722 protein-coding genes, 7 tRNA genes, 4 rRNA genes and 5 pseudogenes (2 of these 738 cut by a window edge) are annotated in these 922746 nt (G+C 63.3%); 418 read left to right on the top strand and 320 right to left on the bottom strand.

Going from position 1 to position 922746, the window contains the following annotated elements; translation table 11 throughout:
* Window positions 1-84, bottom strand: partial view of an FHA domain-containing protein gene (locus SH412_RS18210; RefSeq protein ID WP_336519434.1) — the 5' end (the start) only. It extends 354 nt beyond the left edge of the window; the window shows 84 of its 438 coding nt (coding positions 1-84); its start codon is at window positions 82-84; the stop codon falls past the left edge of the window.
* Window positions 85-336: 252 nt separating this feature from the next.
* On the opposite strand from SH412_RS18210, the gene SH412_RS18205 reads away from it, so the two are divergent.
* The 5 genes from SH412_RS18205 (at window position 337) to SH412_RS18185 (ending at window position 5353) form a co-directional block, all read left to right on the top strand.
* On the top strand, window positions 337-849 hold the full coding sequence (locus tag SH412_RS18205; protein ID WP_336519433.1) for a chemotaxis protein CheX: 513 nt from the start codon (window positions 337-339) through the stop codon (window positions 847-849).
* Between the two features lie 100 nt (window positions 850-949).
* Window positions 950-2488: an outer membrane protein assembly factor BamB family protein gene (locus SH412_RS18200; protein WP_336519432.1), complete on the top strand. Its 1539-nt coding sequence runs from the start codon at window positions 950-952 to the stop codon at window positions 2486-2488.
* Between the two features lie 72 nt (window positions 2489-2560).
* A complete protein-coding gene (locus tag SH412_RS18195) occupies window positions 2561-2788 on the top strand; it encodes a hypothetical protein (protein WP_336519431.1) in 228 nt (75 codons plus the stop codon).
* Window positions 2789-2790: 2 nt separating this feature from the next.
* Window positions 2791-4365 (top strand): hypothetical protein, encoded by a 1575-nt coding sequence (locus SH412_RS18190; protein WP_336519430.1) that lies wholly within the window; start codon window positions 2791-2793, stop codon window positions 4363-4365.
* 163 nt (window positions 4366-4528) lie between these two features.
* The gene (locus tag SH412_RS18185; RefSeq protein ID WP_336519429.1) at window positions 4529-5353 is read left to right on the top strand and encodes a hypothetical protein; all 825 of its coding nucleotides are present in this window, start codon (window positions 4529-4531) and stop codon (window positions 5351-5353) included.
* Between the two features lie 19 nt (window positions 5354-5372).
* Here the strand turns inward: SH412_RS18185 and aroH are convergent, their stop codons facing one another.
* Window positions 5373-5744 (bottom strand): chorismate mutase, encoded by a 372-nt coding sequence (aroH, locus tag SH412_RS18180; RefSeq protein ID WP_336519428.1) that lies wholly within the window; start codon window positions 5742-5744, stop codon window positions 5373-5375.
* A 247-nt stretch (window positions 5745-5991) separates the two neighbouring features.
* On the opposite strand from aroH, the gene SH412_RS18175 reads away from it, so the two are divergent.
* Window positions 5992-6459 carry a PEGA domain-containing protein gene (locus SH412_RS18175; RefSeq protein WP_336519427.1) on the top strand — a complete coding sequence of 156 codons (468 nt, stop codon included), beginning with the start codon at window positions 5992-5994 and terminating at the stop codon, window positions 6457-6459.
* Between the two features lie 111 nt (window positions 6460-6570).
* Here SH412_RS18175 and SH412_RS18170 read toward each other — a convergent pair whose 3' ends face one another.
* Window positions 6571-7911 carry a DUF1552 domain-containing protein gene (locus SH412_RS18170; RefSeq protein WP_336519426.1) on the bottom strand — a complete coding sequence of 447 codons (1341 nt, stop codon included), beginning with the start codon at window positions 7909-7911 and terminating at the stop codon, window positions 6571-6573.
* Window positions 7908-10250, bottom strand: coding sequence for a DUF1592 domain-containing protein (locus SH412_RS18165; RefSeq protein WP_336519425.1), 2343 nt, complete (start codon window positions 10248-10250; stop codon window positions 7908-7910). Before SH412_RS18165 ends, SH412_RS18170 begins: the two co-directional genes overlap by 4 nt.
* Before the next feature lie 659 nt (window positions 10251-10909).
* Here SH412_RS18165 and SH412_RS18160 point away from each other — a divergent pair.
* Window positions 10910-11941 carry a ligand-gated ion channel gene (locus SH412_RS18160; RefSeq protein WP_336519424.1) on the top strand — a complete coding sequence of 344 codons (1032 nt, stop codon included), beginning with the start codon at window positions 10910-10912 and terminating at the stop codon, window positions 11939-11941.
* Window positions 11942-12351: 410 nt separating this feature from the next.
* On the opposite strand, the gene SH412_RS18155 is transcribed toward SH412_RS18160, so the two are convergent.
* Both SH412_RS18155 and SH412_RS18150 read right to left on the bottom strand, forming a co-directional pair.
* On the bottom strand, window positions 12352-12714 hold the full coding sequence (locus SH412_RS18155) for a hypothetical protein (RefSeq protein WP_336519423.1): 363 nt from the start codon (window positions 12712-12714) through the stop codon (window positions 12352-12354).
* A gap of 418 nt (window positions 12715-13132) precedes the next feature.
* The gene (locus SH412_RS18150) at window positions 13133-14224 is read right to left on the bottom strand and encodes an ATP-grasp domain-containing protein (RefSeq protein WP_336519422.1); all 1092 of its coding nucleotides are present in this window, start codon (window positions 14222-14224) and stop codon (window positions 13133-13135) included.
* Between the two features lie 223 nt (window positions 14225-14447).
* On the opposite strand from SH412_RS18150, the gene SH412_RS18145 reads away from it, so the two are divergent.
* Window positions 14448-15836 (top strand): efflux RND transporter periplasmic adaptor subunit, encoded by a 1389-nt coding sequence (locus tag SH412_RS18145; RefSeq protein WP_336519421.1) that lies wholly within the window; start codon window positions 14448-14450, stop codon window positions 15834-15836.
* 210 nt (window positions 15837-16046) lie between these two features.
* Here SH412_RS18145 and ilvE read toward each other — a convergent pair whose 3' ends face one another.
* The 3 genes from ilvE to SH412_RS18130 form a co-directional block, all read right to left on the bottom strand.
* A complete protein-coding gene (ilvE, locus tag SH412_RS18140; RefSeq protein WP_336519420.1) occupies window positions 16047-16916 on the bottom strand; it encodes a branched-chain-amino-acid transaminase in 870 nt (289 codons plus the stop codon).
* 166 nt (window positions 16917-17082) lie between these two features.
* Window positions 17083-17820, bottom strand: coding sequence for an ABC transporter ATP-binding protein (locus SH412_RS18135; protein WP_336519419.1), 738 nt, complete (start codon window positions 17818-17820; stop codon window positions 17083-17085).
* A gap of 139 nt (window positions 17821-17959) precedes the next feature.
* Complete coding sequence (locus SH412_RS18130) at window positions 17960-19519, bottom strand: ABC transporter permease (RefSeq protein WP_336519418.1); 1560 nt, start codon at window positions 19517-19519, stop codon at window positions 17960-17962.
* A 1184-nt stretch (window positions 19520-20703) separates the two neighbouring features.
* Here SH412_RS18130 and pruA point away from each other — a divergent pair.
* Both pruA and SH412_RS18120 read left to right on the top strand, forming a co-directional pair.
* Window positions 20704-23712, top strand: a complete 3009-nt coding sequence (gene pruA, locus SH412_RS18125; RefSeq protein WP_336519417.1) for an L-glutamate gamma-semialdehyde dehydrogenase — start codon at window positions 20704-20706, stop codon at window positions 23710-23712.
* Between the two features lie 254 nt (window positions 23713-23966).
* Window positions 23967-24037, top strand: a tRNA-Gln gene (locus SH412_RS18120).
* 455 nt (window positions 24038-24492) lie between these two features.
* Here the strand turns inward: SH412_RS18120 and SH412_RS18115 are convergent.
* From SH412_RS18115 to SH412_RS18105, 3 genes are all read right to left on the bottom strand, one after another.
* On the bottom strand, window positions 24493-26019 hold the full coding sequence (locus SH412_RS18115) for a DUF1501 domain-containing protein (RefSeq protein ID WP_336519416.1): 1527 nt from the start codon (window positions 26017-26019) through the stop codon (window positions 24493-24495).
* Window positions 26020-26023: 4 nt separating this feature from the next.
* On the bottom strand, window positions 26024-29005 hold the full coding sequence (locus SH412_RS18110; RefSeq protein ID WP_336519415.1) for a PSD1 and planctomycete cytochrome C domain-containing protein: 2982 nt from the start codon (window positions 29003-29005) through the stop codon (window positions 26024-26026).
* A 74-nt stretch (window positions 29006-29079) separates the two neighbouring features.
* A complete protein-coding gene (locus tag SH412_RS18105) occupies window positions 29080-30588 on the bottom strand; it encodes a type II secretion system F family protein (protein WP_336519414.1) in 1509 nt (502 codons plus the stop codon).
* Between the two features lie 147 nt (window positions 30589-30735).
* Between SH412_RS18105 and SH412_RS18100 the strand changes: the two genes are divergently transcribed.
* The 5 genes from SH412_RS18100 (at window position 30736) to SH412_RS18080 (ending at window position 41757) form a co-directional block, all read left to right on the top strand.
* The gene (locus SH412_RS18100; protein ID WP_336519413.1) at window positions 30736-31707 is read left to right on the top strand and encodes an amidohydrolase family protein; all 972 of its coding nucleotides are present in this window, start codon (window positions 30736-30738) and stop codon (window positions 31705-31707) included.
* Between the two features lie 89 nt (window positions 31708-31796).
* Window positions 31797-32648, top strand: a complete 852-nt coding sequence (locus SH412_RS18095; RefSeq protein WP_336519412.1) for a phosphoenolpyruvate hydrolase family protein — start codon at window positions 31797-31799, stop codon at window positions 32646-32648.
* A gap of 679 nt (window positions 32649-33327) precedes the next feature.
* Window positions 33328-35463: a serine/threonine protein kinase gene (locus tag SH412_RS18090; RefSeq protein ID WP_336519411.1), complete on the top strand. Its 2136-nt coding sequence runs from the start codon at window positions 33328-33330 to the stop codon at window positions 35461-35463.
* Window positions 35464-35759: 296 nt separating this feature from the next.
* Window positions 35760-38792 (top strand): cell envelope integrity TolA family protein, encoded by a 3033-nt coding sequence (locus tag SH412_RS18085; RefSeq protein ID WP_336519410.1) that lies wholly within the window; start codon window positions 35760-35762, stop codon window positions 38790-38792.
* Window positions 38793-38859: 67 nt separating this feature from the next.
* Window positions 38860-41757 carry a c-type cytochrome domain-containing protein gene (locus SH412_RS18080; protein WP_336519409.1) on the top strand — a complete coding sequence of 966 codons (2898 nt, stop codon included), beginning with the start codon at window positions 38860-38862 and terminating at the stop codon, window positions 41755-41757.
* A gap of 204 nt (window positions 41758-41961) precedes the next feature.
* Here SH412_RS18080 and SH412_RS18075 read toward each other — a convergent pair whose 3' ends face one another.
* Window positions 41962-42774 (bottom strand): hypothetical protein, encoded by an 813-nt coding sequence (locus SH412_RS18075; protein WP_336519408.1) that lies wholly within the window; start codon window positions 42772-42774, stop codon window positions 41962-41964.
* A 338-nt stretch (window positions 42775-43112) separates the two neighbouring features.
* Between SH412_RS18075 and SH412_RS18070 the strand changes: the two genes are divergently transcribed.
* From SH412_RS18070 to SH412_RS18060, 3 genes are all read left to right on the top strand, one after another.
* Window positions 43113-43559: a thiol-disulfide oxidoreductase DCC family protein gene (locus SH412_RS18070; RefSeq protein ID WP_336519407.1), complete on the top strand. Its 447-nt coding sequence runs from the start codon at window positions 43113-43115 to the stop codon at window positions 43557-43559.
* Between the two features lie 40 nt (window positions 43560-43599).
* On the top strand, window positions 43600-44976 hold the full coding sequence (locus tag SH412_RS18065) for a sulfatase family protein (RefSeq protein ID WP_336519406.1): 1377 nt from the start codon (window positions 43600-43602) through the stop codon (window positions 44974-44976).
* A 349-nt stretch (window positions 44977-45325) separates the two neighbouring features.
* Window positions 45326-47005, top strand: a complete 1680-nt coding sequence (locus tag SH412_RS18060) for a PQQ-binding-like beta-propeller repeat protein (protein ID WP_336519405.1) — start codon at window positions 45326-45328, stop codon at window positions 47003-47005.
* A gap of 200 nt (window positions 47006-47205) precedes the next feature.
* On the opposite strand, the gene SH412_RS18055 is transcribed toward SH412_RS18060, so the two are convergent.
* The gene (locus tag SH412_RS18055; RefSeq protein WP_336519404.1) at window positions 47206-48237 is read right to left on the bottom strand and encodes a DUF3500 domain-containing protein; all 1032 of its coding nucleotides are present in this window, start codon (window positions 48235-48237) and stop codon (window positions 47206-47208) included.
* 268 nt (window positions 48238-48505) lie between these two features.
* Between SH412_RS18055 and SH412_RS18050 the strand changes: the two genes are divergently transcribed.
* The gene (locus SH412_RS18050; RefSeq protein WP_336519403.1) at window positions 48506-49384 is read left to right on the top strand and encodes an SMP-30/gluconolactonase/LRE family protein; all 879 of its coding nucleotides are present in this window, start codon (window positions 48506-48508) and stop codon (window positions 49382-49384) included.
* 437 nt (window positions 49385-49821) lie between these two features.
* Entirely contained in the window at window positions 49822-51471 is a 1650-nt protein-coding gene (locus SH412_RS18045; protein ID WP_336519402.1) for a SulP family inorganic anion transporter, read from the top strand.
* A 381-nt stretch (window positions 51472-51852) separates the two neighbouring features.
* On the opposite strand, the gene SH412_RS18040 is transcribed toward SH412_RS18045, so the two are convergent.
* The 8 genes from SH412_RS18040 to SH412_RS18005 all read right to left on the bottom strand — a co-directional run bounded on the left by SH412_RS18040 (window position 51853) and on the right by SH412_RS18005 (window position 59012).
* A complete protein-coding gene (locus SH412_RS18040) occupies window positions 51853-52581 on the bottom strand; it encodes an iron-sulfur cluster assembly protein (RefSeq protein WP_336519401.1) in 729 nt (242 codons plus the stop codon).
* 86 nt (window positions 52582-52667) lie between these two features.
* Window positions 52668-53978 (bottom strand): Fe-S cluster assembly protein SufD, encoded by a 1311-nt coding sequence (sufD, locus tag SH412_RS18035; protein WP_336519400.1) that lies wholly within the window; start codon window positions 53976-53978, stop codon window positions 52668-52670.
* Window positions 53979-54011: 33 nt separating this feature from the next.
* Entirely contained in the window at window positions 54012-54614 is a 603-nt protein-coding gene (locus tag SH412_RS18030; protein ID WP_336519399.1) for a Uma2 family endonuclease, read from the bottom strand.
* Between the two features lie 35 nt (window positions 54615-54649).
* Window positions 54650-56071, bottom strand: a complete 1422-nt coding sequence (gene sufB, locus SH412_RS18025; RefSeq protein WP_336519398.1) for a Fe-S cluster assembly protein SufB — start codon at window positions 56069-56071, stop codon at window positions 54650-54652.
* A gap of 82 nt (window positions 56072-56153) precedes the next feature.
* On the bottom strand, window positions 56154-56837 hold the full coding sequence (locus SH412_RS18020; protein ID WP_336524173.1) for a Uma2 family endonuclease: 684 nt from the start codon (window positions 56835-56837) through the stop codon (window positions 56154-56156).
* Window positions 56838-56864: 27 nt separating this feature from the next.
* Window positions 56865-57701: a Fe-S cluster assembly ATPase SufC gene (sufC, locus tag SH412_RS18015; protein ID WP_336519397.1), complete on the bottom strand. Its 837-nt coding sequence runs from the start codon at window positions 57699-57701 to the stop codon at window positions 56865-56867.
* Between the two features lie 82 nt (window positions 57702-57783).
* A complete protein-coding gene (locus SH412_RS18010) occupies window positions 57784-58341 on the bottom strand; it encodes an NADH-quinone oxidoreductase subunit B (RefSeq protein ID WP_336519396.1) in 558 nt (185 codons plus the stop codon).
* A gap of 38 nt (window positions 58342-58379) precedes the next feature.
* The gene (locus tag SH412_RS18005; RefSeq protein ID WP_336519395.1) at window positions 58380-59012 is read right to left on the bottom strand and encodes a helix-turn-helix transcriptional regulator; all 633 of its coding nucleotides are present in this window, start codon (window positions 59010-59012) and stop codon (window positions 58380-58382) included.
* 264 nt (window positions 59013-59276) lie between these two features.
* Here SH412_RS18005 and SH412_RS18000 point away from each other — a divergent pair, with 264 nt between their 5' ends.
* Window positions 59277-59627, top strand: coding sequence for a DUF971 domain-containing protein (locus SH412_RS18000; protein ID WP_336519394.1), 351 nt, complete (start codon window positions 59277-59279; stop codon window positions 59625-59627).
* On the opposite strand, the gene gatB is transcribed toward SH412_RS18000, so the two are convergent.
* The 4 genes from gatB to SH412_RS17980 all read right to left on the bottom strand — a co-directional run bounded on the left by gatB (window position 59611) and on the right by SH412_RS17980 (window position 63516).
* The gene (gene gatB, locus SH412_RS17995; RefSeq protein ID WP_336519393.1) at window positions 59611-61095 is read right to left on the bottom strand and encodes an Asp-tRNA(Asn)/Glu-tRNA(Gln) amidotransferase subunit GatB; all 1485 of its coding nucleotides are present in this window, start codon (window positions 61093-61095) and stop codon (window positions 59611-59613) included. The two genes, SH412_RS18000 and gatB, sit on opposite strands and share 17 nt — an antisense overlap.
* A 54-nt stretch (window positions 61096-61149) precedes the next feature.
* A complete protein-coding gene (gene gatA / locus SH412_RS17990) occupies window positions 61150-62613 on the bottom strand; it encodes an Asp-tRNA(Asn)/Glu-tRNA(Gln) amidotransferase subunit GatA (protein WP_336519392.1) in 1464 nt (487 codons plus the stop codon).
* Between the two features lie 204 nt (window positions 62614-62817).
* Window positions 62818-63111: an Asp-tRNA(Asn)/Glu-tRNA(Gln) amidotransferase subunit GatC gene (gatC, locus tag SH412_RS17985; protein WP_336519391.1), complete on the bottom strand. Its 294-nt coding sequence runs from the start codon at window positions 63109-63111 to the stop codon at window positions 62818-62820.
* Window positions 63112-63243: 132 nt separating this feature from the next.
* Entirely contained in the window at window positions 63244-63516 is a 273-nt protein-coding gene (locus SH412_RS17980; RefSeq protein ID WP_336519390.1) for a large ribosomal subunit protein bL28, read from the bottom strand.
* 683 nt (window positions 63517-64199) lie between these two features.
* Between SH412_RS17980 and SH412_RS17975 the strand changes: the two genes are divergently transcribed.
* The gene (locus SH412_RS17975; RefSeq protein ID WP_336519389.1) at window positions 64200-64532 is read left to right on the top strand and encodes a carbon storage regulator; all 333 of its coding nucleotides are present in this window, start codon (window positions 64200-64202) and stop codon (window positions 64530-64532) included.
* Between the two features lie 286 nt (window positions 64533-64818).
* On the opposite strand, the gene ribA is transcribed toward SH412_RS17975, so the two are convergent.
* The 3 genes from ribA to nadA form a co-directional block, all read right to left on the bottom strand.
* Complete coding sequence (gene ribA / locus SH412_RS17970; RefSeq protein WP_336519388.1) at window positions 64819-66066, bottom strand: GTP cyclohydrolase II; 1248 nt, start codon at window positions 66064-66066, stop codon at window positions 64819-64821.
* Between the two features lie 106 nt (window positions 66067-66172).
* Entirely contained in the window at window positions 66173-67045 is an 873-nt protein-coding gene (locus SH412_RS17965; RefSeq protein ID WP_336519387.1) for a peptidyl-alpha-hydroxyglycine alpha-amidating lyase family protein, read from the bottom strand.
* 215 nt (window positions 67046-67260) lie between these two features.
* Window positions 67261-68256, bottom strand: a complete 996-nt coding sequence (nadA, locus tag SH412_RS17960; RefSeq protein WP_336519386.1) for a quinolinate synthase NadA — start codon at window positions 68254-68256, stop codon at window positions 67261-67263.
* 197 nt (window positions 68257-68453) lie between these two features.
* Between nadA and SH412_RS17955 the strand changes: the two genes are divergently transcribed.
* From SH412_RS17955 to SH412_RS17940, 4 genes are all read left to right on the top strand, one after another.
* Window positions 68454-69278: a PIG-L deacetylase family protein gene (locus SH412_RS17955; RefSeq protein WP_336519385.1), complete on the top strand. Its 825-nt coding sequence runs from the start codon at window positions 68454-68456 to the stop codon at window positions 69276-69278.
* Window positions 69279-69307: 29 nt separating this feature from the next.
* Window positions 69308-69877 (top strand): Uma2 family endonuclease, encoded by a 570-nt coding sequence (locus tag SH412_RS17950; RefSeq protein ID WP_336519384.1) that lies wholly within the window; start codon window positions 69308-69310, stop codon window positions 69875-69877.
* Window positions 69878-69981: 104 nt separating this feature from the next.
* The gene (locus SH412_RS17945; RefSeq protein ID WP_336519383.1) at window positions 69982-71976 is read left to right on the top strand and encodes a YjhG/YagF family D-xylonate dehydratase; all 1995 of its coding nucleotides are present in this window, start codon (window positions 69982-69984) and stop codon (window positions 71974-71976) included.
* A 19-nt stretch (window positions 71977-71995) separates the two neighbouring features.
* Complete coding sequence (locus SH412_RS17940; RefSeq protein WP_336519382.1) at window positions 71996-73372, top strand: c-type cytochrome; 1377 nt, start codon at window positions 71996-71998, stop codon at window positions 73370-73372.
* Window positions 73373-73432: 60 nt separating this feature from the next.
* Here SH412_RS17940 and SH412_RS17935 read toward each other — a convergent pair whose 3' ends face one another.
* The gene (locus SH412_RS17935; protein WP_336519381.1) at window positions 73433-74440 is read right to left on the bottom strand and encodes a methyltransferase; all 1008 of its coding nucleotides are present in this window, start codon (window positions 74438-74440) and stop codon (window positions 73433-73435) included.
* A 36-nt stretch (window positions 74441-74476) separates the two neighbouring features.
* On the bottom strand, window positions 74477-75370 hold the full coding sequence (locus tag SH412_RS17930; RefSeq protein ID WP_336519380.1) for an SGNH/GDSL hydrolase family protein: 894 nt from the start codon (window positions 75368-75370) through the stop codon (window positions 74477-74479).
* Between the two features lie 274 nt (window positions 75371-75644).
* Here SH412_RS17930 and SH412_RS17925 point away from each other — a divergent pair, with 274 nt between their 5' ends.
* The 3 genes from SH412_RS17925 to SH412_RS17915 all read left to right on the top strand — a co-directional run bounded on the left by SH412_RS17925 (window position 75645) and on the right by SH412_RS17915 (window position 78209).
* Window positions 75645-77219 (top strand): N-acyl-D-amino-acid deacylase family protein, encoded by a 1575-nt coding sequence (locus SH412_RS17925; protein WP_336519379.1) that lies wholly within the window; start codon window positions 75645-75647, stop codon window positions 77217-77219.
* Entirely contained in the window at window positions 77216-78001 is a 786-nt protein-coding gene (locus SH412_RS17920) for a (5-formylfuran-3-yl)methyl phosphate synthase (protein ID WP_336519378.1), read from the top strand. The genes SH412_RS17925 and SH412_RS17920 overlap by 4 nt, the downstream gene beginning before the upstream one ends.
* Before the next feature lie 134 nt (window positions 78002-78135).
* Window positions 78136-78209, top strand: a tRNA-Val gene (locus SH412_RS17915).
* Between the two features lie 293 nt (window positions 78210-78502).
* On the opposite strand, the pseudogene SH412_RS17910 reads toward SH412_RS17915, so the two are convergent.
* Window positions 78503-79324: pseudogene (locus tag SH412_RS17910) on the bottom strand (esterase-like activity of phytase family protein); the annotation flags it as partial.
* Between the two features lie 18 nt (window positions 79325-79342).
* Complete coding sequence (locus SH412_RS17905) at window positions 79343-79609, bottom strand: hypothetical protein (RefSeq protein ID WP_336519377.1); 267 nt, start codon at window positions 79607-79609, stop codon at window positions 79343-79345.
* Window positions 79610-79877: 268 nt separating this feature from the next.
* On the opposite strand from SH412_RS17905, the gene SH412_RS17900 reads away from it, so the two are divergent.
* Both SH412_RS17900 and SH412_RS17895 read left to right on the top strand, forming a co-directional pair.
* Window positions 79878-80708 (top strand): transglutaminase-like domain-containing protein, encoded by an 831-nt coding sequence (locus SH412_RS17900; protein WP_336519376.1) that lies wholly within the window; start codon window positions 79878-79880, stop codon window positions 80706-80708.
* A gap of 56 nt (window positions 80709-80764) precedes the next feature.
* A complete protein-coding gene (locus tag SH412_RS17895) occupies window positions 80765-81229 on the top strand; it encodes a gamma-glutamylcyclotransferase family protein (RefSeq protein ID WP_336519375.1) in 465 nt (154 codons plus the stop codon).
* A 47-nt stretch (window positions 81230-81276) separates the two neighbouring features.
* Here the strand turns inward: SH412_RS17895 and SH412_RS17890 are convergent, their stop codons facing one another.
* On the bottom strand, window positions 81277-81657 hold the full coding sequence (locus SH412_RS17890; RefSeq protein ID WP_336519374.1) for a Na-translocating system protein MpsC family protein: 381 nt from the start codon (window positions 81655-81657) through the stop codon (window positions 81277-81279).
* Between the two features lie 694 nt (window positions 81658-82351).
* Here SH412_RS17890 and SH412_RS17885 point away from each other — a divergent pair.
* The 19 genes from SH412_RS17885 to SH412_RS17795 all read left to right on the top strand — a co-directional run bounded on the left by SH412_RS17885 (window position 82352) and on the right by SH412_RS17795 (window position 100904).
* Window positions 82352-82774: a Na-translocating system protein MpsC family protein gene (locus SH412_RS17885; protein WP_336519373.1), complete on the top strand. Its 423-nt coding sequence runs from the start codon at window positions 82352-82354 to the stop codon at window positions 82772-82774.
* A 189-nt stretch (window positions 82775-82963) separates the two neighbouring features.
* Window positions 82964-83146, top strand: a complete 183-nt coding sequence (locus tag SH412_RS17880) for a hypothetical protein (RefSeq protein WP_336519372.1) — start codon at window positions 82964-82966, stop codon at window positions 83144-83146.
* A 48-nt stretch (window positions 83147-83194) separates the two neighbouring features.
* The gene (locus tag SH412_RS17875; RefSeq protein WP_336519371.1) at window positions 83195-83350 is read left to right on the top strand and encodes a DUF3309 family protein; all 156 of its coding nucleotides are present in this window, start codon (window positions 83195-83197) and stop codon (window positions 83348-83350) included.
* An 87-nt stretch (window positions 83351-83437) separates the two neighbouring features.
* Complete coding sequence (locus tag SH412_RS17870) at window positions 83438-83767, top strand: carbon storage regulator (protein WP_336519370.1); 330 nt, start codon at window positions 83438-83440, stop codon at window positions 83765-83767.
* A gap of 126 nt (window positions 83768-83893) precedes the next feature.
* Window positions 83894-84343, top strand: coding sequence for a hypothetical protein (locus tag SH412_RS17865; RefSeq protein ID WP_336519369.1), 450 nt, complete (start codon window positions 83894-83896; stop codon window positions 84341-84343).
* Between the two features lie 67 nt (window positions 84344-84410).
* A complete protein-coding gene (locus tag SH412_RS17860; protein ID WP_336519368.1) occupies window positions 84411-85484 on the top strand; it encodes an SgcJ/EcaC family oxidoreductase in 1074 nt (357 codons plus the stop codon).
* A 206-nt stretch (window positions 85485-85690) separates the two neighbouring features.
* Window positions 85691-86182, top strand: a complete 492-nt coding sequence (locus SH412_RS17855; protein WP_336519367.1) for a hypothetical protein — start codon at window positions 85691-85693, stop codon at window positions 86180-86182.
* Entirely contained in the window at window positions 86179-87534 is a 1356-nt protein-coding gene (locus SH412_RS17850; RefSeq protein ID WP_336519366.1) for a tetratricopeptide repeat protein, read from the top strand. Before SH412_RS17855 ends, SH412_RS17850 begins: the two co-directional genes overlap by 4 nt.
* 38 nt (window positions 87535-87572) lie before the next feature.
* Window positions 87573-87848, top strand: a complete 276-nt coding sequence (locus SH412_RS17845) for a DUF1328 domain-containing protein (RefSeq protein ID WP_336519365.1) — start codon at window positions 87573-87575, stop codon at window positions 87846-87848.
* Window positions 87820-88308, top strand: coding sequence for a ferritin-like domain-containing protein (locus tag SH412_RS17840; protein WP_336519364.1), 489 nt, complete (start codon window positions 87820-87822; stop codon window positions 88306-88308). The genes SH412_RS17845 and SH412_RS17840 overlap by 29 nt, the downstream gene beginning before the upstream one ends.
* Window positions 88309-88412: 104 nt before the next feature.
* Complete coding sequence (locus SH412_RS17835; RefSeq protein ID WP_336519363.1) at window positions 88413-88805, top strand: response regulator transcription factor; 393 nt, start codon at window positions 88413-88415, stop codon at window positions 88803-88805.
* Window positions 88806-88887: 82 nt separating this feature from the next.
* A complete protein-coding gene (locus SH412_RS17830; protein WP_336519362.1) occupies window positions 88888-89313 on the top strand; it encodes a hypothetical protein in 426 nt (141 codons plus the stop codon).
* Between the two features lie 2 nt (window positions 89314-89315).
* Window positions 89316-89780, top strand: a complete 465-nt coding sequence (locus tag SH412_RS17825; RefSeq protein WP_336519361.1) for a phage holin family protein — start codon at window positions 89316-89318, stop codon at window positions 89778-89780.
* The gene (locus SH412_RS17820) at window positions 89744-90295 is read left to right on the top strand and encodes a hypothetical protein (RefSeq protein WP_336519360.1); all 552 of its coding nucleotides are present in this window, start codon (window positions 89744-89746) and stop codon (window positions 90293-90295) included. Before SH412_RS17825 ends, SH412_RS17820 begins: the two co-directional genes overlap by 37 nt.
* A 12-nt stretch (window positions 90296-90307) precedes the next feature.
* Entirely contained in the window at window positions 90308-90511 is a 204-nt protein-coding gene (locus SH412_RS17815; RefSeq protein ID WP_336519359.1) for a CsbD family protein, read from the top strand.
* Window positions 90512-90611: 100 nt separating this feature from the next.
* A complete protein-coding gene (locus SH412_RS17810) occupies window positions 90612-91358 on the top strand; it encodes a COG1470 family protein (RefSeq protein ID WP_336519358.1) in 747 nt (248 codons plus the stop codon).
* Window positions 91359-91474: 116 nt separating this feature from the next.
* Complete coding sequence (locus SH412_RS17805) at window positions 91475-91624, top strand: lmo0937 family membrane protein (protein WP_336519357.1); 150 nt, start codon at window positions 91475-91477, stop codon at window positions 91622-91624.
* A gap of 88 nt (window positions 91625-91712) precedes the next feature.
* Window positions 91713-92000 carry a GlsB/YeaQ/YmgE family stress response membrane protein gene (locus SH412_RS17800; protein ID WP_336519356.1) on the top strand — a complete coding sequence of 96 codons (288 nt, stop codon included), beginning with the start codon at window positions 91713-91715 and terminating at the stop codon, window positions 91998-92000.
* 117 nt (window positions 92001-92117) lie between these two features.
* Entirely contained in the window at window positions 92118-100904 is an 8787-nt protein-coding gene (locus SH412_RS17795; protein WP_419555818.1) for a GH36-type glycosyl hydrolase domain-containing protein, read from the top strand.
* A 269-nt stretch (window positions 100905-101173) separates the two neighbouring features.
* Here the strand turns inward: SH412_RS17795 and SH412_RS17790 are convergent, their stop codons facing one another.
* Window positions 101174-101359, bottom strand: a complete 186-nt coding sequence (locus tag SH412_RS17790; protein ID WP_336519354.1) for a hypothetical protein — start codon at window positions 101357-101359, stop codon at window positions 101174-101176.
* A gap of 421 nt (window positions 101360-101780) precedes the next feature.
* On the opposite strand from SH412_RS17790, the gene SH412_RS17785 reads away from it, so the two are divergent.
* From SH412_RS17785 to SH412_RS17775, 3 genes are all read left to right on the top strand, one after another.
* Entirely contained in the window at window positions 101781-102197 is a 417-nt protein-coding gene (locus SH412_RS17785) for a hypothetical protein (RefSeq protein ID WP_336519353.1), read from the top strand.
* 94 nt (window positions 102198-102291) lie between these two features.
* The gene (locus tag SH412_RS17780; RefSeq protein WP_336519352.1) at window positions 102292-102624 is read left to right on the top strand and encodes a hypothetical protein; all 333 of its coding nucleotides are present in this window, start codon (window positions 102292-102294) and stop codon (window positions 102622-102624) included.
* 998 nt (window positions 102625-103622) lie between these two features.
* The gene (locus SH412_RS17775; protein WP_336519351.1) at window positions 103623-104102 is read left to right on the top strand and encodes a DUF1579 domain-containing protein; all 480 of its coding nucleotides are present in this window, start codon (window positions 103623-103625) and stop codon (window positions 104100-104102) included.
* Between the two features lie 1556 nt (window positions 104103-105658).
* Here the strand turns inward: SH412_RS17775 and SH412_RS17770 are convergent.
* A complete protein-coding gene (locus SH412_RS17770) occupies window positions 105659-106402 on the bottom strand; it encodes a 3-keto-disaccharide hydrolase (protein WP_336519350.1) in 744 nt (247 codons plus the stop codon).
* Between the two features lie 295 nt (window positions 106403-106697).
* Here SH412_RS17770 and SH412_RS17765 point away from each other — a divergent pair, with 295 nt between their 5' ends.
* The 4 genes from SH412_RS17765 to SH412_RS17750 all read left to right on the top strand — a co-directional run bounded on the left by SH412_RS17765 (window position 106698) and on the right by SH412_RS17750 (window position 111044).
* Window positions 106698-107459, top strand: a complete 762-nt coding sequence (locus SH412_RS17765; protein ID WP_336519349.1) for an HpcH/HpaI aldolase family protein — start codon at window positions 106698-106700, stop codon at window positions 107457-107459.
* 54 nt (window positions 107460-107513) lie between these two features.
* Window positions 107514-109745, top strand: coding sequence for a penicillin acylase family protein (locus SH412_RS17760; RefSeq protein WP_336519348.1), 2232 nt, complete (start codon window positions 107514-107516; stop codon window positions 109743-109745).
* A gap of 175 nt (window positions 109746-109920) precedes the next feature.
* The gene (locus SH412_RS17755) at window positions 109921-110862 is read left to right on the top strand and encodes a polysaccharide deacetylase family protein (RefSeq protein WP_336519347.1); all 942 of its coding nucleotides are present in this window, start codon (window positions 109921-109923) and stop codon (window positions 110860-110862) included.
* A gap of 5 nt (window positions 110863-110867) precedes the next feature.
* Window positions 110868-111044: a hypothetical protein gene (locus SH412_RS17750; RefSeq protein ID WP_336519346.1), complete on the top strand. Its 177-nt coding sequence runs from the start codon at window positions 110868-110870 to the stop codon at window positions 111042-111044.
* A gap of 88 nt (window positions 111045-111132) precedes the next feature.
* Here the strand turns inward: SH412_RS17750 and SH412_RS17745 are convergent, their stop codons facing one another.
* From SH412_RS17745 to SH412_RS17710, 7 genes are all read right to left on the bottom strand, one after another.
* Window positions 111133-111837: an AAA family ATPase gene (locus SH412_RS17745; protein WP_336519345.1), complete on the bottom strand. Its 705-nt coding sequence runs from the start codon at window positions 111835-111837 to the stop codon at window positions 111133-111135.
* 51 nt (window positions 111838-111888) lie between these two features.
* On the bottom strand, window positions 111889-112161 hold the full coding sequence (locus SH412_RS17740; RefSeq protein WP_336519344.1) for a hypothetical protein: 273 nt from the start codon (window positions 112159-112161) through the stop codon (window positions 111889-111891).
* A 674-nt stretch (window positions 112162-112835) separates the two neighbouring features.
* Window positions 112836-114572: an RHS repeat-associated core domain-containing protein gene (locus tag SH412_RS17735; RefSeq protein WP_419555742.1), complete on the bottom strand. Its 1737-nt coding sequence runs from the start codon at window positions 114570-114572 to the stop codon at window positions 112836-112838.
* 78 nt (window positions 114573-114650) lie between these two features.
* On the bottom strand, window positions 114651-115277 hold the full coding sequence (locus tag SH412_RS17725; protein ID WP_336519343.1) for a thermonuclease family protein: 627 nt from the start codon (window positions 115275-115277) through the stop codon (window positions 114651-114653).
* Between the two features lie 32 nt (window positions 115278-115309).
* Window positions 115310-116206, bottom strand: coding sequence for a metallophosphoesterase (locus SH412_RS17720; RefSeq protein ID WP_336519342.1), 897 nt, complete (start codon window positions 116204-116206; stop codon window positions 115310-115312).
* A gap of 88 nt (window positions 116207-116294) precedes the next feature.
* The gene (locus tag SH412_RS17715; RefSeq protein ID WP_336519341.1) at window positions 116295-117836 is read right to left on the bottom strand and encodes a glycerophosphodiester phosphodiesterase family protein; all 1542 of its coding nucleotides are present in this window, start codon (window positions 117834-117836) and stop codon (window positions 116295-116297) included.
* Between the two features lie 234 nt (window positions 117837-118070).
* Window positions 118071-118715: a TetR/AcrR family transcriptional regulator gene (locus tag SH412_RS17710; RefSeq protein WP_336519340.1), complete on the bottom strand. Its 645-nt coding sequence runs from the start codon at window positions 118713-118715 to the stop codon at window positions 118071-118073.
* Window positions 118716-119019: 304 nt separating this feature from the next.
* On the opposite strand from SH412_RS17710, the gene SH412_RS17705 reads away from it, so the two are divergent.
* Window positions 119020-120330 carry an efflux RND transporter periplasmic adaptor subunit gene (locus SH412_RS17705; RefSeq protein WP_336519339.1) on the top strand — a complete coding sequence of 437 codons (1311 nt, stop codon included), beginning with the start codon at window positions 119020-119022 and terminating at the stop codon, window positions 120328-120330.
* 87 nt (window positions 120331-120417) lie between these two features.
* Window positions 120418-123624 (top strand): efflux RND transporter permease subunit, encoded by a 3207-nt coding sequence (locus SH412_RS17700; RefSeq protein ID WP_336519338.1) that lies wholly within the window; start codon window positions 120418-120420, stop codon window positions 123622-123624.
* 22 nt (window positions 123625-123646) lie between these two features.
* Here SH412_RS17700 and SH412_RS17695 read toward each other — a convergent pair whose 3' ends face one another.
* The 3 genes from SH412_RS17695 to SH412_RS17685 form a co-directional block, all read right to left on the bottom strand.
* Window positions 123647-123889: an aminotransferase class V-fold PLP-dependent enzyme gene (locus SH412_RS17695; RefSeq protein WP_336524171.1), complete on the bottom strand. Its 243-nt coding sequence runs from the start codon at window positions 123887-123889 to the stop codon at window positions 123647-123649.
* 208 nt (window positions 123890-124097) lie between these two features.
* A complete protein-coding gene (locus SH412_RS17690) occupies window positions 124098-126590 on the bottom strand; it encodes a DUF1549 and DUF1553 domain-containing protein (RefSeq protein WP_336519337.1) in 2493 nt (830 codons plus the stop codon).
* Window positions 126591-126844: 254 nt separating this feature from the next.
* Entirely contained in the window at window positions 126845-127264 is a 420-nt protein-coding gene (locus SH412_RS17685) for a response regulator (protein WP_336524170.1), read from the bottom strand.
* A gap of 392 nt (window positions 127265-127656) precedes the next feature.
* Here SH412_RS17685 and SH412_RS17680 point away from each other — a divergent pair, with 392 nt between their 5' ends.
* On the top strand, window positions 127657-129015 hold the full coding sequence (locus tag SH412_RS17680; RefSeq protein WP_336519336.1) for a sensor histidine kinase: 1359 nt from the start codon (window positions 127657-127659) through the stop codon (window positions 129013-129015).
* 223 nt (window positions 129016-129238) lie between these two features.
* Window positions 129239-130981: a PAS domain-containing hybrid sensor histidine kinase/response regulator gene (locus SH412_RS17675; protein ID WP_336519335.1), complete on the top strand. Its 1743-nt coding sequence runs from the start codon at window positions 129239-129241 to the stop codon at window positions 130979-130981.
* Between the two features lie 18 nt (window positions 130982-130999).
* On the opposite strand, the gene SH412_RS17670 is transcribed toward SH412_RS17675, so the two are convergent.
* Both SH412_RS17670 and SH412_RS17665 read right to left on the bottom strand, forming a co-directional pair.
* Window positions 131000-131551 carry a DinB family protein gene (locus tag SH412_RS17670; RefSeq protein ID WP_336519334.1) on the bottom strand — a complete coding sequence of 184 codons (552 nt, stop codon included), beginning with the start codon at window positions 131549-131551 and terminating at the stop codon, window positions 131000-131002.
* 33 nt (window positions 131552-131584) lie between these two features.
* A complete protein-coding gene (locus SH412_RS17665) occupies window positions 131585-132445 on the bottom strand; it encodes an SCP2 sterol-binding domain-containing protein (RefSeq protein ID WP_336519333.1) in 861 nt (286 codons plus the stop codon).
* Window positions 132446-132599: 154 nt separating this feature from the next.
* Here SH412_RS17665 and SH412_RS17660 point away from each other — a divergent pair, with 154 nt between their 5' ends.
* A complete protein-coding gene (locus SH412_RS17660; protein ID WP_336519332.1) occupies window positions 132600-133394 on the top strand; it encodes a PhzF family phenazine biosynthesis protein in 795 nt (264 codons plus the stop codon).
* A gap of 506 nt (window positions 133395-133900) precedes the next feature.
* Here SH412_RS17660 and SH412_RS17655 read toward each other — a convergent pair.
* The 4 genes from SH412_RS17655 to SH412_RS17640 all read right to left on the bottom strand — a co-directional run bounded on the left by SH412_RS17655 (window position 133901) and on the right by SH412_RS17640 (window position 137607).
* Window positions 133901-134494: a fasciclin domain-containing protein gene (locus SH412_RS17655; RefSeq protein WP_336519331.1), complete on the bottom strand. Its 594-nt coding sequence runs from the start codon at window positions 134492-134494 to the stop codon at window positions 133901-133903.
* Between the two features lie 177 nt (window positions 134495-134671).
* Window positions 134672-135073, bottom strand: coding sequence for a hypothetical protein (locus SH412_RS17650; protein WP_336519330.1), 402 nt, complete (start codon window positions 135071-135073; stop codon window positions 134672-134674).
* On the bottom strand, window positions 135070-135915 hold the full coding sequence (locus SH412_RS17645) for an MBOAT family protein (RefSeq protein ID WP_336519329.1): 846 nt from the start codon (window positions 135913-135915) through the stop codon (window positions 135070-135072). The genes SH412_RS17650 and SH412_RS17645 overlap by 4 nt, the downstream gene beginning before the upstream one ends.
* An 87-nt stretch (window positions 135916-136002) precedes the next feature.
* Window positions 136003-137607, bottom strand: a complete 1605-nt coding sequence (locus SH412_RS17640; RefSeq protein WP_336519328.1) for a calcineurin-like phosphoesterase family protein — start codon at window positions 137605-137607, stop codon at window positions 136003-136005.
* Between the two features lie 433 nt (window positions 137608-138040).
* On the opposite strand from SH412_RS17640, the gene SH412_RS17635 reads away from it, so the two are divergent.
* From SH412_RS17635 to SH412_RS17610, 6 genes are all read left to right on the top strand, one after another.
* The gene (locus tag SH412_RS17635) at window positions 138041-139435 is read left to right on the top strand and encodes a DUF1501 domain-containing protein (protein ID WP_336519327.1); all 1395 of its coding nucleotides are present in this window, start codon (window positions 138041-138043) and stop codon (window positions 139433-139435) included.
* 578 nt (window positions 139436-140013) lie between these two features.
* Entirely contained in the window at window positions 140014-141273 is a 1260-nt protein-coding gene (locus tag SH412_RS17630; RefSeq protein ID WP_336519326.1) for a glycosyltransferase, read from the top strand.
* A 364-nt stretch (window positions 141274-141637) separates the two neighbouring features.
* Window positions 141638-142624 (top strand): DUF1559 domain-containing protein, encoded by a 987-nt coding sequence (locus SH412_RS17625; protein ID WP_336519325.1) that lies wholly within the window; start codon window positions 141638-141640, stop codon window positions 142622-142624.
* Between the two features lie 80 nt (window positions 142625-142704).
* Window positions 142705-142881: a hypothetical protein gene (locus tag SH412_RS17620; RefSeq protein ID WP_336519324.1), complete on the top strand. Its 177-nt coding sequence runs from the start codon at window positions 142705-142707 to the stop codon at window positions 142879-142881.
* A 184-nt stretch (window positions 142882-143065) separates the two neighbouring features.
* Window positions 143066-145327, top strand: coding sequence for a hypothetical protein (locus SH412_RS17615; protein ID WP_336519323.1), 2262 nt, complete (start codon window positions 143066-143068; stop codon window positions 145325-145327).
* A 43-nt stretch (window positions 145328-145370) separates the two neighbouring features.
* On the top strand, window positions 145371-146495 hold the full coding sequence (locus SH412_RS17610; protein ID WP_336519322.1) for a multiheme c-type cytochrome: 1125 nt from the start codon (window positions 145371-145373) through the stop codon (window positions 146493-146495).
* A gap of 29 nt (window positions 146496-146524) precedes the next feature.
* Here SH412_RS17610 and SH412_RS17605 read toward each other — a convergent pair whose 3' ends face one another.
* A complete protein-coding gene (locus SH412_RS17605) occupies window positions 146525-147760 on the bottom strand; it encodes an aminotransferase class I/II-fold pyridoxal phosphate-dependent enzyme (protein ID WP_336519321.1) in 1236 nt (411 codons plus the stop codon).
* Between the two features lie 559 nt (window positions 147761-148319).
* Between SH412_RS17605 and SH412_RS17600 the strand changes: the two genes are divergently transcribed.
* Window positions 148320-149027, top strand: coding sequence for a hypothetical protein (locus tag SH412_RS17600; RefSeq protein ID WP_336519320.1), 708 nt, complete (start codon window positions 148320-148322; stop codon window positions 149025-149027).
* A 103-nt stretch (window positions 149028-149130) separates the two neighbouring features.
* On the opposite strand, the gene eno is transcribed toward SH412_RS17600, so the two are convergent.
* The 6 genes from eno to ada all read right to left on the bottom strand — a co-directional run bounded on the left by eno (window position 149131) and on the right by ada (window position 158114).
* Window positions 149131-150408 (bottom strand): phosphopyruvate hydratase, encoded by a 1278-nt coding sequence (eno, locus tag SH412_RS17595; RefSeq protein ID WP_336519319.1) that lies wholly within the window; start codon window positions 150406-150408, stop codon window positions 149131-149133.
* Between the two features lie 306 nt (window positions 150409-150714).
* A complete protein-coding gene (locus SH412_RS17590) occupies window positions 150715-151206 on the bottom strand; it encodes a macro domain-containing protein (RefSeq protein WP_336519318.1) in 492 nt (163 codons plus the stop codon).
* 178 nt (window positions 151207-151384) lie between these two features.
* Window positions 151385-153109, bottom strand: a complete 1725-nt coding sequence (locus tag SH412_RS17585) for a TolC family protein (protein WP_336519317.1) — start codon at window positions 153107-153109, stop codon at window positions 151385-151387.
* Window positions 153106-154476, bottom strand: a complete 1371-nt coding sequence (locus SH412_RS17580; protein ID WP_336519316.1) for an HlyD family secretion protein — start codon at window positions 154474-154476, stop codon at window positions 153106-153108. Before SH412_RS17580 ends, SH412_RS17585 begins: the two co-directional genes overlap by 4 nt.
* 46 nt (window positions 154477-154522) lie before the next feature.
* Window positions 154523-156643 (bottom strand): ATP-binding cassette domain-containing protein, encoded by a 2121-nt coding sequence (locus tag SH412_RS17575; protein WP_336519315.1) that lies wholly within the window; start codon window positions 156641-156643, stop codon window positions 154523-154525.
* A 403-nt stretch (window positions 156644-157046) separates the two neighbouring features.
* Window positions 157047-158114: a bifunctional DNA-binding transcriptional regulator/O6-methylguanine-DNA methyltransferase Ada gene (gene ada, locus SH412_RS17570; RefSeq protein WP_336519314.1), complete on the bottom strand. Its 1068-nt coding sequence runs from the start codon at window positions 158112-158114 to the stop codon at window positions 157047-157049.
* Between the two features lie 245 nt (window positions 158115-158359).
* Between ada and SH412_RS17565 the strand changes: the two genes are divergently transcribed.
* The 15 genes from SH412_RS17565 (at window position 158360) to SH412_RS17495 (ending at window position 174159) form a co-directional block, all read left to right on the top strand.
* Window positions 158360-159640, top strand: coding sequence for a glucuronate isomerase (locus SH412_RS17565; RefSeq protein WP_336519313.1), 1281 nt, complete (start codon window positions 158360-158362; stop codon window positions 159638-159640).
* 76 nt (window positions 159641-159716) lie between these two features.
* The gene (locus SH412_RS17560; RefSeq protein WP_336519312.1) at window positions 159717-161402 is read left to right on the top strand and encodes a SpoIIE family protein phosphatase; all 1686 of its coding nucleotides are present in this window, start codon (window positions 159717-159719) and stop codon (window positions 161400-161402) included.
* Window positions 161403-161684: 282 nt separating this feature from the next.
* A complete protein-coding gene (locus tag SH412_RS17555) occupies window positions 161685-162821 on the top strand; it encodes an arsenate reductase/protein-tyrosine-phosphatase family protein (protein ID WP_336519311.1) in 1137 nt (378 codons plus the stop codon).
* Between the two features lie 118 nt (window positions 162822-162939).
* Window positions 162940-163413, top strand: a complete 474-nt coding sequence (rpiB, locus tag SH412_RS17550) for a ribose 5-phosphate isomerase B (RefSeq protein WP_336519310.1) — start codon at window positions 162940-162942, stop codon at window positions 163411-163413.
* 127 nt (window positions 163414-163540) lie between these two features.
* Window positions 163541-163927, top strand: coding sequence for a glycine cleavage system protein GcvH (gene gcvH, locus SH412_RS17545; RefSeq protein ID WP_336519309.1), 387 nt, complete (start codon window positions 163541-163543; stop codon window positions 163925-163927).
* Between the two features lie 101 nt (window positions 163928-164028).
* Window positions 164029-165387 carry an aminomethyl-transferring glycine dehydrogenase subunit GcvPA gene (gene gcvPA / locus SH412_RS17540; RefSeq protein ID WP_336519308.1) on the top strand — a complete coding sequence of 453 codons (1359 nt, stop codon included), beginning with the start codon at window positions 164029-164031 and terminating at the stop codon, window positions 165385-165387.
* Between the two features lie 227 nt (window positions 165388-165614).
* Window positions 165615-167078: an aminomethyl-transferring glycine dehydrogenase subunit GcvPB gene (gcvPB, locus tag SH412_RS17535; RefSeq protein ID WP_336519307.1), complete on the top strand. Its 1464-nt coding sequence runs from the start codon at window positions 165615-165617 to the stop codon at window positions 167076-167078.
* 21 nt (window positions 167079-167099) lie between these two features.
* On the top strand, window positions 167100-167846 hold the full coding sequence (locus tag SH412_RS17530; RefSeq protein WP_336519306.1) for a lipoate--protein ligase family protein: 747 nt from the start codon (window positions 167100-167102) through the stop codon (window positions 167844-167846).
* A 307-nt stretch (window positions 167847-168153) separates the two neighbouring features.
* Entirely contained in the window at window positions 168154-169083 is a 930-nt protein-coding gene (locus SH412_RS17525) for an FHA domain-containing protein (protein ID WP_336519305.1), read from the top strand.
* Between the two features lie 252 nt (window positions 169084-169335).
* Window positions 169336-169545, top strand: a complete 210-nt coding sequence (locus SH412_RS17520; RefSeq protein ID WP_336519304.1) for a hypothetical protein — start codon at window positions 169336-169338, stop codon at window positions 169543-169545.
* A 141-nt stretch (window positions 169546-169686) separates the two neighbouring features.
* Entirely contained in the window at window positions 169687-170220 is a 534-nt protein-coding gene (locus SH412_RS17515) for a GNAT family N-acetyltransferase (protein WP_336519303.1), read from the top strand.
* A 111-nt stretch (window positions 170221-170331) separates the two neighbouring features.
* Entirely contained in the window at window positions 170332-170895 is a 564-nt protein-coding gene (locus SH412_RS17510) for an RNA polymerase sigma factor (protein ID WP_336519302.1), read from the top strand.
* The gene (locus SH412_RS17505) at window positions 170885-171538 is read left to right on the top strand and encodes a hypothetical protein (protein ID WP_336519301.1); all 654 of its coding nucleotides are present in this window, start codon (window positions 170885-170887) and stop codon (window positions 171536-171538) included. Before SH412_RS17510 ends, SH412_RS17505 begins: the two co-directional genes overlap by 11 nt.
* Before the next feature lie 181 nt (window positions 171539-171719).
* The gene (locus tag SH412_RS17500; protein ID WP_336519300.1) at window positions 171720-173408 is read left to right on the top strand and encodes a hypothetical protein; all 1689 of its coding nucleotides are present in this window, start codon (window positions 171720-171722) and stop codon (window positions 173406-173408) included.
* 415 nt (window positions 173409-173823) lie between these two features.
* On the top strand, window positions 173824-174159 hold the full coding sequence (locus SH412_RS17495; protein WP_419555817.1) for a hypothetical protein: 336 nt from the start codon (window positions 173824-173826) through the stop codon (window positions 174157-174159).
* A gap of 201 nt (window positions 174160-174360) precedes the next feature.
* On the opposite strand, the gene SH412_RS17490 is transcribed toward SH412_RS17495, so the two are convergent.
* The 4 genes from SH412_RS17490 to SH412_RS17475 form a co-directional block, all read right to left on the bottom strand.
* A complete protein-coding gene (locus tag SH412_RS17490) occupies window positions 174361-175293 on the bottom strand; it encodes an inositol monophosphatase family protein (protein ID WP_336519298.1) in 933 nt (310 codons plus the stop codon).
* A 19-nt stretch (window positions 175294-175312) separates the two neighbouring features.
* On the bottom strand, window positions 175313-176218 hold the full coding sequence (locus SH412_RS17485) for an ATP-grasp domain-containing protein (RefSeq protein WP_336519297.1): 906 nt from the start codon (window positions 176216-176218) through the stop codon (window positions 175313-175315).
* A gap of 19 nt (window positions 176219-176237) precedes the next feature.
* Window positions 176238-177188 (bottom strand): methenyltetrahydromethanopterin cyclohydrolase, encoded by a 951-nt coding sequence (gene mch / locus SH412_RS17480; RefSeq protein ID WP_336519296.1) that lies wholly within the window; start codon window positions 177186-177188, stop codon window positions 176238-176240.
* A gap of 308 nt (window positions 177189-177496) precedes the next feature.
* Window positions 177497-178243 (bottom strand): Bax inhibitor-1/YccA family protein, encoded by a 747-nt coding sequence (locus SH412_RS17475; protein ID WP_336519295.1) that lies wholly within the window; start codon window positions 178241-178243, stop codon window positions 177497-177499.
* Window positions 178244-178493: 250 nt separating this feature from the next.
* Between SH412_RS17475 and SH412_RS17470 the strand changes: the two genes are divergently transcribed.
* Window positions 178494-179822, top strand: a complete 1329-nt coding sequence (locus SH412_RS17470; protein ID WP_336519294.1) for a CehA/McbA family metallohydrolase domain-containing protein — start codon at window positions 178494-178496, stop codon at window positions 179820-179822.
* Window positions 179823-179939: 117 nt separating this feature from the next.
* On the opposite strand, the gene SH412_RS17465 is transcribed toward SH412_RS17470, so the two are convergent.
* From SH412_RS17465 to SH412_RS17450, 4 genes are all read right to left on the bottom strand, one after another.
* Window positions 179940-180107 carry a hypothetical protein gene (locus SH412_RS17465; RefSeq protein WP_336519293.1) on the bottom strand — a complete coding sequence of 56 codons (168 nt, stop codon included), beginning with the start codon at window positions 180105-180107 and terminating at the stop codon, window positions 179940-179942.
* Window positions 180108-180114: 7 nt separating this feature from the next.
* Window positions 180115-181611, bottom strand: a complete 1497-nt coding sequence (locus tag SH412_RS17460) for an AAA family ATPase (protein ID WP_336519292.1) — start codon at window positions 181609-181611, stop codon at window positions 180115-180117.
* A gap of 160 nt (window positions 181612-181771) precedes the next feature.
* Window positions 181772-182614: a S1 family peptidase gene (locus SH412_RS17455; protein ID WP_336519291.1), complete on the bottom strand. Its 843-nt coding sequence runs from the start codon at window positions 182612-182614 to the stop codon at window positions 181772-181774.
* Window positions 182615-182924: 310 nt separating this feature from the next.
* Window positions 182925-184112 (bottom strand): serine hydrolase domain-containing protein, encoded by a 1188-nt coding sequence (locus tag SH412_RS17450; protein WP_336519290.1) that lies wholly within the window; start codon window positions 184110-184112, stop codon window positions 182925-182927.
* Window positions 184113-184146: 34 nt separating this feature from the next.
* Here SH412_RS17450 and SH412_RS17445 point away from each other — a divergent pair, with 34 nt between their 5' ends.
* From SH412_RS17445 to SH412_RS17435, 3 genes are all read left to right on the top strand, one after another.
* Window positions 184147-187950 (top strand): hydantoinase B/oxoprolinase family protein, encoded by a 3804-nt coding sequence (locus SH412_RS17445; protein WP_336519289.1) that lies wholly within the window; start codon window positions 184147-184149, stop codon window positions 187948-187950.
* Window positions 187951-188160: 210 nt separating this feature from the next.
* Window positions 188161-188850, top strand: coding sequence for a Uma2 family endonuclease (locus SH412_RS17440; protein WP_336519288.1), 690 nt, complete (start codon window positions 188161-188163; stop codon window positions 188848-188850).
* Window positions 188851-188871: 21 nt separating this feature from the next.
* On the top strand, window positions 188872-189537 hold the full coding sequence (locus SH412_RS17435; protein ID WP_336519287.1) for a Uma2 family endonuclease: 666 nt from the start codon (window positions 188872-188874) through the stop codon (window positions 189535-189537).
* Here the strand turns inward: SH412_RS17435 and SH412_RS17430 are convergent.
* The 3 genes from SH412_RS17430 to SH412_RS17420 are packed head-to-tail and all read right to left on the bottom strand — an operon-like array spanning window position 189500 to window position 191444.
* Window positions 189500-190165, bottom strand: coding sequence for a hypothetical protein (locus tag SH412_RS17430; protein WP_336519286.1), 666 nt, complete (start codon window positions 190163-190165; stop codon window positions 189500-189502). The two genes, SH412_RS17435 and SH412_RS17430, sit on opposite strands and share 38 nt — an antisense overlap.
* A complete protein-coding gene (locus tag SH412_RS17425) occupies window positions 190162-190806 on the bottom strand; it encodes a hypothetical protein (protein ID WP_336519285.1) in 645 nt (214 codons plus the stop codon). Before SH412_RS17425 ends, SH412_RS17430 begins: the two co-directional genes overlap by 4 nt.
* Window positions 190803-191444 (bottom strand): hypothetical protein, encoded by a 642-nt coding sequence (locus SH412_RS17420; RefSeq protein WP_336519284.1) that lies wholly within the window; start codon window positions 191442-191444, stop codon window positions 190803-190805. Before SH412_RS17420 ends, SH412_RS17425 begins: the two co-directional genes overlap by 4 nt.
* 138 nt (window positions 191445-191582) lie before the next feature.
* Here SH412_RS17420 and SH412_RS17415 point away from each other — a divergent pair, with 138 nt between their 5' ends.
* On the top strand, window positions 191583-192119 hold the full coding sequence (locus tag SH412_RS17415; RefSeq protein WP_336519283.1) for a peptidylprolyl isomerase: 537 nt from the start codon (window positions 191583-191585) through the stop codon (window positions 192117-192119).
* Between the two features lie 174 nt (window positions 192120-192293).
* Here SH412_RS17415 and SH412_RS17410 read toward each other — a convergent pair whose 3' ends face one another.
* Complete coding sequence (locus tag SH412_RS17410; RefSeq protein ID WP_336519282.1) at window positions 192294-192827, bottom strand: MOSC domain-containing protein; 534 nt, start codon at window positions 192825-192827, stop codon at window positions 192294-192296.
* A 169-nt stretch (window positions 192828-192996) separates the two neighbouring features.
* Between SH412_RS17410 and SH412_RS17405 the strand changes: the two genes are divergently transcribed.
* Window positions 192997-193788 (top strand): putative hydro-lyase, encoded by a 792-nt coding sequence (locus SH412_RS17405; RefSeq protein WP_336519281.1) that lies wholly within the window; start codon window positions 192997-192999, stop codon window positions 193786-193788.
* 9 nt (window positions 193789-193797) lie between these two features.
* On the opposite strand, the gene SH412_RS17400 is transcribed toward SH412_RS17405, so the two are convergent.
* Window positions 193798-194160 carry a hypothetical protein gene (locus SH412_RS17400; protein WP_336519280.1) on the bottom strand — a complete coding sequence of 121 codons (363 nt, stop codon included), beginning with the start codon at window positions 194158-194160 and terminating at the stop codon, window positions 193798-193800.
* A gap of 331 nt (window positions 194161-194491) precedes the next feature.
* Between SH412_RS17400 and SH412_RS17395 the strand changes: the two genes are divergently transcribed.
* The 13 genes from SH412_RS17395 (at window position 194492) to SH412_RS17335 (ending at window position 213296) form a co-directional block, all read left to right on the top strand.
* Entirely contained in the window at window positions 194492-195496 is a 1005-nt protein-coding gene (locus SH412_RS17395) for a Gfo/Idh/MocA family oxidoreductase (RefSeq protein ID WP_336519279.1), read from the top strand.
* A 224-nt stretch (window positions 195497-195720) separates the two neighbouring features.
* Window positions 195721-195794 (top strand) — tRNA-Ile (locus tag SH412_RS17390).
* Window positions 195795-195854: 60 nt separating this feature from the next.
* Window positions 195855-195927, top strand: a tRNA-Ala gene (locus tag SH412_RS17385).
* Between the two features lie 538 nt (window positions 195928-196465).
* Window positions 196466-199257, top strand: a 23S ribosomal RNA gene (locus tag SH412_RS17380).
* Window positions 199258-199396: 139 nt separating this feature from the next.
* Window positions 199397-199506, top strand: a 5S ribosomal RNA gene (rrf, locus tag SH412_RS17375).
* Window positions 199507-200467: 961 nt separating this feature from the next.
* Window positions 200468-203259, top strand: a 23S ribosomal RNA gene (locus tag SH412_RS17370).
* A gap of 139 nt (window positions 203260-203398) precedes the next feature.
* Window positions 203399-203508 (top strand): 5S ribosomal RNA (gene rrf, locus SH412_RS17365).
* Between the two features lie 137 nt (window positions 203509-203645).
* Complete coding sequence (locus tag SH412_RS17360) at window positions 203646-208082, top strand: outer membrane protein assembly factor BamB family protein (RefSeq protein WP_336519278.1); 4437 nt, start codon at window positions 203646-203648, stop codon at window positions 208080-208082.
* Between the two features lie 25 nt (window positions 208083-208107).
* Window positions 208108-208178: transfer RNA gene (locus tag SH412_RS17355), tRNA-Gly, on the top strand.
* 269 nt (window positions 208179-208447) lie between these two features.
* Window positions 208448-209134 (top strand): hypothetical protein, encoded by a 687-nt coding sequence (locus SH412_RS17350; RefSeq protein WP_336519277.1) that lies wholly within the window; start codon window positions 208448-208450, stop codon window positions 209132-209134.
* A gap of 896 nt (window positions 209135-210030) precedes the next feature.
* Window positions 210031-210612: an REP-associated tyrosine transposase gene (locus SH412_RS17345; RefSeq protein WP_419555741.1), complete on the top strand. Its 582-nt coding sequence runs from the start codon at window positions 210031-210033 to the stop codon at window positions 210610-210612.
* Window positions 210613-211489: 877 nt separating this feature from the next.
* Window positions 211490-212272: a hypothetical protein gene (locus SH412_RS17340; protein ID WP_336519275.1), complete on the top strand. Its 783-nt coding sequence runs from the start codon at window positions 211490-211492 to the stop codon at window positions 212270-212272.
* Between the two features lie 268 nt (window positions 212273-212540).
* Window positions 212541-213296, top strand: coding sequence for a thermonuclease family protein (locus SH412_RS17335; RefSeq protein WP_336519274.1), 756 nt, complete (start codon window positions 212541-212543; stop codon window positions 213294-213296).
* An 86-nt stretch (window positions 213297-213382) separates the two neighbouring features.
* Here SH412_RS17335 and SH412_RS17330 read toward each other — a convergent pair whose 3' ends face one another.
* Complete coding sequence (locus SH412_RS17330; RefSeq protein WP_336519273.1) at window positions 213383-214717, bottom strand: outer membrane protein assembly factor BamB family protein; 1335 nt, start codon at window positions 214715-214717, stop codon at window positions 213383-213385.
* A 361-nt stretch (window positions 214718-215078) separates the two neighbouring features.
* Here SH412_RS17330 and SH412_RS17325 point away from each other — a divergent pair, with 361 nt between their 5' ends.
* The 4 genes from SH412_RS17325 to SH412_RS17310 all read left to right on the top strand — a co-directional run bounded on the left by SH412_RS17325 (window position 215079) and on the right by SH412_RS17310 (window position 218441).
* Window positions 215079-215903, top strand: a complete 825-nt coding sequence (locus SH412_RS17325; RefSeq protein ID WP_336519272.1) for an NHL repeat-containing protein — start codon at window positions 215079-215081, stop codon at window positions 215901-215903.
* 193 nt (window positions 215904-216096) lie between these two features.
* The gene (locus tag SH412_RS17320) at window positions 216097-216906 is read left to right on the top strand and encodes a Swt1 family HEPN domain-containing protein (protein ID WP_336519271.1); all 810 of its coding nucleotides are present in this window, start codon (window positions 216097-216099) and stop codon (window positions 216904-216906) included.
* Window position 216907: 1 nt separating this feature from the next.
* Window positions 216908-217825 (top strand): carbohydrate kinase family protein, encoded by a 918-nt coding sequence (locus SH412_RS17315; RefSeq protein ID WP_336519270.1) that lies wholly within the window; start codon window positions 216908-216910, stop codon window positions 217823-217825.
* A gap of 7 nt (window positions 217826-217832) precedes the next feature.
* Window positions 217833-218441 (top strand): metallophosphoesterase family protein, encoded by a 609-nt coding sequence (locus tag SH412_RS17310; protein WP_336519269.1) that lies wholly within the window; start codon window positions 217833-217835, stop codon window positions 218439-218441.
* A gap of 23 nt (window positions 218442-218464) precedes the next feature.
* On the opposite strand, the gene SH412_RS17305 is transcribed toward SH412_RS17310, so the two are convergent.
* Entirely contained in the window at window positions 218465-219685 is a 1221-nt protein-coding gene (locus SH412_RS17305; RefSeq protein WP_336519268.1) for a VHL beta domain-containing protein, read from the bottom strand.
* Between the two features lie 101 nt (window positions 219686-219786).
* Between SH412_RS17305 and SH412_RS17300 the strand changes: the two genes are divergently transcribed.
* Window positions 219787-220971, top strand: coding sequence for an IS110 family RNA-guided transposase (locus tag SH412_RS17300; protein ID WP_336519166.1), 1185 nt, complete (start codon window positions 219787-219789; stop codon window positions 220969-220971).
* A 78-nt stretch (window positions 220972-221049) separates the two neighbouring features.
* Here SH412_RS17300 and SH412_RS17295 read toward each other — a convergent pair whose 3' ends face one another.
* The 3 genes from SH412_RS17295 to SH412_RS17285 form a co-directional block, all read right to left on the bottom strand.
* Complete coding sequence (locus tag SH412_RS17295; protein ID WP_336519267.1) at window positions 221050-222303, bottom strand: NAD(P)/FAD-dependent oxidoreductase; 1254 nt, start codon at window positions 222301-222303, stop codon at window positions 221050-221052.
* On the bottom strand, window positions 222300-223238 hold the full coding sequence (locus SH412_RS17290; RefSeq protein WP_336519266.1) for a proline racemase family protein: 939 nt from the start codon (window positions 223236-223238) through the stop codon (window positions 222300-222302). The genes SH412_RS17295 and SH412_RS17290 overlap by 4 nt, the downstream gene beginning before the upstream one ends.
* 75 nt (window positions 223239-223313) lie before the next feature.
* Window positions 223314-224210, bottom strand: coding sequence for a dihydrodipicolinate synthase family protein (locus SH412_RS17285; RefSeq protein ID WP_336519265.1), 897 nt, complete (start codon window positions 224208-224210; stop codon window positions 223314-223316).
* 233 nt (window positions 224211-224443) lie between these two features.
* On the opposite strand from SH412_RS17285, the gene SH412_RS17280 reads away from it, so the two are divergent.
* Window positions 224444-225364, top strand: a complete 921-nt coding sequence (locus SH412_RS17280; RefSeq protein WP_336519264.1) for a GntR family transcriptional regulator — start codon at window positions 224444-224446, stop codon at window positions 225362-225364.
* 208 nt (window positions 225365-225572) lie between these two features.
* On the top strand, window positions 225573-225782 hold the full coding sequence (locus SH412_RS17275) for a hypothetical protein (protein ID WP_336519263.1): 210 nt from the start codon (window positions 225573-225575) through the stop codon (window positions 225780-225782).
* A gap of 34 nt (window positions 225783-225816) precedes the next feature.
* On the opposite strand, the gene SH412_RS17270 is transcribed toward SH412_RS17275, so the two are convergent.
* The 3 genes from SH412_RS17270 to SH412_RS17260 are packed head-to-tail and all read right to left on the bottom strand — an operon-like array spanning window position 225817 to window position 231104.
* Window positions 225817-226743 carry an endonuclease/exonuclease/phosphatase family protein gene (locus SH412_RS17270; protein ID WP_336519262.1) on the bottom strand — a complete coding sequence of 309 codons (927 nt, stop codon included), beginning with the start codon at window positions 226741-226743 and terminating at the stop codon, window positions 225817-225819.
* Window positions 226744-226790: 47 nt separating this feature from the next.
* Window positions 226791-228239: a DUF1501 domain-containing protein gene (locus SH412_RS17265; protein WP_336519261.1), complete on the bottom strand. Its 1449-nt coding sequence runs from the start codon at window positions 228237-228239 to the stop codon at window positions 226791-226793.
* Window positions 228240-228293: 54 nt separating this feature from the next.
* Window positions 228294-231104: a PSD1 and planctomycete cytochrome C domain-containing protein gene (locus tag SH412_RS17260; protein ID WP_336519260.1), complete on the bottom strand. Its 2811-nt coding sequence runs from the start codon at window positions 231102-231104 to the stop codon at window positions 228294-228296.
* Window positions 231105-231314: 210 nt separating this feature from the next.
* Between SH412_RS17260 and SH412_RS17255 the strand changes: the two genes are divergently transcribed.
* Both SH412_RS17255 and SH412_RS17250 read left to right on the top strand, forming a co-directional pair.
* The gene (locus tag SH412_RS17255) at window positions 231315-231962 is read left to right on the top strand and encodes a 3-keto-disaccharide hydrolase (RefSeq protein ID WP_336519259.1); all 648 of its coding nucleotides are present in this window, start codon (window positions 231315-231317) and stop codon (window positions 231960-231962) included.
* A 148-nt stretch (window positions 231963-232110) separates the two neighbouring features.
* Window positions 232111-233337 carry a molybdopterin-dependent oxidoreductase gene (locus SH412_RS17250; RefSeq protein WP_336519258.1) on the top strand — a complete coding sequence of 409 codons (1227 nt, stop codon included), beginning with the start codon at window positions 232111-232113 and terminating at the stop codon, window positions 233335-233337.
* 664 nt (window positions 233338-234001) lie between these two features.
* Here SH412_RS17250 and glnD read toward each other — a convergent pair.
* The 4 genes from glnD to SH412_RS17230 form a co-directional block, all read right to left on the bottom strand.
* A complete protein-coding gene (glnD, locus tag SH412_RS17245) occupies window positions 234002-236689 on the bottom strand; it encodes a [protein-PII] uridylyltransferase (protein ID WP_336519257.1) in 2688 nt (895 codons plus the stop codon).
* Between the two features lie 190 nt (window positions 236690-236879).
* Entirely contained in the window at window positions 236880-237218 is a 339-nt protein-coding gene (locus SH412_RS17240) for a P-II family nitrogen regulator (protein WP_336519256.1), read from the bottom strand.
* A 171-nt stretch (window positions 237219-237389) separates the two neighbouring features.
* Complete coding sequence (locus SH412_RS17235) at window positions 237390-237728, bottom strand: P-II family nitrogen regulator (RefSeq protein WP_336519255.1); 339 nt, start codon at window positions 237726-237728, stop codon at window positions 237390-237392.
* A 97-nt stretch (window positions 237729-237825) separates the two neighbouring features.
* Entirely contained in the window at window positions 237826-239208 is a 1383-nt protein-coding gene (locus SH412_RS17230; RefSeq protein ID WP_419555740.1) for an ammonium transporter, read from the bottom strand.
* A gap of 372 nt (window positions 239209-239580) precedes the next feature.
* On the opposite strand from SH412_RS17230, the gene SH412_RS17225 reads away from it, so the two are divergent.
* Window positions 239581-240603 (top strand): prepilin peptidase, encoded by a 1023-nt coding sequence (locus SH412_RS17225; RefSeq protein ID WP_336524168.1) that lies wholly within the window; start codon window positions 239581-239583, stop codon window positions 240601-240603.
* 141 nt (window positions 240604-240744) lie between these two features.
* On the opposite strand, the gene SH412_RS17220 is transcribed toward SH412_RS17225, so the two are convergent.
* The 3 genes from SH412_RS17220 to SH412_RS17210 form a co-directional block, all read right to left on the bottom strand.
* Window positions 240745-241242: a Fur family transcriptional regulator gene (locus SH412_RS17220; RefSeq protein ID WP_336519254.1), complete on the bottom strand. Its 498-nt coding sequence runs from the start codon at window positions 241240-241242 to the stop codon at window positions 240745-240747.
* Between the two features lie 21 nt (window positions 241243-241263).
* Window positions 241264-241563, bottom strand: coding sequence for a flagellar biosynthesis anti-sigma factor FlgM (locus tag SH412_RS17215; RefSeq protein ID WP_336519253.1), 300 nt, complete (start codon window positions 241561-241563; stop codon window positions 241264-241266).
* 702 nt (window positions 241564-242265) lie between these two features.
* Entirely contained in the window at window positions 242266-243351 is a 1086-nt protein-coding gene (locus tag SH412_RS17210; RefSeq protein WP_336519252.1) for a threonine aldolase family protein, read from the bottom strand.
* Window positions 243352-243512: 161 nt separating this feature from the next.
* On the opposite strand from SH412_RS17210, the gene hisD reads away from it, so the two are divergent.
* From hisD to SH412_RS17195, 3 genes are all read left to right on the top strand, one after another.
* Window positions 243513-244829: a histidinol dehydrogenase gene (gene hisD, locus SH412_RS17205; protein ID WP_336519251.1), complete on the top strand. Its 1317-nt coding sequence runs from the start codon at window positions 243513-243515 to the stop codon at window positions 244827-244829.
* A gap of 270 nt (window positions 244830-245099) precedes the next feature.
* On the top strand, window positions 245100-245996 hold the full coding sequence (locus tag SH412_RS17200) for a S1 family peptidase (RefSeq protein WP_336519250.1): 897 nt from the start codon (window positions 245100-245102) through the stop codon (window positions 245994-245996).
* A 20-nt stretch (window positions 245997-246016) separates the two neighbouring features.
* Complete coding sequence (locus SH412_RS17195; RefSeq protein WP_336519249.1) at window positions 246017-247165, top strand: serine hydrolase domain-containing protein; 1149 nt, start codon at window positions 246017-246019, stop codon at window positions 247163-247165.
* Between the two features lie 183 nt (window positions 247166-247348).
* Here the strand turns inward: SH412_RS17195 and SH412_RS17190 are convergent, their stop codons facing one another.
* From SH412_RS17190 to SH412_RS17180, 3 genes are all read right to left on the bottom strand, one after another.
* Window positions 247349-248002 (bottom strand): hypothetical protein, encoded by a 654-nt coding sequence (locus SH412_RS17190; RefSeq protein ID WP_336519248.1) that lies wholly within the window; start codon window positions 248000-248002, stop codon window positions 247349-247351.
* A 425-nt stretch (window positions 248003-248427) separates the two neighbouring features.
* Window positions 248428-251658 (bottom strand): serine/threonine protein kinase, encoded by a 3231-nt coding sequence (locus tag SH412_RS17185; protein WP_336519247.1) that lies wholly within the window; start codon window positions 251656-251658, stop codon window positions 248428-248430.
* 134 nt (window positions 251659-251792) lie between these two features.
* Window positions 251793-251915: a hypothetical protein gene (locus tag SH412_RS17180; RefSeq protein ID WP_336519246.1), complete on the bottom strand. Its 123-nt coding sequence runs from the start codon at window positions 251913-251915 to the stop codon at window positions 251793-251795.
* A gap of 87 nt (window positions 251916-252002) precedes the next feature.
* Here SH412_RS17180 and SH412_RS17175 point away from each other — a divergent pair, with 87 nt between their 5' ends.
* The 3 genes from SH412_RS17175 to SH412_RS17165 all read left to right on the top strand — a co-directional run bounded on the left by SH412_RS17175 (window position 252003) and on the right by SH412_RS17165 (window position 256537).
* Window positions 252003-254126 (top strand): molybdopterin-containing oxidoreductase family protein, encoded by a 2124-nt coding sequence (locus SH412_RS17175; RefSeq protein WP_336519245.1) that lies wholly within the window; start codon window positions 252003-252005, stop codon window positions 254124-254126.
* A 117-nt stretch (window positions 254127-254243) separates the two neighbouring features.
* Entirely contained in the window at window positions 254244-254762 is a 519-nt protein-coding gene (locus tag SH412_RS17170; protein WP_336519244.1) for a glutaredoxin family protein, read from the top strand.
* A gap of 629 nt (window positions 254763-255391) precedes the next feature.
* Window positions 255392-256537 carry a CocE/NonD family hydrolase gene (locus SH412_RS17165; protein ID WP_336519243.1) on the top strand — a complete coding sequence of 382 codons (1146 nt, stop codon included), beginning with the start codon at window positions 255392-255394 and terminating at the stop codon, window positions 256535-256537.
* 576 nt (window positions 256538-257113) lie between these two features.
* On the opposite strand, the gene SH412_RS17160 is transcribed toward SH412_RS17165, so the two are convergent.
* From SH412_RS17160 to SH412_RS17145, 4 genes are read right to left on the bottom strand one after another with little or no spacing between them, the layout of a single operon-like run.
* Window positions 257114-257611, bottom strand: coding sequence for an IS5 family transposase (locus SH412_RS17160; protein ID WP_336524152.1), 498 nt, complete (start codon window positions 257609-257611; stop codon window positions 257114-257116).
* Entirely contained in the window at window positions 257506-257913 is a 408-nt protein-coding gene (locus SH412_RS17155) for an IS5 family transposase (RefSeq protein WP_336518887.1), read from the bottom strand. Before SH412_RS17155 ends, SH412_RS17160 begins: the two co-directional genes overlap by 106 nt.
* Window positions 257914-257921: 8 nt before the next feature.
* Window positions 257922-258230: a type II toxin-antitoxin system PemK/MazF family toxin gene (locus SH412_RS17150; RefSeq protein ID WP_336519242.1), complete on the bottom strand. Its 309-nt coding sequence runs from the start codon at window positions 258228-258230 to the stop codon at window positions 257922-257924.
* Window positions 258227-258415, bottom strand: a complete 189-nt coding sequence (locus tag SH412_RS17145) for a hypothetical protein (RefSeq protein WP_336519241.1) — start codon at window positions 258413-258415, stop codon at window positions 258227-258229. The genes SH412_RS17150 and SH412_RS17145 overlap by 4 nt, the downstream gene beginning before the upstream one ends.
* A gap of 356 nt (window positions 258416-258771) precedes the next feature.
* Between SH412_RS17145 and SH412_RS17140 the strand changes: the two genes are divergently transcribed.
* The 4 genes from SH412_RS17140 (at window position 258772) to SH412_RS17125 (ending at window position 264758) form a co-directional block, all read left to right on the top strand.
* Entirely contained in the window at window positions 258772-259230 is a 459-nt protein-coding gene (locus tag SH412_RS17140) for a response regulator (RefSeq protein WP_336519240.1), read from the top strand.
* 271 nt (window positions 259231-259501) lie between these two features.
* Window positions 259502-260746: a class I SAM-dependent rRNA methyltransferase gene (locus SH412_RS17135; RefSeq protein ID WP_336519239.1), complete on the top strand. Its 1245-nt coding sequence runs from the start codon at window positions 259502-259504 to the stop codon at window positions 260744-260746.
* A 259-nt stretch (window positions 260747-261005) separates the two neighbouring features.
* On the top strand, window positions 261006-262295 hold the full coding sequence (locus SH412_RS17130; RefSeq protein ID WP_336519238.1) for a methyltransferase: 1290 nt from the start codon (window positions 261006-261008) through the stop codon (window positions 262293-262295).
* Window positions 262296-262829: 534 nt separating this feature from the next.
* The gene (locus SH412_RS17125; protein ID WP_336519237.1) at window positions 262830-264758 is read left to right on the top strand and encodes a WD40 domain-containing protein; all 1929 of its coding nucleotides are present in this window, start codon (window positions 262830-262832) and stop codon (window positions 264756-264758) included.
* A 67-nt stretch (window positions 264759-264825) separates the two neighbouring features.
* Here SH412_RS17125 and SH412_RS17120 read toward each other — a convergent pair whose 3' ends face one another.
* A complete protein-coding gene (locus tag SH412_RS17120) occupies window positions 264826-265641 on the bottom strand; it encodes a type II CAAX endopeptidase family protein (RefSeq protein ID WP_336519236.1) in 816 nt (271 codons plus the stop codon).
* A 238-nt stretch (window positions 265642-265879) separates the two neighbouring features.
* Here SH412_RS17120 and trpC point away from each other — a divergent pair, with 238 nt between their 5' ends.
* The 3 genes from trpC to SH412_RS17105 all read left to right on the top strand — a co-directional run bounded on the left by trpC (window position 265880) and on the right by SH412_RS17105 (window position 268194).
* Window positions 265880-266671, top strand: coding sequence for an indole-3-glycerol phosphate synthase TrpC (gene trpC, locus SH412_RS17115; protein WP_336519235.1), 792 nt, complete (start codon window positions 265880-265882; stop codon window positions 266669-266671).
* Window positions 266672-266770: 99 nt separating this feature from the next.
* On the top strand, window positions 266771-267382 hold the full coding sequence (locus SH412_RS17110; protein WP_336519234.1) for a phosphoesterase: 612 nt from the start codon (window positions 266771-266773) through the stop codon (window positions 267380-267382).
* 158 nt (window positions 267383-267540) lie between these two features.
* The gene (locus tag SH412_RS17105) at window positions 267541-268194 is read left to right on the top strand and encodes a hypothetical protein (protein WP_336519233.1); all 654 of its coding nucleotides are present in this window, start codon (window positions 267541-267543) and stop codon (window positions 268192-268194) included.
* Window positions 268195-268291: 97 nt separating this feature from the next.
* Here SH412_RS17105 and SH412_RS17100 read toward each other — a convergent pair whose 3' ends face one another.
* Window positions 268292-268474 carry a hypothetical protein gene (locus SH412_RS17100; protein ID WP_336524191.1) on the bottom strand — a complete coding sequence of 61 codons (183 nt, stop codon included), beginning with the start codon at window positions 268472-268474 and terminating at the stop codon, window positions 268292-268294.
* Window positions 268475-268863: 389 nt separating this feature from the next.
* On the opposite strand from SH412_RS17100, the gene SH412_RS17095 reads away from it, so the two are divergent.
* Both SH412_RS17095 and SH412_RS17090 read left to right on the top strand, forming a co-directional pair.
* Window positions 268864-270492, top strand: a complete 1629-nt coding sequence (locus SH412_RS17095) for a DUF1549 domain-containing protein (RefSeq protein ID WP_336519232.1) — start codon at window positions 268864-268866, stop codon at window positions 270490-270492.
* A 31-nt stretch (window positions 270493-270523) separates the two neighbouring features.
* Window positions 270524-271822 (top strand): DUF1501 domain-containing protein, encoded by a 1299-nt coding sequence (locus SH412_RS17090; protein ID WP_336519231.1) that lies wholly within the window; start codon window positions 270524-270526, stop codon window positions 271820-271822.
* Between the two features lie 65 nt (window positions 271823-271887).
* Here SH412_RS17090 and SH412_RS17085 read toward each other — a convergent pair whose 3' ends face one another.
* Window positions 271888-273042, bottom strand: coding sequence for an IS110 family RNA-guided transposase (locus SH412_RS17085; protein WP_336519230.1), 1155 nt, complete (start codon window positions 273040-273042; stop codon window positions 271888-271890).
* A gap of 281 nt (window positions 273043-273323) precedes the next feature.
* On the opposite strand from SH412_RS17085, the gene SH412_RS17080 reads away from it, so the two are divergent.
* The 3 genes from SH412_RS17080 to SH412_RS17070 all read left to right on the top strand — a co-directional run bounded on the left by SH412_RS17080 (window position 273324) and on the right by SH412_RS17070 (window position 276757).
* Entirely contained in the window at window positions 273324-274325 is a 1002-nt protein-coding gene (locus SH412_RS17080) for a WD40 repeat domain-containing protein (protein WP_336519229.1), read from the top strand.
* 188 nt (window positions 274326-274513) lie between these two features.
* Complete coding sequence (locus tag SH412_RS17075) at window positions 274514-275896, top strand: alkaline phosphatase family protein (RefSeq protein ID WP_336519228.1); 1383 nt, start codon at window positions 274514-274516, stop codon at window positions 275894-275896.
* A 150-nt stretch (window positions 275897-276046) separates the two neighbouring features.
* Window positions 276047-276757 (top strand): ribonuclease H-like domain-containing protein, encoded by a 711-nt coding sequence (locus SH412_RS17070; RefSeq protein WP_336519227.1) that lies wholly within the window; start codon window positions 276047-276049, stop codon window positions 276755-276757.
* A gap of 32 nt (window positions 276758-276789) precedes the next feature.
* Here SH412_RS17070 and SH412_RS17065 read toward each other — a convergent pair whose 3' ends face one another.
* From SH412_RS17065 to SH412_RS17050, 4 genes are all read right to left on the bottom strand, one after another.
* Window positions 276790-277923 carry a hypothetical protein gene (locus SH412_RS17065; protein ID WP_336519226.1) on the bottom strand — a complete coding sequence of 378 codons (1134 nt, stop codon included), beginning with the start codon at window positions 277921-277923 and terminating at the stop codon, window positions 276790-276792.
* 128 nt (window positions 277924-278051) lie between these two features.
* Window positions 278052-278300, bottom strand: coding sequence for a hypothetical protein (locus tag SH412_RS17060; protein WP_336519225.1), 249 nt, complete (start codon window positions 278298-278300; stop codon window positions 278052-278054).
* Window positions 278301-278394: 94 nt separating this feature from the next.
* Window positions 278395-279120: an SMC-Scp complex subunit ScpB gene (scpB, locus tag SH412_RS17055; RefSeq protein ID WP_336519224.1), complete on the bottom strand. Its 726-nt coding sequence runs from the start codon at window positions 279118-279120 to the stop codon at window positions 278395-278397.
* Window positions 279121-279213: 93 nt separating this feature from the next.
* Complete coding sequence (locus SH412_RS17050) at window positions 279214-280047, bottom strand: hypothetical protein (protein ID WP_336519223.1); 834 nt, start codon at window positions 280045-280047, stop codon at window positions 279214-279216.
* Window positions 280048-280478: 431 nt separating this feature from the next.
* Here SH412_RS17050 and SH412_RS17045 point away from each other — a divergent pair, with 431 nt between their 5' ends.
* The 6 genes from SH412_RS17045 (at window position 280479) to SH412_RS17020 (ending at window position 286886) form a co-directional block, all read left to right on the top strand.
* The gene (locus SH412_RS17045) at window positions 280479-281177 is read left to right on the top strand and encodes a hypothetical protein (RefSeq protein ID WP_336519222.1); all 699 of its coding nucleotides are present in this window, start codon (window positions 280479-280481) and stop codon (window positions 281175-281177) included.
* A 183-nt stretch (window positions 281178-281360) separates the two neighbouring features.
* Entirely contained in the window at window positions 281361-282878 is a 1518-nt protein-coding gene (locus SH412_RS17040; protein WP_336519221.1) for a P-loop NTPase and SpoVK domain-containing protein, read from the top strand.
* 78 nt (window positions 282879-282956) lie between these two features.
* Window positions 282957-283856, top strand: coding sequence for a tetratricopeptide repeat protein (locus tag SH412_RS17035; protein WP_336519220.1), 900 nt, complete (start codon window positions 282957-282959; stop codon window positions 283854-283856).
* A 70-nt stretch (window positions 283857-283926) separates the two neighbouring features.
* Window positions 283927-284880 (top strand): L-threonylcarbamoyladenylate synthase, encoded by a 954-nt coding sequence (locus SH412_RS17030; RefSeq protein WP_336519219.1) that lies wholly within the window; start codon window positions 283927-283929, stop codon window positions 284878-284880.
* Between the two features lie 114 nt (window positions 284881-284994).
* On the top strand, window positions 284995-286413 hold the full coding sequence (locus tag SH412_RS17025) for a DUF1501 domain-containing protein (RefSeq protein WP_336519218.1): 1419 nt from the start codon (window positions 284995-284997) through the stop codon (window positions 286411-286413).
* 140 nt (window positions 286414-286553) lie between these two features.
* The gene (locus SH412_RS17020) at window positions 286554-286886 is read left to right on the top strand and encodes a hypothetical protein (protein WP_336519217.1); all 333 of its coding nucleotides are present in this window, start codon (window positions 286554-286556) and stop codon (window positions 286884-286886) included.
* Window positions 286887-286937: 51 nt separating this feature from the next.
* On the opposite strand, the gene SH412_RS17015 is transcribed toward SH412_RS17020, so the two are convergent.
* Window positions 286938-287210, bottom strand: a complete 273-nt coding sequence (locus SH412_RS17015) for a hypothetical protein (protein ID WP_336519216.1) — start codon at window positions 287208-287210, stop codon at window positions 286938-286940.
* Between the two features lie 497 nt (window positions 287211-287707).
* Between SH412_RS17015 and gluQRS the strand changes: the two genes are divergently transcribed.
* The 5 genes from gluQRS (at window position 287708) to SH412_RS16990 (ending at window position 292043) form a co-directional block, all read left to right on the top strand.
* Complete coding sequence (gene gluQRS / locus SH412_RS17010) at window positions 287708-288673, top strand: tRNA glutamyl-Q(34) synthetase GluQRS (RefSeq protein ID WP_336519215.1); 966 nt, start codon at window positions 287708-287710, stop codon at window positions 288671-288673.
* A gap of 100 nt (window positions 288674-288773) precedes the next feature.
* The gene (locus tag SH412_RS17005) at window positions 288774-289799 is read left to right on the top strand and encodes a phosphatase domain-containing protein (protein WP_336519214.1); all 1026 of its coding nucleotides are present in this window, start codon (window positions 288774-288776) and stop codon (window positions 289797-289799) included.
* A gap of 38 nt (window positions 289800-289837) precedes the next feature.
* Complete coding sequence (locus tag SH412_RS17000) at window positions 289838-290221, top strand: VOC family protein (RefSeq protein WP_336519213.1); 384 nt, start codon at window positions 289838-289840, stop codon at window positions 290219-290221.
* A 132-nt stretch (window positions 290222-290353) separates the two neighbouring features.
* On the top strand, window positions 290354-291133 hold the full coding sequence (locus SH412_RS16995; RefSeq protein WP_336519212.1) for a hypothetical protein: 780 nt from the start codon (window positions 290354-290356) through the stop codon (window positions 291131-291133).
* Window positions 291134-291542: 409 nt separating this feature from the next.
* Complete coding sequence (locus SH412_RS16990) at window positions 291543-292043, top strand: hypothetical protein (protein WP_336519211.1); 501 nt, start codon at window positions 291543-291545, stop codon at window positions 292041-292043.
* A 38-nt stretch (window positions 292044-292081) separates the two neighbouring features.
* Here the strand turns inward: SH412_RS16990 and SH412_RS16985 are convergent, their stop codons facing one another.
* From SH412_RS16985 to treZ, 4 genes are all read right to left on the bottom strand, one after another.
* The gene (locus SH412_RS16985; protein WP_336519210.1) at window positions 292082-293092 is read right to left on the bottom strand and encodes an isoaspartyl peptidase/L-asparaginase family protein; all 1011 of its coding nucleotides are present in this window, start codon (window positions 293090-293092) and stop codon (window positions 292082-292084) included.
* Window positions 293034-294218: an acyltransferase family protein gene (locus SH412_RS16980; RefSeq protein ID WP_336519209.1), complete on the bottom strand. Its 1185-nt coding sequence runs from the start codon at window positions 294216-294218 to the stop codon at window positions 293034-293036. Before SH412_RS16980 ends, SH412_RS16985 begins: the two co-directional genes overlap by 59 nt.
* Window positions 294219-294649: 431 nt before the next feature.
* A complete protein-coding gene (gene treY / locus SH412_RS16975) occupies window positions 294650-297826 on the bottom strand; it encodes a malto-oligosyltrehalose synthase (RefSeq protein ID WP_336519208.1) in 3177 nt (1058 codons plus the stop codon).
* Window positions 297823-299685 carry a malto-oligosyltrehalose trehalohydrolase gene (treZ, locus tag SH412_RS16970; protein ID WP_336519207.1) on the bottom strand — a complete coding sequence of 621 codons (1863 nt, stop codon included), beginning with the start codon at window positions 299683-299685 and terminating at the stop codon, window positions 297823-297825. Before treZ ends, treY begins: the two co-directional genes overlap by 4 nt.
* 1050 nt (window positions 299686-300735) lie before the next feature.
* Here treZ and SH412_RS16965 point away from each other — a divergent pair.
* The 4 genes from SH412_RS16965 to SH412_RS16950 are packed head-to-tail and all read left to right on the top strand — an operon-like array spanning window position 300736 to window position 304008.
* Window positions 300736-301104, top strand: coding sequence for an acyl carrier protein (locus SH412_RS16965; RefSeq protein ID WP_336519206.1), 369 nt, complete (start codon window positions 300736-300738; stop codon window positions 301102-301104).
* A gap of 37 nt (window positions 301105-301141) precedes the next feature.
* Window positions 301142-301753: an HXXEE domain-containing protein gene (locus SH412_RS16960; RefSeq protein ID WP_336519205.1), complete on the top strand. Its 612-nt coding sequence runs from the start codon at window positions 301142-301144 to the stop codon at window positions 301751-301753.
* A 55-nt stretch (window positions 301754-301808) separates the two neighbouring features.
* Complete coding sequence (locus tag SH412_RS16955) at window positions 301809-302945, top strand: hypothetical protein (protein ID WP_336519204.1); 1137 nt, start codon at window positions 301809-301811, stop codon at window positions 302943-302945.
* Window positions 302946-302985: 40 nt separating this feature from the next.
* Entirely contained in the window at window positions 302986-304008 is a 1023-nt protein-coding gene (locus tag SH412_RS16950; protein ID WP_336519203.1) for a hypothetical protein, read from the top strand.
* 177 nt (window positions 304009-304185) lie between these two features.
* Here SH412_RS16950 and SH412_RS16945 read toward each other — a convergent pair whose 3' ends face one another.
* Complete coding sequence (locus SH412_RS16945; RefSeq protein WP_336519202.1) at window positions 304186-306609, bottom strand: hypothetical protein; 2424 nt, start codon at window positions 306607-306609, stop codon at window positions 304186-304188.
* Window positions 306610-307127: 518 nt separating this feature from the next.
* Here SH412_RS16945 and sppA point away from each other — a divergent pair.
* Together sppA and SH412_RS16935 are read left to right on the top strand one after the other, a co-directional pair.
* On the top strand, window positions 307128-308174 hold the full coding sequence (sppA, locus tag SH412_RS16940) for a signal peptide peptidase SppA (RefSeq protein ID WP_336519201.1): 1047 nt from the start codon (window positions 307128-307130) through the stop codon (window positions 308172-308174).
* A gap of 86 nt (window positions 308175-308260) precedes the next feature.
* Window positions 308261-309562, top strand: a complete 1302-nt coding sequence (locus SH412_RS16935) for an IS4 family transposase (protein ID WP_419555790.1) — start codon at window positions 308261-308263, stop codon at window positions 309560-309562.
* A gap of 137 nt (window positions 309563-309699) precedes the next feature.
* Here SH412_RS16935 and SH412_RS16930 read toward each other — a convergent pair whose 3' ends face one another.
* The 8 genes from SH412_RS16930 to SH412_RS16895 all read right to left on the bottom strand — a co-directional run bounded on the left by SH412_RS16930 (window position 309700) and on the right by SH412_RS16895 (window position 320828).
* Window positions 309700-310845 (bottom strand): HlyD family secretion protein, encoded by a 1146-nt coding sequence (locus tag SH412_RS16930; RefSeq protein ID WP_336519200.1) that lies wholly within the window; start codon window positions 310843-310845, stop codon window positions 309700-309702.
* A gap of 256 nt (window positions 310846-311101) precedes the next feature.
* Window positions 311102-313372 (bottom strand): hypothetical protein, encoded by a 2271-nt coding sequence (locus tag SH412_RS16925; protein WP_336519199.1) that lies wholly within the window; start codon window positions 313370-313372, stop codon window positions 311102-311104.
* A 111-nt stretch (window positions 313373-313483) separates the two neighbouring features.
* Complete coding sequence (locus SH412_RS16920; protein ID WP_336519198.1) at window positions 313484-315946, bottom strand: vWA domain-containing protein; 2463 nt, start codon at window positions 315944-315946, stop codon at window positions 313484-313486.
* A 258-nt stretch (window positions 315947-316204) separates the two neighbouring features.
* Complete coding sequence (locus SH412_RS16915; protein WP_336519197.1) at window positions 316205-316723, bottom strand: hypothetical protein; 519 nt, start codon at window positions 316721-316723, stop codon at window positions 316205-316207.
* Between the two features lie 217 nt (window positions 316724-316940).
* Window positions 316941-317789: a carbon-nitrogen hydrolase family protein gene (locus SH412_RS16910; protein WP_336519196.1), complete on the bottom strand. Its 849-nt coding sequence runs from the start codon at window positions 317787-317789 to the stop codon at window positions 316941-316943.
* Between the two features lie 312 nt (window positions 317790-318101).
* Entirely contained in the window at window positions 318102-318575 is a 474-nt protein-coding gene (locus SH412_RS16905; protein ID WP_336519195.1) for a macro domain-containing protein, read from the bottom strand.
* Between the two features lie 21 nt (window positions 318576-318596).
* Window positions 318597-319406, bottom strand: a complete 810-nt coding sequence (hisN, locus tag SH412_RS16900) for a histidinol-phosphatase (RefSeq protein ID WP_336519194.1) — start codon at window positions 319404-319406, stop codon at window positions 318597-318599.
* Between the two features lie 180 nt (window positions 319407-319586).
* A complete protein-coding gene (locus SH412_RS16895) occupies window positions 319587-320828 on the bottom strand; it encodes a lactate racemase domain-containing protein (protein ID WP_336519193.1) in 1242 nt (413 codons plus the stop codon).
* Between the two features lie 415 nt (window positions 320829-321243).
* On the opposite strand from SH412_RS16895, the gene SH412_RS16890 reads away from it, so the two are divergent.
* The 3 genes from SH412_RS16890 (at window position 321244) to SH412_RS16880 (ending at window position 326509) form a co-directional block, all read left to right on the top strand.
* Entirely contained in the window at window positions 321244-324567 is a 3324-nt protein-coding gene (locus SH412_RS16890; protein ID WP_336519192.1) for a DEAD/DEAH box helicase, read from the top strand.
* A gap of 260 nt (window positions 324568-324827) precedes the next feature.
* On the top strand, window positions 324828-325292 hold the full coding sequence (locus SH412_RS16885) for a hypothetical protein (RefSeq protein WP_336519191.1): 465 nt from the start codon (window positions 324828-324830) through the stop codon (window positions 325290-325292).
* Window positions 325293-325501: 209 nt separating this feature from the next.
* A complete protein-coding gene (locus tag SH412_RS16880) occupies window positions 325502-326509 on the top strand; it encodes a DUF2971 domain-containing protein (protein WP_336519190.1) in 1008 nt (335 codons plus the stop codon).
* Between the two features lie 69 nt (window positions 326510-326578).
* On the opposite strand, the gene SH412_RS16875 is transcribed toward SH412_RS16880, so the two are convergent.
* The 7 genes from SH412_RS16875 to SH412_RS16845 form a co-directional block, all read right to left on the bottom strand.
* Window positions 326579-327136: a GNAT family N-acetyltransferase gene (locus SH412_RS16875; RefSeq protein WP_336519189.1), complete on the bottom strand. Its 558-nt coding sequence runs from the start codon at window positions 327134-327136 to the stop codon at window positions 326579-326581.
* 13 nt (window positions 327137-327149) lie between these two features.
* Entirely contained in the window at window positions 327150-327851 is a 702-nt protein-coding gene (locus SH412_RS16870) for a hypothetical protein (protein WP_336519188.1), read from the bottom strand.
* A 35-nt stretch (window positions 327852-327886) separates the two neighbouring features.
* Entirely contained in the window at window positions 327887-328651 is a 765-nt protein-coding gene (locus tag SH412_RS16865; RefSeq protein ID WP_336519187.1) for an MBL fold metallo-hydrolase, read from the bottom strand.
* A gap of 104 nt (window positions 328652-328755) precedes the next feature.
* Complete coding sequence (locus SH412_RS16860) at window positions 328756-329190, bottom strand: hypothetical protein (protein WP_336519186.1); 435 nt, start codon at window positions 329188-329190, stop codon at window positions 328756-328758.
* 63 nt (window positions 329191-329253) lie between these two features.
* A complete protein-coding gene (locus SH412_RS16855) occupies window positions 329254-330000 on the bottom strand; it encodes an SDR family oxidoreductase (RefSeq protein WP_336519185.1) in 747 nt (248 codons plus the stop codon).
* A gap of 259 nt (window positions 330001-330259) precedes the next feature.
* A complete protein-coding gene (locus tag SH412_RS16850; protein ID WP_336519184.1) occupies window positions 330260-330862 on the bottom strand; it encodes a hypothetical protein in 603 nt (200 codons plus the stop codon).
* A gap of 160 nt (window positions 330863-331022) precedes the next feature.
* Window positions 331023-331556: a dihydrofolate reductase family protein gene (locus SH412_RS16845; protein WP_336519183.1), complete on the bottom strand. Its 534-nt coding sequence runs from the start codon at window positions 331554-331556 to the stop codon at window positions 331023-331025.
* A gap of 286 nt (window positions 331557-331842) precedes the next feature.
* Between SH412_RS16845 and SH412_RS16840 the strand changes: the two genes are divergently transcribed.
* The gene (locus tag SH412_RS16840; RefSeq protein ID WP_336519182.1) at window positions 331843-333180 is read left to right on the top strand and encodes a formylmethanofuran dehydrogenase subunit B; all 1338 of its coding nucleotides are present in this window, start codon (window positions 331843-331845) and stop codon (window positions 333178-333180) included.
* Window positions 333181-333228: 48 nt separating this feature from the next.
* Here the strand turns inward: SH412_RS16840 and SH412_RS16835 are convergent, their stop codons facing one another.
* The 4 genes from SH412_RS16835 to SH412_RS16820 form a co-directional block, all read right to left on the bottom strand.
* Entirely contained in the window at window positions 333229-334554 is a 1326-nt protein-coding gene (locus SH412_RS16835; RefSeq protein WP_336519181.1) for a hemolysin family protein, read from the bottom strand.
* A gap of 94 nt (window positions 334555-334648) precedes the next feature.
* Window positions 334649-335164, bottom strand: a complete 516-nt coding sequence (ybeY, locus tag SH412_RS16830; RefSeq protein ID WP_336519180.1) for an rRNA maturation RNase YbeY — start codon at window positions 335162-335164, stop codon at window positions 334649-334651.
* A complete protein-coding gene (locus SH412_RS16825) occupies window positions 335161-337509 on the bottom strand; it encodes an HD family phosphohydrolase (RefSeq protein ID WP_336519179.1) in 2349 nt (782 codons plus the stop codon). Before SH412_RS16825 ends, ybeY begins: the two co-directional genes overlap by 4 nt.
* 67 nt (window positions 337510-337576) lie before the next feature.
* Window positions 337577-338614 carry a PhoH family protein gene (locus tag SH412_RS16820; RefSeq protein WP_336519178.1) on the bottom strand — a complete coding sequence of 346 codons (1038 nt, stop codon included), beginning with the start codon at window positions 338612-338614 and terminating at the stop codon, window positions 337577-337579.
* A 417-nt stretch (window positions 338615-339031) separates the two neighbouring features.
* On the opposite strand from SH412_RS16820, the gene SH412_RS16815 reads away from it, so the two are divergent.
* Window positions 339032-340603 carry an ExeA family protein gene (locus tag SH412_RS16815; protein WP_336519177.1) on the top strand — a complete coding sequence of 524 codons (1572 nt, stop codon included), beginning with the start codon at window positions 339032-339034 and terminating at the stop codon, window positions 340601-340603.
* Window positions 340604-340936: 333 nt separating this feature from the next.
* On the opposite strand, the gene SH412_RS16810 is transcribed toward SH412_RS16815, so the two are convergent.
* On the bottom strand, window positions 340937-341761 hold the full coding sequence (locus SH412_RS16810) for a uroporphyrinogen-III synthase (protein WP_336519176.1): 825 nt from the start codon (window positions 341759-341761) through the stop codon (window positions 340937-340939).
* Window positions 341762-342595: 834 nt separating this feature from the next.
* Here SH412_RS16810 and SH412_RS16805 point away from each other — a divergent pair.
* Both SH412_RS16805 and SH412_RS16800 read left to right on the top strand, forming a co-directional pair.
* On the top strand, window positions 342596-343360 hold the full coding sequence (locus SH412_RS16805) for an MBL fold metallo-hydrolase (RefSeq protein WP_419555816.1): 765 nt from the start codon (window positions 342596-342598) through the stop codon (window positions 343358-343360).
* A 34-nt stretch (window positions 343361-343394) separates the two neighbouring features.
* Window positions 343395-343784 (top strand): hypothetical protein, encoded by a 390-nt coding sequence (locus SH412_RS16800; RefSeq protein WP_336519174.1) that lies wholly within the window; start codon window positions 343395-343397, stop codon window positions 343782-343784.
* Window positions 343785-343917: 133 nt separating this feature from the next.
* On the opposite strand, the gene SH412_RS16795 is transcribed toward SH412_RS16800, so the two are convergent.
* Window positions 343918-344784 carry a LysM peptidoglycan-binding domain-containing protein gene (locus SH412_RS16795; protein ID WP_336519173.1) on the bottom strand — a complete coding sequence of 289 codons (867 nt, stop codon included), beginning with the start codon at window positions 344782-344784 and terminating at the stop codon, window positions 343918-343920.
* Window positions 344785-345215: 431 nt separating this feature from the next.
* Between SH412_RS16795 and SH412_RS16790 the strand changes: the two genes are divergently transcribed.
* Window positions 345216-345665 carry a host attachment protein gene (locus tag SH412_RS16790; protein WP_336519172.1) on the top strand — a complete coding sequence of 150 codons (450 nt, stop codon included), beginning with the start codon at window positions 345216-345218 and terminating at the stop codon, window positions 345663-345665.
* 42 nt (window positions 345666-345707) lie between these two features.
* Window positions 345708-346724 (top strand): zinc-dependent alcohol dehydrogenase family protein, encoded by a 1017-nt coding sequence (locus SH412_RS16785; RefSeq protein ID WP_419555815.1) that lies wholly within the window; start codon window positions 345708-345710, stop codon window positions 346722-346724.
* A gap of 116 nt (window positions 346725-346840) precedes the next feature.
* On the opposite strand, the gene glgB is transcribed toward SH412_RS16785, so the two are convergent.
* Entirely contained in the window at window positions 346841-348694 is a 1854-nt protein-coding gene (gene glgB / locus SH412_RS16780) for a 1,4-alpha-glucan branching protein GlgB (protein ID WP_336519170.1), read from the bottom strand.
* A gap of 320 nt (window positions 348695-349014) precedes the next feature.
* Between glgB and SH412_RS16775 the strand changes: the two genes are divergently transcribed.
* The 7 genes from SH412_RS16775 (at window position 349015) to SH412_RS16745 (ending at window position 357533) form a co-directional block, all read left to right on the top strand.
* Window positions 349015-349938: a hypothetical protein gene (locus SH412_RS16775; RefSeq protein WP_336519169.1), complete on the top strand. Its 924-nt coding sequence runs from the start codon at window positions 349015-349017 to the stop codon at window positions 349936-349938.
* A gap of 53 nt (window positions 349939-349991) precedes the next feature.
* The gene (gene hemE / locus SH412_RS16770; protein ID WP_336519168.1) at window positions 349992-351050 is read left to right on the top strand and encodes a uroporphyrinogen decarboxylase; all 1059 of its coding nucleotides are present in this window, start codon (window positions 349992-349994) and stop codon (window positions 351048-351050) included.
* 263 nt (window positions 351051-351313) lie between these two features.
* Window positions 351314-352828 (top strand): protoporphyrinogen oxidase, encoded by a 1515-nt coding sequence (hemG, locus tag SH412_RS16765; protein ID WP_336519167.1) that lies wholly within the window; start codon window positions 351314-351316, stop codon window positions 352826-352828.
* Between the two features lie 225 nt (window positions 352829-353053).
* Window positions 353054-353308 (top strand): hypothetical protein, encoded by a 255-nt coding sequence (locus tag SH412_RS16760; protein WP_336518717.1) that lies wholly within the window; start codon window positions 353054-353056, stop codon window positions 353306-353308.
* A gap of 88 nt (window positions 353309-353396) precedes the next feature.
* On the top strand, window positions 353397-354647 hold the full coding sequence (locus tag SH412_RS16755) for a hypothetical protein (protein WP_336518718.1): 1251 nt from the start codon (window positions 353397-353399) through the stop codon (window positions 354645-354647).
* 82 nt (window positions 354648-354729) lie between these two features.
* A complete protein-coding gene (locus tag SH412_RS16750) occupies window positions 354730-355914 on the top strand; it encodes an IS110 family RNA-guided transposase (protein ID WP_336519166.1) in 1185 nt (394 codons plus the stop codon).
* 167 nt (window positions 355915-356081) lie between these two features.
* A complete protein-coding gene (locus SH412_RS16745; RefSeq protein ID WP_336519165.1) occupies window positions 356082-357533 on the top strand; it encodes a DUF1501 domain-containing protein in 1452 nt (483 codons plus the stop codon).
* A gap of 45 nt (window positions 357534-357578) precedes the next feature.
* Here SH412_RS16745 and SH412_RS16740 read toward each other — a convergent pair whose 3' ends face one another.
* The 3 genes from SH412_RS16740 to SH412_RS16730 form a co-directional block, all read right to left on the bottom strand.
* On the bottom strand, window positions 357579-358646 hold the full coding sequence (locus SH412_RS16740; protein WP_336519164.1) for a hypothetical protein: 1068 nt from the start codon (window positions 358644-358646) through the stop codon (window positions 357579-357581).
* Window positions 358647-358978: 332 nt separating this feature from the next.
* On the bottom strand, window positions 358979-360520 hold the full coding sequence (rny, locus tag SH412_RS16735; protein WP_336519163.1) for a ribonuclease Y: 1542 nt from the start codon (window positions 360518-360520) through the stop codon (window positions 358979-358981).
* Window positions 360521-360684: 164 nt separating this feature from the next.
* On the bottom strand, window positions 360685-360954 hold the full coding sequence (locus SH412_RS16730) for a hypothetical protein (RefSeq protein ID WP_336519162.1): 270 nt from the start codon (window positions 360952-360954) through the stop codon (window positions 360685-360687).
* A gap of 246 nt (window positions 360955-361200) precedes the next feature.
* Here SH412_RS16730 and tilS point away from each other — a divergent pair, with 246 nt between their 5' ends.
* The 6 genes from tilS (at window position 361201) to SH412_RS16700 (ending at window position 369020) form a co-directional block, all read left to right on the top strand.
* Window positions 361201-362238: a tRNA lysidine(34) synthetase TilS gene (gene tilS / locus SH412_RS16725; protein ID WP_336519161.1), complete on the top strand. Its 1038-nt coding sequence runs from the start codon at window positions 361201-361203 to the stop codon at window positions 362236-362238.
* Window positions 362239-362326: 88 nt separating this feature from the next.
* Window positions 362327-363910 (top strand): MFS transporter, encoded by a 1584-nt coding sequence (locus tag SH412_RS16720; protein WP_336519160.1) that lies wholly within the window; start codon window positions 362327-362329, stop codon window positions 363908-363910.
* 319 nt (window positions 363911-364229) lie between these two features.
* A complete protein-coding gene (gene acpP, locus SH412_RS16715) occupies window positions 364230-364463 on the top strand; it encodes an acyl carrier protein (protein WP_336519159.1) in 234 nt (77 codons plus the stop codon).
* Window positions 364464-364466: 3 nt separating this feature from the next.
* Entirely contained in the window at window positions 364467-365705 is a 1239-nt protein-coding gene (gene fabF / locus SH412_RS16710) for a beta-ketoacyl-ACP synthase II (protein ID WP_336519158.1), read from the top strand.
* Between the two features lie 204 nt (window positions 365706-365909).
* Entirely contained in the window at window positions 365910-367502 is a 1593-nt protein-coding gene (locus tag SH412_RS16705) for a sensor histidine kinase (RefSeq protein WP_336519157.1), read from the top strand.
* A gap of 126 nt (window positions 367503-367628) precedes the next feature.
* Window positions 367629-369020, top strand: coding sequence for a sigma-54-dependent transcriptional regulator (locus tag SH412_RS16700; protein WP_336519156.1), 1392 nt, complete (start codon window positions 367629-367631; stop codon window positions 369018-369020).
* A 542-nt stretch (window positions 369021-369562) separates the two neighbouring features.
* Here the strand turns inward: SH412_RS16700 and lexA are convergent.
* The 19 genes from lexA to SH412_RS16605 form a co-directional block, all read right to left on the bottom strand.
* Window positions 369563-370165, bottom strand: a complete 603-nt coding sequence (lexA, locus tag SH412_RS16695; RefSeq protein ID WP_336519155.1) for a transcriptional repressor LexA — start codon at window positions 370163-370165, stop codon at window positions 369563-369565.
* A 418-nt stretch (window positions 370166-370583) separates the two neighbouring features.
* Window positions 370584-371999 carry a TlpA family protein disulfide reductase gene (locus tag SH412_RS16690; protein ID WP_336519154.1) on the bottom strand — a complete coding sequence of 472 codons (1416 nt, stop codon included), beginning with the start codon at window positions 371997-371999 and terminating at the stop codon, window positions 370584-370586.
* 259 nt (window positions 372000-372258) lie between these two features.
* A complete protein-coding gene (locus SH412_RS16685) occupies window positions 372259-374313 on the bottom strand; it encodes a carboxy terminal-processing peptidase (RefSeq protein WP_336519153.1) in 2055 nt (684 codons plus the stop codon).
* Window positions 374314-374642: 329 nt separating this feature from the next.
* Window positions 374643-375554, bottom strand: a complete 912-nt coding sequence (locus tag SH412_RS16680) for a GGDEF domain-containing protein (protein ID WP_336519152.1) — start codon at window positions 375552-375554, stop codon at window positions 374643-374645.
* 146 nt (window positions 375555-375700) lie between these two features.
* Window positions 375701-377059: a hypothetical protein gene (locus SH412_RS16675; RefSeq protein WP_336519151.1), complete on the bottom strand. Its 1359-nt coding sequence runs from the start codon at window positions 377057-377059 to the stop codon at window positions 375701-375703.
* A gap of 60 nt (window positions 377060-377119) precedes the next feature.
* Window positions 377120-379060, bottom strand: a complete 1941-nt coding sequence (dxs, locus tag SH412_RS16670; protein WP_336519150.1) for a 1-deoxy-D-xylulose-5-phosphate synthase — start codon at window positions 379058-379060, stop codon at window positions 377120-377122.
* Entirely contained in the window at window positions 379060-379956 is an 897-nt protein-coding gene (locus SH412_RS16665) for a polyprenyl synthetase family protein (RefSeq protein WP_336519149.1), read from the bottom strand. The genes dxs and SH412_RS16665 overlap by 1 nt, the downstream gene beginning before the upstream one ends.
* A gap of 274 nt (window positions 379957-380230) precedes the next feature.
* Window positions 380231-381409, bottom strand: a complete 1179-nt coding sequence (locus SH412_RS16660; RefSeq protein ID WP_336519148.1) for a M20/M25/M40 family metallo-hydrolase — start codon at window positions 381407-381409, stop codon at window positions 380231-380233.
* 418 nt (window positions 381410-381827) lie between these two features.
* On the bottom strand, window positions 381828-382343 hold the full coding sequence (locus tag SH412_RS16655) for a hypothetical protein (RefSeq protein ID WP_336519147.1): 516 nt from the start codon (window positions 382341-382343) through the stop codon (window positions 381828-381830).
* Between the two features lie 387 nt (window positions 382344-382730).
* Window positions 382731-385355 (bottom strand): alanine--tRNA ligase, encoded by a 2625-nt coding sequence (alaS, locus tag SH412_RS16650; RefSeq protein WP_336519146.1) that lies wholly within the window; start codon window positions 385353-385355, stop codon window positions 382731-382733.
* Window positions 385356-385422: 67 nt separating this feature from the next.
* Window positions 385423-386973: a trypsin-like peptidase domain-containing protein gene (locus SH412_RS16645; RefSeq protein WP_336519145.1), complete on the bottom strand. Its 1551-nt coding sequence runs from the start codon at window positions 386971-386973 to the stop codon at window positions 385423-385425.
* A gap of 9 nt (window positions 386974-386982) precedes the next feature.
* Window positions 386983-388050 (bottom strand): recombinase RecA, encoded by a 1068-nt coding sequence (recA, locus tag SH412_RS16640; protein ID WP_336519144.1) that lies wholly within the window; start codon window positions 388048-388050, stop codon window positions 386983-386985.
* Window positions 388051-388132: 82 nt separating this feature from the next.
* Entirely contained in the window at window positions 388133-388699 is a 567-nt protein-coding gene (gene cyaB, locus SH412_RS16635) for a class IV adenylate cyclase (RefSeq protein ID WP_336519143.1), read from the bottom strand.
* A gap of 26 nt (window positions 388700-388725) precedes the next feature.
* Window positions 388726-389061: a DUF971 domain-containing protein gene (locus SH412_RS16630; RefSeq protein WP_336519142.1), complete on the bottom strand. Its 336-nt coding sequence runs from the start codon at window positions 389059-389061 to the stop codon at window positions 388726-388728.
* Window positions 389058-390662, bottom strand: coding sequence for a multiheme c-type cytochrome (locus SH412_RS16625; RefSeq protein ID WP_336519141.1), 1605 nt, complete (start codon window positions 390660-390662; stop codon window positions 389058-389060). The genes SH412_RS16630 and SH412_RS16625 overlap by 4 nt, the downstream gene beginning before the upstream one ends.
* Before the next feature lie 115 nt (window positions 390663-390777).
* On the bottom strand, window positions 390778-391923 hold the full coding sequence (locus SH412_RS16620) for a DUF1573 domain-containing protein (RefSeq protein ID WP_336519140.1): 1146 nt from the start codon (window positions 391921-391923) through the stop codon (window positions 390778-390780).
* A 188-nt stretch (window positions 391924-392111) separates the two neighbouring features.
* Window positions 392112-394376, bottom strand: coding sequence for an O-antigen ligase family protein (locus SH412_RS16615; protein ID WP_336519139.1), 2265 nt, complete (start codon window positions 394374-394376; stop codon window positions 392112-392114).
* Window positions 394377-394427: 51 nt separating this feature from the next.
* The gene (locus SH412_RS16610; protein ID WP_336519138.1) at window positions 394428-395564 is read right to left on the bottom strand and encodes an MraY family glycosyltransferase; all 1137 of its coding nucleotides are present in this window, start codon (window positions 395562-395564) and stop codon (window positions 394428-394430) included.
* A 112-nt stretch (window positions 395565-395676) separates the two neighbouring features.
* Window positions 395677-397209, bottom strand: coding sequence for a sulfatase family protein (locus SH412_RS16605; protein ID WP_336519137.1), 1533 nt, complete (start codon window positions 397207-397209; stop codon window positions 395677-395679).
* Between the two features lie 707 nt (window positions 397210-397916).
* Here SH412_RS16605 and SH412_RS16600 point away from each other — a divergent pair.
* The gene (locus SH412_RS16600; RefSeq protein WP_336519136.1) at window positions 397917-398342 is read left to right on the top strand and encodes a hypothetical protein; all 426 of its coding nucleotides are present in this window, start codon (window positions 397917-397919) and stop codon (window positions 398340-398342) included.
* 88 nt (window positions 398343-398430) lie between these two features.
* Here the strand turns inward: SH412_RS16600 and SH412_RS16595 are convergent, their stop codons facing one another.
* Both SH412_RS16595 and SH412_RS16590 read right to left on the bottom strand, forming a co-directional pair.
* A complete protein-coding gene (locus SH412_RS16595) occupies window positions 398431-399684 on the bottom strand; it encodes a DUF1501 domain-containing protein (RefSeq protein ID WP_336519135.1) in 1254 nt (417 codons plus the stop codon).
* A gap of 103 nt (window positions 399685-399787) precedes the next feature.
* On the bottom strand, window positions 399788-401416 hold the full coding sequence (locus SH412_RS16590) for a DUF1549 domain-containing protein (RefSeq protein WP_336519134.1): 1629 nt from the start codon (window positions 401414-401416) through the stop codon (window positions 399788-399790).
* A gap of 185 nt (window positions 401417-401601) precedes the next feature.
* Here SH412_RS16590 and SH412_RS16585 point away from each other — a divergent pair, with 185 nt between their 5' ends.
* From SH412_RS16585 to SH412_RS16560, 6 genes are all read left to right on the top strand, one after another.
* Entirely contained in the window at window positions 401602-402852 is a 1251-nt protein-coding gene (locus tag SH412_RS16585; RefSeq protein WP_336519133.1) for a hypothetical protein, read from the top strand.
* Window positions 402853-402896: 44 nt separating this feature from the next.
* Entirely contained in the window at window positions 402897-404171 is a 1275-nt protein-coding gene (locus SH412_RS16580; protein WP_336519132.1) for a hypothetical protein, read from the top strand.
* A gap of 253 nt (window positions 404172-404424) precedes the next feature.
* On the top strand, window positions 404425-405876 hold the full coding sequence (locus tag SH412_RS16575; RefSeq protein WP_336519131.1) for a hypothetical protein: 1452 nt from the start codon (window positions 404425-404427) through the stop codon (window positions 405874-405876).
* The gene (locus tag SH412_RS16570; RefSeq protein WP_336519130.1) at window positions 405863-406621 is read left to right on the top strand and encodes a glycosyltransferase family 2 protein; all 759 of its coding nucleotides are present in this window, start codon (window positions 405863-405865) and stop codon (window positions 406619-406621) included. Before SH412_RS16575 ends, SH412_RS16570 begins: the two co-directional genes overlap by 14 nt.
* Before the next feature lie 329 nt (window positions 406622-406950).
* Window positions 406951-410682, top strand: coding sequence for an isoleucine--tRNA ligase (locus tag SH412_RS16565; RefSeq protein WP_336519129.1), 3732 nt, complete (start codon window positions 406951-406953; stop codon window positions 410680-410682).
* 72 nt (window positions 410683-410754) lie between these two features.
* Complete coding sequence (locus tag SH412_RS16560) at window positions 410755-411093, top strand: hypothetical protein (protein WP_336519128.1); 339 nt, start codon at window positions 410755-410757, stop codon at window positions 411091-411093.
* Between the two features lie 116 nt (window positions 411094-411209).
* Here the strand turns inward: SH412_RS16560 and SH412_RS16555 are convergent, their stop codons facing one another.
* On the bottom strand, window positions 411210-412364 hold the full coding sequence (locus tag SH412_RS16555; RefSeq protein ID WP_336519127.1) for an IS110 family RNA-guided transposase: 1155 nt from the start codon (window positions 412362-412364) through the stop codon (window positions 411210-411212).
* Between the two features lie 417 nt (window positions 412365-412781).
* Here SH412_RS16555 and purH point away from each other — a divergent pair, with 417 nt between their 5' ends.
* The 9 genes from purH (at window position 412782) to SH412_RS16510 (ending at window position 423771) form a co-directional block, all read left to right on the top strand.
* Entirely contained in the window at window positions 412782-414371 is a 1590-nt protein-coding gene (gene purH / locus SH412_RS16550; protein WP_336519126.1) for a bifunctional phosphoribosylaminoimidazolecarboxamide formyltransferase/IMP cyclohydrolase, read from the top strand.
* A 233-nt stretch (window positions 414372-414604) separates the two neighbouring features.
* Entirely contained in the window at window positions 414605-414874 is a 270-nt protein-coding gene (rpsO, locus tag SH412_RS16545) for a 30S ribosomal protein S15 (protein ID WP_336519125.1), read from the top strand.
* A gap of 200 nt (window positions 414875-415074) precedes the next feature.
* Window positions 415075-417213: a polyribonucleotide nucleotidyltransferase gene (gene pnp / locus SH412_RS16540; RefSeq protein ID WP_336519124.1), complete on the top strand. Its 2139-nt coding sequence runs from the start codon at window positions 415075-415077 to the stop codon at window positions 417211-417213.
* A gap of 123 nt (window positions 417214-417336) precedes the next feature.
* Window positions 417337-418062, top strand: a complete 726-nt coding sequence (locus tag SH412_RS16535) for a sensor histidine kinase (RefSeq protein WP_336519123.1) — start codon at window positions 417337-417339, stop codon at window positions 418060-418062.
* A 79-nt stretch (window positions 418063-418141) separates the two neighbouring features.
* Window positions 418142-419560 carry a sigma-54-dependent transcriptional regulator gene (locus SH412_RS16530; protein ID WP_336519122.1) on the top strand — a complete coding sequence of 473 codons (1419 nt, stop codon included), beginning with the start codon at window positions 418142-418144 and terminating at the stop codon, window positions 419558-419560.
* Between the two features lie 63 nt (window positions 419561-419623).
* Window positions 419624-420406 carry a phytanoyl-CoA dioxygenase family protein gene (locus tag SH412_RS16525; RefSeq protein ID WP_336519121.1) on the top strand — a complete coding sequence of 261 codons (783 nt, stop codon included), beginning with the start codon at window positions 419624-419626 and terminating at the stop codon, window positions 420404-420406.
* Between the two features lie 13 nt (window positions 420407-420419).
* Window positions 420420-421196, top strand: coding sequence for a nickel pincer cofactor biosynthesis protein LarB (gene larB, locus SH412_RS16520; protein ID WP_336519120.1), 777 nt, complete (start codon window positions 420420-420422; stop codon window positions 421194-421196).
* Between the two features lie 26 nt (window positions 421197-421222).
* Entirely contained in the window at window positions 421223-422095 is an 873-nt protein-coding gene (locus SH412_RS16515) for an NAD(P)H-hydrate dehydratase (RefSeq protein WP_336519119.1), read from the top strand.
* 335 nt (window positions 422096-422430) lie between these two features.
* Window positions 422431-423771: a Gfo/Idh/MocA family protein gene (locus SH412_RS16510; RefSeq protein WP_336519118.1), complete on the top strand. Its 1341-nt coding sequence runs from the start codon at window positions 422431-422433 to the stop codon at window positions 423769-423771.
* Between the two features lie 151 nt (window positions 423772-423922).
* On the opposite strand, the gene SH412_RS16505 is transcribed toward SH412_RS16510, so the two are convergent.
* The 4 genes from SH412_RS16505 to SH412_RS16490 form a co-directional block, all read right to left on the bottom strand.
* Window positions 423923-424519: a riboflavin synthase gene (locus tag SH412_RS16505; RefSeq protein WP_336519117.1), complete on the bottom strand. Its 597-nt coding sequence runs from the start codon at window positions 424517-424519 to the stop codon at window positions 423923-423925.
* Between the two features lie 234 nt (window positions 424520-424753).
* The gene (locus SH412_RS16500; protein WP_336519116.1) at window positions 424754-426259 is read right to left on the bottom strand and encodes a hypothetical protein; all 1506 of its coding nucleotides are present in this window, start codon (window positions 426257-426259) and stop codon (window positions 424754-424756) included.
* Between the two features lie 38 nt (window positions 426260-426297).
* Window positions 426298-426981 carry a hypothetical protein gene (locus SH412_RS16495; protein ID WP_336519115.1) on the bottom strand — a complete coding sequence of 228 codons (684 nt, stop codon included), beginning with the start codon at window positions 426979-426981 and terminating at the stop codon, window positions 426298-426300.
* A gap of 89 nt (window positions 426982-427070) precedes the next feature.
* On the bottom strand, window positions 427071-429086 hold the full coding sequence (locus tag SH412_RS16490) for a sigma-54-dependent Fis family transcriptional regulator (protein ID WP_336519114.1): 2016 nt from the start codon (window positions 429084-429086) through the stop codon (window positions 427071-427073).
* A 349-nt stretch (window positions 429087-429435) separates the two neighbouring features.
* Here SH412_RS16490 and SH412_RS16485 point away from each other — a divergent pair, with 349 nt between their 5' ends.
* The 5 genes from SH412_RS16485 (at window position 429436) to SH412_RS16465 (ending at window position 434847) form a co-directional block, all read left to right on the top strand.
* Window positions 429436-429726 carry a putative quinol monooxygenase gene (locus tag SH412_RS16485; protein WP_336519113.1) on the top strand — a complete coding sequence of 97 codons (291 nt, stop codon included), beginning with the start codon at window positions 429436-429438 and terminating at the stop codon, window positions 429724-429726.
* Window positions 429727-429782: 56 nt separating this feature from the next.
* Window positions 429783-431456: a dihydroxy-acid dehydratase gene (gene ilvD / locus SH412_RS16480; protein WP_336519112.1), complete on the top strand. Its 1674-nt coding sequence runs from the start codon at window positions 429783-429785 to the stop codon at window positions 431454-431456.
* Entirely contained in the window at window positions 431449-432663 is a 1215-nt protein-coding gene (locus SH412_RS16475) for an AAA family ATPase (protein ID WP_336519111.1), read from the top strand. Before ilvD ends, SH412_RS16475 begins: the two co-directional genes overlap by 8 nt.
* Before the next feature lie 327 nt (window positions 432664-432990).
* Window positions 432991-433482: a hypothetical protein gene (locus SH412_RS16470; RefSeq protein WP_336519110.1), complete on the top strand. Its 492-nt coding sequence runs from the start codon at window positions 432991-432993 to the stop codon at window positions 433480-433482.
* Between the two features lie 102 nt (window positions 433483-433584).
* On the top strand, window positions 433585-434847 hold the full coding sequence (locus SH412_RS16465) for a lactonase family protein (RefSeq protein WP_336519109.1): 1263 nt from the start codon (window positions 433585-433587) through the stop codon (window positions 434845-434847).
* Window positions 434848-434872: 25 nt separating this feature from the next.
* Here the strand turns inward: SH412_RS16465 and SH412_RS16460 are convergent, their stop codons facing one another.
* Both SH412_RS16460 and SH412_RS16455 read right to left on the bottom strand, forming a co-directional pair.
* Window positions 434873-435511, bottom strand: a complete 639-nt coding sequence (locus SH412_RS16460) for a hypothetical protein (RefSeq protein WP_336519108.1) — start codon at window positions 435509-435511, stop codon at window positions 434873-434875.
* 128 nt (window positions 435512-435639) lie between these two features.
* A complete protein-coding gene (locus tag SH412_RS16455; RefSeq protein ID WP_336519107.1) occupies window positions 435640-435864 on the bottom strand; it encodes an RNA-binding S4 domain-containing protein in 225 nt (74 codons plus the stop codon).
* 328 nt (window positions 435865-436192) lie between these two features.
* On the opposite strand from SH412_RS16455, the gene SH412_RS16450 reads away from it, so the two are divergent.
* The 10 genes from SH412_RS16450 to SH412_RS16405 all read left to right on the top strand — a co-directional run bounded on the left by SH412_RS16450 (window position 436193) and on the right by SH412_RS16405 (window position 445942).
* Window positions 436193-436267 (top strand) — tRNA-Pro (locus SH412_RS16450).
* Between the two features lie 113 nt (window positions 436268-436380).
* Window positions 436381-437661 carry a site-specific integrase gene (locus SH412_RS16445; protein WP_336519106.1) on the top strand — a complete coding sequence of 427 codons (1281 nt, stop codon included), beginning with the start codon at window positions 436381-436383 and terminating at the stop codon, window positions 437659-437661.
* A gap of 699 nt (window positions 437662-438360) precedes the next feature.
* Entirely contained in the window at window positions 438361-438696 is a 336-nt protein-coding gene (locus tag SH412_RS16440) for a hypothetical protein (RefSeq protein ID WP_336519105.1), read from the top strand.
* Window positions 438697-439678: 982 nt separating this feature from the next.
* Window positions 439679-440362, top strand: coding sequence for a DUF6475 domain-containing protein (locus SH412_RS16435; RefSeq protein WP_336519104.1), 684 nt, complete (start codon window positions 439679-439681; stop codon window positions 440360-440362).
* A gap of 486 nt (window positions 440363-440848) precedes the next feature.
* The gene (locus SH412_RS16430; protein ID WP_336519103.1) at window positions 440849-441547 is read left to right on the top strand and encodes a hypothetical protein; all 699 of its coding nucleotides are present in this window, start codon (window positions 440849-440851) and stop codon (window positions 441545-441547) included.
* Between the two features lie 60 nt (window positions 441548-441607).
* Window positions 441608-442345: a hypothetical protein gene (locus SH412_RS16425; protein ID WP_336519102.1), complete on the top strand. Its 738-nt coding sequence runs from the start codon at window positions 441608-441610 to the stop codon at window positions 442343-442345.
* Between the two features lie 102 nt (window positions 442346-442447).
* Complete coding sequence (locus SH412_RS16420; protein WP_336519101.1) at window positions 442448-443047, top strand: hypothetical protein; 600 nt, start codon at window positions 442448-442450, stop codon at window positions 443045-443047.
* Window positions 443044-443814, top strand: a complete 771-nt coding sequence (locus SH412_RS16415) for an ATP-dependent Clp protease proteolytic subunit (RefSeq protein WP_336519100.1) — start codon at window positions 443044-443046, stop codon at window positions 443812-443814. The genes SH412_RS16420 and SH412_RS16415 overlap by 4 nt, the downstream gene beginning before the upstream one ends.
* A gap of 40 nt (window positions 443815-443854) precedes the next feature.
* Window positions 443855-444241, top strand: a complete 387-nt coding sequence (locus tag SH412_RS16410; RefSeq protein WP_336519099.1) for a hypothetical protein — start codon at window positions 443855-443857, stop codon at window positions 444239-444241.
* The gene (locus tag SH412_RS16405; RefSeq protein ID WP_336519098.1) at window positions 444242-445942 is read left to right on the top strand and encodes a hypothetical protein; all 1701 of its coding nucleotides are present in this window, start codon (window positions 444242-444244) and stop codon (window positions 445940-445942) included. It begins immediately after the preceding gene.
* Here the strand turns inward: SH412_RS16405 and SH412_RS16400 are convergent.
* On the bottom strand, window positions 445939-446166 hold the full coding sequence (locus tag SH412_RS16400; RefSeq protein WP_336519097.1) for a hypothetical protein: 228 nt from the start codon (window positions 446164-446166) through the stop codon (window positions 445939-445941). The two genes, SH412_RS16405 and SH412_RS16400, sit on opposite strands and share 4 nt — an antisense overlap.
* A 126-nt stretch (window positions 446167-446292) precedes the next feature.
* Between SH412_RS16400 and SH412_RS16395 the strand changes: the two genes are divergently transcribed.
* The 7 genes from SH412_RS16395 to SH412_RS16370 all read left to right on the top strand — a co-directional run bounded on the left by SH412_RS16395 (window position 446293) and on the right by SH412_RS16370 (window position 449292).
* A complete protein-coding gene (locus SH412_RS16395) occupies window positions 446293-446682 on the top strand; it encodes a DUF6941 family protein (RefSeq protein WP_336519096.1) in 390 nt (129 codons plus the stop codon).
* Between the two features lie 262 nt (window positions 446683-446944).
* On the top strand, window positions 446945-447844 hold the full coding sequence (locus tag SH412_RS16390) for a tyrosine-type recombinase/integrase (RefSeq protein WP_336519095.1): 900 nt from the start codon (window positions 446945-446947) through the stop codon (window positions 447842-447844).
* A gap of 46 nt (window positions 447845-447890) precedes the next feature.
* Window positions 447891-448064, top strand: coding sequence for a hypothetical protein (locus SH412_RS16385; protein WP_336519094.1), 174 nt, complete (start codon window positions 447891-447893; stop codon window positions 448062-448064).
* Between the two features lie 66 nt (window positions 448065-448130).
* Window positions 448131-448298, top strand: a complete 168-nt coding sequence (locus SH412_RS16380) for a hypothetical protein (RefSeq protein WP_336519093.1) — start codon at window positions 448131-448133, stop codon at window positions 448296-448298.
* 64 nt (window positions 448299-448362) lie between these two features.
* Window positions 448363-448797 carry an HNH endonuclease gene (locus SH412_RS28645; RefSeq protein ID WP_419555739.1) on the top strand — a complete coding sequence of 145 codons (435 nt, stop codon included), beginning with the start codon at window positions 448363-448365 and terminating at the stop codon, window positions 448795-448797.
* Complete coding sequence (locus SH412_RS16375) at window positions 448703-448945, top strand: hypothetical protein (protein ID WP_336519092.1); 243 nt, start codon at window positions 448703-448705, stop codon at window positions 448943-448945. The genes SH412_RS28645 and SH412_RS16375 overlap by 95 nt, the downstream gene beginning before the upstream one ends.
* 80 nt (window positions 448946-449025) lie before the next feature.
* Window positions 449026-449292 (top strand): hypothetical protein, encoded by a 267-nt coding sequence (locus SH412_RS16370; RefSeq protein WP_336519091.1) that lies wholly within the window; start codon window positions 449026-449028, stop codon window positions 449290-449292.
* Between the two features lie 105 nt (window positions 449293-449397).
* Here the strand turns inward: SH412_RS16370 and SH412_RS16365 are convergent, their stop codons facing one another.
* The 6 genes from SH412_RS16365 to SH412_RS16340 all read right to left on the bottom strand — a co-directional run bounded on the left by SH412_RS16365 (window position 449398) and on the right by SH412_RS16340 (window position 455518).
* On the bottom strand, window positions 449398-451281 hold the full coding sequence (locus SH412_RS16365) for a tyrosine-type recombinase/integrase (RefSeq protein WP_336519090.1): 1884 nt from the start codon (window positions 451279-451281) through the stop codon (window positions 449398-449400).
* Window position 451282: 1 nt separating this feature from the next.
* Window positions 451283-451501, bottom strand: a complete 219-nt coding sequence (locus SH412_RS16360) for a hypothetical protein (RefSeq protein WP_336519089.1) — start codon at window positions 451499-451501, stop codon at window positions 451283-451285.
* Between the two features lie 188 nt (window positions 451502-451689).
* On the bottom strand, window positions 451690-453681 hold the full coding sequence (locus SH412_RS16355; RefSeq protein WP_336519088.1) for a DUF3987 domain-containing protein: 1992 nt from the start codon (window positions 453679-453681) through the stop codon (window positions 451690-451692).
* A 380-nt stretch (window positions 453682-454061) separates the two neighbouring features.
* Window positions 454062-454286, bottom strand: coding sequence for a helix-turn-helix transcriptional regulator (locus SH412_RS16350; protein ID WP_336519087.1), 225 nt, complete (start codon window positions 454284-454286; stop codon window positions 454062-454064).
* A 194-nt stretch (window positions 454287-454480) separates the two neighbouring features.
* Window positions 454481-454948 (bottom strand): hypothetical protein, encoded by a 468-nt coding sequence (locus tag SH412_RS16345; RefSeq protein ID WP_336519086.1) that lies wholly within the window; start codon window positions 454946-454948, stop codon window positions 454481-454483.
* Window positions 454949-454984: 36 nt separating this feature from the next.
* Window positions 454985-455518 (bottom strand): hypothetical protein, encoded by a 534-nt coding sequence (locus tag SH412_RS16340; RefSeq protein WP_336519085.1) that lies wholly within the window; start codon window positions 455516-455518, stop codon window positions 454985-454987.
* A 798-nt stretch (window positions 455519-456316) separates the two neighbouring features.
* On the opposite strand from SH412_RS16340, the gene SH412_RS16335 reads away from it, so the two are divergent.
* From SH412_RS16335 to SH412_RS16325, 3 genes are all read left to right on the top strand, one after another.
* Window positions 456317-458596, top strand: a complete 2280-nt coding sequence (locus SH412_RS16335; protein ID WP_336519084.1) for an AAA family ATPase — start codon at window positions 456317-456319, stop codon at window positions 458594-458596.
* 3 nt (window positions 458597-458599) lie between these two features.
* The gene (locus tag SH412_RS16330) at window positions 458600-459922 is read left to right on the top strand and encodes an McrC family protein (RefSeq protein ID WP_336519083.1); all 1323 of its coding nucleotides are present in this window, start codon (window positions 458600-458602) and stop codon (window positions 459920-459922) included.
* 70 nt (window positions 459923-459992) lie between these two features.
* A complete protein-coding gene (locus SH412_RS16325) occupies window positions 459993-461138 on the top strand; it encodes a hypothetical protein (RefSeq protein ID WP_336519082.1) in 1146 nt (381 codons plus the stop codon).
* Between the two features lie 173 nt (window positions 461139-461311).
* On the opposite strand, the gene SH412_RS28640 is transcribed toward SH412_RS16325, so the two are convergent.
* The 14 genes from SH412_RS28640 to SH412_RS16260 form a co-directional block, all read right to left on the bottom strand.
* A complete protein-coding gene (locus SH412_RS28640; RefSeq protein WP_419555814.1) occupies window positions 461312-461503 on the bottom strand; it encodes a helix-turn-helix domain-containing protein in 192 nt (63 codons plus the stop codon).
* Between the two features lie 192 nt (window positions 461504-461695).
* On the bottom strand, window positions 461696-466810 hold the full coding sequence (locus SH412_RS16320; RefSeq protein ID WP_419555813.1) for a DEAD/DEAH box helicase: 5115 nt from the start codon (window positions 466808-466810) through the stop codon (window positions 461696-461698).
* Window positions 466811-467079: 269 nt separating this feature from the next.
* Window positions 467080-469728: a P-loop NTPase fold protein gene (locus SH412_RS16315; RefSeq protein ID WP_336519080.1), complete on the bottom strand. Its 2649-nt coding sequence runs from the start codon at window positions 469726-469728 to the stop codon at window positions 467080-467082.
* Window positions 469728-470015, bottom strand: coding sequence for a hypothetical protein (locus tag SH412_RS16310; RefSeq protein ID WP_336519079.1), 288 nt, complete (start codon window positions 470013-470015; stop codon window positions 469728-469730). The genes SH412_RS16315 and SH412_RS16310 overlap by 1 nt, the downstream gene beginning before the upstream one ends.
* Window positions 470016-470023: 8 nt before the next feature.
* Complete coding sequence (locus SH412_RS16305) at window positions 470024-470608, bottom strand: hypothetical protein (protein WP_336519078.1); 585 nt, start codon at window positions 470606-470608, stop codon at window positions 470024-470026.
* 443 nt (window positions 470609-471051) lie between these two features.
* Window positions 471052-476079, bottom strand: a complete 5028-nt coding sequence (locus SH412_RS16300) for an Eco57I restriction-modification methylase domain-containing protein (protein ID WP_336519077.1) — start codon at window positions 476077-476079, stop codon at window positions 471052-471054.
* Window positions 476079-479381, bottom strand: a complete 3303-nt coding sequence (gene drmD, locus SH412_RS16295) for a DISARM system SNF2-like helicase DrmD (RefSeq protein ID WP_336519076.1) — start codon at window positions 479379-479381, stop codon at window positions 476079-476081. Before drmD ends, SH412_RS16300 begins: the two co-directional genes overlap by 1 nt.
* Window positions 479382-480453: 1072 nt before the next feature.
* Window positions 480454-480930, bottom strand: a complete 477-nt coding sequence (locus SH412_RS16290) for a sulfatase-like hydrolase/transferase (RefSeq protein WP_336524167.1) — start codon at window positions 480928-480930, stop codon at window positions 480454-480456.
* Complete coding sequence (locus tag SH412_RS16285; protein ID WP_336519075.1) at window positions 480824-481552, bottom strand: sulfatase-like hydrolase/transferase; 729 nt, start codon at window positions 481550-481552, stop codon at window positions 480824-480826. The genes SH412_RS16290 and SH412_RS16285 overlap by 107 nt, the downstream gene beginning before the upstream one ends.
* Before the next feature lie 617 nt (window positions 481553-482169).
* The gene (locus SH412_RS16280; protein WP_336519074.1) at window positions 482170-482616 is read right to left on the bottom strand and encodes a VOC family protein; all 447 of its coding nucleotides are present in this window, start codon (window positions 482614-482616) and stop codon (window positions 482170-482172) included.
* A 71-nt stretch (window positions 482617-482687) separates the two neighbouring features.
* Window positions 482688-484235: a GMC family oxidoreductase gene (locus SH412_RS16275; RefSeq protein ID WP_336519073.1), complete on the bottom strand. Its 1548-nt coding sequence runs from the start codon at window positions 484233-484235 to the stop codon at window positions 482688-482690.
* A gap of 154 nt (window positions 484236-484389) precedes the next feature.
* Window positions 484390-485607 carry an aldo/keto reductase gene (locus SH412_RS16270; RefSeq protein WP_336519072.1) on the bottom strand — a complete coding sequence of 406 codons (1218 nt, stop codon included), beginning with the start codon at window positions 485605-485607 and terminating at the stop codon, window positions 484390-484392.
* A gap of 160 nt (window positions 485608-485767) precedes the next feature.
* The gene (locus tag SH412_RS16265) at window positions 485768-486181 is read right to left on the bottom strand and encodes a nuclear transport factor 2 family protein (RefSeq protein WP_336519071.1); all 414 of its coding nucleotides are present in this window, start codon (window positions 486179-486181) and stop codon (window positions 485768-485770) included.
* A gap of 168 nt (window positions 486182-486349) precedes the next feature.
* On the bottom strand, window positions 486350-486796 hold the full coding sequence (locus tag SH412_RS16260; protein ID WP_336519070.1) for a hypothetical protein: 447 nt from the start codon (window positions 486794-486796) through the stop codon (window positions 486350-486352).
* A gap of 536 nt (window positions 486797-487332) precedes the next feature.
* Between SH412_RS16260 and SH412_RS16255 the strand changes: the two genes are divergently transcribed.
* The 8 genes from SH412_RS16255 to SH412_RS16220 all read left to right on the top strand — a co-directional run bounded on the left by SH412_RS16255 (window position 487333) and on the right by SH412_RS16220 (window position 502827).
* On the top strand, window positions 487333-488196 hold the full coding sequence (locus SH412_RS16255; RefSeq protein WP_336519069.1) for a type 1 glutamine amidotransferase domain-containing protein: 864 nt from the start codon (window positions 487333-487335) through the stop codon (window positions 488194-488196).
* 308 nt (window positions 488197-488504) lie between these two features.
* Window positions 488505-490235 carry a thiamine pyrophosphate-binding protein gene (locus SH412_RS16250; protein WP_419555812.1) on the top strand — a complete coding sequence of 577 codons (1731 nt, stop codon included), beginning with the start codon at window positions 488505-488507 and terminating at the stop codon, window positions 490233-490235.
* Window positions 490236-490354: 119 nt separating this feature from the next.
* A complete protein-coding gene (locus tag SH412_RS16245; RefSeq protein WP_336519067.1) occupies window positions 490355-490966 on the top strand; it encodes a DJ-1/PfpI family protein in 612 nt (203 codons plus the stop codon).
* Between the two features lie 156 nt (window positions 490967-491122).
* On the top strand, window positions 491123-493249 hold the full coding sequence (gene glgX, locus SH412_RS16240) for a glycogen debranching protein GlgX (protein ID WP_336519066.1): 2127 nt from the start codon (window positions 491123-491125) through the stop codon (window positions 493247-493249).
* A 170-nt stretch (window positions 493250-493419) separates the two neighbouring features.
* On the top strand, window positions 493420-495561 hold the full coding sequence (locus SH412_RS16235) for an AGE family epimerase/isomerase (protein ID WP_336519065.1): 2142 nt from the start codon (window positions 493420-493422) through the stop codon (window positions 495559-495561).
* A 92-nt stretch (window positions 495562-495653) separates the two neighbouring features.
* Window positions 495654-495974 (top strand): hypothetical protein, encoded by a 321-nt coding sequence (locus SH412_RS16230; protein WP_336519064.1) that lies wholly within the window; start codon window positions 495654-495656, stop codon window positions 495972-495974.
* A gap of 459 nt (window positions 495975-496433) precedes the next feature.
* Window positions 496434-497306: an outer membrane protein gene (locus tag SH412_RS16225; protein ID WP_336519063.1), complete on the top strand. Its 873-nt coding sequence runs from the start codon at window positions 496434-496436 to the stop codon at window positions 497304-497306.
* 421 nt (window positions 497307-497727) lie between these two features.
* Complete coding sequence (locus SH412_RS16220) at window positions 497728-502827, top strand: hypothetical protein (protein ID WP_336519062.1); 5100 nt, start codon at window positions 497728-497730, stop codon at window positions 502825-502827.
* A gap of 14 nt (window positions 502828-502841) precedes the next feature.
* Here the strand turns inward: SH412_RS16220 and SH412_RS16215 are convergent, their stop codons facing one another.
* Entirely contained in the window at window positions 502842-503351 is a 510-nt protein-coding gene (locus SH412_RS16215; protein ID WP_336519061.1) for a hypothetical protein, read from the bottom strand.
* Window positions 503352-504086: 735 nt separating this feature from the next.
* Window positions 504087-504365, bottom strand: coding sequence for a hypothetical protein (locus tag SH412_RS16210; protein WP_336519060.1), 279 nt, complete (start codon window positions 504363-504365; stop codon window positions 504087-504089).
* A gap of 279 nt (window positions 504366-504644) precedes the next feature.
* On the opposite strand from SH412_RS16210, the gene SH412_RS16205 reads away from it, so the two are divergent.
* The 5 genes from SH412_RS16205 (at window position 504645) to SH412_RS16185 (ending at window position 512375) form a co-directional block, all read left to right on the top strand.
* On the top strand, window positions 504645-505889 hold the full coding sequence (locus SH412_RS16205; protein ID WP_336519059.1) for a hypothetical protein: 1245 nt from the start codon (window positions 504645-504647) through the stop codon (window positions 505887-505889).
* A 141-nt stretch (window positions 505890-506030) separates the two neighbouring features.
* Window positions 506031-506723: a protocatechuate 3,4-dioxygenase gene (locus tag SH412_RS16200; protein WP_336519058.1), complete on the top strand. Its 693-nt coding sequence runs from the start codon at window positions 506031-506033 to the stop codon at window positions 506721-506723.
* A 194-nt stretch (window positions 506724-506917) separates the two neighbouring features.
* On the top strand, window positions 506918-507577 hold the full coding sequence (locus SH412_RS16195; RefSeq protein ID WP_336519057.1) for an EF-hand domain-containing protein: 660 nt from the start codon (window positions 506918-506920) through the stop codon (window positions 507575-507577).
* A gap of 230 nt (window positions 507578-507807) precedes the next feature.
* The gene (locus SH412_RS16190) at window positions 507808-509103 is read left to right on the top strand and encodes an ArnT family glycosyltransferase (protein WP_336519056.1); all 1296 of its coding nucleotides are present in this window, start codon (window positions 507808-507810) and stop codon (window positions 509101-509103) included.
* A complete protein-coding gene (locus SH412_RS16185; protein WP_336519055.1) occupies window positions 509079-512375 on the top strand; it encodes a hypothetical protein in 3297 nt (1098 codons plus the stop codon). Before SH412_RS16190 ends, SH412_RS16185 begins: the two co-directional genes overlap by 25 nt.
* A gap of 26 nt (window positions 512376-512401) precedes the next feature.
* Here SH412_RS16185 and SH412_RS16180 read toward each other — a convergent pair whose 3' ends face one another.
* The 12 genes from SH412_RS16180 to fae all read right to left on the bottom strand — a co-directional run bounded on the left by SH412_RS16180 (window position 512402) and on the right by fae (window position 525431).
* Entirely contained in the window at window positions 512402-513742 is a 1341-nt protein-coding gene (locus SH412_RS16180; protein WP_336519054.1) for a DUF1501 domain-containing protein, read from the bottom strand.
* Between the two features lie 206 nt (window positions 513743-513948).
* Window positions 513949-515292, bottom strand: coding sequence for a hypothetical protein (locus SH412_RS16175; RefSeq protein WP_336519053.1), 1344 nt, complete (start codon window positions 515290-515292; stop codon window positions 513949-513951).
* Window positions 515289-516902 (bottom strand): hypothetical protein, encoded by a 1614-nt coding sequence (locus SH412_RS16170; protein ID WP_336519052.1) that lies wholly within the window; start codon window positions 516900-516902, stop codon window positions 515289-515291. Before SH412_RS16170 ends, SH412_RS16175 begins: the two co-directional genes overlap by 4 nt.
* A 98-nt stretch (window positions 516903-517000) precedes the next feature.
* Window positions 517001-517924 (bottom strand): ABC transporter ATP-binding protein, encoded by a 924-nt coding sequence (locus SH412_RS16165; RefSeq protein WP_336519051.1) that lies wholly within the window; start codon window positions 517922-517924, stop codon window positions 517001-517003.
* A 431-nt stretch (window positions 517925-518355) separates the two neighbouring features.
* A complete protein-coding gene (locus tag SH412_RS16160) occupies window positions 518356-519252 on the bottom strand; it encodes a DUF58 domain-containing protein (protein ID WP_336519050.1) in 897 nt (298 codons plus the stop codon).
* Between the two features lie 119 nt (window positions 519253-519371).
* Window positions 519372-520103, bottom strand: coding sequence for a putative toxin-antitoxin system toxin component, PIN family (locus tag SH412_RS16155; RefSeq protein ID WP_336519049.1), 732 nt, complete (start codon window positions 520101-520103; stop codon window positions 519372-519374).
* Window positions 520093-520320, bottom strand: coding sequence for a hypothetical protein (locus SH412_RS16150; RefSeq protein WP_336519048.1), 228 nt, complete (start codon window positions 520318-520320; stop codon window positions 520093-520095). The genes SH412_RS16155 and SH412_RS16150 overlap by 11 nt, the downstream gene beginning before the upstream one ends.
* A gap of 145 nt (window positions 520321-520465) precedes the next feature.
* Window positions 520466-521482, bottom strand: a complete 1017-nt coding sequence (locus SH412_RS16145; protein ID WP_336519047.1) for an AAA family ATPase — start codon at window positions 521480-521482, stop codon at window positions 520466-520468.
* Between the two features lie 179 nt (window positions 521483-521661).
* Entirely contained in the window at window positions 521662-522513 is an 852-nt protein-coding gene (locus tag SH412_RS16140; RefSeq protein WP_336519046.1) for a sugar phosphate isomerase/epimerase family protein, read from the bottom strand.
* A complete protein-coding gene (locus SH412_RS16135; RefSeq protein WP_336519045.1) occupies window positions 522510-523694 on the bottom strand; it encodes a PQQ-binding-like beta-propeller repeat protein in 1185 nt (394 codons plus the stop codon). Before SH412_RS16135 ends, SH412_RS16140 begins: the two co-directional genes overlap by 4 nt.
* A gap of 189 nt (window positions 523695-523883) precedes the next feature.
* On the bottom strand, window positions 523884-524744 hold the full coding sequence (locus SH412_RS16130) for an NADP-dependent methylenetetrahydromethanopterin/methylenetetrahydrofolate dehydrogenase (protein ID WP_336519044.1): 861 nt from the start codon (window positions 524742-524744) through the stop codon (window positions 523884-523886).
* A 186-nt stretch (window positions 524745-524930) separates the two neighbouring features.
* The gene (fae, locus tag SH412_RS16125; RefSeq protein WP_336519043.1) at window positions 524931-525431 is read right to left on the bottom strand and encodes a formaldehyde-activating enzyme; all 501 of its coding nucleotides are present in this window, start codon (window positions 525429-525431) and stop codon (window positions 524931-524933) included.
* Window positions 525432-525513: 82 nt separating this feature from the next.
* Here fae and SH412_RS16120 point away from each other — a divergent pair, with 82 nt between their 5' ends.
* The 3 genes from SH412_RS16120 to SH412_RS16110 all read left to right on the top strand — a co-directional run bounded on the left by SH412_RS16120 (window position 525514) and on the right by SH412_RS16110 (window position 529624).
* Window positions 525514-526776 carry an ATP-grasp domain-containing protein gene (locus SH412_RS16120; RefSeq protein WP_336519042.1) on the top strand — a complete coding sequence of 421 codons (1263 nt, stop codon included), beginning with the start codon at window positions 525514-525516 and terminating at the stop codon, window positions 526774-526776.
* A gap of 73 nt (window positions 526777-526849) precedes the next feature.
* Window positions 526850-528205 carry a mandelate racemase/muconate lactonizing enzyme family protein gene (locus SH412_RS16115; RefSeq protein ID WP_336519041.1) on the top strand — a complete coding sequence of 452 codons (1356 nt, stop codon included), beginning with the start codon at window positions 526850-526852 and terminating at the stop codon, window positions 528203-528205.
* A 576-nt stretch (window positions 528206-528781) separates the two neighbouring features.
* Window positions 528782-529624, top strand: coding sequence for a polysaccharide deacetylase family protein (locus tag SH412_RS16110; RefSeq protein ID WP_336519040.1), 843 nt, complete (start codon window positions 528782-528784; stop codon window positions 529622-529624).
* A gap of 8 nt (window positions 529625-529632) precedes the next feature.
* Here the strand turns inward: SH412_RS16110 and SH412_RS16105 are convergent, their stop codons facing one another.
* From SH412_RS16105 to SH412_RS16085, 5 genes are all read right to left on the bottom strand, one after another.
* Window positions 529633-530499, bottom strand: a complete 867-nt coding sequence (locus SH412_RS16105) for a hypothetical protein (RefSeq protein ID WP_336519039.1) — start codon at window positions 530497-530499, stop codon at window positions 529633-529635.
* Window positions 530487-530873, bottom strand: a complete 387-nt coding sequence (locus SH412_RS16100; protein ID WP_336519038.1) for a type II toxin-antitoxin system PemK/MazF family toxin — start codon at window positions 530871-530873, stop codon at window positions 530487-530489. Before SH412_RS16100 ends, SH412_RS16105 begins: the two co-directional genes overlap by 13 nt.
* Window positions 530848-531090 (bottom strand): hypothetical protein, encoded by a 243-nt coding sequence (locus tag SH412_RS16095; protein WP_336519037.1) that lies wholly within the window; start codon window positions 531088-531090, stop codon window positions 530848-530850. The genes SH412_RS16100 and SH412_RS16095 overlap by 26 nt, the downstream gene beginning before the upstream one ends.
* Window positions 531091-531272: 182 nt before the next feature.
* Window positions 531273-531794: a DUF4411 family protein gene (locus tag SH412_RS16090; protein WP_336519036.1), complete on the bottom strand. Its 522-nt coding sequence runs from the start codon at window positions 531792-531794 to the stop codon at window positions 531273-531275.
* On the bottom strand, window positions 531781-532962 hold the full coding sequence (locus SH412_RS16085) for an ImmA/IrrE family metallo-endopeptidase (protein ID WP_336519035.1): 1182 nt from the start codon (window positions 532960-532962) through the stop codon (window positions 531781-531783). The genes SH412_RS16090 and SH412_RS16085 overlap by 14 nt, the downstream gene beginning before the upstream one ends.
* Before the next feature lie 338 nt (window positions 532963-533300).
* Between SH412_RS16085 and SH412_RS16080 the strand changes: the two genes are divergently transcribed.
* Window positions 533301-533753 (top strand): nucleoside deaminase, encoded by a 453-nt coding sequence (locus SH412_RS16080; protein ID WP_336519034.1) that lies wholly within the window; start codon window positions 533301-533303, stop codon window positions 533751-533753.
* A gap of 697 nt (window positions 533754-534450) precedes the next feature.
* On the opposite strand, the gene SH412_RS16075 is transcribed toward SH412_RS16080, so the two are convergent.
* Window positions 534451-535422, bottom strand: coding sequence for a PAC2 family protein (locus SH412_RS16075; RefSeq protein WP_336519033.1), 972 nt, complete (start codon window positions 535420-535422; stop codon window positions 534451-534453).
* 293 nt (window positions 535423-535715) lie between these two features.
* Between SH412_RS16075 and SH412_RS16070 the strand changes: the two genes are divergently transcribed.
* Window positions 535716-536267, top strand: a complete 552-nt coding sequence (locus tag SH412_RS16070) for an HPF/RaiA family ribosome-associated protein (protein WP_336519032.1) — start codon at window positions 535716-535718, stop codon at window positions 536265-536267.
* A gap of 140 nt (window positions 536268-536407) precedes the next feature.
* Here the strand turns inward: SH412_RS16070 and SH412_RS16065 are convergent, their stop codons facing one another.
* Window positions 536408-537082: a site-2 protease family protein gene (locus SH412_RS16065; protein ID WP_336519031.1), complete on the bottom strand. Its 675-nt coding sequence runs from the start codon at window positions 537080-537082 to the stop codon at window positions 536408-536410.
* A gap of 592 nt (window positions 537083-537674) precedes the next feature.
* Here SH412_RS16065 and SH412_RS16060 point away from each other — a divergent pair.
* From SH412_RS16060 to SH412_RS16040, 5 genes are all read left to right on the top strand, one after another.
* The gene (locus SH412_RS16060) at window positions 537675-538976 is read left to right on the top strand and encodes a reverse transcriptase family protein (RefSeq protein ID WP_336519030.1); all 1302 of its coding nucleotides are present in this window, start codon (window positions 537675-537677) and stop codon (window positions 538974-538976) included.
* A gap of 345 nt (window positions 538977-539321) precedes the next feature.
* Complete coding sequence (locus tag SH412_RS16055; RefSeq protein ID WP_336519029.1) at window positions 539322-540335, top strand: dihydrodipicolinate synthase family protein; 1014 nt, start codon at window positions 539322-539324, stop codon at window positions 540333-540335.
* A gap of 250 nt (window positions 540336-540585) precedes the next feature.
* Entirely contained in the window at window positions 540586-541710 is a 1125-nt protein-coding gene (locus tag SH412_RS16050; RefSeq protein WP_336519028.1) for a hypothetical protein, read from the top strand.
* 131 nt (window positions 541711-541841) lie between these two features.
* Window positions 541842-543074, top strand: a complete 1233-nt coding sequence (locus SH412_RS16045) for a Glu/Leu/Phe/Val family dehydrogenase (RefSeq protein WP_336519027.1) — start codon at window positions 541842-541844, stop codon at window positions 543072-543074.
* Window positions 543074-543610, top strand: coding sequence for a Crp/Fnr family transcriptional regulator (locus tag SH412_RS16040; protein ID WP_336519026.1), 537 nt, complete (start codon window positions 543074-543076; stop codon window positions 543608-543610). Before SH412_RS16045 ends, SH412_RS16040 begins: the two co-directional genes overlap by 1 nt.
* A gap of 196 nt (window positions 543611-543806) precedes the next feature.
* Here the strand turns inward: SH412_RS16040 and SH412_RS16035 are convergent, their stop codons facing one another.
* Together SH412_RS16035 and SH412_RS16030 are read right to left on the bottom strand one after the other, a co-directional pair.
* Window positions 543807-544691, bottom strand: a complete 885-nt coding sequence (locus SH412_RS16035; protein WP_336519025.1) for a hypothetical protein — start codon at window positions 544689-544691, stop codon at window positions 543807-543809.
* An 80-nt stretch (window positions 544692-544771) separates the two neighbouring features.
* A complete protein-coding gene (locus SH412_RS16030) occupies window positions 544772-545230 on the bottom strand; it encodes a hypothetical protein (RefSeq protein ID WP_336519024.1) in 459 nt (152 codons plus the stop codon).
* A 242-nt stretch (window positions 545231-545472) separates the two neighbouring features.
* Between SH412_RS16030 and rpmF the strand changes: the two genes are divergently transcribed.
* The 3 genes from rpmF to fabD all read left to right on the top strand — a co-directional run bounded on the left by rpmF (window position 545473) and on the right by fabD (window position 547712).
* Window positions 545473-545652 carry a 50S ribosomal protein L32 gene (rpmF, locus tag SH412_RS16025; protein WP_336519023.1) on the top strand — a complete coding sequence of 60 codons (180 nt, stop codon included), beginning with the start codon at window positions 545473-545475 and terminating at the stop codon, window positions 545650-545652.
* 7 nt (window positions 545653-545659) lie between these two features.
* Window positions 545660-546673, top strand: a complete 1014-nt coding sequence (gene plsX / locus SH412_RS16020; RefSeq protein WP_336519022.1) for a phosphate acyltransferase PlsX — start codon at window positions 545660-545662, stop codon at window positions 546671-546673.
* Window positions 546674-546800: 127 nt separating this feature from the next.
* On the top strand, window positions 546801-547712 hold the full coding sequence (fabD, locus tag SH412_RS16015) for an ACP S-malonyltransferase (RefSeq protein ID WP_336519021.1): 912 nt from the start codon (window positions 546801-546803) through the stop codon (window positions 547710-547712).
* Between the two features lie 98 nt (window positions 547713-547810).
* On the opposite strand, the gene SH412_RS16010 is transcribed toward fabD, so the two are convergent.
* Together SH412_RS16010 and SH412_RS16005 are read right to left on the bottom strand one after the other, a co-directional pair.
* Complete coding sequence (locus tag SH412_RS16010) at window positions 547811-548347, bottom strand: hypothetical protein (protein ID WP_336519020.1); 537 nt, start codon at window positions 548345-548347, stop codon at window positions 547811-547813.
* Complete coding sequence (locus SH412_RS16005) at window positions 548344-548910, bottom strand: RNA polymerase sigma factor (RefSeq protein WP_336519019.1); 567 nt, start codon at window positions 548908-548910, stop codon at window positions 548344-548346. The genes SH412_RS16010 and SH412_RS16005 overlap by 4 nt, the downstream gene beginning before the upstream one ends.
* Window positions 548911-549070: 160 nt before the next feature.
* Here SH412_RS16005 and SH412_RS16000 point away from each other — a divergent pair, with 160 nt between their 5' ends.
* The 5 genes from SH412_RS16000 to SH412_RS15980 all read left to right on the top strand — a co-directional run bounded on the left by SH412_RS16000 (window position 549071) and on the right by SH412_RS15980 (window position 553902).
* Entirely contained in the window at window positions 549071-549565 is a 495-nt protein-coding gene (locus SH412_RS16000) for a MarR family winged helix-turn-helix transcriptional regulator (RefSeq protein ID WP_336519018.1), read from the top strand.
* A 140-nt stretch (window positions 549566-549705) separates the two neighbouring features.
* A complete protein-coding gene (locus SH412_RS15995) occupies window positions 549706-550794 on the top strand; it encodes an alkene reductase (protein ID WP_336519017.1) in 1089 nt (362 codons plus the stop codon).
* Window positions 550795-551012: 218 nt separating this feature from the next.
* Entirely contained in the window at window positions 551013-551570 is a 558-nt protein-coding gene (locus SH412_RS15990) for an antibiotic biosynthesis monooxygenase (protein WP_336519016.1), read from the top strand.
* A gap of 151 nt (window positions 551571-551721) precedes the next feature.
* Window positions 551722-552192, top strand: a complete 471-nt coding sequence (locus SH412_RS15985; RefSeq protein ID WP_336519015.1) for a hypothetical protein — start codon at window positions 551722-551724, stop codon at window positions 552190-552192.
* A 237-nt stretch (window positions 552193-552429) separates the two neighbouring features.
* A complete protein-coding gene (locus SH412_RS15980) occupies window positions 552430-553902 on the top strand; it encodes an OprO/OprP family phosphate-selective porin (protein ID WP_336519014.1) in 1473 nt (490 codons plus the stop codon).
* Window positions 553903-554146: 244 nt separating this feature from the next.
* On the opposite strand, the gene SH412_RS15975 is transcribed toward SH412_RS15980, so the two are convergent.
* Both SH412_RS15975 and SH412_RS15970 read right to left on the bottom strand, forming a co-directional pair.
* Window positions 554147-554593 carry a hypothetical protein gene (locus tag SH412_RS15975; RefSeq protein WP_336519013.1) on the bottom strand — a complete coding sequence of 149 codons (447 nt, stop codon included), beginning with the start codon at window positions 554591-554593 and terminating at the stop codon, window positions 554147-554149.
* Window positions 554586-555149, bottom strand: a complete 564-nt coding sequence (locus SH412_RS15970) for an RNA polymerase sigma factor (protein ID WP_336519012.1) — start codon at window positions 555147-555149, stop codon at window positions 554586-554588. Before SH412_RS15970 ends, SH412_RS15975 begins: the two co-directional genes overlap by 8 nt.
* Window positions 555150-555521: 372 nt before the next feature.
* On the opposite strand from SH412_RS15970, the gene SH412_RS15965 reads away from it, so the two are divergent.
* Window positions 555522-556187, top strand: a complete 666-nt coding sequence (locus SH412_RS15965; RefSeq protein ID WP_336519011.1) for a hypothetical protein — start codon at window positions 555522-555524, stop codon at window positions 556185-556187.
* A 300-nt stretch (window positions 556188-556487) separates the two neighbouring features.
* Here the strand turns inward: SH412_RS15965 and SH412_RS15960 are convergent, their stop codons facing one another.
* Complete coding sequence (locus SH412_RS15960; RefSeq protein WP_336519010.1) at window positions 556488-557354, bottom strand: toll/interleukin-1 receptor domain-containing protein; 867 nt, start codon at window positions 557352-557354, stop codon at window positions 556488-556490.
* 143 nt (window positions 557355-557497) lie between these two features.
* Window positions 557498-558178, bottom strand: a complete 681-nt coding sequence (locus SH412_RS15955) for a metal-dependent transcriptional regulator (RefSeq protein WP_336519009.1) — start codon at window positions 558176-558178, stop codon at window positions 557498-557500.
* Between the two features lie 310 nt (window positions 558179-558488).
* On the opposite strand from SH412_RS15955, the gene SH412_RS15950 reads away from it, so the two are divergent.
* Both SH412_RS15950 and SH412_RS15945 read left to right on the top strand, forming a co-directional pair.
* The gene (locus SH412_RS15950) at window positions 558489-560105 is read left to right on the top strand and encodes a hypothetical protein (protein WP_336519008.1); all 1617 of its coding nucleotides are present in this window, start codon (window positions 558489-558491) and stop codon (window positions 560103-560105) included.
* Window positions 560102-561010, top strand: a complete 909-nt coding sequence (locus SH412_RS15945) for a disk-shape morphogenesis protein volactin (RefSeq protein WP_336519007.1) — start codon at window positions 560102-560104, stop codon at window positions 561008-561010. Before SH412_RS15950 ends, SH412_RS15945 begins: the two co-directional genes overlap by 4 nt.
* A 90-nt stretch (window positions 561011-561100) precedes the next feature.
* Here the strand turns inward: SH412_RS15945 and SH412_RS15940 are convergent, their stop codons facing one another.
* The 7 genes from SH412_RS15940 to SH412_RS15910 form a co-directional block, all read right to left on the bottom strand.
* Window positions 561101-561892: an alpha/beta hydrolase gene (locus SH412_RS15940; RefSeq protein ID WP_336519006.1), complete on the bottom strand. Its 792-nt coding sequence runs from the start codon at window positions 561890-561892 to the stop codon at window positions 561101-561103.
* On the bottom strand, window positions 561889-562665 hold the full coding sequence (locus SH412_RS15935) for a peptidoglycan recognition protein family protein (protein WP_336519005.1): 777 nt from the start codon (window positions 562663-562665) through the stop codon (window positions 561889-561891). Before SH412_RS15935 ends, SH412_RS15940 begins: the two co-directional genes overlap by 4 nt.
* Before the next feature lie 501 nt (window positions 562666-563166).
* Window positions 563167-564237: an Mrp/NBP35 family ATP-binding protein gene (locus SH412_RS15930; RefSeq protein WP_336519004.1), complete on the bottom strand. Its 1071-nt coding sequence runs from the start codon at window positions 564235-564237 to the stop codon at window positions 563167-563169.
* A gap of 241 nt (window positions 564238-564478) precedes the next feature.
* On the bottom strand, window positions 564479-564982 hold the full coding sequence (locus tag SH412_RS15925; RefSeq protein ID WP_336519003.1) for a hypothetical protein: 504 nt from the start codon (window positions 564980-564982) through the stop codon (window positions 564479-564481).
* A gap of 160 nt (window positions 564983-565142) precedes the next feature.
* Window positions 565143-565520, bottom strand: a complete 378-nt coding sequence (locus SH412_RS15920) for a hypothetical protein (RefSeq protein ID WP_336519002.1) — start codon at window positions 565518-565520, stop codon at window positions 565143-565145.
* Between the two features lie 271 nt (window positions 565521-565791).
* Window positions 565792-566319 carry a peptide chain release factor family protein gene (locus SH412_RS15915; protein ID WP_336519001.1) on the bottom strand — a complete coding sequence of 176 codons (528 nt, stop codon included), beginning with the start codon at window positions 566317-566319 and terminating at the stop codon, window positions 565792-565794.
* On the bottom strand, window positions 566316-567803 hold the full coding sequence (locus SH412_RS15910) for a DUF1501 domain-containing protein (protein WP_336519000.1): 1488 nt from the start codon (window positions 567801-567803) through the stop codon (window positions 566316-566318). The genes SH412_RS15915 and SH412_RS15910 overlap by 4 nt, the downstream gene beginning before the upstream one ends.
* Before the next feature lie 317 nt (window positions 567804-568120).
* Here SH412_RS15910 and SH412_RS15905 point away from each other — a divergent pair, with 317 nt between their 5' ends.
* Complete coding sequence (locus SH412_RS15905; protein ID WP_336518999.1) at window positions 568121-569449, top strand: PP2C family protein-serine/threonine phosphatase; 1329 nt, start codon at window positions 568121-568123, stop codon at window positions 569447-569449.
* 329 nt (window positions 569450-569778) lie between these two features.
* Window positions 569779-571098, top strand: a complete 1320-nt coding sequence (locus tag SH412_RS15900) for a beta-ketoacyl-[acyl-carrier-protein] synthase family protein (protein ID WP_336518998.1) — start codon at window positions 569779-569781, stop codon at window positions 571096-571098.
* 91 nt (window positions 571099-571189) lie between these two features.
* On the opposite strand, the gene SH412_RS15895 is transcribed toward SH412_RS15900, so the two are convergent.
* Window positions 571190-572704, bottom strand: a complete 1515-nt coding sequence (locus SH412_RS15895) for a tetratricopeptide repeat protein (protein ID WP_336518997.1) — start codon at window positions 572702-572704, stop codon at window positions 571190-571192.
* 788 nt (window positions 572705-573492) lie between these two features.
* On the opposite strand from SH412_RS15895, the gene nusA reads away from it, so the two are divergent.
* The 8 genes from nusA to ruvB all read left to right on the top strand — a co-directional run bounded on the left by nusA (window position 573493) and on the right by ruvB (window position 585344).
* Complete coding sequence (nusA, locus tag SH412_RS15890; RefSeq protein ID WP_336518996.1) at window positions 573493-574851, top strand: transcription termination factor NusA; 1359 nt, start codon at window positions 573493-573495, stop codon at window positions 574849-574851.
* A gap of 247 nt (window positions 574852-575098) precedes the next feature.
* The gene (gene infB / locus SH412_RS15885) at window positions 575099-578005 is read left to right on the top strand and encodes a translation initiation factor IF-2 (RefSeq protein WP_336518995.1); all 2907 of its coding nucleotides are present in this window, start codon (window positions 575099-575101) and stop codon (window positions 578003-578005) included.
* A 92-nt stretch (window positions 578006-578097) separates the two neighbouring features.
* Window positions 578098-578574 carry a 30S ribosome-binding factor RbfA gene (gene rbfA / locus SH412_RS15880; RefSeq protein WP_336518994.1) on the top strand — a complete coding sequence of 159 codons (477 nt, stop codon included), beginning with the start codon at window positions 578098-578100 and terminating at the stop codon, window positions 578572-578574.
* Between the two features lie 74 nt (window positions 578575-578648).
* Window positions 578649-579611, top strand: coding sequence for a hypothetical protein (locus SH412_RS15875; protein WP_336518993.1), 963 nt, complete (start codon window positions 578649-578651; stop codon window positions 579609-579611).
* A 147-nt stretch (window positions 579612-579758) separates the two neighbouring features.
* Window positions 579759-582002, top strand: a complete 2244-nt coding sequence (locus SH412_RS15870; protein ID WP_336518992.1) for a tetratricopeptide repeat protein — start codon at window positions 579759-579761, stop codon at window positions 582000-582002.
* A 103-nt stretch (window positions 582003-582105) separates the two neighbouring features.
* On the top strand, window positions 582106-582861 hold the full coding sequence (locus SH412_RS15865) for a YebC/PmpR family DNA-binding transcriptional regulator (RefSeq protein WP_336518991.1): 756 nt from the start codon (window positions 582106-582108) through the stop codon (window positions 582859-582861).
* Between the two features lie 317 nt (window positions 582862-583178).
* Complete coding sequence (locus SH412_RS15860) at window positions 583179-584135, top strand: zinc ribbon domain-containing protein (protein ID WP_336518990.1); 957 nt, start codon at window positions 583179-583181, stop codon at window positions 584133-584135.
* A 135-nt stretch (window positions 584136-584270) separates the two neighbouring features.
* Window positions 584271-585344, top strand: coding sequence for a Holliday junction branch migration DNA helicase RuvB (gene ruvB, locus SH412_RS15855; RefSeq protein WP_336518989.1), 1074 nt, complete (start codon window positions 584271-584273; stop codon window positions 585342-585344).
* A 160-nt stretch (window positions 585345-585504) separates the two neighbouring features.
* Here ruvB and tpx read toward each other — a convergent pair whose 3' ends face one another.
* Window positions 585505-586014, bottom strand: a complete 510-nt coding sequence (gene tpx / locus SH412_RS15850; RefSeq protein ID WP_336518988.1) for a thiol peroxidase — start codon at window positions 586012-586014, stop codon at window positions 585505-585507.
* A 384-nt stretch (window positions 586015-586398) separates the two neighbouring features.
* Between tpx and SH412_RS15845 the strand changes: the two genes are divergently transcribed.
* Complete coding sequence (locus SH412_RS15845; RefSeq protein ID WP_336518987.1) at window positions 586399-586899, top strand: hypothetical protein; 501 nt, start codon at window positions 586399-586401, stop codon at window positions 586897-586899.
* A 65-nt stretch (window positions 586900-586964) separates the two neighbouring features.
* Here the strand turns inward: SH412_RS15845 and SH412_RS15840 are convergent, their stop codons facing one another.
* On the bottom strand, window positions 586965-587447 hold the full coding sequence (locus SH412_RS15840) for a T6SS immunity protein Tdi1 domain-containing protein (protein ID WP_336518986.1): 483 nt from the start codon (window positions 587445-587447) through the stop codon (window positions 586965-586967).
* 238 nt (window positions 587448-587685) lie between these two features.
* On the opposite strand from SH412_RS15840, the gene mnmG reads away from it, so the two are divergent.
* The 3 genes from mnmG to SH412_RS15825 all read left to right on the top strand — a co-directional run bounded on the left by mnmG (window position 587686) and on the right by SH412_RS15825 (window position 591582).
* Complete coding sequence (gene mnmG, locus SH412_RS15835; RefSeq protein WP_336518985.1) at window positions 587686-589599, top strand: tRNA uridine-5-carboxymethylaminomethyl(34) synthesis enzyme MnmG; 1914 nt, start codon at window positions 587686-587688, stop codon at window positions 589597-589599.
* A gap of 540 nt (window positions 589600-590139) precedes the next feature.
* The gene (locus SH412_RS15830) at window positions 590140-590718 is read left to right on the top strand and encodes a response regulator (protein WP_336518984.1); all 579 of its coding nucleotides are present in this window, start codon (window positions 590140-590142) and stop codon (window positions 590716-590718) included.
* Between the two features lie 129 nt (window positions 590719-590847).
* Window positions 590848-591582 carry a sensor histidine kinase gene (locus SH412_RS15825; protein WP_336518983.1) on the top strand — a complete coding sequence of 245 codons (735 nt, stop codon included), beginning with the start codon at window positions 590848-590850 and terminating at the stop codon, window positions 591580-591582.
* A 4-nt stretch (window positions 591583-591586) separates the two neighbouring features.
* Here the strand turns inward: SH412_RS15825 and SH412_RS15820 are convergent, their stop codons facing one another.
* On the bottom strand, window positions 591587-592804 hold the full coding sequence (locus SH412_RS15820) for a peptidylprolyl isomerase (RefSeq protein WP_336518982.1): 1218 nt from the start codon (window positions 592802-592804) through the stop codon (window positions 591587-591589).
* Window positions 592805-592942: 138 nt separating this feature from the next.
* Entirely contained in the window at window positions 592943-596194 is a 3252-nt protein-coding gene (gene mfd / locus SH412_RS15815; RefSeq protein ID WP_336518981.1) for a transcription-repair coupling factor, read from the bottom strand.
* A gap of 661 nt (window positions 596195-596855) precedes the next feature.
* Between mfd and SH412_RS15810 the strand changes: the two genes are divergently transcribed.
* From SH412_RS15810 to SH412_RS15785, 6 genes are all read left to right on the top strand, one after another.
* Complete coding sequence (locus tag SH412_RS15810; RefSeq protein WP_336518980.1) at window positions 596856-599975, top strand: PSD1 and planctomycete cytochrome C domain-containing protein; 3120 nt, start codon at window positions 596856-596858, stop codon at window positions 599973-599975.
* A 197-nt stretch (window positions 599976-600172) separates the two neighbouring features.
* Window positions 600173-601651, top strand: coding sequence for a DUF1501 domain-containing protein (locus SH412_RS15805; RefSeq protein WP_336518979.1), 1479 nt, complete (start codon window positions 600173-600175; stop codon window positions 601649-601651).
* A 175-nt stretch (window positions 601652-601826) separates the two neighbouring features.
* On the top strand, window positions 601827-602762 hold the full coding sequence (locus tag SH412_RS15800; protein WP_336518978.1) for an amidohydrolase family protein: 936 nt from the start codon (window positions 601827-601829) through the stop codon (window positions 602760-602762).
* A gap of 204 nt (window positions 602763-602966) precedes the next feature.
* Window positions 602967-604083, top strand: a protein-coding gene (prfB, locus tag SH412_RS15795) for a peptide chain release factor 2 (protein ID WP_336524166.1) whose coding sequence is annotated in 2 segments (ribosomal slippage) — window positions 602967-603035 and window positions 603037-604083 — 1116 coding nt in all. Because the reading frame shifts where the segments join, the coding sequence is not laid out codon by codon here.
* Between the two features lie 148 nt (window positions 604084-604231).
* Entirely contained in the window at window positions 604232-604486 is a 255-nt protein-coding gene (locus SH412_RS15790) for a hypothetical protein (RefSeq protein ID WP_336518717.1), read from the top strand.
* Between the two features lie 88 nt (window positions 604487-604574).
* On the top strand, window positions 604575-605825 hold the full coding sequence (locus SH412_RS15785; protein ID WP_336518718.1) for a hypothetical protein: 1251 nt from the start codon (window positions 604575-604577) through the stop codon (window positions 605823-605825).
* Between the two features lie 308 nt (window positions 605826-606133).
* Here the strand turns inward: SH412_RS15785 and SH412_RS15780 are convergent, their stop codons facing one another.
* Window positions 606134-606796 carry an energy-coupling factor transporter transmembrane component T family protein gene (locus SH412_RS15780; RefSeq protein ID WP_336518977.1) on the bottom strand — a complete coding sequence of 221 codons (663 nt, stop codon included), beginning with the start codon at window positions 606794-606796 and terminating at the stop codon, window positions 606134-606136.
* Entirely contained in the window at window positions 606786-607769 is a 984-nt protein-coding gene (locus tag SH412_RS15775; RefSeq protein ID WP_336518976.1) for an energy-coupling factor ABC transporter permease, read from the bottom strand. The genes SH412_RS15780 and SH412_RS15775 overlap by 11 nt, the downstream gene beginning before the upstream one ends.
* A gap of 89 nt (window positions 607770-607858) precedes the next feature.
* Between SH412_RS15775 and SH412_RS15770 the strand changes: the two genes are divergently transcribed.
* Entirely contained in the window at window positions 607859-609145 is a 1287-nt protein-coding gene (locus SH412_RS15770; RefSeq protein ID WP_336518975.1) for a THUMP-like domain-containing protein, read from the top strand.
* A 76-nt stretch (window positions 609146-609221) separates the two neighbouring features.
* Here the strand turns inward: SH412_RS15770 and SH412_RS15765 are convergent, their stop codons facing one another.
* Window positions 609222-609731, bottom strand: a complete 510-nt coding sequence (locus SH412_RS15765; protein WP_336518974.1) for a hypothetical protein — start codon at window positions 609729-609731, stop codon at window positions 609222-609224.
* A 253-nt stretch (window positions 609732-609984) separates the two neighbouring features.
* Here SH412_RS15765 and SH412_RS15760 point away from each other — a divergent pair, with 253 nt between their 5' ends.
* Both SH412_RS15760 and SH412_RS15755 read left to right on the top strand, forming a co-directional pair.
* Window positions 609985-611178: a Gfo/Idh/MocA family protein gene (locus SH412_RS15760; protein WP_336518973.1), complete on the top strand. Its 1194-nt coding sequence runs from the start codon at window positions 609985-609987 to the stop codon at window positions 611176-611178.
* 616 nt (window positions 611179-611794) lie between these two features.
* Entirely contained in the window at window positions 611795-613282 is a 1488-nt protein-coding gene (locus SH412_RS15755) for a PP2C family protein-serine/threonine phosphatase (protein WP_336518972.1), read from the top strand.
* On the opposite strand, the gene SH412_RS15750 is transcribed toward SH412_RS15755, so the two are convergent.
* From SH412_RS15750 to SH412_RS15730, 5 genes are all read right to left on the bottom strand, one after another.
* Window positions 613252-613551 (bottom strand): hypothetical protein, encoded by a 300-nt coding sequence (locus SH412_RS15750; RefSeq protein WP_336518971.1) that lies wholly within the window; start codon window positions 613549-613551, stop codon window positions 613252-613254. The two genes, SH412_RS15755 and SH412_RS15750, sit on opposite strands and share 31 nt — an antisense overlap.
* A 179-nt stretch (window positions 613552-613730) precedes the next feature.
* Window positions 613731-614279 carry a response regulator gene (locus tag SH412_RS15745; protein WP_336518970.1) on the bottom strand — a complete coding sequence of 183 codons (549 nt, stop codon included), beginning with the start codon at window positions 614277-614279 and terminating at the stop codon, window positions 613731-613733.
* Window positions 614280-614420: 141 nt separating this feature from the next.
* A complete protein-coding gene (locus SH412_RS15740) occupies window positions 614421-614696 on the bottom strand; it encodes a hypothetical protein (RefSeq protein WP_336518969.1) in 276 nt (91 codons plus the stop codon).
* A 203-nt stretch (window positions 614697-614899) separates the two neighbouring features.
* Window positions 614900-616678 (bottom strand): adenylate/guanylate cyclase domain-containing protein, encoded by a 1779-nt coding sequence (locus SH412_RS15735; RefSeq protein WP_336518968.1) that lies wholly within the window; start codon window positions 616676-616678, stop codon window positions 614900-614902.
* Entirely contained in the window at window positions 616671-618878 is a 2208-nt protein-coding gene (locus tag SH412_RS15730; protein ID WP_336518967.1) for a serine/threonine protein kinase, read from the bottom strand. Before SH412_RS15730 ends, SH412_RS15735 begins: the two co-directional genes overlap by 8 nt.
* A gap of 433 nt (window positions 618879-619311) precedes the next feature.
* Between SH412_RS15730 and gyrA the strand changes: the two genes are divergently transcribed.
* The 3 genes from gyrA (at window position 619312) to SH412_RS15715 (ending at window position 622843) form a co-directional block, all read left to right on the top strand.
* Entirely contained in the window at window positions 619312-622107 is a 2796-nt protein-coding gene (gene gyrA, locus SH412_RS15725) for a DNA gyrase subunit A (protein ID WP_336518966.1), read from the top strand.
* Window positions 622108-622358: 251 nt separating this feature from the next.
* Window positions 622359-622577, top strand: coding sequence for a hypothetical protein (locus SH412_RS15720; protein ID WP_336518965.1), 219 nt, complete (start codon window positions 622359-622361; stop codon window positions 622575-622577).
* A gap of 8 nt (window positions 622578-622585) precedes the next feature.
* Window positions 622586-622843, top strand: a complete 258-nt coding sequence (locus SH412_RS15715; RefSeq protein ID WP_336518964.1) for a ParE family toxin-like protein — start codon at window positions 622586-622588, stop codon at window positions 622841-622843.
* A gap of 128 nt (window positions 622844-622971) precedes the next feature.
* Here the strand turns inward: SH412_RS15715 and SH412_RS15710 are convergent, their stop codons facing one another.
* Window positions 622972-623331 carry a hypothetical protein gene (locus SH412_RS15710; RefSeq protein ID WP_336518963.1) on the bottom strand — a complete coding sequence of 120 codons (360 nt, stop codon included), beginning with the start codon at window positions 623329-623331 and terminating at the stop codon, window positions 622972-622974.
* A gap of 462 nt (window positions 623332-623793) precedes the next feature.
* Between SH412_RS15710 and SH412_RS15705 the strand changes: the two genes are divergently transcribed.
* Entirely contained in the window at window positions 623794-625215 is a 1422-nt protein-coding gene (locus SH412_RS15705; RefSeq protein WP_336518962.1) for a hypothetical protein, read from the top strand.
* A 437-nt stretch (window positions 625216-625652) separates the two neighbouring features.
* On the top strand, window positions 625653-626039 hold the full coding sequence (locus SH412_RS15700; protein WP_336518961.1) for a VOC family protein: 387 nt from the start codon (window positions 625653-625655) through the stop codon (window positions 626037-626039).
* Between the two features lie 124 nt (window positions 626040-626163).
* On the opposite strand, the gene fbaA is transcribed toward SH412_RS15700, so the two are convergent.
* Both fbaA and SH412_RS15690 read right to left on the bottom strand, forming a co-directional pair.
* Window positions 626164-627195, bottom strand: a complete 1032-nt coding sequence (gene fbaA, locus SH412_RS15695) for a class II fructose-bisphosphate aldolase (RefSeq protein WP_336518960.1) — start codon at window positions 627193-627195, stop codon at window positions 626164-626166.
* A 364-nt stretch (window positions 627196-627559) separates the two neighbouring features.
* A complete protein-coding gene (locus SH412_RS15690; RefSeq protein ID WP_336518959.1) occupies window positions 627560-630559 on the bottom strand; it encodes a hypothetical protein in 3000 nt (999 codons plus the stop codon).
* 313 nt (window positions 630560-630872) lie between these two features.
* Here SH412_RS15690 and SH412_RS15685 point away from each other — a divergent pair, with 313 nt between their 5' ends.
* Window positions 630873-631154: a transcriptional regulator gene (locus SH412_RS15685; RefSeq protein WP_336518958.1), complete on the top strand. Its 282-nt coding sequence runs from the start codon at window positions 630873-630875 to the stop codon at window positions 631152-631154.
* Here SH412_RS15685 and SH412_RS15680 read toward each other — a convergent pair.
* The 3 genes from SH412_RS15680 to SH412_RS15670 form a co-directional block, all read right to left on the bottom strand.
* Window positions 631151-631840 carry a UbiX family flavin prenyltransferase gene (locus SH412_RS15680; RefSeq protein ID WP_336518957.1) on the bottom strand — a complete coding sequence of 230 codons (690 nt, stop codon included), beginning with the start codon at window positions 631838-631840 and terminating at the stop codon, window positions 631151-631153. The two genes, SH412_RS15685 and SH412_RS15680, sit on opposite strands and share 4 nt — an antisense overlap.
* A 110-nt stretch (window positions 631841-631950) precedes the next feature.
* A complete protein-coding gene (ubiE, locus tag SH412_RS15675) occupies window positions 631951-632691 on the bottom strand; it encodes a bifunctional demethylmenaquinone methyltransferase/2-methoxy-6-polyprenyl-1,4-benzoquinol methylase UbiE (protein ID WP_336518956.1) in 741 nt (246 codons plus the stop codon).
* Window positions 632688-634166, bottom strand: a complete 1479-nt coding sequence (locus SH412_RS15670) for a UbiD family decarboxylase (RefSeq protein ID WP_336518955.1) — start codon at window positions 634164-634166, stop codon at window positions 632688-632690. Before SH412_RS15670 ends, ubiE begins: the two co-directional genes overlap by 4 nt.
* Before the next feature lie 454 nt (window positions 634167-634620).
* Between SH412_RS15670 and SH412_RS15665 the strand changes: the two genes are divergently transcribed.
* Entirely contained in the window at window positions 634621-635565 is a 945-nt protein-coding gene (locus tag SH412_RS15665) for a bile acid:sodium symporter family protein (RefSeq protein WP_336518954.1), read from the top strand.
* Between the two features lie 44 nt (window positions 635566-635609).
* Here the strand turns inward: SH412_RS15665 and SH412_RS15660 are convergent, their stop codons facing one another.
* Together SH412_RS15660 and SH412_RS15655 are read right to left on the bottom strand one after the other, a co-directional pair.
* Window positions 635610-636911 (bottom strand): IS4 family transposase, encoded by a 1302-nt coding sequence (locus SH412_RS15660; RefSeq protein WP_419555811.1) that lies wholly within the window; start codon window positions 636909-636911, stop codon window positions 635610-635612.
* 879 nt (window positions 636912-637790) lie between these two features.
* Complete coding sequence (locus SH412_RS15655) at window positions 637791-638861, bottom strand: hypothetical protein (protein WP_336518952.1); 1071 nt, start codon at window positions 638859-638861, stop codon at window positions 637791-637793.
* Window positions 638862-639097: 236 nt separating this feature from the next.
* Between SH412_RS15655 and SH412_RS15650 the strand changes: the two genes are divergently transcribed.
* The 3 genes from SH412_RS15650 (at window position 639098) to SH412_RS15640 (ending at window position 640831) form a co-directional block, all read left to right on the top strand.
* Window positions 639098-639649: a hypothetical protein gene (locus SH412_RS15650; RefSeq protein WP_336518951.1), complete on the top strand. Its 552-nt coding sequence runs from the start codon at window positions 639098-639100 to the stop codon at window positions 639647-639649.
* Between the two features lie 33 nt (window positions 639650-639682).
* Window positions 639683-640051 (top strand): hypothetical protein, encoded by a 369-nt coding sequence (locus SH412_RS15645; protein ID WP_336518950.1) that lies wholly within the window; start codon window positions 639683-639685, stop codon window positions 640049-640051.
* A gap of 312 nt (window positions 640052-640363) precedes the next feature.
* Window positions 640364-640831, top strand: a complete 468-nt coding sequence (locus SH412_RS15640; protein ID WP_336518949.1) for a hypothetical protein — start codon at window positions 640364-640366, stop codon at window positions 640829-640831.
* A 222-nt stretch (window positions 640832-641053) separates the two neighbouring features.
* Here the strand turns inward: SH412_RS15640 and SH412_RS15635 are convergent, their stop codons facing one another.
* The 6 genes from SH412_RS15635 to SH412_RS15610 form a co-directional block, all read right to left on the bottom strand.
* Window positions 641054-641842, bottom strand: coding sequence for a hypothetical protein (locus tag SH412_RS15635; RefSeq protein ID WP_336518948.1), 789 nt, complete (start codon window positions 641840-641842; stop codon window positions 641054-641056).
* A gap of 132 nt (window positions 641843-641974) precedes the next feature.
* Entirely contained in the window at window positions 641975-643462 is a 1488-nt protein-coding gene (locus SH412_RS15630; protein ID WP_336518947.1) for a DUF1501 domain-containing protein, read from the bottom strand.
* 10 nt (window positions 643463-643472) lie between these two features.
* Window positions 643473-646970, bottom strand: a complete 3498-nt coding sequence (locus SH412_RS15625; RefSeq protein ID WP_336518946.1) for a PSD1 and planctomycete cytochrome C domain-containing protein — start codon at window positions 646968-646970, stop codon at window positions 643473-643475.
* 121 nt (window positions 646971-647091) lie between these two features.
* Window positions 647092-647940 carry a hypothetical protein gene (locus SH412_RS15620; protein WP_336518945.1) on the bottom strand — a complete coding sequence of 283 codons (849 nt, stop codon included), beginning with the start codon at window positions 647938-647940 and terminating at the stop codon, window positions 647092-647094.
* 149 nt (window positions 647941-648089) lie between these two features.
* Window positions 648090-649778, bottom strand: coding sequence for a hypothetical protein (locus SH412_RS15615; RefSeq protein WP_336518944.1), 1689 nt, complete (start codon window positions 649776-649778; stop codon window positions 648090-648092).
* 34 nt (window positions 649779-649812) lie between these two features.
* Window positions 649813-652245, bottom strand: a complete 2433-nt coding sequence (locus SH412_RS15610; RefSeq protein ID WP_336518943.1) for a PQQ-dependent sugar dehydrogenase — start codon at window positions 652243-652245, stop codon at window positions 649813-649815.
* 399 nt (window positions 652246-652644) lie between these two features.
* On the opposite strand from SH412_RS15610, the gene SH412_RS15605 reads away from it, so the two are divergent.
* The 7 genes from SH412_RS15605 (at window position 652645) to SH412_RS15575 (ending at window position 661221) form a co-directional block, all read left to right on the top strand.
* The gene (locus SH412_RS15605) at window positions 652645-653820 is read left to right on the top strand and encodes a beta/alpha barrel domain-containing protein (RefSeq protein WP_336518942.1); all 1176 of its coding nucleotides are present in this window, start codon (window positions 652645-652647) and stop codon (window positions 653818-653820) included.
* Between the two features lie 31 nt (window positions 653821-653851).
* Window positions 653852-654592 carry an L-ribulose-5-phosphate 4-epimerase gene (locus SH412_RS15600; protein ID WP_336518941.1) on the top strand — a complete coding sequence of 247 codons (741 nt, stop codon included), beginning with the start codon at window positions 653852-653854 and terminating at the stop codon, window positions 654590-654592.
* 43 nt (window positions 654593-654635) lie between these two features.
* Window positions 654636-655415 (top strand): glycosyltransferase family 2 protein, encoded by a 780-nt coding sequence (locus tag SH412_RS15595; RefSeq protein WP_336518940.1) that lies wholly within the window; start codon window positions 654636-654638, stop codon window positions 655413-655415.
* A gap of 54 nt (window positions 655416-655469) precedes the next feature.
* A complete protein-coding gene (locus SH412_RS15590; RefSeq protein WP_336518939.1) occupies window positions 655470-657614 on the top strand; it encodes a histidine phosphatase family protein in 2145 nt (714 codons plus the stop codon).
* A 51-nt stretch (window positions 657615-657665) separates the two neighbouring features.
* Entirely contained in the window at window positions 657666-658448 is a 783-nt protein-coding gene (locus tag SH412_RS15585) for an NTP transferase domain-containing protein (RefSeq protein WP_336518938.1), read from the top strand.
* 40 nt (window positions 658449-658488) lie between these two features.
* On the top strand, window positions 658489-659070 hold the full coding sequence (locus SH412_RS15580) for a phosphatidylinositol-specific phospholipase C/glycerophosphodiester phosphodiesterase family protein (protein ID WP_336518937.1): 582 nt from the start codon (window positions 658489-658491) through the stop codon (window positions 659068-659070).
* Between the two features lie 63 nt (window positions 659071-659133).
* The gene (locus SH412_RS15575; RefSeq protein ID WP_336518936.1) at window positions 659134-661221 is read left to right on the top strand and encodes a hypothetical protein; all 2088 of its coding nucleotides are present in this window, start codon (window positions 659134-659136) and stop codon (window positions 661219-661221) included.
* Between the two features lie 39 nt (window positions 661222-661260).
* Here SH412_RS15575 and SH412_RS15570 read toward each other — a convergent pair whose 3' ends face one another.
* Genes SH412_RS15570 through SH412_RS15560 form a run of 3 tightly spaced genes read right to left on the bottom strand, consistent with a single transcriptional unit; the run spans window position 661261 to window position 665393 of the window.
* Window positions 661261-662799, bottom strand: coding sequence for a hypothetical protein (locus SH412_RS15570; protein WP_336518935.1), 1539 nt, complete (start codon window positions 662797-662799; stop codon window positions 661261-661263).
* Between the two features lie 60 nt (window positions 662800-662859).
* On the bottom strand, window positions 662860-664005 hold the full coding sequence (locus SH412_RS15565; protein ID WP_336518934.1) for a lactonase family protein: 1146 nt from the start codon (window positions 664003-664005) through the stop codon (window positions 662860-662862).
* Between the two features lie 47 nt (window positions 664006-664052).
* Window positions 664053-665393: a DUF1501 domain-containing protein gene (locus SH412_RS15560; protein ID WP_336518933.1), complete on the bottom strand. Its 1341-nt coding sequence runs from the start codon at window positions 665391-665393 to the stop codon at window positions 664053-664055.
* Window positions 665394-665630: 237 nt separating this feature from the next.
* Between SH412_RS15560 and SH412_RS15555 the strand changes: the two genes are divergently transcribed.
* From SH412_RS15555 to SH412_RS15540, 4 genes are all read left to right on the top strand, one after another.
* The gene (locus SH412_RS15555; protein WP_336518932.1) at window positions 665631-666899 is read left to right on the top strand and encodes a hypothetical protein; all 1269 of its coding nucleotides are present in this window, start codon (window positions 665631-665633) and stop codon (window positions 666897-666899) included.
* A 165-nt stretch (window positions 666900-667064) separates the two neighbouring features.
* Window positions 667065-668171 (top strand): C45 family autoproteolytic acyltransferase/hydolase, encoded by a 1107-nt coding sequence (locus tag SH412_RS15550; RefSeq protein ID WP_336518931.1) that lies wholly within the window; start codon window positions 667065-667067, stop codon window positions 668169-668171.
* Window positions 668172-668257: 86 nt separating this feature from the next.
* Complete coding sequence (locus SH412_RS15545) at window positions 668258-669322, top strand: BPSS1187 family protein (RefSeq protein WP_336518930.1); 1065 nt, start codon at window positions 668258-668260, stop codon at window positions 669320-669322.
* 203 nt (window positions 669323-669525) lie between these two features.
* On the top strand, window positions 669526-670416 hold the full coding sequence (locus SH412_RS15540; RefSeq protein ID WP_336518929.1) for an alpha/beta hydrolase: 891 nt from the start codon (window positions 669526-669528) through the stop codon (window positions 670414-670416).
* 210 nt (window positions 670417-670626) lie between these two features.
* On the opposite strand, the gene SH412_RS15535 is transcribed toward SH412_RS15540, so the two are convergent.
* From SH412_RS15535 to SH412_RS15515, 5 genes are all read right to left on the bottom strand, one after another.
* Entirely contained in the window at window positions 670627-672612 is a 1986-nt protein-coding gene (locus tag SH412_RS15535; protein ID WP_336518928.1) for a hypothetical protein, read from the bottom strand.
* Between the two features lie 40 nt (window positions 672613-672652).
* Window positions 672653-673489, bottom strand: a complete 837-nt coding sequence (locus tag SH412_RS15530) for a class I SAM-dependent methyltransferase (RefSeq protein ID WP_336518927.1) — start codon at window positions 673487-673489, stop codon at window positions 672653-672655.
* Window positions 673490-673891: 402 nt separating this feature from the next.
* Window positions 673892-674350, bottom strand: coding sequence for a hypothetical protein (locus SH412_RS15525; protein ID WP_336518926.1), 459 nt, complete (start codon window positions 674348-674350; stop codon window positions 673892-673894).
* Between the two features lie 136 nt (window positions 674351-674486).
* On the bottom strand, window positions 674487-675155 hold the full coding sequence (locus tag SH412_RS15520; RefSeq protein WP_336518925.1) for a DNA alkylation repair protein: 669 nt from the start codon (window positions 675153-675155) through the stop codon (window positions 674487-674489).
* 218 nt (window positions 675156-675373) lie between these two features.
* Entirely contained in the window at window positions 675374-675814 is a 441-nt protein-coding gene (locus SH412_RS15515) for a RidA family protein (RefSeq protein ID WP_336518924.1), read from the bottom strand.
* Between the two features lie 140 nt (window positions 675815-675954).
* Here SH412_RS15515 and SH412_RS15510 point away from each other — a divergent pair, with 140 nt between their 5' ends.
* From SH412_RS15510 to SH412_RS15495, 4 genes are all read left to right on the top strand, one after another.
* Window positions 675955-676962 carry an aldo/keto reductase gene (locus SH412_RS15510; protein WP_336518923.1) on the top strand — a complete coding sequence of 336 codons (1008 nt, stop codon included), beginning with the start codon at window positions 675955-675957 and terminating at the stop codon, window positions 676960-676962.
* 226 nt (window positions 676963-677188) lie between these two features.
* Complete coding sequence (locus SH412_RS15505) at window positions 677189-678604, top strand: DUF1501 domain-containing protein (protein WP_336518922.1); 1416 nt, start codon at window positions 677189-677191, stop codon at window positions 678602-678604.
* Between the two features lie 338 nt (window positions 678605-678942).
* Window positions 678943-680205 carry a right-handed parallel beta-helix repeat-containing protein gene (locus SH412_RS15500; RefSeq protein WP_336518921.1) on the top strand — a complete coding sequence of 421 codons (1263 nt, stop codon included), beginning with the start codon at window positions 678943-678945 and terminating at the stop codon, window positions 680203-680205.
* A 415-nt stretch (window positions 680206-680620) separates the two neighbouring features.
* Complete coding sequence (locus SH412_RS15495; RefSeq protein ID WP_336518920.1) at window positions 680621-680995, top strand: hypothetical protein; 375 nt, start codon at window positions 680621-680623, stop codon at window positions 680993-680995.
* A 619-nt stretch (window positions 680996-681614) separates the two neighbouring features.
* On the opposite strand, the gene SH412_RS15490 is transcribed toward SH412_RS15495, so the two are convergent.
* The 7 genes from SH412_RS15490 to arsS form a co-directional block, all read right to left on the bottom strand.
* A complete protein-coding gene (locus tag SH412_RS15490) occupies window positions 681615-681872 on the bottom strand; it encodes a hypothetical protein (RefSeq protein ID WP_336518919.1) in 258 nt (85 codons plus the stop codon).
* A 294-nt stretch (window positions 681873-682166) separates the two neighbouring features.
* Complete coding sequence (locus SH412_RS15485) at window positions 682167-682715, bottom strand: hypothetical protein (protein ID WP_336518918.1); 549 nt, start codon at window positions 682713-682715, stop codon at window positions 682167-682169.
* A 263-nt stretch (window positions 682716-682978) separates the two neighbouring features.
* Entirely contained in the window at window positions 682979-684064 is a 1086-nt protein-coding gene (tmk, locus tag SH412_RS15480) for a dTMP kinase (protein ID WP_336518917.1), read from the bottom strand.
* A gap of 45 nt (window positions 684065-684109) precedes the next feature.
* Window positions 684110-684484 carry an STAS domain-containing protein gene (locus SH412_RS15475; protein ID WP_336518916.1) on the bottom strand — a complete coding sequence of 125 codons (375 nt, stop codon included), beginning with the start codon at window positions 684482-684484 and terminating at the stop codon, window positions 684110-684112.
* 35 nt (window positions 684485-684519) lie between these two features.
* On the bottom strand, window positions 684520-685845 hold the full coding sequence (gene mtaB, locus SH412_RS15470; protein ID WP_336518915.1) for a tRNA (N(6)-L-threonylcarbamoyladenosine(37)-C(2))-methylthiotransferase MtaB: 1326 nt from the start codon (window positions 685843-685845) through the stop codon (window positions 684520-684522).
* Between the two features lie 31 nt (window positions 685846-685876).
* On the bottom strand, window positions 685877-687394 hold the full coding sequence (locus tag SH412_RS15465; RefSeq protein ID WP_336518914.1) for a hypothetical protein: 1518 nt from the start codon (window positions 687392-687394) through the stop codon (window positions 685877-685879).
* 395 nt (window positions 687395-687789) lie between these two features.
* Window positions 687790-688839, bottom strand: coding sequence for an arsenosugar biosynthesis radical SAM (seleno)protein ArsS (arsS, locus tag SH412_RS15460; protein ID WP_336518913.1), 1050 nt, complete (start codon window positions 688837-688839; stop codon window positions 687790-687792).
* A gap of 175 nt (window positions 688840-689014) precedes the next feature.
* On the opposite strand from arsS, the gene SH412_RS15455 reads away from it, so the two are divergent.
* Together SH412_RS15455 and SH412_RS15450 are read left to right on the top strand one after the other, a co-directional pair.
* Window positions 689015-689803, top strand: a complete 789-nt coding sequence (locus tag SH412_RS15455; protein WP_336518912.1) for a TVP38/TMEM64 family protein — start codon at window positions 689015-689017, stop codon at window positions 689801-689803.
* A gap of 142 nt (window positions 689804-689945) precedes the next feature.
* Window positions 689946-691490, top strand: a complete 1545-nt coding sequence (locus SH412_RS15450) for a mercuric reductase (RefSeq protein WP_336518911.1) — start codon at window positions 689946-689948, stop codon at window positions 691488-691490.
* A gap of 607 nt (window positions 691491-692097) precedes the next feature.
* On the opposite strand, the gene SH412_RS15445 is transcribed toward SH412_RS15450, so the two are convergent.
* Window positions 692098-692997 carry a hypothetical protein gene (locus SH412_RS15445; RefSeq protein ID WP_336518910.1) on the bottom strand — a complete coding sequence of 300 codons (900 nt, stop codon included), beginning with the start codon at window positions 692995-692997 and terminating at the stop codon, window positions 692098-692100.
* A 230-nt stretch (window positions 692998-693227) separates the two neighbouring features.
* Here SH412_RS15445 and SH412_RS15440 point away from each other — a divergent pair, with 230 nt between their 5' ends.
* Together SH412_RS15440 and SH412_RS15435 are read left to right on the top strand one after the other, a co-directional pair.
* Entirely contained in the window at window positions 693228-693479 is a 252-nt protein-coding gene (locus SH412_RS15440; RefSeq protein WP_336518909.1) for a hypothetical protein, read from the top strand.
* 104 nt (window positions 693480-693583) lie between these two features.
* Entirely contained in the window at window positions 693584-695263 is a 1680-nt protein-coding gene (locus tag SH412_RS15435) for an ATP-dependent nuclease (RefSeq protein ID WP_336518908.1), read from the top strand.
* Window positions 695264-695519: 256 nt separating this feature from the next.
* Here the strand turns inward: SH412_RS15435 and SH412_RS15430 are convergent, their stop codons facing one another.
* Entirely contained in the window at window positions 695520-696845 is a 1326-nt protein-coding gene (locus tag SH412_RS15430) for a neutral/alkaline non-lysosomal ceramidase N-terminal domain-containing protein (RefSeq protein WP_336518907.1), read from the bottom strand.
* 487 nt (window positions 696846-697332) lie between these two features.
* Here SH412_RS15430 and SH412_RS15425 point away from each other — a divergent pair, with 487 nt between their 5' ends.
* The 5 genes from SH412_RS15425 (at window position 697333) to SH412_RS15405 (ending at window position 705006) form a co-directional block, all read left to right on the top strand.
* A complete protein-coding gene (locus SH412_RS15425; protein ID WP_336518906.1) occupies window positions 697333-699780 on the top strand; it encodes a serine/threonine-protein kinase in 2448 nt (815 codons plus the stop codon).
* Window positions 699781-700108: 328 nt separating this feature from the next.
* The gene (locus SH412_RS15420; RefSeq protein ID WP_336518905.1) at window positions 700109-701842 is read left to right on the top strand and encodes an HDOD domain-containing protein; all 1734 of its coding nucleotides are present in this window, start codon (window positions 700109-700111) and stop codon (window positions 701840-701842) included.
* Window positions 701843-702045: 203 nt separating this feature from the next.
* A complete protein-coding gene (locus SH412_RS15415; protein WP_336518904.1) occupies window positions 702046-702654 on the top strand; it encodes a hypothetical protein in 609 nt (202 codons plus the stop codon).
* Window positions 702655-702930: 276 nt separating this feature from the next.
* Window positions 702931-704346 (top strand): type VI secretion system baseplate subunit TssK, encoded by a 1416-nt coding sequence (gene tssK / locus SH412_RS15410; protein WP_336518903.1) that lies wholly within the window; start codon window positions 702931-702933, stop codon window positions 704344-704346.
* A complete protein-coding gene (locus SH412_RS15405) occupies window positions 704347-705006 on the top strand; it encodes a DotU family type IV/VI secretion system protein (RefSeq protein WP_336518902.1) in 660 nt (219 codons plus the stop codon).
* A gap of 288 nt (window positions 705007-705294) precedes the next feature.
* Here SH412_RS15405 and SH412_RS15400 read toward each other — a convergent pair whose 3' ends face one another.
* The 3 genes from SH412_RS15400 to SH412_RS15390 all read right to left on the bottom strand — a co-directional run bounded on the left by SH412_RS15400 (window position 705295) and on the right by SH412_RS15390 (window position 709406).
* Window positions 705295-706710 carry a hypothetical protein gene (locus SH412_RS15400; protein ID WP_336518901.1) on the bottom strand — a complete coding sequence of 472 codons (1416 nt, stop codon included), beginning with the start codon at window positions 706708-706710 and terminating at the stop codon, window positions 705295-705297.
* Between the two features lie 32 nt (window positions 706711-706742).
* The gene (locus tag SH412_RS15395) at window positions 706743-707942 is read right to left on the bottom strand and encodes a hypothetical protein (protein WP_336518900.1); all 1200 of its coding nucleotides are present in this window, start codon (window positions 707940-707942) and stop codon (window positions 706743-706745) included.
* Between the two features lie 84 nt (window positions 707943-708026).
* A complete protein-coding gene (locus SH412_RS15390; protein ID WP_336518899.1) occupies window positions 708027-709406 on the bottom strand; it encodes a hypothetical protein in 1380 nt (459 codons plus the stop codon).
* Window positions 709407-710116: 710 nt separating this feature from the next.
* Between SH412_RS15390 and tssH the strand changes: the two genes are divergently transcribed.
* From tssH to tssG, 24 genes are all read left to right on the top strand, one after another.
* On the top strand, window positions 710117-712795 hold the full coding sequence (gene tssH, locus SH412_RS15385) for a type VI secretion system ATPase TssH (protein WP_336518898.1): 2679 nt from the start codon (window positions 710117-710119) through the stop codon (window positions 712793-712795).
* Between the two features lie 152 nt (window positions 712796-712947).
* Window positions 712948-715194, top strand: coding sequence for a type VI secretion system Vgr family protein (locus SH412_RS15380; RefSeq protein WP_336518897.1), 2247 nt, complete (start codon window positions 712948-712950; stop codon window positions 715192-715194).
* Between the two features lie 49 nt (window positions 715195-715243).
* Complete coding sequence (locus tag SH412_RS15375; protein ID WP_336518896.1) at window positions 715244-716197, top strand: FHA domain-containing protein; 954 nt, start codon at window positions 715244-715246, stop codon at window positions 716195-716197.
* 28 nt (window positions 716198-716225) lie between these two features.
* On the top strand, window positions 716226-716519 hold the full coding sequence (locus SH412_RS15370; protein WP_336518895.1) for a PAAR domain-containing protein: 294 nt from the start codon (window positions 716226-716228) through the stop codon (window positions 716517-716519).
* Window positions 716520-716702: 183 nt separating this feature from the next.
* On the top strand, window positions 716703-721868 hold the full coding sequence (locus SH412_RS15365) for a hypothetical protein (RefSeq protein WP_336518894.1): 5166 nt from the start codon (window positions 716703-716705) through the stop codon (window positions 721866-721868).
* A gap of 52 nt (window positions 721869-721920) precedes the next feature.
* Window positions 721921-723609, top strand: coding sequence for a hypothetical protein (locus SH412_RS15360; protein ID WP_336518893.1), 1689 nt, complete (start codon window positions 721921-721923; stop codon window positions 723607-723609).
* A gap of 62 nt (window positions 723610-723671) precedes the next feature.
* Window positions 723672-728510 (top strand): vWA domain-containing protein, encoded by a 4839-nt coding sequence (locus tag SH412_RS15355; protein WP_336518892.1) that lies wholly within the window; start codon window positions 723672-723674, stop codon window positions 728508-728510.
* 167 nt (window positions 728511-728677) lie between these two features.
* A complete protein-coding gene (locus tag SH412_RS15350) occupies window positions 728678-731089 on the top strand; it encodes a bifunctional serine/threonine-protein kinase/formylglycine-generating enzyme family protein (RefSeq protein ID WP_336518891.1) in 2412 nt (803 codons plus the stop codon).
* A gap of 204 nt (window positions 731090-731293) precedes the next feature.
* Window positions 731294-736663: a WD40 repeat domain-containing protein gene (locus SH412_RS15345; RefSeq protein ID WP_336518890.1), complete on the top strand. Its 5370-nt coding sequence runs from the start codon at window positions 731294-731296 to the stop codon at window positions 736661-736663.
* Between the two features lie 45 nt (window positions 736664-736708).
* Window positions 736709-737095, top strand: coding sequence for a hypothetical protein (locus tag SH412_RS15340; protein ID WP_336518889.1), 387 nt, complete (start codon window positions 736709-736711; stop codon window positions 737093-737095).
* Window positions 737095-737805, top strand: a complete 711-nt coding sequence (locus SH412_RS15335; protein ID WP_336518888.1) for a sigma-70 family RNA polymerase sigma factor — start codon at window positions 737095-737097, stop codon at window positions 737803-737805. The genes SH412_RS15340 and SH412_RS15335 overlap by 1 nt, the downstream gene beginning before the upstream one ends.
* Before the next feature lie 67 nt (window positions 737806-737872).
* Window positions 737873-738280 carry an IS5 family transposase gene (locus SH412_RS15330; RefSeq protein ID WP_336518887.1) on the top strand — a complete coding sequence of 136 codons (408 nt, stop codon included), beginning with the start codon at window positions 737873-737875 and terminating at the stop codon, window positions 738278-738280.
* Window positions 738175-738672: an IS5 family transposase gene (locus SH412_RS15325; RefSeq protein ID WP_336524152.1), complete on the top strand. Its 498-nt coding sequence runs from the start codon at window positions 738175-738177 to the stop codon at window positions 738670-738672. Before SH412_RS15330 ends, SH412_RS15325 begins: the two co-directional genes overlap by 106 nt.
* A gap of 289 nt (window positions 738673-738961) precedes the next feature.
* Complete coding sequence (gene tssA / locus SH412_RS15320) at window positions 738962-740062, top strand: type VI secretion system protein TssA (RefSeq protein WP_336518886.1); 1101 nt, start codon at window positions 738962-738964, stop codon at window positions 740060-740062.
* 147 nt (window positions 740063-740209) lie between these two features.
* A complete protein-coding gene (gene tssB / locus SH412_RS15315) occupies window positions 740210-740734 on the top strand; it encodes a type VI secretion system contractile sheath small subunit (RefSeq protein WP_336518885.1) in 525 nt (174 codons plus the stop codon).
* Window positions 740735-740807: 73 nt separating this feature from the next.
* On the top strand, window positions 740808-742298 hold the full coding sequence (gene tssC / locus SH412_RS15310) for a type VI secretion system contractile sheath large subunit (RefSeq protein ID WP_336518884.1): 1491 nt from the start codon (window positions 740808-740810) through the stop codon (window positions 742296-742298).
* 219 nt (window positions 742299-742517) lie between these two features.
* Window positions 742518-743000 carry an Hcp family type VI secretion system effector gene (locus tag SH412_RS15305; RefSeq protein WP_336518883.1) on the top strand — a complete coding sequence of 161 codons (483 nt, stop codon included), beginning with the start codon at window positions 742518-742520 and terminating at the stop codon, window positions 742998-743000.
* Window positions 743001-743128: 128 nt separating this feature from the next.
* Entirely contained in the window at window positions 743129-743914 is a 786-nt protein-coding gene (locus tag SH412_RS15300) for a type VI secretion system accessory protein TagJ (RefSeq protein ID WP_336518882.1), read from the top strand.
* Between the two features lie 228 nt (window positions 743915-744142).
* Complete coding sequence (locus tag SH412_RS15295) at window positions 744143-745018, top strand: hypothetical protein (RefSeq protein ID WP_336518881.1); 876 nt, start codon at window positions 744143-744145, stop codon at window positions 745016-745018.
* Window positions 745019-745119: 101 nt separating this feature from the next.
* Window positions 745120-745791, top strand: coding sequence for a hypothetical protein (locus SH412_RS15290; RefSeq protein WP_336518880.1), 672 nt, complete (start codon window positions 745120-745122; stop codon window positions 745789-745791).
* A gap of 107 nt (window positions 745792-745898) precedes the next feature.
* Window positions 745899-746474, top strand: coding sequence for a papain-like cysteine protease family protein (locus SH412_RS15285; protein ID WP_336518879.1), 576 nt, complete (start codon window positions 745899-745901; stop codon window positions 746472-746474).
* Window positions 746475-746660: 186 nt separating this feature from the next.
* Window positions 746661-747149, top strand: a complete 489-nt coding sequence (gene tssE / locus SH412_RS15280; protein WP_336518878.1) for a type VI secretion system baseplate subunit TssE — start codon at window positions 746661-746663, stop codon at window positions 747147-747149.
* A 2-nt stretch (window positions 747150-747151) separates the two neighbouring features.
* Entirely contained in the window at window positions 747152-748987 is a 1836-nt protein-coding gene (gene tssF / locus SH412_RS15275; RefSeq protein ID WP_336518877.1) for a type VI secretion system baseplate subunit TssF, read from the top strand.
* Window positions 748988-749002: 15 nt separating this feature from the next.
* On the top strand, window positions 749003-750142 hold the full coding sequence (tssG, locus tag SH412_RS15270; protein ID WP_336518876.1) for a type VI secretion system baseplate subunit TssG: 1140 nt from the start codon (window positions 749003-749005) through the stop codon (window positions 750140-750142).
* Window positions 750143-750770: 628 nt separating this feature from the next.
* On the opposite strand, the gene pheT is transcribed toward tssG, so the two are convergent.
* From pheT to SH412_RS15245, 5 genes are all read right to left on the bottom strand, one after another.
* Window positions 750771-752798, bottom strand: a complete 2028-nt coding sequence (pheT, locus tag SH412_RS15265; RefSeq protein ID WP_336518875.1) for a phenylalanine--tRNA ligase subunit beta — start codon at window positions 752796-752798, stop codon at window positions 750771-750773.
* A gap of 352 nt (window positions 752799-753150) precedes the next feature.
* Entirely contained in the window at window positions 753151-754512 is a 1362-nt protein-coding gene (locus SH412_RS15260) for a dicarboxylate/amino acid:cation symporter (protein WP_336518874.1), read from the bottom strand.
* 177 nt (window positions 754513-754689) lie between these two features.
* Window positions 754690-755625 carry a tyrosine recombinase XerC gene (gene xerC, locus SH412_RS15255; RefSeq protein WP_336518873.1) on the bottom strand — a complete coding sequence of 312 codons (936 nt, stop codon included), beginning with the start codon at window positions 755623-755625 and terminating at the stop codon, window positions 754690-754692.
* Window positions 755626-755922: 297 nt separating this feature from the next.
* A complete protein-coding gene (locus tag SH412_RS15250; protein ID WP_336518872.1) occupies window positions 755923-756201 on the bottom strand; it encodes a hypothetical protein in 279 nt (92 codons plus the stop codon).
* A gap of 269 nt (window positions 756202-756470) precedes the next feature.
* Window positions 756471-757439 carry a hypothetical protein gene (locus SH412_RS15245; protein ID WP_336518871.1) on the bottom strand — a complete coding sequence of 323 codons (969 nt, stop codon included), beginning with the start codon at window positions 757437-757439 and terminating at the stop codon, window positions 756471-756473.
* A 364-nt stretch (window positions 757440-757803) separates the two neighbouring features.
* Here SH412_RS15245 and SH412_RS15240 point away from each other — a divergent pair, with 364 nt between their 5' ends.
* The 9 genes from SH412_RS15240 to SH412_RS15200 all read left to right on the top strand — a co-directional run bounded on the left by SH412_RS15240 (window position 757804) and on the right by SH412_RS15200 (window position 768571).
* Window positions 757804-758589: a DNA topoisomerase I gene (locus tag SH412_RS15240; protein ID WP_336518870.1), complete on the top strand. Its 786-nt coding sequence runs from the start codon at window positions 757804-757806 to the stop codon at window positions 758587-758589.
* 105 nt (window positions 758590-758694) lie between these two features.
* On the top strand, window positions 758695-760671 hold the full coding sequence (gene mutL, locus SH412_RS15235; protein WP_336518869.1) for a DNA mismatch repair endonuclease MutL: 1977 nt from the start codon (window positions 758695-758697) through the stop codon (window positions 760669-760671).
* A gap of 349 nt (window positions 760672-761020) precedes the next feature.
* Window positions 761021-762502 (top strand): shikimate dehydrogenase, encoded by a 1482-nt coding sequence (gene aroE, locus SH412_RS15230; RefSeq protein ID WP_336518868.1) that lies wholly within the window; start codon window positions 761021-761023, stop codon window positions 762500-762502.
* A gap of 63 nt (window positions 762503-762565) precedes the next feature.
* The gene (locus SH412_RS15225) at window positions 762566-763102 is read left to right on the top strand and encodes a shikimate kinase (RefSeq protein ID WP_336518867.1); all 537 of its coding nucleotides are present in this window, start codon (window positions 762566-762568) and stop codon (window positions 763100-763102) included.
* Window positions 763102-764427, top strand: coding sequence for a prepilin peptidase (locus SH412_RS15220; protein ID WP_336524165.1), 1326 nt, complete (start codon window positions 763102-763104; stop codon window positions 764425-764427). The genes SH412_RS15225 and SH412_RS15220 overlap by 1 nt, the downstream gene beginning before the upstream one ends.
* A 137-nt stretch (window positions 764428-764564) precedes the next feature.
* Window positions 764565-765170, top strand: a complete 606-nt coding sequence (gene hisH / locus SH412_RS15215) for an imidazole glycerol phosphate synthase subunit HisH (RefSeq protein ID WP_419555810.1) — start codon at window positions 764565-764567, stop codon at window positions 765168-765170.
* A gap of 253 nt (window positions 765171-765423) precedes the next feature.
* Entirely contained in the window at window positions 765424-766167 is a 744-nt protein-coding gene (hisA, locus tag SH412_RS15210; protein WP_336518865.1) for a 1-(5-phosphoribosyl)-5-[(5-phosphoribosylamino)methylideneamino]imidazole-4-carboxamide isomerase, read from the top strand.
* 33 nt (window positions 766168-766200) lie between these two features.
* Window positions 766201-767091: a DMT family transporter gene (locus tag SH412_RS15205; RefSeq protein ID WP_336518864.1), complete on the top strand. Its 891-nt coding sequence runs from the start codon at window positions 766201-766203 to the stop codon at window positions 767089-767091.
* 214 nt (window positions 767092-767305) lie between these two features.
* Window positions 767306-768571 (top strand): HD-GYP domain-containing protein, encoded by a 1266-nt coding sequence (locus tag SH412_RS15200; RefSeq protein ID WP_336518863.1) that lies wholly within the window; start codon window positions 767306-767308, stop codon window positions 768569-768571.
* Here SH412_RS15200 and SH412_RS15195 read toward each other — a convergent pair.
* Window positions 768558-769937, bottom strand: a complete 1380-nt coding sequence (locus tag SH412_RS15195; protein WP_336518862.1) for a glycerate kinase type-2 family protein — start codon at window positions 769935-769937, stop codon at window positions 768558-768560. The two genes, SH412_RS15200 and SH412_RS15195, sit on opposite strands and share 14 nt — an antisense overlap.
* 807 nt (window positions 769938-770744) lie before the next feature.
* Here SH412_RS15195 and SH412_RS15190 point away from each other — a divergent pair.
* Window positions 770745-771824 carry a DUF1501 domain-containing protein gene (locus SH412_RS15190; protein ID WP_336518861.1) on the top strand — a complete coding sequence of 360 codons (1080 nt, stop codon included), beginning with the start codon at window positions 770745-770747 and terminating at the stop codon, window positions 771822-771824.
* Between the two features lie 349 nt (window positions 771825-772173).
* Here SH412_RS15190 and SH412_RS15185 read toward each other — a convergent pair whose 3' ends face one another.
* From SH412_RS15185 to SH412_RS15165, 5 genes are all read right to left on the bottom strand, one after another.
* Entirely contained in the window at window positions 772174-772650 is a 477-nt protein-coding gene (locus SH412_RS15185; RefSeq protein WP_336518860.1) for a hypothetical protein, read from the bottom strand.
* A gap of 222 nt (window positions 772651-772872) precedes the next feature.
* A complete protein-coding gene (larC, locus tag SH412_RS15180; protein WP_336518859.1) occupies window positions 772873-774183 on the bottom strand; it encodes a nickel pincer cofactor biosynthesis protein LarC in 1311 nt (436 codons plus the stop codon).
* Between the two features lie 159 nt (window positions 774184-774342).
* Window positions 774343-775116: a hypothetical protein gene (locus SH412_RS15175; RefSeq protein ID WP_336518858.1), complete on the bottom strand. Its 774-nt coding sequence runs from the start codon at window positions 775114-775116 to the stop codon at window positions 774343-774345.
* A 135-nt stretch (window positions 775117-775251) separates the two neighbouring features.
* Complete coding sequence (locus tag SH412_RS15170; protein WP_336518857.1) at window positions 775252-776772, bottom strand: J domain-containing protein; 1521 nt, start codon at window positions 776770-776772, stop codon at window positions 775252-775254.
* A complete protein-coding gene (locus tag SH412_RS15165; RefSeq protein ID WP_336518856.1) occupies window positions 776765-777976 on the bottom strand; it encodes a hypothetical protein in 1212 nt (403 codons plus the stop codon). Before SH412_RS15165 ends, SH412_RS15170 begins: the two co-directional genes overlap by 8 nt.
* Before the next feature lie 475 nt (window positions 777977-778451).
* On the opposite strand from SH412_RS15165, the gene SH412_RS15160 reads away from it, so the two are divergent.
* Window positions 778452-778589: a hypothetical protein gene (locus SH412_RS15160; protein WP_336518855.1), complete on the top strand. Its 138-nt coding sequence runs from the start codon at window positions 778452-778454 to the stop codon at window positions 778587-778589.
* Between the two features lie 299 nt (window positions 778590-778888).
* Window positions 778889-779164: a hypothetical protein gene (locus tag SH412_RS15155; protein WP_336518854.1), complete on the top strand. Its 276-nt coding sequence runs from the start codon at window positions 778889-778891 to the stop codon at window positions 779162-779164.
* A gap of 79 nt (window positions 779165-779243) precedes the next feature.
* Here the strand turns inward: SH412_RS15155 and SH412_RS15150 are convergent, their stop codons facing one another.
* The 5 genes from SH412_RS15150 to SH412_RS15130 form a co-directional block, all read right to left on the bottom strand.
* Window positions 779244-780086, bottom strand: coding sequence for a DUF1583 domain-containing protein (locus tag SH412_RS15150; protein WP_336518853.1), 843 nt, complete (start codon window positions 780084-780086; stop codon window positions 779244-779246).
* A 47-nt stretch (window positions 780087-780133) separates the two neighbouring features.
* A complete protein-coding gene (locus SH412_RS15145; protein WP_336518852.1) occupies window positions 780134-781150 on the bottom strand; it encodes a DUF1559 domain-containing protein in 1017 nt (338 codons plus the stop codon).
* The gene (locus tag SH412_RS15140) at window positions 781143-784049 is read right to left on the bottom strand and encodes a WD40 repeat domain-containing protein (RefSeq protein ID WP_336518851.1); all 2907 of its coding nucleotides are present in this window, start codon (window positions 784047-784049) and stop codon (window positions 781143-781145) included. The genes SH412_RS15145 and SH412_RS15140 overlap by 8 nt, the downstream gene beginning before the upstream one ends.
* 332 nt (window positions 784050-784381) lie before the next feature.
* Window positions 784382-785491 (bottom strand): FecR family protein, encoded by a 1110-nt coding sequence (locus SH412_RS15135; RefSeq protein WP_336518850.1) that lies wholly within the window; start codon window positions 785489-785491, stop codon window positions 784382-784384.
* Between the two features lie 278 nt (window positions 785492-785769).
* Entirely contained in the window at window positions 785770-786315 is a 546-nt protein-coding gene (locus SH412_RS15130) for a sigma-70 family RNA polymerase sigma factor (protein ID WP_336518849.1), read from the bottom strand.
* Between the two features lie 173 nt (window positions 786316-786488).
* Between SH412_RS15130 and SH412_RS15125 the strand changes: the two genes are divergently transcribed.
* Window positions 786489-786905 carry a hypothetical protein gene (locus tag SH412_RS15125; protein WP_336518848.1) on the top strand — a complete coding sequence of 139 codons (417 nt, stop codon included), beginning with the start codon at window positions 786489-786491 and terminating at the stop codon, window positions 786903-786905.
* A gap of 192 nt (window positions 786906-787097) precedes the next feature.
* On the opposite strand, the gene SH412_RS15120 is transcribed toward SH412_RS15125, so the two are convergent.
* Window positions 787098-787283 carry a hypothetical protein gene (locus SH412_RS15120; RefSeq protein WP_336518847.1) on the bottom strand — a complete coding sequence of 62 codons (186 nt, stop codon included), beginning with the start codon at window positions 787281-787283 and terminating at the stop codon, window positions 787098-787100.
* 258 nt (window positions 787284-787541) lie between these two features.
* On the opposite strand from SH412_RS15120, the gene SH412_RS15115 reads away from it, so the two are divergent.
* The 8 genes from SH412_RS15115 (at window position 787542) to SH412_RS15080 (ending at window position 793889) form a co-directional block, all read left to right on the top strand.
* Window positions 787542-788363, top strand: coding sequence for a radical SAM protein (locus SH412_RS15115; RefSeq protein ID WP_336518846.1), 822 nt, complete (start codon window positions 787542-787544; stop codon window positions 788361-788363).
* Between the two features lie 28 nt (window positions 788364-788391).
* On the top strand, window positions 788392-788604 hold the full coding sequence (locus tag SH412_RS15110) for a hypothetical protein (protein ID WP_336518845.1): 213 nt from the start codon (window positions 788392-788394) through the stop codon (window positions 788602-788604).
* 4 nt (window positions 788605-788608) lie between these two features.
* Entirely contained in the window at window positions 788609-790237 is a 1629-nt protein-coding gene (locus SH412_RS15105) for an AAA family ATPase (RefSeq protein ID WP_336518844.1), read from the top strand.
* Window positions 790238-790273: 36 nt separating this feature from the next.
* A complete protein-coding gene (locus SH412_RS15100; protein ID WP_336518843.1) occupies window positions 790274-790735 on the top strand; it encodes a hypothetical protein in 462 nt (153 codons plus the stop codon).
* A gap of 38 nt (window positions 790736-790773) precedes the next feature.
* On the top strand, window positions 790774-790983 hold the full coding sequence (locus SH412_RS15095; protein WP_336518842.1) for a DUF2997 domain-containing protein: 210 nt from the start codon (window positions 790774-790776) through the stop codon (window positions 790981-790983).
* Window positions 790984-791169: 186 nt separating this feature from the next.
* A complete protein-coding gene (locus tag SH412_RS15090) occupies window positions 791170-792021 on the top strand; it encodes a S26 family signal peptidase (RefSeq protein WP_336518841.1) in 852 nt (283 codons plus the stop codon).
* Window positions 792018-792800 (top strand): tetratricopeptide repeat protein, encoded by a 783-nt coding sequence (locus tag SH412_RS15085; protein ID WP_336518840.1) that lies wholly within the window; start codon window positions 792018-792020, stop codon window positions 792798-792800. Before SH412_RS15090 ends, SH412_RS15085 begins: the two co-directional genes overlap by 4 nt.
* Before the next feature lie 24 nt (window positions 792801-792824).
* A complete protein-coding gene (locus SH412_RS15080; protein WP_336518839.1) occupies window positions 792825-793889 on the top strand; it encodes a type IV pilus twitching motility protein PilT in 1065 nt (354 codons plus the stop codon).
* On the opposite strand, the gene SH412_RS15075 is transcribed toward SH412_RS15080, so the two are convergent.
* The 7 genes from SH412_RS15075 to SH412_RS15045 form a co-directional block, all read right to left on the bottom strand.
* Entirely contained in the window at window positions 793823-794215 is a 393-nt protein-coding gene (locus SH412_RS15075; RefSeq protein WP_336518838.1) for an HTH domain-containing protein, read from the bottom strand. The two genes, SH412_RS15080 and SH412_RS15075, sit on opposite strands and share 67 nt — an antisense overlap.
* A gap of 538 nt (window positions 794216-794753) precedes the next feature.
* Window positions 794754-795254, bottom strand: coding sequence for a universal stress protein (locus SH412_RS15070; protein ID WP_336518837.1), 501 nt, complete (start codon window positions 795252-795254; stop codon window positions 794754-794756).
* Between the two features lie 102 nt (window positions 795255-795356).
* Window positions 795357-795800, bottom strand: a complete 444-nt coding sequence (locus SH412_RS15065; protein WP_336518836.1) for a GreA/GreB family elongation factor — start codon at window positions 795798-795800, stop codon at window positions 795357-795359.
* Between the two features lie 896 nt (window positions 795801-796696).
* The gene (locus SH412_RS15060; protein WP_336518835.1) at window positions 796697-797038 is read right to left on the bottom strand and encodes a hypothetical protein; all 342 of its coding nucleotides are present in this window, start codon (window positions 797036-797038) and stop codon (window positions 796697-796699) included.
* 350 nt (window positions 797039-797388) lie between these two features.
* Complete coding sequence (locus tag SH412_RS15055) at window positions 797389-797616, bottom strand: YegP family protein (protein WP_336518834.1); 228 nt, start codon at window positions 797614-797616, stop codon at window positions 797389-797391.
* Between the two features lie 282 nt (window positions 797617-797898).
* Window positions 797899-799341 (bottom strand): sigma-54-dependent transcriptional regulator, encoded by a 1443-nt coding sequence (locus SH412_RS15050; protein ID WP_336518833.1) that lies wholly within the window; start codon window positions 799339-799341, stop codon window positions 797899-797901.
* A gap of 30 nt (window positions 799342-799371) precedes the next feature.
* A complete protein-coding gene (locus SH412_RS15045; RefSeq protein ID WP_336518832.1) occupies window positions 799372-800457 on the bottom strand; it encodes a two-component system sensor histidine kinase NtrB in 1086 nt (361 codons plus the stop codon).
* A gap of 175 nt (window positions 800458-800632) precedes the next feature.
* Between SH412_RS15045 and SH412_RS28635 the strand changes: the two are divergent.
* The 25 genes and pseudogenes from SH412_RS28635 to SH412_RS14920 all read left to right on the top strand — a co-directional run.
* A pseudogene (locus SH412_RS28635) lies at window positions 800633-800932 on the top strand (transposase); the annotation flags it as partial.
* A 40-nt stretch (window positions 800933-800972) separates the two neighbouring features.
* Window positions 800973-801874: pseudogene (locus SH412_RS15035) on the top strand (IS3 family transposase).
* Between the two features lie 369 nt (window positions 801875-802243).
* On the top strand, window positions 802244-802465 hold the full coding sequence (locus SH412_RS15030) for a DUF542 domain-containing protein (protein WP_336518829.1): 222 nt from the start codon (window positions 802244-802246) through the stop codon (window positions 802463-802465).
* The gene (locus SH412_RS15025; RefSeq protein ID WP_336518828.1) at window positions 802452-803390 is read left to right on the top strand and encodes an AraC family transcriptional regulator; all 939 of its coding nucleotides are present in this window, start codon (window positions 802452-802454) and stop codon (window positions 803388-803390) included. The genes SH412_RS15030 and SH412_RS15025 overlap by 14 nt, the downstream gene beginning before the upstream one ends.
* Window positions 803391-803447: 57 nt before the next feature.
* Window positions 803448-804074 carry a DUF417 family protein gene (locus tag SH412_RS15020; RefSeq protein WP_336518827.1) on the top strand — a complete coding sequence of 209 codons (627 nt, stop codon included), beginning with the start codon at window positions 803448-803450 and terminating at the stop codon, window positions 804072-804074.
* A gap of 293 nt (window positions 804075-804367) precedes the next feature.
* A complete protein-coding gene (locus SH412_RS15015; RefSeq protein ID WP_336518826.1) occupies window positions 804368-804592 on the top strand; it encodes a hypothetical protein in 225 nt (74 codons plus the stop codon).
* 215 nt (window positions 804593-804807) lie between these two features.
* Window positions 804808-805116 (top strand): ArsR/SmtB family transcription factor, encoded by a 309-nt coding sequence (locus SH412_RS15010; RefSeq protein WP_336518825.1) that lies wholly within the window; start codon window positions 804808-804810, stop codon window positions 805114-805116.
* 55 nt (window positions 805117-805171) lie between these two features.
* Window positions 805172-806434 carry an arsenite efflux transporter metallochaperone ArsD gene (arsD, locus tag SH412_RS15005; RefSeq protein WP_336518824.1) on the top strand — a complete coding sequence of 421 codons (1263 nt, stop codon included), beginning with the start codon at window positions 805172-805174 and terminating at the stop codon, window positions 806432-806434.
* Window positions 806435-806474: 40 nt separating this feature from the next.
* Entirely contained in the window at window positions 806475-808235 is a 1761-nt protein-coding gene (arsA, locus tag SH412_RS15000) for an arsenical pump-driving ATPase (protein WP_336518823.1), read from the top strand.
* A gap of 35 nt (window positions 808236-808270) precedes the next feature.
* On the top strand, window positions 808271-808531 hold the full coding sequence (locus tag SH412_RS14995) for a thioredoxin family protein (RefSeq protein ID WP_336518822.1): 261 nt from the start codon (window positions 808271-808273) through the stop codon (window positions 808529-808531).
* Window positions 808528-809001 carry a nitrophenyl compound nitroreductase subunit ArsF family protein gene (locus SH412_RS14990; protein WP_336518821.1) on the top strand — a complete coding sequence of 158 codons (474 nt, stop codon included), beginning with the start codon at window positions 808528-808530 and terminating at the stop codon, window positions 808999-809001. Before SH412_RS14995 ends, SH412_RS14990 begins: the two co-directional genes overlap by 4 nt.
* On the top strand, window positions 809001-809693 hold the full coding sequence (locus tag SH412_RS14985) for an aromatic aminobenezylarsenical efflux permease ArsG family transporter (protein ID WP_336518820.1): 693 nt from the start codon (window positions 809001-809003) through the stop codon (window positions 809691-809693). The genes SH412_RS14990 and SH412_RS14985 overlap by 1 nt, the downstream gene beginning before the upstream one ends.
* A 19-nt stretch (window positions 809694-809712) precedes the next feature.
* On the top strand, window positions 809713-810171 hold the full coding sequence (locus SH412_RS14980) for an OsmC family protein (protein ID WP_336518819.1): 459 nt from the start codon (window positions 809713-809715) through the stop codon (window positions 810169-810171).
* Between the two features lie 143 nt (window positions 810172-810314).
* A complete protein-coding gene (locus SH412_RS14975) occupies window positions 810315-810569 on the top strand; it encodes a hypothetical protein (RefSeq protein ID WP_336518818.1) in 255 nt (84 codons plus the stop codon).
* Window positions 810570-810661: 92 nt separating this feature from the next.
* Complete coding sequence (arsB, locus tag SH412_RS14970) at window positions 810662-811891, top strand: ACR3 family arsenite efflux transporter (protein ID WP_336518817.1); 1230 nt, start codon at window positions 810662-810664, stop codon at window positions 811889-811891.
* Window positions 811892-811942: 51 nt separating this feature from the next.
* Window positions 811943-812794 carry a universal stress protein gene (locus tag SH412_RS14965; protein ID WP_336518816.1) on the top strand — a complete coding sequence of 284 codons (852 nt, stop codon included), beginning with the start codon at window positions 811943-811945 and terminating at the stop codon, window positions 812792-812794.
* 113 nt (window positions 812795-812907) lie between these two features.
* On the top strand, window positions 812908-813348 hold the full coding sequence (locus tag SH412_RS14960) for an arsenate reductase ArsC (RefSeq protein ID WP_336518815.1): 441 nt from the start codon (window positions 812908-812910) through the stop codon (window positions 813346-813348).
* Window positions 813349-813402: 54 nt separating this feature from the next.
* The gene (locus tag SH412_RS14955; RefSeq protein WP_336518814.1) at window positions 813403-814194 is read left to right on the top strand and encodes a pyrroline-5-carboxylate reductase family protein; all 792 of its coding nucleotides are present in this window, start codon (window positions 813403-813405) and stop codon (window positions 814192-814194) included.
* 121 nt (window positions 814195-814315) lie between these two features.
* Window positions 814316-814654, top strand: a complete 339-nt coding sequence (locus SH412_RS14950; protein ID WP_336518813.1) for a carboxymuconolactone decarboxylase family protein — start codon at window positions 814316-814318, stop codon at window positions 814652-814654.
* A 51-nt stretch (window positions 814655-814705) separates the two neighbouring features.
* Window positions 814706-818296: a pyruvate:ferredoxin (flavodoxin) oxidoreductase gene (gene nifJ, locus SH412_RS14945; protein WP_336518812.1), complete on the top strand. Its 3591-nt coding sequence runs from the start codon at window positions 814706-814708 to the stop codon at window positions 818294-818296.
* Complete coding sequence (locus tag SH412_RS14940; protein ID WP_336518811.1) at window positions 818289-819290, top strand: dihydroorotate dehydrogenase-like protein; 1002 nt, start codon at window positions 818289-818291, stop codon at window positions 819288-819290. The genes nifJ and SH412_RS14940 overlap by 8 nt, the downstream gene beginning before the upstream one ends.
* Before the next feature lie 14 nt (window positions 819291-819304).
* Entirely contained in the window at window positions 819305-819943 is a 639-nt protein-coding gene (locus tag SH412_RS14935) for a ferredoxin family protein (protein ID WP_336518810.1), read from the top strand.
* 36 nt (window positions 819944-819979) lie between these two features.
* Window positions 819980-821146, top strand: coding sequence for an efflux RND transporter periplasmic adaptor subunit (locus SH412_RS14930; protein ID WP_336518809.1), 1167 nt, complete (start codon window positions 819980-819982; stop codon window positions 821144-821146).
* Window positions 821143-822357: an ABC transporter permease gene (locus SH412_RS14925; protein ID WP_336518808.1), complete on the top strand. Its 1215-nt coding sequence runs from the start codon at window positions 821143-821145 to the stop codon at window positions 822355-822357. Before SH412_RS14930 ends, SH412_RS14925 begins: the two co-directional genes overlap by 4 nt.
* An 8-nt stretch (window positions 822358-822365) precedes the next feature.
* A complete protein-coding gene (locus tag SH412_RS14920; protein WP_336518807.1) occupies window positions 822366-823082 on the top strand; it encodes an ABC transporter ATP-binding protein in 717 nt (238 codons plus the stop codon).
* A 111-nt stretch (window positions 823083-823193) separates the two neighbouring features.
* Here the strand turns inward: SH412_RS14920 and SH412_RS14915 are convergent, their stop codons facing one another.
* Complete coding sequence (locus SH412_RS14915) at window positions 823194-823934, bottom strand: DUF4405 domain-containing protein (RefSeq protein ID WP_336518806.1); 741 nt, start codon at window positions 823932-823934, stop codon at window positions 823194-823196.
* A gap of 305 nt (window positions 823935-824239) precedes the next feature.
* Between SH412_RS14915 and SH412_RS14910 the strand changes: the two genes are divergently transcribed.
* The 3 genes from SH412_RS14910 (at window position 824240) to SH412_RS14900 (ending at window position 829296) form a co-directional block, all read left to right on the top strand.
* Window positions 824240-827728, top strand: coding sequence for a class I SAM-dependent DNA methyltransferase (locus SH412_RS14910; RefSeq protein ID WP_336518805.1), 3489 nt, complete (start codon window positions 824240-824242; stop codon window positions 827726-827728).
* Window positions 827729-827814: 86 nt separating this feature from the next.
* Window positions 827815-828351, top strand: coding sequence for a hypothetical protein (locus SH412_RS14905; RefSeq protein WP_336518804.1), 537 nt, complete (start codon window positions 827815-827817; stop codon window positions 828349-828351).
* A gap of 3 nt (window positions 828352-828354) precedes the next feature.
* Window positions 828355-829296: a hypothetical protein gene (locus tag SH412_RS14900; protein WP_336518803.1), complete on the top strand. Its 942-nt coding sequence runs from the start codon at window positions 828355-828357 to the stop codon at window positions 829294-829296.
* Between the two features lie 18 nt (window positions 829297-829314).
* On the opposite strand, the gene SH412_RS14895 is transcribed toward SH412_RS14900, so the two are convergent.
* Together SH412_RS14895 and SH412_RS14890 are read right to left on the bottom strand one after the other, a co-directional pair.
* Window positions 829315-829626, bottom strand: a complete 312-nt coding sequence (locus SH412_RS14895; RefSeq protein WP_336518802.1) for a hypothetical protein — start codon at window positions 829624-829626, stop codon at window positions 829315-829317.
* A gap of 105 nt (window positions 829627-829731) precedes the next feature.
* A complete protein-coding gene (locus tag SH412_RS14890) occupies window positions 829732-830079 on the bottom strand; it encodes a hypothetical protein (protein ID WP_336518801.1) in 348 nt (115 codons plus the stop codon).
* A 1459-nt stretch (window positions 830080-831538) separates the two neighbouring features.
* Here SH412_RS14890 and SH412_RS14885 point away from each other — a divergent pair.
* Both SH412_RS14885 and SH412_RS28630 read left to right on the top strand, forming a co-directional pair.
* The gene (locus tag SH412_RS14885) at window positions 831539-832213 is read left to right on the top strand and encodes a zinc-ribbon domain-containing protein (protein ID WP_336518800.1); all 675 of its coding nucleotides are present in this window, start codon (window positions 831539-831541) and stop codon (window positions 832211-832213) included.
* 3 nt (window positions 832214-832216) lie between these two features.
* Window positions 832217-832402 (top strand): annotated as a pseudogene (locus tag SH412_RS28630) (DUF2752 domain-containing protein); the annotation flags it as partial.
* A gap of 9 nt (window positions 832403-832411) precedes the next feature.
* On the opposite strand, the gene SH412_RS14880 reads toward SH412_RS28630, so the two are convergent.
* Window positions 832412-832573: a hypothetical protein gene (locus tag SH412_RS14880; protein ID WP_336518799.1), complete on the bottom strand. Its 162-nt coding sequence runs from the start codon at window positions 832571-832573 to the stop codon at window positions 832412-832414.
* Window positions 832574-832730: 157 nt separating this feature from the next.
* On the opposite strand from SH412_RS14880, the gene SH412_RS14875 reads away from it, so the two are divergent.
* The 5 genes from SH412_RS14875 to SH412_RS14855 all read left to right on the top strand — a co-directional run bounded on the left by SH412_RS14875 (window position 832731) and on the right by SH412_RS14855 (window position 838406).
* A complete protein-coding gene (locus SH412_RS14875; protein ID WP_336518798.1) occupies window positions 832731-833687 on the top strand; it encodes a zinc ribbon domain-containing protein in 957 nt (318 codons plus the stop codon).
* A 269-nt stretch (window positions 833688-833956) separates the two neighbouring features.
* Window positions 833957-835153 carry a hypothetical protein gene (locus tag SH412_RS14870; RefSeq protein WP_336518797.1) on the top strand — a complete coding sequence of 399 codons (1197 nt, stop codon included), beginning with the start codon at window positions 833957-833959 and terminating at the stop codon, window positions 835151-835153.
* A 278-nt stretch (window positions 835154-835431) separates the two neighbouring features.
* Window positions 835432-835674: a helix-turn-helix transcriptional regulator gene (locus tag SH412_RS14865; protein ID WP_336518796.1), complete on the top strand. Its 243-nt coding sequence runs from the start codon at window positions 835432-835434 to the stop codon at window positions 835672-835674.
* A 303-nt stretch (window positions 835675-835977) separates the two neighbouring features.
* Window positions 835978-836298, top strand: coding sequence for a hypothetical protein (locus SH412_RS14860; RefSeq protein WP_336518795.1), 321 nt, complete (start codon window positions 835978-835980; stop codon window positions 836296-836298).
* Window positions 836295-838406, top strand: coding sequence for a YfjI family protein (locus tag SH412_RS14855; RefSeq protein ID WP_336518794.1), 2112 nt, complete (start codon window positions 836295-836297; stop codon window positions 838404-838406). Before SH412_RS14860 ends, SH412_RS14855 begins: the two co-directional genes overlap by 4 nt.
* A gap of 460 nt (window positions 838407-838866) precedes the next feature.
* Here SH412_RS14855 and SH412_RS14850 read toward each other — a convergent pair whose 3' ends face one another.
* Window positions 838867-839046, bottom strand: a complete 180-nt coding sequence (locus tag SH412_RS14850; RefSeq protein ID WP_336518793.1) for a hypothetical protein — start codon at window positions 839044-839046, stop codon at window positions 838867-838869.
* Between SH412_RS14850 and SH412_RS28625 the strand changes: the two are divergent.
* Window positions 838984-839895: pseudogene (locus tag SH412_RS28625) on the top strand (tyrosine-type recombinase/integrase); the annotation flags it as partial. The gene SH412_RS14850 and the pseudogene SH412_RS28625 overlap by 63 nt on opposite strands.
* 362 nt (window positions 839896-840257) lie before the next feature.
* On the opposite strand, the gene SH412_RS14840 reads toward SH412_RS28625, so the two are convergent.
* Window positions 840258-840344: transfer RNA gene (locus SH412_RS14840), tRNA-Ser, on the bottom strand.
* A 576-nt stretch (window positions 840345-840920) separates the two neighbouring features.
* Between SH412_RS14840 and SH412_RS14835 the strand changes: the two genes are divergently transcribed.
* Both SH412_RS14835 and SH412_RS14830 read left to right on the top strand, forming a co-directional pair.
* Window positions 840921-841517, top strand: a complete 597-nt coding sequence (locus tag SH412_RS14835; protein ID WP_336518791.1) for a PEP-CTERM sorting domain-containing protein — start codon at window positions 840921-840923, stop codon at window positions 841515-841517.
* 186 nt (window positions 841518-841703) lie between these two features.
* Window positions 841704-844055: a Tex family protein gene (locus SH412_RS14830; protein WP_336518790.1), complete on the top strand. Its 2352-nt coding sequence runs from the start codon at window positions 841704-841706 to the stop codon at window positions 844053-844055.
* Between the two features lie 31 nt (window positions 844056-844086).
* Here the strand turns inward: SH412_RS14830 and SH412_RS14825 are convergent, their stop codons facing one another.
* The 5 genes from SH412_RS14825 to SH412_RS14805 all read right to left on the bottom strand — a co-directional run bounded on the left by SH412_RS14825 (window position 844087) and on the right by SH412_RS14805 (window position 852995).
* On the bottom strand, window positions 844087-844554 hold the full coding sequence (locus SH412_RS14825) for a thioredoxin family protein (RefSeq protein ID WP_336518789.1): 468 nt from the start codon (window positions 844552-844554) through the stop codon (window positions 844087-844089).
* A gap of 228 nt (window positions 844555-844782) precedes the next feature.
* Window positions 844783-846378, bottom strand: coding sequence for a DUF4340 domain-containing protein (locus SH412_RS14820; RefSeq protein ID WP_336518788.1), 1596 nt, complete (start codon window positions 846376-846378; stop codon window positions 844783-844785).
* Between the two features lie 88 nt (window positions 846379-846466).
* Entirely contained in the window at window positions 846467-849181 is a 2715-nt protein-coding gene (locus SH412_RS14815) for a Gldg family protein (RefSeq protein WP_336518787.1), read from the bottom strand.
* Window positions 849182-849322: 141 nt separating this feature from the next.
* Window positions 849323-850084: an ABC transporter ATP-binding protein gene (locus SH412_RS14810; protein WP_336518786.1), complete on the bottom strand. Its 762-nt coding sequence runs from the start codon at window positions 850082-850084 to the stop codon at window positions 849323-849325.
* A 352-nt stretch (window positions 850085-850436) separates the two neighbouring features.
* Complete coding sequence (locus SH412_RS14805; protein ID WP_336518785.1) at window positions 850437-852995, bottom strand: hypothetical protein; 2559 nt, start codon at window positions 852993-852995, stop codon at window positions 850437-850439.
* Window positions 852996-853521: 526 nt separating this feature from the next.
* On the opposite strand from SH412_RS14805, the gene topA reads away from it, so the two are divergent.
* Both topA and SH412_RS14795 read left to right on the top strand, forming a co-directional pair.
* Window positions 853522-856164, top strand: coding sequence for a type I DNA topoisomerase (gene topA, locus SH412_RS14800; RefSeq protein ID WP_419555809.1), 2643 nt, complete (start codon window positions 853522-853524; stop codon window positions 856162-856164).
* 250 nt (window positions 856165-856414) lie between these two features.
* Window positions 856415-857671, top strand: coding sequence for a mandelate racemase/muconate lactonizing enzyme family protein (locus tag SH412_RS14795; RefSeq protein WP_336518783.1), 1257 nt, complete (start codon window positions 856415-856417; stop codon window positions 857669-857671).
* A 42-nt stretch (window positions 857672-857713) separates the two neighbouring features.
* On the opposite strand, the gene SH412_RS14790 is transcribed toward SH412_RS14795, so the two are convergent.
* The 4 genes from SH412_RS14790 to SH412_RS14775 all read right to left on the bottom strand — a co-directional run bounded on the left by SH412_RS14790 (window position 857714) and on the right by SH412_RS14775 (window position 861787).
* The gene (locus SH412_RS14790) at window positions 857714-858535 is read right to left on the bottom strand and encodes a hypothetical protein (RefSeq protein ID WP_336518782.1); all 822 of its coding nucleotides are present in this window, start codon (window positions 858533-858535) and stop codon (window positions 857714-857716) included.
* 211 nt (window positions 858536-858746) lie between these two features.
* Window positions 858747-859400, bottom strand: coding sequence for an NYN domain-containing protein (locus SH412_RS14785; RefSeq protein WP_336524164.1), 654 nt, complete (start codon window positions 859398-859400; stop codon window positions 858747-858749).
* A 144-nt stretch (window positions 859401-859544) separates the two neighbouring features.
* On the bottom strand, window positions 859545-860822 hold the full coding sequence (locus SH412_RS14780) for a dihydroorotase (RefSeq protein ID WP_336518781.1): 1278 nt from the start codon (window positions 860820-860822) through the stop codon (window positions 859545-859547).
* Window positions 860819-861787, bottom strand: coding sequence for an aspartate carbamoyltransferase catalytic subunit (locus SH412_RS14775; RefSeq protein ID WP_336518780.1), 969 nt, complete (start codon window positions 861785-861787; stop codon window positions 860819-860821). The genes SH412_RS14780 and SH412_RS14775 overlap by 4 nt, the downstream gene beginning before the upstream one ends.
* Window positions 861788-861997: 210 nt before the next feature.
* Between SH412_RS14775 and acnA the strand changes: the two genes are divergently transcribed.
* Together acnA and thpR are read left to right on the top strand one after the other, a co-directional pair.
* The gene (acnA, locus tag SH412_RS14770; RefSeq protein WP_336518779.1) at window positions 861998-864745 is read left to right on the top strand and encodes an aconitate hydratase AcnA; all 2748 of its coding nucleotides are present in this window, start codon (window positions 861998-862000) and stop codon (window positions 864743-864745) included.
* Window positions 864746-864826: 81 nt separating this feature from the next.
* Window positions 864827-865390 (top strand): RNA 2',3'-cyclic phosphodiesterase, encoded by a 564-nt coding sequence (gene thpR, locus SH412_RS14765; protein ID WP_336518778.1) that lies wholly within the window; start codon window positions 864827-864829, stop codon window positions 865388-865390.
* 113 nt (window positions 865391-865503) lie between these two features.
* On the opposite strand, the gene ruvA is transcribed toward thpR, so the two are convergent.
* Together ruvA and SH412_RS14755 are read right to left on the bottom strand one after the other, a co-directional pair.
* A complete protein-coding gene (gene ruvA / locus SH412_RS14760) occupies window positions 865504-866127 on the bottom strand; it encodes a Holliday junction branch migration protein RuvA (protein WP_336518777.1) in 624 nt (207 codons plus the stop codon).
* 26 nt (window positions 866128-866153) lie between these two features.
* A complete protein-coding gene (locus tag SH412_RS14755) occupies window positions 866154-868976 on the bottom strand; it encodes a BamA/OMP85 family outer membrane protein (protein WP_336518776.1) in 2823 nt (940 codons plus the stop codon).
* A 310-nt stretch (window positions 868977-869286) separates the two neighbouring features.
* On the opposite strand from SH412_RS14755, the gene ispF reads away from it, so the two are divergent.
* Window positions 869287-869766 (top strand): 2-C-methyl-D-erythritol 2,4-cyclodiphosphate synthase, encoded by a 480-nt coding sequence (gene ispF / locus SH412_RS14750; RefSeq protein ID WP_336518775.1) that lies wholly within the window; start codon window positions 869287-869289, stop codon window positions 869764-869766.
* Window positions 869767-870059: 293 nt separating this feature from the next.
* Here the strand turns inward: ispF and SH412_RS14745 are convergent, their stop codons facing one another.
* Window positions 870060-871274, bottom strand: coding sequence for a hypothetical protein (locus tag SH412_RS14745; RefSeq protein WP_336518774.1), 1215 nt, complete (start codon window positions 871272-871274; stop codon window positions 870060-870062).
* A gap of 505 nt (window positions 871275-871779) precedes the next feature.
* Here SH412_RS14745 and SH412_RS14740 point away from each other — a divergent pair.
* The 3 genes from SH412_RS14740 (at window position 871780) to SH412_RS14730 (ending at window position 873126) form a co-directional block, all read left to right on the top strand.
* Window positions 871780-871977 (top strand): hypothetical protein, encoded by a 198-nt coding sequence (locus tag SH412_RS14740; protein ID WP_336518773.1) that lies wholly within the window; start codon window positions 871780-871782, stop codon window positions 871975-871977.
* 130 nt (window positions 871978-872107) lie between these two features.
* Window positions 872108-872431, top strand: coding sequence for an Hpt domain-containing protein (locus SH412_RS14735; RefSeq protein ID WP_336518772.1), 324 nt, complete (start codon window positions 872108-872110; stop codon window positions 872429-872431).
* 197 nt (window positions 872432-872628) lie between these two features.
* The gene (locus tag SH412_RS14730) at window positions 872629-873126 is read left to right on the top strand and encodes a hypothetical protein (RefSeq protein WP_336518771.1); all 498 of its coding nucleotides are present in this window, start codon (window positions 872629-872631) and stop codon (window positions 873124-873126) included.
* Between the two features lie 51 nt (window positions 873127-873177).
* Here the strand turns inward: SH412_RS14730 and SH412_RS14725 are convergent, their stop codons facing one another.
* Entirely contained in the window at window positions 873178-874719 is a 1542-nt protein-coding gene (locus tag SH412_RS14725) for a hypothetical protein (RefSeq protein ID WP_336518770.1), read from the bottom strand.
* A 640-nt stretch (window positions 874720-875359) separates the two neighbouring features.
* Here SH412_RS14725 and SH412_RS14720 point away from each other — a divergent pair.
* Together SH412_RS14720 and SH412_RS14715 are read left to right on the top strand one after the other, a co-directional pair.
* A complete protein-coding gene (locus SH412_RS14720) occupies window positions 875360-877846 on the top strand; it encodes a vWA domain-containing protein (RefSeq protein ID WP_336518769.1) in 2487 nt (828 codons plus the stop codon).
* A gap of 185 nt (window positions 877847-878031) precedes the next feature.
* A complete protein-coding gene (locus SH412_RS14715; RefSeq protein ID WP_336518768.1) occupies window positions 878032-879279 on the top strand; it encodes a hypothetical protein in 1248 nt (415 codons plus the stop codon).
* Between the two features lie 32 nt (window positions 879280-879311).
* On the opposite strand, the gene tsaD is transcribed toward SH412_RS14715, so the two are convergent.
* On the bottom strand, window positions 879312-880376 hold the full coding sequence (tsaD, locus tag SH412_RS14710) for a tRNA (adenosine(37)-N6)-threonylcarbamoyltransferase complex transferase subunit TsaD (protein WP_336518767.1): 1065 nt from the start codon (window positions 880374-880376) through the stop codon (window positions 879312-879314).
* A gap of 82 nt (window positions 880377-880458) precedes the next feature.
* Window positions 880459-881916: a S41 family peptidase gene (locus SH412_RS14705; protein ID WP_336518766.1), complete on the bottom strand. Its 1458-nt coding sequence runs from the start codon at window positions 881914-881916 to the stop codon at window positions 880459-880461.
* Between the two features lie 335 nt (window positions 881917-882251).
* Here SH412_RS14705 and SH412_RS14700 point away from each other — a divergent pair, with 335 nt between their 5' ends.
* From SH412_RS14700 to SH412_RS14665, 8 genes are all read left to right on the top strand, one after another.
* Entirely contained in the window at window positions 882252-885551 is a 3300-nt protein-coding gene (locus SH412_RS14700) for a PD-(D/E)XK nuclease family protein (RefSeq protein WP_336518765.1), read from the top strand.
* Window positions 885548-886330, top strand: a complete 783-nt coding sequence (locus SH412_RS14695; RefSeq protein ID WP_336518764.1) for a hypothetical protein — start codon at window positions 885548-885550, stop codon at window positions 886328-886330. Before SH412_RS14700 ends, SH412_RS14695 begins: the two co-directional genes overlap by 4 nt.
* Before the next feature lie 107 nt (window positions 886331-886437).
* Window positions 886438-886698, top strand: a complete 261-nt coding sequence (locus SH412_RS14690; RefSeq protein WP_336518763.1) for a hypothetical protein — start codon at window positions 886438-886440, stop codon at window positions 886696-886698.
* 163 nt (window positions 886699-886861) lie between these two features.
* A complete protein-coding gene (cysS, locus tag SH412_RS14685; protein WP_336518762.1) occupies window positions 886862-888421 on the top strand; it encodes a cysteine--tRNA ligase in 1560 nt (519 codons plus the stop codon).
* Between the two features lie 34 nt (window positions 888422-888455).
* The gene (gene ruvC, locus SH412_RS14680) at window positions 888456-888968 is read left to right on the top strand and encodes a crossover junction endodeoxyribonuclease RuvC (RefSeq protein WP_336518761.1); all 513 of its coding nucleotides are present in this window, start codon (window positions 888456-888458) and stop codon (window positions 888966-888968) included.
* Between the two features lie 40 nt (window positions 888969-889008).
* Window positions 889009-889629, top strand: coding sequence for a DUF447 domain-containing protein (locus tag SH412_RS14675; protein ID WP_336518760.1), 621 nt, complete (start codon window positions 889009-889011; stop codon window positions 889627-889629).
* A gap of 226 nt (window positions 889630-889855) precedes the next feature.
* Entirely contained in the window at window positions 889856-890014 is a 159-nt protein-coding gene (locus SH412_RS14670; protein ID WP_336518759.1) for a hypothetical protein, read from the top strand.
* Window positions 890015-890131: 117 nt separating this feature from the next.
* Window positions 890132-892237 (top strand): serine hydrolase, encoded by a 2106-nt coding sequence (locus tag SH412_RS14665; RefSeq protein WP_336518758.1) that lies wholly within the window; start codon window positions 890132-890134, stop codon window positions 892235-892237.
* A 350-nt stretch (window positions 892238-892587) separates the two neighbouring features.
* Here SH412_RS14665 and SH412_RS14660 read toward each other — a convergent pair whose 3' ends face one another.
* Window positions 892588-893184, bottom strand: coding sequence for a hypothetical protein (locus SH412_RS14660; RefSeq protein WP_336518757.1), 597 nt, complete (start codon window positions 893182-893184; stop codon window positions 892588-892590).
* A gap of 231 nt (window positions 893185-893415) precedes the next feature.
* Complete coding sequence (locus tag SH412_RS14655; RefSeq protein ID WP_336518756.1) at window positions 893416-894003, bottom strand: hypothetical protein; 588 nt, start codon at window positions 894001-894003, stop codon at window positions 893416-893418.
* Window positions 894004-894714: 711 nt separating this feature from the next.
* Between SH412_RS14655 and ltrA the strand changes: the two genes are divergently transcribed.
* Both ltrA and SH412_RS14645 read left to right on the top strand, forming a co-directional pair.
* Entirely contained in the window at window positions 894715-895941 is a 1227-nt protein-coding gene (gene ltrA, locus SH412_RS14650) for a group II intron reverse transcriptase/maturase (protein ID WP_336518755.1), read from the top strand.
* 769 nt (window positions 895942-896710) lie between these two features.
* Window positions 896711-897037 carry a hypothetical protein gene (locus tag SH412_RS14645; protein WP_336518754.1) on the top strand — a complete coding sequence of 109 codons (327 nt, stop codon included), beginning with the start codon at window positions 896711-896713 and terminating at the stop codon, window positions 897035-897037.
* 80 nt (window positions 897038-897117) lie between these two features.
* On the opposite strand, the gene SH412_RS14640 is transcribed toward SH412_RS14645, so the two are convergent.
* The 3 genes from SH412_RS14640 to SH412_RS14630 all read right to left on the bottom strand — a co-directional run bounded on the left by SH412_RS14640 (window position 897118) and on the right by SH412_RS14630 (window position 898792).
* Window positions 897118-897306: a CPXCG motif-containing cysteine-rich protein gene (locus tag SH412_RS14640; RefSeq protein WP_336518753.1), complete on the bottom strand. Its 189-nt coding sequence runs from the start codon at window positions 897304-897306 to the stop codon at window positions 897118-897120.
* A gap of 352 nt (window positions 897307-897658) precedes the next feature.
* On the bottom strand, window positions 897659-897835 hold the full coding sequence (locus SH412_RS14635; protein WP_336518752.1) for a hypothetical protein: 177 nt from the start codon (window positions 897833-897835) through the stop codon (window positions 897659-897661).
* A 108-nt stretch (window positions 897836-897943) separates the two neighbouring features.
* A complete protein-coding gene (locus SH412_RS14630) occupies window positions 897944-898792 on the bottom strand; it encodes an undecaprenyl-diphosphate phosphatase (protein WP_336518751.1) in 849 nt (282 codons plus the stop codon).
* Between the two features lie 224 nt (window positions 898793-899016).
* Here SH412_RS14630 and SH412_RS14625 point away from each other — a divergent pair, with 224 nt between their 5' ends.
* Complete coding sequence (locus tag SH412_RS14625; protein WP_336518750.1) at window positions 899017-899253, top strand: hypothetical protein; 237 nt, start codon at window positions 899017-899019, stop codon at window positions 899251-899253.
* A gap of 176 nt (window positions 899254-899429) precedes the next feature.
* Window positions 899430-900803 (top strand): leucine-rich repeat domain-containing protein, encoded by a 1374-nt coding sequence (locus tag SH412_RS14620; protein WP_336518749.1) that lies wholly within the window; start codon window positions 899430-899432, stop codon window positions 900801-900803.
* A gap of 75 nt (window positions 900804-900878) precedes the next feature.
* Here SH412_RS14620 and SH412_RS14615 read toward each other — a convergent pair whose 3' ends face one another.
* Both SH412_RS14615 and SH412_RS14610 read right to left on the bottom strand, forming a co-directional pair.
* Entirely contained in the window at window positions 900879-901718 is an 840-nt protein-coding gene (locus SH412_RS14615; protein WP_336518748.1) for a purine-nucleoside phosphorylase, read from the bottom strand.
* 168 nt (window positions 901719-901886) lie between these two features.
* Window positions 901887-902285, bottom strand: coding sequence for a hypothetical protein (locus SH412_RS14610; RefSeq protein ID WP_336518747.1), 399 nt, complete (start codon window positions 902283-902285; stop codon window positions 901887-901889).
* 304 nt (window positions 902286-902589) lie between these two features.
* On the opposite strand from SH412_RS14610, the gene SH412_RS14605 reads away from it, so the two are divergent.
* Together SH412_RS14605 and SH412_RS14600 are read left to right on the top strand one after the other, a co-directional pair.
* Complete coding sequence (locus tag SH412_RS14605) at window positions 902590-903150, top strand: DUF454 family protein (protein WP_336518746.1); 561 nt, start codon at window positions 902590-902592, stop codon at window positions 903148-903150.
* 187 nt (window positions 903151-903337) lie between these two features.
* Complete coding sequence (locus SH412_RS14600) at window positions 903338-904750, top strand: MFS transporter (RefSeq protein ID WP_336518745.1); 1413 nt, start codon at window positions 903338-903340, stop codon at window positions 904748-904750.
* Between the two features lie 379 nt (window positions 904751-905129).
* Here SH412_RS14600 and SH412_RS14595 read toward each other — a convergent pair whose 3' ends face one another.
* Both SH412_RS14595 and SH412_RS14590 read right to left on the bottom strand, forming a co-directional pair.
* Window positions 905130-906368, bottom strand: coding sequence for an acyltransferase family protein (locus tag SH412_RS14595; protein ID WP_336518744.1), 1239 nt, complete (start codon window positions 906366-906368; stop codon window positions 905130-905132).
* A 215-nt stretch (window positions 906369-906583) separates the two neighbouring features.
* The gene (locus tag SH412_RS14590; protein ID WP_336518743.1) at window positions 906584-910504 is read right to left on the bottom strand and encodes a hypothetical protein; all 3921 of its coding nucleotides are present in this window, start codon (window positions 910502-910504) and stop codon (window positions 906584-906586) included.
* A 453-nt stretch (window positions 910505-910957) separates the two neighbouring features.
* On the opposite strand from SH412_RS14590, the gene SH412_RS14585 reads away from it, so the two are divergent.
* The 5 genes from SH412_RS14585 (at window position 910958) to SH412_RS14565 (ending at window position 916719) form a co-directional block, all read left to right on the top strand.
* Window positions 910958-912418, top strand: a complete 1461-nt coding sequence (locus tag SH412_RS14585) for a MotA/TolQ/ExbB proton channel family protein (protein ID WP_336518742.1) — start codon at window positions 910958-910960, stop codon at window positions 912416-912418.
* 54 nt (window positions 912419-912472) lie between these two features.
* Window positions 912473-914239 (top strand): OmpH/Skp family outer membrane protein, encoded by a 1767-nt coding sequence (locus SH412_RS14580; RefSeq protein WP_336518741.1) that lies wholly within the window; start codon window positions 912473-912475, stop codon window positions 914237-914239.
* Window positions 914236-915345, top strand: coding sequence for a hypothetical protein (locus SH412_RS14575; protein WP_336518740.1), 1110 nt, complete (start codon window positions 914236-914238; stop codon window positions 915343-915345). Before SH412_RS14580 ends, SH412_RS14575 begins: the two co-directional genes overlap by 4 nt.
* 85 nt (window positions 915346-915430) lie before the next feature.
* On the top strand, window positions 915431-916150 hold the full coding sequence (locus tag SH412_RS14570) for a class I SAM-dependent methyltransferase (protein ID WP_336518739.1): 720 nt from the start codon (window positions 915431-915433) through the stop codon (window positions 916148-916150).
* A 170-nt stretch (window positions 916151-916320) separates the two neighbouring features.
* On the top strand, window positions 916321-916719 hold the full coding sequence (locus tag SH412_RS14565; RefSeq protein WP_336518738.1) for a bifunctional nuclease family protein: 399 nt from the start codon (window positions 916321-916323) through the stop codon (window positions 916717-916719).
* 75 nt (window positions 916720-916794) lie between these two features.
* On the opposite strand, the gene SH412_RS14560 is transcribed toward SH412_RS14565, so the two are convergent.
* Window positions 916795-917574, bottom strand: coding sequence for a dienelactone hydrolase family protein (locus SH412_RS14560; RefSeq protein WP_336518737.1), 780 nt, complete (start codon window positions 917572-917574; stop codon window positions 916795-916797).
* A gap of 176 nt (window positions 917575-917750) precedes the next feature.
* Between SH412_RS14560 and SH412_RS14555 the strand changes: the two genes are divergently transcribed.
* Together SH412_RS14555 and SH412_RS14550 are read left to right on the top strand one after the other, a co-directional pair.
* Window positions 917751-919394, top strand: a complete 1644-nt coding sequence (locus tag SH412_RS14555; RefSeq protein WP_336518736.1) for a pyridoxal phosphate-dependent decarboxylase family protein — start codon at window positions 917751-917753, stop codon at window positions 919392-919394.
* A 122-nt stretch (window positions 919395-919516) separates the two neighbouring features.
* Entirely contained in the window at window positions 919517-920155 is a 639-nt protein-coding gene (locus tag SH412_RS14550) for a macro domain-containing protein (RefSeq protein ID WP_336518735.1), read from the top strand.
* 92 nt (window positions 920156-920247) lie between these two features.
* Here SH412_RS14550 and SH412_RS14545 read toward each other — a convergent pair whose 3' ends face one another.
* Entirely contained in the window at window positions 920248-920772 is a 525-nt protein-coding gene (locus SH412_RS14545) for an HD domain-containing protein (protein WP_336518734.1), read from the bottom strand.
* Window positions 920773-921095: 323 nt separating this feature from the next.
* On the opposite strand from SH412_RS14545, the gene SH412_RS14540 reads away from it, so the two are divergent.
* Together SH412_RS14540 and tkt are read left to right on the top strand one after the other, a co-directional pair.
* Window positions 921096-921443, top strand: a complete 348-nt coding sequence (locus tag SH412_RS14540; protein ID WP_336518733.1) for an alpha/beta fold hydrolase — start codon at window positions 921096-921098, stop codon at window positions 921441-921443.
* Between the two features lie 323 nt (window positions 921444-921766).
* Window positions 921767-922746, top strand: partial view of a transketolase gene (tkt, locus tag SH412_RS14535; protein ID WP_336518732.1) — the 5' end (the start) only. The gene runs 1060 nt beyond the window's last position; 980 of the gene's 2040 nt are visible here — the first part of the coding sequence; its start codon is at window positions 921767-921769; its stop codon lies off the right edge, out of view.

The raw sequence follows: 922746 nt of genomic DNA, 5'->3' as shown, positions 1-922746 counted from the left end.
TTCGGGCTGACGCCCGACGACCGTCACATCCCGGACAATTGCAATCGGCTTGCCGCCGGCGACCGGGATCAGTTCCGCACGCATCTGCACCGCTCCAGCAAGATCGGTTTCGCCTCAGCACCATTCTCCGTCGGGATTGCCTGTCGGGCAAACGGTCGACAGAGTTCAATCTGCTCACGTGGACAAAATGTCTGGCCGTATCGTATGCACAACCCGCGCCAGCAGCACCATACACCGATCGGCGGCGTGTTTCCCCGGTGCGTCTCCGATCAGAGTCTCGGTCGCACGCCCCGAAATATGCTAGCTACCTTTGAGGAATTGTCCTCGTTTGGGCCAATGATGAACGTCGAAATCATCAATCCGTTCGTGATCGCCACCGTCGCACTCTTCGACAAAATGCTGCAATGCCGCCTGACCCGCGGCGACCTGGCCCTGATTCCCGCCGTGCAGCACTACCACGGAGTCACAGCGATCATCGATCTGACCGGCGACTGCAATTGCCGCGTCGCCCTCAATCTCTGTCGCCCGGTCGCCCTGTCCGCCACGTCCCAGTGGACCGGAGAATCGGTCTCGGCCATCAACGCAGACGTCGTCGATACCGTCGGCGAGCTCGTCAACATTATCGCCGGACAGGCACGCGCGCAACTGGAGCACCTTCCCTTGCAGATGGGACTGCCGCAGGTGCTCAAAACCCCCACGCATCGCGTCGAGTTTCCAAACGTCATGCGAGCCATCCATATTCCGTTCCATTCGGAATGGGGGCTCCTCTCGGTCGACGTCGGGATGGACAGCCGCTCGCTCGCCGTCGAGGCCGCCAGCGCCGACGTCGCCCCCGTCGCGACCGCCTGATCGTCGGAGACATTCCCCCTTTCCCGCCTCGGCCCGATCCGTCATAGTCGGGATGTGCTCCTCGCGCGTCTTTCCATCCCGTCTCACGGAGTTCGATTCCATGATCACAACCGTTGCGCGCCGGCTGGCCTTCGGCGCCATTCTGGCGGCGTTGTTCGCGAGCGGCTTGACGGCGACCCACGCGGCGACGGTGACCGGGACGATCGAATCCGTCGATGCCGACGCCGGCACGATCACCCTCTCCGTCCCCAGGAAAGACGAACCCCAGACGCTGACCCTCAAGGCCGGCGCGTCGATCACGATCAGCGGCAAGAAGTCGATGCTGGCCGATCTCCAGCCCGGGCAGGCCGTGACGCTGACGACCGACCGCGACAACGTCGTCCTGAAAGTCGCCGCCCGCAACGCTCCCGCTCCCCGCGGAAAGGCAGCCCGCAGTCCCCTGAAGACGGGACTGGCGAAAGTGGAAGCCGGCGACTGGCCGCAGTACCACGGCCCGAACCGCGACAACATTTCGGCCGAGACCGACCTGCTCGATCGCTGGCCCGCCGGCGGTCCCCCTCTCGCCTGGAAGTCCGACCGGTTGGGAGAAGGCTACTCCAGCGTCGCGATTGTCGGCGGCCGGATCTATACGATGGGCAATCGCGGCGACGACGAGATGGTCCACTGTCTCGACGCCGCCGATGGCAAGCCGATCTGGTCCGCGCGCAACGGGGACGCCTACCGGGAAGGTCAGGGGAACGGACCGCGCGGCACGCCGACCGTCGATGGCGATCTCCTGTATGCCCTGGGGGCCAACGGCGACCTGTCCTGCCTGAAGACCGCCGACGGCGATGTCGTCTGGCAGCTCAATATCCTCAAGGAATTCGGCGCCGGCAATATCACCTGGGGAATCAGTGAGTCGGTTCTGATCGACGGCGACAATCTGATCTGCACGCCGGGAGGCAAGTCCGCCACGATGGCGGCGCTCAACAAACTGACCGGGAAACCGGTCTGGTCGGCAGTGGTCCCCGGAAATCCGCAGGCCTCCTATTCGTCGATCATCCCGGTCGACGTCGGCGGAATCCGTCAGTACGTCAACTTCACGCACACGGGAGTGATCGGTGTTCGCGCGGCGGACGGCCGCCCGTTGTGGGGAGACACGACCGCCGCCAACGGCACCGCCAACTGCTCGTCGCCCGTCGCGAGCGACAACTTCATCTTCGCCTCGTCCGGATACGGTCAGGGAGGGGCGCTGATTCAGCTCATCCCGTCGCAGAACGGCAGCGTGAACTCGAAACTGGCCTATCCCTCCAAGGAGATGAAGAACCACCACGGCGGAATGATCCTGATCAAGAACCACCTCTACGGCTCGGACGACCCCGGCGTCCTGAAGTGCCTGGATCTCAAGACCGGCAACGTGATCTGGCAGAATCGCTCCGTCGGAAAGGGCGCGCTGACCTGCGCCGACGGCAAGCTGATTCTGCGCAGCGAGGCCGGCCCCGTCGCCCTCGTCGAAGCCAGTCCGAAGGCGTACGTCGAGCTCGGGCGTTTCGACCAGCCCGACCGCAGCGAGAAGGCAAGCTGGTCGCATCCCGTCGTCAGTCACGGCAAACTCTACCTGCGCGACATGGATCGACTGCTGGTTTACAATCTGAAGTGATCCAGGAATGGCTCCAGGCCGTTATCCAGCTTCAGTAGCTGACCGGTTGGTGTCGGGACGGAGGGACGCACAATGAATTCCGGTGTCGGAGTGTTCGAACTGCTGATTCTGTTCGGGATGTTCGGCGGGATTCTGATCATCCCGATGGTCTGCTTCTGGAAGATCTTTGAAAAAGCCGGCTATTCGCCCTGGCTTGCACTGGGATTCCTGCTGCCGGTCGTGAACCTGGCGCTGCTGCTGTTTCTGGCCTTCAGCGACTGGCCGGCCCTCAAGGGGAACGACCGATCGGCCGAGTTCTGACCGTGCCCAAAGCGACTCATCCCGTTCCGCAGTCGTCCGGCGATCAGTCCGCGACCGAAGTCAGCCGGCCGCGCATGGCCGGCCTCTGCCTGCTGCTGTCCGCCATCGGCGTCGCCGTGACCTGGTGGCTCCTCTGGGGAACTTCGCTCCCCCTCGGCATCCCCGACCAGTGGACCTGGGTCCGATTGAGCCTGGAGCCCGACGTCCCCTGGAACCTGCTGCTGGCGATTCCGTTCGCCGTCGGCTACGGGGCGCTGGTCTGGCGGGGCTGGCGCCGGCTGGATCGCGCCGGAACGTCGGAAACGGCGCTGTTCCTTGTCGCCCTCGGACTGGCCAGTTTCGCCTGGTTGTGGGTGATTCAGGAATCCGGCCCGATGGCGCAGCGATTGTCCAAGGGGCCGTTCGTTTTGTTCTATCCGCAGTCGTCGGGCTACTTCTATCAAGTCCGCTACGAGGCTGCGGATGCCGCGACGTTTCTCGCCCGCTATGAAGACCTCATGGCCGAAGGGGATGTCCTGCACGTCGGAACGCATCCCCCGGGACTCTTCCTGTTGTTCTTCGGGCTGCGCGACGTCTGCGAGGCTTCGACATCGCTCACCGATCTCCTGCTGGCGACGCAGCCGGAGTCGGTCCGACTGGCTGATGAGTCCGTGGTCGAAAACTCCGCCGCGTCGCAACCTCCGCGCGAAGTCCGCCGCACCGACCTGGCGGCGCTGTGGCTGGCGGTGCTGCTGGCTCAGGGGCTGGCCGTGCTGACGGTCTGGCCGCTCTACGGTCTGCTCCGCCGCACGGAATCCCGATCGACCGCATATGTCCTCTCCGCCTGCTGGCCGCTGGGGCCTGCCGTGGCGATCTTCCTGCCGAAGTCCGACGTCGCCTACGCCGGGCTGGCGGTTCTCTGGATGTGGACCTGGCTGAGAGCGACTGACCGCGGCTCCTGGACCCTGGCGGTCCTGGCCGGCGTCGTCGCCTGGCTGGGGATGCTCTGCAGCCTGGCGTTCCTGCCGGTGTTCCTGGCAGGAGTGGTTGCCGCCGTCGTCGAACTCGCCGACGTCTCCGATCCCGGCGAACGCCGGTCGCGACTCTATCGACTGGCGGGATTCAGCCTGGCGGCGGGGGCCGTCTTTCTGGCGCTGACCGCCCTGCTGTGGTTCCTGGCGGACGTGAATCTGCTGCGCGTCTGGCTGATGAACTATCGGAATCACGCAGGTTTCTACGGGAAGTTTCCGCGGTCGTATCCGGGCTGGCTGCTGTTGAACCCGCTGGAACTGTCGATCGCCGTCGGCGTTCCCATCGCAATTCTCGGTGCGGCGGGAAGTCTGTACGGCTGGAACGACGGCGGCAGGACCCGCGCCGTGACGGCCGCCGTCGTCGGAGTCTGGGGACTGCTCTGGCTGACCGGCAAAAACTCGGGGGAAGCGGCCCGCCTCTGGACGTTACTGATGCCCTGGTGTCTCTGGCTCGCCGGACCGGCGCTCCGCCGGGCCAACGTCGCCTGGTTCGTCGCCGGCTGGATCGGGCTGCAGCTCGCCGCGCAAGTCGTAACCGTCCTCCGCGTGGGCGGATTCCACTTCTGACCGGCAGCCTCTCAATCCGCACAACCCGCAAAGTCGACGGGAATTGCTCCCGATCGAGCCCGACGTACGTCGATTTCATCGTGTCGGTCGGCGCCAGTCTGCGGAGGATGCCGACGACGATCCGATAGCAGAAGAGTGTGGTCGACATTGTTGGAGCGTAAGCGTGGCGGTTTCGGGGAGCACGTTGAGGCCGGGAATCGTGGCGCTGCTGTGCGGTGCGCTGCTCGTTTCGGCGTGCGGCTGCGAGGATCCCGGGTCGCCGCTGGTCAGTCACAAGCATCCCGACGAACTGATCACCAAAGCCGAGCTGGAGGTCCTGAAACGCATTCTCGGCAAGCTGCCCGAGCCGCTCTGGGCCGACTGGCGGAACTGCTATATCCCGACGCCCGACTGGCCGGATACCCGCACGCTACCAGTCTCCGAACTGGTCGATGAAGAACAGCGCAAGCTCAATGACCGGTGGGACGCGGAACTGCTGAAAGCCCGCTTCGACCAGTCGCGGGCGATCAAGCTCATCCTGCGCCGGGAACGGGTGACGACAGAGCAGTTTGCCAGCCTGCTGCTCAGCGTGGGGCTGGCGACTTCGCGGTCATACGTGCCGAAAGAATTTGACCTGGCCGCCTACGAGCGCCGCGGGTTGATCATCGTCAAGCAGCTCAAAGCCGACGGGCGGCCCTATGAGGGGCTCACCGAAGACGAGCGGGAACAGGTGCTCTTCCGCGCCGTCTGGATCACGCGGCTGGACCGGGCGACCCGGCTGCTGCAGCCCCCGGCCGAGAACGTGGCCCTGGTGAAGCGCGAGTCCGAGCTGCTGGCAAAGCTCCTGCCCGACGAATTTCTCAAAAATCCGCTCGACGAACTCGCCGATCCCCTCGAAGAACGCGGAGTCCCCTTCATCGAACTGCCCGATTCCGGCAGCGATGCCGACATCCCCTGGACCCGCTCAGAGGCCCTCCCGCACTCGGAACGCGGCGCCGCAGCGCTGTAACCGCGAGCCGTCGCGAAGTCTACTGGGCGCTGCGGACGTCCGGTCGCAGCCGCTTCGCTTCGCGCAGATAGACGTGGACCATCTCGCACTGAGGCTTGTCCGTGTTGACGTGCAGCAGCACCCGGACGCAGCGGGGCAGGCTCCCGGGAACCGCGATCTCCGAAGCGCACAGCAGCGGCACGAGCCGCATGCCGATCGCGCGGGCCGCTTCGGCCGGAAACGTCGCCGTCAGATCCGGAGTTGTGGTGAAAATCGCCGAAACGATCTCATCGAACTCCGTAATACTGTTGGACTTAAGCACTTCCTCCAGCAGTTCTCGCGTCGCCGCGAGAATCTGCTCGGGAACGTCTTCGGCAACGCTGGTGGCTCCGCGGATTCCTCGTACGGGCATGATGTCCGGCAGGCTGCAAGGGGGAAATGAAGCGGGCCGCCGACAGGCACACGTGCGACCCGCGAATCACTCACAGAAATACCCGATTTTACAACACGCGGAAAGCCGGCAACTCCGTTTCACAGCCCCGTTTCCCGAAAACTGCCGTTGGCGGTGCGGCGGCGCGCCGCTACATTCCGTTCCCCCGCTCCAGCCCGGCGTTTGCAGCCGGCGGTCGCTGCAGGGATTCGTTCCCGGAAGCCGGTGAATGTCCAGGGTCAGCCAGAGTCGATCGGAACAGCAAACGCCTGCCGGCCGCCCGCGGCTGCTGCGCAGCGGCCTGGTCGCGCTGCTCCTTGTAACCGCCGGGACCGGCTGCGTCAGCCGCCGGCTCATGGTGCAGTCCAATCCGCCCGGAGCGCTGGTGCTGCTCGAAGGCAAAGAAGTCGGCTACACCCCCACCGCGGTCGACTTCACCTACTACGGCACGCGCGAGATCACGCTGATCAAGGACGGCTACGAAACGTTGACGGTGTTGCAGAAAGTCCCCACCCCCTGGTACCAGATTCCAGGAGTCGACTTCTTCTCGGACAACCTGCTCCCATACCGCATCGCCGACCGGCACTCGTTTTCGTACTCGATGAACCCGCTCCGCCCGGAAGACATCACCCCCAACAGCGGCGTCGTCGACCGCGCCCAGATGCTCCGCTCCGAATCCCAGATGGGCGGCCCATAGACGACGAGCCAAGTTCTCTCGCTGGATCGCAGAGAATCCGATTCCTCTGGCGACCTCTTCTCTTCACTCGCCACTAACCACTATTCACTAGCCACTCTTCCGCCACTCTCCTCACCCCTCCAGCCCCGTCAATCGCCCGCTGCTGTCCCCCAGACTCTCCACCCCCGCTTCCATCCGGTCCAGCATCGACAGGAACAGGTTGTTGAGCGGCGTATCCTTGGGGTAGACGACGTGCCGGCCCGTCGCGATTGAGCCGTTGCCCCTGCCCGCGAGCAGGATCGGCAGATCGTTGTGGTTGTGCCGATTGCCGTCGCCGATCGCGCTGCCGTACACGATCATGCTGTGGTCGAGCAGTGTCCCATCCCCTTCCTGCATGCCGTCGAGCTTCTGCAGGAAGCGGGCGAAGTGGGACATCAGAAACTTGTCGATCTTCTTGATCTGGTCGACCAGCTCCTGCTTGTTCTGGTGGTGCGACAGGTGATGATGCCCGTCGTTCACCCCCACCATCGGGTAGCTGCGATTGCTTCCTTCGTTGGCCACCATGTACGTCGCAATGCGGGTCGTATCCGTCTGGAAGGCCAGCGCCAGCAGGTCGTACATCAGCCGCAAGTGCTCGTCGAGATCCTTCGGCACCCCGCGCGGCAGCTCCATTTCCGGAATCGGAATCCGGGCGGTCTCGGCCTGCGAACGCTCGATCCGCTGCTCGATCTCGCGGACGCTGGTGAAGTATTCTTCCAGCTTGCGGCGGTCGGTCGCCCCGAGCTTCGGCTGCAGCTTCTGCGCGTCCCCCGCCACCGCGTCCAGAATGCTCTGCCGATAGAACTCGCGACGACGACGTTCCTTCTCCTCCCCCGGCTTGCCGAACATCCGCTCGAAAACCAGCCGCGGGTTGATTTCTTTGGCCATCGGCTGGCTGGGAGTCTTCCAGGAAATGTTCGAAGAGTACGCACAACTGTACCCGGAATCGCACTGGCCGGCGTTGCGACCCCCTTCCGTGCCGATCTCCAGCGAAGGCAGACGCGTGTGCTGGCCGATCCGCTGGGCGGCCACCTGATCCACGGACACCCCCGCCTTGATGTCCGCGCCGGCGGTCTTGGTCGGATGCTCCCCGGTCAGGAACGTGGCGGCGGAGCGGGCGTGGTCGCCCGGGCCGTCCCCCTTGGCTTTCGCATTGTCCTGCGACAGGCCGGTCAGCACGTTGAATTTGTCGCGGATCGGAGCGAGATCCTGCAGCGTCGCCGGCAGAACGTAATCCCGGCCTTCGGCCTCCGGATTCCAGTCCGGCATGATCGCCCCGTTCGGGAAGAAGACGAACGCCGTGCGCAGCGGCGCGGAGGCCGGTCCGGCCCCAAACGCCATCCGCGGCCCGAAGGCTTCGAGCAGCGGCAGCCCCACGAGCGCGCCGGCCCCCTGCAGAAACGTGCGTCGGTTCAGGGATGAGCGATCGGTCATGGCTTCTGTTCCTCTCCGCGTCGCATGCAGAACGGTTCGCTGCGCACAATTTCCTGAATCAATACCGAGAATCGGTAGTCGTTTCGTTCGAGAGCCTGCACGATGCGGTCGGTCGTGCAGCGATCGTAAAACTCCAGACCGCGCCCCAGTGCAAAAGTCAGCATCCGTTCGGCGAGCGTTTCGCAGAACTGGCGACGTCGGCCCTTCAGAATCTGGGCCAGCTCCAGCGGTCCCTGGAACCGGCTGCCGTCGGGCAGTTCGCCCGCCGTGTCAATCGGCAGTTTACCATCTTGATCGCGCCATCGTCCGATCGCATCAAAATTCTCCAGTCCAAATCCCAGTGCGTCCATCTGCCGATGACAGGAGGCGCAGGCCGGATTCTGACGGTGCAGCTCCATCTGCTGCCGTAAGCTCATGTCAGGATTGGCTTTCGAGGATTCCGCGAGCTCCGGAACATTGGGCGGCGGTGGAGGAGGAGGAGTGTCGAGCACGACCTCCATAATCCACTTGCCCCGCTTGACCGGCGATGTGCGGTCGGGATTCGAAGTCAGCGTCAGGATGCTGGCCTGCGTCAGCAGCCCCCCGCGCTGGGTCCCTTCCAGGCTCACGCGCTGAAACTCATTGCCGACGACATCCGGCAGTCCGTAATGCTTCGCCAGCCGCTCGTTGACGAAGGTGAAGGAGCCTTCCAGGAAATCGAGCACGCTCCGGTCTTCCCGCACCACGCCCCCGAAAAACTGCCGGGTTTCCTCCTGCATGTCCGCCCGCAATTCGGGCGTGAACTCGGGAAACGTCTTCGGGTCGGGGGTGATCTCGTCGAGAATCCGGAGCTGCAGCCACTGCTCGGCAAAGTTATCGATCAATGCCTGCGATTTCGGATCCTGCAACATCCGCTCGACCTGCTGCTGCAGCACCGCGGCCGTATCCAGATCGCCCCGATCGGCGGCGGCGAACAGTTCTTCGTCCGGCAGGCTGCTCCACAGGAAATACGACAGCCGGGAGGCCAGCTCGTAGTCATTGAGCGCATGACGATCGGCGGGGTCGTTCGGATTCTTGTCCGTCTCGATGCGGAACAGGAACTGAGGCGAAACCAGCACCCCCTGCAGGGCGATCTGCATCGCTTGCTCGAAGCTGTCGCCGCGCGAGACCGCCAGCTCGGCCAGCTTCGTGAACGGGGTCAGCTCGTCATCCCGGATCGGCCGGCGGAACGCCCGCGTCACAAATTCCCGCAGATTGTTCCGGGCCGCTTCGCCGACGGTCACGAATTCCGCCGGCTTGACGGCGACCAGTTCTCGATGGCTCCCCGGCAGCGTCGACGGATCGATCTCCAGCGGTCCGATCAGTTCGACGTTCTTGACCATCAGATTGCGGTCCTGCTTCTTCTCCTGATCGTAGAAGTCGTTCGTGAAGGTGACCTCCCACTCATGCCGACCAGGCGTCAGCGGCACCTCGTGGGAGAACTCGTTGAATCGGGAATTGCGGCCTTTCACATCGAAGGTCAGGAGCTTCTGGCCATCCAGCTTGAACTCCATCCGGGCCGGCTCCTCGCCCGCCTGCTGGCCCGCGGCCGAAACCGAGAGCTTGTATTTGCCCTCCACGACGATTTCCAGCGGTGCCACGAAGCCGCCGTTCGAAACGAGGATCAGGCCTTCGTCGCGCGGCAGGGCCACTTTGGACAACTGCAACCGGTCGACAGGAATCGGCGTCTGAGACGGCAGTTTGGGATCAATCACCAGGATCGACTTTGCCGCAATCGCCTCCGCCGCAGCCAGGTACTTCTCCATCAACAGCGGAGGCAGCGAAAGGACGTCGCCGATGTTGTCGAAGCCGTACCCCACATCGTCGGAGGGAAAATCGGCCGCCGGCTCGAAGTCGACCCCCAGCAGGTCGCGAATGGTATTGTTGTACTCGGCCCGGTTCAGCCGGCGGATCGTCACTCGTCCGGGATCAATGCCGCCGGTGCAGTCGACGGCATAGAGCGCCTCGTTGAGCACGGCGAGTAACTGGTCTCGCTCCTCCTTTGTCGGCTGCAGCGTATCGGCGGGGGGCATGATGCCCGCTTCGAACATCTCGTACGCCCGTTCCCACACCTTGCGGTCCTTGCGGACTTCCTCGGTCGACTTCGCCAGGCTGAAATCGAAGCCGGCCTCCGCCTCGTCCCCCTGGTGGCAGTCGAGGCAGAGCTTCTGCAGCAGCGGCTGGGCCTTCGGGAAAAACTCATCCGGCTTCGGCGGCGGCTCGGAAGCCCGGGCGACCGTCGACTCCCGCGCCGCCCGGCCGAAAAACTGCCAGGCCCCAAACCCCCCGATCACGACCAGCACGGCGGCTGCAGCGATCACGACTGCGTATCGCGATTTCTGCTTGCGCGGCTTGCCGCCCCCGCGGGGCCGTCGAGTCGATCGCCGTTGTTCGGGAACCGGCTCCTCTTCTTCAAACTCCCCAGGAATCCGGAAAACCGCCCCACAGCCCGGTTGCGGACACCGTCCCCGTCGGCCGGCAAGTTTGTCGGCGACCTTCAGGTGATGACCACAGGCAGGGCACGTAACGGTGAGAGTCACGGGGACCTCGGACACAGGCGGGAGAGACGTTGGCGGAACCCCTCAATTCTAGGTCCGAATTGGTAGGTTCACCAGCGCGACGGAGGATTCGTGCGATGGGCGGCACATGAACGGGTGGTCCCGTAATCTGCCGCTGGAACTGCGAAATCCTTGGAGTTCAGACGAATGCCGCAGTCTGCTGCAGCCCGGCGAATCGACTACCATACGGCCTGACTCGAATCGGTCAGGTGCCGTGTCCTGTGCAATTGGGAGCTGAATATCGGGTCGCTGAGGCCAACCGTTTTGGGCCGCCCCCAGCGAAGTTGCGAGTCGCTGAGGCCTCGAAGACGCAGACCCCAACCCCCAGTTGCCGCCGGATCATTTCCCCGGAGTCAGTGGCATTACACTCGTTCCCGCTTTTCGACCTCAGGACCGACACGCAGATCAAGGGCCAGACCCGCATGCGACACGATCTTTCGCGCGTTCTGCAGATTGCGGTTCTGACGCTGCCGTGCCTCTTCGTCACGCCCCTTCCGGGCTGGGCTGGACAGGCCAGAAAGGGAATTCGGCAGGAACCCGTTCCGACCGAACCCGTGCGGGTCACCGTCGGAGCGTACGTGAACGACATCCAGGACATCAACCTGGAGACCCACAGTTACGCCGTGGATATCTACATCTGGTTCCGCTGGCGGGATCGAACCGTCTCTCCGACGGAATCGGTCGAGATGGTCAATCCGTTTGAGCTGTGGGGACACACGACCGAGCTGATCTACGACGAACCGGAGGAGATCTCTCCGGGCGAGTTCTATCAGGTTCTCCGAATTCAGGGCCGCTTCAGCAAGAAGTTCTTGCTCACCAACTTTCCCTACGACCGGCAGGAACTGATCGTCGAATTCGAGGACTCGCAGCATCCGTCGAACCGCCTGATCTACGAGCCCGACAGCAATCCCCTGACCGTCAATCCGCGGCTGGTCCTCCCGGGATTTCACGTCTCCACGCCGCGCCTGGAAATCGAGACCTTTCAGTACCCGACGGCGTTCGGCGATCCCCGGCTGGATCGGCCCCGCACCTACTCGCGGACGCGGATCAAAATCCCCATCGCCCGGCCGATCGTTACCTACAGCGTGAAACTCCTCCTGCCCATCACCTGCGTCGTCCTCTGCGCCTCGCTGATGCTGCTGATTCGCGCCACCTACGTCGACGCCCGCGTCGGCATCGGCATCACTTCGCTGCTGACGGTCGTCGCGCTGCAACTGTCGTCCAATCAGCAGATGCCGAGCGTCGATTACCTGGTCCTGATGGACAAGATCTACATCTCGGCCTACGTCTACATCCTGGCCGCTCTGGCGGTCGTCCTCTACACCGCCCGGCTCGTGGACGCCCAGCATCTGGATCGCGCCGAAAAACTGCAGCGCCGGTTGTTCGCCCTCCTGACCGGCCTGTTCGTTCTGTCCTCAATCGTTATCGTCGGCGCAGGAATTCACGGCGGTTGAACGCGACCGCTTTGCCCGCTCACCAAGGCGGCAACAGCCGGCGAAACCCGTGCAGCAGCAGCAGCAGCAGCAGCGCCACCGCCGCATGCTAGTACTGCGGACAGATGCGGATCGACCGGACTTTCGAGAACCAGGCGGTTGCGTGTGAAGTCCAGAGCCTCCAATAACCTCATGCTTCTGGGAGCATCAATTCGACCCGTCGGTTGTCCTTCTCAAAGAAGAGAGAGTAACCCTCGGCTCGCTTATCGACCACAAGTTCGAGCACTGCCAGCGCTAACCGAACAACCTCAACATATGAGGCGGCTTCCGTCTTTTCTCGGAGGTTCTCCAGTCGTAGCCGAGCCTTTGTTGGTAGATCGAGATTCAGCCGAGTCGTTCTAGGCTCGATGGTGCTTTTCATTTTCTTCACCTCAGTTATTACGGCCTCCCACGAGGAGATGTGCGACGCAGATTCCCGCAATTGTCAGCATCGCCGTGCCAACCACGACCGCTGACAGCCAGGCTGGCTCGACCTTTGCGTTGATGAACGCATAGGAAAGGCCACCAAGAACTGAAATCCCAACGACAGAGAGAGCCCGCTGCGGGTCCTTAACAAAGGACTTCGAAATCTGAATATCCACGATACCTCCGCCGATATCCCAATCATTCTTGGGCGCGAAGTACGCGGTATTGCCGTCTGGGCTTGCGATTGCGATCCGCCGTGTCGCCTTCCAGTCTGCCGACTGATCGTCAGACGCATCCGTGACCCGTTGAGGGATGGGTGGGTGAACCATGTAATATTAATCCTTCAATACGATTGGCTGACCACATTCTCGCGTCTCCGTGGGGTTGGGGGTGAAGTGCCTTGCGAAACTCACTGTTCACAGGGGAAAGGCAACCTTCACCTTGACCTCTGCTCTGCAAAGCTGAGGTCTACACAAAATATACACACCGGTTGTGTGCTCGTCAACACTGGCGAAAGAACTACCGAGCCTTCGTTTGATTCCGCGCGGAATCACGCCGACGGTCCTCGCGCCACCAAGGTTCCTACGATCACCTGCCCTTCACTCCAACTGTACGCACCGCCTGGAGGAGAGGTGCCGCCTGATTTTCCTACATTCACCAAACAGCCGCATGCGAAGATCGAGGCACAGCTCCTTGCCATTCCCAGCAAGCAGCCGGTGAGTTGCGATCGCCTTGGTTCCCGCGCGGTCATTGGCGGTCATCCTGCAGTATCTCACCCGCCGCATTGAACCTGATCGACCGCGCCGGCCACGTCGGGACGCGGCCGTCCCCGTTGTCCCACAAGCTCGCCAGCGGAACCGGACAGAGTCCGGAGTAGCCGACAAACGATGTCGTCAATCGCGGATTGATTTCGACCAGCAGCGGGGTCGACGGGTCGGCGTCCGGAAGCAGCAGGTCAAAGCCGACGTAGCCCCGCAGGCCGGGGACAACTTTTGCCGCCTGATCGACGATCGCGTGGACGCGAGCAACGACGTCTTCGGAAACGTCCGCCGGAAGCTCGCCTCCCAGATACGAGAACCGGCCATCCTCCGAAAGACGTTGTTCGGCGATCGGCAGCAGAATCGGTGCTCGGCGGGCGTCGAGCGGGAAGATCGCGCCGACCGATAGCGCGCGACCGGGGACGTAGGGCTGAACAATCGGCTCCAGCTCCGGCGCGGTCGCGTATTCTTCGGCGAGAGCACGCCACTCCGCGAGCGTCTCGATCCGCCGCGTCAGTTGCGATCCTGCCCCGTCGCGGGGTTTGACGACAACACGGAACTGCGCAGTAGTGGGAGGGTGATCCCAGCGCACGGACGCTGCAGGGATTGTCGGAACTCCATTTTTCTGAAGGAGTTGTGACAAGTTCAGCTTGTCCGCGCACAGGTCGATCGCCGCGGGACGGCAGTTCCAGGCGGCGCGCCCGAGTCCTTTGACGCGCCGAACCAGAGAGGCTAGCAGTCCGCCGGTTTCCGGGGCGATCACCAGGGTCGCGTCGCAGGACAGACAGCCTGCATCGAAGGCAGCGAGCCAGTCCGCCGGGTTGCCGACTCGATTCACGGTCCAAAGGAGTTCTTCCGGAAACGTGACCTCCGGGGCGAGGGTAGTGACCAGAGAGCTCCCCGGAAGTTGACCAAGATCGCGGGCGGCGGCGATCAGCATCGCCTGCCCCTCGCCGAGCAGGCCGGGGAGGCGTTCGCGGGGGGAAAGTCCCCCGCCGGTCAGGAATTCGGTGAGAAAAATACGCATGGCGAGCAGAATCGCAGGCGAGCCGGCGGGCCGCAATACTCCCGCAGACGACATGGGTTGGCGTCGATTGATGCGTTCGCCGTTGGTGATCCGAGGACGGGCGGTTCCGTTTTATGAGAACCCGATGGATGCGCCGGTGTCTGCATTCCCTGAACAGTCCGAAAGCCTCTATAGTCAGTGGAGCTTCGCGGAATAGTTCCAGCCTTTGCCGGATGCAGTGCGGTGAATGGGATGATGCGGTCCCGGCACTCGCCGCCGCGAAACGGGAGACCTCTTTGTGACTGCGGACCGAGCAACTTCGCGCGGGGGAACCACCTGGCGCACGCTGATCTCGATCATCCTGATTCTGTTGCTGTTCGGCGGGGGGACCATCACCGCCGAAGCGCTTTCCCGGCTGCGGAAACCCCCCGAGCTGAAAGAGCCCGAGTCCCGACGGTACAACGTCGATATTTTCGTCGTCGAGCCGGTCCGGCTGCAGCGCGTGGTGACCGGCTTCGGCACGGCTCAGGCCGACCGCGAAGTCGTCCTGTCCGCCCAGGTCGCAGGCGAAGTCCTGTCGACCCATCCCAGGCTGGAAGTCGGCGAGCAGGTCACGCCGCCGGTCGGTACACCGCTCCCGGCCGGCGGGAAGTCGCCCGGCCCCGACGAAATTCTGCTGCAGATCGATCCGCGAAACTATGAAGAACGGGTGGTTCAGATCGAGAACCGGCTGCGCGAGTCCGAAGTCGAACTCGAACGCCTCAAGCAGGAAGAAAAAAACCTGAAAACGCTCCGCGAGCGCCTGCAGTCGGACTTCGACGATTTCACGAAAGAGTTTCGCAAAACGGAGGATCTGCACAAACAGGGGGTCGTCACCGAATCCGAGTTCCGGCAGGCCACGATCCAGCTTCGAACCTACGAAAAGGTCCTGCTGCAGAACGACAACGAGCTGAATCTGTTTCCAGTTCGGGGCGATCAGATCGTGCAGCGCCGCGAAGCCCTGCAGAACGACCTGAAACTCGCGAAGCTCGATCTCGAACGAACCGCCGTGACCGCTCCGTTCACCGGGCGACTGCGAAAGGTCAACGTCGAACAGGGCCAGTACGTCAAACCCGGCGACGCCCTGGTGACGGTGACCGATGCCTCGATCGTCGAAGTGCCCGTCGCCCTCACCCTGACGGACCACGCCCGGATCATGGTCGCCCTGAAATCGGGGCAGTCGCCCACAGTCGCTCTTGCCCCCAACGAAACGGCAAAACCGCTCTGGTTCGGCGAACTGGTCCGCTCAGCCCCGAACGCCGACGAACAGACCCGCACGGTCATGGTCTATGTGCGCGTGGATAACTCGCGGCAGACGACACCACTCCTGCCCGGCACCTTCGTCCAGGTCCGGATCGACGGGCCGATCTACGACGACGCCCTGGTCGTCCCGCGCGATGCGCTGGTGCGCGGCAAGCTGTTCGTCCTGAAGGACGGGCAATCCTTCGGCCGGATCGTAACGCCGGTCGAAACGCTGCAGTCGCTGGCGATTCTCGACAATGGAGTCGCCGCCGGCGATCGGATCATCCTGACCAATCTGGACGTCTTGCACGACGGCGCCCGAGTCCAGCCCCAGACCGAATACCGCCTGCCCGCCGAAATGGAACGCCAGCGCGTCCGAACCGCCCGCCTGCTCGACCCCCAATAACCCGAAGCCCGTCACGGGTGGCCCGGCCGCAGGCCGGGCGGCTTCGCCGCAAGAGGCCGCAGTTTGACGTCATCAGTCAACGACGGCGCCCGCCACCACTTTGACGCCGCAGCCGCCGCCTATCGCAGGCCGGCCCACCCCACGAAGGACATCCTCTCCGGCGATCAGCGATCAGCCCTCTTCCTCCGGCTACTCGCTATTCCCTACTCCCTACTTCCACGCCCCCGTCCGCGTCAGTGTGCGGAATCGGCTCAGCAGGTCCCGCGTCATCGGGCCAGGTTCCCCGGCGCCGATTTTTCGCCCGTCGAGAGTCACAACCGCGACCACTTCCGCCGCAGTCCCCGTCAGGAAACACTCATCCGCCGTATAAATGTCGTGGCGGGTCATCGTGCTTTCCAGAACCGGGTAACCGGCCTCGCGCGCCAGACGCATCACCGCATGACGCGTCAATCCTTCCAGAATGCCCGCGTCGGGCGGCGGTGTCTTCAGGACGCCGTTCTTGACGATGAAGATGTTGTCCCCCGTGCATTCCGCCACCTCCCCCTTGTGGTTGAGCATCAGGGCCTCCACCATCCCGGCGTCGGTTCCCTCAATCCGGGCGAGAATGTTGTTGAGGTAGTTCAGCGACTTGATCCGCGGGCTGAGCGCCGCCGGATGATTGCGGATCGTACTGGCGGTGACCAGGTTCATGCCGCGCGTGTAGGTCTCTTCCGGGTAGAGGCTGATCTTGTCCGCGATGATGATGATCTGTGGATGCGACGTCTTGCGGATATCCAGCCCCAGCCCGCCCGCCCCGCGGGTCACCACCAGGCGGATGTAGCCGTCGCCGATATTGTTCGCCGCCACCGTCTCCTCGACCGCCCGCATCAACCGGTCCGGCGCCAGCGGAATCTCGAGTCGGATCGCCCGGGCGCTTTCGAACAGACGCTCGATGTGCTCCTCGTGGAGGAAAACCTTGCCCCCGTAGACCCGGATCCCTTCAAACACGCCGTCTCCGTAGAGCAGCCCGTGGTCGAAGACGCTGATCTTGGCGTCGGCTTCGTCCACGAGACGGTCGCCGAGGAAAATCTTAAGAGGCATGGCACGGACCTGCGCGAGCGGTGTAGTTCGTCAGAAGACGCAAGGAAGCGGGAAGGCAGACCCCGGAAACAGACAGAGGCAGACGACACGGTCTGCCCCGGTACAGTTCACGGATTCTGACCCTTTCCCGGAGACAATACTCCGGAACAGGCGGCGGTGAAACGGCTTACGCCGCATCCGCCAGAATTTCGCAACGCCCCTCCTTGAGACGGACGGTGCGATGAGCCTGAGCCGCCACCGCGGCATCATGCGTCACCATGATAATAGTCAGCGCCTCCTGCTCGTTCAACCGGACCAGCAAGTCCATGATCTCCCGGCCCGAACCCGCGTCGAGGTTCCCCGTCGGCTCGTCGGCCAGCAGGATCTCCGGACGGGCGACCAGCGCCCGCGCAATCGCGGCCCGCTGCATCTCACCCCCCGACAGCTCCGACGGACGATGGCTCAGCCGATGCCCCAGACCCACGCGGTCGATCATCTCGCGCGCGGCGTCGTTGAACGCCCGACGCTGCTTCCAGTAACTGAACACCGAATGCCGGATCATCAGCGGCGACAGGACATTCTCGATCAGGCTGAGCTCGGGGAGCAGGTGATAGAACTGGAAGACGAACCCGAACACCCGGTTCCGCAGCTCGTCGCGGGTGCGGGCCGGCAGATCGTCGATCCGCTGGCCGTCCAGATGAATTTCGCCTTCGTCGGGTCCGTCGAGCAGCCCGATCAGGTGCAGCAGCGTGCTCTTCCCCGAACCCGACTGGCCGACGATCGACAGAAACTCCCCCTTCCGGGCGGAAATGTCGACCCCGTGCAGCACCGGCACGAGGTGCGCCCCCTTGCGGTAGGCCTTCTCGACGGCAACGGCGGAAATATGCAGCTCGGGCATGGCAAGGATTCCGGGGCGTTCGGTCATCGGAGCAGACTCCGGGGTTTCGTCGAAAGCGTTTGTGGCCGCTGGCCGTCGTAGGTCGTAGGGTGAGTCGAGTCCGCGAGGCTCACCGTATTTTTTTCGCTCAGCGGTGAGCCTCGAAGACTCGACGCACCCTGCTTCGTTACTCATACCGCAACGCCTGCACCGGATGCAGCCGGGCGGCCCGTCGTGCCGGCAGGATACTCGCCATCACCGCAATCGCCACCGCCCCCGAAGCCACCCAGCAGACCGTCATGGCGTCGACGTTGGTGGGAATCGTGGGAAAGTAATAAATCCGCTCGTCAAAGACTTTACGGCCGGTAATCCAGCTCAGAATCGTCTCGATCTCGTTGATGTAATGCACAAACAGCAGGCCGCAGGCCACCCCCACGCCGCTCCCGACCATCCCGAGCGAAAGCCCGTAGGAAAGGAAGATCGACATCACCCCGCTCGAACTGGCTCCCAGCGCCTTGAGAATGCCGATATCGCGGGTCTTCTCGACCACAATCATAAAGAAGATCGCCAGAATCCCGAAGCCGGCCACGGTGATGATCAGAAACAGCAGCACGTTGAGGATCGCGGATTCGATTTCGACGGCCGCCAGCAGCGGCGCCTGTTTCGATTCCCACGTATTGATCGTGAATTCGCTGGCGGGGAACACGGTCTTCAGCCGCGCCATCACGTCCGCCGTCTTGCTGATGTCCTTCAGCTTGATCTGAATCGACGTAATGGCGCCCGATCCGGTCGTCCGATCGAACATTCCGCGCGCCTGCTGCAGCGACTTGATATCGCAGAACACAAGCTGCGAGTCGTACTCGCTCATCCCGCTTCGGAAAAAGTCGACCACCGTCGCATTGAAGTGGGCCGCCTCGGGCGGACGACCCGCCGTGACGGTGCTGATCTTCACGTCGTCCCCGGCCCGCACCATCTGCATCGTCCGCGACTTCCCCGTTTCCTGATCGTCGTACAGGAAACTGACGAGCTGAGCCCCGATGTAAATCCGCGCCGGCATCGGCGCGGCCGGATCTTCGGTGACCGCGGCCTTGGGCGTCGGATGCGATTTTGTCGCAAACGGATCCTCGTCGGAGTCCGCGACGGCAGTGGCTTCCGCGTCGGCATTCGCAGGTTCGCTCAGTCCCTGGTGGGAAACCCGCTCGCGCTCGAGCTGCTCGTGGAGCCAGCGCCGGCGCTCGACCAGATCGCGGCGATAAGCCGCGGCCGCGGGGCTGAGATTCCAGCCCGGCGGCGTGGAGCGGTCCCGTTCGGGAGGAGCGATGACTTTGCCGTCTTCGCGTTCGGGCTGGTAGCTGACCAGGTGATCGACGAGCGGGCCAACCTCGGATTTGGACTGCGGATCGATGCCGATCAGCGTCACCGGGCGAGTGATATAGTTGCCGCCATACTGGAAACTCAGCATGCCGTAAATCTCGACGGTCGCAGTCACCCCTTCGATCGAGTCGCCGGCGACCTTGCGGACCTCCGCCAGCAGGGCGTCGGGGTTGGGCTCGCCGTCCATGCTGCGAGTCTCGATGATGAGATCGGAGAGCAGCCCCTGCAGCCGGTCCCGCATTTCGGTCGAGAAACCGGACATCACGCTGTTGACCACGATCATCGTGGCCACGCCGAGCATCACGCTGACGATGCTCGCCAAGGCGATATAGCGGGTGCGAAGGTAGCGGAGACAAAGAACGAGCTTGTACATCGAGCCAATCCTTGGCGCGGACCATCCTTGGGGCGGGGAAGCGGCGATACGCTATCCAGAAGCGAAGCACGTGCCAAGACCGATTTCACGGAATCGAACCGGCCAAACCGACAATCGGGGACGGCGGGGCAGCCTGGAGGATGACTGTAAGTTCTTGCAAGAACAAGGGATCGGCGGACGGCGGGGCGATGGCAGGTCCGGGACTCAGGCCGGTGATCCAACGCGTTTCACACTCGGATCGCTGGCAATTCTGCAATCCCCAAATCCCCTCGTTCCCAGGCTCCGCCTGGGAATGCCTCTTCAGACGCTCCCGCGTCGTCTTCGGCTTCCGTCTTCTCACCACGCACCACTCCTCACTCACCACATCTTCGCCCCCTCCTCCCCATCCACTAACCACAATCCACTCCAGCCTTTACAACAATCCGCGCAACAAACCCCCCTATTTATGAAGGGGTCAAGGAAGTGCACTCGTGTCTGCGGACCTCCGCAGGCGTCCGGAATGACCCCTTCACCTGGGCCTGATCAGGGCCCAGCGACGGACCGTTCGCAAGAACGGTCCGAGGGGCGCACCCCGTGTGCGCACAGCCTCGACGTCGATGCCTTCCCCGTTCATCCGGCCGCAAGACCGGCGAACCTGATCAAAGCGACTGAACCGCCGGGACTTCCACCGGCCCTTCGAAACCGCCAGACGGACTCCGGCGGGACGGCCGTAAAACCGCCGACCCGCCGGAGCCGATCGCGGTACGTACGGTGGACGTCCTCGTCCGCCGCGTAGGGCCGGGCGCGCCCGGCCGTCTTCAGCCCCGCCAGGGGCGCTCCAATGTCGCCCAGTACGTAAACTCTGGGCGTCCTCCCCCCGAAACCCGATCGACCCCAAGCTCCACCAGCTTTCCCTCGTTCCCAGGCTCCGCCTGGGAATGCCTCTTCAGACGCTCCGCGTCCTCTTTTTTTCTCATTCTTCTCACTCACCACGCACCAGTCCACACTCACCACCTCTTCGCCTTCTCCTCCCCCTCCACCATTCACTCCACCGCCACGCCTTGGCCCACGCAGTCGACGCACGAGCACGCCCATCGGACAGCAATACGCCAAACGGCCATTTGTTCGCCGTCCCTTTCCCGTGGCGACCGGGTTCGCCTAGAATTCCTCGTTCCACCCCTCCCTGGAATGGAGTCCCCCTGCCCGTGACCGCCGCTGCCGCCTCCGATCTGCTTGAGCGGGTCGAACATGAAACCCGGACCATCGGCCAATACGTCTGGGGTCATCTGCACCGTCGTCGACCGTCCATGTTCGAACGCCGGTGGTGGGATGACCGGATTCTGGGCGTCGCCATGGCCGACGAGTCGGTCAAGGTGCAGATGTTCCGCTTCGTGGACGTGCTCCCCCGGCTCCGTTCGCATCAGGACGTCACCCGGCACCTGCAGGAATACTTCGAAGAGATCCGCGAGCACCTCCCCTGGGCCGTCGAACTGGTCAAATTCGGCATCGAGCACATGCGGCCCGATTCCGTCCTCTCGCGCGCCCTCGCCTACAACGCCCGGACCAACGCCGCCCGCATGGCGCGACGGTTCATCGCCGGCGAAAGCGTCGACGAGGTCACGACCACCGTGCAGGCGCTCCGACGGAAGGGATTCGCCTTCACGCTGGATCTGCTCGGGGAAGCCGTCATCAGCGAACAGGAGGCGGACGCCTATCAGCAGCAGTACCTCACGCTCCTGACGGAACTCGCCCCCGTGGTCAACGCCTGGCCGGAATCGACGCAGGCCGACAGCAGCCTCGCCGGCACCCTCCCTCGCGTGAATCTGTCGCTCAAGCTCTCGGCCCTGGTCAGCCGGTTCCGGGTTGCCGATCCCGCCGGAACGTCGCGGGCCGTGAAGGAACGGTTGCGGCCGCTGCTCCGGGAAGCGCGGGCCAACCACGCCTACCTGCACGTCGACATGGAGCAGTACTCGTACAAAGACCTGACGCTGCAGATCTTCCGCGAAATCCTGATGGAACCCGAGTTCCGGGATTTCGCGGACGTCGGAATCGTCGTTCAGGCCTACCTGCACGACGCCGAGCAGGATCTCCGCGAGCTCCGGACGTGGGCCGAAAAACGGGGGACGCCGGTCTGGGTCCGGCTCGTCAAAGGAGCCTACTGGGACTTCGAGACGATCGTCAGCGGGCTGAATCACTGGCCGGTCCCGGTCTTCCAGCAGAAGTGGGAGTCGGACGCCAGTTACGAGCGGCTGACCCGATATCTCCTGGAAGAGCACCGCTGGCTGCGACCGGCCTTCGGCAGCCACAACCTGCGGAGTCTGTCGCACGCCCTGGCTTGGGCCAAAGAGCTCCATGTCCCGGATGACCTGTTCGAAATCCAGATGCTCTACGGCATGGCCGAAGAACAGGCCCAGGTCTTCCACGACCTGGGACATCGCGTGCGGATCTATACGCCGTTCGGGCAGCTCATTCCCGGCATGGCCTACCTGGTCCGACGGCTGCTGGAAAACACGTCGAACGACTCCTTTCTGCGTCACAGCTACGACGAACGCGTTCGTCTTGAGGATTTGCTGATGTCTCCCTCCGAAGCCGCCCTGCACGCTCCTCCCCCGGTCACTCCGCCCGAACCTCCGTTCGTCAACGAACCCCACAGCGACTTCAGCCAGCCCGAAGTCCGGAAGGCGATGGAGGCGGCCCTTGACCAGGTCGCCGACCAGCTCGGCGAAGAGTATTCGCTGGTGATCGGCGGCAAAGCGATTCAGAACCGGCAGTGGATCACCTCGCGAAATCCGTCCCGCAAAGCGCAGATTGTCGGCAAGGTGGCGCTGGGGACGGTGGACGACGCGATCGCGGCGATCGATTCCGCCCGCCGGGCGTTTCCCGAATGGTCGCGCGTGGAAGTCCACTACCGAGCCGAGTACCTGGAGCTGATGGCCCGCGAAATGCGCTCGCGCCGCTACGAGCTGGCCGCCTGGCAGGTCTACGAGTGCGGCAAGCCCTGGGCCGAGGCCGATGCCGAGGTCGCCGAGGCGATCGACTTCTGCCTCTACTACTCCCAGCAGGTGCAGCGGCTGGAGAATCCCTCCGCGTTCGACCTTCCCGGGGAAGAAAACAGCTACTTCTACCGCCCGCGCGGCGTGGCGGTCGTGATCGCTCCCTGGAACTTCCCCCTGGCGATTCTGACCGGCATGACTGCAGCGGCGATGGTCACCGGCAATACCGTGGTCATGAAGCCCGCCGAGCAATCCTCGGTAATCGCCGCCAAACTGATGGAGATCATCCAGACCGCGGGAGTGCCGGACGGCGTCGTCAACCTGGTGCCGGGCGTCGGAGAAGACGTCGGACCGCAGCTCGTCGGCAGTCCGGATGTCGATCTGATCGCCTTCACCGGCAGCCGGGCGGTCGGCCTGGCAATCAACTCGGCGGCCGCGGACGCTCACGCGGCTCAGCGGGGCGTCAAGCACGTCATCGCCGAAATGGGGGGCAAGAACGCCATCATCGTCGACAGCGACGCCGACCTCGACGAAGCGGTCGTGGGAGTGGTGCAGAGTGCCTTCGGCTACAGCGGCCAGAAATGTTCGGCCTGCTCGCGGGCGATCGTCCTCGAATCAGCCTACGACGAATTCCTGAAGCGGCTGATCGACGCGACCGCCGCCCTGAAAGTCGGTCCGGCGGAAGACCCCGGCAACGACCTGGGGCCGGTGATCGACGAAGAAGCCTGCCAGCGGATTCGGGACGTGATCGAGGCGGCCAAGGTCGATGAAGCCTCCGGCCGGCTCGTCTTCGAGGGACCGATCAGCGACAGCGAATCCGACGGGTACTTTGTGGCCCCGCACATCTTCGCGGATGTCCCCCCCGACGCGAAGATCGCTCAGGAAGAGATCTTCGGACCGGTCCTGGTGGTGATTCGGGCCAAGGACATGAGCGAAGCCCTGGCGATCGCGAATGGAACCGACTACGCCCTGACCGGCGGCGTCTACAGCCGGAGCCCGGCAAATCTGAAACGGGTCCGCCGGGAATTCCAGGTGGGCAACCTCTACCTCAACCGCCCGATCACCGGCGCGCTGGTCGGCCGCCAGCCGTTCGGCGGCTTCAAGCTGTCCGGCATCGGCACAAAAGCCGGCGGCCCCGACTACCTGCAGCAGTTCGTCTTCCCGGTAAACATCACCGAGAACACCCTGCGCCGAGGGTTCGCCCCTTCGAAGCAAAAGTAGAACGAAGACATCCCGCACAGACGCAGAGAGAAGAAGAGCCCGCAGAGAAGACGGAAGAGGATTGACCACGGAGAAAGGCGGGAGGACTCCTTTTCCGGCGATAAGCGATCTGCGATAAGCGATCTGCCCGCATTTCTCTGGCTATTCCCTACTCCCTATTCCCTGCTGGCCGCGAACTTTCCGCCTCCGCCGCGTGTCGCCCTTCCAGCAGTCTTGCCAGACAGATTGGTGGTTTGCTAGAGTTTCCGCCGGAATACCCGATAGTGTAACGGTAGCACAACAGATTTTGGTTCTGTTTGTCCAGGTTCGAATCCTGGTCGGGTAACTGCAGCAGCCCGCGAACTCGAAGGAGCTCGCGGGCTGGTTTTTTTAGCGGAAAGCGGAAAGCCAGACGAAGCAAGGTGACGACCGATCGCCAAGGTGAAATTGCGATCGGGTGGTCCGGCCCGCAGGGCCGGATCGCGCGGCGACAAGAGGCCGGAGTTTGAGCGGCATGGTGGTGTGGAGCCTCAGTGCCGGATGAACGTCCAACTGCGGCCTCTTGCGGCTCTGCCGCCCGGCCTCCAGCCGGGCCACCCGTGGCGGTTGGTCATTAGCAGTTGGTTCTTGGTGATTTGTCAAAGACTCTCTGCTTGAAACCTACCCTCGACCGTCTTCAACTTTTCCTCTTCGTGTCTTCTCCCGCCTTTCTCCGCGTCCTCCGCGCTTCCGCGGTGAAATCTTCTTCCGTCTTCTCTGCGCCCTTTTCTTCCCTCTGCGCCTCTGCGAGAACACTTCGTCCTACGCCAGAATCGGCCCAATCACATGCCCGTGGACGTCGGTCAGGCGGCGGTCGATGCCGTTGTGGCGGAACGTCAAACGCTCGTGGTCGATCCCCAGCAGATGCAGGATCGTCGCGTGCAGGTCGTAGCACATCGTGCGACCCTCCGCCGTCTGGTAGCTGAAGTCGTCGCTCGTTCCGTGCGTTGAGCCCGGCTTAACCCCCGCCCCGGCGAGCCAGGTGACGAACGTGCCGCCGTTGTGATCGCGGCCCGTCGCCCCCTGGGTAAACGGCATTCGCCCGAATTCCGTCGTCCAGATCACGAGAGTGTCTTCCAGCAGCCCGCGGGCGGCGAGATCGTCGAGCAGCGCCGCGATCGGGCGGTCGACCTGGCGAGCGATAAACGGCAGCTCGTTGTGGATGTCCGAGTGGTTGTCCCAGTTCTTGGACGCGCCGCTCATGCCGCTCCAGACCTGCACGAACCGGGTTCCCCGTTCGATCAGCCGGCGGGCGATCAGGCAGTTCCGGGCGAACGGGCCGGTGGTCTCATCCGCCGTCCCGTAAGCGGCGTGAGTCGTTTCAGACTCCCGGGCCAGGTCGAGGACTTCCGGAGCGCTGAGCTGCATCTTCGCGGCAAGTTCGTACGAGGCGATCCGGGCAGCCAGACGGGAATCGCCAGGATGCTCGGACTCGTGCCGGCGATTGAGCGAGGCCAGCAGTTCCAGGCCGTCCCGTTCGCTCTCCGCAGTGATCTGCTTCGCAGAGGCGGGGGGCTGCAGGAAGGCGATCGGGATCGGCGCATTCGGGCGAATCATCATCCCGGCATTGGCCGCGGGCAGAAAACCGGCGGAGAAGTTGCCCGCGTTATTGTAGGGCAGGCCGCGGTGATCGGGCAGAACGACGAAGGCCGGCAGATTGTCGCTCAGATTGCCGAGCCCGTACGTCATCCACGCCCCCATGCAGGGGAACCCCGGCAGGATAAATCCCGTATTCTGCATGTAGCTGGCGGGGCCGTGGACGTTAGTTTTCGAGGCCATCGCCATCAGGAACGCCAGGCGGTCGACGTGACGGGCAGTTTCGGGAAAGACGCTGGAGACCCAGCGGCCCGTCTCGCCGTGCTGCTTCCACTCGAACGGGGACTTCATGATCGCGCCGGGGACGCTCGTCGCGGCGGCCTTGAGACCGAAATCGACTTTCTCCCCATCCCGCTTCTGCAGTTCGGGCTTGTAGTCGAAGGTATCCATCTGGCTGACCCCGCCATTCATGAAGAGCTGAATCACGCGGCGGGCCTGGGCGGGGTGATGCAGCCCGCCGTTGAGTTCGGGGCGAAGGGTCGGCGCCTCCGCGCGGGCAAGGAGCTGCCCCAGCGCAAGAGCGCCGAATCCGCCGCCGGTCTGCGCGAGGAAACGCCGGCGGGAACTGAGGTACGACGGACGTCCCTCGTCCGTCGTTTCGTGACGTGAGAAGTGAGTCGACGGACGAGGCGGAGCCTCGCGAAGTGTGCGTTCCTCTGCGGAGCCTGGGAACCAGGAAGGTGCGGGCGGCATGGCGCTAATCCACGAACAGGAATTCGTTGCTGTTGAGCAGGACGCGGACCAGGTTGGCCAGGCCGTGCTTCCGGGCATAGTCCGCCGCCGCAGTCCGTTCTTCCACGGCGGGCGCCCGGAGCAGAATACGTGCAAACACGGCGTCCGTCTGAGCGTCTATGGAGTCGTTCTCACGCTGCAGCAATTCGGCAATCCGCTCGCCGTGCCGGACCAGGACCTTGTCGTTGAGTGTCGCCAGGGCCTGCAGAGCGGTCAGCGATTCTCCGCGCTTTGGCGTGAGCTGCGAGGCGTCCGGGCAGTCCAGAGCGTCCATGAAGGGATCGGGAATCGTGCGGAACAGGAACCGATAAACGCTGCGGCGGAGCAGGGCGGAGCTGTCGACATCGAAGCCGGCATAGTCGACATTCGGAGTTACGGCCACTCCCGGCGTCTGCACGAACTGACGCACGGACGGGCCGCCCAGCGTGTCGTCGAGAACGTCCGCCAGCACCAGCGCCGCGTCGCGGATCGTCTCGGCATCCATCCGGCTGCGGTGCATTCGCCAGATCCACCGATTGTCGGCGTCGGCCAAAGCGGCGTCGGGTCGGATCTGCGAAGACTGCCTCCAGGCGGCACTGCAGACCAGTTGCCGGTGCAGCCGCTTCAGGGAGCCGTCGTGCGCCAGCAGGTCCAGCGCCAGGGCGTCGAGCAGTTCCGGATGCGAAGGCGACGCCCCCATCTTGCCGAAGTCGCTCGCCGTGTCGACCAGCCCGCGTCCGAAACGCTGCTGCCAGCTCCGATTCACAATCGAACGCCAGGTGAGAACATTGTCCGGCGATGTCAGCCAGCCGGCCAGCGCAGCCCGTCGCTCGCCATCTGTCGTGGTCTCCGTCGCTGGAAAACGGGCGGCACTGAAATTGAGCAGCGAAAGCGACCCCGGCGTGGCGTCGGCGCGCGGCTGCATGATGTCGCCGCGATGCAGCACCTGCACCTTCCGTGTCTGCGCCGTCGGTCGAAACGAGCCATCCGGCTCGAACTGATTGCTGCCGCAGAAGACTCGCTGCTGTGCCGGCAATGCAGCCAGTGCAGCCGTCTCCCGCTGCTCCAGCCAGGCCGCCGCCAGCCGCCGCTGATCGGCCGCCGTACGATCGGCGGACATCTTCAACAGCGCCTGCCGGACATCCGCCGGAAGGCGCTCTTCGTCGGACAACCGGGCGTCGGGCTCGGCCGTGGCGGAAATCCGCGCGCGTCCAATCAGGTGCTGCCGCCCGTGCGTCTGCTGCAGTTCAAGCTGCAGCAGCGCATCCGGGGGCAGATCGAGGGGCTCCTTCAGCCGAAAGGCCGCCCGATGGTTCTGGCCGACCTGCGGATGAATGCCCCACGCCGTCGCCGGATTGCCGTCGATGGCGTGGGCGATGGTCCACCCCGCCTGGTCGAAATCGGCCTCCGCGGACGCGAATTCGAGCTTCTTCCGGCCGGCCGGTTCGCCCGGAACGATCTGCCACAGCACAACTTCGTTGAGATGCAGATTCCCGTTGTCCTGCCGCCCCGGACCCTGCATCGGCAGGCTGGGGTCGGTCAGGACCTCCAGCATCACCCCCGTCAGCCGGGATGTCGGCGCCGCGAACGTCACCTTGTACGTCTCAACCTCAGGCCGGGGACCGCTCGCCAGCAGCGAACCATCCGCCTGCAGCATCAGTTCCGAACCGTTCTCGGCCTTCCAGGATTTCAGTTCCGCCGGCTGCCAGCGCCGGACCGCGGTGGAGAGCGAGTTGCTCCAAGTCGTGACCGCCGCCTGCAGTTCGGGCTCCAGCAACGCCGGGTCTTCAGCCTGCAGCCGGCCCGGCAGAGCCGCCAGACCCTGCTGCAATTCGCGCCGACGCCGGGCGATCGCCGGATCGGCGTCGAACACGCGATTCCCCTTGCCCGTATCGGCAAAGACCGCCTGCAACGCGTAATAATCCGCCTGTGGAATCGGATCGAACTTATGATCGTGACAGCGAGCGCACTGGACCGTGGTGCTGGTGAAAGTCGTCATCACCGTTGTGACGATGTCGTCCCGGTCGAGATACCGCGCAATCTCACGATCGAGCGTGTCCTCGCGAATATCCCGCAGCGAACTTTCGTCCCACGGTCCCGCCGACAGAAATCCGGTCGCCGTCAGCGCCCGCGAATCCTCCGGAGCCACAATGTCGCCGGCAACCTGCTCGGCGACGAACCGGGCATACGGCAGATCAGCGTTGAACGCATCAATCAGATAGTCCCGATACGGCCACGCCGATTCGCGCGGCCGATCCTGGTCGTTGCCGTGCGTTTCCGCGTAATGCACCAGATCCATCCAGTGCCGGGCCTGCCGCTCCCCATACCGCGGACTCGCCAGCAGCCGATCCACCAGTCGCTCGACCGCATCCGGTCGGCCGTCGGCAAGGAACTCGGCAACGTCCCCCGGCGTCGGCGGCAGCCCCCACAAATCGATGGTGAGCCGGCGGATCAACGTCCGCCGATCGGCCTCGGGTGAAGGCGCAAGTGCGACTTCCCGCAGCCGCGCGCTGATAAACGCATCGACCGGTGACCGCACCCAGTCGGAATCGGCTGCGTCGGTGGGAGGCGCCGCCGCTCGCAGCGGGCGATAAGCCCAGTGGTCGGGCCAGTCCGCCCCCGCAGCGATCCACTGCCGCAGCAACTCGATCTGAGCCTGTGAAAGCGGTTCCCCCTGGGGCGGCATCCGCTCATCAGGGGCGGCGGACATCACCCGTTGCAGCAGGCCGCTCTCTTCCGGCCGCTGCGCCGCGATCGCCGGCCTGCCGGACTCCAGCCTCTTGAACGCCCCGTCGCGACTGGCAAGCGACAGCCCCGCCTCGGGACCGGCGACGCCGTGGCAGCGCAGACATCTGGCCGACAGCAGCGGCGCCACGTCCCGTTCAAAATCCGGCGGACCGGCCTCGCTGCACGTCGCCGCCAGCAGCAGTTCGCAAACGAGCCAGACGGTGGTGCACAGACGCGGCATGGTCGACTTGCGGCGGGGAGGGTGGCGGGTAGTGTCGCCGCGTCATTGTACCGAAGCCGGCGACGCGACACGGATCACGAAAGATCATTCAGCAGCTTGACCAGCGGCGCAAACAACGCAATGCAGATCCACGCGACGAAAATCCCGAGGACCAGCGGGACCATCACCCGCAGCACCGTCATCAACCAGGCGAACGGCTGCGACCAGGCGAGTTCGCGACGCCGGGCCAGCTCCACCAGCCCCCAGTCGGGATGGCCGGTCTGACGGGCGCTCTGCAGCACCGCCAGCTCCCGCCGCGTAATCAGCCGGGCCTCGGCCAGCTCCACCCACAGGTCGCGCCCCCCCAGAATCATCTCGCGAACGTGATTCAACCGGATGCGGACGGTCCAGTTGATGCAGTAGTGGCCCACGTCGTGCAACGCCTCCGGAACCGGACGCCGGCAGCGGAGCTGATGGGCCAGATTCCGCATCACATCGGTCATCGCCAGACGCACAATCCACGGATCGACGAACCGCCGGCGGAAATCCATCCACGGAAAATACAGCGTCAACGTTCCGACGGCCGCGGCCGCCGCGGAAATCAGCACCAGCGGCGGCGAGAACAAATACCAGTAGTTGACGAAGCTGTCCGACACGGTGATGAGGCCGATCGTGACCGACGGCAGCTCGGTATTGAAGTCCTCGAAGATCTTCTTGAACTTCGGGATGATGTAGTACATCACGAAGCCGACGATCAGAAACGACACCGTCGGCAGAAACGACAGATAGGCCGCCAGCACAAAGGGCGAAGCCGTCTCGCCGACCGGATTCAGACGTTCGGTTTCCTCACGCGCCAGATCCGCCAGCGTCTCCGGCACGGTGCCGATCTTCTCGGCGAGATGCAGACGCGGAAAGCAATAAGCCGGCAGCAGCCGCGCCAGGTCCAGCGCGTCGGACAGCGGCCGGCCCTGCTCCAGGATCTCCGCCGCCAGCTCCAGCCGCCCTCGCTGCTTGCCCCGGCTCGCTTCCGCCCAGGCCTGCAGTTCGGCGGGCAGCGGCCGCCGCGTCTGAGTCGCGGCGGAGAGCATCCAGAGCAATGTCACCCGCTGCGACCGGGCTCGCGCTCCCAGGCTCATCAGGACCGCGCTGCCGAAGATGATCGCAGCCGGGACCGTGATGACGGCCAGGGCCACAAACGCCAGTGTGAGCGTAATGGAGGCCGCCAGGCGCGCAATCGTCAGACGCGTGTGCAGCGACCTCCGGCGCACCACGGCAAGACCGGCCTGAATCAGCCCCATCGCCCCCAGTCCGGCCAGTGCGGCGACGACCAGCGCCAGTGCCAATGGGACCGCGAACACCAGCCACAGCGTCCACTCGGGGCGGTCGTCCGCTCCCAGCAGGCGAAGCCCCCCTTCGCCCGCCCCCACAACGGTCGCGGTGGCCGCTCCAATCGCCAGCAGTCCGAAATAAACCCGGCATGCCCACCAGATCCACTCGGGCTCCAGCGGTCGCGCAACCCGTTCGAGCACGCGCGCGATCCAGAGGATCGCTCCCGCAACGCCGGCCAGGATGGTCCACACGACAAACCAGGCGAGGAGCGTCATCGGGGGCATCTCGAGCGGACAATCGGACTCAACGACGGGGCGGGAAGAATTCCCGGAGAAAGACTCCCCCGCCAGACCTGACTCGATTACCGTAACACGCTCTGTTCAGTCCCGCCATTCACCGGCGATCAAACGTGGAGGTCTCCCGTGCCCGTTTCCCGAAGAGAGTTCTTGAAGGCCACTGCGGCCGGTCTGACGGCGGGAGTTCTCGCGGCGCCGGTCGTCGGGAATGAGCCGACCCCGCAGAAGGTCGACACCCATACGCACTTCTATGATCCGACGCGACCGCAGGGCGTTCCCTGGCCGTCGAAGGACGACCCGGTCCTCTACCGCCGCTTCCTCCCGGAAGACTATCGCCAGATCGCCGTGCCGCACGGCATCACGGGAACGGTCGTCGTCGAAGCCAGCCCGTGGGTGGAGGACAACCAGTGGATTCTCGACCTGGCGGCCCGCGACCCGTTCGTGCTCGGACTGGTGGGGAACCTCCGGCCGGGGACGGAAGACTTCGCGAAACATTTTCCGCGGTTCGCTCAGAACCCGCGCTTCGTGGGAATTCGGGTCGGCTCCGATGCGCTCGTCAGGGGACTGGAGCAGCCGGAGTACGTGACCGATCTGCAGCGGCTGGCGGGCGCCGGCCGCGAACTGGATGTGAATGGTCCCCCCGGACTGCTGGAACTGATCCCGAAGTTGTCGGCGTCCGCCCCCGAGTTGCGAGTGGTCATCAATCATCTGGCGAACGTCCGGATCGACGGCGACAGACTGCCGGAGGACTGGACCCGGCAGTTGCGCACGGCGGCGAAGTCGCCGAACGTGTTTTTGAAAGTTTCGGCGCTGGTGGAGGGGGCGGCGCAGGGCGGCCGGAAAGCACCAGGTGATCCGGCGTATTACGAGCCGGTGCTGAAGTTCGTCTGGGACGTCTTCGGCGAGGACCGCGTGATCTACGGAAGCAACTGGCCGGTCAGCGTACGGTTTGCGCCCTACGACGTCGTCCAGCGGATTGTCGAAACCTACGCGGCAACGCGCGGTCCGGCAGCATCCGAAAAATTCTTCTGGCGAAACGCCTTGGCGGCCTACCGCTGGCCAGCGAAGCCATCGAGCCCACGCCAGACCCAGAACTAACAACGCCCGCCTGATTCCCTCGGTCCCAGGCTTGCCCATCACCCTCGTTCCCAGGCTCTGCCTGGGAACGAGTCCAGAGAAAGCACCCCATGCCCACCCGCCAATCCATCCTCGACCGCCTTCGCGCCAAAGTCGCCGCCGGCCAGCCCATCATCGGCGGCGGGGCAGGGACCGGCATCAGCGCCAAGCTCGAAGAGGCCGGCGGCATCGACCTGATCGTCATCTACAACTCCGGCCGCTTCCGCATGGCAGGCCGCGGCTCGCTCGCCGGCATGATGCCCTACGGCGACGCCAACGCCATCGTCATGGACATGGCCCGCGAAGTCCTCCCCGTCGTCGAACGGACCCCCGTCCTCGCCGGCGTCTGCGGCACCGATCCCTTTCGCATCATCCCCCGGTTCCTCCGCGACGTGCAGGCCGCCGGTTTCGCCGGCGTCCAGAACTTCCCCACCGTCGGCCTGATCGACGGCACGTTCCGCCAGGGCCTCGAAGAAACCGGTATGGGCTACGGCCTCGAAGTCGACATGATCCGCGCCGCCCGCGAACTCGACCTGCTCACCACCCCCTACTGCTTCAATCCCGACGAAGCCGCCGCGATGGCCCAGGCCGGAGCCGACATCCTCATCCCCCACATGGGTCTGACGACCAAAGGCACGATCGGCGCCTCAACAGCTCTCACGCTGGAGGAATCCGCGAAACGCTGCCAGGCGATGCACGACGCCGCAAAAAAAGTGAACCCCGAAATCCTCGTCCTCTGTCACGGCGGCCCGATCGCCGACCCCGCCGACGCCCAGTACATCCTCGATCACACGGAAGGGATCGTCGGTTTCTACGGCGCCAGCAGCATGGAACGCCTCCCCGTTGAACCCGCCATTCGCACCCAGACCGAAGCCTTCACCCGCCTGCGGTTCGGAAACAAGGGAATAGCGAGTAGGGAATAGCGAGTAGCCAGAAAAGAGGGCTTATCGCTGATCGCTTATCGCCGGACGAGTACGTCGGACGCCCCCCAGCCCATCTTCGTTCCCAGGCTCCGCCTGGGAACGCCCTCTTCCGAGGCTCCGCCTCGCCCGTACGATGGACGTCCACGTCCGTCGACGATCTGCTCAGGGACAGAACGACGGACGAGGACGTCCATCGTACAAACATCGGCTGCCTTTCGTTCCGAGGCTTCGCCTCGTTCCCGACCACTCGTCTTTCACGCGTCCTCCGCGATCTCTCGACTCCGTGCTTTCCGTCCCCTCCGTGGTTCAATCTCTTCTTTTCATTCGCGTCCATTCGTGCCATTCGTGGTCAACTCTTCTCTGCATTTCTCCGCGTCCTCCGCGTCACTGCGGTAAAACTCGTCTTCCTCTTCCTTTTACGATTTGCCCCCAGCGTTGCTGAAACGCAACGCCCCTCCCTCCCCGGCATCATCCGTACGCCCCGCGTTGCCTTCCGGCAACTTCAGTCCGCCGTCGCGAATCCGGGTTGCGTCCAGTCCGTTCGTGTTCCAAGGATACGTACCGGGACCGCTTGCGCCGTTTGCAACGGCCGATCCATTTGTGCAGTCCCGCCGTCGGGCCGGAGCGGACAGTGAAGACAGTGACATCGTTCGAGCGCTTGAGTCGAGCGGGGCATTCCATGTCCCGCTCCATGTCGCGCACGGGGATGTTTCTCAAGAAGCAGCTCTGGATCTGGCCGGTCATTGCCGTCGTCGTCCTGGCGATCATCGGCTACGCGGTCCGGTCCGCCGTCGAATCGACGATGAAAGCCAATCTTGCCACGGAACTGCAGACGCTGCTCGCCGTCGATGTCGCCGCCCTCGAAACCTGGCTGGATCAGCAGTTGTCCATTGTCGGCGCCGAAGCCCAGGACGCCGACGTGCGGAAGACCGTCCTCGAACTGACCGATGAAGAGAAACAGCCGACCGGCCCGGCGCTGGTTCAATCGCCGCTGCACAAGCAGTTACGCCGCGAGCTGTCCCCCACGCTCCTCACCCACGACTTCGCCGGCTACCTCCTCTTCGATCAATCTCAACGGGTCGTCTCCGCCTCCAACGACGAACTCATCGGCCGGAACGGATTGTCTCAGTTCGAAAGCAATGTCAGCCGCGGACTTCGCGGCGAAACGACCCTCTGCCCGCCGTTCGCCAGTCCGGTCGTCACCAAGGATCGGGATGGCAAGCTGCGGACCGGTGTGCCGGTCATGTATCTCTGCGCCCCGGTCCGCGACGATTCTTTTCAGGTCGTCGCCGTGCTGGCCCTGGAAGTCCGCCCCGATCGCGATTTCACCCGCATCCTGCAGCTCGCCCGCCTGGGCGAGACGGGCGAGACCTATGCGTTCAATCGTGATGCGGTGATGGTTTCCAATAGCCGGTTTGAAGACAAGCTCAAACAGATCGGACTGTTGACGGACGACGACGAAACACACTCGATGCTCAACGTCCAGCTTCGCAATCCGCAGGTCGACATGACTGCGGGCGAACGCCCGGAATTGCGACGTTCCAAACAGCCATTGACCAACATGGCCGCCTCCGCGATCGCCGGGCACTCGGGAGTCAACGTCGAGGGCTATTCCGACTACCGCGGAGCGAGGACCGTTTCCGCCTGGACCTGGATGCCGAAATTCGAACTCGGCGTCGCGACCAAGATGGACTACGCCGAGGCCTACCGCCCCCTGAACATCCTCCGCTGGACCTTCTGGGGACTGTATTCGCTGCTGGGCGCCAGCGCCATCGCGATATTTGTCTTCACGGTGATCGTCGCCCGACTGCAGCGCACCGCGCAGAAAGCCGCGATGGAAGCCAAACAGCTCGGCCAGTATTCGCTGGAGCAGAAACTGGGGTCGGGGGGCATGGGAGTCGTCTACAAGGGGCATCACGCCATGCTCCGCCGTCCGACCGCGATCAAAATGCTCGACGTCGATAAGACCAACGAAGACTCGATCAGGCGCTTCGAACGCGAAGTCCAGATCACCTGCCAGCTCAATCACCCCAATACCGTCGCGATCTACGATTTCGGCCGCACCCCCGAGGGCCTCTTCTATTACGCCATGGAATACCTCGACGGCATCGACCTGCAGAACCTGGTCGACCGCCACGGCCCCCAGTCGGAAGGTCGGGTCATCTCCATCCTGACTCAGGTCTGCGGTTCCCTCTTCGAAGCCCATTCCCTCGGACTCGTTCATCGCGACATCAAGCCCGCGAACATCATGCTCAATCGCCGGGGCGGCGTTCCGGACCTCGTGAAAGTCCTCGACTTCGGACTGGTGAAGGCCATCGACGAGGCCCGCAAAGGCCAGACCTCCTCCTCGGGCGGTCTGACCGGCACGCCACTGTATATGTCCCCTGAAGCGATCCAGCGTCCCGACTCGGTCGACGCCCGCGGCGACCTCTATGCGGTGGGGGCCGTCGGCTACTTTTTGCTGACCGGGACTCCCGTCTTCCGGAGCGAGAGCGTCGTTGAACTCTGCCGCCAGCACGTTCTGCAGGCCCCCGAGCCCCCCTCGGAGCGGCTCGGACGGTCCGTCACGCCGGAACTCGAAGCCGCGCTCCTCGCCTGCCTGGAAAAAGATCCCTCCCGTCGCCCGCAGACCGCACGCGAACTGGCCGTCCGCCTGGAAAAATGCGCCACCGCCCACGAATGGTCCATGGAAAAGGCCGACGGCTGGTGGAGCCGTTATTCCAGCGGCACCCTCACCGCAACCCTCAACAGCTCAGCCAGCCGCAGCGGCTTCGACCAGACCATCATTGGCGGCAAAGTCGTGAACGGCGACTGAGCCGCGCCAGCCAATCGAGATCAGGATTCAGCTCCCCGACCCGAAAATTCCTGACGACGGACAACTGACAACTGACGACGGACAACTGACGACTGGCCACTGGCGACAGGTGTTCTCACCTGCCAGAATTCCGGACCCTCAGGCGGCTTTAGACTTTTCAGCCCGTTCCGCCGCAGGCTATGCTGCATCAGACCTCGTTGATAGGTTCGTCGGCCGGCTGCGGTCGCGCGAAGCCTCCTGCCCGATTTTCCCGCCGCATCTGCCTCCCGTGAGACCGGCTTCAGGAAGGACCCACCATGCGGGCCAAGCTTGCTCCTGCGTGCTTTGAGCGAACTCGTTTCCGCCTCCTCGTCGTCGCGACGGCTCTCCTCGCAGGGCTGCAGATCGCCCAGGCGCAACTGCCGCAAACCCGGATCTACGCCCTCTTCCCGCCCGGCGGACAGGTCGGAACCGCGTTTGATGTGACGATCACCAACGGCGCCGATCTCGAAGAAGTCTCCCGACTGCTCTTCACTCATCCCGGCATTACCGCCACGCAGAAGACCCAGGACGTCGGCGGTCAGCCGCAACCGATCCCGAACGTCTTCACGGTGACTGTCTCGGGGGAAACTCCCCCCGGCCAGTACGAAGTCCGCGCCGTCGGGTTGTACGGCATCAGCAACCCGCGATTCTTCTCCATCGGCAATCGCCCGGAAGTCCTCGAAGTCGAACCGAATAACCTCCCCGAACAGGCCCAGGCCATCGAGATCGGCAAGACCCTCAACGCCCGTGTCACCGCGGGGGCGGAACTCGATCACTTCAAGTTCGCCGGCAAGCAGGGACAGCGGATCATCGGCGAACTGTTTGCCAGACGGATCGACTCGAAGCTGGACGCCGCCGTCGAAATCTACGATCCCGCCGGGCGCCGCCTGACCCTGGCCCGCAACAACGTCGCGGGCGATCCGCTCGTCGATGTCGTGCTGCCCGTCGACGGCGACTATCTCGTCAGAGTCTACGATTTCGTCTACGCCGGGGGCGAAGACTACTTCTACCGCCTGACGTTCCACACCGGACCCTATATCGACTACGTCTTCCCGCCGGCCGGCGTCCCCGGTTCCACCGGCGCCTTCACTCTCTACGGCCGCAATCTGCCAGGAGGCCAGCCGTCCGGCGTCACCACTTACGGCCATCCGCTCGACAAGCTCGACGTCCAGATCGCCGTCCCGGCCGATGCCCTGAAGGTCGATCCGCAGGTCGCCCTCTCGTCGCAAGCCTCTGCGGCCGACAGCTTTGTCTATCGCTGGGCTTCCCCGGCCGGGCTCTCCAACCCGGTCGTCATCGGCTTTGCACCTTCCGTGCCCGCGGCGGAAGTCGAACCCAACAACCTCCCGCCCCAGTCGCAGAAAGTGACTGCGCCTGTCGAAGTCGCCGGCCAGTTCCAGGCCCGCGGCGACGTCGACAATTTCACCTTCGACGCCAAGGCCGGCCAGGTCTTCTTCCTCGAAGCCCAGGCCCAGCGGCTCGGATCACCCGCCGACCCCTACCTCACCATCGACCAGGTCACCCTCAACGACAAAGGGGAAGAGACGGTCAAACGCCTCGGGGCCGCGGACGACGATGGCGTCAATCCGCTGCCGGTGATCTTCGAGACGCTCTCCGACGACCCTGTCTATAAACTCGCCATCCCCGCGGACGGACTCTACCGAGTCACGGTTCGCGATCGGTACGGCGCCAGCCGCGGCGACTCGTCGCTGGTCTACCGGCTCAGCATCCGCCCGGAAACGCCCGACTTCCGCCTCGTCGCGGTCCCCAACGGCCCGATCCCCGCCAACACGAAGCAGCCGATGACCTGGGCCGCCGGCCTCCGCCGCGGCGACAACCTGCCGGTCGACATCCTGTCAGTCCGCCGGGATGGCTTTGCCGGCGTGATCGAAATCTCCGCCGAGGGCCTGCCCCCCGGCGTAACCTGCGCTCCCATCAGTCTCGGTCCGACGCAACTCAGCGGCGTGCTGGTGTTTACGGCGGCCGAAGACGCCCCGCCGTTCGCCGGCTCGGTGAAAATCGTCGGCAAGTCCGCGTTGACCACGCCGGCCGGAACTCAGGAACTGGTGCGTCACGCTCGCGTCGGAACGGTTCTCTGGCCCGCCGCCGTCAATCAGCCGTCGGAAACCCGCGTGGCCCAGACGCTGGAACTGTCGGTGATTGAAGAGACGGCTCCGTTCCAGGTTAAACACGATGTGCCGCGGATCGAGGCCAATCACGGTCGTCAGATTCTGATTCCCGTCGCGCTCGTCCGCCGAAACGGCTTCGACAATTCCGTGACGATGACCTGGGTCGGCACGCCCCCCAACGTCCAGATTGAGAACAAGGCGATCGACAAGGGCCAGGACTCGGGCCTCTTCCGCGTCTTCGTGCCGCCGAACGCCCCGGTCGGAACCTACGAGCTCCACATGATCGGCGCCCAGCAGGTTTCCTACCGCCGCAATCCGGCGAAGGCCGACAAGGCCAAGGCGGAGTTCGACGAAGCTGCGAAAGTTGCCGCCGCCGCCGCGGAAGCCAACAAAGCCGCCATCGCCGCCCGCGATGAAGCCGCCAAAAAAGTCCCCGACGCCCAGGCCGCTCTCAAAGTCGCCACGGATGCGAAAGCGGCCGCCGACAAGGCTCTCACAGACGCCCAGGCGGCCGAAAAGGCCGCTGCAGAAGCGGTGCAGGCCGCCGGCGACAACGCCGATGCCAAAGCCGCCGCCGAAAAACTGCTGCAGGAAGCTCAGGCGAAGGTGAAGGCCGCCGCAGACGCCATTCCAGTTGCGGAAAAAGCCCGGGCCGACGCCGACGCCGCCGTCAAGCAAGCTGAAGCCACCAAGGCAACCACCGAGCAGGCCGCGAAAGATGCCGATGCAAAGGCCAAGGCGACTGAAGCCGCCCGCGTCGCCGCCGAGAAAAAATCCAAGGACGCCGAAGCGGCCTCCAAAGCCGCCAATATCAATTTCCTGCCGTCATCGCCCGCGCTGGTGCTGACGATCAAGAATGCTCCCTACACGCTGACGGCGGCGCCGGCCGACGGCGGGAACGTCAAAATCGGCGGCAAGATCGAGGTGAAAGTCGATCTGAAGCGGATCAACAACTTCGCCGGCCCGGCGACCCTGACGCTGTCGCTGCCGCCGGGAACGGTCGGCGTGAAGGCCGAACCGGTCGCAGTCCCGGCCGACAAGAACGATGGGGTGCTGGTGATTGAAGCCGCAGCCGATGCGCCGGAGGCCACAATCGCGAATGCCGTTATTCGCGTTGAAGCCGACTTCGAAGGCAAAGCGGCCGTCGATGTGGCCATTCCTCTGAAAGTCGTGAAGTAACCGCCTCCCTGGATTGCATGGAATTCATTCCGGTTCTGAACCGGACCTTAGTTGCAGGATGAACGAAATGGCCCGCATGCCTGGTTTCCGCGGAATGGTGGCTGCAAGTCTGCTGGCGGCGACGACCGCACTTCCCGCGCAGGAGGCCAAACCGGCCGCCGCGAAGATCGAACCGGCCGCGGTGAATCTCGGTCGGCCGGTCGATTTCGACAAGGATCTGGTGCCGATCCTCGACGAGAAATGCGTGGCTTGCCACAACGTGGCCATTGCCGAAAGCCGCTACAACCTGGAAACCGTGGCCGGGGTGCTGAAGGGGGGCAAGCGCGGCCCGTCGGTTGTCGCGAAGGATCCCGATAAGAGCGTCATGTACCAGATGGCGTCGCGTTCGCTGGAACCGGCGATGCCGCCGCTGCCGAATAACGTATCCGCCGGGGCATTGACGCCCCAGGAACTGGGCCTGTTGCGGCAGTGGATTCTGGAGGGGGCGAACGCCGGTTCGGGCGGTCAGTCAACCGATATCGCCTGGCAGTCGGTCCCGGCCGGCCTCAACGCGATCTACAGCCTGGCCCTGACGCCGCAGGCCCGCTTCGCAGCGGCGGGTCGAGCGAATCAGATCGATCTCTACGACCTTTCCGCCGGCGAATATGTCGGTCGCCTGCAGGACCCGGCTCTGGCCGAAGCGAAGTCGGGCGACCGCGTGCTGTATCCTCGCGGCGCATCACACCGCGACTTCGTGCACGCGCTCGCCTTCAGCCCGGATGGCAAGACTCTGGCCTCGTCTGGCTACCGCGAAGTCAAACTCTGGCAGCGTCCCGAGAACGTTCGGCGGGCTGCTGCCGCGCATGAGATTGCCGCGACGGCTGCGGCCGTTTCGCCGGACGGACAGTGGCTCGCCGTCGGCGGGGCTGACAACAGCCTGAAACTCTGGAATCTGACGAACGGCGCTGCCGGCCGGATCTTCGCCGGTCATACCGGCCCGGTGACCGGCGTCGCCTTCTCCGCCGACGGCACCCAGCTCTTTTCGGCCAGCAAGGATAAAACCGTTCGCCAGTGGAACGTCGCCGATGGAGCCGCGATCGGCGCACTGACCTCGCAGCAGGAGTTGACGGCCATCGTCCTCGCAGCCGACGGCAAGCGGGTTTATACCGGCGAGGCCGACAACGTCATTCGGGGCTGGAACGTGCCGTTCAATCAGCCGAAGCCGGCTGAAGGGGACAAACCCGCCGAACCGGTCAAGCCGGTCGTCGAGATGAAGGGGCACGGCGGACCGATTGTCAGCCTGGCCAATGTGCCGGGACAGCCCCAGCTTTGCTCGGGGAGTCACGACCAGACGGCGCGGGTGTGGGATACGAACAATGGCAACCAGGTCCGGTCGATGGCCCACGGCGCGCCGGTGGCCTCGGTGGCTGTGAAGCCCGATGCTCAGTTCGTCGTCTCGGCCGGCGGCCCGTCCGCCAAGCTGTGGGACGCCGCGGGCAAGCAGATTGCCGAACTGAAGGGGGATCCGGCGTATCAGTTTGTCGTCACGCAACTGACGGATGAAGACGCCATCGCCAAGTCGCGCGTCGCCGTGGCCGATGCCGCTTTCAAAGCGGCCGAGAAGAATTTCAAAGAACGCGAAGAACAGACGAAGAAGGCGGTCGAGGCGGTTGCTGCGGCCGAGAAGGCCGTGACCGATGCTCAGGCGAAGGAAAAGCCGCTCCTGGACGCTGTAGAAGCGGCGAAGAAGGAACTGGCGGCGAAGCCTGACGACGAGGCGTTGAAGAAGAAAGTGGCCGATGCCGAGGCGGCCGCCGCCAAGGAGACTGCGGCGGTCAAGACGGCGATGGATGGTGTTGAGGCGGCGAAGAAGGCTCAGGCTCAGTCCGAGAAGGGGCAGGCCGGGGCGCTGGAAGTGCAGACGGCTGAGAAGGCCCGGTTCGACGCCGAGACCGCGGCCCAGAAGCAGGCTGAAGTGAGGTTGAACGCCGGCAAAGCCGAACTGCCGCAGCATGAGAAGCCGATCCGGGCGGTTGCGTTCTCGGCCGATGGCAAGTTGATCGCCACGTCCGGCGACGACGGCGTCGTCCGAACGTGGGATGGCAAGAGCGGCAAGGCGCTCGATGCTTTGAGCGGGGGGCATGCGGCGCCCGTGAATTTTGTCGCCTTCGGGCCGAATCGGGCGCTGATCAGCTCGGGAGAAGACAAGCAGGCGATCGTGTGGGATTCCAACCCCGCGTGGGTGCTCGTCGCGCGGCTGGGGCCGCCCGCCGACAAGCCGCTGGATGTCAGTGGCTCGCCGTTCGTCAGTCGGGTGCTGGCTCTGGCGTTCAGTCCGGATGGCAAGTTCCTGGCGACCGGGGGGGGCGATCCATCGCGCAGCGGCGAACTGATGCTCTGGGATGTGGCTCAGCGATCGTTCGTCAAGATGTTCGTCGACGCGCACAGCGATACGGTGTTCAGCGTCGAGTTCTCGCATGACGGCAAGTGGCTCCTGTCGGGCGCCGCCGACAAGTTCGTCAAGCTGTTTGATGTTGAGTCCGCGAAGCTGATCCGGGCGTTTGAAGGGCATACGAGTCACGTTCTGGGAGTGGCCTGGAAGGCCGATGCGAGCCGGATTGCGAGCGCCGGGGCCGATAACGTCGTGAAGATCTGGACGGTCGAGACTGGCGAGCAGCACCGCACAATCGCCGGTTTCGGGAAGCAGGTGACTTCGGTGCAGTTTATTGGCGTGGGGGACAACATTGTCAGCAGTTGCGGAGACAAGGTCGTCCGCATGCACCGCGCCAACGACGGCGGCAACTATCGCAACTTCCCCGGCGCCCCCGACTTCGTCTACGCCGCGGCGGCGACGCGCGACGAGGGGATTGTGCTTGGCGGCGGCGAAGATGGCGTGCTCCGCGTCTGGAACGGGACGAACGCGCAGGAGCTGTTCAAGTTCGAGGCTCCCAAGCCGGCGGGCGATCAGCAGCAGGCGGCGAAGTAGGGGCGGGCTTCGGGTATCGGGCTTCGGGCTTCGCAGAGGGCTGGATGCCGTTCGGTGACTGATTCAGAGATGGGTTGGTTGCGGATTCTGTGCTCGGCTGTGTTGCGAGGGGTACGTGGAACGGACTCCGGGCGCTGACGCTTCCGGCTCGTGAATTCCCGGGAGCTGGTACGGGGTGGAGCCTGGGAGCCCGCAGGGGGGCTTTTACGCTGGCATTCCGAGCAGGGACTGCCGCAGGTTGGCGAAGTAGCGTTCGGAGCCTGCGAAGAACTCTGCCGGGAGGATGTTGTATTCCCGCAGCGACGCTTCCGCGTGTTCCCAGCCGCTGGCCGCGGCCCAGTCGAACGCTTTAAGGCCGTTGGCCACCCGTTCTGCACGCCGGGAGAAGTCGCGAAACCACAGGCGTCGGCCGCGGGGAAAGCAGGCGAAGCGAACGACGGGCTTCAGGGCCAGGAACTGCAGCGCCGGCCAGTTGAGGTTTGCGACCGCGGCTTCGATTCTGGGGCCGACGATGTGCGTCTGCTCGTGCAGGAAATGGGCTGCGAAGACGTCCCGTCGACTGGCGTCCGGGAGTGGGATGCCTGCGTCGTTGGCCGCGTGAACCCGATTTAACGCATCGAGCAGTTCCGGTGCGATCAGGTCTGCGGCGTGCGGGGCTGTTCCGTAGCGTCGAGTCCAATGGAAATTCACGTAGGTATCGATGCAGACCAGCCGGTTGATGTCGCGAATCGTGTCTGCAAAGTCTTGCAGCCGCGAAAGATGCTCCCTCTGCATTTGACGGCGTCCGGCGAATTGCCAGCTCAGAATCTGGCCGAGTCGGTGGCCGAACTGAAACCAGCCGCGCGCCCAGAGTGCTCCGTGAGCGGCGATCAGCGGGAAGACGTGATTGCCGCCCGATTCCCGGAAGATGTGGTGGTAGACCGTCGCCCGCTGGGAAAGGTCGGTCAGTCCGCCGGCCAGTCGTTCCGCTTCGCGGCGCAACCGGTCGTATTCTTGTTTTTGTTCAGACTGCGGCATGGTTGCGGTCCCGGTGATGAGGAAGGTTTTGAGCGAACTCCGAGGGGAAGACCGTCGAGATTGATGGGGATTAACGGGGAATCTTCGCAAATCTGATTGTTCGCAGGGGCTGACTGGGAATGCTCTTTCCGGCAATGGAATGCTGGGGGGGGGCGAGGCGGAGCCTTGCAACGACGGGGTTCCCAGGCGGAGCCTGGGAACCAGTTCTCCCGGGCGGAGGCGGGGGGCGGGTTTACGGGTTAGGAGCTGGGGTGTTTTGCGGTTCGATCTTCAGAGCCTGGTTGCGTTTCGGGTATGCTGGACGCTGGCAGCCCTTGTCGGGGGCAGGAGGGAAGGTCATGTCGGTCGCCGTCGCGTTTGGACCGCTGGATGACGCTGAGATCACGCAGTTGCACCGTCGGATCATCTTCTTCGACGGGGTGTGCGGTTTCTGCAACGCCTCGGTCGACTTCGTTTTGTCGCGGGACCGCGCGGAGAGGTTCCGGTTTGCGCCGCTGCAGGGGGAGACCGCCCGGCAGATTCTGGCCCCGAAGGATACGCAGAACCTGCATACGCTGGTGCTGTGGGTAGATGACAAGACGTATCGGCGGACGGCGGCCGTGGTGCGAATTCTGTGGCACCTTGGCTGGTTGTGGCGGATTCTGGCGGTGCTGTTGTGGCTGATTCCGTGGCCGTTGCGGGATCTCGGCTATTTGCTGGTGGCGCGGAACCGGTATCGTTTGTTCGGCCGGAAGGATACGTGCCGGATGCCGACGCCTGCCGAACGCGCGCGGTTCCTGCCCTGATCGATGCCCCCTCTGATTCCCCTGCTACGGAGATGCGGTTGTGAGTTTGCGTTTCTGGCTCTGCAGCCTGGTTGCGCTGTGCGTGTTTTCGGTTGCGGAAGTTCGGGCGGCCGATGGCCTTGCCGGACGACGGCCGAACATCATTCTGTTCATTGCCGACGACATGGCCTGGGACGACAGCGCACCGTACGGGCATCCGCACATCAAGACGCCGTCGCTGGCGCGGATGGCGCGGGAGGGGCTGCGGTTCGACAATGCGTTCCTGACCTGCAGTTCGTGCAGCCCGAGCCGGTGCAGCATCATCACTGGACGGTATCCGCACAGCACGGGGGCGTCGGAACTGCACCTGCCGTTGCCGGGGGACCAGGTGACGTTCGTCGAAAAGCTGCGGGAGTCCGGGTACTACACGGCCGCCGCCGGCAAGTGGCATCTGGGGAACCCGACGCGGAAGAAGTTCGATACGGTCGTCGATGGCGTCGACAAGTGGGTCAGTACGTTGCAGGGTTGTCCGACGGACAAGCCATTTTTCGGCTGGTTTGCGTTCGTCGATCCGCACCGGCCCTATGCGGCGAATGCCATTCCCGAACCGCATCGGCCGGCGGATGTCGTGGTGCCGCCGTACCTGCCGGACGTTCCGGAAACCCGGCACGATCTGGCGCTGTACTACGACGAGATCGCCCGGCTGGACGGCATGGTGGGACAGGTGCTGGACGAGTTGCAGAAGCGGGGGCAGGCGGAGAATACGCTGGTGCTGTTTATTTCCGACAACGGCCGGCCGTTTCCGCGGTGCAAGACGACGGTCTACGACAGCGGGATCCGGACGCCGTGCCTGGCGTGGTGGCCTGGCACGCTGAAACCGGGCAGCGTGACGGAGTCGCTGGTGAGCACGGTGGACCTGGCGCCGACGTTTCTGGAACTGGCCGGCGTCGAGCTGCCCGCGACGTTCCAGGGGGAGAGCTTTCTCCCCATGCTGCAGGATCCTGCGGCGAAGACGCGGGACAACATCTATGCGGAGCATAACTGGCACGACTATTCGGCTCGCGAGCGGGCCGTGCGGTCGTCGCAGTTCAAGTATATCCGGAATGCGTGGCCGGACCTGCCGGGGACGCCGCCGGCGGATGCGGTGCGGAGCGAGACGTATGTGGCGATGCGACGTTTGCGCGATGCGGGGACGCTGCCGGCGGAACAGTCGGGGTGCTTCCTGAAGCCACGGCCCACGGAGGAGCTGTATGACGTCGTGAACGATCCCCACGAACTGCATAATCTGGCGGCCGATCCAAAGTTCGCGCAGCCGCTGGCGCTGATGCGGCAGCAGCTCGACGGGTGGGAAGTCGCGACAGGAGACATGGAGGTCAAGGAACGCCGGCCGGATGGTTTTGACCGCGATACGGGTGAGCCGCTGGCGGGGCGGAAATGATCCCGGTGTAGATTTACCGCGGAGAAGGCTGGAGAAGGGTGAACCACGAATTCCACGAATGGACGCGAATGAGAAGAAGAGATTGAACCGTGGAGACGGGGGGAGCGGTTGGTGAAGCGGAAATGATTTGTTGGGCCGGCTGTGCCAGCCGGCATTGAGTCAGTGACTCCGCATCGGTTGGGTAACATGCTTGCCGAGTTTCGCAAGCATGTCATCCGGCGCGATTGAGATGCCGTGAGGACGACGCGGAGCGTCGGAAGAGAGTGCTCCCAGGCGGAGCCTGGGAGCAAGTTGACCACTCGATATCACAATTCGGCAGGCGGGAGCCTGCCCTACGAAGGCGATCCGAATGTCCGTTGACGATGCGGTCCCAGTTATTGGGCCAAAGGTTCCTGCGTGGCGGTTTCATCGCTGGTGGCTGCCGCTGGGCGAGCTGACGATCGCCGTCGTTGCTCAGGGGATTTTGTGGCAGGTGTTCGCCGAGGATCGGACGTATTCGGCGATGTCGGTGCTGTTTGTGTGGCCGGCGGCGATTTTCGGCGTCTTTCTGTGGTGGCTGCTGCTCTCGCGGTATCGCTGGCGGGTGCGGTTCGGCGTGCTGGGGCTGGTGGCGGCGGTCTTTGGCGTGCTTGCCGGGTTGTTCCGTATTGATGACGCCGATGGGGACATGAAGCCGATTGTCGTCTGGCGCTGGGCGCCGCGGGCGGATGTTATCGCGCGCGAGTATTTTGCCAGGCAGCAGGAGCCGGGGACACAGTCCGCGGACCTGAGCCCGGCGTCCGAATCGGCGTGGGAGGTGACCGGGAGCGACTGGCCGGGGTATCGGGGGCCGCAGCGGGATGGGATTGTCCGGCACGGATCGCTGCGGCGGAACTGGGGGGAGGAGCCGCCGAAGGAGTTGTGGCGACATCCGGTGGGGGCGGGCTGGTCGTCGTTTGCGGTGGTGGCGGACCGGGCCTTTACGCAGGAGCAGCGGGACGGCGAGGAAGTCGTGGTCTGCTACGCGATTGAGACGGGGGAGCAGGTCTGGGTGCACCGGGACGAGGTTCGCTTCGATCATGCGATTCCGATGGGAGGTCCCGGGCCGCGGGCGACGCCGCAGGTCGATGGAACTCGGTTGTATACGGTCGGTGCGACGGGGGTTCTGAACTGTCTGGAGGCTCAGACGGGGAAGCCGATCTGGCAGCGCAAGATTCTGCAGGATGCGGGTGGCGATCAGCCGGCGAAGAATCTGGAGTGGGGGATGTCGGGGTCGCCGTTGATTGCCGGCGAGCTGGTGATTGTGAATCCGGGCGGGACTGCGGGGAAGTCCGTTGCGGCGTACAGCAAGCTGACTGGAGAGCCGGTCTGGCAGCAGGGGACGCATCCGGCCGGTTACGGGTCGCCGCGGCTGGAGACTTTACACGGCGTCGAGCAGGTGCTGGTCTTCAGCGGCGACGGGCTGGGGGGGCATCGGCTGACCGACGGCCAGGAGCTGTGGTTTGTTCCGTGGGTCAACGACCCGAAGGTGAACGCCGCTCAGCCGATCGTGCTGGGAGACGACTCGGTGGTCTTTGGTTGCGGCTACGGCGTCGGTTCGGCCAGAGTCCGGCTGACTCCTCAAGATGATGGCCCGTGGAAGACGGAGCAGGTCTGGAAGACGAACCGGCTGAAGCCGAAGTTCAACGATTTCGTGTTGAAGGACGGGTTTCTGTACGGTCTCGACGACGGAATTCTGACGTGCGTGGATGTCGAGACTGGCAAGCCGAAGTGGAAGAAGGGGCGATACAACTACGGTCAGTTGCTGCTGGTCGACGATGTGATCCTGGTGCTGTCGGAGCAGGGGGATCTTGCGCTGGCGCCGGCGACGCCGGCGGTTTCTGAGGAACTGGCATTCTTCAAAGGGGCGCTGCCGGAGGGGACGACGTGGAATCATCCGGTGTTGCATCGGGGGAAGCTGCTGGTGCGGAACGGGCGCGAGGCGGCGTGCTTTGACGTGGGTGAGGAGAAAACGACTCAGCCCGGCGCCGAGGGGGGCGGCGGGGGCTGATGAGCATCGGCAGACTGGCTGGTGGAATTGACGCGCCCTGTCCGGGCTCGTGATGGAGTCTGCGAGGTCAGTGGGAGTCCACCTGCGGCCTCTTGCGGCGACGCCGCCCGGCCTTCAGCCGAGCCATCCGGACGACGCAGAGCGTCGGAAGAGGGCGCTCCCAGGCGGAGCCTGGGAGCGAGTCAATGACTTCCCTGCAATCAGCCCTTTGTGGTGATCTTGACGTTCTGGTCATCGGCGATGTTGACCCAGACGTGGACGTGGGGGGCGCCGCGGTAGTGCCAGACGAAGGCGGGGCCTTCGAGGCGCCAGTTGTCCCAGAGTTTGTCGTTGCCGATGTCGGGTTCCTGGAAGAAGGCGAGCTTGCAGGCGTCGAGGCCCCCTTTGGATTCGAGGCACTTGCGGGCTTCGGCCTGATCCGACAGGCGGTAGGGTTCGAGCAGCAGGCTGAGGATCTGCTGGGCGTGGGCCTTCTGGTCGGCGCTGAGGTCTGCAATCGCGACGCCGGGGCGGTCTTCGGGCTTCGGCTGGAAGTGGACCTGGCGTTCGGCGGGCGACTTGGCGACGAGGGCCTGTTCCCGCTGCTTGCCGTCGAGCATTTTGAAGAGTTCGTTGGCTTTGAGCGCCTGGTGCCAGTAGACATTGCCCGGGTGGTCGGGCTGTTCGTTGAAGTCCTGGGCGGCGTGACCGTAAAAGATGGGGCCGCCGAAGGCTGTATGCTCGGTGCTGTCGCCATCGCAGCGGATGGTGAGGTGTCGGCCGGTCATGACGAATTCGAACTTGCCGGTGCCGGGTTCGCCGAAGATGGCGATCGACTGTTCTTTGCCGTAGCCGCCGGCGTCGTCTTTAAGCTGCTTGCGGATGCGGTCGTGCCACTCCGGGGAATAGAGATCCCAGAAGATGGCTTCGATGATGTCCTGCTGGTCTTTCGTGAAGAATCCGCTGGCGACGCGGGGATCGGTGATATTCCAGTTGTTGGAGACGTGCAGGCGGAGGAGGCCGCGGTCGTCGGTGTGGTCCCAGGCGAAGGCGACTTCTTCGCGCTGCTGAGGCTGGAGCGAGTCGTAGAGTTTCTTGACGAGGGATTCCGGTTTGCTGGCGGAATCCTCGGCCGCACGGGCCAGCGCGGGAACTGCAGTGGCGGCGAGGGCGGTCGCGCCGACGGTTTTTACGAAGGAGCGGCGAGTGACGGGTGTCGCGTCCTGGGGATTGCAATCCGGGCAATTGAGCATGGTCGGCCTCCTCAAAGTCGAAACGGGGAACGGACGGAGTGGCTTCAGTATGCCGCCGCTCGAAGCGATTTGGCAATTGCCGATTTGCAGCGCGAGGATGAATCGACAGAGTGCGACGTCGGTCCATGAAAATGGGACGGGGGACGGCGTGAGCTGAGGTCGGCTGTGGCGCGAGGATTTCGGCGCTGGCAGACTGTTGCGGCGCCCGGTATAGAAGGGGGCGTCTGCCGGCGACGGGTCCGGTTGCGTCTTACTGTGGAGGAATTCAATGCGTCTGTTGATTTGCGCTGCCGCGCTGGCGGCTTCGCTGAACGTGGTGGTGGCGGAAGACAGGCCGGCGGGGCCGTCATTGAAGGTTGTCTGGTCGGTCGACAAGGGACTGGCGGTGCCGGAGAGTGCGCATCTCGACCCGGAAACGGGGTTTCTGTTTGTGTCGAACATCGACGGCGAAGGGGCGAAGAAGGACGGGAACGGCTACATCTCGAAGCTGACTCCTCAGGGAGAGGTGATTGCTGCGAAATGGGCGACGGGGCTGGACGCGCCGAAGGGACTGCGGTCCGCGAAGGGGAAGCTGTGGATCAGCGACATCGACCAGGTCGTGTCGATCTCGCTGGCGGACGGGAAGATCGTGGACCGGATTGCGATTGAGGGGGCGAAGTTCCTGAACGATGTCGCGGCGGGGCCGGATGGGACCGTGTACGTGTCGGACATGCCGGAGAGCAAGATTTATGCGATCTCGGGCGGGAAGGCGACGCTGTTTGCTGAAGGGGAGCAGCTCGAAAGTCCCAACGGCCTGCTGGTGGATGGCGACCGGCTGCTGCTGGCTGCCTGGGGCTATGCCGCGGACTTCATGCCGAAGACGCCCGGTCGGCTGTTGTCGCTGGATCTGAAAACGAAGCAGGTGACGCCGATCACGAAGACGCCGACGGGGAACCTGGACGGGATCGAACTGGACGGCCGGGGGGGCTACGTTGTGACTGACTGGGCGGCGGGGAAAGTGTTCCACATTTCGGCGTCGGGAGAGGCGCGGGTCGTGGGCCAGTTCGCCAAGGGGACGGCGGACCATGCCTATCTGCCGAAAGAGAAGCTGCTGATTCTTCCGCAGATGATGGAGAATCGGGTTGTGGCGTACGAACTGGCGCCGTAGGAGCTGACGAATCTGTAATGTTTCGGGATGACGGGGCGGAGACCCGATTGAAAATCAGCGGCGGAGCACAGCGTGACTGTGCTCCGCCGCTCTGTTTTTGCGGCTGAAAACCCGCGCGATGTCCTCTTCGAAAGCGAGATTCATGCAGCCTGGCGGAGGGATGGCCGGGCCGCAAGTCGCATAAAGATGGAACTGTCGAGATCTCGCCTTACTGGAATGTCAGCGTACGCTGTGTTGGCCGCGGGGTGGTTCAGGTTAAAAATGCTACTGTGATGATAACGCAATCGGTTGCGGCGAAGCTCGCGGCCCGTTGACGATCTCTCCGAGAGTTTTCCCGCCTCAAAACCGGCCCGGATGGGCTCGACGCCACTTCCCGTTGTCGATGGTGACTTACGGTTCTGTCATGGGGTCCGCGCTGCGGATCCAGGAGCAGGTTCATGATCGAGTCTTCTCTGCCAGCCCCGGCTTTTTCGGGATTCTCCCGGAACCTGCGGGCGGACATGACGTCCGGGTTTCTGGTGTTTTTGATCGCCTTGCCGTTGTGTCTGGCGATTTCGCTGGCCAGCGGTTTCCCGGCGACCGCGGGAGTGTTTTCCGCCATCGTTGGCGGCCTGGTGACGCCTTGGATCAGCAATTCGGAGTTGACGATCAAGGGGCCTGCGGCCGGGATGATCGCGATTGTGCTGGGCTGCGTGCTCGAACTGGGGGGCGGCATGTCCGCGGAACCGGAGGCGGCTCTGCGGGCTCAGCAGTTGACGTTGGGAATTTGCGTTGTGGCAGGACTGATTCAAGTCGGGGCTGCGCTGCTGCGGTCCGGCTTCATCAGCGATCTGTTTCCAACGGCGGCTGTCCACGGGATGCTGGCGGCGATCGGCGTGATCATTCTGGCCAAGCAGTCGCATATGGTGCTGGGGGTGACGCCGCACGGGAAAGAGCCTCTGCACCTGCTGGCGGAGATTCCCAGTTCGATCATGAAGGCCAATCCGGAAATCGCCGTGATCGGCGTGCTGTCGCTGATCCTGCTGTTCACGTGGCCGCTGGTGAAGATCGCTGCGCTGAAGCGGATTCCCGGTCAGATTCTGGTTCTGGCGCTGGCGATTCCACTGGGGTTGCTGTTCGACCTGGATCACACTCATACCTACAGCTTTGCCGGCGCGCAACACGAGATCTCCAGCAAGTTCCTCGTGAATGTGCCAGGCAGCATTCTCAACGCAATTATGCGGCCCGATTTTTCGGCGGTGCTGACTCCGGTCGGCATGAAGTGGATCGTGATGTTCACGCTGATCGGCTCGCTGGAGTCGCTGCTGTCCGCGAAGGCTGTGGACGTGCTCGACCCGATGCGCCGGAAGACGGATATCAATCGCGATCTGCTGGCGGTGGGGACGGCGAACACGCTGGTGGCCTTCATCGGCGGAATCCCGATGATCTCGGAGATCGTCCGCAGCAAGGCGAATATCGATAACGGCGCCCGCTCGCGATTTGCGAACATGTTCCACGGCCTGTTCCTGCTGATTCTGGTCGCGACGCTGCCGATGCTGATTCACAAGATCCCGCTGGCCGCGCTGGCGGCGATGCTGGTTTACACCGGATTCCGCCTGGCTCATCCGCGGGAATTCATTCACATGTACAGGATCGGGCCGGAGCAGTTGCTGGTTTTCGCCGGGACGATGATCGGCGTGCTGATGACGGACCTGCTGGTCGGCGTATTCATCGGTCTGGGGTTGCAGATCCTCGTGCACTGCTTCAGCGGCGTCTCGATGGCGTCGTTCTTCAAGTCCGGCGTGGAAGTTGAAGAACTCGACGACACGACAACGTGCATCCGCGTCAACAACTCGGCGGTCTTCTCGACCTGGATCGGATTGAACAAGGCCGTGATGGCGGTCAGTCCCGACCGAATCGTGGTGCTCGATCTCTCGGCGGCGCGCGTCGTGGATCACAGCACGATGGAGAAGCTGCATGCTCTGCAGGAAGACTTCCAGCACGTCGGCCGCACGTTGCGGCTGGTCGGGCTGGACGAGCACCGGGGGCTTTCCAAGCATCCGCTGGCGACTCGATTGAAGGACGCCACGCTGTCTGCGAAGGCCTGATTATCTCTTCGAAATTGGGACCGATGACTGGCGGAAGAGCGCGAGCAGGATGAGTCTTGAAGAAGCGTCATTGCGAGAACGCTACAGGTGACTGCGACCGAATTGTGGATGTGCGCGGATTTGCGTCCGTCCTGGGCAGGTCGGGTGATTGGCCGTCCCGAAACCCCTGATCCCCGGCCTGCCCAATTTTCGTCTGGCGGACCCGCAACACAGACATCGCAATCTTAAATCCCGGGCCACGAATGTGAGGCACGCCGTCGTTTCTCCGTGGACGACGCCTCGGCGCTTTCGAAGATCCTCACCCTGGCCCTCTGCCACTGAAGACAGCGGGAGAGGGAACAAGACTCAAATGTGCCTTGTTTCAGAGTCGATGCCGGTGATTTAAAAAATTCCCAACTGATCGCGGGCGGCGTCTGTCATGCGGTCGGGCGACCACGGGGGCGACATGGTGAGCTTGATCTCGACTTCGCTGACGCCGGGAATTCGCTCGACGGCGGTTCGCGACTGATGAATGATCTGCGGTCCGGCGGGACAGGCCGGGCTGGTGAGGGTCATCTCGACGCCGACTTTGCCTTCGGTCTGCTGGACGGAGTAGACGAGTCCCAGGTCGACGATGTTGATCATCAGCTCGGGGTCGATGACTTCCCGGAGCGCTTCGATGACGGCGTCATCGGTGATGTCCCCGACGACGACTCCCGCCCCGACAGGGCTATCCCCTGCAACCGGAGCAGTCGCAGCAATCGGGGTGGCCGCGGGAATGGAGGCTGCGACGGCGGCTGCTTCGGGTTCGGCGGGCGGTGCATCCGGGCTGACGTAGACGCCGTCGGTGCGGACTTCGACGGCGAAGGTGCGGATTGCCGAGGTGGCGGGCATCCTCGTCGGCTTGCCCGTCGCCAGATCGAAGCGGGCGCCGTGTCGGGGGCAGACGATCTGGCAATCGATGATCTGGCCGTCGGTGAGGGGCTGACCGTCGTGCGTGCAGACGTCTTCGACGGCGAAGTAGCGGTTTTCGATCCGGATCAGCAGCGCCGGCAGATCATCGACAAAAATGCTTTTCCGGCCGCCCGGCGGGATTTCTCCGGAGACGGCGGCGAGTTCAAAGTCTGACATGATGTCCCGATCGAGAATGCCGGCCGGCGGGCGAACACCCGGCCGGCGTTGAGTTGAAATGTGCGGAAAGGGCAGGACTCGTCGGGTTACTCGCCGAGCCCCAGTTTGCGTTCCACGGCCTGGCTGAGAGTTTCCCGGACCAGTTCGACCGGAATGCGATCGTAGACCCGCTGAAAGAAGCCTTCCACGATCATATGCATCGCTTCCTGCCGGGCGAGTCCGCGGCACATGCAGTAGAAGAGCTGTTCTTCGTCGACCCGGCCGACGGTGGCGCCGTGGGTGCAGCGGACGTCGTCGGCTTCAATTTCCAGGCCCGGGATGGCGTCGACACGGCAGTGGTCGCTCATCATGAGGCCGTCGTTGCGCTGATAGCCGTCGGTCTGCTGGGCGTCCTTGTCGACTTTGATCATGCCGCGCCAGACGACGCGGGCGCGATCGCGGAGGACGTCTTTGTAGAGCAGGTCGCTGCGGGTGTCGGGAGCGTGGTGGGTCTGCTGGGTGTAGTACGAGATGAGCTGGCGGTCGGTGGCGAAGGTGACGCCGTTGACTTCGGCCTGAGCGCCGCGGCCGTCCAGATGGACCTGCTGGTTGATGTGGGCCAGCCTGGCTCCGAGCCCGCCGACCGTCCACTGCAGGAATGCGTCCCGGCCGATATGCCCCGACTGGCGCGCGAAGTGCCAGGTTTTCTGGTTCCAGTTCTGGAGCTGCACGTAGCGCAGGCGGGATCCGGGGGCCAGCAGCAACTGGACCGAGCCGACGTGCAGACCGGCGGCGGTGGGATTTGCCGAGACGGTTTCTTCGAGCAGCGTGGCGGAAGCTCCTTCCTCCAGAATCACCAGCGTATGACTGAGATCTGCCGCTCCGTCCGCGGTGAGGCCGATCAGGCTCGACAGCGGCTGGGCGACTTCAACGCCGCGCGGGACGTAGAGGACGGCTCCGCCGGTCCAGAAGGCGGCGTGGAGGGCCGCGAAGCGGTCGGCCGGCTCCTCGGCCAGCAGCCGGGCCTTCAGCAGTTCTCCGTGTTCCAGGATGACCTGCGTCAGGCTGCCGAAGATCACCCCTCTGGCGGCGAGGCCCGGGTCGAGGGTTGCGGACCGGCAGACGCCGTCGACATGCGAGACGACTCCGCCGAACTCGCCGCGGTCGGCCATCAGCGTGGCGAAAGTCGCTTCTGCAGCGGCGTCCGCGCGGAGCGAGAACTTCTCGGGACGGAAGGCGCGCAGGTCGATCCGCTTCCACTCTTCGGGATCGAGCTCGCGGGTGCAGAGATCGATGTAGGTTTCGTAGGCGGCCCGCCGGCGTTCGGCGACCCAGACGGGTTCGTTGCGGGCGGCCACGAGGGCTTCGAGCGCATCGGCGGACCAGGGAGCTACGGCGGTCGCAGTCACGGCGGGCATGGCGGGAATCTCAGGCTTTCGTCGGCAGACGGTTCAGTTTGCAGGTTGGGAGTCCGCATTTGCGGGGGCGAACTCGACGTTTTCGTAGATCTCAGACAGTTTCAGGCGGCCTTGGCCATTCGAAATCGAAAGTTCTTCTTCGGCGCGTCGCAGAATGTGCATATCCCAATGGTTGGCATCGCGCTGACGCACGAAGTGCTCGACGTGCATCTGGTCCTGAGCAACGAGCACGTACTCACGGAGCGACTCGATTCCCCGGTAGGACTCAAACTTCTTGCTTCGGTCGTAGGCTTCGGTACTCGGAGACAGGACTTCGAAAATCACCAACGGGTTGACGAGCGTGTCCCTGTAGCTGTCTTCCAATTGCGGGTCGCCGCAGATCACGACAACATCCGGGTAGGTATACAGCCCGGACGGACACTTCACTCGCATATCGCTCGGCAGCGCCTGACAACCAGAGTCGCGCAGAGCACTTCTGGCTCTGAACACCAGATTCGAAATGATCGTGGCGTGCTGGAACGAACCTCCCGTCATCGCGAAGATCTCACCCCGGTAATACTGATGCCTCGTCTCCGACTGGCGTTCGAGCGCGAGGTATTCCTCGACGGAATACGTGCAGGCGGGTGCAGTCGACATGGCGAAGTCCTCCGGGGTGCAGCCGGTCCTGGCGATTATCCCACGCTGCCTTCCATCTGGAGCTCGATCAGCCGGTTCATTTCCACCGCGTACTCCATCGGCAGCTCCTTCACGAGCGGCTCGATGAATCCCGTCACGATCATCGCGGAAGCTTCGGGCTCGCTCATTCCCCGGCTCATCAGGTACAGGAGCTGTTCCTCGGCGATCTTCGAGACCGATGCCTCGTGTTCGATCGCGACGTTTTCCTGATCGATTTCGATATACGGATAGGTGTCGCTCCGGCTCTCGGGATCGAGGATCAGCGCGTCGCAGACGACGTTGCTCTTGCAGTGGTGGGCGCCGTTCTCGACTTTCACCAGCCCGCGGTAGCTTGCCCGGCCGCCATTTTTGCTGATGCTCTTCGAGATGATCCGGCTGGACGTGTGCGGAGCACAGTGGACCATCTTCGCCCCGGCGTCCTGATGCTGGCCTTTGCCGGCGAAGGCGATCGACAGCGTCTCGCCGCGGGCGCCCGGTTCCATCAGGTAGATGGCGGGATACTTCATCGTCAGCCGGGAACCCAGGTTGCCGTCGACCCATTCCATCAGGCTGTCGCCGTAGGCCATGGCCCGCTTGGTTACCAGGTTGTAGACGTTGCTGGACCAGTTCTGGATCGTGGTGTAGCGGCAGCGGGCGCCGCGCTTCACCAGGATTTCCACGACGGCGGAATGGAGGCTTTCGGAGCTGTAGGTCGGAGCCGTGCAGCCTTCGACGTAATGGACCGAAGCCCCTTCGTCGACGATGATGAGCGTGCGTTCGAACTGGCCCATGTTTTCCGAGTTGATCCGGAAATAGGCCTGCAGCGGGAATTCGATGTGCACGCCCTTTGGGACGTAAATGAACGACCCGCCCGACCACACCGCGCTGTTGAGCGCCGCGAACTTGTTGTCGGTCGACGGGATGACCGTCCCCAGATACTGCTGGACGAGATCGGGGTAGTCGCGGACGGCGGAATCGGTGTCGGTGAAGACCACGCCCTTGCGGACGAGATCTTCCTGCAGGCTGCCGTAGACGACTTCGGATTCGTACTGAGCCTTCACGCCGGCCAGGTACTTCTTCTCGGCTTCGGGGATCCCGAGCCGGTCGTAGGTGCGGCGAATATCGTCCGGGACGTCGTCCCAGCTTTTTTCCTGCCGGTCCGACGCCCGCACGTAGTAGTAGATGTCCTGGAAATCGAGCTTGGTCAGGTCGCCGCCCCAGGTCGGCATCGGCTTCTGTTCGAAGATGTCGAGCGCCTGCAGACGGAAGTCCCGCATCCAGGCGGGTTCTTTTTTCATTTCCGAAATCTGGTACACGACTTCACGGTCCAGGCCTTTCCGGCCGCGGAAGACGTAGTTGTCGGTCGACTCGTGAAAGCCGTACTGGTAATCGCCAGCGCCGATTTCTTCGGCAGGGGCGGCGGTCAGGTCGGTGGGCATGGTTCGGGTCTCTTTCCTCTCGGCGGCTTGCCGTTGGCAAGTTCGAGTTGTCGGTCAACCGGCCATCGGCCGGCGAGGGACTTCAAGGGGTCTTGGAGGAGTCTTCCTGCGCACGGGGCGCCAATTCGGCCTGGCCGAACCAGTCTGCAATCTTCAGGCGAAAACCGGGCAGGACGGGTTCGCCCGACAAGGTCTCATCGATTGTCAGAGTCGCTTCACTGCCGTCGGCCGAGGCGACTTCCACAGTCTGCTTTCGCGGGTCAACGATCCAGAACAGTTCGGTTCCACGTTCGAGGAATTCGCGGCGTTTCCTCACCATCTCCTGGCGTGTGTTGGTGGAGCTGATGACCTCGACTGCCAGAAGGGGGATCGTGTCCGCGACTGAAACCTGGGGAACCTTTCGTTCCGGGAACTGAGTCCAGAGATAGACCGAGACGTCCGGGATGCGGATTCCAACCCTTTCCAGCCTCATATAGGCGTCAGCGCCAACAGTGAAGCCAATCGGATTCGCTTTCAAATACTGCTCGATCACGCAAATCAGTACGACGGCCAGGCGCGACTCGAAAAAGCCCATGGCGCACTCCACCAATGTGCCGTCGATCAACTCGCAGCGTCGGGTCTGAAGAAGGTCCAATTCGGTGGCCGTGCCGGGCGCAGGTTGCAGACGGATCCGCTCGGCCGGGATCTGCCCCAGTTCCTTCAGCAGATCGGCGACCGTACGCGGTCGACATGCGATTGCTTCCGCTTCGGATTCCGCCACCAGCATCGACACGTTACCAGTCTCCTTAGGGCTTCAGTTCACGCCGACGGCGTCGTTGATGGCGGCCGCGGCGTCCCGGCGTTCCTGTTCTTCGGCGGCTTCCTGCGGGTGTCGCTCGCGAACCGTCGCGTAGCCGTTGCTGTGCAGTTCGTGGGCCAGGGCGGCGTCGCCGGTTTCGACGATCCGGCCGGCCAGCATCACGTGGGTGAACTGGGGGACGTTGTATTCGAGCAGGCGTTCGTGGTGGGTGATGATCAGCACGCCCATCTGCGGGCCGGCGAGCTTCTGCAGCCCTTCGCTGACGACTCGGACGGCGTCGCTGTCGAGGCCGCTGTCGGTTTCATCCAGGATGGCGAATTTCGGCTGCAGCATGGCGAGCTGCAGAATCTCCATTCGCTTCTTTTCGCCGCCGGAGAAGCCTTCGTTGAGGTATCGCCGGGCAAACTCGGTGTCCATCCCCAGCTCTTCCATCCGCTGCTTCAGTTCCTTGCGGAACTCGCGCATCGGGATAAGTCCTTCGCCTTCCTTGCGGTCGGGCGTCCGGACGTTGGTGACGGCGTGCCGCAGGAAGTCGGCGACCTTCACGCCGGGAATCGTCACCGGGTACTGGAACGCGAGGAACAGCCCGAGTCGGGCTCGTTCGCAGGGGTCTAGTTCGTTGATGTTCCGGCCGTCGATCTCGATCGTGCCGCTGGTGATCTCGTACTTGGGGTGTCCGACCAGCGCGTAGGCCAGCGTGCTCTTGCCGGAGCCGTTGGGCCCCATCAGGGCGTGGATCTCGCCTTGGCGGATTTCCAGGCTGACGCCCCGCAGGATGGGAACGCCTTCCACGGCGACATGCAGGTCAGAGATCTTCAGCAGACTGCTCATCGAAAACTCTTGCTCCACAAAACGACCAACCGAAAACACTCGCCGGCCCGCCCTCGCTCCGCATTTCGCGGGAGCCGCGGCGTCAGCAGGCTTTGATCAAACTTGGGGGCAGCGCCACTCGGCCCGAGTGATGCGGCACCGGGGGAATTTCGACCCCGTTCTTCGCCAGCTTGCGCGACCGGATCTTGTCCTGAATCCGCATGATGCCTTCCAGCAGCGCTTCGGGGCGCGGCGGGCAGCCGGGGACGTAGACGTCGACCGGCACCACCAGATCGACCCCCTTCACGACATGGTAACCGTACTTGAAATACGGGCCGCCGCCGATCGTGCAGGCTCCCATTGCAATCACATACTTCGGATCGGGCATCTGCTCGTACAGGCGACGGACGCGACTGGCCATTTTGAAGGTGACCGTTCCGGCGACGATCATCAGGTCCGCCTGCCTGGGCGAGGCGCGAAAAGCTCCCGCTCCGAAGCGGTCCAGATCGAACCGGCTGGCGCCGACGGCCATCATTTCAATGGCACAGCAGGCGAGACCGAACGTCATCGGCCAGACGCTGGACTGATTGGCCCAGTTCAGCGCGCCTTCCATCGATGTCGTGAGGACCGTTTCCTCGAATCGCCCGTCAATCCATGCCATGCTGATCTCAAACTCCTCGCCGTCGGCAACGCGACCGATTATCTGACCGACGATTCCATGGGTTGAAACTCGCAACTGTTGTCGCCGTTGCGACAACAGCAGGCCAGTTTCAATTCGACTCCCAGGACTTCTTCGAAGACCTGTTTCTCCAGTTCGCAGATTCCCGGATCTTCGCCGGCCAGTTCCTGGTAGGGGCAGTTGTTCTCTCGCAGGATCGGCAGGTCGTCGCGCGATCCGACTTCCATCTGAAATCCCCGACGTTCGAGCACGGCCTGAAGTCCCTGCATCCGCGCCAGCAAAGTCTCGCCCTGAATCTCTCCACCGTATCGCTGGACCAGCGCCGCCTTCAGGCGGTTCGCAACGCGCTGCCGAACTTCGACCTCCGGGATGGAACGGAGTTCGCGCCACAGCAGAATCGCCAGTTCGGAGTAATTGTCTCCCAGTTCTCGGAGGCCCAGCGCGGTCACCCGGTAATCGTGATGCGGCCGACCGCGGCCGGTGCGAATGACTTCGCGCTCGACGAACCCTTGCGCCTCCAGACGGACGAGTCTTTGGCGGATCGCCGTCGCAGTCACGCCGAGTGACTGGCAGAGATCCTGGATGGACCCCGTTCCGAGCTTGTGCAACTGCTGCAGGAACTGCTCGTCGCCCGGTTCGATAGACGTCTTCATTGATCCGGCCCCATTCGCCACCCGCTACGGCCGAGGTGATTGCTGCGGGATTATACCCGCGGAACTTGCTTTTAACACTTTGCTCTGCGAAAAATCCTGCCGATGTGGTCTGACGATGCAAACCATTTTCAGGCAACGGACTAACGGCTGCAAGTGGCGACTGCGTAAAGTCGCTACTTCTGGATATAATCTTAGCAGGTCATGCATCGCGGCCAGTGTGGTTTGCCGCTGATCATACCCGGTTCGACGCTCCCGGAGACGCCCATGTCTGCCGATTCTCCCTGGCCAGACAAGATTTCTGCAACGCCTGCGGGCCTGACGCTGGTCTGGAGCGACGGGCTGGAGGCGAGTCTTGCGTGGGGCCGGTTGCGCGACCGCTGTCCGTGCGCGACCTGTAAAGTGAAACGCGAGCAGCCTCCGGCCGCAGCGAGCCTCTTTCCCGTGCTCACGCTCGAAGAGGCGCAACCCGTTAAGGCGTTGAGGCTTGTGCCTGTGGGGAACTATGCCTACGGCATCCATTTCAACGACGGGCACGCGACCGGCATCTTTTCGCTCAAGCTCCTTCGCGAACTCAGCGAAGAAGTCGGCGTAACTGGCGTCAAGGAAGCGACTTGAGCTGCTCCAGCAGCCGTTCGCGAACTCCTTGCGGGTCGGCTCCTTTGACCAGTTTCATCACCTGGCCGATGAGCGCCCCGGCGGCCTGGGCTTTCCCGGATTTGAAATCCGCGACCGGTTTGGGATTGGCCGCGATGACCTGGGCGATGGCGGCGTCGATGGCCCCGGCGTCCTGGACGATGGCGAGGCCTTTTTCGGCGATGACCTGGCCAATCTGCTCGATGTTGGCGGGCTCGCCCGATTCGAGGAGCGCGGCGAAGACCTCGCGAGCGGACTTCAGCGTCAGTTCCTTGCGATGGACCCGACCCAGCAGATCGGCGAGCACCGGCGCGGGAATTGGAAACGTCGCGATGGTGAGCTGGCGGTCGTTGAGCTCCCGCAGCACGTCCTGGGTGATCCAGTTCGCCGCCTGTTTCCCGTCACCCGCAGCCCGGGCGACGGTTTCAAAGTACTCCGCGACTTCACGGCCCTGGTCGACCAGGACTGCGGCGTCGTAGGCGGAAAGCTGGTAATCGGTCTGGAAACGCTGCCGCCGGCTGATGGGCGTTTCGCACATTTCGGCCCGCACGCGGGCGACGTCTGCGGGCGTCACGGTCACGGGGACCAGGTCGGGGTCGGGGAAGTAGCGGTAGTCGGCGGCTTCTTCCTTTTCGCGCATGGGATAGGTGACGCCCCGGCCGGGATCGAAGCCGCGGGTGGACTTGGGGGCGTCTTTGATCGTCTTGCCGGTTCGCTGGAACTCCTCCCATTGCCGCTCGACTTCGTGCAGGATGGCCTGCTCGGTGAAGCGGAAGCTGTTGAGGTTTTTCACTTCGACGATGGGAGTGGCGACTTTGCCGCCGTCCGGCTGGTGGACGTGCAAGTTGACGTTGGCGTCGCAGCGGAGGCTCCCCTCCTGCATGTTGCAGTCGGAGACTTCCAGGTAAGTCAGCAGCAGCCGGAGTTCTTCGAGAAAGCGGCGGGCCTCCTCGGCGGTCCGCATGTCGGGTTCGGTGACGATCTCGACCAGCGGCGTGCCGGCCCGGTTGAGGTCGACCTGGCTGTCGCGGCCGCGACCGGATTCGTCGTGCAGGTTCTTGCCGGCGTCTTCTTCCAGGTGAGCCCGCAGGATGCGGACGTGGCGTTCGCCGCCGGATTCGGTGACGACGTCGACGTGGCCGTCGTGGCTGAAGGGGAGGTCGTACTGGCTGATCTGGTACCCCTTGGGGAGGTCGGGGTAGAAGTATTGTTTGCGGTCCCACTTTGTGAAGGGGGCGATTTCGCAGTTGAGCGCGAGGGCCGTCTTGACCGCGAGCCAGAAGGCTTTGCCGTTGAGGACGGGGAGTGCACCGGGGAGGCCGAGGCAGACGGGGCAGGTCTGTACGTTCGGCTGGTCCGGATTGAAGGCTGTCGAGCAGCCGCAGAAGATCTTGGTCTGCGTCTGGAGCTGGACGTGGACTTCCAGACCGATGATGACGTCGTAGCTCATGGCAGGCTTCTGGGAGTTAGAACGTGGTCGGTGGAAGTCTTGCGGCGAAGGCGATCAGCTCAGCGGGGGCGTCTGCAGATGCCAGTCGGTGGCCCGTTCGAACATCCGCGCCGCTCGCAGCAGCCGCTCTTCCTCGAACGGAGGCGCCTGAAGTTGCAGCCCGATCGGCAGGCCGGTCTTGCTGAAGCCGCAGGGAATGGAAGCTCCCGGGATGCCGGCGAGGTTCGCGCTGATGGTGTAGATGTCGGACAGATACATCGCCAGCGGGTCGTCGACCAACTCGCCGAGTTTGAAGGCCGGGGTCGGTGTGACGGGGCCGGCGATGATGTCGACGTCGGCGAAAGCGTTGTCGAAGTCCTGGCGAATCAAGCGGCGGACCTTGAGGGCCTTGACGTAGTACTGGTCGTAGTAGCCGGCGGAGAGGGCGTAGGTGCCGAGCATGATCCGGCGCTTGACTTCGGGGCCGAAACCTTCGCCCCGGCTGCCAGCATACAGTTCGGCCATGCTCTTAAAGGCCTCGGTCCGATGTCCGTAATGGATGCCGTCGTAGCGGGACAGGTTGCTCGATGCTTCCGAGGGGGCGATGAGGTAGTAGGCGGCGATCGAGTATTTCGAGTGGGGCAGGTCGACGTCCCGCAGCTCGGCGCCGAGTGACTTGTAAACGTCGAGCGCGCCACGGACCACCGATGCGACTTCGGGTTCGAGACCCTCGGCGAAATGCTCGCGAGGCACGCCGATTTTCAGGCCGGCCAGCGGCTGGTCGACCGACTGGCTGTAAGCGGGAACCGGCCGGTTCACCGATGTCGAGTCTCGCGGATCGTGGCCGGAGATCGCTTCGAGCAGCAGGGCCGCGCCGGCGACATCGGTGGCGAACGGGCCGATCTGATCGAGCGAGCTGGCGTAGGCGACGAGTCCGTAGCGCGAGACCCGGCCGTAGGTGGGCTTGAGCCCCATGATTCCGCAGAGCCCGGCCGGCTGGCGGATCGAGCCGCCGGTGTCGCTACCGAGCGAAACGGGAGTCATCCGGGCGGCGACGCAGGCGGCCGAGCCGCTGCTGGAACCGCCGGGCGTGCGAGTGGCGTCCCACGGATTCTTCGTCTGCTGGAACGCGGAGTTTTCGCTGGACGAACCCATCGCGAACTCGTCGAGATTCGTCCGGCCAATCAGGAGGGCGTCCGCGGCTCGAAGTCGTTCGATCACGTGGGCGTCGTAGGGAGGCTTGAAGTCCTTGAGCATCCGGCTGCCGCAGGTCGTCGGCTGGCCGCGGGTGCAGAGGACGTCTTTGATGGCGACGGGGAGTCCCGCCAGCAGTCCGAGGGACTGGCCGCTGCGGCGTCTCTCGTCGAGGCGTTCCGCCTGCTGCGAAGCGTCTTCGCGGTCCACGTGCAGAAACGCACCGATGGCGCCGTCGCGTGCGGTAATGGCGGCAAGGGTCTGCTCGGCCAGGTCGCGAGCGTTCGTTTCGCCGGTGCGAAAGGCGGCGATGGTCTGCGACGCGGTGCGTCCCGCCGATGACATCACAAGCTCCGTCGTTCAGACTGGGAATCGGGTTTCAAAGCGGAGATTGTGCCCGATCGAGCATGCGATTGCACCCGACCGCCGTATTCCGGGTGGCACGTCCCTGAGTCTTCGAAGGGCGTGTCTTAATGGGACTTGAAGTTCACTCCCATTGCAAAGCCTCAGGGGCGCGCCACCCGAGCGTGCCGGCGACTCGGATGGGAACTACTCGCGTTCGATGATCTGCGGCACTAGGAAGAACTTGCCGTCGGTGCGGGGGGCGTTCGCCAGAGCTTCGGTCCGGGGGAGTGAGCCGGCCAGTTCGTCCGACCGGAAGACATTCCGCAGCTCGATGGCGTGGACCATCGGCTCGACGCCGGTGGTGTCGACCTGGTCGAGCATTGCGACGTAGTCCAGAATCTGACTCATCTGCCCGGTCAGGGCGGCCAGCTCCTCTTCGCTCAGCTTCAGCCGGGCGAGAGAGGCCACCTTGCGAACTTGATCCGCGGAGAGGCCCATGCTCGCGTCTCCCACTGCTTCAAAGAGAGAGGCCACGAGGCGCCGTCAATCACGGCATCCCGCGGCCTTGCGCTTACAACTACCAACCCATGCCATGACGCGGCGGCCCGTGCGGCCAGCACTGCGGAAGCACTAGTTGAGGGAGTCGGCGGCGGGGAGGGTGAAGGGGGCGCGGACGACCTTCTTCTGGATCTTGCCGGCGCGGATGCACTTCACGCAGACGCGAACTTTGTGGGCGATCTCGCCTTCCTGGATGCAGACGGCCTGCAGATTCGGATGGAATTGGCGGCGGGTAATGCCGGTCGTCTTGCGGCCGTTACCGCCCAGGTACTTGGCCTTGCCGCGCTCGACCTTGGAGTTGCCAAACGACGGCTTCTTCTCGCACAGATAACAATGGGCGCCCATGGCTCTACCATCCTCGACGCCGGCGGTGGGCCGGCATGGTTTCCGTCAAATGTTCCGCCCGACCTGATGCAGGCGGGAACGGGTAAGAATAGCTGCCGGTCCGCGATGACGCAAGTTTCGCGGTTTCTTGCGGGGCTGCGCTGGATCAAGAAGTAAGAAGCTTCACCGCGGAGACGCGGAGGACGCGGAGAAGTCTACGGACGAGACTTGATCGGGCGGGGAGCGTCGCCGTTCGATTGCGTTCAATCGGACTCTGACGAAACGGCTGGAAGTGATGATTGGAGAAGGTGTTGCGTCCAGTTTCGGTGGCGGAGGAGTGCTAGATGGAATTGACGCTGTCGTCAAACATGGCGGATGACGCGATCAAATTTCGAGGGAAATGCTGCGAATTGCAGCAGTCACAAGTCCCCGAAGATTTGATTGTAAGATCGTCTGAAAAATCCGCAGATTGGGATTGACAGGAACTTTCTGCAACGCTGGCCGGCGGGCTGTGTGCGGTGGCAAAGTATTGTGGAAAAAAGGTTTATGGCAACAGCGGCCCGGGAGGATCTCGCGTGCCAATCGGATTGGCACGCCCCGTGCTTTATGCTCCTGACGTGCTCAGTTCGACGCCATGTCGAATGGTGAGCCGGACCCAGGACCGGGATGAGAATGGAATCCCACCAGACAAAGGAATGCGAATCATGCTCGTTCTGACCCGTAAACGTGCTGAGATGATCAAGATCGGCGATGACATTGTGATCAAGGTGATTCAGACCGGCCGCGGCTCGGTCAAGATCGGGATTGAAGCCCCGGCCCACGTCCGCGTCCTGCGGGCTGAGCTGGCCGAGTATCCTGGCGCCGGGGCCGAGTTGCCGGCTGCGGATGTTGACGCCGACGCCGCGACCGCCGAAGAGCAGGGGGTCGAACGATTTCTGGCGAAATTCGATTCGAGCGGCGTGCTCGACAGTTCCAGCGGCTTTGCGGGGTCGCTGACCAACGGCCCCCTCCGTCGGCTGATGACGGCAGTCGGCTAATCGGCCTGCACTCACCAGGGAAAGGGTGAAACGATGCAGCGTGAATTGATCGAGCCTCGTGGACTCGCGGGGAAGGGCTTCGAGCGGTGCCGACCCAGCATCGCCGGAGCTCTTCACCGCGGGCGAGGAGAGCGAGTCGCGAATAGGGAATAGCGAGATTGGTCAGTTGCCATTGGTCAGTTGTCAGTTGCAAAGCGGCACTTCGGCTTCGTTCTTTCTGGCTCTCGACTGCATTCCTTTCGAAATTCCGCCTTCGTCATTCGATGTTTCTTCGTTGCGTGAGATCCTATTCTTCCGGCTGAACCGCGGTCGCCGCGGGCAGAATGTGGCCCATCTTGTCGCGTTTGGTGGCCAGGTAGACTTCGCGCTGGTGGGCGTGCGGGGCAATGATCGGGACTTGACCGACGAGTTTGAGGTCGAATCCCGGGAACGCGTTGACCTTCTGCGGGTTGTTTGTCAGCAGCCGGACCGCGGAGAGGCCCAGATCCTTCAGGATCTGCAGGCCGATGCCGTAATCCCGCGAATCGGCCTTGAACCCGAGCTTGTGATTGGCTTCGACGGTATCCAGGCCCTGGTCCTGCAGCGTGTAGGCCTTGAGTTTTGCGACCAGGCCGATTCCCCGGCCTTCCTGCGGCAGGTAGACGACCGCCCCGGCCCCTTCCTGGTGGATCATCTGCATGGCCATGTGGAGCTGATCTCCGCAGTCGCAGCGCAGGGAGTCGAGGACGTCACCGGTAAAACACGACGAATGGACCCGCACCAGCGGCGCCGGGATCGATTTGAGATCGCCCCAGACGATCGCCATGGGCTGTTGATCTTCGAAGGAGACGTCGTACGCGATGACTTTGAATTTGCCGTACTGCCGCGTTTCGAACTCCACTTCGACGGCACGCTGGACGAGCTGTTCCCGGCGGCGGCGGTAGCGGATGAGCTGATCGATCGAGATCAGCGGCAGACTGTACTTCGTCGAGAGTTCCTTCAGCTCGTCGAGATTCGCCATCCCGTTACCGTGCTCGCTGAGGATCTCGATCAACACGCCGACCGGCTTCATCCCCGCCATGCGGACCAGATCGACTGTGGCCTCAGTGTGGCCGGCGCGGCGGAGGACGCCCCCTTCTTTGGCGAGCAGCGGATAGATGTGACCGGGACGGACGAAATCTTCGGCCCGGCTTTGCGGATCGCTGAGCGCCTGAATCGTTCTGGCCCGATTGTCGGCACTCACGCCGCTGCCGGCGGTCTGATGGTCGACTGGCGTCAGAAACGACGTACTGTTCGGGGCGGTATTCCGCTGAGCGTCGACGATCGGGGTCAGGCCCAGGCGGTCCGCCTGCTCCTGCAGCATGGGGGTGCACAGCACTCCCGCGCCGTGGCGAATCATGAAGTTCACCATTTCGGGCGTGATGGACTCGGCCGCGCAGAGAAAGTCCCCTTCGTTTTCCCGCTCCTCGGCATCGACGACGATCACCATGCGTCCTGCGCGGAGGGCCTCGATGGCGTCGTCGATCGTGTGGAAATCTTCAGGAGGAACGGGCATGGTGGGTCCAGCAGCGGAGAAGACAGTGTGACAACCGGGAGGCCAATGCCTAATCTTAGGCGGACCGGTCATCCCCGCCAATTGACGCCGTGGATCGCTCCGGCATTCATTTCCGCCGGAACTTCTGAATCCGCTTGCCGTTCACCTCCGCGACGAACAGCACCCCCTGAGAGTTCACCGCCATCAGGTGGGGCAGCTTCAGCAATTCCGGCGTCCCCCACTTCGACGTGATTTTGCCGTCGCGATCGAAATGGACGATCAGGTGCTTGTCTCCTTCTGAGGCCAGCAGCTCCTCGCCGATGACGATCAGGCCGAACGGATTGCCGAAGCCGCTCCAGTCGGCCAAGTGGGCGCCCGAGGCTTCGAAAACCTGGACCCGCTGGTTGCCGCGGTCGGCGACGTAAATCCGGTCCGCCTTGTCGATCGCCAGCCCGTGCGCGGTGGCGAATTCGCCGGGGGCCTTACCCTTCTTGCCCCATTGGCTGAGGAATTTGCCGGAAGGATCGAGCTTCGCGATCCGACCGTTGCCGCTGTCGGCGACGTAGATCTGGCCCTTCGAGTCAAAGACCAGGTCGTCCGGTGCGCGGAAGCCGTCGGCCCCGCCGGCGGCTTTGCCTTCGCGGCCGATGGTCGCCAGCAGTTCTCCTTCCGGCGAGAACTTCCGCAGGACGTGGTTGCCGTTGTCGGTCGTCCAGATGGCCCCGTCCGGCCCGACGCGCAGCCCGTGGGGGACCTTGAAGAGTCCTTGGCCCCAGCCCTTCACGTATTTTCCGTTGGAGTCAAACTTCAGAATCGGCAGATCGCCGCGGTGCAGAATGTAGATCTGGTCGTGCGCATCGACTGCCACAGCGGACATGGCTCCCAGCTCGACTTCCGCCGGGATTTCGACGAATCCGATCGATTCATACGGCCCGGCGGCGTCCGCCTGCCCGAGAAGAAGTCCCGCGAGGGCGGCCAGGCCGAGTGTTGAGAGTCCCATGGTGTCTTTCTGATGGAGGGCCGGCGGCACCGGCCGGAATTCCGGAGAGCGCCGAACTTGCGGCTGAGGGCTCGGCAGACTTCCTGATTCTGGATCGTCGCAGACTCCGACGCCAGCCACCTGCGGGTGAGCAGGCGCTCGGGTCCAGGGCCGGGGCTTCGCGAAGACGCTCCAGCCGCCGGCCACCCCGCGAGTTGCCTGCTCTCCACTTCTGTTTACTGCAGCAGGCTGCGTTGCAGGACTTCGCGGGCCTGGGCGTAGTACGGCTGCCAGACGATCTCGGGTTTGCCGTCCCGGAGGCAGTTGCGGACTTTCTGGAGGGTATTTCGCGCCATGTGGGGGCAGCGGTTGCAGGCGCAGGTTTCGCCGGTCGAGGCCATGATCCCCGGCACGGGGATGTATTCGTGCTGCGGGGCCAGTTTCTGCAGCGGGTGGATCATGTTGGCTTCCGTGGCCACCAGGAAGACGCGCTTTTCGGGGATGGAGGCGACGTATTTCCGCATCTTTTCGGTGCCGCCGATCATATCGGCGAGCTCCAGAATGTTTGCCGGGCATTCCGGGTGGGCGAGGACTTCGGAGCCGGGGTGATTGCGCTTCGCCCGGAGGAGATCCTGAATGCTGAAGACTTCGTGGACCATGCACGAGCCCGGCCAGAGGATCATCTTTCGGCCGGTGACGCTACTGAGATACCGGCCCAGGTGCTGGTCGGGGACGAAGAGAATTTCTTTGTCGGCGGGGACGCGGTCGATGATTTCGCGGGCGTTGCCGCTGGTGACGATCCAGTCGCAGAGGGCTTTGACCGCTGCGGTGGTGTTGATGTAGGCCACCGTCTGGAAATCCCGACCTTGTGCTCGCAGTTCCTGCTGGAATGCCGCCAGTTTGTCCGCCGGGCAACTGTCCGCGAGGGAACAGCCGGCCAGCAGGTCGGGCATCAGGATTGTTTTCTCGGGGCTGAGAATCTTGGCGGATTCTCCCATGAAGTGGACGCCGCAGAAGACGATCGTCGAATTTGGGACGGACGTCGCGTCGCGGGCGAGTTTCAGGCTGTCGCCCGTATAGTCGGCGATGTCCTGCAGGTCGCCATCGACGTAGAAGTGGGCCAAGATGACGGCGTCCTTCTCGGCCTTCAGACGTTCGATTTCGTCCATCAAATCGAGCGGATCTTCGAACGGTTCTGCAACAGGCGGGGTGGTGACGACGGGCAGCGACATGGCAAGGTTTCCCAAGGGCAGAGCAGGGCGGCCGGCAGCAGCAGACGGTCGGGATCGACCGGTGCGTCTTCGACACGGAGTCTGAACAGCGCGTTCGCCCCTCCCAGACACCGCCAGTGCCTTCCATTTTCGGCACAGACCGGCAGAATTCAATGCGTCGCCCCGTTTTGTCGTCAACTCTCCCGGAATCGAGGTCAATGGTGGATCAGAAACTCCGAATTCTCGTGATTGGCGCCCATCCGGATGATTGCGAGCTGAAAGCCGGCGGGGTGACGGCGATGTACCGGGCCGCCGGGCATCACGTGAAATTCGTCAGCGTGACGAACGGGAACGCCGGGCACCAGTCGATGCTTCCGGGTCCGCTCGCGGAGCGGCGGAAGACGGAGACCGAGGCGGTCGCCGAGTTGATGGGAATCGAGTACGAGATCCTCGACAATCCGGACGGCAAGCTGCTGCCGACGCTGGAAGTCCGTTTTCGGCTGATTGCGATGATCCGGCGGTACAAACCGGATCTGATCCTGACTCACCGACCGAACGATTACCATCCGGATCACCGGGCGACGTCGACGCTGGTCTGCGACGCGGCGTATATGGTGATCGTGCCCCACATCGTGGCGGAGGTCCCCGCCCTGCGGGTCAATCCGGTGATTGCATACCTTTCCGACAACTTCCAGCGACCGGCGCCGTTTGCTCCGACGGTGGTGATCGACGTCGAGCCGGTGCTGGAGCAGATTCTCGATCAGCTCGCATGCCACGAGTCGCAGTTTTTCGAGTGGCTGCCGTACACGCTTTGCCAGGAGAATGGCTTTCCGACGGATTCCAGTCTCCGCCGGGAGTATCTCAAGGAGTTCTTTGGCCGGTTCAACGGTCCGCTGGCGGATCGTTATCGGCAGCAGGTGATCGAGACTTATGGCCCGGAGCGGGGTGCGAAGATCCGGCTTATTGAGGCATTCGAGGGCTGCGAATATGGCTCGCCTCTGACGCGGGAGAATGCGAAGATGTTGTTTCCGATGCTGCCGTAGTGGCGCAAGGGACGGAAGGGAGGACTCTCATGGCGACTGCCGAACTGATCAAACCGCTGACGACTGCGGACCTGCTGGCGTTTCCGGACGACGGTATCGACCGCTGGCTGATCCGAGGGGAATTGCGGGAGGAGCCCATGACGAAGCGCAATCGTTGGCACAGCATTGTACTGGTAGTTCTGTCCAGCCTGCTTCATGAGTGGCGAACGCGGAGCGGCGCCGGCGGATACATCATGGGCGGCGAGGCAGGCTGCATCCTGACTCACGACCCGGATACGGCTGTCGGAATTGACGTCGCGTATTTCAGCCAGGAGGTCATTGATCGGCAGGGGGACGATACGACCCTCGTCGACGGCGCTCCGATACTGGCGGTCGAGATCCACTCGCCATCGGATACTCAGCAGAACATCCGCGAGAAGACTGAAGTCTATCTCGATAGCGGCGTCAAACTCGTGTGGAACGTTGATCCGCACAGCAAAACGATCACGGTCGTCGGTCAGGATCGACTGCCGGTGCTCTACAACATCACGCAGACGATTACCGGCGAGCCCTGGCTGCCGGGACTGACGATTGCGGTGAAGGACGTGTTTCCCTACTGAATTCGTTGAGAGTTGATCGTTGAGCGTCGACAAAGACGCAAAGCCTCTCATCCACTTTTGTCTGTTCTGCGAAGCCCGAGACACGAGACCCGAAACCCGACTTCATGCCTGACTATTCGCTCCTCGATACGCAAAACGCCAACCTCTGGGAAGTCACCACCAAGGCCGCCGGGCCGGAAGGACAGCTTCCTCTGACACCGGAGCTGCTCCGGGACGCTCCCAGCGGGGACCTGTTCGGCCTGACGCAGAACGCGGGGATGGGCTGGCGGCCCGATCAGCTCCTGCGGAAGCAGTTTCTGATCCTCAGCACGCAGGGGGGGATTCGGGGTGAAGACGGCCGGCCGATAGCGCTGGGCTATCACACCGGGCACTTCGAAGTCGGCCTGCTCATGCAGGCGGCGGCCCGGGAATTCGACCGGCTGGAATGCCTGCCGTTCGCCGGCTTCGTCAGCGATCCCTGCGACGGACGTTCGCAGGGGACGGTCGGCATGATGGACAGCCTGCCGTTCCGCAACGATGCCGCGATCGTGCTGAAACGATTGATCCGCTCGCTGCCGACGCGGCGGGGTGTCGTCGGCGTCGCGACGTGCGACAAAGGACTGCCGGCGATGATGATGGCGCTGGCGGCTCAGCGCGATCTGCCGTGCATCATTGTGCCCGGCGGCGTCACGCTCCCGCCGGCACAGGGGGAAGACGCCGGTAAAGTGCAGACGATCGGCGCCCGGTACGCCCACGGAGAGATCACCCTCGAAGAAGCGGCCGAAGCCGGCTGCCGGGCCTGTGCCTCGCCGGGGGGGGGCTGCCAGTTTCTGGGGACCGCGGCGACGTCGCAGGTGATCGCCGAGGCGCTGGGCATGTGCCTGCCGCACTCGGCGCTGGCCCCGTCCGGCCAGCCGATCTGGCTGGATGCGGCCGTCCGCTCGGCTCGCGCGGTGACCGAACTGGAACAGCGCGGACTGGCCATGCGGGATATTCTGACGCCGGATGCGTTTCATAATGCGATGATCGTGCATGCGGCCTGCGGCGGTTCGACGAACCTGCTGCTGCATATGCCCGCGTTTGCGTATGAAGCGGGGTTGCCGCTGCCGACGGTCGATGACTGGAACCGCCTCAACCGCCAGACGCCCCGGCTGGTGGACTGTCTTCCCAACGGTCCGATCGGCCACCCGACCATCCGTTTCTTCCTGGCGGGGGGCGTGCCGGAACTGATGCTGCATCTGCGCGGGCTGGGGCTGCTCAAGCTCGACGCCCTCACGGCGTCCGGCAAGCGGCTGGGGGACATTCTCGAATGGTGGGAACGCTCCGAAAGGCGGACCCGGTTGAGAAATCTCCTGGTCGAACGGGACGGCGTCGATCCCGACACCGTGATCATGGCTCCGTCGGTTGCGAAGGAGCGGGGGCTGACCAGCACGGTGACTTTTCCGGTCGGGAACATTGCTCCGGAAGGATCGGTTATCAAGAGCACGTCGATCGACAAGTCGGTCATCGATGCCGACGGCGTCTACCGCAAGACCGGTCCTGCGCGTGTCTTCACGACCGAACGGGATGCCATCGCCGCGGTGAAGGGGCGGACGCACAATCCCATCCGCGAGGGGGATATCATCGTCCTGATGTGCCGCGGGCCGATGGGCTGCGGGATGGAAGAGACTTACCAGATCACGTCGGCGCTGCGGTATCTGCCGTTCGGAAAGCATGTGGCGCTGATCACCGACGCTCGGTTTTCGGGCGTGTCGACCGGGGCCTGCATCGGGCACGTCGGCCCGGAAGCTCTCGACGGCGGTCCGATCGGCAAACTGCGGGATGGCGATCGGATCCGGATCGAGGTCGACACCCGGAATTTGACCGGTCGGCTAGACTTCATCGGGGAACCGGGGCACGAGGTCACTCCTGAGGCGGGGGCGATGATTCTCGCGGCTCGCGAACCGGGATCGGCTCTCTGCGCCGATCCGCGCATTCCCCCGGAAACCCGCCTGTGGGCGATGTTGCAGCGGGCGGGCGGCGGGACCTGGGCCGGCTGCATCTATGATGTGGATAAGATTATTGCGACCCTCGAAGCGGGAACGGCGGCGTTGCGTCAGGCGGAACAGCGCCGGGCGTGATCCGGCAGGAGTCTGAAGGATGCTCGATTTCCGATGTGCAGTGATCGTCGCGGCGACGCTCTTCCCGGCTGGCGTCGTTCGGGCCGTTGAACCGGCTGCGGCCGACGCTGCATCTCCCGCGGCCGGCTGGAACGTCCTCCGGACGCACGCCTTTCTGCCCGCTGATTTCGATGACGAAGTGTTCGACCGGCTCTGGACTGTCTGGCCGGAGCCGGATCGATCGACGGCTGAAGCTGCGACACCCCTGGACCGTCGCAAACTGATGTTCGAGTATTACGGCCTCGTCCCGACTCCCGACGATCCGGAATGCCGCGGACGCCCGCTGGGATACATCAGCAATGGCGGCGACGGCTGGGTCATGACCTGTCTGGCTTGTCATGGCGGTTCCGTCGCCGGTCAGGTCATTCCGGGCCTGGGCAACTCACACTATGCCCTGCAGACGCTGACCGAAGATGTCCGGCTCGTCAAACTTCAAGTGAAGAAGCGCCTGACACACATGGATCTGGGGTCGCTCAAGATCCCGCTGAATATCACCAACGGCACGACGAATTCGGTGATCTTTGGCGTCCTGCTCGGCGCCCTTCGCCGGCCCGACATGTCCGTCGATCTCAGTCATCCTGTGCTGCAGGTCCTGGATCACGATGTCGACGCTCCGCCGTACTGGAACGTGAAGAAGAAATCGGGCCTCTACGCGGACGGATTTGCTCCGAACACGCATCGTCCGTTGATGCAGTTTATTCTCATTCCTTCGAATACGCGCGAGAAGGTCTACGGCTGGGAGAACGATTTCCGGCAGATCCATGCCTGGATTCAATCGGTCGAATCGCCGCGATACCCGTGGGAGATCAGCGAGGCTCGCGCCGCCCGCGGTCGGACGGTCTTCGAGGCCAACTGCTCCCGCTGCCACGGCACGTATGGCCCCGACGCACGGTACGAACAGAAGACGATCGCGATCAATGACATCGGAACCGATCGGCTCCGTTTTGATGCACTGACCGTCGAGCATCGCAAGTGGATGCAGGTCGGGTGGATGAGTCGCTACGGCGAAGACCGGGTGATTATCGACCCGAAAGGTTACGTGGCCCCGCCGCTCGACGGGATCTGGGCCAGCGCTCCGTATTTTCATAACGGATCGGTCCCGACCCTCTGGCATGTGCTGCATCCGCAGGAGCGACCGCCGGTCTGGAAACGAACCCGCGACGGCTACGATCAGTCGCGCGTCGGCCTCGAAGTCACGGAGTACGACGACATCCCGGACGATGTCGTCTCTCCCGCCCACCGCCGGCGTTACTTCAAGACCACTCTCCCCGGCAAGAACGCCGCCGGCCACAACTACCCGGACGACCTGACCGAAGATGAGAAAAACGATCTGCTGGAGTATCTGAAGTCGCTGTGACGAATCGTCGAGCGTTGAGGAAGACGCTGGACTTTCCGTCTTCCTTCTTCTCCCCAACCACTATCCACCAACCACTTTTCCTTCCAGCACACTCACATCCGCGGCCGTCGGCGTGATGCTCGTCAGTTCCCAGCCCGCTTCGGCAAACAGCCCCCGGTATTCTTCGGCCGTCCGTTCCTTGCCGCCGGGGATGACGAGCATGGTCAGGTCGAGCAGCTTGGCGAAGCCGGGGCCGTTCCCTTCCGGGATCACGTTCTCAATCACAATCAGCCGCGACGATTCCGTGGCCGCGTTGCGGATCGTCCGCAGAATCTGCAGCGACTGCTCGTCGTTCCAGTCGTGAATGATGTGCCGCAGGACATAGCCATCCGCCCCCGCGGGCGCCTCTTCAAAGAAGCTGCCGCCAACGGCGTCGCACCGGTCCGCGAACCCCGCCTCGGTGATCAAGTTCCGGGTGCGATCCACCACGCCCGGCAGATCAAACACCGTGCCGCGAATCTCCGGCAGCGCGCGGAGAACATCCAGCAACTGGCTGCCGTTCCCGCCCCCGACATCGATGAGGTGGGGATACCGGCTGAAGTCGTACGCCTCGATCGCGGCAGCAGTCTCCCGACCGTGGATCGCGGTCATCGCCGCATCAAACTCGGCCGCTTCTTCGGGACGCTCGGCGAGCCACGAAAACAGCGGCTGTCCGAACCGCTCGTCGAAGGCCGGCCGGCCGGTCTCCACGCTGTCATACAGATCTGCCCACGCTTCGTACTGCACGCCCCCCAGCATCAGCGCCATCGGCCGGACCGACTCCGGATGGTCTGATCGCAAATGCTCCGCCAGGGGCGTCAGCACGAACGTCCGGGGAGTTGTTTCCGCAAAGACGCCGATGCTGGCCAGCCCCCGCAGCAGTCGAAACAATGACGGCTCGTGCATCCCCGTGGCGACTGCCAGGGCGGCAGACGTCTGAGTCCCGGCAGCGATCAGGTCCGCCAGTTTCAGCCGCGCCGCGACGTGCAGCATCTGGGAGAGCCAGTACCCGGAAATCCATTGTGCGAGCATTTCGCGCGGCTTGGGCATTGCCTTTCATCCTTCAAAAACTCAAATTCAGGAGCGTCACGGCGATGTGATAACACGATCGACGTACGATTTCATCGCTGCCGCCATCCGCGCATGCCCGGCCGTCGTCAGGTGGATGGAATCCAGCGTCGAGTCTGGTCCCGTCAGCACGCCGGCCATCACCCGTTTGGGGATCAGGGGCACCCCATACTTTTGCGACAGCCGGCGCTGGATGGCTCCGTATGCATTTCGCAACGGAGGCAGCGGCAGCTCCAGCATCAGCACCACGCGGTCGGGCCGGCAGATCTCCGACAGCAGAGCATTCAGTTGCTCGGCGAACTTCGCATCGGTCGTCGGGCCGAGCAGATCATTCCCCCCGATGGCGACCAGCACCAGACTGGGAGTCTCTGGCAATCCCAGCGCCTGTTTCCGGGCCGACTGGACGGTCGCCCCCATCTGAGCGTGGCTGATGATCGGAATCGACCGACCTTCCTGCTTCAGCAGTTCCGCGAGTTGCACCGGCCAGACGACGGCTTCCCGCTCGCCCATCCCCGCGCTGACGGAGTCCCCCAGAACGTGAATCTCATGCAGTGGAGCGGCAGGAGTCGGCAGTCGTCCGGCCGACCAGGCCCAAGGCAGTTCGACGGCCAGCAGCAGAAGGCCGAGACTGATCGCCAGCCGCCGCAGCCAGGGAGCGGCTTTGGCCTGCGGTTTCCACCGCGTGACACTGGAAATGATCAGCAACCCGAACAGCACTCCGCCAATCATCCACCACGGCTGCGGCGTCCCGGACAAGATCAGCAGCACGCCGCCAACGACCGCTCCTACCGTCAGCGCTCGTCCGGCCAGCCAGGATCGTCGTCCCGGGGGGATCATTGCCGCCAGCAGCAACAGGCACACCCCGACGTACCACGCCAGCCCGCTGCCGAAGAAAAAGATCACGTGCCGCATGCCTTCGAATGTATCGCGGCTGAGTCGTTTCCTCGATCCCAGGTTCTTCCAGGGATCGTCGGCCAGCGATGCTCAGCATCGCTGCCACGGTCATTCGGCCGACCGGCTGTGCGAGGCAGAGCCTCGCGAAGAGGGGGTTCCCAGGCGGAGCCTGGGAACCAGAGAACCCGACGTCGCCCTTCCACTGACCACTCTTCTCTACCCTTGCATCCCCCCTCAAATCTGCGATGCTCTTCTCGGACTGGATTCCGCGACTCCTCTCCGGAGATTCCCGATGCGCTGGCGCCTCCTGGCCGCACTCCTGGCTTGTGCCATCCAACCCGCCGTTGCCCAGGATCCCGTCGACGCCGACATCCTGTTGACCGATGGAATCCTTCACGACGGCTCCGGGGCCGCGCCTCGAATCGGGAATGTGGCCCTGCTCAAGGGCAAAATTGTCGCCGTCGGCGAGTTTCCCGTCGGCAAAGTCGGCTGGAAGCTCGATTGCAAGGGCTTGGTGATCGCTCCCGGCTTTATCGACCTCCACTCCCACAGCGACGGTCAGGTCATCGACAGCCTGCTCCGTTCGGGAACGAATTACCTCATGCAGGGCTGCACCACACAGGTGACCGGCAACTGCGGTTTCGGTCCCGTGGATGTCGGCGACTACTACCGGACGATTGACGCTTCCGGAGCCGGGACGAATATCGCCCACCTTCTGCCGCAGGGAAACCTGCGAGAAAAGGTCGTCGGCAACGTCGACCGGAAGGCCAGCGAGGAAGAGATCCAGCAGATGCGAGATCTTGCGGCTAAGGCGATGCAGGACGGCGCCTGGGGCATGACGACCGGCCTCATCTATGTCCCCAGCGTCTACGCCAACACCGCGGAAATCACGGAAATCGCCAAGGTCGTTGCGGCGGCCGGGGGCATCTATGCCAGCCACATCCGGGGCGAGGGCAAAGAGCTGCTGAATTCGGTCGACGAAGCTCTGCGCATCGGTGAAACCGCCGGCTGTCCGGTCCATATCTCCCACTTCAAAGCCTCCGGCCAGGAGAACTGGGGGACGTTACGGCTCGCTGCCGAACGCATCGCACAGGCTCGAAAAGCCGGCCGGGCGGCCACCGCCGACCAGTACCCGTACACGGCTTCGAGCACCTCGCTTGAAGCGACCGTCGTTCCTACCTGGGCCCGGTCGGGAGGTTCGAAGGCCCTCATCGCCCGGCTGGACGACCCGGAGACCGGTCCGAAGCTCCGTCAGGAAATCCAGCAGGACCTGGAGCGTTCCCGCGACGGCGCCGCGATCTTCATCGCCCGCTATACGGCGAAGCCGGAATGGATTGGCCTCGACGTCAAGCAGATCGCGGAGAAGGAATCCCGGACGCCCCTCGAAATCACCGAGGAAATCTGCCGCAATGGCGGAGCTGCCGTCGTGAACTTCTCCATGAGCGAAGACGACGTCCGTTTCGCCATGCAACTTCCCTGGGTCGCCACCGCTTCCGATGGCCGCAATTACCTCCCCGGCCCCGACAAGCCCCACCCGCGCAGCTACGGCACCTTCTCCCGCAAAATCGGACGCTACGCCATCGCCGACGGCGTTCTGCCTCTCGAACAGGCGATCCGCAGTTGCTCCGGACTCCCCGCCGACATCCTCGGCTTCAAGGACCGCGGTTATCTGAAGGCCGACTACGCCGCCGATGTTGTCGTCTTCGACCCGCAGCAGTTCCGCGACCTGGCGACGTTTGCCGAACCGCATCAGTACAGCCAGGGGATGCGTTATGTTTTCGTGAATGGCCGGCCGGCCGTCTACGCGGGGCAGCCGACCGGCGCACTGTCGGGGAAGCCTCTCAAGCACCCGGCACCGCAGCCATGACTCCGTCACCGTCGTCAATGGTCGCTCCGTCACGGCCGCCGCGATTTCTGACGCAGCCGCCCAGGCTCCTGGTCAGCGTTTGTGACGCAGATGAAGCCCGCGCCGCGCTTGCCGGCGGGGCCGATATTATTGACGTGAAGGACCCCGCCCAGGGGTCGCTCGGCCGTGCAACTCCGGAGGCTTGGGCCGCCATCGCCGCCGCGATACCGGCAGGGATCCCTCTCAGCCTCGCACTGGGTGAATTGCGGGAATGGAGCCCGACCACTCCCATTCCCAACATTCCCGCGCAAGTCCGCTGGCTGAAGCTGGGCCTTGCGGGCATGCGGGATCTCACGGACTGGCGGACCACCTGGAGCAGTCTGCGAACCCGCTTCGAAGCGGCGTGTCCAACCCCCATTGGCTGGGTCGCCGTGGCCTATGCAGACGCCGATATCGCCGAAGCTCCGCCGGTGGAGGACATTGCGCGGGCCGCCATGGAAACCGGCTGCGCCGGTTTTCTGATCGATACCTGGTCGAAAGGAGGTTCCGGTCTGGTGGAACTTGGAGTTGATCGTCGTCTGAGGTCGATCCTGCCAGAGTTAGGCCAGCAGGGACTGTTCACCGCATTGGCGGGGAGTCTGCGTCCAGTGGATGTCGCGGCGGTCGCGGGGTGGGGGGCGGACATTATCGCGGTCCGGACAGCCGCATGCGAAGGGGGCGTGCGAACCGGCCGGGTCTCCCAGGAGGCAGTGCGAAGTTTGCAGCAACGTCTGAGTCTGTCAGTGGTTGCGAGGCCCCGATAATCCATCGGCGACAATCTACGTCGCAGATTTCCGAATTCGCCGTCCCAGGCGATCCCTTGACCGGAGCCGCATGAAAGCCTAAAGTTTGGACCGTAACGACAGCCCCGCCAGCGGGGTGGATCGTTGCCGTGATCGGACGATTAGCTCAGTTGGTTAGAGCGCCACGTTGACATCGTGGAGGTCACAAGTTCGAGTCTTGTATCGTCCACTGGGAACCCTCAGACCCCCCTGATTTCAGGGGGGTTTTTGTTTTCGGGGGGGGGGCTGCGGATGCGGCGGCCCCGTCGGACTTCGATCTGATCGCATGGTCGAGATCTCCAAGTTCTCCGCTGCAGCCAGTTTCGAGTGTGCCGATTCGATCGCAAAGACGTCGATCCGAGACTCCGTTTCCGGATGAAAATCGTTGTCGGTGCTGACGAACAGCAGGCGACGACCGTCCGGAAGCGTACGGCTGAGCGCAAGCCCTTTGGTTTTCTAGGGGAGATCCGTACTCGCAAGTCCTCACCGCGGGTGCAGGAGATCAATCAGCCAGGTCTTTGCGGCCGGAAGGACTTCGGGCGGCAAATCTCCTTCGGTGATGTTGCGCTGTGGATCGAGCGGAGTTGCGTCCGCCAGCTCGATCTTTGCAATCCGCTTGAACCTGGCCGCCGTCCCCCCCCTGCCGTCGCGCTCGATGACGAGGACCTCGTGGTCGTTGACTGCCTCAATTTCATTGAGGCCATACGATGGCGATTCGAGGAGACAGGCGTATTGTGCGGTCCGACCATTCACGCGGTCGATGGTCGGGAGCCGGACGAGCGATCCAGCCCGCTTCAGACCCGAATCCAGAGCACCATCCTGCAAGAGCGGCCCCTGCATCAAGGCGACCAGCGTCCGTCCATCCGGCGTCAGCGATAATCCTTCCAGCCCGCGGTTCGACTGGCGCCCCCGTCGATTGTGAGGAGGCGGTTCCTCGGCCGGAGTCGCTCCCGGTCGGTCGATGGTATAACCGGCGGGGAGCGGCCGATCGCGTGTCCAGTGCCCTTTGCGATCGAATTCCACAATCGACGGGCTATATTCGTCGGCAATGATCGCAGTCCCTTCCGGCGTCGCACGAATGGCTTCCGGATCGAATCGAAGGGGATGACGTGCTTCGCGAGGAGCAAAGGCCGCGGCCAGACCGATCAGCGGTGCGCTCTTCCTTCCAAAGTGCAACGTCGTCTCGGTCAGCTCGCAATGAACCGGCGTTGCTGCGGCCTGGTTCACTCGAATCGTGACCGCGTGAAACCGGCAGCGGTCGCTGACCGCACCGTCGCCGGCGCCGCGGTCAGGGACCATCACAAACTGGTCTCCGTCGCCGGTTCAGGCGATTCCAGCCCCCAGGCCGACAAGTTGATCGTGGGCGGAGCCGTCCTCCAGCGTGCCTGACAGTCCGGAACGCAAGTCGGTGGAGGTCTTGAGGCCGGAAGTCCGCGTCGGAAAGGAAACGGTCACCTCAATGACCGCCTCGATGAGCCCGGCCTCCAGCAGACATTGCAGCCCCGCCTCTTTGATGGCTCGCAGCGTCAGGGGCTGATCCGTCCACTCGTCCGGAATCTGGAGCAGCAGCTTGAAGGACGCTCGCTCCAACGGTTCCAACGGTCGATTGCGAGCCGTCGTAAGAGGACTTCGGCGTTTCCTCGATCGGGCAGTGTGCGAGATCAGCCGAAGACTGAAGGCCCGGTACGACGAATCGACGCAGTATCCGGTCCGTTTCTTGCATCTACCGCCCTGCTGATTGACGGAGCGTCGCTTTGACCTCCAGATTGCACATCAGCAAACAACTGCGAATTCGGCGGTCCAAGGTGTGGTATGATGAAACCGCCTCAACGATCATTCCACCACTCAGCGAGAGTCTATGCTCATCCGCGTCGGCTGCGAACTCGAATTCGCGTTTCCAGAGCCCACGGCCCTGATCCTGATGCTCAGCCTGCATCCATTGCGTGCGCCGACGATTCGGCAATACGAGCAATTGCAGGTCGATCCGCTGGTTCCGCTGACTCAGTACTTCGACCAGAATGGCAATCGCTGTCATCGAGCCGTCGTCCCCTCGGGACGGGTCACGTTCCGCAATTCTGCGGTCGTCGAGGACTGCGGGTTGCCGGATCTGCAGGTCCCGAATGCCCCCCAGATCAACGTTCAGGATCTGCCGCAGGAAGTCCTGATGTTTCTTTTGGGAAGCCGCTACTGCGAGGTGGACAGCGAGTTGAATCAGTTCGCGTGGTCTCAGTTTTCGCAGGTCCCGGCGGGATGGCCGCGAGTCCAGGCGGTATGCGACTTCGTCCATCGGCACATTCGCTTCGACTACCAGCAGGCGCGGTCGTATCGGACGGCGCTGGGGGCCTTTCACGAACGGACGGGCGTCTGCCGGGACTTTATGCACCTGGCGATCACGCTGTGCCGCTGCCTGAACATGCCGGCCAGGTACTGCACCGGCTATCTGGGAGACATCGGCGTTCCTCCGGCGGGGAGTCCGATGGATTTCAGCGCCTGGTTTGAAGTGTTTCTCGGGGGCCAATGGTACACGTTTGACGCCCGTAACAATGTTCCCCGCATCGGTCGCGTCCTGATGGCCCGCGGCCGCGATGCCGCCGATGTGGCGATGACCACGACGTTCGGCGTCAATCAACTGCAGTCGTTCAAGGTCTGGGCCGACGAAGTTCCGGCTGGATCGACTGCCGCGAGGTAGCTGGTCTGCGACGTCTGTGACATCCGCCGGGCGTGATGCTGCGAGAGAATTCCGTGATGGATGTCTGGTACTTTGCCTACGGGAGCAATCTGTTCCGCGAACAGATGATCGAGCGGACCGGCGCCATCGGCCACGTCGACCATCCGCCCCGGGTCGCACGACTTTCCGGCTATCGCCTGGTCTTTCAGACGCTCGAGGAAAGCGGCCCCGCGTTCGCCAATATCCGCCGTTCGGACGACGAAGTGCATGGCGCAGTGTATCGCTGCAGTCCGGCGCATTTCAGCAGGCTGGATGAGTATGAGAGCGGATATGAGCGACTCGCGATTTCGGTCTGCGACGAGTACGGCGAATTACTGGATGCGGTTGCGTACGTGATCACCCCCGCGCAGCCGGCCCGCTTCGGCCGGCCCGGCGACGAATATCTGGAGCGGATCGTCACCGGTGCGAGACAACACGGTCTGCCGGAATCCTGCATCGAGAAGATCATCGCCGCTGCGCGGGGTGAGAGCCTTGAGACGTGATCACATACGGCCTGCGCCGACTGGTGCATTTCCGGCGTTGCGACAGGCTACTTTCGCTTGGTCTCTCGCACTCCGGGCGATTCGGAAAAGACGAAGAGGAGAATCTCTTCGCCGGTAATCGTGCTGATGTCGTGGTGCAGGCTGATCGGTTCGAGCCCGGTGATTTCCTTGATCATGGCTTCCATGCCGGGACGGGCCGTTTCGATGAGTTGCGTGCGGACCTCCTTCAGCAGGTCGCGCCCCTTTTCGGGTTTGAGCGTACGGACCAGTTGCTGTTCGGCGGCGGTCAGCACTCCCTGCAGTCGGACCAGCAGCATGTCGCCGATCAAGTGGGTGCGAATGTCTTTCGGTCCGCGCCCCATATATTCTTGCTCGAAGCGGGCGATCGCACTGCAGACCGCGGCCTCAATCTCGCCAGTCGTCTTCAAAACGTGTGCTCTCCACGGACAATCGGTTGTTGCAGGATCTGAGACCGAGCCGACCAGTGCGACGCAGCTCGGCCAGTTCAGAATTGAGGTCGAGCAGGCAACCCCGCCGGCCACCAAGTCCTGGGCGTCACAATAGCATGCCGTTGGAAGCAAACTTGAGAAGATTTGCGGAATCACTCGATTTCTCCCTGTGATTTCGCAGTGGCCAGGCTATCATGTAGTTGTTGGCGAAGGGCCTGCTTGATCAGGCTGCTTCGGCGACACATCGGATGACCAGAGAAAGCGCAGTCCGGCCAGGTTCGGAAGGCGCGTTCAGCAGTAAGCCGACGCGGTGAAGTCCTTTTTCGAAGGGCTTCGCCACGTCGGCTTTTTTCGTTCGCTCCCGGAAGATATTCGACCAGCGAACTTTTCTACATCGTCGGAGACGTCTCTTGATCGCGTCCGCCAAAGACAATGGTTCCTTCTCTTGTGGCGCGTTTCTGCCACGAATTGCCGCCACGTTGCATCAGCGTCTGGGGCGGCGTCGGCGAGTCCGATTGCTGGCGCGGCTGATTCCGAGCACTGCACCAGATCACTGCGCCAGTCGGTCGACGATGGGATTGATCGCAGGTCCGCCTTCGGGTCGGTATCTGCTGGCGACTGAGAGTAAAGGTCTCTGAAGCCCGCCTCGGCGAGTCTCGGAAGGTTGACTGCGATGGACGAAGAGACGACCCGAACGATGGCTCAGCAGGTGGCTGCCGCCGTCGCAATGTTTCAGACAGAACGGACCGGCCATGCTCCGAAAGCCGTGACGGTCGTGCTGAGCAACGACACGCTGGTCGTGACGCTCCATGCGGCGCTGTCTCCGGCGGAGATCGTCCTGTCGCAGACTGCCGACGGAGCCGGCAAGATTCAGGATTATCATCGCAAGCTGTTCAACACCTCCGTGTCGACGTTGCGGGACGAGATTAAACGCATCACCGGAGTCGCAGTCCGCGAAGCGGCTGCGGAAGTTGAGACGACCACCGGCGCTGTCGTGCATGCCTTTACCAGCGGCGAGATGGTGCAGGTCTTTCAAATGGCCGGGACGATCTCGGTTAAGGACTGGGACGGCGTCGGATTGTCGTCTGAAGCGTGAAGTCCCGAGGCGACTTGAGCGACCCGCTCGGGGAGGGGGCCGCCCAGGGACGCAGGAAATCCTGTTCGTGACGGCGCGAATGCCGATCACCCGACGATTCACACCGAAACATCGGTCGAAATCGCCGTCAGGCCACGGTCCCGATTGTCGGCGTCCGGGCCTGCGGTCTACACCTCTGGAAGTGAATCCATGAACAAGTTTACGACGCTGCTGATTGTGGTTGCGGTCGTTCTGGTGGGAGTCGGCTTTTATCGAGGCTGGTTCGTTCTGTCGAGCGGACAGCAGGCCGGGAGCAACAAGGTCGACGTCAACCTGACTGTCGATACGGACAAGGTCAAAGAGGACGCCGCCAAAGTGACTCCTTCAAACTAGCTGAGCCGGCGAATCGTCCCTTCGTCAACTTCTGAAAGGAGCATTCAAATGCTGTCCACCATTCTGATCGTGATCCTGATTCTGATGCTGCTGGGTGCAATGCCCACCTGGAATTACAGCCGCAACTGGGGGGCCGCCCCGAGCGGCGGCATCGGCCTCATTCTGCTGATTCTGATCATCCTGGTGCTGGTCGGTCGCATCTGAGCAGCCGGGCGGTTGGCGAACCATTCGAACCCGGACTGATTCTCCGATTCAGATTCAACTCGGGCACTCAAATCAGCGAGGTCGCAGATGCTGGTTCTGACGAGAAAGCTGCGGGAATCGGTGATCGTCGGCGGGGACGCCTCGGCTCATCGCGAGCTGACCGTGACCGTCCTGGAGATTCTTGGCGATCGCGTGCGTCTCGGCATTGAAGCGCATCGCGACGTCCAAGTGCATCGCTGGGAGGTCTGGGAACGGATCCGCCAGGCTGCGGTTCAGGTCCCGGTTCCCGTTCCGAACGGTGTGATTCTCAGGTCCGTGACGAAAGCCTCCTTCATCCCGGACCTGAACGGGCTTGATCGGAAGGTCGATCGCGCTGCGGCTCAGGACCTGCGAGGGGTTGTGGCGATCGACGACTGAGTTAACCCCGTGCGATCTTTCGCGCGACACGTTTCGATGCCCCGCTTCTCGGCTGGCGGATTCGTTCCCCACCGGGAAGCGCACTTACCCAGTTCCGTTTCGCGTTTCGCTCAAGGAGGTTTCTCCATGTCTCGCTCATTGATCTCTGTGTTTGCCGGACTCGTCGCCGCCGTCTGCCTTTCGTTCGCCACCAGCGACGTCGAGGCCCGCGGCGGTCAGCACTATGGCCGTGCCAACTGCGGCCAGCCGACGAACGTCTGCGGCAGCCAATCTGGTTCCTGCGGTTACCGGCAGAACAAGTCCTGCGGGGAGCGATATCGCACCTGCGGGCGGCGACACAACGGCTGTTACGCCCGGCAGAATTCCGGGTGTGCCGGATATCAGCAGGCCGCGGGCTGCGCTCCGGTCGCGAACTATGCCATGCCGGCAACCTGCAGTGCTCCGGTCGCGGCGGCTTACTGTGCGCCGCAGGCCGCGAGCTGCGCCGCCCCCGCCTATTACGCTCCGTCGCCCGACGGCTATGTCGCGCCTCAGCCCCCGATGGCGAACGCCCCGGCGCCTGCGCCGGCGATCTGAGGACGTTCGAGGCCCTATCGTTCCAGCGGCCGCCGCGAATCGGCGGCGCTCAGCACAGGAGATCAACATGCTCAAGTCTTCAATTCTATCTAGTGCCACTTGCCTCGCGCTCTTTGGTCTGATGCTCGTTCCCTCTGTGCCAGTACGCGGACAGGATCGACCGAAGCCCGCTGCCAAACGGCCTGCACCAGCCGCGGCCCCGCAGGCGGACAAGGCAACCGCTCCGAAGGCCGGCACGCTGCCGGAGGAACAGCCGGCGGCCGCGACGCCGCCCGTCTCGAAAGAGCAGGCAGCCGACGAAGAGGCGATCCGCCAGGCGAACGAGTCGTTCGCGAAGGCGTACGCCGCCGGAGATGCAAAGTCCGCCGCGGCTCACTTCACCCCCGACGCCGAATACGTGGACGAGCTGGGGAATGTCTTTCAGGGACGCGCCGCCATTGAGGAGACGCTGACGGCGTTCCTCGCCGAGAACCCCGCCTGCAAGCTGGAGTTCAATGTCGACACGATCCGGTTCATCAGCCCCGGCGTCGCGGTCGAAGATGGCAGTACGGCGATTACTCTCCCGGACACTCAGGTGTCGGCGGAAAGCCGATACACCGCCGTCCACGTGAAGACGGACGGCAAGTGGCTGTCGGCCAGTGTCCGCGATCACGCGCCGAAAGATCGCCGCCAGCATCGCGCCCAGCTCGAACAGCTCGACTGGCTGCTGGGCGATTGGGTGGATGAAGGAGACGACTCGATCGTCGTATTCAACTGTGAGTACGCGGACAACGGCAACTTCCTGGTTCGTAATTTCACCATTCTGGTCGCCGGACAGGAAGCGATGGCCGGGACTCAGCGAATTGGCTGGGATCCGCTGACGGGCAAGCTGCGCACCTGGATCTTTGACACGGAAGGTGGCTATGGAGAGGGACTCTGGCATCGGAACGGCGACGACTGGGTGCTCAGGTTGACTGGAGTCACTGCTGATGGCGAGCCGGCGTCCAGCACGAGCGTTTACACGTTCGTCAACGAACACACGATGACCTGGCAATCGCTCGATCACGAGATCGCCGGTGTGCAACTGCCGGACAGCGAAGTCGTCACGATCGTGCGACAGGCTCCGGCCCCCGCGCCGGTCGTTGCGAACGGCAAGAAATAGCCGAGAGAAACACTTCGCGAATATTCGGTCGGGTTGAACTCCCGACTCGAAGCGCATCACTCAATCGGAGAGTCCTGTTATGAAACGAACTTTGTGGAGATCCGCAGTTTTCTGCGGTCTGGCGCTTTCGATCAGTTCCTATGGTCAGTACGTCACGGGAATCAGCGGCGCTGGCGGGGCCGCCGCTGCGGCTGAGGGTGACCAGCGTGGCGGTGGAGATCGCGGCGGTGGCGGACAGCGAGGTGGCGGTGGCCAACCAGGCGGCGGCGGGCAGCGAGGTGGTGGTGGTCAACCTGGCGGCGGCGGGCAGCGCGGCGGCGGCGGTCAACCTGGCGGCGGCGGACAGCGCGGCGGCGGCGGCCAACCGGGTGGAGGTGGTCAGCGTGGAGGAGGCGGTGCGCCGCACATCAGTGGCGGTCGCGTTCAGGCTCCCTCAGGCGGCGGACGCGTCCAGACGCCAGGCGGCGGTCGTGCTCAGTCCCCTGCCGGCGGTGGTCCGAGTCGGGGTTCCGTGGGTGGAGGGACGCGCCAGCCGTCGATCGGCGGACAGCCGCAGGCCATTCATCGCGCCCCGACGTTCACGCGCCCCAGCCAGGGCAGACAACCCGGAGTCGCCGGTTCGCGACCGACGGGACCGCAACGCGGTGACGCAAATTCGTTCCACCCCGGCAACGCGGGCGGCGGACGTCCCGGCGTGACGGCCGGCCGGCCCGGCCCTCAGAACAACAACATCGGCGGCCGGCCCGCGATGCAACGCAATGACATCCAGCCCATGCGAATCGGCAATCGGCCGTTCGATGGAAACACCGTCAATTACAACAACCGTCAGTTCCATGTCGGCTCGAACTCCTATCGGCCGTCGTACTACCGGCATTCGGGATACCACGGCTACTGGAATGGCAACCGCGGCTTTGCAGGGAACTCAGGATATCGCTTCGGCGGTCCGCGTCTGGGCGTCGGAATCGGACTGAACTCCGGCTACGGAGGCTACAGTCCCGGCTGGGGCTGGGGACTGGGCAATGCCTACGGCTGGGGCGGGTACGGCGGTGGGTATGGTGGCTACGGCGGTTATGGCTATCGCCCGCTCGGGTGGGGGCTGGGCGGCTGGGGACTCGGATCGCTGTACTACAACAGCGGCTATCTGGGGTATTCGAATCCGTACTACGTCGTCGGAGGAACCACGGTTTACAACTATGCCCAACCGATTCCGGTCTCCTACACTGTCACGTCGGACGCGGGACTGAATGATCCGAACTCCGCCGACGAGGTTTTGAACAACGCGGTCGCGGCATTCCGCCAGAACGACTACGACGCGGCGCTCGACATCGTCAACAAGGGAATTGCTCAATACCCCGACGATGCCGTGTTGCATGAGTTCCGCTCGCTCGTGCTGTTTGCCAGGCAGGACTACCAGCAGTCGGCCGCGACGATCCACTCGGTTCTGGCAGTTGGTCCCGGCTGGGACTGGACGACGCTCAGCAGCATGTACTCCAGCGTCCCTGTCTACACCGAACAACTGCGGATGCTGGAGGCATTTACGACGTCCAATCCGCAGGACGCCGCCTCGCGGTTCCTGCTGGGTTATCACTACATGAGCTGCGGGCATCCCGATGCGGCCGCTCGACAGTTTCAGGTGGTCGTCGATTTGATGCCGAACGACCGCGTGGCGGCCGATCTGCTGAGGCTTGTCGCTGCACCGCAGCCGGGAGAGGCCGCTGCGGCGCAACCGCCTCAGGCTTCGACTCGGCCGGCTCCGCAGCCGGTCGATCCGGCGACTCTGGTGGGAACCTGGAAGGCCGCCCGAAGCGATGGCTCGAAATTCGGTCTAGTGCTCACGGACGATCAGAAGTTCACGTGGAGCTTCGCCCAGAAGGATCAGGCGGCACAAGAGTTTGGTGGAACGTACTCCGTTGAAGGCAACGTGCTGGCCCTCGAACGCAAGGACGGCGGCTCGCTGATCGGCGAGGCGACACCCGGCGGCGATGGAAAATTCAACTTCAAACTGCTGGGGGCGCCCGACGACGACAGGGGGCTGGACTTCAGCAAGTAACGATCGGGACGCGAAGCGTCCGGAAGGAGCCATTCGAGATGTCGAGGACCGGCCTGGTGTTTCTGATCGCGGCTCTGGTTGCGGCCGTCTTCGGCTTCGGCGCGGATGCGCCGCCCGCCTGGACCTGGGAGAAAGGCTCGTCCCTGCTCTTCCTGGTCCTGGCGGCGGCCTCCTTCGTCGGCAGCACCCTGAGGGAACCTTCTCTGTTCTGGGAAGTGCTCAAAGAGTTCCGCGGCAGTCATTCCCGAACATTGATCCTGAATCCGATCCACGAAAGAAAATGCGATGATCGAAACAACGCACGTCGCTCATGACCACGAGGACGTCACGCGGGAAGACCTGGTGGCGTTGCTCAACGAGGACCTCGCCGGCGAGTACCAGGCGATCATCTCTTATGTGATTTACTCGCAGGTGATCCGCGGCCCGCAGTACATGGCGATTGCCGCCGAACTGGAGAAGCACGCGGCCGAAGAGCTCGCGCATGCTCTGATCATCGCCGGTCAGATCGACTATCTGGGAGGGGAGCCGCTGGCGGTTCCCAGGACCGTCAGGACCTCGATGATCGCCGAAGAAATGCTGCGGTTCGATCTGGAGGCCGAAACCGAGACGATTGTCCGCTATCGCCGGCGCGTCCGGCAATGCGAAGCGCTGGAAGAATACGCACTCGCCGAACAGATCCGGGAGATCCTCGTGCAGGAACAGGACCATCTGGTGTCTCTCGCGACGGCGCTGGGAATCGAGACCCCCGATCCGTCCCGGTCCGATGCGGCTTAAGGCCCCGCTCGGGGGTTTACTCAGACGTCGCCAGTCAGCAGGAAACACAAGAGGTACGAAATCGGGCCGGTCAACATCACCATCGCTTCGACAAGGAACACAACATGCTGGTTTTGATCGCGGACTCCGACCAGGCCTTTCGCGAAGCTCTGCGGTACCACCTGTGGGACTGCGGTCATGAAGTGGATCTCGCGGCGGACGGACTGGAGTGCGTCCGGGTTCTGCGCGAGTTCGAACCCGCGGTGCTGGTCGTCGATCGCAAGCTGCCGTGGGGCGGGTGTGAAGGCGTCCTGGCCGCAATTCAGTCCGACCGCCTGATGACTGATATCGCGGTCATCATTATCGGAAACGAGCTCCGCGAGCAGCCTCCCGAACTGAAGACCTCGAACACCGTGGCGTGGATCTCGAAGTCTTCGCAACGCGGTGCAGCGCTGGAGCAGATCTCGGCGGCGATCGCCGCCGAGCGGTTCGTCGACGTTGCTTACGACGACCACTGACGGTCGCCACGGACGGCCCCCGTCAAACGAATTCAAACGCATCCAGTCCGGACAGAACCTCCTCTTTCAGAAAGACCGAATCATGGCGAATGCAACGATCGCTCCCGGCGCCAGTCGTGAAGAATGGACTCAGGCGGGCGGCAAGGCAGGGGACGCCGCCGCTGCGGCCGGCGAAATGGCCAGTCACGCCGCCAGTGCGGTTGGAGCGATGGCCAGGCAGGCCGTCACCGGCATCGGCCAGCAGGCCGACGACCTGACCGCCCGGGCCGGCAGCGAGATCGAACGGCTGGGCGACCTGCTCAGCGAAAACACGCCGCACGACGGCATGCTCGGAACGGCCTCGCAGGCCGTGGCGCACTCCGTTCAGCGTGGGGGCCGGTACCTGGAAGAGGCCAAGCTCTCAGGAACCTCGGCCATGATCACCGAACTGGTTCGGCAGCATCCCGTCGCAGCGATCTTTGCCGGATTCGCAGCGGGATTTCTCGTAAGCCGCGCGCTGAGGGACTGAGCATGGCCGACGACGTTCCTGCAACAACGGTCGAAGGTCCGGTGACCGGCGAAGCCGACATGGCGTCGCTGGTGGCCGGCATCATCGACGATTTCCGGGCGCTGGTCGTCCAGCAGGTCCGGCTCATTCGGCAGGAAATCGCCGCCAACCTGCGGCTGCGGCAGGCGGCGACTGCCGTCGTCGCCATCGGCGTCGCGCTGGGGCTGCTTGCCGCCGGACTGCTCTGCCTGAGCCTCGTGCATGGACTGCACTGGCTGACGTGTCCCGCCGGGACTGATCCTGCGTGGCTCCCGCTCGGAGCCTGTTACGCCATCGTCGGCGCGGTGCTGTCGGTACTGAGCGCAGCACTAATTTGTCTGGGACGGCTGCGGCTGCGGTCCTTTCCGAGCTGGAACCATGTGGCCGACGAACTCATTCAGGAGACCGCGTTGTGGACGACGACCTCGCAACCATCCGCAGCCAGATGAATCAGACCCGCACCGATCTCTCGGAGAAACTCGAGTCGCTCGAGAGCCGCGTGTCGGACGGAATGCAGTCGACCGGAGCGGTCGTTGCCGACACGATGACCAGCGTCCGCGACGCAGTGCAGTCGGTCAGCCAGACGCTGGATCTGCGGAGGCAGGTGCAGCAGCACCCGTGGCTCGCCGTCGGGGCGTCTTTTGCCCTGGGCTGTCTGGTGGCGCGGCTGTCGTCGTCAAAGGCAAGACAGACCGTCGACGTCGATCGACCGACCGGCGCATCGCCCCAAGACCGGCTCCCGACGAGCGCCGGCTTGTTCGGTTCGCTTGCCGGCGTGCTCCGGGACGCGGTCGCCGTGGCACTGCCGTTGGCGCTGAATCGCGTCTTTCCGCAGTCGCCGGCGCAGACTGCGTCAACCGAAGCAACCGCACCGGAAGCGGCGAACATCCCACTGGCCGCGCAATCACTACCCGGCCCAGGCCGGCCGTTGAATCGTCAATTCGGCACAGCACGTTCTCTTTGAGGAGCACTGACCATGAACTGGGAACAGATTTCGGGCCGCTGGAAACAATGGACCGGCAAGGCGAAGCAGAAGTGGGGCAAGCTCGCCGACGATGACCTGACCGTGATCGCCGGCAAGCGCGATGAGCTGGCCGGGCTGCTGCAGGAACGCTACGGCTACGCCAAAGAGCAGGCGGAGAAAGAGATTGACGAGTTCGTCCGCGAACTGAAGCTCTAAACCGGGTCCAGATCACCAGCAACGACACACGGAGCCCAGCCGCGCCCGCAATGTGCGAACGTGGCCGTTCTCCGCAAAATCACAAAGAAGGCGATTCACAATGATGAAGTCAACATTTGCAACTCTGGCGGCGATCGCACTGACGGCCCTCGCGGGCTGCACGCAAGGGACGCCGGGCGGGCCGGGCTCGACCGGCAAGGCGCCGGCCTATGGACAGACCGAAGACACCTTCAATCTGACGGTCCCGATGCTCTCGTCCTCGCTCCAGCAGGGCGCGCAGGCCGACGCCACGGTCGGCATCAAGCGGGCCAAGAACTTCGACGAAGACGTGACGCTGAAGTTCTCGGACGTTCCCAAAGGGGTGACGATCGAGCCCGGCAATCCCGCCATCAAGCACGGCGAAACCGACGCGAAGATCGTCTTCAAAGCCGGCGACGAAGCGCCGCTGGGCGATTTCCAGATCAAGGTGACGGGGCATCCGACCAAGGGGGGCGACGCCACGGTCGAGTTCAAGCTCACCATCGCCGCCAAGGACACATTCACGCTGAGTACGCCCCGCCTGTCGACCTCCGTCAAACAGGGAACTGCGCAAACGGTCTCGATCGGCATCTCGCGCGACAAGACGTTCGACCAGGACGTCGCCCTGAAGTTCGGCGACCTGCCGACGGGCGTGACGCTGGAGCCGGCCGCTCCAGTGATCAAAGCCGGCGCCGCCGAAACGCAGATCACGCTGACAGCCGCGGACGATGCGGCCCTGGGCGACTTCACCATCAAAGTGACCGGCCACCCCGCGGAGGGCGCCGACGCGGCCAATGAGCTGAAGCTGACCGTTGCTGCGAAAGAATAGTCGGCGCCTTTGGCAAGGAGCTCGGTCGACGAGCCCTGGCTCGATCGCGCGAACTCTGTTTGAACCGCGCCCCTGCCGATCGCGGCGGGTTTCCCAACTCTGGAAGGACCGTTCCCATGCTCTGGACGATTTTCGTCGTACTGATGATTCTCTGGCTGCTCGGCGTCGTCACAGCCAACACGCTCGGCGGCTTCATCCATCTCCTGCTGATCATCGCGATTGCGGTCGTGCTGATCCGCGTGATTCAGGGGAGGTCTCCGGTCTGACCGGTTCGTTCGGACGGTCCCGGGGCGTCGCAGTAGTTTGCGATCCGGGGCCCCCGAGTCGTCATCTCTTGATCGTGAGGAGCGAGCAATGAGCATCGGAAGCATTCTGAGCTGGATCGTCTGCGGCCTCGTCGTCGGAATCATCGCGCGATTCCTGGTTCCGGGACGACAATCCATGAGCCTGGCGCTGACGGCGATGCTGGGAATTGTGGGCTCCCTTTTAGGCGGTTTTCTATACTCGCTGATCCGCGGATCAGCGGCGGTCCCGTTCTCGCTGACCGGTCATAACTGGTACGGATGGATCGTCGGAATTCTCGGTGCAGCATTGCTCGTGTGGATCTATCCCCAGGTCTATCCGAGAAAGTGGTGGCAGTAGCCGGGAACGAAGCGGCCAGCGCCGGCGGAAGTCGCCGGAGCGGCATCGCTGCGGCGTCCTGACTCCTGTGCTCCTGAAAGCCTGCCCTTGCTGCCCGTCTGGAGAGCCACGTTGAAATTGAAGCTGAACCGCAAAGTCCTGCGTGACGGTCTGAAGCGATTGCAGTCCAGGATCGGAGTCGACGGACTCTTTCGCGATTTCGGCGACGATCTTCCGCTCCGCTCGGAGCTGTTCAATGCGTCGCAACTCGAAGCCCATGCCGAAAGTCTCGCGAACTGGCATCAGATTGACGCCCATCCGGGGCCCGACCGGCTGCTGGCCCGTCTCGCATCGAACGAGCGCGTTCTCCTCGAGTCCTATCAGCTCGTCAACACTGCGGTCGAACGGAAACATCGCATCTCGCCCGCTGGCGAGTGGCTGCTCGACAATTTCTACTTGATCGAAGAGCAGATCCGGACCGCCAGGAGGCATCTGCCAAAACAGTACAGCCACGGACTACCGCGTCTGTTCAACGGTCCGTCGGCCGGCTATCCGCTGGTGTACGATCTGGCGCTGGAACTGATTTCCCACGTCGACGGACGGATCGATGCCGAGCGACTGCGCACATTCATCGCAGCTTATCAGCTTCGGCGACCGTTGACGCTCGGCGAGCTGTGGGCTGTCCCGATCATGATCCGGCAGGCGCTGATTGAAAACCTGCGGCGCGTCGCCGCGCGGGTCGCCAAGGAGACCCTCGCGCGCACGGCCGCGCGCGAATGGTCGGAGCAGTTGATCGCGTGCGCCGAGAAAGCCCCACATCGGCTGATTCTCCTGGTAGCCGACATGGCCCGTCCCAACCCGCAGCTTTCGTCGGCCTTCGTCGCGGAGACGACCCGCCGTCTGCAGGGACACAGCTCCACGTTCTCCGTGCCGCTGACGTGGATCGAGCAGCGACTGGCCGAGCAGGGACAGACGATCGAGCACATGGTTCAGGCGGAGGGCCAGCAGCAGGCGATCGATCAGGTCTCCATCAGCAACAGCATCGGCAGCCTCCGCGAACTGGAAGCGATTGACTGGAAGGACTTCGTCGAAGCGCTCAGTCTGGTCGAACAGACGCTACGGACCGATCCGGCGAACGTTTACCGGCAGATGGACTTTCAAACGCGCGACCAGTATCGGCGCGTCGTCGAAGTCGTTGCAAAGCACAGTCCGCTCAGCGAGCAGGACGTGGCAAGTCGGGCCGTCGAACTGGCCCGGAATGCCGCGAACAAGGACGGAGTCGCCCACCGCACGGCCCACGTCGGCTACTACCTCATTGATGGAGGTCTGAGCGACTTCCGGCGAGCTTCCCAGCGACGGCCGTCTTTGCGGATTTCATTATCGCGGATAATGGCAACTGTGGCACTGCCGGGCTATCTGGGAACAATGTTTCTGCTGGCGGCGGCGGTGACCGCCGGGGTCCTGTGGCTGACCGGCCTGCACGGCGCCAGCGCATGGGTCGCAGGGCTGCTGTTATTCTTCGGCTCCATGCAACTGGGGTCGAGCATCGTCAACTGGCTGACGACTTTGATCGTCCCGCCGCAACGGCTTCCGCGTCTCGACTTCTCACGCGGCATTCCGGCAGAATATGCCACTCTGGTTGTCGTCCCGACCATGTTGACCAGTCCTCGGGGAATCGGCCGCCTGCTGGAAGGACTGGAAGTCCGCTTTCTGGCCAATCGCGACGAGACTCTTCGCTTCTGTCTGCTCACGGACTTCGGCGATGCCCCGCTGGCAGAGCTTCCTGAAGATGCTGCATTGCTGGAACTGGCCAGCGCGGGGATCGACGAGCTCAATGCCAAGTACCCCGCCGGCGCTGATGACAGTCTTTTTTTTCTCCTGCATCGTCCGCGATTGTGGAATCCGCAGGAGCAGGCCTGGATGGGGCGCGAGCGCAAGCGAGGAAAACTCAGCGACCTCAATGCGCTGCTGCGTGGCGGATCGCTCGCGGCGTTCTCGCGGATCGTCGGTCGCAATCCGTCGTCGCTGACCCGGATGAAATTTGTCATCACGCTGGATACCGACACGCTGCTGCCGCGCGATGCGGCTCAGCAACTGGCCGGCACGCTGGCCCACACGCTGAATCGAGCACGCGTCGACGAAATGCGCAAAGTCGTCGTGGAAGGCTATGGCATCCTCCAGCCGGGCGTGGCGACGAGCCTCGATCAGGACGGCCAGTCGTGGTTCGGACGGCTGAACTGCGGAGAGGTCGGAGTCGATCCCTATACCCGGTCGACGTCGGATGTCTATCAGGACCTGTTCCGCGAGGGTTCATTCATCGGCAAGGGGATCTACGACATCGACGCCTTTGTCGCCACGATGGAGCGGCGGTTCCCCGACAACCAGATCCTCAGTCACGATCTGCTCGAAGGCTGCTACGCTCGATCCGGACTCTTGAGCGACGTCCACGTCTACGAGTCGTATCCGGCTCGATACAACACGGATATCAGCCGCCGGCATCGCTGGATTCGCGGCGACTGGCAGATCGCTTCGTGGTTGCTGCCGGTCGTTCCCGGTCCTGATGACTGCACACAGCGGAACCCGCTGAGCCTGCTGTCGCGGTGGAAGATTCTCGACAATCTGCGCCGCAGCCTGGTTCCCGCCGCGGTCATGCTGCTGCTGGTGCTGGGCTGGATGCTGTGGCCTCCCGCCTGGGTCTGGACCGCAGTCGTTGCAGGAATCGTATTGATTCCGCCCATTCTCCAGTCAATTGTCGCGGCGGTCCGCGCCAAAGGGGATTTCACCCGGCTGCAGCACCTGTCGCAGGTCATTCGAGGCGCCGGGGTGAGCTTTGCGCAGGCAATGCTGAGCCTGGCGTTCCTCCCCTACGAAGCGAGCGTCAACCTGGACGCGGTGGTCCGGACCGTCTGCCGCATGCTGGTCACGCGCCGGCGGATGCTCGAATGGAAAACCGCCAACGATGCTGAGCGCGATGGGGACTCCAGTCTGAAGGGAAGCTACCGGGCGATGGCGATCGCGCCCGGCATCGCAATCGTCATGGCGGTCGTTCTGGCGATCTGTCAACCGGCCGCGCTGGCCGCCGCCGCTCCGCTGTTCGTCTTGTGGCTGGCGGCGCCGTGGCTCGCCTGGTGGCTGAGCCGGCCTGGCCGTGAAGAGGATCCTCGCTTAACGACATCCGAAGTTGTGTACCTGCATGGAGTCGCGCGCAAGACCTGGCACTTCTTTGAAACATTCGTTGGCCCCGAGGATCACTGGCTTCCTCCCGACAACTATCAGGAGCAACCGGTCGGCACGGTGGCGCACCGCACATCTCCGACGAACATTGGCGTCTCTCTGCTTTCGAATCTGGCGGCGTCGGACTTCGGATACATTCCCGTCTCTCAATTGCTGATCCGCACGGCCCACACGCTGCAGACGATGGATCGACTCGAGCGATATCACGGGCACTTTCTCAACTGGTATGACACGCAGACGCTGCAGCCGCTGTTTCCGAAGTACGTCTCAACCGTGGACAGCGGCAATCTGGCCGGGCACCTGCTCACTCTGCGGAGCGGTCTGCTGGAACTGCCCGACCTGCCGATCCTCTCCCCAGGGCTGTGGAGCTCGCTGGAGATCGCCCGGCAGGCCCTGCGCGAGATCTCCGGATTGAAGTCGAGCGCCGGGATCCGCGTCTCTCTGAATCCTCTGCTGGAGCTGTTGGAGCGGACCGGCCGCGACCGGCCGAATTCGCAGAGTCTCATCGCGGCTGGCGACCTGCTGCGGGAACTGGCGACCGCCGCGGCCGAGCTGACTGATAACCGCTCGTTCCCCTTGCCAGCCGCGGCGACCCCGTGGCTGCGCGATCTGGAGCAGAGTTGTCGGACCCACCACGCAGATCTGCTCGTCATCGCGCCCTGGCTGGCCCACTCGGCGTCCGGGCTCGATCTCGCCCGCTGCGGAGCTCCTGAGCTGTCCGACCGGTGGCTCTCCCTGCAGGCGCTGCTGCAGCAACTCGATGACGGGCCGACGTTGATCTCGACGATTCGGACGACGCAGCAGCTCGAACCGGTCCTGGACGCACTCCTTGATGCGCTCGCGGACTCGCCATCGGACAATGATCGTACGGGGCGGGAGTGCCTCCAGGAGTTGCGCCAGTGCCTTGATGACGGTCGGGAGCACGCCGTGAAGCGGTTGCAGACCATTCAGGAACTGGCCGGCGCCTGCAACGAGTTTGCGGACGTCGAGTACGATTTCCTGTACGACTCGTCTCGACGGCTGCTGGCAATCGGATTCAACGTCAGCGAACGCCGTCGGGACGACAGCTTCTACGATCTGCTGGCGTCGGAATCGCGACTGGGGAGCTTTGTGGCGATCGCCCAGGGGCGACTCAAGCAGGATCACTGGTTCGCTCTGGGCCGGCTGCTCACCACATCGCACCGACAACAGATGCTCCTTTCCTGGAGCGGCTCGATGTTCGAGTACCTGATGCCGCTGCTGGTGATGCCCACTCATCGGCACACACTGCTCGACCAGACGTACCACGCCGTCGTCGAACGACAGCGTCAGTACGGCCGGCAGCGAGGCGTTCCCTGGGGGATCTCCGAGTCGGGATACAATTCCACCGATGCCCATCTGAACTATCAATATCGCGCCTTCGGCGTTCCGGGACTGGGATTCAAGCGGGGCCTCGCTGACGACCTGGTGATCGCCCCTTACGCCACGATCATGGCACTCATGGTGGCGCCGCGTCCGGCGTGCGCGAACCTGCAAGCAATGGATGCTGAAGGCTTCACGGGAGAGTACGGATTCTACGAAGCCGTGGACTATACCCGCTCGCGACTGGCGCGCGATCACACGCATACCGTCATTCGGTCCTATATGGCTCACCATCAGGGGATGAGCCTGCTGGCCCTCGTCTACCGCCTGCTCAACCGGCCCATGCAGCGACGATTCGCCGCGGACCCGCAGTTTCAGGCGACAATGCTCCTGCTGCAGGAACGGATTCCGCACGTGGCGTCGTTCTATCCTCATGCCACCGAAGCGACCGGCGCCCGCGACCCGGCCGGCGAACTCCAGACGCAGATGCGCGTCTTCTCGACGCCGAACACGTCCGCCCCCGAAGTGCATCTCCTTTCCAACGGCCGCTACCACGTGATGGTCACCAACAGCGGCGGCGGCTACAGTCAGTGGAAGGGCCTGGCCGTCACCCGCTGGCGTGAAGACGCCACGCGCGACAATGCCGGATCGTTCTGTTACCTCCGCGACGTCACCTCCGGCGCGGTCTGGTCGACGACGCATCAGCCGACGCTGGTCCCCAGCAAGGGATACCACGCCATCTTCTCGCAGGCGCGGGCCGAGTTTCGACGCCGGGATCACGACATCAAGCTCCACAGCGAAATTGCCGTTTCGCCCGAAGACGACATCGAAATCCGTCGCGTGACGCTCACCAACCGCTCCAAGATCTCGCGGACTATTGAATTAACCAGCTATGCCGAAGTCGTTCTCGCCCCCCCTGCGGCTGACGCGACGCATCCGGCGTTCTCGAACCTGTTCGTGCAAACCGAAATCATTCCGGAGAGGCAAGCCATCCTCTGCACCCGGAGACCGCGCTCGCACCAGGAACAGCCTCCCTGGATGCTGCACCTGGTGGCCGTCCGCGGTAATGCGGCGGAGGAACCGTCCTACGAAACCGATCGCCTGAAATTTATCGGTCGACGCCACAGCACCCTCGATCCCGAGGCCCTGCAGCAGGCCGGGAGGCTCTCGAACACGGCCGGACCGGTGCTCGATCCCATTGTCGCCATCCGGCAACGCCTGACGCTGGCACCCGATGAGACGGTCTCGGTCGATTTCGTCACAGGCATGGCCGAAACGCGCGAAGCCGCACTGCCGCTGATCGACCGGTACCGGGATCGCCATCTTGCCGACCGCGTCCTGGAAATGGCCTGGACTCACGGGCAGGTCGTACTCCGGCAGTTGAACGCCACGGAGGCGGACGCGCAACTCTACGGTCGGCTGGCCAGTTCCGTCGTCTACATGAACGCGGCCCATCGCGCCGTTCCCACGGTCCTTGCGAAGAATCAGCGAGGGCAGTCCGGCCTGTGGGGGCACGGCATCTCGGGCGACCTGCCGATCGTGCTGCTCCGCATCGGACGGACCGACCGAATCGCACTGGTGCGGCAGCTCGTCCAGGCGCACGCCTACTGGCGGCTCAAGGGGCTGGCGGTCGATCTGGTGATCTGGAACGATGGAGATGCCGGGTATCGCCAGGAGCTGCAGGACCTGATCATCGGTCTTAGCTCTGCCGGGACCGACACACCCGCGCTCGATCGACCGGGCGGAATCTTCGTTCGCCGGGCCGAGCAGTTGAGTGATGAAGACCGTATTCTGCTGCAGACGGTGGCGCGAGTTGTGATCGTCGATTCGGCAGGAACGCTCACTGAACAGCTCGAACGCCACGTCCGGTCCGATCTCAGAATTCCCGAACTCATTCCAGTCCGCCGGCCGGAAGTTGCCGCCATTCCGGAACCCGCACCTCCCGTCAACGATCTGCTGTTCTTCAACGGCTTCGGCGGTTTCACTCCCGACGGCCGCGAGTACGTCATCCGGATGGCTCCCGGACAGATCTCCCCGGCCCCCTGGGTCAACGTCCTTGCGAATCCGCACTTCGGCACCGTCATCTCCGAAAGCGGCGGCGCCTACACCTGGGCCGAAAACGCCCACGAGTTTCGCTTGACCCCCTGGCACAACGACCCCGTCACCGATGCCTGCGGCGAAGCGTTCTACCTGCGCGACGAAGAGAGCGGCCAGGTCTGGTCCCCGATGCCCCAGCCGATCGCCTCAAAGACGTCGTACGTTTGTCGGCACGGCTTCGGTTACAGCGTCTTTGAGCACACCGAACACGGCATCAGGAGCGAACTATGGGTCTACGTGGCGACCGACCTTCCGGTCAAGTATGTGAGGCTGAAGGTCTTTAACATTTCCGGCCGAACGCGCCGCCTGTCGACGACGGGCTACGTCGAATGGGTGCTCGGCGAAATGCGCAATCGGGGACTGCTGCACGTCGTTACCGAGATCGATCCCCACTGCGGCGCCCTGCTGGCACGTAACCCCTACAGCTTCGAATTCGCCTCAAAACTCACCTTCTTCACCGTGTCCGAAGCCACGCGCACCGTCACGGGCGACCGGGCTGAATTCCTCGGTCGCAACGGCAGCACGGCCCGACCAGCCGCCATGAAGCGTCAGCGACTGTCGAACAAAGTCGGTCCGGGCCTCGATTCCTGCGGAGCCATTCAGACCTCGTTCGAACTCGCCGATGGTCGCGAGCGCGAGGTCGTCTTTACGCTCGGCGTCGGGCACGACATCGGCCACGTCCGGCACCTCGTCGACAACTTCCGCAGCCCCGAAGCTGCACGCCGGAAACTCGACGAAGTCTGGCAGTTCTGGAATCACACCCTGGGAGCCGTGCACGTCGAGACTCCGGATCCCGCGGTGAACTTCCTGACCAACGGCTGGCTCCTCTACCAGACCCTGGCGTGCCGCTTCTGGGCGCGGAGCGGCTATTACCAGTCGGGCGGGGCCATCGGCTTCCGCGACCAGTTGCAGGATGTCGCGGCTCTGCTGCACGCCAAGCCGCAGCTCATCCGCGAACATCTGCTGCTGTGCGCCGCACACCAGTTTTCCGCCGGTGACGTCCAGCACTGGTGGCATCCTCCGGCCGGTCGCGGCGTCCGAACGCACTTCTCCGACGACTTCCTCTGGCTGGCTCTGGTGACCTGCCGCTACGTCACCGGGACAGGCGACACTGGCGTCCTGGATGAGATCGTTCCGTTCCTGGAAGGACGCTCTGTCAATCCGGAAGAGGACGCCTACTACGACCTGCCGACAAGGTCGGAGGAATCCGCGACTCTCTACGAACACTGCGTTCGCGCCATCACTCGCGGGCTGTCGTTCGGCGAACACGGACTGCCGCTGATCGGCGGCGGCGACTGGAACGACGGCATGAACCTCGTCGGCGAACAGGGCCGGGGCGAAAGCGTCTGGCTCGCCTTCTTTCTGTACGAAATCCTGGGACGCTTCGCCGACGTCGCCCGCTCACGGGGCGATGAGCTGTTCGCCGAGCGGTGCCAGGTCGAGGCCGCCCGGCTGCAGGAGAACATCGAGCAGCACGCCTGGGACGGCGAATGGTACAGGCGGGCGTATTTCGACAACGGCGAGCCGCTCGGATCCGCCAGCAATGCCGAATGCCAGATCGATTCGCTGCCTCAGAGCTGGTCGGTCCTGTCCGGCGCCGGCGATCCCGAACGCTCGCTGCAGGCCATGCACGCCGTCAACCAGCGCCTCGTCCGCCGCGATGACGATCTCATCCAGCTCTTCGACCCGCCGTTCGACAAATCGCACCTCGACCCCGGCTACATCAAAGGCTACGTCCCCGGCGTCCGCGAGAACGGCGGACAATACACCCACGCCGCCATCTGGACCGTCATGGCGTTCGCCAAAATGGGAGACCACCAGCGCGCCTGGGAACTGTTCTCAATGATCAATCCGGTCAATCACGCCTCAACGCGCGACAAAATCGCCACTTACAAGGTCGAACCTTACGTTGTCGCCGCCGACGTCTACGCCGTCGCACCGCACATCGGCCGCGGCGGCTGGACCTGGTACACCGGCTCGGCAAGCTGGATGTACCGACTGATCCTCGAATCGCTGCTGGGCGTGAACCTGGAAGTCGACCGCCTCCGCCTCACTCCCTGCCTGCCTCCCGACTGGAAGCAGTTCACGCTGCACTACCGCTTCCGCGAAACGCTCTACCACATCACGGTCCTGCAGCCGGAACCGTCATCGGCCGTAATACGCGTAACGCTGGACGACGTCGGCCTGGAGAGCGTAACGATTCCGCTGGTGGATGATCACCGCGAGCACCAGGTAACAGTATTGCTGGGGTGAGCCGAAATTACGCAGGGCGTCCTGCTCCCACCCGAGTTGACTCAGACGACGAAGCGGCTACGTGCTGCCGCTCCCGATCGTTGACGGGGGTGAAACTGCGATTCTGGCGCTTGAAGATAGCGACGAAAGTAGATCTCGATCCGCATCTGTTCGTGACCCGGGGTTGCAGGACTCCGTTTCACGATGTCCTTCTCAGGCTGAGCTGCAGTCGTTTCACTTCGGTGGAGCCACTCGAACGGCTGATCATCGGCTTGCAGGGGGACTCGGATTCAATTGCGTGAGACCGGGCCGTGCGCAAAAAGTGTCACTCTGATCCACTTGTAAACCGCTGGTCCGAACGTTCGCCACGCCTGGTCGACGCGATCGCGGATCTCGTCGAAACTTGTCACCGTCACCCGCACGGTGAACTTCTTGTTTCGCGGCGATCCCTCGCTGGTCTTCTGCGGCGTCGTCATGGCGTCCATTCCGGTTTCGTGCTGACAGCCCGTGCGTGAGCTGTGCGGAATGTCTCCGTCGTCGACTTTCCAGTGACCGTGGGCGGCATGGACGCTGTCCCGCGGTCATCGCGTTCCCGCCGCCCGCGGTCAATGCGGAGTTCGCGTTCAGTCCGCCCTGTTGGGCTGGGCGTAGACTGCCCCGCAATGGTGATGGCCAGTTGCCGCTCAATGGGGCGTGGAAGTGCGACCTGCAGCAAGCGTCGAACGCTGCGTCAACTGGCGATATTCCCAATCGTTCCGGCAGCCTTGGACCAAGATCTGGCTCCCATCGATCCGACGGCGTAGCATTGAGCCAGAGCGATTTCTGGTGAATCGTGTCCCTGAGCTCTGTTGGCCCCGGGGCGGCTGCATCGGGCGCAAGGATGTGGATGATTTCTTCATGAAGCGAATTGATTCGTTATCGGGACTTGGGCCTCGGGTCGCGCTGCTGACCAAGGATTGCCGTGCGACACCCCGTTATGACTTTACGATCGATGCACTCGTCTGGCCGGATGAATTCCCTGATCGCCTTGACGGGTTGGAACTGGATGCTCTCCGATTTGTCGTCTATTTTCGAACTCACCTGATCATCGGCCGCACGCCTCCGGACGACCTGAGGCCAGTTTGGGATGAGGCGAGACGACAGATCCCGGCGTGGATTGGGTTTAGCGGCGAGCGTTGCCAGCCATCCGATTCTCTTCGCAACTTCTTCGATACGGCACAGCGTAAAGCCAATCGAACTTTCGAATTGAACCTTCCAGCGTGGGAAAAAGCGATCGGTGAAGGGGTCGAACGCGAAGATCCGCTCGCAACGTAGAACTCGCCGTGGATTTAGCGCCGTCGACCGAACGGTGATCGGTTGCTACCGTCACATGGCAGCGAGAGTTGTTCGTATTACGGGGCCGCCTTAAATGAGTCTGGTCGAGCTGATGACGATTTCGGAGACCTTCAAACTTGAAGGACGCGGAATCGTTCTCGCTCCTTCCTTCTTCCCGCATCCGCACGGGCGTTGGAAGAACCGCATCGAAACGGTTGTTATTCAGTTCCCGGACGGTTCGGCAACCGAAACACAGGCTCGATTTGAGCTCAACCACCTCAATATCCCGGATCCGAACGTTCCAATCGAACTCCGGTGGCAAGTCGTTGTCACGCTTCCTGATCACACGGAGAAACCGCCTGTTGGCAGCAACATCTTGGTGTCGCCTGAGACTCGCGACGCTTTGATCGGGCCAAACGGTGATTGATAATCAGCGCGCGAGATTGCTCGGTGTGCCATGTTCTGCAGCAAATCGACGTCGTAGGAAGTCGCCGTGAAGAACAACCGAGGAACAGACCATGCCAGCACTCCTTGCCTTCATTCTGTCCCTCCTTCTGCCAATTGCGTGGTTCCTTTCGGAATTGCGGGGAAAACCACCCGTTCGAATCCTTCTCGGGTTTCTTTCGATTGCGAGCGTTGTATTCTGCACGTGGGCGGTGACCGGACTTCTCGCCACGATCAACTACAATGCTGAATACGGGGCCGCGACGAGTGACCTGATCAAAGCGTCTCTCGCAGCAATCGATCGAGGTCAAGTCGATCGGGTCGCTGCCGCCTGGCGGGAATTGGGCAGTCGATACCAGCCGACTTACGAGAATCGGGCGGGGTATCCGGACCTGGCCGCAGAGGCGACGTGCCAGATCCGCGGAGAAGCGAGACCATGATCTTGAATCTGCCGTGCAGTCTGCGGGACCCGTACGTGTTCGCCGGTGGAGCCGAAATGGCCTGCTTCTGAGAGACTGGTCCCGCCGCGCGCTAGCCAGTCGCTACCGTTGTGGCGAGCATCGTGCACTACCGGCGAAGCATCTCGCTCCCGGCTGATTGGCGCTGCGGCAAGACGGTCTCAACTCGACTCGCACCAAGAAATTGAGACTCGGCGCCTTCCGAGGATTCGCACCGCAATCCGCTCAGGGAAATCGAGGTTCGGCCGAACGCCCGTAGCCGGAGCCATTTCGGGCAGATAGAATCACGATCGCGAAGACTGCAGCATAGGCGTGGGAGCCTTGTGGAGTGCAGCGAGGAAACTCAACGGGGGCTTCGTCGCAACTCGTTTCGCAGTACGACAACTCAAAGCTGACAAGTCTCGCCTGCGCCGCCGAAGTACGGTAAAACTCGATCGCACTTCGGCGGTCGAATCCTTGTTCGTCCACAATCCCTGGCCGCTGGTCTATTTCGCGTTTGTCCTTCCAGAAAGAGAAAAAGTCCATGCAGACGCCAGAGCCGCAATCTGAACACCTTTGGCTGCATCAACTCGTCGGCGAGTGGAGTATCGAATCCGAGTGTGTCATGGGGCCAGATCAACCGCCCATGACAACCACTGGGCGTGAAGTCGTTCGTTTGTTGGGCAAGGTATGGACCATCGGCGAGAGTTCCGGTAACGCCCCAGGGGACGGATTTGAATCGATCATGACCCTTGGATACGATCCTCAAACAAAGCGCTTTGTCGGATCATTTATCGCATCGACAATGACGCATTTCTGGCCCTATAGCGGTTGGCTCGATGCGTCCGGCAGAATTTTGACGCTGGACTCTGAAGGTCCGAGTTTCTCGGGCGACGGCACGATGGCAAAGTATCAGGATATCATTGAATTCATCACGAACGATCACCGGACTCTCACTGCGCGTGTCCAAAGTCCGGATGGCTCCTGGCAACAGTTCATGACTGCGCACTACCGCCGCGAATAATGGATGGACACAAGCGGCCGAGCAATTGGTTCAACCGGAGCCGCGGGCCGCGCGGTTTCCGGAATCCATATTGGTTGGCCGCGGCCCGGTGAACCTTGCCGTTCAGACGCGGAAAGACCTCGCGACGGGCGTTGCGATTTAGACTGTCAGCCATTCACTTGCAACGGTAACGAATAGTTGCCGACAGGCGATGGAGGCGTGGAAAAACGACTTGCAGCCGTTCGTGGAACACCACCTATATGGCGATCGTTTCACCTGTCTCGGCGAATCACGTGAACGGTTACAGTAAACACGGTACTCTGCTCGCTGATCCCTCACAAACGTTCGCGCGACGTGGTGTTTTCAATTGAACTCGCTGGGTAACCGTTCACGAGTCGAAATCCCTTGAAAACAAGGCGTGTCGTGAGCGTCCCCAAACATCGTCGTTATAGATTTCAGTATAAAGCAACGCTAAACGATAAGTTTTTCGGGTGCATGAATTGGCGGAATGTGAAAAACAAGCTTGAAAGTGGTCTTCCGCCAAACGCCGTTTTCAACTATGCGCGCCCCGTGAACGGTTACACTCGCTGGCAATCGCCCCAGATGAGAATCTGGTAACGTCGTGCCTGTGCAGATGGGCGGTTCGTCGATATGGACTTCGTGATTGTCTGCTTCATTGTGATCTGCGTCTGCCTCGGCAGTCTGATTTTGACCGCAAAATTTGTCTGGGACGTCATGTTGGCTCCCGAGGACGACGGCGGTGAGGATGAGCGAGAACCGCCAAGTCGTGAGTCCCGACGACAATACCGCACGAAGGTGCCCCCTCCAACCTCGTTGGAATTCGATCCCCCACGGCGACTTTCAGATGATGCCGGAAACCGCAACGTTGCCGATGGTTCATAGATTTCGCTTCAGTCCTCGCATCTCGCCGCGCGCTGACAGCCGAGCCGCGCGGTACGACGGCCGGTCGTTCCCGGAAACAAACAGAATGCCGCGGGCGATTGCTCGGCTTGAAGTTTGCCGGAATCGGCACGTTTCCGGCTGACAAACGGCGTTTCCCGCCCTTGAGGCGGTCCGGGACGGGGATAGAGTTGTCCGCGTTGACGACAACAACTCACCCCCGCCAGGAGCCTTGAAATGATCGTCGAACAGATTCAGATCCGCCAGCAGCAGGCCGCCGTGAAGTTCGAACTCGCCGCCCAGATCCGAAAGTGGCTCGACCACGCGAAGTGCGATGGAAGGGGGACGAAGACTGGGACGACGTCGAAGGGGACATCATCGAACTGGTCACCGAAGACGCCGAATAGCCGGCAGTAACCGACGGGGGCCGCGGAAGGCCCCTGGCAACGGTAACTCCCTGTTACCGGAACGTCCGCCGGGTTCCACAGACCGGCGGGCGTATTCGACTTATGCGTCCGTAGCCCGCAGTTTCCTCATCAGCGGCTTCAGGGCCCGCCTCTTCCGGTCGCCTCAGCGACTCATCCCCCCACGAAAGAAAGACAGCCAGACCACACCGGCTGTCCGTGGTCTGGCTGCAACAATTCTGAATCAACCGGTCTTCGAAAACCGTCGAAAACCTACTCCTTCAGTTCCTGCACCCGGATGTTCCTGAACTCCGTCCACATCGGCTTACCGGCGTGGAGCTGCAGGGCCAGGATCCCCTCCTTCAACGCGAGCTGCGGATCGTTGTCGGTGAAGTCGAGAACCAGGCGGCCGTTCAGATAGTGCTGGATCCGGTTGCCGCGAGCGATGATCGCCACCTCGTTCCATTCGTCGAGCCTGAACAGCTTCTCAAACCCCGCCTGATCGATCAGATCGGATTTCTGAACCTTCTTGCCGTCCGGTTCCCACGTGGCGACTTCGCCCACCTGGCAGATCCGGCCCCGCTTGCCCCCCTCGTCGTAGATGAAGCTCGACGTATTGGGGAATTTGACCTCGTTGCGGATCTCGTGCTGATAGCCCCGCACGACCCACTTGTTGCGGACTTTGTCGTCGGTGATGTGTTTCGAACGGTACTGGATTCCCGAGTTGTTGGTCGCGTTGCAGCGGAACTCCAGCCGGAGGTCGAAGTCCTTGAGGACGCCGTCTTTCCAGAGGATGAACGTGTTGCCCTGCGCGACGTTCTCGGGAGTCGTCTCGCCGTGAATGACGCCGTCCTTCACGCTCCACAGGCGGGGATCGCCGTCCCAGCCGTCGAGAGTCTTGCCGTTGAAGATCGTCCGCATGCCGGCCGGTTCCGGGGGCACGGCGGGCGACGCCTCTTCGGCGGAGAGTGTCGCGGCGAACGAGAGGGCCAGCAGAGCCAATGCAAGGCGAGGCATGAGTGATCTCCAGGGATGCGAGTCTGGAGAGTCCGTGAGTCGGATCTCCGAGCACCAAGATACGCCGTCGCCAACCCGACGTCACCTGTGCGGGGCCGGCGGACGGGCTCGGTCGCGATCAATGCGAGGCCGCGAGCGCCCGACGAATCGATTGTTGAAAGTACTCCGCCTGGACTCCCGCCACGCGATTTTCCTCTCGCTCCGCCGCTTGCGATTCCGCGGCGGAAATCGGACCATCGCGTGGGACCTGATTGCGTTGCTGCGCGTGTGACACCACTTTGTCGGGATCTTTGACATGACGACCATGCCATCTTTTCGTTCGCGGCTCGCCGAGGGGCAGCCGCTCCTGGGCACGATGATCACGCTCCCCAGCGCCGCCGTGGCGGAAATTCTGTCGGACGCCGGCTTCGACTGGCTGTTCATCGACGGCGAACACGGACCGCTGCAGACTCAGGATATTCTGGCAATGCTGCAGGCGGTGGGAGACCGGACGCCCTGCCTCGTCCGCGTTCCGGCGGCTGGCGAGGTGGCCATCAAGACCGTGCTCGATCTCGGGGCCGAGGGGATCATCGTCCCTCAGGTTAATACGGCCGAGCAGGCGGCGAACGTGGTTCAGTGGGCGCGATACGCCCCGCAGGGATCGCGCGGCGTCGGTCTGGCCCGGGCGCACGGCTACGGCCGGCGTTTTAAGGAGTACGTCGAAACGGCCAACGAACGGACGGTGGTCGTCGTTCAGGCCGAGCACATTCAGGCCGTCGAGAACATCGAAGCCATCGTGAAGGTGCCGGGCGTCGATGCGGTGCTGCTGGGGCCGTACGACCTTTCCGCCAGCCTGGGGAAGATGGGGCAGATCGACGATCCGACGGTGATCGCCGCCATTGACCGCGTGACGGAAGTCTGCCAGCGGGCGAAGATGCCGCTGGGTTACTTCGGCGTCACCGCCGCGGCCGTGCAGCCGTTCATCGATCGCGGTTACACGCTGATCACCGCGGGCGTCGATACCGTCCTGCTGGCGCACGCCGCTGGGCAGATGCTGAAGCAACTGCGGAAGTCGTGAGAAGCTCCGTGCTCTAAACACCCTCGCTTCGGTCCGGCGGAACTGGCTATGAACATGTCGTCGATTCTCCGGTTTCTGGTTCTCGGGCTGATCGTGGCTCCGACGGAGAGCAGGGCCGTTGATTCGCCCGCAGCCGGATCGAGCGCCGTGACCGTTCGCCGCGATGAATGGGGCGTCGCGCACGTCCACGGAAAAACGCACGCGGACGCAGCATTCGGGATGGGCTATGTTCAGGCGGACGACTACTTCTGGCAGCTCGAAGACTCCTGCATCCGGTCGCTGGGGCGTTATGCCGAAGTCGTCGGCGACGCCGGAATCTCCAGCGACATTCTGAACCGCAGCTTTGAAGTTGTCCGCCGTTCTCGCGAGGACTTCGCCCGGCTGAAGCCGGAGCATCAGGTCATCGCGGCAGCCTACATCGACGGCATCAACCGTTTCTTGGCGACGCATCTGGAGACGAAGCCGCGGCTGCTGGTCCATTTTGAGCCGTGGTACGTCCTGGCGATGGATCGCCACCTGCTGCTGGAATTCGTCTACCGCAGGGCGCACGTCGGCAAGCCGAGAGACCGCGGTCCGGACGACATTGCCGCCTTGGGGACGGCGTGCAACAGTTGGGAGCTGCCGGACCGGCCGGTGCAGGACTTCGCGGCGGAGGTGCAGGCGGCGATCGGATCGAATGCCTGGGCCATCTCCGGGAAGCGGACCGCTTCCGGATCGGCGATGCTGTTCGTGAATCCGCATCAGCCGTGGTATGGCATGGGGCAGTTCTACGAATCCCACGTCCGCAGCGACGAAGGACTGAATTTCAGCGGAGCGAGTTTCTTCGGCAATCCGTTTCCGACGATCGGCCACAACGAATATCTCGGCTGGACCTACACCGTTAACGATCCCGATATCGCCGATGCCTGGCGCGTGACGTTCGACGATGAGACTCACCCGCTGGAGTACCGCTACGACGGGGGCCATCGCACCGCGACGCAGTGGACGGAATCGCTGCAGGTCAGAGCGGGCGACAAGCTCGTCGAGCGTCAGATCACTTTTCGCAAGACCCATCACGGCCCGATCGTTCGGCAGGAGGACGACACCACGTTTCTGGCGGTGCAGGTCGCCGGACTATTCGATCTGAACCGGGCCAGTCAGGCATGGGAAATGGTGACCGCCAGGAACTTCGCCGAGTGGCGGGCCGCCATCGGCCGGTGCGCGATCCCGATGTTCAACGTGGTCTATGCCGACCGGGACGGAAACATCTTCTACGCCTACAACGGCACGATTCCCGTCCGCGATCCGTCGTTCGACTGGACTCAGCCGGTCGACGGCAGCGACCCCCGGACCGACTGGAAAGGATTTCACACGTTCGACCAGTTGCCGCAGGTGCTCAATCCGAAATCGGGTTACGTGCAGAGCTGCAATTCATCCCCGTGGACGGTCACGGACGACAGCGCCGAGAATCCGCAGCGGGCCGACTTCCCCGCGGACATGCTGGAGGACCACGACGTCGACACGCGACGCTCGAAAATGTCGCGCCGCTTGCTGGGAAAGGCGACCGGGCTGACGCTCGATCAGTTGCAGACCCTGGCCTACGACACCACGCTCTACTGGCCGCTCACCGAGCTCCCCCGGCTGCAGGACGATTTCGCCAAACTTCAGGCGACCAACCCGAGTCTGGCGGCCGAGGTCGCGCCGTTTCTCACTCACCTGCAGGACTGGGACTGTAAGTCGTCGCTGGATTCGACGCAGACGACGCTCTGCGTGGCCTGGTACGAGGAACTGTACGGTTTCGGCTATCCGGCCGAGACCTTGAAGGCCGAGTACGCCGCCGATCGCCTGACCTGGTTCACCGCCTTGAAGACAGCGGCGGGAAAGGTGCAACGGTTGTACGGCGACTGGAAATATCCCTGGGGAAAGGCTCATCGCCTGCAGCGAATCCCGGACCAGTCGGAGATTCAGAACGCCGGTCTGCGGCTCAACGGCATCGCTCGCAGCCTGCCGATCGAAGGGGCCCCCGGACCGCTGGGGATCATTCACACAATCTACTCCACCCCGGAGATTCCGATCGTCCGGCCGCAGCGTTACGCGGTAGTCGGCGCGTCGTATATGTCGGTGGTCGAATTCACGGCCCCGGTTCGCAGCCGGAGCGTCATGCCGTTCGGCGCCAGCGGACGCAGCGAATCCCCCCACTTCTTCGACCAGGCCAATCTGTATGCCGCCAAGCGTTTCAAGCCGGCCTGGTTCACTCCGGAGGAAGTCGCCGGCCATGCAAAATCGACCATCGTGCTGGACCGGTAGTCAATTCGCGGTGGCGCTTGCGGCGGTCGACCGCAGCCATCGCCGGAATCGCAGACTTCTGCGGCGTGATCCCGGCCGGTACGATAGCTGCGACAATTCTGACTGCAGGTTCCCGGAAAATGCGGCCCCGCACTCGCCGGTCGGCGCCCGATTCCAAACAGGACTCACCATGACGATGGCTCGCATTTCTCGGAGCATGACGTGTCTGCTGATCGTGGCCCTGGCCGGCGCCCTCCCGGCTGGCGGAGCGGACGCGCCCGCCGGTGACGGTCAAAAATATCTGATCATTCATGCCGACGACGCCGGGATGTGCCACTCGGTCAATCGGGGGACGATCGAGGCCCTGGAGCAGGGGATCGTCACGTCGTGCAGCATCATGATCCCCTGCCCGTGGGTCCGGGAGTTCGCCGAGTATGCCAAGGCCCATCCGCAGTACGACTACGGCCTGCATCTGACGCTGAATTCCGAATGGGACAACTATCGTTGGGGGCCCGTCGCCGGGAAGAACAAGGTGCCGAGCATGGTCGATGAAAACGGCTATCTCTGGGACAACGTCGAGCAAGTGGCCCAGCACGTGAAGCGGGAAGAAGTTGTCATCGAACTCCGGGCGCAGGTTGAGCGCGCCAAGCAGCTCGGCATCCCCGTCAGCCATCTCGATACGCACATGGGGGCCCTCGTCAGCCGGCCGGATCTGGTCGAAGCCTACGTCGCCGTGGGGCTGGAATACGACCTGCCGGTGATGTTCGTCCGCAGTTTTGATGAAGCGACGAAGCGAGAATACCCGGCCCTGCGCGAAGCCGGCCCCCGGCTGGCCGCCGAGTTGCACGCCCGACAGATGCCGCTGCTCACCGGCCTGGCTCAGTTCTATGGCGGCGAAACGCACGAGGCACGCCGTGAGAGCTACGTGAAGACCCTCAAGAGCCTGCCCCCCGGCGTCAGCCAGCTCATCATCCACTGCGGAGTGGACGACGACGAACTGCGGGCCGTGACCAACAGCGCCGCCCGCCGCGACGGCGACCGTCGGATCTTCACGGAACCCTCGATCGCGAAGCTGCTGGAGGAAGAGAACGTGAAGCTCATCACTTGGAAGCAATTCCGCGCGATGGCCGCGAAGTAGCTCCGATGCGTGAAAGTCTCTGCGAACGCTGCCGGCATCTGCGGGAAGTCCTCTCCGGCAAGGGCTCGCGGTTTCTGCTGTGCGGTCTGTCGCTGACCGATCGCCGCCTGGTGAAATATCCGCCGCAGCCGGTGGTGGTGTGTGCGGGGTATGAGGCGGCCGAGGATCGGCCCGCGCCCTGAAGGGCAGGGCGGCATGCCCAAGCTGAACTTGCAAACTCGTTCCCAGGCTCCGCCTGGGAACGCCCTCTTCGGACGCTCTGCGTCCTCTTCAGCTCGGCAAGCGACCATCGCATTTCGACATTCTGTCGTCGCCGGGCCACTTCGTCAGGACGCAGACGCTCAACTGTGCGGCACAGCGGGTGATCGCCAGGGCCTCTTCGTCGCGCGGTTCTTCGAGACGGACGCGCGTGACCAGCGGGAGCATCTGGGCGTCGCTGCCGATCTGCTCGGCGTATTCCCAGTCGGTCATGACGCCGATGATTCGCAGGTCCGTACGCTGGAACTGCGTGCGGAGGAGCGGTTTGTTGGAGCCGCCGTTGGGACGCGGGAAGAGGGCCGACAGGCCGTCGAGGCAGACGACGAGATCCCCGGCCTCGGCGAGGCTGGCGACAATCACTTCCAGGCAGGCCCGGCTGTCTTCCGGGCCGACGTTGGAGACGTCGATGCGGACGAACCGGCGACCGGCCAGCCGCGGGAACTCGCCACGCGCTACTTCCGCTGCCAGTCGACGCACCAGCGTGGATTTGCCGACCCCCCGGTCGCCGGTGAGGATCACCTGCCCCTTCCGCTGCCGGCACAGCGCGCGGGCGATCTCGTGCAGGCTGGCCTGGCCGAAGGCGGGATCGAACGTTGGTTCGCCGTCCGCCGGCCGGCTGAGGTCTTCGACCGGGAGGACGGCCTGCAGTTGCCGGAACGCGGCCTGTGATCGGAGTTCGGCGTTGAGAGCGACGCCGGCTGTTGACTGGTGCTGCATTCGAAAACTCCTCGTGGCTGCACTTTTCCCGCTTTTCGCCGACCGGCCGATTCAGTACCAATCGCTGTAGATGTCGTTGTCCTGGCCATACGTCTGCCGCGTGGCTCCCTCACGGCCCCCACTCAAAGGAAGCTCCGACTGTCCTCCCCCACTCGTACCGCCGGGCCAAACTCCACTTCCAGTCCGTTCGACCACAAGATTGAGCACATCCAGGACGATCCGCCCGGCACGGTCGTGCTCCAGCGGCCGGCGGCGGCGATAGACCGAGAACGTGACGAAATGAGCGTATAGGGCGTCGTCGATGATCCTGCGTTTCGGGCACATCGCACTGTTCCAGGACGAAAGCCGTTCATATCCACCGCTGTAACTCTAACGAAGCCGCCGAGTCCCGGATAACCCAAATGACCGTCGACACGTCTTCAGCCTCCCGTCGCTCTGCGACACAGGTAGGGCGAAGACGCCCGACCTGTGCCACCCCGCGGACGCCAGCCCCATCCAGTTCGATGGCCTCAACAAATGATCCATCGCCCTGCCGTTCGCCAACAGGATGGGGATGACGTGATGGCTGATTTGTTGAAGCCCAGCCGATCACCAGCCGGGCCACCACATGGATTTTTCATCGCCAGAAGCGTCGTTGTTGCAAAACCGAAAATCGAACAATTCTTGGCGAACGGGTCATGGGCTGGACGGTGGCCGGGCCGGTGCAGTGGCTATGGCTGGTTGCCGTTTATTGAGTTGACATCGAGACCTTTGCCCCGAGCGGAATCTCACGAAGTCCATTCCCTCTGAAGAAAAGGCTTGTAGCGGCCAAATGATCCTTGGCCTCGTCAACCATGAGGCACAGTTCCGCAGCATTCGGAATCACGATAACAGCGGTCTTTCCGATTAGGGATGATGGGTCTAAGTCAATCCTTCGGTCCAATACGACTACAATTCCGGGGTGATGGCCGGTGCCGTGCCGATCTTTGATCTCGAATGAATCTTTGACTGTGAATACTTCACTTTGGCCTAATGATTGTCCCACCGGGTTCGCCTCCGATTTCAATAATGTATGACCGAGACTGCCCTAAAATCTTCATCGCATCCAAGTCGCCTTGAGACGGCCCCGTTGCCCGTGGGTGAGTGTGACCCAACACTCGCCTGACTTGGACCAGTTTCCCGTCCATCTCGAAGAAGAGTTTGCCATCTTTCTGAATGAAGTCGATTCCGTCTCGCCCGCCACTTACGACAACTCGTTGAATCTTTCCTTCTCCAGCAAGACTGACAATGGCGTGTTCGGCTTCGTTGACCCACGTTGCGGATTTTCCCTCAGCAATCAAATCAGGAATCTTCTCCCCCGGCTTTAATGTACGAACAAATTTGGCAGGAGCAGTCTGTGTTCCCTCAACGACATTGAGCGTGACTTTGCTGCTTGGAGCATTACGTGTTGCTAAATCGTCGGTCGCACTTTCGAATTTCCAAGCCTGTTGTTTTGCTGACCACGGGAGATCATCTGCATGTTTTAGTGCTTCTCTGGCGAATGGGCCGGATTTGCCGAGGCCGCCGGTGAGAACCTCAAGGGTTCCGCCGACGGCCATGTCGAACTCAGCTTGTTCGTTTGGCGTGATGTATTCAGGATCCCACGGACGATGGCTGAGTTCGCGTGCAACATCAGATCCGTGCGTGATCGCATTGTACTCCAGGTATTGCTGGTAGCGTCGGTACGCCTCCGGCGAACGAGTTTCGTATCCGGTGCTGATCGAGAGATTGCGGGCATCAGCATAGCGATCAACGGCCCATTCTGCCGCGTCAACCAACTTTCCGTCGATCCAGACGAGCTGATCTCCGACCGATTCTGATGTTTTGCCGACTTGTTTTGCTGTTGCCGACGCGGCGTAGCCGAGCGGTCTTGCGATGATGTCGATCGGTTCGAAGGTTTGGGAGAGTCGGTTCAGCCGCTTTTGTTGTGCGGAGTACAACTGGTGCTCGGTATGCAAGCCTTGCCGTTCGTTCCACGCGACGAGCAAAGTTCGGCGGACGGTTGTTGCAAAGCTCGTATTGCCAGTTAATTCAGCGTCGCGCAGCAGGGTCACCAAACGACCGATGTACCCCGTCTGTGCACTCTCAGGGATCAACACATCGCCGTCTGCGGTTTGTAGGACGACCTCCTCCAACCCGCTGGGATCGACGGCGTTCACCGGATTATTCCGCACGTACCGATACGTGTTCGCGTCGTCGTCGAGCGGGTCTTCGCTGAGGAACCGGCCCTGCGACGGCAGCACCCGGTGGTGCAGGTAGTACGTCGATTCCTCCGCCGAGAGCTGCGGCGCCGACTGGTAGCCGGCCTCCCCCTTGTACGTGTGCGGGTTCTCCGTCGAGCCGGTCGTGGCGAGCGGCTTGCCCCAGGCGTCGAAGCGGTAGTCGTCCGTGACCGTTTCGCCGGCGTCGGTGAGCTGCGTCACGTCCTGGATGCCGCTGACGTGGTAGAACCGGCTCTCCGCATCCCGCTGCTGGCTGACGTAGCGGGCGTACTCCTGCGGCACGTACGTGTAGTCGGCCTCGACCGTCCCCACGTCGTCCCGCTCCTGCAACAGGTTGTTGCCGTCGTAGACGAACTGCTGCGCGGCGACGCCGTCGTCCTGCGCGACCCGATGGCCGTCGGGATCGTAGACCGACGTGACGATCTCGCCGGTGGGATGCTCGACCTGCACCAGGCGGTTTTCGTAGTCCCAGGAATAGGTGGTGATGTCCCCCACGGGAGTTTCCAGCGTCCGGCGGTTGCCGTTGGCATCGTAGGTGTCCCGAGCAAGCCGACCCTGCCGGCGACGAACCCCTCACCGCCCCGAGTTCTTCTGCCGCCGAAATTCCCACGGCGGCTGCGGTCGTCCCCTCTCCCACAGGCCCCGCCGTGCCGTCCGCGCGGCGTCTTCCGCCGCGGCAAAGCGGCGCTCGCAACTGTCCTTGCTGTAATGCCAAGCCCAGCCGTCGTGGACGAGCTGCTCGTTGATCTCGACGCCATCCAGCAGGACATACCCGAGCGTCCGGTCATATTGATCGTCGCCGACGGACTGGATCGTCACTTGCCGGCCCTCGATGAGACGCTTGAGATGCTGCCGGGCGGCGTCTCCGGAGGGCTGATCCTTCTCGGGTGCGTCGATGCTCTTCATCCGGACCGTGACCGTCCGCCGGTCCGCCCTCTGCAGCTTGAAGGAGTCACCGTCCTGGACGTGCTGCACGCGGCCGGTGAATTCGTCCACAATCTTCGGATCGCAAGGGTCCGGCCTGGAGGCCGTCGTCGCTGCGGGCGGAGTCGAGGGGGAATCCGATTTCTTCGACGGAACGGGGCGTTCGGCCGGCGGGAGATTTTCGTTCGGCTGGTTGGCGAGCCACCAGGAGACGGCGACGAACAGCACGACGAGAATCAGGCCCGGATGGAACGGGTTGCGAACGTTGCGCGCCATGCCTCGCCTCTTCGAAATCGGACGGCTGCGGTTCAGGACCCGCGGTGCCAGCGGCGGTGCTGCTGCTTGCGGAAGCCGGTCAGAGTGATCGTACCGTCGTCGCCGAGTTCCAGTAGCGAGTAGCCGTTGTCCTCGACGCCCGCCCCTTCGATCATCGCGACCAGCGTCGTGTAATGGATGCCGGCGATCTCGTTGTAGTCGTTCTGGTGGCTGTGCCCCTGGAAGACGGCGCGGACCTTGCCGGAGGCCTCGAGAACCTCGCGGACTTGCGGGGCGTTCCTGACGCCGTGATTGTTGCTGACGTCGAGCCGCTGATGGGCGAAGACGATCGTCGGGAGCGAAGTCCCCTGCAGGTCGGCCCGCAGCCATTCCAGCTCGGCGGCGGGAATGTTGGCGTCCGTCCAGACAAAGTTCTTGCGGCCGTACGGCTCGCCGTCGCTGCGGAAACAGGCGTCGAGAATCACAAAGTGCCAGCCGCCGCGGTCGAACGAGTCGTAGGACGCCTTCTGCTCCACTCCGCCGAGAAACTCTTCCTTCTTCAGCGTGTCGACGCAGTGATTGCCGAGGACGTAGTGGCGATCTTTGGAGAGCTTGGAGAATTCGCGGTTGATCGTCGCCAGATAGCGCTGCTCGGTCTCAACAGTATCGGCGGCATCGATCAGGTCTCCCAGCTCGACGACGAAGGCCGGCGGACTGGCCTGAAACGTCTCGGCGGCCTCGGCGAGCTTGCGCAGCGTTTCGCGATAGTGCCGCGTCCCGGCGGGAGGCTTGTCGGCGTGGTGCAGATCAGTGACGAGGCCGATGCGGAGTGGAGACTTCCCGTCATCGGCATGCAGCGGGCAGGTGAGGAGCCTGTCGAACTGCGCGGCCGCCAGGACCAGCGTGCTCCCCGCAAGAAAGGCCCGGCGGCCGAGTGGCGTGTGCGACATGGCGGATGGTCTCGGAAACCAGTTTTGGAATGTGTTGAAGACCGCGCGGCCACGCTGCGGTCATCATGGCCAATCGGCTTGCTGACTGCTACTTCGTGGCGGACTCCGCCGCGATGATCCGCAGCCCGGTCTTGTCGTCGGGAACCGCGACTTCGAGACGGCCCGTACAACCCTGATCCTTGCTGCTTGTACCGCGCGCGACGAGCAGGCGGCCGTCGGGAAGATCGACAATGCCCAGTGAGGCGTCGAAGTCCCACTGTCCGACAAGCTGGAAGCTGGCGTCGGCCTTCAGCAGCCGGCGGGGCGACCCGTAGCAGCCGAACCACCAGTGTTCGCCATCGAAGGCCGCGGCTTGAATGCCCATCAACGTGTAACCGCTGGCAAGGACGTGACGCCGCTGAAACTGGAATTGATCGTCGTATTCATAGACGTAGTTTTCGTTTGTACCGGGAGGCAGCCCACCCACGACGAAGAATCGGCCGTCGCGATGCGCCATGCCCCCGGCCCCGTGCACGACCTCAGGAACTTTATGACGGGCGAGTTCCTGCAGCGAGTCGGCGTCGTAAACGAAGACCCAGGAATCGGCTTTGCCGGCGGGCTGGTTGAACTGACCCAGGTTCACGGCGACGTAAAGCCGGCCATCATGCTGGCACAGGTCGCCATGATGATCGGCGACCGGGATCTTTCGCAGCACTTTGCCGGCGAGATCGGTCTGCACAAGGACGTCGGTGAAGGACCAGTAGATGGCGTCCCGGTCGTTCGTGCAGACCCCCTGCAGGTGTTTGGGGTAATGGCCATCGCAGGCGACCGCCTGAAAGCGCCGGCCCGCCTTGAGCGCCAGGGCCAGGCGGGGAAAGTCGGTGTAGAGGCGTTCGACCCCCAGGTCAAGCAGCCGCTCCATCGTGGCCCGGTCGTTCACCGTCCAGGCGCCCGCTTCCAGGCCCGCCGCGCGGATCTTGCGGATCTTCTCGGCGGTGACGCCCGAGTGCTGCAGGATCAGCGAGGAGAAGTTGCGTTCGCGGGCGATGCGAATGTCGTCGTCGATGCTGGTGGCCGGTCCGCGGTCCCAGATGGCGGGGATCTCCGGAGCAAGCTGTTTCACCTGCGTCATGTAATCCAGGTTGCCATCGTTGAAACTGACCCAGCGCTCGGCCTTGAGCTGCTTCACCAGCTCGACGGCCTGAGGGACGCAGTCCATCTTCGGCTGCAGCGAGATCCGCGTCTGCGACTGCGTCATGATCAGCCGCAGAACCTGTTCGAGCGTCGGAATGCGCTGCGGCGGACATTCCTCGATCGACTGGCCCGATCGCTTGCGGAAATCGGTGGCAACGTCGACGGTCTGCAGTTCATCGAATGTCGACTCGGCGACCACGAGATTCTTGTCGCCCACGCGACCAGTGGTCCGATCGTGCAGAACGACGAGCTGGCCGTCACGGGTGCGGAACAGGTCGACTTCGACCCAGTCCGCGCCGAGTTCGAGAGCGCTGCGGATGGCGGGGAGCGTGCTCTCGGGAAACTCTCCCGAATTGCCGCGATGGGCGGTGACGCCATTGTGGAGAAAGCCGTCGGCGGCGGAGCAACAGGCCGGGGCCGCGAGGCAGAGCAGCAGCGCAATTTTGAGCGTCGTCATCAGAAGACTCAATCAAAAGCAACCTGGCTGGATCGGAGCGGGGAGAATTGTACCCCGGTTGTTGCCAACCTGCCCCGCTCGCACGCGTCATAGCGAGGTGCCGCGCGGGGATTCATCGATTCTTCGCGCATCCGTGTGATGCGTCGAATCCGCGAAATACGAACTGCCGGCCGCGCCCTTCAAACCGCCTCTGGAGACGCGTATCACTCTGGAGTTGAGGCCGCTCGATCGATCTCAAGCGATCGCAGCTTGCTCGTTATCCGGCCCGGCGTCAGTCGTCGCCCGCGGCCGAAGGCCGTCCTCAATCATTTTGACGGCGGTATCCAGAAAGGCGTCGTCGTCGATCGGCTTGCCAAACCTCTGCGCGAAGTGCTGGCGATTATCGAGCCAGAAAAAGACAATGCCGAGAATCATCACGCTGAGTTGCTGTGCGTCGAGATCCTGGCGAACCAGACCTTTCTGCTGGGCGACGGTGATTCGCTGCTGGATCAGATTGAAGAGATCCGGCTCGCCCGGCCACACCTGGTAGTCGTCATCCACGCGCGTTCTGGCGCAAAGTTTCAGCGCCAGTTCGTTCTCGCCGACATAGGTCAGCACGCGTTTCATTTCGGCGCGGAGATTGATCGGCCGGTTGATGGCCCTGGCCGCCGCGGGGAAACGCTGAGCGTAGCCTTCGACCACCCGGCGTTTGACGGCCGAGTAAAGAGCCTCCTTGCTGCCGAAGTGGTGCAGAATCAACGGGTGAGAGACGCCCGACTTGCGTGAAATCTCCCGGAGCGACGTGTCGGCAAATCCGTGACGGGCGAACAGCTCCAGAGCGGCATCCAGCACCGCGGTGCGAACGGCTTCGGGATCTCGAATACGAGGGGACGGCGTCATCAAGATGTTCCTCCCGGTTTTGACCGGCTGGTCAGGATGCTAGGACCGGCACGGCAAGCCGTCAACAAAATTGAGCAGGAAACGGCCTGCCATCGTAAAACCCCGGTCATCAGCATGGATTTGTCACAAGACTTTCTCGCAAAACGGTTTGAGGAAAATACTTCGCGGCAGCGAACCTGAACTTCACAGACGTTCTCAATCCGGCCGGGCGGTCAGTCGGGATTGACCACCCGTCCAAGACCGCTAAGATATTGACCGAACGGTTAATTGTATTGACCGATTGGTTAACAGGAAAGGGAAGATCGTGGGGATCAGATTGAGCGGACTGCCGCTAGTGCTGGCGGTGGCGGTCGTCGGCTGCGGAAAACCCAACGCCTATGTTCCGCCCCCCCCGCCGGAAGTGACCGTCGCCACCCCGGTCCAACGCACGGTGACGGAGTATCTGGAGTTCACAGGCCTGACGCAGCCGATGGAGACCGTCGAGATTCGCGCCCGTGTCAAAGGCTTTCTCAAAGAACGGCACTTCGTCGATGGAGCCGAAGTCAAGCAGGGGCAACTGCTGCTGGTGATCGACGAAGAGACCTTTCAGATTCAGCTCGACGCGTCCAGAACTCGGCTCCAGGAGGCCCAGGCGGCGCTGAAACAGGCGACCGTTTCCAAGGCCCGGGAGGTCGCCCGAGCCCAGGTCAATCTGAGCGAATCGCAGATCCAGCTTGCCCGACAGGAGGAGCAGCGGGTTCGCAGCCTGTTCCAGCGGCAGATTGCGACCGAGGCCGAAATGGATCAGGCCGTGTCCAGCCTGAAATCCCGCGAAGCGGAGCTTGAGTCGGCGAAAGCCAATCTGGATCAGGCCGTCGCAACCTACGAAACGTCCATCCTCGCCTGCCGCGCACAGGTGGAGACCGCCGCCATCGCCGTTCGAAACGCCGAACTCGATCTCAGCTACTGCCGCATGACCGCGCCCATCGACGGTCGGATCAGCCGGATCAACGTCGACATCGGCAACCTCGTCGGCGACGGCGAATCCTCCGTGCTGGCTACGATTGTCAAAATGGATCCCATCTACGCCTATGCGACGATCAGTGAAGCCGATGTCCTGCGAACCCCGGCCCTGACGCAGTTTGAGTCAAACACCGGCGGGCCGGCCACGACGCCTGTTCCCGTGGAACTGGGCCTGGCCACCGACGATGATTTTCCCGTCGCGGGGCAGATCGACTACTCCGACCCGGGACTCGACGCCGGGACGGGGACGCTCCGGACCCGCGGCGTCTTTCCCAACGCTGACCGGTCGCTGCTGCCGGGAATGTTTGTCCGGATGCGGGTTCCTGTCGCCGAGCGGAGGAACGCAATTCTCGTCCCCGAAAGGGCGCTCGGCACCGATCAGTCCGGTCAGTATTTGCTGGTGGTCGCCTCGGACGGCAAAGTTCAGTATCGACCTGTGCGGATCGGCGTTTCCGTCGATGAAATGCGGGTTGTCGAAGGCCAGATCGCGCTTGAGGATCAGGTGATCGTCGAAGGCCTGCTGCGCGCCAGACCGGGAGCGACGGTGACACCCAAACTGGAAACGCCGACCATCCCGGTCGCGGCGACGACTGCTGTTTCCGGTCGGCGCTGAGCGCCGGCAGGACTTGCACCCGCAAATCTCGCGGCGGCTGATCCGGTCGCCGCCATCTCACTGATCGCTCCCGGCGGACAGGCGACCATGATCTCGAATTTCTTCATCGAACGTCCGATCTTCGCGAATGTCATCGCGATCGTCACAATGCTCGTCGGCATCGTATCCCTGCAGGCGCTGCCCATCGAACAGTACCCGGAGATTACGCCCCCCACCGTGCAGGTGGCGGCGGTCTATCCCGGGGCGAACGCCGAAGTGCTGTCGGACACGGTCGCCGGTCCGATCGAGCAGGAGATCAACGGCGTCGAGGACATGCTCTACATGTCTTCGACCTGCTCGAGCAACGGCTCGTACACTCTGACGGTGACGTTCGAGGTCGGAACCGACCTCGACGAGGCGCAGGTGCTGGTGCAGAACCGCGTAGCCGTGGCGATGCCGCGCCTGCCGCAGGAAGTCCAGCGGCAGGGGGTGACCACCAAGAAACAGTCGACCAACATCACGCTGGTTGCCTCGCTGATTTCGCCCGACGGACGCTACGACGATCTCTACCTCAGCAACTTTGCGACGCTGCGGGTCAAAGACGCCCTGACGCGCGTCGAAGGCGTCGGCGACGTCCAGGTGATCGGCGGCGGAACGTACGGGATGCGGATCTGGGTCAACCCGGACGCCATGAAAGCGCGGAACCTCACGATGGAGGACGTGCTGGCCGCGATCCGCGAGCAGAACGTGCAGGTCGCCGCGGGACAGGTCGGCCAGGCCCCCACCCCCCGCGAACAGGGGTTTCAGTTCAACGTGTCGGTGCAGGGGAGGCTCAGCGATCCCGCGCAGTTCGGCGACATCATCATCAAGACGGTCAGCGATGACCGGTCCGGCATGCGAGTGACGCGCGTCAAGGACGTCGCCCGCGTGGAACTGGGGGCGCAGACCTACGACCAGTGGTGCGAAATCGCCGGCCAGCCGGCGGCCAGCCTCCTGGTTTATCAGTTGCCCGGCGCCAACGCTCTCCAGGTGGCGGAGAACGTCAAACACGCCATGCACGAACTCGAACGGAACTTCCCCGAGGGGATCGAGGCGATCATTCCCTTCGATACGACGATCTTCGTGGAAGAGTCGATCTACGAGGTCTATAAGACGCTGCTGGAAGCCGGTGTCCTCGTGCTGATCGTCATTCTGGTCTTTCTGCAGGACTGGCGGGCGACGCTGATTCCGGCGACGACCGTTCCCGTCACAATCATCGGGGCGTTCGCCGCGATGGCCGCCCTGGGCTTCTCGATCAATATGCTGACCCTGTTCGGTCTGGTGCTGGCGATCGGCATTGTTGTCGACGATGCCATCGTCATCGTCGAAAACGCAGTGCACCACATTGACCACGGGGGGCTCGATCCGAAGCGGGCCACGATCAAGGCGATGGGCGAAGTCATCGGCCCGGTGATGGGCATCACGCTGGTGCTGATGGCGGTGTTCCTGCCCACCGCGTTCCTGGGCGGCATCACCGGCCAGCTCTATCGGCAGTTCGCGCTGACGATCGCTGCCACTGCTGTCATCAGCGCCCTGAACGCCGTGACGCTCAAGCCCGCCCAGTGCGCAGTCTACTTGCGCCCGACTCCGACCAGGAAGAATTTCTTCTATCGTGGCTTCAACCGGGTCTACGGCTGGTTTGAAGGGATCTATACGGCGATTGTCACGGTCGCCGTTCGACAGACCGCCCTGGTGATGGTGTTGTTCCTCGGGCTGGTGGGGCTGACCGGCTGGTGGTTCGTCAAGTTGCCGACGGGCTTCGTGCCGACCGAGGATCAGGGCTACGCAATCGTCGCGATTCAGTTGCCCGATGCGGCGTCTCAGGAGCGGACGCGGGAAGTCACCCGCAGGGTCAACGCCATTCTCAAGGAAACCCCGGGCGTTCGTTCGTGGTTTCTTCTCGGCGGAATGTCGTTGCTCGATTCTTCCGTCACCTCCAACGCCGCCACAATGTTCCTCACCTTTACTCCCTTTGATGAGCGGGCGCACCATCCCGAGCTGAGCCAGGAGGCCATCCTTGGGGGACTGATGGGCAAGTTTCAATCGGTCCGCGAAGCAATGATTCTGGCGTTCCCCCCGCCCGGAATTCGAGGGCTGGGAGTTGCGGGCGGCTTCGAAATGAAGATCGAAGACCGTGGCGGCGTCGGCCTGAACGAACTGCAGAAGGTCGTCACAACGATGGTCGAATCCGCCGCCGGACAGACCAGTCTCGCGCGAGTCCAGTCGACGTTTCGCGCCGGGGTGCCGCAGATCTACGTCGACATCGATCGCGTGAAGGCCAAAAGTCTGGGGGTGCCGCTCGATTCGATCTTCGGCACCATGCAGGCGGCTCTCGGCTCGGCCTATGTGAACGACTTCAACAAGTTCGGCAAAACCTACCAGGTGCGCGTTCAGGCCGATCAGCCGTTCCGGCTGCAGCCCGAGGACATCCGGAGGCTGGAGGTGCGCAATCGCGACGGCCAGATGATCCCGCTCGGAACACTCGCGACCATTCGCAAGACGCTCGGGCCGCAGATCGTCCCGCGGTATAACCTCTATCCGTCGGCGACCATCAACGGTTCCGCCGCCCCGGGCGTCAGTTCCGGCCAGGCGCTGCTGCTGATGGAGCAGATGGCCGCGACCGAATTGCCGCAGTCGATGGGCTACGAGTGGACCGGCATGTCGTTCCAGGAGAAGCGGGTCGGCTCGCAGGCCGTCTATGTCTTCGCGCTCGGCGTACTGATGGTTTACCTGGTTCTGGCCGCCCAGTACGAGAGCTGGCTGATGCCGGCCGCCGTGATCATGGTGGTGCCATTGGCCCTGCTGGGGACGGTCATTGCCGTCTCGGTGCGAGGCATGGACAACAACATCTACACGCAGATCGGCATCGTGCTGATCATCGCCCTCGCCAGCAAGAACGCTATTCTGATCGTCGAGTTCGCCCGAGAACTGCGGGCTCACGGACGTTCGATCAACGAGGCGGCGATCGAGGCCTCCCGGCTGCGATTCCGTCCGATTCTGATGACGTCGTTCGCATTCATCCTCGGAATCGTGCCGTTGATCAACGCGACGGGCGCCGGAGCGGCCAGCCGTCGGGCTCTAGGGACGGCGGTATTCGGCGGCATGATCGCAGCGACGGTCCTGGCCGTATTTTTCGTGCCTGTGTTCTACGTCCTGATGCAGCGACTTGCGGAGTTCGGGCGGAAGAAGCCGGAAGGTCATCTCTCAAGCCAGCCCAACGCTGAGCCTGCCATGACCGCCATCCACGCCGCAGAAGACCCCGCTGTCGTCGCATGATCACCGGCGGTCCAACGGACATTCAGCGCGGGCTGGCGGCGAGCAGGCGTTCGAAGGCGCTGCAGAAGACGTCGATCTCTTCGGGCTGGTTATAGGCGTAGAACGACAGCCTCAGCGTCGCCGGAAAGCCCGTGCACTCGTGCAGCGGCTGGGCGCAATGAAATCCCGATCGAACGCAGATGCCATCTGCATCGCTCAGGGCCCGGGCGAGCATATGCGGCGACTGATTGGGAATCGCGAGGTAGGCACAGGCCGCTTGCTGTATGCGAGGCTGACGCAGTCCGATTCTCCCACACGCAGGGTACCCTGCAGGGCCGACTGAGCGGCGCCGACCATAAGAATGGCCCCGAACGCAAGTGCTGCAGCCGCCTGCCGCGGGTGACGTGACTCAGGCCCTTGGGGCGTTTCGAATCATGGCAAAAAAAGAGCCCCGGCGTCCGCCGGGGCTCTTCGTGATCAGGTCCGTTCAATTCTCAATGATTGAACAGAAACTCCTTCGTATTAATCAGCGCCCACGTGATGTCCTCGTAGGCGACCTTCGGGTTCTCTTTGTGCTTTTCCACGTGCGCGAGGCCCACTCGCAGCTCTTCGGCGTCCGGTTCGCGGGCGTAGACCCAGCGATAGAGCTCGCGGAGCTTGTCTTCGTCTTTTCGGTCCTTGTCCTTCGCGAGGAGATCAGCCCGTCCGTTCGCGGCTGAGATCTTCGTCTGGACCTCGGCGCTGTTGAGCAGGTGCAGGCTTTGCGCCAGGTTGGCTTCCTGCGATCGCTCGCACTCGCACGCGGTGTCCGCCTGCGGCTGTCCGAAGACTTTCAGGAAGTACGGACCAACGGTCGGATCGGGAAGCTGTGACGCTCGAGTCCCGGCCGGCAGGCCGCCGTAGGCCTGGGTCGTAGCCGTCACGCGGTGGAAGCCGTCGTAGAGCGTCTCGGCCGTCAGCCGCTTCGGGTAGTACCGCGAGAAATTCTGCTTGTCCTTCAGGTTATACTCGTTTGGCAGAGCACTGAGTTGATAGGTGCTGGAGTTGCAGATTTCCCGGACGAGCTGCTTGAGATCGAATTTCGAATCGACAAAGTGCTTCGCCAGACCGTCGAGCAGGGCCGGGTTGGCCGGCGGGTTCGTCTCGCGCATGTCGTCTTCGGGCTCCACGATGCCCCGGCTGAAGAAGTGCTTCCAATACCGATTGACCAGCGCCTTCGCAAAGAACGGATTTTCCGGAGCGGACATCCAGTCCGCCAGATGGACGCGGGGATCCTGATCGGCACTCAGCGCCAGAGTCGGGGCGCCGAGGCCCGTTGGCGAGAGCATTTTTCCGGATCGTTCATTACGCGCCAACGCAGGTCCTGCGGCATCGTTGTGGAATACTCGCTTGTCACGGAACTGCGGGTTGCCCCCGACCATATTCTTCTTGCCGACTCGGCTGAAGAAGGCCGACAGTCCGTAGTAGTCGTCCTGACTCCACTTCTCGAAGGGGTGGTGGTGGCAACGGGCGCACTGAATCCGCAGTCCCAGGAAGAGCTGCGCCACGTCCTCGACCTGCTCGTTGGTCTGGTCGACTTCCCGATACCAGGTCACAGGGGGATTGTCCTCCGGACTGCCCGAGGCCGTCAGGATCTCCCGGACGAACTCGTCGTACGGCTTGTTTTCGTACAGGCTGGACCGGATCCACTGGTGGAATGCATATGTCGGCGACAGCGCGTCATTACCCCGGCGCTTGTTCCGCAGCACCATGCTCCATTTGTTGGCAAAGTAGTCTGCGTATTCCGGACTGTCGAGCAGCCTGTCGATCAGCTTTGCCCGTTTGTCCGGAGCGCTGTCCGCCAGGAATTTCGCGACGTCGCTTTCGGTCGGCAGTGTTCCAGTCAGGTCGACCGACACGCGACGAAGGAACGTCGCGTCGTCGCTGACCGGGGACGGCGGAATGCCGAGAACATCGAGCTTGCCGAACACCGCCTCGTCGATGAAGTTCTTCACAGGCGGCCGGTTCAGGATCTCAGCCCCCAGCGGGACGGTGGATCGGAACGTCGAAACTTGACCCTGATAGCGGGCCATGATCGCCACTTCGCCCGCAAGATCGTGCGTCTTCACCAGACCGGTCAGGCTGACTTCCCCCATTTCGGGATCGTTGGGCTCGTAGAGCGCCATGCGCGTCACGTCTTCCGTCGAACCGTCGCTGTACATGGCGACGACTGTCACCTGCTGCTCGGCTCCCCGGTCCATGACGCGACTCTCCGGAAGGCAGCGGATGCCGACAACGACTGGATCTTTCTCCAGTCCGTAGGGCATGCCCTGCTCAATCCAGCGGTGAATCAGCCGGTATTCATAGCTGTCCGGATCCATTCGCTTGCCGCCGCCGTGCGGGGCCTGTCCGACGGCCTTCATCAGCAACAGGCTTTCGCCGGGGGACGGGGGAAACAGTCGACGACCGCGCCCCTCTTTTACCAGAAACTCGTAATCGTCTTCCGGATAGAACCCGAGCAGAGAGAGCTTGAAGCCGTTCTGGCCGCTGGCTTTACCGTGGCATCCGCCGCTGTTGCAGGCGAGCTTGGTGAAAATTGGGACGACCTGATTCTTGAAATTGATCGGGACGTCCTGGGCGATTCCGGTCACTTCCAGCGGCAGCTCGGCGGCCACTCCGCTGCCAATCGCGCGAATCACTCCCTTTCCGTCTTTCCGGGGAAAGAGGTGTCCCGTTGAGTCGATCTCAACCAGATCGGCAGGCTCAACGGCGTACTGCACGCTGCGGGTGTGGTCTCGGAACTGGCCCGACGAGTAAATTCCCGTAACGAAGAGCTGCTGCCGGGCGTCCCGTCCGCGGACGAGGACACCTTTTCCTTCCAGATTCGGCTCAATCCGCAGTCCCGTGAGCGTCCCGGGATCACCGAGACCTTTTGGCGGGGCGGCGAGCAGTTCCGGGCCGAATGCGGCAACGATCAGCAACGGCAGTACCTGGCGACTCCAACGCATCGATCAACACTCCGGCAATTGCTGATAGACCCCCACGGGGCGGATCGGACGGCCGGGAGTGACCAGCCAACTCCCCGCCGCGGGAACTGAAATCGGCGAAATCAGTTCATGACACCACCATGCAACATATCAATAGGCGTTGTTTTGTCAAGAACTGCGGGCAGATTCGATCCCATAAACTGGGACTTCGACGGGGCCTGATCCCGTTTTACCGACCGTGGCTGGTTCGGCCCCTCAGGCCCCCACACGCGAGTTCATCGCAACCATTCGGCGCACGTTTCCAGGAAGTCCATTCGTCGGATCGGCTTGGGAACAAAGGCGTTACAGCCAGCCGACAGGCACGCGGCCTGCTCTTCCGGCATGACCGCAGCGCTGCAGGCGATCAGGGGGATCGTCCAGCCGCGGTCGCGAACGGCCTCGGCAAGGTCCGTTCCGTTCATGCCAGGCATCATCAGGTCGGTCACGACGAGATCGATCTTGGCGTCCGAACGGAGAGTCCGCTCGACGATTTCCAGCGCCTGCTGACCATTCTCGGCGCAGACGACGTCAGCTCCCGCTCGCACGAGAAAAAGCATCAACATGTTCCGATGGTCCACGTTGTCGTCAACAACTAAGACGCGGCCATGGAGTAACTGAGCGTGAATCGGCGATGGTGAGTCTGCAAGACGGCTCACTGCGGGGGGCGACTTCCAGAAAGGGCCATGATTGCAACGAGGAATTCTAGAATCTCGGGCGAAGAACTCGCAGAGTTCGTGATCTTGCAAAGTCGGGCTACGTCCATCAAGGGCAGTTGGCGGCTCGTGTCAACTTTCCCGTCGGCGACTCCGAATGACGTGTTCGGACGCCGCTCGTTCGTGGTTCGCAGGCCACCTTGAACTTCGACACCAGCCTCAGAAGCGTCAGAAGCCCGCCCCATCTCGAGATTCCCTGCCAACAGGGGGCTCGACGAGGAGTTTTTCTCGCCAATCTGAGACAAACTTGACGATAGCCGTCTGAGCGACCGCTCCGCTTCAGCGCGAATTGATTGCGTAACGATTTCAGCCGCCGAAGGGCGCGGAGCCGGTCGATGTCCGTTGACCTCTGGTCACTCTTTGTTCCTCCCGCGCTGCGCGAGATTCCGGATCGCTTCCGCGAGGCGCGGCGCATCATTCTGTTCGACGTGGCCCTCCTGTTCTGGGTCCCGATCTACGCGGTCATCTTCTGGGGCTTCGGAGCCCGCTATTCCGCGCTGAACACCCTGTTGACGGGGCTGTTGCTGCTGTCGAACCTGGTGGTCTTCCGGCTGATCGGCAATATCAGCCTGGGACGGCATGCGTTCATCGGTATTGCTTTCTACGTCTATTTTACGCTCTCTTACCTGGGGGGCGGCACCAACTCGCCGGCGATGTCCTGGTTCGCGACAATCCCCTTGATCGCGATCAACCTGTCGGGACTGCGCGCCAGCCTCTGCTGGTCTGCCGCCAGCATTGCCGCGTGCGCAATTCTCTACCTCGGGGGAATCCCCGGAGTTCCCCTCGTCGACGAAACGACCCCCGAGAGTCTGAAATTTCTCCAGGCGTCAGGATTAGCCGGTCTCGTCCTGTGCGTTCTGAGCTTCTCGCTGCTGTTCCATCGGTTCGAGCAGAACGCGAGAAAAGTGCTCGACGAAGCGCTGATTCAGGCGCGGGCTGCAGATGTCGTGAAGAATCAATTTCTGGCCAATATGAGCCACGAACTGCGGACGCCGATGACTGCGATCCTCGGTTATGCCGAGATGCTGCAGGACGAAGACCGCGACGATGACCTCGTCGAGCACGCGGCGGGCACGATCCTGCGCAACGGCCGGCATCTGCTGGAGATCGTGAACGAGATTCTCGATCTGTCCAAGATTGAAGCGGGAAAGCTCTCCGTCGAATTGATCCCGGTTTCGCCGACTTTGGCCGCGGAGGAGGTGGTTTCCCTGTTGCGCGGACGGGCCTGCGAGCGGAATCTGGAACTGACGCTGACGACCGCGGATGATCTCCCCGACGCGATTCTGTCCGATCCGACACGACTGCGGCAGATTCTGATCAACCTGGTCGGGAACGCGATCAAGTTCACCGAGTCGGGGGGCGTCAGAGTCACGATTCGCTCGGAACGGGCTGAGCCGGAACGACTTCGACTGATCTATGAGGTTGACGACTCCGGCATCGGACTGACGTCCGAGCAGATCGCTCGACTCTTCGAACCTTTTGGTCAGGCCGACTCCTCAATGACGCGACGTTTCGGAGGCACCGGCCTCGGATTGGCCATCAGTCAGCGTCTCGCCGAACTTCTCGGCGGAAGAATTACGGTCGCCAGCCTCCCCGGAAAAGGCTCAACATTTTCGCTGAACATCAACGTGGCCCGGCTACGGCCTGCAGAAGCAGGTCCGGCATCCGCAAGACAGCCGGCGTCGGGGGCCTGAGAGCGAACTGCGACGGCAACGCCGCAAGTTTCTAGGCGGATCGATCAAACCGGATCAGAGTCCCGAGACGAATTTTGCCTCATAATTGCCTGTTAAAATTGGACGTATTAAGATCGTGCTCTTCAATTCCGTCCGCATTCGCGATGAATGAACCCCTCAGATTCCTCGCAGACCCTGCGCCGGGCCGGGCCCATCCGATTGCAATCGTAGGAAGCGAGATGAAATGCCGCCGAGTTCTCAGTCACCCAGCCAGTCTCCATCTGGCGATTCTGAACTCCGCCTGGCTGTCGAGCAGGCTCGGTACAACGCACTGATCCAGGCGGCCGCCGATGCCATTATCAGTATCACGCCCGAGGGATGCGTCCTGGATTTCAACTCGGCCGCAGAACGCATGTTTCGAATCTCGGCTTCCGAGATCATTGGCCGGAACATTGCCAGCTTGATGCCCGAGCCGTTTCGCACGGCTCACGATTCCTATCTGCAACGCTACTTGCAGACAGGCGAACGCCGGATCATCGGGATCGGACGCGAGGTCGAAGCGCGGCGCAGCGACGGATCGATCTTTCCCGTCGAACTTTCGATTACCGAGGTGCAGCGCGGCGACGTCCACTTCTTCACCGGGATTCTTCGTGACATTTCCGAACGGAAGCGTGCTGAGACAAGTCTGCTGGAAGCCAACGAAGCGCTGATTCGCTCGCGATTCGAAATCTCCGCCCAGGCCTCGGAACTGCGGAAGATGGTCGAGAGTTCGCGACAACTCCAGGAAGCCGCCGAAGCCGCCAGCCGAGCCAAGTCCGAGTTCCTCGCGAACATGAGCCACGAACTGCGGACTCCGCTGACGGCAATCCTGGGCTTCGCGGAATTACTGGTCGACGACCCCGATCCCGCGGTCGTGCCGGAATTTGCTGGCACGATTGTCGCAAATGGCCGCCACCTGCTGCATTTGCTGACGGATATTCTGGACCTGGCTCGAATCGAATCGGGACTGGCCGATTCCGTGGAAGAAGCGGCTTCGCCCAAGCTGCTCGTTCTGGACGTGCTGCGCAGCTTCGAACCCGCAGTGGCGCTGCGGAAACTGACGTTGCAGCACTTCATCGCCCCCGAAGTTCCGGAAACCGTTCTGCTCGACGTGCAGAAGTTCCGTCAGATTCTGAGCAGCTTGGTCGACAACGCCGTGAAATTCACGCACTCGGGCGGTGTGCTCGTGCGGCTGCTTGTTGACCCGCTTCCCGATCCGCCGCAACTCCGCGTCGACGTCGTCGATACCGGCATCGGCATGTCGGCCGGACAGGTCTCAGAGCTGTTCTCTCCGTTTTCTCAGGTCGATGGTTCGCTGACGAGATCGTACGGGGGCGTCGGACTCGGATTGGCGCTCAGCCGTCGGCTCAGCGAAATTCTCGGGGGCGCCCTGGAAGTCAGCAGCGTTCCCGGGCGAGGTTCGACGTTTTCGTTCTGGGTCGCCCTCAAAACGACGGAAACGCCGACGATCGCCGCTCCGCGATTACTCACTTCCAGCGCGATGGGGCGGATCGGATTCCGACTCGAAGGACGACGAATTCTTGTCGCCGAAGACAACCCCGGCAATCTCCGGCTGCTCACGCGGATTTTGAAGCGGGTCGGAGCCAGTCTGGCCTCGGCGGAGAATGGGCGCATTGCCGTCGATGCCGTCCGAGGGGCGATCAAGGAGAATCGGCCGTTCGATGCCATCCTCATGGACATGCAGATGCCGGTCATGGACGGTTATGCCGCCACGGCCGCGATTCGCAGCCTGGGATATCGCGGACCGGTCGTCGCCGTGACCGCCGACACGACGGAACAGGCCCGCAAAAACAGCCTGGCGGCCGGCTGCGACGAATACCTGACCAAGCCGGTCGATCGCAATCAACTGATCGCGGTGCTCGAACGGCATATGCTCGTCGATCAGCTCCGTGCGGCCACCTTTGACGACTCCGCGATGAACGGCTGATCGCATCGAGGACGCTCGTTATGTTGCCGGTTCCTGCCGCGCCAGCGTGATCAGCATCACGTCCGGGATCGCCGCCGCGCCGAGCTGGCGAAACATGTTGTTGACCTGGGCCGTCGTGTACTGCGCGTGCGTGCAGACGTGCAGCAGAACGTCCGCCCGGCGGCTGCCGAACCGCCGGCCAGCCCCGGAACTGGTGCTGAATTTGTAAACAACATCCTCCAGGTCCTTCTCGGAGAGCCGCTGCAGATAAGCTTCCCAGCGTTCCTGCAGACGATTCCACCACGTGCGGAGCTCCGTCAGCGACTGGCAGGCGCCGGGGCCTGCCTGATTGCCCGGAAGCTGCCCCGGCAGATCCCCGTCCGCCACGGGACTCTCATTGCCGAGCAGCGTTTCCAGCCAGACAAATTCCGCCGCATACAGATGCAGCAGCGATTTCCAGATCGAACCCTGCCCGATCGGCAGGGACCGGCGCAGCGCCTCGTCCGGCAGCGTGTCCGCAACCGACAACAATCGGTCATTGACCCAGTGGCGGTGCTGGTGCAGCCTGCGGACCAGATCGACGGCATTCATGATTGAATCAGTCCTCGGTCGACGTGAAGGGCGTTAAACCATCATCGAAGTCATAGTCAGGAACCGGTCCGCGAGGTCATGATCTCCGTCAATTCGAATCACTGGCAGTAGCTGTCGCACCTTCGCTGTTGACCGACGTTTGGTCACCAGTCTCCAAAGATCAAGTGCCGACAGAGTGACTGTCGCGTGAGGCGTTCTGCGCGCTGACGGAACCTGCTGCCAGCCATCCGAAGTCCGTTCGAGATGCCACGTCCCGCCGGCTTCTCCAGTGACATCAATGGCCAGCGTGCTGCCGTCGGCCGCGTCGAAATCCTGATACGTCCATGGCAGCGCCCTGAGAAAAGTCTCCAGGCACGGATTCATCAGTCGGCGTTCAACAATCGTGCTCTCGCGTCCCGTCGCCTCAAAAATCTGCTGGGTGTGGTGCCACTTCTCGGTGAATTCGCGAGCGACGTCCATCCAGTTCGGCGAGTGGAGCTCACCAGCCCAGGCGACCGGAAAGATCGCCGTGCCCCACGGGTCGAGCGATTGAAACAGGGCTGCCACGCCGGCATCAGCCCATTCGATCAATTCAATGAGAACTTGCGGACTAAGCCGACGAGTCGCCCGGTCCCAGTCGGCGTTCAGACGATTCAGGAATTCGACCAGCGATTCCTCATCCCGCAAGCCGTCATTGCGGTCTGGCGACCTGTATCGATCCCGTTGCATGGACAGCCGGCGGAGACTTCCATCAAGGAGATGGCTCGCGACATCCTTGACCATCCGCCGGGAACTGCTGGTGGGCAGATGCCATTCTGCCGGTTCGAGGGAACGCAGGAGCTCCAGCAACCGATCGCTGATCGTTGGAAACAGGTCGGCCACAAGGATCGGCGGCAGAGGAGGATTGGTGGGCATCGAAACAGCCTCGAACGGAAACGTCAGGTCGGTGGAATGGCGGTTCGCGCTTCACCAATCGCCCGCTGTGTGCGAACCTGCTCGTAGGAATGAGTGTCGTCGATCACAGACGAAATCCCATTGCAGGACAACTTCAAAACCGCAGAGGTTCGCCATGCCCCGAGTCCGCTGCTGGCAGGTCGATGCCTTTACCGACCGCCCCTTTGCCGGAAATCCCGCCGCCGTCTGCTGGCTGGACGACGCCGCTCCTGCCGACTGGATGCAGTCGGTTGCCGCCGAAATGAATCTTTCCGAAACCGCGTTTGTCCGGCCCCTCGGCGAAGACCTCGAACTCCGCTGGTTCACGCCGACCGTCGAAGTCGACCTCTGTGGCCACGCCACGCTGGCGACCGCCCACGCCCTCTGGTCCTCCGGGACGGCCCCCGCAGATCGCCAGCTCCGATTTCATACGAAGAGCGGACTCCTGACCTGCGACCGGGCCGGAGAATTCCTCGAACTCAACTTCCCGGCTCTGCCGGCCGCCGAAGCTCCCCCCAGCCCCGGCGTGCTGGAGGCGCTGGGAGTTCGCGATCCGCTGTTCGTCGGAAAGACACGCTTCGACCACCTCGTGGTGCTCGACTCGCCCGCCGCGGTCAAGTCCGTCCGACCCGATTTCCGCCGACTGGGCGAAGTTCCCACGCGAGGCGTGATCGTCACGGCCAGATCCGATGGCGCTCCGTATGACTTCGTCTCCCGTTTCTTCGCGCCGGCGGTCGGCGTCGACGAGGACCCGGTCTGCGGCTCCGCCCACTGCTGCCTCGCCCCCTACTGGGCCGAGCAACTCGGGAAAACCGAACTGCTGGCCCACCAGATCTCGACCCGCGGCGGCGTCCTCCGCCTGAAGCCCCAGGGAGACCGCGTCATCCTCGGCGGCCAGGCCGTCACCGTCTGGCAGGGTGAACTCCTCTGAGGGTAGGGCCGGCTCTGCCGGCCATTCTTGATCCTTTTCCTCGTTCCCAGGCTCCGCCTGGGAACGCCCGTCTTTCGAGGCTCCGCCTCGCTCTGGCCCGACTTCCTCAGTCCCAGTCCGCTGGGCAGGCTCCCACCTGCCGAACTGCAGCTCCGCTCTCAACAAGCCAGTCCTGACCAGTCCCTTCCGTGCCTCTGCCATACGACCGCATCGGCTTCATTCGCGTCCATTCGTGCAATTCGTGGTTGATTCGCTTTCGTGTCCGCTCCGCGGTCAATCCTCTTTCGCCGAAACGCGAACAGGCGAAGCCGCACTGCGACTCCGCCCGTTCTCTCTCAGAAGTTCCGCGTTCAGCCACTGGCCCAACCGGGCTGAATCGACTCCCTCGCCACTTGACGCATGTGGGCTGATTTGTCTTTTGTCGTCATCTTCGTCGACGCTCAACCCTCAACGCTCAACGAATCTGCAACGGACAACCTGCCATCAGTCAAATCTCGTTCAGACGCTTACGGCAGGATGACCGCGTCGATCACGTGAATCACGCCGTTCGACGTCTCGATGTCGGTCTTCACGACGTTCGCCCCGTCGACCATGACCTTCCCGCCCTTGACGGTGATCTTGGCGGCCTTCCCCTGAACGGTCTTCGCTTCCTTCAGCTTGACGACGTCGGCGGCCATCACTTTGCCCGCGACGACATGGTATGTGAGGATCGAAACCAGCTTCGCCTTGTTCTCCGGCTTCAGCAGGTCTTCGACCGTGCCGGCCGGCAGCTTAGCGAAAGCCTCATCCGTCGGCGCGAAAACGGTGAACGGGCCCTTGCCCTTGAGCGTGTCGATCAGATCGGCGGCCTTCAGGGCCGCAGCGAGCGTCTTGAAGCTGCCCGCGGCGACCGCGGTATCGATGATATCCTTCTTCTCAGGCGCTGCCGCCACCGCGACCGCCGCGACAAGGGCCACGGCCGGCTGGTGGTAGGCGACAGTCTGCGTCTGACGCATCGCCTTCCGCGAGTTCTGGCGGCACTTGCCGGCTTCGGCGGAGCTGGCGGACAGACTGACGACGGCGGCGACAGCCGCAACTGCAATCCAACGTTGATGGAGCATGATAAACCCTTTCGCGGCGCTCGGCCGCCTGATGTCTACGTTTGTCGGGGAGGAGAAACCGCACGTTCTCACCGGTGAGTTTCAGCAGATTTCTAGGCGCAAGATGTGACTCGACCACTCCCCGTCGAGGATCTTTTTTCGCCGGCGACATTTCGTGCACTGACGTTCTGTCCCGTCTTAATGAAATACACCCCACGCATAGGTTGCGGTAAAGCCACCAAACAACACCGTCAGCAGGTGATACCCGGCTCGCAGCCACCAGGTCGTCAGATGCGGACCCGTAGCGAGAAACGGCTGAAGTCCCAGCCGGACTCCCCAGAACAGCAGGCCGTACGCGCAGAACGACCGAGACAGCGGACTCCCTTCGGCGAGCTCTTCCGCACAGCTCAGGCAGATAACGCCAAGGCTCATAATCGACAGCACGATATAGCCGCCATAGATCCAGAAGAGTTGCCGCAGCAACGGCGGCAGCCCGGCAAGCTGAATTCGCCAGTCGAGCTGAATTGGCACCAGGGCCGAGGCGACCAGTACGCAAAGCTGCCCGGCCCCGGTCCAGAAGATTGCATCGGCAAGTGTCATGTTGCGGCTCCCAGGGCCTGCAGGAAAGAAACGATCACGTTGACGGCAAACGGGCGGTGAAACAGCAGCGGGACCGGGAGCAGCAGGACGGTTGCCGTGAACAACCATCCGCGTATGCCGCGACCGAGGCCGAGTCGCTGCCCCCGTCGGCTGCGCTCGCAGGTGATGCCTGCGCTCTGCAGCAAGAAATAGAGGGTTGGGAGTCCCCAACCGCCGCCGGCCGGCAGCGAGATCACCAGATCATGGACAAGGCCGCTCAGGGCAAATCCCGCCCAGAGTGCGCCGGTTGCTCCCAGCCGCGGCAGCAGCGGACGAAACACGAAGCGGTGAGTTAGGTCGCGAAAGGCCCGGTTCCACCGCCGGCCCCAGAACTCGCTGAGGCTGGTGGAGGCGACCGGCCAGTCCATCAGCGGAGCTGCGTTGATGCCTGCGCATCGCCAGACGCACGACAGCAGGTGAAACAGTCCGAAGTGCAGCGTCAGCACAAGACCGACCATGCCGATCCAGCCGAGGAGGTACGGATCGCAGTCGGACAGGAACTCGGAATTGAAAAATAAAGTCAGCAGTCCAAGAGAGAGCTTGGTAGCCGCGAAGCCCCATTCTGCCAGTGACGGGCGGACGACGACCGCTGGGGATAGGCGCAGGAATGCGCCAGCGTCCATTCCGGGCCAGGCCAGCAGATACGCAGCGTGTTTCCAGGCCGGCACGTGCGTCGTCGGGGACGTCTGCCAGCTCAACCACTTCAACAGTGCGTAGACGGCGACTGCGATCATCCACATGACCAGCCACCGCGGCCAGACGACGCTGATTATTGGCTCCGAAAACGAAGTCGCACCGGTCACGGATTCTCTCCAGTCCGATTGCTCGGTTCTGAAGAGCTAACCGCAGCCGGTGCGTTCGATTAACTCACTCGGTATGTGGAATGCCTCTCAGCCCCCCTCAATCACCCGCAGCACCCTCCGGTCGGTATGTGTCCGGCCGAAATCATCCGTCGCCCGGACCTCAATCGAATGCGTCCCCGCATCCACGCCGGCCGGCAGCAGCCCCTTCCACAGATGCGACGACGCCTTCGGCTTCGACATCGGTCGCCAGGGCGGGGGGGCCTTCGCTTCTTTCGCCCGATTCAGAATCGCCTCTTCGCGCTCATACGTCCGCTGCAGCTTCGGATCGATTTCCCGCGTGTGCGCCATCGCCTGCCACGGTCCTGACCCGACGCGGAACTCCACCTTTGACTTCTCGGAACCGTTGAAAAAGTTCACGAACACCGGCGTCTCGGCGACTTGCGCCACCGCGATCTCTTCCGGGGCGTCGATCTCCATCTGGTGATCCGCCGGGCGACCGGCGGCGAAGAAGTCGAGTTTGTAGTCCGTGCCGTCGAAGGAGATGATCGAATACCCGTTCGGCGCGCCGTCGGCCATCGTGGTGTGCGGAATGCCGCGTTCGTCGGGGGCCCCCGTCCACCAGCTTCCGCAGACGGTCACGTTGATGATGTGGTGATGCGGCTTCGGCCCCTTCCAGCCGTCCTTGTCGGTGATCCACAGGTGCTCGTGATGGTGCGTGTGCCCCGAGATTGAAATGCAGAACGGCCGCTCTTCGATCAGCCGGTACAGCCCGTGCCGGTCGTCGACTTCGTTGAGCGGGATATGCATCATCAGTACGACGAGCTGATTAGCGGGAATCTGCTCCAGGTCGGTCTTGATGAACGCAATCTGCTCTTCGCCCAGCCCGCCGTGATAGCTTCCTTTGCCGGTCTTGCCATCGATCTCCCAGGCGATGTCGTCCAGCACCAGGAAATGCACCGGACCGTAGTCGAACGAGTAGTACGACGGTCCGTAAACCCGCTCGAACGTCTCGTTGGCGTGCTTGCGGGTCTTGGCGTCGTAGTTGATGTCGTGATTCCCGGCGACGTTGTACCAGGGAATCCCCAGCAGCGCGATCGTCTTGTTGAGCGGTTCCATCATCGCCAGATCATCGAAGACGATGTCCCCCAGCGTCACGCCGAACGACGCCTTCGTCCCCACCAGGTCTTCGACCACATCATGCGCAATATAGTCGACTTCCTTCTGATCCCGCGGCTGCGTGTCGCCGAACAGAATCGCCTCGAATTTCTCCGGCTCCGCCTGTGGATAGAGCGGGAAGTCGACCGATTCCGGCAACGGCCCGGTCGGCGCCACGCCCGGATGCTTCAGCGTTGGCGAACCGTGCGGCTTGTGGACGTAATAGAACCGCGGCAGGTTGTGCTCGCTCAACGGCGTCCGCCAGCCGCGCGGCTTGATCACGAACAGCGTCGTGTCGTCATCGATCGGCAGCTCGTACCGGCCGTTGGAGTCCGTGGTGACGATCTGGTGCCCGTTCGACACCCGGACGCCCGGCAGCGGTTTCTCTTCAGCGTCGAACTTCTGATTGTTGTTCGCGTCGTGAAACACGATCCCCCTGGCCCTCTGAGTGGCATTGGCGGCGATGCCCGCCGCCCCCCAGACCATCAGCCCCGCGCTGACACCGGCCAGCACCCACATTCCCATCCGACGATTCATAAAACCCTCTTCCACATTCACATTTGTAGGGTGAGTCGAGTCTTCGAGGCTCACCGCTTTTCTGATTTGTCCGGACCCGCCTGGGTGGCCGGGGTCGAGTCTTCGAGCCCCCGGACTTTCGCAACCTCGCTGGGGGACGGCCCGAGTTTCCGCGTCCTGACACCACAATTGCCGGCAGCTCGACAGCCGCTCGTCGGCGAGTCTAACCCCGCCCCATCGTCTCCGTCAGGGAGCCGCGGCCGATCTCATCGAAAGTTCATCGGCGGGATCGTAATCGCTGCGAACGGCCTGCGGGAACCGTCTGATCAGAAAATGTTGATGTGTGGTCTGGTCGACTGCCGCTTCGGACGTGTAAGATTGCATCGTCCCGCCGTCGATGTTGCGACGCCTCACCGACCGGACAACCCCGCCGCACAGAATGAGCACCCCGCCGATGAAGATGCACTCCACGAGCGAACCGTCATTCCCGCAATTACCCCCCCTCTCCCGCCGCCGGCTGCTGCAGCTTGGCATGCTCGGAACGGCCGGCTGCGGGCTGTCGTTGTCGCAGCTCCTGGCCGCGGAGCACGAAGCCGGCCAGTACGGCATCCGTGCGACCGCCGATAACTGCATCATGCTGTTCCTCGACGGCGGCCCCAGCCATCTCGACATGTGGGACATGAAGCCGCAGGCCCCGGACGGCATCCGCGGCGAGTTCAAGCCGATCAGCACCTCGCTCCCCGGCTACCAGATGAGCGAGCATCTCCCCCGAATGGCGCAGCTCGCCCACCGCTCGACCGTCGTCCGGTCGATGCATCACAGCGTGAACAACTCGCACGGGGCCGCGGTCTATACCGCGCTGACCGGCGTCGACCGGGGCGAAGTCGGCGGCCTCGCCTCTGCCACCGATCATCCCCACATGGGACCGGTCCTGGCAAAGCTCCGCCCCACGCCGCCGAATGTGCTGTCGCACGTCCATCTCCCCTACATCACGCAGGAAGGGGCCGGCAATCCGCCGCAGCCGGGGTTCTTCGCCGGCTTCATGGGCCGGTCGTACGATCCCCTGTTCGTTCTGAAGGACCCGAATGCGCCCGACTTCAAAGTCCCGGAACTGACGCTGGAGACCGACGTCTCCGCGGCCCGGCTGGCCCAGCGCCGATCACTGTTTTCGACGCTCGGTTCCCAGTTGCCGCTTCGCAAAGGTGAGTCCGGACCGGTCGAAATGACCGCCATGCAGGACCGCGCCATGGACCTCCTCTCCTCGGAAGCCTCGCAACGGGCCTTCCGGCTCAATGAAGAATCCGACGCCGACCGCGAACGCTACGGCCGCAATATCTACGGTCAGAGCACGCTGCTGGCCCGCCGGCTGATCGAAGCCGGCACCCGCGTCGTCACGGTCTCCTGGGCGCCCGACGCCAACGCCACCTGGGACACCCACGGCAGCAATTTTCAGAACCTCAAGACCACGCTCCTGCCGCAGCTCGACGCCGCCTGCAGCAGCCTGGTCACCGACCTCGACTCGCGCGGCCTCCTCGACCGGACCATCGTCGCGGTCTTCGGGGACTTCGGCCGCACGCCGCGGATCAACGCCAACAACGGCGGCCGCGACCACTGGAACTTCTGCTACAGCCTGCAGCTCTTCGGCGGCGGCTTCCGCCAGGGGCAGATCTACGGAACCAGCGACGAAACCGGCGCCTTCCCTGCCAGCAGCCCGCTCATCCCCGGCGACATCCTCTCGACAATGTACTACGCGCTCGGCATCCCCCCGCTGCACGAAGTCTACGACCAGCTCCACCGCCCGAACCGCGTCGTCCCCTCGGGCGAAGTCCAGCACGAACTCCTCGCGTAGGGCCGGGCGCGCCCGGCCGATCCGCGCTCAACGAGTGGCCGGCGCAGAAACGGCGAGTGGCCGGGGCTGGAGCGGCGGGTGGCCGGGGCTGGAGCGTCTTCGCGAAGCCCCGGTCTTCAACATCCACATCCAGGCAAGGCAGCGTGCACCAGCGGGCTCACGTGTGCCCTCGGCTGCTCGCCCGCCAGTAGCACACGTCTCTCGCCCCCATTCCGATGAGTCAGGCCGGCACTCGTTCCCAGGCACTGCTTGGGAACTCCCTCCTCCGAGGCTCTACCTCGCCCGTCTCAACGAATTGAACTCACGCCCTCAATCCCTCTCCCATCGCCATCAAACTCATCTCCGTGCCCTCTGTGGTTCCCTTTCCTCTTCCTCATTCGCGTCCATTCGTGAAATTCGTGGTCGTTCCTCGTCTCCGCCTTTCTCTTCTCCGCGTCCTCCGCGCCTCTGCGGTCAATCTTCCTTTCCGGCTCTCGACTCCTTTCGACATTCCGCCTTCCTCATTCGACATTTCCTCGAACTCTTTGTATCCCTCCGTGTCATCCCCTGTGCCCGCCCCCCGCAGGATGCGCCCCGCCATGCACGCCTTACTCATCCCCTTCGGCAGCGCCGGCGACGTCAACCCGTTTCTTGGCCTCGCCGCCGAACTCCAGCGCCGCGGCCACACGGTCACCGTCGCCACCAACGGCTACTTCGTCCCCAAGGCTCAGGCGCTCGGGCTCGAAACCGTGGAACTGGGAACCCGTGACGAATACCTGAATCTGCTCGACCATCCCGATATCTGGCATCCGACCCGCGCGACCGGGGCCGTCCTCGGCAATCATCTCATGCCCCGCGCCGTCCGCGAACAGTTTGAGCTCGTCCGGCAGCAGCAACTGGCTCATCCCGATCTCGTCGTCGTCGCCGGCTCGCTCGCTTTCGGCGCTATCACCGCCGGCGAAGCGCTCGGCGTACCGCTGGCCGTCCTGCATCTGCAACCCTCGTTGCTTCGCAGCGATGTCGATCCCCCGCTGCTGCCCGGCATGCCCTTCGGCTCCCGCACCCCCCGCTGGATGGTCCGCGTCATCTTCTGGATCGCTGACCACTTCATCATTGATCCGGCGCTCAACAAATCGGTCGGCCCGCTCCGCAAAGAACTCGGCCTCCCCCGTCAGCGACGCTACCTCAAGGGCTGGATTCACGGCACGGGCAAGACCATCGGCCTGTTCCCCGCCTGGTACGCCACCGCCCCCGACTGGCCCGCCAACTTCCTCCAGACCGGCTTCCCCCGCTTCGACGGAACGGTGGAACCCCTCTCGCCCGATCTGCAGAACTTCCTGGCAGCCGGCACGCCTCCGATTGCCGTCACCTTCGGCAGCGGCATGACGCAGGCCGGACCCTACTTCGCCGCGGCAGCGCAGGCCCTGGCCGCTCTCGGCCGTCGTGGAATTATCCTGACCCCATTCCGCCAGCAGGTTCCCGATCCGCTTCCCGCCGGCGTCATCCAGCAGGACTATGTCTCCCTGAAGGCCCTGCTGCCCCGCTGCGCCGCCCTGATCCATCACGGCGGCATCGGCACAACCTCGCAGGCCCTTGCCGCCGGCATCCCGCAACTCATCATGCCCCTGGCTCACGATCAGCCCGACAACGCCCACCGGATCGAACGCCTCGGCGTCGGCCTCGCGCTCCCGCCGAAGCAGTTCACCGCGACTCGGCTTGCGGCGCAGCTCCGCCGACTGCTGGACGTCCCCAAGGTGACTGAGGCCTGCCGCACCGTCGCCCGACACTTCGAGCACGACACCGCGATCGACGACACCATCCGTCAGATCGAAGCGACGGCCGGTCGCCAGACGCCTTGAGCTCTCGACCGCTCAGCGTCTCCCGGGCGGATCCAACCCGCGGTTCCCATAGTTGTCCGCGGAGCAATCGTCGCGTGGAGACTGCTTGTTCAAGTCGGTAGCGACTCCGTGCTCCGTCGCCGCCGCGCACTTGCCGCGTCCGGGTTTCCACCGATTCAGGCCGTCGAGCGGCAAGGGTTGTCCCGGAGATCGTGTCCAGATTAGCACGGTCATGCCAAAGTCAGTTCTGACCTTTGTGTGGAAAAGAATGACTTAGGGGGTTGTCTTGTCGCGAAACTCGTGGCATAGTCGCAACGTCATTTTCAGCGTTCTGCTGATGGCCGCTCGGCACTTCGTCTCATTCTCAGCTTCAGGAGTCCTCATCATGAAGAGATCGCGTCGTGGTTTTACGCTGATCGAGCTGCTGGTGGTCATCGCGATCATCGCCATTCTGATCGCCCTCCTGCTGCCGGCCGTTCAGCAGGCGCGCGAAGCCGCTCGCCGGACTCAGTGCCGCAACAACCTGAAACAGATCGGCCTTGCCCTGCACAACTACCATGACATCTACAACCACTTCCCGCCCGGCAGAGTTCGGAACTCCTTTGCCGCACCGGACGCGTGGTACAGCGGCAACATTGCGTGGCTGCCACGGCTGCTGCCGCAGGTTGACCAAGCCCCCCTTTACAATAAGATCAACTGGAACATGGGGCAGGGGACTTCTGGCACTGATGGCAATGGTGGCGTCAACGGAGCTTCGCCGAACGGTGCCCGCCGCCAGATTATCCCGGCATTTCGCTGCCCGTCCGATCCAGGCAACGGCCAGGTTCCCTGGCGGGATCCGTCCGGGAACTCCGTCGGAGGACATGCACCCGATGGCTCCTACGCCACGACGAATTACGCCGGCAGCGTCGGGCTGACAACTCGCTTGACTACGAATCCGCCAGGGCTGTTCGGCCAGAACACCAGGATTGGAATTCGGGACATCCTCGACGGCACATCCAATACGTTGGCCGTATCGGAGGTCGTCATCGGCTTCTACAAATTGAACACCAACGATTCAGGGAACAATACCGTCTGCACGGCCGGCAGCCAGGATACTAGCGGGAGCCGGCAGACGGGCGCCTCATGGTTCTACGCCTATTTTCCCCAGTCATCATTCTTCAACACCTACGTCGGTCCTAATAACAAGTTATCCTATGACTGCGGCGTCAACTCAGATCGCGCCAATGCTGCAGCCCGTAGCCTGCACACCGGCGGCGTCCACGCGCTCCTCTGTGACGGTGCCGTCAAGTTCATTAGCGAAAACATCAACCTGCAGACCTGGGGGAACCTCGGCAATCGCTCCGATGGAAATACGATTGGCGACTTCTGATTTCAAAACGTCTTCGATCCAACGATCCGAACGCCGGTCTCTTCCTGATCCAACGTGCAACCGAGCCAAGGACTGATGTCGTGCTGATCAAACGATTTCTGCTGCTGCTGGCCATTTCCGCCGTGCCGATCGTCCACGTCGGCTGCGGCGCCAGCGTTTCCGAAGGCGTCGCCGACGCGCCGGAACAACCCGAACCCGAAATGTCCGCGGATGAACGCAAGGCAGAAATGCAAGCTGCCCGCACTGCTGCGCAGTAGCGACCGGATTCGGCTGACGTGCACTTGAAGTCCGTATGCGAGGGCGCAGTCGAATTGTGCCTGCGTCCTCGCGATTCTGTCCGGCAATCGACCCGACCGCAGGCGCGAGATGGCCCGATCTCCGCCCCGACCACGATGGTGCAGCCAGCGGTCCCTCGCCAGTTCATCTTCATGTCGGGAATCGATGGCCTCTCCGCTTCGATCAACCAGGCTCGCCACGCCGTCGAAGCACCTTCTGTGGTCAACGGTCTGCTGCGCAGCGCTGATCGTTCTACTCGTCCAGCATCCCCTCTCCTCGCCCGACCTCTGGTGGCATCTGGCTCGCGGGAGAGAGGTGATTTCCGGAACGCTCTTCCCCGCGCACGCTCTGCTGACTCTCGATCTCGCCAACGAAGCCGACTGGTGCAGCGGCGTCCCGTTCTACGTCGTCTGGACCCTCGGCGGGATCGACGCGCTGTCCGCATTGCCGTTGCTGGCCGCTGCGCTGCTCGTCGGATTTGCCGCTCGCCCGATCCTCTCCGCTCACCGGCTCTGGCTGGCGATCATCGGCCTGCCGCTTCTGCTGTGGACCATCCGCGACGGCCTGGAGCCCGGGCCGCAATTGTTCGACCTGATCGGGATGCTGGCGTTATGGCGCGTGGTCAACTCGGATCTGTCCACACGCCATCGCCTGGCGGCAGTCTTCCTGACGTTCACCCTCTGGGCGAATCTCGGCCCCCGACCGATCTGGGGCCTGCTCTTCCTGCTGCTCGCCGACTGGACCCCGACGCCGCAAAGCCCTCCCGCCACACGCGCCGCGTCAAAGCGAGGTCGCAACGATCCACCTTGCGCCACTGCGCCGCGCCGTCTTATTCTCCCGCTGCTCCTTGCGGCGTTGCTGGGCGGCATGGTCACCCCGCGCGGATTGCTGACGTGGCGCGACTCCATCATTCTGTTCGCCCCGTCTTCCTTCGCGAACCTGACAACTTACGGCGAACCGGCTTGGTTCGGCAGTTTCCGGCGAGCCCCCTGGACATCCGCGGAACTGGCCTTCCTGCTGCTCTGGTTGACCTGGACCGGCCACCATCTCGTGCGATGGTCTACGGAGCTCCCGCCCGGCGGCGACATCCCGCCGCTCGATGCCTCACGCCCGCCGCTGCTTCAGACCGCCCTCTGCGCCGTGCCGCTCCTGGCCGCCCTCTTGTCTAAGGCCAATCTCCCGGCCTGCGGCCTGTGGATTCTGCTGGACGTGCTGCAGCAGGACGCCGAGCCATTGCCGAGTTCCGCCGAGATTCCCCATCACCGCTGGCGACGACTGGTCGCCCCCCTTACCGCCAGCGCCGTTGCGATGCTGGTGATCGTCGATGCCGCAGGTTATGGACTGCCGCCATATCGCCGGCTCGGCTGGGGGATCTCTCAGGAACTGAATCCACAACTGCTCGACCCCCAATTGTTGTCGGTTCGAGAAGCCCCGATGGTCGGCTGGTCGCCGGATGCTCGTTCCGTTGGCATCGTCACCTGGCTGGATGGGGACGTGAAGCTCGCCGACCATCCGCAACGGGCGCTGCTTGGCGGTCGTACTCAACTCCACGCCGCGTTCATCGAAGACCTCCTCGGATCCCATCGCGCCGGCTATCGACGCGATGATGGAACGTGGGGAGGCTGGGTGCGGCAGCTCGCCGACTGGAACGTCGAGCAACTCTTCGTCCCCGCCGAACAGCTCCCCCTGAATCTCGCCCTGCAGAGGACTCCGTGGAAACCCGCCGATCTCGACTCACCGACGATTCCCTACGTCTCGGGGCACAATCTTGACTTCTCGCAGTTCATTCTCGAAGCCATGCAGCAGCAGGCCTTCGTCGAAGTCGGACCCTGGCAGCCAACCGCGGAGATCTACGCCGCAGCCGGCTGGCGATCCGACCTCGTCGCACAGCTCGGCGGCGGCCCTGATCCCGCGCCGGCAATCCTGCAGTCGCAGCTCTTTCGATCCCTCGAACTCCCATTGGCAGCGCTCCGCGCTTTGCTGCCAGTCCGACAGCAGACGCAGCACTCGCAGCTCGACGACGAATTCTGGGCTTGTCAGAACGATCTGGTCTACCAGGAATGGAGCCTCTTCGGCGAAGCCAGCCACTTTCGCCGGCGCATCGCCTCCACGCTGAACCGCGATCCACCTCCTGCCGACAGTCCCCCCTGGCGGATGCCGAACGCCACTGACGAAGTAGACGCCGCCGAGGCCTGGACCCGTTGCATCGATCTCTACCTGCAGGGCCGCCTCTCCGAAGCGATCCACGAGCTGCCGCAGGAAACGTCCCAGCAGCAGTATGCGGCCGCCATGCTCTGGCTCGAACTCGGCGATTCCAACCGGGCCATCGAACTCTTAGATCGTTTACTCTCAACCAGTCAGGACCTGTCGCTGCTGATCGCCGCAAAATATTGGCGACAGGAACTGGAGCCGTTCGCCGGTCGATAAACCGGCATTTCGTGTCACCCCTTCAAGGTTCGATGATTTCCGCATGTCAATGTTCTGTCAGAGATGGATTCCAGTGCTGATCGTCGGGCTGCTCGCGACGGCGGTCGGGGCGGCGCTGGGGCCGTTCCATCCGGCGCCACCCCAGCCGGCGTTCGAGAGCTCGCAGACTCCCCGAGCCGCCGAACGTCGCTGTGCAGAGTGCCATGCCGACATCACCGACGCGTATCGATCCGCTCCGCATGCGCGCACGCTCGTCCGGGCCGCCGACAAAGCCGCCGTCAGCCAGTTTGCCGGCCGCTCGTTCCATCGCGACGACAGCGGAGTCGACTTTCACTACAAACTCCGCGACGGCCGCCTCTTCGTCAGCTCCCCCGCTTACGCCCGAGACCTTCCCATCGACTGGATGTTCGGCTCCGGCACGCACGCCCGGACCCCGCTGATCACCTGGACCGACGACACTGGCGGCACCTCGGCCGTCGAACACGGCGTAAGCTGGTATCCCGGCGGAAAGCTCGGTGTCACTCCCGGCATGGAGGAAATCAAAGATTCGGTCGGAATCCAGGCCGTCGGTCACCTCCGGCCCTCTGCGGAAGCGATCAACTGCTTCGGCTGCCATTGCACCTTCGTCCCCACCGACGGCGGGCGGATCTTGTTCGACCAGATCGAACCCGGCGTCGGCTGCGCGCGGTGCCACTGGAACACGCAGCAGCACGTCCGCGAAATGGATCGCGGGCTCCCTTCAACCATCGAGCGATTCTCGCAACTGCCCCCGCAGGAGGCCGTCGACCGCTGCGGCGAGTGTCATCGTCGCGCTGATGAAATGGGCGGGCCGATTGAGCCGGAGGACCAGACCATCGTCCGCTTCGCGTCAGTGGGGCTGGTGCAGAGCGCCTGTTTCCTCCGGCAGAGTGAAGTCACTCGGGATGACGGTCAGCCGGCCCGGTTCGACTGCGCAAGCTGCCACGACCCGCACCGCCCGACCTCCCGCGACTGGCGCACGCATGCCGCCGTCTGCCTGAAGTGCCATGATGCCGCCCACAACCGCGCCGCCGATTGCCCGGCCGCCAGCCGCGCAGACAACTGCCTGAACTGCCACATGCCGAAGATCCCGACGAACGAGCATCTGCACTTTACGGACCACTGGATTCGTGTTCGCAAAGAGCCGTAGGACCTCATGTCCTCGTTCGCCGGCATAATTCACGCCGCAGGCGCCTGCTCCACCTTCAGGCACTTCCCGATCGCCCGCACCGCCTGACGCAGACGCTGGCTGTTCTCGACAATCGCCAGGCGCAGATAGCCCTCTCCCTCTTCGCCGAAACCCCGACCGGGGCTCACCGCCACGCCGGCCTCTTCCATCAGCTTCATCGCGAAATCGATCGAGCCCATCTCGGCCCACGGCTCCGGAATCTTCGCCCAGACGAACATCCCCGCCTGCGGTCGCTCCACGTCCCAGCCCAGCCGGTTGAGTCCTTCCACCAGCACGTCCCGACGTTCCCCGTACTCCTTGGCGATCGCCTGCACCGCCGATTCGCAGTGCCGCATCGCGACAATCGCGGCGATCTGCGTCGCCTGGAAAATTCCGTAATCGTAGTAGCCTTTGATCGTCGCCAGCGCCCGGACCATCTCGCGGTTGCCGGAACAGAATCCGATCCGCCAGCCCGCCATGCTGAAGCCCTTGCTCATGGTCGTCAGCTCGACCCCCACGTCGAGCGACCCGGGCGTCGCCAGGAAGCTCGGCGCCTTGTAGCCGTCAAAGCAGATGTCCGCGTAAGCAAAGTCGCTGATCACCAGGAACTTGTACTTCTTCGCCAGCCGCACCAGCTCGACGTAGAAGTCCTGGTCGATGCAAGTCCCCGACGGATTGTGCGGAAAATTGACCACCACCAGCTTCGGTTTCGGATACAGGTGCTCGCAGGTGTAAACCACGTTTTCCAGGAACTTGTACGGCTCGCGCACGTCGAGCGCGATCACGTTCCCCGACGCCAGCATCACCGAGTACGCGTGAATCGGGAACGTCGGCGCAGGGACGATCGCCGTGTCGCCAGGCCCCATCAGCGCCAGGCACATGTGGCTGAAGCCTTCCTTGGACCCCAGACACGCAATCACTTCGTCGTCCGGATTCAGACGCGCCCCGTACAGCCGGAAGTACCGCCCCGCCACCTCTTTTCTCAAATTGGAAATCCCGTTCGCCACCGAATAGCGGTGGTTCTTGGGATCGAGCAGCGCTTCCTTCATCTTCTCGGTGATCAGCGGATCCGGAGCGTCGGTCGGGTTCCCCATCCCCAGATCGATTACGTCAATCCCGGCCGACCGTTTCTGGTACTTTAATTTGTTGATACGGCCGAACAGGTACGGCGGCAGCCGCTTGAGTCGATCCGCGACCGGAATGTTGAAGGGCGTATCGGTCAGCGGAACTTCGGATTCATTACGCATGGGTCGGGGCTTTCCAGGACCGCAGGGACGCCAGAACGACCACGTCGGCGCACATTTTCCCCGCAATCAGCAATCTGAACTCAGTCTATCAGACCCCGCGCAGAGCGAAAAGTTCGGTTTGGGAGTCGTTGAGGGTTGATCGTCGATCGTCTACAGAAAGACAGGACGGGATTGGTTCACTGGTTCCCAGGCACTGGCTGGGTGCCCCTGTTCGCGAGGGTTTGCCTCGTTCCTGTTTCACTGGCATTTCAAGATGGACGCAGAGCGTCGTGAAAGACCGTTCCCAGGCAGAGTCCGGGAGCGAGAAAATCAAGAATTCGTTCTTAAGTAAAGTCGGGGCGCCAGTTAATTCAACGCAGCCATTTGCGGTAACGTTGTGGAGTGACAAATGACCGTCGCTGGCTTCTGCCGACAGGAGTTGAACCCACTGGGCAGCTTCGATTTGAACGCAGAATGCCTTGCGGACGGCTGAAGAGCCACTGAAGTCGGGTCCGAGTCGTACATAAGTCAAGCCGAATGATTTGCGTGCGAGACAGCTTGGCCGCAGGAAAAGAGCGTCATGGTTCTGATCAAGCGAGGCAATCAGCAACGAACTCCATTGCCATCCACCGCGCCAATGACGACAGTTCGTACTTTCCTGATCGGAATCGCTGTCATCTGCGTCAGCGCCTGCGGCAGGACAAGCAAACCGGATCTCAATGCCGAACGCGTCGTTATCGGTGTGGGGATGCCGGAATCCGAAAGTCATGGTTTGAAATGGACTCGGCTCCGTCGCTCCACGGAAGCTGCCAGCCAGATCGGGCAATGCTCAAATGTCGCTCTACGGTTCCCAGACGGATTTGAAGCAGCCGTCGAATCGAAAATGACCATCGTCGAACAGCACGACGGACGGGTCGACTACGTTTCGCTATTGCCGCTTGACAAGGCCGGAAGCTATCAGCAAGTCGTGCAGCAATGCTTTGAGTGGCTGGAAAAGCACGGAGTTGTCGACTCACGGGAAGCTCTGATCGGGCCGAAGAAACGCCTTGCTGATTATCGGCAACCGTGGTCAGTATTTGCACAATGTGAGGCCAGGCCGCCGATTCAATGTGGAATTGAAATCCGTCCGACTACGATGCAAGACAGATGGTACGCCGTTGTGAAACTCTATCACGAGGATCGATTTCGCAGAGCGAGCCTGCCCACCAATTCGACAGATCGGACTTCGCCAAGTCCCGCGAACTCGCTGCCAACAACAGGCAAGGTAAGCGTACTTCCGGCGCGCTGACACGCTTGATGAATCACCCTCAACGAAAACAGCCCGCCCCAGAATCCCGGAGCAGGCTGCTTTTGAATCTTTTCCGACCATCAACGATCAACCATCAACGATCTCAGCCCCGCAGCGTCCCGCCATACCGAGCGTCGCTGCCGAGCAGCTCCTCGATCCGCAGGAGCTGGTTGTACTTGCAGATCCGGTCCGTCCGGCTCGCCGAACCCGTCTTAATCTGCCCGGTGTTCAGCGCCACCGCCAGATCGGCGATCGTCGTGTCTTCCGTCTCGCCCGATCGGTGACTCATGATCGCGGTGTAGCCGTTCTTGTAGGCCATCTGCACCGCGTCGATCGTTTCGGTCAGCGAACCAATCTGGTTCACTTTCACCAGAATGCTGTTCGCCACACCCTTGTCGATCCCGTCCTTCAGCCGCTTCGTGTTGGTCACGAACAGGTCGTCGCCCACGAGCTGGACCTTGTCGCCGATGGCGTCGGTCAGCTTCTTCCACGTGTCCCAGTCGTCTTCCGAGCAGCCGTCCTCGATCGAGACGATCGGGTACTTCTCGCTCCACGACTTCAGAATCTCGACCACCCCGTCCCCCGGAACCTTCTTGCCGTCGAGGTCGTAGAGCCCCGTCTTGGCGTCGAAGTACTCCGTGGCCGCGCAATCGAGCGCGATCTTGATCTGCTCGCCGGGAACATAGCCGGCCTTCTCGATGGCGGTCATAATGACCGTCAGGGCGGCTTCGTTGGTTTCCAGGTCCGGAGCAAAGCCCCCTTCGTCACCCACCGACGTGCTCAGACCCTTGTCGCTGAGCACTTTCTTCAGGTGATGGAAGGTCTCGACCCCGGCGCGGAGGCCTGCGCTGAAGGAATCGAACCCGACCGGAACGATCATGAATTCCTGCATGTCCAGGCCGTTGCTGGCATGCGCGCCGCCGTTGATGATATTCATCAGCGGCACGGGCAGCGTGTTCGCTCCGACGCCCCCCAGGTAGCGGAACAGCGGCAGGAAGCTGATTCGCGACGCCGCATGAGCGCACGCCAGCGAGCAGGCCAGAATCGCATTGGCCCCCAGCCGCGACTTGTTCGGCGTCCCGTCGAGGTCGATCATCGTCTTGTCGATGAGCGCCTGGTTCGTCACGTCGAGGTCGATGATCGCGTCGGCGATATGCTCGTTGACGTTCTCGACCGCCTTCAACACGCCCTTGCCCAGGAACCGCTTCTTGTCCCCGACGTCGCGCAGCTCGCAGGCTTCGTGAGCCCCCGTGCTGGCGCCGCTCGGAACCGCGGCCCGGCCGATCGTGCCGTCTTCCAGCTCGACGTCCACTTCCACCGTCGGGTTCCCCCGACTGTCCAGAATCTCGCGGGCGTGCACCGCGGCGATCGCCACACTCATGATCTTCCTTCCTCAGACAACTGTCTCTGGCAACCGCCCCACGGGGTTACGTCCAGGCGCGAGTTGTACCACATCCGCCCCCGACCATCCATCGGCCAAAGTGAATATTGAGCAAGCGCCGACTGCGCCCGCAACCAGCCGTGAAAAGCCGCTCCCAGGCCGCCTGCGAGCGACTTCTTTGAGAGGGCTCCGACTCAACCGTACGACGGACGTCCTCGTCCGTCGATCCGTCTGGAGTACAGAGAGTCGACGGACGTGGACATCGTCGTACTGTCACCGAGCCCCGGAACAACGCCGACAGATGATTTACGCCCCCGGCTCACTCGCCGCCTGACCGGCGTGATAGGTCGTATACACGTACACCGGAATTCCCAGGTCCCCGAGAGTCTTCTCGATCAGCGGCTTGACCTCGCTCCACTCCAGCTTGCCGACCCCCGTCGCCAGTCTCGGCAGCGCCAGGCTCGCGATTTTCTCCTGCTCCACGAAGTGCCGCAGCCGACGGAGCGCGTGATTCACGTTGTGCAGAGTCGCCACACCAGGCTTGCCGTGGCTGTCGAAATCCCCCTCCTGCGTCAGCAGATTGATGATCCGCACTCCGCCGGCCCCCGACCAGACCCACATTTCACCCGACTTCGGATGCGTCTGATGCGCGTAATGCCGGTAGTCCTTGGCCATCGACGGATGCTGCTCGCGCAACGCCAGCGCCAACCCGGAGTCGAACGCCTCGTTCGGTGCAATCCCGTGGGCGATCGCCTGAGCCTTCGTCAGCAGAATGTCGCCGGAGACCTCGTGAAGCATGATTGGACTTTCTTGACGTGCAGTTTCACTCTTTGAATCGGACTTCCAAGTCCATTTTCCGGCCGAACCATCAGACCCGCAAGTCTGTCGCCATAGAATGTCCCGACGACCCGCGCCCGGCCGGACCCGGGACCGGAATCGGCAGGGCGAACGCCCGGACGACCCGATTCCTCGAATATCAGGGATCGGTCATCTCGACGACGTCCGGCAAGTCGGCCGCAACCGCAGCCCGATACTCGGCCTGAGCCGTGAAATATCGCTGCACCGCTTCGACTTCCGCCACCCGAGCGTCGAAAGTAGCCTGCTCGCGCAGGTTAATCCGCAGCAGATCGCTGGCCCCTTCTTCGAAACGAATCGCCTCGAAGTCCTGCATCTGCTGGTTCAGCCGGACGGCCTCGCGGGCCTGCCCGATCGCCCGATACGCCGTATCGATCGCCACAATCGCCGAGCGGACCTCCACTCCGATCTTATCCTGCGTGAACTGACGTTTGGCCGTGTTCTGCGCCAGCTTCCCTTCGAGAGACTGCAGTTTTCCCCGCGCCTTGCGGAACTGCACCGGCATCGTGAACGTGACCCCTCCGTCCAGTTGGAAGGGCGTTTTGTTTCCGCTGGGAGACGACCAGGCGCCGACATCTTTTCCCGTCATCAGTTGCGCGTCGAGCTGAGGCAGCATCAGATTCTGTGCCTGACTCAGTTCGAACTCCAGTTGCTGCCGCTGCAGATCGAGATCGCCGAACTCCGGCCGACGCGTCACGGCATATGCAATATCCTGCTCGATCAGCCCCGCCTCAATCGGCAGCGGAAGCGGAAAATCGGGCGGCAGCAGATCGTCGGGCGGCACGAGCGGAGTGCCGTCCGGACCGCGAAAAAAGAGCGAAAGCTTGGCCGCCGAAACGTGCAGCTTTCGCTCCGCATCCAGCAGCTTGACCTGGCGTGCGACAATCAGACGCCCGTTGTCCGTCAAATCCGACTCGGGCTCCTTGCCCGATTGGACTTGTGCTTCGATCTTCTGCTGTCGATCGTTCGCCAGCTCGAACAACTGCGTGGCGATGCGATACTGCAAGCCGGCGGCCACCCAGTCCCAATAGGCGACCGATCCGTCGCGGACAAAATTCAGCAACTGAATCTTGATCTGCGGCTCCACGACATTCTGGCCCACCGCAGTGACCCAGAGCTGCATCCGACGATCGTCAATCGTACGATTCTGCCAGAGGGGGACCGCCAGCCCCGCCTTGAACTCGCCGCCATCGTTCGTCTGGTATCCCCCGTCCCAGGTTGAGTAATAGCCCCGCCCGATCCGGTATCCTCCGAAAACGCTGCCGCCGCCGAACAGGGGCTGCTCCACGCCAAGACTCTGCCGGTACGTCTGGTAGAAGCCCATCGGTGTGTTGGCCGAGTCGGCTTTTAACTTGGTGTCGAATTCACCCTGGGCCGTGACGTATTGTCCCTGGGCGATGTTCCGTTCGTAAAGCGCCACGCGGAGCAGAGGAAACGAGCTGTAAATCGCGTCGATCACGTGGTCCAGCGCCAGCGCCGGTTGATCGTCTTCGAGAGTCTCCGCAGGACCTCCATCCGGAGCAGGGGGCAGATCCGCCGGCGCCGGCTCGTCGGCCGAGGCCAGATCGATCCCGTCGGCGGACTCCTCGGCAGGAATCTCGATCGACGTCTCGCGAGTCTTGTTCGCCGGTCGACGGACCTCGGCAGGTTTGCGGATGACCGAAGACGCGATTTCAGGGGACGATCGCGACGCCGCCGGGCTTCGCCGCTCGGTCAGCGGCTCGTCGACGTCAGCCGCCGGCTTGTGGGCGGCATGCGAAGTCGCGTCCCGGAGCGGTACGCGTGAAACGGCGCAGCCGCAACTCAACAGCGCCAGCACCAGGATCCATCCCGCGTGATGGCTCATTTCTTGCCCCGCAGTAACTTGTCTTCTTTGAATTTCGCCTGTTCGGTCGACGACACAACCGGCGGAAAACCGTTGAGCTGCCGCCACAGCTCCTGCCCAAGCAGCACCTTGTCGAGCAGCACCCAGCCGTTCACCCGCACTCCCTGCCGCAGCACTTCCGAAGTCGGCCATTCATGCGGATCATCCGGGTCCGGTAGCACCAGCACGCGGAATTTCCCCATCCCGTCGTCGGTGGAATCGACCACCGCAATCCGTCCGCCGAATGTTCCGACGGCCACAGAGGGCCAACCCGAAAACTGGACGGCAGGCCACCCTTCGAACTGCAGCCGCACCTTCCTGGCGGTGCCGTCCGCGTTCCGGCTGGCTGCCAGCGGAACGTCGTTTCCGTGAATCTTGATCTCGACGGCCCGATCAATGGTCGCCGGCACAAGTTCCAGCAGCGGTCGCCCCGCCGAGACGATCGTTCCCCCCTGAAATCCCATCAAACGCAAGACAAAGCCATCGATCGGCGCCGTGACAGCTTGAACCTGCAGCGTCTGCTTTCCCTTGATATCGGCGATCTCCTTTTCGCTACTGGCGACATCTCCCTTGGATTTCTCATAAATGGCCCGAACGGAGTCGATTTTCGCGTCGGCCTCGCGAATTTTGTAATCCCGCTCGGCCATCTTGGCCGACAGCTCGGTCCGGGCCGATTCCAGCAGAAACCGCGACTGCTTCAGTTTCGCCTGCTCCTCCGCCGCCTTCCTCTCCGAAAGTTCCCATTCGTACCGCGATTCGACCTTCTTCTCGAACAGCTCCTTGCGCCTCAGGCGGTCCTTCTCCGCCTGGTCGTACGCCGCCTCGGCCTGAATCACTTTCTGCTCTTCGGCCTGCAATTTCTCGCGCGTACTCTTCACATATCCGTCCTGAGACGCGATCGTCAGGTCGCGAATGGTCATCGCCGCCTCGACCTGCTGAGCGTAGGCCTCCACGATCGTTTTCTCGGTCTCAAGTTTCCGCCGAGTCGCCGCCATCTGCTCGTCGAGCTGAAACCTCAACATGGGATCGATCACTTCGATCTCCATGAGCAGGTCTCCTTTGTGGACTCGCGTCCCTTCGACCAGACCTTCGCGAATATTGACGATCCGTCCGCTGATCGGGGCGTCGACCTCCTGCGTCCGATGGATCGGGTCGTACGTGATCACTCGACCGGTTCCCAGCACCGACTGCTGCCAGGGAACCAGAACGAGCGAAGCCAGCGACACCGGCAACAGCAGGCACAAAATCTTTGCCAGCCGGTGCAGCCAGCGCGATGTGCGGGCAAGCTGCAGCGACGCCAGCTCGGGCGACTGAATCGCCCGCGTCGACAAAGGAGGGATGGTCGTCATGAAAACATTCCTGCAAACAAGCAGCGGAGCGGCGCCCTCAACCTGCTCAGTCCTTTCTCGACGACGCGACGGCCGACGACTGCAGCACCCCTCCGGACAGACGATGCGTGCATTGATCGGCGACGTCGCCGACCGTCAACACCACCGACGTCCAGGTCCGGGACGGCGCTTGCAAGGCGGCCAGGATCTCTTTCTGCTCGGCAGGCGGCAACAAGTCGATCCAGGAATCAATGACAATCAGTCTGGGCCGCCCCGCCAGGGCTCGCGCCAGCATCAGCTTGCGAATTTCGAGAGGTCTCAATGGCCACCCTTCCGGTACCACGACCGTTTCCAGCCGATCCTCGAGCGAATCGATGCGGTCCCGCAATCCCACGCGGATCAGCGATTCGACAACGTCCTGGTCGGAAACGCCGGCCCGGTGCAGGTGGACGTTGATCGCGATCGTGTCGGCGACCAGCGAGGAATCTCCGACAATCGCAATGCGCGATCGCAATGTCTCGCGTCGCAGGTCGCCGATCGGAATGCCATCCAGTTCGATGTCGTCGCCATGCGATTCGATGTTCCCCTCAAACCGCTGTCGCCAGCGCAACCGAACCGCTTCGTTCGGCTCGACAATCGCAATGCAGGCTCCCGCCGGCAGGCTGACGGCGGCGGTCCCGGGCGGATTGCGAATCCGCAGAGAGAGCGGACCACCCTCGGCAGGGACCGCCAGGCCCATCGAAGGCTCCATGGGCAGGTCGAACAGGTGCCCCAGCTTGTCGAGCGCCGCCATCAGGTCGTACCAGCCCTCCAGGTGTTTTCCCAGTTTTGCAAACGAACCGATAATCGCCGCGACAATCAGCTCGGCGGCGACCAGTTGACCGAGCGTCAATTGCTCGTTGAGGACGAGATAGCCCCCCAGCGAGAGAAGTCCCGTCGCCGCCAGCGCCTGCAGCACCAGAATGGAAACGATCTGCCGGAGCAGAATTCGGAAGTGCTGAGCCCGCGCCGCCAGATACTCCCCGCACAGCGCGTCGGCCCGTTGCCACGCCCAGTCCCGACCTTCGATGGACTGAAAGACCGGCCGACTTCGCAGCAGTTGTTCGAGCCATCCGAGGACCTTGTACTTGCCGAGCGACTCGGCAATCGACGTTCGGATGGCCCCGCGGCCCATCAGAAACAGCACCACGACCAGCAGCACGATCAACAGAATGTCATAGCCGAGCAGATACGGATGGTAGAACGCCATCAACGCCATGCCGACGAACGTCGTCAAGACGACCATCAGCCCGTCCACCGCCAGGTTGGAGATGACTTTCTGGATCGTCGCGATCTCCAGAAAACGGTTGACCAGCTCCGGGCCGTCGTGGTGATGCCACACGTCCGCCCGGACTCTCGGCAATCGCCAGGCCAGATCGGCGACCGTGCGGGCGAACAGTCGCCGCTGCAGCAGCTCCGCCACGTAAAAGTGCAGGGCCTGCAGGCATCCCAGCAGCCCCAGCAGAGCCAGCATCATCAGGCTGAGCACGATGACCGGCTGATACAGCGAACCGAACGTCACCGCCCGCACCAGTTGCTGCGCCGCAATCGGCACGGATAAGGACAGGATGCCGGCGCACGCCGCAATCGCCAGCGCCACCCCCAGATCCCGGCGCTCCGGCTTGAGCAGCACCAGCAGTCGCTGGAACGGACGAAGGTGGTGGTGGCTTTCGCCGACGGTCAACGCCGGCTCGTAAATCACGCAGCGCACAAACGCGTCCGCGTCGCGCGCGACGTCCCGTGACCGGGCTCGGCGTTTCTGATGCACCCCCTTCTGCAATCGACTGATCCGGAGCCGACCTCGCTCGCTGTGCAGGACCAGGATCGTCGGCGTCCCCGGGGCCGACTCTTCCCGGCTGGTGACGATCGTCGCTCCGTACCGCGCCAGCGAAATGACCTCGTGCCACCGCAGGTCGGCAATTCGAAGCCGCAGATCCAGCTCCCGACCGGCTTCCAGCAGCCAGTACGACCAATGGGCGCGCATGGAAGCCCCGACCGCGATGACCGCTTCGGCAACCACTCGACCAGCAGCCAGCGGCTCGCAGGGCCGCCCGGCCGCCCAGCTCAGCGAAACCAGCGCCGTCCGCAAGTCTTCCAGCACTTCCGCCGATTGCGGCGCGGGTGATTGGGAAACAGTCTCTGTCAGCATGGCCCTGATTCGCGAGCTGGAGGCAATCCCGGATGATCTAGCGGAAGAATCGACGCGATCCTTACGTTTTCTTCAGGAGTCGCGACGGGGGAATTCTTGCAGGAACGCAAATTTCCACCACCCCAGTTCCGGTGCTTGTTTGTAAAGGTTTTTCTCGTAAATGGTTGCGGCCATTTCGGCCGTCGATCGCGTCGATCCGGTTGTCCCGCAATTTGCGCCCCGCTTTCGGGGGCACCAGCATCGTCGGCACAAAATTCACTCCTCCTCCGCTCAATCCTTTGCCTGTTGTCCCTTTCCCGACACCCCGACCCGATTCGCAAATGCGAAGGATCTGGACGACGGCCCGTTCGCGAACGGGAGGGGCCATGCTCTGCGACGGGCCTCCGGGCATATCACTCCGTGGTCAGTCAGCGGCAGTCTCGCGGCGCAGCAGTTCCGCCTTCCGTTCCAGTCCCCAGAAATATCCGGCCAGACTCCCATCGGCCCGGATCACTCGGTGGCAGGGGATGGCGACGGCGACCGGGTTGGCGGCGCAGGCCGTGGCGACTGCGCGGACTGCGGACGGAACGCCGATGCGGCGCGCCAGTTCGGCGTAGGTGACGGTTTCCCCCGGCGGGATCTCCGTCAGAGCCTGCCAGACCCGCTGCTGAAAAGCCGTTCCCCGGACTGCGAGCGGCAGGGAGAGACCCTGTTGCGGCGTTTCGATCAATTGGACGACTTCGGCGACCGTGGCGGCAAATTCGGAACTCGCCGCCAGCAGAGTGGCGTGAGGGAAACGCCGCTGAAGGTCGGCCAGGAGCGGGGCAGGCATGTCGCCCAGCAGCACTGCGCACAGGCCGGAGGCGGTGGCGGCGACGAGAACTTCACCGAGCGAGCATGGGCTGAGAGCGTAGTGGATGGTCAGGCCGCGACCGCCATCGCGATAGCAGGTAGCCGGCATGCCCAGCGTCCGGGGAGCAGTTTCATAAAACCGCGAGGGGGCTTGAAAGCCCGCCTCGTAGACCGCTGCGGTCACCGTCGGGGATTGTGGCAGCGCGGCTCGAACGCGTTCGGCCCGGCGGGCGGAGGCGTAGACTTTGGGCGTGAGGCCGGTGATGCATTTGAACGTGCGATGCAGGTGGTGAGGGCTGACGCCGAGGGATCGGGCGAGCGCGATCAGCGTCGGAGGAGAGGACGCAGTCTCGATCAGGCGGCAGGCGGCGGCAATCAGGGTGGCGCGACGGTCGCTGAGGGCCGGCTCGTCGGGCCGGCAGCGTTTGCAGGGGCGGAAACCGGCTCGCTGCGCGTCCAGGATCGAATCATGGAAATGGACATTCTCCCGTCGGGCCGTTCGCGATGCGCAGGAGGGACGGCAGAAGACCCCTGTCGAGCGGACTGAGTACCAGAAGCGACCGTCGGCGCGCGGATCGCGGGCGACGACAGCCTCCCAGCGATCTTCGATGGTGGAGTAGGGGAGGTTGATCGCTGGCATGACATCGTTCCGGGGATGCGGGTTCAGCCTTCATTGAACCCAGTTTGCGGGCCGGCCGCCTGCGGAGCGCCCCGAATCTTGCTTTTGAATCGGATGTCTTCGGCAGAATTGCCATCAGATCGAGACAGGTAGGGCTTCCGGGGCGACGCCGTCCTTGCATCGGTGAGCGTTGCGGGTGACACTTGACGGGCCTTCTCGCAGCCGGAAGGGACTGTCCGAAAAATTCCCGTCGAAAGTGATTGTACATGTCTGCCGAGCTGGAACATCGACTCCTGGCCGAACTCGACAAGATCGTCCTGATCGATCCCCATTCGCACATCAATCCCTGCTCGGCGGCATCTGAAACGCTCGCCGACCTGCTGGGCTATCACTACTACACCGAGCTGGCGCATTCGGCAGGGCTGGCGAAGGGGCAGATTGAAGAGCCCGGGCTGGATCCGAAAACGAAAGTCGGCCGGCTGGTGGAGTGCCTCGATCGGCTGGATAACACCGTGCAAGTGAGCTGGCTGGTCGCGCTGTGCCAGCGATTCTTCGGGTTGACCGACGACCGGATCACGCCCGCCAACTGGGAGTCCCTGTACGACCGGGCGCAGGCGAAGATGGCCGAGCCGGACTGGGAGACACAATGTCTGCGGCAGAGCGGTCTGGAGCGGGTGTTTCTCACGAACGATTTTGACGACTCGCTCCAGGGGTTCGATACCCATCGATACATTCCCTGCCTGCGTACCGACGATCTGGTGTTTCATCTGGCAAAGACCGAGACACGACAGCGGCTGACGAAAGCGACCGGAATCGAGATCAGCGGGGTGGCATCGTTGCGGCAAGCAATCGATGGGCTGTTCCGCCATTTTACGAGCCGCCAGGCGCGGGCCTGTGCGATTTCGCTCCCGCCGTGGTTTGCGCCGGCTGCGGTAAGCACCGCCGACGCGGACGCGGTGCTGTCGAAGCTGTTGACTGGCAAGGACTTATCGGCGGACGAATCGGTCCAGCTGAGTCAGTTCGTGTTCTGGACGTTGACGGAGTCATGTGCGGAATATCGCTTGCCGTTCGACCTGATGATCGGCGTCAACCGGCGGGTCTATCCGACAGGCGTCTTCCAGGGGCAGGATCTGTTCGATCAAAGGGTTTCGCTGATCCAGTATCAGGCGCTGTTCAACGCCTTTCCGACCGTGACATTTCCAATCTCCGTTCTGGCTCAGATCAGCAACCACGAACTGGTCAGCTATAGCTGGATTTTCCCCAATGTCGTCACCAACGGACACTGGTGGTACTCCAACATTCCCGCCTATATCGAGCCGGATTGCCGCGCCCGACTGCAGGCGGTGCCGCGGACGAAGCAGATCGGCTACTACAGCGACATGTACAAACTGGAGTTCGGCTGGCCGAAGTTCCAGATGTACCGGCAGATTCTGGCCCGGATCCTGACGCAGGACTTCGTCATTGACCGTCGGTGGTCGGAATCCGAGGCGCTGGCTCTGGGGCGGCAGGTCCTGCGGGGAAACGTCGAGTCGATTTTCGGAGTGTAGATCGTCCCGAATGTGACGTAGAATCGAGACGCAGCGCTGCCGTCGAATCTGGGGATGTTTGCGGGGATCAACTTTCATGGCCAGGCTGGTATTGCTGCAGGAGGGGCAGGCGTTGCCCTATGAAATTTCGGGAGAAGAGGCGGTGCTCGGCCGTCATCCCGAGTGCACCGTCCAGCTCAACTCCAATATGGTCTCGCGAAAGCACGCGCGTGTGTTCCGCCGGGGCGACGGCTTTTCCATCGAAGATCTCGGCAGCGGCAACGGAACCTTCGTCAACGGCAAGAAGATCGAAGGATCGACGGTTCTCAAGCATCAGGACCGGATCAAGCTGGGGCCGCTGCTGCTGAGGTATGAAACCGAGGCTGTCAGCGCAGCTCCGGTCCCTCAGAGCGAATCGTTCACAAGCGGCGGCGGGACGATCGAAGTCGACCCCTACAGTCTGGCGGATGACGACGTCTCCTCGATCATGGGGCAGACCGGTTCGGTGGGGGGGTTTGGCAACCTCGATGTGCAGCCGGAAGCCAAGCTCAAAGCCGTCCTGGAAATCAGTCGCAGCCTCGCCGGCACGGTCGATCTGGAAGCCCTGCTGCCGCGCATCCTGGAAACGCTGTTCAAGATCTTCCCGCACGCGGACCGCGGCAGCATCCTGTTCAAGCATCCGGAAACCGGCAAGCTGATTCCCAAGGCCTATCGACACCGACGGGCCGGTGACGACGAGTCGGTCAAGCTGAGCCGGACGATCTTGAAAACTGTGCTCGAAAAGAAGACCGGCGTCCTGTCGGCCGACGCGACCAACGATTCCCGGTTCGAGGCCAGCGAGTCGATTTCCAACCTGACGATCCGGTCGATGATGTGCGTCCCGATGCTGGGGCTCGACGCGGAAGTGATGGGCGTCATCCACATCGACACGCAGAATGCATTCAATCAATTCAAGGAAGACGATCTGGATCTGCTCGTCGCCGTCGCCGGACAGGCGGCGCTCTCCTACGAGTCGGCCCGGCTGCTGACCACCGCTCTGGAAAAGGAAAAGCAGGATCGCGAGATGGATATCGCGATGAACGTGCAGCGGGCGCTGCTGCCGGAATCGCTCCCCACCGTCGACGGCTGGGACTTCTTTGCGTCCTACGATTCGGCCCAGGCGGTCGGCGGCGACTATTACGACTGCCTGCGCCTCGGTGAGGATCGAATCTGCATCGCCTTCGGCGACGTTGCCGGAAAGGGCGTGCCCGCGTCGCTGGTCATGTCCCGGCTGTCGAGCGTGGTTGCCAATACCGTGCAGTTCGTGGCCGATATGGGCGAAGCCGCGTATCGGATCAACAACCAGATGTGCGCGAAGGCGGTCGAGGGGCGATTTGTCACGTTTGTGCTGGGACTGATCCATCTGCAGACCGGAGAACTGTCGCTCGTGAACGCCGGACACATGCCGATCATGGTGCGACGTGCCGACGGGACGATTGAAGAGTTTGGCGACAATCTGATCGGAATCCCGCTCGGCGTCATGGAGGATTTTCCCTACGACGTCGCGACGCGAATCGTTCAGCCTGGGGAAACCGTCGTGATCTACACCGACGGCGTCAGCGAAGCCATGAATCCGGCTTCCGACTTGTACGGTGTGCCGCGCATCATGGAAGTCATCACCGAGCAGGGGCCATGCACCGCCGCGAAACTGGGGGTCGCCCTGCGCGAGGACGTCCGCCGGCACGCAAACGGCCGGCCGCAGAATGACGACATTACTTTGATGGTCTTCGGACGACGGGGCTGACGCGCGCAAACCGTCTCCACGCGACCGGCCATTCGACGCATAACCCGTTTGACTGACGTCAGTTGCGGGTGATTTGAATCGCAGTGACCGACGCTTGCCGACGACTGCTGGCTTGCGACCGGGCGTGCGCAAGTCTATGCTGGGAGAGAAGTTCTGTACGGAGATCTCCAGTCGGACTCCGTAGTTTCCCCCGATTGCCGGTGGCGAATTTGTCTCACGCCGACTCCCCCGCCCGGAGACGGTCTGTCGTCAGCCTCAATTCGCCTGGAAGCGTGCCAGACCGTGAAGCCTCCGATTCTTGAGTTCCGTAAGTCGGATGATCCGCGGGATGTCATGCACCAGGCATGCGAACATCTGGCCGACGGACGGCTCGTCGCGTTTCCGACCGAAGCCCTCTATGTTGTCGCCGGCGCCCCGCTTGTCGATGGTGTCGCCGCAAACTTTGCTGCCGCCGGCCTCTCCCCAGGAGCCATCCTGGGACTGCGAGTCCCGGAAGAACTGCCCGACTATGTCGATCCGACACCGTCTCTGGCCGGAAAATTGGCCCGGCGGTGCTGGCCCGGCCCGGTGACTATGCAATTTCCCGGCGAATCCGCCCACGGGTTGTTTGAAGCACTTCCGCGAGAAACTCAAGCGTTGTTGCTGGCGGCGGACAACCGGCTGTCGCTGCGCGTTCCCGCTCATGAAGTTCTGCAAGGCGTTTTGCGACTGTCCCCCGGCCCGCTGCTGCTGTCGCGAGAGACGGTGCTGCCGGGCGATCCGGGACTCACATCAGCGGCGGAAGTCGTGCGGCGGCATGGTCATGCGATTGATCTAGTGATCGACGACGGGCCGTGTCGCTACGGGGAAGCGACGACCTCGATTCTGTTTCGGGACGCCGGCTGGGAAGTCACGCAGCAGGGGGTTGTGACGGCCCGGACGCTGGGACGGCTGGCGAGCGAGGTCTATCTTTTCGTCTGTACGGGAAACACCTGTCGGAGCCCGATGGCGGAGGCGATTTTTCGCCGGATGCTGGCGGAACGGCTGAACTGTTCGGACGACGATCTGGTTGACCACGGATACATCGTGGCATCGGCCGGAATCGCCGCTCCAGTGGGGGCTCCTGCGGCCCGCGAGGCGGTCGACCTCCTGGCGGAAATGAGAGTCGAACTGAGAAATCATGAAAGTCAGCCACTGACCGAACGGTTGCTGAATCAGGCCGACCGCGTGTTTACGATGACACGCGGGCACCGCCAGGCGATTCTGGCGGAACGACCCGATCTGGCCGGGAGGATCGAGCTGCTGGCGGGAGCGGAAGGGGACATTTCGGATCCGATCGGTGCGGGTCGCGAAGTCTATGAGGCTTGCAAGGACGAAATACAGCGGCATTTACGGCGAGTTGTCGACGAAGTCGCGCCGCCGCGATCCGGAAATGCTTGAGGAATTGACAGCCTTCAGACGCGGGATTGTTTCCCGCGGGACGATGGGTCAGACTGCAGGCCTTCCGGGCAATGCGGGAGGCCGCCGGGGCAGGGGATGGGAAGGGCAGATCGGGACTATGAAGATTGCAGTTGCCAGTGATCACCGCGGCTATGGCGTAAAGGAGAAAATCCTTTCGCAGGTGACCGAACTGGGGCATGAGGCGCTGGATTACGGTCCGCAGACGCCCGAAACCGTGGACTACCCGGACCTGGCGGCGGAGACCGCGCGCGCCGTCTCGAATGGAGTCGTCGATCGCGCCATTCTGATCTGCGGAACCGGCATTGGAATGTGCATTGTCGCGAACAAATTTCGGGGAGTCCGTGCTGCACCCTGTCACGACGACCTGACGGCCGAGATGAGCCGGCGGCACAATGATGCCAACATCCTGTGTCTGTCCGCGGACCTGATCGGCGATCGCCTCGCGACGCGGATGGTCGAGATCTGGCTGACGACTGAGTTCGAAGGAGGTCGGCACGCCCGGCGCCTTGAGAAAATCAATCAGTTGGAGCGCTCGAACTGCTGTCCCCCCGTCCCCGCGCCGGGCGGCTGATTCCCGCGCAGCTCGATTTCCTTTAATTTGTCAGCATCGTCCAGTATCTTGGACGCGGCCGGCGCCTGATACCGTGGGAGCAGCGGTGCTTCGCGGGGCGGCCCTTTCCCGGTAGGAGTCTTGAGCCGTGGATCAGTCTCAGTTGAAGTACGCCCGGACGCACGAGTGGGTGGCTCTGGAAGGCGATGTGGCGACGATCGGCATCACCGATTTTGCCGTGCATCTGCTGAGCGATCTCGTCTATGTCGACCTGCCGAAGGCCGGGCGGGTCATTCAGGTCGGACAGACGTTCGGCGAAGTCGAAAGCGTCAAGGCGGTCAGCGACCTGTACGCCCCCGTCAGTGGCGAAGTGATCGAAGTCAACGCGGGCCTCCCCGACAAGCTGGAAGCCCTCACGGCCGACCCGTTCGGGGCGGGCTGGATGGTGAAGGTCCGGCTGTCGAATTCGGCCGAGCTTGGTCAATTGATGGACCACGCCACCTACCAGGCCCATTGCGAAGCCGAAGGGCATTAGAGTCGGGTATCGGGTATCGCAGAGCGCGTCGGCTCGTGAGATGCTCGGCACTCGGCACTTGGCGCTTGGCACACTGAGCCCCTGGCTCGAAGGACGTAGCGGTGTCTTATCTGTTTAATACGCCGGATCAGCAGGCGGAGATGCTGGCGCGGATCGGCGTCGGCTCGATGGCGGAGCTGCTCGCTCAAGTTCCGGAGCAGCTCCAGCTCGGGCGGTTGCTGAATCTGCCACCGGCTCTCACCGAGATCGAACTTCAGCAGCATCTGCAGCGGCAGGCGGCGAAGACCGTCGGCGCCTCGTCCCGCGCCTGTTTCCTCGGCGGCGGCGCCTATGAGCATTTCATTCCCTCTGTCGTCGATGAAATCACTTCGCGTGGAGAATTCTACACGGCCTACACTCCGTACCAGGCGGAAGCGAGCCAGGGGACGCTGCAGGCGTTCTTCGAATATCAGTCGCTGATCTGCGACCTGACCGGAATGCCGGTTTCGAATGCGAGCCTCTACGAAGGCGGCACGTCGGTCAGCGAAGCGGTCTTCATGGCGCAGCGCGTGACCGGCCGCCATGACCGTGTCGTCGTCCTGGGAAGCGTCCATCCCGAATTTCGACAGGTCGTGGAAACGTATCTGGCGCCGCTGAAATGCGAAGTCGTCACCATCCCGCTGGCCGATGGCTGTTGCGACCTGGCAGCCGTGGCCGACGCAATCGACGACCGGACGGCCTGCGTCGTCATTCAGCAGCCCAATTTCCTCGGCGCCCTCGAACAGGTGACGGAGATCTGCGCCGCCGCCCGAGCGAAGGGCGCCCTCTCGGTGGTGTCGTTCGACCCGCTGAGCCTCGGCGTACTGAAGTCTCCCGGCGCGTGCGGGGCCGATATTGCGGTCGCGGAGGGGCAGTCGCTGGGGATTCCGCTGCAGTTCGGCGGGCCGTATCTGGGCGTCATGACCTGCCGCGAAGATTATGTCCGCAAAATGCCCGGCCGTCTGATCGGCGTCACATCCGACCGACGAGGCAACACCTGCTACGTTCTCAATCTGCAGGCCCGTGAACAGCACATCCGCCGGGAAAAGGCGACAAGCAATATCTGCACAAATCAGGGGCTGATGGCCCTGCGCGCGACCGTCTATCTCTCACTCCTCGGTCCGCACGGACTCCGCGAAGTCTCGGAACTCTGCTGCCGGAAGGCGCACTATGCCGCCGAGCGACTGGCCGCCCTCCCCGGAATTCGCCTGGCGTTCAATTCACCGTTCTTCAAAGAGTTCGTGCTGGCCTGCGACGCCGGAGCCGAATCGATCGCGGCCAAGGCGCGGGCCGCCGGATTCGACGTCGGCCCGGTTCTATCGCACGTGGGAACGGTCCCCGGCCTGCCGCCAGAACTGACAGAGCAGGGCCTCCTGGTCGCAGTCACCGAGCTCCGCACTCGCGACGAGATCGACCGGCTGGCCGAGGCTCTGACTTCCTGAGGGAACGATTTCACACGGTAACGCTGGGGAAAACAGGTCGAATGTCGAAGGCGAGATGTCGAAAGAGACGGTGAAATTCTGCTGGGCAGCACGCGTCACTCGACTGACCAGGCCGGAGCGAGGCAGAGCCTCGGAAGAGAGTGTTACCAGGCAGAGCCTGGGAACAAGGCAAGAGCCCATTCGCAACTGACAACTGACAAATAACCAAGTACCAATAACAAACCATAATGCGAAACCAGGCGGCAACCCGGCTGTTGTGCGAGCTGACTCATGCGGGACGGCGCGGAACGGAGTTTCCGGTCTGCGACGTCCCCGACCGACCGCTCTCGGAGCTGATCCCCGCCAGCCAGCAAGCTGTCGCCGTGCCGGCCCTGCCGGAAGTCAGCGAACCCGACGTCGTCCGGCACTTCGTGAATCTGTCGACGCTCAACATGTCGGTCGATACGCACTTCTATCCGCTCGGCAGTTGTACGATGAAGTACAACCCCAAGCGGCACGAACGCCTCTGCAAGCTGCCGGGAATCATCGACGTCCACCCCTGCCAGCACGAGTCCGGCCTGCAGGGGATGCTGGAAACTCTGTACGAACTGCAGGAAATGCTCGGCGAAATCGCCGGCCTGCCAGGCGTTTCGCTCCAGCCAGCCGCAGGCGCTCAGGGCGAGTATACGGCCCTGCTGGTCGCAGCGGCCTACTTCCGCGACCGCGGAGAATCGCGGACAAAAGTCCTGTTCCCCGCCAGCGCCCACGGCACAAATCCCGCCAGCGCCGCTCTGGCAGGCTTCGAGTGCGTGCAGCTCAACCGCTCCGTCAACGGCCTGGTCGACCTGGAGGAACTCAAGGAAAAAGTCGACGGACAGACCGCCGTCTTCATGATCACCAACCCCAACACCCTGGGGCTCTTCGAACCTCAGATTGCCGAAATCGCCCGCATTCTCCACGACGCCGGCGGCTTGGTCTACATCGACGGCGCCAACATGAACGCCATCATGGGCATCACTCGCCCGGGCGACTTCGGCGGCGACATGATGCACTACAACGTCCACAAGACCTTCACCGGCCCGCACGGCGCCGGCGGCCCCGGCGCCGGCCCCATCGCCGTCCGCGACTTCCTCGCGGACTACCTCCCCGGCCCCGTCATCGAACGCGACCCTTCACCGGACGGCGGTTTCACCTACCGCCTGACGACTCCAGCCCGGTCGATCGGCCGCGTCCGGTCGTTCTTCGGCAACGTAGGTATCCTGCTGCGGGGCTATTGCTACCTGCGGACGCTCGGCGCCGAGGGCGTCCGTGCCGCCGCCGAAAACGCCATCCTCAACGCCAACTACCTCAAGGCTCTGCTCGCCGATGTCTTGCCGGCGGCCAGCGGCACGTACTGTCTCCATGAGTTTGTAGCGACAGCTCAGTCATTGCAAAAGGGGCGCGGAATCTCCGCGATGGACATCGCCAAGCGGCTGCTCGACTACGGGTTCCATGCTCCGACAGTCTATTTTCCGCTCGTCGTCCCGGAAGCCCTGATGATGGAGCCGACCGAGACCGAGTCCAAAGAAACCCTGGAGCAATTCGCCGACACGATCCACAAGATTGTGGCGGAAGAACCCGAACTGCTGCACGGTGCTCCGCATTCCACTCTGATCAGCCGGCCGAATGACGTGCAGGCCGCCCGGAACCCGATTCTGCGGTGGCAGGCCTGAAACTCGCAGGAGGCGTTCTCAATGCCCGAACTGCTGCCGGAGTGCCGACTGATCATCGAAGATCAGCCTCGCTCCGGCGCCTGGAACATGGCGCTCGACGAGACGCTGCTGGAATCGGCGATCGAACGCGACTGCTGCACGCTCCGGTGGTACCGCTGGGACCGCGCAACCGCGTCCCTCGGCTATTTTCAGGGACATGCCGAACTGGCCCGTGATCCCCAGGTCGCCGGCCTGCCGGTCGTGCGCCGGCTCTCGGGGGGCGGGACGATTGTTCATGATCACGAATGGACCTACTGCCTGACGCTCCCCGCCGGACAACGGGTGGTCCATCAGCCGCACGAGCTTTACGACATCGTCCATGGTGAGATCGTCGCTGGGTTGCGCGAAGCAGGCTTTGAGGTCAGGTTGCGTGGACAGACGGTGAAGGCCGCTCCGGAACCGGTCCTCTGTTTCTCTCGTCAGGATTCCCATGACGTCGTCAGCGGTGTTCACAAAGTCCTGGGAAGCGCGCAGCGCCGCCGGAAGGGGGCGCTGCTCCAGCACGGCAGTCTGATTTTGCGCGCTTCATCTGCTGCGGCGCAGCATCCAGGAATTCAGGATCTCAACCCTCAGGCCAGCGAAGTCTCGCTGTCCCTGATTGAACGTCTCGGAACATCCATTGCCAGAGGCGTGGCGGACCGTACGGTCCGGAGCTCCTGGACTTCGGAGGAACTCAGCCTCGCAGGAAAACTGGAGCTCGACCAGCCCCGGCGCGTCTCCGAACGCTAAGGACTGTTCGAGTGCGGATGTTACAAAATCAGAAACTTCGATGGGTTTTCGAGCTGATTCCATTCGTGTGTTGACACCTTGGCGAAGCAGTGGTAGCGTCAGTATTCCCACTTATGACTCATTTTCGTGGGTTGTCAATTTTCGGGGTTTTCACAGCGCTCCCCACGCTGAACGTGTATTGCGCCTCGGTTGATGTCTGCTGGTCGTCTTCATCCCAGTTCCTCGTCCCCACTTACAACCTACTCGACTCGATCCGGCGAATCGGAATTCGCTGCGGGATGTCTCACGTTCGGGGAGTTCGCATTCCATGCTGCAGGCTGAGCTGAAGATCCTGGGGGGCAAGCACCAGGGAAAGACCATACCGCTGACAACGAAGAAGTTTCTGGTCGGACGCGAGGCAGACTGCCAGCTCCGCCCCAACAGCGATCTGGTCAGCCGACACCACTGTGTTTTTCTGCAGGATGACTACTCGGTCCGGCTGCGCGATCTGGGAAGCACCAACGGCACCCAGGTCAATGGCGAGCCGGTCCGCGGCGAAATCATGCTCAAGACCGGCGACCAGATTACGATCGGCAAGCTCGAGCTGGAAATGGTCATCCGGCAGGTCGCCGCGGTCGCGGCCCCGCCGATGCCTGCCGCCATTGCCGCTGGCGATTCTACGCTCCTGCCAACCTCCGATGTGCCCGGCGTGCCGGTCGCGGACGACACCGGCGCCGAATCCCAGAGCGCCCTCGATACCAGCTACGAAATGCAGGCTTACGTTCCGCAGCAGGACCCCGGGCAGACCGTCAATATGGGGGGGGGCGATACGACAATCCATCCGGGCATGGTCCCGGGGGGAGTCCCGGTCCAGATGGGGGGCTACCCGGGTTATCCCAATTACCCGATGATGCCGGGCTATCCCCCCGGCTACGGGATGCCGCCTGGCTACCCCATGCCGGGTTATCCGCCCGGCTACGGAATGCCGATGGGGTATCCGCCGGGGATGCCGTATCCTCAGCAGCAATATCCTCAGCCAATGTATCCCGGTGCGGCTCCTCAGCAGCCCGCCGCCCCAGCACAGACTTCTGGCGAGATGGAAATCAAACTTCCCCCTCCGGAAGAGACGGGAATCAAGGCGCCCCCGCCAGCCGCTCCCGTCGCTCCTCCCGTCGAAGGGCAGGCCGCCCCTCCCGAGAAGCCTTCGACTGCGGCCGCCGATATCATCCGGCAGCACCTGCAGCGACGGGGACGCTGAGAAGTTCGCCGGAAAGCGACCGAAATAGAACTCCTGGAGGACGCACCGCTGATCGCAGCCGTGCGTCCTCTCGCTGTTTTTGCCGCGAGCTCGACCGCGGCAAATCGTCCTGGACTGGCAACCGGGATTTGCAGATTGCAGGGGAGACACCCGGACCGAATGACGGCATGATACAGGGCATGCCTGGCATGCGTGTCTGCCGGAGTGGCGCAGTCCGTCTGCCGGCGGATTCCTCTGACGAAGGATATTTCCGTGAGCACACCGGAATCGAATCAGGCCGATATTCAGCGCCGCTATCGCGAGTTCCTGGACCTGCTCCCCCTGACGCTGTCGCTCGCCGGCCTGCCGCCCAGCGATGTCGGGAAGTACTTCTCCGAAGAGCAGATCGAAGGCCGGTCGTTTACGATCAAGCACGCCTACAAGCTGGCCCGGGTTCTCGCGCGGGAACTGGTCAGCCGTTAGAGCAGCGCTCCGGCGTTTTCACTGTGCGCGAACGGGGGTGACACTGGTGGCCTGCAGCCGCCAGTGTGCTCTCCGGTTTCTATTTCAGGCAATCGCGTCCCGTCCCCTTTCACGCCGGCTGGAATGGCGATCGGAGACTGTATGGGCTTCGAGCTGCTGACCGAACGGCTGCGGCTGCGGGAGATGACGGCGGGTGACCTGGATTTCGTCGCCAGCATGCTCGCAGATCCTCAGGTCATGAAGTTTTACCCGCAGGTCTATTCACGGGACGAAGCGCGCGCCTGGCTTGAGCGGCAGCTTGTCCGGTACGCGGAGCATGGACATGGCCTGTGGCTGGTCGAAGACCGACAAACGTTCCAGCCTGTGGGCCAGGTCGGGCTTGTCCTCCAGGAACTCCCCTGGGGATGTGAGCCGGAGATCGGGTATCTGATTCATAGTCCGTTCTGGAGAAGAGGTTGCGCGACCGAGGCTGCCCGGGCTGTCCGTGATCACGCATTCAGATCTTGCGATATGAATCGGGTGATTTCGCTGATCCGCCCGATCAATGAGCCCTCCCAGGGGGTGGCTCGAAAGCTGGGAATGCAGGTGGAACGGGAGACCGAGTTCAAGAACCTGCAGCACCTGGTTTTCACGGTTGGACGGCCATCCGAACTCGAATTCACGTCGTCGGAATGATCTCCTGGTTCTCTAAAGTCTTTCTAAAGAACGTGTTGTAGCTGCGAATGCCGCGACGCGGATGCTCGCTTGAAACTGCCGCCGCACGCCGCGGGTATGTTCGGAGGAGAGGTGGACGATTCGGTGAGCGACGACCTGCAGCTTGTGCGGCGTTGCCTTGCTGGAGAGGCCTTGGCCCTTCGCGACTTTGTCCAGCGGTTTCAGGGAGTCGTGTTCGGAGTCTGTCTGCGGATGCTCGGTCATCAGCAGGACGCCGAAGACGTGGCCCAGGAGACGCTGTTGCGCGCGGTCCGGCATCTTCGGCATTGGGACGGCGCGCGCCCCTTGATTCCGTGGGTGCTGACCATCGCCGTCAACCGGTGTCGGACGCATCTTTCGCGGTCGAAGAAGATTGCGCGGCCCAGCGAAGTGCCGGACGAGGCGGTGGCGAAACCGCAACGGGTCGATGCAGGCGATCTGGGAGAAGAACTGCAGCGGGCGCTGGGAACGCTGCGCGAAGAATATCGGACGTGTTTTATCCTGTTTCATCAGCAGGAACTGAGTCTGCAGGAAGTGGCCGAGATTCTGGACTGCCCGGTGGGGACGGTGAAGACCTGGCTGCACCGGGCGCGAAAAGAACTGGCGGAGTGGCTGCGGCAACGCGGCGTTGTGAACGAGGTGGGTTATGAACTGTAGCGAGTTCGAGCGGAGTCTCGAAGACCTGGCGGAATCGCATCGGGGGACATTGTCGCCCGAGGCCGAGCGCCACCGGACGGGTTGCGCCCCGTGCGCCGCCCTCTGGCAGGACCACCAGCGGCTCGACGTCGCCGTGCAGGCCTGGCGCAGAGACGTTCCGACCATTGATCTGACGTCCCGCGTGCTGGCCGAGCTTCAACCGACGACGATTCCGCGGCACGTCCAGTCGGGCCGCCGCCTGGCTCTTGCGGGAGCGTTCATTTCTGTGGCGGCCGCGACGTTGCTGGTGGTTCTCTGGCCGACCTGGCAGCAGGCGCCGCCGGTCGTCTCTGTGGCCGTCGTGCCGGACCAGAAGCCGGAGTCTGCTGACGGGGGCGTCGATCTGACCGAGTCGATGGTCGGACTCTGGGAGGACGTCAAAGATTCCACGCCGACTCTTCCGGAACGCATGCTGCCGACGCTGCCGCACGTCGAACGTGTCTGGCCGGTCCTGGCCAGCCGGGACGCGACCGAAGCGGAGGTCAAACCGGTTCAGCCGGCGACGACCTCGAGCCGGACTCCCTTGAGCTCCGTCGTTCGCGATCGAGTGACATCGGCATTCGGGTTCCTGGGCCACACGCTTCCGGCCCAGCCACAGGGATAGCGGGCACTGCGGTCCGTTGAGGAGTAAGATCACGCTGGTGGAAGTCGAGAGCCAAGAGTCGAGAGTCGAGAGCCAGACGAAGTCGGGCGATTCGCCCCCTGACTCCGGCGATCAGCCCTCTTCCTCCGGCTACTCGCTATTCCCTACTCCCTATTCCCTACAACAACACAGGATCAACAGCATGTGGCAGCGGTCGTTCGCCAGCGTGTGCATGGGCTTGAGCTGGCTGTTCCTGGCGACGACAGCTTCCGCCGCTGAAGGGGAACTGACCCGGCTGCTATCGGCGGATGTCGCTGCGTGTCTGGAGATCCAGCGGCTCGATGAGCACTGGCTGGCCTGGCAGAATCATCCGCTCAAGCAGCGCTGGACCGGTTCGGCGTTGTGGCCGTTGTTTCAGCAGAGCCGTCCGTGGCAGCGCTGGCAGGCCATCGAAGCGGTGGTGACGGCGCACACGGGACGCAAACTGTCCGAGCACATCCGGGATGCCGCCAGCAGCTCGCTGGTGTTGTCGTTGCGAATCAGCCCTGAGGGGCAGCCGCAGGCCCTGGTGCTGGCGAAATCGCTTCGCAAAGGGGCCGCCGAAGAACTGGTCGCGGCCTGGAAACGGATGGAGCCCGCCCGCACGTTTGAAGACGTCGAGACCGACGGCCTCAAGTACCTGCGATCCAGTCGCGGCGACGACGCGATCTATCTGCTGGTTGCCGACGACGTGATCGGGCTGTCGGACCAGGAGCCGCTGATTCAGGACGCACTTCGCAGGCTCCAGGGGCAGCACGAGTCCGAGTCCCTCAGTCAGGCGACGTGGTGGCGGCGCGTGAACGAATTGCGGCTCGACGACCTGGCCTTGCTGGGCATCAACGCGCGGGCCTGGGATCCCCTGCTGGAAGAGGCCGTTCGCTCCGATCCCGAGGCGGAGAGTCTGGCGGCGATCTGGCGCGTCGTGGACCGGCTGCGAGTGGAGGTCGGGATGCCGGACAACTCCCTGATCTGGAACGTCGGCGCGGAATTGGATGAAAGTCGTCTGCCGGATCGCTGGGAGACGCTCTTGCAGGGAGGCCATCGTCGCACGAACCCGAATTTCAAAACCGACGCCTGGCTGGTGATTCAGGGAGGTTTTGACGCGAAGCCGGTGCTGGATCTGCTCCGGGAGACGCTTTCGCCGAAGGAACGGGACGATTGGCGGCGCATGGAGCGGGTTGCAGGCGGGCTGGGGAGCGGCCTGGAACTGACGCGGGATCTGCTGGCGCCGCTGGCGGAAGACTATTTTCTGCTGGTCGACGGCACGGAGCAGTCGGCTGCACCGTTTCAGGCCCTGCTGCAGATGCGCTGGGACGGCGCCAGGCCCAATGAACTGCCGCAGGTCTATGAGCGGCTCCTGTCGCTGGGGCTTGGACTGGTGGTGGTCGACGCGAATGCGAAGTCCTTCGAGGGGCCCGTGCTGACGATTCAGCAGGACCGACCGTCTGAGAACGGTCTCTCACGCTGGTGGCTGGAACCGGGATTGCTCGGCTGGCGGCCCGGGTTCCAGGTCTGGCCGCAGGCTCTCGTACTGGTCACCGACCCGTCGGCGGAGATTCTTGAGCAGATGCCGCAGCCGATGGCCGTGGTTGATTCGCAGCCGCCGCTCGGAGGCGTCGCGGTGGCCGTGCAACTTAATGTGCGGAGCTTCCGGGAGCACGTACAGCAGCATTCTGCGACGTGGCTGACGTTCCTGTCGCAGGGGGACGTTGAACGGGAACCGGAAATTGCCGCCGGGTGGCAACGAATCCTCCCCGTTCTGGCCCTCGTCGATCGCGCCTCAATCGCGTTGCGTGCGGGAACCAGTGAGGTCTCGCTGAACGGCACGCTGTCTGTAGACCGGCGGAACTGAAGGTCTCCGTGCGCCTGGGACCCGTAGCTTTGCACTCCACCCAATCCAGGTGGCGTCGTCGGCCTGCTGCCAACTGCGCAATTTGCATGCCGCGCCGACCGCAGTCTGGCCCCTCTGACAGCCCGATGTGTCGTTACAGTCCGACAGACCGGATCGAGCGGCGCAATCCCGACAATCGGCCTCCGCGCCTCCGTAGATCTCCTGTCACCAATGGGCCTGCGCCTGCAGAATCGATACGACCGGCGTAATTCCCCAGTCGGCAATGTTTCTGTTTCTTAACGAGTCAATCTAACCCGCACACTCCGACTTCATGACGTATTGGCGGTCATAATCCGGGTGACGGATCTGCGTGGAACGCACTCCGGTCAAGGATGGGATCCCCTCACATTCCTGGTAATTGCAAAGGTGCGACATGATGGTGGACGAGGCTTTGCCGAGCGCTCTGGCGACGACGGATCGACGATTGAAAGATCGTCGGACTGCCGATCGCCGAAAGAACGCCGAGGAGACTTACACGGGTGAAGAACGCCGCACCGGACCGCGGCGGAAAGTGGAGCGTCGACGGATGATCGACCCCACGACCTGCGAAAGGGATTACTCCGACGACGAAATCGAATTCATGAAGGCCATGGACGACTATAAGCGCAAAAGCGGCCGCGCATTCCCGACCTGGAGCGAAGTGCTCGAAGTCGTTCGCGCGCTGGGCTACAACCGCCCGCAGGCCGTCCCCGCCCTCCAGCCGCAGGACTGAGTCGTCACCGCGGTGGAACCGCAAACATTCCTTGCTGACCGGTCAGGACGACCACACGAAATCCAGCAGCCCGCCGGGAACCGCGACCCGGCGGGCTGCTTTTTCGTTGATGGTTGATCGTCGATCGTCTATGGCCGGAAAGCCCCACGGTGGAGTTCTTCTCCGACTATCAACGATCGACGATCAACCATCAACGATTTCCTACAATTCCACCTGCGTATGATATCTCTCCCTATGCCAGTCCTTCGCCACCCGGCAGAGGGTCGCCAGCGTTTCCCGATTCGCGCTGCAGGCGACGATTCCCGGCAGGCGGAGCATGTCGGCCCGGTCATCCAGCCACGTCTCGCGGAAATGGACCGGCTCGCCATTGTGGACCCAGACCGCGTCCCCGCCGAGGATCCGGGCGAGGTGCAGTGAGACCGGGAAGTCATAGACATTCGGGCTGTGGATCAGCGAGCCCCCGAATTCGCCGCGGGCCAGCAGTTCGTAAATGCTGCCCGGCATGTCATCGGGAGCGACGCCCGCCAGCCCGGCCGCGCTGACGGCCTGAGCCGCGGCGACATCGCGCTGCTGAAAACCGATCAGGTAAATCTGCCGGCTGTCAGGACGAGTGGCGGTTGTGATCGGCGTCAGGGACTGCAGGACGTCCCGGGCCGGTCGCGCGGGATCATCTGGACCGCAGACGATGCGGTCTCCATGCGCTTCGACCCACCACCCGTGCTCCCCTTTCTCGGGGACGAAGGCCAGCGAGTAGTGCACCGTGTCCCGGGAACGCAGATGGAGCATCACCGCGTACCCGTTGCCCGTCTTGTCGCGATACTGCTTGGTGCCGTCGATGGGATCGAGTGAGATCACCAGATCGGCTTGCTCGGGAAAACGGGCCAGATCGCCGGTGGTCTCCTCAGCTTCAATCTGGCAGGTGCGGAAAATCGGATCGCAGTCGCGCAGCGCGGCAACGAGCAGTTCCTGCAGCGTCAGGTCCGCCAGCGTCAGCGCATCTGTCAGCGCGCTCCCGGAAGTCTTGCCGGTCAGACCGATATTAAAGCCCCGCAGCCGACGGGCGACGGCCCCGGCCCAGCGCATGACGGCAGGCATGTGAGTGGCAAGAGCGGCAGCAATCGGAGCAGGGGGCATGGGTGTTTGTCCTTGGTTATTAGTTCTTGGTTATTTGGTGTTTGGTGTTTGGTGTTTCCGTCTCTAACCATTCGACGAACACTGCCGCCACATCCATCGAATTCACGCGTCCGAAGGCCTGCCAGCCGGGGACGCCGTTGACTTCGATGACGTAACAGCGCCCCGTTGCATCGTACAACAGATCGATCCCGGCGAAGAGATTCCCGGTCGCCCGTGTGGCGGCCAGTGCCAGTTCGGCTTCATGGTCGGTCGGACCGTGTGGCTCCGCAATTCCCGAGCGGGCGACGTTCACGCGGAAGTCGTCCGGAGACGAACGTCGCATGCCCCCCAGGATCCGTTCCCCCAGGACCAGCACGCGGAGATCGTAGCCGGGATGTTCGATGAACCGCTGCAGATACAGGACCGACTCCAGCCGGAACAGAGTCCGGAACGCGCGCCAGGCCAGATCGGGGTCGGTCAATCGCACGATGCCCCGGCCTTCGGCCCCGAAGACCGGTTTGACGACGACATCGCGGCCCAGCCGTTCCCAGGCGAGCATCGCCGTGCCGGGATCTTCGCAGACGATCGTATCAGGAACCGGTAGCCCGGCGGCGGCGAGCCGGGCCGTGGTCAGATACTTGTCGATTGCGCATTCGAGGGCCTTGGGCGGGTTGACGACCGGGACGCCGGCGGCCTCCAGGCGCGCCAGGATGTCCATCCGGAAGACGACCTGTTCCAGCGAGCCGGCGGGCATGCTCCGAACGACGATGGCCCGGCAGTCGCGGAGGTCCGTTTCCCCCTGGTTCAGCACCGGTTGGCCGTCGACGATTCCGCCAATCAGACCGGAAAAATCGAGACGCGTACATTGGCCGCCGCGTTCGGTCGCGGCTCGCGCAAGGTCGCGGAAGTACCAGCTCTCCGGCTGAGCGAGGACGGCGATCTGCACAGCGGAACCTAAGTAGCGATCAGAGTCCGAAGGACCGCTTCAGGATTTGCGGATCGACCCGGCCGGCCCGATGGATGCGACCGGTGTCCATATTCTGCAGCACCACTTCCGCGGGGCTGAAGAGGAGGGGGTCGATGTCGTAGAAATTGCGTCCGGCCGCTTCGAAAATCTCCTGAAACGGCCGACCGTAGGCCGCCGAGCTGCAGGAGGGAATCTGCGGGGCGATGGCCGCGAGGGTTTCGTCGTCGCCGTTCACCCACAGCGTGACCCGGCCGCCGTAGAGGATGGCGTCGTTGGTGAAGCCGATCCCCTGCAGGTCGTTGTTGGCGACGGGGGGGAGGGGGGCGACGCCCATGGCGCTGCGGACGCGGTTGACGTCGAAGCCGAGTTCGTAGAGTTTGTGCATCGCGGTCTCGACCGAGCGGGCGACCACCTGGTAGTTACCCGCGATGCTGGAAGTCGGAGCGACGGCGAGGGTTACGTCGTCGGGTGCAACTCCCGTCTTCTCGGCGATGTATTCGAAGACTTCCCGTCCGGGGAGCGTGGCGGCTTCGAGGACGCCGACGACCTGCTCGGCCTCTTCGCGGTACCAGAGCTTGTCGAACAGTTCTTCGCTGGCCGCGACGGAACGCATCGGTCCGGAACCCATCGCGAAGTACTTGCCGACGTTGATCTTCCACCCGGCGTACTGGCTGAACAGGCAGGCGGCGACAGGGTAGTCGGTGGCTACGGCGACATAGGGCCAGACCATGCCGTCGAGCTCGCCGGGCTGGGTGGAAATGTCAGCGAGGCCCGCGACGCACAGACCGGCGAGCATGGCGCCGGCTTCGAGGCCCCCTTCGGTCTCGACGCCGAAGTCGAGGAGAAGTCCTCCGCCGGGGATTTCGTGTTCGGCGACCCGGAAGTCGGCGGGGTGGTCCGTGATGTCGGCGACGATATCCGCCGCAACATCATTCAATTCATAGTTCATTCAGGGCCTGGCCTTGTCGTCCGCAGGCGTCCCGGGGAGCCGCGATGGGTGATCCCGGAACGAAAAACGTCGCCTGACGGGGCTGTGCAGACGAGTTTGCAGGTGCAATCGTATCGGGCGGGAGCGGCCGTCACAATTGCAGGCCAAACCGCCCGACGGCCGCGGAGGGCGATCGTGAGAAACGGGTCGCAATGCTGCATCACGCAACTGCTTTGATAATCGGTGGTTGCGTTGCATGGGCGGAGGAAAGGAAGCAGCCCGACGGATACGCGTCGGGCCGCCTGGAATCTTGAGTCGCCGACCGAGTTTCAGTCGCGGCTGTTGAGCTTGGCGAGGAGGCGGAGGATTTCGATGTAGAGCCAGACGAGGGTGACCATGAGGCCGAAGGCCCCGTACCACTCGGCGGACTTGGGGGCGCCGTTTTTGGCGGCCTGCTCGATGAAGTCGAAGTCGAGGACGAGGTTCATGGCGGCGATCACGACGACGAAGGCGCTGAAGGCAATGCCCCACGGACCCGCGCTGTGAATCAGCGGCACGCTCATGCCGAAGAACCCGAGAACGATCGACGTCAAGTAGACGAGGGCGATGCCGCCGGTGGCGGCGAAGACGCCGAGTTTGAAGTTTTCGGTGGCGCGAATTAGGCCGGACTGATAGGCGATCAGCAGGGTAAACATCGTACCGAAGGTGAGTCCGATGGCCTGCAGAGCAACGCCGGGGTACTGGGCGTCAATAACCGCGGAAATGCCTCCGAGAAACAAGCCTTCCGCGAGCGCATACAGCGGGGCGAGGACCGGCGCCCAGTCGGCTTTGAAACTTATAATCAGCGCGAGCACAAAGCCGCTGATGGCGCCGCCGATCATCCAAGGCATCGCCGAGGCCATATTGCCCTGGGCGACCTGCGACCAGGTGAGGCAGGCGGTGCCGATGGCCAGACCGAGGAGGATCATGGTCTTGTTGGCGGTGCCGCGAATCGTCATCTGAGTCGAGTCGGCGGACGACATTTCGTGGAACTGGTCGAACGTATTCGCGTTCAACGCCGGATTGCCGCTACGCATGTCCAAAACCTTTGGGAACGTGTTGTTTGTTCAGGCCACGAACAATGTTACGGTTCGGAGACCGACTGTCAACGGGCAAACGGCAGAGGTCTTCGAATGGTTCACGGCCGACCGAAAATTGATCAGATTGAAGCGGACGGCGGTTCGCGAATTCACCAAATTTTGGTGGCCTTGAAGGTCGTCGGACAGATCAGAGGTCGTTAATCTGAGACGAGGTGACGTCGAGATGAGACTTCTGCGGGATTTTCACATGCAGCGGCGAATGCGACGGGTTGTGCTGGGGGGGCTGGTTTCCGGCCTGCTGGCTTGCGTGGTGTGGTGCGGGCGCGCGCCCTCGGCGGGGACTGCGGTCGGCGCGCTGGAAGCGAGCGACGGCTTACGCTGGCACAAAGGGAACCTGCATACGCATTCCTACTGGAGCGACGGCGACAATTATCTGGAAATGATTGCCGCCTGGTACCGGGACAAGAATTACGACTTCCTGGTCTTTACCGACCACAACACGCTCGCGAACAAAGAACGCTGGGTGGATGTGGCGAAGATCAAGGAAGGCGCGATCGCCTACGAGAAGCTGAAGGAGCGGTTCCCGGACGGCTGGATCGACGAGCGGACGGTCGAAGGGAAACACGAAGTACGGCTGAAGACATTCGACGAGGTGGCGGCGAAGCTGGCAGAACCGGGGAAGTTCCTGCTGATCCAGGGAGAGGAAGTCTCGGACTCGTTTAAGGGGCTGCCGCTCCATCTGTGCGTCGCAAACCTCAAGGAAATGCTGCCGCCGTTTCGGGGGGATTCGGTTTACGACACGCTGCAGAACAACGTGAACGCACTGGTTGCACAGCGTGAGCGGACCGGGCAGTCGATGATGATTCACCTGAATCATCCCAATTTCGGCTGGGCGGTTGCCGCAGAGGATTTGATGCGGGTCCGTGGCGAGAACTTCTTCGAGGTTTACAACGGGCACCCGGGCGTAAATAACTCGGGCGACGCCCGACGCGCCTCGACCGAGCGGATCTGGGACGTCATCCTGACCCGCCGGATCGATGAACTCGACCTGCCGCTGATGTACGGGCTGGGGGTCGACGACGGTCACAATTACCATCACATTCCCAGCCGTCGCAGCGAACCGGGGCGGGGCTGGGTGATGGTGCTGGCGGACGCACTGAAACCCGAGTCGTTGATTCAGGCCCTGGAAGCGGGTCGGTTCTATGCGTCGTCGGGCGTTACGCTGGAAAAGGTGGAGTGGTTCGACGACGGCCTCGCGTTGCAGATGCGGGAAGAGCCGGGCGTGACCTATACGACGGAGTTCGTAGGAACCTGTTCCGGCTACGATCCGACCAGCCAGGTTGCGATTTCAGCGGATGGCAAGGAACTTCCGGGATCAACGCGGATCTACTCGGAGGATATCGGCCGCGTCTTGAAAACCGTTGAAGGGACGCGCGCTCGCTACGTGTTCCGGGGGGACGAGCTCTACGTGCGTGCGAGAGTCACAAGTTCTCGCCCGCACCCGAATCCGAGCGAAGTCGGCGAGTTCGAGCGGGCGTGGGTGCAGCCGATCTATGGGCCGGCGGCGAAGCGCTAAATCACCGGCCACGATTGTGAGGAGCGCCGTCTTTTCTCCGTGGACACGACTTCGGCATCTTCGAAGACCCTCACCCTGGCCCACTCCCACTGAAGACAGTGGGAGTGGGGACAAGACTCAGAGGTACACTGTTCCAGAATCGATGCCGGTGATTTCGTCGGAGTCGCTGCCGTCGTTCCCGGCGGGTGGCCGGGGCAGGAGCGTCTTCGCGATGCCCCGGTCGGTTGTGTGAGTCGACTCGAAGACCAGGGCTTCCCTGCGGTCCAGTTCCAGCCACCGGTCCACGATGTTTTTACTCGTCGGCGGGGACGCAGCGATCGGCCGCCCAGGCGCGGAGTTGGGCCAGGCGTTCTGGCATCATTTCCGCGAGCGAGCGCGTCCCTTCCCGTTGCTGATTGAGGTGGGCCGTCGTGAGTTCGACGCCGGCGTGGAAGGCGTTGTAGAGCCCCGCCAGGATGAGTTGTTCAAGTTCCGCGCCGCTGTAGCCTTCGGTCTGTTCCGCCAGACGGGCCAGGTCGAACTGATCCGGCTGGCGTTTGCGGCGTTCGAGGTGGATGGCGAGAATCCGTTCGCGGGCTGCGCGATTGGGCAGATCGACGAAGAAGACCTCGTCAAAGCGTCCTTTGCGGAGGAGTTCGGGGGGGAGGCGGGAAATATCGTTGGCGGTCGCGACGATGAAAATCGGGTGGCGGTGGTCCTGCATCCAGGTCAGCAACGAGCCGAACATCCGCTGGGAAAGTCCGCCGTCGGCAGAGTCGCCCGTCGCTGAGGCGAAGGCTTTCTCGATTTCGTCGATCCAGAGAACGACGGGGGCCATCGCTTCGGCCTGGCGGAGGGCGTCGCGGAGATGACGCTCGCTTTCGCCAATGAACTTCTGGTAAAGCTGCCCGGGATCGAGGCGGAGCAGGGGCATCTTCCAGTCGGCGGCGACCACCTTGGCGCAGAGGCTCTTTCCGCAGCCCTGGACGCCGAGGATGAGGACGCCGCGGGGCGGTTCGAGACCGAAGTCGCGCGCCCTCTGCGAGTAGCCGTCGCGGCGCTGCGTGAGCCAGCGTTTGAGGTTTTCGAGTCCGCCGATGTCATTGGAATCAAAGTCCGCTGCGACCGATTCCAGGACGCCGGTCGAGCCGAGCAGCTTTCTTTTGGTCTCGATAATGCGCGGAAGATCGTCGCCCCGCAGCGCGTGGTCCTGGTGGATGGCGGAGGCGACGACCCGTTCGGCTTCGCTCAGCGTCAGGCCGCGGAGGGCCTGAATGAGCTGTTCCATTTCGCGCCGGGTGACGCGGGAGGTGACTTCGTAGAGACTGGCGGCCTTGATGCGCTGATAGGTTTCCCGGACGACCTGTTCGAGCTCGGCGGCGGAGGGCCAGCCGATTTCGTGCAGCAGGGCGAGCCGGCGAAGATCGGCGGGGAGAGGCTGGCTTTCCAGGAGAATCAGGGTCGCCTGCCGTTCGCGACCCACGTTCGGAAAGTCCCGCAGCAGGCGGTGGACTTTGGCGTCACGACTGTGCGGCCCGAGGTCGCGGAAGACGTGAATGCTGTGGTCCGCGGAACGGAGCACATGTTCGAGCGCGGCGGCCGGCGGGCCTGGCTGGCTGAGGACGTTGCCGAAAACGAGCGTGGAGCAGTTCACTTCGCGGAGCCCCTTCGTGAGGCTCCAGTCGGTCAAGGGCCGGGGAAGTTCGGCGGCCATGGCAGCGACCATCGCGAGAGCCCGGTCTTCGTCAGTCGATTCGATGGCGATGACAGGATGCCCCGCGCGAACGAGCAGCGACAGATCGGGAGACATGACCGATGGACTCCAGCGAAGCGGGAGCGCGACAGGGGCAAGAAGACAGAACGCGCTTCGTCAACTTGACATAGATCCGGCGCAAAGACAAGAAGCCCCGCTTCGGGAGGTTTCCGAAGCGGGGCTTCCTGGAAGCATTTCTCAACCCGTCGTTCGTCCGCTATCGGGACGAGGCCATCGTCGTCGTGATCCAGGCCGTGAAGAGGTCGACACGCGTGTCGAATGCGTAGGTCCCCCAGATGGCTGTTGACGAAGTTCCTCCGCTTGTGACGCCGACGATTTCGCCAGCGGCATTGAAAGCGGGGCCGCCGGAATCGCCGGGAGCCGTACACGAAATCTGGGGTCTTACGAAGTTCCAGCCGATATGGATCCCGGTGACCGTGTCGGCGGTTACCGTGCCGATTCGCTTCACGCCCGTCGTCTGCTGCCTGAGGATTTGCGACCCGGGAATGAACATGCCGGACCGACCCGTCGTCCCTTCCCAACCAGTACCGGTCAGTCCCAGACCGACGACGGTGAGTTTCGAGCCGACTACCGGAACGCCCGTCGGCAGCTTGCCGAAGGGGACGCCCGCGACTGACGTGGTCAATTGAATCAGTGCGATGTCGTTGCCCGCCGAGAAGTTTGTCGGGATGTATGACGGATGGACGAACCAGCGACGCGAAGTGTAAGTCTTCCCATCGAGCTTGAACGACAGTCCGTTGAGCTTGGCGCCGGGAATCGCCAGACAGTGTGCGGCGGTGAGCACCCAGCGGGCGGCGATCAACGTGCCGGTGCAACTCGAGTTGCCGTAGTTCTTCAGGTTCATGATCACCTGGCCGACATTGGGGTACTGACCAGGCTTGGCGACGACCCCTCCAATGATCGCTGGCGTCGATTGCGCCAGCGGGCCGACCAGCAGGTGCGCCGGAGGCGCCGCGGAAGTGCTGGCGGGGGAGAACCAGACCGACAGAGCGACAACTACGCACGCCGCGGCGGGCAGCGACCAGTTCGAATGACTCATTAAGACGATCCTCAAGAAAGGCAATTCAACAAGGGCCGCAAGAATCTGGACCGACGCGGAAAGTGACGGGAGCGTCGATACAAAACTCAGCCGCGGCGACTGACGCCCATCCCTGAACGGTCGCAATAGAACGGGTGTTCCGGAGGCGATGTGGTTCCTGCCACAAAAACAGGCTACATGGGCAAACGGGGGTCTGCAAGTTGTTGTTGCGGGAACCGGAAATTGTTCAGGAAATCCAGGGGCGATTCCGCAGAACGCTCAGACGGTGCGGCCATGACCGGAAAGGGGAATTCGCGGGCATGCAGCGCTTTCAGTGGGCGAGAGAACCGGCCGCAGCGTCGCCGACCTGGGAGGCCGTTGGATTGGAGAGGCCTTTTCCGACGGGGTGGACGCGGTTACTCAGGAAAACCACAAACTGGTCCTGTTCCGGATCGATCCAGAGGCTGGTTCCCGTGAAGCCGCTGTGTCCGAAAGCTTTTTCGGAAAAGGTGATCGGGCGATTCTTCGAGTAGGCGCTGCGCATGTCCCAGCCGAGGCCGCGACGGGCGATCGGCGCGTCCGGTCGCTGCGTCGGAACTTCGTTCGGGGTGGTCATGAGTTTCCACGCGGTTCCGGAGAGGACCGGTTTTGCGGACTGTGCGGAGAGCATGGCCTGGGCGTAGCGGGCGACGTCGGCTCCGGTGCTGAAGAGACCGGCGTGCCCGGCGACGCCATCCATGCGGATCGCGCGGGGGTCGTGGACTTCTCCCCGCATCCAGCGGCCGGCCCTCTGTTCCGTCGGAGCGCAACGAGCGTGGAGAGATTCCTCCGGGCGGAAACCGGTCTCGGTCATGCCGAGCGGCTGGAAGACATGCTCGCGTGCGTAGACATCGAGCGGCTGGCCCGAGACCCGGGCGACCAGTTCTCCGAGGACGATGAAGCCGACGTCGGAGTAGATGAATTTCGCGCCGGGGGGGACGACGGTGGAGAGGGCGAAGACGTGGGCGATCGACTCATCGCGGGAGCCGGCGTAGTCCTTGATCGAATTGTCGGCAATCAGGCCCCCCTGATGGGTCAGAAGCTGGCGGACCGTGATGGCGGCCTTACCATTGGCGCCGAATTCGGGGATGGACTTGGCGACGGGGGCGTCCAGCTCGACTTTCCCTTGGTCGATGAGCCGCATGACGCTGGTGGCGGTGGCGATGGGCTTGGTCAGTGAGGCCATGTCGAAGAGCGTGTCGAGGGTCATGGGCTCAGGTTCCGGCAACAGCCGACGGTTGCCGAAGGCCTGCTGATACTGAATGCCGGCGGAGGTGCCGACAACGACGACGCAGCCGGGGAATTTTTTCTCGGCGATGGCGGCGTTGCAGATCGATTCGATCTGGGCGAAAGACGGGGCGGCGGGAGTGTCCTGGGCCGGCGTGGGGCTGTTGGTCCCGAAGAAGAATATGGCGAGCATTACGGATGCGAGCGGTCGGATTGCCGCGGATGGGCGGGGAGTCCATGATGCTGCAGGCATGCACGCGTTCCTGTTCGATAAGGGTTGAGGCATTATGCCGTGGGAATTCTGGATCGATGTCGGCGGAACTTTTACGGATTGTGTCGCGAAGTCGCCTGCGGGTGAACTGACGACGGGAAAAGTTCTCAGCTCAGGAATCACGAAAGGGGTGATCCGGAGCGTCATCGATGGAGGATCGTTTGTTGATCCGCTGCGGGTGACGTCGACGGCAGGGTTCTGGACGGGCTATCGCTGCTCGCTGCTCGATGCGGCGGGAGAAGTGGTCCAGACATGTCTTGTCGCCGACAGCGATCTGGAGACGGGGCGGCTGACGGTGGCGGACCCGCTGGCGGCTGAAGTCGGGGCGGGCTGCCGGTATGAATTGTCGGGGGGCGAAGAGGCCCCGATTCTGGCGATCCGGACGCTGCTGGGATTGCGGCTGCAGGACGAGATTCCGCCGGTGGTGGTCCGGCTCGGAACGACGCGGGGGACGAATGCGCTGCTGACCCGGCGCGGCGCGCGGACGGGGTTTGTCACGACGCGCGGCTTTCGGGATGTGTTGCGGATCGCGAACCAGGACCGACCGCGGCTGTTTGACCTGGCGATCCGGAAGCCGGAGCCGCTGTTCACAGAGGTCGCCGAGATTGACGAACGGCTGGCGGCCTCAGGCGAGGTGTTGCGATCTCCAGAGCCCGAGCAGATCCGGCGGGAGCTGGACCGGCTGAAGGATGCGGGCTGCGCGTCGCTGGCGATCTGTCTGCTGCATGCGTTCGCCAATCCGGTTCACGAACAGCTTGTGGAGCAGATCGCGCGGGACGTGGGATTCGCGGAAGTCAGCGTGAGCAGCCGGCTGGCGCCGCTGATCAAGATCGTGTCGCGGGGCGATACGACGGTGATGGATGCGTATCTGAACCCGATCCTGCGGGATTACGTCGGAAAGCTGCGGGTGTCGCTGCCGGGGAGCGAATTGAAGCTGATGACCTCGGCGGGGGGGCTGGTCAATGCCGAGACGTTTGTGGGGAAAGACAGCGTTCTGTCGGGGCCGGCGGGGGGGGTGATCGGGTACGCGCGGACGTCGCGCGAGGCCGGTTTCCCGAAGTCGATCGGTTTCGACATGGGAGGGACCAGTACGGACGTTTCGCGGTTCGACGGCAAGTACGAATACGAGTTTGAGACGACCAAGGCTGGCGTGCGGGTCGTGGCTCCGATGCTGGCGATTGAGACGGTGGCGGCGGGGGGCGGAAGCGTCTGCGGGTTCGACGGGGTGAAGCTGTTCGTCGGGCCGCAGAGCGCGGGGGCGGATCCGGGGCCGGCCTGCTACGGGCGGGGCGGGCCGCTGACGATTACGGATGTGAATTTTTTCCTGGGAAAGATTCCGGCGGACCGGTTTCCGTTTCCACTGGATCAGGCGGCGGTGGCCCGGCGGCTGGACGAGATCTGCGCGGCGGTGGCTGCGTCGCCGCTGGGGCGGGCGTATCGGCCGGAGGAACTGGCGGAAGGTTTTGTCGAGATTGCGAACGCGACGATGGCGCGGGCGATCCGGAAGATTTCTGTCGCGCGGGGGTACGACCCGGCGGAGCACGTACTGGCGTCGTTCGGCGGGGCGGGAGCGCAGCATGCGTGTGCGCTGGCGCGGATGCTGGGGATGCGTGACGTGCTGGCCCATCCGTACGCGGGAATTTTGAGCGCGTACGGAATGGGCCTGGCGGACGTCCGGCGGTTCCGGGAGCAGTCGGTGCTGCAGCGGTACGAACCGGCGACGCTCGAACGGGTGGAAACCGTCTTCGCGGAGCTTGGTCGCAGCGCGCGAGAGGATGTCCTGGGGCAGGGGGTCCCGGCGGAGCGGATCGACGCCGCGGTCTGTTCGCTCGATCTGCGGTATCAGGGGGTGGAATCGTCGATCAACGTACCGCGGCCAGCGGATGGCGACTTTGCGGCGGCGTACGTGAGGCGGCATCAGGAGTTGTACGGGTACGTCCGGGAAGGGCGTCCGCTGGAGGTTGTGGCGGCGCGGGTGGAAGTCGTGGGGCGGATGCCCGATCCGCCGGCGCCGGAGCGGCCGCTGGTGGATCGCGAGCCGGAACCAGAGGCGTGGACGGAGACGTGGTTTGCCGGGGGCTGGCAGAGGACGGGGATCTTCAGCCGGTCGGCATTGCAGCCGGGGGATCGGATTGGCGGGCCGGCGATTCTGTGCGAGCCGACGTCGACGGTCGTGATCGATCCGGGGTTTCAGGCGCGGATTCTCTCGCGGGGGGAGATCGTGATGACGGACCACGCCGGTCTGGCGGCACGGACTGAAAGCGGGAGCCAGACCGCCGTCGATCCGATCCGGCTGGAGATTTTCAACAACCTGTTTGCGTCGATCGCCGAGCAGATGGGGGTGACGCTGCAACAGACGTCGATTTCAACGAACGTGAAGGAGCGGCTGGATTTCAGTTGCGCAATTTTCGATCCGCAGGGTGGGCTGGTCGTCAACGCTCCGCATATTCCGGTGCATCTGGGGGCGATGGGAGAGACGGTCAAGCGGATTCTGGCGGACAACCCGGACCTGGGGCCGGGGGATGTGTTCGTGACGAACGATCCGTACCGCGGGGGATCGCATCTGCCGGACGTGACGCTGATTACGCCGGTGCATGAGCCGGAGTCGGGGGAGCTGCTGTTCCTGACGGCGAGCCGGGCGCACCATGCGGAGATTGGCGGGATCGTGCCGGGGAGCATGCCGCCGTTCTCGAAGAACCTGGGTGAGGAAGGGGTGCTGATCCGGAACTTCAAGCTGGTCGATCGTGGAGTCTCGCGGGAGGACGAGTTGAAGGGGCTGCTGCAGTCGGGGCCGTATCCGACGCGGAACGTGGCGGACAACCTGGCGGATGTGGCGGCGCAGGCGGCGGCGAATCAGACGGGGGTGCGGCTGCTGCTGGATCTCGTCGCGCGGGAGTCGCGGGTGGTCGTGCAGGCCTACATGGGGCACATTCAGCGGGCGGCCGCGGAGAAGATGCGGCTGGCCCTGGCGGCGCTGCCGGATGCGGTCTACCGGCGGGTCGATCACCTGGACGACGGGTCGCCGATCGCGGTGGCGATCACGATTGCCGGGGACCGGGCGACGGTCGATTTCACCGGGACGGGGCCGGTGCTGAAGAGCAATCTGAATGCGAACCGGGCGATTGTGACGGCGGCGGTGCTGTATGTGTTCCGGTGTCTGATTCAGGATGACATCCCGCTCAACGGGGGCGTGCTGGAACCGGTGGAGATCATCCTGCCGGAGTGTCTGCTCAATCCGCCGGAACACGAAGACCCGGCGCAGTGCCCGGCAATTGTCGGGGGGAACGTGGAGACCTCGCAGCGGGTGGTGGATGTGCTGCTGGGGGCGCTGGGCGTGGCGGCGGCGAGTCAGGGGACGATGAATAACCTGACGTTCGGGGACGGGACGTTCGGGTATTACGAGACGATCTGCGGCGGGAGCGGGGCGACGCCTGAGGCGGACGGGGCGAGTGCCGTGCATACGCATATGACGAACACGCGGCTGACCGATCCGGAGGTAATCGAGCGGCGGTATCCGGTGCGGATCCGGGAGTTTTCGATCCGGACGGGATCGGGAGGGGCAGGGCGGCACCCGGGCGGGGACGGGATCGTGCGGCGAATCGAGTTTCTGCGGCCGCTCAGAGTGTCGCTGCTGACGGAGCGGCGGGGGCCTTATGCGCCCTTCGGGCTGGCGGGGGGCGAACCGGGACAACTTGGTCGGAACACGCTAGAGACGGCGGGGGGCGATCGGCAGGATCTGGGGGGGAAGGCTTCGTTTGAAGTGCAGGCCGGGGATGAGTTGACGATTGAGACGCCGGGAGGTGGCGCGTTTGGGGCGTGAAGTCGAAGAGTTTTACCACGAATGGCACGAATGGATGCGAATGAAGAGGCGGAGAGGGAACCACGGAGCACGGAGGGGAAGGAGACTTGAAGAGACGCCCATCGCGGACGCCGGGCGTACTGCTCGGGACCCCTGAGGTTGACATTTGCGGCCGGGACAGCCGGCCTGACTTTCTCTTGAGACTGGATCTGAACGAGTTACACTCAAGCCATGAGTACCGCGACGCCATCGCCGAAGACTGTTGAGGAGCGTGCGGCCGATTTGTATCGGCCGTATGACGGAACGCCGTTGTCGAAGCGCGGGGAGCCGGTGTGGGAATTGGCGCTGCGGTATCCGGTGCAGGGGGACTGGACCGAGCGGGATTACTTTGCGGCGGATCTTGAGGGGCTGGTGGAGCTGGTGGATGGCTGCGTCGAGGTGCTGCCGATGCCGACGATCCTGCATCAACTGCTGGTGATGTTTCTGGCGGAACGCTTGCGGCAGCACTTGCAGGGGAAAGGGCTGGTCGTGGTCGCGCCCTGTCCGATCCGGCTCGGGAAGGATCATCTGCGCGAACCGGATGTGTTTTACTTAGCTCCCGGCCGGTCGAAAGATGTGCGGGAGGTTCCGGACGGGGCGGATCTGGTGATGGAGGTCGTCAGTCCCGGTGTGCGCAATCAGCAGCGGGATCGGTTCGACAAGCGGGCTGACTATGCGGCGGCGGGGATTGCGGAGTACTGGATTGTCGATCCCGAGGGGGCGACGGTGACGGTGCTGACTCTCGATGGTGAAACGTACCGGGAACATGGCGTGTTCAAGGCCGGGGAGACGGCGACGTCGGTGCTGCTGCCGGGGCTGGCGGTGGATGTTACGGAGTTGTGGGCTGCGGGGCAGGCTGGTGCGGTTTCTGCTCCTCGGTGAGTGCAGGCAGAGGATGCTTCAATGAGTCCGACAGCGCTGACACAGATTGTCGTCGATCCTCCTGAGAACGGATCGGGACGGCGATCATCCCGACGGGGGGAGCCGGTGTGGGAATTGGCGCTGCAGTACCCGGTGCAGGGGGACTGGACCGAGCGGGATTATTTCGCGGCGGGATTCGAGCAACTGGTCGAACTGGTCGACGGGGAACTGGAGTTTCCGGCGATGCCCAATCTGCAGCACCAGGCGCTGTCGCGGTTTCTGTTTCGGTTGCTGGATGGATTGGTGAGCCGGCAGAAGCTGGGTGAAGCGTATTTTGCTCCGCTGCCGGTGCAGTTGTGGCCGGGGCGGGTTCGCGAGCCAGATATTCTGTTCGTGCAGCAGGGGCGACTCCGTCGAGTGGGGCCGGGGCTGGCCGGCGCGGATCTCGTCATGGAGATTGTGAGCGCGGGGAAAGAGCAGCGCGAACGAGATCTTGTGGCCAAGCGGGCGGATTATGCGGCGGCGGGAATTGCGGAGTACTGGATCATTGACCCCGAGGCGGCGACCGTGACGGTGCTGGCGCTCGATGGCGAAACGTACCGTGAGCACGGCGTGTTCCAGGCGGGGGAGACGGCGACTTCGGTGCTGCTGCCGGGGCTGGCGGTGGATGTTACGGCGCTGTGGGCGGCGGGGCAGGCTGCGGAGTAGCGGGTTCGTCGCGGTCCGCGGGGGGCCACCAGAAGGGGAGGCCCCAGGGGATGCTGAGGGCGGCGAGCAGGCCGCCGAAAATAGCCGCCAGCACGATGGCGACTTTTGCCATTTCTGGAATGCCCGGGAGCGGAATCTGTCCTGGGTCGTCGACGGAAACAACGATGAGAGCGGGGACGATTCCTCCCAGAGCGGAAACGGCGTAGGCGACGAGGTGAAGTCGCTGGCGTCGAACGAGCGGTGCACCGTTGATGATCAGGAGGGCTGTAAATCCAAGGACGAGATTGAATGTTCGCCAGAGATTGCTGTGAGGTCGATCTTTGGTGATATACAGAGCAATATAGAGGGCTGCTGCACTGATGGGGACCGCGACGATCAAAAGCCGCCACCACGATCTTCCATTCCAGTGCTGAATGGGGGCATGAATGAAGATCGCGGCAGTCAGCCCCCAGGTAATACTGATTGCCAGCGAGGACTCGCTGGGGCCCAACACTGCCACGGTCGTGCCGGCCACGATCCAGCTGGCGATGGCCGCCAGTCCGCCCAGGACCAGCGACATGAGGACCGCCCGCTGCAGGACGCTGGTGCGACCACGGAGGAAGAAGGGTTCGCGTAGAAGAGCGGTCATGGGGCGGTTTCCGAAGGGGTGGCTCGCTCGGGCGGCCACCAGAAGGGGAGGCCCCAGGGGATGCTGAGGGCGGCCATCCAACTGCCGAAGAGGGCCACGTAGAGGACGGCGCGCTGCATGGATTGCGTCAGGCCGGGAATGGGCAGGTTGCCCTGGAATCTGGCGAGGAGCAGGACGGTCAGGAGAGCGGCCCCGACTGCCAATGCGACTGAAGTCCCGTACGCGGCGAAGTGTACTCGAGTGCGATGGAGCTGCAGCAGTCCGCCGGCGGCGATTGCGAGAGTCAGTTCCAGCGAGATCACTTGCGGCCGGGAATTGGCGGCATCGGAGTGCAGCCATTCGCAGAGTGACATGACGGCGGCGATGACCGGGATGGCCGCGACGATTCGCATCCAGGACCCTCGATTCCAGAAGTTCAGCGGGGCATGGATCACCAGAGCCACAGTTGTTCCGAAGAGGACCGGGACGAGGTAGCGGATCTGGGGAGACCCGACGGCTCCTTCGAGGAAGAAGATCGAAACGCCCAGCAGCCAGGCGGTGAGCGCGGCGAGGGCTCCGAGGACACAGGAGATGACGACGGCGCGATTCAGCAGCCGGGTGCGACCGTTGAGGAAGAAGGGTTCGCGGAGCGGGGCGGTCATGGGGTGGGCTCCGCCGTGGATGCTTCCGCGGGTGGCCACCAGAAGGGGAGGCCCCAAGGGATGGCGAGGGCGCCGAAGAGACTTCCCAGGAAGGCGGCCAAGACGATGGCGACTATAAATTCCTCGGGCACTCCTGGAATGGCAAGCTGGCCGACGTCGCTGATGGAAAACACGATCGCGGCTGGAACTGCTCCACCGGCCAGTGAGGCCACGTATGCGATGATGTGCCAGCGACTGAGACGGATCAGGAGGATTCCGTTGACGAGCAGGAAGCCCGTCAGGCCGATGATCATGGCCGTCGTTCTGTCGACATGCCGTTGAGCGTAGTGATCCACGAACATGATGAAGCCGTTGAGCGACGCGGTGCTGACGGGGATGGCCAGGAGCGTGAAGCGCCAGGATCGACCGTTCCAAAAGTGGAGCGGGCCGTAGAGCAAGAGAGCAGCCGTGATTCCCCAGATGAGACTGGGCAGGAATGGAGACTCGCCGGGGCCCATTGCCACAACCGCGGCGGCAACAATCCAGCCGACGATTGCGGTCAGGCCGCCCAGGACCAGCGACATGATGACCGCCCGCTGAAGGATGCTTTTGCGTCCGCGGAGGAAGAAGGGTTCGCGGAGGGGGAGCGAGGCGGTCATGGGTCGTCTCATCTGTGGCGGAGAGTTCATTGGCTGCCGAGGTACAATGGCGAATGGCTCGCGTTCGACGATCACTGGGGAGAGTGTTACACTTCACGTCGAGAAAACTGCTTCATGTTCTCCCAGAAAGGCCAGCCCGTGTCTGCTAACCGCCGCGCCGAAGTTGATCAGGCGCTCAAAGACGTCGATTTCTCCAAAAATACGTACCAGATCGAGTTCGAGACGTCGATGGGGACGATTCTGCTCGACCTGTGGCCGGACGTCGCTCCGGGGCACTGCAAGAACATCATCGGGCTGACGAAAATCGGCTATTACGACGGGATTCTGTTTCACCGTGTGATTGACGGCTTCGTGATTCAGGCGGGATGTCCGCAGGGGACGGGAACGGGCGGTCCGGGCTACAAGATCAACCAGGAATTCAACGCCCGGCCGCACGTGGCGGGCGTGCTGTCGATGGCTCGGACGAATGATCCGAACTCGGCGGGTTCACAGTTCTTCCTCTGCCTGGGACCGGTGTCGTCGCTCGACAACCAGTATACCGGGTTCGGCAAGACGGCCGATCAGGCGAGCCTGGATGTGGTTCTGAAGATCGGCAAGGTCGAGACCGGAGCTCAGGACCGTCCGCGGAAGGACGTGAAGATTACCAAGGGGACGGTGAAGGTGACGGCGAAGTAGGGCGGAAGAAGTGGATTCACCGCGGAGGCGCAGAAGACCCGGAGTTCGGAAGAGAGGAATCCGGAAAGTGAAAAGTGAGTATTGAGTAGTGAAAAGTTCAAAGTGATTTCTGCGGCAGTCGGCGGCCTGCGTCCCGCGCTGAGCACGCATCTTTCATTTTGCACTACTCAATACTCACTTTTCACTATCTGGGAGTTTCTCACTCCCCAGTTTCTCCGCGTCTTCGCGGTGAATCTTGACTTCGTCGCCGACCTGGATCAGGCCTCCTTCGAGGATTTTTGCGGTGATGCCGCCGTGGCCGCGCATGGCGTTGTAGCCGCCGGGGCCGAGCACTTCCTCCATCCGCGAGCACGGTTCGCACGGGCCGGAGTATTCCAGCAGGCAGTTTCCCACGCGGAACTGGCGGCCTTTAAGGGCCAGCAGATTCAGACCGGCGACGACCAGATTGCGGCGGAGGAGCCCTGGGTCGACTTCCGGACGTCCGGTCAGGCTGGCGACTGCCGCCAGGTGCTCGTGCTGGATCAGCGTAATCTGGCGCTTGCCGCCGGCGGTGCGGCTCAGGCGGTGGTCGCCGACCAGGCCACGACCGGCGAGGATTTCGGCACGCGCGACCGATTGCACCGGGGTTCGCGAGGCGGGGCGGAGTCCGATCCAGACGAGCTTTCCGACTTGCGGCAGGGTGGCGAGGAGCTCGGGGACGGTTTGCATGGCGGGCTTCGCAGAGAAAGACGTTGGCGCCGAGCTCGTGCGCTGTTTCGGAATTGATGTTGCTAATTTAGTCTAACGTGCCGAGGAGAGATCTGCAGACCGGGGCTTTGCGAAGACGCTGCAGCCCCGGCCACCCGATGGACGAGCGAAGATTTCGCGTGGAGGCGTAATGACCAGTTTGCCGCAGTTACGGACAGGGTTGGAAGTTCGTCGGGCCTGTCGGGAAGGGAGCTGGTCGGGGCCGACGCCGGGCCTGGCGCCCGGTTATGCGCAGGCGAATCTGGTCGTGCTGCCGCGCGACTGGGCGTGGGATTTCCTGCTGTTCTGCCAGCGGAACCCGCAGCCCTGTCCGCTGATCGATGTGACCGAAGCCGGTGCTGTCGCACCATCACTCGCGGCACCCGAGGCCGATCTGCGGTGCGACCTGCCGCGCTACCGGGTCTGGAAAAACGGCGAACTGGTCGATGAGCCGGCGGATGTCTCGCACCTCTGGCGGGATGATCTGGTCAGCTTCTTGATCGGCTGTTCGTTCACATTCGAGTCCGAATTGCAGCGGCACGGCCTGCGTGTCCGGCATCTGGAGGCCGGCTGCAATGTGCCGATGTACAAGACGAACATCGCTTGCCGGTCGGCCGGGCGATTTCATGGTCCGATGGTCGTCTCCATGCGACCCTACGTGCCGGCGGATGCCATTCGGGCCGTGCAGGTGACGGCCGCGTTTCCTGGTTCGCATGGGGCTCCCGTACACCTCGGGATGCCGGAAGCCATTGGAATTCAGGATCTTGCGCAACCGGACTACGGCGACGCGGTGCCGGTTCATCCGGGTGAATTACCGGTCTTCTGGGCGTGCGGCGTGACTCCGCAGGCCGTGCTGCAGGCCGCGAAGCCGCCGTTTGCCATCACACACAGTCCGGGGTGTATGTTTGTTACGGACCTGCAGGACGGCGGCGGGCCGCGTTGAGAGGCGCTGTCAGTCGTCGCCGTCCGCCGTTGCGAGCCCTTCCTCGCGGAAAGTCTGATTGCGATTGAGCCAGTGCGGAGCCGGAACGGGGAATTCCCGCGGAGCATTTTGCGACCGCAGGTCGAATTCCGCGTCGGCCTCGTGCAGCGACCGAATCCGGAAATCGTCCCAGATCAGCGTATACACGAACAGCGGCTCGCCGGTCAGGGAGTAGGCCGGCGGCTGGCTTTCCCAGCAACTGAAGCAGCGACCTGCCGGCGGATCGACGTAGAGTCGCTGTTTGCATTCGGGGCAGACAAGCCCCAGCGGCGTGGCCTGATCTTCAGGCTGCTGATGCGTCAGACACCACGTGTAGCGGTTTTCCGTGCTCATGACGTTCATAGTAGTTGCAGACCGCCGGCAGTCGCCAGACGAGTCTTGAGCCTGATGTGGCAAATCCGCGTTGATTTCCCACAACGAACCAGAACAGGCCGGAATAATCCGCAAAATCGTCAATTTCGTGGTACTGGCGCTGACAATTCAGCGCGGGCGATGTCTGCGGGGCGCCATCCACGTTGGAGAACATCCGCCGTGTTTCGTTCTAAACTGCTCTTTGCCAATTGCTTACGTACTCGGATTGGCGAAAAAAGACGTTGCCTGATTGGCGATGTGAGGGATATGATCTGGTGACTCTGAAGATTGGGGCAGGGAGGAGCTCGACGGGATGCGCTCAAAGTCTGAGCGAGGAAAAATTGCGATCGGTCTCGTCGGCGCGGGGCCGGTCTGGGACCAACGCTACCGCGAAGTCGTCAGCCGACTGAGCGACCGGATCGCGGTTCGCGCCGTCGTCGACAGCGTCCTCTCGCGTGCCCAGCACGTCGCGGCCGAGCTGAATGCTGAGGCGGTCGGCGGGTTGACGGCCCTCTTCGAGCGACCCGAAATCCAGGGGATTCTCGTGCTGGACCCGGCCTGGTTCGGAGTTTTTCCCCTTCGACTGGGGTGCAGGTTCCATAAGCCCGTCTTCCTGGCGGAGTCGCCTCGTTTTGGATTGACTCTGCTGCAGGAACTGGAGCAGCAATCTCGAGACTCCGGGGCAACGATCATGGTCGAATTCGCCCGGCGGCACGAACCGGCGACGAATCGGCTTCGCGAGCTGATGGCGACACGGCTGGGATCCGCCCGCCGGATCGATGTGGAATTGCCCGTTTCAACCGAGGAAAATGACCCCGCAGGCTTCGGATTTCCCGGGAACGCCGTGGCGGCCTGGCTGGACTGGTGCGGCTACGTGGCGGGGTGGTCGCCGCTGCAGATCCGTGTGGAATCTGCTTGTCCAAGCAGCCTGGACGACTCCGGATTTCTCCGCTCAACGCCCAAAGTGACGGTGACATTCGGTCGCCGCGGGCGTGACTCCGACCAAGTGACGGCCGAATTGCGTTTTTGCCCGGATCTTCCAGCCCATAGCGTCCGGCGAATGGTCGGTTGCGATCATGGTGAAGCCGAGTTGACTGGAGCCGAGCGGATCTGTTGGAAAAACGGCGCGTCCGGCGGGAGCGAGTCGCTGGAAAACGAAAAATCCGCAGCGGAAGTGACGCTGCATCAGTTCTGTCGGAGAGTGGCGGGCGGTTTGTTGCCGGTTGCCGGGCTGCCCGACGTTGCTCGAGGACTGCGTCTGGCAGATGCAATCCGACGGAGTGCATCCGAAAATCAGGCGATTTCGCTGGAACCGTAGCCCGTTGTCGCGTGTCCGGAAGCCAGTTCCGACGAAAAACGGCCGTTGTGCCGGCTTCCTGGCGGGGAATCTGGGGCGGAGGCTGGACATCAGGAAGGGGACGCGTAAAATACCGCCCGTCCCTTCCGGACACGTCAGCCACTCGACTTTCAAAGCGATGAATGCCATCGACGGAGAAAGCCGATACTCCGGAAGTGACTCGCAACACGGCGCAGGCCGTGGATGCGCGTGTAGCTCAGTTGGCTAGAGCGCAGCTCTGATAAAGCTGAGGTCCGAGGTTCGAATCCTCGCACGCGCACTGCCGGTTTCGTTGCAATCTGCGTCCTCGGGCGTCGGTCGCGGCAAATCCGGCTGTGCAGGGGATGTAGCTCAATTGGGAGAGCGCCGGCTTTGCAAGCCGGAGGTTGCCGGTTCGATCCCGGTCATCTCCATCGCAGGGGCCTTAACCGCCGGTAAAACGGCGAATTGAGGGCTCTGCCGGCCCCGTCAGGCCGCTGCGACTGGATGCGACAGAAAAACGTCGTGCCAGTCGCTTGACGGTGAGGTTCGGCGGTCGTAAGATTCCCGCTCACCGCAGCGACGGGGTTTGAGCCGGGTTGGTGCGGTGAATCGCGGTCGAGTCCGAGGGGTGAGTTCCAGCCGAGTCAGGTTTACCTGGTTCCGCTGAAGCCCACACCGGGCGCGGCCGGGAGAGCGATCCAGCGGATCGCGGTCCCGGCTTTGTTCTTTGGCAATCTGGCAGTAATGTCTATATCTAGTGGCATCTCACTATTGACTGCGTCTGGTGGAATATCCACCAGCCGTGTTCAGTAAGTACGGCCTTAAGTGATTCGGCGGCCCCTCAGCGGTGATTCATTACACCGGATCGAGGGGTATCAAGCGACCCGTCCTCCGAGTACCTGGAGGGTGGTTCCTGGCGACGGGGGTTCGTTCCGCGAGGGGCGTGGTCCTGGAGACAAGAATCATTGTGGTCAAGCAATTAAGAGCGTGTGGGGGATGTCTCGGCGCCAAGAGGCGGAAGGGCGTGGAAGACTGCGAAAAGCCTGGGGAAGCTGTCAAACAAGCATTGAACCCGGGATACCCGAGCAAACCCAGGGAACTGAAACATCTAAGTACCTGGTGGAACAGAAAGAAAAATCGATTCCCTCAGTAGCGGCGAGCGAAAGGGGAACAGCCCAAACCATCGGCTTCGGCCGGCGGGGTTGTGGGGCGGCGACGTGGTAGTCAGAGCGTTAGGGGAAGCTGTTGGAACGCAGCGCGACACAGGGTGACAGCCCCGTACCCGAAAATGATTCTGACGCCTAGCCTGTCCCCGAGTAGGTCCAGTCACGTGAAACCTGGACTGAATCCGGGAGGCCCATCTCCCAAGGCTAAATACTCCTTGGCGACCGATAGTTAACAAGTAGCGCGAGCGAAAGATGAGAAGAACCCCTGCTAGGGGAGGTACGTGAACCTGAAACCACACGCTTACAAGCTGTCGGAGCCCCTTATGTGGGTGACGGCGTGCCTATTGAATAATGAGCCAGCGAGTTGCCGTCATCGGCTCGGTTAAGGTCCTCAGGACCGCAGCCTCAGGGAAACCGAGTCTGAACAGGGCGTAAATGGTCGATGGCGGCAGACGCGAATCCAAGTGAACTACCCATGAGCAGGTTGAAGCGCGGGTAAGACTGCGTGGAGGACCGAACCCACTAATGTTGAAAAATTAGGGGATGACTTGTGGGGTGGAGTAAAAGTCTCATCAAACTTGGGGATATCTCGTTCTCTCCGAAATAACTTTAGGGTTAGCGTCGGGCAACTACAAGACGGGGGTAGAGATACTGATTTGGCATGGGGGGCTTCCCGCCTACCCAGCCTGACCAAACTCCGAATACCGTTTTGACTATCCCGGCAGTTAGTCCGCGAGGGAGAAGCTTCGCGGTCGAGAGGGAAACAACCCAGATCGCCTGCTAAGGTCCCAGAACTCTGCTAAGTCACAAAGGACATTAGAATACTGAGACAGCCGGGATGTTGGCTTAGAAGCAGCCACCATTTAAAAAGTGCGTAATAGCTTACCGGTCGAGTTTTCTAGTGCCGACAATGATCGGGAGTGAAGCAGAGTGCCGAAGCAGCGAATTCCGTAAGGAGTGGTAGGAGAGCGTTCCAGGACAGATACGAGCCGTACCGTAAGGAGCGGTGTTGGGTCCCGGAAGTGTTTATGCTGGCATGAGTAACGATAAAACAGGTGAGAATCCTGTTCGCCGTAAGCCTAAGGTTTCCTGGGGAAGGTAATTCCGCCCAGGGTTAGGCGGCCCCTTAGGTCAGGCCGAAAGGCGTAGCCGATGGAAAGCCGGTTAATATTCCGGCCCCGTGGTGGGGGCCGATGAGTGACGGCGTCTGAATGGAAGTCGGGCGAATAGAAGTGCCCGTGCCGCAAGGCCGAGTCCTTGTTGACGAAGCTTTCTGCAGGACGTCCAAGAAATAGCTCTAAGGATCGAACCACCACGACCGTACTAAAACTGACACAGGTAGGCGAGGCGAGTAGCCTCAGGCGCTCGGGAGAATTCTGGTTAAGGAACTCTGCAAATTGGCCCCGTAACTTCGGGAGAAGGGGTGCCTTCGCAAGAAGGTCACAGCAAAGCGGCTCTAGCGACTGTTTACTAAAAACACAGGTCTCTGCCAACTCGTAAGAGGATGTATAGAGATTGACGCCTGCTCGGTGCCGGTAGGTTAAGGAAGAGGGTCAGGGCCGCAAGGTTCGAAGCTCGCAACCGAAGCCCCGGTAAACGGCGGCCGTAACTATGACGGTCCTAAGGTAGCGAAATTCCTTGTCGGGTAAGTTCCGACCTGCATGAATGGCGTAACGACTGGAGCACTGTCTCAACCAGAAACCCGGTGAAATTGCAGTAGTGGTGAGGATACCACTTACCCGCAGCTAGACGGAAAGACCCCATGAACCTTTACTGTAGGCTGATATTGTGTCTAGGTAGTTCTTGTGTAGGATAGGTGGGAGGCTGTGAGGCGGGTGCGCTAGCACTCGCGGAGCCAACGTTGAAATACCACCCTGGGCCTACTTGGATTCTAACACCTTGCGGTGAATCCCGCGGGTGGACAGTGTCAGTTGGGCAGTTTGACTGGGGCGGTCTCCTCCTAAAGAGTAACGGAGGAGCTCAAAGGTACCCTCAGCCTGGTTGGCAATCAGGCGTAGAGCGTAAAGGTAGAAGGGTGCTTGACTGCGAGACACATATGTCGAGCAGAGACGAAAGTCGGACTTAGTGATCCGGCGGTTCCGAATGGAAGGGCCGTCGCTCAACAGATAAAAGGTACTCTGGGGATAACAGGCTGATCATGCCCGAGCGTCCATAGCGGCGGCATGGTTTGGCACCTCGATGTCGGCTCATCGCATCCTGGGGGTGAAGAAGCTCCCAAGGGTTCGGCTGTTCGCCGATTAAAGCGGTACGTGAGCTGGGTTTAAACCGTCGTGAGACAGGTTGGTCCCTATCTGCTGTGGGCGTACGAAACTTGAGGGATTTTCTCTTTAGTACGAGAGGATTTGGAGGGACGTACCTCTGGTGTTCCTGTTGTCACGCTCGTGGCACCGCAGGGTAGCTATGTACGGTCGGGATAAGCGCTGAAAGCATATAAGCGCGAAGCCTCTCCCAAGATCAGGTTTCGTTGGACTTCGGTCCTGAAGCCCCCTGGTAGACCACCAGGTTGATAGGCCGGATGTGTAAGGCTGGTAACAGTCTCAGCTGACCGGTACTAACGGGCGAATGCTTGACCACTTTGATTTTTGCCTCCTGGAACGCATTCCTCGGAATGCGAATGTCGCTCGTCGAATGACGAGAGGCCGGAGATGCCGCAACAGACATAGACATTGCTGCCTTTTCGGCCGTCGGTCCTTCGCTGGACCGGCGGCTGTTTTCCGGTGACTTTACGCGTGAGGAAACACACGTTCCCATTCCGAACACGACCGTTAAGCTCACGCGGCCGATGATAGTGCCCACCAGCGCGAAAGTAGGTCATCGCCGGAATCTTTCAAGAACCGCCTCAGGCTTGCCTGGGGCGGTTTTTTCGTTTTCGGGGCTTCGATTTCCGGGGACGGGGCGGGCGCTGGCGGAGAGCGTTCGACTATACTGGGCATGTTCGGATCTCGGGAACGGGAGGCCAGATGCGCAGAGTCACGCGACGAGCTGGAGCGGTGGGCGTGTGGAGCGTCGTGCTGGCGAGCGGGCTGTGCCTGGTCTCGCCCGCCTGGAGCCAGGCCCCGCCGGGCGTCGCCGGCCCCCCGGCGGCCCGCGACCCCGCCCTCGCCACCCACCTCCCCTGGATCTTCAGAGAGCGGACCCAGATCGTCATTGATGGCGAGGGCAGGGAGGCTCTGCCATCGGTTGATGACGCGGCTCGTTGGATCGTTCGTCCGGGTGTGTGCCGATCGGGGGGTGGGAAGTTTTGCAGGCGAGTGCCTTAAGTGGTTGTGTTATCGAACGATGTGGCGTCTCGAAGGGCTGGGGCAATGGGGTTGTTAAAAAATTGCTTCCGGACTGTGTGCCAGTCGCTTGACGGTGAGGTTCGGCGGTCGTAAGATTCCCGCTCACCGCAGCGACGGGGTTTGAGCCGGGTTGGTGCGGTGAATCGCGGTCGAGTCCGAGGGGTGAGTTCCAGCCGAGTCAGGTTTACCTGGTTCCGCTGAAGCCCACACCGGGCGCGGCCGGGAGAGCGATCCAGCGGATCGCGGTCCCGGCTTTGTTCTTTGGCAATCTGGCAGTAATGTCTATATCTAGTGGCATCTCACTATTGACTGCGTCTGGTGGAATATCCACCAGCCGTGTTCAGTAAGTACGGCCTTAAGTGATTCGGCGGCCCCTCAGCGGTGATTCATTACACCGGATCGAGGGGTATCAAGCGACCCGTCCTCCGAGTACCTGGAGGGTGGTTCCTGGCGACGGGGGTTCGTTCCGCGAGGGGCGTGGTCCTGGAGACAAGAATCATTGTGGTCAAGCAATTAAGAGCGTGTGGGGGATGTCTCGGCGCCAAGAGGCGGAAGGGCGTGGAAGACTGCGAAAAGCCTGGGGAAGCTGTCAAACAAGCATTGAACCCGGGATACCCGAGCAAACCCAGGGAACTGAAACATCTAAGTACCTGGTGGAACAGAAAGAAAAATCGATTCCCTCAGTAGCGGCGAGCGAAAGGGGAACAGCCCAAACCATCGGCTTCGGCCGGCGGGGTTGTGGGGCGGCGACGTGGTAGTCAGAGCGTTAGGGGAAGCTGTTGGAACGCAGCGCGACACAGGGTGACAGCCCCGTACCCGAAAATGATTCTGACGCCTAGCCTGTCCCCGAGTAGGTCCAGTCACGTGAAACCTGGACTGAATCCGGGAGGCCCATCTCCCAAGGCTAAATACTCCTTGGCGACCGATAGTTAACAAGTAGCGCGAGCGAAAGATGAGAAGAACCCCTGCTAGGGGAGGTACGTGAACCTGAAACCACACGCTTACAAGCTGTCGGAGCCCCTTATGTGGGTGACGGCGTGCCTATTGAATAATGAGCCAGCGAGTTGCCGTCATCGGCTCGGTTAAGGTCCTCAGGACCGCAGCCTCAGGGAAACCGAGTCTGAACAGGGCGTAAATGGTCGATGGCGGCAGACGCGAATCCAAGTGAACTACCCATGAGCAGGTTGAAGCGCGGGTAAGACTGCGTGGAGGACCGAACCCACTAATGTTGAAAAATTAGGGGATGACTTGTGGGGTGGAGTAAAAGTCTCATCAAACTTGGGGATATCTCGTTCTCTCCGAAATAACTTTAGGGTTAGCGTCGGGCAACTACAAGACGGGGGTAGAGATACTGATTTGGCATGGGGGGCTTCCCGCCTACCCAGCCTGACCAAACTCCGAATACCGTTTTGACTATCCCGGCAGTTAGTCCGCGAGGGAGAAGCTTCGCGGTCGAGAGGGAAACAACCCAGATCGCCTGCTAAGGTCCCAGAACTCTGCTAAGTCACAAAGGACATTAGAATACTGAGACAGCCGGGATGTTGGCTTAGAAGCAGCCACCATTTAAAAAGTGCGTAATAGCTTACCGGTCGAGTTTTCTAGTGCCGACAATGATCGGGAGTGAAGCAGAGTGCCGAAGCAGCGAATTCCGTAAGGAGTGGTAGGAGAGCGTTCCAGGACAGATACGAGCCGTACCGTAAGGAGCGGTGTTGGGTCCCGGAAGTGTTTATGCTGGCATGAGTAACGATAAAACAGGTGAGAATCCTGTTCGCCGTAAGCCTAAGGTTTCCTGGGGAAGGTAATTCCGCCCAGGGTTAGGCGGCCCCTTAGGTCAGGCCGAAAGGCGTAGCCGATGGAAAGCCGGTTAATATTCCGGCCCCGTGGTGGGGGCCGATGAGTGACGGCGTCTGAATGGAAGTCGGGCGAATAGAAGTGCCCGTGCCGCAAGGCCGAGTCCTTGTTGACGAAGCTTTCTGCAGGACGTCCAAGAAATAGCTCTAAGGATCGAACCACCACGACCGTACTAAAACTGACACAGGTAGGCGAGGCGAGTAGCCTCAGGCGCTCGGGAGAATTCTGGTTAAGGAACTCTGCAAATTGGCCCCGTAACTTCGGGAGAAGGGGTGCCTTCGCAAGAAGGTCACAGCAAAGCGGCTCTAGCGACTGTTTACTAAAAACACAGGTCTCTGCCAACTCGTAAGAGGATGTATAGAGATTGACGCCTGCTCGGTGCCGGTAGGTTAAGGAAGAGGGTCAGGGCCGCAAGGTTCGAAGCTCGCAACCGAAGCCCCGGTAAACGGCGGCCGTAACTATGACGGTCCTAAGGTAGCGAAATTCCTTGTCGGGTAAGTTCCGACCTGCATGAATGGCGTAACGACTGGAGCACTGTCTCAACCAGAAACCCGGTGAAATTGCAGTAGTGGTGAGGATACCACTTACCCGCAGCTAGACGGAAAGACCCCATGAACCTTTACTGTAGGCTGATATTGTGTCTAGGTAGTTCTTGTGTAGGATAGGTGGGAGGCTGTGAGGCGGGTGCGCTAGCACTCGCGGAGCCAACGTTGAAATACCACCCTGGGCCTACTTGGATTCTAACACCTTGCGGTGAATCCCGCGGGTGGACAGTGTCAGTTGGGCAGTTTGACTGGGGCGGTCTCCTCCTAAAGAGTAACGGAGGAGCTCAAAGGTACCCTCAGCCTGGTTGGCAATCAGGCGTAGAGCGTAAAGGTAGAAGGGTGCTTGACTGCGAGACACATATGTCGAGCAGAGACGAAAGTCGGACTTAGTGATCCGGCGGTTCCGAATGGAAGGGCCGTCGCTCAACAGATAAAAGGTACTCTGGGGATAACAGGCTGATCATGCCCGAGCGTCCATAGCGGCGGCATGGTTTGGCACCTCGATGTCGGCTCATCGCATCCTGGGGGTGAAGAAGCTCCCAAGGGTTCGGCTGTTCGCCGATTAAAGCGGTACGTGAGCTGGGTTTAAACCGTCGTGAGACAGGTTGGTCCCTATCTGCTGTGGGCGTACGAAACTTGAGGGATTTTCTCTTTAGTACGAGAGGATTTGGAGGGACGTACCTCTGGTGTTCCTGTTGTCACGCTCGTGGCACCGCAGGGTAGCTATGTACGGTCGGGATAAGCGCTGAAAGCATATAAGCGCGAAGCCTCTCCCAAGATCAGGTTTCGTTGGACTTCGGTCCTGAAGCCCCCTGGTAGACCACCAGGTTGATAGGCCGGATGTGTAAGGCTGGTAACAGTCTCAGCTGACCGGTACTAACGGGCGAATGCTTGACCACTTTGATTTTTGCCTCCTGGAACGCATTCCTCGGAATGCGAATGTCGCTCGTCGAATGACGAGAGGCCGGAGATGCCGCAACAGACATAGACATTGCTGCCTTTTCGGCCGTCGGTCCTTCGCTGGACCGGCGGCTGTTTTCCGGTGACTTTACGCGTGAGGAAACACACGTTCCCATTCCGAACACGACCGTTAAGCTCACGCGGCCGATGATAGTGCCCACCAGCGCGAAAGTAGGTCATCGCCGGAATCTTTCAAGAACCGCCTCAGGCTTGCCTGGGGCGGTTTTTTCGTTTTCGGGGCTTCGATTTCCGGGGACGGGGCGGGCGCTGGCGGAGAGCGTTCGACTATACTGGGCATGTTCGGATCTCGGGAACGGGAGGCCAGATGCGCAGAGTCACGCGACGAGCTGGAGCGGTGGGCGTGTGGAGCGTCGTGCTGGCGAGCGGGCTGTGCCTGGTCTCGCCCGCCTGGAGCCAGGCCCCGCCGGGCGTCGCCGGCCCCCCGGCGGCCCGCGACCCCGCCCTCGCCACCCACCTCCCCTGGATCTTCAGAGAGCGGACCCAGATCGTCATTGATGAACGCATCGCCGAAAGTGTCGCAATGCAGCGATACGAGGACGCCGTCGCGCTGCTCAGGCAGCTCCTGGCTCAAGACCACGATAGCTGGATGATTTCCGCGAACCGTCAGGAGATCCTGTCAGTCCGTTCGCATGCGACCAGCCTTGTATGGAATTCTCCGGCGGCTCGGGCCGACTCCGTCGGGATCTGGAGTCGCGAGCTGGCGGCATCGGTACGCGACGATGAACCGAGTTCCGAGTTGTGGCGGGTCTTCAGCTCGGGGGGGCGGACCGACGCAGCCGGAGATGCGGCCCGGATTCTGGCAGGGCGGCTTGCGGATCGAGGGGAACTCGGGCTCGCCGCTGGTTTGCTGGAGTTTGCAGGTGATGGCAACGCCGGGGCAGGTGCAATCCGGGAACTTCTCGGAAGGCGGGGAGACAGCCTGAACGCGGTGCAACACGGGGAACTCTCTACAACATTGCCACCCGACCCTGAAGCGGACGAATGGAGCTTGCCGCTGGGGGATCGCCGCGGGATGCCTTCAATCGGGCAGGGATTGCCGGTACGGCGGCCGGAATGGTCCTGGACGACTGTCGCCGCGGATTCACCGGAATCGGCGGTCATCGATCAGTGGCGGCAGATCTGTGATGAACGCGGTTTTCCGCCTGTGATGCCGATCTCTCCGGTCATCGTTCGCGACACGGTCGTCTTCCGGACGGCCACGCAGATTTTCGCGATTGGACTGTTTGACGGTCAGTTGCGGTGGAGCGTCGCCAGTGATCGTTCCATCCGAGATCGGATTGCAGAAATCCGTGAAGGAGTCGCCGCGCCGGATGTGACCGCCTCGATCCGGGAGTGGTTTGGCGCGAATGAAAAGCTGAGGACGCTTTCGAGCGACGGGCAACGCGTGTATGCGATCGACGGCCCCCCCAGCATCGTGAGGGCATTTGCGAACCGGGGCATCCGATTCACGGACATGGTCGACGTCCCCATCTCCAATCGGCTGGTGGCGTTGAATCTCGCTCCCGCTGAACCGGGCAAGTCTCAGGTTGCCTGGGAGCTCGTGGCATCCGACCGCGGTCGCCAGGAGGGCTGCCACTTTCTCGGTCATCCGGTGGCGGCGGGGGAATGGCTGCTCTGCCTGGCGGAGCTGCAGCGGGAAATTGTCCTGCTGATGATTGAGGCCGAATCTGGAGAAGTTGTCTGGCGTCAACCGCTGGCGGCGGTCCCCCATCGGCTGACCGAAGAATCCGAGCGGGCTCGGCTCTTCCGGAATTACAGCCCCGTCGTCATGGACGGAATCGCCATCTGTCCGACCAGTACGGGGCTCGCTGTGGCCGTCGATTTCACCCGCCGACAGCTCAAATGGCTGCAGGTCGTCGGGCCCGCTCCACAGGCTCTGCAGCAGGTGCGTCGCGGCGTTGCCGCCGAGGCCCAGACAACTCCCGATCCCTGGGGATTTCTGTCGCGCTGGCAGGTCGTTGGCGATAGCGTTTATCTTTCCGCCCCGGAGTCCCGCTGGCTCCATGCGTTTGACGTAGACACCGGGGACATCCGCTGGCGGGCGCCGCTGGGAGAACGGGAATTCTTTGCCGGAATTCTGGCCGATTGCGCCGTCGTGCTGGGGACTTCTGAAGTTCGCCGCCACGCGCTGACTGATGGAGGACTTCTCGGGAGGACGCCTCTCCCGGCCCCTCCCGCCGGTCAACCGCTGCTGCTGGGCGATCGCCTGCTGGTTCCGCTGCTGAACGGGACCCATTGGTCGTTCGATCCGGCGACGGGCAATGGACTCGAAGACGCCTGGCTGCAGTCGAAGGAAGGTTGCGAGCACCTCTATCCCGCCGGCGAATTCGTGGTTGAGATGCGCCCCGAGTCAGTGACGGTCTTCCCCACAGAGTCCAGAGCCCGGCACGACCTGGAGCTGGCTCGGACGTCCGGGCGGCTGTCCGATGCTGCTTCGCTTGAGGCCGAGCTGGCGATTCTGAATCGCGATCTCCCAAAGGCTGAAGGACTTCTGGAGCGGGCCATTTCCGGCGCGTCGTCGGAGGGGCTGCGGCTGCCGATGCAACGCCGGCTGCGCGAGGTCCTGCTCACTGGACTGCAACGCGGCGAAGTGGCAGACGGTCATCGGTTCCGTCGGTTGCAGGAACTTTCCGTCACGCCCGCCGAGGTCGCTGAAGTTCGTGTTCGCGAATCGGTCTGGCTGCGCGAGCAGGGCCACTGGGCGGAACTGCTGGGTTTGCTCGAACAGACGGAATCGCTCCCGGGTGACGCGCTGACGACAACGGCCGGAGATCCGGAACGGCAAGTGTCGATGGATGGTTTCCGGGAAGGACTGGCGCATGAGATCGCCGAATCGCCGATTCGGCCGGCCTTCGTCACCCGGCTGAAACAACAGCTCGATCGGGCGCAGCGCGACAGCGATGTCACGTTACTGCTGCGGCTCGTCGAACTGGCCCGGCCGGTCGGTGAACTGGATGCGCAACGCCTGGAGGTCGCACGCCAGCTCGATGCGCTCGGGCTGCGAGGTGCGGCCGAGCAGCTCCGTCTATCGCTGAAGGAGTCGGACGATCCGCAGGTGGCCATCGCCGCCAGCCAGGATCTGTGCCAGCTCTGGGCCGCTGGCGGCTGGCTGACCTGGGCGGCGCGGGAGTGTCGCGATCTGCAGCGGTCCGGCGGGCTGGATCCGGCCTGGAGCAAAACATTTGACGAAACGCCCGCAGGAGCCGTCGTGCGCGAGCTGGCGCAGGCGGAGTGGCCGGAGGAGCTGCATGCGCGGATCGAAGTCCAATCGCGGGACCGGACAGTCGTCATTCCACCGCTCATGGAACAGACGGGGCGCCGGTCCCGCGGGCTGCTCGGAGATCTCGACAGTTGGACGCCGCGAACCGGTGACATGCCGGACTTCGGATTTCAGGGGAGCATGAATGCATCCCGACTGGCGCTGCCCCCGGATTGGCCCGTTGGATTTGTGGGAAACGCCCGCTGGGGACTGAATCTCGTCGATCGCTTCGGCGCGGTCGCGGGACGGGAATCGGAGCTGCGCTACTCCCGCGCCAGCCCGGCGTACGCGACCGGCGGCAACGACTCGGAAATCGGAACCAGCGGCACTTTGATTCCTCTTGCCGTTCCCGGCGGCGTGCTGGCGATCTCGCCGCTCGATACCGACAAGGAGCACGTCTGGACCCAGCGGCCGGCGATCCTCCGCACCCGAACGGCCTATCCGAAGTGCGGTTCGCTCCACCCGGATGTCGCAGTCCTGCAATCCCATAATGTGCTGTTCGCGGTCAACACGGTCGACGGTCGCCTGCGGTGGATCCGGCGCGACCTGCCGTCTCGATCCGGCTACGACCGGAATACGTCCGCCGGGGTGTTCGGCACGCGCGATCGGGTCGCTGTCGTTAACGCCAATCACAAGGACTTTCTCGTCTACCGCCAGCGCGACGGCTCGTCGCTCGGAACCGTAACGCTGCCGCGATCGGGATCGAATCGGGATGTCGTCGTGGGCGACTCGCTGTTCTTCGTCGGCGACCCTCCCGAACTCGGCAGTACAATTCGACCCTTGATGCGGTGGAGCGCCGACGACAATCTGGCCGAGGTTGTAGACGTGCTGCACGAGCGGCTCCAGATTCGCGCCGTCGATGACAACCACGTCTGCTACCTGGCGCCGGGGCCGGTTCTGAAACTGTATGCGGTTGCGGAACGCCGGGAACTGCTGGCCGTGCCGTTGTCGGCCGAGCAGACGCAACAGGTCCGCGAATTCCGGGCGTGGCTGGATGAGGACAGGCTGTACGTGAACGTTCAACGTGAATCGCAGCGCGTCGCAACCCGCGATTTTAACGAGTACCCTCGGCTGGTTCCGATGGGCGGACCGGAACTGCAGCCGATCCGCGACGATCTGTTCGCCGTCGATCTCAAAACGCAACAGATCGTCTGGAGCCGTCGCCTCCCGTTGCGGGGCCTGCTCCCCCTGACGAGCTGGCGAGCCCCGTTCTGGCTGTTGTTTTCGAACATCCGGCATCGCGAAGATCAGACGCTGCTGACCATGCGGGTGGAGTTGCTGGATCTCCGCACTGGCGAAATCGTGGCGGCCCGCGACTCGCTCCCGACACAGGAGTCGCTGCTGGGCCTGTTCGTCGATCCCGCCCGGCGGGAATTCTCGGTCCTCGGCAACTCGCGAATCTTCCGCATCTCGGTCAACCCGGGCCGCCTGACCCCAGGTCCGACCCGCCAGGCGCAGTCGCCACGGCTTGACCCGCGGTGAGAGATTGATCAAGATGTCGAAGTCCGCGGGTGTAGTTCAATGGTAGAATGAAAGCTTCCCAAGCTTTAGGCGAGGGTTCGATTCCCTTCACCCGCTCTCTTTTTCCGTCGCACTGATTGCCAGGTTGTGGAATGCTCTCCGCGAGGAAGGCGTGGCCCGCCTGGCGGGTCGAGCTGTGCGCGATCCCGATGGTCGCTTGGACCCCGGCTTTCCCTTCCGAATGAACCCGCCTCCCCCGCGTGAAACGCTCGTCCTTCCCGTTTCACCCCCCGATTTTGCCGGTCCCGGAAAAACGGGCCTGCCGATAACAGGGGAGGGGACCGCCGGCGGCGTGCGGCCGGGACGCCATTGGCCAGGAGGGCGGCATGTATTGTTCGCAGTGCGGCGTGAAAGCCACCGGCAGATTCTGCCACCAGTGCGGCAGCCCTCTCCAGACTCCCGACGCGTCGCTGACGCCGGGGGATGACGACTCCCCCTCGGACCAGACGGACTGGGAGCAGGACGCCCGTTACGAACACATCGTCCGCGTGGCTGCGGTCCGGACTGTCATCGCCCGCCATGCGGCGTCCGCGCCAAAGGGGTTGTCCGGCGAGGCGATTCTGGCCCTCTACGACAAGATCGTCGCCTCCCCCATTCCCCTGGAAAAACTGGCCGCCGTCGTGCAGCCGCTGTATGCCTCGTGGGGCATCCGGACCGGCAAGGAGCGGACCGAGGTGGTCGGGGTTCCCATCGGCCGGGCGATCGCCCGGACCCTCTGCTCGTTCGCCCGGCACGGCCAGACGTTTCACGGCGCGGAGCAATCGGCGGCCGGCTGCGCCCTGACGGCCGATCTGCCGTCGTCGGTCTGCGCGCCGAAAGGGACGCTGACGATCTCGCTGGTGCGCCACGGGCAGCAGACGCGCGTGGCGGCGACGACCGACATCCCCGGCCAGATGTACGACTGGGGCAAAAGCCACCGCTCCCTCGACCAGCTCTTCAGCGACCTGCAGACCAGCCTCGGACTGCCGGCGAGTCCGCGACAGGCCGAGCCGACGGTGCTGCAGTTTGGTTGAGGGCGGGGGGCTGTTGACTGAATGGTGTGCCACGGCTGTGTCAGCCGTGCGAGCGCTTCAGCTCCCTTGGACTGACACAGCTCTTCCTAGTTTCAAAGTAGGGTGAGTCGAGTCCGCGAGGCTTACCTCTTCGATGACGAGTTATGGTGAGCCTCGAAGACTCGACTCACCCTACAGCTTGTTCAGACGGAACTTGGAAAGAGCCATGCTTGGACTGACGCCACGGTCGCCACGGCCGGCCCCGTCAATTGCCGAATGAAGGATGCCAATTGCAGAGTGGCAGAGGGCGCGCGGCGGCACGTGGAGCGCACCGCGAGCGTGGCCTGCGGCGAGGCTGCTGCGAAATGTGGCCGGCCCGGACCTGGCGGAGCGGGTTGTCGAAGTCCGCTCCGCCAGGTCTTTTGAGCTGGCTGTGATCAGGTTTGCGGGTTTGTGGCCCGCGTAAGAACGGGAAGAATCTCGACGCCGAGTGAGTGCGCACGATGTGCGCTCCCTCGACCGGACGTTTCGGCCCGGCCGTGATGGGCCCTGATCAGGCCCGCTTGTCGATCGGGATCGGCTCGAGCGCTTTGGGTCGTCCCGCGGCGTGCATGCATCTCGTCACCCGACTGACGATTCGCACGTTCACTCTGGTATGGCGGGATTGCAAGAGCAGATCGGGGGAATTTTCGAGAATTCCAGGAAAGATCTCTGGCAGAGGGGCGCGGAGACGTCCGGAGATGAGCGGGTGCGGAGGTTTGAGGCTCCGCCGGGTGCCACTGCTGGACCGTCTGCGGGCCAGCAGTGCTCTTCCCGAATCACCGGACCGCCAACACTTCCGGCCACGCGGTCGGCTGATTCCAATCGGTCGGATTCCGTCATTCCGTCGTCCCTGCCCGCATGTTACTGTACGGACCATGCGACCGCCACATCGAAAGCTGGTGCAACATCTTGAAGAGCGGGGACACGTGCACGAATTGACGTTCTCGTGCTACCGCCGGATGCCATTGCTGACGAACGATCTCTGGCGGACATGGTTCTGCGAGGCCGTCGACCGGGCCGTCGCCCGACACGACTATCGGCTATTTGCGTTTGTGATCATGCCCGAGCACGTTCACCTGCTGGTTCAGCCGCGGCAGGATGCCAGCCCGATATCGTCGTTGCTGACGGCTATCAAACGGCCCTTTTCCGGTCGGATCAAACGGGATCTGATGCAACGTTCGAGTCCGCTGGTCGAGACGCTGACGGTTCGCCAGCGGCCGGGAGTGGAAACGTTCCGGTTCTGGCAGGAAGGACCGGGGTATGACCGCAATCTCTTCGAACCGAACGCAATCGTTCTGGCCGTCGACTACATCCACTGCAATCCCGTTCGTCGGGGTTTGTGTGAGCGGGCTATCGACTGGAAGTGGTCGAGTGCCCGGTACCACCTGCTGCCCGCTGAACCGCTCGATCCACTGTTGCCCCGGCTGACACCGCTGCCGCCGGAATTGCTGGAGTGATTCCGTGACGATCCGGACCTCTTGAAACCGCGGAATCGGCCACGAAGATTTGAAGAGCACTGCTGGCCCGCGGACGGTCCAGCAGTGGCACCCGGCGTTCGATCGATGCCAGCCGCAGCCGCCGCGAGTTCAGCCGGCCAAGTCCGGGCGAACCGTATCGTAGGACCGCGTCGGGCGTCACTGCTGGCCCGTCTGCGGGCCAGCAGTGCTCTTCCCGAATCACGGGGCCGCCAACATTTCCGGACACGCGGCCCACTGATTCGAATGGGTCGGATTCCGTCATTCCGTCGCCCTTGGCCGGATGCTACTGTACGGACTGTGCGGCCGCCACATCGAAAGCTGGTACGACATCTTGAAGAGCCGGGACACGTGCACGAATTGACGTTCTCGTGCTACCGCCGGATGCCGCTGTCCGCGGGTGGCCCCGGTTGTGGACGTCTGCGTCCTACCGGGGTGCCAAAGGCACAGGAAGCTTGTTTTCACGACAGAGCTGCCAGTTGCCCAATTCCCGACCCTGTGCCGCGCGCGGCAGAAGTCGCCTACCGTCGTGAGCTCGAACGGTGAGTTTCGGATCTGACAGAGATCGAGTCCAACGTGTTCCAAACTTCCCACGGCTGCGCCGCCCCGGTAGCCGCCGGAACGGCAACCGGGGCCACTCGCGAGATCGGAGCGGCGTTGCGGCGGCAGGGGAGGAGACGGGAATCGGGAACCGAAGCGGGAACCAGCCTGCTCGCCCGCCGCCGCCGCGCTGAAGCTAAGATGTGGCTAATGACAAGGACGGCCAACCTGTGCCACCCCGCGATGATTCATGGGTGAATTCGAACCTTTTTGTGGTTCTCGGGTCTTGACCTTCTTCGTGATTTCCAAAGGAGCAGCCATGTACTCGTCCATGAAACAGCTCACTCAGTTCATGAGTCGGTTGCAGTTCGACAATTTCCGGGGATATTTATCACACATGGACGAACGGTTCGCTCGCGACCAGATGGAGTACGCCGCGAAGTTCGAAGAAGCAGCCAAACATCTTTCCGAAGCGGAACGCAGCCAACTCGGCGAATGGTACGATGAGGGGTTCTTGTACGTCTCCGAGGTATTCCCCAGCCTGTTCGGCCAAAATGCGCTGACGATGGTCTGGTCGCATTTTGAGCATGAGATGGTCGAGGCATGCCGGACGGATATCATTCATGAAACCGAATCGCTGGAAGTTGGCGAGAAGAATGCCGACAAATGCAATACGCTGGAACTTGTGCATAAGCATCTAAAGGATCGTGGAGTTCAGCTTCTCCCAATCTGGTCTGAGCTCCACGAAAACATCCGAGAAGTGCGAAACCAGATCGTTCATGACAACGGCCGCCGGTACGTTGCTGGGCTAGATGGCGGACCTGACGACATGACCGGAATTAAGACGGCCAAACGTTCTAAACAAGTCGACGAATACGTCGCCTCCCGCATCGCGGCCGGGAAATCGGGACTCTCGTTCGACGGCGATCAGCTTGTGGTGACGACTACGTTCTGCCGGGAGATCGCGGAAATGTGCGAGGTACTCGTGGCTCACGTCATCGAGAAGATGCCAGATACGGAAGAGTCATACAGCAGAATCGAAGCGATCATGTCGCGTGCGAAAAAGCGTCGGGCCAAGAATGATGCTGCGGGCCAGGCTTGACACCGACTGACGCAGTCCTTCGTATGTCCGCTCTGGCTTGATTCCAAGGCCCGTCCCACCCCCGGATCAGATTTCTGCTGTCGTGCTTTCCTCCCAGCACGCCGCAAATCCTGTCGCACGACGCCAATTTCGTTTGCGTGTACTGAACTCGCGACCTACGTTTGATGGGGTTGAACTGCTGGCCAGCGGCAGCCGAGCGATCGGCGCCTCACCATTCCGGCAGAACTCCGTCGAAACCTTCACGGGGTTCTTTTCGTCTGGAGATCGAATGGTGGACGCCGGCTTCCTACGCGTCACGCGTACCGCTATCTCTGCGTGGCTGGTCATTTCCCTGTTCGCCGGCTGCGACCAGTTCGACTTGGCGTCCGCGCTCTCCTCCCGGCCGCCGACAGAACCGAGGATCGTCGAGACGCTCACTGGGAAGGTGATCCGGATCGCCGACGGGGACACGCTGACCATCCTGACCGATGACAACCTGCAGGTGAAGATCCGGCTGGAGGGGATTGATGCCCCGGAACGCGGCCAGGCCTACGGGATGAGAGCCACGACTGCACTGGCCGAGATGGTCTCCGGGAGGGTGGTCAACGTCCATACGACAGGCACTGACAAGTACGACCGCACGCTCGGCTTCGTCGAGGTCGACGGCACCGATGTCAACTTGAAGCTCGTGGAGGACGGCTGGGGCTGGCATTTCACGAAGTACAACAGCCAGGAAAAGTTCGCGACCGCCGAGAGGGCTGCTCGTGCCGCAAAGCGCGGACTCTGGGCGCAGGACAGGCCGATGGCCCCCTGGGATTACCGGGGATTGGAAAAACCGGTCATCGTTCCGGCGGGTTTCGTCGGTCCCCGTATTACCGCCGCGGAAAAGCCCGAGATCGTGCCTGCGAGTTCGACCAGGAAGTTTTGGCTGAATACCGGTACCGGCGTCCGTCACAATTCCCGCTGCAGGAACTTCGCCAACACGAATCACGGCTACTTTTGCCGTTCGACCGAGGGGCGAGCGTGCGGGATTTGCGGAGGTTAGGCCAGGCCCTCACGTTTCCGGCTGTCAGATCTGCAGGACCTCCGGCATCTCCTTCAGATCGGTGGCACCCGGCGGCAACCAGAAAATCACTCCCGAATGCAATACACATGCCCCTGCCCGCGCAGCAGGAGCTGGTCGCCGGTGATCGCGGCTGACGACCAGAAGATCTCGTCGCTCAGCTTGTTCGACGCAATCAGCTTGTAGGCCGGGCCGGGCTCCAGCACGAATGTTGTTCCGGCGTCGTCCAGCAGGAAGACTTTTCCCTGGCTGGACCAGGGGGACGCGGCGAACCCCGGCGAATCCGGGAGACGCTGCTGAAAGCGGACTTTGCCCGTCTTCGCGTCGAAGCAGCGGACGATGCCCCCGGACTGCTCCAGCATGTAGAGACCGCCCTCGTACAGCAGCGGGGAAGAGTTGCGGTAGGACGTCAGATTGATGCTCCACGCGACGGATGGGCTGGAAGTCGTTTTATCGTTCGGCAGCGAAATGTCGCCGGACGCTCCCGCGCGGATGGCGGCGAGGCGGCCCGGGCTGCCCTGGAACCAGTTGACGGAATCGACGTAGAGCAGCTCGTCATCGCCGACCGGAGAGACCGAAGTCCTGCCGCTGCCGGCCATCTCCCACAGGATCTCTCGCGACTCGGGATCGTAGGAGCGCATCTTCTTGCCGCCGGCGACGACCAGCTCCGTGCGCAACTTGTTTTTCCAGAGGTAGGGTGTCGACCAGTTGGTTTTCTCATCCCGGTCGATGCGCCACAGTTCGTCCCCCGTCCGCTTGTCGAGCCCGACCAGGAACGACGACTTGTCGTTATCGCACTGGATCACCACTGCGTTCCCCAGGATTAGCGGCGAGCTGCCCGTTCCCCAGCCCGCCTGCGTGGGGTAGGACCCCAGGCTCTTGCTCCACTGTTGCTGCCCGGCGAGGTCGAAGCAGACGACGCCGCGCATCCCGAAATAGGCGATCACCCGTTCGCCGTCGGTGACCGGCGTCTCCGAGGCATAGGTGTTGCCGCGATGCTTAGGCGTCTCCGGCTTCCCCTCGAACGGCGTCCGTTCCCAGAGGATTTCTCCCGTTTTCAGCGACAGACAATAGACCTTCCACTGATAGTCGCTCTGCCGCGCATCCTTCGCGCCCGGCGTGATCCCTCCGTCGAAGCGCTTCGGCTGCTCTTCGTTCTCGGTCACGGCGGTCGTCACAAACACCCTGTCGCCCGTGACCACCGGCTGAGACCAGCCGCGTCCCGGAATCGGAACCTTCCAGGCCACGTTGACGTTTTCGCCCCACTCCGTCGGATGCCGGGATTCGCCGGCGATGCTGTTTCCGTCGGAACCGCGAAAGCGAGTCCATTCGCCGGCATTGACCGAACAGAGTGCGAGCCCCGCTCCAGCGAGCACAGCCATTGAACAACGGAAGACGTACATGCCTGACCTCATTTCCGTTCCAGGGGAGAAGGATGTGCAGTGATCAAATTGTTGTAACGCATTTTCGCCCTGAGAGATCCAAAAAACTGGACTGGCTTGGGCTGGCGTCGGAACTGCCGCTGAATGACGGAGCCGTAGGGTGAGTCGAGTCTTCGAGGCTCACCATAAGTTGTTGTTGCAGAGGTGAGCCTCGCGGACTCGACTCACCCTACTTTGAAACTGGGAAGAGCCGTGAGGCAAGCTGTCTCGCATTTGCAACCCCTTCTGCCTCCCGGTACGCTCAATGCCGTCAACAGGTTGTGTCATTTCTCGCCGCGTCTCGTTCGCCGCACCTCCTCCGACGCAGCATCCGGAGTCGTTCATGCTTCGCACTTTCGCCGTTCTCGGCCTCCTCCTCGGTTCCGCCGCCGTTCATGCCGAAGACATGCAGTACCCGCTTGCCGCGGCGGTGGCGAAGGACGGGACGATTTACATTGCCGACCGCGATCTCCCCGGCGTCTGGAAGTGGGCCGACGGCAAGCTCGAAGTCTATTTCCGCGGTTCGAAGAAATTCCGCACGCCCCTCAACGCCGTCCGCTGTCTGGCGATCGACAAGGACGGCAAGCTGCTGGCGGGCGATTCGTCGACGCGCGAAATCTACCGCTTCGACGACCAGGGCCAGCCTCAGCCGCTGACCAAGGGGAACGTCGGCATCCCGATGGCGCTAGCCATCGCCCATGACGGGGCGATCATCGCCGGCGATCAGGAAATCCAGCGGATTGTCCGCGTCCCCGCCCCCGGCGGCGAACCCGAGATTCTGGCGGAGATCACTGCTCCCCGCGGCGTCACGGTCGACGGCGACGGAGCGATCTGGGTCGCCAGCCACGGTAAAGACGCGGTCGTCAAGTTCTCACCCGACGGCAAGACCCGCGAAGTGATCGCCGCGGGCCGGCCGTTCCAGTTCTCGCACCACATCGTGGTCGCGCCGGACAACAAGACGGCCTATGTCGTCGACGGCTACGCCAAGACGATCTGGAAGGTTGAGCCGGGCGCCGAGCCCAAGCCTCTCTTGGCCGGAGAGCCGCTCAAGAACCCGGTGGGCCTGGCCTGGACCGACGCGGGGCTGATCGTAGTCGATCCTCACACCAAAACCGTCTACCGGCTCTCCTTCGACGGCAAGCTGGAAACGCTCTTCCCGGCGAAGTAGCGCGTCGCTCCGAACGATCGGCAGGATCGGTGGAATCGCTAGGGATTGCACGTCCGCTGGAAACGGACGCGCGGGCTGAACGGTCGCTGTTTCTCCCGATGGTTTCCGGTCATCTCGCCGTATATAACGGGACAGTCGGAAGCATGTGTCTTCCCGCAGTCTTAAGGTGGGGCGGGCCGCCGGAGTCCTGGGATTGCCGACTGAACACGAACGTATTGGCATGGGCCTCGACCTGCTGACGCAGGGGCTGCTGCCGTTCTTCCAGCAGGAACTGCACGCCGTCTACGGCGAAGGCTGGGAAAAAGCCGCACGCGCCAGTTTCCGCAACGACAAGCTCCCCGCGGGCGCCAAACCGGACGACCCCGCCTGGGACGCCCACGCCGTCCTGACAATCATGTGGGACCAGTGGAACGCCGTCTTTCGGCGACGGCTGGGGCTGCTGGAACGGAGCCTCGTCGGCGAATTGCGGGAATACCGCAACCGCTGGGTCCATCAGGCGAACTTCAGCGAAGACGACTGTTACCGCGTCCTCGACAGCGCCCAGCGACTGCTGCACGCCGTCCATGCGAAGTCGGGCGAAGGCGACCTGGAACGCCTGAAGCTCGACGTTCTGCGAGAAAAGTTCGGCCGGAAGGTCAACGAGGATCTGCAGCGGGCGCGGTTCAACCGCGAACGGATGACCGACATCCTCCTCTACAGCGTCTGTGCGCTGGCGATAAGCATCAGTCTGTTTCTCTTCTTCGGTTCCCGGCAGCTCCTGCCGTCGATCGTGATGGCCTCGTTCGTCGTCTTCACCTTCGGCTTCCTGATCTTCAAACGCATCAACTCGGCGATTCCCGTCTACGGCGTCCACGAATGCCAGAAGTGCCGCCGGATCATCTACAGCGAGTTCTGCCCGTATTGCGAACCGGCTCAACTGCGGCAGGTCATGCTCAGCCCAACGGCGCCGCAGCCGAGCTCGATCACCGAACCGCTGCCGTTGCAGCCGGTCGAAGAGGCCTGACATGGCGGCTGCCGCGGCGGTCCTGGGGCTGGGGCATGTGGTCGTCGACCACGTGGTCTGGCTCCCCGCATATCCCACGGTCGACTCGAAAAACAACATCCTGCGCTCCCGCATCCAGGTCGGCGGCCCGGTTCCCACGGCTCTGGTCCTGCTGGCCCGCTGGGGCCTGCCGGCCCGATTTCTGGGAGTCATCGGCGACGACCCGGACGGCCTGCGGATTCTCGCCGACCTGCAGCGGGAAGGAGTCGATCCCTCCCTCGTCGTCCGCCGCCGGGGTCTGCAGACCGGCTTTGCACACGTCTGGGTGGAGCAGGGGACTGGCCGCCGGACCGTCGCCAGCTATCGCCCGGACCGTCCGGTTCAGCCGGAAGAACTGCCGAAGACTTTGTGGGACGACACCCGGCTGCTGCATCTCGACGGTTGGCCTGGCGAGACGGCCGTCCATGCCGCGGCGAGCGCCCGGGCCCAGGGCATCCCGGTCTCGCTCGATGCCGGCAGCGTCCGCCCGGACATGGACCGGCTGCTGCCGCTGGTCGACGTATTGACGGCCCCGGAACGCTTCGCCCGCGATTTCTGCCGGACCGCCGACGTGCCGGCCGCGGCCCGCGCCCTCCTGGCGATCGGACCGCAAACCGTTTATCTGACCCGCGACGCCGCAGGCGCCCGCGCCTGGACGCGTGCCGTACCGCCATCGACCGAACCCGGCACGTGGACCCAGCCGGCCCTCGACATCGCACCCGTCGACACCAACGGGGCCGGCGACACGTTCGCCGGCGCCGTCCTCTATGGGACGCTCAGCGGCTGGCCTGTTCCAAAAACTCTGCAGGCGGCCTGCGTCGCCGCCGGGTTGAAGTGCACCCGTCCCGGCAACCGCGACGCATTGCCGGCCCTGTCCGACGTCCTCGCCCGTCTCGGATGATGCTGTCATGCCCACAAAGCTGCTGCTCTTCAGCGATCTTCATCGCGATACCGCCGCCGCCCGCAGTCTGGTGGCGCGTGCGGCCGGCGTCGACCTCGCGATCGGCGCCGGCGACTTCGGAAATCTGCGTCGCCATGTCAACGACTGCATCGAGATCCTCCGCAGCCTGCCATGCCCCGCAGTACTGGTGGCCGGCAACAACGAATCGACCGAGCAGCTCGCCAAGGCCTGCGCCAACTGGCCCGCAGTCCATGTTCTGCACGGAACCTCGGCCAACGTTCTTGGTCTCAGCGTGTTCGGAATCGGGGGCGGTATCCCGACGACACCCTTCGGAATCTGGAGCTACGACTTCACCGAGGACGACGCGGAGCGCTTGCTCGCGACTTGCACAGCCTGCGACATCTTCGTGACCCATTCGCCGCCGTGGGGCCTGGTCGATGTCAATTCCCGCGGCGATCACCTCGGCAGCCGCGCGATCCGCCGGGCGGTCGAACGGCTGCAGCCCAAGCTCGTTGTCTGCGGCCACATCCACGGCAGCTCCGGCCAGCAGTGCCAGCTCGGCCCGTCGACCATCATCAACGCCGGCCCGGCGGGGGTTTCATGGACCCTCACGTAGGGCCGGGCGCGCCCGGCCGTTTCTCACTTCGACTCCGCCGTGTCATCTGAAATCACCGCCCGACCGAGCTGCTCTCCCGCGACAAACAGGGCGAACGGCTTGCCGTCGAGCGTCGAAGCCAACCAGACATGCCCGGCGAACGTCGACTGCTGTGAGGGAAACCCCGGCCGCACGCGATCATAGGCTTTCGCCTTGCCCTCGAAGTCGATCCACGACATCTGCAATTCCTGCCTGGTCCGGTTGATCAGGAACACCGTCACCTGCTTGCCGCGGGTTTTTGACTTGAGCGACTCCAGCGAGTCCAGGGGCAACGGCGCCAGTTCCTCCCAGTCGACCGGCTTGGGAGCGGCGGGCGTCTGAGCGTCGGGAATCTCGTCAAAGAACTCGCGATTCGCGGCCAGCAGACGTTCCGGCCACGCAAACCGCGGCGACTGCTCCGGGTTCCAGCCTGCCAGGTGCGGCAGCCCCCGCCGGGTCGCCGGCTTCGAGTAAACCCAGGGGGTATCGCCAAACATCCCCTGCACCAGTTCCGCCAGGCCGGGGTCGTACCCCTTCAGCTCCCCCCGCGTGTTGACATGGTTGTGTTCATTGTCGTTCTCGCGGTTGTTGTCGAACCAGCACTGCACCCCCTCGGCCCAGTATTCGGAGGGGTTGGTCCCCGCATAAGCGCTCTTCCACAGCCCCGCGGCCCGGGCTTCGCGAAACGCAGTGTCGAGCCGCTCGCCAAAGGCGGGGTCCAACCGCCGCAGGGCGGCGTCGATCGTGTGCGCGAATTCGTGAATGAGAATATTTTCCGCGGCATACGGATCGCCGGGATAGAGCAGCAGGTTTTCTTCGCCGCAGCTCAATGAGACATCGCCCCCCAGCCCGCGCGCCCTGCGGTCCCAGTAGAACTTCGGTTCCAGCTTCGCGAAATCCGGCAGATCGGTGGTGAACTCGTCAGGGGCCATGACGCACAGTCGCGTCTTGTGCCGAATCAATTCCTGCCGGACGTCCGGGCGGTGCTCCAGCATGCGGTCGATAATCCAAGCGGCTTCGAACAGCGCCGCATCGGCGACCTTGCTCGAAGAGACAATCGGAAATCCCTCCGCGCTGACCAGCTTAGTGTAGAACGGATCGAGCGCCAGCCGCTCCCGCTCCGCGTCGGATGGGGCAGGGACCTGCGCCGCGAGGTCATCACCGCAAAACCCCGTGGAGGCAGCAACGATTCCCAGCCAGAGGACGGCGATAACTCGTAGACTCATCGTGCAACTCTCACTGAAATGAACTCTCACTCAAAATTGCCACACTCACCTCCGCCGGCAAATTCCATCAATTCTCAGTCTGCTCTTCTCCGCGTCCTCGTATGTTGAATCCATCTACCCCGTGTGGTGTCATGGGACACGCGGCGGGGGCCGCTTCGGAGCGTAGCGACGAAGCGGCCCCCGCCGCGGCCGGCGACAGATCGATCGCGTCTGGGGCCTCAGAGCCCGCCGCGGAGCTGGATCGTCGTCGGCATGGTCGTACCAGCCCGAACAGCCGTTTGAGCCGGAAGCGTTCTCGAAACTCTCCGAGCTCGCATTTACGAGATTGGGAACACGCCATCGACCCCCGCATCCACATCGGCATCGACGTCTCCAAGGCACGACTCGATGTCGCCATGTCCGACTCCTCTTCCCTCCTGGCCGTCGACAACGACCTCAAGGGCTTCCTGAAACTCCTCAAGCAGCTCCCCCCACCCGACCGCTGCCAGGTCGTCATGGAGGCCACCGGCACCTATCACTTCGACGCCTTCCTCTGTCTCAACGATCACGGGTATCACGTCGCCGTCGTGCCCCCCATCCGCGTCCGCGCCTTTGCCACAGGGGCCGGATGGATCGCCAAAACCGACGCCATCGACGCACGCGTCCTCGTTCGTTACTCCAAGGTCGCCGAACTCCAGATCACCGAAAAACCCTCCGATTTCCAGCTCAAACTCCACGCACTCGTCACTCGCCGACGGCAGCTCGTCGACCTCCACGTCCAGGAGTCCAATCACTTCGAAGCCGCTCGCGACAAGGCCGTCAAAGACGACATCGAGCAAACCCGAAACATGCTCAAAATACGCATCACTGCCATCGAAAAACAGATCGACGATCTCTGCGACTCCGACCCCGATGCCAAACGCCGCGTCGAACTCATGACCTCCGTCCCAGGCATCGCCAAACGGACAGCCGCCGTGCTCCTCGGAGAACTCCCCGAACTCGGCGACGCCAACCGCCAGCAGGTCGGAGCACTCGTCGGCGTCGCCCCCTACAACCGCGACAGCGGCAAGTCCTCCAAACTCAGATCCATCCGCGGCGGCAGAGCCTCCGTCCGTTCCGCTCTCTACATGGCGGCACTCACCGCCTCACGCTGCAACCCCGTCATCAGACCGTTCTATCGCAGACTCAAAGACGCCGGTAAGCCAAGCAAGGTCTGCCTCACCGCCTGCATCCGCAAACTCCTGACCATCCTCAACGCGATGATCAAATCCGACACCGCCTGGAACCACGGACTCCAAAATGCGTAAATCTCACAAATCCACCTTGACCAACAACACAGCCGCTCCGCGGTGAAATCTTCTTCTTCTTCTTCTTCTTCTTCTTCTTCAAAACCGTGATACCCGATACGGACGGTGATCGACATGCGGCTCGACCCCCGACATCAGCTCCGCCACCAGCCGCCCGGTCCCCGGCGCCATGCTCAACCCGAGCATATTGTGTCCCGCGGCGATCCAGACATTGTTGTGAGCCGGGCTCCGGTCGATGATCGGCAGGCTGTCCCAGGTCATCGGCCGCCAGCCGTACCATTGTTCGAGGACCGGCTCGCTCCACGGCTCCTCCAGGTAATGCGCCGCCCCCCTTCGGAGCATCTCCAGCCGCGCCGGCGAAATGCTCCGGTCGTAGCCGGCGAACTCCATGATCGAACCGATCCGATAGCCGGTCTCCATCGGCGTCACCGCGACGCGATGCTCGGGAAAGATCATCGGAATTCCCGGACAACGCCCCGGTCTTGGCATCGTCAGCGAGTACCCTTTTCCCGGCTGAATCGGAATTCTGCACCCCAGCTCCGTCTCCAGGAACGGAGTCAGCGCGCCGGTCGCGACCAGGAACCGGTCTCCGGCGATGACTCCGTGCGAGGTCCGCAAACCGGTCGACTGACCGTTGCTCCGCTCGAAGCCCGTGACCTGCACATTTTCTCGAAACTCCACCCCCGCCGTCGCCAGCCGCTCGCGCCAGCTCGTCAGCAGTTTGTCCGGCCGCAGGTGGGCGTCGTGGTCGTAGTACCACGCGCCGGCCACATCGGGTTTGAGAGCCGGTTCCAGCTCCAGCAATTCCGCGGCGTCCATGCGCCGTGCCGGGGCGTGGAAGGTCTCGCTCAGGAGCTGATTGGTTTCGGTATAGGCAGCCAGGGCCTCCGGCGAGCGATAGACAAACAGCAGTCCGCGCCGCTGCCATTCGCATTCGAGCCGCTCCTCGTCGACGAGAATCTGGTACTCCGCCAGCGACGATTCCAGCAGCGATTGAATTCCGTGGGCCGCGCTCAGCATATCTCCCCGGTTGCATTGCCACGCGAAATGCCACAACCAGCTCCACAGCCGCAGATCGGCCCGTGGCTTGATGCTGAACGGGGCGTTGGGCGACAGCATGGCTTTGAGCGCCGAACGGATCGCCCCCGGCTCCGCCAGCGGCAGCACGTGGCTGGGGCAGACCAGCCCGCAATTGCCATGCGAACATGCCCGTCCCATCCCCGCCCGATCGAGCACGGTGACCCGAAATCCCGCACGCGACAGATAATGGGCGCTCGCGGTCCCGATGACGCCCCCTCCGACAATCACCACATGCCGGCCGGTGTCGCTCATCGACGGATTCCCATCTCGAACGGATCTTCCGGATCGAGCAGCAGGGTGGCTTCTGCATTGACGTACGCCTTCCCGGTGATCAGCGGAATGCACCGGCCAGCCTCAAGGCGATACTGGCCTTCGAACGCGCTCCCGACCAGACTTTCCTGCCGCCAGACGTCTCCTTCGGCCAGCTCGCCGGCAGCCGCCAGGCAGGCCAGCTTGGCGCTCGTCCCCGTGCCGCACGGGGATCGATCGTAGGCTTTGCCGGGGCACAGCACAAAATTCCGGCTGTCATTCGCCGGGTCGACGGGCGGCCCGAACAGCTCGACGTGATCGATTTCCGCACCATCCTCTCCGGTCACACCCTCGCGGACCAGCGCCTCGCGAATGCGCCAGGTGAAATCCGTCAGCGCCTCGGCCCGGTCGACGGTAAGCGACTGCCCGTGCTCGCCCACGAGGAAGAACCAGTTCCCACCCCAGGCGACGTCCCCGGTGATCGGGCCATGTCCCTCCACCGGAACCGTTACGCCAGTCCGGAATCGGTAACTCGGAACATTCTCCAGCGTCACCCGCGACCGGCCGTCGTAGTCGAATGCGATCACGCCGACCGGCGTTTCGAGTTTGTGCCGACCGGCGACAATTCGGCCGAGGTGTCCCAGGGCGACGGCGACGCCGATCGTGCCATGTCCGCACATCCCCAGATAGCCGACGTTGTTAAAGAAGATCACGCCGGCGACGCACGTCGGATCGACTGGCGGGCAGAGCAGCGCCCCGACCATCACATCCGAGCCCCGCGGCTCATTCACAATCGCCGACCGGTACTCATCGTACTGCTGGCGGAATGCCTGGCGACGTTCGGTCAGCGACCCGTCTGGCAGCGGCGGTCCGCCGGCATGGACGACGCGCGTCGGTTCTCCGCCAGTATGGGTGTCGATGACTTCGATGCGACGCACGGAATTCGCCTCGTCTCGTGATTCGGCCCGGGCTCTGGTTTCGGAGACACTTCAGTCTGTGCAAAAATCTGGCAATTACAGCTTGGGCCGTGTCGCAATTCCGTGCCTGATGATCCCCAGAATTCGGTCCCGCTCGGCCCCTTCCAATGGCAGCCGCGGGGCGCGCGTGCGTTCGCTCCCCAGGCCGCATTCCTGGACCGCCAGCTTGATGTACTGCACCAGCTTAATGTCCGTGTCCAGATGCAGCAGCGGCGTATACCAGCGATAGACCTGCAGGGCCTCGTCCCACCGACCGGCCATCGCCAGATCCCACAGCAGCCGGTTCTCGTGCGGGAACGCGTTGACCAGCCCCGACACCCAGCCGACCGCCCCCAGCAGGGCGCTCTCCAGCACCAGGTCATCCACGCCGCTGAACAGCAGGTAGCGGTCGCCGAGCAGGTTCTTCAGATCCGTGATCCGACGGACGTTGTCGGAAGACTCTTTGACGGCGACGAACCGCGGCTCATCGGCCATCTCGGCCAGCAGGTCCGGCGTCAGATCGACGTGGTACGCGATCGGATTGTTGTAGATCATGATTGGCAGTTCGCTGGCCCGCGCCACCGCGCGAAAGTGCGCCATGGCTTCCCGCCCTCCCGCCTTGTAGATCATCGCGGGGAGCACCATCAGGCCGTCGACCCCCAGTTTTGCGGCGTCATCCGCAAACCTGCAGGCCATCCGCGTCGAATTTTCAGCAACGCCCGACAGAACCGGCACCCGCCCATCGACGTGGCGGACAACCTGACGCAGCACTTCCCGCTTTTCGGAAGGTTCCTGAACGGCGTTTTCGCCGACCGATCCCAGCATGATCAGCCCGTGGACGCCCGCCTCGATCATCACATCCAGGTGTTTCAGCGTCGACGGAATGTCCAGCGAGTCATCGTCATGAAAATGGGTGATTGCCGCCGGATAGACGCCATGCCAGTTGACAGTCATCGCAAAAAGCCTCATTTTGTAAAGAAACTCAATCGCGGCGGGAAAAATCTCAGGATTCGGGTTGCACACACCGGTCGAATCGGGGAGTCTGGATATTATTTTGTGTGCAGAGTGTTTTCAAGGCTGTGCGAAACGATTGATGGATCGCAACTGATCGATACCAGCTTCTGTCGAGCGGCCCACTCGCGAACGCCGCCAATGCGGACTCGATCACCACTCGGACAACCCTGCTGATGCAACAGACCACCCAGGACCGAAAATCCATTCGGTCGACGAGCCTGGCCGATTTCATCCTTCATGACCTGCAAACCCGGCTCTGCAGCAACGAGCCTCTGCCGGTCCGGCTGACTCTGTCGGCCCTGGCCACCCACTACGGCGTCAGTTTTACGCCGGTCCGCGAAGCCGTCGACGAACTGGTCGACCGGGGTTACCTCGTCCGCTCGGCGTCCGGGCGGCTGAGTCTTTGCGCCGACCTGCCCAAGCCCGATGACGATGAAGCCGCCTCGCCGCCTCCGCAAATGGTCAACTGGGATGCCGTACTCACCCGCTATGCCCTGATTGAGAGCCTTCGCGGCGTGCCGGTTCCCCTTCGAGAAGAGGCGATTTCTCAACAGTTCGGCATCGGCCGGACTGTTCTGCGGCAGGTGTTTCATCGGCTGGCGGGCGCCGGCCTGATCGACTACCTGCCGCGCCGCGGCTGGCGCGCTCGCCCGTTCCGCGCTCAGGATCTTCGTGCCTATCTCGACGTCCGGGTGACGCTCGAGCTGAAGTCCCTGGAACTCGCCTGGCCACGACTCGACGATGCGAAACTAACCGCCATGCTCGCAGGGAATCTGCCCGCAGACGGCATCAAGGGACCCCGGCTCGACAATCGACTGCATCAGTACTTCATTCAGCTCGCCGACAATCGCTACATCAGCGATTTCTTCGCGCAGTACGGCGGCTATTACCGGGCTCTGTTCGATTACGTCACTCTCGGGGAGCATGTGGTCCGCGAAAAAGCGGATCAGCACTGCGAAATCCTCCGCTGCGTCCTCGCTCGCGATTTGCCGGGCGCTCAGGCGGCGCTGGAATACCACATCCGGGAGCAGGAACCGGTCGTCCTGCGCATGATGGCCAAGCTCGAAGCGGACGGCGCTCCCGCGCTGGACTGAGTCGCCCGATTGGCTCCATTCGCCTCAGAATCGTCAGCCGGCATTCGCTGACATCCTGCGATTTGTGAATTGTGAATTCCGCAAGGCTTGTCTTGACCGGATTCCGCGGATTGTGAATATACCGTGAACGAGTCCCGCTTCTGATCGCCTTTCCTGATTCGCAGGAATCTCGCCGTTCTGCTTCAACTGCCACTGAACGGAGGCCCGAATGAGCAAGCACATCTGGTCGGTCTGGCTGGCTGCTGGCGGCGTCTGGGTGCTCTATCTCGGCTGGTTGTCCGGATATCAGAGCGGCTACGAAGAAGGCCACGCACGCGGCTGGGAATTCGGCCGCAAAGGAATCCAGCAGCTCCAGCGTGCTGAACTCTACGCACAGCGCGCTGCGACTCTGTCCGAGACCCCGCCCCATCTCGACTGACTCCAGTCGCCCGGAGCCGTTTGACGGGGGAATGCTAATCGGGCTGCTGAGGGGCCGTCCTGGGGCGGATCTTGAGCTGGATCCAGCGATGATCGCTCAGCGGAGACCAGCCTAGTGCGCAGCTCTGGACTTCGACGCGATCCGTAACCCAGGCCTGGTCCAGCGCCAGAACGGGGCAGGGGAGGGGCCAGGTCGGCGCGTAGCCCCGTCCGTGGCTCCGGAATGCCGGACGCCCCCACTTGCGGCACAGCCCGGTCCAGACCGAATCGTCGGGCGTATTGAGATCCCCGACCAGAACGGTGGGCTCGTCGCGACGCTCCTCCAGGAGCTTCCCAAGCTGCGTCCAGCCGGGTTTGCGCGAAAGGTACGGCGCCCCGGCGAGATCGATCAGCAGCAGTCGGACCGGCTGACCCTCCTGCGACAGGATCAGCTCCGTTCCCCCGATCATCCCCGGAGCCCACGGCAGCGGTTTCACCTCGGCAGGGCGTCGCGAGATCCACATCAGTCCCCCGGGCTGCCGATAGAGATACCGGTCGGGAAACGTCGCCCGCCAGTCCTCGCCGGAGAGCAGCCGCGAGTCGGACTCGCACAATGCGATCACATCCGCCTTCGACTCCCGCAGTTCGTCGAAGAGGTTGTTCCACCCATGCTGGCCCCGCGCCACATTCCAGAACAGGATCTCAAGTCCCGGTTCATCTCTTGCCGCCGCAGGCCCGTTCCAGACCCATTGACTCCCCAGCGTCGCCGCCAGACACGCCAGTGACAGCAGAGCCGACCACCGGCGGGCCTGACTCCGGCGGGGGGATAACCCGACGACCACAAACCAGCCAAACGTGATCATCGGCCACGGAGTGGCATAGAACAGCATCGAAGCCACCGGCCAGCGGTCTGCAATCGTCAGCCGCAGCAGCAGCGTCACCAGCAGTCCGACAGCCAGCCAGCGCGCAGCCTTGGACCTCACGGATTTGCGTGGAGGTGATGTGGACTCGTCGTTCGATGACGATTCCGTCATCCCACAAGCTCGGGCACGACCCGTCCATGCACATCGGTCAGCCGGAAGTCCCGGCCCGCAAACCGGTACGTCAGCTTTTCGTGATCGAAGCCCAGCAGGTGCAGCATGGTCGCCTGCAGATCATGTACGTGGACTTTGTTTTCCACCGCCTGAAATCCGAACTCGTCCGTCGCGCCGTAGACGAGCCCCTTCTTCACGCCCCCCCCCGCCATCACCACCGTGAAACCGTGATGGTTGTGGTCCCGTCCGTTGATCTTGCCGGCGTTCGCCCCAGGTTGCGGCAGTTCCACAGTCGGCGTTCGACCGAACTCGCCCCCCACCAGAATCAGCGTTTCGTCCAACAAACCGCGCTGCTTGAGATCCTTGATCAGTGCCGCAATCGCCTGGCTGCACTGTCCCGCCAGACGGCGGTGATTGACTTCGATATCGTCATGATTGTCCCACGGCTGCCCGTCGCCGTGCCAGAGTTGCACGAATCGGACGCCCCGTTCCACCAGCCGCCGCGCCACCAGGATCTGCCGGGCCTGCACTCCCGGACCATACGCATCCAGAATGTGCTTCGGTTCCTGAGTCACGTCGAAGGCGTCCGTCGCCTCCATCTGCATCCGGTAAGCCAGCTCGAACGAGTGAATCCGGGATTCGAGCTGCCCTTCGTTCGCCCGCGCCTCGGCGTGCCGACGATTCAGCTCCTGCAGCAGATCGATCTGCCGCCGCTGCTCGGTACGGGGCATGCCGTCGTTACGGATGTTCTCGATCAGCTTCTCGATCTCGGTGTGCCGCGAGTCGATGTACGTCCCCTGGAACACGCCGGGCAGGAACGCCGACCGCCAGTTCTGCGCCCCGGTGATCGGCAGCCCGTTCGGGCACATGGCGATGAAGCCCGGCAGATTCTGGTTCTCGGTCCCCAGTCCGTACGTCACCCAGCTCCCGAAACTCGGCCGCGTCAGCCGCGCATCGCCGCAGTTCATCAGCATCAGCGACGGTTCGTGATTGGGCACGTCGGCGTGCATCGAGCGAATCACGCACAGCTCGTCCGCGACATCCCCCAGATCCGCAAAAATCTCGCTGATCTCGATGCCGCTCTCGCCGTACTTCTGGAACTTGTAGGGCGACGCAAACGCGGCTCCCGTCTTACGCTCGGTCCGCAGATTCTCGGTCGGCAGGCTCTGCCCGGCGTACTTCGTCAGCGACGACTTCGGGTCGAACGTATCGACGTGCGACGCGCCGCCGTTGAGAAAAATGTGGATCACATGCTTCGCCCGGCCGTCGAAGTGGGGCTGATGAGGCATCATCGGCGAAACCGGCGCCGCGTTCGCTGGCTTCACGCCCGCATCGCTCAGCAACCCCGCCAGGCCCAGCGCACCCATGCCGGCGCCGCATCGCTGCAGAAACTCGCGTCGCGTCGCCGGCAACCCGGCAATGTGCGGCAGGGAGAACGTGTTCATCGCAGCCTCCACCAGTCCCTGCTTGGCGGGACCGGACTGATCGACAGGAATCGGTTAATCGACGAAGACAAATTCGTTCGTCAGCAGCAGGATCTGCGCCAGCCGATCCCACGGCGTCAACGCAATCTTCTCGGTCGGCGCATTCTGCACAAACTGCAACGCCAGCTCGGCCTCGGCCGGACTGGGATCCCGGGCATAGGCCCGCCGGTAGAGCGCCTGCACCCGCCCCGCGTCATGGTCGGCCGCCGCACAACTCTGGCCGGCCAGCCGCCGGGCCTGCTCAATCACAAACGGGGAATTCAACCCGAACAGCGCCTGCTGCGGCACGGTCGTCTGTGGCCGCTCGGGAGCGCTGGTGTCCGGATCGGCAAAGTCGAACGAACGGAACACTCCCGGCAGATCATTTCGATTCACCATGCTGTAAATCGTCCGCCTTCGGTTGTCGACCGCCGTTACATTGTCCAGCGGCCGTCCCTCAAGCATTGGATCAAGCGCCCCGCCCGCCGCCAGCAACGAATCCCGCAAAGCCTCGAAATCCAGCCGCTGACGCGGCATGTGCGACAGCAGCCGATTCTCCGGATCGACGGCGTCCGCGCCCGCGTCGCCCCGTGAAGACTGCTGGTAAACGCTCGACAGGACGATCAGCCGCTGCAGCGCCTTCAAACTCCAGCCGTGAGCCTGCAGTTCCGCGGCCAGCCAGTCGAGCAACTCCGGATGCGTCGGCGGCTCCCCGCGAACTCCGAAATCCCCCGGCGTCGCCACGATGCCCCGCCCGAAGTGGTGCTGCCACAGCCGGTTCGCCATCACCCGCGACGTCAGCGGATTCTTCGGATCGGTGATCGACTTCGCCAGCTCCAGCCGTCCGCTCCCCTGCTGAAATTTCGACTCCGACGATTCCGACAGAACCTGCAAGAACCGCCGCGGAACCTGCTTCCCGCGCCGACCGGGATTCCCCCGGATGAGCACCACCGGTTCCACCGGATTCTCGTTGTCACGCATCACCATCGCCCGCGGCGGAGCGCCCGGCGACGTCGCCTTCAACTCCTCGACTTTCCGCGTCAGTTGTCGCTGTTTGTCGCGCTCGGCCCGGTTAAACAGCTTCTCCGCCTGCTCCGCCGCAATCGCCGTCGGCGTGTCGTTCCCATACAGCACCTGCCGCAACGTCTCGTCCGCGGCATCCGGCAACGCCGTCGCCTGGGGGGTGGCCTTCTCGTGAGCTTTCCACTTCGCCTCAATGTCGGCCAGTACCTTTCCGTAAAGCTTGGTCACCGCCAGCAGACTCTCCGGCGGCTCCGCCAGCCAGGCCCCCCGCAGCACCGGATTGACCGCCTGAGCCGCGGCGTCATTGGGGTCCGCAAATCTCGCTTTCCAGCTTGCCAGCGCCGCTCCAACCTCTGCCGCCGGCAATGCACTGAGCTGCTGCCACGGCGCAAACACCGGGTGCGGCTCCTGGCCGAGCTTCGCCAGCCAGCCCTGCCAGCGGTCCACGGCCCCGCGCCGCGGATCGGGAACCTGCGGTTTGTCCGCGACCTCGGCCTGAATCCCCGGCGACGTCTTCCGTCCCACCGCTTCCAGGTAGTCGGCGACCTTTGTCCGCAGCTCGTGGTACACGGCCGACGAAGTCGCCTGGTTGAACGCCGCGATCTCCTGCTCTCGCTTCGCGAGCTCCGCTTGAAACGCGTCAAACGCCGCCGCCTCCCGCGGTTCGCCGATGATCGGCAGATCGCCCGGCTCGTGCGAAGAGGCAAAGACGCCGTACAGCGAGTAATAGTCGTCCGTCGGCACCGGATCGAACTTATGATCGTGGCACCGCGCGCAACTGACCGTCAGCCCCAGCAGCCCCCGCGAGACGACGTCGATCCGGTCATCAATGATGTCGTTCTGGTTGTTGAGGAACCGCCGGCCCACCGTGAGAAATCCCAGGGCCGCCTGCGTCCGGGGATCGCTCCCCGGATCGAGCTGGTCGGCGGCGAGCTGTTCCTGCACGAAGCGGTCGTAGGGCTTGTCGCTGTTGAAGGCGTCGACCACGTAGTCGCGATACGTATAGGCGTACGGATACCGCGGCTCTTCCGTAAACACGTAGCCCTTGGTGTCCGCGTAGCGGGCGATGTCCAGCCAGTATCGGCCCCAACGCTGACCGTAGAGAGGCGAATCCAGCAGCCGGTCGACCGCCCGCTCCACGGCGTCGGGACGCTCATCCGCCACAAACGCCGCCATGTCCTCCCACGTCGGAGGCACGCCCCACAGGTCGAGCGTCAATCGCCGCAGCAGCGTGTATCGATCCGCGGGAGCCGAGAACGTCAGCCCTGCCGCTTCCAGCTTCTCAAGCATGAAGGCGTCGACCGGCGACAGCACCCGGTCAGCCTGCCGCACCGCCGGGGGGACGGGCCGCCGGATCGGTTGATATGCCCAGAACTCGCTCCTGGCGACGGTCAGGTTGGTGAAATCGGGGCCGCTGGTTCCGCCGCCCATCGGCTTGTCGTCCGCCGGCCACGGCGCCCCTTGCTGGACCCACTCCCGCAAAATCGCAATCTCGGCCTCGGGCAGCTTGCCCTCAGGCGGCATCTGAACGTCGTCGTTGCTGTACTTCAGCACCTGCAGCAACCGGGAGCTGTCCGCCGGCTGCCCCGGCGCCAGCGCCGGTCCGGAATCGTTCCCCTTCAGGATCGCCCCCCGACTATCCAGCCGCAGCCCCCCTTGTTGCTTGGATCCGCCGTGGCACTCAATGCAACGCGCTACCAGCAGCGGACGCACCTGCTTCTCGAAAAACTCAAGTTGCGCCGGCGTTGGAGCTTCCTCGGCGACCGCGGTGCACGTTCCGCCGATCAGAATCAACCAGCACAGAAATCGCAGAGAACCGGGCATAGGAGTGACATCCGCAGGCGGGCGCAGGCAGGAGGGCAGGCAGGATTCATCGGCAGGCTTCCGTCAATCACTATTGTGGCATTGGAGTCATCCCCTGACAATTCCAGAACCCGCTGGTGAGCGTGTTGTTCGTGCGGTAACCTGTTCTGCTGACAACGGATGTGTCGATTCCCCTCCCCCCGCGGTTCCCTCCGACTGGAGACGACGAACGTGCCCTTCTTCCGCCGGGTCTCGCTTTCCGCCGTCACCCTCGCCATCTTCGCCTGCGGACTGACGACGCCGCTGCGCCTGGCCGCCGAGGAACCCGGCTTCGCCCCCCTCTTCAATGGCAAAGATCTCACCGGCTGGGAGGGGGACACGAAACTCTGGAAAGTCCAGGACGGCGCCATCGTCGGCGACTCCCCCGGCATTCCGCACAACCAGTTTCTGGCGACGCGCGAAACCTATGGAGATTTCGAACTCCGCCTGCAATTCCGTCTCCGCGACGGCCAGGGGAATACCGGAGTCCAGTTCCGTTCCCGACGAGTCCCCGAAAGCACCGAAGTCTCCGGCTATCAGGCCGATATCGGTGAGAAGTACTGGGGCTGCCTCTACGACGAATCCCGCCGGAACAAGATCCTGGTCCAGGCCTCCGAGTCGCTCGCGGCAAAACTCCGCAAGGATGACTGGAACGACTACTCCATCCGGGCCGTCGGAGATCACATCACTCTGACCCTCAACGGCGTCACCACCGTCGACTACCGCGAGCCCGACGCCGACATCGCACGCTCGGGAATCATCGCCCTGCAGGTCCACAGCGGTCCGCCTTTGAAGGTCGAGTTCCGCAACATCCGAATTCGGAAGCTCGCCGTCGAGTAGGCGGCCTGCATAACGCCACGCTTTCAAACTCGTCATCTGCGCCTCCGCTTGCGGTCGACGCGTTCTGCGCATTCTGCCATTATTCGGGAAAGTGGAAACAGGACGACCGTCCCTGCAATCATCCGCTCGCGCATCCTGGAGACTGACCATGTTGAGCCGCCGTCACTTCCTGCAGTCCATCCCGACGCTCTCCGCCGCCGGTGTCTCAATGCTCTCGTTGAGACGGCTGCTGGCAGGCCAGGCGGCGCCGGCCGCGGCCCGCGCCTCGCAATTGATCGCCGGCAAGAGCGACGAACTGCTGGTCCACACCGCCGATCCCCTGGTGTTCGAGTCGCCTCTCAAGCTGCTCGACCAGCATCTGGTGACGCCGAATTCGCTTCTCTTCGTCCGCAGCAACGTGAATCCCGAGGGCATGTCGACGACCGCCCCGGCGCCGGTCCGGGACTGGCCCGTCGAACTGACGGGCCTCGTCGAAGGCACGAAGTCGATCGACCTCAAGACGCTCCAGTCCCTCCCGCGCACCAGCTACGAAATGGTCCTGCAATGTTCCGGCAATGGGCGCTCCATGTTCTCCAGAGTCGCCAAAACCTTGGGGACGCAGTGGGGCCGCGGCGGGATTGGAAACGTCCGTTTTGAAGGAGTCAAACTCAGCGAAGTCCTCAAGCATCTCGATGTGCATCCGCACGAGTCGGCTCGCTACATCGCCGCGGAAGGCAAGGACTCGCCCGCCCCCGGTAAGGACGACTTTGAACACAGCATCCCCCTCGGCGATGCTCTGGAGACCGCGATTCTGGCCCTGTCGATGAACGGCGATCCCTTGCCGGCAATCCACGGCGGCCCGGTCCGGCTCGTTCTGCCCGGTTACTACGGCACCGTGCAAATGAAATGGCTCGGCAAACTCCGGTTTGAAGCCGAGGAAAGCGCCAATCCCTTCCACGCCGTCAGCTATCGCACTCCCGACAGGATCATTCAGCCCGGCGAGAAATACGTCTTCAATCGCAGCAACAGCACCCCCACCTGGAAGACGAAGCTCGCCTCGCTGGTCACGTCCCACGTCGACGGCCAGACGGTTGCACCAAGCATCGTCACGCTGGCCGGCTATGCCTGGAACGACGGCGCCGCGCCGCTGAAAGCGGTGCTGCTGTCGACCGACCAGGGGGAAACCTGGAAGAGCGTCGCGTTGACGCGGTCCCGTTCCCCCTACGCCTGGTCTCGCTGGTCCGTCGAAGTCCCCGTGAAACCCGGAGCCCGCACGTTCTGGATCACCGCCGTCGATGCCCTCGGACGAACTCAACCGGATGACGGTGCGATCACCTGGAACCCGGCGGGGTATGAATGGAACGGCATCGAAAAGCTGACCCTGCTCATCGGCTGACAGGCCGTCGAAGTCTCGATTCCGTGCGCCACGGCCGTGGCACACCTGATGTCAACAAGCTGGCGGCCCGCAGCGCCGCCGGTCTTCTCCGTCGACCGCTCCACGTCTGCGTCGGCTGGCGGCTTCTGCATCGGAAAGCCCGGAGAATCTTTGGAAAAATCAGGGAGCAGCCGCAAAATCGCTTGACGGATCTGACGGCCAATGTTTGCATCTCCCCGAAGCCCGAAGCCCGAAGCCCGAAGCCCGAAGCCCGAAGCCCGAAGCCCGAAGCCCGAAGCCCGAAGCCCGAAGCCCGAAGCCCGAAGCCCGAAGCCCGAAGCCCGAAGCCCGAAGCCCGAAGCCCGAAGCCCGAAGCCCGAAGCCCGAAGCCCGAAGCCCGAAGCCCGAAGCCCGAAGCCCGAAGCCCGAAGCCCGAAGCCCGAAGCCCGAAGCCCGAAGCCCGAAGCCCGAAGCCCGAAGCCCGAAGCCCGAAGCCCGAAGCCCGAAGCCCGAAGCCCGAAGCCCGAAGCCCGAAGCCCGAAGCCCGAAGCCCGAAGCCCGAAGCCCGAAGCCCGAAGCCCGAAGCCCGAAGCCCGAAGCCCGAAGCCCGAAGCCCGAAGCCCGAAGCCCGAAGCCCGAAGCCCGAAGCCCGAAGCCCGAAGCCCGAAGCCCGAAGCCCGAAGCCTCACCGCCCCGCAAATCGCTCCTCGAACGCCGCGATTTCCCCGATCAGCGTGTCGCGGATCAGCTTGAGCCGCAGACTCTGGCGAACTTTTCCGCCGTTCGCTTCCGCGATGTAGAACACGTCGACGACCTGATCGAAGTGCGTCGAGATCTTCGCCAGCACGACCGAAGCGTCCAGCGAAAACAGCGCCCGGGCGATCGTGTAAAGCAGGCCAGGGCGGTCGTGGGCGAAGACGTCGATCACGGTGTAACGGTCCGACGACTCGTTGTCGATCACAACTCGCAGCGGCAGATTCGAGACCGGTCCCTGCAGCCCGAGCGGCTGAAACCGCGTCCGCGCCTGAAACAGCGCGTAGACGTCCAGATCCCCCCTGAGCGCCGAGCGGATCAGGTCTGACACCTCGTCGATCCGAAACTGCGGCACCTCGCCCGAGTGGTCGAAGTCCTTCACGCGATACGCGTCGATGATCACTCCGTCCTGGCTCGTGCAGATCTGCGCCGACAGAATCTCCATCCGCTTCGCGGTCAACGTTCCGGTCAACTTGTGGAAGCAGCCCGAGCCCACCCGCTCGTCCGTAATGATCCGGTACTCGATCGTGGACGTCTCGGGCTCATACCGCGACTCAATGTGGATCTCTTCCGGCGCGCGGCTGCAGACGATCCGCAGGTCCGCCGCAATCCGCTCCGGCGGCGTTGCCAGCAGATAGTGCGGCGGAAACAGCTTCAGCCGATCCTGCCAGACCCGAACCAGCGCCTGCCGTAGCTTCTCATCAGTCTCGGCGACGCACTCCAGCACTTCGTTCCGCGCCCGCTCCAGTCGCGTCGGCTCGTCGAACAGATAGCTCTTCCCGCTCAGCCACAGCAGGCTCCGCTCGTAGAGCGAAGTCACCAGCTCCGACTTCCACTCGTTCCACACCCCCGGCCCGACCGCGGACATATCCGCCGCCGTGTGCACATATAGCATTCGCAGAGCCTCGGCGCTGCCGATGTCGTGGCTGAACCGCAGCAGCACCTCCGGATCGCTGGTGTCCCGCCGCAGCCCCAGGTTGGTCATCTGCAGGTGTTGCAGAATCAACCCCGAAACCAGCTCCCGTTGATGTTCCGGCAGCCCCAGCCGGACGGTCAGGTCTTGGGCCAGACGCCAGCCCACGACGCAATGGTCTTCTTCAAAGCCCTTGCCGGCGTCATGCAGCAGCAGTGACAGGTGCAGCAGGTCCTTGTGGCGGATCGCCCGATACGCCTGACCCACCGGCCCGGCGTCCGCCTCGAACGACTCCGCCGCTTCTACGGCTCGCAGCGTATGCTCGTCGACCGTGTACTGGTGGTATTGATTAAACTGCAGCAGGCAGCGGATGTGCCGCAGGGGCGGCAGCACATATTCCAGCACGCCAGTCGCGTACATGCTTCTCAGGATCGCTCCCAGGATTCCCGTTGTCCCGAGAATCCCCAGAAAGGCGCGAGACGCCTCCGCCGACAGGTCCGCCGGGAACGTAATCACCTTCTGTGCGATCAGCTCCTCCAGTTGCGGCGCCAGCTTCACCCGATACCGGGCGGCGGCAAGATACAGTTTCAGCACCCCCTCCGGCGAACCGCAGACGCGCGCGCGGAACCGGTGTGGGACGTGGAGGTATTCCGGGCCAACCCGGTAAATGTCGTCGATCCGGTAGGTCATCACGAAGTCGAGAAGCTGTCGGGCCAGCGGCGGTCGCTGGTGACGTTCCAGAAACCGCCGGCAGATTCCCGACACCGCCGTCGTGTGGCGGAAAAACTCCTGCATGAATCGCTCGACCGGCCGCTGCCCCGCCGTTCCGGTGACCCCCCGTTCGCGCGCGAACCGCAATTGCTCGTCGCGGGTCAGCACATCCTGCTGTTTCCCCGCCGTCAGGTGCAGGCCGATTCGGATCTGCGTCAGGTAATCGCTGGCGCTGATCAGCGCCAGCGCCTCGTCGGGCGACAGGCCTCCCCGCAGCTTCAGCGAGTTCAGATCCGAGGCGCCGTAGAACGCAAATCCGACCCAGCGGATCAGGTGGATGTCCCGCAATCCCCCCGGCGAACATTTGACGTCCGGCTCAAGCTGCTGCGTCGACCCGCCAAACTGCTGCCGCTCAGCCTCGCGGGCGGCGATCGCTTCCGTGGCGAACGTCCGTCTGCGAGATCCGATCACCGATCGCCCGAACTTTCGCAGAAAGTCGACGGCCAACGGCTCGGCGCCCCACAACCGCCGCGCGTCGGTCAGCGACGTGGCGAAATGGGCGTCCTGCCGAGCCATTCGCAACGCGTCCGCCGGCGTCCGAACGCTGTGCCCCAGCTTCAGGCCGCAGTCCCAGAACTCGCGAACGACCGCCGAAACCCACTCGGCCGCTGCGGTTTCCGCAGACGACGCATACAGGAACAGCAGATCGCAGTCCGAATAGGGCGCCAGCTCCCCGCGGCCCGTCCCCCCCACGGCGACCACCGTCAAGTGGCGCCTCAGGATCGCCTGCTGCTCCGCTCCGCAGTCGTCGAGCGATTCCTCAAGAATCCCCGCGATCCATTCGTCGAGGAGCGAAGACTGCAGCGCCGCCACCTGCAGTCCGGTCGCTCCCAGTTCGTAGCGCTCGCGGACCCGCGCCCGCAGCTCCTCCAGCCGCCCCTTGCGCGCGGCGACGCGACCCGCGGAATACTCGAGCGAGGGCAGAATGCCGGACATAGTGTCAATCAGTCAGAGAATCTTCGTCGTCGATGTCCTGACGGACGAAAAGGCCATGACCCCGAATTCGCGACGTCATGGCCTGTCATCAAGGCACGTGCAGCGTTTCCCGAGCGCCTGCCAGGGACCGTCAAACTCCCGCTCCCAGCCTTACTCTGCGAAGCCCGAAGCCCGATTCCCGAAGCCCGCCCTAAATCGCCCCCGGCCCCGTCTCACCCGTTCGAATCCGAATCACATCCGCCAGGTTGGTCACAAAGATCTTTCCGTCGCCAATCTGGCCGGTCCGCGCCACATTGGTGATGGTCTGGATCGCTTTGGCCACCTCGGCGTCGTCAATCACGATCTCCAGCTTGACCTTCGGCAGAAAGTCCACGGTGTACTCGGCGCCCCGGTAGGTTTCCTTGTGGCCCCGCTGCCGGCCGAATCCGCGGACTTCAGTCACGGTCATCCCCTGGATGCCCGCCTGCGTCAGCGCGTTCTTCACGTCCTCCAGCTTGTAGTGCCGGATCACCGCTTCAATCTTCTTCATCGCTCAGTTCTCCCCGGCGCTCGTACGTCGCCCCAGTGCCAGATGCGGTCTACGCCAGCGCCCTCCCTGGCGATTCCCAATCGTTCGAACGCGGCGCAGCCGGTTCCCGGATTTTCCCTCTGCAGCGTCATGCACTTGCCCCAGCCGAACGGGAGGGACCCCCGCACGCCGTCACAGCGCCTCCGCGCCCGATTCCCCCGTCCGGATCCGGACCATCTCTTCCATCGCGGTCACAAAGATTTTCCCGTCGCCCACCTGTCCGGTCCGGGCCGATTTGACGATCGCTTCAATGATCGACTGGAGCTGATCGTCGCCGACGACCACTTCCACTTTCACCTTCGGCAGAAAGTCCACGGTGTACTCGGCCCCGCGATAAGTCTCTTTGTGTCCCTTCTGCCGACCGAATCCTCGGACTTCCGTGACTGTCATTCCCTGAGCGCCCGCCTGCGTCAGTGCGTCTTTCACTTCTTCGAGCTTAAAGTGGCGAATCACCGCTTCCACTTTTTTCATGGTCGCTGACCTTCCTCGCTGGAGTTTGCTGCCTCACACGTCGTCCCGCAAACGCCCCGGGCAAGTTTCCCGCGGCGTTTGCGAACCCATTCCTGACCTACAGGAAAATGTAACCTTCTTCACCGTGCTCGTTGATATCCAGTCCCTGCAGCTCGCCGGCCTGACTGACTCGCAGACCGATCGTTGCGTCCAGAATCTTCAGCAGAATCACCGTGCCGACAACTGCCAGCGCAATTGCCGCTCCGATCCCGACGACTTGCGCCACCATCTGCTGGGCATTGCCGTACAGCAGTCCCGCCTTGGCGGCGTCGCCAGTCACCGCCGGCGTCGCAAACACCCCGGTCAGCAGCGCACCCACTGTACCGCCCACCCCGTGAACCCCGAACGCATCCAGCGAATCATCGTATTTGAACCGGTTCTTCAGGGACGTGCACGCCCAGAAGCAGATCAGACCGGCGGCGAATCCGAGCACGATCGCGCTGATCGGCGTCACGCTGCCGCTCGCCGGCGTAATGCACACCAGCCCCGCGACCGCTCCCGAACACGCCCCCAGAATGCTCGCCTTCCCGCGCATGATCCATTCGATCCCGGCCCACGCCACAACACCCGCCGAGGCTGCCATGTGCGTCGCCACAAACGCATTCACGGCCTTGCCGTCCGCCATCAGCGCGCTCCCGGCGTTGAAGCCGAACCAGCCAACCCACAGCAGCGCCGCCCCGATACACGTGTAAGTCAGATTGTGCGGCGGCATCGGCTCCTGCCCGAATCCCAGCCGGCGCCCCAGCAGCAGGGCGCACACCAGTGCTGAAAAGCCCGACGTAATATGCACCACGGTCCCGCCGGCAAAGTCGAACGCCTTGTACTTGGCGTCGGGATTAAATTCCGAGCACCAGCCGTCGACCGACCAGACCCAGTGCGCCACCGGGCAATACACGAACGTCCCCCACAGCACGCAGAACAGCACCATCGCCGAAAACTTCATCCGCTCCGCAAACGCCCCGCAGATCAGCGCCGGAGTAATGATGAAGAACATCATCTGAAACACCATGTGCAGCGACTTGGGAATCGTCCCTTCCGCCGGGATAAATACCGCCCCATCCTTCCATTCCGACATCACGCCGTTCAGGAATGCATAGTCCAGGTTGCCGATCAGCCCGCCGCCGACATCGCCGCTGAAAGCGAGGCTGTAGCCCCACCCCGCCCAGACCAGCGACATGATCCCCATCAGAAAGATGCACTGCATCATGACACTCAGGATGTTCTTCTTCCGGACCAGTCCGCCGTAGAACATCGCAAGTCCGGGTGCCGTCATCATTAGCACGAGTGCTGAGGAAACGAGCATCCACGCGATGTCAGCCCCAACGAACGCCGGAGCAGCTACAGAAGTCGTTACCTCCAATGGAGTTTCATCGGCAAAAGCACCGCCGGTGGCGCACAGTAGCAGAAAGGCTGTGGTGATCCCCGTCCTCGCCCGAGGCATGCTGCATCTCCTTGTTGCATCATCAGTTGTGGTGTTCTGTGGCTTCCCGAAGCCACTCCTGCCCGTTGCCGCCCATCCCCAGTCCTCGGACTCATAGGCAGGCTCTGCCTCACAGATTGGCAACTGACATGCCAAGTCCCGCAACTCTGCAAAAGGATTCGGCAATTGTCCGATCGGCACGGCCCCGGACGTCAGACGCAAGCCCCGTGGACCGGCCGAACTTGCCGGTCTATCCCCCCGAGATTCTCATCGTCGCGCGGACCGCAGGCAGCCTGCTGCCTCGATTGGCAGCCCCGGCCTCGATTGCCACAACGCCCCTCTGCCGACACAATCACGCGTCTCCTGACGGATTCTCAAAAGGTCTGGTGCGTGATGTGGCTTTACGGCGCAGGCGGCGGGCTGATCGCAGGCGCACTCCTCGCGCTCTGGCTCAACCGCCTCATCCATCACGAACGGGAAGCGCTGCAGCTCCCCGCCACGACAGGGGCGCAGCGAGCGATCCGCGGCGGGCTGGTCGTCGTCGTCAGCACCATCCTCTTCGCCGCACTCACTTGGGCGGAACTGACCGCTCGCTGGCTCGATACATCGGAAGTTCAGCCTTCGGACTTCGCCCGCTGGCTCCGCCTGGGCTATCACCTGGTGCTCGTGGCCCTGCTGATCGCCGCAACGGTCATCGACCTCGACTGTTACATGATACCGGACGCGATCACGCGCCCCGGATCCGTGTTTGGCCTCCTGGCGGCGATGGCCGCGGGCGAGCTGCAGATCGCCCACCTCTGGGTCGACTGGGGACTCGACCCCCTCGCCCTCAGCCTGCACGGACCCTACATTCCGGCATGGTTCGATCAGTTCCGCTGGCTGCATGCGTTGACCTGGAGCGTCGCTGGACTCCTCGCCGGAGCCGGACTGACCCAACTGGTGCGCGTGGTCAGCTCGCGCCTGCTCGGTCAGGAGGCGATGGGCTTCGGCGACGTGACGCTGATGGCCATGGTCGGCAGCTTTCTCGGCTGGCAGGCGACGGTGCTGACATTTCTGCTGGCGCCGCTGTTCGGATTGCTGCTGGCGATGCCCGCACAGTTCCTCCTGCGAAAACCCTATCTGCCGTACGGGCCGTATCTCAGTCTGGCGGCCGTGGCTGTCCTGTTCGGTTGGGGAGCCCTCTGGCGTCAGACCCGCGTCATCTTCAGTGACTTTCTGGGCTTGTTCATTCTCGGCAGCATCGCTGCTGTGGCACTGATCGGACTGCTGACGCTCGTCCGGCTTTACCGCTCCATCCCCGTCCGGCGGTCAGCACCGGTCAATCGGGAAGCCGAAGAGAACGTCAGCGTGAACGCCAAAGAGGCGATCGAATCGATGAGAATCGATTCGGGCAAGGACGCCATCTCTGAAGAATGAGGCCGAACGAGACTGAAGTCTTCAAGCCTCGTCGCGGCGGCTTTCAGTTGATGGATGATATCAACTGGGTCATCGAAGACTCCGGCACAAGCCACCCGGCATCGCGGTCAATTCTGCGATCCCCGAGACCCGATACCCGTCTCAAATCATGTCCAGCTTGCGATGCTCGCGGCGCGGCGGACGACTGCAGACCGCACACAGACCGTCGACTTCCAGACGGTGGCCTGACATGCGGAACCCGAACCGCGCAGCAACCTGCTCCAGGACCTGCGTAATTTCCTCATTGGGAAACTCGATCATGTCGCCACATCGTCGACAGATCAGGTGGTCGTGCTGGGGATACCCATAATCGTGCTCGTAGACCTCCCGGTCATTTGCACGCGCCACGCGCCTCAACAGGCCGGCTTCCACCAGCAGGTTGAGCGTCCGGTAGATCGTCGACCGACTGGCGCCTTCGGCTCCTCCCCGCTGGGAGAGCGTGCCGATCCATTGCTCGGCGTCGAAGTGGTCGTGGGTCGAATAGACAGCCGATACGATGGCCTCCCGCTCCGGGGTCAGACGCATCTTTTTCGTCAGCAGAAACTCGCGGAACTTCTCCACGGGCGCCACTGCGACGTCCATTGCCGCCAGATCCGACACAATGATTCCTTCCGCCCGATGCTATTCGTCGCCCAGGTCGATGCCCAGCGAACCCAGCATCCGCTCCAGAGCCGCTTCGAGTTTCGCATCCGTATCGTAAGTGCCATTCTCAATGGCCTCCTTGATCCGGGCGATTCGCTCCTGTCGCATGTCTGTCGTCTGGCTGAGCTGTTCGAGCATTTTTCCCGCCGAGGAGATTTCCAGTGCGTCTTTGGGAGACGTCGGCCGACTGACCGGCGTCGATTCGAGACCGCTGCTGGACGGTGACACTGAGCGGACGGGGTAAGCCTGTTGAACTGATCCCAAACCGCGAACATCCATGTCGCTGCTCCCTTCCTGGGTGTGATTCGCAGAATTCGCTGACGAATCAGCAAACTCCGCGCCCCCTGAATGATAGCCGAGACCAGACGATTCGTTCAATCGGGATCCGATGTGATCGATCATTTTCGCTCCCCTGTGTCAATCTGTAGACAGTTCGCAGAACTATCGAGACTGAGGGAACGTCGTCTTTCCCAAGCCCGACAGCGCCCGATCCGCGGATCCTGACGCTGTAACATCTTTCAGCCGCAGGGGGTTTCCATCAGTGGAACCAGTGCAGGCCAACAACATCCGACGGACCAGATATCGGACCGCCGGCCCCCGTTCATTGAACTCCCTGTCCTCGAAAACGGTGTGGTCAACCCGATATGGCGTCCGACCTGCCAGCCCTGCGGATTGTGAATGCCAGCGACCCGCGTCCTTGCAAAAAGTGCAGTTTCCGGCACAAGTTTCGGCGACATCCGCCGGATCGTGTGCCTCGGCCCCACGATGGCCAGCGATGGTCTCCGGATGAGGGAATTCTCCCGCCCGCAGCCAATTTCTTCCGCCACGACCGTCTGGGCGCTCGCTTACGCGGCAGCACCTGACGAATTGATCCTGCCGAAATTCGACTCAAGTACGGTCACCGGTAATCGGCCGGGGACTCTTGAGAAGTCGAGCCGCGAGCTTTCCGCCAGCACGCTGCAGGGGCGACGCCCACTCGTCCTACCGCCCGTAAGTCCCCACCGGCGTCGCTGACGCATCGGCAAACCCCGCGACGACCACCTGCCGGACCGTGGCCGCGGCCTTCAGAACGTCTTCCCGGCTGACGTCCAGGTGCGTGCACGCTCGCAGCCGCTGCGGTCCCGCCGGGTTGATCCGGACTCCGTGCTCGGCCAACTTCCTCGCACACTGCGCGGCGGTTCCCAGGTGGTCGGCCACTTCGAAGAATACGAGATTCGTCTCGACATCCTCCGGCTCGATCCGCAGACCCACCGTGCCCGCAATCGCCTCTGCGAACAGCTTGGCGTGGGCGTGGTCTTCGACCAGCCGTCCCACATGGTGCTGCAGGGCATACTCCGCCGCCGCCGCCATCATCCCCGCCTGACGCAGCGCCCCGCCAAAAAGCTTCCTCGCACGGCGGGCTCGATGAATAAAGTCCTTCCCGCCGACGAGGATCGAGCCCATCGGGCAACCCAGCCCCTTCGAGAAGCAGATTGACACGCTGTCCACATGCTTCGCGAAGTCGCGAATCTGATAGCCCTGCGCCACGCAGGCGTTGAACAGTCGGGCGCCGTCCACATGCACCAGCAGCCCTTGCGCGTGAGCCCATTTGCCGAGTCGTTCGACGTGGTCCAGCGAGTAGGTCCGCCCGCCCCCCTGGTTAGTCGTGTTTTCCAGGCAGAGCAGGCGCGTGGTGCAGAAGTGCTGGTTGTCCGGCCGCACTTTGCTTGCCACGTCCGTGACATCAAGCATGCCGTGCCGACCGCGGACCGTCCGGCAGGTCACGCCGCTTAGCGCCGCCGGGCCTCCCGCCTCGTAGTTGGCGATATGCCCCAGCTCCTCGATCAGCAGTTCGTCTCCCTGCTGGCAATGGGCCCGGACCGCCATCTGGTTCGATTGCGTTCCCGAGCAGTTGTAGACCGCCGCCTCCATCCCCAGCAGCTCGGCGACATGGGCTTCCAGCCGGTTGACCGTCGGGTCTTCCCCGGACATGTCGTCGCCGACGTCTGCCTCGGCGATCGCCTTACGCATGCCGGGAGTCGGTCTGGTGACGGTGTCGCTGCGCAGATCGATCGCGGGGGGATTCACGGGCTCGGCTCCCTGAGGGCAGCGCGGTGGAGAAAGCGTGTTTGCTCGTCTACACTCTACCGCGGTCGCGAATCTCGCCGCAAACCTGTTCGATTCTTCGAAAGTCGCAGTCCATCGTGCTGAACATTCCGGTTCTCGACTGTTCTACGCAGGATCCACTGGTGCTGCTGGCCGAGCTGCGCCGCAAGCTCAGCCCGCAGGGGGACATTGTTTCTGAGGCCGGTCGTCAGCGGACGATCGAACTCTTTGGAGAACCGCTCGCACCCCGCCAGGTCGTCCAGCGGATCTGCGCCGACGTCCGACAGCGCGGGCTGGAGGCGCTGCTTGACTACACCCACCGGCTCGATAAGAAAGAGCTGACTGCCGAGACGATTCGCGTGACTCCCGCAGAGCTGGAGGAAGCTCACGCGAAGGCCGACCCGAAGCTGCTCCGCTCGATTCGTCGAATTCGCGAAAACATCGCCGAGTTCCAGTCGCGGATTCTTCACGAAGACGTTCAGTTGATCCGGCAGGACGGCACCGCCCGAGTCGAACTGCGGCAGCGGTATCTGCCGCTGCGACGGGTCGGCATCTGCGTCCCCGGGGGGGCTGCCGCATATCCCTCCACCGTCCTCATGACGGCGGTTCCCGCCCGGACGGCGGGTGTGAAGGAAATCGCCGTCGTGGTTCCGCCGACGGAATTCGGCGGCTACAACACGGACCTGCTGGCGACCTGCGCCGAAGTCGGCATTACCGAAGTCTACCGCGTCGGGGGAGCCCAGGCGGTCGCTGCCCTGGCCTATGGCGTCGCAGGGATTCCCCGCGTTGACAAGATCGTGGGACCGGGCAATCTGTTCGTCGCCCTCGCCAAGCAGCACGTGTATGGCGAAGTCGATATCGACAGCATCGCCGGCCCCAGCGAAATCGTCGTGCTCGCCGACGACACCGCCCGCGCGGAGTTCATCGCCGCCGACCTGATTTCTCAAGCCGAGCACAGCCCGGGCTCTGGGGTTCTGATTACCTGGCACCGGCCCCTCGTCGACGAGGTTCAGCGCGCCCTGGCCGATCAACTGGCGAAGCTCCCCCGCGGCGACCTCGCCCTGACCAGCCTCAACGAATACGGGGCGCTGATCGTCGCCCGCGACGCCGTCCAGGCGGCCGAACTGACCGACCTGCTGGCGCCCGAGCACCTGCACATCTCCACGAGCGACCCGGAAGACATGCTGGCCCGGATTCAAAACGCCGGCGCGATTTTCATGGGACACTACACTCCCGTGGCTGTGGGAGACTATTTCGCCGGTCCCTCGCACGTCCTTCCGACGGGCGGCACCGCCCGGTTTGCCAACGGCCTGTGCGCGAACGACTTCCTCAAGCGGTCCAGCGTCCTCTGGTACAACCACGACGCCCTCGAAGAATCGGCAGAGGACATCGTCCGCTTAGCCAATTGCGAAGGGCTGACCGCCCACGCGGCCAGCGTGACGGTCCGTCTGGAAGACTGACTGTGTGTCATCGCGGATTTGCGGATTGACCGGGTCACAGTCCCGAGTTGCTCCCTGTATCCCCCGCATCACCGGAAGAATCGTTGCGCTCGCCACGCAGACCGGGAAATTGCTATCCGCGACGCGGCTTTTCTCTCAAGCCCGAGTAAAATCGCCGATCCACGGTTTGCCGTGCTCCGATTCGTAGCCTAGGCTCGCTCGGATGGGTCGAGATCTGGGGACTGTTACCTCCCGCGACCCTGCGAGCTCGTTTCCGTCTGGAGGCCCCCGATGAGATTCTCCGTCGTTTCGCTCTCCGTCATTGCGGCGGCTGGGCTTGCGGTCGGATCTCTGTGGCTCATGCCGGTAGCGACGGCCGCTGGAACTCAGCCGAGCATCATTGGCGGCACGACTGCCGGCGCCAAGGACTTTCCGCAGGTCGGAATGCTCACCATCAAGCAGAGCGGCGGATCTTACCTTTGCTCCGGCACTCTGATCGCACCGCAGTGGGTTCTGACAGCGGCCCATTGCGTGTCCGATAAGACGGTCAGCAAGGTTCAGGTCAAGTTCGGCACAAAAACCTACGACGCCGACCTGTGGAAGTACCAGCCCAGTTACAAACCGACCGCGTTCTCCCTGGGCAACGATATCGCCCTGGTCCGACTGAAAACCAAGGTGACCGGCATTACGCCGGCGACGCTGGCGACGGCTGCGCCGAAGGTGAAGGCGGCTCTGACCATCGTCGGCTTCGGCAACGGTGGAACACCGCAAAGCGGACAGCAGAACGGCACCGCCGGGACGAAACGTTATGGCTATGTGACGGTCGACTCGATCACCGCGCAGCATGTTCGCTGGAACTTCGACAAGGGAGAAGCCAGCTCGATCGCCCAGGGCGATTCCGGCGGACCCTCCTTTCTGAAGGGGACCACGACCATCGTCGGCGTGGCCAGCGGCGTTTCCGTCTCCAGCACTGGCAAGATCGGCGTCTGGGGCACCTACGCCTTCGAACAACGGGTCGACATTCAGCGGACGTGGCTCACTAGCACGATGAACACCTACAAGCCGCCAGCAGTCACCGTTGCCGGCACGACTGCAAGAGTGGTGAACTCCGCCGCCGACGCACTGCAGACGACATCCGTCTTCGGCGTGAATCTCGGTTCCCTCGTCTCCGACGTCGCCGGTCAGTAGGCTGTCCGGTCAAGGAGAACTTGACCATCGACAGTCCGCACCCCGATTCTGGTCTCGAGGCATTGCGCTCGCGTTTTCCGCAAGCCGCCTCGGTGCTGCAGCACGGCGCCGAGCGCGGTTTGCACACCTCCGGGCAGCTTTATCTGTCGCTGCACGGTGAAACCGTCGTTGACGCCGCCTGGGGCGAAGCCCAGCCGGGCGTCCCGATGACGCCCGACACGATTAATCTCTGGCTCTCCGCAGGGAAACCTCTCACCGCGGCGGCCTTCGCCCGACTCTGGGAGGCCGGCCTGGTCCGACTCGACGACCCGGTGGCCAGCGTCATTCCCGAGTTCGCCCGGTCCGGCAAAGAGTCCGTGACCTTCCGGCACCTGCTGACGCACACCGCCGGGATGCGGCATGTCGAGACCGGCTGGCCCGATCTGCCCTGGGACGAAACGATCGCCCGGATCTGCGCTTCGCCGCTGGATCCGGACGCCATCCCCGGACGTACCGCCGGCTATCACACGCAATCAAGCTGGTTTCTGCTGGGCGAAACGCTGCAGCGACTCACCGGCGAGACCTTCACCGAACTGTTGCGGAATCTCATCCTCAGGCCGACGGGCCTGGCTGAGACGCAGGCGAGTATCGAAACCGCGGAGTATGCGGAACTTGCCCCCCGGCTCGGCTGGCTCTACGAACGCGACCGGGGGACGCTGCGGGTGCTCGACTGGCACTCGCCGGAGCGGTGCGCGGCTCCTTCTCCCGGCAGCAATCTCCGCGGCCCGATCCGCGACCTGGGGCGTTTCTACGAAATGCTTCTCCGCGAAGGGGAGGGGGCGGAGGAGCGCGTCCTGTCGCCGCAGACGGTCGCCGCTCTGACGGCCCGGCATCGCGTCGGCGAACTCGATCTGACGCTGGGACACGTCGTCGACTTTGGACTGGGCGTGATTCTCGACTCCAACCGCTATGGCGTCGACACCGTCCCCTACGGCTACGGCCGCTATTGCTCGCCGCGAACATTCGGCCACGGCGGCGCGCAGTCTTCACAGGGCTTCTGCGACCCGGAACGGGGCCTGGTCGTCGCCTGGCTCTTCAACGGCCGGGCCGGCGAAGGGCTCCACAACCGCCGCACGCGGGCTGTCAACGAGGCGATTTATCAGGATCTGGGCCTGGCGGCTGCGGGATAGCACCGGCTGCGATTTGTCGCATCCGTCAGTGCAAAATGAAAAGTGAAAAATGCAAAGTGCAAAATGAAAGAGAAGTCAGAATCCGGCAGCTCCTTGTGATTCGCCGTTGATTCTTCTCAGCTCCGTTCGTTTTGCGATTTGCATTTTTCACTTTTCATTTTGCACTGCTTATCCCGCCGCAGCCTACGCTCCGCTCCGTCCGCGCGACGCCCGGTAGCCGTATTCCGTCGCGAACCAGATCGCGTACTGCTCGCGCTTGTCGAAGTTCGTATTCCGCGTATCCAGCACGTGGCCCAGTTCGTGGATCAGCACGTTGTTCAAGTAGAAGTCGCGAATCGTTTCGGGAGTCCAGCGCAGCTTCCAGTACGGTCCCTCTTCGTACCACTCTCCCCCGAACATCCGGGCTTCGATGATCTGCGACGGCTTCGGCGGACGGACATACGTTTCGATCAGCGAGGCTTCGATCGGATACAGGTAGATCGTCGATCCCCACTGCATCCCGTAACAGGGGAAGAGGCCGCGCTTGCGGGTCATTCGGCTGAACTGCAGCACTTCCAGCGGCTCGGTGAACTTCTCGGGAAGCTCGCCCAGACGCGCACGGACTTCGGCTTCGGTCACCGGGTGGACGTAGTTCTCACCTGCGGATTCATGGACAACACGGATGCCCGCCGCGCCGGTTGGTTCGTACCAGCGTTCGGGGGCGGAGAACGCGCCCGTCTGCTGACCTTTGCCGCCGGCCCGCTGACGATAGGCGGCCATCGGCCGGACCACGCGCGAACCGCAGCGCGTGTGCGTACCGATCTTCAGACGATGATGCTTGGATCCCTGGAATCGCATGATGACTCTATGGGCACTGCCGGCAGCAGCCGAGACCGATGCAGCAGGCTTTCGCAAGGCGTGATGCGGGACTCGACGGGGAGTCGAAAGGGGCGTCGAGTCGTCTCTACCCATTGTTTCACGCGGGGAGAGTGCTCGGCAACTGTACACCTCAAGTGCCAGTCCGGCCGAAGGTTGCGTCGCGTCCGCCGGTCCCGGCCAGCGACGGGCGAGTGCCTGCCAAAATGGCACTTCTCGGCCGCCGCGCAGTAACCGCTGGACCGCTCACGAGTTACAAGAGTGATCGGCCGCGCCGTCAATCGAGCCGACGCGCTGCATCCGCCAGGACATGTTCAGCAGGAAAATAAGTGCTGACTGGGAATGGACTTGCGAGCTGGGTTCTGTTTATCGCGGCGTCCGCCTCAACCGGTAGCCTATGGCACCAGCTACTGCCCGAGGGCCCCGATCCAAGGTCGTTCACCCGATTTGAGCGTCCCCTCCGGAACGAGCTGCGGGCTCCCCGCGGGAGCGACGAGGAAGTTGTCCTGCTGCGGGTCTTCCGAATCAACCGCCAGCGTTGTATCGCCGCGCCGGCCAAACGAGGCGAAGATGTCGACTTCGCCGGGAACGGCCGCGCCCGGCGCCCGATTCGACCAGTTCAGCGAGAGTCCCTCGCCCCCTTCCCGCAGCATGGCGCGGAAGCTGTCCGCGTTGAAATCCCGTTCGACGATGGCTTCGACTTTCTCCACACCCAGGAAGAGCGTCCGTCGGATGCTCAGATCACGGGAGCCCTCTTTCGGCATATGGGTGAAGGCGATGCCCTGCTCCCCCTTGTGGATGGTCGTGTTGGCGATCGTCAGCTCTTTGTAGACGGCCGGCCCGCCGAACTGAATCGCGGTCCTGGCCTGCGTGATCAAGTTCTCCCGGAAGGCGATTCCGGTGAGGTTGCTCCCCGAAACCGCAATGCCCACGGACATCGGCCCGAACAGTCGACAGCCGGTAATCCGCACGTGCGAGGGATCCCGGACATCTTTTCCGCCGGCCGGCCCCAGCCGGAGCCCGACGGCGGCAGGGGCCGCCGAGTAGAGCTTCAACTTTTCCAGCGCGAGCTCGCCCTTCTGGAAGCCTTCTCCCATTCCTCCCCGGAGATTGACGCCAGTCTCCGTGAAGCCGCGAATGGTCAGATTGGCCAGTTGCGTCCCCGTGAGATCGCCCGTCAGTTCGACGGCCACCTTCTTTCCGCTGGCGTTGAGTTCGAAACCTTCCAGGTCGAATTTCTGCACTCCGTGCAGCTCGATCAGCGGCCCGTCCCCCGGAGCGGTCAGCGTCGTGCCGAGCGAGCCGCGTACGGTGACATGCTCAGGGAAGGGCTCCTTCGTTGCGTTGATGACGATTCGTTCGTTGAAGTCGCCCGCGAGGACGGTGATCGTCATGCGGTCGCGCGGGCCGCTCGGCTGAAAGCCCTGTCGAACGGCGGTCAGCGCCGTCGCGATAGTCTTGTAGTCTGCGCCCAGGGCGCCGACGCTGATCGCCCGCTTGTTCCCGAGCGAGATCACCGCCGGGCCGCCAAGCTGCTGCGGTTCGCTCTTGCCGTCGGCCTTGGCCCCCTTGGCAACAACATCCGGTTCCTTGCCGCCGGAATTGTCTCCACCCAGCAAGCCGAACAGCCAGACGACCGTTAAGACAACCGCGAGCCCGGCGACGCCGGCCGCCGCCAGCAGCGCAATCGGCAGGCCACTGGCGGGCTTTTTGCCGGAAATCTTCCCGACCGCAGGCTGCCCGGCGGGCGCCGCGAAGGCCGGCAGGCCGACGGACACTGGCTCCGGAAAGCCGGGAAACTGCATTGGGGGCGGCATTTCGGGGATGGGAACGTCCGTGGACGGCGCCGGCTCGACCGCCACGGGGGTGGGCGGCTCTTCGGCCGGTGCGACCGGCGGCGCGTTCAAGAAATCGAACGGTGAGCCCATCGCGGGAGCCGGGGCGGAGTTCTCATCGATCGGGGCCGCGGCCTGCGGCGTATTCAGGCCCGCAAAGAAGTTTCCGAGTCCCTGGTCGGGCGGAGTGGCGGGCGGGACGACGGCCGCGGGCGGAGCCGGTTGAGGGCGCGGAGTTTTCGGCGCGGCTGGCTTCGCAACGGGAATGTTGCCGACGGGTTGAGCCGGCTTTGCCGGCACGGGCTTGGCGACGGCCGGCTTTGCCGGGGCTGGCTTGCTCGGAGGGGGCGTTGAGGGGGCCGGGGTCGGCCGTGGAGCCGATTGCTTGGTGCTCGAAGGCGGTTTGGGGGCGCCGCCCGACTTCGGCTTGATGGCCGACTTGGAGGAGGCCGGCGGTTTCGCCGGAGTGGGAGTCGTCGGTCCGGGTTTGCCCCCCAAATGAGCGAACAGCGAGGCCAGCGAGTCATCTTCCGCGACTGGCTCGACGGGCGGCGCTGCGGGCCTCATTTTCGTCGAGGGGGGCGGTTCCGAGCCCCTGGTCAGAAACGATGACGTGGGAGGGGGCTCTGACGACGCCTCAGGAGCGGTCGCGGGCGCGACCGGCCTGGCGACGACCACCTTGGCCATCGTCGGCGACTTCTTGATGGCGCTTCCGAGCAGCACTGAATGCGAAGCCCGCCAGTCATCCCGAGCGTTCTCGACCAGCCACTGCAGCAGAGCCTGGGCCGTCTGTCCGGCGTCGGCAAAGCGGTCGTCCGCCTTCTTCGCCATCAGCTTTCGGACGAGTTGGGCCAGCGATGGCGGGATGCCGTGACGTTCCTTTTCCAGCGGCGAGGGCTCTTTGTTCTGGTGGGCCATCAGCCGCTGAGTGAGCGAGCCTTCGGTGAAGGGGGGGTGCCCCGTCAGCATGAAGTACATCGTGCAGCCGAGGCTGTAGATGTCGGCCCGCGCGTCGACGAGGTGGCTGTCGATCGCCTGCTCCGGGGACAGGTAGTCCGCCGTGCCGAGGACCTTTTCGTCGTGGGCGATCGTCAGGGCTTCGCCGGTTTCGCCGCTGTCGAAATAGCGGGCCAGCCCGAGATCGAGCACTTTCACCGTGCCGGTCAGGTCTACCAGCAGATTTCCCGGTTTGATGTCCCGGTGAACCATTCCCGCGGCGTGCGCGTGGGCCAGTCCCTGGGCGGCCTGTCGGGCATAGTCCACGGCGTCTTCGAACCGGAGCGGACCTTTCCGCTGCACCAGTTCGTGCAGGCTGCAGCCTTCGACGTACTCCATCACCAGGAAGTGAATCTCGCTCTCGCCGTCGGTCTGGCAGTCGACGTCGTAGGCCCGGACGATGTGCGGGTCGTCCAGCGCGGCGACCGCCTGGGCCTCGCGATGAAACCGGGCCAAGTACGAAGAATCCGTGACCCGCTTGGAGGGGAGCACCTTGATGGCGCAGCGGCGACGCATCACCGTGTGCTCGGCGAGATACACCGAGCTCATCCCCCCTTTGCCGAGGAGTGAGAGCAGCCGGTATTTGCCGAGAAAGTAGCCTTTGTGCTTTCCCTGCAGCAGCTTGTCGGCCTGCCACCGCGTCACCAGGTTTTTGTCGACGAAATGATCGGCCAGAGCCAGCGTGTCTTTGCGGTCGCCGCCGCTGTTTGCGAATTCGGCGACCGATTGCTGCAGACGATCAGCGGGAACCAGTCCGCTCTTTTGAACGGTGGCGATAAAGGAGTCCGCGTTGAGCCGGGTCGACATGCCGGTCCCGTCCTCGTGCCCGTCCGGCCTGCAGGAAGTCTGCACTGAATTGGTGTCGGTACGGTAGCACTCAAAATGCAGGGATTCCAGTCCCGAAAGTCTGATCGGCGCGATCGGTTTCGCCGAACCAGCCGTCAGCGCTGACTCTCCTGCCGGTGCATCTGCAGGAATTCGGCGACTTGTGCGGCGTCGCCGGGCTTCAGGCGACGATCGGCAAGCCGGAAATCAAAGCGGATTACGCAGGTTGTGCTGATCACGCCGCGAACCCTTGTCGTGGCATAGGGTTCTTCCCTATCGTTGCCACAGCGAAGGCGTCTCCCAACGCCGCAACAGGAGTCCGTGACATGTCGGCAACACGTCAGATCGTCCGAGGCGCCTGCCCGCTCGACTGCCCCGACACTTGCTCCATGCTGGTGACGGTCGAAGGCGATCGGGCCGTCGCGGTGCGGGCGAATCCGGAGCACGCCATGACCCACGGCGTCCTCTGCCACAAAGTTTCGCGCTACCTCGAACGGGTCTACCACCCCGGCCGCGTGGCCACGCCCCTCAAGCGCGTCGGCCCCAAGGGCCGGGGCGATTTCGTCCGGATCTCCTGGGACGAGGCCCTGACCGAAATTGCCCGGCGATATGCCGAAATCGCCGGCAGCTCCGCTGGTCCCCAGGCGATCCTCCCCTACAGCTACTGCGGCACGATGGGGAAAATTCAGGGAGAAAGCCTCGATCGCCGGTTTTTCCACCGCCTGGGCGCGTCGCTCCTCGACCGCACCATCTGCGCGACCGCCGGCGCCGCCGGGTATGCGTATACGATCGGCCAACGGGTCGGGACCGATCCGGAAGAGGTTGCCAACAGCCGCTATATCGTGAACTGGGGCTCCAACACCGCCGTCACGAATTCCCACCTCTGGATTCGTATGGTGGAGGCCCGCAAACGCGGTGCGAAAATCGTCACCATCGACCCCTACCGCTGCCGGACCGCCGAACGGAGCGACTGGCACCTGCGGCCCCGCGTCGGCACCGACGCCGCCCTGGCCCTGGGCGTCATGCACGTCCTCTTCCGGCATGGCCTCGTCGATCGGGACTATCTCGAACGGTACTGCCTCGGCGTCGAACCCCTCCGCGATCGCGTCCTGACCGACTGGTCCCCCGCGCAGACTTCCGCTGTCTGCGGCCTCCCGGCGGACGACATTATCCGCTTCGCCAACGAGTACGCCGCGAACATTCCCGCGATGATCCGCGTCAACTACGGCCTCCAGCGCCACGCCGGCGGCGGCATGGCCGTTCGGACCATCGCCTGCCTCCCCGCTCTGATCGGCGCCTGGCGGCATCCCGCCGGCGGCTGTCTCCTCTCGACCAGCAGCGCGTTCGCCCTGAACACTCGCGGCCTGCAGCGTCCCGACCTGAGTCCCCCCGGCACGCGCACCGTCAACATGAACCAACTCGCCGAAGCCCTGCATGGCGAACTCGCTGGCCCCCCGGTCCATGCACTCTACGTCTACAACAGCAATCCCGCCGCGGTCGCTCCCGACCAGAAACGTGTCCTCGAGGGCCTGCGGCGCGAAGATCTCTTCACCGTCGTCCACGAGCAGTTTCTGACCGACACCGCCGACTACGCCGACATCGTCCTCCCCGCCACAACGCAGCTCGAACACTTCGATCTCCACACGACCTACGGGCACTACGACATCCAGGTCAATTCGCCGTCGATCCCCCCGTTCGCCGAGGCCCGCTGCAACACCGACGTCTTCCGCGGTCTGGCCGACCGACTGGGCTTCGAGCGGGACGTGTTTCAGGTCGCCGATCACGAACTGGCCCGCACCGCCCTCTGGGAAGATTTTTCGATGCCGGGGAAGCAGGTCGCTCAGGTCCCGCCGACACTTCGGGGGATCACGCTCGACCGCCTCCTGGAAGCCGGCCCGCTGCGGCTGAACCTCCCGAAGCCCTATGTTCCCTTTGCCGACGGGGAATTTCGCACCCCGAGCGGCAAGTGCGAGTTCTGGAGCCAGCAACTCGCCGACCTGGGCCACGATCCCCTGCCGACATACATTCCCCCGGCGGAATCGCCCGAATCTCAGCCCGAACTGGCGGCCAAGTATCCGCTGCAGCTCCTGACGCCCCCCACGCCGCACTTCATGAATTCCAGCTTCGTCGAGCTCGAATCGCTGCGCAAAGCCGCCCGCGAGCCCGAACTGGAAATCCACCCGGACGACGCCACCCCGCGCGGCATCCAGACCGGCCAGCCCGTCCGCGTGCGAAACGATCGGGGCACGTTTCAGGCTGCAGCGATCGTCGGCGAAACCGTCCGCCCCGGCGTCGTCGTCGCGACCGGCATCTGGTGGCACAAGCTGACGGCCGGCGTCGGAAACGCCAACCTCACCACCTCGACCCGTCTCTCCGACCTCGCCGGCGGCGCCACCTTCTTCGACAACCTCGTCGAAGTCGAGCCAATTTCCGCCAGCACACGTCTATAACTGTGCCGCCCGATGTCGTGCCATCGAATCGCAATGGATGAAGTCTCTTTCAACTGACAACTGACAAATATCAGCCCCACTCCCCTCGGGGCCCGCAATTCCCGGAATCCGCGCCTCATGACCGATCCTGATATTTCCCATCTCTCCCGCCTGCAGATCGCCGGGACCGGCTCGTTGCTGCTCGGCATGGCGCTGCTCGCGCTCAACGCCATCGAAGAAGCCTCCGGCCTCTCGGGGATGCCCCGTTTCTGGTACCACAACCGGGTCTTCTGGTGGGGCCTGGGCGCCACCTTCGTCGGCGTCGGAACATGGCTCCTCGGCCGGCTGAAGCAGGCCGAAGAGTACGGTCCGCCCGACCGCTGGCGCCCCTCGCTGCCCGGCATCCGCTTCAAATCGGTGCTGCTCTACACCCGCGTCGGCTGCCACCTCTGCGACGATGCCCGCGAAATTCTCGAACGCCACCAGCGCTGGCTCCCCCGGATTGTGGAAGCCGACATCGACACCGACCCCCGCCTGGTCGAACGCTACGGCACCTGCGTTCCCGTCGTCGTCCTCGACGGCAAAGTGAGATTCCGCGGCCGAGTCCCGGTCGAACTCCTTCGCCGCCTGATTGAAGGAACGTCGGCGTTGGAGTGAGCCGTAGGGCCGGCTCCCGCCGGCCGAATTGTGCCAACGATTTCGCGAATCCCGGGTGGCCGGCGGCTGGAGCGTCTTCGCGAAGCCCCGGTCTTTCCCCCTTCTTCCCCATCCACTACCCACTGCCCACCAACCACTCTCCCCCACAATTCCGCGCAACAAACCTCCTCTTTATGAAGGGGGCATAGCAGCATGCCCGTCGTCGGTCCGCTGCCGGCGTCCGGACGCCTCCCTTCGACCGGGCCTGATCAGGGCCCATTAGCGGATTCTCCTTCAACGGGGAATCCGGGGACCGCACCCCGTGTGCGCACATCCTCGGCGCCGAGTTTTTCAGAAGCCCGGACGCAAGTCCGGTCTCCTGATCGTGCCAGTGCAGGCGGGGCTTCGGCCCGGCGACATCCGACCGTGATCAAACCCCGGCGGGGCGGCCTTCGACAAGTCGCCCCGCCGGGGCCCGCGTTCCCTGGAATTGATCAACAGCAGCACGCCGCCCGGCGACGCCGTCGCTCCCGGTGCGCGCCGACTGGACGTTTCGGACCGCCGTCTCCCAATCGCTCCCCTCGGCCCCCCCTCATGTGCTAAAACACCCCCTTCGAACATCACATTCGCCGACTCAGAGGGCTTCCGTTATGTCGCTGGAGGTCGAATGCCCGGAATGCGGGCTGCGGTACAAAGTGAAGGACGCGCTCGCCGGGCGGAAAATCCGCTGCCGGGAGTGCTCCGCCGCGATCGTCGTACCGACCGCCGATGACGCCGACGACTGGGGCGAAGTCGCGGAGCTCCCCGCCCGGCGGAAGACCGGCAAAAAAGCCGCTTCCAGGTCTTCCAGCGACGGCGGCCTGAGCCCCGCCATGAAGTGGCTGCTCGGCATCGCCGGCGCCGGTTTCCTCTGCATGGTCACCTGCTGCGGCATCGGCGCCTGGCAGGTTTCGCGTCTCGGCCATCAGTTCATCGGCGAGGTCAAAGTTCCTCCGGGGCAGACGTTCGCCCAGTGGCGGGCCGGCTTTCGCACAAAACTCATCCAACAGGGACCGGCCCCGCAGGACTACGACGATGGGGAGACTCCCCCCGAAAACGTCGAGGAAATCCTGTACCCTTCGGGCGATCTGAACCTGAAGGCCTGGGTCTACCGTCCGCCGGAAGTCGCAGAACCCCGCCCGGCCCTGGTCTTCCTGCACGGCGGCTTCGCGTTCGGCGAAGCCGACCTGACGGAAGCCTGTGCACCGTTCATCGAGGCGGGCTACGTGGTCATGACCCCCATGCTCCGCGGCGAAAACGGCAATCCCGGCAGCTACGAGCTGTTCCTGGGGGAAGTCGACGACGCCCGGGCGGCCGTCAAATGGCTCGCCGCCCAGCCTTACGTGAATCCGCAGCGGATCTACGTATTCGGCCACAGCGTCGGCGGCGGCGTGGCGTCGGTCCTGCCGCTGCTGGACGACGTCCCGATGCGGCACAGCGGCAGCTCGGGCGGACTGTACGACCACGCCACGTTCCTGGCCTGGCAGTTCGACGACACGGTTCCGTTCGAAAACAACCCGATGGAATGCTCCGTCCGCCTGCTGGTCGGCAACTCCCAGTTCCTGCAGCGCCCGCACTACGCCTACCTGGGGACCGATGACGAAAGCTTTCACGAGACCGGCGAGCGATTGCAGAAAGAGGCCGGACCCGCCGGAAAGTTCACGCTCGAAATGATCCCCGGCGATCACTTTGACAGCTTTGAAGAAGCGATCCGACGCTATCTGGCGGTAGCCGAACAGGACGCCCCGGCCAAATAATCCGCGACCGTCATTTTCGAACCAGCATCAAAGAGAAAAGCCGCGTCCAACCTGTCTCAGGCCGGCCACGGCTCCGTTCTTACTCTGGCGATTCGCTATTCCCTACTCGCTATTCGCTTTCTTCCAACGCCGCCACCCCCGTCGCCTGCGAGTCCCGTTTCCCCGTCAGCAGGATGAAGATGTTGCTGAAAGCATCCATTCACCTGGGAAGCTCGCACCCGGCGGCGAGGGTGCCTTGTGATACCGCTGTGGCAGGAATGTCGAAACCTCCTTTGCAAAACCGATGTGGTTCGCCAGTCGGAGCCGCTGACCCCGGCTGACCGTCCCGTGCCTCCGTGCTGCCCTCACTGGCTCCTTCCATAAGGGTAAACGAGGGCCGGGCGGGCATGGGTCAGTTGAATCGGCGGGTGAAACGCGGATTTGTGCGAGGTAATCGGCGGCAAGAAATGTGAAATTCAGGCAAGTTCCAAGGCGATCCGCAGGCAGTGATCGATCTGCTGCATCGCGACCGGGCTGAGCCGGCCGAGTGAGCGCAAGATCGTCCGCTGATTCACAGTCGCTAGGGCGTGTGGACATTCATAGGACATCGACCATGAGCGCCGCCAGCCAGACGAAGCCGGCGAAGTTTTCGAGGGTCTTTTCGTAACGTGTGGCCACGCGGCGAAACTGTTTGATGCGGTTGAAGAAGCGTTCCACCTGGTTGCGGTGTTTGTAGCGCTGCTTGTCGTAGCGCTTCCTGGTCTTGCGGTTCTTGTGGGGCTTGATGCAGGCTTTCGCCTGCAGTTTCCGGATCTGGTCTCGCGTTTCATCTCCGTCGTAGGCCGTATCTGCGATCACGTGTTCGATTTGTCCGGGTTCGAACGATTCGAGCAGCGCGCGGCCATGAGGGCCGTCTCCGTCCTGCCCGGGACTCAGGTGCATGGCCGCCAGATGTCCGTTCTTTTCCACCGCCGCGTGGATTTTGGTGTTCAGACCTCCGCGAGAGCGGCCAACGCCGCGACGGCGGTCCGCGTCTTCTTTTTTTCCTCCGCTTCGCGTCGGCCGCCAACGGCGGCCAGATGGACCTTGATCGATGTCGAATCGAGTTGCAGTTCCTCAAGATCGAGTTCGCCGAGCTCCCGGACGACGGCCTCCCAGACCCCGTTCTCGCACCAGCGATCAAACCGCCGCCAGACGGAGTTCCAGTTGCCAAAACGCTCCGGCAGATCGCGCCAGGGCACTCCCGTTTTGGCCACGTACAAAACGGCGTCCACGAACAGCCGATTGTCCTCCCCGGACCGGCCGGGATCGCCCGGCTTTCCAGGAAGCAAATTCCGGATACGATCCCATTGTTCATCCGTGAGAGCATGTCGCGGCGGCACTGCGAGGTCCTCCATGACCAGTTTCAAGCCGCAAGATCATTGCAATTCCAGGAAATCTCCGAAAGAGGAATGTCCACACGCCCTAGCACGCTGCATTTGACGGCCGACGGGCCGTGAAGGCCGGACTGTAGGCCATCCGAAGTTGCCGGATCAACCAACAATTGCGTCGCCTCATGTGCATGAGCCGTATTGCCGGTAATCATCGCGACGACCGTATTGTCGAGTCGCTGATTGTCGGCATCGTTCTGCACGACCAGCGCGGGACGAATCTTCGCGCCGCTGCCGTCAGAATACGGGAAACTGACCAGGACAATGTTGCCCCGCTGGCTCATGGCGTCTGATAGCTCTCCAGCCAGGGGTCGAGAGCGTCGTCGTCCTGCATGATCTCGTTGATCTGGGAAGCCGTCGCCTGGATCTCCTCGTCCGAACGATCTTCGACGAGCCGTCGAATCCGGGCGTAGAGGTCAGCGCGGACGACAACGAATTCCACGCCAGTCTCGGCGTCGGCGACTGTCACGGAGACGCCGTCATTGACGGCGGCAATTTACTCTGCAGTCAGAACCATGAATTCCTCCAGACGCGATTCTCCCTCCGGTGAATCCGCTTCACAAGGTCAATTGTCCCCTGTTCAGATCATTGCGTTGCCGCCGCCGGGCGGCCTCCGAAATACGCCCGACGTGCGTGAAAATCGTCGGAAGGCATTGTGCCGTTGGGTGTTGCGTTAGTCCGTGGCAATGTGGGGCTTCCCCTCTCAGCCGCGGGTTTTCGCCGATCCGTGCTTGTGGTATCATGCCGGGTTGTTTGACCGGACGGTCTGTGGCGGCCCGCGGGCGTAGAGACGGGTCGATCTTCCGGTGGCCGGGTGGCAAACCAATGACGCAGATTTCCCGAGTGCTGATTGCGGACGACAACTTGCAGAACTGCGAGTTGCTCGACGCGTATCTGGCGGATGAACCGTACGAAATCGCCATGGCCTACGATGGTCAGGAGACATTGGCCAAAGTCGCCGAGTTCCAGCCGGACCTGATCCTGCTGGACATCATGATGCCCAAGCTGAGCGGGTACGAAGTCTGCCAGCGGCTGCGGAAGGATCCCGCCACGCGGGCTATTCCCGTGCTGATGGTCACCGCGCTCAACGAAATGGGTGACATCGAGAAGGCGGTGCAGGCCGGCGCCGACGACTTTCTCACGAAGCCGGTCAATCGGCTGGAACTGCTGACCCGCGTGAAGTCGCTGCTGCGGGTCCGGCACCTGACCAACGAACGGGACCGGCTGCTGGCCTACCTCGAAGAGATCGAAGGAGCCGGGGTGAAGACGCTCGGGCTCAAATAAACACAGCCAGAAGATTGACCACGAAGCACACGAATCCACACGAATCGGAAGACTGGCCTGGAACGGCCGTGTGCGACTGGATATCGCATCGAATCGGCGATTCCGTGAGGTTTCCTGATTCCTTGGTACGGATTCGTGCCATTCGTGGTTTCCTCGGATTCATCTTCGAATTCGCAAGTTGGATTCAGGCGATGTCCTCTGCGGGCGTCGCCATTTTGCTTTTCTTGCGGGGCGGGTTTCCGCTCCGTCTGCTGGTTCTGGAAAGTGCCTCATGACTGCCGCTATGGACGTGGAAACCGGGCTGCCTGAAGAAGCGGTTCTGAAGCTGCCCGAGGTGATTCTGAAGCCGCGGAACGCCCTGCCGTTCTTCAACCACCATCCCTGGGTTTACCAGGGAGCGGTGCAGCAGGTCATCGGCGAGGCCGCTCCCGGCGCCGAGGTCCTGCTCCGGTCTGACAAGGGGCAGTTCATCGCCCGCGGCCTGTTCAATCCCTTCAGCAACATTCGCGTCCGGCTCTATTCCTGGAATGAAACGCTGCCGCTCGACGAAGCGCTCTGGTCCAGCCGGTTGGACGACGCGATCGCCCTCAGGCGGGCGCTGCATGGAGAGTTCACGCCGGATCTGGCCTGCCGGCTGGTCAACAGCGAAGGGGATCTGCTGTCGGGGCTGACGATCGACCGCTACGGCGACTGGCTGCTCGTGCAGCTCACCAGCCTGGCCCTCTACGAACGGAAGGATCTGTTCCTGAAACTGCTGCAGGAAAAACTGCAGCCGAAAGGAATCTGGCTGCGGACCGAGAAGGGGATTCGGGCCGCCGAAGGGCTGGAAGTCGCCGACGGGCTGCTGGCGGGCGAACCGCCTCCCCGGCCGCTGTTCATCTCCGAAAACGGCATCCGTTTCGGACTGGACGTCGCCGAGGGGCAGAAGACCGGCTTCTTTCTCGATCAGCGGGAAAACCGGCTGTTCTTCAGCCAGTTCGTGCGGGGCGCAAAAGTCCTCGACATGTTTTCCTACACGGGCGGCTTCGCACTCAATGCACTCGTCCACGGCGGCGCGCGCGAAGTCGTCGCGGTCGACGTCTCCGAGTCGGCCCTGCAACTGGCTCGGTCCAATGCGGACCTGAATGGCGTGGGGGACCGGCTGAAGACGCTCAAGAGCGACGGCTTTAAGGCCCTGGAAGGGATTGCGGCGACGGACGAACGCTTCGACGCAGTGATCCTCGATCCGCCGAAAATGGCCCGGCATCGGGCCGGGGTCGACGCTGCGCTGCGGGGCTACCTGAGCCTCAATCAGCTTGCGATGAACGTGATCAAGCCGGGCGGGTGGCTGCTGACCTGCAGTTGCTCGGGGCACGTCGATCAGGGCATGTTTCTGGAAGTGCTGGGGCGGGCGGCCATTCAGGCGGGCCGGCATCTGCAGTTCCTGGCCGTGCGGGGTCCGTCGTCGGACCATCCCCGTTCGGCCCATTGCCTGGAGAGCGATTATCTGAAGTGCGTCATGTGCCGGGTGGTGTAGGCTCGCAGTCAAATTAAGATTTCTCGCAGAGTGGGCAGAGGCGCAGAGAAGACACTGGAGAGAGATTCTCGCGCAACGGGGCCGCGAAGACGCAACGAAGAAATGTCGAATGACGAAGGCGGAATGTCGAAATGAGTCTAGAGTCGAGAGCCCAGGAATGTGCCCTCTTCATCCGGCGATTCGCGATCAGCGATAAGCTTCGACTTCTCTGGCTACTCGCTCTTCGCTCTTCGAAACTTGCACAACGAGAGGTGACAGAGTGGCTGGTCAATCGGAACGTCGGAAGGGGAAGGCCGGGCAGGAGGACGACGAGCTCGATCCGAATTTCGTGCTGCGCGCTCGCAGGCAGGAGCAGCTCCTGATCGATCTGCTCCCCGAACTGGCCGGCGAGCGCGTGATCTGCAATACCGTCGGCCGCGCCCAGTTCGCCGAGACGTACGCCCGGTTGCGCCCGGCGGCCACCGTGCGCTGCCTGTTTCTGGATCTCTACCAGCGCAATCTGGCGGCCGATGCGATCTTCCGGGATCTGCACGTCCCCTATGAAGACGACGATGGGGACGATGACACGCTCTACGGGGCGGCCGATCCGATTGAGCCGGTCGTCGAGTCTTCCGCGGAGGAACCCGATGAAGTCTGGACGCCGCCGCTGGCGAACCTGTTCCTCGATTGCGAGCCGGATTTTCCGGACGAGGAAGTCGATCTGGCGGCGCTGGCGTTCGGGCGGTTCGGCGAGGCCGAACTGACGCGCGATCTGCTGCAGCAGGCTCACCGGCGGTTGGCGGTGGGGGGGCGGCTGGTGGCGTCGACCGACCACGACGACGATCAATGGCTGCACGCCGAACTGAAACGGCTGTTTCCCAAAGTGACCCGTCGGCCAATCCGGAAGAAGGGCACGCTTTATCTGGCGACGCGCGTCGACGAGCCGGTGAAGTACAAGTCGTTCGACTGCGAATTCGCTTTCCGCGACCAGGGCCGGCTCATCAAGGCGTTCAGCCGGCCGTCGGTCTTCAGTCACCGCCGGATCGACACCGGCGCCCGGGCGCTGATCAACGCCATGGAAATCCGGCCCCGCATGAAGGTGCTGGATATCGGCTGTGGAGCGGGAGTCGTCGGCATCGCGGCGGCTCTGCGGGCTGAAAACGTGGACGTGACCGCCGTGGACTGCAATCCGCGGGCGGTGCAGAGCGCCGAACGGGGCGCGGCGGCTAACGGGGTCAGCGATCGTTTCGAAGGTCTGCTGGACGCCGACGGCAGTCACCTGGAAGCCAACTGGTTCGACCTGTCGCTGGCGAATCCGCCGTACTTTTCGAACTGGCGGATCGCGGAGCACTTCCTGCAGGCGTCGCTCTGGGGGCTGAAGCCGCTCGGAGAAATCCTGGTTGTGACCAAGACGCCGCACTGGTTCGCCGAGCGGATGCCGCAGCTCTTCACGCACGTCGAGGGAGAGCAGGTCAAGGACTACTGGTTGATTCGAGGGCAAAAGCCGGCGGACACGCGCGTCCGCCAGCCGGACGGAACGGTGGATCCACGCGTTTCCCCCGACCCTTGAACCTCTCGGGCGGGAGTGCTACAACTTGGGATTCTGGCAACGACCGCCAGGATGTGGACATAACTGCACGCCAGACAATAGAGTCGTGGGAGCGAGACTGGAATGGGCGTTAAGAAGACCGGACGGGGCCGACGGAAAATCGGGCGGAAGAAGCGAAAGATGCGATCCAAGATCCGCCATCGCAAGTAACCGCCGTCCGGCTCTGGTCGTTCTGGTTCTTCGACATTTCGATGTTCGAATCCGGTTCGGTGACCACGACTCGCTGGACTGGTGAGAGCAGATCACGGGGAATCGCAGCTCAGGCGGCGGTTCCCCGCGTCGTTTGCTGCGCGCACTTCGGGTGGGCGTTCCGCGGGATCGCACTTCGCGGGTTCTTCATGAAGTCGTGCGTCGGCGCCCCTCCGGCTTGACAGCGCCGATCCATCAAGTGATGCTAATGTGTGATGCCGGAACTCCGTTCCGCCACACGTTTTTCCCGCCCGCGCCTGGTCTCCCTCCTCCCGCCGGTCCGCCTCCTCGTTGCTGGAACCCGCCATGCGTCGACTCCTTGCCGTCTTTGCGTCGTGTCTGCTCGCCGTCCTGGCCGCGCAGCCGGTTCAGGCCCAGGACGATCTGGAAGCGAAAATCTCCGCCCAGCGGGCTGCCGCCGACGAAGCCGGCGCTCGGAAGGCGGCCGGTCAGCCGGCCTTGGACGCAGCTCGCGAAAAGGCAAGACAGCTCGCGCAGACCGTCACCGATCTCAAGCTGGCCTTCTCGAAAGCCGAGGTCGTCGCCAAGGATCTCGAAGGAAAGCTGCCCGGCCTGAAAGACGCGGCGACCAAGGCCGCCGAAGCGAAAACCGCCGCCGAAACCGAATCGGCCGCCGCTGCGAAAGCGGCCGAAGAAGCCAAGGGCAAAGACAACGAAAAGGAACTGGCGGACAAGGCCAAAGCCGCCGCCGACAAGTTAGCTGCTGCGGCCAAGGCCGCGGAAGATGCTCAGAAAGCCGCGACGGACGCCGAAGCTCAGCTCGCCAGCAGCAAAGCGATCGTGGCGGCTCATCCCGAGAAACTGAAAGCCGCCGAGGCCGAAGTGGCCGCTCATGTTGCTCCGCTGCAGCAGGCCGAGGAGGCTTTTGCGGCCTTGACGGCCGAGCACATTGCCCGCCAGCGCGATCTGGAACTGACGTTGATCGGTGCGGGGCGGCTGGTCTCGTTCGCCAATCAGGTGGCTCCGATCTTTTCCCAGCGCTGCGTCGCCTGCCACAACGCCCGGACGGCGAAAGGGCGGTTTAATATGGAGAACTACGCGAACGTCATGAAGGGGGGCGAATCGGGGGATGCCGTGGTTGTCGGCAAGCCCGACGATTCACTGGTCTTCTCGATGTGTGCCGATGGGTCGATGCCCAAGGACGCCGATCCGCTGACTCCCGAGCAAACCGCGTTGATTAAGAAGTGGATTGAGACCGGCGCGACGCTGGACGCGGGGCTGAGCCCCTCGGCGATGCTGATCACGATCATTCCGAAGCCCGTGCAGCCGAACCCGCCTGAAAGTTACCGCGTGCCGGTCCCGATCATGGCAGTGGCCTTCAGCCCGGACGGAAATCTGGTCGCCAGTTCGGGTTACCGCGAAGTCATTCTGTGGAACGCGGCCGACGGGGCGCTCGTCCGGCGGATCACGAATCTGGCCGAACGTCCGCACGACATTCGATTTACGGCCGACGGCGCGCAGATCGCAGTTGCCGCTGGCACGCCCGGTCAGCTCGGTGAAGTGAAGTTGTTCAATGTCGCTGACGGAGCCTTGCTGGCTGACTTCTTCACGACCGACGACGAAGTCTTTGCCTGTGCGTTCAGCCCGGATGGAACACGACTGGCCGCGGCCTGCGCCGACCGATCTGTCCGAGTGTTCGACGTGGCGACGCGAAAGCAACAGCTCCAGGTCGAAGACCACGCCGACTGGGTGATGGACGTTGCCTGGTCGCCGGACGGCAAGCTGCTGGCGACAGCCAGCCGGGACAAGACCTCCAAAGTCTTCAACAGCACGACAGGGGAAAGCCAGACGACGTTCAACACGCATCAGCAGCCGGTTTTCGGCGTGGCTTTCTCACCCGACGGAGCACAAGTCGCAACCAGCGGCCGGGACAACCGGATCCGGACCTGGAACCCGGCCGATGGCAAGCAGGTTCGCGAAATCGGCGGCTTCGGCGGTGAAGTCTTCCGGATCGTGGTCCAGCCCGACGGGACGATCTTCAGCGGCTGCTCTGACAAGCAGGTCAGACTGCACAAGCTGGCCGACGGAGCCGTGGTGCGGGCCTTTCCGGGGCATACCGACTGGGTCTATTCGGTCTCCGCCCACCCGGCGAGCAAGCGAGTCGTCAGCGGCAGCCACGACGGAGAGATCCGGATCTGGAACATTGAGGACGGCAAGGGAATCGTGACGTTCCTGGCCGCTCCGGGCTACAAGACGCCGGTGGCGGCCAAGTAGGCGGAAGAAGTGGCGAGTGGGTAGTGGCTGGTGAGGAGTCGGGCCAGCCGTGTCCGACCGTGCCGGCTTATGATCTGGTCAGCAGGGCCAGGGTCAGCATGACTCCGTTGAACAGGCTGTGGGTGGCGACGACGGCCAGGTAGCTGTGGTGGCGGTCGAAGAGCCAGCCGAGAATCAGGGCCAGCGGGAGCAGGGGCAGGCTGTCGCGCCAGCCGTGGATCAGGGCGAACAGGGCGGCGGTCAGCAGGATCGCCGGCCAGCGGGCCAGCCGGCTGCGGAGCCAGCCCTGCAGGATCACTCGGAACAGCAGTTCCTCGGAGAGCGGGGCGATCACGCAGACCGTAAAGAGCATCAGTAGCAGCACTTCCAGCGGCGGCTGACTGGCCAGCAGTTGCAGAAACGAGTGCTGCGTCTCCTGGGAACGCCAGGCGGCTGTCGCTGCGAGCGAGACCGTCACCGGGCCGATCGCCAGCAGCAGTCCGAAGACGCCCAGCGCCAGTTGCCGCGGCCACTGGCGGAGAGAAATGCCGAACGGAACAAGGCCGCGAGCTTCTGTGGCATGCAGCAGCATCAGCAGGAAAGCGATCAGCCCCGCGCCGATGGCGGCATTGGCGGCAACGTCCCCGGCGGTGGCCGGAGGCCGATCGGGTTGAGAATTCGCAAAAATGGCTCCCGCGGCGGTCATCGCCAGCCAGGCCGCTGTGATCGCCAGCGGCCAGAGAGACCAGACAGGTGGGGATTCAGGGGTTGCGTTGTCAGCGGGCTCCGTCTGCGTGCCGCCGGCAATCAGCCAGCTCCAGGCCATGACGCTCCCTCCCAGCAGGGTGGTGACGAGGAGAACGGCGGGCATCATGGACGGCGCATCGGCGAATAATACGGGCACGCAAGTTCCTTCCGGGGGCGGGACCGATTCTATCCGGCCCGGCGTCATTCCGGCTGCGCCGCCGGGAGGTTAAGATGCTGGACAGCGGAAAGCCGGGAAGCTCGGAGCTTAAAGCCAGAGTGGTCCGAACGGTTATCGCTTATCGCTTATCGCTTATCGCTTATCGCTTATCGCTTATCGCTTATCGCTTATCGCTTATCGCTTATCGCTTATCGCTTATCGCCGGACAGAAGAGCCGATGACCGTTGCCGCTGATAACGTCCTTGCCCGGATCGTGGCTCATAAACTGACCGAAGTCGCGGCTGCGAAGTCGGCCCGGCCGGTTGATGAACTGAAGCGGCAGATTGCTGCTGCGCCCCGCGTGCGGGACTTTGTCGCCGCGCTGCGGGCGGCGCCGACAATCGGGCTGATTGCGGAAGTCAAAAAGGCGTCTCCCTCGGCGGGGATCATCCGGGCCGATTTTGATCCGGTGCAGATCGCCCGTGCCTATGAGGCGGCCGGGGCGTCCTGCCTGAGCGTGCTGACCGACGAGAAATTCTTTCAGGGGCATCTGGATTTTCTGCGGGCTGTCCGACAGGCGGTGGGGATTCCGGTGCTGCGGAAGGATTTTCTGATCGATCCGTACCAGGTGCTGGAGGCTCGGGCGGCGGGGGCCGATGCGGTTCTGCTGATCGCCGAGTGCCTCGACGACCGGCAGTTGCGCGAGCTGTATGAGGCGACGACCGCACTGGGGATGACGGCCCTGATCGAGATCTACGATCCTCAAAATCTGGACCGCGTGCTGCCGCTCAATCCGCCGCTGGTGGGAGTCAACAACCGGGATCTCCGGTCGTTTGTGACCGATCTGGATCAGACGCTGCGGATTCAGCCTCGCGTGCCGGTTGGAACGCTGCTGGTCAGCGAGAGCGGCATCAAGACCCGGGGCGATGTCGAGCGACTGCGGTCGCACGGCGTCGGGGCGATCCTGGTGGGTGAGACGCTGATGCGGTCGGCGGATATCGGGGCGGCGGTTCGGGAGCTCATTGGGTAAGCACAAAATCCGAAATCCGAAATCCAAAAAAGCACGAAATTCACAACTCAAGATTCGAAACGGGGATCGGATTGCCGATTGCCTGAGGGAAACTGGTTCATGACGACTCCTCCACCTGTCGAGCACGTGCTGTGCGTGCCGACGCCTCTGTTTCACGGCATCGGGCACTTTCAGGGTTTCACGCCGGATGTGGACCGGTATCTGAAGGTGCTGCTGGATCCGGCGCATACGCTGTTTCTGCCGCGTTCGTCGGCGGAAGACGATCCGACGCACAAGCAGCTCATTCCGTACTGCCTGTTTCGTTGCAACGGGGAGATTCTGAGCTACCGTCGCGGCAAGGCGGGCGGGGAAGGGCGGCTGCATAGCAAGCGGTCGGTGGGGATTGGCGGGCATATTTCGTCGACCGACCGGCTGACCGGCGATCGGCGATATCTGGAGGCGATGCATCGTGAAATTGACGAGGAGATCTTTCTGGACTCGGCGTTTCACGACGAGTGCGTGGGCCTGATTAACGACGATGAGTCGCCGGTCGGTCGGGTGCATCTGGGGATTGTTCACATTTTTGATCTGGAGTCGGCCAAAGTTCGCCCGCGGGAAGAGTCGATTCTAGAGACTGAGTTTGCCCCGCCCGAAAAGTTGCTGGCCGAGCTGGACCAGTTCGAAACCTGGTCGCAAATCTGCCTGCAGCACCTGTTCGGCGGGAAATCGTGAGGATATGGGGCTGTCGTCGCAAGGATGTCGCGGCGAGAGCCTGCGGGAAGTGATGCGCGTCGCGTTCGAAGCATGGACGCCGCGGTCCGACCCTGTTGTCAGAATTCGGTTCCGCGGAATTTCGGCTCCGGCTGGGTCCGACAAAGGAGTGTCGAGCGATGGCGAATCAAGTGAGTCGGCGGGCGGTCATGGGTGCAGCGCTGGCGGCAGTGAGCGCCCCGGCCGTGCTGGGCGTCGCCCAGGCTCAGGACAAGAAGGGGCAGCTCAGCGACGAGTCGCTGGGGACGCTGCTCAAATCGATGGGGATCGACGCCAAGCTGAACGAGAAGCGTTACGACTTCGTCTTCAAGTCCACCGTCGAGAACGACGAGTGGAACCTGTCGATGTCTGCCGTGTTGAGTGCGGACGGAACGTCGGTCTGGATCATGGCCTGGCTGGATGAGCTGCCCAAGTCGGCGGCCGACGTGCCGCGGACGGCGTTGCTGCGGATCCTGTCGGACAACGATAAGCTGGGCAAAGGAAAGTTCTTCGCCTGGATTCCGGCCAATCGCCGGTTCGTGCTGCAGCGAGTCATCCTGAATGAGGGGCTCACGGCCAAGACGATGCGCGAGGCGCTCGATGATCTGGGAGGGAGCGTCGTGCTGACCTATCCGCACTGGTCAGTGGCCAACTGGAATGCTCCGAGCACGGACCCCGCGCCTGCAGCGAGTACGGCTGGCGCTCCGGTGCGGGGCAGTTCCCCGCAGTCGGGGGCCGCTCCCCGGCAGGCGGTCAGCGACGACAAGCTGCAGAACGGCTCGTCGCGTCGCTGAGTCCGGCAGGACTCGGTGCTAAGGCAAAAAACAAAGGCCGCGGAGACAAGTTCTCCGCGGCCTTTTGTGATTGATGCCATACCCGTTGGGCGACTGGTTATCGTGGTTTTCGCTCGACTTCCCGATCCCTGCGGGTCATTTCGTCGAGCACAATGGGGTGGAGGCCGTCGTTGCGTTGTTCGGCCGGCAGGTAATGCTGCCGAGCCCAGGTCCGGAGTCGCATTTCCTCGACAGGGTCGACGGCTTGAGAGTAAGGCTGCTCCAGCATCATGGCGTTCACGATCTCTCCTCCACCGCAACGGGCACCGAATTGACAAAGAGCCAGACCGGGTATTCCGACCCGCTCTGATCGTCATCCTACCCGCGGGGAGTGGATTCTCAAGAAAATTCCCCATTTCCTAAGGCATTTTCAGCGGCCGCCGAACAGCGGGCCGGGCCAGAAATCGGTCTACGCAAAGGAGTGGGTTCAGGCAGAATTCCGGCATCGTCGTGTTTGTACAGGTTCTGCGAAACATGTGGCGGACTGGCTGCAAGTCCAGATCGGTCGGAGGCGGATTTCACAACAGATCAACAAATGTTTGAGTGATGCTGGTCGATGTGGTATCTTGCGGGCCTTCCGCGCGCGTCGTTCCCTGCCAGCTTCCTGCCCGAGAGGAGATCCGGATCTCCATGCGCTGCCTGCCGATCCTGATCGTTGTCGCCGGTCTGGCCTCTCCGTGGAACGCGGCTGCCGGCGATCTCCTGCCGGCCGATTCGACTGTCGAGGGAGCGATTGATCATTACATCCGGGCGACGCTGGTTGAGCGGCAACTCGCCGCGGCTCCGCGGGCCGATGGTCAGACGTTGTTGCGCCGCTGGTCGCTCGATCTGGCGGGGCGGGTGCCGACGCTGGCCGAGTCTGAAGCGTTTCAGGCTCTGTCTCCCTCGGAACGACCGGTCGCCACGGTCGACCGGCTGCTGGCCAGCCCCGATGCGGCATTTCACCTGCGGAACGAACTGGATGTGCTGCTGCTGCCGGATGGGAAAAGTTCCGACGAATGGCGGCAGTATCTGTTGCGGGCGTGTCAGGAGAACCGGCCGTGGGACCGGATGTTTTCCGAAATGCTCATCGGCAAGGAAGACGACCCGGCCGTCCGCGGAGCGACGCAGTACCTGCGGTCGCGGGCGACGGAGCTGGATGACGTCACCAACGAAACCAGCCGGCTGTTTTTCGGAGTGGCGATCAGTTGCGCCAAGTGTCACGACCATCCTCTCGTGGACGACTGGAAGCAGGATCATTATTTCGGCCTGGCGTCGTTCTTCAACCGTCTGTACGTAACTCGTTCCCGGCATGTGGGCGAGCGGGCGAGCGGCGACGTGAAGTTCAAAACGACGGCCGGGCTGGAGAAGCCGGCGAAGGTGATGTTCCTGACCGGGACGGTCGTCGATGAGCCGGCGCTGGACCGGACGGCCGAGCAGAACAAGGCGGAGGACGAGCTCGTCCGCAACCTGCAGCAGAAAGACGACCAGGGGTTGCCGCCGGAACCGGAGTTCAGCCGGCTGCGTCAGCTCGTGGACGTGGCCTTGCGCGATGAGAATCAGCGGTTCTTCGCCCGGTCGATCGTGAACCGGATCTGGGATCGCCTGATGGGGCGGGGGCTGGTGCATCCGGTGGACCAGATGCATTCCGAGAACCCGGCGTCGCATCCTGAACTGCTGGACTGGCTCGAACGAGATCTGGTGACGCATGGGTATGACCTCCGCCGGCTGATTCGCGGGATTGTCCTCAGCGAGGCATATGCCCGTGAGAGTGTCTGGCAGGGCGAAGGAGATGCTCCCGATCCGGAGTGGTTCGCAGTCGCCGCAACCCGGCCGCTGACGCCTCGGCAGTTATCGCTGTCGCTGCAGATCGCCGCGATGAATCCGCGCGACGTCGCGGGAGCGCAGGCTGACCCCACTTGGGGGCCGCGCCGGCAACAGCTTGAAAACCAATCCTTCGGGCTGGCCCGGGAACTGGAGCTGCCAGGGGAGAATTTTCAGGTGGGGGTCTCCGAGGCGCTCCTGTTTACGAACAGCCAACGGATTCAAAACGAGTACTTGCGCGACAGCGGCGACCGGCTGGTTTCTCAACTGAAGGGACTGCCGCCGGGTGAGTCTGTTCCTCTGGCGTTTCGCGTGGTGCTGGCCCGGCAGCCCGACGCCGCCGAGCAGGCGGCCTTTGCGCAGTATCTGCATGACCGTGCGGACCGACCGGTCCCTGCGACGCAGCAACTGGTCTGGGCGCTGCTGACGAGTCCCGAGTTCCGTTTCAATCACTGATTTCTGATTCCACGCAGGCACGAGGTCTGGCATGGCACGAAACTGGTTCTGCGGTTCGAACGACCATCGCGTCAGCCGTCGAGGATTCCTGGGAACCGCCGCGACGGCGTCGGCCCTCGGTGCGGCGGACATGACAACGCTCGACCTGCTGCAGTCGCCCGCCCTCGCGGCGGAGGTAAAGCAGCAGCAGAAGCACGTGATTCTGCTCTGGCTGGCCGGCGGGCCCAGTCAGCTCGAAACGTGGGATCCGAAGCCGGGCCGGCCGACGGGGGGACCGTTTCGAGCGATTCCGACCAATGTGCCGGGCGTGCAGATTTCCGAGCTGATGCCGAAGCTGGCGCAGCGGATGCAGCACACGGCGGTGATCCGTTCGCTCAACACCCGGAACGCCGATCACGGCGGCGGGGCGGCGATGATGGAGACTGGTCGCGCGGTTGAGCAGGGGCTGCCGTATCCGGATCTGGGAGCGATGATCGCCAACGAACTGGGGCGGGCGGACAGCCAGGTGCCGGACTACGTGTCGATGTATACGTCGACCGAAGGCCGGCGGAAGGGGACGTCCGGCTTCCTGGGCTCGCGTTACGCTCCGATGTTCCTGACCGAGCAGATGGTGCCGGAGAACATCCGCAAGCTGGAACAGCTCAGCGAACTGGATCACGTCCAGCGGTCGGACCTGCGGGCGTTTCTGGCGAACCGGTTCGTCGAGGGACGGAACAGTTCATCTGTCAGCAGCCACAACCAGGCGTATCAGCGCGTGCGGGGCATCATGGCCAGCGAGAAGCTGTTCGATATCGAGCAGGAACCGCTGGAGATGCGGGCCAAATACGGACCCACCCAGTTCGGCGAGCAGTGCCTGATCGCCCGCCGGCTGGTCCAAGCGGGTGTGCCGTTCGTAAAAGTGGCCCGCGCGTGGTGGGACAGCCACGGTCAGAACTTCGAGACGCATCTGGAACTGGTGACCGAGCTGGATCACGTGATGTCGACGCTGATCGACGACCTGCAGGATCGCGGGCTGCTGGAACATACTCTGATCATCACACTGGGAGAATTCGGCCGGACGCCGGGGATCAATTCGAGCCTCGGCCGGGACCACTTCGCCAGCGCGTGGAGCAGTTCGCTGACCGGCTGCGGGGTGAAGGGGGGAGCGGTCTACGGCAAGACCGATGCGGACGGTCAGACGGTGATCGACGGGGAGATCAAGGCGGGCGAGCTGTTTGCGACGATCTTCGAGGCGGTGGGGATCGACTCGAAGAAGGAATACCAGATCGGCGCCCGGCCAGTGCCGATTGTGGATTTCGGGGCGAAGCCGATCCGGGAAGTTCTGGCGTGAAGTGAAGACAAAAGAAGTTTTACCGCGGAGCGGCTGTGTTGTTGGTCAAGGCGGATTTGTGAGATTTACGCATTTTGGAGTCCGTGGTTCCAGGGGGTGTTGGCCTTGATCATCGCGTTGAGGATGGTCAGGAGTTTGCGGATGCAGGCGGTGAGGCAGACCTTGCTTGGCTTACCGGCGTCTTTGAGTCTGCGATAGAACGGTCTGATGACGGGGTTGCAGCGTGAGGCGGTGAGTGCCGCCATGTAGAGAGCGGAACGGACGGAGGCTCTGCCGCCGCGGATGGATCTGAGTTTGGAGGACTTGCCGCTGTCGCGGTTGTAGGGGGCGACGCCGACGAGTGCTCCGACCTGCTGGCGGTTGGCGTCGCCGAGTTCGGGGAGTTCTCCGAGGAGCACGGCGGCTGTCCGTTTGGCGATGCCTGGGACGGAGGTCATGAGTTCGACGCGGCGTTTGGCATCGGGGTCGGAGTCGCAGAGATCGTCGATCTGTTTTTCGATGGCGGTGATGCGTATTTTGAGCATGTTTCGGGTTTGCTCGATGTCGTCTTTGACGGCCTTGTCGCGAGCGGCTTCGAAGTGATTGGACTCCTGGACGTGGAGGTCGACGAGCTGCCGTCGGCGAGTGACGAGTGCGTGGAGTTTGAGCTGGAAATCGGAGGGTTTTTCGGTGATCTGGAGTTCGGCGACCTTGGAGTAACGAACGAGGACGCGTGCGTCGATGGCGTCGGTTTTGGCGATCCATCCGGCCCCTGTGGCAAAGGCGCGGACGCGGATGGGGGGCACGACGGCGACGTGATACCCGTGATCGTTGAGACAGAGGAAGGCGTCGAAGTGATAGGTGCCGGTGGCCTCCATGACGACCTGGCAGCGGTCGGGTGGGGGGAGCTGCTTGAGGAGTTTCAGGAAGCCCTTGAGGTCGTTGTCGACGGCCAGGAGGGAAGAGGAGTCGGACATGGCGACATCGAGTCGTGCCTTGGAGACGTCGATGCCGATGTGGATGCGGGGGTCGATGGCGTGTTCCCAATCTCGTAAATGCGAGCTCGGAGAGTTTCGAGAACGCTTCCGGCTCAAACGGCTGTTCGGGCTGGTACGACCATGCCGACGACGATCCAGCTCCGCGGCGGGCTCTGAGGCCCCAGACGCGATCGATCTGTCGCCGGCCGCGGCGGGGGCCGCTTCGTCGCTACGCTCCGAAGCGGCCCCCGCCGCGTGTCCCATGACACCACATGGGGTAGATGGATTCAACATACGAGACGCGGAGGACGCGGAGAAAAAATCAGGAGAGTGAAAAGTGAGTATTGAGTAGTGATGAGTGCAAAGTGACGGAGAACGTGCTTCACAACCGGGCAGCGACTCCTTCATTTTGCACTACTCACTCACCACTACTCACTTCTCACTTTCCGGATCTTCTCGGTCTTCGCCTTCTCCGCGTCCTCCGCGTCTCCGCGGTAAAGTTCCTCCGGATTCCTTGAATACTAATCCGCGAACGGAGGCTGGTGATGGTTGGTGAGCCTGCGAAGCTGAAGTCTGTTCGGGATCTGAGCGCCAAGGGGATCTTTCTGTCGCTGGCGCGCGTGCCGCAGACGGAGACGGTGATTGTCGGTTGCTCTGATGCGCTGCTCTACGAGTACGACCTGGCGGCGGAGAAGCCGGAGCCGGTGGCGTATCCCGAGGGGAGTCACGAGAGCTATGTGACTGGCGTGGCGGTGGCGGGGCCGGTAGTGGTTTCCGGCGCCTATGACGGAAAGCTGGTCTGGTGGGACCGGGCCGAGCGAAGGGCGATTCGCAGCGTGGCGGCGCACGAGAAATGGATTCGCAAGGTCATCGCCAGCCCGGACGGCCGGTGGATTGCGAGCGTCGCCGATGACATGCAGTGCAAGCTGTGGGATGCTGCGACCGGAGAACTGCTGCTGACGGTCAGCGACCATGCGAAAGAGACGCCGAACCATTATCCGTCGATGCTGTATGCCGTGGCGTTTTCGCCGGACGGGACGCGGCTGGCGACGGGGGACAAAGTCGGGCACGTGGCGGTCTGGAGTCTGCCGGAGGGCCGGAAGCTGACCACGCTCGAGTGTCCCGGGATGTATACGTGGGATCCGAAGCAGCGGCGGCACTCGATTGGCGGAATTCGGAGCCTGGCGTTTTCGACGTCAGGCCAGTTGATGGCGGTGGGCGGGGTCGGTCACATCGGGAACATCGATCACCTCGACGGGGCGGCCCGGGTCGAGGTCTTCGAGTGGGCCACCGGCGAACGGCGTCACGAACTGGCCGACAGCAAGCACAAGGGGCTGGTCGAACAGATTCTGTTTTCGCCGGACGACGCCTGGTTCCTGACCGCGGGGGGCGACAATGCAGGCTTCCTGACGTTTTACAGCACGCAGGAGGGGAAGATCCTGCACCAGGACAAGGCGCATCAGCACATCCACGCGGCGGCGCTCAACGAGGCCGGCGACCGCGTGTCTACGGCGCATCATGGGCGGGTGGTGAGCTGGTCTTTGTAGAAGATTTCACGCAAAGACGCGGAGAAGAAATGTCGGATGTCGAAGGCGGAATGTCGAAACGGCATTGAGGACAGTACTTTTCTGGCGATCGGCGATTCGCGATCAGCTCTCTTTGCGTGCGGCTGGTCGCTGGGACTTGGCGAAAGCGTCCGGTAAACTTTGGGGACTTCACTCTTTGAGGGGTTCCCATGCTGTGCTCGTTCGTGTTGAAAACTCTTGGCGGTCTGGTGCTGGCCGCCTTGCTGCTGCCTGCTGACATCCAGGCTGCTGATGCTCGCGATCGGCATGTGGTGCTGATCAGCGTGGATGGTCTGCCGGCGTATCTGCTGGACGATCCGAGTGCGCCCCTGCCGAACATCCGGCGGCTGGCGGAGCTCGGGGTGGCGGCGGAGGGGATGACGGTCTCGAACCCGTCGGTCACCTGGCCGAATCACACGTCGCTCGTAACGGGAGTCCGACCCGAGAAGCACGGCGTGCTGTTCAACGGCGTGCTGGAAAAGGCGGGGCCGGGGCTGCCGATCAAGGTGAATCCGCGGAAGGACAAGGCGGATCTGGTTCACGTTTCCACGCTCTACGATGTGCTCGCGGAGCGAGGTCTGACGACGGGGGAGATCAACTGGCCCTGCACGCGCGGTTCGAAGACGCTCGTCGCCAGTTTTCCGGACGTTCCCGAGACGTTCGAACATACGACGCCGGCGTTTGTCGAGAGTTTGAAGCGGGCGGGAATTGTGTCGGATGCGTCGATCAAGGAGTTCGGCAAGCTGAGTCCGTCGGCGCGGGATCTGCTCTGGACGAGGGCGGCCTGTCATCTGATCGCCGACCAGAAGCCGAACTTCGTCCTCGTGCACCTGCTCAACGTCGATGCCGTGCACCACAAGTACGGCCCGAAGACGTTCGCCGGCTATTCAGCGGTCGCCTATGCCGATGCCTGCGTGGGGGAGATTCTGGAAGCGATTGAGGCCGCGGGCCTTCGCGAGACGACGACGGTGATGATCGTGGCGGATCACGGTTTTCAGGCAATTCCGAAGACAATCCAGCCGAACGTGCTGCTGCGACAGGCGGGGCTGCTGACCGTGGAGAATAACCAGGTGGCGACGGCGCGGGCGCACGTGTTTCCCGAGGGAGGCATCGGCATGCTTTACCTGACGACGCCCGACAAGGGGACCGATCGCGAAAAGGTGCTGGAACTGTTCCGCGACAAGGAAGGGGTCGCCGACGTGCTGACGCCGGTCGACTTCGGCAAGTACGGACTGCCGCAGCCGGATCAGTATGAGCAGATGGCGGACCTGATCATCGTCGCCAAGGACGGTTACGGCGTGGGGGGCGGGGCAACGGGAGACGATTTTGTCGTGAAGAGCGAGGCCACGCTGGGAACGCACGGCTTTCTGTCGACGAATCCGCTGATGAACGCGGTGTTCATTGCCGCCGGGGCGGGGGTGAAGCCGGGGACGAAGTTGCCGGTGATTGAGAACATCGACGTGGCTCCGACAGTGGCGAAGCTGCTGGGCGTCGATCTGCCAAACGCGGATGGCCAGGTGCTGCTGAAGGCGAATGGAAGTCCGGCGAAGTAGACGGTTTTCGGGTGAAGTCGGGTGGCCGGGGCAGGACCGAAGGGATGCCCCGGTTCATTGCGCACCGGGGCATCGCGAGGACGCTCCTGCCCCGGCCACCCGGACCATGCCGGCGTTGAAGTGAGACTCGGTCACAGGGAAGAGGGGGCCATGGCCGGTAAGTTTGTGGCGTTCGACATCGAGACGGCGAAGATCGTTCCTGGAGATGACTTCAACTGGCAGCCGCATCGGCCGCTGGGGATTGCGTGCATTGCTTCGTTCTCGGACGAAGAGGCGGAGCCGCGGATCTGGCTGACGCGGGATGCGGATGGGAAGCCAGCGGGACAGATGTCGGCGGCAGACGTCGCGGCGTTCGTCGACTTTCTGGTGGATGCGGCGGGGCAGGGGGCTGCGCCCCTTTCCTGGAACGGGCTGGCGTTTGATTTCGACATCCTGGCGGAAGAGTCGCGGCGGCTGGACGACTGCCGGAAGCTGGCGCTCGGTCATGTCGACATGATGTTTCAGGTCGTGTGCGAGAAGGGTTTTCCGGTGTCGCTGCAGAGTGCGGCATCGGGTCTGGGCGTTTCCGGGAAGCTCAAAGGAATCGCGGGCGTAGACGCTCCGGTGCTGTGGGCGCAGGGGAAGCACGACAAGGTGATCGAATACGTGGCTCAGGACGTGCGGACGACGCTGGCGGTGGCCTTGGAGGCGGAACGTCGGAAGGCGTTCGCGTGGACGACGCGGAAGGGGACGGTCGGCACGATGCCGCTAAAGCGGGGCTGGCTTTCTGTTGAGGATGCTCTCAAGCTGCCGCTGCCGGACACGTCGTGGATGAGCAGTCCGCCGGTGCGGGAGGAGTTTCTGGCGTGGCTGGGGGAGTGAGCGTTTCAGTCGCTTATGCCGAGTCGTGGATCTCAAGACTCCAATCCAAGGTCTCTGGCGAGGTTCGCCCGGAACTCCTTCTGCCGATAGTTATCGATTAGCAGGGGCCACAGTGCCTGCGGCTGATCATCATCGGATTTCGGTGTTGATCCAAAACTTGCGGCAGAAGCGAACTCTTCGAACGACTCAATCTGCGCCCTGTCGTCGAGAGTCAGCTCGTAATAGCCCTTGCTGAGAAGCAGCGATTTCACGAGGAGCGGAAACGCGATTGTTGCGAGGAACAAGTGCTCGCGTGGCGTCCATCGCATAGTTTGTGTTGGGGATAAATTGCCGTGAGCAAAATCGCCTCGGATGCGATAGAACTCATGAGACCATTCATATCTTACTGAATGGTCTGTGTTCGAGTCAGATTTGAAGCGAGCCGTTCCCTTCGCCATTCGAGGGCGTGGCGGGGTGAAATGTCGTTCGAACTTGGGAGCAACATCATCAGCTTTGGACTTTGCACCAAGAATGCGTTGCAATGCTGCGCAAAGCAGAACCCATGCAACGTGATCGCGAAACTTGGGGTCATCGGTGCATGATTGGTTGAAGCAGTCGATGGCTTCCTGCCAGCGCCGGAAGTCTTGCTCAGGCGGGGCTCCGCGGGCGCGTTTAATCCCCGACACGACGTCGCCATCCAGCGAGATCCTTTGCACGGTGTGACAGTTAATCGGAATCGACAAAACCGTGTCGAGCATGCTTCTGCCGCTCCATGTGTCGTCGTCCCTTCGATGGACCTGCAAACAAGTGACGTCAGAGGTCAAGTCGAATTTCTGCAGCACCAAGCTGAAATTGTCGCTATTGCAGTAGTCGAGCTGGAGTCCGAAGTAGTCTCGCCTCGCGAGAGCCGAGAAACAGGCCCAAGACACGAAGTCGGCAGCGGAGTCGAGCTCCTCTGGGGTCAAATCGGCGACAGCGCTTTTGCCGACGAATTGGAGCAGGGCGGCTTTGCGAATCGGCTCTCCCTTGATGTTCCTGTAGCTTCCCAGGATTTCGTTGATTTTCGCGTTGATAGTGCCGTCAAGTTCGGCAATCGGTTGTTGCCGGTCGAACGGGAGAATTCGGATGTCCCCGACCGTGTATTCCTGGTCAATGGGGCACCACGGCATGAAGAGGAGCATCGGCACTGGGGCGTCTCGTCATCGGGATTGCAGTTGGCAATTTTCGAGAACGTTCCGGACGACGATTGCGGGCCGGAGTTTCCCGGCCCCTCCCGAGGCGAATGGAAACTGCACGACGACAACGTCTCCTCGTTTCATGATGGCTGCCGATAGCTCTGATAGCTTTCCAGAGCCGGATCGTCCGCGTCATCTTCCGCCATCAGGCGATCGACCAACGGGTAAGCTTCTCGCGGCGAGAACTCCGAATCGTCGTAGAGCAGGCCTTTCATTCCCGTAAAGACGTCGGCCCTTACGAGCACGCACTCCGGGCCGATTTCCGGGTCGTTGACGGTAATGGGCTCGCCGCTGCGGACCGCTTGCAGTTGTTCTCGCGTCAGTTGCATCGTGGCCTCCTGTGGAAATTGTCGCACGGGACGGCTGTGCAGGCAAGTGCGGTCTCGGTACCGACGAATCTGCGGCAGGACCAGGTCGAGACAACTATGCCGCGGCGGCGTCGGCCGTCCCCTCGGTGTCCTCGCTCGCCGGCTCCGCGCTCGGGCGGGGTTTGCGGAGTGAATTGGCCATGGGGAGGGCGTCGAGGCTGCGGAGGCCGAAGAGTTCGAGGAACTGGCGGGTGGTTTCGTAGAGGAAGGGGCGGCCGAGGGAGTTGTCTTCGCCGCCGATGCGGACGAGCCCGCGGTCCATGAGCTGCTTGATCATGTCGACGCACTGCACGCCGCGAATGCCTTCGATCTCGGCCCGCGTGAGGGGCTGGCGGTAGGCGATGATGGCCAGGGTTTCCAGAGCCGGGGGCGTCAGCTTCAATTCCGCCTGGCGCTGGTGGAGCTTTCCCAGCCAGAAGGCGTACTGGGGGCGGGTCAGGAGCTGGTAGCCGGCGGCGACGCTTTCGATCCGGAAGGCGCTGCCCACGCGGTCGTAGGCGCGGTTGAGCTGGTCGAGGATCTGCCGGGCTTCCTGCGGATCGGCCAGCGTGGCGAGCTGCATGATCCGGCGGAGAGACAGGGCGGTTTGCGAGACGAACAGAATCGCTTCGACGCGGGCCATGCGCGGGGCGCGGATGCATTCAGGATGGGCGCCGCCCAGCGTGAAGGCGACCGGGCGTTCCTCGCGGCGGAGCCGGAACAGCCAGTGCCGGCCGTCGGGATTCGCGTTCGCCGGTCGGTGCGATGAGTCGTTCCGTGCCAGCCGATGCTGAGCGAACATGGCGGCGGGGCCCTGTGATCGATGCTCTCTCCTTTATCGGAGAGAACGGGAGCACTGGCGGGCGAGCCGCCAGTGGCACATCCGGGGAATGAATTACGGAGTTGGCGTTTCGGTCGGGCGGAGGCGGCGGGCCTCGACCTGAGCGAGCACTTTTTCGACGGCCTTCAGCGGCTCGGAGGCTTCCGCTTCGAAGCGGTAGGAGACCTGCGGGTTCTCAGGAGGCGAATACGAACACATGAAAAAGAACTGGTTCCGATCGATCCCGCGCTCCAGGCGGAAGTTGTCGATTTCGAGTTCGTCGAGCCGCTTCACGGCGTCCTGCCAGGTGAGCGAGGGAGTTGCGACCGTCAGGGTGCGCGGCGGGCGAGCGCCGCGTTGACCGGTCGATTCGAAGCCGATCTGCTCGACGTCGGTCTGGGTCGGGCGTTCGTACTTGGGGGGGCCCGCGAACTCTCCCGGCACGGAGTAGCCGATCTGCTGCACGGCGCCGTCCTGGGTGGCGGGCCAGGCGGGGGGCTGTCCGGGATCCTGGCCGAGCGGGAGCCGGCGGGGCGGAGCCGAGGGAGGGATGACCGCGGCTGTGCGGTCAAAGCCTTCGTAGTTGCCGGCGCTGGCTTCGGGGTTCGGGTGGGTTCGTTCGGCGGCTTCCGAGCGGGTGCGTCCCGGCCAGGGGATGTTGCGTTCGAGATTCGATTGGCGCGGATTGTTGGAGAAGTCGAGACCCGTCTGGGTGACCAGTTCCTGAGCGCCTGCGGCGTTACCAAAGGCCGGGGCGGCGCCGCGGCGATCGGCGGGGGCTTCGCGCCAGGCTTCGTCGCCCAGAGGCGAGGCCACCGCCGGTGCGAAACTGGGGATCCCGAAGATGGCGAGCATCGGGACGGCGAGAATGGGAATCAGCAGGAGCAGCGTCGTCAAACCGGAACGCATGGGCTGCCGAACCTCCGTGTTGGCAGTCTTGCTCCCCGATGGCCCGCTCAGACCTCCATGTCTGTTGCCGCCTGGCCGCCGGGGCTGTTCCCGGCTGTCCGGAGCGGCAGGAACTGCCGACGGCGGAAGGCCGGGACGCGGAATTTAGGAGACGTCCCGGATTTCGACAACCCGAGTTTTGTAAGTTTCTCTGCGATGCGTGTCGGCTGATGCGATTTGTCAGAAGTGGCACGCAAGTGGCGAAGCGTCCTGCCGGGCGCGGGAGGCACAGTCCGCACATCCGCTTTTCCCGTCATGGTCTCCCAACGGACGGGCCGATAAAGACGAGAGAAATACGGGCCCGGCATGACGCCGTAGGATATTCAGAAAACGGATGGCTGGCCGACAGCTCCATCCGGCGTCGCGATGGTTGCTCAAGGAGGGGTGGCGGAATGCGGACCGGAAACTGGCAGAATCGATTGCTCAGTGCAGGGCTGATCGCTCTGGGGATGGCGTCTCAGTCGGCGCTGGTCGTGGCGGGCGGGATGACGAAGGAAGAGAAGTGGGCGGATCGCGCCACCGATCCCCCGGGGACGCGACAGGTCTACAAGTACGGTAAGCTGTGGCCCCCTCAGCCTCGTCCGACCGGGCGCGAGCAGAGCTGGAAGCACAAGTACCATCACGCTCACTACTGGCCGTACCCCTACAACGACATGGACCGGCAGATCGTCCGGGACACGCTGGCCCAGCAGACGGCGGGGGGCTGGGTGCTGGCGACTACGCTGCACGACTACCACTTCAATGCCGAGACCAACGAGCTGAATTCGGCGGGGCGGTCGCATCTGTATTGGATCATGACCAGCGTCCCTGCGCAGTTTCGCACGGTGTTCGTTGCGCACGGGTTGTCGCCGGAGGTGGATGATGTCCGTGTGGCGACCGTGGACAAATCCGCCCGCGAGTTCGGCGACCAGGTTCCGCCGGTCGTGATGCGGCACTCGTTCCCGTCCGGACGTCCGGCCGACGAAGCGGACACGATCCGGCGTCTGGAGCTGCAGTCGTGGCCGGCGCAGCGGATCTTCACGATCAGTCCCGATACTGCGGGGACCGGCAGCAGCTCCGGCAGCAGCGGCGGCGTTGGAATGTCCAACTAACCGGAGTCAGCGGGCGATCCCGATGGATGTCCGGCGGCGCTGGTCCGTACGACGAGCGACGACTGGCCCGATTGGACGGGATATTGCGTTCATGATCGTCGGGGCGTTCCCAGCCATGTCCGGGGGCGTCCCGACGTTCGCATTGATGGTCGTTTGTCGGCGAACGATGGGAGAAGCGGCGACGTGAAACCGGACGATGGCAACTCTGTGGCTGACGCACCGCAGCGCCCCGGCGAGAGTGACGCAGTGCGATCGGGAACGCGGATTCCTGACACCGCGTGCGGCAGTCTGTTTGACGACGTCTTCGCCGGGCCAGGCGCGGTTGCGACCGCGAGCGTCGGATCGGCGCCGCCGACTGCCGCTGAAACGGCGTCCCGGCGTCCTCGCGTCGTTCCTCCACCGGAATCGCCGGGGTCCCTGGAAGCCAGCGGACTGACGTTGGGACAGATCGGCGAGCTGATTCTCAAGCAGTTGTATCTGGAGAACGGCCTGCAGGGAGCGGACTTCGCCCGTGCGACGCGACTTCCGTTCTCGATCATCGACGAGGGGCTGCGGGCGCTGAAAGAGCAGCGGTGCATCGAAGTCGCCGCGGGGGGCGCCGTCGGCCGGGCTTCGCACCGGTTCTCGCTGACCGAACTGGGGAGATTGCGGGCGCGCGAAGTCTTCGACGCGTGCCGCTACGTCGGTCCTGCGCCGGTCCCGCTGGAGCAGTACATCGCCCAATGCCGGCTGCAGTCGGTGCATGGCACGAATTGCACGGCCGCCTCGCTGTCCAATGCGTTTCGCGGGGTGGTGATTGGATCGGAGCTGCTGGAGGAACTCGGGACGGCGCTCTGCAGCGGCTGTTCGATTTTCGTTTACGGTCCGCCCGGCAATGGCAAGACGCTGATCGCCAAACGGCTGGGACGGTACTTGAACACTTACGGCGGCGAGATTTACGTGCCGTATGCGATTCAGATCGACAACAGCATTATCACGGTGTTCGACCCGGTGCTGCATCAGACCTGTGATGACGCCGAACTGGCCCGCCGGGGACTGCTGCCGTCGCATCCCCTGAGCCCGGCGACGCCGCCGGTTGGCGAAGGGACCATCGATCTGCGCTGGCGGCGGATTCAGCGGCCGGTCGTGATCACGGGCGGCGAGCTGACGCTCGACATGCTTGAGCTGCAGTACAATCGGACGGGCAACTTCTATGCGGCGCCGTTGCATCTGAAGGCGAACGGGGGCGTGTTCCTGATCGACGACTTTGGCCGTCAGCTCGTCACGCCGCGCGAGCTGCTGAATCGCTGGATCGTCCCGCTGGAGGAGCGAATTGACTTTCTGACGTTGTCGACCGGGCGGAAGCTGGCCGTCCCGTTCGAGCAGCTCATCATTTTCTCGACGAACCTGAATCCGCGCGATCTGGTCGACGATGCGTTTCTGCGGCGGATTCGCAACCGCATCCGGATCGACGCCCCTGATGAGGCAGCATTTCTGGAGATCTTCCGCCTGGCGTGCGAGGAACGGCGGCTCACATTCCCCCAGGATCTCGTGAAACGGCTGTTCCACGCTCACTTCGGGCCCGCAAGGTCGCCGCGATCGAGCGATCCCCGAGATTTGTTACAGCTTGCCCAGTCTCTCTGCCGATTCAGACAACAGCCGTTTCTGCTCACGGAAGATCTGCTGGCGGAAACGGCGCGTCGGTTTTTCGCGGAACTCTGATCGCCGACTGGATGATCGCGACCAACTTCGATCCGCTGCGGCCGACGGATCTGCGATCGCGATTCTGGAGGAATTATTGTGCTTCCATCACGCCTGAGTGCGTTCTGGGTGTGTGGGGTGCTCTGCCTCGCCGCTGTCACCGGCTGCAAGTCGGGCGGGGGGATGTTCGCCGGCGGCAGCAGTAACAGCTCAACGTCCGCATCGACGACAACGCCTGGTTCAGGCGAATTCACCACGGTTCGGAAGCTGAAGGATCCCGCGTCGACGCACCTGGTCTATGCCCAATGGATGGAAGAACGGAATCCGTCGGACGCTCGCGCGTCCTACCAGCAGGTTCTCGACAAGAATCCGAAGTCCGTCGAAGCGCTCCTGGGATTGTCCCGGATTGAACAGCTCAACGGCCGGCAGGACGAAGCGGAAAAGCTCCTTGCGCGGGCTCAGAAACTCCATCCGGATGACCCGCTGGTGGCTGCGGGGTACGGCCTGTACTACGCCAATCAGAAGGATTGGGGCCGGGCGGTCGAACATCTTCGTCGAGCCCGTGAAATGGCGCCGGGTGACAAGGTCTACGACTATCAACTGGGGTCTGTGCTGGTGAAGTCGGGGGATATCGCTGGTGGCCTGAAAGAACTCGAACGATGCGGGTCACGGGCCGAAGCGCACTACAACGCCGGCTTCATTCTGAAAGAACAGAAGCAGCTTGCTGAAGCGGAAGAGCAGTTTGCTCTGGCGGTCGATCTCGATCCCGAGCTGACTCAGGCGCAGAAGATGCTGGCCATTGTGCAGGATCTGCGCGGCGTGAAGCCGGGCCAGAATGTTGCCGGCCGAGGACGCCCGATGGTGCAGCCAGCCGGCGGCGCCCTGGACAACGCCTGGTCTTCGCCCGCTCCTGTGGGAGTTCAGCCGGCGGGGCACCGCGCCGACGGTCGGAAGACCTTCATGAGCATCGAGCCGATGATCTCAGCGCCGAACCGGTGACGGCTGACGGGCTCCGTCGTAGAATCGGGGCTGACCAGTTTGCCGACTTTCGCCGATTCCGTGTGGCCGCATGTCCGCTCCGATGACCCGCGATCCCGCCGTTGCCGCCGCCTGCCTCGTGGCGGGAGGACTGGTAGCGCTGCCGACAGAGACCGTCTACGGTCTGGGCGGGAATGCGCTCGATCCACGGGCAGTCGCGAGGATTTTTGAGGCGAAGCAGCGGCCGTTTTTTGACCCGCTGATCGTTCACCTCGCCGATCGGTCCTGGCTGCAGCGCGTCGCTCAGAACGTGTCTCCGCTGGCGCTGCGGCTGGCGGAAAAATTCTGGCCGGGGCCGCTGACGCTGGTCCTGCCGCGGACGTCCGCAGTTCCCGACCTGGTGACGTCGGGGCTCGATACTGTGGGCGTTCGCGTCCCCGATCATCCCCTGACGCGGGAAGTCCTCCGCCTGGCCGACTGTCCCATCGCCGCTCCGAGCGCGAATCCGTTTGGACGGCTCAGTCCGACGACTGCGCAGCACGTCGCCGAGCAACTCGGCGACCGGATCGACCTGATCCTGGACGGTGGTGCCTGCCGCGTGGGTGTGGAATCGACGATCGTCCGCGTTGAGGGAGATTCACTCATCCTGTTGCGGCCGGGCGGTCTGCCGATCGAGGATCTGGCGCCGTTCGCCGTCCGGATCGAGCGCCCAACGACGGTCGAGGAACAGCTTCCGACGGCACCCGGCATGCTGCCGCAGCATTATGCCCCGCGCACTCCTGTCCGGTTGTGGAAGGCCGGCGAAACCTGGCCCGAAGGTCGGCGCGTTGGCCAGTTGCTGTTGTCCGGGACGGCCGATCCACGTGCTGCGGCCTGCGAGGTACTCTCGGCGAGCGGCGAACTCGTTGAAGCGGCGGCGGGGTTCTTCGAGGCGCTGCACCGGCTCGATGCGTGCGGACTGGACATGATTCTTGCGACCCCCTTTCCCGAGCGGGGGCTGGGTGTCGCTCTCAACGACCGGCTCACGCGGGCCGCCGCCAGTTGACGCCGGGAATCGCTGTCTGAAGGGGAAATTCCTCTGGCTTTGATCGCGGGAGATATCAACAATGGTTGATTCATTGTCGATCCGGCTGAGACGAAGCGATCCGGGAGGAACGCCATGGCGACGGACGGTCAGGCTGCGCACCTGCTGAGACATTCCACCCGCACGCTGTCGCGGCGCGGGTTGCTCATCGGTGCGGCCGGGTTTGCCGGGCTGACGCTGCCATGGTTGCTCCGGGCGGAGGCCGCCGCAGGTCGCGGACAGTCCCGCAAATCGGTCATTCAGATTCACCTGGACGGCGGCCCACCCCAACTCGATACCATCGATCTCAAGCCGATGGCGCCGATCGAGATTCGCGGCGAGTTCCAGCCGATCGACACCGTCGTCCCCGGCCTGCAGATCTGCGAGCTGCTGCCGCGGCTGGCGATGATGGCCGACCGCTGCGCGTGGATTCGATCGCTCGTGGGTTCTGCGGGCGCGCACGATGCGTTTCAGTGCCAGTCGGGCTTTGACAGTAAGAATCTGCAGTCGCTCGGGGGCCGTCCGGCGCTGGGAGCGGTCGTCAGCAAATTGCAGGGGAGCACCGGCGATTCCGCGCCGCCGTTCGTGGATCTGATGCAGGGCCGGCCGCTGGTGCGGAACAGCGCTCGACCCGGTTTTCTGGGCCCCGCACATCAGCCGTTTCGACCCGATCTGTCCGAGCTGTTCCCGCGCGAACTCGAATCGGGCATGAAGGGGGAGCTGGCCCGCCTCGGCGGAGATCACCGGACCAGCCTGACGCTCCACCCGGAACTGTCGGTTGACCGTCTCGGCGACCGGCGCAGTTTGCTGACGGCGCTCGACGGTTATCGCCGGGAGGTGGATGCGACCGGGATGATGTCCGCGATGGACCGCTTCACGGAGCAGGCGGCGAGCATTCTGACCTCGGGCGAACTCGCCAGTGCTCTCGACTTCACGCAGGAAGATCCGCGGACGCTGGAGCGGTATTTCCTGGCCGATACGACCGCCGAGTTGCGGAATACGACCAGCGAGTCCCCCGGGGCGACGAAGAAGTTCCTGCTGGCTCGCCGGCTGATTGAAGCGGGAGTCCGCTGCGTGAGCCTGTCGCTGAGCGACTTCGATACGCATTCGAACAATTTCCCGCGGCTGAAGAACCTGCTGCCGATTCTCGACGTTGGTCTGTCGGGACTGATTGCGGATCTGGAAGAGCGGGGCCGGCTGGAAGACACATTGATCGTCGTCTGGGGGGAGTTCGGGCGGACGCCGCGGATCGATCCGAAGACCGGCGGCCGGCACCACTGGCCGCAGGTGGGCCCGGCAATCCTCGTCGGCGGACGCTTCCGGATGGGGCAGGTGATCGGTGCGACCGACCGGACGGCGAGCGTCGTCCACGAGCGCCCGGTGAGATATCAGGATATCTTCGCGACGGCGTACTCGCACCTGGGGATCGATCCGCAGCAGACGACGCTGGTCGACCCGCAGGGCCGGCCGCAGCATGTGGTGGAGCAGGGGGCGGTGCTGCGGGAGGTGTTTTAATTACCGTTGACGACCACCTTGCGACCGGACCGGCATCAGCAGTTGCCTTATTTCACTCCTTGGATCGACCTCTGTGACATCGTCCCGGCCGCCGGCTGGGGCTGGATTTCCGGGGCCGTTGTCCTTGGGGGGATGCCTCCATGTCGCCAGAGGCGGCGGGCGGTGAAGCCCGCGACATGGGAACGGCGGGGCTCGACGGGATCGAGCACCGCCGGGCTCCGGGGCCGCCGCTGGAGTTCAATGCGCATCAGGACCATTCTGCAGCGGAGTCGCTGCGGCGGCTGCCGGACAATCTGCTGGATGCCCTGCGGGCGCTCGAACGAAACGAGGTCTTGAGAGCCGGTCTGGGTGTGGAATTCACTTGGGCGTATCTGAAGCTGAAGCAGGCCGAGTGGCGGGACTATGCGAGTGTTGTATCCGAGTGGGAGGTGGAGCGGACGCTGGATTGCGAAAATCGCAGCTCCGCGCGTTGAGCCGTCGCCAGCGTCCGTCGCTTGACCTGCCTCATTTCTCGGAACAGGCCCTCACACCGTCTGCCAGCCGCTCGTCGCCATCTTCTTCAGCATTCGCAGCAGGTCGCTGGTGTCGTTGGCCTGGATCGGTTTCAGCATGATGTTGTACTGCGGGGCCTGTTCCAGGCACAGAAAGACCGCGTCGATCTCGTAGTCCCCGGTCTGTTGGTGAATGATCACCGTATCCCGCTGCGGCACGGCGTCAATGTCTGACTGCATCCGCAGCCGGACGGGCTCCATTCGCGACTCCGCGACCCTCACTTCAACTTCAAACTGAGCTTTCATGGCTCCCCGCATCTCCTGTTCAATCAACACATCCTCACGGGCAGAAGTCTGCCCACGTTTCCCGAAAATCTCACCAACCTTTCACCAAAAATCGATGAACCGGCGGGGCCGGCTGCTGCCGACTCAGATTCGGGTTAGGCATGGATACTCGTCACGGCGGCGATCGGCGTCTTCATTCCGGCGATCAGCGATCCGCGATCCGCTCTCTTTTTCCGGTTCCCGTCTCCCGCCTCTTTGAAAACGAATGTGAAGGTTCCCTTCACCGCTAACCGATAAAACTTGTCCAGACGGCAAAGTCGTCTCACTGCAAACGGTTACACGCCAATTCCGCAGTCAAGCGATAGGGGGGTGCCTGCCGGCCTGGTCCTTGTACCAGGCCGGCAGGCCGTTTTTGTTTCGGGTAGGCTGAAGTCCGTTTCACGACGTGCGGCCCGTACCGGTGCTATCTGATTTGGGCCATTTCGAATTTCGTGCTTCGGATTTTGAATTTTCCCCCCATGTCTCTCTCTGTCGGTCGACTGGCCCCGTCTCCCACCGGCGCCCAGCACGTGGGCAATGCCCGGACGTATCTGCTGGCCTGGCTGGCGATCCGCTCTCGCGGCGGTCGGATGATTCTGCGGATGGAGGACATCGATTCCCCCCGCGTGAAACCGTGGGCGGCCGCGCAGGCCATCGACGATCTCCGCTGGCTGGGGCTCGACTGGGATGAGGGGCCAGACATCGGCGGACCGCACGGTCCCTACGTCCAGACGCAGCGTCTCGACCACTACGCAACGGCGCTGGAGCAATTGAAGGCCGGCGAGCAGATCTATCCCTGTACCTGCACGCGGTCGGACGTCGCCGCCGCGGCGAGCGCTCCGCATGCGGGTCAGGAAGGTCCGATCTATCCCGGAACCTGCGCGGGACGCAGCGCCGCAGACGCCGTCGGCCTGACGGTTCCGTACTGCTGGCGGTGGCGTACGTCGGGGGGACGCGGCCCGCTGGAGTTTCACGACGCCGTCGCCGGTGAGCAGCGGTGCAACCTTTCGCGGGAGCTGGGGGACTTCGTCGTCTGCAAGCACGATGGGACGCCGTCGTATCAACTGGCGGTCGTCCTGGACGATCACGCAATGGGGGTGAACGAGGTGCTCCGGGGGGACGATCTGATCCCCAGCACGTTCCGGCAGTTGGCAATCTACGACTTCTTCGGCTGGCCGGCTCCCGGCTACGCTCACGCGCCGCTGGTGGTTGGTCCGGATGGTCGCCGGCTCGCGAAACGCCACGGCGACACGCGGATCTCGATACTTCGCGAGGCGGGGCAGGGACCGGAACGGCTGGTCGGCCTGCTGGCGTGGTCATGTGGTTTGCGACCGACGGCCGAACCGGTCACCGCGCGAGACCTGCAGTCCGATTTCGAGCTGGCACGTTTGCCAAAGGAACGGTTCGTGCTGACGGAGGAACACTGGAAGTCCATTTGCGAGTGATTGCGACACTCTCTCAAAAGGTTCTCTGCGTTGCCGAATGGGGCGGCAATCCGGTGAAATTGGCGATCGAGGCGAATGTCGCTTTCGCAAAGGGAGGCTGATGAAACCCGATTGGCTGTTCGGCGCGGCGTTCCTGCTGGTCGGCCTGGGATTTTTCGGCAGCGTTGGCCGGGAGCCCCCCTGGACCTGGTGGCTGGTCTGGCCCGGCATCTCGTTTCTGATTGTCGCCGTCGCGTATCTGAGGGTTTCTTCGCGGCCGTTCGGCAAGCGCTCCGACGGGGCGCGGTCTGCGATCGCCACTGGACTGCTGCTTCCTTACCTGGCGCTGGCGCGGACTGTCTGGGAGCTGCAGACCCGGTTGTGGCGGGAGTCCCCCTGGAATGCCATCGGGGAGTCGCTCATTGTGGCGCGCCGACTGCGCGCGTCCGAGTTTCCCGACCGCGCTGCAGCGATCCTCGACCTCACCGCCGAACTCTGCGACCCGGACCGAATCCGTCGGCATCCCGGCTATCGCTGCCTGCCGATTCTGGATGCGAACGGAATCGATCCGGTCGTGCTGGTCCAGTCCGTGCTTCGCATTCCGCCGTCGAGCGAGGGGCGCATCCTGATCCACTGCGCCAACGGTCACGGGAGAGCCGCGCTCGTCTCCGCCGCCTGGCTGCTCGCGCATGGCTTCGCCGGGAGTTCCGCCGATGCACTCGGCCAGTTGCGTGCGGCCCGGCCGGCCATTTTCCTGCGTCGACGACAGCGGTGGATTCTGGACCAGGCGGCGACGATCCTCCGCCGGCTTGAGGTCTACGGAGACGCCGTCCTCCGCCGGCTGGCCTTGTGTCTTGGAGCGGCCGTCGCAGGGCGGGAGTTCGAAACGGGAATTCTTCTGCTGGATGCGGGCTCGATGATCGGCCCGATTCTCAAGGCCGGTGAACATGCGGGAATTTCTGGCAGATTTTCAGCGAAGGTGGAAGACGAGTTCGGAACGGCGATTCCGGTTGAGTGGCTGGCGTCGTGCGAGAAGGATGCCGGACTGAGCGTACGAGAATTTCTCGATGCCTGCGTACCGTTGCTCGATGCGGATTCCGCCAACCGATTGGCCCGGAGAGATTGTGCCGGCGACCACCGGCGCTGAGGTCGCTGCACTTCGGAGGATGCTTCAAGGAAACTGGTATGTCCAATCTGCTCAAGGAGCTGACACCGCTGCTGATCGTCGCGGCGATGTCGCGGTCATTGGCCTTCTACCGGGATCAACTCGGCTTTCGGATCACGCAGGACTGGTCTCCCGACGGCCGGCTGGCCTGGTGCCGGCTCGAACGGGATGGCGTTGCGCTGATGCTGCAGCAGGCGTGTGACGAAGACGGACCGGCGGCGGGGCGCGGATGGGGAGTGATGTTCTACTTTTCGTGTGCCGACGCCAGCGCCGAGTACGAACGCCTGCAGGCATCGGGAGTGAACGTCGCCCCGCCGGAGGTCGCCTTCTACGGGATGAATCAGCTCGTCGTCACCGATCCGGACGGGTACGAGCTCTGCTTTCAGAATCCTGTGGCGGTTTGAGAGCTCGCCGCGGAAGTCACCCGGGGCGTCAAAAAAACTTCCTCGCTCCTCCGCACATGTTCAGTATGATGGCCGGACAGAGATTCCTGCCCGGTTCCGGGCGATTTCCTGATGCACGAGCTGGAGTCCGGCATGGTTACGTTGCAAATCCCGGATCGCGTCTGCCGACTGGTCCCGCCGCTGGCAATCGCTCTCTTTGCCTTTTCGCCCGTGGTTGCGTGGATGCCGCCTCTGGCTTTCAATCGGCCGGCCGCATCCGACCGCATTGCGCCGATCTTTCCAGGGTTGTCCGAGCAGGATCTCTTCATCCTGGACCGCGTCGATCAGCAGCGCGTGACGCTGAATCTCGAAAACGTGCCGTTACAGAAGGCTCTGCACTCGTTGCAGAAGGAGTCTGGCATTCAGATTGCCGTGGACGAGGCCCAGTTGACCGAAAATGGGATCGACGTCAATGCGCTGGTGACTTTGAAGGTGCAGGATGAACTCGTCCGGGATGTTCTCTCGAAGCTGGTGGAACCGCAATGGCTGGACTGGATCGTGGACGACGGCAAACTGAGCCTCTATTCCCTCGAAAACTATTGCGGAGGAAAGACGCCGGCCGGCATCTATCCCGTGGCCGACCTGGTTGATGACGGGGAAGAGAACTGGAAGGAACTGGAATCGGCAATTCGTGACAACTCCAGTGGGATGTGGGATGAGGTTGACGGCGAAGGTGGACGTATGGGACGCGTGACTGCGGCCCGATCGCTCATCATTTCGCAGACTTACAAAGCGCACGCCGAGATCGACCGCTTTCTGACGGCGCTCCGTGCGGCGAAACGGATCGGGCGCGAGGCGATGGCTCCGAAAGCGGCGCTGGCCGACGAGCCTCTGTTTGTGCCGGCGAGTTCTCACGGGAGACCGACTCCATGAGCTCGACGCTCACGAATTCCTCCGCAACAGTCCGGCTCGGTGCACTTGGTCGAAGGTGGCAACTGCAGATTTCAGTGATCGTTTTCGCGATTCTCTGCACTATCTGTGCTGTCGGCACTCTCAAACTCTGGAAGGTTCAGTCTGACCTTCATGTTTTTCGCCATGTCGTCGCTGGCGCGAATCGGACAGCGATCGAGGCGGTTTTCGGCCCGCCGCGGTTTGTGTCCGCAGCCGACGAGACGCTCCGCGCCGCTGCTGGGTGGAACGGGGCCGATGCAGACCGCGTCTCCCGACGGGGACTCCGCGTTTATGATGCTTCGCTCTGGATGTTTGTCGTGTGTGAGTTTGACGAGAACGATCGATTGCAGGACGTGACAATCTCTCAAAAGTAGGCCCCCCGGAGCCCGCAATGACGCGTCTGACCCGCCTCGAACTCAGCGCGACCGTCTTCCTGCTGACTGGCCTGCTGATTGCCGGGGTGTACTCGGTGTATTACGAACGAGCGTCCCTGCCGCCGACTGGTCCGGGGCAGATCGTTGATCAGCCGGGTCGATATGTCGCGGCTTCGGGCGCATCGAGTGTCGAAATCCGGCCGCAGCCCGATGGCGGACTGCAGTTTCAATGGACGTCCCTGGGGCACGGCCAGCGGGCCGAAGCGGGAATGTCGATCGCGGCGAATCAGGCCTGGTTTGCCGCCTGGGATGATCGCGGAACACTCTGGCTCTACAGCCCGCCCGATGGAGTCCATCGTTTTCAACTCACTCCCGGCGGCGGTTCGAGTTCAACGCGTGTCGGTGAATTTGGCGGCTGGGAGGGCGTTCCAGAGGCGTTTCTCCGGCGGCTGCCCGAAGCGGAACTTGCGACCTATCGGCTCGCCACTGCCGCAGTGATGCCAGCAACGTCGCCGTGACCGCAGCATCGCTGCGTCCCGAAAGCGGCCCTGAAATCCTATCGCGCCAGAAGCACCTCGATTTTCCCGCGCGAATCGGCCTTCGCGCGCGCCATTCCGACCGTATTGCAGCGCATCACAATCGCTCCCCGGCCATCGACCGTGATGATCCCTCCGGAGTCCGGTTCCAGGATCTTGTCGGTCATTTCGGTGACGGCCGCTTCCAGCGGCAGACCCTTGTAGATCATCAGCGCGTGCAGGTGGAAGCCGACGCTGTTGCGGATGAAGAGTTCCCCAGTCCCTGTGCCGCTGATCGCCAGGCTCCGGTTGTCGGCGTAGGTTCCCGCCCCCGCGATCGGCACCGAGCCCACCCGGCCCCACTTCTTGTTCGTGAGCCCGCCCGTCGAGGTTCCGGCCGCCAGATTGCCGTGTCGGTCCCGCACCACGCAGCCGACGGTGCTCATGGAGCTTTCCCGTTGTCCGACTTTTTTCTGCTTCTGCCGTTCCTGCTCGACGGCTTTACGCCATTCCTGCCGACGGAACTCGGTGCTGAAATACTCATTCGGCACCCGTTCAATCTGTGCCCGACCCTGCATTTCGTCGGCGAATTTCTCGGCCCCGTCGCCGATCAGCAGCACGTGGGGCGTGTCTGTCATGACCAGCCGGGCCAGCGAAATCGGGTTGCGGATCGTGGACACGCCGGCCACCGCCCCCGTCGAGCGGTCCCGACCGTCCATGATGGCTGCGTCGAGCTCGTGCTTGCCGACGTTGTTGAACACCGCGCCGCGACCGGCGTTGTAGAGCGGTTCGTCTTCCAGCACGCGGATCGTCTGTTCGACGGCGTCGAGGGCTGTGCCTCCTTTGGCGAGGATGTCCCGGCCGACGGTGATCGCACGAGTCAGGGCGGCTTCGTGCTCCCGCTTCTGAGCATCGCTCAGCGTCTCGGGCTCGATGCCGGCTCCGCCGTGAATGGCGATGGCAAAGTCGACTGTCGGTTCTGCGCCGCATATTTCATCCTGCACCATCAGCCCCAGCAACAGGCACAGGCAGCCGAGTTTCGGCATTCTCATCAGCGCTCTCCCGGAAAGTGCGTCGGCCACTCCCGCTATGAATCCGTTTCGCCCAGCGCATGGCTGGCTCTTCCACCCACCGGTGCAGGCCGTGAGCGGCCGGAATGCTGGCTGCGAGGCTGAGGACCAGCCAGAACGCGGCCCACTGCGGTTGTTCGCCGGTGAACCAGTACCCCAGTCTGCCAATCAGCCAGCTCACGGGATAGTGAATCAGAAACAGGCTGTAAGAAATCCGTCCGAGATATTGCAGGAGGCTGTGGTTCAACCAGGTCTGCAGAACGCCCAGGTGGCTGCAGAGGCCGATGGTCCCCCCCGCCACGACTGACGTCGCGAGAATGTTATTGTAATCCAGGGCGACCCGCAGTCCGGCGATTGCCACATACAACCAGAACCAGACCGGATGGACCGCTTTCTTCAGCACGAGGCCGATCAGAATTCCGAAGAAGATGTGGCAGTAAAAGTGCCAGATCCACATGTCGCTGTGCGACTGGTAAACCGCAACGAACAGGGACCAGACCGCCAGCGGGGCGAAGACGAGCAGCAGGATGGCTGAACTTGGCCGTCCGTGCGGTCTGCCTGTCGCCCGCGCCAGCCTCTGCGCCAGGCCGGTGAGCAGCAGAAACAGGATGCCGAACTGCACTTCGATGCAGACGAACCAGAGGCCCGTCGACAGATGGGGCAGGCCGAGAATGTCCTGGAGAAAGAAGGCATGCGCTCCGAGCTGGGCCAGTGTTGGTGGCTGCTCGTTGAGCGAACGGTCATTCCAGCCATCGATCGCCGCCGCCGTCAGCACCGCAGCCAGGGCGACCACCAGCCAGTAGGCCACCCCGAGTCGCAGGATCCTGTTGACAAGCTGATTGGCGGCCGTCCGCAGCGTCAATGGTTCGTCGCGCGCCGTGTAGATCGCCACAAGTCCCGAGATGACGAAGAACCACTGGACAGGAGTCCAACCCCACGTGAGGATGAACAGTCGGACGTCCGGCAGCCACTGTTCCGCCGCGACGGGCAGCGGACCGTAATCGGCGATGTGAAAGCTGGCGATGGAGAGGGCGCCCAGACCCCTGAGGCCGTCCAGAAAGACCAGTCGACCGTGGTGGCCGGCTGAGTGTTCCGGGCACGTTTTCACGCGATCTCCGGGGGCATCGACGTCAGGCGGCATGGAGTGGCTGAAATAAGGGGGCAAAGTCGACCAGAGCGTTCGACGTTGTGTCGTCCCACGAAAGGAGCTGCTCCCGCCAGCGGATATTTTTTGGGGAGGGGACGATTTCTCAACTTACGATGTCGACAGGGAAAACGCCAGCATCTCACTTGACGAACCTCGACAGCGGTGTACCTGCAGTTCAATTCCGGGAGTGATTCTGATGACTTTCCCGACTCGCCTGCCCGAAGGCGACTCCGCGAGCCGTGAAGTCCGCGGCGCCTCGACCGCTGTTGAATCCTCCTCGACGACTGGTCACGCGACCTGTCCTCAGTGCGGAGTGATGCCGGTTGCAGCGGAAGTCGAGATTTCCGAGTCCCGGCTCGCGAAACTCCGCTCCGTCGATGAGGTCCAACCCGTCAATCCCCCGCCAACCAAACCGCGACCGGGAATGTTCGCAGCGCGTCGGCGAGACGGAACTCGTGAGTGCCGGTCTGGCTGTCAGTCGGGAACTGGTGTGTCCTCCGCGTGAACAGATCTCGCAACGCAGAAATTGCTGTCGCATGGTCCCCTTCGCCGATCGTGGCTGGCAGAGTGACGGCGGTCTCCTGCCAGAGGTCGCCGATGGGAGGGGGGCCGCCGAATCCCGTCACTTTCACCGTGAGCCGGGGGACGATCACGATCGCCATTCGGCCCTGGTCCTGCCGGGCGAAAGCGACGACGCAGTCGGCGAAGGTCCCGGTCGTCTCCAGGGGGAGATAGTCCCCCGTCGTCAACAAGTCGCCGAACTGCCGCCGTGCCTGAATGCCGAGCAGCCCGACGAATCGCTTGATCCGCCCGTCGAGACGCGTCTCCAGCAGTCGTTGCGGCAATTCTGGCGACTGGCCGTCGTCCGCAGGCCGCGTCAGCCATTCGGCCGCGGCTGTGTCGCCCGTGGAGCGGTCCAGGTCGGCAGCCATCTCTGAGGTGAGCGCTGCAAGTTCCCGGCTGTGATTGGCGAAATCGACTGGCCGGCGATTGTCGGGGTCGACGAGCGTCAGATTCCAGGTTTCGGTCCCCTGGTAGAAGTCGGGTACGCCGGGGGCGGTGATCTTCAGCAGGAGCTGCGACAGCGAGTTCCAGCGGCCGTGCTCGGCCACTTTGCCGGCGAACTCGTGCAGGTCGCCGAGGAACGAACGACGGCGATCCGGGACGAACAGCTCCGCGACGAAGCGCTGGAAAGCGGCTTCATAGGCGTCGTCGGGGCTGATCCAGCTCGTGTGGACTTTGGCCTCCCGTTCGACCTTCAAGACGTATCGCTGAAGGCGATCGACAAGAGTGTCCCGTTCGTCGGCGGTCGGGAGGGAGTCGGGCCAGAGTCCGATCAGCGTCTGATACAGCAGGTACTCCGCATTGCGGCTGGGGGCTTCGTTCCCGTCGACTTCGGCTTTGAGCCGACGATGCGTCCGGCTCCAGCTCTGGACCTTCTCGCGCCACGTGCGGGGGATTTCGCTGAGGACGCTGATCCGCGCGCGAACGTCTTCGCTCCGCTTGGTGTCGTGGGTGGAGCTGGCGTTGAGGGAGTGCGACCAGCGGGGGAGGCGGGCCTGGTTGAATCGATGGAACGCGGTGATCGACGCTCCGAATGCGGCCGGTTCGCCGCCGACTTCGTTGAGCGAGACGAGCCGGTTGAAGCGGTAGAATGCGGTGTCCTCGACGGCCTTGGCCATGATCGGGCCGGAAAGCTGCTGGAATTTTCCTGCAAGCTGCTGCAGATCCTGGCGCTCTTCATCGTCGGAGTTGTCGCGATGGCGGAGCAGCAGGACGTCGCGGATGAAGTCGAAGATCACGCCGCTCATGGCGGGGTTGCGCCGCTTCGCCTTCGCCACGGCTCGTTCGATGTAGTGGACGTCCCGTTCGAGCAGCCGGTCCGGCTGCACGTAGGTCCGGTAGACGCTGAAGCAGGCGATGACTTCCTGCAGAGCACGAGTCAGGCTGCTGAGGGTGAAATCGCGAGTCCGGCGATTGCGCTCGGAGATCCGGTCGAGCCGATCGCCCAGGACGTTGAGCTCCCCCGCCATGCTCATTCGGACGATCAGCCGCTTGCACTGGTAGGCCAGCTCTTCAAAGTCGAGCGACTGTCCGGAAAATCGTTCGAAGAACGAAGACAGCGGCCGCAGTCCTGCGGGATCGACCAGCAGCCCGTTGCTGAGCGTCAGAAATTCGTAGCCGACCGTCCCGTGGACCGGCCAGTCTTCCGGGAGAGGTTCTTCCGGCGCGAGAATCTTTTCCACGACGACGAACAGCGGGCGAGCCAGGGGCGAGCCCGGAATCAGGACCGCGACGCGCCAGAGCTCCGCGAGCCGCTGCTCGAGCAACAGGCGGTCGTCTTCGGACAGAGGCGGCAGTCCCGACGCGAATTCCGAGAGTGCTGCGCGGCAGAGCCGCAGGTAGTGAGCTTCCTGGAGCTGGCAAAAATAGCGCCACGGATCATAGAGTCCGTCGGGATGGTCGATCCGCAGGCCGGTCACGGTTCCCTCGTCGAGCAGGTCGAAGAGGAGTCGGTGCGTATCGGCGAAGACGGGCGGAGACTCCGTGCAGAGCGCGGCGAGGTCGTTGATGTCGAAGAATCGTCGATAGTTGATTTCGTCCGATGCGACGCGCCAGTACGACAGCCGATAGGCCTGGTCCCGCAGCAGTTCGTCGAGCGTATCGAAGCTCCGCGGATCGTCCGCCCGGCCGTTGATCTGCTGCAGACTGTCGGCGACGAATGCGGTGATGTCGGGCGACCGGCTGACCAGTTCATGCAGTCGGCGCTTGATAATTTCTTTTTCTCGCCGGCGTTCCGCCAGCAGACCGACGTCGGTTTCGGTGCGTGGCGGCAGGTTGCGAATGGCCGTCAGGATGCTGAACAGCTCCAGAATCTCCTCGTGTTCAATTCCGAGTCTGACCTGCAGTTCGTCGATTCGCGGCGACAGAATCAGGCTGTAAGAACGCGGCGAGATCGGATAACGCTGATCGTAGTAGTCGAGCCAGAACGCGCCGTCTTCATAGGCCGCGACGAGCTGGCCGCTTTCCAGGACGGCGCCGTACTGGTCTCCCAGCACTGGCAGCAGCACCTTATTGGCCAGGTCGGGTTTCAGCGGCATCCAGTCGATGTCGAAGTACCCGGCAAAGGCCGAACTGGGGCCATTCTCCAGAACATCCTGCCACCAGGCATTTTGTTTTGGAGCGGTGGCCATGTGATTGGGCACGACGTCGGCAATCAGGCCCATGTTTCGCGACCGTAGCTCGGCGCGGAGCGTCCGCAGTTCGTCGAGCGTGCCAATCTCCGGATTGATCGTCGCGTGATTGACGATGTCATAGCCGTGCATGCTGCCGGGCCGGGCCTCCAGGAACGGCGACGCGTAGAGGTCGCTGATCCCCAGCGCGTGGAGATAGGGCACGATCGTCGTGATGTCGCGGAACGTACAGCCCTTGTGAAACTGCACGCGATACGTAGCCGTCGGCAGTCGGGCATGTTCCGTTCGCTCGGTGACCGCCGCGACGATCCGGTCGATCAGCGGGCGGAGATGAGTGTCCGGTTTCTGGCTCTTGTCTGCATCGTCGGTCGTCAAGCGTTGGTCTCCCGGGACACGGGGTAGTCGGCTGAGCCGAAGACGACGAACTCCCAGGGGGTGAGAGGCGCCTCTTCCGGAGCTGTCGAGTCTCCGCCTCCGCCGTATCGCGTTTCTTCGGAACGCAGCAGAACTCGGCACTCGGACCAGTCGGGTGGCGACCAGGCGGCGGGATCGCCGCCCAGGTGCAACGCCGCCCAGAGCCGGTGGCCCGAGTGTTGGATATCTCCCCGCTCGATCGCCAGCACGTTGCTGCGTTTCGTCTCAATGAGTGCGGCGCGCCGATGACGATAGTCTGCGAGCGCCGGTAGTGACTTGCGCAACCGCAACAAATCGCGGTACAGATTTCGCAAACCAGCCTGCACGGAACCGGCCGGCCAGCTCCAGGAAAGGATCGCGGATTCAAACGTGGCTGGTGCGCCGGGGTCGGGAAGTTCGCCGGTCCAGGCGAAGTCCGCAAACTCCTCGCGGCGTCCGCGCCGGACCGCCTCCAGGAGCCATTCGTCGCCGAAGTCGCAGAAGAACGGAAACGGATGCGTCTCTCCGTACTCTTCGCCCATGAACAGCATCGGCACGTACGGCGACAGGAGCAGCAGTCCTGCCGCCAGACGTTGCTGTGGCGGAGTGAGCAACGTCCCGAAACGATCGCCCAGGGCGCGATTGCCGACCTGGTCGTGGGTCTGAATGCTGATGACGAACCGGTCGCCCGGGTGGTCGCCCGCCGGCCTGCCGTGCGGGCGCTGCCGAAACGGGCTGAACCCGCCGTCATAGACGAAAACGTCGTTGATCGCCTTGACGACCTGCCGGGCCGGCGCGTCGAAGTCCAGGTAATAGCCGTCCCGTTCGCCGGTCAGCAGCGCGTGGACGCAGTGATGGAAATCGTCGCTCCACTGGCCGGCGAGGCCGTATCCGCCCTGGTCGGCGGGATCGAGCAACACGACATCGTTGAGATTGCTCTCGGCAAGAATCAGCACTTCGCGGTTCTGCTCGGCGGCAACTTCTGCTGCCGTCTTCTGGATGTCCGCCAGAATATGAACCGGGCTGGCGTCGCAAATGGCGTGGACTGCGTCGAGACGGAGTCCGTCGAGGTGGAATTCCCGCAGCCAGTAGCGCACGTTGTTGAGAACGAACCGCCGGACATGCTCCGAATCGGGACCATCATAGTTGAGAGCCTCTCCCCAGGGCGTGTCATACCGGTCGGTGAAGTAGGGGCCGAAGTCGCGGAGGTAATTGCCCTCCGGACCAAGATGGTTGTAGATCACGTCCAGGATGACTGCGAGCCCCTGCGCATGGCAGGCGTCGACCAGCCGCTGCAAGCCGTCCGGTCCTCCGTAGCTGTTCTGCGCCGCGTACCAGTAGACGCCGTCGTAGCCCCAGTCGCGCGTGCCGGGAAACTGACCCACGGGCATCAGTTCGATGGCGGTGACGCCGAGACCCACCAGGTCGGCCAGCCGCGGAATGACGTCGTCGAACGTGCCGCCTGGCGTGAAGGTGCCGACGTGCAGCTCGTAGATCGCCAGCGCAGAACGGGGCGGACATTTCCAGGCGGCGTCGGTCCAGCGGAACGCGTCCGGTCGCCAGACGGCGGACGGCGCATGCACGCCGTCGGGTTGCCACAGCGACGCCGGGTCGGGCCGTACGGGGCCGCCGTCGAGCCGAAATGCGTAGCGCTGCCCTGCGACGACGCCCGTCCGTTCGCAGGAATGGTAGCCGTCGACCGAACGAGTCATCGGCAGACGCAACGGTTCGGCGGCGTTGCCGTAGAGCAGAAGATCGACCTGCGCCGCTTTCGGCGCCCATAACGTCCACCGACAGTGGCCGCTCGCAGAGAGAGAGACGCCGCATGACGGAGTCAACATGGTTCTCCCTCATGTCCGGTACTGGAATGCGGCCCCGTTGACAGCCGGCACGATGCAGTTCCGATGCTCCCTTCGGCGTCACGTCCGACTGCGGAGTCTCGCCGGGCACTCGTCGCGTCGTGCCGTGCGCCGGTCAAGGCCGCGTGGTCGTCCCAAAGAGGTTCGCGAGCCGAGAGCATCTGGGAACGCCCTTCGTGCCGAGGACCGCAGGTCTCCCAGGACGCCCAGAAACCGGCGCGCTCATCGGGAAATGATCGAGAATGCCAGGACTTTACTCTGACCGCATCTGCTGGCGAGTTCAACCTCGGCGGTGGAATCCGATGCGAGCGGGCGCGAGAATCGCTCGAAGGCTTAGTCTCTGTGGCACATCGCTCGCGAGGCCGCGACATGACGATTCAGCCTCTCTTCCCTCGTTCCCAAGCTCCGCCAGGAAACGCCTCCCAGACGCCCCGCGCCCTCTTCGCCTTCCGTCCCCTCCTCCCCATCCACCATCCACGACCCACCAACCACTTCTTATGTGAATTCCGCGCAACAAACTCGCTATTTATGACGGGGACATAGGAGCATGCGCGTCGGCGGGCCACCGCCGGCGTTCCGGACGATTCCCGTCAAACCGGGCCTGATCAGGGCCCAGCGACGGGCTTTCCACCAGGAAAGTCCGAGGGGCGCACCCCGTGTGCGCACAGCCTCGACGTCGAGCTTTTCCCGTTCACCCGGCCAAACGACCGGCGAACCTGATCAAGTGCTTGAACCGCCGGGACTTCCACCGGCGCAACATCACCGCCAGACGGACTCCGGCGGGACGGCCGTAAGAAAGCCGACCCGCCGGAGCCGATCGCGGTACGTACGGCGGACGTCCTCGTCCGCCGCGGTAGGGCAGGCTCCCGCCTGCCGAATTACGCCATCTACTGCAAATCAACTCTCCCCCACCCCCGCCTTCTCCCCACTAACCACCAGCCACTAATCACTAGCCACGCCTCCCCTTTTGAGTGGCGTCAGCGGAGCTTTCCAGAGAGCCTCTCAGTCGCACGTTGCTCGCGAGGCCGCGTCATGACGATTTCCTCCCGCACTCCGGAAGGCCAGCCGCTGCGCTGCGACGTCTGCAGAGCAATGGCCGTCGTCGAAACCTCGCTGGATTCGGGAGACGCCACCTGCCCTGCGTGCGGGCAGCTCCTGTGGCGGGTGCGGAACCGTCTGGCCGCGGAACTCAATCTGCCGGAGGACGACATCACCCTCTCCGTGCAACTGCAGAATGAGCTGGGCGCCGACTCGCTGGATATCGTCGAACTGGTGATGGCCCTCGAAGACGAATTCGACCTCACAATTCCCGACGCAGAGTACGGGCAGTTGAGGACCGTGGGCGATGTGCTGCGGCTCTTGAGACGCTATCGTCATGACCGCGATGCCGGCTCGGCGTGAGCGGGCAGTTTTTCGATTCCTGAACGAGCCCGCCATCGTGCAACCACTCCGTCGCTGCTGGAACTGGCTGGTCGTGGACTGGCAATGGCCGTATGCCTCGTTGTTCGCCGCAATTGCGCTGCTGACCGTGGCGCCCCTGTGGTTCGCCGCCTCCGGGCTGGTCCTGGGGTGCGTGTTCCTGCAGCTTCCAATTTACCTGCTGCATCAATGGGAAGAGCACCGCGGCGACCGCTTCCGGCTCTATATCAACCGGGTGATCGGCGGGGGGCGTGAAGCCCTCACTCCGGCCGCCACGTTCTGGATCAACGCCCTCGGCGTCTGGGGCGTTGACCTGGTGGCGTTGTATCTGGCGGTCTTCGTCAATCCCGCGCTGGGGCTGATGGCCCTCTATCTGCCGTTGCTGAACTCTCTGGGCCACGTCGTCCCGGCGGTCATTCGCCGGGAATATAACCCCGGACTCTGGACGACGCTGGGCCTGTTCCTGCCGGTCAGCGGGGCCTGCGCCGTCGTGGTGGCGACAAACAGTCATGCCTGCTGGAGAGCGCAGATTCTCGGCCTCGGCGTGGCGTTCGCCGTGCATGCGGCGATCATCGTGCATGTTCGGCGAAGGCTCTCGCGGCCCGCGGACTCCCCTGCGAACGCGGCTTGAGAGTCGTCGCCGGGGCGAACGCCTCGCCCGCCAATGTCGGCCGGGACCCGTTTACGTGTCGCAGTCGATCCTGTATACGGGATTCCGGCTGGCGTTCGTCGACCTCCATCATTGCCAGGATGGTCCCATGATCTCGAGCATGGACTCCACTCGCCCCTCCGTTCGCCGATCCCGCTGGCGGCTGTGGGTCTCGCTCGGCGTATTTGTGCTGCTGGCGATCGCGGCGATCCCCGCGTGGCGTTACTACTGGCACACAGAATACCAGCGGCATCTGCGCACGATCAGCCGAAATCCGCGCGACAGCTACCATGAGCCGCCCCCGTGGTCGGTGCTGGCGTCGGTTCCCAAGTCGTTGCAGCCGATCGTTTCGCGATTGCGGACGGTGGATCTAACGTCGGACGACGCGCGGCCGATCACCGCGGAGGATCTGCGGCGGTTGAATCAGATCGTCCGCTATCGTCAATTCGGGTTGGGAATCGAGCGGCTGTGTCTGACGGATGCCCCGTGGCAGATCTGGGACGGTCTGTCTGAGTATGACGACCTCCTTTACTTGAAGCTTGACCGCTGCGAACTTCCGGTCGACGCAGGGAGCCGCCTGGCGCGGCTCGACGCCGTCAATGTCGTGGCGATCATCGGAGAACCTGACCATTACCCCGGCTGGGCAATGCGTGATCGCGAACGGCTGAATGCGCCGGGTGCCGACCAAGAGCTGTCTAATGAAATCAGAGAGTCGGAACGACGCCAGCGGGCCGGCATCGACAGCCTCTGGGACGTCCCCCAGCTCGAAGAACTGTTTCTGCGAATTCCCCGTCCGGTGACTCTCGCCGGGCATGATTTTCGCCGCCTGCGCGATCTGTACCAACTGACGCTGCACGCGAACGTCTCGCGCGAGGAATTGCTGACGCTGGCCGAGTTGCCAGCGCTGCGGTTGCTGGACCTGGGGGGCGCGCGCGTCGACTGGCAGGATCTCACGGTGGAGACGCTCGCCGACTGGCGCGAACGAATTGCAGAACTGTGTCAACGGCGTCCGGACATTGATGTAGTAACGCCGGGACTTCCGACGGAGGCGGCGCTCTTGCGCTGGCAGCAACAAGTCGGGCGAACTCGCAGGTTGAAGTCCAGCCGACAGATGCTCTGGCCCGTTGTGCCGGCCGAGAACCTGCCGCCGACGTTTATACCCGACGCCGAGTAGGGCCGGGCGCGCCCGGCCGAGACTCCGCGAGGAGCGTCACATGGACGAATCACGCAGGCTGGAAGCCGAGAAATCCCGCCGCAGCCGGCGGTGGCTCTGGAGGTCGCTGGGCGGACTCGTGCTGCTGGCCGTCGCGGCGATCCCCGCGTGGCGCTATTACTGGCACACCGAGTACCGCCGGCACCTGCAGGTGATCGGCCGCGATTCCCGCGACAGCTACCACGAGCCGCCGCCGTGGTCCGTTCTGACAGCGCTGCCAGACTCGCTCGTTCCGGTCGTTTCTCGTCTGCGGACGGTCGAACTCACTTCTGACTTCGGACGGCCGCTGACAGGCACCGACATCAGGCGGCTCAATCAGATTGTCCGCTATCGTCAATTCGGACTGGGAATCGAACGACTGCGTCTACGATACACATCTCCCTGCATCTGGGACGGACTCGATGATTGCCAGGATCTGCTCTATCTTCGGCTCAGCAATTGCCATCTGCCGGATGATGTCGGAAAACGGCTGCGGCGATTATTGGATCTAAATGCTCTCGAAATCGTAGGCAAGCCCAGGAAGCCGTTGGAATTCGACATCTGGACCGCAACCCAGGAGCAGTTCCGACGCAGTCGGGACGAGCAGAAACGTTTCGACGAAGAGGTCGGTCCGCGACAATTACAGGCGATCTCGAGTCTATGGTGTGCGACTCAATTGGAGGAACTCGTCATCGACTTGCCCATCGACCTGAAGCTGGCACGCGCGAGATTCCGCGATATGACGGAGCTGCATCATCTGGAACTGCGAGATCAAGTGCTACCGGAAGATCTGACTGCGTTCGCCGACATGCCGGCCTTGCGGACGCTCGATCTCCGGAGGATGGAGTGTAACCAATTGATACTGAATGCAGATTTCGTCGGGAACTGGCGTCGAAAACTAACAGAGTTAAATCATGCTCGCCCGGATCTGGAGGTGGTTCCGCCCAGATGGCCCGGGATGCTTATGCTGAAGTACCTCGAACGATACCAGGGTGAAGTGCGCAGTCGAGCGATCGTTCTGGAATCTGCCGCTTCTGACGATTGAGCGAAACGTGATTCGTCGATCCTGGAACCGTAGGAGGAGGACTGGGCGTACTCGGCGGGTCAGATTGCCCAACAAAAAAAACGCTCCCTCCGGTCCTGGGTCGGGAACCGGAGGGAGCGTTCGAGCGAGAGCCTGAGGTGTGGGGTCAGGCTCGATCGCCAGCGTCACTGCATTCGACTACTCGATCGATTCGCCGTCGGCGAAGTCTTCCGGCTTCTCCACGAACGTGTCGTGGCTGGCCTCCGAACCGAACAGGTAGAGCCGGCCCTTGTACCAGGCGGCATAGTCCAGCGTCCCTTCGACCACGTTCTTGTCGCGGAGCAGGGCCACGACGTCGGCGCCGTAGGCGGCCGGGGCGTAGCGGGTCGGGTTCTGTTCGAACTTGGCCCGGGACTCGATGTCCGAGAACAGGAACTTCTGACCGCGGTACATCGCTTCGTACCCCGGCTGAGCATCGACCAGCTCACGCTGATCGCGAAGCTTGACCGGGCAGAAGCCCTTCAGTCCGACCGTCCCGCTCCGTTCGCGGATCCGCTCCATCTTGCTCTTCGTGCTGTCGCCGTCGAGCTGGAGCTGCGGAACGGGCGTCAGGGCCGGAGCGTCCAGGGGCAGCGGCTGAGCGGCTTTCTCGGCGACTTTGACCTCGGTTTCCGATTTCGGGACGGGCTTGGCTTCCGCCTTTTCCTCCCGCGGGGCCAGCAGCGGATTCAGGTCGGAGAGTTTCGGGGCCGACAGCGGTACAGGGGCGACCGGTCCCAGTTCGACCGGCGCTTCGAATCCAGGAGCATCCTTCGTGGGAGCCGGAGTCGCGGGCTTCGCAGCGAGCTGTGGGACAGCCAGCGCGGGCTGGCTGTCGGACGACCTGCGGATCGGCAGTTTCAATTCGGGTTCGTCGTCGTTCAGCTCGGCCTCAAACGGATCCTCTTCTTCTTCGTTCTCCTCCATCGCCTCGTCCGACTGCGGAGCCGCAGCTTCCATTGGTGCGGGAAGCAGAATCGGCGCGCCATCCTCCCGCGGCGTCTCGGCCTTCAAAACCGGGGCCGGCTTTGCAGCCGTGAACTGCGTTGTGGGAGCTGTCTCCGGATCGGGCAGGGCCGGAGTCGTAGCGGCCAGGGCGGGCGCGGGCAGGGTCGGGGCTGGAGCAGCGAGCTCAGGAGCCGCGGTTGACTGCGGCGCAGCCGGGGCCGCAGCGACGGGCTTCGGAGCCGTCTTTCCGCGACCGTCGGCTTCGCTTTCGGACATTTCCGTGAAGGGATCTTCGAAGTCCCCGAGCGGATCGGCATTCGACGGGGTCGGAGCGGCCGCGGTTTCCGTGGCAGCGGCTTCGGGGAGTTTGACGGGTTCGTCCAGCGACGGCGGCAGTGACAAGGCCGGTCCCTGCTCGCGAGGCGCTGCAGCCGCGGGAATGCGCGGTCCGGCCATCGCGATCCGTGTTCGCGGTGCGACCGACGGGGTCGGCTCCGCGATAATCCGGAGCGGCTCTGCAAACTGCTCGGCGGTCGCGGCTGGTTCCGCTTTCACGACGGGCTGTGCTTTGGTCGTCGCGGCTGGCAGGAACGCCGGCGTTCCCAGGGTGGTCGGTTCCGTGGTCGTCGCCACCGTGAACGGCGCAGGGGCGGGCGGCAGGCCCGACTCCGGCGTCATCGGAAGCAGCGGAGCCGAACGGCGGGCTGCATTCAACGGCGCCGCGGCAGCGGTTGTCGCAGGGAGTCGTGCGGGCTGACCCGGCTGTTGCGGCAGCGGCCGCGGCACGTAGGTTGGCTGGCCCGCATACTGCGGCCGTTGCTGCGGCTGTGTCGCATAGGGTTGCCGGTACTGCGGCTGCGCGGGGACGTTCGGCCGGGCCTGATACTGCGGCTGGGGCCGGTACTGCTGAGCCGATGGCTGATACGGCTGCTGCGGCCGATACTGAGGCTGAACCGGCGGTTGGTACTGAGGCTGAACAGGCGGTTGATATTGCGGCTGAGGTTGAGCCTGCACCGGGACCTGAACCGTCGGTTGCGGCGGGGTGTCGTCGAACAGCCCCTCGACGACCGGCGGCGCAACCGGCGGCGCGGACTGCGGACTCGGCGCGGAAGCGTTGCTCAGCCCCGGCGCCTGCCTCCCGGCCGGAGTCGGCTTGGGACCTTTATCTCCGCTGCCGACGAGTTTCTTGAAGAATCCCGTGAAGCGATTGCCGCTCTGCTCTTCCGTCCGCTGCGCGACCGGACCCTGCTGCGCGGCGGGAGCCTGATGCGGACCCGAAGCGGCCGCTCCTGCGCCGCCGGGCTGGATCGGCGTCATCTGCAGGTTCATATTCGGCGCTTCCATGCCGTTCTGCTCGTAGATGATTTCGAGCTGGCGCTGGATATCGCTCTTCGGGGCGTTGGGATCGGCGCTGATCTGCACCGGCGCGGCCGGACGCATCGGATTGTTGCGCTGCGGATTGGTCGTGCCGGCGACCTGCTGGATCGGTCGGGCGGACTGTTGCGGTCCCAGGCGGGCGGGCGCCTGCAGCGCCGGCTTCGACGGCGCCTGCGCCTGGACGACGGGACTGATGGCGCCGGCAACGGCGGCGGCCCACAGCCACTGACGAAGGTCAAAACCTTGAAACAATTTCATGTCCGCTCTCTCCCTGGACCCAGAGTCCGCAGCGTCAGGCCGCGGCGCCAGTTCATCTGTCCCGCACGACTGCCCCACACACTTGCAGCCGTCGTGCAGCGACCCTGGCCCGGCAGCCGCACCGCACGATGGCGACCGGCCGCATTCCCACTGGCTGCGCGGCAGAATCCTCACGATCCGCGCCGCCGTGTGAACAGGAGAGAGAATCGTCCAGTTCGGCGGCGCGAATCTGTCGGTTCTAACGGCGATGCCGCAGAATCCGGCGTGCAGACCGTTGCGGGGCGCATCTTCCGAAAAGTCGTCAGGGTCGCGTCTGGCGGAAAAGTCTGCCACGGACCGCAGCACGTACCGCCTTCATTGACGCCTGCAGCAAGTCGGCCGAAGCATCTCGCCGACCGATCGCCGTCATGGTCGGTCGGGCGGCCTGATGCTGGACGGTCGCCGGACGGACGACTACGCTGCCCCGAACGGCCGGCGGTTGCCGGCCGGCTTCTTCATACCGCAAGGATGGTTCAGAAATGGCTGATTCACCGAACCCGGCCGGCCAGGCGACCGGGGCTGCTTCGACGATTGTGGTGCAACTGCCCGCTCCGCGGCCCTGGTCGACCTGGACCACCCGCATCCTGCTGGCGCTGCTGGGCCTGTCGGTGCTGGCCAACATTTCGATGTACAGCAGCTTTCAGGAGTATTTTCAGGCGCAGACGCCGCCCGCCGAGAGCTATCACTCGGGGAGCAAGACCAGCCGGGACAAACTCGTCATTCTGTCGATGACCGGCACCATCATGCCGCCGTTTACCGAACGCCTGATCAAGCAGATCGACAAGGCGCTCGAAGACGACGCCGTCAAAGGCATCCTGCTGTCGATCGACAGCGGCGGCGGATTCGTCGCGGACAGCCACCAGATCTACGCCCGCCTGAAGAAGCTCAGCGAGAAGAAGCCGGTCTTCGTTCAAATGAAGCGCATGGCGGCCTCGGGGGGATACTACATTGCGATGGGCGCCGGGACCCAGGGAAAGATCTTCGCCGAGCCGACCACCTGGACCGGATCGATCGGCGTCATTATTCCGCGGTACGACGTCAGCGAGCTGGCATCGAAGCTGGGAGTGGCGTCCGATCCATTAAAGACCGGGGAGTTCAAGGACGCTTTGAGCCCGTTTCATCCGCTCACGGAGAACGAGAAGAAGCTCTGGGAAAACATCCTCAATCAGTCGTTCGATCAGTTTCTGACCGTCATCGACGACAATCGGGACACGCTCACAACGGAGCAGGTCCGCAAGCTGGCCACGGGCGAGGTCTTCACGGCGAAGGACGCGAAGCAGAACGGACTGATCGACGAGATCGGCTTCGAAGAAGAGGCCCTGGCTGCCCTGCAGAAACAGCTCGGCCTGGCCGAGGCCCGTGTCGTGACTTACCACTCGCAGACCGGTCTGATCGATCTGATCGTCGGATCGGTGCAGACCCGGTCGGCGCCCGCCGGGCTCGAGCCCTGGCAGATGCTGCTCGAATCGAGCGTTCCCCGCGCCTACTATCTCTGCTCGTGGTGGCCCGCGATCCCGCAGTCGTAGGGCAGGCTCCCGCCCAATCTCGTTCGGCACGCTTTTTGCGCAGGCCGATTGAGATTGTAGTCTTTCTCCCTGCGGAGGGAGTGGCGATGGCGGAGAAGGGGCTGACGGAGGAGGAGCGGCGGGAGCTGATTGGTCCTTTGGCCGGGACCGTCCTGCTGCGGCGCATCTTTCCGCTGCTGCAACGATTGGCTCCCTGCGGGACAGAACGCGACACCGCTCGCAACCGGCAGCTGTTCTACAGCCAGTATGCCGCGCTCCTCCTGATCGGCTTCTTCAACCCCGTTCTCAAGTCCGCCCGGGCGCTCGTCGCAGCCTCGGGACTGAAAAAGGTCCAACAGCTCGCCGGCGGGCAAAAGGTCTCGGCCGGGGCCTTCTCCGAGGCCTCGTCCGTCTTCGATCCCTCGCTCCTGGAAGGACTCGTTCACGAACTCCGCCGCCAGTTCGCCCGGCATCAGTTCCGCGTGAGCCGCAGCGGTCGGCTGGGACGCCTTCCCAACCCGATCGTCGAACGTCTCGTCGCCGTCGACGGGACCGTGCTGTCGGCCTTGCCGCAGATCGCCGCCCGGCTGGGACGCGGTTCTCAAGGCCAGTGGCGGCTGCACACCCAGCTTCGCATTCACGACCAGAGGGTCGTGGCCTCGACCCTCACCGAGGAGCCGGCCAAAGGGCCGCACTCCGAGCGCGCCGTCACGCTCCAGCAGATCCAGGCCCGCGAACCGCAACCCGCCGGTGCGCCGGGAGACCTTTATATTCTGGACCGGGGCTATCGCTCGGCCGTGGTGTTCAACGAACTGGTCGAAGCCCGCTGCGACTACGTCTGCCGGCTCAATCGCGGGGACGGTCGCGTGGTCGAGGGACCGGTCAACGACGCGAACGGTCATGCGGTTCAACTCCCCGCGCTCACCGAAGCCGATCGCGCCGCGGGGGTCGTGGCGGATGAACTGATCGCGCTGGGCGGCGGCAGCGGAGCCAGTCCCGCAAGAACCAATCACGTCGTGCGGCGGATCACCGTCGAGCCAGTGCCCGGTCGACCAAGTTCGGCAAGGCAGGGGCGGCTTCGCAGCGACCAGACCGGGCGGGAAGGCCTGATCCTGGCCACGACGCTGCTGGATCTCCCGGCCGAACAGGTGGTGCTAATCTATGAATGCCGGTGGCAGATCGAGCTGTTCTTCCGGTTTCTGAAGCAGGTGCTGGGCTGCCAGCAACTGCTCTCGGCGAAGACGCGGGGCGTGGAGATCCAGCTCTACTGTTCGCTGCTCGCCGGGCTGCTCCTGGCCCTGGCGACGGGAGGCAACCTGTCGCGTCGAGCGTATGAAATGGTCTGTCTCTACATGACCGGCTGGGCCGACGACGAAGAACTCCTCGCCGCCTTCCCCCAGCCGCCATAGATTATGCAAGCACCGTGCCGAACGAGATTGGGCTCCCGCCTGCCGGCGCGTGTTCCCCATTCAAACCGAAAGCCCTGCGTCGTCACGTGCCGCTGGCGGCTCGCCCGCCAGCGCTGCTTCGACCGCCCTCGGCACATTCAGCGAATGTGCTCGTCGGCCGGCAGCACGCTCACGTCGACCCGCGTTCCGATCGGGGCCGTCGGCCACAGCCGGCCCGCCGGTTCGATCCGGACTTCCAGAAAGCTCTCCTGAGTCCGCGCTGCGGGCTGATCGGTCTGCGGCGGCAGTTCGCGGATCACGCCGACCCGTCGCTCACCCCCCGGAAACAGCAGGGCCACCTTCGAGCCGGCATGGAATTCGACGGCGGCTGTTGAAGGCACCTCGGCCACCAGAAAACGCCGTTCCGGATCGAGCAGATCCACGATTGTTTCGCCCGGCTGAATGATGTCGCCCGGCTGCCGTTGCGGCACCCCTACGATGCCATACGCCGGGCTGGCGATCTTGAGTCCCTCGCGCTGCTGCTGGATCGACTCCAGTTCCTCCCGGGCTCGCGTCAGCCGCTGTTGCGCCAGGTCGACGCCCGCTGACACCTTGATCTTGCTTTCGAGCTCCTTGCTGAGCGCCTGAATCTCGGCGATCCGCTGTTCGCACAGTCCGAGCTGGACCGAGAGAGCCTCCGCGGCCGTGGCGGCGGCATCTTCCCGGAGCATCGCCTGAACGCGCCCGTCGTCGGGAAAGCTGGCCTGCAGCAGCTTTCCGAACCCGCCGGGTTCTTCGGCCGTGGTCCACGACGACAATGCGTTCAACCGTTCCTGCCAGGCAATCTGCTCGACCTGTCGGCTGATCTTGTCCTGCAGAAATCCCGCCGCCTTGAGCTGCAGCTCAAACTGTTCAGCCTGCAGATCGCGTTGCCGCCACTGCAATTCGATGTCGGCGGCCGCCGTCACGCGTGCGACATCGGCCTCCAGCTCTTTGACGTCCTGTTCCTGCTGTCGGATCCGTGCATCCAGCCGGTCGTCCGAGACGACCACGAGCGTGTCGCCGGGGGAGACGTTCGTTCCGCTGGCCGCCGGCAATTCGACGATTCTCGCCGAGCGGCCCGCCGTGACGGAGATCGTGTGGGCGTGCAGCCGCCCCGTGAAGGCGGGGCGAGTTCGTCCGTCGAGCCAGGCGCTGATCCCCATCCCGCAGCAGCCCGCCACAAGCGCCAGCAGAATAAACCGGGAGGGAGAAACGAGACGCGGTGCGACGACCGGCGAAGTTGCTGGGGCGGCATTCGACATGGAGAGCTTCCAGTGCGACAGAAATGACGGGCGGTCCCGAAATGAGCGGACCGCGGAGTCTGAGAGTCGAATCGGCACGTCACGCCGCGAGACTTGCCGCAAGGTGCAACCGTTGCGACAAGAATCTCCCGATCATCGGACAGAGTCAGCCCAGCCCGCAGGGTTTAACGCGGAGCGGTTTCACGCGGGCGTTTCACGGCGTGCGGCAGGGCCAGACGCACCTGTCTTCGCGACATTCCTCTCGACCCGCCTCGACTTACACCAGTCCCCACTTTTTCCGCAGGAACCATTCCAGGCTCACGACTCCGACGAACGCCGCCAGGATCCACCAGCGGTCGTAGAGGGTGATGCTCGTCATTCGCGTCAGGTCTTCGAACCGCGTTTCCCGCAACGATTTCAGCCAGTCCGGCAGTTCCTCGCGCGTCAGAAGCTTGCCGCCGCTCAGGGAGCCCAGTTGCCGCAGCAGCTCGTAGTCGGCGGCCGGTTGATCGAGCTCCAGGTCCCGATCGTCGACGATGAATCGAGTCCACGCATCGAGTCCCACCGCCGTCTCGCCCTGCCGGGCGGAAACCTTCACCCAGTAATCTCCCGCCGCCCCGGCGGCGGCCCACGTCGCCGATGAACTTGATTCGCCTCGGCGCGGGGGGAGAGATTCCGGCTTTCCGTCCGGACCGGTCAGCTCGACGCGAAACGTGGCGTCCGGCAGCGGAACGCCATCGGCCGCCCGGGCGCCGAACGTCAGGTTCACCGGCGAGCCCGGCAAGACGTTCCGCGGATCGACCTTCACCCACACCGGCTGGCTGGTGTCTTCCTCCTTGTGCGCCAGCCAGACGATGACTTGCCGCCAGAATCGCTGATGTTCGGCCGGATGGCCTTGGGCAAACCACAGCCGCGTCGTGTCTCCCGCAAACGCAATCACGCGCGCTCGACCGACTTCGGTCGCCACCAGCAGCGGCTGCTGCTGAGCGGTCTCGGCCCAGACCTCGATCAGCGGATTGTCGCGCTTGGGCGACAGTCGAGTCGCGCCGTCGAGGGGCGGCAGCGACTGCCAGACCGCCGCATTCCGGTCGGGCGGCGCAAGCTGCATCACGTATCGCTTCGCTCCCAGTTCCGTTGGCAGCATCTGCACGCGGTCGGTGATCTGATCATTGGGGTCGGCCGCTCCTCGTCGACCTCCCCCCCGGTTCAGCTCTACCGGCAGGAAATCCGCCAGTGGCGTCGTGGCGTAGCCCCCCGCGGAGAAGTTCGAAAGCCCGCCGGTCATCATCAGGCCGGCGCCATCGTCCAGCCGGGCGGCGAGGGATCGCAGATTGTCGACTCCGAAGACGTCCGCCGGAACATCGCCGATAATGTAGATGTCGTAGGCATTCCGTTCGAACGCAGCAGGCGGTATCTGCGTGCGGTTGCGGAAGAGCTGCCCCCACACCTGGAAGTAGTCGAGCTGGATCTGCTCGGCTCCGTTGACCGTGCGGATCAGCTTCTGCTCGGCCCGCGGAGCGTCGAAATACGCGACCCGCAGCCCTCCTTGCCGCACCGTGATGACCGTCTGCCGCGTGTTGTTCCGCACCAGCAGTTCTCCATCGGCCGGGACCACTTCCACGGCGAGTTTCAACTCGCCCGACTGGTCGGGAATGAACGACAGCTCAACGGGAATGATCTGAACGGGCTGCGTGATCTCGACTTCGACCGTCGGACGCGCATTTCCGGAAGCGTGGGCAGGGACCAGCGTCCCCGATTCGCCCAGCCGCTTGCCGCTGCGATCTTCGATCAGCAACCGGACTTGGGCCTTCCGCCCCGCGGCTCCGAGTGCCCGCAGCCGGACCGTCACCGGGACCTGCTTCTTTTCGAAGACCACTGGGTCAACCAGCAGATCCTCCACCGCGAGGTCGAGCGTCGAATCGGACAACGCGGCGGTGCCGTAGCCCACCGGGTAGATCGGCGCCTGCAGCTCGCCCAGCTTGCGGGCCGCCAGCAGCGGATCATTGTCGAACGGCGGAATGGCCCGCTGCGCCCCGTCTGTCAGCAGCAGAACTCCCAGCGTTCGCCGATCCCGCGTCTCCCGCTGCAGAGCCTCCAGCGCAGCGCCAATGGCGGTGAAGTCCGCCGTTCCTTCCCGCAGGGCGGGATCGCGCGGAACGAGGTCCTTTCCAAACTCGAACTGACGGACTTCCAGCTTCTGTCCCCAGTCCTGGAAAGCCTTCTCCAGTTCCGCCAGATCCTCCCGGGAAGCCGTCCAGCGCGATTTGCCGCCGGGACCGTCGGCGGTGTTCATGCTCCGGCTGGCGTCCGCCAGGATCAGCAGTTGCGCCTTCCCTTCGGTGACTTCGGAAATCTGCAGCACCGGGCGGAACATCGCCCAGATCAGCAGGATCGCCGCCGTCAGCCGTAACCCCAGCAGAACCCGCTGTCGCCCCGGCGTCAGTCGCGACGCAACCGCCCGCTGCGTCACCAGCACGACGGCGACAAGCGCCGCTGCCGCCGCCAGGACGACCGGCCAGGACCACACAGGTTCGAGGGAAAAACTCATAAAACAGTGGCTAGTGGCTAGCGATAAGTGGCGAGTGAAAAGGAGACCGTGATCGGAGTCTGGCGATAAGCAATCAGCGATCCGCGATAAGCCTTCTTTGCAGCTCGCTCATCACTGAGCACTCATCACTTTCCCGCCCCCTTCCTGCTCGTAGAACCAGGCTGACGTGAGCTGTTCCAGAATGAAGAATCCGACCAGGCACATCAGCAGCAGACCGTAGACCTCCTGGCCGAGCCGCCCGACCGCCAGGCTCCGTTCCAGAGTCTGGGGGTCGCGGCTGACACTGTAGCGTTTTTCGCCCAGCACCCGGTCGAGTTCCGCCGGTTCGATCTGTCGAAAGTCGCTTTCCGTACCGGAGAGATTCAGGCTGAAAGCCTGCACTTCGTTCGTCGCCGGTTCGACCGCCTCGATCTGGTACTGGCCCGGATCGCTCATTCCGCTCAGCAGCAGGAAGTCCCGCGGTTCGGCGATCGCCTCCTGCCGCTGCTTGAACTCCGGCATTCGCAACACGACTTTCTGAACGGCTTGAGCCGGATTGAGGGGCAGCCCGACATCGTCGCCGACTACGAAGTTCGCCTTCTCCTCCCCCAGACCCGCCAGTCGCTGGGCGAACTGGTCGGCCAGAACCACATACACCCAGTGTCCGGGGAGGTCGTTCCAGGCCACCGAGTCGACGGAGGTCGTCAGCATCAGAACTCTGCCGCGACCGACGCGACGCTCGATCAGGGCCGGCACACTGGGCGGACGGGCATACCGGGCGATCACCGTGGCGTCCTCGGCCGGTTCGACGCTCCAGTATCGGCGAATATCGAGCGCCGCGAATTCCGGCAACGCTCCCAGTTCCTCCAGCTTCCTCACCAGCGGATTCTGAGTGTTCGACCAGTCGATCGTGGCCGCGGGGGAGAACGACAGCTCTGCTTTCAGACTCGCGGGCGAAAGTCGCTGCGCCGCGGCAGTGTTCCAGGCGATCGGATCGAGACCCTCGTCGGGCCGCGACCGTCCGGCAATCGCCGAACGTGCTCCCAGCGTCAGCAACAGCCCCCCGCCCGACTTCACATAGTCGGTCAACTCTTCCCACAGCTCCGTCGTCGGCTGCGCTGCGTGGATCAGACACACGACCTGGAACCGGGACAGATCCGTCCCGGCCAGTTTGCCGGTCGGCAGAAACGTCGTGCGGTAGCGTGCCCGCCCCAGTCGGACCAGCTCCTCGGGCGCCAGGGCCTCCATCCAGACCCGGGCTTCCTCCCGCCGCTCCGCGACGACGAGCACTTCCAGCGGTGGATGGACCCGCACCGTAAAGTAGGCGATGTTGTCGACCACGAACGGATCGCTCCCCGTGATTCGCAACTCCCCCTGGCGGAACCGGCCGGTGACGTTTTCGAGGGTGAATCGCACCCCCGTCTCCGCATCCGGTTCCAGCGACACGACTTGCTGCCCCGTTTTGATCGGCTGCCCGTTATCCCCGGTCAGCCACAGTTCGACGGGCGTCTCCGGCTTGACGACTCCTGCCGCCGTGACGGAGGCTTCCACGGTGACGAAACCGCCGCTGGCGACAGACTGACGCGAAAGCTTCACCGACCGCAGTCCTGCATTGACCGGCTGTTCGACGCCGACGTCCAGCAGGTACAGCCCCGTCCAGTTCAGCTCCGCCAGCCGGTCTTTGAGCTGCGATGTCGCATCCAGCCGCCACGCCGAACGGGCGAAGTCGGTCACAATATAGATCTCGCGAATCAGCCGGTCCTGCCGACGATCTTCGGGGGCCCCCGATTGTTCTCCCAGGATCCGCCGCCGGTCGTCTTCCTGGAGCAGCAGGGCCGCTTCCAGCGCGTCATTGAGCGAGCGGCTGAGGGGCTTCGGCGTCAGCAGCGCCAGCCGGTCCTGGACGGCGGTCAGATCGGCCGTAAAGACTCCCGGTACGTCGCCCGAGTTCTCGACAATCGCCGCCCGGCTGCCAGCCGGGAGCTGCCCCATATGCTCGCGAATCATCGCCCGTGCGGCATCCAGCCGGCTCTGCCCCTGATGCTGATAGCTCATGCTCAGGCTGGTATCGACGAGGAACACTGCCGCCACGGGGAGATTCTCCGCAACCGGCGGCGCCGGCGCTGTGATCTCCGCCGCAACCCGCCGCTGATACGGCCAGCCGACCAGCAGCACCAGCAGGACCGCCGCCGCCAGACCCAGCCCCCCCCGCAGCGAAGTCCGCCGGGCCAGTAGATCGTGCCGCGGCAGATGCCGGCGTTTCCACAGCGCCAGCAGGCCGAAGTAAATTCCGAGCGAGACCGCAAGCACGGCCAGCGCGGTCAGCCATTCCCGCCGCGAGAGCCCATAGTTCGCAGCCGGCAAAGTCGGCCGGGTCAGCGCCAGCACCAGTCCGCCGATGACCAGCATCCGGAGCAGCAGCAGCCAGAGGTGTCGGAGACGGAACCGGCGGGAATTCTGCTGCTTGCGAGACTGAATCAGCCGGAGGGCCGGGAAAATGAGCTTCTTCGGCTTGGCCTTGAGCAGCAGATGCAGCACCACGGGGACGAGGACGAGTCCCAGGGCGAGCAGGTACACAGGATTCAGAAACGACATGCCGACAGACCCGGTGCGTCGAGGGAGGCGCGCGGAACGGTGTCAGGACATTGTAGCGGACAAGTGCGAAGCGGGGCAGGGGAGGGAAGATCTCGCGCAGAGACGCAGAGCGAAGTGCAAAGGCCGCAGAGTAGTCCAGAGGCGAATTAAACCACGAAGGACACTGAGGGCACGGAGGTGACACGGGCAGAGTCCCGCAGGACAGGCTTCCAGCCGGTCCTGCGCAGTCCCCGCTGCACAGCATCAAGGAGGCGACCGCTACTCTTCCGATTCCGTCGCTAACACGACCAGCCCCGCTCGCTCCGTTCCCTGCTCCCGTAAATACGCCAACATCCGGTCGCGGTAGTCACGACTCCAGAACTTCACATGGAGATCAACCGATTGCCCAGGGCGAAGAGAATAGTTTTCCATGCCGGTGCCGCACCACTGGTAACCCATTTGCTTCCAGACGCCGTCCTCGAACAGTTCGTCATAGAGCTGGATCTCAGTCGGACTACTGCCCGCGTACGTCAGAGTCGTTTTCCCCGTGTTTCGGATCGTCACGGTCAGTTTCTCGCCGGTCTGTTCCGTCGCAACGATCTGCGGAACGTTTTCCAGCGGCGCGGAGTCCGGCAAGTCTTTCCAGCCGGCCATGATGTTCCCCTTGAGGAACGACACGATTTCCTGATCCGGCGGAGACGCAGGTTGCAGTTGAGCGGAAACCGCAGAAGGAGGAACAGACGGCTTGCCACATCCGCCGACCATCGACAGTACGACGAGCAATTTCAGCCATCGCATCGCCCATTCCTTCCCGATTGCTCCTGCACCTGCCAGGAGCAATAGTACAGGAACCGGGGTCTGGTCGGTCAAGCTTTGTCTTGGCAGGCGGCGTCGCTGCCGGAACTCAGAAACCGTCAGCCGTTGCGGAATGGCGGTCGGCTCCAGCCTCAGCCTTTCGACATTCCGCCTTCGTCATTCGTCATTCGTCATTCGACATTCGAATTCTCTTCCCCTCTCAGCCCCGCCCCGGCCGCTTCAGCGAATGCGGACGCACAATCTCCCCGTACATCTCCGGCCGTCGATCGGCGATCCGGTTCACCTCGTTCGTCCCCGGAATCCGGATGCTGTGCTTCTGGCGGGCCTTCGCCGGGTCGATGTCGGCGTAGAGGATGCACTCGTCGGTGTGGGCCGCGGCGGCCAGCGTCCGACCGAGCGGGTCGCAGATCCGGCTCTGGCCGATGAACTTGAAGCCGCGCTCTTCGCCCACGCGATTGACCGCGATGTAATAGACCGTGTTTTCGAGCGATCGCGTATTGATCGCGTAGTCGGCCGCGCACTCGGCGCCGGGGGGCCAGTTCGTCGGCAGCACGATCAGATCCGCTCCCAGCAGCGCCAGGCAGCGGGCCGGTTCCGGAAAGCCGGCGTCGTAGCAGATATTGAGACCGATCCGCACGCCGTCCGCTTCGGTGACGGAGAACGGCTCATCGCCGTAATCGGTGAAGCGGTCGACGCCCAGGAAAGGAAGATGCACCTTGCGGTAGCGGCTGACGAGACCGTCCGGTCCGACCAGGACCGCGGTATTGAACAGCCGTGATCCGTCGGCTTCGAGCATTCCGAACGCCGCCAGGCCGCCATGTTCCCGGCAGACGCCGGTCATGAACTGCACCGCGGGCCCCGGGACCGGCTGGGCGAATTCGAGGGCTTCCTCGCGGCTGTCGAAGCAATAGCCGGGGACCGCGCATTCCGGGAAGACGACGAGCGTCGCCCCGTTCCGACGGGCCTCGACGAAGTGCTCCCGCATCCGTTGCAGATTGCCGGCGACATCGCCGATCCGCACATCCATCTGGACGCCGGCGATTTTCATGGAATGGTTCCCATCATGTGAAACGTGTGAATTCGAGAACCATCCCTGGTCAGACCCGCGCGGAGATTGTCGGGCGCGCGCGGCCGGATGTCGAGAGCGGAGACGTGGACGTCTGGTCGCGTTTCGCGAATCACCCCGAACGACCGAAATAACCCTTGCAGTTTCGCGGGCCGATGATCCGTTGACAGCGTGTCGAAGAATGGCGGGGAATCGCCCAGACAGGAATGTCTGGACCACCTTTTCAGAGGTAATCTCTTCGGGTGGGACAGACATTCCTGTCTGTCTCCAATTCTTCAACTGTAAGACGCACCCTCAGCGTCGATTTGGGCGAAAGCGGACGATTAGAATTTCTCCGGAAAACGCAATCTGTCCGAGTTCTTCCTGCATCCAGGCTTCAATTTGTTCGGGACGTCCGCCGCCCGAACCAGCCCCGATCAGCGGGAACGCAATGGACGCAAAACCGTGCTCAATCGCCAACTGCATCGCACTTTGGGTCGACAGCCGAACGGAACGCTGTGATGACCTCCACAGCAGATTGATCCCCGCCACATGAATGATGCCGCGAAAGGGCAGTTTCCCGGCGGACGTCAGCACCGCCCCACCGAGTGGAATCGGTCCCCTCCGGCCAAGCTCGCGAAACGGGCCGAGGCCCGCCCGGCGTTTGATTGCCCCCGAGACACCCTGAGGCAGCAGCAGCCACCACGGAATGACGTTGCGATTCCAGGCGTTGACGATGACCTCGACCGGTTGATCGAGCACATCGCCTTCCACGGTCAAAATCGTCATCGGGCTCGACCTGCTGATCCGCTACAGATTCACAATCTTGAGGATCTCATCTTTGAGCGCCCCGTTCACGGAAATCCCGTTGCCGCCGTAAATCGTCGGCTGGCCCTTCCAGTCGATAAAATGCCCGCCGGCTTCTTCCAGAATCGGCACCAGCGCTGCCGCGTCCCACGGGTTCAACGCCGGGTCGACCATGACTTCCGCCCGGCCGGTCGCGACCAGGATGTGACCGAAGCAGTCTCCCCACCCTCGGGCGAGGCCGACCGTCCGCAGCAGCGTATCAAAGGCCGGCCGCCGGCCGATCTTCTCCCAGCGGGCCATGTTCGTCGTGCAGAACGTCGCGGCTTCCATCGTGGAAACCGTCGAAACTCGCGCCCGGCGCGGAGCGGCGTCGCCAATCTGCCACCACGCTCCCTCGCCCTTCGCCGCATAAACGACTTCGTTGAGCGCCGGGAAACGACAGATGCCTGCCACGCAAGACTTCCTGTCGCCGTCAATGTGTTCGATGCCGATCAGCGTGCCGAACAGCGGAACGCCGTGGACGAACGACTTGGTTCCGTCGACCGGGTCCAGAATCCAGCGGAAGCTGGTCGTGCCGGATTTCTCGGGGAATTCTTCCCCCAGCACGGCGTCGTTCGGAAACGCATGCGACAGCCGATCCCGGATCAGCAGTTCGGCGCCGCGGTCGGCTTCAGTGACCGGGGAGGTATCGCGCTTGCTGTCGACCTGCAGGTCAGGGCTCTGGTAATGACCGAGAATCAGCTCCTGCGCCTCGCGGGCGACCTGGAGACCGAACTGCAGGCGGGAAGTAACGTCGGTGGACGAGAAGGCCATGCTGGAAAACGCTCCGCGAAATCACGGGAACTCAAAGCCGAAAACTGCCAATCCGCCGGTCGGCGAGACGACATTGTGCGACGTTCGCCGCAGCTTGTCACGCGTGCGTGAGATCCGCCTGTCCGGGTAGGGTGAGTCGAGTCTTCGAGGCTCACCGTTCTTCTCTTTGTCCAAATCGGGTTACCCCAGCCGATAAAGATACTCACCCGCCTTCCGGACGAGCAGAATTCCCTCATTTTCTCGATCGGCGAAGGATTCCACGTTAATCGTGGCGGGGTCGCGATAGCCGAGGTTGATCTTCGCGCACTCCTCGGGGGAAATCGCGGACGCCAGCGTGACCTGGACCCGCGGACGCTCGACGCCGTTTTCAAACGTGCCGCCCCCCCGCACGTGGGTCGAATGGGCCAGAACGCCCCACGGGTAATCCTTGAACTTGTCCCACTGTTTCGTGAAGTAGTCCCGGACGTGGTAGCCGATTTCCTTGATCAGCCTGCCGTGGACGATTGAAACCTCGTGCATGTGCGGGGCGTAAATAATCAGCTCGCCGCTGTCCGCGACAACCGGTTCGAGCTTGTACATGCACTTGCCGGCAACCCACAGCTCATCGTACATCGGCGGGGCGCATGACAGGACCTGCTTGAACGGCTTCGGATACCGCTTGATGTGAATCTGGCTCGACAGATCCGCCGCCCCGTTCCACGCCACTTCGGGCGTGCCATAGCACAGTCCATGCAGGCTGGCGTCGGCCGCGACGGCAAACGTGATCGCCCGGCGTTCGACGGGAATCAGCGAGGCCGCCCGGTCGACCACCCGGCGGACGGGCGTGTCCTTGACGCCGATGATCTCGTGGTTGGTGATCAGCGCCCCGAGCCAATGGAAGAAGTTCAGAATCTCCGCGCCGGCGATCCCCGGGAAGAAGTACTTGTTGCCCCCCGAGAATCCCACCACTTCGTGCGGGAATACCGGCCCGAGAACCAGCAGCGTGTCGTAGTCCTTGATCCGGGAATTGATTTTGACCGGTACTTCCAGCGACAGCAGGCCGCCCGACAGCTCAGACGTTTCGTCCTTCGTCAGCGTGCCGAGATTCAGCAGCCGATCCTCGCGGTCCCATTCGTGATTGAACAGTCCGGTCTGAAAGAACAGCTTCTGCCGCTCGTCCTCAGTGATGCCGAGCAGCTTGCAGATCTGCGTCTCCGACAGCGGCGGATGCGTACCCAGCGCCACGAGGACGTCGAACTGCGCCACCACCGGTCGAAGACGGTGAAACAGCGCGTCGAACAGCAGCGGCAGCGGCGCCGTGCGGGTGGCGTCCGGAATGATCAGCAGTACCCGCTTGCCGCGAAAATCGTCCAGCGGAACTTGTGTGGCGAACCATTGACGGACTTCGGCTTCGGACAGGACGGGGGGCGGGGACTGGGCCATCGATCAGCAAGCTCCGGAAAGACAATTCCCCCCGATTCTACTGCAGCTCGCAACGAGCCGTCGAGAGAACCGGCGTTCGTGCATCGCCGTGAAGCGGGGGCGTCGAGTATAATACCGCGTCGGGACGCCTCGAAGCACCGGACGTGCAGGCGGCGAGCACGTTTCACGGACCGATGATCGCTGTCTTGCGTCGCAGAAATCCCGCTTTGGCAGGAATTCTGGCCTTGACCGAGCAGCCTGAGTGGCCCGGCTTGTCAGCGTCGTGTACGCTGGTCCGATGCGCGAGAGCGGCGGTCTGTACGCCGTTCTCGCTTTGTTCTATGTTGCCCGATCCCGTGCGGCGCGGCGGTGGCCTTCATCGCAGGCGACGGACGGGAGCCAGGCGGGCGCTCGAAAGTGGTTCAGGGACGGTTTCATGACGTTGTCGGAGTTGATGGAGAGTAAGTTTCGCGGCGACATCAAGTTTCGCGGCGCTGCATACCTTCAGGCGGAGCGGGTCTCGGTCGTTCGCGTCACCCCGGAAAGTCTCTTCGCCGTGGTTCGCGACGGCGTGGAATATCAGACACAGCTTTCCCGCGACGAAACGAGCCTGAAGCTGTCGTGCAGTTGCATGGGGACATCGGCGAACCCTTCGAGCAATCCCCACTGCAAGCACCTCTGGGCCACCGTTCTGGCGACCGACGCCGGCAACTACCTCACCGGCGCCGCCAAGCCCGGTTACGTGCCGCCCTTCGCCGTCGAGGACGATCCGTTCAATCTCGAACTGCCCCTCGATGACTGGGACGAAGAAGACGACGTCCCGGTCGGCGAGACGCGACTTGCCGTCAAGACCGCCGAACGCGTCAAGAAAGTCGCCGTCGCCCCGCCGCCGCTGCGCGAGTGGGAAACGAAACTCAGCGAGCTCCGCCGGGCGATGCACGACGACGATCCGTCGGCAGCCGCCGGGCAGGGGGCCGAACGGCAGATCTTTTACGAAATCGACGTCGCCGGCAGCGACGACGCCGAAACGATCATCATTCAGACCTCGCAGCGGCAGCGCCGGGCCAACGGCGAGTGGGGAAAGCTGAAGCCCCTCAAGCTGAAGCCGGGCCGCTTCGAGGAAATCGACGACGACGAAGACCGCCGGATTCTCGCCCACCTCGTCGGCGGAACCCCCGACCGGACCTCCGGCAATGCGACCGAAACCTTCGCCGCCGCGCACCGCTATCGCGTCCCCTACGACCTCTGCCAGCTTCTACTGCCCGCCATGTGCAGCACCGGGCGCGTACGCCTCGCCGGCGACGAACGCGTCACCGACATTCTGCAGTGGGACGACGGCGGACTTTGGGAACTCTGCCTGCAGGTCGAACAGTCCCCCGAAAAAGACACCTGGCGGCTCCACGGGTTGTTGCGTCGCGGCGAAGAACGCCTCTCGATTCGCGAGCCGGAGTTGCTCGTGCCGGGCGGATTGTTCGTCACTCCGAAATTCATCGCCCCGTTCGAGGATTTTGACGCCTTCTCCTGGGCCCCGCTCCTGCGACGCACGGATGACATTCAGGTCCCCAGCGGCGAAGAACACGAGCTGGTCGACCGGCTGCTCGATATGCCCGCCCTGCCGCGGCTCGAACTCCCTCCCGAGCTGACGCTCGAAGAAGTCACGTTCACGCCGGCGCCGCAATTGTCGGTGCATGCCCCCGGCAAGTCGCGCTGGCAGCACGACCGCCTCAAGGCCGAAGTCCTCTTCAGCTACGACGGCGCCACCGTGCGGGGCTCCAGCCCCCGCTGGGCCATCGTCCAGCGGCATGCTTCGCGCTGCCTGCTGCGCGACCGCCAGCGCGAAGCCGAACTCTGGTCGCAATTGCAGGACAACGGCTTCCGCCGGCTGCTCGATCAGCGCCGCGGCCAGCACGACGTGGAAGTCAACGCCCGCGATCTGGGCCACGCAGTCCGTAGACTGGTCGGCCTCGGCTGGCAGATCCGCGCCGACGGCAAACAGGTCCGTCAGCCGCAGGAAATGAAGTTCCAGGTCCGCTCCGGGCTCGACTGGTTCGAACTCCACGGCGACGTCGATTTCGACGGGCAACGCGTCAGCTTCCCCGAACTGCTGGCCGCATTGGCCCGCGGCGACGGCACCATTCTCCTCGACGACGGTTCGCTGGGGATTCTCCCCGAAGAGTGGATCAATCGCTGGGGCGGGCTGGCGGGACTCGGCCAGGCCGACGGCGAGCACCTGCGCTTCAGCATGGTCCAGGCCGGCCTGCTGGACGCCCTGCTTTCGACTCAACCCTCGGTCGACTACGACGCGCAATTCACCGACACCTGCCAGCGTCTGCGGGATTTCGAAGGGATTCAGCAGGTCAAGGAACCGGCGTCGTTCAGGGGCGAACTCCGACCCTACCAGCGCGAAGGGGTCGGCTGGCTGAAGTTCCTCGAAGACTTCCGGTTCGGCGGCTGTCTGGCAGACGACATGGGTCTCGGCAAAACCATTCAGATGCTGGCTTTCCTGGAAGCCCGGCGGAAACGGGCCGAGAAAAAACGACCGACGCTCGTCGTCGTCCCCAAGTCGCTGCTGTTCAACTGGCAGCAGGAAGCCGAAAAGTTCACGCCGGATATGAAAGTCCTGGAGTACACCGGGCTCGAACGCGCCAAGCTGCGGACCGACTTCGAGAAGTATCACCTGATCCTCACAACGTACGGCACGCTCCGCCGGGACGTGCTGATCCTCAAGGACGTCGAGTTCGACTACGTCGTCCTCGACGAGGCCCAGGCGATCAAGAACGCCGGTTCGCAGGTCGCGAAAGCCACTCGCGTGCTGCAGGCGCAGCACCGCATCGCCCTCAGCGGTACGCCCATCGAAAACCACCTGGGCGATCTCTGCTCGATCTTCGATTTCCTCAATCCCGGCATGCTGGGACGCAGCTCGGTCTTCCGGCTGCACGCCGCCGACCCCACCGACACCGAAACCCGCCGCGTCCTGGCAAGCGGCCTGAAACCGCTGATTCTCCGCCGGACCAAGCAGAGCGTCGCCAGCGAACTGCCCGAAAAGCTGGAGCAGACGATCTACTGCGAAATGGGCGAGGAGCAGCAGCGGCTCTACAACGAACTGCGGGACCACTACCGCGATTCGCTGCTGGGCATGGTCGCCGAACAGGGGATGGCCCGCGTGAAAATGCACGTCCTCGAAGCCCTGCTGCGACTCCGGCAGGCCGCCTGTCACCCGGCCCTGCTGGACCGGGCCACCGCGGACGATTCGAGCGCCAAGCTCGACGCCCTCTGCCCGCAGCTCGAAGAAATCCTCGAGGAAGGCCACAAGGCGCTGGTCTTCTCCCAGTTCACCAGCATGCTGTCGATCGTCAAGAAGCACCTCGACCACCGCAACATCACCTACGAGTACCTCGACGGCCAGACTCGCGACCGCAAGGAACGGGTCGAGCGGTTCCAGACCGACGACAAGTGCGGCGTGTTCCTGATCAGCCTGAAGGCGGGCGGCCTGGGTCTCAACCTCACGGCCGCCGACTACGTCTTCATCCTCGATCCCTGGTGGAACCCGGCCGTGGAAACCCAGGCGATCGACCGCGCCCACCGCGTCGGCCAGACCCGCCCGGTCTTCGCCTACCGGCTCATCTGCAAGGGAACCGTCGAAGAGAAGATCGCCGACCTGCAGCAGCAGAAACGCGAACTCGCCGACGCCATCCTGGAACAGAACAACAGCCTGATGCAGGGCCTCACCACGGACGATCTGAAACTGCTGCTGTCTTGAAGAAGTGGCGAGTGATGAGTGGCTGGTGGCGAGTGAAGAGTAGGGCCGGCTGTGCCGGCCGGTGCACAACGTCTGCGTAGGGCCTGGCGCGCCCGGTCGTCTTCTGATCCGGGTGGCACGTCCCTGCGTCTGCGAAGGGCGTGGTCTTCGCCGGCGCTCTGCCCGTCCCGTGCTGCCGCAGATGTTGGCATCTTCCCCTGATCCGGGTACGCTCGGGCCGGTGACTTGGCGACGTTCGACATCGCTGCAGGATCATTGGTATGAGCACGGAACTTGATGCGCTAAAAAGCACGCTCCGCCGCTGGACGCTGATCCTCGGCGTGCTGCAGATCGCGGTGGGCTGCAGCGTGGGGTTCATTCCGCCCTCGGCCGTGTCCTGGTTCCGCGGGATCGTAATGGCGCACCTGGAGTTCACGGCGAACGGAGTGCTGATGGTCGCGTTTGCGTTTCTCGTGCGCGAAATGCGATTGGGGCCGCTCGCCTTGAAGGCCTGGTTCGCCCTGCTGCAGGTCGGAACCTGGTCGAATGGAGCGGCGGGCGTCGCCGCGGCCTTTCTGGGTACGTCATCCAGGCTGATGCCGACGCTCAACGAGAAGTTCCCCCCGCCCCATGGCACCAACCATCCGCTCGTGACCGGCTCGCTGATGGTCTGCGGCGTGACAATCATGGCCGCGCTGCTGCTGACGCTATACGGTCTGGTACGGAAGCCTGCGTTGGAGGAGTAGGGCCGGGCGCGCCTGGCCTCTTCACTCTGGGTGGCACGACCCTGAGGCTTTGCGAAGGGCGTGAGAGCAACATTTATCTGTGCCGGCTCAGTATCTCTGAGTCCCGGCCCGCAGCCTTATGTTTGCACTATAGCAGCGAGTTATGCAAAAATGTGGACGTGCGTTCGTGCTTGATCTCTCGCCTGCCCCGGCTCATTGGGACTATCCACATGCCGTACCGCTCCCACGATGACTTGGAGATTCCTCCCGATGAAACCGTCATTTGGAGATATCTGAGTTTCGACAAGTTCATGTCGATGATGACGACGCGAACCTTGTGGTTTTCGCATCCAGCGAAGTTCGACGACAAGTGGGAAGGCTGGTATCCGTTCATGAAACTTCCCGCTGAGTCGGAGTGGTCCAGTGAGGATGAGCATCGCAGGGTGCGTCAGCGGATCGCGGAGGGGCATGACCGGAATCGCGATCAGGTCTTGATTAACTGTTGGCAAAAGGCAGAACACGAATCATCGATAATGTGGAGGGCCTATACGCCGCAAGGACAGGGAGTCGCGATTCGTTCAACCGTCGGGGCGTTTAAGAAAGCCCTTGATGATGCAGTTGAGAATGTTCATTTTGGCAATGTCCGTTACGTCGATTATTCGACGGACCTCGCCGAACGTTGGAAAAGAATGCCTATTTTCTACGTAAAGCAGCCGCAGTTTGAAGGAGAATCGGAGTTTCGAGCGACGATTTCGCGATTCTCTGCTTCGAATCCCGGACAGATTCCGAGTTGGGATGTGACCAAGGTTCACGACGGAATTGGCGTCAAAGTCGATCTGCAAAAGCTGCTTGAGGGGGTGGTGATTTCGCCGGGATGCTGGAATCGCTGGCATACCATTATTGAACTTGCAGTTCAGCATGCGGGCGTCGACTCAGGAACCGTCGAGGCTTCCTCCTTAGATCGCGAACACCAGTACGCAGAATTTGTCGAGCCGAACAGGCAGGCTGCTGCGGTTAAAGACGCGTTTGACGTTGTCGCTCAGTGGCTCCAGGAGGAGTCCTTTTTTCCAGAGATCGATCGCTATCGCCTGGCGTTTATCGTGAGGGCCTGCAGGGATTTCATTGGGGCCGAACGAATTGCAGGAGTAGACTATCGCAATCGCGAAGAAAGTGAGTGGCAGAAGGCAGCGGAGAAGGCTCTGAGCGAACTTAAAGCGAGCGACTCCTCTGGCCGGTAGTTCCGTAGAGCCGGTTCCACCGGCCATCCTGACGATGTGACAAATCAAAGCTGGCCGGTGAAACCGGCCCTACGACGGCACGTCTCCGTGCGCCCCCACCCACGGCCCAATCGCCCTTTCCGGCACCCCGCCCTCCACCACTTCCGTCTCAAACTCCCGGAACCCGCGGGCCCGATATGCCGCCAGCGCATGCGGCGCATCCAGCGAGCAGGTATGCAGCCAGACCCGCCGGCCGCCAAACTGCCACGCCCGCCGCACGCAGTCCGTCAGCAGCGCCCCGCCCAGTCCCTGGCCGATGAACTGCGGCAGGAGGCCGAACGATACGATCTCGACCGTCTCTTTCGGCTGCAGCTCCATCTCGCAATACCCGGCCGGCGTCCCATCCACGTACGCGACCCACGTCTCCAGCTCCGGCCGATCGAGCCAGGCCATCCACTTCTCCCACGTCCACTCCAGCCGCATCGTCCACCGCCAGTCGCCCCCGACCGCCGTGTAGAGAAATCGGTTGAACGCCGGGCTGGGGCGTTGCGCCTGCATCAGCAGGTACGCCAGCTTCGCCGGCCGGGCCGGAACAAGCTGGTCCGGGGAGGTCATTTCGACGTGGTGGATCGTGATGCGGGTCAGCATGGGGCATCGCAAATCAAGGTGTGGCGGGGGCTTCGTTCTTCAGCCGACGCCCTTCGCGCAACAGCCACCAGACGCTGTACCCGCCGGGAATCATCGGAAGAATCGCCGTATAGAGCCCCGGGAAATAGTACCGGCCCGTCAGAAAGTAGTAGTGATTCGGCATGTCGGCGATCGTTTTGCCGTTGATGACCGCGGTGATCGCCTCGGGATTGGTCGGCTCCAGCGCGGGCCGGATCAGCGGAAAGAGGAAGTGCGTGAACTCCGCAATCCCCGGCCCGATGAAAATGAACCACGCCATGAACGCCGCCAGCGGCAATCGCAGCAGCAGTCCGATCGCGGTCAGGTAATACAGCGTCGGCAGCGCGAACACGAAGATCGCGGTGAACCGGCTGGTCGGAAAGGCGATCTCGAACAGCCGGCTCATCGACGGCCCGAACAGGCAGTCGTGCTCCTCCAGCATGTGGACGTGCAGCGCCGCTGTCGTCAGCAGAAACAGAATCGCCACCCGCTGCGGCTGAATCGGCCGCCGCAGATTCGTCATCCGCCAGCAGAGGAACCCCGCCATCGCGGAGCCGCCGACAATCATCGTCGGCGGGAGCCCGACATTGACCTTCAGCGCCGCCACGAAGGCGACGATCAACCCCAGCGCCACGGTCTGATGAAAGACCTGGGACGAACGCGAGTAGAGGAATTCGTCGGAAAAGAGGACAGACATGTGCGGCGGCTCGATGGGGCGGCGGGATGTCTGATTCAGAGAACGCCGACGGGGAACTCCGAGAAGTCGTGATAGCCGAACATCTCAATCTCCGCGCCGTGGTCCCGGGCAAGTCGGCGCAGTTGCGCCAGACTGGATCGCCTGAGCCGGTCGTCGTCGGCCCGTTCCGCAGCCAGGGCCGAGACTGGATGGTCGTCCGTGGCAAGTTCGGCCCGCAGGTAGTATGCATCTCCGACGTGCAGGACCCATCGCGACCCCTGCTGGATGGCGACGCCGCAGTGTCCGAGCGTGTGCCCGAAGAGCGGAATCATCAGAACCTCGGCGTCGAAACCCAGCGACAACCTGCGGGACTCAAGGCCGAACCAGCGATCGGCCGATGCCCCGTACCCCTTCCAGTTCGGACCATGCGTGAAGTGCTGCGGCAGATAGCGCCAGTGTCCGGTCCCGAGATGGGCCAATTCCTCGTCGGAGACATGAATCGTGGCCTGCGGAAAGTCGGCCAGCCCTCCGGCATGGTCCGGATCGATGTGAGTCAGCACGATCTGAGTCACGTCCTCGCCCCGGAAACCGAGCTTTTCGATCTGCCGGACTGCGGTCTCGCTCTCCTGGAATTGAAAGCCGGCCATATCGATCAGCGGCTGCCCGATCCGTTCCAGCGGCGCCGCGACGTCCAGCAGCCCGATCCCGGTTTCGACGAGCGCCAGGCCGCAGGGATCTTCAATCAGAACGCAGTGGCACGCAGCTCTGGGTTGCGGCGGAGCGTGCAGGGTGCCGCCGTTGAAATGGTGCAGGATCGCCATCTGCTCTTTCCCGATGTCAGGACTTCTTCCGCTCGGTGTCGCCGCGGAGTCTGATGCGGCGCCAATTCTGGTCCAGTTTCAGGGAGAGAGCAATCCGACGCCGGTCAGGGCAGGGGGCGCGCTTCCGCGAGTTTGCCGCTCAGATCGAAGTACAGCAGGTATTTGCCCCCCGGACCTGTGCCGGGAATCGGACTGTTCGCGCGCCGACCCGCCTCAGCCTCCTCCCGCTCTACGGTCCACTTTGCGAGAATGCCGACCGCATACGCTTCACGACCCCGCAAGGCGTCGGGCGACTTCACTTCGACGCCGATGAGATCAGGGAACTTCGTCCCGGGAGTCACAACCCCACGCAGCGCCACCAGCCGACCGACGTGCCGTTCAACTTCATTGAAGTCCGTGAGGACCGGCACGTCCATGCCGAGAACGCGCCTCGTCTCCGTCGTCGGGGAACTCTGCCGGGGATTCTCGGCAGCCGACCGTTCGAAGGAGAACCACAGGACCGCAAAGAACACCAGCGGTACGCCAACTCGGGATTTCATGGTGCGGCGCCTCGAAAATGCCGGAACCTTGGTAACGGCGCTCTTACTCGCTGGCATCCGGCGCTATCGCCCGCCGGCCAGTTCGATGAACGTGCCTGTCGTATAGGAGGCCTCATCTGACAGCAACCACAATATTGCGCTGGCGACTTCTTCTGGCTGCCCGCCCCGTTTCATGGGAATCGAATCCTTGATCCGGTCGACTCGTCCCGGTTCGCCGCCACTGGCGTGAATCTCGGTGTCAATGAACGCCGGGCGGACGGCGTTCACGCGAATTCTCTCGCCCGCCACTTCGCGCGACAGACCGATCGTCAGCGTGTCGACCGCTCCCTTCGACGCGGCGTAGTCGACGTATTCGCCAGCGGCTCCCAGCCGGGAGGCCGCCGAGGAAACATTGACGATCGCGCCGCCGCGACCGCCGTGTCGCGTCGACATCCGGCGGATCGCCTCGCGGGCGCACAGAAACGAACCGGTGACGTTTGTCGCCAGAATGCGGTTGAGTCGAGAGGCGTTCATCTCTTCAACGCGCATCTGCGTCTCGAGAATCCCAGCATTGTTGACCAGAGCCGTGACCGGACCCAAAAGGTCATCAACCTTCTGAAACAGGGAAACGACGTCGACTTCCGAAGCGACATCCGCCGCAACGGCAATCGCCCTTCCGCCGGCCGCCGTGATCTCCGCGACGACTGCATCGGCGGCAGGCCGGCTGCGATGGTAGTTTACGCAGACCGCGTATCCGCGGGCCGCCGCCAGTTTTGCCGTCGCAGCACCGATGCCGCGGCTGCCGCCAGTGATGATGAGGACGTTCTGCATTTCGGAAGACATTCAGGGGGGAAACGGAGCCTGAGGTTCAGTGAGACTTGCAGCGTGCCGGTCTCTTTCTTCGGCACATGGGCGATTCGCCAGGCACATACGGCGAATCTGGGTGCAATGCGCCGCGGCATTTTCGCGAACCGGGCGACTGGTTCGGAATTGTCTTCGAGCATCAGCGGCAAGGATATGTTAGAGATTGCGCGCGATCACGGAATGTCGTGTGTTTTTCGCGGTCGCCATCGCGCTTTAGCACGCGACCTTAATCGTTAACCGGCTGAATTAACAACTCCGCTCGGGGATACGCATTCATTGAGGCGGGTTTCCCGGGCTCGCTGGCGACAAGTGTTAGCAGACCAATCTCTCCTGGTTCCAGATGGCTTTGATCGCGTGTCGAACCATGAACGAACAAGGTTTTCTGAGTTGGGGCCAGCCCGGCCAGCGGGACAGCAACGATTGTCGCGATTCCGCTCGGCGAGCAGTCCGGCAGATCGAGACGGTACTCGGCTTCCTGTCCTCCATTCAGAAGAACGCCCTCAAGCTTGCGATCCCGTCGCAAAAACGACGCTCGGAGAATCACGGGGCCTTCAGCGCCGTGGCGAAACGGAAAGCGGTGGAGCACTCGCGGCGTATGGTCTTTGGCCTCAATCTCCCGCAGCACCACCTCGAACTTCTGGTCTTCGGGGAGTTGCGTTTGAAACTTGTAGATATTGAGCCCCGTTGCGCTGACAAGATCGTCCGCATCAATCGGAAGTCGTTCGAGCGATGCGACTGCCTCCTTTTCGGCCGCAAGGGTGACGTCCCCGACCGTCAGTCCGGCAATCGCAGTCACGAATAGCACTGTGAACGTCGCAGAATGCTTCATCGGGAATCTCCTCGGACTCAGGGCGCGAGAAATCAAGACGGTCACTCAACGCCCAGATTATCTGGCCGAATGTGAGTGTCAATCGGAATTGGCGCCGCTTCGAACCGATTGATTGCAGAGTCTTTGGCTCAGGTCGTGGCAAGACCGAATGCCCCCGACGCTACGCCACGTCGTAAGTGCTCTGCACGAATCCGCTCGCGTAACTCTGCGTCTTCACATGCCGGAGCGAAATGTCGTCGGACAGCGGGCCGAACAGCGGGATTCCCTGGCCCAGCAGAATCGGCAGATGCGTCAGCGTGATCCGATTCACCAGCCCCGCGGCGAGGAACTTCTGCACCGTCTGCCCGCCGTCGAGATAAACGTGCTCGATCCCTTCGGTCACAAGCTGCGCCAACACCTCCGCCGGCGCGCCATTCGCCAGCGTCACGGTTGCGGGCAGATCATCCGGCAGGGCGGCGAGCGTCGAAGACAGAACGACCACGCGCTTGGCGTCATCGAACGGCCACGCGCCGAACGTCAGCACCTTCTCGAACGTATGCCGGCCCATCACGATGGCATCGACCGAGTCCAGAAAGTCGTAATAGCCGTAATCCTCCCCATCGGAATCGGGAAAGGCCGTCAGCCAGGCGATATCTCCATCCGGACGGGCAATGAACCCGTCGAGACTGGCCGCAATATAAACCGACACACGCATGGAAGACTCTTCGTCGCCGAACTGGCCTCAATGTAGGGCAGGCTCCCGCCTGCCGATGGGGACTTGGTACTGTCAAGAAGTGTATCAGATCAGCGGACCGGTGGGGGAATCGGGAGCCGCATTCCCCCCGAACTCGCCCATCACCCCGGCGAGCCCCCCTCGGTCTGGCCTCAATCCATGTCCACGCCGTACAATCTGGCCGCCGCACAAACGACACCACTGGACTACTAGACGCGGAAAGCCGGCAGCGATCGGCTCCCGCTTCGCCTGCTGACGATCTCCACCCATGTTGATTCGCACCGAGGAATCCGTGACCGAGCACGTGGCCTGCACGGCGTGTGCCTGCGTGTGCGACGATCTGCGCATCACGGTCGCCGACGGACGGATTGCCGGGCTCTCGACCGACTGTCCGCACGCCGTCGCGTGGTTCGCATCGCACGAGCCTTCCGCCGAGCCGGCCGCGGTCGTGCGCGATCGCCCGGTCTCCGTGACCGAGGCCGTCCAGGCGGCTGCTGAGATTCTGCGCAAGGCGCGGGCGCCGCTGATCTATGGCCTGTCGCGGAGCAGCACGGACGGACAGCGGGCGGCAGTGGCGCTCGCGGATTTTCTGGGAGCGACGATCGACACGACGGCCTCCGAAGGGCACGCTCCATCGATCCTGGCGCTGCAGCAGTCGGGGGAATCGACCTGCTCGCTGGGGGAAGTCAAGAACCGGGCGGACCTGGTGATCTACTGGGGATCGGACCCGGTCGTGTCCCATCCGCGGCATCTGGAACGGTATTCCCTCGAACCGAAGGGGGAGTTGATCCCCAACGGACGGGCCGACCGGACCCTGGTCGTCGTCGACGTCGCACGGACTGCCACGGCGGAACTGGCCGACGTCTTCATACAGGTCAAACCCGGCCGGGACTTTGCGGCCCTCTGGACGCTCCGTGGTCTGCTGCAGGGAATCGAGCCTGCCCCCGGAACAGAGACCGGCGTGCCGCTGGAAACGCTCCGCGATCTGGCAGAGCGGATGAAAACGTGCCGGTCAGGCGTGATCTTCTTCGGATACGGCGTCGCCCGGCAGCCCCTGGGACATCGCAACGTCGAGGCGCTGCTCCGGCTGGTGATCGATCTCAACGCCTTCACCCGATTTTACGCCCGCCGGATGCGCGTCCTGGGAGACGTCTCGGGGGCCGATAATGTTCTCTGCTGGCAGACAGGATACCCCTTCAGCGTGAATCTGGCGCGGGGCTATCCGAGGTACAACCCGGGCGAGTTTTCCGCCGGGGATCTGCTGGCGCACGGCGAAACCGACGCAGTTCTGTTTGTCGGCACGGACCGCATCGACACGTTTCCGCTAGCGGCGCGGGAGCGCCTGACGCAGATCCCGACCATCGTCCTCGAACGGGCGAACTGCGAGCTGCCGGTGACGCCGACCGTCCGCGTCACGACCGCAGTCTACGGCATCCATCTGCCGGGAACGGCGTACCGGATGGACGAAGTCCCGATCCCGCTTAGAACGACGTTGCCGCAGCAGGCGCCGTCGGATGGCGACATCCTGCGTGCGATTCTGGCGGAGCTGCAGGGGGAGAAGTCTGAAACACCAAGTTCCAAACACCAGATCTCAAGTTCGCGATAACTCTGGCTCATTGGGTGTTTGAGATTTGGCGTTTGGAGTTTGAGCTGGCTAAGTCGTCGTCTCGCTCTCCGCAGCTTTCCCGGCGGACTCGGCGGTCGGTAGTTCGAGTCGCAGTCGGAGCGCTTTCCGCTTGTCCGCGGCGAGGATGGTGATGTTGAGAAGTTCCCACGGGACGACTTCTCCAACACGCGGGACGCGACCGAGCTGCGAGAAGACGAAACCGCCGATCGTGTCAAACTCGCCGTCTTCGGGCAGGCCGAAATCAAACCGACGGTTGAGGTCGTCGAGGTGCACGCGGGCGTCGACTTCGACTTTGTGCGGCGAAATCTCGTGGACCTCCTCGACGGTTTCGTCGTCGTCGTCGTCGTATTCGTCGTCGATTTCGCCGACGATTTCTTCGAGGATGTCTTCCATCGTCGCCAGTCCCGCCACGCCGCCGTACTCGTCGAGCACGATGGCAATCTGCACCTTCTGGCGTTTCATCAGTTCCAGCAACGCCGAGATCTGCGTCGTCACCGGGATGTAGAACGGCTCCCGCAGAATCTCCTTCAAGGTCGAAGGCGAAGTCCCGACAAGCTCGGGACCCAGCGCCTTGAGAAGGTCCTTGGCGTAGAGGATTCCCTGGATGTCGTCCGTCGATTCCCCGATGACCGGGATTCGGGAATGCCCGGCCTCAATCAGTTTCAGCCGGGCTTCTTCGAGGCTGCTTTCGACGTTGATGCAGTACATTTCGGTGCGGGGCGTCATGATCGCGCCGACATCTTCGTCCTGGAGCTCCATGACGCGATAGATCATGGCGCTGGCGTCCGAACCGACGAGGCCTTCCTTCTCCCCCTCATCAACGACCGTGCGGATTTCTTCGTTGATGACCGAGGCGTCGTCTTCCTCGGGATTCCCCCGGCCGGCCAGGCGGTGGGCGGCGTGATCGAGAATCCGGGCCAGCCACAGGGCCGGCGCGAAGAGCAGTTGCACGAACCGGATGACGGGCCAGAACTGAAACAGGAACGGCTCGCTGGCGACGCGGGCGACGGTCCAGGGGAGGACATCGGCAGCCAGCACGATCAGCAGGCCGCCGACCGCATACTCCAGCAGGCAGAGTGCGATTTGAACCGCCCGGTCCGGAAGATCGCGGGCGGGCCAGCCGATCCAGAGCCACAGCCCGATTCCGAGTCCCAGCGTGGAGGCGGTCAGGAGGAGCTCGAGACCCAGCAGGGCGGTCTCCTGCTGAGTGAGAATCTGCCGGAAGCGATCGGGAATCTGCCGGCGTTCGCAGATCTCTTCAAGGCGGCTGTAAGCGTAGTCCTGCAGGGCATAGCAGCCAACGGCGCTCCAGCAAGCGAGGAGCAGCAAGACCACCAGAAGCACCGGTAACATCAGCCCCGTCCGCCAGGAAGGAATTGCGCCGGCCGCCATCCGTCCGACATGTCAGGTTGTTCGTCGACGATCATTGATGCGTTTCCGCGAAAGGTCACGACTGCAAGCCCGCCAGAGGATCGACCGTCGCTGTGGAAGGATCGAAAAGTCCAAGTTCCGTCACGAGTTCGCGTTCCCGGATCCGCATCAGCGGCCGGGCGTCGTCAGTCAGATCGTCATAACCGCACAAGTGCAGCATTCCGTGGACGGCATATAGTATCAGTTCCGCGCCAGGACTCCAGCCGTGTTGCGAGGCGTCCCGAGCTGCCGTGCTGACGCTGATAACCAGTTCCCCTTCCAGCGGAAAACCGGCAGGCCAGGGGGATTGGGGGCGATTCGGGGGAGGCTCGGAGAGCAGGAAGCTGATGACGTCCGTCGGAGAGTCATGATCCAGAAACTCGCGGTTGACGCGATGAATTTCCAGATCGTCGACAAGGGCGACGCTGATCTCCGCTTCCTGAACACCTTCCTGGATCAGCACATGCGTCAATGCGCGGCGCAGTCCGGGTTCGTCGCAGGGAAGAAGATCCTGACGGTTGACGATGTCGATCTGAAACTGAGGCGGAGTCACGCGGTCTTCTGTTCCGGGTACTTGATCCGGCCGTGGTAGATGCCGATCAGCGACTTGGTCAGGGAGTCTTCGACAATCGCCAGCTCGCTGAGCGTCAGCGAACTCTCATCGAACTGGCCGTCCAGGAGCCGCTTGATCGCGATTTCATGAACGAGGGTCTCGATCCGGCGAGGCGTCGGATCGCTCAGAGTCCGGCTGGCCCCTTCGACGGCGTCGGCGATCATCATCACCGCCGCCTCTTTGGACTGCGGTTTGGGGCCGGGGTAGCGGAAGGCGGCTTCTTCGACGGCGGCACGGAGGTCTGGGTCGGCGCCGGCAGCTTTTGTCGCGGCATGGTAGAAATACTCAACCAGCGTCGTGCCGTGGTGCTGTTCGATGAAATCGATCAACGGCCCGGGGAGGCCGTGCTGTTGCGCGAGGTCGACGCCGTCTTTGACGTGGCCGATGATGATGAGGGTGCTCATGGCCGGCGCCAGGTGCTCGTGCCGGCTCCCCTGCCCGGGGAGCATGTTCTCGACGAAGTACTGGGGCTTGAGCATCTTGCCGATGTCGTGGAAGTAGGCGCCGACGCGGCAGAGGAGGCCGTTGGCGCCGATGGCGTCGGCGGCGGTTTCAGAAATGGTGGCGACGCCGATCGAGTGGTTGTAGGTGCCGGGCGCCCGACGGACCAGCTCCTGCAGCAGCGGGTGACTGATGTCGCTCAATTCCAGCAGGCTGATGTCGGTGACCACCCCGAACGTCTGTTCCACGAACGGCAGGCTGCCGGCGACCAGATACCCGGCGGCGAGACACCAGCCGGCGCCGCGAAGCGCACTGTAAAGAAGTTGCTGATCCGCCCAGAGCGTTGAGAACTGTTGAGTCCCAATCGCGCTGACTCCCCAGGTGACGACGAAGAATGTGACGGCGGTCCCAAAGCCGACGAGCACCAGCTTGGAACGGGAAGCGACCTGTTGTAACGGAACGACGGCGGCGGAGACGGAGGCCATCAGAATCACAAACTGATCGACGGACCCGCCCGTTGAGAGCGTTACGACCAGGCACATCGTAAACCCGGCGAGGGCGCCGAGGACCTGGTTGTAGGCGATGGACAGAACCATGGCGGTGCAGAGGATCGGGATCACCTCGGCCCGCCAGGGATCGACGCTGAGCCATTGGGCCAGGGCGATGGTCGCGGTGACGACGGAAAGCAATACCGTCAGACGTCCGATGCTGGTGACGAGCCGGGGTTCGTTTCGAACCAGGTGATAGCCGATCATGCTGCCAAGGACGAGCAGCAGAGCCACGACCGTGACGATCCGGACAATCCGCTCGCCGAACGGGATGCTGCGTTCGATGGCGTCGTACTGGGCGCGGAGGACGTTCAGGTTTTCTTCCGTCAGCCGAGAGCCGGGGGCCACCAGGACGGAACCCCGTTTGTAGGAATCGCTGATCGGTTCCGTGGTCAGTCGGGCGTCGTCGACGGCCTGGCGGGTCAGCAGTTCGTCGTATTGCAGCGTGACCGGAGTCGAGTTGAGGAGCCAGCGTTCGAGCACGGGCTGCAACTTGACGATGGCGGGGTAGGACTTCCACATGCGGCCCAGCCGCCCCGAGGGTTTGAGCGTTTCGGCCAGCAGGGCATCGCCGATGAGAATCTGCCGCAATTCCTGCGTCGGGCCGTCACGATCGACAATCGTAATGTGCTGATCCGGCTGCAGATCGCGACGGGTGGTTTCCGCGGGATCGAGAACCCCGAACTCGCGCAGGCTGGAGGTGAACTGGTCGAACTCCAGCACGACCTCGTCGATTCGCTGCTCATCGGTTTTGTCGGGGCCGATCGCGTCCTTCAGGAGTTTCCAGTCCCGTTCCTGCTCGGGAGAAATCGACGCAGGCGTTTCGGCTCCGACCGGCGTCGACAGGCCGAACTTGGCGCGAGTTTCTGCTCCAAGTTCTTTAAGGCTCTGTACTTCCGCAACTTCAAAGAGCTGGCTGCGGAGAATATAGCGCAGATTCCAGAGCGGTTCGGCGTCCAGCACGAATACGGGAGGAACGCGGTCTTCGACCGCCAGAAGAGCCAGATTGGTTTTGTCTTCGTTGACCCGTTCAAAGTCGATCTTTGCGAGAATTCCGTTTTTGACCAGATCGCCCTGGTGAAACGGGAACGGCATCCGCCAGGAGCCGATCGACAGCGCCAGCAGTCCCAGGAACAGGGTGCAGACGCAGATTCGCAACAGCACGTCGGTATTGCTGAGCTGGCAACTGACGCGCGTCACCAACGACGAATTCGCCTTCAGGCTGGCGGCCTTGGCGGAACGCGTACGTCGGGGCTGGAAGATCGGCATACCGTCGAACTCGAAGGACTGCGACAATCGGCTGCCATGTCATGCAGCGTCCGGCTGCATGGCACTCAGCTTGAGGAAGTCGCCGAAATCAATATCACAACGCTTCTGGAGTGGTCTCCGGCTCCGAATCGGAACTGACGGGTTCGGAGCGGATTGCCGCGGGGGGACTGGAACTGCGGACTGCCGGCGGCCGTTCGGTGCGGTCCGCATCGTACGCCGCGACGATCCGGCGCACGAGGGGGTGCCGGACAATATCGCCTCCGGACAGGGTCACCGTGGCGACGCCTGGCACTCCCTGCAACCGGCGCATCGCGTCCAGCAGACCGCTGTCGATGTGTTCGGGGAGGTCGGTCTGAGTTACGTCGCCGGTGACGACGATCTTGGAATGGTGCCCCATGCGGGTCAGGAACATCTTCATCTGTGTGAGCGTCGAATTCTGGGCCTCATCGAGGATCATGAACGTGTTGTTCAGCGTCCGTCCCCGCATGAATGCGAGGGGGATGATCTCGATGACGTCCTTGTCGATGTACCGCTGGACCTGATCGAAATCGAGGATGTCCCCCAGGGCGTCGAGGAGCGGCCGCAGAAAGGGGTTCACTTTGGCCAGCATGTCGCCGGGCAGGAAGCCCAGCTTTTCGCCGGCTTCGACGGCGGGACGGACCAGGACGATTTTGCGGACCTGTTCCCGGCGGAGGGCGTTGACCGCCATGGCCGTGGCGAGGTAAGTCTTGCCGGAACCGGCCGGCCCGGCGCAGATCACCAGATCGTGTTTGCGGATGGCCTCGACGTACTCCTGCTGTCCGGCGCCGAGCGGACGAATCTTGCGGGCTTTGTGGAAGACGTCAATCTCGGAGCCTTCCGTCGCCGCGGTCCGGGGCTGATTGCGTTCCAGGATGTGGTCAAAGTCTTCGTCGGGGAGATAGCCTTTGCGCGCGATGACTGTTCTGAGTTCTCCCAGAATGGCTTCCCCGCGCTCGACCTCGGATGCTTCTCCGCTCAGGTGCAGTTCGTCCCCCCGCAAAACGACCTCGATATGCAGCATGTCGCGCAGACGACGCAGGTTGCGGTCCCGGGCGCCAAAGAGGTTGCGAACTTCTTCGTGATTTCGAACGTGAACGCGACTTTCCGTCATCTCGTCTTCCAGGGGTCGGCGGCAAGTTCCGCCGGACAGAAACCGTAGTGATTGTACCTTCGCCGCCCTCCCGCCGCAAAACTTCTGGCGTCCGGCTGGATGGAACGGCGGGTTTTGCTGCGGGAGGGGGGGAACTGCGGGTTGACCGATCCGTCTGTTCGTCAAAGTTTCTCCAGCCTGCCGGAACGGTCAATTTGTCGAATGCGAAGTGGATCTCTCCGGGGTTTGCGGGGTGTAACGGTCGTGCTCAAGTCGCGGACGACTGCAGCACGATGTGATGTTTCAGAGACTGGGTGTGGCGCCGACCAGGGACTGGCGGCGCGGCGCCCGCGGATCACAGGCTGCAGACGCAGACGATCGGTTTCGCAATGGCGGGATCGGTTTGTCTCGTTGCAGCGGCGGACAGGGATGTTGGTCATGTATGAAGCGTTCTTCGGTCTGCACCGCCGTCCCTTCGGGGCGACTCCGGATGCCTCATGCTTTCTCTCGCTGCCGGCGATTCAGGGGATCCTGGATGAGCTGGTCGTCTGCGTGGAGCAGGGGCTGGGGATTGCGGTTGTGACGGCACCGGCCGGGGCCGGAAAGACGTTGCTGTGCCAGAAGCTGTTGAGCGAGCTGGGACCGGAGCTGGTCCCGGTCTTCGTGCATCACGGGAACTTCGACAGCCGGAAAGCGCTGCTGCAGACCATCCTCTGCACTTTGGACAAACCCTATCAGCGGCCTTCGAATCAGGAGTTGCGGCTGGAGCTCGCACCGGTTCTGAAGGGCTTGTCCCGGCAGGGGCGATCGCTGGTGATCATCTGCGACGAGGCGCACGTCCTGAGTGAATCGCTCCTTGAGGAGCTGCGGATCCTGACGGATCAGTCGGAAAACGGGTCGCCGCTGGTTCGGCTGGTGTTGTGCGGACAACCGGAGCTGGACGAGACGCTGGCCGCTCCATCGATGCGGGCGCTGAATCAGCGCGTCCGGGCGCATGTCCACCTGGAGCTGCTGACGCGGGCCGAGTCGCGCGAGTATATCGATCACCGAATCACCTGGGGCGGGGGACGGACCGACGAGATTCTGTCCGTCGAAGCGCTCGAACTGATGGTCGAAGCGGCCGATGGTTCGCCGCGGTGTCTGAATCAGCTTTGCGATCACACGTTGCTGCTGTCGTATGTGCTCGAACAGAAGCCGGTGCCGGTCGAGACGGTCCGCGAGGCGCTGGAGGATCTGCAGCAATTGCCGTTGCAGTGGAATGTCTCGATGCGCCACCGCGAAGCGCCGGGCGCCGCCGTCAACGAAGATTGGGAGTCTTCGGGAGAGTTCGCGTCGGCCGAGTCCGGTTCCAACGGCATGTCGGCGGTTGAATTCGGAGTCGGGATCGCCGACGAATCCGCGGCCGCCTTGTCGGAGAGCCAGAATCGCGACGTGTCGGAAGCTGAAATCAGCGAAACCGGAGCCGTGCCTGCAGCATGGGAGACCTCTGCGACGGGGCAGGAACCGCCATTCGCGGCTGCCGAGGAATTGTACGGGGAGGAACGGGTTGTCGACCGTTACGCGGCGCTCGATGCCGGGCTGAACCCGGAGGAACTGTTTCCGGCTCCGGTGGAGCTGGAGGACACCGCGGAATTGGAGGAAGTTCGGTCGGAATTCCACGAACCCGGGGACTCGGTTGCGGAGCTTGACAGCCTGCTGCAGGACGAGACAGAGCGCGCGTCCCTGGGCTCGCCCGGCGTCGGCAGTCTGGAGCACCAGTTGGGCTCCGAGGTTCTGGGTCTCTATCAGGATATGCAACGGACGCTCGATCAGCGTGCGGTGCGTCTGGACCGGGGGCTCGATGACGACGACGACGAGGATTCCGAGCACTTGACGCCGCAGTTCTTTTCGATTGAGACCGACGAACCCCTGCCGATGTCGGACGGTGCGCTGCCGGGGAGCGGGGAAGTCGAGCGGCCCTATCGGAATCTGTTCAGCCGGCTCCGGCGGAAGCAATTCGAGGAGCAGTAGCCCGCATGATTCACCACCCGGCTCTCGTCGCTTCGGCGTCGCAGCCGGTCAGTGAGCAGGCGGCGGTCGAGCGACGATCTCCGCCGCGTGCAGGGACAGCCGGACAAAAGTCACGGACGGACGAGGACGTCCATCCTACGGAAGTCGCCCTACGTACGGTGGACGTCCTCGTCCGCCGACGGAATCGTTTCCCGCCCGGCGACGATCTCGCGCGGTCGCCGGACAACTGGGCCGGGGGGGCCTCGACTTCGATCCGCCTTTGGGGGGAGGAAGTCGAGGACAAACGAGACTTCCAGTTTTCACGTGTGACAGTTTTCGCGTGTGAGCAGAGCGCTAAGCCCGTTTTGCCGCAAGGATCGCGGGGGCGGCTTCGAGCGCCTCTTTGACGAGGCTGCCCATTTTGGGGTGGGTCGGCTCAAAGTCGGCCGGAAGCCCTTCCTCGGCGAGTGTTTCGGTGCAGGTCGGGCCAATTGAGGCCAGGACCATCCGGGAGGCCGCCGTCCGCCACTCCGTCAGAACCCCCAGGTCCGCGGCGACTTGAAGCACATGCCGGACCTGTTGAGCGCTGGTGAACATCAGGACGTCGAATTCTCCCCCGATCGACGCGCGAATGGCCGACTGCAAGGGGGCGATGTCGGCCGGAAGCTCCCAGCGATAGACTGGCACGGGAGTCACGATCGCCCGCCGCTCCTCGAGGGCGGAATAGAGCTGAGCGTTGGGCTGGCCGTATTCCTGAACGGCGACGCGGCGGTTGTCCAGGGGGACGTGGGCGTCCAGCGTCTGCAGCAGTTCTCGCCACGTGTTGGGCTCCGGGACGCGGTGATCGATGCGAACTCCCCATTCCCGCAAAATGGTCGCGGGCTTTGGTCCGCGGACGACGGTGATGCAGTTCTGCAGGGCGGCGAGAAACTGCTCGCGCGGAAACTTGAGTTCGACGACGTCCAGCAAGGCTCGTGCACCCACGCCTGTCAGGAACACGACGACGTCGATCCCGCCCGAGAACAAGAGTTCGGCGAAGTCGAGAGCTGCGGGATTCTGGTCAAGCGGGATCTCGCGCAGCGACGGGGCGATTGTGGCGTGGCCACCGAGCCGCACGATCAGCGACTGCATCTCGGGGCCGCGGCGGCTTTCGAAACTGCAGACGCGAAGCATGAGCATCAGCCTGTGATCGACGTGGAATTTTCAAAGCCCGACGGGCACGAATTCCAGTCTAACGCTGCTGGCCTGAGAACAGGAGCACGCTGATGTCTGACAGCCGTCCGCCAATGAAATAAAACAGGCCGGCTGGAAGCATAGGCGCTCGCCCGATCGCAGTCCGAAGACTGTTCTCGGCTACACCTCCAGCCGGCTCTGTGCTCAGGGATGCGGAAACGTCAGCAACTGCGGGAATACGGGAGAACTGCGTTGATCCGTTCAGAACGAACGGGGATCGACGTGCCGTTCTTCAATGTCGTCAGTCATGCGTAGCGAGCATTATCGCTGCGACTACGGTTTCTGCAAGAATTAATTGGGACGGTTGCGACGGGATTGCGCCAAGACCCCGTTGAACGGCGGCTTGCCGCAGCGCAACCTCGTAGAAGTACTGGTTCTCGCAGCAGAACATCGCTCATTCTCCGACCGGTCGGGAATCTTGCGTTCAGGCGTTGTGGGGTCCAAAGAGTTGGCGCGACCTTCGAGCCGGACTCTTGCGGCTCCTGAGGAACACGCCCGTTTTGTGTTCGGAGAAATGAGTTGCCGACGGGTGACGGGGGTCGAGTCTTCAAGCCCCCAGGATTGAAGCCAGTCTACATTCACTGGGGGCGGTCGCAGACGCCCGACCCCAGCCACCCGTCCTCCGCTGAGCCTGCGTTCCTCCCCGACGAGTGCTCCCGCGGAGCGGCCACCCTTTAGTCGGCCGGCCTGTTCTGGCCATACTGGAGCTGGCGAAAAGGGCGTACTGGATCGCGTTCGCCATCTGGTGTGGAATGAGGAACTGGCGTGAACGCTCGGGAAATGATTCTGCTCGGCACGGGCACCAGCCACGGCGTGCCGATTATCGGGTGCCATTGTCCGATCTGCCTCTCCGGGCATCCGCGGAATCAGCGAACGCGGAGCGGCGTGGCCGTGCGGGCGCCGGAAGGAACATTCCTGATCGACACCTCTCCCGAGTTGCGAATTCAGTTGCTGCGGGAAAAGGTGGAAATGGTGCACGCCGCCATTTTCACCCATAGCCACGCCGACCATATTTTCGGACTCGATGATCTGCGGCTGTTCGGATATCGGATGACGCACGCCGTGCCGTTGTACTGCGAGGAAATCGTCGAACGGCAGATCCGGGCGGCGTTCTCATACGCATTCTTGCCCCCCAACCCGGAGCTGCACATGGGGGCGCTGCCGAAGCTGGAGTTGCGGCGGATCGGCCTGGAGCCGTTCGAGCTGCTGGGACTGACGATTCAACCGCTTCGGCTGCTGCACGGGACGCTGCCGGTGCTGGGATTCCGGTTCGGGAACGTCGCGTTCTGCACCGACGTCAGCGAAATCCCGGAAGAAACCTATCCGTTGCTGGAAGGGCTGGATGTGCTGATTGTCGATGCGCTGCGGGAAAAGCCGCACGCCACCCACTTTGGCATTCCGCAGGCGCTGGCCGTTGTCGAACGGGTGCGACCGCGGCGGACGTATCTGACGCACGTGTCGCATCATCTGGACTACGAAATCACCAACGCCCGGCTGCCGGAGGGAGTGGAACTGGCGTACGACGGGCTTCGAATTGAGTATTGACGGATTTTGCCGTGGCGGGGACGATCAGGATTCCATGATCGATCAGGAACAGGCTCTCTCTGCGTACGTCCAGCTCGCGCTCGTTTCTCACGAGAAGGGGCAGCGCCCGGCGAGGGATCGCTTTCTGCTGCTGGCCGGCGCCGCCGCATGCCGGGCCGGCGTCCTCGCCGCTGCGGAACGCTGCCGGCAGCTCATCGTGGCCAGCAGCCCCGGACACCAGCTCGTCGAGTACGACTCGTTTCCCGACGCGATGCGATCTGCCGACTTCCGACTGCTGATGGACCGCTGGGAGAAGAAGTGCCCGTACGAGCTGGCCGAGCATCTGCTGCTGCAGCTCGGACGGACGCCGCGCGGCGTCGACGAGAGCGAACGTGTCGACGAGTTCGTTCTGAACTGCCTGGATGAAATCGAACCGGGCGGATAGGCCCGGAATGCCCGCAGACGCCTCAGGGCGCAGCACAGGCAAGAATGTCCGGGCCAGAGCGTTCGAGCGGACTCGACTTACTTGGTTGGGTGGGACAGACATTTCTGTCTGTCCAAATTCGTTCCGCTTGGCATTAATAACGCGGGACTACCAGATCGCCATCCGAAGGCGGCAACTGGGACAGCCGGCGGCCGGACTGTTCGGCAGGGGCTGCGGGATCGACCATCGACGTGGACCGGTTCAGCGGCGATCGCCTGTAGGGGACGAATTTCTTGCGTTCCTCGGCGGATTCGGCTTTTTCCGGCGCTGCGGGGCGGGCGGGTCTGGGTTCCGATTCCATGGCGGAACTCCGGTCGGGCGTCGGGACGAGCGGCGTAGCGGCGGCGGGAATCGATTTTGAGGAGCCGTCGGGAATGACGAGTTGCATGCCGACGCGCAGATCGTTGGCGTCCTTCAATTGGTCCCGATTGGCTTCGAAGATTTCGTGAAAGCGGCTCTGGCTGCCGAGGTACTTCCCGGCGATGCTCGACAGGGAGTCCCCTTTCTGCACAACGTGTGTCCTGGCGACGGCATCGGCCTTGCGGGGCGTACTATTCGCCGGCCGACCGGCGCCATCGATCAGCGGGGAGAATTCGAGCTGAATCGGCTCCGGCGCGGGCCCCGAGGGGCCGATCGCCGGCGGCGCCGCATTGGCGAACGGATCTTCGTCCGAGAACTCCAGCCGGGCTCCGCCGGTCGTCGGCGAATCGGTTTCGGGACCGAGCAGAGTCGGGCCGTCGGAGACCGGCTTGGCGGCGGTCCGGGTGACTTTGCCGGCGCCTTCCGCGCCCGGGAGGTAGGGGCTGGAATCCTTTTCGGCGATTTCGGCGTCGAGTGAGGCGCCGTTGCGGAGCTGCGGGGCTCCCGAGCGGGCCGGGGGTTCGTTTCGGAAGAACAGGGCGGCGACGGCGCCGACCAGCAGGACTCCGAGAGCGAGACCGACTTTCTGATCGCGAGGCATGGGTGTGCTTTCCTCAACGTGGAACTTGTCCAACTTGAGGGATCGGCCAGGAAAAGTCGGGAATCCGAGTGGAAATGGCCTCTTCCAAGCATCTGGAGCGATCGCAAGGAGTTTGCGACGGTCTGCTCGGTTCTGTGGCGGGACCCCTCAAAAGATGCCCAAAAGAGTGAGCGCGCGCCTTGCCAATCGCGCCGGTGGGAGTATGCGGGTTGTACCGGGGAAGAGAATGACTCTCGCAAAGGCGTGGAGGGGGAGGCGTTCGCAGAGAACTGTGGTGTCGCGGGCCTGGGTTACGGATTGAACTCGCCGGACCTGAAGAGTTGGCGCGACATATCGGAATGTCTTTGAGTGATCGCTACGGAACGGGTATGGTGGAAGGAGCAGTAGCGCAAAGCGAGCTCTCCGGGCAACGTACAGGAATGAGGTGGAATATGGCGGTCGATTGGATTCTGGTGGCGGATCGCGGACGGGCGCGAGTGTTGCATGCGATTCCTGACGCGACGGTCTTTCCGACGCTGGTCACGTTTGTGCATCCGGAAGCGGACATGAAGCGGAGTGATCTGGAAAGCGATGCTTCCGGACGCACGCGACAGCCCGGCGAAGCACGGACGGCGCTGGAGCCGCACACCGATCACAAGCATCTGACGGCCGAGCGATTCGCGCACGAGCTGACGGAGCACCTGGAAAGGGCTCGCCAGGAGGGGCGATTCGAACGGCTGTTTGTGGTCGCTCCGCCCCTCTTCCTCGGCGAATTGCGGAAATCGTGGAAGCATCCGCTGGCGGCGATGGTGGCGGGGGAAGTCGACAAGGACTTATCCGGGCTGAGCGATCACGAACTGATGGAGCATCTGCGAAGCGTGGTCTCCGGCGCCGGAAAATAATCCGGCGGAGGAGGGATTCGGATGGATGCTGCCGCGCCGCGAATGCGGGCGATGGTTCTGGTGCAGGTCGGCGAGCCACTCGTTGAACGGGAGGTTCTCCGACCTGTCGCTTTGCCGGGAGAATTGCTGCTGCGGGTGCGAGCGTGCGGCGTGTGCCGGACGGATCTGCATATTGTCGACGGCGAGCTGACTCAGCCAAAGCTCCCGTTGATTCCGGGCCATGAGATCGTCGGCGAAGTCGCCGGGATTGGAGCGGGAGTCACCGAGTTCCAGTGGGGCGACCGCGTCGGCGTCCCGTGGCTGGCGGAGACGTGCGGAGTCTGCGAGGCGTGCCGCCGGGGGGATGAGAATCTGTGCGATGGAGCGCGCTTCACCGGATACGACCGGGATGGCGGTTACGCCGAGTATACGACGGCGCGGGCCAGTTCGTGTTTTCCGATTCCTGAGGCCTACAGCGATGTCGAAGCGGCGCCGCTGCTGTGTGCGGGGCTGATCGGATATCGTTCGCTGCGGATGGCCGGCGAGGGCCGGCGGCTGGGGATCTACGGCTTCGGCGCCGCGGCGCATCTTGTCGCGCAGGTGGCGCGCCACCAGGGACGGGAGGTCTTCGCCTTCACGCGGGCGGGGGATGCGGCCGCCCAGGATTTTGCGCGCGAGTGCGGGGCGGTCTGGGCTGGCGGTTCCGACGAGCGCCCGCCGGTCGAGCTGGATGCCGCCATTCTGTTTGCTCCCGTGGGAGCGCTGGTGCCGCAGGCCCTGCAGGCGGTTCGCAAGGGGGGCGTCGTCGTCTGCGGCGGGATTCACATGAGCGACATTCCGAGCTTCCCGTACGCCTGGTTGTGGGGCGAGCGGGTGATTCGGTCGGTGGCCAACCTGACGCATCGTGACGGCAGCGAGTTTCTGAAGTTAGCTCCGGACGTCCCGGTCCGCTGCTCGGTGGAGTTGTTTTCGTTGGCGGCTGCGAATGAAGCGCTGACGCGGCTGCGCGAGGGCCGGTTGACCGGCGCGGCGGTGCTGGTGCCAGGGAAGGGGAGAAAGCGAATAGCGAGCAGGGAATAGCGAATAGCCAGAAGGAAAAGGCCCGGTCGCGAAGTCTTCCGGCGATAAGCGATGCACGATCCGCGATAAGCCGTCTTCGTCTGGCTACTCGCTTCTCGCTAATCCCTATTCGCTTCTCAGCGTTTCGCGGCGGTGATCGGCTTCAGCACCAGGACTCCGAGCGGGGGGAGGCTGAGCGAGACGAACTGGCCGTGGCCGTGATACTGTCCGACTTCGGTGTACGTTCCGCCGGAATTGCCGACGTTCGATCCGCCGTAGATGGCGGAATCGCTGTTGAGGATTTCCTTGTAGAAACCCGGGCGGGGGACGCCGACGCGGTAGTCGTGCCGCGGGACAGGCGTCGCATTGAGGACGATGACCAGAAAGTCTTCGCGATCCTCGGCGAATCTCACGTAGGTGTAGACGCTGTTCTCGCGATCGTCGCAGTTGATCCAGGAGAATCCCTGCGGGACGGCGTCCTGCTGATAGAGCGCGGGCTCGGCGATGTAAAGATGGTTGAGATCCCGGACATATTTGCGGAGGCCGTCGTGGTAGTGCTGGCCGAGGAGGGCCCAGTCGAGTTCGTGGCGGTGGTCCCATTCCTTCCACTGGCCGAATTCGCCTCCCATGAAGAGGAATTTCTTGCCGGGCGTGGTGTACTGGTAGCCGAACAGGAGGCGCAGATTGCCGAACTGCTGCCAGTGGTCGCCGGGCATCTTGCCGATGAGCGAGCCTTTGCCGTGGACAACTTCATCGTGCGACAGGGGCAGGATGAAGTTTTCCGTGTAGGCGTACATGTTCCGGAAGCTGAGCTCGTTCTGGTAGTACTGGCGGTAGATCGGGTCGCGGGAGAGGTAGTGGAGGGTGTCGTTCATCCACCCCATGTCCCACTTGAAGCCGAAGCCCAGCCCGCCGAGATAGACCGGCCGCGACACGCCGCCCCAGGCGGTCGACTCCTCGGCGAAGCTCATGATCCCCGGGAAATCCTGGTAGAGCATGGTGTTGAGGTCGCGGAGAAACTGGATGGCTTCCAGGTTCTCGCGTCCGCCGAAGGCGTTCGGAACCCATTCGCCGAACTTGCGGGAGTAGTCGAGGTACAGCATCGAGGAGACGGCGTCGCAGCGGAGGCCGTCGATGTGGAACTCGTCGACCCAGAACCGGGCGCTCGACAGCAGGAAGTCGCGGACTTCCGCCCGGCCGTAGTTGAAGATCAGCGTCCCCCAGTCGGGGTGATAGCCCTTGCGGGGATCGGAGTGCTCGTAGAGGCAGGTTCCGTCGAACCAGCCGAGCGAATGGCCGTCCGTTGAAAAGTGGGCGGGCACCCAGTCGAGGATGACTCCGATGCCGTTCTGGTGGAAGTGATCGACGAAGTACTTGAAGTCGTGAGGCGTCCCCCAGCGGCTGGTCGTCGCAAAGTACCCGGTGGCCTGATAGCCCCAGGAACCGCCGAACGGATGCTCCATGACGGGCATCAGCTCGATGTGGGTGTAGCCCATCTCCTTCACGTACTCGACCAGCAGCGGAGCGAGCTCGCGGTAGTTGTAATATTCCCGACCGTCCTGCGGCCGCTTCCAAGAGCCAAGGTGGACTTCGTAAATTGAAAGCGGCTGCTCGTGCCAGTTGTCTTCTTCCCGCCGGCTGAGCCAGTCGTCATCGGCCCATTCATAGCCGGAGAGATCGTAGACGATCGAGGCGCTCTTGGGGGGGAGTTCCGCGTAGAAGGCGTAGGGGTCGGCCTTCTGAAGAAGCTGACCGTCGGCGGCGTGGATGCTGAATTTGTAGCAGTCCCCCACTTTGACGCCCGGCAGGAATCCCCACCAGACGCCCGAGTCGCTGGAGGCCAGCGGATGTGCGCCGTGGGTCCAGCCGTTTGCATCCAGCAGAACGGAGACCTCTCTGGCGTTGGGCGCCCACACGTGGAATTTACAGCCGGCGACTCCATTGACCTCGGCCGGGTGTGCACCCATATGCCGGTACAGATCGCAATTCATAGGTTTTGGACCGTCTGCGGGGATTGAGGATCGGCCTGGAGGCATCGTCCTGATGCCGTGCGTCGCGGCGGGTCAATCGGGCGGCGAAGACGTCCGGAAACGAACTGCGTCGCGGAAACTGTAACGAAAGGATGGTATCAATCGACAGCGCGAGACTCAATCGCCACCAATCCGTGACCGGCGGACCGGTTTGCTCAAGCCGCGAAATTTCCGTGGGGTAAGTTTGCGAACGATGCCGTCTGCCGGTCAGTGTCCGCGGGAATCGATCTAACCGTTAAAAATCACCCAATCCCCCGTCCCTGCGGAGCATCCGCAAAGCCATGTGGCGCTCGCTCGCACTTGTCGCCGGACCGATCCTGCTGATCGGATTGTGCTACGCCGTGGCCGGCCCGTCCGGTCCCGCGGGCGGAGCCTTGCGCGAAAGTCAGGTCAGGCTGGCGCGGGAACGCTCGGCGACGCGCGCGTTCGATCTGAACGCCGACTGCCATTCGGCAGCCCATGAACTTCAACAACGTCTGCCGGAAAGTTGGACGTTCGTCATTCGCCCTCCGTATGTCCTGGGGGGCGATCTGCCGTCCGAGACGCTGGAACGCCTTCATCGAGAGACCGTCCTCCCGACGGCCCGGGCGATCGGCGTGTGTTATTTTGATGAAGCCCCGTCAGAGCCGATTACGATTCTGGCGGCGTCCAGCGATCAGTCGTATCGCGACTGCAACCGTCGACTGGAGAACCGCAGCCGCGAAGAGTACGCCGGGGTCTACTCCCGGGATGCCCGACGGATCGTGCTGAACCTCAGCACCGGGGAAGGGACGCTGGCCCACGAATTGACGCATGCCCTGGCGCATGCCGATTTCGCCGACCTGCCCGAATGGTTCGACGAAGGGCTGGCTTCGCTGCACGAAGAAAGCGAGTTTTCCTCAGACGGCCTGGAGCTGATCGGCCGGGACAACTGGCGGCGAAAGTTCCTGACCGAGGCCCTGGAGTTCGACCGTCTCCCGCCGGTCGAGCGACTGCTGCTCGAAGACTTCGGCCGCTCGGCGCAGCCGCAGGTCGAGTATGCTCAGGCCCGGTTTTTCTGTCTGTTTCTGCAGGAACGCCGGCTACTGTCGCATTTTTACCGCAAGTGCCGGGCGACGCACGACCTCGACCCGACCGGGAGCCTGGCCCTGTGCGACCTGTTCGGTTGCGAGAACCCGGCGGTGATCGACCGGGCGTTTCGCGAGTGGCTGCAGGTCGTTCGCTGAATTCCGGACGGGCTGGTACACTTTTCCCCAGAATGAACTCTGTGGAGAAGCTGATGCCCGCGACGGAACTCAACGATTGCCGCTTCCTGAAGGCCTGCCGGCGCGAGCCCGTGGACGCGACCCCGGTCTGGATCATGCGGCAGGCGGGACGCTATCTGCCCGAATACATGGCTGTCCGCAGCAAAGTGACGTTCATGGACCTCTGCACCCAGCCGGAACTGGCCGCAGAGGTCACCCTGACGGCTCAGCGGGTCCTGGGCGTTGACGCCGCGATCCTGTTCGCCGACCTGCTCCCCATGCTGCAGCCGATGGGCTTCGACCTCGAATACGCCAAGGGAGAAGGCCCCGTCATTCATAATCCGCTCAAGCAGGCCGCGGACATCGACCGCGTCCGCGAGCTGGAAGATGTCAGTTCGCTGCATTTCACGTTCGACGCGGTGAAGCTGATCCGCCGGGAACTGCCGGGCGATATTCCGCTGCTGGGCTTCGCGGGCGCGCCGTTTACGCTGGCGTCGTACTGCATCGAAGGGGGCGGCTCGAAGCATTACATCCGCACGAAAACGCTGATGTATGCCGACGAAGGCGCCTGGCAGACGCTGATGGAGCGGCTGGCTCGCAGCCTGATCCGGTACATCCGGGCCCAGGTCGACGCGGGTTGTCAGGCGGTGCAGCTCTTCGACAGTTGGGCGGGATGTCTGTCGCCGACGGACTACGCCCGCTACGTGCTCCCCTATACGAAAATGGTGATCGACGGGATCCCGGCGGGCGTGCCGGTGATCAACTTCCTGACGGGCAATCCTGCGTTGCTGCCGCTGATCAAACAGGCCGGTGGTTCGGTGTTCGGCCTCGACTGGCGCGTCGACCTGATGACCGCCTGGAACGATCTGGGTGAAACCTACGCGGTCCAGGGGAACCTCGACCCGCTGGTCCTGCAGGACTGGAGCACGGCGAAGCGTCAGGCGGAAGATCTCCTGACAGCGGTCGGCCGCCGCCCCGGGCACATCTTCAATCTCGGCCACGGCGTGCTGCCGGAGACGCCGCCCGACAACGTCAAGGCCCTGGTGCAACTGGTTCACGAACGCAGCGCGGCACTGCGGAACACTGCGAACTGATGAAGAGGATTTCACCGCGGAGACGCGGAGGACGCGGAGAACGTCCCGGAGAAGACTGAGGAAAGTGAAAAGTGAGTAGTGTTGACTGAGTAGTGCAAAATGAAGGAGTCGCCAGCAGGCGACCGATCACGTTCTCTGTCACTTTACACTCATCACTACTCAATACTCACTTTTCACTTTCCGGAACCTCTTCTCTTCTCAGGCATTTCTCCGCGTCTCCGCGGTGAATCCTGCCTTCTCTTCCAAGGCTGGAGTATCTGCGAATGGCGGAATCGGTGGCTCGGCCATTGCGGTTGGCGGTCGTGGGGGGCGGGCTGTCGGGGCTGACTGCCGCTTATCGGCTGCAGGAACTGGCCCGTCAGGCGGACCGGCCGGTCGAGCTGACCCTCTTCGAAGCCTCGCCGCAGACTGGCGGGATCGTCGGGACGATCCGGCGGGACGGTTACCTGGTCGACGTGGGGGCGGACTCGTTTATCACGAACAAGCCGGCCGCACTCCGGCTCTGTCAGCGACTCGGGATTGAGGACCGGCTGGCGACGCTCGATCCTCGCTATCGCGGCGCCCTGGTGCTGCATGAAGGCCGGCCGGTCCCTGTGCCGGATGGCTTTCAACTGCTGAGCCCCTCCGCCTTCTGGCCGATGGTCAGGACGCCGTTGCTGAGCCTGTGGGGCAAGTTGCGGATGGGGATGGAGCTGTTCGTTCCGCCGCGCCGTTCGTCCGAGGACGAGAGCCTCGCCGATTTCGTTCGTCGTCGGTTCGGGCGCGAAGCGCTGGAACGGCTGATTCAGCCATTGGTCGGGGGAATCTACACCGCCGACCCCGAGAAGCTGAGCATGCAGGCGACGCTGGGTCGATTCGTGGAGATGGAGCAGAAGTACGGCAGCGTGATCCGCGGCTCGCGGAGGCAGCTCAAGGAGCAGCACGCCGACAGCGATTCCAGCTCGACCGGGGCGCGGTACGGTTTGTTTCTGGGGCTAAAAGGTGGCCTGCAGGATCTAGTCGACGCTCTCACACAGGCGATTCAGCCGTCCGTCCAGGTCCGGACCGGAATCCGGCTGACGACTGCCGTCGAAGAGCCGACCGGAGTCCGGCTGGAGAACGGCGCGACCGACGGTCCGTGGGATGGCGTTGTCCTGGCGATGATGGCCCACCAGGCGGCGGCGCTCGTCGAACGGATGGATGGAGACCTCGCCGGGGCGTTGCGGTCGATTGAGTACGCGTCGAGCGCCATCGTCGTCAGCGGACATAAGCTGGCCGAGTTCCGCGAGCCGCCCCAGGCGTTCGGCCTGGTGATTCCGCATCGCGAGCACCGGCGGATTCTGGCGGTTTCGTTCTCCAGTCGGAAGTTTGCCGACCGCGCGCCGGAGGGAGGGATTCTGTTGCGAACGTTCATCGGCGGCGCGCTGCAGCAGCACCTGTTCGAGCGGAGCGACGAGGAACTACTGCAGATCGTGCGGGAAGAGCTGCAGGAAATCTTCGGCGTCAGCACGCAATGGGCGCAGGTCATCCGTTATGCCAACGCGATGCCGCAGTATCACGTGGGACATCTGCAGCGCGTCGCGCGGATCGAAGAACTCGCCGCCCAACACCCGCGCCTGGCGTTGACAGGCAACGCCTACCACGGCGTCGGGGTCCCCGACGTGATCCAGCAGGCCGAAGACGCCGCGGACCGTTTGTGGCGGACTGTGACTGCGATCAAAGAAGATGAAGAAGTTTTACCGCGGAGGCGCGGAGGACGCGGAGAAGAACAGGCCGGAGATGATTTAAGGGGTAAGTAAGATTCTCCTCGTTCCCAGGCTCTGCCTGGGAACGCCCTCTTTGGACACTCGGCGTCCTCTTCTCTTCTCGCCCGCAAGGCGCCAAAGAGCGAGGCAGAGCCTCGCAAAGACGGGGTTCCCAGGCGGAGCCTGGGCTGCGCGAAATCCGTCGTTTTCAGGGGCAATTGGCCTCGGCGAATCGTCGCGTTTTTGTTCCACTGGGCTTTTTGTTCAAGGAGGAACGTCATGACCTGCGAAACCAGCGAAACAGCCGTCGCCCGGTATTCGTCGCCGGCGGGCAAGTTGGTGCGGTTCTTCGAGCGGAGTCGCAATCGGTGGAAGGCGAAGTCCGGCCAGTGGAAGCGAACCTGCAAGCTCCTGCAGAACCAGACCCGCGCCGTCGAGAAGAGCCGCGCGATGTGGCGCACGCGGGCCGCCGCGGCCGAACGCCGCGCGGCGGACCTGGAACGTGAGATCGCCGCCTTAAAATCCGGGCGCTGACCGGGTCGCCGACGCAGCCCCTGGCCCCCTCCCGGACGCCGTCCGACCGGCCCATCATGCGTATTCGGCAGCGGCCATCGGCCTGACGTTGCAGTTCTGTCTGGCCGGAGCGGTCAGCTTTCGCGGCTGCCGGGCGGTGGTCGAACTGCTGCGGGACAGCCTGCCCCAGTTCCGGGGGGCTCCTGCGGCCAATACTGCGGAAGCGTGGCTGCTGCGGCTGGGACTGCACGAGTTGCGGCGGCCCAAGGAATTCGCCGCCGACTGGGTGTTCCTCGTCGACCACACGCTGCAACTGGGGTCGCGGAAGTGTCTGGTCATCGCGGGGCTGCGATTGTCGGCGTGGAAAGCGCTGACGGCGCCGCTGACGCACCAGGATCTGACGCTGCTGGCGCTGCAGCCGGTCGAAAAATCCAGCGGCGAGATCGTCCAGCGGCAGCTCGCGGCTGCGGCCGGGCTGGTCGGCGTGCCGGCCGCCATCCTCAGCGACGAGGGTTCGGATCTTCTCGGCGGCGCTCAGCGTTTCCGCGAACAGCACCCGACGACGCAGGTGCTGCACGACATCGCCCACAAGACGGCGATCGTGCTCAAGCACGAACTGCTCGCCGATCCGCGGTGGATCGCGTTCGTCAAACACTGCGGGCAGACGCAGCCACGGGTGAAGCAGACGGAACTCGGACACCTTGCTCCCCCCACGCAGAAAGTCAAAGGGCGTTACTTGAACTTGGGGCCGCTGATCGGCTGGGGCGCCCGCATGCTGCGGCTGATCGACACGCCCGCGGCCGAACGTCCCGCGGGTCTCGACCTGACGCGGCTCGAGGAGAAGTTCGGCTGGATCCGCGACTTCCGGGAGGCGCTCGTGGACTGGAACGACTTGCAGGCGGTCAAGGACCACATGCTGGAGTTCCTGCGCGTGGCGGGCTACCACGCCGCCGCCGGCGAGACGCTGCGCCGGCAACTGGAGACGGTGGCCCGAACGCCTGCCGGTGAGCGTGCGGCGGCGCGGCTGGTGGAGTTCGTGAGCGAGCAGTCGAGCGGCGTGCTCCCCGGACAGAGTCTGCCGGCCAGCAGCGAAGTGCTGGAATCGCTGATCGGCAAGGGCAAGCGTTTGCAGGGCCAGCACAGCCGCGGCGGCTTTACGAAACTGATTCTGGGGATGGCCGCGTCGGTCGTGCGGATCAGCGAGGAAAAGATCTGCGAAGCCCTGAACGCCGTGCGGCATCGCGACCTGCTCGCGTGGATCGACGACCACTTAGGCAAGTCGCTGACAGCCCAGCGCCGCCAGGCCCTCCCCGTCCTTCCAGGAACAAAAGCCGGATCAACCGGGACCGCCAACAATTGACGATTTCGCGCAGCCCAGGCGGAGCCTGGGAACCAGTGCGGTTGACTTTTTCTCGGTTTTCTCCGCGTCCTCCGCGTCTCGTATGTTGAATCCATCTACCCCGTGTGGTGTCATGGGACACGCGGCGGGGGCCGCTTCGGAGCGTAGCGACGAAGCGGCCCCCGCCGCGGCCGGCGACAGATCGATCGCGTCTGGGGCCTCAGAGCCCGCCGCGGAGCTGGATCGTCGTCGGCATGGTCGTACCAGCCCGAACAGCCGTTTGAGCCGGAAGCGTTCTCGAAACTCTCCGAGCTCGCATTTACGAGATTGGGAACACGCCATCGACCCCCGCATCCACATCGGCATCGACGTCTCCAAGGCACGACTCGATGTCGCCATGTCCGACTCCTCTTCCCTCCTGGCCGTCGACAACGACCTCAAGGGCTTCCTGAAACTCCTCAAGCAGCTCCCCCCACCCGACCGCTGCCAGGTCGTCATGGAGGCCACCGGCACCTATCACTTCGACGCCTTCCTCTGTCTCAACGATCACGGGTATCACGTCGCCGTCGTGCCCCCCATCCGCGTCCGCGCCTTTGCCACAGGGGCCGGATGGATCGCCAAAACCGACGCCATCGACGCACGCGTCCTCGTTCGTTACTCCAAGGTCGCCGAACTCCAGATCACCGAAAAACCCTCCGATTTCCAGCTCAAACTCCACGCACTCGTCACTCGCCGACGGCAGCTCGTCGACCTCCACGTCCAGGAGTCCAATCACTTCGAAGCCGCTCGCGACAAGGCCGTCAAAGACGACATCGAGCAAACCCGAAACATGCTCAAAATACGCATCACTGCCATCGAAAAACAGATCGACGATCTCTGCGACTCCGACCCCGATGCCAAACGCCGCGTCGAACTCATGACCTCCGTCCCAGGCATCGCCAAACGGACAGCCGCCGTGCTCCTCGGAGAACTCCCCGAACTCGGCGACGCCAACCGCCAGCAGGTCGGAGCACTCGTCGGCGTCGCCCCCTACAACCGCGACAGCGGCAAGTCCTCCAAACTCAGATCCATCCGCGGCGGCAGAGCCTCCGTCCGTTCCGCTCTCTACATGGCGGCACTCACCGCCTCACGCTGCAACCCCGTCATCAGACCGTTCTATCGCAGACTCAAAGACGCCGGTAAGCCAAGCAAGGTCTGCCTCACCGCCTGCATCCGCAAACTCCTGACCATCCTCAACGCGATGATCAAATCCGACACCGCCTGGAACCACGGACTCCAAAATGCGTAAATCTCACAAATCCACCTTGACCAACAACACAGCCGCTCCGCGGTGAACATTCTTCCTCCGGAATCTGCGTAATTCAGCCATCAAAGAGCGTTGATGTCTTGCTCCGTGGCCGATCTTTACTGATAATCAGAGTCTCCAGAAACCCTCGGATACTCGGGAGCGGCGGGATGCGTACGGGCCGGCGAGCATTGCAGCAGATTGAGCATACGTCGGTCGTCTGTCGCCGGGATCTGCTGAAAGTCGGGCCGCTGGCGGTCTCCGCCAGTCTCTGGCCCAGTCTGCTGGCGCCGGGAATTGCCCAGGGCTCCGAGTCGCCGCTGGCCAAGGCCAAGTCGGTGATCTTCCTCTGGATGGGGGGCGGCGTCACCCAGCTCGAAACATTCGATCCCAAACCGGAAGCCCCGGTGGAAGTGCGGGGCAAACTGGGGACAGCGGCGACTTCGCTGCCGGGCGTCTACTTCAGTGAAGCCTGCCCGCAACTGGCTCAGATTGCGCACGAGCTGTCCGTCGTCCGGACGTTTGCCCACGACAGCAACGATCACCTGCTGAGCCAGGTTTATACGCTCTCGGGGCGCAAGGTCACCCCCGCCCAACTCTTCAGCGAGCCGAACATCGGGGCGATCGTGCAGTATCTGCTCGGCTCGCGAAACGGCCTGCCGGGGTATATCGCCGTGCCGGGAATCACCCGGCCGGGGCCGCCGCCGCACAATCTGTTCGTGGGTGGCTGGCTGGGAGCCCAGTACGCCCCGTTCTGCCTGGGAGGCCAGCCCGCGCAGCCCGACTTCACCGCCGGGCTGAGCGCCAAGCCGGCCAATCCGTCGCCGCTGGCGGAAGAGTCCCTCGCGCCGCCCGAACTGCAGTTCCCGCAGGATGTGACGATCGGCCGGTTGGAACGTCGGTCGCAACTCCGGACGGTTCTCGAACAGTCGGCACAGGCCGGCGAGGCGTCGCTCGTGCAGGCGGGGCTGGAAGGCCAGTTCGATGGCGCGCTGCGGCTGCTGACGTCGACGAAGGTGCGAAATGCGTTCGACATCGCCCAGGAACCTGCAGCGTTGCGCGAGGATTACGGCCGGACGAAGCTTGGCGGCCGGTGTCTGGTCGCCCGCAAGCTGGTCGAAGCCGGGGCGCGGTTTGTGATGGTCGACTACGGCTACGACCCGGACTACGGCAATCTGTGGGACATTCACAACGTCCCCGAGCAGCGGTTCCCGCACACGTCCGACATGGCGCTCCGCGGCTACAACGTCGCCGGCATGGACCGGGCCTTCGCGGCGCTGATTCGCGATCTGAAGGAACGGGGCCTGCTCGACACGACGCTGGTGGTCTACCTGACCGAGTTCGGTCGGACGCCGAAGATCAACGCGGGCGGCGGCCGGGATCACTGGGGAATGTGCGGTTCAATGTTCTTCGCCGGGGCGGGCGTAAAAGCCGGCCAGGTGGTGGGGCAGAGCGACGCCCAGGCGGCGTTCCCGGTCACTCGCGGCTACGGCCCGGCGGACATCGCGGCGACGATGTACCACCTGCTGGGGATCGATCCAGAAACCCGCGTGCGCGACACACAGGGCCGCCCGGCGCCGGCGCTGGATCACGGGAACGTGATTGAGGAAGTGCTGGCGTAGGGGCCGCACAGAAGTCGAGAAAAATTCACGGGCTCACAGCGGACCCTACCGCCCCATCCGCAGACGAAACGCCTCCAGGAACTCATTCCATCGGCTCGTATGCCGGCGACTGAAAGTCATCGGCGGCAGGTCGCTTCCTTCGAAGGTCAGCGAGTGGCCCAGCAGTCCGATCGAAACGACGGCCGTTACATGGTCCGGAATGTGGACTTCGGGTGACTGACCCAGCAACCTGGGCTGACGGAGTTTCCAGCCCGACTCGGTCCGCTGCAGCGTCAGGCGGATGCAGGCGGGGAAGGGGCCGAAAGCCCGTTGCGGGAAGACCACCAGCTCCGCGCCGGGCCGGCTGTAGCCGGGGAAGGCCGTGGCCCAGATCGGATCGAGCAGCAGCGTGCGGAAGTAGAGGACCCGCCGGTGGGACCAGCGGAAGATCAGCAGGCAGCCGCCGAACAGCAGCAGGTTTATGACCGTCGCGGCGAACGGGCTGTAGCCGTACAGAATGGCCAGACTCAGGCAGAGGGCCTTGTTCGCCAGCTCGAAACAGGCGTCGAGAAACGGCAGCGGCGTGATCCAGACCAGGCACTCGAAGAAGAACTTGACGGCATTGATCACCAGGAAGTTGAAGATGCCGGCCAGGATCAGCAGGACGTCCGCCGAGACCGACAGAAAACCGGCATGGACGACATCCGGCGGGGCGGCGTCGCCGGCGGGGACCGTCCAGAGGAGCAGGCGGACCGTCAGCAGCGTGATCAGTCCGGACCAGGCTTCAATCTGATCGAGAGCCTGCGCGATCGGTTTGCTGACCTTGGTGAAGCGTGGCAGGGAGGTCACCAGCGTCAGGACCAGAAAGACCCAGAAGACGGCCGGGTGGTTGAGGACCGTCGACTTCTGCAGCAACAGGCTGTGAGCGGGGAACCAGTCGCCGCCGAACTGCGCCAGGCCTGCCAGGCAGGTGATGCCGAAGAACGGCGAGAGGGCCACCGGCGCCAGCGCTCCGAGCCACTCGCTGCTGGAAATGGTTTGGGTGACGTGATCGGCGAGCATCGACTCGGCAGGCGTCAGCGCCTCGCCCGTCGGGACGGCCGCCAGCAGGATCAGGGCCGGGAACCAGGACATCGACAGGCTCCTTGGGATTGAATTCGGAGGTTCACCACGAATCACACGAATGAGCACGAATGAGAAAAAGTAGAAGAGGAATTGAACCACGGAGAACACGGAGGAAGACAGGGAAAGTCAGAGGGATTGAAGGATGGGAGTGAAGTCCTTGTTTCTCTGCGGTTTCTGACGAATTCCATCTTCTCTTCTTCCGTGTACTCCGTGGTGAACTCATCTTCCTTCTGATTCGTGCTCATTCGTGTGATTCGTGGTTGCACGTCTTCCAACGAAAACGCCGCTTCAGGCAAACGTCTGAAGCGGCGCGGTGGATCTCCAGCGAACAAGGCCGTTCGTTATTTCGCGAACTCGATCACGCGGGTTTCGCGGAGGACCGAGACCTTCACTTCGCCGGGATACGTCAGGTTCTGCTCGATCGCCGTCGCCAGGTCGCGGGCGAGCTTGGCGGCTTCGCGGTCGTTGATCTGGTCCGGATTGACGATCACGCGGATCTCGCGGCCGGCCTGTACGGCGAAGGCCTGGTCGACGCCCGGGAAGCCGACGGCGAGGGCTTCGAGCTCTTCCAGACGTCGGACGTATTTTTCCAGGGACTCCCGGCGGGCGCCGGGACGGGAGGCGCTGCAGGCGTCGGCGGCGGCAACGAGGACCGTGTAGATATAGTCCACGCGAATGTCGTCGTGGTGGCCCAGAGCGGCGTGGACGACTTCGGCTTTCTCGCCGTAACGCTTCAGCAGTTCGGCGCCGACGGCAGGGTGGCCCCCTTCCATTTCGTGGTCGGCTGCCTTGCCGATGTCATGCAGAAAGCCGCAGCGGCGGGCCAGCGTACCGTTGAGGCCGAGCTGCTCGGCCATCAATCCCGTCAGGTGGGCGACTTCGATCGAGTGGCGGAGGACGTTCTGGCTGTAGCTGGTCCGGAACTGCAGCCGGCCGATCAGCTCGATGATCTTCTCGTGCAGGTTCGGGACGCCCGCTTCCTGGGCGGCTTCCGCGCCGACCTTGGCGATGTTGGAATCCATTTCCTTCTGCGTTTCCGCGACGACTTCATCGATCCGCGTCGGATGGATGCGACCGTCCTGAATCAGCTTCGTCAGGGCCAGTCGGGCGGTTTCCCGGCGGACGCTGTCGAAGGCGGAGACGACTACGACACCGGGAGTGTCATCGACGATGACGTCGACGCCGGTGGCCTTTTCGAAGGCCCGGATATTCCGGCCTTCGCGGCCGATGATCCGGCCTTTCATTTCGTCGCTGGGGATGTCGATCGTCGAGACGGTGGTCTCGGAGGTGTGGGCCGAGGCGTAGCGCTGGATCGCCATGCCGACGATTTCGCGGGCGAGCTTTTCGCTCTGCTGCTTGAGCTCGCTCTCCCGTTTCATGATCAGCGCGCCGGTTTCGCTCTTCAGCTCGCGTTCGAGCTGGGAGAGGAGCATGTCGGTCGCGGTTTTCTGGTCGAGGCCGGCGATCTTATAGAGCTGCTCCTGTTCCTGCTTGAGGACGCGGTCGAGCTCTTTTTCCTTCGCTTCGATCGAGCGGGTGCGGTCCGTCAGCTTCTGCTGAGTCGTTTCGAGCATCCGCTCTTTTTTCGCGATGTCTTCCTGCACTTCTTCCAGGGTGGACTCGCGCTTGTCGAGGTGCCGTTCGTGATTCCGCAGCTCTTCGCGGGTCGCGTTCAGTTCCTTCTCGGCGGCTTCGCGCCGGCGCAGGACTTCTTCCTTCGCTTGGAGCTCGCCTGTCTTGCGGACGCTCTCGGCGTCGCGTTCCGCCTGTTGCAGGATTTCGTCGCGGCTCTTATAGGCCGCGCCGCGAATCACTCGTTCGGCGAAAAAGCCCGCGAGTGCACCGATGACGAGGCCGACCAGCGGCCCCAGAAGATCGCCCATGATTTCCCCCTGTCACATCCGATTGGCTGTCGTCCCCGCTGCTTGCGCAACGATTCCATGACGGCCGCAACGCAACCGCCATGCTGGACCCGCACCAATCCTGCCGACCGTCGATCGAAAAGGGATCGCAGTCGTCTGGCGGAGGAGGGAATTCGGCGAAACAATCAGACGGGAAACCAGCAGGGCTGACCGGGGAACCCCGGCTGCCCGGAGACATCGCGAAAAGCGAGACCGATCCGCAGGCCGCCCGGCGGAGCCGGTTGACCGCGGGCGGAAGGCCGCCGCGAGGAAACAGGCCGTGTCATGCCGACGGACCGGCTGCTGACGTCGTCGCTGAAGACAGCGGAACGTGCCTCGGAGGTGACTGCGGCGCGCAGCACTCCGATCAGCAGTCGGAACCAGACGAACATCACATTGCCGAGGAAGGGAAACATCCTGGCTGATCCGTAGGACAGTTACGTCGAACTGTGGCCGACCAGCGATTCCCCGTCGGGCGGGAAGGGCCGGTCAGCCACCTCTGCCACAGGTTGGAGCGCGTCCGAAGGACTCGACCCAGTTTGTCCTGTACCGCAGTCAGCGATGCCAAGTTCAAACCGGGCATAGCTTTTCTGCACGAACTACTCATAGTATCAAGCAGTGGTGAAGCTGCAAGGTCCACGCCGCCAAGGACTGGCGTCTGCATGTCGGGAGGTCTCGTGCTGACGGCAGTGTTGGAGCATTCGCTGCGATTGCACGGAGGGCTCGGCCAGCGGGTTCTGGTCGCGGTGTCGGGGGGAGCCGACAGCGTCTCCCTGTTGCGGGCGAGCGTCGAAATTTCAGCCCGCTGCGGACTGACGACGGTCGCCGCACACTTCGATCACGGCCTGCGCGGTCCGGAATCGACAGCCGACGCCATCTGGGTGCAGGAACTGGCTCAAAGCCTCGGAATTGACTGCCAGGTTGGCCGGGCCGATGCCGCTCCATTGGACGTCGTCACGGGGGTGGAGGAACGAGCCCGGAACCTGCGGTATGCCTTCCTGCGGCAGGTCGCCGAACAGGAACAGTGTCCGCTGGTCCTGACGGCGCACACCGCCGACGACCAGGCGGAAACCGTCCTCCACCACCTTCTCCGCGGGACCGGCTGGGCCGGGCTCCGCGGGATCCCCCCGGAGCGACGGCTGACGGAGACCATCCGGCTGATCCGCCCCCTTCTCGCCGTCAGCCGGGAAGATGTCTTCGCCTATCTGGCGGAGTTGGGACAGGAATTTCGCGTCGATTCTTCAAACGCCGACGTCTCCCTGACTCGCAATTCGCTCCGGCGTGAGATCCTCCCCCTCCTGCGGGAGCGATTTAACCCGCGCGTCTCCGAAGCCCTCTGCAGCCTGTCGGAACTGGCCGCGGAAACCGACGCTTGCCTGGGGGAACTTGCTGAGCAGTTTCTCGCGGAATCCCTGCTGGAATCCTCCGCGGATCGCGTGACCCTCGACCTGGAGCGGCTGCGCGCCAGTCCGGAACTGCTGCTGCGAGAGCTGTTACGCCGTTTGTGGGTCCGGCAGGGCTGGTCGCGACAGGATCTGGGGCGAAAGCAATTGCAGCGGACGGCCGCAGCGATCCGGGCCGGCGGCGCCGTCGATGCGTTCGATCTACCCGGCGGGGTGCGGGCCACGGGTCGGGGCGGCGTCCTGCAATTGCAGCGCAATGCGGGCAAACCCTCCGGTTCGGGCGTGGAAAACCCCTGAGTTCGTCGATACGATACGCTCCTCTCGCGTCGTTCGACTCTCCATTCTCCACACCGAAACCACGACTTTTGACTGAGGGAGCCTCCGCATGAGTGCAGAGACAGTGCGTTCCGACGGGCCGATTGCGCCCAACGCCTACCGGCTGCTCTGGGCCGGTTTTATGGCCATTCTGGCCGCAGGCGTCGGGTACTCCGTCCGCGGAGGCATCCTGGGTCAGTGGGCGACGCAATTCGGTTTCACCATGACCGAGCTCGGCACGATCACCGGCGGCGGCCTGACCGGCTTCGGCATCGTGATCATCCTCAGCTCGCTCGTGGCGGATAAAATCGGCTACGGCAAGTTGATGATCTCCGCCTTTCTGCTGCACATGCTCTCCGCCGGTCTGACGCTCGCCGCTCCGATGGCATACGCCTCCGGCGGAAAGTCGGCGGCGTTCGACTGCCTGTTCTGGGGCATGTTCCTGTTCGCCGTCGGCAACGGGTTGTGCGAAGCGGTCGTCAATCCGCTGACCGCCACGCTGTTCCCCAAGAACAAAGCCCACTACCTCAACATCCTGCACGCCGGCTGGCCTGCGGGGCTGGTGATCGGCGGCCTCGCGTCGTTCTTCATGGCGGGAACGAAAAACGATGCAGGCGAGTTCACCGTGCAGCCGGTCGACTGGAAGATCCAGATGTCACTGTTCCTCGTGCCGGTCATTTTCTATGGCGGCATGTTGCTGGGGCAGAAGTTCCCCAAGTCGGAAGCCGAATCGGCCGGCGTGACGCTGGGCCAGATGATCGGCCAGCTCTTCGCCCCGCTGATGCTCGTCCTGCTGTTGATTCATGCCATGGTCGGCTATGTCGAACTTGGCACCGATTCCTGGATCGCCAAGATTACCGGCGCGATCATGGGGAGCCCGGCCTCCGGGTTGGCGCTCTTCGTCTATACGTCGCTGCTGATGTTCCTGCTGCGATTCGTCGCCGGCCCGATCGTGCACCGGATCTCGCCGCTGGGGCTGCTGTTCGTCAGCGGCGTTCTGGGAGCGACGGGACTGACGCTGCTCGGAAACGCCGAGGGGGTCGCGATGTGTGTCATCGCCGCCACTGTGTACGCACTGGGTAAGACGTTCCTCTGGCCGACAATGCTGGCGGTCGTTTCGGAGCAGTTCCCGCGCGGCGGGGCGGTCTCGATCGGGATGCTCGGCGGCGTCGGAATGCTGTCCGCCGGTCTGCTGGGTGGCCCGGCGATTGGGTTCCAGCAGGATCACTATGCATCGCAGCAGTTGAAGGGAGTGTCTCCGGAGGCATTCGATCGCTATAAGGCGGCCACGGAAAGCCAGTTCATCGTCTTCAAGACCGTCGGTCTGGACGGTGCTAAGGTCGGGGTGGTGGAGGATGGTGGCAAGGAGCTGGCGCGAGCCGGAGAGCTGCTGGCCAGCGAAAAGAAAGAAGACAAGAATCACGCGGAACTGGCGGCGTGGTGGGGCGAGGCCAAGGCCACGGCCGGAGAGGACAAGAAACTGGTGCAGACGGCAGGCATTGACGGCGGCAAGGCGGCTCTCCGTCAGACGGCCTACGTCCCGGCCACGATGGCGGTGCTGTACCTGCTGCTGATTCTCTACTTCAAATCGATCGGCGGCTACAAGGCGGTGCATATCGACACACCGGAGTCGCTCGGCACCGGCGAGAGCTGAGCGGTCGCGACCGCCTTTCAACGGCGAACGATGAACGTCAGGCCCGGCGCCATTCCGGAGGCGCCGGGCCTCGTCGTTTGCAGGGAGTCCTTGCGTCGATTGCCGCCGGGACCGGGCCGTTTGGCGGCCCGCGGCAACCGGGGAAAGAATCGCAACCCCGTTGCGGTTTACACGATTCGGGAATCGCGGTATATCTTCACGCCGTCCCGCCGCAGGCTCGTTTTGCGCCTGCCGAACAGGCATCCCCGCCGGGTGGGATCGAGGAATCAGAGACTGCAAACAGGGCGGAATCGGCCCCGGGCTTCCGAAGGAGTGCAGCGTGTCGCCGGTTGAAGAGAAAGTGATTGAAATCGTCAGCGAGCAGCTCAATATTCCCAAAGAGGATATTAAGCTGGAAAGCTCGTTTCAGGACGATCTGAAGGCCGATTCTCTCGACGTGGTCGAGCTGGTCATGGAATTCGAAGACGAATTCGAAGTCACCATTCCGGACGAAGATTACGAAAAAATCCGGACTGTGGGCGACGCCATCAAGTACATTCAGGAAAAGCAGTGACGGATGTCCAGACGAGTCGTCGTGACAGGGATGTCGGTCATCACCGCGCTCGGCTGTGAGCTGTCGGAGTTTTGGGAAAAACTCTGCGTCGGCAAGAGCGGTGTCAGTCGGCTGGAACGCTTTGACTGCTCTGACTTCAAAGTGAACTTCGGCGGGGAAATCAAGGATTTCAACCCCGACGAACACTTTGACGGTAAAGAAGCCAAGCGTCTCGACCGTTTCTGCCAGTTCGCGCTCGCGGCCGCTCAGAAAGCCGTGCAGCAGTCTGGGATCGATTTCTCCGCTTATCCCGATCCCTACCGGGCTGGTGTCATCATCGGCAGCGGCATCGGCGGGCTCAACGAAATCGAAGAGCAGCATACCAAGCTCTTCGATCGCGGGCCCAGCCGCGTCTCGCCGTTCATGATTCCCAAGCTGATGGTCAATGCGGCCAGCGGAAACGTCTCCGTCCACTGGGGGCTCAAGGGTCCCAGCACGGCCGTGGCGACGGCCTGCGCATCCGCCAGCAATGCGATCGGCGATGCGTTTCGCATGATCCAGTACGACGACGCGGACGTGATGATCTGCGGCGGCAGCGAAGCGGCGATTACTCCCATGGGGCTGTCCGGATTCGCCCGGATGAGCGCCCTGTCGACCCGAGTCGCGAGTCCCGAGACGGCGAGTCGTCCGTTTGATCGCGAGCGGGACGGTTTCGTGCTGTCGGAAGGGGCGGGAGTCGTGGTGCTCGAAGAGTACGAGCACGCGAAAAGCCGCAATGCGACAATCCTGGCGGAAGTCCTCGGATACGGCATGTCCTCGGACGGCAGTCATATGACGGCGCCCGATCCGCATGGCTCCGGGGCGGCGCGATCCATGCAGAATGCGCTGCGGGACGCAAAACTCTCCGTCGATCAAATTCAATACATCAACGCGCACGGCACGAGCACCCCCCTGGGGGACAAGGCCGAGACCGCAGCCATCAAACGCGTTTTTGAATCCGAAGCGAAGCGGCTGGCGGTGTCGAGCACGAAGAGTCAGCTCGGGCATCTGCTGGGAGCCTCGGGCGGCGTCGAGTTCGTGATCTCCGTGCAGGCGCTGCTGCACCAGGTGGCGCCGCCGACGATCAATCTGCGGAACCCCGATCCCGATTGCGATCTCGACTATGTTCCGGACGAAGCACGACGCATGAAAGTCGATCGCGTGATGTCGAACAATTTCGGCTTCGGCGGCCACAACGCCTGCCTGATTATCGGCAAGGTCTAGGCGTCTCCAGGCGCGGGATGCAAGGTGAGGGACCCGGCGTTTGCGGCCGGGTTTTTTTCTGCGCCAACAGCGGCGACCGCAGAAAGGCGATCGCGAATTCGGGGTTGTCCGAATCCGGTTCGCCCTGTAATCTTTGCAAATCTCTCCCGTCGATGCGGCCGATGGAACGGCTTTCTCTGTTACGCGAGACAAGGACGTCCTGCGGTGTTCTTAACCCGCTCGATTCGACGTAAGCTGGTCGTCGTGCTGGCGCTCGTGATGCTCATGCTGAGCGTCCTGGTGATCGCGGGCGTGTTCGGCCTGCGCTCCTATCGCGAGCTGGTCCACGACATCGACAACGATCTGAGCGTCGCCACGCAGCGGGGCAATCTGATTGAAGCCGTGGGCGGGCTCGCCGGTCCGCTGCGACAGGGGCCGGATGAGACGCCGACCGCCGTCAACGCCATCTGGCGGGCGGAGGCCTGCTTCGGGCAGGCCGCGACCGTGCGGGAGGAGTTGCAGAAGTTTGTCGACCGGCTGGAACAGCTTCCCGCGGGTTCGATGGACCCTGGGCAGCAGGCGCTGCGAGCTCAATTGATCGCTCTGATCGGCGACGGTCTGCGGGGCTACGAACAGCTCTGCGGACCTCTTGCGGATCCGGCTCAGCACGACGCCGCACGGTTGGGGCTGCTGAATAAGGTCGCCGAACTGCATAAGTTCGCCGCATCGCTGCCGACGCCTCCCGGACTCTACTCCCGTCTGCGGGAGGCGCCTCGAATCTATAAATTTCTCCTCTGGCTGACGGTGGCCTGCAGCGCGGCTGCTTTGGTCGCATTCGCGCTCATGATCCGCTGGGGCTACCTCTGGGTCTTTCAACCGATCCGTCGGCTGCATCAGGGTGTCATGCGCGTCGCCCAGGGAGACTTCACTTACCGACTGAAACTCGTCGGCAAAGATGAGATGGCGGAGCTGGCCGAATCGTTCAACAAGATGGCGGCTCGCTTTCAGGAGATCAAAACCGGCCTGGACCGCGAGGTGCAGCAGCGCAGCCGCGAACTGGTGCGGTCGGAACGGCTCGCCGGAGTCGGGTTCTTGTCGGCGGGAGTGGCTCACGAAATCAACAATCCCCTTTCGGCGATCGCCATGGCGGCGGAATCGCTCGAGAGCCGGCTGCTGGAAATGCCCGCAGATGCGTCCATCGCGGGGGACGATCGCGACCTGATGAGGAACTATCTGCAGATGATCCAGCGGGAGGCGTTCCGGTGTCAGCAGATCACGCGCAGGCTGCTCGACTTCTCGCGCGGCCAGGATGCGCCGCGGAGCGAGCAGGACCTGGCGCGGATTATCGCCGACGTGGTCGACATGGTCGGGCACATGAGCAAGTTCCGCGGTCACGATGTCGTGTTCGATCGCGGCCGGTCCTGTCGGGCCGTCGTCAACGGCGCGGAGCTGAAACAGGTGATTCTGAATCTGACGGCCAACGCGCTGGAGTCGATGGAGGGACACGGACGGCTGGAGATTACGGCCGAGGAGCACGCCGACGAAGTCGTGCTGACATTCGTCGACAGCGGATGCGGCATGACGGCTCACGTCCAGGAGAATCTGTTCGAGCCGTTCTTCACGGAACGAGCTTCGGGCCGGGGAACGGGATTGGGGCTGTCGATCAGTCATCGGATCGTCGCCGAACACGGCGGACGGATTCAGGCCGCCAGCGAAGGGCCGGGCAAGGGAAGTACATTCCGGGTGCATCTGCCTCGTCGGGCGGCGGCATCCCGGGAGTCGACGAATCAGGAGCGAGCGCGGATTCATGCCGCGTGAAGACGTTGCCGGTCTGTGGAGTTTGTGTTATCAACCGCGGGCCTTCTGCAAGTGAATTGACCTTCTTTTAGAGATGCGTCGGCCTGGCGGCAGGGAAGCTGCCGGGTTGGGCAAGGAGACGCCCCTTTGACCGCTGCCTCATCTCAGAAATTGCGCGTGCTGTTCGTCGACGATGAGTCGGCGATCCGCGACGTGATGAAGATTGAACTCCCCCGGATGGGGCACGACGTCGTGCTTTGCGAGGACGGTCAGGCCGCGCTCAAAGCGCTCGAACGGCAGACGTTCGATGCTGCGATCGTGGACTTGAGAATGCCCGGCCTGAGCGGCTGGGACGTGATCGACCACATCAAGAAGGTTTCGCCCGAAACCGAAGTCATCATCAGCACCGGTCACGGCGATCTGGAGGCCGCGATCCAGGCGATCCGGCGCGGAGCCTACGACTTCCTGCCGAAGCCCTGCAAGCTGTTCGAGATTTCGGCGGTCCTGAAGCGGATTGCCGAGAAGCGCAACCTGACAAACAAGACAATTGCCCTCGAAGCCCGTCTGAAGGCGGTGGAAGGCTCTCCCGATCTGATCGGGAACACGCCTTCGATGCTGCGGGTGAAGTCTCTGATTGAGAAGATCGCGCCGACCGATTCCAGCGTGCTGATCCAGGGAGAGACGGGGACGGGCAAGGAACTGGTGGCCCGCCGGATTCACGATTTGAGCAGTCGCGCCGCCATGCCGTTTGTGGCGATCAATTGCGGCGCCCTGCCGGATAATCTCGTCGAGAGCGAATTGTTCGGGCATCGCAAAGGGGCCTTTACCGGTGCGGATACGCCGCGCAAAGGTCTCATCGAAGTGGCCAACGGCGGGACGTTGTTCCTCGACGAGTTCGGCGAGCTCGACAAGAACATGCAGGTGAAGCTGCTGCGGTTTCTGGAATCGGGCGAGATCCGCCGCGTCGGCGAGAACGAAGCCTTCCATGCGGACGTGCGGGTGGTCTGCGCCACCAACCGCGACTTGCAGGACATGGTCCGCGAAGGAAGCTTTCGCGAAGATCTGTACTTTCGGACGAACACTTTCGAAATCCGGCTGCCCCCGCTTCGCGAACGGCGGGAAGACATTCCGGATCTGGCGCGGACTCTGATCGCGCGCTATCTGAAGCGCCGCGACGTCCCCGAATCGGTGCTCGCTCCCGAAACCGTTGCCGTTCTGCAACAACACTCGTGGGCCGGGAATGTCCGTGAACTGGCGAACGCTCTGGAACATGCGGCGATCATGTCGGACGACAAGGTGATCCGCCCGGAAGATCTGCCGGCCAGCATCCTGCGCGGGGGCCAGGGAGGCGCCGTGGTGACCGAGTCGATTCTGTTGCCGAAGCAGGCATTGACTCTTCGCGAGATCGAGATGGATGTGATCTACAAAGTGCTCGACAAGCACCAGGGGGATAAGCCAAAGGCGGCTGCGGAACTCGGGATCGCGCTCAAAACGCTCTACAACAAGCTCAACTCCGACCAGGGGCGCGTGGCCGGTTAGGCCTTGCGCCTCAGGCGGTTACGGTCTGCGGCGGCCGTGGTTCTCGGTCTGCGGCCGCCGGTTTTGCAAGTGTGCAGTGGAAGCTGGGAGCTGCGAACATCTTCCGCCGGAAATCGCACAATTCAGACTGAATGTCTGTAAGCATGGCCGCACCGAATGGGAGAATTTTCCAAAAAATCTGGAATTCTCCCCGAATGCATGACCGCTTTTGACGCCGATCGACGTATTCACCGGTGGCGAAATCCGACTTACCCTTTTGTCTGCGTGGGGCCGCATGGGCTCAGTGGGATGGGTGCGGGAGACAACTCTCGTTCATGAGCCACACGCAGGATTTCGCCTTTTCATTCAAACTTGGTCGGTTGCCACGATTCGGTCCGAGACGCGGTGATCGGGGGAACCGAAGCCTCTCGCAAAGCCGTCGAAGCGTTCTCTGCGAAACGAAAACGGGCAACGAAAAAGCCGACGAAAGGCTGCAGAGCCTTTCGTCGGCCGTTGACTGACGCACGTCGAAAGAGCGTGCGGCAAATTCGATGGTCCGGAAACTAGTACTGGCGAATAACGCCGAGAACGATACCCAGAACTTGGACGTTGTTGCTGAAGATGGGGCGCATGCCCTTGTTCCGCGGCTCCAGGCGGACGCGATGCGTCTCGCGATAGAACCGCTTCAGCGTGGCTTCTTCGCCTTCGACGAGGGCGACGACAATGTCGCCGTCGCGGGCGTCGGTCTGCTTGCGGACGACCACGTAATCGCCTTCGGCGATCTGGTCGTCGATCATCGACTCGCCCTTCACCCGCAGGCAGAAGTGATCGTCCGAGTTGAACAGGCCGCTGAAATCGACCCGTTCTTCCTGCTGGAGCGCCAGCACGGGCTGCCCGGCGGCGATCTGTCCGGCCAGTGGCAGGGCTGTCCGCGGCTGCGGCGGATCGCAAAGCTGAATCGCTCGTGACATGTGGGATTCACGAGTGATAAGGCCCTTCTTCTCAAGGGCCTTCAGGTGGCACATCACGCCATTCGGGCTCCGGATGCCGAAGTGCAAGCCGATTTCCCGCACGGTGGGTCCGTAGCCACGATTGACGATCTTGTCTCGAAGGAAGTCGTAGATCTCCCTTTGGCGCAAGGTCAGCGCCGGCTTGTTGCTGTACATCAACGTCCCTTTCTGCGAAGCCTGTGAATTCGCCCGCTCGTCATGGTGAGCGCTATGTTCCCCAGCGGTGGGCATTTGGGATGGAGGCCGCCGGGGAACTGTGCGGAAACACTCCGCACTGGAAAACACTGATATACGAGAGTCTATACTGACGCGCATGTTGGGCAAGTGCTGCAAGGCAAAATTCTGAAAAATCTTTCGAAAATATCGCCAGAACGCGAGATGTGGAGCGCCGGCAGCGTTTTTCAGGACTTTATTGCGTATTTCCGGGAAAAAAAGAGGGTCGCAACTCCGAAGAATTGCGACCCTGGTGGATCTGAGGAGATCGGCTGCGGGGCAGACAACGCAGTTGCAGTCGAAGTGTCTGTAAATGCACCTGCTGATCAAGTCTGAGCCGCGGCGCACATGGCAGTGGCCGTCAGTTCCGTTGTGGACCTTCAGTGCTCTTCGCGCTGGCGGGCTGGATGGAGCCGTCCTTGATCCCCTTCAGGTAAGGGAGCATGACGTCCCGCAGGCGCTGCTCGGCGTTGTCGGCCGTCAGAGCCGTCTCGACCACTTTGCCATACGGATCGACGAGCCACATCGCCGGCAAACGGTTAATGCCGTAGAACACCGCGACCGGTGAGTTCCAGCCGCGCTTATCCCGCTCGGTATGGAAGATCTGCGGCCACGTCAGGCCATGTTCTTCGACAAACTTATCGAGGGCTCCTTCAGTCTCATCCAGGCTGACGCCGACGACAACGAGGTATTTTTTATACGTCTCGGCGATCGCCTGAATCTTCGGGAGATCTTCGGCGAACTGCGGCACGTGGCTGGCCCAGAAGACCACCAGCACCGCCTTGTCCTTATGGTCCTCGACGGTGAAGAAGCTTCCTTCGGGCGTCGGCCCCGCGATCTGGGCCGGCTGGCCGATCGCGTCCAGACGGCGGAAGACGCCGGCAAGCTGTTCGACTTCGGGGGCTTGCGGGAAACGACTCTTGATCAGACCGTAGCACGAACGAGCTTCTTCCGTCAGGCCGTTCATGTCGCAGCTCTTCGCGGCGGAGATCAGATAGGGAACCGCTCGGGCCTGATCATTGGGGAACCGCGTCGCGTAGACCTGCGCATGGCGCGAGAATGCGACGAGCCAGGCGGGCTCGTCCAGTCCGTTCTGCAGCGCGAAGTGATGCGCGAGCGTCACGAGTGCGAACGCCGCCTGCGAAGCGGCTTCGGACTCCGGCGCGTTCTTGTAGAAATCGTCGGCAAGCGTTTCGAGGGCTTTCACATCGGCGGCGTTGCCGAGCTTGGCGAGCTGCAGGCGGGTGTCGACGAGGTGGTGGACGGCGGCCTTGTAGATCTGCTGTCGTTTTTCGTCGCCGTGCGTGCGGGCGATCGCTTCCTCGGCCAGCTTGATGATCTCTTCGTTTCGTTCGCGGCGGATCTGCTTCTGCTGATCAATCTCCGCTTTCAGCTTCGCCTGAGCTTCTTCGCCCTCACCCGACTCGGCAATCGGCGGGAGCGGCTGGATTTTTACTGCCAGGATCTGCCGGATCAGCCATTCCGGACTCCCCTTCTCGGGTTCGCTGACGACCAGTTCCGCGGCGGCGCGGGCATCGTCGGCGTCGTTGGAGTTCTCTTCGTCCTCCGCCATCGCCGGCTCGGCCGAATCGCCGAACAGTTGTTCGGCGAGGGGGTTCTGTGCGATCGGGGCCGGTTCGGCGAGAGTTGCGCCGGCGCCGGCATCAGCTTCGGCAGCCGCCGGCGGTTGCGACTGGCCGCAGCCTGCCAGGAAGGAGACGGCGAATGCGAGCACCAGCCCGGCGGTAAGTCGATGAAAACCAGAAACAGGGAGCATGACCTCTCCATCCTTTGAGAGACCGCGGGCGAACAGCCGAATGGACCCCCGGGAGTCGCATGCACCCCGGCTGACGCAAATCGGGTTGTATAAGAAAGATCGAAGGTGCAGCAAGACGAGATCGGCAGTTTCTGCCGCGCGAAAGTCACGACGACGAAATGAAATGCGCAGTCCCGGCGTCCGCAACCCGCCCTGAAATGCAGCAAGGCCGCGGCAGTGGGCCGCGGCCTTGGGAAATGGGCGGTCGGCAGATCAGCAACTACTTGGCCGCCGTCTGTCCCTGGCGGAGCAGGCCGACGTAGTCGAGGCTGATCCGCAGGATTTCGTCGTTGTAGGCGGTTTTGGGATAAATCGGACCCTGGCCCCGCTTCGTCTCGCGTTCCTCTTCTTCTTTCTCCGCCTCGTTGGCCGCCTTGTCGGCGTCCCGCTCGGCGCGGAGCTTGTCTTCGTTGAGCCAGACGAACTTGCGGGTCTTGCGGTCGAGATATCGCTGAATGTCCTTCTGGATCTTGCCGAACTCGGCGTCCGCGGCGACGCGCTTCTGGCTGGCGTCGCGAAGGCCGGCGACGATCCCCTGGCTCACCACATCGTACATCACGTGCGGAGCTGGGGTGATGCGGTCGAACGCCAGGGCGTTGTCGAGGAACGATTCGCCGAGGTCCATGTGGTCGAGGATCGAGGGGAGGGCGATGTCGGATTCGACGCCCCGATTCTGAGTGCTGTCGCCGTTGATGCGGTAGAACTGGTTGATGGTCAGCTTGAGTGCGCCGCGGTTCTGGTTGTTGAGCAGACGGAACATCTGGCTGCTGACCGGCATGACGTTCTGGACGGTCCCTTTGCCGTGGGTGGTGTGGTCGCCGATGACGATGCCGCGCTGGTAGTCCTTGATCGCCCCCGCAAAGATCTCGGAGGCGGAGGCGGAGAGCCGGTTGCAGAGGACGATCAGCGGGCCGCCGTAGGCGACCCCGGACTGGGTGTCGTCATTGCTGCGGATCTTGCCGTTCTGCTCCTTGACGAGGACGACGGGGCCCTGATCGACAAAGAGCCCGGTGACTTCGATGGCTTCCTGCAGGGCGCCCCCCCCGTTGCCGCGGAGGTCGATGACGACGGCGTCGACGCCCCCCTGTTTTTCAAAGTCTTTCAGGACGGCGAGGACGTCGCGGGCAGTGCTCTTGAAGTCGTCTTCACCCTGCTGGGCGCCGGCGAAATCGCGGTAGAAGGAGGGGATGTTGATCACGCCGAGCTTGCCCGTGGCGCCGGGAATGCGGTCGGAGGCCGGGATGATCTCCCCCTTGACCTCGGACGACTTGAGCTCGATTTTCTGTCGCGTCAGTTCGTAGACGACCGTCTCGCCGCTTTCCGTCAGGACGCGGAGGCGGACTTTGGTGCCGCCAGGCCCGCGGATCAGGCGGACGACGCGGCTGAGCTTCATTTCGATGATGTCGACAAAATCCCCGTCCTCCTGGCCGACGGCGACGATCTTGTCTTTGACCTTCAGGCGACCGTCCTTCTCGGCGCCGCCGCCGGCGACGATCTCGGCGACGACGGTGTAGCCGTCCTCGCTGCGAAGCGCCGCGCCGATCCCGTCGAGACTGAGCCGCATCTGGATCTGGAAATCCTCCAGAGTCTGAGGCGACATGTAGCTGGAGTGGGGATCGAAGCAGTGGGCCATTGCCGAAAGATAGATTTCGACGACTTCGTTCGGTTCGGTTGAATGAGCCGATTTTTTCAACGTGTCGTAGCGTTTGTGCAACCGCTTGCGCGCTTCTTCGATCGGCGTGTCGTCGAGTTTCAGCAGCAGCAGGTCGTACTTGATTCGCTTACGCCAGCGTTCGTTCAACTCGCTGGCCGAGGCCGCCCAGGTGGCCGCTTCGCCGTCGACGGACATCGTTTCGTCGAGCGTAAAATCGTGCGGAGCGTCGATCAGCATGTGGGCGACGACAACCCGTTCGTCCATCCGCTTCAGATAGACATTGAAGAACAGGTCCTGGGCGAAGTCGAGGTTGCCGATGCGAATGAGGTCGTCGAGCTGGTCGCGGAACTTGGAGACGGCCTCAATGTCCGACTCCAGAAAGTAGAGCTTCTGGGGATCGAGGTCTTTCAGCATCCGCTTCAGAAGCATCGCCGAAATGCGGTCATCCAGCGGTTTCTGGCTGATGTGGGACCGCGTGATCATCTCGGTGACGAGCTTGGCGGTCATCTGCTCCGCGGGGGCTGTCGTCCCGGCCTGCTGGGCGAAGATGGTGGTTCCGACCAGCAGAGCCACGCAGGCGGTGAGGATGGTCATGGTCCGGAAGGATGGACGCAGCAGCATGGGTGGGTCCCGTCACTGGAAGAAAGACGGAGTGCGGCAGAGGGTTACGCCGATTGCACCGGCGGCGCGATATTAGCTGAACGCTCCGCATGTGACAAGACGGGGCGGAGCCCGCAGCCTCACCGGCTCAACCGCTACTTCTGCTACGACGGTTCATGGAAGACTGCTGGTGGATTTCCCGATGATTCGTGATTTCACCGGGCGGAATGCAGCCGCGACCGACTTCACCCGGGCCTGCGACGGCATCCCTGCGACGAATCCGCAACGGTCGCTGAAGGCTGGCAGGACGAGGACGAAGGCCAAAGGCCTTGCGGGAAATCCAGATTCTTTCAGGAGAGTCGGACGGACTGTCGGTGGGTTCCGTCGTGAACGTGCAACTGGTTGCGTCCCGCCGTCCGAGACCGTGTCAGGCCATCGCGGGCTCGATCCAGCACGAGGGCCGCCGGTTCGCCCGGGAGGGCTGCGCTGAAGCCAAAGCTGGCGGTGACCAGAATCTCCGGCGCCTCATCGTCGATGCGAAACCGATGTTCCCGGATTGCGGCTCGAATCTGCTGGGCCTGGCGGATTGCGTCCAGCGGCCACCGGGCCGGCATCAGAATCGCAATCTGGTCTCGATCAAGTCTGCAGACGAGGTCGTTCTCGACGACGGAGCGGACCACCAGACCGGCGAGACGGTTCCGGAGTTTGTCGACGCCGTCGGCCCCCACGCGAAATCGGAGCTGATCGGCTTTGTCGATTTGCAGCAACAACAGGCCGGACGGCTGAGACGAGCGGGCCCCTGCTTCCAGCAACTGGTTCAGATTCGCCTGGAACGTCGTTTCGTCCGGCAGGCTGGTGACCGGGTCGACCGGCGTCCGGATCCATTCGAGTCGAATCGCCTTCGAGGACTTGCGGTTCTTCTCTTCGGCGGAGCGCATGCTTCCGGAAAGGTCGTTCAGCACGCCGGTCAGCTCTTCCCGGACCGTATCGAAGTGCATGATTTGGGCGGCGGGAAGCCGGTTCAGCGCGGCGGTCGTGAGGAGCTGGCAGGCCTGTTGCGATCGTTCCAGGTCTTTCAGAACGCGGTCGCAGAGCTGCTCGACCCGGCTGTGCGCCCGGCGGAGCGCCCACTGCTGGAGCCAAGGGGAAGCCATCAGACCCGAGACGAATCCCGTTGCGACGGCGACCCCCAGGGCGACGACGATCGCTCCCCAGAGGAAGGCTGAATCGGCGACGGGCTCCGCGGCAAGGACAACGAACATCGACGGATCTCGCGAACGCTGAGAGGCGGGCGTCCGGCCCGGATGCGAGCCTCAAGATGCGCCACCTGCAACTCTAGTTCATGGTCGACACCGCGGCGGCGGCCCGATGCGGAATTCTCGAGGGCAGCCGATGGGGGATTCGAGAACTACGGACGGACGGCTGAGGGAGTGAACTTGAGGGAATCGACGAGCTCGCGGTCATGTGTGCCGAGGCGTTCCACCAGGGCCGTATCGCAGGAGAACAACAGCGAGACCTGTCTCCCCGAGGGATCGGCGCAGAAGTAATAGATCCAGGTGATCGGGCGGCCCTCGACGGCGCCCGTCGCGACCGCCCGGCAGACGTACCGGCCATCCCGAGTTTCCACGCGTGCGGGAGTTTCGAGCGTTTTCAGTTTGTCGCCCAATGACCGGCGAATGTCGGCCTCAAACTCTTTTTCCGAGGTGTGCCCGCCGGGCGGTGCGGATGGAATCGGGGCCAGATTGCACTGCGCGACGAATGTCCCCTGATCGAGCAGGCGGAAGATGGCGACTTTGTCGTTCTGGTGGAAGAGATGCCAATCGCGGGCATGCAGAATGGTCAGATTCCAGGGAGAGTCGAAGCGGACCAGCGACGAGGCCTGGGGGAGTTCCGCGGTGGCCTGATCGACCACCTTACTGTCGCCGAGCCTTCCCGGAGCTTTCGCAACGCCGCGGAGCGCGCGAATTCGTGCTGAGACTTCGAGTCCGGGACTGACAACGCCGATCGACCGGTTCTCGGATTGCGTGAAGTCCCAGGCGACGATCGAACGCTGATCGAGGCGATAGTCGAGAGTCCCTTTGAGCGTGACTTTGGATGTCGCTCCTTCGACGGCCCCCTCGATTTCCCCCTCCACCGAAATCTTTGCGACGCCGTCGGTAACTTTGTCGAGTTTGCAGGTGCACTGGGATGTCGTTGCGGCGTCGAGACTGGTGAGCGCCTGGAAAACCCAGCTTTCCGGGTGCCACGTTTCCCCCTCGGCCACTTCCCGCCCCGGCAGCAGCCGTGGAAGGAGCAGGCTATCGCAGGGGACGCGGACGAGGTCCATTTCGGAGGCGGTCATGGGGCCGCCGAGACTGTAGATTTCCACGCCGAAGGACCGGCCCTGGGCGACCGTGAGCTTCAGGGCGTCGGGAAGTTTCAGGCCAGGCGTTTTCGTCCCGCCGACGGAAATTTCGGAATTGGAGACTTCGTAGTCGCGGACTGTCCGCAGAGCTTCCGCGTCCCGTCCCGGTCCGACCACGCGTCGCTCGCGGTACGAGATCGATGCCGCAACCGCGAGATCGAGGGACTGCGGCTGGTTCTCGGCATCGAGTGTGGAGAGTTTTCCATTGACGTCAACGCGGAAACCAACGCCGAAGACCCGGAGGTCGTCCAGCGGCTCATCCAGCAGGTACTTCGGAGCATCCTCGGCCCGGACGGGATTCGACGGATCGGCGGGCAGCGCGACGAGCAGGAGTCCGAAGAGCGCCAGCGACGAGATACGCATTGGGGGGCATCCTTGCATTCGCGAAAACCGACCACCTCCGGCGGCGGGCAGCAGTTTGCGTCAGGCGATCGCCGCGGTCTGCGACGACGAGCGAAGAGCAACGGCCGGGGCTGCTCCCTGCAGGCGGGCCAGTTCTCGGGCGGATCTCGTCAGCCCTGCGACATCCAGGCCGAGGTCTTCCAGCAGTTCTTCACGCTCGCCGTGTTCGATGAAGCGATCGGGAATTCCCAGGCAGCGAACGTGGTCCGCCGTCTGGCCGGCCGCTGCAGCCGCTTCCAGAACCGCGGAGCCGAAACCGCCGGCAATCGCCCCTTCTTCAACGGTCAGAATACAGGCGGAAGACTCCAGCGCGTGCAATATGGCGGCCGTATCGAGCGGTTTGGCAAAACGGGCGTTGATCACGCCGAAGTCCCAGCCCTCGCGCCGCAGAGCTTCGGCCGCCTGGACGCAACTGGCGAACAGGGAGCCGAAGGCAATGAGCGTGCCGTCGCGACCGGTCCGCCAGACCTCGGCCCGACCGAGTTCGATGGGCTGCTCGGAGCGGGTCACGGTTTCGACGTTGGCTTTCGGGTAGCGGATTGAGCAGGGACCGGTGAAAGTGAGCGCGAAATCGAGCATCGGTGCGACATCGCGTTCGTCGCCCGGGGCCATGACCACCATATTGGGGAAGACCCGCATGTAGGTCGTATCGAACACGCCGTGGTGCGTCTGGCCGTCGGGACCGGCGAGTCCGCCTCGATCCATGCAGAACGTGACGGGCAGGTTCTGCAGGGCGACTTCCTGGAAGATGTGGTCGAAGCTGCGCTGCAGGAACGTGCTGTAGATGTCGACGATCGGTCGCATGCCGGACTTGGCCATGCCGCCGGCGAAGGCGACTGTGTGGCCTTCGCAGATGCCGGTGTCGAAGAAACGCTCCGGAAAGTCGTTACGGACGCGGCTGAGCTTGTTGCCTTCGCACATGGCGGCGGTGAGGACGCAGACTTTCGCGTCGCGCTCCATGCTGTCGTAGATCGCGTCGCTCATTGCGTTCGTATAGGCCCGTCCCGACGTCTTACGAACGGAAACGACTTCGGCCCGGCCGTTGCGGGAGATCGGCGGCGGGGCGTGGAAGAGAACCGGATCTTCGCACGCGGGAGGGAAACCGTGTCCCTTCTGCGTCAGCACGTGAAGCAGGATCGGGCCTTCGACATCCTTCACCAACTCCAGAGATTTGCGCAAGCCCACCAGGTCGTGGCCATCGACCGGTCCGATGTAGCGGAAGCCGAGCTCCTCGAAGAGCATGCCGCCGTGCAAAAAGCCCTTCACAGCGTCCTTCAACTGGGAGAGCGTCTGCTGGGCGCTTTCTCCGACGACCGGCAGCCTGTTCAGAAACCAGGAAACGTCTCGTTTCAGGCCGTTGTAGAACGGCGCCACGCGGGCTTTATCGAGGTAACGGGCCAGCCCGCCAACTCGCGGGCAGATGCCCATCTTGTTGTCATTGAGAATGACCAGCAGGTCTTTCTTCAGTTCGGCGGCGTTGTTCATCGCCTCGAAAACGACTCCCGAGGGGAGGGCGCCGTCGCCGATGACCGCGACCGCCCGGCGTTTTTCACCGCCCAGCAGATCGTCGGCGGTCTTGAGACCGAGGACCGTCGAAATGCTGGATCCGGCATGGCCCGTCATGAACAGGTCGTACGGGCTTTCGTGAGGGTTGGGGTAACCCATCAGGCCGCCGCGCGTCCGAATCGAGCGGAACTGCGCATAGCGACCGGTGACGAGCTTGTGCGGATAAATCTGGTGGCCGGTATCCCAGATCAGGCGGTCTTTGGAGAAATCGAAGACCTGGTGCAGCGCGATGCAGAGTTCGACGACCCCCAGATTGCTGGCGAAGTGGGCGGACCGCTCCTGCACGAGACTGCAGAGGGCCTCGCGAATTTCGTCCGCGAGCTTCAGGAGCTGCTGATCGGACATTCCGCGCAAATCGGCCGGCGACTGGATTTGCGGCAGGAGCTCGAAGTCCATCAGTGATCCCTTTCCCGAATGAATTCCGCCAGACTCTGCAGGCGGCGTCCACGTTCACCAAACTGCCGCGCGCGACGACACGCCTCTTCGACCAGCGCGTCCGCCCGGCGCTCGCTTTCTTCGACGCCCAGCAGAGCCGGGTAGGTCAACTTGCCGAGCGTGGCGTCCTTGCGGACTTGCTTACCCATTTTTTCCGGCGTACTGGAGACGTCCAGCAGGTCATCCGTAATCTGGAAGGCCAGACCAACACATTTTCCGTAGATTTCCAGATCCGCCATCTGATCCGTCGACGCTCCGGCGATCCTTCCTCCCAGTGTGAGGGCACTGCACAGGAGTCTGCCAGTCTTTCTACCGTGAATTCCCTCGAGTTCCGCGAGATCGCGGACCGGCTGATGTTCGGCTTCGATATCGACCACCTGTCCGCCGACCATGCCGCAACGACCGGAGGCGGAAGCCAGATCGAGACAGCAGGCGGCCGCAAGGGCGGGAGGCTGGATATCGCGGGCCATGACTTCGAAGGCGAGCGTCAGAAGGGCGTCGCCGGCGAGAATGGCGAGGGCCTCCCCGTAGACCACATGATTTGTCGGCCGTCCGCGGCGCAGATCATCGTCGTCCATCGCCGGAAGGTCGTCGTGGATCAGGGAGTAGGTATGCACCATTTCGAGGGCGCAGGCCGCGGGGAGCGCGGAGACAGGGTTGCCTCCGCAAGCTTCACAAGCGAGGAGAACAAGAACTGGCCGCAGCCGTTTTCCGCCAGCGAGCAGGCTGTAGGCCATCGCATCCTGGAGGCGCGACGGGCAGTCGTCAATCGGGGCGACGTAATCTACCAGCCGATCATTGATCAGCCGACGAAACGGGGCCAGATCTTCGTCGTGACTGCCTGAGGGGGCCGACATGGGCGTCGCTTCCATGCGAAGCTGGGGGATGCAAAATCACACCGCAGGCGCGGATCGAATCACGTAACGCTATTGCTCGCTGCAGGATACTATCGCGCGAAAGGGGCCGTCGGAAAGACCGATCGGCAAAATTTGCCGGTAGACTGGAGGGAATAGCGAATAGGGAATAGCTAGTCGCCAGACTAAAGAAGCTGATCGCGAATCGCCAGACAGACTCGAAGTCGCAGTAGAATTGGCGGCCCCGTCTTCCCTCCTCCACTTTTCTGGCTATTCCCTATTCGCCACTCGCTATTTTGACCCCGACTTGGCAGGCGGCGAGAAAAGCGTCGACGTCGAGCCATTCGTCGGCGGTATGAATGGCGTGCTGCCCGCAGCCGAGTGTGACCGTGGGGAATCCGTGGGCGTTCATCCAGTTGGCGTCGAGTCCGCCGTTGCTGATGCAGGTTTCGGGGGTCAAACCGGCTGCGCTGATCGCGGCTTCGGCCGCCTGCGCAACAGGTTCATTCGGGCTGATGCGGAATGATTCGTACTTCAGGTCCGCCTGAAACTCCACGCGCCCCGTTCGTCCGTTGTCCGTCTTGATCGCGCGTGCAGCGTTTTCGAAGGCCTTCTGGTAGGCGGCGACAATTTTCTTCCGGAAGAGCGGGTCGTGGCTGCGGATCTCGGCTTTGAGTTCGACGAGCGGCGTGACGACGTTGGTGGCGTCGCCTCCGGCGATGATTCCGACGTTACTTGCACCGCGATTCTTGCCTTTGACGATCAGCCCGTGCCAGCCGTTTTCGACGAGTTCGTTGATCGCGCGCGAGGCGATGGCGATCGCCGAGACGCCCTGTTCGGGATGGACCCCCGCGTGGGCGGGAATCCCTGCGATCCGGATGTCGACGCCATAGTCGCCGGTCGCCCCGAGGCAGATCATATAGGGTTCGCCGCCATCCCAGTTGAAGCAGAGCGCGGGCTTGCCGAGTTTGTTGGCGGAGACGAAGCGGGCGCCGTAGAGGCCGATTTCCTCCTGAACCGGAAAGAACAGCGTGAGCGGAGGATGCGGCAGCCCCCGCTGCAGGACTTCGAGTGCGGCCGTGAGCACGACCGCCACACCCGCCCGGTTGTCGCCCCCCAGACCGGTTCGGGGATCGGCCGAGCGAATTTTGCGGCCCTGCTGGCGGGGCCGGGAACCGACGCAAATTGGAACGGTGTCGACGTGCGCCATCAGGAGACGGCGCGGCCCGCGGACCGTGCCGGGGAGCTTAACAATCAGGTTGCCCGTCGCACCGCCGGCGGGCGAGCGGCGATGTGCGGTATCAAAGCTCATCGCCGCCGCAGGAACTCCGGCGTGCTGCAGATCCTGCGAGATCGCGGCGAGAATCTGCGTTTCTTCGCAGCTTTTGCCCGGGATCGCCATCAACCGGACGACGCGGTCAATGGCCTGCCGCGAATCCATCGAAATTGAGCCCACGCGGCTTCCTTACATTCGACAAGGAGTGCATTCACAAACTGCGGCGCGAACGGTGAGTCGAAGAATTCCAGCGAAACGCCCCGACAGGAATGTCCGGGCCACCTTTTCAGAGGAATTCTCTTCGGGTGGGACAGACATTCCTGTCTGTCTCCAATTCTTCAACAGACGGCTAGCGGTGCGCCGCTTCCCGGATTCGCCTGCAGTGATCCGAGACCGACGCAACAGGAGCGGCAGGCAAACACCTGCCGCTCCGTGCAAACGTGCGAGTCCTTGATGTTCAACGCTTTGCGGATGCCTGTTTTCCGCATCGACGATGGAGCCGCAGACTCGGATTCAGATACCGGCGGAAACCGGCAAGGGAAACCGCTCAGGCATCCTGCCGGGGGGATTCTGGCGAGTATCTTCGAGGGGCCTGAGATCAGGCCTTTGCCTTCCGGCCGCGCTTGGCTGCCGCCTTCGCCGGGGCTTTGGCAGCGGGCTTGGCGGCGGGGGCTTCCACGACGACTGGAGCAACTTCGACCGGCTTCTCCAGCGACTTCAGACGGTAGGTGCCGGTTTCCGCGTCGTGGAAGGCGTCTTTGAGGTTGTACAGGCACTGGTAGAGCACGTTGCGGAAGTTGGTGCTGTCCGACTTGTAGCCGCTGGCGAAAACGTGCTCGGTCAGTTCGGCGAGCGTATAGCCCTTCTTGCTTTTGGCCAGCAGCTCCTGCACGAGCTGGCGCAGCGAGACGGAATTCTGTCGGCGCGGCCCCTTGCCACGGCCGCTGACGGAAATCCGCTCGTTCCCCTGCAGTTGGCGGATTGCGGAGTCGATGCGATCAAGTTCCCGCTGAATCTTGCCGCGCTGTTCGAGCATGTTCTGCAGGATGGAACGGCGCGTTTCCAGGATCTTTTCCAGATCGGCGACGGTGAGTTGTTCCGCGGCTTTGGCCATGTTTGTGGGGGCTCCTCTTCAATCGATTGGACGGGGGATGGTGACGTTAAGTTCCGTCGAGTGTAAGAGATTAGACAGCAATGCTGCAGAGTTCAATCTTCAACCGTTGCCGGAACCGCCTGTTTCAACAGAGATTGCGGTCCTGTCTCTGACAGAAGGTCGGTCGCAGATCTGTGTGACACCTTATTCCGGACACCAATGTTGTAGATGGCATGTGATCGTTTGTGATCGCAGTCGGCGCCGCCTGACAGGTCCGGCCCCATTCCAATGTGGTTCCTGTCCCGCATCGAGCTGGACGTTCGCGTTCACGGTCATCCAACGGAGAAGGCCTGCAACCGCCGTGGCTGCAGGCCCTCCGTGTGAGTCCGTACGCGGCATCCGCCTTCGTCAGATGGTCAACTTTGAACGGTAGTATTCCAGACCGGCAGCCAGGGCTTCGTCGAGTTTCTCGGGGAGTTTGCCGCCGGCCTCCGCCAGATCGGGGCGTCCGCCACCCCCTCCGCCGGCCACTTTGGCCGCAGTCTTCACGCAATCCGATGCGTTGAGGCCGCGGGCGATCAGCGGCTTGCTGACCGCCGCCGAAAGTGCGACTTTTCCGTCACTGACCACTCCCAGGAGGACCGCCACATTGGGATCGCAGGCGCGCAGGTGGTCGATGAACTCCTTGAGGGCTTCGCGCGGAACGCCGTCGGCCCGATGGACGAGGACTTTGACGCCGTCGATGACCGGGGCGGCGGCGACCAGTTCGCGGGCGTTGTCGGCCAGAGACTGAGCCGTAAACCTGGCCAGCTCGCGTCGGGCCTCGCGCAATTCCTCCTGCAGGGAGAGGATTTTGCGGGGCAGATCCTCGGGGTGGGGCGCCTTCAGCAGCGCCGCGGCTTCGCGGACGAGGGCGTCGGTTTCGCGCATGCGGGTCAGCGCTTTAGGACCGGTGAGGCAGGTGATCCGGCGAACGCCGGCAGCCACCAGCTCTTCCTTCAGCACGCGGCAGACGCCGACCTGTCCGGTATTGGCCAGGTGCGTGCCGCCGCAGAGTTCGAGGCTGAAGTCCCCCATGGTGACGACGCGGACCTTGTCGGGGTACTTTTCGCCGAACAGGGCCATTGCGCCGAGCTTCTTTGCTTCCGAAAGGGGTAGCGTCTGAATGTTGACGTCGGCGCCGTCGGAGATGCGGGCGTTGACGAGATCTTCGATCTGCAGCAGTTCTTCCGCGGTTAACTGTTTCGCGTGAGCGAAGTCGAACCGGAGTTGATCCTGTTCAACTTTAGAACCTCGTTGCGTCGCGTTTTCGCCCAGCGTCGTGCGGAGGGCGTAGTGGAGCAGGTGCGTCGCGGAGTGCGCCCGACGGATCCCTTCGCGACGCGGGGCGTCGACTTCCGCCAGCACCGTCAGCCCGGTGGTCAGCTTTCCGGACTTCAAATGACCGATGTGAACGATCAGGTCGCCGTTGCGCTGGGTGTCTTCGACCACAAATTCCGTGTCGAGCGTGAAAATCTGGCCGGTGTCGCCGACCTGCCCGCCCGCTTCGCCGTAGAACGGCGTCCTGTTCAGCACGACGCCGATCGGATCGGACGGGCCGGTCCGATCGAACGTGTCGACGAGCCGCTGATGGGCGATGATGCCGACGATTTTCGCTTCGGCCGACGTGGAATCGTAGCCGAGAAACTCCGTTCCGCCGCTCTTGCGGAGGGCGTCGAGCGGGCCTTCCGACATGACCGAATCGGCGAATGCGCCGCGGCCGCTGGCCTCTTTAGCGCGTTCGCGACAAACTTGGAAGCCTTCCATGTCGACGGTGAGCCCCTCCGCAGCGGCGAGGTTTTCGGTCAGCTCGATCAGGAATCCGTCGGTCTGGTGCAGATCGAAGGCCTCCTCGCCGCTGATCTGCGTTCGGTTCTGGCCCCGCGTCTGCTCCACGAGTTTGTGGAACTTGCTGACTCCCCGTTCGACCACGCCCAGGAACTGCCGTTCTTCGGCCGCAATCGCCGTACTGACGGTTTCGATGGTCTTCGTCAGCTCGGGGTAGGGGCCGCGCATCATTTCAGTGATGGCCGGCACGAGCTGATGCAGGCAGGGCTCCTGGCGGCCAAGTCGATAGGCCTCCATCGACGCCCGGCGGAGCAGCAGCCGGACGATGTAGTTCTCCTTCTCGTTGCCTGGCAGGCAGCCTTCGTGGATGGCGAATGTGCAGGCGCGGATGTGGTCCACGATGCGGCGGACCGGCCGGCCTTCGGGGGCGTGAAAGTCGTATTTGACTCCGACGATCTCGGCGGCGGCGTGGCAGAGGGGCTTGAGAATGTCGATCTCGAAGTTGCTGAGCACGCCCTGCAGAGTCGAGGCGCAGCGTTCGAGCCCCATGCCGGTGTCGATGTTCTGCTTGGGGAGCGGTCGGAGATTGTCGGGGGGCGCGCCGACGCGGTTGAACTGCGTGAAGACCAGATTCCAGATTTCGACCGTCTTCTGGCTGCCGGGCGGAAGGTAGTAGATTTCGCTGCAGGGACCGCAGACGCCGTCCGGGCCGTTGGTGGGGGAGCCCGCCGGCCAGAAGTTTTCGTATTCGTCATCGCGGCGGATGCGATCGGGGGGAAGGCCGACTTCCTTGTTCCAGATGTTGAAGGCTTCGTCGTCGTCCTTGTAGACGGTGACCGTCAGCCGGTCGGCTTCGAGTCCCAGCCACTTCTTGCTGGTCAGGAAGTCCCAGGCCCAGTGAATGGCTTCCTTCTTGAAGTAGTCGCCGAAGGAGAAATTCCCCAGCATTTCAAAGAATGTGTGGTGGTAGGCGGTTACGCCGACGTTCGAAATGTCGCCGGTCCGCAGGCACTTCTGGCAGGTCGTGGCTTTGGTGAATTCGAGCGGACCGATGCCGAGGAACTGATTCTTGAACTGGTTCATCCCGGCGGGGGTGAACAGGACCGTCGGGTCATCTTTGGGAACCAGCACGTCGCTGGGACGGCGGATGCAGCCCTTGGATTCGAAGAAACTGAGATACTTTTCGCGAAGCTCGTCGGTCTTCATGAGAGTTGGCTGCCATGCCGGAGGAGAAAAGGGGCGGGGGATGTCCGCGGACGGACGGAGAAATTCGTTACTCGGCGAGCGTCACTGTCCGTCCGCCGAAGAGGGTCAATGCCACGCTGCCGGACGATGAGCGGACCGCGGCCTGAAACTCCGCGGGGGAAGAGATCGGGGTGCGATTGACATGGGTGATGTGCTGATCGGGTTCCAACTGGGCCTCCTGCGCGGGACTGCCCGGCTGGACTGCGGTAATCAGCACCCCCCGGAGAATAATGCCCTGAGGGGGCAGCTTCCCCCTGCGGGCCATGGCGTAGTCAACCTGCAGACCTCTCCAGGGCGTATATCGAGGCACCGTTTCCACGATTCCCGATTCGTCGACGACCGGCCATTTTGCGAGTTTCACCCGGAGAGTCAACTCTTTCGCCACGGCGGACCGCCAGATGAGGACGTCGACCTCGACTCCCGGCCCAGCCAGCCCGACCTCGCGCATCAGATCGGCTTTGTTCAGAATGTCCGCGTTATTAATCTTGAGCACGTAGTCACCTCCGCGCAAACCGGCCACGGCGGACGGGCTGTTCGACGGGACGTTCATGACAATGACCGCGCCGGCGGGCTGGCCGGGAACCGCAGACAGGTCCGACGGCGGAACATCCTCGAAACCCGCGATTCCCAGCAGTCCGTACTCCGCTTCGTGACCGTCCAGAAGCTCGCCGATGATCCGCTGAATTCCGGGCGTAAACGGCAGCGCCAGTCCGCCGGCCTTCTCGTAGCCCTCGATTGCCGCGAGCGACGTGGCCAGACCGACCACTTCCCCCTTGAGGTTGAGGACCGGCCCGCCGCTGCCACCCAGATTGAGCCGGGTGTCAAGTTGAATCAGAGTCCGCAAGTCCGCGAGCCAGGTCCCTTCCTGGTCTTCGGAGAGCGAGGGGGCGATTGGACGGCGGAGCGTATTGCTGACGATGCCCCAGGCGGCACTGGCCGATCCGTCTCGCGCAATGTTGTAGGGATTGCCCAGCGTGATGACGAACTGGCCTTTGCGAACCGGCGGGACGTCGCGCCAGACCAGCGCCGGCACCGACGACGGCTGAACGCCCAGTTCGCGCCAGTTGGGTTCCAGGACCGCTAGATCGCTGCGTGGATCAGCCGCGCGAATGGTGGCGGAACAGGCTCGCCGGGATGCGAACCGCAACTCGATCCGGGTGCCGTCGATCGGCGCCGGTCGGCCGGTGATCGGGCCGCCCCGCACCACATGCAGATTCGTCAGCACAAACCGCGACCGGCTGCCGACCGGGGCGATCACGATACCTGCCCCGAAGTTGCCCGGCAGAAAGTCCCGCTTCGAAGGGTCCGACATCCGGGCCTGGAGATCGAGCGGCAGGCTGCCGGGATCGAGATCGACGCCGACTTGCCCGGCGGGATCCGGGCGGATCGTCGCGATGCTCACCATCGACGGCTCAGCGTCGGCGATGGTTCGTTCGACGGCGTGCTGCAATTGTTCCAGCGGGTCGACGACGGCCGGGGCCGATTCATTTTCCGGGGTCTCTGGAGGTGCGGCGAGCGCTGCCTGCAGAAATCCCAGGCTGAACACCAGCACGGCGAGCATTTTCCGGATTCGGACCATTCCGGGATTCTACTCTTCTCCAATAGCGGCAAGCGACAGGTTCCCGGCCAAATACGCGGCCAGAATCTTCTCCCGGATTTCGGCGGCGACCTCCGGAGCCTGCTTCAAGTAGGCCCGAGCTTTGTCCCGACCCTGGCCGAGGCGGTGTTCGCCATAGTTGAGCCAGGCGCCGCTCCGTTCGATCAGGTGATAAGTTGTCGCCAGGTCGATCAGATCTCCTTCGATGCTGATCCCGCATTCGCCGAGCAGATCAAATTCCGCCATGCGGAACGGAGGGGCGACCTTGTTCTTGACGATCTTCACGCGGACCCGCGTACCGATCGTGGTCTCCCCCTCCTTCAGCGTACTGATCCGGCGGACATCGACGCGGCAGGAGCTGTAGAACTTGAGCGCGCGGCCCCCCGGCGTGGTTTCCGGGCTGCCAAACATCACGCCGATCTTCTCGCGGAGCTGATTGATGAAAATCACGGTCGTTTTCGACTTGGAAATGATGCCCGTCAGCTTCCGCAGGGCCTGGCTCATCATGCGGGCCTGCAGTCCGACGTGCGACGCGCCGATTTCGCCGTCAAGTTCCGCTTTGGGGACCAGGGCGGCGACCGAGTCGACGACGATGATGTCGACCGCGTTCGACTGAATCAGCATTTCGGCAATGCGGAGGCCTTCCTCCCCGTAACTGGGCTGGCTGACCAGCAGGTCTTCCAGGTTGACACCCAGTCGCTTGGCCCAGGCGGGGTCGAGAGCATGTTCGGCGTCGATAAAGGCCGCGATGCCGCCGGCTTTCTGGGCGCAGCCCACAGCGTGCAGCGCCAGAGTGGTCTTGCCGCTCGATTCGGGGCCGAACAGTTCGATGATTCGTCCGCGGGGGAAACCGTGACCGCCGAGGGCGATGTCGAGCGAGAGTGCGCCGGTGGAAATGCCGGCGATGTTCTGCATTGAGGAGTCGGACAGCTTCATGATCGAGCCTTTACCGAAGGCTTTCTCGATCTGTCCGAGGGCGTTATCGAGCATCTTTTCGTCGCCGCCGCCGCCGGTGGCGGCGTTTGGCTTCTTGGCAGCGGGCTTGGCTTTGGGCGCCATTGAAACTCTCCGTATCGCGAGGGGTAACGATGAAGGGTTTGTGCGTGTGAACGTCAGGATAGTACAATTTGCCGGCGGGATTTCAACTGTTCGAGTCGCGATCGTACGCGAGGAGCAGTTCGAGGTAAGACCGCGGCTCCGCCGTCGACAGCCCCAGCTCGCGCGCCAGCGACCAGACCAGCTCGCGGGCCACGTCCCGGTCGCCGGTTTCGACCAGGGTTTCAATCTCGGCGAATTCCCCGAGCGGCGGGACGTGATCGAGGCAGAATTCGAAGTGGCGTCCGTCGCGGACCAGCGTAAACCGGCGACGGCATTTACGAACCTGGCGGACGGTCTGGAAGCCGAGAGCCGCGATCAGCGATCGCCATTGCGATTCGCTGGCCTCGCCGTTGCCGCAGGGGATTTCGATTTCCTGGCGCGTCTTGATCGTCCGGTCGACGACGGGACCCTTGTACGTCAGACAGTGCTGTCCGTCGACGGTCCGCAGTCGAAACGCTTCGTTGGTCTGCACGAAATCGCGGCAGGGATGCGCGTAGTAGGTGTCAACCTGCTCGGATTCACCGGCGGCCACCGCACCCAACCGCTGCAGCTCCGGGACGAGGTCGCCACGGTCACCAACGGCGAACTTCAGCTCAACCTCCCAGGTCACGTCCGGTTTCCGATCAGCAGGGGGCGTTAAGGGGCAGAGCCGGAAGCGATCGCGATGGCCGCTTTCTGCCGACACAACTCCGCGAGTTTGCTCCAGGTGTAAAGCCCGGTGTTGTGGCCGTCGCTCCAGGTCACTTTCAGTGCGTAGTTCCCTGAAAAGGCGAGCTGGACCGGTTGAATTTCGGCGGGGACGGCGGCGGGGTCGAGCAGCCGCACGCCGGTAATCTCGTCAACGCAGACCGCACAGGGGCATTCGCAGCGCACGAAGTGAAATGGCAATCGGAACGCCGAGCCGTCGGGCCAGGCGATTTCGAAGACCCGGTCGTCGCGATGAGCGCGGAGCTGACTGGGGGCGGGGATCAATCCTTCCCCTCATGTTTGATCTGGTCCCAATACTCTTCGAACTTGAAGTTCGGGCTGTTGTCGGTGTCGTGGCAGTAGTAACAGCCGGTCGACTTTTTCGCCTGTTCGAGCGTCTGCCGCATCGAAGCGCGGAGCGTCTTCAGTTTTTCGCCATCCACCGCCGCTGCATCTTCCTGGAACTGAGTTTCCAGCGCGACGTGGGCGCTGCCTGCACCGTGGCAGTGCTCGCACTGCTGGCCTTTCAAGTGGGGCGTCGTCGCTTCATCGAAGAATCCGGACTCGTAGCGAAGCATTTCCTGCGGCTCCCAGCCCACCACGTGGCAGGAAAGGCATTCGGGGTCGTAAATCCGCGAAATATAGTCCTTGTCTTCCGGGCGGGCGTGCCCCTTGATCAGCGAGTCCCACGCGTGAGCGTGTTTCGTCTCCTTCCAGACGGCGAACGCCTTCGTATGGCATTCGCCGCAACGGTCGGCGCCGACGAACTTGAGCCCCTCCGGATGCCGGATCAGCAGTTCATCCTTTTTCCAGATTTCTTCGTCTTTGAGACGCTGCTGGTACTCACGCATCCGCTCGTGCATTTTCGCGTCGTCAGGGAATCGCTTGGCGTCCAGGCTGACCAGCTCGAACTTCAACTGGGGAGTGGCGTCCGGGTAGATTCCCAGCACGCCCACGTACCGCCCCTTATGCCCGGCCTGAATCACCCAAGTCTCGCCGACTTTTGTCGGTCGGCCGGCCGGGTCTCCCGGACCTCCGGCCGCCAGAACCACTTGGAATTCAGGATAGGCTTTGGCCAGGGCCTCGGCTTCGGCCAGCGAGCCGTGCGAGAGGAGCACCATCAGTTGAGGCTTTTCCGCCTGAAGCTGCTGGATCACCCCCGGCAGGACCTCGGACGGAGCCTTGATCGTGATGTTGGTGTTGACTCCTGCAGGGGCGACTTCGGCCTTCAGGCTGTCGCCAAGCACCGCTGTCACCCCGACTTTGAGGTTGCCAACCGTGAAGGTCTTGAAGGCCCTGGGGGTTCCGAGGTCCGGCAGGTCAAACAGGACTACGTTGGCGGAGAGGAGCGCCAGTGAGTTCTGTGGTTTTGACGCGAGGAAATCGGCCCCGAGACGGAGCTCTTCGACGCCGACCGCCAGTCCCTCATAGTGGAGATCGTTCAAGGCGGTCAGAATGGTGTCGAACTTGATCTGATCCTGCTGGCGAGCCCGACGCAGCGTTCCGCCGACATCCAGGCCTGCGACTTTCCACCCGCGGTCTTCGAGCTGCCGGACGAGGCTGGCCCGACGGGTCATGCCGCCCGATTGCCCGAGCGTACAGCCGCACGGTTCGAAGTAGCCGTGTTGTTCGCCCGTCAGCAGCAGTGCGGCGGCGGGAACTTCCCAGCCGTCGAGCAGCGGTTTGGGTTCCGCCGGGGGATGTGACTCAGTCGAGGCCTTGGCCTCTCCGTCGGTCGACGCGGGAATCGTCGACGTTTTCCCCGCGGAGGTCGTTGGAGTCGTTCCCGGCGTCGTTTTACTGGCCTCGCAACCGCAGACGAACAGGCCCGCCAGGACCAGCCAGCGGGTCGGAGTCGAACTTGAGCGAAACGAGAGCGCCTGCATGCCTTCCTCCGTGAAGCAACTCCAGGAATGCTCCGCGACGTGGAGTCGGGACCTTCCAGAATGCTTAGACTACCAGATCCACCTCTTCCGTTCGACAGCAGTCCCGGAGCGGATGCTAAAGGGCCAGGTAGTCGAGGAACAGCAGGAATTCCGCCGCGTCGGGGTGATTGAGTTCGAAGCTGATCTTGTCCGCCTTTGAACGCTGGCGGGCGGCCGGCGGTCCCGGAGGAATCTCGATCTTCAGCTCGTAGCGCTTGGTGGCCCCCTCGAACTTTTCGTCGCGTGCGAGCGTGAATTTCGCCGGGCTCATGTCCGCTTTGACAGACTTGATCTCGAGGTCGCCCTCGAATCCCCGGACGTAGAGAAAGAGTCTAGCGTTTTTGCCTTTGTCGGCGGCGAATTCGCCCAGGACCAGCCTGCTGCCGTCGGGATGCCAGCCGAGCCCCACTACGTCGATCGGACCGGGCCGGACTCCCTTCACGCGGAAGTTCAGCTTGTGATCCCCCGCGATCGACACGTTGACCTGTTCGTTAAACGGTCCGATGGGGACATCCGGTTTCACATGCACTTTGAGCTCGAACGCCGACTTGGAATTTTTCTCGGCCAGCTTTTCGGCCGAGACAGGTTCCCAGGTGACCGAGACGGCCGGGTTGGTGCACGTCGCACTTTCGATTTCGAATTTGTCCAACAACCCCGAATAAATGGCGCCGGTCGCCGTCGCGCCCTCGCCGGCACGAATTTCGCCAATTTCCCAGACTTCCGCGGGAACCACCGCCAGCAGTTTCTCGACGCGCCCGTGGATGGTGAGCTCGATCTCCTTCCGTTCCGGATCGTTGGTGCGGATTTTCGCCCACTGTCGGAACATTTGGACGTCTGCCTTGATCGTCCATTTCAAGGTCACCGTCTGCTCCCCGCCGGGCGGGATCGGCTCGTTGCCATCGACTTTTCCGAGCGTGCACTGGCATGAGCTGTCCCCTTCGCGGGCTACGACGACGAGGGGAGCTTCGCCCTCGTTGCGAATCACAAACGTGTGCGTCCCCTCGGACATGTGCTGCGCAGCGCCGAAATCGTAGTCCAGCTCGGGCGTGACCGCCTTCGGGTAGGGTCCGGTCGGCGAAATCGCGGGACCGGGATCTGCAGGAGGTTCGGGAGGAATCACCACCGGAATCGACGCCTGCCCTGGGCTTCTCGTCAGCCAGACGGTGATGGTCAACGCACATGCGGTGAAGAACAGAGCCAGCGCAATCGTGGTGGGCTTCATGTCACTACCGAAACGTGAGGAAAGAAAACGAAGAAACGAGGTCAGGGCTCAGGCCGTTGCAGTTTGCCTGCAGAACCTGACGCGGAATTTCGCATTTGCTGATGAGACTTCATTTTAGGGCGAATCGGGACGGCTGCAACAACCGGCCGTCACCTCTTTACGTGAATTTCGGCCGAGGTGCTGGAAGTTTACGGCTGAGGCGAAGTTCCGCCCTGTTCGGGAGGCGATTCCACCCCTTCCCGACGGGCACTCAGCTTTGACAGCCGATCCAGCAGTTCTGGCGACAGATATCGATCCACGTGTCCCTGGCTTTCGTTGATTTGCTGCTGGACGAGCGCCCTCCGGGCGGTGTCGCCGGCAGCGGACTCGCGATCCGCCGCCGATAGCGAAATGGCCAGTTCCGCCTGCAGCAGGGCGCTCGTCGGGCTGGCCGAGACGGCTTTTTGAGCCCATGCGACGGCCTGTTCGCGATCTCCTGCTGCGCCAGTGACTTCGGCGCGCTCGGTCCACAACCGGGATGCCTGCTGAGCGATCAGGTGGCTGCCGGGATTTCTGCGCCACGCGGCCTCAATGGCGTCCACCGCTGCGTCGAAGCGGGCCTCGTCACGACGGTCTGCAGCTTTCCAGGCCCGTTCTTCGAGGGTGGCGATCCTCAGCCACGGTTCGACCCACAGGGGCGCCGTCGCCGCCGCTTCACGGTAGGCCCGCCCTGCAAAGTCGCGTCGGTCCTTACTGACACTTCTGTCGCCGGCATCCAGATGAATCCGGGCGAGCTGGACCGGAATCGCGACGAACCCGATCGCGAACAATGTGCCGAGGACGAAACCGCTGCCGATGGCCCGCTGTCGCCAGATCGCAATTTCACTGGATGCAGTGCTTTGCGTCAGGGGGAGCGTGGCGACGGCGAGCAGGAACAGGGATTGGACGACCGTCGGCAGCCCGATTCCGCCAGCGCCGACGAGGTGGAATCCCAGTGTGACCGTCGCCAGCGCCGCCAGAAATCGCAAAGCGCCCAGTGGCACGGCAATCGGAACAAGTCCCGCTACAGAACTCGCACCCATCAGGGACGCCCAGACGAACAGGAGCACCAGCGGCGCGTCGTTCCATTCCGACAGCAGCAGAAACGGACCAAGGAATGCCAGCGTCATGCCCGCGGCGGCGCCGCCGACGAGGAGGGGATTCCAGGTGGGACTGATTGATGGCGGCTGGGATTCGTCCTCGACGGCCGCACGGTTCCAGATCGGGCGGACCGCTGCCAGGAAGAACACGGCGAGCCCGATCAGAGCCAGCAGTCCGCCGTTGGACCAGGCGTCGAGCCACAGATTGTGGGGGTCAGCGATGTCTTCGCTCGCTTCCGGGAGCTTGTGTGCGACGTAGTGGCTGCGAAACTGGCCCAGCCCGGACCCCGGCAGCCAGTCGTCCTGCAGGAAGTTCCAGGTTCCCCGCCAATACTGAAAGCGGTAGACCAGCGACTTCAGCGGGCCGGGAAGGGACGTGTTCTGCCAGTCGCCGAGGATTCCATACAAGACGACGCCGACGGCCGCCGCGCCGACGCCGATGGCCCAGGCCCGCGTCAACCAACCAAACGCCGGTCGACGTTGCAGGCTACCGGCCAGCATGCCGGTCAGACCGACCGCGAGTCCCGCCCATGCGGTCCGGCTGTTGGTCAGCCACAAGCAATCGGCGATCAGCGTGATGAGCAGCAGGAGAGTAAGCTGCTTCCACCATATGGCCGACCCGATCTGACGCCAGAGCCCGAGACCGACGAGCGTCCAGACGGCGAGAAATCCGCCAAACGTGTTGGCGAGAGCAAATAGACCGAACGGCTCCCGGCTGTCGCGCAGCCGTTTTTCGAACAGGATCAGCGCGGAGCCTTCGACATGGACGCCCGCCGCATGGAGCTCCTGGACGGCCCGTGCGGCCTCGGGTGAGTCCGCTCCGAGTGTCCGGACCAGTTCCATTTTGGGGCCGTATTCGGCCGCCAGGGACGGATACAGCACTGCATACTGCCAGACTCCGTAGAGGCTGAGCGTGACGGCGATCAGGAGGCCGATCGAGAGGATCTGATCGGGAAGGCCAGCGCCGCAGAAGGCTGTTCGCAAGGCGAACCAGGCGGCGGCCAGACCGATCCATTCGACGAGCAGGATCGACGCCGTGTAGCGGTCGGGTCCGCTGGCGAGCGCCAGGCAACCCGACAGGATATGGCCGCCGACGAACAGCGCGACGCCGGTGTCGACGAGTCGCCACGTCGGGAGGGGCGACGAATTTCGTGCGAGGAATCCGGCAATGGAAGCCGCAGACATCCAGAGGCACGCCAGCCAGAGCGTATCCCCTTGAGCTGCTCCCTCCGTGGGCAGGAAGCAACCCGCCGTCAGCAGCGCAACGACCATGCCTTGCAGCCAGGCCTGAGGCCGATCCGTGGCGGGGCCGAGAGTGGCGGCTGGTGAGGGCATGCAGTTCCGGAATCGCGAGTGTGTCGTTGCAGGATGCGGCGAAGTGCTCGTTCAGTCGGCGGCGCCGGGATTGGTCGGGGAGGGCGGCGGAGCGATGGCGGGACGCGGAGCCGATTCCAGAATCGCGATGATCGCCAGAATGCAGGCGACGCTGGCCAGCACGAGCCCCCCTGACGTCCAGTCCGGAACGGCATACAGCAGCAGACCGCCGATGCCGGTCGTCAGCGTCGTCAGGTGCACGGTCAGGACGGCCTGAACGGGTTTGAGTCCCAGCGCGACGAGGCGGTGGGAAAAGTGCTTCTTGTCGGGCTGAAATGGACTGCGGCCTTCGCGCAGGCGGATCCAGATCACCGACAGCGTGTCGTAGAGGGGGACCGCCAGGACGCAGAGGGGGGCGAGCATGACGTGGTCGTGGCTCGATTCCGGGGTATAGAACGTCCCCTGCAGGGTCATGCTGCCGATGGTAAATCCCAGGAAATAGCTTCCCGAGTCCCCCATGAAAATCCGCGCCGGCGACCAGTTGTGGCAGAGAAAACCGAGCAGCGCGCCCGCCAGAACCAGGAAGAAGCCGGCCACGAGCCAGCGGGGATCGCCCGGCTTGAGGAGCATCATGGCGGCGAACATCACGCTGACGATGAGAGCGATTCCGCTCGACAACCCGTCCATGTTGTCGAGGAAGTTGAACGAATTGACCAGCACGACCAGCCACAGAACGCTGAGAATGCCGCCGATCCAGGGGTTAGTCATGAAGAGCGTCGCACGGACGCCGGACATGACGACCAGCGACGCCATCAGGAATTGAACTGCGATCCGCGGCTGCCAGGGGAGGGGGCGGAAATCGTCCCAGAGCCCCATGACCGCCAGGACTCCCGCCGCGGCCAGGACGCCCCACAATTCCGGGGTCCGCGAAATCGCGCCGGGGAGATGCTGTCGCAGCTCCAGGGGGATCCATGTCGGCGGGTTGCCGCTCCAGAGCCAGAGGCAGACCTGGACGGCCGCCAGCGGCAGCAGCACGCCGCAGATGATGCCGACGCCGCCCCCCAGCGGCGTCGGAACCCGATGAACCTTCCGCGCGGCGGGCTTATCGATCAGTCCCAGTCGCGGCGAGAGCCAGCGCATGCCCCAGGTGGCCAGGAAAGAGACCCAGAAGGCCGGCAGGAGGCACGCGAGAACGAAGAACCACTTCACTGTCAGCCCGATCGCTGGTTCGGAACATTACGCCGACAAATCGCGGCACCGGAAGAGTCTACGATACGACCGACCGAATTGCCGGAAATCTCGCCGGTGCAGGCAAGCTTGGTCAGGCAGCCTTTTTCTTCTTCCTGGCTGCGCCGGGAGGGGGATCGACCGGTTTCGGGTCTTCGGGGACCTGGTACTCCTCGCGGAGCCGCTGCAGTTCCCCGATCAACTCCTGCTGCACCTGAGCGTAGCCGGGGTCGTTGTAGACGCTGTGGAGTTCGTGCGGGTCGCGTTCCAGGTCGAACAGCTCCCACTCTCCGAGATGGTAGAAATACAGCAGCTTGTAGCGAGTTGTCTTGACGCCGTAATGCCGTTGTACGCTGTGGACTGCGGGGAATTCGTAGTAGTGGTAGTAGAGGCTCTTCCGCCAGTCTTTCGGCGTTGCCCCCTTCAGCAGCGGGACAAGACTCAGTCCCTGCATTTCCGGATCGGCCTTCGCCCCTGCGATGTCCAGGATCGTCTGGGCAAAGTCGAGATTGGAGACGAGGTCCCGGTTGACCGTTCCGGGATGCGTGACGCCCGGCCAGCGGACAAGGAACGGGGTCTTGTAGCATTCTTCATACATGAATCGCTTGTCGAACCAGCCGTGATCTCCCAGGAAGAATCCCTGGTCGGAGGCATAGATCACGACGGTGTTCTTCGTGAGGTCGTTGCGGTCCAGATAGTCGAGAACCCGGCCGACTTGATCGTCGACCGCGGCGACGCAGCGCAGGTAGTCCTTCATGTAACGCTGGTATTTCCAGCGGACCAGCTCGCTTCCCTGCAGATTCGCTTTGTGAAAAGCCTCGTTCTCGGCGTCGTACGCGGCGTGCCAGAGTTTCAGTTGCTCCGGCGTCAGGTTCTTAGGCGGCACCAGCTTCAGGTCGAGGTCGTTCATTTCGCGGGCAATACTCAGCGTCTGCGTCCGGGCGGGGGAGGCCCGTCCGCCGTAGTCGTCGAACAGCGTGGCCGGCTCGGGGATTTCTTCGTCTTTGTACATGTCGAAGTATCTGGGTCCCGGCTGCCACTCGCGGTGAGGCGCCTTGTGCTGGGTCATCAGCAGGAAGGGCTTGTTGGGATCCCGCCGGTCGAGCCATTGCTGCGTCAGGTCGCCGATAATTTCGGTCGTGTACCCCTCGTGTTTGACCCGCTCGCCGTTGCGGATCATCGGCGGGTTGTAGTAAGGCCCCTGTCCGACCAGGACTTCCCAGTGGTCGAACCCGGTGGGATCGCTCTCCAGGTGCCACTTGCCAATCATCGCCGTCTGGTAGCCGGCCTGCTGCAGGAGCTTGGGGAATGTCATCTGGCTGCCGTCGAACCGGTCGCCGTTCTTTTTGAAGCCGTTTTTATGACTGTGCTTGCCGGTGAGGATCGTCGCCCGGCTGGGGCCGCACAGCGAGTTTCCCACATAGCAGTGCTCGAACCGCATTCCCTCCTGAGCAATCCGATCCAGATGTGGCGTCTTGTTGACCTTCGACCCATAACAGCTCATGGCGTGGGCCGCGTGGTCGTCGGTAAACAGCAGCAGGACGTTGGGCGGCGCCGCGGCGGCCGTGCCGACGAAGGAGACGACGAGCAGAATCGACGCGGAGAGGACAGCGCGACGGAGAGTCATGGCGAGCTCCTGAAGAAGTTTCAGAGGCTCATTCTGCCGTCGCCGGGACGTGGGCGAAACCCTGCTGCAGCTTTGCCAAAGCCTGGACTTCGGGTTGAGCGAAGAGCGGATGAGGAATCGCGAGTCGCCAGAAAAAAGCAAAACCAGCGAGACTTCCTCTGACGATTCCCCGCTTGCTATGCCCTGTTCACTCTCCGGGATCGCCCGGAATCGTGGCCGTGGTAAAAGACTACGGCTTCGACCGGGTGGGGCGATCAGGGCCGTCCGGCGACTGAAGTCGTCGCGATGCGCCGTCACATTGGTGGCGATTGCGCGGTGTAATTCCCGACCTGATTGTGCTGGAATTGTCCGGGGAACTGGCAAGAATTTCAGAGGACGTGGAATTTCCTGCGGCGATGGGAATTCTACCAGGGACTGCCAAGTTGGCCAGCGAACGACATCGGAGTTTCATAAGTGTTTTTCGGGAAATGGTTTGCGGATTCTATCGGGCGTCGCCGTTCCATCGGTCGCTGCCATTGTGGCGGATGTGTCACCCGTGCAGGTGAACCTTTTGCGGTGGGAAATGTCACTTTTCACGTTGGGAATTGCGGATGCAGTGACCCTGGCGTCTGGCTGGTACGTTCTTTGCATTAGAGGTGATTGTGGGAAGCGTGGCCCTGCGATGGACCCCCAGTGACGGACTTGTGCCACCAGAGATGGAGGCCGCGATGGACACTCAAGAAGCCAATAAAGTCGTTCGGCGGCTCGCCGCCGCCGAAGGTTACCTCCAACTGGATCTGCCCCGGTACGCTCTGGCGGAACTGGATGCAGTAACAGACGCGGGACCGCTGGAGGCGATTGCCCAGTTGTTCCGCGGCGAAGCCTTGCAGGCGCAGGCGAACTTTGCCGACGCGATCGATCCGTTGCGGAAAGCGGCGGAGCTGTTCCCCGCCCCCTTCAACCAGAGGGCGCTGATGGACCTGAGCCTCTGCTACCGCGAACAAGGGGAAGTCGCACTCGCCGACCAGGCGGAGGCGGATGCCGCTCCGCCGCTGGGTCCAGACGGGAAGCCGCTGGAAATCCGGCTAATGGTGCTGCCGATTTTTGAAGTGCAGTCCGGCAAAGATCCGTTCGGTCGTCGGTCGAGTCAGTGACGCATCAGCCGAGTTCCCGAGTGGAATCACCCGACCCCGGAGTGCCTGCGGCTCCGGGGTTAAGTTTTACGATGATTCGGGAAATGCTTCAGCCTGAGGCCGCCAGCCGCGGAATGACATTACCGGCGCACAGTTTCATGGGCCGGCCGACGGGGGTCAGCAACTCCTTGGCGTAGTCGACGCCCAGCGCCTGCAGAATTGTGGCGTACAGGGCCGGAACTTCGATCGGGTCGCTGGGATCCTTTCTCTGACCGGTCGGATCGGTTTCGCCGATCAGGACGCCGGATTTCAATCCGCCCCCCCCCACCAGGCAGGAAAACCCCGTGGGCCAGTGATCGCGTCCGTCGAGGGGATTGATCTTCGGCGTCCGACCGAATTCCCCGATCACCAGCACAATCGTCGATTGCCAGAGATCCCGCTGAACCAGTTCCTGCACGAGGCTGGCGAGGGCCGGGTCCAGATCCTTCGCCCGGTTGCGATGGGCCAGGAAATTCTCGGCGTGGCTGTCGAATCCGTTCAGATTGACCTCGACCGAGCGGACCCCGGTTTCCACCAACCGGCGGGCGACCAGGCAGCCGCGGCCGAAGTCGCTGTCGCCATAGGCCAGTTTGACCGCTTCCGGTTCGGCGCTCAGATCAAAGGCATCGAGCTGTTCCGAGGTCATCATCCGCAAGGCGGCTTCGATCGTATGCTGATGCAGAGTCGCATCGACTTTCCGCCTGCGACCCTGGGCAAACGACTTTCCGACAACGTCCAGGTTCGCGAGTCGGCGTTGCTGCCGTTCTTCATCGACGCTTTTTTTCAGGTTCTGGGCGTCCTGCCCCGCCGCGGCGATGCGATAGGGGTCGAAGCGATCTCCGAGGAATCCGCCCCGCGACGGGAACTCGGAGTTCCCCAGCGAGACGTATTGCGGAATCTCGATTCGGTCGTCGGGTCGTTCGTGGACGGCGATCGCTCCCAGGCTGGGGTGAATCAGCGTCGGATCGGGACGATACCCGGTCTTAACCATATAGGTGCCCCGTTCGTGGTCGCCTTCTTTGGAAACCAGCGAGCGGATCAGGGACAGGTGGGCCATCTGTTCCGCGACCCGCGGATACAGGTCGGCAATCTGCACGCCCGGCAACGTTGTCGAGATCGCCCCCGTCGGTCCGCCGATTTCGGTTCCGGGATGCGGATCCCACGTTTCGAGCTGGCTCGGCCCGCCGGCCATCCAGAGCGTGATCAGGGACTTCTGCCGTTCGGCGCCGCGGCGTTCCGCCGCCCGCAGGCCGAGTCCCGGCACGGCGAATGACAGCCCCAGCCCGGCGGCCAATTGTAAAAAATGTCGTCGATGGAGGTTCATGATGGTCTCGATCCCGGTATTGCGTAGGGTCCGCTGTGAGGACCATTCCGATGGGATGAATCGAACTCGGGGAATTTCGGTCCGCACACAGCGGACCCTACGGTCAGTGCAACCAGCAGAACTCGGCCGCGTTGAACAGGGTCCAGTAGAGATCCTGGATCACCGGTCCGCGGGCATCGCCCTGAAGGGGCGCCAGTTGCGATAAGAAGTGATCGCGTTCTTCGGCTGTTGGTCGCCGGGTCAGGCAGGTCAGGAAACTGATTTCGATGGCCGCTTCGTCGGTCGGCGCCATCACGGCAATTCGTCCGGAGGCGCTTACCGGGCTGAGTTCGCTCATTTCCTTCGAGAATTCCCCGTTCATCCGCAGCAGCGCCTGCGGGACGGTCCCGGACCGTTCCTTGAGCTCTTCGTCTCCCAGGTCGCCGTAGTCGCGGACGAAATCCCGTTCGCGGGCATATCGAATGATTCTCAGGAACAGGTGCGAGTTCTGGTCGGTCGTCTTAATCGCGGAGGCCTGGAGCATCGAGCCGATCATCTGTTCCGGACGGAGCCGGGAGAGCGGAAAGACCGCCCAGTTGGATTCGAGGGTCTCGCCTGCTTCGCCTTCATCCCAGGCCGGATGCGACGAGGAAAGTCGGAATGTCCGGGACGCCGTCACCAGGCGGATCAGCCGATGCAGATCGTAACCGTGCTCCCGGAAGTCCCGGCCCAGGATGTCGAGGACGTCCTGCTCCTCGGCCGTTTCCGGCGGATCCGGCAGGTCGTCCACCGGGCTGATCCACGGGCGGCCCAGCGCGAGACCCCAGATGCGATTGGCGATGGCCCGCTCAAAACGTTTGTTGTCGGGGTGCGTGACCCATGCGGCGAGCCGTTCCCGAGACGTTCCTTCTGCCGGCCACCACTCCTGCGCAAACGGGACCGCGGGGGAAACTTCTCGTTTTGCGAGCGTCATCCGGTCTTCGACTTCGAACTTCTTGTTCGGATTGTCCTGAATCCCTCGCACGGTGACTTGCGCGGAGGAAAAACAGGCGGCGAGTCCCTCGAACTGCTGCTGCTTCCACTCGGCGAAGGGGTGGTTGTGGCACTGAGCGCAGTCAATCCGCTGTCCCAGAAACGCACGAACCGTCCGTCCGGCGAGCTTGTTCGAGTCGAGATTTCCTTCGTCCGCTGCGGATGTGGTGAAGTTTGTGGCGGGGGTGTCGGTCCAGAGACCTCGGCCGGCGATCAGCTCGCGGGTCATCTCATCCCAGGGGCGATTCTCCAGAAACTGCTTCGAGAGCCACGCGTTGAAACGGTCCCGGCGGAACAGGACGAACTGCCCGTTCTCGGCGCCGGCCAGCACCCGCGAGAACCGCTCGGCAAAGTAGTCGCCAAACCGCGGATCCTGCAGCATCCGCCCGGTCCAGCGATCAATCCGGTGCGGCTGGTCGTCGGCCTCGAACTGCCGGATCGTTTCCAGCGACGGGACGGTGCCGTGCAGGGTCAGGCTTAACCGACGGAGTACGGTCAGATCGTCTGCGGGTTGGGCGGGAATGAGTCCCTCCCGTTCCCAGCGGTCGGTCAGGGCGCGGTCGACCGCCGCCAGCGACGTGGCAAACGAATCGTCTGCAATCGGCTGTTCGGGCAACGGCAGCGTTTTCGGGGGGCGTCCGGACCAGCCCACCAGTCCCAGCACGCCGAGCACCACCAGGAGCGGCAGTCCAAACTGTTTCGGGCGTGGTAAAGTCGGCATTTGCCGATTCTCCGAGAAGTGCGTGCTGGAGGAGCGTGTCACGGCCTCCGTCTTTCCAGTCTACCTTTCCGGGACAGGCCGGGTTTCATTTTCGGGCGTCTCCGAGATCCTGCAACCTGCCGCGGCCCGATGGGGTAAGTTGGAATGATCGGCCGGAAACCGCTGGCCCCGTCGGAGAAGACCCTATGACGTCTGCGACCCTGGAATCCGCCGTGCCCGCCCCCCCGATCTTCGACGAGCCGCCGGAGGAGCGGGTCATCAATGAGGCCCCGGTGGCATTGTCCGACGATGCATTTGTGTCGGAATCGCGCTTCGCGGCGGTTCCTCCGTGCCCCATTCCGTGGCGAAACCCGTTGCGGTTTGTGGCCTGGGTGACCGAAATCGGTTTCGGCCTCATCAGTCTGTTCCTGTTTCTGTCAGTGCTGGCCGCACTGCCGCTGTTCAATTTCCTGGCGCTGGGATATCTGCTCGAAGCCGAAGGACGCGTTGCCCGGACCGGCAAGCTGAGGTACTGCCTGCCGTTGCTGCCGCTGGCTTCACGACTTGGTTCGATTGCAGTGGGCGTCGCCCTCTGGCTGATTCCGGTCCGCTGGATCTCGGATGCCGCAGTCGATGCGGCGATCATCGCACCTGGTTCGGGCATTGCCGGGGCCTGGCGGATCGGGGCATTTCTGGTTTCCGCCGCCGTCTCCCTGCATCTGATCCTGGCCTCGTCGCGCGGCGGTAGCTTCGGCTGCTTCTTTCGACCGCTCAAGAACGTCCTCTGGCTCCGGCGGCAGTTCCGCGAGGGGGACTACTGGCTCACGGCGAACGCTGCGGTCCGGGACTTCTTCAAGTCGCTCCAGATTCCCGCTCACTTTCTCCTGGGGCTGAAAGGCTTTGCCGCCGCTTTCATCTGGCTGGCGATTCCTACCGCACTGTTTGCGGTGATGCAGGATCCGAGCCAGCCGGGGCAGGTGATTCTGACGCTGGTGGGCGGGGCGCTGCTGATTCCAGTCCTCGCCTGGGCGCCATTCCTGCAGGCCCGACTGGCGTCCGAACGGCGGTTTGCCGCCGGTTTTGAACTCCGGGCGATCCGCGAGGCCTTCCGGCGGACGCCGATCAGCTTCCAGCTCTCGATCGTGCTGCTCTATGCTCTGTCGCTGCCGCTGTATTTGTTCAAAGTGGCCGCCTTGCCGCGGGATGCGATCTGGCTCGAAACGCCGATCTTTATTGCATCGATCTATCCGGCCCGTATTCTGATCGGCTGGGCGTACGGCCGGGCCGTGCGAAAGACGACCCGAAGCTGGATATTACTGCAATGGACAATGCGACTGCTGCTGGCGCCGCTGCTGGCGTTCTACGTCTTCCTGCTCTTTTTCACTCCCTCCATCGGCGCCTACGGTCGGCGGGTGCTGTTCGAGCACCACGCCTTGCTGCTGCCTGCACCATTCTGATTGCCGCCGTCTGCTGCGGAATCGCCACGGCCGACGACGAGCGCGTGCTGCTGGTGCAGCCACTGCGGATTGCGGGCGAGAAAGTTCAGTTCGAGCACGAGTTTGACCGGATCAACGGTCCGGTTCAGCGGATCAATATCTCGGACGACAAGTCCCGACGGATTGTCATTCTGGATCGACGCAACGTGGCTGTGGATACGAGCGCAGAGATTCGACGCGGAGTCGGCCACATCGTTCCGATCCTGGTGGAGGGGACTGCTGATCGGGCTGGCTCCGTGAAGGATGGCGTCGGAAAGATCGCAGACGCCGAGGATTTGTCGCTCGCTCCGCTGGCGGAGCGAATTGCAGGCCGGGACAGTCCGCTCTGGCTGCCGGCGTGCGACCTGATCTCTGCCGAAGACGGCAGGACGTTGATTCTCGACGAATCCTTCGAACCGTATTTCTCGGAGCTGCAATCCCTGGAAATCGCCGCGATGACCGGCGAGGCCGTCGCCGGCGACCTTGCCGCGTGCCGCGCGGAAGCTCGGCGGCGGTTTGTGGCGGCGGTGCTCGAATTCACGCCTGAAGAGGCTGAAGCCGTTCGCTGGTTTGTCGGCCAGATTCGCGAGGTCTGCCGCGAGCAATACGGACTGCTCGCCGACACTCCCTGGCGGTTTCTCAAAGTCCGCGGCGACCTGTGTGCCGGTTTCCCGCACACGCGCGCGACGTACATCGTGACGAGCGAGCGCTTTCTGTCCCGGATTGTCGCGGCGCGGCAGGAGACTCGGGAAAAGGCGCTCAGCACGGTCGGGCGGACGTTCATCCACGAGCAGATCCATGTCCTCGAACGGCAGTTGCCCGCTCGTTTTGCCAACCTGGCGGAAACCGTAATGGGCTTCCGCCGGGGGCAGGTCACGGCAAATGCGTGGCTGACGGAACGGCAGATGGGAAACCCGGACGCCCTCGATCTCGGCTGGTTGCTGCCGGTGAAATCGGCGGACGGAACCGAGCGGGTGGTCTGGCCGCGGACGTTGCTCAAGTCAGATCGCCCCGTCCCGCGGATGGGGGCGGATTTCTGGCCGGTGGCGGTCGATGTGGAGCGTCAAGGCGACGGATGGCAGGTCGTCGAAGCGGACGGCGAGCCCCGGCTGCACCCGCTGGCGGAGTTCCGGGAGCCCCTCGAAGCGATGCTGGCGCCGCCGGGCATCGACCATCCGAATGAAGTGGCCGCCTATGTTTTCGAACGAGTCTTCGTCGAAGACTGCGTCCCGGCCGCGAATCGCACCGCCGACCCGCGGCTCGCGCGGTACCGGGCCTGGTTTCGTGAGTACCTGAGGTAGGTGCCCCCACGGCCGTAAAGCACGAAATTCGAAACTCGAAATCGGGGCCGCATTTCAGGCTCAATTCGGTGGGGTGGCTGGAGTCGGAGTCCTCGACGACCCAGCCTGCGATGTCTCGCGCTGAATGTTGCTGGCTTGTGTCGCGTCTGCGGGGGTTGGATACTGCAAGTCTGAATGCCCCTGGTTCTGCGGGGCTCCCCCTCGACTTCGTCGCAGATTCTCCCCCGGATGTCAGCTTCTTGAGGACGGCAGGTTGTCTCCGCTCGCCGCTCCGCGATCTCGAGCCCGCCCGTCCCTTCTGGCAGGGACCGTCGCAGCCCTGCTGCTCATGCTGGAGGCGATCAAGCTCGCCATGCTGGAAGGGGGCGGACCGGCCCCTGTGGACGGGGATGCGATCCTGTACTGGCGGCTCGGGGCGCAGGTGGCCCGGGGCGACCTGTGGATGATCGAGAATCCGGTCGGTTTTCGAACCCCCGGCTATCCGTGGTGTCTGGGGGCGATTCAGGCGGTTTGCGGGGCCGCGAGCTGGCGCGTCGTCGGCGTGCTGCAGTATGGCGCAGTCTGGATCGCCACGCTGCTGACCGGCTGGTGGGTGTGGCAGTTGAGCCGGCAGATCTGGCTGGTGAATGCGGCGCTCGCGCTGCGCTGCGTCAGTCTGGCGGCTCCCAGCTTCGCCGGGACGATCCTCACCGAATCCTTCTACGAGCCGGTGTTTCTCGGCACGCTGATCCTGCTCACGGGACGATCGCCCAAACGGGTCTGGCTGCGGTGGGGGCTGATTGGAGGCCTGCTGGCGCTGGGGACCATCATCCGGCCGGCCAACGCCGGGATTGCCCCGGTCGTGGCCGCCGTCGCACTGCTGGAGTCTCTCCCGCTGGCAACCCGGGGCGCGCAGCTTCGCGGTCTGGCGTTCCGACTGGCAATCGTCGGCGTCATGGGCGGATTGATTGTAGGGCCGTGGTGCGTCAGGAATCAGCAGGTGTTCGGGAAATTCTCTCCGTCGATCTTCCTTGGTCGCGAGCTGTGGATGTCGGTGTTCGGCCCCGGGCGTCCCACGGGGCCTGCGCTGCCGGAGACCGAGGAGGGAAACCGGGTGCGGAACCTGCTGGGAGACCGGGTTCATGGGGACGATTGGCGCGTGAACTGGACGACCTCGCACGCACTCACCGGATCGGGGCTGTCGGATGCGGAAGCGGATGAACTGATGCAGCGGGTGGCGGTGCAGGGGTTCTGGACCGCTCCGCTCCGAACGACCTTCCGAGCGATCTGGCGGCAGATTGACTTCTGGCGAACGACGTACGATCGAAAGTTGTATCTGTACGGCGATGAATTGACGGCGGAGTCGACCCCGGTCGGACAGACCGTCTGGGGGACGGCTGAGGCGAGGTCTCGCCGGGCGGAATGGCTTGATCGGGGGCTGGAAAACCGGTTGCTGGCGATCGAACTGGGGAGTCTGGCGGGACTTGTCGGAGCGGTGGGATTGCTGCTGCTGCCCGGCGTCTGGAGGGCCGGCGTGGTGGTGGTCCTGACGCTGCTGGTGATGGATCTGCTGTCGGGGGCGCTGGATATTCCGAACTATCGGCTGCGAATGGTTCTGGAGCCGGTCCTGATCGTCGGCGGACTGGTGGGCTGGAAGTGCTGGGCGAAGGTGATCGGCCGCGGACTGCGGGTCTCCTGGCAGGAGACCTCCCATGTCGGCGCCTAGTGCGGCGAGTGCGCCCGCGACGCCGCCTCAGGGGCCGCACCGCGGAGTTCTCTCCGTGATCGTCCCGGCGTACAACGAGGACCGGACGATCGATCTGATTCTCGAACGGATCCTGGCGGTGCCGCTCGTCGGGCAGGTGGTCGTGGTCGACGACGGTTCGAGCGACGAGACGGCGGTCTGCCTGGCAAAGTGGAAAGACCGCCCCGAAGTCGTCGTCTGCCAGCACCCGCAGAACCGCGGCAAAGGGGCCGCCATCCGGACAGGGCTGTCGCGGGCGGACCGGGACTACGTGATCATTCAGGACGCCGACCTGGAGTACGACCCGCAGGATTATCCGGCCCTGCTGGCGCCGCTGCTGGCGGGGACCGTGGATGTGGTTTACGGCTCACGCTATCACGCGGTCCAGACGCAAGGCTTTCGGGGGCGATTGATCGCGACCGGCGGGATTGCGGTGATCAATTCCCTGGTTCGCTGGCTGTACGGCGTCCGGCTGACCGACGAGGCCACGTGTTACAAGGTCTTTCGCCGGCGGGATCTGGACCGAATGGAGCTCGTCTGCGACGGATTCGAGTTCTGCCCCGAAGTGACCGCCAAGGCGGCCCGGATGGGGCTTTCGATCGTCGAAGTCCCGATCCACTACTCGCCGCGGACGGTGGCGGAAGGGAAGAAGATCCGCCTCCGCGACGGCTGGACCGCCATCAAGGCTCTGTGGCGCTGGCGCCGGTGGCGGCCGGAGCGCCAGTAGTCGGGCGGCGGGGGCCTCGGCAGACATTTTCGGACCGAGGGACTAAGATACCTGGTTCGGAAGACTCAGGCCGGCGGGCGGAAGATCAGTTCCGGGCAGGACTTGCGTTTTTCAGCTTCGTTCGCGGAAGAAGAAGATTTCACCGCGGAGACACGGAGGACGCGGAGAAGAGGTCAGAACCACGAATTGCACGAATGAACGCGAATGAAATCTCTCAGAGATTCCACCCTTCGCGGCTCGTTTTTTCGAGGGATTGTCTCTTCTTGGCGTCTTTGCGTGAAATCTTCCGTCTTGGAATTTGAACAGACCAGCAGGAAAGACGGGCGGACATGTTTCAGAAGGTTGGCGACGCTGATTTGATCCGTGGCGAGCACGAGATGCTCAAGTTTTGGACGGACCGGGCCATTTTCGCCAAACGCCGGGCGCTGAATGCCGGTCGTCAGCCGTGGAGCTTTCTCGACGGGCCGATGACCGCCAACAATCCGATGGGGGTCCACCACGCCTGGGGTCGGACCTACAAGGACGCCTTTCAGCGTTACTGGGCCATGAACGGCCGCGACCTCCGCTACCAGAACGGCTTCGACTGCCAGGGACTGTGGGTCGAGGTGGAAGTCGAAAAGCAGCTCGGCCTGGGCGCCAAGAGCGCCATCGAAGAGTTCGGCGTCGACAAGTTCGTCTGGGAATGTAAGAAGCGCGTCCTCAAGTACGCCGCGGTACAGACGGAACAGTCCGTCCGTCTGGGTTACTGGATGGAATGGGACGACCCGGAGCAGCTCCGCAAATTGGCCGAAGCGATCGGCACCGACCGGCAGGTGGAGTTCGTTCCTCCGAAGCAGCCGGACACGACGGTTCGCGACACCGCCGAGCGCATCGTCGAGCGGCTGGGGAGCCTGGAATGGGGTGGCAGCTACTTCACGTTTTCGACCGACAACAACGAGACGATCTGGACGTTCCTCAAGAAGTGCTTCGAGCGCGGCAAGGTCTATCGCGGTCACGACGTGATGCCCTGGTCCGGCCGGGGGGGCAGCGCCTACAGCCAGATGGAAGTTGCGGATGGGCGGAAGCTGACGGTGCATCGGGCGCTGTTTGTGAAGTTTCCGTTGCTGGCGGAGGGCGTCGATCGTCGATCGTCGATCGTTGATAGTCAGACGAATTCGAAATCTCCGTCCATCAACGATCAACCATCAACGATCAACGAGTCCCTCCTCATCTGGACCACCACCCCCTGGACGCTCACCAGCAACGTGGCGGCGATGGTCAATCCGGACCTCGAATACGTGAAGTTGCGGGCCAAGCGGGACGGGGCGGTCTATTTCTTCGCCAAGGACAACCTGGAGTACCAGCGGCTGGCGAAGGAATTCAAAGAAGGCTTCGGCCGCCCGGAATGGGGCTGGCCGAAGGATTGTCCGAAGCTCAAAACCCTTTCGCAGATGTTCAAAGAGCAGGGGGGGTATGAGGTCGAGGGGACCGTGCTCGGCAAGGAGCTGATTGGCCGGCAGTATGTCGGGCCTTTCGATGACCTGGCCGCCCAGCAGCAGCCGGGAGGTTCTCCAGCACCTGCTCCGGCGGACCTGAAGCCTGATGCTCCGAGCGCCGTCGCTTGCCATCGCGTCATCGACGGCGGTCGCGATTTCAAAGGGAATCCCAACGTCGTCGCTGGCGAAGGGACGGGCATCGTCCACTCGGCCCCCGGCTGTGGGGATATCGACCATCAGATCGGCATGGCGAACGGCCTTGTCAGCATCGCTCCGCTGGGCGAAGACGGCAGGTTTCTTTACGGCTTCGGCGAATTCACCGGGCGGTCGGCGACCGATCCGGAAACCGTCGATCTCGTCATCCGCCGGCTCAAGGAAAAGGGGCTGCTGGTTGCCGAGGAAAAATATCCGCACATCTATCCGTTCTGCTGGCGCACGGGCGACGAACTGGTGTTCCGGCTCGTCGACGAGTGGTTCATCAACATGGACTGGCGCGAGGAGATCATGGACGTCACCCGGCAGATCCGCTGGCTGCCGGACAGCATCCAAGGGCAGGATCGCGAGGTGGAATGGCTCTCCATCATGCGCGACTGGATGATTTCTAAAAAACGCTTCTGGGGCCTGGCGCTGCCGATCTGGGTCGACCCCGCCAATCCAAGCGACTTTTTCGTCGTCGGTGATCTGAAAGAGCTGGAGGATTTGGCGGTTGAAGGCTGGGACGAATTTCAGGGGCATACCCCGCATAAGCCGTGGATCGACAAGGTCAAGATTCGTCGCAAGGAGAATGGGGAATCCGTTGGCCCCGTTCTGCATCGCGTGCCGGACGTCGGCAATCCGTGGCTCGACGCGGGGATCGTCCCCTTCAGCACGCTGGGCTACAACTCCGACCGGGACTACTGGCAGAAGTGGTTCCCGGCGGATCTGGTGACGGAGTGTTTCCCGGGGCAGTTTCGCAACTGGTTCTATTCGATGCTGGCCCTGGCGACGATGATGCGCCACGAAGAGGCGACCGCCGCCGACAAGCAGCCGTTCAAGACCCTCCTCGGACACCGCCTCGTGATGAACGAGGAGGGGAAGCCGATGCACAAGTCGGATGGCACCGCCATCTGGTTCGAAGAAGCGGCCGAGCAGCTCGGCGTCGACACCATGCGCTGGATGTACCTGGCGCAGAACCCGGCCAGCGACCTGAAATTCGGCACCCGGCATCCCGACCAGAAGGTGACGCTGCCGACGCTGAACGGCCCGACCGACCGGACGATTGATGGCGTGGAAACCTGCCTGGTCACGAGCAGCCCGAGCGACGAAGTCCGTCGGCAGGTGCTGTTGCCTCTCTGGAACAGCTACGCATTCTTCGTGAACTATGCCCGGCTGGACGGGTTCGACCCGACTGTGGCGCAGATTCCCGTCGCCGAGCGGCCGGAGATCGACCGCTGGATTCTGTCGAACCTGCAGGCGCTGATCGGCGGCATGCGGGCCGCTTGGGAAAACTACGATTCCCCCGAAGCCTGCCGGCTGGCCGCGGGTTTCATCGACGACCTGTCGAACTGGTACATCCGCCGGAATCGCCGCCGGTTCTGGCGCAGCAGGGATGCCGGCGATACGGACAAGCTGGCAGCCTACCAGACTCTCTACGACGTCTTGCTGACGCTGGCGAAGCTGCTCGCACCGATGATTCCGTTCCTGTCAGAGCGGATGTACCAGAATCTCGTTGATGGTCGATCGTCGAACGTTGATGGAAACTCAAATTCCGTCTCTAACCATCAACGATCAACCATCAACGATCAACCCGAATCCGTGCATTTGTGCGATTACCCGACCGTCGACGAAACACTGCTCGACGCGGGGTTGAACGAGCGGATGGCGCTGGCTCAGGTAGTGGTGAAGCTCGGGCATAAGCTGCGGGAAACTGCCGATCAGCGGGTCCGGCAGCCACTGCCGGAATTGCGGTTTGCGTCGACCAATCCCGGCCAGCGCGAATCGATCGAACGGCTCGCCGACGTGATCGGCGACGAGCTCAACATCAAGCAGGTCACCGGCTGCGACAGCCTGGCGGATATTGTCCGCTATACCTATCGTGCCAACCTCAAGACATTGGGGCCGAAGTACGGCAAGCTGCTCAACCTGCTGCGGGAAAAGATTCCGACGCTGCCCGACGCCACTTTGACGGCACTCCGCGAGGGACAGTCGGTCACCGTGAATCTCGATGGCAACGAGGTCACGCTGGCTCCGGAAGACGTCCAGGTTGGGACGGAACAGGCCGCCGAGTGGGTTGTGGCTGATGAACGGGGCGTGCAGGTCGCCCTGTCGTTGCACCTGACACCCGAGCTTCTCCGCGAGGGGATGGCCCGCGACTTCATCCGCCAGATTCAGCAGTTGCGGAAGGACGCCAACCTGGAGATTGAACAGCGGATCCGCATCGGCTACGCCTCCGACAGCCTGGAACTGGCCACGGCGATCGCCGAATGGGGCGACACGATCCGCGGCGAAACCCTCGCCGACAGCCTGACCGCCAGCGAAGTCCCCGCCGAGTCCAAGTCGGTCTCCGTCGGCGACGCGAAAATCCAGATCTGGATGGAAGCGGTCTAAATGGTATCCTGAGCCACCTTTTCGGCGGGTGCGTTTCGACGCACCCGCCGGAGAAACCCTCAGGAACCTGCCATGCCGAAGGTGACGTGCGACGAATGCGGCACGCGGTTCGTGATCCACGATCACGAAATCAGCGCTCCCTGTCCCGGCTGCGACGCCCCGAAACGGAACCCCAAGCGGGCCGGGGAGGGGGGCGGCAAGGCGAAAGCCGCGGGGGTCAAATGCCCGCTCTGCAAGAAGACCCTCGCGCCGGGGGTGAAGTTCTGCGTCGCCTGCGGCGTCGACGTCGGCACGGCGGACGCGGGGGACAAGTTCCTCGCGGGGCAGGCGCTGGATGCCGCCTCAGAACGCAGCCGCAACCGCTTCTGGTGGCAACTCTGGTTTGCCCGCTGGTTCCGCTTCTGGCGGTGATTTTCTGAAGAGAAGATTTCACGCAGAGACGCAGAACAGAACGCAAAGACGCAGAGTTGACGAAGAGGATTTACCGCGGAGCGGCTGTGTTGTTGGTCAAGGTGGATTTGTGAGATTTACGCATTTTGGAGTCCGTGGTTCCAGGCGGTGTCGGATTTGATCATCGCGTTGAGGATGGTCAGGAGTTTGCGGATGCAGGCGGTGAGGCAGACCTTGCTTGGCTTACCGGCGTCTTTGAGTCTGCGATAGAACGGTCTGATGACGGGGTTGCAGCGTGAGGCGGTGAGTGCCGCCATGTAGAGAGCGGAACGGACGGAGGCTCTGCCGCCGCGGATGGATCTGAGTTTGGAGGACTTGCCGCTGTCGCGGTTGTAGGGGGCGACGCCGACGAGTGCTCCGACCTGCTGGCGGTTGGCGTCGCCGAGTTCGGGGAGTTCTCCGAGGAGCACGGCGGCTGTCCGTTTGGCGATGCCTGGGACGGAGGTCATGAGTTCGACGCGGCGTTTGGCATCGGGGTCGGAGTCGCAGAGATCGTCGATCTGTTTTTCGATGGCAGTGATGCGTATTTTGAGCATGTTTCGGGTTTGCTCGATGTCGTCTTTGACGGCCTTGTCGCGAGCGGCTTCGAAGTGATTGGACTCCTGGACGTGGAGGTCGACGAGCTGCCGTCGGCGAGTGACGAGTGCGTGGAGTTTGAGCTGGAAATCGGAGGGTTTTTCGGTGATCTGGAGTTCGGCGACCTTGGAGTAACGAACGAGGACGCGTGCGTCGATGGCGTCGGTTTTGGCGATCCATCCGGCCCCTGTGGCAAAGGCGCGGACGCGGATGGGGGGCACGACGGCGACGTGATACCCGTGATCGTTGAGACAGAGGAAGGCGTCGAAGTGATAGGTGCCGGTGGCCTCCATGACGACCTGGCAGCGGTCGGGTGGGGGGAGCTGCTTGAGGAGTTTCAGGAAGCCCTTGAGGTCGTTGTCGACGGCCAGGAGGGAAGAGGAGTCGGACATGGCGACATCGAGTCGTGCCTTGGAGACGTCGATGCCGATGTGGATGCGGGGGTCGATGGCGTGTTCCCAATCTCGTAAATGCGAGCTCGGAGAGTTTCGAGAACGCTTCCGGCTCAAACGGCTGTTCGGGCTGGTACGACCATGCCGACGACGATCCAGCTCCGCGGCGGGCTCTGAGGCCCCAGACGCGATCGATCTGTCGCCGGCCGCGGGGGGGGCCGCTTCGTCGCTACGCTCCGAAGCGGCCCCCGCCGCGTGTCCCATGACACCACACGGGGTAGATGGATTCAACATACGAGACGCGGAGGACGCGGAGAGGAGATCCGGAGAATGAAAAGTGAATATTGAGTCGTGATGAGTGCAAAATGTCTTTAGGCCGGAGCCGGCTGCTTCAGTGATATTGGGGATCTTCTTGATCACTTTATTTAGTAATGCTCAATGCTTACTTCTACTTTCTTTCTTCGGTTTTCTCCGCGTCCTCCGCGCCTCCGCGGTGAAGTTCTCTTCGCCTTCTTTGTATTTCAATGTGCACCGCCTTGAAATCCGGTTCTCCGGCTGAATCCTTGACGGATTCCCATTCCGCGGCCGCTCTTGGTATCCTCTGCGAACTCTGAATTTCCTCTGCGTCTCTGCGAGAAACGACTTCTCGGGCGACGCCAATCGTGCGAAAGACCGACCAGCATGACCGTCAGCGCGGCCCCCCGACGGGCACTCATCAGTTGCAGCGACAAGTCCGGCCTCGTCCCCTTCGTCCAGGGGCTCGTCGAACTCGGCTTCGAGATTATCTCGACCGGCGGCACCCGCAGCCTGCTGGCTCAGATGGGGCTCTCTGTCACCGATATCTCCGAATACACCGGCTTCCCAGAGATGATGGACGGCCGGGTGAAAACCCTGCATCCCCGCGTCCACGGCGGCCTGCTCGGCCGGCCCGATCTGGCGAGCGATGCCGAATCGATGCAGGCTCATGGCATTCAGCCGTTTGAGCTGGTGGTGGTGAATCTCTATCCGTTCGTCGAGACGATTTCCAAGCCTGGCTGTACGCCCGCGGAAGCGATTGAGCAGATCGACATCGGCGGGCCGAGCATGCTCCGTTCGGCGGCGAAAAACCATGTTTACGTGGGGGTTGTGACTCGCGCGGACCAGTACGACCAGGTTCTGGCAGCTCTGAAGCAGGGGCCGCTGCCGGTCGAACTTCGCCGGGAACTGGCTGCGGCCGCGTTCGAAATGACGGCGCGCTACGACCGGGCGATCGCCGATTACATGTCGACACTGGTCCGCGGCGACGGCACTGGGCAGGACCCCGACTTTCCGTCGCAGCTCAGCCTGCATTTCGAACGCCGGAGCTCGCTCCGCTATGGCGAAAACCCACATCAGCGGGCGGCCTTCTATGTCGAGCAGCATCCGGCCCCGGCGAGCCTCGCCGCGGCGCAAGTGCTGCATGGAAAAGAGCTTTCGTACAATAATCTCCTGGATCTCGACGCGGCGATGCAGATCGTTCGCGAGTTCCAGCAGCCGGCGGCAGTCGTCATCAAGCACAACAACCCCTGCGGTTGCGCGGTGGCGGCGCATCTGTCGGAAGCCTACGAGAATGCCGACGCGGGCGATCCGATCAGCGCCTTCGGATCGATCCTCGGCTTCAACCGGCCGGTGGATCTGGCCACGGCCGAGCAACTCTGTGCGGCGGGGCGATTTATTGAAGCCGTGATTGCGCCGTCTTATGAGCCGGCGGCGTTTGAAATGCTGACCACGCGTCCCAAGTGGCGGGCGAACGTGCGGCTGCTGCAGTGTGCGGGGATGCTCGATCCGCGACCGATTACCCAGGACATGCGACGGGTGACGGGGGGATTGCTGATTCAGGACCGGGACGAAGCGACGGATCCGCAGGACGAATGGCGGGTCGTCACGGCTCGGCATCCCACGCCGGAAGAGTTTGCCGACCTGCACTTCGCGTGGCTGGTGTGCAAACACGTCAAGTCGAATGCGATCCTGCTGGCGAAACAGGGGCAGGTCGTCGGAGTCGGAGCGGGTCAGATGAGTCGTCTGGACTCGTCGTACATCGCCTGTCATAAGGCGGGGGACCGGGGCAAGGGGGCGGTTTGCGCCTCGGACGCTTTCTTCCCGTTCCGCGACGGGATTGACGAGCTTCATGAAGCGGGGGTGACCGCGGTGATCGAACCTGGCGGCTCGAAGAAGGACGATGAGGTGATCGAGGCCTGCAACGAATACGGCATGGCGATGATCTTCACGGGCCGCCGCCACTTCCGGCACTGAAATTGTCTTGAATGTTCACGGAATGGTTTCGGGCGTTCACGTCTTTCCGTTCCGCCGTTCCATTGAATCCTCGTGCGCTCCTGATACACTGCGTCCTCAGGAAAAAGAGTTGAAACGTGAGTTTGTGAACAGCGGGGCTGCCATTGCACCCTCAGCCGGGATGGGATTGACCCGGCACAGTCGTGGCGATCTCTTTTCCTTGCAGCAGTTCCCGCGAAAACAGGGTTTGTGAAATGTCGATCACGAAAGAACGTAAGACGGAAGTCATTCAGGAGTACCGTCGCAGCGAAGCCGACACCGGTTCGCCTGACGTGCAGATTGCGGTCACCACCGCGCGGATTAACGCGCTGACCGAACACCTGAAGGGCCACATGAAGGATCACGCCAGCCGTCGCGGTCTGCTGATGCTGGTCGCCAGGCGCCGCCGCCTGCTCGACTACATGAAAGAGCATCATACGGCCAAGTACTACGAGCTGATCGAAAAGCTCAAGCTGCGTAAGTAGTTCCGCAGCGCGCCACGCGGCGCTTCTCCCCGGCTCGTCCGCGCGAAGTCTTGCGTGGCGTCCTGCTGTACGCCGTGCGGGGTTGCGCGCTGTTTTGCCGGCTCACTCTGGAGCCGGCCGGCGTTTGACGGTTGCCCCCTGCGGCTGCCTCCGCCCAAAACTCTTCGAATGCACATCTCTCTAATCTGCAAGGTCTTCCCGTGAAAGTGACTGTAGAAACCCAATTGGCCGGCCGGACGCTCAGTCTGGAATGCGGCGAAATCGCCAAGCAAGCCGCCGGCGCCGTGATGATCCGCTACGGCGATACCGTCGTCCTCGTCGCCGCCCAGGACGGGCCGTCCCGACCTGGAACCGATTTCTTCCCGCTCACCGTCGATTACCGCGAACGGACGGCTGCGGCCGGCAAGTTCCCCGGCGGCTATCTGAAGCGCGAAGGTCGTCCGACCACCCGCGAGATTCTGACCTGCCGCCTGACCGACCGTCCGATTCGTCCGCTGTTCCCGGAAGGGTATACCGACGAAGTCCAGATCATGTCGAACGTGATGTCTGTGGATCAGGAAAACGATCCGGACGTCCTGTCGATCAACGGCGCCAGCGCAGCGCTCACCGTGTCCTCAATGCCGTTCCAGGGGCCGATCGGCGCCGTGCGGGTCGGTTGCATCAACGAAGAATTCGTTCTGATGCCGACCCGCACCGAACTGGAGACGAGCACGCTGGATCTGATCGTGGCGGGTTCGAAGGATTCGGTCCTGATGATCGAGGGCTTCGCCCACCAGTTGCCGGAAGCCGTGATGGCCGACGCCATCATGTTCGGGCACCGGGCGATTGTCGAGATCTGCAAGCTGCAGGAAGAACTGGCGAAAAAGCTCGGCAAGGCCCCCGTGGCCGCCCCCGAGATCGCCGTCAACCCGTTCGCCGCCGCCCTCAAGGAAAAGGCTTACGCCAAGCTGCGTGAGGCGAAGACGGGCGGCGACAAGGCCGATCGTCGTGGCGCCGTCGGCGAACTGAAGAAGGCGCTGATTGCCGAGCTGTTCCCCGAAGACGCCGCCGAAAGTCCCCAGGGAGGGACGCGAGCGCAGTTTTCAGAGGCGTTCCACGCGCTGGAAGCCCGCGTCGTCCGCGACCTGATTCTGGAAGGCCGCCGGCTGGACGGGCGGACTCCCGCCGATCTGCGCGGCGTGACCTGCAGCGCCAGCGTGCTGCCGCGCGTCCACGGCTCGTCTCTGTTCACCCGCGGCGAGACCCAGTCGCTCTGCACGGTCACGCTGGGCACCGTCCGGAACGCTCAGAAGATCGACGGCATCTTCCCCGAGTATTCCAAGCGGTTCATGCTGGACTACTACTTCCCGTCGTACTCGGTCGGCGAATGCCGTCCGATTCGCGGACCGGGCCGGCGTGAAATCGGCCACGGCTGCCTGGCGGAGCGATCCGTTCAGTCGGTGCTCCCGAGCGAAGAAAAGTTCCCGTACACGATTCGGGTCATCTCCGACATCACCGAGTCGAACGGCAGCAGCTCGATGGCCTCGGTCTGCAGCGCGACGCTGGGGCTGATGGACGCTGGCGTGCCGATTACCCAGCCGGTGGCGGGGATCTCGATCGGCCTCGTGAAAGAGGCGGATCGCTTCGTGCTGCTGACCGACATCATGGGTGACGAAGATCACTTCGGCGACATGGATTTCAAGGTCGCGGGAACTCAGAAGGGCGTGACCGGTATTCAGCTCGATCTGAAAATCGCCGGCATCAACGAGGAGATTATCCGCAAGACCCTCGAACAGGCTCGCGGCGCCCGCATCGACCTGCTCAAGACTATGCTGACGGCGATCCGCCGGCCGCGTCCGGAACTGTCCCCGCTGGCACCGCGTCTGCTCCGCACGAAGATCGATCCGTCCAAGATCGGTCTGCTGATCGGTCCGGGGGGCAAGAATATCCGGGCGATCCAGGAGGAAACCGGCACCCAGATCGACATTCAGGACGACGGCACCGTCATCATCGCCGGCGAGCGCGGTCCCGGCGCCGAGGAGGCTCTGGCCCGCGTCGAAGCGATGACCGAGGAGATCAAGGTCGGCCGGATCTACAACGGCACGGTCGCGTCGATCAAGGATTTCGGCGTGTTTGTCGAGATCGCTCCGGGCAAGGACGGCCTCTGCCACATCAGCGAGCTGTCCGACGGGTACGTGAAGTCGATCGACGAAGTCTGCAAACTGGGCGATAAGATCCAGGTGAAGGTCATCGCCGTCGACGAGCAGAACCGCGTCAAACTGTCCCGCAAGGCGGTGCTGGCGGAAACGGGTCAATCCGACGGCGGAGCCGAACGCAATTCGGGCGACGCCGACGCCTGAGCGGCGCCAGTATCGACCGGGAATGAATGAGCGACGGGCGGGGTCGAACCGAAGGGTTCGGCCCCGCCGTTCGTAGCGGGGCCGAGTCTGGAAGCCGTCACATTCTCCGCGGATGATTCGACCATGACCGTCGATCACGCCGAACTCGAAGTCGAGCACCGCAAGTTGCAGGAGCGGTACGCCGAGATCGCGTCCCTGGCGGGGGGCCTGGCGCATGAGATCCGCAATCCACTTTCGACGATCGTCCTCAGCCTGGACCTGATGGCGGAGGACCTGCAAGGAGCGGAAACCCAGCGGGATCGACGCCTGCTGCAGAAGGTGAGTACCGTCCGGAAGGAATGCGACCATCTGGAACGGATCCTGGAGGACTTTTTGCAGTTCGCCCGCGTCGGCCGGCTGAATCTTGAACCGGCGGACCTGAATGAAGTCGTCCGTGACTTCATCGAGTTCTATCAGCCGCTGGCTGCCGAACAGCGGATTGAAATCAGCCCGCATCTGGGGATCGATCTCCCTGCCGTGCTGCTGGATCGTCAGCTATGGCGGCAGGTGTTGCAGAATCTCTCGCGCAATTCGGCCCAAGCGATGCCTGACGGGGGCGTGCTGGAACTGCAGACGTTTGCGCGAGATGGTCGGGTCGTGCTGGAGATCATCGACAACGGTCACGGGATGGACGCCGCCACGCAGGCGCGGATGTTCGAGACGTTTTATTCCACCCGGTCTCAGGGCAGCGGACTCGGGCTGCCAACGGTCCGAAAGATCGTGGAAGGTCATCGGGGCGAAATCGATTGTGAGAGCGCCGTCGGCCGCGGAACGCGTTTTGTGATCACCCTTCCTGCGCTCCTCCCGTGAAAACCGGCCTCCCGCCGGGTAGACTTGGACGGATTCGCACCCGCCGCCCGAACGGTAACTCCAGCAGTCTTCCATCGCCATGTCCGCCGCCGAGGCTGAAACTCCCGAATTGCCCGGTCAGTCCATCCGCGTTCTTGTGGCGGATGACGACGAGGCCCACGCGCAGGCTGTCGCCGAAAGCCTGCGCCGCGTCGGGTACGATTGCACCGTCGCCGGTTCGGGGCAGCGTGCGGCTCACCTCGTCGAGAGCCAGAACTACGACGTCGTCGTCACCGATCTGATGATGGACGACATCGACGGGCTTGAGATTCTGCGGAAGACCAAGCAGGAGCTGCCCGACGCGGAAGTAATCCTGTTGACCGGTCACGCGTCGATCAAGACGGCGGTCGCCGCCGGGCAGCATGGCGTCTTCAAGTACCTGACGAAGCCGCTCGATATCAAGGAGCTGCGCGAGACGGTTGAAAAAGCCAGCGCGCGTGTCCGGCTGCTGCGCAAGAACGCCGAGCTCAACCGCCGCCTCGACGAGAAGTTCGGCTTTGAAGGGGTCGTCGGCGACAGCACCGCCATGCATCGCGTGGTGGAGAAGCTCCGTAGCGTCGCGCCCACCGACGCCACGGTCCTGATTCAGGGGGAAAGCGGTACCGGCAAGGAGCTGGTCGCCCGCGCCATTCATCAGAACAGCGACCGGAAGAACAAACCCTTCGTGCCGCTGAATATCTCCGCGCTGCCGGAAAGCATTCTGGAGAGCGAGCTGTTCGGCCACGAAGCCGGCTCTTTCACGGGGGCGACGGCCCGGCGGATCGGGAAGTTCGAGTACGCCAACGGCGGCACGCTATTCCTGGACGAGGTGGGGGAGACTCCCATGTCGACGCAGGTCAAACTGCTGCGCGTCCTCGAAGATCGGAAAATTACCCGGCTGGGCGCGAACGACGAGCACGATATCAATGTCCGTCTGGTGGCGGCGACGAACGCCGACTTGCTGGAAATGGTCAAGAAAGGGACCTTCCGCAAGGATCTCTATTACCGGCTGTCGGTCGTGACCGTGTTCCTGCCGCCTTTGCGCGAAAGGCGGGTCGACGTCCCGTTCCTGGCCGAGCATTTTCTCAAGCAGTTTTCCGCCCAGATGCACCGTCCCGCCCCGACGATTACCCGCCAGGTTCAGCAGGCGCTCATGGCGCATCCTTGGCCGGGAAACATCCGCGAGCTGAAAAACGTCGTGCAGGGGATGCTGGTGATGGATGCAGACGGTCGTCTGGACGTCGACGACCTTCCCGACGAAATTGCTCCGGTCGGACTGACCGCGGACGACGGCATGGCGCCGGGCGGCCGCAGCGGAGCCGACCAGCTCGTTGGCAAGCCGCTCGATCAAGTCGAGAAGTATTACATCGAACGGGCTCTCGAAATTACCCAGGGCAAACGAGACGAGGCCGCCCAGATGCTGGGGATTGGCGAGCGGACGCTGTATCGCAAACTCAAAGAGTACGAGATCAAGGGCTGAGGCCCGCCTGGCGCTCGTCGTCGACCGGCCTCATGTCTTTTCCTGCTGTGGATGAAGTTCATTGTGACCACTGCCCCGGATGGCCTGTTTTCTGCGACGGATCTCGAGAACTTTTCCCGCGACGGCTACGTTGTCGCCCGCGGTCTGACCACCCCGGAGTTTGTCGGCAGGATGCGGGCGGTCACCGACGACGGTCTGAGCCGGCAGATCGGTCCGATCGAATACGAGGCCGACGTCAAGTATCCCGGCTCCCCGGAATCGCTCGACGCCCGCGGCGGCCGGACGGTCCGTCGGCTCAAGCAGGCCTTCACGCGAGACTACGTCTTTCTCGAATGGGTCATGCAGCCTGTGATTCTCGGGCGGCTGCAGCAGTTGCTCGGTCCGAAAGTCGTCAGTCCGCTGGCTCATCACAACTGCATCATGACCAAGCATCCGGACTTCAGCAGCGAAACCGGCTGGCATCAGGACATCCGCTACTGGGCCTTTCAGCGGCCGGAGCTGGTCAACGCCTGGGTCGCGCTCGGTCCGGAAACGCAGGACAACGGCTGCCTGCAGGTCATCCCCGGAACGCACCGCCTCACCTACCAGCCCGATCAGTTTGACGAGCGGACATTCCTCCGGCCGGACCTGCCTGTCAATCAGCCGCTGATCGCGACGAAGCAGTTCGTCACGCTCCAGCCCGGCGACGTGCTGTTCTTTCACTGTCTGACGTTCCACGCCGCGACCCGCAACTTCTCCCGTGAGACGAAGTACTCGGCGGTCTTCACGTTTCGCCCGCTGGACAATCCGCCGAAACCCGGCACGCGGTCGGCGGACTATCCCGAACTGCTCCTGACGCCGGGCTGAAAGGAGCTGCACCGTGGAAATTCGCGAACTGACGGCGCTGCTGGAAAGCTGGCATGCCGGCCAGGTGCCGGACGCCGGACTGCTGGAGCAACTGCGTCTCCTGGCGACCGTCGCTCCCCGGTTCGACGACGTCTCCATCGACCTCGATCGCGCCGGCCGCTGCGGTGCACCGGAGGTCGTCTATGCCCCGGGAAAGTCCATCGAAGCGATCGCCGCCGTCTTCGAGGCTCAGCAGCAGGCGGGGCAGCCGTCGCTGGCGACGCGAGTCTCCGCGGAACAGGCTGAAGCCCTCGCCGGGCTGTTTCCCTCCGCGTCCCACAATTCCACCGCCCGCACAATTTCCCTCGGGCGCCTTGGAGAGGCAACGACCCGTGGGCGCGTGCTGGTCGTCACCGCCGGAACCACCGACCGCCCCGTTGCCGAAGAAGCCTGCGAAACCGCTCGCTGGCTGGGCTGCGAAGTCGAGCTGCTGACGGACGTCGGCGTCGCCGGTCCGCATCGATTGTTTCAACAGCGGCAGCGATTGCAGACCGCCGACGCTATCGTCGTCGTGGCCGGTATGGAAGGGGCATTGCCGTCGGTCGTCGCCGGCTGGGTCGCAGTCCCCGTGATCGGGGTGCCGACCAGCGTCGGCTACGGGGCCAGTTTCGGCGGCTTCTCGGCCCTGCTCAGCATGCTCAACAGTTGTGCTGCGAACGTCAGTGTGGTCAATATTGATGCCGGGTTCAAAGGGGGCTATCTGGCGGGACTCATTGCCCGCCAGGCTGCCGCCGCCCGCGCCGCAACCTGAATCAGGACCTCGACAGGAGCCTCGCCATGTCCGCAGCTCCGGAACTTGTCACTCGTCTCCCCGCCGTCCCGCCTCGGCCGGTCGACTCCCACAAAGGAACCTTCGGCCGCACGCTGATCATCGCCGGCAGCCGCGGGATGAGCGGCGCCGCCTGCCTCGCCGGCCTCGGCGCACTCCGCGGCGGGGCAGGGCTGGTCTACGTGGCCGTGCCTGTCGGCATCCAGTCCATTGTTGCCGGCTATGAACCCAGCTACCTGACCTGCGACCTGCCTGAGGATGGAGACGGCCAGCTCGCTGCCTCCGCATTCCAGTCGTTGCAGCCCAGACTGAGCGGCATGTCCGCCGTCGCCATCGGTCCCGGTCTTGGCCAGTCTCCCGGAGTCCAGCATGTCGTCAGGCATCTGTATACAACGGCCGCCTGTTCGCTGGTCGTCGATGCCGACGGGTTGAATGCGCTTGCCGGGACTTCAGCACTCGATTCATTTCCTACGGCGGCGCGGATCCTGACGCCGCATCCGGGCGAGTTCGCCCGTCTGTCGGGACTCTCCTTGGAGGAGATCCAGTCCAGTCGCGAAACCGTGGCGCTGGAGTTTGCGCGGCGTTCCGGAACAATCCTGTTGCTCAAAGGCGCCAGCACTGTCGTGACCGACGGCCGCCGGCTGGCCATCAACGACACGGGCAATCCCGGCATGGCGACTGGAGGCTGCGGCGACGTGCTGACAGGTGTCATCGCGGCTCTCCTGGCTCAGGGAATCTCGCCGTTCGAGGCGGCCCAGCTCGGCGCGTGGCTCCACGGCCGTGCAGGAGACATGGCGGCCGAACACCTCTCCTGCTGCGGCCTGATCGCCTCCGACCTCCCCCGGTATGTGGCCCGCGCCTGGAACGAACTGCCGCGTTAACCGGGACGAAGATTTCACGCAATGACGCAATCGGTATTTCCAGCGAATAGGGAATAGCGAGTAGCGAGTAGCGAGTAGCCAGACAGGAAGGCCGATCGCTGATTGCCAGAGAAGAGGGCTGGCTCGCAGTCTTCTCTGGCTCCAGACTCTCGGCTTCTTTCGACATTCCGCCTTCGACATTCGACATTTTTTGCGTCGTCGCGTTCTGTTCCGCGCCGTTGCGTGAAATCTTCTCTCCGTCCTCAAAGTCCTCCGTCCCTTTGAGCTTTCCCCAGTCACTCGGCTATCATATTCGGGATGACTGATTCGTCCCTTCGAACCCGGAGCGCGTACTGATGACCCGTCCCTGGCTGTCTTCCCGCCGGTCCTTTCTGCAGCAGTCTCTCGCCGCCGGCATCGGACTGCCGCTGCTGGCCCGCTCCGCTCAGGCCGCTGCGCCGAGCGACATCATCCGTCACGCGAGCTTCGGGGCGTCGGGCATGGCCGGGGCCGACCTGGGGGAGATCGCGAAGCATTCCAAGGTCAAGCTGATCTGCGTCGCGGAAGTCGATACCTCGCGTGCCACCAAGCTCAAGGAGCAGTTCCCCGATCTGCGCGTCTACCAGGACTGGCGGCAGATGCTCGACAAGGAGCATAAGAACCTCGACACCGTCAACGTCTCGACCCCGGACCACATGCACGCCCCGATGGCCATGTCATCAATGCAGCTCGGCCTGAACGTCTACTGCCAGAAGCCGCTGACGCACAACATCGCCGAGTCGCGGGCGCTGACCGAGTACGCCCGCGAGAAGAAGCTCGTGACGCAGATGGGCATTCAGATCCATTCGTCGCGCGAGTACAAGACCGCGATCGCCCTGATTCAGCAGGGAGCCATCGGCAAGGTTCATACGGTCCACACCTGGAGCAGCAAGAAGTGGGGTGACCCGACGGGCAAGCCCACCCGGAGCGATCCGGTTCCCGCCACGCTCGACTGGGACATGTGGCTGGGCGTTTGTGAGACCAGGCCGTTTGTCGGCGGCGGCTACTACCACCCCGGCAACTGGCGGAAGCGGGTCGACTTCGGAACCGGAACCTTCGGCGACATGGGCTGCCACATTTTCGATCCGGTCTTCGGCGCCCTGGCCCTGACCGGGCCGACGACTGTCCGGTCCGAAGGGGCGCCCCCGAACGATTACAACTGGGCGACCGACGCGATCGTCCGCTTTACCTTTCCGAAGACTCCGTACACCGCCGAAAAGGGAGTCGACATCACCTGGTACGACGGCGACCAGCGCCCGCCGCAAGATGTTGTTAAGTCGGCCGTCGGCGATCGCGCGCTGCCCGATCAGGGCTCGCTGTTTCTGGGGGAGAAGGGGGCCATGATCCTGCCCCACATCGCCATGCCGATTCTGCTCCCCGAAAGGGACTTCGCCGGCTACGACGTGCCGAAAATCGACGGGGAAAACCACTGGCATCAGTTCATTGACGCCGTTCGCGGCGAAACCAAAACGTCAACGACGTTCGACTACGCCGGTCCGCTGACGGAATCGGTTCTGCTCGGTTGCGTCGCCACCCGCTTCCCGAAGACGACGCTCGAATGGGATGCGCCCGGCCTGAAGTTCACGAATCTGCCAGCCGCCAACGCCTTCCTGAAACGCCCGTACCGCAAAGGCTGGGAAGTGCCGGGATTGGGATGAGAATGCGAATAGAGAATGGCGAGTAGGGAATAGCTGGAGAAGAAGGCTGTTCGCGGGTCGCAGATTGCCAGAGAAGACGGCTGTTTCGTCGTCTTCTCTGGCTCTCGACTCTCGTCTCTAAACTCTCGACTTCTATCGACATTTCTTCTCTTCACCGCCCCAGCAGCTTCTGGACGTACTTGCCCAGGATATCGGTCTCGATGTTGACCGGATCGCCGACCTTCCGTCGGCCGAGCGTCGTGACCTCCAGCGTGTGGGGGATGAGCGCGATGCTGAACCGGTCTGCCTCGACGTGAACCAGTGTCAGGCTGACGCCGTCGACGGCGATCGAGCCCTTCGGCACCATCAGCGCCGTGAGCGTCTGCGGCACGCGGAACCACATCGAGATCCAGTCTCCTTCTCGCTCGACGGCATCGACCGTGCCGATGCCGTCGACGTGCCCCTGCACGAAGTGCCCGCCGAGTCGTCCATTGACCGGCAGCGAGCGTTCCAGGTTGACCCGATCGCCAGCCTGCAGTCGCCGGAGGCTAGTCTTCGAGAGAGTCTCGGTCCCCGCCTGAAACGCCCAGCGTCCGTCTTCCAGGCCGACGACGGTCAGACAGCAGCCGTTGATCGCCACGCTGTCACCCAGCGCACACGATTCGCCGGCAGTCATCTCCAACGGCGGTTCAACGATCAGTCGGATTCCGGCAGGCTCAGTGACAACCGCGGTAATCGTTCCGAGACCTTCGACAAGACCGGTAAACATGGGAGTTGGTTCCTGGTGGCAGGTGATTTGTGATTTGTCGGTTGTCGTCTGATTGTCGTACGACGGACGTTCACGTCCGTCGGGCTCTTTCACGGAGTGACCGACCGGTCAACGCGACGGATAAGGATGTCCGTCGTACGTGATTCGGACTCAACTCGCACACGTGTTCGTCGTCATCAGACTTTTCCGGACTCTCCAGGAATTCCCGCATCTCTGTGAGAAATCTCCGCAATTCTACGGCCACGTCTCATACAGAATCAGATTCCACAGTTCCCAGTCATCATACCCACCGGCCGCGTTTCGGGGGTGTTCCCGCAGTTCCCAGGAGTTGTCTCGCCGTTGCAGCAGCGAGCGGGGCAGGGGGATGGTGAGGCGTTCTGGACGGGCAACGTCCGCTTTCCAGCGGATGCGGGAGTTGAGCGGCGCGAGCGGCTGCTGATTGATGCTCAAGTCCGTGAGCAGGCCGCCGGCGCGGAGCTCGGCCAGAAACGGTGAGCCGGGAGGTGTTTCGGCGCCGGCAGGCTCCAGTTCAGAATGGTCGAGTTCGATCCAGAGCCGTCCGTTCCAGAACTTCGGGGCCGGAAAATGGCCGGCCAGTCGATGGCCGATTGGCGTCGGCGACCGAAGGTCGAGCCGGATTTCGTCCCCGAGATGCACCGGTCCCAGCCGGAGCGGCGTCGCCGTGCCCCAGCCGCGCAGCGTGATCCGCCGAACTGCGGACCAGGCAATCGGCAGGCGCCCGAGCAACGGGTGAGCCAGCCACAGTCCTGTTCCGTCAGCGCGTGTGATCGCCCCCGTCAGCCGATCAAGCGTTTCCCCCGGAGACTCGGCCAGCGGCTGCAGTTCCAGCTCCACGAGCCAGCCCGAAACGGGGTGTGCGGGAATGTTGTCCCTGGGCGCGGGCCAGGCGATCGACTTCCACTCCGACCACGGCCAGCGCGTTGCCGCACCGTCAGATTCAAGTTCCAGCTCTCCGTCGACAATTTGTACGTGTTCTGCGGCCAGTTCTTCCCCATCTGCCAGACCAACCAGTGGCAAAGCCAGGGGGTGTGATTTCGTGACAGGATGATTGCGGGGTCGGGCCAATATGGCGTCCTGAAAGTCCACTCCGTCTCCGGGTGTGACGACAACCGGATCGGCGTCGAAGGGCGCACGGTCCTCGCAAATCAATTGTCCCGCCAGGAACAGCCGGACCCGACCGCCACGCCAGTCGAGCGTGAGTCGTTGAGGTAGCCGACGATCCACGCTTGTGATCCGTCGGACATTGCTGCGCACCCGGAACGACCATTGTCCCAGCGAAATGGAACAGAGCTCGTCGACGGATTCGGCACCGAGCTGCAGCCAGCCGCTCAATCGGCCCTCGCGCGGCGTGGCGGCGAATTCGCAGGGGGACGTGCTTGTTCCGCACGAGCCCCGGCGGAATTCGAGGACATCCCACTCCGCGGACTGCTGCAGTCCGAGCAGGGCGGCGCGGGGAAACTGGACGGTGCTGCCGCTGATGGTCCGGAACTCGATCGACTCGTCGGTCAGCCGGCGGAGCTCGCCTGAGAGACAGTCACGGTTCAGCAACTCCAACTGCACCAGCGGTCCGCGGATCGGCAGCTCACGCCACAAAGTTGTCTGCCGCAAGGTGGCCGCGCCCGGCCCCCAGCTCCAACGGCCGCCGTCGGAAGGATCATCAGCCCGCACTTCCGCTAGTCCGCCCAACGCCAGCCAGCAGGTGATGACTGCAGCCGCCATTCGCCTCGCAGAGTTATCACGGCTGCCGGGAAATCGCATCACTCAGGCGTCGCTTCTTCAGGCGGGGCCTGCCACCACGGCAAGCCCCACGGCACCAGAATGGCCATGTTGGGCAGTCCCCACAAGGCGATGAGGAAACGTGTCCGTTCCAGTTCGGGGCTGGTGACCCAAAGGGCCGGACGCGACAGATAATGTTCGAGCGGAAGGATGATCCACGGGAGCAACGGGGGGAGCAACTGAGAGACGAACGCTGAAGTCCAGGCGAAGCGGACGCGACGCGGCAACCAGAGGTTGACGGCATAGGCATACGCCACACCGCAGACGGAGATCCAGCTACGGATCGTCCACCAACTCCAGTTCCGCCAGGACATTGCATGGAACATCTGATCGTCCAGCTTCAGACAGATCCAGACAACGAACGCGGTCGTCAACCATGCAACCAACGAATTCCGTACGATAGACGGCAACTCTTGGCAGAAACCAACTCGTAGCGGCAGCAACATGCAGAGTGTCGTCGAAAGGGCTGCGAAGGCGGCGAAACTGAATTCGCTGTGTCCCAACGAGGGATTGGGACCGTAATAGAACGCCATATATCCGAATGTGACGATCCATGCCGACGTCATGGCACACATCGCCAGCGCCGCACTAATCAGCACCGCCCGCTGGAGCACGCTCCGTCGACCATGCAGAAACCACGGCTCCCGAACCGGCCAGTCGCCCATCTTGGCTCCTGATTGCCTCAACCACTCCGTCTACTCTGCAACCTCCGCAATCCCCTCTTCACCCCGCGAGAAATCTTCCTCTTCGCCAATCAGACCTCATCGTCCCCCAGGTCCCCTTCGCCTGCTTCGCTCATCGCGAGCTGCCGCATCTTGCGGTACAGGTTCGACCGGTGCAGACCCATCAGCCGGGCCGCTTCGCTCATGTTCCCCCGCACCCGCTTGATCGCTCGGCGGATGAATTCCTGCTGGAAACGGTTGGTCGCTTCGCTCAAGCCCAGATCGGGCGACGGCTCAGGCATCGTGTCCCGCTCGGGACTCAGGATGAACGCCAGATCCTCGGACTCGACCCGGTCGCCTGGCGCCAGGAACGCCACCCGCTCCATCAGGTTCCGCAACTCGCGGACATTACCTGGCCACGGATGGGCCTGCAGCCGCTTGCGCGCCTCGGCGGAAAGCTGCAGCCGCGGCCGACGCGCCTGCGTGGCAAAGATGTTGAGAAAATACTCGGCCAGCGGCGCGATATCTTCCGGCCGGTTCCGCAGGGCAGGGAGGTCCAGCGTCACCACGTTCAGTCGGAAATAGAGATCCTCGCGGAACTTCTTGGCCTTCACCATTTCGGCGAGATTCGCATTCGTGGCGGCGATGACCCTCGCGTTGATGGGGATTGGCTGAGAACCGCCGACTCGCGTGATCACCTTCTGCTCCAGCACCCGCAGCAGCTTGGCCTGCCCCCCCTGGCTCATGTCGCCGATCTCGTCCAGGAAGATCGTCCCCCCCTCGGCGAGCTCAAATTTGCCGCGACGCAGCTCGCGGGCGTCGGTGAAAGCCCCCTTCTCGTGGCCGAACAGTTCGCTTTCCAGCAGCGATTCTGCGAGAGCCGCACAGTTCACGGCAATGAACGGCCGCTCGGCGCGCGTGCCCAGATAGTGCAGTGACTGCGCAACGACTTCTTTGCCGGTCCCGCTTTCGCCGAGAATCAACACGGGCAGATCGGTCGTGGCCAGCCGGCGGATCGTTCCCCGCATGGCGTTGATCGCCGGGCTCTCCCCGATGATCGTCACGCCCCGTGTCACCTGCTCGGTGAGCTGGCGATGCGACCGCAGCAGCGTCTCCCGTTCGCGGGTGTTCTGCAGTGCAACCGCGACTTGGGCCGCCAGTTCGGTGACGGTCGCTTCGTCTTCGTCGCTGAAGGTTCCCTCGGACTTGTTGATGACCTCAAAGGCCCCCAGTCGCTTCCCGTCGTGATCATTCAACGGACAGCAGATCAGGTTCTTCGTCCGATACCCGCTGGTGGCATCCACCGCCTGGCTGAACCGCGCGTCGTGGTAAGCGTCGTCGACCCGGATCAGCCGACCGCTGTGGATCACTTCGCCGACGACGCCGGTCTTATCCGGCAAGCGCAGAGAGCCTCCTTCGACCCCCAGCGCAGGCCGGGCGACGACTTCGCCATGCTCCTTGTCCCAGATAAAAATGCTTGCCCGATCGCATTCGAGGAGACGCGTCGCCTCCTGAGCAATCTGATTCAGCAGCGGCTCCGTCTCCTGAATCTGGCTCAGCGATGACGCGATTCGCAGCGTGCTCCGGAGCTGATCGATCCGCCGGACCGACTGACTCTTTGCCTGAACGAACTCTAACCCGGTTCCCAAGGCACGGGCGGCGAGCCAGAGAGGCCCGAGAATGTCGTCCGCCAGATTGCGCCCCGTCAGCACGAGCAGCGGATTCTGGAACGACCGCGACCGGACCGGTGCGACAAGGACCGGGCTGGCCAATGGCCCCGCGGTTGCCGCATAGACCGCAGACTCTCGATCCAGCGCCTCGGTCATGACTTCAAACGGCCCCTCGCCGGGCGTCCAGCGTCCATGGACGCCCAATGCTTTCCATTCCGGGGTTCGCTGATAGACGCAAACCCCGTTCGCACCAAACTCTCCGGCGATATCGCCCAGTGCCTGCCGGAGGAAATCGGCGACGTTTGCAACTCCGAACGCCGCCTGTTCGAGCTGGTCGGCGAGCCCCAGCAGCGCCGAGGCATCGTCGTTCCGGACGTCCTGCAGCACCTGCGACCATCCCAGCCAACGCACGCCGGCTCCGCCTGATTTCGTCAACATTACAACGATCCTGCCAATCATGCTGACGACAGATGCCGCTCAGCGTGAGTCTGTGAAGGTGTTCTCAGAGTCGCGATGATACCAGTTCTCACGGAGCTGCAACACCAGACGGGTGCCCGTTCTCGTCACGTTCCTGTACATCGTCGCAATCTCGCGCCGAACTGGTCCTGCTGGTTCGCTTCGATTTTCCCCGTCATCCCTTTCCTTTTCGACGTGTCTTCTCAGCGACCTCCTCTTTGCCTTTGCGTCACCGCGAGAGTTCTTCGTCCCAGTCGGTTTCCGCCCCTCCCCCGGTCTGTGGTATGCTCCAAATTCGTCGACTCGATCCACCTCGAAAGGTCTGCCGGTCATGATTTACGTCAATGTGGTGCTCACTGTGAAGGACGCGGCCGACGTCCCCCAGATCCGCTCGCTCCTCTCCGAACAATGCCGCCTGTCCCGCCTGGAGCCCGGTTGCGTCCGCTTCGAGGTTTATCACTCGACAAGCGACCAGAGAATTTTCATCTTGAACGAGCACTGGGAAACGCAGGGCGCGCTGGACGTCCACCGCACCGCGACCGCCTACACCACGATTTACCAGCCCCAGGTTCTCCCCAAAGTCGACCGCGTGCCGCATCCGTCGGAACTCGTCCTCCCATAAGCCGTCGCTCCGTCTCTGACCATCAACGATCAACTTTCAACCATCGACGAAGAAAAATGCTCAACAAGATCTCCTCCCGCATCACGCAACCGAAATCCCAGGGCGCCTCGCAGGCCATGCTCTATGGCACCGGCATGACCGCCGAGGACATGAACAAGGCCCAGGTCGGCATCGCCAGCGTCTGGTACGACGGCAACACCTGCAACATGCACCTCAACAAGCTCGCCGAAAAGGTGAAGGAAGGGGTCGTCGCCGCCGACATGGTCGGCATGCGATTCAACACCATCGGCGTCAGCGACGGTATCTCGATGGGGACTGACGGCATGTCCTTCTCGCTGCAGTCGCGCGACCTGATCGCCGACAGCATCGAAACGGTGATGTGCGCCCAGTGGTACGACGCCAACATTTCGATCCCGGGTTGCGACAAGAACATGCCCGGCTGCCTGATCGCGATGGGACGGCTCAATCGTCCCGCGATCATGGTCTACGGCGGCACGATCCGCGCCGGCTGCACCCCCCGCCACCCGAAGCTGGATATCGTCTCCGCCTTCCAGGCGTACGGCGAATACATCACCGGCAAAATGCCCGAGGAGGAGCGGGCCGAAGTGATTCGTTGCAGCATCCCCGGCGCCGGGGCGTGCGGCGGCATGTATACGGCGAACACGATGGCTTCCGCGATCGAGGCGATGGGGATGTCGCTCCCCTACAGCTCGTCGATCCCTGCCGAAGATCCGCTCAAGTACGCCGAGTGTCTGGCCGCCGGCAAGGCGATCCGCAATCTGCTGGAAAAGGACATCAAGCCCCGAGACATCATGACCCGCGCCGCGTTCGAAAACGCGATGGTGTTCGTCATGGCGACCGGCGGCTCGACCAACGCCGTGCTCCACCTGATCGCCATGGCCCGCTCAGTGGACGTCCCTCTGACGATCGACGATTTCCAGAAGGTCAGCGACCGCGTGCCGTTCATCGCCGACCTCAAGCCGAGCGGCAAGTACGTGATGGAAGACCTGCACCACGTCGGCGGCACGCCGGCCGTGATGAAGTATCTCCTTGAGAAGGGCTTCCTCGACGGCTCCTGCCTGACCGTGACCGGCAAGACGATTGCAGAAAACGTCAAGGACGTTCCGGGTCTCGCCGAAGGCCAGCGGGTGATCGTTCCGATCGAAACGCCGATCAAGGAATCGGGCCACATCCGGATCATGCGCGGCAACTTCTGTCCTGACGGGGCGGTGGCCAAGATCACCGGCAAGGAAGGGCTGATCTTCAAGGGGACGGCCCGCTGTTACGACAGCGAAGAAGCCATGCTCGCCGGGATGGAGCACAAGGAAATCCAGAAGGGAGACGTGATCATCATCCGGTACGAAGGCCCCAAGGGCGGCCCCGGCATGCCGGAAATGCTCACGCCGACTTCGGTCATCATGGGGGCCGGCCTCGGCGCCGACGTGGCCCTGATCACCGACGGCCGGTTCAGCGGCGGATCGCACGGCTTCATCGTGGGTCACGTGACCCCCGAAGCCCAGGAGGGGGGGCCGATCGCCCTGGTCCAGACGGGCGACGAGATCACGATCAACGCTGAAACGAACCGGATTGACGTCGCCCTGTCGGACGAAGAGCTCGCGAAGCGGAAAGCCGCCTTTGTGACTCCGCCGCTGAAGGCGACGCGCGGCACGCTGCACAAGTACATCAAGCTGGTGAAGACGGCGAGCGAAGGCTGTGTGACGGATGAGTGAGACGAAACCAACACCTCTGATTCGCAGATTGCATGTCCGCAACTTTCGATCGCATGTTGCGACCGACTTGACGCTTGACTCTGTCGACGTGCTCTTTGGTCCGAACACGGCTGGGAAATCGACGTTGCTGGATGCTCTCTGGCTGCTTCGAGACTGTGGAGCACGCGGCGTGTCGAACGCTACGGCCAAGCGAGGCCACGGGATTGGCATGCTCTGGCGCGAGGCTGCCGAGGGGGAGCAAATTCAAATTGGAGTCGAGTGCGACGACTTCCGCTACGAGATCCGGCTCGGATTTGTCGACGGTCGCGTGGATGACACGCCGGGAGAGACATTGACACAAGTCTCGACCGGTGAGGTACTGATGCAACGCAAAACCGGTATGCAGAAGGTTGACATCAAGAAGACTGGGGTTCCGGGCCTTGAGTCAACGCCTCTGCGCGAACCGGAGCGGCTGTCGCTCGATGTGTTTCAGTTCTACCATCCTGAAATGGCTGGCATTTCTCGACTTGATCAGGCGGTTCGAAATATCCGCTACTTTCACTGTCGATCGTTCAACCTCTACTCGTTGAGATCTCGCGGTTCGGAAGCGGGTACGGACTGGCGACTCAGCGATAGCGGGCACAATCTCTGGTCCATCCTGAGGAACCTCCAGGGCCGCCGCGCCGCTGATGACCGTTACCAGACAATCCTGGGCTATCTTCGCCGGGCTTTTCCGTCGGTAGACGAGCTCGTACTGGATCCATCGGGGCCGGAGTACGTCACAGGGAGTTTTCTCGAATATGGTTCAGATTTTGAGGTCCGACCTTCCGCAGCGGCCGACGGCCTTCTGCAGCTTCTGTTGATCCTTGTCGCGATCTTCGGAGAGAATCGACAGCAATCGCAGTCGATCCTGCTGGATGAGCCGGAGACGTCACTCCATCCCTGGGCGATCTTCGTCCTTTGCGAAGCAGTCCGGGATGCGGTGGACCATTGGGGCCGGCAGGTCCTGATCGCCTCACACTCCCCGGTACTGCTGAGTTACTTCGAACCGTCGCAGCTCATTGAGATCACCCCCACTCGCAATGGGGCGTCGCTGCGGCGATTGAGTGAACGCGAGGATGTGAAGGACCTCTTGGATCAATACGCCGCCGGGGCGCTTTACATGTCACAATTGATCGGAGAGCAGTCATCCGAACCGATGGTTACAGTGACTTCGACTTCGGAGTAACGCCACATGTCCGCGGAACCCGAAACTTGGAGATTCATTCGGTTTGGTTTAGTTGTGACGGGAACCTGCGAGCGGGAGTTTCTTCCCCAACTCTTTCGAGAGATCTCGGCGACCGGCCACGCAAGATTCTTTGTGCTGCGCCAAGCGGGACAAAGGGCGCAACTCACACAGGCTCGCATCGACGATTATTTGAATCACGGAAAGCTGATTCCAGATCGTGACGCCGAAATTGCTTACGACATTCGACGCCACGTTAAGAACGTGGACTGTTTCGCAATCTGGATCGACGATATCGAGTCAGACTGCCGCGCCAGTGCGGAAGCGAAGTTGCATCGGCTGACTCACGCGATGGACGTCGTCATCGGAACGGAAACGGCTCCCCGACGTCGCTGCAGCGCTCACTTTCTCGTCAACATGCTTGAAGCGCACTACTTTGCGCACATCGACGCAGTCAACGAAGTGCTCGCCATGAATCTCGCAGAGCATGCCGGCGACTGCGAAAACATCGTCCACCCGAAGAATGAGCTCAAACGCCTGGCAAATCAGGCGGGGGTTGCTTTTGACGAGCGATCGAACGGCGCCGAAATCGTTCGCAAGCTCAACCTCGACCACATCCTGAGCAATCCGCAGACCTGCCGCGCCCTCCGCACCCTCGTCGCCTGGTGCTGGGAAGCGATCGGCGAGCCACGCTCCGACAAGTTCCGCCTCACCGACGGCGTCTACTGGGACATCACTGCCGGGCAATTGTCCGATCTCCCGTCCGTCGAAAGAATCGGCCCATTGGCTGCCGAAGAGAGCTACCAGCCGCTCCAGAACTGACTGTCTGGCCGGTGCTCGTCGCCGATTGGCTTTTCGGCACGGATGCGGCAATGATAGACGCCAACTGATGCGTCCGTCGCGCTCTCACAGGCAACCCAATTCATGCCCCACTTCCACGGCTCCCGCCGCTCCTTTCTCACGACTTCCGCCGCCATCGCCGGATCTCTGCCATTTCTGAGCAGCAGCGTCCTCGCCCAGTCCGATGCGCCGTTGATGGCCTACGTCGGCACTTTCAGCTCCCCCTTGAAGGACGTCCTCCCGACCCAGGTCGACCTTCCCCCGGGCAACGGCCGCGGCATCCACTACTTCCAGGTCAACCGCCAGACCGGCGCACTCACTCCCGCCGGCTCCTTTGACCTCGGCGCCAGCCCCAGTTGCCTGGCCGTCAATGCCGCGGGAACTCGGCTCTACTCCGCCAACGAAACCGACCATGTCGGCGAATCGAAGGAAGGCACGGCCAGCGCCTTCTCCGTCGATCGGACGAACGGCAAGCTGACGTTCCTCAACACCGTCCGCTCTGGCGGCGCCGGTCCCACCTACGTCAGCATCCATCCCTCCGGACGTTTTCTGCTGGTAGCGAACTACTTTGGCGGCTCCGTTTCGGTCCTGCCGATCCTCCCTGACGGCCGGCTCGGCGAAGCCACTGACGTCAAGCAGGACGACGGTCCCATCGGTCCCACCCGCGCGGAACATGCTCCTCCCGGCAGCTTCGCCATCAGCGGCCACGACCGCACTCACGCCCACATGATCGAAGCCGATCCCTCGGGCAAGTTCGTGCTCCACGTCGATCTCGGACTGGACAAGATCTTCGTCTGGAAGTTCGACGACCAGAAGGGAACATTGTCGCCCGCCGCAACGCCCTTCGTCGCACTCCCGCCCGGCGATGGCCCGCGTCATTTTTACTTCCACCCGAACGGCCGCTGGTTCTATTCGATCCAGGAGGAAGGTTCGACCATCGTTCTCTTCGACTGGGATGGCGCGACTGGCAAGTTGTCGGCCCGCCAGACGATCTCGACTCTGCCGCCGGGTTATGCCGGCAGCAATTTCTGCTCGGAGATCCTGGTCTCCGCCGACGGGAAGTTCGTCTACGCAGGCAACCGCCTGCACGACAGCATCGGCATCTTCGCCGTCGGCCCGACCGGCGAGCTGAAATATCTCGGCGAAGAATGGACCCGCGGCGACTACCCCCGCAGCTTCAGCTTCGACCCCACCGGCCAGTTTCTCTACTGCTGCAACCAGCGGGCCGACAACGTCGCCGTCTTCCGGATCCATCGCCAGACCGGCGGCCTGGAATTCACCGGTCACTACGCCCCGGTCGGGAACCCGTCGATCATTGTTTTTCTGGATCTTGCGAAGCGGAACTGAGGCCGCCGATTTCGAGACGCCGACCTCAAACGCACAGCTCCACTTCGATGAACTTCCACGGCCGCTGGCTCCATTCGCTGGCGAGCTGTTTCAGCGTCGTCCAGCGGATGTGGTGGTGGGGCGCTTCGAGGGCCGGCTGCTCCTCGGGGAGGTTTTCCAGCAGCGACCGCTGGATCACCATCGCGCGGAGTTTTCGCATTCGCAGATCCCCGGCCGTCTCGCTGGTCAGGGCCACCACGTAACGGGCCGATGTTCCCGTCGCTCCCTGATCCTGTTTCAGCAACCCGGCGGCAAACCGCTCCGACAGTTCGTTGAGAATCGGATTGAGGTAGTACCAGTAGTCATTCTGCGCCAGCGGAAGCGTCGAATCCAGGGGCGTCGTCTTCTGGGCGGCTCGGATGACCTCCGCCGTGGCGGCCGAGTTAAGGTAAATATCGTCGACGCGCTTCTCGACGAGCGTTCTCAGCATCAGCTTTCCGTCCCGAATCGTGTTCAGCGAAATGTTGAGCCGATCGAAGAACTCGCGCCTTCGCCAGTTATGGCGCGCCTTCCGGTTGCCGAAGTACCAGCCGACCCCCATCAGGACCAGGCCGGTCAGGACCTTCGCTCCGTGGTCGTGGATCTGCTCGGAAACCGTCGCCCAGAGATGGTGCCACCAGTCCATCGTGCCCGCTCGCCGCAGTAGGTCAGGAGATTGCTCGAATCGCCGAAGCGATCATAAACGGCCAGCGTGATCGACGCGACTGGCGTCCGGCGATCGTTTCGGGCGGGCCATCACAGCGCCTGACGGTCTCAGTCCACATCGTCTTGATCTTCCTGGACCACGGCCCGTTGGCCTTCGAATTCGACGACGTCGCCCACGACCATCTGCCGTCCCCGGCGGGTTTCGACGGCGCCGTTCACGCGGACCATCTCGGATTGAATCACATACTTGGCCTGGCCGCCGGTCCCCACCCAGCCTTCGCGCTTCATGAACTGATCGAGGGTCAGCTTGCGGGGCAACAGGTATTCGGTCATGGTCCCGGTCCGGACAGGGATGGTCGGAGCAGTGCAGGTTGCAATCCACGCAGCTTAGCAAGGCCGGGCAAAGCTGTCTTGCACCGCGAACCTGAATCGCCCGGAAAGCGTCCAACCGTGGAACGCCTCCGCACGGGTTCCACGAGGGGCTTCGGAGAAAATGAGGCGGGCGGTTGAAGTCCGGCGGGCGAATCGCCGAAACTACTTCGGTCCGCGTCGCCTGCGTCAGGTTTGACGGTCGGGAAAACTCCTCCGGGAGAGTTGAACCCGTCGGTCGTCCTGCTAAGATGCACGCTCCGCGGCGGCGAGCGGTCGACGCGGAAGACATCGGGATGTAGCTCAGCTTGGCTAGAGCGCTACGTTCGGGACGTAGAGGTCGCAGGTTCAAATCCTGTCATCCCGACCTTTTGTAACTTGAAGCTGAATCGTTACTTACGATTACCTGCCGACCGGCAGTGCAGCGTGAAAAAGTGGCTCACTACCACATTTTTACCACCTGCTGAAACGGTCGCAGAGATGACGAAGTCACGACGGAAACCGGCCTACACGCTTCACCGCCCTACGGGGCAGGCCCGCGTGAGGATCGGCGGCAAGGATCACTATCTCGGCGAGTACGGCTCGCCTGAGTCCCGCGATCGATACGACGATCTGATTGCGGAGTGGTTCGCCAGCGACGGCGACGTGTCGCGGTACTCGCTCACGATCGATGACCTGGCCCTGCTGTTCATGGCGCACGCGGAAGGGTACTACCGGCACAAAGACGGCACTCCGACCGGCGAGACGACGAATCTGCGGCACGCGCTCGGATTCGTCATTCGGTCGCACGGTCGCACCCGCGCCAGAGACTTCGGGCCGCTGAAGCTGAAGGATGTCCGCGACGCGATGATTTCGGCGGGAATGTGCCGGTCGAACGTGAACCGGCAGATTCACAGGGTCAAGCGGCTGTTCGCCTGGGGAGTCGAGAACGAGCGCGTTCCCGCTGCGGTCTATCAGTCGCTGCAGGCCGTCGCCGGGCTGCGACGTGGCAGAAGCAAGGCCCGGGAGTCGGCTCCGGTTGCTCCGGTCCCGCAAGGAACTGTCGACGCGACGCTGCCGCATCTTCCGGGAGTGGTCGCCGACATGGTCCGGCTGCAGTTGCTCTGCGGGGCCCGACCGGGCGAAATCTGCTCGATCCGTCCGTGCGACATTACCCGCGGTCTGAACGGAGTCTGGACCTATCGGCCGGCGACGCATAAGACCGAGCACCACGGCCGCGAACGGAGAATCTTCATCGGCCCGGAAGGGCAGGCCGTGCTGTCCCGGTACCTGGACCGTGATCCCGAAGCATACTGCTTCTGGCCGGCTGAAGCGGATGCCGAGCGAAACGCCGTCCGTCGGGCGAATCGCAGATCCCCGCTGACTCCGTCACAGGCCGCCCGGAAGCGGAAGGGGCGGACACATCGGGCGCGCTACACCAAAGACACGTACAACCGGGCTGTCGGCCGCGGCTGCGAAATGGCGTTCGGGATGCCAGCGGAGCTGCGGAACGTCGGTCGCACAGTCGCGCGGCTGCAGGATGTGACCGAGAAGCAACGGGACGCCGAAAAGCTGCGGCTGAGCACGGCGGCTGCGGCCTGGCGTGCGGAATACTGCTGGTCGCCGAACCAACTGCGGCACAGTCGGGCAACTGCGATTCGCGAGCGGTACGGGCTGGAAGCGGCAGCAACGGTTCTGGGACACGCCGATCCCCGGGTGACGGAGATTTATGCAGAACGTGACTTCGCGATGGCGGCGAAAGTGATGCGCGAGATCGGATAGAATTTGCGACACGTCGCGGGATAGGACGGCCATCTGAAAAGCGGTTTCCCGACCGCCTGCCCGCGATTGTGTTTTCTTCGGGAGTCCACCGTCGGGAAGGTGGGATCATGGCAAAAAAGACGGCTACGGTCGCCGAACTGGCAGCGGCAATCAGTGGGGAATTGGCGACCGCTGAAGCGAATCGCCAGCATCAGGCGGCGCGTGAGTGCATCGCGCTCATGCGGGAACTGCGTCCAGATGGCATGCCCGGCGATAACTTTCAGGAGAGGCGAGAGTTTCAATCCGCCTGGCTCTCCAGCGAGATTCCTGGTCTAACGATCGACCGGGCGAAGACACTTGCGCCGCTGGAATTGCTCGCGATGCTCCGACTGCTGAAGGAGCGATTGAGAACCACGAAAGGCAATGGCGCCCGCGCATCGGCGGCCGACGCGGACCGATGGGAATTTGCGCGGCCGTTGCGGGAAAAGAGGCCATCTGTCGGTTGGAAGGAAATCGCTCACCTTTGGACTGAGAAGACGGGAGATCCGACCGACGAATCGACAATGAGGCAAGCCTGCCATCGTGCCCGGAAAACTGAGCGGCATCCGTAACAAGTCGTAACACGTTACGTTTCGTTACAGACGACCACCGCAACCGAATGTAGCCTCCCTCGTGTTCGAAGCTGATTCCATCAGTTGGCACACGCTGGAGGCTATTTTCATGACTACCGCAACGCTATCCCCGCCGTCTGCGGGACTGATCGACCCGGAGCACGATGACCTGCGCCCGGTCCGGGAAATCGCTACCGCCCGACTGGGCAAGAAACCGTCGCCGTCCGTCATCTGGCGATGGCGAGTCAAGGGCTGCCACGGCGCAAAGCTCGAATGCGTGCAGGTCTACGGCACCTGGTGTACCACCGCCGCCGCGTTCGCGCAATTCGTGCGTGAGCAGACCGCCAACGCAGTCGCGAAATGCCGGGCCGAATCCGCTGACAGCAAGCCGACCGAGCGCGACTCGCGCACGACGAAGAAGCTGCAGGCCGCCGGGCTGCTCTGACCGGGAGAGATGACCGCAGGCCGGCTGACGTGGCTGGCCGCGACCAACCGACAAAAAACCCGGCCGCAGGCAAGTTGTGCCTCCTGCGACCGGGCAACCGAAGGATCGACGACAAATGATAGGCACATTCCGCGCGCTCGCCAAGACGCCGGTATCCACCCCCAGCAGCACAAGAGGGGGTGTCTGATGCCAGCGAAAATCCGCTCCGTGAAACCGGAGTTCTTTCAGCACGACGAGCTATTCGATTTGGAGCGCGAATCCGGTCTGCCGATCCGCCTGGCGTATGTCGGGCTGTGGACGCAATGCGACCGGGAGGGGCGGTTCGAATGGAAGCCGCGATTCCTGAAGCTCCAGATTCTCCCATACGACGACGTCGACTTTGCGGCCGTTCTCGACGCGTTGCAGTCGCGAGAATTCATCACAAGGTACGACGTCGACGGGCGTTGCTTCGGAGTGGTCCCGTCGTTCACGCGTCATCAGCTCATTAACAACCGGGAGTCAGTCAGCAAGATTCCCGCCCCACCCGACGCTGACGCGTACCACACGCGTGCCCCGCGCGTCAGCGACGCGTCATCCACGCGTGAGGGACGTGACGGGCACGCCACACAATCTTGCACAAGTGGAACTGGAACTGGAGCTGGATCTGGAACTGGAGCTGGATCTGGAACTGGAGCTGGAGCTGGAGGAAAGCACGTCGCAGACGACGCGCCGCCCCCGCAGCAGAAGCCGGGGAGGTTCACGCCGCCGACCACAGAAGAGGTGTCGGCTTACTGCCAAGAGCGCCGCAATCAGGTCAACCCGGAGAAGTTCCATGCTCATTACGAATCGAACGGCTGGATGGTCGGCCGTTCGAAAATGAAGGATTGGCGGGCCGCCGTCCGGAAGTGGGAACAGGACGATCTGCACCAGCCGAGGCAGAACGGACACGGCAGTCTGTCGTTCGCAGGAATTGACGCATTCGTGGCGGCTGGAGGTGACGACCATGAATCGAACTGAATTCGGTCGCGCCATGGCGATGCTCTCCGCGTCAGTCGGAAAGCCGATGCCCACTGAGCAAGTCGAAGCCTGGCACCTGCTTCTCGGCGACCTGACGCGCGACGAGCTGCAGGCCGGGATTGTCGGCGCCCTGTCCGCTCACACGTACGGCGGACTCCCGCCAGTCGGTCTGATCCGCCAGCACGCCAAGCCGGAACTGCGGGTCCTGGCTTGCGACGTCGACACGGCCGCGGTGAGCGCGTGGACTGGCGTGGTCAATGCAATGCGGACTCACGGAGGGTATGCGACCGTTGATTTCTCCCCGCTTGTGAACGCCGTGGTCCGGGCTCTCGGGGGATGGGTCAGACTCACCGAACAGCCGAGCGAGGATCTGTTGCGGTACGTCAGGCCGCAGTTCCTGCAGACGTTCAAGGCGCTGGCCGCCGCTGGTGTCAGGCAAAATGAGTCCGCCCCTCTGCCGGGAATCGAGGATCTGGACCGCGCGAGGAAGGGGCTGCCAGTCGATCCGCCGAAAGTGATCGATCTACGGCTGCCCGGACCGACTGCCCGCGTGCTACCCGCCCTGGCTGGCCCGCAGCGAGAGCGACGACTGGCACATCAGGCCGGCGACGATCAGGCGATGCCGGATACCATGGCGCGGGAGCTGGCCGCGATCGGAGGTGGCACGTGAGCGGATCGACCGACGTCTGCCCGCAGTGCAAGCGGTCCGAGTTTGAGTCAGTCGACTCCGGCCGATACCTGCGCTGCATCTCCTGCAGGTGGCTTTGCCGACGGCTGCCCGATGGGGAGCTCGTAACCGCGATCGGAGCGGCGGCAGTGTACAGGCCCCAGCGCGGCCGACGACCAGAGCGGCCGCCATTCGACGAATCGGCTCTCGACCGTCTGCTGCGGGAGGCCACGCCAGTAATTGTCCGACGTGCCGGCCAGACGTGGCTGGAAGATTCGGCAACGCCGGAAAGGTAGGGGGGTGGGTCAGCTTCTAACTCGAGCTGTGTGTAGACCGATCGTTGAAGGCGAATTTTTGTCTGAGCATTGAAACAGAAAAACTTGTGGGGCGGCAGGCAGGGGGGCGGATCGCACCTTTCCGCCCCGCATCCGTGGACCGATTGATCCAGCCGTTTACGCAAAAGGCCAGAATCGTTCAGAGGGTTAAAACGTGGCAGATTGGAACACCGCATCACCGTCGTTCGATCCGCAGCGAGTCGTCGAGTCCGTGGCCCGCGAATCGACGCGGCTGATCGACTTGGCGGAGGTACTCAGCAATGAGTGCAGCACCCAGCGGCGCAGCCTGCTCCCGGCGATAATGCCGCGGCTGCAAACATGGATGGCCGCAGCGGTCCGTCTCGTCGCAGCTCATCGCACCGGTGTTGATGCGGCAGGGGCGGCCGGCCAGTTGGCGGCGGCGGAGAGGCCACTGCGGGAGAGTATAACGCAGCAGTGCCGACTTCTCGGCCTGGACCCCGCTGTCGTCTGCCCCGCCGTCGCGACTCGTTCCGCGGATCCAAGCTCGTCGCATGCCGCGGTTGCGTCCCCGGAGCAGCGGGCGGTATCGGCGAAGCTCGCGCGGGAATACTCCGCCCTGGCATTCGAGCAGCGGAGCGAGGTCGACCGCTTGCTCGCGATGGTCGGGCGGAGCGCAACCACTTCTCCCCGCTGCGCTGAGTTGCGGGACGATGCGCGACGGCTCTTCGACGGCTGGACCGAAGCGTCCCGCCAACACGCTGACGTCGCTGCCGGCCGACGCGACGGAGTCAGCATCGATCACGCGGTCACGGAATCGCTCTGGTCGCACCGATGCGGCCTGTTCGACGCCGTGATGCGACAGCTCCCGAAACCTGCGGAGACGAGCCGATGACCTCCGGGCCCGACCGGCACTCGCACACCGACCACATCCACTGTCTCGACGCAGAACCGCATGCCTAAACGCCGCCCCAGAACCGCCGACCCGACGGCCGCAGAGATTGCGGCGCAGGCGTACGCAATCCGCCGGGCGGAACCATTCCTCAGCGACGGTCGGCGGCGCGACGGGTACGACCTCGCAGCCCTTGTGGCCGAAACATCCATTCGCCAGTCCGCGCAGGCGCTTCAGACCTGGGGGAGATTGTGGCAAGTATCTCGCGACCGACTGGCCGAGGACGATTGCGGCAATAACTATCGGCGCACGCTTGAGCCCGCGCTACTCGCGCTGGAATGGGTCGAAGAAATGCCGACCACTGATAGCACACTCTTGTCCTTTCCCTCTGCATGCAGCGTCCTCGGATGCACTGCGGAGGCTGTGCGAGAAGTCGTCATTTACCCCGGACTTGCGTCGGCGGCGCGGCTGTGGCTCGCAGCGATTGCCGGCATTGAGCATGCCATCCGCGAACGGCCGGCGCAACCGACGATGCCGGTTCTGACGCCGACGCGCCGGAATCCGCTGCGCAGGAAAAGGTCGACCGCTGTCAGCGACGTCCCGACTCTGGGCGAGTTGTCCGGGCTCCGCAGAGCAATCCGCGCGGGACACCCGCTCGACGAGCACAGACTCACCCAGCAGTTGAGCGCCGCGGTTCGCTCCCCTGCAGACCACGTTTCCTCATACGCCGCGGAGACGTGGCGGGAACTGCGATACCGCAAACTAAAGGCGATTTCGCGCGAACCGCTACCATCGAGCTGATGGCCGGCACAAATCCTTGATCGCAACAGTCGATCGACCGTTTCACACGCTGGCGGGACGTCTCCCGACAGCATCACTTTCCGCCCGAATGGAGTCCCGCAAATGGCCGTCCCCAGAGTTCCGACGCAATCTTCCGTCCCGCTCCCCTGGTCCCGCGACTCACGGCCGGAATGGCAGGCCGCGGACCGGCTGGTCGAATCGCTCCGCGCCGAACATGAGGCCGCATCCGAAGCGCTCAAGGCCGCCACCGAAGCCGTCGACGACGGCGTGACCAGTCAGGCCGCCGTCGACGAACTGACCGCTCGGCTGTTGGCCGGACAGGACGTCACGATCGACACGCCCGAGACCGAATCGTCCGTGAATCTCAGCTCGCTCAAGGCCAAGGTGGTTCGCCTGGCAAAGCGGCTGCGGGAAGCCGAGGCGGCCCGGACCGCGATCAACCGGAAGCTCTGTACCGAGCTGTCGGATTCACTGCGATCCGATGACGACCGCGACGCACGGGAGCTGCTGGCGGCGCTGCAGTCCGTTCTCGCCATCCGGTCCCGCAGACTCGCCCGTCGGGCAGCGATCAACTCCGCATTCGACGGCAGTTGTGGATTGCCGACGCTGGACGTTCCGCAGACCCTGCTGGGACCGCTGCAGCACGGGCTGGACGCGTTTCGTTCCAGTATGGTCTCCCTTGGAATCGAGGTGCAGAATTGAAGCTGCCACCACTTCAGCGAACGGTTCGCGTTTCCGGCGAGATCGTCCGCGGGACAACTGACGCCGACTTCGACCGGCAACTCGCCGCGGCCGGACCGGCCTATGAGCTGCAGGTGGAGATCGACACCATCGGCGGCGATGTCGGCGCGACGTGCAATATGATCGAGGCGGCGCGCCGGCACAAACACCAGTTTTTGACCACGGTCTGCACCGGCAAGGCATCGAGCGCAGGCTTGCTGTTGTTCATGATCGGCAGCAGACGGCTCATGCATCCGGACGCCGTTTGCATGATGCACCTGGCGACAACCAACGGGAATGCGGACGACCCGGTCGCCCGCGAAATCTCGGAACACATCGTCGACATCGTCGCCATGAAATCCCGCACGGATCGGCGGCAGGTGTCTCAGTGGGTTCGGGCCGAAACATGGTTCACTTTGAACGAGGCGCGCGCGTACGGTCTGGCGACCGGACTCGTCTTGTGCAAGCTCACTTCGCGCCCGTCATTGGCCGGGAAGAACATCGCCCGCAAGCTGCCTGAAGCCGGGCTGCGTATCGCCGATTCGATTGACTCGACCGAGTTCCTGATGCGGCGAATGGAGCGGCAGCGTCGGTTCGGTGAAGCGAAGTCGCTGGGTCAGGCGGCAGTCAGCGTCCCGCCAATGCCGCCGGGGTGTTTTCGCACCGTGGCCGACGCTCCGGCACACATTCGGCGGCAGCACGCTTCCCCGACGTCGGTCGGTCCGGGCACGTGCTGGGGCGCGTATTGATTCCGCGGCATTGGCATTGTTCGCACGGGTAGGGGTGAAAATGGCCGAAAAGGTCTTCGGATTTAACGAAGCCGGATACCGTCGCGTCGTCGAAGCCACGCAAAAGGTGCTGAAGACGCCGACCGTCGGCTCGCAACGTCGCCGGCAGCCGCCGGTTGTTGACCCGGTGCCGCACGTCGTCGGAGTGCTTGACGAAGAGCTGCTCGCCCCATCGAACGGCTGGACAGACCCGGAAACGGCAACCATGTCGATCTGGAAGCCGATCATCGGAACGTCCGCGCCGATCGAATACGAGGACTCTGGCGAGAACAGAGAAATCGTGAACCGCGACCCATCCATCAGCGGTCAGGCCGGAGACTTTGTGAAGGCCGAATGGATCTACGGAGAATTGCAGCCGTACTACATCGGCTGCGGAGGAGGGGCGTAAGTGGGACGCTGCCACGACGCCGACTGCCGCTGTTGCACCTGGAGCTGGCGACGCATCGCGTTTCCCTCCGGCAATCACATCGAGCGTTACCGCATCTATCGCGGCGACACGCCGAAGATGGTCGGCTGCCGACACGTCTGCAGCAGCGTGAACCGCTGGCTCGGGGGTCGCTGGGGGGCGGCTGGAACCTACGACGGGGAAGGCGTCGATATCGAGGCCATGCTGCCGAACACGTCGTACGGGCTCGCGTCGCGGATCTACAACGGGTCGACCAACCTCTACCGCAAATTCGAGGACGACATTCCTGCTTATTTTGGAATTTCCGGGTTCGTTCATGACCTGACATCCGGCGACGTCGCATTCGGACCGTCTGGGGAGTTTGCTGTCAGCCAAAGCGCGACTCAATCGTCAAATTTCACGGCAGCGCCGGCCTGGAGGATTCGATTCTACAATTCAAGCGGAACGGTCCTGTCCACATACTTAGACACCTCAGTGTTTCACCGGAGCAATAACGGCCCTGGTGAATACGGGCTCTGCTACGATTCCGGCGGGTACGTCTGGTTCGCGACCTGTACCGGGGGCGGTACGCGGTACTGGCAGATCGACCCGTCAGATGCATCTGTCCTGAAAGTGTTTCACGTTCCGGACTCGGTCGGAGCGCTCGACGGCTTCTCACGGCTGTTCCGCCCGCGGTTCGACCCGGATACCGGCTACATCTGCTCCGCGGCCCGAGTCTTTGATTCCACCTGGAGCGCGTGGACCGGATCATTCCCGACGACCAACGCCCCCTACAACAACACGATCAGCAACCGCGTCGGCTGGATCGGCTTCGGGGGCGGGGTTGCGTGGCGGGTCCGCTGGGATTCGGTCACCTGGGGCGGATCGCCGCCCGCGTCGACGAAAGTCTCGGTCTACGATCAGTCCGACCTGACGACCCCGCTGGCGACGTTCCACCCGTTTCCGAACAACGGGTTCGGCCAGCCGGCGGAGCTGCTCGACTGCGACGTCAACGCGGATGGCCAGATCGTCTTCATCGGGGCGGCGGGCTGCCATCTGAATATCGCGGTCTTCGACGACGACGGGACCGAGCTGATGCGGACCGGGTACGCGGCGCACGGCTCCGACCCGGACAACTGGCAGGCGACGGTCCCGACCTGCTGCTGCTGGGGGCCGAATGCAGATGAAGTGATCGTCGGCGGCGGACAGCCGATCAAGATTCGCTGGCCGTACCCCGGCACGGAAGAGTGCACCGACGGGACCACGACGACGACAGCCAGCACGACGACGACAGTTTCCACGACGACGACCGGCAGCACGACGGCCAGCACAACAACTCCATCGTCGACGACCGCCAGCACGACCACGACGACCACGACGACGTTACCACCGACCACGACGACCACGACGACCGGGATCGGCCCGTGCTCTTATGAGCTGTGGTGCAACGACGGGACGAATCTCATCGACTGCCGGGAGACGGTGTTCGGCTGCGACTTCGACGCGGATGCGATGGCGGGGTGCACGGCGGATCCAACTTACGGCGACCCGTGCGAACCGGGATGCTGTGAAGGTTTCGCGGGATGTTACCCCGGAGTCTTCAGCGAGGCGGAATGCGATGAGCAGATCGGCGGCGTGTGGAACCCCGGAGACACCTACTGCACTCACGGCGGGATCGGCGGCGAGTGTGCTCCGCTGCCCTAGGGCTTGTCTTTGAAGAGCAGCGGGGAGCCGCATGACCCGCAGACGTAGGGGACGTCATGGGGTTCGGAAATCATCGTGGCATCGCAGGCGGCGCAGCGAACCCAGTGCACGGCGTTCGTGCTGCGGGGACGGACGGCGGTGAACCAGAGCAGGCCGGCGGCGGCGAGCACCGCGGACACCAGCGCCATGGCGAACACGGTTGACGGTTTGGTTTGAAGACCCATGTCGGCACCAAAGCAAGGTTAGATCTGTCTTCGAGCCGCACGGATCCTATGACCTGGCAGCGTGTCGTTCAACGAAAAAAGGAGGCCGGCGGATCACTGCCGGTCAAGAAACGAAGGGAACCCCCGGTGAAAACCCCAGTCTGCTCAACGATTATCGTGTGCGACGAAATCCGGCAGTGTGCCGAAACGGGCAAGGTGTCGGCCATCGGGATCGTCGCGCAGTTCGCGGCCCCGTCGTTTCCCGCTGCGGCAGAGTTCGGCATTTTCGTTGCCATGACCAGCGGGCAAGGCTACGTCCCGTTCATCGTCGAAATCGTCGACGTCGCGGAAGAACACGTCCTGACGCGATTCGAGCGGTTCGCGAATCTGTCGAACCCGATGCACACGCACCAGTTCTGCGGCAAGGTGAAAATCGTCTGGCCGGTTGCTGGTGTCTACCTGCTGCGGCTCGTCTGCGGTGGAGTGGAAATCGGCTGCCGGCGGATCAACGTCATTCAGCCCGATGCGTCGGCATGAACGGTCTGAGATAGACCGGAAATCGATCGACCGGCGGCAGTGACGTTGACAGCCCCCCCGCGAATCTGGTCTGATGCCCGTCCCTAAAGCGTCTCTTGTGCAATCTAGCCCAAACCCCTGAAGAGCATCTAGAAAACCGAGTCCACGCCCCTGTGAGCCTGCAGGTTCCCGCCAAGGACTGCGCGCGGCCTAGATCCGCGTAGGGTGGCTGATTGGGGCGTGGTCTCAGTTCTTCCCCGTTCTGGGGAGAAAGGCCATTCCTATGGCACGTGCACGTACCACGGTTGAGGACGTCATCCGCGCGTTCGAGAAAGAGCAGTTGCCGAAGTATCAGACCGCCGAGGGCAGGCCGAATGCCGAGCAGGCATGTTACCTGGGGGTGTTTCGCATCCTGCGCGACCTCTGCCCGGATCTGCCGGCGGCGAAATTCGGCCCGCTGATGCTCCGCAAGGTCCGGGACGCGATGGTCGCAAAGGGCTGGTGTCGGCGGTACATCAATCAGCAGGTCTGCCGCTGCCGATTCCTGTTCAAATGGGCGATATCGTTCGAGCTGGCCCCGCCGTCAGTCATCGAGGCTTTGCGGTGCCTTCCTCCGCTGAAGCCGGGCGAGTCTGCGGCACGCGAGTCGAAGCTGAAGGTGGCCGTTCCGGAAGATCACATCGCCAAGGTCCGCGAGCGGATGCGCCCGCAGCACAGGGACATTCTCGATTTATTGCTGCTGACCGGCTGCCGACCCGGCGAGCTGCTGGGGCTGAAGGCGGGGGACATCGATTGCAGCGTTGCGCCATGGCGGTTCGACATGCAGGCGCACAAAACCAAGCATAAGGGGAAGCGCCGAGTTCTGTTCTTCAACGCGACGGCGCAGGCCATCCTGGCAAGGTATCTCGTCGACGAGCACGGCCAGCCGCTGCCCGTCGGGACGAAGCTGTTCCCGGTCAACCGGCAGGGTTACGCCGAGGTGATTTTCCGCGCCTGCGTCCGCGCCGAAGTCCCGCTCTTCACGCCGCACCAGTTGCGTCACACCACGGCCACCCGCGTGGTCGACCAGCTTGGCGTCGAAGCTGCCCGGAACCTGCTCGGGCACTCTGGCGTGGCGATGACCCGGCACTACTCCTTGACCGCCGACGCGCAGGCCATCGCGGCCGTTGCGGCGCTGGGCTGATCGTCTGACCGTCTTCAATCCCCCACCTGAACCCCGAGACGCGACCATGACCGTTGAAGAGATCGAACAGGAGCGCGAGCAACTGACGCTGAAGTACAACCTGGCACTCGAAATCCGCGGCCTGTTGGACGAAGCATCCGACAAAACCGCATCAGAAGATTGGGCCCGCATCGAGGCCGAAATCCTGCAGATGGTCCGACGCGACGATTCGCCCGTCTGAGACCAACGCCCCGCGGTCACATTGGCTGCGGGGCTTCGCGTTCACACATCGATCGAAGGGAACCCGATGACCGTCGAACAGATCCAGACCCGCCAGCAGCAGCAGGCCAGCCGATTCGAGACCGCGGCAACGATTCGCAGGCTGCTGGACGTGGCCCGCGAGAACGTCAGCGAAGGTGAAGACGCCGACGAAGTGGAAGAGGAAATCCTGGCACTCGTCACCGAAGACGAGTAGCCGGCCGATCGACACGCCCCGCGGTGGATATCCTGCCGCGGGGCACTTCAGTTGAGGCCCCACCATGAAACGACGCGCAATCTGCCGAACAGTCAGAAAGCAAGTTCGCGAGCGATGGCCGCAGTGTGCCTACTGCCGGCGCGAGTACGGCAACCGGTACGACGAGCACTTCACGATCGACCACGCCGTCCCGCTGTCCAAGGGCGGCAGAGATCATCCGGACAACTTCATCGGCTGCTGCCGGGCGTGCAACTGGTCGAAGCGGGACAGGTCACCCGGGGAATGGGCCGCCGACGTCCTGGCAGCCGCTGCCCGGTTCGATGAGGCCAAGGCGGAATGTGTCGCCGCGCTCAACGCCACGCTGGGACCGCTGACCGACGGGTCGGTTTCGTTGATGCCTGGCAATGATCGCCGCCCGCATTCGCGAGATCTACGACCGGCAGGCGAAAGAGCGGCAGGGCAGCAGAACGGACATTGTGGCAAATTTGCCACAATGTGATACCGGCAAGGCCCGCGACAAAGCCGGCGAAGCGGTCGGTGTCGGCGGAAGCCGGATCCGCGCCATGGCGACGACGCTTTCGTCCAGCCGGCGAGAACAGACCCCGCCATTTCACGCCAGCCGCGTCCCGACGCCTTTCCGCGACTGACGGGACGTCCGGACGGATCGGGGCGGCAGACGCGATTCTGTGCGGTGGAAGCTGTCGGCCCCGCCCGGTAGCCTGCCGGAATGACCACGCCCCGTGCCGTCTTCGCTCTGCAGTTCGAACTGGTGGCCGGCACCTACCTCGCTCTCATCGTCTGGCCGGACGAATTGCCGCATACGGCCCGCGTTCTGAACCGAAACAAGTCCTGTCTGACTGTGCAGGCTGGGGACGTGCTTTGGATCCGCGGCGAGCTGGAGAAGATCAAGGTGGTTCAGCTCTATCGCGTGCACCCGCCGGAAGTGAACGGCCGGGTAGTCTCAAGCGCAGCGGCCTGGCTGGACGGAGAGTGAGTCCCCGGACTGCTGCCCGTGAAGAGTGGTAGTGAAGTGGTAGTAGCCTCAAGAACCCGGCGACGTCCGACGCCTCGCAAAGTCGACCGCACGCACAAAAGCGAGCTACCACACTTCTACCCTCTGACAGCCAAAACATACCGAAACCCGCGAGAAGCGATGCAAACTCTTGCAATCGAGACGCTGCGATGTAAAGTCTACAAATACAGAGTTTTTCACGCGGTTCTGCCGGTTCTTCAGGTTGCTTCGGGACGTAGAGGTCGCAGGTTCAAATCCTGTCATCCCGACCTCCAAAGCCTCGCTCGCAAACACTGCGAGCGAGGCTTTTTCGCTGAGATTCTTGGGGTTTTCAGCATTTCCCGTTCGCTGTTCCGTCACGGCGTCGAAGCATGCCAAAGTGACAGGAAATGACTCCAGATGACTCGGATTGTACGGAGTTGGTGCAACGGCTGGTGCAACGAGATTCTGCCGGTTCCCATCGGTCCCCGTAGCACTGACGGCGACGGGCTCGGTTTGCAGCGGCTGATTCAGCGGCAGCGCGGGGAGCGCATTCAACGCCCCGTGGACGTCGAGCAACTTCGGATCGGTGTAAACCGACATCGTCAGATCGATGGCAGAGTGCCGCATGGCAGCCTGCGCCGTCCGCGGAGCGACTCCCCCTTTGGACAAGAGCGTACCGAAGGAATGCCGCAGGGCGTGCACGTCGACTGTCCGCCCTCGTTCATCCCGCTTCGGGATTCCGGCCGCCTTCAGGTCCCGGTCGAGGATCCGCACCAGGCCGGCGGGTACGTCGAACAGCGGTGTCGCCGCGGGCAGGGCGGTTGGCACGGGCTTGCCGGTCCGTAGAGACTCGGTCCGCGTCCAGGAGAGCTTTTCGGCGAGCCAGACCATCAATTCCCCGGCGAGGTCCGCCCGCAACGGAATCGAGTTCCCTTCTCCGTTCTTTTCGTCGGCTGCGTCCAGGACTGCGAACGGCATCGCTCCATCAAGCTCCAACTGCCCGACGGTCAGCGAGGCCAGTTCACCCTTCCGCAGGCCGGTGAGTACCAGCGTCTTCAGAACCAAGGCCCGCTCCTGGCCCAATCGTTCGAGCTTCTCGACGAGATTGGGATTGTCCTGCAGCCGCTGTCGGGCACGTTCGAGGGCAGACGGGAGCCCTTCGAGGGTCAGTTCCGCGTAGGTCCAATTGGATCGTTTCTTCCGTCCGCCCGCTGCCTCGGCATCACGACCGACCGTCTCCCGACCGTATTCCGCCAGGGGGCGGGCCGCGGCGACGGCGATCAGCCGCTGCAGTTCGTCTTCGGTCAATGCCCGCCGCTGCCGTCTCCGATCAGTTTTGACGTTGGCTTTGGGGACCGAAGTGAACGGATTCCCGATCATTCGCGGCTTGGTGCCCGAGCAGCACCAGTTCGCAAACATCACGAAAGTTTCCCGGTAGCCGTTGCGCGTCGCGGCCGACATCCCTTGCTTTTCGCGGTCCAGCAGCCATGCCGTCAGCTCGGCTCCATCGAGATCGGACAACCGTTTGAAGCCGCAGTCCGAGCAGACCCGCGAGAACTGTCGGCTCATGTTGGCCAACCGCATCTTGCTGGTCTGGCGAGCCCGCAGATAGTCGCGGTAAGCGTCGAAGTGGTCAGAGAGTGGCGTGGCCTGAAAGTTGGCAATCGCATCTTCGGCCGACGTCATGACCCCGGCTTTGACCAGTTCTGCCCGTCGCTCCAGGTCTGCCAGGACAGCGCGGGCTGCCTGTTCGTCCCGGCAACCGGTCGAAACCTCCTGGACCACTCCGGAACCATCGCGGTACTTCGCGATGAACGTCCCGGACGGTGTGGCGATGCGGTCTGAGCCGTCCTTTCCGGTCGTTACCGGTACGGTCTTCGACCGGCCCTTGCCGTCCTTGTAGCGCGCGTACCGTTGCCCCTTGCGGACGATGATTTCCGCGTCGGCCGGCATCCGGCGGGTGACGGTCTTGCGGTAGACAGAGCCCATTTCACTTTCCTTTGCGCTTCGCGGCGGGCCTCAACTCCAGCCCGAAGTACAGCGCCAATTTGTCGGCCGCGGTGATGTTAAGTCCAGCCTCACCACGGGCAAATGGCATCAGGGTTTGCCGCAGGACACCGGTCTCCCGTTCCAGTGCGGCGAACGATAAACCGGAATCGACGACGGCTTTCCGCAAGACATCCGTGATTGGTAATTCGCTGTGCGACATGTAAGATAGTCTACAGGCTCGGTTCTATCGATGTCAATCGATATGACGTCTTGCCAATGTCCCGTTAACCGGCATTTTGTGTGTCGGAATTCCGCGGGGCATTATCCCAGAGCCCCAAGACTCTTGATGGTCTGCCATTGGAGCGATGAGACCGACACCCATTTGACGCGTTCTCTCAAGGAGAAGCCCTACGGCGATTCGATGCTACGTTCGTCGAAAGCTGCGTTAATCCCGTCGACCTCGGTGTCTTCCAAGATCCGCCCCACCGGCTTCTGCGGGACGTAACCCGCGGCATGTGCCTCGCCACCTTCCACGTACGAATTAAACGAAACAAACGAAGGAATCCCCTCGCATTCAGGACTTCTTTCGTTTTCTTCGTTTCTTTCGTCCGGTCGTCCCGCATACCAGATCTCGGCGGGACGTCCTCGGCCGGTCGCTGATGGCGACTTCCGGCAGTACGCCAGACCGGACTGTTGCAGCACGTCCAGCGCTCGGCAGATCTCACGGCCGGACTTGTTGTGAGCATAGGCGGCAGACAGTTCAGACCGGGACTTGCCCGCTTTGCCAGCCACTCGCAGCAGCGCCAGAATCTCGTCGGCGAGCTTATCCCCCAGACCGCGACCGAACGCATACTGGGCGGACTGCTCGCAGTATCGCCAGCACGCCAGGGCGGCGCGCAGGTGAGGCACGTCGATCTCGCCGCTGCAGTCAAGAATCGAGAACAGCAGGCTCAGCCGCAGGACCTGAGCTTCGGCTCGGTTGGTGACACTTCCCAGCATCCCCGGACGATCCGCGGCCAAGATCGGATAGGCCTGCTCCCAGAGCGCCGCCGCCGCCTCGGTCCGGTGGACTTGTCCGGGATAGAAGTGTGCAAACTCCACCGCGGCCCGGACCGTCTCCACCAGCTCGGTCAGTCGCTCCTCGGGAACGTGCCCGCCGTTCGGCAACAACTTCGAGCGGCCGGAGCAAATCCACAGGAATCGGTTCGTGAATCCGTTCGCTTGATCGGTCTCGGTCAGGAGTCGCCGCAGCTCATCCCGTGTGATGTGCCCGACGATCACGATGTGCGATCCGGTCGCCCGCGTCGGATTCTGCTTGGTCAGCGTCCGCAGGTTCCCCTTGTCCCAGGCATCCCGCACGATGGCGGACAAGGTGTTCGTCTCCCGTCGGACGACCTTCAACGTGTTCGCGAACTCGGATTCCACGACGATCAGCCGCTTGTCGGCGACGCCCTCTTCCTTGATCTCTCCCTTCGACACCACGTCGTCGCGAACTTGATAGATCAGTCCCTCGCCGCTCGACAGCCCGCTAGTGACGTTGCTGATGATGAATGTCCCCATTGCGCCATCGACCAGCCCGAAGAACCGTTCCACGTTGCGATGTGCGCTACCCTTCCTGCCCTTTGACGACTGCCCCACGAAGCACATAAACAGATTCGAGTAGTGCTGTGCGGCTTCGACGAGGAAATACCGGTTCCGCCCGAACAACGCCCCGGCATATGCCAGGAAGTGAAACAGGAGCGCCGCCGCATCCGATTCGGTCTCCGGACCGACGATCCGCACGAACTCTCCCGCCGGACCGTACAGCGCCTCGGGACTGAGCGGTTTCGGCCAGGGATCGTCCCCATCGATCGGCAGCTCCCAGGGATCGGTAGGACTCACCTGCAACTCGGTTCCCGCCATCTGCGATAAGTCGTCAACGACGCGTCGAAGATTGGCGACCAGCGTCTGTCGATCGCTCACCCCCTGCGCGGCCGCGGCCAACCCCGCGGTCGCCGTTCGCTCGAACAGGGCGTCCTGCAAGACCTGCGCATGCGACTTGGCTAAGTCGTTGACGTAGTAGGCGTTGTCGAAAGCACGCCGCAGGTCCGACGGCGTGACCGTGTTGACGTCCCCGGTCTTGGCATCGTCGTGAATCAGGTGCGACAGACCTTCGCTCGTCGCCATGAACCGGGCGATCTCGCTATCAGATACCATCCTCCGGTCAGGATTCCGGCGATGATACGCGGCCAGGGCGAGGAAGATCGTGACCTGTACCGGATCGACGAACAGCTCCGCCGTCAGCCGCAGCCGGTCGATGTGCTGGGGATCGTAGGAAACTGCCGACAGCAGTTTCCAGCCCGCTTCCCGGACCGCCTGTTCGGCAACGTCCCGCCGGTCGTGTTTCAATGCCCCACTCATTACCGTCCCCTTTCCACACGCACGGTGCCGCGGGAGACGTTGGCTTGAGACGATTCCGCACGAACCGAACCCGCTGAAGCCGAAGAGGGACTACTCAACTTCCACAGCTGAGCGACGGTATTGAATTCCTCGTTTCGCCGTTTTCGGCGCAGGAAGTGGAACTTGCCATATACGTACAGTGCGACCACAATCATGGTGTTGAGAATCCGATGGTGAACGGCGGCAGCTTCGCAGGCGGGCCGCCGTTCGCTTTGAATGCGGGAAGTGACTCACGAGAACCGCGGGATTTCGGCGAGATCGGGCAGGGCCAGCAATTGATGACCGTCGGTCATCGCTTCACCACGCGAAAGTGCATCAAATCGGTGTTTTGAAGGCAGCTGCTAGCCGACTTTCGGCATGGAGCGAGCCGGCGGGCAGCCAGCGGCCAGCCAAGCGTCGATTTCGGACTTCTGCCAGCGGATGAGTCCGCCAAGGCGGACCGGACGGGGCATCCGCCCGGCATCACTCAGCCGGTACACATGCCGGGGGCTGCAAACCAGCAATTCAGCGACCTGCCGCACCGTGAGCAGTGCGGCGGTCTGCCCGTCCGCCAAGGCAGTGGGCACGTGGGACTCGACCATTGGACTTCCTTTCGATTCGGACTGACGAGCTAAGTGCTCGTTTGAACGAAGGGAGTCTCAACGACGGCCGTGACAAACAAATTGACAGCGATATTTGTTCGCGAGTTTTTGTGCTGTTTTGGTGTCTAGAGCGTTGCGGGCCAATGAGTTGCGATACCGCAGAATTCTTGCGAACAAATTCAGGAGCCGTTGACGTCGGTACCGAGGGCATCTCCACCCCGTCTCTTCAGCGTTCTAAAATAAGCCTGCGCCCGCTGAACCTCTCGCCGCTCGATCTTACGATCGTCACAGAACTGCTTGAGCGACACGCCAGAGTCTTTGGCGCGTCTCCATGCGTCCAGCAGCTCCTGATACGCCCGCACTGCTTCTGGAGGGAGACTTTTGCGCCCGGTTGACTTCTTCCGTGATGTAGACCGACCGCCCGCTGGAACAGCGAGAGATGGCGGTGGAGCGGGTATCGCTTCAAAGCGACCGGTATGTGAAAGGAACGCACCGGGAACCGGGACAAGGATGACCTTCTCGACGTCGGTATCCTCCCGTCCAAGCCGGGCTTGATCCTCAGCCCAGATTTCAACATGCGTTTCGGTTGATTCTTCGCCGCCCCCGCCGTCAACACAGGAAGGGTTCTGGTCTTCAGCAGCTGCCATTACAAAAGGTGTCCTTTGCGACGTACAAGGAAGTGACTATGCGATGAGAGCATCCTGCTGCAGTTCCTCTTCCGCCTCGGCTGCCTTGTACGCTGCCCGCATTTTCGCCTGTAGATCTGCAAACCTCTGCAGTTCTTCACGGCTCAGTTTTTCGAGTACGGCGCGGAACAGGTGCCTCTTTTTCGTCTTGCCCGCGTTTTGCTCCTGCTGCTGCTTCTCCACGAAGAGTTTTGCGTTTTGGGCGGGGATCTGGAGCCCCAGCAGCTTGTCCAACTGGGCTCGCGCTTTGATCTTTTGGCCAATCGAGGCCTCAGAGGAGGTGAGGATCGACCGGTAGAACGCAGCGGATTCGTCGCGGAGTTCGTCGACCGTTCCACTGTTCCAGAGCCGCAGCAGTTTCCTCGCCTCTGCCAAGTCCCGCCACGCCGATCGCTGCGAAACGTTGCAACAACGTTGAAGTTGCGTCACGACTGAGTACGGCGGTACACCTGACGCGAGACATGTCGCAGCGAACGTGGCGCGTTCGGATTTCGGCGGGCGTCCGTCGGACGGAACGTCCCATTCGATCATCGATTCCGGACCAGGTGCGGGGCTCTTGAGGGCTGCGATCGAATTGGACACGGGGATAGCCTCCCTGCCAACTCAGCCTTTCGGTCGCCCCTGAGTTCGCCAAGTTTCAACGGAAATCGACGGTAAACCATCACCAGCGTGCCATGTTACGCCCCATTTCATCGCGTCGTCTAGCGCGATCCTGTCTGGAAATCGTGTCGATTTCCGAGTGAAGTGTCCGGACGGTGAATCTGCTCCGGCTGGCGACGGCCACGACGGTCATCGCCAGAAGGCTTTGTCGCGGACGGTGGCGCAATTCGTCCCTCGGTTTATGACGCCGTGAGACGTCCTGGTGCGATGACCGTACGACCGATCTCCGGCCAATTCGATGACCGTTGGCTCGCCAAACCGGGATTTCGATGACCGTTGAGCTAGCGAACGTCATCGGAGAGACTGGTCTTGCTCGCCGTCGCCCGGACGAAGACGATGCGTCTATGGTTCTGAACACCCCTGAACGGGGGGCTGGCATTTCCCCTGTTCAGCGGCTACCTTCACATGTCTCTCCACTTACGCGTCACCGCCGAGTCCTCTACCGATGTCGACCCCGCCTTCCAGTCTGCCCCAGATTCGCCCCGGAAGTATCATCCGGGGGCCGATGCTGGCGGAGGCCGTAGAGGAGCTGCAGCTTGTCCCGATGGGCTCCGGGTTCAAGATTGTTGGCCGTTGGTTGAACATCGGGCTCGCAAGGGATCTTGTCAGTCTCTGAGATTGGGATCAGGAGGCGGCGTCGGGTTGTCGTAAGCTGTGATGCAAAAAGAAATGCAAATCAATCTGTCCGTCCTCGACCAAGCGGTTCAGCAGACGATTCGGCCAGTTCTGATCGAGCAGGGCAATTTGGAGGAGGGACCCGAGTCGTTTCTCCAAAAGAAGGTGCTCCCAAAGGTCCGTCCGCTGCTTCAGCGTGAATCTCTGGAGGCGGACCCGGTTCGGAGCGTTCACGACGCATTCAAGAGCCAAAAGTATCTGCTTTCGGCTTATGAGCAAATGCAGTCCGTGGACTTCGTCAGCAATGCGAAGCCGGCTGCGCTTCGGCGTCACGTCGTAGATCTGCTGTTTGGGACAGAACCGCTCCAGACGCGAATCGAGACCTTTCTGAAGTGGTCCAAGGTTCGCGCGGGAGCGGACGGGAATAAATCGGGTATTGGTCTGACCGCCATTACTTATCTATTGGCGCTGTCGGACCCAGATCGATATGCGTTCTGTAAGCCGCTCGTCTTCGAGGCAGCGGCGACGGCGCTCCTCTCAAGAAAAGCTGATGTTCCTGTCGGACGATTGGAACGTGCCGTCACCGCGACGGCTTTTTACGAAAAGCTGCTACGGTTGTTCCGGGAACGCTACGCTCTGCCGTTTCGTAATCTGCTCGATGTGCATACCGCACTCTATGTCCTGCAAAACACGTATCATGGCCTACCGAGCTGGAGTCAGCTCAGCGACAGCTCATCGCCAGGACGCTCAATAATGCACGATTTGAATCTGGTTCTTTACGGCCCCCCAGGAACCGGGAAGACCTACGAGACCATCCGGCACGCCGTGGAGATCTGCGATGGCACTGCTTCGCTGGATAGAGAAGAACTGGTGACTCGCTATCGGGAATTGCAGGCCGAAGAACGGATCGCGTTTGTGACGTTCCACCAGTCGTATGGTTATGAAGACTTTGTCGAGGGGATTCGCCCAGTTCTGGCGGAGGAAGAGGTCGCTTCACCAGAAGAACGATCGCCCGAAGTTCAGTACGAATGCCGGCCGGGGATCTTCAAACGCCTTTGTCTGCTGGCCGGAAGCAAGGCTACTCGCCAGGAAGCGAGTCAGAACGTCGAGTTAGAGAAAGCAACAATCTGGAAGATGTCTCTTGGAAACACGCTGCGGCCGGAGGATGCCGCCGTGTATGACGAGTGCATCGAGAAGGGCTGCTTGCTGCTGGGGTATGGGCAGGGCCTGAACTATCAGGGCTGCAAGTCTCGCAAAGACGTGCTCACTCTGTTGCAGAAGCATGATCCCGAGCTGAAACCAACCGACTTTCATGTTCAGGCAATGGACACATTCGTCTGTCGGATGCAAGTTGGAGATCTGGTCGTGGTCTCCGATGGGAACCACAAATTCCGTGCGATTGGCCGAATCAGCGGGCCGTACCAGTACGTAGATCGCGACGGAGAATACGATCAATTGAGAGCGGTGGAGTGGCTAGCCGTCTTCGACGAGAGCCTGCCACGCGAGGCGATCTGCACCAAAGCGTTTTCTCAGATGACCATTTACCAGCTTCACAAGCGGGATCTGAAGCTGGATGCGATGAAGGAGTTGATCGGTAGGAACACGAGCGGGGTCCGGAATCACGTTCTTATCATTGATGAAATCAACCGCGGGAACATCTCGAAGATCCTCGGGGAGCTGATTACGCTCCTGGAGCCGGACAAGCGGATCGGGGCAGAGAACGAACTGCAGGTTACGTTGCCGTATTCTGGCGAGAAGTTCGGAGTGCCATCAAACGTCTACGTGATCGGCACCATGAATACCGCCGACAGATCGATCGCCTTTTTGGATGTTGCGCTTCGCCGGCGTTTCCACTTCGTTGAACTGATGCCCGACGTGGAGATCGTGCGCTCGCTCACCGGGGATGGTGGCGTTGTCGACGGCGTTGCTGTTGCCGACCTGCTGGAGATGCTCAACGCACGGATCGAACTGCTTTATGACCGCGATCATCAAATTGGGCATTCCGTGTTTCTTGGCCTCCACTCCCTGGCCGAATTGCGCGACGTCATGTGCCGGAAAGTGATACCGCTGCTACAGGAGTATTTCTACGGTGACTGGTCGAAGATCTGCCTTGTTCTAGGATGCCCGATATCTGAAGGTGGCGGGCCTGTGACCAAGAACAGCCACCCCATGATCCGCTCAAGTCCTCTAAAAGCCTCCTCCCTGCTTCGTGGCGGCGACGATTGGATCGAAGACAAGGTCCGGTGCGAAGTGCATCCGGAATTCGGGTCATCATCTACGGCAGCGACACTCAGGTCGTATTTCCTCTCGGCTTTCCAGGGAGAGGAGCAATAGGACTTGCTGGAAATTCGACTTACCGAATTTGATCGTTTGCCGCGTAAGCGACTGACTTTGCGTCAGCTGCGGGAACTGCAACGGTTCGACGAACTGCAGGGGCGGTCAACCGGGGACACCGTTTTCGACTGGACGTTTCGAGACCATATCCGGGTGAAGAGTTACGTCGGCGTCATTCAGGTGCCAGGGTTGATCATCGAGATCTTGCCCAAAACGGACGGCGGCGAGGATTCCACTGGTTTTGGGGATGGCGGACAGGCTCGGCAGAACCTCCTCTTCATGCTGAGTCAGGCAGGATATCTACCTGGGCACGACCGAGATCTCGCGTCGCTCGCCGGTCGTCGGCTTCCTCTCCTCGAAGTGCTGATTACTGCTTTTGTCCGGCGACTGCTAATTGAAGTACGCAGGGGACAGCAGCACCAGTACGTCTATCGAGAGGAGTCGCTGAGCTGCGTGAAGGGGCGCATCCTTCTGCAGCGGCAAGTGCTCCAAAATGTTGCTCAGCGTCACCGCCTCTGGGTAGGTTATGACGAGTTTGTCAACGACACCTTGCTCAATCAGATATTGAAGGCGACCTGCCGCTGCTTGCTCGCGTTAGCTCGGCTGCCAAAAACACAGCAGCTGCTGCGGGAAGCTCTACTGGAGTTCGCCGACGTCGAGGATCTAGTGATCCAAGGGGATGATTTCTCGCGGGTACTTCTCGATCGAGCGTCTGAAAGGTACCGCGACTTGCTTCAATTCTGCCGGCTAGTCTATGAGGGCACGACGGTTGCTCCCCAGGCCGGAGCCCATTCTTCATTCAGCCTTTTTTTTCCGATGGAAACGCTGTTTGAGGAATTCGTTGGCAGATTTGTGAAGCGAAACGCCCGTTATTTTGGCTTGTTGCCGGAGCAGGTCCACCTTCAGGCGCGAGGGCGTGGGCTATGGCTGCTACGTGACGAGAACCTTCAGGGACGGTTCCGGCTCCGGCCTGATATCGTCATCGATGATGTTGCGGGCGTACCGCAGATCATTCTGGACACAAAATGGAAGAGACTGGTTGACCTGAAAAGTGACGCCAAGAACGGCGTTTCACAGGCTGATCTCTATCAGCTATTTGCGTATGCCAGCCGATACAACTGCGAAAACAATGTGCTGCTGTATCCACATTCACCCGGCGTCGTATCCCGCAGCTACAGCATCGATGGCGATCCTTCGAAAAAACGCCTCAGAATTGAATGCCTAGACTTGGGATTTGATCTGTACCTGGAACGCGACAGGCTCCTCAACAACCTCGCTGCGATTCTCAATCCGACATCGAGCAGTGAGCCGGTAGTCGAAGGATGATTCCGTGCATTCGGTCTGGTCTGACCGTTGCATCAGTTTTGTTGGTGTCAGCTCGCGATGAGGTGAATTGATGAGCGGTGGTGTCTTTGTACTCCACGATGACGGACGGCTGGATTCGCTGGCGGAACGGCCGTACGACTCGGAAGACCTGTTGCAGCAGCTCCTGGCGGGCTACCCCGACCTCCTGGCCGGAGACCAGATGGACGCCGACCGTCCACGGCGCTGGTTGCTGGTATCGCGTGAAATGGGCATCCCCGGCGAGGAAGACGGGGCCGGCCGCTGGTCCCTGGACCATCTGTTCCTGGACCAGGACGCCATCCCCACGCTGGTGGAGGTCAAACGCAGCAGCGACAGCCGCATCCGCCGGGAAGTTGTCGGGCAGATGCTCGATTACGCGGCCAACGCGGTCGCCTACTGGCCTGTAGAAACAATTCGCAGCAGGTTTGAGAAAACGGCCGAGGAGCAGGGGCAGGCCGCGGATGACGTGCTGGCGGCGTTTCTGGAGCCCGAGGCCGATCCCGACGGCTTTTGGCAAACCGTAAAGACCAACCTGCAGGCGGGCAAGGTTCGGTTGGTCTTCGTAGCCGATGTGATACCTGACGAGCTGCGGCGAGTGGTGGAGTTTCTGAACGGGCAGATGGACCCGGCCGAAGTCCTGGCCGTGGAGGTCAAGCAGTTTGTGGGGGACGGGCGACTGAAAACACTGGTGCCGAGGTTGGTGGGGCAGACGTCAGCCGCCCGCCAGCGAAAAAGCAGCGGCGGTAGCACTCCCAAACAACAGAAGGTCGACGAAGTAACGTTCCTGGCGGTCGCCCGCGAAAAACTAGCTGCCGATGATCTGGCGGTGACCCGCCGGCTGATCGCCTGGGCCGGCGAACAGGGGCTGACGCCGAACTTCAACCGCTATCCCACCAGCGCCTCGTTCATCCCCATTGTCGAAACCTCAGCCGGCCCCCGGTATCCCCTTTCCGTGCAATCCGGAGGTGATGCGTGGGTGCAGATGAAGTGGTTGCGGGATAGTCCCCCTTTCAACGACGAAAGAATTCGCCACGAGCTGTGCGACCGCCTGAACGCGGTGCCGGGGCTCCAGGTTGCCCCGGAACGCATGACGGGCTACCCGCGCGTCACACTCTCCATCCTCCGCGATGAGGCGGCCCTGATGAAGTTCCTAGACGCCATGACGTGGTTGGTGGAGAAGTTGCGTATGGGGCCGTAAGCACGGCAGACCGGGGCTACGCCTCTCTTCAACAAGTCACCAGAGCCTCTTCCAGGCGGATTCCAAGTCGGGCGAGGCCAACTCTACCAGCTGCGGCTTCCTGTCCGGCTCGCGGTCGTCCAGCTTGCAGAGTCCTGCTTCAATCGGCATTCGTAGCAACATCGTCGGGGCAATCACTCATCTGCTTCGAACTCAGCATCGTTGTCAACAAACGCCTCTGAGCCGGGCGGAAGCCTTACGACCTGCTTGGAGAACCAGTCGCGAACCGCTTCCGGAAGAAAAAGCACACGGTGGCCAACGCGGATGTGTGGAAAGCCGTGATTCAGAACAAGGCTTCGCAGCGTTGGCCGACTCAGCCCGGTCATCTGTTCGAGGTCCAGATAACTCCAAACGAGCCGACTCTCGACGGGGATTTCCGGACGCCGTTGCAAGGCCGCCGGCGTTACGACTACGGGGTTACGATTTCGACTCGGAAGTGCAACTGGACGAGCCATTGTCAGAGCCTCCTTTCGGAACAGTTCTCCACCAGTCAATTCAACTGATCCTTCATCACCGACTCAGCCCGAAGCCAACAGATCTCCCCGCCCCATCGCCTGTGCAATGTTCCGCAAGTGTTGTCGGACGGCCTGCGGGTCGTCGAGGTCTCTCGTCTGGATAACGATCACCGTGTAGCCGTCGAGTTCGACTGCCTGGCGAATGATCTGGTCCTTTCGCGCCGTGTTCGGGTCACCGTGGAGGCCGCGGCTCATTCCATCGAGGTAAATTGCCACCTTGGTCGCTTCATGGAGCCAGTCGGGCTCCGTCGGGATGCCGAGCGACGTCGTGATCCGCATTCTGCATTCGCCGGCCGGGAAATGGTGTTCGTGCAACAGTCGCAGGAGTCGGGCTTCCGGATTGTTTGAAGGAGAACCGCCTTCGGCCCGCTCTTCCTCGAAGACTGCCGGAATGTCTCGATAGCCCTGGGGCGGGTGGTTCAGTGTCTCGACGAGTTCCAGGCCGCGGTGCCGGTTCAGCAGTTCGTGATGGAACTGGTTGCGGAACGTCTTGAGACAGGAGTAGCAGGCCGTATCGCAAGACTGCGAGCATCCCGCCAAAAGGTCTTTCGTCGTCGCGATCAGCTCCTGCCACCGTGCCAGCATTTGTTCCAGCAGTCCCGAACCGCCCGGCATGGGGTCGTAAATCAGCAGGTCGAGCTTGTCGTCGGGTTTCTGAACAATCAGCAACTGCAAGTCGTCCGGCCCCATATCGAGGAGGCGAGCAGCTCCAGTCCGAAGAGCCTCCCCGATATTGATTCCATCGCTTTCATCGGCAACCGAATGAAATTGCAGCATATCCACATTGGCTTGCGACGACAGGGCCATGCGGGCAACATCGCGACCGCATCGCTCCTTGTGAATCTTCAAGAAGTGAGTGATCTCGGCTTGAACGGCATACGGCGTCTTGGCTGCGCCGCAAACTGGGCAGATCCAGTGTCCGACCTCATTCTGCTTCACCCGCCCGGCCTCGCCGAGATTGACCAGTTCGATACCCTGGCCGCGTAGATAGCTGACTTCCTGGTCGCCGATCTTGAACCCTTTACCGCCTCGGTTTCGCTTGCGGAGGCGTCCGAGTACTGAAACCGGCATTGAAAATCGAAGGTTTTCGTCCTCAGTAATCCGGCTCTCATGTGCCAGGTCAAGGTCCGTCAGCGGGAGTGCCTCGATTGCCATCCCCCCGGATTGCCCGTAGGACGCGTCGGCAGCGTGTTCCGTCACGTACCGTTTCTCGATATTGACGTGCAGAGTTCGAACTTGAGCCTGGTCGTCGGCTCCGAGGTGATACCGGCTGACGTAAAACGTGCCCCGATTCGCGTACAACCGATTGCCGGGAACGAACTCACGCAAGGCGACCACATTACTCCGGGAAAGGTCGAAGGCGCGGGGGCCAGACGTTCGCCCGAACCCGCGGCGCGCGGATGCCGTGATTCCCCCTTCGTAAACGCCGTAGCCCGGCAGGAAACCCTCAACGGACAGCACCGTCAACGTGTAAGTCGCCCGATCAGATCGGACAATTGAGTTGATGAACTCGTCGCAGCGCCTCAGCAACTGCTCTTCATCCTTTTCAATCAGCCCGGCATCCTTCTTCTGATGAATCTCCGAGCGAGTCGTCCGAGCCCATGTCAGCCGCTTGTGCAAGCGGGCGAGCACGGCATCGAGTTCAGACGATGTCTCAGCGATTGCAGCATCAATCGCCTCCCGCGTTGCCAGCTCTCGGGCTTCCTCTGGCCAATGCTGGGCGAACAGGTTCTGCAGTCGATCCGCAATCGCCACTTTCAACTCGTCGAGCAACAGGGCGAGCGGAGCCGTACTGCTCGGCAGATCTCGAAACTGGTCGTCGGCATTGAGCAGATAGGTGCGAATAAACGTCGGGAATAGCGCCTTCAGGATGTCTCGAATGCGTTCGCCGTCCGCGTCTGGCTGCCGAGACCGCAGCAGAAGGTCCGACAGAATCGCAGAGCGAATGTGTTTGGCGACCATCAGCGGGTTCCGCAGGTTAAACGTCGGTGCTTCGATGACACCGCCAAGAATCCGCAGCGGGTCATCGAAGAAGTACCGGTCGTGGGGTGACCGTCGACAGTACGTCACGACGACTGCCATCCGCTCTTCGCGACCGGCCCGCCCGGCCCGTTGCCAGTAGTTGGCGGACCGGGGAGGGACATTCCGCATGAGCGCCATGTCCAGCGCCCCAATATTGACCCCCATTTCCAGCGTCGGAGTCGCTACGAGGCAGTTCGTGCGCCCGTGCTTCGACTTGAAGTCGTTCTCGATCCGATTCCGAATCTCTCCAGGGACTTGGGCGGTGTGCTCCTCGGCACTCACCATCGTGAATGGTCGCCCCATCAGCCACACGTCATAGTTTTCCTCGTCGGGCCGCTCGGTCGCGGTCGTGCCGTGGCAGTTGTGGCGAGTACAGAGCCCGTTCGGCGGTCGTCGAGTCACGATTCGCTGGCAGGTCGTGCAGCGCTCGCGATGCTGGCAAGGTTCGACGGCCAGCTTCTCCAGGTTCACCTGCCAGACGTCCGCCGCCAGTGACCTCTCGGTCTGCGACCGCAGCGTGACTCGGGTGAGGATTTTCAACTCATCCACCAGCAGAGACCATAGCACTCCCGCCGTGAGGTCCACATCGAGCTGGCGAGGATCGGAAGCCCATTTCTTCAGCAGTGCCTGAATCGCAGACGCTCCACGCTGGGCAATCACGCCGCGGGCATACGGATTCGACTGGTCGGAAGTCTGCAACAGCCCCTCGGGACGGAACTCCCTCAGCGGCAGCAGACCCGCCTGAATATAAGGGTCGTCCTTGGCGTGATAGCGGGAAAAGATGGGGTCGCCGGCAACGTACAGAATTCGGTTGCGCCGCCAGTTGTCGAGGATCAGCGAAAGTCCTTCAACCGTTTCTTCCGCTGATAACCCCAGTGTCAGCGCCAGGTCTTTCACACCGTCACATGCCGGCGTCAGCCCGGCGTAGTTCACTCGGGCCAGTCCCATCGATTCCAAGCAGTCCGTCCGGCGGACACCGGTCGTGAACTCCCGCAGAACCATGTACCGCAGAGCCTTGTGCACCGGCACCCATTTGTTGTGGCCGAATGTCGCCGGGGCCTCTTCCGTCGTCAGCTCCGGCAGCAGGGCGTCGATAAGCGCCTGGTCCTTTCGAAAGAACTCCGTTAGCCGGTCGGTGATCTCGTCGATGGGGAGCGGCGTCTGACTGCCGGCGATGATCGAGTACATCATGTGTCGCAGGCGGATGCGGCGGGCGTGGTCCTGCATCCAGCCGGCTTGGAACGCCGCATCCTGCCGACTGTCGGCGAAGATGATCAGCTTCTGATGCCCCTCGGGGGCCGCATTGATCATCGCCTGCGCCAGAATGTGAACGTCGGCGACCGTCGACGCCTGGATCTTCCGTGCCGGCTCGATGGTTCGTCCGCCGATCTGGAACGACGTCGAAGCGCACGAGGGACAGGCCGAGAGCGCCGGGCCGAAGACAAACAGCGGGATGAGCGGCTCCTGATGGCCGCAACCATCGGCCAGGCAGTGCGACCAATGGCTGCGGTGCATTGCTCCACACTGGCGACAGAACCAAGCCTTGGGCCACTTCTGAGTTCTGCTGGAAGCGTTGCCATCCACTTCTTCGAGCAATCGATTCGTGCTGACGACGCGGGTTCCCGCCTCCGCGGGAGATGTCCCCCACCACGCATTGTCGCTGCCGTCGCTGTTCGGAGCGGCAATCCCGTGGTCGAATCCCTTCAACTGGTTGTTCGAGCCGCGGGAGAATTCCAGGTCCGTGTACCACTTCTCCAAGAAGTGCTGCCCGCAACTCTTGCACGTCAGGACTGACAGAAACGCGTCATCGTGCCGACCGCTGAATTGCTCCTTCGCATCAGCCAGCGACAGGAAGAGCCGTTGCTTCGGCTCGTCGCTCGTCCCGTCGAGGGCCACCACGGCCTCGTCCAGGCCCCGAATGAAAAAGTGGACCTTGGGACGCAGCAGTGAGTCGCCATCCTTGCGGGCCGCCGCTCCCAGCACCAGATAGCAAAGCAGCTCAGCGTTGGCCCGGTCCCCTTCGGGCAGTCGGCCCGCAGCCAGCCGCTGCGACGTCTGCCAGGCCGCATCCCGCAGCCACTTCGGCTGCTTCAGGATCTGCGTCGTCTGGTAAACGTATTCGTTCGTCACGAGGTGCTCGTAGAGCGAGTCGTGCCAGTTCTCGTCCGGCTCGAAGATCTGCCCCGTCAGCTCTTCCACCACGTTCTTGATCGTCTCGACGTTGACCGGTTCCGCCACGGCGGCGAGCACCCGGCTGAGACGTTCCATTCCGTCGCCTAGCGGGGCCACCGGCTTATAGCGTTTCTTGGGCCACTCCCGCGACACGTACGACTCACCGACGAGTCGGACTTTGCCGGCATCGACGCCGAAGAACCGCGATGCGAACCGCAGGGCGGTCTCTTCGTTGTCCTTGTCCTTCTTCGTCGGATCGGCCAGCGTGGCCGACGTGCCGATGCAGACGATCTCATCCGGTCCTTTCGCGGCCAGCATCCGCAGTCGGCGGATCAGGCAGGCGACTTCGGCACCGCTGGCTCCGGAGTACGTGTGGGCCTCGTCGAAAACCAGATACTTCAGTGGCGCGTCAGCGAATAGCGTCACGTCGGGCAACCGGGTAATCAGTACTTCCAGTTGCCGGTAATTCGTCAGCAGGATGCGCGGCCGCCGCTTCTCGATATCGTCCTCGGAGCAGCATTCCTCCGGCGGAGAGAGCGGCTGCACCGCCCGGTCATCGCGGGCCGCCTCTTCGCGGCGGCGTTTGCGTTCCTCCAGGTACGCCCGGCGAGAGGAGCCGGTGAATCGCTCGATGCCGACGTCCGACTCCTTCTCCGGCGTCGTGCCGACCCATTGCCCGAATGTAATTCCCGTGCCCCCCAGCACGTCCCGCAGGCGGTCCAACTGGTCGTTGGCCAGCGCGTTCATCGGGTACACGAGAATCGCCGACAGTCCTGTTGTAATTCCCTGATCCCGCTGACGAAGCAGGTCGTTGACGATGGGATAGAGGAACGACTCCGTCTTCCCGGACCCGGTCCCCGTCGCCACCAGGACGTGCTGCCCGGACGCGACGGCCTCGAACACCTCCTGCTGATGCCGGTACATCGTGGAATAGCCGATCAGCCCCGGCATAACGGGATGCAGCAACCCGCGGCCAGCCAGCGTCTCGACTAGCTCCCCCTTGGCAAACGATTCCGACAGCGAGACGAACGGCCCCTTCACCAGCGGGATGTCGAGCGACGACGGTCGCTCCAGGAGCGTACGGGCCTGCCCGGAGAGTTCCGGGTCGGATAGCGGAAATGCCGAGAACAGGTAACGCAGGAACTCGTCGCAGACACCGTGGGCGAATTGGACCGGATTGATGGGCATGCTGTTCACTCGGTTTCGATAGTGACACTGTCTTCTGACAGACCTTCCTTTGCCGTCCGCACGATGTCTGCCACAAAGGCACGGTCATTCTCGTCAACTTGCGATACAAGTTTCTCGATCAGAGAGATTACTTCGGCCGCTGTGTCGCCAAAAAACGCTGCTACCAATTCCAAATCAGCCTCTGGAGGCTCCTTCCGATCAATTCCGTTCCGAACCGCAATCAGGCTGCACACTCCGATTGCAATGGTCGCTTGTGCGCCGCGAAGGCCTTCCAGTAGCACCGGTCCCAGCCAATTCCAGTGCGGAGGACCGACCAAGACCGGATCAGCCTCGAACGGATCAAACACAAGTTCAAACCATATGTAGCGATAACGGCTATCGACGATCTGGCTCAACGCTGATGCATCGCTCATCCTGCGCCGCACTGCTTGAATAAGTCGGCTCCGTACTACGTAGCGACATTCCAAAGTGATAAACGGACGCGACGTGCCACCCCAGTACTGCCAGAGACACCTTGCAAGCTCTAAACTAACTTCGATCGCCTCGTCAATCCGCTCGGAAAGCCAATTCGCGTTTTCTGTGGTTGGGCCAACTTGACTGAATGCGAGTCTCCACACTGCAACGAACCCTTGGCTATCCGCAGATGAAAATGCGCCATGCTCATTCTGGATATGCTGAAGAACTTGTTCAGAAAAGAGAAGAAGTCTATCTCGATCTTTCGCAAATAGGAGCGGCGCCACATCTTCCAAGACATCGCTGTAATCTGAAGAACTGCAGACTTGCTCTACTGCTGCCGACCCAGCGCCATGCCCTTCTAGCCATTTCCGAGTATCTCGAATTACGGTCTGATCCCGGACTTCGCCAACATCGACATCACCGACAAGCGCTCTTCTCCAGTACCGTTCACGATGAAGACCTTGCGCGCGTGGATGAGCTACACCGGTGTCGTCCGACAGCCATTTGGCTGCCTCTGGAAGCATCAGGCAAATGAGTGTCTCCGCGGATCGACAGTCCCACTCCTTATCTGCGATTGCTTCATTCCATTCACGACGCAGCGTTTCGCGTACCGCGGCAACTTGCGAACTATCATTCGGATCGTTTGACGGGCGGTTCTTGAGACGGTGCCAGTGTCGAAGGAGGAATTGAAACCCTTCGGGAGCAGAGTGCTTCAGTACGCTGACTGCAAGTAGGTGATCAAAGTCAATTTCGCCGTAGAGCCGTGTCCAGTTGCGGAGCGTTAAGTTCAGGGCATGTCGAAGCGAACGTGGAGTGTTTAAGAGACGCGAGATTGCTTCTGGCGGCCAAACTGTGTCTCGGTCGAGTAAAAACATCCACGTATTCGGGTTCCAGATGTTGTCGGTGATGTCGTGCAGAGGTGTGTGCGCGAAGTGTCCGCTGCTAAGACACAACGTTCTGAACGCTTCCACCGTCTTGCCAGCACGCTCAACGGAAATAGTGCGAAGGTACTCGATGTGATCGCACAGCTTGAAGAAGTCGGCTTGGGCTGACGACGCAGAGCTGCCGGTCAAGATGAACGCAAAAGCGCGAAACGCCTTGAGTTGGTACAGAAAGGCGAGTACCTCTTGAATATCGAAACTACGGCTGTCGTTCCGATCCAGGTCTTCGACAATGAACACCAGCCGGAAATCTGTCTCTTCTAAAAGGTCCGAGAGCCGTCGAAACTGTTCGAGTGGATCGCGTTGGCCAAAAACGAGCTTCGAAATGCTGTCGATCCATTCGCCACCGGCTGAGAATGTCTGCCGATAGGACTCTGGAAGCGAACGCACCTGAAATGTGTCGACATGCTCCTCGACCTTGGCGACCGCGTCTACGAGCATCGAGTGAATCGCAGTCGATGACTTCTCGAATCCCCAGCAGTTGTGTGAACTGAAGAGAACCCGTGGACCGGAAGTCGGCTGATTGCTTTCTGAGAGACTCTTGAGCCACTCGACGATGCTCGACTTTCCTGCGCCAAATGGGCCAATTATGCCTACGGCTCTCACTCCCTCTCTGAGCAATCGGTCCAGTCGCTTTGACACAGCACAGTGTCCCAAGAAGTCGTACTTTGAACGAGACTCCGCCGACAACCAAGCCTCCAAAGTCGGCCAGTCGCTGGGCTGGCTGGCAGTCGGATCGACAAATGTTGTTCCCGAATCCGTGGCCGTGCGAAGCATTGTTTGATTGATATGACGCAGCAGGGCGACCGCAATCAGCGGCACTGCCGCATACCAGCCCCAGTCCCAATATGAAGCCGTATAGACGCCCTTGGAAAGGCCGAAGTTCAGATCGATCGCACAGAGGGCTGCCACCCCGTACAGCCACGCTGACCATGTCGGTGGATGCGTTCGCCAGAACCGGAGATGTGGCAGCCGCGGGGAGAAGAGCTTGAACAGAGACTGGACGAGCATTGTGCACGCCACGAAGTAGAATCCTGCTTGCTGCCAGTTAGCGAGTCGCTTGAGAAACGAGTGCAGGCTCTCTGGCTGAGACCGGAAGTACGGAATCAGCAGGCAGCCCGCGGCGACGGCGCAGACGAGGTGGATTCCCCAGTGCAACCAGTGATGCAGGGTGTTTGCAGAGCGTTTCGCCACCGACTCTGTCGAGGGGTTCCCCTTGCCCGCGGAGCATTCGGTCTCAAGCGGAGGTGCTTCCATCAGATCGTCCTCCTCTGCTTCGGCTTCACAGGAATCAGATTCCCGAGCGACTCCTTCGCCCACTTCCGTTTCGATTCGGTCTCGGCACGGAGTGGCAACAGGCCGCGGCCGGCCAGCGTCTCGACCAACAGCCCCCTGACCAGCGGAATGTCGAGCGACGACCGTCGCTCCAGCCGCGCACGGGCCTGGCCGGTCAGTTCCGGGTCCGACAACGGAAACGCCGAGAACAGGGAACGCAGGAACTCGTCGCCGATGCCGTGAGCAAGTTCGATGGGGTTGATCGGCATTGAGTTCCCTACTTCATTACCGGGCACAGAAGCCGCTGCAGCCCGAGCTCAATTACCCAGCGTTCCTTCTGTTCGCTAGCCGGCATGGGAAGCATGATCAGAGTGACCTCCTGCTCCAGCAGGCAATCGGGCCAACTTCCGCCTGTACTCGTGAGATAGCCGATCAAATTGCTTTGCGGCTGTTGGCTTCCATAACGCAAATGTGCATTGGCAATGCGGTCTCGAAAACAAGCCGTCTCGCCAATCTTTAGGATCTCCTGGGAGACCAGCGAAACAAACACGTAGACACCGGGAGATCGATCAATATTGGTCTCCCAGCTCACACGCCCGGAGACCATCTCTTCCGCAGCAATCTCGTAGAGCCGCTCGTCGCTGAGAAACTTTGCGAGTCCTTCATCTCGGCACGAGGCAATGAACCACGCGGCGAGATTGGTCGACAGTGGTGCTTGGAATAGCTGGATTGCCGATGGCTGAGATCGCTGGCTCCCTCTCTGCAATGGTAGAAGGGATTCTGCCAACAGTCTCCACGTGGCGTCTTCCTTTGTACGGTCTTCTGCGTCAAACAAGTCGTTGATTGAGTGATGATCAACCACGTTTCATCCAGTTGAACGACAGGTAATGACAATAGGCCTAGAGATCCGTGAAGCGTCTGATCCCACGGTTGACCTTGCCTTCGCAATCCGACTGGGACAGAACCACTGCGACTGACCGCTACACTGATCGCACTTCAAAGAAAGTGCGTCCGTTATTCCCGAGTTCTGACCTTGGCGGCGCGACCACCTCGACTTGTTGGATTCCGCCCTCGTCGTCACGTAGAACCAAGACATCACCGCTTCGAATACCCATCTGGTTATTAAAATAATGGCGAGTAGTGCCTGGATTATTTGCAGGCTCGAATGGCGACCAAAACGTCATTCTGTCTGCATTGCCAGGTTCAAGTTCTACGGCATCTGCCCAGATCTTTTGCCGTCCGGTTGAATCGAAGACTACAACGCGGCTCATCGCGATCTCCATTGCATTGAGAAACAAAAGGACTTCAAAACATCTTCTTCTGCTTCGGTTTCACTGGAATCGGATTCCCGAACAAATCCTTCGACCCCTTCCGCTTCGGTTCCGCCGCGGCCGGGGCCTCGGGGGGCTCCGGTTCCCCCGCGATGTACTTTCTCACCGCCTCTTCGCTGCCGAGCAGGGCGACGGCGTCTTTCCAGCAGTCGTCCCAGGTCCAGCCGTGGCGGGGGTCGTCTTCCGGGAAGGTCTCGGGCCGCCAGACGTGGCAACCGTCCCGCTTCAGGATCAGCGGCCCCTGCAAGCCCTTTGCCTGTGCCGCCTCGGCGTTCGTCAGCTCGGGAATGCCCAGCATCTCGAAAAACTCATCGTTCGACAGATCGGCGGCCGTTTCGGCCGACCACTTGCCGTCCTTCAGCGCCCAGAAGGCGGAAGCGGCCAGGCCCGTCAGGCGTTCCCGGAAGGGGAGTTGTCGGTCAACCCGGTAAAAGCCCTTGGAATCCTTCGGGTCGTCCCGCACGATCCAGGCGAAGTCGTCGCGTTCGAGGCCGTAGAGATCGGCTACAAGTGCTTCAACCTCGACTCGGAGGCGCACGCGATCTGTTTCGGTAACTGCCCACCATTCCTTCCATTGTCGTACGTCAAAGTCCGAAGTAGCAGACTTCAGTCGTAGCCATTCAGGTGCAAAGCGGCAATGAAGGAGACTGAGTCGGGATGCATTGTGAAGAAGCCGTGTCATTACATGCGTGGTAGACTCGGTCGCAACGCGGCTCGGGACTGGACACTCTTGAAGAACAAACCAACTGATGTTCGTGCCGCTCAATCGCTGCCGCAGAACCCAGTCGAACGACATCGCCCCTAAAATCGAAGAGAGCTGCAAAAGGAGATGTGGATCGTTGTTATCATGGAGGAGTAAGAAGACTGAATCGGTAGAAGGGAGCGGTGGAAGGTACGAACAAATAAATGAGCGAGTGTCCGTCGTGCGCGCAATTCTACGATAGGCAAGTCGCGGTCGGGACGCTACCGCTGAATGTCGTACAAAGTCGTCGATGCCCATGAGTCCCCGCGGGGAGAATGACTTGCAGTCCGTCGGAAGTCGTCGCCACTGGCGGTTAGCCCAACCGTTATACTGCGGATCAAGGATGTGCAGCATACCGCCCTGGCATACAGGGAGTGCTGTTTCGCCGCTTTCTGTACGCCAACACCCAAATCTGTCAGGGACGTACCCGCGTTTCTCCCATGCGTCTAACGGTGGAAATAACTTTGAATCGCTGGTCGAGTGAAACTCCGCGGCATAGGACGTATTCCAGGTGGCAGGAGCTGTCCCGATTCGAAACGAGTTCGAGTATATCTTTCGAAACACATCGAGATCGCGTCGGTCATTAAGTTCGACTAGACTCAGCGCAGTCGGGCTATTGTACCGAATCTCGCTCGGAGTGAACTGCAGGGTCATGCGGCTATTGAGAAGAATATCGTCGGGAATCTCGTGAGACTCAGGGGAGTTTCCAACCCCCATTCGGAAGCGAGTCGAGAACGATTGCGTGTGTCCACCGCGCGTTCCAAAAATTGCGACTTGCTTAAATGAGTGATGTGCGGCTGCGAATACCTTCTTCTCATTCTGAAACGCGTACAAGAGATCTAAGCGACCGTGGTTCAGAAGTTCCTCTCGCAAGTCTTTCGTGCCAAGGTCCGAATAGACTCCGGTCGGCAAGATGACACCAAGTCGCCCGTCGTTCTGCAGCAGCTGCCAGAACAGTTCGGCGAAGAGCTTGTACAGATTCAGGTCGGCACTTCCCTGCAGACGAAAGGGATGCCGGGCGTCAGCATACCCATGATGTGCTTGCCGGTGGCTCGCCCAGAGCTTGGCCAGTGCTTCACCGTCGCGTCCGCGGGAGAGGGCCATATTGAAGGGTTCGGCCACGTGTTTGGCCCAGTTGCCCAGCGACTTGAAGCGGGCGTTGTAGTCGTCCCACAGCTCGCGGGCGTGTGGCAGTGCCTCCAGCAGGGCCTTCTGCTTTTTCAGAGCCGCCTGCTTGTCGTACGTGCGATACAGCGGGTCGAACTCCGTGAAGAACTCCTGTGAATTCGGCTTCATCACGTCCCACGGCGGGTTTCCGATCATCCCGTCGAAACCGCTCCGGTCGGGCGTGAAAACGTCCGGGAACTCCAGCTCCCAGTGCAGAAACCGCAGTTCGTCTCGCAGCCGGGCGACGATTGCGTCCTTCCGCTCGGAAGACCGGTGAAAGGTCAGCGGCGTCGGAGTGTCCTGGAGCGACTCGTCATCGCTCGGCCAGAACCAGACCGCGCACCACTCGTCCATCGCCCTTTTCAGCGTGAGCAGTGTCTCACTGTTCTCGATGTGTTGCCGGTAGTACCGCTCCCGCTCGTCGGGATCGGACGATTCCAGGTCGTGAACGTGCTCGTATTCCGCCCGCGTTTCGGTAATGACGCTTTCGGAGGTGTCTGTCGCTGTCGCGAACAGCCGGGGCGCGTTGCCGAACTTGGCTTCGATGACCTGCCGCATCTCCTGCTTGATGCGACCGTCCCCCGAACGCCGGTTGCCGATCTTGTCCCCCTTGAGGAACGTCTCGATTCGCTGCGTGCGGGGACCATCCTTGCCGTCGCCCCCCTCCCGCTCCCACGCCTTGAGGGGATAGTCCTCCACCCGGTCCAGCCAGCAACCGACCAGGGCGTTCCCCACCTTCACCTTGTGATCGAGGAACGAGAACGGAAGTTCGGGATCGAGCGTTTCCACCCACAACGACACTCGCGCCAGCTCCACCGCCAGCGGGTTGATGTCGACGCCGTAAATGCATCGCTCGACAACGTGCCGTCGCAGCAATGCCTTGATCCGATCCTCGAACAGGTGCCCTCGATGCTTGTCGTCGGGAGCGAACGGCACAAGCTGATCGGCCTCGGTATTGGTCCGCGACCGGCCGAACGGCAGGGTGATCTTCTTCGCCTTGGCCGGCGTGTCGAGCTGGCGGTGATGACAGAGCGACCGGTACAGCGCCTCGGTCAGGTAGTGCAGCGCCGCGACGAGAAACGACGCCGAGCCGCACGCCGGGTCGCAGACCTTCAGGCCAAGGATGTCCTCAGGCTTCCGGGGAATCAGCGAGCCGTCCTCGGCTTTGTCGTAGCAGAGGGGCTGCAGCGTGCGATGGGTTGTCGGCACGGCCAGTTGCGGCCGGGTGTAGAACGTCCCCGTCCCCTTGCGGGTGTTGCCGGCCCGGACGAGATAGAACTCGCCGTGCGAGACGACCCGCCGGATCAGCTTCTTCGATTCGGCGTCGATGCGGTTCCGGTACTCGCTGTCGGTCTCTCTGCGTCCCTGCCTGCTGACCAGCCCGGCCAGGGTCACCGCATCCCTGGCCCAGCCGAGCGCAGCTTCCACGGCATCGAGGAAATCGCCGGAGCGCAATAGTTCGTCGGTGCCCGCCTCAATTTCGACGGCGTCATCCGTGGCGGTTTCGTCCGTGGCGTCAGCCGGCTCCTCGGCCTCTTCGTCGCTCTCTTCCGTATCATCGGCCGCCGTCGCCGTGACCTTCTCCTTGCGGAGCGTCGTCAGCAGGTCCTTGAGCCCCTTCTTGTCGTTCTGCAGCATGTCCGTCAGCCGGGAGAGGGGCAGGACCGGCTCCCGACCGATATTCAGAAACACCTGCGGCCCGGTCTGCTCGTCGGTCCGCTTCAGGCGGTAGTCGAGCAATCCCTCATAGATGAGTCCGATAAACTCCGTCCGCAGATCGGTGTAATCGACCGGCCCCTCCACGAACGTCTTGGCACGCCCGCGCAGGACGGGGAGCGGTCCGCGCAGCAGCTTCCGCAGCACGTAGTAAATCGTCACATCGCTGACCGCGACGTCGTGTTCCAGAATATGCAGCGCCCGGGCAACGGCATCGTCGCTCGTCGCATCCCCCGGACGGAAGAGCACGCCGCCGTACGGTCGCAACGGAAACGCCCCGTGGGCCGAGCCGCAGTGGACGAGCCGGAACAGCGCCATCAGCCGCGGCCAGGCCGTATTCCGACTGAGCAGGACATGGGTACCCCCTTCGTGCCGCGTCGCCTCGTCGAGCAGTTCGTAAAGCGACCGGACGCCGTAGGAGTGGTCGTAAACCGGATCGTTGACCGGCAGGAGCTGGCGGGACTCGGCGAACAGACAAACGACGAGCCGCATCACGACGCGCACGCTGGCCTGCAGCAGTGCTTCATGGGCCTCGGCATCGGAAAGGCTCCGGTCTCCATGAGTCACCAGCGCGGCGAGCAGGTCGGACTTTGTCCGGTTGGCGTTGGAGACTTCTTCGAGAAGCAATTCGATGGCCTGGCGAACGTTTTCCCGCAGTACGCTCGACAGATCGGCCTGGCGCTTGCGGGACTCCTCGACGGCATCGAGCAAGCTGGAAACGCCGTCTTTGACCGGCTGCAGCGACGCGGGCGACAGAAGCTGCCGCAATCCGTGCAGCTCTTCAGTCCCCTCGCCGTCATCGAACCAGCGTTCGCTCTCCCATTCGCACCACGACTCGAAGTCCAGGCCGGCGTAGATCAGCCGGAACTGCTCGCCATTGGTAAGCAGCCCCAACCGGTGCCCGGTCCCGCGGAGCAGTTCGAGGAATCGGGCGTACGCGGTTCGCCCACGCCCGCGGCCGACCTGCGCCGAAGTATCTGCCATCACCAGCAGCGCCGGCGAGTTGCAGCCGTCGTCCGCGAAAAGAACGCGATGCGGTTTGATTGTCTCGGACCGTGAGCCAATGCGAACGGCAACGGTCAGGTTCTCGGGAATCGAATGCTGCCGGGCCAGTCGGCCCGCCGGATGTCCGATGAAGTGTTCCAGAAGCGAGTCGACGAAACCGAGAACGGCCGCCGGGTCTCGCTCGGCCTCGCCGCGGGAAGCGACTGGACGCGAAGTGAGGCGCGTGTGCGCGTCCCGAAGTCGGTTCCTGGCATGAAACGGGGCGGCCGGAGGGACTTCGGGAAATCGCTCGATCATCACGACCGGCGACAGCAGAAGCCCCTGGTGCCGCAGCCGAGACCACCAGGCATGTGCGGTGTCAGATTGGCTCATTAGCGAAGATCCTCCGCCGTGGCCGGGATGAGGTACGTCAGAGCGAGCGGCAGAACTCGGACGCCAGTCGAGCCGTCCAGAAGTGTGAATCGCTTCGGCAGAACGGTATTCAAGCGGTGATCCCGCTCCTTCGTGAGCAGGTGCCTCGTCCGATCCACGTCCTGGCGCAGCACGTTCATCTGCTCTTCGATGTCCTGCACCCGCAATTTGGCATCTTCCTGAATTTCTTCGAACAGTTGCGGCTGCTGGGCTTCCGCCTGCTCTCGCAGCAGTTCCTTGGCCAGTTTGCTCAATTCCTGTTCGCGGCTGCGGTCCTGAAGTTCCTTGAGTCGATAACGGTAGCTTTCTGCCTCGGCGTCCAGTTCCCGTTGCAGCGTCACCTGTGCCCGGCGTTCCAGCACCAGGCGAATTTCTCCCTCCTGCCGCTTCAGCAGAGCTTCGAGTTCGCCCCTGTGCTGGAACCAGTGACTCCGAATCGTCCGCACCCAGCCATCCCGGCGTTCCGCAGATTTGACCGGCAGAAACTCGCTCCCAAGCACGAGCCGCTCGAAGTCATCGTCGACGGGAGACAACCGGTCGCCTTCAATCCGCAGGACCGTCGAGAAGACCTCATCGTGCAATGGCTCTCGCAGTTCATTGATGGCGGTGACGGTGTAATGAAACACCAGCAGGGCATCGAAACCGGAGCGGTGGAGAGCCGCTATCGACCAGCGGAAAACGGCGTCATTCCCCAGTGGTTCATGCAACTGACGGGACAGTGTCGCCATCGCCTGACGCATCAGCGGGTGACCGAGCCGCATCAGGACCTGATGCTTCTTGAGTCGCATGATGCGCCGACCGGAGATTTCTTCCTCCACGGCGGCGGCATCGAAACACAGCTCCATACGATCCGTACGGGACCCGACGGTGAGGGTCTGGCGCGTCAGTCCCTCCCAGCGCGGCGGGGGCCTCAGTCGATAGAAGCCAGGCCGGTCCGGAATGTCGTCCAGTGCCCCTTGACCTTCCACGGCAATCGCAGTTCGCAGAATCTGCACCAGCGCCTCGGGAGAAATTCCCAGCCGGGCATCAGTCCCTTCGAGCAGTTGTCGGGCACGCCTCTCCAGGTCGCGGATGTCGCTCTCTGAGGAATGGCCCAGGTCAACCCCTTCAGGGCTCTTCTTAATCTCGTCCTGGACGGCAAAATCGATCTGTCGCTGTTCGATTTTTCGCCCCTCGAAGTGCCGGTGAATGGCCGCGTCAAAGACCCGTTCGACACTTCCCAGATCGTCCTTAATCGTGCTGACTTTCTTGGCAACGTATGCGAGGAAGTCGAGATCCTCATCTTCGCTGGAGCAGAAATAATGGACTGACACGTCGCGGGTCTGCCCATGACGGGAGACGCGCCCGTTCCGTTGCACGATCTTCGAAGGGGACCACGGGATGTCGTAGTGGATGATCCAGCGGCATTCCTCCTGCATGTTGATGCCTTCGGAGGCGGCATCGGTCGCCAGCAGGAGTCGTGCGGCCGAAGTCTTGTCCTCGAATTCGCCTTTGACAGCCTCAAAGTCATCCGGGCTCATGCCGCCGTAGAGCAAACGCAGCGTGTTCTTGTCAAATCCCGGCACCTGCAGCAACCGCTGCTCCAGAAAGAACAGCGTTTCCTTGTATTCCGTAAAGACGATCAGCCGCTCGTCGTCGCGAAGCACGCCTTCGGCGAAGAGGTTCTTTTCGATCCAATCGACGAGAGCTTCCGTCTTCGAATCTGATTTCTTGGCGAGCGCTGGCAACTTGCCAGGGTCTTCGGCCGTCCTACGATCGTAGCCGAGGGCTTCAAGAGCCCGCTTCACCCGGCCCTGCAGATCGCTGATGGAATTCCCGTGGGATCGGAAGTAAGCGCCGCTGTACCGGGCAGCGTCGTCTTCCAGGAGAGACCGCTCGTCGTCGCTCTTGGTCTGCTCTTCGGCCCGTTCTGCCGACACACGGGCCATGTCGAACAGCGTCCTGGAGTCGTCCGGAGCTTCCTCCTCGACGTGCCGCCACCAGGTTCGCGCGAATGCATAGGGGCACGATAGCAGCCGCTTCGTGAGCAGCGAGTAGATGAATTGCCCAAGCCAGCGTTCTCCCGCGGAAGCCTTGGCAAGGGCTGCCTGTCCGTGGTTGCGGTATTCCCGCAGCGCATCGTAGAGCGCCGACTCTTTGGGTGAGAGTTTGATCGGCAATTGAATCGGCGGCAACTGCTCGGCAAACGGAGGGCGAAACGAACTCTTGTTGATGTCGTCCTTCAGCCGCCGGATACGGACTTCTTTCAAATTGTTCCGGTCGGTCTCGTCCATCTCGACCGCCATCTGAAATCGAATGGGGTCGAGCAGTTCGAGCAGACCGGTGAACGAAACGGTCTTGCCGTTGTGCGGTGTCGCCGAGGCAAATATCCGGTGTTCGAATAGGAAGCGGATTTCCCGCAACATCCGGGTTCGTTGACTCGTCCGACTTCCGCTCTGAGGGGCGAAATGATGGCACTCGTCGACGATCATCAGATCCCACGGGGCGTGGGGCAGGGCGCGTCCATTGGATTCGGCTTCGGGACCGGCATCCGACGCCTGCAGGAACTGTTGGAGCACGTCCGGCATCCGCAGGTAATCCATCGACGTGATGATCCGCGGGAATGCTTTCCAGGGATTCGTGTCGATGCCCATGCGGCGGCGAAGCTGAAAGGTCGAATCTGAATCGATCAGCTCGAAGTCGAGATTGAACTTCCGCCGCAGTTCGTACTTCCACTGGCGCTGAAGCATCGCCGGGCAGACGACGAGAATGCGGCGGATTCGCCGCCGGAGCAGCAGTTCTTCCAGCACCAACCCGGATTGGATCGTCTTTCCAAGCCCCACTCCGTCCGCCAGAAGCAGACTGACGCGGGGCATCGAGAGCGCACGAATCACCGGCTCCAACTGGTACGGATGAACCTGAATTGCCGAATTCCAGACTCCCAACAGCGGCTCGTCCTCGATACCGTCCTTCTCTCGCAGTCGGTTGAGGCGGGTCCAGCGGTGAGCGTTGACGAACGCCTGGAGTGCTCCTGGACTATCTGGACGATTCGCGTCCACGCTGGGCAGGGTCGTTTTCCCGAGCGGCTCAGCAGTCGCTTCTACTTCCCAGAGGAGTTGTTCTGACTCCGGGTACCGAAAATCGTCCAGGTATTCGAGTTCGACGATATGAAGGCGACCGTCCGGCAGTCTGCTATCGTAAGGTTCGACGGCCCTGACCGTGGCAAGGCGATTCCTAACTCTAACGGCCTGGCCGACTTCGGGAATCGAAACGGATCGAGACACCGAGATTCTCCCACCGGTTAAAGCGGGAGGTCCCCTCCCAGTTCAGCGCCGCTTAACTCTGTGCAGTGCAACAACCGTACAACCCATCAGGGGGGAGTAGCAAGTGCCGCGGGCTTGTGATCTCGAAACGTCCGCGGAACTGGGGCGAAGCGACCGAATCGAACGGGGACGATTCGACTGAAAGGATTGTCGACTTGGCGGGCCAAGATTGAGAGAGGCCGGTTCCCCTCGAACGGTCCGTCAGCTCGTACCTTCTCAATGCCGCGCGGACTGAGATGCCCGCCGCCGAACCTCACTTCCAGCCGGAAAGCAACCGCCGGACCGCGTTTGCCCGTTCCACATCCGAGAGGGGCAGGGCGGCAATCATCGCCAGGGCGGCAGCGAAGTCTCCAGCGGGCCGCTCGTTCGCAGAAACGGCTTCGCGAGTGCAACCAGTGGTGCAACGGCCTACATTCGTCGCCGTAAGTGCTGACGGGGTCTCATTTGGAACCCTGTGCCGACTCGTTCGGGACGTAGAGGTCGCAGGTTCAAATCCTGTCATCCCGACTCGCACCCCTCCGAGGATGTCCAATTGGACATCCTCGGAGGGGTTTTCGCTTTTACGGATCGAAGTCGCGCTCGCGCGACAGCGTCCGACAGCCAATGGCGTCGAAAGGAGTTCACAGAAACTCGTGCGATCCTCTGTCAATCGGATCGTGCACTCTTTCGGAAGCGGCGGCTTGTCGTGAGGCAGGCCTCCGTCGTCAATATCGAAGTCGGGGTCGAAGGCGGTCTTGCCTTGATATCCGACGAATTGTGGCTGAGCCTGATCCGCTCGGCCGGTTTCTGCTCACGGGCGTACGGTATCAGCCGTGCCTGAAGATCGCGGACGATTTCCGGATTCTGCTCCGCGACATTGGTTGTTTCACACGGATCCTTCGCGAGGTTATAGAGCTCCGTTTTGCCCGGGAGAGTCGCAAGTCTGATGAGCTTCCAATCGCCTTTGCGGACGGCGCCACGGATCGCCTCCACCTGGATTAGAATGTCCTCGTTCGGGGACGGCTTCCGTTCGGCGATTGTCGGCCACAAGTCTTTACCGTCGAACGGATGATCGTCGCTCCGTTTCCCCCCCTGCGCGATTCAGGAGCGTGGGCATGACATCGACCATATGCACGGGCTCATTCACCGTCCGCGGATGGAGCTCGCCCGGCCAGTTGACGAACGCCGGAACTCGCACGCCCCCCTCGTGCAGCGACGCTTTGCCGCCACGGAGCTGGCCATTGGAAGCGGGAGGTTTGGCGCCCAGACCGACGCCGCCGCTCTCGTTTCGCTCTTCGGGCGAGCGCGCTCCAGTGGCAAACATGGCATTGATTGCTCCTCCGTTATTGCTGGAAAAGTGAATGATCGTGTTGTTGCGGACGCCCTTCTTTTCCAGCGCGGAAACGACTCGCCCGATCTGGTCATCAGGGCATGTGATCATCCCGGCGTACGTGCGCCAGATTTCGTCCTTCGCGGAAGCATGCTGTCTGATGTAATCGTCCGGCGCCTGGTAGGGAGCATGAGGCGCCAGCGACGCAAAGTAGAGGAAGAACGGCTGCTCCCGTCCTGCTCATCAATGAGTTTGACCGCGTCGTCGCCAATGAGCTTCGTGTAATATCCGCCTTCTTTGAGAAACGTACCGTTGCGCTGCCAGTCGATGATGCCGCCTCGCTCGCGCGTGAAGTAGTCGACTTCGCCGATGACGTTCCCGTAGAAATAATCGAAGCCGCGATTCTGCGGCCAGAACTTCTTATCGGCGTTCCGAGGTGCCGTTTGCCGACCATCAGAGTCTTGTAACCGACGTCCTTGAGCGCCTGCGGCAAAGTGCGCTCGTCGGTCGGCAAACCGTAGGAGTGACTCGGAAAGATGACGACCGTCTGCAAGCCGTACCGCATCGGATATCGCCCGGTCATGAGCGCGGTTCGCGCGGGAGTGCAGACCGGCTGGCCGTAGAATGACTCCAGCCGCACGCCTTCGGTGGCGAGCTTGTCGATATTCGGAGTCTTGATGTTTCCGCCACGATCTCCAAGGCCGGCGTTCCCCAGGTCGTCCGCCATGATATAGACAATGTTGGGCCTGGTCTGCTGTGACCAGGCCGACTCGCCAGTCAGCAGGGTGACGGTGAGAACGACGGATTGGACGATTCGGTCCATGGGGGAATCTCTCCGTTCATGTGCCTGACGACGGGGAGGAGATCGCAACGCCAGTGAAATCGGCGCAGCCGTGAGATGTGGGAGGTATTGGACTAGAACGTGCCCCCTGAATCACGGCTTCCGTGTGACGCCTGCGCAGCGCCGATTTCGAGCCGCAATAGGATCTGGATGTCCCGGAAAGCCGCCGCGAGTTGCTGGCGGAATCGCGTCGCCCCAGATGAAGAGAGTCGAGCGGCGTCCTGTCACCGAAGCCGCACTCTCCTGACCGGCTCGGCTTCGGAGGCAGAGTCAGTCAACGAAACCGGCCCCGCAGCCATGGCTGCGGGGCCGGAGGTCAGTCCCTCTAGAAATCTGAGGTCCGCCTTGAATTGGATTCGTACTTTACACGGGACGTCGGAATTGCCCCGCTAATTTGACCGACGCGGCGTGGAAAACGAACGACCGCAGCCTGTGCTCGTTGACCAGCTCCCTATCAGTCGGGCCGGTGGAGCCTGCTGGTTCGTGAAACATATGGCCGCGAGCGAGCCGCAGGTGTGAACGGGCTGTGCGCGGCATTTCTCGAACGTCCGGCAGGCCGTTTGAACGCAACGAAAGCAGAGCTTTGAACATCAGCCGGCTTACTTCTGAAGTGCCAGCTCCAATGTCGTCGCGACGGCGTCCAGCTCGAACTCGTCGACAAATCCCTGGCTGACTTCGACAATGTTGCCGTCGGGGTCCTTCACCCAGGCAGTCCGCCAGCCAGGAATGAAAGAGTCGAAGCTCAGCGGACCCAGCGTGACAACCGCGTCGTCGCCGATCTCCGCCAGCGCGGCGTCGACATCATCCACCTGAAACGCAAGATGACGGACGCCCGGCCAGGCGGGGCCGTCCTTCTCGGGAGGAGCGGCGGGCGGTTCCCCGGTCGACCGGAACAGTTCCAGATACATGCTCCCCGACTTGAGGAATACGATCTGGTCGCTGCCAAGGTCAATGACCCGCGCGCGTCGGAAGCCGAAGTGCTGCGAGTAGAACTGCTCGGTGGCGGCCATGTCGCGGCAGTTGAGGGCCACGTGGGAAAACTGCATTGTATTCCTCGGTAATCCAGGGGATCGCGGCACTCTCAGCCGCCGGGTGACGGGCCATGGAACTGTCGAGCCTACGACTTCTTTCGAATCAGATCTGAAGCCTTTTCGCCGATCATGATGATCGCCGCGTTCGGATTTGCACTGACGATGCTCGGCATGATCGAGGCGTCGGCGACGCGCAGGCCTTCCACGCCATGCACGCGAAGCTGCGGGTCGACCACCGCCAGACGGTCGTGCCCCATCTTGCACGTGCCGACCGGATGCCAGATGGTGGATGCGTGCGTCCGGACATAGTGCCGCAGCTCGGACTCGCTGGAGTTCTCGCCCGGCAGGAGCTGGCCGTCCTGAATGCCGGCGAACGCCCGCGTGTGCACCAGCTCGCGACAGAGGGCAATCGCCTTGAGCTGCACCTGCATGTCGGCTTCGCATTGCAGATAGTTGTTCTGAATCACCGGAGCCGAAGCGGCATTGCCGTCGCGAAGCGCCACGAACCCCGTGCTCTGCGGCTTCACGAGAATCGTGATGATCGTGAAGCTGCCATCGTGCGGCGGGCAATCCGCGGGAACGATCTGCGGAATCGTCGCGTTGAAGTTGATCTGCAGGTCGGGCGCTGCGGCGCTCAATCCGGAACGCGTCCGTTCGAGCATCCCCGCCTCCGCAAGCAGCGGCGGGACCGGCTGCGGCTGCTTCGCCCGGAACATGTTCGGCATCAGCAGGTGATCCTGCAGGTTCTGTCCGACCCCCGGCAGATCGACTCGCGGCTCAATGCCATGCTTTCGCAGTTCGGCCGCAGCGCCGATGCCCGAAAGCATCAGCAGCTTCGGCGAATCGAACGCTCCCGCGCTCACGACGATCTCTTCCGCGGCGCGAGCCTGCGTCAGCTTCCCGTCCAGCAGATACTCGACCCCCGTCGCACGAGCCCCGTCCAGGACCACTCGCGTCACCTGAGCCCGAGTGACAATCGTCAGGTTCGGTCGGCTGAGGATTGGGTTGAGGTACGCAACAGCCATGCTCGCCCGCTGGCGGTCGCGGGTGATGTTGAATTGATAGTGCCCGACCGAGTGCTCGGCGGCGTCGATGTTGAAGTCCCAGGTCTTGCCGCCCCGGAATCCCGCCTCGACTCCCGCGTTCACGAACGCGGTCGCAGCCGGAGAGGGGTCGGCGTATCGCGGCGAGTGCCAGAGCGTGACCGGACCGCCAGCGCCGCGGAACTCGTTCTGTCCGAAGTCGGAGTCTTCGGACCGCCGGAAGTACGGCAGGACGTCCTCGTAGCTCCAGCCTTCGTTCCCGAGGTAGTTCCAGTGGTCGAAGTCGAGGCGATGTCCGCGGATGAAGATCATCGCGTTCGTGGCGCTCGTGCCGCCCAGCGTTTTGCCCCGGTTGCACCGGATGCGTCGGCCTTCCAGTCCGGGCTCGGGCTCGGACATATAGGCGTAGTCGACGTCCGACCCCATCAGGCCCACGAACCCCTTCGGATCGTGAATCTCGGGCTTCACGTCGGGCCCGCCGGCCTCCAGCAGCAGCACCCGGGTCGCCGGGTCTTCGCTCAGTCGATTGGCGACGACGCAACCGGCCGAACCGGCCCCGATGACGATGTAGTCAAAGTCAGCTTGAGACATGCAACGACCGATCAGGAGTGAGCCTTGAAGCCGACGTCGTTCAATGCGTTGAACGAGACCTCGGAAACACCGAGGCGCCCTCACGCGATTCAGCTCCCGACAAAGACGTCGGGAGCCGGGATCGCAGGCGCGCCTCTCATTCGTCGTCGACGATTCAGGTCGCGCCGACCAGGACAGGCTCCGCGGACGGCGACGGAGCGGCCGCCGGCGCTGAGGCGGCATCCGGTTGCGCGCGGTGATACTGGTACGGCAGCAGCCGGCGGTGATTGATGATCTTGTCTTCGACACCGCCGAACAGCAGGCCCCGCGAGTAGAACTCGGGCAGGGCAGGGCTGCCATATTCGAGCATCGGGTACGGATAGGCTCCGACATCCGGCATGATTGACGCGACGGCCGGCCGGCTGGCGATTGTCAGGGCCTGCATCTGCTCGGGAGTCAGTTCGAAGTCGCACGCGCCCATGTCTTCGCGGCACTGGTCGGCGGTTCGGGCCGAGAAGATCGGCACCGTCACGACCGGTTGCTGCATCAGCCAGCGGAGCGAGACCTGCCCCGCCGGTCGCCCGATCTCGTCGGCGACCTTGACCACGCTGTCCATGATTCGCAGATTGCGTTCGGTCATCGCGTGCCAGTAGTGGCGTTTCTCGGCGGGAATTTCGTCCGCCAGCCGCAGCAGTTCGCCGGCCGTCGGAGCGCCCCGGTTGTATTTGCCGGTCGCCATGCCGCCGGCGAGGGCCGACCAGCAGACGAGCCCGATATCGAATTCGTGCGCCATCGGCAGGAACTCGGGCTCGCACGACCGCTCGACAATGCTGTACTCGACTTGTGTCGCAATGAACGGCGTCTTCCCCTGGAAGTCGGCCATCGTGTTGGCCTTCGCCAGCCACCAGGCGGGGAAATTCGACGCGCCGACGTAGTTCACCTTGCCCTGGCAGACGAGGTCGTCGAGTCCGCGCAGAATCTCGTCGATCGGCGTCGTGAAGTCGTAGATGTGGATCCAGAGCAGGTCGACGTAGTCGGTGCCGAGCCGCTTCAGGCTCCCCTCGATCGACCGCATCAGATTCTTGCGGTGATTGCCGGACGCGTTGGGGTCGGTCCCCTTCGTGTGCCCGTCGAACAGCGAGTATTTCGTCGCCACGACGTGGCTGTCGCGGTCGGCCTGGATGAATGTCCCGAGAAACTCCTCGGACTGGCTTTCCTGGTAGCGGTTCGACGTATCGATGAAGTTGCCGCCCGCTTCGACGAAGGCGTCGAAGATCCGGCCGCTCTCCCGCTTATCGGAGCCGATCGTTCCCCAGTTGGTGCCGAATGTGGCGCAGCCGAGACAGAGTTCGGAGACGCGCAGGCCGCTGCGGCCGAGGAGTTTGTACTTCATGGGATTTCCTGGAAAGGCAGTGCTGAAGCACAGCGTGATCAGCAATCAACTGAAGACGCACGCGGACCGTGAATGCCGTGCGGAGAGAACGACTCCCGCAAGTAACGACTCAGATTCTCGTATTCCAAAGAGCGCTGCAGCCGGCAGCCTCGCTCGCGAATCAGGCCACCGAGCCGTCGGGGTACTGTGTCATGCCGGCGAAGTGAATGGCGATCCGGCCGTCGCGGAGCACCCAACTGTCGGCGAACCGCATCTTCGCTTCCCCGTCGGGAGTCTGCATCGTGATCGCTTCGACGACCATCAGCGTCTCAGGATTCTGCGTCTCGCCCCAGAAGGCGACATTCGACTGCAGCCCCTCAATGCCCAGAATCCCCTGGAAGTGCTCGCGCAACTCTTCCCGGCCGCGGAAATAGAGAGGCTTCTTCTCGAAGCTGCTGATCAGCACGGCGTCATCGGTGTACTGATCGAGAATGCTCTCAATGTCCTTGGCAAGGATCAGCCGGATGTGCTCTTCGTAGAGCCGGCCGAGTTTCGTGTCGGGAACATTCGCGGTCGGAGCGAGAGTCGCGGGCATCGCAGGAAACCTTGGTTTTGAGTCACGTCCGGAGCAACTTCCGACACACCGTGGACGGAAGCAAGCAAGGGTGAACAGGGCGGATTTACGGGGCATCAACCGGGGATCTGCCGTCAGCGGCACAGGACGCCGGCAGTGCGTCAGATCGCCGCTGAGCCGATTCGCGGTCTACAATGTTGCGCTGTCCGCAGCATATTCGAGGCGATCGACGGTGTAACGAACGATGACGGGCTTGCCGCTGATCGGCGAACGCTTCACTTGCCAGGTCTGATAGGCGTCGAGCTTGATCCGCTGGCTGTTCCGGGCCGGAGCTTTCCAGACGCTGGCTTCCCAGTGGACGACAACCCCGACATCGGCGCCGTCGTCGGTCAGCGTGACGTCGACGGTCTTCAGGCTGTGAACTTCGTCGAAGAAGATGCGGATCACGCCTTCATACCAGCCCTCGAACTCGGCCTGGCCGTGGAGCGTGGCTTCGGGAAAGACCATTTCCAGATCGTCTTCGGCCAGCAGCGGCAGCAGTTCGATCAGCGGTGCGTGAACGTCGAGCTTCTGATACCAGTCCGCCGCAAGCTGCTTAACTTCGGCAACGGTCAAGGTATTGGTTGTCGTCAGCATGTCATGACCTCGTGGAAGTGAACGGTGAGTCGTGTAAACATAGATCATGTTTTCGACGCAGCGAGGGATCGGAAGAAAACTCTCGCAATTCCGCACGAGTCCGGCGTGCCGGAAGCCCCCGCCGGCCTGCAACGGCGAAGCACTGTGAGAACGCCCGCGTTCAGTTGCCGTCCGATCGGAGCCTCGGATTCGGGATCTCTTCATCTCGCGATCTGCGGGAAAGTCGCAACGCGTTAATGCTCTCGATGTCTCGCCGTTGCGCGGCAGCATTGACGCGATCCTCAGCATCAGTCTCACCGGCAAGGTCGCACGCTGTAGCACCCGTCGATGCGAAAATTCCACATGGACTGTGTTTCATCGCTGGAATGTAACCTAGGGTTCGTTCGCGTCCTGCTCGTCTCCAAAACGAGACGGGACGGCATCCCCGCTGCAGCGTCCGCAATCGTCACGTTCGCTGCAATCGGAAGCCTGTGTACGACCGGGCGCGTTCCGCATCGGACGACCGCCATTCCCTGGAGTCTGTAAGAGGCCTTTTCATGAAGACTGTGCTGTTCGTCGTTTCGGAGTGGGGTTACTGGGGCGAGGAGCTGATCGGCCCTCTGGAAGCCTGTGATAAGGCCGGCTACAAGGTCGAATTCTGCACGCCGACCGGTAAGAAGCCGACCGCCCTGCAGGTCAGCATGGACCCGACCTACGTCGATCCTCCCCTCGGCCGTCCCGTGACGTCGAAGGAAATGGCCGACAAGGTCCGCGCCATTGTCGCCTCCGGCCGGATGGACTCTCCCAAGAGCCTGGCCGCCTGGTTCCCGCAGCGGGCGTACCCTAGCTCGGCCACCTATCTCCGCGACATGGAAGCCTTCCACGAGAAAGTCGACAGCCTCGTCGCCAGCGAACTGACCAAGTACGACGCCCTCGTGATCGTCGGCGGCAGCGGAGCCCTGGTCGATCTGGCCAACAACTCCCGCCTCCACGAACTGATCCTGGGCTTCGTGAAGCTCGACAGGCCGATCGCCGCCGAGTGCTACGGCGTCTCCTGCCTGGCCTTTGCCCGCGACGTTCGCGAAAAACGCAGCCTCCTGACCGGCCGCCGCGTCACCGGCCATCCGCTCGATTACGACTATCTCGACGGGACCGGCTTCGAAGGTCCGCACGCCGTCGACGGGACGAACACCGGCTTCGGCAACGGCTGGGTCAACTTCGGCGCCCCGTTCTATCCCCTGGAACACATCCTCCGCGACGCCGTGGGACCCGAAGGCCAGTTCATCGGCAACGTCGGCCACAAGACGTCGGTCATCGTCGACTACCCGTTTATCACCAGCCGCTCGACCGCCTCGTCGTGCGAGTGCGGCAAGGTGCTTGTCGACGTGCTGGAGACCGGCCTCAAGCGATACGGCTGGTAAGACCTCGGAATCGCGGGAGGGCGATTCCCACCGAATCGCCCTCCCGCCGATTCGCTCGCCCGGCTTCGATTCTCTCGCCCGTTCGCGACGTCTCTCGCGAATCGGCCGACCGGGCAACTGACCGAGAACTGGTTCTTTCGACGGGAAATGATGCGCGCCGCGGCAGTCGTCGAGCAGGACGAACCGCCTTCCCGTCACCCGGTTGTCTTCCCGGTTCTCAGCGCCTTCCGCTCGATTCTGTGTTCAACGTACGCGCCCAAGGATCTCTCATGCTGACCGCGACGCTCGCCGAACCGTCGACCGACTCAATGACCGCTCCGGCGTGCAGCGCCGCGGCGCCCCGCACCGGCCGGTTCGGAATTCTCGAACAGCTCGAAGCCGACGGCCTGTGCCATCTCTTCGGCAACCCGGGAACGGTCGAGCAGGGCTTCCTCGACGCTCTCCACGACTATCCGAGCCTCAAGTACATTCTCACACTTCAGGAATCGGTCGCGGTTCTGATGGCCGACGGTTATGCCCGCGCCACGCAGAAACCGACCGTCGTCCAGATTCACAGCTCTCCCGGACTCGGCAACTCGATCGGCGCCCTCTACCAGGCCAATCGCGGCCACTCGCCTCTCGTGGTGATCGGCGGAGACGCCGGCGTCAAGTACCAGTCCATGGACGCCCAGATGGCGGCCGATCTCGTCGCGATGGCCAGGCCCGTCACCAAGTGGTCGACGATGGTCACCGATCCCGCCTCCACGCTCCGCGTCCTCCGCCGGGCCATCAAGATCGCAGCAACCCCCCCGATGGGTCCGGTCTATGTCTGTCTGCCGCAGGACGTACTGGATGCGCTCGTCGTCGAGCCGGTTCGACCGACGTCCCTCCCCTCCACCCGGGTCGTCCCCGATGACGGGCTGCTGAGCGCAGCGGCCGACATGCTCGTCGCCTCCCGGAAGCCGATGATCTTCATCGGCGACGGCGTCGCCTTCTCCCAGGCCCAGACCGAACTGACCTGCGTCGCCGAACTGCTCGGGGCGGAAGTCTGGAGCGTAGACGGCGGCGAACTGAACATGGACAACTCCCATCCCCTCTTCCAGGGGGCGACCGGGCACATGTTCAAAGAACACAGCTACCCGATCACAACAAAGGGGGACGTCAACCTCGTCGTCGGAACCTATATGGTTCCCGAGGTCTTCCCGTCGGTGGAAGACATCTTCGCCGCGGGGGCGAAGGTGATCCACGTCGACCTGAACGCCTACGAGATCGCCAAGAATCACCCGGTCGACCTTGGGGTCGTGGCCGATCCAAAGCTGACGCTGAGCCGGCTCGCCACGCTGCTGGTCGAGCGAATGAGCGCGGACGACGTGCGCGCCGCCCGCAGCAGAACCGCCGAACTGGCTGCCGCAAAGATCGCTGTCCGCGAGAAGGAGCTGGCTCTGGACGCCGCCGTCCGGAACTCGTCTCCACTCCACTTCTCGCAGTTTGCCGAAGAGCTCGGCCGTCAGCTTCCCCCGGACGCGGTCATCTTCGACGAAGCCCTGACGAACTCCCCCGCACTCACCCGTTACTGCGTCCCGACGACCCCGGGGCACTTCTTCCAGACCCGCGGCGGTTCGCTCGGCGTCGGCATCCCCGGCGCCATCGGCGCCAAGCTCGCCATGCCCGGCAAGACCGTGATCGGAGTCACCGGCGATGGCGGCGCCATGTACACGATCCAGGCTCTCTGGTCGGCGGCCCGCCACAACGTCGATGCCAAGTTCATCATCTGCAACAACCGCTCCTATCGGCTGCTGCAGCTCAATATCTCCGCCTACTGGCAGGAACAGAGCGTCGCGGCTCACCCGTTCCCGCTGAGCTTCGACCTGTCGAAGCCGCAGATCGATTTTGTCCAGATGGCGAATTCGATGGGAGTCGCGGGCGCCCGCATCGAGCGGCCCGAAGAGATCGCGCCCGCCATCCGCCAGATGCTCGACCACCAGGGGCCTTTTCTGCTCGACGTCATCATCGAAGGGGACATCCACCCCGAACTGGTGAATCTCCGCTGCGGACAGTGACGCTCGCCCTGGCCCTGTCTCACGGCCGGGCTGCTGCCAGTGATCGGGAACTCAACGCAAATCACCCACTGACCTCGAATTCAGTCACGTAACTCACCTCCGACCTCAAAGGACACCGTATGCGTCTCTCGGGCAAGACCATCGGAATTCTGATCGAAAGCGATTTCTACGAGAACGAGATCTTCTACTACGACTTCCGGTTCGCGGAAGAAGGGGCCACCGTCCGATTCCTGAGCCGGATGTGGGGAAACTCGGAAATCACCTTCGAGGGGCACGAGCTCAAGGCGCCGTTCCGCTGCCACGAATCGTTCGAGAACATGAGCGACGAAGACCTGGCCCAGTTCGATGCGATCATCGTCCCGTCGGGCATGGTGTCGGACCGGCTCCGCTACACCGAAAGCGTCGAGGAGCTTCCGCCCGCCTGCACCTTCCTGAAGCGCGCCTTCGAGAATGAACACATTCTGAAGGGAATCATCTGCCACGGTCTGTGGCTCTGCGCCCCCATCACCGAAGTCATTCGCGGTCGCAACCTCGTCTGCCACAACAATCTTCACGGCGACGCCATCGCCTACGGCGCCCGGTACGTTAACGAAGACGTTGTCGTCGACGGCGATCTGGTGACCGGACGGACTGGCAAGCACTGCCATCTGTTCGCCAGGCAGATCATCGAGATCCTCGGCAACGCGTCCCCCAGCGCGAAAGCCGAACGGCTCCTGGCCGCCGCCCGCTGAACCCTCGGCGCGAGGGAATTCCCCGCGTCGACTGCGACAGTCGATGTGACTCCGTCGTGTTCCGGCTCACCGATTCGTGCATCAGCCTTCCCGGCCCCGCGATCAATCGCAATCAGCGAATGAAGCGATCCGGCCACTGCAGTCCAAAGGATCGACATGACCACTCTCACCGCGCCGATGCCAGTCCTCCAACCGAAGACTCCTGCGACTTCGTCGCCCTTTCGGGTCGAGCCCGGTCGGACCCATCCGCTCGGTGCGACGGTCGAGCGGGGGGGCGTGAACTTTTCGCTCTTCAGCGAGTACGCCACCAGCGTGGAACTGCTGCTGTTCGAACGGCACGACGACATTGAGCCGGTCGAAGTCGTCAAACTCCATCCGGTTCACCACAAGAGCTTTCATCTCTGGCACATCTTCGTGCATGGCGTGAAGCCCGGGATGCACTACGCCTACCGCGTCGACGGCCCGCACGATCCCCACAACGGGCATCGCTTCGATCCCGAGAAAGTGCTCATCGACCCCTATGCCAAGGGCAACAACCGGACGCTGTGGAACCGGGGCGACGCCTGCCGTCCGGGCAGCAACCTGGCGACGTCGATCCGCAGCGTCATCATCGACACCGCCGGCTACGACTGGGAGGGAGACCAGCCGCTCAATGCGCCGATGAGCGAACTCATCATCTATGAAACGCATCTGGGCGGTTTCACGAAGTCGCCGACCTCGGGCGTGGAAAACCCCGGTACGTTCAAGGGACTCATTGAGAAGATTCCATATCTTCAACAGCTCGGCATTACGGCGATCGAACTGTTGCCGGTCTTCGAGTTCGACGACGGCGAAGTGCTCCGCTGGGTCGACGGCCAGCCCCTGAAGAACTACTGGGGCTACAGCACGATGGCCTTCTTCGCCCCGCATTCGAGCTACTGCACGAATCCCGATCTGGGGAGCCACGTCGCCGAATTCCGCGACATGGTCAAGGCCCTGCACAAGGCCGGCATCAGCGTCATCCTCGACGTCGTCTTCAACCACACCGACGAAGGCAACCACCAGGGGCCGACCTTCTCCTTCAAGGGCCTCGACAACAAGAACTACTACTACCTCGCCCCCGGGCAGGAAGAATTCTTCTACGACTACACCGGCTGCGGCAACACGTTCAACTGCAATCATCCCGTCACCGAGAAACTCATCGTCGAGTGCCTGGAATACTGGGTCAAGGAGATGCACGTCGACGGCTTCCGCTTCGACGAAGCCAGCGTGCTGACGCGCGGCAAAAACGGCGCGCCCATGGAGTATCCCCCCGTCATCTGGCACATCGAGCTCTCCGAGACGCTGGCCGACACCAAGGTCTTCGCCGAAGCCTGGGACGCCGCCGGGCTCTACCAGATCGGCTACTTCCCCGGCTATCGCTGGGCGGAGTGGAACGGCCGCTACCGCGACAGCCTGCGTCGCTTCGTCAAGGGAGACGCCGGGATGATCGGGGACGTCGCCTGCCGCATCACCGGCAGCGCCGACTTGTACGAGGCGCGGCGGCATCTGCCGATCAACAGCGTCAACTTCATCAACTGCCACGACGGCTTCACCCTCAACGACCTCGTCTCCTACAACGGCAAGCACAACTACGCCAACGGCGAAGGAAACCGCGACGGCAACGACGACAACATGAGCTGGAACTGCGGCGCCGAAGGCGACACGCAGGATCCCGCGATCGAAGGACTGCGGGTCCAGCAGATCAAGAACTTCGCCGCGCTGCTGATGCTGTCGCAGGGCGTGCCGATGTTCGTCGCGGGGGACGAAGTCCGGCGCACGCAAAACGGAAACAACAACGCCTACTGCCAGGACAACGAACTCAACTGGTTCGACTGGACGCTGCCCGAAAAGAACGCCCCGCTGCTGCGGTTCTGGCAGAAGATCATCGCCTTCCGGAAGCGGCATCCGGCGATCCACCGGACGCGATTCTTCACCGGGGAAGTCAACGAACGCGGCCTGCCCGACGTCGGCTGGCACGGATGCAAGTTGAATTCCCCCGGCTGGGATGACCCGCAGACCCGCACCCTGGCGTTCACGCTGGGCGGCTTCGAGGGAGAGGCCGACGTGCACGTGATGTTGAACATGCACTGGGGGCCGCTGCCGTTCGAACTTCCCCCGGTCGGAGACCGCCAGTGGTTCCGCTCCGCGGACACATCCCTCGCTTCGCCGCTGGACATCGCCGACGAGGGGAGCGAAGTCCTGATCGCCGGCAACGAATACCTCGTCAATGGCCGCAGCGCCGTTGTGCTGATCTCCCGCTGAATGAAAGGCGCGGCGCAAAATCGAATCTCTGTGTAGCCGGAACGAAACCCCACGCCGTTGATGCCAGAAGTATCCAGCACTGCTGGACCTGTAGAAATCCCCGGGGCGCCCGAAGGCGCCTCCCGGTCGCGTCCCTGACTCTCCCTTATCCATGCCCGAGGAATCGCTCAATGAACAGTCTCTCGTTTACGGTCTCCGATCTCATTGCCGGGTACGTGCAGCTCTATGACGCTGCGACGAAGACCTTCGTGGTCAAGACGACCGACGGGCGGGACTTCGCGATCACTCTCACGCCGACGGTGTTCGCCGAAGTCGTGCGAAACCTCGGCGAAGATTTCCACGACGCCACGGGCCGCATCTCGGAACTGCTGGTCGAAGGCCGCTACGTCTTCGTCTACGGCGTCTTCTATCCTGAAGAGGAAAACCGGTTCGAAGCGAAACACCTCGTCTTCACCGGAGACAAGCCCGACGAGTTCCGCTTCGAAGAGCAGGACTGGTGGATCAACCAGGTCAAGCAGCTCGGCGACTTCTACCTCAAGGCCCAGTTCGGCGGCGGGCCGATCGATTACTCCAACTACCGCACCAACCTCGAACTCGAAGGCGAAAAGCTCGGCTCGACCCGTCAGGAAACCGACACGATCTCGCGCCTGGTCTACGGGTTCGCCTCCGCCTACCTGATGACCGGCGACGATCGGTACCTCGAAGCCGCCGAGAAGGGGACCGAGTACCTCCGCACCCACTTCCGCTTCGAACACAAGCAGACCGGCACCGCCTGCTGGTACCACGCCGTCGACATCAAGCCGGACGGCACCATGCAGAAGGTCTTCGCCTCGGAGTTCGGCGACGACTATGACGCTCTTCCCTGCTACGAGCAGATTTACGCCCTCGCCGGTCCCACGCAGACTTACCGCATCACCGGCGATCCGCGGATCCTCGCCGACGCCAAGGAGACGATCAAGTCGTTCCGGGACTACTACCGCGACCATACCGAGAAGGGGGGCTTCTACTCCCACATCGATCCGATCACCCTCAGCCCGCACTCCGAAACGCTCGGCGCCAACAAGTCGAAGAAGAACTGGAACTCGGTCGGCGATCACGCCCCCGCGTATCTGATCAACCTCTACCTGGCGACCGGCGAAAAGGAGTACGCCGACTTCCTCGAAGAAACCTTTGACACCATCGCCGCGCACTTCCCGGACTACGACGAAAGCCCGTTCGTCCAGGAACGATTCCACGATGACTGGTCCAAGGACCAGGCGTGGGGCTGGCAGCAGAATCGGGCCGTCGTCGGGCACAACCTGAAGATCGCCTGGAACCTGATGCGGATGAATTCGCTCACCGCGAAGAAGTCCTACACCGACCTGGCGACGAAAATCGCCGACGTCATGCCGACCGCCGGATATGACCTGCAGCGCGGCGGCTGGTACGACGTGGTCGAACGCGTCCGCGAGCCGGGGCAGAACTTCCATCGCTTTGTCTGGCACGACCGCAAGGCCTGGTGGCAGCAGGAGCAGGCGATCCTCGCCTACTTCATCCTCGCCGGCGTCCTGAAGCGGCCCGACTACGACCGGCTCGCCCGCGAATCCGCCTCGTTCTACAACGCCTGGTTCCTCGATACGCAGTCGGGCGGCGTGTACTTCAACGTCCTCGCGAACGGCCTGCCGTACGCCCAGGGCACGGAGCGCGGCAAGGGCTCGCACTCGATGTCGGGCTACCACTCGTTCGAGCTGGCCTACCTGGCCGCCGTGTATACGAACCTGCTCGTCAACAAAAAGCCGATGGACTTCCACTTCTGCCCGACCGCCGGGGCGCTGCCGAACGACACTCTGCGAGTTTCGCCCGACCTGCTGCCCGAAGGATCGGTCCGTATCGGACAGGTGTGGATCAACGGTCAGGAACACCGCGACTTCGACGCCGCCAAGCTGACGGTGAAGCTGCCGCAGACCGGCGGAAAGCTCAAAGTCCGCGTCCGGCTGGTCCCGCAGGCCGTCACGTTCACGGCCGACCTCCTCGGCGTCGACAAGGGCGTGGCTACCATCTCGCTGGCCGGCAAGCTGACGGCCGAATCGCTGCCGATGCTCCGCGAAACGGTCTCCAGCGCCGTCAAGCAGGGGGCCCGGTCGATCGTGTTCGAAGCGGCCGACCTGGAATCGATTTCGGAAGAAGGCATGCGCGTGCTGGCCTTCACGAAGCAGAAACTCGGAGCGACGTTCGACATCACAGTCGCCGGCGCCTGCGACGCCGTGAAAGAAGAAATGACCGAAAGCGGCTTCGTGGACGAGATCATCCTGGCCGATCTGGCCACGGCATGATCTGACACGGCAGTGATTTTGATCAGCAGCTCTCCCTCCGGATTTCCGGGGGGAGAGCCTGCTTTCGGGGTCTCGTCAGGGCAGGATTCTTTATGAGACGCTCTCTGATCCGCGCGTTCTTCTTCGCGCACCATTTCGCCACCAAACCGATCCTCAACCTGATCGCCGGAGTGATCCTGTTCTGCAGCGGCCTGTCGGAAATGCTGGAAGGACTGACCGACTGGACCTGCACGCAGTATCTGGGCGCGCACCACGGAGTCTTCGTCTTCGGCATTCTGCAGGTGATGAAGGCCCTCCCCGAAACGATGCGCGGGCTGAGATTCATCGACGACGGCGAAGGCGTCCTGCGGCGCCCTGCGGACTTTGAGCCGCTCAACGGCTCGCTGACCGGCGGGTCGCTCGGCCGGTCGTGAAATGCTGTTTATTCTCTAAGGTGTGTCTGGTAAATGAGTTGCGGTGAGGCTTTGTTCCCCGCTGCGGTTGCCAGATCGCCACCAGCAGGCCCCCCGCGGCGAGTGACGCGGCCCTCTTGAGAAAGCTTGCCGACCCCGTCGAGTGTGACGATTATTCGAGTCTCGCGGGTTGTCGCGATCGCGCCGGTCATCCCGCGAATTCCCGTCGAATCAGATATGCCTACCGTGCGTTTTCGCCCGTGTGGATGTCGATAGTCAGCCCAGTCGAATGTCCATGTCCGTCCGCGACGGGGCAAGCGATGATCGGGATTTTATCGAACTCAGGTCGCTGGCTGGGAGCCGGCGACAGGGGACTCCCCGGAGCGGCGCCGTCGTGAGCGCAGGCCGGAAGTTCCAACTCCCTCCGCTCGCACCTGGCGACCGCCTCGCCACTGCGAGCCAACGACGAAGGATCGTCTCATGATTCGACGGGCTGCGTTTTGCGCGACGGCGTTTCTTTGTGCTCTGGGAGCTGCTCTTCCCGAGGTTTCCGCACAGACCTTTGACGGCCTCTTTTCTGCATCCGCAGACGACGCCTCGGAAGGTCTTCCCAGAATTCTGAAGACCGCCGCTTCGGAGGAATCCGAGACGCAGTCCCTGGTCCGCACCGCGACGCTCAGCGACGCCAATACGGCCAAGTTTCGGGCCGTCAGCACTCCCGATGAATGTTTCTGCGATTCGTGCCGCAAGCCGGAAACCTGGTACATCTCGATCAGCGGCGGACTGGCTCATCGCGGACGCGTCCAGGAGCAGAGCGACATCCGGACGTTCATCGTCCTCAACGAGGGCTTCGCGGCCAACGCCGCGCTGGGCTTCCGGCTCGGGATGTTCCGGCTCGAAGCGGAAACCTCCTTCATGAATAACACCTGCAAAGAGGCCGGGGCGGTCGGACTCGCTTCCGGAACTACGGGCAACGTCAATCTGCGGGCGCTCATGTTCAACGCTTACCGCGACTTTCAGATCAGCGACTGGAAGCTGAAGCCCTACGTCGGGGCCGGCATCGGGATTTATCAGTCGCAGATCAACAGCCTCTACCCCCAGTTCTTCAACGACGTCGGCTTCACCGGCCAACCGGTCAATTCGACCAGCAATATGCCCTTTGCATACCAGTTCCGGGCCGGTGTATCGCGGCCGATCACGGAACGGACGGAGTTCTATGCCGGCTACCGCTACTTCCACGGTTCGACGCTGACGTTCGCTTCGATCCCGTTCGCTTCGGCCGACGCTCCGACGTTCAAGCCGAACGGCGCCAACATGCACAACATCGAGTTCGGTCTGCGGGTGAATTTCTAAGGCTCACGGCCGAAGTTTCAATCAGGCAGCCGCGTCGAGTCCTGTCAGGGTCTCACGCGGTTGCTTCATTTTGCCCTGGTCCTTCGACGTCCTTGGCCTGGAACGACTCCCGCGGCCCGCGGACTGATCCAACAGCCATCGGCGGAAATACCAGTCGCAGGGAAAGTTCGTCGGTTCCCGCGGAAAAACGCAGAAACCTGTTTGTCTGCCAGTCCAGAACTGGTCCACAATGAGTGTCTCGCCGGGCCGGTATATCGCCTTTCCGACGGGCCAATTTGGCGAACTCCTTCGCCAGTCCTGCCAACAATTCTGTGACCGACAGCGGGGCTGATTGATGTCTGAGGAATGCGACGTTTCCGCGATCGTAGGCCGCGCGCTCCTGGCCACGGGCGAGGTCGTCGTCGGGGCAGTCGCTTCAAGAATGACGCGTGCCGATGCCGCGGAAGCCCTCGCCGAGCTGCTGGAGGGAGAATCGTCACGAGACCTGGCTGCCTGCTGGAGACAATCCCTGCACTCCGGGGAACTCGGTGAGGCTTCCACGATCGACAGCGACTTGATCCACCTCCTCGCACGCACCCTCGAACGAGTCGCCGCCGCCACCGCCGAGCAGTCGCAACAGACGCCGGTGGTGGCCGAACGAAAACGGTTGAAGAAGCTGGCGGCTTGCTTCGCGGAGCGGGCCGAGCGATTCCTGCGGGAAGTCGCCGACGGCGCGGGGCCGTCGCAATCGGGCGGTCTGCAGAGCGCGGAAACGCCCCCGGCTGGCCTGCGGCCTCTCGATCACCACGAATGGCAGGTTCTCCTGCACCAGTTGCGTGACCACTGCAACGTACCCGTCAGCAACGACTGCCTGGCCGTCGTCTCTGAGAAATTGAAGCGGCAGTTTCCCCAGGCAGCCCTCGCGGCCCTGAAATCCCGACGGTCCGACTTCACCCATCTGCGGTTGCTGGGATTTCTGCAACTCCTGAGCGTGTTTCCGTCGGCGGCCAGGTCGACTCGCCGCCGTTCGCCCGATTCCGATCAGGTCGAATGTCGACGAGTCCTGCAATGGGCCAATTCTCTGTGGCAGAGCGGCAGTCCTGACTTGTTCGGCGAGAACGCCCGCCAGCGCTGGCCGCAGGCTGCCGCACGCGTCGACGCCGCACTGGCGACCGCACGCGAATTCGTCACAGGTGCGTCGCAAGAGAGTGCCGGCGAGTCGGGCCGTCCGCGAGAGCTCGACCAATCCTCGTCCGAACTCGGACAACGCGAACAGGAGATCCGGGCGGTTGTCGTGCAAGGGGCGTCGGCCAACATTTCCTCCTCGGATCCGATCCCGCAGACCATCGAACAACCCCTCGAACAGAGTGCAGCGCGCCTCGAACAGGTCCGTGCGCAAATCGCCCGGCTGCTCCGCGAGGAACGCGAGCTGCAGAACCTCGCCCGTGAACAGCGGAAGCAGACGGCGACCCTCGCGCTGGCTCGTGGGGACTTGTCCGTCGCCGAACGCGAACTGCAGGTTGTCCTCGCGGAAACTCCGGACGACCTCGGCGCACTCGACCAGTGGGGGCAGCTCTGCGGCCGTCGCGGCGAACTGGACGAAGCTCGTCAGACTTACGAACGCCTTCGCATCCTGGCCGCCGACGACAACCGGTGGCAGATGCGAGCCGCCCGTAACCTGGGCCAGATTCTGCTCCGCAGCGACGATCGCGCCGGCGCCAAAGCCTCCCTGCTGCAGGCGCTTGCGGACTACGAAACGCTCGCGCCCGACTCTGAGGACTCCGGGCAACTCGCGATCGACGCGAGCGACTGGCTGGTGACCATCGGAGAACTCGAACTGGCCGCCGGATCGCCGTCTGCGGCATTGCAGCACTTCCGCCGCAGCCTGGAAGTCGAACAGCGCTCGCAGACGCCGGAGACCACCGACCGTCCACGGCTCGAAGCGAAGGCCCGCTTGCTGACCCGGATCGCCGGCCTGGAACACGCGGAAGGGAATGCCGCCGCGGCGATTGAGCACTACCGTCAGAGTCTCTTGATCGGCGACTCGCTCGTAAAAGTGGATCTCGCCGATGTGGAGACCCTGCGCTCGCGTTTGGAACTGCTGCTGAAACTCGCCCGTCTGCTGCTCGCCGCCGACGACAGTGCCGGAGCCCTGGAACAATTCCTCGGCGCACTCGCCGCGGACGATCGTCTGCTGCAACATTCCCCGACGACCATCGAATCGCTGGAGGCCCGCCGCGACCTCCAGACGCAGATCGCCGAACTGCAACTGGCCGTCCAGGACCGGGCCTCGGCCCTCGAACACTTTCGGGCCGCGGCCGAAACCCAGGAGCGTCTGCTGCGGGAACTGCGCGAAGACGCCGCCGGGATCTGGACGCTTGCAGGGCAACTCTGGCGGCTGGCGGACCTTGAGTCCGCCGAAGGCTCGACTGATGCCGCGCGGGTGTCGTACCGCCGCTGCCTCGTTCTCTATGATCAACTGCTGGAAGACTTCGGCTGGAGCCCGGAAGAGCTTCCCGACCATGCCGAGCTGCTCCTCAAGACCGGACGCCTCGAACTTAATGCCGATAATCGCGACGCCGCACTGAGCTGCAATCGTCGCCTGCTGGAACTTCTGGAGCACCGACTTCAACAGGGGGGAGAGTCCCCGGAAGCGCTTCGCGAGTTCTGTCAGCACCTGGACCGCACGGGTGACCTCGAACTGTCTCTCGGAGACCGGACCGGCGCTCTGCAGCGACAGCGCCGGAAACTGCGGGCACTGGAGCGTCTGCTGGAACTGGAACCGCCGGCCGCCGCCGAACTGCGAGAGGCCGCGGAAGCCGCCGCGCGGATCGGCGATCTGGAAACCGAGCTGGACCAGATCCCCGCCGGGGTCGCCAGTTACTGTCGCAGCATCGAGCTCCGCGAGCGCCTGCTGCAGTTCGTTGGCGATTCGCAGGAAGATCTCCAGCCATTGGTGCACCGACGACTGCAGGTTGCCGACGTTGAACTGGCGGCAGGCAATTCGGACGGGGCGCTGCAGCATCTTCGGCGCGGACTGGACGGCCTTGAACGGTTGGCGATTCTCGACGGCCGTCAGACCGGGACCATCGACTTCCTTGCGACAAGACGCCTGCAGGTCGCAGAACTGGAGCTGGCACGCGGCGACCTCCCGTCCGCGCTGACGCACTTCCGGCGTTGCCGGGAAATCCACGAACAGCGACTGTCCGTTGCGGATGAGCCTCGCGCCATACTTCCAACGATCGAAGCGTTGCTCGTCGCGATCGTCAAACTCGAAGAAGACGTCGGCGACCGGCTCGCAGCCATTGCCAGCACTCGCCGTCTCGTCGAGATCCGCGAGCTGTTGCTGCAGGATGGGAACGCTGTCGGAGACTTCCGCACGGATGGAGCTGCGATAGCGACAGAGTCGGCATCAGAATCGTCGCTGCCACTCGCTCAACGCCTGCAGAGTCAGGAACGTGAACTGGAGCAGCTCGACGAGCGCGCCCATGCGATTCAGCAGCTCGGTGAATCGCTCGTCAGTCTCGGCGCCTGCGAACTTGCCGAAGGAGATCGGGAGTCGGCATGGAACCGTTACCGGCGGAGCCTCGAACTCTGCGAGCGGCTGCTGACCGAGACGACCGCCGCCGCCGACGGCCTGGCCGGCTTCCCCGAACTGCTGGCGAAGGTCGGCCGGGTGGAGCTGGCCGCAGGGAATCACGCGGCGGCACTGACGCACTTCCGTCGCAGCGTCGAATTGCAGGACCGGTTGACGGCCGGACTCTCCGAGACCGGCCAGTCGTCAATCGAATGGGCCGAACGTCTCCAGACCCTCGGCGAACTGGAACTGTCTGCCGGCGAAACCCAGGCTGCGCTCGCCGCATTTCAGCGCAGCCTGCCGGTCTGGATCCGGCAAATCGACGAAACTGGCACGGCGCCCGAGCATTTGCGGGGGTTAATCGCCACGCTGACGGGCGTCGGCGACGCAGAGCGCCAGAGCGGAAATCTCTCGTCGGCCCGCGAACGCTATCAGCAGGCCTGGAGCGTCCACGAACATCGGCTCGAAACGTCGCAAGTCTCCGCGGAAGATCTGTGCCAGGCTCGATCGCTGCTCCTCCGCCTTGGCGATCTCGACATCCGGCAGTTCCGTCCGGAAGCAGCCCGCGGCTGGCTCGACAAGCATTTGCAGCTCTGCCGGGAGTTCGTGGAATCCGAGCCGCACAGTCCGACGGCTCTGCGGGAACTGGCGACGTCGCTGCGGCGATCTGGCGATTTCGATCGGACTGCAGGCGACCCTCGGCTCGCCCTGGAACATTTTCAGGCCTCGCTCGATCTGTGCGAACGGATCGTGGCGGACGGCGGCGAGTCGGCCGAGTCGCTCCGCGAGCTCAGCATCGCGCTGGGACGGATCGCGGACGCCGAGTTGCAAACCGGAAAGACCGAGTCGGCTCTGGCCGGGCATCGCCGGAGCCTGGAGGTCATCGCACGCGCCGTCCAGGAGTTCGGCAAATCCCTCGACAACCTGTCCCAGCTCAGCCAGATCCAGGAGCGTCTGGGACAGCTTGAACTGGCCGGGGACGACCCGGCTGCGGCGCTGATTCATTTCCGGCAGTCTCTGCGGATCCGCGAACGAATCGTTCGCAAGATCGGAGCGACGGCAGAACACCTGCACGATCTGGGAGCGGTGCTCGATCTCGCCGGCAACGCCGAACTGCTTCAGGAAGACTGGGCTGCCGCGGCGATCTCGTTCAGCCAGAGTCTGGAGGTGTTCCGACAACTGCTGGAGTCCCACGGTCCCACTGCGGAACGTCTCCGGTCGCTCGGTCGCGCACTGCAGCAGGCGGGGGATCTGGACCTGCAGGAAGAGAATCTCCTGGCGGCGCAGGATCTCTATCGCCAGGCACTGGAGGTCTTCGAGCGGATTCTCCAGGAATTCGGCGAAACTTCGGCCGGACTCCGCGATCAGGCCGCGGCTCTCATCCGCGTGGGCGACCTGTCCCGGCTGCAAGGGGACCAGCACGCGGCGCTGCCGAAGTATCGTCAGAGCCTGGAGATCTCGGAACGATTGCTCAAAGACGAAGGGGAGTCCGCCGAGAATCTGCGCGAGCTGAGATTTGCCCTGCTCAAGGTGGCGGACGTCGAACGGCTGGCTGGCGATCGCTTGCAGGCGATGGCCAGGTATCGCCGCGGTCTCGAACTCAGTCAGTTAATCGTCGACGCCTGGGGAGCGACTCCCGAAAGTCTGCACGACGTCTGCGTCTCGCTGATCAAACTGGGCGACATGGAACGGCTCGGCGGCGAAAAGGCCTGGGCTCTGACGCGCTACCGGCAGAGCCTGAAGGTCGCCGACGAACTGGTCCTGCGGTTCGGCGAGACCCCGCAAAGCCTGAGGAATCTGGGCGTGCTTTATTCCCGAATGGCGCAGTCCGAACCTGCCGCCGCGCGGACGTGGCTCGAACGCGGACAGAAGTGCCTGTCGACCATTCTCGAACGGGGCTGGGAAACGCCCGACACTCGCAATGAGCTGGCGATGTTCGAACGCGGACTCGAAACCGTTCAATAGCCCGACCGCCTCGCTCAGCGGGCTTTCCGCACCCGTGCGCGGGAGCTGGCCGATTCCGGCAGCGGCAGCCCCCGATCCAGCTCCCAGTACACGAAACCCGCCAGCCGGCGGCAATCGTCCCAGGCCTCCTGCACAGACTCCGCCGGAAACTCCGCGGAGGTCTCCAGCAGTTCGGCGAGCTGATGGATCCGCGCACGCAGGACGGCGGCATCCTTGACCAGCATATCGATCTTCGCGGGGACCCGCAGAACGCCGGCCTCCGCAGCCTCCGGCAGAGCAGGGCGCAAGGCCAGCAGCACTGCATCAAGCCGCGAGAGTGCCGGCAGCGAACTGACGGCCATCTCCTCCGTATCCGCTTCGTCCTCGCCTGGGCCAGGCGTCTCCTCGGCCTCGCTGTGAACCGCCAGCGAATAGGGATCGTCCGGGACCTCCAGATCGAATGGCGACGGGTCGTCCAGCGGAGACGACTTCAGCGAACGAACCAGCAGTCGACGACGTCGACCGTCAGTCGGAGAGGATTTCATAGTCAGGCGCCTCAAGCTCAGGGACGAGCCGAGGACCCCGCGCCCGCCGATGCCGTGGAAACATCCCGATTCCCACGGCTCCGCGCGCCAGACCTCTGGTCGCAACGGTCATCGGACAGACTTCAATTATCAGGGCCCGCACACCGAAAGTATGCCCAGATCCCAGTGCAGTTCGAAAGCGTCCATCTGCCGTCGCCGGCAATTTCTTCAGATTCTTCCAAGTGCTGCCCCGGAATTCTCAGTGCAGCCTCCGTGTTCCCACTGATGAAAGTCCACACTCAGCTTGCCCGGATCTCTGCAGCAGCCCCAGACTCACCAGTTTTGTCCCGCCTGACGGCCGTGCCCGTTCACCTCGTCAGCCCCGGCACCAGCAGCCGCGCCAGACTGCTCGCCAGTTGCGTCAAGGAAGCCTCATCGGGCAGCGTCAGCCGCAACTGAGGCCGGGCCGTCCCCGTCCCGCTCGACGCAGTCCGCCAGGCTGGAGTGGATCTGGCTCACCGCCTGCCCGTCCGGCTCGGGTTGCCGTTTGTCGGCGAGCAATTCGCCCACCATCGCCAGCGCCGCCCCCAGCAGTTGGCCCCCCGCCGCTCATCCAGCGCCCGACGCGTCAGTTCGTCCCGCGTCAGCAGCTCGAACGGCACCGTCTCATCGGTGCGGCTCGGCCAGGCCCAGAAACGTCTTCTCCCGCAGCAGCAGATTGAGCGCCGCCCCCATGTGCTCGCAGGTGAGAGCGCACTAATCGCACTGCAGATAGAGTTGCTTCTGCCGCCCGCTCATCAGCGTGACGACGACGAGCGCCTTCCCGCCGGGAACTCCGGTATCCGGCACCCGCACGCGGAGCAGGTCGCCCCCCAGGTAGACGTCGGCTTCGGGATCGACGTCGAACTTGCGCCCGCCGGTCGAAATCAGCTTTGCCCGGTGTTCCCCCAGCAACTGGCCAGCCTGATGCGTCGTGAGCCTCCCGAGTCGCTGATGAAACGTCAGTTGCGGCTTCTTTCCCGTCTTCGTTGCCATGAGCACCCTCCCTGCCGCTTGAGATTGTCCTGGCCGATTCTCAGGCTTCCCAGCCATTGGGAATGCCATCCGACTGCGAAAAAGATACCCGGCGGTCCAGCGCTTAGCCACCGCGAAACTCGTTCCCAGGCTTCGCCTGGGAACGTCCGGCGCCGAGTCTCTGCCTCTCTTTTGGCACTCGGAAACGACTCCGTGCCGCGCGGCGGGACAACGGAAGCCGGAACTTGCAGGCAACGACAAAATCTCGCAAGGGTCGGGACAAAAGTATTGTAACCATTTGTGCGATTGTTATTCTCTGTGTGTAGTGAGTTCAGAGGAGTGTTGAAGGAGGCTGCCATCGTGTCCGATCTGACGCTCAATCTGCACGATTCCACCCGCTCGTTCCACGCCCGACTTCCCGACAATGCCGTCGGCCGGATCGTTGCATCACTTGGCGCCGATCCCGAAACCGTTGAAGAACTGGAGCATGCACTCGGGCGGTTTGAGCGGCGAACTGCCGACCGTCCGCTGCTTTCGAACCTGTCTCCGGGGTTTGACGCTCAAGCCGCGGATGGAGGGATTGTCTATCTTGACTTGCCGGCTCGGCTGATTGTCTTTCAATCGCCCGATTTCGAGTTCCTGACGCAAGGCGGCGAACTGTGGTACGACGGCCAGCAGGAGACCGACGTGTCCCTCCCGTTCTGTCTGCATCCTGACTGGGTGCTCTCGAACGATCTGCAACAGTTCGACGCTCTATCGTGGCAGCGACGGGAAGCTCGCGGCGGAAGGGCGGCCCGTGATGATCGAGCGGTGCTGTATGGCAGACTTCCGGAGTTCATCGCCACAGAGTTGCAGCAGCGCAGGCGGGAATTGGCCGCGCTGAACGCCGATCAACGGGAGGCGTTCGTCCGGCAGCGACACATTGACTGGTTGATGACCGCGCGGAATGACCTCGGCGGGCGATCACCGCGGGATGTGCTGATTGATGACCGGCACGAGCACATTGAGATCGATATTCAGAACCAGCAACACCACTGGTCGTTCCTCCGACAGCCGCCGCCGGCGGTCTTACGCGACTCGCACGCCTATCGCTTCGGCGGATTCGGGACTCACGAAATTGTCTTGTACTACGACCTCGTTCGGGAGCTCCTCTGGGAAGCCGTCGATCGAGCATGTCAGGGAGTCGCCGTTGCCCGCAGCGGCGTTTCGACGGAAATCGACGAGTTGCATCGATCATCGCAAGACTGGTTGCACCGCCCGCTGGAAGAATTCCACGGTCGAACCCCGGCGTCGATGATTGACAAGGAGCGTCGTCGACTGCCCGAAAAGGCGTGCGGCGATGAGGCGGTTGTCGATCCCGAGTGCCCGTGCTGCCAAATGCTAGCCGACGAAGAGACCTGGGGACCAGTCTTCTGGCATCTCGACGGCTGTAACATGGATGATGACTTTGCATTTTCGTTTGAGCGGAGCTATGAGGAGTGGAAACGGAGGTGGGATTACTGGAATTCAGGAGACTCTGTAGCAGCCTGGCCTGAGCCAATCTGATTTTTCCTCGCTCCATCCCGTCACCCCACGCGTCTTCAACAATTAGGCCCACATTTCCTGCCCCCAGCGACCCAATCCCCCCGCTTCCGGGGTTCAACCAGAAACGCCCTTGCTCTTCTCAACTTGCATCAAGGACTGCCCATGTCTTTACCGCACTTTCCCCCCAACCGCCGCCTCTTCCTCGGCGCCCTCACCGCCAGCCTCTTCACCACCCGCGGCCTCTTTGCCGAACAGCTCCTGCTGCCGTCGCCAGCCCTCACCGAAGGCCCGTTCTATCCCGACAAGCTCCCTCTCGATCAGGATAACGATCTGATCAAGATCGGCGACTCGACGACTCCCGCCGTCGGCGAGATCACCCATCTCACCGGCCGGATCCTGAACGCCAGCGGCTCGCCGGTGAAGAACGCCACGGTCGAGATCTGGCAGTGCGACGCCAACGCCGTTTACCTGCACACGGCTGACAGCAAGCCCAAGGCGGATCAGCAGGACAAGCACTTCCAGGGGTTCGGCCGCTTCACGACGAATGCGAATGGGGAATACCGCTTCCGGACTATCAAGCCGGTCCCGTATCCCGGTCGTCCCTCCCCGCACATTCACTACAAGGTCAAGCAGGGGGACCGCGATCTGCTCACGTCGCAGATCTTCATCCGCGGCCACGAAGGAAACGCCCGCGACGGCGTCTATCTGAACTCGGGCGATCTTCTCGATCGCGAGCTCGTCCTGGCCGATTTCAAACCGCTCCCCGATTCGAAACTCGGCGAACTCGCCTGCAACTTCGACATTGTTCTCGGCCGGACTCCCGACGACCGGGACCGCGCTCCCCGTCGTCAATAGCCTCTTCTCCCTTGGAGAAAAGCACGAAATCCGAAACTCGAAATTCGAAACAAGCACCAAATTCGAAAACAGGCGAAACAAGTTGCGCCGTTTGATCTTCGGTGGATTTCGTTTCGGATTTTGAAATTGTTTCGGATTTCGAGTTTCGGATTTCTCATTCAACATCCTGCCCTCGCCTACGAATCGAGACCAACATGCCCCTGCGAAAACTCTGGCTCGCCTCCTGTCTCACGGTCCTTGCCGTCTCCCCGGTCTTCGCCCAACCGGGGCCGCCGCCCGGCGGTCGCGGCGGTCCCCCCGGTGATCGTGGTCCCGGCCAGCGTAGCGGTGGCAACGTCGCCCAGGCCTCGCTCGAAAAACTCTTTCAGCTCGACGCCGACAAGGATGGCAAGCTGACGAAAGACGAAGTCGCCGACTCGCGGCTGCAGAACCTCTTCGCACGGGCCGACGCCGACCAGGACGGCAACGTCACCCGCGAAGAAGCCACCGCTCTGTTCGAAAAGGAAGCTCAGACATTCGGTCGCGGCGGCCCCGGCGGACCAGGCGGATTTGGTCCTCCGGGAGGTGAACCGCAGGGCTTCGGCGGTCCCGGCTTGGCCGGTCCGCCTCGTCCCGGCCAGATCCTGCCCCCGTTCCTTCATGACGCCCTGGAATTGAGCGATAAGCAGCGCGAGGAGCTGCAGGAGCTCCAGAAAGAAGTCGATGCCCGCCTGGAGAAAATTCTCTCCGCCGACCAGCGACGCATGCTCAGCGAAATGACGCCGCGCGGTCCCGGCGGGCCAGGCTTTGGCGGGCCGCGTGGGCCGGGACAACGGGGGCCGGGGCCACGGGGCGGCCGACCACCGGGCGAATAGTCCACTCCAATTTCAATCCTCCTGATCGCCGGCGATTCTCCCACCTGTTTCACAGGCCGTCAGAATCGCCGGCGATTGCGTTCTGGCGTTTGGTATTTCGCTTCGTAACCGATTGTCTGAAAAGGGTTTATGGCCTTCGGGATCCTGCCTGCAGCCTCCAGTCTCACCTTGACCCCAACGGCCATTCAGGCGTATTCTCCCCCGTTGCTCTTGGGAGGGGGAGACTGCGCGTGGGTTTCACGCTGCGACGCCAGGGATGGCTGTTGGGACTGCTGCTGGCGGTCGCGCTCGGAGCGCGTCTGGTCGCTGCCGTCGCCGTTCAGCAGAAAGTCGCCAGCGAACCCGGCCGCCTCTGCCTGATCGCCGGCGACGCCGAAGGCTACTGGAGCCTCAGCGAAAAGCTCCTCAAGGGGCAGGAGTATTCGCTCTACGATCCCCCCCGCCGGGTCATGCGCATGCCCGGCTTTCCCGCCGTCCTCGCCGGACTTCGCGCCCTGTGCGGCGAAGACAATCTGCTCGGCGTCCGCTGCGGTCTGGCGGTTCTCGGAACCCTCGGCTGTGGATTGACCTGCTGGCTGGGTGTCGTGCTAGGCAACGCCCGCATCGGTCTCATCGGGGCCGGGCTCCTGGCGGTCTCGCCGACGCAGATCGTTTTCAGCGTGATGATCCTCAGTGAATCCGTCTTCGGGACGGTTCTCGTCGCCAGCCTGATTCCGATCGCCTGGCTTCTGCGGCACGCACGCTCCACGATCGATGCCCGGCACTGGCTGGCCGCGGCGCTGGCCGGCTCGCTGATCGCCGTCGCAACGTACATGCGGCCTACCTGGCTCGTCGCCGGTCCAATCGCCGCCGGCTTGCTCCTCGTCGCGGGCTCGCGTTCCGGGACCCTGCAACGACTGCTCCTCGGCGGCGTGCTGGTCGCCTCGCTCGCACTCTGCCTGACGCCGTGGACGATCCGGAACTGGCGGATCACCGGACACGTCATCCCCACGACCCTCTGGATGGGGCCCAGCCTCTACGACGGCTGGAATCCCGCAGCCACCGGCGACAGCGAGATGACGTTTTTCGAGAAGGATCAGTTACTGGCGACCATGTCCGAGTACGACATGGACCAGGAGTACCGCCGCCGCGCCTGGGACTGGGCGAAAGCTCATCCGGTGCGCGTCCTCGAACTCGCGGGAAGCAAGGCTCTGCGGTACTGGAACGTCGCTCCGAATGCCCCTCAGTTCAAGCAGTGGGCCGTCTGGCTCGCCGTCGCCGGCTGGTCCCTGCCGGTCCTGATGCTGAGCGTTGTCGGCGCCTGGCGTCTGCGCGCCGACGGTACGGCCCTGGCCATCACCTGGGGCCCCGTGCTGCTCTTCTGCGCGATTCACATGCTCTTCGTCGGATCCATTCGCTATCGCCTGCCGGCCGAGCTGCCGCTCTGTCTTGCCGCGGCGGCCGGTCTGCTGTTTGTCTGCCGCGCCCCTCAGTCTCGCTTCTCTGCGACGGAAGGAACGCCATGCGCTGCACCTTCCGCGGGCTAGTCAAACTCTTCACGCTGCTGGCCGTCGTCGGGGGCGGAGCCGGTTACTGGCTCTTCCTGCGCGGCGACGAAATGTTGCGAGTCGAGCTCCTCAAACATCTGACGACCACTTGCCCCGACGGCCGGCTCGCGATCGGCAGCGCCCACTTCGACTGGGAAGGCCAGGTCAGGATCTCGAACCTGACCGTCCAGCTTCCCGGCGCAGCCGAGCCCGCCCTGCGGATTCCTGAGGTCGTCGTCACCCTCGATCGCGAGCTCCTTTCCGAGCATCAAGCGGTGGTCGTGAAGGGGGTCCGGCTCATCGGTCCCGAACTCACCGTCGAACGCAGAGCCGACGGCAGCTTCGACTGGCAGAGTTTTACGATTGTCAGCGAAGGCGAGAAACCCCTTCCCGACGTGCAGATCGAGCACGGCGTCGTCACGTTGCGGCTCGTCTCTCCCCAGACCGGGACGCCGGTGACGATGGTCGCCCGCGATCTGGAAGTCCGGCTGACTCCGCTCGATCTGCGGTCCATCAAACTCGAACGCTGCGACGCGCGCATTGAACCGGCCGGTCCGGTCTCGGTGACCGGGACGTGGCGGATGGACGGCCCGACCTTCGATTTTCGCCTGCAGCTCAAGAAGCTGCCGGTCGACGACTCACTGATTCCCTGGCTCGCCGAGTTCTCGCCCCACATCTCCGGAAAGCTGCAGGAAGCCACGGCCCTGATGCGGCAGGAGCTCGCCCGCCAGGCCGCGAGCGATCAGTCGGGGCCGTCCAGCCAGGTCCCGTGGCAATTGCGCACCCCGTTGTCCCAACAGGATTCCGGTGCAATCGGCCCGTTCGGCGTCCAGCTCGTCTGCGATGTCGAAGCCGACGTCAGTCGCAAAGATCCCGCCCTTCCGCCGACTTTTGCCGCGCTCACCACGTTGCATAGCGGCCAGATCAACAATCCCTTGCTGCCGTTTCCGCTGTTCGATCTCGGCGGCCAGGTCTATGTCGACCCCGGCCGGCTGATCGTCAAAAACCTGAGAGCCCAGAACGGCACGACTCAATTGGATCTCTCCGCGGAGATTCAGCCGGGCGAAAAGACTCGCGTCTCCGCAGATGCGTCGGGGTTGCCGCTCGATGCCGCCATGAAGCGCCGGCTTCCCGACAGCCTCCATAAGCTGATCGATACCATCGGCCTGACCGGGCTGCTCCGCGGACATGCCGAAGCGACCCGGATGGGCGACGAGGAGTGGAAATTCGCGGCCAATGCGGAGATGCAGGAGGGGGCGGTTACCGCCGAAAAGTTTCCCTACACCGTCCGGGAGATCGTCGGGAAGCTGGACCTCAAGGACGACATCCTCAACCTGACAGCCGAAGGCAAGGCCGCCGGCGTTCCTGTGAAGGCTGTCGGGCTGGTCAAACGCCCGGGCCCCGAAGCCGACGTGGTCGTGAAGATCACCGCCGCCGATCTCCCTATCGATCGGGCGTTGCTCGACGCCTGCCCCCCCGAAGTCCGCCGGGCGATCGAAGTCCTGCAGCTTCAGGGGCTTGCCAACGCGAACGTCCGTCTGGTTCGCGCACCGGGCCTGGGGCAGAAGTTCGAACCGCAGGTGGTGGCCTTTCTGCACGATTGCACGCTCCGCTATCAGCACGCCCCTTACCGCATCAATCAGGTCAAGGGGGAGATGACCTGGATGGGGGGAGACCGGATCGAGTTCGCCAGACTCTCCGGAGTGCACGACGGGGCCGCGCTGACCGGCGAAGCCCTCTACCTGCGGGAACCGGCCCCCGGACGGCTGCGACTGAAGGTTCACGGCGAGAACGCCGCCTTCGACCGCGACGTCGAGTTCGCGCTGCCGCAGGTGCTCAAAGACGTCTGGGCCGAACTGTCTCCCCGCGGCCTGTTCGATATCGATTTCAACGTCGACTGGACTCCGGGCCATCCGCCGGAAATCCGCGTCCCGCTGCTCAAGGTCAGTCAGGGCGAAATGCTGCTGCGTCAGTTTCCCTTTCCGCTCCGCAACATTCAGGCCAAGTTCAAGTACGACGCCCCCATCCTGGAGATTCAGTCCTTCACTGCCGAGAACGACGAAACCCGCCTCTCCCTCAACGGACGCGGCAATATCCCTGGCAGCGGACCCTGGGAGCTGAATTTCGAATCGCTGGACGCGGACGACATCACCTTCAGCCCGGCGTTCCGCCGCGCACTCCCCCTGTCTCTCAAAGCCGCCGTTGACGGTCTCAATCCGACCGGCACCTACTCATTCCACGGACCTGTCACGCTCGTCGGACCGGACCGGACCGGCGAATCGGTCTCGGCGTCGTGGAAAGACGCGAAAGTCGTCTTCACCGGCTGCGGCCTCAATGCCGGTCTTCGAGTGGAAGGCATTCACGGTCAGACTGTCATCTCCGGCCGGACGACGCCTCTCTCGACCGAAGTCAGCGGCCGGCTCGAACTCGACTCCGTCTCAGTCATGAAGCATCAGGTCACCGAAATCCGCGGTCCCTGGGAATACAACAATGGAGTCTTCACGGCGGGGGCGCGCGAGGAAGCCGAGCGCAGGGCGGAAACCGCCGCGACACCCGTTCCCGCGGGCGAGCGGCTGACGGGAAAGGCGGTTGGCGGATCGCTGACCCTCAACGCCATCGCCGACCTCCGCGGCAAGCCCGTCTATTCCGTCGAGTCGACGCTGCAGCGCGGCCGGCTCGAAGAGTACGCCCGGCGCTACCTCGCCGGCCGCAACAATCTGGCGGGGGAAATGAACGGCTGGATGCGCATTGACGGGGAAGGCGTCGAGGCCGATGGCGTCCGCGGCGCCGGTCGATTGCAGATCACACACGCCTCGCTCTACGAGCTGCCGATCTTCGTGCAGATCATGCGGATCCCCACGTTCCAGCCGATCGACAAGACGGCGTTCCGCCACGCCGATATCTACTTCAACATCGCCAATTCCCGCTTCAACTTCGCACCGATTTCGCTCGAAGGCCCCATCAGCATGTACGGCCAGGGGACCGTCGGATTCGATGGCGTGATGGCCCTCAAGTTCTACTCCCGCATGCCCCGCAATCGGCTGGGGATTCCGGTTGTGCGGGAAATCGTCGAAGCCGTCAGCACGGGCTGGGTCGGCGTCGACGTCCGCGGCTCGATCGGTTCGCCAATCGCAGAAACGATTCCCGCGCCGCTGCTCAACGAAGCCGTCAAAGACTTCTTCGGCCGCTTCCAGCCCGGCAATCCCGGACCGCCGGCAACGTTCCGGCCGCGCACCAGCGAAGCCACCGATTCACCGAAACCGCGCTCGTAAAATCGTCGGACTTGGTGCGAGGACCGTCAGACCAACTCGGGCAGCGGCTTCCAGTGATCCACCAGCGGCTGCGGACGCCCTGCCAGATCCCGCAGCGCAAACGCCTGCGGATCGAGTCCCAGGTTCTTGTAAAGCGTCGCGAAGACTTCGCCGAAATGCACAGGGCGCTCGGCGATCGATCCCCCGAGCCGGTCGGTCGCACCGATCACCTGGCCGGTCCGCATACCGCCTCCTGCCAGCAGCGCGCCCCCCACCTGCGGCCAGTGGTCGCGACCTCCGTCCGCATTGATCCGCGGCGTCCGGCCGAACTCGCCCCACGCCACGACCGTCACATCCTTGTCGAGCCCGCGCTCGCACAGATCGGCGATCAGCGTCGACAGTCCCTGATCGAACTGCGGCAGGTGCGTGTTCTTCAGCCCGCCAAAGTTGTCGCTGTGAAAGTCCCAGCGGCCGAAGTTCAGCGTCACCACCCGCGCCCCGGCTTCGACGAGGCGACGGGCCAGCAGGAAATGCTCCAGGTTGCGCGGCGCCCCGTCGCCGAAGTTCTTCGGATCTCCCTTGCCGTACCGTTCCCGGACGGCAGGATCCTCGCGCGTCAGATCCAAGGCTTCCACCAACCGGCTGGAGGTGAGAATCTCCATCGCCTGACGATTGAGCGCGTCCAGACCCTCCATCGTGCCCGTCGAATCCGCGTCGCGCCGAAAGCGATCGAATCCCGCCAGCAGGCTGCGACGGTCGCCGAGCCGATCCAGCGTCATCCCCTGCAGCACCATATCATCGCGTGCCGGACCGGAAGGCCGGAACGCCGCGTGCGGAACTCCCAGAAACCCCGGATGCCCCGGCGAACCGTACGGCGGATGCCCCGTATTCGGCGCCAGGCCGAAGAACGGCGGCACCGAGGCATTCACCGGCCCCTGCAGCCGCGAAACGACCGCCCCCAGCGAAGGCCAGCCCCCCGCCGGCTGGTTCTGCACCGTCCGACCGGTGTAGCAGATGAACGAATCGTGATCGCCGCTCGGCGACCCGTAGACCGACCGCAGCGGGACGCACGTGTCCATGACCTTGGCGAGGCCCGGCAGATGCTCGCAGATCTGCAGGCCGGGGACGCTGGTCTCAATCGGACGGAACTCTCCCCGGATTTCCGCGGGCGCGTCCATCTTCAGGTCGTACATGTCCTGGTGGGAGGGTGCCCCCGCCATGTAGATCATGATGACCGCTTTGTGACTGTTCTTGACGCCCGCAAGCTGCTCGGCCTGCAGCAGTTGCGGCAGAGACAATCCGCCGAACCCCAGCGCCCCGATCCGCAGCATGTCGCGGCGGGTCAGTCCGTCGCACAGTCGTCCAGCGGTTCCGGGGATCGCAAGCATCGGCAAGTCTCCGACAGGCGGGAGGTGCGGGGCAGGGGAGGCAGGGCGGGCTTGGCAGTAGAGATATCACTCTTTGTTGATGTGATCCTAATCGGTGATCGACCGCCTGTCCATGCAGAGTTGAACGTGAACTCGGCAAAACACGAGCCCCGCGGGAGACGTTCTGTCTCTCGCGGGGCTCGTCCGACTCCGGAAACTCTGAGTCTCTACTGGGTCAGGAATCGCCGTTCGAACCGCTTCTCCACTTCCGGTCGCAGTCCCGCCTTCGAATCGGCCAGCCACTTCAGCGGATAATCGTCGGGCATCGGTTCGCCGTTCAGCCGATGGATCGACTCGTACAGCATGACCGCCATCAGGCACTCTTCGACCAGCAGATCCTCTTCCCGCAATTCCACATACTCGGGCCGGTTCAAGATGTCGTTGAATCCCTTGAGGCACGACTCCACGAGCGCCTGCGCCTGCCGCAGGTTCTGCTTCTTATATTCCTCACCCGCCTCGTAGAAGTCCTTGTGGGCCTGAGCCGTTTCCGGTTCCGCCTCGCAGAGTCCGCGGGTTCGCCAGTAGCGGTAGTTGGTCATATTCTGGTAGGCGGTGACCATCCGCTTGAGAAGCTCGAAATCCTCTTCCTTCGGCGCGATCTGCTTCATCTCATCTTCGGTGATCTCCAGCCGCAACGACACCGTCTGACTGGCGTCCATGCCAACCGGCACAACGAATTCTTCCTGGCCATAGACCCGGGTCCATTCCTGCAGGGCCCGATCCCACGTCTGGCGGGTCTTCTCGCCGAACTGGCCTTCCTTCTGCAACGCCTGGGCATAATCGAACAGGCATCGCGCCGGGTGCGAGCGGAACAGCGACTTGTCGAGAATATGCTGAGGTTTCAGTCGCTCCTTCTCGTTCGCCTTCAGGAACCATTCCCGTGCCACCAGATAGCTGTCTTCGCCGTTCGGATTGATCTCCGGATCCGCACCCTCGAACTTGGGATCGGGGTCCTTGAGGAAATACTGGCGGTAGTATTTCTGTTCGTCGGCGATCCCGATCTTCTTCTGCAGCACCGTTCCCACCCGGTAGTGCAGCTCGGTGGAGTTCTGGTTGCGGGCCACACCCTTCTGCAGGAATTTCGCACCTTCCTTCACCCAGTACCAGCGGTCCGGCACCGCGTCCCATTCGGCGGACGTGTTGTACGCCAGATTGTGGCCGTTGTAGTCCCACACTTTCTCAAAGTGCGGCTGCAGGCGGATGATCGACTGCGTCGTCGCCAGCATCTGCGCCCAGTCCTTGCGGTCCTTGTAATACTCCAGATCCATCCACAGCGAGTTCACCGCCACGCCCCGCAGACCCAGCAGGACCAGGTTCATCGCCGCGCTCGACGGATCCACGTCCCCCAGGTCGCTTTCGCCCAGGTCGTACTTCTGCCGCTGCTGAGCGACGATCCCTCCCGACCCTTCCTGTCCCGTGCCCGGCATGCCCAGCATCACGATCGGGATCAGCAGGACGAGAATGCCGCCCAGATAGGCCAGCTTCCGCTGGCGGGAATTCCACTGGTTCATTTCGCCTCCAGTTCACGCAGCCGCAGGCTGTAATACCCCAGAACGACGCAGGGGATGAAGAATGCAAGTGTCGTCGCCATGCTCGGCAGCACGGCCGCCATGAACGGGACGTCGAAGCCCTCGATCACGTAGCCGGTCATATCGAACGTCTTGAAATCCGGAATCACGCTGCTGATCAGCACCACGAACTGGGCGACCGCCCAGTCGATCAGCTTCATCGCACCGAACGCCGGTCCGGTCGGCAGCTCCGTCGTCGGGTTCATGTGCATCACGATCCGGTAGATCGATTCCAGCACGCCGCCCCCTTCCAGCTTGTTCGCCAGAAAGCTCGACACGAACTTGTCGAGGAATTCCCGCGACCAGTCGCCGACGATGAACAGCACGAACGTCAGCAGCGTCGCCACCGGTCCCTTGAGGAACGTGCTGGCGGTCACCCCCAGCAGGACAATCAGCAGCATCATCAGCTCGATGCCGAAAACGGCTTTGAAATAGCCCGAAGCAAACGAGTTGTCGGGCGTCCGGATAAACAGGTCGACTCGCGCCATGCCGATGTACTGGCCGGGATCGACGCAGGCCGCCTCCACCAGCAACTGCCCCTTCGAGCTGACCAGATCCTTCTGCACGCTCAGCTTCTTCTCGACCCCGTCGACCGTCCCGGGCAGCTCCGCCGGGACCTCGTCGGTCCGGTTGCGGAACTCGTTGATCTGATTGATCGGGATCTCCGCCCGCGCCCCCGTCTCCGGGTTGACGAGCGTCAGGCGATACAGCAGCGAGCGATTCATATCGCCCTTGTGAGCGCGAAAACCGAGGAAGCGGTTTTCGATCACCAGCGTGCCGTCGGGGCGGAAAGCGCTCGGCCCCAGATTCGAAAACGCCCAGATCGCGCGGGACTTCGTGGCCCCTTCGATATAGCTCCGGAATTCCCACAGATCCCCGGTATTCACCCCTTTGCCGGGGTTCCCTTCACGGTCGAGGAATGTCAGTTCGCCCGCGATCGGCTGGCGGCACGTGAGCTGCGCCTGACCGGCCGGGGAGACCTGCCGCAGAATCCAGATGTAGCCCGTCCCCCCCATGATCACCAGCACGAGCGTGCCGATGATGCCGACCCCGAACATCCGCCCCAGCACGACTTCCAGCCGACGAACGGGTTTGGTCACGACCGTATGCAGCGAGCGGATCCGGATGTCCTCGGGAATTCCCCAGCAAGACAGCAGCAGCACGACCGGCAGCACCAGCCAACTGATCGTCCGCAGCGCGAAGTACGTATACATCTTCGCTTCGAAGTCGGACTCCTGAGTCGCCCCTGTCAGGAACCAGCCGGCGAACATGAACAGCACGCCGAAGACCACGAACACCAGCAGAGCCCGCCGGCGGATCGCCTCGCGAATCGTCAACTGGGTCAGCGCCCAGACGCGTTTCGGCGACAGGGACGCCAGGTCATTCAGGCCGGCGAAGATTTCCCGGGCCAGCAGCGCCGGCCCCCGGACTCCATGGGTGGCCAGCAGCGTCAGCAGCGACACGCCCAGCACCAGCAGGGCGGATAAGCCCATGACTTTCAGCCAGGTCAACAGACCGGCGACGACATCGAACGGAATCGGATCGAATTGCATAACTCACGCAGTCCCACGAAACTCGCGTGCCGGACGAACCCCGCCGCAGCGGGACAATGAGCGGGAATGCTCCACCGGAGCCTTCCCGTGGCAGAACTTCAGGAGGCGGTCGGCCCCGGGGCCGAGCCTTCCGCGATGTGCCGCCGTCCGGGACGGTCTTTGCTCTCCTGCACCGTCCGCAGGAACAGTTCCTCCAGGTTGGCCGTCGGGTGATCGACCTTCCGCACGTCGCCGCCGTGCTTGCGGATGACGTCGTTGATTTCCTTGACCGCAGCGTCGCTCAGGCGGGAGCTGAGAATCTGCGTCACGTCCTGCTCGGTCAGCAGTTCGTCCACCCGGCCGAGCACCTTCAGCTCGCCGCCGTACAGAATGGCGATCCGGTCGCAGACGTCCTGCACGTCGCCCAGCAGGTGGCTGCACATCAGGACCGTCTTCCCCTGCTTCTTCAGATCGAGAATCAGGTCTTTCATGTCCCGGTTGCCCAGCGGATCCAGTCCGCTGGTCGGCTCGTCGAGCAGCACCAGATCCGGATCGTTGATCAGCGCCTGCGCCAGGCCGATTCGCCGCGTCATCCCCTTGGAGTATTCCTTCAGCGGTCGCTTGCGGGCGTGCGAAATCTTCACGAGATCCAGCAGCATCTCCGTCCGCTCCTTGCGGACCGACGCGGGCATGTCGAACAGCCGGCCGTAGAAGTCCAGCGTCTCTTCCGCATTCAGAAAGCGGTAGAGGTACGACTCTTCCGGCAGATAGCCGATGCGTTCGTTCTTGGTCACGTCCGACGCCGGCTGGCCCAGAATGCTGATTTCCCCCTCCGTCGGGAACAGCAAGCCCAGCAGCAGCTTGAGGGTCGTCGTCTTGCCCGAGCCGTTCGGCCCCAGCAGCCCGAAAACTTCGCCCTTCTTGACGTCGAGCGAGAGGGAGTTGAGGGCCCTGACTTTCCGGCGACCCCAGAAGTCGCGATAGATTTTGCTCAGATTGCGGATCTCGATGACGGCTTCCGCCGGAGGCGCTGCAGTGCTCATGCGAAGTGTCCGAAGCCTCTGGAGTACAGAAATGGAAAAACGGGCGGCAAAACCGCAATAAGAACGGGGAAAGAAGAGATCCCCCGTTTCACGGTACGTGAAAACCAGACGTTGCGTTGGCTGTTGATTGCTCGGAATTCCGGAAATCGTTGTCAGAACCCCGTCGGGGCGCTCCGGAAGTCCGTCAGATTCGACGACCAATGCGAGAGAACTGCAAATCGTACGGGGGCTGTCGGGAGCGTGCAAGCACCCATGCCGCAATCACTTCTGGCTCATGGCCGGCAATCGGGCGGACCGCAGCGATTATTCGCACTCTGCCGTCGTCGAACTCGCTGAATGTACAGTGGTTAGCCGGGAAAACCGCACGTCGGATCAGTGCGTTTCGCCTCCGGGGCTGATGGCCTTCATCGGGATTTCACGCCGGCCCCGGTTCAGAAACGGGCCTGTCGCTGGCTCAGGTATTCCACCAGCGCCCGGTCGAACGGCAGACTGGTGTCGAGCGCCACGTAGTCGACGCCGATCCGCCGGCATTCCGTCCGGTAGGCTTCCCGCATCTCACCGAGTGCTTCCAGATAATCCGTCCGGATCCCTGCGGCATCCACCATCAGAGTTTCCCGCGATTCCGGATCTTCCAGGTCGACGAGCCCGTCGAACGGAAAATTCACCTCCGCCTCATCGAGCACGTGGAACAGGATCACGTCGTGCCCCGCGTGTCGCAGCAGGTTCAGGCTCTTGAGCACGGGATCGGCGTCGCAGAGGAGATCGGAAAAGACCATCAGCAGGCTCCGCTGCCGGGTCATCGCCGCGACCCGTCGCAGGTTCCCCGCAATGTCGGTCTGCCCGGTCGGCTTCGCTTTCGAGAGCAGCGCCAGGATATTTCCGAGCTGGCTCCGTTTGCTGTGCGGTTTGAGGCAGGTCCGGAGCTCCGTATCGAACGTCATCAGTCCGACTGGATCCTGCTGGTGGATCATCAGGTACGCCAGCGCCGCCGCCAGGCACGTCGAATAGTCGAACTTCGAGAGCCGTTGCCGGTAGGTGTAACCCATGCTCTCGGAGAGGTCCATCAGCAGATAGCCTGAGATGTTCGTCTCGGCCTGGTACTTCTTGACGTAATACCGGTCGGTCTTGGCGTAGACCAGCCAGTCGATGTCCTTGGGATCGTCCCCCTGCGAATACCGACGGTGCTCGCTGAACTCGACGCTGAACCCGTGAAAGGGACTGGCATGCAGCCCGGTCAGAAACCCCTCGACAATAAACCGCGCCCGCAGATCCAGCCGGGCCACCGTCTGGATCACTTCGGGCTTCAAGTAGTTTTCGGGGGAAGACATGGAAGAAGTGGCCAATGGCTATTGAAGAGGGCATGCGAGATGTTGCGAGTGGCTAATGAGTCGATCACCCGAAGGTCAATCGCGAATCTGCGAGAATGAGCTGACAAGCTCGTTGGGCGTCAGGTCAGCAGGTCCGGAAGCCTGCTGAATTTGAACCATCCAGGCTTCAGTGTGGAATCCCAGACGATTGATATGATTCCTTGTCGAATCGTCGCTTCTGCGAGTTGTTTCGCCTCTTCCTGATTTGAGATCGTCAAGAGATGAAATGTCGGATCGGCCGACTGTTCAATGAACAGTTCCGCCATTTCTTTCGAGCGATAAGCTGCTAGGCACTCTCGGTCGCCAATGGGAAAAGTGACCGCTTCCCCGGATTTCGTCCCGATCACAAAGAACGGAAAGCTGAGCTTGAACGATTCTTCCTTGTCGGACGAATCAATCCAGCAGCCCTCGACGAATTGTTCCGGGGTTAGCACGTGAATCCCTCGGAACGGATTCAATACCAGAAGATCGTTGTCACCCGTCACAATCGCGGTCGCCTGTCCGCAAACGGCGACTTCGAGAAATTTGTTATCTTTGGCGTCACGGCAGGCATCGATCGACTCAATAACTGTGATCACCCGCGCATCTCGAATATAGGCCGCGAGGAACTCAAGCCGACTAGCTTCGCTGATATAGCGTGCGAACTTGGGTCTGCTCAGGACGTCGTTCAATTCGCTCAGAGTCGCTTCTGAGATCAGGACCAAGCCTTTGGCGAGAGCGAGATCAAACGCGCACCGGGGCGTCGATGCCGGACGAAGAGCCGCGCTAATGAGAACGTTCGTGTCAATCACGAACCGTAGCTCAGTTTTCATGGAGCAACGACTCAAGGACTTCGTCGGTCAACCCCGCGGCCTCGGCTTCCTTCCCGATTTCGTCCATGATTTCCTGGAGAGATCTTGTAGGGCCGCGCACCAATTCTCCGAGTCGAAGACTTGCCAGTAGTTCGATTTTCTGACGATCCTCGATGCTCGCATTGGCATACGCGTTCGCGGTCTCGTCCGAAACCGGAATTGAGATTGTCTTCGTCATTCCTCCCGCTCCCCAGTCACTGGTGAGATTTGCCAGTGTGCACGCTCCGACAGTTTCGCTCCGGACAATTCTATACACGCAGACCTGTCAAAGGTAACGCCAAATTGGAGTCGATTACGGCTCACCGCCCATGAGGAGCGTCTCGTCAGACATATTTTTTTATCGTCGGTTCCGGCACCTCGGCGACGAGCCGCTGCACGATCGCGTCCGTGTCCATCCCCTCCGCCTGCGCCTGGAAATTTGCCGAGATTCTGTGCCGCAACACCGGCACCGCCACTCGCCGGATGTCGTCGAACGACACGCTTGGCCGGCCGTCCATCGCCGCCAGCGCCTTGCCCCCCGCAATGAGATACTGCCCGGCGCGCGGGCCCGCGCCCCAGTCGACCCAGTCCTTGATGAACCGCGGCGCCGACGTGTCCACCGGCCGCGTCGCCCGCACCAGGCGCGCGACGTAACTGATCATCAGCGGCCCCGCCTCGATCATGTTGATCTGCTTCTGCAGATACAGAATCGACTTTGCCGAGAGGACCTTCCGGACTTCTGGACGCTCTCCCAGCGTCGTCGCGGCGAGGACCCGCTCCTCTTCCTCCAGGTTCGGATAGTCGACCTTCACGTTGAACATGAACCGGTCGAGCTGGGCTTCCGGCAACGGATACGTCCCTTCCTGCTCGATCGGATTCTGCGTCGCAATCACGAAGAACGGCTCCGGCAACGCATAAGTCGTCTGCCCCACCGTGACTTCGTGCTCCTGCATCGACTGCAGCAGCGCAGCCTGAGTCTTGGGGGGCGTACGGTTGATTTCGTCCGCCAGCAGAATGTTCGTGAAGACCGGCCCTTCGACGAAGCGGAACTCCCGCCGGCCCGCCTCATTCTCGTCGAGCACGTTGGTGCCGGTGATATCCGACGGCATCAGGTCGGGCGTGAACTGGATCCGCTTGAAATGGACGTCCAGAATCTGCGCGATCGTCGAGACGATCAACGTCTTGGCGAGACCGGGGACGCCCACCAGCAGGCAGTGCCCCCCCGTAAAGATCGCCGCCAGGATCTGCTCGATTACGGCGTCCTGGCCGATAATCACCTTGTGCAGCTCCTCGGTCATCAGCTCCCGATGGCGCCGGAACTTCTCCAGAAAGTCGTCGAAGTCCTTCTTCTCTACGGCCAAGATCGCGTCTCCTATTTCCTCGGCGCCGTCGACCCCGAGGGGTGACACGCCCAGAGTCTGCGATGGGCGTGGTCCTCAACTGGAAATCGTAAGAACTGTGCAGACACCGTAACGGATCGCTCTCAGGCCGTCACCCATGCTGCGCGACCGGCAGACGAAAACTGAACCATCCGTCCGGACTATTCGCCAAAATACCCGCAGTTCCGCAGGGTCTGCACGCTGGCGGTCACCCGCCGCTGCAGCTCCTCCAGCGACGGGTCGGGCTCTCCCGCCGTCCCCTGAATCTCGATGCACCAGGGACCCGCGAAACCGCCGACTATCGCGATCTCCCGCACCCGCGCGAAGTCCACCGCGCCGCCCGCCCCCAGCTCCGGAAAGGCGTACTCCTGATACCCGCCCGGCGTATCCTTCAGATGGATACTCCGGACAAAGGGCAGCACCTTCTGAAGTGCGGCGTACAGATCCAGATCCCGGTTATGGTACAGCACGTTGGCCGTATCGAAATTCAGCCGGACATGCGGGTGGTCGACGGCCTGCATCGTCTCCAGCATCCCCGCGGGATGCTGGCACAGTCCCGGGTGAGTTTCGCAGCAGTAGGTGATCCCCAGCTTTTCCGCAGCGTCTCCGATCCGTCGCAGGTGGACGTGGAGGATCGCCAGATCTTCCGGAGCATCGGACTTGCCGCCGTCTCCGACGCAGAGTCTGACTCCGAGCTGACTGGCCAGTTCGAGTTTCTGCCGAGTGATCTCGACGACCCTCGGATCGCGCGGATTCCCGCTCAAAATATTGCAACTGCTGATCTGCACGCCGTACCGCTCCAGCAATCGCCGGACGTGATCGATCTCGGCGCCGGTCGCTCCGGTCGACAGCAGCGGCGGATCCCCCGCGCGGGTGATGAACCCTTCGGTCCGCAGCGGCAATTCCACCCACTTCAGCCCGGCGCTGGCCAGACGCTCGATGGCGACCTCTGCGCCGAACCGGCCGTAGCAATTGGTGCAGAGCGATATGATGGGCGTCGCGGAAGAAATCACTCCGTCGTCCAGTTCCAGGCGTGCAGCGCCTCTTCATCCCGAACGTAGATCCGCGCGTTCGAGAGCGCCGGCAGGCCGCGCGTCGTCGAAGTGCCAACCCGCGCCCGCCCCAGTTCCTCGTATTTCGAGGTCTGCAGCTTCGCCACCCGCAGGCTGCCGTCGGTCACGAAAATCAGCAGCTTTCCGTCGGCGGCGATCAGGGTGGCGTAGGGCAGGTCCGGCGTTTCCCAGTGCACCTTCTGCGTCAGCGGATCGAAGCACTTGAGCGAAATCGGCCCGCCATCCTGCCGACCGTCGATGCCATACACGGCGCCATCCTGCCAGATCGGCGTCGTGTACTGACTCGACAGGATCTCGCTCTCCCACAGCGTCTTCGTCGAAGTCGGCGTCACCTGCAGCAGCTTCGCACCGATGCCGTAGCTGGCCGTCAGCAGCACGCGATCGCCATTGACGACCGGCGTGGCTCCATTCACCGTCGGCCCCCGCGCTCCGAACGGCGTCCGAAAGCGTTCCTCGCCCGTCGCCGGATCGAGACCCAGAAAGTTCAGCCGCGTGATCACCAGCGCCGTTGACTTGCCGGCGATCGTGGCCATTGCCGGCGCCGAGTAACTTCCCAGCTCCCGCCCCATCTTCCACTGCTCTTTGCCGGTCTTCAGGTCAAACGCGACCACCCCGGCCCCGCTGCGCTCTCCCCCGACATTGACGATGACGTGGTCTCCATCAACGAGCGGCGTCGTGCCGAAGCCGAAGTACCCCGTCGGAGACTGGTACTCCTTCTGCAGGTCGTGCTCCCAGAGCTTTTCTCCGCTCTCGAAGCTCATCGCTGCCAGCGTACCGGCGGCCCCCAGCACAATGACCGTTTGCCCGCTGATGACCGGTACGCAGCGCGGCCCGTCATCGGGAATAATCGACGGCTGAAAGCTCGCGGGAAACCGCTGTTCCCACTGCGGCTTGCCGGTCGCTGCATTCAGCGAAGAGACGATTTCGTCGTCTCCCCGACGATGAAACAGCACGACGGTCTGTCCCTGGACCGCGACGCCGGCCAGTCCCATTCCCGCCTTGAACGACCAGGCGGGTTTGAGCGACTTCGACGAAATCGAGCCCGGCAGCTTCTCACCGACCGCAATCCCGTTCCGGTTCGGCCCCAGAATCTGCGGCCAGTCTCCGGCTCCAGCGTTCATGGTCGACGCGAAACAGAGTGCGAAGCATGCCGAACAAAGCTGCCAATTCCGCATCGCAGCAATCCTTCAGGTAGGGCCGGTTCGGTTCGCGTAGGGTCCGCTGCGCGGACCGGTTCGTCCTACTTGCGATTCATCTGGTCCGCGCCGCGGACCCTACGATCTTTGAATTCGTCCCGACATTTTCCCGCTTCAGCCCAGCGAGCGTCCGATCTCGTAGATCGCCGCCGTATCGAGTTTCTGGTCGTTCGACTCGAACAGCTTCCGGATGGCCGCCGAGTGAATCTTCATCTTCGTCCCGCCGACGCCGATCGCACCATAGCAGATCACGTCGTGGCGTTCGGTCCCCTTGTCCATGATCTCGACCCCTTCGATCCCGACCGGCGGGACGGCATTCAGGTCGATCAGGACTTCCAGGCCCGCCAGCAGCCGCCAGGTCCCGGTCGGCAGCAATTCGACACCGGCGGCCCCCGCGGCAATCACCAGGTGGGCTCCCAGGCTGGCGGCCTGCGCCTCCGACGGCGATTCCACTTTCACCGGCTGCAGCAGCGTTGTGTCTACCGCGGCGGACAGCAGTTCCGCCGTCGATTTCGCCTTGTCGAGCGTCCGCGAAGCGAGGCGGACCGTCGCTCCTTCGGACAGCAGGAGTTGCGCCGCACGACAGCCGACCGGGCCGGTGCCGCCGAGGACGACGGCCGTCGTCTGCTTGAGATCCAGGTGCCTGGCCGCAGCCAGCACGGCCGCCGAAGCAGTGGTGTTGGACCCGTTCGAGTCCATCATCACCGAGACCTTCATCGGTCCGTAGAACGACTTGCGGACTTTTTTGAAGACCGCTTCCCCCGCCGCAACATTGCTGCCGCCGACGAAGATCGCGGTGTACTTCAGATCCGCCGGTTTCCGGGTGAAAATCGCCCCGTGGACGAGGCCTTCGACGTTCTCCGGCGTAACGCCCGAGTAACTGAAGATTTCGTCGACATCCGCGTCGACAGCCACCACGCGATCAAACACGCTGGGCTGCGGATCGGTGTCGAGCTGAATCAGAATCCGCTTCATCGGGACCACTCCCAACAGCACGAAGCCCACGGATCTGCATCCGTGGGCTTCCGAACTGACTTGCAGGGCCGGGCGTGCCGGCTGATTCAAACCGACAAGTTCACTTTCCTGCGAGACACGGCGTCCCGCGGCGATCGGCTCACGCGGTCTAACCCGTGCCGCTACGCGCCCGCCCGTCCGGCAGGACTAGTCGAGGCCGGAGAACGGGTGCTTGGCGGTGTCCTTCTTGGCGAGCATTTCGTCGACGCTCGGCTCGTTCTTCATGGCGCGGGCGATCGAGAGCTTCGTGGCTTCGTAGTTGTATTCGAAGATCTTCTTGTCGTCCTTGGCTTCCCAGTGAATGAAGACGCCGCAGACGATGACCAGCTTCTCCGCCTGGTCCTTGGGGATCACGCCGGCTTCGACCGAGTCGGCGACCGCCTTGGCGACGGCGAACTGAGCCGGGCCGAACATCTGGACGGCCTGCTTGGCCCCCTTGATGGTGACCTTGGTGATCATCACCGTAGCCGGCTTGACGGCCAGGTTCGGGGTCAGCACGGCGAGCAGATTGCTGTGGCCGGCCTTCTGGTCCGACAGGGCGTTGGCGAACGCGACGCCGACGGGACCGGTCTTGTCGCCGATCAGCAGGTCGATGTGAGCAATTTCATTTCCTTCGCCCACCAGGGCTTCACCGACGTAAAACGACATGCTGAAATCTCCCTCAAGGTGTTCTGCGACACGTTCCGGTCGGTGGCACCGCCGGCAGACAGTTCCTTCGCAAGCTGCAAAAATGAGCCCGCGCGCGGAAGCTTTGATAACACAGCCCCGATCCGTTTTCCAGCAACGCCTTGCAGGAAACGGGGATCCACCGCGAATCCTCATCGTCGGCGCCAGCACGCGCGCCGCCGCCGAATCGGTCCTCCGGGCCGGCGGGACGCCGGTCTGCGCCGATCTCTTTGCCGACGCCGATCTGCAGCAGATCGCCCGGATCGTCCCGATTCATCGCTTTCCGGACTCGTTGCCGGAAGACGTCGCGACGCTGCAGGTCGATGGCTGGTTCTACGCCGGAGGACTGGAAAACGCTCCCGCGACATTGGAACGTCTCGAACAGCTTCCGGGACTGGGAATTCCGCTGGGGTGCTCCAACGCATCGGTCCGCAGCGTTCGCGACCCCTGGTGCTTGAGCGACGCCCTGCAGTCGGCGGGATTTCCGGTTCTCGAATTGCATCGCGAAAGTGACGCCCCGCCCGCCGATGGCGCCTGGATTCGCAAGCCGCTCGCCGGGGCAGGGGGCCGCGGCGTGACCGTCTGGAACGCGGAGTCCACCGGGTTTCCGCTCGACGAGCCCCACTTCTTTCAACAGCGAGCCGCAGGGGACATCGCCTCGGCCGTATTCACTATTTCTTCATCGGGGGCGGCCGGCTGTCACGGCGTGTGTCAGCAGCTCATCGGAATCCACGCAGCTAGCGCTCCCCACCCGTTCGCCTGGTGCGGCGGAATTGCCCCGCGGCCGATTTCCTCCGAATTGTCCGCCCGGCTTGCCGATTTGGGAGGTCTCCTCGCCGGGAAATTCGGCCTGCGGGGGCTATTTGGCGTGGACCTGGCACTTGATCGAGACACGTTCCGCGTCCTGGAAGTGAATCCCCGCTATCCCGCGTCGGCGGAGCTGTTTGAACTCGCCCATCGGACGTCTTTGCTTCCACCGATTACGGACGGAGACGAATTGTCTGCAATCAATTCGCCGGTTTCCCGGCGCTGCGTCGGTAAGCTGGTTCTCTATACGCCGTATGACGTTGTCGCACCCGACTGGTCGGCCTGGGCGCGCCGACGTTCTCCGTGGAGCGCGGTCCCGATTCGCGACATTCCCGTTCCGGGCTCCGCGATTCCCGCCCGCCAGCCGGTCTGTTCCCTGCTGGCCACGGGGAGGGATGGGGAGTCGTGTCAGCGTCGACTGCTGGCGCGTGCCCGCCGCTGGATGCATCGGCTGACAGCCGCGAACTTTGCGGAAACGGGAACGGTTCCGCAGACCGCACCTTTTCTTGATCCATTCTGAGGATCGGGCTACACTCAGCCCGCCCGCGTGGGGGCAGGAACCGGAAGGACTGACAGGAGCGAGAGTTCAGGCAATGTCGAAGGCCAACGATATTCGCATCAAGGACGCGGTTTGCACCTTTGAACCGGTCCCCTTCCGCACCCCCCTCAAATTCGGCGGTCGCATCATGGACCGCAGCATCCTCATCAACGTCGATGTCGTCGTCGAAAGCCGTGACGGCAAGCGGACGGCGACCGGCGCGGGGAGCATGCCGCTCGGCAACATCTGGGCCTGGCCTTCCGCCGCAGTCTCCGCGGAGGACTCCGAAGCCGCGATGAAAGAGTTCGCCGAGGAAGTCGTTTCGCTGGCCAGCGTCTGCAAAGAGCTGGGCCACCCGATCGACGTCGCTTATCACCTCTCCGCGGAATACGAACATCTCGGCAAGACGATCTCGCAGCGGATGAAGCTCGCCGAGCCGATGACCGCGCTCGCCGAACTGGTCGCCGCCAGCCCGTTCGACGCCGCCCTGCACGACGCCTACGGCCGGCTGCACAATATCAGCAGCTACGACACGCTGACCTCGAAATACATGAACTACGATCTTTCCGAGTATCTCGACGAGCAGTTCGCCGGCGAGTACCTCGATCAATACACCCTCCGCGAACCCAAAGCCCGGATGCCCCTGTATCACCTGGTCGGGGCGATCGATCCCCTGAGCCCCGGCGACGTGAGCAAGCCGGTCGGCGACGGACTCCCCGAACATCTCGCCGAGTGGATCGCCTACAACGGCCTGACCCACCTGAAGATCAAGCTGGCCGGCGACGACTTCGACTGGGACGTCAACCGCGTCCTGGCGGTCGACGCGATTGCCTCGGAGGCTCAGAAAGCCCGCGGCTGCAGCCAGTGGTTTTATTCGCTCGACTTCAACGAAAAGTGCTCCGGAGCCCAGTACGTCGTCGATTTCCTGAAGACGATCCGCGACCGCAACCCGGCCGCCTACGATCGCATCCAGTACATCGAACAGCCGACGCACCGCAATCTGAAGGACCACCCCGAGCACAAGATGCACGAGGCGGCGGCCCTCAAGCCGGTCGTCATCGACGAGTCGCTGGTCGACTACGATTCGCTGCTCCTCTGCCGCGAAATGGGCTACACGGGCGTGGCCTTGAAGGCCTGCAAGGGGCACACCGAAGCCCTGCTGATGGGGGCCGCGGCCCAGAAATTCGGCATGTTCCTCTGCGTGCAGGACCTGACCTGCTCGGGCCTGAGCTTCCTGCACTCGGCGTCGCTCGCGGCCCGCATCCCCGGCATTGCAGCCATCGAAGGAAACGGCCGGCAATACTGCCCCGCCGCCAACAAGCCCTGGGCCAAGCTCTTCCCCCCGATGTTCGACATCAAGGACGGGACAGTCGGGACGGGGGTGTTGAATGGGCCGGGATTGGGATTCTGATTGCTTGTCAGTCGTCCTTGGTCCGTTGTCAGTGGTAGGGCCGGCTGTGCCGGCCGCCGCGTAGGGCCGGGCGCGCCCGGCCGATTCGGGCGCCGTCACTTGGTCGCTGATGGCCTGAGGCCTTGGGAAGCGTTCGACGTGTTTTCGCCCCGGATGGGGCGAAGGGCTGTCGCCACGGGTGAAACGGAGTCCGCCGACAGGCGGGCGGAGTGAAACCCGTGGAACACGACGCGTCTGGGGCAACCGCCCTGAAGGGGCGGCGGAAGTGAGGATTCTCAGGGACGACGGTTGCAGGGCCTCCGTCGCCCCGTCCGGGGCTGCCGGCGTTGCGCGATGCAACGATCCACGGGTTGCGCGACGGTCGGCTTCGCCGCCGCGTCGCTTCACCCGTGGCGACAATCCTGCGCCCCTGCCGGGGCGAAGAGCCGTCCTTGCACAGCAGCGGACCCCTCGTCAGCGATCCCGCCAAGCCGATTGCCACGCCTCAATCAATCCTTGACCCGCAGCGCAGCGCGCGATAGCAGAGACGATTCCGTTTCACCCTGAATTGCTTCCGCTATCGACGAAAGTGCTGCCATGCGCTGCCTGCTGGCTCTCGGTCTGCTTGCCGTTCTCTGCCCGACGCTTGCGGCTCAGGCCCCGCCCCGGTTGATTGTCCGCGGCGACGACATGGGGGCGGCCCATTCGGTCAACGAGGCGATCCTCAAGTGCCACAAGGAAGGGATTCAGACTGCGATCGAGGTGATCGTGCCGTCGCCGTGGTTTCCGGAGGCGGTGCAGATGCTGCAGACGCTGCCCGAGGCGGACGTCGGCGTGCACCTGACGCTCAGCAGCGAGTGGGACAACGTCAAATGGCGACCGCTGAGACCCTGCCCGAGCCTGCGGGATGCGGACGGCTACTTCTATCCGATGATCCGCCCGAACAGAAATTATCCCGGCCGGTCGCTCGCCGAGCAGAAATGGCGGATGGAAGAGGTCGAGCAGGAATTCCGGGCGCAGATCGAGCTGGCGAAGAGGCACATTCCGCAGCTCAGCCACCTGTCGGGGCATATGGGCTGCTCGGGGATCGACGAGTCGGTGCGCAAGCTGGTGAAGGGTCTGGCGGTCGAATACCGGCTGGACATCGACCCGGCCGAGCGGGGGGTGAAAAACGTCAGCTACCGCGGCCCGCACGTCACGCCAGAGGAAAAGCGGACGGCGATCCTGAAGCTGCTCGACAGCCTGGAGCCGGGCCAGACCTACCTGTTCGTGGAGCACCCGGGCCTGGACACGCCGGAGCTGCGGGCGATCCATCACATCGGCTACGAAAACGTGGCGGCCGACCGCCAGGGAGTGACGGACGCTTGGACGAGTCCGGAGATCAAAGCGGCGATCAAGGCGAAGGGGATTGAGCTGGTGGGGTATCGGGAGGTGCGGTAGGGGAGGCGTCATTCGATCGTTGCACGAACGACGGCATTAGACTGTGAAACAACGATCACGAAAATGAGCAACATCGAAACTAAATAGCAGGCAGCCGACGCGATTGCGGCCCGTGGCTGCTGCTTGGAACGCAAATGGTACTCAACGTGTGCAGCTCGCTCGATCACTCCGAGGTCACGCCACTGGTCTCTCTTCTCCTCGACGATTTGTTCTTTTTCGCCGCTAAGTTTCAGCCACGGCTCATTCTTAAGATTGAGGCCCGAGATGTAGCTCTCTGCTTGTTTTAAAGCGAGTTCTGTCGGATGGCTTGCGTAGTCTCTCTTGCGTTGCAGAGCAAAGGCTTCAAAGCTCGCCTGCCGAATCTCTTCAGGGCAAAATACTTGGTACAAAAGGTGGCCAATCACTGCGAATAACGCTGCGAAGAATGCCAGAGCCCATGTAAGCGGAAGTGATTTGCGGTTAATCGTCTGGTGCACCAGGCTTGACCGGAGCATGTCAACGTGGCGCTGCAGATCTAACATCAGCTCATCGCTTGCCTGCCTCAAATGTGAGCGGGAGCGTGTGTTCGTCAGGCTGTTCTGTTCTGAAGCGTCCGAGGCGATTTGCGAGTCCCTCAACTGCCCCGCCAGTTTCTCCGACGCGAGATCCAGCGCATGCGTTGCATCTACGACGGCCTCATTGTACCGGTTGATGCCAGCGCGAACGGCAGGCCAAACTCCAGCAAGAATCGGGACGAAGAGCAACGTGAAGTACGATGCACGCGTCAAGATCTGAAGCTCGCCGAGCACGCGAACTGTCTTCCAGCCGGCCCAGAATTGTGCATACTTTGCACGAATCCACGTGCTTCCAGGAACCCAGAAGTTCAGGTTTGGCACGGTATGTTTCCATCGCTGCTTAGTCCCAGCACGATTCGCAACCGCTCATTGACCTGTTGCATCGTTGTGTCGGAGAGAGACCCGATGACACGGGCGACATCGTCCTGGCTGATTGTGTAGATGTTCGAGCAGATGACTGCCGAGGGATGACGCAGGCCCGATGCCGTCCAGTCGGAATGTCGTTGATCGATCAGAAGCTGCGTGTCCTCGCCGGCACGCCGGACATTGCTGGAAATCTGCGCGACGACCGTGTTCGTCAGCCGACGATTGTCACGGTCGTTTTGCACGACCAGAGCGGGCCGGACTCCAGCGCGCGGATTGACCGGCCGAAAGTCGACGACGACCAGATCACCGCGGTTCAGCGAGGTACTCAAGGTACTGCTCCGGTGACTCGTCGGTCTCGTCGAGAACCTTCAGCACCGCCGGGTATGTCTCCCGGGCGTCGAATTCCGCTCCGGGCTCAAGAGCGGCTCTGACGCGATCGTAGACGTCTTCCCGGAGCACGACGCAGCGCTCGCCGAGTTCCGGCAGCGTCACGGTGACGGGGCGGCCATCTTTGAGGGCGGTGATCTGGGCGGCGGTGAGTTCCATGCTTCCTCCGGTCACATTATGCCGGGATGTGGGGCAGTGGACAAGAGGGAGGTGGCGTCGCCGCTTGGGCTGCAATGTGGTGGGGAAGGCCAATGGCTGTTGAAGGTCCAACGGCGGCCTCTTGCGGCTACGCCGCCCGGCCTGTGGCCGGGCCACCCGATGATGATCAGGGGGCCGGTCTCTCACTTTCCCAGCACGAGCTTCGCTTCGAGTTCGCGCAGCATCTTGAACGTATCGAGATACTCGACGCCGAATTGTACGCAGAGGTTTGGGATGCGGACCTGTTTCTTGATCTGAGGGGCAAGTTCTTCATGAGTGACTACCGCCAGCCCGTTGGCGGCGGCATAGGCGACAAGCCAGCCGTCGGCAGCGCCGGCGAACTCGGATTTGGCGTCCTGAGTGAAGCTCGGGTGAGCCTGCACCCAGTTCATCATTTTTCGAAATGCCGCGAGAACCGCGGCGTCCGCCGTTCCTTTGAAGAATCCGTCGAGAGGCTGCTTGTCCTTGACCCATTTCTTCAACTCGTCGCCATCCTGGCCGGCGGCGATCTCGTCGCGGACTTTGTCGATGCTGCAAACGGTCCGCGCGGAGTGCTGCCTGACCAGCAGGTCCCAGAAGCCGGGGCAGATGTCGAAGGCATAGTGCCGGCGATGGGCCTGGATGAAGACGTTCGCGTCGAGGACGTACTGCTTACGGTCGGGCATGCTGCAGCACCCTCTGAGTGAGCTGGTCCGCGTATTTCTCGAACGTCTCGCCCTTCAGGTCCGTGAGCTGGTAGGCATCCCGATAGAGCAGCCGCCCTTCGCGGGCCGCTCGCACGACCGCGTACGCGAAGCGCGGCCCCAGCCGGCTGTCCTGCGTCTGGTAGAAATTACCGCCCGATTTCCCCTTGGCTTTGTCCTGCTCCTGGCGGCGGCGCCACTCCGCCTGATCGCGTTCATAGAAGGTGAAGAACTGCTTCCGCGAAATCAGCTCCAGATCCAGCGCCCGCCGGGCGACGACAACCGGACTCACTTTGAACACGCGGGCCAGGGACGCGAACGGGTTTTCCTGCGACTTCACCGTGGGCCAGCGCTCCGTCAGTTTGCGGCCGATGACCAGAAACTCCGAGGCCACCTGATTGCAGAACCGTTCGGTCGGGCTGTCGTGCGGCAGCAGGTTGACGAGATTGAAGAGTCCCCCTGAGCCCAGCCAAAGGTGGATCAACTCGTGCGTCAGTGTGAACATCTGGGCCGATCGGGAGTCCTTGCCGTTGACGAAGATCAGCGGCGCATAGTCGTCGCAGAGCACGAAGCCGCGAAACTCCTGAGGATCGAGCGGTCGGTGATTGTTGAGGCCCACCACTCCGGATATCGAGATCAGGATTCCGAGGTTCTCCGCGGCCTGTCGCAACCTGCGGAGAGCTTCCTCCCATGTCGACAATTGCTCGGCCCAGTCTTCCGACAGTCCGAGTTGCTCCCGAATGGTCTTTGCGAGCGCGACCACGTTGCGCGAACGTTTCGCGCTGCCGACGAATGGCAGAGCGGGCTGACCATCCTCGATGACGGATTCCCGCATCCAAGCCTGGCGACGCTGCATGACCTGGATCGTTTCGATCAGATTGGGACTCGGTCGCGCAATTGGCGAATCGCCCACGGTCCGGAAGTCGGGGATCGGCAACGTTTCGACTGGCGGCTGTTCCAGGAAGAGATAGCCGAGCGGAGTCAGCGTCTTACGGGCGAAGTCTTCCAGTTGGCGAAACGTCGGCTGCCGCTCACCCGATTCCCATTGCTGCAACTTGGGAAACGCTTGCGCAAGGTCTTCGGGAGCGAGTCGACTGCGGTCGACGGCCCAGCGGAGCAGGTCAGGTTTGACGGCGACGGTTTCAGTCATAAAGCGAACGGTTTCGCGGTTGAATACGATTCAAGGGGGCTTACCGGTTTCTGCCCGTGAGGCCCGACTCGCGAATGTGATGGCGAGTGGTGTCTCAGACGTCTGGCTGTTTGTCCATACTGGCTTCTTTCGATCGCGTCTGCCAGTGATTTCGCGAAATCAGAGCTACCCGGCAGGCCTTCGACTCTGCGCCGCCCGGCCTGCGGCCGGGCCACCCGATTCTGAAAAGCTGCCGGGCGCGCCCGGCCCTACGCTCGTGGCTCGATTCCTGTTCCGGGGAGGCTGAATCTGGCGTATTGTTGGGCGGTCTTGTGCTTCCATTATCCAGGGTGTGATCCATGTTGAATTCTTCTGATGCACCGTTTCTGCAGGCGGCGATTGCGGAGGCCCGGATCGGGCTGGCCGAGGGGGGCATCCCGATTGGGTCGGTGCTGGTCATTGACGGGCAGATTGTCGGGCGGGGGCATAATCGACGGGTGCAGCGGGGGAGTGCGATTCTGCATGCCGAGATGGATGCCGTGGAGAACGCCGGGCGGCTGACGGCGGGGGACTATCGGCGGGCGGTCCTCTACTCGACCCTCTCGCCGTGCGACATGTGTTCGGGGATGTCGCTGCTGTATCGGATTCCGCGGATCGTGATCGGCGAGAACCGGACGTTTCGGGGGCCGGAGGAATACGTCCGGTCGCGGGGGGTGGCGGTGGAAGTCGTCGATGATGGGGAGTGCGTGCGGTTGATGGAGGAGTTTATCCGGGCGCAGCCGGAGCTTTGGAATGAAGATATCGGGGTGTGAAGGGGCGGGACCGGCGGTGGGGGCGGGGAAAGAAGACAGTGCAAAATGAAAAGTGAAAAATGCAAAGTGCAAAATGGAAGAAGGGTGCGCGCAGGCTGACGCCTGGCGCGGCATTGAGAATGTCGCGGTTCGGTTCAAACTCGATTCGCCGGGTCCAGGACGGACTGGGGCAGAGTGTTGAGTTCTGCCCCAGCCCTGGAGCTGGCATGTGATCAGGAACGGGCTTTCGCCCGCGATCAGCTATCGGAAACTCGACGTCGAGGTTGTGCGCACGTGAGGTGCGCTCCCCGGTCCCTGCCGTTTGGCAGAGCCGTCAAGCGGGCCCTGATCAGGCCCGGGTCGAGGGTTCGGCTCTCAGAGCGCCGGCGGTCGCCCGCCGACGTGGTACCATTTGCACCGAACCGCTCGACCAGAGGACACGCTCACACTGGTACGGGCGTTGTGCAAGAGCAGATTCGGGGAAAATTCTGAAATTGCGGAAGATTTCTCGCGGAGGGAAGGTGAGCGAATAGCGAGTAGGGAATAGCGAATAGCCAGACGAGAAGCTCGCGCCCAGGGCTTACGCCGCTGGGCTTACATGAGATCGCCCCTGACGGGGTTCTTTGAGACCGGCGGCGTAACGATCCTGTTCCGGCGATAAGCGATCAGCGATTCGCGATCAGCCCTCTTCCTCTGGCTACTCCCTATTCGCTATTCCCTATTCGCCCTTCTTGAACAGATCCAGGAACCGGTCCTCGTAGTCGGCGAAGACGTCGAGGCGGTCGAGGAGCTGCTTCAGAACATAGGCTTTCGAACGGTCTTTGTCGGCCTCGGCGAAGAGGGCTTCGACGCGCTGTTCGTCGGACGGGGAGAGCTTGGGTTCCGGTTCCGCTTCGGGTTCCGGGGCGGTGATTTCTGATTCTTCCTCCTCGTCGCTTTCGTCCTCGCCGGCTTCCTGCTGGGCTTCTTCGACTTTGGCGAGGACTTCGCCGAGCTTCTCGCCGAACTCGTGGGCCTGTTCCTGCATTTCGGCCAGGTCGAGCGGGATGCCGGTCAGGCCGGAGAAGACTTTCAGGACGGCGACCGAACCGCCGGGGAAGGGGAGCTGCGAGAAGATGTGGGGGATCTCGCCGAGCAGGCAGGCCCCGTGGAGACCGGCGGCGGCGGCTTCGCCGAGCAGGACGCCGTTGAGGCCGCCAATGTGGCCTTCTTCGAGGACTTCGACGGGCTGGTCGAGCAGTTCGCTGAGGGTGGGCTGATCGGTGGCGGCGACGAAGACGCGGGAGTGATGCTGGGGGTGCATCTGCGTCGCCATCGAGGCGAACGTGAAGATCCGTTCGATGCCGAGCGTCTGGGCAAATTCGGTCAGGCTGCGGCAGAAGCTTCGTTTGCCGGCGGGGGGCTGGGCTTCGCCGATGAAGAGGACCAGGTCCCGTTTTTCGGCGGGGTCGCGCCAGACGAACAGGCGGCTGCGGGGGAGGCGGGCCGGGCGGATGACGCCCTGTTCGACGTCGACGTGCTCGATGTCGAACAGCTCGCGGGGGGAGAACTCGGCGAAGACGCGCATATCGAGCTTCGCCGCGAGGTAGAAGCCGGCGTTGATGGCGACGTGCCCCATCCCCGGCCAGACGGCGATCATCCAGGGGTGATGGAGCTTGACGTCTTCGCGAAATTCGAGGGACTGATTCATGGAGTGGCCGAAAGCTGAAGGCGGAAAGCGGAAAGCCAGAATACGAGCGTCGAGAGTTGGGCGTTGAGAGTCAAGAGAGCGGGGTTCGCCGGGACAGCGCTGTGCGTCTGTGCGGACGGGTTGTGCGGGGGCCGGATGCGGCGCTGAATGGATCTATCGCGAGACGCGAAATGGGCGTATCCTCGGGGTGAAGTCCGTTGTGAAGAACCTGTGAAGAACCCGAAATCGAGGCAGCCCCGAGCAAGGCGACCCGAGAGTTGAAGGTTGCCAGGCGGGGCGTGGAGGAGTGCGACATGCCTGGAGAACTGCGGATCGACTTCAAGAATCTGGACCGCAGCGAGGCGGTTGAGGCGGATATCAAGCGCTACGCCGACAAGCTGGACGAGTTCTGCAACCGGATTATCGGTTGCAACGTGGTGGTGGAGCGGCCGCATGCGCACCACCGGAACGGCCGGCTGTATCAGGTGCGAATCGATCTGACGTTGCCGGGGCATGAGCTGGTGGTGAATCGGCATTCGGATCAGGCCCATCAGCACGAGGACGTGCATGTGGCGGTGCGCGATTCCTTCAGCGCGATGCGGCGGCAGGTGGAAGACGCGATCCGGAAGGATCACGGCCACGTGAAGACGCACGCGGAGCCGGCCCGGGCGCGCGTCAATCAGATTTTTCCGCTGGAGGACTACGGGTTCCTGATCACGCCCGACGGCCGCGAGGTGTATTTCCATCGCAACGCGGTGCTGAACGGCGGCTTCGAGAAGATCGACGTCGGTTCGGAGGTGGAATTCGCGGAGACGACCGGGGACCGCGGCCCGCAGGCGAGCACAGTGCGGGTGGTGAAGCCGTAGCGGAGCGGAGGAGGCGAAGAGAGGGCTTATCGCTGATCGTGCATCGCTGATCGCCAGAAAATGACGATACGCCGTCTTCTCTGGCGATCGGCGACAAGCGACCTGCGATAAGCCTCTTAAATCTGGCTTTCCGCCCACGGCTACCAGCGTTGCGCGCGGTGCTGCTGATAGGCCTGGATGTTCATAATCGTGAGGAAGATGAACCACATGCCGAAGCCGCCGCCGGTGAGGGTGTAGGAGGCATACGAAAGGAGGCCGCCGACGATGATGCTGACGATCAGCGCGGCGGCGAGCGGGTCGCGCAGTCCGAACAGTTCGAAGAGGCCCTGCAGGATGTGGCCGCCGTCGAGCGGGAGGACGGGCATCAGGTTGAGGATCGGCCAGACGATGTTGATGAACCACAGGTAGTGCATGGCGGCGCGGACATAGATCTGGTCGCCGAACTCCGTCTGCGCCAGTCCGAGTTCGGTCGCGAACAGGAGCGGCAGGAGGCAGAACTGCGCGGCGGGGCCGGCGACGGAGACGAAGATGTCTTTCGTCGGCGTCCGATTGTGCCAGCGTTCGCTGAAGGCGAGGCCGCCGAACAGGTAGAGGACGATTTCGCTGCGCCAGCCGAAGGCTTCGGCGGTGAGCGCATGGCCGAGCTCGTGAATCAGGATCGAGACGAAGACGCAGACCGTGCAGATCAGCGTCATCTGGGGCATGTCGGGATCCCAGCCGAGGATCAGCCCGAGGAGCCAGAACGAGGGGTGGACGCGGACGGGGATGCGGAAGACGTGCATCCGGAGGTCGAAGGGGGTGGGCTCGGTGAGCATGGCTGCTGGTGTTTCGTGCGGGGAGCGAACGGACGGGGCTGAACGGACTGTAGCCGACGGTTCGCGGGGAGACAACCGGTCGTGCAGGCCGCGTAGAATTCGCGTCTGGCGCCTGAACTCCGTCGTGGTGAAGTCAAAAGACACGCCCTTCGCGGACTCAGGGGCGTGCCACCCCAACTGAGCAGGTCCGGTTGAGATTTTGAATTTCGTGCTTGTTTTGGATTTCGAGTTTGGGATTTCGGATTTTCTCCCGGGGGCACGGGTCCGCAAACTTGTCGGGGGAAGGGGATTTCGCGGGTTGCGGAGGCCGGTGCGCAATTGACCCCTTGCGGGAACCCGCTACGATGTGGGGCGTTGGCCTGCGGGCCGCCCAAGCTCGGTGCGCGCCTCGGCGTTGCACGGTGCGGGGCTACCCCGCGCTCGCTTGATTGTGCTGCATTCGCGATGTGAAGCGTCGCGACGGTCGACATGACCGTCGTCAACGCTTCGCCACGGGAACCGTTGTGCGGCCCGCAGGCCACCTTTTTCGATCACGTCTCCAACGTCCGCTCTGCAGTTCTCAGTCCGCCGCGCAGCTTTGGAAAGCGTTTGCATGGGCTTGTTTGACTGGCTGTGGCGGTGGATGGGCTGGCTGCCTCACGACGACGATCCGTATTCCGACAGCGTCACGTCGCCGCGTCGTGCGGACTCACCACCAGCGGCCGCTGGCGTCGTTCCTGCAAAGTCGCGGTCTCCGGTCCGGCTGGTTCGCATGAGACGCCGGGCGGTGATCGAGCGCTCGCCGGTGATCGAGACCCGCGGCAAGCCGCCGTATCGGTTTGCCCGGCTGGGGTCGCGGACAGGACATTATCTCGATCTGTCTCAGGATGGAGACGAGGAGCATCTGCGGGCGCAGCAACTTCCCGTGCTGACGACGCCGAATGATATAGCCGCGTGGGTCGGCCAGCCGGTGGGCCGGCTGGCCTGGTTGGTGCACCGGTTCACGGGGGGGCGTCCGCGGGGTCAGAAGCAGGCTCACTACTGGTTTCGCTGGATGCGGAAGAAGAGCGGCGGCTGGCGGCTGATCGAAGCGCCCAAGCCCGATCTGAAAGCGGTTCAGGTCAAGATTCTGACCGAGATTCTCGACCGCTGCCCGCCGCACAATGCCGCTCACGGATTTGTCGCGGGACGATCGATCGTCTCCAACGCAGCGCCGCATACCGGTCAGGCGGTCGTAGTGCGGTTCGATCTGGAGAACTTCTATCCCGCAGTTAGTTTTTCGCGGGTGGTGGCGATCTTCCGCAGCATTGGTTACTCGCGCGAGGCGGCGATCTGGCTGGGCCGGCTGACGACATCGGCGGCGCCGGGCGACATGATCCTGCCCGAGGGAGATGCCGGGGCCGTGATGCCGTATCTGCGGGCGCATCTGCCGCAGGGGGCGCCGACGTCTCCCGCACTGGCGAATCTGTCGGCGTTCGTACTCGACCTGCGGCTGGCGGGGTTGAGCCGGACGTTCGGGGCGAACTACACCCGCTATGCGGACGATTTGACGTTCTCGGGCGACGCGAAGTTCCGCAGCAGCCTGCGAGTCTTTCTGCCGCTGGTGAACCAGATTATTCGCGAAGAGCGTTTCCGGGTTCATCGCAAGAAACGGCGAATTCTCCGACCGCATCAGCAGCAACGGGTGACCGGCGTCGTCGTGAATGTGAAGCCGAATCAGTCGCGGTCCGAGTTCGACCGGCTGAAGGCGATCTTGCATAACTGCGTGAAGCTGGGGCCGTCTTCGCAGAATCACGATGGCGCTGCGGACTTCGCTGGCCATCTGCGGGGGCGGATCGCGCATGCGTGTCTGTTGAATCGCAGCCGGGGCGAAAAGCTGCTGGCGGTGTATCGGCAGATTGACTGGACGCGCTGACGCCAGCGGCGGTATTCAGGCCGTTTCGGGAGGCCGGGGCTGGACCGCAGGGAAGCCCCGGTCTTCTGGCGAAACCTCGTTGGAACACCGGGGCATCGCGAAGACGCTCCTGCCCCGGTCACCCGATGCCTGGAACCGGCCAGCCGTCGCTCTTCCCCGAACAATCCCGCCTGGCCGGACTCCGTTCAACCTTCGCGGGGCGGACTTTCGATACAGGAGGTACTGGCGGCGGAATGGAAGGGTTGCTGGCTGGCCCGTATACTCTTCCCCGTACGCACAAACTCGCCACACCTCCTACCATGACACGCAGGGGACCGCCCTCGTCCCCGGAAAGGCCCCCGGTTCATGCGACCGCAAGGCAAGATCCACGGAATCTTTACGCCAAATATTGTGCCTCTCGACAGCCGGGGGGAGATCAACGAGCCGGAGCTGCGGCGGTATGTGGACTGGTTGATCGCCAAAGGGGTGCACGGTCTCTACCCGAACGGTTCCACGGGGGAATTCACCCGTTTCACGGTCGAAGAGCGGGTCCGGATCATGGAAATCATGACGGACCATGTGGCCGGGCGCGTGCCGATCCTGGCGGGCGCCGCCGAGGCGAATGTCCGTGAAACGATCCGCGCCTGTGAAACGTATTACTCGCTGGGGGCGACGGCGGTCGCGATCGTGGCGCCGTTTTACTTCAAGCTGAGCCCGCGGGCGGTGTACGCGTATTTCAAGGAAATCGCGGACAACTCGCCGATCGACGTGACTCTGTACAACATTCCGATGTTCGCCAGCCCGATTGACGTGCCGACGGTCCGGCGGCTGGCGGACGAGTGCGACAAGGTGATCGGGATCAAGGATTCGTCGGGCGACATTCCCAACATGATCCGCATGATTCAGGCGATCCGCCCGAACCGGCCGGACTTCAGCTTCCTGACGGGGTGGGATGCGGCCCTGATGCCGATGCTGCTGATCGGCTGTGACGGCGGGACGAACGCCAGCTCGGGAGTGGTGCCGGAATTGACCCGGAAGCTGTACGAGCTGACCCTGTCGGAGCGGCTCGACGAGGCCCGGCAACTGCAGTACGACATCGTCACGCTGTTCGATGCGATGATCCTGCACTCGGAGTTCCCGGACGGGTTCCGGACCGCACTCCGGCTGCGGGGTTTTGAGCCGGGCGTCGGTCGGCAGCCGCTGTCGGATGATCAGCAGGTCGACCTGGCGGCTCTGGCGGACACGCTGCAGTGCATGCTGGCGGAGCACGGTTTCACGGACGAACCGGTCTGCGGCTGCCCTGTTCCACAGAACGGCGGCCCGGACGTGAGCCGGATCGTGGAAGCCGTGGTCAGCGAGCTGCAGAAGCGGATGAAGTAGGGGGAGAGGGAGTAGCGAACAGGGAATAGTGAATAGCCAGAGCAGAGGGCTTATCGCTTTTCGCGTATCGCTGATCGCCAGAGAAGGGCGGCCTGCCTTCGGCGGCCGTCGTCCTGACTCTGTAGCCCAGCGGCGCAAGCCTTGGACCCGACACCCGTCCGGGCAACTTCGCCTTGCCCGTTATTTCCCGTCGAACTATCCTCCCGAGGCTCATGGATGAGCGGGGGTTACGTCGACATGGAAGGCGAGGATGGGCCGGGCCTGTATCCGCTGGCTCAGGCAGTTTGTGGGAGCCGTGCTGCTCCTGGCGTTCTTCGTCTGCGCTGCGGAGGTCGCCCTGCGGGTGCGTGAGGTGACGCAGGGCGGTCGCGACGACGGCCTGGATCAAAAGCTGGCGGGCATCGTCAGTCCGTCTGCGACCATTTACGCCAGCCTGCGACCGTTTGCAGAGGTCCGGACGCGATCCTCGGAAACGCAACAGCCCGTGACATTTCGGCTGAACAGCTACGGATGCCGGGGGCCGGAACCGGTCGTGCCGAAGCCCGCCGACACCGTCCGGATTCTGTGCCTGGGGGGCGATCAGCTCTTTGGGGCGACGACCCCTGAGGAGCTGCACTTCTGCAGTCTGCTGCAGCAGTATCTGCAGGGGCGGAGCGCGCAGACGATCGAGATTCTGAATGGGGCCGTGGCGGGGGGCTCACCCTGCACGCAGTATCTGCGGTTGAAGCACGAGCTCGCAGCTCTCCAGCCCGACTACGTGCTGCTGGAAATTGATCCGGTGTTTCTGGCGCGTGGCGCGGCGTTGCAGCGGTGGATGCGCAGCGACGTCCGCGGGCAGCCATTGACGTGCTGTCATCCGGCGCTGATGGGGAAGTCGGTGGGGCCGGCCGGCCGGCGCTGGCGCGAAGAGTTTCGCGTGCTCGATCGACTGGCCTGCCTGGCGGGGGCTCGATTGCTGGGAGCGGAAACGGCCGGAACCGATGGGACCGGGCGGTCTGACGAGGCTGGCTCGCTGGATGTACTGCCGCATCTGGCGGCGCTGGTGCAGCAGTGGGGCGGGCGGGTGGTGGTCTGGTCGACTCCGGACCTGCAACAGGCGCCGGACATGGATGCCGCCCGGCTCGCGCAGCGGGTCGGTCCGGCGGTTCAGGAATCGGGAATTCCGTGGTGCGATGTGACCGTGCTGTATCGCGAACCGGCGCTGGTCCGTCAATGGTCGCTGCCGGCCGGAACCGGCTGGACAGGGCAGGGGCATCAGCAGCTTGCCGAGGCGGTTGCCAGCTTTCTGCTGGCGCGGGTTCCGGGAAGCTGGAATGGAGTCTATGATCGGCAGATGCCAGTCCAGCCCGCCGTCCACCAGCGGAGCATTCCCTGAAATCGCGGCCAGCGGACCCAGGCCGGACATGGAGAATCTGCGAGTCTGACCGACGCTGTCTCCAGCCGGGGCTTGCACGGCGGCGTATAATCCCACGGGGGAATCCACGACTTCCATTGAACAGGCGCAACATGGCTGATTCTTTCAACAATGCCTGCCACTATTTCGAGTCGGCGGCCGATCTGCTGGGGCTGTCTGCCAACATGCGGCGGCTGCTGCAGGTTCCCGAGCGGGAGGTGAAGGTTCAGGTCGCTCTGGAACTGGACAACGGCGAGATCGCCACCTATATCGGCTACCGGGTTCAGCACGACAGTTCCCGCGGTCCGATGAAGGGAGGGCTGCGGTATCACCCCGAGGTCGACGCCGAAGAGGTGCTGACGCTGGCCTCGCTGATGACCTGGAAGACGGCGGTCGTCAATCTGCCGTATGGCGGCGCGAAGGGGGGGATTTCGGTCGATCCCAAGCAGCTCAGCCCGGGCGAGCTCGAACGGATCACCCGCAAGTTCGTCGACGAGATTCACGACATGGTCGGACCGGATAAGGATATTCCGGCGCCAGACATGGGGACTAACGCCCAGGTGATGGCGTGGTTCGCCAACCAGTACGAGAAATTCTACGGTTTTCAGCCGGCGTGCGTCACGGGGAAACCGGTCGAGCTGCACGGCTCTGAAGGCCGCGAAGAAGCGACCGGTCGCGGCGTGGTGCTGTGCGCAGAGGCGATGATGAAGAAGTTCGGGCGCGATCTGCAGGGGGTGAAAGTGGCCCTGCAAGGTTTCGGCAATGTGGGAACGTTTACCGCCAGCATTCTGCACGAGAAAGGGGCGAAGGTAGTCGCGGTTTCGGACGTGTCCGGAGGGATTCTCAATCCCGAGGGGCTCGACATTCCCAGGTTGCTGGAGTATGCGCGAAGTAATAAGGGCGTCAAGGACTTTTCGGGAACGGACGCGATCGACAATGCGGCCTTGCTGGCCGCGGACGTCGATATCCTGATCCCCGCGGCGCTGGGGGGCGTGCTGACGGCGGAGAACGCCGACGCGGTCCGTGCGAAGTACATCGTGGAAGCGGCCAACAATCCGACGGAAGCCGAAGCGGACGATGTGTTCCGCCGTAAGGGGATCGTTGTGGTCCCCGACATCCTGGCGAATGCGGGGGGGGTGACGGTCAGCTATTTTGAATGGGTCCAGAACCGGCAGCACTTCCGCTGGGACGTCAATCGGGTGCGGGACGAGCTGGGGAAGGTCATGCTCGACGGCTTCGACCGCGTCTGGACGCTGGCTGAGGAAAAGAAAGTTTCGTTGCGGACGGCTGCGTATATTCTGGGGATTGGCCGGGTCGGTCGGGCGACCGTGCTGGGAGGGATCTGATGACGGACGACGGACTGACGGCGACGCTGCAGATGTGCCAGCTTTTTCATGGCCTGACCGTTGAAGAGCGGAAGCAGATCGAAGAGCTGATGACGATCGAGCACCACCCCGCTGGGGCCGAGATCATCCATGAAGGGGGCGATTCGCAGTCGTTGTGGCTGATCGTCCGCGGGGTCTGCAAGGTCGCCCGCTGCAACCATCTGGGACAGTGCAAGCATCTGGCGACGCTGGAGGCGGGGAGCCTCTTCGGGGAGATGTCGTTCCTGCACTCCGCGCCGCACTCGGCGTCCGTGAGAACCGAGGCGGCGGTGGTGCTGTGGCGGCTGACGCGGGAGCGCTTCGAGCGGCTCCACACGCATCAGCCGCGGATTGCGTATGTCGTGCTGTCGAACCTGGTGACCATCCTGTCCCAGCGGCTGCGGAAGATGGACGACTGGGTCTGCACGATCATGGAGCACAACGCGGAGCCGGTCCGGCATCGCGAAGAGTGGACGGAGTTCCGGTCCCGTCTGTTCGGGGACTGGAATCTGATGTAAGGCGGGTATCGGGTCTCGGGATTCGGGTATCGCAGAGCGGGCGGGCCGAAAGTGTCGGCCGCTCGTTGATACCCGTCATTGCTTTCGGGTGGCACGCCCAGAGGCTTGGCGATGGGCGTGTCTTTCATTGGAAAGCGACGAAAACCACGCCCATCGAGGACTCTGGGCGTGCCACCCTTCTGGACTCATCTCTCGGCTACTCCGTTTCCTCGACGCGCGTGGCGAGGAAGCCGAATTTGCGGCCTGTCAGCGTGACCGTGCCGGCCATTCTGGACTTGTCCGTGGTCCAGAGGTAGGCGTCGACCTGCATCTGGGCGTTGGCGAGGAAGACGTCGAGTTTCAGGTTGTGCGGCGTGCCGCCGATCTGGCCAGTGATGTCGTAGGTGTTCTGCAGGTCTTTCGAGACGAATGAACCGGTCGCCCGGCCGTTCTCGGCGATCTTGAGCCGCCATTCGCCGGTCCAGCGACCGTCGGCGTCGACCTTCCAGGTCCCGGCAAAGTCGCCCGCTTCGACCCCTTCATGATCGGCCGGTTTGCCGGTGGCCTTGTCGACGGGGGGAAGCTGCGATCCGTTGAGGGGGATCATTCTGGCAGGTTCGAGAACTTTCAGGGCTCCGTCGGCGGTGAACTCGATATCGCCCCCCTGACCGGCGGGGACGACCTGGCCGATATCGAAGTTGAAGGCGAACCCCGGGAAGACCATCACGTCCTTGCCGACTGCGGTGGTCAGCTCCGGGCGGTCGCCGCGGTACGTCACGAAGCGCTCGATCAGCAGCACCTGCACGGGTTTGTCTGCAGTCTTACGCAGACCCCAGGTGACGATAGCCTTGCTCCAGTTTTCTTCGTCCGTCTTGATGAAAATGCAGGGAGAGCCGATGGTCGCGGAAAGGGGCTTCAGGCGCGCCGATTCGTTGAGCGTGATCTGAGCGACGGCCTTCGCGGCGTCCAGATCTTCAAACGACTTGCGAATGATGGGGCCGGCATGTCGTTCAAAGACGTCGGCCGCCTGGAGGGTCGCCGGGGCCAGCATGCAGACCATCGCCAGCATTGCGTGGCAACGGAGGAGAATCGCGGACTTCATGGAATTCCTCGCAAAGTGAGTGAGCGCTGCGATCGAGCGGCGGCCGGAAGGAATCATCGTGCGGCGGGTCGCGGGGGCTGTCAATTCGATCCTGGAATGGACTCGGCATAGGCTTTCAGCATCTCCAGTCCGCTCCACATGCTGACGGCGCTCAGAGCCAGCCCGCAGAAAAAGACCGTCATCGGCTGCCCGACGAGGGGCCAGCGGGTGCAGGTGTACCAGATGAGGTAGGGGGGGAGTGACGCGAACAGAATGCCCCGTCTGGGATCATCTGCCAGGGCGATGACTGCCGCCCAGCCCATGCCGACGAGCGTCAGGGCCAGACCGAGAAATGACCAGACGATCACCAGGTAGGGGATGGCGAGGGGGACAGACCGGGCCCAGAGCCAGAAGACGGATTGAAGCAACAGCGTGGTGACCAGGACGAGGGGGATGAATCCGCGCAGGGGGAGCCGCCAGTCCGCCGGTGCGGCCAGACCGCCTGTCTGCGGGCGGGCAGGCGGCTTCTCAAGGTCTTTTGTGCCAGAAGGTTCGGACATCCTGGACTCGGGTGTTCGGGGACGCAAGGCAGGCCGAATGAGAATGCGACGTTCGTTTTCCGGTCGGCGGTCGACGGCAATCGCGAGGTTGCCGTCAATCGACCTAACGGCGTCGCTTGACAGTTGTTGCGAAGAGCCTTTACGATGCCGAACTTCGCAGCGGAACGCAATCGGTCCGTCGACAGGAGAGGACCGTACCGTTCCGCATTCGTTTTTCCATCTGAGTTTTGGACGCACCTGCCATGGCTGTCCCGGATCGCCGTCAATCGAAGTCTCGCTCCCGGAAACGCCGGAGCCACGATGCTATCAAGCCGCCGCAACTGCAGCACTGCCCGCAGTGCCAGACGATGATCAAGAGCCACGTGGTCTGCCCGACCTGCGGTTCCTATCAGGGACGCGCGCTGGTTTCGGTCGAGGAATAACTCTGTGATGCGGATAGCACTGGATGCGATGGGTGGGGACGTGTTCCCCGAGCCCAACATCGAAGGAGCGATCGCCGCACTGCAGGAGAACCCCGATCTGGAGGTCGTGCTGGTCGGAGATCAGCCGCAGCTCGACGCTGCGCTGACCCGGCTCGGTGATGCAGGCGGTCGGTTGAAAATCCATCCGGCGGACGGCTGGATCGGCATGGAAGAGAAGCCGACCGAGGCGCTGCGGAAGAAGCCGAACTGCTCGATCACCGCCTGCTGGAAGTTGATGGCGGGCAAGCAGGTCGACGCCGTCGTGAGTGCCGGGCATACCGGCGCGGTCGTGGCGGCGGGATTGACGACGCGGCTGTTTCTGAAAGGGGTGAAGCGCCCGGGGATCGCCGTGGCGCTGCCGACCATGCAGGGACGTGCGGTGCTGATGGACGTGGGGGCCAATCCGGCGGCCCGTCCCGAGCACCTGTTTCAGTACGGCGTGATGGGCTCGATTTACGCCCGCGAAACTCTTGGGATCGCCACTCCCCGCGTCGGCCTGATGAATATCGGGACCGAGGACGGTAAGGGGGTGGATCTGGTCCGCGACGCCCACCTGATGTTCGCCCGCAGCCGGTTTGTAGACCGCTACGTGGGCAACGTCGAAGGGCGGGACCTGTACCAGGGGGCGACCGAGGTCGTCGTCTGCGAGGGCTTCGTCGGGAACGTGATTCTGAAGGTCAGCGAAGGCATCGTCGACATGCTGACGAAGGCCATGGCCGGCGAGCTGATGGGGACGCTGCAGCAGGAAAAGCCGCTGGCGATGCAGGCCTTCAAGAACCTCGACAAGCGGTTCCAGTACCACGAATCCGGCGGCGCGCCGCTGCTGGGTGTCGACGGGATCTGCATCATCTGTCACGGCGCCAGCAACAGCCGTTCGATCGCCAGTGCGCTCCGCGTGGCGACCGGGATGAAAGATCGCCGGCTGAACGAAAAGATCATCGAAGAACTGGCGGCGGAAGCGGCCAACGGCAACGTCGCCTGAGGATTCCGCGGCTTCCTCTGTCAGGCCGCGGTGAGCCTCGAAGACTCGACTCACCCTGCAGCACGTCCCCACGCATTGTTCGCCAATTGGCTTGGTGCTTTGACGTTGACGTTGACGGAGACCTCCCATGAGCCAGATCGCGTTTCTGTTTCCCGGGCAGGGCGCCCAGCATGTGGGCATGGGGAAGACGATCGCCGAGCGGTTTCCGGCGGCTCGCAGGCTGTACGATCAGGCTCGCGAGATCCTGGGTTACGACCTGGCTGACCTGTGCTTCAACGGCCCGGCCGAACGGCTGGACGCCACCGTGATCAGCCAGCCGGCGCTGTTCGTCAGCAGCCTGGCGGCCCTGGAACTGCTCCGCGAGCAGAATCCCGCCGCCATTGAGGGCTGCAGCCATGCGGCCGGCTTGAGCCTGGGCGAGTACACCGCGCTGGTCTTTGCGGGAGCGATGACCTTCGAAGACGGCCTGCGGGTCGTGAAGCGTCGCGGCGAGGCGATGCAGGCGGCGGCGGACGCGAATCCGTCGGGCATGGTCAGCGCCCTGCTGCTGGATCGTGAGAAGGTCGAGCAGGTCCGCGAGGGGGCGTCGGTCGCAGGGCAGATCTGGATCGCGAATTACCTCTGTCCGGGCAATACGGTGCTTTCGGGCGAGAAGCCGGCCTGCGCGAAGGCGGTCGAGGTGATCGAGCAGATCGGCGGCAAGCCGATTCCATTGACGGTCGCCGGGGCGTTTCATACGCCGCTGATGCAATCGGCCTGCTCCGCGCTCGACGAGGCGCTGCGGGGCGTGACGATTCAGCCGCCGCGGATTCCGGTGGTCTCGAACGTCGACGCCCGGTCGCATTCGGATCCGGAAGAGATCCGCCAGCTCCTCGTGCGGCAGGTGGTGCAGCCGGTCCTCTGGGAGGATTCGGTCCGGGCGCTGCTGGCGGCGGGTGCGACGCAATTCTTCGAAGTCGGCCCCGGCAAAGTCCTGAAGGGCCTGATGAAGCGGATCGACCGCAAGCTCGACTGCCAGTCGATCAATGATACGCCGTGAATTCGTTGATGGTTGATCGTCTATGGTTGATGGTTGAGAAGAGTCTGTAAGCGACCAGGCTTTTGACTTTCTGGCCATCAACGATCAACCATAGACGATCAACGATTCGCCAGGTGACAGGCGAGGCACGACAGGACTACGGTCCGCGGGGAATCTCCGGTGGCGGCGTCAGCGCCGGCCTGGCGCGACTTCCAGAGGCACGCGGAGGACATTCCCGCTGGCATCGCCATGGACGATGGCTGCGAGACAGCCGGCGAGCGGGAGAGCTGATGGCCGCCCCAACCGATGCCCACGCCGAGGGCCAGCAGCAGTGACGCCGTCAGCAGATGGCTCCACGCCGCCGGGAGTGGTCGTCGAGGAGACGCAATTCCCAGCCGGGAAGGGGTTGCGACGGCGAGCCGACTGGCAGACTCGGCGGCCAGTTGCTGCAGGTCGAGCCGAGGGAGCGACGTGCCGGACCAGGCGGTCTCCGCATGGCGGCTGCCGTCGCGATCTTCGTACAGGGCGTTCAGCGCCGGTGACAAGGTCTCGCGCATTTCGCGGCAGCGTGGGCAGCGGGCCAAGTGTTGGCGCAGGGCGGCGGATTCCGCGCCGGTCGGATCGGTGATGGCGTCGAAGGCTTGATCGCAATTCATGGCTGGCGATCCTCCACAGGCTGCAGGTGGCGGGCGAGGGCCTCAAGGCCGTGTCGCACGCGTTGCTTGGCGCCGCTGACGCTGCACTGCATGGTCGCGGCGATTTCGTCAAAGGTCAGTTCGGCGTGAAAGCGGAGCCGGATCGCGTCTGCCTGGACTTCCGGGAGTTGAATGAGAGCGGCGTCGAGCCGCGCCGACTCTTCGGACTGGATCGCGGCATCGAAGCCGGTCTGGTCGGTCTGCGGTTCCGCCCGGCAGTCGCCGTCGGAAGTGAGAAGCGATTCCATCGCCCGTCGCTGCGCCCGGGCGTAGTGCCGCTTGCAGAGATTCAGCAGGATCGTCCAGAGCCAAGTCCGGAAGGCAAACTGCGGCTTGAAGCTGGCCCGTCCGGCGTAGACGGCGAGGAAGCATTCCTGCACGACGTCTTCCGCGGCCGCGCACGGTCCGAGCTTGCTGCGGGCGACGCGGAGGAGGGGGGCCTGGTATCTGCGGACGAGGATCTCGAAAGCCGGTTCGTCACCGGCCTGCACGCGGAGCATCAGCGGCTCGTCGGCGGGGTCCATGCAGAGCAGTATACCGGTGGGGACGAGGGAGTCGAAGGGGATTTGCCGGCGTCGGGCGTTGATTGGAAGGTGTTTATTCTCTGGAATACCGTTGACTTCAAGAACAATTAGCAATAAAGTAATTCTGCGGCCGAGGAATTCGGTCCGTGGAGGTGAAGGCGTGGTCGGAAAACTTGAGTACGAGCTGAAAAAGAAGCAGGCCTTTGATTCCGTGCAGCAATCGGCCGTAGTCGGGCTGCTGCGGACGAACGATCTGTTTCAGTACCGGTTCGGGCATCTCTTTCGCGAATACGGACTGACCCAGCCCCAGTACAACGTGCTGCGGATTCTCCGCGGCGAGGGGAAGGCGCTGCCGTGCCTGGAGATCGCGGACCGGCTGATCACCATGGTTCCGGCGATTACGGGGCTGATCGACAAGCTGGAGAAGCGGTTGCTGGTGGCTCGCGAGCGGTGCACCAAAGACCGGCGGATCTGGTACGTGTCGCTGACCGACGAGGGGCGCAAGCTGCTGCAGGAGATGGACGGCCCGGTCATGGAGCTCCACCAGAGCCTGTGCCGCGGTTTGAGCGGAGAGGAATGCCAGCAGCTTGTGGAGCTGATGGAGAAGGCGCGGGCTCCGCATCTGCCTGCGTCCCCAAAGGGCGGGGCGGACTGACGCAGTTTTTTTTGATTCCGATAGTTGAGTGGTGAAACATTGAGTGCGAATGCGTTTCTGGGGCTTTCTTGAAATCGTCGGCCGGCGGCGTTCGCCGATCCGGAAATTCACTCGTCAGACGCAGAAAAATGGATCATGCGATGAATGACAACGACACACTCTTTCGGCCGCTGCAGGTCGGTGCACTGGAGCTTCCGCACCGGATCGTGATGGCGCCGCTGACCCGCGCCCGCGCCACCGATCGTGTGCCGAACGCCTTGATGGCGGAATACTATCGCCAGCGGGCCGGGGCGGCTCTGATCGTCTCCGAAGCGACCGCAATCAGCGCCCAGGGATATGGCTGGCATGGCGCTCCCGCGATTTACACCGACGAGCAGGTTGCGGGATGGCGCCGAGTGACCGATGAGGTTCATGAGGCTGGCGGACGGATGTTTCTCCAACTGTGGCATATGGGGCGCATTTCCCATCCCGACTATCACGATGGCGGGCTCCCCGTCGCTCCCAGTCCGATCGCTGCGACGGGCGAAGCCCACACGCCGACCGGGAAGAAGCCGTTTGTCGTTCCGCATGCACTCACCCGTTCGGAGATCGCCGCGATTGTCGAGGACTATGCCGCCGCGACTCGGCGGGCTCGCGACGCGGGCTTCGACGGCGTGGAGATTCACGGCGCCAACAGCTACCTGATCGACCAGTTTCTGCGGGATGCATCGAATCGGCGCGACGACGAGTACGGCGGGTCGATCGAGAACCGGCTGCGTTTTCTCCGCGAAGTGGTCGAGGCGGTGACGGCCGCCTGGTCGGCGGATCGGACCGGGTTGCGGCTGAGTCCGACGATGAATGGCAACGGCATGAGCGACAGCAATGCGGTTGAACTGTATTCGCAGGCCGCCAGGATGCTGAATGAGTTCGGTCTGGCCTACCTGCACACGGCCGAAGCAATCCGGCCGGGGCGGCTGTTCAATCCGGATGCCCCGCGCGTGACGCCGCACATCCGCGAAGCCTATCGGGGAGTGCTATTCACCAACGGAGGATACGACAAGCAGACCGCGGCGGAAGCGATCCGCGAAGGGGCGGCGGACGCGATCGTCTTCGGTCAGAAGTTCATCGCGAACCCGGACCTGCCCGAGCGCTTGCGGACCGATGCTCCGCTGAATGAACCGGAAGTGGCGACGTATTACGCGCCGGGATCGACGGGCTACACCGACTATCCCGCGCTGTCGGCCAGGTGATTCGGCCACTCTGAGCCGGAGCGGCGGTTCGCCCAAGTAATGGTCGCGGATTCCCGATTCCAATGTCGCGGACCGGCCGAGCCGGGCCGAGGGCCGAGGCGATAACGAGCATCCCCGGACTTCGACTTTCACACTGAGTCACGCGTGTTGTCGGTGGAGAGACTGCGCGTGGAGTTTGCCTTCAGGCGATTGCGATCCCTCAAGATCCGAGGACAACGATGACTCCTGCCGCGCCCCGGATTCCGCACGAAGCGGTTCACCTGGCGATTACGCTCCATGCGAAAGAGGGCCGGGAAGCCGAACTGGAGGAGGCCCTGGTGCGGTTCATCCAGCGGTCGCTCGACGACCGGGGGGCGACCGGCGTGCACCTTTTCCGGCCGGCCGCGGGAGCGTCGTCTCGCGAGTTTTACCTCCATCGCTCGTTTCTGAGCGAGGAGCACAGCCGCGCGTTCTACGAGTCGGAGATGTATCGGCAGTACCAGCGGGAGACGGCCGATCTCATCGAAGGACCGGCGGAGATCCGTCCGCTGCACGGATTCGAAGCGTTTTTCCGCGGCGGCAATCCGCCCCCTCCTCGCTGGAAAATGGCGATCGTCACGTGGCTGGGGGTATTTCCGGCCGTGCTGGTGTGGTCCCGTCTGCTGACGCCGCGACTGGTGCAGTGGCATCCGGTCGCGGTCACGGCGGTAGTGACGATCGTTGTCGTGGTGACGCTGGCGTGGGGGATCATGCCAACGCTGACGAAGTGGTTGCGCCCGTGGTTGCATGCCCGGTGAGGACGTTAATCAAAGTCTCCCGGACCGGCCAGATTGATGTCGACGACTGATTGCAGCAGGTGTACGCTGCGGGTGGACGCAGTCGACGAACGTTTGCCCGCTGGCTGCAACCGAGTGCGCCCGCTTGGACTCAATCTTCCTGGAGATCCCTATGAGCGATGTCAATCGAAGAGATGCCGTGAAGATGGCGGCGGGCCTGGCGATTTGCGCGGTCGGCCTGGGGACGCAGAACGCTCAGGGGGAACAGTCTGCGCTGCCGGCGGCTCCGCCGACCACCGACTCGGAGCTGAGAAGCGCTCAGGCCAGTCCTGAAATCTTCATGTTCGAGGAGCAGGTCACGTTCAAGATCGATGGCGACGGCCGCAGCCGTCCGCTGTATTTCACATCGGCGCGTGACGAACGGGGTGAGACCGCCATCATTCAAGTCCCGTCCAGCTCGCTGCGAATTTTCCGGGCGGACGCCGGTCGGGACGCGTTCACCAGGCAGGGGGGAATCTACTGGAAATTTCGCGAAGCCGACGGGAAAATTCAGTTCAAGAAGCCGGGGGCGCTGGTGATGGTCGTCCGTGACGCGGATGACACCGTCCGGTGCTATTCGCTGGCCTATGACCTGCGCTGCTGAAGCGGGCCGGAGCAGGTTGGATTCCTGCCGGACCGTCCGTCGGGAACGGTTGCCGACTGGTGGACGGCCATTAAGAGCGGCGGTGGTCATCGGTTCGCTCGTCGCGCCGGAATAATCGTTACAACCGTTCAAGTTTCGCAATTCCAAGTTCGATAACACCAGGGATGTCGCTTCAGGTCCTCCGTCGACAGCCGGCGAGGCTCTTTCACCCCAGTTGCAGTCGGGGCAGTCCAGGTGATGCACTGGGGACAATGCCGGACGATCGTTGTCCCCGCCCTGCCGACATTACTCCTGGCGGCGCTGGCGCTGTGCGGTTGCCTGGAGGCGGCCCGGTCGCAGGACGTCTCCACGACGACGGCTTCAGACGTGGTCGAACGAATTGAGCCCGAGACGTTCTTGACCGCTCCCTACGAAGCGGGAGGGCGATCATTTGCAGAATCGACGGGCGATCCCGAGCAGGTCTTTCCGGATGGCGACGAGCTGGATTTGCCGCTGAGGGCGAAGCTAGGGGACGGCTTTACGCTGGAGACGCCGGATCAGCAGTATCAGTTCCGCGTTCGTGCGCTGACTCAGGTCGACGGCAAGTTCTTTACTCCCACCGACCAGGAACCGGCCCGGAGCGGGTTGTACATTCCGCGGTTCCGGGTCTACTTCGAAGGGCAATTGACCGAGCTGTTCGAATACGAACTGTCGCTGCAGCGCAGCGTCGAGGGGGCCTTCGATATTCTGGATGCGAACACCAACTTTCGCATCAACGAGGGGCTGCAGTTCAAGGTCGGACGGAGCATTGCGCCCTACAGCTTCGCCTGGTACGACCATCTGGAACAGTACTACATCACTCCCGAACGAGGGCTCTTTGCGCTGAACTTCGGACTGGCCCGTCAGTCCGCGGTGATTGCACACGGTCGACTGAACGACGATCAGTTCCAGTACGCGATCGGCGGGACGCTCGGTCAGCTCGCCGGGCTCGCCGACACCAATGCCACTCGTGACGCCGTGGGATACTTCAACGCCCGGCCGTTCCTGCATACCGATTCCGCGCCTTGGTTTCAGTTCCTGAACCTCGGCGGTTCGCTGGCCGTCGGCCGGCAGGCTTACGAAGGATCGGCGCTGCCGCTGCGGACTTCGCTGCAGACGTCGGAGAACGACGAAGCGGCTCAGGCGGCCTCGTCGATTTTTCTGGAGTTCAATGACGGCGTGGTTGCGACCGGTCGGCGGATTCAGGGTTCGCTGCACGCGTCCTGGTACGCCGGGCCGTTTTCGCTGGAGGCGGAATGGTATTCCGCGCGGTTCCAGCTCGCCGCCGATCCCGCCGCCGAAGCCGTGACGATTCCGATCTCAGGGTTTGACGTCACACTCGGCGGCTTTGTGACCGGCGAGACGGTGGAGAAACGTGGCGTGGTGGTTCCGCTGCGTCCGTTTACGCCTCAGTCCGGCGGCGGACCGGGAGCGGTGGAGTTGTTTGGCCGTTATTCGCATCTGCAGCTCAGCAACCGCGTGTTTACCGCGGGCCTGGCGGATGCGGCGGACTGGACGAACCGGGCGGCGATCACGGACATCGGCCTGAACTGGTATTTGAACCGATTCGTCCGCCTGACGTTCGACTGGCAGCACGGCATGTATGCCGATCCCGTGCTGTTCAACGAAGAGCGGGACCTGCGGTCACGGACGAGCGACCTCTACTGGGCCCGGTGCCAGCTCTATTTCTGAATGACCGGCCACGATTGTGAGGCGCGCCTGTCGTCCCTCTCCCGCATCAGGTATGCGGGAGAGGGGACTCGACAACGCCACGCTTCGGCAGAATCGAAGCCGAGATCCGGCGGTGATTCTTCGAAAAACGACCGGAGATTCCGGGCTCCGCGGCTGACCCTGTCGCGGCATCTGGCAGGCCTGTCGTCATGATCTCGAATGCCCCTCGCCGGCTTGTCCTGGAATCGAACCGCGAAGAGCTGGATCAATGCGATTTCTCCAGGTCGTCGAGACGGGCTTTGCACTGCTCGATAGTCTTTTGCAGATCGCTTAGAACCGTGTCGTGGAGGTTCTCCCGCGCTCGGACGAGGTTCCCGCGGTAGCGCGCCCAGTAGAGCGCCAGCATCGGAATTGCGAGCGCGCCGCAGGCAACGGTGAGGAGCATGAGTCCCGGCACCACGACGTCGCCGAGCAGGCCCGCCGGCAGTCCGCCGCGCGGCACAAGCCGCTGTAGAGCAAGCACCAGGGGGAGAAAGGACAACGCTCCCAGCCAGGTCACGAGCGTTGCGATGCGGACGGTTTTCTCGTTCCACTTCGCTTTGTCCAACTGATCCGCAAGTTTCCGACGATGGAGCGCGTATTGCTCGTCATCGAACGGAACGTCCCGCTCCAGCAGCAGGTCCACCAGATCGCGTTTTGACACTTCAGCCATTTTCAAACTCCTCAACGGCTCGTCGCATGGCTTCTTTCGCATAATGCAACCGAGACTTGACCGTACCGGACGGACAGGCGAGCACATCGCTGATTTCTTCGAGCGTCATCTGTTCCAGAAACCGCAGGACCAGGATTTCGCGGTGATCGGACGACAGACGCTCAAGCGCCCGATGCACCAGATCGGCGTCGTCGAGCCGGCAAGACGCACCGGCATCTCCGGTTGCAACCTTGCTGTCATGCGAAGACTCTTTCGGAACTCTCCGCATGTCCCGCCGGATCGTTGCGACGGCCTTCGCGTGTGCGATTCGATATAGCCACGTCCGAAACGCTTCGGGCAGCTCCAGTCTGCCGATCTTGCAGAAGACGGTCAGCCAGATGTCCTGGACGAGATCCGAAGCGCGATCCGAGTCCCGTTCGAAGCGGCGTACGAAGTACAGGAGTCGTCTGTCGTACTTCTCGACCAGGAGCTGAAATGCTTGACGGTCACCCTGACGGGCGCGCAGGACCCACAGGTATTCCTGCGCCCGGTTCAGTTTCTCGTCGGAGTCTGACACGCTGGTTGTCTCCCCATCGCTACGGTCAGTCACTGCCGGCAATACAGTCGCGTCCCGGACGCCAAAGGTTCAAACGGGAAATCGCGTCATCGGAAAATTGGCCGGCGCCTCCGTTTGCAGCGGAAGGCATTGCCACAGAAAGTCTGCTGCAATTGTGCCCCGTGGAATCCCCGCAGTCCTGCAGGATTTCTGAAAGCCTGCTCCGGCGACGGCGGAGGACTCTACGCTGGAATCGATGTTATTGTGGAGTGCATCCCGCGCGGGCGCCGCGGCTGGCGGCTTTCGGTTCATGGCCTCTGACGCAAGCCTGACGTGCAGTTGTCTCGACACACCGCCGCCGTTGCGTGGTACACTGTCAACGGAGGGATTGTGATGCCGCTACGTGATCACTTCCGTTCGCCCGTCGATAACGTCCATGCGTGGGATGAGCTGCATGGCGGCTGGCCGGCGATGATCGTCCGGCAATTGGACGAGATGTTGCCGGAACCTTGGTTCGCGGCCCCGGGAGTCCATCTGGGAACGTTGCAGGAGGTTGCTGACGCGACCACCTCTCCTCTCCGCCCGACGCTGACGCTTGAACCTCAACTCCCCGGACAGGACGTCTACGAGGTCCGCATCTCCGACAGCCGCCGCAACCGCCGGCTTGTCGCCGCGATCGAGATCGTCAGCCCCTCCAACAAGGACCGTCCGGAAACGCGGGGAATGTTCGTTTCCAAAGTCGCCGCGATCCTCAAGCACGACATCTGCGTCTCGATCGTCGACGTAGCCACGACGAGTCCGTTCAACCTGTACGCCGAGCTGATGAACTTTCTCGGCGGCACCGATCCGGCCCTGGGAGACCAACCGCCTCCCATCTCTGCGGCGACGCTGCGGACGCGGTACGAAGGGCCGCGGCGTCTGCTGGATCACTGGTACTACCCGCTTGCTGTCGGAGAGAATCTGCCGACGCTCCCGGTCTGGCTCAAAGCGGACTGGGCCATTTCTCTCGATCTGGAAGCGAGCTACGAAGAGGCTTGCCGGACGCTGCGGATTCGGTGAGGGGCGGGCTTGCCGACGCCGTGAAAATCCGCTGGGGCGGCCCGGACGCGGCATCAAGCCAGCAGTGTCATCCGAGGCCGCATGACTATCGATAGAGTCCAACGGCGGCCGTCGGGGAGATTGTCGCTGATGGAATCTCAACGCGCCGGCTTGCCCGATCGATTGCGAAGAGCACTGCTGACCCGCGGACGGTCCGGCAGAGGCGCCCGGCGCCTAACGACCAAGGTAACACCGGCCGGCATTCGAGAGAATTCAATTCCTGAACGCCGCCGCTCCGATTGCCCTTCTTATCGCGGTTCTTTACATGAAATTGGGACGCGGCCCAATAGTTGGCTTTCGATGCTTAGGTTGTCCGTGTAGTAGCCGCAGCAACTCCTCCATTCGGCTTCCAAACTCGGAGTCAATGCGAAAGTCGATGAAGATCAATGGTGACAGGTAGTCGGGAGTATGCGAGGCACCATCAGATTCACGAATGATTGGAATAAACTGCTTTGCGGTTCGCATTCGTTCGTAGAATTGGGGGGACAAAAGGCTGGTCTCAATACCAACTCCACTTGAACGTGAGTTAGCCTTGAGGACGTATGCAGGAGTGCATACGCAGAGCACTGCATCGGCGTCGCGCACGGAAGCTTCCATGAATTGAAAGCGGTCCTCTCCGGGACGCAAATCGTATTGATCAAGTATGGTTTCAATACCATTGGTAACGAGTGCGTCGGCGAAGCCACGCGTCCAGTCTTTATGGCTCTCGTTGTCCCATGAATACGAGATGAATGTCCGTATTCGTTGCTCATTCGAAACGGGCATTGCTGCCGGCGCAGTGCGGTTGCCGCTCGGTGACGAATTGGTCGCTCGGTTCAGCCGATCGGAAATGGCGTTACATGCGGCGACTAACTCCGGATCTGCGTCGCGGCGAACCTCGGCGGCGTACTCAACAAGATCACGAATCAGCTTTGAGACGTTTACGTCGGACTCGACCTCAATGAAGCCGCGAAGACAATTTGCCTTCGAACCGCTTCCGTACCGGTATTTTTGATCGTAGATTTCCAGGCCAACGCTGTCGGCAACGAATTCGTGGAACGTGCGGTTTGAAAAGTCCAAGACGTATCCGCCGCCCATCTCAAGGAGCGTTTCAAGCTTTTTGCGTTCAATGAAGGTGAGTTTAGCCATCGATTAATTGCCTGATCCGCGAACAAGTATTCGACCGGAAAAATGCGTAGAATCTTACTGCAGCTTTGCGGTGTGGAATGGACTTGTCAATCTTTCTGCGTCAGAAGGGGCATGCGAAGACGTCTAACTTCTCGCCGCGGGATTTACGGCAACCCCAACCCACCCACTCGCACCAGCACCTGCCGCGCCGCCGGGTGGCCCAGCGCAATCGTCCGGCCGGCGAATTCGGTCGACACGATCCCCGCCTCCGCCGAGTTCTGCGCCACCTGTCCCGTGGCCCCGATCGTCAGGCCTGAGTCGGCTAGAAACCGCAGAAACTCCGGGTCCTGATTCGTCACCCGGGCCACGCAGATTTCGGCCCCTGGCTCGACCGACGACAGCGGGACGCATTCGCTGCCATCCGTCCGCATTTCGCCGTCGGCGGCCGGGATGGGATCGCCGTGCGGGTCGGCGGCGGGGTGGCCCAGGAATTCGTCGATGCGGTCGATCAGCATGTCGCTGACCGCGTGCTCCATGTTCTCTGCTTCCTCGTGAACCTGGTCCCAGGAGAGATCCAGCGTCTTGACGAGGAACAGTTCCAGCAGCCGGTGCCGGCGGAGCATGCGGAGCGCCAGCGACTGACCTTCGCGGGTGAGGCGGGCTCCCTCGTAGGGGCGGTATTCGGCGAGTCCGGAATCGGCCAGCGTCTTCAGCATGCTGGTGACGGTGCCGGGGGAGACCTGCAGGGCTGTGGCGAGCTGGCCGGTCGAGATCCACTCGACCTCATCGCGCATGGCGATCTGCAGGGCCGCCTTCAGATAGTTTTCCACCGTCAGGCTGGCCATCCTGCTGCTCGCTCGGGAAGTCGGATTTGCACCGCCGGGAGTGAGAGAAACGTCTCGCAGGCGACAGAACGAATTCTAAACCATTTCGCCGCCGGAGGATAAGGCTTCAGACCGGAGTCGCCAGCAATTGCCCGCCGAACTGGCCGGGGCAGCCGTGTGAGACTTTGACGGTTGCGTCGCCTGATCCCGCCGGGGCGACGCGGGAATCGCCGTTTTCAATGAGCCGGCCCGGCCGCTTGTGACGATTCTCCCGAAGACGCCGATCAGACCGGCGAGGTTGCGGGCATTATGTTCAGGGGGGAGTTCGATCATGTTGCGCCAGCGGATCGCGCCGGGGTGGCTGCTCGGTCTGGCTCTCTGCACGCTGGGGGGAATGGCTTTCGCGGCGACGCCGAAGCCGCCGGTTGCTCCGCCGCCGGTGGCCACGAATGTCCCGGCGGAAATGCATATCGCCATTGTGGGAGAGATCCACCGTCCTGGCGTTTACCGGATCGTTGGCCAGTCGCTCACGCTGCAGCAGCTCGTGACGCGAGCGCAGGGTTTCACGCCGGCTGCGTCGACGTTGATCCGGCCGATCCGGTGCGGCAAGCCATCGGAGCTGTTTCCCTTCCGACCCGATGGACGGGATGAAATCCGGGATGGCGACGTCTATCAGGTCGAGCGGGATCCGCGTCTGCCGGTGGGGCGCAACTCCCGCGGCATTCACGTGGCGCTGGTCGGCATTCTGAACCGGCCGGTTGTCCAGGAGATTCCCACTCTAAAGCTGGCGGAAACGACGTTGCTGATCCATCAGCTCGGGTTGCCGACCGAGGCGGCCCGTCAGGTTCACGTCATCGACGACCACCGTAAAATGCGGTGGGACCCGGGGCAGGGGCCGGTCGAGCCGTTGACGCTGGAGAACGGCGCCGTTGTTGTCTTTGAACCAGGCCTGTTCGCGGGGCGGAAGGCGCCGCCGGGACTGGCTGCGGCGTTCGAGTACGATCGGAGTCAGAAGGCCCGGGCGTCTTCGACGGCAACTGCAGAGCCATGTGAGGCGGCTCCGGGACTGGCGGTTGTTGAATCCGAACTCCCGCCGTTGCCGGCTCCCCTGCCGGCCGCGATACCCGCTCCGGCGGAGGTCGTTTCGGCCGATTTGAAAACGCCGGGAGAGTCCGAGGCGCTCCGCGAGTTTCCACCGGCTCCGGTGCCCGCACCGCGTTCGCCGGTCCCGCCGACCGGTCAGCCGCTGGCGCTCGATCCGATGGAAGACCTGGCGGATGCGTTTGGCGAAGAGGAGCTGGATGCTCCGGAAGAGGCGGCCTCTTCTATCAGCGTCTGGCACCTGTTCGGCATTCTCGGGGCAGTGGTCGGGCTGGTCGGCATGGCGCTGGCGGTCCGCCAGGCGGTTGGGGGCGGTCGGATTGTCGATGAGTTCGAGCCGGCCCGCGAAGACTCTCTCCAACCGACTGAAGCCGCAGCATCGACCATCGTGCCGGCGCAGGAAGTTCTTCCGTCGGTCGTTGCCGTTGCCGTTGCGGCTGCGGTTCCTCCTGTCGTGCCCGAACGCGATGAGCTGGCGACGCGACTGCAGCAGTTGCTGGACGATGCGGTTCCGATCCGCGAGGAACCGATCGATCTGCCGACAGAATTGCGGTTGGATGGCTGGCTGAGTGCGGCGGCCGTGGTCCATCGACATACCGAGCATGCGCCGATTCCGCGGCCGCACGTTTTCGGCGGGCGCATGCGGAGGGAACGCCGAGCCGGTCGGGTGGAGCAGTTCCTGGAGGAGGCGGCGCGGCCGGCTGCGAAGCCTCGCGACGTGGAGCCGTCTGCGGAAGACAATGCGGTCGTCGCGCGGGCGTTGATTCTCGAACGGCTGAAGCAGGCGACGGATCTCCGGACGCCGTTTGATCGGGCGCTGCAGCAACTTCAGGGAGGTGGGCGATGAGTCTTGGAGTCCAGCTCGCGGCCGAGGCGTTTCGCTCGATCCGCTCGGAACACGAGGCGCTGGTCCTCCGGTCGTGCTCGCCGCGATTCTGCGTCCTGCAGGATACGCCCGCCGTGCGACAGCGGCTGCAGGAGTCGTCGGTGCGGTATCAGATCTGCCGCGAGGGGCTGCTGGTGATCGGCCAGTGGTTCGATGCCTGGGCCGGCATCGCGCTCTCCTCGCCGCAGAAGCTGCTGCCGTATGGTCGCGTGCCGGTGGGGGATCCGGTGTCGCGGCAGTTGCTGGCGCTGGCGATTGAAGCGGTCGTTCCCGAGGCTCCGCAGCGCGGCGACCTGTGCTGCCTGTCAATTCCCTGTGCGCTCCCGAGGGAGTCGCTGGAGACGGACGCCAACCTGGAACACTTATCGCACTTAGTGCTGCTGCGGGGCTGGGAGCCGCGATTTGTGAATGCGGGGCTGGCGCTGGTTCTGGCCGAACTGGGGCCACACCGGCTGACGGGCATGGGCGTCGTCATCGACGACGAAGCGACCCAGGCCAGCATTGTTGTCTGCGGAAAAGAAATCGCGGCCGCCTCCGTGCGGCACGCTGCCCGATTCGACATGGCTGATGGTCAGCGGCCGCCGACCGAAGCCTTCCGTGATCAGCTCGTCGATGCTTTCGATGCCCTCCGCCGCGAGGTCGAAGGGACGTTGACCTGCGCCCTGCCGGGGCCAGTCACGCTGGCCTGTGCCGGGATTGAGACCGAACCGGAACTGGCGGAACTGATCCGCGAGGCCTGGGAGGAAACCGGCTGGCGGCAGCGTCTGGAACACGTCCTGAGTCCGCGAACTCCTGCAGCAGCCGTCGCCCGCGGCTGCCTGATCCACGCCGAACTGGAAGCAAACAACCGTTGCAAAGTCGCGTAGGGCCGGCTGTGCCGGCCGCCAGTCGGGCGTTGCTTCAATCCTCTCAGGCGATTCACGATCAGCGATTCGCGATCAGCCCCACATGTTCTTTTACGCTCGGATTGCGGTCGAGATGCCCGACATGATCCAGTGGTCGAGGTCGCGGAGCATTCTCTCGGTCAGGCCCGCGGACGACTGATAGACCCGGCTGGCGACCTGCATGCCGGCCGTGTAGAGAATCCGGCCCTGGGCGACGGTTTCCGCGACGAGTCCCTGGGGGCTATCGTTGGCGGCGGCCAGCAGCACCTGCCGGCCATGCAGCAGCCGGAATTTCATCAGGGGATGAGCCAGCTTCGGATAGGAACTGCAGATCGCCGCGGCCCCCTTGTAGAGGTCGGGGCGGGAGAGCAGGAGCTCCAGTGCAACGCTGCCCGCCTGGCCGAACCCGGCCAGGAAGATCCGGTCCGGGTGAACATTGTAGGTCCCCTGCATTCCTGCGAGGACTTCCGCCAGCCGCTGTTGAATGTCGGCCAGGCCATCGCCGGAGGTCGACCAGTCGTAGCCGCGGGGGAGCGTCACGTTGCCGCGGACTCCGGCTCCCAGATAGTTCCGTTCGCTGATCTGCGGCAGGATGAAGTCGATTTCGTTCTCGTCTTCGCCGGCCTGATGCAGCCAGAGGACGAGGGGGTAGGCGTAACCCGGCACGTAGCCGTCCGGGAGGGCCACCGAATGCTCGGTTTCGCAGACCGGGGTCACGAACGTGACCAGTTCTTCGGCTTCTTCGAAGCGGGTGTCCGGGCCGTCGAAGTAGCAGAATTCGCCGTCGTCGCCGGGACGCTTCCAGGAGAAGGTCTGATTCGTCGAATCTTCCGGGCGATATTCGTTCGGGAAACGCTGGCTCATTGCAAAGGCCCTCTATTCAGGCGATTCAAAGTGAGCGGGGAATCCGTGATTCCCCTCGCGAGCGAGGGGAACGACGGCTCATCCTGAACCGCCACGCTGATCCGTACGTCGTTCAGCGGAAACTTCCGGCCCGGGCATTCCGTGGCCTTCACGTCCCCATGTCCGACCACGTGGTCGTTGTCGATGCTGTAGGACTGTTTCATGACGCCGACGAGCCGTTTGACCGCAGTCAACTGGGCCGTCGTCGGCGCCGTTTTTTCGAAGTTGCCGATCAGCACGATGCCGATCCCCTGCTGGTTGTATTCGCCGACACCCGCGTGAGCTCCCTGGAGCTGTTCTCTCCAGCGGAACGTCGGCTCAATCTCACCGTCGCCCATCCCTTTGCCGTTGCCGATCACGAAGTGGTAGCCGATGCCCAGCCAGGGGTTGCCACTTTTGTCTTTATTCTTCAGGTGAATCTCGTGAATGCTCTCGACGCTGCCCTCCTCGGCGGCGGTGTGATGCAGCACCACATACTTCCAGTCTCGAGGCTTGGTCTTTGGCGCCCAGGGGTTGCCGGTCGGCGTCGGATTCAGCGGGATCTTGGGAAGCGTCAACTCGGGAAGCTGAGGCGGCATGGCCGGCGCGGCAACCACTGGCGGTGCGACGGGTCTGGGGATCGAGGCCAGCGGCGGCACCACCGTGGGCTGGTAGCATCCGACGACGAACACCAGCCCGCTCCAGAGAACGGACTGCGTCGCGTCGAACCACGTCCGTGTGCGCCTTGGCCTCATCCACCACATCCGTGTGGAACAGATTCCCAGAACCGTCGAACCACCCAGTTCACCTGCCTTCGCAGGCCGGCGAGCGGGGCGGCTGGAGTGTATGTAGGGGGGAAAAGTGTGTCAACGAAAGGTCTTGCGGCGAACTGCCGAGAGCCCGTTCCTTCCCCGTTTTGACAAGAGGCTGGGTGAACTGCGTCGTGTTTAACGCCATGTTTCCTGGCTGCATAAATTTCGCAAAGCGACAGAAATACGCAGTTGATGCTCTGAACGCCCTTTGGACTGTTTTTGAGCGCCTCCCCTGAAATCCTCTCAAGCTGGGGGGTTGGAAAGTCGCGGTGGCGGGACGGGCGGGGGAGGGAAGCCGTCGATCGTCGATCGTCAGAACGGATGCTGACATTCTGCGGACTTCGGGGCCATCAACGATCGACCATCAACCATCAACGAAAACAGGCCCGGCGGGCGGCAATCCACCCAGCGGGCCTGTTGAGAGTTTGGACTGACCAATGCCCCCTACAGAATCTCCAGCGATGGCAGGGCCGGGGCTTCCACGAACTGGCGGGCGATCTCCAGGGCTGCCTGCTCGCAGATGTGGAGCAGTTGCGGGCGGACGGGGGAGTCGGCCGCGAACAGGCTGCCGATCTGCCCGGCGTCCGCCTGAATTCGCACCGAGGCGTCGATCGGAATCTCTCCCAGGAACGGAATGCCCAGTTCTTCCGCCTTAGCCTTCGCACCGCCGCGGCCGAAGATCTCGCCGGTCATGTTTTCCACGATCCCGAGCAGAGGGATCTTCACCTGGTTGTACATGCTGACGGCTTTGACGGCGTCGAGCAGGGCGACTTTCTGCGGCGTGCAGACGACGATCGCCCCGGCGAGTCCCAGGAGTTGCGACAGCGTCAGCGAGACGTCGCCCGTGCCGGGGGGCAGGTCGATGATCAGATAGTCCAGTTCGCCCCATTCGGTGTCAGCGAGGAACTGCGTAATCGCCCTGTGGAGCAGGGGACCGCGCCAGATCACCGCCTGGTCGGGCTTCAGGAAGAAACCCATCGACATGACCTTCAGGCCGTCGACTTCGATCGGAATGATCCGGTCGGCGGTCGAGCCGTCGGGCTTCTGAATCTTCGTGGCCATCGGCTGTTCGCGGTCGACGCCTGTCATGTGCGGAATGCTTGGGCCGTAGACGTCGGCGTCCATCAGCCCGACCTTGCAGCCCAGTTCCTTCAGGCCGAAGGCCAGCGAGGCAGCCACCGTGCTCTTGCCGACGCCCCCCTTGCCGCTGCCGACGGCGACGACGTTCTTGCAGCGCAGGCCGATCGAGCCCCCCGTATTCTTGCCGCGGACGCTCGCCGTGAACTGCACGTCGACGCCGGAAACGTCGGGAAACTGACCGCGGATGGCCTGTTCGACGGCGGCGGCGATCCTGTCCCGACCGGGAAACGCCGGAGTGGGCAGATCGATGGTGACGTGTGCGATACCCCCGTCCTGACGGACGCCGGCAAGCATTTTCAGTTCACCGAGCGAACGCCCGAGGTTGGGCTCGATGACCTGCTGGAGAGCACTTTGAAGCTGCGAATCGGTCGGCATGGCACCACTTGCGACAAACGGAGGAGGTTTCGGCAGGACAGGGAGTTTTAGCACCCACCCCCCGGCGTCGCAACGAGCGGGGGTGACGTGACGCCGTAGGGCCGGGCGCGCCCGGCCGACGGATTCGCTGCAAAACGCAAGAATTTCGCGAGCCACGGCCGTCCAGGCCGTGCAACCGCGGACGCTGCTTCCAACCTTCGCACGGCTGACACAGCCGTGGCACACCGGACTTCCGAATCGCTCACGATTCCGGCGTCATCTCCATGCCGGACAGTGCGCTCTCCGCAATCTCCAGCCGCGGGCGCAGAGTCGCGGGGGGCGGAGCCACCGGAAACGGTGAAACGGTCTCGGGCGTCGGCCAGGAAATCCCCTGCTCGCGCAGCACGCGACGGACTCGCCGGGCCAGATCGGCGCCCGGCGTCGGATCGGGGAGGTAGTCGACGCAGCCCAGCTCGCGCAGCAGCGACTCCAGGTCGTCCGACCGCCCGGACCCGGCGACGAAGATTGCAGGCGCGTCGGGCGACAGTCCGTGCCGGCCGAGCCATGCCAGGCACTCTTCCGGAGCAGCTTCGAAGTCGAGCAGGACGACCGCCACGCCGCCGGCTACGATCACCGTCTGCAGATCGGCCACGCTCCGGCACGGCCGGACGACAACGGGCTCCCCGGCGAACTGCCGCTGGAGCTCTGGCGCCCAGTAGGGCTGGCGTTCGAAGATACTGAGGATTGGGAGTTGGGTATTGGTCATTTGTTATTGGTTGGTTGTCGGAGGACTCAAGCGAACTCCTGGGATTCTCTCTTCAACCTTGGAGGGGTTGCCGAGAGTAGCCCGGGGTTGAGCGCAGCGACACCCCGGGAATGCGGTTCCGCGACCGCCAATCGACTTCCGGTGCCTCCTCGATAATCCGTCAAGCCTCTGCCGTCGCATCCGCAACCGGCGCACCCATCACGCCGATCAGGACCGAACCGGTGACGACAATGACAATCGCCAAGACTCTCACCAGGCGGGGAAAGAGTTTCATCCATCGATCCAGCAGCACAGCATCCAGCGGCAGAAGAGTGCTTTCGTGCGTCCACCAGAGCAGCCGCGATATGCCGACAAATGATAGCAGAGCGACTTCAAACGCAATCAGCGAGATTCCCGCGGCCCACCGCCGCCAGCGCCACTGATCGGCAGCCACCCGCTTTCGCCACTTGGCATGAATCCAGAATGCGACGATTCCAAGGCTGGAAAGCCCCAGTTCCAGCAGGAGCATTGTCTTCCAGCTCGCGGTGTCGTCATTCATACGGATTACTCGGGGCGGTGGATCGCTTCAACTCTTGATTGTTTCGGATGTTCAGCAGGGTGACAACGCCTTTCGGGGCGGAATGCCCGTGGCGACGTCCGGCACATGTCCTCTGCGACCCCGCCGGGGTCGGCTCCACGCGCGATCGGAGATCCGGGGGCGTCGTCGCTGCGCTCCTCAACCCCCGGCTACACCCCGGCATCCCTCCGGGCTGAAGGTCCAAAGTCCGGCATCTCACTCGCCGCTCAGCACCCGCCACTCATCACTTCTCTCACTCCAACTCCCTTAATCCCTGTGTCCGCCGTACCTCATTCACCACCTTTAATCCCCGCGGCTCCAGCTTCAAGAACTTCACCAGTTGCGAATGGCTGCAGCCGAGCTGTTCGGCGGCGGAGTGGGTGTTTCCCTGGCGGTCGGCGATGACGCCGAGAGCCTCCGCGAGCAGCGGGGCGAAGTCGTGGTGGTCGGGATTGATGACGATTCGCTCGTTGCGGCAGCGGGATCGCCAGAGGGGAGTCGGGGCGGCTGCGGCCAGCGCGGGGGAGCGGACCTGCAGGGCGAGGTTCACGCGGAGGCGTTTGAGGGCCATCTGGCGGTTGTCCGCCTGGCTGCGGCGTTCGGAGGCCTGGCCTTCGACGCCGGTTGGCGTGTGGTGCAGCACCACGGCCGATTCAGTCTTATTGCGGTGCTGTCCCCCCGGTCCGCTGCTGCGGAGGAATCGCAACGTGCATTGCCGGAGCAGCGTGTCGTCGTCCTGGCAGACGGGAGGGATCGCCGGGGACGCCGACGAATCGGTCACGCGAACAGCTCGGTCAGGACGCGGGTGCCGTCCGGCAGCATCGGCTGCGGCCGGCCGGTCCGATCGGGCATGAAGCCGTGCGGCTCGATCCCCAGCAGGTGGTACATCGTCGCCAGCACGTCCTTCGGCGAAACCGGATTCGAAGTGACGTCCGAGGCGATCTGGTCGGTCGCGCCGACGACTTTGCCGCGGGCGATCCCGCCGCCGGCGAGGACGGCGGAGTAGGCTCTGGCCCAGTGATCGCGACCGCTCCCTTTGACGTTGGCCAGCTTCGGCGTCCGGCCATGTTCGCTCAGGCAGACGACCAGCGTTTCGTCGAGGAGTCCGCGACGGTCGAGGTCGGTCACCAGCCCGGCGAAGGCCTTGTCGAACTGCGGCAGGAGCTGGTCGGTCATGCGGGGATAATGGTTCCAGTGGGTATCCCACGCGTCGCCGGCGAGGCCGTATTCGTCCCAGAAGACGCTGACCAGCCGCGTGCCGGCTTCGACCATCCGGCGGGCGGCGAGGCAGCTCTGGCCGAAGAGGGACATGCCGTAGAGATCGCGAATTTCGTTCGTTTCCCGCCGGACGTCGAGGGCCTCGGAAACCGACCGCGACGCGAGCAGCGAGTAGGCCATCTGCTGGAAACCGTCGAGGTTGCGGGATTTGTCGAGCAATTGCAGGTCGCGCCGGCCGACATCGAGCTGCTGCTGCAGCGACCGTCGCCGATTGAGCCGGTCGAGGGTCAGGGCCTCAGGCATGGCAGTGGACGCCATGCGGAAGTAGCTGTCGGGTTTGCAGCCGACGTAGGGATCGAAGATTTCGATGTTCTGATCGCGCAGCGTCTTGTAGACCGAACGCGAGGCTTCCCCCTGGAACTCGGTCCAGAGGGGGTTGTAGGTGCTCCCCAGATAGGCGGCGTAGGGGCCGGCGCGGTGAACTTCGCCCGTCCGCTGCGTGCTGAACGGAAAGGGGAGTGCGACATTTTGCGGATGCGATGGCAGCCCGCCCCGCTTCTGGCGATCGTAGTATTCGACGACCGAGCCGAAGTAGGGCTGGTGCTTGGGGTCGTTCGGACTCAGCTCCATGTTGACATCAATGACTGCCGTACCGGTCATTGCCCAGGCGACGCCGTGAATCGGGTGGTCGTGATGGAGCGAGCGGAGGACGGTGACCTTGTCCATCATGCCGGCCATCTGCGGCAGGTATTCGCAGACGTCGAGCCCGGGGACGTTCGACGGAATCGGCTGCATGGTGCCGCGAATTTCGACAGGAGCTTCCGGCTTCATGTCGAAGGTTTCGAGCTGACTGGGTGATCCGTAAAGGAACAGGACGATGCAGTTCTTCGCCTGGCCGAAGCGATCACCGCCTGACGAGGCGCGGGCCTGCGACTGCAGAAGCTGGGGGAGCGACAGACCCGCGAGGCCGGCGCCGCCGACTTCGAGCAGGTCGCGACGGGTCATGCCGTTACAGAGTCGCTTTTCCGACCCGAGAATCCGGAGCATCAACGGTCTCCCAGAGCAAAGATATCAGCGACAGTTTATGCTATCGGCGGCGGGTCCGCAAGAAGTTCGGCCGAAGTTCGAGGCTGGCGAATCGCCCGAGGGGTGCGGGAGCCGGAGCTCCAGCTTCCCGAAATCGATTCTCCGCAGGTTCGTCCGCCGTGCTGGCGATGGATCCGTCCGATATATTACGGTGTCGTCATTGGAACGACGTGATTCGCGACCGGGCATTGTGGCGACTGACCGTTGAGTGCTGGCTGACAGGGATCGAACGGGGCCGTTGCCTGGCGGTGCAGAGTCCTTAACGGGTCGGGGCCACGATGTTCTGGGAGCAGTCGGTTCAATACGCGGCCCTGTCCGACATCGGATTCTGCCGACAGAACAACCAGGACGCCTGGGTCGTTCACCTGCGATCCGACCGGGAGCAATGGACGAATCGTGGTCATTTGTTCATAGTTGCGGATGGGATGGGAGGACATGCGGTCGGAGAACTGGCCAGCAAGCTCGCGATTGATACGATCCCCCACACGTTCGACAAACTGCGGCAGCTTCCTCCGATGCAGGCGCTGAAGGCCGCCATCGAGGACGCCAATTCTGCAATCAATACCAAGGGGCAGGAAAACAAAGACTTCCTGCGGATGGGGACCACCTGCACGACGCTGCTGCTCGGGCCTCTGGGGGCGGTGATCGGCCACGTCGGGGACAGTCGCGCCTACCGGATACGCCGCCTGCACATCGATCAGCTCACGTCGGACCATAGTCTGCTGTGGGAAATGATCCGCCAGCGGAAAATGAATCCCGCCGAAGCCGAACGCCTCTGCCCGCGAAACGTCATCACCCGGTCGCTGGGGCCGGACCCGACGGTCCGCGTCGATCTGGAGGGTCCGCACCCGGTTCTTCCCGGAGACACGTTCCTGCTCTGCTCGGACGGCCTGTGCGGTCAGCTCTCAGATGCGGAAATGGGGATGGTAGCGGCCCACCTGCCTCCCTCGGCGGCGTGCCGGCTGCTGGTGAATCTCGCGAATCTGCGCGGGGGGCCGGACAATATCACCGTAATCATCGTCCGGGCGGGGGATGTCCCTGACGAAGCGCCGAGCATCGATCTGCCCCAGCAATTCAACCGTCAGGAGCTGGGCTGGGGGAGTTTTGCCGCCTGGTGCGGCATCGCCGCGATGTTCTGCATCGGTTTGAGTCTGGCGGCGTTGACGGAAAAGACTCTCCCGGGTCTGTTTTTGATTGCAGGATCGGTGCTGGCCCTGACGTTCTGGGGTCTGTTCGTCCGTCGGCACCTGCTTGCCGCCAGCGCGACAGCTCCTGGATTCGATCCGCACGCCACGGTGGCGTGGCGGCCGTATCGGACGGCATCGGCGCGGATTCAGCCGCAATTTGTCGAAAAACTGGCCCGGATGGAATCGGAACTGACTCAGGCGGCGCATGAAGACGGTTGGCCGATCGACTGGAAACAGCACGAGCAGGCGTCCCGTCGGGCGCGGGAGTCGCTCGCCGCCAAACAATGGCAAGCGGCGTTGGCCGGCTTTGCGGACTGCCTGGACATCCTGATGGCAGGCGTTCAGTGGCAGCGGAAGCAGATGCAGCACGAAGCCCGCTGGGGGAAGTCCCCGACGCCGTTGCCGAAGAATCGTGAGTGAATTCCGCGCGGGCGCGATTTTCCGGATCCAAGGGCGGTCCGGTTGTGTTCGGCCGCGCGGATTCGAGCGAGTTTTCTCGCCCGGATGGACGAAAACAGGCTCGCCGGCCCGGACGGAGTCCAGTTGGCGCCCGGGAACGCAACTTGAAAGATGGTATGGGGATTCGGCGATCCGGCTGCGGTCTCGGTTGCAAAACCGTTTCAAATCGAGTTTTCTATCCAATCCGTCGTTGCGACAATAACCGGTCGCGTGACGCTTTAAGCCAACCGGTCAGGGGCGGCGCTGTTCGTCGCCTGGTCGCGGCTTTGGCCTTGTGGAACTGACTACCGATGAGTGCGTCCTCTGCGTCTGCCCGCGAAGTGGTGATCTCCGGCCTCGGAGTCGTCAGCCCGATCGGGATTGGAATCGAGCCGTTCTGGAACAGTCTGGCCTCCGGCAAGTCGGGCGTCGCCCGATCGGAATTCTTTCCCGGCGTCGCCTCGCCCGACTGCGTGGGGGGCGAAGTCAAGGATTTTACGGACGAAGCCGCCCGCAAGATCTACCTGAAAGAACTGCGAAAGAGCCTGAAGGCAATGTGCCGCGAGATCCAGCTCGGCGTCGCTTCCGCAATGCTGGCGCTCAAACACGCGGAACTGAATCTGGACACTGTCGACCACGAGCGACTGGGGATTGAATTCGGCGCGAACCTGATGCTCAGTGCGCCGGATATCCTCGCCTCCGCGGCGGATGCCTGCTGCGGGGAAAATCATTCGAAGCCGTTTGCTTTCGAAGACTGGGGACCCAAGGGGCTGCCCCGGATGGAGCCGCTGTGGCTGCTCCGATATCTGCCGAACATGCCGGCGTGTCACATCAGCATCACGACTGACGCCCGCGGACCGACCAACTCTCTCACCATGGATGACGCGTCGGGAAATATCGTCATCGGCGAAGCGATGCGGATCCTCCTGCGCGGTTCGGCCGACATGATGATTACCGGTTGTACCGGAACAACGCTGCATCCGATTAAGACTCTGCACATGGCGCTGTTCGGCGACCTGGCGTCGACGCCGGCCGAACCGGAAAAACGCTGCCGGCCGTTCGATCTCCATCGGGCGGGACGGGTTGTGGGAGAAGGGGCCTGTACGCTGCTGCTGGAAGATCGGGCGCATGCGGAACGCCGCGGCGCCAGAATCTGGGGAAAGGTGCTGGGGACAGGCGCCACTTGCGTGTCGGACAAGACCGGAACGCCGCAGTTTCGCAAGGCTCTGGCCTCGGCGATGGCTTCCGCGCTGCAGGCGGCCGGATTGCGACCGGACCAGATCGGGCACGTGAACGCCCACGGACTGGGGACTCAAGCCATCGACATCGCGGAATCGCAGGCGATTCATGACGTCTTCGGAGCCGACCTGGGTCGGAAGATTCCGGTGACGGCCCCGAAGAGCTATCTGGGCAACAGCGGTGCTGGCTCGGGGACGCTGGAACTGGCGGCCTCGGTCATCGGACTGCAGCACGGCCTGATTCCGCCGACGCTGAACTACGACACGCCCGATCCGGCCTGCCCACTGAATGTCGTGCGGGGCGAACCGCTGGCGACGAGCAACAAAGTGGTGCTCAGCGTCAACGTGACACGGTTCGGCCAGGCCAGCGCGACGGTCGTTGAAGCGATCTGAGCGTTGGCAATCGATGGATCAATGCAAAACGGGCCGGTGATCAACTCGGATCACCGGCCCGTTGTCGTATTCGATGCGGTGCGAAGTGGACTCAGTTCGCCCGCAGCGACATCTGGGCTCCGCGGTAGGCGGAGAGCTGTGTGGCCCCCGACTCGATCGCCTTCTGGTAGGCCGCGGTGGCCCCGGCCTGATCTCCGGCCCGTTTCTTCTTCTCGGCGATGAAGTACCAGCCTTCGCAGATCTGAGCGGCCTGCTGCAGACGATTCGTCTTTTCGACCGACGCGAGGAGCTGTTCCTCCGGCATCGCGTCCGACAGGTACTGCAGCACCTTGTCGGTCCAGTCCCGATCGACGAACGCCTTGGTCAGCGAATCCTTGAACTTCGCCGGGGCGGCTTCTCCCTGACCGACCTGCAGCATCGCCATGAAGCGCCAGGGATCGAGGAAGCGCAGATTGGGATCGAGCTTGACCGCCTGATCGAAGGCGGCGAGGGCCTGAGGATACTGCTTCGTGAAATACTGGGCGAAACCGAGGTCGGCGTAGGCCATCGGGTTCTGCGGGTCGAGCTTGAGGGCCTGGTTGTAGTCCTGCATCGCCTCCGGAATCCGACCCTGGGCCATGCGGGCCGTGCCGCGGAGGCTGTAGTTCAGCGGAACATTCGGGGCCATCTGCATCGCGAGATTCAGATCCCGTTCGGCGGCGGCGCCGTCCCCCATCTGCAACGCCGCGTAGCCGCGGTTGGTCACGGCGACGACAAAGCCCGGGTTGAGCTTGATCGCCTGCGTGAAGTCGGCGATGGCCTCCGCGTGCCGCCCCTGCTGCTGAAAGAACATCCCCCGGTTGTTGTAGACCAGCGGATTCTCGGCATTCGACTGCACGGCGGCGGTGAATGCCGCCTGAGCCAGATCGGTTTTACCGGCCCGCAGGTGGCAGTCGGCCAGTCCCAGATGCGCCCCCAGGTGCGCCGGAACGGCGGCAATGGCTGACGTGAAGTCCTTGGTCGCGGCGTCGTAGTCCTTCAAGTAGACCCGGGCATTGGCGCGCTGAAAGAGGATGTTGGCCCGATCGTCGGGGGTCAGCGTGGGACGGGCCAGGACGCTGTCGGCGAACTGCACGACAACTTCAGCATGTTCCTTCCGGCCTTCAAGCTGCGCCAGTCCCGTCATGCCGTAGAAGTAGGGCAGGTAGTAGTTGATGACCTGATTGCCGCCGAACCGCAGTGCATTCCGGGAATCTTCGATGCCGGCGCGGAGCGTGTTCAGATCGCGGCCGCTGATTCCCATTTCGACGCGGGCGCTCGCACGCAGATAGAGAGCGACGTGGTCCTGGGGATTCTGAGCCAGAACGGCCGAAGTCAGTTCGACCACGTCCGGATATTGCCCGGCCTGATAGGCCTCCTGAGCGTTCTCTTTCATCTCTTCCTGCTCGGGGTTCCCGGCCTGCCCGAGGAATTTGCTATTCTGCAGCAGTCCCTGGGCATGGACGGGCGTGACCGTCTGGAGCGATAGAGTGACTGCGATTCCGCAGAGAACCGGACTGGCCGCACGACAGGCCTGTCGATGGCAGGCAGAGAGCGAACTCCAACCGAGAATGGATTTCCAGGACATGCGAACACTCTCCCCTACAGGCTCGTCGTCGCGAGAGGGGGAACTGCCCCCGCTCTGGCTGCCGCGGAACGTCCTGTTACGCGGCAGATGACTTCCGTGACACACCGAGCACGATTCAACCCGTAAAACCGTTAACGGTCAACGGGAGGCACCGGGATGAGCCGACCTTCTTCTGAAAATGCCGACCTCCTGAATCACGCAGGCGTCTCAGTTCTCCTAGTGTGTCAAAGGGGCTTCGTCGGCCCGGAAACCGGGGACCGGTTGACGAGCGAAGGCGGGGCAAGTCTGCCGGCTCAGCAAACGCAACCTCCAACGCCAATTGCGACAAAGTGCTTGACAGTTGGATGGGCCACTTGTATCGTCAACTGCAGCACTTGTGGTGAAATGGGGGAGGTCTGGAATCGATCCGGCCCGTCGCCTGTTTTGCTCAAGTGGTGGCGGTGAGTCTCGGCTTCGAGGTCGGAGGCAGCGACCATGTCACCTGAATAGCACGGGGAGACCCGTAATCCTCAGGCCGCCCCGGTATGCACGGGGAGACATGTGCTCGGCCGATCTCCACCCACCAGTGGGGTCGCTTGGAAGCGGGACTCGTGCCCGCTTTTTTGTTTTGATGGCGGTTGTTTGAGTTGGTGTCGGAATGCAACAGTCTCCGCGGGCAGGAGCCGGCGGGGGAGATGGCGCGATGGGACGCGGGTGCGCGTTCGACCGGCAGCCGGGCGACAACTTGAAGCCAGGTCCCGGTTGGCCGGGCAGGCGTGAAACAACCGGGCCGGGAGGAGTGGCGGATTATGAACGGCAGTGAACTTCTTCGAATCGTCGATGCCATTCATCGCGATAAGAATATCGATAAAGAGATCGTCTTCGAGGGGGTCGAGCAGGCCGTGTTGTCGGCGGCGCGAAAGCACTTCGGCGAAGAAAACGAGATTGTCGCTCAAATCGACCGGGCCAGCGGAAATCCGACCGTCCACTGCGATGGCAAGGAGATCGATGCGGACGAGCTGGGGGACATTCTCGGACGGATTTCCGCCCAGACCGCCAAGCAGGTGATGATTCAGAAGATTCGCGAGGCCGAACGCGATTCCGTCTACGACGAATTCGCCGATCTGCGGCATCAGATTGTCTCGGGGACGGTGACGCGGGTCGAGGGGGGCGCCGCGATCGTGAACCTCGGGAAGGTGGAAGGCTTTCTGCCGCGCGGCGAGCAGATTCCGGGCGAAGGCTTCCGCGTTTCGGAACGCGTGCGGGCGATCGTGCTGGAGGTCCGCAAGGCTGGCAGCCGGGTCAAGATCATCCTGTCGCGGACCCATCCGGAGTTTGTGCGACGGTTGTTCGAGCTGGAGATTCCAGAAGTCGCAGAGCGAGTCATCGAGGTCCGGTCGCTGGCCCGGGAAGCGGGCTACCGGTCGAAAGTTGCGGTTTCGTGTATCGACAACAACATCGACGCCGTCGGCGCCTGCGTCGGCGTTCGCGGTGCCCGCATCAAAAATATTCTGGACGAGCTGTGTGGAGAGCGGATCGATATCGTCCGCTGGAACGATTCGCTGCAGGTGCTGGTTCCCAACGCGCTGCAGCCGGCCGAAGTGGAAGACGTCATTCTGTGCCCGATGCTGGGACGCGTGATCGTCCTGGTGCGAGATGACCAGTTGTCGCTGGCGATCGGCAAAAAGGGGCAGAATGTCCGGCTGGCATCGAAGCTGGTCGGCTGGGACATCGAAGTGATGACCCGCGAAGAGCTGGACGAACAGCTCGACCGGGCGGTCGGGGCGTTTTCGGTGATTCCGGGAGTCACTCCGGAACTGGCGGAAGGTCTGGTGTCGCAGGGTTTCCTCAGCTTCGACGATCTGTCGGTGATCGAGCCCGATCAGTTGATGGAGATGGGCGAACTCGACGAGGAGCAGGTCGACGCCATCGTGGCCTATGCCGAACGGGAGAGCGAGCGGCTCGAACAGGAAGAGCGGATGCGGCGGGCGATGGAACGGGAGCAGGCGGCGATTGGTGCGGCGATGGACGCTGCAGCCGCCGCCAACGCCGCGGCGGCGGAAGCTGCCGCGGAGGCCGTTGCGTCGGCTGTCGAAAGCGCAGCGTCGGCCGAAGACAGCCCGGCAAAAGAGAACGCAGAGCAGGGGGAACGCGCGGCAAGCGAATAGCACCGGTCCAGGATCGAGAACAGATAGGGAGAGGGGCCGGACCAGTCGCCTTTCCCGCGAGAGCGATAAACGGCGTCGTGGAGTCAGGCGGACAATCATCAGAGGGCTGACTCAGAGAACGAATTCGGCTGAGGTTCTGCCGATTCTCACCGCTGAAAGCGGCTGGGAGTGACGGATCGTCAGGCAGGCAGTCGGCCCCGGTGGACAGCAATCGCTGTCCCAAACTGAGCAGACGAGGGAATCGCGTTTGAAGATTCGCATTTTCGCTCTTGCCAAAGAGCTCGACATGGACAGCAAGCTGTTGATCGATTTCTGCGCAAAGGCAGGAATCTCGGTCAAGAACTCTGCATTGGCCAGCATTTCCCCGGAAGAACGAGATCTGGTGCTGGGACTGATTCAGGCGTCCGGCGGCTCCGGATCCTCGGTCGCGGCGCCCGCTGCTGTTGCGAAGACCACCGCCGCTCCGGCTCGGGATGAACTCGCTATGGGACGCGTGCGGGAGTTGCGGACAATTGCCACGCGACCGCAGCCGGTGCGACACCGGACCGCTCTGACGGAGGACGCGGGTGCGGAAGCCGCAGCGGTTGTCGAGGAGTCGGCTCCGGCAGAAGTTGAAGAGGCGGTTCAGGCCGTCGCTTCCGACGTCGAAGCGCCTCGGGACGTCGAAGCGCCGCCGGTGGAAGAGCCATCGCCGGTCGCCGTCGAGGCTGTTGCGGCGTCGGTCGAGGCTGCTGCAGAAGCTGCAGCGGCCAGTGAGGAGACCCCCGCCGAACCTCCCGAAGTCAGTGCTGGAACGACGGCTGCGCCCGCGGCTCCGTCCAAGCCGGCGCCGCTCAGCCGCGGCGACTATATTTCATCGCACGGGGCCTCGCGGTCGCTGCGATCGATGGACATGGTCGCGCGGGGGACAACGGAATCGACAGGTTCCCGCCCGACGCCGCCAGCCGGCGGGGCGGCGGCCGGCCCGCTCAGCGGTGCGAGGAAGAGTCGATCGCGATTTGCCTCGCCGCTGATTGCCGATATCCCGAACTTCGTCGGGCCGGCTTCCAAGACTCCCAAGCCGGAAGAAGCCAAAGCTCAGAAGCCGACGTTCCGCCTGAATCAGCCGGAAGCGCTGCAGAAGGGGAGTCCGCTCGCAGACCACCTGCGGAAATCCGCCGACAGCAAGAAGCGCAAGCCAGGCGACGAGGAGCCGGTTGAAGTCCGTCGCGATTTGCGGGGCAAGACCACCGGGGACGCGCTGGCCGGGGCCGGGCTCGAAGAGAGCCGGGCGCAGCGGCGCGACAAGCGTCGTCAGACGCAGCAGGTGCGCGACGAAGAAGAAGAACAGCGCCAGACGCGGCTGTCGGGACTGCACAAGCGGCGGTTCAAGGGAAAGACCGAGCTCAAATCCCAGGCCGTGCTTGAGCTGCCGATCACCGTGCGAACGCTCTCGGAGGCCATCGGCCGACCGGCCAAGAGCATCATCCAGATTCTCTGGGCGCGCGGATCGATGGTCACCATCAACTCGGGACTCGATGAGGACACCGCGATCGAGCTGGCGGTCGAACTGGGCGTCGATCTGCGGATTCAGCGCGAGAAAGATCTCGAAGATGTGCTCGGGGACATGGTCGACGCGGCGGACGATCCCGCGGCGATGGTCGTCCGTCCGCCGATCGTGACGATTCTCGGTCACGTCGATCACGGCAAGACCACCCTCATCGACCGTCTGCGTTCGAGCAACGTGGCGGCCGGCGAGCACGGCGGCATCACTCAGCACATCGCCGCCTACCAGGTCGAACACAATGGCCAGAAGCTGACGTTCGTCGATACGCCCGGTCACGCCGCCTTCGGCGAGATGCGGGCGCGTGGCGCCAACGTGACGGACATCGTCGTGCTGGTCGTGGCCGCCAACGACGGCGTGATGCCGCAGACGCTGGAATGTATTTCTCATGCCAAGGCGGCCGGCGTTCCGATCGTCGTGGCGCTCAACAAGTGTGATCTACCCGACCGCAACGAACAGCGGGTTCTGCAGGAACTGGCCGCACAGAACGTGCTGGCTTCGGAATGGGGCGGCGACGTCGAAGTCGTTCGGACCTCCGGCCTGACCGGCCTGGGGCTCCCCGATCTGCTGGATACTCTGCTGCTGACGGCGGAACTGCACGAGTACAAAGGAAATCCCGCCCGGTCGGCGAACGGGGCCTGTCTGGAAGCCTTCCGGGACGAAGGTCGCGGAGCGCTGGCCTGGTTCCTGGTGCAGAACGGAACCCTGCGAGTGGGCGATGTGGTCGTCTGCGGCGAGACCTACGGTCGCGTCCGGGCGATGTACAACGAATACGATCAGGAAATCGCCGAAGCTCCGCCGTCGACTCCCATCAAGGTCGCCGGTCTGGAAGCGGTCCCGAATGCGGGCGATCAGTTCGTCGTGATGTCGGACATCGAGCAGGCCCGCGAGATCGCCGGACAGCGGCACGAGCGCGGACGGGCCGCCGTGCTGGCGACCAAGGGCGGTCGTCGGACGATGGAAGACATTCTCAACGCAGCCCGCGAGGGGCAGATCCAGGATCTGGCGCTGGTGGTGAAGGCCGATACGCCCGGTTCGCTCGAAGCGCTGCGGAACGAGATCAACAAATTCTCGCACCCGGAAGTGCGAGTCAAGATTCTCCACGAAGGCGTGGGAGGCGTGAACGAAAGCGACGTCTACCTCGCGGCCGCCTCGGATGCCGTGATCATCGCCTTCCACGTGATCGCCGAAGACCGCGCGGAACAGCTCGCCATTCAGGAGGGCGTGCAGGTCAAGCGGTACAACATCATCTACGAAGTGATCAGCGAAATCCGCCAGATCCTCGAAGGGATGCTCCGACCGGAAAAGCGGGAGGTCGTTACTGGCCGGGCGATCGTGCTGCGGACTTTCAACATCAGCCGGTTCGGGACGATCGCCGGTTGCCGCGTCCTCAACGGCACCATCGAACGGTCGCACCGGGTCCATCTGATCCGGGATCAGAAGATCCTGAACGCGTACGGCATCGGCTCGCTGCGGCGCGAAAAGGACGACGTCAAAGAAGTCCGCGAAGGCATGGAGTGCGGCATCCGCCTCGAAAACTTCAACGACGTGAAAGAAGGGGATCTGTTCGAGGCCTACCGAATCGAGGAAATCCGACGGACGCTCGAATAGGCGACGGAGCGGCAGGCGGCGTCGACCGGTGATTTCGTCATCGGTCCGGCGGCTCGCGAAACGGCATCTGCGGGGAGGGGAACTTCAGACTGATGAATGCGCGGCGGCTAGCCAAGGCGTCCGAAGCTGTCCGGGAAGCGGTCAGCTCGGCGATCCTGTTCGACCTCAAGGATCCTCGCGTGCAGAACGTCACTGTCCTGCAGGCGGTGGTTGCGCCCGACATGCGCACCGCCAAGATCTACGTCTCGGTCATGGGAGACGCCAAGAAGCAGTCGCTCTGCATGCACGGTCTGGAGTCGGCGCGCGGCTTCATACAGTCCCGAATCGCCGATCGGATCGACACGCGCTACACCCCCGTCATTCGCTTCATTCTCGATCAGGGCGTCAAGAAAAGCGCCGAAGCCACTCGACTCATCCGCGAGTCGCTCGGGGCCGGCGCCGAACCCGACGCCCTGCAACCGATTGACGATGTGCTTTCGACCGAAACGGAAGAGGCGTTCGACGATCCCGTCGGATCGGAGGATTCCTCGGCCGACGAGCGGCCGGCAAGCCGGCCCGAATCCGCCTGATCGGCACGTGGCGGCAGCGTGCTGAGCAGCACCAACCCATCAGACGACACGGATCCAGCGAACGGCAAGAACCTATGGCAGCAACGAAAACCAAGGCATCCGACCGGACCGCAGTGATCAAGAAACTGCTTCCTGCCATCAAAAAGCAGTACAAGGTGACTGTCCCCAAAGGGGGGCGACCCGTCCTCGAAACGATGCTGTTTGCGGTTTGCCTCGAAGACGCCCCCGTCGAATCCTCCGAACGCTGGTACGCTCGGATTTCGACAGAGTTTCCCGATCTCAATGAAGCCCGCGTCAGTTCGGTCAACGAACTGGAACGCATTTTCGACGACACCGAAACCGCGGATATCCGCGCCTATCGCCTCCGGGCGGTCCTGCAGTACGTCTTTGAAAAGGGCTATAGCTTTGAGTTCGAAGGACTCCGCAAGAAGACCCTCGAACTGGCCATGAAGCAGCTCGCAAAGATCAAGCACATCACTCCGTTCGTCCGGACCTACACGCTCCAGGAGACCATCGGCGCTCACCTGCTGCCGATCGACGAATCTTCGGCGCGGGCGCTGATCTGGCTCGGGCTGGCGAGCCCGGGCATGTCGGCCGAGGAAATCGGCGAGACCCTCAAGTCCGCTGTCCGCAAGGCGGAAGCGGAGCAATTCTGCTGTTCGCTGCGCTGCATCGCCACCGATCCTCGCATCAATTCCGCCTTCTTCGACGGGACTGGCGCAGGAGAAGGCGGGCACGAGGCCGGCGACAGTCTGGACCGGCTGGCGGATCTCTGGAAGCACGGCGCGACGGCTCCAAAGCCCAAGCCGAAACCCAAGGCGGCGCCGAAGGCGGTCGCAAAGCCCGCGAAGGCGCCTGAGCCCGTCAAGGTCGCGAAGGCGCCGGCGGCGAAGGCCCCGCCCGTCAAAGCTCCTCCGGCGAAAGCCGCCCCGTCGAAAAAGCCCGCCGAACCGGCGAAGGCCGCGAAGCCGGCTCCGAAGTCCGGTTCCAAAGCGACGCCGAAGGCCGCCAAGAAAACTGTCAAAAAGGCCAGATAGTTCGTCGACAGTCCTTGGCCGCGGGATTTCGTTCCGACCATCGGGGAAACCGGGCCTTGGTGCCTGCGGCAGTTCGCGGCTACAATCTCGGAGGTCTCGCCGCCCGAAGGATTTGCGGCGTCCACAGGTCGAACAGGATTCCGGCCCATGCCCACCCTCCCGCGACGGTCCGCTCGTGTTGTTCTGCTGCTGGCGCTGGCAGCCGCGCCGACGCCCTCCCTGCTGAGGGCCGCTCCCGAGCAGGTTTTTCGGCCGCAGCAGGAGTCCGATGACATCGTTAGTCCGTTGCGGGCGAAAACGCTTCGGGACGCACAGACGCAGGCTCGGATCGAGGCCGTTTCGCATTACATGTCGGGGAGATTGCTGCAGAGTCGGGGCAAGTTGAAGCTGGCCTACGCCCAGCTTCAGCAGGCGGTGGCGATCGATCCCCAGGCGGTCGAAATTTATCGCGATCTGGTTCCGCTGGCGTTCCAGCTCGAAGAGACGGAAAACGCCATCAAGTATGCCACGCGCGCCGTGGAGCTCGATCCCCAGAATGTCGAACTCCTGCAGCAGCTCGCCACCAGTCTGGCGGGGCAGCGCCGACTTCCCGACGCCATCCGGTATCTGGAGCAGGCCGCCGCGGCGCCCGCGCTCGATCGGTACTCGCCCGAATATGTCCTGCTGGTCCGGAATCTCGGCATTCTGTATCTGGCGACCGGCCAGAACGAAAAGGCCGCCGATCAGTACGAGGCGCTGCTGGACGCGCTGAAATCGCCGACCCAGTATGGTCTCGACCTGCGGACGCGGCAGGCGCTTCTCAACGACAAGCGGACCAGCCTGGAAACGACCGGACAGGTGCTGCTGGATGCCGGACGGGCCGTGCCGGCCGGCGAAGCCTTCGAACTGGCCAAAAAAGCCAACAAGATCAGCTCCGGCAACTATTCGTTCTTCCGCGCCAAGGTCCTGCTGCTGACGGATAAGCCCGACGAAGCCCTGGCGGAACTGCAGCCCTACTTCGATGCCCAGCGGCAATCTAAAGGTCGCGACGCCTATCAGTTGCTGGCCGACATCCTGCAGAAGCTCAATCGCTCGGACGAGCTGCTGGGGCGTCTGGAAGCGATGGCGAAGGATGACGCGCGGAACAATACGCTGCAGTATTACTTCGCCGAGCGGCTGGCTGCGGCGGGAGAGCTGGATCGCGCCCGCAGCGTCTACGAGGAGTCTCTGAAAGACTCGAGCGACACCGCCGGGTATATGGGACTGGCGGAGGTGCTACGAAAGCTGGACCGTCCCCGCGAACTGCTCGACGTTCTCGCCAAGGCGGTCAGCCGGGCCAGCGGAGATTCGCTGGAGACGCTGGGATCGGAACTCGAAGCCGTGGCAGGCGACGAGAAGATGGTGAACCAGTTGCTCGAAGTCGGTCGGCAGGACGCCAAGGCCGAGCCGCCCGATCTGTCGTTTGAAAAGTGCTACCTCCTGGCCAAGCTGGCCGGAGAACGCAAGCAGTACGACGCGGCCTCGGAATTCTATGAGCTGTCGGCGCCGCTGGCGAAGCAGCGTCTGCCGCTGGTCTACTCGGAGTGGGGGCAGTTGCTGGCGGGAGCGAAACGCTACGACGCGGCCGCGAAAGTCTACCGGGCGGCGGTCGACAAGCCCGAACTGGCCGACCGGCGGCCGAATTTCCTGTATATGCTCTCGCAGATTCTGGCGCTGGCGGGCGACACCGACGGGGCTCTGGCCGCTGTCGCCGATGCCTTGAAGGAAGTGCCCGACAGTCCGCTGCTGCTGATGCAGGAAGCCTGGATCTTTTCCCACGCGCACCGGTTCGACGAAGCGGTCACCCGGTTCGAAAAAGTGATCGAGCAGTTTCCGGATCAGAAGGATATCGTTCGCCGCTGCCAGTCCAACCTGTCGAACATCTTCGTCCTCAAAGGCGAGATGCGCAAGGGCGAAGAAATCCTCGAAAAGATCTTCGCGGAGAGCCCGGAAGATCCGGGCGTCAACAACGACCTGGGATACCTTTACGCAGATCAGGGGAAGAACCTGGAGCAGGCGGAGCAGATGATTCGCAAGGCGATCGCCGCCGAGCCGGACAACGCCGCCTTTCTCGACAGCCTGGGCTGGGTCCTGTTCAAGCGGGGCAAGTTCGAAGAAGCCCGCGGCCCGCTCGAAGAGGCGATCAAGCAGTCGACCGGCACCGGAGACGCCACGCTCTTCGATCACCTGGGAGACTGCTACCAGCAGCTCAAGCTGATGGACAAGGCGGTCGAAGCGTGGCAGAAAGCGCTGGAACAGGCGAATGCCGAAAAGCACCCCGACACCAAAGTCGTCGAGCGGCTCAAGCAGAAGCTCAAGGAGCACGCTCCCCAGGGGGACAAGCCGAAGCCCGCTGCTCCAGGCTCTCCCTGATCGGACGCGGCGCTCATTTCTGGCGGCCCCCGTAACGCGCCACACGCGGCGGCGGGGGCGACGACGACACTCACTACGACCTCGTTGGCGGAATTCCTGAAGTATGGCCGGCCACTCCCACTGGGCGAATATCCAGAACAAAAAGGGCGCTGCGGATAAGAAACGCGGCAAATTGTTCGGGAAGCTGGCGCGACTGATCATCGTCGCCGCCCGCCGCGGCGGCGGCGATCCCGCAGCAAACCTGGCCCTGAGATACGCCATCGATCGGGCTCGCAAGTCGAGCATGCCCAACGATACGATCGATCGCGCGGTCAAAAAGGGCACCGGCGCCCTCGATACCGAACAGTACGACGAAGTCCTGTATGAAGGCTACGGCGCAGGGGGCGTCGCCGTCCTCTGCGAAATTCTGACCGAAAACCGCAATCGCACCGCGGGCGAGATCCGCAAGATCTTCGAAGTCAACGGCGGCAATCTCGGCAGCACCGGCTGCGTCGCCTGGATGTTCGAGCGGAAGGGACTCTTTCTGGTTCCCGTCTCCGCGGTCAGCGAGGAGCGGCTGTTCGAGATCGCGCTCGAAGCCGGCGCGTCCGACGTCGCAGTTGCCGGCGAATTCTTCGAAGTGACCTGCACCCCCGACGTCTTTCAGCAGGTCCTCGCCGCCCTCGAAGCCGAGAAGATTCCGCTGGAGTCGGCCGAAGTCACCCGGATTGCAGCCAACAAGGTCGAAGTGGAAGACCTCGAAACGGCTCGCAGCGTGCTGAAGCTGCTCGAACTGCTCGACGACAACGACGACGTGCAGAGCGTGATGGCGAACTTCAACATCGCCGACAGCCTGGCCGCCCAACTTGCCGCGGAATGACCGGTCGTGAGTCCCCGGGGATTCTTTGCCCGACCGTGACTTTTCTGCCAGTCCGCTACTGTCTCCCGGCGCATCGCGCAGGTAATGTAAGAGGCATTCCAGGCCGCATTCGTGGCGATGTTTGATCGTTCTGTCCGAATTCTGCGTTTGAGTTGTGCGGCGGCCTGTCGGTGTTCTCCGGACAGACAATCCGGTTGCGCAGTGACGGAGCGATGCTGCGCCGTTTTCTCGATTCCGACTGAGCAGGTGGCCGTCTGACGTCGTGTCGGGCGGGGGATCATCGGGGACAGTTTTCTTACTCGAAGGAAACCGCAAACATGGCGATTGAGTTTCATTGCTCGAAGTGCGGCAAGTTTCTCAGCACCGACGAAAGCAAGGCCGGTCGGCAGGCCAAGTGCCCTGGCTGCGGCGAGCTGGTCACCGTCCCCGATGCATCGCCCGCAGAGACCGTCGAAGACGCTCCGATCGCGAAATCGCCCCGGCCCTCGCGCCCCTGCCCGATGTGCGGCGCCGACGTCTCGCGCGGTGAGAAAAACTGCCCCGCCTGCGGCGAGGAACTCTCGGCGGACACCAGCCGACCGACGCCCGGCGGTCCAGTGACCATTGAAACAGGCGACGTCATCTCCACAGCCTGGCAGATTACCAAACGCAATCTGGGATTTCTGGTGGCCCTGGTCCTTGTCGCAGGGATTCTCAACCTGCTGGCGGCGTCTCCCGTATATGTCATGAGCTTCATGGCGGAGATGCAGAAGCAGCAAAACGGTCAGGCCGACGCGTCGTTGGTCATCTTCGGCAACCTCTGGCAGATTCCGGCAAACATCTTCGGCGCATTCTTGATGTGTGGCCAGAACATCATTCTGCTGAAACTGGCACGAGGCAAACAGGCCAGTCTCGGAGAACTCTTCAGCGGCGGTCGGTTCTTCTTGCGGATGGTGCTCTGCAACATCGTGTTTGCAATCGCCGTCGGCATCGGATTTGTCCTCTGTATCATTCCAGGCATAATTGTCGCGCTGGCTCTTTCGCCGTTCGCAATGGTGCTGATTGCCGAGGACCTGCCGGGGATTGAGTCGCTGTCGCGCGCCTGGGAGCTGACGAAGGGGAATCGCTTGACCTTGCTGGTGCTTGGATTCGCGTCCACCGGGATCGCGATTCTGGGACTGCTTGCATGTGGCGTCGGGCTGCTGGTGGCGGCTCCATTGATCGCGATGATGAACACCGTCGCCTACCTGCGAATGAGCGGCCAGCCGACGGTCGTCGAAGTCGAAGCCGCGTAAATGTCTGGCCGAAGCGAGGCGCGGGCGGGATTTTCCCCCCGCGCCCTCTTGCCCGCCGGGGCGCTTCGCTAAGATGGTCCCGACCGGGCGGCCACGGAAATCCGCCCGCAGGTCTGCGGCGCGAGATGAGCACGGATGGCACGGCACAAGGTCTTTCAGGGCGGTCCGGATGACGAGGACGACGGTCCGCCCGCCGGCTCGGGTTCCGCCTTCAATCCCGACGACGAGCAGTTCGACGACGAACTGCGCCCTCAAGGACTCGACGAAGTCGTCGGCCAGCGGAAAGTCGTCGAACGCCTGAGAATCGTCCTCGACGCCGCCCGCATGCGAAAAGAGCCACTGGGGCACCTGCTGCTCGACGGCCCCCCCGGACTCGGCAAAACCACGCTCGCGATGGCCATGGCCCGCGAGATGGGGGTCGAATGCCAGATCACCTCCGGTCCGGCCCTGCAGGCGCCGAAGGATCTGCTGTCCTACCTCACCAACGCGGCCCAGGGCTCGGTGCTGTTCATCGACGAGATCCACCGCCTGCCGCCGACCGTCGAAGAATTCATTTACCCGGTCATGGAAGATTTCCGGGTTGACATCGTCCTCGGCGAAGGGCTGAGCGCCCGGACGATCAACATGAAGCTCAAACGCTTCACAATCGTCGGGGCCACGACGCGCAGCGGCATGCTGACCGCCCCATTGCGGGATCGCTTCGTCGTCCGCGAGCACCTCGACTTCTACGAAATCGACGATCTGTCGGAAATCGTCCGGCGGAACGCCCTTAAACTGCGGACCACGACGACGGAAGACTCGGCTCTGCAGCTTGCCAGCCGCAGCCGGGGGACGCCCCGCAAAGCCAATAATCTGCTCCGCTGGGCGCGGGATTTCGCCACGGTCCACGAACCCGAAGGGCGGATCACCGACGAGGTCGTGAAGCGGGCGCTGGCGATGCTGGAAGTCGATCACCTGGGGCTCGAAGCCCAGGACCGGCGCTACCTGCAGACGATCGTCTCGGTCTTCTCCGGCGGGCCGGCAGGGCTCAACGCCATCGGCCACACGATGAATGTCCCCCCCGACACGCTCGAAGACGAAGTCGAGCCGTTCCTGCTGCAGTGCGGCTTCATCCAGCGCACCCCGCGCGGCCGGGTCATCACCGCCTCCGGCCTGGAACACCTGGGCCAGCACCCGCCGAAAGGTCCAGGCCAGCGTGAGCTGTTCTGATCGGGCCCAGGAAAGCAAATCGGGTGGCACGCCCCAGAGGCTCTGCGATGGGCGTGGACTTCTTACCGAAGACACGCCCTGCGAAGACTCAGGGACGTGCCACCCGGAGACGATCGAATCTGACTCTCAACGATCGACGCTCAACCCTCAACGATCCCGCCTACTTCGCCGCCGCCAGGGCCGCATCGTAATCCGGTTCCGAGGCGATTTCCTTGACGTATTCGACGTGCTTGACTTTCCCGTCCGCGCCGACGACGAAGACGGCCCGGCAGAGGATGCGATCGAGCGGGCCGCCCGAGATCAGCACGCCGTAGTCGCTGCCGAAGTCGGTGCAGCGGTGGGCGCTGACCGCCTTGACGTTTTCAACCCCTTCGGCCGCGCACCACCGCTTCAATGCAAACGGCAGATCCATGCTGACGCTGTAGATTTGAACGTTGGGATTGGCCTTGGCGGCGTCGTTGAACTTCTTGGTCTCCAGCGAGCAGACCGAGGTGTCGAGCGAGGGGACGACCACCAGAATGATCGACTTGCCGGGGGTGCTGGCCAGCGAGACATCGGCCAGGCCGGTGTCCTGCAGCTTGAAATCGGGCGCCTGATCGCCGACCTTCAGCTCGCGCCCCTTGAGATCGACCGGACCTCCCTTGAAAGTGACCGCGCCCGTCCGCTTCATGGTTCCATCTCCGTGCAGGTGTCTAGAATGAATGTGCAGGCCCGCGGCCTGATTTTCGCGTTTGCCGCAGCAAGTATTGCAGGGCAGGGGGCGGATTCAAAGCCCGGCGTGAAGAGGATTTACCGTGGAGTCGCAGAGGACGCGGAGAAGACGAAGTCCGGAGAAGAGGGAACCACGAAGCACACGAATGGACGCAAATGAAGACGGGGACGAGGAAGAGTGTGAACCACAGAACGGATGGAGGACACGGAACGGAGAGCATGATTGCGGCCGCTCCGCCCCCTCGCCTGCCGTCCGCGTTGGGAGAGGGGGCCGGGTGAGGGCTCCGAGGCAGTTCCGATCGGGTGACATGAGTAACGCTCTGTGAACTCGACGAGGTCAACCATGTCTCTCCGGCGACTGACACTCATCGAATGGCTGGTTCTCGCTGCGATCGCCGGCGTGCTGGTTGTTTTGTTGACCGGCGGTCGGTCGTTTGAACACGGTTCCTTTCAATTGCATGTCAGTCTGCAAGGCCAGTCTGCCATCCCTGGGCGGATCCGCTGGGGCTTGATTCGACACGGACAGTTCGAGGAACTGGTGCGCGATCCAGAACCGGACACGATCGCCCGATGGCTGGCGACGTTACCGCAGTCAGGCGGTTCAGAATCGCACCCGGTCCGCCTCGACATCGAAGGACGCCAGACCTGGACCGGCGGCTGGAAGTACAAGACCGTTTACCAGTTTGACACCATTCTCGTGGAGTACACGCTCCCCGGCGGCAGCCGGCGGTATCGCGGGATTCCGATCAACCATCGTAAGGGGCAGCAGCATGTGGAGATCAGCGTTCCGGCCGATCCGCCGGAGGAGGACGCGCTGATCCCTCCGGCGTCGCTCGAACGTTAGCCGCCGGATCTGAGATTCTCGAAAGCGGCAGGCTGGCGGTCCATCGCGGGTCAATCTATTAGCAATTATTCGACGTCGATGTTGATCTCGGAGATCGGAGTTCCTTCGGGGAGATCCCTGACCTGCCGATGGACCTGCCCGTGGATGCCGATATGGACGCTGACATCCGTTGTTTCGATGTTGTCGACGTCGTCTTTGCCTCCCAGAACCAGCAGTTGCGTGTGACTGTAGACCTCCCGCGGCTGCAGTGTCAGACCGCATTTCCTCAGTTCGACGATTCGGGCGGGATACATGTGGTCCGTCACGAAATCCCGGTCCTCCAGCAGCTTCTGGAACGATGCGCCGTCATCGGCGACGGGGCGGATTTCGCCGCCAATGACGTCCACAAAGTAAACGGCCTTGGATTCGCCTTGTGCAAAGGCATCTCCCATGGCGGTGAGCAGGACGGGTCGCATGGGCTCGGGCATGGCCCACTCCCAGTGCTCGAGCAAGGAATCGAAGTCAATGCCGTCGGGACTGATCGTCAGGTCGTTCATCGTGATGGGCATGGCAGACTCGCGAACTGAGGGGAAACGGAGTGGAATGATCGGGACATGCCGCTTGAAACTGTACAGTACTCTGGCTGGCCGGCCTCGTTAAGACCCTGCCGCAAAAAAAAATGCTGCGAATGCCTCAAGCCCGGAACGTTCGCACTTCTCGCTTTCAACGGTCACAATACCCAGTCCCGCAATGAGCGATCCGCGTCTGCTCTGCGAAGCCCGAAGCCCGAATCCCGAATCCCGCCCCATGCCCACCTCCCACTACGACTACGACATCGCCGTCATCGGCGCCGGACATGCCGGCTGCGAGGCCGCCCTTGCCGCCGCCCGGCTCGGCGCCCGCACCGTCCTGCTGACCATGAACTGCGACTCCGTCGGCCAGATGAGCTGCAATCCCGCCATCGGCGGCGTCGCCAAGGGGCAGATCGTCCGCGAGATCGACGCCCTCGGCGGTGAAATGGGCCGGGTGATCGACGCGACCGGGCTGCAGTTCCGCATGCTCAACCGGAGTAAGGGGGCCGCCATGCACAGCCCCCGCGCCCAGGCCGACAAGAAGGCCTACCAGTTCGAGATGAAACGCCGGATCGAAGACCAGCCGGGACTGACGCTGCGCCAGGAAACGGTGGAAGGGTTGATAGTTGAGAGGGGAGAGTTGAGAGATGAGAGTCAGAGAGAAGACGAATTCCTCAACGCTCAACACTCAACGCTCAACGCACGCATCACTGGCGTCGCCGTCCGGGGAGGCGGCGTCTACCGCTGCCGGGCGGTCATCGTCACCACAGGGACCTTCCTGCAGGCCATCATGCATACCGGCGAGGCGAAGACCGCCGGCGGCCGGGCCGGCGATGGAACCGTCGCGACGATGTCCGACTCGCTGCGCGAACTGGGGTTCGAGCTGCAGCGATTCAAGACCGGGACCCCCTGCCGGCTGAACGGGCGGACGATTGATTACTCCGTCCTGGAAGAACAGCCGGGGGACGCCGATCCGCAGCCCTTCTCGTTTCTGACCGATCGGATCGAGCAGTCGCAACTCCCCTGCTGGCTGACGGAGACCAACCCGCACGTCCACGCGCTGATCCGGGCGAACCTGCACCGGGCGCCGATGTATTCCGGGCAGATCCAGTCGACCGGGCCGCGGTATTGCCCCTCGATTGAAGACAAGGTCGTGCGGTTCGCCGAGAAGGACTCGCACCACATCTTCCTGGAGCCCGAAGGGCGGAATACGTGGGAGATTTACTGCAACGGCATTTCGACCAGCCTGCCGCGGGACGTGCAGGACGAACTGATCCGCTCCGTCCGCGGGCTGGAGCGGGCGGAGATCATGCGCTACGGCTATGCGGTCGAATACGACTTCGCCCCGCCGACGCAGCTCCAGTCGACGCTCGAAACCAAGCGGGTCGCCGGTCTTTATTTCGCCGGGCAGATTAACGGCACGACCGGCTACGAAGAGGCGGCGGGGCAGGGGCTGATGGCGGGCATCAACGCCGCTCTCAAGTTGAAGGAGGAGCCGCCGCTGATCATCGACCGCAGCCAGGCCTATCTGGGGGTGCTGATTGATGACCTGGTGACGCGTGGCGTCGACGAGCCTTACCGCATGTTTACGTCCCGGGCCGAGTACCGGTTGCTGCTCCGGCAGGACAACGCCGACCGCCGGCTGACGCCGCTCGGCCGGCGCATCGGACTGGTGACGGACGAGCGTTGGCGACGATTTGAGCAGCACGAAGCGGAAATCGCCGCCGCCAACCATCTGCTCAGTCGCGAACGGCATGAGGGGCCGACGCTCGAAGAGTGGTTGCGGCGTCCGGAAGTTGACTGGAGCTGGCTCGCGGAACGCCTGTCCGTCGTGGCGGAATTGACCATCACGGATCGCGCGCGGGAGCAGGTGGAAATCGAGGTCAAGTACGCGGGGTACATCCGGCGGCAGTCGCTGGAGATCGAAAAGCATCAGAAGACGCAATCAATCCGGATTCCCGCGGCGTTCGACTATCACGGCATCCCCCAGTTGCGGCGCGAGGCCCGGGAGAAGCTGGCGAAGGTGAAGCCGGCGGACTTGGGGCAAGCCGGGCGTATCAGCGGGATTACGCCGTCCGACCTGACCGTCCTGATGCTCTACCTCCGCGAACCGGAGCGGCTCACCGGCGCCTCTTCTGCGCCAGTCTGACGCAGGGTGTCGTTGCGCGTGTTTCGCAGAATCCCCTGGAACTGATGGCAAATTGCATCCTGCCGATCGCGTGTTGGCGTTATGCCAGAGACGCTGTGTCTGGAGGATTGACCCGGTCGGGAGGATCGGGGGTTTTTTACTGGTGACCGTAAGCTGCTACCGGGGGGAGGATTAAGAATCTGCGCGGACTTCGGGGGGCGGGAATCCTCGGGGGGGCTAAAGAAGCAAAAGAACGTTGACCGATTTGACAGAATGGATACAATCGGGCTCTGCGGAAAAGTCGGTAAACTCTGCGTTCATGGATTTATCAGTCGTTGAGGTGGCAGCCGGGGGTTGAACCAGGATGGCAACACCCGGTGCAGAGCCTGCCAGTTCCGGTGCACGCCGAGGTTTCGGCCGTCCAGTGCTCCGGTTGGAACCGATCGAGTCCATCCTGGCGGAAACGGAGTTTGCCAGTCCTCTCGCGGAGGGAGTCTGGAGAGGTCATTGCCCCGCGCCCGTGCGCCGTTGAGCGGGCCGCTGCAAAGGATGGATCAGCCCATGAAAACTGTGTTCACGACCGGCGAAGCCGCGAAGATCTGCAAGGTCAGCCAGCAGACGATCATCCGGTGTTTCGATTCCGGGCAGCTCAAAGGGTTTCGCGTGCCGGGCTCCCGGTTCCGCCGGATTCCCCGCGACGTGCTGTTCAAGTTCATGAAAGAAAACGGCATCCCGACCGACGCGCTGGAAAGCGGACGTCGCAAGGCGCTGATCGTCGACGACGATGAAGAGCTCGTCGAACTCATCCGCGACGAGCTCGAACGGGACGGCCGGTTCGAGATTCGCATCGCCAACAACGGTTTCGACGCAGGCATGATGGTCCGGGAGTATCGCCCCGACATCATTGTCCTGGACGTCATGCTGCCGGACATCAACGGCAAGGAAGTCTGTCAGCGGGTCCGCAGCGACTCGGCTCTCGACGACACCAAGATCATCTGTATTTCGGGCATGGTCGAGCACGACAAGATCGAGGAATTGCGGGCGGCGGGCGCCGACGACTTCATGCAGAAGCCGTTCGAAGTCGACGCCCTGATCGACCGGATGTGTCACTTCCTCGACGTCGAACCCGCCGGAGCCTGATCGCAGCGGCCTGACGCCGCGCCGGCAGCAGCGGGCCGGCCGGCTCCGTCAGGTTTGCCAACGTATTCCGAACGCCTCCGGCTCTGCTGCCGGAGGCGTTTGCATAGACCGCTCGGGAAATCTCGCCCCATGTCCGGACAGGCCACAGATTCCGAAGAGGCTCCGGCGAGTTCGTTTTCTCTCGAACCGGATGCCGATCACCTGGCGGCGCTTGGCGAGTTCGCCGCCGGGGCGGGGCACGAAATCAATAATCCGCTGGCCACGATCGTCGGACGAGTCCAGCAACTCCTTCGGGATGAAGTCGACCCGGCGCGCCGGCAGGCGCTGCTGACCATCGGCGCCCAGGCCTATCGCGTACGCGACATGATCGGCGACGTCATGTTGTTCGCCCGCCCCCCCGTTCCGCAGCCGGAACGTTGCCGGCTGGACGATCTGCTTGAGAACGTCATCCAGCAATGGTCCGGCGCCCCGAACTGGCCGGGAGTGACTCTCTCGGCAGGGCCGACCGCGGGAATCACTCTGCTGGTTGATCCCGTGCAGTTTGCCGTGGCTCTGCACGAACTGCTGCGAAACGCCGCTGAGGCGATCTTGCCCGGCGGCGGTGAAATCCGCATTGAGACGACGGTCGAGTCGAACCAGGCGAGAATCGCAGTCCTCGACGCCGGGCGCGGATTTTCCGACGTCGAGCGCCGGCACGCCTTCGACCCGTTCTATTCCGGCCGGCAGGCGGGACGGGGCCTGGGCTTCGGTCTGTGCAAGGTCTGGAGAATCCTGACCGCACATGGCGGACGGATTGCGATTGAGTCCGCGCCCGGCGGACCGACGACCGTCGCCACCTGGTGGCCGGTGACTGAGCGGCCCTGACCGGCTACTGCTGCGGGCTTCCCTGCAGATCGTAGCGCGACTCGATAACCGCACTGTCCCAGACTTTCTTCAGGAACTCGCGCGGAGCTTCGGCCTGGCGTTCTTTGTCGATTTTGTCCTTGATTTCGTTCTGCACCTCGGCAAATTTCCGGACGCCCGCCTCTTCGCGTTCCAGAACTTCGACGACCAGGAACGAATCTTTCCCTTCGAAAATGCCGCTGACTTCGCCGACCGGCAGTTCGAACAGCCGGTTTTCCAGGTCCTTGTCGGCCATGCTCCCCGGCGTAATCCAGTCCCAGTTGCCGCCCGTTTTGGCAAACGGATCCTCGGAGTACTTGCGGGCGACCGCCTCGAAAGGCTGGCCGCGCTGCAGCTCGCCGCGAGCGGTCCGAATTTTCTTCTCGGCCTCGCCGCGGGCGGCCGGTCGAGCATACATGCACTGAATCTGCCGCCAGCGGACCCGCGCCTCGATTTCGAATTCGGACCGGTGTTCGCGATAGTAGTCGACGATTTCCTGCCGCGTCGCTGGATCGGGGCGCGGAATGTTCGCCCGCACGTACTGAATCGCCATGATGTTGGACATGAACGAGTTGCGGATCGTCGCAATGCTCGTATCCCGCTTCCGCAGCTCCTGTTCGAGTTCGGGCTTCGTCGACGCCTTCAGCTCGCGTTTGAGCTTCGGCAGTTCGGCTTCCTCGAACTGCTTTTCAAGCTGCGTTTCGATCTGCTTGATCTGTTCGGCCTTCATGTCGGCCTTCAGCAGCTCGATCAGCAGCCGCCGCTCGATGTGCGACCGCAGGTCCTGTCTCACGATCTGATCGCGCGAAACGCGATATTGTTCGATCATCTGCAGGTATTTGGCCGGCGGCAGAACGTCGCGCTGCTCGGCGATTTTCTGCCGCGCCTGCTGCAGCGGACCGCCGTAACGCTCCACGATCTCCGAACCGAAGACCGGTGCGCCGTTGACGGTCGCCACGACGCTGCTGTTGAACTCGATCGACTCCGCTTCCAGTTCCTCCGCGGTCGGCAGAGACGTCGTCGCCGCGACCGTGAGGATTTCTTCCTTGCCGTCCTCGGCGGCCTTCTCGGCCACCTGGACGTCTTCGGCGTCGGCGATGCGGCGGGGGGCGGCGGCGAAAACGGGATTGTCGTACTTCTTCTTGATGGCGTTACAGCCCATCAGGCAGAGTGCGAACAGGATTCCCGGAATGACTCGTCGCATCAATGGCCCGCCATGGCGAAGGTTTCAGCGTCGGTCCGTGACGCAGACCAGCACGGTCCAACCGTGCGAGCCGGAAGGTGTGCCATATTTCAGGTTTTTCGGGAAAGGCGAAGATGGGAACGGTTTATAGATTGGCGGCTAACGGCACTGCAAGACCGATTTGAACACCGCCAGCAGACTGTCGACGTTGTTGAGCCGGTGCGGCAGCACCAGGAACGCATTTCGATCGTCGACAATCCGTAGCGGATGGGGCGACATCTTCGCCAGCTTCTGAATCTTACGCGGATTCCGGTAGCCGAGGACGCCGTACCCCTCCTCCAGGTGAATGTCGTCGATCTGCCAGTACTGCGCCAGCACCTGCAGTTCCCGAAGCTGCAGCAGTTTTTCCGCCTCCTCGGGAATCGGCCCGAACCGATCGCGCAACTCTTCTCGCATCTGCTCGAGCTGCTCCAGCGATGTGATGCTGGAGAGTTTGCGGTACATTTCGATTTTGGGCCGGCCGGGTGGAACGTAGTTGACCGGCAGGTAGGCCGAAAGCGGCAGGTCCACCGCAACGTGGCGGTTCTCGCGCAGCGGCTCCCGTTTCATCAGCCGGACGGCGTTCTCGAGGAGCTGGCAATAGAGCTCGTAGCCGACGGACGCGATATGGCCGCTCTGTTCGGTGCCGAGAATGTTTCCCGCACCGCGGATTTCCAGATCCCGCATGGCAATTTTGAAGCCGGCTCCCAGCTCGCTGAACTCTTCAATCGCTTTCAGCCGGCGCGACGCCAGCGGCGTCAGCGTCTTGCCTTCGTCGAGCAGCAGGTAGCAGTACGCCCGGTGCTTGTAACGACCCACCCGGCCGCGGAGCTGGTGCAGGTCCGCCAGTCCGTACTGATCGGCCTGGTTGATGAAGATGGTGTTCGCATTGGGGATATCCAGGCCGCTTTCGATGATTGTCGTGGCCACCAGGACATCGGTCCGTCGCGAGACGAACCCCAGCATGGCCCGTTCGAGCTCGTGCTCGGTCATCTGCCCGTGGACGATGTCGACCGTCGCTTCCGGAACCGCCGACCGGATCCGGTCGGCAATCGATTCGATGTTGTAGACGCGGTTGTGGACGAAGTAGATCTGACCGTCCCGGTTCATCTCCCGCACGATCGCCTGACGGATCAGGTGCGTGTCGTACCGCGTGACGCGCGTCTCCACCGCCACGCGATCCTGGGGCGGAGTTTCGAGGCTGGAAATATCCCGGATCCCCATCAGCGACAGGTGCAGCGTCCGCGGAATCGGCGTAGCGCTCAGCGTCAGAACGTCAACCTCCAGCTTGAGCCGTTTGAGCATCTCCTTGGCTTCGACGCCGAACCGCTGCTCTTCGTCGATGACCAGCAGCCCCAGGTCTTTGAAGCGGATGTCGGCCTGCACAATGCGATGTGTCCCAATCACGATGTCGATCCCCCCCCCGGCCAGACCTTCGAGAATCTCCTTCTGCTCGCCGCGAGTCTTGAACCGCGACAGGCAGGCGATCGTGACCGGGAACTCCGCCATCCGCTCGCTGAAGCTGCGGAAGTGCTGCTCCGCCAGGACCGTCGTCGGGACCAGGATGGCGACCTGCCGGCCCGCGTCGACCGCCTTGAAGGCGGCCCGCATGGCGACCTCGGTCTTCCCATAGCCGACGTCGCCGCAGATCAGGCGGTCCATCGGCCGGGGACGTTCCATGTCCTCCTTCAAGTCGGCGATGGCCCGGAGCTGGTCGTCAGTCTCTGTGTACGGGAACGAGGCGTCGAACTCCTGCTGCCAGTGACTGTCGGGCGGACAGGCGATACCGGGCTTGGCCGCCCGCTCGGCCTGAAGCTGCAACATATCCGCAGCAAGATCCGTCACCGCCTCGGCGACCCGTTGCTTCTTCTTCGCCCACGAGTTCCCCCCCAGCTTCGACAGTTCCGGGGCCGTCTTCGCGCCGCCGATGTATTTCTGGACCAGGTGAATCAGCGAGACCGGAACGTAGAGCTTGAGATTCTCCTTGAACTCCAGGTGCAGGTGCTCTTCCTTCTGCCCCTCCTTCTCCAGAATCTGCATGCCGCGGAACCGCGCAATCCCGTGGGCCAGATGGACGACCAGATCCCCTTCGGCCAGATCCAGAAAGCTGTCGATCGCCCGCGATTCGATCCGCTTCTTCCGCGGCGTGCGACGGACTTCCGTCCGGCCGAACAGCTCGTTGTCGCTCAGCACGATCAGCCGTTCGTCCGCCAGCCGGAATCCGCGTGCGACCGAGCCGACGCAGAGCTGGACCTTCCGGCCCAGGTCCGGGTCGTGTTCCGTCAGAAGCTCCTGGAGTCGCTCGCGGGCTCCCTCGTTATGGCAGGCGATCAGTACCCGCTCATCGCGTTGGACGAGGTCCGACAGTTCCTTGAGGGCTTCCCCCCGCGGTCCGGACAGCCGTTCGAGCGATTCCGTCCGCAGCCGGCAATGGATGTCGTACGCCGAGAGAGACAGCGACGACATCTGCAGCAGCGGTCGACGCTGGCAGCGCTCCAGCACCGACTCGACGCTGAACAGCCCCCGCCGGTCGCCGAGCCGGTCCAGATACTGTTTCGCTTCCTCGATCACTTCCGGCAACTGCAGCAGCACAACCCAGCTCTCAGTCGGCAGGGCGTCGACGAACTGCACCCCGGCCGACTCGCCGCCGGCCTGGTCGGCCGCCGGCTTGACCACGGTGATGGCGATCTCATCCAGCGATTTCAGCTTCTGTTGCGACTCGACGTCAAACAGTCGGAGGGAATCAATCTCGTCCCCGAACAGCTCTACGCGGACCGGGTCCGTCGAGTCGACCGGAAAGATGTCGAGAATTCCGCCATGCAGGCAGAACTCGCCCGGCTGCTCGATTGCGGTCATCCGCTCAAAGCCGTGGGCGATCAGCCACGCGGTGAATCCTTCAAGATCCAGCTCGGTCCCGGTCCGCAGCCGGCGAGTCGCCGTTTCCCGCGACTCTCGGCTCGGAACCGGCTGCAGCAGCGCGTGAATCGTCGTCACGACCAGCCGCGGGGGCAGGGGAGCTTCCAGTTCCCGCAAGACCCGCAGCCGGCTCCCCAGGATGGGATCGGTGATGGAGAGTTCGTCCGGAACCGAGTTCCACGCCGGCAGGACCAGCGGAATCGCCCCGCCGAACGACGCCAGGTCGGCCGAGAACTCGTCGACATCCTTTTCCCGTGGCAGAATCACCAGGGTTGTCGTCGGGCAGTCGCGGGCCACCGCCACCGTCGCCACCGGAGCGGCGGAGCCCCAGGTCCCTTCAATTTCCGCCCCCTGGCCCGCCTGCAGCCGCTCCAGCACACGGTCGAAGCCGGTCGATCGACGGACCAGTCCGACCAGCTCGCGCAGCTCCTTCACGCCGGTCGGACTTTCGGACACAGGTCAATCTCCCGTCGGACGGCAATGCAGATCATCCCCGTCGCGAACGCAAGGCGTCCGGCGGGGCAGGGAATTTCCAGTGGACAGATTGTAGGCGCAGCAACGCCGCCTGACGATGTACAGGACCGAGATTCTCGATCGCGAAGCGCCCGCAGTCCAGACGGACGACGCGAAGTCCTCAACCACGAATTACACGAATGATCACGAATGGAAGAGCAGAACAGAGAACGGAAGGACGAGAGAACGGAAGCCGCATTGACCACGGAAGGCACGGAGATCACGGAAGGACTCAGTCGATCGTGTTTCGGAGAGCTTGAACGTTGCTCCTGTGATTGGCCGGCAGCCGAGTGCCAATCGTTCGAGTCTCAGGTCCGTTCCAGCCAAACTCTCCTCTCCTTTTCCGTGACCTCAGTGCTCTCCGTGGTTCCAGGTCTTCTCCTTTCATTCGTGCCCATTCGTGCAATTCGTGGTTCAAACTCCTCGACCCGGCGCTGAGCTACATTTATGGAATATCGTCACAGTTTCCTGATTTCTCACCAGAGCCAGATCAGCAAGGATTGATGGATTCTGGACTCCACTGGGACAAATCGCGTACGCTGTGTGAGATGGTCTTCGGACCGTCGTCTGCGATCCCGCCTGCGTCTCCCCCCTGGAGTGGCTGATGTCCTGTTCGATTCGACGCACGATCCTCGTCGGCAGTCTGCTCCTCGGGCCGGCCGGTTCATTGACCGCCGACGACACGCTGCAGTTCAACCGCGACATCCGCCCGATCCTCTCGGCGAACTGTTTCCAGTGCCACGGCTTCGACGGCAAAGCCCGGCAGGCCGAGCTCCGGCTCGATATCCCCGACGGAGCCTTCACCGAGCACGACGGTCATGTCGCCATCAAGCCAGGACAACCAGACGCCAGCGAAGTCTGGAAGCGGATCTCGTCGACCGACAAAGACACGGTCATGCCGCCCCCCGATTCGCACAAGGAACTGAAACCCGCCGAGAAGGAGCTCCTCCGCCGCTGGATCGAGCAGGGGGCCGGCTATCAGAAGCACTGGGCCTTCGAAGCGCCGGTCCGGCATCCGGAACCGACCGTCAAGAACGAGGGCTGGGTTCGCAATCCCATCGACCGCTTCGTGCTGGCTCGTCTGGAACGGGAAGGTCTCGCGCCGCAGCCGGAAGCCGACCGCGCCACGCTGATCCGCCGCGTCGCCTTCACATTGACCGGCTTGCCCCCCACGCCTGCCGAAGTGGCGAAGTTCGAGGCCGATCAGGCCCCCGACGCCTACGAGAAAATGGTCGAGTCGTACTTCCAGTCTCCGCGCCATGGTGAAGAGATGGCCCGCCACTGGCTCGACGTCGCCCGCTACGCCGACACCCACGGCCTGCATCTCGACAACGAACGGGAAATGTGGGCCTACCGTGACTGGGTGATCCGCGCCTTCAATGCCAACCAGCCGTTCGACCAGTTTACGATCGACCAGCTCGCCGGCGATCTGCTCCCGCAGCCGAGCCTCGATCAGCTCATCGCCACCGGCTTCAATCGCTGCAACGTGACCACCAGCGAAGGGGGCTCGATCGAGGCGGAATTTCTGTATCGCTACGCCGTCGATCGCGCCAGCACGACGGTCCAGACCTGGCTGGGACTGACGGGCGGTTGCGCCGTCTGCCACGATCACAAGTTCGACCCGCTCACGTCGAAAGAATTCTACTCGCTCTACGCCTTCTTCTACAGTTCGGCCGACCCGGCGATGGATCGCAATGTCCGCGATACGAATCCGTTCCAGTCACTGGCGACCGCCGAGCAACTGAAGGAGCTGCAGCAACGGAAAGACAGCGAGGCTGCGGCCCGGGCGAAGCTCGATCAGTTCCTGACCGGTCTGTCCCACGTCGATCCGGCCGATGCCAGCCCGCCGTTGCCCCCCGCCACGTTTGAAGACATCTGGTTCGACGATCACTTCCCGGCGAGCGCCCGCATCACCAGCGAGTCCCGCAACAACCCCACCTGGTCGACCGGCCCGGAGGTTGCCGCTCCGCTCGGCTGGCGGGCCTTGCGGCAGGCCAGCGCCGTCAACTACGACGATAAGTTCGACAACCCCACCCAGTCGCTAGTCATTCCCGATCAGGGCCGGATCTCGGTCTGGGTGAAGCTCGACCCGTTCGAGCCTCCCGACACGCTGATGCTGGAGCTGACCGCAGGGAAGGGGACCCGCCGGGCTCTCTGGGGGAATGCCGAGAAACTCGGCAGCGGCGAGATTGGCAAGCCCGGCCGGTTACGCATCGGTGACCTCCCGCCCCGCGGCCACTGGACCCGCCTTGAAGTCTCCACCGCCCAGCTCGATCTCCCGCCGGGCGACACCGTCCGCATCGTGGCCCTGGCGCAGTATGGCGGAATCGTCGAGTGGGACGGACTCACCATCACCGGCGAGCTGAAACCGGCCGACGACCCGCGGGCCTCCTTTCGCAAGTGGTGGACCACCCGGACCGGTCAGGACACGCACGGCGTGCCCGGTGATCTGAAAGACGTCCTCAAGAACGGTCCGGAGAAGGAAGCCACGCCCGAACAGAAGGCTGCGCTGCTGAAGTTCTACCTCCGCGAAATCGCCCGGCCGACGACTCCCGAATGGCAGGCGCTGGCCAACGACGCCGAGGCCACTCTGGCCAGCCGGATCACGTTCGAGGACCAGATTCCCGGCACGTTCATCTTCAAGGATCTCGCGGAGCCGCGCGACGCATTTATCATGCTGCGCGGCCAGTACGACAAGCCGGGCGAAAAGGTCGAGCCGGGCGTCCCCGCCATCTTCCCGCCGCTCAAGCCCGCCGAAGGCCAGACCCGGCTCAACCGCCTCGATCTCGCCCGCTGGCTGGTCTCTCCCGAACAGCCGGCGACTGCTCGTGTCACCGTCAATCGGTTCTGGCAGCAGGTCTTCGGGACCGGGCTGGTCAAAACCAGCGACGACTTCGGTTCGCAGGGTGAACCTCCCAGCCATCCCGAGCTCCTCGACTGGCTGGCGCTCTGGTATCCGGAACACGGTTGGGATACCCGCGAACTCCTCCGCCTGATGGTTCACTCTGCGACCTTCCGCCAGCAGGCGACGACGCTTCCTGAAGTCTTCGCTCACGACCCCGAAAATCGCCTGCTCGCCCGCGGCGCCCGCCTCCGGCTGGAAGCCGAGCAGGTCCGCGACAACGCCCTGTTCGTCAGCGGATTGATCAACCTCCAGATGGGCGGTCGAGGCGTGAAGCCCTATCAGCCGCCGAACATCTGGGAACCGGTCGGCTACGCCAACAGCAACACGCGATTCTTCCTGCAGGATCACGGCCCGGACCTCTACCGCCGGAGCGTCTACTGCTTCCTGAAACGGACCGCCCCGCCGCCGTTCATGAGCAACTTCGACGGTCCCAATCGCGAACAGTTCTGCACCCGTCGCGAACGGAGCAATACCCCGCTGCAGGCCCTGCAGCTTCTGAACGACATCCAGCACTTCGAGGCCGCCCGGGCCTTCGCGCATCGCCTGATCCGCGAAGGTGGCGAGACTCCGGAATCACGAATCCGCTTCGGCTGGCAGGCCGTCCTCTCCCGCTCTCCGGACGCCCAAGAGCTGCAACTGGTCACTCAGGCGTTTGAACGCGCCCGTCAGCGCTTTGCCGCCGCCCCGGACGACGCGGCCCAGGCCGTCCGGGTTGGAGAATCGCCCGTGCCGACCGACGTCCCCGCGACCGAACTCGCCGCCTGGACCATCGTCGCCAACCTCCTCCTCAACCTCGACGAAACCGTCAACCGAAATTGATCTTTAGTTATTGGTTATTAGTGATTGGAACGGCGGAAGACCGCCTTTTGCAAAGAACAACGGACCAGGGGGCCGCCTTCGGGCCGTACAGATCGCCAAATACCAAAGGCCCGTCCGCGGGCCGCACCAATAGCCAATAACAAATAACCAATGACAAAAGGCCCGTCCTCGGGCCGTACCAATAACAGGATTCTTCAATGCATCCGATCTTCGAGAATCAGCTCGCACTGACCCGACGTCAGTTCTTCGGCAATTCGGGGATGCGTCTCGGCGGCGCAGCGCTCGGGATGCTGGCCGCTCAATCCGCGAGCACCCGTCCTGCCGCGGCGGCCGACACGGGATCGCAAATGTTCCCCGCGCTGCCGGGGCTGCCGCACTTTACGCCGCGGGCGAAGTCAGTCATCTATCTGCACATGAATGGCGGCCCGTCGCAGCTCGATCTGTGGGACTACAAGCCGGGCCTCAAGGAGCACTTCGATGCCGACCTCCCCGACAGTATCCGTCAGGGCCAGCGGATCACCACGATGACCAGCGGCCAGAAACGGCTGCCGGTCGCCCCCTCGAAATTCGCCTTCACCCAGCATGGCGAATGCGGTCGGTGGGTCAGCGAACTGCTGCCGCACACGGCCAAAGTGGTCGACGACATCGCCCTGGTGAAGTCCGTCTACACGAACGCCATTAACCACGACCCCGCCTGCACCTTCGTGATGACTGGCAGCGAAGTCCCCGGCAAACCCAGCCTGGGTTCCTGGGTGTCGTACGGGCTCGGCAGCGTCAGCAACGACCTGCCGTCGTTCGTGGTCCTCACGCCCACCTGGTCCTCCAGCGCCGCCGCCCAGGCCCTCTTCACCCGCATGTGGAGCAGCGGCTTCCTGGCGTCCCGCTACACCGGCGTAGCCCTCCGCAGCCAGGGAGACCCGGTCCTGTATCTGCAGAACCCTCCCGGCATTCGACCGTCCGACCGCCGGGCCATGCTCGACACGCTCGCCGCCCTCAACGAGAAGACCTACGCCCGATTCGGCGATCCGGAAACGCAGACCCGCATCGCGCAGTACGAAATGGCCTTCCGCATGCAGTCCAGCGTGCCGGAGCTCGTCGACCTCTCCGGCGAAACGAAAGCCACGCTGGAAATGTACGGTCCCGAAGTCCAGGTCCCGGGGACCTTCGCCGCCAGCACGCTGCTGGCCAGACGGATGATCGAACGGGGCGTCCGCGTCGTCCAGCTCCTGCACCGCGGCTGGGATCAGCACGGCAATCTGCCGGACAACATCAGCGCCCAGTGCCGGGATACCGATCAGCCAATCTACGCCCTCCTCACCGACCTCAAACAGCGGGGACTGCTCGATTCGACCCTCGTCGTCTGGGGCGGCGAGTTCGGCCGGACCGTCTACTCGCAGGGAACGCTCACCAAAGAGAACTACGGCCGAGATCACCACCCGAAGAACTTCTGCATGTGGATGGCCGGCGGCGGCATCAAGGGGGGGATCAGTTACGGTGAGACCGACGACTTCAGCTACAACGTCGTCGACAAGCCGGCCCACGTGAACGACCTCAACGCCACGGTTCTCGACTGCCTGGGCATCGATCACGAACGCTTCACCTACAAGTTCCAGGGACTCGAACAACGTCTGACCGGCGTCGAAAGCCCGCATGTGATCAAGGACCTGCTGCTGTAGCGACCGCCGGTCGACTGCCGGGAGCCGCGACGGCCTGATTTCGCCGCCGGTGTTCCGACCGCGGCTTCCGCCTGATCGACGTGCATCGCCAGCTCGCTCAAGCGATCATGGCCTGTTCCGCGACATGGAATACCCCTCTCACCTCTTGAATGCCGAGAAACCGATGAACGAAGGAATGACGCGACGCGAAGCCCTCGCCGCCGGAGCAACCGCCATGACCGTGGCCGGTCTGACCCCCTCCCTCTTCGCTCAGGACGCAGCCGCTGGCTGGATCGACGCCCACTCGCACATCTGGCCCCCCACCGCCGACAAGTACCCGCTCACTGCCGGCCAGACCGTCAAGGATCTCAACCCCCCCAGCTTCACCGACGACGAGCTGATGGCGATCGCCGGCCCCGAAGGGGTCACCCGCGTCGTGCTGATTCAGCACTCGGTCTACCACCTGTTCGACAATTCCTACCTGATCGACGCCGTCAAGCGGCACCCGAAACGCTTCCGCATCGTCGGCATGGTGGACGACCATCAGCCCGGCGCCGGCGCGGCCGCGAAGAAACTCCTGCCCCTCGGCGTCACCGGCTTCCGCATCACCCCCTTCATCCGCAAGGAGGACCAGCAGGCCAGGTGGCTCGACACCCCGGGCATGCACGAAATGTGGAAGACCGGCGGCGAAACCCGCCAGGCCATGTGCTGCCTGATCAACCCCGACCAGCTCCCGGGCGTCGATCGGATGTGCGAAAAGTACCCGGACACGCCGGTGGTGATCGACCACTTCGCCCGCATCGGCGTCGACGGCCAGATGCGCGACGCCGACCTCGACAAGCTTTGCCGCCTGGCCCGCCACAAGCACGCCAGCGTCAAGATTTCAGCATACTACGCGCTCGGGCAGAAGCAGCCGCCCCACCTGGAGCTGATCCCCATGATCAAACGGCTCTACGACGTCTTCGGCCCCAGCCGGCTGATGTGGGCCAGCGATGCTCCCTACCAGGTCCAGGGCGAGAACAACTACAAAGCCTCGATCAGCCTCGTCCGCGACAAGCTGGACTTCATTACCCCCGCCGACCGCGACTGGCTCCTCCGCAAAACCGCCGAACGAGTGTTCTTCTTCACGTAGGGTGCATCTGGACGCACCTCATCGAGTTTCATCGCTTCGGATTCAGCCGGACGACAAAGACAGGTACGTCGCAACGCACCTTGCCGATCGGCGCACGGTCGCCGGTCCTTCTCCGCGCCGCCTCCCGCGGCTATACTTCCCCATTGGCCGATTCACCGCCCCGCGGGATGCGGGCGGGACCTCTTTTTGACTGCGACCGCCGACATGGACCAGGAACTACAGGGCAAAGCCCGCCAGTTGATCGCCCGCATTCTCCATCTCCGAGACTCTCTTTGACTGGGCTGGCAAGAAAACTCGCGCCACCGAAATCGGAGAACTGATGGCCGCCGCCGGCTTCTGGGATAACCAGGACCGCGCCCAGCCATTGATGGACGAACTGCGACAGCTCAACGCCAGTCTCAAGCCGATCAATGAGCTCATTGCCGGCTCCGATGATCTCGAAGCGATGCTGGAACTCGCCGCCGAGGACGACTCCGGCGAGGCCGAACAGGAAATCGCCGCCGCTCTGCCGGATCTCGAAACGAAGTTCGCCGCTGTCGAGCTGCAGGCCATGCTGGCGCAGCCCGAAGACTCGTTGTCAGCCTACCTCTACGTGCAGGCCGGGGAAGGGGGAACCGACGCCTCCGACTGGGCGCAGATGCTGCTCCGCATGTACGAGCGCTGGGCCGAGGAACGGGGCTTCCAGACCGAGCTGCTCGATATCTCCCCCGCCGAAGAAGCCGGCATCCGGAACGCCTCGATCGCCATCCGCGGACCCTACGTCTTCGGATTGCTCAAGGGCGAAACCGGCGTCCATCGGCTGATCCGCATCAGCCCGTTCGACGGCGCCGGCCGGCGGCAGACGTCGTTCGCCGCCGTCGATGTGGTCCCGGAGTTCGACGACAACTTCACAATCGACATCGACTGGTCCCAGGATGTCCGCGAAGACGTCGCCCGGGCCGGCGGCGCCGGCGGACAACACGTCAACAAGACCGAATCGGCCGTCCAGCTCACCCACCTGGCGACCGGACTGTCGGTCCGCTGCCAGAACGAACGGAGCCAGCACAAAAACCGGGCCACCGCCCGGAAGATGCTGACCGCAAAGCTCTACCAGATGGAACGCGATCGCCGGGATGCCGAAAAAGCCGCCAAACGGGGCCAGAAGTCCAAAATCGGCTTTGGCGGCGAAACGGTCCGCAACTACGTCCTCCATCCGGACTCGTACGTGAAGGACAACCGCTCCGGCCTCAAGACCAGCCAGCCCCAGGCCATGCTCGACGGCAAGATCGACCCGTTCCTCGAAGCCTACCTCCGCTGGAGCCTCGACCAGCCCGCAGAATAGTCGGCCGGAGAAGAGAGGGAGGGAGCCAGCAACACTGGTTCCCAGGCTCTGCCTGGGCTGCGCGAAATCCGTCGTTTTCAGGGGCAATTGGCCTCGGCGAATCGTCGCGTTTTTGTTCCACTGGGCTTTTTGTTCAAGGAGGAACGTCATGACCTGCGAAACCAGCGAAACAGCCGTCGCCCGGTATTCGTCGCCGGCGGGCAAGTTGGTGCGGTTCTTCGAGCGGAGTCGCAATCGGTGGAAGGCGAAGTCCGGCCAGTGGAAGCGAACCTGCAAGCTCCTGCAGAACCAGACCCGCGCCGTCGAGAAGAGCCGCGCGATGTGGCGCACGCGGGCCGCCGCGGCCGAACGCCGCGCGGCGGACCTGGAACGTGAGATCGCCGCCTTAAAATCCGGGCGCTGACCGGGTCGCCGACGCAGCCCCTGGCCCCCTCCCGGACGCCGTCCGACCGGCCCATCATGCGTATTCGGCAGCGGCCATCGGCCTGACGTTGCAGTTCTGTCTGGCCGGAGCGGTCAGCTTTCGCGGCTGCCGGGCGGTGGTCGAACTGCTGCGGGACAGCCTGCCCCAGTTCCGGGGGGCTCCTGCGGCCAATACTGCGGAAGCGTGGCTGCTGCGGCTGGGACTGCACGAGTTGCGGCGGCCCAAGGAATTCGCCGCCGACTGGGTGTTCCTCGTCGACCACACGCTGCAACTGGGGTCGCGGAAGTGTCTGGTCATCGCGGGGCTGCGATTGTCGGCGTGGAAAGCGCTGACGGCGCCGCTGACGCACCAGGATCTGACGCTGCTGGCGCTGCAGCCGGTCGAAAAATCCAGCGGCGAGATCGTCCAGCGGCAGCTCGCGGCTGCGGCCGGGCTGGTCGGCGTGCCGGCCGCCATCCTCAGCGACGAGGGTTCGGATCTTCTCGGCGGCGCTCAGCGTTTCCGCGAACAGCACCCGACGACGCAGGTGCTGCACGACATCGCCCACAAGACGGCGATCGTGCTCAAGCACGAACTGCTCGCCGATCCGCGGTGGATCGCGTTCGTCAAACACTGCGGGCAGACGCAGCCACGGGTGAAGCAGACGGAACTCGGACACCTTGCTCCCCCCACGCAGAAAGTCAAAGGGCGTTACTTGAACTTGGGGCCGCTGATCGGCTGGGGCGCCCGCATGCTGCGGCTGATCGACACGCCCGCGGCCGAACGTCCCGCGGGTCTCGACCTGACGCGGCTCGAGGAGAAGTTCGGCTGGATCCGCGACTTCCGGGAGGCGCTCGTGGACTGGAACGACTTGCAGGCGGTCAAGGACCACATGCTGGAGTTCCTGCGCGTGGCGGGCTACCACGCCGCCGCCGGCGAGACGCTGCGCCGGCAACTGGAGACGGTGGCCCGAACGCCTGCCGGTGAGCGTGCGGCGGCGCGGCTGGTGGAGTTCGTGAGCGAGCAGTCGAGCGGCGTGCTCCCCGGACAGAGTCTGCCGGCCAGCAGCGAAGTGCTGGAATCGCTGATCGGCAAGGGCAAGCGTTTGCAGGGCCAGCACAGCCGCGGCGGCTTTACGAAACTGATTCTGGGGATGGCCGCGTCGGTCGTGCGGATCAGCGAGGAAAAGATCTGCGAAGCCCTGAACGCCGTGCGGCATCGCGACCTGCTCGCGTGGATCGACGACCACTTAGGCAAGTCGCTGACAGCCCAGCGCCGCCAGGCCCTCCCCGTCCTTCCAGGAACAAAAGCCGGATCAACCGGGACCGCCAACAATTGACGATTTCGCGCAGCCCAGGCTCTGCCTGGGAACCGGCTGGTGGCGAGGCTCTGCCTCGCTCTTCCATCTTGAGGGCGCGAAGGGAAGAGGGCGCAGAGCGTCCAAAGGCGACGTTCCCAGGCAGGAGCCTGGGAACTAGGTCAAAGACTGAGAAGATCCGGAAAGTGAAAAGTGAGTAGTGCAAAATGAAGGAGTCGCCACCCGGCCGTGGATCAAGTTCTCCGTCACTTTGCACTCATCACTACTCAATACTCACTTTTCACTCTCCTGATTTCTTCGCCGCGCCCTCGCGGTAAACCCCTTCCTCTTCAGATCCCTGACCCCCACTCCCCATCCAGGCTCTTCACCGACCCGTCCCAGCCCCGGGCCAGCATCGCGCGGTGCACCCGCTCCGCCCGGTCCCACGCCCGCAGCAGCAGTTGACCGAGCATCATCGCCGACGTCTTCCACGCCACGCGCCAGCCGACCGGCCGAGACGTCCGCGCTGCGCGCGCCTGCTTCATCCGGTCCAGTTCGTCCCACAAAATGAACAGAAACCGGTACATGAACCCCAGCATCGCCACCAGCACCAGCGGCACGTGCCATCGCCGCAGCGTCGCCAGCAGTTCGGGGAATGGCAGCACGTGAATCAGCCACAGACCCGCCAGAAAACAGACGGTGCAGCGCAGCCATAGCCCCGCCGCCCACAGCCAGCCCGCCTCGTCCGGCTGCCCCAGCGGGGCCGACAGTCCCAGCAGGAAAATCGGCGGCAGAAACCAGCCCAGCCGCCGCAGCAGATACTCCAGCGGCACCTCCGCCAGGCTCAGCCCGGCGAATACGACAACGGTCAGCAGCCCCAGCAGCGGCCAGCGGTTAAAATCGAGCAACCCCGCCAGCACCAGCACCGTCAGCGTGATCCCCAGCCGCCAGCCGGGCGACAGCCGATGACAGGGGGTGGCCGGCGGCGGCTTTCGCCCGATGTCACTGGCCATGCCCGTTGCCCGCCAGCGGTCCGCCAGCCAGGGAGAGCTTCGCCGCCCGACCCATCGCGATCGCCGCACCGAAGACAACCATCGTCCCCAGAATGCCCGCCAGCGCCACCGACGCGCCCGCCCAGGCTTCCGGAATCACCGGTATGGCATAGTCCTCCAGCACGATGGGCCGGGATTCCGTCGCCAGAGCCTCGAATCCCAGCGACTGGCCGACCGCGTCCAGACCGTCCGGCCATTCCGAAGCCCACGGTGCAGCCAGCGCCGCGATCGCCAGCGCCATCGTCAGACCGGCCCACATCACCGCGCGCCAACCGCCGGAACCCCGTTCAGCATGTCCCAGCACCACATCCGGCCGCCGTGCCCACAGAAACCCGAGAACCAGCCCCGTAATGATCGCCTCGCCAACGCCGATCGCCGCGTGATACAGCACCATCAGGCTCAGCACGGTTCCCGGGCGAAACGCCGTGCCGCGCTGTGACAGGGCGAATTCGAGACAGAAGCACGCCGCCGCAGCCAGAACCGACAGATAGGCCGCTCCCATCGCCGACATGATCGTCGCCGGGCCGCCCTTCCCGAGAAATCGCCGAAACACCTGCTCGATGGCCCAGCCCCCCCAGGCGCCGACAACCCCCATATTCAGCACGTTCGCCCCCAGCGACAGCAGCCCGCCGTCGCTGAACATGACCGCCTGCACGATCAGCACCAGCGTGATCGCCAGGCATCCGGCCCACGGCCCCAGGACCGTCGCGGCAAGCACGCCCCCCAGCAGGTGACCCGAAACCGGCGCTCCCAGCAGCGGAAAATTCACCATCTGACCCGCAAAAATCAGCGCCGCCATCATGCCGGTCAGCGGCACCGCCCGGTCCGACAGATCTTCGCGGACCTTCTTGAGACTCCAGCCCACCGCCAGCAGGCTCAACGCACCGCACGCCACGCAGACTTCGGGACTCAGGATGCCATCGCGAATATGCATGGGCGGGCTCGGCGCGGGAAGCAGGTTTTCGAGGTCGCTGAGACCGCCACATGGCCGGTCGGCGGGAATCTGCACTCTAGTTCTGCCGCGTGGCGTTTGCAAACGGACCCCGACTCAGGGAGGATGCCGGATTCATTGCGCGAAGGATTCTTCACACCCCGCCGTCAGGACTGCCGACCATCTCTGTTCCACCGCTTCCTGCTGAAATCGACCAATCTCCCGAATGCCACCTGCTTCGCCGCCTGCGGGCAACCCCGGACCTGCTGGCCCGTGTCGTCGCCGGACGCGGGGGATCCACCGAGCTCGCCTGGCAGAAAACGCTCCGCCGCGACTTCTCCGACGACCTCGTCCGCGCCGCCATCGGCCTCGTCGAGCTCCGCCAGCGCGCGACCGCAAAATTCAGCCGCGCCGCCGAGATGTGGTTCGACCGCCAGGGCCTGGAGCAGAGCACCTCCGAACTCGTCGCCCGTCATAAAGCCCAACGGTTCACCGGACCGGTGACCGACCTCTGCTGCGGTATCGGCAGCGATTCGATCGCCCTGGCCGCCGGTCACCCGGTGACCGCGGTCGATCTCAACCCGGAGACGCTCCTCCGGATGGCCTGGAACGCCGAAGTCCAAGGCGTCCGCGAACGGATCACTCCCGTCTGCGCCGATATTCTGGCACTGACCGACTTTTCCGGGCTGGTCCACATCGACCCCGACCGTCGACCGGGTTCGGCCGGCCGGGTCTCCCGCATCGAAGACTACGTCCCGCCCCTGGAATGGCTGCAGACCTTGCGGGATCGAGTCGAAGGGGGCGCCATCAAGGTCGGCCCCGCCAGCAACTTCGGCGGCAAATTTCCCGACGCCGAAGTCGAATTGATCAGCCTCCACGGCGAATGCAAAGAAGCCACCATCTGGTTCGGCAGCCTGGCAAGTTCCGCTCCGTTCCGGGCGACGGTCCTCCCCGCCGGCGCGACGCTGGCCGGACATCCGCTCGACGCCGCCGCGCCGCGGAGCGGCACGCTGCAGTACGTCTACGACCCCGATCCCGCCGTCGTCCGCGCGGGGATGGTCGACTTGTGCGCCGAACAACTGGGATTGTCGCGGCTCGACGACGCCGAGGAGTATCTCACCTCCGCCGAGCCGGTCGACTCCCCCTTCGTCCATCGGTTCGAAGTCCTCGCCGACCTGCCGAACAACGACCGGGATCTGCGGGCGTTTCTGCGGTCCACGCGGGTCGCGTCGGTGGAAATCAAATGCCGCCACATTCCGGTGCAGGCCGAAGCGCTGCGCCGCAAGCTGCCGCTGGTTCCCAAGGGAGAGTCCCTCGCCGTGATCTTCGCCCGCGTCGCCGGCAAAGCCCGCATTCTGGTCGCCCGTCGCCAGTCCTGAAAGAGCCGTGACCCGCTCCGGATGAACCGGAACGGGTCACGTGACATTTCGCAGGCCGCAATCGGACGAGGAACGGCTATTCCTGAGTCGCTTCGCGGAAGGGGAAGAACGCGAACGGCTCAACCGTCCCGACTTCCGGCAGGGGATTGCGCTGAATGCGGAACGGGAAGCGATAGGCGACCACCTTGCCCGACGTCAGCTCGCCGATGTAGAGCAGTCCGCTCGCCGTCTGCACGCCGCGCGCGCTGTTCAAATTTCCCACACCGGGAATCATCGTGTACTGGGCCTTCGCCCCTTCGCCAGCCACCTGAAAATCGCCGGCAATGTTCCGTGCCCAGAAATTCGTGAACGTCGCCGACTGGGGGTTCAGCAGTGCGCCGTGCAGCCGCCCCGTCAGAAAGTCCAGAACAAAAATCGCCTCCGGGCTCGCGAGACCCACTTCCACCGTGCAGATGGCGAACCGCTGATCGCGGTCGGTCGCAACCGCGTAGGCCTGCTCGTGGGGCCAGATATAGGCCACGCACAGTCCCGCCAGAAATCCGCACACCAGCCATGCCAGACGCTGATCTTTCAGCCGAGTTGCCACGTCCCGTCCTCCCCAGGGCCAGATCTCCCCACGCACCGCCGATGGGGCGGCGTCGACGACCGTCGACTTTTCCGCTTCATGCTAACGAACTGCGCGCGTTCGCTCCAGAGCCTCTCTGGACTGCGAACCCGACGGCGGCGGAGTTGGCATTCCCCCGAACTCAGCGGTATTCTTCCTGTTCATTTCGGAACACCCGACGCGGACCGGTTCCCACAGCATCTGATCCACGCCACAGACATCGAGGATTCGCAGCATGGAAACGACGAACGGCCCCCTCAACCGCAAACTTCGCATGGCCCTCGTCGGAGGTGGTCAGGGCGCGTTTATCGGCCGCGTCCACGCCACCGCCGCAGTCCTCGATAACCGCGCCTCCCTCGTCGCCGGCGCTCTCTCGTCCGACCCCGCCCGCGCCAAGGCTTCCGCACCCGCCTACGACATCCCGGAAAGCCGCGCCTACGGGTCCGTTACCGAGCTGATCCAGAAGGAATTGGCGCTCCCCGCCGATCAGCGGATCGATTTCGTCACCGTCGCCACCCCCAACCACACCCATTTCGCCATCGCCAGGGCCGCCGCCGAGGCCGGCTTCAATGTCGTCTGCGACAAGCCGATGACCTTCGATCTCCAGGAGGCCGAACAGCTCCAGCAGGTCGTCGAAAAGTCGGGCGTCGTCTTCGCGCTGTCGCACAACTACACCGGCTATCCGCTGGTCCGCCAGGCCCGCGAAATGATCCTCGCCGGCGAACTGGGCGAAATTCAGGCCGTCCGCTCCAACTACATTCAGGGCTGGCTCCGCACCCGGCTCGAATCGTCCGAACAGAAGCAGGCCAAATGGCGCACCGACCCCAAAATGTCCGGCGCCGCCGGCTGCTTCGGCGACATCGCCACGCACGCCTACAACCTGGCCCGCTACATCACGAATCTCACCCCCGGCGACGTCTCCTGTCACCTCAAGGCCTTTGAGCCCGGCCGGAAGCTCGACGACTACGGGTGCGCCGTGATCCGGTTCGCCAACGGCGGACTCGGTACCGTCACCGCCAGCCAGATTTCGCACGGCCGCGAAAACGACCTGTTCATCGAAGTCGACGGCACCAAGGGCGCCCTCGAATGGCATCAGGAAGAGCCGAACAAGCTCATCGTCCGCCGGAACGGCGAAGCCCACAGGATCTACACCCGCAACGGCGGACCATACATTCTGCCTCTCTCCGCAGCCTCGTCGCGGCTCCCCGCCGGTCACCCCGAGGCTTTCTTTGAAGCCTTCGCCAACATCTACCGGTTCGCCTACGACGACATGGCAAAGCGGGCGGTCGGCGAGTCGTTCGCAACGCGCGATACGATCTACCCGAACGTCTACGACGGCGTCGAAGGGATGTACTTTATTCAGCAGTGCGTCGCCTCCAGCAGCGAAAACGGCGCCTGGCTCCCCCTGAAACATCCTGCGGCGCGGTAGTGGAATTCGAGTGGCGCGCCCTGAGTCCTCGAAGGGCGTGGGCATTGCAGGCGTGCCGTCAGCAATTGGTGGTCCACAGGCGTTGACGCCAGGGGGAGTCTTCCCAGGCGGAATCGTCCGCCCGCGAAATCCCCGTACGATGGACGTCCACGTGCGTCGTGATCGTCAGCGGCACGGCTTGATCCGCGCGGTCGACGGACGAGGACGTCCATCGTACATTGGTTCGCCGAATCTCGGTCTGGCGCCGAAGAACTCCCCGGTCGCCGACTTCCCACCACCATTGACCGACTGCACCCGACTCTGGGCTTGCCGCCCGGTCGATATCGACAATCTGTTCGACAACGCGCCCGGAGAATCCGTTTCTCCGGGCGCGTTCGCCCGTCGCTCAAGGTCGGCACGCCCCCAGCCGCACGCCCCGCCTAACCCGCAGATCAGTCTTCCGCGTCAAACCGCTCGACCGGCCGTTTCTGCCGGTCGATAAACGGATGGAGCACTGCCGGGAACCTCCGTCAGGCTTGCTCTCCCGCGGGCCGTCATGCATTCTCCGCCCACTACCCCACGTCACCATTGGATCGCCGAAATCTGCCGCCGACTCGGCCGGGCGATCGATTGTCCGTTGGAGTACGTTCCCGCCGGAGGTCAGCGCCGCGACGAACCGCCGGCCCCCTGGCAGACTCCGATCCACGACGGCCAGGCTGTCACCGGACTCCTCCGGCTGGATCCCTCCCACCAGTCCCGCAGCCCGGCACATCTGAAAGTCGTCCACGAGCTGGGCGATCTCGTCGCAGACCTGCTCAGCCAGGTCACCCAGGCCGATCGCAACCTGGAGTCCCGTTCGCGCGACGTCGGCGCCCTCTTCGAAATGAGCCAGCACCTGCAGCAGCCGGACCTCCGCGCCTCGCTGGAATCGCTGTTGCGTGCGGCGGCCCAGCTCACCCGGACCTGGACGACAGCTTTCCTGATGCTCGATGCGTCCGCCGGCGAGCTGCGGCTGCGGGCCGCCTGGCAGCTTTCCGCACGCGAATTCCCCAGGCCGCGCCGGTCGCTCGAGTCCGGCGCACCCGACTGGCGGGCGTTTCGCGACGGCATGGTCCTCCTGCAACGGTCGAACGCGGCCGACCTCCCCTGGCTGCCCGACAACGTCGAATCGGGCCTGGCGATTCCGGTGGAACTGCAAAGCGTTCCCATCGGCACGCTCTGGTGTTTCGAACGCCGTCGCCGTCCGCTCGGAGCGGCAGAGCAGGCTCCGCTCGCCCGCGTGGCCGAACAGCTTGCCGCTCTGCTCGATCGGATGCTGCTCCTCAAGGAACGGACGGCCCGGCGTCGGCTGAGCACAGAACTGCGTCAGGCCGGACTGGAGCATCACGGCGGAATTCATGCGGGATTGCGCAGCGATCGCCGGCTGGATCTGGCGGTCCGCAGCCAGACCGCGGGCGATCTCGGGGGAGACCTCTGCGAACTGTTTCTCCGGAACGACAATGAAGCGTTGATTGCGGTCGGCGACGCCGTCGGTCACAGCATCCCCGCGGCGCTCATCATGTCGCTGGCGCGCGGCGCCATTCACGGACTCCTCCCGGATCTGAACAGCCGGCTCTCGTTGTCGCAGCTCCTCGGCCGGATCAACGCGGCGCTGTATCGCGTCACCCGCGCCGAACAATTCATGACCCTCGTCTGCGCCACGCTCGACCTCGAAACACTGACCCTGCAATACGCGAACGCCGGACATCCCTCGCCGTTCCTGCTGCGCGACGGGCAGGCGCAGGCCCTCGAATCGCACGGCCTGCTGCTCGGAATTCTGCCCGAAACGCCCTACAGCAGTTCCGTTATGCAACTGCAGCCCGAGGATGTCCTGCTCTTCTATTCGGACGGAATTACCGAATCCACCAGCGCCACGCGCGAGGCGTTCCGGACGGGCGGCTTGCTGCAGGCCGCCCGCAGCGCGGACGCGGGCGCGGAAGCGGTCGCTTCCGCCGTCTGGGAGGCGATGCTGCGGCACACCGCCGGGACGCCACACGCTCCCGACGATCGGACGCTGCTCGTCATTCGACTGACCGGCGCCGGCCGCTCGGGGAGTCAGTTGTTGGAAAAGTCCAGCCGGCGGTGAGCATCCCGTCCGAGCGGGTCGCGCAGAAATTTCTTGTGGCACGCCGCGCACAGGTCGAACCGGTACTGCCGCGATCGATGCTCATCCTCGGGCGAGGTCTCGCATTCATCGACCTCGGCCAGGGTCTGCGCAATTTCCTGCAGGTGGTCGACATCGAGGTCGCTTTCCTGCAACTGCTCGGGATCGAAGGCGGGATAGGCCTCGATCCGCAGAACATAGCGATCATCGCCGAGCGGCTTGCCGCAGCCATCGCAACTGAAGTGGAGCATTGGTTTCCGAACCTCCCTGTGGCGGATGACGTCGTTCCACGCCACAGGTCGATTCTATGCCGATTCTCTCCGGCGATGAAAGCAGATTCTTCGCACAATCCGTCGTCAGTTCGCAGATCCCGCCATCGACAGAAGCCCTCCCGGAACCGGCCTCGACCGCTGCACCCTCGCCGACCGGACTATTCCCACCCGTCGAGAACTTCCTGCAGACGCGCCTCGTCGTCCAGCTTCGCCGCCATTCCGCTGACGCTGGAACGTCGGTCTTGCGCCGGCGCCGCGACCGCGGCGTCCGCAGGCGACAGGACCGACGGCCTCCGCGCTCCGCGCATCAGCAGTTTTCCGACTTTTTCGAGCAGAATTTCGCGATTGAAGCTGGTCTTGACGATGTACTCGTCGGCGCCGCCGTGGATCGCCGCCACGACCGTCTCGCGACTGGCGTCCGATGTGAGGATAATCACCGGCACCGACTGCAGCAGCGGGTGCGATCGGAAGGCCTGCAGGGTCCGCAGGCCGTCCCAGCCGGGCATCTGGATATCCACGATCGCGAGCGTCGGCACCTTCTCAAGCGCCAGATAAAACCCCTCGGCTCCGTCGCTCGACACCGATACGGCGAAGTCGCGCCGCAGAATCGTCACCAGCAGGCTCCGAAACAGCGGATCGTCGTCGATCACCAGGATGTGGTTGCGACCTGTTAAAGCCGAAGGTTGCTGCAGTTCGGATGCTGGCATGTTTCAGGAGGTTTGAGGCTCTGACCGAAAGAGCCGCCGTCACGTTAACGGCTGCGATGCGAGACCTGCGGAAGGAGTGAGTCGATTCCGGTGAAATTCCGCCGAAATCGATGAGGCCGCTGATAGCGGGAAAACAGTCGATCACGATCGAGGTAAGTCGGACTGCCGTGGCGCGCCAAAGTCGAAAACGCGGTCGTCATTTTCGATGGCGCCATCGAAAATCTGATTCAGCGTCCTCAAGATCGACCGGGCGTCGGACGGCTCCTCTCGATGGGGAAAACCTCCTCCTCCTTCAATACGGATGCCGCTCGTCTCTGCGGGCAATTGCGCAAAAGATGCAGCGTCTTGATCATCGACCGGCGACTCGCGCCGGTTGATCGGCATCCCGGCAGATCGAAATATTCCGATTGGTTTCATCGTTAGTTCAGTGCCGATGGCAACGGTTGCTCCGGATCGGCAGACCTCAGCAGTCTGTCGCTCGAAGACAATCTAACTCAGCTTTCTGAAATGCCGTTGCGCCGCACCGCAGATTTGTCCTGAATCAAACGTCAGGCGCTCTCGGCTTCCTGCCCCGCCGTCCGGACGATCAGGAGGACTTGAACGCGACGACAACGGTCTGCCTATTTGCTCGGCAGCCGGATTACGCCGTCCCAGTTTGGCGGCGCCGTCCGACCGCCGGCCACCAGATGCTGCAGCAGGAAATCCTGCGCACGATCACTCGCGGGCATTCCGTGCAGGTGTCGATATGCTTCGTCCCAGCGACCCGCGATGAAGTGGTCGACGCCGCGCTCGTAGTCGGTGATGTGCGCGTCCGTCAGTTCGGGGAACTCCGCCAGCGGCGGAACCAGCTCGCTGACCTCCACAGCCGTTTCCAGTCCGTACGGCTGCACCCGCGCCAGCCGGCGCAATCGCCCTTCGTCCGCCGACATCCGTTCCCGCAGAATCGCCGTCGTCGCTTCATCCAGCAGAATCGGCACCCGCAGTTGTTTGGTCATGCTCTCCAGCCGGCTGGCCAGATTCACCACCGGACCGAACACCGTCACCTTCACCTGCTCCGACGTGCCGATCTTGCCCGCCACCGCCCGCCCGTGAGCAATCCCGATCCCCATCGCAAAATCGGCCAGCGGGTGATTCTTCTGCGCGGCCGCCCGCGCGAACGCGGCGCGGATCCCCAGCGCCGCCCGGGCGGCATGCACCGCCGCATCGGGGGACGGAATCGGCCAGCCCCAGAACCCCAGCGTGGCGTCTCCCTGAAAATCGCCGGTTACGCCGCCGTGTTCGAGAATCTGCTGCGTCATGACTCCCAGCGCCCGGCTCACCCGCTCCAGCAGCCCGATCAGGTCACCCGCCGAATCCTCCGACCGCTGACTGAAGCCCCGCAGGTCGCAGAACATGACCGTGACGTCGCACTCCGCCGGCTCCAGCAGCGTCGTATCCAGATCGTCGCCCAGCGCAGCCAGAATCGGCGGCGCAAAAAACTGCCGCAGGCCGGCCTTCTGCCGCTCCAGCCGGCGGGCCTTCAGCACGGCCCCGATAATCTCCGCCACCAGCTCGGTGAACTTCACGTCCGCTTCGAGCTGCAGACTGTCCGACAGCGTCGTCCCCGGTACGAACGTCTTCCCCATCCGGCCCGCCAGGTAGAACCCCGCCGGTTCCGACGAGAGTCCCGAGACCGGCGTGCAATACGCCCAGTCGAACTCCTGCATCTGCGTGTGGTCGGTCGCCCCGGCCCCCTCCTGGCTCTCCCACACGTGCATTACGCTGCTCTGCTTCTCGCCCAGCGATTGCGCGACAAGTCGCCGGCTCGGGCGGAACTCTCCCGCCGTCTCCCGGCGCCGGTCCCAGTAGAGCATCCGGACTTCCCCCTCGGGAGTCAGCGACACCAGGCCGATTGCGTCCGCATGGACAATTCCGCGCAGCAGCAGATTCGCCAGCCGGTGCTGCAGCTCGCCGTCGTCCCGCGCACCCGCAATCACCTCCGGCAAGTGCGTCAGCACTTCGATGCGGTTCTCCGGATCCTGATAGCGGACCTTGCGCAGCTCCCGGGCCGTAAAAGCGACGACTTCGACCGTCGCCTGCGGCTGCGCAGCCGCTTCCGACTCCGCCTTCGCAAACGTGATCACCGTCTCCCCCAGCACCAGATGCTGGCCGACGCGCAGCCGGGCCGACTCCACCTCCGCACCCGATACGAACAGCGGGTTCCGGCTCCCGGCCAGCCGCGAGACATAGACTTCGTCCAATTCCTGCCGCAGTTCGACGTGCCGACGGGAGATCTGATTGTCCCACGGCACCGGCCAGTCCGCATCGGCCCCCCGGCCGATCACCATCGTCCGTCCCGGGTGCAGGCGATTCCGCCAGCGCTGTCCCGGTTGCGGTCCCTGCGCAATCACCTCAATCACTTTCGGACCCCTTGGTCGACAGCGACAGCAGCGTCGAACCTGCCAGTTCCGTTCGGCCCCGTCCCGCCAGATTCCGCAGCCAGCGCGGCCCCCGGTCGTTCAGCAGCCCGATAATCAGGCCCCACATGCCCACCAGCAGCACCCCCACCACACCCAGCCCGACGAGCCCCGACATCAGCAGCCGCGAACGCAGCCCGTCGACCGGCTTCCACGCCGCATCCCGGTCCTCCTGGACCGCTGCAATCCAGTGCGTATTTCCGACCGCGCTGAACGCCGCCAGCCAGCCCCCTCCGTATTCGCGAACGCCCCCGTACTTGTCCGGCGGCAGCAACCCGACCGGATCGAGATAGTCGTCGCTCCGGTCGAGTCGATCTTCGGCGGCCTGCAACGGAGTGATTCGCAACATCTCAGCAAGCTGATACTGCATCACTTCCGGCAACGTCAGTTGATCGAACTGCACCACGCTCAGTTTGTCGGCGTGATCCGTCAGCCACGGGTGGGCCAGCAGCTTCCATTCCCGGCTGTCGATCAACGCCAGCTTGCGCCCCGACAGGCTCACGCCGTGTTCCATCAATGATTTCTCGTAGTCCATCAGCAGATCGCTGAGGTCCAGCGTCCGCGCCAGGACCGCAATCACTTTCCGATTCTCTTGGTCCCGGACGGGTGCGGACAAAGCGATCGAATACTGGCCGGTTGACGTGCTTCGGTAGGCGAGAGAGATGTGCGGCTCTTCGATCGGCCGGATCCCTTCCGGGGCCGCGTTCTCGACAAACTCAACATCGAGACCGTGAAAGTAGTCCCGGAAGTTGTAGTTCTTCTCCTGAGAATCGCTGCGCGGATTCCGCCAACGCTGCACCCCGCCGGCATCGCACAAGAACCAGCTCGCGTCCACCCGGCGCCGTTCCTGGGTGAGCTTGACGTCCATCGTCGTGCGACGCTGATCCAGCAGTTTCCACAGGGCGGCGCGCTGGTCTGGCGGGTTGTCGATCTCCCGCTCGACCGCGTCGCGCACCTGCTCGTCCGCCGCGATCGACGACAGCTCGCCCAGACGCCGCTCCAGCGCCTGACGCAAGGAGTCCGCCAGCAGGCTCACCGACAGCGCGTTGCTGTCGAGCGCCCGCGCGGTGACGTTGTCGCGCGCCGTCGACACCGCGTCCCGCATCGCCGCCAGCGCCACGGGGGCCAGCCCCGCCAGCAGCACGATCGGCAGGATCAGCCCGATGGCCAGGATCGGCCGTCGGGCGCGGGATTGCGCCCGCATCCGCAGGCGATCGAGCACCGCCTGCGCGTTGGCGAATCGACGGGCCGGATCGACGGCGAGGCACCGATCGATGATCTCCGCCAGCCCCGCATCCACCCGCGCGATCTGCCGATGCCCGTTGGGCCTCGGGCTGCGCCGCACGATCCTCCGGTAGATCTCCAGCCGCTCTTCCAGCGAACCGGCATTCTTCAGCAGACGCTCGCCCTCCTCGGACCGATAAGGAGGCTGACCCACCAGCATGTGGTACAGCAGGGCCCCCAGGGCGTAAACGTCCCAGCGGGCATCCGGAACCCCTTTCAGATCCGCCTGTTCCGGCGCCATGTAAAACAGCGTCCCGAGAGCGTGACTCTGCTCGTCCGCCAGCCGCGACTGCCCGAAATCGCACAGTCGCGGCTCCTGGTCCTGATCCAGCAGCACATTCGCCGGCTTCAGGTCGCAGTGCAGAATGCCGCTGCCATGCGCATGCACCAGCGCCTGACAGACGCGCGTTGCGACCCGCACCGCCTCGACGGTCGGCAGCGTGCCCTGCTCCAGCCGCGTCGCCAGCGATCCGTTCGGCAGATACTCCATCACGTAATACGGAGGATCGTGATCCCAGCCGACCGACAGCAGCCCCACGATATTCCGCGACGTGTACAGCACCGCCAGCTTTTCGACTTCACGTCCCAGCAGCGACCAGTCCACTCCCCGCCGATGCGTGTAGAACTTGATCGCGACGTGCTTGCCGGTATTCAGCTCCCGCGCCAGCCAGACCGTGCCGTATTTCCCTTCGCCGATCTGCCGCAGAATTCGATAACCGGGCAGAGTGGTCGGCGGCTGCCCCCCCGACAGGCTGATTGCCCGCGCCCGGTCGCGCGCCGCTTCATCCTGGACCGCCGTCCCGTCCAGGTCCGCTTCCTCGTCGCCGGCCGTGTTTTCGGCGGACTCCCTGCCTGCCATTGGACTTCCTGCTCCCGGCGACGACGTTGCTCCCTCGGCCTTCGAGGGCATGGCTGCCGCCCGCTGGTCCACGCGCAGCCATCCCCGCTCAGCATCGTAGACCGCACGATTCCGCATCGCCAGCACCCCCGCAAGTTCCACCCCGTGGCCACCGCCGGGACGTTGGTCTCCGACACGGTCCTGACGACGTTTTCAGCCGCACTGGAAACGCCGTCGCTGCATTGAGATACGCCACAAAAACCGGTACAATCGCTGCGTCGAGTCAGCTTGGCGACTGTCGTCGCAAACCGCTGTCGCGACTGGACTTGCAAGTGGCGGTTGGCGGGCTCTGAGGGGGCCGGCCGAATCGCAGGCCCTGGAGCGGGCCGCCAGCGATCTCCGCGGACCGATGGTTCGCGGATCACTCCCGCCGCTGACTGGAAGGAGATCTCGATTGTCGACCGGTGACGCAGGACAGACGCCGCAGGAAAATCCCACGGAACGCATTCTCCAGATCCCCATTCAGGACGAGATGCGGACCAGCTACGTCACCTACGCGATGAGCGTGATCATCAGCCGCGCGCTCCCCGACGCACGCGACGGCCTCAAGCCCTCCCAGCGACGCATCCTCGTCGCCATGAACGACCTCAACCTCGGTCCCGCCTCCGGCCGCGTCAAATGCGCCAAGATCTGCGGCGATACCAGCGGTAACTACCACCCGCACGGCGAAGGCTCCGTCTATCCCACCCTCGTCCGCATGGCCCAGAACTGGAACATGCGTGAAGTCCTCGTCGATAAGCAGGGGAACTTCGGTTCGCTCGCCGGCCTCCCCCCCGCGGCCATGCGATACACCGAAGCCCGCCTCTCCGCAGTCGCCGCCGAGATGCTCGACGACCTCAAACGCGATACCGTCGACTACGTCCTCAGCTACGACCAGCGCAATCGCGAGCCGGTCGTGCTGCCGTCGCGGTTTCCGAACCTCCTCGTCAACGGCTCCAGCGGCATCGCCGTCGGCATGGCGACCAGCATTCCCCCTCACAACCTCGCCGAAGTCTGCGAGGCCATCAAGCTGCTGATCGACAACCCCGAGGCGACCGTCGACGAAATCGTCGAAGTCATGCCCGGCCCCGACTTTCCGACCGGCGGCGTGATCTGCGGCCGGTACGGCATCAAAACCGGCTACATGACGGGCCGGTCGACCATCACTCTCCGCGCGAAGACCCGCTTCATCACGGAGAAGAACACCGAGATCATTGAGGTCAACGAGATTCCCTACATGGAAACTCGCGACCGGATCCGGGAAAAGCTCGAACAGCTCGTCCGGGACGACAAGGTCAAGGGAATCGCCCGCGTCATCGACCTGACCGACCGGACGCTCCCGCCGTGGCAGGTTCGTCTCCACATCGTCCTGAAGCGCGATGCCGACCGCGACGTGGTCCTCAACCAGCTCTACCAGTTCTCGTCGCTGCAGACGACGTTCAGCATGATCCTGCTGGCCCTCGTCGGCAACCGGCCTGTGACGCTCAAGATCAAGGAGATGCTGACCGAATTCATCCGCCATCGGATCAACGTGACCCGGCGGCGGACCGAGTTCCTGCTCGGCGAAGCCCGCAAGCGCAAGCACACGGTCGAAGGTCTGCTGATCGCCCAGATCGACCTCGACCAGGTGATCGCCACCATCCGTCAGTCCCCCAGCCGGGCCGAGGCCCGCGAACGGCTGCAGAAAATCGAGATTCCCGGCCCGCTGATCGCCCGCGCCCTCGGCGACAACGGGTTCCGGATGTTCCTCGAAGAATATGGCGAGCGCGAGAACTACAACATCTCCGCCAACCAGGCCGAAGCCATCGTCTCGATGCAGCTCGGCTCGCTCGCCAACCTCGAACGCGAAAAGCTTCGCGACGAGCACGAGAAGCTGCTGACCGAGATCGCCGAATACCTCCGGCTCCTCTCCGACGAAGCCAATCTCCGGGCCGTCGTCCGCGAGGAGACGCAGGCCCTGCAGGACCGCTACGGCAACAAGCGCCGGACGGAGATCACCGACGAAGAACTGGGCGACTACGACCCCGAAGCCCTCATCGCCGAAGAGCCGATGGTCGTCACGCTCTCCCAACGCGGCTACGTCAAACGGATGCCGCTGACGGTTTACCAGTCTCAGAATCGCGGCGGCAAGGGGATCACCGGCGCGAAGACCGATGAAGAAGACGCCATCCGGCACCTCTTCGTCGCCAGCACGCACGCCTGGCTGCTGTTCTTCACCGACCGCGGCCGCGTCCTCTGGCGCAAGGTCTACGACATTCCCGTCCAGAGCCGCATCGCCAAGGGGCGGGCGATCGTCAACCTGCTCCAGCTCCAGGAGGCCGAGACCGTCGTCAACTGCGTCGCCGTCCGCGAGTTCGACGACGAACGTTTCCTGATCATGGCCACCCGCAAGGGCGTGGTGAAGAAGACGGCCCTGTCGGCCTACAGCCGGCCCCTCAAGGGGGGCATCATCGCCATCAACCTCCGCGACGGCGACGAACTGGTCGAAGCCCGCATCGTCTCGCCCCGCCAGGACGTTCTGCTGTCGACGGCCAGCGGCATGGCGATCCGCTTCAATGAATCCGACGCCCGCGCCATGGGCCGGAATACGGCCGGCGTCCGCGGCATCCGGCTGAAGTCCGGCGACATCGTGATCGGCATGGTCGTCGTCGAAGCCGACATGAGTCTGTTGACCGTCTGCGAAAACGGCTACGGCAAACGGACTCCCTTCGGTCTGGAAGAACTCGCCGATGTCCCCCCCGCCGACGAGGCCGTCGCCGACGCGGACGTCGAAGCCGAGGTCGACGCCGAACTGCCCGAGGAAGAGGCCGCAGAAGACGGCGACGAAGCCGCCGACGGCAACAAGAGCTACCGCCGCCAGCGTCGCGGCGGCAAGGGAATCCGCGACATCAAGACGACCGACCGCAACGGCCTGGCGGTCAAGGTCCTCGCCGTCACCGACGGGGACGAAGTGCTGCTGGTGACGTCGGCCGGCAAGATTCAGCGCATCCGCGTGGTCGAGATCAACGAGATCGGCCGCAACACGCAGGGGGTCCGGGTCATGCGTCTCGACGAAGACGACAAACTCGTCTCTGTGGCCCGCATTCCGGCGGAAGTCGTCGAGCTGTCAGACGCGGCAGCCTTGGAGTCCGACGTCGCGAAAGAAACCGACACCGTCCGGCCGCCAGACGCCATTCCTCCCGCGGCCGAACCCGAAGCGGACGCCGAATAGTCCGCCGGAAACCTCTATGGTGGCACAGACATTCCTGTCTGCGCTCATCCGCGAAGAACCACGAGAGCCTTCCCAGTCATCCGGCCGGGAGGGCTCTTTGCTTCGCGAGCGACGGCGACAGCGGGCCGCAATGGATTCGCAGGAAAGAAAACTTCCCAGTTCTCTGCGGACATCGTTAATCTGGACGGAAGAACTGCGACTCGTTCGCCGAGAAACGGCCGCCGGTTCCAATCGATTCCCGGAGAGGTCCGATGACGCGCTTGCTTGAGCAGGCTCTCGCCGAGTTGCAGAAGCTCCCGCCGGCAAGCCAGGACGCGATGGCGGCGATCATCCTCGATGAACTGGCCGACGAACGCCGCTGGGACGAAACGTTTGCCCGTTCGCAGGACCAGTTGAACCAGCTTGCCAATCGGGCACGCGAACAGATCCGTGCCGGGCAGGTCCGGCAAGTCGGGATCGACGAGCTGTGAATTCGGTCGTGACTGAAGCGTTCCTGGAATGCTTTGCGGCACTCCCGGAGACAGTCAAAAATCAGGCCAGGAAGGCGTACCGCCTCTGGCGACAAGATCCCTCCCACCCCGGTCTGCAGTTTAAGAAGATCCATTCCAGCGAACCGATTTATTCGGTGCGAGTCAGCCTGGACTGGCGAGCTCTCGGATTACTGGAAGGTGACTCGATCACCTGGTTCTGGATCGGATCACATGCCGACTACGATCACCTGCTCGATCGACGATGAAATGACGCCGTGAGTGGCCCCGGCCGCCAATCCGATGGCAACTGGGGTCGCGAAGCGACAGGCGCCCAGGCGAAAGTCGGCGTTCGTGTCAGACACGCGCGGACCGCGCGGTCCAGTGCGACGGATTGTCAGGCGAGATCCCCGTCCGTCGTACCGAGCATCAGCAGGACCGGGACTCCGCGATCCTCATGGGCGGCGGCCACGAAGAGCTGCGCCTCTCCCACCGACCACACAGCGAACCGGAAGACGCCGTTGAGCGGAATCACCTCGTCACCTTCCGTTCCCGTGCGTGATGGTTTGCCATACTTCTTTGAGAGAGCGGCTACGACACGATCGCACTCGGACGAAAACTCCTCGTACAGTTTTTGCACGGCCTCGTCGTCGTGGGCTTCGTCGTCGTCGTCGAACTCGTGGATGCGAAGTTCTTCAAGTCCGCCCGGGTCGCCTTCGAGAAGTTCGCTTGCCAGAGCTGTTGCGGACGCGGCCATTGTCAGTCCCCCTGCGCATGACTGTGTGTTGCTCAAACATCCGAATGGAAAATACTCCGGGGATCAATGATCGTCAATTTTCAGGCCGGACGGAACATTGGACGAAACCGCAGCACGAAGTGACCGGACAACGCGTTCGCGGCGGGTTGGGGAGACGAATCTGGCCGGATGATGCGAAGCGGCGAGTGGCGCTGGTCGTCATTCCGATCGAGGCCGGGGTCGCAAAGGGACACGAGGCCCCGCGCGGGATGGCTCTTGTGTGAAGTTCCTGCAAAGTGTTGCTCGCCCGAGCCGATGAAGGCCGAGACTTGACCACTCGGCGGGACGGGTGCGGACGGTTCTGCTCCAATAGCGATTTCACCCCGAATTGATTGGCATCGCTCCCCAATCGCTATTAGATTGTCGACCGCTTCGACGCACCCGCCGGTGCTCCACCAGACGCCCCCTCCCAAGGACGTGTGCATGACCTCCGATAGCGCTGCGCCGCCGCCCGTCGAACTCGGTCCCTTCGAGCCTCCGGAGGACTTCGAACACAACCCGGCGTTCCAGCAGGAACCGCCGCGGCCCATGCCGGCGTTTGCGCGACGCAGCCGTTATACGATCGGACGGCACACCGCGGTCTGGAGCTGTCTGACGATCGCCGCGGCCTGCTGGGTCACCGCTCCCCTGCCGTTTGTGCAGACGATGAGCTGGTACCTGCTGCCGCTGGGCTACCTGAGCTGGTGCGGCGCGGGAATGGCGGTGATCGCCGGCCTGTATTGGTTCCGCAACGCCACAACCTGGGGATTGCTCGATTACGTGCACCGCGGCGACCCGCTGGTCGGTCGCGTGCACGACGTGGGAGTCCAGGCCGAGGGGACTCAGGAGGCCCCGCTCGGCCGCTTTATGGCCGCGGTGGAATTCCTCCATCCCGAATTGAACGAGTTGCAGACATCGATCATCCCCGCCCCCGACACGTTTGGCCTGGGGGACGCTCCCAAAATGTCCAGCGGCCTGAAACCGGGCGACTATGTCTCGCTGGTGGCTCTGCCGGGCGAGTTCGACAAGTCGCTGCGAATCTACGGCTGGCTGGGGATCGATCCCGACCGCGATTTCATCACCAAAAATGGCAAGCCGCTGGCGTCGGTCTCGCCGCTCGGCGTGCTGCTGATCGTTTTCGGGGTCATGCTCGCGTTCTGGCTGCTGCTGAGCTTCGTTTACGTCCTGGAAGCCTACCAACCCCTCGACGGCCGCTGGCAACCCTACGCCATCGGCATCGGGCTCGCAGCGATTCCGTTCGTGATTCTGTCGCAGTTCGGCGTCGATCGGAACGCCCCGTCGAAATGGCCGATGCTCGGCCGCCGACTCGGCGCCTCGCTCCTGGGCGTCTTCGGCGGGTTCATGCTCGGCTTCCCGGCGGTCGGATTTCTCAACGGCTACTTCGATCGCAGCCCGCGGGAGCTGGAGCCGGTGCGGATCGTGCAGCAATGGCAGACCACGTGGAATTTCATCATTCGCAATTACGAACTCGAATATCAGCCCTATCCGAACGGCAAGACCACGAAAAAGACCGTCCCCGTCGAGACCCTGTCGCAGTTTGAAGCGAACGATCTGGGGGTCATCGACATCGGCGCCGGGACGCTCGGCATGCGCTGGATCCGCAGCTTTCATCCGATCGTGTGGCAGAATGTCACCGAGGAACCGGAAGGGGCTTATGCCGGAGAAGTCCGCTGCCGTCTGCTCGGCGAGGACAATCCCGTCCTGCGGCTGGCGCCCCGCGTGAGGATTGATGAAAGCACGTACGAACCCGTCCCCGACGCACTCTTCGCGGACGCCCGCCAACAGTTGCTGGCAAGCCTGACAGGCAGCGGCCTGTTCGAGATCCTCAAAGATGACGCGGAATAGCCACCGGCGACGATCAGGTCGTCGGCAGGATGCGCAACGAAATCACCGGCATCGAATCTGAAACCGCGGATCTTTCTCTTGTCCCCTCTCCCGACGTCTTCGTTGGGAGAGGGATAGGGTGAGGGTGTCTTCGCGATTTTTCCAGAAGGAAATGCGCCGTCACCCTGGCCCTCTCCCACATCAGAATGCGGGAGAGGGGACATGAGGCACGCCTCACGATCGTGGCCGGCGAGATCGCTCAAAACGACCGATTCTCTCGCTCGCGCGGAGTCTTTCGACCAAGCTGGCTTCATTGAAAGTTATCGTGCCGGACCGCAGCGGAGAGCGTTATGCTGAATGGCATAAGTTCGCCCCGTGGATCGTCGTGGCGGTGCTCCCGACCGATTCACGGCCGCGGTTCTGTTTGCGCGAGATCTCCTCTTTGACTGGAGCTGACCATGACCGACTTCAACTCAACCCACAATCGCGTCGTCTGGTGCGACGTCCCCGTCGCCGATCTCGACCGCGCCTGCAAGTTCTACGCGGCCGTTCTCGCCATCAAGGTGCATCGCGAAGAGTTCGGCGGAAAGCCGTTCGGCGTGCTTGACCACCACGACGGGAACGCTGGCTGCCTGATCCCCGACGCCGGCGCGATCGCACAGAACGGCGGCCTGCTGGTCTACTTCAATACGGACGGCCGCATCCGGGACGCCGTCCGCCAGGCGGCGTCGCTGGGCGCAGAGATCCTGGAGCCAGTCCACATGATCGGCCCCCACGGCTTCCGCGCCCTGTTGCGAGACAGCGAAGGAAACCGGATTGCGCTGCACTCGCGGACAGACGCTTAACGGTTCATGTTCGCATAGAACAAAAGCCGGAGACAGGGCCATCCCCATCTCCGGCTTTGAATCATCTTTTCAGTCGCGCAGCGACCTCTGCGAGACCCGAATCCCGAGGCCCGATACCCGCCGCTCAAATCTTCCCGAACAGCGTCTTCCCCGTGCTCAGCAGATCGTCGCACGCCACGCCCAGCCGGGCGGCCATGCCGATTTCGGCCGCCTTCAGATAGGCCCGCGGGTCGTAGGTCTTCTTGTCGCCGATCTCGCCGTCGATCTTCAGCACGCCCGAGTAGTTCTTGAACATGTGGTCCGCCACCGGACGCGTAAACGCGTACTGCGTGTCGGTGTCGATGTTCATCTTCACCACGCCGTAACCCAGCGTCTCGCGGATCTCTTCGAGCGGCGTCCCCGAGCCGCCGTGGAAGACAAGGTCGAACTTGGCGGCCTTGCCGTACTTGGCCATCACCGCGTCCTGACCGTGCTTCAGAATATCCGGACGGAGCTTCACCGCGCCCGGCTTGTAGCTGCCGTGGACGTTGCCGAACGTGGCGGCGAACAGGAACCGGCCGATGCCGCTCAGGGCTTCATGCACGGCGACCATGTCTTCCGGCGTGGTGTAGAGTTTTTCGGCGGGATGATCGGAGTGATCGACGCCGTCTTCTTCGCCGCCGACGACGCCCGCTTCGACTTCCAGAATGATTTCGTTCTCGACGCACAGCTTGAGCAGATCCTTGCTCAGGGCCATGTTCTCGGCGAGCGGCAATTCGGAGGCGTCGAGCATGTGCGACTGGAACAGGTTCGGCAGGCCGGCTTTGCGGCGGCGGGCGGTCTCGGCGATCAGCGGCTTCAGGAACGATTCGACCTTGCCCGGCTGGCAGTGGTCCGTGTGCAGCGCGACCATGACATTGTGCTTCTCGGCGAGGCGGTGCGCGGCTTCCGCCAGGACGATCGCGCCGAAGGCCATGTCTTTGACGTTCTGGCCCGAGGCGAACTGGCCGCCGCCGGTTGAGACCTGAATGATCCCGTCCGACTTTTTGTCGGCGAACGCCTTGAAGGCGGCGTTCAGCGTGACGAGGGAGGAGACGTTGACGGCGGGATACGCATAGTCGCCCTGCTGGGCGGCATCGAGCATCGCGGCATACTGCTTGGGGCTGGCGATCGGCATGACTTCGATTCCCCGGCCCGCACGGGGCCGCTTCGACAAACAGGGATCCATCAGAATCGGCTGTTCCATAAGCCGATGACGCCAGGCATTTTAGGCCCTGCCGGTCCAGACCGGAAGCGACAGGGGAGTCGAGAGTCGAGCAACCAGAGTCGAGAGCCGGATAAGAAGCGAGCCGCGAAGCCACTTTCTCCGGCGATCCGCGATGAGCGATCCGCGATCAGCCCTCTTCCTCCGGCGATTCGCCGCTCGCCGTTCCCGATCTGCTCGTTCAAGCAATGTCGAATGCCGACAGGGGAGTCGAGAGCCAGAAGAAGCATCCGAACTTCACCGCCACTGACAACTGACTACCGACAACTGACCAAGATCACGGCTTTTCCGTCTCGACGGCCGGTTTCTTCGGCCCCATCAGCGGTGCAAACCGCGGCAGGCCGGGGAACCGGTCGCGCGGAGATTTGACGCTGGCTTTCCCGCCGTCGTCGCTGTGGCTGGCGGTCGAGGCCACCCGGTCGATCGCTGCAATCCGCAGGCGGTCGATCTGAACGTCGCCGAGGCCATGCAGCGCCAATGTGACGGTCAGAGGACCGCTTTGACGAACTTCGCGGTACATCTCGAACTGCTGCCAATCCTGGGATTCGTGGAATCGCATGGCGCCGACTTTTCCCAGCAGATTGTCGTAGACCATCAGGCCGTCGACATCTCCGAGCAACGACTTCGGCACCTTGACCCAGCCGCTAATGTGCACCAGTTGTCCGGCGCGGACCAGAATCTGCGGAGTGATCATCGTGACCGGCGCCCGGGGGAGACTTCGGGGCGGTTCGTGTCCCAGCCGGACTCGGGCGGAGAGTCGGAGCGACGAACGGCTGCCATCGTAGCCTTGCGGAAACAGCTCGGCCGACGCCTGCAGGGCCGGATCGTCGGACTGATTGTGTTGCCACCCGTCGGCCTGGAAGGTGTCGAAATCATCGAACTCCCCGGAGGGGAGCAGATTGTCGCTGTTCTGCGAGGGGGATCGTCCCAGTTGGGCAAGCATTTTCCAGTGGTCGGGAAGCGTCTGGAAACACATCGTGTACGGACTGCTGACCGGCGAAGCCCGGCGGATGGCGTCGTACCAGTGCGCCCGCTGCAGTTTGCGGACGAGCTGCAGCGACTCGCCGGCGCGGAGCCGGGCCGAGGCCCAGTCGTTGTTTCTCAAGGCGGTTTCCGCCATTCCCAGCAGGCCGCGGGCGGTCGCCAGCAGTTGCGGTCCATCCGGCTGCGGGGGGGCGAGCGACTTGAGCTGCTCGTCGATCTGCCGGACGCGCTCCAGCTTGAGTTGCGCCAATTCGACGCAAGTCCGGGCGCTGAGTTCGGCGATTTCGCCGGCTCTTTTCTCCAGTCGGGTGATCAGGTCGCGGTCGGAGGTGAAAAGGATCGCGGCCGTCTGATCAAAACGCCGCAGGGTGACTTTTAGTCCTCCCGCGACCCGTTCGGGAACGAGACTCTGGACGCCGGTCGTCGTGATTTCCCACGCCGAAGCGGATTCACCCACCCCCGGCACAATGAAGGTCGCGTCGTTTCCCGCCATCTGGTCGGGGCAGAATTGCGCATGTCGTTCGAGCCAGACCGGCAGCACGAGCGTACCGTAATCGGTTCGCATGGCCGCCGCCGTCAGCTCGTTCGCCCGCGCTTTCTCGGCCCGCAGGCGGGCTTCCTGATCGCGGAGCCGGGCGTCCCGCTGGAACCCCGACAGCAGTCCGTTGCCGAAGCCCACGCTCCCCGCTCCGACGGTCGGTCCCTGCGGGACTTTGAGCGTAAATGGCAGGGGAGGCATGACATCCAGGCTCGAACCGAGCCACGGTTCCAGCAGGCTTAATTCCAGGTTGAGCTGTTTGATGGCCAGCCACCGCTCCCGTGACAGCGGATCGTTCGGCTGCGGTTCCAGCGATCCGGTCGACCAGTAGCCGACGCCGCGATAGCCGGCCATCAAGGCCGCGTAGAGCTGCAGCCGAATCTGTTCGGGCTCCAGGATCGGCGTCTGACCTCCCGCGGGGATCTGTTCCAGCAGATCGGGCGACGGCTCGGTCTGAATCCAGGTCCAGCAGAAGGTCCCCGGCCGGGCCAGGCCCCGATGCTCGGCGAGCCACGTGCGGTAGCCCTGGAGCGTCAACGTGCCATTCAGCGAATGCCGGCTGATGCCGAGCATGCTGATATTCCGCGAGAACAGCCGTTCGTCTTCGATGACGTCGGCGGCGATCGGTCGGTTCCAGGCCCGGTCGGCCTGCTGGACTTGCGGAATCCACTGCTGAATCTGCGGATACGACGCCGAGGGGATCCGGGCGCCGAGCATCCAGAACAGGACTCCTTCGGCGTCCTCGCCGAAGGGGAGCAGGCTGGCTGCGGCAGCGCCGGGATCGCCGGTTTCTGCACCGGGTTGCGGGGGGGCGGTGGTGATCCAGAGACCCTTTCTGCGGATCGCCCCGACAACCGCCTTGTCGGCAAGATCGGGCGTCCAGACCGTATTGAAGCGGGCCTCGTGAATCTCGCTGAGCGACTCGCCGTGATAGGGAACGATGACGGAAAAGAACGGGCGGCCCGAGACCAGCAGGCGGTCCAGGCGGAACTCCATCGGCGGCTCGGCCGCCGAACTCGCGGCCTCGCCCCGCATCTGTTCGATGACGTTCGCGGAGACCGGGACGTGGGGGGAAACTTCCAGGTCATCCAGCGCCAGATCCAGCGTTCCTGTCGACAGCTTCATGCCGACCAGAACTCGATCAACGTGGACCATGCCCGGATCATCGGCCAGGCGGTCTTTGAAGCGGGCGCGGATCAGGCCGAGCTGCCGGGCCACTTCCTGGTTCGTCGTGCGACAGCGGAGCTGCTGCCAGCGCCCCGCATCCTGATAGCTTTCTCCCCGGATGACCGCGGTCAGCGGCACGCCAGTCTGCGGGTCGAGAATGCCGGGGAACACGACCTGAATCGCCATCACAATGCCCGGTCGATTGCTGCGAACCCACAGGCTGATCGACAGTTCGTCGAGTGCGCGCGCGGGAGTGATCGGCGTTTCCAGCGAGCACCACGTTCCGTCGCGGAGCGTCGAGAACCGCAGCGCTTCGCAGCGACGCGACCGGGCTCCCGATGTCTCGCGGGTGTGCTGCAGCACTCGGCCGTCGCCCGGCGGGAGCCGGACCTGCCAGGAGGTCTCCAGACCGTCCATGGGGTCATGCAGAACTTCGGCTTGCGCGGAACTGAACAAGGCGAGCGCGGCGCAGACCGCGAGCGCCGCACCGATCATCGATCGGCACGCCCGTCGCACGGCTGTGTCGAGCCCATCCTTCGGCACGAGCACCACCACCGGAAAAATCGCTACAACCCGTACATCCTGCACGGCCCGCCCTGGTTTCTTGCAAAAAACGCAACCAGCGGCGGAAAGTCCTCATGGTTTTCACGCCCCGCGCGTTTTCGTCGGACCACGCGGCGATACAACCGGAACTTTGTGCTAACTCCTTGATTCTACAGGAAGTTGCGACGGCTGAAAAGTGGAACCGTTGTCGCACGGCAACGATCCGTTGCAACCCGCAAATCCGCAACTCAAGCCGCAAACACATATGACGGTGCGACTTAAGGATGGTCCTTGTGGAGACCCACCTCGGGCGCGCAGAATCGGTGACGCCAGACACCATTCCCCGAAGGCCGACGCCATGCAACCCGTTTCGCGACTGCCAGAGACCGAAGACGACGAGCTGCCGCGCGAATTCCTGGAACTGGGCCGCCAGATTGCGACGCTCGCCGGCCCCCGCCCGCCGGAACTGGACATCGCCTATCAGCGCGTGCTGGAATCGGTTCGCCGTCGGCGTCGGATTCTGTCGCTGGTGCAGGAAGCTCTCTCGCAGCTCCGGCTCGACATCAAATACCTGATGTTCGATCTCGAAGTCACCCGCAAGGAACGGGATGAACTGAAGCAGCAGCTCGAGGAACGCTAAACCTCGCGGTCGCCCCAGCGCTTCATCAGCGAGTGCTCGACGCCGAGCTGGTCGCAGATCCGGGCGACCACGAAATCCACCAGGTCGTGCAGCGACTGTGGCTCGTGATAGAACCCCGGCATCGCCGGCAGGATCACGACTCCCAGGTCCGACAGCCGGGCCATGTTGGTCAGGGCGATGCTGCTCAGCGGCGTCTCGCGCGGGACCAGGACCAGCTTGCGACGCTCTTTCAGATGGACGTCGGCAGCCCGGTGAATCAGGTTTTGCGACTGCCCCGTGGCAATGCCGGCCAGCGTCCCCATCGAACAGGGGCAGACGACCATTCCGCCGGTCAGAAATGAGCCGCTGGCGATTCCGGCCCGATAGTCGCGGACCGGGTGATAGACGAGGCGACCGCCGGTTGGCGATGATCCCTCGGCGGAGATCTCCGTCAATCGCGGCGGACAGAGCCGGCGATAGGGGCCGTCTTCCGGCAGGCTGTCCCATTTGGGAAAGAGCTGGGCCGGGGAAAACTCCGTCACGCTGACCTGCAGGCCGAGTTCGTACTTCATGACCTCGGTGGCGGCGGCGCTCAGCGTCAGATGCACCGTCCGCCCGGCGGCCAGCAGCACGTCCAGCAGCCGGATGGCGTACGGGGCGCCGCTGGCTCCGGTGATGGCGACGACGAGATCATGACCCTGAGGCACAGCATCGCTCCGATCGGGTGGCACGCCCTGAGGTCTTGCAAAGGGCGTGATCTTGAACTGCAAAGACACGCCCTTCGAGGACTCAGGGCGTGCCACCCTGAAGAACTGGCTTACGCCGGCTTCCGGCCGATATAAAGCGTCGAAATGCCAAATGTCAGCGGCGTGAAGGTCACGCCGGTCATGCCGCAGGCGGTCATGATGTCCGCCAGCGCCTGGCCGTGCGGGAACTCCGAGACTGAGGCCGGCAGGTAGTTATAGGCCGACTGCTGATTGCGGGCGACCAGTTGCCCGATCAGCGGGAGGATATTCTTGAAGTACCACAAATAGAACGCCCGGAAGAAGCGGTTGCCGGGGACGGAAAACTCCAGCACGGCGACCCGGCCGCCCGGCCGGCAGACCCGCAGCATCTCTTTCAGGCCACGCTGCGTGTCGGAGACATTTCGCAGCCCGAATGCCACCGAAACGATCTGAAAGTGATCGTCCCGGAAGGGAAGCTCCTGCGTATCGGCCTCGCCGAATTCGAGCGGTTGGCCCCCCGCGGCGATGGCCTTGCCGATCTGCTTGTCCCGCTTGATGCGGGCCAGGACGAGCATTTCGGGGGTGAAGTCGGTGGCCTGGACTTCGATCTGGCCCCGGCCGCGCTTCCAGTAGGCCAGCGCCAGGTCGCCGGTGCCCGTGCAGACGTCGAGAATCGGCGCGTCCCCTTCCGGGCTGCATTTGCGGACGGTCCGCCAGCGCCAGTAGTAGTCCACGCCGCCTGACAGCAGGTGGTTCAGCAGATCGTATCGGCCGGAGATCTCGCCGAACATCTGCTTGACGCGCGAGCCAGTCTTATCCACCACGACGCTCATCCCAGTCCTCCCGGCCCGCGACGCAATCCATATTCCGCCCAGCGCTGCGTCACGCGCTCGGAGACTTCGCCGGAGGTGCGCAGCGCGGCGGGCCAGGGCCGGGCTGCTCCTTCCTCAGGGAGTTTACGCGTGGCGTCGATGCCCATCCGCCGGCCGACGCCGCGAATCGGCAAGGCATGGTCGTCCCAATGCATCGGTCCGTCGCTGAATACCACGTCCCGCTCGGGATTCACATGCACGCCTGCGGCGTACCAGACTTCTTCGGGACGCTGCACGTTCACGTCAGCGTCGACGATGACGGTCGTCTTGGTCTGGGCGATCGGCCCGAAACTCCAGACGGCGTTCAGAACCCGCCGGGCCTGGTAGGGAATGTCTTTGCGGATCGATACGAACAGGTAGTTTCGTCCGGCTCCGAATGCCGGGGCGTGGCAGTCGACGACTTCCGGAGCGGCGAGCTGCAGCATCGGCGTCAGGAGACGTTCCCTGGCGAGCTGCAGCCAGTAGTCTTCCATCGGCGGGCGGCCGTAGACCAGCGTCGGCCAGACGGGATTGGCCCGGTGGGTGACGGCGGAGACCTGGATCACCGGCAGTTCTTCCGGGGGGAGATAGTATCCGGTGCCGCAGCCGGCGGGGGCGGACAGCTCCAGCGGACCGTCGGCGTCGATGAAGCCTTCGATGACAATTTCTGCGTTCGCCGGGACTTCGACGTCGTTGGTCCGGCACTTGACCAGTTCGATGCTCGAACTTCGCAGAAAACCTCCGAGCAGACAGGGATCGGCGGGGAAGGGGAGTCCGGCGGAGGCCATCAGCGGGAAGACAGGGTCGCCACCCAGGGCGATGGCGATCGGCAACTGCCGCTGAGCCGCCCGCGCCGCGCGACAGTGTCGACAGGCCGCGTAGTCGTGATGCCATTGTGGCAGGAGCCGGGTCCGGTCGACGAGCTGCAGGGGAAAGGCTCCCACGCCGCGAGTTTGTCCGTCGGGATCGCGGGTGTAGATCTGGCCCTGGGTGATGAGGGGGTTAATTTCGTCGGGCCAACAGCGGGGGACCGGGAAATCCCAGAGATTCACATCGCGGCCGAGTTTGACCACCTGCTGGCAGAGGCCGGTTTTGACGGTTCGCGGCGGCAGCATGGATCGCTGGGCCAGTTCCGGCATTCGTTTCAGGGTCCCCAGCCAGCCGTCGGGGAGTTCCGGCTGCAGGAAGGCCAGCATCCGCTGGGAGAGTTCGTCGAGGGATTTGACGCCGAGCGCGCGGCAGAGCCGCTGCCGGCTGCCGAGCAGATTGGCAACGACGGGGATCGTGCTGCCGCGGACGTTTTCGAAGAAGAGGGCGGGGCCGCCGCCCGGGATTTTGCAGATCCGGTCGGTGATTTCGGCGAGCTCCAGGGCGGAGTCGACGGGTACGGGGATCCGTACCAGCTCCCCGGCGTCCTGCAGCTCGGCCAGAAAATCTCCCAGCAGTTCGTAGGCCATCTCTCTCGCGATCCCGGCTTGCGCGATGCTCAGAACGGATGGAGGTGAACCACGAATGGCACGAATTGACACGAAGAAATGCGGAAGAGCTGAACCACGGAAGACACGGAGAACACGGAAATGAAGTCAGGCTCTTTGAGTTGACTTCCGGCAGTCTTGAGGACCGCCAATTGCTGGAGGAGTCTTGAGTCTCGTACCGGCCCAGCCCAGTTCCCGCTCAGTCACTCTCCCTCAGCTTCTGTCTGTCTCCGTGCATTCCGTGAGCTCCGTGGTTTCCGACTCTTTCCCCTACCTGGACTTCGTGTTCATTCGTGCGATTCGTGGTTTGTCCGTTCCGTTGCGGATTATAGGAGGTCCCGCGGCAATTTGCCCCTGCTCCGGAATCGACTTTCCACGCCGGTTCGAGTCCAATTCCAGCCCGGCGAGTCCCCCTCTTTCGAAAGACCGTGGCCCGATGCTCGAACGCAATCTGCTGTGGTGGCTGATCGGCTCGTCGACGGTCGCCTTTGTCTGGCCCCGGATTGCGGGCGGCGGCTTCGATCCGTGGGTGGGGAGCAAGCCGTATCTGAATCTGGCGATCGCCCTGGTCATGTTTTTCGTCGGCTGCCTGCTCAAGTGGTCAGATATTGTGGCCATCGGCCGCCGGTGGCCCGCCGTCGTCCTGGGGACCGTGACGCAGTACACGGTGATGCCGCTGGCCGCGTATCTGATCGGTCATGCGTTTCAGTTTCCTCCGGACCTGCTGATCGGCGTGGTGATGGTGGGTTGCGTCCCGGGCGCCATGGCCTCGAATGTGATCACCCTTTCGGCGGGCGGGAACCTGAGCTATTCCGTGGCCCTCACGACCAGTTCGACGTTTCTGTCGCCGGTCGTCGTGCCGCTGCTGCTCTGGCTGACGCTCGGCGCTACGCACAAGGTCGACATGGTTCAGACCGGCATCATGCTCGTCCTGCAGGTCGTGCTGCCGGTGTTGCTGGGGCTGGGGCTGTGCCGGGTTTCGGCAGTCTTCCAACGGCTGGCGGACCGGTGGGCTCCGAGTCTGGCCAATCTGATGATCCTCTGGGTGATTGCCACGGTGGTCGGTCTCAATCGTGACCGGCTCGGGAGCGTGCGGGCCGACGTCCTGGTGGCGCTGCTCTTGATCAACGTGCTGGGTTACATCGGCGGCTATTGGGCCGGCGCAGCCATGCGGTCCGACGTTCCCATGCGGCGGACGCTGGCGATCGAAGTCGGCATGCAGAACTGCGGTCTCGGAACAACCCTCGTCCTGCACCTCTTTCCAGACTATCCCGCGGCGGCAATTCCCACCGCCGCCTACACGTTCGGGTGCGTGCTGACGGCCTCGCTGCTGGCCCGGCACTGGTCGCGGGCGCCGGCCGTGGAGGTGGCTCCGGCGTAGGGCAGGCTCCCGCCCAATCTCGTTCGGCACGGTGCTTGCATAATCTATGGCGGCTGGGGGAAGGCGGCGAGGAGTTCTTCGTCGTCGGCCCAGCCGGTCATGTAGAGACAGACCATTTCATACGCTCGACGCGACAGGTTGCCTCCCGTCGCCAGGGCCAGGAGCAGCCCGGCGAGCAGCGAACAGTAGAGCTGGATCTCCACGCCCCGCGTCTTCGCCGAGAGCAGTTGCTTGCAGCCCAGCACCTGCTTCAGAAACCGGAAGAACAGCTCGATCTGCCACCGGCATTCATAGATTAGCACCACCTGTTCGGCCGGGAGATCCAGCAGCGTCGTGGCCAGGATCAGGCCTTCCCGCCCGGTCTGGTCGCTGCGAAGCCGCCCCTGCCTTGCCGAACTCGGTCGACCGGGCACTGGCTCGACGGTGATCCGCCGCACGACGTGATTGGTTCTTGCGGGACTGGCTCCGCTGCCGCCGCCCAGCGCGATCAGTTCATCCGCCACGACCCCCGCGGCGCGATCGGCTTCGGTGAGCGCGGGGAGTTGAACCGCATGACCGTTCGCGTCGTTGACCAGTCCCTCGACCACGCGACCGTCCCCGCGATTGAGCCGGCAGACGTAGTCGCAGCGGGCTTCGACCAGTTCGTTGAACACCACGGCCGAGCGATAGCCCCGGTCCAGAATATAAAGGTCTCCCGGCGCACCGGCGGGTTGCGGTTCGCGGGCCTGGATCTGCTGGAGCGTGACGGCGCGCTCGGAGTGCGGCCCTTTGGCCGGCTCCTCGGTGAGGGTCGAGGCCACGACCCTCTGGTCGTGAATGCGAAGCTGGGTGTGCAGCCGCCACTGGCCTTGAGAACCGCGTCCCAGCCGGGCGGCGATCTGCGGCAAGGCCGACAGCACGGTCCCGTCGACGGCGACGAGACGTTCGACGATCGGGTTGGGAAGGCGTCCCAGCCGACCGCTGCGGCTCACGCGGAACTGATGCCGGGCGAACTGGCGGCGGAGTTCGTGAACGAGTCCTTCCAGGAGCGAGGGATCGAAGACGGACGAGGCCTCGGAGAAGGCCCCGGCCGAGACCTTTTGCCCGCCGGCGAGCTGTTGGACCTTTTTCAGTCCCGAGGCTGCGACGAGCGCCCGGGCGGACTTGAGAACGGGGTTGAAGAAGCCGATCAGGAGGAGCGCGGCATACTGGCTGTAGAACAGCTGCCGGTTGCGAGCGGTGTCGCGTTCTGTCCCGCAGGGAGCCAATCGTTGCAGCAGCGGAAAGATGCGCCGCAGCAGGACGGTCCCGGCCAAAGGACCAATCAGCTCCCGCCGCTCCTCCTCCGTCAGCCCCTTCTCCGCCATCGCCACTCCCTCCGCAGGGAGAAAGACTACAATCTCAATCGGCCTGCGCAAAAAGCGTGCCGAACGAGATTGGGCTCCCGCCTGCCGATGTGCGGGCGGCCATCGCGGCGCCTTCGCGGGACTTGGAGGTTTGATTGTGGGGGAGCGGCGGAAGGCAGTGCAAAGTGAAAAATGCAAAATGAGAAGTGCAAAGTGACGGGAGCGGAGCGCGCACGGGGGCGCCGGGCGGGACTCGGGGAGTTCGCTCTGCGAAGTGGCTCAGGTTGGCCGGCCAGGACAGAGCGGGAACGGTCCTGAATCAACCGCTCCCGCCCCGTCTTTCGGCTGGCACTGGATCAGGTCTGACCTTGCGCGGGGACGCAACGGGAAGACTCGACGCCGAGGAATGCGCGCACAAAGTGCGCCCTGGGACCTCCCTTTCGAGAAGTCCCCCCTGGGCCCTGATCAGGCCCGCAGCCGGGATTGTGCGCTCGAGCAGCGCGGCCGTCCGCGCCGTGGATCCAGCTCGCCTCGCACCCGACAAGAGGACACGCTGACACTGGTTCGTCTGTCGTGCAAGAGCAGTTTTCGGGGAAATTCGAAAAATGCGGAAGATTTCTCGCGGAGACGCAGAGGCCGGAGGAGATCGCAGAGAGGACCGGAGGGGGGAAGATTTCACGCAAAGGCGCGAAACGGAACGCAAAGACGCCAAGAAGAGGAAATGTCGAATGAGGAAGGCGGAATGTCGAAAGGAGTCGTGAGCCGGAAATGAGGTGCATTCCGTTGCTCTGGCGATATGCAATCTACGAGCGGTTGAGTGTTCATCGGCGGCGTCTTGCGGCGAAGCCGCCCGGCCTGCGGCCGGGCTGGCCGATGAGGGAGGATGGCTTCTCGCGGGATTCATTGATCCGCCAACCGGCCCAGTCGCTCCGCGGTCTCGTAAGCCCTGATGATCAGCGTGCGGTCGGTGGAATCGCCTTTCAGCAGCCGTTCAACCGCCGCCCGCTCGGTCTCCGCACCCGAACCGTGCGTTTTGAGTATGTCCAGAGCTGCGATTCCCAGTTTCGCCCCGTCCTGCCCAGGTAACTGGTCAAGCGTGCGAATTGCCGCGTTGATGCAACGACCTCGCAAGCCGTCGGGCGCGCGATTTAACAAACGGAATGCCGACCGGCGGAGCAGGGGATCCTGCTGCAGATCCTCCGCAAGTTCGAGGGCCAGTTTGGTGATGGGCGGCGAGAGCGAGTTCTCCGTGGCCAGAATGGTCGCAGCACCATTCCGGACGTCCGTCGGTTGTTTTGGGTCGAGGAACAGCGACTCGGTCACGTTTCGAAGGTCACGCTGAAACGCCGGAGTACCACGGTAAGTGATGACCATCCATCTGAATGTTGACAACGATTCCAGCGCGGCGGCTCGACTGGAGGCCTTAATCTCCTGACGAACTGCGACGGCGATCATCCTACGGCCGATCTCATCAACGGTTGCGGTTCCCAATCCGAAAAGCTGGGGTAACGCGTTATGGCGGATGAAATCCGCTTCATACGATGTGCAATCCGACGATGAGAGCGCGTCGGTCAGACTGGCGAGCACATCATCCTGTTTCGTGCCCAGGTTCACCAGGAGCCAGAGTGCGGTGATTCGTCCAGCATCGTTCCTCGCATCGGTCAGAGCCCGCCGCGCGACGGCGTATGCCTTTGGCTGAGGCTGCTGCTTGAGGGCGGCGTGCAGGAGTTCGGTCAGCTCCCAGTGGACATCGGCATGTGTCTCGGGATTGAAATGAGCCCGATCCAGCTTGCGGAAGGTCGTTTGAACGGGGAAGTCGACGAAGTCTTCGCGCCCTTTCCAGTCACTGACTAGACGCTGTAGAGTCTTGACCCGGGCGTCAGTATTCTCGGCCATTGTCGCATCGACTGGCTGGCTGTCGTCGGCGTTGGTTGAAAACGCTGCAGATGACGCAAGGCACAGGACCAGCAAAGCTTTGAGTGACCGCAACATCGCTGACTCCTCAGGAAGAATAACGGCTAAGATCTAGCCGAACTCGTCGTCGGCCGGTAGATCAACTCTCGCACGGCGCTGCGAGTTTCGTCTCCGCTGGGAATGGTCACTCTGCCGAACCTTGGGCAGCTCGTCCGTGTCGCAAGGTTTCGGCCGACCATCGGAATGTCATTCATTCCGATGAGCTGTCGGTTAGAGAGGACTGCGAAACAACCATGATCACGACCGCCATTGAAAAACTGCAGACTGTTCAGGCGAAGCGGCAGTATGCCCGGATCGCCCGCTCCGGCGTGTCTCAGTCGGCCGACTATCATTTCGTGCTCGACGTCGGCCCGAAACTGGTTCTGCTGCAGGATGAATCGAGCTTCCGTCTCGACGGCTACAGCATCGTGAATCTCGCGGACGTGACTGCAGTTCGCAGCGGCCGCCTGGAGCGCTTCAGCGAACGGATGCTGAAAGGGGAGAAGATCCGACCGGCGCTGCCTCCGGTCCGCGTCGACCTGACCGACTGGCGCACTGTTCTCAAGTCGTTGCAGACATCTGGAAAGAACCTGATCATCGAGTGCGAGACCGGCGACGAAGACCTCGACGAGTTTTACATCGGGCGGATTGAGAAGTTGAACAAAGCTACGGTTTCCTTCCGGCACTTCGATGCCCTCGGGCAATGGGATGATGAACCGACAACGATCCGGTTCCGCGACATCACCCGGGTGCGGTTCGATGAGCGCTATATTGAGGTGTATTCGAAACATCTGAAGACGCCGTAATCGGCACGTTTCGCGCGACAGGAGGGAGCCATCATGGGCTGGGAAGTTCACCTGACCCGCGCTGAGGACTGGGCGGAGAGCCACGAGCGGCCGATTGCCGTCGAGGAGTGGCTGGCGGTCGTGGAGGGCGATCTGGAGCTGCGGATCGATCCGGCGAATGGGCCGTATTTTGCCGTCTGGTCGGGGCCGTGTTCATATCCGGAGGGGGGCTGGTTCGACTGGACCGACGGCTGCATCACGACCAAGCACCCCGACCGGGCGATTCTGGGGAAGCTGCTGCAGCTTGGCGAAAAGCTGGGGGGCGTCGTGCAGGGGGATGATGGGGAGGTTTATGCGCGGGCTGAAGATCTGCCGGACGATGCGATGCCTCAGACGGTGCGGCCGTGGTGGAAGTTCTGGTGAGGGGCGAGACGGCGAACGGTTACTTCGGCGGGGTGGGCCAGATTGGCCGTCTGCGGTCGATCCGGGTGGCGAAGATGACAGGAGGGTCATGCCACAATCGTCTCGCACGCCCTCCTGTCGCTGCACGACCCCGGTAGCCATCGAAATGACAACCGGGGCCACTCACCGTCTCAGGATGTCCCGGATGTGAAATGCGAGTGAAGTGAGCATTCGCCTTACGAATGGGGGATGGCGTGGCTACGATGCTTGAGGTTCTCGGTGAGCAATCTCGAAGGAGTCGATTGTACCTGCCGTTCTGGAGCTGACTTCCTCATGACCAAGCCGCCCGTCCCAGAGAGTCGCACCTACGTCCACGAAACATGCCAGGGTACGACGGAGGTGCGCGAGCATGCGTTCGAAGAGATGTCGAATCCCCTGTCGGATGTCCCTCAGACCTGGTGTGCTGTGTGTGACGGGTTTCGGCCGGTGTGTGAATTCGCTTGGGCTGACACTGGTGAGAAGATCACCGACTACCGTGCTCGCCACAGTGCCCGGGCAACGTCCCTGGAACGCATCTTCTGTTCGCGAGTGGTCTGGTTTGGGACATTGGCCGTTGCGGGGATTGCGGGGATGGCAGGAGGGTTCGTCCTCTTCGCGGACTCGGGATGGCTGATGAAGATCATCATGATCCCATTCACCGGTTTTATGTGCGTGGTTCTCATCGGTGCAGCCATGATTGAGACGACGAAGACTATCTTGTGGCGCGTCTGTGGATTCAGAGAGACTCGCCTGCTGAAGTAGTCTGCCGGACCGGCGCCGACGCCTTCCGCCTGAGCGGATTGAAATTCAAGCGGGGGCAGACAAGGGATCCAGCGGCTTGAGTTCGACGGTGATTTCGTCGGAGAACGCGGCGATCTGGGGCGGCCTGCGGGGCCGTGTGCCGGGCTGGATCCGTCGGGAGAGAGTTCACCGCGGACCTGACGATCGTCCGAATTGCCCGCTCACTTCGACCAGCTCTATGGGCTATTCGGGCCGGGCGGTTCCCACGGTCAGCTCATCGATCCACAGCATCTGCTCGTGCGGCAGGAGGCCGGGGCCGAAGTAGGGGGTCAGCAGAAACTGGTTGAACTTCATGTTCGGAAAGTCGGTCGAGCGGAGGACGACGTCGGTCCGGTCGATGACGAGTTTGCCGTCGAACCAGCCGCGGACGATGCCGTCGGCGTTCGGTTTATCGTTCTTCAGATCGAGCGAGTTCAGCGTGAACTGGGCTTCGATCTGATGCCACTGGTCGTCGACGAACAGTTTTTCCTGGCTGTCGAACATCGTCCCGTTGTAACCGCCGCGGAGGGGACCCTGGGTGAGGCCGTGCGGGGCGTCCTTATTCTGGATGTCCTGGGCGGCCAGCCGCAGCTTGCCGTTGCAGGGTTCGATGTAGACGGTGAGGCGGCTGGCCGCCGGGCCGGCCCACTTGGCGTTTTCGGTGGTCATGAAGTGCATGAGGTGGGGGTGATAGTTGCGTCCGGTCCAGCCCCAGTCTTTGGAGAGTTTGAGGTGACAGCGGAGGTAGACGGTTTCGGTCGGTTCGAAGAGCCGGCGGACGCCCGAGGAGTTGTCGGGCGTGGTGCCGCCCGTTTTCCAGTGATACATCAGGCAGCCGTCGCCGCGGTGCATGCCGGTGCGGTCGACGTCGAACTTCTGGCCGTCGTACCAGCCGCGACTCAGCAGCTTCGCGTCGTCGAAGCCTTCGGTGACGAGGGGGGCAGGGGGCTGGGCGAGGGCCAGTGTCAAGAATGTGGCGAGAGTGGAGTGCATGGGAGTGAGTTCCGGGGAGGATTTTCGGGGCGACGCATCCCCCCGGCCTCACGGCACGGGGCTATGGCTCTGGCGCCCCTGTTCGGGGCCAATCAGAAGATGGTGAGCGGGAGCCCACCCTACGGGGGCGACTCACGCCAGGACGTCGTGCATGACTTGGCCGAAGTCCATATCTAGGCGTTTACGGCCGGGGATTTCCAGCCGGCGGTTGTCGAGGCCGAGCAGGTGCAGAACGGTGGCGTGCAGGTCGGTCACGTAGTGGCCGTCGCCGAGGGCGTGGTAGCCGAGCTCGTCGGTGGCGCCGTGGACGTAGCCCTTCTTGATGCCGGCCCCGGCCATCCAGATGGTGAAGCCGTTGGGGTGGTGGTCGCGGCCGTCTTTGCCGCCGCCGCGGAGCTCAAGGCCGGGCGTCCGGCCGAATTCCGTGCAGAAGACGACGGTGACGTCGTCCATCAGTCCGCGCTGCTTGAGGTCCTGGATCAGGCCGGCGATCGGCTTGTCGATGGTCGCGCAGAGACGGGTGTGATTGTCTTTGAGCTTCTGGTGGGAGTCCCAGACGCCGTAGGTGGAGGGGAAGACCTGTACGAAGCGGACGCCCCGTTCGACGAGCCGGCGGGCGGCGAGGAGGCGCTGGCCGGCGAGTTTGGTGGCGTCCTGGTCGAGTCCGTAGAGCTGCTGAGTGGCGGCGGTTTCGCTGGCGAGGTCGATGGCATCGGGGGTGGCGGACTGCATCCGGAAGGCGAGTTCGTAGGCGCGGATGCGGGCGCGCAGATCGGGGTCGTCGGGGTACTCAACCGCGGAGAGTTCGTTGAGCTGGCCGATCAGTTCGTATTCGCGGCGCTGCTCGGCGGCGGTCTGCTTGCCGGCCCGCTGACCGAAGGGGAGGGGCTCTTTGGGATCGAGGGCGAGAGGGACGCCGGCGTGCTGGGGGCCGAGGTAGTACGAATCAATCGACTGCCGGGTGTCGGTGCGGGTCGGTCCGCCAAGAACGACGTAGCTGGGGAGATTGTCGTTGAGCGAGCCGAGGCCGTAGTGGGCCCAGGAACCGATGGTGGGCTGGGGTTCGTCGAGGCGGTGGCGGCCGGTGTGGATCTGGTTTTCGGCGGCGTGGTCGTTGTCGGTGGTCCACATGTTGCGGACGAAGCAGAGATCGTCGACGCACCGAGAAAGGTGGGGCCACCAGTCGGTGATTTCGATGCCGCTTTCGCCGTGTTTGTTCCAGCCGACCTGCATGGGGTAGATCGTGGGATAGACGTCGCGGACGTTGATTTCTTCGGCGGCGACGGAGCGGAAGCGTTTTTTGTGGAGCGGAGAGTGGACGGGGTTTTCGAACGGGGTTTTGTCGAAGGTCATGCCGGCGTACTGATTGAGGGCCGGTTTGGGATCGAAGGTTTCGAGGTGGCTGTAGCCGCCCGAGAGAAAGACCCAGATGATCGATTTGGCCCTGGGAGCGAAGTGCGGGAGGCCGGTGGGCGTGCTGGCGGTTTCGCCGGCGCGGAGGACGCCGTCCCGGGCAAGCAGGGCTCCGAGTGAGAGGCCGGTGAAACCCATTCCGAGATCGGACAGGAATGCCCGCCGGGACTGGCAGTTGCAGGAGGTGTGTGCGGATTCGGTCGGCATGGCGAGGCTTTCAGCGGATGGCGACGAAATCATTGTGATTGAGCAGGGCGCGGACGAGGCTTTCGCGCAGGGCCTGGGGATCGGTGGAGACGTCGGGCGCGGTCGGCGGCGACAGGAACTGCCGGCAGAGCTGCAGCTCCCGATCGGTGGGAGAGCGGGCCAGAATCTGCTCGCTGGCGGCGATGATGAATGCGTCCGGTTGCGATTGCTGTTCGACGGGGAGGGACGCTTGGAGCTGGGTGGCGAGGACGCCGCTCAGTTCGTGGACGAGCTGGCTGTTGGTGAGGGCGAGGGCCTGCTGGGGGATGACGCTGCGTGTCCGGCGGTAGCAGTCGGCAGGTTCGGGGGCGTCGAAGAGGGCGCCAAACTGGCTTTTGCCGTCGAGCTCGGGGTTGCAACTGTAGTAGAGAGTCCGGCGGAAGGTGGTGAGGGCCACTTTGTTTTCCAGTTCCTGCCCGCCGATCTGTCCATCGAGCCGGTTGGCGCTGTAGAGCAGGCTGTCGCGGAGGACTTCGGCTTCCATGCGGCCGACGTTCATCCGCCAGAGAGAGTGGTTTTCGGGATCGACGGACTGCGCGTGCTCCGTGCCTGAGCCGGCGGCGGAGGACATGCGGTAGGCCTCGCTGGTGACGATGAGGCGATGGAGATGCCGCATGCTCCAGCCGGAGTCCATCAGCTCGGCGGCGAGCCAGTCGAGCAGGGCCGGGTGAGTGGGGGCGGCGCCGTTCCGGCCGAAGTCGGAGACGGTTGCGACGAGCGGCGCGTGGAAATGGCGGAGCCAGATGTGGTTGACGGCGACGCGGGCGGTGAGGGGGTTCTGCCTGTTGCCGATCCACTCGACGAGGGCTTTGCGGCGGCCGGTGCTGGTTGAGGGATAGGTGGGTGACAGAGGGGGATAGCTCATCGCCTGGGCGGGGTCGTCGAAGGCGGTCTGCGCCTGCTGCAGTGCGGTCTGTTTTGCGGCGATCTGTTTGCCGGCGGCATCGATCTCCTTGGCCCGGCTCGCGTCGCTGGCGGGTTTGGCTTCGGCGGCAGCGAGGGCTTGTTCGGCAGCAAGCAGGTCGGCCTGAGCGGTCTTCAGGGCGGCGTCGCGATGGGCGAGGCTGGCGGTGCGGGTCAGGCTTTCGACATCCGCGCCGGGGGTTTCGCCGAATCTGGCGCGATCGGCGGCGATGCGGGCTTCGAGGCTGGTCAGCTCGGCGCGGGCGGCGACTTCGCGGGCGGTGAGGGCCTGGAGTTGCAGCTTCTGGGCGGCGACGGCCTGCCGGGCGGCGCGAAGGCTGGTCAGCAGAGTCTGAAGCTGCGGGTCGTCGATCATGAGCGAGATGAGCGAGGTCGCGGGGGCCTGGCTGAACGAGGAGCCGATCCAGCCGTCGACGCCGACAACGTCGCGGCCTTCTGGATAAAGGGGTGGTTCGAAGTCAAACGATTCCAGGGGCCGGGATGGGGCCAGGGCGCTGGCCGGGTGGCTTTGCGTGGCGCCGGGCTCAATCAGCAGGACGTCGTCGAAGGCGGCCACGCTGCCGGTGTGGGCGTCGAAGGAGATGGCTTTGGTGGGATCGCCGGCGGGGTTCCAGCCGTTGAGGGCGACCGGGACGTTCTCCACCAGCAACTGCCGGGGAGCGTGCGAGTGGATGGTCAGCAGACACTGATCGGCGGCGGGCTGGAATTGCAGGCTGACTTCGAATTGCCGCTGACCGGCGGCGAAACTGTAGCGGCCGACTTCGAGCTCGGTGAATGAGCCGGGTTTGTAGGAGACGATCCGGCCCTGATCGAAGGCGACATAGCCGGCGGTCAGGCCTTTGAGATGGTCCTTGGCGAGCTGGAAGTTGACGTGCGCGTCTTTCAAGATGCGGAGCTGAAACTGCAGTTCGGTGCCGTCGACGAGGGGAGACAGGTGCGGCAGCGTGCGCTGGACGAGCCGACGACCTGCGGTGGCGTCGAGGAGGAGAGATTGCCGGCCGGAGAGTGCGCTCGACTGACTAACGGCGGCGGCGGACTGCCGGGCCGCGGCGAATGCGGTTTCGGCCTGCGCGAGTTGCATCTGCAGGGGGGGCAGGGCGGTTTCGATGGCCCGTCGGCTGGCGGCGAGAGCGGTTTCGCTGGCGGTGATGGCCGAGCGTGTTTCGGCGAGGAGCGTGTCTTGAATGCCAGGCTGCAGGCCGGGATACCAGGCGCGCGGCGGAAGCGTGCGGGGTTCGATCGGGCTGGCGGTGCTGGCCAGGAAGGCGGGGAATCCCGGAGCGATGGAGCCCTTGTCGGCGACGCGGTTGCGTTCGTCGCCGCCGGTGTAGAACCAGGTGGGAGCGTCGGGGGACTTGTCGAAGATCTGGACTGAGCCGATGCGGACGACCTTGCGGAGCGTGGAGTAGTTGTACTCCTGAAAGGGGCCCGGGTCGGCTTCGCCCGGGACGCGGTCCTGGCGGATGCCGATCGGTTCGAAGAAGGCCCGCAGGCGGAAGTAATCTTCCTGGGTGATCGGGTCGTATTTGTGATCGTGACAGTGGGCGCAGTTGAAGGTCAGTCCCAGAAACGCCTTGCCAGCGTGCTCGACGTTGCTGCGCATCCAGTCGTTCGGATTGAGGGCGTACCAGTTGCGGATGAGGTAGCCGGTGGCATAGCCGGCCTCGGGGTCCTCGGGAGCAATTTCGTCCGCGGCGAGCATTTCGGCGACCATGCGGTCGTAGCCCTTGTCGGCGTTGAGCGAGCGGACGATCCAGTCCCGCCAGCGCCAGATCTGCGGGGCGCTGTTCCAGACGTCGGGGACCATCCGGCGGCCGTACCAGTCGCTGTAGCGCCAGACGTCCATCCAGTGCCTGGCCCAGCGTTCGCCGTGTTGAGGGCTTGCCAACAGGCGGTCGACGAGGCGTTCATAGGCGTCGGGAGCGTCGTCCGCGAGAAAGGCCTGGAGCTCGCCGCGCGTGGGAGGGAGCCCGGTGAGATCGAGCGTCACGCGGCGGAGCAGGGCGGACTTTGCCGCGGGAGGTTGCGGCGTCAGGCCCTGCCGCGTGAGTTCGGCCGCGATGAAGGAGTCGATCGGGTTGCGGCTCCAGGCGCTGTCATCGAGAGTCGGGACGGCGGGGCGGACAACGGTCTGGAAGGCCCAGTGCTGACGGGGATCCTGCTCGGGTTCTTCGCGGTCCGGGGAGGGGGCGCCCGCGGCGATCCAGGCGCGGATGGCGGCAATTTCTTCCGGGGCGAGGGGGTGGCCTTCGGGAGGCATGCGGCCATCGGCCAATTCCGCGGTGAGTCGGTCCAGCAGGGGGCTCTTGTCGGGGAGGCCGGGTTTGACGACCGGTGCTCCGTCGGCGGTCTGCTGCATGGAGCGGGCGGTATCGAGGCGGAGACCGGCTTCCTGTTTGAGGGCGCCGTGGCAGGCATAGCAGCGGGCTTTGAGGAGCGGCTTGATCTGACGGGTGTAGTCGACCGGTTCGGCGGCGCACAACGAAGACGGCGCAGCCAGACCGATGAAGCATGCGACGAACCAGCGCCGGTAGATGGCGAACATGGCGATGATTCCCGCGAGGCCAGGGAAACGGCACGACCAGGGAGGGTGTTTCGCTGCGGCGAGACTATGCTATCAACGGGGGTTGATGCGTGCCATCCCGGTCTGGGAGAGTTCCGGGAGATTACTGCGGGGTGAGCTGGACGGGGTTGTGTTTGATCGGCGACGGGCGGGAGCCGGATTTGGGCTGGTAAATGGGGTCGGCCCGGCCCATGTCGGCGAGGCGGACGACCAGCAGCCGCTGGCGTTTGGTGTCGCCGTCGCGGGTGCGGAAGAAGCTGTCGCCGAGCGTCCCTTCGAGGCCGTCTTCGGCGGTGATGACGGCGAATTCGCCGACGCCGAGCGTGATCGAGAATTTCTGGGCCTCGCGGGCGAGGACCTGCTGTCCTCCCTTGAGGATCCAGCCGGTTTCGGCGGCCTGGCGACGGAGGACCGATTCGCCGTGGTGGACTTCGGGGAGGAAGTCGACGCGAACCCAGCCATCCTGCAGTCGGACGGCGCGGACGCTGAAGACGCAACGGGCGTTGGCAAACGTCCGTTCGGATTCCTCGTCCTCGGGAAGTTTGATCGTGCAGGATTCGAGGGGGGGGCTGGTCTGGACTTCGGTTTCCTTGCCGGACTGGACGACCAGCCGACGACCTTTCAGGAGGTTCTGGGAGTCGGCGTCGGCATCGGTGATTTCGGAAACCATGCCGAGGAGCGTCTGCAGAGCTTCCGGGGGGTTCGAGCTGACGTGGCCGATCCGGAACCCGTTCCGCTGGAGGGTGCTGCGAGTCCTGGGGGGGAGGGCGCCGATCTGGTCGACTTCGCGCCACAGGGCGGGGCCGAGGAGGGGGTCTTCGGGGGAGCGTTCGACAAAGATCAGTTCGAGCTGGATCGTGCCGCTGCCGGCTTGCATCTGCGGCAGCAGCGGGCGATTGGTGGAGACGTTTTCGCGGTCGAGGCCGGGAATGAGGCTGCAGCCGCCGAGCACGGCCGAACCCAGAAGGATCAGCCATACCCACGGTCGCGACAGTCGTCGGGTTCGAGCAGCGGCCCGAGCCACGGAACCGGCCTCACAGAGGGGAATCTCGAAATGGATCACAGGGAGTCGGGACTTGTAGGCGAAATTCGGCATGGAGGTCAACGAGAACTTGGCGGTTTGCGGAGCGTTTCGAGCGAGAAGACTGCGATGTGCTCATCCTCAAAGCAGGGGAGACGTCCGACAAAGGCCGATCGATGCGACTGATCGACGATCGCGTAGTCCAGGCGAAACTGGTCGGCGATGCGGACGAAGTCCGCCGGGGTCAGCGAGCGGTAGAAGTTGTTGCGACGGTCGAGAATGCTTCGTCCGGGAAAGTCCCGGAGCCGGTCCAGGCTGCCGTAGCCGATTTCCAGCCGACGGGCGTACTCGCGGAAGGCGTCTTCGCGGAACGGAAAGGCCTCGGAGGCGAGGACCGCCCGTCGGCCGAGGACGGGGAGATCCTGATGGAGCTTGTTCGTGTAGGGGAGGTGGAAGACGGCGTCGGGGGACGTTGAGGCGTCGACCCAGTCGTAGAAGGCCGGCGAGCGATCCCGGATCGACTGCAGATCGTCTCTGCAGTTTGCAAAGAGCGCGACAGCCGCGACGAGTGCGGCAACCGTCGTGCGCGCGGGGGTGAAAAGTCGCTGGAGGGCGATGAAGAAACGCTGCAGGAGTGCTGGCAGCGGCTGGACGGGGGGCTTGAGTTCGAGGGCGACTGAGAGGACGAGCACCGCCAGCAGGTAGAAGCCGACCGAGCAGAAGCGGGTCGGGCCAAGCTGGACGATCTGCTTCGAGGGCCAGACCTCGGCGCCGACGTACTGCAGCGCCAGAGAGCCGGTGCAGGCCAGGATGTAGAGGCCCGCCAACGCTGCCAGTCGTGGCCGGCGGATGCGCCAGGCGGCGATTCCGGTGGCGGCCATCAGTCCGAGGAGCAGCAGCAGGCTGACCCACCACGGGTACTTCGTATGGCTGCCGAGTTGAGCGAGGTCGTAGTGGAACGGATGGCTCATCCGGAGATAGACGTCGGTGAACTCCGCAGTCGACAGGGGGGATGCGGGCCGATACCACCGGGAGACGGCCAAGGCCGGGAGGAGTACTCCCAGAAGTCCTCGAATGGCATGCATTATCCAGTCCGTTCGGCGGACGGTGGTCAGTCCGGCGAAGCACCAGACGATCAGGCCGATCGCTGGATGGATCAGGGTGGCGGCGATCCAGAGGGGAAGGGTGGCGGCAGCGCGCCGGCCGGAGAGCCGGGAGTCAATGACGATCGCCAGCAGACCGAGGAGGAGCGAGAAGGGGTGCGGGCCGACAAAGAGGGGGTACGGGGTCCACCAGGCGATGGAGAACCATGCGGCGAAGTTGCGGTTCATGATCAGGGCGACGGCGAGACCGGCGAGCACGCGTGCAATGCCTTGCCGTCGGTCGTCGGAGAGGCGTTCGCGGACGGCGGCGAGGAGCGTCAGGTACCAGAGGGGCGGAAAAGCGACGACCAGCAGCACCTTCAGCGCGAAGTAGATCGCGTACCAGTCGACTCGGAACAGCTCGATGAGGCCGAGGACCAGATTGCCGAAAATGAGTCGCGGATTCGCCTGAGACGCGGCGTTCGTGAAGTCGTCGTGCGGGAGAAACGCGGGGTCGGCCTGGCGTTCGTAGAACGCGGCCATATCGATGGCGGGCCAGTCATACGCTGTCGGACCGCGGTTGAGAAATATCGCGATCGACAGTGCGATCAGCAGGGCGACGATCCCGGCGTCGATGGAGGACCACGACCAGCGAGGGGGCGATGAAGTCCGTTGGTCCGCAGACATGGTGGGCGTCCGCCGGGAGTGTCTCGTCGCCTTGTTACCTGCGGAAGTTATCGCGGACTTCCTCGACATGGGTGACGGGAGGGGCCGCCGTCCGATCCGGCGGGAGGGACTGAATCCACTCGGCGATCACAGCGGCCGCCTGGGCATCGACAACGGTCGAGCCGAGAGGGGGCATGCGGCTTTCGGGGACGGAGGACGACATTCTCAGGTAGATCATGGAGTGTTCCAGGTCACCCGGTCGAATGATCCGAGTATTGGGGCCGGGAGGGCCGGCGTGATACGCGGGGCCGTTCACGATGCCTGTGTACGGAATGGGGTGCAGAAATCGAGCGTCGAAGGCGGCAAACTGCCGCTCGGGGTTGTGGCATACCGAGCAGTTTACATGCAGGTACGAGCGGACGCGGTCCTCCAGCGACGCCGTCGCGTCGTGCAGCGGAGCCAGCGGCTGCCGGGGCGTCGACCGGGCGAGCGCGGCATCGGCCGGGGAAATGACTCCGTTCAGCGACAGAACTTCGAACTGATGCAGCGATTCTCCGCCGGGACAGGGCACGTCCCGGTCGAGCTGTTTCAGGGAGAAGCCGAGGATGTGTCCGGAGGCGTCGTTGTGGCAGAGCAGGCACTCAAAGCGTCCCGGATACATCCAGGTCTGTTGCGCAGGCCGCCCCTGGCCGTCGACGCATTCGATGACTTCTTCCTCGTTAAAGTTGACGATGCGCGTCTCGTGTCCGTCCGCTGACCAGCGGTACGAGGCGCCGAAGACATCGCCGCCGGGGCTGCAGATCAGGACGCGTGTTTCGAGCGGTCGCAGTTGTTCCGGGCGCCGCCGGTCGGTGGCCAGGGCGAAGTGTTTGACGAAGACGGCGCCGGCGGGAATGTCGAGTTGCCCGTCCTCCTTGAGCGTGACCTGTTTGTCGGGCGGGGGGGCGATCCAGCGCCGTTTGTCGGCGCCATCCGACCAGAGGGGAGTGTTGACTTCGAAGGGAGTCAGGCGGGGGTGGGGAGTCGAGGCCGACTCGTCGAGGAAGAGTCCGGTGTCGGCCAGCGTCGGGGGCATGGCGTCGCGCTCAGTCGGGGCGGTTTTTCGCAGGCGGTAAACGCTGCCGGTTTCCGAGGCGAGTTTTCCGATCAGGCAGAAGTAGAGTTCGCCGTCGACGTCTTCGCCCAGGGAGGAGATGCCGATCCCGGGTTCGGGGAGCATGGCGATCAGGCGGTTCTCGCCGGCGCGAGTTCCTTCGTCGAGGAGCTCCAGGGCGTAAATGCGACCGCTCTGATCGGCATAGACGTATTGCCCCTGCAACTCGGGGAAGCTGGGGCCGCGATAGACGTAGCCACCGATGACGCAGCGATGGGCGAAGTCGCGCGTGTATTCGAAGAGGGGGGGCGTGGGGATGCCGCGTCGGGCGCTGGAGGCTGGCGCCGTGCGGTTCTCGAGAGTTCCTTCCCAGTCGCCCCAGCCGCAGTTGCTCCCTTTCTCGACGAGATTGATTTCTTCGCGAGATTTGTCGCCGGGGTCGGAGACGTAGAGTTTCCCGGACTTTCGGTCGAAGGACATTCGCCACGGATTTCGGAGGCCGATGGCGTAGAACTCTTCGAGGGCGTCGGGCTCACCGACGAAGGGGTTGTCGGACGGGATCAGATATCCGGCGGTCTTTCCGGTTGCCGGCTGGCGGGGAGGGGCATGGCTGATTGTTCCGCCGCGGCGATCGACGTCGATTCTGAGGACGCCGGAGAACAGATCGCGGCCGATTTGCTGGGCATGGGAATTCGGACCGTCGTTGGCATCGTCGCCGACGGCCACGTAGAGAAAGCCGTCGGGGCCGAAGGCGAGGCTGCCGGCGTTGTGGGCCTGGTGATGATCGAGCTGGTCAATGAGGATTTCTTCGGTGGCCGGGTCAACTCGATCGAGCTGGCCGGGGAACGTGCGGAAGCGGGAGAGGCGGCAGACGAGGCCCTGCTCGCTCCGTCCGACATAAAACGCAAAGACTTCGCCGCGATGCGGCGAAGTCTGACGGGAGAACTCGGGATGGAGGGCCAGTCCGAGAAGTCCTTCTCCGGCTCGAAAGGCGGTCAGCACGGTCTGAGATTCGAGGTTCAGAAAGGCTGAGCGGGAGAAATCGCCCTGGTCATTCCTGCGGATGGCCTGGACGGTTCCCGACCGCTCGACGACGAGGAGCGTGGTGCGGTCTTCTCCCAGCGGCGCCACAAACAGCGGGTCCCAGAACTTGTGTTCCCCAAACGCCGGTTCGCAGACAAACGGCAGGAAGTGTCCGGGGGTCGCCGGGAGTCGAATGGGAGCGGGCCGAACGGAATTGGCGGAAGGCGCCGGCGGAGCGATCCGCAATGGCTGTGGTATCCGGGATGGCAACGCAGTCAGCGCCAGTGCTGCGAGGGCGATTATTCCTCCTGCGGCCAGTCCCGCGCGACGCCACGCACGCTTCGCCCCTTGGAGTGGTTCCGGTTGATCCATGCGTTGGGCTCCGGGTTCTGGTGCAAAGTGGAATGAGTGATGAGTCGTGCAGACCTGTTGAGGTCGCCGGTGACGCCGTGCCGGAGATCGCTGGGTAGACGGGAGTCGCCGAGCCTGGCGAGGAGACGCCGAGCGGGCGAACCGTAGCAGTCAAGCGGAAAAGTGCAAAGAGAGTTTTTCACCGGGATTTCACGGGTGGAGGACTGCGGACAGTGAGTACGGGTTGTAACGTTGTGACGTGCCAAGGATTTTGGCATGTGAAACGCTGAGAATCCGTCTTGAAGCAATTTGACGATTCCGATAAACACTCGCCGCGGGCCAACTTCAGGTCATCTCACTGGTCGGCTGGATCGGTGCGGACGAGCGGGGCAGCAAGTGGCGGCAATGGTTTCCTATTCGATGGCCAGTGGTTCGGACGGCTGCCTCCCGCAATTGTCGGAGGACGGCAGTACGGAGCTGGCCGAGCTGACGCCGGGCCTGCTCGCGCGCCTCGGTCGGGCGCCCGGGTTGGCTACATTGCGTCAGCATGTGCGCAGCGTCTGTCGCTCCCGTTCGAAGCTGGCGATTGTCGGCGGTCTGATGGCCGTCGTGTTGTTTGAGGTGTTGCCGCTCTGGTGGGTCCCGGTTCTCGCGCAGCTCGGGTGGGTGTCCGCGCTGTCGCTCGGAGCCTCGCTGCTGGCGGGCCTGGCCTGCCTGGGAGTGGTGGAGCGACATTCCCCGCTGCATGTCCGATTGCGGCTGGCGGCCTGGCTGGTGGCTGTTTCGGCTGCGGCGTGCGGCATTGCCGTCATGCTGACGGGGGGCGGCGTCGCGTCTCCTCTGGGATATGCCGGCTGGCGGGTCATGCTGGCGTTGAGTCTTCCCGGCGTCATCTGTGCGGCAGCCGGCCTGAGGATTCCAGAACGAAGCCGGCAGCTTGGGGTTGCCGTTTATGCGACCGGGGATGAGGACGTCGCCGGAATCTGGCAAAAGGTCGGGAACCATCTCGATCATGTCCACGTCGATCTGGTCGATGCGACGGTGAATCCGTCGGCCGCTGCGGTGGAGCTGGGGCGGCTGGAGGATGTCCGGCGGTGCTGGCCCGCATTGCCGGTGTGCCTGCACGTCATGTCGCGTCGGCCGCGGTCCTGGGTCGAGCGGACTTGGAGGCAAGTGGACTGGTATCTGTTGCCTTGCGACTCTCGCGACGATCTGACGTCGCTGATGGCGGAATGTCGTCGGCGCGGCAAGCGGGTGGGGATCGTGTGGCAGCAGGGTTTTCCGGTGGAACGGATGCGGCAGTATCTGTCGCAGGTCGATTTCGTGATGGTGATGGGGATTGCTCGGCTGGGAGTCTCGGGTCAGGCTCTCAGCGAGGGTTCGCTGGAGGCCGCGAAGCTTTTCAGCCGGTTGAGCAGCGAGCACCACTTTAAGTTGATGTTTGACGGCGGGGTGAACGTGGAGAACGCAGCGCGAATTCCGGGGGAGTACCTGGTGTCCGCGTCGGGCGTGCTGGCGTCGTCCGTGCCGAAGCGCAGCGCGGAGCTGCTGCGCTGGTCGCCAATTCCTTCGACGGGAGGCAGGCGCGCCGCCTGACAACTCTGGCTCGATGAGAGATTCCAAAAATATGACTCTGACCCGACTTCGCGAAGACGTTTGCCACGCCAATCGAATGCTGCCAGTCCTGGGGCTGGTGGCGATTCACTCGGGGAACGTCAGCGGTTACGAACCTGCATTGGACCGGCTGGTGATCAAGCCGTCCGGGGTGGACTACGATCGCCTGACGCCGGAAATGCTGGTCGAGGTGGAAGTCTCGACCGGGCGGATCGTGTCGGGCGAACTGCGGCCGAGCGTGGATCTGCCGCATCACCTGCATCTGTATCGGCAGATTCCCGGCATTCGCGGGGTCGTGCATACGCACAGCAACTATGCGACGGCGTTTGCGGCACTGCACGAGCCGATACCGCTGTGCCTGACGGCGATTGCCGACGAATTCGGCGGCGAGATTCCTTGTACGCCGTATGTGGACAACAGCGGCGATGCGATTGGTCGGGCGGTGCTGCAGCACCGGACGCAGGCGCCGGCGATCCTGCTGGCCAATCATGGCGTCTTTGCGTGGGGGCCGAGTCCGCGGGAGGCCCTGAAGGCGGCGGCGATGACCGAAGACGTGGCCAAGACGGTGCATCTGGCGCGGCAGATCGGGCAGCCGAAGATGTTGCCGATGGATGAGGCCGCCAAGTGGTACGGCCGCTACCATACGACGTACGGTCAGGGGATGGCGGCGCAGCCGCAGCCCCTGCGAATTGTGGATTCCGCGGCCGATACGGGCGATGACTCGGCTCCCCTCCCCTGGGGCGAAGCGGCCTGACGGTCGATCGGCGCCTGCCGTTTTCATTTCTGCGAGAAGTTTCATGTCTCCACGTCCGCAGTTGTCGATTGTCCTGCCCTGCTACAACGAATCCGCGGGGCTCGCCGCGCTGGTCGAGCGATTCGCCGAGAGCTGCGGCGACGTTTCTTTCGAGCTGATTCTCGTCGACAACGGCTCGACGGACCGGACACAGGAGGTGCTGCCCGGATTGCTGGCGAAGCATCCGTTCGCGCGATCCGTCCGTGTGGAAGTCAATCAGGGGTATGGTCATGGAATCCTGACCGGGCTGCAGGCCGCGACGGCGGAGGTGCTGGCCTGGTCGCATGCCGATCTGCAGACGGATCCGGCGGATGTGTTCCGGGCCTGGAAGCTGTATCAGGAATCGCCAGCTCCGAAGCGAACGCTGGTCAAGGGGCGACGTTACGGGCGGGGGCTCAGCGAGCGGGTCATTACGTGGGGGATGCAGTGCGCCGCCACGGTTTTGCTGCGGACGCCGCTGCACGAGATCAACGCGCAGCCGAAGCTGTTTCATCGGGATCTGCTCGGGGCTCTGGAGCAGCCTCCGCGCGATCTGAGCCTCGACCTGTATGTGCTGTATGCGGCGAAGTGCAATGGCTGGCGGTTCCGGTCGATTCCGGTGGAGTTTCCGCCGCGTCCGCATGGGGTGTCGAGCTGGGCGACTTCGTGGCGGTCGAAGGGGCGGACGATCGGGCGGGCGTTGCGCTACCTGGTGAGGCTGGCCGTCGCGCCTGCTCCGCGGCTGAAGGGGAGCGGGCCATCGCATCAAGCGGGATTGATCGGCGCAGAACGCCGGGCGGCGTAGACTGTCCTCGGCGTCGCCGCCGCCCCCGATGGATGGTCTGTTAAAGTCCGGTAAATGTCCGATTCGACTGCTCTGCCGTTGTTTGTCGCTCTGGAACCTGACGCGGGGACCATTGAGCGGATCTGGCGATACAAGCGGCAGACAAAAAGTCTGGTCGGGCCGCAACTCTATCTCGATCATCCCCCCCACATGACGCTGTATGTGGGCGTGTTTCCAGATCTCGAGATGGTGCTTGAGCAGACGCGAGCCTTGGCGGCGAACTGGACTTCGCCCGATCTGACGCTGGCTGGCTGGCAGACGTTTCTTGGTGACGCGCTGACCGGCAACAACACGCTGTCGCTGAAGTTCGCCGAGGCGGACTGTGAGCGATTGCGCGGACTGCAGCGTCAACTGGTCGAGACGCTGGCGCCGCTGCGCGATGTCGCGGCGACGGAACGGCGGATCGGCGGTCGGATGAGCGGTCTGGCGGAGGCCGAGCAGCGCGATGCCCGGCAGTTTGGCTTTCCGTACGTCGGGGCCGGCTGGAAGCCGCATCTGACAGTGGCATCGATTCGGGCCGAGGATTGGGCCTTGGTGGCGGAGAGGCTGCTGTCGGAGTCGCCTGCCGGGAGGGTGAGCTGTCCGCGGCTGCAAGTTTATCGCTTGATCGACGAGCATCCCGAACTGGTGGAATCGATTGCGCTGGCTGCCGAACCGGATCGGCGCGACCTGAAGGAAGAGATCCTGGCGGCGTTGTGGCGCGTGGCGGATCGCACGGACTGGGTGCTGTCGGCGACGGTCGCCGGGAGTTTTCTGACGCGGGCGACGCTGGAGGCGGTCAGCGATATCGATGTCATCGCCGTCGTGGACCGGCTGGACGGTCCACGTTTTGCAGAGACGGAGCGACGGTTCGCGGAGGAACTGCGTCCGGTCGTGGAGCGCGCAGGGCTGTCGCTCCGGGTGAATTCGACGCTGGGGCCGCGGAAGTTCAACGAGCCCGATATTGCGGTGCTGCATCTGATGTTGTATTCGCCGGAAACGCACCGGCTGCATGCGATCCGCAGTCCGTTCACGTGCCTGGACTGGCAGCGGTCGACGACGGTTCGGAAGCGGTCGCTGGCGTCAGTGTATCCGGTCTTCGGGCTGCAGCCGCGGCATTTCCTGAGCGCCCGGCGGGGGCCGAAGGACTATCTGCGGGACTTCGATCGGGGGGTGGTCTCTTACCGGGAGCTGATTTGCTCGGAGACTGCCTGCGAGGAGTTGCTGCGCGAGCAGCCGATGACGGTGCGGGACCGCTACGAGTATGCGTACCACGTCCAGCGGTTCCTGATGCAGAACCTGCTGAAACTGCTGCGGCGGGAAAATTCGCCGCCGGCCGACGCCGAACTGCTCGACCAGTTTTTCGGCGTATTTCCGCGGGAAGCGGACGGCTATGCCGATTTGTACCGCGCGCTGCGGGATCGGAAAGAGCGGCAGGATTTTGCGCAGCCGATTGTGGGTCTCGACGAGCGGCTGCGGGGGTTTGTCGCGGACTTCGAAGTGCAGTTTCGCGGCATCTTTCTGGAGACTGCGCGACGGCATGTCGTATTTCGGCATGCGGCGACTGTGTTGAACGGCGGGACGGGGGATCAGCGGCGGTTCGTGGGACGGACTGATCCGGACGTGTCGCCGATTTCCGACGAGGCGTTGTCGCTGCTGGCATCGGCTCTGGCGGAACAGTCCGTGTCGGCAGTCTATACCTCTCCACTGCGGCGGTGCCGGCAGTCGGTCGAAGCGCTGGCCCGGCGACGGACCTTGCCGGCGGCGGAGGCGGATGCGCGGCTGGTGGAAATCGACTACGGCCTCTGCGACGGGCGAACGATCGCCGACGCGCGGCGGGAGCACGGAGAGCTGTTTGCGGCGTGGGGACGGGGTGAAGATCCCCCTTTTCCCGGCGGGGAATCGACGGCGGATGTCGTGGAGCGGCTCCACGGATTTGCGAACGATGTCTGGGATCGGGCGGCAGGAAATACGGTCGCATGCACCCATAACGTGGTCGTGCGAGCGCTGGTGGGAGAGGCTCTGGGAGTGCCGCGCGGAGACTGGCACAAGATTCAGGTCCCGCATCTGGCGCCGGTGACCTTGATTCAGACCCGGGAATACGGACGATTTCTGGATCTGGACGAGGGAGTCGAGGAGCGGCTCTTTGCGGACTTCCTGGACGAGTCGTCTGCGGAATAGTCTGCGGTTGTCCGGTCGAACCGGACGGGATTGCTGACGGGAAGGATTCTGATGCAGATCGTCGTACCGATGGCGGGGCTGGGGCAGCGGTTTGTCGACGCAGGTTACCAACTGCCGAAGCCGCTGGTGCCTGTCGATGGCGTGCCGATGTTCGTGCGAGCCGTCGAGGAACTGCCGCGGGCAGACCGGTACGTGTTTGTGGTGCATCCGGACCATGTGCGGGACCATCGGATCGACACGGTGATCTCGCGGCACTTTCCGGGCGGCCGCGTTGTCGTCACGCCGGGACTGACGCGGGGACAGGCGTGTACGGTGCGGCTGGCCTGCGCGGAACTCGATCCGCACGACAGCGTGCTGGTGGCGGCGTGCGACAATTCGCATCTCTACGACGCCGGTCGGTTCGCCGAGGTCGTTCGCGACGAATCGTTGGCGTCCCTGATCTGGACCTACCGGAACGATCAGCGGGTGCTGGTGAAGCCGACGGCGCATGGCTGGGTCGACGTGGTCGGGACGTCGAACGCCGTTAAGCGGGTGTCGTGCAAGGTTCCGCTGTCGGCGACCCCGCTGAGCGATCATGCAATCTCGGGATGCTTCTGGTTCCGGAGCGCGGCGGAGTTGCGGGAGCTGATCGACGCCTCCGTGGCGGCGGGCGATACCGTCAACAACGAGTTTTATCTCGATACGATTCCGAACCGGCTGGTGCAGGCGGGCCGGCGGGTCGAGGTGTTCGAGGTCGAGAAGTACATCGGCTGGGGCACCCCGCAGGATCTGGAAGACTACGAGCGCTGGCGGCGTTATTTCGCGGGAATCGGGCGTCTGAGCCGGGCCGCGTAGCGATTGCGGGCGGGGCCTCGCCGGCGGGACTTTGAGACACATGCAGTACATCGCACATCGCATCAATACGATCGCTCAGCTTCGGCAGACGCCGGCGGAGTACGGTGTCGAACTGGATCTGCGGGATCGCGGGGAGCGGCTGATCCTGCAGCACGATCCGTTCGGCGACGGAGAGGATTTCGAAGAATATCTGAAGCACTACCGCCACGGGCTGATGATCCTGAACATCAAGAGCGAACGGATCGAGCACCGCGTGCTGGAGGCCGTGCGAGGGGCGGGAATCGCGAACTATTTCTTCCTGGATTGTTCGTTCCCGATGATTCGTTCGCTGGTCAAGACGGGCGAACATCGCATCGCGGTCCGGTTCTCGGAGTACGAGCCGGTGGAGTCGGCGCTGGCGCTGGCGGGGCAGGTCGAGTGGGTGTGGGTGGATTGCTTTACCCGGCAGCCGCTGGATGACCGGACCTATGAACTGCTGAAGGCGCACTTCAAGCTGTGTGCGGTCTCGCCCGAGCTGCAGGGGCGGGATGTGGCGACGATCGCGGACTACCGAAGAGAACTGGCGGCGTATCCGGTGGACGCAGTCTGCACGAAGCGCCCTGATCTGTGGCAGGGTGACTGAGTGATTTCTTCGCAACGATCGATTGATTCCAACCGCGACGAGTCTCCTTTGCCCGATCCGTCGATGACCGCGGATCCAGTGCCGGATCGAGACTTTGCTTCCCGGACCCGGCGGCTTCTGAGTTGGGCCGGGCTGGGCGCGGTCTGGCTGTTCGCGCTGGCGTTCCTGCAGTTTGCGCTGATCGATCACTGGGCGGTCCCGGCGAGCGAACGAGTCAACGACGGGCGGCAGGCGACGTTCTTTGCGGTGCATCTCAATCCGTACTACGTATTCTCGGAAGACTTCCACCTGTACGTCGTTCGCTCGAAGCGGATTCTGGAACGGGGCTGGACCGATTCGCCGCTGTGCCACACCGCGAACGAGGGGCGGAACTACGCCGCGCCGTTGCAGGTCGCCGTGATGGGGCTGGCCGCCCGGACCGAGGGGCGACCGCTGCCGTATGCGATTTTCATGGTCGCGGTTCTGGGGATTTCGTGGAGCGTGCTGTATCTTGCGGCCGTCCGCTGGCTGCCGTCGGCTGTCTCGCCGCTGACGATTCTGTCCGCCGTGCTGTTGACCGTGCTGCTGGAGTCGGTGACGTCCCTGCTCAACTGGCGAAGCGAATTCGGTCAATGGCCGGTCCATCGCGGCCTGCGGATGGCGACGCTGGGCTGGACGAGTCCGCTGGGGCTGTCGGTGCTGCTGGCGGCAGTCTCGCTGCTGTTCCGCCGGGAGAAACCGTGGCCGCGCCTGCTGTTTATCGGCGCCATGCTGGTAATCCTGGCGGCCGCGGATTCGTGGGCCTTTCTGTTATCGGCGGCGAATGTGTGCCTCGTGGTCGCGGTTCTCGGCGTCGCCGTGATCGTCCGACGCAACCGGCTGCCGGAGGGCATGTCGCGGTGGATCGTGATTGCTGTCGTCTTGACGGCCGGCGTGGCGGCCGGTCTGGCAGTCAACCGGGCGACAAGTGGAGCGATTACGGGCGACGCTTTCACGCGGGCGGGGTTCGGCCCGGAGTGGCGGGAGAGCCCCCTGGGGGTGTCGCAGACGAAAGAGGCCCGGAGTGCGCTGAAACAGTCGCTGCTGACGCTGGCGGTGATTGCAGCGCTGGCCTTCACCGTCGTGCGCGGGCGAGCGCGACGCGTGACGCGAGAGTTTGTCGTGAAACTGGCGTGGCCCAGGCCGGAGGCGTGGAAGCTGTGGGTGGTGGCGATCGCCGCGATCCCGGTGGTCGGCTGGGGGCTGCTGGTGGCGGCCTTTTCGCAGATGGGCATGGACAGCTATCACTGCTGGCAGTTCGGCTGGCGACGGGACTTCACGCTGCTGTTTGCGCTGTTGGTTCTGCTGGGAGAGGGGAACCGCCGGTTGTTGCGGCTTGGGGCCGGCACGGCTCAGGCTTGGAGGGCGCGCCAGGTCCTGGCTGCGGGAGTCTTTCTCTGCGTGCTCTTCGGCTATCACGTGTTGCGGATACAGCATTTCGTGAGGAACGTCGCGGCGCGGGAGTTCTTCCTGACGCGGGACGAAGAGGAGCTGAAGGACTGGCTGCAGCGGCGGGAAGCGACGCTGGGGGACTACACCCTGGCGACCGCCAGTCATGAGCTGAATTACCTGTGTGCATACTGGTCGCGCGCCGACCTGCTGCTGCCGGAGGGCTTTCCATATCACGGCGTCTGGACGCAGGCCGAGATCGAAGAGCGAATGGCGCGCGTCCTCGCCCTGTACGGGGCGACTCCCGAGCGCTGGGAGGAGTTCACGGTTGACGGTCACGTGTGGGATCAGTGGAGCTGGGCGAAATCGCGGCTGCTCTCGGCGCGGCATGGCTATCTGTACTATCTGCTGCATCGAGGGCTGATGGTCGACGGGCACGTCCCGGCACCGCAACGGAATCGGGCGCCGCGTCAGACGACTCGCTACTGGGCCGAGTTGCGGCTGGGGACCGGCGACGCGCCGGCTGGCCCGTTGGGCGACGTGTTTCAGGCAGGCGCTGATGCGGAAGCGAGAATCGGCGCAAATCTGGCACGCCACCCACGCCTCAAGGCCGATGAATTGCCGGACGTGATCGTCATCGACGAGGTGTCGCGGTTTCTTGGAACGCCCGACCTGTCCGACTACACTCGGGAGTTTCAGCACGGCGGACTGGAAGCCTGGGTGAAGCGGCAGAAGTCGAATTGAGACGCCGTCGAGGCTATCCGGCAGTTCGGCTTCAGATGCTCAGAGTCTCTTCAGGATGGCGGCGGCCCGGGCTTCGAACAGCTCCTGCCAGTCGGGGGCCAGCATGCAGTCGCTGTCTTCCTGGGCGCCGCCGACATTCTGAAGCTGTTCCTTTGTCGGAGCGTAGTAGATGTAGCCGTTGGTGTAGCCGGCGACGAACGTCGGCTGGTGCGGGGCGGCCTGCTTGATGTTCAGGCCGATCTGCACCGTCAGTTCGCCGGGGAAGGTGACCAGCACGAAATCGCCGATCCGCACGCCGACCACTTCGACGTCGAGAGTGCGCGAACCCGAGGCGACGTTTCGGGCCTGGTGTTTCTTGAGGAGCGCCAGATTGGTCTGTAGCCGGGTCAGTTCCTCCATGACGTAGATGTTGCGGACATACTGCTCGACGTTCCGGCGGTTCTCGGCGTCGAGGCGGTCCATCGCGTCGCGGCCGAGCTTGCGGTCGTGGAGGTAGCGATGCGAGTAATACGAGGGGAAGGAATCAGCCAGATTGTTCTGGACAGCGAGCGGGATGAAGGTTTTCAGGTTGAGGCTAGTCCCCTGCAGCGACTGGACCAGCCGCATCTGTTCTTCCTGGAGCGTGGCGATCCGGTCGGCGTTGTCGGCCCGCGGCAGTGCGAGGGTTTCGTTGATGATCTGGAGCCGGTCGTCGTCTTTGCAGGCGATGGTCTTGGCGGTTTTCATCGTGCTGAGGCCGAGCAGGTTGCCGAGGGGCTCGGCGTCGCGCGGCTGAGTCACTGCTTTATACCCGATCGGATTGACGTCTCCGCCGCAGCCCTGCAGGAACAGGGCGACGGCGCCGTCGCCGAAGCTGTCTTCGAGGACTTTCGAGGCGAAGCCGGTCATGTCGGCGGTATTGCCGCCGCTGGGAACGCCCTGGATCGGGTGACAGGCGAAGTTGTAAACGATCGCCAGGGTTCGCCCGTCGGCCCGGTCGAGACGCAGAATGCCGATCTGCGGATCGATCGGTCCGGCTCCGACGACTTCCTCATCGGGCGGCAATGAATAGGCGTGTCGCACGTCGGCTTCACGGCCGCTCTTCAGGCGGAGGCGGCGATTCTCCATGACGCGGTCTTCGTGGCCGACGCCGACGCCGATGCGGACCGGGACGAGATTCCCTGCCGCCGCCTTGATCGCCTGGACGGTGCGCTGCTCGACGTCGGCGCAGACTCGGCCGTGGCAGTGGCTGGCGTTGATCAGAATGTGGGTCGGCTCGATGCCGAGTTCCTGCTGCGCCGCGGCGCGGACATTGGCGAGGTACTCGTTTCGGATGGAGCCGATCTCGGCGATGGCGACGGCGTCGACCGTGGCGATCACCACCGTGGTGCCGTCGCGCTTCAGGACCAGCGCCTTGACATAGAGCGGGTCGTTGACCGGTCCGGCGTCGGTATCAGTGATGTCGACTTTGGCGACGCCGGCAAGCAGCTCGGCCGCGCGGGCGGATTCGTCCGGAACGGATACGGCGAGAATCGATGCGAGGAGCAGCAGGTATGGCCGGGCGGATGCCGGCGAGCGGTCAGCAATCACAGGAGGCATGTGTGGCAGGCCTTCAGGTGGTTCAGGCAGAGCGGTCGAGCCTCAGTTTGACCTGACTGGCTACGGGACGAGCATGATGCAGGACGGCGAGGGAATGGCCACCGGATCTCCAACCGAGGCCAGCTTGCCGGTCGTGGCATCGATCCGGAAGACGGCGACATTCTTGCCGGGCATGTTGGCGCAGATCAGCAGTTCGCCGCCCAGCGTGATGGCGAGATTCTGCGGCCCGCCGCCGAGGCTGGGTTGTATCTCGATGAGAGTCAGGCTGCCGTCGTCGGCAATCTTGTACGCGGCCAGGCTGTCGTGTCCGCGGTTCGTACCGTAGAGAAACTTCCCGTCCGGCGTGATCTTCAGATCCGCGCAATGACTGACGCCGGTGAAGTCGGCGGGAAGTGTGGGAATCGTTTTCTGTTCGTAGAGATTGCCGGTGGCGGCTTCGTAGTCGAAGTGGGTCACCGAGTTGGTGAGTTCGTTGATGACGTAGACCGATTTGCCGTTGGGATGAAACGTCAGATGCCGCGGTCCTGCGCCCGGGAGCGTGCGGACGAACGCCTGTCGATTGGGTGTGAGCTTGGCCGTCGCGGGGTCGAGGCGATAGCAGAGGATCTGGTCGAGCCCCAGGTCGGCGACATACGCGAAGCGGTTGTCCGGACTGATCACGATGCAATGCGCGTGCGGCTCCTTCTGCCGGGCGGGATTGATGCTCGATCCCACATGCTGAATGAACGAGGCGGGCTCACCCAGCGACCCGTCGGGACGAATCGGCAAGGCCGCGACGCTGCCGCTGGTGTAGTTGGACACCAGCACCGATTTCCCGGTGGCATCGACATCGAGATAACACGACGCCGTCCCGCGGCTCGACTGGCGATTGAGCGGTTTGAGCTGCCCGGTCCGACCGACCAGTTCGAAACCGGCAACGTGCTCATCGTCTTTGCCGCTGAAGGTCGGCGCATGGATCGAGTAGAGAAACTTGTTGTCGGGCGACAGGGCCAGAAAGAACGGGTGATCGACCCCGGTCGTCCGGTGCAGCGGCTTCAACACGCCCGATTTCAGGTCGAGTCGGAACGCATGAATGCCCGCTTCGTCGCCGTCGGCAAAGGCGGAAATGAAGATCAGCGGATCTTCCGCATCAACAGTCTGCGGGGCAGCAGTCACCAGGATTCCGATCAGCAGCAGGAACGCGAAACGAGATGTGAAGACAGGCATTGGGCTTTCCACCAGGAGCATGAGAAGTGTCGCCGGGCAAGGGATTTTCAAATCAGTTCCGCGATGGGAGCCTGATTCTCCACCAGGTATTGCGGTCGACCATTCAGATCGGGGATCGTAGTGCGGGTGATGTCGATGCCGAGATTGTGATAGAGCGTCGCGAAAACTTCCTCGAAATGGACCGGCCGCGAGACGGCGACTTCACCGAGCCGATTGGTTTCGCCGATGACCTGGCCGGTGCGCATGCTGCCCCCGGCGAGCATGGCGAAGGTCACCGCTGGCCAATGATCCCGGCCGGCATTGGGATTGATTTTCGGCGTCCGGCTGAATTCTCCCCAGACGACGACGGTGACGTCGCGATCGAGTCCCCGTTCGTGGAGGTCCGAGACCAGCGCCGCCAGTCCCTGATCGAGGAGCGGGATCACCTTGCGGCCGTGGGCGAAGTTGGATCCGTGCCAGTCGAAGTCCGCAAACGAGACCGTCACGCAGCGGGCGCCGGCCTCGACCAGCCGGCGGGCGGCGAGAAACTTGGACATGTGGGCCTGATAGCCTTTGGCAGAGTAGGGGAGGCAGTTCGGATCGTCCTTCCCATACCGCTCACGGACCGACGGATCTTCCCGCGATAGATCCAGCGCTTCCACCAGCCGCGGTGCGCTGAGGATCCCCAGCGCCCGCTCCGTGAAATTGTCGCGTGCGAGAGGGGCGAGTTGGTCCACCTGCCGCTGATAGCGGTCGAGGCTGGCCAGCAGCGAGCCCCGGTCGTCCAGTCGGTCCGCATTCGCCCCGTTGAGCACCATGTCGCTCATCGCGTCGCCCGAGGGTTTAAAGGGCGTGTGGGCCATCCCCAGGAATCCCGCTCCCGGCAGGTTGTACGGGAGGTGTTCCATGTGCATCGACAGGTCGATCGCCGGCGGGACCGGCGACGCCGCAGCACCCTGGAGCTTCGACAGAATCGAACCGATCTCCGGCCATCCTCCCTGTGGCTGCGTACGGAACATCCGGCCGGTCGAGCATTGAAAGGAGGAATGCCGCTCCTCCGCGCCGACCAGCGAGCGAATGATCGCAAACTTGTCCATCATCCCGGCGACCCGCGGCATCAGTTCAGAAATCTGAATGCCCGGAATGCTGGTGGCGATTGGCTGGAACTCGCCGCGAATCTCGGCAGGTGCGTCCGGCTTCAGATCGACCATGTCCAGGTGGGGCGGCCCCCCGGTCAGATAGATCATGATGATCGATTTGCGCGAGCCGCGCAGGCCGGCCCGGTCTTCCGCCCGCAGCAGTTGGGGGAGAGACAGACCGCCGGCGGCCAGTCCGCCGATCTTCAGAAAACTGCGACGCGACTGCCGGTCGCAGAATCGCGGGCCGGTCCGTCCGAACAGCGAAAGCATGGATGCCCCCGATCCCAGGGAAGGAATTGACCTGCACACATTAACGATGACCGATGCATCGGGGCAACCTGGAAATGCTGGCGGTTTCGGAGGAACCGCCACAGCGACTGCGACTTTGGCCCCGGCTCAGGCAGGCTGGTCAGTTCCGACCCGACCCATTAGCCTGTGTTGATGGATTGGTCGGCGGTCCCAGCGCCGCGGCCGACGACCTGCAATTCCTGTCGAGAGGGCTGCCTGATGTCATTTTCCCCCGTCACCCGCCGCGACTGTCTGAAGACGCTGGCGGCTGCGGCCAGCCTTGGCGCCATCCCCGCCAGCGCACAGACGCCCGCCGCCAAGGCCGGGCCGTTGAAGCCGAAAACCGTGGCCGCGGTCTTCACGGCCTACGAACACGGCCTGCATGCCGACGTGCTGATCGGCAAGATCCTGGAAGGGTGGAAGCAGGATGGCGGCCCGGGACCCGCGCTGAAGCTGGTCTCGATGTACGTGGACCAGTTCACGGATCGAGATCTGGCGCGCCCGATGGCGGAGAAGTACGGCGTGCCGATTTTTGACACGATTGAGAAGGCGATCACCGTCGGCGGAGATCACATCCCGGTCGACGGCGTGATCAGCATCGGCGAGCACGGCGACTATCCCTGGAATGACAAGGGACAGCACCTCTACCCGCGCCGGCGGTTTTTCACGGAGATCACAGCGACGTTCGAGAAGTACGGACGTGTCGTGCCGGTCTTCAACGACAAGCATCTGGGACCCGTGTGGGACGACGCCCTGTGGATGTACCAGCGGGCCAAGGAACTGAAAGTTCCGTTCATGGCCGGTTCGTCGCTGCCGCTCTCTTTCCGCCAGCCGGACATCGCCGTGCCGATGGGGAGTGAGATCGAGTCGGCGGTCGGGGTCGGTTACTCGGGTCTCGACATCTACGGGTTTCATGCGCTGGACTGCTACCAGTCGCTGGTGGAACGCCGGCGCGGAGCGGAGCAGGGGGTGAAGTGGGTGCAGTGCCTGCAGGGGCCGACGATGTGGCAGGCGATCCATGATGGAGCTTTTCCGCGGGATCTGCTGGAGGCCGCCCTGGGAGCCGTTCCGCATCGGAGCAACGCGGAATTGCAGCAGGACAAGGAGATCGCACTGTTTCAGTTCGAGTATCTGGACGGCTTCCGCGGGGCGGTGCTGATGTTGAACGAGTCCGCCAGCGGCACGGCGGTCGCCATGCGGATCAAGGGGCAGCCGAAGCCGGTTGCGATTCAGTTTGAGGAACGGCCGGAACCCCGGCATCCCCACTTCGCGTACCTGCTGAAGGGGATCGAGCGGATGTTCCATACCGGGAAGCCGAGCTATCCGGTCGAGCGGACACTGCTCACCGGTGGCATCCTCGACCGGGCCCTGACGTCGCTGGCCGAGGGGCAGCGCCGGCTGGAAACTCCGGAACTCAAGATCGCCTACCAGCCGGTCGACTATCCGCACGCGCCGCAGCCGGATCTGATGTCGGATCCGCGGCAATGATGCGCGGCCGCACCGATCAACGGTGAGAAGACAACTCCTGCCCCCTCGCCCGCCGTCTTCGGTGGGAGAGGGCGGGGGGTGAGGGTCCTGGTTTTCATGACCACAGGATGTGATCCGACCGCTGGAACGGAATCCGTGCCCAAATAGTTGAGGACGCCAGCAGAAATGCCCGCCACCCGCTACCCCGAACTCAACGTCTCCGGTTCGCCACGCCAACTCGGCGAGCAGATCGGCGAAGCCCTCCGCGAACAACTCCGTGGCTTCTGCGACATCGCCCTCGAACGGGTCCGCAAAACGACCCGCATTTCGCGCGAAGCCGCCCATCGCGTGGCAGCCGCCGCTCTGCCGCTCGCCGAAGAATACTCCCCCGACAGCATCGCCGAACTCCGCGGCACAGCCGACGCGTCAGGCGTATCGCTCCTGGACCTGATGCTTTTGCAGGTCCGCAACCAGTTGCGCGACGAACCCGACCACGCCTGCACGTCACTCTCGTTCGGTCCACCGTTCACGCCGCAGCGGCTGTTGGCGCAGAACTGGGACGCGGACCCGGCCCTCGATCCCTTCACCGTCGTGCTGACCCGGCGTCCAACCAACAAGCCGGCCTTCACCACCCTGACCCAGGCGGGATTGATTGCCTACATTGGCGGCAGTACCTCGGGCATTGGCGTCTGTCTCAATGCGCTGCCGGCGCCTTCTCGATTTGCACCCGACGGAATGTTTGAACCGCCGCTCGCAGGGGCGTGGGGCGTCCCGCATTACTTCACGGTCCGCGAGATCTACGAGGCCCGTTCCCTGGAGGCCGCCGCGACGGCCGTCCGCCGGGCGACGCGAGCCATTCCCGCCAGCATCATGCTGACGACGCCCGAGGGCCCGGCGAATCTGGAGGTGACGCCCGCGGCCGTCTGCGTCCAGACATCTTCGGAAACGGGCATTGTTGTCCACACCAATCATTGCCTGGAACCCGAGCTGACGCCGTTCAACACGCAATTCCCGGAACTGATCCAGTCCTGCGCCCGGCTGTCCCGCGTGCAGACAATGCTTGGGCAGGTGCGCGGCACACTGACGACGCCGGCAGCCATTGCTCTCCTGCAGTCGATCTTGCGCGATCATTCCGACTACCCGCGAAGCCTTTGCCGGCACGTCAACGACGATCCGCAACACGGTTTCTGGCAGACGGTATTTTCCGTGATCATTGCGCCGGAGACGGGGGAGATGCTGATCGCGCGCGGGACGCCGTGCGATCAACGGTATGAAACGTATGCGATGGGATGAGCGGCCCTCGCTTGACGATTGACCGAATCGCGCTTGTGATGCACGTCCCAGGAAAACTCAATGTGTCCTCAATGGAAGACCTCACCATGAAATGGACCGTGGTACTGCTGACCGCCGTCTCAGCGCTGCAAGTGGCCACTCTCAACGCCGCCGAGCCCCCCGCCTACCGCGACAAGTCGCCGAAGCGCTACGACCTCACCGCCCGCGCCAGTCAGATTGACCCCCGGGCCAATCCTCACCCGGAAATCAACTTCCTCTTCGAAAAAGACGGCAAGCCCCAGGACCTCCAGCACGCCTGCGTCGACACCCGCGTCCAGCCGCAGGGCAAACTGGTCATCTGGCTGATGGGACACAGTCAGCCTCTCTTCGAACGGACCTCCAGCTACGGCCTGCACGCGATCCGCGTCCACTACGCGAACGGCTGGTTCGGCCAGTTCGGCAAGGAGCCGCCCCCGGCCGACGACAAGTTCCTCGGCAAAATCCGGCTCGAAGCCGCCAACGGCGAAGACTTCAGCGACGTCGTCGACATCCCCAAGCCGGACGGCATGCAGGAACGCGCTCGCCAGTTCGTGATCTGGCTTTCGAAGGAAAAGCCCCAGGGCCAGTGGCAGCAGTTCCTGACCCCCGACCACAAGGACCTCCGCTGGGACAAGGTCATCATGGCCGGCAGCTCGCACGGCTCGACGACCGCCGCCCGCTTCGCCAAGCACCAGCAGGTCGACCGCGTCGTCATGTTCTGCGGCCCCCGCGACCAGTACGAAACCTGGCAGGCACTTCCTTCCGCGACGCCTGCCAACCGCTTCTTCGGCTTCAGCCACGTCCTCGACGGCGGCTGGTCCGGCGACCATTACTGCCGGTCGTGGGAACTGCTGGGGCTGGGGGAATTCGGCCCGATCATTAATGTCGACACGGCCATGCCCCCCTACAGCAACACCCGCCGCCTGATCACCGCCGCCGACGTCAAGGGAGACGTCAACCGGGCTCACAGTTCGGTGGTCCCCGGCGGAGCAGCCGTCAAAGACGCCTCCGGCAAGTTCATTCACGAAGCCGTCTGGAGATACCTGTTTACGCATCCGGTCGACGAAGTCGGCACGCCAACTCCGCACGATCCGGATTGCCGGCTGAATCTCCGTAAAGACAACGCCAAGTAGGGTGAGTCGAGTCTTCGAGGCTCACCAGTCAATTTCGTGTGCCGCGGCTGTGTCAGCCGTGCGAGCGCTCCAAGCCGACTGAAATCGGGTGGCACGCCCTGAGTCTTCGAAGGGCGTGTTTTGCCCGGGAAAGACCACGCCCATCGCAGAGCCTCAGGGCGTGCCACCCGGAGTCTCATACCATTCAACGTGAAAGCACACCGATGCGTACTGTTCTATTGACCGTTGTCGCCTGCAGCCTGCTGGCCAGCTCGGCCGCCGCCGCCGAACCCCTCACCCTCAAACTCTGGCCCGACGGCCCGCCGAGCGCGATGGCCCCCAGGTCCGAGGCCACCGCCAAACTCATCCAGTCCTACGGCGGCACGAACGCCACGCGCATCAGCGATGTCACCGATCCGACCATCACCGTCTATCGCCCCGAAAAGCCGAACGGTTGCGCGGTCGTCGTCGCTCCGGGCGGCGGCTTCATGTTCCTCTCGTACGCCCACGAAGGAACTCAGGTCTGCGAATGGCTGAACGAATTGGGCGTCACCGCCATCCTGCTCAAATACCGCACTCCCACCCGCGACGAAAAAGAGATGTTCTCCCTCCCGGTCGAGGACGCCCAGCGGGCGCTCGGCCTCGCCCGCCAGCACGCCGCCGAATGGCAGATCGATCCGCAGCGCGTCGGCCTGCTCGGTTTCTCCGCCGGGGCGAATCTCGCCGGCCACGCCGCCTGGGACCGGACGCCACGCACATATCCGCAGCAGGCGGGCGTCGACGACCCCCGCGGCCCGGATTTCCTGGTCTTCATCTATGGCGGCGGCTTCCTCCAGCCGGGCGATCCGACGCGGCTGAAGGAAGGCTTTCATGTGCCATCGGACGCCCCGCCGGCATTTTTTCTCGTCGCGCACGATGACAAAACGAATCCGGTGGAGGCCGCGCTGCTGTATCTCGAATACAAGCGACAGAATCTCCCGGCCGAACTGCATATCTGCACGAAAGGGGGCCACGGGTTCGGCATGCGCAGGGGAGGCCAGCCGGTCCATGACTGGCCGGCGCGCTGCGCGGAGTGGCTCAAGAGCATGGGATACCTGGAGTCCTCGACAAATTAGATCAGTCGGGTCGCTGGGGCTGTGGCGCAGGGCAGCCCCGGTCTTCATGCGCTACATGAAACCGGGGCATCGCGATGACGCTCCTGCTCCGGTCACCCGACCGCTGACCGATCGGTCGTGGCGTTCGGAGTTGTGACGGCAGAAAGCAGCCGTGCCGACGAAGCGAGAGTTGACTTCGCGTGAGCCGGGGCCTGCTCACGCCGGCGTAGTTCAAGGGCGCCCCGCGTCACTCCGGACCCAGGCCGCCAGGTCGCCGTGCTCGAATGCCAGTTCGTAGCCGTCGAGCCGGGCTAGACCGAGGAGTCGCGCCGCTCCGTCGATGACGATCACATCCGGCCGGGGGACCGGATCTTCATCTCCGACCAGTTCCTCGGCGATCCGTTCGCGTTCCTCCCACGCCCAGTATCGATGCTCCGGCGAATGCAATTGCGCCGCGCGATGATACAGGTAGTAGAGGAAGCCCTCCTGCGTCGAGAGGGTGCGCGACCTGTGCCAGTCCTCCTGGTCGTTCCCCTGTCCGGGCCTGGCGAAGTCTTTCCAGGTCGTTGGCGTCGCCCCATACAACCGCAGCAGGCTGACGGTCCGCCGCCGGATCTCCGCATTATCTGCGGCGCTGTGATACGGAAAGCCCTCCGGCAGCAGCAGATCCGCGTCGGTCCAGTACGCACACAGATGATTCAGCTCGTGGCTGACCGTCGCCAGCGAGAACGGCCCCTTCCGCCGCTCGTAATCCTGCAGCCAGTCCCTGAGATGCTCGGCGTCGGCGGTCAGAAAGAAATCCCGCGCCGCCACCTTTCGAATGAATCGATCGATTCTCACCTGATGGACGACAAACAGGCTGCAGAGCGCGACGACGACGATCGTCCTCCAGGTTCTCTCCGATGCGCCGGCAGACTGACGACGCCACCCTCCGCTGCGAGTCACGATCCGCCGCAGGACTTCGCCGGCCAGCAGCATGAACACCAGCAGCAGCACGTAGTTCACCCGCCAGTAGATCTGATTGGCGAGGAACAGCTCCATCCCCGAACTCCGCAGAATGAACAGCAGCGTCGGCATGGCGAGCTGCGGCAATCCGGCGACGAGCAGCAGCTGCGGGACCAGCCGACTCCCCGGCGTTCGGTCGCGGGGGTCCCGACGTCCGAACCGGGAGATGACGATCGCCAGCCCGATAATCGACGCCAGCGTCCAGAATCCATACCGGGTCCCCCAGGCTCGGATCATCAGCTTCCATTCGGGCGGCGCAAAGATGTCGCGCATCCAGTCCGGCCCCATGCCGCTCCGCAGCATGACATCCCCCGCCAGCGCAGAGGTCAGCAGTTTGTGCAGCACCAGGGTCGACCCGAGCACGACCGCCAGGCCGAGCGGCGTGGCGAGACTCTTCGCCAGACTCTGCCCCTTCGTCCGCCAGCGGATCAACCCCAGGATCGAAGTCCCCGCCAGCAACCAGCCGCAAGCGAGCCACGCCACCGCAAAGGTCCAGTTGTCGGCCCCCGCCAGCACTCCCAGCATGGCCGCCAGGCCGACGAATCGCCCTGCCGGCAGGCGATCGGCGAACGGGATCGAACTGGCCAGCAGCAGCAGAGCCGCCAGCAGGGGACTGGTCCACGCATTGGTCGCCACGCGCAACCCGCGATTGACCGGCCATTGATCCGAGCTGAAGGGGGGATCGCGAAAGAGATACTCGGCGTTCTCCCAGTTCACCGTCACCAGCACGGCGAACAGCGCCACGCCCCACGAGAGTTCGGCGGGCAGCCAGCGCCGCACCGCCAGAAAGAGTCCTCCCCAGGCGAGCGTCAGCAGGACCGTCAGGAAGCACGCGTAGCGGACCGGCTCGCCGCCCGTCGCAACGGCAATCCGACCGACCAGCACCTGAATCGGAGCGACGATATTCGTCCCCGCCCCTTCCCGTCGATAGAGGAGCGAATCGGTCCAGCCCCGGTCCCGGATTCGCTTCGCCCGGACGGCGTACAGGTGAAAGTCTTCCGAGAAGACGCCGTACGGATTGATGTGCACGGCAAAGAAGGTCGGCTGGGCGCCGTTGTTGACGCGCGATTCCGCCGGCCACGCCCGCCAGTACAAACCCGCAAACTGCAGCATGCCAGCGGTAAACAGTCCGATCACCAGCAGACCGGCCAGCGTCTGCCGGCGACGCACTGCCGGCCCGGCGGAGACGTCATCCGTCATCTCTTCCGTCACGCCGATCGATCCCTCAAGCCTTCGCTCGTCGATTGCCAGTTCAGGCCGCCCGAGATTGAACCAGCGCATCGCTGACGGCCGGGCGGCGTTCCAGCACGATCTGTCGCTGCAGGGCGAACACACTCGGCAACAGGCCGCTCAACACGCGGTCCACTCCCCCGACGACGTGCATCAGAGATCGCGGCAGCGGTACGCAGGCCGTCTTGGCGATCACGCCGCCGGAGTTCATCATCGCCAGGCACTCGCGGTAAGCGTGGTGGATGGCCCGGAACTCCGGAACTCGCTGCTCGAATTGCTGCAGATCGTCGAAGAGGAGATTGGGAATCGCACAGTTGGCCGACCATGGATCGCTGGCGTCGGTGCAGATCGTCGCCTCGTCATACACATCGGGCGCGAAGGAATACCCTTCGTGCCGCATCATGCGCAGCAGGACCCGCATCGTCAGTGACGCGTTGATTTCCTGAATGATGAGCCGTCCACCGGGCTTCAGAATCCGCGCCATCTCCCGGAAAAACTGTACCGGCCGGGGGACGTGATGAATCATGTTGCTGGAGACGACAAAATCGAACTGTCCGACTTCGAACGGGGTCGCCAGAGCGTCGACCTGCGTGACGTCGAGCCAGTCGTAGTCCGCCAGGTCGGTCAGCAGGTAGGAACCCGCCCGAATGAATTCTTTGCTCAGCCCCGTCCCGCAACCGACCTCGACCCCCGCATCCCCCGCTTCGATGAAGCGATTCATCCAGGAAAATCGCTGTTCGAGGAGGTATTTGAGGTTGGCCGGCGCCCCGTCAAAGTAATACGCCCGCGCCCGGGGGACGTCGCCTTCGTGAAGCATCCGATTCAAGCCCCGGCTCGGGCGGTAGGGTCCTCGAAGCATTCTGCGTCGTCCTGACTACAGGAAGTTTCGGCGCGAGCATCCAGTTGACTCGCCAAGTCTCCAGTCAGCGCGAGAATCTACGGTGAACACCAAGTGACGGCAAGACCGGTTTCCGGTCGACCGGGACAGTCCCGTCAAATTGAACCGATTTCGCAGGGAGAGATTCGATCGACCGTCGATGATTCGCTCAGAAAATCCGACTGTTTCCCGCCGGTCGCGATGGCAGCGAGGTCAAATCGCGCCTGCATGATCAAGCTGTCTGGTATCGAAACATCAAAGGTGTTGCCTCTGACAGATTGCGTCGCAGCTCTGGATGATACAGTCGCGAGATCTGAAGCTCGCGATATGGTCGTCGCGTCTGCGTGTGTCTGGAAAACATTGATGGGCTGACGCTGCAAGCGCTCAGGGGCCGGTTCGCTTCAAGCCAAGCAGAATTGTCGTCTCGGGTTCAGTGGTGCCGTCGCACGACGCATGACTGTAAATCTCTAATGACGGAAACCCGATCGACTCGCCGCGGTCGGCGATCTCCGACTTCAACGCGGCCCACTTCTGCGGCAGGGTTTGATAGGGGCCGATGTGGACGTGCTTCAGCGAACGCGGCAACTCGAATTCGCAGGGCTCCAACGGCTCAGGAACTCGCGCCCTGTCCGGATCCGTCACCTCGACGCCGACAAACATCCGCCCGTCCGGCAGATAGACCCAGTGGTTGATCCCGGTCGTCCCGAGCCCGGATGCCTTCACGACCTTCCACATCGCATCCATCAGCCGGAGCCCGGTCGGGCCGTATTGTTCGTTCTCGACCTCGGAAGAGAGGCCGTGGAGGTTGAAGCAAATCGGCGAATCGATGATCTGGATGTCCATCGGGAGGCGTCCTCTTCAACTCGTTCGCTCGGGCCATGCGCGGCGATCACACCTGCATTCCGAGGCCGTTGCCACTCAATGCCCACAGGATCGCCAGGCCGCGGGCCGTTGTCCGAGAGTCGCCCCCCCGCCCTTCTCAACCCTGCCGCTGCACCATGGCCTCCACCCACACCGGCACATACGGGGGAGTGCAGCCCTTCGACACTGGCCAGTCGCGGTAGAGGCCGATCTTCTCGCCGATCGCGATGGCGCGCTTGCGGAGGCCGGGATGGTGGATGCCGATGGCGCCCAGCGCGTTATTCATCGTCCACTGCACCTCCGGCAGCGCCCGCGGCAGCTCTTTCTCGATGCGATCGAGCAGCGCCGGCAGGTCGAGGCCGTCGTCGGCCCCCTTGTTGATCCGGCTCGCCGTGAGGTTCCAGCCCGCACGGGCGGCCCAGCGATCCTTCGCCTTCATCCACTTCTCGCGCAGCGCGTCCTTCCCCGGATGTTGCGCGACGACGTACGCATTCAACCAGTCCGCCACCTGCGCACAGGTGGTCGAGCGAGTCAGTCTGTCGAGCTCGTCCGCGGAGAGCGACTTGGGCTGGATGATGAGCGTCGCGAGAAGCTGCGCATCGACGTTGCCGGTGTCCCAGAGTTCGAGCGCAAGTGCGTGATCCGTCTTGACCTTCTTGGCAACCGCGCGGATGTCGCCCAGCTTGACGCCAAACTGGTTCTCGGGCGCACCCGCCTTGGCATTGTGCTTGCGACGCGCATCGTCGCCGAGAGACTCAAGCTGTGCGAGGATTTCGTGAGTGGTCATGCCAGTGATCGTACACTCAATTCTCGACGAGTCAACGACGATCATCGCGGGGCGGCGCAGGTTGAGCCCCGTCGCGGTTCGCGCCGCCTGGCCGCGGAGTTCTGGCGCGCCGTGCGGCGAGCGCCCCAGTCAACGGAGACGACTCTCCGGTCGTCTCGTATCACCGCCCGGCCATGAATCGGGGGCCACGATTATGGACTCCCATCGAGCTCTCGAATCTACGCCCCCACCTCCGCCCAGACCGCCAGTTCCACCGCAGCGTTGAGCGGCAATTCCGCCACGCCCACCGAAATCCGCGTATGCCGGCCCGCATCGCCGAAGGCGAGCGCCAGCAGGTCCGACGCCCCGTTGATCACGTTCGCCTGAAAGTGAAACCCGGGCGCCGACTGCACGTAGCCTTCCACGCGGACGATCCGGACGACCCGGTCGAGCGACCCCAGACAGGCCTTGATCTGCGCCAGCGCGTTCAGGCAGCAGATCTGGGCCGCGCTGCGGGCCTCGTCCTCGGACACCTCTTTGCCGACCTTCCCCTTGAAGGCGACTTCCTTGCCGATCGTCGGCAACTGACCGCTCGTCAGCACCAGCGAACCGGTCCGGAGGGCCGGCACGTAAGACCCGACCGCGGCGGGCGCCGCCGGCAGAATGTGTCCGTGATCCATGAGTCGTTTCTCGACCTGACCCGTCATCGTTTTCCCCTGTTCGGTTGGCATGTGGATTCGGCTTAGACTACCTTGCCCGGCGTCGAAAACAAGGATCGCCGCGCGGCGACAGGTTCTCAGAAACGACGAAGAGGTCTGCGATGGAATATCGGCTGCTGGGTCGGACGGGCGTCCGCGTGTCACAGGTCTGCCTCGGGACGATGATGTTCGGCGGTCCGACCCCCGCAGACGAATCGCAGCGGATCATCGACAAAGCCCTCGATCTCGGCGTCAACTTCATCGACACCGCCGACATGTACAACGCCGGACGGTCCGAAGAAGTCGTCGGAGCGGCGCTGAAAGGCCGGCGCGACAACGTTGTCCTGGCCACCAAAGCCTGCAATCCGATGGGGCCGGACGTCAATCAGAAGGGGCTCAGCCGGCGCTGGCTGATGCAGGGCCTCGACCGTTGCCTGTCCCGCCTGCAGACCGACTACGTCGACGTCTTCTACATTCACAAGCCCGACCCGGACACCGCCATCGAAGAAACCCTGCGGACGCTGGACGACATCGTCCGGTCCGGCAAGGCCCGCTACGTCGCCTGCTCCAACTACCGCGCCTGGCAGGTCGCCGAGTTGTTGTGGACCGCCGACAAGCACGACTACGAACGCTTCGCCTGCGTCCAGCCCCTCTACAACCTGGTCAACCGCGACATCGAAGTCGACCTCCTCCCGCTCTGCCAGTCGCAGCAGCTCGGCGTGGTGACCTACAGCCCGCTCGCCCGCGGCATTCTGACCGGCAAGTACCGCGCCGGCCAGGCGTTTCCGGAAGGAAGCCGGGCCTCCCGCAACGACAAGCGGATGCAGGAAGCCGAACTCCGCGAGGCTAGCATGCTCGTCGCCGAACAGCTCGGCCGGCACTGCCAGCAGCGGGGCGTCTCGCTGACGGCGTTCTCGATCGCCTGGATCCTGGCCAATCCCATCATCTCGTCGGTGATTCTCGGCCCGCGGACGCTCGAACAATTCGAAGACAACCTGCAGGCCCTCCGCGTCACGCTCACCCCCGAGGACGAAGCCGCCGTCGACGCCCTCGTCCCCGCCGGTGAGCACACCGGCCACGGCTTCCAGGACCCCGCCTACCCGGTCATGGGCCGCCCGGCAGCGAAATGACAGCGAACAGGGAGTAGCGAATAGCGAGTAGCCAGAGGAAGAGGGCTGATCGCTTATCGCAGATCGCTCATCGCCGGAGGCATGGCGGCTTACCTCTTCTCTGACTCTCAACTCTCAACTCTCGTCTCTCAACTCTCAACACAATTTCCGCCTTTCTCCCATCAACTCGCGTCGATATGATGAGCCGGACGGTTTGACTCACCTGGGATCGAGGGTTTCGGACGCAATGGCACATCCACAGATCAGTCGCCGCACGATGCTGGTGGCCTCCGGACTCGGCTGCGCCGGCTGGCAGTTCGGCCGCCCCGCCGCCGCCGGCCCCTCGACGCGCGTCCCCGCCACCGCCGGCGGGCAGGCCAAGTCGACGATCCTCTTCTTCCTCTGCGGCGGCGCGTCCCACCTCGACACCTGGGACATGAAACCCGACGCCCCCGCCGAGTACCGCGGCCCCTTCCAGCCGATCGCCACCTCCGCGCCGGGCCTCATGCTCAGCGAACATCTGCCAATGCTGGCGAAGCAGGCCCATCACCTGGCGCTGGTCAGATCGGTCGGGGCGACCGTCAATACCAACGACCACCACGCCGGCTATTACTACAACCTGACCGGCCACGTCCCCGACTCGACCTTTCTGTCGCTCGGCAACAACCGCACCCCCTACGCCGACGACTGGCCCTTCATGGGCACCGTCGTCGCCTCCCGCCGGCCGCGGCATCCCACGCTCACCAACGCCATCACGCTCCCCCACAAGCCCAGCAAAGCCCCCTACACCCGCCCGGGTCAGTTCGCCGCAAAGCTCGGCGTCGAGCACGACCCCCTCTATCTGCAGGGGAGTCTCGACACCCCCCTCAAGTTCCACGCCCCCTCGCTGGAACTGCAGCCGGGCACCGATCCCTCCCGCATCGGCTCCCGCCGGGAACTCCTGTCGGCCCTCGACCGCGAGCGCCGAGCCTTCGATGAAGTCGCCTCGTCCCGCCTCTGGACCCGCCAGCAGGAACGGGCCTTCTCGCTGCTGGTCTCCGCGAAGACCATCGGCGCCTTCGACGTCTCCAGCGAGCCGGAATCCCTCCGCCAGCGCTACGGCGAAACCGTCAACGGCATGAGCCTCCTCCTCGCCCGCCGGCTGGTCGAAGCCGGCGTCCCCTTCATCACCGTCTTCTGGATGGAGAACGAACAGAAGCTCGCCAAGAAGTGCGCCAGCGCCGGCGGCTGGGACACCCACGGCAACAACTTCAACTGCCTGCGACAGGATCTCCTCCCCGAATTCGACCGGGGCTTTTCCGCCCTGATCGAAGACCTCGCCGATCGCAGCCTGCTCGACGAAACCCTGCTGATGGTCACCAGCGAAATGGGCCGGACCCCGAAGATCGGCGATATCCGCTCGGGCGGCGCCGGCGGCGCGGGACGCGACCACTGGACCCACTGCCTGACCGACCTCCTCGCCGGCGGCGGCATCCGTGGCGGCCAGACCTTCGGCTCCAGCGACCGCCTCGGCGAATACCCCGCCGAGCACCCCGTGACCCCGGCGGACGTCACCAAAACCGTCTACCACGCCATGGGCATCCACGACCTGGAAGCCGTCGACAACCAGAACCGCCCCTTCAACCTGCTCGCCGAAGGCGAGCCGCTCTACTCGCTCTTCTGAGCCTCAGGCCGAAAGGAAGATCTCTCGCAGAGTCGCCGAGGAAGAGGAGTTCGCAGAGTAGACGAAGAGAGTGGATTTCACGCAAAGGCGCAAATCAGAACGCAACGACGCAAAGGGACGAGAGATTCTAAAATCCCGTACGATGGACGTCCACGTCCGTCGTCACCCGCGGACCAGCCGGGATCCGGAATCGACAGACGAGGACGTCCGGCGTACGTCAAGAACAACCCCCAGGTTGAAATAACAACGAAGGCGGAGTGCCGAGCAGAAATGTCTGCGCCGCCCCATCTCTTCGCCACTGACAACTGACAACTGACCAATAACAAAGATCAAATCCCATGCGCTCCGCTCTCATCCCCTCGGCCTTGCTCGTCGCCTTCGTCGCCGGCAGTTTTCTGCAGAATCGGGCCGACAGCCAGGTGAATCCGGCGGAGACGCCGGTGATCGACGCCGGGAAGTACGCCACGCTGCAGGCCGCGTTTGACGCCGTCCCGCAGACGGGAGGCGTCGTCCGGATTCCGCCCGGCGAATACCGAATTACCAAGCCGCTGGTCCTCAGCCGCTCCGAAACGCGCGTTGAAGGCGCCGGGGCCGCCACGAAGATCGTCAATCTCAACGAAGAGGGCCAGCCGGCTTTCATCGTCCAGCCGGCGAACTGGGCAACCGATCGCAAGTCCCGCCTCTGGCGCGTTCAGCTCGCCAACTTCCGCATCAACGGCGATCCGAAGACGGTCGACGCCAAGTCGACCGAACCGAAGGGAGGCGACGGGCTGCTGTGCCACGGGGTCCAGGAACTGTTCGTCAGCGGCCTGTCGGTCGACCATCACGGCGGACACGGGATCGAGTTGATCGACTGTTTCGAAGACGCGCGGATCTCCGACTCGATCATCACCTACTGCCGAAAGGCCGGCGTCCATCTGGTCAACTGCCACGACATCGTCGTCAACGGGAATCAGTTCGAAGAGAACCAGGACGCGCTGCACTGCCTCGACGGCTTCAACCTCTGCATGAATGGAAACAATGTCGACGATCATCTCGGCAACGGCATTGTCATCGAGAACACGTATGGCTCGGTCCTGTCGGGGAACATGATCGAAGAGTGCGACGGCACGGCGATCATTCTCGACCGCGACTGCTACGGCATCACGCTCAGCGCCAACGTGATCGCGCATCACCAAAAGGGAGGCATCGACCTCCGCGACGCCTGGGGCTGCACGGTCTCCGCCAACACCTTCGTGCTGGTCAACCAGCAATCCCTGACCATCGGCCCCAACAGCGGCCGGATCACGGTGACGGGCAACACCTTCTGCAACAGCGAAATCGGCGGGAATACGAAGCGCCCGAAGGAGCACGCCAACCCGGTGGCCCGTGACCTGGCCTTCGGCGTCCTGCTCGACGGCACGACCGACATCGTCCTGACCGGCAACGTCTTCGGCGGCCTGCAGGACGCCGCCGTAACGACCAGGGGAAAATGCCAGCGGATCGTTGTGACCGGAAATGCGATTGCAGCGGTCGGGCTGGGAGCCGGGCAGGGGGCCTTACTCGAATTGTCGAACGCGGCGGAATCGACGGTTCAGGGGAATTCGTTCGATAAGAAGTAGGGGGGCTTCTTAGGATCGACTTCAGAGACCTCCAAGAGTAACGAGCCGGAAGCGTCAGCGCCCGGAGTCTTTCTCCAGGCATTGTCAGTTACCACCAATATCAACGGAAAAGATCGTGGCAGGACCACCCGCCAACTCCCCAACCGCTCCAAGCATCCCGAAGGGATGCCAGAGTGCAGCCGGGGGTTGAGGAGCAAAGCGACGACACCCCCGGTCGGAGTTACGCCGACGGGCCAATCCCGGCGGGGTCGCAGATGGACGGATCTCCCCAAAATCCTCATGCCGCCGACGGGTGGCCGGGGCAGGAGCGTCTTCGCGATGCCCTGGTCCAATCCAAGCATCCCGGATGGATGCCAGTGTGTAGCCGGGGGTTGAGGAGCAAAGCGACGACACCCTCGGTGGGGATCCCGCCGATGTGACAACAGACATCGTCCTGACCGGCAACGTCTTCGGCGGCCAGCAGGATGCTGCGGTGGCGACGCGGGGGAATTGCCAGCGGATCGTCGTGACGGGCAATGCGATCGCGGGAGTGGGGCTAAGAGCCGGGCAATGGGCTATGCTCGAATTAACGAACGCGCCAGAATCGACGGTTCAGGAAAATGTGATGGACACGAAGTCGCCCAACACAAATTTGATCCGACTGATTTCCCGCATTCTTGTGTACTTCAAGGCAGCAATCACCTTCGCCTCTCACTGCGGATCAGCGATAGCCTCGTCGCCTCGCCGCCGGAAAACCATTCTTAGGGAAACAATTGGCAACTGCGACCGAAGCGAGATTCCAAGGGCGTAATGGTTCAGCATCCACGGGATAACAAAATCGCGAAAACGAATGCATGCGGCGAATACCGGATCGAAGTTGAATGAGTGGCCATGTACGCTCAAGGCGACTCTGCTAACCCAGACGCCGACCTCTGTGTCGAAGACACAACCGACATACTGGGTCTCTCCGCACTGCGCGCCGGCCATCGCGACATGGCAGAGCTGATCGTCGTCAGGGTCTACCCATGAGAGAGAGCCCCATACTGGGAACGCGTTCGTCGGCGATTTCGACAGCTCAGAACGTAAGTGTTGGATGTAGTGGCGAAAAGTCTCTGCGATCACCGTCGACTCTAGAAATGCTCGAAGATCCTGGTTTCTGTGGCTGAGACCAGGGACTGACTGTGATATCTCTCGAATGCGGTGCACTGCATCCACGAATGACCAGCATCGCCAGAACGCCGCGGGCAATGACTCTTGATCGGTTCTCAATCTCGTGCACGTCTGATGCACGTCGTCGTTAATCAGCTCAAGCATGCGAAAGGAAAGGCCAAGGCCGTCAAGGCACTTAACAAGTCATGGGTCGGTTGTTGAGTGCATGCGTTTTGTTGGTCCGGGCGTGAGTCTTGCAGAGCTGTCGATTGAATCTCATGTTATCGGCATTCGGATTGCGGAAGCAGTCGATCTTTAATCATACGCAGTTCATCAATGAGAATTTCGCACTGTTCGCGAGTTGTTGCCATTGGGCAACCTGTATTTGCCACTCGAAGAACGTCGTGATGGTCAACGAAGAATAGGCCTGACTTATTCACATAGGCGCGATACTCAGAGTCTGACATTTCCAGCATGCTTGGAATATCAATAGACTCAACCTCCATGTTCATTTTGACGATGTGCGGCTCAGTTGGCATGTGAGTTCTCCGGGCTGTAACAGGACGTTCAGAGCGACGATCGCGCTCACAGGGACAAAGTACCAGTGTGACCGGCTTATCGCCAGTGACGAAGGTGCGAATCGCGTTCACCATTGCTGCAAAGTGTGACGCGGTCGTTTCCGATACCGCCGACCGGGAAAAAGAAACCAGCGATTACGTGAAGTGGAGACTTCACCGCCGGAGACGCGTGCCATGTGTCTCCGCGATCTCAGCCCCTGCCGGGGCGAGAAATGCCGAGTTGGGGGTGTCATCGCTTCGTTCCTCAACCCACGGCTACACGTTGCCATCCGTTCGGGAACTTCGAAACGCACGGCACGCCCCCCACACCCCGACCGCCACCCCGCAAACCACCGCCACCAAACGCCATCCCGGCGGTCCGAACACCACCGTCGCATTGAACGCCATGAAGCCGAAAAACGGATGCAGCAGCCAGCGGGCCTGTCGCGTCCTCGGCCAGCCCGGATCTCGCCACCACATCGCGACGTCGAACGTCCACAGCACCGTCACCAGATGATCCAGTACCAGACCGGCTCCGGACCGGAAACCGGTCAGACGCTCGGTCTCGTCGGCCACATGCCGCCAGGCCTCGGCGTGACTCCCGTGATGAATGAGCACGAACGCCAGCACGACGTGCACCAGGTAAATCAGCCAGCCAACCGTCCAGGTCCACCGCACCGCGAGTGCCAGACGAGATCGGCTCAATGGCTCGTCGCGGTCGCCGATCGTCGACAGATCCCACCCCGCCCGGACAAGATACGCACCGATCGCCAGCCGAGCCGTCCATCGCACCAGCAGATCGGCAGTCGCGGGATCGGGCATCATGGATCCTTATGGCGCGGGCGACTCCTCCGGCCTTCGACAACGTCCCTTTCGACATTCCGCCTTCGACATTCGACATTTCTTTAACAGGCGAATAGGGAATAGCGAGTGGCGAGTAGCCAGAGCAAAGAGGGTTGATCGCTTATCGCAGATCGCCAGAGGCTTCCAGGTTCATTTCCTCTCTGGCTCTCGACTCTAGACTCTCGTCTCTCGACTCCCTCCGCTTCCTTTTGCGCCTCTGCGAGAAATCTTCCTCTTCCCGCCGCTCAAAACGCGTCCGCAGCCATCCGCACCGCCGATTGCACGTCGTCGATCGACCACGGACCCAGCGACTCCCACGCCCCGGCCGGCGAGCGGCGGGTCAGGACCAGACTTCCCTGCCGGCTCTGCCGACCGTCCGGGTAACCGACCACCGATAGGCCGTCCTTCAGGTGCAGCCGGACAGGATACGTTTCATTCAGCCCCAGTTCGGGATGGACCAGGTCCGGGAACCGGCTCCACGCCCAGCGCCAGAGGGTCTGGTCGGCCGGAACCTGGCCGGCGAGATTTGTCCAGTCGAGCTCGGCCTTCTTCAGTTCGACCAGCGGAGCGGTCCGGCACCACGGCTGCAGCTCGCCGTCGATCCACTGCCGCCGCGACGCCCCCAGTTCCGACAAGGGGACCGCCGCGGAAGCCGTCACGGTCGTCAGCAGCCGTTCGACCGCCGCGAACAGGTCGTCGCCGATGCTCTCGACGCTTCGCAGTTGACCGTCCGCGAGGCTGGGGATGCGGATCCAGCCCGGCTCGCGGGCGGCGAGGTCCAGGTAGACCTGCCGGACTTCCTCCAGATAAGCCCCGTCGGCCTCCTGCAGGTCGGCCGCCTTTTCGGTATAGGCCCGCTGAGCCTTCAGCGCGATCAACCGCTGAGCTTCGAGGACCGGCAGCTCCAGAAACAGGACCGCGTCCGGCCGGGGGAGGCCGTAAACCTCGTGTTCGACCGTCAGAATCCAGTCGATCAACTCCTGCCGCTCGGCTCCCTGCCGCTTCGCGCCCTGGTGGGCGATGTTGGACGGCACGAACCGGTCGCAGATCACCACGTCGTTTTCAGCAAGCGCCTGCTGCAGGACCGACTTCGATTCCAGCCGGTCCCCCGCGTACAGCAGCGAGACCAGGCACGGGTGAGCCTCGGCCAGGCTGCCGAACCGGCCGTTCAGAAACTCCCCGACCATCCGGCCGAAATGCGTCTGCTGGTAACGCGGAAAACTGAACAGCGTTGTCCGCCGGCCCGCCTGCTGCAGCCGCTTGCAGAGCAGGGCGGCCTGCGTCCCTTTGCCCGAGCCGTCAATCCCCTCAATCGCGACGAGCAGTCCCACGCAGTGATCCTGATGTGTGTCCGGGCCGGCGCAGAACGACCGGTCTCAATGAAGGCTGAGTCGGGCCACGGCGGCGGGAACGTCGTCCGCCATCGTGAAGTATTCGTCGAGCCGGCTGGCCCGAAAGACGTCGTCGACGACATCTTTGACTCCGCAGATCGCCAGGTGCCCCTCCTTGCGATGCAGCCGGCGATGCAGCGTGATCAGTTTGGCGAGGACGGCGCTCGTCAGGTACTCGACCGTGGCCAGATTCACGACGAGCAGCCGGACCTGGTACTGGTCGATCAGCGCCTGCATTTCCTGGTTGAGCAACTCGAGATTGTCATCTTCGGAGAGCTTCGCGGCGTGGAACGTCACCACGACGCAATCGTCTTGAGATTCGACGTGGAAGTATGTCGGACGAAAGTCTGCGAGTGTCATGCTCGTCTCCCGTCGCCTTGGCGCTGGTGCGACGACTACTGCAAAACGATGCGCTCCGCCAGAAGCGCCTCGCGCGCGACGGTCTGCCCGACGGCCCGCAGCATCCGACCTTCATCGTCGGGTTGGCCCGGGAATTCGACCGGAACGTACCGTCGATCGGTCCCCGCGACCCAGCCCGGCCGAGTCGGCGAGAGCCCCTCGACCATCACTTCCAGGTCGCATCCGATCAATGAGGCATAGTACCGCTGCGCCAGCTCCCGCTCCAGCGCTTCCAGCCGGCGGACCCGCTCGTTTTTCACTTCGCCATGGACCTGATCGGGATAATCGGCCGCGGGGGTCTCCCGGCGGGGGCTGAAGGGGAAAATATGCATCTTCATGAATCCGGCCTGTCGACAGGTCGCGAGGGTTTCATCGAATTCCGCCTCCGTCTCGCCAGGAAAGCCGACGATCACGTCGGTGGAGAACGCCGGCCGGTCGAGCTTCTGCCGCATCCGGTCCAGTTTTTCCAGGAAGCGCTCCGCGGTATACCGCCGCCGCATTCGCCTCAGGACCGCCGTCGATCCGCTCTGCAGGGCCGGATGAAACTGCGGGCAGAGGTGCTCGCAATCAGCGGCGGAGTTGATGAATTCGTCGTTGATTTCGCCTGCCTCGACGCTCGAAAGCCGCATCCGCCACTCGCCGGGAATGCGGTCCAGCCGGCGGAACAGGTGCCAGAGTCGGAACGGCGGCAGCCCCGACTTGCCGCGCGTCGACTCCACTCCATAGTGGCCGACGTGAATCCCGGTCAGCACAATTTCCTGGTAGCCGCGATCGACCAGCCGCCGGACTTCGTCTTCGATATCGTCGGCCGAGCGGGTCTGCAGGCCGGGGCGGACCTGGGGAATGATGCAGTAGCTGCACTTGAGAATGCAGCCATCCTGCACTTTCACGTAGGCCCGCTTGCGCCCTTCAAACCGGGAAATCCCGGCGGGCATGTCGTAGACCCCTTCGCGGGCGAGGACATCCGGCAGCTCCCGTTTGTCGGTGACGACCTCGAAAACGGCAGGCAGTTTTGCGATGGCCGCCGGATCGCGGGTGGCGTAGCAGCCCATGACCAGCGTGCGCGTGCCGGGATTCTTCTTCGCGAGCTGGCGGATCACCTGCCGCGAACGGGAGTCGGCGTTGTTGGTGACCGTACACGTATTGACCACGCAGAGGTCCGCCGATTCTTCATCGGCGGCCTCGCGATAGCCAATCCGCTCCAGAGCCTCTTTGACGAGCTGCGTCTCGTACTGATTCACCCGACACCCGAGCGTCACCAGCCGCATCCGGCGGCTGGACGACGCAGCAAGGATCGGCAGCTCAAGCACAGGCTCGGTCACGCTCTCTCACCGTTGCTTCTGATTCCCGGCGTTACTCGCCCGAACGTCTCGGACGGGGTTCGTCGCGACGGCGAGAATCCCCGCCCCGGCCACGACCGTCGCCACCACTCCGCCCCCGGCTCTCCCCGCGGGGCTGAACCCGCACAAGACAGCCGATGGCTTCTTCCCAGGTGGGAATGTTGTCGTAGTCGACGGCGATGAGGGGCTCGGCGTCGAAGGCTCCTTCGATCTCAGCCCCCTGCGACTCGCCTTCTTCTTCGTACTCCTCCGAGGACTCGTCCGAGTCTTCGTCGGCTTCCCCGCCACGTTCGGCGGTCCGCTCGGCCGGCGCACCTTCGGCCGGCCGGCGGCGACCGCGACGACGGCGGCGACGACGGGGACGGGGCGATTCGCCTTCTTCGTCACCCGCAACCGCCTCGCCTTCAGCCGATTCTTCCTCGTCGCCATTGGCTTCGCGGGAGACGAATGCGGATTCTTCTTCCTCCTCTTCGTCACCCTCTCCGGCGTCGTCATCGGACGCTGACCGGGCGACATCGGCCCCCTCGGCGGACTTGGAACGACGACGACGGCGACGACGACGACGCTTCTTCGGCGGCTGACCGTCTCCGTCCGCTTCTCCTTCGACGGTCAGATCTTGATCTTCTCCGGCGGCGGCAACAATGTCGTCCTCGGAGTCGAACTCATCGTCGGATTCGAACTGCTCGGCGGGTTCTTCGACGGCCTTTGCAGCGAAGACGTCTGCTTCGACCGGCCAATCGGCATCGTCTGAGAAGTCTTCTCCCAGCAGGCCGGAGCCGAATTCATCCGCGTTGACAGGTCGTCGTCTCGGGGCCGGGCGGGCCGGGGGAGCGGGTTTTCGCTCCGGCTTCGGCGCCCCCGCCTCGGCGGGTGCGTCCCGACGTTCCGGGCGAGGACGCTCGGCTCTGGGCTGTTCGGCGCGAGGCGGTTCGGTCCGCGGGCGTTCCGGCGCTTCCCGTTTGGGCTTTGGAGCCGAAACTCCAGGCTCGGCAAGAAGATCGGGCGATTCGTTGCGGGGGCTGTCTTCCGGGCCGCGCGGACGGTCGCGTCCGCCGTCCCGACGACCACCTCGTCCGCCGCCTCGGCCGCGATCACCACCACGTCCGCCGGAGTCCCGCGGAGCGATGCGGGCGCGGGGAGCGGGTTCGTCCCAGTCCCACTCGGCGAGGGCATCCCAGAAGTCGTCGGGTTCGCGTTCGGCCTGGGCGGATTCTGCGACGGCTTCGGCGACTTCGTCCTCGTCTTCTTCGAGTTCGTCGTCGTCATCTTCTTCATCATCATCAGCGTCGTCGCCCTCGTCATCGTCGAGGTCGTCTTCGTCCTCATCGTCCTCGTCAAAGTCGGCGTCGAGGTCGTCGACGGGGGCGGCGGCTACGGGAGCTGCGGCGACGGGGGACTTGGCGGGGGCTTCGTCTTCGTCCGGCAGGTCGAATTCGGCTTCGTCGTCAAACTGGATTCCGAACAGGTCGGAGGCCAGCTTGCCCCAGGAGTCGTCGTCGTCCTTGCCAGGTTGCCGGGAGGGCGCATTCATGCGGAAGTCCAAAAGTTTCCAAAAACTCAGCGGCCAAAAAACACCGGGATTGCGGCAGATTCGCAATCCGCCGCGGCTGGCCGGAAGTGTTCGGCGGCCCCTCGGTTGAAGGAACTTCGATCAACTTCACGGCTCAGAAAGTGAGTCCGTCGGGTCGAGCGGATCACGGGGTACCGCGTTGATGCGGGAAACGCCGGACCTCTCCGCCCAGAACTATGTCGATTTCGGCCCGCTTCTGCAACAGACAATCGGGCCGGCGTAACCAGTTTTTGGCTTTGAAGTTAACGCCGATTCGAGTTCGGGCCGATGGGCTCCCGGCGTCGGCCGGTGGAATGTGTTCAGACGATCTCTGTGGACTGGGCGCAAGGGTGGTTTTCGGGCGGGGGCCGGTTGCCTCAGGTCAGGAGGCTGCCGCCGCAGCTCGATCCGGCGCCGGCGGTGCAGCCGAAACAGTGCCGGCCGATCTGGATGGGCCGGCCGGTCAACGATTTCCGGGAGAAATCCCGGATGTGCTGCGGGGCGGAGGGATGGACGGGGAGGTCGAGCATCTGGTTGAAGTCGCAGTCGAACAGCCGTCCGGTCCAGTCGACCGAGAGGGTGGTCCGGCACATCAGGCCGGGGACCGTCGCCGGATTGAAGGCGTTGACCAGCTTGTGCAGGTAGTCGTCGAGGCGGCCGGCGGTCAGCAGGTCGTCGAGGAACCGGCTGATCGGCATGTTGGTGATTGTGTAGAGATCGGTGAATTCGATGCCGTACCGGGCTCGCAGCTCCCGCCGGTAGTCGGCTTCGAGCGCCTGTTGCGGCGGAGGGAGCGACGGGCCGACGGGATTGTAGACCAGCGTCAGCCGCAGAGGATTTCCTGGCTGACCGTAGCCGAGCTGGTTGAGGCGACGGAGGGCGTGCAGCGAGCGCTGGAAGACGCCGTCGCCGCGCTGCTTGTCGACGTTGGACTCCAAGTAACAGGGGAGCGAGGCGACGATGTCGACTCGGTGCTCCGCCAGGAGCTCCGGGAGGTCCTCGAAGCCGGGGGCGACCAGGATCGTCAGGTTGCAGCGGTCGATGATCCGCCGGCCGGGGGCTGCAGCGCCGCGGACGAGATCGCGGAAGCCGGGGGTCATCTCGGGCGCGCCGCCGGTGATGTCGAGCGTGCCGATGTCGTGCTGACGCAGGACGTTCAGGCACGCGTCGATCGTCTCGGGCGACATTATCTCCCGCCGGTCGGGGCCGGCGTCGACGTGGCAGTGGCGGCAGGTCTGGTTGCAGAGTTTGCCGAGATTGACCTGCAGGACTTCGATCCCGGAGGCGGTGAGGGGGGCGACGCCGGCTTGTTTGAGAGCTGCCGCGAAGTCCGGGATCCCGGTCTGGCCGGCGTCGGCGAGGATCTGGCGCTGCCGGGAGGGCTCGGCGAGGGGGCTGTGCTGGCGGAGAAGGGAGAGGGTTGGCACGGCGGCGGCCTTCGAGTGGCAGTGTGTGCGATGGTGGCTGACCGGGTATGGTAGCCGAAGAGGTGGCGAGTGGTCAGTGATGAGTGGCGAGTGAGCCGCCGGGGGCGGTTGGTGCCGACTCTGAGATGGGTTTGACAGGGAAGGCCGATTCGGCGGCGTTAGAAGTCATTGCAAAATGCAAAATGAAAAATGCAAATCGCAAAATTGGAAGAGTTGGAACGGCGCCGGCTGGGGGCGGATCGCTGCCGGGGTGATGCTGGTTGCGGTCGTGATTGCGGCTTATCTGCAGTTTCGTGAGCGACTGACTTTGCAGGCCCTGGCGCAGTCGGAAGCTCAGTTCCGGCAGTTTCAGTTCGAACATCCGTGGCTGATCTATGGCGTGCTGTTCGCCGCTTATGTGCTCGTGACCGGGCTGTCGCTGCCGGGGGCGACGGGAATGACGCTGTTGACGAGCTGGCTGCTGGGGTTCTGGCCGGGGCTGGTCGTGGTCAGTTTTGCGTCGACGACTGGAGCGAGTCTGGCGTTTCTGCTGAGCCGGTATCTGCTGCGCGACGCCATTCAAAGTCGGTTTGGGGAGCGGCTGGCCCGGTTCAATGAGGCGCTGGGCCGGGAAGGGGCGTTTTATCTGTTCACGCTCCGGCTGATTCCTGCCGTGCCGTTCTTTGTGATCAACGTCGTGATGGGGTTGACCCCGTTGCGGCTCTGGACGTTCTGGTGGGTGAGTCAGCTCGGGATGCTTCCGGGCACGGTGGTGTATGTGTATGCGGGGAGCCGGGTGCCGAGTCTGGAAGTGCTTGCGCAGGAGGGCGTGCGGGGGATTGTTTCGACGGAATTGATTGTTGCTTTGGCGCTGCTGGGGCTGTTTCCGCTGGCGGTGCGGTGGTTTGTTTCGCTGTATCAGAAGAGGAAGATTTCTCGCAGAGGGGCGGAGGGGGGAGAGGGGGCAGAGAAGATGGAGAACTGAAGATTTCACGCGATGAAGAAATGTCGAATGTCGAAGGCGGAATGTCGAAAGGGAGAGGTTTTGTAGGGTGGGCTGTGCCCACCTCTTTCGCGTTTGAGAAGATGGTGGGCACAGCCCACCCTACAAAGTCAGGAGGTCGTGGGTGAACGCATCACAAGGTTACGGGGTCGTCGAGCCGGATGACGAATTCAATCGGTTGCTGGTGGAGAAGGTGCATCCGCCGGGGTGGGTGAATCCGCAGCCGAAAAACGAGTATCACCTGGTGGTGATCGGGGCGGGGACGGCGGGGCTGGTGACTGCCGCCGGGGCCGCCGGTCTGGGAGCGCGGGTGGCGCTGGTCGAGCGGCATCTGATGGGAGGGGACTGCCTCAACGTCGGGTGCGTCCCTTCCAAGTCGCTGCTGAGTGCGGCGCGGATGGCGGCGACGGTTCGACGGGCCGGCGACTATGGCGTCGCGGTTCCAGAAGGAGCGACTGTCGATTTCGGTCGCGTGATGCAGCGGCTGCGGCAGGTGCGAGCGGGGATCAGCGCCAACGATTCGGCCGAGCGGTTTCGCGGACTGGGGGTCGATGTCTTTCTGGGGGCGGCCCAGTTCGGGGCGGACGGGCGGACGGTGGTCGTCGGGGATCAGTCGTTGAAGTTCCGCAAGGCGGTCGTGTGCACCGGGGCCAGAGCGGCGGTTCCCGACATTCCCGGGCTGGCGGAATCGGGCTATCTGACGAACGAGACGATTTTCTCGCTGACCGAACTGCCGCGACGGCTGGCGATCATCGGGGGCGGGCCGATCGGCGTCGAGATGGCTCAGGCGTTTGCGCGGTTCGGCTCAGAAGTGGTTCTGTTTCAGCGGCGGGATCGGATTCTGCCGCACGACGACGCCGAGGCCGCGGGGGTGGTCGAGGCGCAGCTCCGGCGCGAGGGAGTGAGCTTTCACTACGGATGCGCGATTCGCGAAGTGCGCCGGAGCGCGGCCGGGACGCACATCACTGCCGTGCAGCATGAGAAGGTGCGGGACTGGACTTGCGATGCGGTGCTGGTGGCGACCGGGCGGGCGCCGAATGTTGCGGGGTTGAACCTGGAAGGAGTCGGCGTCGCCTATGACCTGAAAGGCGGGGTGCGCGTGGACGACCGATTGCGGACGAGCAATCCGCGGATCTTTGCGGCGGGGGACGTCTGCTCGCAGCACAAGTTCACGCACACGGCGGACTTTCTGGCGCGGATCGTGATTCAGAACGCCCTGTTTTTCGGGCGGGCGAAGGCCAGCTCGCTGATTGTTCCGTGGTGCACCTATACGTCTCCGGAACTGGCGCACGTCGGCCTGGGGGTCGCGGAAGCGGCGGCGCAAGGGATTGCGGTCGACACGCTGGTGCAGCCGTTCGACGAGGTGGACCGGGCGATTCTCGACGGGGAAACGACGGGCTTCGTGAAGGTTCATCTCCGGCGGGGGACGGATCGCATCGTCGGGGCGACGATCGTCGGCAGCCACGCGGGGGATTTGATTTCCGAGATCAGCGTGGCGATGCGGAACAAGGTGGGGCTGCGCGGCATCGGGGGGACGATTCATCCCTACCCGACGCGGGCGGATGCGATCCGCAAGCTGGGGGATCAGTACAACCGGAAGCGGTTGAAGCCGGGGGTGAAGTGGATTTTGCGGCGCCTGATGGAGTGGGGGGCGGGAAGAAGTGGCTAGTGATTAGTGGCTGGTGGATAGTGAGGAAGAAGAGGAAGAGGAGGGGGGCACGTCCCTGGGGCTTCGAAGGGCGTGGGCTTTGATTTGCAGTGGGGGTCAGTTGGCGAATCCGGTTTCATCTCCGAATGCACTGGCGGCTGACCGCCACACGCGGTGCGGCTGCCGACTCAGAGATGGGATTGACGTGGATGCCCCGTTCGGCGGCGTTGAGATCCCGTGCAAAATGGGAAGTGAAAAATGCAAAGTGCAAAATGGGAAGAATGTGGGGGAAGCGGGTTCGCCCCCTGACGGGGTCGTAGAGATATCGGAGTGGCGTCGGACGTGCGACCCGATCGAAGTTGCGGAGGAGGGTGCAAGGACGCTCCGTTCCAGGGGTGTCGCTTCGCTCAACCACTGGCTACCTTCTGTGACCCCGTTGGGGGCAACCATTCGCAGCAATGAGAGTTCGGGGCGGACGGAAGGATTTTCGACGCTCGGACGAAGTGCACTGGTGGCTGAAGGTCACCAGCACCACCCGAAATCTCTCTTCTCTGCGAACTCCTCCGACCTCTGCACCTTTGCGTGAGATCTTGATCCTGCGTTCCAGGGCGGCCGGGCGCGCCTGGACCTACTTGGGAATGACTTCATCCGGTTCTGGCGGGTAGGGGCCGACGCGGAAGGGGGTGTCGTAGGAGTTGAAGATTTTGCGTTCTCCAATCGACCAGACTTTCTCGTCTTTGCGAGTGGCCTTCAGTTCGTAGATGGTCATGGGGGCGAAGCCGAACTGCCATTTGAGGGCGTCGCCGTTCTGGACCAGTTCCAGCAGCAGGACGGCTTCGGGGTTGGTGCCCATTGCGAACGAGAAGAGGGCGCCCTCGACCACGCCGGCCGCTTCGTCCGTATAGCGATGCAGGGGCTGGGGCATGAGGCGGAGGATTTGCGTTTCCGGCTTGTCCCAGCCGAATTCGTCGGTGACGGTGAACTCGGCGGCGATCTGCCGCATCTGCGTCAGCCGGAGGTTCGTCGACTTGGCCGGAGGTGGTCCGTCTTTGAGATCCTGGAAAGCGAAAATGGCTTTGGCGGGTTTCCAGATGCTTTGCGTGCCGCGCAGCATTTCGAATTCGACCGGGGTCACGGCGTAGAATTCGTGGACTTGAAACTGCTGATGGTGGAAGGCGAACTGCACCACCGCGGTCGGACGCCCTCCGGTCGTGTAGAGCCCGACGAGTCCGTCCTGGACGCCGCTCACGGGATTCGACCAGCGCAGCAGCGGCGTGGCCAGCAGTTTTGCGGGAGTCCGATCGGGGCCGAGCCGAAGCTCGTACCGACCGAGGGCTTCTTTCATGAACTTGAGCCGTTGTTCGGCGAGTTCGTTGTCGGCCGGCGAGGTTTTCTCCTGGGCGGGCGGCTTCTCAGCGGGTTCCTGCGCCGGGCAGAGGGGCAGGGCGAATGCGGCGTACGCCGAGAGGCTGAGGAGGAGCCGAAGCGCGTGCATGGTGCGGCCTTCGCGGATGGTTTCTGCAGACATGGCGACTGCATCGTAGAGGGGTTCCGGGGCGGTGGCAAGGATTTTCGTGAAGTGGTTCAGGGAGCGCTGTGGGGTGACAGCGGGGGGGCGTCGTGGAGGTGGAGCAGCGAGAAGAGCACTGGTGGCCGAAGGCCACCAGTGGCACCCGAGATGAGGGCTGGCGAGGGGTTCGACACAGTGGTACGGTGTTCCGGTGAACGGGCCACGGGGTGTGAACGGGGAGATGCTGAATGCTGAAGATTCCGAAGAAGGTCGTCGAGCGGTTCGCCGGGACGCTGAAGGGGTATCAGGGGGTTGTGGCGGATATCAAGGCGCGGGACGTGTCCGAGGCGGATACGGTGACGGTGGCGCAGCAGCGGATTCGGAAGGAGACGAATAAGTTGGCGCGGGTGCCGGCGAAGAGGGAGGAGATTGGACAGTCGGTGACGACCGGTAAAACTCGGCAATCCGACGAAAAGTGGCGGCCGGCCGTAACGACATGACGGAAACGCAAAGACGTATACACCGCTAACATTGCGTACGTAATCCGCACAAGCCACACCGTATTATTCACACATGACCTCTTACTCATTCGCAAGGACATCGCGTGAAACTCGAAAACGTCGCCGTAAGCAACTATCGCACCCTGCAGGACGTCAGCGTTACCTTTCGCGGGTTCTACACGGCCATCTCTGGACAGAATAACGCAGGAAAGACCACGCTGATACGTGCAATCCGCAACACATTTAAAGACAACATGCGAGAAATTGTGTTTTTCCGGCGAGACAGTGAGGTAACCTACCGCGACGACAAGACCCAGTGGGTATCAGGTACGCCTGATATCTCCTTCGACTACGTCATTTCGGTCGATCGTTCCGACGATCCAGGTCTTTTCCTGTTTCTGGAAAAATTCAACGAACAACCTCTCCCCGGAAGCACTAGCCACCTTCGGCTCTTGCTTTCATACCAGCCCAGCGACGACGTCGCCTGCACAGCTTGGATTGACGGACGTGAACAATCAAGCTTTGCGTCAAAAGAAATCTTGCAAAAGCTGACATCCTCAAATCTAGCATTTATGCACGACTCGGCAGATCGCGGATTCACAATTTACGGATCCCGGGGACGACACGTCCAAGAACTAATGTTCTCTCCAGACGAAATGAAACAGATCGCCAACGAACAGCGCCGCGTTCAGAGCAAGATTAAGCAAATATCCAAAGGTCATCGCGCGGAGCTATCGGCGCTTCTCGGACACTTGGAAGACAAGTACGAAGTAGACTTTACAATACCAGATGGCGCTTTCTCCGGGACGCTTCCATTCTCTATCAATCTGCGGGACAAGAACGTTGATGTTCCTCTCAACGACTGGGGTAGCGGCACTAAGAATCGCACTCACATCATGATGTCGATCCTTCAAGCAAATCGAATCCGCTCTAAAGATGATGAAAACAAGATTACGCCGATCATAATCATTGAGGAGCCCGAGAGTTTTCTCCATCCGTCCGCACAAGCAGAGTTTGGGCGGGTGCTGATGGACTTGGCCAATGAACTGAGAATCCAGACGATTGTGACTACGCACAGTCCGTACATGCTATGCCAAGACAGTATTGCATCGAATGTTCTTTTGAATCGAAAGCTGACCCGCGGGCGAGCTAAGGAGACGGAAGTCGTTGCGGTGAGCGAAGAGACCTGGATGGAGCCGTTTAGTGAGATCCTTGGGCTCGATAACGCTGAGTTTGATCCGTGGCGTGGTGTATTGCACAGTTCTAAGCAGCGTGTTCTTTTGGTTGAGGGAGATATCGATCGAAAGTATCTTGAGCACATTCACTCGCTTGAATTCGAGGGGTTTGTCTTGCCGGACGGGTTAGATATCGTTCCTTACGAAGGCAAAGATGCTCTTAAGAATACGATATTGCTGAAGTTTATTATCGAGAAGTTTAAGCGGGTGCTCGTTACATTTGATCTTGACGCGAAGCCGGAACTTGAGCGCGTCATGCAACAGATCGGACTTGAAGAAGGGACTCATTTCGTTGCTGTCGGGGTTGACCGATCGGGCAAACAGTGCATCGAGGGACTGATCCCGGAGCGAGTTCTCTCGAAAGTCCATGGCCAGAACACGGACCTTGTGATGCAGTTGAGTGCTCAGGAGTCGCGGGATCGCAAGTCGGCAAAGAGTGCTCTAAAGCAGAAGATCCTTGCCGAGTTCAAGAGCGATCGATCAATTGCGATTGAAGACCTACGCGGATTTGCCCCTATGTTCAGGGTCATCGGGAAGGCGCTTGGGTAAGTACTATGTGCCGGCCAAGTTGTTGATAGAGTCGTCGCGCGACAAGCTTCCCACGGCTGCGCCGCCCCGGTAGATCGAAGACGATCGACCGGGGCCGCGCTGTCAACCAGTCGCGGAAGACCACGCCCATCGCGGACTCTGGGCGTGCCACCCGGGTTGGGGAGCCATTGTGGTTGTGGCGTGAGCGTGGGGCAGACTCCGGGCGCTGACGCTTCCGGCTCCGGGGGGAGGGGAAGGCGGCCGGGAGCGCCCGGCCCTACTTCACGCGGGGGGCTTCCGGGTGGATTGTGCCGGAGAGCTCGTAGAGGTTGATCAGGGCGCGGTTCAGGATCGCTTCGCCGGCGCCGATGGCGGCGGGGGAGACGGGCGGGTCGGCGCCGTAGCCTCCTTCGGCGATGGCTTCGATCGTCGGAAAATACATGTTGTGGTCGTTGCAGTAGCCGAAGAAGAGGGTCGGGCCGACGTGGGAGCGTTCCTTCAGCCGGCGGCTGTGGCTGCTGAAGAACTCGCCCGAACCGCCGACCAGACCGATCTCGCCGTTGAGCAGGATGGTGTTGGATTCCGCGGTCACGCCCTGGTCCATCTCCAGCACGAAGCACTGGATCAGTTCGGGGAAGAAGGCGACGCTGTAGCCCGCCGTGACGACCGGGTTGGTGAAGTCGATCCGCGACGGGAACAGATAGCGGTCGACCTTCCCTTTGACGGAGGGTTTGGCGGGGACCTTCGTCTCGGCCCCCTTCGCCAGTTCGACGACGTGCTGGGCGAGGAGCTCGCCGAAGGCTTGGGGGCCGCGGATGCCTTCTGGTGAATTGGGGCTGAGATCGCCGGCGGCTCCCTGCAGGAAGAGGCAGTTGGTGGCCAGGTCGGCTTCGACCTTCTGCTGCAGGTAGCCGGGGAAGTCGGCGGAGAATTTTAGGGTCGCGCCGTCGGTCATGACCGGGTGGGCGGCGAAGTTGACCAGGATGGCGATCGGCTGGCCGGCGGCGTCGTCGAAGCGCATGACGGCCAGCATGGGATCGGTGGTTTTGGGTTCGCGCTTGGTCTGGCGGTTGCGGTTGAAGGGGACGTCTTTGGAGGCGATTGCCAATCGGGCGGGGCGGGCGTTTTTGTCGGCTTCGAGGATGGCGGCGATCAGCAGTTCGGGGAGTTGCCGGTTGTAGGCGACGGCGTCGTCGAAGGTTCCTTTGCCGTAGCCGGGGCGATCGAGGAGCTCGATGCAGGGGCCGTGATGGGTGTGGCTGCCGACCATGAGGACGTGTTCGATGCCGGCCCTGGCGGCGATTTCTGCGCGGATGCGATCGGTCATGGCGCGGGTGGGGCCGCGGCCGAGGTCGAGGCCGACGAGAGCGAGCTTGGCGGGGCCGGCGTGGATGACGAGGGCTTTGGCGTAGAGGGTGTCGAGAGCGCCGTCGCCGAGGAGGGCGTGGCGGGCGCCGTAGCCCCACATGGGCATGGGTTTGGCGGGGGTGATGTCGCGTTTGGCGAAGCCGACGTTGAAGACGGGTGCGGGGTCGTCTTCGGCGAAGGCAGGGGAGAGGGTGGTGAGGGAGAGGAGTGCGATCAGGAGTCCGCGCGGGGGCATGGTGCGCCTTTGCTGGTGCGGGGCCGGGATGAGGTTGCGAGGAGGCTGGGGGTTTTGATTCCGGATGTTTCGGATCGTGGGCGCAGCGTTCGGCGAAGGGGGGCTGTGCCGTGCACAATGACTTGCGGAGCCGGGGGGAGCAAGGGAGGGCGGCGGAGGGGGCTGAGAATCTCCGGAAGGGAACGGGGGCTGGTTTTCCCGCGGCGGTCGTGAGGTTCCGGGGTGTCGACCGCCGCATTGTAAGACAAATCGCGATGTCTCCAGTTCATTCGTGCGCGGTCGGCGGCGGCGTATCCCGCAGAATCGCTGCTGCCGTTTCAATCGGGAGGCGAACGATTGGAGTCGGCCGGTTGTAGGTAGAAACCGGGATGCCGCGTTCCGTTCTTGAAGCCAAGTTGAATCTGGTGCAGTGCGCGTGCAGGGGATGATTTCAGTCGCGGAGGACCGTGGGCTGATCCGTCGCCGGCGCTGTTTTGAGGCGATCAACATGGCCAGTCCCCCCGCGGAGAAACCGGTCCATTGGGACCCGACCGACAATGGTCGGGCGGCGGGCGGGGTTGTGGATGCGACTGCCGACAAGACGCTGGCGATGGCGGAACCTGCGTTTCGCGGCATTGATTCGCGGGAGTTTGCGGAGGTCTTGAATCTGGCGCAGCAGGGGGCGTTTTCCAAGCCGGAGCTGGATTTTGCGTTTGCGGCGCTGTTGATTCGGAGCCGGCTGGTCAGCGAGCGTCAATTGCGGCAGATGCTGAAGGACTGGACGTCGTTTGGCGAGGTGTCGCTGCACAGTTTTCTGCAGCGGCAGGGTTCGCTCTCTGAGGAAGATCTGGCCGAGGTCGAGGCGGAGACGCGACGGTTTTTGCGGTCGATCGAAGCGCATCTTTCGTGGGAGGCGTGCCGGCAGAGTCCGTCCCGGCGGACGTCGTGGCTGCTGGAGCGGATCGATCCGAATGGGAAGATCGCCAAGATTTTCGGGCTGTCGGGGATTCCGCGCGGCGTGCCTGGGGCTGAGGAACGGTCGTTTCTGTCTCGATTCCGGCTGATTCGCAAGCTGGGTCAGGGGGGAGTGGGCACGGTCTGGCTGGCGGTGGATACGAGCCTGAACCGGTACGTGGCGGTGAAGGAGATTGTTGCGGAAGGGGGGCTCAATCCGTGGTCTACGATCCGCTTTCGCCGGGAGGCGGAGATTACCGGTCGGCTGGAGCATCCGAGCATTGTGCCGCTGTATCTGTTCGGCGAGAACGGGGAGGACGGCCGGCTGTTTTATGTGATGCGCTACCTGGGGAACCGGACGCTCGATGATGCGATCCGGGAGTATCACGAGCGGCGGGAGCTGGGGCAGGAGGATCCGCTGGCGTTTCATGCGTTGTTGACCGCGTTCGTCAGCGTGTGTCAGGCGATTGCGTACGCTCATTCGCGCAAGGTGATTCATCGGGATCTGAAGCCGCAGAACATCGCACTGGACCACTTCGGTCAGGTGATCGTGCTCGACTGGGGTCTGGCGCGGTCGCTGGGGATGGACGATCCGTCGAGCGTTCCGCCGCCGGATGTTGAAAACGATCGGGACGAACTGGAGGCGACGCTGGCGGGGCAGGTCATGGGGACGCCCATGTATATGGCTCCGGAGCAGGCGGCGGGCCGGGTGGATGACATTGACGAGCAGACGGACGTGTACGGCCTGGGGGCGATTCTGTATGCGATTCTGACGGGGTATGCGCCTCACGAGCTGAGCAGCGAGACGCTGGGGGCGGGGAGTCGGATGTCGGCGTTGCTCGACGCGATCGTGGACGGCAAGACGACCCCTCCGCGGCGGCTGAATCGCAACGTTCCGGCGGGGCTCGAAGCGATCTGCCTGAAGGCGCTGTCGCGCGGCCGGCATGCGCGATATCCGTCGGCGGCGGAGTTGTCCGACGATCTGCGGCGCTGGATGGCGGACGAGCCGATTTCGGCGATGCGGGAGCGGGCGGGACAGCGATTTTACCGATGGACTCGTCGCCATCCTCGGCTGACGCAGGCTGCGGCGATCCTGTGCGCGCTGGCGGTGGCGGCAGGATTGACGGGGAGCGTGATTTCGTATGAGGCGCACGTGGCGTCGGGGCGGGCGGAGCTGCAGGCGGCGGTCGACGACTGCCGGAGTCTGCAGCGCAAGCTGTCGGCGGCGGTGGATGCGCTGGCGGACGATGTGCGATTCATGGGGTCGGTGCCGCCGGTGGCGGGGGTGCTGCAGGAGTCGGGGGGGGAAGCGGGTCTGGCGTGGTCGGACCAGCTCAAGACGATCTATCGGGGGCTGCTGGATGCGAATCCCAATTATGCGGCGGTGACGTGCTGGGGTCATCCGGAGGTCAAGGGGACGCCGAAGCCGATTCGGGTGGAGAATTCGGGGGCGCAGCGGGGGCTGCAGCGGCTGGATCTGACGGCGTTTTTCACGCGGCATCTGCCGGCGATTTCCGGGCTCACGCGCGGGGACGTTTACATTGGCGTGCCGGGGCGAAAGGGTGCGCCGTCGACGCCGGGCGAACTGCCGACTGATGGAGATCGCGGGCGCAGGAGCGGCGAGCCGATCAGCGTCTGCATCGTGGCTGGGATTGCGGTGTTTGACGCGACGGCCGCGCGAAAGCTGGGGAGCGTGGCGATTGAATGCGATATCGAGCGGATTCTCCGGGACCATATTGAGAGTTCGCCGGGCGGATCGAGAACGATCTACTTGACGGACAACGAGGGGCGGTGCGTCATGCGATTCCGGCGCGAGACGGGGCTGCGTCCGGTCGATCCGGTGCATTCCGTGCCGATCAGGAATTCACAATTTGACGCCTACTTTTCGGATTCCGACGCTGTCGGCGTCTGTTCCGTCGGCGCGGCATTGTGTGCGGCGAAGATCCCGCTGAGTCCGCGTCGGTCGGACCAGTATATGGGGTTGATCATCGACTCGCACTGAAGGGCGGCGGCCCAATAATGATCGTGGTTGCCGGTATCGTCCCGGGCAATTGAGCGCTTTGAGCGGCGATGTTCAAAACGCCAGAAATCCATTGTTCATGAATCGAGATGTCCGGGGATTCTGCTGCGCCGGTTTTTCATTGTGCGGCTGTGAAATGCATTGAGACTCGCCTAGAAATGAGACGATGGAGAGTGGCATTCCTTCTCAGGACATTTCAAAGCCTTCTGTCTGAACTTCCAATGAGGAGACAAGCACAGAGCGGGTCGGATTGCACCGGCAGGAGATTCTCAGCCGGGCCGGACAGTTCCCAGTCACCAGGAGCGTTTCCATGACGGATTCTCGTACGGTGGTCATCTATCTGGAGTCGACTCCGCAGGTCGCCGAGCTGCGTCACCTGCTGGAGGTTGCGGGGTTTGACGCGTTGATGTCCGACAGCTCGGACCAGATTCGGCGTCTTGGGAACCAGCGACGGATCGACTGTCTGATCATCGAGCAGGAGCTGACCGGTTTTCTGACCGGGATCGAGATCGTCGAGCGGATCCGTCGAGAACTGCTCAATCCCGTGGTGGTGTTGATTGGAGACGTTCCGCCGGAGCAGTATGCGCTGATGCGGGAGCTGAAGGTCGATCACGTGCTGTCGCATTCGATGGCGCCGCAGGTGATCGTCGAGTGCGTCAGGGCGTCGCTGCTCACATCGGGGCCGCGGTCTCTGCGAATTCCGCTGGCGGCCCGGCAGATCGCCGAGGCGAGCGACTGTTTCAAGCCACTGCCGCAACTCGTGCTCAAGGTGATGGGGCGGCTGGGCGAGGACGGCGGCGATACGGGCGAACTGGCCGCCGATCTCAGCACCGATCCGCGGCTCACGGCGGAACTGCTGCGGATCACGAACAGTTCGGCGTCGGGATTGCGATTCAAGGTCAATCATCTCGGCGACGCCATCAAGTACCTCGGGTACCGCCGGACGGTGGCTCTGGTGGTTGCGATCACGCAGAAGTCGCTGCATGGCGACGGGCTCCGCAAGCTGCCCGGCTGGGTGGAACCGTGGTTCCGGACGAGGCTGGTGCTGACAGCGAGCGTGGCGCATGTGTTTGCGGCGGAGTTTCTACCGGGGACGGCGGAGACGGCTTATGTGGTCGGGCTGCTGCAGGATCTCGGGATCTTGTCGCTGGCGCACCATCTGGGGCCGAGATATCTGCAGCTCGTCGAGCGGTGCCGGTCGATCGGTCAGCTTCAGCTTCTGATCGGGGAACACCAGCAGTTCAATGTGGATCATGCGGAGGTGAGCGCCGCGCTGCTGCAGAAGTGGGGCGTGCCGGTGTCGATCATCGCTCTGGTGCTGAACCACCATGACGACAAGCCGCGGGAGTTGACAGAGTTCGAGATTCAGATGACGGAGATCGTGAGATTTGCGGAGTCGGTCGCCGACATGCACGACGCTCCCAGTCCGCAGCGGCAGCGGAGGCTGATTCAGCAGGCTGAGGCTTTTCGCGGGCTGCGGTCGGATTCCTGCAAATCGTGTCTGGCGCGGGCGGTCGCGAAGACCGCGGAGTTCGAGACGCTGTTGCAGATACCGGTTCCCCCCGAGGAAGAGTTGCAGAAGTTTATCGACAGCCTGAACGCCGACCCGCCGGCCGCGGATCCGGAGTCTATCGATGGCTACGGGCCAGAAATTGTCCGGGGGGCCCATTTGCGGGAAGAGGCCGTTGGTCGGCGACTGCTGGTCGTCGAAGATGACGAAGAGATGATCGAGCTGATTACCGCGCTGCTGGAGGGGCACGGTGTGGAGGTGGTGCCGGTGAAATCCGCCGAGCGAGCGATCAGGATCGTCGAGGAGTTTCTGGGGGTGCTGTGCGACATTCACCTGCCGGGGATGAGCGGGATCGAATTTGTGGCGGATGCGCGTCGTCGCGGGTACTCGGGATCGATTGTGATGATCACTGGCGATTCGACGCGGGACTCGGTCATGCGTTCGGCGCAGAGCGGAGCGACCGGGTATTTGCTGAAGCCGTTCACGCGGAGCGAACTGGTTTCGACGCTGCGACGGCATCGGGTGCTTCCTTAAGTCGGGCCTGGCTGGTCTCAATCACCGGCCACGAATGTGAGGCGCGCCGTCTATATCTCCGTGGAAAATACTCTGACATCTTCGAAGTCCCTCACCCTGGCCCTCCCCCACTGAAGACAGCGGGAGAGGGGACACGACGAGAAGAAGGGCTGTTGCAGCATCGATGCCGGTGAATTGGTCTTGTTCGAGTGAAAGCGACCGTCATGGTTACCGACGATCGTCGCGGCGATCCGCGATTCTTGAACGCGATGACGTCTCTGCAGTTGGCGCGACTTGAAGGGGACGAGGGCACGGCGTTTGCGCTGTGGCCGGACTTGACGATTGCGTATGTCAATCCCGCCTGGGGGAGGTTTGCGGCGGCGAACGACGGGAGTCCCGCGGTGGCGGACCGATGGTCGCCGGGGGCGAGCATCCTGGATGCGATTTCTCAGGAAGTTCGACCATATTTTGCCAGCCGCTATCGACAATGCCTGCGGGATCGGACGGACTGGAATCACGACTATGAATGTTCGTCGCCCGACCGGTATCGCGTGTTTCGCATGCGGGTGTTCCGCGCGGAATCGGTCGAAGCGCTGATCGTGATCAATTCCTGTCGAATTGACTTTCAGAGCGTTTGGGAAGAGCGACCGCCGCTGGAGGAGTGGTATCGTCCAGCGAGCGGCCTGATCCTTCAATGTTGCGACTGCCGTCGCTTTCGGCGGCTGACGGCGAAGCTGGTCTGGGACTGGGTTCCCGCGTGGGTTCGGCAGGCGCCGTCGCGAGTCAGCCACGGCCTCTGCGAAAGCTGCCGGGCGTTTTACAGTCTGCAGTGACGATCGCCGGACAAGTCGTGGTTCGGGGGCCGCGGCGACTTGCTTCGAGAGCAAGTTCTGCTTTGCGAGTGCTGTTTCGGGCTGCCGATCGACGACGTCCGGCCTGCGATTGCAGGGGCTTTGCCGAAAACGGGCGGGAGACGAGCGCGTGAGCTTGCCGGGCGGGGGAGGATTCCGTGGGTTGCGAAACGCGGGCCGATTGAAGACCATGACCGCGTCCCGGAGGTCGGTCTTCCCGGTCTGCAGCTCGCGATTCGCAAGGCATTGCGGCGTCCCATGACAAATCATCCCGTTCACTGGTCGGAAGGACTTTTCATCAGTCCGCATCACTTCCAGCTCGGCGAGCGCCGGATGCGGGAAGAGGTGGCTCTGGCGCAGCAGTGGCATGTCGGGTATGCGTACGGTCTGCGGAAGATCAGTCTCGACGCGGAGGCGCTGTCGAACTGGCGGGTGTCTGTGAGCCAGCTTCACGTCCGGTTGCGCGACGGCACGTTCGTGCGGTTTCCGGAGGATGCTCTGCTGTCGCCCGTCGAAGTTCCGCGCACGGCGTTCCGGAATTCGCAAGACCGGCTGACGGTCTCTCTGGCGGTGCCGCGACTGCAGCTCGGCCGGAAGAATGCGGACGGGCCGTCGGGAGAGGCGGTTTGCCGATATCACGTCGAATCGCAGGAAGTCGAAGACGAAAATCAGGCGGGAAATCCGATCGTCGCCGACGTTCGCTGGCTGAATGCCCGGCTGCTGCTGGGGGATGACGACCTGTCGGGCTATGAGACGCTGCCGATCATGCGGCTGCGGCTGGGATCGGTCGCCGAGGCGCCTCCTGAACTGGATCCGGAGTACATTCCCCCGTTGCTGGCTTGCGACGGGTGGTCGTACCTGCAGGACCGGATTCTGGGGAACATCACCGATCAGCTTGGCAGCCTGGCCGACCAGCTTGCCCGGAACATGCTGGACCGGGGGGTGGCGTTTGAGAGCGGGCACCGCGAGGACCTGGAGCGGATCTTCAAGCTGCATTCGCTGAACACAGCACTCGGATACCTGGTGAATCTGCCGTTCGTGCGGGGCATTCATCCGCTGCAGGCGTACATGGAATTGTGCCGGATCGTCGGGCTGATTTCGATTTTTCTGCCGGAGCGGCGGATGCCGCAGGTGCCGATCTACGATCACGACGACCTGGGGAGCTGTTTCCACGCGATTCGTCGGCTGCTGGATATCGACCAGGAGAAACAGCGGCGGGCTTATATCAAGCGGCCGTTTGTGGGGGCGGGGCTGCAGATGCAGGTGCGGCTGGAGCGCGAGTGGCTCACGCCGGGATGGACCTTTTACATGGGCGTCGAGTCGAAGCTGTCGTTCAGCGAGGTGGACAGCCTGCTGACCGATCGCCTGGATCTCAAAGTCGGCAGCAGCGACGTGGTGGAGAACATTTACCGCGGCGGAAAGGGGGGGGTGAAAGCCCGCCCGGAAGCGGCTCCGCCTCGGGATTTTCCGGGGTCGGGCTGGACGTACTGGAAGCTGGATCGCGGTTCGGAAGCGTGGCAGGCGGTCGAGAAGACGCTGAACCTGGGAATCCGGTTCAACGAGAAGCAGGTCGTCGGGGGAATCGACGGCGAGCAGACGATTCAGATCCGTACCGATCAGGGCCAACTGGTGGCGCTGTCATTCGCTCTCTACGCCATGCCGCAGACTGCCTAAATGACGCCTGAATTCGCACAACCGGTGAACCGCATCTTCGATTCGGTGCTCGATCTGGTCGACCGGATCGAGCGTCACGAGCGTCCCGACCTGGGGGAAGAGAAGAAGCTGATCCGGATGGATCTGGACGCGCTGATGGCGGGTGCGAGCAGCCGTCCGGGACAGCGGGGCGAAGACTTCGAGCTGGTCCGCCGGGCGCTGATTTACTGGGTCGACGAAGTGCTGACGGCGGCGGCAGTCGACTGGAAGGACATGACGCTGGAGTTCGACTACTTTGCGGAGAAGAACCGGGCGTGGCGGTTTTATGAATTTGGCGAGCGTGCGGCGCGGTCGAGTTCGTCGGATGTGATCGAGACCTGGTATCTGTGCCTGGTGCTGGGGTTCGAGGGGGATCTGGGGGAAGCGTTCCGGGAGCATCTGCATCAGCCGCTGCCGGGAAACGCCTCCAACTCCAGCGAAGCTCGACAGGCCTGGGCCGACGAGCTGGCGCGGCTGATCCGCAAACCGTCGTTGCCCGAGTTTAACGGGGAGCCGCTCAGCGGCGGGGTGGAGCCGCTCACGGGAGATACGTGGCTGCAGACGATGGCGGGAGGTCTGTTCGTCGCGAGTATTGCGTTTGTGGTGCTGCTGGCGGTCTACCTGAAGTTCCGGCAGTCGTGAGGCGTCTCGGCAGCCTGCTGGGGAATTGGAGACAGACAGGCATGTCTGTCCCACCCCAAGCGAATCCCTCTGAAGAGGCGGCCCGGGCATTCCTGTGCGGGCGATTCGCTGGAGTTCTTCAACGCGGCGGTCTCAATCACCGGCCACGAATGTGAGGCGCGCCGTCTTTTCTCCGTGGACGACGCTTCGGCGCATTCGAAAACCCTCTCCCTGGCCCTCTCCCACTGAAGACAGCGGGAGAGGGGACAAGACTCAAAGAGACGCTGTGTCAGAATTGATGCCGGTGATTTAGAACTGGACGCTCGTGGCGCGATTGAGCGGCGCTCCGAAGTACCAGTTGAAGAGCAGGCGAAATTCCCCGTCGAACGGTCGGTCGGAGCCGCCTCCCAGCGGCGCGACATAGCCGAGCATCAGCGATTTGTTCTGATGGAGGATCAAGTTGGTTCCGATCACGGCATTGACCGTCTGGATGCGGTCCTGGCGGGAACCGACGGTGAGGTCGAAATTGCGGACAGTGTCGGTGGCCTGCAGCGAGTTGTTGAAGTGGAGCTCCGTGAAGGCGGAGGCCCGCGTCAGAAGCGAAGACTGATCGGCCGCGTCGTAGAACCAGTATCCCGTCCCGATGCTGGAGAACAGATAGGTGGGATCGTTGAGGTGGCCGATTTTCGTCAGGTTTCCATAGGGATCGGGAGCGAATACGGAGCTGCCGTTCGTGCCGATGTCGATCTGCATCATGCCCTGGGCGTACCATCGATCGCTGGGGGTGTAGACGGCGCCGACGAAGGGGAGCAGGTGCCAGGACTGGTTGGTGATCGTCGCGACCGGATCGCCGTACTGCGTCGCAATTCGCAGGTCGTCCGCGGTTGGTGCGGCGACGCCCAGGCCGGTCGACAGAGCGAACTGTTCGTCCTGATAGATCAGGCCCTTGAAGAACATGGTGAGATTGCCCAGCTCATACTGATTCGAATCGAAGTTCACCGGGCTGATATTCGAGTTGAAATTCCCCTGGTTGTAGGTCGTATTCGAGCTGAGCGTCGTGGCCATCGGAATCCGGAGTTCGACCGACGTCCGGCCTTCGAAGAATGTCTTTTCGAAACCGGGAGTCAGGCGATTGACGGCCAGGCCGCCGGGAATCATGTTGACGTTGTCGAAGTAGTTGTAGCTGAGGAAGACGCGATCGCGCGGAATGGGGCTGGTGTTCTCGGCCAGCTTCATGACGCCGACGCCGTTCGTCAGAGGAATGGCGACCGAGTTGTTGTTGATGATTTCGTTGTACGTGCCGGTGATCTGGGTGCCGGCCCCGCCGAAGTAGTCGCCCAGGAATGTCGGCACGCTGTTCTGCGCCGTCAAGGCGCCTTGGCCGGCGCCGAGGGAGGCGACCAGGGGCTGCGTCTGATTCATGGCGGGCGGAGCGGGGGCGGTCGGCGAGAAGACGCTCTCCGGGCTGATCAGGCTCGAAGAATCGCTGCAATGACCGGGGAGTCGCGGGGAGCAGGATGCCGGCGGCGAGTCCGCGGTCGGAGTCCCCTCGGCCGGACTGGCGTCGTTCACCAGATGAGCGTCAAACAGGCCGGCGTCGGCTTCGCCGGAATATCCGACCGGCCGGACGTCCGACTGGGCCAGGATCATGCGCGTCGGGAGCAGGAGCGCGAGCCCGGCGCACAGCAGGAGGCCGGCGGTGCGTCGAACGTGAGTGATGCTCATCGAAGATCCTCTTGTCGGGCGAGATCCGACGATCAGAACACAAAGCGGTATTCCAGCCGGAACAGGTCGCTGTAGAACTGGTCGCTGGTGACTGGAATGCCGAAGCCCGCGTAAATCGACTGCCGCTGCATCATCATCGGTCCGGGCGAGTTGCCCAGTCCAACTCGGACGCCGGGTTTGACGTTGACGATGGTGTCGCCGGAGGCGCTCTGCAGCCCGCCCTGGGTCGGGCTGAACTTCTGGCCGCCCAGGAAGGTCCAGCCGACGACTTCGAGCGTGGGGATGACGGTGGCGCGTTCGCCCTGATGCAGGATGTAGCCGAGACCGCCGCCGTACTGCAGCACATTGCTGGCGAAGGCGGAGACGCCGATCGGCGTGAAGCCGGTCAACTGCCCCTGGAGCAGCCAGCGGTCCGTCATGCGGCGGTAGTAGAGCAACGACGGTTCGAGGCTGACGTGGTGGGTGCCGAGTCCGCGCTGCGAATCACCGGTGGGGATATAGGTGCGCCACTGGAAGGTGAGGTATTCGTCTGGCTGGGCGATGAACGCGTACTTGAAGCCGACGTTCATGTCGCTGAATCCGCCGGTGCTGCCGAGGGCGGGCAATCCGTCGAGCGAGTGAAAATCGACGAATCGCACGGGGAGTTCGGTGAAGACCGAGAACCGGGAGTTGAAGGCGTACTCGAAGTACGGGCGAATGTCCTGGTAGTCGACGCTGGTGTTGATTCCGCCGGGGCCGTTGGCGTTGGGGTCGATGCCGAGCTGCCGGAAGCAGCCGCACTTGGCGTAGAAGTATTCGCCGCGATCGGGGAAGTCGTTGCCGTTGGCCACGTCGTAACGGAGCCGGAACATTGTGGCCGGTGCGGCGGGATCGAGATATCCGCCGGGCATGAGCGCAGCCGCGACGGAATTCTGCGCGGTGAGGGCGCCCTGGCCGGACTGTAGAAATCCGGCGGAGGGGGCGGGTTCAAAGACGGCGCCGGGGTCGGAGAGCGATTGCGGGGCCGGCAGGGTGGACTCGGGGCAGAAGGGGGCGGGGGGCGTCGAGTTCTCCGGAACCTGGTTGAGGAGCAGGCTGTCGAAGAGGAGTTCGTCGCTGCCGGAGGAAACGGCGGCCACGGGCTGGATGCGGCCGACCGGTTCGATCGCGGAGACGGGCGGCGCGCTGCAGGCCCAGGCCAGGCCTGCGAGCGGCAGGAGTCGATGGCATCGATTCCAGTTGAGAGATTTCATGGTGAGCCGCCGGAAATCTGGAGTAGGGTCGAGACCGTTTGAGCGAGAGTTACTGGCCCGGGGACTGCGGGAGTCAGACGCAAACTATCGAGCCACCATGTAGCGGCTGGCGGCGTCGCTGTTCAGAACGAAGCGGGGAGGCTGGGACTTGAAGATTTCCCAGTTCTCTTTGCTGGCGAACAGGTAGAACCGGCCTTCGTACTCGCGAAGGAACTGGCCTTCGACGAGACGCTGTCGTTCGAGCCATTCGACGGGATCGATGCCGCCGTAGGCGGGGGCGTAGGCTTCGGGATTCTGATCGAAGGCGGCTTTGGCCTCGGCGCTGGCGAACTGGTAGGTATGTTCTTCGAACGTCGACGCGAAGGCCGGTTTTCCCTGGACGAACTGGCGGTTTTTGAGCCCGACGACGCAGTAGCCCTTGAGGCCCGTCACCAGGGGGAGGGTCAGTCCGTCGGTGGGGCGGGAGAGGGCCGCCTGGCGGGCGGTTGCAGGAGCCGGGGAGGGGGCGGAGGTCTGCGAGAGCTGCGGCTGGGGAGTGGTCCGTCGAGGAATGACCGATGTGGACGGGGGAGGGACGAGCTCCGGCGACGCTTGCGCGGGGACTTCCTTCTCCTCGGCGGGGCCGACTTCCTTGGGTTTATCGGGAGGGGGCACATCGGGAACCGGCGTCGGCTCGGCGTAGGTTGCGGCGACGGTGGCGCACAGGCAGAGACCCTCGGCCGCGGCGTTTCGGACCCGTTCGGAGGGTTCGTTCCAGCAGCACTGCTCGTCCTTGCCGTAGGCGACGTCGGACAGTGCGTTCATGACTTTGGCGTTGCAGCAGCCGACGCAGCAGTCGTAGCGGGGGGCGTCCTCGTTGTCCTTAGCGACCTTCTTTGCCAGCTTTTTGGCGGCGCCCTTGGCGCTGCGGATGAGGGCCTGCTGTTCTTTTTTCGAGTGTTTTTCGGTTTCGCGGGCGGCCTGCTTGCGGCCGCGGCACGATTCGCAGTCGCATTCCGAGTCCATGTTGCTGCAGCCGCGGCTGAGCATCATCCGCAACGACATCACTGCTTCGTAGCGGACGTCTTCGGAGGGATCTTCCTGCATGGTGGCGATCAACATCGCCTGGGCCTGCGGGTAGGTGACGCAGTCGACGGTGCCGAGGTAGGCCGCCGCCTTGACGCGATTGGGGGCGTCGAGCTGCACGCCGCGAATTCCGGCGGCCATGCCTTTCAGGGAATCGGGAGGGGCGCCTGCGAAGGGGGGGCGCTGCAGTGGGTCAGTGGCTTTGATTTTCTTGGTGAGCGCGATGGGCTTGGCGGTGAGCCAGTCCATGAAGGTGGGCTTGATGTCCGGGCTGGTGAATTCGGGGGCCGGGGGAACCGGAGAGCCGTCGGCGGCTACGACGGATCCCCCGAAGGCGAGCAGGCCGAGCGCGACGGCAAGTCCGTAGAGTGCGCTGACGGGGGCTTTGAGCGGGGTCATACCACATTCCCTGATGGTCGACGGCAAATTCGTCTGGGTCGCGTCGGGGGATATCGAGCGCCAACGGACGGGCTGGACAACTCTTTCCGGTTGTCCGTCAAATGTTGCCAATTCCGCCGATCGACGCTGACGAGCCCTGTAGGGATCGCCTCGGTTCTGCGGTATGAAACGGCGACTGCGTGAAACGCGAGTGTGCGAAATGTTTGAACGTCTGTGATTGAAACGACTTATCGCCGATCGGCCGTCGCGAGCGGTGTGGGATTAAGTGGGAATGATTGCAGCGAGTCTGACGATGGCAGCGATTTTGTTGAGTCTTAACGATCACAGTTGTCGCTGGAAAAAACGTGAAAAGTTTTGTCCCCGCGCCGATCAGGAAGTTGCTGTGCGAAGTCTGCGCAGACTTTGCGGCGGGTCGGGTTGCGAGGGAATCGTCGCGGTGCGGTCTGGTGGCCGTTGCTGCGGCCTGAGAATCGGAGGTCGGAGTGTTGTTGAATTCGCGCCGGCCTGATCCTATGTTGATCGCTGCCGGTCGTGGCGGACCGGCAAGGTTGCGTGCGTTTTCTCGCGATTCCCTTCCCGGGATATTCCATCCCGACGGCCTGAGCGTTTCGTTGCTCGCGGATTGTTGATTGCGTTCGTTCCGCACGGCGAGCGGCCAGGCGATACACGTTCCGACGAGATTCGTTTCCCGTTACCAGCAAGGCGGTTCGATGGACATCAATCTGCGGTCGCTCGTCAGCAAGTTGAACGACACCTGCCGACGGGCGCTGGAAAGCGCCGCCGGCCTGTGCCTGTCGCGGACGAATTACTCGGTCGAGGCGGAGCACTGGCTGCAGAAGCTGCTGGAGGTGCAGAACTCGGACCTGACGAAGATCTTCAAGCACTACGAGGTCGATCAGAGTCGGCTCGAAGCGGCGCTGACGAAGTCGATCGACAGCTTTAAGACCGGCAACGGGCGGCCACCTGCGCTTTCGCCGCTGCTGGTCGATCTGGTCCGGGACGCGTGGGTGTTTGCCTCGGTCGAATACGGCGAGTCGGCGGTTCGCAGCGGTCACCTGCTGCTGGCGATTCTGACGAATCCGAAGATCAGTCAGATGTTTCTGACGGGATCGCGGGACCTGGGGAAACTGTCCGCGGACGCCCTGGCGCGGGAGCTGCCGGCGATTACGGCGGGGTCGGTGGAAGACGCTCCGGTCACGCGCCCGTCGGCGGGGGAAGGGGCGCCCGAGCTTCGTCCGGGGGGCGGGAAGACTCCGGCTCTGGATCAGTACACCGCCGATCTGACGGAGATGGCGCGAAGCGGAAAAATGGACAACGTGTCGGGCCGGGACGCGGAGATCCGGCAGATCATCGACATCCTGATGAGGCGTCGGCAGAACAATCCGATCCTGACGGGTGAAGCGGGAGTCGGGAAGACGGCGGTTGTCGAAGGCTTCGCCCAGCGAATCGCCGCGGGCGACGTTCCGCCGCCGCTGCGGAACGTCTCGGTCCGGTCGCTGGATCTGGGGCTGCTGCAGGCCGGGGCGGGGGTGAAAGGGGAGTTCGAGAACCGGCTCAAGTCGGTGATTCAGGAAGTGAAGTCATCGGCGAAGCCGATCATCCTGTTCATCGACGAGGCTCACACGCTGATCGGGGCCGGCGGTCAGGCGGGGCAGAACGACGCGGCCAATCTGCTGAAGCCGGCGCTGGCCCGCGGGGAACTGCGGACGATCTGCGCGACGACGTGGTCGGAATATAAACAGTATTTCGAGAAGGATGCGGCTCTCACCCGGCGTTTTCAGGTGGTGAAGGTTGAGGAGCCGGCGGAGGCGCAGGCCGAGGTGATGCTGCAGGGGCTGGTGAAGATGCTGGAGAAGCATCACGGGCTGCGCATTCTCGACGAAGCGATTTCGGCCGCAGTGCGACTCTCGCATCGCTATATCACCGGTCGCCAGCTTCCCGACAAGGCGGTCAGCCTGCTCGATACCGCTTCCGCCCGGGTCGCAGTCGGGCACTCGGCGATACCGGCTCCGATTGAGGATCTGACGCGGCAGATCGAACAGATTGGAATGAAGCTGGAGATTCTGCAACGGGAAGCGGCAACCGGGGCGAATCACGCCCAACGGATTGCGGAACTGAATGAACTGCAGGCGAAGGCGCGCGGCGAGCTGGAGCAGACGGAGGCGCGCTGGAAGCAGGAAACGGGGATCGTGCAGAAGATCTGTGCGATCTACGATCGCCTGGCGGGAGTTGCACCGAAGTCGGGCGCCGGAAACGGACAGCCAGCGGCGGCGCCGGCGCCGCTGACGGAGGAAGAAGCGGAGCAGTGCCGAACAGATCTGGCCGCGTTGCAGGCTGAGTTGAAGCAGCTCCAGGGGGAAACGCCGCTCGTGCAGCCCTGCGTCAACTTTCAGGCGGTGGCCGAGGTTGTTTCCGGCTGGACCGGGATTCCGGCGGGGCGGATGCAGACGGATGAGATTCAGCTTGTTTCGACGCTGCACGAGCGAATGACGGGTCGGGTGATCGGACAGAACCATGCGCTGCAGGCGATCAGCCGGCGGATCCAGACGGCGCGGGCCAATCTGACCGACCCGCGCCGGCCGATCGGCGTGTTTCTGCTGGCGGGGCCGAGCGGGGTCGGCAAGACCGAGACCGCCATGACGCTCGCCGAGCTGCTGTATGGGGGCGAGCGGAACATGGTGATCATCAACATGACCGAGTTTCAGCAATCGCACACCACGTCTTCGCTGATCGGCTCGGCGCCGGGTCTGGTCGGTTACGGCAAGGGCGGGAAGCTGACCGAGGCGGTTCGTCGCAGGCCGTATTGCGTCGTCCTGCTCGACGAGATCGAGAAGGCGCATGACGACGTGCTGGAGCTCTTCTATCAGGTCTTCGACAAGGGGGTGCTGGAGGATGCCGAGGGGCGGGAGATCGACTTCAAGAACACGATCATTCTGTGTACTTCGAACGTCGGCTCGGATCTGATCCAGTCGCTGTGCGCGGATCCGGAGACGCGTCCGGAGCCGGACAAACTGAGCGAGCAGCTTCGTCCGAAACTGCTCGAGCGATTCAAGCCGGCATTTCTGGGGCGTATGAACGTCGTGCCCTATTTCTCGCTGGGAGATGATGTTCTGCGGAACATCATTCAACTCCAGTTGGGGCGAATTGGTCAGCGATTGCGGGAAAATCACCGGGCCGAACTCGCCTGGTCGGAGCCGGTCGTCGATCAGATCCTGAGCCGCTGCCGGGAGACCGAGACCGGGGCTCGAAACGTCGACCATATTCTGACGGGGACGGTGCTGCCGGATATTTCGCGCGAGCTGCTGTCCCGGATGGCTGAGGAGCGGACGGTTTCGCGCGTCGAGATTCTGCTCGGCGACGGAGGCGGATTCGGCTACAAATTCGACTGAACGGCGGCGGCCGTTCGAATCCGGTCCGTCGGCGGAAGTTTCTCGCAACCTTTTGCCCGAACGCACGACAATGGAGCTGAAGAGCCGCTGCCGCCGACCCGGCGGCGGGCGCGCCCGTGTTTCCCTGGTTCCGGCAACGTTGAGGTGTCACGATGTCGTCCGACTACACGGACAAGCCGCGGCTGTTGCAGTTCACGGCGGACGGTAAGACGAATCTGCTGCTGCCGACGCGGTTTACGGCCACAGAGCGGATGTCGGCCCTGTTTCAGGTGAAGGTTGAGCTGCTTGTTCAGCCGGACAAAGCGAGTCAGGTCAAAGCCGATCAACTGCTCGGTAAGCGGATGACGCTGCGGGTCTCGCACGGCGAAGACTATGCGTCGGGGCCGTACCGCTACTTCGACGGAATGTGCAGCCGGTTTGCGGTTGTCGGGGAAGATTCCCGGTTCCATTATTTCGAAGCCGAACTGTCCCCCTGGGCGTGGCTGCTGACAAAGCGGGCGAATTTTCGCGTATATCAGGACCAGACGGTTCTGGACATCGTGAAAAGCGTCTTCAGCGAACTGCAGCAGGATTTTTCGCAGTTCAGCTTTGAGGTCCGGGGCAAGAGCAGCGATTACAAGAAGCTCGATTATTGCGTGCAGTTCCACGAGACGCACTTCAACTTCGTCTCGCGTCTGCTCGAGGAGAACGGACTCTACTATTACTTTTCGCACGATGGTTCCGGCCACAAGCTGATTGTCGACGATTCGCTGACGGCCGGCGGAGACGTTCCCGATCAGGCGACCGTCCGCTGGTCGACGCGCTCCGGAGTCGGACCGCATGAAGAAGACTGCGTGACCGTCTGGCGCGAAGAGCGCGTGATTCATTCGGGGAGCTTTGCGGCCCGCGATTACCACAGCCAGCTTGCCGCGAACCGGATCGACTACTCCGGAATTTCTTCGCGGACCTCGCTTGCCGGCAACTCGAAACTGGAAGTCTTCGAGTGGCCGAGCGGGTCGGCGCTGCGCTACAACCAGACTGATCAGCGGCTCGACGAAGTCAGCACGGTGGGCGATCAACTGACGAATCTGCGGGCGCAGGCCTCGGAGACGACTCACCATACGTTCTCCGGTTCGTCGAGCTGCCGGGGCTTCACGCCCGGCTATCGCGTCAGTCTCGAGCACGACTCGGGCTCGAAGTACCTGCTGACCGAAGTTCAGCACTCGGCGGTTCAGAACGCGAATTACATCACCGGCGAGGCGGTCGAGAGTCCGTATACCAACCGATTCGTCTGCATTCCGGCCGATGTGCAATTTCGCCCGCAGCGGATCGCTCCCAAGCCGACTGTGGAGGGGCTGCAGACGGCGAAGGTCGTCGGCAAGGAGGGCGAGGAGATCTGGATCGACAAGTACGGCCGCATTCGCGTGCAGTTCTTCTGGGACCGCAAGGGCCAGAATAATGAAACGAGCACGTGCTGGGTGCGGGTCGCGCAGATCGCGGCGGGGAAGCGCTGGGGGGCGTCGTTCTGGCCGAGAATCGGTCAGGAAGTGCTGGTGGCGTTTGTCGAAGGGGACCCGGATCAGCCGGTCGTCGTGGGAACCGTCTACAACAATCAGCAGATGCCGCCGTATCTGGGGGACGGTCCGGACGACAAGCACAAAGTCGATCCCAATATCAGCGGCATCAAGACGAACTCCACCAAAGGGGGCGACGGGTATAACGAGTTGAGGTTCAACGACACCGCCGACCAGGAGCAGGTTTTCATTCACGGTGAAAAGGACATGGATGTTCGCGTGAAGAATGAATACCGCGAACAGACGATCAAGGAACGGCATATCCTGGTGGGGGATCAGGACAACGATGACGCTCTGCTGAATCAGAAGATTTTCGGCGGGTGGAATATGCACACGCTCCACCGCAAGCTCGAAAAGGTGGAAGGCAACGTCTATCTGACCGTCGGCATGGGCGACGACTCGGACGGCGGCAATCTTCACGAGTACATCGAAAAGGATCGCCTGGAGGAGGTCGGCGGAAAGTACGACCTGACGGTGGGGGGGAGTCACAGCGAAAAGGTCTCCGGGCAGTTTTCGCTGACCGCCGGGTCGGCGGACGCCAAGGTGGATCAGGGAGTCGCGCTGGAAGCGGGGACGACGCTGCATCTGAAGGGGATGAGCGTCGTTATCGAGGCCGATATGCAGCTTTCGCTGAAAGTCGGCGGGAACTTTGTGGACATCTCGGCTGCGGGAGTCGCGATCAACGGCACGATGCTGATGTTGAACAGCGGAGGAGCCGCGGGTTCCGGGCCGGGAGCCAGACCGGCATCGCCGACGGAGCCCGATCATGCGAGCCAGGACAAGCCGCCGGCCGACTGGTTCCATGCCGCCGACAATTCCAAGACGGGCAGCAAGTCGTGCAGTTGATGCATCCTTCGTCGTCCTGCGGGGCGGCGGCAATTTTCGGTAACCGTTCATGCCTCAGCGACTGATCCTCGAAATCGTGCAAGGTTCGCTTCAAGGACAGATTATCGCTGTTCCGGAGGGGGGCACGCTGCTTGCCGGCCGATTGCCGGAATGCGGGCTGTCGGTGCCGCAGGATCTGACGGTCTCGCGCCAGCACTTTCGGATCGAGTTCCGGCCGCCCGAATGCCGTCTGGTGCATCTCAGCCAGACTGGCGTCACGTCCGTCAACGACGCGCCCGTGGGGGTCGCGGACCTTCGGCGCGGGGATCGGATCACGTTTGGAGCCGGAAACTGTCTGACCGTGTCGTTCGATGACGCACCGGTCGGCAGTCCGGCTCCGACCGTGCCCGCGAGTGCGGCCAGGAGCGGACAGGCAAAACAATATGCCGTTTCCGAAGCGAGCTGCGGCTGGAAGATTTACTTCAGCCCTGCGGAGGAACCGAGTTTCGAAGCGATTCTTGAGATTCTGGCCGGTTCAGAGCCGGTTCATGCCTTGATCGACTGCCGGCGTGCGGGCGTGGCGCCGCCCCCGGAGATTGTCGAGTCCGATTTTCTGTTTGGCTGGATGCCGCCTGCTGCGCGGGCCCAGTATTCCCCTATTTTTGTTTCGCTGGCGGAATTTCCGTCGGCTGCGGACCTGGTTCGGACCGGCTGGGGGAAAGACGCCGTCGTCTGCTGCGGGTCCAGGCTGCCGACTGCCGAATTGCTCGCCCACTGGAAAGCCGCGATCGGAGCGCCCGGAGATCGGCCGGGCGCCGCCTTGACCGCTTACTTCTGGCCATCGCTCCTCGATCAGATGCTCACGTGCCAGTCTGCGTCGCAGACCGCGATTCTGCTGTCGGGTCTGCACTGGCTGCTGATCGAAGACGGGAAATCTCCCGGCCAGTGGAAATTGTTTGCCAAGGAGGACTTCGCTGCGATCCTCGCCGCCGGGGGATTGCAGCCGTCGGTCGAGAAGACCTGACGCAATCGGTTTCAGACGGAGAATCACCATGCCTTGCGCCGCCCGTGTCGGAGACATGCACACCTGCCCGATGCAGACTCCGGGGACCCCTCCGATCCCCCACGTCGGCGGGCCGGTCGTTTCCTGCTGTGCGACCGTGCTGATCGGCGGGCAGCCTGCCGCCCGGGTCGGGGATATGCTGGTCTGCGTCGGTCCGCCCGATTCGATTGCGATGGGGTCGATGACGGTCCTGATCGGCGGGCAGCCCGCGGCGCGGATGGGAGACACCACCGCCCACGGGGGATCGGTGACCGTCGGCTGTCCGACGGTGATGATCGGCTGAAGATTCCCGGCGTTGCGAGGAACCTGTGCTCGTGTCGCTGGTGCTGATTCTGTAAGCTGTTGCGCACGGGCGACTGCGGCTGGAGCCGTGGTCGCCGGATGTCCGATGCTGCCAGTTCTGTGTCCCGTTCGATCGGGAAGTTCTCCGACGGATGTCTGACAGGCTCCCACTCAAGAAGCACGCATGAACGCCGGCAAGCCACCGTCGCGCGACTGGCGGGCTCAGCCCCCCGCCCATTCTGCGTATGCGCGCGAGTGGCGCGGTGCGCATCGTCCGGCGGTCTCGCGGTTTTCCCGGCAGTTCAAGCTGCGCGCGGTGACGATCACGCTGATCGTGCTGGTGGGGGCGATTGTCTATCTTCTGGCCCCGGCGGCGCAGCCCGTGCTCCCGGTTCAGGTCGTGACGTTCGGAATCGGGGCCTACGGCGGGCGGGCCAATCCTCAGGGAAACATGCCGGTCAATCCGTTCGGGGAATCGGATGCGCGGGCCTTCGGGACTCTCCACGACCGCCATCCCGATCAGTTTCCCCCGGTGCGCAACGAAGACAATGCTCTCAACGGGGCGCAGTTTCTGAGCTTCCTGCGAACCGAAGCGGATTCGGCTGCGCTCGATGGCCGGCATCTGCTGGTCTTCTGCTCGCTGCACGGGCTCGTCCAGCCGACGGGGGACGTCGAACTGTTTGCGATTGATGCGACGCCCGACAGTCCGACCGACGGTTCCGGGGCCATGATTCCGTTGCGGGAGCTGGTCGACGTCCTGCAGAACAGCCGGGCCCGTCGCGTTGTCCTGGTGCTCGATGCTGCGAGACTGGCGGCGAACTGGAGGCTGGGGATCCTGGCCAATGACGTGGCCGCCGAGGTGCTCGCGAAGTGGCCGGCCGGGCGAGCCGCGTCACCGCCGACTGCGGAGCCGGCGGCGAGCAACGTTACGATTCTGCTCGCCGCTGGACCGGGGCAGCAGAGCGGGCTCGCCGACGGTCAGTCCGCGCTGGTCCGGTCGCTGATCGAGGGACTCGACGGCGCGGCCGACGGCTGGCGGGACGACGGTCGGCCGGTCGATTCGCAGCAGTATGACCGTCGGATCAGCCTCCATGAATTGACGGCGTTCGTGCGCGGCGATGTCGCCGACTGGAACCGCACGCACACGGCGCAACCCCAGACGGTCGAACTCGTCGGGAATACCTCAGACTTCGAGTTCGTCGTCGTCTCCCCGCCTGTCCCCATACCGAAACCCGCGGAGGGGAAGGCCGAGGGGGCTTCGAAAGGCGATGCCGACGCAGCAAGTGCAACTTCTGCCGGATCCGCTCCCGACAAGGCGGCAAAGTCGCCTGACGTGGCATGGAACGTCCGACTGGTCGAACTGTGGAAAGCGCGCGACGCCTGGCGGGATTCCAGCCCGCGCGGCCGCGATCCGGTCTGTCGACAATTGCCGGTGACGTGGCGGAGGCTGGAATCCCGGCTGGCGCTGGCCGAGTCGCTGGCTCGGGGCGGACTGTCCGATCTGGCGCCGCAGGCCGTGCAGCAGGCGGATGCCGCCGCTAAGAGCTTGCAGGGGCAGTCAGCCGCGCCGGCGGCCTTGCTGGCATCTTCGACGGACACCCAGCGCGATGCGCTGATCGAACTCGGCTTCGGGGGGAACTCCGGTCCGCTGTCAAAGGATGTCGCCGCTGCGACCACACAATACCTGCAGTCACTTCTTAAAGACGGGGCGCCCGCCCCCGCGGGGGATGTCGTCGTACCGGCGGCGGACGCCATTCAGGCGTGGCTGATCCAGGAGTTGCTGCGCGACGCCAGTCCGGCGGGCTGGGATCCGATCCGGTTGATCGTCAAGCGACTTACAGAGGTCGGGCGGCTGCCGTCGACGCCCGAGATGGTTCTGTTGCAGGATCTGCTCCGCGTCCCCGGCCGCGAAGCGGGCTTTGGCGCCGGCCCGTCGCTTCGACGAATGCTGGACCTGCATCAGCGCTATCGGCGTCTTGCCGTGACAACTCCCGAATCTCTGCCGCTGGTGCGCGAGACTGTGAATTCCGGACTCCGAGCGCTGCTCGCCGCAGAGCGCTGGCTCCTGGCTTCGAATGGCGAGCGGCCCGAAGTGCGTGCCTGGCTCGACAAAGCCGATCAAGCCCTCGCTTCCGCCGAGCAGGCTGCCGTCCGCTACCAGGAATCGGTCGGCGTCTGGAGCGACCTGCTCGCGGAGCTGCCCGGGGCTGCGGAGTGGATCGCCAGTCGCGCCAATGACGACGACCATCGGAAAGTCGACTGGCTGCTGCTGCGGGAACTGGCTCGACAATGGTCGGACCGCGAACGGGATCATCAATGGAATCCGGAGCTGCTGCTGGCGTCGTGGCCCGATCGTCCCGCCCGACTGGCGGACCTCGAACGGCGGCTGCTGACGCTGTTTGTCGATGCGCAACAGCTTAAAGTCGCCCTGCTGGCGGGGCCGGATGGAAGCGAGGCGCTCTCGGCGGAGAATCTGTCCAACCTGGCGAATCGCGCGATGACTCATCGGCGCGAGTTCTGGGAGGAGGTCCGCCGGTCGCTCCCGCGGCTGGGCACGGCGGAACATCCCACACCTGCGGCGTGGCGCGAAGCGGACCGTTTGCTGGGACAGTCGTGGTTGACGGCTCAGGATCGCGAGCGGCTGGACGCCCTGAGAACGCTCGCGCCGCAGGGGGATCCGCTCGTCAGCGGATCAGTCGACACGGGGGCCGTCTGGCAGAGTTTCTGGGCGATTGCTGCGTTGAGTCTGCTTTCTCCGGAGGCCGATGTGACGGCGGATCTCTGGAAAGACTGGGAGCGGCTGGAGGATCAGTCGACGACTTCTTTGTCTGGAGGCGACGCCGACCAGGCCTTGCTGCGGCGTCGACGGGCGGAGCTCGGGAAATCGATCCGGTCCCGGTGGAGCGTGTTGCAGAGCCGGGCGCAGTCCGCGTCGACGATTGCGAGTCTGTCGCAGTGGCAGCTTCTCGCGGCGACCCTCGACCCGACCATCCTGCCGCCGGTCGATCCGGATGTTCGCATTCGCAACGAACGCACGCGCCAGTTTGCGGAGTGGCTGGTTGTTTACGCCGGGAGCTGGCGACAGCGCAGCTTCGGCACGGCGGGCGACGGGGCCGACTATGCCGCGCTCGCTCAGCGGGCGGAATCGCTGGCACAGGAGCTGGCTGGCGCGGGGGCTCGACCGGGGCATCCCGTTCCCGGAAGGATTCAGTCCATCGACCGGCCGGCGTTCGACAGCCAGCGGATGGGCAGCGTGAGCATGGTCGTGATTCCGGGGGGAGGGGAGTCGGCGACATTGCAGGTGCTGCTGACTGGAGAGCATGTTCGACTGGTCGAGGGAAACCGGAGCTCGACGATCCGCCAGCCGGCAGCGCTGCCGCTGTCCGCCGATGGTAGATTGTCGGCCCAGTTGCGACTTGATGACGAGGTTGAGACACCGCAGCCGCTGCTGGCCGTGCTGGCGGAGCCTGACGGCTTTCCGCTGGATTTCCGAGAAGTGCTGCTGCATCCTCCGTTCGACCCGACGTTATGGCGGATCGAGATTGTCGAAGCGGCGTCGGGAACGCGACTGGAGACAGTTCCGACGGCGCGTCCGGCGGGGGCGAAGATCTTTTTGCCCCCTCAGGCGGAGATTGGCCTGCGAGCGAACCTGATTCGACCGACCCGCGATGCGACCGCGTCGGCGAGAATCGATATTTTCCGGCTGACGGAATCGAGCCGGGTTCCTCTGGTGGAGGGGCTTGAGCTGGCGCTGGAGGCTGGACAGGAACGGACTCCCGTTCCCGGGGATTTGCCCGCACCGCCGGCGGACAAGGAGAAGTCGCCTCCGAAACCCGCGGTCGTGATGGAACCGCTCGCCGACCTGGCGCACGGCTGGGTCTATGTCATCACTCCCGAAGGGCAGGCGCCGTTCGAGTTTGTGATTCGGCCGACGTTCTGGTCGGCGGCGAAGTTCCTCGCCGATCCCCGGCCGACGGTCGTCGACGATCGGTTTCAGTTGCCGCTGGAACGGTTGGCGCCGTCGACGACGGACGTGCTGCTGCCGGCGAAGGTTCCGGTGGAGTTGTCGCTTCCGGATTCGCTGAGGAACTCGCTGACCGATTACACGCTGGGCGGCCCGGTCGGCGTCGGCCAGCGGCTGACGCTGTCGTTCGGGCTGCCGAAGGGGTGGCGGGACCAGACGCGGGATCGTCCGTGGGCGCTGTCGCTGGACGTCGCCGGCCTGCCGCATGCCTACCGCTGGCAGCTCCTTCCGTCGGGGGATGTGACGTTGCTGCCCGGGCTGCCGCCTCACGTGGCCGCGCACCTGGTGCTGCCTCCGCCCGATCCCAAGGGGCCGCCCAGGCTGGAGCCGGTGATTCAGAAGGGCAAGGAGCCGCTGCGGGTGCGGTTTACCGTCGATGCGACGGAGCTGGACCGGTCGGAGGGAACGGGGGACTGGACGCTGTCTTACACGGTAACGCGGGAGACTGAGACGGGGAGCGAGCCGACGCCGCTGCAGCAGTCGTGGCGATTGTTCTCGTCGGTCGAGCGGCACGTTCTGCTCGATGCGATTCAGGGGGGAGAATGGAAGCTGCGGACCTCCGCCGTCGATTACGAGATGGTGCAGTCCGAGGCCGATATTCGGGGGTTGATGGGGCGATTTCAGGTTCAGGGGGCATTGACCCGGGCCGATCAGCCGCAGACGCCCGTGGCGCGAACCGGGCTGCGGTTTGCGATCGACGACGATGCGCCGCCCGATCTGGAGGCGAAGGGGATCGGGGTCGAGGCCCGGTTGATCGACCGCGACTTCGCCTTCGCGATCGAGGCCGCCGATGCGGAGTCCGGCATTCACCGGATCGCGTATGGCTTCGATGCCAACGACGACAAAGCGCTGCAGCCTGACGAGGAACAGCTCGAAGAGCTGACTCTGAGCAGTCTGGACAATCCGAAGAAGCTCTGGTCCGTCGTGATCCCGAAAGCGCGACTTGGCAAGTTGCAGAAGGACGAAGAGACGCGGCGGTTGATTGTGGTGGCGGAGAACGGGCTGGGGACCAGGGCGATCAAGTCGATCCCCGTTACGTTCCGCAAGCCAATGCCACCTCCCGGGCAGACGCATGGCAAATTGACGGTGGCACTCAAGATTTCGCGGGGGGGACGCAGCACGATTCAGCTCACCGGCCCGGAAGCCCGTCTGCAGGAGATCACTGGCGACAGTTTTACGTTTACCAATCTGCCTCCGGGCCAGTATCAGATTTCCGTCAAGGTCAACTACGCGGTGATCGGACGCAAGGAGGCGGGGGAAGCGAAAGTTGACGTTAAGGCCGGCGAAACGACGACCGCCAGTATTCCGCTGTCCGTTGCAAAGTGACGCCGAAGTCCGTCGCCGCAGTTCTGAGGACTGTATCCGCCTGGAGTGATTGATGCCGCTGTCGAATCTGATGTTCGTCGCCCGTGCTTTGAACGCCGCCCATCGGGTGGTGTATTCGGTGCTGCGCTGGGTCGGACTGCTGTTCGGACTGATTCCCAGGACGGGGCGGCTGTCGCCGACGGTCTACCGGATCATTCATTACGCGTTTATTATCGGGGCGACGCTGCTGCTGGCGTACTACAGCACGCGGTTCATTCCGGAATCGCGGGTTCCGATATCCCACTGGTTCGTCCAGCGGTATTACATCGCGATTCAGTTTGTCCTGTTTTATCTTTTTGTGCGGCTGTTGATTGCGGGTGTGCTGCTGTTTCTCGCTCGGGACGTTTCCGAGTTCGAGGATATCGACCGGGCGTGGGAAGCGGGGGTCGAGGCTCTGGCCCGCGAAGGTTTCGACCTGCAATGGCTACCTGTGTTTCTGGTCTCGGGCGCGACTCCCGAGCCGTCGAAAAGCCTGTTCGAGGGTTCCCGGCTGACATGGAAAGTCAATACCGCCGGCGACGATCCGCAGGCGGCTCTGACATTCCATGCCTGCGACGAAGCGCTCTTCATCTGCCTGAACGACGTCGGGGCCATGTCGCGACAGTTGCGTAAGACGGCTGCGTCCCGGCCCGGCGTGTCGCCTGCGGCGGTGCATGCCAATCCGGCGGTTCAGTCGACGCTTCGTCCCGGCCAGATTCAGGCCGCGGTCGAACAGACCCGCCGGCCGGATCAGATTCAGAGCGCCATGGGGCAGACGCTTCCGCCCGGCGCCATCAAGGGGGCGGTGGCGCAGGCCGGTCATGCTCCGCTGACGGGGGGATCCAGCGAAACGCTACGGCCGGGGGCGATTGCGGGGATCGTGGGGGCCGCTTCGACCGCTCCGGCGCCCGCACGCCCGGTGCTGCTCGAAAAGCTCAGCCAGCAGGAGCTGCTCGACAACCGTCGTCGGCTGGACTATTTCTGCGAGCGGCTGGTTGCCGAGCGTGGGGCGTATTGCCCGGTGAACGGACTGTTGCAGGTCATTCCGCTGCGCTGGACGCAAAGTACGGCTTACGAGCCGCTGTTTGCGTCGATCGGTCAGGACCTGCAGACGCTCCACGACGGTCTGCATCTGCAGTTTCCGGTGGTCTGCCTGCACGCGGGCCTGGAGGAGGTGATTGGATCGGCGCAGTTTCTCGACCGCGGCCGGCAGATGGATGCCCGGTTTCTCGACTCGCGCGCCGGCTCCCGTTATCCCGCGGGGCTGCCGATCGACGATAAATCGACGCTGTGGGTGGTCGAGCGGGGACTGCTCTGGTTCCGCGACTGGGTCTATGCCGAATTCGCCAAGAACCTGGCCAGCCCCCAGAACCGGCAGCTTTACCAGTTCCTGTGTGCATTGTCGGATCGGCGGGAACGTCTCGCCCGCGAACTGCGGTCCGCGATGGGAGAAATGCATCTGCGACTGCCGGTGCGGCTGTCGGGGTGCTATTTTGCGGCGACCGGCGCAGATGCTTCGCGGCAGGCGTTCGTGCACGGCGTGATGCAGCGGCTGATGGGCGAACAGAACGACGTCGCCTGGCTGCCCGAGTGGCGCGCCCGCGATCAGCGGCGGTTGTGGCTGACGGGTGTCTTCGCACTGCTGACGCTCGGCGTTCTGGCGGCGGATGGGCTGCTGGCCTGGAGAATCTGGGAGCACGCTTCGCAACTGGCCGCCCGCTGATCCGGTGCATCGTCGGCGGTCTGTCTGCATTCGGGACATGTTCGTGTCGAGGAGTCTTCTGCATGTCTTCTCCTTCCGGCCCCTCGTGGCGCGGTTCGTCCCATCCGCCGGCGCGCGAAGGATCGCGAGCCTGGCGCCGGCCTGGAAGCGGCGGCGGCGGGCCGACATTCTCGATCCGGTCCCGCTGGCTTCGCGGGTTGCTGAGCGTTTTCTCGGCGCTGATTGCGCTGGCGTCCATGGCGCTGTTCGTCTTCTTACTGTTCGTCCCCGGTTGCACGCAGACGCAGTATGGGCTGCTTGCACCTGCTCCCTACAGCGACGGCGGCATGCCGCCGCATCCCTTCGCCCAGCAGGACCGCGAGGACTTTCGCGCCAGCTTTCCGGGGATCAACCTTGCCGACCAGCTCGCTCAGCCTGCATCGTCGACGGCAGCGTCTGCCGGCGGGACGCTCGTGCTGTACGTCACCGCCCTGGCCGGTCACAGCGGCGATGGCGTCGTGATTTATTCCGTCGATTCCGGTCCTGACGAGCCCGACGGATACTTGTCCCTCGACCGGCTCTGGGACTATCTCCGGAGTCTGCCGCGCGAACAGAAGAAAATTCTCGCCCTCGATCTGGCCCGGGGGCCTGTCGACTGGCGGTGGGGTCAGCTTTACCGGCCCGTTCTGGGAAGCGGCGCCAGCCAGAGCGAGTCGAAGGGAGTCATCGGGTCGGTCCTGTCATCGATTCCGAATCTGGCGGTACTGACGTCGGCCGCCCCCGGCGAATTGAGCTGGACCAGCCCCATGCTGGCCCGCTCGGTCTTTGCGGAATTCCTGATCCGCGGATTAGCGGGCGAAGCGGACGGCTCTGCCGGCCAATCGAAAGACCGACGGGTGACTCTCGATGAACTGCACCAGTTTGTTCTGACTCACACGCATCACTGGGTCTCGCAGAACCGCGACCTGCGCGGCCAGCACCCGCAATTGCTGATTTCCGCCGATCGACGCCAGGCACTCCTTGCGACAGTTGTGACTGAGGTGCACAGTCCGAAGGGGACGACTTCGCGGGAGGCTTCCCGGACCGCCGACGGAGCCAGACTTCGCCAGCTCGAAGCTGTCTGGGAGCTGCGCGACAAATGGAGCGCCAAAGACCCCGGACAGTGGCATCCGCTGGGCTGGCGGAGATTTCAGGAACATCTTCGCCGGGCCGAACAGTGGCGCATTGCGGGACAGCCGGAGGGGATGGAGCCTCATCTGCAGGCCGCCGAGAGAGCGGCCCGCGACCTCGAAGTGCGCGACCAGAGCCAGAAACCGGACCTGACCGGCGCGTCGTTTGTCGCCGCGGGCCTGTCTCGTCGAACGGCTGTGGCCCGGCTTCCGGAGACGGATCCTCCGCTTCCCGAGCAGCAGTTGCAGATTGCGATGCAGAACTTCGCCCCGTCCCCAGCGACTCCACCGCTTCGAGAGGCAAGCCTGCAGCTTCGCGCGCGGGCAGAGCAGCAGGCGTGGCTCAGTTTCCGGTCGCGGCTCTGGACCGGATCGCTGCTGGCGGACGCCGATCGGGACCGCCGATTGTCCGAAGATCTCCTGTTTGTGGGGGGGACCGGCGAACTGGAACGATCCGCCGCGGCCGCTCAATCCGCGGCCCAGAAGCTGGACCAGCACGAACGGATTGCCCGCGAACTCGCCGGGGCTCAGCGCCTGCATCGCCAGTTGCTGACGGAGCTTCCGGACCTGGCCTGGTGGGCGTCTCAGCGGATGCCTGTCGAGAATCTCCGTGGAAGGGCGGGGGAGTCCCGCCGCGCCCGGCTCATGCTGGACTATTCGCAGGGGATCGACGAGGCCCGCTTTCGTCCGCCTTCGCTCTCCGCGCAGGAGCAAAAGCTGCGGGACGGACCTGATGATTCGGCTCTGCAGCAGTCGGAAGTCGATCTGCTGCTCCTCTTCGAGCTGACACGGCAACTCGCGCGGCTGCTCGACGGCGAACTGGACTCCGCCCCGCAGTTCGCGACGAGCACCGACTGGCGCGACCGATTGCAGTCATTGACGACGGCGATCAATGATTCCGATCGCGGATTTGAGGCGCTGCGCGCTCGACTTCTGCGACATGCGCGCAGTCTGATCGGGGCCGGCGGCGAGGCCGAGTCGGCGTCGGGACGGGAGCTCAGTCAGACGCAGTATTTTCATTGGTTGCGGCTGCGGAACGCCCTCCAGTGGTCAGGACTGCCGGCGGAGGTCCGCAAAGGGCTCTTCGCTGATCTCGAACAGAGCGATCGGACTTTGCATGCGAACGCCCAGCGAACGCCTGTCGCCGCCACCGCCGACTGGAACGGCGATGACTGGTCGGGGATCGACGGCTGCTGGCAGGGTCTGTGGGCGCTGCAGACGTTATCGCTCGGCGCCGCGGAGACCGACATGGACCAGCGGTGGGTTCTCTGGAAGAACGCCGTCGTCGATTCCGAAAAGCAGCCTGCCTTGCTGGTTCAGCTCGGGCAGTCGATCCGGCAGGAGTTTCGCGATCGGGTCGACCGCGCTCAGCCTGCACTGGCTTCCGCCGAAAATCCGGAATCCGCGCTGCGGTCGCTGCTCGTCGCAGAACGGGCCGTCCGTACGCTGCACGGCTACGACGCCGTGCTGTTCTCCGCCGAGCGCGACCCGGTTCGGCGGCTGCAGAGTTTCGAGCTGGCGGCGGCATGCGTGGCTCAGGCGGGAAGATATCTCGAAGACTTCTGGGGGAAAGTGGCCCCGGAGGACCGCGAGCCGTGGTTCGTGCGCGCCGCCGACCAGTGCCTCCGGGTGGCTGCCCGCCAGAACGATCTGCTGTCGCTGCCGGCCCTTAAGGTGGCGCAGGAACAGGCGGCGCGACGGCTCCAGTCGCTGCAGACCGCCCGGCTCGTGCTGGCGCCGGTCAACGACGTGGTCGACCTGAGGCTGGCGTCGCAGCGTTCAACGCGGATCACTGCAGAGATTTCTCCCGAGACGCCTCGCGGAGTCGCGGCGATCTGGCTCGAAGAAGATGCCGACCCCGGCCGCGAAATCCTGGAGTTCCAGCCGGCCGGGCGTCGTTCCATCACCGCGGAGGAGCTTTCGGCGGAATTCACGATTCGAAAGCAACGCGCGGCGGCCGCGGGCCGTTGCGCGACGCTCGGAGTGCAACCGCATCTGCTCTTCCGCGGCCGGTACTGGGATGGTGCCGACAACCTGCTGCAGGTCGATCCCTGTCCGCCCGCTTCGATCGACTGGAAGTCTCAGCCGCCCGCTCCGACAGGCGAAATTGTCGTCAATGGAGTGGATCGTCGCGATACGATTTTCATTCTCGACTGCTCCTTGAGCATGACGTCGCCGATCAATCCGAAAGATCCTCAGGGGGAGAGCCGTTTCCAGGCGGCGCGCACGACGCTGACGGAGGCAATTCGAGTCTTGCGGGATGGGCCGATCCTGGCCAATGAAAAACAACCGCACGTTGTGGGGTTGATGGCCTACGGACACCGCGCCGGCGCCAAGAACGGCGACCCGAATCAGACGGCCGTCAATACCGCGTGGAGAGTTCCCATTCCCTCGGCGGTCGCCGAGGACTGGCGCAACGATTTCGAAATCCTGACGCAGCCCGATCGTCTCGTCGACGAGCAGTACCAGAAGATCCTCGCCAACCTGGATACGCTGCAGCCGTTTGGACAAACCCCACTGCTGGGGGCGCTGCAGTCCGCGGCACGCTACTTTATCGATCGCAGACGGGGGGGCGTCATCGTCGCCATCTGCGACGGCGCCTACAACGATGGCTTCCCGGACGGCCCCCGCTACAAGGCGATCCAGGAAACCCTCGGCGCGCATCCGGAGTTGTCTCTGCATGTCGTGGCCTTCGGCGTCGACGAAAAGGCCGACATCGATTCGCTGACCCGGCTCAGCGAGCAGACGCGGAGCAAGTTTTACAACGCTCCGTCCGGTCCGAAACTCGCTCAGACCATCGAGACCGTGATGAAGCCCCGGCAGTATGCCGTCATTCGCGAAGCTCTGCCGCGGGAGGAGATCCTCGCCAGCCTGGGCGAACCGGTTACAGGCCGCCTGCCGGACACATATCAGGTCCGCTTTCCGGGACTCGCTCAGTTCTCCGCCACAATCGCCGGCGGCGAACGCCTGCAATTCGATCTGGATTTCGCGGGGAACCAGCTCCGGCACCGCCGGCCCCAGCCGCTACTCTTCCGCCGCGTCCAGGACTCCACGGCGCTCTCGACGGCCGAGCCGACCCGATTCGGATATCTGAAAGCCAGCCTCGACCGGCAATCCCACGAGGCCGACTTTCTGTTCTGTCTCGACCGTGACGATCAACTGGGAATTGTCGCGCGTCCGGCCGAGATGCGGATCGAGGTTACGCCGCGCGGCAGTCGTCAGCGGTCGTCGGGAGAGACGAAGCTTGCTCCCGGCCAATCGATTCCGGTATGGCAGATCAGCCTGCGCAACTGGCCTGCGGACGGACAGCCCGAGGTGCAGGCGAGCTGGAAGATGATCCGCACCGAGCCCGACGCCGCTCTGCCGCTGGCCGCATCGCTGAGGACCCCTCAGACTCCGGACCTGCCCGACTGGCCCGAAGGGGCTTTGACGATTGTCGCCGAGCGCCAGGGGGGGCGAGTCCTCGTCCGCTTGCAGGGGGCTGACGACGTCGCGACCGGTCTGGATATCGCAGATATTCGCGTTGAACTGGGGCGACCGTCGCTGGCGGAAAATCGATTCCTGGCGACCCCGTTCCACTGGCAGAGCACGCTCTACGAGTCCCAGCGGCAGGTGACATACTCGTTCGACGTCGGCGACGCGCAGGAGATCGACGATCTGCAGATCGCGTTGACCTCCCGCAGGTCGCTGGATCGCGGCGCCCGCAGGCTCGAAGCTCCGCTGATCATCGAAAAGTGGGATCAGGAGCAGTGACCCGCGCGGCCCTCGCCGGACGGGCGGCGGTTTCCGCCGGCGAGTCGTCAATCGCGGAGCGTGTCATTGGCGTCATAACTGCATGCGGGGTATGATGAATCCCGCTGGCGACCGGCCCTGTTTTTGTCGTCTTCCCATCCCGGCTCCGACCGCCGGAAGGCCCCCGCATGTCGATCGGCGAGCTGAACGCAGAAGATCTGGACGGCCTTGTCGGCCGCGAACTCGATGGTCGCTACGTGCTCGATCAGTTCGTCGCCCGCGGAGGGTTCGGTGCGGTTTATCGCGGCATCGACAAGAAGTTCAACCTTCCGGTCGCGGTCAAAGTCGGCTTCTCCTACCGCGAGTTCATGAAAGAGGCGAAGCTCGCCGCCGAGGTCCGCCACGACAACATCGTCCAGGTCAGCGACTACGGCAACGACAACGGCCTCGCCTACCTGGTGATGGAGTTCCTGCAGGGGGACGATCTCGAACGGCTCTTCATCCGTCAGGGGAAGCAGCTCACGCCGGAGCAGCTTCGCAAATTCGTCAGCGAGGTCGGCGATGCGCTGGCGCATGCGCATGCGGATCACCTGATTCACCGCGATCTGAAGCCGCGAAACATCATTCTCAAGGAACACCGCAGCAAGAGCGGGGCGACCAGCCACGCGGCCCGGTTCGTCCTGCTCGACTTTGGAATTGCGGCCAAACTCGACGCGGAAGGGACGCAGCGCAATCGGACGCAGGACGGGGCCGGGACCGTCGAGTACATGGCGCCGGAACTGCTGAAGGTCTCCCCGGTCGCGACGCCGCAGTCGGACATTTACGCGTTCGGCGTGCTGCTCTACCAGGTCATGACCGGGCAGGTGCCGTTTCCGCAAAGCGATACGTCGCACATGGCGCTGGCCGCCTGCCTGAACGCGATCGGCAATTCTCCGCCGCCGCCATTTGCCGCGGTTGCGCCGGATCGCAAGTATCCTGCGGCCGTCGAAGAGCTGGTCATGCAGTGCCTGGCCAAAGACCCGGCGAGCCGCCCGCAGACGATGACGGAAGTTCGCGATCGCTTCCTGGCCGCTTACGCAATTGCTCCGAAGCGACAGGTCGATTATTCGCAGACGATCCGTCCGTCCGACCTGGCGGAGACCTCCGCTCCCGGCGAATACGAAACCGCCCAGCCCGTGCGAATCCCGGCTCCGCCTCGATCGTCTGCGCTCTGGCCCTGGCTGGTGGTGACCGGCATCTGCATGATCTCGGTCGCCAGCCTCGTGCTCTTTCCGGAGTACTGGTATCGCCCCAGGTTCGACGCCTTTGCCACGCTGACCGTCGATCGGGGGGACGCCGTCGATCCCGTTCTCGAAGAGACGCCGCTGGTTCTGACGGCCGGCGAGAGTCTGGACCTGACATTTGCGGTCGAAGATCTCCCCCACGGAACGGCGCCCGAGTTTGAAGCTCCGGACCCTCCCGCCGGCCTGAAAATCGACTTTAACCGAGGCCCGATCCCGGCAACGACGCGGAGCATCGTCGTGTCGGCCCCGAATCTCGATCAGCCTCCCGGATTGATGCCGCCTCTCGTCCTGCGGGCGACCGCGCCGGGAGGGGACGCTCCGTTCGAGAAGCAGGTGCGCATCGAGATCCGACGTCCGAAGCTCTGGTTGCCGGACGCACTCCAGAAGGCGGGTTTTCGGGAAGGGACCGACTCTCGGCTCTGCCGGGTTGGCGACGTCATTTTTGCATCGATTCTGGAGCGGCGGGTCGCCGGCCAGTCGGTGCGATTTCGGCTGGTTCCGGAGACCGAGGTCGGCAGTCGCCGAATCAAGACGTTCTATGTCATGGAACAGCTCGTCACCAATCGACTGTTTCAGGAGTTCGCCCGTGAAGTGCCGGATTTCGAATTCGAACCGCGGGAGACTGGCGGGCGAAGCTGGGAGTCGGCGGATGAGTCTCCCGTGACGGACCTGTATGTGCTGGAGGCTCAGCGATTTGCCCAGTGGATTGGCGGGGCGTACGGCAGCCTCCCCACAACGACCGAATGGGAGCTTGCTGCGGGTTATTACGATTTCCTGCGCGTCCTGGAAAAGCGTTACGGCAAGCCCCCCGCGGATATTTCACCGGACGAGCTGCGGGGGTTCGGCCGGGTGCAGGACACGATTCCCGCGCTGAATGTCGAGGTCTGGATCGGCACGGGGCCTTCCGAGTGCGAGTTTCGCGAGCCGGGCGGCGCGGCTCTGGAGCAGCGATCGCCTTACGGGTGCGAATACAACCGCCTGCGCAGCGGAGTCTGGCCCACCGAACTGACTGCCACGCTGGTCGATTTTGCGAACAACGAGGCCGACCTTCGCGACGTCTGTCGCCGGGGGATTCCGGGCCGGAACGACCGCGTCCTGACCGACAATCTGTATCACGCGCGCCTGCGCGGCCTGGGGGAAGAGTCGGGCGTCGACAAGCAATTGCTGTGGGTCAAATCGGTCTCGAACGGGTTGCGGGTCCGCCGCACCGACGATCTGAATGATGCCGGGACCGTGACTCTGCTTCCGGATGGCATTGCCCGCGGCGACTACATCGGGTTCCGCGTGGTCCTGCTGCCGGACGACGGCGCCCGCTGAACCGGACTTGTCGTCGATATAACTCTTTTTGCCAATACGCTTTCTGTTCGCGGTGGAATTCGGGAGATTTCCGGGCAACTTTTGAGTCGGGCCGACGATAATGGGACTGCGGCCGGCGGGGCGCTCGTCTCGCTTCCGCAGGCGGAAAGCGATCTCAGTCGTCATCTGCGTTGCTCCGGTCGCCCGTCCACAGGAATGCTCACGATGAAACCCGCATCCCTGCTCATCCTGCTGGCTGCTCTGTCGATTGCCGGTTCCTGGCCCGGCGCGATTCATGCCGACGAGGCTGTCCTGCCGCCAGGCGACACCGCGCCGGTCCTGCGTCTGGAGACGGGCGGCCCGCGCAGCTACGTGAGCGGCCTCGCCTTCAGCCCCGACGGACAGCAGTTGTACGCGACCGGCTGGGACAAGGCGGTCCAGGTCTGGAATCGGAATGCCGCCGGTCTGCTGGAGTACAGCGCCGGCGCCACGCTTCGCGTTCCGACGGGGGCCGGCCTCTATGGAGGGCTGAATGCCCTTGCTTTGTCGCCGGATGGAAAGTGGCTTGCTACGGCCGGCCAGGGGCACACGCGCGACATGAGCGGAGAGCGAAATGTGGGGTGGGTGCTCCCCGCCGGGACGCTCAGCTCCGCGGCGCAGGTCGACGAAGGTCTGATCTACGTGTTTAACACCGCCACGCGCCAGACGAGGCTGCTGCGCGGACATCGCGGGCCGGTGCAGTCGCTGGCGTTCGTGCGCGACAGCGCGTCGAATCCCCCCGAGCTGGTGTCAATCGCCGAAGAGCGGAACGACGGAGCGACCGGCGTACGGCCTCGCATCCGCTACTGGGACGTCGCCGGCGGTAAGGAACTGGCCCAGCTCGATCGCGTTCCCGATGCATCCGGCAAGGACTGGCAGCCGCTCCCCGATCTGATGGGTTTTCGCCCCGGGCTGACCGCGTGGAGCACCGGCGCCGACCCGAGACAGGCCCGTGTTGCGCTCGCGTGGGGTGACGACCAGTTTCGCGTCTGGGATGTCCGGACCGGTCAGGTCGCGGGGGTGAAGTCCAATCCGAACGTGCTGACCGTTCTCCCGCTCTCGACGGGGGGCGACCGACTGCTGACGGGCGCTCATGCCGAAGTCGGCGTCTGGTCGCTGCGACCGGCGGCCGACGGCCGGCTGGCCGGCATCACTCGCCAGCAGTTTCAACCCGCGCAGATCGATTCCATCCAGGGAAAAGTGCAGAACCTGCCCGGCGCCGTGGCTCTCATTCCCGAAGGGAACGGCCGGCCGGCACACGTCGCCCTGATCGTGACGCGCTACCTTCCGGACGGACGGGGCGAATACCGCCTCACCCTCGCCACGGCCGCCGCTCCGTTTCGCACGGTTCGCGAAGTGCTGCTTCCCTGGCAGGCCGAGCTGCGTCAGCCGTCTCTCGCGGTTTCTGCGGACGGGCGGCAACTCGCCGTGGCAGGCAATGAGCGGAATGAAATCGAAGCCTTCCCCGTCGACGAACTGCTCGCCGGCGGAAATCCGCGGCCTCAGGTGCTCGGCAGCGTTGGCCTTGCATTTCGAGATGCGGCTTTCGTGCAGAGCGGAGACGGGGAGTGGGGCTTGCTGCTCAGCGAGGCCGAACGGAACGAGGCCGGCGAATTTCCCTCGGAGGCGCTGGTTCTGAATGTTCGAGACCGCCGCATCGAGCGTCGGACGGATGCCTGGCGTCTGGCGAATGCCGACGCCGCCGGCTGGTCCGCCGACCGCTCCAAGTCGGGAGTCCTCACGCTGCATCGACCCGATCAACCGGACCTGGAATTGAAGCTCGACGAGAGTCACGTCGTGACGGCGTGGGCCTTCTGTCCGCAGTCGGCCCAGTGCCCGGCGCCGCTGGTTGCCGTCGCGACTCATTTGCGGGGGCAGCCGCTGCTGCAATGGTATCGCGGAGATACCGGCGAACCTGTGCGGTGGTGCGTGGGGCATACGGGGCGGATTCGGTCGCTCTCGTTCTCGGCGGACGGTCGCATGCTGCTGTCAGTCGGCGAAGACAGAACCGTCTCGCTCTGGACGACGACCGATCTGGCGACGCGAAGCCTCGGCAAACATGGCCGAATTCCGGGTCTCGTCGTGCAGTCGCAGGATCAGCGCAACCTCGTCACCGCTGCGCCGGCCGATCTGCCGATCCAGGTCGGCGATGAGCTTGTCGCCGTGGTTCGCGGCGGCGAGGCCATTGCGCTGCGGTCCGCCAGAGAGTTTTATCAGTTTGTTCTCGGCCAGCGTCCCGGCGACACAGTATCGCTCTCTCTCCGACGCAAGGGGAATGTTCAGACGGTTCAGGTCCCGGTCGGTCAGGCGATCGACGAGGTCAAGGCGCTCTGTTCGCTGTTCGTCACGCGCGGGGCGGGACCGGACGAATGGGAGTGGATCGGCTGGCATCCGCTGGGGAATTTCGACGCGCGCGGCGACGGTGTCGATCGCTGGCTCGGCTGGCACTTCAATACGGGCGAACCCGCTCAGCCGGCGCGGTTCGCTCCGGTGGGTGAGTATCGCGACAGCTTCTACCGCCGCGATCTGCTGCAGTCCCTGTTCGATTCGCAGCAGCTTGTCGTGACGACGGCCGAAGAATCGCCGCAGATCACGACCTGGCTCCGCCACCGCGACGGGACTCCAGTCCGCTCCGACTACGACGACCGCCCCCAGTTCAGCACGGGCGACATTGAGCTGGTGGCCGAGGTGCGCGGAGTTTCGGAGCGTCGGCTGCTCGGCGTCACGGTCGCCGTCGACGACGCGGATCCGATGGCGCTGCAGAACGGGGCCAATCAGGAATGGACTGCCGACTTGTCGCGGATTGCGTGGCGACGCGGCGTGCACCGACTGACTGTTCGCCTGCGGACGCCGGATCGGCAGGTCTCCCGCATCGACCACGTGCTCTATCGCCCCGCCGGCCCGGTCATCGACTGGGAGCCTCCCTGGAAGGACGAGCTCAAGACGGGAGACATCTCGGTCGAGGCCACGGTGACTCCCGGTTCTGAGCCGGTCGAAGTCCAGCTCCTGCTGCAGAAGCCCGGCCAGGACGAGCAGACCGTCGTCCGCTCGTGGCAGACTCGCGAGCCGCTGAAGATTTCCGAAAAACTGCTGATCGAACCGGGTGAGAATCGCCTGGAGCTCGTTGCGTGGAATGCGACGGTACCCGCTGAAGACCGCTACCTGGAAACGGCGCGACTGGCGAGCTTTGCCCGGCGGGCGGCGCCGCCGATGGCGCCGCGCATCGAGGTGACGGAGGTCGCTGCGGTGCCGGAGAACGGCGAGCCGCTCACGTTGGAGCAGTCCGAAGCCCGATATCGCACGGTCTGGCCACGAATTCGCATTCGAGGCCGGATTACGGCACAGGGAAATATCGACCGGGCCCGGCTCACGACCGCGGAAGGGATTCGCGATCTGACGGGTTTCACGGCGGCGACCGTCCGGGAGTTCCCATTCGACGAGACCCTGACGCTCCGCCCCGGGCAGCAGATGCTCGTTGTTCAATCTGCCGTGGAAACGGCGTCCGATGAGAAGCGGCTGTTCGTCGCCTTCGAACCACCGCTCCCGACGATCGCAGCATTCGACGCGACGGCGGCGCCGCTTCAAGATTTGCCGAATGGGACTAAGGCGGCTCCGCTGGTCTTCTATACCGGTTATCACGAACCGACGGCGGTCGTTTCCGCCGTGCTGCGGGGACGGATCGAGCTGCCGTACCGGGTCGTTCTCCGCATCAACGAAACCGTCGTCGACGGCGCGATGGTGCAGATCGATCAGTCCCGGCCGGGCGAGCATCGCCTGACCGCCAGCATGCCGTTGGCCGGGGGGCGCAACGTGGTGACGCTGCGTCTGGAAAATGACGGCGGCCAGGCTCCTATGAGCCAGTCGATGGACCTGGAGTTCCGTCGCCCGCCGGAGATCGCTCAGATCATCGCGGAGAATGGTCTCGTTGGAAAGCCGCTCGACCTGACCTGCCGGATTCGGTCGGCCCTGCCCGTGACAGCCGTCAGGCTGCAGATTGACGAGGTTGGCGAGTTGACGAATTTTACGCTGGCCCCGGCCCCGGGGACTCCCGGCGAATGGCTGCTGCATGCTCCGCAGATCGGTCTGGCGGAAGGGGAGCATGCGATCCGCATTACCGCGACGAACGAAGAGGGGGTGTCGCTGGTTCCTGCCGTCCACAAAGTTCGCGTCGAACGACCGGCCGAGAAGCCGCCAATTCTGACTCTGATGGCGCCAGTTCCGTCGGCTTCAACGCTCACCGTCAACTCCAGCCGGCTGGAGATTCGCTATGCGGTCAAGTCGGCGGTCCCTGCGACTGTCCAGCTTCAAGTTCGCTCCAGCGGCGGCAAATCCGAGCCGCGCGTGATTGCCGCCGACGATGTCTCGATCGACGGTTCGGCGGCTGTCGAACGGATCGATCTCGTGGAAGGCGTCAATGAGATCGAACTTTCCGCGCACAACGCCGGAGGGTTCAGCGAAAAGCAGACTTTTACGGTGGCGTATGTGCCGGAGACGATTTCGGTGGAGATCCTCAGTATTGGCGACCTGCAGCCGCAGCGGAAGAACGACGGCTCGGGTCGCTTTAACCAGGCAGCGCCGAGTTCTCGAATGCGCTTGCGCGGACGGGTCGTCGCCCGCGGCAAGGACCAGCTCGACGGTCATCTGGCCGCCCGGATCTGGGTCAACAGCTTTAAGCTGCCGACGGTGCACATTGTCCAGGACGCCAGGCAGCCCAATGTCGGCCTGTTTGAAGCGGATGTGGTCTTCAACCTGCCGAAGAATAACCGGATCAGCGTGGAAGTGTTTCGTTCCGAGGGGCGAATCGCCGCGGAACTGGGCTGCACCAACACGCTCGAAATCGATTGCTCAGCTCCGGAACGCGAGCAGGAGCTCTATGTCCTGCTGCTCGGGGTCGGCGACGCCGAGCAGATGCGGACCCGCGCTCGTTCGGCGCTGCTCGAGGGGGCGCTCCGCGCACAGCCGCGATCGCACCAGCAGACGTCGCAGGAAGTCTGGACGTCCGACGGGTTTTCGCGGATCCACGTCCACGACGGACTCAACGCCACGCCCGCGGCCGTGCAGAATCGGCTGCGCGAACTGGTCGGGACGATGCTCAGCAACCTCTCTCGCGGGGTCAAGAGCGGCCCGCAATCCATCGTGATGGTCTACTACCAGGGGCAGATCACGTTGACAGACGACAATTTTGCGTTTGGAACTTCGGACCGCGCCATCACGGGGCGGATTCTCGAAGAGAACTTGAGCCGCAGCTACGGCTCGCATCTCATCTTTCTCGATCTCGAACAGAAGACGGAAAGTCTGGAGGCGCGGGACATCTGGCCGCGGGCGCCACATCTGGGGATCGCGGTCTCAAACTGGCGGGGGCCTGGAGCTCCGCCGAAGGATTCCCGCCTGATTTCGGTCCTCGAACAGGCTCTGCCTCAGACCCGCGTGGTCCGCGATCTGGCCCTGAAGATCGATCAGCAGTACGCCGCCAACCGGCAGCAGTTCCCCGATCAGTTCGAAACCGTCAACCTCCTTAAAGATGTCTATGACCTCCGAATCGGCGCCGTCGAGTAGTCCGCTCGTTGACACGGCGAAGCCGCATTCCCGCTGGAGCACTCGATGGCCAGTTCCGCTCAATCGTCCGCCGGCGACGCCGGCGATCGTCCTGTCCCGTTTCGGACCGGCGACTCCACCTCCCGCCGCGTCCTCGAAGAGGTTCTCAAGCAGACGGCGACCATGTATTCTCTGGAACCGGGAGTCGAACCGGGCGACCTGGAGCCGCTGCTGGAAGTCGCCCGCCGATTCCCGGACGCTCCTTTTGCCTTCGAACCGGTGATGGTCGAGCTGGTCCGTACGGCGTTTCGCCGCCAGCTCGGCGGCGCCTGGAAGACCGTCGAGCAGCTCAACATCGCCGCGGATCGTGTGGCGCGGACACTCTACGAGAACCCCGAAACTCACGCCCGGCTCAGCGCACTCTGGGACCGGCTGCATGCGGCGGTGAAGTAATGGACGAGCCCCTCGCCGCCACCGAACGCGACCAGATGGTCCTCGACTGTCAGGGGCTGGTTCGCCATCTGGCCATGCAGCTTCGTTCCCGCACACCGGCGTGGATCGAAACCGACGACCTGATCAGTTATGGCCAGGTCGGTCTCCTGCAGGCCGCCCGCGATTTCGATCCAGGGCAGGGGACCAAGTTTTCCACATTCGCTTTCTACCGGATTCGCGGCGCGATCTTCGACGGCGTGAACAAGCTGATGTGGTTCCGGGCGGCCCGCAGTCCGGAAACTCGCTACGAGCAGATGTCCGATGAAGTCATACAGGCCGCCGCGGGCGAGCCGGCTGCCGCCGCCGGACAGGAATCGCTGGCGGCCGAAGCGAGCTGGTTTACGCGATTGGCCAGTTCGCTGGCTGTGGTTTACTTCGCCGCGGCCGACGAACCCGGCGGCGCGGTGGAAGTTCCCGACCAGTCCGCCGAGGCGCCCTGGTCGGGCCTGGTTCAGCAGGAAACCAGCGTCAAGCTCCGGGACGCGATGGAACGGCTCCCCCCCGACGCGGCTGCGCTCATTCGGGCCGTGTACTATGAGGACAGAACCTTGCAGGAGGCGGCCAATCGGCTCGGCATCAGCAAAAGTTGGGCGAGCCGCATGCACGCCCGTGCTCTGGAGCAGATGGGAAAGAGCTTGCGAGCATCCTCGCTCGACGAGGCTCCCGACTAGGGCGTGTGGACATTCCTCTTTCGGAGATTTCCTGGAATTGCAATGATCTTGCGGCTTGAAACTGGTCATGGAGGACCTCGCAGTGCCGCCGCGACATGCTCTCACGGATGAACAATGGGATCGTATCCGGAATTTGCTTCCTGGAAAGCCGGGCGATCCCGGCCGGTCCGGGGAGGACAATCGGCTGTTCGTGGACGCCGTTTTGTACGTGGCCAAAACGGGAGTGCCCTGGCGCGATCTGCCGGAGCGTTTTGGCAACTGGAACTCCGTCTGGCGGCGGTTTGATCGCTGGTGCGAGAACGGGGTCTGGGAGGCCGTCGTCCGGGAGCTCGGCGAACTCGATCTTGAGGAACTGCAACTCGATTCGACATCGATCAAGGTCCATCTGGCCGCCGTTGGCGGCCGACGCGAAGCGGAGGAAAAAAAGAAGACGCGGACCGCCGTCGCGGCGTTGGCCGCTCTCGCGGAGGTCTGAACACCAAAATCCACGCGGCGGTGGAAAAGAACGGACATCTGGCGGCCATGCACCTGAGTCCCGGGCAGGACGGAGACGGCCCTCATGGCCGCGCGCTGCTCGAATCGTTCGAACCCGGACAAATCGAACACGTGATCGCAGATACGGCCTACGACGGAGATGAAACGCGAGACCAGATCCGGAAACTGCAGGCGAAAGCCTGCATCAAGCCCCACAAGAACCGCAAGACCAGGAAGCGCTACGACAAGCAGCGCTACAAACACCGCAACCAGGTGGAACGCTTCTTCAACCGCATCAAACAGTTTCGCCGCGTGGCCACACGTTACGAAAAGACCCTCGAAAACTTCGCCGGCTTCGTCTGGCTGGCGGCGCTCATGGTCGATGTCCTATGAATGTCCACACGCCCTAGCCGCCCCATTTCGATCATCGGAGAGTTCTGCCAGCGCTCGACCTGTTCCAATCGGTGGAATTACTACGTGTCCTGAAATCGGCGCATTCGGCGGTTTCTCGCCAGCCCGACAGTCCTTACAATCCGCACACTCAGACTCAGCATTTGTCGATTCGGCCCTGAGCAATTCTGCTCCGCCGCACGCCGTGACTCGGTATTTTCGAACTAAACTTCGACTGTCCGCAAAACCGGCTCAAACTCCCGGTCGCCTCCCGATCATAAACGGAAACCCAATGCCGACTTCCGGTCCTGTCCTGGACTTTGACCGACTGTTGACCCCCGTCGCGCCCGACAATCCCTGCGGGGAATCGCTCCGCTGGGATCCGGTCTGGGATGAGCTCAGCCAGTTGCGCAAGACGTCAAAGGATCCGCTCGATTCCAGCGCCGACAAGACCCCGGAGTGGGGCAGGGTGGTGGACCTGGCGACGGAGGCCCTGGCGACACGGACCAAGGATCTCCTGATCGCCGGCTGGTTGACGGAAGCGCTGGTCCGCGAGCATGGCTTCGCAGGGTTTCGCGATGGGCTTCGACTGATTCGGGAGTTGGCCGACCGGTTCTGGGACGGCCTCCATCCCTTGTCGGAAGATGGGGACCTTGCGACTCGTTCGGCCCCCTTGAGCTGGCTGACGACCGCGGGCGGCGGAGCTCGCATGCCCGTGGCGCTCCGCGAGATCCCGTTGGCCCCGTCGGCCGACGGAGCATTGCTGAACTGGAATTTCTGGAACCTCCGTCGCGTCGCACCGCAGGGCAAGGACGAGAAAGAAGACAGCTTTAAACGCCGGACTGCGGAAGGCGAACAGAAGCGGCAACTCTTCGACTCGGCCGTCGATGGTGCGCCGATCGCCTACTTTCAGACGCTGCTCGCCGACATGGATGCCTGTCTGGCCGAGATTGCATTGCTCGAAAAGCTGCTCGATCAGAAGCTGGCCGATCAGGCGCCTTCCTGGCAGGATCTGCGCCGCTCGATCGACGAAATCCGGGTTTTTGTCTATGGGGTTCTGAAGCGCCGCGGCGGACTGAACGAGCCGGCCGCTGCCGCTGCCGCCGATGGAACCGCCCAGGAGGCCGCCGTGGCAACGACTGCAGCAGATGCCGGCTCCGCGACTGGATTGGGACCGATCCGGAGTCGTTCCGATGCCATCGCCCGCCTGGAAGAGGCCGCGGAGTTCTTCCATCGGAGCGAGCCGCACAGTCCGGTGGCCTATCTGGTCCGACGGGCCGTCCGGTGGGCCGGCATGCCCTTTGAAGAAGTACTGGCCGAACTCGTGAAAGACGATAAGCTGGTCAAGCAGATCGGAGAAACTCTGGGTCTCCCCTCCGGCTCGTCGAAATAGCTCGAAATCCATCAGTCGTATTGTTTTCGATAACCCTGTCGCTGTGGTAACTCAACTCAGACGATCAGTCTTTGCGTCCCAGTCCCTGAATCCGGAGACTCGCCTCCCCGGAGATCGGTCTCGCGAATCCTTGAAGGATCCCCGTTCATGGCTAAAGAAAGTCTGCAGAAGAAACTGGATCGCGTTCGTCCGCCGCGCGTGCAGATCAAGTACGAGGTCTATGTCGGCGACGCGATGGAAATGAAGGAGCTTCCCTTCGTCGTCGGCGTCCTGGGAGATTTTTCGGGGAAGCCCGAGAAGTCCCTGCCGGCGCTGAAGGATCGCAAATTCGTCGACATCGACCGGGACAACTTCAACAAAGTCCTTGGCGCCATGGCGCCGCGCCTGGCGATGCAGGTCGACGATACGATCTCGGGGCAGGCCGATCAGAAGCTCAACGTGGAGCTCAAGTTTCAGAGCATGGACGACTTCAGCCCGGAGAACGTCGTCAAGCAGATTCCGTTGCTCCGGGCGCTCCTGGAACAGCGGGAAAACCTGAAGAATCTTTCGTCGCGGCTGGAAGGGAACGACAAGCTGGACGAACTGCTCCAGCAGGTCCTGGCAAACAGCGACCTCCGCGCCTCGCTCGCCAAGGAACTCGGGACCGAAACGCCTCCGCCGGCCGCCCCGTAGATTGTTACGCCGTTCGCGACGTCATTGCAGAAATTTCAGCACACACGCCGTTCCCAGCAGAAGGAGTGGTTTCATGGCAGAAGCAGAACAGAGTGCGGCGGCCGCCGCCGGGCAGTCGACGGAATCCGAAAGCGTCCTGGAGACGATTTTTCGCGAAGGGATTCGTCCCCACGACGAGCAGGAGAAGTCCCAGGCCGCGCAGCTCATCGAGACCTTCGTACGGACGCAGATGCAGCCGGGGATGGTCGTCTCCAAGGATGCCCAGCGGAGCATCGACGCCTGGATGGCGGTGATCGACAAGAAGATTTCCGAGCAGCTCAATGTGGTCATGCACCACGAGGACTTTCAGAAGCTGGAAGGGAGCTGGCGCGGGCTGAGCTACCTCGTCCACCAGTCCGAAACCGGGACCGACCTGAAGATCAAGGTGCTCAACGCCTCGAAGAAGGACCTCCTCAAGGATCTGGAGCAGGCCTCCGAATTCGATCAGAGCGCCCTGTTCAAGAAGGTCTATGGCGAAGAGTACGACGTCTTCGGCGGACATCCCTTCGGCTGCCTGATCGGGGATTACGAATTCGGCCGGCATCCCCAGGACATTTCTCTGCTCGACCGAGTCGCGGAAGTCGCGGCGGCGGCCCACGCGCCGTTTCTGTCGGCCGCTTCGCCCGAGATGTTCGGGCTCGAATCCTTCACCGATATCGGCAAGCCTCGCGATCTGTCGAAGGTGTTCGACAGCGTGCAGTACGCCAAGTGGAAGTCGTTCCGTGAATCGGACGATTCCCGCTACGTCGGCCTGACCATGCCGCACACGCTGATGCGGCTCCCCTACGGCAAGGAAACCGTTCCGGTCGAAGCCTTCAATTTCGAAGAGGATGTCGACGGTCGCGATCATAAGAAGTATCTCTGGGGCAACGCGGCGTACGCCCTGGGCACCCGTCTGACCGAGTCCTTCGCCAAGTATGGATGGCTCGCGACGATTCGAGGGGTCGAGGGAGGGGGGCTCGTCCAGGGCTTGCCGGTCCACAATTTCGAGACCGACGACGGCGAAGTCGCCATGAAGTGCCCGGTGGAAGTCGCCATTGGCGACCGCCGCGAGAAGGAGCTCAGCGACCTGGGCTTCATCCCGCTGCTGCACTGCAAGAACACCGATTACGCGGCGTTTTTCGGGACCCAGTCCTGCCAGAAGGCCAAGAAGTACGATACGCCCGAAGCCAACGCCAACGCGCGACTGGCGACGGCGTTGCAGTATCTCCTGTGCGTTTCGCGATTCGCCCACTATCTCAAGGCGATCGCCCGCGACAAGATCGGGTCGTTCATGGAGCGAGGGGAGTGCGAAGCCTGGCTCAATCGCTGGATTAAGAACTACACACTGGCGAATCCGGAGAGCGCCGGCTTTGAATCCAAAGCCAAGCGTCCCCTCCGCGAGGCCCGTATCGACGTCCGGGACGACCCGGCTCGGCCCGGGTGCTATGAGGCCGTCGCGTTCCTGCGGCCGCACTTCCAGCTCGAAGAGCTGAGCGTCGGCCTGTCGCTCGTGGCAAAACTCCCCGAATCCAAGGGGAAGTAGCCCGATCAACATCGCGAGCGGGGGCGCGGGTGCAAGCCCGGCCCCCGCTCCGCGAGTTCGCCGGGCCGCGGTTGGCCCCGGCGAAAATCCCCCACCAGAATTTTTCGCGGAATCCAGGCAACATTTTGCGGACGCCTTCGATCATAGCGTTGGGTGGAGCGATGTTCGAAAGGCGACAGACGCAGTCACCACACAAGTCCATAACCGGAGAGACGAATCATGGCTGCTGACATTCTGCTGAAGATCGAAGGCATTACCGGCGAGTCGAAGATTGATGGTCACGAGGGCGAGATCGACGTCCTCAGCGTCTCCTGGGGAGCATCGAACGCCTCCTCCGCTCACTTCGGCGGCGGAGCCGGCACCGCCCGGGGCAACTGCAGCGACATGAGCATCATGAAGCGGATCGACAACGCCAGCCCCGAATTCTTCAAGAAGACGATGGACGGGACGCACTTCGACTCCGCCACTCTCGTGCTTCGCCTGGCGGGCGGCGACGCGCCGGTCGACTACTTCAAGGTCGAAATGACCCACGTGTTCATCACGAGCTGGAGCCCGTCCGGCAGCGGCGACCAGCACGGCATGGAAAGCGTCTCGCTCTCGTTCGAGCAGGTGAAGGTCACTTACACTGGTCAGAACGACGACGGCTCTCCGAAGGAACCGGTCGAAGTCGGCTGGGACATCGTCGCCCACAAGTCGATGTGACGCCCGGACAGGGTTTCAGTTCTGTCGCCTGACACGTCGGCCGGGGATGTCCGAGACATCGGACGTCCCCGGCGACTGCCGGCGAGCCCGGATTTCCGTCTTCCTGAAGCTGCAGAAGCGAGTCACTCATGAATGCGGGCGAACTGTTCCAGGCCGGGCGACTCAGCGAGGCGATCGCCGCCGCAATTCAGGAAGTCAAAGATCAGCCGGGCGATCTGGCGTCGCGAACGCTGCTCTTCTCGCTCCTGTGTTTCGACGGCGATCTGACTCGGGCCCGCAAGCAGCTCGACGTCGTCGGCAATCAGTCGGTTCTCACCGAAGCCGGAGCCTACGCCAACCTGCTCGCCGCCGAGGAAACTCGCAGGCGAGTTCTGGGCGAGGGGCTGCAGCCGAAGTATTTCGAGGCTCCGCCAGCCCGGATTGAAAAGCACCTGCTCGCCATCTGTCGGCTGCAGGCGCGTCAGTTCGCCGAGGCGAAGGCCCTGCTGGATGCCGCCGAAGAGGAACGGCCGGAAACTTCCGGCACACTGAATGACGTCCCGTTCGACGATTTCGCGGATGCGGACGATGTCACCCGATCGATGCTCGAGTTTCAGCAGGGGCCGGACTACTACTGGATCCCCTTCGAACAGATGGCTCATCTGCAGGTCGTCCTGCCGGACCCGGTCCGGCCGCGCGATCTGTACTGGGCTCCCTGCCAGGTGATTCTGAAGAGCGGTCCGACCCAGCGCGGGTTTACGCCCGTCCTGTACGTGCAGAGTTATCAAGGAAGCGATTCGTCGTTGAAGCTCGGACACGGCACGTCGTTCGAGGATGTCGGCGGCGGAGTCTATCGCGGCTTCGGCTGCAAGCAGTTCGTCGCCGGCGATGCCGACCCGACGCCCTTCAATCTCAAAGACGTCACGTTCGACTGACGCCCGATCGCGGGCGGATATTGACCCGCGGCGGCCGCCGATTCGTCCCGGTCGCTCGTTCAATCCGAATCCGGTTTGTCGAACGGCGTGCCGCAGCGCGCCGTCGCATTTCACGAACGCTGAGTTTCGATCAATTTGCTGTCGCTCTGATTCTGCCTTGCCTCGCGCCGTCGACCTGCAGCGCGAGGTCAGGTTTGGATTTGAGCCGACGCACGATGGAGCAGAAACATGGCCGTCATCGAAAGCAAGCCTGCGCTGTTACGGACCCCGTGGCCCCCCAAGGGCTATCTGGAGCGGAAGGAAGTGTCGGCGGCCGACAACTGGTGGACTCTGGCGGCCGAATATGGACGGACCGATCCGTGGGATCTGATCGTCTACAACTTCGGGACGCGCGACCCGGCCGAGGTGAACTGGTACCTCAAGAACTACGTCGGCTGCACGTTGACGAAAGACGGAAAGAACTACAGCTTCGGCCGGAAACCGGGAGATCCTCCGGCGAAGTGCTATGTCTATATTCCGCATCCCGACTGGCGCCCCATGTCGCTCAACGACGACCTCGCCCGCGGTCTGGTCGTCCGGACGCTGATGTCCGGGGCGGCGCGCAAGACGTACTTCGTGCTGGGGCCGACATCGATCACTGTCGGGGAGATGGGAAAAGTGGCCGACTATGTCGTGCACGACGCGATCCACGTCCGCTACGAACCGTCGCTCGGCGAATGGGCGATGTACGAACCGCGCGCAGCGGGGAAAGAAAACACGCTCTTCCTGGCGTTTAACACCGCCGGCCGGGCGCGACGCGCATTGATCGTTCATGAGGCGATTCACGCGGCGATGGACATCCGAAGTTCGCTGGTCAATACGCTCGAGTCGGAGGCGGCGGCTTACGTGGGGGCGAGCATCTATTACTACCACGAAGGGGAACGGACGAAGCCGACCTCCACGGACACCAGGCTGAACCCGATTCTCAGCGACGCCTGGGACATCGGCCTGAAGAAAATTGCGGGCACGCCTGTTACCGAGGCGGAGCGCCAGGAACTTTACAAGAAGATTGATGCGCACCCGAAGTATTCGGGCCGAACTTACCCCGGGTACAACGGCGTGTGAGTTCGCGGGCTGGCGGGGGGACGATGCCGCTCCCCTCTCGCCGGACGTTGGACGTTTCTTACGGATTGCGGGTTCGACCGCTTTTGTTCCGGAGGTGTCTCATGGCCTGGTTTTCACGCTTCACCCGATTCGGCGACATTCATCTGGTCTACGCTCAGGAGGCCGAGAACTCCTGCGGCATCGCGTGCGTCATGATGACAGTGTTCAAGATCAACAAGCTCGTTCCCGGCGCCGCGGCCCTGCACAAGGAAACGGAGATCTACGACGTTTACGGGGCCGTCAGCGGCGCCGCCTACGACGGCAGCGCGTATTCGTACGCGACGCATCTGGCATCGGTTCTGAACCGACTCCGGGTCGGAACGTGGGAGGCCGCGTTCATCGGGGCCACGAACGTGTCGCAGGCGATTATCGATTCGGTCGGCATCGATACGCCCGGACAGAGCCTGCTGGCCGGCGTTGCGGCTCCTGCCGCGTACGTGGCCAATCAGTTGCGACAGCGGATTCCGATCATCGTGCTCGTGGGCTGGAATGCGGGGGGAGCTCACTTCGTCGTTGTCGACGTCGTCAACAACACGCCGTTCGGCATGTATGCCAGCGTCTGCGATCCCTGGGACGGCAACGTTCACATCACGCAGTTTCAGGCCGGCGCATCGTTCAATTACATCGGAGCGCCGGTGCCCATGTCGTGGGACCTGGGGGGAACGCGACACGACTACTCGTCCACGAGCGCCGGAGCCCCGAACGGCTGGGTCGTTCGCCGGATCGGGGCGTGAAGGTCGCCGGTTCCGAAGAATGCGCCGGCGTGACATCTGTCCGATTCGAGTCAGTCACCAGTTTCCCGCTTCAATTCCGCCAGCGTTCATGAAAACCAGGGCCGCCAATGATCGTCACGTACGAAGTTCCCAATGCCGCGAAGCTGTTCTACCCGCAGACCAGCGGACTGACCTGCTGGGCGGCCTGCGCCGCAGGGGTGAAGTCGGCGCAGGCCAAGAAGCGAGTCGACGAGACCAGCTTTCTGACCGGGAACTACCTCGCGGCCTTCAACGCCCCCAATCCCGCGGACATCGACAATCCCGGACGCGATCTGACTCCGACGGAGCTCGTCGATCTGTATAGCGCTCAGCTCAAGTTCAAGACCCGAACCTTCGACACGAGCTCCCGCGCCGACGTGGCGACATTCATCCAGACGCACGCACCGATCATCCTGCTTTCGGCGATCGTTCAATTCGTCAACGGTCAACCGGTCCACAAGGGCTATCACGTCCGGCTGGTCTATGGCGTCATCGGTTCCACCGACTCCGCGAACGAGGACGAATTTCAGGTCAAGATTTTCGACCCGTTCCCCCCGGCGGGTTTCAAACACTTCACCAACTTCCTGTTCAGCCACTTCAAATACCAGGTCTCCCTGAAAACCGGAAAGTTCTCGACGATGATCGGTCAGTGCTGGTACGCCTGACGCCGGCCTGATGAGCATGGAACCGTTCCGCGACAGCCGTCGAGCACGTTGCGGCGTCGCCAGAAATCGACCGAGCCGCGTCGTCGCGGCGTCTGTTTTCCCCCCAGCCGGGGCTTCCCGAGCGTCCGCATTGCCGCTAATGTGAACGGGAAATCCCGTCATTCTGCTTGCGGATCGAACGATTCGATGACTTCCGCCAGGTCTCAGCAGCCGCTGCTCCCGTCGCTCCTTGATCGCCTGATCGATGCCGAGCCCGATCAGTCCACTGAGCCTCTCTGGCGCGGAAGTTATCGGATTGAGGAACTGCGCGAGCATGTTCGCCGAGACCTCGAATACCTGCTGAATACGCGACATGGTCGCTTCGACCTTCTGGCCCAGCCGGGAGAACTGGCCGTCTCGACGCTGTCGTACGGTCTCCCGGATTTCACGGGCATCGTCGGGGGAGGACTCGAATCGCGCGAGCGGATTCGCGCCACCGTGGAACGGGCCGTCCGCAGTTTCGAACCGCGACTGGCCAACGTGCAGGTCGTCATCCGCGATCCGGAACAGCAGATCGACCGCAACATCCGCTTGACCATCCAGGCGGTGCTCTGCGTCGACCCCGTGGTCGAGCTCGTGACGTTCGATACGACTGTGGAGGCGACCACCGGAACCTGCCAAGTTGAGCCTGTGTAACGATGCGCGAACGTCTCGAAGATTTCTACGAGCAGGAGCTGTTTTTCATCCGGCGGATGGCGGCCGAGTTTGCCCGCGACCGCCCGAAAATCGCCGACCGGCTCTCGCTCAGCCCCGATACTCGCGAGTCCGCCGATCCCCACGTCGAGCGACTGATCGAGTCGTTCGCCTTTCTGACGGCCCGCGTCCGGCTCAAGCTGGACGATGAGTTTCCAGAGCTCACCACGTCGCTGCTCGGGCTCCTCTATCCCCATTATCTGGCCCCGGTGCCGTCGCTTTCGATCGTTCAGTTCCAGCTCGATCCCAGCCAGGGGCAGCTCACCGATGGTTTCACCGTGCCACGCGGCGGACGTCTCAGCTCCCGCGACGTGGGGGGCGTCCCCTGCCGGTTTCGGACCGCCTGCCCGGTGACGCTCTGGCCGATCGATGTGGCGACGACCTACCAGACCGCCCCCTTCGGCGCGGGTGTCAAACTCCCGCCGGGCCTCAATCAGGTCGAGGCGATGCTGCGCCTCGAATTGACGATCGCTCCCAACGTCAACTGGTCCGCCCTGACGCTCGACGACCTGCGAGTGTTCCTTCGCGGCGACGACAAGACCACCCATCAGCTCTACGAGCTGATTTTCAACCATTGCGTCGGCGTGTTCGTCCAGGAGTCGGGCGGTCCAGCCCGCCAGTTGCTTCCCGCCGATTCGATTCGTGAAGTCGGGTTCGGCCGCGATGAAGGGCTGCTTCCCTGTGACGCCCGTTCGTTTCCCGGATACCGTCTTCTGACCGAGTACTTCTCATTCCCTCAGAAGTTTCTATTCGCCGATCTGACCGGCCTGCGCTCTGTCGTTTCCCGCTCGAACTCGCGGAAAATCGATGTCTGCATCCTCCTCGACAAGGCCGATCGCTCCCTGGAAGCCCGCGTCGATCGCGACCTGTTCCGGCTCGGCTGCACGCCGATCGTCAATCTCTTCAGCCATCAGGCCGAACCGATCCGTCTCAGCCACACGAAGACCGAGTACCACGTCGTTCCCGACATTCGCCATCGCAATTCGTTCGAGATCCACTCGATCGACGCGGTCACCAGCACCAATCTCGACACCGGCGCCGTGACCGAGTATCAGCCCTTTTTCGCCTGCCGGCACGGCCGCAGGAATGACTTCAACCCCACGTACTGGCACTCCCGACGCGATCCCTCCACGATCAAAAACGATCGCGGCACCGAGGTCTGGCTGTCGTTTGTCGACCTGAATTTCAATCCGTCGCGGCCCGCCGCGGAAGTCCTCAGCATTTCGACGACCTGCAGCAACCGGGACCTGCCGGGCGAGCTGCGGACGTCGGGAGGCGAAAGCTGGGGGTTCCAACTGGAAGGCCAGGCGCCCCTCAAACGGATCGAGCCGCTCATCCCTCCCACTCTTCCGTGTCGGCTTCCGCAGGGAGAACTGCACTGGCGGCTGATTTCTCATCTGGCGCTCAACCATCTGTCGATCTCCGACGGCGCCGAGGGAGCGGACTCCCTGCGCGAGATTCTTAAGCTCTACGATTACAACAACACCCGCGCGACCGCTCAGCAGATCGAAGGAATTACCAGCATCGCCAGCCGACGCAAGACCGCCCGGATCACCGGCGGGCCTGCGGTCGGGTTCTGCCGCGGCATCGAACTGGAAGTCGTCTTCGATCCGGACAAGTACTCCGGAGTCGGCGCCTTTCTGATGGCCAGCGTGCTCGACAAATTTGTCGGACTTTACGCCTCCATGAACTCGTTTACCCGGCTCTCCACCCGCATGCGGAACGCCGCCGAACCCTTCAAAGTCTGGCCGTACCGCGTCGGCGACCAGACGATCCTCTGACCCGCGACAGGCGCCATGCCCGCTCCCGAATTGCTACCGGATTCCGGCGTCATCGGCCAGCTCCTGTCCGAAGGCCACCGGTTCAACTTCTTCCAGGCCGTCCGGCTGCTGACGCTCTGCGAATCCGACCGCGAGCCGGTCGGCCACGACTCGGTTCCGCAGGAGGAAGTCGTTCGTTTCGGCGCGCACGCGTCAATCGAGTTTCCGGCCAGTCAGATCGACGATATCTCTCGCCACAGCGATCCGAATCGACCGCCGAAGATGTCGGTGAACTTCTTCGGTCTCGCCACGCCACTCAGCGCACTCCCGCAGCACTACACCGAAATCGTTCTCGAACGTCTCGCCCGGAAGGATCGGGCGCTGCTGGACTTCCTGGACCTTTTCAATCACCGGCTGCTGTCGCTTTTCTATCGGGCGTGGGAAAAGTATCACTTCTGGATTGCGTCGGAGCACGCACTGCTGCGCGAACAGACTGCCAGAGTGGCGGGAGGGGAAGCGTTCCGCGCCTTCGTGCTGAATGAACGACCGCAGCTCGATCCCGTCGGCCAGATCCTGCTCTGCCTGACCGGGCTGGGCAATCCCGCTTCGCGATACGTCATGTCGGAGCGCGACCGCCTCGAACCGCGAACCAGCATCCCCGACCAGACCTGGCGGTTCTATGCGGGGCTCCTCAGCCAGCGGCATCGGCCGGCGATCAGCCTCGAATTGATGCTCAACGATCACTTCGGCTGGCCGGTCCGCGTGCAGTCGCTCGTCGGTCGCTGGCTGCATCTGGAATCTGCCGACCGAACCCGGCTGTCACGCGGCGGAAACACGCGGTTGGGCCAGGAAACCGTCGCTGGCCAGAAGGTCTGGGAGGTCCAGGGGAAATTTCGCCTGCGGATCGGTCCGCTCGACTACGCGCAATTCTGCAGCCTGCTGCCGATCGGCGAAGCCCACGAACCGCTGACGCAGCTCACCCGGTTCTATGCGGGGCAGCACCTCGACTTCGACCTGGAACTTCAGCTTCGCACCGCTGAAATCCCCCCGCTCCGCTGCGGCGATCGGACCGGTTTCGGCGCTCGTCTGGGTTGGAACACGTGGCTTCCTGCCAGCCGCCGGACCGAAAATTCGGTGTCGGTCGTGCTCCGGACAGCGGGCGAGCAGAACGAGTGACGGGGGCGATGAAGGTCCCGCCACGGCCGGCGCGTGTCGATCTTTCTGTCGCGAGTGGACTTTTATTGCGAATGTTGGAACGCGACGGCAAACGAATCATGTCCCCCAAGGCTGCCGGTCTTCCCTCGGAAATGAGGGATCGTGGTCGTACCACAAGTCTCTCTCAGACGCCCCTTTGGCGCGAGCGCCATCAATGCGGCGGAGCAGCTCGGCATCCGACTGCGGAACGTCAGCAGGGCAGGGGAGTTCGACGAGCGACATGAGCGACGACCGATGAGACGGGGAATTCGTTCATCAGTATAGTGCCGCGAAATCAGGGGATCAGGCGCGCCAAATCGGAAAGTTTTCAACCCGGCGGAGAGAAAGGCAGTTTGACCACGAATCGCACGAATGGACGCGAATGTCGGAGAAGAGCTGGAACCACGGAAGGCACTGAGAACACGGAGAAAAAATTCGAACGAGGGGAAAGGAGCGACGCGGAGGCTCGCGGAAGAGGCGCGCCCCGGCAGAGCCTCGGCACGAGTCAATCGCCGCCGTACGTGGCGTCCACATCCAACCCAACTCGAAGTCGGCACAACCCGCCTTCGGCGGTCTGCGATACCCGAATCCCGAGGCCCGATACCCGACTTTACGCCCTCAACGTCGCCGCTAACTTCTGCCCGCACGCCGCAATCACCGCCTGCTGAGCCGCGTCGACTTCGTCGCCCGTCAGCGTTCGTTCGTGCGAACGGTAGCCGAGCGTCACCACGTACGATTTTTTCTGCTCCGGGATCTGCTTCCCGCGGTACTGGCCGCCGAAGGCGACCGTCTCCAGCAGCGGCCCCGCCGCCGACCGGACCACCTGCTCCAGGTCGCTCCAATGGACCGTTTCGTCGAGGACGAAATTGAGATCCCGCGTGACCGCCTGGAACTGCGGCAGCGGCTGAGCCTTCGGAACCAGGTCGGCCCGGGCTTCGAGCACATGCAGATTCAATTCGGCGACACAGACGCTGTCCCGCAGATCGAGCGCTGACACCGCCGAGCGGTCGAGTTCCCCCAGCCAGCCCCACAGTTCGCCGTCCAGGAGCACCTCCGCCCCCCGGCCGGGGACGAACTGGCCAACGTCCGAGGGACGGACGCGGACGGCTGCGTGGGGTGCGACCCGCCGGGCAAGCAGCTCGACCACCCCCTTCAGTTCCTGATACGACTGCCCGCCGACGAGGCTGATCGTCCACGGTTCGTTCTGCGTCTCGGGCTTCGACGAATCGGCTGCCAGGTACACCTTGGCCACTTCGAACAGTTGAGCGTGGAATACGCCGTGGCGTTCGTTCTCGCGACGCGAAGCCAGCAGGCTCGGCACCAGCGACTGCCGCAGCAGGTTTTCGTGCCGGCGGGAGGAGTGGACGACTTCCAGCGCCGGCCGGTCGCCATGCGGCGTGAACAGCGCCCGCTGCTCGGCGGCGACGAACGACAGCGTCACCGCTTCGAAGAACCCGGCGGCGGTCAGCGTATCGCGGACGCGATCCGTCACGCGATCCCGCCGCGTCTTGGCGCTGGAACAGAGCGGTACGAGCACGTCGTCGGGAATCTGCTCGTAGCCGTGAATCCGGGCGACCTCTTCAATGAGATCGATCTCTCGCGATAGATCCCGCCGGAAGGTCGGCGGAGCGAACTCTGCGGTGTCGGCCCCCACGGGACCGACCTGTCGGCAGCCCAGGCTTTCCAGAATGCTCGCTGCTTCCGAGATGGGAATCTCGATCCCCAGAATCCGCCGGAATTGGGCGAACCGGAGCGCGATCGGCGGGCGTTCCGCGACGACCGTCTGGCCGACCGCAACGCTGCCCGCCAGGAGCTCGCCCCCCGCAATTTCGAGGATCAGTTCGCAGCACCGACGGCTGGCCCAGTCGGGGCCGGCCGGGTCGAGAGCCCGCTCGAAGCGGTACGACGACGGGCTGTGCAGGTTCAGCTTGCGGGCCGTGTTCCGGACCGTCAGCGGCGCAAAGGCAGCCGCTTCGATCAGCACGTTCTTCGTGCTGGACTCGATTTCGGTCGTCGCTCCCCCCATCACGCCGGCGATGGCCACCGGACGCTTGCCGTCGGCAATGACGCACATTTCGGGAGTGAGCGCGTATTCCTTATGATCGATCGCCTGCAGCTTCTCGCCAGCCTGCGCCCGGCGGACGACGATCTTCTTCCCGTCGAGCCGGTCAAAATCGAACGCATGCAGCGGCTGTCCGCATTCGAGCATCACGTAGTTCGTGACGTCGACCACATTATTCACGCTGGCGATGCCCACGGTCTCCAGCCGCTGTCGGAGCCAGGCGGGGCTGGGGCCGACCTTCACTCCGCGGAGCACGCGGGCGTGGTACTGCGGGCAGAGATCCGGGCACTCGATGGCGACGGACGTCGCCGACGCCGCGGTTTCCGCGACGGTCTTAGGAGCGGCGGCGGGGACTTTCAGCGTCTTCCCGAACAGCACTGCGACTTCGCGGGCGATCCCCAGGTGGCCCAGGCAGTCGGGGCGGTTGCTGGTGACTTCGAGGTCGATGGCAAAATCGCTGCCGGCGGGCTCGGTGGTTTCGAGATTCAATCCCGACATGGTGAGCCGGGTGGTGACGTCCTCCAACGGCAGATCCAGGTCGACATACTGCTTGAGCCAGTCCCAACTGATAATCATTTCTCGGTTTACCGCCAGGAGATTCGGGTGGCACGCCCAGAGTCTTCGATGGGCGTGTCTTCAGCCCCCGTACTCTAACGGACGCCTCGACTTACGAAAAGTGGACGGGGGAGAAGAGAAGATCTCACGCCAAGACGCAAAGGGGAACGCAGGGGCCGCAGAGAAGACAGAAGAATCTTCACCGCGGAGGCACGGAGGACGCGGAGATCGGAAGAGAAGGAATGTCGAAGGCGGAATGTCGAAAGGACGGAGGAGAGAGTCCAGAGAGGAATGGACCTCGCGACGGCCTCTCTCCGGCGATCAGCGATACGCGATAAGCGATCAGCCCTCTTCTCTAGCTATTCGCTATTCCCTATTCGCTATTCCCTTCCGCCCTCGCCACGCAACTCGTCACCACCAGATCCCCGACCACGTTGACCACCGTCCGGCACATGTCGAGCAGGCGGTCGACCCCCAGAATAATGCCGATCGAGGCGCCGGGGATGCCGACGCTCTGCATCACCACCACGATCAGCGGAATCGAACCGCCGGGGACCCCCGCGGTGCCGACGCCGGCGAGGATCGCCATCAGGACGACCTGGAACTGCTGAATTCCAGTCAGTTCGACCCCCATCACCTGGGCCAGGAACAGGATCACCACCCCTTCGAACAGCGCGGTGCCGTTCTGGTTGCCGGTCGCCCCGACCGTCAGGACGAAGCTGCTGATCCGGGAAGGAATCTTGAGCTCGTTCTCGGCCACCCGCAGGGCGGTGGGGAGCGTGGCGCTCGATGACGATGTGCCGAAGGCGACCAGAATGGCGTCCAGCACCGCGTTGAAGAAGTGGGCCGGCGACATGCGGGCAAAGACGTACAGGACGATCGAATAGACGACGAAGAGCTGCAGCGCCAGTCCGAAGACCGTCGTCAGCACAAACCAGACCAGCGTCCGGATCATGTCGAAGCCGAGCTGGGCGGCGAGGGCGAAGACCAGGCACCCGGCGCCCAGCGGCGCGAGGCCGATGGCGAACTGAATGACCGCCATCGAAATCGCGTGCAGCCCTTCCAGCCAGCTTACGAAGCCGGCGCACTTCTCCGGCTGGCTGGTGATGGCCACGCCGCAGATCAGCGAGAAGACCATCACCGCGAGCATGCCGTTCCCCTTCGAGGATCCGTCGATGGCGCCGACCATTTCCTGCAGCGGGTTTTCGGGGAGCAGGTCGACCAGCACCGTGCCGAACGGCTTGGCCTGCTCGGCCTTGGCGACCCCTTTCCGGGCGTCGTCGGCGAAGCGCTCCGTCAGGCGGTCGCGCTGCGCTTCGGAGAGCGTTTTCCCCGGCTGGAAACCGTTCACCAGCCCGACGCCGATGAGGACGGCGCTGCCGGAGAGGATGGCGGTAAACAGCAGCGTCCACAGCCCCATCCTCCCCAGAGACCGCAGGTCGCCGATCTCGACCACCGCGAGCGCCAGGGCGGAGAAGACGAGGGGGAGGACCACCATGAACATCAGGCGGAGAAACAGGCTGCCGATCGTTTTGGCGATGGCGACGACGGCGGCCGCCTGGGGCAGGAGCTCCCCTTTGGCGGGGTCGGTGGCGAAGTAGTTCAGGATCAGACCGAGGACCACGCCGGTCACGAGGCCAATGACCGTCAACGTGTGATGAGAAACCTTGTGGGGCTTCGCAGGATGTGGAGCGGGTTCGGGAGCCGGAGCGGGGGGAGAGTCCGTGTCAGTCACGCGGGACGTCCTCGTCGGGGGGCTCGGGAATGCTTTGAGTTGTCCCGTAGAAAGGCGGGACTCGGGCAGGATAACGGACGGGAGTGCGGGGAGCGAGCGGGGCGGCGATGCCGGGTTGGCAGGGTGCGTCGTGACGCACCGGCCCGTTCCAACCGAAGTGGCGCGTCGAGACGCACTCTACGAAGCTTTGGCGGACTTCTTCTTGGCCGCGTTGCCCGCCGCGTGCGGGTGGGCCTGCTCGTAGGTTTCGCGCATCCGGCGGGTGCTGACGTGGGTGTAAATCTGGGTTGTCGTCAGGCTCTTGTGGCCGAGCAGTTCCTGCACGGCCCGCAGGTCGGCGCCGCCGTCGAGCATGTGCGTCGCGAACGTGTGCCGGAGCGTGTGGGGCGACGTCTTCGAACTGAGCCCCGCGATCAGAATGTGCTTTTCCAGCATCCGCCCGATGCTGCGCGTGGTCAGCCGCCCGCCGAAGCGGTTGAGGAACAGCGCCGATCGGTCGTCATCCCCGGCGTCGGGGGCGGGCTGGCGGACTTCCAGCCAGCGGTCGAGCGATTGGACGGCGTAGCTGCCAATGGGGGCGATCCGCTCCTTTTTCCCCTTGCCGAAGACGCGGAGGATGTTCGTGTCGCGGTCCCAGCTCTCGACGTTCAGTCCGACCAGCTCGGCGACGCGGAGGCCGGCGGAGTACATCGTTTCGAGGATCGCCCGGTCCCTGAGTCCCTCGGGTTCGTTCGCCGGGGGCGTTTCCAGCAGCCGCGCGGTCTCTTCGATGGTCAGGAAGTGCGGCAGCTTCCGACCGGTGCGGGGAGTCCGGAGAGCCTTCGCCGGGTTGGTGGTGATGATCCCTTCCCGCTGGCAGTAGCGGAAGAAGCTCCGCAGGCAGGCCAGCCGGCGGGCGATCGTCGTTTTCGCGTAGTCGCATTCGTGGAGGTAGGCGACGTAACCGCGGAGCAGGGTGATATCCAGCTCGGCGACGGACGGAGTGCTGCCGACGCGGTCCCGCAGGTAGTCGAACAGGCTGCCGAAGTCTTCGGAGTACGACTTGAGCGTCAGCTCCGACGAGTTGCGCTCGATCTTGAGATACCGCAGGAAGCCGTCGATCTGGTCATACATGAGTCGACTCGGCCAGCTTGTTTGTGAGGTGCCACGAAGATCAGCAATCATATCCGACGGGAATTGGGTGGCTGGGGTCGAGTCTTCGAGCCCCCAGATTTTTGCCACATCGCTGGGGGCGGCCCAAAGCGGCCGACCCCAGCCACCCACGAAACGGTTCCATGTGTGTGCAGCACAACACGATCGTACGCCGGAGCAGCCGGAAGATGTCTGACGGGGTTGCGGCTTCGGGAACGAATCGGGAAGAGACTGGCAGAGTCAGCAGCGCACGAGGCACAGACCGCAGAGCTTGCGGGGTCAGGCGGCGTCGCTGTCGCGCCAGGCTTCCGGTTCTTCGTCCCAGCGCGGCGCCGGCTGCTTCAGTGCGGGGGGCATCGGCGCCAGACCGGCGTCCGCGGCGAATTTGCGGACGCGCTGGCTCAGGACCGCGGCGTCGTACCAACTGAACGACAGGTCCGGATCGGAGGCGTATTGCCCCAGGGTCTGCAGCAGTTGATCGATGCTGGTGTCATCGTACAGGAACACATAGCGTTCCTCGTTTTTCACCAGAGCGAGGACGTTCATGGCACGCGGCATGTTGGTCTGCCTTGCAGGAGCGGCGACAGGATCTCTGGTCTTATCGGCCGGGAGAGTCCGCCCCGATTGCGCCATCCGGACAGATTTTTGAAGAAGGTCGCGGGGAAGATTGCACAACGTCCGTCCGGCCATGGCGACCTGCTGTGACACCGCTTAGATTTCGGGGAGAGGGAATCGCGAACAGGGCGTCGCGAGTCGCCCGAACGAGGAGATGGCTGCGCAATTTCCTCTGGCAATTCGCTGCTCGCTATTCCCTGTTCGCTTCCGCGCTATTTGTACTTGCGGAGCTTGAAGACGACCCGCCGTTTCGCTTCGCCGCCGTGGAGCTGCAGCATTTCGACGATCATGGCGTGGGCGGTGTAGCGGATGAAATCTTCGCTGCGATACAGATAACCCTCCCACCCGCCGCTCCGTAAATCGCCGCTCAATTCGACATAGTCCCGCAGATTGGCGGTCAATTTGGCGTCGGAGCCGTCGAACATTCGCGTGTAGGACATCAGCGGCCGACGCGGATCGAACGGGTCGGTCGAGACGATGACGACCGGGGCCGACTCCGGAATCCGGTCGGGGGGCAACTGCGGCGACTGGCCGCGCACCGTGGACGGGGGCGCGGGAGGGGGAACAAAGGGCTCGATCGGGGCGGTCGAACCGGGAGCGCACGGCGATCCGGGGGGGCAGCCTCCCTGCTGCAGTAGGTCCGGATTGTACTGCATTTCGTACATTTCCCGGCGGAGGCGCTTCTTTTCCACGACCTTGGCGTGCCGGTACTGCGTCTTGAGCACGCGGGGTTTGAACGCGGAGAGGGCGAATTCGTCGGTCGGGATCCCCGGAACGAACTCCCATTCGTCGGGGGAGTACCACGAGACCTGCAGCCCGATGCGGGGGGGATAGTAGGGGGAATAGTCGGTGACGGCCCCGACCACGACGGCGTCGACGCCCAGCAGATCGGCCAATCGCAGCACGTCGTCCGGATTGTTCATTTCGAGCTGCTCGTCGAAGATCACCTGCTCGACGACGCCGACCGGCACGACCTGAAAGCCGGGAACTTTCTGAAGTTCGGAGTAATAGGCGAGGGCGAACCGGCGGCCGTCCACGGCGCGTTCCGCGCTGAGGTTGAAGAACGGCGCAACGGCAACGGTCGTGAGGCCGGCGACAGGGTTGGTGACCCCGACTTCGACCATCGCGCAGCCCGCCAGGAAGAGGAGGGCGGCCGAAGCTGCGGCCCAGACCCTGCGCACGATGGGACTCCCTTCGCCGGCGGAAAAGTTAACGTCTTCGGAGTTATCGGCAGAATCGCGCCAGGATCTTGAGTCTTCGCAGACTGCGCACTTTCACTTCGATGGAGTTGAAAGAAACCACGAATGGCACGAATCGGCACGAATTGCGGAGGACATGTTTGAAACGCCGCCAACTGCGTAACGCCCTCCGGCGTCCGCAACGTCTTTTCGGGATTCATGTTTCGTGTCAAATCGCGTGATTGGTGGTGGCAACCCGGGAATCCGCCGCCGCGCCGCAAGCGTTTCCCGGTCAGGGGATGTGGACCGGGTGGTTGACCGGGGGAAGAGGGACCGATAAGACGGAGACGAAAGGGAGAGTGCGCCGGTGGGGGATCTGCTGAATCTACTGATGCCGCGCTGGCTGTTGCAGCCGATCCTGAAGCCCATCACCCGGCTCACGCTCGGGCTGATTGCGGTCCCGTTTTTCCGCCTGGTGATGCACAAGGTCGTGCGGGTCAAGGAGATCGACCGGGAGCTGGAGAAGGATCTGGAGATGTGGTTCCGCGGAGCAATTCTGTTGCTCCTGGCCACGAAGAATATGGAATCCTTCGTTTTCAGTTGGGTCAGTGCCGAGACGCTCGAACGGCGGGACTGGCTGTTCATGGCCGGCCGGATTCTGCTGGCGATGGGCGTCATCGAGGGGATGCCCGATCAGGCCCTCTTTTCGGTCATTCATCCCGGCCCCCCGAAACCCGAATTCCAGAAGGGGCGATTCTTCGCCTCGCTGATTGCCTATATTCCCCGATTGATCAAGGGGCTGCTCTGCCAGCACCTGAACCGGTCGTCGCCGATGTTTGTGATCCTGGCGACCATTTTTGACGGCGAACTCGGCTGGGTCTTCTATGGCATGGCGCTCGTTCAATACCTGATCATCGGCCTGGTGACGTCCCGGGACCGGGCGCTCGACGTGCTGCAGAAATTCGACGCCGCCATCGCCCGCCAGCGCCAGGAACTGAAGGAAGAACTGGCGGATGCGCTCGCCGGGCCGCCCGACAGGTTCGATCAGCAGCCCGGCGAAACCGTTCCCGGCCCGATGATCGCCGCCGCTCAGGAGCTGCAGGAAGCGTTACCCCCGCCGAAGTGCGCCCCATCCGCGGACGGCGCGAATTGACCGGCGGGGCGGGGGGCGGTATCACAACAGACTGCCCGAGACCACGCAGCCCGATTCCGGACCGGTTGCGCATTGCCCCGGCGAAATCAGGATGAGCGTCGCCTTATGTCCCGCATTCAGCAGCTATCCGCCAGCGTGATCAACAAGATCGCCGCGGGCGAAGTGATCGAGCGGCCCGCCAGCGTGGTGAAGGAACTGGTCGAGAACAGTCTCGACGCGCTGGCCACGCGGATTGAAGTCGACATCGTCGCGGGCGGAGCGGAAGTGATCCGGATCGTCGACGACGGCGAAGGAATCCATCCGGACGACCTGCTGCTGGCGGTGACGAGCCACGCGACGAGCAAAATCCGCAGCGCCGACGAGCTGTTCTCCGTGCAGACGATGGGCTTCCGGGGCGAGGCGATGGCCTCGATTGCGGAAGTCAGCCGGTTGCGGATTCGTTCGCGGCAGGCGGACGCCGAGCACGGGATGGAACTGAAAGTCGACCTCGGGGCGATCACGCCCCCGACCCCCGCCGGCTGTCCGCTGGGAACGCAGATCGAGATTCGGAATCTATTTGAGAACACGCCTGTCCGCCGGAAGTTTCTCAAGTCGCCGTCGACGGAATTCGGGCACATTTCGGAGCAGTTCACCCGGATTGCGCTGGCGAATCCGCGGCTGCACATGGTGCTGCGGCACAACGACAAGGTGGTCTACGAACTCTCGTCGACGCAGCGGGTGATCGAGCGGCTGGAACTGTTTTTCGGGGCGGATATCGCCGAGCAGCTCATTGAAGTCGAATCGGAACACAACGGCGTCCGGATGTGGGGCTACGTGGGGCATCCGGCGCTGTCGAAGGCGACGCGGAAACAGCAGTATCTGTTTCTCAACGGGCGGTGGATTCAGGACCGGACGCTGCAGCACGCGCTGACCGAAGCCTATCGCGGCCTGCTGATGGTCGGCCGGCAGCCGATCGCGTTCCTGTTCATCGAGATCCCGCCGGAAACGGTGGACGTCAACGTTCACCCGACGAAGATCGAGGTTCGGTTCCAGGATGCGCAGCAGCTCTTCCGGCAGCTCCTGTCGATGATCCGCAGCAAGTTCTTGAGCCTCGATCTGCAGAGCCAGCTCAAGGTGCCGACGGATTCAGGAGCGGGGAGCGGGACCACGGGCGGACTGTCGTTCACAGCGCCGCGGACCGTCGATCCAGCCGAGCAGCAGGCGGTCCAGCGGGAGTTCGTCGAGTGGGCGCAGACGCGACTGAAGGAATGGACGCCCGATGCGCCGCCGCAGCTCGTCGACGAAGAGCCCGCGGCGGCGCCCATGCTGTCGAACTACGGGCGATCGACATGGCCAGTTCAGACGACGACAGCCGGCGATGCGGTCGAGAACGGGCGATTTGCCGCGGGAGAACTCGCGGGAGAGCCGGAAAATCGGGCCGCGGAGTCGCCGTCGCGGACGGGCTGGTCCCCGTCTGCAGCCGTGAGCGAACCGGAACGTCCCCTCGCCGCGCCGGCTCCGTTCGGGCCGCCGCGGGCGCTGCAGATTCATGATTGCTACCTGGTGATCGAAACCGCCGAAGGGATGTCGGTCATCGATCAGCACGCCCTCCACGAACGGATCATGTACGAATACTTCCGTCCGCGGGTGCTGGCTGGAAAAGTGGAATCCCAGCACCTGCTCGTGCCGCAGCCCGTCGAGCTGTCGGCCCGTGAGGCGGCCCTCGTCATCGAGCAGAGAGAACTGCTGGCCCGGCTGGGGCTGGGGATCGAGGAGTTCGGCAAGGATACCCTGCTGGTCAACCGTTACCCCGTGATGCTCGCCAAAGCCGATCTGACGCAGCTCGTCCGGGACCTGGCCGAGATGCTCGATAGCGGAGCCGGACAGGGGCCGACCCGGCGCGACCTTCTGGACGAACTGCTGCACATGATGTCGTGCAAAGCCGCCGTGAAGGCGGGGCAGCGGTTGACGCCCGAGGAGATTGACAGCCTGTTGGAGCAGCGGCACCTCGTGGACGACGCTCACCATTGTCCGCACGGCCGGCCGACGGCGCTGAATCTTTCCCGGGCCGAACTGGACCGCCAGTTCGGCCGGCTGGGATGAAGGGGCTGAGAGCTTCGAGCGGAGAGCGGAAAGCCGGAGAAGACGGGCCTGAAACTGGTTTCATCGGCTCTCGTTTCCGGGCTCTGCCTGCGAACAGGGGGATCGATACCGGGGAATCGCGGAGATGCTCCTGCTCCTGCCACCCGGCGGACGCTTGAAGCGGGCAGCTGCTGGAGAACTCGGCCCGTCAATCCGTGCAATCGTTGCACATTCCGGACCGACGCAAGGGGAACCGGTCTCGCATGGCGGTGTCACGCTACGAGAAGTCTGCCGGGACCGTTATGCTGGGAACGTAAAGACGCACGGCAGGTGCGTCGCCCAGGCCCTGAATTGTGAGACAAATCGATCCATGATCTGCGTGAGCTTGGCCCGGACCCGTCACCGCATGGTGCTGGCTGAACACAAAGCGCTTGCCGAACGGGGCGCTGAGCTGGTCGAGCTGCGGATCGACTACCTGAAAACCGCCCCCGACGTCGGCCGGCTGTTGAAGGATCGCCCGACCCCCACGGTCGTGACCTGCCGCCGGCCTCCCGACGGGGGCCGCTGGAGCGGCTCGGAAGAGCAGCGGCTGATGCTGTTGCGCACCGCGATCATTTCCGGTGCAGAGTACGTCGACCTCGAATACGACATCGCGAAAAAAGTTCCGCGGTACGGCAAGACGAAGCGGATCGTCAGCTACCACAACTTCTCCGAGACTCCCGATAATGTCGAGGAGTTCTACGATCTGATGACGGAGTGCGACCCGGACGTCATCAAAATCGTAACGACGGCGAATTCGCCCGCGGATTGTGTGCGATTGCTGAAGATCGCCTCGGGTTCGAAGGTTCCGACGATCGCCTTCTGCATGGGCGAGTTTGGTGTGATGAGCCGGATCCTGTGCGGAAAGTACGGGGCGCCGTTCACCTATGCCACCTTCAGCGCAGAACGCGAACTCGCGCCGGGGCAGTTGTCGTTCGAAGAGATGCGGGACCTGTACCACTATGATCGGATCAATTCCGAGACGCAGCTCTTCGGCGTCCTGGGCGACCCGATCGGGCACAGCCTGAGCCCCAGGCTGCACAACGCCGCGATGGCGGAGATCGGCTTCAACGGCGTCTATGTCCCGATCCGCGTGGCGAAAGACCAGCTTTCCGGCGTGCTGGATGCGTTTGAATGGCTCGATTTCCGGGGTTTGAGCGTCACAATTCCGCACAAGGAAGCCGTGGCCGAAAAATATGCCGGCGGAGCCTCTCAGGCGGTCCGGGAAATCGGCGCCGCCAACACGCTGTATCGGGATGCAGGCAACGCCTGGCAGGCCGAAAACACGGACTATCAGGCGGCAATGGACTGCCTGACGCTCGGCCTGCGCGAGGGAGAGACGTTCGAAGGGAAGCGGGTGCTGATTCTCGGCTCGGGGGGCGTCGCCCGGGCGATCGCACTGGGGCTGTCCAAGGCGGGGGCCGTGCTCCAGATCGCCGGCCGGGGAAGTTCCAAGACCGCCAAGCTGGCCGAAGAGCTCGGCTGCCGGCATGTGACGTGGGAAAACCGGGGCGTCGAGTTTGCCGATATTCTGGTGAACTGTACGCCGGTGGGAATGCATCCCAACATGGACGACACGCCGTTTCAGGAAAACTGGCTGCGGGACGACATGCTGGTGTTCGATACGATCTATAACCCGGAAAACACGCTGCTGCTCAAGCAGGCGCGGGCGCACGGCTGCCGGACCGTCTCCGGCCTGGAAATGTTCGTCCGCCAGGCCGCCGGGCAGTTCAAGCTGTTTACCGGGCACGACGCTCCCCTGCAAACGCTGGGAGCGACGCTCCGGCGGGCGATCTCGGCCGCTCGATACTGAAAGTTCGTCACTGCCGTTTTCAAGCATCCCCTCTCTTCGCTGTCGACTCACCCGGACGCTGGCATGGTCATCACCCTCATCGGTTATCGCGGTTGCGGAAAGAGCTCCGTGGCGCCGCGACTGGCTCAGAAACTGGGCTGGAGCTGGGTGGACGCCGACGTCGAGCTCGAAGAGCGGACCGGGAGATCGATCCGGGAGATTTTTGCCACCGACGGTGAGCCGGAGTTCCGCCGGCTGGAGCGGGAAACTCTGGTCGACCTGCTGAAACGGGACCGGCTCGTGCTGGCCGCCGGGGGGGGGGCGGTGCTGAATCCGGAGACGCGAGCCGATTTCGCGGCGGCCGGCCCCGTCGTGTGGCTGCGAGCCAGCGTCGAAACGATCGCGAAACGCATCCTGCGCCACTCCCCCGCCTCGCAGCGACGCCCCGATCTGACCGCCAGAGGGGGCGTCGAGGAGATCGAGGAGTTGCTCGCGGTACGGACGCCGCTGTACGCGGAGTGTTCGACGATCACCGTCGATACCTGCGACCGGCCGCTCCACGAGACGGTCACGGCGATCCTCCGACAGTTGCCGGCGGATGTGGCGGGAGTGCGGCCGTGATGACGCTGGCCGGTCTGCCGCTCTGGATCATGCTGCTGATCGTCTTTACGTTTGGCGCCGTGATCGGCAGCTTTCTGAATGTGTGTATCTATCGGATTCCGCAACACGAACGGCTGTGGGACCAGTTGCGGGGTCTCAATCACCCCCCGTCGTCGTGTCCGTTCTGCCGGCGCAGAATTCTGGCCCGCGATAACATTCCGATCCTCGGCTGGCTGATCCTCGGCGGCCGCTGCCGGTTCTGCCGCCATCACATTTCGATGCGGTACATGCTGATCGAAGCCTTCAACGGTCTGCTGCTGGCAGGGCTGTATGCGGCGATCGTTCCTGGCGGGTACAGCGCGACGGCCGAGCAGAGCTGTCTGTGGTGGACTCACAGTCCGCTGCAGGTCTACGCCGGCAATCTCGGAGCCCAATCCTGGCTGCTGAACGCCCAGTTTTTCTATTACGCGGTGCTGGTCGAGGCTCTGCTGGTCGCGACATTCATCGACTTCGACCTGCGGATCATTCCGGACGGCGTGACTCTGCCGGCGATGCTGGTCGGCGTGCTGGGAGCCGTGACGATCGGGCACCTGACGCTGGTGCCCGTCTGGTTCACCGATCCAAGCATGGCCCGACTGCTGCAGTCGGCGCTGCCGACGGGCGTGCAGGGATGGATTTCCAGCGAGGCGGTTCCGGCGTGGATTGCCCGGTGGCCGCATTGGCACGGGCTGGCAGCCAGTCTGGCGGGGATTGTGGTCGGCGGCGGTGTGGTGTGGATCGTCCGGGCGGTGGGGGCCTGGGTGCTGCGGCAGGAGGCGATGGGCTTCGGCGACGTGATCCTGATGGCCATGATCGGGAGCTTTCTGGGCTGGCAGGCGACGATCGTGGTGTTCTTCATTGCGCCGTTGTTTGCGATCCTCGCCGTCGCGGTGACGTTGCTCTGGAGGCGCGAGCGGGAGATTCCCTACGGCCCCTATCTGAGTCTGGCGGCAGTGACGCTGCTGTTCGGGTGGCAGTGGCTCTGGCCGGCGGCGGAGCGGTTCTTTGCGCTCGGCTGGCTGTTTCCGATCCTGGCGCTGATCATGGTGGGGCTGCTCGTGGTTTCTTTGTGGATGGTGCAGGGCCTCAAGTGGCTCGTCGGGATTCCGCTGTATCCCCCGGAACCGGAGGGGGAGTGGACTTCGGCCGATCAGCTCGCGTTCTATGCAGGGAAAGACGTTTCGCCCGGTCACCGGGTCCTGCGGCCGGCCGCGTGGCCGGGTGTCGCGGCGGGGCAGGGGCGATCTCATGTGCAGCAGTGGCAGGGGATCGGACCGGGAAGCGCGGGATTCCGCTGGAAACGCTGAACTCGGCAATCCGCAGCCCTTGCCGGGAGCCCCGGTCGTGGCGGAGACTGTCGGCCTGAACCCTGTGCCGACGGTCCGGTGTCTGCAGCATGACGGACGCCACCGCGGACGGGCGGCGTGGAGTGATCGGAGAGACGATGATTCGGATAGTCGACTACGGAATGGGGAACCTCCGCAGCGTGCAGAAGGCCTTCGAACGTCTGGGAGTGGCGGCGGAAATCGTTGCCACGCCCGACGAGATTCGCGATGCGGAAAAGCTGGTGCTGCCGGGCGTGGGAGCGTTCCGCGATGCGATCCACGAACTGGACCGCCTCGGGTTGTCCGAGCCGATTCGCGCGCACATTCAGGCGGACAAGTCGTTTCTGGGAATCTGCCTGGGACTCCAACTCCTGTTCGACGTCAGCTTCGAGGATGGAGAGTGGCGCGGGCTCGGAGTGATTCCAGGAAAGGTCGTCCGGTTTCCGGCTCTGCCCGATTTGAAAGTGCCGCACATGGGGTGGAATTCGCTGGAGCCGGTAGGGCGGCAGCCGTTGCTGGAGGGAATTCCCGCGGGGGCGTCCGTCTACTTTGTCCACAGCTATCACGTGGTGCCGGACGATGAGTCGGTCATCGCAGCCAGGACGGACTATGGAATCCCGTTCGTCTCGATGGTCGCCCGGGGACGGATGTTCGCGACGCAGTTCCATCCGGAAAAGAGCCAGAAAGTCGGGCTCAAACTGCTGGAGAATTTCGCCCGGCTGTGAGGGCGAAGACTTTCCGAGAGACAACCACGAATCACACGAATGAATGAGGTTCCCGGAGCGCTGCCAGGACTCTGACGGCAGGAAACAGACCTAGTGGCGGTCGATCCACGAAAGGCTGCTGACACGACGTCAGCATTCACGATATTCGTGCTGATTCGTGCCATTCGTGGTTCCTCTTCTGTGTCCGGTCAGCAAGCATTGAATGCACTTCGTGGTCCGCGAATTGGACCCTGTGAGATGAGGTTTTGTGAGCATGGAAATTCTGCCGGCGATCGATCTGCGGGGCGGGTGTTGTGTGCGGCTGCGGCAGGGGGACTACGCCCAGGAAACCGTCTTCGGCGACGACCCCGCGGCGATGGCGAAACGCTGGACCAACGAAGGCGCCACGCGATTGCATCTGGTCGATCTGGACGGCGCCAAGGCCGGCCGACCGGTCAACGTCGACGCGCTCCGGGCCATCGCGCGGACCGTGTCGATTCCGTGTGAAATCGGCGGCGGCATTCGCGACGACGAATCGCTGAAGCTGATTCTCGAGGAGATCGGACTGGACCGGGCGATCGTCGGCACCGCGGCGCTCAAGCAGCCCGACTGGTTCCGGGCGGCGGTCGAACGCTATCCGGGACGGGTGGCGCTGGGGCTGGACGCCCGCAACGGAATGGTCGCGACCGCAGGCTGGCTGGACGTCTCGCAGACCCCGGCCGAAGAGCTGGCGCTGCAGTTCCGCGGCCTGCCGCTGGCCGCCGTGATTTATACGAACATTGCAAACGACGGCATGATGCAGGGGCTGGACGCCGGGACGTTGCGGGACCTGGAACATCTGGCCGATCGGGGTTTCCCGGTGATCGCATCCGGAGGCGTGACGACGCTCGCCGATGTGCAGCAGTTGCTGGCGATCAGTCGGCGGCAGCCGCAGCTCGTGGGGGCGATTATCGGCCGCGCGATTTACGAAGGCGTGATCCGCGTCGCCGACGCCGTGGCCCTGACGCACGCCTCGTAACGGACCGCTCCTTCCAGCGCAGGCGCAACGAACGTGCAATCTCCGCAGGTGACCGGCCATCGATCCGGCGTGCTGCTTGTGCTGGCCGCCGTCGTCCTCTGGAGCGGCGGCGGGCTGGGAATGAAGTCGCCGGCCATCGTCGCGATTCCGCTGGAAGAGCGGGGGCCGGTGCTGGCCTGTTTCCGGGTCTTGTTCGCGGCGTTCTGCCTGCTCCCGTTCGTCCGCTGGCGACGGATGCGTTGGAGCTGGGGGCTGGCGCCGCTGCTGCTGTCCTTCGCCGCAATGAATGTGACGTACGTCTCGGCAGTGACCCGGACCACGGCGGCGGCGGCGATTTTCCTGCAGTGTACCAGCACGTTCTGGGTGTTCGCCTTCAGCACGCTGATCCTCCGGGAGCGGAGTGACCGGGCGGGAATTGCGGGACTGGTCCTGGCGTTGCTGGGAATCTCCCTCATCGTGGCCGAGAGCTGGCGGGGGGAATACTTTCTGGGAAATCTGCTGGGGCTGGCAAGCGGCGTCGCGTACGCGGGGGTCGTGCTCTCGCTGCGCGGGCTCCGGTCGGAGGATGCCGCGGGGCTCGTGTTTCTGGCCCATGCCTGCAGCGGGTTGCTCTTCCTGCCGGGCGCCGCCGGGATGGCAAGTTCGCTGATGCCGATCCAGTGGGGCTGGATTGCAGCCCTGGGATGTCTGCAGATGGCGCTGCCATACTTTCTGTTCGCCCGAGGCATCCGCCAGGTGACCGCGCAGGATGCGGTTCTGATCGGACTGCTGGAGCCGCTGCTCAATCCGCTGCTGGTCTGGCTGTTCTGGGGCGAAGTCGTGGACCGGGCGACGATTCTGGGGGGCTGCCTGATCCTGGCCGGCCTGCTGGTACGGGTGGTGTATCGCGAACCGGCGCCGTCGCAGGTCGCAGACGCTGCGTGATCGGCGCAATCCGGAACATCGGCGAGATCCCCTCAATCCACAAACACGCTCCGGAACCCTTCGTCGGCTACAGACGGCCGATTTGCAGAGTGATAAAGGCAACGTAGATTTGCGGATGACGTTGGGAAACGTCGAGACAGATTCGCTCTCCGCTTCAGTTCACCGGACGGCGGCATCCGCCGGACGCGGAATCGGCGCAGAAGGTAAGCACACCATGGCGGTTACGGCAGCGACACCTCGCCCGGCACGTTCAGCGGAGGAGCAGGACTTCGTCCAGCTCGCAGTTTCGCGGTTGCAGCCGGGCGCCGTTCTGACCTCGCCGATCTTCGATGCACGGCCCGGCCGGCGGCAGTTTCTGCTCGCGGCAGGTCAACAGTTGACCGAAGCGCAGCTCGAAACGCTGAGGACGCGCGGCGTCAGCCAGGTGCTCGTCAGCAAATCCGACCTGCGGAACATCTGCCCGGATTACGGCGCCACCCGCGACGCCCCGCCAGCCGCGGAACCTGTCGAGGCCATGCCGGTCGGCTGGAAGCGGACGCCAGCCTCGTTCTGCCACGAAATGCATCCAGCCAGCGGTCTCCCAGATCGAGCCACGGTCACGCGGTTTCAGGAGTCGTTTGCCGACTCGCTGAATGCCACGGATCGCTCACTCGAACGGATGGTCCAGGGCTCGACCGTAGAGCCGCGGGAGATCCTGCGAGTTTCCGTGCAAGGGCTGCATCGGCTCCTGGAAGATATTGACCTCTACGTGACACAAGGCATTCAACCGGTCGACGATCACTATCCGACGCGTCAGAGCGTGCAGACGGCGATGCTCGCCAGCGCCATGGGAACCGTCATGGGGCTTTCGCGGCCGGAATTGCTGGACTTGAGTCTCGGCTGTCTGCTGCACGATGCCGGGCTGCTCACTCTGCCGCGCGCGATCGCCCATCCACGCGCGGAGATGACGCTTTCCGAGAAACTCGATTACATGAAGCATCCGCTCTTCGTGGCGAATCTCCTCGAAAGTCAGGCTCAGGTCTCGCAGGGGGCCAAAATGGTCGCCGTGCAGATCCACGAGCGTCTCGACGGCAGCGGTTTCCCGAAGCAGCAGCGGGCGCCGTTGATTCATCCGCTGGCCCGAATCGCCGGCGTGGCCGACGCATATCTTTCGATGGTCTCTCCCGGACCGGTTGACCCCGGCATTTCGCCGCACCGGGCGATCGAGCAGATTCTGCAGGAGACCCGGAAGGGGCTCTTCGATCCAGGCGCCTCGCGGGCGCTGCTGCATGCCGTGTCGCTGTTTCCGCTCGGTTCGACGGTTCGCCTGCAGGATGGCCGCGTCGGCCGCGTGATCCGCAGCAATCGCGAAAACTACACTCGCCCCGTGATCCAGGTCGTGACGCGGACCGAAAGCGGCCAGCAGTCTGAGCTGATCGACCTTTCGCAGCGACCGGAGGTGGAAATCGCCTCGGCCGGTCCTGCACTCAAGACGATGTAGCCGAAGGCGCGACGGGGTCGACGATGACTGCCACGCGAAGGTCCATCACGTTGGTATGCGTCGGTCCCGTCTTGAGCAGGCCGTCGACGCGCGCGAAGAATTCGTAGGAATTGTTGATTGCCAGGAACGCTCCGGCGTCGAGCCCGAGCGCCGTGATGCGGGCCGCGATTTCTTCGTCCAGAAGCGCCCCGGCCGCGTCGGTCGGACCGTCTTCGCCATCGGTCCCCCCCGACAACAGGGCCAGACCACGGCAACCTTCGGCAGCCAGTTGCTCCCACGCGGCCAGGACAAGCTCCTGATTCCGCCCTCCCGAGCGGGGCAGTTCGGTGGGAGTCAGTGCCACGACCGGTTCTCCGCCGGACAGACCGCAGATGCGCCGGCCGGTCCCGGCAATTTCGCGCTGAATTTCACGAACCGCAATCGCCAGCCTCCGACCCGCGTCGGACGCAAAGCCCGCTTCATCGGTGGCGAGAATCCGCACTTCGCAGCCCAGCGCCGCAGCCGCCACGGCAGCGGCGTCAATGGCGCTGCGATTGTTGCCGATGATCGTGTTCCGGACGGACTTCGGATCGATGGCGGCTGGCGGAGCGGCCTGCAACGCGTCGAGTGCCCGCCAGACGCTCTCCGGAACGTCGTCGGCGGACTGAGCATAACGCTGCAGGATTTCGCGGGCGATGGCCGGGCGGAGCGGGGCCGTCGAGGTCGGACCCGAGGCGATGATGTCGATCGGATCGCCGATCACATCCGATATGATCAGCGTGCGAACGGGGCCTCCCCCACCGGCGCGCAACAGTCCGCCCCCCTTGATCCGCGACAGGCACTGGCGAACGGTATTCAGTTCGTGAATGTCGGCGCCGCGTCGCGACAGGAGCCGCGTGAGGGCGAGCTTTGCGGGGAGGTCGATTCCACGAGGCGCGGGAAGCAGGGCGCTCCCTCCGCCGGACAGTAGCACCAGGCAGAGATCGAACGGACCGACGTCACCGGCCATTGCGAGAATCTGCTCCGCCCCTTCCACCCCCTCCGGTCGGGGTTCGTTGCATCCCGCGGGCCGCGCGGGATGCAGGTGAATCCGGTCGAGCGCGCGGACGCAGTCTGCCGGAACATTGACCCAGCCGGTCAACTTCTCCGCAGCGACCTCCGGTCCGAGCGCCTGCTCGACGCCGGCCGCCATTCCGGCCCCGGCCTTGCCGCCGCCAACCACAATGATCCGGCGTAGACCCGCCAGCGACCACGATTCGCCGCAGACGACGAGTTGATCGCCGCGGCATTGAATCGCCTGCTCGACCAGAGCCTGCGAGTCGACCGCGCGGACGCCGGCTCGCCAGATCTGTTCAGCGACGTCTCGGAGCAATGCAGATTGCGTCACGGCGAGGGCCTTCCCGGCAGTGTTCTCGGAGCCGAACCAGTGTTGCGTTCCAGACGCGACCGGATGCAGGTCGAGTCGACCCGCGACGGCCGCTCGTTTCGCCGCGAGGCTCCGCCACGCCGAAAAATTTCGGTTCTCGCACGAGCGAACGGGGAAACACCCGGCACATTCCAAATCACCGGCATCGATTCCGTATCAGGCCGTCATCCAGTCTTGTCCCCTCTCCCGCTGTCTTCAGTGGGAGAAGGCCAGAGTGAGGGTCTTCGAAGTGGTCGGGGTGTCGTCCACGGAGCAATGTCAGCGCGCCTCACCATCGTGGCCGGCGATTTAGACTCTCGCCCCTCTTTCGACATTTCGCCTTCGTCATTCGACATTTCTTCATCGCGTGAAATCTTCAGCCTTCCCCGACTTCTCTGCGGCCTCTGCCAACTCTGCGTCTCCGCGAGAGATCTTCTCTTGATCAGCCGCCAAACCGAACAGCTTCCGCAGGCGGCCCGACCCGCGTTTCCGGCACGATACGCGTCCGCGGCATCCCTGCCCAGTCTCGACCGCCCCCGACCGCCAGCGTCGATTCCCCGTTGCCATCTCCCCCGGATCGGGTCGATGACTTTCCTTGGCACGGCTCGCCGTCTGGGCAGTTTCCCGTCCCCGCCCCACCGGCAGACCATTTCCTCGCCTCCGGAGAAGCGTTAGAGTGACATGATGGCCTGGATCGGTGGAGGATGGAATAAAGGTCGCAGGATGGGACCCCAATCAAGTGGAGCCAACGTCTCCCGCAGGGAATTTCTGCGCGCAGGCGGCCTGAGCATGGTCGGCTGGTCGCTCGCTGAGCAGGCGGCCCTCGCCGGCTGGCGGCCCGCCCATCTCGCCCGCCGCTGCATTTTCGTCCTGATGACCGGCGGCCCCAGCCAGCTCGAAACCTTCGATCCCAAACCGGACGCCGGCTCCCACATCCGCGGCCCCTTCCGGGCGATTTCCACCAGCGTTCCGGGACTGCAACTCTCCGAAACGCTCCCGCTCCTCGCCCAGCGGGCCGACCGCTTTTCGCTGATCCGCACACTTTCTCACGACTTCGCACCGCTCCACGAAACCGGCCTCCAGCTCCTCCAGACCGGCCAGCTCGCCCGTCGCGGCCAGACCTTTCCCCACTGGAGCTCCGTCGTCGCCCGTTACGGCGGTCGTTCCAGAAATCAGACCTCCAGCCAAATCCTGCCTCAACCGTTGGATACTGCCGACTCACGCGCCGATCTCGGCCAGACCGCCGGTCTCCTCGGCGACGACTACCAGCCGCTGGCCGCCGCGACCCCCTCCAACGAAGACCGCGAACTCCTCCGTAAGCACTACGGAGACACACGCTTCGGCCAGCTCCTGCTGCAGGCCCGCCAGGCAGTGGAGCAGGGGACACGTTGCGTCACCGTCAACTTGTTCGATCGACGGACCGACGACGTCACCTGGGACTGCCACGGCGGCGAACAGGTCGGCCGCGGCACAATCTTCGACTACCGCGACCACCTCTGCCCGCAGTTCGACCGCGCCCTCGCGGGCCTCCTGGACGACCTTGCCGAGCGCGAACTGCTGCAAGACACCCTGGTCGTCGCCACGGGCGAATTCGGCCGCACGCCGACGATCAACGACCGCAAGGGCCGCGACCACTGGCCGCAGTGCTGGTCCGCTCTCCTGGCCGGCGGCGGACTCACCGGCGGAGCCGTCTGGGGCACCAGCGACGCCACCGCCGCCACACCCCTCGACCGCCCGGTCTCACCCGCCGAGCTCACCGCCACGCTGCTCCACTGGTTCGGCATCGCCGGCGACCAACTCCCCTACGGCCCCGGCGAAAATCCGCCCCCGCTCCTCGCCACAACGCCCCTCACCGCCCTCTGGTCATAACAATCCGTCAGTCAGAATCACAACCCGCGGCCGCGCATCTCCCCACCGGAGCCAAACCGCGCACCCCCAATTTGCGATTTGCATTTTGTCCTCGTTCCCAGGCTCCCGCCTGGGAACGCCCTCTTCCGAGGCTCCGCCTCGACTGCCGTCTGACCGCCAACGAGGCGCCAACCCGAAGGACGCAGAGCGTCCGAAGACGGAATTCCCAGGCTCCCGCCTGGGAACGAGGCGAATGAATCTCGCTTCGCCACCATCCATCGCAGCCGTACGCGGCATCCACGCCCAACCCAGCTCTGAGTCGGCACAAACCGGCCACGCCGGTCGGCAGCGGGGCTGCCCCCGGCGGCGGTCAGGCGGCTTGCTGTTCCGGCGGTTCCCACTGACGCAGCACCTCGGTCACCCGTGGTTCCGCGATTCCCAGTGAGCGGGCGATCGATTTCCCGTCGAAGCCCACCTCGGCGAGATCCAGTACCCGCTGCGTCTCTTCCGCGGTCAGCTCGCGGTCGATCAGCGTTGCGCGCCGCGATTCTGTCAGCAGCACCGTCAGCCGCTGGATCTCCCGGTCGGCGTCCAGAATGAGCTGGTCCAGTACGGTCAGGCGGTTATCGATCCGCCCCTCGACCGCGCGCATTTCGTCGTGCAGCCGGACTTCCATCTGCTGCACGAGCCCCTGGGCCGAGCCCTCAATGGCCCGCAGCTCTTCCTGAAAGTCCTTGACCGCGTCCTTCTGCTGGCTCAGCCGCAACCGCCGCTTGCCGTGAATCACCGACCACATCAGGGCGCCTCCCGCGGTGATCAGCAGCCCCGTCTGAATCCAGTCGCCCATCGCCGAGTCCCTTCGGCAAAGTCCCTCGTTCTGTCTGAACTGACTGCAATTCCCCGGATTGACCACGAATCACACGAATCAGCACAAATGATTCAAACGGGATCGACTCCCAGTCCGTCGCTCACCGCTTCGGCAAAGCTCCGAACCGATCACAACCACCGCTCCGGCAATTCCATTCGTGCAAATTCGTGTCATCCGTGGTTCACTCCGAATCCGTGAACCTTAATGATCATGGTCATGCCGGTGGTCATGGTCGTGATCGTGCCCATGATCATGATCATGATCGCAGTCCGGCCCATGATCGTGGTCGTGATCATGCCCCGGCTCGCCGTCTTCCTCGTCCTCGTCTTCATCCTCGCCCGCTTCCAGCAGGAAGGTCGCTTCCACCACGCGGTAGACCTCCCGCAACGGCACGTTGTTGGCCTTCGCGATCTTGACGCAATCCTCGTACTCGGGAGTAAACACCGCCGCCTCGCCCGGTCGCCAGCCCAGCTTCCCCTTCACGTCCCCCCAGTCGGTTTCCAGCGTGAACGACGTCCGTTCCCGCTTTGACCGCCGGACCGGAATCCGCCGGATGCCGAACGTCTCCGTCTCTTCGAACAGAATCGTTTCCAGCTCCTGCACGTCCCCCGGCTCGGCGATAACGCTCAGCATCGTCCCCGGTCGATCCTTTTTCATCTGAATCGACGTCGAATAGACATCCAGCGCCCCGGCCGCCAGCAGCCGTCGCTTCGTATACCCGATGATCTCCGCCGAGACGTCGTCCAGATTCGTCTCCAGCAGCACCACTTCGTCGAACGTCGGGTCGTCCGCCTTCTCGCCGATGAACAGCCGCAGAATGTTCGCCTGCTGCTTGAAATCCTTCGTCCCGGCCCCGTGCCCGACAGTCTCCAGCGTCAGCTCCGGCAGCCCGTCGACGAACCGGTCGACCATCACCTGCAGAATCGCCGCCCCGGTCGGCGTTGTCAGCTCCGCCTCGATCGGCACGTCGCGGAGCGGAATCCCCTTCAAAAGCTCCGCCGTCCCCGGCGTCGGCACCGCGCACACCCCGTGAGCGATGTTCACCGAACCCCGCCCGGTCGGCACCGACGTACACAGGATCTCTTCGACCCCCAGCAGATCGAAACCGACCGCCGCCGCCACGATGTCCACGATCGAGTCGATCGCGCCGACTTCGTGAAAATGGACCTTCTCCGGGTCCATGCCATGCACGGTCCCCTCGGCCTGCGCGATCGCCTCAAAAATGTTCAGCGCCAGCTCGCGCTGATCCTCCGTCATGACCGGCGAGCGATCCAGAATCTGGCGGATGTCCGTCAGATGCCGGTGCGCGTGCTGTTCCGGATGCCGGACGTCGAACTTCACCGCCCGGAAGCCGCACCGCTGCACGTCGCTCACTTCGACTTCCACCCCCGGCAGCCGGAGGGAGTCGATGACCTTCCTGATCGCGGAAACATCGACGCCCGCGTCGATCAGGGCCCCCACCATCATGTCGCCGCTGATGCCGCTGGCGCAGTCGAGATACGCAATTCTCACGAAACCGATCCGATCGCTCTGGAATTCAAGGCGGAGCCGCGAGCCCGACGGACCTGCGGCACCAAACGCCGGCATTGTAACGACTTAGGCCCGTTCAGCCAGAGCGAACCCCCGGCAGGAAGCTCCAAATCTCAAACACCAAATCTCAAACCGCCCAGTTTATTGCGGCTTGGCACCACCCTGCTGGCGAATCTGGTCCAGAATCGAAGGTTTCGCAGCCGGAGGATCGGCCGGCACGTCCGGGACTGCGGGCTCTATTGCAGGGGCCTTCTCGACGGCGGCCTTCGCAGCTCCCTGCTTCCGAATGAGGTCCAGCGGGCTCGGTTTCGCCGCCGGTTCTGCCCGAGCGGGAGGCGCCTCGGCCGGCTTCGCCGCCCCTTGTTTCCGGATCAGATCCAGCGGCGACGGAGCCGCGGTCGGAATCGAATCGACCGGCTCCGTCGGTTTCGCAGCTCCCTGCTTCCGGATCAGTTCGAGAGGCGAAGGACCCTTCGCGGCCGGCGTCGCCTCGGCCTCGGCCTTCGCAGCTCCCTGCTGGCGGATCAGATCCAGCGGGGAAGGGGGGGAGGCCGCCGGCGTCGCCGGCTTGGCCGCCCCCTGTTTCCGGATCGCATCCAGCGGATTGACCGCCGCCGTGGGCGTCGCTGGAGCCCCCGCAGCGATTGCCGCCTCGGCCTTTTCCGCAGCCTTCGCCGCCGCCGGAGTCGGTTTGGGCGGCGGGGCGTCCACCACGGTCAGAAACGTCGGATCGATATCGTACCAGCCGACGTCCGCCGGGCCATCGAACTCGACCAGCGCCCGGCAGTTCATATTGACGGTCTTGACCAGGCCGGTCCGGGCGGCGAACCGCCGCAGTTCCGGCACCGCGCCGTCCACGACCACAAATTTCCCGGTCAGCGTGCGCTTCAGCTTTTCCGCCAGATCGATCGACATGTCATCCGCAATCCAGAACGCGTTCCATCCAGGAGCCCTATCCGTGCGGGCATTGTCGACCACTCGCCGCATCCTGACAAGGACAGACCGGCTTTCGCGGGGGCAGGTTCGGCCGCGTCTCGCCGGATCAGGAGGTCAAGGCATTCCCACCGCCGGTTCATCCCACAACGCCAGACATCCGCGAATCACCGTTCGCAGCGCATCATCCCCCTCCAGCCTGAGCGGGTGAAATTCGCAGTCCCAGGGGAGATTCGGCATGAGCTCGTGGAGCGTCAGCGCCACCGGCTCCAGGTCCACCCGTTCTTCGACGCAGAACAGCAGGACGCCCGATCGAAAGTCGGCGGCGTTCAATTGAAAAGTGGGCCGCCGCAGCCGGCGTTCGTGAAACAGGTCTTCCAGCACCGCCTGACGTAAGTTGCCGCCACTCAGCGTCGAGCGAACCGTCGAACCTTCAAAGAGCAATTCGCCGACGAACTGATTCAATCGAACTGCGTGCGCCGGGAAGGACTGGTACAGCGAGTCCAGATCCCTCAGTCCGCCTGCCGGATTGCGAACCCAATCGGCCAGCAGCGGTTCCAGCTTCAATCTCAGACCGGCCGAATCCATTTCATCTGCCGTGACGATCCCGGTCAAATCGGCCCACTGGAACGCGTTTGCCGTCTGACGCCCGGACTGCGACGGACACCAGTCCGGCAGAGTCCGAGACTCCTGCAGCATCCAATCGATCTCTTCCACCGCCACCTGGATCGCCTCGTGCGACCAGTCATTGTGTTTGTGCAGTACCTCCAGATAGGCCAGCGCCCGTTCGCGGGCTGCGTCAGTACGGATTTTCAAGCAGACGGCCAATGCATCGAGATGTCCCCACAGCCAAGGCGTTGAATCCAGCGGCGAGAGCTGTCGAAGTTCATCGAGATCCTGATCAATAATAATCCACCGATCGTCAATTGCGGCGGCATGCCAGCGAATCCGGAAGATTGACCGTCGCCAGAGCGTACTGCGGGCGTCACGCAGGACCTCCAAGCACGACTCGCCGAATGCTGCTTCCGGCTGGCGGACCAATTCGGCCAGGAATAACTGTCCGAAGAGTCCACTCAGCCCCATCGCGCGGACGTGGGGTAAAAGCATCTCCAGCGGTGTCGCGTCCGGAGCGACCTGCGGCGCGAGACGGACCAGCCAGTAACGCCGGATCGCAATTCCCTCGTGCTCCGGCGAATGCCGTCCGAGTTCGACGAACTGCTGGTAAGCCTCGCTCGGCTGACCATCAACCGCCAGTTGCCACGCGGCAGCGATCCGCTGTGAAAGCAGCGGATCAGGCTGTCCTATCGCTTCGGGCTGCCGGTCGATTCTGTCCGACGGCTGTTGCACAAAGGGATCGGCATTCCGAGATGACTCCGGCTCCTGCGGGAACAGGGCTTCGATCGAAGGGAACGGCAGATCCCAGCTCGCCAGTCGCCGCGGAGTCTGTTGCCGGACGCGTTCATATGCCTTGCGAATCCGTTGGAACTCCGCGGGAAACCGTTCCGGCTTGTATCGAAGGATGAGCTTCACGTAAGCCCGACGAATGACGTCGCGATCGGCGTCGCAGGGAATTCCGAGCAACTCATAAGGATTCGTGGGCCAATCGGAAATGTCATCGGGAAGATGGTGTTCAGTCATCGGCGTCCTCCCGTCCCGTGGCTTCCGGCAAATCGCGATTCCCCGCAGTTGGAGTTGGAGGGACGTGTGAAGTCGACGCCTGGGCGCGTCGCTCGATCCCGCGGCGAATCGACGTTTCCGGATCGAATCCCATCCGAATCAACTCCCCCGTGTCGACAGTTTCCACGCGGCCTGGACCGAGCACGCGATACCGTGGCCCGAGTCCGAGCCGGCTGCGCCGGTCGTCTTTTTCGAGAGCAATCCCGTACTCGTGAATTCGACTCGCCCGGGAATTCGGTGCAAATCGCGACCGTTGACTCTCACGTTCCGTCGGCGACTCGACCGCGTCGCGCGCGGGAATCCCGTACGTATGTCGTCGCGGTATCCAGTCCCGCAACGCCAGCAGCAATACCGATAACACGAAGATCAGCAGCATGATCCAGCGTTGGAAGACGAAGCCTCCCAGACTGACCACGTCTGCCATCGCTCGCGACGGCTCCGCATGGCCTTCATCGTAAATTGCCTGTCGACTCGCAATCCCCATGCCGTCGGACGATGCCAGCGCGGCAGCGAACTCCTTGAGTTCAGAACCCGAAATTGCCGCGGCACTTGCCGCTGAGACGAACTCTGGTGCAAGGCGATCCAGTCGCACATCCGTGTCGTCGAGGGCGTTCAGAAGTTTTTCGCTGGACTCACGGCACAAGTCCGCGATCAGCGTCCGTCGCAAAGCGGGCCTGTGACTCGGCGGCGCCATAAAGCTGGCGATCAACGCCCTCTCCGCCGGAATCAGCGCACGCTCTGTCAAGAGCTCGACCGACAAACCGATCCGGAACTGCTCAAGTCGTAATGCCAGCCCTGGAAACTCCCCGCAACGCTCCCGCAAGTCCCGCCAGACCGCATCCCGTTCCGGCGGCGAATGCTCAAAGAAACGACCAGCAAAGGCCTCGATCTCGCATTGCAGGGCTTCACGCCGAGCCAGCCGCCGATAGTCCGCCGTCGCCGGCGAACATTCCAGCGGGGCCGTCCCCGCCAGAATCTCCAGCGCCGCAATCTGCGCCCCATCCGGCAGAAAGCCGCAGCGCTGCAACGACTGCCAGACGCCTTCCGGGCCGTCAGTCTCAACGTGCAGTTGCTCGCGCGCCCAGGCCAGTTCCACGTCGCGACAGCCCGCACGGACTTCCGCAGTCGCCTCCGACGGTAGCTCCGCAGACTGCTCGCTCGACATCCCAGCCCCCGCCCACGACCGTCACAACTCTCCAGGCTCCCGGCCTCAAAACAGCGTTGCGACACACAGTATACGCAGCCACAGACCCGCAGAAAACCACGGAATCAGGCTCCGCACGGGCTGCGCAAACGCCATTGTTTTCACCCTCACTGACCTCGTCCCCAGGCTCCGCCTGGGAATGCTTCTTCCGAGGCTCCGCCTCGTCTTCTCACCCGTGTTGATTCGTGAAATTCGTGGTTCCGTCTCACTCGTCATAGTCGCAGGGGACAAATTTCCACATTTTTGCAAAAAACTGCCAAACTGCTCTTGAAAATCTCCCGTACCAGAGTGAACGTGCGTGACGTCGGCGTGGGAAACGACATGCATGCACGCAATGGGGCAACCCGGAGCGCTCGAGCGAATCCCCGCCGGCCAGCGGGCCTGGTCAGGGCCCACCACGGTCGAGCCGCAAGGCCCGGCCGAGGGAGCGCACCCCGTGCGCGCTCGACGTCGAGAGTCCTTCCCGGACGACGCGGGCCTCAAAACCCGCCACCTGATCAACGTCAGCTCAAAGGATGCGGTGGAGCGGATCTCAACAACCCGCTCCGCCGCGTCCGAGCCGGTCGCTTATTGAGAAAGCCTCCCCGCAGGCCGCGCTCGCGCTGCGCGCCAAGCACCTCCGCGCGCCCTCTCTTCCATTTTGCAATTTGCAATGCATCGCTCCTCCCCGCCGCCGTCATTCCCGCCCGACATGTCGACCGTACCGCCCGACCTCACAACGGCCGGGTTGGCGCAGGTCGTGCGTCTTCGACCTGCCCGTGTGGCAACGTCACAGGAGGCTGACGGGTCGAAGTGAATGGCCGCGACACGGTGCTTCTCGTAGCGGCATCATGTCAGCATTCGAGAACTCGAAGCATCCCGCGAGCGGTCGCCATGTCCGGCCGGCGACGGATCATCGACGATGAACAGTACGCTCACTTCGTGACGTTCTCTGCGGATCGTCGCCGCTGGCTGCTGGATTACGATCGCGGGAAGCGGATCGTGCTGGGAGGACTTAACCTCGTGCTGGAACGGACTGCCGGACGCTGCGTCGGATTTGCCCTCATGCCGGATCACGTCCAGGCAATCCTCTGGCGGCCAGTCGTCGGCCGACTCAGGCACTTTGTGCACGCGTCGGAACGGCTGTCGGGCCTGGAACTCGGGCGGTAGAGTCGCCGGGAAGCGCCGAACGCGCTTTGCGCGGGTTGGCGAAGGGGAGACTGAAAGTTCCTGAAACGACGATCTCAACTCATGATGACTGGCGTCGCTTCCAGATCCACGCCGCCAGAACTCCGGTGAACCCGAGAGCCAGCAGGGACTGCCACAGCCAGCGGTAGGAACGCGGCGGCGGCGGAGGCTGGTAGCGCGGCCGATAGAGCTGCGCGGTTCGCGACTGCTCGGAGGGGAGATGCGGCAGTTCGTCGGCTTCGATGCGAACGCTGTGAAGCACCATGGAGGCGGCCGAACGCTCGTCGCTTTGCGAAAGGCCGATGCGTACGAGCGACACGTCGTCATCGCTGACGACGAGGGACGCCAGCGAGCGCAGTGGAGAATCAAGACCGTCGGCGACCGAATAATCGATCTGATTCCCCAGCCGCCTGAGCTGCAAACGGCCCGTGCGGCTGGATGCGGCGTCCGGAACGTCAAACAGCCTGGCGGTTGGAATTCGCTTTCCGTCTTCCACACGGGCGGCGAACACGCCATAGATGTCGCGGCCGTCGGGACGGAGCAGTCGCCCCAGCGACGCGGCGGCGGCGTCCGTCGAACCGGTTGAAAAATACAGGCTCGGACCGCTTCCGAAGCCGCTCTCCGGCGGCGTGCGATTCGCGATCGTATACTCGATCGTCAGCTCGAAATCGCCATGGATCTTGAACCGGGGCGAGAATCCTACCGTTCTCACGTTGTAGCCGGCAGGGGCCGAAATCCGCAGCCCGTCCTTGTCTGGCTGCAGCAGTTTCACAGCCCCGGTTCCCATCGGAACCAGCGACAGATTGTCGAAGTGACCATTCCGGAAATCCCACGCATAATTCTCGGCTTGCAGGGCCGATGCTGAAAGGATGAGGGAACCCGTCAGCAGCAGTTTTGCAATCATGCAGGAGGCTCCGGTTCAGAATTTGCAAACACAACGCATTGCCCGGCTCAATAGTCATTCAGTGTTTCACTGCCGCGAATCGTTCCGAGCCCGCGCCAGGTCGCAGGATCGACGTACTCGCTGACAAGTTGAACCCGGCCATCGCCGAACAGGACGTTGACGCCGCCGGCATGCCGGCTGGAGGCCGCCATGCCAACGCCGTCCCAGGTGAATCCGTTCTTGCAACTGACGTGATTGGGCGGCGCCAGATGGTTGTACCGGGTCCAGTTGAAGTTGGCTTCGAGCCAGTTCTGCCCGGAATCCACGTTCTGATGGTAGGCTGCAGCCTGCTGGGGCGCGAGGCTCAGGCAGTGATCGCGAAACGTCTCCTCGCTCCAGATCCCGGCCGCATCATAGATGTCCGCCAGAGGATCGAAGATGTCATGATCCCAGGTTCCTTTGCAGCGTTCGCTGAACATGGCGGTATTCGACAGTCCGTCGGTGACGTCGCCCAGTCGTACGCTGCTGTTCTGCCCGAACATTCCGTTGCCGTTCCGACCGTGCCAACCGCCGCCGTTACACGAGCGGTAGTTGTTGTGCCCCCACACGCTCTGCAATCGGTCGATGTCCGACGGACATACAAACGAGCTGATCTTCGCGACGGCCGCAGGCCCGTTGGTGGCGCTCAGTCCCCCGCTCGCGATGCAGGCCGGATCGTAGGCGCCGGAGTTGACGTAGGGATGGAACGGCGCCACCTGGAAATCGATCTGTTGATAAACATTCGCCTGGTCGAGCTGCGGCAGAATCTGCGAATGCGCGGAATAGCGGCGGTCCGCCAGGGTTCCCAGAGAAGACACGATCCCGTCGTAGTCGGTTCCGCAGCCGAACGGCAGCACCCGATGAACATCATGGTAGTTGTGGAGCGCGACGCCGATCTGCGACAAATTGTTCGCACAACTCATTCTCCGAGCCGCCTCGCGGGCGACCTGCACGGCCGGCAGCAGGAGCGCAACCAGAATACCGATCACGGCCAGCGTTACGAGCAACTCCAGTAATGTGAATCCCCGCCGATCCGTTTCATTCATGGTTCAGGCTCCACACGTAGACCGCTCCCTCTTCGGTGCCGGCAATGATGCGGTTTCCTCGCCCCGCCACATTCAGATCGCTGACTGCGCGCGTGGAAACATCGATCTCCGCCAGTCGCGCCAACGAACTCGCATGATCGACAGAGATTCCGTCGTTAAAGCGTCGCATGACGAGGCATTGACCGCCGCAGACCAGGCCCGCATGCGACAGACCGTTCGGTCGAAATGTGTCGCTGAGCAGTTCGCCGGACGTGGTATTCCAGCGGCAGACTTGTCCGTCCGCACCGCACGATGTCAGTTCTCGTCCATCCGCGCTGAAAGCAGCCCCGGTGACGGCCACGCGATGTCCGGAGAATTCCATCACCGACCTGCCGGTCGAGGTTTCCCAGAGACGCAGGCGGGCCGGAAACTGCCAGCTTCGCGGGTCGATCGTCGCTGTCAGGAGTTTGTCGCCGTCCGGCGTAAAGGCGATAAAGCGAACGGCGGCATCGTGCGAGATAACATGCCTGGTCTTCTGCGTGGCAAAATCCCAGACTCTCACCGTCCGATCGTCACCGCCCGACGCCACAGTATTGCCGTCGGCGGAGAATGCGAGCGCGTGGACTCGTTTCGCGTGGCCGAATCGCTTGCCGAGCCGTGCCATCGCGACGAGATCCCAGAACACAACGCCCGAACCGTAACCGCATGTGACAGCCCGCCGACCGTCCGGCGAGAGTGCTCCGGTAGCGACGGCTTCTCCGTCGTTTTCGAACGGCTCGACCAGAGCCCCCTGATCGACGTCCCAGACTCTGAGCGTCTTGTCGACGCCTCCTGTCACTGCTCTGCGGCCAGTGGAATCGAGGGCCGCAAAGTGTACGCGTCCCCGATGCGCCGCCAGCAGCCGCGGCGGGTCAGGAGCACGCCGCCACCGCGTCACATCGCCCGCCCCTGTCGCCACCAGCAACGACGCGACATCCGTGCTGAAGACCAGATCGCCAATCGGCGACTGATGAAACACCGGAGACAATTCGCGACGGCCGATGAGATCGAAGGTTTGCGTGTATCCCGAGGATGTCCCGACCGCCAGCACGCGCTGGTCGCGACTGAATGCCAACGCCACGATGCCGCGGCCTCTCGCGCTGACCGCAGGATCTTCCATCTCGCGGGACGCAGGCTGCGCGTCTCCGACTGGCATGTCGGAATCAGTCTTGGACGGTTCCGCAGCCTCGTCTGCCTGTTGAGGATCGCGCACTCCGCCGGAAAAGTTCGGACCGAAGAACTCGGAGAATGCGGCCTGCGGAGTCCAGACTTCAGTCCCGGTTGCAGGATCGGCGCGCCGTTGCACGAGCGCGTCGCGCAACGTCGCCGACCAGATCTGCCGACCAGTCGGAGCTTCCCATAGGATAAAGTGTCCCCTCTGATCGCCGCTGACCAGCCAGCCGCTGTCCGGGCTGAACGCCACGGACTGGACGGGGTACTCGTGGCCGCGCAACGTCAGATGCTGAGATTGCGTTGTCGCATTCCACAGCACAACAGTGGTGTCGTCGCTGCCGGTTGCGCCCCACCGTCCGCTGGCGGAGATTTCCGCAGCTCCAATACGGGCTGCATGCGCGCGATGCAGCTTCCGACGTGACGCCTGCGCCGGATCGATCCAGATCGTCGCGCCGTCGGCAGCGCCGACGAGCAGGTGTTGTCCGTCGGGCGATTCGGCAAGGGCCGTGATCGCCGACTGAGCAACGGTTACTGTGGAGGGTGAAGCGTTCTGCTCCGTCTGCAGAACCTCCACCGCGCCGGCGCTGGTCCCGCAATAGACGACCGCCTTGCGGCCCGGCAATAGCGAGGTGACCATTGCCACTGGCGAGTTTTCGCCGGAGTGCGGGCGAGTGATCCGCTGTCGCGTCAGCCCGGACGCAATCTCGGAAAGGACAACGGTCTGTGGATCTCGCAGGGAGGCCACCACGGTCCCGTCGTGGCTGAAGCGGGGAGCAACCGATGACTCGAAAGTCCCGGTCTCTTCGGGTTCGAACCATTGCGGCGTTTCGGGATGATCGCGATCAAATACGAGGAGCCCGCCGCCGGCAGTGCAAATCGACCAGACCCGACCATTCGGATCGCCGGCGAGCGCTACGACGAGTTTTGTCCCGAGAGTCCAGGATTTCGTCCTGGCGGGATCGCCTCCGGTCCAGAGCGTCAGTTCTCCCGCCGTCGTACAGACGGCGACATCGTGCGATGCGCTGGCAACGGCAATCGCCGTGACGCCTCCCAACTGGTCCGCGGAGCCGACGGTCGGCCCGGGGATCTCGCGTCCGGTGGCGGCATCAACGATCAGGAGACTCTGGCCCGGTTGGAATCCGTAGAGTCTCGCGTCATCAGCGGCAGCCACCCGCAGTGCGTCTGCTGGCAGCTTCACTTCTTGACTGAGCACCAGCGTATGAGCCTTGAAGTCGTACCAGCGGATCAAGCCGTCGTTGCTCCGGGTCCAGAGTCGGTCCTCCCCCGCAAACTTCACCTGGAGTGCGAAGCGAGCATTCGCATCGGTCGCCTCCGCAATCGCAGTCGCGCGAGCGACATCCCACACGATCAGGCGATTGTCATGGCCGAAGCTGGCCAACTGCGTCCCGTCGGGTGAAAACGCGAGATCGCCAATCGTCAGCCGATGCGACTTCCACCGTGAGGCCGCTCCCGTCGGAAGCGGCTGCAGGATGACGCTGGCGTCCCCGGCTCCGTAAGCGAGACTCCGACTTTCGGGAGCGAACGCGACGGCAGTCACTCCGAGAGGCTCGTAGATTGCGTGGATCAGTTGCCCCGCGGCTACATCCCAGACCTGCAGCAAATCGCCGTTCTGATTCACTCGGCGAACGACGCCGACGTATGTTCCGTCAGACGACACTCTCAGCGCACGCATCGGTGAGAAACGCATCACCACAGATTCCCGATGGCCGTTGAAGTGGCCGGAACCGATCTGCGGCGGTCCGGGCGGAGTCGCTGCAACCACCGCCGAGTCCGTGCGGAGGGGGGCCGTCTCTTCAAGAGTCACGACAGCCGCCGATGTCCCCGCCGGCTCGACGGCATCCAATTCAGCCGTCTCCGACTCGGAGGGTTTCGCCTCCGCGGAATCGCTTGCTGTTGTCTCCCGGTCCGCTCCGGAGCGACTGCAGCCCGAAAGAACACCGACTGCCAACGCGACCGATAAGACTGCCCATCCGCCGAGACGACTCTGCTGCATTCCCACTCTGTTCTCCTCGTCCGAAATCACTCCTCAGTCGTCCCGCGGCCTGCAGGCGAGTCGCTACGATCGACCCACACGCGATCAATCTCGACGCCCGCCGAGTCGCCGCCTCCGCTCAAGACAATTTGCACCGGGATCCGGCCCAGCGCCGGTTCATCCGGTCCGCCGCTCACAACTTGAAACTCAGACAGGGGAAGACTTATCGTGCGCCATTCCCCCGGCAATGTCTGCCAGAGATCCGGCTTCACGACACGGCAGGTCAACGACGATTGCGGTCGATGACAATCCAGGGCCAGGAGGTACACATGAAACCAGGCGGGCGGTTGCACTTTGAATGTCAGGTGCAGCACCGTATCGGCGTGCCAGGCAAACAGACCGTCTTCCTCGACCGGTGAACGAATTTCCTGGCCTGCGCCTCTCGGTCCCGAGGTCAGGACGGCCCGGATTGCGCCGCGAGATCGTTCCGGCAATCCGTCGCGCACGAGTCTTCCCGTCCAGCCGGGCGGCTGCCCGCGCTCGAAGTCTTCGCTCCATTCGTCGGGCGGCTGCGGCCACCGACTGACCGACAAGCCGCCAGTCTCCGCAACGGTCAGGATTTGAGCCGCAGACACTTCAGCAGAGGCTCCATCGGAGGTCCGAGTCACGCGCACCCGCCCTTCGACCACTCCAACTTCGGTCTGCGTTGGAGTCGCGAAAAGCTCCAGTTCCGTCCCGAGAATCCCGACTTCGGCATGGGGCGTAACGATCTTCAGCGAGTCTCCAGCACGCTGTGGCGTCACGCGTGCCTTCAAGCCGCCGCGCAGCAGATCCAGCCTGACTCCGCGGTCTTTCGACAGCGCGAGCCGGGTGTCTGGCCGCAGATCAATCTCGGTGAGATCGGCAAGCGTCAGCGTTGCCATCCCGTCATGCTCAATGCGGAGACGATCCTGCGCCTGCAGTGCCCATGAGTTCTGACCGACACCTTCTGCGAGAATCGTGACCGGCGCCTGGTTTCCTCGCGTCACTTCAACGCGACCGACAACGGAAGTGATTCGTCCGAGGGAATTGTCGCTCGACGGATTCCGCCCCAGCCAGAGGAAACCAAAGACCACAAGCAACGCAGATACGATGAAAATGGCCCATCCCGTACGCATCGACCTGACGGTCTTGGATCGTGCGTTCCCCGGCCCCGAAGATGGAATTGTCAAATCGATTCCGGGGATCGGCGATGGCCGACCTGGCAGTGGTGTGATATCTGCCGACGATTGCCAGGCCAGCATCGTCACGAGCTGGCAGAACGCCACGTACTCGCGTCGAAATTTCACATCGCTGCGACACAACTCCGCAAGTCGCCGTTCCTGCTCGCCAGTCAAGCAGTCGTCTGCCAGGCCGTTGAGCAGTCTCGACCACTCCTCGGGCCGCTCGGAGGAACTCATGAACGGAGCTCCGCAGCGAGAGTCCGCTCGATACACTGACGCAGCGCCTCACGGATGCGACGCAGAGATTCCGAGACCGCCTTGGAAGTCTTGCCCAGTTCCGCCGCAAGCGAGTTGACTGCGACGTCCGGCTGATAACGCCGCACAATCAACGCTCGCTGCTCCTCCGGCAGCTTCTGCAGACACGATCGCAGAGCGGCTTCGCGTCGGTCGAACTCCGCAGACTCGATCCGCGCGGCTTCGGCGATTTCCGCCAGCAGGGCGGCGTCAAACGGGTCTTCGGACCGGGCGCAGCGCGCCCGATGAGCCAGCACCTGCAGGCGCGCAATCTCAAAAGCCCAGGCAAGAAAGTTCGTTCCCGGACGATATGCGTCCCGTTTCCGCCACAGGACGACGTTGATTTCCTGCAAGACGTCGTCCGCATCCGCCGACCGGCGGACGAGCGCAAAGACGAAAGCGTACAGTCGCCGCTGAGCCTGAGCGATCAGACGCACGATCTCTTCCGCTGCATCGACTGACGTGGTGTCTTCGGCATGATCCATTGGTAAGGGCCTCGTGAGCAGATATTCGAAGGCCGTTCGATCCCACGCGAAATCTGTCTGCATTCGCAAAAAGTACCGAAATCGCAATCAATCGTCCCGCTCTGCGAGATTCCACGCCAGTCCTGTCGACCGTCAGCCGTCAGTCATGTGTGCCCCACCGCAAGCAGCGGCACATGGCCTGGCGGGGCTTGGAGCGGCTGCGAGACGAGCACGGGGATGACGGCGGTGAAACGATCGGCAAGGACGCCGTCCGCGAGCCGAAGGTCAGCCGGCAGGAGGCTTTTCTGCCGTTGCGGCACGATCCCGGTGAAATGCAGATCGACTTCTGTGTCGACCTGTCGGGCCACCGGCAGCAGGTGGCGCCGTTTGTCCCGTCCCTGCCAACATGCGATGCCGCGTACTGGCCGGGCGCTCTCCCCCGCGAGTGCTCGGAGGCCTTCCCCGAAGGCCACTTCCGGGCCTTCCAACTCTTCGGCGACATCCCGACTCGGATCGTCGCGCTGGATGACGTGAACGAGGGGTTGCGAGACAGCAACCCAAGGCTGCCACAACTGGCAGAATGGTCCCGTGATCTCGTGCCGCGGATGTGAATCATTGATCCGGGGATGGGTATCGTTCTCAAGAGGAGAGCGAGGACTATCCCCGGCTTGCAGTTTTACTCTTCAATTGCGTCGCAACATCCGTTATGGCAGCGTGTTGCGTCGCGCAATCTTGTGATGGATGAAAAATCAGTCCGCTGAAGTCGTTCACGAAGTCGTTCAGTCGGAAAGCGATCTGCGAGATCACGCCGAATCGAGGAGGACCTCGCCCGCAACCTGATCGCTCAATGCAACCAGCCGCCGGTGAGCGTCTTCGAGCTGCTTGCCGAAGTCCGTCAACTGGGAGATGAGGGGGGCGCAGTGTTCTTCGCTCGAATGCCGGAAGTGCCGATCGCGCGGACGTCGTGGATCGGCGGAAATGGGGTTCAAGTCGGTTGAGGCGATTCGACGGAACTCCAGATTGTGGATGCATGTCGACTCGCTCGCCCTCCTCGGCGCGCAATTTCCGGATGAGCCCGAAAAATTGTCCAACGATTCGAGCAAAGCATTCGTAAACCAGCTACGTCGCATTCTTTCGATTTCTGATCTGTATCGTTCGCGAACGCTTCTCAATCTCGACCGCTCTCTGGTCACATCCAGTGACTGCACGTACGCCCAGGACTCTTGGGTCCAAGGTTTTTGAACTCGATGCTGCGCGCTCAGTTACGGCTGGAGGCGGCTCGGCGACACGATCGCCATTGTCAGTTGTGCGAGCACCGCTGCGGCGCTGATCGTGCGCGCGGAGAGCGCGGTCCGTGCCACGCCGGCGTCGAAGCCCGCGTCTTCCGTCACCGCGTGGAATACGGCGAAGAACTGGAACTGACGCCATGCCACCTCTTCTATCTGTCCGGGTGCGACCTGCGTTGCGCGTTTTGCGTTGCCGAAGTCAATGCATTCGATCCGAAACGGGGCGAATTGTTGACCCCGGAGTATTTTCGTTTGGCGGTTGAGCTTGGGCGGACGCAGTGTCCGAAAACACTGCAGTGGGTCGGCGGCGAACCAACGATCCACCTGCCACGCATCCTGGAAGTCATGGCCGAGTCTGGCCCGTTGCCGCCCATCGTCTGGAAGTCGGACTTTCACGGCACTCCAGAGGCTTTCGAACTGCTGGACGGGATCGCCGACTGGTACGTCGCCGATCTGAAGTTCGGCAACGACGATTGCGCGAAACGGATCGCCCGCGTCGATCACTACTGGGCGATCGTGACCCGCAATCTGGAGCGGGTTGCCGGGTCCGGGACGCTGATCGTCCGCCATCTGCTGCTGCCGGGCCATGCTGAATGTTGCTACGGACCCATTGTCGCGTGGCTGGCCGAACGTCTGCCGCAGGTCAGATTCAGTCTGCGCCACGGTTATCTGCCCCGCTGGCGCGCCGGACAGTTTGCAGACCTGAATCGTTATTTGAGTCCCGGCGAAGCGGCCGCAGCCCGGGAGCGGGCTGAAGCGGCCGGATTGCAACTCGTCCGCTGAGCCGACGAAACATCAACTGGCCCCCATCATGACGCTCGACGACGAAACCAGAGTGACGGAATTGATGATCGCCCCCGACGGCAGAATCTACGCTTTCGGACTGTCTGACCGAGTGGCCGAGCTGCTCGCGGGACTGGCGCCTCACGAGCTGTCGCTGCAACAGCGGATTGCCGCCATTCCGAAGTCGAACGAGGCAGCTACCGCGACGGCAACCACACGACTTTCGCAGACCGGGGAATAGCGCCATGACTGCGCCACCACGTCCGCCCGCTCCCCGTCCGCCACGCGAAGTGCTCCCTGCTGCCCGGGATCTCAAGCCGCGGGAAGAGCTCGAAGTCCTGATTCGCGCCCGCTATCCGCTGATTTACGTCGTCAGTTGGGAGGAGGAACGCGTCGAACGCTGCCTGAGGCAGATCGCTCAGGCCCGCAACAAGAAACTGTTCGTCTGGACGATCACTCAGGGCCTCGTTCGTTCCGGCGCCGAAGCCCAGCGCAGCCGCGCTGGCTCCAACAACACCTCCGATCCCATTGCCGCGCTCGACGCCGTCGTCGATCAGGTCGACCCCGCGATTTTCCTCTTCAAGGATTTTCATCACTTCACGTCCGAGGAACGCTGCAATCTCACCGTACATCGGCGCCTCCGCGATGTCGCCCTGCATCTGCGGGACACATACAAGTCGCTGATTATCGTGGCCCCGAAGATGCAGATCAGCCAGGATCTGGCAAAGGACGTCAGCATCATCGAGTTTGACCTGCCGGGGCCGGGCGAATTCGGCCGGCTGCTGGACCGGATCGTCGAGGACGTCCGAGAGAATCCGCAGGTTCAGATTTCGCTCGATGTCGAAAGTCGCGAACGTCTCCTGCACGCCGCCCGCGGACTGACGCTCAAAGAAGCCGAAAACGTCTTCGCCAAAACGCTGGTGCTCGACGGTCGACTGGACGGGGACGACGTCAGCGTCGTCGTCGAAGAAAAGCAGCAGATCATCAAGAAGAGCGGTCTGCTGGAGTTCTACTCCGCCACCGAAGAAATCGACAACGTCGCAGGGCTGGAAAACCTGAAAGACTGGCTGCGGAAACGCAGCATCGCGTTTACCGAGCGGGCCGCGAAGTTTGGCCTCCCCTCGCCGCGCGGCGTACTGCTGCTCGGAGTGCAGGGATGCGGCAAGAGCCTCTGCGCCAAGGCGGCGGCTTCGCTCTGGAAACTCCCGCTGCTGCGGTTCGACGTCGGCCGCATGTTCAGCAGCCTCGTCGGATCGAGCGAACAAAATATCCGCCAGGCCCTCCAGGTCGCCGAAAGCATCGCCCCGGTTGTGCTGTGGATCGACGAAATCGACAAAGCCCTCGCCGGAGCCACCAGCTCATCGGGCAGCGACGGCGGCACCGCCTCTCGCGTGTTCGGGACGCTCCTGACCTGGCTGTCGGAGAAAACTGCGCCCGTCTTCGTCATCGCCACCGCCAACGACATCAGCCAGTTGCCCCCCGAACTGCTGCGCAAAGGTCGACTCGACGAGATCTTCTTCGTCGATCTGCCCAACGAAATCGAACGCCGGGCCATCTTCCAGATCCAGCTCAGACGTCGCGGCCGCCAGATGTCCGAAAATGATCTGCAGCTCCTGGCGCAATCGTCGGATGGATTCAGCGGCGCCGAGATCGAAGAGGCCATCATTTCTTCGCTGTTCGACGCCTTGAGCTGCGACCAGGATGTCTCGGTAGATGTCATCCGTCGCAACATCGCCGAAACGGTCCCCCTCTCCCGCACCATGAGCGAGGAAATCAGCCGGCTCCGTTCCTGGGCCGGCAGCCGGGCGCGACCGGCATCGGGATCCCTTCAGCGAGTCGTCGAAGAAAGCCGCCGCAAGATCGAGCTCGAATAGCATCCGCCAGCAGTCACAATTCGCAGGAGGACTCCGATGAGTACGGTCGTCGTCATCACGCCACTGATTATCGCCAACTGGCCGGCAATTTCCGCGGCCGTGGCCGCCGCCGTCGGCAGCCTGGGCTTCGCGGTTGCCTCGGAAGCGGCCCGAGCCTCCCAGTCAGGCATTCAAACGACCAATCGGGCGACCCTCGATATCGAGAACTCGGAGATTCTGGCGACCGCCGCCGGAATCTCCGAGGAAATGACCGTCCAGCGGGATGGCGTCAGGATCCGTTTCTCGCGCGACGAACGGGGAGCTTTGAAAGTCTGCGTCGAAGGAGACGGCCTGTCGAAGTCGCAACTGGCGCAGATCGGCCAGGACGTGGTCGACCGGGTCACCCAGCAGTTCGTCTACAACCGCCTCATGAGCGAAATCCAGGACCGGCGGATGCATGTCATCGATCAGGAGGTTCAGGCAGACCGGACCGTCAGAATCCGCATCCGAAATTCCTGAGCCTCCGTCCCCGCACAGCCGATATCGGGAGTCATTCCATGTCTCAGGAAGAAATCGAAATCACGATCGCGCCGGACGGCAAAGTGACGGTCAAGACACGCGGCATCAAAGGCCCCGACTGCCTCAAGGCCGCCGCCGAGATTGTCAAGATCATCGGCGAAGAAGAATCCCGGCAGTTGACGTCCGAGTATCACGAAGCGGCGCAGACCGTGGGCCAGAAGATCGACATCCGGCAGCAGCGGTACTGATCAATGGCCGCCTGCCCCAATTGCGGATTCTTCAATCTGCCCGGTTCCACGAACTGCGGCCGGTGCAACATGTCGCTGCAACTGGCGACGTCTGCGATCGACGTTCATCCGCCGCGCGCCACGCGCTGGGGACGCCGACTGCAGAAATCCCGCGTCGGCAGCAGGGTCCGATCCGGATCGGACCGGATGCGCAACGCAGTGCAGACGTGGTGGCAGCGGGAAGGAGTCGAGTCTCCTGGATTGCTGGCGTGGTTGGCGGCGCTGTTCCCCGGCTGCCCGCAGTTCTGCAACGGCGATCGAGGCATGGGCCTGCTGTTCCTCGGCGGTTTCCTTGGGATGGCGTTCGCGGGGCTCCTGCTGTTCGGAACGACTCTTGGGAGCATCGCTCTGGGGCTGGCCTTGGCCTGTCACCAGGGGTCGCTCTACGACTTCGCCCGCACGGTCAATCACGCTCAACGCTTCAGGCTGACCGCGCTGCTGGTGGCGTTTGTGCTGGTGGCGGCCTACGTGCCGGCATGGAGTCTCATCTCTGCCCGCCTCGGGGCCATCGTCCTCAACATGGATACGACGGAACTGCTGGCCGGCGACGCCTTGATTGTTTTGCGCCAGGCCTACAGCCGGCGGGCGCCGGCCGTGGAAGATCTGGTCCTCTATCGGCCCGATGATCGGCAGTTGAATGTCCGCCAAGGTTACAACATCAGGTTGCGGGAACAGATGCTCGACCGCATCCTCGCCACGTCCGGACAGTCAATTTCCGTATCCGGCGGAAGGCTGCTGGTCGACGGACTCCCGGCAAAGCTCCCGGGAATCGGCCAGGCCCTGCCGCTGCAGGACGCCGCAGTAATGCGAATTCCCCCAGGCCGGGTTCTGATCCTGCCAACAGCGATCATGCAGGCTCGCGTTGGCCCCCGGATGGAGATCCCGACTCTCAATGTCGCAGAATTCATTCTTCCGACGGCGCAGATCGAAGGTCGCGTGTTCCTGCGGCATCGACCCTGGCTCAATTGGCGACAAATTGGCGGTGTGGAAGAACGATGACGCGCTTCAAGAATCTGGAATTTGAGTCGCCCGGCTCCGACGACCGCCGCTCTGCGGAAGCGCCCGGCCCGCAATCGGTTCCCGTCGAGGCCGCCGGATGGCTCGAACGGGCCGACCGCGAACGGCGACAGGGACACTACGAAGAAGCTCTGCGCTACTACTCGCGCGCGCTCGAAATCGACAAGTCCGTTGTGCCCGGCTGGGTCGGCCAGGTCCAGATGCTCGTCCTGCTCGACGAACTCACCGAAGCCGAACTCTGGAGCCGCAAGGCCATCGAGCTCTTCCCCGGCAACGGCGACCTGATCGCAGCCCGCGCCCAGGCCCTCGTCCGCCGCGGCGACCAGCGATCGGGCATGTCCGCCTGCGACGCCGCCCTGCAGCAGACCGGCAACTCCTGGTACCGCTGGCTCGTGCGCGGCGAACTGATGCTCGCCGCCCGTCAATCCACGGACACCGCATGCTTTGAAAAGGCCGAACAGTCCGACCGCGACTGGCTCGTCCCCCTGGAAGCCGCTCTGATCTGTCTTTATCACGACGCCCCCGCCAAAGCGCTGCAGCGAATCCGTAAATCCGTCGAAATGTCCCCCGCAGAGCCCTACGTCTGGCTGGTACAGGCCCGGGCCCAGCAGGAACTCGGCCAGGACCGCGCCGCCAGAACGAGCCTCGAACAGGTTCTGTCCCTCTCCCCCGGGCATCGCGATGCCGAAGATCGACTCGAAAACCTGGGGTCGAAGGTCGGGCAGTCGTGGCGTTGGGTCCGCAGTTGGCTTCGCCGCTGAAATTTCTCCCGGGAGCTGTCCGGCATGACGTGGACATTGGACAAGATCCTCAAGGGCGCCCGCCGCTTCGGCGCGAGCGACGCCCACCTGGTCCGCGGCGTGGCCCCCATCTTCCGCATCGGCGGAGAGATCCGCCCGATCGAAGGCGAACCGCTCGACGAACAGACGCTCCGCAGCATCGTGAGCGGCATGATCACCGCGCACCAGCAGGAACGTCTCGCCGCGGAACTTCAGCTCTGCTTCTCCCGACACTGGGAGGACATCGGCCGCTGCCGGATCAGTATCTACTACCACGCCGGATCGCCGGAACTTGCCATCCGGCTCTGCGAAACCACCATCCGCCCCAGCGAACAGCTCGGTCTGGCTCCGTTCGTGGAAGAACTGACCCGACTCGCCACCGGCCTTGTGCTGGTGACGGGGCCGACCGGCGTCGGCAAAACGACGACTCTCAACTACATGATCGACGTCATCAATCGCGAACGTCGCACCAAGATCGTGACGATCGAGGACCCCGTCGAATTCGTCCATCAGAATTCGCGCAGCGTCGTCGTGCAGCAGGAAGTCGGCACCGACGTCATCTCCTTCCGCTCCGCCCTGATTCACGTTTTGCGGCAGGATCCCGACGTCATCATCATCGGCGAAATGCGTGAACTCGAAACGATCGAAACCGCCCTCGTCGCAGCGGAAACCGGGCATCTCGTCATCGCGACGCTCCATACGCCCGACTGCGTCCAGACCGTGCAACGGATCTTCGGCGCATTTCCCGCCGAACAGCAGAACAACATCGTGCTGCAGCTCGCCAACAGTCTGCAAGCCATCCTCGCTCAGAAACTGCTCCCGCGGGCCACGTCCGCCGGTCAGATTCTCGCAATGGAAATCTGCGTCGCCACGCCGGCCATTCGCAATCACATCCGCGAACGCCACTTGCACCTCATCTACAACGAACTGCAGACCGGCAAGAAGTCAAAAATGCAGACGATGGACGCCTCGCTCCTTGAACTCTACCAGCGCGGCGAAATCACCTACGACATCCTGCTCACCAACGTCCGCGACCAGGAATTCATTCGCTCCCGGATTGAGAAGACATAGACCTCGCCTGACCCGGTCAAAACCGATTGCGTCAAACCCAGGACCCGCAGCTTCAACGGAGCCGGTCCTGAATGGCGCGGATGACGTCGCGATCGAGAATCTGGTAGCCGCAGGCGCCTCCGCATCCGCCAGTGTTTGCGACCGTGCTCGCCGACGGTTTCTTCGATGGGAAAGGCCAGCCGTCGCAGGAGTTTGAGATCGCGGAGGATGGTTTTCTGGGAAACGCCGGCGTCGGCGGCCAGCTCCTTGAGCGTCGCTCCGTGCCTTCGGGCGAAGAGCAAGCGGAGGAGCGTCCACTGGCGGATGAGTTGTGCAGAGTCGGACATCGTGCCGGGTTCCCGTGGGCGATGCAGTACGCAGGGCCGCAGAATAGCGTGCCCGGGGGTACAGAACGTGTCCGACGGTAGTCGCGTACACCACCCCGACGCAAGCAAATGTTGCGAAGCGGGCGTGCCGATTCGTCATAACGTTGCCGTGCGGGGCGGAAGGGAACCCGCTGGCTGCTGTCGAAGTCGTTGAACAACCTCGACGAAGAGCGCGACGAACCCGGCCGGCTGCTGCAGGCGCCAGGCGTTTGGCGATCGCGACTTCGAGTTCTTCCAGCTCAAACTCTATGCGCTGCATCGCATGAGGTACGGGTTAGTCGGATGAGCCGGAATATCGACGTCGAGCCTTCCGTGAAAGGAACGAGACGGGTCGCTTCAAGAAGCTGAGCGCGACCCTCCGGCGATGGACAATGAGACGATTTTCCCGTAGAGCGATCGCCGTCCATCGCTGGGGGTAAAGCACTCGGCTGCACCGTGGTTACGATCGGTGAACTGCTGGAGTGCGGCGCAATCTGGCTGTGACGATATCGCGTCCGGGTCAACCTGCCGATCCCAGTGGAAACACGAAGACCGGACATGAAGCGTAGCGAAGAACGGACTCGGTCACGCTTCCCTTGAGGATTCTCTGCAGTCCCTTTCGTTGATGAGTGCCGAGAACGATCAAGCTGACGTTCTTTTGCTCTGCAACATCGACAATCTGCTGGGCCGGGTCACCCAAAACGACGTGGTAATTGGACCGGACGGCGGGGTCCGTCGGCAAAAGGCTCTGGAGCGCGGATTGCGATCGGGACCGGACTTGAGAGTAATCGTGGTGCAGGTGATCGCTGCTGGCGGGTGGGGTTTCCACATGCAGCAGCAGAACCTTGGCGCCGCACAGCCTCGCGAGCAAGGTTGCCCAGTTCACCCCGACACGGGAGGAGGAGGAGAGGTCCGTCGCGAAGAGGATCGTCGCTTCGTCCTGGCTATGCGAAGGGAATTGCGTCCGCTGCGCCAGATCGAAGGCCTGTGGGGAGTCCGAAAGACGATTGACAGTTACCATCGCACCGTCTCCTGTTTGCGAATGAGGTGAAGAGCAGAATGGACGATGTCGCAGAATCGAGAGAACGCATCGCGCGCAATGTCCGCAATTGTTTTGAGCGCGTCATGTCGAAATGGTCTCCAGTTGGTCACATCGTTGGGCCGCCTCCGGCTGGTAGACGATCTCGGCGATCTCGATCTGCACTTTCCCGCTGGGAACGGGCCAGTCGACACGATCTGCCACACGCTGTCCCAGAAGTGCGGTTCCGATCGGAGCCAGAACCGAAACTCGGTCTTGAAAGATGTTGGCTTCCTCTGGGTAGCACAAGGTGAAGGTCCAGCATTCTCCGTTGTCGATTTCCCGGAAGAGCACGGTTGACCCCATCGTCACCACGTCGGGCGAGATGTCCGCTGATTCCCGGCACAGAGCGGATTCGAGTTTCTGCCGGAGTGCGGAGAGATGCTTTACGTCTGGGAAGTGAAGCCGGTCCTCGGCAACAGCGTGGTTGATCAGCGCGGTCAGGCGACAGTGGTCGAGGCAGGTCATTTCGACCCTTGAAGACGTCATGAGAAAATCCTTTCCGAACTGACGATTCGGGAGCTCGCCCGAACGATTGATATCTGAGTGTCGTGGAAGTGCGGGATTCCAGAGCTGGGAGACCGATTGTGCCAACTCATTGCCGAGCGATATCCCGACCCCGCGCGGCCGAGATCCACTTCAATCTCGTTTCGCGCCGTTGGCTGATGCGTAACGATCTGCTCAGCAAGCAGGTTGGCATCGCAGGAGCGGGCGGATCGTGTCAGAACCGGCGCGTGTGGGTCTGTCATCGCAGCAGAGCCAGGCACACGCCCGTATCACTGACTGCGAACGGTTGATTGGACGTGGTCGAAGGGGGAAAAATGCGGGGGAAAGTCGCGGTTCATTTGCATTCCTCCTTCATCGCAGGTTGACGTGTCGTGACGTTCAGACTCATTGCGGTTAGAATGCCACGCTTTCGGCAGAAGACGATCTGGACCCGATCGCCCGGTTGGAGGAGGCGGAGTTTCACCCGTTCTCCGTTGAGTCGAACCTCACAATGGGGGGGGACATCGAAGATGAGAAACCCATCTTCGTGCAACAGAACTGCGACCGTGCGGCTGACGAGGTCGATCGCCTGAATGGGACCCTCTGCCACTTGTGGAGACGTAGATACTCCAGAAATAAGCATGATTCCTTCCTTCAATTCAGCCGGCGTATCGGCCCCGCAGAATCGCTCTGCGGAAGTGGGCGACGGATTACATGGCTAGTTCTGAAACGCTATCTATGCACGCTGCGTGCCAATCGAACAAATGTCGGAATGGCCTTCGCATTGGCCCCAGATCATAGCTGTCGGCGCGTTTGCCAATGGCCGCTTAGACCGGCACGACCGATCGACTGGTGTCCTGGATTGAGCAAATTGGCCAGAATCGACCACTGTGCGCCATTCAAGCGAGTTGAGCCGCTCGCAGCCCGTTGACCATAGCCCACGGGGCCGCCCCGTGCAGGGTCCGCGGCTTGCCCGCTCCTGTCAGCGTCTGCAGCAGTCGGCCCGGGTTGTGCGCTGCGGCCTCCATGGGGAGCCTATCCAGATACTTCGTCGACTGCGTTTCAACGCCGATCAGGGAATGCCCGACCGGTTGGGCTTCGACGACACCGATCGCCTTGCCGTCGGCGTGCAGCAGATAGTCGGCGAACCCGGTTTTGAGCGGGAATTCGGGGGCCGCGATCCCCCGCCCAGCAGACAGGTTCAAGTCGGCATAGTTTTGAGCGATCCAGCCGGCGGACACGAGCCGCGGATCAATCCGCTGCCGGGCCTGTTGTTCGGGGGCATTGAGAGGTGAGCGTCAGGTGGTCGTGATGTTCGGGTTTGTTCCGAGGGCGTAGTCGGCCAACACTGGCGGTCACAACTGGCGAACGACAGCAGTGGCCTGTGTGGAAGCTGCTTGCACGTACGGTGCGGCCGCGCCGGTCCGCGGGGAAGTTTCTGCACGTTCGTAAAGTGGGGTCGGAGGCTGCGGTGTGACGGTTTGCTGCTGCGGTTCCATACCGCATTCGAGTCCATGAGCTGGTACTTCACGGCTCGATTGGTCTAAGCGTTCCGTCAACCGCGGAAAGTTTTGGACTTGCCCCAGTTGCCTCAGAGCGAGGCTTTTACAACCTGATTGCCGGGAACTTGTTCGAGGGGCATCTGGACGGGGATTTCATGAACTCTCGCAATCCCGCAGTTTCTCACGAGCTGAATGACCGCGCGGCAGTCGTCTTTCTGGTGGTAGGCCCTGGGGGACTGGGCCAGTACCTGATTGCTCGCGGTCACCAACCGCCAGCGCCAATACCCGTCTTCATCTCGATAGACGTAAAACATCATTGCCGTGTCTCCTTTAAGAGCGATGAGCCGCGTGGACTGGGAAGCACCGCCTTGGCCACGCCATCGGGCGACGTGAAGAGGCTTCGGCCCGTTGGGTGACCGTCACTTAGGCAATTCGCGTGCCGCGTGCGTCTCGCTGCAAAACACGAGCATTCAGGAATATGGAGAAGCATCCACTGGCCGGAATCTGGCCAGTTGGCTGAAATGCGCCCGGTCAAGGGCGAGTCTCACAAGTTCGTCGTCCGCCCGTGATCGACGGGGACGCGGGGAGGGCTTGGCGGCTCACTCCAGGGGGTCATCAGACTTGCTGATCTGCCGCTCGACGCTGATGCCGAGCGATTTTAAGTCGTTACGCAATGTGCTGCGCGAGATCCCCAGGGCCTTCGCGGCACGCAACTGGTTGCCCCCCGTTTCCTGAAGGGCCTTTGTCAGCAACCGACGTTTCACTTGATTCAGGATTGACTCATAGAGATCTGGAGCGTTCGATCGCAGCCCGTCGTCAATCAGGCGGTCCAACTCGGATGGCGTCGTGCCGGGCGTTTCCACCCGGCACTGCGCGCCGACCTGTACAAACTGGGGCAGAAATTCCGGGAGCAGAACCGGCCCGGTGGATTGCAGCAAAGCCTGCTTGATCACGCTCTGCAGCTCGCGCAGGTTTCCCGGCCAAGAATACCGGCGGAGCATTTCCGTGGTCTCGGGACTCGTTTGCGTGATCTCCTTGCCCAATTCCAGACCATAGCGATTGAGGAAGAATTGGACGAGAAGCATGAGATCCTCGCCCCGTTCCCGCAGTGGCGGCAGGGTGATGGTGAAAACGCTCAGGCGATAGTAAAGGTCGCTGCGAAACTTCTTGTCGAGGATCATGCGCTGCAGATCGCGATTCGTCGCCGCGATGATCCGCACATCGGTCTTAATCGTTTCATTGCCGCCGACACGTTCGAACTGCTGATCCTGCAGCACACGGAGAATCTTGGCCTGAGTCAGCGGAGTCATGTCGCCAATCTCATCCAGAAACAATGTCCCGCCTGAACATTGCTCAAATTTTCCGATGCGCCGTCGATCCGCGCCGGTGAAGGCGCCTTTCTCGTGCCCCAACAACTCGCTTTCCAGCAGGTTCTCGGGGATGGCGGCGCAGTTGATCGCCAGAAAAGGGCCGGTCGCCCGGCGGCTGTGCTGATAGATCGCCCGCGCTACAAGTTCTTTCCCGGTACCGGTCTCACCCATGATCAGTGCCGTGACTTCCTGCGGCGCGATCCGGCCAATGGACTTGTAGACTTCCTGCATGGCCGGGCATCGGCCGATGATGATGTCGGCTCCGTCCGATGGCCCTTCGATTTCGGTGCGGGCGGGAACGCGCATCAGGCGGCTGATCTCGAAAGCCCGTGCGATGAGCGTCTCCAGAGGAGCGAGTTCCAACGGCTTCAGGAGATAGTCAAATGCTCCGAGCTTCATGGCTTCGATGGCGGTGTCGGTGGTTCCATGCCCCGTGATGAAAATCACGGGGATCCGCGCATCTTGTGATCGAATTCGCCGAAAGACCTCCAATCCGGGCATATCCGGCAAATTGATGTCCAGCACGACCACATCCGGCTGGTGCTCTGCGACCGCCTCCAGCCCCTCCAGCCCCGAGGATGCCGTCAGCAATTCGATGTCCGGCCGCCCGAAGGCTCGCCGGAACGCGTGCAGGATCGAAGCCTCGTCATCAATCACCAGAAGGGATGCCATCGCACGGTCTCAGTTTTCTAGTTCCAGATGCTAGTTCGCAACAGCAACCCGCTGAGACGTCGGCAACCGCAAGGTGAAGCAGGCGCCGCCTGCAGGAAGATTTACCGCCGAAAGACTGCCGCCATGTCGACTGGCAATGCGGTGCGAGACCGCCAGCCCCAGACCAATCCCAGTCTCCTTGGTGCTGACAAAAGGATCAAAGAGTCGACCAAACAGGTCCGCGGGAATGCCCGGTCCAGTGTCGAGCACCTGCAGTTCAACCTCGCCCGCGCGCGGCAGCGGCAGGCGAACCTCAATCCGCCCTCCCTCGGACATCGCATCCAACGCGTTCAGAACCAGATTAACAAGCAGTTGCTGGACTTGGTCTTCGTCCGCTTCGACCACGACCGGCGCGGGAGGCGGAGAAAAGTCCAAAGTCACCTGCTGCTTGCGGGCCCGCCCCACAACGAGGGCCAGCGTGCGCTCCACCAGGAGCGCGAGATCGACCGGGCGGTGCTCCGGTCGAGGCGGCCGTGCGAAGTCGAGGAATTGCTGCAGGCACCTCTCCATGCGGCGAATTTCCTGCTGGATAATGGCGAAATCATCGGTTGGAAGTCCCTGATTGCCCGCCTCCCGATGATTTGTCTGGACGAGCAGTTTGATCGAGGTCAGGGGATTTCGCAATTCGTGGGCGACACCCGCGGCAATTTGTCCCACCATGGCCAGTTGATCGGCCCGGAGAACCTCGCATTCGCGCTGCCGCCGTTCTTCAAGCACGCGATCGATCCCTTCCAGAAGCGACCGGACTTGCGCCAGCAATTCGGCCGGCCGGGTGCTCTGAGGCATCGGGGCAGAGCCAAGACGCTGTGCAGCGACATGGACCCGTTCGCTCACGTCCATAAATGAGCGCTGTAACTGACGACAGCCGCGAACGGCAAAGAGCATGGCTCCGCAGGCAGACAGGCCACCCAGCACAATGCCACTCCAGGCCCACAATCGCCCCGCCGCGCTCCAGTCCTGGATGCGGCCCACGTCGCTCAGCAAAGCGATTCCGATGGCAAGGCAGAACCCGCCCAGTATCAGACTGACCACGAGGGTGGGCAACAGCGTTTCGATCAGGATGCGAGGCTTTGTCATCGAGTAATCGACCTCTGCGATCGGTGTTGTCAATTGGGTTCATACGCGTTGTTGCCGCCAGAGCCCCGGACCCCTGGCAGTCCGTTATAAGTCTTCCCCGTCCCTGCCGCACCGTAACCCCGGCAGGTATCTTTGTCTCCGGTTCCGGATCAGGCCGGCTACAAAGGTCTTGCCGATGGCGATGGGACGGCGGAATGAGTCGCGGCAGGAGCCGCTGTTTGTCACGGCGGAGCAGTTGCCGCGGTCGCAAGGGCGCCCCTTCTGCAAGGCCCGCAACCGCCTGTTCGCCGACGCCCGCTTCGACCGTTGGATCGAGGATCGCTGCTTGGCATTCTATCAGGAAGTCGACCGTCGCGGTCAGCGGCCGCTGCCGCTGCCGCCGGGCGTCTGCTTCCGCAGGCTGCTGGTCGGGTACGTCGAGGGGCTCGGCTCGCAGCGTGGCATCGCCTGGCGCTGTGCGGACAGCCTGTCGCTGCGGGAGTTCCTCGGCCTTCCACTCGACCAGGGGAGCCCCGATCTGGACTTCCCCACGTTTTGTGGGCGCTCGAAAAAAAGCGTATCCCGAGTTCAAGCGGGAAGTCGTGGAACTCGTGAAGTGTCAGGGACTGTTGGCGGCGGAAGGGGTCCGACGGCTGGATGCGCACGCCAACCTGCTGCGGAAGTGGCAGAGTCAGGCCGCCGGGCAGGGGCCGCAAGCCTTCCCCGGCAAGGGGCATCAGACCGCCGTGGAGAAAGAGAACCGTCGGCTGGGGATGGAGCGCGAGATCTTGAAAAAAGCGACGGCCTTCTTCGCGAAGGAGTCGAAGTGAGATACACCTTCATCGACGACCATCAGGCCCGGTGGCCCGTCGCCGTGCAGTGCGACGTGCTGGACGTGACGCGCAGCGGCTACTACGTCTGGCGTCGGCGCGGCCCGAGCCCCAGGGCCGTCCGTCGCCATGAAGTTACCGAGCAGATCCGGGAAGTGCATACGGCCAGCCGTCAGACGTACGGCGCGCCGCAAGTGCATACGGATCTGTTCATCCGGCAGATTGTCGGCTGGTCGATGTCGGAGCGGATCGACAGCCGGCTGGTGGTGGATGCGCTGGAAATGGCGCTGACCCGTCAGCGTCCCGACTCCGGCCTGACAGCGCATTCGGATCGCGGCGTGCAGTACGCCAGCGAGCACTATCAACGGCAGCTTCAGGCGCACGGGATCACGTGCTCGATGAGCCGGAAGGGGAACTGCTGGGACAACGCGCCGACGGAATGCTTCTTTGCGACGTTGACGAAGGAACTGGTCCACGACGAAGGGTACCGCACGCGTGCGGCCGCCGGTCCGAGCCTCTTCGAGTCCATCGAAGCGTTCTACGACCGTCAACGCCGCCACTCCGCCCTGGGCTGTCAGACCCCGGCCCAGTTCGCCGAAGCGGCATAACCTGAACTCAGCGCCCACAAAGCGTAAGGAAGTCCAGAAGCCCCTGCCGAGACGCTCAAAAACGCCATGTTTTTATGGGTATACAGGGCGTTTCGCATTCTTTGCAGAGCCGTGCAAGTCGGTGCGGGACATATCATGTTGTGCGGGAGAAATGGGTACTGCCACTTTTCTGCGGGTCGTACTGTAGGCCGTACTCGCACTCGGAATGTAAGCGGTCGGCCGCGCGACGGCGCGGCGGCGGCTCTCGCTGGTTGCCAACGTCTCTCGGCGTCGCGCCTCGCGATCGTTTGCCAGTTGACGGTTGGTCAACCACTGCCGTGGACTCGACTTCGGTGAAGGCGTGCTGCCGGTCGGTGGAGGCGAGATGAAATGAGCGATTGCGACCTCGATTCGCCCGTCCCCGATTGGGTCATTGAGCATCCAGCAACCCTTGCTGTATTTCAGGAGTTCGGGATCGACTACTCCTGCGGCGGAAAGTCGTTGGCGTATGCCTGCCGCCAAGAAGGACTGGATGACCGCGTGGTCCTGCTGAAACTGCTCGATTGTCTGAAGGCGGAGGAAAGCGATCCTGCGACACATGGCGAAGAATAACGTCTCCCACGACCTGTTTGATCCGCGCAAGGGCGGCCAGGCGATTCGCATCAGCAGTATGCGAATCGATGCCAAACCGTTCGAGCCGGCCCGTACGAACTATTTCTCCGTTTACTTGATCGAGTCCGGGAGCGGGATGTTTTGGGCCGACGCCTCGCAATTCACCTTCGGGCCGGGTGCGTTGCTGTTCTTCATTCCCTACCAGCACATCCGGTTTGTCCCCGACATCCCGGTTCAAGCGGAGGTGGTTCAGTTTCACGCCAACTTCCTGTGCGTCGAGACATTCCACGCGGAGGTTGGCTGCAGTGGCTTGCTCTTCAACGACCCCTACGGAATTCCCGTGGTCGTCATGGATGAACAGTCGAAATCCGACGTGAAGAACTTGATCGACCACATTCGAAAGGAGCACGAGGAGCGCGAGCTCGCCTATGGCGAAGCCATGCTCGCACACCTGAAGGTCCTACTGATTCTGGCCACGAGGCTCAAGTCCTCCCGAGCCGGCGCCTGCGGGCCGGGAATGGACCTTCGGCATCCGGTCCTGGGCCAACTGCGCGACTTGATCGAGCAGAACTATCACACGCTGCACTCGCCCGCGGACTACGCGGAGCGGCTGCACATGACTCCGAAGACGCTCGGCAGGATTGTCCGGGAGCATCTCGGGACAACGCCGACCGATCTGATCCGCAGCCGCATCCTGATCCACGCCAAATGGCAGCTACTTCACACTTTGAAGCCGGTGAAGGAGGTTTCGCGAGAGCTTGGCTTCGGTGACGAACTGTACTTCAGCCGCCTCTTCAAAAAGGCGACGGGCCATTCGCCGACCTTTTTCCGGGAGTTCGAGACGGCGGTCCGAGGTGGAAGCAATCTGTCCATGCTTTCCGACCGTGCGCCCATTCCGCGTTCTGCCGTTGCCTCCGATACTTGAGACCTGACGGCGGGAGCACCGACTACCCGCCGCCGCTGGCTCTAACGGAGATAGAAAATGAGCGTGCTGAAGCTGTTTGAACTGGCGTCCCAGATGGACAAGGCGGGCGTTGCCCTGACTCGGGCGGGGTTGATTGTCGTACTGCTCTGGATTGGCGGACTGAAGGCGTTCCGCTACGAGGCAGACGGCATCGTGCCGTTCGTCGCCAACAGCCCGGCCATGAGCTTCTTCTACTCCGACCCCGGGAACTACAAAGCCCACAAGAACCCAGAGGGCGTGCTGAACACCGAGAATCGGGCATGGCACGAAGCGAACCGCACCTACGAATTCGCGTACGGCTTGGGCACTGTGATTGTTCTGTATGGTTTGCTGCTCTGCCTGCACCCGTGGATTCCGCAGGCAGCAGCGGTCGGCAGCTTCCTGGTTTTCGTGATGTCGTTCGTCACGCTGTCGTTCCTTATCACGACGCCGGAATGCTGGGTTCCGCCTCTCGGCGATGCACAATACGGATTTCCGTATCTGAGTGGAGCGGGGAGACTCGTCGTGAAAGACGCCATCATGATGGGGGCCGCCCTCGTGACGATGGCGGATTCGGCGAAGGCGTACTTGCGGGAGCGAGGGGCATCGGTCTCGCGGATGAGCGTGAGTTCGAAAAAAGGCGACGGTGAAGGCCATGGCAACTGATGCCGCATCACCTTCGCCCGAGTCCGGCGGGCGCGCGGCTTTCGCTGCGGCCTCTGAGACACTTCCCGGCGCACCGATTGTGCACCAAACGTGCACCAGGAAGGTCGTTTTCCCGCAAAGAAAAAGCCGCAAGTTGCTTTCAGGAAAGCAACTTGCGGCAATCGATCGAAGGCGGAAGCGGAGAGGCAGGGATTCGAACCCTGGAACGAGTTACCCCGTCTCCGGTTTTCAAGACCGGTGCCGAATCGCGGCAACTATCTGAACGGCAAAGAGGTTACGGCGACACGAAAAACGTGGTTGCCGGTTTGGTTGCCGGTCCCGGTCCGAAACTGCGTCTGGCTGCCGATTCCGAGCCCTGTCTGATGCCGCCGGAACTGGCGCGGATCGTTGACGTCTGGGACAGTCTGCCGGAGGCGGTGCGCCGGTCCGTGGTGAATCTGGTGGACTCCGCAATTCCACGGCGCGGCCTCACAACCGCGACAATCCGTCGGCGGATGGCGGACCGGTTGTTCGGCTGACCTGCCGGGCCGGCGTTTCTGCTTATCAAAAGCGCCGGCAGTTTTCGCTTGCTATGGATGCTGAAATATCGCAGGCAGTGCTGCTGGGCCACGCAACAACGTGGATTCCGCGCGGCTGTTTCGGATTCTCTGATTGACGTACCGTCCCTCAGTCGATATCGTTAATCGTAGATAGACGATTTTAAGGAGTTGTCGTGGCAACGCGGAAGTCGGACATGAAATGCTGTGATTCCTCAGCGGTCGCTCTGCCGCATGGTGAGCGGGATGAGGACTTGGCCCGGCTGGCCTGGGCGGTCGCACACCCTGCCCGTGTGCGGATTGTGCGGCTGCTGTTGAGCCGGACGTCTTGCGTGTGCGGTGAGATCGTCGATCAACTGCCTCTCGCACAGTCGACCGTCTCGCAGCACCTGAAGATCCTGAAAGAAGCGGGGCTGGTTCAGGGCGAGATCGACGGACCGAAAGTCTGCTACTGCATCAATCCCGCCGCATTGAACGAACTCAAGCAGCTCATCGCGGGCCTGTAGATTTTTTTTGGAAACTGTGATCGTTGTTCGACGATAGACGATGTGAGGAGGTGAGATGACTCAGAACAAACTGCTCGAAACGGTTCAATCTAAGTATGCGAGCGTCGCCCGCAGCGGGCTCAGCAATGACTCGGATGCGGTTCGGTCGGTCGCTGCCGCGTTCGGCTACACCGCCGATGAACTGGCAGACCTGCCTCCCGAGTCCAATATGGGACTCTCGTGCGGCAACCCGGTGGCCCTGGCCGGACTGAAGCCCGGCGAAGTCGTCCTTGACCTGGGCTGCGGCGGGGGACTCGATGTCCTGTTGGCCGCGAAGCGAGTCGGTCCGACCGGAAAGGCCATCGGCGTTGATATGACGCCGGAGATGATCGAGCGGGCGCGGGCCGGGGCCGCCCGGAGTAGAGCCACGAACGTCGAGTTTCACCTGGCGCAGATCGACATGCTCCCGCTGCCGGACGCGTCGGTGGACTGTGTGATTAGCAACTGCGTCATCAATCTCGTTCCCGATAAGTCGCAGGCGTTCCGCGAGATCCTGCGAGTTCTCAAGCCGGGCGGGCGGGTTGCGATCAGCGACATCGCGCTTCGGCAGCCGCTGCCGTCCGAGGTGGCCGCCAGCGTGCAGGCTTACGTCGGTTGTATTGCGGGTGCAATTCTGATCGCCGACTACGATCGCCTGCTGCGGGAAGCCGGATTTGCATCGATTGTGGTTGCGGAATCAGGGGCGGACCTGAACGTGTATGCTCAGGCCAGTTCCGGTGGGTGTTGCTCGTCTGCAGGCGGAGCCTGCGGGCCGGCACAGACAACGGCGGCGGAGACTCTTCCGCTCCATGACGAACTCGCTGGCGTGCTCAGCCAGTTTGATGCAAATGCATATGCCGCCAGCGTGCGCGTGCACGCCGTGAAGGCGGGCGCTGCCGTGCAAGAATCCAATGTTTCAAAGGAGACTGCCATGAAAACGATTCAGGTCTATGACAAGCCGATGTGTTGTTCGACGGGGATCTGCGGTCCATCCGTCGATCCGGTGCTGCCGCGGTTCGCTGCCGATCTGGACTGGCTGAAGTCACAGGGGCATACGGTCGAGCGCTACAACCTGTCGCAGCAACCGGGGGAGTTCGTGAAGAACCCCCAGATCCATCAGTTGTTGTCGTCCGAAGGGACCGACTGCCTGCCGGCGATTGTCGTCGACGGGAAGATCGTCAGCCGCAAGGGATATCCCACGCGCGAGATGCTGGCCATGTGGGCCGGCCCGTCCGCAGCGCCGTCGCTGCCCGTCGCGCAACCAGCCGGTTCCTGCTGCGGCGGTTCCGCCTGTTGCTGAACCCGCAGTCGATGACCTTGCCTCTTTCGGGAATCACACGATGAGATTTCTCACCAATCCGACGCGGAATCTGTTCTTTACGGGTAAAGGGGGCGTCGGCAAGACGTCGCTGGCGTGCGCCACGGCCGTCCGGCTGGCGGACGCCGGAAAGCGAGTCCTGCTGGTGTCGACCGATCCGGCTTCGAACCTCGACGAAGTCCTGCAGACGCCGCTGGGCCATCACCCCACGGCCGTGAACAGCGTCCCCGGTCTGTTCGCGATGAATCTCGATCCCGAGGCCGCTGCCGCCGAATATCGCGAACGGATGGTCGGACCGTATCGCACGCTGCTGCCGGCGGCGGCCGTGGCGAGCATGGAGGAACAGTTTTCGGGGTCGTGCACGCTGGAGATTGCGGCGTTCGACGAATTCTCGAAACTGCTGGGTGATCCGAGCGCGACCTCCGAATTCGATCACGTGATTTTTGACACCGCACCGACCGGGCACACGTTGCGACTGCTGACACTCCCGTCGGCATGGTCGGGTTTCATGGAGACGAACACCACCGGCACATCATGCCTGGGGCCGCTGGCCGGCCTGCAGGCACAACAGGCATTGTATCAGGAGACGGTCCGCGCTCTGGGCGATCCGCAGGTCACGACGCTGGTGCTCGTCACCCGGCCGGAGGTCACGGCCTTTCGTGAAGCCGCGCGAACGAGCGGAGAGCTGGCGGGGCTGGGCGTGCAGAATCAGCACCTGGTCGTCAACGGTGTGTTTCGGGCGGCGAATGGTGACGATCCATTCGCGCTGGCGCTGCAACGCCGCGGCGACCTCGCGATGGACGAAATCCCCGCGACTCTGCGGGATCTGCCGCGGACGGTGATCCCCCTTTCCCGCGCCGGAGTGCTGGGCCTGGCGGCCCTGCGGGCGCTCGGCAGCGATCTGGTCACTGCGAGTGAGACTGTTCTGACGGGCTCGGACGATCTGGTTCTGCCGCCGACTCTGGGCCAGCTCATCGATGATCTGGCGGCCCCCGGACACGGCGTGATTCTGGCGATGGGCAAGGGTGGCGTCGGAAAGACGACGGTTGCTGCGGCGGTGGCCGTGGCCCTGGCCGAACGGGGATTCCGCGTGCATCTGTCGACGACCGATCCCGCCGCGCATCTGTCGGCAATGATCGACAGCGATGCGATGCCAAATCTCACGGTCAGCCGGATCGATCCTGCCGGCGAAACGGCCCGCTACACGGCGGAAGTCATGCAGGAATCCGGAGCCAACCTCGATGCATCGGGTCAGGCGCTGCTGGCGGAGGATTTGCGGTCGCCTTGCACCGAAGAGATCGCTGTCTTCCGGGCGTTTGCCCAGGCGGTCGCGGAGGGGAGCGATCGGTTCGTCGTTCTCGACACTGCCCCGACCGGCCATACGATTCTGCTGCTGGACGCCGCGCTGGCCTACCATCGCGAAGTCACCCGGCAGGCCAGTCAGATGCCGGAGTCCGTCGAGCACCTGCTGCCCCGGCTCCGGGACGCAAACTTTACACGCGTGCTGGTCGTCACGTTGCCCGAAGCGACACCGGTCCACGAGGCGGCCCAACTGCAGCGGGACTTACGCCGCGCTGAGATTGAGCCCTACGCGTGGATCATCAACCAGAGTCTGGCACCGCTGCCGGTCACTGACCCGGTGTTGAAATCGCGGCAGGCGGCCGAGCGAGTCTTCATTCGCGAAGTCGTCAGCGAGCACGCCGCGCGCGTGGCGCTCGTCCCGTGGCAGCCGGAGCCGCCCGTCGGGCGTTCCGAGCTGCACAAGCTGCTGGCGACGCGTTAAGCCTCTCCACACGACCTCTTCCGGGAGCCCATTGCATGGCCACGATTCAAGTTCTGGGGACGGGATGTCCCAAGTGCGGCTACCTGGCGGCGAATGCCGCACGCGCCGTCGAAGAGTCCGGACGAAACGATGTGATCGAGAAGGTCACGGACATCATGCAGATTCTGGAGTTTGCTCCTGCCGCGCTCCCAGCCCTGGCGATTGACGGCAAGGTCGTCTTCGCGGGAACACTTCCTTCTCCCGAGCAAATCCGACGTCAACTCGAAACGACCTCAGAAGCAAGGCAACCGTCATGACTCGCAAAACGCTATTCACCGCCGGACTGCTGGGATTTGTCGGAATCAGTCTGCTGGTCGCCGTGGCTGACATCGCCGGCTGGCGTCGCGCCGCCGGACCATCGCCGATCGTTCCGGCCGCGGGAATTGAATCGCAGAGTACGGCCCCGCAACTAACCGCCATCTTCTTCCATGCCACCCAGCGCTGTCCGAGCTGCAAGAAGATTGAAGCCTATTCGCATGCGGCGTTACAGCCGGAGATCGACAGCGGACGACTGACGTGGGAAGTCGCCGACTACACCGCTCCTGAGAACTCGGCTCTCGTGAAAGAGCTGGAGGTCTTTACGTCGACCGTTGTGCTCGCCGAGCGTCATGGCGGACGGATTGTCCGTTCCAGGAACCTGGAAGAGGTCTGGGATCACACGCACGATCAGGCCCAGTTCGCGGCCTTCATCCGCGATGCCTGGGATCACTTTCTGGAGCCGCTGTAATGGACTCGCTGGTTGTGGGCATCGGAAGCGCCGCGTGGCTGGGGCTGCTGACGTCGATCAGCCCGTGCCCGCTGGCGACGAACATCGCGGCGATCTCGTTTGTCGGACGTGACGCCAGCAAACTGTCGATCGTCCTGCTGTCCGGGCTGATGTATACGCTGGGGCGGGTCGTCGCCTACGCGGCTCTCGGCAGTCTGGTGGTGGCGAGCATCCTGTCTGCTCCCGGCGCGGCCGTCTGGCTGCAACGCAACATCAGCCTGTTTGTCGGTCCGCTGCTGGTGCTGGTAGGAATGGTGCTGTTGGGGTTGATCGAGATCCCGCTCCCGGCCGGGACGTTTCTGAATTCTCTCCGGGAACGCCTGCAGAAACGCGGCATTCTTGGCGCGGGCTTGCTGGGCCTCGTGTTCGCCTTGAGTTTCTGTCCGGTTTCGGCCGCACTGTTCTTCGGCAGCCTGATTCCGTTGGCCATCGCGGAGGAGTCACCGCTGCTGCTGCCGGCGGTCTACGGGATCGGGACCGGGGTGCCCGTGCTGGGCTTTGCGGTGGTCCTCGCCTGCGGCGCGAAATCGCTCGGCATGGTGTTTCAGCGGGTGACCGGGATGGAACGCTGGTTGCGTCTGGGCACCGGGCTCGCCATCCTGCTGATTGGCATCGTCCTGACGCTGCAGCACGTCTTCCGCGTTGAAGTGTAACTCCATCGAATCGGACATCATGAGCGGTTCGCCGAAGCTGACATTCGAGGTCGTCTCGCAGCGGATCGACGCACATGGCAGCGTCTCCCGCTGCAAACAGGCGGAGATTCCGCTGGACACCGACCTGGCCGGCAATCCGCATGCCTTCAATCCGGCGGAACTACTGCTGGCGGCGTTGTCGGCCTGCATTATCAAGGGGATCGAGCGGGTCACGCCGATCCTGCGGTTCTCACATCGGGGACTCGAAGTCCGTGTGCGTGGCGTCCGTCAGGACGTCCCGCCAAAGCTGGAAGCGATCCACTATGAGATCGTCGTCGATACGGACGAGCCGGACCGGCAACTGGAACTGCTGCACGAGAACGTAAGAAAGTACGGCACCGTGTTCAACACGGTCGCACCGGGAACGACGCTGACGGGAGTTCTCCGACGTCGACGGTCCAACGCAGGAGATCTTGAGGCTGAACCGGGGGCAGAATAATGAGGTGCCAGTGAAATCCACAATCGGTCGACGAAAGTCTGCGAGGGATCGACGTGACGTTGCCCGATTGTACGAAACCAATTGTCGCAGATCCTGAGCTTCAACTTGATGGTCTGCATCATCACTGAAAGGAAACGGAAAGCATGGCTTCAGAGACTCATAAGGCGTGTTACGGCGAAATGTTCCCAGACCCGCTGCATCGGGAGAACGATCGGCGGCTGAAAGGCAAAGTGTTTGGGTATTTGCTGTCCACCGGTGGCGGATTCATCCGAAATGACCGCAATGTGACGGCAGATATTGCCGAATGGGATGATTGCCGCCAGTGCCCGGAGTTCGTTCACTGCTATCAGCTCTGCATTGGGAAACTGGCCCTCCAGGGAGCGATCATCGACGAGTGACAGCGAGCGCTGCCGGTGCCGGGAATCCGGCATCACCGGCACGGTCGACCGGATTTGAACGGATGCTTTACTCGCTACGGGAACTGCGACTCATGGCAATCGAAACAATCCCGGCGAAACCGACGGGAGGGATGAGTTTCTTCGAGCGTTACCTGACGGTCTGGGTCATCCTCTGCATCGTGGGGGGCATCATTCTCGGGAAGATGGCCCCCGGACTGGCGGAGTCTCTCGACGCGTTGGCGATCTCGGTCGACGGGACGCCGGTGATCTCGATTCCCATCGCCATTTGCCTGTTCTTCATGATGTACCCCATCATGGTGAAGATCGATTTCGTAGAAGTCCTGCAAGCCGGGCGGGCTGTGAAACCGGTAGCACTCACCCTGTTCATGAACTGGATCTTCGCGCCGTTTGCCATGTTTGCCATCGCGATGTTCTGTCTGGGCACGCTCCTTCTGCCGTTCATTGGCCCCGAAGCGGTCGACTACATCAAGGTTCCCCTGGGAGTGAATCTTGACGTGGGAGCCCGGTACGGAGCTGGGACCGTGGTCCTGCAGAATGGAGTGAAGATCCTGGAAGTCCCCCTGTGGCGGAGCTACGTTGCGGGTTGCATTCTGCTCGGTTCGGCCCCCTGTACGGCAATGGTACTCGTCTGGAGTTACCTCGCCCGTGGCAACGTCGGACACACGCTCGTGATGGTGGCCATCAATTCGCTGACCATGCTGGGGTTGTATGGCGTGATCAGCGGGTATCTGCTGGGAGTCGGTCAGTTGCCGGTTCCCTGGCAGACGCTCTTGCTGTCGGTCGGCGTGTACGTTGCGCTTCCCTTGGTGGCGGGCTATCTCTCACGGCGGTGGATTCTGGCGACGAAGGGAGAAGTCTGGTTCCGGGAGCGATTCCTTCACCTGCTGACGCCGGTGACCATTACCGCGCTTCTCGTCACGTTGATCCTGCTCTTTTCATTCAAGGGCGAGGTGATCCTCGGCGATCCGCTCATCATCCTGTGGATCTCAATTCCCCTGATCGCACATACGGTCGTGTGCTTCGCCCTTGGTTATCTGCTGGCGAAGCTCCTGGGGCTGTCGTACGAAAGCGCCGCACCGTCGGCGATGATTGGCGCTTCGAGCAACTTTGAAGTGGCGATTGCCACTGCAGTGATGTTGTTTGGCCTGTCGTCAGGTGCGGCACTGGTCACGGTGGTGGGCGTGCTGACCGAGGTGCCCGTCATGTTGATGCTGGTTCGCTTCTGTGTCGCAACGCGGAACTGGTTCCGAGCTGACGCCGCTACCTTGGAGAGCCCGCTCGCTCCGTCGGCGAGCAGATGAGCGCCAGCCTGCGCTGAACCCTCAAGCCGTCCAAACCTGGAGATGCACGACATGTTGTCGACCATTGTTGTGGGAACCAGTCTCAGCGAGAACTCAACTCGCACGCTCTGCTGTCTGCGAGGTCTGCGAGCCGGGGGTGCCCGAAAAGTATTTCTGGTTCACGCGATGAACATTCGCGATGTCGGCACGCTATTCCGTCAGCTCCAGGCGCTTGCCCTCCCCGCGCTCGAACGGCAGGCGCAATTGCTGCGAGACATGGGTTTCGAGGTTGAAACCGACGTTCGCCTGGGCCTGCCGTATTACGAGATTCAACAAGTCGCAAGCGAACAGGACGCGTCCGTAATCGCCGTGCATCTGACGACGGAATCGCTGTTGGAGTCAGCCTTCGTCGGGGGCGTGGCCTACGAAGTCATCCAGCGTGCGGACCGCCCGGTTCTGGCCATGAAGGCCACCTTCACTGAGCAGGGGTGCGAACCCCTCTGCGAAAACACGCTGGATCACATCCTGTTCCCGACGGACTTTTCCGCCAATGCGGAGCGGGCTCTCGATCTCCTGGCGGATATCGTTGCTGTTGCGCACTCGACGGTCACCGTGGTCCATGTCCGAGAGGGGGATGGTGACACGCCGGCGAGCGAAGTGGCGTTGGACGCCGATCGGCAGCGACTGAGCGAGATCGCGGCGCGCCTTACCGCATCAAAAGCCCAAGCCGTCAACGTTGTAATCCGCTGCGGTTCGCCGACGGCTGAGCTGCTGTCGATCTCAACGTTGCACGCACCCTCAATGATCATCATGGGCAGTCAGGGAGCCGGCTTTATTCGGGAGGTGTTTCTCGGCAGCGTGAGCCACAACCTCGTGCGCCATGCTCCTGTACCGGTCTTGCTCGTACCAGCGTTTCGCGGCTGATCAATGCGGATTGAATAATCTGCCGAAATCACCGCCTGAGTCCGCAACAACGCACGTGATGTGCTCGATGGCGTCCGGCGTCGGAAGTGCCGGAGAGCCGAGGAATAAGCAATATGCCGTCAGTGAAACCAAAACTCCTGTTTCTATGCACGGGCAACTCGTGCCGCAGCCAGATGGCCGAAGGTTGGGCTCGACACTTGCTGGGAGACCGCATCGAACCGTATTCCGCCGGGATCGAGGCTCACGGCATGAATCCCAGCGCAGTCCATGTGATGCAGGAAGCCGGTGTCGACATCACGGGTCAGTCGTCGAAGCTCGTCAGCAGCCTGGCCGAGATTCCGTTCGATCTGGTCGTCACGGTCTGCGGCCATGCGGACGAGAACTGCCCGGCATTTCTGGGTAAGTCCCGCGTGGTGCATGTCGGCTTCGACGACCCGCCGAAGCTCGCAAAGTCGGCCACGACTGAGCAGGAGGCTCTGAGCCATTATCGTCGCGTCCGCGACGAGATCCGGAAGTTTGTGGCAGAGAACTTGACCGACCTGTTGCCGAGCTGAGAACGATTCGCATGTTGTCCGCGCGAGAACTCCGGTTGTGAGAGGAACAGACCAATGGTGGCCAGCCTGTCGACGGAAGTGGTCGGGATCGTAGGCGGTGGGCGAGTGACGAGAATCTTGCTCACGGGCTGGCAGCGCGCCGGTCAATGGCCCGATCGAGTACGAGTTTTCGAACCGAACGCGGCGGCTGCCGAAAAGCTGGCAGCAACTGTGGCGGGCGTCGAACTTGTCTCTGAGGCGGCTGCAGCCGTCGGAGGGGCCACGATAGTCTTACTGGCGATTCACCCACCACAGCTTCTTGCGTCCGTCGCCGATATCTCGCCGCATCTCGCACCGCAGGCGCTGGTGATCTCCCTGGCCCCTAAGGTGACACTGGCGCAGTTGTGCGAGCGTTTGCCGGCGCACGTCAAGGTGGCACGTCTGCTCCCGAACGCCCCGTCGCTGCTGGGGCAGGGTTACAACCCCTTCGCCTGCGGCCCCGACTGGACGGCAACCGACCGCGCCCGCCTCCAGCAGGTATCGGAGGTCTGGGGGGAATGCCCCGAAGTGCCGGAGCAGGAACTCGAAGCATACGCCGTGCTGACGGCGATGGGTCCCACGTACTTCTGGTTCCAATGGCAGACGCTCGAAGATCAGGCCCGATCGTTCGGTCTGCCTGAAGAACGGATTCGCCCGGCGTTGCAGCGGATGCTGGCGGGAGCCCTGCAGGTCTACTTCGAATCAGGTTTGTCGCCGAATGACGTGATCGACCTCATTCCGGTTCGGCCGTTACAGGAGCATGAAGAAGTCATTTCCGGAATGTTTGCGGAGAATCTGGCCGCGATTTACCGCAAACTCAACCCGTAGGGTCGCTACGATGGACGTCAATGTGCTCGTCCGAGCGAGGCCGACACTGAAGTTCACGATGTCGACGCGACGATGCGCTTTTGAATGGAACGCCTGCTGTCCCACTTTCAGGAGAACTGACATGAGCAATTCCCAGACTCCGATGGACCTGCTGCGGCAGTTCGCGCCCGAGTTTGCCCAGAATCAGATGGATGAGAAGGCGTTGCTGTTTGATCACCCGAGTTATCAGGCGGTGCCCGGCAAGTACAAGCTGCTGATGGGAGTTGCCGTTGCCGCGGCGCTCGGGTCGGAGATGTGCACCCAGATGTGGGTCCGCCAGGCGAAGGAGAAGGGTGTCACGAATGCGGAAATCACGGAGGCGATTATGGTGGCCAGGTTTATGAAACAGGCCACGGTGAATGACACCGCCGCCAGAATGTTTGCCGGACTGTCCAACGCCGCTCCGTCCGTTCAGGGATAGTCGCGTTCGTCGCGGTCCTGCAATAGTCCGACCTCCTGGAGTACAGGCCCGATGACCACTTCCCCGACCGAAACACGTACGCTCGACGGCAACGAAGCCGTCGCGAACGTCGCGTACCGCCTCAGCGAGGTGATCGCCGTCTATCCGATCACTCCGGCCTCGGTGATGGGCGAATACGCCGATGACTGGTCGGCCCAGCGTCGGGGAAATCTCTGGGGTGCGGTGCCGGAAATCATCGAGATGCAGTCGGAAGGCGGTGCGGCGGGTGCGGTGCATGGGGCGCTCCAGGGCGGCGCACTGGTCACGACCTTCACTGCGTCGCAGGGTCTGCTGTTGATGCTGCCGAACCTGTTCAAGATTGCTGGAGAATTGACGTCGTTCTGCATGCATGTGGCCGCCCGTAGCGTCGCTACGCATGCGCTCTCGATCTTTGGGGACCACTCGGACGTGATGGCCGCTCGCGGCACCGGGTTCGCGCTGTTGGCCTCCGGGTCGGTCCAGGAAGCCCAGGACTTCGCAGCCATCGGCCACGCCGTAACGCTCGCCGCGCGCGTTCCGGTCTTGCACTTCTTCGACGGGTTTCGCACCTCACACGAAGTCGCAAAAATCTCCACGCTCAGCGACGACGTCCTGACGCAATTGGTCGACTCGAAGCTGGTGGAGGCCCATCGTGGACGACGGTTGACCCCCGAACGCCCCGTCGTCCGCGGCACTTCGCAGAACCCCGACGCGTTCTTCCAGTCACGCGAAGCGACGAACCCGTTTTACGACGCATTCGGCGATCACTTCGACCAGACGCTGCGGCGGTTTGAGACCCTCACCGGGCGAAGTTACCAGACGTTCGATTATCACGGCCATCCCGAGGCGGAGCGTGTGATCGTGCTCATGGGGTCCGGGGCGGAGTGCGCTCATGAAACGGTGGACTGGCTGCTCGATCAAGGCGAACGAGTCGGAGTCCTGAAAGTCCGTCTGTTTCGCCCCTTTTCGTTGCAACGCTTTCTGGCTGCACTCCCCTCCACGGTCCAGCATCTGGCAGTCCTCGATCGGACCAAGGAACCTGGTTCGTCGGGAGAACCGCTGCTGCTCGAAGTCAGCGGCGCGTTGCTGGAAGCTCTGACGAGAGGCTTGCTGCCGAGATTGCCGCGTGTGATCGGCGGGCGATACGGCCTGTCTTCGAAGGAGTTCACGCCCGCGATGGTCAAGGCGGTGTTTGACGAGCTGCAGCGCTCGACTCCCAAACCTCGCTTTACGGTCGGAATTCGTGACGATGTGACGCATCTGTCGCTCGACGTTGCCGAGGAACTGGACATCGAGCCGGGTGACGTGGTCCGCGCCGTCTTCTATGGCCTTGGTGCGGATGGGACTGTCAGCAGCAACAAGGCCAGCATTAAGATCATCGGCGAACAAACCGAACAGTATGCTCAGGGACACTTCGTCTACGACTCGAAGAAGGCCGGTTCCACGACCGTTTCGCATCTGCGGTTTGGACCTCGCCCCATTCGATCGTCCTATCAGATCAGCCGGGCCGCCTTTATCGCCATTCACGACCCAGGATTCCTGGACCGGCTGGATGTGCTGGAGCGAGCCGGCGACGGCTCGATCGTCCTGCTCAACTCGTCGACGCCCGCAGAGCAGGTATGGGAGAGCCTGCCGCGCGAGGCTCAGGAAACCCTGCTGGCCCGTCATTGCCGTCTGTTCGCCATCGACGCCTATCGGATTGCCGAAGAGGCCGGGTTGGGACGACGGATCAACACAGTCATGCAGGTCTGTTTTTTCAAATTGGCTCACGTCTTGCCGGTCGAGCAGGCGCTGGAGCAGATCAAGGCGTCGATCGCTGCGACCTGGGGCAAACGGGGACCGGAAGTTGTCCGGCGTAACGTGGCGGCGGTCGACGCGGCGTTGGCCGGCTTGCACGAGGTGTCGTTGGCTTCGTCGGCGACCGCCAGCCGGCATCGTCGACCGACTGTGCCCGAATCATCTCCCGATTTCGTCCAACGCGTGTCCCGGCTGCTGCTGGAGGGGCATGGAGACCAGTTGCCGGTCAGCGCGTTTCCACCCGATGGGACCTGGCCGACGGGAACCAGCCGGTTCGAGAAGCGGGCCATCGCGTTGGAGATTCCGATCTGGGAGCCGGACCTCTGTGTGCAATGCAACCGCTGCGTGATGATTTGCCCTCACTCCGCCATCCGAGCCAAGGTCTACGAACCCGATCTGCTGAAGGAGAACCCGGCGGGATTGCCTGGCGTCCCCGAGGCGTTCACTCCGGAATTCGAAGGACTCAACTATACCGTTCAGGTCGCGCCCGACGATTGCACGGGATGCGAACTGTGCGTTGTTGTCTGCCCGGCGAAAGATCACATGCAGCCGCGGCGAAAAGCTCTCAACCTGCAGCCGGTGGCAGCGCACCGAGACGTGGAACGCCGGCGCTTCGAGATGTTTGAATCACTTCCCGACTTGCCACGCAGCCGAGTTCCACTTGAAGCCAAGAGCCTGACGCTGCTGCCCCCGCTGTTTGAATTCTCCGGGGCATGTGCGGGCTGTGGCGAGACGCCCTATATTCGGCTGCTGACGCAACTGTTCGGCGATCGGCTTCTCGTGGCCAATGCAACCGGCTGCTCGTCGATCTACGGTGGAAACCTGCCGACAACCCCGTACACCACAAATCAGGATGGCCGGGGGCCAGCCTGGAATAACTCGCTTTTCGAGGACGCGGCGGAGCTTGGCCTCGGATTCCGTCTGAGTGTCGATTACCTCGCTCGACGCGCCATGCAGCTCTTGGGCGAACTGGCGGCTGCGTTGCCGGAAGTGCTGGTCACTGCGCTGCGAAAGGCGTGCGCCCCCACCGATCCGGTGGTGTTGGAGAGACGTCGTCAGGAAGTGGCACAGTTGAGCGAGATCCTGAAGGGCCTCAACGGACCAGCCGCCGTAGAGCTTGCCGCAATTGCCGAGGCATTCGTCCCGAAAAGCGTCTGGGTGATCGGCGGCGACGGATGGGCCTACGACATCGGCTACGGCGGCCTCGACCATGTTCTGGCCTCGGGGCGGAATGTGAAGCTGCTGGTGCTCGATACTGAAGTCTATTCCAACACCGGCGGACAGCAATCGAAGGCGACGCCACTGGGGGCCGTTGCGAAGTTCGCCTCGGCGGGCAAGTCCACGCGGAAGAAGGATCTGGGCCTGCTGGCGATGAGCTACGGTCACGTTTACGTCGCGTCAGTCGGGATGCAGGCCCGTAACGAGCAGACCGTGTCGGCCTTGCTCGAAGCGGAGAGTTACCCCGGACCTGCCTTGATCATCGCGCACAGTCCCTGCATCGCTCACGGATACGACCTCGTCCACTCGCCGACCCACCAACGACGCGCGATTGAGAGCTGGGCCTGGCCGCTCTACCGCTTCGATCCCCGACGGATCGCAGCGGGACAGCCGCCTCTGCAGCTCGACTCTGCGCGAAAAAGCCTGCCGATGCGGAGCTTCATGGAAGAGGAAGCGAGATTCCGCATGGTCGAACTGCGCGATCCCGAGCGGTACGAACAACTGGTCCAGGCCGCGGAACAGGCGGCGGCGGAACGACGCTCGCTGTATCTCCAGCTCGCCGGCATCCGAGTGGACTCCCTGACCGATGGAGGTGTCGAACATGGTTGATCTCGCCACGGACTGGGTGGGGCTGCGATTGTCGTCCCCGCTGCTGGTCGGGGCCTCGCCGCTGACAGACGATCTGGACGCCTTGCACGCGTGCGTCGAGGGCGGCGCGGGAGCTGTCGTCATGCGGTCGCTGTTCGAGGAACAGATCGTCGCCGAGCAGCTCGGCGCTCACCGGTGGATCGATTCGCATGTGGACATGAATGCCGAGGCCCGTACGTTTCTGCCCGAGTCGGATGTTTTCGGCCTGGGCTCCGGTCCTTACGTCGCGCGACTGAGAAAGCTGCGTGATGCGTTAAATGTGCCGGTGATCGCATCGCTCAATGGCACGACGGTCGGCGGATGGATCGATCTGGCATGTGATCTGGAGCAGGCCGGTGCGGCGGCGGTCGAGTTGAATCTGTATGAAGTGATCACCGACCTTTCGGAAACTGCAGCGGTCGTCGAAGCCAGACAATTGGCGGTCGTGCAGTCGGTCGTCGACAAGGTACAGATTCCCGTCATTGTCAAACTGTCGCCGTTCTATTCGTCGCTCCCCGGCTTTGCACGCCAGCTCGAACAGACTGGGGCGCGGGCGATCGTGCTGTTCAACCGGTTCTATCAGCCGGACATCGACCTGGAGGTGCTCGACGTAAGCCGCGAAGTGCGGCTGTCAACCAGCGCCGAATTGCCGCTGAGACTCCATGCCTGCGCACTCCTGTCCGGCCGGACGTCGCTGCAATTGGCGGTCTCCGGGGGCGTGCATACCGGTGACGACGCGGCGAAGGCCATTCTGGCCGGAGCGCACGTCGCGCAGGTCGTGTCGGTGCTCCTGGAACGCGGCCCCCGCGTGCTGGCCAATCTCCGCGACGAACTCCGTCATCGTCTGTCCCGTTTCGGCTACAAGACGCTGGCAGAGGCCCGAGGCGTGCTCTCGCTCAATCGTGCGCCCGATCCTCACGCCTGGGAGCGATTGAACTATGCCCGTCTCCTGGAGAGCTGGCAACCCCGACCTTAAAGAAGGAGTTTCCGATGAGCGAGACCAAAGAAAAGGCCCCCTGGCACGGCATTCCTCGCGATGAAATTCCGTGGTATCCGACCGTTGACCCGGACGCGTGCATCGGCTGCCAATTGTGTTACGTCACCTGCGGACGCAATGTCTACGAAATGCAGGATGCGCATGCGGTGTCGGTTGACCCGATGAACTGCGCCGTGGGCTGCTCAACCTGCGCCAACATCTGCCCGACCAACGCCATCTCGTTCCCGACGCTCGAAGCCGTGTGGAAACTCGAACGCGAACGGCAGATCTTCCGCATCGTTAAGAAGGAAGCCCAGAAGAAGCAGGATCGCGACGGAGCGCTCAAAGCGCGCGAGGCGGCCCAAAAGGCGATGGAACACGTCTCCACCCGCGCGAAGGTCGAACTCGCCGGAGAATTCGGCGACAAGCGGTTTCTCGTCCGACTGGAACAATTGATTGAGAACCGACCGTTTGACATCGTCAACTTGCGTCTCGAAGTCCCGACGGTCAAGGGGGCCAGGCAGAAGGCCCCCTCCTACATGACCTTCGAGGTCACTTCGGAACAGCAGGAGGAAGTCGGCCCCTTTCTGGGCGAGGTCAAGACCCTCGTGCACGAAGTCGGGCTGGTCTACGTCAGCGAGCAGCGGCTGTAGGCTGCGTGCCGTCATGCGCTGTCAAGAAGGAGAATTATGCCTCTCAACGCCGATGCGGTGCGGTTTTGGATCAAGAGAGCCGTCCAGGTTGTCGTCGCGGTCGCCGTCGTGGCGATTGCCGGAGTCTGGTATCTCTCGCCCCTTGCTGTCATCGAGCATACCGTCGAAGCGGGTGAGATCGTTGCCGAAGTGATGGGCACGGGAACGTTGGAAGCCCGTGTCAAATCGACAATCAGCCCCAAGATTTCCGGCCGCATCCATGAGATTCTGGTCGATCAGGGGGACGTCGTTCAGGCCGGCCAGCTCCTGTTCACACTGGACGATGCCGAACTCAAGCAGCAAGTCGAGATTGCCGAAGCCGCTGTGGCCGCCTCGCAGGCGTCCCTGGCTCGACTTCAGGCCGATCTCGATCTGTCGCAGGCGTTGCTGAAGTTCGCCCGACTGACCTTCGAACGCACGCAGCAGCTCCTCCAGAAGAAGGTGGCGACTGTCGAAGAGGGCGAAAAGGCGACGGAATCATTGAGTGTCGCCGAAGCGGGCGTATCGCGCGCCACGGCCGCGCTCCTGGAAGGTCAAAAGCAGGTCGTCGAAACCGAAAAGACGCTTACGTATCACGAGGCGAGACTGACCGATACGCGCGTGGTCGCTCCCTTCGACGGCCTGATTGTCAAACGCTATCGCGATCCCGGCGACATCGGCGTGCCGGGCAGCGCAATTCTCATGCTGGTCTCGACAAAAGAAATCTGGGTCAGCGCCTGGGTGGATGAAACAGAAATGTCCCGAGTGCGGCAAGGACAGACCGCCCGCGTGGTCTTTCGATCTGAAGGGAACCTCGACTATGAGGGAGTGGTGTCGCGGCTCGGGCGCGAAGCGGATCGAGAAACGCGGGAATTTGTCGTCGATGTCCGCGTGCTGACGCTGCCGGAGAACTGGGCCGTCGGTCAGCGGGCGGAAGTTTTCATCGAGGTCGAGCGCAAGTCCGCAGTGCCGGTGCTGCCGGCGAAGTTCGTGGTCTGGCGCGACCGGAACGCCGGAGTCTATCGTCGCAACGGTTCTGCTGCACAATGGCAGCCAGTCGCGCTGGGGTTGCAGAGTGCCGAGTCGGTCGAGGCTGCCGAGGGGCTGAAACCCGGAGACGTGGTCTTGCTGCCGATCGCTGGCAAAAACATCTCGCTCGATGGCCGACGCGTGGAAACGCCATGAATCTTGCCCTGAAGGACGTTCGGCACAACTTGGGTCGCTTCTCGCTGACCGCGATGGGAATCGGCATGATGCTCATGATGGTCATGGGCATGGCCGGGATTTATCGCGGATTGATCGAGGACGCGACGCTGATTGTCGAGCGGATCGACGCCGATCTCTGGGTCGTGCAGCGGGACACCCGTGGTCCGTTTGCCGAGGTGTCGCGAGTTCCACGCACGATGGTGCATCGCGTGCAGGCCGTGCCGGGCGTCGACTCGGCACGGGAATTCGTGTTCCATACGATTCAGCGTCAGCACGACGGCAAGCCGTTGCGGATGTCCGTTCTCGGGCTGAGTTGGCCGACGGACAAAGGAGAATGGTTGCCGCTGATCGCCGGACGTCCGCTGCGGCGGAATCACTACGAGATCGTCGTCGACAAGACGCTCGGATTTCGACTTCACGAATCCATCCGCCTCGGCAAGGAGTCCTACAAAGTTGTCGGCATCACCGGCGGCATGGTCAGCTCGGGCGGAGACGGCATGGCCGTGGTCACCGTGAGCGACTCGCAGGCCATCCAGTTTGACGCCGTCGGCGAGGCCCTGCGGTTGGAGCGTTCCGCCCGCGGACGCCGGTCTGAATCCAACGATCTGTTTCTGATGCAGCCGCAACTGGTCGAACGACTCTCTCAGCCCAGTTCTGAGTTGCCAGCCGTATCGACGCCAGCGATGAGCGCGGTGATCGTGCGGGTCCGTTCGGGGGTGAATCCGCAGCACGTGGCCGCAGTCATCGGCGGCTGGAGCGATGTGTCCGTCTACAGTAAAGCCGGCCAGGAAGATCTCCTGCTGCAGGGAATGGTCGACAAAGCCCGTCGTCAACTCGGCATGTTCCGTGCGCTGCTCACGATCATCGCGGCTGTGGTGATGGCGCTGATCCTGTATACGCTGACGCTCGACAAACTGCACTCGATTGCGCTGCTGAAGCTGCTCGGAGCACCCAACCGCACCATTCTGGGGATGCTGCTCCAGCAGGCGCTGTTGCTGGGAGTGACCGGATACGGCATCGCATTCCTGTTCGGGCAGCAGCTCTTTCCGTACTTTCCTCGGCGAGTCGTCATCACTCAGGCGGACCTGATCCAACTGCTGGTGATCGTGCTGCTGATCTCCGTACTGTCGAGCGTTCTGGGTATCTGGCGGGCCATGCGGGTCCAGCCCACAGAAGCTCTGATGGGATAGTTCAGACCATGAGCCAGCCGTTTGCGATCGAAGCCAGCGAGATCAACAAGGTCTACGGGACCGGCCGTACTCAGGTCGTCGCGTTGCGGCAGGCCACGTTGCGCGTCCCCAAAGGAAAAGTGGCGGCCATCCTCGGGCCGAGCGGATCGGGGAAGTCGACGCTGCTGACCATCGTGGGCCTGGTCACCATGCCGACTTCGGGACAGGTCACGATCAATGGGCAACTGATCGTGGACGGGAATCGCGCCTGGACGGATCTCCGCGCCTATCGACGGCGGCATATCGGATTCGTGTTTCAGAAGGCAAATCTGATTCCCTTTCTGACCGCCATCGAGAATGTCCAGGTCGCACTGGAACTCAACGGCGTCCCCAGCCGCCGCGCCAGGTCGCGCGCCGCTGAATTGCTTCAGTACCTGGGCGTGCTGGAACGGTCTCAGGATATCCCCGCGCGACTGTCGGGCGGAGAGCAGCAGCGGGTAGCCGTCGCTCGCGCCCTGGCAAACGACCCAGATGTGCTGCTGGCCGACGAGCCGACCGCCGCTCTCGACAGCCAGCGCGCTCAGCAGGTCATGGAACTCTTCGCCAAAATTGCCCACGAACAGAATGCCGGCGTCGTGGTGGTGACTCACGACCATCGCTTCTTGAACGTCTTCGATACAATCTACGCGATGGAAGACGGCGTGCTGCAAGAGCAGAACGCTTCGTCGATGCTGGCAACGACGTAACGAGGCCCGACAGCATGCTCGGGCCGCGAGGCGGACGCCAGCCTTCCTCGATTGATGCTGGCGACTCGATCGGAGACTTGTACGTCGATCCGGCCGCTGACGGTTCGCCACTCATTGTCCGGGCGTCCCTTCCGGGCTCCATACTGCGCCGGCGTCAATCCACCGACGCAACACGCCAACTTCGCGCTCGGAAAGCCGGTGGCGATCTGCGAGGGCCAGATCGGGCCGTTGGCCCGAGACGATGGCAATCAATGGACTGCGCCGGCTGTCGCCGGGGATGACGAGCGGTCGCCCCGAGCCGCCGCCAAAGTAGTCGTCCCGGCGGTCGACACGAAAATCGCCCCGCACGCGGCCTGAGCCGTGACATGGCAGGCATGACTCCCGCAGGATCTGATGGACTTCGCTCCAGGTCGCTGATGCCGAAGATTCCAGAGGCGACGCCGTGACAGATCTTATTGGGTCGTGGGGCTCAAGCGGAACCGCTCGCTCGCGGACCGACCACTGAGCGGTCCAGGCGAATGTCACCAACACTGCTGCAATGAAAGCGAGTGAAACGGCGGTAGCGCGCAGTTGCCGGCCGGGTGGAGTAGCCGGGAGTCCCAGCTCCCGACGGACGATGGACACGATCCACGTCCAGTGGAGCGCCAAATGGATGACGAGGGTGATCAGCAGGGCGAGACTGAACCAGGCGTGGACCGCACCCCACTGGTGGCGGGAGAGGCCCCAGAGGAAGTGGCTCTTGTTCGTTCCGGGAGGTAAGGGCCAGTAGAGGATGTAGCCCGTACACATCATCCCCACGAACACGACGGCCGCAGTGATGTCAACAACGAGATTCAGCAGTGGCCGTCTCACATCGGTTCCCTCATGCACCGTTGCCTGGAAAGACGATCATTCCCCGCAGCAACATGCCTGCCGAACAGGCCAGTCATGCCGCACCGGCCCCGGACACCCTCGGGTAATGCCAGTATTCTGCAGCATTGCGCTCCGGCCGGAAAGACTTTGCACGTCACCGATCACACTCGGCTGGGCAGCGCGGGACGGAAAACTCCCTGATGCCCCCCGAAGTCGGCCCTGTCGAACATCTTCCCACCCCTTGGCCAGACTCCCCCCATGCCTGTACACTCGGCTTCCACTGCACACCCCAAGGAAGCCGCCCCGTGTCCGATGCCGCCGCTGCTGCCGGTCCTGACCTCCCCGCGTTCATCGCCCGCTGGAAGGCATCCGCCGCAGCCGAGCGGGCGAACTATCAGCTTTTTCTGACCGAGCTGTGCGCCGTCATCGGCGTTCCCCAGCCGGAGCCCACCCGGCCGGACGTCTCCCAGAACGCCTACGTGTTCGAGCGGGATGTGGTGTTCCAGAATCCGGACGCTTCCACCAGTCATGGGCGGATCGACCTCTACAAGCGGGGCTGCTTTGTCCTGGAGGCCAAGCAGGGGAGCGAACAGCCGGACGCCGGGGCCGCGGAACTGGCTTCCCCCGCGCAGCCGGCCAAGAAGATCAAGAAGGGGACCGCGGTCCGGGGGACGAAGGGCTGGGACGATGCTATGTTGCGGGCGTTCGGGCAGGCCGAACAGTACGCGCGGGCGCTGCCGGGGGATGAAGGCTGGCCGCCGTTTCTGATCGTGGTCGACGTCGGGCATACCATCGAGCTGTTCGCCGACTTCACCAAGTCCGGCAGAACGTACCTGCAGTTCCCCGACGCCGCGACGTACCGCATCACCCTGGATCAGCTCGCCGACGCCGACCAGCGGGAAAAACTCCGGCGGGTCTGGACCGATCCGCAGTCGCTCGACCCCTCCCGCCGGGCGGCCAAGGTGACGCGGGAGCTGGCCGAACGGCTGGCGAAGCTGGCCAAGTCGCTCGAACAGTCGAAGTTCGAACCGGGACAGGTGGCACAGTTCCTCATGCGCTGCCTCTTCACGATGTTCGCGGAAGACGTCGAGCTGATCCCCCACGAAGGTTTTACCGACCTGCTGAAGGGACTGCGGAAGACGCCGGAGCTGTTTCCCGACATGGTCCGCTCGCTGTGGGAGACGATGGACAAAGGCGGGTTCTCGCCGATCCTCAAGGAAAAACTCCGGCGGTTCAACGGCGGGCTGTTCGAGGACTGCGAGGCGCTGCCGCTGACCGCGCCGCAACTGGAACTGCTGATCGAAGCCAGTTCTGCTCTGTGGCGGGACGTGGAGCCGGCGATTTTCGGCACCCTGCTGGAACGGGCGCTCGACCCGGTGGAACGGCACAAGCTGGGAGCCCACTACACGCCGCGGGCGTACGTGGAGCGGCTGGTCCTGCCGACGATCATGGAGCCGCTGCGGGCGGAGTGGGACGCCGTGCGGGCCGCTGCCCTGGCAGAGATGCACAGCGGCAAGCCGGCCGACGCGGTGGCGACGGTGCGGGAGTATCTGCAGCACCTGTGCCACGTGCGGATTCTCGACCCGGCCTGCGGCAGCGGGAACTTTCTGTACGTCGCGCTGGAGCACATGAAGCGGCTGGAAGGGGAAGTGCTGGCGTTTCTGAGGGATCTGGGGGAACGGCAAACCGAACTGATGACGGTCGACCCGCACCAGTTCCTGGGGATCGAAGTCAACCCGCGGGCCGCGGCAATTGCCGATCTGGTGCTGTGGATCGGCTATCTGCAGTGGCACCTGCGGACGCGCGCGAAAGAGCTGATTCCGGAGCCGGTCATCCACAAATTCCACAACATCGACTGCCGGGACGCGGTGCTGGCCTGGGACGCTGTGGAAGCGCTGCAGGACGCCGACGGCCAGCCGGTGACGCGGTGGGACGGCCGAACGACGAAGCCGCATCCGGTGACAGGGGAACTGGTGCCAGACGAGACGGCGCGGGTGGCGGCATTGAAGTATGTGAATGCGAGAAAAGCGGAATGGCCGCAGGCGGATTACGTCGTGGGGAATCCGCCGTTCCTGGGGAACTGGCGGATGCGCGAAGCGCTGGGGGACGGCTACGCCGAATGCATCCGGGCGGTTTACTCGAATGTTCCAGAAACCTGCGATTACGTGATGTACTGGTGGGACCGGGCGGCCGAAGCGACGGCAGCCGGCGATGTGAAGCGATTCGGGTTTATCACCACGAACAGCCTGCGGCAGAAGTTCAGCCGCCGCGTCCTGGAACCCTACGTGGATGGCGAGACGCCGCGTCTCTCCCTGGACTTCGCGATTCCTGACCATCCCTGGGTGGATGCGGCCGAAGGGGCAGCGGTCCGGATTGCGATGACGGTGGCTTCGCCGGGGCTCCACGATGGGCGGCTCAATACCGTGATTTCGGAAGAGGCGGCGGGGGAGGACTCGGCAGTTGTACTGCTCCGTGAGCGGACCGGGCGTATCCAGACCGATCTGACCATTGGGGCGAATGTGGCCGGGGCCGTCGAGCTGAAGGCGAATTCCGGGCTGTCCTGTCCCGGTGTCAAATTGCATGGGGCCGGTTTCATCGTCACACCGGATGAGGCGCGCCAGCTCGGACTGGGAACGGTGGCCGGCCTGGAACAGCACATCCGGGAATACCGCAACGGGCGCGACCTGACGGCCCGTCCGCGGGGCGTGATGGTCATCGACCTGTTCGGGCTGACCGAGGAGCAGGTTCAAACTCGGTTTCCGGCAGTTTATCAGTGGGTTTACGACCGGGTGAAGCCGGAACGCGACCAGAACAACCGTGCGACGTACCGGGACAACTGGTGGCTGTTCGGGGAACCGCGGGGAGCATTCCGACCAGCATTGAATGGGCTGAGTCGATACATTGCCACGGTCGAAACTGCGAAGCACCGGGCGTTCGTCTTTCACGACAAATCGATTCTGCCCGACAACAAAATCATCGCGATTGCAATGAGTGCGTCGGAGGGGATGGCGGTGCTCTCCAGCCGAATCCACGTAGTTTGGGCGCTGGCCGCCGGTGGCCGACTCGGATATGGAAACGATCCCGTCTACGTGAAGTCCACGTGCTTCGATGCATTTCCATTCCCGGTTATCGGCGATGGTGTGAAGCCGAGACTCGCGCGGCTTGCCGAACGTCTGGACTCGCACCGCAAAACGCAGCAGGCCGCCCATCCCGACCTGACGCTGACCGGTATGTACAACGTCCTGGAGAAGTTGCGGAGCGGGGAACCGTTGACCGACAAGGAAAAGACGAACTACGAACAGGGGCTCGTCACCGTCCTGAAACAGCTTCACGACGATCTGGACGCCGCGGTGTTCGAGGCGTACGGCTGGCCGGTCACGCTGACCGATGAAGAGATCCTGGAACGGCTGGTGGCCCTGAATGCCGAGCGGGCCACCGAAGAAGAGCGGGGGCTGATCCGCTGGCTGCGGCCGGAGTTCCAGAACCCGGCTGGCGGCAAGGGGGCCGTCCAGAAGCAACTGGACGTCGAAGAGGACGAAGAGGCCGCGAAGCCGGCGAAGAAGAAGCCGGCCAAGGCCGCCGCGGCGAAGAAACAGCCGTGGCCGAAGAAGCTCGCCGAACAGGCCGCCGCGGTGGCGCAGGCTCTGCAGGCCGCGAAGAAGCCGGTCACGCCTGCGGACGTCGGTCAGGTCTTCATGCGAGCGAATTCGGACGACGTGGTCCGGCTGCTGGAGATGCTGGCGGCGATTGGGAAGGCGCGGACGATCAAGGGAGGGAAGTATGTGGCGTCGTGAGGCGGGGGGATGCCACGTTGAACGAACCACGGACCTGCGCTACGTTGACTTGAGCAGAGTTTCGCATTTTGTTCGGGAGGCATCGTATGTTGAACAAATTCACGAAAATGCTGCTTGTTGCGACGTCCCTGGCTCCGACGCTGCTGATCATGTCCATCGACCGTTTCTTCCACGAAGGCTCGCTTCGCTGGGACGCATTCGGCGTGCGACTGGTTATCGTCGCCGTTTCACTCGTCGTCGCCGCATACGGCGTGATGACGTTTGTCCGCCGTAACGGTGGGAAACAGTCGCTTCGAGTCTGCAAGGCAAAGAATTCAGATAAGCAGGTTCTGACGTTTCTTTTGGCCTACTTGCTGCCGATCTTGAACGAGCACAAATACCTCTTCAAGGACTTCGATATCCCAACGCTCGCAATTCTCCTGCTCGTAAGCCTAGCCATTTACCACAGCAATGCCTTCGACTTCAATCCGCTCTTGGGGATGCTCGGATACCACTTCTACGAAGTGGAAAGCGATGACGGCTTTCCGTACATCCTGATCAGTCCCAAGACGCTAGTGAAACCCTGCGCCACGTTCACGGTTGTGAAACTGTGCGACTACACTTTTCTTCAGATTGAGGACTAAAACATGCCGAAGGGCAAGACTCTGTTCACCTTTTTTGCCGGCATTTCGGGACTATCTGAAGACCTAATCCCCGAGCAAATTCAGGTCGACGCCTCGCTACAAGAAGAGCTGTCCGAGATGTTCGAAGAACAGGCGGCGGAATTCCTTCGAGATGACTGTGATCGCGTTCCGTTCGATCCCAAGGCCAACTACCGCCTCGAACGTGGGCAGGTCTTTGTGATCAAAGAATTCGACCTTCCGTTGGAGTACGTGGAGGCCGTGACGAAGCCGCATCAGGCGGACGTGTTTGCAATGGGACGCAAACCGCAACCACACGTAGCGACAATCTTTGCCGGCGAGTTACTCCACGCCAAGGATAAGCCGCCGTACGTTAAACGGCTATTGTTTCAGCAGTTTCGCTCGCCGCAGTTGCTCGACCGCCGGTTCACTTTGTTTTGGGACCGCGGAGTCTTCAACCGGGTGGCGAACGACGGATTGACGCTAGCGCATGAATTGGCGGCGATCTGGGTGGGTGGGAATCTCTACTTCCGTTCATTTTCGATTGTAAGTCGATTCTTCGATTTGGGTGAGTTCGAACCCAAGGCTACCGTAGAAGAGATTGCGAGTTTCGTCGAGAACTCCCTTTTTGTGTTCGAAAACGACGGCGACTCCAAGGCCGTGTTTCACGCCATTGAATCGGATGACTTCTTACGGCGGCGAGTGGCGTCAATTCAATCGAAGGACATTCTTTCACTGGTCAAGCCAATGACGGCTGCCAAGAAAGCGAAGGATTTTGGCATCGAAATTGACGTGAAGCGTCCGCAAGGGAAGGGCAGCAAGATTGCGCTTCCCAAGACGAAGAAGGAATTGAAGGCCGTCGTCAAATTTCTGAACGAAGAGTATTTTCACGGCGAGCTGACGGCGCAGCTTTACGAAACGAATTCGCTACGGCGTCTCAATCCGTGAACGCCTTGGAAGTCGCGTCTATGGTTGGGTCATTTCGGGACATCCGAGTACATAAAAATCAGCGTGAGTAATCGGAACGGAATCGTCCGTCCCCCATTCAGTGACGCCAGAGAAAAAAATTACCCGCCACGGGCCGCCGCTACCGGTGACGGTCATCATAAAAACCGTCGGCCGTTGCGGATGCACAAGCTGACCCGCCGTCGACACGCCACTGACGCTGGCTCTCCCAAACCGAAACCGCATATCGTCCTGGTCCACGGTAAAGAGGTGCAGCAACGCCTTGTGCTGCTGACTTCCGATGGTCAGGATTGCTTCAACCTTCTCTTCCATTGCGAAGACCCGTCGAAAAAAGGGGGAGGGGTTTGAGGGAGTGCGAGTTGGAAGTGCGGATGCGTCGGCTGATGTTGAACTGACTCCACGATGACAAGGCTTCGGTCAGCCCGCCTTCCCAGACTGCAGCCGGTTCAAGACGGTCCAGACCTCCCCGTACAGGCTGGCCCTGGCTTTCCCCTGCTGCCGGGCGATTTCGTTCTTGAAGTTGTCGTAGTCGATGTCGGCGGCCAGCCGGGCGGCGGCCTGGCTGAAGGCGTCCCGCGGAACCTGCGCCCGGTAGCGGTAGTCCGCCTGCGGGTCTTCCTGGATCTCTCCCAGCTCCGGCAGATATTTCGACCGCAGCGTGTCGAGATCGGCGCGGACGCGGGAGCGGACCGTCAGCGTCCCGGCGTCGCGGTCCCACGGCTTTTCCACCACGCTGAAGAATCCCACCGTCGTCATCAGCCACATCGCGTTTCCTTTCGATGGGGGGGCTGTTCGTCGCGACGTCTCGCTGTCGCAGAACGATACAAGAGAACAGACCGCATCTGGAAAGCGTTGTCAACCGCGTGGCGGGACCGGCGGCGGCCGTCGTCGAATTTCGATGACCGTTGAGGCCGGGCAGTTCGCCGCCGATGACATTTGGCCGGCTCCCCGTGCTGGGATTACGGCTGAGAGCGACCAACGGCGAGGGCAGATGCCGTCGAAACGTCATCGAAATCACTGGCCGAGCGGATTTGGCGGAAAGCACTTCGCGTCGCTGGCAGATTTCGTCGAGACGGGATTGCAACGCGAAAACCATCGTAATCGGCTTCTGCGTAAGGACTTGAAATTCTTGACAAGGACTTGATGGACGTTATGTCCGGCAGATCAATTAAAGGACGTTGAGTCGACTGAATGGCTCGTCATATCCCCCTTTCGTTTTTGAGGTTACGGAGGGTGTAGTGGCCCGATTTGACGCTGAAACAGTCGTTTGTGCCTAAGCTGGGCTGATCGGTAATGCGCCCGCCAACCTCTGAAATGTCATCGAAATCTGGTTTTGAAGTGACCACGGGCAGCGAGTGGACCGTTGGCGACGGCCAGATTCTCCCCTGTTGGGGGGGCATGCGCGCCAAGTATCTTGTCGGGAATGTAACTGAGGTCGATTTTGTTTTTCGCTGTATAGGTTTACGGCGAGAGTAACGGGGTTGAGTTTTGTATTTTCGGAGGTTGTTTTCGCGACCGCGGCGATTTGTGACCGCCTCGCTCCTGAAATGTCATCGGCGCGGACACTTCTGCCTGCGATGACCGTTGGAGGAATGGGGGACCGGGTGGCCGGACCGTCGCGGGACGTGGGAGTAGTCGTCGAGACCGGCAGCGCCAGCCCAGAACCGGCAGTCAGGCGATGTCCCTGACGGAACCGGCTCCGGTCGAAATGTCATCGAATCGCCAGTCGGCTCTGGCCGCCCTGGGGGGACGCTGCGTCTCACGCATCCTGCATGGCACCTATGGCCAGCAGTGCCAGACCGGCGTAGGAGCCGCGGATTGCCGGAATGTCCCGGATCGTGGCCGGCACCGAATTGATTTTGCCCCGCCCAACCGTCAAGAATATCGGTGTGCGTCTGTGCGGCCCTGAATGCCGACTCGGACGCCGTATACCCAATTTGACCATCCAGCCGAGGAATCCACCGGGAGCATCTGTCTCCCCTGCCTGACAACTTGATTGACGCGCTAGCGTCTGGAACTGCTTCCCGCAAATACCGCCAAACTGAGCCGCAAGGCTCTTTGCTAATGAAAGCAGTGCCTGGACCGCGCCCCCGAAAGGGGGCGTCGGCCATGTGCTGTTTCATTGGCCCCTTGGCGGGGGTTGCGGGAGCAGTTGTGGTCCGGCGTCCCTTTTTTCGTTTCGGGACGCCGGCGGATGTTCTCCCGACTCCCCGGAACCCCGCCCATGCTGATTCGTGCAGCCTGTCCGCACTGCAACAAACGATTTCGCGTCGATGACCGATTCGCCGGTAAGTCGGCGAAGTGCCCGGACTGTGGCACCAAATTCACCGTCGCAGCCGCAGACACCGGCGGTGCGGAATCCCCCCTCCCAGACGGTTTTGCCCAATGGAAGCCGGCGGACTCGGGGGGAGCCACTGCCACGACGTTGATCGAATTCGAAGCGGCACCGCTGCCCACACCGGCCGCGCCGCCGCCGATTCCGCATGCGCCCGCCGCCCCGGCAAGTACCGGTGGTCAGAAACAGTGCCCGATGTGCGCGGAAATGATCAACGCGGCGGCGGTCAAGTGCCGCTACTGCGGAACGATGCTGCAGACGACCGGAGCCATCGGGCAGCCGCAGCGGGTAGCGGGGTTGATCTACCCGCAGAAAATCCCCGTCTCGCCGGTCCTTGTGGCACTGCTCAGCGGCTGCTGCTTCGCCGGGCTGGGGCAGATGGTGCTGGGGCAAGTGGTGAAGGGGATCGTCCTGCTGCTGGCCAACATCGTGCTGGCCGTCGTGACGATGGGGATTTCGACGTTGATCTCATTCCCGCTCCTGGGGCTGGATGCGTATCTGGTGGCCAGAAAACTGCAGTCCGGCCAACCGGTCACGCAGTGGGAATCGTTTCCGGGAGCGTAAGCGATGTCCCGCCTGGCACCGTCTGGTCGAACTCTGGCCGAGTCATGTTGGCCCCTGGCTCTGATGCTCGGGTACGTGCTCGCCGCCGGGCTCATTCTTCCACCAATAACCTGTCCGCTGAAATTCGTCAGCGGGCGGGACTGTCCGACGTGCGGTACGACACGGTCTGTCTTCTGCATTCTGACCGGGGATTGGGAATCAGCGTTTGCGTTCAACCCGGTCGGTTTTGTGGCCCTGGCTGCCTGCATTCGACCAGTGGCGGGGCTGCTGACCGTCAGGCGCAGGACTGGCGACAGACACCGCACCGTCATCGTAGATGGCGTGCTGCTGGCGCTGTTTTTCGCCGGCGGGATTTTTCATTTCTGTTGCCAAGCCCACGGTAGCCCGTGACCTCCCGCATGGCCGCGGGAAGCATCACGTTTTCCGAGTTTGAAGGCCCCCGAATTGATCTGTCGCGACGGATCGGATGCGGGCGGCGCAGTTTCTGAGTTTGACCGTTCATCGCTGGAGCCTCGCCATGTCGATTCTCACCGCCTGTCCGAACTGCCAGAAGAGTTTCCGAGTCGAATCCGCGGCGGTTGGCAAAACGGCCCGTTGCGGCGGTTGTGGCAGTAAATTCCGCGTGACGGAAGTTATGCCCGTCCCCACGGCGGCCGTCGCTCCCAAGCCCCCGCCAGCGCTGGAAGCGGCCTTGGCAGGACTGGGGCGGGTTGCAGACGAGAGCCCGGCTGCAGATGTCCCGCTTCTGCCTGATTTTGATCCGGCACCCCCTCCACCGTTTGTTCCGCAGTTTGCGCAAGCCATGAGCCCGCCAGCGATGGGCAGCAGGGGAGGCATCACCTTTCAGCAGACCCTGATACTGGTGGTGGTATTCGGCGTGGTCTGCAGCGTCGCAGGCGTCGGAGCGTGGTCGATGCTGCGACCACGGACGTTCGTGGAAGAACTGAAGGCCGCCCCCAAAGACCCGCAGGCCCTGGCCAAGCAAATCCAGCAGCAGATTCAGGCCAATCGCGGCGTCAAGCACTTCCACGGCAAAGAAGTCCCGTTCAACGGGGCGCTGGTCGTGTCGCGGCACAGCATCGACGCTGAAGTCAGCGCGTACGAAGATACGTCGTCCTGGCTGCCGGTTTCCGGTTCGTCGAGTGAGGAATACGACGACCGCATGAAAAAGGGCTGGATTATCAAGCTGCCGCCGATGCTGGCGGTCAAGCTGCTGGAGACTTCAACGCACGATGTGTTCACGGCAGGCTACCGCTACAAAGGAAACCTCGACTTCGAGAAGACGCTGTATCGCGTAGAAATTCTAGAGGGGCCGCGGAAGGGGCAGAAGTGGTGGATTCACGTGATCAATCTGGTGAAGGACACCGACGACATGGACCTGGAAGAACGCATGCGAGACCCGGAGCGGCAGAAAGGCAAATTGCTAGGCGAGCGGCAGCTCGACGCGCTGCTCGGAGCCCCCGGCGGCAAGTAGTGCGGGGGCCGGATTCCGATGACGGTTCAGCGGTCCGGCTCAACGGTCATCGCATCGCCGCGCGAACGGTCATCGAAACGCCGCGGGGACTCAGAAACCTGCTGGAAACCGCTGAAACTGCGGCCTGCAAGCCTTGTCGGTCCCCGTCGCCGGTCCCAACAATGCGGTGACGCGGCTAGGGTAGCTCCCGAACGGCGGCTGCTCTGTCCCGAAAGCCGCCTGCCGCGTCTTCTCTTCGCTCGGGACGGGACGCTCACGGGACAGGCATCATGGCGGAGTCTGATGAGGTCATCCACCGGCGACGACTGAGTCTCACCGTTAAAGTAATCTTGGACATGCAGGGCCGGGCGCGTGAGGCGATAGGTGTCAGCACCGAAGAGGCGGACCAGTGGGAACGCTCGGTACTTGAAGCCCTACAACGCGACAATGAATTAAAAACCGGCGATAGCTCAAACGGCGGCGGCGACCAGAGTCAGCGGAAAGCCACGCTCGAAGAATTGCGACAGCGATTTGGCGATATCTACCGGGTTCAGACTTTTGAAGGCCATGCGGAGACTGACCCGCCGGAGTCCCCGTTCGCCGGCGATGCCGTCATTGCCGCGTTGGCCAGTCTTGAGGAGCGGTATGCGAAGCGCCGCTTCCCGTCCGCAATTTCAGGAGCCGTCGAGTCCCTGCGACAGCTATTCAATGATGGCCCCATCCTGCAGACCGATGCCCGCAGCGTTATGGAGCCGGCCAGTCAGATTTTGAACTGGCTGTCGCAGGAACTGAACCGGCTGACGGGTGCAGTCCCGAAGGACAAGACCGAGGCGGGGACGATCCCGGAGGGCATTGCGTATGACTTTGATTGGCTTACTCTGGCCAACGGGAAGAGACTGCGGCTGTCAACCTGCCAATTCTGTGCAGTGAAGGGAGGGGCCGCAGTTTCCTGCCCAAAGGCGTATCCGTCGCTGCCGCTGGAGTGGGTCGAGAAGCTGCGTAGGCGGCTGATGGAATTGAAGCTGATCGCCGCCGACGAAAGCCCGTGGTATGTCGGAAATCAGGCCACGCCGGAGGCCATTTGCTGGTGTTCGCTCAACGGAGTCCCGAAGAACGAGTGTATTCAGGTTTCCACGCCGAAACCGCCGCAGGACGGCGAAAGCGGTGGCAACAAACAGCCTGACATCAACTGCAAGCCGAGCGAACCAACCCATTCTCCCGATTTCGCATCGGTCAATTGGTTCGGAACCCCTTACAAGTTTACGCCAACCCAATCCGCATGCGTCCGCGTCCTGTGGGAGGCGTGGGAAAACCGAACGCCGGATGTTGGACAGGACACGATCCTCGTGGAGGCCGGTTCGAACAACAATCGCTTATACGCGGTATTCAGAGGAAATCGTGCCTGGGGAGTGATGATTATCACTTCCTCAAAAGGGCGGTATCGTCTCAACGCCGAACCGCCGGCGCACGCGAAAATGCGCACTTAGACACACACTTGGCGCGCGCGGACAGCACTACGATTCGCTCATCACGCAGGCCACGGAGGCCGGCAACGATCCACTATCGGATTGGATGATGAACGAATCGAATCTGTTGACGCTTCCCCGCGCTGCAAGGCGGGTTGGAGTGACTGTCGCCTGGCTGAAAGCCGAGGCCGATGGCGGTCGAGTACCGTGTCTGCGGGCCGGTACGAGGTATCTGTTCGACGCGGAGGCCCTGACCGAGGCACTCCGCGAACGCGCTGCCTTGGAGCGGGGAGTTGGCCATGAACCGCCCGGCTCCTGACGCATTTGTTGAGCCGCTGCTGCTCGATGCCCGCGATGCGGCGACACTGTGCGGACTCAGTCCGGCGAGCTGGTATCGGCGTGTTTCGGCCGGTCATACGCCGGCTCCCGTCCGCATCGGTGGGGCCGTCCGGTGGCGTGTTGACGATCTCCGTCGGTGGATCGGTCTGGGCTGCCCCGACCGCGCCACCTTCCAGACGTTGACCGCCGATCCGCGCGGCTGATCCGCAGCGCAATCGTCGCGCCACTCTTCAATCTAAAAAACTGACGGCCGCGCCCCCTGGCAAGAGTTGCGCGACCGTCTGGAAATAACCAACATGCGAAGTATACCAGCTACGGCTGTGTCAGTCGACGACTGTGTGAACGTCGAGAATCATGCTGACTATGATCATCGACCGCGGGTTTTTCGTCCCGAGCAGGCCCGTGGCTCCCATTGGTCGCAATTTCCGACTCTGCGGGACCAGCGCTGGAATCGAGAAACCGAAACGCATTTCCGCAAAGGGTTCCAGAGATCCGTGGAGATCCTGGTGGCTGATGTGGAAATGACGGTCAACCAGCTCGACTGGCACTTGCGGGTAATTGAGAACGCTCGCGATCTTTTGCGCCGCAAGGGACCGGTTCGGGCGACGGGCGAGCAACTGCCGTTCTGGTGGTCTCGGTGGGCGCTGGCGGCCTATCTCCGCGGTGAATCGCACGGACTGCGGTACGGGAAACCGCTGGTTGGCAGCAGGTATGACCTGCTGCGGTGGGCCGACGCCGTGGACGATTGGGCGAACGGAGATCCGGACATTGCCGAGTCTCCGCCGATGCCGGCCATCCTGCGGAATGGAAGCGAGGTGAGCGCATGACGCGCAACATTGGACACAAACGCGAAAGGGCGAGAGCGGTCGTTTGCGACGTCCGCGCACTCGCAGAGCAGCGACTCCTGGCAGCAATCTGTGCTGAGCCCAACTTCATTGAGAAATACGACATCAATGCCGATTGGTTTACCGATCCCGCGCGGCGGACAACCTTTCAGATCATGTCGCGTTACCACCGCGACAATCTCGTTGAATTCGACTTGAGTCCGGAACTGCTCGTCTTGTTTGCCAGCAAAGATCCGGTCCTGGCCGAAAAGATTCACCGGGAGGGTGACGCCGCTCCTCCTGAATCCGTGAGTGAGGGAATCGTCCGGAATCTGACGGATGAAGGCTGGCACTGGAAGTCGTTAGTCGATCAACTCGTAGACGCAATCCGCGGCGGTCTGACCGAACGGATGGCGACCGAAGAAACCGCCAAACTGCTGCAGACCGAAACCGACCCGGAGCGACAGGCTGAAGGACTGGAGCAGATTGCCGCGAAAATCCGGTCTACGGCGACCGGTAACGCGGTAACGGGGTTACACAAGCCCAGAAGCGATCTGGATATCGACGCTTCTGTCACCGCAGACCATCCATTTCCTGAGGATATGTTGCCGCCCGTCCTGCGACGTTATGCCCGATCGGCAGCGTGGGCGATTGGATGCGATGTCTCGCTGGTGGGGGCTCCCCTGCTGGTGGCGGCAGCCGGGGCCATCGGCATCAGTCGGGCCATCCAACTCAAGCGCTCATGGATTGAGTTTCCGATTCTGTGGATGGTCATTCTCGCAGAGTCCGGGGGGCATAAGTCCCCTGCATTGGAAAAGGTGCTGCAGCCCACCAGAGCCCACCAGAAACGGAAACTGCAGGAGTTTCTGGTGGCCTGGGAACAGTATGAAATCGAGCTGACGACCTATGAGCGAGACCTGGCAGAGTGGAAGCGAAGCAAACAGTGTGAGGTCCGACCGGACAAGCCGGCAGAGCCGAGACGATGGCGCGGAGTATTTGACGATGCGACACTTGAGGCCGCGATCGGGCTGCTGGCAGACAATCCCCGTGGTCTACTGCTGGCGTGCGACGAATTGGCTGGATGGATTGGAGGGCTGGATCGTTACAAGGCTGGTTCATCTGACGCCCCGAAGTGGCTGGAAATGCACGGCGGCCGGATGGTCATTCTTGACCGGAAGACAGGCGACAGGAAAATGGTGATGATTCCGCGGGCGGCAATCTCGATCATCGGGGGAAGTCAGCCCGCAACTTGGCGGCGGCTGATGACGCCGGAGCGTCAGGCGAACGGGATGGAGCCGCGGTTCCTGACGCTGAAGCCATGCCGCAGGCCGAAGCGGTGGACTGAAGCCGATGTCAGCCCGTCCGATGAATCGCTGATTGCCGGGTTGTTCGATCGGCTTTACGACCTGCAGCCGCAGACCGACGAAGAATCGGGCGAGCTATCGCCCAAGTTGGTAGCACTGAGCAGCGAGGCGAAACGGCTCTTCGTTGAGTGGTACGACCGGCACGCTGACGAACAATCCGAACTGACCGGCAGTCTCTGTTCAACATGGTCGAAATTGGAAGCCTATGCCCCGCGGCTGGCTCTGGTCCATCACATGGTTCGTGTCGCCAGTGGCGACAACACCGTGATTGACCCGCAGATCTGCGACGCTATCAGCATGGAGGCGGGAATCGCGCTGGCGGACTGGTTTGGCCGGGAAGCCAAGCGGATCAACGTGGAGTCTACCGAGTCACCCGAGGAAGCCGAGCGGCGCGAGTTAGTAGAACTGATCCGGGCGCGGAACGGGGCGATTACCGTCCGCAAGCTGATGCAGTGCCGCCGTAGGTACCGGAAATCTGCACACGAGGCCCGGTCTGCCCTGACCGCATTGGTCAAGGCCGGGCTCGGCAGATGGCACACTGAACAGACCGGAGGGGCACCGTTGGAGCAGTTTATCCTGCTGGAGACTGGGGCGGTGACAGAAGCCGAACAACCGCCGGAAAATGAGACTTCCGTCACCGTGTTACCGTGTCACCGCGGAGACGAAGCGGAGGCGGAGGTTGGAACGCGATACTTGGACGAAGACGAGATCGACCGGCTTGAATCTGCATTTGCGGGGTATTCGTGATGAGAGTGAACCGCAACTGCCCGACCTGCGCCATGCCGGGGCCGATAAAGTCGGTAGACAGCGGGCGTATCGCTCGGTGCGACTGCGGTTGGCTCGGCCGGAAGACGCCGGATGGTGAGTAGGTCACGGCGATCCCCGCAGCCCTGTGAGCCAGCCCGCCAGCCTTCTGCCGTCGCCTGTCTGGACGCGTTACGCACAAATCCGCTGCGACCGACTTCGCAGCGGAATTTGACGAAGCCAAATCCTGATCCGTCGGCAGTCGGCGGACGTTACAATCCCACCCGCCTTTGCTGCGTCATGGGCCGCGGAGACCTGAGAACCTCCCGGCCCGTGACGTAGCGTTCTCAGAAAGGTTTCCGCTATGGCCCGCCTGTATCGCCCGGTCACGGTCCGCTACCTTGACTCCAACGGCAAACGCTGCCCGAAGGCCACCCCCGGCGCTCGCAAGGTCAAATCCCGCTCAAAGCGATGGCGCGGTGAGTACCGCGACGCTGCCGGCATTCTGCAAACCACGTCGTTGTGCAACGACAAAGAGGCGAGCCGGCAGATGCTCGCCGAAGCCGTCCGTAAGGCTCAGATGGAACGGGCTGGCTTGCTGAGCCCGTTTGAGGTCCACGCCAAGCGTCCGCTGGCCGAACATCTGACCGACTTCATCGCGGATCTGCGGAATCGTGGGCGAACCGACGCACACGTTCAGCTCATCGAATGTCGGTGTCGGTCAATCTGCGATGAATGCCGTTTCAAGTTCATCGGCGACCTGTCGGCATCCCGCGTCACCGAAGCTTTGGCAAAGCTTCGCGATGGCCAGAAACTGTCCGTGCAGACTTGTAATCATTATCTGCAGGCCATGAAGCAATTCACGCGGTGGCTCGTCCGCGACAGGCGGACTGGCGTAGATCCGGTCGCGCACCTGACGCGGTCCAATGTTCGCACTGACGTTCGGCTGGAGCGGCGGGAATTGACTGGTGACGAACTCCGTTGGCTCCTGCAGACGTCGCAGAATGAGCGTGACCGCTGCGGGTTGACGGGATGGCAGCGGCACATGCTTTACGCAACAGCCGTCGGGACCGGACTGCGAGCGAGCGAGCTGGCCAGCCTGACGCCGGAATCGTTCGACCTGACGGTCAATCGTTCGACCGTCACCATTGAGGCCGGACAGGAAAAGGCTCGCCGCGGTGATACGTTGCCGATTCCATCTGATCTTGCCGCGTTGCTGCGCCCCTGGCTGGTGACGATCCCCGCGGACGCGCCGCTGTGGCCCGGTCTGTGGGCTGTCCACAAACAGGCCGGAAAGATGATGCGGCACGATCTGACAGCCGCGCGGAATGCCTGGCTCAAGGCCGCTCAGACGCCGCAGGAATGCACGGAGCGGGAACAGACGGACTTCCTGTCGTACCGCGACTCGGACGGGCGACAGGCCGATTTCCATGCCCTCCGGCACACCTACCTGTCCCGCCTGGGGAGGGCAGGGGTGCCCGCAAAGGTGATGCAACGGCTGGCCCGGCACTCGACCGTCGAGCTGACGCTGGGCCGGTACACGCACGCGAACGTCCACGACCTCGCCGCCGCCGTTGACAAGCTGCCGGCGCTCCCCACGGGACCGCAGCCGGAAGCGGTGGTTCTCCGTGCTACCGGAACCGACGATAAGCCGGCCAGCATTCGAATGTCGTCCCGCGACGACGGCGATTCCGGTCCCCGCGTGGTTGCCGGTTTGGTTGCCGGTCCGATTGATAATCGCTGCAATCAGGTGAGAACGATTGAGACAACCATCGCCGAAATCGGCGATTCCCCAGAAACGCAAAAACCCCTGCAAATGCAGGGGTTTGAGAGTGATTGCGAGTCGATGATAAGCGGAGAGGGAGGGATTCGAACCCTCGCTACCCTTACGGGCAGGCCGGTTTTCAAGACCGGTGCAATCGGCCGCTCTGCCACCTCTCCGAATCGTGCCGAATCCGCATCGTACTCGCTGGATTCCGTGGTTTCCAGCGGCTTTGAGCGTTGCCGGGGCGTGCGGGTTCGCGCGGGAGTCGTCGCTCTGAATTGACCGGGAACGCGTCCGGAATGGGCGATCCAGAACTTACGTCTTGTTGCCCGGCAATTGCACGGATGCGCGTTTTGGCGAGTCGGGGCGGGACGAAGTCAGGGCGTTCAGAAATCGAAACATGTTGCATCCGCGCGGGGGCTTTCCACGACATTTTGCTCAAGACGGCCGTGCCGGGTTACGTTGCGGAGTCAGCTCTCGATGGAAGTCATCGGATCGAAGACCGCTGCGCATGAACTGCGCGATCGCCGAAGCGAACTGGTCCGGCGTTGCATCTGACACCGGAAAACGGGCGTGTCGCACGATGTTTCGCTGCGGGCCTGGCAGGCATCGGTGGCGATGCCTGCGAGAACAGGTTTTCTTGTGTCTTGCCGCCGAGGTGTTCCATTCGGCGGGCATGTTGTTTGCTCCCTGAGTTTGTTTGTTCAAGCGTTCTGAGCCGCGGGGCTCTTCGGCCATTCAGGAAAGAGTTGATGATGCGAACGGCAGGTCTTGCGGCCATCTTGGTCGTTATGAGTGGAATTACGAGCCAGGCGGCAACCATCGTCGGTTCGCAGGCCATTGGGGATTTCGGAAGTCCGGTGACGGACACCGGCAATATTCTGACTGCGACGACATTCGACTTCTCCGGGAGTCTGGCCGCCGCGACGACCAGCCGAAGCGGGGACTTCACGGCGCTGTCCGGTCCTCTCACACTGACGTTTTCTCAGCCGGTTCTGAATCTCTCCAATCCCGTTGGATGGACGTTTTCCAACCCGGTCCTCGGGACCTTCGTCGCGCAATCGGTCTCGCTCGAATCCATCGGGACCACGCAGATCGGTTTCTACATTCTGGGGACGTTTACTCCCGGCAGCGGATTGGCGTCATATGACGCCGGCCTGGCCAGCTTTTCGATCTCCTTCACTCAAGTCGGCGGGCCGAACACCGCTATTTCGGACAGCGGGACGTTGACGAGTCCTCCGACCGTCACCCCCGAGCCTACGTCAATGGCCCTCGCCGGATTCGCGGGCATCGGCATGGCGGTTGGCGCATGGCGTCGTCGTCGGCAGGAGAAGCTGCAGGCCGCGTAGTCGCCTTGAGAAGAATTGCTGAATCGCGAGAGCGGGCGACTGATGAGGTCGTCCGCTCTTTTCGTTGACTGCCCGTTGTCCGCCTCATTCTCGCTCGTTTCACCGCGCGGCGTTTGTTCAAGTGGCATCGCCTGCTACGATGGTTCGTTCTGCAGTCACATCGAATGCCTCACTGAAGGTCACGTCATGGCGGATGCGACAACCGCGATTGAACTTTCCGGCATTGCCGCCGCGCTGAAGCTGTCGGTCGAGCAGGTCCGGAAGACGCTGGAGCTGCTCGACGCCGGGAACTCCATTCCTTTCATCACGCGTTACCGGAAAGAGCAGACCGGCAACCTGGACGAGACGCAGATTCTGGAGATCCAGGATCGCGTGCGCCTCGCGCGGCAACTGGCTGAGCGCGCTGAGGACGTCCTGCGGCTGATCGAGGCGCAAGGCAAGTTGACCGGGGAGCTGCGACGTCAGATCCTGGCGGCGGACAGCCTGAAGCGACTGGATGACCTGTATCTGCCGTTTCGCCCCAAGAAGCGGACGCGGGCGTCGGCAGCCCGCGAGCGCGGACTCGATCCCCTCGCCGCGCAGGTCTGGGAGGGGGCTTTGAACGAGGCTGCGTTGAAGGCGCGCGCGGCGAGCTTCGTCGATCCCGGCAAGGAACTGGCCGATGTGGAGGCGGTTCTGCAGGGAGTGCATGACATCCTGGCCGAGAGGATTGGCGAAGAAGCGATGCTGCGCGAGCGTTGTCGCAAGCTGGCCTGGGAGGGGGGGCGGCTTTCGTCCGCAGCGACGAAGGGGGCCGCCCAGACGCACCAGGAGTTTCGAGACTACTTCGACTACGGCGAGCCATTGTCTCGGATGCCGCCGCATCGCGTGTTGGCGCTGAATCGCGGCGAGGAGGCCGGGGCGCTGCGCGTGAAGTTCGAATGGGATGCCGCCCGGGCGCTGGAGTCGGCCAGGCACATTTTGCGGCTCGACCGGCATCCGGCGCAGGCGATCCTGGAACGGGCTGCCGAAGATGCGATCGGGCGGTTTCTGGAACCGAGCATCGAGCGAGAAGTTCGGCGGGATCTGACCGAGCGGGCTCAGAAGCACGCGATCGATGTGTTTGCGCGGAACCTGCGGCAACTGCTGCTGCAGCCGCCGGTGCAGGGGCGACGCGTGCTGGCCATCGACCCCGGCTACCGGACCGGCTGCAAGATTGCGGCGCTGGACGAGTCGGGGAGCATTCTGGCGCTGGACGTACTGACGATTATCGGCAGTCAGGAGAAGCGCAACGAGACGCGTCGCCGGCTTATTGAAATCATCGACCAGTGCGAATGCCGCGTCGTCGCCATCGGCAATGGAACCGCCTGCCGGGAGTCGGAGGAGCTGGTCGCCGAGATCATCAGCACTGACCGGCCCGATCTCAGCTATGTGGTGGTCAACGAAGCGGGGGCCAGCATCTATTCCGCCAGCGCCGTGGCCCGCGAGGAGTTTCCGCAGCTCGATGCAACCGCGCGGGGAACGATCAGCATCGGCAGGCGGCTGCAGGATCCGCTGAGCGAGCTGGTCAAGATCGAGCCGCAGCACATCGGCGTCGGCATGTACCAGCACGACCTGCCTGCAAAGCAGCTCAAGGAGGTTCTCGACCGGGTCGTGGAATCGTGCGTCAACTTCGTGGGCGTGGACTTGAACCGGTCGAGCGCGTCATTGCTGGCGCACGTTTCCGGCTTCAATCAGCTCGTCGCCCGGCGGGTCGTCGAGTACCGCAGCCAGCACGGTCCGTTCCGATCGCGGAAGCAGTTGCTGGATGTTCCCGGCATTGGTCCGGGGACATTCACCCAGGCGGCCGGATTCCTCAAACTGACCGGCGAAGAGCCGCTGGACAATACGTGGATCCATCCCGAGAGCTACGACGTCGCCCGGCGGCTGCTGGCCCGCGTGGGACTCAAGGCGGCGGACCTGAGCCCCGGCGCTGAACATAGCGAGCAGTTGCGGGAGAGACTTGCCGGGGCGTCTGTGACGGAGCTCGCCGACGAGCTAGGGGTCGGAGAGCCGACGCTGCGGGATATCGTGGAAGCGCTGCAGCGTCCAGGGCGCGATCCGCGAACCGACCTGCCGCCGCCGATGTTCCGTAAGGGCGTGCTGTCGCTCGACGACATCGAGGTTGGCATGGAGCTGCAAGGGACGGTGCTGAACGTCGTCGATTTCGGCGCGTTCGTCGACGTGGGGCTCAAGGACTCGGCGCTGATCCATATCAGCCAGATGTCGACGCGATTCGTCAAGTCGCCGCAGGAGGTCGTTTCCGTTGGCGACGTCGTGAAGACCTGGGTGCTGAACGTCGACCGCGAACGGCGCCGGATCGGGCTGTCGCTGATTTCCCCCGACGGAGCGTCGTCGCCGCCGGCTGGGAATGCCGAGAAGCCGGCAGCCAAGCCCGCAGCGAATCGCCAGCCGGCTCCGTCGCGACCGAAAGCCGATCGGCCGGCCCCGGCGGCCGGCCAGCCCCTGAGCGGGTTCGACCAGTTGAAGCAGGCCTGGAATGCCCGTCCGGATCGCTGAGCGGCGACCGAACGGCATCCGGACCGGGGCGTCATTTGACGATGGTCGACTGCTTCGCCTGAGCGATATCGGCCCGCTTCTGAACGGCCGAAAGCAGGTTCTTTTCGTACGCTCGGGCTTCGAGATAGCCAATGTGATGGAGCAGCAGATCGGCCTGCGGGGTCAGGACGACGGTCGCCGGAAGCTGCTCGACATCGAGCAGTTTGGCGATCCGGGTTTCCCGGTCGAAGTCGAGGTGGACCGGAACGAATTCCCGTTCCACGAGCGTGATAATCTTCTTGTCGACCAGAGTTTCACGTTCGAGCTTGTGGCAGAACGTGCACCAGCTTGCGCCGAAGACGACCAGCAGCAGCTTATTCTCATCGAGCGCGATCTTCTGCGCGTTCTTGAGGCTGGTCTGCCACTTCAGCTTCGCTTCCGCCGCAAAGGTCACGCGGTCCGCCAGACAGGCCGCCACCGTGACTCCCAGCACCTGCCCGATAAATTGCCGACGATCCATGACGCACCTCTTCCGACAAACCCTCCTGCGTGTTGCCCCCGCGAGGATCTATCGGAATCGGCTGGCGCGTCACTCATGCCGTTTGAGCCTTTGATCGAAATCCGGCGTCAAGAACGATCCGACTGACCGGAAAAGTCGTTCCAGCTTGCCAAACGAAAGAGCCCGCAAGGAAGCGACCTCGCGGGCCCTTTGATTTCGTGAAACTTAGACCGGCAGGGCAGGGCGGAATTACTTTCCCTGACCGAAGTTCGGCAGATTCAGCCCCGGACCGGGACCCGCGGCCGGGTTGGCCGGAGGGGTGGCGCCCTTTTCCTTCACCAATGTCTTGCGTCCCTGGCGGAGGTTCTCGAAGTTCTCGGCCGAGATGACGTAGTACCAGGCTGCGAAGCGGGCGTTGAGTTCCGCAACCTTCTTTTCGCCCGATTTCGTTTTCTCTTCCCAGGCCTTGAGATCGGATTCGTATTTCTTCTTGTCCCCTTCGTACTTGATCTTCGCCACTTCGTAGACCCTCTGGGGATCCTCTCCCTCGGGAGTATTGGCGGCCTTCGTGGCGTCGGCCGAGGCATTCTCGTCGACGGCGGGCTGCTCTCCCGGAGGCGTGGGCTCGACCGGTTCGGTCGGCTTGCCGGGAATCTTGTCGGCGTCGAACGAAGCCGTCACGAACAAATAGCGGCTCTTCTTCTGGCCGGCGTCATCCTTTTTCTCCGCGTCGCCTTCCTGGGCTTCGCCGTCTTTCGGCTTGTCCGCGTCGGACTTGGACATCCCGCCGATTTCGATTTCTTCGGTCGAGCCCGAGAAGACGTCGCCGAAGTGCATTTCGTAGACGACTCCCTCGTCCGTCATGGCGATCAGGTCCCCTTCCTTGGAGACGAGCTGTTCGCCGTTCTTGGTGGGAACGAAGAAGAACCCGCGCGACTGCAGGTCGAGCATGGTCGCGGTATCGAGCGAGATCCCTTCCGCCAGCCGCAGGTCCTTGCTGAGTTTGGCCGGCTTCGGGCGGACGCCGACGATCTGCAGGTTGTCGAGAGCGTCGACCAGCTTGCGGACTTCGTCCTGGTTGACTTCTTCCTTCTCGACGTCGAGCCCCTTGAGCGTCCAGGGGTCGGCGGACTTCGCGCGCGAGAGCTCGTTGACCTCGTGGCCCTCCATCTTCGCGCGGCCGTTCTCCTGAACCTGGAACGAGTACTTCTCCACCAGAATGTCGACCAGCTTGGGACCGTCGAGCTTGAGCACGTCGGGTTCGATCCAGTCTCCGAATTTCGTCGAGAGAGCGATATCCAGCTTGGCGGTATAGGTCTGCTTCTCATCCGGGCGGCGGACGTAGAAATATCCCGACTTGCCGGGCACGGCCTTGCCGATGATCAAGTCGACCAGATCGGCGCCGCTTTCGGACTTGAGGGTGATGCGGTTGCCCCGGCCTTTGAGATCCGCGGAACTGTCGCCGAGCGGGGGAGCGACGCCGAATTCGGTGTATTCCGACTCGCGGCGACCGACGAGCGCTTCGCGTTTCAGGTCGAGCAGCGAAGCGGCCGCCTTGGCCAGGCGTTCTTTGCCGTCGGCGGGGTAGTTATGGTGCGACGGAATGCGCCAGACGCCGTCCTTGAACTCGACCTTGAAGACCGAGGAGGAGGCGGTCGATTCGTCGTAGGCGACGACTTCCAGGGCTTTGGCCTCCGCGGGATCTTTGAAGTCGGGGAAGAACGGTTTGCCGACTTCGCTGAAATCTTGCGGCTGCTGGCGCAGATTGGGACTCGTGCCCCAGGCAAGGACCACCGTCAGCAGGGCGGCGCCGAGAAAACTCAAGGTCTTGGCCGATTCACTCATCTTGATACTCCTGAGGCGTCTGCGGCGACGTTCCAGGGAAATGGATTCAACGGAAAACGAACGCGATGACCGACGGACGGAACGGGGACTATTTCCGACCGGCCAGCCGGCGGGACTCGGGAACCTGGCGGGACTCGTCCTGCAGACGCTTGATCCAGACGGCCAGTCCAAGCAGCAGGGCGGGAATCGGAGCGAACAGCAGTGCGAGTCGCCGGAAAGAAGCCTCGATCGAATTCACCTGGCGTTCCATGCGAACCCGGCTCTTCTCGATCTGGGTCTGCTTGGTCCGCTCGATGTTGGCTTCTTCGACGCTGACGCGGCGCTGTTCCTCCTCCTGAGCGATCAGGAGCGCCTGGGCTTTGGCGATCTGATCCATCGAAGTGTCCTTGCGGATCGCGTCGACCTTCTCCTTGAAACGGGCCTTGGCGTCGTCGAGAGCCTTGGCGGCGTCGGCCGCGGCCGTCTCGCGATCCTTCGAGGCTTCGTCGATGAAGCGGGACTTCTGCTCCTCCACGAGGACCAGCGGCCGGTGCTTCGCGCGACGCTTGCGGAGAGGAATGTAGGACGTGTCCCCCGACAGGTGGTCCACCGCGTTGAGCACGAAGGTCACGTTGTCGAGGTCGAGATTGTAAAGGCGGCGTTCGCGGACTCCGAAGAACCAGTCCGAGACCAGATCGCAGTCCGCGACGTACACGACGTTGATCTTGTCCCCCTGAGCGTCCTTCGGCGATGTGATGGCGGCGGCGACGACGTGCGCGTCGTCGTCTGCTTTGCGACGCGGATCTTCGCGAATCTCGATCCCTCCCATGAAGCCGGGCTCGACGAGATCGTCCCATTGCAGCAGGCCGCTCGACGTGCCGGTCCGGAGCAGGGGCTCGAATTTGAGCTTACTCCCCTGGCGGGGCTGGATGGTGCCGGAGAAGAACAGCAGGACTTCCTGGAGACCGCTGGTGATCTCGTTGTCCTTGTTGAAGGCGGAAGCCACTCCGCTCTGCGGGCTGATGCTCACCATTTCCTCCCGGACGACGTCGGCGTATTCCGGGTGGAGCTTCTTCATGGTGGTGTCCCAGACCACTTCGTCGAACTTCCACTGAATTCCCAGCAGATCGACCAGGCTCTTTGCCGTGCCGCCGTCCGCCTTCGGCTCGCCCGGCATTCCGCCCATCATCGGGTTCCCCCCCTGGCGGGGCTTTGGCTGGTGCGGCGAAAGTCCCGGGTTGAAGGCCGGGATCGGGTCGTCGAGGATCAGCGTCGGGCGTCCCGACTTGACGTAGTTGACCAGATTTTCCATCTGCTGCTGGTTGAGGGACGACGGAAGAATCGCGACGAGGACGTCGTATTTCTTCTCGTCGATCGGGGCGTCGGCAGGGACGATCTCGACCTTGTACTGCTTCTTCAACTCGGTCACGATCCGCCACTCGGGGCTGCTCCGGAACGAGCTCATATCGAAGCCGCCGCCGACTTTGGCGTCGCCGTCGAGAATGCCGACGCTCTTCCGTTCTTCCTGCGACACCGTGCGGACCGATCGCGTGAGCTCGTACTCGATGGGAATCCCCACGTCGAAGAACGGAATCAGGACTTCGCTGGCGCCGGCCTGCACCACCGCGCCGAGAAAGACGTCTTCAACGAGGACGCGTCCGCCCCGTTCGGTCTGAACTTTCCGGGGCTCCACGCCGAGGGCGCGGGCTTCATCGGCGTCGGCGCTGAACGGGGTGACGTCGATCACGCGGACGGTCACGCGACCGCGACCCAGCGAGCGGAACTGATCCAGCGTGCCGAGCAGCTCGGTCCGCTTGCCGACGTATTCGCGAGGGACGTCGCGGCTGACGAATGCCTGGATCGTGACCGGGCGCTTGTCGCTGACCTGCTTGAGGACGTCGTAGGTCGTCGACGTGAGAGTGTAGAGCTTTTCGCTGGTGAGGTCGGCTCGCACGGACTCCATCCGCTGGGCGAAGAAGATGCTGGCGGCGATCACCATCACGAGGGCGCAGAGGCCGCGGGCCAGCATGTGCCAGGGCATCGCGGCGTGAACGGGAGCGCCGCTGTTCCAGCGACGGCGACTGATGACGATGTAATTGAGAAACAGGAAGAACGCGGCGATGGAGGCGAAGTACAGCACGTTCCCGAGCTGGATCTGGCCGCGGCCGAAGGGGGTCAGATTCCAGCCCACGCTGGCCCATTGCAGCGCCCGGCCCAGGAAATCGACCAGCCCGCCGACGAGCCAGAGGTCCGCGATCGTCGAAGAAGCCTTGAACGACTGGGTTCCCAGAACGACCGGGACGGCCGCGAAGAGTACGCCGAAGACGTAGGCAACCGGGGCGCTGTTGGTCAGAGCGGAAGCCAGCATGCCCGCGGAGAGCAGGGCGGCGCCGGCCAGCCAGTAACCGAAGTAGACGGCGATGAGCTGGCCCCAGTCGGGTTGTCCGATACTGGCCAGGAAAATTGCATGCGACAGCGAAAAGGCCAGCGCGACGGTGTAGACCGCCACGACCGCCTTGAACTTGCCCAGCAGGACCTCAAGGTCCGAAACAGGCAGCGTAAACAGCAGCTCGTCGGTGCCGAGTTTGCGCTCCTCCGACCAGATGTTCATCGTAATGGCGGGGACGATGAACAGCAGCAGCCACGGAAACATTTCGTTGAGCAGGTCGAGGCTGGCGATGTTGTTCGTGAAGAAACGTTCGCTGAAGGCGACATACGCCCCCAGCGTCACAAACGCGATGATGAACAGATAGCCGGTGACTCCGGAGAAATAGCTCCAGAAGTTCCGCTTGAACACGGCGTAAATCACATGGCTGCGCGGCATCTTCGAGAAACCCTCGCGTGAGCAGAGCAGGAACGGGAAGTTTTTACGGCGGTCAGACTGCGTCTGACACTGGCCGACGCCAATCGGCGCACAGCGTGCGGGACCGGCAGAAAACTGGTCAATCGGGACGACGGATCAGCGTCAGCGACCGGCGCCGGTCAACTGGCGGAAGCGGGCGTCCATATCGTGTCCGGAACCTTCGAGGTCTTCGACGGTCCCGTCGAGTTTCAGGCGACCTTCGTTGATGAGGATGACCCGCGAGCAGACCGCTTTGACTTCCTGCAGCACGTGCGTCGAGAGCAGGATGGTCTTGCTCTGGCTGAGGCTGAGGATCAGCTCGCGGACGCCGTGCGTCTGGTTGGGGTCGAGGCCGCTGGTCGGTTCGTCGAGAATCAGCACCTGAGGATCGTGGAGCAGGGCCTGGGCCATGCCGACGCGCTGGCGAAACCCCTTGGAGAGCTTGCTGATCGGCTTGCCCCAGACCGACTTCAGCGAGCACTTGTCGGCGACAAAATCGAGCCGCTCGCGCAGGCGGGCCGAGGACATGCCGCGGACCTGACCGACGAATTTGAGGAGACCCGCGGGGGTCATTTCCAGATACAGTGGACCGTTTTCCGGCAGGTAGCCGAGAACTTCTGCGGCTTGCAGCCGGTCGTTTGCGACATCGTGCCCGGCGATCAGCGCCCGGCCTTCGCTGGGGGCCAGGAAGCCCGTTAGCATTTTCATCGTCGTTGATTTCCCGGCGCCGTTGGGGCCGAGAAACGCACAGACCTGCCCGGACGGGATCGAGAACGTCACGTTCTGCGTCGCCAGGAAGGACCCGTAGAATTTGCTGAGGCCGATCGCCTCGATCATCGGACGGGGGGCTGAACCGCCACCGCCCACGACTGCAGTCTCGCTCATTGGCTGTTGTCTCTCGCAGGAATCGCTGTTCTGGAGGCTCACAACAACCCCCCGGGACGTCAGGCCGACCCACTGGTCATATGCCCGAACATAGTCGCTGACGGACTGTCAGCTCGGAGGGATCACCCATTTTGCATACGAACTCTTTACTGCCGGCGCTGGACGATTTCCAGTCACTGGCCGCGGAAATCGCCGACCCTGCTCCGCCGGCCCGCCTTTTGCGAGCCGACCTGCGGGCGCCCATTTCCCGCCGAATGCAGCCGCCAGAACTCCAACGCGGGACTGGAGGCCCGATGTCGGCTCCAGCCCCGCGATGGAAATCTGAGCGAGCGTTACTCTGCGCCTGTCGGCATTACTCCGTCGGCTGCGACTCCGGACCGGAGAAGACGACACCGTATTTTTCCTGGAACTGCCGACGTCGCGCCTCTTCGATCGCCTGCTGGGCTTCAAACGAAATCATGATGTAGGGCGAGGGGAGGCCGAACTGCATAAATCCGAACAGCGGAGCGGATCGTCCGTCGGCGCCGGTACGGCCTTCGTTGGCAAATTGCTGTTCGAACGCCTTCTCCGTGATGGCGGCATCGGGCGTTGTGCCGGTTCCGTCCCGTTCGTTGACACGAATGACGTAGTATTCGGAACCGGTCGCATTGGCGGCGGCGCCGATCTCGCCCGGGCTGAGTTCGCCAAAGGCGGTTTTCATGAAGGCCGGACCGGGATTGTCGATCCCCAGGACCGACGAAATCGTCGGAGGCTGAGTCGGCAGGAAAGACTGCTGCGGCACGTTCTGCGGCTGACTCATCCAACTGAACTTCGGCGGATTCAGAACCGTGACGGCGCTGCCGTCGGCCGCTCCCGTCACCGTCTGACCCGCGAGGGCGGCGGCGAGATCCCCGCCGTTCTTGCGGGCGATTTCGACCAGTTCACGCGCCCGTTTCTCGGCCAGCGGACGAGCTTTTTCGAGCTTCCACGCGGCCAGAACCGCGTCGCGGACGCCCTCGTCTTTGAATTCGGGAACACGTGGCGCCTCGTCCGCGATCTTCCAGTAGGCGTAGCGCCGCTCGCCGACGCTCTCCGCCCGCCGGGCAAAGTAAATCTGGGTCGTACCGAAGACTGCGTCCGTCACGCTGGTTGCTTGCGCAAACGGATTCGACGGCTGTGCGCCATCGATGGCCATGCCGATCGGGTCGCTCTTGCCGTCTGAAAGCTGCTCCTCGGTCAGGAGCGGCGTCTCGACGTATTCCAGGTTCAATTCCTTCGCCAGCGACTTCAGCGAATCCGCCGCCGCCGTGTAGGCTGCCGCCAGTTCCTGATCGTCCTTCCCCAGGAATCCGCCCGAAAGATCGCCCATCTTCTTGAACCCGGCGTCGATCGCTTCTCCCATCAACTGGAAAGTTCTCTCGCGGAGGAGCTGATCGCGGATTTCCGACTTCAGATCGGCGTCCAGCGTCCGGTACTGCGGTTCGGCAGGCTTGGCTCCGGCTCCCGGCAGCGGCGGCAATGCGGGAAGGTCGAGGGGCGATTTCCCCGGTTCGACGACTGGCGCAGTGTCAGCAGCCGGCTTCGTTTCGGCTGCCGTCGGTTCGTCGGCCTTGGCGGGCTCCGGCTTGGCTGCAGGCACGTCGGCCGGTTTCTCGTCGGCCTGCGTCGTGCTGGTTTCTGCCGCGGTCGGTTTTTCAGCAGGTTCGTCTTCGCCGCACGACTTGGGTTTCTCCTCAGCCGCAGCTTCGCCCTCGGGCTTAGCAGGGGCTGGCTGCTCGGCTGCTGGTTTCGCGGCGGCGCCTTCCGGGAGGGCCGGAGCGGGCGGGCGCCCGTCGCCGGCCGGGGCAGCAGCGGGTGGCGGATTGGCGGGCTGACCAGCGTCGGCGGGACCGCCGTTCGTGGCCTCGGCACCGGGCTGGCCCGATTCCGGAATGGAACGCACGCGATAGCGCTCGCGGTTCTTTTCGTAGTATTCGGCGATCTCTGCGTCGGTCGGCTCGGCAGCCTTCCCTTCAAACTTTTCAAAGTCGGCCATCAGGTAGGCCAGGCGGACCCGTTCGGGGATCAGAAAGCCTGGCCGGCCTGGAGCAGGCAGCGAATTCTTGTGCTGTTCAAAAAAGGCGAGCAGTTCCGGCTCCTTGGGCTCGGGAACCTGACCGACAAACGACGCGACCGGCAGCGAAACAGCGCTGATCGCTTCCTTGACATGCAGCCGGCAGAAGTACTCCCAGAGTTGTTCCGGGGTCTGGGTAACCGGCAGTCGTCCGCCGCCGCCGTACGGGGGGGCGTTGAGGCCGGCGACGAGACGCGCTTCGAGCTCCTCGCGGAGGACGTTGTAGAGATCCCCTTCCGAGATTCCGATCTCGCGCAGAACCGCTTTGTAGTCCGATTTGCTGAGTTTCTCGCCCGTCAGGTCGTTGATGAACTGGGTGACGGCGGAGTCGGCCAGGTGAATCCCCTCTTTATGCGCCTCGTAGACGCGGAGGGCGTGTTCGACCATCGCATCGGGCTGGCCGCTGCCGAAGCCGGCGTTCTGCCGGGGATCGACTCCGGATTTCCGAATCGCGGCATAGACGAAGCTGTTGGCGACGTTGCGCTTGCTCTGCAGTTCGGCGATGTCGGTCTGCGTGAAATTCTTGACCGCCGTCGTCGCCACCGGGGGAGGTCCGGAGGTGTAGAAGGAAATAAATCCGACGATGGCGCCGATGATCGCTCCCGCCGAAGCCCACTCCGAACCTTTGCCGCGCGACGCACCGACAAACCAGAGCCCGGCGCCGCAGATCAACGCCAGCAGCAGAACCGTCATGCCGGGCGGAATACTGCTGGCCTGGCTGAGGTTATCGAGAAAAATAAACGCGATCATCGACAGGGCCGTCAGGGCCGCCATCATGACGCGCTGGTGCTTGCGAAAGGCCTCAAGCGGTGAACTCATGAGCCGTCCTGACCTCGTAGCCGAAAGAGGAGTTTCACATCCCTGACATCGGACAACTTGCCGATGGAACGCTTGACACGGCGTCGAAAGATGCTTTATGGATGGCCGGGTCTTTTAGCGACCTGTGGCCGATCCGCGGCATTGTAATGTGACGGGGTTCGGACACAAGGTCAACCGACGACAAGAGATCGCGTCATCCGAATCACAGGCCGGGGGCCTGCGGGCGGAGGTTTGCGAAGACTGACTCGTCGCGCTTTCCGGGCTGCCGCAGCCCCTTTGGGCCGACCGATCGACCGTCAAAGACTGTTTTCTTCCCTTCGATTTCTCCGTCCGGGACCTGCCACCGCACTCGTGCCGTTTCCCGGAAGCGGGGAAGTCCGGAGAGGGGGGACGGTCGGCGGTGAAAAGAGGGCCGAGAGGCAGTGCGATGCGGCGGAGGGCGGCGTGAACGCATCCTGGCGGTTTGTTTCCCATCATCTGAAGCGTGATTTCCCCTTTCAGGGCCATCGTTGTGGCAGGCAAGAGCATTAAGGGCCTGGTGATCGTCGAATCGCCGGCCAAAGCCCGAAAAATCGGCGAATACCTCGGCAAGGACTACATCGTCCAGGCGAGTATGGGGCACGTGCGCGATCTGCCGGCGAGCGCCACCGAGATTCCCCCGGAGCTGAAGAAGGAGCCGTGGTCGAATCTGGGGGTCAACGTCGATGGCAACTTCGCACCGCTTTACGTCGTCCCGAAGGAAAAGAAAAAGCTCGTCAAAGAGCTGAAGGACAACTTGAAGCTCGCCAGCGAGCTCATTCTGGCAACCGACGAAGACCGCGAGGGAGAGAGCATCGGCTGGCACCTGGCCCAGTTGCTCGAACCTCGCGTTCCGGTCAAGCGGATGGTCTTCTCGGAAATTACCAAAGAGGCCATCCTCGAGGCGATCAGCCATACGCGCGATCTCGACGAAAATCTGGTTGCGGCGCAGGAAACGCGACGCGTGGTCGACCGACTGTACGGCTACCGCCTCAGCCCGCTGCTCTGGAAGAAAATTGCGCCCGGTCTGTCCGCAGGGCGGGTGCAGTCGGTGGCGGTCCGCGTGATTGTCCAGCGCGAACTGGAGCGGCTGGCGTTCAAGTCGGGCTCGTTCTGGGACCTGAAGGCGACGCTGGCCACCCGGAGCGGCGCGACGTTCGATGCCGCTCTGGCCACCGTGGGAGGCAAACGGGTCGCCAGCGGACGGGACTTCGACGAAAACACCGGCCGACTGAAGCCCGACGCCGACGTCCTGTTGCTGGATGAAGCCGCCGCGCGATCCCTGGAAGGCCGGCTCGACGGGCAGCCCTGGGTCGTTTCGACCGTTGAAACGCGGATGCAGACCCGCAAGCCGTACGCGCCGTTTACGACGAGTACGCTCCAGCAGGAGGCCAACCGCAAGTTGAATCTGTCGGCCCGCGAGACGATGCAGGTGGCGCAGCGGCTCTACGAGGACGGCTACATCACCTACATGCGTACCGACAGCGTCAATCTGTCGCAGGAGGCGATCGGGGCCTCCCGGTCATGCGTCGAACAGCGGTATGGCAAGGAGTATCTCAGCCCGGAAGTCCGGCAGTTCACCAACAAGGCCAAGAACGCCCAGGAGGCTCACGAAGCCATCCGCCCCGCTGGCAAGGAAATGAAAACCGCCGAAGAACACGGACTCAGCGGGCGCGAGGCCGTGCTGTACGCGATGATCTGGAAACGCACCGTCGCCACGCAGATGGCCGAGGCCCGCCTGCGGTTCCAGACGGTGACAATCCAGGCGGCCGACGCGGAATTCCGCGCGACCGGCCGGCACGTCGAATTCCCGGGCTTCTTCCGGGCGTACGTGGAAGGAGTCGACGACCCCGAGGCGGCGCTCGACGATACGGAAGCCGCGCTGCCTCCGTTGAACGAGAAGGACGCCCTGAACTGCAGCGAGCTGGCCTCCGTCGGTCACGAGACGAAACCTCCGGCGCGATATACGGAAGCGACGCTGGTGCGAACGCTCGAAGCCGAGGGGATCGGACGTCCCAGTACCTACGCGACGATCATCGGAACCATTCAGGACCGTGGGTACGTGCGCAAAGTCGGTAATCAGCTCGTGCCGACGTTTACGGCGCTGGCCGTAACCCGTCTGCTCGAGGACTATTTCCCGAATCTGGTCGACCTGAGCTTCACGGCCAAGATGGAGCAGACGCTCGACGACATCGCCGGCGGCGAAGCGGAGCGGCTCCCCTATCTCAAGCAGTTTTACTCGGGCGAAGTCGGTCTGGACGGGCAGGTCCGTGACAAAGAAGGGTCGATCGATCCTCGCACCGCATGCACCTTGACGCTCGAAGGGCTGGGACCCAAAGTTCGGGTCGGGCGGTATGGGCCGTACTTCGAGACCGAGCACGACGGACAGCCCGTCACCGCGTCCATTCCCGACGACATCGCCCCGGCGGACATTACCGACGAGATGGCGACGAAGCTGATCGAGATGAAAAAGGCGGGGCCGCAGTCGCTCGGAATCGACCCGGACACCGGCCATTCGATCTTCATTCTCGTCGGTCCCTACGGCCCGTATCTGCAGCTCGGGGAAGTCCGCGACGGCGAAGCCAAGCCCCGACGGGTTTCGATTCCCAAGAACAGAGATCCGCAGTCTGTGACGCTGGCGGACGCGCTGGCCTACCTGCATCTGCCCCGGACGCTGGGCAACCACCCGGAAACCGGACACGTCGTCAAAGCCGGCATCGGGATGTACGGTCCTTACGTGCTGCACGAAAAGACGTACAAGTCGCTCGGCAAAGAGGACGACGTGTTGACCGTCGATCTGCCCAAGGCCGTCGAACTGCTCTCGCAGGCGCGCGCCAAGGCCGCAGTCACCCCGATGCGGGAAATCGGCAAGCATCCCGCCGACAACGAAATGATCGGCGTGTTCGAAGGCCGCTATGGCGCGTACGTGAAGCACGGGAAGGTCAACGCCACAATTCCCAAGGACAAGGATCCCATGACGCTGACGCTCGAAGAAGCCGTCACGTTGATTGCCGAGCGGGCGGCCAAGGGGAGCCCCAAGAAGGGACGCGGCGGCCGCTCGGCCAAAGCCGCCCCGAAAAAAGCCTCGGCCAAAGCCGCCGGCGACAAGCCCGTCAAGAAGAAGGCCGCGAAAAAGAAAAAGGCGAGCTGAGCGAGTCGGCCGCCGCCGAGACGGCTCTTCCCTGTCTTCCTCCATCAGCGAAAAACGCTCACCGGGTCGCAGCCCTGCGATCCGGCGAGTTCGTTTCCGCTCGCACCCTCGTTCGACGGGATTCGCGGTCGATTGGCGCGCTGCGCGGCGCATTTACTGGCAATGGAGCGACGCCCCCCTTACGCTGGCGGCTTCCACGCCCGCCTTCGAGTCTCCGGCGGCGCGTCAAGATCTTTGGGGAGTCCTGCTGATGGCTGCGACCTCGCCTTCATCGCGTCGCGGGTTTCTGGGGGCGACATTCGGCGCGGCTGGCGCTGCCGGGCTGGGGTGGTCGCGGCAGGGGGCTGCTCACGACGCCCGGAACGAATCCGGACTGCCGCAGGCGAAAATCACGCGCGTCGAGACCTTTCTGCTGCGGACGCAGCTCAAGCGCGCCTTCGGCGTGTCGGTCTCGGTTCCCCTCGACAAAACGCGCTCGACCCTGCTGGTCAAAATCGAGACGGATACCGGGCTCGTCGGCTGGGGAGAAACGGCTTCGGTGAGCGGTACGAAAGGGGCCATCGACGACAACCTGGCGCCGAAGCTGATCGGGCAGAACCCCCTCGAACATCGCAAGCTCACGCGAATGCTGTGGGGGGCCAATTTCGGCCAGCCGCTCGCCGTCGGCGGACTCGATATCGCCCTGAACGACCTGCGCGGCAAGATGCTGGAATTGCCCGTCGCCGAACTTTTCGGCGGTCGATTGCGGGACCGCGTCCCGGCCTACGCGTCGGCTATGAATTATGTCGAAGGCGAAGAACCGGAAACGTTGTTTCCTCGCGAGGCCGAGCAGCTTGTCAACGCCGGATTTCGCGCTCTGAAGATGCGACTCGGGCGATACTCGGTCGCGCGCGAGGCTGCCGTCGCCCGTTCCGTCCGCAAGGCGGTCGGTCCCGATGTGCGGCTGATGGTCGACGGCAATGCGGCCTACACGCTCGGCAGCGCGCTGCGGATGGGAGAAGTGCTTCACGAGCTGGAGTTCGACTTCTTCGAAGAGCCGTTGCCGCAGTCGCCAAAGTACGCCGGCTACGAAGAGCTGCGGGCGAAGCTTCCTTTGCCGCTCGCCGGGGGCGAGGGGCTCGATACCCGCGCCTCGGCGCGCGAACTGATCGACCGGGGGACGTTTCACATCATTCAGCCCGATGTCAGCCTCTGCAGCGGCATCGGCGAGGTCCTGTTCATTGCGGAGATGGCGTCCCTTGCCGGAGTCACCTGTCTGCCGCACTGCTGGGGCGGCGCAATCCTCATCGCCGCCACGACGCACCTGGTGTCGTTGCTTCCCGATCCTCACTGGGGCCTGCCGACGGACACGCCCATGGTCGAATACGACCAGTCGGAGAATCCGTGGAGGACGGAGATTGTCGAATCGCCGATTGTCGTTGAGGCGGACGGAGCGATTGCGGTCCCGACCGCGCCCGGACTGGGAATTCAGATTCGCGAGGAGGTCGTGCGCCGGTATGCCGTTTGACGGAACGTCCCGAGTGCGCCGGTTGACCCGAGATTGCGCCGTTCAGAACGAGGCGGCGGGCTGCGCGGGGGCCGGAGTGGCGCCCCCTTTCGCCGGCGGAGCTGAAGGCTTCTTGTTGGAGAGCTTCAGCGTTTCCAGCATCAGCGGAATGCGCTCGTTGAGGCGTGAGTGCTGCAGGTCGGCGTCGCGCGGCAGCACGACCATCAGGATGAGATGGATATCTCCCTCCTGATGCGCAAACAGCTCCACCGTGTAGCGGACGTCGCTGATCAGCATTTCCGGATTGAGGCGCGTCACGTCGTACGGAACCGGCGTGGTGTACTGGGCGGCCCGCGGATAGCTCTCCCGGTCGCCGACGCCGTCCGGGTCGGTGATCACCGTGCCGAACGTCGCGGCGATCAATCGACGGGTATCCCGGGTGAAGAGGGGGGCCAGCTCAGTCTGTCCCGTCACGAACATCCAGTAGTTCGAGAGGGCGTAAATGTAGCCCGGACGCTTCTCGGGCTTCCCGTCCACCAGCGTGTCGATCGGCGCCTGCCAGGCGGCGGCGAGTCCCGGCAGCGTGACGTTCACGTAGTTGGGCTGGCGGGGATCGAACGGCTCTTCATCCGGAGTCGTTCCGTCTTCACGCTTCGCCGGCGGCTTCGGTTTGGGAAGGGCGGCGAATTGCAGCGGCAGGCGGATTTCTTCGATCGGAGTTTCGCGCACCGGCGCCGCCAGGTTGGAATTCATCTTTTCCTGGTAGGCGAAATACTTCGCCGTTTCGGCGAGACGCGCGTTGTACTCTTCGTAGCCGCAGCCGACGGCCAGGGACACTACCAGGCTCAGACCGGCCCAACGCCAGACGTGACCGGACTTCGTCATTGGAAGATCCATTCGCAGTCGCTCGAAGTTAGAAGGATGGGCGGCCGCTGCCGGAATGCCGCGCTGCACTGGACGACGGAACCTGAACGTCAATTCTGGAGAACTGAAGACATTCCGTCAAACCGCAGATCCCCGTTCCAGCGCGAAAATCGGCGGGTTTTCCCAGACTTCGCGTCCCCGCAATTCAGCATTCCGGTCATTTCCGAACTGCTCATCCGGGGGGCGGCGCCTGTCGGCGCGGACTCTTTGTCCGGGAATCGTCCAGCCAGCGTTCCAGTTCCGCAGGGTTGCCGAGCTGCCTCTCCAGCAAATCCACGTGCCGGTCCCAGTCCTCCTTCGGCGCGGCGTCGGAGGACTCTGCGGCGACTTCGGCGGCCAGTTCGTCCACGTTGAACTCGCCGAATTCCTGCTGCCAGTCGTCGACGGCGCGTCTGGGATCGACCGCCGGCGCCGGTGCCGGGTTGCTGCCCGCGCGGGGGCGGCGGTCGAGCTGATGCAGCCAGACCTCGCTGTCGACCGCCTTGCCGCTGCGTCTCAGCACCGCCTTCTGCAGCCGATGATCGCTCGAAACGACCACGAGCTGGCGCGGCGACGGGTGCCGACGGATCAGTTCTTCGATCATTTCGTCGGCGTCGCCGCTGTCCGGGGCAAACAGCACCGTGATCTGCTGATGCCGCTGGTGAGGATTCGCATCCGGCGGAGGCTCGCGAGCGTCAAACACCACCGTACAACGAGTTTGCTCTTCCGGACTGAGTTTCTCGGAGATCCTGGCCAGCAACCGCGTGCGCTGCCGACCCAGGTCGCCGACGCCATATTTCAGCCGGGCCAGCCCCGCGGCATGCAGCAAGTTATAGCCGTCGAGAATGAGGAAGGGCGTCGCGATGGGAACCTCCTTCCTTCAGAGAATCGGGTATGGAGGACTTTGGTGGTCGTCCTTTTGTCAGTGGTCAGTGGTCAGTGGTCAGTGGATGGTGGATGGCTTTTCTCTGGCACTCTGCAGTTGGCTCACTCAGCTCGCCCGGTAGCGGATTTCGCCTCCGACCAGCACGGTCTGAGCCCGTCCGCGGACCTGCCAGCCGCCGAACGGCGTATTTCGGCTGCGGGAACGGAAGCGACTCGGGTCGATCGTCCAGGCGTGATCCGGATGGATGATGGTCACGTCCGCCTCGGCGCCGGGGGCCAGTGTACCACGCTCGATTCCCAGAATCCGGGCCGGGCCGGTCGTCAGGCGAGCGATGAACTGCAGCCACGTCAGGTGCCCCGGTTCGACCAGCGCCCGGATGCAGATCGGCAGCAGCGTCTCCAGTCCGACGATGCCGAAGGGGACCTGGTCGAGCTCGCGGTCCTTCTTCTCGGCGGCGAACGGCTGATGATCGGCGGAAATCGCGTCGATCGTGCCATCCTGCAGCCCGGCGATCAGCGCCTCGATGTGCTCGGCGCTGCGGAGCGGCGGGTCGACTTTGTACTGCGAACTGTACGAACTGAGCGATTCGTCGGTCAGCGTCAGATGATGCGGCGTGACATCGGCCGTCACCCGTAACCCCGCCTGTCTGGCCCGGCGGATCTGTTCGACAGCGTGACGCGTGCTGATGCACATCAAGTGGACGCGCCCGCCGGTCAGTTCGGCCAGGGCGATGTCGCGACCGACCAGGATCGCCTCGGCCGCCGCCGGCATGCCGCGCAGGCCGAGCAGCGTTGAGTGCAGTCCCTCGTGCATGACGCCGCCCGCCGTCAGCGTCGGGTCCTGCGGATGCGAAAAGACCGGACAGCGGAACATTCGCGAGTATTCGAGCGCCCGCCGCATGATCTCTGCACTGGCGATCGGCGTTTTGGCGTCGGTAAAGGCGACGGCGCCGCTGCGGGCGAGCTGGCCGAGGTCGGCCAGTTCCTGTCCGGCGTGGTCGCGCGTCACGGCCCCGAGGGGATAGACCCGGCACTGCCGGGCGCGAGCCGCCTGCAGCACGACGTATTCGGCCGCCGCCGCGTTGTCGACGGGAGGATGTGTATCCGGCATTGCGCCGATGCTCGTGAAGCCCCCCGCCAGGGCCGCTGCGGTTGCCGTCGCCGTGGTTTCGTCTTCTTCGAACCCCGGGTCGCGAATGCCGACGTGGGTATCGATCAACCCCGGACAGACGATCTGCCGCGTGCAATCGAGCACTTCGTCCGCGTGGCCCGCATATGTGCCGACTTCTGCGATTCGACCGTCGAGGATCAGAACGTCGGTCACGGCGTCGAGTTGGCGGGCGGGATCGATCACGCGGCCGTTCTTGAGCAGCAGGGAGCTCATGCCGGACCCCCTTTCCCGCGCGTCGCGGCTTCGTGAGTCAGAGCCAGGCAGGCCATCCGGACGAACAGTCCGTTCGTCACCTGATCCAGAATGACGCTGTTCGGCCCGTCGGCGACGTCGGGCGTCAGTTCCACTCCGCGATTGATCGGCCCCGGCGCCAGGATCAGCAGGTCGTCTTTTCCGCGGCGGACGCGGTCGCCGTTCATCCCGAAGAAGTGGGCGTATTCGTAGATCGAAGGAAAGAACGCACTGCGCTGGCGCTCGGCCTGAATCCGCAGCAGGTTGATGCAGTCCAGCTCCGGCAGAATCGCATCGAGGTCGTCGCTGATTTCGACGCCCATCGCTTCGACCCGCGGAGGAATCAGCGTCGCCGGCCCGCAGACGATCACGCGGGCGCCGAGCTTCTTGAGACCCCAGATGTTGGACCGGGCGACGCGGCTGTGGAGGATGTCGCCGACGAGAGCCACCGTCAGCCCCTCCAGGGAGCCGCGATGCTGCCGGATCGTAAAGAGATCCAGCAGTCCCTGCGTGGGATGTTCGTGGGTCCCGTCGCCGGCGTTGATGACCGAGGCCCGCAGGTTCCGGGAGAGGACGTGCGGAGCGCCGGAGGTGCTGTGGCGGACGACCATTGTCGAGACGCCCATCGCCTCAATGTTGCGGGCGGTGTCAATGAATGTTTCGCCCTTGCTGAGGCTGCTGCCGGCAGCAGCGAAGTCGACCGTGTCGGCCCCCAGCCGCTTCGCCGCCAGGCTGAAACTGGTTTTCGTACGCGTCGAGGGTTCGAAAAACAGGTTGCCGACGGTGATTCCTTTCAGGATTGAAAGGCGAGTTTCTCCCTCGGTCGAGAGCTGCTTGAACTCCGCGGCCCGATCGAGAATGCAGGTGATTTCCGTCGCGGAAAGTTCCTGCAGGCCCAGGACATGCGGCCGGGACCAGGAGGCCGGAGAGTCGGAATCGGCAGGCATGACAACCAGTGCCCGGCAGGAGAGATTGAATTCTCCTGCGAATGCTACCGATGAAGGCGACGAGGTTCAATCGCCCGCGGCGCGGGAATCGGCCTGGGGACGTCCCGCGGCGTCCGCGGACATACTTCTCAATCTTCATGCGTCGCGGTAGGATTCCTCAATCCACGGATCATTCAGGCGGGCAAGCGGTTCGGAAGGGAGCAGTTGCGAATGGCGGCGAGCAATCCATTCGGCGCGGAGGGCGTTCTCAAGACCTCTGCCGGCGAGTACAAGATCTTTCGGCTTCCGAAGCTGGCCGATGCCGGCCTTCCGGGAATCGATACGCTCCCGTACTCGATCCGCGTCCTGCTCGAAGCCTGCCTGCGGAACGTCGACGAATTTATCGTCACGACCGAGCACGTGCGACAGGTGGCGGGCTGGAACGCCGCCGCCCCGGCCCAGGTTGAAATCCCCTTCATGCCGGGTCGGGTGGTCCTGCAGGACTTCACCGGCGTCCCCGCCGTCGTCGACCTCGCGGCGCTCCGCAGCGCCATGGTCCGCCTGGGGGGCGATCCGAAGAAAATCAATCCGCTGGTTCAGTGCGATCTGGTCATCGATCACTCCGTGCAGGTCGACAGCTTCGGTTCGGCCGATTCGTACCAGAAGAACATCGACCTGGAATTCACCCGGAACCTCGAGCGATACCAGCTCCTGCGCTGGGCTCAGGATGCCTTCACCAACTTCCGCGTCGTGCCGCCGGCGACGGGAATCGTCCACCAGGTCAACCTGGAATACCTCGCCAAGGGAGTGCTGACCCGCGACGGCGTCGCCTATCCGGACAGCCTCGTTGGAACCGACAGCCACACCACCATGATCAACGGCCTGGGGGTCGTAGGCTGGGGCGTGGGGGGCATCGAAGCCGAAGCCGTCATGCTCGGTCAGCCGATTTACATGCTGCTGCCGGAAGTCGTCGGCTTCAAGCTGACCGGCCGGCTTCCCGAAGGGGCCACCGCCACCGACCTGGTGCTGACCGTCACGCAGATGCTGCGCCAGCACGGCGTGGTCGGCAAATTTGTCGAATTCTACGGCCCGGGCCTGTCGACGATGTCGCTGCCGGACCGGGCGACGATCGCCAACATGGCCCCGGAATACGGGGCGACCGTCGGCTTCTTCCCCGTCGACGACGAGACTCTGCGGTTCATGCGGCGAACCGGACGGACCGCCGCCGAAGTGGAACTGGTCGAGAAATACTACAAAGAGCAGGGGCTGTTCCGGACGGACGACTCTCCCGAACCCCGGTTTACGAGCACGCTCGGACTGGACATGTCGACCGTCGAGCCGTCGCTGGCCGGCCCCAAGCGTCCCCAGGATCGCATCGCACTCGCCGGGATGAAAGCGCAGTGGCGCCAGGATCTCAGCAGCACCTTCGGGAAGTCCTCGCCCGGCAACGGGTCGACGCCGGTCTCCATGACATCGGAAGGAGGACCGACGGACGAACCGGTCACTCCGGATCCCGGCGAAGACGGCGTGCCGGTCGAGTACGCCGGCAAAGAGTTTTCGCTCAAGCATGGCGCGGTGGTGATCGCTGCGATCACGAGCTGCACGAACACCAGCAATCCTTCGGTCCTCGTGTGTGCCGGGCTGGTGGCGCGCAACGCCGCGGCGAAAGGCTTGACCGCCAAGCCCTGGGTGAAGACGAGCCTGGCCCCCGGCAGCCGCGTGGTGACGGAATACCTGGACAAGTCGGGCCTGTCGGCCTCGCTGGACAAGCTGGGCTTTCAGACCGTCGGCTACGGGTGCACGACCTGCATCGGCAACAGCGGTCCGCTTCCCGAAGAGATTTCCCACGGCATCCGCGAAGGCAACCTCGTCGCCGCGGCAGTCCTGTCCGGCAACCGGAACTTCGAAGGCCGGATCAACCCGGACGTGCGTGCCAACTATCTGGCCAGCCCGCCTCTCGTAGTGGCCTACGCGATTGCCGGCACCACCGACATCGACCTGACCACCGAGCCGCTGGGCAAGGGCAGCGACGGGAACGACGTCTATCTCAAAGACATCTGGCCGACGTCGCAGGAGATTGAAAGTACGATTGCCAAGTCGATCGTGCCGGAGATGTTCACGACGCAGTACGGTCACGCCACCCAGGGGCCGGTGGAATGGCAGAAAATCACCGGCGCGACCGGCGATCTGTACCAGTGGGACGACGCCAGCACCTACGTGCATGAGCCGCCGTTCTTTCAGAACATGCCCGAGAAGCCTCAGCCGATCCGTTCGATCTCGGGCGCTCGCTGCCTCCTTTCGCTGGGTGACTCGGTGACGACCGACCACATCAGCCCGGCGGGGGCGATCAAGGCCTCGGCTCCGGCCGGGACCTATCTGCAGGAGCACGGCGTCAGGCCGCTCGACTTCAACAGCTACGGCGCCCGCCGCGGCGACGACCGGGTGATGACCCGCGGCACATTCGCCAACATCCGCATCAAAAACCTGCTCGTGCCGGGGGTCGAAGGGGGCGTTTCGAAATTCCTCCCGACCGGCGAGCAGATGTCGGTTTACGACGCCGCCATGAAGTACAAGGCCGTCGGCACGCCGCTGGTGGTTCTGGCAGGCAGCGAGTACGGCACCGGGTCTTCTCGCGACTGGGCTGCGAAGGGGACGTACCTGCTGGGGGTCAAAGCCGTGATCGCGGTCTCGTTCGAACGGATCCACCGCTCGAACCTGGTCGGCATGGGCGTGCTGCCGCTGCAGTTCCGCGCGGGTGAGAACCGCGAATCGCTGGGGCTGGACGGCACCGAGACCTTCGAAATCCTGCTCGACGATACCCTCAAGCCGCTGCAGGCCATCGAGGTGTCGGGGACCAAACCCGACGGCACCCCGGTCCACTTCGTCGCCACCTGCCGGATCGATACGCCGGTGGAAGTCGAGTACTACCGTAACGGCGGCATTCTGCACACGGTGCTCCGCCAGCTCAGCAAGTCCTGAGTCCCGGCGTCACTTTGTGGTGATTCCTGAGGCCCCCGGTCATCGTCGTGACCGGGGGCTTTCGTTCGTCGGGAGAGGGAAATGGGAATTGCCAGACGCATGTTTGTCGCCGTCCGCGTCCCCCCCCTCCCGCGACTGCATCACGTAGCCGAAGAGCTCCGCGGAATGGGCACGGCGCTGCGCGTCGTCCCGTCGAAGAACTGGCACCTGACTCTGAAGTTTCTGGGAGACACGACCACTGAGCAGGCCGACCGGGTCGTTGAACTGCTGGGGCAGATTGCTGCCGCAACCCGGCCAGTCTCTCTGCGGATTGCGGGAACCGGCGTCTTTCCCCATCCCCGCCGACCAAAAGTCGTCTGGGCCGGCGTCGAGCCTCGCGACGCGCTGGACGGTCTCGTCGCCGAGCTGGAGACCGGCTGCGATTTGCTCGGTTTTGCCCGCGAAACCAGAACCTGGCAGCCCCATCTGACGCTGGCTTATGTGAAGCACCGCCCGCCCGATGAACTCGACACGCTGCTGCAGCGCACGGCGATGACGCATTTTGGAGAGATCGAGGTCCGCGAACTGGAACTTGTCGAATCAACTCTGACACCGGACGGACCGGTCTACACCACCATTGCCAGCGCCATGCTGCAGCTCTCGTAGGGCCGGTTCCACCCACCGCCCGGCATGTGCTCTTGTGTTTGGTGTTTGGAACTTGGTGTTTGGAACTTGGTGTTTGGAACTTGGAGCTTTGCATCCACATTGCCAAGCCCGTCTCAATCCCGCCCAAGCTGATAGATCGCCAGAATCACGTCTTCGACCGTCTTGAACTTCTGCTTCGTGCCCGCAACCGCGTCGATTTTCTGGCGAGCTTCCGGAGCCGTATACCCCAGGCTGATCAGCGCCTCGAAGGCATCGCTCAGAACTGTCCGTTCGGAAGAGGGGGCCGATGGAAAATCGCGGGCGATCATCAGGGCGAACTTCGCCATCTTCCGGCGGAGCTTGGCCACGATCCGTTCGGCCATCGCGGGGCCGATGCCCGGCAGCAGGCTCAGTTCCTTGATATTCTGTTCCTCGATCGCTTCCGCGATCTCCCGCACGGGACGGACCATCGCCCGCAGCGTCTTCTTGACCCCCATGCCGTCCACGGACCCGATCGCGTCGAAAAACTCCACCTCCGCATCGGAGAGAAATCCGATCATCCGGGGGGTCAGCCGCCCCTGCTGCGGATTCCCCTCGATGTACTCGATGGTCCGCAGAGTGACGGTCGAACCGACTTCGCCCTGCAAGTGCCGACGGACGAACTCGGGAACGTAAACTTCGTAGACGAACGGCCCCGCCGCCACCCACGCCTCAGTCTCGTTCAACCGCTCCAGCTTCCCCGTGATCCGCGTGATCAACCCAGAACTCCCCGCTTAGCGGCCGACTACCGGTTGATGCCCACGTAGAAGCTGAAGAGCTGGGTGTTGTCGAAGTCACCCTTGAGAATCGGCACGCTCCAGTCGAGGGCGATCGGCACCGGACCCATCATCGGAACCATGATTCGCAAGCCGCCGCCGACCGACAGCCGGAAGTCATCCAGGGTCACCTGGTCGCTGACCGTGCCGAAGTCCGTGAAGCCCACGACGCGGATCATTTCGTTGGCCGTGACGGGAATTGAGTATTCCGCCCCTCCCAGCGCCATCCAGGTGCCGCCGGTCCGAATGCCGTCCTCAGTCGGGCTCACGCCGCGGAAGGCGAAACCCCGGAAATTCTGGAAACCGCCTGCATAGAACCGTTCGAAGACCGGCGTGCTGGATTCCGTCCAGCCCAGGTCGCCCCGCAGGGTCAGCACGTGCTTGCCGTAGCCGTCTGGCCGTTGATACGTCGTAAAGTATTGTCGGCCTTCCGCTTCCACCCGGAAGTAGTTGAATTCGGCGAAGGCCTGCTCCAGGGAGAACTCCATGTAGTGACCGGCGGACGGCATCATCGCCGCGTCGCGGGTATCGTGGATCAGCGAGCCGCGAACCGTCGACAGGAAGTTGTCGCCGTAGACGTCTCTCAGATCCTGCGGCGAGAACGTCGGAATATTGCTGATCTGCACGTCTTCGAGCCGGACGGACAACGAAGCCGACAGGTCCCGCGTCAGTTGCTTGCCAACCCGGACGCGTCCGCCCAGCCGCTGTTCGGTCCAGTACTCGTAGAACCGCTGGAAGTAGAAACCGCTGACCCCCAGGTTGTAGTCGGTGTCCAGGAAGTACGGATCCTGCCAGTCCACCATGTAACGGCTGACCTGGGTGCCGGGCAGAGCCTCGATGCGGAACTTCTGGCCGGCGCCCCGCCAAGCCGTTCCGTTCCAGACGTCGTCCCAGCTCGTCGGCGGACGCAGAATGTCGAAGTTGTCTTCGCTGAGGACAATGTTGCCGACGACGCCGGCGTTGCTGTTGACCCCCACGCCAAACATCAGCCGCCCCGTCCGCGCCTCCGTCAGATAGGCGTCAATGTCCACGAAGTCGGGCGGCGCGGGCTGTACCCAGTCGTCCGGGCCGGGATTCCGCAGCGCGTCGCTGAGGGGATTCCCCTGCGGGCTGTTGTCGTTGATGAAGTCCTGAGGTTCCGGCAGCGGACCGCGGCTCTGTCCGCGGGCGACGAACGGCAGGATGTCGTTGCTTCCCGCAGCCGGAGCGTTAAATAACCGACCCGTGACCGGCTCGACGCCAGTCGCGCCATGTCGCACTTCTTCTTCTTCTTCTTCTTCTTCTTCTTCGACCGGCGGACCGGCCTTGTAGTCGTCCGCGTCGACCAGCGGCTTGGCGGTGGTATGTCCGCCGACCCGCACCTGCGTGAATGGGCCGCTCTGGCCGCGAGCGAGTTTCAGATCGGTGTCCGAGATCCAGTCGGGCTCATTGACCGGTCGGATTTCGAGTCGCACGCCGTTTTCGGGGCCGTGGTCAAAGTATCCCGAACCCTCGATTCGCGTCTTGGACTGGCGAATGAGATTCGGATCGGCCAGATCGCCGGGATGCAGCCGCATGATGTTTCGCACGAGGTGCGTGCGGGTGTGCGGATGGTCCCCCTGCATGTGCACGCGAATCTCCCGCAGGCGGGTCGGATTCGCTTCATCAATGCGAAACTCCAGGTCGACCTGGCCCGGCTCGGTCAGATAGATCGGAACGGCGTCGACCTTCGCAAACAGCCGGCCCTGCTCGCCGTAGCGGCCAAGCATTTTCTGAACGTCGATATTGATCTTGCGGGCGCTGAAGAACTCGCCGTTGGAGATGGTGAGATCGCTCCGCAGAGTCGGCTCGGGAATCACATCGTTCCCGTTGAATTCGACCTTGCGAATCTTGTAGCGGGGGCCTTCGTCGATGTCGTACTGAATCTGCACTTTGGACTTGTCGTCGGTGAAGGCGAGCTTGTGCTCAATCTGTACGTCGAAGTAGCCCAGGGAGTAGTAGTAGGCTTTGATCGCGCCGACGTCGTCGGTCACGGTGGTCGGGTCGTACTTGCCGCCAAACAGCCAGAGGATCTGGGGCTTGGTGGTCAGCTTGGTTCGCAGCAACTGACTGTTGAAGGATTCGTTGCCGCGGAATTTGAAACCGGAGACGGCAACCTTCGGACCTTCGGTGATCAGAAAAACGACATCCCGGTCTTCCGCTTCGCCCCCGCATTCCAGGTCGACGATCGCGAAGACGTAACCCTTCTCGTGGTAGAACTTCTCAATTCGACGGGCGCACTCTTTATTGGCTGCGGGATCAAAGGGGCTGCCGGGCTTCAGGTTGGTGATCCCCTCGAACTTCTCCTTCTTGACCTTCTTATTTCCTTTGAACTCGACGTGCTTCACGATCGGACGTTCGAGAACTTTGAAGGTCAGCACCAGGCCGTCATCGGTCTGTTTCAGAATCGGTTCGACGCGAGCAAACCACCGCAGTCGCACGAGAGCGTCGACGTCGTCCTGAATCAGCTTCTGGCTGGCCGGGCGGCCCGGACGCAGGCGGATCTGCCGGGCGATGTCCTCGCTGGAGATCGTCGAATTCCCTTCGATCTTCACTTCCGCCAGCAAGCCCTCCGGCTCATTGGCGGACTGATCGGCTTCCGCCAGTTCCGACGGTTGTGAGCGTTCCCGGAAGTCCTCGGGAGGAGCGGAGAAGGCTGGGCCGCCATTCGCGGCGAACGCGAACAGGCAGAGCAGGGGCGCCGCCCAGGCCGAAAAGTTCGGCGGGCGCACCAGGTTCTGGCTGTGCGAAGCGTCGCAGGCGGAGTGCGTCATGCAGTCCACTTTCACGGGGCGGGCATCCATGCTCGCCAGGGACAAGGCGTGAAGACGGGAGTCCGAGCCGCGCTGCCGGAGCAGGTTGGCGACGGGGCGGGTACAGATATGCGATTCGTAATCCCCGAACAAGACGAAAACCGCCGGGCAATTCGAGAAAACTGTTTCCCGGAGACGTTTTCCGACATTTCACGCCGGCCGGATACGTCGGGCGCGGCCGGCTCTGCAATTGTTGCCCCTGAGCCCTCCCGGTAAGATTCGCGCCCGAACGATCAGGCCCCCAATTCTTTGGTGACGAAAGCGCATCGCAATGGAAGTTCGCGTCGGGCTCGGACACGATCGCCATCGGCTCTGTCCGGGCCGACCGCTGATTCTCGGGGGCGTGCGAATCGAGCACGAACTGGGACTGGACGGACACAGCGACGCCGACGTGCTGCTCCATGCCGTGACCGACGCGCTGCTCGGTGCGCTGGGCCTGGGGGACATCGGGGAATGGTTTCCCAATACCGATCCCCGCTGGCAGGGGGCGGACTCCGTGATCTTTGTTCAGGCAGCCACGCGGGAGGTCCGCAGCCGCGGCTGGGAGATTGGAAATCTGGACTGCACCCTCCACGCTGAGCGTCCGAAGCTCTCGCCGCTGAAGCCGGCCATCCGTTCCCGGCTGGCGGAACTGCTGGAGATCGCCGAGGACCGGATTAACGTGAAGGCGAAGACCGGCGAGCGCGTCGGTCCCATCGGTCGCCAGGAAGCGATCGACGCCGACGCGATCGTGCTGCTGACCCGGTCGTGAGTCTGGCTGAGCCGGACCCGGCGAAAACAATCGAAATCCGAAGCACGAAATCCGAAAGAAATCTCGAGCACTAAAGCTCAAAACCGGGGAAAGCATCGCGCTGTCGACCGCTTCGAAGTGCTTTGTCGCAGGCTCGTCTGCCGCCGCCGCATGGCGTCAAACGACGTCTCAGCTCGCTCGAACGCCTTCATTTCGACATTCCGCCTTCGTCATTCGACATTCTCTGCTTCGTCTTCTCTACGGCCTCTATTCCCTCTGCGTTTCTGAGAGAAATTTTACGTCTTCAGCCGCCGCTATTTGACGGCCGGCGCGCGCGACCGCAGGGCCTCCAGAACGGCCTCGTCGAGCTGACGCAGTCCCTCGTCCGGCTTGAGGTCGTATAACCCGACCTTGTAGTGGGTGATGTGTCCCGTTCCGTCGACGACGATCCAGAGGGGCAGGGCGGCGCCCAGGCTGCGCGGATCTCCGAGCAGCTCCAGCAGCGTGCCGTCGTCGACCGCGATGTCATAACTCAAGTTCATGAATTCCTTCAGTTTGCGGGCGGATCGCTTTGCGGCGGCGGCTTTGTCCCCTTTGATATCGACGGCGACGCCGACCACCCGGACGCCCCGCTTCTTTTGCTGGTGGGACAGGAAGTCGAGATAACCGACCTGGCCGTACGGTTCCAGCAACTGGTCTCCGTTGTACTCCCAGAGCTGCAGCACGACGACTTTGCCTTTCAGCTCGTCAGCCGGCAGCGTCTTGCCCGAGAGCAGCGCCAGATCGGACCAGCGGACTTCCTGTCCGACGAACTTCTTCTCAAGCCCGGCGAGCCCCTCCTGCTTCCGCCCCTGCTGCTGCACGTCGCGGGTGATCGTTTCCACGAGCCGGGACCAGACCGTTCCGCTGGCCGCCTGTTGCAACGCGGGGAGCTGTTCCCGGACTTTCCCGAGCTGATCGGGAAGGAGCTCGGTGTTCCGCGGATCCGGCTTTCTGGCAAGCGACGTTTGAAGCGCCACGAGCTGCAGTCCCGCAGCCCGGCTGCCGGACAGCGAATCCCCCGTCAGAACCTGCTCTCCGGTCAGTTCCAGACGCAACTGAAATTCTTCGCCGCGACCCATGAAGACCCGTTGTTCGGCCGTGACAATCACTCCCGAACCGGCATCGACGTTGAGCGACTGGTGCCGGCCGTTCGCCGAAGCGACCTCGATCGGCCAGCAGTCGCGCCCCTGCAGCTTTCGCTGCCGGCCGACGACATATTCCAGTTGGCCGTCCGTCCAGTTTTCATCAGTTTTCAGTCGCTCCGGGAACTCGAACACGGGCCGCCGGACCGGGATCGCGTTCGGCGTTCCTTCGTGCGTGTGAAGGATCTGGATCGCGGCCTGAGAACCCGACTGGCTGAGCGGCAGGTTGCCGAAGCGCTCGGGCCACGCCCAACCGCCGCCGCCGCCCCGCTCATCAACCTGGTAAAGAAGCGACTGGTTGCCCGCTTCGCCGATGACGAGTCCGATGACCTGGAATGACTTCATAGGCGCACTTTTGTCTCGTTCGACTTTCGTCAAGGTCCCGGAATACGAGAGCTGGGCGCCATCGGGAAGCGCGGCCGCCAGGAGTGTTTGCCATCCGACAATGATCGCGAAGACCGCGTGCATGGTGCGTCGTCCATCAGAATCTGGGCCAGTGTGGCGGCTGTCGCGACCCGCGGGGGCCGACAGCGCCGTTCGCAGCAATGGTCAGAGTCTGACTGACCGCCTCAAAACCCACAAGTCCGCCTTGATGCGACTTTCAGACGCCGGCGGCTGATCGCTTCGAGCGCGTCTCCGCATCGCAATCGACAAACTCGCTACAGCCGTATCAAGTCATCCGGTTCCGCTGATCGCAGTTCTGGCCAGGGAATCGCAGAAAACCACTTTGCAGATTTCGCCGGACTCTCGCCCGAACGGGTTTGCGTCCGACCTCTACAGGGTGGGGTTGGTCGGACGGAACCAAGACCTGACCCGTCATCCTCTTCACCGACCTCTCGGACAAACGATCATGCCTACCGACTGGCTGGGCGGAAATAATCCGTCGGTTCTGCTGACCTGCCTGCTCACGGTCGGCATTGCCACGGCGGTCATGTATGTCAGCGCGGAACTGGGCGGGAGGACCCGACGGCTGGCGTCGGAGACCGACGCCAGTCCCGGCGTTGCCGAACGGAACTCGCAGAAGTCTCCCCACGAACAGGCGGCCTGAATCGGGTTTTCCGGTCCTCCGGCAATTCCGACTCGTCGGTGTTCTCGTCAAAGCAGAGTGTCGGCGGACCCCGGGACCCCTCGGACGCAGATCCTCCGTCGCGCTTTTTACCACGACGGGCATTCGATTCATGAACGGCGATGATCGTTCGTCCGATCTGGTGCATTCGGAGCTTGGTGATCCGGAACTCTTCGCCGAGGTGGTTGAGACGTTTCTGCGCGAACTTCCGGAGCGACTGAATCAACTGGATCGCGTTCTGAAATCTGCGGATTTCCAGCAACTGGCGCAATTCGCACATCAATTGAAGGGGGCTGGCGGGGGTTACGGCTACCCGGGCCTCACGCAACTGGCTGCAAGGATCGAGGCGGAAGCCGGGCGGCCTCTGCCGTCTCCCGTGGTTCTGGCCGAACTGGTCGAGTCTCTTCGTCACTATCAGGCGCGCATGCGCGCCTGATGACGAATTCGCTGTCGCTCCCTGATTTCCGCACCGCCCCGGCAAATTCATGCCTTGCAAACCGTACCCACGTGCGAGAGCATAGGGAGCGACTTTCTGAACCGTGGAAGACTGGCGGTTCGGCGAGCCCTGTTCAGAGCCTTTCTACACGTCTGTCTTCAGACTGCGGGCTTCCGAGACCGCGAGGAGTTCGAGCGATGCGTTGGCTGCAGCGAGCGGCGTTGGCGACGGTCCTGGTCGGGAGCGGATATGCTCTGGGGGCGTGGCAGATTGGCCGCCCCGGAGAACTGGCCGCACAGGACAACCAGGTCTCGGAACTCTCGGATGAGACCAAAAAGAAAATCGTGGGCGTCCAGGAAGCGCTGGCCGCGGCCGCGCAGGCCCTGAAAGACGAAAATCGGCTCGTGCCCGCCACCAAGTCGGTGAATGCCTACGCCATCCTCTGCGGTGGTTTGAATGTCGTGGACGATCTGGAATCGGGGCGCGGGGTCGATCCCGAAACATTTGCGGCGCTCTACGCGGGCGACGCAAACGACGAACTGAAGGAGTTCCTGGCGTTTGATCCGGAGGGGCGTCTGACCTACAAGAGTAAAGTCGTGCGGATTTATCCGATTTCGCGACTGCAGAAGCTGCAGGCTCTGCGCCTGGTTCTGACGGGCGTCGTGGCGCCCACGGCGAAGACCGACAACCAGTAGCTGCAGAGCTCCGCGTCGCTCCTGGGTTCTGGTGCGGGGCCGCGGATCGTTTCACCGGTACTGCGGATCGCGATGGTCAGACGCGAGCGGCGCGCCGACAACGCGATCACGCTGTGCCCATCCTTCCAGCCAGATTGCGTCGGCTGGGAGCGTGACGGCAATCGTTCCGCCGGGAAGGTGCGTGGCGGCAGACAGGTAGCAGAGGGACATGCCTCTGACGGCAATCCGAAGCGGATGTCGACTCAATTCGACGTCAACGGCGGCGGGATAGCGCCGCGCAGTTCCTTCCCGACGCTGGGGAATTCCCTGCGACCAGAGGTGTGCCGCCCAGGCGGACCAGGTCTCGCCAAAAGCGGTTCCGGAAACGGCTTCGACGAGCTGCGTTCCCCGTTCCGGTCCACGCAGCAGTCGCGCCAGCCGCTCTTCAGGTGACCGCCTGACAAGCCATTCCAGAAAGAGGTAGCCTGCGCCGCGACTGCCGGGATCGCGCCAGAGTCCGGAACGAGTCGAACTGGCGACGACCAGGGGACTCTGTTCCGGATGCCGCAGGAATTCATCAATGCGGTCTGCGAGATTCGAGTCCTGACCCGAGAGTTGAACCTCAATGACGTGGGCCAGTGCCTCGTTCAGCCAGTCTTCATCAGGAACCGCGGTCGGATCGAGACCGATGCCGCGTCGTGTGAACGCGATCAAATGTCCGTACTCGTGAGCCAGAACGGCGAAAAGTTGCGCCCGATCGGGGACTTCCGGATTCAGAAAAATCACATCCGCCGCGTTGCCGACGGATCGCGGGGCGAAGTCCTGGAAATCCTCCCAGCGGACGCAGCCATCCAGACGCCCTCCACGACCGCCGAATTCTGAGAGTCGGGACGTCAGTACGATGCTCAGCTTGCCGTCGGCGTCGACATCGCGGCACTGGCCGCCGAGGGCGTCGCTGCCAGTGACAACCGCGCCGGCCAGCTCGCAGACGGTTTCGAGAAATCCGTCAAAAGAAGCCTCCAGAGTCGTCCCGCGTTCGACATAGACTCGAATGTGCGGATTCTCCGCCAGCAGATCCGATTCCAGCAGCTCCTCGGCAGCGAGCGAACTGCGGCTGCCAGCCTTCGGGAACGAGAAACGTCGGGTCAACCGGAACGGCCGATCTTCGTTGGAACGGACCGACGTCGGCAGGGGGGCGCCACGGCCGACTTGCGCGATGACCGTTGTGAAATCTTCCGGCTCTCGCTGCGAGGACGGGAAGTCTTCGGTCACGCAGTCACTCGTCAAACTTGAGTGCACCTCCGTCTGGGCCGCGAAACGGGGGGTGACGCGCGTTCCTCGCCCCTCAAGCACGACCTCATACGTGGCGGCAGGGTCGCCCACGCAAAGGAAGAAGAGCGCGGTTCCGGGATCGGCAAACGATTCCTGGGCGTACTCCCGATATTGCGGGGCATTGGCGTTCGAAATCCCATGCGGGAACGGACGCGATTCCCGGGGCAGTGGCCGGAGCGGAAGCGTCGCCTCTACGGACGGCTGACGGGCCAGTGTCTGCCAGACCAGCATTGCGACGACGACTGCCAGCGCCGCGAACCGAGGAGAATGTGCAGACCGCATGAGGTTCCGCCCCTCCGCCGGTGGCCAAATCGGGAGAACGCATGGCCGAGCGTGCAGACCATTCCGCGCGGTCCGATTTCCGGAACTCGAATTCAAAATCGGGCAGCCGGAATAGGATCGACGTCAAGCGGCCGGCAAATTCACCGGAATCGGCAGACTCCCTGGAGATTCCGGGAGGAGCATCGTCAGTGCGGGAGCGGACCGAGAGCTGTTGTGAATCGGTGTAACGGTCCTTTCCGAAAGAGGTTGCGGCGATCTGTAAACGGCTGCGGGAGGGCCGCCATCTGCGACGGAACTCGCAAACCACCGCAGGCCATCAACCTTGCGGACAAAATGCATTGAATGCGTTGCAAGGTCGGATCGGAAAGTGGTCGTTCGCGGGCTGGCAGAAGTCCGATTCAGAGGCTGGCACAGTCTCTGGTCACCGTTGTCGACGGGTGCCCCTGTCCGCGCCGATTGCATAAACGGCCCCGTATGGGGGATTCTGGAGAGTTCTGCCGAATTTCTCTTCAATCCCGCCTGCACAGACCGTTAGAATTTTCGTTTGGTGGCTAAGTCTCCGTAAGGCTTCGCTCTTGCGGTGGTCGCTCGATACATGATCTTCGACGCGCATCCCACAGACATTTCGGGAGTGGCGAGAATGCTTTGGAAGCGGTTTCTGGGTCGTACGGCTGTCGCGGCAGTGCTCGCCGCATCGCCGTTGTCGTTCAGCATGCTCGCAGCAGCCGAGTTCCGGACGCCGGCCGGCGTGCTGGTTCCAGCCGGGCGGACCGGCGGAGATCTGCTGGCGATCATCCTGAAAGCCGACGAACTCCCGGCAGGGATCACCGCTCACGATCACGTGATCCTGATCGACACCTCCGCCAGTCAGGTGGGGCAGCATCGCCAGCAGTCGCTCGGCGTGCTGCGGAAAGTTCTGGCGACGCTGCCGGTCGGCGATCGCGTCCGGTTGTTCGCCGTCGACGTGCAGACCGAGCCGCTGACGGCGGATTTCGTCGCCCCTCAGGGATCGGAAATCCTGGAGTCGCTCGCGACGCTCGATCAACGAGTTCCGCTCGGCGCCACGAATTTGCCGAAAGCCTACGAAGCGGCTCTGTCGGCCCTGCCGGCGGATCGCGCCGGAAGCATCACATACATTGGCGACGGGGTCTCCTCGTCGGCTCCAATTCCCGCCGCCTCGCTGCGGACGCTGATTGGCGAGCTCCAGTCGCGACAGATCATGGCTCACGGTTACGCCGTCGGGCCGCAGCAGAACCTGCACCTGCTCGGTGCTCTGGCCCACCAGACCGGCGGCATCCTGCTGTTTGACGGGACGCGGGACGACCAGAGCCCGGATCAGGACGGCCAGGCGCTGGGCGCCGCCATTGCGGCTCCGGTCTTCCTCCCCACCGAAATGAAAGCTCCGCGCGGGCTGACCCTGTTCAACGACCGCGCGCTCCCCGTCCGCCTGGATCGCGAAACCATCCTGGTCGCTCGCGGGAATCTGCAGGGCGACGCCAGTTTTGAACTGTCGGATGGCAAGGGAAATTCCGCCTCCTGGACGCTGGCGGCTCCCCAGGAGTCCCGTGATGTCCAGTTCCTGCCCGCCTTTGCCGAACGTCTCGAGCTCGACGGGGGATTGAGCAACTCCCTTGCGGGGTTGCCGGTGGTCCGTGCCGCTCAGCAGGAATTCGACGGGCGTCTGAATGCGCTGCTCCAGGCTGGCGAGCAGGCGCTCGCCGGTAAGCACGTTCGCGAAGCCCGGCAGATCGCTTCAACAGTGGCGCAGCTCGATCCGCAGAACGAACTGGCGACCTCCCTGGAGGCGGATGCCCAACGGCTCGAAGCGCGGCTGGTCAGCCGGCAGACCGAGACTGAAGACCCGAAGTCCCTGGAAAACCGCGTCTCGCCCGATCCGGCCGACAGCCCGATCGCCGAGCAGGATCAGTTGCGAGTCGTGTTGACTCAGAAGCTGCGATACCAGGTCGCGAATGCGGTCGAAGCCGCGCGCCGCTCGACCGAACCGGAACAGGCAATCGATGAGCTGAAGCGGACTCTGAACGCCGTGAAATCGGCTTCCGATATCGCTCCCGAAGATCGAAACGGCCTGCTGAAGCGTCTGGAGTCTGAGTTGCAGGCTCTGCAGAACCGGTCTGAAAAGCTGCAACAGCAGCAGGCGCGCCGCCAGGTCGCCCTGGCCGCCGAAGAGGCTCAGAACCGAATCACCGACCAGCTTCTGCTGGAAGAGGAAAAACTGGCGAACCTGATCGACCGCGTGCGGGCGCTGATGGAAGATGGCCGGCATGGCGACGACCCCGCATTCGGCGAAGCGGCGGAAGTCGCTCAGGTGGCGATCGACCTTCGTCCGGACAGCGGCGTCTCCTCGGCCGCCCGGTTTGGCGCTATCGCCGCTCAGCAGTTGACGCGTTCGTTCCGGCTGCGGACGTTGCGGGCCAACGAGTTCCTGGAGACGTTGCATCAGGTCGAACTGTCGCACGTCCCGTTTCCAGACGAACCGCCGATCCGTTTCCCCCCGGCCGAAGTCTGGAAGAGCCTGTCGGAGCGACGGAAGAAGTGGGACTCGGTCGACCTGAAGAAGAACAGCCCCAACGAACAGCGGATTCTGAAGGCTCTTTCCGAGGAAACGGAAGTTGACTTCGTCGATATGCCGTTGAAGGAAGCCATCGACTTCCTGAAGAACTATCACGATATTCAGATCTGGGCCGACGAAGTCAAATTGACGGACGCGGGCATCGGCATCGATACGCCGGTCACCCTGCAGTTGACGAAGATCACGCTGCGAAGCGCCCTCAAGCTGTTGCTGGAGCCGCAGGGGCTGACGTATGTGATCGAAGATGAAGTCATGAAGATCACCACGATCGAAGAAGCCGACCTCAAATTGAGCGTCCGGGTCTATCCGGTCGCCGACCTCGTGGTCCCCATCACCGGCGGCAGCAGCACGCAGGGGGGCGGCCAGAACGGGATCAGCGGCAGCCCGTTCGGCGGGAGCGCTGGCGGCGGTGGTGGTATGGGCGGCATGGGGGGCGGCATGGGAGGGATGGGCGGCGGCATGGGCGGCGGATTCTTCAGCGTTCCTCCGCTCCCCGCTGCCGGTCAGCCGGTCGATCTCGGCAAAAAAAAACAGTAGGTCCGCAAGTTCTGCCGGGAATTTCCGGCAGCCTCGGCAGTTTGAAGAATTCACGGGAAGTGCGGGCCGTCAGGCGTGCACTTCCCGTTTTTCGTCGAGTTCAGAACCGGCGAAATCCCGAGAGCTCAAAGGGGAGCACCGGCCGGAATCGGACCGACTGGTCGAGCTACTTCTCCAAAGGACAGGTGTCCCCGGAGACCATTCGCGAAGTTGTCAACGAGCTGGCGAAGTCCCGTCAACATGACGAAGTGATCGCCTGCCTCCAGCAGGCGATCATCCACGGACAGATTCAGCCCTGGATGTACGAAGTTCTCGCGTTGTCGATGCGGATGGCCGGTCGGCCCGACAAAGAGATCGAGCGCGTGCTGCTGTCGAGCGAGGATGTGACGCCGAGCGATGCCGCCTCGCAGCTCTATCTCGCGGCCTACCTGACGCGATTTGATCGCTTCGACCATGCCTTGCGGCTGTACCGGCAGGCGGCCTCCCTGGAGCCCAACCGACCCGATGCCTATTCGCTGGCGCTTCCGCTCGCAATTCGGACTAAAGACTGGGATTCCGTCGCCTGGGCGGCTCCGGGCGTCCTGCGCTACGTCTGGGGAAAGAATCGCGCGTCGCTGGTCCGGCAGGCGGAGGCCGCGGCGAGTGAAGCCCGCGAGGAATTTCTGAAGTCGGGACGCTCCGATGCGGCATCGGCCCTGGAAGAGCAGATGCAGGCGGCCCGCATTCGGGATCTCGTCGTCCGTCTCGAATGGTCGGGCGATGGCGACCTGGATCTGCTGGTCCAGGAACCCGACGGCTCGGTCTGTTCGCGTCAGAATGCCTTTTCCTCCGGGGGAGGAGTGCACCTGTTTGACGGCTACGGACCCGATCCGGCCCGGTGCCACGAAGATTACGTCTGCCCGCAGGGAATGGCGGGGGAATACGTCATCCGGGTCCGTCACGTGAGCGGGAATATTGTAGGGAAGCGAGCGACTCTGACCGTGACCCGCCGAGCCGACTCCCCGCGCGCAGAGACTTCGACCTACGTCGTCGCGCTCGGCGCAGAGGATAAGCTGATCCGCGTCTCGATGGCGTCCGGCCTGAAGACCGCCGCCCGACAATTGCACCCGCCCGTGAATCATCGGCCCGCAGAGCAGTCCGCCGCGGCGCGCCTTGCCGCCCGCTCCGCAATTCCGATGGTGTCGGCCCAGGTCGCTCCGCAAGCAGGCGGGGGAGTTCCGAGCGTGGGACCTGGCGCAGTCGGCTACCAGCCGGTCGTGCAGTTCATCGGAGAAGGGGTCTCGATGGGTGCGATGGCCGTCGTTTCGGGAGACCGCCGTTACGTCCGACTCAGCGTCAGCCCGACGTTTTCGAGCATCACGGATGTGTTCACATTCAGCTTTGTCGGCGGCGGAACCGGCGGAGGGGGCGGCAACGGTATTCGCACGCCGTAGCCGTCGGGCATCGCCTCCCGCGGGAGAGTTCGCTACGAGGACGCCGACGAACGCTTGCGGACCAGTCCCGGCGTCACGTCGAGATCGAGCGGCGAGAATCGGCCTCGTTCCCACAGCTCCCAGCCCAGCGCCCCCATCGCCGCGTTGTCCGTGCAGAGTTCCCGGGCCGCGATGTGCAGTTCGATGCGGCGGCGAGTCGCCATGTCTTCGAGACGGCCGCGCAGAACAGCATTAGCCGCCACGCCACCGCCGACCAGCAATCGCGCTCGCCCCGTCTGTCTCAATGCCTGCTCGGTCTTGCCGACGAGCACGTCGACGACGGCGGTTTGAAAACTTGCCGCGAGGTCGGCGATTCGGCGCGGCGTCAGTTCCGGAGGCAGAGCACGCGCTCCGGGAGTTCCATGGGCGGCGTATTTGACCGCCGTCTTCAGGCCGCTGAAGCTGAATTCCAGGCGATCTTCGTTGAGAAACGCCCGCGGGAACGGAATCGCCGCCGGATCGCCGTCCCGTGCCGCCTGCTCGATCAAGGGGCCGCCCGGATAGCCCAGTCCCAGGATCTGCGCGACTTTGTCAAACGCCTCGCCCGCGGCGTCGTCGATGGTCGAACCGAGCAGTTCGAAATCCACCGGCGAGGCGCAGTCGTACAGATTCGAGTGCCCGCCGCTGACGACCAGGCCGACTGCGGGAAACACATCGCGCCCGGCGGCAATCCGACAGGCGTAAAGATGCGCCGCAATATGATCGATGGCCAGCAACGGAACATCGAGCACGCAGGCGAGCGTTTTGGCCGCAGTGAGCCCGACCAGCAGGGAGCCGACCAGGCCCGGCTGCGTCGCGACGGCGACCGCGCCGATCTGTTGCAGGGTGACTCCCGCCTGCCGCAGCGTCTCGTCGATCACGGGCAGAATGCGCTCGACGTGGGCGCGGGAGGCGATTTCGGGCACCACGCCGCCGAATCGTTCGTGCAATTCGTGCTGCGTCGAGATGACGCTCGACAGAATTCGCCGATTCGAGTCGATGACGGCGGCTGCGGTCTCGTCGCAGGACGATTCGATCGCGAGCAGCAGCTCCTTGGAATGAGACGCGGAATCAGACATCGGGCGGCCGGGCCTTCAACAACGTGTGGCCGGGAAATCCCCGGCCACGCGGAACATTGTCGCGAATTCGACAGGCCTGCGCTCAGCCCCGGTGGGCCGGCCGCCAGGGGAGCTGTCGGAAGAACTCGACCGAAGCCCCCCCTTTGGGTTCGTCCTGACCCTTCGGTGCGGAATCCTTCTTCTCGTCCTTCTTTTCCTCGGCGGTCTTCTCTGGCGACTCGGTCTTTTTCTCGTCGGCCTTCGCCAGCTCCGCTTTCAGCCATTCAATTCCCTTGGCGACCTGCAGGTCGGTAAACTCGACCGGCTTCTCGGAACGCTCCCCGCCGAGAATGTCGCGCTGACGACGGTACTCCAGGTACTTCTGCATGTCCTCCGTTGAGAACTTGACGAGGTATCCTTCATCGGGCATCACGCCCCATTCGTCCGTCTCTTTGGAATTCGGGAAGCGGTGAATGTTCTTGCCGCTCGGCCGGTGATAGCTGGCGGTCGTCAGCTTCAGGGCGCTCTGGCCGCCATCCAGTTCGATCACATTCTGCACGCTCCCCTTGCCCCAGGTTCGCTCACCGACAACGAGCGCCCGTTTGTGATCCTGCAGGCACGCGCTGACGATCTCGCTGGCGGAGGCGCTGTAGCGGTTGACCAGCACGACCATCGGGAAGCCGGTGTAGGTCCCCTCTTTTGTCGCCGTCGCCACCTGCTCGTCGGTATTCCGACCCTTGGTGCTGACAATCACTCCGTCCTCGACAAACAGATCGGAGATCGCTGTGGCCGACGTCAGCAGGCCGCCCGGATTGAATCGCAGATCCAGGATCAACGCCTTCATCCCCTGCTTCTGCAGAGACTTCAGGGCGTCTTCCACTTCGGCGGCGCTGTTCCGGCTGAAGTGCGTCAGGCGGATGTAACCGATCTTGTCCGCCCCTTCGATGAAGTAGGACCATTCGCCGCTGGAGTCAAAATGGTCTCCCAGCACCGTCGGAGTTTTAATGACGGCACGCAGCAGTTCGAGCGTTGTCGGCTCTTCGCTCCCCTCGTGCACGACGGTGACTTTCACCGGAGATCCCGGGGTTCCGCGCATCATCTTGACGGCGGTATCCATCTCTTTGCCCTCGCCGAACTCGGCCGTGGCTTTCCCGTCGATCTCGACGATCCGGTCGCCCGCCTTGATTCCCGCCTTGTATGCCGGCGTGCCGGGAATCGGGGACAGCACCATCAACTGGCGCCCCTTGGGGTCGAGCGAAACCTGAATGCCGATACCGCCGAATTCCTGCTCGACCTGCTCGTTGAACTCCTTCAGCTCCTTGTTGTCGAAGTAGGAGGAATACGGGTCGAGCTTGTTGAGCATGCCGCGCATCGCGGCCTCCACCAGCTCCTTCCGGTCGACTTCCTTCACATAGTTGCGATCGATCTGCTCGAAGGTGTCGACGAAGAGCTTCATCAGCTCGTAGTAATCTTCGTCTTCAGCAGCGGATGCCGAACCGGCTCCGACCGCGACCGACACTGCGACCGCCAGAACCCACGACCAGACGCGACGCATGAGCATTCGCCATCTCCCTTTGTCGAACACCGGACCCCGTCGGCGTAGCATCTTCCGGACCGAACCGTTCCGCGCTCCGGGCACGGCAGTTGATTCAGGACGCATTTCCGCCAAACTTTCACAAATGGCCTTGAAGGAAGCGTAGTCTCTCTGCAGACTTCCGACAAGACTGCGAATCCGGCCCCCGATTTTCTGCGGCTGTCCATCGATCGGATCGGAACGCAGCCGCCAGCGCTCCTGTCAGCCATTTCGGGCATTCGGCGGCTGCGAACTGGCTGTAGGGATTGTCAGCAGGACGGAGGATTCCGGCGACTGGCTGTCACGGAGCTGGAACAGGGAGGGTGGCTGTGTCGCGCGTCGAGATCCTCTGCGGATTGCCCGGAACGGAGCGGTCGACGGTTCTGGCCCGATATGCCGCCGTGCTGGAATCGCTCCGCCAGCAGCGCTCGCCGGGAGCCGCGCTCTGGCTCACCCCGACCCGCCGGGCGCAGCGGGAAATCGTGGCCCGGCTCCTGACAGGCTCCCCCTCGGCCTGCGTCGCCCCCGGCATCATGACCTTCGATTCCTTCGCGGAGACCGTATTGCAGGCCTCCGGGCAGCCCGCCTCGCCGATTTCTCCCGTCATGAAGCGGACAATGCTGCGGCATCTGATCCGCCGACTGGCAGAGCAGGGGAGACTGCCGCACTTTCGCGGCGTCGCCGAGTCCTCGGGATTTCTCGACTTGGTGACGTCGTTCATTTCCGAACTCAAGCGGGAAGAAATCTGGCCGGACGATTTTGCGAACGCATTGCAGGGGGGCCGACCACGAGAACGGGACCTGGCGCTGATCTTCCAGGAGTACCAGGACGCGCTGACGCAGCGACAGTGGTACGACTCCGAAGGACGTTTCTGGCTCGCCCGGACCGAACTGGAGAACGGGCGGTTCGGACCCTTCGCCGATCTGCAGCAGTTGGTGATCGCCGGCTTCACCGACTTCACCCATACGCAGTACGAAATCATCGAACATCTGACCGGACACTGCCCGGACACATTGATCACGCTGCCACTCGACCGGTCGGCGGACCGGTCCGAACTCTTCGCCAAACCGGCGGCGGCTCTCTGGCGCCTGCAGGGGCAGCTTTGCGAACGAGACATCCAGGTCACGGACAGTCCCGAAGTCGACTCCCGACCGGCCGGCCTGGCGACCGTTCGTCGAGGGCTGTTCAGCAATCCTCGACACTGGAAACCAGCAGGGGACGCGCAAGGCCTGGAACTGGTCTCGGTGACCGGACCGGACAGCGAATGGACTGCCGTCGCGCTCAGGATCAAGCATCTGCTGGCGACCGGCGTCGCCCCCGGTCAGATCGTCGTCGGCCTGCGAAACGTCGCCGCCGATGGTCCCCGCTGGCTGGAAGCATTGCAGGCCGCCGGGCTGCCGGTCTGGTGCGAAGCCGAACGCCCCCTTTCGGCGAGTCCTGCCGTCAAAGCGCTGTTCGGCGTTCTGCAACTGGAGATCGAGCACTGGCCGTTTCAACGCGTTCTCGACCTGCTGCACAGCGAATTCCTGGGCTGGCCGGCGATGGGAGCGCTCCGGACGCAAGCTGCCCGTCGGGTCGGACGCGCCCTCAGGCGCCATCGCCTGCATGCCGGACGCGATGTCATGCTCCGCGTCCTGAAGCGAGTCGCCGAACGGCCGGTCGATGAGCGCAATCGCGCGGAATATGCCGACGCGTTCGGCGCCTTCGACATCCTGTCCAAGTTGTCTCACGCCCTCGATCCATTGCGTCGGGCTCATCCTCTCGACCGCTGGGCCGATGCACTCGCCGAAGTGGTCGAACAATTGCGGTTCTTCCCTCCCGCGGAACACAAAGGCGCGGAGATTCTTCGCGAAGCGGAACAGGCCCGCCAGGACTGGGACCTCGTGCAGCGGATTCTCCGGAACGCAGCGGAAGCCGAACGGGAACTGGAACCAGAACCCCGCAAGACTGCATTGAAGGATTTTCTGCTCGAATTCCGCGACCTGCTGTCGCGAGAAACGATCGGCAGATCGGTTGAACCTGCCGGAGTCGTCCGCATTCTCGATGTGGACCAGGTCCGCCACCTCGACGTGCCGTATCTGTTCCTGGCGGGGCTCACCGAAAGCACCTTCCCGGCGTCCCGCGTCGACGACTGCCTGTTGAGCGACAGCGACCGGACTCGCCTGAACGAATCCGGTCTCCGGCTGCACCAGCGGTCCGCCCATCAGCAGGATGAAATGTTTCTGTTCTTCGAGACTGTCGCCTGCCCGACGCGGCAATTGACTCTCTCCTATCCCGCCGTCAGCAGCCGCGGCCAGCCGGTCTTTCCCAGTCCGTATGCATCGGCCTTGCGGACGCTGTTTGCGCCAGGCGTTCTCACTGAGGCTCACGAAGGCCGGCTGGATCCCACGCCGACCAGATCCGACGCGCTCAGTCCTGGTGACCTGCGGCTGCTGAGCGTTGTGGAAGCCCGAGCCGGGAATCCGGGACTGCTCCGCTGGTGGGCCGATGAACCTGCCCGACAGCCGACGGCCCGAAACCTCCTGGCGGCTGCCAACGTCGCGGCCCAGCGATTTCAGACCCAGGGTTTCACCCCCTGGGAAGGTCGGCTGTCGCTGCCGCAGAATATTCAGGGGCTCCAGGGCCGGTTCGCGGCCTCGCACCAGTTCAGCGCCACGGAACTCGAATCCTACGCCGAGTGCCCGTTCCGATTCTGGCTGGAAAACGTGCTGGACGTTGCCGAATTGCCGCTGCCGGAGGAAGGGACCGACCACCTGGGACGGGGCGTGATGATTCACGACGTCCTCGCGCGGCTGCTCCGCGAGAATGGCATGCGGCTCGGCGACGATCTGGCCCGGCAGTTTGTCGAGTACGTCGAAGAGCGGCTCGGTCGCCGGATCCCGGAGACCGAACTGCAGCAGGCATTGCAGCGCATCGAACACCTGCTCATGGAGGAATGGGCGATCGCCTTCGCTCAGCAGAACACCGAGTACCTGGAGCATGTGAAAGCCTCCTGGGAGCAGCTCGCCGAGCCGCTGCCGCCGGAACTGGCCTTCGGAAAACTGCCCCGCGAGCAGGATGATCCCGCCGCCGCCCGTCAGCCGCTGGTGCTGGGGAAAGGGGCTGACCAGACCGTCGTCTGGGGCCGTATCGACCGAGTCGACCGCGGCCGCGCCGGGGACAAAGACGTTTTTACGGTCATCGACTACAAAACGGGCAAGCGGCCCACGCTGAAACTCGACGATCTGGAATCCGGACGTGGGCTGCAGCTCCCGCTCTATCTGCTGGCGGTGAAACGCCTTGGCCTGGCCGGCCCGGACGCCGTCCCGTTCCAGATGGGCTACTGGGCGTTGAAGGAGACGGGGTTTTCGCCCGGACTTCGCAACAGGGCGAAGTTCGGGTCGCTGGAGCAGGCCGTGCTGGATCAGTTGGAAGCCACTCTCGACGTGGTCGTTCCGCGACTGGCCGCGGGAATTCGCTCGGGGCGGTTTGTCGTCGAAAATGCCGACGAGCAATGCACCGGACACTGCGCATACCGGACCGTCTGCCGTGTCAATCAGATCCGTCCCCTCGCCGACCTGCTCGGAAAACGGAGCCGCCTGCCAGCAACGGCCGCGCCGGTCGATGCGGAGTCGCCCGCATGACCCCCGTTACCTGGATTCTCGGACAAGCCGACCGGCCCGAATTTGCCCTGGTGCTCGATTGGCTGAGTGAGCAGACAAAGTCCGCTCGAAGCATTCGCTGGCCCGATATTGCGTCGGCTCTCGCAATCGATTCCGGAGCGATTCCGGATCTCGTCGTCGTTCTGCAGAGCCACCCGGATGAATACCCGACCGCCGAAATCGCCCGCCTGCTGACCCGGACGCCGATCGCCCGGCTGGTCGTCGTCGCCGGGGCCTGGTGCGAGGCGGACGGGCGACGGCGCGACCTTTGGCCCGCAGCCTCACGGGTGCCGGCAGTCTGGGCAGTCCAGCGACTGCAGGCCGAGTGGTCGCTGCTGAATGCTGGGCAGGGGACGCCGCTGCCTCTGACCGCCACACGGGACGAATGCTTCGCGGCAGACCACCCTCAAACGGACGCATCACTGGCCGGCGGTACCTTTGCGGTTGTCTCTCCGGACCGGGCATGGCAGGAGACATGGTGCCTGCTGATTCAGCAGGCCGGCGGCTTGGTCGAGTGTGATCCCGTAAAGGCCGGAATTCTCTGGCTCGACGGCGACCCCTGGGTATCGGGCGGACAGCAGCAACTCATGGCGTATCGCGAGACGCATCCCGATTTGCCCATTGTCGTCAGTCTCGACTTCCCGCTGCCGGAACTGGTCGAACAAGTCCAGGCCGCCGGTGCATCCACTGTCGTCCCGAAGCTGGCCCCGGAAGCGTTTCTCCTGCGCGAACTGCAACGCCTCGTGCCCGCACCCGTCTGAACCCTGCCGGAGTGCAGTTCCCGTCCGCGGAGGACGGTGCTATCCTCAGAAAGTCAAGATATGTCAGGACCGCGACGGTGTATGGCCCGATTAAAGTCAGGAAACGCATGTCCCGAGCCGTCGTCCGACCGGAATCTGCCCCGAGTGTTTCGCACGACGTGCAGGACGGCAGCCTTCAGGCTCGCGCCCGCTGGTTTCAGTCGCTGTCTGATATTGAGCGTCTGGAATGGCTGGCCGCCCACCAGCAGCTCGCCTGGGACATGAACGGCGGTCGGATGCCCCGGAAGCACTACGATGCTCGCTCGCTTCCTGAACGTTGTGAAGTGCTTGAACTCCCGCAAGGCCCGGTACGTCGTCATCGGCGGTAACGCGGCGGCGTGACCGCGAGTTCCGCTTCTGTTGCGGCGCCCCCTCCGGAGTGCTGTTCCCGTCCGCCGCGGACGTTGCTATTCTCTGCAAGTCCCGACAGGTTCAATGTTTGGCGATCTCCCCGGACACTCGGCTTCCTCTTCCATTCACGGACGATCTCGCATGGCCCTCCGCGTCTACAACACCCTCTCCCGCCAGAAAGAAGACTTCAAGACCGTCACACCCGGCAAGGTAACCATGTACCTCTGCGGGCCGACCGTCTACAAGCCCGCCCACATCGGCCACATGGTCGGACCGGTCATCTTTGACACCGTCAAGAAGTACCTCGTCTACAGCGGCTATGACGTCTCCTTCGTCGTCAACATCACCGACGTCGACGACAAACTGATCAACAAGGCGGCCGAGAAGGGGATGACCGTCGACGCCCTCGCGAAGCAGATGACCGAGGACTATTTCGACAACCTGAAGCTGATGGGGGTCGACAGCATCGACCACTTCCCGTTTGCGACGCAGCACATCCAGGACATGCAGGAGATCATTCAGTCGCTGATCGACAAAGGCTACGCCTACCCGCTCGACGGCGACGTCTACTTCCGCTGCACTAAGGACGAAGACTACGGCAAGCTCAGCCATCGCAGCATCGACGAAATGCTCGCCGGCACCCGGGCCGAGACCCGCGACGCCAAGGAGCACCCCGCCGACTTCGCCCTCTGGAAGGGCTCCAAGCCGGGCGAGCCCGCCTGGGACAGCCCCTGGGGCCCCGGCCGGCCCGGCTGGCACATCGAGTGCTCCGCCATGAGCCGCAAGCTGCTCGGTGATTCGATCGACATCCACGGCGGCGGTCTGGACCTGATGTTCCCCCACCACGAAAACGAACTCGCCCAGTCGGAATCGTGCACCGGAAAAACCTTCGCCACCTACTGGATGCACAACGGCCTGATGCAGGCCAGCGGGCAGGCGGGCAAGGTCGGCGGCGGTCACGACCGCCACGGCGACGCCGCGGCCGCCCAGATCGCCGGCAAACTCGCGGGCTCTGCCGGGGCCGAGTCGGTCAAAACGGCCGTCTTCGCCCATCACCACCCGGAAACCGTCCGCTTCTTCCTGCTGGCGACTCACTACCGCAGCCCGATTGATTTCAGTCTGGAGCGGATCGCGGAAACAGGGAAAAGCCTCGACGGCTTTTTCCGTCTGTTCGAGACCTACGAACGGATCAGCGGCAAGAGTTTCTACAGCCTTGAAGCCCCTGAGAAGCGCTCCGGCACCACGCCATTGCCGGAAAGCGCCGGCGAATTGCAGCCGTTCTTCGACGAGTTGAAGTCGCTGCGGGATCGCTATCTCGAAGCGATGGACGACGACTTCAACACCGGCGGCGCCGTCGGCGTCCTGTTCGAACTCCGCCGCGTTCTCAACGCGTTCATCGGCGACCAGAAACTGGAGGCCCCCGGCGCCGACCCCGCAAAGATCGCCGCCCTGACCACCGGCTTGACGCTGCTGAAGGAACTGGCCGCCATTCTGGGCGTGTTCCGGCAGCCGCGCGAAACTGCCGGCAGCGGGGTGGACGACGCACTGCTCGACGGCCTGATGCAGCTCATCATCCAGATCCGGGCCGACGCCCGGAAGAACAAGAACTTCGCCGTCGCCGACCTGGTCCGCAACAAGCTCGCGGAACTGAAGATCACGCTGGAAGACCAGAAAGAGCGCACGCTCTGGCGTCGCGGGTAACGGACTTTGGTTTTCCGCAGTGACGCAGCCCCCCATGACCATCCCCTATCGCATCCTCGGCATCGACCCCGGTCTCAATCGGACCGGGTATGCTGTGATCGAGCGGGGAGGGCGGGGGCCGCTGCTGCGGGACGGAGGCGTGATCAGTTCGACCAAGGGGAAGACGCTCGCCGAACGCGTTCACGAGATCGCCTGCGGGCTGCGCGAAGTTCTCGAAGAGTGGCGGCCGGCGGAGGCGGCCATCGAACAGGTCTTCTCCCACAGTCAGTACCCGAAGACCGCCGTCCTGATGGCCCACGCCCGCGGCGGGATTCTGCTGACCGCCATGGACGCCGGACTCCCCGTAGTCCACTACTCCGCCACCCAGATCAAGCGCCTGCTGACCGGCAGCGGGCGAGCCTCCAAGGAACAGATCCAGCGCGCCATCCAGCAGGAGTTCAAACTGGATCGCATCCTGGAGCCGAACGACGTCGCCGATGCCTGCGCCATCGCCCTCTGCCATTTCTACAGCGCTCAGCTCCGCAGACTGGGACGCGATGCGGTTTAACCGCCCACCAGCGAAAAAGAGCGATGACAGGCCCAACGTGATGTCGTACAACGATGGCATGATTGTCGAAGGAATCGTCACCAGTCTGTCGGCGAGCGGCGCGATCAATGTCGCGCCGATGGGACCGATTGTCGATGACGACTTTCAAACGCTGTTGTTGCGGCCCTTCAAGACGTCGCAGACCTATCGCAATCTGAAGGAACACCCCTGGGGCGTCTTTCACGTCGTCGACGACGTGCTGCTGATCGCCCGGGCGGCTCTCGATCGCCTGCCGGAAACGCCAGCCACCAGCCCCGCCGCGAAGATCCCCGGCCAGGTGCTGGCCGATTGCTGTCGCTGGTATGAATTTGAAGTCGCGTCGCTCGACGATTCGGCCGACCGGACCGAGATCGAAGCCCGCGTCGTGCATGCCGGGCGCGTCCGCGACATGTTCGGCCTGAACCGGGCCAGACATGCGGTGCTGGAGGCCACCATCCTGGCGACCCGCCTGCACCTGCTCCCCGAGTCGGAGATCCGCGAACGACTGGCGGCTTTGCGCAGTCCGGTCGAGAAAACCGCCGGGCCGCGCGAGTTTGAAGCCTGGGGGCTGGTCATCGACGTCGTCGAGGACTGGTATCGCCGCCACCCGGCGACGGGCGCCACCGCGCCGACCGAGACTTGATGTCTGGTTCATCGAATTCCCAGACTGGGCGCCGGGCGGATCGTCCTGTGCGTCTCCTTCCACGTTTGACAGCACCCGGATCGTGGCGTAGCGTTCAGAGTGGATCACTCACGGCGGGCCAATCGCTCACGAGTCGGTCGAATCGCCGCGCGGCACAGCTCCCGTCGGCGGAAGTCCCTCTTGCGTCGGCCCGCGGAGCAGTCATTGTTGCGCAGGGGCCGCCGGAATGTCCGATTCATCGGGACCGAAGATCGGGTTCTTCGTTCTGCTGCTGGTCATCGTCGCATCGATCGACTTCCCCGGAAATCCCGTTCGCAAAGTGGCGATCTCGATTCTGGACAGCCTGAGGTCTTCGATGGGCGGCAGCGGAAGCTTCATGAGGTAGCCGTGCGCGGAGCAGCGCGGGCAGCCGTCCGGCCTCTCTGATATCATCCTCTCTCGCACTTTGGCAGGAATCGCCTGCCCGAGATCTGCACCGAGAGTTGACTATCGAGGTGACGCCATGCTGCTCCGAATGAGCGCGATCGCGCTGATGTTCGTCGCGTGTTCCAGCCAGTTGCCGTCTGCAGAACCGGAGTTCGACGCTGCAGGATTGCAGCGCATCTCCGAGCGGATGACCGAGTTCGTCCACCGCGGGCAGATCTCCGGCGCCGTGACGCTCATCGCCACGCCGGACCGGGTCGTGCACCTCGCAGCGGTCGGCAAGACCGGCCCCGCGACCGACCAGGCCATGCAGCCGGACTCGCTCTTCCGCATCGCGTCGATGACCAAAACCGTCACGGCGACGGGCCTCATGCAGCTCGTCGAACAGGGGAAGCTGAGCGTCGACGATCCGGTCGAGAAACACATTTCGTCCTTCACCGGACAGAAACTGAAGGATGGTACTCCGTCCCGCCCCGTCACCATTCGCGACGTCCTGACGCATACCGCCGGACTGGCCCAACCGGGCGGCAAGGAGACCGAAGGGCTCAACCTGGAACAGATCGTCGATCTGATCGGCCGGAAGCCGCTGGAGTTTCCCCCCGGCTCGAAGTGGCAATACAGCAGCGGCCTGACCGTCGCCGGCCGGCTGATCGAAATCGCCTCGGGCGAGAGCTATGCCGAGTACCTGCAACGGCACATCTTCGATCCGCTGGAAATGAAAGACACAACCTTCCGGCTGTCGCCCGATCAGGCGGGGCGACTGGCGGTCACCTGCAAACCCGGCGAACAGCCGGGAACTCTGGCCGCTGTTGAGATCCCGGACCCCACCGTCGAACGAACGCCCAATCCCTCCGGCGGATTGTTCTCGACCGCCGCCGACATGGCCCGCTTCTACCAGGCGATCCTGAATGGCGGGCAACTCGGCGACGTCCGACTGCTGCCGGCCGCACGCGTGCAGCAGATGACGCAGATTCTCACGCCCGGCCTCGTCACGGGCTTCACGCCCGGCAACGGCTGGGGACTGGGCTGGTGCGTGCTCGAAAAGCCGCAAGGGGTGACCCGACTGCTGATGCCGGGAACTTACGGCCACGGCGGCGCGTGGGGGACGCAGGCCTGGGTCGATCCGCAGCGCAAACTGATCTTCATCCTGATGATCCAGCGGTCCGGATTCGGCAACAGCGATGCGTCCGACGTGCGCGACGCATTCACAGAAGCCGCTCTGTCCGCATACCACGGCGTCGAAACTACAACGGCGAAGTTCACAGAATTCCACGGTTACTCTCGGGCTGTCGAACTGACGCTCGGCCAACCCCGTGCCCGCGCCGTGCTGTGTCCGCAGGCGGGTGGACGCGTGCTGGAGTATTACGTAGACGGACGGCGTGCCCTCTATCTCGACGACGAGGATCGTCCGCGGACCGACGGAAAACCGGCGTCGATGTCCGCCGGCCGGTTCGATTTCGGCCCCGAACTGACGGTCCCCGCGCATCCGGAAATCTGGTCCGGAACCTGGACCGCCGAGATCACCGGCCCGCACTCCGCCCGCCTCGTCAGCCCCCACAGCCCCAAAGCCGGGGTGCAGGTGCTGCGCGATTTTGAACTCCATCCCCCCACCCTGACCGGCGCCTCCCGACTCTCCTGCCGGCAGACGCTCGTCAACGTCTCCGATCAGCCGCGGGAATACTGCCACTGGGGCCGGTCGTTTTCCCCCGGCGGAGGCATCTGCCTGATTCCTCTGCAGGGGACCAGCCGCTTCCCCGCGAAGTATGCGATGTACGAAGACAGTGCGATCATCAACGTGCGGAACACCGACGAAAAGATTCGCGAGCGGGACGGCTTTCTGGAGATCCTCGCGCCGCCGCGTAAGCCAAAGCTCGGCTTCGATTCCTCGGCCGGCTGGCTGGCCTACCTGCGGCCCGACAACACGCTGTTCGTCAAACGCTTCCCGGTCGATCCCGATCGGGTTTACAACGAGGCGGCCGGCCTGACGTTATCGGTCTGGTATCCCGCCGGCCCGCGGATCGAACTGGAGCCAATCGGCCCGCGCGAGAAACTCCAGCCCGGCGACGCGGCTTCTTTCACCGAAGACTGGTGGCTGCTGGATCACCCGTTCCCGGCCGCTGGAGAGAACATTGATCTGAAGCGGCTGCGGGAACAGGTCGAGCGGCAGACGGCTCCGGCGCGCTGACCGGCTAGACCAGCAAGCCTCGGGTGGCCGGGGCAGGAGCGTCTTCGCGATGCCCCGGTCCGGACGACTACCTTGGGTAGCGCCGGTTGGAAGTCAGCGTACTGCCGGCGCCACCCCGCAGCGACGGCTCTGCGACCCCGCCGGGGGCGACGGTCTTGCGCGAGGGGCCGGTTTCCGGGGGTGTCGCTTCGCTCAACCCCCGGCTACATTCTTGCATCCCTTCGGGATGCCAGGACGGAACCTGCGATGTGGACGGCTGGTCGACGGTGCTCCGTGACCCCGGCAGGGGTCAAAGAAGGTAGCCGGGGGTTGAGGAGCGAAGCGACGACACCCCCGGTGAGCCTACGTCATCACGACCCCGAAGGGGTCGCAGGCGCAACCATCGCTTCAGGATTCCGGTCCTCCACCTCTTCGTCGATCTTGCCACGACGGATTCCTTCCCACTTGATCGGAGGCAGGCCACGTTCCATCGCGAAATTGTTCAAGACCTTTGAGATCGCCCAATCGCGCAACTCTTCGTCCTCGGGTCTGATCGGCCAGGACACCTGCGTCCAGGCGTCGGTGGGAGAGGATCGCGTTTCCAGCCCAACCGTGAAGAGGTTCAGATCAACGTGGAAGCGAGCAGTTTCGATCCTGGCCAATGGTGATGCAAATCGGAGCATCGATTTTTCGAAGTCCGAGAGAATGGCCATTCCAAGACCATTGGACGGTTTGGGGCGGTGTTGAAACCATTGCAACAAGCGCTCGGTCGATTCCGCATCTGATATGACAACGGTCATTTCCTGAGCAATTTCTCCATCCCCGCCACAGGCAATCGAGAAACCGTCCGCCTGCAGGTCTTCAGAGAACCTGACCTCGGTGGATTTCCTGGAACTGATCGCGCAAGCGCTCGTCAAGAACGCGACCACGAACAGGACGCAGCACGTCTTTTTTCGCCACCCGCCCATGTGTTGCCCTCTGTGCAGACGAATGAACGCGGGCTCATAATCGGAAAGCGGTTTTCCGGCAATCCCATTGCATGTTGACCGGTCGCCGCGGAACGCATTCCGGCGGCAACGTTTCTGCGACCCCTCCGGGGTCGAATGTGTGTGCGATGGGCCGGTTTCCGGGGGTGTCGCTGGCGCTCAACCCCCGGTTATCTGCGCGACACGGCGGACGACCGCCCACCTCCAGTCGCTTTACCAGAACCCGGTGGATTGATACGCAGTTCCGGCATCACGGTCGAAGTAATAGGTGGCGCCGCCGCCGTCTGATTCCGAAGGACTGTGGGAGATGACCGGATCGTCCCATGGCTTCCATCCGAGATCCCCGAATTTGCGTTTGAAATCGTCGTGATCTGCTCGCCGACCGTCATCGCTGTATCCGCCTCGCTGGACGGCAGAGCGCTCTCCGTACTCGTCCCAAAGCTCGTTCAGGTACGATTGAAAATCTGCTTCGGAAATTGAGTAACACGCCCGATACCCGTTTCCGCCGGGATGCTTGTGCATTTTGATGTTCGTCGCCGTAGCAGGCAGGTATCGCTGATAACGAAAGTCGTGGATGTCGTCGTAACATAGGTACTCAAACTGACCGAATCGGAATTGGTCGACGATCAGCTCGATTCCAATGCAGGAAGGGATGAATGCGGCGAACGCGAAGCACGTTGAGAGCAGAAATGTTCTGCCCCGTTTTCCTTTGAGCGCGGGGGCCATGACTGTGGCACCCAGCACCAGCCCTGCCAGCGTCCAGCAGGTAATCTTGAAGGGGAGAAGGACGGGCCAGAACATTGGCGGAGCTTGCCGAAAGAGCGTAACGATTGCATTCCGGATCCCGTTGGGAACCGGTATGCTGGCAGAGAAGTTCTGCAAACCCAAGTGTAGCCGTCGATCGTTCCTGCGTCACAACCTTTGCAATCGCCGGGTGGCACAGATTGGCCGTCCGCGGCCTATCTGCGTCGCAAAGCGACAGGAGGGTGCGTTTGCAAGTGTGTTCGAACAGGGAGGTGGAAGTCCTCCTCAGGTAGACGTTCTCCGGCCTGTAGCCGACCGAAACTGCGTCGCCGCGAGGCGGGGTGGGGAGCATCGGGAGGCGAATGGCCAGTCCGCAACGCAAGTGAACTCGATTCGGCCGGGTGGTTTGGCGAGCCTGCCCTCTTAAGGTGAAGCCCAGACCGGAGCGATCCGGAAGCCGTCGACGCTGAAGGGTAACGTGTCAAAGCGATCGGCGGAGCCATCAGGTGGTTGGAGGCGGAATGGCCGGAAGTTCGAACACATGACGCAAAGAGACCTGACCGGGAGGGACTGACCCGGTCAGGAGTCAGAGGAGCCATAGTAGCGACGAAGCCGGGTAACTCCGGGGGAGCGAAGGGCTCCAGGAAGATGGAAGGCGACATGACCAGACCAGCGGAAGTCCCACCGGCGGCAGTGCCGCGGGCTCAACAAGCCGGAACAGCGTCGCGCCTGTGGGCGTGCGCGAAACCGTGCGTCTGGACCGTGCGCATGTTGACGGCTCTCGTCGAGGGAGTGGAAGGAGGCAAATGGTTCCGGCTGTATGACAAGGTGTTCGCCGAGCGGAATCTGCTGGCGGCCCTGCAGCAGGTGGCGCGCAAGAAGGGCGCCGCCGGCGTGGATCACGTGACTGTCGACGAGTTCTCCGCACAGCTTCCAGACGCTCTCTGGCGGCTGTCGGACGCCCTCAAAGACGATACGTATCGACCGCAGGCGATCCGCCGCGTTCACATTCCCAAACCCGGCACAAGCGAGACCCGCCCCTTGGGGATTCCCACGGTGCGGGACCGCGTCGTGCAGGCGGCAGTGGTGAACGTGATCGAGCCGATCTTCGAACGCGACTTTGCCGACCAGAGTTACGGCTTCCGGCCGGGCCGCGGCTGCAAGGACGCGCTTCGACGGGTGGATCAACTCCTGAAGGCTGGCTATGTCCACGTGGTGGACGCCGACCTGAAGGGATATTTCGATTCGATCCCCCATGATCGGTTGCTGCTGCGTCTGCGGGAGAAACTGGCGGACGGCCGTGTGTTATCGCTGATCGAATCGTTCCTGACCGCAGGGATCATTGAGGACGCGAAGTCGTGGACCCCCGAGGCCGGAGCCCCGCAGGGGGCGGTCCTCAGTCCGCTGCTGAGCAACATCTACCTCGATCCGCTGGACCATCTGCTGGCCGCTGCCGGTCTGCAGATGGTGCGTTACGCCGATGATTTCGTGATCCTGTGCCGCACCGCCGCCGAGGCGTCGCACGCTCTGGATCTCGTGCGGGAGTGGGTGGCCGATAACGGTCTGACGCTGCACCCGACGAAAACGCGGATCGTCGATGTGCGTGCGGAGAGCTTTGCGTTTCTGGGGTACGAATTCGCCGGCGAAAAGCACTGGCCCCGCTCGAAGAGCCTGCAGACGTTGAAGGACACGCTGCGTCGACAGACACGTCGGACTTCCGGCGCGTCGTTGCAGCGCATCGTGTTTCGCGTGAACCGGTCGCTCCGCGGCTGGTTCGCGTACTTCCAGCACGGCAGCAGGCGCTCGGACTACAAAACCCTGGATGGCTGGCTGCGGATGCGTCTGCGGAGTCTGTTGCGTCGCCGTTGCGGCGGACGCGGCGTGGCCCGCAAACCGTCCGATTGCTTTGCCTGGCCGAACCGCTACTTCGCCGAGCAGGGGCTGTTCAGTCTCGCCGCAGCCCATGCGTTGGCCTGTCAATCCTCACGAAGGTAAACCATCAACCGGAGAGCCGGATGCGGGAGATCCGCCCGTCCGGTTCGGAGGGAGGGGAGCCCCAAGCCAATGGGGCTTCCCTACCCCTATTTCGCGCCATCGAAACCCGTTGCGCCGCCCGTCCTTCTGTGCCTTCGGCACCGCGGTAGGGCGAAGACGCCCGGGTGCAGTCGGCGATTGGTGGTCGATGATCTTTCCGGCGTGGCTTGAGCCCCGGAGGGGCGGCAGAGTGTAGCCACGGGTGGAGTGTCGGCGGCGAAGCCGACCGACACGGAACCCGTGGACAGGATCGCATTACCCTCCGGAGCCCCGGAGGGGCGAAAGAGTCGCGGCCATATGACGATTCACACATGGGCGACGGCTCCATCGCCCCTGCCGGGGCTGGTCGTTGGGGCACGACCGAGACCACGGGTTCCGCTCAGTCTGCCTGACGGCAGACTGAGCTTCACCCGTGGCTACACTCTGCCGCCCCTTCGGGGCTCAGAGGCTCGCGGCGATTGATGCCCGTGGACTACCCAATGTCGACTGCACCCGAAGACGCTGAGCCGGGGCCACCCGCGCTTCACCCGGCGACTGCGGTTGTGTTAAAGGAGACGAGCGCCAATTTACCTCCTCCAAGTTCGCTACAACGCCAACCATTCATTCCTGTTCCTCATCCGAGACAACCGGTCCGGGGGGCTCGTTATGGGACGCCTGATAAGACCAGAGGCCGCCTGATATGAAACGTCCGATACCCTCCACGCCTGCTGAGAGGTTCGAGGAGATCCAGTTGGCAATTGCCGACGCCAGAGAAGCCAGGCCGTTCGGTCTGCTGATCGACGCCGAGATCACGGACGCCAACCTGTTTCATCTGGCCCCGCTGGTGTGCCTGAAGTTTCGAGGGAAGAAGCGCAAGGGGCCGGAAGCAGATCGTGTGATCAAGCTGGCGTTGGCGAATTACGTGGCGAATTCTGATCCCGATGGCGTCGATCATGCACTGGAACACCGACCGCTGATGGGCTTTGCTCTCTGCTATGTCGCCGCTCATCTCGCCCTGGGTCTGGTGGACGAGCAAAAAGCCGAGGCGATTCTCGTGTTCTGCGAGGACCATTGGTAGGGGGTCGTAATGTGGCGAAGTCTGGCGGGCTCCGTTGCGCCCTCTGTGACGGCAGGTTTCACAGAGGCTGTAAGTCATTCTCAGTCCTGCTCCGGCTCCGACCAGACTCGGGCGTCTCCATCGTCGTCGAATTCGACGTGAATGACGTTCGCCCGGCAGCAGACCGGACAGTCTTCGACGTACTCCTGACTCGCGCCCTGCGTGACATCCAGCGGGATGACGATCTCCTCGCCGCAGGAATCGCAGATGTAGCTGGCGTCTTCTCGCATGATGTCTTGGCCTTGCGATCGTTCTTCAGGCGACACGTCACGTCAGCAGCGCCAGCAGCATGACCACGGGTGTGAGCGTTGATACTTTACGGCGGGTGGCGCCGGCTGTACGTCTTCGTCCTACCCAGGAGGGCGGGCGGACCGCACAGGAGGTTGTCTGTCCGAAGCAGAGGACGGTCGGTGACCTTCTGCTGCGGCATAGCAAGAGCGAAGACGCCCAACCTATGCCACCCGTGGGAACCAGAGAGAAAGGGTTGGCCGAGTGTGTCAACGCCCGCCGCACCAGAGAACGGTGCGTTGCAGGGGCTTTCGCCGTGAGTCCGAGCGTCAATTGCTGAGCGGGAAGCCGCTCTCAGCGGGGCAGAGTCAGCGCCCCGACGGGAAGTGTCACAATTTCGTCCGAGATGTCGGGACCGTCGAGACGGAAGGTGACTTCGTCGCCATCCACATCCACGACTGTCAGAGTGCAGTCCGATCCGATGTCCAACACTTCGCCAACAAGCAGGTCGACCTCGTAGTAAGACACCATTTTCCTCCATGCCCTTGCCGGTATCCCCCCCAGCGGAGTCGAAAGATACCATGCAGGAGTTCATCCGGCAACGAAATTTTCGCCGACATCCCGTGTTGGCAAACTGGGTTAGCGAGGGGCCTCCGCGGAAACTGTCACTGCGGCGGGCGGGGTCTGGCTGACCGGAGGACTGAGGGTCTGCCAGAGCAGTGTGGAGATTCCCAGGACGACGCAGTAGCCGGCAAACCAGTGCAGCCGTCGCTGAGTCAGCATGCGCAGCAGGAGTTTCAGCGCCCCCAGGCCGACAACGAACGCGACCACCGTCCCCACGGCCAGCGGGCCCCAGGCGAGATCGACTGGCGGCGACTCCAGCATGTCTTTGGCTTCCAGCACGATGGCGCCCGAGATCGCCGGAATGGCGATCAGGAACGAGAAGCGCGCCGCCGAGATGCGGTCCACACCCATCATCAGCGCGGACGAGATTGTGCAGCCGGAGCGGGAGACGCCCGGCAGCAGCGCGAGCGCCTGGAAACAGCCGATGACCCAGGCGACCAGCCAGGGGAGTTGCTGGTCGCTGAATTTATTGCTCTCCAGCCGCTGAGCGGCTAGCAGCAGACCGGCGGTGACGAACAGTCCGCAGGCGGCCATGACGGGAGAGTCGAACGTTTCCTCGAACCAGTCCTTGAGCGTCAGGCCGACGACGGCGGCGGGAATTGTTGCGAGCACAATCTGGGCGCAGAGTCGCCAGTTCCGCAGCGTCTGGCGAATGTCGTGCGCGTAGACGATGAGAATGGCGAGGAGCGTCCCGGCATGGAGGGTGATAATCGTCGCCATGCCGTCTCGCGACTCTTCCATCCCGAATCCGTAGCGCATGGCGGCGTTGGCGATCACCAGATGGCCATCGGAGCTGATCGGAAGAAACTCGGAGATCCCCTGCACGATCCCCAGCACGATCAGCCGGACGTATTCCTGCCACATGAAATGAGTCGCCTCGTCGAAACCGATTCCTGCGTAAAGAGATCGGAGTCTAGCAGCCGTCTCGAACGGGGTCGAGTTGAACCCATTCTGCAGGAACGCTCCACGCGCCGCCGTCGAACGCTGTGATACCGAGTTCTCCGGCCGGGGCATTCCGCAGACCGCACCTTGACAGGCCAATTGCTTTCGGGCGAGACTCGCGAACTCGACTCCGAGGAGTGCCGAAGATGGATTTTCGCGTCTGGATTGTTCGCAGTCTCTGGTCTCAACTGGTCAGCCTGCTGCTGGTTGCGCTGACGGGGGGGCTTTGTATGCTCCTGTCGCTGGCCGGAGATGCTGCCGGGGCTGCCGCTTTGCGGGCGCTGGCGCTGGTTGCGTGCGTGTTCTTCGTGGTCGCTCACGTGGGGCTGGTCGTGCTGCTGGCAATTCGGGAACTGGACCGGGATCGAGTGCGTCCTGAATGAAGGCCGGACATCGGGTGGCGCGATTTGTGAAAAACTGGCGAACTGACGTCCGTTCGGGAACACAGTGATCCGGGACTGCTCGTCACCCGTTTACCTGGCCGGGCGATTGTCGCTAAGATGATCAAGTCATTCCTACCCGTCTTGTCTGCTTCCTCGGTTCGACACGGAGATCCGAAATGGCGAACGATCCCTTGATTCATGGGCCGAGGCTGAGGCTGTCCTGGTCCGTCGCCGGCCTGCTGCTGCTGGCGTCGGCTGGCTGCGGCAAGATCCCCACGTGGGGCGAACTCACCGGGCAGGCCAAGCCGGAGGCGGCTCCGGTCGTGCAGCCGATTGTTTCTCCGGTAGTCGCGCCTCCGGTTCAGAACATTCCGCAGTTGCCTCCGCCACCCGACCCGGCGGTGGTCCTGCAGGAGTTCCGGGCGCTCAAGCCGGGCCAGGTCAATGACGCCGAGCTGGCCAAGCTCGGCGAGCTGAGCGAGGGGCTGGACCAGATTACGGAGATCGACGCCCACGGCGGACAAGTGACGAAGGCCGGTCTGGCGGTGCTGGAGAAGCTGCCGAATCTGAAGTTCATCAATCTGGACGGGACGCCCATCGGCGACGCGGGGGCGGAGCTGCTGGCCAAGGCGCCGGCGCTGGAAAGCGTCACGTTGAACGGCTCGAACATCACCGATGCCGGGATCGCGGCGCTCGGCCCGCTGACGAATCTGCGGGAGCTGCGCATCGCGCGGGCTCAGTTGACGCAGGCCGGCTTTGCCGAGATCGCCAGGCATAAGACCATCGAGCGATTGCTGCTGGATGCAACGCCCCTGAACGATGTCTCCTTTCAGATGCTCTGCAGTCTGGAAAACTTGAACTACCTGGAAGTCCGGGATACTCAGTTGACCGATCAAGGTCTGATGGGACTGGCGAAGCTGGATCGACTGGAATCCCTGGAAGTCTCAGGCTGCGGCGGCGTGCATGGCGAGGCGTTCTTCAAGCTCGCGAAGTCCAAGGCGCTCGCCAATTTGCGCCATCTGTCACTGACCGCGTGCCCGCTGAACGAGCGCGGGGCTCGGGGGATCAACAACATGAAGCAGTTGGAGTATCTGAATATTGCTCAGACCGGGGCCGCCGACGTCCACATTGCGTTCATGATCCGGGGGATGGCCAAGCTCAAACATCTGGTGATGGGGAGCAATTCGACCGTGACGAACGAGGTTCTGAAAGCGGTCGGCCAACTGAAGCAACTGGAGGTTCTGATCCTCGAGAATCAACCGGGCATCAGCGACGTCGGACTTTCCTATCTCAAGGGGCTGAAGGAATTGAAGTACATTTCCGTCGGGAACACGAGCATTTCCCCCAACGGACTGCAGGCCCTGAAGCAGTTCTGTCCGGAGCTGGATCTGAACGCCGGCGCTCCGCCGATGAATCCCTTCCGGCCGCGCAAGCCGGGCGAAGCGCTGGCCGAGACTCCGCAACCCCGAACAGTGACTCCCGGGACCGGAAAACCCTCGGGCTTCATCGCCCCGACGCGCAAGGCTTCAGGCTTCATCCCCCCTGAGTAGCGAGGGAACTTCGGGACGGCAATTGACCCGCGAAAGCCGGTCTGCCGGTTTACCGGCAGACTGCCGCCGGTCGATTCAGGAATTCGTGCTGCGCGGCAGGCGTTCCAGCACCGCCGGGATCAGTTTCGCGAGCTTCTCGCCCCCTTTGGCGGCGTTGGCGAGAATCTTTGGCACCTCGACCGGTTCGAGGTGGTCGGGCAGGCACAGGTCGGTGACGATCGAGTAGCCGAGGACCTTCATTCCGGCGTGTATCGCCACAATCGCTTCCGGAACGGACGACATTCCCACGACATCGGCGCCGAGGAGCTTCAGCATCCGGTATTCGGCCCGCGTTTCCAGATTGGGACCCGGCACGCAGACGTAGACTCCCTTGGCGACGTGCAGCCCGAGCTCCAGCGCCGTCGACCGGCTCAATTCGATCAGTTCCCGGCTGTACGGTTCGCAGAGATCGGGCCAGCGGGGGCCGAGCCGGTCGTCGTTGACTCCGCGCAGCGGGCTGTCGGGCATCAGGTTGATGTGGTCTTCCATGACGACCACATCGGCCAGATCCAACTGAGGGTTGATGCCCCCCGCGGCATTGGTGACCAGGAGCATCTCCGCGCCGAGCGCGCGCATCACGCGGACGGGAAAGGTGACCTGCTTCAGCGAGTAGCCTTCGTAGTAGTGGAAGCGACCTTCCATAGCGACGATCGGCACGCCGCGCAGCGTCCCGCACACGAGTCGACCGGCGTGCGACTCGACCGTCGATCGCGGAAAGTGGGGCACCTTGTCGTAGTCGATGCAGGCTTCTTGAACGATCTGCTCGGCCAGACCGCCCAGCCCTGTGCCGAGGATCAGGCCGACGCGCGGCGTACCGCTCCACTGACTGCGGATGTATGCCGCCGCTTCATCGATCTGATTCCACAATTCCAGCACAGCGTTTTCTCCTCTGTAGTCCCGACACCGACGTTCCGGGGGAATCTGCGCCGGGGACCGTCAGACCGGCGTATCGCACGAATCACACAATACAAACAGGGCGAAGAGGCAGGCTCTTCGCCCTGTCGTGACAGGATTCAATTCCGGTCGACGCGCGCCGTTTGAGGATTACTCGTCGTCGTCGTCGAGATCATCGTCGTCATCGTCGTCGTCGTCATCATCGAAATCGTCGTCGTCTTCGAAGTCGTCGTCTTCAAAGTCGTCGTCGTCGAATTCTTCTTCGTCGAGATCCTCGAGATCCTCGTCGAGATCTTCGTCGTCGCCGAATTCGTCGTCTTCGCCGAAACCGCCCTCGTCGTCGACGTCCGCGAGCTGGGGTGAAGCGGACGAGCCGAACGGAGTCTCACTGAAGAGGCCGGCGGCGGACAGGCGATCTTCGTCGGACAGAGAAAAAGGCATGGATGCACACCTCGAAAACCGGAGTCTAGTCTCGTTCTCAACCAGCGCGGACCAGCCGCCGCAGGAGGCCGTTTTTTTTACGGCGAACCGGCAGCGCGGACCACGCAACTACTTATCTGCAAGAATCTTTGACAGACTGCCCGACCGGGCCGACTGTCGATTTGCGCCATTTGGATAGTCGACGCGGCGGACGTTGTCAAGCGCGTCCTGAAACGGAAATTCGGGTCTGCCGGATTGATCGGTTTCCGAGGGTCCCGGCATCCGGGAATCCTGAACGGGCGGCTCGAACTCCCGGCGTCGGAAATTTCGACGCCGATACGGTCGGAATGACCCGCAGAGTCTGCCAGATTGGGGTTGTTCAGAATCGTCAAGTCGGTCGAGTCGCTCGGTCGGGAGTGAACTCCGATCAAAAATGACCGATATTCTGAAGGCCGGTTGCGATATGCTGTCCGACCATCCGGCCGGATTGTTCCCGTTGATCGAATCGATTCCCGGTTATGCGTCTTCTGCAGGACTCCCCATGAAACCCACCGTCACCCTCCGCCTCAGAAAAGCGGCCGAGGTCACATTGGGGTGGGCATTCGTCGGACTGGCTCTGGCGGGGGCGTTTCTGCCGCTGCTGCCGACGACGCCATTTCTGCTGCTGGCGAGTTTCCTCTTCCTCCGCAGTTCCCCGCGCTGCCACGCCTGGCTCCTGCAGAATCGGTTGTTCGGCCCGTTTCTTCGAGACTGGGAGCGCCACCATGCGGTGCGCCCCGCGGTCAAATGGCTGGCGGTCGTGATGGTGCTGGCCGTTGTCGGGGCGACGCTTCTGTCGGGGAAATTGTCCTGGCCGATGCAGATCGGCTGCATCGGGCTGTGCGGGATCGGGCTCGTGGTGGTGCTTCGGCTGCCGACCGTTGCGGCGGAGGGTGAACCCCGCTCGTCGGTCGCGTTGGGGGCCGTTTCGCCGAAACTTCCGCCGACGGCCTGAGGCCGCTCAGCCGGCTTCCTGGCAGTTATCTGGTCATTTCGCGATGTGCGAACATTCTCCCGCCCGGCGATGTCCGGCTGGCGACGTTCGAGAATCCGGCCTGGGATGACTTCTCCGGGCCGTCCCCCTGTGATACCGTTCGGCGGGGACTCCAGGATTTCGGGCGAGGTGGGAGGTAGCAGACGTCGTGAGGTCCAGTACGGCCGTGGAAGACGCGGCAGTCGTCCCGGATGCGGTGTTTCCCGACAGCGAAGAATCACCCAGCCTGAGACGGAGTCTGCGGTGCAGCGTCGTTGATGGAACGTCGTACGGCCTGATGGTCGGTATCGGAGAGACCTATCTCCAGGCGTTCGTTCTGGCCATCGGACTTGGCGAGGTCTTTGCTGGCATGATCGCCAGCGTGCCGTTGCTGGCGGGGAGCCTGCTGCAACTGGTCTCTCCGACCGCCATTCGGATGCTGCGGTCTCACAAACGCTGGATCGTAATTTGCGCCACGATTCAAGCCTGCAGCTTCGTGCCGCTGATTGTCGCCGCCATCCTTGGCGAAATCTCCCCGCTGTGGGTGCTGACCGTCGCTTCGGTCTACTGGGGCGCGAGCCTCGCCACCGGTCCGGCCTGGAACACCTGGATGGGGACATTGGTGCCCCGGCCGTTGCGCGCCCGCTTTTTCGCCATGCGGACGCGACTTGCGCAGGCGACGACTCTGATGGGGTTTCTGATCGGCGGGTTCGCGCTGCAGGCCGGCCAGGGTCACGAGTCCAAAGTGCTCATCTTTGCCGCGCTCTTCACCGCGGCCTGCGTCAGCCGGGTGGTTTCCGTCATCGCGCTGGCGACCCAGGCGGAACCGGTGCCGATTCCGGCCGGGATGCGTTTTCTGACGCTCAGGCAGCAGTGGCATCGTTTTACAACCGCCTCGATCGGGCGCCTGCTGGTATTCATCGTCGCCATGCAGTGCGGCGTCTACGTCGCCGGGCCGTACTTTGCGCCCTATATGCTTCGCGAAATGGAGATGTCGTACACGGGCTTCGCGATCCTGCTGGGAGTTTCCTTCGTTTCCAAGTTCTTCTGTCTGCCGTTCTGGGGCCGGGTGGCGCATCGCGCGGGAGCCCAGCGGCTGCTCTGGATCGGTTCTGTCGGCATCATTCCACTCGCGGCGGGCTGGGTCGTCAGCGACAACTTCGTCTGGCTGATTTGTCTGCAACTCGTTGCGGGAGCCGCCTGGGGGGCCTACGAGCTGGCGATGATGCTGATGTTTTTTGAGACGATTCCCGAGGAGGAACGCACGAGCATTCTGACGCTCTACAACGTGGCCAATGCAACCGCGATCGTCCTCGGCTCGCTGATCGGCGCCGCCGTGCTGAAGGTGGTCGGCGTCGGTGTCGCCGGTTACATGGGGGTGTATATCGCCTCCACGGTGTTACGAGCCGCAAGTCTGCTGCTGCTCCGTCGCGTGCCGTCGATGACCGTGACAAATGCCATCATGCCGCTGCGGACGCTGGCGGTCCGTCCGATGGGAACCGTCGATGCTCCGCTGCTCCCTGCGTTTCCGGATCAGGTGGACGGTCGCGAGACTGCTGCGGTCGAGCCGGTCTTGCGTTGAGGTCCGCCTGCCTGTTTGGAGCAAACAGAAAAGCCTCCGCACTGCAAAGGAAGCTGCAGTGCGGAGGCGGACGAGCGCCGGGATGGTTTCGATAATGCCGGGACAGACTCCTCCCAGATGGCGCTCGAAACGATTTCGAAGCTGAGTTCCCGAGAAGAGCAACTCGCGCGCCGTCGGTTGCCAAGATTTGGGGCGGGCCGTCTTTCTCGGCTGGATGCTGCGTAAATAGTTTTCGTGATTGGGGTTGTGGCGTTTGACAGGCGGCGTTTGGGCGTCCGGTCGGTTCGCGACGTGGATCCCCCGCGGGCGATCCGCGGAAATCTGCGTGACGCATTCTGCGGACGGTAGGGCAGAATGCGACGAACGGTCTGGCTCGTCGCTACGCGGCGTGGCCGAGCGGTTGCGGTTTGAATTGAGCAATGACGGCGGTTTCGCGAGTCTCGCGTCCGCCCAGGAAGCTCCCGATCACCGTTCTCCGAACGGCGACTTCGTAGCTTGCCAGCGCCAGATAGAGCGTCACCACGATTGCCAGGGCAAACTGAATCTGTGCTGGCCAGCCTGTTTCCCGAAAGCCGAGCTGGCAGAGGGGCACCAGGGGATGGTGGACCAGATACACCCAGAACGACGCCCCGGCCAGATAGCGAGCCCAGGCCGGGGGAGCTCCCTTCAGCCGCTCGCAGATCGACCACAGTCCAAAGGTAAGCGTCACACACATCGCGGTCAGCAGCGGAGTGGCCACCCAGGGGGGCTGGCCCCCCATTTGACCGTCAGCGAGCAGCAGATAGGTCGGAAAGAGCAGGGCGGCCGCTCCCAGCCACACCAGAGGGTTTCGACGCCGTCCGCGGGGCTGTTCGTCCGGTCGTACCGCTTCCAGGACGCCCCAGGCGAAGAACAGACCGCTATAGGCAAACTTCGCCGGGACGGGAACAAACGAGTGCTGAAAGCCAAGGACGACGCCCGGGTCCCAGCAGAGAACTGCGGCAATTCCCGCGACAATCGACGGAATTGCCAGCCGACGCAGGTTGGGGGTGGGCCATTGTGCAGATCTGCGACCGGAAGCTGCCTGTGCGGGCCGGCGTCGCAATCCCCAGACGCCGGCGGCGAGCAGCAGCGAATACAGGAAAATGTACTGCAGGTACCAGAGGTGGCTCAGGCCCCAGAGATTCTGTTTCAGCGACCCCAGTCGGATGTCGCGCAGGTCCTTCCAGGAAAGTTGCCCTTCTCCGACCCAGCCGAGCATCCAGAGATACAGCTCCACGGGCAGCAGGATGCAGGCCGCCGCCAGCAGCGGATAGAGGATGCGGTCCACGCGCTGTCGCAGGAACTTGCGTTCGCCTCGATGCGAGAGACTGCGCCAGGAGACGTAGCCGCTGAGCATCAGAAACAGCGGCATCACACAGGCTTCGATGGCCCAGAAAACGGCGTTGATGGCCGCGTCGGGCGCCGGATGGCGGATCGGCCAGGCCAGACCGGGCATCGGAGCGGTCAGATAGGGAATGCCGGCGTGCAGCACGACGACGGCCACGGCTCCCAGCCCCCGGATCCAGTCCAGACCGGCATGGCGCGCGGTGCTGCCGCCGTCGTTCGGAATCGCCCCAGCCTCCCTGCTGCGCGGCATGACCACCGTTCCATGGTGTTCGGACACCCGTCGAGTTCAGGCCCGGACGGGTGAGGTGCGTCTCAAATTCTGACCCTGTCTTATCGGACAGAATGGGTTTCGTCGAGCAGGAATTACCAACTTTGCCGATCGACCGGACCGAAGACTTCGTGTGCGTCGTCGAGAAGTGGGGATTTGTACCGGCTTCGATGGCCTCAAGCAGGGGGACGGGGCGATCAGGCGCCGGAGTCTTTTCGGCTGTTGAGCGACTGGCGCCAGTTCCGAATCTGTTGCCGCATGTCCCGCAGCGTCAGCGGCGCCGGCGACAGCATCAGATTCGGCTCCACTTCGGTTCGCGGCAGGTCGTCGACGCCCTGAACGCGATTCAGTTCTTCCTCGAGAGTTCTCAGCCACGCGGGGACGTCGAGGCCGGCTCCGGTCGTGTCGTGCAGGTAGGCTTCGATCGTCTGTTTCAGCGAGGTCATGGCTTCCGTATCGACGTTGCCGACCTGGGCGCCGCGCCAGGCCGGTTCCAGCGACGCGACCATGCGATTGACCGCCAGCGGCTTCACAAACCGTTCCTGGAGATGGCTGGAGACCGACGGCAGCCGCATGCCGTACTGTTTTTCGAGCCGTTCGAGATCCTGCAGATGCCGGTCGGCCATATCCTCGGTTTTGACCGCAAAGACTTCTTCCCAGATTTCCGCGGCTTCCGGGCGTCCCTGTCGCGACAGGACTTCGTGGGCCAGGCTGACGGGCAGGAGGTTCCAGGCGTCGCGATCGTATTGCGACTCGAGCCGGAGGAAGTCGAGGAGGCAGTCGAACATCTCGCCGTAGTCCGACTGAGTGGTCGTGGTGTTGTACTCCAGAAAACGATCGAACTTTTCGACGACCATCTGGTAAATCAACTGCAGTTGTGAAACGGCGTCTTCCCGAGAGATTGCTCCGGTGCGCAGATCTTCCAGCAGCAGCAGCGGGTGCAGCGGATCTTCGTGTTCGTCGAGGTAGTCGAGATACTTTTCGGTTCCGTTGTGGAGGATCGCCCGGATGTTTCCGAGCGTCAGCATCCGGGCGTGGAGCAAGTCGCCGCCATACTTGCGGATGAACGTCCGGGTCTCTTCCCAGACGGAATCGAGCCGCAGGGCTTCCAGGCTGGAGAGTCGCATTGAGCTGCTGTGCTCCAGCCACTGATCGAGATAGAACTCGACCACGGAACCGACGATTTCGATCAGCTCTTCGTCGGAAAACCGCCCCGATTTCCAGTCGAGCGACGCTGTTGCGATTGTCTCCAGCGAGTTGCGCATGGCGATCCGGAACAGTCGGTCGAATTCCGTCACGGCGGTCCCGGCCGGTCGGGAGACCCGCTCCATCCGGTGGGCCGCCTTCAGGAGATGCCACGTTTCCCGGAGCAGCCCCAGGCGGGGCAGATGCGCCAGCAGAAACCGCATGACGACCTGATGGGTCCGGGCCGGCAGAATCTGCCGGGGTTCTCCGCCATGCTCAAGGGGGACATAGAGCAACGGCTTCTTCTGCAACTGGCGGATCAGGGCCGGCAGCAGCCGGCGGACTTCGACCGGATCGTTGCGCAGAATGCCCCGGTAGACGTCGAGGACCCGCACGAAGTCGCGGGCGGAGTCCCGCGCCGGACCTTCGATCGGCAGGGCGCAGGTCAGGCACCACTGCGCCGTCCGGCAGCTCAGGCAGGTCGTGATCGCCACGTGCAGCAGGTAAAATTTGGTCTGGAGCTGGATGTCATACTCGACGTTGGCGTCGTGATCGCCGCTGGACTCCCCGACCGACCTGCGCCAGATGTCTTCGATCAGGCGTTCCAGTCCCGATTCCAGGGCGTTGGCCTGCTGCAGCCAGCCGGTAACGGCATCAGCGACGGCCTCGCGACCGTCGGCGTTTTCGGCGGCCCGGCAGGCAAGAACGGCCCCCTGCTGGAGCAGCAGAGCCATTGTCCGGACAAATTTCAGCCGGACTTCGAGCGTCTTTTCCAGGAGCTCGAACTCTCCGTCTCCCGAGCCCCCGACCGGTCCGCCGTCGAGCGTGTCCCCGGCGACTCCATCGGCGGTGCTGTCTCGATAGACCACGTCCTCGTAGGCGGCGTTGAAGACGTCGTCTTCGTCTCGGTCGTCCGACGCCTCGTCGGACCAGTCGACATCGCGCCCGCCGGTCTGCCCCAGGGCGCGCTGCAATGACGGAGCGTTCCAGTATTCGCCGGCGTTCGCTTCGAGGTAGTCAAACATGCGCCGGACCAGCGGCCAGGCGTCGGCGTTTTCGGCCGCCCCGGCGACGAGCTGCTCCATCCACCGCAGCAGCAACCCGTCGAACGAATCCGATCCGCCGTCGAGTCCGACTTCGTCGGACTGGCTGAGCCACTGCATGAGGAGCCCGAGCGACGCGACGGCGTCTTTCCGGTCCATCAGGGCGACGACGACCTGCGCATAGGACTTGGCGGATGCAAAGTGCGTCACGTGCTGCCGCCAGAAGCTGATGTTTCCGGCCGCTTCGCCCGCAGCCCGCCACTCGGCGAGCGCCCGCGCCACGTGGCTGGCGGAGTCGAAGGTTTCCCGCGCCTTGACCGATGGCAAATCCTGAACGGTTGGCGTGCCGAAGCGGTCCCAGTAATCGGCGAAGGCGGAAAACTGGCGTGAAACGCCCGACGACAGCTCCACGTCGCCTCGTGCCGCAGCTTCTTCCAGCGTCCGCGAGTAGGCCCGGAGGAGGCTTTCCACGAGCGCCAGGAGGGTTTCGACGCGCTGATCGGGGACGCTGTCTTCGCGGGACGAAAAGAGCGGGAACTGTCCCTGGAACCCGAGGATGTTCCAGGGATCGACGATGGCGCCGCAGTCGATGCCGCGTTTCAGGAAGTTCTCCGCTTCCGCCACCAGATCGGCCGCCTGCCGGACTTCTCCCTGCTTCAGTCGCTGGGGAACGACGGACAGTCGCCACTGGATTTCCGACTCGAAGCGCGCCGACGCACAGGGGATCACGTTCGCCTGGAACTGGGCCTCGACGGTGTTTCCCAGACGGGCGAACAGATAGGCCAGATGCCGGCGCTGGACCTGCAGGGAACCGTAATTCGCCAGGTGGATGTTCAGCGACTGCCGCACGTGTCCGAAAGGCTGCTGCGTCGCCTCGGCGTGCTTGCGGAGGCGCTTGGTCCGGGCGCCTGTCGCCGTCGTCAGCAGGCGTTCGTAGAACGCATCTCGCTGCCGAGCGACGCGCGGCAGCAGCGATGTCAGAGTGACCGAGGAATCGTGGGTCTCCGGTCCGGCGCCGCTGATCGACGACGCCATCAGGATCGTCCCGGCGAGAACCGCCGAGGCATCGAAAATTCGTTCTTCCATCGGAGTCCGCCGCTGGTCGGCAATCCAGGCCAGCAGCGACTGCAGAATGATTTCCCGCACGACGAACCGGCGGTAAAAGCCTTTCAGATCGATCAGATGGGGGTCCCATTCGCCGAACAGATAGTTGGTTCGCTTGTTGGCGGGGTGCAGATGGTCGTGGGCGCGCGGATCCATTGCCAGCTCATCAAGGCGGTCCAGATCGAACCACGACTCCACCAGGATTTCCTGGGGGGTTTCCGCCAGCAACTTCAGAGCGCCTGTCACCACCGCCTCGTAGGGACCGTTGGCGACCCCGGCCCCTTTGAGGAACAGGGGGATCGGTCGCAGGCGCTCATGGGGATAGGGTTCCATCTTCCGCCCGTTTTCGAGCACGGCGACCGGACGATGCCCGACGAAGTCGTTCAGCCGGCGGAGGGCCGCCGGGATAATTCTGTCCGCCTCGGTCCACGGTCCCCCTTCCTGGAGGGCGGCCTCAAACAGCCGCGCGAGGAAGAAGGGATTCTCGAAGTCTTCATCCTTTCGGTGGAACAGGAGATCCCGATGATGCTGCCGGTAAGCGGGGAAGAGGCCGTCGAATGTGAGGTCCAGGACGGTTCGGGCCTGGGTGGTGTCGGCAAACGGACCGCCGGTACCCTGCAGATCCGTCAGAATCTTGTGGAGCGTCTCCGGGAGTCGCCGCCAGGGGACTCGGCGCGAGACGGAATTCAGCATCTGCTGAAACTTGGGGTCCGGGCGACCTCCCGAGAAATTCAGGTATCCCAGAACTTCCCGAATGGCGGCCCGATCCTCGGCGTTCAGTTTCAAGTGTCGATTCCTTCCCGACCGCCAAGGCGGAAGACATGGCTATCGAGACGGGCTGCGGCTATTGCCGGAGCCGGGTTCTCTGTCCTCTTTCCGGCGCTGCGAGCGGGCCGTTCGAGCGTGGTTCGACAGGACGCAAGTTGCGTCAATCTGGCGGTTTGCGTCTTGGCCGTGAACTGCAGCGACGGGTCGATTGCCCGTTGAGCATAGTCCAATCACCCCGGTTCTGGCAAACCCGGCGCCGGGCAGCCAGGCCGCGCGTCACCCATTGCATTTCCGCACGTCGTTGCAAATCTCGTCATCCCGGCGGAAGACATTGACGATGAAGTAGAGGATGACGGATGATCCGGTTGAGTCGACGGCTCCGTTTCACAATCTGCCGACAGCACGCGGCTGCAAGTCCCGGGATGGCAAGGTTGCCGGCGGCCGGACGGATAGATATCAGGGATGATGGATATGTCGCGAGAGACTGAAGTCGCTGCCCGGCCGAATCGCGGTGCGGGCGGCGGGCTGCTGGCATGGTCGCTCGGTCTGGGGCTGACGGTCGCCTTCTATGCGGCCTTGCCGTACGTTCCCTATAACCAGGCGGAACTCCAGAGATACTTCACGGCCCACTGGATCGAATACGCCACGACCGGGCTGTTCTTCATCGGAATGTGCACCCTGGCGGTGAAACTGCGTCATTCGCCGACCGAACGCGCCGCCCTGAACGGCGATCTGCTGGACGGGCTGACGGTCGACCACTCGCTCAATTCCGGCGAGCGCGCCCGGGCGCTGGAGACGCATCTCCGGCTGGTGGCCCGCCGCTGTTCGGAATCGCAACTTGTCCGCCGGTTGCAGAATGTCTGCGACTACGTTCGCGTCCGCCGAAATGCGGACGGTCTGGAAGGCCACCTGAATTACCTGGCGGAAATCGCCTCCGGGCGGCTGCACGACAGCTACGCGCTGATCCGGACGATTACCTGGGCCATTCCGATTCTCGGTTTTCTGGGAACCGTCATCGGAATCACGATGGCAATCGCCAACGTCACTCCCGACCAGCTCAGTTCGTCGCTGAACGAAGTGACCGCGGGTCTGGCGGTGGCCTTTGACACGACGGCCCTGTCACTCGGGCTGTCCATGGTGCTCGTATTCGCCACGTTCCTTGTCGAGCGGATCGAACAGCAGTCTCTAGACGCGGTCGAAGATCTCACGCTCCGCCACATGCTGGCATACTTCCCCGGCGATGCCGAGCAGCCGGCCAGTCCGTGGCTGGTCGCCGAGCAGCAGGCTGCCGAGCAGTTGCTGGCCCGAACAGACGCTGCGATCACGCATCAGACAGGTTTGTGGCAGTCGGCTCTCGAAGAGCTGCGAGGCCGCTGGACCGATACTTTGCAGCGGGAGCAGGGCTCGCTTGAGCAGAGCCTGCGGCAGGGGGTTGCGCAAACCCTCGACAGCCACAGCGAGCAGCTCGATGGGCTGCGGCAGGAGATCGTGGCAGCTTACGCCGCGACCGCCGAGCGGATTCAGCAGCACTGGTCGACGCTGGAATCCGCCGCTGCGGAGCGGCGCGCTGTCGAACTGAAGGAGTTGCTCACTGAGCTGCGTCAGCAGCAGGAACAGTCTGGGCGGCAGGCCGCCGAGCAGTCGCAACAGCTTGGCTCGGCGGTGGAGACGCTGGTTTCGGCGATCGGCGCCTGGCAGATTCGCCTGGAAGAGGCGACTTTCGCCACCGAACGACAGATGGGGGCTCTCGACCGGCAGGGCGAGGTGCTGCTGCAATTGCGAGGTTCGGAAGACGACCTCGTTCGCGTGGAACGGCAGCTTGCGGAAAACCTGCAGACCGTCCGGACGGTCGATACGCTCCAGGAGACCGTGCTCAATCTGAACGCCGCGGTGAATCTGCTGGCGGCCCGCGGGATGAGCCGGGCGGCCTGAGATCGAGTCGGTCCATCCTGACGCAGCGTCTCTCAGACACGGACGGAATTCGACATGGCTTCACGTCGACCGCGAACATCGACAGGCATTTCGCTGTTCCCGTTCCTCGCGGTGCTGGTCTGCGTGATGGGTTCGCTGATTTTCCTGCTGCTCGTCACGACGACGCGGATCCGAGCCGAATCCGTGGCTCGCGCCCACGAACAGCTTCAATCCGTCGAAGCGGCCCCGGACCTGCTGCCGCCTCCGATCGAGGCGCCGCGGCGGCTGCCGGTCGAACCCGAGGAAGGGCTGGAGATCTACGAGTCGCCGGATCTTCCTCTCGATCCGGTCGCCGTCGAGGAACCAGTCGACAACTCCCGCCAGGCGGCGGCGCTGGCGGCCGCGTGGAGCAACAAGGTTGACGATCTGTCGCGGCAGCGTGAAGAGCGGCTGCGGCAGCTTGCGCAGCGGCGGCTGCTGGCGGACGCCGCGGCCCGCAAGGTCGTTGCGCTGCAGGAGGAGATCTCCCGGCTGGAGGCCGAGCTGACGGCGGCGATGCGAAAGCTCGAAGCGGCCGAGAGTCAGTCGGTTTCGGAGGCGGATCGGCGGTTGATCGAGCAGCAGATTCTGGCGCTGCGCGAACGCTTGAAGGATGCCCGGCAGCAGGAATCGGCGGGGGGCAAGTTTTCGGTCTTGCCGGTGGATCCGATCTCCGGGACGAGCCGACGGCCGATTCTGATCGAGTGCACGAAGGATGGACTGCGGTTTCTGCCGGAGAACATCGAGCTGACGGCTGCGGATCTCGCGGGATTTCCGGAGCGGTCCAATCCGCTGCTGGCGGGGACGGCGGCGCTGGTGAATTACTGGCTGGATCACGATCGCCGGGAGCCCGGCGGAAAGCCGGTTGCTGAGCCCTACGTGCTGCTGCTGGTGCGACCCGAAGGGACCGTGGGGTATTACGTTGCGATGCAGCTCCTGGCGTCGTTGAAAACTCAGCATGGATATGAGCTGCTCGATGCGGATACCAGTCTGCAGCCGCCGCCGCTCGATCCTGCCGCACGCGACGCCTGCCAGAACGCGATCAACCTGCTGCTGGCGGAACGGGAGCGGATCATCGGTTCCGCCCGCGGCGTCCGGGGCGGCGGCGTGCTGGACGAGTCCCGTGCCAAATCGGGAGGCGGCTTCGAGGTCAACGATGTCCTTGGCGAGCGGAAGACTTCCGATGTCGGCAGTCGGAGCTGGGAGAACGTCGATAAGTTTCAGGGACGGGAGAACAGGGCGCCGCGGACGCTGAAACCGGGGGAGGCCGCTCCGTTGCCGACGCCGGAAGACGCGGGGCGTAAGGTCGTGGAGATTCCTTCCGGCGGTCGACAGTCTTCGATGCCGACGCCGGAGCAGGAGGCTCTCGCGCCGCGAGGTCCGAGCCTCGGGCGGAACAAGGGGTTGAAGAAGCCGGGCGACGATATGAATCTGGAACAGCTTTCGACGCGTCACTGGGGACAGTCCGACCCGTCGGCGTCGATCACCATGGAGCGGGAAGTTGTGATCCGGGTTGACGACAATGAGATGATCGTCGGCAAGCAAACCCTGAAGGTCGGGCGCGGCGAATCGGCCGACCAGCTCCTCGGGGCGGTTCTGCAGGGAGTTGAAGAAGAGATTCAGACGTGGGGGCGACCTCCCCGAGGCTTCTTCTTCCGGCCGGCGCTCAAATTCGTGATTAACCCCGGCGGCAATCAGCACGTCGACCGGCTGGACCCTCTGCTGGAGAAGTCCGGACTCAGCGTGACGCGCAAGTTCTCGTTCGAATCGGCGGACTCTAGTTTGCCGGAGGTTTCGCGATGAGCCGTCGACCTCGCGCCGAGATGCAATTCGGTTCTGATTCGTTCCTGGACGTGATCGCCAACATCGTCGGCATCCTGATCATACTGATCGTGATTGCAGGGATGCGCGTCAGCGAAACGCCGGTTCTGCTGTCGGTTCCCGCTCCGGTTGTGGAGCCGATTCGGAGCGTCGAGCCGGACGACCCCGGTCTGCCCGTCCTGTTCGCGGCGGAACCGCCGCCGCCGGCGCCGCCAGTTCTGGAACGACCCCGATCGCTCCCGGTTGAGCCGCCGCAGGATCTCGTCGAGCAGGCGGCGCGTCTGCAGCGGGAGCTACAGACGCTGGCACGGGATCAGGGGGTGCTCGGCCAGCGGCTTTCGGCCGAGCATCAGGCCGCCGAAGCTTTCGCACAGCGTCTCCAGACCCTGCAGACGCAACTGGTTGCGACGCAGAGCAGGGCGGGGGAGCGGCAACTTTCCGCTCAGCAATCGGCGGAGGAGCTCGCCGCGGCCCGTAAGGAACTGGCGGACCTGGTGCGGCAGGTGCGTCAGCTCGAAGCGGATGTTCCCGTTGCGGAAACGCTGGAGCATCGGATCAACCCGATTTCTCGCATCGTGACTGGCGAGGAACGTCATTACCGGGTTGAAAAAGGACGTGTGGCGGAGGTTCCGATCGAGAGACTGGCCCAGAGCCTGCGGGAGCAGATCGAACGCCGGAAAGACTCGCTGCTGAAGCTGCGGCAGTACAACGGCGAGGCCGGTCCGATCGACGGATTCACGATGAAGTATCTTGTCGAACGGGGCGGGTTGTCGGTCATCGACGAACTGAAGTTCGGCCCCGGCATGTACCGGATCGCCGTGACACAGTGGCGGATCGAGCCCGACCGCAACATGGTCTCGGAATCGGTCGATGAAGCCCTCACAGCCGGCTCGCGGTTCTACACGTCGCTGCTGCAGATCCCGCAGGGATCGGCGCTGACGTTCTGGATTTACCCGGACAGTTTCGCCGAGTTTCGTCGGCTGCAGAAATTCGGGCACGAGCACGGCTTCATGGTGGCCGGCCGCCCGCTGCCCGAAGGGGTGCCGATCATGGGCTCTCCCAACGGCACCAAATCCTCGGCGCAGTAGCCTGGACCGCTGAACCTGCCGCGCGGCCGACGTGTCGTCAGCTTTGAGTTTCGACTGTCGCCCAGTTCTGGAAAGTCGACCGCCGATGGATTCTGCAGCCAAGTCGAGCGTTGATGAAATCCGTGATCGCTTCGACCGCGACGTCGAGCGATTTTCGAATCTCGAAACCGGGCAGTCCTCGACCGTCGATGCCGCGTTTGCGCTGGACCTGGTCGCGGAAACTGCGGCCGCTGCAACGCCTGGCGCAAAGCATGTCGTCGACGTCGGCTGCGGCGCCGGCAACTACACGCTCAAGCTGCTCCAACATCGGCCGGGCCTCGACGCGACGCTGATCGACCTGAGCCGTCCGATGCTCGACCGGGCCGTTGAGCGAGTTGCGGCCGCCACCGCCGGCCATGTGACCGCGCTGCAGGGAGACATTCGGGAACTGCCGCTGGAAGCGAACTCCTGCGACATCATCCTGGCCGCGGCCGTGCTGCACCATCTGCGAACCGAGGCCGAGTGGACGCAGGTCTTTCGGAAGTTCTCGGAAGCGCTCCGTCCGGGGGGCGGGCTCTGGATCTTTGATCTGATCGCCCACGAGCACCCTGCGGTCCAGGGGATTCAATACCGGCGATACGGCGAGTACCTGACTCAGCTTCGGGACGAAGCCTACCGCGATCACGTCTTCGCGTACGTCGCCCGCGAGGACACGCCGGCGCCGCTGACGTTTCAGTTGCAGCTCCTGCGCGATGTGGGCTTTGCCGCGGTCGACGTGCTGCACAAGAATTCGTGCTTCGCGGCATTCGGCGGCGTGAAAGCCTGATCGCGTCACGATCTTTACAGCGCGCGTCGGGCCGTAGAATCGTTAAAGCCGGATGTCCGCAAACCGCTGCTTGAACGGTGACAGGGGGGGGAGTAGACTGCGCGCCGGGGTGGAAGCGTCAGACTTTCGCCACATTCTGCGTCCCGGCCCACGTCTGCGGAGAATTCACCGTGCTCGTCCAAATGGATCTGGTGCGGATCATCATCAGCGAGATCAACGATCAGCAGGTGATCTTCCTGCGAGAGGTCGAAGGCGAGCGATCGTTTCCGATTCTGATCGGGCTGTTCGAAGCCACCAGCATCGACCGCCGAGTCAAGGGTGAGACGCCTCCCAGGCCGTTGACGCACGACCTGTTGAAGAACGCGATCGAGCAGCTCGGCGGTGAAGTGCAGGATGTTGTGATCAACAGCCTGCAGGAACACACCTACTTCGCCGCGATCCGCGTCCGGCAGGAGGGGGAGTTGACAGAGATCGACAGCCGACCCAGCGACGCCATCGCGCTGGCGGTCCACTACGATCCCCACCTGCCGATCTACGTCGACGAGTCGGTGCTGGAGCAGGTGGCGTAGGTGGGGGCGAGTGGAGGAAGAGAAGACCCGGGGCGGCTCGCCCCGGGCTAATAGAAGAGTTGGAGTTTGGTTCCGCTATTTGAACGCGGATTGCAGAGTTTCCTGCAGCTTCTTCCACGACGCTTCGTCGGCGGCTTTGTTGTACTTCAGGCCGTCGACACCCTTCTGGTCGATCCCTTCGACCGTGAAGCTGTGCTTGGCCCCGGCGTAGTTCTCGAAGTCGTACTTCACGCCCGCCTTGTCGAGTGCGCCGCGAAACGCCTGGATCGCCGCCGCGGGAATGAACGTGTCGTCCGCGCCGTTGCAGATCAGCAGCCGCGCCTTCACCTGCTTCGCGTCGGCGTCCGTCGCCATCGGCAGGCCGCCGTGAAAGCTGGCGACGACGTCCAGATCCGTTCCCGCGAGGGCGAGCTGAATCGCCGTCGATCCGCCGAAGCAGTAGCCGATCGCCGCCAGCTTGTCCGCATCGCACTGTGGCTGCGACTTCAGCACGTTCAGGGCGGCGGTCGCCTTTGCCCGCCACTCGGCGACATTGGCCCGGACCGCCCCCGCCATCTGGCCCGCGTCTTTCGGATGCTCGACCGTCTTGCCGCCGCCGTACATGTCGGCCGCGAAGGCGACGTAGCCCAGCCCCGCGAGCTGCTCGGCCCGCTTGCGGGCGTAGTCGTTGAGCCCCCACCATTCGTGGACAACCAGAATGCCGGGCCGCTTGCCGGTCACTGCGTCGTCGTACGCCAGGTAGCCGACGTGCTCCGTGTCGCCCGACTTGTACGTGATTTTCTCGGTCTTGATCGCTCCCTCGACTGCGGCGGGGAGGCAGAGCAGGGCGGTCAGAATCCAGCCAATGCGAGTCATCGTTTCGTTCTCCAGGTCACGAGGCGTTCTGTCGCGTTGCCGGCTGGGCCGGAAGCGAGAAATCCGAGTCCGCACTTCAGCACGAATCCGGGGCTCATTCAAGCATGGCGCGGCCGGTCCCTGCTACAATTGTCACGTGCCGTCGCATCACGACATTCCCAGCCCGGAAGCCCTGCATGTCCGCCACGTATCTGCAACTGGTGCATTCTCTGCGTCAAGCCTTTCCGCAGCCGGTTTCCGATCGCGTTCACGACGCGTACTTCGTCTTCTCTTTCCTGCGGGCGATCGATCAACTCGACGCCATGAAGTCGGTGTCGCCATTGCTTGGCGAACCCGCCGGGCTCGACTACGAGGCGGCCCGGAAGTCGACGGTTCGCGATGCCCCGGATTCGCTGGAGAATGTGACGCAACTCCTCGTCGAACATCTGTCCGGGATGTTCATCTGGGGGCATCCGCGGGCGCAGATCAATGTCGTGCCGTTCCCCACGATTCCGAGCGTCATCGGCGGTCTGCTGCCGTCGATCTACAATCCCAATCTCGTCAGCGAAGAATCGTCGAAGCAGGTGGCGGTGGCCGAGGTCGAAGTCTCGGCGATGACCGCGGCACTCATTGGATATGACCCCGCAACCGCGGCCGGGCTGTTTACGTTTGGCGGCACCGGGACGCTGCTCTACGGGGCGAAACTGGGCCTGGAAAAGGCCTGCCCGGGAGTCCGGCAGCACGGATTGCACGAGCGGGCCGTCATTCTCTGTTCGGACCGGGCCCACTACGCCTGCGTCGCCGTCGCCAACTGGCTGGGAATCGGCCAGGACAACGTGCTCAAAGTCCCGTCGACCCCGGACAACGAAATCCGCACGGACCTGCTGGAGCAGATGGCTCGGGAAGTTTTGAGCGGGGGCGGGAAGATTGCCTGCTTCGTCGCCACGATGGGGACCACCGACCATTTCGGCATCGATCATCTGCGGGAGATCGTCGCCATCCGCGATCGCCTGCAGAAAGAGTTCAAGTTGCCGTATCGCCCGCAGATCCACGCCGACGCGGTGATCGGCTGGGCCTGGAGCGTCTTCAACGACTACGACTTCGATCGGAATCCGCTAGCGTTCCGGCACCGCACAGTGCGGGCGCTGGCGGGCGTGCACCGGAAAATGCAGGATCTGCGCCTCGCGGACTCGCTGGGAATCGACTTTCACAAGACCGGTTTCGCCCCCTACATTTCCAGCCTGTTCCTGGCCCGCGACGCCTGCGACCTGGAGCTGATCTGCCGCAAACAGTCCGAGACCCCTTACCTGTTTCATGAGGGAAGCTACCACCCGGGGCGGTACACGCTGGAGACCAGCCGGAGCGGTTCCGGCCCGCTGGCGGCCCTGGCCAATCTGCGGCTGTTCGGCAAAGACGGCCTGCGGTCGCTGCTGGGACACCTGGTGACCATGGCGGAAACGCTGCGGGACCATCTCGAAGGACACACCAGCACGACCGTCGTCAACCGGGGGAACTTCGGCCCGGTGACGCTGTTCCGGGTCTATCCCGACGGCGTCGACACGTTCACGGTCAAACAGCGCGAACAGACCGACCCCACTTATCGCGATCAGCTCCGCGCCCACAACGACTACAACCGCCAGATCTTCCAGATTGTGCAACGGGAAGCCCTGGCGGGCCGGGGGGTGGTGATCTCGCTGACCGACTGCTACCGCGAGAGCGACTACGGGGAGCCGATGGTGGCGTTGAAGTCGTATATTCTGAGTCCGTTCGCGGAGGAGCAGTATGTCGACGCGGTGCTGGAATCGTTGTGGAGGGCGCGGGAGGAGATCGCGCGCGGGTGAGGGGGGGATGACGGTACGGCGTGAACTTGCAGCCGGTTGACAGTGTCGGGAGTTTCCAGTCGCAATTCTCGATTGAACGGACATCCGAAGTCATTCCACGACAGGTCGCGAAAGTCAGCACCATGCAGATCATCCTCTCCGCCGTCGACAAACCTCTGGCTGAGGCCTGGCGACAACACTGTGGCGATCTGGCCGATGTGACGATTCATCACGGCTCGATTCTGGAATTGCAGGTCGATGCGGTCGTCAGTCCCGCCAACAGTTTCGGTTTCATGGACGGAGGGATCGACCTCGTCTACAGCCATCACTTCGGATGGCACGTTCAACAACGGCTGCAAGGACTGATCCGGTCGAAGCACCATGGCGAACTGCTGGTGGGGAACGCCGAAGTCGTCGATACTGACGACGAACGGATCCCCTATCTCATCGCCGCCCCCACGATGCGGGTCCCGATGATTCTCAAGGATTCCGTGCACCCTTACCTGGCCGCACGGGCCGCCCTCCTGTCGATCCGCCATGGCAGATTCGCAGCCGGTCCCCTGGTCGGTGAAGCCGTCTCCGACGCGATTCAGTCTGTTGCCTTCCCTGGACTCGGCACGGGAGTTGGCCGGGTTGGCCCGCACACTTGCGCACGCCAGATGCGGGCTGCCATCGAGCACGGCGTGCTCGATCAACACGAATTCCCGATCACATGGGCCGACGCACAGATGCGTCACCAGGGTCTCTACACGGATCGGTTTCGGGATCTGCAGCGAGGGTAAGAATTCGGGGTGCGTGTTGGTGAATTCAACTGGCGTCGACCAGGAGGCAGAACTGATTCTCCAAAGAGAATGGATGCGAAGACGCGACAGTTCTAACTCGATGTGGGCAGCTCAATTTCCCACTCGTCCGCGACCAGCGGCGGCACAAATCCCAAACTGGCTCTTCCGTCCGCCCAGCGGATCATCTCCGGCCGGCGGGCGACGTCCGTGCAGAGCCGGCTGGGATGCGGTGTGACGCCGACGCGGCCGAGGTCGAGCCGGTCTGCATCCCAGCAGGTCTGCACGGTGATGTCCGGGTGCGTCAGTTTGTGCGTGTGCCCTTCGCAGGCGATCTGCAGCAGGTGGAAGTCGCAGTCCGGGAGATCAATGCAACGGTCGCGGATTTCAGCCGCAAATTCGGCGGCCCGGGGGCCGTGGTCGGGATCGAAATGGTCGTTCAGTCGTTTCGCGTCGTGCAGGACGGCAAACAGCGTCACGATTTCAACCTTCGCTCGCGTCTCATGGGACAGCCGCAGGCCGTTTTCCAGCACACGAGCCCAGTGGACGACGCCGTGGCAGCCGTCGAGGGGCAGTGCGTAGTCCTGAAGAATCATTTTGAGGATTGGCTTGAGGTCCATCGTGTCATCGTACCTGGCAAGGGTCGTGCGGGAAGTCAATTGGTTTTACGACTGTGCATTGAAGTTGGAGGCGTAGTGACCACCGGCGACTCGCCGGTGGCTAAGAGAAGAGGAATTCTCCCGCCGCTGACAACGCACTCACGCGAAATTGGTCCCCGCTTCTGCTTCGACAACAACATCCCCTCGCCCACGACACCTGGATCCAGTGCAACGCCCCCGTCGTCCGCTCCGGCGAGAACGTCTCTCTCGACCTGATGCTCGGCAAGGACGGGGAAGAACATCGAGTCTAACTGCTGGCCAGCAAGATCGGCCCGGAGAAGGCGATGCAGAAAGTCGTCGACCCGGCCGGACGCTCCTACGACCTCAAGGACCGGCTGATCGGCACCGGCTATATGCCGAAGGAGGGTTACCGGTCGGCCCGGCTCAATCTCGTCGAGCCGGGGATGTACGTCGCGGTCCTCTCGAGCAACCAGATCGCCAACCACGGCGCCGACGATGCGATCGTCACTGTGAGCCAGGGGCGGGCCTTGGCGCAGGGGGCGCCAAACGCACGATTCGTCGAGGTTTCCGGTGCGACTCACAATGAGATTCCGATGATGCGACTGCGTCAGGAGTTGGACGCCATCATGGCGGCCCTGCCTCCGGCACGCAGTCTGCAGCCTCCGGAATAGCCGCGTGCCGCCTGTCGACACGACTCGTTTTTCCACGGCCGTGCCGACGGATTCCAGATCCTCTGCCGGTTCTATGCCCGACTCCTTGTGGTTCCCGTGATCCTGGACGCAAGGTCAGGTCGGGTTGGACATTGCTTTGGATTCTGTCGGCGGGCAGGATGGGAACCCGTTCCCGGCCCGGCAGTGTCGCCGATTTCCCGCATCGAAGTTGATGCATCCGTCGATCAGGTTCCGTTTTCGCCGCCGTGTCTATGGCTTGAAAACGCATTTGCGGCAAGAATTACCGAGCCCGTGGCCTCTGAACTTACCAAGGAATCTGTCCGATGAGCGAAACCGTCTCCCCATCGACCGATGTCGATGCGTTGTGCGTCAATACTCTGCGCTTTCTGGCCGTCGATATGGTGCAGAAGGCGAAATCCGGTCACCCCGGCCTGCCGCTGGGAGCCGCGGCAATGGCCTACTCCCTCTGGGACCGTTCCCTGCGCATCAACCCCGCCAATCCGTCCTGGCCGGACCGGGACCGGTTCATTCTTTCGGCCGGCCACGGCTCGGCGTTGCTGTATGCGCTGCTGCACGTGACCGGCTACGACCTGCCGCTCGACGAACTGCAGAAGTTCCGGCAGTGGGGCAGCCGCTGCCCGGGGCACCCGGAATACGGTCACACGGCCGGCGTCGAGGCGACGACCGGTCCGCTGGGGCAGGGGCTGGCGAACGGCGTCGGCATGGCGATCGCGGAAGTCGCTCTGGCGGCTCGGTTCAACCGGCCGAAGCATGCCGTCGTCGATCACTTCACGTACGTTCTGGCCAGTGACGGCGACCTGATGGAGGGGATCTCCTCCGAGGCGGCCTCGCTGGCCGGCCATCTGCAGCTCGGAAAGCTGATCGTCCTCTACGACGACAATAACATTACGATCGAAGGCAAGACCGACATCGCGTTCACCGAAGATCGCGCGGCTCGGTTTGCCGCCTTCGGCTGGCACATTCAGCACGTGGCGGACGGCAACGACCTCGACGCCGTCGCGGCGGCTCTCCAGACGGCCCGCGACGAGAAGCATCGGCCGTCGCTGATCAACGTCCGGACGCACATCGGCTTCGGCAGCCCCCACAAACAGGACACCGCGGCGGCTCACGGGGAGCCGCTGGGGGTCGACGAAGTGCGTTTGACCAAAGAACGCCTGGGCTGGCCCGTCGAGCCGCTGTTTCACGTTCCCGCCGAAGCTGCGGAGCATTTCCGGCAGTTCCTCGTGCGCGGAAAAACGTGGCAATCGGACTGGGAGACGCGGTTTGAGGCGTATCGCAAGGC

Source organism: Planctellipticum variicoloris (assembly GCF_030622045.1).
Classification (GTDB): Bacteria; Planctomycetota; Planctomycetia; order Planctomycetales; family Planctomycetaceae; genus Planctellipticum; species Planctellipticum variicoloris.
Note: the sequence above shows the minus strand (reverse complement) of the source record. Positions and strands in the feature narration are given on the sequence as shown.

Bases quoted from the DNA above. Each gene is read 5' to 3' on its own strand.
- SH412_RS18205 (WP_336519433.1), top strand. From the start codon at position 337: ATGATGAACGTCGAAATCATCAATCCGTTCGTGATCGCCACCGTCGCA.
- SH412_RS18200 (WP_336519432.1), top strand. From the start codon at position 950: ATGATCACAACCGTTGCGCGCCGGCTGGCCTTCGGCGCCATTCTGGCG.
- SH412_RS18195 (WP_336519431.1), top strand. From the start codon at position 2,561: ATGAATTCCGGTGTCGGAGTGTTCGAACTGCTGATTCTGTTCGGGATG.
- aroH (WP_336519428.1), bottom strand. From the start codon at position 5,744: ATGCCCGTACGAGGAATCCGCGGAGCCACCAGCGTTGCCGAAGACGTT.
- SH412_RS18175 (WP_336519427.1), top strand. From the start codon at position 5,992: ATGTCCAGGGTCAGCCAGAGTCGATCGGAACAGCAAACGCCTGCCGGC.
- SH412_RS18170 (WP_336519426.1), bottom strand. From the start codon at position 7,911: ATGACCGATCGCTCATCCCTGAACCGACGCACGTTTCTGCAGGGGGCC.
- SH412_RS18160 (WP_336519424.1), top strand. From the start codon at position 10,910: ATGCGACACGATCTTTCGCGCGTTCTGCAGATTGCGGTTCTGACGCTG.
- SH412_RS18155 (WP_336519423.1), bottom strand. From the start codon at position 12,714: ATGGTTCACCCACCCATCCCTCAACGGGTCACGGATGCGTCTGACGAT.
- SH412_RS18150 (WP_336519422.1), bottom strand. From the start codon at position 14,224: ATGTCGTCTGCGGGAGTATTGCGGCCCGCCGGCTCGCCTGCGATTCTG.
- ilvE (WP_336519420.1), bottom strand. From the start codon at position 16,916: ATGCCTCTTAAGATTTTCCTCGGCGACCGTCTCGTGGACGAAGCCGAC.
- SH412_RS18135 (WP_336519419.1), bottom strand. From the start codon at position 17,820: ATGACCGAACGCCCCGGAATCCTTGCCATGCCCGAGCTGCATATTTCC.
- SH412_RS18130 (WP_336519418.1), bottom strand. From the start codon at position 19,519: ATGTACAAGCTCGTTCTTTGTCTCCGCTACCTTCGCACCCGCTATATC.
- SH412_RS18115 (WP_336519416.1), bottom strand. From the start codon at position 26,019: ATGCCGCCCGCACCTTCCTGGTTCCCAGGCTCCGCAGAGGAACGCACA.
- SH412_RS18110 (WP_336519415.1), bottom strand. From the start codon at position 29,005: ATGCCGCGTCTGTGCACCACCGTCTGGCTCGTTTGCGAACTGCTGCTG.
- SH412_RS18105 (WP_336519414.1), bottom strand. From the start codon at position 30,588: ATGACGCTCCTCGCCTGGTTTGTCGTGTGGACCATCCTGGCCGGCGTT.
- SH412_RS18095 (WP_336519412.1), top strand. From the start codon at position 31,797: ATGCCCACCCGCCAATCCATCCTCGACCGCCTTCGCGCCAAAGTCGCC.
- SH412_RS18090 (WP_336519411.1), top strand. From the start codon at position 33,328: ATGTCCCGCTCCATGTCGCGCACGGGGATGTTTCTCAAGAAGCAGCTC.
- SH412_RS18085 (WP_336519410.1), top strand. From the start codon at position 35,760: ATGCGGGCCAAGCTTGCTCCTGCGTGCTTTGAGCGAACTCGTTTCCGC.
- SH412_RS18080 (WP_336519409.1), top strand. From the start codon at position 38,860: ATGGCCCGCATGCCTGGTTTCCGCGGAATGGTGGCTGCAAGTCTGCTG.
- SH412_RS18075 (WP_336519408.1), bottom strand. From the start codon at position 42,774: ATGCCGCAGTCTGAACAAAAACAAGAATACGACCGGTTGCGCCGCGAA.
- SH412_RS18070 (WP_336519407.1), top strand. From the start codon at position 43,113: ATGTCGGTCGCCGTCGCGTTTGGACCGCTGGATGACGCTGAGATCACG.
- SH412_RS18060 (WP_336519405.1), top strand. From the start codon at position 45,326: ATGTCCGTTGACGATGCGGTCCCAGTTATTGGGCCAAAGGTTCCTGCG.
- SH412_RS18055 (WP_336519404.1), bottom strand. From the start codon at position 48,237: ATGCTCAATTGCCCGGATTGCAATCCCCAGGACGCGACACCCGTCACT.
- SH412_RS18050 (WP_336519403.1), top strand. From the start codon at position 48,506: ATGCGTCTGTTGATTTGCGCTGCCGCGCTGGCGGCTTCGCTGAACGTG.
- SH412_RS18045 (WP_336519402.1), top strand. From the start codon at position 49,822: ATGATCGAGTCTTCTCTGCCAGCCCCGGCTTTTTCGGGATTCTCCCGG.
- SH412_RS18040 (WP_336519401.1), bottom strand. From the start codon at position 52,581: ATGTCAGACTTTGAACTCGCCGCCGTCTCCGGAGAAATCCCGCCGGGC.
- sufD (WP_336519400.1), bottom strand. From the start codon at position 53,978: ATGCCCGCCGTGACTGCGACCGCCGTAGCTCCCTGGTCCGCCGATGCG.
- SH412_RS18030 (WP_336519399.1), bottom strand. From the start codon at position 54,614: ATGTCGACTGCACCCGCCTGCACGTATTCCGTCGAGGAATACCTCGCG.
- sufB (WP_336519398.1), bottom strand. From the start codon at position 56,071: ATGCCCACCGACCTGACCGCCGCCCCTGCCGAAGAAATCGGCGCTGGC.
- SH412_RS18020 (WP_336524173.1), bottom strand. From the start codon at position 56,837: ATGCTGGTGGCGGAATCCGAAGCGGAAGCAATCGCATGTCGACCGCGT.
- sufC (WP_336519397.1), bottom strand. From the start codon at position 57,701: ATGAGCAGTCTGCTGAAGATCTCTGACCTGCATGTCGCCGTGGAAGGC.
- SH412_RS18010 (WP_336519396.1), bottom strand. From the start codon at position 58,341: ATGGCATGGATTGACGGGCGATTCGAGGAAACGGTCCTCACGACATCG.
- SH412_RS18005 (WP_336519395.1), bottom strand. From the start codon at position 59,012: ATGAAGACGTCTATCGAACCGGGCGACGAGCAGTTCCTGCAGCAGTTG.
- SH412_RS18000 (WP_336519394.1), top strand. From the start codon at position 59,277: ATGTCTGCCGATTCTCCCTGGCCAGACAAGATTTCTGCAACGCCTGCG.
- gatB (WP_336519393.1), bottom strand. From the start codon at position 61,095: ATGAGCTACGACGTCATCATCGGTCTGGAAGTCCACGTCCAGCTCCAG.
- gatA (WP_336519392.1), bottom strand. From the start codon at position 62,613: ATGTCATCGGCGGGACGCACCGCGTCGCAGACCATCGCCGCCTTTCGC.
- gatC (WP_336519391.1), bottom strand. From the start codon at position 63,111: ATGGGCCTCTCCGCGGATCAAGTTCGCAAGGTGGCCTCTCTCGCCCGG.
- SH412_RS17980 (WP_336519390.1), bottom strand. From the start codon at position 63,516: ATGGGCGCCCATTGTTATCTGTGCGAGAAGAAGCCGTCGTTTGGCAAC.
- SH412_RS17975 (WP_336519389.1), top strand. From the start codon at position 64,200: ATGCTCGTTCTGACCCGTAAACGTGCTGAGATGATCAAGATCGGCGAT.
- ribA (WP_336519388.1), bottom strand. From the start codon at position 66,066: ATGCCCGTTCCTCCTGAAGATTTCCACACGATCGACGACGCCATCGAG.
- SH412_RS17965 (WP_336519387.1), bottom strand. From the start codon at position 67,045: ATGGGACTCTCAACACTCGGCCTGGCCGCCCTCGCGGGACTTCTTCTC.
- nadA (WP_336519386.1), bottom strand. From the start codon at position 68,256: ATGTCGCTGCCCGTCGTCACCACCCCGCCTGTTGCAGAACCGTTCGAA.
- SH412_RS17955 (WP_336519385.1), top strand. From the start codon at position 68,454: ATGGTGGATCAGAAACTCCGAATTCTCGTGATTGGCGCCCATCCGGAT.
- SH412_RS17950 (WP_336519384.1), top strand. From the start codon at position 69,308: ATGGCGACTGCCGAACTGATCAAACCGCTGACGACTGCGGACCTGCTG.
- SH412_RS17945 (WP_336519383.1), top strand. From the start codon at position 69,982: ATGCCTGACTATTCGCTCCTCGATACGCAAAACGCCAACCTCTGGGAA.
- SH412_RS17940 (WP_336519382.1), top strand. From the start codon at position 71,996: ATGCTCGATTTCCGATGTGCAGTGATCGTCGCGGCGACGCTCTTCCCG.
- SH412_RS17935 (WP_336519381.1), bottom strand. From the start codon at position 74,440: ATGCCCAAGCCGCGCGAAATGCTCGCACAATGGATTTCCGGGTACTGG.
- SH412_RS17930 (WP_336519380.1), bottom strand. From the start codon at position 75,370: ATGCGGCACGTGATCTTTTTCTTCGGCAGCGGGCTGGCGTGGTACGTC.
- SH412_RS17925 (WP_336519379.1), top strand. From the start codon at position 75,645: ATGCGCTGGCGCCTCCTGGCCGCACTCCTGGCTTGTGCCATCCAACCC.
- SH412_RS17920 (WP_336519378.1), top strand. From the start codon at position 77,216: ATGACTCCGTCACCGTCGTCAATGGTCGCTCCGTCACGGCCGCCGCGA.
- SH412_RS17900 (WP_336519376.1), top strand. From the start codon at position 79,878: ATGCTCATCCGCGTCGGCTGCGAACTCGAATTCGCGTTTCCAGAGCCC.
- SH412_RS17895 (WP_336519375.1), top strand. From the start codon at position 80,765: ATGGATGTCTGGTACTTTGCCTACGGGAGCAATCTGTTCCGCGAACAG.
- SH412_RS17885 (WP_336519373.1), top strand. From the start codon at position 82,352: ATGGACGAAGAGACGACCCGAACGATGGCTCAGCAGGTGGCTGCCGCC.
- SH412_RS17880 (WP_336519372.1), top strand. From the start codon at position 82,964: ATGAACAAGTTTACGACGCTGCTGATTGTGGTTGCGGTCGTTCTGGTG.
- SH412_RS17875 (WP_336519371.1), top strand. From the start codon at position 83,195: ATGCTGTCCACCATTCTGATCGTGATCCTGATTCTGATGCTGCTGGGT.
- SH412_RS17870 (WP_336519370.1), top strand. From the start codon at position 83,438: ATGCTGGTTCTGACGAGAAAGCTGCGGGAATCGGTGATCGTCGGCGGG.
- SH412_RS17865 (WP_336519369.1), top strand. From the start codon at position 83,894: ATGTCTCGCTCATTGATCTCTGTGTTTGCCGGACTCGTCGCCGCCGTC.
- SH412_RS17860 (WP_336519368.1), top strand. From the start codon at position 84,411: ATGCTCAAGTCTTCAATTCTATCTAGTGCCACTTGCCTCGCGCTCTTT.
- SH412_RS17845 (WP_336519365.1), top strand. From the start codon at position 87,573: ATGTCGAGGACCGGCCTGGTGTTTCTGATCGCGGCTCTGGTTGCGGCC.
- SH412_RS17840 (WP_336519364.1), top strand. From the start codon at position 87,820: ATGATCGAAACAACGCACGTCGCTCATGACCACGAGGACGTCACGCGG.
- SH412_RS17835 (WP_336519363.1), top strand. From the start codon at position 88,413: ATGCTGGTTTTGATCGCGGACTCCGACCAGGCCTTTCGCGAAGCTCTG.
- SH412_RS17830 (WP_336519362.1), top strand. From the start codon at position 88,888: ATGGCGAATGCAACGATCGCTCCCGGCGCCAGTCGTGAAGAATGGACT.
- SH412_RS17825 (WP_336519361.1), top strand. From the start codon at position 89,316: ATGGCCGACGACGTTCCTGCAACAACGGTCGAAGGTCCGGTGACCGGC.
- SH412_RS17815 (WP_336519359.1), top strand. From the start codon at position 90,308: ATGAACTGGGAACAGATTTCGGGCCGCTGGAAACAATGGACCGGCAAG.
- SH412_RS17810 (WP_336519358.1), top strand. From the start codon at position 90,612: ATGATGAAGTCAACATTTGCAACTCTGGCGGCGATCGCACTGACGGCC.
- SH412_RS17805 (WP_336519357.1), top strand. From the start codon at position 91,475: ATGCTCTGGACGATTTTCGTCGTACTGATGATTCTCTGGCTGCTCGGC.
- SH412_RS17800 (WP_336519356.1), top strand. From the start codon at position 91,713: ATGAGCATCGGAAGCATTCTGAGCTGGATCGTCTGCGGCCTCGTCGTC.
- SH412_RS17790 (WP_336519354.1), bottom strand. From the start codon at position 101,359: ATGACGACGCCGCAGAAGACCAGCGAGGGATCGCCGCGAAACAAGAAG.
- SH412_RS17785 (WP_336519353.1), top strand. From the start codon at position 101,781: ATGAAGCGAATTGATTCGTTATCGGGACTTGGGCCTCGGGTCGCGCTG.
- SH412_RS17780 (WP_336519352.1), top strand. From the start codon at position 102,292: ATGAGTCTGGTCGAGCTGATGACGATTTCGGAGACCTTCAAACTTGAA.
- SH412_RS17775 (WP_336519351.1), top strand. From the start codon at position 103,623: ATGCAGACGCCAGAGCCGCAATCTGAACACCTTTGGCTGCATCAACTC.
- SH412_RS17770 (WP_336519350.1), bottom strand. From the start codon at position 106,402: ATGCCTCGCCTTGCATTGGCTCTGCTGGCCCTCTCGTTCGCCGCGACA.
- SH412_RS17765 (WP_336519349.1), top strand. From the start codon at position 106,698: ATGACGACCATGCCATCTTTTCGTTCGCGGCTCGCCGAGGGGCAGCCG.
- SH412_RS17760 (WP_336519348.1), top strand. From the start codon at position 107,514: ATGTCGTCGATTCTCCGGTTTCTGGTTCTCGGGCTGATCGTGGCTCCG.
- SH412_RS17755 (WP_336519347.1), top strand. From the start codon at position 109,921: ATGGCTCGCATTTCTCGGAGCATGACGTGTCTGCTGATCGTGGCCCTG.
- SH412_RS17750 (WP_336519346.1), top strand. From the start codon at position 110,868: ATGCGTGAAAGTCTCTGCGAACGCTGCCGGCATCTGCGGGAAGTCCTC.
- SH412_RS17745 (WP_336519345.1), bottom strand. From the start codon at position 111,837: ATGCAGCACCAGTCAACAGCCGGCGTCGCTCTCAACGCCGAACTCCGA.
- SH412_RS17740 (WP_336519344.1), bottom strand. From the start codon at position 112,161: ATGTGCCCGAAACGCAGGATCATCGACGACGCCCTATACGCTCATTTC.
- SH412_RS17725 (WP_336519343.1), bottom strand. From the start codon at position 115,277: ATGGCGCGCAACGTTCGCAACCCGTTCCATCCGGGCCTGATTCTCGTC.
- SH412_RS17720 (WP_336519342.1), bottom strand. From the start codon at position 116,206: ATGTCGCACACGCCACTCGGCCGCCGGGCCTTTCTTGCGGGGAGCACG.
- SH412_RS17715 (WP_336519341.1), bottom strand. From the start codon at position 117,836: ATGACGACGCTCAAAATTGCGCTGCTGCTCTGCCTCGCGGCCCCGGCC.
- SH412_RS17710 (WP_336519340.1), bottom strand. From the start codon at position 118,715: ATGACGCCGTCCCCTCGTATTCGAGATCCCGAAGCCGTTCGCACCGCG.
- SH412_RS17700 (WP_336519338.1), top strand. From the start codon at position 120,418: ATGATCTCGAATTTCTTCATCGAACGTCCGATCTTCGCGAATGTCATC.
- SH412_RS17690 (WP_336519337.1), bottom strand. From the start codon at position 126,590: ATGCGTTGGAGTCGCCAGGTACTGCCGTTGCTGATCGTTGCCGCATTC.
- SH412_RS17680 (WP_336519336.1), top strand. From the start codon at position 127,657: ATGTCCGTTGACCTCTGGTCACTCTTTGTTCCTCCCGCGCTGCGCGAG.
- SH412_RS17675 (WP_336519335.1), top strand. From the start codon at position 129,239: ATGCCGCCGAGTTCTCAGTCACCCAGCCAGTCTCCATCTGGCGATTCT.
- SH412_RS17670 (WP_336519334.1), bottom strand. From the start codon at position 131,551: ATGAATGCCGTCGATCTGGTCCGCAGGCTGCACCAGCACCGCCACTGG.
- SH412_RS17665 (WP_336519333.1), bottom strand. From the start codon at position 132,445: ATGCCCACCAATCCTCCTCTGCCGCCGATCCTTGTGGCCGACCTGTTT.
- SH412_RS17660 (WP_336519332.1), top strand. From the start codon at position 132,600: ATGCCCCGAGTCCGCTGCTGGCAGGTCGATGCCTTTACCGACCGCCCC.
- SH412_RS17655 (WP_336519331.1), bottom strand. From the start codon at position 134,494: ATGCTCCATCAACGTTGGATTGCAGTTGCGGCTGTCGCCGCCGTCGTC.
- SH412_RS17650 (WP_336519330.1), bottom strand. From the start codon at position 135,073: ATGACACTTGCCGATGCAATCTTCTGGACCGGGGCCGGGCAGCTTTGC.
- SH412_RS17640 (WP_336519328.1), bottom strand. From the start codon at position 137,607: ATGAATCGTCGGATGGGAATGTGGGTGCTGGCCGGTGTCAGCGCGGGG.
- SH412_RS17635 (WP_336519327.1), top strand. From the start codon at position 138,041: ATGAAGATGCACTCCACGAGCGAACCGTCATTCCCGCAATTACCCCCC.
- SH412_RS17630 (WP_336519326.1), top strand. From the start codon at position 140,014: ATGCACGCCTTACTCATCCCCTTCGGCAGCGCCGGCGACGTCAACCCG.
- SH412_RS17625 (WP_336519325.1), top strand. From the start codon at position 141,638: ATGAAGAGATCGCGTCGTGGTTTTACGCTGATCGAGCTGCTGGTGGTC.
- SH412_RS17615 (WP_336519323.1), top strand. From the start codon at position 143,066: ATGGCCTCTCCGCTTCGATCAACCAGGCTCGCCACGCCGTCGAAGCAC.
- SH412_RS17610 (WP_336519322.1), top strand. From the start codon at position 145,371: ATGTCAATGTTCTGTCAGAGATGGATTCCAGTGCTGATCGTCGGGCTG.
- SH412_RS17605 (WP_336519321.1), bottom strand. From the start codon at position 147,760: ATGCGTAATGAATCCGAAGTTCCGCTGACCGATACGCCCTTCAACATT.
- SH412_RS17600 (WP_336519320.1), top strand. From the start codon at position 148,320: ATGGTTCTGATCAAGCGAGGCAATCAGCAACGAACTCCATTGCCATCC.
- eno (WP_336519319.1), bottom strand. From the start codon at position 150,408: ATGAGTGTGGCGATCGCCGCGGTGCACGCCCGCGAGATTCTGGACAGT.
- SH412_RS17590 (WP_336519318.1), bottom strand. From the start codon at position 151,206: ATGCTTCACGAGGTCTCCGGCGACATTCTGCTGACGAAGGCTCAGGCG.
- SH412_RS17585 (WP_336519317.1), bottom strand. From the start codon at position 153,109: ATGAGCCATCACGCGGGATGGATCCTGGTGCTGGCGCTGTTGAGTTGC.
- SH412_RS17580 (WP_336519316.1), bottom strand. From the start codon at position 154,476: ATGACGACCATCCCTCCTTTGTCGACGCGGGCGATTCAGTCGCCCGAG.
- SH412_RS17575 (WP_336519315.1), bottom strand. From the start codon at position 156,643: ATGCTGACAGAGACTGTTTCCCAATCACCCGCGCCGCAATCGGCGGAA.
- ada (WP_336519314.1), bottom strand. From the start codon at position 158,114: ATGCCAGCGATCAACCTCCCCTACTCCACCATCGAAGATCGCTGGGAG.
- SH412_RS17565 (WP_336519313.1), top strand. From the start codon at position 158,360: ATGTCTGCCGAGCTGGAACATCGACTCCTGGCCGAACTCGACAAGATC.
- SH412_RS17560 (WP_336519312.1), top strand. From the start codon at position 159,717: ATGGCCAGGCTGGTATTGCTGCAGGAGGGGCAGGCGTTGCCCTATGAA.
- rpiB (WP_336519310.1), top strand. From the start codon at position 162,940: ATGAAGATTGCAGTTGCCAGTGATCACCGCGGCTATGGCGTAAAGGAG.
- gcvPB (WP_336519307.1), top strand. From the start codon at position 165,615: ATGCGAAACCAGGCGGCAACCCGGCTGTTGTGCGAGCTGACTCATGCG.
- SH412_RS17530 (WP_336519306.1), top strand. From the start codon at position 167,100: ATGCCCGAACTGCTGCCGGAGTGCCGACTGATCATCGAAGATCAGCCT.
- SH412_RS17525 (WP_336519305.1), top strand. From the start codon at position 168,154: ATGCTGCAGGCTGAGCTGAAGATCCTGGGGGGCAAGCACCAGGGAAAG.
- SH412_RS17515 (WP_336519303.1), top strand. From the start codon at position 169,687: ATGGGCTTCGAGCTGCTGACCGAACGGCTGCGGCTGCGGGAGATGACG.
- SH412_RS17505 (WP_336519301.1), top strand. From the start codon at position 170,885: ATGAACTGTAGCGAGTTCGAGCGGAGTCTCGAAGACCTGGCGGAATCG.
- SH412_RS17500 (WP_336519300.1), top strand. From the start codon at position 171,720: ATGTGGCAGCGGTCGTTCGCCAGCGTGTGCATGGGCTTGAGCTGGCTG.
- SH412_RS17495 (WP_419555817.1), top strand. From the start codon at position 173,824: ATGGTGGACGAGGCTTTGCCGAGCGCTCTGGCGACGACGGATCGACGA.
- SH412_RS17490 (WP_336519298.1), bottom strand. From the start codon at position 175,293: ATGCCCCCTGCTCCGATTGCTGCCGCTCTTGCCACTCACATGCCTGCC.
- mch (WP_336519296.1), bottom strand. From the start codon at position 177,188: ATGAACTATGAATTGAATGATGTTGCGGCGGATATCGTCGCCGACATC.
- SH412_RS17475 (WP_336519295.1), bottom strand. From the start codon at position 178,243: ATGCGTAGCGGCAATCCGGCGTTGAACGCGAATACGTTCGACCAGTTC.
- SH412_RS17470 (WP_336519294.1), top strand. From the start codon at position 178,494: ATGCAGCGGCGAATGCGACGGGTTGTGCTGGGGGGGCTGGTTTCCGGC.
- SH412_RS17460 (WP_336519292.1), bottom strand. From the start codon at position 181,611: ATGTCTCCCGATCTGTCGCTGCTCGTTCGCGCGGGGCATCCTGTCATC.
- SH412_RS17455 (WP_336519291.1), bottom strand. From the start codon at position 182,614: ATGAGTCATTCGAACTGGTCGCTGCCCGCCGCGGCGTGCGTAGTTGTC.
- SH412_RS17450 (WP_336519290.1), bottom strand. From the start codon at position 184,112: ATGCCTGCAGCATCATGGACTCCCCGCCCATCCGCGGCAATCCGACCG.
- SH412_RS17445 (WP_336519289.1), top strand. From the start codon at position 184,147: ATGCCGTGGGAATTCTGGATCGATGTCGGCGGAACTTTTACGGATTGT.
- SH412_RS17440 (WP_336519288.1), top strand. From the start codon at position 188,161: ATGAGTACCGCGACGCCATCGCCGAAGACTGTTGAGGAGCGTGCGGCC.
- SH412_RS17435 (WP_336519287.1), top strand. From the start codon at position 188,872: ATGAGTCCGACAGCGCTGACACAGATTGTCGTCGATCCTCCTGAGAAC.
- SH412_RS17430 (WP_336519286.1), bottom strand. From the start codon at position 190,165: ATGACCGCTCTTCTACGCGAACCCTTCTTCCTCCGTGGTCGCACCAGC.
- SH412_RS17425 (WP_336519285.1), bottom strand. From the start codon at position 190,806: ATGACCGCCCCGCTCCGCGAACCCTTCTTCCTCAACGGTCGCACCCGG.
- SH412_RS17420 (WP_336519284.1), bottom strand. From the start codon at position 191,444: ATGACCGCCTCGCTCCCCCTCCGCGAACCCTTCTTCCTCCGCGGACGC.
- SH412_RS17410 (WP_336519282.1), bottom strand. From the start codon at position 192,827: ATGCAAACCGTCCCCGAGCTCCTCGCCACCCTGCCGCAAGTCGGAAAG.
- SH412_RS17405 (WP_336519281.1), top strand. From the start codon at position 192,997: ATGACCAGTTTGCCGCAGTTACGGACAGGGTTGGAAGTTCGTCGGGCC.
- SH412_RS17400 (WP_336519280.1), bottom strand. From the start codon at position 194,160: ATGAGCACGGAAAACCGCTACACGTGGTGTCTGACGCATCAGCAGCCT.
- SH412_RS17395 (WP_336519279.1), top strand. From the start codon at position 194,492: ATGCGCTCAAAGTCTGAGCGAGGAAAAATTGCGATCGGTCTCGTCGGC.
- SH412_RS17360 (WP_336519278.1), top strand. From the start codon at position 203,646: ATGCGCAGAGTCACGCGACGAGCTGGAGCGGTGGGCGTGTGGAGCGTC.
- SH412_RS17350 (WP_336519277.1), top strand. From the start codon at position 208,448: ATGTATTGTTCGCAGTGCGGCGTGAAAGCCACCGGCAGATTCTGCCAC.
- SH412_RS17345 (WP_419555741.1), top strand. From the start codon at position 210,031: ATGCGACCGCCACATCGAAAGCTGGTGCAACATCTTGAAGAGCGGGGA.
- SH412_RS17340 (WP_336519275.1), top strand. From the start codon at position 211,490: ATGTACTCGTCCATGAAACAGCTCACTCAGTTCATGAGTCGGTTGCAG.
- SH412_RS17335 (WP_336519274.1), top strand. From the start codon at position 212,541: ATGGTGGACGCCGGCTTCCTACGCGTCACGCGTACCGCTATCTCTGCG.
- SH412_RS17330 (WP_336519273.1), bottom strand. From the start codon at position 214,717: ATGTACGTCTTCCGTTGTTCAATGGCTGTGCTCGCTGGAGCGGGGCTC.
- SH412_RS17325 (WP_336519272.1), top strand. From the start codon at position 215,079: ATGCTTCGCACTTTCGCCGTTCTCGGCCTCCTCCTCGGTTCCGCCGCC.
- SH412_RS17315 (WP_336519270.1), top strand. From the start codon at position 216,908: ATGGCGGCTGCCGCGGCGGTCCTGGGGCTGGGGCATGTGGTCGTCGAC.
- SH412_RS17310 (WP_336519269.1), top strand. From the start codon at position 217,833: ATGCCCACAAAGCTGCTGCTCTTCAGCGATCTTCATCGCGATACCGCC.
- SH412_RS17305 (WP_336519268.1), bottom strand. From the start codon at position 219,685: ATGAGTCTACGAGTTATCGCCGTCCTCTGGCTGGGAATCGTTGCTGCC.
- SH412_RS17300 (WP_336519166.1), top strand. From the start codon at position 219,787: ATGTTGAATCCATCTACCCCGTGTGGTGTCATGGGACACGCGGCGGGG.
- SH412_RS17295 (WP_336519267.1), bottom strand. From the start codon at position 222,303: ATGAGCGACACCGGCCGGCATGTGGTGATTGTCGGAGGGGGCGTCATC.
- SH412_RS17285 (WP_336519265.1), bottom strand. From the start codon at position 224,210: ATGACTGTCAACTGGCATGGCGTCTATCCGGCGGCAATCACCCATTTT.
- SH412_RS17280 (WP_336519264.1), top strand. From the start codon at position 224,444: ATGCAACAGACCACCCAGGACCGAAAATCCATTCGGTCGACGAGCCTG.
- SH412_RS17275 (WP_336519263.1), top strand. From the start codon at position 225,573: ATGAGCAAGCACATCTGGTCGGTCTGGCTGGCTGCTGGCGGCGTCTGG.
- SH412_RS17265 (WP_336519261.1), bottom strand. From the start codon at position 228,239: ATGAACACGTTCTCCCTGCCGCACATTGCCGGGTTGCCGGCGACGCGA.
- SH412_RS17260 (WP_336519260.1), bottom strand. From the start codon at position 231,104: ATGCCCGGTTCTCTGCGATTTCTGTGCTGGTTGATTCTGATCGGCGGA.
- SH412_RS17250 (WP_336519258.1), top strand. From the start codon at position 232,111: ATGTTGAGCCGCCGTCACTTCCTGCAGTCCATCCCGACGCTCTCCGCC.
- glnD (WP_336519257.1), bottom strand. From the start codon at position 236,689: ATGTCCGGCATTCTGCCCTCGCTCGAGTATTCCGCGGGTCGCGTCGCC.
- SH412_RS17240 (WP_336519256.1), bottom strand. From the start codon at position 237,218: ATGAAGAAGATTGAAGCGGTGATCCGGCACTACAAGCTGGAGGACGTG.
- SH412_RS17235 (WP_336519255.1), bottom strand. From the start codon at position 237,728: ATGAAAAAAGTGGAAGCGGTGATTCGCCACTTTAAGCTCGAAGAAGTG.
- SH412_RS17230 (WP_419555740.1), bottom strand. From the start codon at position 239,208: ATGCCTCGGGCGAGGACGGGGATCACCACAGCCTTTCTGCTACTGTGC.
- SH412_RS17225 (WP_336524168.1), top strand. From the start codon at position 239,581: ATGTGGCTTTACGGCGCAGGCGGCGGGCTGATCGCAGGCGCACTCCTC.
- SH412_RS17215 (WP_336519253.1), bottom strand. From the start codon at position 241,563: ATGGATGTTCGCGGTTTGGGATCAGTTCAACAGGCTTACCCCGTCCGC.
- SH412_RS17200 (WP_336519250.1), top strand. From the start codon at position 245,100: ATGAGATTCTCCGTCGTTTCGCTCTCCGTCATTGCGGCGGCTGGGCTT.
- SH412_RS17190 (WP_336519248.1), bottom strand. From the start codon at position 248,002: ATGCGATTCCAGGGATCCAAGCATCATCGTCTGAAGATCGGTACGCAC.
- SH412_RS17185 (WP_336519247.1), bottom strand. From the start codon at position 251,658: ATGTCGACCCGGCTCAACGCGGACTCCTTTATCGCCACCGTTCAAAAG.
- SH412_RS17175 (WP_336519245.1), top strand. From the start codon at position 252,003: ATGTCGGCAACACGTCAGATCGTCCGAGGCGCCTGCCCGCTCGACTGC.
- SH412_RS17170 (WP_336519244.1), top strand. From the start codon at position 254,244: ATGACCGATCCTGATATTTCCCATCTCTCCCGCCTGCAGATCGCCGGG.
- SH412_RS17165 (WP_336519243.1), top strand. From the start codon at position 255,392: ATGTCGCTGGAGGTCGAATGCCCGGAATGCGGGCTGCGGTACAAAGTG.
- SH412_RS17155 (WP_336518887.1), bottom strand. From the start codon at position 257,913: ATGGAGGACCTCGCAGTGCCGCCGCGACATGCTCTCACGGATGAACAA.
- SH412_RS17150 (WP_336519242.1), bottom strand. From the start codon at position 258,230: ATGAGCCAGCGGGGCAACATTGTCCTGGTCAGTTTCCCGTATTCTGAC.
- SH412_RS17140 (WP_336519240.1), top strand. From the start codon at position 258,772: ATGACGCAGATTTCCCGAGTGCTGATTGCGGACGACAACTTGCAGAAC.
- SH412_RS17135 (WP_336519239.1), top strand. From the start codon at position 259,502: ATGACTGCCGCTATGGACGTGGAAACCGGGCTGCCTGAAGAAGCGGTT.
- SH412_RS17125 (WP_336519237.1), top strand. From the start codon at position 262,830: ATGCGTCGACTCCTTGCCGTCTTTGCGTCGTGTCTGCTCGCCGTCCTG.
- trpC (WP_336519235.1), top strand. From the start codon at position 265,880: ATGACCGTTGCCGCTGATAACGTCCTTGCCCGGATCGTGGCTCATAAA.
- SH412_RS17110 (WP_336519234.1), top strand. From the start codon at position 266,771: ATGACGACTCCTCCACCTGTCGAGCACGTGCTGTGCGTGCCGACGCCT.
- SH412_RS17105 (WP_336519233.1), top strand. From the start codon at position 267,541: ATGGCGAATCAAGTGAGTCGGCGGGCGGTCATGGGTGCAGCGCTGGCG.
- SH412_RS17095 (WP_336519232.1), top strand. From the start codon at position 268,864: ATGCGCTGCCTGCCGATCCTGATCGTTGTCGCCGGTCTGGCCTCTCCG.
- SH412_RS17090 (WP_336519231.1), top strand. From the start codon at position 270,524: ATGGCACGAAACTGGTTCTGCGGTTCGAACGACCATCGCGTCAGCCGT.
- SH412_RS17085 (WP_336519230.1), bottom strand. From the start codon at position 273,042: ATGGGACACGCGGCGGGGGCCGCTTCGGAGCGTAGCGACGAAGCGGCC.
- SH412_RS17080 (WP_336519229.1), top strand. From the start codon at position 273,324: ATGGTTGGTGAGCCTGCGAAGCTGAAGTCTGTTCGGGATCTGAGCGCC.
- SH412_RS17075 (WP_336519228.1), top strand. From the start codon at position 274,514: ATGCTGTGCTCGTTCGTGTTGAAAACTCTTGGCGGTCTGGTGCTGGCC.
- SH412_RS17070 (WP_336519227.1), top strand. From the start codon at position 276,047: ATGGCCGGTAAGTTTGTGGCGTTCGACATCGAGACGGCGAAGATCGTT.
- SH412_RS17060 (WP_336519225.1), bottom strand. From the start codon at position 278,300: ATGCAACTGACGCGAGAACAACTGCAAGCGGTCCGCAGCGGCGAGCCC.
- scpB (WP_336519224.1), bottom strand. From the start codon at position 279,120: ATGTTCGCTCAGCATCGGCTGGCACGGAACGACTCATCGCACCGACCG.
- SH412_RS17050 (WP_336519223.1), bottom strand. From the start codon at position 280,047: ATGCGTTCCGGTTTGACGACGCTGCTCCTGCTGATTCCCATTCTCGCC.
- SH412_RS17045 (WP_336519222.1), top strand. From the start codon at position 280,479: ATGCGGACCGGAAACTGGCAGAATCGATTGCTCAGTGCAGGGCTGATC.
- SH412_RS17030 (WP_336519219.1), top strand. From the start codon at position 283,927: ATGTCCGCTCCGATGACCCGCGATCCCGCCGTTGCCGCCGCCTGCCTC.
- SH412_RS17025 (WP_336519218.1), top strand. From the start codon at position 284,995: ATGGCGACGGACGGTCAGGCTGCGCACCTGCTGAGACATTCCACCCGC.
- SH412_RS17020 (WP_336519217.1), top strand. From the start codon at position 286,554: ATGTCGCCAGAGGCGGCGGGCGGTGAAGCCCGCGACATGGGAACGGCG.
- SH412_RS17015 (WP_336519216.1), bottom strand. From the start codon at position 287,210: ATGAAAGCTCAGTTTGAAGTTGAAGTGAGGGTCGCGGAGTCGCGAATG.
- gluQRS (WP_336519215.1), top strand. From the start codon at position 287,708: ATGTCTCTCTCTGTCGGTCGACTGGCCCCGTCTCCCACCGGCGCCCAG.
- SH412_RS17005 (WP_336519214.1), top strand. From the start codon at position 288,774: ATGAAACCCGATTGGCTGTTCGGCGCGGCGTTCCTGCTGGTCGGCCTG.
- SH412_RS17000 (WP_336519213.1), top strand. From the start codon at position 289,838: ATGTCCAATCTGCTCAAGGAGCTGACACCGCTGCTGATCGTCGCGGCG.
- SH412_RS16995 (WP_336519212.1), top strand. From the start codon at position 290,354: ATGGTTACGTTGCAAATCCCGGATCGCGTCTGCCGACTGGTCCCGCCG.
- SH412_RS16990 (WP_336519211.1), top strand. From the start codon at position 291,543: ATGACGCGTCTGACCCGCCTCGAACTCAGCGCGACCGTCTTCCTGCTG.
- SH412_RS16985 (WP_336519210.1), bottom strand. From the start codon at position 293,092: ATGAGAATGCCGAAACTCGGCTGCCTGTGCCTGTTGCTGGGGCTGATG.
- treZ (WP_336519207.1), bottom strand. From the start codon at position 299,685: ATGTTGACTCCGTCATGCGGCGTCTCTCTCTCTGCGAGCGGCCACTGT.
- SH412_RS16965 (WP_336519206.1), top strand. From the start codon at position 300,736: ATGACGATTTCCTCCCGCACTCCGGAAGGCCAGCCGCTGCGCTGCGAC.
- SH412_RS16950 (WP_336519203.1), top strand. From the start codon at position 302,986: ATGGACGAATCACGCAGGCTGGAAGCCGAGAAATCCCGCCGCAGCCGG.
- SH412_RS16945 (WP_336519202.1), bottom strand. From the start codon at position 306,609: ATGAAATTGTTTCAAGGTTTTGACCTTCGTCAGTGGCTGTGGGCCGCC.
- sppA (WP_336519201.1), top strand. From the start codon at position 307,128: ATGGCTGATTCACCGAACCCGGCCGGCCAGGCGACCGGGGCTGCTTCG.
- SH412_RS16935 (WP_419555790.1), top strand. From the start codon at position 308,261: ATGGCGGAGAAGGGGCTGACGGAGGAGGAGCGGCGGGAGCTGATTGGT.
- SH412_RS16930 (WP_336519200.1), bottom strand. From the start codon at position 310,845: ATGTCGAATGCCGCCCCAGCAACTTCGCCGGTCGTCGCACCGCGTCTC.
- SH412_RS16925 (WP_336519199.1), bottom strand. From the start codon at position 313,372: ATGAGTTTTTCCCTCGAACCTGTGTGGTCCTGGCCGGTCGTCCTGGCG.
- SH412_RS16920 (WP_336519198.1), bottom strand. From the start codon at position 315,946: ATGTCGTTTCTGAATCCTGTGTACCTGCTCGCCCTGGGACTCGTCCTC.
- SH412_RS16915 (WP_336519197.1), bottom strand. From the start codon at position 316,723: ATGCGATGGCTGAAATTGCTCGTCGTACTGTCGATGGTCGGCGGATGT.
- SH412_RS16910 (WP_336519196.1), bottom strand. From the start codon at position 317,789: ATGAAAATCGCCGGCGTCCAGATGGATGTGCGGATCGGCGATGTCGCC.
- SH412_RS16905 (WP_336519195.1), bottom strand. From the start codon at position 318,575: ATGACGATTTTGACCGTGGAAGGCGATGTGCTCGATCAACCGGTCGAG.
- hisN (WP_336519194.1), bottom strand. From the start codon at position 319,406: ATGGCCTTCTCGTCCACCGACGTTACTTCCCGCCTGCAGTTCGGTCTC.
- SH412_RS16895 (WP_336519193.1), bottom strand. From the start codon at position 320,828: ATGGCCCAGTCCCCGCCCCCCGTCCTGTCCGAAGCCGAAGTCCGTCAA.
- SH412_RS16890 (WP_336519192.1), top strand. From the start codon at position 321,244: ATGACGTTGTCGGAGTTGATGGAGAGTAAGTTTCGCGGCGACATCAAG.
- SH412_RS16885 (WP_336519191.1), top strand. From the start codon at position 324,828: ATGAGCACGGAACTTGATGCGCTAAAAAGCACGCTCCGCCGCTGGACG.
- SH412_RS16880 (WP_336519190.1), top strand. From the start codon at position 325,502: ATGCCGTACCGCTCCCACGATGACTTGGAGATTCCTCCCGATGAAACC.
- SH412_RS16875 (WP_336519189.1), bottom strand. From the start codon at position 327,136: ATGCTGACCCGCATCACGATCCACCACGTCGAAATGACCTCCCCGGAC.
- SH412_RS16870 (WP_336519188.1), bottom strand. From the start codon at position 327,851: ATGTCTGTCCTCTTTTCCGACGAATTCCTCTACTCGCGTTCGTCCCAG.
- SH412_RS16865 (WP_336519187.1), bottom strand. From the start codon at position 328,651: ATGGCGATCCTGCACCATTTCAACGGCGGCACCCTGCACGCTCCGCCG.
- SH412_RS16860 (WP_336519186.1), bottom strand. From the start codon at position 329,190: ATGAAATCCCGAGTTGGCGTACCGCTGGTGTTCTTTGCGGTCCTGTGG.
- SH412_RS16855 (WP_336519185.1), bottom strand. From the start codon at position 330,000: ATGCAGAACGTCCTCATCATCACTGGCGGCAGCCGCGGCATCGGTGCT.
- SH412_RS16850 (WP_336519184.1), bottom strand. From the start codon at position 330,862: ATGAAGCATTCTGCGACGTTCACAGTGCTATTCGTGACTGCGATTGCC.
- SH412_RS16845 (WP_336519183.1), bottom strand. From the start codon at position 331,556: ATGCGTGTGTCGGTTTATATTGCGGCCAGTCTCGACGGGTTCATTGCC.
- SH412_RS16840 (WP_336519182.1), top strand. From the start codon at position 331,843: ATGTTGATTCGCACCGAGGAATCCGTGACCGAGCACGTGGCCTGCACG.
- SH412_RS16835 (WP_336519181.1), bottom strand. From the start codon at position 334,554: ATGTTACCGGTGCTTCTGGTGGTCTTGCTGCTCCTCGCTTGCTGGAGC.
- SH412_RS16820 (WP_336519178.1), bottom strand. From the start codon at position 338,614: ATGACGGAAAGTCGCGTTCACGTTCGAAATCACGAAGAAGTTCGCAAC.
- SH412_RS16815 (WP_336519177.1), top strand. From the start codon at position 339,032: ATGTATGAAGCGTTCTTCGGTCTGCACCGCCGTCCCTTCGGGGCGACT.
- SH412_RS16810 (WP_336519176.1), bottom strand. From the start codon at position 341,761: ATGCTCATGCTTCGCGTCTGCAGTTTCGAAAGCCGCCGCGGCCCCGAG.
- SH412_RS16805 (WP_419555816.1), top strand. From the start codon at position 342,596: ATGATTCTGCTCGGCACGGGCACCAGCCACGGCGTGCCGATTATCGGG.
- SH412_RS16800 (WP_336519174.1), top strand. From the start codon at position 343,395: ATGATCGATCAGGAACAGGCTCTCTCTGCGTACGTCCAGCTCGCGCTC.
- SH412_RS16795 (WP_336519173.1), bottom strand. From the start codon at position 344,784: ATGCCTCGCGATCAGAAAGTCGGTCTCGCTCTCGGAGTCCTGCTGGTC.
- SH412_RS16790 (WP_336519172.1), top strand. From the start codon at position 345,216: ATGGCGGTCGATTGGATTCTGGTGGCGGATCGCGGACGGGCGCGAGTG.
- SH412_RS16785 (WP_419555815.1), top strand. From the start codon at position 345,708: ATGCGGGCGATGGTTCTGGTGCAGGTCGGCGAGCCACTCGTTGAACGG.
- glgB (WP_336519170.1), bottom strand. From the start codon at position 348,694: ATGAATTGCGATCTGTACCGGCATATGGGTGCACACCCGGCCGAGGTC.
- SH412_RS16775 (WP_336519169.1), top strand. From the start codon at position 349,015: ATGTGGCGCTCGCTCGCACTTGTCGCCGGACCGATCCTGCTGATCGGA.
- hemE (WP_336519168.1), top strand. From the start codon at position 349,992: ATGCCCGCGACGGAACTCAACGATTGCCGCTTCCTGAAGGCCTGCCGG.
- hemG (WP_336519167.1), top strand. From the start codon at position 351,314: ATGGCGGAATCGGTGGCTCGGCCATTGCGGTTGGCGGTCGTGGGGGGC.
- SH412_RS16760 (WP_336518717.1), top strand. From the start codon at position 353,054: ATGACCTGCGAAACCAGCGAAACAGCCGTCGCCCGGTATTCGTCGCCG.
- SH412_RS16750 (WP_336519166.1), top strand. From the start codon at position 354,730: ATGTTGAATCCATCTACCCCGTGTGGTGTCATGGGACACGCGGCGGGG.
- SH412_RS16745 (WP_336519165.1), top strand. From the start codon at position 356,082: ATGCGTACGGGCCGGCGAGCATTGCAGCAGATTGAGCATACGTCGGTC.
- SH412_RS16740 (WP_336519164.1), bottom strand. From the start codon at position 358,646: ATGTCCTGGTTCCCGGCCCTGATCCTGCTGGCGGCCGTCCCGACGGGC.
- rny (WP_336519163.1), bottom strand. From the start codon at position 360,520: ATGGGCGATCTTCTGGGGCCGCTGGTCGGCCTCGTCATCGGTGCACTC.
- SH412_RS16730 (WP_336519162.1), bottom strand. From the start codon at position 360,954: ATGTTTCCCTTCCTCGGCAATGTGATGTTCGTCTGGTTCCGACTGCTG.
- tilS (WP_336519161.1), top strand. From the start codon at position 361,201: ATGTCGGGAGGTCTCGTGCTGACGGCAGTGTTGGAGCATTCGCTGCGA.
- SH412_RS16720 (WP_336519160.1), top strand. From the start codon at position 362,327: ATGAGTGCAGAGACAGTGCGTTCCGACGGGCCGATTGCGCCCAACGCC.
- fabF (WP_336519158.1), top strand. From the start codon at position 364,467: ATGTCCAGACGAGTCGTCGTGACAGGGATGTCGGTCATCACCGCGCTC.
- lexA (WP_336519155.1), bottom strand. From the start codon at position 370,165: ATGTACAGCAACAAGCCGGCGCTGACCTTGCGCCAAAGGGAGATCTAC.
- SH412_RS16690 (WP_336519154.1), bottom strand. From the start codon at position 371,999: ATGCTCCCTGTTTCTGGTTTTCATCGACTTACCGCCGGGCTGGTGCTC.
- SH412_RS16685 (WP_336519153.1), bottom strand. From the start codon at position 374,313: ATGCTGCTGCGTCCATCCTTCCGGACCATGACCATCCTCACCGCCTGC.
- SH412_RS16680 (WP_336519152.1), bottom strand. From the start codon at position 375,554: ATGTTCGTTGTCCTTGCCGCGGAGCCCGTCGCCGATTCAGCCTTCCTC.
- SH412_RS16675 (WP_336519151.1), bottom strand. From the start codon at position 377,059: ATGCGTATCTCGTCGCTGGCGCTCTTCGGACTCCTGCTCGTCGCGCTG.
- dxs (WP_336519150.1), bottom strand. From the start codon at position 379,060: ATGGACTTCGAGCTCCTGCCGCAAATCCAGTCGCCGGCCGATTTGCGC.
- SH412_RS16665 (WP_336519149.1), bottom strand. From the start codon at position 379,956: ATGTCGGCCCCCTCAGGCAGTCACGACGAAGATCTGGCCCCGTTTCGT.
- SH412_RS16655 (WP_336519147.1), bottom strand. From the start codon at position 382,343: ATGGCCAAAGCCGCGGAACAACTCACCGTCGCCGATCTGGAAAAGATC.
- alaS (WP_336519146.1), bottom strand. From the start codon at position 385,355: ATGAAGACCGACGAGCTTCGCGAAAAGTATCTCAGTTTCTTCGAATCC.
- SH412_RS16645 (WP_336519145.1), bottom strand. From the start codon at position 386,973: ATGGTCCGAATCCGGAAAATGCTCGCCGTGCTGGTGTTCAGCCTGGGA.
- recA (WP_336519144.1), bottom strand. From the start codon at position 388,050: ATGGCGCCCAAAGCCAAGCCCGCTGCCAAGAAGCCAAACGCCGCCACC.
- SH412_RS16625 (WP_336519141.1), bottom strand. From the start codon at position 390,662: ATGCAGGCGCTCTCGTTTCGCTCAAGTTCGACTCCGACCCGCTGGCTG.
- SH412_RS16620 (WP_336519140.1), bottom strand. From the start codon at position 391,923: ATGAAGCCCACCACGATTGCGCTGGCTCTGTTCTTCACCGCATGTGCG.
- SH412_RS16615 (WP_336519139.1), bottom strand. From the start codon at position 394,376: ATGCCCTCACCAGCCGCCACTCTCGGCCCCGCCACGGATCGGCCTCAG.
- SH412_RS16605 (WP_336519137.1), bottom strand. From the start codon at position 397,209: ATGACTCTCCGTCGCGCTGTCCTCTCCGCGTCGATTCTGCTCGTCGTC.
- SH412_RS16600 (WP_336519136.1), top strand. From the start codon at position 397,917: ATGGACACTCAAGAAGCCAATAAAGTCGTTCGGCGGCTCGCCGCCGCC.
- SH412_RS16595 (WP_336519135.1), bottom strand. From the start codon at position 399,684: ATGAACCTCCATCGACGACATTTTTTACAATTGGCCGCCGGGCTGGGG.
- SH412_RS16590 (WP_336519134.1), bottom strand. From the start codon at position 401,416: ATGCCGACTTTACCACGCCCGAAACAGTTTGGACTGCCGCTCCTGGTG.
- SH412_RS16585 (WP_336519133.1), top strand. From the start codon at position 401,602: ATGACGTCTGCGACCCTGGAATCCGCCGTGCCCGCCCCCCCGATCTTC.
- SH412_RS16570 (WP_336519130.1), top strand. From the start codon at position 405,863: ATGTCGGCGCCTAGTGCGGCGAGTGCGCCCGCGACGCCGCCTCAGGGG.
- SH412_RS16565 (WP_336519129.1), top strand. From the start codon at position 406,951: ATGTTTCAGAAGGTTGGCGACGCTGATTTGATCCGTGGCGAGCACGAG.
- SH412_RS16560 (WP_336519128.1), top strand. From the start codon at position 410,755: ATGCCGAAGGTGACGTGCGACGAATGCGGCACGCGGTTCGTGATCCAC.
- SH412_RS16555 (WP_336519127.1), bottom strand. From the start codon at position 412,364: ATGGGACACGCGGCGGGGGCCGCTTCGGAGCGTAGCGACGAAGCGGCC.
- purH (WP_336519126.1), top strand. From the start codon at position 412,782: ATGACCGTCAGCGCGGCCCCCCGACGGGCACTCATCAGTTGCAGCGAC.
- rpsO (WP_336519125.1), top strand. From the start codon at position 414,605: ATGTCGATCACGAAAGAACGTAAGACGGAAGTCATTCAGGAGTACCGT.
- SH412_RS16535 (WP_336519123.1), top strand. From the start codon at position 417,337: ATGACCGTCGATCACGCCGAACTCGAAGTCGAGCACCGCAAGTTGCAG.
- SH412_RS16530 (WP_336519122.1), top strand. From the start codon at position 418,142: ATGTCCGCCGCCGAGGCTGAAACTCCCGAATTGCCCGGTCAGTCCATC.
- SH412_RS16515 (WP_336519119.1), top strand. From the start codon at position 421,223: ATGTCCGCAGCTCCGGAACTTGTCACTCGTCTCCCCGCCGTCCCGCCT.
- SH412_RS16510 (WP_336519118.1), top strand. From the start codon at position 422,431: ATGACCCGTCCCTGGCTGTCTTCCCGCCGGTCCTTTCTGCAGCAGTCT.
- SH412_RS16505 (WP_336519117.1), bottom strand. From the start codon at position 424,519: ATGTTTACCGGTCTTGTCGAAGGTCTCGGAACGATTACCGCGGTTGTC.
- SH412_RS16500 (WP_336519116.1), bottom strand. From the start codon at position 426,259: ATGGCGGCTGCAGTCATCACCTGCTGGCTGGCGTTGGGCGGACTAGCG.
- SH412_RS16495 (WP_336519115.1), bottom strand. From the start codon at position 426,981: ATGGGCGACTGGCCGGTTCGGGAGCCGTGGTTTCTGCATGGTCGACGG.
- SH412_RS16490 (WP_336519114.1), bottom strand. From the start codon at position 429,086: ATGTTGACGAAATCAGGCGGAGCCGGCGTGCGTTGGCTGGGATGGTCG.
- SH412_RS16485 (WP_336519113.1), top strand. From the start codon at position 429,436: ATGATTTACGTCAATGTGGTGCTCACTGTGAAGGACGCGGCCGACGTC.
- ilvD (WP_336519112.1), top strand. From the start codon at position 429,783: ATGCTCAACAAGATCTCCTCCCGCATCACGCAACCGAAATCCCAGGGC.
- SH412_RS16475 (WP_336519111.1), top strand. From the start codon at position 431,449: ATGAGTGAGACGAAACCAACACCTCTGATTCGCAGATTGCATGTCCGC.
- SH412_RS16465 (WP_336519109.1), top strand. From the start codon at position 433,585: ATGCCCCACTTCCACGGCTCCCGCCGCTCCTTTCTCACGACTTCCGCC.
- SH412_RS16460 (WP_336519108.1), bottom strand. From the start codon at position 435,511: ATGGACTGGTGGCACCATCTCTGGGCGACGGTTTCCGAGCAGATCCAC.
- SH412_RS16455 (WP_336519107.1), bottom strand. From the start codon at position 435,864: ATGACCGAATACCTGTTGCCCCGCAAGCTGACCCTCGATCAGTTCATG.
- SH412_RS16445 (WP_336519106.1), top strand. From the start codon at position 436,381: ATGACGAAGTCACGACGGAAACCGGCCTACACGCTTCACCGCCCTACG.
- SH412_RS16440 (WP_336519105.1), top strand. From the start codon at position 438,361: ATGACTACCGCAACGCTATCCCCGCCGTCTGCGGGACTGATCGACCCG.
- SH412_RS16435 (WP_336519104.1), top strand. From the start codon at position 439,679: ATGAATCGAACTGAATTCGGTCGCGCCATGGCGATGCTCTCCGCGTCA.
- SH412_RS16425 (WP_336519102.1), top strand. From the start codon at position 441,608: ATGCCTAAACGCCGCCCCAGAACCGCCGACCCGACGGCCGCAGAGATT.
- SH412_RS16420 (WP_336519101.1), top strand. From the start codon at position 442,448: ATGGCCGTCCCCAGAGTTCCGACGCAATCTTCCGTCCCGCTCCCCTGG.
- SH412_RS16410 (WP_336519099.1), top strand. From the start codon at position 443,855: ATGGCCGAAAAGGTCTTCGGATTTAACGAAGCCGGATACCGTCGCGTC.
- SH412_RS16400 (WP_336519097.1), bottom strand. From the start codon at position 446,166: ATGGGTCTTCAAACCAAACCGTCAACCGTGTTCGCCATGGCGCTGGTG.
- SH412_RS16390 (WP_336519095.1), top strand. From the start codon at position 446,945: ATGGCACGTGCACGTACCACGGTTGAGGACGTCATCCGCGCGTTCGAG.
- SH412_RS16385 (WP_336519094.1), top strand. From the start codon at position 447,891: ATGACCGTTGAAGAGATCGAACAGGAGCGCGAGCAACTGACGCTGAAG.
- SH412_RS16380 (WP_336519093.1), top strand. From the start codon at position 448,131: ATGACCGTCGAACAGATCCAGACCCGCCAGCAGCAGCAGGCCAGCCGA.
- SH412_RS28645 (WP_419555739.1), top strand. From the start codon at position 448,363: ATGAAACGACGCGCAATCTGCCGAACAGTCAGAAAGCAAGTTCGCGAG.
- SH412_RS16375 (WP_336519092.1), top strand. From the start codon at position 448,703: ATGATCGCCGCCCGCATTCGCGAGATCTACGACCGGCAGGCGAAAGAG.
- SH412_RS16370 (WP_336519091.1), top strand. From the start codon at position 449,026: ATGACCACGCCCCGTGCCGTCTTCGCTCTGCAGTTCGAACTGGTGGCC.
- SH412_RS16365 (WP_336519090.1), bottom strand. From the start codon at position 451,281: ATGGGCTCTGTCTACCGCAAGACCGTCACCCGCCGGATGCCGGCCGAC.
- SH412_RS16360 (WP_336519089.1), bottom strand. From the start codon at position 451,501: ATGTCGCACAGCGAATTACCAATCACGGATGTCTTGCGGAAAGCCGTC.
- SH412_RS16355 (WP_336519088.1), bottom strand. From the start codon at position 453,681: ATGAGTGGGGCATTGAAACACGACCGGCGGGACGTTGCCGAACAGGCG.
- SH412_RS16345 (WP_336519086.1), bottom strand. From the start codon at position 454,948: ATGGCAGCTGCTGAAGACCAGAACCCTTCCTGTGTTGACGGCGGGGGC.
- SH412_RS16340 (WP_336519085.1), bottom strand. From the start codon at position 455,518: ATGATCGAATGGGACGTTCCGTCCGACGGACGCCCGCCGAAATCCGAA.
- SH412_RS16335 (WP_336519084.1), top strand. From the start codon at position 456,317: ATGCAAATCAATCTGTCCGTCCTCGACCAAGCGGTTCAGCAGACGATT.
- SH412_RS16325 (WP_336519082.1), top strand. From the start codon at position 459,993: ATGAGCGGTGGTGTCTTTGTACTCCACGATGACGGACGGCTGGATTCG.
- SH412_RS28640 (WP_419555814.1), bottom strand. From the start codon at position 461,503: ATGACCGGGCTGAGTCGGCCAACGCTGCGAAGCCTTGTTCTGAATCAC.
- SH412_RS16320 (WP_419555813.1), bottom strand. From the start codon at position 466,810: ATGTACCGGCATCAGCAGGAGGTGTTCGAGGCCGTCGCGTCCGGGCAG.
- SH412_RS16315 (WP_336519080.1), bottom strand. From the start codon at position 469,728: ATGGAAGCACCTCCGCTTGAGACCGAATGCTCCGCGGGCAAGGGGAAC.
- SH412_RS16310 (WP_336519079.1), bottom strand. From the start codon at position 470,015: ATGCCGATCAACCCCATCGAACTTGCTCACGGCATCGGCGACGAGTTC.
- SH412_RS16300 (WP_336519077.1), bottom strand. From the start codon at position 476,079: ATGAGCCAATCTGACACCGCACATGCCTGGTGGTCTCGGCTGCGGCAC.
- SH412_RS16285 (WP_336519075.1), bottom strand. From the start codon at position 481,552: ATGGACCGAATCGTCCAATCCGTCGTTCTCACCGTCACCCTGCTGACT.
- SH412_RS16280 (WP_336519074.1), bottom strand. From the start codon at position 482,616: ATGCAGTTTTCCCACGTGGCCCTCAACTGCCGCGACATGGCCGCCACC.
- SH412_RS16275 (WP_336519073.1), bottom strand. From the start codon at position 484,235: ATGTCTCAAGCTGACTTTGACTACATCGTCATCGGGGCCGGTTCGGCC.
- SH412_RS16270 (WP_336519072.1), bottom strand. From the start codon at position 485,607: ATGAAGTACAAACTCCTCGGCCGCAGCGGCCTGCGCGTCTCCGAACTC.
- SH412_RS16265 (WP_336519071.1), bottom strand. From the start codon at position 486,181: ATGCCCGCGACTCTCGCTCCGACCGCGAATGTTCCCGACACGAAACTC.
- SH412_RS16260 (WP_336519070.1), bottom strand. From the start codon at position 486,796: ATGCTGACGACAACCAATACCTTGACCGTTGCCGAAGTTAAGCAGCTT.
- SH412_RS16255 (WP_336519069.1), top strand. From the start codon at position 487,333: ATGAAGACTGTGCTGTTCGTCGTTTCGGAGTGGGGTTACTGGGGCGAG.
- SH412_RS16250 (WP_419555812.1), top strand. From the start codon at position 488,505: ATGACCGCTCCGGCGTGCAGCGCCGCGGCGCCCCGCACCGGCCGGTTC.
- SH412_RS16245 (WP_336519067.1), top strand. From the start codon at position 490,355: ATGCGTCTCTCGGGCAAGACCATCGGAATTCTGATCGAAAGCGATTTC.
- glgX (WP_336519066.1), top strand. From the start codon at position 491,123: ATGACCACTCTCACCGCGCCGATGCCAGTCCTCCAACCGAAGACTCCT.
- SH412_RS16235 (WP_336519065.1), top strand. From the start codon at position 493,420: ATGAACAGTCTCTCGTTTACGGTCTCCGATCTCATTGCCGGGTACGTG.
- SH412_RS16230 (WP_336519064.1), top strand. From the start codon at position 495,654: ATGAGACGCTCTCTGATCCGCGCGTTCTTCTTCGCGCACCATTTCGCC.
- SH412_RS16225 (WP_336519063.1), top strand. From the start codon at position 496,434: ATGATTCGACGGGCTGCGTTTTGCGCGACGGCGTTTCTTTGTGCTCTG.
- SH412_RS16220 (WP_336519062.1), top strand. From the start codon at position 497,728: ATGACGCGTGCCGATGCCGCGGAAGCCCTCGCCGAGCTGCTGGAGGGA.
- SH412_RS16215 (WP_336519061.1), bottom strand. From the start codon at position 503,351: ATGAAATCCTCTCCGACTGACGGTCGACGTCGTCGACTGCTGGTTCGT.
- SH412_RS16210 (WP_336519060.1), bottom strand. From the start codon at position 504,365: ATGGCAACGAAGACGGGAAAGAAGCCGCAACTGACGTTTCATCAGCGA.
- SH412_RS16200 (WP_336519058.1), top strand. From the start codon at position 506,031: ATGTCTTTACCGCACTTTCCCCCCAACCGCCGCCTCTTCCTCGGCGCC.
- SH412_RS16195 (WP_336519057.1), top strand. From the start codon at position 506,918: ATGCCCCTGCGAAAACTCTGGCTCGCCTCCTGTCTCACGGTCCTTGCC.
- SH412_RS16185 (WP_336519055.1), top strand. From the start codon at position 509,079: ATGCGCTGCACCTTCCGCGGGCTAGTCAAACTCTTCACGCTGCTGGCC.
- SH412_RS16180 (WP_336519054.1), bottom strand. From the start codon at position 513,742: ATGCTTGCGATCCCCGGAACCGCTGGACGACTGTGCGACGGACTGACC.
- SH412_RS16175 (WP_336519053.1), bottom strand. From the start codon at position 515,292: ATGAACCAGTGGAATTCCCGCCAGCGGAAGCTGGCCTATCTGGGCGGC.
- SH412_RS16170 (WP_336519052.1), bottom strand. From the start codon at position 516,902: ATGCAATTCGATCCGATTCCGTTCGATGTCGTCGCCGGTCTGTTGACC.
- SH412_RS16165 (WP_336519051.1), bottom strand. From the start codon at position 517,924: ATGAGCACTGCAGCGCCTCCGGCGGAAGCCGTCATCGAGATCCGCAAT.
- SH412_RS16160 (WP_336519050.1), bottom strand. From the start codon at position 519,252: ATGTCTTCCCCCGAAAACTACTTGAAGCCCGAAGTGATCCAGACGGTG.
- SH412_RS16155 (WP_336519049.1), bottom strand. From the start codon at position 520,103: ATGAAAACTGAGCTACGGTTCGTGATTGACACGAACGTTCTCATTAGC.
- SH412_RS16150 (WP_336519048.1), bottom strand. From the start codon at position 520,320: ATGACGAAGACAATCTCAATTCCGGTTTCGGACGAGACCGCGAACGCG.
- SH412_RS16135 (WP_336519045.1), bottom strand. From the start codon at position 523,694: ATGAACGCTGGAGCCGGAGACTGGCCGCAGATTCTGGGGCCGAACCGG.
- SH412_RS16130 (WP_336519044.1), bottom strand. From the start codon at position 524,744: ATGAAGCGGATTCTGATTCAGCTCGACACCGATCCGCAGCCCAGCGTG.
- fae (WP_336519043.1), bottom strand. From the start codon at position 525,431: ATGTCGTTTTACGTCGGTGAAGCCCTGGTGGGCGAAGGAAATGAAATT.
- SH412_RS16120 (WP_336519042.1), top strand. From the start codon at position 525,514: ATGAGCCCGCGCGCGGAAGCTTTGATAACACAGCCCCGATCCGTTTTC.
- SH412_RS16115 (WP_336519041.1), top strand. From the start codon at position 526,850: ATGTCGAAGGCCAACGATATTCGCATCAAGGACGCGGTTTGCACCTTT.
- SH412_RS16110 (WP_336519040.1), top strand. From the start codon at position 528,782: ATGCGCTGCCTGCTGGCTCTCGGTCTGCTTGCCGTTCTCTGCCCGACG.
- SH412_RS16095 (WP_336519037.1), bottom strand. From the start codon at position 531,090: ATGGAACTCACCGCCGCCCAGATCACCGCCCTCAAAGATGGCCGCCCC.
- SH412_RS16090 (WP_336519036.1), bottom strand. From the start codon at position 531,794: ATGCCCGACCGTAAGCAGTACGTCCTCGACGCGAACGTCTTCATCCAG.
- SH412_RS16085 (WP_336519035.1), bottom strand. From the start codon at position 532,962: ATGACTGAAACCGTCGCCGTCAAACCTGACCTGCTCCGCTGGGCCGTC.
- SH412_RS16080 (WP_336519034.1), top strand. From the start codon at position 533,301: ATGTTGAATTCTTCTGATGCACCGTTTCTGCAGGCGGCGATTGCGGAG.
- SH412_RS16075 (WP_336519033.1), bottom strand. From the start codon at position 535,422: ATGAATCAGTCCCTCGAATTTCGCGAAGACGTCAAGCTCCATCACCCC.
- SH412_RS16070 (WP_336519032.1), top strand. From the start codon at position 535,716: ATGCCTGGAGAACTGCGGATCGACTTCAAGAATCTGGACCGCAGCGAG.
- SH412_RS16065 (WP_336519031.1), bottom strand. From the start codon at position 537,082: ATGCTCACCGAGCCCACCCCCTTCGACCTCCGGATGCACGTCTTCCGC.
- SH412_RS16060 (WP_336519030.1), top strand. From the start codon at position 537,675: ATGGGCTTGTTTGACTGGCTGTGGCGGTGGATGGGCTGGCTGCCTCAC.
- SH412_RS16055 (WP_336519029.1), top strand. From the start codon at position 539,322: ATGCGACCGCAAGGCAAGATCCACGGAATCTTTACGCCAAATATTGTG.
- SH412_RS16050 (WP_336519028.1), top strand. From the start codon at position 540,586: ATGGGCCGGGCCTGTATCCGCTGGCTCAGGCAGTTTGTGGGAGCCGTG.
- SH412_RS16045 (WP_336519027.1), top strand. From the start codon at position 541,842: ATGGCTGATTCTTTCAACAATGCCTGCCACTATTTCGAGTCGGCGGCC.
- SH412_RS16040 (WP_336519026.1), top strand. From the start codon at position 543,074: ATGACGGACGACGGACTGACGGCGACGCTGCAGATGTGCCAGCTTTTT.
- SH412_RS16035 (WP_336519025.1), bottom strand. From the start codon at position 544,691: ATGAAGTCCGCGATTCTCCTCCGTTGCCACGCAATGCTGGCGATGGTC.
- SH412_RS16030 (WP_336519024.1), bottom strand. From the start codon at position 545,230: ATGTCCGAACCTTCTGGCACAAAAGACCTTGAGAAGCCGCCTGCCCGC.
- rpmF (WP_336519023.1), top strand. From the start codon at position 545,473: ATGGCTGTCCCGGATCGCCGTCAATCGAAGTCTCGCTCCCGGAAACGC.
- plsX (WP_336519022.1), top strand. From the start codon at position 545,660: ATGCGGATAGCACTGGATGCGATGGGTGGGGACGTGTTCCCCGAGCCC.
- fabD (WP_336519021.1), top strand. From the start codon at position 546,801: ATGAGCCAGATCGCGTTTCTGTTTCCCGGGCAGGGCGCCCAGCATGTG.
- SH412_RS16010 (WP_336519020.1), bottom strand. From the start codon at position 548,347: ATGAATTGCGATCAAGCCTTCGACGCCATCACCGATCCGACCGGCGCG.
- SH412_RS16005 (WP_336519019.1), bottom strand. From the start codon at position 548,910: ATGGACCCCGCCGACGAGCCGCTGATGCTCCGCGTGCAGGCCGGTGAC.
- SH412_RS15995 (WP_336519017.1), top strand. From the start codon at position 549,706: ATGAATGACAACGACACACTCTTTCGGCCGCTGCAGGTCGGTGCACTG.
- SH412_RS15990 (WP_336519016.1), top strand. From the start codon at position 551,013: ATGACTCCTGCCGCGCCCCGGATTCCGCACGAAGCGGTTCACCTGGCG.
- SH412_RS15985 (WP_336519015.1), top strand. From the start codon at position 551,722: ATGAGCGATGTCAATCGAAGAGATGCCGTGAAGATGGCGGCGGGCCTG.
- SH412_RS15980 (WP_336519014.1), top strand. From the start codon at position 552,430: ATGCACTGGGGACAATGCCGGACGATCGTTGTCCCCGCCCTGCCGACA.
- SH412_RS15975 (WP_336519013.1), bottom strand. From the start codon at position 554,593: ATGGCTGAAGTGTCAAAACGCGATCTGGTGGACCTGCTGCTGGAGCGG.
- SH412_RS15965 (WP_336519011.1), top strand. From the start codon at position 555,522: ATGCCGCTACGTGATCACTTCCGTTCGCCCGTCGATAACGTCCATGCG.
- SH412_RS15960 (WP_336519010.1), bottom strand. From the start codon at position 557,354: ATGGCTAAACTCACCTTCATTGAACGCAAAAAGCTTGAAACGCTCCTT.
- SH412_RS15955 (WP_336519009.1), bottom strand. From the start codon at position 558,178: ATGGCCAGCCTGACGGTGGAAAACTATCTGAAGGCGGCCCTGCAGATC.
- SH412_RS15950 (WP_336519008.1), top strand. From the start codon at position 558,489: ATGTTGCGCCAGCGGATCGCGCCGGGGTGGCTGCTCGGTCTGGCTCTC.
- SH412_RS15945 (WP_336519007.1), top strand. From the start codon at position 560,102: ATGAGTCTTGGAGTCCAGCTCGCGGCCGAGGCGTTTCGCTCGATCCGC.
- SH412_RS15940 (WP_336519006.1), bottom strand. From the start codon at position 561,892: ATGAGCCAGCGTTTCCCGAACGAATATCGCCCGGAAGATTCGACGAAT.
- SH412_RS15935 (WP_336519005.1), bottom strand. From the start codon at position 562,665: ATGAGGCCAAGGCGCACACGGACGTGGTTCGACGCGACGCAGTCCGTT.
- SH412_RS15930 (WP_336519004.1), bottom strand. From the start codon at position 564,237: ATGCCGACCGATTCGCAGCTTCAAAGTGCTCTCCAGCAGGTCATCGAG.
- SH412_RS15925 (WP_336519003.1), bottom strand. From the start codon at position 564,982: ATGACCAATACCCAACTCCCAATCCTCAGTATCTTCGAACGCCAGCCC.
- SH412_RS15920 (WP_336519002.1), bottom strand. From the start codon at position 565,520: ATGAATGACGACACCGCGAGCTGGAAGACAATGCTCCTGCTGGAACTG.
- SH412_RS15910 (WP_336519000.1), bottom strand. From the start codon at position 567,803: ATGCTCCGGATTCTCGGGTCGGAAAAGCGACTCTGTAACGGCATGACC.
- SH412_RS15905 (WP_336518999.1), top strand. From the start codon at position 568,121: ATGTTCTGGGAGCAGTCGGTTCAATACGCGGCCCTGTCCGACATCGGA.
- SH412_RS15900 (WP_336518998.1), top strand. From the start codon at position 569,779: ATGAGTGCGTCCTCTGCGTCTGCCCGCGAAGTGGTGATCTCCGGCCTC.
- SH412_RS15895 (WP_336518997.1), bottom strand. From the start codon at position 572,704: ATGTCCTGGAAATCCATTCTCGGTTGGAGTTCGCTCTCTGCCTGCCAT.
- nusA (WP_336518996.1), top strand. From the start codon at position 573,493: ATGAACGGCAGTGAACTTCTTCGAATCGTCGATGCCATTCATCGCGAT.
- rbfA (WP_336518994.1), top strand. From the start codon at position 578,098: ATGAATGCGCGGCGGCTAGCCAAGGCGTCCGAAGCTGTCCGGGAAGCG.
- SH412_RS15875 (WP_336518993.1), top strand. From the start codon at position 578,649: ATGGCAGCAACGAAAACCAAGGCATCCGACCGGACCGCAGTGATCAAG.
- SH412_RS15870 (WP_336518992.1), top strand. From the start codon at position 579,759: ATGCCCACCCTCCCGCGACGGTCCGCTCGTGTTGTTCTGCTGCTGGCG.
- SH412_RS15865 (WP_336518991.1), top strand. From the start codon at position 582,106: ATGGCCGGCCACTCCCACTGGGCGAATATCCAGAACAAAAAGGGCGCT.
- SH412_RS15860 (WP_336518990.1), top strand. From the start codon at position 583,179: ATGGCGATTGAGTTTCATTGCTCGAAGTGCGGCAAGTTTCTCAGCACC.
- ruvB (WP_336518989.1), top strand. From the start codon at position 584,271: ATGGCACGGCACAAGGTCTTTCAGGGCGGTCCGGATGACGAGGACGAC.
- tpx (WP_336518988.1), bottom strand. From the start codon at position 586,014: ATGAAGCGGACGGGCGCGGTCACTTTCAAGGGAGGTCCGGTCGATCTC.
- SH412_RS15845 (WP_336518987.1), top strand. From the start codon at position 586,399: ATGTCTCTCCGGCGACTGACACTCATCGAATGGCTGGTTCTCGCTGCG.
- SH412_RS15840 (WP_336518986.1), bottom strand. From the start codon at position 587,447: ATGCCCATCACGATGAACGACCTGACGATCAGTCCCGACGGCATTGAC.
- mnmG (WP_336518985.1), top strand. From the start codon at position 587,686: ATGCCCACCTCCCACTACGACTACGACATCGCCGTCATCGGCGCCGGA.
- SH412_RS15830 (WP_336518984.1), top strand. From the start codon at position 590,140: ATGAAAACTGTGTTCACGACCGGCGAAGCCGCGAAGATCTGCAAGGTC.
- SH412_RS15825 (WP_336518983.1), top strand. From the start codon at position 590,848: ATGTCCGGACAGGCCACAGATTCCGAAGAGGCTCCGGCGAGTTCGTTT.
- SH412_RS15820 (WP_336518982.1), bottom strand. From the start codon at position 592,804: ATGCGACGAGTCATTCCGGGAATCCTGTTCGCACTCTGCCTGATGGGC.
- SH412_RS15810 (WP_336518980.1), top strand. From the start codon at position 596,856: ATGTCCTGTTCGATTCGACGCACGATCCTCGTCGGCAGTCTGCTCCTC.
- SH412_RS15805 (WP_336518979.1), top strand. From the start codon at position 600,173: ATGCATCCGATCTTCGAGAATCAGCTCGCACTGACCCGACGTCAGTTC.
- SH412_RS15800 (WP_336518978.1), top strand. From the start codon at position 601,827: ATGACGCGACGCGAAGCCCTCGCCGCCGGAGCAACCGCCATGACCGTG.
- SH412_RS15790 (WP_336518717.1), top strand. From the start codon at position 604,232: ATGACCTGCGAAACCAGCGAAACAGCCGTCGCCCGGTATTCGTCGCCG.
- SH412_RS15780 (WP_336518977.1), bottom strand. From the start codon at position 606,796: ATGGCCAGTGACATCGGGCGAAAGCCGCCGCCGGCCACCCCCTGTCAT.
- SH412_RS15775 (WP_336518976.1), bottom strand. From the start codon at position 607,769: ATGCATATTCGCGATGGCATCCTGAGTCCCGAAGTCTGCGTGGCGTGC.
- SH412_RS15760 (WP_336518973.1), top strand. From the start codon at position 609,985: ATGGAAACGACGAACGGCCCCCTCAACCGCAAACTTCGCATGGCCCTC.
- SH412_RS15750 (WP_336518971.1), bottom strand. From the start codon at position 613,551: ATGCTCCACTTCAGTTGCGATGGCTGCGGCAAGCCGCTCGGCGATGAT.
- SH412_RS15745 (WP_336518970.1), bottom strand. From the start codon at position 614,279: ATGCCAGCATCCGAACTGCAGCAACCTTCGGCTTTAACAGGTCGCAAC.
- SH412_RS15740 (WP_336518969.1), bottom strand. From the start codon at position 614,696: ATGAAACCAATCGGAATATTTCGATCTGCCGGGATGCCGATCAACCGG.
- SH412_RS15730 (WP_336518967.1), bottom strand. From the start codon at position 618,878: ATGGCAGGCAGGGAGTCCGCCGAAAACACGGCCGGCGACGAGGAAGCG.
- SH412_RS15720 (WP_336518965.1), top strand. From the start codon at position 622,359: ATGACGCGCTTGCTTGAGCAGGCTCTCGCCGAGTTGCAGAAGCTCCCG.
- SH412_RS15710 (WP_336518963.1), bottom strand. From the start codon at position 623,331: ATGGCCGCGTCCGCAACAGCTCTGGCAAGCGAACTTCTCGAAGGCGAC.
- SH412_RS15705 (WP_336518962.1), top strand. From the start codon at position 623,794: ATGACCTCCGATAGCGCTGCGCCGCCGCCCGTCGAACTCGGTCCCTTC.
- SH412_RS15700 (WP_336518961.1), top strand. From the start codon at position 625,653: ATGACCGACTTCAACTCAACCCACAATCGCGTCGTCTGGTGCGACGTC.
- fbaA (WP_336518960.1), bottom strand. From the start codon at position 627,195: ATGCCGATCGCCAGCCCCAAGCAGTATGCCGCGATGCTCGATGCCGCC.
- SH412_RS15685 (WP_336518958.1), top strand. From the start codon at position 630,873: ATGCAACCCGTTTCGCGACTGCCAGAGACCGAAGACGACGAGCTGCCG.
- ubiE (WP_336518956.1), bottom strand. From the start codon at position 632,691: ATGAGCGTCGTGGTGGATAAGACTGGCTCGCGCGTCAAGCAGATGTTC.
- SH412_RS15670 (WP_336518955.1), bottom strand. From the start codon at position 634,166: ATGGCCTACGAACTGCTGGGAGATTTTCTGGCCGAGCTGCAGGACGCC.
- SH412_RS15665 (WP_336518954.1), top strand. From the start codon at position 634,621: ATGCTCGAACGCAATCTGCTGTGGTGGCTGATCGGCTCGTCGACGGTC.
- SH412_RS15660 (WP_419555811.1), bottom strand. From the start codon at position 636,911: ATGGCGGAGAAGGGGCTGACGGAGGAGGAGCGGCGGGAGCTGATTGGT.
- SH412_RS15650 (WP_336518951.1), top strand. From the start codon at position 639,098: ATGATCACGACCGCCATTGAAAAACTGCAGACTGTTCAGGCGAAGCGG.
- SH412_RS15645 (WP_336518950.1), top strand. From the start codon at position 639,683: ATGGGCTGGGAAGTTCACCTGACCCGCGCTGAGGACTGGGCGGAGAGC.
- SH412_RS15640 (WP_336518949.1), top strand. From the start codon at position 640,364: ATGACCAAGCCGCCCGTCCCAGAGAGTCGCACCTACGTCCACGAAACA.
- SH412_RS15635 (WP_336518948.1), bottom strand. From the start codon at position 641,842: ATGCACTCCACTCTCGCCACATTCTTGACACTGGCCCTCGCCCAGCCC.
- SH412_RS15630 (WP_336518947.1), bottom strand. From the start codon at position 643,462: ATGCCGACCGAATCCGCACACACCTCCTGCAACTGCCAGTCCCGGCGG.
- SH412_RS15625 (WP_336518946.1), bottom strand. From the start codon at position 646,970: ATGTTCGCCATCTACCGGCGCTGGTTCGTCGCATGCTTCATCGGTCTG.
- SH412_RS15615 (WP_336518944.1), bottom strand. From the start codon at position 649,778: ATGTCTGCGGACCAACGGACTTCATCGCCCCCTCGCTGGTCGTGGTCC.
- SH412_RS15610 (WP_336518943.1), bottom strand. From the start codon at position 652,245: ATGGATCAACCGGAACCACTCCAAGGGGCGAAGCGTGCGTGGCGTCGC.
- SH412_RS15605 (WP_336518942.1), top strand. From the start codon at position 652,645: ATGGCCAGTGGTTCGGACGGCTGCCTCCCGCAATTGTCGGAGGACGGC.
- SH412_RS15600 (WP_336518941.1), top strand. From the start codon at position 653,852: ATGACTCTGACCCGACTTCGCGAAGACGTTTGCCACGCCAATCGAATG.
- SH412_RS15595 (WP_336518940.1), top strand. From the start codon at position 654,636: ATGTCTCCACGTCCGCAGTTGTCGATTGTCCTGCCCTGCTACAACGAA.
- SH412_RS15590 (WP_336518939.1), top strand. From the start codon at position 655,470: ATGTCCGATTCGACTGCTCTGCCGTTGTTTGTCGCTCTGGAACCTGAC.
- SH412_RS15585 (WP_336518938.1), top strand. From the start codon at position 657,666: ATGCAGATCGTCGTACCGATGGCGGGGCTGGGGCAGCGGTTTGTCGAC.
- SH412_RS15580 (WP_336518937.1), top strand. From the start codon at position 658,489: ATGCAGTACATCGCACATCGCATCAATACGATCGCTCAGCTTCGGCAG.
- SH412_RS15575 (WP_336518936.1), top strand. From the start codon at position 659,134: ATGACCGCGGATCCAGTGCCGGATCGAGACTTTGCTTCCCGGACCCGG.
- SH412_RS15570 (WP_336518935.1), bottom strand. From the start codon at position 662,799: ATGCCTCCTGTGATTGCTGACCGCTCGCCGGCATCCGCCCGGCCATAC.
- SH412_RS15565 (WP_336518934.1), bottom strand. From the start codon at position 664,005: ATGCCTGTCTTCACATCTCGTTTCGCGTTCCTGCTGCTGATCGGAATC.
- SH412_RS15560 (WP_336518933.1), bottom strand. From the start codon at position 665,393: ATGCTTTCGCTGTTCGGACGGACCGGCCCGCGATTCTGCGACCGGCAG.
- SH412_RS15555 (WP_336518932.1), top strand. From the start codon at position 665,631: ATGTCATTTTCCCCCGTCACCCGCCGCGACTGTCTGAAGACGCTGGCG.
- SH412_RS15550 (WP_336518931.1), top strand. From the start codon at position 667,065: ATGCCCGCCACCCGCTACCCCGAACTCAACGTCTCCGGTTCGCCACGC.
- SH412_RS15545 (WP_336518930.1), top strand. From the start codon at position 668,258: ATGAAATGGACCGTGGTACTGCTGACCGCCGTCTCAGCGCTGCAAGTG.
- SH412_RS15540 (WP_336518929.1), top strand. From the start codon at position 669,526: ATGCGTACTGTTCTATTGACCGTTGTCGCCTGCAGCCTGCTGGCCAGC.
- SH412_RS15530 (WP_336518927.1), bottom strand. From the start codon at position 673,489: ATGCTTCGAGGACCCTACCGCCCGAGCCGGGGCTTGAATCGGATGCTT.
- SH412_RS15525 (WP_336518926.1), bottom strand. From the start codon at position 674,350: ATGGACATCCAGATCATCGATTCGCCGATTTGCTTCAACCTCCACGGC.
- SH412_RS15520 (WP_336518925.1), bottom strand. From the start codon at position 675,155: ATGACCACTCACGAAATCCTCGCACAGCTTGAGTCTCTCGGCGACGAT.
- SH412_RS15515 (WP_336518924.1), bottom strand. From the start codon at position 675,814: ATGGATCACGGACACATTCTGCCGGCGGCGCCCGCCGCGGTCGGGTCT.
- SH412_RS15510 (WP_336518923.1), top strand. From the start codon at position 675,955: ATGGAATATCGGCTGCTGGGTCGGACGGGCGTCCGCGTGTCACAGGTC.
- SH412_RS15505 (WP_336518922.1), top strand. From the start codon at position 677,189: ATGGCACATCCACAGATCAGTCGCCGCACGATGCTGGTGGCCTCCGGA.
- SH412_RS15500 (WP_336518921.1), top strand. From the start codon at position 678,943: ATGCGCTCCGCTCTCATCCCCTCGGCCTTGCTCGTCGCCTTCGTCGCC.
- SH412_RS15490 (WP_336518919.1), bottom strand. From the start codon at position 681,872: ATGCCAACTGAGCCGCACATCGTCAAAATGAACATGGAGGTTGAGTCT.
- SH412_RS15485 (WP_336518918.1), bottom strand. From the start codon at position 682,715: ATGATGCCCGATCCCGCGACTGCCGATCTGCTGGTGCGATGGACGGCT.
- SH412_RS15475 (WP_336518916.1), bottom strand. From the start codon at position 684,484: ATGACACTCGCAGACTTTCGTCCGACATACTTCCACGTCGAATCTCAA.
- SH412_RS15465 (WP_336518914.1), bottom strand. From the start codon at position 687,394: ATGAATGCGCCCTCCCGGCAACCTGGCAAGGACGACGACGACTCCTGG.
- SH412_RS15455 (WP_336518912.1), top strand. From the start codon at position 689,015: ATGCAAAATGAAAAATGCAAATCGCAAAATTGGAAGAGTTGGAACGGC.
- SH412_RS15445 (WP_336518910.1), bottom strand. From the start codon at position 692,997: ATGTCTGCAGAAACCATCCGCGAAGGCCGCACCATGCACGCGCTTCGG.
- SH412_RS15440 (WP_336518909.1), top strand. From the start codon at position 693,228: ATGCTGAAGATTCCGAAGAAGGTCGTCGAGCGGTTCGCCGGGACGCTG.
- SH412_RS15430 (WP_336518907.1), bottom strand. From the start codon at position 696,845: ATGCCCCCGCGCGGACTCCTGATCGCACTCCTCTCCCTCACCACCCTC.
- SH412_RS15425 (WP_336518906.1), top strand. From the start codon at position 697,333: ATGGCCAGTCCCCCCGCGGAGAAACCGGTCCATTGGGACCCGACCGAC.
- SH412_RS15420 (WP_336518905.1), top strand. From the start codon at position 700,109: ATGACGGATTCTCGTACGGTGGTCATCTATCTGGAGTCGACTCCGCAG.
- SH412_RS15415 (WP_336518904.1), top strand. From the start codon at position 702,046: ATGGTTACCGACGATCGTCGCGGCGATCCGCGATTCTTGAACGCGATG.
- tssK (WP_336518903.1), top strand. From the start codon at position 702,931: ATGACAAATCATCCCGTTCACTGGTCGGAAGGACTTTTCATCAGTCCG.
- SH412_RS15405 (WP_336518902.1), top strand. From the start codon at position 704,347: ATGACGCCTGAATTCGCACAACCGGTGAACCGCATCTTCGATTCGGTG.
- SH412_RS15400 (WP_336518901.1), bottom strand. From the start codon at position 706,710: ATGAGCATCACTCACGTTCGACGCACCGCCGGCCTCCTGCTGTGCGCC.
- SH412_RS15395 (WP_336518900.1), bottom strand. From the start codon at position 707,942: ATGAAATCTCTCAACTGGAATCGATGCCATCGACTCCTGCCGCTCGCA.
- SH412_RS15390 (WP_336518899.1), bottom strand. From the start codon at position 709,406: ATGACCCCGCTCAAAGCCCCCGTCAGCGCACTCTACGGACTTGCCGTC.
- tssH (WP_336518898.1), top strand. From the start codon at position 710,117: ATGGACATCAATCTGCGGTCGCTCGTCAGCAAGTTGAACGACACCTGC.
- SH412_RS15380 (WP_336518897.1), top strand. From the start codon at position 712,948: ATGTCGTCCGACTACACGGACAAGCCGCGGCTGTTGCAGTTCACGGCG.
- SH412_RS15375 (WP_336518896.1), top strand. From the start codon at position 715,244: ATGCCTCAGCGACTGATCCTCGAAATCGTGCAAGGTTCGCTTCAAGGA.
- SH412_RS15370 (WP_336518895.1), top strand. From the start codon at position 716,226: ATGCCTTGCGCCGCCCGTGTCGGAGACATGCACACCTGCCCGATGCAG.
- SH412_RS15365 (WP_336518894.1), top strand. From the start codon at position 716,703: ATGAACGCCGGCAAGCCACCGTCGCGCGACTGGCGGGCTCAGCCCCCC.
- SH412_RS15360 (WP_336518893.1), top strand. From the start codon at position 721,921: ATGCCGCTGTCGAATCTGATGTTCGTCGCCCGTGCTTTGAACGCCGCC.
- SH412_RS15355 (WP_336518892.1), top strand. From the start codon at position 723,672: ATGTCTTCTCCTTCCGGCCCCTCGTGGCGCGGTTCGTCCCATCCGCCG.
- SH412_RS15350 (WP_336518891.1), top strand. From the start codon at position 728,678: ATGTCGATCGGCGAGCTGAACGCAGAAGATCTGGACGGCCTTGTCGGC.
- SH412_RS15345 (WP_336518890.1), top strand. From the start codon at position 731,294: ATGAAACCCGCATCCCTGCTCATCCTGCTGGCTGCTCTGTCGATTGCC.
- SH412_RS15340 (WP_336518889.1), top strand. From the start codon at position 736,709: ATGGCCAGTTCCGCTCAATCGTCCGCCGGCGACGCCGGCGATCGTCCT.
- SH412_RS15335 (WP_336518888.1), top strand. From the start codon at position 737,095: ATGGACGAGCCCCTCGCCGCCACCGAACGCGACCAGATGGTCCTCGAC.
- SH412_RS15330 (WP_336518887.1), top strand. From the start codon at position 737,873: ATGGAGGACCTCGCAGTGCCGCCGCGACATGCTCTCACGGATGAACAA.
- tssA (WP_336518886.1), top strand. From the start codon at position 738,962: ATGCCGACTTCCGGTCCTGTCCTGGACTTTGACCGACTGTTGACCCCC.
- tssB (WP_336518885.1), top strand. From the start codon at position 740,210: ATGGCTAAAGAAAGTCTGCAGAAGAAACTGGATCGCGTTCGTCCGCCG.
- tssC (WP_336518884.1), top strand. From the start codon at position 740,808: ATGGCAGAAGCAGAACAGAGTGCGGCGGCCGCCGCCGGGCAGTCGACG.
- SH412_RS15305 (WP_336518883.1), top strand. From the start codon at position 742,518: ATGGCTGCTGACATTCTGCTGAAGATCGAAGGCATTACCGGCGAGTCG.
- SH412_RS15300 (WP_336518882.1), top strand. From the start codon at position 743,129: ATGAATGCGGGCGAACTGTTCCAGGCCGGGCGACTCAGCGAGGCGATC.
- SH412_RS15295 (WP_336518881.1), top strand. From the start codon at position 744,143: ATGGCCGTCATCGAAAGCAAGCCTGCGCTGTTACGGACCCCGTGGCCC.
- SH412_RS15290 (WP_336518880.1), top strand. From the start codon at position 745,120: ATGGCCTGGTTTTCACGCTTCACCCGATTCGGCGACATTCATCTGGTC.
- SH412_RS15285 (WP_336518879.1), top strand. From the start codon at position 745,899: ATGATCGTCACGTACGAAGTTCCCAATGCCGCGAAGCTGTTCTACCCG.
- tssE (WP_336518878.1), top strand. From the start codon at position 746,661: ATGACTTCCGCCAGGTCTCAGCAGCCGCTGCTCCCGTCGCTCCTTGAT.
- tssF (WP_336518877.1), top strand. From the start codon at position 747,152: ATGCGCGAACGTCTCGAAGATTTCTACGAGCAGGAGCTGTTTTTCATC.
- tssG (WP_336518876.1), top strand. From the start codon at position 749,003: ATGCCCGCTCCCGAATTGCTACCGGATTCCGGCGTCATCGGCCAGCTC.
- pheT (WP_336518875.1), bottom strand. From the start codon at position 752,798: ATGATTATCAGTTGGGACTGGCTCAAGCAGTATGTCGACCTGGATCTG.
- xerC (WP_336518873.1), bottom strand. From the start codon at position 755,625: ATGTATGACCAGATCGACGGCTTCCTGCGGTATCTCAAGATCGAGCGC.
- SH412_RS15250 (WP_336518872.1), bottom strand. From the start codon at position 756,201: ATGCCGCGTGCCATGAACGTCCTCGCTCTGGTGAAAAACGAGGAACGC.
- mutL (WP_336518869.1), top strand. From the start codon at position 758,695: ATGTCCCGCATTCAGCAGCTATCCGCCAGCGTGATCAACAAGATCGCC.
- aroE (WP_336518868.1), top strand. From the start codon at position 761,021: ATGATCTGCGTGAGCTTGGCCCGGACCCGTCACCGCATGGTGCTGGCT.
- SH412_RS15225 (WP_336518867.1), top strand. From the start codon at position 762,566: ATGGTCATCACCCTCATCGGTTATCGCGGTTGCGGAAAGAGCTCCGTG.
- SH412_RS15220 (WP_336524165.1), top strand. From the start codon at position 763,102: ATGACGCTGGCCGGTCTGCCGCTCTGGATCATGCTGCTGATCGTCTTT.
- hisH (WP_419555810.1), top strand. From the start codon at position 764,565: ATGATTCGGATAGTCGACTACGGAATGGGGAACCTCCGCAGCGTGCAG.
- hisA (WP_336518865.1), top strand. From the start codon at position 765,424: ATGGAAATTCTGCCGGCGATCGATCTGCGGGGCGGGTGTTGTGTGCGG.
- SH412_RS15200 (WP_336518863.1), top strand. From the start codon at position 767,306: ATGGCGGTTACGGCAGCGACACCTCGCCCGGCACGTTCAGCGGAGGAG.
- SH412_RS15190 (WP_336518861.1), top strand. From the start codon at position 770,745: ATGGTCGGCTGGTCGCTCGCTGAGCAGGCGGCCCTCGCCGGCTGGCGG.
- SH412_RS15185 (WP_336518860.1), bottom strand. From the start codon at position 772,650: ATGGGCGACTGGATTCAGACGGGGCTGCTGATCACCGCGGGAGGCGCC.
- SH412_RS15175 (WP_336518858.1), bottom strand. From the start codon at position 775,116: ATGTCGATCGATCTGGCGGAAAAGCTGAAGCGCACGCTGACCGGGAAA.
- SH412_RS15170 (WP_336518857.1), bottom strand. From the start codon at position 776,772: ATGACTGAACACCATCTTCCCGATGACATTTCCGATTGGCCCACGAAT.
- SH412_RS15165 (WP_336518856.1), bottom strand. From the start codon at position 777,976: ATGTCGAGCGAGCAGTCTGCGGAGCTACCGTCGGAGGCGACTGCGGAA.
- SH412_RS15155 (WP_336518854.1), top strand. From the start codon at position 778,889: ATGTCCGGCCGGCGACGGATCATCGACGATGAACAGTACGCTCACTTC.
- SH412_RS15150 (WP_336518853.1), bottom strand. From the start codon at position 780,086: ATGATTGCAAAACTGCTGCTGACGGGTTCCCTCATCCTTTCAGCATCG.
- SH412_RS15145 (WP_336518852.1), bottom strand. From the start codon at position 781,150: ATGAATGAAACGGATCGGCGGGGATTCACATTACTGGAGTTGCTCGTA.
- SH412_RS15140 (WP_336518851.1), bottom strand. From the start codon at position 784,049: ATGCGTTTCTCACCGATGCGTGCGCTGAGAGTGTCGTCTGACGGAACA.
- SH412_RS15135 (WP_336518850.1), bottom strand. From the start codon at position 785,491: ATGCGTACGGGATGGGCCATTTTCATCGTATCTGCGTTGCTTGTGGTC.
- SH412_RS15130 (WP_336518849.1), bottom strand. From the start codon at position 786,315: ATGGATCATGCCGAAGACACCACGTCAGTCGATGCAGCGGAAGAGATC.
- SH412_RS15125 (WP_336518848.1), top strand. From the start codon at position 786,489: ATGGCCTGGCGGGGCTTGGAGCGGCTGCGAGACGAGCACGGGGATGAC.
- SH412_RS15115 (WP_336518846.1), top strand. From the start codon at position 787,542: ATGCTGCGCGCTCAGTTACGGCTGGAGGCGGCTCGGCGACACGATCGC.
- SH412_RS15110 (WP_336518845.1), top strand. From the start codon at position 788,392: ATGACGCTCGACGACGAAACCAGAGTGACGGAATTGATGATCGCCCCC.
- SH412_RS15105 (WP_336518844.1), top strand. From the start codon at position 788,609: ATGACTGCGCCACCACGTCCGCCCGCTCCCCGTCCGCCACGCGAAGTG.
- SH412_RS15100 (WP_336518843.1), top strand. From the start codon at position 790,274: ATGAGTACGGTCGTCGTCATCACGCCACTGATTATCGCCAACTGGCCG.
- SH412_RS15095 (WP_336518842.1), top strand. From the start codon at position 790,774: ATGTCTCAGGAAGAAATCGAAATCACGATCGCGCCGGACGGCAAAGTG.
- SH412_RS15090 (WP_336518841.1), top strand. From the start codon at position 791,170: ATGCGCAACGCAGTGCAGACGTGGTGGCAGCGGGAAGGAGTCGAGTCT.
- SH412_RS15085 (WP_336518840.1), top strand. From the start codon at position 792,018: ATGACGCGCTTCAAGAATCTGGAATTTGAGTCGCCCGGCTCCGACGAC.
- SH412_RS15080 (WP_336518839.1), top strand. From the start codon at position 792,825: ATGACGTGGACATTGGACAAGATCCTCAAGGGCGCCCGCCGCTTCGGC.
- SH412_RS15075 (WP_336518838.1), bottom strand. From the start codon at position 794,215: ATGTCCGACTCTGCACAACTCATCCGCCAGTGGACGCTCCTCCGCTTG.
- SH412_RS15070 (WP_336518837.1), bottom strand. From the start codon at position 795,254: ATGGTAACTGTCAATCGTCTTTCGGACTCCCCACAGGCCTTCGATCTG.
- SH412_RS15065 (WP_336518836.1), bottom strand. From the start codon at position 795,800: ATGACGTCTTCAAGGGTCGAAATGACCTGCCTCGACCACTGTCGCCTG.
- SH412_RS15055 (WP_336518834.1), bottom strand. From the start codon at position 797,616: ATGATGTTTTACGTCTATCGAGATGAAGACGGGTATTGGCGCTGGCGG.
- SH412_RS15050 (WP_336518833.1), bottom strand. From the start codon at position 799,341: ATGGCATCCCTTCTGGTGATTGATGACGAGGCTTCGATCCTGCACGCG.
- SH412_RS15045 (WP_336518832.1), bottom strand. From the start codon at position 800,457: ATGACAAAGCCTCGCATCCTGATCGAAACGCTGTTGCCCACCCTCGTG.
- SH412_RS15030 (WP_336518829.1), top strand. From the start codon at position 802,244: ATGAGCGATTGCGACCTCGATTCGCCCGTCCCCGATTGGGTCATTGAG.
- SH412_RS15025 (WP_336518828.1), top strand. From the start codon at position 802,452: ATGGCGAAGAATAACGTCTCCCACGACCTGTTTGATCCGCGCAAGGGC.
- SH412_RS15020 (WP_336518827.1), top strand. From the start codon at position 803,448: ATGAGCGTGCTGAAGCTGTTTGAACTGGCGTCCCAGATGGACAAGGCG.
- SH412_RS15010 (WP_336518825.1), top strand. From the start codon at position 804,808: ATGAAATGCTGTGATTCCTCAGCGGTCGCTCTGCCGCATGGTGAGCGG.
- arsD (WP_336518824.1), top strand. From the start codon at position 805,172: ATGACTCAGAACAAACTGCTCGAAACGGTTCAATCTAAGTATGCGAGC.
- arsA (WP_336518823.1), top strand. From the start codon at position 806,475: ATGAGATTTCTCACCAATCCGACGCGGAATCTGTTCTTTACGGGTAAA.
- SH412_RS14995 (WP_336518822.1), top strand. From the start codon at position 808,271: ATGGCCACGATTCAAGTTCTGGGGACGGGATGTCCCAAGTGCGGCTAC.
- SH412_RS14990 (WP_336518821.1), top strand. From the start codon at position 808,528: ATGACTCGCAAAACGCTATTCACCGCCGGACTGCTGGGATTTGTCGGA.
- SH412_RS14985 (WP_336518820.1), top strand. From the start codon at position 809,001: ATGGACTCGCTGGTTGTGGGCATCGGAAGCGCCGCGTGGCTGGGGCTG.
- SH412_RS14980 (WP_336518819.1), top strand. From the start codon at position 809,713: ATGAGCGGTTCGCCGAAGCTGACATTCGAGGTCGTCTCGCAGCGGATC.
- SH412_RS14975 (WP_336518818.1), top strand. From the start codon at position 810,315: ATGGCTTCAGAGACTCATAAGGCGTGTTACGGCGAAATGTTCCCAGAC.
- arsB (WP_336518817.1), top strand. From the start codon at position 810,662: ATGGCAATCGAAACAATCCCGGCGAAACCGACGGGAGGGATGAGTTTC.
- SH412_RS14965 (WP_336518816.1), top strand. From the start codon at position 811,943: ATGTTGTCGACCATTGTTGTGGGAACCAGTCTCAGCGAGAACTCAACT.
- SH412_RS14960 (WP_336518815.1), top strand. From the start codon at position 812,908: ATGCCGTCAGTGAAACCAAAACTCCTGTTTCTATGCACGGGCAACTCG.
- SH412_RS14955 (WP_336518814.1), top strand. From the start codon at position 813,403: ATGGTGGCCAGCCTGTCGACGGAAGTGGTCGGGATCGTAGGCGGTGGG.
- SH412_RS14950 (WP_336518813.1), top strand. From the start codon at position 814,316: ATGAGCAATTCCCAGACTCCGATGGACCTGCTGCGGCAGTTCGCGCCC.
- nifJ (WP_336518812.1), top strand. From the start codon at position 814,706: ATGACCACTTCCCCGACCGAAACACGTACGCTCGACGGCAACGAAGCC.
- SH412_RS14940 (WP_336518811.1), top strand. From the start codon at position 818,289: ATGGTTGATCTCGCCACGGACTGGGTGGGGCTGCGATTGTCGTCCCCG.
- SH412_RS14935 (WP_336518810.1), top strand. From the start codon at position 819,305: ATGAGCGAGACCAAAGAAAAGGCCCCCTGGCACGGCATTCCTCGCGAT.
- SH412_RS14930 (WP_336518809.1), top strand. From the start codon at position 819,980: ATGCCTCTCAACGCCGATGCGGTGCGGTTTTGGATCAAGAGAGCCGTC.
- SH412_RS14925 (WP_336518808.1), top strand. From the start codon at position 821,143: ATGAATCTTGCCCTGAAGGACGTTCGGCACAACTTGGGTCGCTTCTCG.
- SH412_RS14920 (WP_336518807.1), top strand. From the start codon at position 822,366: ATGAGCCAGCCGTTTGCGATCGAAGCCAGCGAGATCAACAAGGTCTAC.
- SH412_RS14905 (WP_336518804.1), top strand. From the start codon at position 827,815: ATGTTGAACAAATTCACGAAAATGCTGCTTGTTGCGACGTCCCTGGCT.
- SH412_RS14900 (WP_336518803.1), top strand. From the start codon at position 828,355: ATGCCGAAGGGCAAGACTCTGTTCACCTTTTTTGCCGGCATTTCGGGA.
- SH412_RS14895 (WP_336518802.1), bottom strand. From the start codon at position 829,626: ATGGAAGAGAAGGTTGAAGCAATCCTGACCATCGGAAGTCAGCAGCAC.
- SH412_RS14890 (WP_336518801.1), bottom strand. From the start codon at position 830,079: ATGTGGCTGATGACGACGGTGGGATTCTTCAGCGTGGTGGAAAAGCCG.
- SH412_RS14885 (WP_336518800.1), top strand. From the start codon at position 831,539: ATGCTGATTCGTGCAGCCTGTCCGCACTGCAACAAACGATTTCGCGTC.
- SH412_RS14880 (WP_336518799.1), bottom strand. From the start codon at position 832,573: ATGAAAAATCCCGCCGGCGAAAAACAGCGCCAGCAGCACGCCATCTAC.
- SH412_RS14875 (WP_336518798.1), top strand. From the start codon at position 832,731: ATGTCGATTCTCACCGCCTGTCCGAACTGCCAGAAGAGTTTCCGAGTC.
- SH412_RS14870 (WP_336518797.1), top strand. From the start codon at position 833,957: ATGGCGGAGTCTGATGAGGTCATCCACCGGCGACGACTGAGTCTCACC.
- SH412_RS14865 (WP_336518796.1), top strand. From the start codon at position 835,432: ATGAACCGCCCGGCTCCTGACGCATTTGTTGAGCCGCTGCTGCTCGAT.
- SH412_RS14855 (WP_336518794.1), top strand. From the start codon at position 836,295: ATGACGCGCAACATTGGACACAAACGCGAAAGGGCGAGAGCGGTCGTT.
- SH412_RS14850 (WP_336518793.1), bottom strand. From the start codon at position 839,046: ATGTTCGGCCAGCGGACGCTTGGCGTGGACCTCAAACGGGCTCAGCAA.
- SH412_RS14835 (WP_336518791.1), top strand. From the start codon at position 840,921: ATGATGCGAACGGCAGGTCTTGCGGCCATCTTGGTCGTTATGAGTGGA.
- SH412_RS14830 (WP_336518790.1), top strand. From the start codon at position 841,704: ATGGCGGATGCGACAACCGCGATTGAACTTTCCGGCATTGCCGCCGCG.
- SH412_RS14825 (WP_336518789.1), bottom strand. From the start codon at position 844,554: ATGGATCGTCGGCAATTTATCGGGCAGGTGCTGGGAGTCACGGTGGCG.
- SH412_RS14820 (WP_336518788.1), bottom strand. From the start codon at position 846,378: ATGAGTGAATCGGCCAAGACCTTGAGTTTTCTCGGCGCCGCCCTGCTG.
- SH412_RS14815 (WP_336518787.1), bottom strand. From the start codon at position 849,181: ATGCCGCGCAGCCATGTGATTTACGCCGTGTTCAAGCGGAACTTCTGG.
- SH412_RS14810 (WP_336518786.1), bottom strand. From the start codon at position 850,084: ATGAGCGAGACTGCAGTCGTGGGCGGTGGCGGTTCAGCCCCCCGTCCG.
- SH412_RS14805 (WP_336518785.1), bottom strand. From the start codon at position 852,995: ATGAGTTCACCGCTTGAGGCCTTTCGCAAGCACCAGCGCGTCATGATG.
- SH412_RS14795 (WP_336518783.1), top strand. From the start codon at position 856,415: ATGGCTGCGACCTCGCCTTCATCGCGTCGCGGGTTTCTGGGGGCGACA.
- SH412_RS14790 (WP_336518782.1), bottom strand. From the start codon at position 858,535: ATGACGAAGTCCGGTCACGTCTGGCGTTGGGCCGGTCTGAGCCTGGTA.
- SH412_RS14780 (WP_336518781.1), bottom strand. From the start codon at position 860,822: ATGAGCTCCCTGCTGCTCAAGAACGGCCGCGTGATCGATCCCGCCCGC.
- SH412_RS14775 (WP_336518780.1), bottom strand. From the start codon at position 861,787: ATGCCTGCCGATTCCGACTCTCCGGCCTCCTGGTCCCGGCCGCATGTC.
- acnA (WP_336518779.1), top strand. From the start codon at position 861,998: ATGGCGGCGAGCAATCCATTCGGCGCGGAGGGCGTTCTCAAGACCTCT.
- thpR (WP_336518778.1), top strand. From the start codon at position 864,827: ATGGGAATTGCCAGACGCATGTTTGTCGCCGTCCGCGTCCCCCCCCTC.
- SH412_RS14755 (WP_336518776.1), bottom strand. From the start codon at position 868,976: ATGACGCACTCCGCCTGCGACGCTTCGCACAGCCAGAACCTGGTGCGC.
- ispF (WP_336518775.1), top strand. From the start codon at position 869,287: ATGGAAGTTCGCGTCGGGCTCGGACACGATCGCCATCGGCTCTGTCCG.
- SH412_RS14745 (WP_336518774.1), bottom strand. From the start codon at position 871,274: ATGAAGTCATTCCAGGTCATCGGACTCGTCATCGGCGAAGCGGGCAAC.
- SH412_RS14740 (WP_336518773.1), top strand. From the start codon at position 871,780: ATGCCTACCGACTGGCTGGGCGGAAATAATCCGTCGGTTCTGCTGACC.
- SH412_RS14735 (WP_336518772.1), top strand. From the start codon at position 872,108: ATGAACGGCGATGATCGTTCGTCCGATCTGGTGCATTCGGAGCTTGGT.
- SH412_RS14730 (WP_336518771.1), top strand. From the start codon at position 872,629: ATGCGTTGGCTGCAGCGAGCGGCGTTGGCGACGGTCCTGGTCGGGAGC.
- SH412_RS14725 (WP_336518770.1), bottom strand. From the start codon at position 874,719: ATGCGGTCTGCACATTCTCCTCGGTTCGCGGCGCTGGCAGTCGTCGTC.
- SH412_RS14720 (WP_336518769.1), top strand. From the start codon at position 875,360: ATGCTTTGGAAGCGGTTTCTGGGTCGTACGGCTGTCGCGGCAGTGCTC.
- tsaD (WP_336518767.1), bottom strand. From the start codon at position 880,376: ATGTCTGATTCCGCGTCTCATTCCAAGGAGCTGCTGCTCGCGATCGAA.
- SH412_RS14705 (WP_336518766.1), bottom strand. From the start codon at position 881,916: ATGCTCATGCGTCGCGTCTGGTCGTGGGTTCTGGCGGTCGCAGTGTCG.
- SH412_RS14695 (WP_336518764.1), top strand. From the start codon at position 885,548: ATGACCCCCGTTACCTGGATTCTCGGACAAGCCGACCGGCCCGAATTT.
- SH412_RS14690 (WP_336518763.1), top strand. From the start codon at position 886,438: ATGTCCCGAGCCGTCGTCCGACCGGAATCTGCCCCGAGTGTTTCGCAC.
- cysS (WP_336518762.1), top strand. From the start codon at position 886,862: ATGGCCCTCCGCGTCTACAACACCCTCTCCCGCCAGAAAGAAGACTTC.
- ruvC (WP_336518761.1), top strand. From the start codon at position 888,456: ATGACCATCCCCTATCGCATCCTCGGCATCGACCCCGGTCTCAATCGG.
- SH412_RS14675 (WP_336518760.1), top strand. From the start codon at position 889,009: ATGTCGTACAACGATGGCATGATTGTCGAAGGAATCGTCACCAGTCTG.
- SH412_RS14670 (WP_336518759.1), top strand. From the start codon at position 889,856: ATGTCCGATTCATCGGGACCGAAGATCGGGTTCTTCGTTCTGCTGCTG.
- SH412_RS14665 (WP_336518758.1), top strand. From the start codon at position 890,132: ATGCTGCTCCGAATGAGCGCGATCGCGCTGATGTTCGTCGCGTGTTCC.
- SH412_RS14660 (WP_336518757.1), bottom strand. From the start codon at position 893,184: ATGGGCGGGTGGCGAAAAAAGACGTGCTGCGTCCTGTTCGTGGTCGCG.
- SH412_RS14655 (WP_336518756.1), bottom strand. From the start codon at position 894,003: ATGTTCTGGCCCGTCCTTCTCCCCTTCAAGATTACCTGCTGGACGCTG.
- ltrA (WP_336518755.1), top strand. From the start codon at position 894,715: ATGTTGACGGCTCTCGTCGAGGGAGTGGAAGGAGGCAAATGGTTCCGG.
- SH412_RS14640 (WP_336518753.1), bottom strand. From the start codon at position 897,306: ATGCGAGAAGACGCCAGCTACATCTGCGATTCCTGCGGCGAGGAGATC.
- SH412_RS14635 (WP_336518752.1), bottom strand. From the start codon at position 897,835: ATGGTGTCTTACTACGAGGTCGACCTGCTTGTTGGCGAAGTGTTGGAC.
- SH412_RS14630 (WP_336518751.1), bottom strand. From the start codon at position 898,792: ATGTGGCAGGAATACGTCCGGCTGATCGTGCTGGGGATCGTGCAGGGG.
- SH412_RS14625 (WP_336518750.1), top strand. From the start codon at position 899,017: ATGGATTTTCGCGTCTGGATTGTTCGCAGTCTCTGGTCTCAACTGGTC.
- SH412_RS14620 (WP_336518749.1), top strand. From the start codon at position 899,430: ATGGCGAACGATCCCTTGATTCATGGGCCGAGGCTGAGGCTGTCCTGG.
- SH412_RS14605 (WP_336518746.1), top strand. From the start codon at position 902,590: ATGACCGATATTCTGAAGGCCGGTTGCGATATGCTGTCCGACCATCCG.
- SH412_RS14595 (WP_336518744.1), bottom strand. From the start codon at position 906,368: ATGCCGCGCAGCAGGGAGGCTGGGGCGATTCCGAACGACGGCGGCAGC.
- SH412_RS14585 (WP_336518742.1), top strand. From the start codon at position 910,958: ATGTCGCGAGAGACTGAAGTCGCTGCCCGGCCGAATCGCGGTGCGGGC.
- SH412_RS14580 (WP_336518741.1), top strand. From the start codon at position 912,473: ATGGCTTCACGTCGACCGCGAACATCGACAGGCATTTCGCTGTTCCCG.
- SH412_RS14575 (WP_336518740.1), top strand. From the start codon at position 914,236: ATGAGCCGTCGACCTCGCGCCGAGATGCAATTCGGTTCTGATTCGTTC.
- SH412_RS14570 (WP_336518739.1), top strand. From the start codon at position 915,431: ATGGATTCTGCAGCCAAGTCGAGCGTTGATGAAATCCGTGATCGCTTC.
- SH412_RS14560 (WP_336518737.1), bottom strand. From the start codon at position 917,574: ATGACTCGCATTGGCTGGATTCTGACCGCCCTGCTCTGCCTCCCCGCC.
- SH412_RS14555 (WP_336518736.1), top strand. From the start codon at position 917,751: ATGTCCGCCACGTATCTGCAACTGGTGCATTCTCTGCGTCAAGCCTTT.
- SH412_RS14550 (WP_336518735.1), top strand. From the start codon at position 919,517: ATGCAGATCATCCTCTCCGCCGTCGACAAACCTCTGGCTGAGGCCTGG.
- SH412_RS14545 (WP_336518734.1), bottom strand. From the start codon at position 920,772: ATGGACCTCAAGCCAATCCTCAAAATGATTCTTCAGGACTACGCACTG.
- SH412_RS14540 (WP_336518733.1), top strand. From the start codon at position 921,096: ATGCAGAAAGTCGTCGACCCGGCCGGACGCTCCTACGACCTCAAGGAC.